689 protein-coding genes and 8 pseudogenes (1 of these 697 cut by a window edge) are annotated in these 722,921 nt (G+C 72.4%); 342 read left to right on the top strand and 355 right to left on the bottom strand.

The features are described 5' to 3' along the window. The coding region (locus ACERZO_RS05795; protein WP_372662967.1) for an FAD-binding protein at positions 1-108 on the bottom strand (108 nt) is incomplete at its 3' end. Positions 109-294: 186 nt separating this feature from the next. On the opposite strand from ACERZO_RS05795, the gene ACERZO_RS05790 reads away from it, so the two are divergent. The 8 genes from ACERZO_RS05790 (at position 295) to ACERZO_RS05755 (ending at position 6,062) form a co-directional block, all read left to right on the top strand. Continuing rightward, positions 295-1,242 carry a LysR family transcriptional regulator gene (locus tag ACERZO_RS05790; RefSeq protein WP_372662836.1) on the top strand — a complete coding sequence of 316 codons (948 nt, stop codon included), beginning with the start codon at positions 295-297 and terminating at the stop codon, positions 1,240-1,242. Positions 1,243-1,294: 52 nt separating this feature from the next. Then, positions 1,295-1,882 (top strand): nitronate monooxygenase, encoded by a 588-nt coding sequence (locus ACERZO_RS05785; RefSeq protein WP_372662833.1) that lies wholly within the window; start codon positions 1,295-1,297, stop codon positions 1,880-1,882. Then, entirely contained in the window at positions 1,794-2,177 is a 384-nt protein-coding gene (locus tag ACERZO_RS05780) for a hypothetical protein (RefSeq protein ID WP_372662830.1), read from the top strand. Before ACERZO_RS05785 ends, ACERZO_RS05780 begins: the two co-directional genes overlap by 89 nt. 38 nt (positions 2,178-2,215) lie before the next feature. Next, a complete protein-coding gene (locus tag ACERZO_RS05775; protein WP_372662827.1) occupies positions 2,216-2,860 on the top strand; it encodes an aldehyde dehydrogenase family protein in 645 nt (214 codons plus the stop codon). Continuing rightward, positions 2,857-3,219 (top strand): aldehyde dehydrogenase family protein, encoded by a 363-nt coding sequence (locus ACERZO_RS05770; protein ID WP_372662824.1) that lies wholly within the window; start codon positions 2,857-2,859, stop codon positions 3,217-3,219. The genes ACERZO_RS05775 and ACERZO_RS05770 overlap by 4 nt, the downstream gene beginning before the upstream one ends. Positions 3,220-3,297: 78 nt before the next feature. Then, positions 3,298-4,704, top strand: a complete 1,407-nt coding sequence (locus ACERZO_RS05765) for an MmgE/PrpD family protein (protein WP_372662821.1) — start codon at positions 3,298-3,300, stop codon at positions 4,702-4,704. 30 nt (positions 4,705-4,734) lie between these two features. After that, entirely contained in the window at positions 4,735-5,655 is a 921-nt protein-coding gene (locus ACERZO_RS05760; protein ID WP_372662817.1) for a LysR substrate-binding domain-containing protein, read from the top strand. 14 nt (positions 5,656-5,669) lie between these two features. After that, on the top strand, positions 5,670-6,062 hold the full coding sequence (locus ACERZO_RS05755) for a tautomerase family protein (RefSeq protein ID WP_372662814.1): 393 nt from the start codon (positions 5,670-5,672) through the stop codon (positions 6,060-6,062). 32 nt (positions 6,063-6,094) lie between these two features. Here the strand turns inward: ACERZO_RS05755 and ACERZO_RS05750 are convergent, their stop codons facing one another. Next, a complete protein-coding gene (locus ACERZO_RS05750; protein WP_372662810.1) occupies positions 6,095-6,688 on the bottom strand; it encodes a TetR/AcrR family transcriptional regulator in 594 nt (197 codons plus the stop codon). 74 nt (positions 6,689-6,762) lie between these two features. Here ACERZO_RS05750 and ACERZO_RS05745 point away from each other — a divergent pair, with 74 nt between their 5' ends. After that, entirely contained in the window at positions 6,763-7,722 is a 960-nt protein-coding gene (locus ACERZO_RS05745; protein ID WP_372662806.1) for a quinone oxidoreductase family protein, read from the top strand. A 3-nt stretch (positions 7,723-7,725) separates the two neighbouring features. On the opposite strand, the gene ACERZO_RS05740 is transcribed toward ACERZO_RS05745, so the two are convergent. Next, a complete protein-coding gene (locus ACERZO_RS05740) occupies positions 7,726-7,908 on the bottom strand; it encodes a hypothetical protein (RefSeq protein ID WP_372662803.1) in 183 nt (60 codons plus the stop codon). 218 nt (positions 7,909-8,126) lie between these two features. Next, positions 8,127-8,705: a hypothetical protein gene (locus ACERZO_RS05735; protein ID WP_372662964.1), complete on the bottom strand. Its 579-nt coding sequence runs from the start codon at positions 8,703-8,705 to the stop codon at positions 8,127-8,129. A gap of 216 nt (positions 8,706-8,921) precedes the next feature. Here ACERZO_RS05735 and ACERZO_RS05730 point away from each other — a divergent pair, with 216 nt between their 5' ends. The 3 genes from ACERZO_RS05730 (at position 8,922) to ACERZO_RS05720 (ending at position 11,203) form a co-directional block, all read left to right on the top strand. Continuing rightward, complete coding sequence (locus ACERZO_RS05730) at positions 8,922-9,497, top strand: dihydrofolate reductase family protein (protein WP_372662800.1); 576 nt, start codon at positions 8,922-8,924, stop codon at positions 9,495-9,497. A 34-nt stretch (positions 9,498-9,531) separates the two neighbouring features. Then, positions 9,532-10,158: an alpha-ketoglutarate-dependent dioxygenase AlkB gene (locus ACERZO_RS05725; RefSeq protein ID WP_372662797.1), complete on the top strand. Its 627-nt coding sequence runs from the start codon at positions 9,532-9,534 to the stop codon at positions 10,156-10,158. 88 nt (positions 10,159-10,246) lie between these two features. Beyond that, complete coding sequence (locus ACERZO_RS05720) at positions 10,247-11,203, top strand: DUF1152 domain-containing protein (RefSeq protein WP_372662794.1); 957 nt, start codon at positions 10,247-10,249, stop codon at positions 11,201-11,203. A 4-nt stretch (positions 11,204-11,207) separates the two neighbouring features. On the opposite strand, the gene ACERZO_RS05715 is transcribed toward ACERZO_RS05720, so the two are convergent. Continuing rightward, positions 11,208-12,485, bottom strand: coding sequence for a cytochrome P450 (locus ACERZO_RS05715; protein WP_372662791.1), 1,278 nt, complete (start codon positions 12,483-12,485; stop codon positions 11,208-11,210). A gap of 53 nt (positions 12,486-12,538) precedes the next feature. Beyond that, positions 12,539-14,200, bottom strand: a complete 1,662-nt coding sequence (locus tag ACERZO_RS05710) for a peptide-N4-asparagine amidase (RefSeq protein WP_372662789.1) — start codon at positions 14,198-14,200, stop codon at positions 12,539-12,541. Between the two features lie 133 nt (positions 14,201-14,333). Between ACERZO_RS05710 and ACERZO_RS05705 the strand changes: the two genes are divergently transcribed. Beyond that, the gene (locus ACERZO_RS05705; protein WP_372662786.1) at positions 14,334-15,329 is read left to right on the top strand and encodes a LacI family DNA-binding transcriptional regulator; all 996 of its coding nucleotides are present in this window, start codon (positions 14,334-14,336) and stop codon (positions 15,327-15,329) included. A 3-nt stretch (positions 15,330-15,332) separates the two neighbouring features. On the opposite strand, the gene ACERZO_RS05700 is transcribed toward ACERZO_RS05705, so the two are convergent. Next, positions 15,333-16,193: a 1-aminocyclopropane-1-carboxylate deaminase/D-cysteine desulfhydrase gene (locus ACERZO_RS05700; RefSeq protein WP_372662783.1), complete on the bottom strand. Its 861-nt coding sequence runs from the start codon at positions 16,191-16,193 to the stop codon at positions 15,333-15,335. A gap of 45 nt (positions 16,194-16,238) precedes the next feature. Between ACERZO_RS05700 and ACERZO_RS05695 the strand changes: the two genes are divergently transcribed. Further along, positions 16,239-17,477 (top strand): MFS transporter, encoded by a 1,239-nt coding sequence (locus ACERZO_RS05695; protein ID WP_372662961.1) that lies wholly within the window; start codon positions 16,239-16,241, stop codon positions 17,475-17,477. A gap of 47 nt (positions 17,478-17,524) precedes the next feature. Here the strand turns inward: ACERZO_RS05695 and ACERZO_RS05690 are convergent, their stop codons facing one another. From ACERZO_RS05690 to ACERZO_RS05680, 3 genes are read right to left on the bottom strand one after another with little or no spacing between them, the layout of a single operon-like run. Further along, entirely contained in the window at positions 17,525-18,415 is an 891-nt protein-coding gene (locus ACERZO_RS05690; RefSeq protein ID WP_372662780.1) for an ROK family protein, read from the bottom strand. Beyond that, positions 18,412-21,234, bottom strand: a complete 2,823-nt coding sequence (locus ACERZO_RS05685) for a glycoside hydrolase family 2 protein (RefSeq protein ID WP_372662777.1) — start codon at positions 21,232-21,234, stop codon at positions 18,412-18,414. The genes ACERZO_RS05690 and ACERZO_RS05685 overlap by 4 nt, the downstream gene beginning before the upstream one ends. Beyond that, positions 21,231-22,661: an APC family permease gene (locus ACERZO_RS05680; RefSeq protein ID WP_372662774.1), complete on the bottom strand. Its 1,431-nt coding sequence runs from the start codon at positions 22,659-22,661 to the stop codon at positions 21,231-21,233. The genes ACERZO_RS05685 and ACERZO_RS05680 overlap by 4 nt, the downstream gene beginning before the upstream one ends. A 138-nt stretch (positions 22,662-22,799) precedes the next feature. Between ACERZO_RS05680 and ACERZO_RS05675 the strand changes: the two genes are divergently transcribed. Further along, positions 22,800-23,969, top strand: a complete 1,170-nt coding sequence (locus ACERZO_RS05675) for an ROK family transcriptional regulator (RefSeq protein WP_372662958.1) — start codon at positions 22,800-22,802, stop codon at positions 23,967-23,969. A 77-nt stretch (positions 23,970-24,046) separates the two neighbouring features. Here ACERZO_RS05675 and ACERZO_RS05670 read toward each other — a convergent pair whose 3' ends face one another. Then, positions 24,047-24,277, bottom strand: a complete 231-nt coding sequence (locus ACERZO_RS05670; RefSeq protein ID WP_364453870.1) for a hypothetical protein — start codon at positions 24,275-24,277, stop codon at positions 24,047-24,049. A 229-nt stretch (positions 24,278-24,506) separates the two neighbouring features. Between ACERZO_RS05670 and ACERZO_RS05665 the strand changes: the two genes are divergently transcribed. From ACERZO_RS05665 to ACERZO_RS05650, 4 genes are all read left to right on the top strand, one after another. Then, positions 24,507-24,770 carry a hypothetical protein gene (locus ACERZO_RS05665; RefSeq protein WP_372662771.1) on the top strand — a complete coding sequence of 88 codons (264 nt, stop codon included), beginning with the start codon at positions 24,507-24,509 and terminating at the stop codon, positions 24,768-24,770. Between the two features lie 71 nt (positions 24,771-24,841). Next, the gene (locus ACERZO_RS05660; RefSeq protein WP_372662769.1) at positions 24,842-26,326 is read left to right on the top strand and encodes an MFS transporter; all 1,485 of its coding nucleotides are present in this window, start codon (positions 24,842-24,844) and stop codon (positions 26,324-26,326) included. Positions 26,327-26,328: 2 nt separating this feature from the next. Next, complete coding sequence (locus ACERZO_RS05655; RefSeq protein WP_372662766.1) at positions 26,329-26,901, top strand: TetR/AcrR family transcriptional regulator; 573 nt, start codon at positions 26,329-26,331, stop codon at positions 26,899-26,901. 123 nt (positions 26,902-27,024) lie between these two features. Continuing rightward, on the top strand, positions 27,025-27,573 hold the full coding sequence (locus tag ACERZO_RS05650; RefSeq protein ID WP_372662763.1) for a snapalysin family zinc-dependent metalloprotease: 549 nt from the start codon (positions 27,025-27,027) through the stop codon (positions 27,571-27,573). 540 nt (positions 27,574-28,113) lie between these two features. Here ACERZO_RS05650 and ACERZO_RS05645 read toward each other — a convergent pair. Further along, on the bottom strand, positions 28,114-29,793 hold the full coding sequence (locus ACERZO_RS05645) for an SIR2 family protein (protein ID WP_372662760.1): 1,680 nt from the start codon (positions 29,791-29,793) through the stop codon (positions 28,114-28,116). A 122-nt stretch (positions 29,794-29,915) separates the two neighbouring features. Continuing rightward, on the bottom strand, positions 29,916-31,292 hold the full coding sequence (locus ACERZO_RS05640; RefSeq protein WP_372662757.1) for an APC family permease: 1,377 nt from the start codon (positions 31,290-31,292) through the stop codon (positions 29,916-29,918). 120 nt (positions 31,293-31,412) lie between these two features. On the opposite strand from ACERZO_RS05640, the gene ACERZO_RS05635 reads away from it, so the two are divergent. The 3 genes from ACERZO_RS05635 (at position 31,413) to ACERZO_RS05625 (ending at position 34,232) form a co-directional block, all read left to right on the top strand. Further along, on the top strand, positions 31,413-32,015 hold the full coding sequence (locus ACERZO_RS05635; RefSeq protein ID WP_372662754.1) for a TetR/AcrR family transcriptional regulator: 603 nt from the start codon (positions 31,413-31,415) through the stop codon (positions 32,013-32,015). After that, a complete protein-coding gene (locus tag ACERZO_RS05630; RefSeq protein WP_372662751.1) occupies positions 32,012-33,076 on the top strand; it encodes a DmpA family aminopeptidase in 1,065 nt (354 codons plus the stop codon). The genes ACERZO_RS05635 and ACERZO_RS05630 overlap by 4 nt, the downstream gene beginning before the upstream one ends. Before the next feature lie 67 nt (positions 33,077-33,143). After that, positions 33,144-34,232, top strand: a complete 1,089-nt coding sequence (locus ACERZO_RS05625; protein ID WP_372662748.1) for an alpha/beta hydrolase family protein — start codon at positions 33,144-33,146, stop codon at positions 34,230-34,232. Between the two features lie 62 nt (positions 34,233-34,294). On the opposite strand, the gene ACERZO_RS05620 is transcribed toward ACERZO_RS05625, so the two are convergent. Genes ACERZO_RS05620 through ACERZO_RS05610 form a run of 3 tightly spaced genes read right to left on the bottom strand, consistent with a single transcriptional unit; the run spans position 34,295 to position 36,166 of the window. Next, positions 34,295-34,765 carry a dihydrofolate reductase gene (locus tag ACERZO_RS05620; protein ID WP_372662745.1) on the bottom strand — a complete coding sequence of 157 codons (471 nt, stop codon included), beginning with the start codon at positions 34,763-34,765 and terminating at the stop codon, positions 34,295-34,297. Further along, positions 34,762-35,559: a thymidylate synthase gene (locus ACERZO_RS05615; protein WP_372662742.1), complete on the bottom strand. Its 798-nt coding sequence runs from the start codon at positions 35,557-35,559 to the stop codon at positions 34,762-34,764. The genes ACERZO_RS05620 and ACERZO_RS05615 overlap by 4 nt, the downstream gene beginning before the upstream one ends. Before the next feature lie 10 nt (positions 35,560-35,569). Then, positions 35,570-36,166: a TetR/AcrR family transcriptional regulator gene (locus ACERZO_RS05610; protein ID WP_372662739.1), complete on the bottom strand. Its 597-nt coding sequence runs from the start codon at positions 36,164-36,166 to the stop codon at positions 35,570-35,572. 55 nt (positions 36,167-36,221) lie between these two features. Here ACERZO_RS05610 and ACERZO_RS05605 point away from each other — a divergent pair, with 55 nt between their 5' ends. The 9 genes from ACERZO_RS05605 (at position 36,222) to ACERZO_RS05565 (ending at position 44,696) form a co-directional block, all read left to right on the top strand. Further along, complete coding sequence (locus ACERZO_RS05605; RefSeq protein WP_372662736.1) at positions 36,222-36,893, top strand: class II aldolase/adducin family protein; 672 nt, start codon at positions 36,222-36,224, stop codon at positions 36,891-36,893. Next, complete coding sequence (locus ACERZO_RS05600; protein WP_372662733.1) at positions 36,890-37,831, top strand: carbohydrate kinase family protein; 942 nt, start codon at positions 36,890-36,892, stop codon at positions 37,829-37,831. The genes ACERZO_RS05605 and ACERZO_RS05600 overlap by 4 nt, the downstream gene beginning before the upstream one ends. Before the next feature lie 218 nt (positions 37,832-38,049). Beyond that, positions 38,050-39,057 (top strand): Lrp/AsnC family transcriptional regulator, encoded by a 1,008-nt coding sequence (locus ACERZO_RS05595; protein WP_372662730.1) that lies wholly within the window; start codon positions 38,050-38,052, stop codon positions 39,055-39,057. Then, positions 39,054-39,941, top strand: coding sequence for a polysaccharide deacetylase family protein (locus tag ACERZO_RS05590; RefSeq protein WP_372662727.1), 888 nt, complete (start codon positions 39,054-39,056; stop codon positions 39,939-39,941). The genes ACERZO_RS05595 and ACERZO_RS05590 overlap by 4 nt, the downstream gene beginning before the upstream one ends. Continuing rightward, positions 39,938-41,221 (top strand): MFS transporter, encoded by a 1,284-nt coding sequence (locus ACERZO_RS05585; RefSeq protein ID WP_372662723.1) that lies wholly within the window; start codon positions 39,938-39,940, stop codon positions 41,219-41,221. Before ACERZO_RS05590 ends, ACERZO_RS05585 begins: the two co-directional genes overlap by 4 nt. Beyond that, positions 41,221-42,000, top strand: a complete 780-nt coding sequence (locus ACERZO_RS05580; RefSeq protein ID WP_372662720.1) for an SDR family NAD(P)-dependent oxidoreductase — start codon at positions 41,221-41,223, stop codon at positions 41,998-42,000. Before ACERZO_RS05585 ends, ACERZO_RS05580 begins: the two co-directional genes overlap by 1 nt. Further along, positions 41,993-42,979 (top strand): ketopantoate reductase family protein, encoded by a 987-nt coding sequence (locus ACERZO_RS05575; RefSeq protein ID WP_372662717.1) that lies wholly within the window; start codon positions 41,993-41,995, stop codon positions 42,977-42,979. Before ACERZO_RS05580 ends, ACERZO_RS05575 begins: the two co-directional genes overlap by 8 nt. Continuing rightward, positions 42,976-44,115 (top strand): M20 family metallopeptidase, encoded by a 1,140-nt coding sequence (locus ACERZO_RS05570; protein WP_372662715.1) that lies wholly within the window; start codon positions 42,976-42,978, stop codon positions 44,113-44,115. The genes ACERZO_RS05575 and ACERZO_RS05570 overlap by 4 nt, the downstream gene beginning before the upstream one ends. 50 nt (positions 44,116-44,165) lie before the next feature. Further along, positions 44,166-44,696 carry a pyridoxamine 5'-phosphate oxidase family protein gene (locus tag ACERZO_RS05565; RefSeq protein ID WP_372662712.1) on the top strand — a complete coding sequence of 177 codons (531 nt, stop codon included), beginning with the start codon at positions 44,166-44,168 and terminating at the stop codon, positions 44,694-44,696. Position 44,697: 1 nt separating this feature from the next. On the opposite strand, the gene ACERZO_RS05560 is transcribed toward ACERZO_RS05565, so the two are convergent. Continuing rightward, on the bottom strand, positions 44,698-46,143 hold the full coding sequence (locus ACERZO_RS05560) for an FAD-dependent oxidoreductase (RefSeq protein ID WP_372662709.1): 1,446 nt from the start codon (positions 46,141-46,143) through the stop codon (positions 44,698-44,700). Position 46,144: 1 nt separating this feature from the next. Beyond that, a complete protein-coding gene (locus tag ACERZO_RS05555; protein WP_372662706.1) occupies positions 46,145-47,062 on the bottom strand; it encodes an AurF N-oxygenase family protein in 918 nt (305 codons plus the stop codon). Between the two features lie 250 nt (positions 47,063-47,312). Between ACERZO_RS05555 and ACERZO_RS05550 the strand changes: the two genes are divergently transcribed. Beyond that, entirely contained in the window at positions 47,313-48,857 is a 1,545-nt protein-coding gene (locus ACERZO_RS05550; protein ID WP_372662703.1) for an adenylate/guanylate cyclase domain-containing protein, read from the top strand. Here the strand turns inward: ACERZO_RS05550 and ACERZO_RS05545 are convergent. Further along, positions 48,854-49,837, bottom strand: a complete 984-nt coding sequence (locus ACERZO_RS05545; RefSeq protein WP_372662700.1) for a zinc-dependent alcohol dehydrogenase — start codon at positions 49,835-49,837, stop codon at positions 48,854-48,856. The two genes, ACERZO_RS05550 and ACERZO_RS05545, sit on opposite strands and share 4 nt — an antisense overlap. Before the next feature lie 78 nt (positions 49,838-49,915). Between ACERZO_RS05545 and ACERZO_RS05540 the strand changes: the two genes are divergently transcribed. From ACERZO_RS05540 to ACERZO_RS05525, 4 genes are all read left to right on the top strand, one after another. Beyond that, positions 49,916-50,842 carry an SDR family oxidoreductase gene (locus ACERZO_RS05540; RefSeq protein ID WP_372662697.1) on the top strand — a complete coding sequence of 309 codons (927 nt, stop codon included), beginning with the start codon at positions 49,916-49,918 and terminating at the stop codon, positions 50,840-50,842. Between the two features lie 21 nt (positions 50,843-50,863). Beyond that, positions 50,864-51,457, top strand: a complete 594-nt coding sequence (locus tag ACERZO_RS05535) for a TetR/AcrR family transcriptional regulator (protein WP_372662694.1) — start codon at positions 50,864-50,866, stop codon at positions 51,455-51,457. Next, positions 51,454-53,070, top strand: coding sequence for a CocE/NonD family hydrolase (locus ACERZO_RS05530; protein ID WP_372662691.1), 1,617 nt, complete (start codon positions 51,454-51,456; stop codon positions 53,068-53,070). Before ACERZO_RS05535 ends, ACERZO_RS05530 begins: the two co-directional genes overlap by 4 nt. Positions 53,071-53,167: 97 nt before the next feature. Further along, complete coding sequence (locus ACERZO_RS05525; protein ID WP_372662688.1) at positions 53,168-55,102, top strand: DNA/RNA non-specific endonuclease; 1,935 nt, start codon at positions 53,168-53,170, stop codon at positions 55,100-55,102. Here ACERZO_RS05525 and ACERZO_RS05520 read toward each other — a convergent pair. Next, positions 55,097-55,915, bottom strand: coding sequence for a DUF427 domain-containing protein (locus ACERZO_RS05520; RefSeq protein ID WP_372662685.1), 819 nt, complete (start codon positions 55,913-55,915; stop codon positions 55,097-55,099). The genes ACERZO_RS05525 and ACERZO_RS05520 overlap by 6 nt on opposite strands. Before the next feature lie 112 nt (positions 55,916-56,027). Next, complete coding sequence (locus ACERZO_RS05515; RefSeq protein WP_372662682.1) at positions 56,028-57,320, bottom strand: FAD-dependent monooxygenase; 1,293 nt, start codon at positions 57,318-57,320, stop codon at positions 56,028-56,030. A gap of 15 nt (positions 57,321-57,335) precedes the next feature. On the opposite strand from ACERZO_RS05515, the gene ACERZO_RS05510 reads away from it, so the two are divergent. Continuing rightward, complete coding sequence (locus tag ACERZO_RS05510; protein WP_372662679.1) at positions 57,336-57,482, top strand: hypothetical protein; 147 nt, start codon at positions 57,336-57,338, stop codon at positions 57,480-57,482. Here ACERZO_RS05510 and ACERZO_RS05505 read toward each other — a convergent pair whose 3' ends face one another. Then, complete coding sequence (locus ACERZO_RS05505) at positions 57,483-58,130, bottom strand: GntR family transcriptional regulator (RefSeq protein ID WP_372662676.1); 648 nt, start codon at positions 58,128-58,130, stop codon at positions 57,483-57,485. It abuts the gene before it with no gap. Between the two features lie 22 nt (positions 58,131-58,152). On the opposite strand from ACERZO_RS05505, the gene ACERZO_RS05500 reads away from it, so the two are divergent. After that, positions 58,153-58,569 (top strand): VOC family protein, encoded by a 417-nt coding sequence (locus ACERZO_RS05500; RefSeq protein WP_372662672.1) that lies wholly within the window; start codon positions 58,153-58,155, stop codon positions 58,567-58,569. Here ACERZO_RS05500 and ACERZO_RS05495 read toward each other — a convergent pair. After that, positions 58,549-59,541, bottom strand: coding sequence for a TerC family protein (locus ACERZO_RS05495; protein WP_372662668.1), 993 nt, complete (start codon positions 59,539-59,541; stop codon positions 58,549-58,551). The genes ACERZO_RS05500 and ACERZO_RS05495 overlap by 21 nt on opposite strands. A gap of 166 nt (positions 59,542-59,707) precedes the next feature. On the opposite strand from ACERZO_RS05495, the gene ACERZO_RS05490 reads away from it, so the two are divergent. From ACERZO_RS05490 to ACERZO_RS05480, 3 genes are all read left to right on the top strand, one after another. Continuing rightward, positions 59,708-60,451 carry a sigma-70 family RNA polymerase sigma factor gene (locus tag ACERZO_RS05490; protein ID WP_372662665.1) on the top strand — a complete coding sequence of 248 codons (744 nt, stop codon included), beginning with the start codon at positions 59,708-59,710 and terminating at the stop codon, positions 60,449-60,451. Positions 60,452-60,595: 144 nt separating this feature from the next. Then, positions 60,596-61,768, top strand: a complete 1,173-nt coding sequence (locus tag ACERZO_RS05485; protein ID WP_372662662.1) for a GAF domain-containing protein — start codon at positions 60,596-60,598, stop codon at positions 61,766-61,768. Positions 61,769-61,858: 90 nt separating this feature from the next. Continuing rightward, entirely contained in the window at positions 61,859-63,673 is a 1,815-nt protein-coding gene (locus ACERZO_RS05480) for a flavin-containing monooxygenase (RefSeq protein WP_372662659.1), read from the top strand. Between the two features lie 49 nt (positions 63,674-63,722). On the opposite strand, the gene ACERZO_RS05475 is transcribed toward ACERZO_RS05480, so the two are convergent. Genes ACERZO_RS05475 through ACERZO_RS05465 form a run of 3 tightly spaced genes read right to left on the bottom strand, consistent with a single transcriptional unit; the run spans position 63,723 to position 65,926 of the window. Then, positions 63,723-64,733 carry an alpha/beta hydrolase gene (locus ACERZO_RS05475; protein ID WP_372662656.1) on the bottom strand — a complete coding sequence of 337 codons (1,011 nt, stop codon included), beginning with the start codon at positions 64,731-64,733 and terminating at the stop codon, positions 63,723-63,725. A gap of 13 nt (positions 64,734-64,746) precedes the next feature. After that, on the bottom strand, positions 64,747-65,535 hold the full coding sequence (locus tag ACERZO_RS05470) for an SDR family oxidoreductase (protein WP_372662653.1): 789 nt from the start codon (positions 65,533-65,535) through the stop codon (positions 64,747-64,749). 28 nt (positions 65,536-65,563) lie between these two features. Beyond that, positions 65,564-65,926 carry a nuclear transport factor 2 family protein gene (locus ACERZO_RS05465; protein WP_372662650.1) on the bottom strand — a complete coding sequence of 121 codons (363 nt, stop codon included), beginning with the start codon at positions 65,924-65,926 and terminating at the stop codon, positions 65,564-65,566. Between the two features lie 78 nt (positions 65,927-66,004). On the opposite strand from ACERZO_RS05465, the gene ACERZO_RS05460 reads away from it, so the two are divergent. Next, positions 66,005-66,799: a MerR family transcriptional regulator gene (locus ACERZO_RS05460; RefSeq protein WP_372662647.1), complete on the top strand. Its 795-nt coding sequence runs from the start codon at positions 66,005-66,007 to the stop codon at positions 66,797-66,799. On the opposite strand, the gene ACERZO_RS05455 is transcribed toward ACERZO_RS05460, so the two are convergent. The 5 genes from ACERZO_RS05455 to ACERZO_RS05435 are packed head-to-tail and all read right to left on the bottom strand — an operon-like array spanning position 66,792 to position 72,229. Beyond that, a complete protein-coding gene (locus ACERZO_RS05455) occupies positions 66,792-67,817 on the bottom strand; it encodes an acyl-CoA dehydrogenase family protein (protein WP_372662644.1) in 1,026 nt (341 codons plus the stop codon). The genes ACERZO_RS05460 and ACERZO_RS05455 overlap by 8 nt on opposite strands. Beyond that, a complete protein-coding gene (locus ACERZO_RS05450; RefSeq protein ID WP_372662641.1) occupies positions 67,814-68,728 on the bottom strand; it encodes an acyl-CoA dehydrogenase family protein in 915 nt (304 codons plus the stop codon). The genes ACERZO_RS05455 and ACERZO_RS05450 overlap by 4 nt, the downstream gene beginning before the upstream one ends. Beyond that, the gene (locus ACERZO_RS05445; protein ID WP_372662638.1) at positions 68,725-69,855 is read right to left on the bottom strand and encodes an acyl-CoA dehydrogenase family protein; all 1,131 of its coding nucleotides are present in this window, start codon (positions 69,853-69,855) and stop codon (positions 68,725-68,727) included. The genes ACERZO_RS05450 and ACERZO_RS05445 overlap by 4 nt, the downstream gene beginning before the upstream one ends. Further along, positions 69,855-70,700: an enoyl-CoA hydratase gene (locus ACERZO_RS05440; protein WP_372662635.1), complete on the bottom strand. Its 846-nt coding sequence runs from the start codon at positions 70,698-70,700 to the stop codon at positions 69,855-69,857. Before ACERZO_RS05440 ends, ACERZO_RS05445 begins: the two co-directional genes overlap by 1 nt. Next, positions 70,697-72,229 carry a FadD3 family acyl-CoA ligase gene (locus ACERZO_RS05435; protein WP_372662632.1) on the bottom strand — a complete coding sequence of 511 codons (1,533 nt, stop codon included), beginning with the start codon at positions 72,227-72,229 and terminating at the stop codon, positions 70,697-70,699. The genes ACERZO_RS05440 and ACERZO_RS05435 overlap by 4 nt, the downstream gene beginning before the upstream one ends. A gap of 82 nt (positions 72,230-72,311) precedes the next feature. Here ACERZO_RS05435 and ACERZO_RS05430 point away from each other — a divergent pair, with 82 nt between their 5' ends. From ACERZO_RS05430 to ACERZO_RS05420, 3 genes are read left to right on the top strand one after another with little or no spacing between them, the layout of a single operon-like run. Beyond that, a complete protein-coding gene (locus ACERZO_RS05430; RefSeq protein ID WP_372662629.1) occupies positions 72,312-73,457 on the top strand; it encodes an acyl-CoA dehydrogenase family protein in 1,146 nt (381 codons plus the stop codon). Beyond that, positions 73,454-74,224: an SDR family oxidoreductase gene (locus tag ACERZO_RS05425; protein WP_372662627.1), complete on the top strand. Its 771-nt coding sequence runs from the start codon at positions 73,454-73,456 to the stop codon at positions 74,222-74,224. The genes ACERZO_RS05430 and ACERZO_RS05425 overlap by 4 nt, the downstream gene beginning before the upstream one ends. Positions 74,225-74,232: 8 nt before the next feature. Continuing rightward, complete coding sequence (locus tag ACERZO_RS05420) at positions 74,233-75,384, top strand: acetyl-CoA C-acetyltransferase (RefSeq protein ID WP_372662624.1); 1,152 nt, start codon at positions 74,233-74,235, stop codon at positions 75,382-75,384. Here ACERZO_RS05420 and fgd read toward each other — a convergent pair whose 3' ends face one another. The 8 genes from fgd to ACERZO_RS05380 all read right to left on the bottom strand — a co-directional run bounded on the left by fgd (position 75,385) and on the right by ACERZO_RS05380 (position 81,966). Beyond that, entirely contained in the window at positions 75,385-76,389 is a 1,005-nt protein-coding gene (gene fgd / locus ACERZO_RS05415; RefSeq protein WP_372662622.1) for a glucose-6-phosphate dehydrogenase (coenzyme-F420), read from the bottom strand. It lies immediately after the preceding gene. 2 nt (positions 76,390-76,391) lie between these two features. Continuing rightward, complete coding sequence (locus ACERZO_RS05410; RefSeq protein WP_372662619.1) at positions 76,392-77,447, bottom strand: NAD(P)H-dependent flavin oxidoreductase; 1,056 nt, start codon at positions 77,445-77,447, stop codon at positions 76,392-76,394. Further along, positions 77,444-78,175 carry a CoA-transferase subunit beta gene (locus tag ACERZO_RS05405; protein ID WP_372662616.1) on the bottom strand — a complete coding sequence of 244 codons (732 nt, stop codon included), beginning with the start codon at positions 78,173-78,175 and terminating at the stop codon, positions 77,444-77,446. The genes ACERZO_RS05410 and ACERZO_RS05405 overlap by 4 nt, the downstream gene beginning before the upstream one ends. Then, on the bottom strand, positions 78,172-79,035 hold the full coding sequence (locus tag ACERZO_RS05400) for a CoA transferase subunit A (RefSeq protein WP_372662613.1): 864 nt from the start codon (positions 79,033-79,035) through the stop codon (positions 78,172-78,174). The genes ACERZO_RS05405 and ACERZO_RS05400 overlap by 4 nt, the downstream gene beginning before the upstream one ends. Beyond that, on the bottom strand, positions 79,025-79,765 hold the full coding sequence (locus tag ACERZO_RS05395; RefSeq protein WP_372662608.1) for an enoyl-CoA hydratase family protein: 741 nt from the start codon (positions 79,763-79,765) through the stop codon (positions 79,025-79,027). Before ACERZO_RS05395 ends, ACERZO_RS05400 begins: the two co-directional genes overlap by 11 nt. After that, positions 79,765-80,643 carry an SDR family oxidoreductase gene (locus tag ACERZO_RS05390; protein ID WP_372662605.1) on the bottom strand — a complete coding sequence of 293 codons (879 nt, stop codon included), beginning with the start codon at positions 80,641-80,643 and terminating at the stop codon, positions 79,765-79,767. The genes ACERZO_RS05395 and ACERZO_RS05390 overlap by 1 nt, the downstream gene beginning before the upstream one ends. Then, entirely contained in the window at positions 80,640-81,407 is a 768-nt protein-coding gene (locus ACERZO_RS05385; protein ID WP_372662602.1) for an SDR family oxidoreductase, read from the bottom strand. The genes ACERZO_RS05390 and ACERZO_RS05385 overlap by 4 nt, the downstream gene beginning before the upstream one ends. 163 nt (positions 81,408-81,570) lie before the next feature. After that, positions 81,571-81,966 carry a winged helix-turn-helix transcriptional regulator gene (locus ACERZO_RS05380; RefSeq protein WP_372662599.1) on the bottom strand — a complete coding sequence of 132 codons (396 nt, stop codon included), beginning with the start codon at positions 81,964-81,966 and terminating at the stop codon, positions 81,571-81,573. A 118-nt stretch (positions 81,967-82,084) separates the two neighbouring features. Between ACERZO_RS05380 and ACERZO_RS05375 the strand changes: the two genes are divergently transcribed. Continuing rightward, entirely contained in the window at positions 82,085-82,939 is an 855-nt protein-coding gene (locus ACERZO_RS05375; RefSeq protein ID WP_372662596.1) for an SDR family oxidoreductase, read from the top strand. On the opposite strand, the gene ACERZO_RS05370 is transcribed toward ACERZO_RS05375, so the two are convergent. Further along, positions 82,917-84,104: a helix-turn-helix domain-containing protein gene (locus ACERZO_RS05370; RefSeq protein ID WP_372662594.1), complete on the bottom strand. Its 1,188-nt coding sequence runs from the start codon at positions 84,102-84,104 to the stop codon at positions 82,917-82,919. The two genes, ACERZO_RS05375 and ACERZO_RS05370, sit on opposite strands and share 23 nt — an antisense overlap. A 69-nt stretch (positions 84,105-84,173) precedes the next feature. Here ACERZO_RS05370 and ACERZO_RS05365 point away from each other — a divergent pair, with 69 nt between their 5' ends. Together ACERZO_RS05365 and ACERZO_RS05360 are read left to right on the top strand one after the other, a co-directional pair. After that, positions 84,174-84,830: a TetR/AcrR family transcriptional regulator gene (locus ACERZO_RS05365; RefSeq protein ID WP_372662591.1), complete on the top strand. Its 657-nt coding sequence runs from the start codon at positions 84,174-84,176 to the stop codon at positions 84,828-84,830. Between the two features lie 131 nt (positions 84,831-84,961). Then, positions 84,962-85,606, top strand: coding sequence for a cutinase family protein (locus ACERZO_RS05360; protein WP_372662587.1), 645 nt, complete (start codon positions 84,962-84,964; stop codon positions 85,604-85,606). A gap of 3 nt (positions 85,607-85,609) precedes the next feature. Here ACERZO_RS05360 and ACERZO_RS05355 read toward each other — a convergent pair. The 7 genes and pseudogenes from ACERZO_RS05355 to ACERZO_RS05325 form a co-directional block, all read right to left on the bottom strand. After that, positions 85,610-86,835, bottom strand: a pseudogene (locus ACERZO_RS05355) (lipase family protein). 32 nt (positions 86,836-86,867) lie between these two features. Further along, a complete protein-coding gene (locus ACERZO_RS05350; protein WP_372662584.1) occupies positions 86,868-87,836 on the bottom strand; it encodes an alpha/beta hydrolase in 969 nt (322 codons plus the stop codon). Positions 87,837-87,847: 11 nt separating this feature from the next. Continuing rightward, entirely contained in the window at positions 87,848-89,425 is a 1,578-nt protein-coding gene (locus ACERZO_RS05345) for an acyl-CoA carboxylase subunit beta (RefSeq protein ID WP_372662581.1), read from the bottom strand. Then, the gene (locus ACERZO_RS05340) at positions 89,425-95,628 is read right to left on the bottom strand and encodes a beta-ketoacyl synthase N-terminal-like domain-containing protein (RefSeq protein ID WP_372662577.1); all 6,204 of its coding nucleotides are present in this window, start codon (positions 95,626-95,628) and stop codon (positions 89,425-89,427) included. Before ACERZO_RS05340 ends, ACERZO_RS05345 begins: the two co-directional genes overlap by 1 nt. After that, entirely contained in the window at positions 95,625-97,349 is a 1,725-nt protein-coding gene (locus tag ACERZO_RS05335; protein ID WP_372662574.1) for a fatty acyl-AMP ligase, read from the bottom strand. The genes ACERZO_RS05340 and ACERZO_RS05335 overlap by 4 nt, the downstream gene beginning before the upstream one ends. A 92-nt stretch (positions 97,350-97,441) precedes the next feature. Further along, the gene (locus ACERZO_RS05330) at positions 97,442-98,839 is read right to left on the bottom strand and encodes an MFS transporter (RefSeq protein WP_372662571.1); all 1,398 of its coding nucleotides are present in this window, start codon (positions 98,837-98,839) and stop codon (positions 97,442-97,444) included. Next, on the bottom strand, positions 98,836-100,830 hold the full coding sequence (locus ACERZO_RS05325) for an MMPL family transporter (protein WP_372662568.1): 1,995 nt from the start codon (positions 100,828-100,830) through the stop codon (positions 98,836-98,838). Before ACERZO_RS05325 ends, ACERZO_RS05330 begins: the two co-directional genes overlap by 4 nt. Before the next feature lie 254 nt (positions 100,831-101,084). On the opposite strand from ACERZO_RS05325, the gene ACERZO_RS05320 reads away from it, so the two are divergent. The 3 genes from ACERZO_RS05320 to ACERZO_RS05310 all read left to right on the top strand — a co-directional run bounded on the left by ACERZO_RS05320 (position 101,085) and on the right by ACERZO_RS05310 (position 104,167). Then, positions 101,085-102,320, top strand: coding sequence for a helix-turn-helix domain-containing protein (locus ACERZO_RS05320; protein WP_372662565.1), 1,236 nt, complete (start codon positions 101,085-101,087; stop codon positions 102,318-102,320). Between the two features lie 61 nt (positions 102,321-102,381). Further along, positions 102,382-103,413: an aldose epimerase family protein gene (locus ACERZO_RS05315; RefSeq protein WP_372662562.1), complete on the top strand. Its 1,032-nt coding sequence runs from the start codon at positions 102,382-102,384 to the stop codon at positions 103,411-103,413. A gap of 49 nt (positions 103,414-103,462) precedes the next feature. Beyond that, a complete protein-coding gene (locus ACERZO_RS05310; RefSeq protein WP_372662559.1) occupies positions 103,463-104,167 on the top strand; it encodes a transporter substrate-binding domain-containing protein in 705 nt (234 codons plus the stop codon). Position 104,168: 1 nt separating this feature from the next. Here ACERZO_RS05310 and ACERZO_RS05305 read toward each other — a convergent pair whose 3' ends face one another. Then, the gene (locus tag ACERZO_RS05305) at positions 104,169-105,119 is read right to left on the bottom strand and encodes a TIGR03557 family F420-dependent LLM class oxidoreductase (RefSeq protein WP_372662557.1); all 951 of its coding nucleotides are present in this window, start codon (positions 105,117-105,119) and stop codon (positions 104,169-104,171) included. Positions 105,120-105,493: 374 nt separating this feature from the next. Between ACERZO_RS05305 and ACERZO_RS05300 the strand changes: the two genes are divergently transcribed. The 3 genes from ACERZO_RS05300 (at position 105,494) to ACERZO_RS05290 (ending at position 109,447) form a co-directional block, all read left to right on the top strand. Then, positions 105,494-107,077: an AMP-binding protein gene (locus ACERZO_RS05300; protein ID WP_372662554.1), complete on the top strand. Its 1,584-nt coding sequence runs from the start codon at positions 105,494-105,496 to the stop codon at positions 107,075-107,077. 429 nt (positions 107,078-107,506) lie between these two features. Next, on the top strand, positions 107,507-108,601 hold the full coding sequence (locus ACERZO_RS05295; protein ID WP_372662551.1) for a J domain-containing protein: 1,095 nt from the start codon (positions 107,507-107,509) through the stop codon (positions 108,599-108,601). Positions 108,602-108,652: 51 nt separating this feature from the next. Beyond that, positions 108,653-109,447 (top strand): LysE family translocator, encoded by a 795-nt coding sequence (locus ACERZO_RS05290; protein ID WP_372662547.1) that lies wholly within the window; start codon positions 108,653-108,655, stop codon positions 109,445-109,447. Positions 109,448-109,493: 46 nt separating this feature from the next. Here the strand turns inward: ACERZO_RS05290 and ACERZO_RS05285 are convergent, their stop codons facing one another. Then, entirely contained in the window at positions 109,494-111,953 is a 2,460-nt protein-coding gene (locus tag ACERZO_RS05285) for a M14 family zinc carboxypeptidase (RefSeq protein WP_372662544.1), read from the bottom strand. Between the two features lie 210 nt (positions 111,954-112,163). On the opposite strand from ACERZO_RS05285, the gene ACERZO_RS05280 reads away from it, so the two are divergent. Next, positions 112,164-112,814, top strand: coding sequence for a DUF998 domain-containing protein (locus ACERZO_RS05280; protein ID WP_372662541.1), 651 nt, complete (start codon positions 112,164-112,166; stop codon positions 112,812-112,814). On the opposite strand, the gene ACERZO_RS05275 is transcribed toward ACERZO_RS05280, so the two are convergent. Continuing rightward, positions 112,802-113,659: a LysR family transcriptional regulator gene (locus ACERZO_RS05275; protein WP_372662538.1), complete on the bottom strand. Its 858-nt coding sequence runs from the start codon at positions 113,657-113,659 to the stop codon at positions 112,802-112,804. The genes ACERZO_RS05280 and ACERZO_RS05275 overlap by 13 nt on opposite strands. 68 nt (positions 113,660-113,727) lie before the next feature. On the opposite strand from ACERZO_RS05275, the gene ACERZO_RS05270 reads away from it, so the two are divergent. Continuing rightward, a complete protein-coding gene (locus tag ACERZO_RS05270; protein ID WP_372662534.1) occupies positions 113,728-114,687 on the top strand; it encodes an EamA family transporter in 960 nt (319 codons plus the stop codon). Positions 114,688-114,736: 49 nt separating this feature from the next. On the opposite strand, the pseudogene ACERZO_RS05265 reads toward ACERZO_RS05270, so the two are convergent. Next, a pseudogene (locus tag ACERZO_RS05265) lies at positions 114,737-115,102 on the bottom strand (ester cyclase); the annotation flags it as partial. A gap of 59 nt (positions 115,103-115,161) precedes the next feature. Here ACERZO_RS05265 and ACERZO_RS05260 point away from each other — a divergent pair. Both ACERZO_RS05260 and ACERZO_RS05255 read left to right on the top strand, forming a co-directional pair. Then, positions 115,162-116,481: a cytochrome P450 gene (locus ACERZO_RS05260; RefSeq protein WP_372662531.1), complete on the top strand. Its 1,320-nt coding sequence runs from the start codon at positions 115,162-115,164 to the stop codon at positions 116,479-116,481. Then, positions 116,478-117,119 (top strand): TetR/AcrR family transcriptional regulator C-terminal domain-containing protein, encoded by a 642-nt coding sequence (locus ACERZO_RS05255; protein ID WP_372662529.1) that lies wholly within the window; start codon positions 116,478-116,480, stop codon positions 117,117-117,119. The genes ACERZO_RS05260 and ACERZO_RS05255 overlap by 4 nt, the downstream gene beginning before the upstream one ends. Position 117,120: 1 nt before the next feature. Here the strand turns inward: ACERZO_RS05255 and ACERZO_RS05250 are convergent, their stop codons facing one another. The 8 genes from ACERZO_RS05250 to ACERZO_RS05215 all read right to left on the bottom strand — a co-directional run bounded on the left by ACERZO_RS05250 (position 117,121) and on the right by ACERZO_RS05215 (position 125,416). After that, positions 117,121-117,768 carry a GTP pyrophosphokinase gene (locus tag ACERZO_RS05250; protein ID WP_372662526.1) on the bottom strand — a complete coding sequence of 216 codons (648 nt, stop codon included), beginning with the start codon at positions 117,766-117,768 and terminating at the stop codon, positions 117,121-117,123. 165 nt (positions 117,769-117,933) lie between these two features. Continuing rightward, on the bottom strand, positions 117,934-119,331 hold the full coding sequence (locus tag ACERZO_RS05245) for a hypothetical protein (protein WP_372662523.1): 1,398 nt from the start codon (positions 119,329-119,331) through the stop codon (positions 117,934-117,936). A 173-nt stretch (positions 119,332-119,504) separates the two neighbouring features. Beyond that, entirely contained in the window at positions 119,505-120,380 is an 876-nt protein-coding gene (locus tag ACERZO_RS05240) for an LLM class F420-dependent oxidoreductase (protein WP_372662521.1), read from the bottom strand. 62 nt (positions 120,381-120,442) lie between these two features. After that, the gene (locus ACERZO_RS05235) at positions 120,443-121,579 is read right to left on the bottom strand and encodes an adenosylhomocysteinase (protein ID WP_372662518.1); all 1,137 of its coding nucleotides are present in this window, start codon (positions 121,577-121,579) and stop codon (positions 120,443-120,445) included. 142 nt (positions 121,580-121,721) lie between these two features. Then, entirely contained in the window at positions 121,722-122,996 is a 1,275-nt protein-coding gene (locus ACERZO_RS05230) for an alpha/beta hydrolase fold domain-containing protein (protein ID WP_372662515.1), read from the bottom strand. Between the two features lie 40 nt (positions 122,997-123,036). Further along, positions 123,037-123,396, bottom strand: coding sequence for a YciI family protein (locus ACERZO_RS05225; protein WP_372662512.1), 360 nt, complete (start codon positions 123,394-123,396; stop codon positions 123,037-123,039). Between the two features lie 75 nt (positions 123,397-123,471). Next, entirely contained in the window at positions 123,472-124,251 is a 780-nt protein-coding gene (locus ACERZO_RS05220; protein WP_372662509.1) for a hypothetical protein, read from the bottom strand. A 154-nt stretch (positions 124,252-124,405) separates the two neighbouring features. Continuing rightward, complete coding sequence (locus ACERZO_RS05215; protein WP_372662506.1) at positions 124,406-125,416, bottom strand: hypothetical protein; 1,011 nt, start codon at positions 125,414-125,416, stop codon at positions 124,406-124,408. A gap of 78 nt (positions 125,417-125,494) precedes the next feature. On the opposite strand from ACERZO_RS05215, the gene ACERZO_RS05210 reads away from it, so the two are divergent. Then, positions 125,495-126,073 carry a TetR/AcrR family transcriptional regulator gene (locus ACERZO_RS05210; protein WP_372662503.1) on the top strand — a complete coding sequence of 193 codons (579 nt, stop codon included), beginning with the start codon at positions 125,495-125,497 and terminating at the stop codon, positions 126,071-126,073. Here ACERZO_RS05210 and ACERZO_RS05205 read toward each other — a convergent pair. Further along, positions 126,049-126,840, bottom strand: a complete 792-nt coding sequence (locus ACERZO_RS05205) for a helix-turn-helix transcriptional regulator (protein WP_372662500.1) — start codon at positions 126,838-126,840, stop codon at positions 126,049-126,051. The genes ACERZO_RS05210 and ACERZO_RS05205 overlap by 25 nt on opposite strands. 67 nt (positions 126,841-126,907) lie before the next feature. On the opposite strand from ACERZO_RS05205, the gene ACERZO_RS05200 reads away from it, so the two are divergent. Beyond that, a complete protein-coding gene (locus ACERZO_RS05200) occupies positions 126,908-127,981 on the top strand; it encodes an alcohol dehydrogenase catalytic domain-containing protein (protein ID WP_372662497.1) in 1,074 nt (357 codons plus the stop codon). Positions 127,982-127,994: 13 nt separating this feature from the next. Beyond that, complete coding sequence (locus tag ACERZO_RS05195) at positions 127,995-128,927, top strand: hypothetical protein (RefSeq protein ID WP_372662494.1); 933 nt, start codon at positions 127,995-127,997, stop codon at positions 128,925-128,927. On the opposite strand, the gene ACERZO_RS05190 is transcribed toward ACERZO_RS05195, so the two are convergent. Together ACERZO_RS05190 and ACERZO_RS05185 are read right to left on the bottom strand one after the other, a co-directional pair. Beyond that, positions 128,879-130,042 carry a lipase family protein gene (locus ACERZO_RS05190; protein ID WP_372662491.1) on the bottom strand — a complete coding sequence of 388 codons (1,164 nt, stop codon included), beginning with the start codon at positions 130,040-130,042 and terminating at the stop codon, positions 128,879-128,881. The two genes, ACERZO_RS05195 and ACERZO_RS05190, sit on opposite strands and share 49 nt — an antisense overlap. An 18-nt stretch (positions 130,043-130,060) precedes the next feature. Continuing rightward, positions 130,061-131,623, bottom strand: a complete 1,563-nt coding sequence (locus ACERZO_RS05185) for a GMC oxidoreductase (RefSeq protein ID WP_372662488.1) — start codon at positions 131,621-131,623, stop codon at positions 130,061-130,063. A 104-nt stretch (positions 131,624-131,727) separates the two neighbouring features. Between ACERZO_RS05185 and ACERZO_RS05180 the strand changes: the two genes are divergently transcribed. Further along, the gene (locus ACERZO_RS05180) at positions 131,728-132,288 is read left to right on the top strand and encodes a TetR family transcriptional regulator (protein WP_372662485.1); all 561 of its coding nucleotides are present in this window, start codon (positions 131,728-131,730) and stop codon (positions 132,286-132,288) included. Positions 132,289-132,531: 243 nt separating this feature from the next. Here ACERZO_RS05180 and ACERZO_RS05175 read toward each other — a convergent pair whose 3' ends face one another. Then, complete coding sequence (locus ACERZO_RS05175) at positions 132,532-132,882, bottom strand: hypothetical protein (protein WP_372662482.1); 351 nt, start codon at positions 132,880-132,882, stop codon at positions 132,532-132,534. Positions 132,883-133,089: 207 nt separating this feature from the next. Between ACERZO_RS05175 and ACERZO_RS05170 the strand changes: the two genes are divergently transcribed. Then, complete coding sequence (locus ACERZO_RS05170; RefSeq protein WP_372662479.1) at positions 133,090-136,221, top strand: family 43 glycosylhydrolase; 3,132 nt, start codon at positions 133,090-133,092, stop codon at positions 136,219-136,221. A 118-nt stretch (positions 136,222-136,339) separates the two neighbouring features. After that, complete coding sequence (locus tag ACERZO_RS05165; protein ID WP_372662476.1) at positions 136,340-136,678, top strand: hypothetical protein; 339 nt, start codon at positions 136,340-136,342, stop codon at positions 136,676-136,678. Positions 136,679-136,773: 95 nt separating this feature from the next. On the opposite strand, the gene ACERZO_RS05160 is transcribed toward ACERZO_RS05165, so the two are convergent. From ACERZO_RS05160 to ACERZO_RS05140, 5 genes are all read right to left on the bottom strand, one after another. Beyond that, a complete protein-coding gene (locus tag ACERZO_RS05160; protein ID WP_372662473.1) occupies positions 136,774-137,778 on the bottom strand; it encodes a hypothetical protein in 1,005 nt (334 codons plus the stop codon). Beyond that, complete coding sequence (locus ACERZO_RS05155) at positions 137,765-139,936, bottom strand: xanthine dehydrogenase family protein molybdopterin-binding subunit (protein WP_372662470.1); 2,172 nt, start codon at positions 139,934-139,936, stop codon at positions 137,765-137,767. Before ACERZO_RS05155 ends, ACERZO_RS05160 begins: the two co-directional genes overlap by 14 nt. Then, on the bottom strand, positions 139,933-140,931 hold the full coding sequence (locus tag ACERZO_RS05150; RefSeq protein WP_372662467.1) for an FAD binding domain-containing protein: 999 nt from the start codon (positions 140,929-140,931) through the stop codon (positions 139,933-139,935). The genes ACERZO_RS05155 and ACERZO_RS05150 overlap by 4 nt, the downstream gene beginning before the upstream one ends. Next, on the bottom strand, positions 140,931-141,404 hold the full coding sequence (locus ACERZO_RS05145) for a (2Fe-2S)-binding protein (protein ID WP_372662464.1): 474 nt from the start codon (positions 141,402-141,404) through the stop codon (positions 140,931-140,933). Before ACERZO_RS05145 ends, ACERZO_RS05150 begins: the two co-directional genes overlap by 1 nt. An 80-nt stretch (positions 141,405-141,484) precedes the next feature. Continuing rightward, a complete protein-coding gene (locus ACERZO_RS05140; RefSeq protein WP_372662461.1) occupies positions 141,485-142,366 on the bottom strand; it encodes an AraC family transcriptional regulator in 882 nt (293 codons plus the stop codon). A gap of 74 nt (positions 142,367-142,440) precedes the next feature. Here ACERZO_RS05140 and ACERZO_RS05135 point away from each other — a divergent pair, with 74 nt between their 5' ends. Next, positions 142,441-142,923 carry a MarR family winged helix-turn-helix transcriptional regulator gene (locus tag ACERZO_RS05135; protein WP_372662458.1) on the top strand — a complete coding sequence of 161 codons (483 nt, stop codon included), beginning with the start codon at positions 142,441-142,443 and terminating at the stop codon, positions 142,921-142,923. A 1,270-nt stretch (positions 142,924-144,193) separates the two neighbouring features. On the opposite strand, the gene ACERZO_RS05130 is transcribed toward ACERZO_RS05135, so the two are convergent. Together ACERZO_RS05130 and ACERZO_RS05125 are read right to left on the bottom strand one after the other, a co-directional pair. After that, positions 144,194-145,420: an HNH endonuclease signature motif containing protein gene (locus ACERZO_RS05130; RefSeq protein ID WP_372662455.1), complete on the bottom strand. Its 1,227-nt coding sequence runs from the start codon at positions 145,418-145,420 to the stop codon at positions 144,194-144,196. A gap of 189 nt (positions 145,421-145,609) precedes the next feature. Beyond that, positions 145,610-145,819, bottom strand: coding sequence for a hypothetical protein (locus ACERZO_RS05125; protein WP_372662955.1), 210 nt, complete (start codon positions 145,817-145,819; stop codon positions 145,610-145,612). Positions 145,820-146,456: 637 nt separating this feature from the next. Between ACERZO_RS05125 and ACERZO_RS05120 the strand changes: the two genes are divergently transcribed. Then, positions 146,457-147,317, top strand: coding sequence for a helix-turn-helix domain-containing protein (locus tag ACERZO_RS05120; RefSeq protein WP_372662452.1), 861 nt, complete (start codon positions 146,457-146,459; stop codon positions 147,315-147,317). Further along, complete coding sequence (locus tag ACERZO_RS05115) at positions 147,314-148,102, top strand: SDR family NAD(P)-dependent oxidoreductase (protein WP_372662449.1); 789 nt, start codon at positions 147,314-147,316, stop codon at positions 148,100-148,102. Before ACERZO_RS05120 ends, ACERZO_RS05115 begins: the two co-directional genes overlap by 4 nt. Here ACERZO_RS05115 and ACERZO_RS05110 read toward each other — a convergent pair. From ACERZO_RS05110 to ACERZO_RS05100, 3 genes are read right to left on the bottom strand one after another with little or no spacing between them, the layout of a single operon-like run. Further along, on the bottom strand, positions 148,090-148,488 hold the full coding sequence (locus ACERZO_RS05110; RefSeq protein ID WP_372662446.1) for a hypothetical protein: 399 nt from the start codon (positions 148,486-148,488) through the stop codon (positions 148,090-148,092). The two genes, ACERZO_RS05115 and ACERZO_RS05110, sit on opposite strands and share 13 nt — an antisense overlap. 47 nt (positions 148,489-148,535) lie before the next feature. Further along, a complete protein-coding gene (locus ACERZO_RS05105; RefSeq protein WP_372662443.1) occupies positions 148,536-149,015 on the bottom strand; it encodes a universal stress protein in 480 nt (159 codons plus the stop codon). A gap of 11 nt (positions 149,016-149,026) precedes the next feature. Next, the gene (locus ACERZO_RS05100) at positions 149,027-150,595 is read right to left on the bottom strand and encodes an MDR family MFS transporter (RefSeq protein ID WP_372662440.1); all 1,569 of its coding nucleotides are present in this window, start codon (positions 150,593-150,595) and stop codon (positions 149,027-149,029) included. An 87-nt stretch (positions 150,596-150,682) separates the two neighbouring features. Between ACERZO_RS05100 and ACERZO_RS05095 the strand changes: the two genes are divergently transcribed. Continuing rightward, positions 150,683-151,261 carry a TetR/AcrR family transcriptional regulator gene (locus tag ACERZO_RS05095; protein WP_372662437.1) on the top strand — a complete coding sequence of 193 codons (579 nt, stop codon included), beginning with the start codon at positions 150,683-150,685 and terminating at the stop codon, positions 151,259-151,261. Here ACERZO_RS05095 and ACERZO_RS05090 read toward each other — a convergent pair. Continuing rightward, a complete protein-coding gene (locus ACERZO_RS05090; RefSeq protein WP_372662434.1) occupies positions 151,254-151,853 on the bottom strand; it encodes a TetR/AcrR family transcriptional regulator in 600 nt (199 codons plus the stop codon). The genes ACERZO_RS05095 and ACERZO_RS05090 overlap by 8 nt on opposite strands. Before the next feature lie 112 nt (positions 151,854-151,965). Here ACERZO_RS05090 and ACERZO_RS05085 point away from each other — a divergent pair, with 112 nt between their 5' ends. Beyond that, positions 151,966-152,769, top strand: coding sequence for an SDR family NAD(P)-dependent oxidoreductase (locus ACERZO_RS05085; protein WP_372662431.1), 804 nt, complete (start codon positions 151,966-151,968; stop codon positions 152,767-152,769). 15 nt (positions 152,770-152,784) lie between these two features. Here the strand turns inward: ACERZO_RS05085 and ACERZO_RS05080 are convergent, their stop codons facing one another. The 3 genes from ACERZO_RS05080 to ACERZO_RS05070 form a co-directional block, all read right to left on the bottom strand. Next, on the bottom strand, positions 152,785-153,702 hold the full coding sequence (locus ACERZO_RS05080; RefSeq protein WP_372662427.1) for an ABC transporter substrate-binding protein: 918 nt from the start codon (positions 153,700-153,702) through the stop codon (positions 152,785-152,787). A 74-nt stretch (positions 153,703-153,776) separates the two neighbouring features. Further along, positions 153,777-155,066, bottom strand: coding sequence for an LLM class flavin-dependent oxidoreductase (locus ACERZO_RS05075; RefSeq protein WP_372662424.1), 1,290 nt, complete (start codon positions 155,064-155,066; stop codon positions 153,777-153,779). Then, complete coding sequence (locus ACERZO_RS05070; RefSeq protein WP_372662421.1) at positions 155,063-156,199, bottom strand: LLM class flavin-dependent oxidoreductase; 1,137 nt, start codon at positions 156,197-156,199, stop codon at positions 155,063-155,065. Before ACERZO_RS05070 ends, ACERZO_RS05075 begins: the two co-directional genes overlap by 4 nt. Positions 156,200-156,401: 202 nt before the next feature. On the opposite strand from ACERZO_RS05070, the gene ACERZO_RS05065 reads away from it, so the two are divergent. Both ACERZO_RS05065 and ACERZO_RS05060 read left to right on the top strand, forming a co-directional pair. Further along, positions 156,402-156,992: an RNA polymerase sigma factor gene (locus tag ACERZO_RS05065; RefSeq protein WP_372662418.1), complete on the top strand. Its 591-nt coding sequence runs from the start codon at positions 156,402-156,404 to the stop codon at positions 156,990-156,992. Beyond that, positions 156,985-157,860: a CU044_5270 family protein gene (locus ACERZO_RS05060; RefSeq protein WP_372662415.1), complete on the top strand. Its 876-nt coding sequence runs from the start codon at positions 156,985-156,987 to the stop codon at positions 157,858-157,860. The genes ACERZO_RS05065 and ACERZO_RS05060 overlap by 8 nt, the downstream gene beginning before the upstream one ends. On the opposite strand, the gene ACERZO_RS05055 is transcribed toward ACERZO_RS05060, so the two are convergent. Next, the gene (locus ACERZO_RS05055; protein WP_372662412.1) at positions 157,830-158,549 is read right to left on the bottom strand and encodes a nitroreductase; all 720 of its coding nucleotides are present in this window, start codon (positions 158,547-158,549) and stop codon (positions 157,830-157,832) included. The two genes, ACERZO_RS05060 and ACERZO_RS05055, sit on opposite strands and share 31 nt — an antisense overlap. Further along, complete coding sequence (locus tag ACERZO_RS05050) at positions 158,546-159,055, bottom strand: DUF4863 family protein (RefSeq protein WP_372662409.1); 510 nt, start codon at positions 159,053-159,055, stop codon at positions 158,546-158,548. The genes ACERZO_RS05055 and ACERZO_RS05050 overlap by 4 nt, the downstream gene beginning before the upstream one ends. Before the next feature lie 106 nt (positions 159,056-159,161). Between ACERZO_RS05050 and ACERZO_RS05045 the strand changes: the two genes are divergently transcribed. Continuing rightward, positions 159,162-159,767, top strand: coding sequence for a TetR/AcrR family transcriptional regulator (locus tag ACERZO_RS05045; protein ID WP_372662406.1), 606 nt, complete (start codon positions 159,162-159,164; stop codon positions 159,765-159,767). Positions 159,768-159,812: 45 nt separating this feature from the next. Continuing rightward, positions 159,813-160,676, top strand: coding sequence for a S1 family peptidase (locus tag ACERZO_RS05040; RefSeq protein WP_372662403.1), 864 nt, complete (start codon positions 159,813-159,815; stop codon positions 160,674-160,676). 219 nt (positions 160,677-160,895) lie between these two features. Here the strand turns inward: ACERZO_RS05040 and ACERZO_RS05035 are convergent, their stop codons facing one another. Both ACERZO_RS05035 and ACERZO_RS05030 read right to left on the bottom strand, forming a co-directional pair. After that, a complete protein-coding gene (locus ACERZO_RS05035) occupies positions 160,896-161,153 on the bottom strand; it encodes a hypothetical protein (protein WP_372662400.1) in 258 nt (85 codons plus the stop codon). A gap of 122 nt (positions 161,154-161,275) precedes the next feature. Continuing rightward, complete coding sequence (locus ACERZO_RS05030; RefSeq protein ID WP_372662397.1) at positions 161,276-162,484, bottom strand: PP2C family protein-serine/threonine phosphatase; 1,209 nt, start codon at positions 162,482-162,484, stop codon at positions 161,276-161,278. A gap of 133 nt (positions 162,485-162,617) precedes the next feature. Here ACERZO_RS05030 and ACERZO_RS05025 point away from each other — a divergent pair, with 133 nt between their 5' ends. The 6 genes from ACERZO_RS05025 (at position 162,618) to ACERZO_RS05000 (ending at position 167,014) form a co-directional block, all read left to right on the top strand. Next, positions 162,618-163,091 (top strand): MarR family transcriptional regulator, encoded by a 474-nt coding sequence (locus ACERZO_RS05025; RefSeq protein ID WP_372662393.1) that lies wholly within the window; start codon positions 162,618-162,620, stop codon positions 163,089-163,091. A 94-nt stretch (positions 163,092-163,185) separates the two neighbouring features. After that, positions 163,186-164,049 carry an STAS domain-containing protein gene (locus tag ACERZO_RS05020; protein ID WP_372662390.1) on the top strand — a complete coding sequence of 288 codons (864 nt, stop codon included), beginning with the start codon at positions 163,186-163,188 and terminating at the stop codon, positions 164,047-164,049. After that, positions 164,046-164,429 carry an STAS domain-containing protein gene (locus tag ACERZO_RS05015; RefSeq protein WP_372662387.1) on the top strand — a complete coding sequence of 128 codons (384 nt, stop codon included), beginning with the start codon at positions 164,046-164,048 and terminating at the stop codon, positions 164,427-164,429. Before ACERZO_RS05020 ends, ACERZO_RS05015 begins: the two co-directional genes overlap by 4 nt. After that, a complete protein-coding gene (locus tag ACERZO_RS05010; protein WP_372662384.1) occupies positions 164,419-164,844 on the top strand; it encodes an ATP-binding protein in 426 nt (141 codons plus the stop codon). The genes ACERZO_RS05015 and ACERZO_RS05010 overlap by 11 nt, the downstream gene beginning before the upstream one ends. Beyond that, positions 164,841-165,830, top strand: coding sequence for an ATP-binding protein (locus ACERZO_RS05005; protein WP_372662381.1), 990 nt, complete (start codon positions 164,841-164,843; stop codon positions 165,828-165,830). The genes ACERZO_RS05010 and ACERZO_RS05005 overlap by 4 nt, the downstream gene beginning before the upstream one ends. Beyond that, positions 165,830-167,014 carry a PP2C family protein-serine/threonine phosphatase gene (locus ACERZO_RS05000; protein ID WP_372662378.1) on the top strand — a complete coding sequence of 395 codons (1,185 nt, stop codon included), beginning with the start codon at positions 165,830-165,832 and terminating at the stop codon, positions 167,012-167,014. The genes ACERZO_RS05005 and ACERZO_RS05000 overlap by 1 nt, the downstream gene beginning before the upstream one ends. Before the next feature lie 3 nt (positions 167,015-167,017). On the opposite strand, the gene ACERZO_RS04995 is transcribed toward ACERZO_RS05000, so the two are convergent. Continuing rightward, on the bottom strand, positions 167,018-167,398 hold the full coding sequence (locus ACERZO_RS04995; protein ID WP_372662376.1) for an ATP-binding protein: 381 nt from the start codon (positions 167,396-167,398) through the stop codon (positions 167,018-167,020). 218 nt (positions 167,399-167,616) lie between these two features. Here ACERZO_RS04995 and ACERZO_RS04990 point away from each other — a divergent pair, with 218 nt between their 5' ends. Both ACERZO_RS04990 and ACERZO_RS04985 read left to right on the top strand, forming a co-directional pair. Beyond that, positions 167,617-167,856 (top strand): hypothetical protein, encoded by a 240-nt coding sequence (locus tag ACERZO_RS04990; RefSeq protein WP_372662373.1) that lies wholly within the window; start codon positions 167,617-167,619, stop codon positions 167,854-167,856. A 71-nt stretch (positions 167,857-167,927) separates the two neighbouring features. After that, entirely contained in the window at positions 167,928-169,073 is a 1,146-nt protein-coding gene (locus ACERZO_RS04985; RefSeq protein ID WP_372662370.1) for an NAD(P)/FAD-dependent oxidoreductase, read from the top strand. A gap of 41 nt (positions 169,074-169,114) precedes the next feature. Here ACERZO_RS04985 and ACERZO_RS04980 read toward each other — a convergent pair whose 3' ends face one another. From ACERZO_RS04980 to ACERZO_RS04970, 3 genes are all read right to left on the bottom strand, one after another. Then, a complete protein-coding gene (locus ACERZO_RS04980) occupies positions 169,115-172,789 on the bottom strand; it encodes a CARDB domain-containing protein (RefSeq protein ID WP_372662367.1) in 3,675 nt (1,224 codons plus the stop codon). A 119-nt stretch (positions 172,790-172,908) separates the two neighbouring features. Next, the gene (locus tag ACERZO_RS04975) at positions 172,909-173,766 is read right to left on the bottom strand and encodes a TIGR03619 family F420-dependent LLM class oxidoreductase (protein WP_372662363.1); all 858 of its coding nucleotides are present in this window, start codon (positions 173,764-173,766) and stop codon (positions 172,909-172,911) included. Between the two features lie 42 nt (positions 173,767-173,808). Continuing rightward, positions 173,809-174,690: an FkbM family methyltransferase gene (locus tag ACERZO_RS04970; protein WP_372662360.1), complete on the bottom strand. Its 882-nt coding sequence runs from the start codon at positions 174,688-174,690 to the stop codon at positions 173,809-173,811. On the opposite strand from ACERZO_RS04970, the gene ACERZO_RS04965 reads away from it, so the two are divergent. The 5 genes from ACERZO_RS04965 (at position 174,689) to ACERZO_RS04945 (ending at position 179,298) form a co-directional block, all read left to right on the top strand. After that, positions 174,689-175,135, top strand: a complete 447-nt coding sequence (locus tag ACERZO_RS04965) for a hypothetical protein (RefSeq protein WP_372662357.1) — start codon at positions 174,689-174,691, stop codon at positions 175,133-175,135. The genes ACERZO_RS04970 and ACERZO_RS04965 overlap by 2 nt on opposite strands. 251 nt (positions 175,136-175,386) lie before the next feature. Further along, positions 175,387-176,577: a sialidase family protein gene (locus ACERZO_RS04960; RefSeq protein WP_372662354.1), complete on the top strand. Its 1,191-nt coding sequence runs from the start codon at positions 175,387-175,389 to the stop codon at positions 176,575-176,577. Continuing rightward, entirely contained in the window at positions 176,574-176,819 is a 246-nt protein-coding gene (locus ACERZO_RS04955) for a hypothetical protein (protein WP_372662351.1), read from the top strand. The genes ACERZO_RS04960 and ACERZO_RS04955 overlap by 4 nt, the downstream gene beginning before the upstream one ends. A 36-nt stretch (positions 176,820-176,855) precedes the next feature. Next, entirely contained in the window at positions 176,856-178,847 is a 1,992-nt protein-coding gene (ligA, locus tag ACERZO_RS04950; protein WP_372662348.1) for an NAD-dependent DNA ligase LigA, read from the top strand. 58 nt (positions 178,848-178,905) lie between these two features. Beyond that, on the top strand, positions 178,906-179,298 hold the full coding sequence (locus ACERZO_RS04945) for a hypothetical protein (RefSeq protein ID WP_372662345.1): 393 nt from the start codon (positions 178,906-178,908) through the stop codon (positions 179,296-179,298). 3 nt (positions 179,299-179,301) lie between these two features. Here ACERZO_RS04945 and ACERZO_RS04940 read toward each other — a convergent pair whose 3' ends face one another. Both ACERZO_RS04940 and ACERZO_RS04935 read right to left on the bottom strand, forming a co-directional pair. Then, on the bottom strand, positions 179,302-179,442 hold the full coding sequence (locus ACERZO_RS04940) for a hypothetical protein (RefSeq protein ID WP_167379510.1): 141 nt from the start codon (positions 179,440-179,442) through the stop codon (positions 179,302-179,304). Positions 179,443-179,482: 40 nt separating this feature from the next. Continuing rightward, positions 179,483-180,325 carry a phytanoyl-CoA dioxygenase family protein gene (locus ACERZO_RS04935; RefSeq protein WP_372662342.1) on the bottom strand — a complete coding sequence of 281 codons (843 nt, stop codon included), beginning with the start codon at positions 180,323-180,325 and terminating at the stop codon, positions 179,483-179,485. Positions 180,326-180,407: 82 nt separating this feature from the next. Between ACERZO_RS04935 and ACERZO_RS04930 the strand changes: the two genes are divergently transcribed. Then, positions 180,408-181,409 (top strand): LacI family DNA-binding transcriptional regulator, encoded by a 1,002-nt coding sequence (locus ACERZO_RS04930; protein ID WP_372662339.1) that lies wholly within the window; start codon positions 180,408-180,410, stop codon positions 181,407-181,409. On the opposite strand, the gene ACERZO_RS04925 is transcribed toward ACERZO_RS04930, so the two are convergent. After that, positions 181,393-181,830, bottom strand: coding sequence for a hypothetical protein (locus tag ACERZO_RS04925; protein ID WP_372662336.1), 438 nt, complete (start codon positions 181,828-181,830; stop codon positions 181,393-181,395). The two genes, ACERZO_RS04930 and ACERZO_RS04925, sit on opposite strands and share 17 nt — an antisense overlap. A gap of 134 nt (positions 181,831-181,964) precedes the next feature. Between ACERZO_RS04925 and ACERZO_RS04920 the strand changes: the two genes are divergently transcribed. Together ACERZO_RS04920 and ACERZO_RS04915 are read left to right on the top strand one after the other, a co-directional pair. Then, the gene (locus ACERZO_RS04920) at positions 181,965-183,140 is read left to right on the top strand and encodes a sensor histidine kinase (RefSeq protein ID WP_372662333.1); all 1,176 of its coding nucleotides are present in this window, start codon (positions 181,965-181,967) and stop codon (positions 183,138-183,140) included. A 23-nt stretch (positions 183,141-183,163) separates the two neighbouring features. Further along, positions 183,164-183,808: a response regulator gene (locus ACERZO_RS04915; RefSeq protein WP_372662330.1), complete on the top strand. Its 645-nt coding sequence runs from the start codon at positions 183,164-183,166 to the stop codon at positions 183,806-183,808. On the opposite strand, the gene ACERZO_RS04910 is transcribed toward ACERZO_RS04915, so the two are convergent. Next, complete coding sequence (locus ACERZO_RS04910) at positions 183,689-184,249, bottom strand: RDD family protein (RefSeq protein ID WP_372662327.1); 561 nt, start codon at positions 184,247-184,249, stop codon at positions 183,689-183,691. The two genes, ACERZO_RS04915 and ACERZO_RS04910, sit on opposite strands and share 120 nt — an antisense overlap. 157 nt (positions 184,250-184,406) lie before the next feature. On the opposite strand from ACERZO_RS04910, the gene ACERZO_RS04905 reads away from it, so the two are divergent. The 3 genes from ACERZO_RS04905 (at position 184,407) to ACERZO_RS04895 (ending at position 190,275) form a co-directional block, all read left to right on the top strand. Further along, on the top strand, positions 184,407-186,071 hold the full coding sequence (locus ACERZO_RS04905) for an alpha/beta fold hydrolase (protein ID WP_372662324.1): 1,665 nt from the start codon (positions 184,407-184,409) through the stop codon (positions 186,069-186,071). A 99-nt stretch (positions 186,072-186,170) separates the two neighbouring features. After that, on the top strand, positions 186,171-187,367 hold the full coding sequence (locus tag ACERZO_RS04900; protein ID WP_372662321.1) for an amidohydrolase family protein: 1,197 nt from the start codon (positions 186,171-186,173) through the stop codon (positions 187,365-187,367). A 181-nt stretch (positions 187,368-187,548) separates the two neighbouring features. Continuing rightward, positions 187,549-190,275: an ATP-binding protein gene (locus ACERZO_RS04895; protein WP_372662318.1), complete on the top strand. Its 2,727-nt coding sequence runs from the start codon at positions 187,549-187,551 to the stop codon at positions 190,273-190,275. Here ACERZO_RS04895 and ACERZO_RS04890 read toward each other — a convergent pair. Beyond that, the gene (locus ACERZO_RS04890; RefSeq protein ID WP_372662315.1) at positions 190,272-191,087 is read right to left on the bottom strand and encodes an alpha/beta hydrolase; all 816 of its coding nucleotides are present in this window, start codon (positions 191,085-191,087) and stop codon (positions 190,272-190,274) included. The genes ACERZO_RS04895 and ACERZO_RS04890 overlap by 4 nt on opposite strands. 48 nt (positions 191,088-191,135) lie before the next feature. Here ACERZO_RS04890 and ACERZO_RS04885 point away from each other — a divergent pair, with 48 nt between their 5' ends. After that, complete coding sequence (locus tag ACERZO_RS04885; RefSeq protein ID WP_372662312.1) at positions 191,136-191,741, top strand: SGNH/GDSL hydrolase family protein; 606 nt, start codon at positions 191,136-191,138, stop codon at positions 191,739-191,741. Here the strand turns inward: ACERZO_RS04885 and ACERZO_RS04880 are convergent. After that, on the bottom strand, positions 191,738-192,868 hold the full coding sequence (locus ACERZO_RS04880) for an iron-containing alcohol dehydrogenase family protein (RefSeq protein ID WP_372662309.1): 1,131 nt from the start codon (positions 192,866-192,868) through the stop codon (positions 191,738-191,740). The genes ACERZO_RS04885 and ACERZO_RS04880 overlap by 4 nt on opposite strands. Next, positions 192,856-193,965 carry a mandelate racemase/muconate lactonizing enzyme family protein gene (locus ACERZO_RS04875; protein WP_372662306.1) on the bottom strand — a complete coding sequence of 370 codons (1,110 nt, stop codon included), beginning with the start codon at positions 193,963-193,965 and terminating at the stop codon, positions 192,856-192,858. Before ACERZO_RS04875 ends, ACERZO_RS04880 begins: the two co-directional genes overlap by 13 nt. Before the next feature lie 100 nt (positions 193,966-194,065). Between ACERZO_RS04875 and ACERZO_RS04870 the strand changes: the two genes are divergently transcribed. Then, on the top strand, positions 194,066-194,842 hold the full coding sequence (locus ACERZO_RS04870) for an IclR family transcriptional regulator (protein ID WP_372662303.1): 777 nt from the start codon (positions 194,066-194,068) through the stop codon (positions 194,840-194,842). Here the strand turns inward: ACERZO_RS04870 and ACERZO_RS04865 are convergent. Continuing rightward, positions 194,829-195,548: an SDR family NAD(P)-dependent oxidoreductase gene (locus ACERZO_RS04865; protein ID WP_372662299.1), complete on the bottom strand. Its 720-nt coding sequence runs from the start codon at positions 195,546-195,548 to the stop codon at positions 194,829-194,831. The two genes, ACERZO_RS04870 and ACERZO_RS04865, sit on opposite strands and share 14 nt — an antisense overlap. Before the next feature lie 54 nt (positions 195,549-195,602). On the opposite strand from ACERZO_RS04865, the gene ACERZO_RS04860 reads away from it, so the two are divergent. The 3 genes from ACERZO_RS04860 (at position 195,603) to ACERZO_RS04850 (ending at position 197,044) form a co-directional block, all read left to right on the top strand. Then, complete coding sequence (locus tag ACERZO_RS04860; RefSeq protein WP_372662296.1) at positions 195,603-196,151, top strand: MarR family winged helix-turn-helix transcriptional regulator; 549 nt, start codon at positions 195,603-195,605, stop codon at positions 196,149-196,151. Positions 196,152-196,301: 150 nt separating this feature from the next. Then, positions 196,302-196,463 carry a hypothetical protein gene (locus ACERZO_RS04855; RefSeq protein WP_372662293.1) on the top strand — a complete coding sequence of 54 codons (162 nt, stop codon included), beginning with the start codon at positions 196,302-196,304 and terminating at the stop codon, positions 196,461-196,463. Between the two features lie 77 nt (positions 196,464-196,540). Continuing rightward, entirely contained in the window at positions 196,541-197,044 is a 504-nt protein-coding gene (locus ACERZO_RS04850; protein WP_372662290.1) for a hypothetical protein, read from the top strand. 37 nt (positions 197,045-197,081) lie between these two features. Here the strand turns inward: ACERZO_RS04850 and ACERZO_RS04845 are convergent, their stop codons facing one another. From ACERZO_RS04845 to ACERZO_RS04830, 4 genes are all read right to left on the bottom strand, one after another. Then, entirely contained in the window at positions 197,082-197,834 is a 753-nt protein-coding gene (locus tag ACERZO_RS04845; RefSeq protein WP_372662287.1) for a ZIP family metal transporter, read from the bottom strand. Between the two features lie 108 nt (positions 197,835-197,942). Next, positions 197,943-198,236 (bottom strand): hypothetical protein, encoded by a 294-nt coding sequence (locus tag ACERZO_RS04840; protein ID WP_372662284.1) that lies wholly within the window; start codon positions 198,234-198,236, stop codon positions 197,943-197,945. 36 nt (positions 198,237-198,272) lie between these two features. Beyond that, a complete protein-coding gene (locus ACERZO_RS04835; RefSeq protein ID WP_372662281.1) occupies positions 198,273-198,749 on the bottom strand; it encodes a DinB family protein in 477 nt (158 codons plus the stop codon). 20 nt (positions 198,750-198,769) lie between these two features. Beyond that, entirely contained in the window at positions 198,770-199,375 is a 606-nt protein-coding gene (locus ACERZO_RS04830; protein ID WP_372662278.1) for an SAM-dependent methyltransferase, read from the bottom strand. A 65-nt stretch (positions 199,376-199,440) separates the two neighbouring features. Here ACERZO_RS04830 and ACERZO_RS04825 point away from each other — a divergent pair, with 65 nt between their 5' ends. The 6 genes from ACERZO_RS04825 (at position 199,441) to ACERZO_RS04800 (ending at position 205,253) form a co-directional block, all read left to right on the top strand. Continuing rightward, positions 199,441-200,025: a helix-turn-helix domain-containing protein gene (locus ACERZO_RS04825; RefSeq protein WP_372662275.1), complete on the top strand. Its 585-nt coding sequence runs from the start codon at positions 199,441-199,443 to the stop codon at positions 200,023-200,025. A 120-nt stretch (positions 200,026-200,145) separates the two neighbouring features. Further along, positions 200,146-201,051 carry an ABC transporter ATP-binding protein gene (locus ACERZO_RS04820; protein WP_372662272.1) on the top strand — a complete coding sequence of 302 codons (906 nt, stop codon included), beginning with the start codon at positions 200,146-200,148 and terminating at the stop codon, positions 201,049-201,051. Next, positions 201,048-201,809: an ABC transporter permease gene (locus tag ACERZO_RS04815; RefSeq protein WP_372662269.1), complete on the top strand. Its 762-nt coding sequence runs from the start codon at positions 201,048-201,050 to the stop codon at positions 201,807-201,809. Before ACERZO_RS04820 ends, ACERZO_RS04815 begins: the two co-directional genes overlap by 4 nt. Then, on the top strand, positions 201,809-203,143 hold the full coding sequence (locus ACERZO_RS04810) for a streptophobe family protein (protein ID WP_372662266.1): 1,335 nt from the start codon (positions 201,809-201,811) through the stop codon (positions 203,141-203,143). The genes ACERZO_RS04815 and ACERZO_RS04810 overlap by 1 nt, the downstream gene beginning before the upstream one ends. Next, entirely contained in the window at positions 203,131-203,817 is a 687-nt protein-coding gene (locus ACERZO_RS04805) for a response regulator transcription factor (RefSeq protein WP_372662263.1), read from the top strand. The genes ACERZO_RS04810 and ACERZO_RS04805 overlap by 13 nt, the downstream gene beginning before the upstream one ends. Next, entirely contained in the window at positions 203,814-205,253 is a 1,440-nt protein-coding gene (locus tag ACERZO_RS04800) for a sensor histidine kinase (protein ID WP_372662260.1), read from the top strand. Before ACERZO_RS04805 ends, ACERZO_RS04800 begins: the two co-directional genes overlap by 4 nt. 4 nt (positions 205,254-205,257) lie before the next feature. On the opposite strand, the gene ACERZO_RS04795 is transcribed toward ACERZO_RS04800, so the two are convergent. Then, positions 205,258-205,545: a helix-turn-helix transcriptional regulator gene (locus tag ACERZO_RS04795; RefSeq protein WP_372662257.1), complete on the bottom strand. Its 288-nt coding sequence runs from the start codon at positions 205,543-205,545 to the stop codon at positions 205,258-205,260. A gap of 184 nt (positions 205,546-205,729) precedes the next feature. Between ACERZO_RS04795 and ACERZO_RS04790 the strand changes: the two genes are divergently transcribed. The 4 genes from ACERZO_RS04790 (at position 205,730) to ACERZO_RS04775 (ending at position 209,217) form a co-directional block, all read left to right on the top strand. Further along, positions 205,730-206,653, top strand: coding sequence for a TerC family protein (locus ACERZO_RS04790; RefSeq protein ID WP_372662254.1), 924 nt, complete (start codon positions 205,730-205,732; stop codon positions 206,651-206,653). 17 nt (positions 206,654-206,670) lie between these two features. After that, positions 206,671-207,057 (top strand): bacteriophage spanin2 family protein, encoded by a 387-nt coding sequence (locus ACERZO_RS04785; protein ID WP_372662250.1) that lies wholly within the window; start codon positions 206,671-206,673, stop codon positions 207,055-207,057. Between the two features lie 294 nt (positions 207,058-207,351). Then, entirely contained in the window at positions 207,352-208,017 is a 666-nt protein-coding gene (locus tag ACERZO_RS04780; RefSeq protein ID WP_372662247.1) for a TetR/AcrR family transcriptional regulator, read from the top strand. A gap of 63 nt (positions 208,018-208,080) precedes the next feature. Next, on the top strand, positions 208,081-209,217 hold the full coding sequence (locus tag ACERZO_RS04775) for an acyl-CoA dehydrogenase family protein (protein ID WP_372662244.1): 1,137 nt from the start codon (positions 208,081-208,083) through the stop codon (positions 209,215-209,217). On the opposite strand, the gene ACERZO_RS04770 is transcribed toward ACERZO_RS04775, so the two are convergent. After that, complete coding sequence (locus ACERZO_RS04770) at positions 209,214-209,681, bottom strand: MarR family winged helix-turn-helix transcriptional regulator (RefSeq protein ID WP_372662241.1); 468 nt, start codon at positions 209,679-209,681, stop codon at positions 209,214-209,216. The genes ACERZO_RS04775 and ACERZO_RS04770 overlap by 4 nt on opposite strands. Before the next feature lie 67 nt (positions 209,682-209,748). Here ACERZO_RS04770 and ACERZO_RS04765 point away from each other — a divergent pair, with 67 nt between their 5' ends. Beyond that, on the top strand, positions 209,749-210,783 hold the full coding sequence (locus tag ACERZO_RS04765; protein ID WP_372662238.1) for an LLM class flavin-dependent oxidoreductase: 1,035 nt from the start codon (positions 209,749-209,751) through the stop codon (positions 210,781-210,783). Further along, entirely contained in the window at positions 210,780-211,412 is a 633-nt protein-coding gene (locus ACERZO_RS04760; RefSeq protein WP_372662235.1) for an NADPH-dependent F420 reductase, read from the top strand. The genes ACERZO_RS04765 and ACERZO_RS04760 overlap by 4 nt, the downstream gene beginning before the upstream one ends. On the opposite strand, the gene ACERZO_RS04755 is transcribed toward ACERZO_RS04760, so the two are convergent. After that, positions 211,393-212,757, bottom strand: coding sequence for an MFS transporter (locus ACERZO_RS04755; RefSeq protein WP_372662232.1), 1,365 nt, complete (start codon positions 212,755-212,757; stop codon positions 211,393-211,395). The genes ACERZO_RS04760 and ACERZO_RS04755 overlap by 20 nt on opposite strands. 96 nt (positions 212,758-212,853) lie before the next feature. Between ACERZO_RS04755 and ACERZO_RS04750 the strand changes: the two genes are divergently transcribed. From ACERZO_RS04750 to ACERZO_RS04735, 4 genes are all read left to right on the top strand, one after another. Beyond that, positions 212,854-213,369, top strand: coding sequence for a winged helix-turn-helix transcriptional regulator (locus ACERZO_RS04750; RefSeq protein ID WP_372662229.1), 516 nt, complete (start codon positions 212,854-212,856; stop codon positions 213,367-213,369). Positions 213,370-213,437: 68 nt separating this feature from the next. After that, complete coding sequence (locus tag ACERZO_RS04745; protein ID WP_372662226.1) at positions 213,438-213,995, top strand: TetR/AcrR family transcriptional regulator; 558 nt, start codon at positions 213,438-213,440, stop codon at positions 213,993-213,995. A 10-nt stretch (positions 213,996-214,005) separates the two neighbouring features. Beyond that, on the top strand, positions 214,006-214,749 hold the full coding sequence (locus ACERZO_RS04740) for a cupin domain-containing protein (protein ID WP_372662223.1): 744 nt from the start codon (positions 214,006-214,008) through the stop codon (positions 214,747-214,749). Further along, positions 214,746-215,504, top strand: a complete 759-nt coding sequence (locus ACERZO_RS04735; protein WP_372662220.1) for an SDR family NAD(P)-dependent oxidoreductase — start codon at positions 214,746-214,748, stop codon at positions 215,502-215,504. Before ACERZO_RS04740 ends, ACERZO_RS04735 begins: the two co-directional genes overlap by 4 nt. Positions 215,505-215,508: 4 nt before the next feature. Here the strand turns inward: ACERZO_RS04735 and ACERZO_RS04730 are convergent, their stop codons facing one another. Together ACERZO_RS04730 and ACERZO_RS04725 are read right to left on the bottom strand one after the other, a co-directional pair. After that, entirely contained in the window at positions 215,509-216,171 is a 663-nt protein-coding gene (locus ACERZO_RS04730) for a Rieske (2Fe-2S) protein (protein ID WP_372662217.1), read from the bottom strand. Then, on the bottom strand, positions 216,168-216,743 hold the full coding sequence (locus ACERZO_RS04725; RefSeq protein ID WP_372662214.1) for an RNA polymerase sigma factor: 576 nt from the start codon (positions 216,741-216,743) through the stop codon (positions 216,168-216,170). Before ACERZO_RS04725 ends, ACERZO_RS04730 begins: the two co-directional genes overlap by 4 nt. 216 nt (positions 216,744-216,959) lie before the next feature. On the opposite strand from ACERZO_RS04725, the gene ACERZO_RS04720 reads away from it, so the two are divergent. Then, complete coding sequence (locus ACERZO_RS04720) at positions 216,960-218,231, top strand: vanadium-dependent haloperoxidase (RefSeq protein WP_372662211.1); 1,272 nt, start codon at positions 216,960-216,962, stop codon at positions 218,229-218,231. A 2-nt stretch (positions 218,232-218,233) separates the two neighbouring features. Here the strand turns inward: ACERZO_RS04720 and ACERZO_RS04715 are convergent, their stop codons facing one another. The 3 genes from ACERZO_RS04715 to ACERZO_RS04705 form a co-directional block, all read right to left on the bottom strand. Further along, the gene (locus ACERZO_RS04715; protein WP_372662208.1) at positions 218,234-219,547 is read right to left on the bottom strand and encodes an alpha/beta hydrolase; all 1,314 of its coding nucleotides are present in this window, start codon (positions 219,545-219,547) and stop codon (positions 218,234-218,236) included. A 94-nt stretch (positions 219,548-219,641) separates the two neighbouring features. Beyond that, positions 219,642-220,100: a MarR family winged helix-turn-helix transcriptional regulator gene (locus tag ACERZO_RS04710; RefSeq protein ID WP_372662204.1), complete on the bottom strand. Its 459-nt coding sequence runs from the start codon at positions 220,098-220,100 to the stop codon at positions 219,642-219,644. 42 nt (positions 220,101-220,142) lie between these two features. Next, a complete protein-coding gene (locus ACERZO_RS04705; protein WP_372662201.1) occupies positions 220,143-220,655 on the bottom strand; it encodes a MarR family winged helix-turn-helix transcriptional regulator in 513 nt (170 codons plus the stop codon). Positions 220,656-220,702: 47 nt separating this feature from the next. Between ACERZO_RS04705 and ACERZO_RS04700 the strand changes: the two genes are divergently transcribed. Continuing rightward, complete coding sequence (locus tag ACERZO_RS04700; RefSeq protein WP_372662198.1) at positions 220,703-221,134, top strand: DUF6069 family protein; 432 nt, start codon at positions 220,703-220,705, stop codon at positions 221,132-221,134. A gap of 10 nt (positions 221,135-221,144) precedes the next feature. Here ACERZO_RS04700 and ACERZO_RS04695 read toward each other — a convergent pair whose 3' ends face one another. Further along, complete coding sequence (locus ACERZO_RS04695) at positions 221,145-222,257, bottom strand: FAD-dependent oxidoreductase (protein WP_372662195.1); 1,113 nt, start codon at positions 222,255-222,257, stop codon at positions 221,145-221,147. A 63-nt stretch (positions 222,258-222,320) separates the two neighbouring features. Between ACERZO_RS04695 and ACERZO_RS04690 the strand changes: the two genes are divergently transcribed. Both ACERZO_RS04690 and ACERZO_RS04685 read left to right on the top strand, forming a co-directional pair. After that, the gene (locus ACERZO_RS04690) at positions 222,321-223,007 is read left to right on the top strand and encodes a TetR/AcrR family transcriptional regulator (protein WP_372662192.1); all 687 of its coding nucleotides are present in this window, start codon (positions 222,321-222,323) and stop codon (positions 223,005-223,007) included. A gap of 88 nt (positions 223,008-223,095) precedes the next feature. Then, the gene (locus ACERZO_RS04685; protein WP_372662189.1) at positions 223,096-224,736 is read left to right on the top strand and encodes a CotH kinase family protein; all 1,641 of its coding nucleotides are present in this window, start codon (positions 223,096-223,098) and stop codon (positions 224,734-224,736) included. Here the strand turns inward: ACERZO_RS04685 and ACERZO_RS04680 are convergent. Next, positions 224,733-225,605: a DUF3616 domain-containing protein gene (locus ACERZO_RS04680; RefSeq protein ID WP_372662186.1), complete on the bottom strand. Its 873-nt coding sequence runs from the start codon at positions 225,603-225,605 to the stop codon at positions 224,733-224,735. The two genes, ACERZO_RS04685 and ACERZO_RS04680, sit on opposite strands and share 4 nt — an antisense overlap. A 46-nt stretch (positions 225,606-225,651) precedes the next feature. Then, positions 225,652-226,374 (bottom strand): TetR family transcriptional regulator, encoded by a 723-nt coding sequence (locus tag ACERZO_RS04675; RefSeq protein WP_372662183.1) that lies wholly within the window; start codon positions 226,372-226,374, stop codon positions 225,652-225,654. 89 nt (positions 226,375-226,463) lie between these two features. On the opposite strand from ACERZO_RS04675, the gene ACERZO_RS04670 reads away from it, so the two are divergent. From ACERZO_RS04670 to ACERZO_RS04655, 4 genes are all read left to right on the top strand, one after another. Next, positions 226,464-226,922, top strand: a complete 459-nt coding sequence (locus tag ACERZO_RS04670) for a glycogen operon protein GlgX (RefSeq protein ID WP_372662180.1) — start codon at positions 226,464-226,466, stop codon at positions 226,920-226,922. A gap of 150 nt (positions 226,923-227,072) precedes the next feature. After that, on the top strand, positions 227,073-228,020 hold the full coding sequence (locus tag ACERZO_RS04665) for a GNAT family N-acetyltransferase (protein ID WP_372662177.1): 948 nt from the start codon (positions 227,073-227,075) through the stop codon (positions 228,018-228,020). 130 nt (positions 228,021-228,150) lie between these two features. Further along, complete coding sequence (locus ACERZO_RS04660) at positions 228,151-228,828, top strand: signal peptidase II (RefSeq protein ID WP_372662175.1); 678 nt, start codon at positions 228,151-228,153, stop codon at positions 228,826-228,828. A 68-nt stretch (positions 228,829-228,896) separates the two neighbouring features. Next, positions 228,897-229,991 carry an ANTAR domain-containing protein gene (locus ACERZO_RS04655; protein ID WP_372662172.1) on the top strand — a complete coding sequence of 365 codons (1,095 nt, stop codon included), beginning with the start codon at positions 228,897-228,899 and terminating at the stop codon, positions 229,989-229,991. Between the two features lie 4 nt (positions 229,992-229,995). On the opposite strand, the gene ACERZO_RS04650 is transcribed toward ACERZO_RS04655, so the two are convergent. Continuing rightward, a complete protein-coding gene (locus ACERZO_RS04650; RefSeq protein ID WP_372662170.1) occupies positions 229,996-230,958 on the bottom strand; it encodes an anti-sigma factor RsbA family regulatory protein in 963 nt (320 codons plus the stop codon). 122 nt (positions 230,959-231,080) lie between these two features. Then, positions 231,081-232,262, bottom strand: a complete 1,182-nt coding sequence (locus ACERZO_RS04645; protein ID WP_372662167.1) for a cysteine desulfurase family protein — start codon at positions 232,260-232,262, stop codon at positions 231,081-231,083. Positions 232,263-232,383: 121 nt separating this feature from the next. On the opposite strand from ACERZO_RS04645, the gene ACERZO_RS04640 reads away from it, so the two are divergent. The 3 genes from ACERZO_RS04640 (at position 232,384) to ACERZO_RS04630 (ending at position 234,921) form a co-directional block, all read left to right on the top strand. Further along, positions 232,384-233,823: a hypothetical protein gene (locus tag ACERZO_RS04640; protein ID WP_372662164.1), complete on the top strand. Its 1,440-nt coding sequence runs from the start codon at positions 232,384-232,386 to the stop codon at positions 233,821-233,823. A 74-nt stretch (positions 233,824-233,897) separates the two neighbouring features. Further along, positions 233,898-234,305, top strand: a complete 408-nt coding sequence (locus ACERZO_RS04635) for an STAS domain-containing protein (RefSeq protein ID WP_372662160.1) — start codon at positions 233,898-233,900, stop codon at positions 234,303-234,305. A 28-nt stretch (positions 234,306-234,333) separates the two neighbouring features. Then, positions 234,334-234,921 carry a DUF2231 domain-containing protein gene (locus tag ACERZO_RS04630; RefSeq protein WP_372662157.1) on the top strand — a complete coding sequence of 196 codons (588 nt, stop codon included), beginning with the start codon at positions 234,334-234,336 and terminating at the stop codon, positions 234,919-234,921. Between the two features lie 44 nt (positions 234,922-234,965). On the opposite strand, the gene ACERZO_RS04625 is transcribed toward ACERZO_RS04630, so the two are convergent. The 4 genes from ACERZO_RS04625 to ACERZO_RS04610 are packed head-to-tail and all read right to left on the bottom strand — an operon-like array spanning position 234,966 to position 236,902. Next, positions 234,966-235,421: a DinB family protein gene (locus tag ACERZO_RS04625; protein ID WP_372662154.1), complete on the bottom strand. Its 456-nt coding sequence runs from the start codon at positions 235,419-235,421 to the stop codon at positions 234,966-234,968. Between the two features lie 22 nt (positions 235,422-235,443). Beyond that, the gene (locus ACERZO_RS04620; RefSeq protein ID WP_372662151.1) at positions 235,444-236,112 is read right to left on the bottom strand and encodes a hypothetical protein; all 669 of its coding nucleotides are present in this window, start codon (positions 236,110-236,112) and stop codon (positions 235,444-235,446) included. An 18-nt stretch (positions 236,113-236,130) separates the two neighbouring features. Further along, positions 236,131-236,496, bottom strand: coding sequence for a hypothetical protein (locus ACERZO_RS04615; protein ID WP_372662953.1), 366 nt, complete (start codon positions 236,494-236,496; stop codon positions 236,131-236,133). Positions 236,497-236,533: 37 nt separating this feature from the next. Beyond that, positions 236,534-236,902, bottom strand: a complete 369-nt coding sequence (locus tag ACERZO_RS04610; RefSeq protein ID WP_372662148.1) for a roadblock/LC7 domain-containing protein — start codon at positions 236,900-236,902, stop codon at positions 236,534-236,536. A 334-nt stretch (positions 236,903-237,236) separates the two neighbouring features. On the opposite strand from ACERZO_RS04610, the gene ACERZO_RS04605 reads away from it, so the two are divergent. Together ACERZO_RS04605 and ACERZO_RS04600 are read left to right on the top strand one after the other, a co-directional pair. Next, on the top strand, positions 237,237-237,962 hold the full coding sequence (locus ACERZO_RS04605) for a PP2C family protein-serine/threonine phosphatase (protein ID WP_372662145.1): 726 nt from the start codon (positions 237,237-237,239) through the stop codon (positions 237,960-237,962). A 41-nt stretch (positions 237,963-238,003) separates the two neighbouring features. Further along, entirely contained in the window at positions 238,004-239,041 is a 1,038-nt protein-coding gene (locus ACERZO_RS04600) for an RNA polymerase subunit sigma-70 (RefSeq protein ID WP_372662950.1), read from the top strand. A 5-nt stretch (positions 239,042-239,046) separates the two neighbouring features. On the opposite strand, the gene ACERZO_RS04595 is transcribed toward ACERZO_RS04600, so the two are convergent. Beyond that, on the bottom strand, positions 239,047-240,027 hold the full coding sequence (locus tag ACERZO_RS04595) for a sigma-70 family RNA polymerase sigma factor (protein ID WP_372662142.1): 981 nt from the start codon (positions 240,025-240,027) through the stop codon (positions 239,047-239,049). Positions 240,028-240,130: 103 nt separating this feature from the next. Here ACERZO_RS04595 and ACERZO_RS04590 point away from each other — a divergent pair, with 103 nt between their 5' ends. After that, positions 240,131-240,706 carry a dihydrofolate reductase family protein gene (locus tag ACERZO_RS04590; RefSeq protein WP_372662139.1) on the top strand — a complete coding sequence of 192 codons (576 nt, stop codon included), beginning with the start codon at positions 240,131-240,133 and terminating at the stop codon, positions 240,704-240,706. Positions 240,707-240,788: 82 nt separating this feature from the next. Beyond that, positions 240,789-241,232: a hypothetical protein gene (locus tag ACERZO_RS04585; RefSeq protein ID WP_372662136.1), complete on the top strand. Its 444-nt coding sequence runs from the start codon at positions 240,789-240,791 to the stop codon at positions 241,230-241,232. Here the strand turns inward: ACERZO_RS04585 and ACERZO_RS04580 are convergent. Both ACERZO_RS04580 and ACERZO_RS04575 read right to left on the bottom strand, forming a co-directional pair. After that, the gene (locus ACERZO_RS04580; RefSeq protein ID WP_372662133.1) at positions 241,216-241,845 is read right to left on the bottom strand and encodes an NAD(P)-dependent oxidoreductase; all 630 of its coding nucleotides are present in this window, start codon (positions 241,843-241,845) and stop codon (positions 241,216-241,218) included. The genes ACERZO_RS04585 and ACERZO_RS04580 overlap by 17 nt on opposite strands. A gap of 106 nt (positions 241,846-241,951) precedes the next feature. Next, positions 241,952-242,860, bottom strand: coding sequence for an EamA family transporter (locus ACERZO_RS04575; protein ID WP_372662130.1), 909 nt, complete (start codon positions 242,858-242,860; stop codon positions 241,952-241,954). 78 nt (positions 242,861-242,938) lie between these two features. On the opposite strand from ACERZO_RS04575, the gene ACERZO_RS04570 reads away from it, so the two are divergent. Further along, complete coding sequence (locus ACERZO_RS04570) at positions 242,939-243,814, top strand: LysR family transcriptional regulator (protein WP_372662127.1); 876 nt, start codon at positions 242,939-242,941, stop codon at positions 243,812-243,814. Between the two features lie 45 nt (positions 243,815-243,859). Here ACERZO_RS04570 and ACERZO_RS04565 read toward each other — a convergent pair whose 3' ends face one another. The 5 genes from ACERZO_RS04565 to ACERZO_RS04545 all read right to left on the bottom strand — a co-directional run bounded on the left by ACERZO_RS04565 (position 243,860) and on the right by ACERZO_RS04545 (position 252,225). Continuing rightward, entirely contained in the window at positions 243,860-244,336 is a 477-nt protein-coding gene (locus tag ACERZO_RS04565; protein WP_372662124.1) for a (2Fe-2S)-binding protein, read from the bottom strand. A gap of 9 nt (positions 244,337-244,345) precedes the next feature. After that, positions 244,346-246,676, bottom strand: a complete 2,331-nt coding sequence (locus ACERZO_RS04560; RefSeq protein WP_372662121.1) for a molybdopterin cofactor-binding domain-containing protein — start codon at positions 246,674-246,676, stop codon at positions 244,346-244,348. 152 nt (positions 246,677-246,828) lie between these two features. Beyond that, complete coding sequence (locus ACERZO_RS04555; RefSeq protein WP_372662117.1) at positions 246,829-248,040, bottom strand: PucR family transcriptional regulator; 1,212 nt, start codon at positions 248,038-248,040, stop codon at positions 246,829-246,831. Positions 248,041-248,102: 62 nt separating this feature from the next. After that, complete coding sequence (locus ACERZO_RS04550; protein ID WP_372662114.1) at positions 248,103-249,920, bottom strand: rhamnogalacturonan lyase; 1,818 nt, start codon at positions 249,918-249,920, stop codon at positions 248,103-248,105. Positions 249,921-249,948: 28 nt separating this feature from the next. Beyond that, complete coding sequence (locus ACERZO_RS04545) at positions 249,949-252,225, bottom strand: cellulase family glycosylhydrolase (RefSeq protein ID WP_372662111.1); 2,277 nt, start codon at positions 252,223-252,225, stop codon at positions 249,949-249,951. Between the two features lie 159 nt (positions 252,226-252,384). On the opposite strand from ACERZO_RS04545, the gene ACERZO_RS04540 reads away from it, so the two are divergent. From ACERZO_RS04540 to ACERZO_RS04530, 3 genes are all read left to right on the top strand, one after another. Further along, positions 252,385-253,170 carry an SDR family oxidoreductase gene (locus tag ACERZO_RS04540; RefSeq protein ID WP_372662108.1) on the top strand — a complete coding sequence of 262 codons (786 nt, stop codon included), beginning with the start codon at positions 252,385-252,387 and terminating at the stop codon, positions 253,168-253,170. Positions 253,171-253,339: 169 nt separating this feature from the next. Continuing rightward, complete coding sequence (locus ACERZO_RS04535) at positions 253,340-254,311, top strand: esterase-like activity of phytase family protein (RefSeq protein WP_372662104.1); 972 nt, start codon at positions 253,340-253,342, stop codon at positions 254,309-254,311. Positions 254,312-254,387: 76 nt separating this feature from the next. Then, on the top strand, positions 254,388-255,200 hold the full coding sequence (locus ACERZO_RS04530) for a SigB/SigF/SigG family RNA polymerase sigma factor (RefSeq protein WP_372662101.1): 813 nt from the start codon (positions 254,388-254,390) through the stop codon (positions 255,198-255,200). Positions 255,201-255,274: 74 nt separating this feature from the next. Here ACERZO_RS04530 and ACERZO_RS04525 read toward each other — a convergent pair whose 3' ends face one another. Further along, complete coding sequence (locus ACERZO_RS04525; RefSeq protein ID WP_372662099.1) at positions 255,275-255,463, bottom strand: hypothetical protein; 189 nt, start codon at positions 255,461-255,463, stop codon at positions 255,275-255,277. Between the two features lie 10 nt (positions 255,464-255,473). After that, positions 255,474-256,052, bottom strand: a complete 579-nt coding sequence (locus ACERZO_RS04520; RefSeq protein ID WP_372662096.1) for an ArsR/SmtB family transcription factor — start codon at positions 256,050-256,052, stop codon at positions 255,474-255,476. A 184-nt stretch (positions 256,053-256,236) separates the two neighbouring features. Here ACERZO_RS04520 and ACERZO_RS04515 point away from each other — a divergent pair, with 184 nt between their 5' ends. From ACERZO_RS04515 to ACERZO_RS04505, 3 genes are all read left to right on the top strand, one after another. Continuing rightward, positions 256,237-260,856 (top strand): DUF6531 domain-containing protein, encoded by a 4,620-nt coding sequence (locus ACERZO_RS04515; protein WP_372662093.1) that lies wholly within the window; start codon positions 256,237-256,239, stop codon positions 260,854-260,856. 67 nt (positions 260,857-260,923) lie between these two features. Further along, on the top strand, positions 260,924-261,079 hold the full coding sequence (locus ACERZO_RS04510; protein ID WP_372662091.1) for a hypothetical protein: 156 nt from the start codon (positions 260,924-260,926) through the stop codon (positions 261,077-261,079). A gap of 16 nt (positions 261,080-261,095) precedes the next feature. Next, positions 261,096-261,266: a hypothetical protein gene (locus ACERZO_RS04505; RefSeq protein WP_372662088.1), complete on the top strand. Its 171-nt coding sequence runs from the start codon at positions 261,096-261,098 to the stop codon at positions 261,264-261,266. A gap of 58 nt (positions 261,267-261,324) precedes the next feature. On the opposite strand, the gene ACERZO_RS04500 is transcribed toward ACERZO_RS04505, so the two are convergent. After that, the gene (locus ACERZO_RS04500; protein WP_372662085.1) at positions 261,325-262,272 is read right to left on the bottom strand and encodes a GlxA family transcriptional regulator; all 948 of its coding nucleotides are present in this window, start codon (positions 262,270-262,272) and stop codon (positions 261,325-261,327) included. A 71-nt stretch (positions 262,273-262,343) separates the two neighbouring features. Between ACERZO_RS04500 and ACERZO_RS04495 the strand changes: the two genes are divergently transcribed. Further along, positions 262,344-262,976 carry an HD domain-containing protein gene (locus ACERZO_RS04495; RefSeq protein ID WP_372662082.1) on the top strand — a complete coding sequence of 211 codons (633 nt, stop codon included), beginning with the start codon at positions 262,344-262,346 and terminating at the stop codon, positions 262,974-262,976. A 22-nt stretch (positions 262,977-262,998) separates the two neighbouring features. Here ACERZO_RS04495 and ACERZO_RS04490 read toward each other — a convergent pair whose 3' ends face one another. Continuing rightward, complete coding sequence (locus tag ACERZO_RS04490; RefSeq protein ID WP_372662080.1) at positions 262,999-263,586, bottom strand: TetR/AcrR family transcriptional regulator; 588 nt, start codon at positions 263,584-263,586, stop codon at positions 262,999-263,001. Positions 263,587-263,679: 93 nt separating this feature from the next. Between ACERZO_RS04490 and ACERZO_RS04485 the strand changes: the two genes are divergently transcribed. Beyond that, complete coding sequence (locus ACERZO_RS04485) at positions 263,680-264,699, top strand: NAD(P)-dependent alcohol dehydrogenase (RefSeq protein ID WP_372662078.1); 1,020 nt, start codon at positions 263,680-263,682, stop codon at positions 264,697-264,699. 132 nt (positions 264,700-264,831) lie between these two features. Here ACERZO_RS04485 and ACERZO_RS04480 read toward each other — a convergent pair whose 3' ends face one another. The 12 genes from ACERZO_RS04480 to ACERZO_RS04425 all read right to left on the bottom strand — a co-directional run bounded on the left by ACERZO_RS04480 (position 264,832) and on the right by ACERZO_RS04425 (position 280,979). After that, entirely contained in the window at positions 264,832-266,550 is a 1,719-nt protein-coding gene (locus tag ACERZO_RS04480) for an ABC transporter ATP-binding protein (protein ID WP_372662075.1), read from the bottom strand. Continuing rightward, positions 266,547-268,217, bottom strand: a complete 1,671-nt coding sequence (locus tag ACERZO_RS04475; RefSeq protein ID WP_372662072.1) for an ABC transporter substrate-binding protein — start codon at positions 268,215-268,217, stop codon at positions 266,547-266,549. The genes ACERZO_RS04480 and ACERZO_RS04475 overlap by 4 nt, the downstream gene beginning before the upstream one ends. A gap of 10 nt (positions 268,218-268,227) precedes the next feature. After that, complete coding sequence (locus ACERZO_RS04470) at positions 268,228-269,223, bottom strand: ABC transporter permease (protein ID WP_372662069.1); 996 nt, start codon at positions 269,221-269,223, stop codon at positions 268,228-268,230. Then, entirely contained in the window at positions 269,223-270,146 is a 924-nt protein-coding gene (locus ACERZO_RS04465; protein ID WP_372662066.1) for an ABC transporter permease, read from the bottom strand. Before ACERZO_RS04465 ends, ACERZO_RS04470 begins: the two co-directional genes overlap by 1 nt. Positions 270,147-270,404: 258 nt before the next feature. Continuing rightward, positions 270,405-271,616 carry an acyl-CoA dehydrogenase family protein gene (locus ACERZO_RS04460; RefSeq protein ID WP_372662063.1) on the bottom strand — a complete coding sequence of 404 codons (1,212 nt, stop codon included), beginning with the start codon at positions 271,614-271,616 and terminating at the stop codon, positions 270,405-270,407. A gap of 171 nt (positions 271,617-271,787) precedes the next feature. Further along, positions 271,788-273,005, bottom strand: coding sequence for an MFS transporter (locus tag ACERZO_RS04455; RefSeq protein WP_372662059.1), 1,218 nt, complete (start codon positions 273,003-273,005; stop codon positions 271,788-271,790). Positions 273,006-273,017: 12 nt separating this feature from the next. Then, positions 273,018-274,055: a 3-oxoacyl-ACP synthase III family protein gene (locus ACERZO_RS04450; protein WP_372662056.1), complete on the bottom strand. Its 1,038-nt coding sequence runs from the start codon at positions 274,053-274,055 to the stop codon at positions 273,018-273,020. 23 nt (positions 274,056-274,078) lie between these two features. Then, on the bottom strand, positions 274,079-275,332 hold the full coding sequence (locus tag ACERZO_RS04445; protein WP_372662053.1) for an ATP-grasp domain-containing protein: 1,254 nt from the start codon (positions 275,330-275,332) through the stop codon (positions 274,079-274,081). A 10-nt stretch (positions 275,333-275,342) separates the two neighbouring features. Then, positions 275,343-277,295: an acetyl/propionyl/methylcrotonyl-CoA carboxylase subunit alpha gene (locus ACERZO_RS04440; RefSeq protein WP_372662050.1), complete on the bottom strand. Its 1,953-nt coding sequence runs from the start codon at positions 277,293-277,295 to the stop codon at positions 275,343-275,345. A 6-nt stretch (positions 277,296-277,301) separates the two neighbouring features. Beyond that, positions 277,302-278,906, bottom strand: coding sequence for a carboxyl transferase domain-containing protein (locus tag ACERZO_RS04435; RefSeq protein ID WP_372662046.1), 1,605 nt, complete (start codon positions 278,904-278,906; stop codon positions 277,302-277,304). After that, positions 278,903-280,108 carry an 8-amino-7-oxononanoate synthase family protein gene (locus ACERZO_RS04430; RefSeq protein WP_372662043.1) on the bottom strand — a complete coding sequence of 402 codons (1,206 nt, stop codon included), beginning with the start codon at positions 280,106-280,108 and terminating at the stop codon, positions 278,903-278,905. Before ACERZO_RS04430 ends, ACERZO_RS04435 begins: the two co-directional genes overlap by 4 nt. Positions 280,109-280,118: 10 nt before the next feature. Continuing rightward, positions 280,119-280,979: a 3-hydroxybutyryl-CoA dehydrogenase gene (locus ACERZO_RS04425; RefSeq protein WP_372662040.1), complete on the bottom strand. Its 861-nt coding sequence runs from the start codon at positions 280,977-280,979 to the stop codon at positions 280,119-280,121. A gap of 625 nt (positions 280,980-281,604) precedes the next feature. Between ACERZO_RS04425 and ACERZO_RS04420 the strand changes: the two genes are divergently transcribed. Then, positions 281,605-284,571, top strand: coding sequence for a helix-turn-helix transcriptional regulator (locus ACERZO_RS04420; protein WP_372662037.1), 2,967 nt, complete (start codon positions 281,605-281,607; stop codon positions 284,569-284,571). 10 nt (positions 284,572-284,581) lie between these two features. On the opposite strand, the gene ACERZO_RS04415 is transcribed toward ACERZO_RS04420, so the two are convergent. Continuing rightward, the gene (locus ACERZO_RS04415; protein WP_372662034.1) at positions 284,582-284,770 is read right to left on the bottom strand and encodes a hypothetical protein; all 189 of its coding nucleotides are present in this window, start codon (positions 284,768-284,770) and stop codon (positions 284,582-284,584) included. A gap of 114 nt (positions 284,771-284,884) precedes the next feature. On the opposite strand from ACERZO_RS04415, the gene ACERZO_RS04410 reads away from it, so the two are divergent. Both ACERZO_RS04410 and ACERZO_RS04405 read left to right on the top strand, forming a co-directional pair. Further along, entirely contained in the window at positions 284,885-285,868 is a 984-nt protein-coding gene (locus ACERZO_RS04410; protein ID WP_372662031.1) for an LLM class flavin-dependent oxidoreductase, read from the top strand. Further along, positions 285,865-286,974 (top strand): annotated as a pseudogene (locus ACERZO_RS04405) (LLM class flavin-dependent oxidoreductase); the annotation flags it as partial. The gene ACERZO_RS04410 and the pseudogene ACERZO_RS04405, both read left to right, overlap by 4 nt. 31 nt (positions 286,975-287,005) lie before the next feature. Here the strand turns inward: ACERZO_RS04405 and ACERZO_RS04400 are convergent. Next, the gene (locus ACERZO_RS04400; protein ID WP_444843211.1) at positions 287,006-288,259 is read right to left on the bottom strand and encodes an MFS transporter; all 1,254 of its coding nucleotides are present in this window, start codon (positions 288,257-288,259) and stop codon (positions 287,006-287,008) included. Positions 288,260-288,328: 69 nt separating this feature from the next. Here ACERZO_RS04400 and ACERZO_RS04395 point away from each other — a divergent pair, with 69 nt between their 5' ends. Beyond that, positions 288,329-288,772 (top strand): winged helix-turn-helix transcriptional regulator, encoded by a 444-nt coding sequence (locus ACERZO_RS04395; RefSeq protein ID WP_372662025.1) that lies wholly within the window; start codon positions 288,329-288,331, stop codon positions 288,770-288,772. A 10-nt stretch (positions 288,773-288,782) separates the two neighbouring features. Here the strand turns inward: ACERZO_RS04395 and ACERZO_RS04390 are convergent, their stop codons facing one another. After that, a complete protein-coding gene (locus ACERZO_RS04390) occupies positions 288,783-289,463 on the bottom strand; it encodes a TetR/AcrR family transcriptional regulator (protein ID WP_372662022.1) in 681 nt (226 codons plus the stop codon). A 96-nt stretch (positions 289,464-289,559) separates the two neighbouring features. Here ACERZO_RS04390 and ACERZO_RS04385 point away from each other — a divergent pair, with 96 nt between their 5' ends. Then, the gene (locus ACERZO_RS04385; RefSeq protein WP_372662019.1) at positions 289,560-290,474 is read left to right on the top strand and encodes an SDR family oxidoreductase; all 915 of its coding nucleotides are present in this window, start codon (positions 289,560-289,562) and stop codon (positions 290,472-290,474) included. Between the two features lie 4 nt (positions 290,475-290,478). Here ACERZO_RS04385 and ACERZO_RS04380 read toward each other — a convergent pair whose 3' ends face one another. The 7 genes from ACERZO_RS04380 to ACERZO_RS04350 form a co-directional block, all read right to left on the bottom strand. Beyond that, positions 290,479-291,072: a TetR/AcrR family transcriptional regulator gene (locus ACERZO_RS04380; protein ID WP_372662016.1), complete on the bottom strand. Its 594-nt coding sequence runs from the start codon at positions 291,070-291,072 to the stop codon at positions 290,479-290,481. 28 nt (positions 291,073-291,100) lie between these two features. Further along, a complete protein-coding gene (locus ACERZO_RS04375; RefSeq protein WP_372662013.1) occupies positions 291,101-292,135 on the bottom strand; it encodes a hypothetical protein in 1,035 nt (344 codons plus the stop codon). Further along, on the bottom strand, positions 292,132-293,571 hold the full coding sequence (locus ACERZO_RS04370) for an FAD-dependent oxidoreductase (RefSeq protein ID WP_372662010.1): 1,440 nt from the start codon (positions 293,569-293,571) through the stop codon (positions 292,132-292,134). Before ACERZO_RS04370 ends, ACERZO_RS04375 begins: the two co-directional genes overlap by 4 nt. 221 nt (positions 293,572-293,792) lie before the next feature. Continuing rightward, the gene (locus ACERZO_RS04365) at positions 293,793-294,731 is read right to left on the bottom strand and encodes a GNAT family N-acetyltransferase (RefSeq protein WP_372662006.1); all 939 of its coding nucleotides are present in this window, start codon (positions 294,729-294,731) and stop codon (positions 293,793-293,795) included. A gap of 20 nt (positions 294,732-294,751) precedes the next feature. After that, complete coding sequence (locus ACERZO_RS04360; protein WP_372662003.1) at positions 294,752-295,267, bottom strand: hypothetical protein; 516 nt, start codon at positions 295,265-295,267, stop codon at positions 294,752-294,754. 336 nt (positions 295,268-295,603) lie between these two features. Further along, positions 295,604-295,804 (bottom strand): hypothetical protein, encoded by a 201-nt coding sequence (locus tag ACERZO_RS04355; protein WP_372662000.1) that lies wholly within the window; start codon positions 295,802-295,804, stop codon positions 295,604-295,606. Between the two features lie 243 nt (positions 295,805-296,047). Continuing rightward, complete coding sequence (locus ACERZO_RS04350) at positions 296,048-296,419, bottom strand: STAS domain-containing protein (RefSeq protein ID WP_372661997.1); 372 nt, start codon at positions 296,417-296,419, stop codon at positions 296,048-296,050. A 186-nt stretch (positions 296,420-296,605) separates the two neighbouring features. Between ACERZO_RS04350 and ACERZO_RS04345 the strand changes: the two genes are divergently transcribed. Beyond that, positions 296,606-300,625, top strand: a complete 4,020-nt coding sequence (locus tag ACERZO_RS04345; RefSeq protein WP_372661994.1) for a phage tail protein — start codon at positions 296,606-296,608, stop codon at positions 300,623-300,625. Beyond that, positions 300,622-301,287: a hypothetical protein gene (locus ACERZO_RS04340; RefSeq protein WP_372661991.1), complete on the top strand. Its 666-nt coding sequence runs from the start codon at positions 300,622-300,624 to the stop codon at positions 301,285-301,287. Before ACERZO_RS04345 ends, ACERZO_RS04340 begins: the two co-directional genes overlap by 4 nt. Positions 301,288-301,291: 4 nt before the next feature. On the opposite strand, the gene ACERZO_RS04335 is transcribed toward ACERZO_RS04340, so the two are convergent. Genes ACERZO_RS04335 through ACERZO_RS04235 form a run of 21 tightly spaced genes read right to left on the bottom strand, consistent with a single transcriptional unit; the run spans position 301,292 to position 325,199 of the window. Next, positions 301,292-301,588 (bottom strand): hypothetical protein, encoded by a 297-nt coding sequence (locus ACERZO_RS04335; RefSeq protein WP_372661988.1) that lies wholly within the window; start codon positions 301,586-301,588, stop codon positions 301,292-301,294. Then, entirely contained in the window at positions 301,588-303,660 is a 2,073-nt protein-coding gene (locus ACERZO_RS04330; RefSeq protein ID WP_372661985.1) for an ATP-binding protein, read from the bottom strand. The genes ACERZO_RS04335 and ACERZO_RS04330 overlap by 1 nt, the downstream gene beginning before the upstream one ends. Further along, positions 303,653-305,362: a hypothetical protein gene (locus ACERZO_RS04325; RefSeq protein ID WP_372661982.1), complete on the bottom strand. Its 1,710-nt coding sequence runs from the start codon at positions 305,360-305,362 to the stop codon at positions 303,653-303,655. The genes ACERZO_RS04330 and ACERZO_RS04325 overlap by 8 nt, the downstream gene beginning before the upstream one ends. Continuing rightward, positions 305,359-305,889, bottom strand: a complete 531-nt coding sequence (locus ACERZO_RS04320; RefSeq protein ID WP_372661979.1) for a hypothetical protein — start codon at positions 305,887-305,889, stop codon at positions 305,359-305,361. The genes ACERZO_RS04325 and ACERZO_RS04320 overlap by 4 nt, the downstream gene beginning before the upstream one ends. Before the next feature lie 2 nt (positions 305,890-305,891). Continuing rightward, complete coding sequence (locus tag ACERZO_RS04315; protein WP_372661976.1) at positions 305,892-307,028, bottom strand: hypothetical protein; 1,137 nt, start codon at positions 307,026-307,028, stop codon at positions 305,892-305,894. After that, a complete protein-coding gene (locus ACERZO_RS04310; protein WP_372661973.1) occupies positions 307,025-309,013 on the bottom strand; it encodes a hypothetical protein in 1,989 nt (662 codons plus the stop codon). Before ACERZO_RS04310 ends, ACERZO_RS04315 begins: the two co-directional genes overlap by 4 nt. After that, positions 309,010-310,215, bottom strand: a complete 1,206-nt coding sequence (locus ACERZO_RS04305) for a hypothetical protein (protein ID WP_372661970.1) — start codon at positions 310,213-310,215, stop codon at positions 309,010-309,012. The genes ACERZO_RS04310 and ACERZO_RS04305 overlap by 4 nt, the downstream gene beginning before the upstream one ends. 15 nt (positions 310,216-310,230) lie before the next feature. Continuing rightward, positions 310,231-312,147: a phage tail protein gene (locus tag ACERZO_RS04300; RefSeq protein WP_372661968.1), complete on the bottom strand. Its 1,917-nt coding sequence runs from the start codon at positions 312,145-312,147 to the stop codon at positions 310,231-310,233. Continuing rightward, positions 312,144-314,183: a putative baseplate assembly protein gene (locus ACERZO_RS04295; RefSeq protein WP_372661965.1), complete on the bottom strand. Its 2,040-nt coding sequence runs from the start codon at positions 314,181-314,183 to the stop codon at positions 312,144-312,146. The genes ACERZO_RS04300 and ACERZO_RS04295 overlap by 4 nt, the downstream gene beginning before the upstream one ends. Continuing rightward, a complete protein-coding gene (locus tag ACERZO_RS04290) occupies positions 314,180-316,072 on the bottom strand; it encodes a putative baseplate assembly protein (RefSeq protein ID WP_372661962.1) in 1,893 nt (630 codons plus the stop codon). Before ACERZO_RS04290 ends, ACERZO_RS04295 begins: the two co-directional genes overlap by 4 nt. After that, positions 316,069-316,473 (bottom strand): GPW/gp25 family protein, encoded by a 405-nt coding sequence (locus ACERZO_RS04285; RefSeq protein ID WP_372661959.1) that lies wholly within the window; start codon positions 316,471-316,473, stop codon positions 316,069-316,071. The genes ACERZO_RS04290 and ACERZO_RS04285 overlap by 4 nt, the downstream gene beginning before the upstream one ends. Beyond that, the gene (locus ACERZO_RS04280) at positions 316,470-317,102 is read right to left on the bottom strand and encodes a phage baseplate assembly protein V (RefSeq protein ID WP_372661956.1); all 633 of its coding nucleotides are present in this window, start codon (positions 317,100-317,102) and stop codon (positions 316,470-316,472) included. Before ACERZO_RS04280 ends, ACERZO_RS04285 begins: the two co-directional genes overlap by 4 nt. Beyond that, the gene (locus tag ACERZO_RS04275; protein ID WP_372661952.1) at positions 317,099-318,292 is read right to left on the bottom strand and encodes a phage late control D family protein; all 1,194 of its coding nucleotides are present in this window, start codon (positions 318,290-318,292) and stop codon (positions 317,099-317,101) included. The genes ACERZO_RS04280 and ACERZO_RS04275 overlap by 4 nt, the downstream gene beginning before the upstream one ends. A 13-nt stretch (positions 318,293-318,305) precedes the next feature. Next, positions 318,306-318,974, bottom strand: a complete 669-nt coding sequence (locus ACERZO_RS04270; protein WP_372661949.1) for a CIS tube protein — start codon at positions 318,972-318,974, stop codon at positions 318,306-318,308. Continuing rightward, on the bottom strand, positions 318,971-319,159 hold the full coding sequence (locus ACERZO_RS04265; protein WP_372661946.1) for a putative phage tail protein: 189 nt from the start codon (positions 319,157-319,159) through the stop codon (positions 318,971-318,973). Before ACERZO_RS04265 ends, ACERZO_RS04270 begins: the two co-directional genes overlap by 4 nt. A 13-nt stretch (positions 319,160-319,172) precedes the next feature. Next, positions 319,173-319,673, bottom strand: coding sequence for a phage tail protein (locus ACERZO_RS04260; RefSeq protein WP_372661943.1), 501 nt, complete (start codon positions 319,671-319,673; stop codon positions 319,173-319,175). Next, positions 319,670-321,142 (bottom strand): phage tail sheath family protein, encoded by a 1,473-nt coding sequence (locus tag ACERZO_RS04255; RefSeq protein ID WP_372661940.1) that lies wholly within the window; start codon positions 321,140-321,142, stop codon positions 319,670-319,672. The genes ACERZO_RS04260 and ACERZO_RS04255 overlap by 4 nt, the downstream gene beginning before the upstream one ends. Further along, positions 321,142-321,600: a phage tail protein gene (locus ACERZO_RS04250; protein WP_372661937.1), complete on the bottom strand. Its 459-nt coding sequence runs from the start codon at positions 321,598-321,600 to the stop codon at positions 321,142-321,144. The genes ACERZO_RS04255 and ACERZO_RS04250 overlap by 1 nt, the downstream gene beginning before the upstream one ends. Before the next feature lie 19 nt (positions 321,601-321,619). Continuing rightward, a complete protein-coding gene (locus tag ACERZO_RS04245; protein ID WP_372661934.1) occupies positions 321,620-323,887 on the bottom strand; it encodes a phage tail sheath C-terminal domain-containing protein in 2,268 nt (755 codons plus the stop codon). A gap of 14 nt (positions 323,888-323,901) precedes the next feature. After that, on the bottom strand, positions 323,902-324,630 hold the full coding sequence (locus ACERZO_RS04240) for a carboxypeptidase regulatory-like domain-containing protein (RefSeq protein ID WP_372661931.1): 729 nt from the start codon (positions 324,628-324,630) through the stop codon (positions 323,902-323,904). Further along, a complete protein-coding gene (locus ACERZO_RS04235) occupies positions 324,627-325,199 on the bottom strand; it encodes a DUF4255 domain-containing protein (RefSeq protein ID WP_372661928.1) in 573 nt (190 codons plus the stop codon). The genes ACERZO_RS04240 and ACERZO_RS04235 overlap by 4 nt, the downstream gene beginning before the upstream one ends. A 155-nt stretch (positions 325,200-325,354) precedes the next feature. Here ACERZO_RS04235 and ACERZO_RS04230 point away from each other — a divergent pair, with 155 nt between their 5' ends. From ACERZO_RS04230 to ACERZO_RS04215, 4 genes are all read left to right on the top strand, one after another. Then, entirely contained in the window at positions 325,355-325,561 is a 207-nt protein-coding gene (locus ACERZO_RS04230) for a hypothetical protein (protein WP_372661925.1), read from the top strand. A 111-nt stretch (positions 325,562-325,672) separates the two neighbouring features. Then, entirely contained in the window at positions 325,673-326,398 is a 726-nt protein-coding gene (locus tag ACERZO_RS04225) for an AfsR/SARP family transcriptional regulator (RefSeq protein WP_372661922.1), read from the top strand. A 200-nt stretch (positions 326,399-326,598) separates the two neighbouring features. Continuing rightward, the gene (locus ACERZO_RS04220; RefSeq protein WP_372661919.1) at positions 326,599-327,582 is read left to right on the top strand and encodes a response regulator transcription factor; all 984 of its coding nucleotides are present in this window, start codon (positions 326,599-326,601) and stop codon (positions 327,580-327,582) included. Positions 327,583-327,694: 112 nt separating this feature from the next. After that, on the top strand, positions 327,695-328,474 hold the full coding sequence (locus ACERZO_RS04215) for a glycoside hydrolase family protein (RefSeq protein ID WP_372662947.1): 780 nt from the start codon (positions 327,695-327,697) through the stop codon (positions 328,472-328,474). Here the strand turns inward: ACERZO_RS04215 and ACERZO_RS04210 are convergent. Genes ACERZO_RS04210 through ACERZO_RS04200 form a run of 3 tightly spaced genes read right to left on the bottom strand, consistent with a single transcriptional unit; the run spans position 328,459 to position 330,467 of the window. Beyond that, positions 328,459-328,890 carry a VOC family protein gene (locus tag ACERZO_RS04210; RefSeq protein ID WP_372661916.1) on the bottom strand — a complete coding sequence of 144 codons (432 nt, stop codon included), beginning with the start codon at positions 328,888-328,890 and terminating at the stop codon, positions 328,459-328,461. The two genes, ACERZO_RS04215 and ACERZO_RS04210, sit on opposite strands and share 16 nt — an antisense overlap. Next, entirely contained in the window at positions 328,883-329,596 is a 714-nt protein-coding gene (locus ACERZO_RS04205) for an SDR family oxidoreductase (RefSeq protein WP_372661913.1), read from the bottom strand. The genes ACERZO_RS04210 and ACERZO_RS04205 overlap by 8 nt, the downstream gene beginning before the upstream one ends. A 1-nt stretch (position 329,597) precedes the next feature. Next, complete coding sequence (locus tag ACERZO_RS04200; protein WP_372661910.1) at positions 329,598-330,467, bottom strand: DUF427 domain-containing protein; 870 nt, start codon at positions 330,465-330,467, stop codon at positions 329,598-329,600. A gap of 91 nt (positions 330,468-330,558) precedes the next feature. On the opposite strand from ACERZO_RS04200, the gene ACERZO_RS04195 reads away from it, so the two are divergent. Together ACERZO_RS04195 and ACERZO_RS04190 are read left to right on the top strand one after the other, a co-directional pair. Next, positions 330,559-331,059 carry a CGNR zinc finger domain-containing protein gene (locus ACERZO_RS04195; RefSeq protein WP_372661908.1) on the top strand — a complete coding sequence of 167 codons (501 nt, stop codon included), beginning with the start codon at positions 330,559-330,561 and terminating at the stop codon, positions 331,057-331,059. An 11-nt stretch (positions 331,060-331,070) separates the two neighbouring features. Then, the gene (locus ACERZO_RS04190; RefSeq protein ID WP_372661904.1) at positions 331,071-332,747 is read left to right on the top strand and encodes an MOSC domain-containing protein; all 1,677 of its coding nucleotides are present in this window, start codon (positions 331,071-331,073) and stop codon (positions 332,745-332,747) included. Between the two features lie 3 nt (positions 332,748-332,750). Here the strand turns inward: ACERZO_RS04190 and ACERZO_RS04185 are convergent, their stop codons facing one another. After that, positions 332,751-333,320, bottom strand: a complete 570-nt coding sequence (locus ACERZO_RS04185) for a GNAT family N-acetyltransferase (RefSeq protein ID WP_372661901.1) — start codon at positions 333,318-333,320, stop codon at positions 332,751-332,753. 165 nt (positions 333,321-333,485) lie between these two features. Between ACERZO_RS04185 and ACERZO_RS04180 the strand changes: the two genes are divergently transcribed. After that, positions 333,486-333,914, top strand: a complete 429-nt coding sequence (locus ACERZO_RS04180; RefSeq protein WP_372661898.1) for an anthrone oxygenase family protein — start codon at positions 333,486-333,488, stop codon at positions 333,912-333,914. An 18-nt stretch (positions 333,915-333,932) separates the two neighbouring features. Further along, a complete protein-coding gene (locus ACERZO_RS04175; RefSeq protein WP_372661895.1) occupies positions 333,933-334,898 on the top strand; it encodes a LysR family transcriptional regulator in 966 nt (321 codons plus the stop codon). On the opposite strand, the gene ACERZO_RS04170 is transcribed toward ACERZO_RS04175, so the two are convergent. Beyond that, positions 334,888-335,736: a carbohydrate-binding protein gene (locus ACERZO_RS04170; RefSeq protein WP_372661892.1), complete on the bottom strand. Its 849-nt coding sequence runs from the start codon at positions 335,734-335,736 to the stop codon at positions 334,888-334,890. The two genes, ACERZO_RS04175 and ACERZO_RS04170, sit on opposite strands and share 11 nt — an antisense overlap. Positions 335,737-336,323: 587 nt before the next feature. Here ACERZO_RS04170 and ACERZO_RS04165 point away from each other — a divergent pair. From ACERZO_RS04165 to ACERZO_RS04155, 3 genes are all read left to right on the top strand, one after another. Further along, a complete protein-coding gene (locus ACERZO_RS04165; RefSeq protein WP_372661889.1) occupies positions 336,324-336,761 on the top strand; it encodes a helix-turn-helix domain-containing protein in 438 nt (145 codons plus the stop codon). Beyond that, positions 336,758-337,258, top strand: a complete 501-nt coding sequence (locus ACERZO_RS04160) for a hypothetical protein (protein ID WP_372661886.1) — start codon at positions 336,758-336,760, stop codon at positions 337,256-337,258. The genes ACERZO_RS04165 and ACERZO_RS04160 overlap by 4 nt, the downstream gene beginning before the upstream one ends. Before the next feature lie 128 nt (positions 337,259-337,386). After that, positions 337,387-338,409: an MAB_1171c family putative transporter gene (locus tag ACERZO_RS04155; protein WP_372661883.1), complete on the top strand. Its 1,023-nt coding sequence runs from the start codon at positions 337,387-337,389 to the stop codon at positions 338,407-338,409. On the opposite strand, the gene ACERZO_RS04150 is transcribed toward ACERZO_RS04155, so the two are convergent. The 4 genes from ACERZO_RS04150 to ACERZO_RS04135 form a co-directional block, all read right to left on the bottom strand. After that, positions 338,410-339,366, bottom strand: coding sequence for a catechol 2,3-dioxygenase (locus ACERZO_RS04150; protein ID WP_372661880.1), 957 nt, complete (start codon positions 339,364-339,366; stop codon positions 338,410-338,412). It lies immediately after the preceding gene. 10 nt (positions 339,367-339,376) lie between these two features. After that, positions 339,377-340,396 (bottom strand): 4-oxalomesaconate tautomerase, encoded by a 1,020-nt coding sequence (locus ACERZO_RS04145; protein ID WP_372661877.1) that lies wholly within the window; start codon positions 340,394-340,396, stop codon positions 339,377-339,379. Continuing rightward, a complete protein-coding gene (locus tag ACERZO_RS04140) occupies positions 340,393-341,097 on the bottom strand; it encodes a 4-carboxy-4-hydroxy-2-oxoadipate aldolase/oxaloacetate decarboxylase (RefSeq protein WP_372661874.1) in 705 nt (234 codons plus the stop codon). The genes ACERZO_RS04145 and ACERZO_RS04140 overlap by 4 nt, the downstream gene beginning before the upstream one ends. Positions 341,098-341,403: 306 nt before the next feature. Then, complete coding sequence (locus tag ACERZO_RS04135) at positions 341,404-342,081, bottom strand: GntR family transcriptional regulator (protein ID WP_372661872.1); 678 nt, start codon at positions 342,079-342,081, stop codon at positions 341,404-341,406. A 93-nt stretch (positions 342,082-342,174) separates the two neighbouring features. Here ACERZO_RS04135 and ACERZO_RS04130 point away from each other — a divergent pair, with 93 nt between their 5' ends. Continuing rightward, positions 342,175-342,951, top strand: a complete 777-nt coding sequence (locus ACERZO_RS04130; RefSeq protein ID WP_372661869.1) for a DUF1932 domain-containing protein — start codon at positions 342,175-342,177, stop codon at positions 342,949-342,951. An 83-nt stretch (positions 342,952-343,034) separates the two neighbouring features. Then, a complete protein-coding gene (locus ACERZO_RS04125) occupies positions 343,035-344,360 on the top strand; it encodes an MFS transporter (RefSeq protein WP_372661866.1) in 1,326 nt (441 codons plus the stop codon). Here ACERZO_RS04125 and ACERZO_RS04120 read toward each other — a convergent pair. Next, the gene (locus ACERZO_RS04120; RefSeq protein ID WP_372661863.1) at positions 344,320-345,039 is read right to left on the bottom strand and encodes a hypothetical protein; all 720 of its coding nucleotides are present in this window, start codon (positions 345,037-345,039) and stop codon (positions 344,320-344,322) included. The genes ACERZO_RS04125 and ACERZO_RS04120 overlap by 41 nt on opposite strands. A gap of 209 nt (positions 345,040-345,248) precedes the next feature. Here ACERZO_RS04120 and ACERZO_RS04115 point away from each other — a divergent pair, with 209 nt between their 5' ends. The 5 genes from ACERZO_RS04115 (at position 345,249) to ACERZO_RS04095 (ending at position 349,733) form a co-directional block, all read left to right on the top strand. Further along, complete coding sequence (locus ACERZO_RS04115; protein WP_372661860.1) at positions 345,249-346,274, top strand: amidohydrolase family protein; 1,026 nt, start codon at positions 345,249-345,251, stop codon at positions 346,272-346,274. Then, positions 346,271-347,191, top strand: coding sequence for an amidohydrolase family protein (locus ACERZO_RS04110; RefSeq protein WP_372661857.1), 921 nt, complete (start codon positions 346,271-346,273; stop codon positions 347,189-347,191). The genes ACERZO_RS04115 and ACERZO_RS04110 overlap by 4 nt, the downstream gene beginning before the upstream one ends. 19 nt (positions 347,192-347,210) lie before the next feature. Next, a complete protein-coding gene (locus ACERZO_RS04105; protein WP_372661854.1) occupies positions 347,211-348,566 on the top strand; it encodes an MFS transporter in 1,356 nt (451 codons plus the stop codon). Positions 348,567-348,639: 73 nt separating this feature from the next. Next, positions 348,640-349,359, top strand: coding sequence for an arsenate reductase/protein-tyrosine-phosphatase family protein (locus tag ACERZO_RS04100; protein ID WP_372661850.1), 720 nt, complete (start codon positions 348,640-348,642; stop codon positions 349,357-349,359). Beyond that, entirely contained in the window at positions 349,356-349,733 is a 378-nt protein-coding gene (locus ACERZO_RS04095) for a VOC family protein (RefSeq protein WP_372661847.1), read from the top strand. Before ACERZO_RS04100 ends, ACERZO_RS04095 begins: the two co-directional genes overlap by 4 nt. Here the strand turns inward: ACERZO_RS04095 and ACERZO_RS04090 are convergent. From ACERZO_RS04090 to ACERZO_RS04080, 3 genes are read right to left on the bottom strand one after another with little or no spacing between them, the layout of a single operon-like run. Further along, complete coding sequence (locus ACERZO_RS04090) at positions 349,723-350,547, bottom strand: hypothetical protein (protein ID WP_372661844.1); 825 nt, start codon at positions 350,545-350,547, stop codon at positions 349,723-349,725. The two genes, ACERZO_RS04095 and ACERZO_RS04090, sit on opposite strands and share 11 nt — an antisense overlap. Then, complete coding sequence (locus ACERZO_RS04085; RefSeq protein WP_372661841.1) at positions 350,547-351,779, bottom strand: RNA polymerase sigma factor; 1,233 nt, start codon at positions 351,777-351,779, stop codon at positions 350,547-350,549. Before ACERZO_RS04085 ends, ACERZO_RS04090 begins: the two co-directional genes overlap by 1 nt. Continuing rightward, positions 351,772-352,134: a YciI family protein gene (locus ACERZO_RS04080; RefSeq protein ID WP_444843214.1), complete on the bottom strand. Its 363-nt coding sequence runs from the start codon at positions 352,132-352,134 to the stop codon at positions 351,772-351,774. The genes ACERZO_RS04085 and ACERZO_RS04080 overlap by 8 nt, the downstream gene beginning before the upstream one ends. A gap of 231 nt (positions 352,135-352,365) precedes the next feature. Here ACERZO_RS04080 and ACERZO_RS04075 point away from each other — a divergent pair, with 231 nt between their 5' ends. The 8 genes from ACERZO_RS04075 to ACERZO_RS04040 all read left to right on the top strand — a co-directional run bounded on the left by ACERZO_RS04075 (position 352,366) and on the right by ACERZO_RS04040 (position 362,585). After that, positions 352,366-353,550, top strand: coding sequence for a carbohydrate-binding protein (locus ACERZO_RS04075; RefSeq protein ID WP_372661835.1), 1,185 nt, complete (start codon positions 352,366-352,368; stop codon positions 353,548-353,550). 96 nt (positions 353,551-353,646) lie between these two features. After that, entirely contained in the window at positions 353,647-354,927 is a 1,281-nt protein-coding gene (locus ACERZO_RS04070) for an extracellular solute-binding protein (protein WP_372661832.1), read from the top strand. Positions 354,928-355,103: 176 nt separating this feature from the next. After that, a complete protein-coding gene (locus ACERZO_RS04065) occupies positions 355,104-356,042 on the top strand; it encodes a carbohydrate ABC transporter permease (RefSeq protein WP_372661829.1) in 939 nt (312 codons plus the stop codon). Further along, positions 356,039-356,857 carry a carbohydrate ABC transporter permease gene (locus ACERZO_RS04060; protein WP_372661826.1) on the top strand — a complete coding sequence of 273 codons (819 nt, stop codon included), beginning with the start codon at positions 356,039-356,041 and terminating at the stop codon, positions 356,855-356,857. Before ACERZO_RS04065 ends, ACERZO_RS04060 begins: the two co-directional genes overlap by 4 nt. Next, complete coding sequence (locus ACERZO_RS04055) at positions 356,857-358,380, top strand: beta-N-acetylhexosaminidase (protein WP_372661823.1); 1,524 nt, start codon at positions 356,857-356,859, stop codon at positions 358,378-358,380. Before ACERZO_RS04060 ends, ACERZO_RS04055 begins: the two co-directional genes overlap by 1 nt. A gap of 95 nt (positions 358,381-358,475) precedes the next feature. Further along, the gene (locus ACERZO_RS04050; RefSeq protein ID WP_372661820.1) at positions 358,476-359,174 is read left to right on the top strand and encodes a GntR family transcriptional regulator; all 699 of its coding nucleotides are present in this window, start codon (positions 358,476-358,478) and stop codon (positions 359,172-359,174) included. Between the two features lie 568 nt (positions 359,175-359,742). After that, a complete protein-coding gene (locus ACERZO_RS04045; RefSeq protein ID WP_372661817.1) occupies positions 359,743-362,133 on the top strand; it encodes a DUF7617 domain-containing protein in 2,391 nt (796 codons plus the stop codon). A gap of 65 nt (positions 362,134-362,198) precedes the next feature. Beyond that, positions 362,199-362,585, top strand: a complete 387-nt coding sequence (locus ACERZO_RS04040; RefSeq protein WP_372661814.1) for an ester cyclase — start codon at positions 362,199-362,201, stop codon at positions 362,583-362,585. Here the strand turns inward: ACERZO_RS04040 and ACERZO_RS04035 are convergent. The 4 genes from ACERZO_RS04035 to ACERZO_RS04020 are packed head-to-tail and all read right to left on the bottom strand — an operon-like array spanning position 362,575 to position 366,827. Further along, positions 362,575-363,339, bottom strand: a complete 765-nt coding sequence (locus tag ACERZO_RS04035) for an MHYT domain-containing protein (RefSeq protein ID WP_372661811.1) — start codon at positions 363,337-363,339, stop codon at positions 362,575-362,577. The genes ACERZO_RS04040 and ACERZO_RS04035 overlap by 11 nt on opposite strands. 13 nt (positions 363,340-363,352) lie before the next feature. Further along, positions 363,353-363,745: a DUF742 domain-containing protein gene (locus ACERZO_RS04030; RefSeq protein WP_372661808.1), complete on the bottom strand. Its 393-nt coding sequence runs from the start codon at positions 363,743-363,745 to the stop codon at positions 363,353-363,355. Then, entirely contained in the window at positions 363,742-364,251 is a 510-nt protein-coding gene (locus ACERZO_RS04025; protein ID WP_372661805.1) for a roadblock/LC7 domain-containing protein, read from the bottom strand. The genes ACERZO_RS04030 and ACERZO_RS04025 overlap by 4 nt, the downstream gene beginning before the upstream one ends. Next, complete coding sequence (locus tag ACERZO_RS04020; protein ID WP_372661802.1) at positions 364,248-366,827, bottom strand: ATP-binding protein; 2,580 nt, start codon at positions 366,825-366,827, stop codon at positions 364,248-364,250. The genes ACERZO_RS04025 and ACERZO_RS04020 overlap by 4 nt, the downstream gene beginning before the upstream one ends. 406 nt (positions 366,828-367,233) lie before the next feature. Between ACERZO_RS04020 and ACERZO_RS04015 the strand changes: the two genes are divergently transcribed. After that, on the top strand, positions 367,234-368,502 hold the full coding sequence (locus ACERZO_RS04015; RefSeq protein WP_372661799.1) for a low temperature requirement protein A: 1,269 nt from the start codon (positions 367,234-367,236) through the stop codon (positions 368,500-368,502). A gap of 31 nt (positions 368,503-368,533) precedes the next feature. Here the strand turns inward: ACERZO_RS04015 and ACERZO_RS04010 are convergent, their stop codons facing one another. Beyond that, the gene (locus ACERZO_RS04010; protein WP_372662943.1) at positions 368,534-369,001 is read right to left on the bottom strand and encodes a MarR family winged helix-turn-helix transcriptional regulator; all 468 of its coding nucleotides are present in this window, start codon (positions 368,999-369,001) and stop codon (positions 368,534-368,536) included. Positions 369,002-369,104: 103 nt separating this feature from the next. Here ACERZO_RS04010 and ACERZO_RS04005 point away from each other — a divergent pair, with 103 nt between their 5' ends. From ACERZO_RS04005 to ACERZO_RS03990, 4 genes are all read left to right on the top strand, one after another. Beyond that, on the top strand, positions 369,105-370,898 hold the full coding sequence (locus tag ACERZO_RS04005) for a thiamine pyrophosphate-requiring protein (protein ID WP_372661796.1): 1,794 nt from the start codon (positions 369,105-369,107) through the stop codon (positions 370,896-370,898). Continuing rightward, on the top strand, positions 370,895-371,089 hold the full coding sequence (locus ACERZO_RS04000) for a hypothetical protein (RefSeq protein WP_372661793.1): 195 nt from the start codon (positions 370,895-370,897) through the stop codon (positions 371,087-371,089). The genes ACERZO_RS04005 and ACERZO_RS04000 overlap by 4 nt, the downstream gene beginning before the upstream one ends. A gap of 2 nt (positions 371,090-371,091) precedes the next feature. Next, positions 371,092-372,096 carry an SDR family oxidoreductase gene (locus ACERZO_RS03995; RefSeq protein ID WP_372661790.1) on the top strand — a complete coding sequence of 335 codons (1,005 nt, stop codon included), beginning with the start codon at positions 371,092-371,094 and terminating at the stop codon, positions 372,094-372,096. Positions 372,097-372,358: 262 nt separating this feature from the next. Then, a complete protein-coding gene (locus ACERZO_RS03990; RefSeq protein ID WP_372661787.1) occupies positions 372,359-373,282 on the top strand; it encodes an anti-sigma factor RsbA family regulatory protein in 924 nt (307 codons plus the stop codon). A 6-nt stretch (positions 373,283-373,288) separates the two neighbouring features. On the opposite strand, the gene ACERZO_RS03985 is transcribed toward ACERZO_RS03990, so the two are convergent. Beyond that, positions 373,289-373,963, bottom strand: a complete 675-nt coding sequence (locus ACERZO_RS03985) for a TetR/AcrR family transcriptional regulator (protein ID WP_372661785.1) — start codon at positions 373,961-373,963, stop codon at positions 373,289-373,291. 103 nt (positions 373,964-374,066) lie between these two features. Between ACERZO_RS03985 and ACERZO_RS03980 the strand changes: the two genes are divergently transcribed. Beyond that, positions 374,067-375,014: an NAD-dependent epimerase/dehydratase family protein gene (locus ACERZO_RS03980; protein WP_372661782.1), complete on the top strand. Its 948-nt coding sequence runs from the start codon at positions 374,067-374,069 to the stop codon at positions 375,012-375,014. A 58-nt stretch (positions 375,015-375,072) separates the two neighbouring features. On the opposite strand, the gene ACERZO_RS03975 is transcribed toward ACERZO_RS03980, so the two are convergent. Beyond that, a complete protein-coding gene (locus ACERZO_RS03975) occupies positions 375,073-375,435 on the bottom strand; it encodes an STAS domain-containing protein (RefSeq protein ID WP_372661779.1) in 363 nt (120 codons plus the stop codon). Positions 375,436-375,787: 352 nt separating this feature from the next. Here ACERZO_RS03975 and ACERZO_RS03970 point away from each other — a divergent pair, with 352 nt between their 5' ends. The 6 genes from ACERZO_RS03970 to ACERZO_RS03945 all read left to right on the top strand — a co-directional run bounded on the left by ACERZO_RS03970 (position 375,788) and on the right by ACERZO_RS03945 (position 382,130). Continuing rightward, positions 375,788-377,353, top strand: coding sequence for an acyl-CoA synthetase (locus ACERZO_RS03970; protein WP_372661776.1), 1,566 nt, complete (start codon positions 375,788-375,790; stop codon positions 377,351-377,353). After that, a complete protein-coding gene (locus tag ACERZO_RS03965; protein WP_372661773.1) occupies positions 377,350-378,126 on the top strand; it encodes a crotonase/enoyl-CoA hydratase family protein in 777 nt (258 codons plus the stop codon). Before ACERZO_RS03970 ends, ACERZO_RS03965 begins: the two co-directional genes overlap by 4 nt. Then, on the top strand, positions 378,123-380,039 hold the full coding sequence (locus tag ACERZO_RS03960) for an acetoacetate--CoA ligase (RefSeq protein WP_372661770.1): 1,917 nt from the start codon (positions 378,123-378,125) through the stop codon (positions 380,037-380,039). The genes ACERZO_RS03965 and ACERZO_RS03960 overlap by 4 nt, the downstream gene beginning before the upstream one ends. Beyond that, positions 380,036-380,923, top strand: coding sequence for a 3-hydroxyacyl-CoA dehydrogenase NAD-binding domain-containing protein (locus ACERZO_RS03955; protein ID WP_372661768.1), 888 nt, complete (start codon positions 380,036-380,038; stop codon positions 380,921-380,923). Before ACERZO_RS03960 ends, ACERZO_RS03955 begins: the two co-directional genes overlap by 4 nt. Positions 380,924-380,938: 15 nt before the next feature. Beyond that, the gene (couO, locus tag ACERZO_RS03950; protein ID WP_372661765.1) at positions 380,939-381,805 is read left to right on the top strand and encodes a 4-hydroxyphenyl-beta-ketoacyl-CoA hydrolase; all 867 of its coding nucleotides are present in this window, start codon (positions 380,939-380,941) and stop codon (positions 381,803-381,805) included. A gap of 103 nt (positions 381,806-381,908) precedes the next feature. Next, positions 381,909-382,130 (top strand): DUF2188 domain-containing protein, encoded by a 222-nt coding sequence (locus ACERZO_RS03945; RefSeq protein WP_372661762.1) that lies wholly within the window; start codon positions 381,909-381,911, stop codon positions 382,128-382,130. A 138-nt stretch (positions 382,131-382,268) separates the two neighbouring features. On the opposite strand, the gene ACERZO_RS03940 is transcribed toward ACERZO_RS03945, so the two are convergent. Then, entirely contained in the window at positions 382,269-382,427 is a 159-nt protein-coding gene (locus ACERZO_RS03940) for a hypothetical protein (RefSeq protein ID WP_372661760.1), read from the bottom strand. A 141-nt stretch (positions 382,428-382,568) separates the two neighbouring features. On the opposite strand from ACERZO_RS03940, the gene ACERZO_RS03935 reads away from it, so the two are divergent. Further along, entirely contained in the window at positions 382,569-383,024 is a 456-nt protein-coding gene (locus ACERZO_RS03935) for a DUF4383 domain-containing protein (protein WP_372661757.1), read from the top strand. Between the two features lie 21 nt (positions 383,025-383,045). Here the strand turns inward: ACERZO_RS03935 and ACERZO_RS03930 are convergent, their stop codons facing one another. Next, on the bottom strand, positions 383,046-383,687 hold the full coding sequence (locus tag ACERZO_RS03930) for a hypothetical protein (protein WP_372661754.1): 642 nt from the start codon (positions 383,685-383,687) through the stop codon (positions 383,046-383,048). Then, positions 383,684-383,806 (bottom strand): hypothetical protein, encoded by a 123-nt coding sequence (locus ACERZO_RS03925; RefSeq protein WP_372662976.1) that lies wholly within the window; start codon positions 383,804-383,806, stop codon positions 383,684-383,686. The genes ACERZO_RS03930 and ACERZO_RS03925 overlap by 4 nt, the downstream gene beginning before the upstream one ends. Before the next feature lie 35 nt (positions 383,807-383,841). Here ACERZO_RS03925 and ACERZO_RS03920 point away from each other — a divergent pair, with 35 nt between their 5' ends. Next, positions 383,842-384,549 carry an HAD family hydrolase gene (locus ACERZO_RS03920; protein WP_372662941.1) on the top strand — a complete coding sequence of 236 codons (708 nt, stop codon included), beginning with the start codon at positions 383,842-383,844 and terminating at the stop codon, positions 384,547-384,549. On the opposite strand, the gene ACERZO_RS03915 is transcribed toward ACERZO_RS03920, so the two are convergent. Both ACERZO_RS03915 and ACERZO_RS03910 read right to left on the bottom strand, forming a co-directional pair. Beyond that, a complete protein-coding gene (locus tag ACERZO_RS03915) occupies positions 384,542-385,159 on the bottom strand; it encodes a class I SAM-dependent methyltransferase (protein WP_372661751.1) in 618 nt (205 codons plus the stop codon). The genes ACERZO_RS03920 and ACERZO_RS03915 overlap by 8 nt on opposite strands. Positions 385,160-385,216: 57 nt before the next feature. Continuing rightward, positions 385,217-385,690, bottom strand: a complete 474-nt coding sequence (locus tag ACERZO_RS03910) for a carboxymuconolactone decarboxylase family protein (RefSeq protein WP_372661748.1) — start codon at positions 385,688-385,690, stop codon at positions 385,217-385,219. A gap of 151 nt (positions 385,691-385,841) precedes the next feature. On the opposite strand from ACERZO_RS03910, the gene ACERZO_RS03905 reads away from it, so the two are divergent. After that, on the top strand, positions 385,842-386,720 hold the full coding sequence (locus ACERZO_RS03905; RefSeq protein ID WP_372661745.1) for an RNA polymerase sigma-70 factor: 879 nt from the start codon (positions 385,842-385,844) through the stop codon (positions 386,718-386,720). On the opposite strand, the gene ACERZO_RS03900 is transcribed toward ACERZO_RS03905, so the two are convergent. Continuing rightward, entirely contained in the window at positions 386,717-388,045 is a 1,329-nt protein-coding gene (locus ACERZO_RS03900) for an MFS transporter (RefSeq protein WP_372661741.1), read from the bottom strand. The genes ACERZO_RS03905 and ACERZO_RS03900 overlap by 4 nt on opposite strands. Positions 388,046-388,145: 100 nt before the next feature. On the opposite strand from ACERZO_RS03900, the gene ACERZO_RS03895 reads away from it, so the two are divergent. The 7 genes from ACERZO_RS03895 to ACERZO_RS03865 are packed head-to-tail and all read left to right on the top strand — an operon-like array spanning position 388,146 to position 394,789. After that, positions 388,146-388,637: a MarR family winged helix-turn-helix transcriptional regulator gene (locus ACERZO_RS03895; protein WP_372661738.1), complete on the top strand. Its 492-nt coding sequence runs from the start codon at positions 388,146-388,148 to the stop codon at positions 388,635-388,637. Positions 388,638-388,689: 52 nt separating this feature from the next. Further along, a complete protein-coding gene (locus ACERZO_RS03890; protein ID WP_372661735.1) occupies positions 388,690-389,622 on the top strand; it encodes a hydroxymethylglutaryl-CoA lyase in 933 nt (310 codons plus the stop codon). Beyond that, positions 389,619-390,338 (top strand): enoyl-CoA hydratase/isomerase family protein, encoded by a 720-nt coding sequence (locus ACERZO_RS03885; RefSeq protein ID WP_372661733.1) that lies wholly within the window; start codon positions 389,619-389,621, stop codon positions 390,336-390,338. Before ACERZO_RS03890 ends, ACERZO_RS03885 begins: the two co-directional genes overlap by 4 nt. Then, positions 390,335-391,519, top strand: coding sequence for a CaiB/BaiF CoA transferase family protein (locus ACERZO_RS03880; RefSeq protein ID WP_372661730.1), 1,185 nt, complete (start codon positions 390,335-390,337; stop codon positions 391,517-391,519). Before ACERZO_RS03885 ends, ACERZO_RS03880 begins: the two co-directional genes overlap by 4 nt. Then, positions 391,516-392,262, top strand: a complete 747-nt coding sequence (locus ACERZO_RS03875) for an enoyl-CoA hydratase/isomerase family protein (RefSeq protein ID WP_372661727.1) — start codon at positions 391,516-391,518, stop codon at positions 392,260-392,262. Before ACERZO_RS03880 ends, ACERZO_RS03875 begins: the two co-directional genes overlap by 4 nt. Next, positions 392,259-393,836 (top strand): AMP-binding protein, encoded by a 1,578-nt coding sequence (locus ACERZO_RS03870; RefSeq protein ID WP_372661725.1) that lies wholly within the window; start codon positions 392,259-392,261, stop codon positions 393,834-393,836. Before ACERZO_RS03875 ends, ACERZO_RS03870 begins: the two co-directional genes overlap by 4 nt. Next, positions 393,833-394,789 carry an NAD(P)H-dependent flavin oxidoreductase gene (locus tag ACERZO_RS03865; protein WP_372661722.1) on the top strand — a complete coding sequence of 319 codons (957 nt, stop codon included), beginning with the start codon at positions 393,833-393,835 and terminating at the stop codon, positions 394,787-394,789. Before ACERZO_RS03870 ends, ACERZO_RS03865 begins: the two co-directional genes overlap by 4 nt. Positions 394,790-394,792: 3 nt before the next feature. On the opposite strand, the gene ACERZO_RS03860 is transcribed toward ACERZO_RS03865, so the two are convergent. Continuing rightward, positions 394,793-395,491, bottom strand: coding sequence for an alpha/beta fold hydrolase (locus ACERZO_RS03860; protein ID WP_372661720.1), 699 nt, complete (start codon positions 395,489-395,491; stop codon positions 394,793-394,795). Between the two features lie 122 nt (positions 395,492-395,613). On the opposite strand from ACERZO_RS03860, the gene ACERZO_RS03855 reads away from it, so the two are divergent. The 3 genes from ACERZO_RS03855 (at position 395,614) to ligD (ending at position 399,888) form a co-directional block, all read left to right on the top strand. Continuing rightward, the gene (locus ACERZO_RS03855; protein WP_372661717.1) at positions 395,614-396,171 is read left to right on the top strand and encodes a TetR/AcrR family transcriptional regulator; all 558 of its coding nucleotides are present in this window, start codon (positions 395,614-395,616) and stop codon (positions 396,169-396,171) included. A gap of 126 nt (positions 396,172-396,297) precedes the next feature. Further along, positions 396,298-397,836, top strand: coding sequence for an FUSC family protein (locus tag ACERZO_RS03850; protein WP_372661715.1), 1,539 nt, complete (start codon positions 396,298-396,300; stop codon positions 397,834-397,836). Positions 397,837-397,908: 72 nt separating this feature from the next. After that, positions 397,909-399,888 carry a DNA ligase D gene (gene ligD / locus ACERZO_RS03845; protein WP_372661712.1) on the top strand — a complete coding sequence of 660 codons (1,980 nt, stop codon included), beginning with the start codon at positions 397,909-397,911 and terminating at the stop codon, positions 399,886-399,888. Here ligD and ACERZO_RS03840 read toward each other — a convergent pair. After that, complete coding sequence (locus ACERZO_RS03840) at positions 399,885-400,586, bottom strand: hypothetical protein (protein WP_372661709.1); 702 nt, start codon at positions 400,584-400,586, stop codon at positions 399,885-399,887. The genes ligD and ACERZO_RS03840 overlap by 4 nt on opposite strands. Before the next feature lie 83 nt (positions 400,587-400,669). Continuing rightward, on the bottom strand, positions 400,670-401,611 hold the full coding sequence (locus ACERZO_RS03835; protein WP_372661706.1) for a glycoside hydrolase family 43 protein: 942 nt from the start codon (positions 401,609-401,611) through the stop codon (positions 400,670-400,672). A gap of 128 nt (positions 401,612-401,739) precedes the next feature. Here ACERZO_RS03835 and ACERZO_RS03830 point away from each other — a divergent pair, with 128 nt between their 5' ends. Next, positions 401,740-402,837, top strand: coding sequence for an AI-2E family transporter (locus ACERZO_RS03830; protein ID WP_372661703.1), 1,098 nt, complete (start codon positions 401,740-401,742; stop codon positions 402,835-402,837). A 47-nt stretch (positions 402,838-402,884) separates the two neighbouring features. Here the strand turns inward: ACERZO_RS03830 and ACERZO_RS03825 are convergent, their stop codons facing one another. The 3 genes from ACERZO_RS03825 to ACERZO_RS03815 form a co-directional block, all read right to left on the bottom strand. Beyond that, positions 402,885-403,235: a hypothetical protein gene (locus tag ACERZO_RS03825; RefSeq protein ID WP_372661700.1), complete on the bottom strand. Its 351-nt coding sequence runs from the start codon at positions 403,233-403,235 to the stop codon at positions 402,885-402,887. A gap of 322 nt (positions 403,236-403,557) precedes the next feature. Further along, positions 403,558-403,926: a hypothetical protein gene (locus ACERZO_RS03820; RefSeq protein ID WP_372661697.1), complete on the bottom strand. Its 369-nt coding sequence runs from the start codon at positions 403,924-403,926 to the stop codon at positions 403,558-403,560. Positions 403,927-404,233: 307 nt separating this feature from the next. Continuing rightward, the gene (locus ACERZO_RS03815) at positions 404,234-404,575 is read right to left on the bottom strand and encodes a hypothetical protein (RefSeq protein ID WP_364454713.1); all 342 of its coding nucleotides are present in this window, start codon (positions 404,573-404,575) and stop codon (positions 404,234-404,236) included. A gap of 255 nt (positions 404,576-404,830) precedes the next feature. On the opposite strand from ACERZO_RS03815, the gene ACERZO_RS03810 reads away from it, so the two are divergent. Together ACERZO_RS03810 and ACERZO_RS03805 are read left to right on the top strand one after the other, a co-directional pair. Continuing rightward, a complete protein-coding gene (locus ACERZO_RS03810; RefSeq protein ID WP_372661694.1) occupies positions 404,831-405,205 on the top strand; it encodes a WGxxGxxG family protein in 375 nt (124 codons plus the stop codon). A gap of 975 nt (positions 405,206-406,180) precedes the next feature. Then, positions 406,181-406,651, top strand: a complete 471-nt coding sequence (locus tag ACERZO_RS03805; RefSeq protein ID WP_372661691.1) for a hypothetical protein — start codon at positions 406,181-406,183, stop codon at positions 406,649-406,651. Positions 406,652-406,790: 139 nt separating this feature from the next. Here the strand turns inward: ACERZO_RS03805 and ACERZO_RS03800 are convergent, their stop codons facing one another. Next, positions 406,791-407,726 (bottom strand): hypothetical protein, encoded by a 936-nt coding sequence (locus tag ACERZO_RS03800; RefSeq protein ID WP_372661688.1) that lies wholly within the window; start codon positions 407,724-407,726, stop codon positions 406,791-406,793. Positions 407,727-407,920: 194 nt separating this feature from the next. Between ACERZO_RS03800 and ACERZO_RS03795 the strand changes: the two genes are divergently transcribed. The 8 genes from ACERZO_RS03795 (at position 407,921) to ACERZO_RS03760 (ending at position 416,974) form a co-directional block, all read left to right on the top strand. Further along, a complete protein-coding gene (locus tag ACERZO_RS03795; protein ID WP_372661685.1) occupies positions 407,921-408,919 on the top strand; it encodes a polysaccharide deacetylase family protein in 999 nt (332 codons plus the stop codon). 817 nt (positions 408,920-409,736) lie between these two features. Beyond that, positions 409,737-410,492, top strand: a complete 756-nt coding sequence (locus tag ACERZO_RS03790) for a DUF3152 domain-containing protein (protein ID WP_372661682.1) — start codon at positions 409,737-409,739, stop codon at positions 410,490-410,492. A 316-nt stretch (positions 410,493-410,808) separates the two neighbouring features. After that, positions 410,809-411,660, top strand: a complete 852-nt coding sequence (locus ACERZO_RS03785; protein ID WP_372661679.1) for a geranyl diphosphate 2-C-methyltransferase — start codon at positions 410,809-410,811, stop codon at positions 411,658-411,660. A 27-nt stretch (positions 411,661-411,687) separates the two neighbouring features. Continuing rightward, on the top strand, positions 411,688-412,803 hold the full coding sequence (locus tag ACERZO_RS03780; RefSeq protein ID WP_372661676.1) for a family 2 encapsulin nanocompartment cargo protein terpene cyclase: 1,116 nt from the start codon (positions 411,688-411,690) through the stop codon (positions 412,801-412,803). Between the two features lie 27 nt (positions 412,804-412,830). Beyond that, positions 412,831-414,234: a family 2B encapsulin nanocompartment shell protein gene (locus ACERZO_RS03775; protein WP_372661673.1), complete on the top strand. Its 1,404-nt coding sequence runs from the start codon at positions 412,831-412,833 to the stop codon at positions 414,232-414,234. Positions 414,235-414,238: 4 nt separating this feature from the next. Continuing rightward, positions 414,239-415,627 (top strand): family 2B encapsulin nanocompartment shell protein, encoded by a 1,389-nt coding sequence (locus ACERZO_RS03770; protein ID WP_372661670.1) that lies wholly within the window; start codon positions 414,239-414,241, stop codon positions 415,625-415,627. A 109-nt stretch (positions 415,628-415,736) separates the two neighbouring features. Beyond that, on the top strand, positions 415,737-416,627 hold the full coding sequence (locus ACERZO_RS03765) for an NAD-dependent epimerase/dehydratase family protein (protein ID WP_372661667.1): 891 nt from the start codon (positions 415,737-415,739) through the stop codon (positions 416,625-416,627). Next, positions 416,624-416,974 (top strand): darcynin family protein, encoded by a 351-nt coding sequence (locus tag ACERZO_RS03760; protein ID WP_372661664.1) that lies wholly within the window; start codon positions 416,624-416,626, stop codon positions 416,972-416,974. The genes ACERZO_RS03765 and ACERZO_RS03760 overlap by 4 nt, the downstream gene beginning before the upstream one ends. Here ACERZO_RS03760 and ACERZO_RS03755 read toward each other — a convergent pair. From ACERZO_RS03755 to ACERZO_RS03730, 6 genes are read right to left on the bottom strand one after another with little or no spacing between them, the layout of a single operon-like run. After that, positions 416,971-417,972 carry a proline racemase family protein gene (locus ACERZO_RS03755; protein ID WP_372661661.1) on the bottom strand — a complete coding sequence of 334 codons (1,002 nt, stop codon included), beginning with the start codon at positions 417,970-417,972 and terminating at the stop codon, positions 416,971-416,973. The genes ACERZO_RS03760 and ACERZO_RS03755 overlap by 4 nt on opposite strands. Beyond that, positions 417,973-418,884 carry a dihydrodipicolinate synthase family protein gene (locus ACERZO_RS03750; protein WP_372661658.1) on the bottom strand — a complete coding sequence of 304 codons (912 nt, stop codon included), beginning with the start codon at positions 418,882-418,884 and terminating at the stop codon, positions 417,973-417,975. It lies immediately after the preceding gene. Beyond that, positions 418,881-420,230, bottom strand: coding sequence for an FAD/NAD(P)-dependent oxidoreductase (locus tag ACERZO_RS03745; RefSeq protein ID WP_372661655.1), 1,350 nt, complete (start codon positions 420,228-420,230; stop codon positions 418,881-418,883). Before ACERZO_RS03745 ends, ACERZO_RS03750 begins: the two co-directional genes overlap by 4 nt. Next, entirely contained in the window at positions 420,227-420,475 is a 249-nt protein-coding gene (locus ACERZO_RS03740; protein WP_372662938.1) for a (2Fe-2S)-binding protein, read from the bottom strand. Before ACERZO_RS03740 ends, ACERZO_RS03745 begins: the two co-directional genes overlap by 4 nt. Beyond that, positions 420,475-421,620 carry an NAD(P)/FAD-dependent oxidoreductase gene (locus ACERZO_RS03735; RefSeq protein ID WP_372661652.1) on the bottom strand — a complete coding sequence of 382 codons (1,146 nt, stop codon included), beginning with the start codon at positions 421,618-421,620 and terminating at the stop codon, positions 420,475-420,477. Before ACERZO_RS03735 ends, ACERZO_RS03740 begins: the two co-directional genes overlap by 1 nt. 37 nt (positions 421,621-421,657) lie before the next feature. Next, positions 421,658-422,248 carry a helix-turn-helix domain-containing protein gene (locus ACERZO_RS03730; protein WP_372661649.1) on the bottom strand — a complete coding sequence of 197 codons (591 nt, stop codon included), beginning with the start codon at positions 422,246-422,248 and terminating at the stop codon, positions 421,658-421,660. A gap of 127 nt (positions 422,249-422,375) precedes the next feature. Between ACERZO_RS03730 and ACERZO_RS03725 the strand changes: the two genes are divergently transcribed. After that, complete coding sequence (locus ACERZO_RS03725) at positions 422,376-422,792, top strand: hypothetical protein (protein WP_372661646.1); 417 nt, start codon at positions 422,376-422,378, stop codon at positions 422,790-422,792. Here ACERZO_RS03725 and ACERZO_RS03720 read toward each other — a convergent pair. Beyond that, positions 422,761-423,741 carry a threonine ammonia-lyase gene (locus ACERZO_RS03720; RefSeq protein ID WP_372661643.1) on the bottom strand — a complete coding sequence of 327 codons (981 nt, stop codon included), beginning with the start codon at positions 423,739-423,741 and terminating at the stop codon, positions 422,761-422,763. The two genes, ACERZO_RS03725 and ACERZO_RS03720, sit on opposite strands and share 32 nt — an antisense overlap. A 65-nt stretch (positions 423,742-423,806) precedes the next feature. Here ACERZO_RS03720 and ACERZO_RS03715 point away from each other — a divergent pair, with 65 nt between their 5' ends. After that, positions 423,807-424,682, top strand: a complete 876-nt coding sequence (locus ACERZO_RS03715; RefSeq protein ID WP_372661640.1) for an aminoglycoside phosphotransferase family protein — start codon at positions 423,807-423,809, stop codon at positions 424,680-424,682. Here the strand turns inward: ACERZO_RS03715 and ACERZO_RS03710 are convergent. Then, a complete protein-coding gene (locus tag ACERZO_RS03710) occupies positions 424,672-425,856 on the bottom strand; it encodes an MFS transporter (protein ID WP_372661637.1) in 1,185 nt (394 codons plus the stop codon). The two genes, ACERZO_RS03715 and ACERZO_RS03710, sit on opposite strands and share 11 nt — an antisense overlap. Before the next feature lie 80 nt (positions 425,857-425,936). Here ACERZO_RS03710 and ACERZO_RS03705 point away from each other — a divergent pair, with 80 nt between their 5' ends. Together ACERZO_RS03705 and ACERZO_RS03700 are read left to right on the top strand one after the other, a co-directional pair. Then, positions 425,937-426,635, top strand: a complete 699-nt coding sequence (locus tag ACERZO_RS03705; RefSeq protein WP_372662935.1) for an ArsR/SmtB family transcription factor — start codon at positions 425,937-425,939, stop codon at positions 426,633-426,635. A 112-nt stretch (positions 426,636-426,747) separates the two neighbouring features. Then, the gene (locus ACERZO_RS03700; protein ID WP_372661634.1) at positions 426,748-428,250 is read left to right on the top strand and encodes a DUF2235 domain-containing protein; all 1,503 of its coding nucleotides are present in this window, start codon (positions 426,748-426,750) and stop codon (positions 428,248-428,250) included. On the opposite strand, the gene ACERZO_RS03695 is transcribed toward ACERZO_RS03700, so the two are convergent. Next, a complete protein-coding gene (locus tag ACERZO_RS03695) occupies positions 428,243-429,025 on the bottom strand; it encodes an NAD(P)H-binding protein (protein WP_372661631.1) in 783 nt (260 codons plus the stop codon). The two genes, ACERZO_RS03700 and ACERZO_RS03695, sit on opposite strands and share 8 nt — an antisense overlap. An 81-nt stretch (positions 429,026-429,106) precedes the next feature. Here ACERZO_RS03695 and ACERZO_RS03690 point away from each other — a divergent pair, with 81 nt between their 5' ends. After that, positions 429,107-430,033 (top strand): AraC family transcriptional regulator, encoded by a 927-nt coding sequence (locus ACERZO_RS03690; RefSeq protein WP_372661628.1) that lies wholly within the window; start codon positions 429,107-429,109, stop codon positions 430,031-430,033. Here the strand turns inward: ACERZO_RS03690 and ACERZO_RS03685 are convergent. Beyond that, positions 430,023-432,035: a phosphocholine-specific phospholipase C gene (locus ACERZO_RS03685; RefSeq protein WP_372661625.1), complete on the bottom strand. Its 2,013-nt coding sequence runs from the start codon at positions 432,033-432,035 to the stop codon at positions 430,023-430,025. The two genes, ACERZO_RS03690 and ACERZO_RS03685, sit on opposite strands and share 11 nt — an antisense overlap. Positions 432,036-432,201: 166 nt before the next feature. On the opposite strand from ACERZO_RS03685, the gene ACERZO_RS03680 reads away from it, so the two are divergent. Then, positions 432,202-432,729 (top strand): MarR family winged helix-turn-helix transcriptional regulator, encoded by a 528-nt coding sequence (locus tag ACERZO_RS03680; RefSeq protein ID WP_372661623.1) that lies wholly within the window; start codon positions 432,202-432,204, stop codon positions 432,727-432,729. 212 nt (positions 432,730-432,941) lie between these two features. Here ACERZO_RS03680 and ACERZO_RS03675 read toward each other — a convergent pair whose 3' ends face one another. After that, positions 432,942-433,952, bottom strand: coding sequence for a DUF5914 domain-containing protein (locus tag ACERZO_RS03675; RefSeq protein WP_372661620.1), 1,011 nt, complete (start codon positions 433,950-433,952; stop codon positions 432,942-432,944). A 181-nt stretch (positions 433,953-434,133) separates the two neighbouring features. Between ACERZO_RS03675 and ACERZO_RS03670 the strand changes: the two genes are divergently transcribed. The 7 genes from ACERZO_RS03670 to ACERZO_RS03640 are packed head-to-tail and all read left to right on the top strand — an operon-like array spanning position 434,134 to position 440,486. Next, complete coding sequence (locus ACERZO_RS03670; RefSeq protein WP_372661617.1) at positions 434,134-435,216, top strand: polyprenyl synthetase family protein; 1,083 nt, start codon at positions 434,134-434,136, stop codon at positions 435,214-435,216. Continuing rightward, positions 435,213-436,685, top strand: a complete 1,473-nt coding sequence (gene crtI / locus ACERZO_RS03665; RefSeq protein ID WP_372661613.1) for a phytoene desaturase family protein — start codon at positions 435,213-435,215, stop codon at positions 436,683-436,685. Before ACERZO_RS03670 ends, crtI begins: the two co-directional genes overlap by 4 nt. Next, positions 436,682-437,626: a phytoene/squalene synthase family protein gene (locus ACERZO_RS03660; RefSeq protein WP_372661610.1), complete on the top strand. Its 945-nt coding sequence runs from the start codon at positions 436,682-436,684 to the stop codon at positions 437,624-437,626. Before crtI ends, ACERZO_RS03660 begins: the two co-directional genes overlap by 4 nt. 1 nt (position 437,627) lies before the next feature. Further along, entirely contained in the window at positions 437,628-437,984 is a 357-nt protein-coding gene (locus ACERZO_RS03655) for a lycopene cyclase domain-containing protein (RefSeq protein ID WP_372661608.1), read from the top strand. Next, positions 437,984-438,301 (top strand): lycopene cyclase domain-containing protein, encoded by a 318-nt coding sequence (locus ACERZO_RS03650; RefSeq protein WP_372661605.1) that lies wholly within the window; start codon positions 437,984-437,986, stop codon positions 438,299-438,301. The genes ACERZO_RS03655 and ACERZO_RS03650 overlap by 1 nt, the downstream gene beginning before the upstream one ends. Beyond that, positions 438,298-439,005 (top strand): class I SAM-dependent methyltransferase, encoded by a 708-nt coding sequence (locus ACERZO_RS03645; RefSeq protein WP_372661602.1) that lies wholly within the window; start codon positions 438,298-438,300, stop codon positions 439,003-439,005. Before ACERZO_RS03650 ends, ACERZO_RS03645 begins: the two co-directional genes overlap by 4 nt. Beyond that, on the top strand, positions 439,002-440,486 hold the full coding sequence (locus tag ACERZO_RS03640) for an FAD-dependent oxidoreductase (RefSeq protein WP_372661599.1): 1,485 nt from the start codon (positions 439,002-439,004) through the stop codon (positions 440,484-440,486). The genes ACERZO_RS03645 and ACERZO_RS03640 overlap by 4 nt, the downstream gene beginning before the upstream one ends. 1 nt (position 440,487) lies before the next feature. Here ACERZO_RS03640 and ACERZO_RS03635 read toward each other — a convergent pair whose 3' ends face one another. Then, a complete protein-coding gene (locus ACERZO_RS03635; protein ID WP_372661596.1) occupies positions 440,488-441,066 on the bottom strand; it encodes a hypothetical protein in 579 nt (192 codons plus the stop codon). A gap of 4 nt (positions 441,067-441,070) precedes the next feature. Then, positions 441,071-441,682 carry a TetR/AcrR family transcriptional regulator gene (locus tag ACERZO_RS03630; RefSeq protein WP_372661593.1) on the bottom strand — a complete coding sequence of 204 codons (612 nt, stop codon included), beginning with the start codon at positions 441,680-441,682 and terminating at the stop codon, positions 441,071-441,073. Positions 441,683-441,733: 51 nt separating this feature from the next. Here ACERZO_RS03630 and ACERZO_RS03625 point away from each other — a divergent pair, with 51 nt between their 5' ends. The 10 genes from ACERZO_RS03625 (at position 441,734) to ACERZO_RS03580 (ending at position 453,281) form a co-directional block, all read left to right on the top strand. After that, a complete protein-coding gene (locus ACERZO_RS03625) occupies positions 441,734-442,951 on the top strand; it encodes a metal-dependent hydrolase family protein (protein WP_372661589.1) in 1,218 nt (405 codons plus the stop codon). Next, a complete protein-coding gene (locus tag ACERZO_RS03620; protein ID WP_372661587.1) occupies positions 442,948-443,802 on the top strand; it encodes an alpha/beta hydrolase in 855 nt (284 codons plus the stop codon). Before ACERZO_RS03625 ends, ACERZO_RS03620 begins: the two co-directional genes overlap by 4 nt. Positions 443,803-444,110: 308 nt before the next feature. Then, complete coding sequence (locus tag ACERZO_RS03615; protein ID WP_372661584.1) at positions 444,111-445,115, top strand: hypothetical protein; 1,005 nt, start codon at positions 444,111-444,113, stop codon at positions 445,113-445,115. Continuing rightward, entirely contained in the window at positions 445,112-445,885 is a 774-nt protein-coding gene (locus tag ACERZO_RS03610) for a vWA domain-containing protein (RefSeq protein ID WP_372661581.1), read from the top strand. Before ACERZO_RS03615 ends, ACERZO_RS03610 begins: the two co-directional genes overlap by 4 nt. Before the next feature lies 1 nt (position 445,886). Further along, the gene (locus tag ACERZO_RS03605) at positions 445,887-446,708 is read left to right on the top strand and encodes a PP2C family serine/threonine-protein phosphatase (protein WP_372661577.1); all 822 of its coding nucleotides are present in this window, start codon (positions 445,887-445,889) and stop codon (positions 446,706-446,708) included. Next, positions 446,705-447,946: a protein kinase domain-containing protein gene (locus ACERZO_RS03600; RefSeq protein WP_372661574.1), complete on the top strand. Its 1,242-nt coding sequence runs from the start codon at positions 446,705-446,707 to the stop codon at positions 447,944-447,946. The genes ACERZO_RS03605 and ACERZO_RS03600 overlap by 4 nt, the downstream gene beginning before the upstream one ends. Beyond that, positions 447,943-448,569: a 4Fe-4S single cluster domain-containing protein gene (locus tag ACERZO_RS03595; protein ID WP_372661571.1), complete on the top strand. Its 627-nt coding sequence runs from the start codon at positions 447,943-447,945 to the stop codon at positions 448,567-448,569. Before ACERZO_RS03600 ends, ACERZO_RS03595 begins: the two co-directional genes overlap by 4 nt. A gap of 4 nt (positions 448,570-448,573) precedes the next feature. Continuing rightward, on the top strand, positions 448,574-449,809 hold the full coding sequence (locus ACERZO_RS03590; RefSeq protein WP_372661568.1) for a hypothetical protein: 1,236 nt from the start codon (positions 448,574-448,576) through the stop codon (positions 449,807-449,809). Beyond that, on the top strand, positions 449,806-451,725 hold the full coding sequence (locus tag ACERZO_RS03585) for an AAA family ATPase (RefSeq protein ID WP_372661565.1): 1,920 nt from the start codon (positions 449,806-449,808) through the stop codon (positions 451,723-451,725). The genes ACERZO_RS03590 and ACERZO_RS03585 overlap by 4 nt, the downstream gene beginning before the upstream one ends. Then, positions 451,722-453,281, top strand: coding sequence for a hypothetical protein (locus ACERZO_RS03580; protein WP_372661562.1), 1,560 nt, complete (start codon positions 451,722-451,724; stop codon positions 453,279-453,281). The genes ACERZO_RS03585 and ACERZO_RS03580 overlap by 4 nt, the downstream gene beginning before the upstream one ends. Positions 453,282-453,296: 15 nt before the next feature. Here ACERZO_RS03580 and ACERZO_RS03575 read toward each other — a convergent pair whose 3' ends face one another. Then, complete coding sequence (locus ACERZO_RS03575; RefSeq protein ID WP_372661559.1) at positions 453,297-454,373, bottom strand: DUF5937 family protein; 1,077 nt, start codon at positions 454,371-454,373, stop codon at positions 453,297-453,299. Positions 454,374-454,471: 98 nt separating this feature from the next. Here ACERZO_RS03575 and ACERZO_RS03570 point away from each other — a divergent pair, with 98 nt between their 5' ends. Then, entirely contained in the window at positions 454,472-455,719 is a 1,248-nt protein-coding gene (locus tag ACERZO_RS03570; protein ID WP_372661556.1) for an MFS transporter, read from the top strand. A gap of 9 nt (positions 455,720-455,728) precedes the next feature. Further along, positions 455,729-457,315 carry a benzoylformate decarboxylase gene (gene mdlC, locus ACERZO_RS03565; RefSeq protein ID WP_372661553.1) on the top strand — a complete coding sequence of 529 codons (1,587 nt, stop codon included), beginning with the start codon at positions 455,729-455,731 and terminating at the stop codon, positions 457,313-457,315. A 75-nt stretch (positions 457,316-457,390) separates the two neighbouring features. On the opposite strand, the gene ACERZO_RS03560 is transcribed toward mdlC, so the two are convergent. Both ACERZO_RS03560 and ACERZO_RS03555 read right to left on the bottom strand, forming a co-directional pair. Next, positions 457,391-458,398, bottom strand: a complete 1,008-nt coding sequence (locus ACERZO_RS03560) for an ABC transporter substrate-binding protein (protein WP_372662932.1) — start codon at positions 458,396-458,398, stop codon at positions 457,391-457,393. 336 nt (positions 458,399-458,734) lie between these two features. Then, positions 458,735-460,165 carry an amidase gene (locus tag ACERZO_RS03555; protein ID WP_372661550.1) on the bottom strand — a complete coding sequence of 477 codons (1,431 nt, stop codon included), beginning with the start codon at positions 460,163-460,165 and terminating at the stop codon, positions 458,735-458,737. 388 nt (positions 460,166-460,553) lie between these two features. Between ACERZO_RS03555 and ACERZO_RS03550 the strand changes: the two genes are divergently transcribed. From ACERZO_RS03550 to ACERZO_RS03535, 4 genes are all read left to right on the top strand, one after another. Then, a complete protein-coding gene (locus tag ACERZO_RS03550; protein ID WP_372661547.1) occupies positions 460,554-463,493 on the top strand; it encodes an AfsR/SARP family transcriptional regulator in 2,940 nt (979 codons plus the stop codon). Between the two features lies 1 nt (position 463,494). Further along, complete coding sequence (locus ACERZO_RS03545; protein WP_444843210.1) at positions 463,495-464,322, top strand: SCO6745 family protein; 828 nt, start codon at positions 463,495-463,497, stop codon at positions 464,320-464,322. 93 nt (positions 464,323-464,415) lie between these two features. Next, the gene (locus ACERZO_RS03540) at positions 464,416-465,096 is read left to right on the top strand and encodes an LppX_LprAFG lipoprotein (protein WP_372661544.1); all 681 of its coding nucleotides are present in this window, start codon (positions 464,416-464,418) and stop codon (positions 465,094-465,096) included. Further along, positions 465,093-466,634: an MFS transporter gene (locus ACERZO_RS03535; RefSeq protein WP_372661541.1), complete on the top strand. Its 1,542-nt coding sequence runs from the start codon at positions 465,093-465,095 to the stop codon at positions 466,632-466,634. Before ACERZO_RS03540 ends, ACERZO_RS03535 begins: the two co-directional genes overlap by 4 nt. An 8-nt stretch (positions 466,635-466,642) precedes the next feature. Here ACERZO_RS03535 and ACERZO_RS03530 read toward each other — a convergent pair whose 3' ends face one another. After that, positions 466,643-467,635: a GlxA family transcriptional regulator gene (locus tag ACERZO_RS03530; protein ID WP_372661539.1), complete on the bottom strand. Its 993-nt coding sequence runs from the start codon at positions 467,633-467,635 to the stop codon at positions 466,643-466,645. Between the two features lie 74 nt (positions 467,636-467,709). On the opposite strand from ACERZO_RS03530, the gene ACERZO_RS03525 reads away from it, so the two are divergent. Then, positions 467,710-468,537 carry a dienelactone hydrolase family protein gene (locus tag ACERZO_RS03525; protein ID WP_372661536.1) on the top strand — a complete coding sequence of 276 codons (828 nt, stop codon included), beginning with the start codon at positions 467,710-467,712 and terminating at the stop codon, positions 468,535-468,537. Between the two features lie 22 nt (positions 468,538-468,559). Then, complete coding sequence (locus ACERZO_RS03520) at positions 468,560-471,394, top strand: BTAD domain-containing putative transcriptional regulator (protein WP_372661533.1); 2,835 nt, start codon at positions 468,560-468,562, stop codon at positions 471,392-471,394. A gap of 20 nt (positions 471,395-471,414) precedes the next feature. Here the strand turns inward: ACERZO_RS03520 and ACERZO_RS03515 are convergent, their stop codons facing one another. The 3 genes from ACERZO_RS03515 to ACERZO_RS03505 form a co-directional block, all read right to left on the bottom strand. After that, complete coding sequence (locus tag ACERZO_RS03515; RefSeq protein ID WP_372661529.1) at positions 471,415-471,978, bottom strand: RNA polymerase sigma factor; 564 nt, start codon at positions 471,976-471,978, stop codon at positions 471,415-471,417. Positions 471,979-472,297: 319 nt separating this feature from the next. After that, entirely contained in the window at positions 472,298-473,650 is a 1,353-nt protein-coding gene (locus ACERZO_RS03510) for a hypothetical protein (protein WP_372661526.1), read from the bottom strand. An 88-nt stretch (positions 473,651-473,738) separates the two neighbouring features. Further along, on the bottom strand, positions 473,739-474,458 hold the full coding sequence (locus tag ACERZO_RS03505; RefSeq protein ID WP_444843213.1) for a TetR/AcrR family transcriptional regulator: 720 nt from the start codon (positions 474,456-474,458) through the stop codon (positions 473,739-473,741). 80 nt (positions 474,459-474,538) lie between these two features. Between ACERZO_RS03505 and ACERZO_RS03500 the strand changes: the two genes are divergently transcribed. From ACERZO_RS03500 to ACERZO_RS03475, 6 genes are all read left to right on the top strand, one after another. Further along, positions 474,539-475,651: an FAD-dependent oxidoreductase gene (locus ACERZO_RS03500; RefSeq protein ID WP_372661520.1), complete on the top strand. Its 1,113-nt coding sequence runs from the start codon at positions 474,539-474,541 to the stop codon at positions 475,649-475,651. Positions 475,652-475,706: 55 nt separating this feature from the next. Then, entirely contained in the window at positions 475,707-476,357 is a 651-nt protein-coding gene (locus ACERZO_RS03495; RefSeq protein ID WP_372661517.1) for a DUF6338 family protein, read from the top strand. Further along, complete coding sequence (locus ACERZO_RS03490; protein WP_372661514.1) at positions 476,357-476,503, top strand: hypothetical protein; 147 nt, start codon at positions 476,357-476,359, stop codon at positions 476,501-476,503. Before ACERZO_RS03495 ends, ACERZO_RS03490 begins: the two co-directional genes overlap by 1 nt. A gap of 3 nt (positions 476,504-476,506) precedes the next feature. Next, a complete protein-coding gene (locus ACERZO_RS03485) occupies positions 476,507-479,992 on the top strand; it encodes a CHAT domain-containing protein (RefSeq protein ID WP_372661511.1) in 3,486 nt (1,161 codons plus the stop codon). A gap of 124 nt (positions 479,993-480,116) precedes the next feature. Then, positions 480,117-480,803, top strand: coding sequence for an NAD(P)-dependent oxidoreductase (locus ACERZO_RS03480; protein ID WP_372662926.1), 687 nt, complete (start codon positions 480,117-480,119; stop codon positions 480,801-480,803). A 76-nt stretch (positions 480,804-480,879) separates the two neighbouring features. Beyond that, positions 480,880-481,242 (top strand): HPF/RaiA family ribosome-associated protein, encoded by a 363-nt coding sequence (locus ACERZO_RS03475; RefSeq protein ID WP_372661508.1) that lies wholly within the window; start codon positions 480,880-480,882, stop codon positions 481,240-481,242. A gap of 43 nt (positions 481,243-481,285) precedes the next feature. On the opposite strand, the gene ACERZO_RS03470 is transcribed toward ACERZO_RS03475, so the two are convergent. Continuing rightward, positions 481,286-481,360: a hypothetical protein gene (locus ACERZO_RS03470; RefSeq protein ID WP_372662923.1), complete on the bottom strand. Its 75-nt coding sequence runs from the start codon at positions 481,358-481,360 to the stop codon at positions 481,286-481,288. Between ACERZO_RS03470 and ACERZO_RS03465 the strand changes: the two genes are divergently transcribed. Continuing rightward, complete coding sequence (locus tag ACERZO_RS03465; RefSeq protein WP_372662973.1) at positions 481,349-481,999, top strand: hypothetical protein; 651 nt, start codon at positions 481,349-481,351, stop codon at positions 481,997-481,999. The genes ACERZO_RS03470 and ACERZO_RS03465 overlap by 12 nt on opposite strands. On the opposite strand, the gene ACERZO_RS03460 is transcribed toward ACERZO_RS03465, so the two are convergent. Beyond that, entirely contained in the window at positions 481,950-482,738 is a 789-nt protein-coding gene (locus ACERZO_RS03460; RefSeq protein WP_372661505.1) for an SDR family NAD(P)-dependent oxidoreductase, read from the bottom strand. The genes ACERZO_RS03465 and ACERZO_RS03460 overlap by 50 nt on opposite strands. 87 nt (positions 482,739-482,825) lie before the next feature. Here ACERZO_RS03460 and ACERZO_RS03455 point away from each other — a divergent pair, with 87 nt between their 5' ends. Together ACERZO_RS03455 and ACERZO_RS03450 are read left to right on the top strand one after the other, a co-directional pair. Next, positions 482,826-483,728: a LysR family transcriptional regulator gene (locus tag ACERZO_RS03455; RefSeq protein ID WP_372661502.1), complete on the top strand. Its 903-nt coding sequence runs from the start codon at positions 482,826-482,828 to the stop codon at positions 483,726-483,728. A gap of 244 nt (positions 483,729-483,972) precedes the next feature. Next, positions 483,973-484,833, top strand: a complete 861-nt coding sequence (locus ACERZO_RS03450) for a helix-turn-helix domain-containing protein (protein WP_372661499.1) — start codon at positions 483,973-483,975, stop codon at positions 484,831-484,833. Positions 484,834-484,861: 28 nt separating this feature from the next. Here ACERZO_RS03450 and ACERZO_RS03445 read toward each other — a convergent pair whose 3' ends face one another. After that, the gene (locus ACERZO_RS03445; protein ID WP_372661496.1) at positions 484,862-486,346 is read right to left on the bottom strand and encodes an MFS transporter; all 1,485 of its coding nucleotides are present in this window, start codon (positions 486,344-486,346) and stop codon (positions 484,862-484,864) included. A 48-nt stretch (positions 486,347-486,394) separates the two neighbouring features. Beyond that, on the bottom strand, positions 486,395-486,988 hold the full coding sequence (locus tag ACERZO_RS03440; RefSeq protein WP_372661493.1) for a TetR/AcrR family transcriptional regulator: 594 nt from the start codon (positions 486,986-486,988) through the stop codon (positions 486,395-486,397). Positions 486,989-487,088: 100 nt separating this feature from the next. On the opposite strand from ACERZO_RS03440, the gene ACERZO_RS03435 reads away from it, so the two are divergent. Next, entirely contained in the window at positions 487,089-487,748 is a 660-nt protein-coding gene (locus ACERZO_RS03435; RefSeq protein ID WP_372661490.1) for an SDR family NAD(P)-dependent oxidoreductase, read from the top strand. Between the two features lie 4 nt (positions 487,749-487,752). On the opposite strand, the gene ACERZO_RS03430 is transcribed toward ACERZO_RS03435, so the two are convergent. From ACERZO_RS03430 to ACERZO_RS03410, 5 genes are read right to left on the bottom strand one after another with little or no spacing between them, the layout of a single operon-like run. Further along, positions 487,753-489,525 carry a gamma-glutamyltransferase family protein gene (locus ACERZO_RS03430; protein WP_372661487.1) on the bottom strand — a complete coding sequence of 591 codons (1,773 nt, stop codon included), beginning with the start codon at positions 489,523-489,525 and terminating at the stop codon, positions 487,753-487,755. 1 nt (position 489,526) lies between these two features. Further along, complete coding sequence (locus ACERZO_RS03425) at positions 489,527-490,396, bottom strand: PhzF family phenazine biosynthesis protein (protein ID WP_372661484.1); 870 nt, start codon at positions 490,394-490,396, stop codon at positions 489,527-489,529. Between the two features lie 10 nt (positions 490,397-490,406). Continuing rightward, a complete protein-coding gene (locus ACERZO_RS03420) occupies positions 490,407-491,270 on the bottom strand; it encodes an LLM class flavin-dependent oxidoreductase (RefSeq protein WP_372661481.1) in 864 nt (287 codons plus the stop codon). A gap of 3 nt (positions 491,271-491,273) precedes the next feature. Then, on the bottom strand, positions 491,274-492,188 hold the full coding sequence (locus ACERZO_RS03415) for a hypothetical protein (RefSeq protein ID WP_372661478.1): 915 nt from the start codon (positions 492,186-492,188) through the stop codon (positions 491,274-491,276). Next, positions 492,188-492,691 carry a VOC family protein gene (locus tag ACERZO_RS03410; protein ID WP_372661475.1) on the bottom strand — a complete coding sequence of 168 codons (504 nt, stop codon included), beginning with the start codon at positions 492,689-492,691 and terminating at the stop codon, positions 492,188-492,190. Before ACERZO_RS03410 ends, ACERZO_RS03415 begins: the two co-directional genes overlap by 1 nt. 207 nt (positions 492,692-492,898) lie before the next feature. Here ACERZO_RS03410 and ACERZO_RS03405 point away from each other — a divergent pair, with 207 nt between their 5' ends. Next, a complete protein-coding gene (locus ACERZO_RS03405) occupies positions 492,899-493,561 on the top strand; it encodes an O-methyltransferase (RefSeq protein WP_372661472.1) in 663 nt (220 codons plus the stop codon). 64 nt (positions 493,562-493,625) lie between these two features. Here the strand turns inward: ACERZO_RS03405 and ACERZO_RS03400 are convergent, their stop codons facing one another. The 9 genes from ACERZO_RS03400 to ACERZO_RS03360 form a co-directional block, all read right to left on the bottom strand. Beyond that, positions 493,626-495,143, bottom strand: a complete 1,518-nt coding sequence (locus tag ACERZO_RS03400) for a 4-hydroxyphenylacetate 3-hydroxylase family protein (RefSeq protein WP_372661470.1) — start codon at positions 495,141-495,143, stop codon at positions 493,626-493,628. Next, positions 495,140-495,691 (bottom strand): flavin reductase family protein, encoded by a 552-nt coding sequence (locus tag ACERZO_RS03395; protein WP_372661467.1) that lies wholly within the window; start codon positions 495,689-495,691, stop codon positions 495,140-495,142. The genes ACERZO_RS03400 and ACERZO_RS03395 overlap by 4 nt, the downstream gene beginning before the upstream one ends. Continuing rightward, positions 495,688-497,550: an anthranilate synthase family protein gene (locus ACERZO_RS03390; RefSeq protein WP_372661464.1), complete on the bottom strand. Its 1,863-nt coding sequence runs from the start codon at positions 497,548-497,550 to the stop codon at positions 495,688-495,690. The genes ACERZO_RS03395 and ACERZO_RS03390 overlap by 4 nt, the downstream gene beginning before the upstream one ends. Next, the gene (locus ACERZO_RS03385; RefSeq protein WP_372661461.1) at positions 497,547-498,191 is read right to left on the bottom strand and encodes an isochorismatase family protein; all 645 of its coding nucleotides are present in this window, start codon (positions 498,189-498,191) and stop codon (positions 497,547-497,549) included. Before ACERZO_RS03385 ends, ACERZO_RS03390 begins: the two co-directional genes overlap by 4 nt. 19 nt (positions 498,192-498,210) lie before the next feature. Then, the gene (locus tag ACERZO_RS03380; protein ID WP_372661458.1) at positions 498,211-498,978 is read right to left on the bottom strand and encodes a 2,3-dihydro-2,3-dihydroxybenzoate dehydrogenase; all 768 of its coding nucleotides are present in this window, start codon (positions 498,976-498,978) and stop codon (positions 498,211-498,213) included. Beyond that, positions 498,975-500,225, bottom strand: coding sequence for a 3-deoxy-7-phosphoheptulonate synthase (locus ACERZO_RS03375; protein ID WP_372661455.1), 1,251 nt, complete (start codon positions 500,223-500,225; stop codon positions 498,975-498,977). Before ACERZO_RS03375 ends, ACERZO_RS03380 begins: the two co-directional genes overlap by 4 nt. Positions 500,226-500,280: 55 nt before the next feature. Further along, positions 500,281-504,696 (bottom strand): non-ribosomal peptide synthetase, encoded by a 4,416-nt coding sequence (locus tag ACERZO_RS03370; RefSeq protein ID WP_372661452.1) that lies wholly within the window; start codon positions 504,694-504,696, stop codon positions 500,281-500,283. Positions 504,697-504,753: 57 nt separating this feature from the next. Continuing rightward, a complete protein-coding gene (locus tag ACERZO_RS03365) occupies positions 504,754-506,526 on the bottom strand; it encodes a non-ribosomal peptide synthetase (RefSeq protein WP_372661449.1) in 1,773 nt (590 codons plus the stop codon). 431 nt (positions 506,527-506,957) lie between these two features. Then, a complete protein-coding gene (locus ACERZO_RS03360) occupies positions 506,958-507,440 on the bottom strand; it encodes a MarR family winged helix-turn-helix transcriptional regulator (protein WP_372661446.1) in 483 nt (160 codons plus the stop codon). 211 nt (positions 507,441-507,651) lie between these two features. Here ACERZO_RS03360 and ACERZO_RS03355 point away from each other — a divergent pair, with 211 nt between their 5' ends. The 4 genes from ACERZO_RS03355 to ACERZO_RS03340 all read left to right on the top strand — a co-directional run bounded on the left by ACERZO_RS03355 (position 507,652) and on the right by ACERZO_RS03340 (position 514,408). Beyond that, positions 507,652-509,937 (top strand): ATP-binding cassette domain-containing protein, encoded by a 2,286-nt coding sequence (locus ACERZO_RS03355; RefSeq protein ID WP_372661443.1) that lies wholly within the window; start codon positions 507,652-507,654, stop codon positions 509,935-509,937. 340 nt (positions 509,938-510,277) lie between these two features. Beyond that, positions 510,278-511,453 (top strand): LLM class flavin-dependent oxidoreductase, encoded by a 1,176-nt coding sequence (locus tag ACERZO_RS03350; protein WP_372661440.1) that lies wholly within the window; start codon positions 510,278-510,280, stop codon positions 511,451-511,453. Further along, complete coding sequence (locus ACERZO_RS03345) at positions 511,450-512,895, top strand: flavin monoamine oxidase family protein (RefSeq protein ID WP_372661437.1); 1,446 nt, start codon at positions 511,450-511,452, stop codon at positions 512,893-512,895. The genes ACERZO_RS03350 and ACERZO_RS03345 overlap by 4 nt, the downstream gene beginning before the upstream one ends. A gap of 586 nt (positions 512,896-513,481) precedes the next feature. Next, complete coding sequence (locus tag ACERZO_RS03340) at positions 513,482-514,408, top strand: hypothetical protein (protein ID WP_372661434.1); 927 nt, start codon at positions 513,482-513,484, stop codon at positions 514,406-514,408. A gap of 3 nt (positions 514,409-514,411) precedes the next feature. Here the strand turns inward: ACERZO_RS03340 and ACERZO_RS03335 are convergent, their stop codons facing one another. From ACERZO_RS03335 to ACERZO_RS03315, 5 genes are all read right to left on the bottom strand, one after another. Next, complete coding sequence (locus ACERZO_RS03335) at positions 514,412-515,188, bottom strand: maleylpyruvate isomerase family mycothiol-dependent enzyme (RefSeq protein ID WP_372661431.1); 777 nt, start codon at positions 515,186-515,188, stop codon at positions 514,412-514,414. Positions 515,189-515,229: 41 nt separating this feature from the next. Next, positions 515,230-516,063 (bottom strand): serine hydrolase, encoded by an 834-nt coding sequence (locus ACERZO_RS03330; protein ID WP_372661428.1) that lies wholly within the window; start codon positions 516,061-516,063, stop codon positions 515,230-515,232. 31 nt (positions 516,064-516,094) lie between these two features. After that, positions 516,095-516,988, bottom strand: a complete 894-nt coding sequence (locus ACERZO_RS03325) for a hypothetical protein (RefSeq protein WP_372661426.1) — start codon at positions 516,986-516,988, stop codon at positions 516,095-516,097. Next, positions 516,988-517,482, bottom strand: a complete 495-nt coding sequence (locus ACERZO_RS03320; protein ID WP_372661423.1) for a SigE family RNA polymerase sigma factor — start codon at positions 517,480-517,482, stop codon at positions 516,988-516,990. The genes ACERZO_RS03325 and ACERZO_RS03320 overlap by 1 nt, the downstream gene beginning before the upstream one ends. 75 nt (positions 517,483-517,557) lie before the next feature. Next, complete coding sequence (locus tag ACERZO_RS03315; protein WP_372661420.1) at positions 517,558-518,082, bottom strand: hypothetical protein; 525 nt, start codon at positions 518,080-518,082, stop codon at positions 517,558-517,560. A gap of 458 nt (positions 518,083-518,540) precedes the next feature. Between ACERZO_RS03315 and ACERZO_RS03310 the strand changes: the two genes are divergently transcribed. Beyond that, positions 518,541-519,497: an SDR family NAD(P)-dependent oxidoreductase gene (locus tag ACERZO_RS03310; RefSeq protein ID WP_372661417.1), complete on the top strand. Its 957-nt coding sequence runs from the start codon at positions 518,541-518,543 to the stop codon at positions 519,495-519,497. A gap of 94 nt (positions 519,498-519,591) precedes the next feature. On the opposite strand, the gene ACERZO_RS03305 is transcribed toward ACERZO_RS03310, so the two are convergent. After that, the gene (locus tag ACERZO_RS03305; protein WP_372662920.1) at positions 519,592-519,894 is read right to left on the bottom strand and encodes a winged helix-turn-helix transcriptional regulator; all 303 of its coding nucleotides are present in this window, start codon (positions 519,892-519,894) and stop codon (positions 519,592-519,594) included. Between ACERZO_RS03305 and ACERZO_RS03300 the strand changes: the two are divergent. The 4 genes and pseudogenes from ACERZO_RS03300 to ACERZO_RS03285 all read left to right on the top strand — a co-directional run. After that, positions 519,791-520,135, top strand: a pseudogene (locus ACERZO_RS03300) (SDR family oxidoreductase); the annotation flags it as partial. The gene ACERZO_RS03305 and the pseudogene ACERZO_RS03300 overlap by 104 nt on opposite strands. Positions 520,136-520,322: 187 nt before the next feature. After that, complete coding sequence (locus tag ACERZO_RS03295; protein ID WP_372661414.1) at positions 520,323-521,042, top strand: dihydrofolate reductase family protein; 720 nt, start codon at positions 520,323-520,325, stop codon at positions 521,040-521,042. 23 nt (positions 521,043-521,065) lie between these two features. Further along, a complete protein-coding gene (locus tag ACERZO_RS03290; RefSeq protein ID WP_372662917.1) occupies positions 521,066-521,419 on the top strand; it encodes a YciI family protein in 354 nt (117 codons plus the stop codon). Next, positions 521,416-522,621: an RNA polymerase sigma factor gene (locus ACERZO_RS03285; RefSeq protein ID WP_372661411.1), complete on the top strand. Its 1,206-nt coding sequence runs from the start codon at positions 521,416-521,418 to the stop codon at positions 522,619-522,621. The genes ACERZO_RS03290 and ACERZO_RS03285 overlap by 4 nt, the downstream gene beginning before the upstream one ends. Positions 522,622-522,631: 10 nt before the next feature. On the opposite strand, the gene ACERZO_RS03280 is transcribed toward ACERZO_RS03285, so the two are convergent. The 3 genes from ACERZO_RS03280 to ACERZO_RS03270 are packed head-to-tail and all read right to left on the bottom strand — an operon-like array spanning position 522,632 to position 524,717. Next, positions 522,632-523,249 carry a DUF5947 family protein gene (locus tag ACERZO_RS03280; protein ID WP_372661408.1) on the bottom strand — a complete coding sequence of 206 codons (618 nt, stop codon included), beginning with the start codon at positions 523,247-523,249 and terminating at the stop codon, positions 522,632-522,634. Then, the gene (locus ACERZO_RS03275) at positions 523,246-523,719 is read right to left on the bottom strand and encodes a NifU family protein (RefSeq protein ID WP_372661405.1); all 474 of its coding nucleotides are present in this window, start codon (positions 523,717-523,719) and stop codon (positions 523,246-523,248) included. Before ACERZO_RS03275 ends, ACERZO_RS03280 begins: the two co-directional genes overlap by 4 nt. Continuing rightward, positions 523,716-524,717, bottom strand: a complete 1,002-nt coding sequence (locus ACERZO_RS03270) for a hydrogenase expression protein HypE (RefSeq protein ID WP_372661404.1) — start codon at positions 524,715-524,717, stop codon at positions 523,716-523,718. The genes ACERZO_RS03275 and ACERZO_RS03270 overlap by 4 nt, the downstream gene beginning before the upstream one ends. Before the next feature lie 169 nt (positions 524,718-524,886). On the opposite strand from ACERZO_RS03270, the gene ACERZO_RS03265 reads away from it, so the two are divergent. Beyond that, the gene (locus tag ACERZO_RS03265; RefSeq protein ID WP_372661402.1) at positions 524,887-525,387 is read left to right on the top strand and encodes a helix-turn-helix domain-containing protein; all 501 of its coding nucleotides are present in this window, start codon (positions 524,887-524,889) and stop codon (positions 525,385-525,387) included. A 22-nt stretch (positions 525,388-525,409) separates the two neighbouring features. On the opposite strand, the gene ACERZO_RS03260 is transcribed toward ACERZO_RS03265, so the two are convergent. The 3 genes from ACERZO_RS03260 to ACERZO_RS03250 form a co-directional block, all read right to left on the bottom strand. After that, positions 525,410-526,372: an anti-sigma factor RsbA family regulatory protein gene (locus ACERZO_RS03260; RefSeq protein ID WP_372661399.1), complete on the bottom strand. Its 963-nt coding sequence runs from the start codon at positions 526,370-526,372 to the stop codon at positions 525,410-525,412. Between the two features lie 234 nt (positions 526,373-526,606). Beyond that, positions 526,607-527,293, bottom strand: a complete 687-nt coding sequence (locus ACERZO_RS03255; protein ID WP_372661396.1) for a hypothetical protein — start codon at positions 527,291-527,293, stop codon at positions 526,607-526,609. 5 nt (positions 527,294-527,298) lie between these two features. Next, positions 527,299-527,760 (bottom strand): DUF6292 family protein, encoded by a 462-nt coding sequence (locus ACERZO_RS03250; RefSeq protein ID WP_372661393.1) that lies wholly within the window; start codon positions 527,758-527,760, stop codon positions 527,299-527,301. A 371-nt stretch (positions 527,761-528,131) separates the two neighbouring features. Between ACERZO_RS03250 and ACERZO_RS03245 the strand changes: the two genes are divergently transcribed. Together ACERZO_RS03245 and ACERZO_RS03240 are read left to right on the top strand one after the other, a co-directional pair. Then, entirely contained in the window at positions 528,132-529,142 is a 1,011-nt protein-coding gene (locus ACERZO_RS03245; RefSeq protein ID WP_372662914.1) for an Acg family FMN-binding oxidoreductase, read from the top strand. A 14-nt stretch (positions 529,143-529,156) separates the two neighbouring features. After that, a complete protein-coding gene (locus ACERZO_RS03240; RefSeq protein WP_372661390.1) occupies positions 529,157-529,396 on the top strand; it encodes an SHOCT domain-containing protein in 240 nt (79 codons plus the stop codon). Positions 529,397-529,598: 202 nt separating this feature from the next. Here the strand turns inward: ACERZO_RS03240 and ACERZO_RS03235 are convergent, their stop codons facing one another. After that, entirely contained in the window at positions 529,599-529,784 is a 186-nt protein-coding gene (locus tag ACERZO_RS03235) for a hypothetical protein (protein ID WP_372661387.1), read from the bottom strand. Positions 529,785-530,019: 235 nt separating this feature from the next. Here ACERZO_RS03235 and ACERZO_RS03230 point away from each other — a divergent pair, with 235 nt between their 5' ends. Beyond that, entirely contained in the window at positions 530,020-530,616 is a 597-nt protein-coding gene (locus ACERZO_RS03230; protein WP_372661384.1) for a hypothetical protein, read from the top strand. A 265-nt stretch (positions 530,617-530,881) separates the two neighbouring features. Here ACERZO_RS03230 and ACERZO_RS03225 read toward each other — a convergent pair whose 3' ends face one another. The 3 genes from ACERZO_RS03225 to ACERZO_RS03215 are packed head-to-tail and all read right to left on the bottom strand — an operon-like array spanning position 530,882 to position 532,182. Continuing rightward, positions 530,882-531,043 carry a hypothetical protein gene (locus tag ACERZO_RS03225; RefSeq protein WP_372661382.1) on the bottom strand — a complete coding sequence of 54 codons (162 nt, stop codon included), beginning with the start codon at positions 531,041-531,043 and terminating at the stop codon, positions 530,882-530,884. A gap of 11 nt (positions 531,044-531,054) precedes the next feature. Next, positions 531,055-531,558 (bottom strand): universal stress protein, encoded by a 504-nt coding sequence (locus tag ACERZO_RS03220; protein WP_372661379.1) that lies wholly within the window; start codon positions 531,556-531,558, stop codon positions 531,055-531,057. 24 nt (positions 531,559-531,582) lie between these two features. Then, positions 531,583-532,182 carry an Rv1733c family protein gene (locus tag ACERZO_RS03215; RefSeq protein WP_372661376.1) on the bottom strand — a complete coding sequence of 200 codons (600 nt, stop codon included), beginning with the start codon at positions 532,180-532,182 and terminating at the stop codon, positions 531,583-531,585. A gap of 159 nt (positions 532,183-532,341) precedes the next feature. On the opposite strand from ACERZO_RS03215, the gene ACERZO_RS03210 reads away from it, so the two are divergent. Next, entirely contained in the window at positions 532,342-532,737 is a 396-nt protein-coding gene (locus tag ACERZO_RS03210) for a CBS domain-containing protein (RefSeq protein ID WP_372661373.1), read from the top strand. Between the two features lie 93 nt (positions 532,738-532,830). Here the strand turns inward: ACERZO_RS03210 and ACERZO_RS03205 are convergent, their stop codons facing one another. Then, positions 532,831-533,172: a hypothetical protein gene (locus tag ACERZO_RS03205; RefSeq protein ID WP_372661370.1), complete on the bottom strand. Its 342-nt coding sequence runs from the start codon at positions 533,170-533,172 to the stop codon at positions 532,831-532,833. Positions 533,173-533,493: 321 nt separating this feature from the next. On the opposite strand from ACERZO_RS03205, the gene ACERZO_RS03200 reads away from it, so the two are divergent. Next, the gene (locus ACERZO_RS03200; protein ID WP_372661367.1) at positions 533,494-533,943 is read left to right on the top strand and encodes a universal stress protein; all 450 of its coding nucleotides are present in this window, start codon (positions 533,494-533,496) and stop codon (positions 533,941-533,943) included. A gap of 49 nt (positions 533,944-533,992) precedes the next feature. Here the strand turns inward: ACERZO_RS03200 and ACERZO_RS03195 are convergent, their stop codons facing one another. The 5 genes and pseudogenes from ACERZO_RS03195 to ACERZO_RS03175 form a co-directional block, all read right to left on the bottom strand. Continuing rightward, positions 533,993-534,463: a hypothetical protein gene (locus ACERZO_RS03195; protein WP_372661364.1), complete on the bottom strand. Its 471-nt coding sequence runs from the start codon at positions 534,461-534,463 to the stop codon at positions 533,993-533,995. Positions 534,464-534,467: 4 nt separating this feature from the next. Then, complete coding sequence (locus ACERZO_RS03190) at positions 534,468-535,553, bottom strand: acetate/propionate family kinase (RefSeq protein ID WP_372662911.1); 1,086 nt, start codon at positions 535,551-535,553, stop codon at positions 534,468-534,470. Continuing rightward, positions 535,541-536,185, bottom strand: a complete 645-nt coding sequence (locus ACERZO_RS03185) for an acetate--CoA ligase family protein (RefSeq protein ID WP_372662909.1) — start codon at positions 536,183-536,185, stop codon at positions 535,541-535,543. The genes ACERZO_RS03190 and ACERZO_RS03185 overlap by 13 nt, the downstream gene beginning before the upstream one ends. A gap of 124 nt (positions 536,186-536,309) precedes the next feature. Further along, positions 536,310-536,489, bottom strand: a pseudogene (locus ACERZO_RS03180) (hypothetical protein); the annotation flags it as partial. Positions 536,490-537,039: 550 nt separating this feature from the next. Next, a complete protein-coding gene (locus ACERZO_RS03175; protein ID WP_372662906.1) occupies positions 537,040-538,734 on the bottom strand; it encodes a GAF domain-containing sensor histidine kinase in 1,695 nt (564 codons plus the stop codon). Between the two features lie 147 nt (positions 538,735-538,881). Here ACERZO_RS03175 and ACERZO_RS03170 point away from each other — a divergent pair, with 147 nt between their 5' ends. Continuing rightward, positions 538,882-539,859, top strand: coding sequence for an Acg family FMN-binding oxidoreductase (locus ACERZO_RS03170; RefSeq protein ID WP_372661361.1), 978 nt, complete (start codon positions 538,882-538,884; stop codon positions 539,857-539,859). Positions 539,860-539,887: 28 nt separating this feature from the next. Here the strand turns inward: ACERZO_RS03170 and ACERZO_RS03165 are convergent, their stop codons facing one another. Further along, entirely contained in the window at positions 539,888-540,526 is a 639-nt protein-coding gene (locus tag ACERZO_RS03165) for a response regulator transcription factor (RefSeq protein ID WP_372661358.1), read from the bottom strand. 162 nt (positions 540,527-540,688) lie between these two features. Here ACERZO_RS03165 and ACERZO_RS03160 point away from each other — a divergent pair, with 162 nt between their 5' ends. From ACERZO_RS03160 to cydD, 3 genes are read left to right on the top strand one after another with little or no spacing between them, the layout of a single operon-like run. After that, positions 540,689-542,083 carry a cytochrome ubiquinol oxidase subunit I gene (locus ACERZO_RS03160; protein ID WP_372661355.1) on the top strand — a complete coding sequence of 465 codons (1,395 nt, stop codon included), beginning with the start codon at positions 540,689-540,691 and terminating at the stop codon, positions 542,081-542,083. A gap of 15 nt (positions 542,084-542,098) precedes the next feature. Next, positions 542,099-543,118, top strand: a complete 1,020-nt coding sequence (cydB, locus tag ACERZO_RS03155) for a cytochrome d ubiquinol oxidase subunit II (protein WP_372661352.1) — start codon at positions 542,099-542,101, stop codon at positions 543,116-543,118. Then, the gene (gene cydD, locus ACERZO_RS03150) at positions 543,115-546,468 is read left to right on the top strand and encodes a thiol reductant ABC exporter subunit CydD (protein WP_372661349.1); all 3,354 of its coding nucleotides are present in this window, start codon (positions 543,115-543,117) and stop codon (positions 546,466-546,468) included. The genes cydB and cydD overlap by 4 nt, the downstream gene beginning before the upstream one ends. On the opposite strand, the gene ACERZO_RS03145 is transcribed toward cydD, so the two are convergent. After that, positions 546,437-546,796, bottom strand: a complete 360-nt coding sequence (locus ACERZO_RS03145; RefSeq protein ID WP_372661346.1) for a rhodanese-like domain-containing protein — start codon at positions 546,794-546,796, stop codon at positions 546,437-546,439. The genes cydD and ACERZO_RS03145 overlap by 32 nt on opposite strands. 81 nt (positions 546,797-546,877) lie before the next feature. On the opposite strand from ACERZO_RS03145, the gene ACERZO_RS03140 reads away from it, so the two are divergent. Continuing rightward, the gene (locus ACERZO_RS03140) at positions 546,878-547,450 is read left to right on the top strand and encodes a TetR/AcrR family transcriptional regulator (protein ID WP_372662902.1); all 573 of its coding nucleotides are present in this window, start codon (positions 546,878-546,880) and stop codon (positions 547,448-547,450) included. A 42-nt stretch (positions 547,451-547,492) separates the two neighbouring features. Here ACERZO_RS03140 and ACERZO_RS03135 read toward each other — a convergent pair whose 3' ends face one another. The 7 genes from ACERZO_RS03135 to ACERZO_RS03105 all read right to left on the bottom strand — a co-directional run bounded on the left by ACERZO_RS03135 (position 547,493) and on the right by ACERZO_RS03105 (position 554,358). Then, complete coding sequence (locus tag ACERZO_RS03135) at positions 547,493-549,838, bottom strand: phosphoketolase family protein (RefSeq protein ID WP_372661342.1); 2,346 nt, start codon at positions 549,836-549,838, stop codon at positions 547,493-547,495. Continuing rightward, on the bottom strand, positions 549,835-550,740 hold the full coding sequence (locus tag ACERZO_RS03130; RefSeq protein ID WP_372661339.1) for a universal stress protein: 906 nt from the start codon (positions 550,738-550,740) through the stop codon (positions 549,835-549,837). Before ACERZO_RS03130 ends, ACERZO_RS03135 begins: the two co-directional genes overlap by 4 nt. Further along, positions 550,737-551,345 (bottom strand): CBS domain-containing protein, encoded by a 609-nt coding sequence (locus tag ACERZO_RS03125; RefSeq protein ID WP_372661336.1) that lies wholly within the window; start codon positions 551,343-551,345, stop codon positions 550,737-550,739. Before ACERZO_RS03125 ends, ACERZO_RS03130 begins: the two co-directional genes overlap by 4 nt. Positions 551,346-551,564: 219 nt before the next feature. Next, positions 551,565-552,461, bottom strand: coding sequence for a universal stress protein (locus tag ACERZO_RS03120; RefSeq protein ID WP_372661333.1), 897 nt, complete (start codon positions 552,459-552,461; stop codon positions 551,565-551,567). Next, positions 552,445-552,723, bottom strand: a complete 279-nt coding sequence (locus tag ACERZO_RS03115; protein ID WP_372661330.1) for a DUF1918 domain-containing protein — start codon at positions 552,721-552,723, stop codon at positions 552,445-552,447. Before ACERZO_RS03115 ends, ACERZO_RS03120 begins: the two co-directional genes overlap by 17 nt. A 238-nt stretch (positions 552,724-552,961) precedes the next feature. Continuing rightward, positions 552,962-553,549, bottom strand: coding sequence for a CBS domain-containing protein (locus ACERZO_RS03110; RefSeq protein ID WP_372661327.1), 588 nt, complete (start codon positions 553,547-553,549; stop codon positions 552,962-552,964). Positions 553,550-553,560: 11 nt separating this feature from the next. Next, positions 553,561-554,358 carry a universal stress protein gene (locus ACERZO_RS03105; protein WP_372661324.1) on the bottom strand — a complete coding sequence of 266 codons (798 nt, stop codon included), beginning with the start codon at positions 554,356-554,358 and terminating at the stop codon, positions 553,561-553,563. 331 nt (positions 554,359-554,689) lie between these two features. On the opposite strand from ACERZO_RS03105, the gene ACERZO_RS03100 reads away from it, so the two are divergent. Continuing rightward, positions 554,690-554,884: a GNAT family N-acetyltransferase gene (locus ACERZO_RS03100; RefSeq protein ID WP_372661321.1), complete on the top strand. Its 195-nt coding sequence runs from the start codon at positions 554,690-554,692 to the stop codon at positions 554,882-554,884. Here the strand turns inward: ACERZO_RS03100 and ACERZO_RS03095 are convergent. The 3 genes from ACERZO_RS03095 to ACERZO_RS03085 form a co-directional block, all read right to left on the bottom strand. After that, complete coding sequence (locus ACERZO_RS03095) at positions 554,860-555,489, bottom strand: CBS domain-containing protein (RefSeq protein ID WP_372661318.1); 630 nt, start codon at positions 555,487-555,489, stop codon at positions 554,860-554,862. The two genes, ACERZO_RS03100 and ACERZO_RS03095, sit on opposite strands and share 25 nt — an antisense overlap. Positions 555,490-555,501: 12 nt before the next feature. Beyond that, a complete protein-coding gene (locus tag ACERZO_RS03090; protein ID WP_372661315.1) occupies positions 555,502-556,383 on the bottom strand; it encodes a universal stress protein in 882 nt (293 codons plus the stop codon). A gap of 135 nt (positions 556,384-556,518) precedes the next feature. Then, positions 556,519-557,088 carry a hypothetical protein gene (locus ACERZO_RS03085; protein WP_372661312.1) on the bottom strand — a complete coding sequence of 190 codons (570 nt, stop codon included), beginning with the start codon at positions 557,086-557,088 and terminating at the stop codon, positions 556,519-556,521. Between the two features lie 241 nt (positions 557,089-557,329). Here ACERZO_RS03085 and ACERZO_RS03080 point away from each other — a divergent pair, with 241 nt between their 5' ends. The 3 genes from ACERZO_RS03080 to ACERZO_RS03070 all read left to right on the top strand — a co-directional run bounded on the left by ACERZO_RS03080 (position 557,330) and on the right by ACERZO_RS03070 (position 559,928). Then, positions 557,330-557,740 carry an ArsR/SmtB family transcription factor gene (locus tag ACERZO_RS03080; protein WP_372661309.1) on the top strand — a complete coding sequence of 137 codons (411 nt, stop codon included), beginning with the start codon at positions 557,330-557,332 and terminating at the stop codon, positions 557,738-557,740. Then, positions 557,737-559,392: a SulP family inorganic anion transporter gene (locus tag ACERZO_RS03075; RefSeq protein ID WP_372661306.1), complete on the top strand. Its 1,656-nt coding sequence runs from the start codon at positions 557,737-557,739 to the stop codon at positions 559,390-559,392. The genes ACERZO_RS03080 and ACERZO_RS03075 overlap by 4 nt, the downstream gene beginning before the upstream one ends. A 74-nt stretch (positions 559,393-559,466) precedes the next feature. Further along, entirely contained in the window at positions 559,467-559,928 is a 462-nt protein-coding gene (locus tag ACERZO_RS03070) for a hypothetical protein (RefSeq protein ID WP_372661304.1), read from the top strand. On the opposite strand, the gene ACERZO_RS03065 is transcribed toward ACERZO_RS03070, so the two are convergent. The 5 genes from ACERZO_RS03065 to ACERZO_RS03045 all read right to left on the bottom strand — a co-directional run bounded on the left by ACERZO_RS03065 (position 559,810) and on the right by ACERZO_RS03045 (position 567,017). Next, positions 559,810-562,479, bottom strand: coding sequence for a cation-translocating P-type ATPase (locus tag ACERZO_RS03065; RefSeq protein WP_372661300.1), 2,670 nt, complete (start codon positions 562,477-562,479; stop codon positions 559,810-559,812). The two genes, ACERZO_RS03070 and ACERZO_RS03065, sit on opposite strands and share 119 nt — an antisense overlap. Continuing rightward, positions 562,476-562,724 (bottom strand): hypothetical protein, encoded by a 249-nt coding sequence (locus ACERZO_RS03060; RefSeq protein ID WP_372661298.1) that lies wholly within the window; start codon positions 562,722-562,724, stop codon positions 562,476-562,478. The genes ACERZO_RS03065 and ACERZO_RS03060 overlap by 4 nt, the downstream gene beginning before the upstream one ends. A 5-nt stretch (positions 562,725-562,729) precedes the next feature. Continuing rightward, on the bottom strand, positions 562,730-563,239 hold the full coding sequence (locus tag ACERZO_RS03055) for a flavodoxin family protein (RefSeq protein WP_372661296.1): 510 nt from the start codon (positions 563,237-563,239) through the stop codon (positions 562,730-562,732). 297 nt (positions 563,240-563,536) lie between these two features. Continuing rightward, the gene (locus ACERZO_RS03050) at positions 563,537-564,796 is read right to left on the bottom strand and encodes an acetyl-CoA hydrolase/transferase family protein (protein WP_372661293.1); all 1,260 of its coding nucleotides are present in this window, start codon (positions 564,794-564,796) and stop codon (positions 563,537-563,539) included. 604 nt (positions 564,797-565,400) lie between these two features. Continuing rightward, entirely contained in the window at positions 565,401-567,017 is a 1,617-nt protein-coding gene (locus ACERZO_RS03045) for a PAS domain-containing protein (protein ID WP_372661290.1), read from the bottom strand. A gap of 163 nt (positions 567,018-567,180) precedes the next feature. On the opposite strand from ACERZO_RS03045, the gene ACERZO_RS03040 reads away from it, so the two are divergent. From ACERZO_RS03040 to ACERZO_RS03030, 3 genes are all read left to right on the top strand, one after another. Further along, positions 567,181-567,582, top strand: a complete 402-nt coding sequence (locus ACERZO_RS03040) for a hypothetical protein (protein ID WP_372661287.1) — start codon at positions 567,181-567,183, stop codon at positions 567,580-567,582. Beyond that, positions 567,582-568,862 (top strand): hypothetical protein, encoded by a 1,281-nt coding sequence (locus ACERZO_RS03035; RefSeq protein WP_372661284.1) that lies wholly within the window; start codon positions 567,582-567,584, stop codon positions 568,860-568,862. Before ACERZO_RS03040 ends, ACERZO_RS03035 begins: the two co-directional genes overlap by 1 nt. Positions 568,863-569,020: 158 nt before the next feature. Next, positions 569,021-571,858, top strand: a complete 2,838-nt coding sequence (locus tag ACERZO_RS03030) for a tetratricopeptide repeat protein (protein WP_372661281.1) — start codon at positions 569,021-569,023, stop codon at positions 571,856-571,858. A gap of 70 nt (positions 571,859-571,928) precedes the next feature. On the opposite strand, the gene ACERZO_RS03025 is transcribed toward ACERZO_RS03030, so the two are convergent. Next, on the bottom strand, positions 571,929-572,930 hold the full coding sequence (locus tag ACERZO_RS03025; protein WP_372661278.1) for an RNA polymerase subunit sigma-70: 1,002 nt from the start codon (positions 572,928-572,930) through the stop codon (positions 571,929-571,931). A gap of 58 nt (positions 572,931-572,988) precedes the next feature. Then, entirely contained in the window at positions 572,989-573,981 is a 993-nt protein-coding gene (locus tag ACERZO_RS03020) for a zinc-binding dehydrogenase (protein WP_372661275.1), read from the bottom strand. Between the two features lie 250 nt (positions 573,982-574,231). Between ACERZO_RS03020 and ACERZO_RS03015 the strand changes: the two genes are divergently transcribed. After that, positions 574,232-575,455: an AI-2E family transporter gene (locus tag ACERZO_RS03015; RefSeq protein WP_372661272.1), complete on the top strand. Its 1,224-nt coding sequence runs from the start codon at positions 574,232-574,234 to the stop codon at positions 575,453-575,455. Between the two features lie 4 nt (positions 575,456-575,459). On the opposite strand, the gene ACERZO_RS03010 is transcribed toward ACERZO_RS03015, so the two are convergent. Both ACERZO_RS03010 and ACERZO_RS03005 read right to left on the bottom strand, forming a co-directional pair. Then, positions 575,460-578,015 carry a LuxR C-terminal-related transcriptional regulator gene (locus ACERZO_RS03010; RefSeq protein ID WP_372661269.1) on the bottom strand — a complete coding sequence of 852 codons (2,556 nt, stop codon included), beginning with the start codon at positions 578,013-578,015 and terminating at the stop codon, positions 575,460-575,462. A gap of 103 nt (positions 578,016-578,118) precedes the next feature. After that, positions 578,119-578,580: a DUF7144 family membrane protein gene (locus ACERZO_RS03005; RefSeq protein WP_372661266.1), complete on the bottom strand. Its 462-nt coding sequence runs from the start codon at positions 578,578-578,580 to the stop codon at positions 578,119-578,121. Positions 578,581-578,780: 200 nt separating this feature from the next. Here ACERZO_RS03005 and ACERZO_RS03000 point away from each other — a divergent pair, with 200 nt between their 5' ends. Together ACERZO_RS03000 and ACERZO_RS02995 are read left to right on the top strand one after the other, a co-directional pair. Continuing rightward, positions 578,781-579,287, top strand: coding sequence for a DUF1269 domain-containing protein (locus tag ACERZO_RS03000; RefSeq protein ID WP_372661263.1), 507 nt, complete (start codon positions 578,781-578,783; stop codon positions 579,285-579,287). Between the two features lie 309 nt (positions 579,288-579,596). Beyond that, the gene (locus ACERZO_RS02995; RefSeq protein ID WP_372661261.1) at positions 579,597-580,973 is read left to right on the top strand and encodes a DUF2252 domain-containing protein; all 1,377 of its coding nucleotides are present in this window, start codon (positions 579,597-579,599) and stop codon (positions 580,971-580,973) included. A 5-nt stretch (positions 580,974-580,978) separates the two neighbouring features. Here ACERZO_RS02995 and ACERZO_RS02990 read toward each other — a convergent pair whose 3' ends face one another. Together ACERZO_RS02990 and ACERZO_RS02985 are read right to left on the bottom strand one after the other, a co-directional pair. Continuing rightward, a complete protein-coding gene (locus tag ACERZO_RS02990; protein ID WP_372661258.1) occupies positions 580,979-581,209 on the bottom strand; it encodes a hypothetical protein in 231 nt (76 codons plus the stop codon). Beyond that, positions 581,206-581,556 carry a hypothetical protein gene (locus tag ACERZO_RS02985; RefSeq protein ID WP_372661254.1) on the bottom strand — a complete coding sequence of 117 codons (351 nt, stop codon included), beginning with the start codon at positions 581,554-581,556 and terminating at the stop codon, positions 581,206-581,208. Before ACERZO_RS02985 ends, ACERZO_RS02990 begins: the two co-directional genes overlap by 4 nt. Before the next feature lie 118 nt (positions 581,557-581,674). Between ACERZO_RS02985 and ACERZO_RS02980 the strand changes: the two genes are divergently transcribed. From ACERZO_RS02980 to ACERZO_RS02970, 3 genes and pseudogenes are all read left to right on the top strand, one after another. After that, positions 581,675-584,332, top strand: a complete 2,658-nt coding sequence (locus ACERZO_RS02980) for a LuxR C-terminal-related transcriptional regulator (protein ID WP_372661251.1) — start codon at positions 581,675-581,677, stop codon at positions 584,330-584,332. 110 nt (positions 584,333-584,442) lie between these two features. Next, the gene (locus tag ACERZO_RS02975; RefSeq protein WP_372661248.1) at positions 584,443-584,847 is read left to right on the top strand and encodes an SHOCT domain-containing protein; all 405 of its coding nucleotides are present in this window, start codon (positions 584,443-584,445) and stop codon (positions 584,845-584,847) included. Positions 584,848-585,026: 179 nt separating this feature from the next. Further along, a pseudogene (locus ACERZO_RS02970) lies at positions 585,027-585,266 on the top strand (ion channel); the annotation flags it as partial. A gap of 90 nt (positions 585,267-585,356) precedes the next feature. On the opposite strand, the gene ACERZO_RS02965 reads toward ACERZO_RS02970, so the two are convergent. Then, positions 585,357-586,757, bottom strand: coding sequence for an MFS transporter (locus ACERZO_RS02965; protein ID WP_372661245.1), 1,401 nt, complete (start codon positions 586,755-586,757; stop codon positions 585,357-585,359). Positions 586,758-586,900: 143 nt separating this feature from the next. Between ACERZO_RS02965 and ACERZO_RS02960 the strand changes: the two genes are divergently transcribed. From ACERZO_RS02960 to ACERZO_RS02940, 5 genes are all read left to right on the top strand, one after another. Further along, positions 586,901-588,715, top strand: coding sequence for a glycoside hydrolase family 15 protein (locus ACERZO_RS02960; RefSeq protein WP_372661242.1), 1,815 nt, complete (start codon positions 586,901-586,903; stop codon positions 588,713-588,715). Between the two features lie 99 nt (positions 588,716-588,814). Next, positions 588,815-590,287 (top strand): APC family permease, encoded by a 1,473-nt coding sequence (locus tag ACERZO_RS02955; protein ID WP_372661239.1) that lies wholly within the window; start codon positions 588,815-588,817, stop codon positions 590,285-590,287. After that, positions 590,284-590,601, top strand: a complete 318-nt coding sequence (locus tag ACERZO_RS02950; protein ID WP_372661236.1) for a hypothetical protein — start codon at positions 590,284-590,286, stop codon at positions 590,599-590,601. The genes ACERZO_RS02955 and ACERZO_RS02950 overlap by 4 nt, the downstream gene beginning before the upstream one ends. Beyond that, the gene (locus ACERZO_RS02945; RefSeq protein ID WP_372661233.1) at positions 590,598-591,950 is read left to right on the top strand and encodes a dipeptidase; all 1,353 of its coding nucleotides are present in this window, start codon (positions 590,598-590,600) and stop codon (positions 591,948-591,950) included. Before ACERZO_RS02950 ends, ACERZO_RS02945 begins: the two co-directional genes overlap by 4 nt. A gap of 172 nt (positions 591,951-592,122) precedes the next feature. Further along, positions 592,123-592,980, top strand: a complete 858-nt coding sequence (locus ACERZO_RS02940) for a hypothetical protein (protein ID WP_372661230.1) — start codon at positions 592,123-592,125, stop codon at positions 592,978-592,980. Between the two features lie 110 nt (positions 592,981-593,090). Here ACERZO_RS02940 and ACERZO_RS02935 read toward each other — a convergent pair whose 3' ends face one another. Continuing rightward, positions 593,091-593,840, bottom strand: coding sequence for a D-Ala-D-Ala carboxypeptidase family metallohydrolase (locus tag ACERZO_RS02935; RefSeq protein WP_372661228.1), 750 nt, complete (start codon positions 593,838-593,840; stop codon positions 593,091-593,093). A 162-nt stretch (positions 593,841-594,002) separates the two neighbouring features. Next, positions 594,003-594,392, bottom strand: a complete 390-nt coding sequence (locus tag ACERZO_RS02930) for a hypothetical protein (protein WP_372661225.1) — start codon at positions 594,390-594,392, stop codon at positions 594,003-594,005. On the opposite strand from ACERZO_RS02930, the pseudogene ACERZO_RS02925 reads away from it, so the two are divergent. Next, positions 594,310-596,037, top strand: a pseudogene (locus tag ACERZO_RS02925) (ARMT1-like domain-containing protein); the annotation flags it as partial. The gene ACERZO_RS02930 and the pseudogene ACERZO_RS02925 overlap by 83 nt on opposite strands. 79 nt (positions 596,038-596,116) lie before the next feature. Continuing rightward, on the top strand, positions 596,117-596,386 hold the full coding sequence (locus ACERZO_RS02920; RefSeq protein WP_372661222.1) for an ARMT1-like domain-containing protein: 270 nt from the start codon (positions 596,117-596,119) through the stop codon (positions 596,384-596,386). Between the two features lie 42 nt (positions 596,387-596,428). Here the strand turns inward: ACERZO_RS02920 and ACERZO_RS02915 are convergent, their stop codons facing one another. Genes ACERZO_RS02915 through ACERZO_RS02905 form a run of 3 tightly spaced genes read right to left on the bottom strand, consistent with a single transcriptional unit; the run spans position 596,429 to position 598,491 of the window. Beyond that, positions 596,429-597,424 (bottom strand): SDR family oxidoreductase, encoded by a 996-nt coding sequence (locus ACERZO_RS02915; RefSeq protein WP_372661219.1) that lies wholly within the window; start codon positions 597,422-597,424, stop codon positions 596,429-596,431. Positions 597,425-597,443: 19 nt separating this feature from the next. Further along, positions 597,444-597,893, bottom strand: coding sequence for a MerR family transcriptional regulator (locus ACERZO_RS02910; RefSeq protein WP_372661216.1), 450 nt, complete (start codon positions 597,891-597,893; stop codon positions 597,444-597,446). A gap of 19 nt (positions 597,894-597,912) precedes the next feature. Next, positions 597,913-598,491, bottom strand: a complete 579-nt coding sequence (locus ACERZO_RS02905) for a TetR/AcrR family transcriptional regulator (protein ID WP_372661213.1) — start codon at positions 598,489-598,491, stop codon at positions 597,913-597,915. An 84-nt stretch (positions 598,492-598,575) separates the two neighbouring features. On the opposite strand from ACERZO_RS02905, the gene ACERZO_RS02900 reads away from it, so the two are divergent. Both ACERZO_RS02900 and ACERZO_RS02895 read left to right on the top strand, forming a co-directional pair. Further along, complete coding sequence (locus ACERZO_RS02900) at positions 598,576-599,460, top strand: alpha/beta fold hydrolase (protein ID WP_372661210.1); 885 nt, start codon at positions 598,576-598,578, stop codon at positions 599,458-599,460. 75 nt (positions 599,461-599,535) lie between these two features. Then, positions 599,536-600,480: an aminoglycoside phosphotransferase family protein gene (locus tag ACERZO_RS02895; RefSeq protein ID WP_372661208.1), complete on the top strand. Its 945-nt coding sequence runs from the start codon at positions 599,536-599,538 to the stop codon at positions 600,478-600,480. Here the strand turns inward: ACERZO_RS02895 and ACERZO_RS02890 are convergent. Continuing rightward, complete coding sequence (locus ACERZO_RS02890; RefSeq protein WP_372661205.1) at positions 600,422-600,937, bottom strand: DinB family protein; 516 nt, start codon at positions 600,935-600,937, stop codon at positions 600,422-600,424. The genes ACERZO_RS02895 and ACERZO_RS02890 overlap by 59 nt on opposite strands. 59 nt (positions 600,938-600,996) lie before the next feature. On the opposite strand from ACERZO_RS02890, the gene ACERZO_RS02885 reads away from it, so the two are divergent. Then, complete coding sequence (locus tag ACERZO_RS02885; protein ID WP_372661202.1) at positions 600,997-601,350, top strand: hypothetical protein; 354 nt, start codon at positions 600,997-600,999, stop codon at positions 601,348-601,350. A gap of 4 nt (positions 601,351-601,354) precedes the next feature. Here ACERZO_RS02885 and ACERZO_RS02880 read toward each other — a convergent pair whose 3' ends face one another. Both ACERZO_RS02880 and ACERZO_RS02875 read right to left on the bottom strand, forming a co-directional pair. Then, on the bottom strand, positions 601,355-601,771 hold the full coding sequence (locus ACERZO_RS02880; protein ID WP_372661199.1) for a VOC family protein: 417 nt from the start codon (positions 601,769-601,771) through the stop codon (positions 601,355-601,357). Positions 601,772-601,819: 48 nt separating this feature from the next. After that, complete coding sequence (locus ACERZO_RS02875) at positions 601,820-602,179, bottom strand: helix-turn-helix domain-containing protein (protein WP_372662899.1); 360 nt, start codon at positions 602,177-602,179, stop codon at positions 601,820-601,822. A gap of 130 nt (positions 602,180-602,309) precedes the next feature. Between ACERZO_RS02875 and ACERZO_RS02870 the strand changes: the two genes are divergently transcribed. Further along, the gene (locus tag ACERZO_RS02870) at positions 602,310-602,717 is read left to right on the top strand and encodes an ATP-binding protein (protein WP_372661196.1); all 408 of its coding nucleotides are present in this window, start codon (positions 602,310-602,312) and stop codon (positions 602,715-602,717) included. A gap of 18 nt (positions 602,718-602,735) precedes the next feature. Here ACERZO_RS02870 and ACERZO_RS02865 read toward each other — a convergent pair whose 3' ends face one another. After that, positions 602,736-602,957, bottom strand: coding sequence for a DUF6204 family protein (locus ACERZO_RS02865; RefSeq protein ID WP_372661193.1), 222 nt, complete (start codon positions 602,955-602,957; stop codon positions 602,736-602,738). A gap of 216 nt (positions 602,958-603,173) precedes the next feature. On the opposite strand from ACERZO_RS02865, the gene ACERZO_RS02860 reads away from it, so the two are divergent. Further along, a complete protein-coding gene (locus tag ACERZO_RS02860; protein ID WP_372661190.1) occupies positions 603,174-603,938 on the top strand; it encodes a DUF1206 domain-containing protein in 765 nt (254 codons plus the stop codon). A gap of 15 nt (positions 603,939-603,953) precedes the next feature. On the opposite strand, the gene ACERZO_RS02855 is transcribed toward ACERZO_RS02860, so the two are convergent. Then, the gene (locus ACERZO_RS02855; RefSeq protein ID WP_372661187.1) at positions 603,954-604,640 is read right to left on the bottom strand and encodes a class I SAM-dependent methyltransferase; all 687 of its coding nucleotides are present in this window, start codon (positions 604,638-604,640) and stop codon (positions 603,954-603,956) included. A 46-nt stretch (positions 604,641-604,686) separates the two neighbouring features. Between ACERZO_RS02855 and ACERZO_RS02850 the strand changes: the two genes are divergently transcribed. Then, positions 604,687-605,133, top strand: coding sequence for a MarR family transcriptional regulator (locus ACERZO_RS02850; protein WP_372661184.1), 447 nt, complete (start codon positions 604,687-604,689; stop codon positions 605,131-605,133). 3 nt (positions 605,134-605,136) lie between these two features. On the opposite strand, the gene ACERZO_RS02845 is transcribed toward ACERZO_RS02850, so the two are convergent. Continuing rightward, positions 605,137-605,721, bottom strand: a complete 585-nt coding sequence (locus ACERZO_RS02845; RefSeq protein WP_372661181.1) for a DivIVA domain-containing protein — start codon at positions 605,719-605,721, stop codon at positions 605,137-605,139. A gap of 142 nt (positions 605,722-605,863) precedes the next feature. Then, entirely contained in the window at positions 605,864-606,418 is a 555-nt protein-coding gene (locus ACERZO_RS02840) for a YbhB/YbcL family Raf kinase inhibitor-like protein (RefSeq protein ID WP_372661178.1), read from the bottom strand. A 151-nt stretch (positions 606,419-606,569) separates the two neighbouring features. Between ACERZO_RS02840 and ACERZO_RS02835 the strand changes: the two genes are divergently transcribed. Next, positions 606,570-607,217: a GntR family transcriptional regulator gene (locus ACERZO_RS02835; RefSeq protein WP_372662896.1), complete on the top strand. Its 648-nt coding sequence runs from the start codon at positions 606,570-606,572 to the stop codon at positions 607,215-607,217. Positions 607,218-607,251: 34 nt separating this feature from the next. Here ACERZO_RS02835 and ACERZO_RS02830 read toward each other — a convergent pair whose 3' ends face one another. From ACERZO_RS02830 to ACERZO_RS02820, 3 genes are all read right to left on the bottom strand, one after another. Continuing rightward, positions 607,252-608,241: a quinone oxidoreductase family protein gene (locus ACERZO_RS02830; RefSeq protein ID WP_372661175.1), complete on the bottom strand. Its 990-nt coding sequence runs from the start codon at positions 608,239-608,241 to the stop codon at positions 607,252-607,254. 31 nt (positions 608,242-608,272) lie between these two features. After that, positions 608,273-608,851 carry a CGNR zinc finger domain-containing protein gene (locus tag ACERZO_RS02825; protein ID WP_372661172.1) on the bottom strand — a complete coding sequence of 193 codons (579 nt, stop codon included), beginning with the start codon at positions 608,849-608,851 and terminating at the stop codon, positions 608,273-608,275. 204 nt (positions 608,852-609,055) lie between these two features. Beyond that, positions 609,056-610,552: an arabinofuranosidase catalytic domain-containing protein gene (locus tag ACERZO_RS02820; protein ID WP_372661169.1), complete on the bottom strand. Its 1,497-nt coding sequence runs from the start codon at positions 610,550-610,552 to the stop codon at positions 609,056-609,058. A gap of 442 nt (positions 610,553-610,994) precedes the next feature. Here ACERZO_RS02820 and ACERZO_RS02815 point away from each other — a divergent pair, with 442 nt between their 5' ends. Then, the gene (locus ACERZO_RS02815) at positions 610,995-611,315 is read left to right on the top strand and encodes a YegP family protein (protein WP_372661166.1); all 321 of its coding nucleotides are present in this window, start codon (positions 610,995-610,997) and stop codon (positions 611,313-611,315) included. A 66-nt stretch (positions 611,316-611,381) separates the two neighbouring features. On the opposite strand, the gene ACERZO_RS02810 is transcribed toward ACERZO_RS02815, so the two are convergent. Then, the gene (locus ACERZO_RS02810; protein WP_372661163.1) at positions 611,382-612,299 is read right to left on the bottom strand and encodes an NADP-dependent oxidoreductase; all 918 of its coding nucleotides are present in this window, start codon (positions 612,297-612,299) and stop codon (positions 611,382-611,384) included. A 106-nt stretch (positions 612,300-612,405) separates the two neighbouring features. After that, on the bottom strand, positions 612,406-612,771 hold the full coding sequence (locus ACERZO_RS02805) for a MerR family transcriptional regulator (RefSeq protein ID WP_372661160.1): 366 nt from the start codon (positions 612,769-612,771) through the stop codon (positions 612,406-612,408). 169 nt (positions 612,772-612,940) lie between these two features. Between ACERZO_RS02805 and ACERZO_RS02800 the strand changes: the two genes are divergently transcribed. The 3 genes from ACERZO_RS02800 (at position 612,941) to ACERZO_RS02790 (ending at position 614,995) form a co-directional block, all read left to right on the top strand. Next, entirely contained in the window at positions 612,941-613,414 is a 474-nt protein-coding gene (locus ACERZO_RS02800; RefSeq protein WP_372661157.1) for an ATP-binding protein, read from the top strand. A gap of 257 nt (positions 613,415-613,671) precedes the next feature. Then, positions 613,672-613,968: a hypothetical protein gene (locus ACERZO_RS02795; protein WP_372661155.1), complete on the top strand. Its 297-nt coding sequence runs from the start codon at positions 613,672-613,674 to the stop codon at positions 613,966-613,968. Beyond that, positions 613,955-614,995: a ketoacyl-ACP synthase III family protein gene (locus tag ACERZO_RS02790; protein ID WP_372661152.1), complete on the top strand. Its 1,041-nt coding sequence runs from the start codon at positions 613,955-613,957 to the stop codon at positions 614,993-614,995. Before ACERZO_RS02795 ends, ACERZO_RS02790 begins: the two co-directional genes overlap by 14 nt. Positions 614,996-615,055: 60 nt before the next feature. Here the strand turns inward: ACERZO_RS02790 and ACERZO_RS02785 are convergent, their stop codons facing one another. Continuing rightward, entirely contained in the window at positions 615,056-618,040 is a 2,985-nt protein-coding gene (locus ACERZO_RS02785) for a family 16 glycoside hydrolase (protein ID WP_372661149.1), read from the bottom strand. A 310-nt stretch (positions 618,041-618,350) separates the two neighbouring features. On the opposite strand from ACERZO_RS02785, the gene ACERZO_RS02780 reads away from it, so the two are divergent. Next, a complete protein-coding gene (locus ACERZO_RS02780) occupies positions 618,351-618,722 on the top strand; it encodes a DUF742 domain-containing protein (RefSeq protein WP_372661146.1) in 372 nt (123 codons plus the stop codon). Here the strand turns inward: ACERZO_RS02780 and ACERZO_RS02775 are convergent. Next, the gene (locus ACERZO_RS02775; RefSeq protein WP_372661143.1) at positions 618,682-619,839 is read right to left on the bottom strand and encodes an FAD-dependent monooxygenase; all 1,158 of its coding nucleotides are present in this window, start codon (positions 619,837-619,839) and stop codon (positions 618,682-618,684) included. The two genes, ACERZO_RS02780 and ACERZO_RS02775, sit on opposite strands and share 41 nt — an antisense overlap. A 34-nt stretch (positions 619,840-619,873) precedes the next feature. After that, positions 619,874-620,662 carry an alpha/beta fold hydrolase gene (locus ACERZO_RS02770; RefSeq protein WP_372661140.1) on the bottom strand — a complete coding sequence of 263 codons (789 nt, stop codon included), beginning with the start codon at positions 620,660-620,662 and terminating at the stop codon, positions 619,874-619,876. A gap of 91 nt (positions 620,663-620,753) precedes the next feature. On the opposite strand from ACERZO_RS02770, the gene ACERZO_RS02765 reads away from it, so the two are divergent. Next, entirely contained in the window at positions 620,754-621,377 is a 624-nt protein-coding gene (locus tag ACERZO_RS02765; RefSeq protein ID WP_372661138.1) for a TetR/AcrR family transcriptional regulator, read from the top strand. A 97-nt stretch (positions 621,378-621,474) separates the two neighbouring features. Here the strand turns inward: ACERZO_RS02765 and ACERZO_RS02760 are convergent, their stop codons facing one another. After that, positions 621,475-622,320: a DeoR/GlpR family DNA-binding transcription regulator gene (locus ACERZO_RS02760; protein ID WP_372661136.1), complete on the bottom strand. Its 846-nt coding sequence runs from the start codon at positions 622,318-622,320 to the stop codon at positions 621,475-621,477. A gap of 184 nt (positions 622,321-622,504) precedes the next feature. Here ACERZO_RS02760 and ACERZO_RS02755 point away from each other — a divergent pair, with 184 nt between their 5' ends. The 5 genes from ACERZO_RS02755 to ACERZO_RS02735 are packed head-to-tail and all read left to right on the top strand — an operon-like array spanning position 622,505 to position 627,307. Then, complete coding sequence (locus ACERZO_RS02755; RefSeq protein WP_372661133.1) at positions 622,505-623,641, top strand: SIS domain-containing protein; 1,137 nt, start codon at positions 622,505-622,507, stop codon at positions 623,639-623,641. Positions 623,642-623,644: 3 nt separating this feature from the next. After that, positions 623,645-624,616: an N-acetylglucosamine kinase gene (locus tag ACERZO_RS02750; RefSeq protein WP_372661131.1), complete on the top strand. Its 972-nt coding sequence runs from the start codon at positions 623,645-623,647 to the stop codon at positions 624,614-624,616. Then, positions 624,613-625,548: a DMT family transporter gene (locus tag ACERZO_RS02745; protein ID WP_372661128.1), complete on the top strand. Its 936-nt coding sequence runs from the start codon at positions 624,613-624,615 to the stop codon at positions 625,546-625,548. The genes ACERZO_RS02750 and ACERZO_RS02745 overlap by 4 nt, the downstream gene beginning before the upstream one ends. Then, entirely contained in the window at positions 625,545-626,483 is a 939-nt protein-coding gene (locus ACERZO_RS02740; protein WP_372661125.1) for a 1-phosphofructokinase family hexose kinase, read from the top strand. The genes ACERZO_RS02745 and ACERZO_RS02740 overlap by 4 nt, the downstream gene beginning before the upstream one ends. After that, positions 626,480-627,307 (top strand): class II fructose-bisphosphate aldolase, encoded by an 828-nt coding sequence (locus ACERZO_RS02735; protein ID WP_372661122.1) that lies wholly within the window; start codon positions 626,480-626,482, stop codon positions 627,305-627,307. Before ACERZO_RS02740 ends, ACERZO_RS02735 begins: the two co-directional genes overlap by 4 nt. Positions 627,308-627,312: 5 nt before the next feature. Here ACERZO_RS02735 and ACERZO_RS02730 read toward each other — a convergent pair whose 3' ends face one another. Then, on the bottom strand, positions 627,313-628,287 hold the full coding sequence (locus ACERZO_RS02730) for a sucrase ferredoxin (protein ID WP_372661119.1): 975 nt from the start codon (positions 628,285-628,287) through the stop codon (positions 627,313-627,315). A 111-nt stretch (positions 628,288-628,398) separates the two neighbouring features. Continuing rightward, positions 628,399-629,586, bottom strand: a complete 1,188-nt coding sequence (locus ACERZO_RS02725) for a cupin domain-containing protein (RefSeq protein ID WP_372661116.1) — start codon at positions 629,584-629,586, stop codon at positions 628,399-628,401. A gap of 552 nt (positions 629,587-630,138) precedes the next feature. Between ACERZO_RS02725 and ACERZO_RS02720 the strand changes: the two genes are divergently transcribed. The 5 genes from ACERZO_RS02720 to ACERZO_RS02700 all read left to right on the top strand — a co-directional run bounded on the left by ACERZO_RS02720 (position 630,139) and on the right by ACERZO_RS02700 (position 634,175). Continuing rightward, the gene (locus tag ACERZO_RS02720; protein ID WP_372661113.1) at positions 630,139-631,020 is read left to right on the top strand and encodes a hypothetical protein; all 882 of its coding nucleotides are present in this window, start codon (positions 630,139-630,141) and stop codon (positions 631,018-631,020) included. A 1-nt stretch (position 631,021) separates the two neighbouring features. Next, complete coding sequence (locus ACERZO_RS02715; protein WP_372661109.1) at positions 631,022-631,387, top strand: hypothetical protein; 366 nt, start codon at positions 631,022-631,024, stop codon at positions 631,385-631,387. Positions 631,388-631,465: 78 nt separating this feature from the next. Next, positions 631,466-632,314: an SCO6745 family protein gene (locus ACERZO_RS02710; RefSeq protein ID WP_372661106.1), complete on the top strand. Its 849-nt coding sequence runs from the start codon at positions 631,466-631,468 to the stop codon at positions 632,312-632,314. Positions 632,315-632,397: 83 nt separating this feature from the next. Beyond that, positions 632,398-633,015, top strand: a complete 618-nt coding sequence (locus ACERZO_RS02705) for a hypothetical protein (RefSeq protein ID WP_372661103.1) — start codon at positions 632,398-632,400, stop codon at positions 633,013-633,015. Between the two features lie 176 nt (positions 633,016-633,191). Beyond that, positions 633,192-634,175: a hypothetical protein gene (locus tag ACERZO_RS02700; protein ID WP_372661100.1), complete on the top strand. Its 984-nt coding sequence runs from the start codon at positions 633,192-633,194 to the stop codon at positions 634,173-634,175. Positions 634,176-634,255: 80 nt separating this feature from the next. Here the strand turns inward: ACERZO_RS02700 and ACERZO_RS02695 are convergent, their stop codons facing one another. Beyond that, positions 634,256-636,193, bottom strand: coding sequence for a potassium transporter Kup (locus ACERZO_RS02695; protein ID WP_372661097.1), 1,938 nt, complete (start codon positions 636,191-636,193; stop codon positions 634,256-634,258). Between the two features lie 173 nt (positions 636,194-636,366). Then, the gene (locus ACERZO_RS02690; protein WP_372661095.1) at positions 636,367-637,545 is read right to left on the bottom strand and encodes a serine hydrolase domain-containing protein; all 1,179 of its coding nucleotides are present in this window, start codon (positions 637,543-637,545) and stop codon (positions 636,367-636,369) included. A 134-nt stretch (positions 637,546-637,679) separates the two neighbouring features. Here ACERZO_RS02690 and ACERZO_RS02685 point away from each other — a divergent pair, with 134 nt between their 5' ends. Continuing rightward, positions 637,680-638,348, top strand: a complete 669-nt coding sequence (locus ACERZO_RS02685) for an RraA family protein (RefSeq protein ID WP_372661092.1) — start codon at positions 637,680-637,682, stop codon at positions 638,346-638,348. Between the two features lie 238 nt (positions 638,349-638,586). On the opposite strand, the gene ACERZO_RS02680 is transcribed toward ACERZO_RS02685, so the two are convergent. From ACERZO_RS02680 to ACERZO_RS02635, 10 genes and pseudogenes are all read right to left on the bottom strand, one after another. After that, positions 638,587-639,993 (bottom strand): dihydrolipoyl dehydrogenase family protein, encoded by a 1,407-nt coding sequence (locus ACERZO_RS02680; protein WP_372661089.1) that lies wholly within the window; start codon positions 639,991-639,993, stop codon positions 638,587-638,589. Position 639,994: 1 nt separating this feature from the next. Then, on the bottom strand, positions 639,995-640,558 hold the full coding sequence (locus tag ACERZO_RS02675) for a hypothetical protein (protein ID WP_372661086.1): 564 nt from the start codon (positions 640,556-640,558) through the stop codon (positions 639,995-639,997). Positions 640,559-640,646: 88 nt separating this feature from the next. Further along, positions 640,647-642,935, bottom strand: a complete 2,289-nt coding sequence (locus ACERZO_RS02670) for a hydantoinase B/oxoprolinase family protein (RefSeq protein WP_372661083.1) — start codon at positions 642,933-642,935, stop codon at positions 640,647-640,649. Positions 642,936-642,942: 7 nt separating this feature from the next. Next, a complete protein-coding gene (locus ACERZO_RS02665) occupies positions 642,943-645,045 on the bottom strand; it encodes a hydantoinase/oxoprolinase family protein (RefSeq protein WP_372661080.1) in 2,103 nt (700 codons plus the stop codon). Positions 645,046-645,065: 20 nt separating this feature from the next. Continuing rightward, positions 645,066-646,643, bottom strand: coding sequence for an FAD-dependent monooxygenase (locus tag ACERZO_RS02660; protein ID WP_372661076.1), 1,578 nt, complete (start codon positions 646,641-646,643; stop codon positions 645,066-645,068). Further along, positions 646,640-647,383: an alpha/beta fold hydrolase gene (locus ACERZO_RS02655; protein ID WP_372661074.1), complete on the bottom strand. Its 744-nt coding sequence runs from the start codon at positions 647,381-647,383 to the stop codon at positions 646,640-646,642. Before ACERZO_RS02655 ends, ACERZO_RS02660 begins: the two co-directional genes overlap by 4 nt. A gap of 38 nt (positions 647,384-647,421) precedes the next feature. Beyond that, entirely contained in the window at positions 647,422-648,729 is a 1,308-nt protein-coding gene (locus ACERZO_RS02650; protein ID WP_372661071.1) for an MFS transporter, read from the bottom strand. A gap of 178 nt (positions 648,730-648,907) precedes the next feature. Continuing rightward, positions 648,908-649,111 carry a hypothetical protein gene (locus ACERZO_RS02645; RefSeq protein ID WP_372661068.1) on the bottom strand — a complete coding sequence of 68 codons (204 nt, stop codon included), beginning with the start codon at positions 649,109-649,111 and terminating at the stop codon, positions 648,908-648,910. Between the two features lie 105 nt (positions 649,112-649,216). After that, positions 649,217-649,859 (bottom strand): annotated as a pseudogene (locus ACERZO_RS02640) (type VII secretion protein EccC); the annotation flags it as partial. A gap of 222 nt (positions 649,860-650,081) precedes the next feature. Next, entirely contained in the window at positions 650,082-650,675 is a 594-nt protein-coding gene (locus ACERZO_RS02635; RefSeq protein WP_372661065.1) for a TetR/AcrR family transcriptional regulator, read from the bottom strand. Positions 650,676-650,811: 136 nt separating this feature from the next. On the opposite strand from ACERZO_RS02635, the gene ACERZO_RS02630 reads away from it, so the two are divergent. Then, the gene (locus ACERZO_RS02630; RefSeq protein ID WP_372661062.1) at positions 650,812-652,173 is read left to right on the top strand and encodes an FAD-binding oxidoreductase; all 1,362 of its coding nucleotides are present in this window, start codon (positions 650,812-650,814) and stop codon (positions 652,171-652,173) included. A 16-nt stretch (positions 652,174-652,189) separates the two neighbouring features. Here the strand turns inward: ACERZO_RS02630 and ACERZO_RS02625 are convergent, their stop codons facing one another. The 4 genes from ACERZO_RS02625 to ACERZO_RS02610 form a co-directional block, all read right to left on the bottom strand. After that, complete coding sequence (locus tag ACERZO_RS02625; protein WP_372661059.1) at positions 652,190-653,056, bottom strand: VOC family protein; 867 nt, start codon at positions 653,054-653,056, stop codon at positions 652,190-652,192. Positions 653,057-653,060: 4 nt separating this feature from the next. Continuing rightward, a complete protein-coding gene (locus ACERZO_RS02620; RefSeq protein WP_372661056.1) occupies positions 653,061-653,876 on the bottom strand; it encodes an alpha/beta fold hydrolase in 816 nt (271 codons plus the stop codon). Between the two features lie 76 nt (positions 653,877-653,952). Then, positions 653,953-654,585: a TetR/AcrR family transcriptional regulator gene (locus ACERZO_RS02615; protein ID WP_372661052.1), complete on the bottom strand. Its 633-nt coding sequence runs from the start codon at positions 654,583-654,585 to the stop codon at positions 653,953-653,955. Positions 654,586-654,641: 56 nt separating this feature from the next. Further along, positions 654,642-655,070, bottom strand: coding sequence for an organic hydroperoxide resistance protein (locus ACERZO_RS02610; RefSeq protein WP_372661049.1), 429 nt, complete (start codon positions 655,068-655,070; stop codon positions 654,642-654,644). Between the two features lie 150 nt (positions 655,071-655,220). Between ACERZO_RS02610 and ACERZO_RS02605 the strand changes: the two genes are divergently transcribed. Beyond that, positions 655,221-655,565, top strand: coding sequence for a hypothetical protein (locus tag ACERZO_RS02605; protein ID WP_372661046.1), 345 nt, complete (start codon positions 655,221-655,223; stop codon positions 655,563-655,565). Next, the gene (locus tag ACERZO_RS02600) at positions 655,562-656,185 is read left to right on the top strand and encodes a chorismate mutase (protein ID WP_372661043.1); all 624 of its coding nucleotides are present in this window, start codon (positions 655,562-655,564) and stop codon (positions 656,183-656,185) included. Before ACERZO_RS02605 ends, ACERZO_RS02600 begins: the two co-directional genes overlap by 4 nt. Before the next feature lie 43 nt (positions 656,186-656,228). Here the strand turns inward: ACERZO_RS02600 and ACERZO_RS02595 are convergent, their stop codons facing one another. After that, complete coding sequence (locus tag ACERZO_RS02595; protein ID WP_372661040.1) at positions 656,229-656,438, bottom strand: hypothetical protein; 210 nt, start codon at positions 656,436-656,438, stop codon at positions 656,229-656,231. Positions 656,439-656,579: 141 nt separating this feature from the next. Beyond that, positions 656,580-656,993 (bottom strand): MarR family winged helix-turn-helix transcriptional regulator, encoded by a 414-nt coding sequence (locus tag ACERZO_RS02590; protein WP_372661037.1) that lies wholly within the window; start codon positions 656,991-656,993, stop codon positions 656,580-656,582. Positions 656,994-657,092: 99 nt separating this feature from the next. Between ACERZO_RS02590 and ACERZO_RS02585 the strand changes: the two genes are divergently transcribed. Beyond that, on the top strand, positions 657,093-657,878 hold the full coding sequence (locus ACERZO_RS02585) for an alpha/beta fold hydrolase (RefSeq protein WP_372661034.1): 786 nt from the start codon (positions 657,093-657,095) through the stop codon (positions 657,876-657,878). Between the two features lie 26 nt (positions 657,879-657,904). Beyond that, on the top strand, positions 657,905-658,660 hold the full coding sequence (locus ACERZO_RS02580) for an MBL fold metallo-hydrolase (RefSeq protein WP_372661030.1): 756 nt from the start codon (positions 657,905-657,907) through the stop codon (positions 658,658-658,660). A 14-nt stretch (positions 658,661-658,674) separates the two neighbouring features. On the opposite strand, the gene ACERZO_RS02575 is transcribed toward ACERZO_RS02580, so the two are convergent. Continuing rightward, positions 658,675-659,403: an SDR family NAD(P)-dependent oxidoreductase gene (locus ACERZO_RS02575; RefSeq protein WP_372661027.1), complete on the bottom strand. Its 729-nt coding sequence runs from the start codon at positions 659,401-659,403 to the stop codon at positions 658,675-658,677. 88 nt (positions 659,404-659,491) lie between these two features. Between ACERZO_RS02575 and ACERZO_RS02570 the strand changes: the two genes are divergently transcribed. Next, entirely contained in the window at positions 659,492-660,094 is a 603-nt protein-coding gene (locus ACERZO_RS02570) for a TetR/AcrR family transcriptional regulator (protein WP_372661024.1), read from the top strand. Here the strand turns inward: ACERZO_RS02570 and ACERZO_RS02565 are convergent. The 3 genes from ACERZO_RS02565 to ACERZO_RS02555 form a co-directional block, all read right to left on the bottom strand. Further along, the gene (locus ACERZO_RS02565; RefSeq protein WP_372661021.1) at positions 660,027-661,484 is read right to left on the bottom strand and encodes an MFS transporter; all 1,458 of its coding nucleotides are present in this window, start codon (positions 661,482-661,484) and stop codon (positions 660,027-660,029) included. The two genes, ACERZO_RS02570 and ACERZO_RS02565, sit on opposite strands and share 68 nt — an antisense overlap. 201 nt (positions 661,485-661,685) lie before the next feature. After that, positions 661,686-662,561 carry a helix-turn-helix domain-containing protein gene (locus ACERZO_RS02560; RefSeq protein WP_372661018.1) on the bottom strand — a complete coding sequence of 292 codons (876 nt, stop codon included), beginning with the start codon at positions 662,559-662,561 and terminating at the stop codon, positions 661,686-661,688. 103 nt (positions 662,562-662,664) lie between these two features. Beyond that, positions 662,665-663,546: a LysR family transcriptional regulator gene (locus ACERZO_RS02555; protein WP_372661015.1), complete on the bottom strand. Its 882-nt coding sequence runs from the start codon at positions 663,544-663,546 to the stop codon at positions 662,665-662,667. Between the two features lie 98 nt (positions 663,547-663,644). Between ACERZO_RS02555 and ACERZO_RS02550 the strand changes: the two genes are divergently transcribed. After that, the gene (locus ACERZO_RS02550; protein WP_372661012.1) at positions 663,645-664,487 is read left to right on the top strand and encodes a TIGR03620 family F420-dependent LLM class oxidoreductase; all 843 of its coding nucleotides are present in this window, start codon (positions 663,645-663,647) and stop codon (positions 664,485-664,487) included. Positions 664,488-665,294: 807 nt separating this feature from the next. Here the strand turns inward: ACERZO_RS02550 and ACERZO_RS02545 are convergent. Beyond that, on the bottom strand, positions 665,295-666,728 hold the full coding sequence (locus ACERZO_RS02545; protein ID WP_372661010.1) for an FAD-dependent monooxygenase: 1,434 nt from the start codon (positions 666,726-666,728) through the stop codon (positions 665,295-665,297). A 48-nt stretch (positions 666,729-666,776) separates the two neighbouring features. On the opposite strand from ACERZO_RS02545, the gene ACERZO_RS02540 reads away from it, so the two are divergent. Both ACERZO_RS02540 and ACERZO_RS02535 read left to right on the top strand, forming a co-directional pair. After that, entirely contained in the window at positions 666,777-667,397 is a 621-nt protein-coding gene (locus ACERZO_RS02540; protein WP_372661007.1) for a TetR/AcrR family transcriptional regulator, read from the top strand. Between the two features lie 110 nt (positions 667,398-667,507). Next, on the top strand, positions 667,508-668,728 hold the full coding sequence (locus ACERZO_RS02535; protein WP_372661003.1) for a PucR family transcriptional regulator: 1,221 nt from the start codon (positions 667,508-667,510) through the stop codon (positions 668,726-668,728). A 42-nt stretch (positions 668,729-668,770) separates the two neighbouring features. On the opposite strand, the gene ACERZO_RS02530 is transcribed toward ACERZO_RS02535, so the two are convergent. The 3 genes from ACERZO_RS02530 to ACERZO_RS02520 all read right to left on the bottom strand — a co-directional run bounded on the left by ACERZO_RS02530 (position 668,771) and on the right by ACERZO_RS02520 (position 676,434). After that, a complete protein-coding gene (locus ACERZO_RS02530) occupies positions 668,771-670,051 on the bottom strand; it encodes an NAD(P)/FAD-dependent oxidoreductase (RefSeq protein WP_372661000.1) in 1,281 nt (426 codons plus the stop codon). 149 nt (positions 670,052-670,200) lie between these two features. Beyond that, on the bottom strand, positions 670,201-670,992 hold the full coding sequence (locus ACERZO_RS02525) for a hypothetical protein (RefSeq protein WP_372660997.1): 792 nt from the start codon (positions 670,990-670,992) through the stop codon (positions 670,201-670,203). Between the two features lie 30 nt (positions 670,993-671,022). Continuing rightward, positions 671,023-676,434, bottom strand: coding sequence for a DUF6531 domain-containing protein (locus tag ACERZO_RS02520; RefSeq protein WP_372660993.1), 5,412 nt, complete (start codon positions 676,432-676,434; stop codon positions 671,023-671,025). Positions 676,435-676,608: 174 nt separating this feature from the next. Between ACERZO_RS02520 and ACERZO_RS02515 the strand changes: the two genes are divergently transcribed. Beyond that, positions 676,609-677,352: a hypothetical protein gene (locus ACERZO_RS02515; protein WP_372660990.1), complete on the top strand. Its 744-nt coding sequence runs from the start codon at positions 676,609-676,611 to the stop codon at positions 677,350-677,352. 125 nt (positions 677,353-677,477) lie between these two features. On the opposite strand, the gene ACERZO_RS02510 is transcribed toward ACERZO_RS02515, so the two are convergent. Further along, positions 677,478-678,155, bottom strand: coding sequence for a TetR/AcrR family transcriptional regulator (locus tag ACERZO_RS02510; protein ID WP_372660987.1), 678 nt, complete (start codon positions 678,153-678,155; stop codon positions 677,478-677,480). A 136-nt stretch (positions 678,156-678,291) separates the two neighbouring features. Here ACERZO_RS02510 and ACERZO_RS02505 point away from each other — a divergent pair, with 136 nt between their 5' ends. From ACERZO_RS02505 to ACERZO_RS02485, 5 genes are all read left to right on the top strand, one after another. Next, positions 678,292-679,443 (top strand): FAD-dependent oxidoreductase, encoded by a 1,152-nt coding sequence (locus ACERZO_RS02505; RefSeq protein WP_372660984.1) that lies wholly within the window; start codon positions 678,292-678,294, stop codon positions 679,441-679,443. Then, the gene (locus ACERZO_RS02500; protein WP_372660981.1) at positions 679,440-680,309 is read left to right on the top strand and encodes a VOC family protein; all 870 of its coding nucleotides are present in this window, start codon (positions 679,440-679,442) and stop codon (positions 680,307-680,309) included. Before ACERZO_RS02505 ends, ACERZO_RS02500 begins: the two co-directional genes overlap by 4 nt. 542 nt (positions 680,310-680,851) lie before the next feature. Continuing rightward, positions 680,852-681,988: an amidohydrolase family protein gene (locus tag ACERZO_RS02495; protein WP_372660978.1), complete on the top strand. Its 1,137-nt coding sequence runs from the start codon at positions 680,852-680,854 to the stop codon at positions 681,986-681,988. An 82-nt stretch (positions 681,989-682,070) separates the two neighbouring features. Beyond that, positions 682,071-683,336: an FAD-dependent monooxygenase gene (locus ACERZO_RS02490; protein WP_372660976.1), complete on the top strand. Its 1,266-nt coding sequence runs from the start codon at positions 682,071-682,073 to the stop codon at positions 683,334-683,336. A 270-nt stretch (positions 683,337-683,606) separates the two neighbouring features. Next, positions 683,607-684,440: a PhzF family phenazine biosynthesis protein gene (locus ACERZO_RS02485; RefSeq protein ID WP_372660973.1), complete on the top strand. Its 834-nt coding sequence runs from the start codon at positions 683,607-683,609 to the stop codon at positions 684,438-684,440. A gap of 147 nt (positions 684,441-684,587) precedes the next feature. On the opposite strand, the gene ACERZO_RS02480 is transcribed toward ACERZO_RS02485, so the two are convergent. Beyond that, positions 684,588-685,655 (bottom strand): SDR family oxidoreductase, encoded by a 1,068-nt coding sequence (locus ACERZO_RS02480; RefSeq protein ID WP_372660970.1) that lies wholly within the window; start codon positions 685,653-685,655, stop codon positions 684,588-684,590. 95 nt (positions 685,656-685,750) lie between these two features. On the opposite strand from ACERZO_RS02480, the gene ACERZO_RS02475 reads away from it, so the two are divergent. Next, positions 685,751-686,209: a MarR family winged helix-turn-helix transcriptional regulator gene (locus ACERZO_RS02475; protein ID WP_372660967.1), complete on the top strand. Its 459-nt coding sequence runs from the start codon at positions 685,751-685,753 to the stop codon at positions 686,207-686,209. 259 nt (positions 686,210-686,468) lie between these two features. Here the strand turns inward: ACERZO_RS02475 and ACERZO_RS02470 are convergent, their stop codons facing one another. Further along, entirely contained in the window at positions 686,469-687,074 is a 606-nt protein-coding gene (locus ACERZO_RS02470) for a TetR/AcrR family transcriptional regulator (RefSeq protein WP_372660964.1), read from the bottom strand. A gap of 96 nt (positions 687,075-687,170) precedes the next feature. Between ACERZO_RS02470 and ACERZO_RS02465 the strand changes: the two genes are divergently transcribed. Further along, the gene (locus ACERZO_RS02465; RefSeq protein WP_372660961.1) at positions 687,171-688,325 is read left to right on the top strand and encodes an epoxide hydrolase family protein; all 1,155 of its coding nucleotides are present in this window, start codon (positions 687,171-687,173) and stop codon (positions 688,323-688,325) included. Positions 688,326-688,525: 200 nt separating this feature from the next. On the opposite strand, the gene ACERZO_RS02460 is transcribed toward ACERZO_RS02465, so the two are convergent. Then, positions 688,526-688,975, bottom strand: a complete 450-nt coding sequence (locus ACERZO_RS02460) for an SRPBCC family protein (RefSeq protein WP_372662892.1) — start codon at positions 688,973-688,975, stop codon at positions 688,526-688,528. A 113-nt stretch (positions 688,976-689,088) separates the two neighbouring features. Here ACERZO_RS02460 and ACERZO_RS02455 point away from each other — a divergent pair, with 113 nt between their 5' ends. After that, the gene (locus ACERZO_RS02455; RefSeq protein WP_372660959.1) at positions 689,089-689,253 is read left to right on the top strand and encodes a hypothetical protein; all 165 of its coding nucleotides are present in this window, start codon (positions 689,089-689,091) and stop codon (positions 689,251-689,253) included. A gap of 36 nt (positions 689,254-689,289) precedes the next feature. Here the strand turns inward: ACERZO_RS02455 and ACERZO_RS02450 are convergent, their stop codons facing one another. Then, positions 689,290-690,351: a hypothetical protein gene (locus ACERZO_RS02450; protein WP_372660955.1), complete on the bottom strand. Its 1,062-nt coding sequence runs from the start codon at positions 690,349-690,351 to the stop codon at positions 689,290-689,292. 431 nt (positions 690,352-690,782) lie between these two features. Here ACERZO_RS02450 and ACERZO_RS02445 point away from each other — a divergent pair, with 431 nt between their 5' ends. After that, entirely contained in the window at positions 690,783-692,456 is a 1,674-nt protein-coding gene (locus ACERZO_RS02445; RefSeq protein WP_372660952.1) for an APC family permease, read from the top strand. A 47-nt stretch (positions 692,457-692,503) separates the two neighbouring features. On the opposite strand, the gene ACERZO_RS02440 is transcribed toward ACERZO_RS02445, so the two are convergent. Then, positions 692,504-693,028, bottom strand: a complete 525-nt coding sequence (locus ACERZO_RS02440; protein ID WP_372660949.1) for a hypothetical protein — start codon at positions 693,026-693,028, stop codon at positions 692,504-692,506. A 589-nt stretch (positions 693,029-693,617) separates the two neighbouring features. Here ACERZO_RS02440 and ACERZO_RS02435 point away from each other — a divergent pair. Beyond that, on the top strand, positions 693,618-694,619 hold the full coding sequence (locus tag ACERZO_RS02435) for a ferritin-like domain-containing protein (protein ID WP_372660946.1): 1,002 nt from the start codon (positions 693,618-693,620) through the stop codon (positions 694,617-694,619). 102 nt (positions 694,620-694,721) lie between these two features. Here the strand turns inward: ACERZO_RS02435 and ACERZO_RS02430 are convergent, their stop codons facing one another. From ACERZO_RS02430 to ACERZO_RS02405, 6 genes are all read right to left on the bottom strand, one after another. After that, a complete protein-coding gene (locus ACERZO_RS02430; RefSeq protein WP_372660943.1) occupies positions 694,722-695,132 on the bottom strand; it encodes a VOC family protein in 411 nt (136 codons plus the stop codon). A 91-nt stretch (positions 695,133-695,223) separates the two neighbouring features. After that, a complete protein-coding gene (locus tag ACERZO_RS02425; RefSeq protein ID WP_372660940.1) occupies positions 695,224-695,775 on the bottom strand; it encodes a hypothetical protein in 552 nt (183 codons plus the stop codon). An 86-nt stretch (positions 695,776-695,861) separates the two neighbouring features. Beyond that, positions 695,862-696,578: a hypothetical protein gene (locus ACERZO_RS02420; protein WP_372660937.1), complete on the bottom strand. Its 717-nt coding sequence runs from the start codon at positions 696,576-696,578 to the stop codon at positions 695,862-695,864. Further along, the gene (locus ACERZO_RS02415) at positions 696,535-697,149 is read right to left on the bottom strand and encodes an RNA polymerase sigma factor (RefSeq protein ID WP_372660933.1); all 615 of its coding nucleotides are present in this window, start codon (positions 697,147-697,149) and stop codon (positions 696,535-696,537) included. Before ACERZO_RS02415 ends, ACERZO_RS02420 begins: the two co-directional genes overlap by 44 nt. Positions 697,150-697,190: 41 nt before the next feature. After that, positions 697,191-698,069 (bottom strand): oxygenase MpaB family protein, encoded by an 879-nt coding sequence (locus tag ACERZO_RS02410; protein ID WP_372660930.1) that lies wholly within the window; start codon positions 698,067-698,069, stop codon positions 697,191-697,193. A gap of 190 nt (positions 698,070-698,259) precedes the next feature. Next, on the bottom strand, positions 698,260-699,630 hold the full coding sequence (locus ACERZO_RS02405) for a glycosyltransferase (RefSeq protein ID WP_372660927.1): 1,371 nt from the start codon (positions 699,628-699,630) through the stop codon (positions 698,260-698,262). Between the two features lie 56 nt (positions 699,631-699,686). Between ACERZO_RS02405 and ACERZO_RS02400 the strand changes: the two genes are divergently transcribed. Further along, the gene (locus tag ACERZO_RS02400; protein ID WP_372660924.1) at positions 699,687-701,774 is read left to right on the top strand and encodes a glycosyltransferase family 4 protein; all 2,088 of its coding nucleotides are present in this window, start codon (positions 699,687-699,689) and stop codon (positions 701,772-701,774) included. Beyond that, positions 701,759-703,138 (top strand): DUF2867 domain-containing protein, encoded by a 1,380-nt coding sequence (locus ACERZO_RS02395; RefSeq protein WP_372660921.1) that lies wholly within the window; start codon positions 701,759-701,761, stop codon positions 703,136-703,138. The genes ACERZO_RS02400 and ACERZO_RS02395 overlap by 16 nt, the downstream gene beginning before the upstream one ends. 329 nt (positions 703,139-703,467) lie before the next feature. Here ACERZO_RS02395 and ACERZO_RS02390 read toward each other — a convergent pair whose 3' ends face one another. Continuing rightward, entirely contained in the window at positions 703,468-703,992 is a 525-nt protein-coding gene (locus ACERZO_RS02390; RefSeq protein WP_372660918.1) for a hypothetical protein, read from the bottom strand. A gap of 228 nt (positions 703,993-704,220) precedes the next feature. Here ACERZO_RS02390 and fabG point away from each other — a divergent pair, with 228 nt between their 5' ends. The 6 genes from fabG (at position 704,221) to ACERZO_RS02360 (ending at position 710,069) form a co-directional block, all read left to right on the top strand. Beyond that, positions 704,221-704,982 carry a 3-oxoacyl-ACP reductase FabG gene (fabG, locus tag ACERZO_RS02385; protein WP_372660915.1) on the top strand — a complete coding sequence of 254 codons (762 nt, stop codon included), beginning with the start codon at positions 704,221-704,223 and terminating at the stop codon, positions 704,980-704,982. A gap of 5 nt (positions 704,983-704,987) precedes the next feature. Next, entirely contained in the window at positions 704,988-705,440 is a 453-nt protein-coding gene (locus ACERZO_RS02380) for a MaoC family dehydratase (protein WP_372660912.1), read from the top strand. A gap of 110 nt (positions 705,441-705,550) precedes the next feature. Next, positions 705,551-706,576, top strand: coding sequence for a phosphotransferase family protein (locus ACERZO_RS02375; protein WP_372660909.1), 1,026 nt, complete (start codon positions 705,551-705,553; stop codon positions 706,574-706,576). Then, positions 706,577-707,800 carry an acyl-CoA dehydrogenase family protein gene (locus ACERZO_RS02370; protein ID WP_086864005.1) on the top strand — a complete coding sequence of 408 codons (1,224 nt, stop codon included), beginning with the start codon at positions 706,577-706,579 and terminating at the stop codon, positions 707,798-707,800. After that, entirely contained in the window at positions 707,797-708,981 is a 1,185-nt protein-coding gene (locus tag ACERZO_RS02365; protein ID WP_372660906.1) for an acyl-CoA dehydrogenase family protein, read from the top strand. Before ACERZO_RS02370 ends, ACERZO_RS02365 begins: the two co-directional genes overlap by 4 nt. Beyond that, positions 708,978-710,069, top strand: a complete 1,092-nt coding sequence (locus tag ACERZO_RS02360) for an acyl-CoA dehydrogenase family protein (RefSeq protein ID WP_372660903.1) — start codon at positions 708,978-708,980, stop codon at positions 710,067-710,069. Before ACERZO_RS02365 ends, ACERZO_RS02360 begins: the two co-directional genes overlap by 4 nt. A gap of 151 nt (positions 710,070-710,220) precedes the next feature. Here the strand turns inward: ACERZO_RS02360 and ACERZO_RS02355 are convergent, their stop codons facing one another. The 3 genes from ACERZO_RS02355 to ACERZO_RS02345 all read right to left on the bottom strand — a co-directional run bounded on the left by ACERZO_RS02355 (position 710,221) and on the right by ACERZO_RS02345 (position 715,116). Further along, entirely contained in the window at positions 710,221-713,385 is a 3,165-nt protein-coding gene (locus tag ACERZO_RS02355; RefSeq protein ID WP_372660901.1) for an AfsR/SARP family transcriptional regulator, read from the bottom strand. A gap of 65 nt (positions 713,386-713,450) precedes the next feature. Continuing rightward, positions 713,451-714,569 (bottom strand): cytochrome P450, encoded by a 1,119-nt coding sequence (locus tag ACERZO_RS02350; protein WP_372660898.1) that lies wholly within the window; start codon positions 714,567-714,569, stop codon positions 713,451-713,453. A 187-nt stretch (positions 714,570-714,756) separates the two neighbouring features. After that, positions 714,757-715,116, bottom strand: coding sequence for a hypothetical protein (locus ACERZO_RS02345; protein WP_372660895.1), 360 nt, complete (start codon positions 715,114-715,116; stop codon positions 714,757-714,759). A gap of 587 nt (positions 715,117-715,703) precedes the next feature. Here ACERZO_RS02345 and ACERZO_RS02340 point away from each other — a divergent pair. Further along, positions 715,704-716,576: an alpha/beta fold hydrolase gene (locus tag ACERZO_RS02340; RefSeq protein WP_372660892.1), complete on the top strand. Its 873-nt coding sequence runs from the start codon at positions 715,704-715,706 to the stop codon at positions 716,574-716,576. Here ACERZO_RS02340 and ACERZO_RS02335 read toward each other — a convergent pair. The 4 genes from ACERZO_RS02335 to ACERZO_RS02320 all read right to left on the bottom strand — a co-directional run bounded on the left by ACERZO_RS02335 (position 716,573) and on the right by ACERZO_RS02320 (position 722,116). Beyond that, positions 716,573-718,780, bottom strand: a complete 2,208-nt coding sequence (locus ACERZO_RS02335; RefSeq protein WP_372660889.1) for a hypothetical protein — start codon at positions 718,778-718,780, stop codon at positions 716,573-716,575. The genes ACERZO_RS02340 and ACERZO_RS02335 overlap by 4 nt on opposite strands. Continuing rightward, the gene (locus ACERZO_RS02330; protein WP_372660886.1) at positions 718,777-719,400 is read right to left on the bottom strand and encodes a TetR/AcrR family transcriptional regulator; all 624 of its coding nucleotides are present in this window, start codon (positions 719,398-719,400) and stop codon (positions 718,777-718,779) included. Before ACERZO_RS02330 ends, ACERZO_RS02335 begins: the two co-directional genes overlap by 4 nt. A 95-nt stretch (positions 719,401-719,495) precedes the next feature. Beyond that, a complete protein-coding gene (locus ACERZO_RS02325) occupies positions 719,496-720,464 on the bottom strand; it encodes a phosphotriesterase family protein (RefSeq protein ID WP_372660883.1) in 969 nt (322 codons plus the stop codon). Then, positions 720,464-722,116 carry an AMP-binding protein gene (locus ACERZO_RS02320; protein WP_372660880.1) on the bottom strand — a complete coding sequence of 551 codons (1,653 nt, stop codon included), beginning with the start codon at positions 722,114-722,116 and terminating at the stop codon, positions 720,464-720,466. Before ACERZO_RS02320 ends, ACERZO_RS02325 begins: the two co-directional genes overlap by 1 nt. Positions 722,117-722,402: 286 nt before the next feature. Between ACERZO_RS02320 and ACERZO_RS02315 the strand changes: the two genes are divergently transcribed. After that, positions 722,403-722,921, top strand: partial view of a hypothetical protein gene (locus ACERZO_RS02315; RefSeq protein WP_372660877.1) — the 5' portion only. 294 nt of this gene lie beyond the right edge of the window; only the first 519 of its 813 coding nucleotides appear in the window; its start codon is at positions 722,403-722,405; the stop codon falls past the right edge of the window.

Genomic DNA, 722,921 nt, shown 5'->3' with positions numbered 1-722,921 from the left:
CAGCTTGGTGAGGACCGCGGTGCGGGCGCGCTGGCCGGACTCGATGGCCGCGCGCATGCCGGCGCCGCCGGCACCGACGATCACCACGTCGTACTTGTGGAACTGCATTCCCGCTCCTTCGGCACCGACGTCACTGGATCCAGCGAAACCGCCGTTGGACCGGAAGTCCACGACGGTCTGGCGAAGAGTGGTAGGCCAGGCTTCGCACCGCTGGTCGCCGCCTTGACGTGTCACGCGGGTTACACCGCAGTTCACGGGGCGCGGTGCCGGGCAAACTCGGCTTAAGCTCTCGACATGGAACTCCGGCAGCTGAAGTACTTCGTCGCGGTCGCGCAGGAACTGCACTTCGGGCGTGCCGCGGCGCAGCTGCACATCTCGGGACCGGCGCTGTCCCAGCAGATCATCGCGCTGGAGAAGGAACTCGACGTCCAGCTGTTCGTCAGGAACCGGCGGACCGTCCGCTTGACGGAGGCCGGCCGGTCCCTGCTCGGCGACGCCCGCCAGATCCTCGCACTGGCGGAGGACGCCGGTCGGCGCGCTCGGAACCAGGCGGTCGAGGCGAGCCCGCTGCGGCTGGGTTACGTGAGCTGGTTACCGGACAATGTGGACGCACTCGTCGGCCCGGTGGTCGCGCTGCGCATCGACGACTGGGTGCTGCCGTCGCACGCGCAAGCCGACCGGGTCGCCGAAGGCAGCCTCGACCTCGCATTCGCGTGGATCACGGCCACGGAGGTCGCCGAGCGAGGCCTGACGGCGCACCTGGTCCGCGCGGAACCGCTCCCCGCCACCTTGCCGGGGATCAGCGGCACCGAGCCGGTGGCCGCCGCCGATGTCACAGTGCTGGTGGACGCGGACACTTCGGCTTGGTCGTCGTGGAACCGGTTCGCCGCGGAGTTCGCCGCACGGACGGGGGCGCGGGTCGAGAGGATTTCCGACGGCGGAATCACCGGTGAAGCGTTCTACACTCACGTCCGCCGCCTCCGCACTCCTGTGCTCACTTCACCGAAGCGCCACACTGCGGCTGTTCCGCCCAGCCTGGGCCAACGACCGATCGCCCACCCGGTTCCCCTGTGGACATGGTCGCTGCTGCACCGCGCCGACGACAGCCGCCCCGGGGTGGCGCACGTTGTCGAATCCTTGACCGCGTTCGCCCAGAGCCGCCACTGGACGTCCGCCCCATCGGCCGCGTGGTGGCTGCCCGGCGACGACCCCCACCGCACTGCCATCCGGGGCGGTGGCTAGCGCGACCACGTCGACTGGGTGGCGATCACGAATCTCCCGAAGGGACGACGCGGTGCCTTTGCCCGCTCGTTTCACCCATGCCTACGGTGTCGAGCACCCCGTGGTGCCGGCACCGATGGATGTCGTCTCCGGCGGCCGGCTGGCCGCGGAGGTGACTCGCGCCGGCGGGTTCGGCCTGATCGGCGGCGGTTACGGCGAAGAAGCCTGGCTACGCCGGGAATTCGCCGCAGCGGACGGTGCGCGGGTCGGCTGTGGCTTCATCACGTGGAGCCTGGTGCACAATCCACGTTTGCTCGACGTCGCGCTGGAGTACGAACCGGCGGCCGTCATGCTGTCCTTCGGTGATCCCGCACCGTTCGCGAAGAAGATCCACGCGGCCGGCGCCCGGATGTTCTGTCAGGTGCACACGGTTCGGCAGGCCCACGAGGCACTCGAGGCCGGAGCCGATGTCATCGTGGCACAGGGGGGCGAGGCAGGCGGGCACGGCACCGGGGCTCGATCGACGTTCACGCCGCGGGGTGGCTGCCGCGCTGACGCTGGGCGCGGACGGTGTGCTCGTCGGCACTCGCTTCTGGGCGGCCACCGAAGCCCACGTCCCGGTGGCAGCCCAGCGGCGCATCTTGACCGCCGAGGGCGATGAGACAACGAGGACTTCCGTGTACGACATCATCCGCGACCGTGCTTGGCCCGAGGGCTTCCGGGGCCGGGTCATGCGCAACGCGCTCGTCGACCGTTGGCACGGCAGGGAGTACTCATTGCACGAGCGACGCGACGAAGTCTTCCTCGCCTACACCGACGCACTATCCGAAGAGGACTTCGACCTGGCCAACGTGACGGTGGGCGAAGCGATCGGGCAGATCACCGAGATCCGCCCGGCCGCCGAGCTGGTCACCCGAGCCGAGGAAGTCCTGAACGCCCGTGCGGTGCGGGCGTGAGTCCGGTAGTACAGCGACGATCGACAGGAGCGGCAACGATGACGACGACCGCGGCCGCGACGGCGGTTCCGGAGCACGCCGGAGACCTCCCGGTGATCGGCCACTACATCGGTGGCCGGCGGGTCACCACGAGCGGCCCGGCCACCATTCCCGTCCACGACCCCGCCACCGGCGAACCCTCCGCCGCCGTTCCCGTCGCCGGCCGCACCGAGGTCGAAGAAGCCATCGCCGTCGCGGCCGAAGCCCAGCGGCGGTGGGCCGAGGTACCGCCGCACGTGCGGGCCCGGACACTGTTCCGCTTCCGCGATGCGATCGAACGCAACCAGGACCGGCTGGCCCGGATCATCACCGCCGAACACGGCAAGACCGTCGACGACGCCGCCGGCGAGGTCCAGCGCGGCCTGGAGGTGGTGGAGTTCGCCTGCGGCATCCCGCACCTGCTCAAAGGCGAGAACAGTCCGCAGGTGGCGCGGGGGGTCGACAGCTTTTCCCTGCGTCAGCCACTCGGGGTCACTGCGGGGATCACGCCGTTCAACTTCCCGGTGATGGTTCCATTGTGGATGATGCCGGTGTCCGTGGCGTGCGGGAACTCCTTCGTGCTCGAGCCGAGTGAAAAAGACCCGCCCGCGAGCCTCCTGCTGGCCGAGCTCTTCTCCGGGTCGGGCGGCCCGAGGGCGCGGTGACCGTCGTCGACGGGCGTGACGTTCCGGAGCAGGGCAACGGGTACTTCCTCGGCGGTACTCTGTTCGACCGTGTTTCGGCGCACATGCGGATCTACCGCGAAGAGATCTTCGGGCCCGTCCTCGCGCTCGTCCGGGTGGAGTCGCTGACCGAGGCCCTCGACCTCGTCAACGGCCACGAGTTCGGCAACGGTGCCGTCGTGTTCACTTCGGACGGTCGCGCGGCCCAGGAGTTCGTCTCCCGGGTGAGCGCCGGCATGGTCGGGGTGAACGTGCCCGTTCCGGTGGCCCGCGGGCGGCACGGCCGCCGCGGATTTCTCGATGCCGGTCGGCCGCTGAGTAGCCCGGCCTACCAGAGGTAGCGGATTCGTCCTGGACTTGCCGCCGGGACGGTCTTTGAATCAGAACCTGCCGGATCATGTGCAGGAGACGGAGTTCCGATGACCCAGAAGTACGTGGCGGACGACCTCGCCGAGTTCGTGGTGTCCGCCGAGCAGTCCGACCTCCCCGAGCCCACCCTGTCCACCCTCAAGCGCAACGTGCTCGACAGCATCGCGTGCGCGCTGGGCGCACTCGACGGTGAACTCGTTCCCGGCCTGCGCGCCCACGCCGAGCAGTTCAGCAGCCGCCCGACCGCGACGTTCGTCGGCGGCGGCCGGGCGTCGGTGGACCAGGCGGCGTTCTTCAACGCCGTGCTCGTGCGCTACCCGGATCTGCTGGACACCTACCTGACCCCGGGCGGACTTTGCCACCCGGCCGACAACTTCGGCGCCGTGTTCGCCATGGCCGAACACGTCGAGGCGAGCGGCGCGGACTTCCTGCTCGCGCTCGCGGTCGCCTATGAGGTCCAGTGCCGGTTCAGCGCGCAGGTACCGGTCATGGCCCGCGGCCTCAACCATGCGCTGCAGCTGGCGATGTCGGCCGCGGCCGGCTGTGCGAAGCTGCTCGGCCACGACGCCGCCCGCACCGCCGACGCCATCACGGCCTCGGCCGTCGACAACGTGTCGCTGGCCGCGGTGCACGCCGAACCGGTTTCGGTCTGGAAGGGCATCTCCCCGGCCGCCACCGGCATGCGCGCGGTGTACGCCACGATGCTCGCCGACCGCGGGGTGACCGGGCCGAAAGCCCTCTTCGACGGACCCAACGGCTTGGTCCAGCTTCTCGACCAGCCGATCGACTTCCGCACCGGCGACCGCGCATTGGACTCGGTGAACGAGACCTACCTGAAGCAGTACTGCTCGCTCATCCACGGCCAGGCGATCATCGACGCCACGCTCGCGATCCGGGAGGACAACGCGATCTCGGGGGCCGATGTCGCCGAGGTCCGGCTCGAGGTCTTCCAAGGAGCTTACGACTTCGCCGGTGGCGGGCAGTACGGCCCCAAAGACGCCCCGCGGACGAAGGAACAGGCCGACTACAACCTCAAGTACCTGGCCGCGACCGCCCTCCTCGACGGGCAGGTGGGGCCCGAGCAGCTGTTCGTCGAGCGAGTCCGCCGCGCCGACGTCCAGGACCTGCTCTCGCGCGTCGAGGTCGTCGCCGACGACGAGCTGACCGCCGCCTACCCGGAACGGACGTCCGCGCGGGTCCACGTGCGCTTGCGCGATGGCCGCCGGTTCTCGCGCGAGCAGTCGGATTTCGAAGGCTCACCCACCCGGCCGATGTCGTGGGACAGGGTGACCGAGAAGCTCCACTGGCTGGGCGAATCGTTCGCGGACCAGGCCTTGCGCGAACGCATCATCGAAACCGTCGCGCACCTGGACGAGGTCCCCGTAGCCGAGCTCGCGGGCCTCCTGGGCTCGGTGAGCTCCACAGTGGACCGGCCCCGCACGCGCAAGCGGCTCTGAAGGACCCGGGGCGACCGCGAGGAGGACGCCATGGAGATCATCGACCTGCGAACTTTCCTCGCGGTCGCCCGCGCCCAAGGCATCACCAAGGCGGCACGGGAGCTGCACACGGTCCAGTCGAACGTCAGCGTCCGCGTGCACACCTTGGAGAAAGAACTCGGTGCCGCTCTCTTCCGCCGCCACGCCAGAGGGGTGGTCCTCACGGCCGCGGGCGAGCGGTTGCGCTCCTCCTACGCCGAGCGGATCATCGGCTTGGCCGAGGAAGCCGCGCACGTCATGGGCGATCAGGACAACCCGGCCGGCTTGCTCAGCTTGGGCTCGATCGAGACGACCGCGGGACTTCGGCTGCCACCCATCCTCGGCGAGTTCACCGACCACCACCCCGGGATCGACTTGTCGCTCGTGACCGGGACCACCGACGAGCTGACGAAAGCGGTGCTGGCCGGCCGGGTGGAAGGGGCGTTCGTCGCCGGGCCGGTGCCCGGGCCGGGACTCCATGCCGAGCCGGTCTTCGTCGAGCACCTGGTGCTCGTCAGCGCATCCCGGGTGACCGAAGTGGACACCGCGCTGCGGGAACGCCCGACCCCGCGCGCGTTGGTGTTCCGCGCCGGGTGCGCCTACCGGCGGAGCCTGGAGCGCATCCTGCGCGAGCGCGGCGCCACGAGCGTCCGCGTCACGGAGTTCGGCACCCTCGAAGGGATTGTCGGTTGCGTCGCCGCGGACATGGGGTTCACCCTCCTGCCCAGGGACCTTCTCCCCCGTCACCCCACCGGCGGTCGGCTACGCGCCCACGAGCTGCCCCACGGCGATTCCCGGGCCGAAACGGTCTTCATCCGCCGGGCCGGCTCCCCGATGACACCGGCGATGAGACTTTTCCTGGCGCACGTCCCGAGCCACGAGCGCCGGGTCGCCCGGCTGCGGCCGCAGCCGGAAGAGAGCCGCGTCGGCTGACCGAAGGACTGCTCATGCCACTGCTGTACATCGACCTCTTCGAAGGCCGCACACCGCAGGAAACCCGAAACCTCCTCGACACGATCCACGAGGCCGTCGTCGGCGCGTTCGAGGTGCCGGCACGCGACCGTTATCAGGTGGTCCGCATGCACCCGCCGGACGAGATCGTCGCCCTCGACACCGGCTTGGGACTGTCCCGCTCCGCCGGCCTGGTGATCGTGCACGTCGTCAGCCGGAAGCGGCGTAAGGCGGACAAGGTCCGCTTCTACTCGATGCTGGCGGACGACCTCAGCCGGAACTGCGGTCTGCGCCCCGACGACCTGATCGTTTCGATCGTCGAAAACCAGGACGAAGACTGGTCGTTCGGCCGGGGCCGGGCCCAGTTCCTGACCGGCGAGCTGCACTGAGCCACGATGCTCTCGCCGGGGGATGACGAGGATCAGGCGGGGCGCAGCAAGGAGCCGAGAACGCCGACGGTGTCGAAGATCGGCTGGGCGGACTGCTCGGCCCGCGCCATCAGCAGCGCGCCTTCCAAGCCCGCCACCACGGCCGTGGCCAGTCTCCCCGCTTCCGTGGCCGGCCGGGTCCGCGCGAACCGTTCGGCGAGCAGGCCGGCCCAGTCCCGGTACGCCGCGGCACAGATCTCGCGAACGCCCGGCTCCTGGGCGGCCAGTTCGAGGGTGGCCGTGCTGACCGGGCAGCCCAGCCGCCAGCCGGAGGACTCCAGCGTCACCGCCAGCTCCTGGCCGTACCGCCGGAGCGCTTCGACGTCGTCGGTCGCGTCGGCGAGCAGGGCGCGGAGCCGTTCGGTGGTCTCGGCCGCCGCCAGGGTCAGCGCCTCGGCCACGAGCTGCCCCTTACCCGCCGGGAAGTGGTGGTAGAGGGAACCTCGCGGCGCCTCGGCCTCGGCGAGGACCTGCAGAACGCCGGTGGCGGCCGGCCCTTGTTCCGCGAACAGCCGGCGCGCGCTCTCGAGCATCCGGAGCCGGGCCGGTGCCGCCCGTCGGCCCGTGGCGGGATCTTGCTGGTGCACTCCGCCATCATGCATGATGACGACCGACTATGCAGACCGGTCTAGTTGCCGACTGCCATCGCAGAGGAGCGTCGATGAAAGCCGCGGTCTACTACACCAACGGCGGGCCCGAGGTGCTGCGTTACGAGACGGTGCCCGACCCGGAGTGCCCGCCCGGCTGCGTGCTCGTGCGGGCACGGGCGATCTCGCTGGAAGGCGGAGATCTGCTGCACCGTGCCGAGACCCCGCCGCCCAGCACGCCGTACGTCGTGGGGTACGCGGCGGCCGGTGAGGTCGTGGCGCTCGGCGAGGGCGTGACCGACCTGGCCCTCGGGCAGGTGGTGACGACGACGTTCTTCGCCGGTTCGCACGCCGAGCTGCGGGCCGTTCCGGTGCAGCTGGCGTGGCCGGTGCCCGACGGCGTCGACATCGGGGCCGCCGCCGCCATCCCGGTCGGCTTCGCCACCGCCGACGAAGCCCTCACCGCCCGCGCTCGCGTGCAACCCGGCGAGGTCGTGCTGATCCACGCCGCCGCGAGCGGGGTCGGGGTCGCCGCGGTGCAGCTGGCCAAAGCGGCCGGCGCGACCGTCATCGCCGTCGCCACGAGCCGCCCGCGGCTCGACCGCCTCGCCGGCATCGGCGCGGACCACCTCATCGACCGGCAGACCGAGGACATCGTGTCCCGCGTCCACGAGATCACCGAAGGCCGCGGCGCGGACGTCGTCCTGGACCCGGTCGGCAGCACGGTCCAGTCCTCGATCGACGCCTCGGCCGAACGCGGCCGCATCGTCCTGGTCGGCAACGCCGGCCGGGGACCGATGGTCGCCGACTTCGCGGGCGTGCTGTTCGGCAACCGCACCGTGCACGGCGTCCAGCTGGGCCAGGAAGTCCTCACCGATCGCGTCCAGGGTTCGATCAGGCGCCTGCTCGACCGGCTCGCGGACGGCTCGCTCCAAGTGCTCGTCGACCGCCGGTTCCCGCTGTCGGAAGCCGCGCAGGCCCACGCCTACGTCGAGAGCCGCGCCGCCGTCGGCCGGGTGCTGCTGATCCCGTAGCCGTCACGGCAGTTTCCCCGCCCTGGCGAGCACGGCCCTGGCCCTCAGCTCCACCGGGCGGTCGATCATCCGGCCGACCTGGCCGGGGTGGATGCACAGCTTGCCGGTGAACCCCAGTTCGCCGGCGTGCTCGAGATCCGCGCGCAGCAGCGCCTCGATCGCCCTGGCATCCGGAGTGTCGGTCAAGGAGCTGGCCGAGTACCTCGGTCATCACGACCCGGGCTACACGCTCCGGATCTATACCCACCTGGTCCCGTCGAGTCATCGCCGGGCGCGAGAGAGGCAGCCGACGGGATTTTCAAACCGCGCCACACCAGGGCGGCACGGCTTGAAAATCCCGAGACGGCCTAGCGACGGCCTGACAACCTCAAACCTACAAATCCACAGGTCAGGCCCCATCTGCCCTACTTGTGCCAGAACTTGATGCCGCTCCACTGCACCGTGATCGGCCCGGCGCCGCTGCTCGTGCGGTAGCTGCCGAACTTGTCGTAGTAACTGCCGCCCGGGCTCGAGATCGTCTGCTTCAGCGATCCGTTGAGGTACACCTTGTGCGAGCTGCCGACCTGGTTGATCGTGTTGACCCGCACCGACGTCCCGACGGTCGCGCCGCTGCCCAGCGTCGCGCCGCCTTCCACCGCGTACATCCGGCCGCCCTTCTCGACCGCCAGCAGGAAGTACGGGCCGGCGCTGGAGCCGTCGCGGAACGTCTGCTTGAGGCTGATCCGCGAGCCCGACATGCTGGTGATCTTGAACGAACCCTCGAACTGGTGGGTGCCGCCGGAGTAGGTGGTGTAGCGGCGTTCCGCGCGCTGGTCACCGCTGGCCGTGGAGCAGGTGAGCTTGAAGGTGAGCCCGGAGACGTCGCCGCACCCCCGCTCCTGCTCCGAGTAACCCGGCGAGTCCGGGATCCACGGGCCGGTCCCGACCTGGGCGTCGGCGACCGGGGTGAGTACCGCGAGCCCCGTCGCGACCGCCGCGAGCACGCCCGCGCAGCGTAGTTTGCGCACCGTCCAACCTCCTGTAGCACTCGAGGCGGCGGTGACCGGAAAGGTTCAGACCTTTACCCGGCGTGAGCACGACTGTACGAGCCCCGGCCGCCTCGGACAAGACCCCGGAACTTTTCCGCGGAGCGGTGTCGAATCCGGCGCGGGCCGTTCGACAGACTCACGAGAGCACGGAACGACCACCTAGGAGCACCCATGCGCACCCTGATCGCCACCGCCTTCGTCTCGCTCGACGGCGTCGTCGAGGCCCCCGGCGGCGAGCCCGGCTACCGCAACGCCGGCTGGACCTTCAAGGACATCGAGTTCGAGCCGGCGGCCTACGAGCTCAAGGGCCGTGAGCAGGGCGAATCCGCCGCGATGATGATGGGCCGGGTGAGCTACGAGGCGTTCGCGCCGGTGTGGCCGGGCATGACCGAGGAGTTCGCGGGCTACAACGCGATGCCCAAGTACGTCGTCTCGACGACCCTGGCCGAGCAGGACCTGGTGACGAACTGGGGCGAGATCACCCTGCTGCGGTCGCTCGACGACGTCGCCGCGCTGAAGGAGACGGACGGTGGGCCGATCACCGTCCACGGCAGCGCCACCCTGAACCGCGCGCTGGCCGACGCCGGCCTGATCGACCGCTACCACCTGCTGGTGTTCCCGGTCCTGCTCGGCGCGGGCAAGCGGCTGTTCAGCGCGGCCGACAAGGACAAGCAGAGCCTCAAGGTCGTCGAGAGCGAGGCCTACGGCAACGGCATCCAGAAGCTCGTCTACGACGTGATTCACTAGAACAGGTGTTCGATCTTGGTGTAGGGTGGAGACCATGAACCCGGGTCTCCAGTCTTCACTGTTCGACACCCAGGGGTCGATCGCGCTGCGCCCCCTCGCGCCCGAGCGGACCGACCTCGGCTCGGGCGCGTGGGTGGACATCCAGCCCGGCTGGCTCGAGGGCGCCGACGAGCTGTTCGCGGCGCTGGTCGAGGGTGTGCCGTGGCAGGCGGAGAAACGGAAGATGTACGACCGGGTCGTCGCCGTGCCGAGGTTGCTGAGCTACTACCGCGAGAACGTGCCGCTCCCCCACCCGGTGCTGGCCGCGGCGCGGGACGCGTTGAGCCGGCACTACCTGCGGGAACTGCGCGAGCCGTTCCGGACGGCGGGGTTGTGCTACTACCGCGACGGCCGCGACAGCGTGGCGTGGCACGGTGACCGGATCGGGCGAGGCGCTCGGGAGGACACCATGGTCGCGATCCTGTCCGTCGGGGCGGCGCGGACTTTGGCGCTGCGGCCTCGGGGTGGTGGGGGTAAGACGTTGGCTCGGCCGCTCGGGCATGGGGATCTGCTCGTGATGGGTGGGAGTTGCCAACGGACCTGGGAGCATTCGGTTCCCAAGACCGCCAAGGCTGTCGGGCCGCGGATCTCGGTTCAGTTTCGGCCTCGCGGGGTGAATTGAGGGTTCCCGGAGCCGGAGCCGGAGCCGGAGCCGGAGCCGGAGGAGGTTAGTCCACAAAGGACTTTCTCGCGCCCCGTACCATGGCCCTGTGCACAGTCTCTTCGAACCGCCCCTCTTCGGTCGGCTTCGGTCCGCCCGTCGGGTTCTTGTTGCCGGGGCCGGGGGTGGCTTCGATGTCTACGCCGGGCTTCCGCTTGCCGTTGCCCTCCGGGCCCAAGGCAAAGATGTCCACCTCGCCAACTTCGCCTTCAGCGATCTGAACCGGCTCGACCTCGACGACTGGCTCGCCCCCGGCGTCGCGGCCGTGCGTCCCGGCAGCTCGGGCGATGATGCCTACTTCCCCGAACGGACCCTCGCCCGGTGGCTCGAGTCCCGAGGCCGGCCGTCCGTCGTGCACGCCTTCCCCCGCGTCGGAGCCCGGCCGCTGCGCGACGCCTATCGGCACCTCGTGGCCCATCTCGGTGTCGATGCCGTCGTGCTCGTCGATGGCGGGACCGACATTCTGCTGCGCGGGGATGAAGCCGGGCTCGGTACGCCCGAAGAGGACATGACCAGCCTTGCCGCCGTTGCCGCCCTCGAGGGGGTCGATCGGCTCGTGGTCAGTCTCGGCTTCGGCATCGATGCCTTCCACGGCGTCTGCCACGCCCACGTCCTCGAGAACCTCGCCGCCCTCGATCGGGCCGGTGGGTACCTCGGCGCCCTCTCCATTCCCTCGCGGTCGCCGGAAGCCGAGGCCTACCTCGACGCCGTTGGCCATGCTCAGCGCACCACCCCGGAGCGGCCCAGCATCGTGCACGGGCAGATCGCCGCCGCTCTGCGCGGTCAGTTCGGCGATGCCCAGTTCACCGCGCGGACCGCCGGCAGCGAACTCTTCGTCAACCCGCTGATGGGGGTCTACTTCACCGTCGACCTGGCGATCCTCGCCAAGAGCGTCGGCTACCTCGGGGAGCTCGCCGGCACCGAAACCGCCGTCGACGTCGCCATGGTCATCGAAGCCCACCGGGACCGCGTCGCACGCCGGCCGCGGCGGGCCATTCCGCACTGATCCTTCAGTCCACCAGCACCGGCAGCTCGTCCAGGCCGTACACGATGGACACCTTGCGGAACGACAGCTCCTCCGCCGGCACCGCCAGCCGCAGGTTAGGGAACCGGCGGACCAGCGCCGGGTACGCCGTGCGCAGCTCCATCCGGGCCAGCTCCGCGCCGATGCAGCGGTGGATGCCGTAGCTGAACGCCAGGTGCGACGTCGGCTCGCGGGTGGCGTCGAACTTCTCCATGTCCGGGCCCAGCTTCGGGTCGCGGTCGGCCGCCGACAGCGACACCAGCACGATGTCGCCCTCGCTGATCCGGACGCCCGCGATCTCCATGTCCTCCTTGGCGAACCGCGGGAACGCCATCTGGACGACCGTCAGGTACCGCAGCAGCTCCTCGACGAACCGGTGCACCGACTGCTCGTCGCCGCGGACCGCGTCGAACGCCTTCTCGTCGCGCAGCAGGACCAGTGCGCCGAGCGCGAGCATGCTGGCCGTCGTCTCCAGGCCGCCGGTGAGCACGCCGTCGGCGAGCCCGGCCAGCTCGCGGTCGTCGATCTCGTCGCCGTGCTCCTTGATCAGCATGCCCAGCAGGCCGTCGCCGGGTTCCTCGCGCTGCTTCTTCACGATGTCGAGCAGGTAGGTCAGCGACTCCGACATCGCGCCGAGCGAGGCACCCGCGCCGCCGAAGAGGTCGAACCGGGCGGTGCTCAGCCGCTGGAAGTCCTCGCGGTCCTCGTAGGACACGCCGAGCAGCTCGCAGATCGTCAGCGACGGGATCGGCAGCGCGAACGCCTGCCACAGGTCGACCGGGCCGTCGGTCTTGGCCATCGCGTCGAGCTGCTCGGTGACGATCTCGTCGATGCGCGGCGTCAGCCGGCCGAGCCGCCGCATCGTGAACTCCGGAGTGAGCAGCTTCCGCAGCCGCGTGTGCACCGGCGGGTCCGCAAAGCCCAGCCCGCCCGGGTTCTGGTCCGCGGTGACGCCCGCGTTGCCGACGAGGTTGCCGAAGTCGCTGGAGAACCCGGTCGCCTTGCCGAGCACCGCCTTCGCCTCGTCGTAGCCCGTGACCAGCCACGCGTTCATCCCGAACGGCAGGTCGAGCTTGCTGATCGGGGCTTCGGCGCGGCGCTCGGCCATCGCGGGCACCGGGTCGAGACCCTCGCGCCGCAGCGGCTCCAGTGCCGAGTCCGGCAGGATGGCCGACATCTTCTCGAGGTCGAAGCCTTTTTTCGACTGGCGCGCGAGGTACCGGCGCCCGACCCAGCCCAGGACCCGTGAGCGGAGACTCCCCATGGATCCGACAGTACCGCACTAGCCCGATCGGGTGAGCTGCGGCGAGACCGGACTCACCTCCGCGGCGGGACCTCCCGGTTCTCGGTGATCCGCCCGTGCTCGCTCGCGACGTAGTGGAAGTACGGCCGGCCGAGGTCGTCGGTGCCGGCGTACGACGTGCGCGAACGGCCGTCCGCCTCCGTGTTGACGCCGTTCGTGCGGGCCAGCACGCCGGACGAGCTGAGCCACTCCGTCGACGCGCGGACCGGCCGCCAGCTCCGGCCGTCGCCGATGAGGTCGCCGAGGGTCTGCGTCATCTGCGCCGAGCCGGAGATCCGCAGGTTCTGGTCGTCGGTGATGTTCGCGGTGGCGTCGGTGGTCAGCGGGTAGGACCAGGTGTGCCGCTGCGCCGAGCGGACCCGACCGTCCACAGTGGACGTCGAGGTCTGCTGCCCCGAGTCGCCCTGCACGACGTGCTGGGTGAAGCCGCCGCCGGTGACGTCGTCGCTGTTGCGGTAGTCGCGGGTGCGCTCGACGCGGGTGTAGACGCGGCCGGCGGAGGTGTCGACGTAGCCGGCGGTCACGTCGTGGCGCTTCGCCGTGACTGTCACGTTCACGCCGTCCTTGATGTCCTTCACCGTTTCCTGCCGCACCGGCGCCGCCGCGACGTCGTGCTGGACCAGGGCGCCGGACGTCTGCGCGGCGTTCTTGTCGGTGTAGAGCAGTAGCGTCGGGACGACGGTGAACTCACCGCCGATGTCCGGGAAGGAGAAGGAGAGGTCATGGGCGGCGCCGTCCACGAGCCGGCCCGCGAACGGCGTGATGTCGTAGGTTTCGGCGTGCAGGCTGAAGGTGTCGATCGCGACGATCGGCCGCCACAGCTGCGGCACGATCCCGCCGGAGTAGATGTGCGGGAAGGTGAACGCGCTGCCGGCGGGCGTCCCGTCGAGCGCGAAGTTCGCTTCGCGGTACGGGCCCTTGCCGCAGAGCCCGGCGGCCGGGTACTTCGCCGACACGGCGTCCGGGACGTCGTCGAACCACTGCTCGTCGCAGGCGTGGCCTTCGAGGGTGACCTCGAGGTAGGCGCGGGTGATGTTGCGCGGCAGGTCCTTCGCGCTGAAGTGGACGGTGGGCGCCGCGGGGGTCGCGTCGGCGTGCGCGAACCCGGCCACGTGGTCGGGCGTCTCGGGCGCGGGGTGCTTCCGGTCCGCCTGGTAGTAGGTGAGCGTGACGGTCTGGGCGTAGACCCCGGTGTAGACCGGCGAGTTGTAGTTCTCGATGCCGCCGTGGAACGGCTGCGGCGTGCGCAGCAGCGCGCTGTACGGCGTGAGGTCCTTGTCGAAGTGGTAGGTGATCGGCCGGGTGCCTTCGCCGCTGGGCTCCTCCGTGGTCCCCCACCAGACTTCGGTGCCGCCGATCCGCAGGTCGCCGATCCGGTCGTACTGCCGGCCGCTGACGGTCACGGTCTGATCCATGACGACCTTCGCCCACGGGCCTGGGCAGGCCTTCGGCGGCGCCAGCGTGCCTTCGTAGTACTGGGGCGTGCCGTCGGCGGTGTTGGAGCGGAAGGCGTCGGCGAGGGTGACCGCGCAGTGCGCGGTGTCCGGCCGGGTCACCGCGGGCGCCGCCAAAACCGGGTCGTCGGTGTCGTGTTCGAGCACGGGGTCAGCCGAGGCGACCGCCCCGGAGAGCACCCACGTCAGCACCAGTGACAGGACGATCGTGAAGATCCGCACCCGGACTCCTCCCAGCGGCAGCTCACCGCGGCGAAGCCTAGTACCGCGATCATGCTACTTACGGTGGGAAACCGACGTCCTGAAACGTTTCAGTACCGTGGTAGGCTCACGCCCTTCTCAGCGAGGGGGTGCGGTGGTCGGCATCAAGGACGTCGCGAAGCGGGCCGGCGTCTCGATCGGCACGGTGTCCAATGTGGTCAACCGGCCGCACGTGGTCGCCGCGGCCACCCGGAACCGGGTGCTGTCGGTGATCGAAGAGCTCGGCTACGTCCGCGACGAGTCGGCCCGGCAGCTGCGCGCCGGCCGCAGCCGGATCATGGGCCTGCTGGTGCTCGACCTCGGCAACCCGTTCTTCGTCGACGTCGCCCGCGGCGCCGAGCAGGCCGCGCACGCCGAGGGCCTCAACATCATCACCTGCAACAGCGGCCAGCGGTCCGACCTCGAAGCGTCCTACCTGGCGATGTTCGCCGAGCAACGGGTCCGCGGCGTGCTGCTGAGCCCGGTGGGGACGTCCGGCGAGGCGTTGCGCGCGTTCCGCCGCAGCGGCACGCCGTACGTGTTCGTCGACCGCAAGGCGCCGACGTCGGAGGCGAGCTCGGTCGCGGTGGACGACATCGCGGGCGGCGCGCTCGCGGGCCGCCACCTCCTGGAGACCGGCCACCACCGCATCGCGTTCGTCAACGGGCCGGCCATCCTCGCCCAGTGCCGCGACCGCGAGCAGGGCCTGCGCACGGCGCTGACGGGCGCGGCGGTGGAGCTGACGGTGCTGGAGGCGATCGGCCTCGACGTGGCATCGGGCCGCGACGCGGGCGCCCGCCTGCTGGGCACGATCCCCCGTCCGACGGCGGTGTTCTGCGCGAACGACCTGCTGGCGTTGGGCGTGCTGCAGGCGATGGTCGGCGCGGGGGTGCGCGTCCCGGACGAGATGGCGATCGTCGGCTACGACGACATCGAGTTCGCGGGGGCGGCGGCGGTCCCGCTGACGTCGGTCCGCCAGCCGGCCCAGCGCCTGGGCCGCACGGCCGCGGAGCTGCTGCTGGCGGAGACCGCCGACACGACGGTCGAGCACCAGGCGGTGGTGTTCACCCCGGAGCTGGTCGTCCGCGAATCCACCCGCGTGCGCCGCTGACCGTTACCCGGCGATGACGGCGACGATCGTCGTGCCCTCGGGGAACTCCCCGCCGCGGATGCGGTCCCACAGCCCGAAGACCATCTTCGCTTCGTAGACCCAGTCGAGCCGGACACCGTGGCGCCGCTCGAACTCGTCGACGAAGGCGTCGAGTTCGCGGGTCCGCCGCGCGAAGCCCCCGAAGTGGTAGCCGGTGTCGACCGACCACTCCCCCAGCTCGCGCCCGAACGCCTCGCGCTGGAGCCGGGCGACATCGGAGGGCGGGAACTCGCCTTTGAGCGCCGAGAACCCGATGGCGCGCTGCCCGGGGCCGAGCCCGGCGGCGATCCCGGAAAGGGTCGCCCCCGTGCCCACGGCGCAGGTGATGACGTCGAACGGCGAGTCGATCTCGGCGACCAGCTCGGCGCAGCCCCGGACGCCCGCCGCGTTCGCGCCGCCTTCCGGGATCAGGAAGAACTCGCCCCACTCGCGACGCAGCGCGCCGAGAACTTCGGGATCGGCTTTGGCGCGGTAGGCCGTGCGATCGAGATAGGCGAGCTTCATGCCGTGGCCGGCCGCCGCCCGCAGCACGTCGTTGAGGGGCAGGTGTTCCTCGCCCCGGACGACGCCGATGGTCTCGAGGCCGAAGTGGTGCCCGGCCGCCGCGGTGGCGAGCAGGTGGTTGGAGTAGGCCCCGCCGAAGGTCAGCAGGCGGGTGGCGCCGGCCTGGGCCGCGTCCCGGAGGTTGTGCTTGAGCTTGCGCCACTTGTTGCCGGGCAGCTCGGGGTGGATCAGGTCGTCGCGCTTGAGCAGAACGCGTACCCCGCGTTCGACGTCCCGCAGCTCCACGAGCGGCGAAGGCACGGTGAGCTGCAGCTTCGTCACGCTGTGAGCATAAATCGTTTGAACTGCGTACGACCCTTGGGCATGATGGGCGATCATGGGGCTTCGGGCGTGACGAACAGGTGGGTGCGGCTGCAGGCGGTCGCGGTGTCCGGTTCCTCCGCCGAAGGGCTGATGCTCGCCGCGCTGCCGTTGCTCGCGGTCTCCGTCACCACCGACCCGCGCGAGGTGTCGCTGGTCAACGTCGCCGGGCAGGCGCCGTGGCTGCTGCTTTCCCTCTTCGCGGGCGTGCTCATCGACCGGGTGCGGCGGACCGCCGTGCTCGCGTGGGCGTACGCCGTGCAGGTCGTGGCCGCCGTCGTGCTCGCCGCCGTCGCTTCCGCCGGGCTGCTCAGCTTGCCGGTGCTGCTGGTGGTCGCCTTCGTCGTCACGTCCGCGCAGGTGCTCGGCGACGGCGCGAGCGGTGCGCTGGTGCCCGAGCTCGTCCCCCCGGACCGGCTCGCGCACGCCAACGCCCGGCTCACGGTGATCGACCGCGGGGTCGTGCAGTTCGTCGTCCCGCCGCTGACCGGGTTCCTGATCGTCGTCAGCACCGGGGCACCGGCGTGGCTGGCGGCCGGCTTCGCGCTGCTCGCGCTGGTGCTGGTCCGGCGCATCCGGTCGGAGTCCGTCGTCGCCGCGCGGACCCACCCGCTGCGGGACCTGTCGGCCGGGCTGCGGCACTTGGTGCGGACGCCGTTGCTGCGGTCGATCACGCTGAACGTCGCACTCGGCTCGTTCGCCGCGAGCGCGGGCAACTCGATGTTCGTGCTGTACGCGACGCAGGTCCTGCACGTCGGCTCGGTCGGCTACGGCTTGCTGCTCGCGTGCCTGGCGTTCGGCTGGATCGCGTCGTCGTTCGTCGTGCAGAAGGTGGTCGACCGGATCGGCTACTCGTGGTCGATGCGGTTCGGCCAGAGCTCCGGCGTGGTGACGAACCTGCTGATCGCCCTGGTCCCGCCGTGGCCCCCGCTGGTCGGGGCGGTGTTGATCCTGCTGACGGCGACGGTGCTGATCTGGAACGTGTGCTCGCAGTCCAGCCGCCAGCGCTTCACCCCGGCGCCCCTGCTCGGCCGGGTGTTGACGAGCCACCGGGCGTTGGCTTGGGGGTTGACTCCGATGGGTGCGCTGACCGGCGGTTTCGTGGCGGCGCACTGGGGTTTGCGCGCGGTGTGGGTGATGGCCGCGGTGATCCAGGCGGTCAGCGCGGTGCTGGTGTGGTTCACCCTGTCACCGGCGGCGTTCGAGCGCACCGAACGCGAGATGGCCGAAGCCACCCGGGCTTGATACCGGGTGGCGTGCCGGGTCGGGGCACCGGCACACCACCCGGACGCCTAACCGCCCAACGCCAGCGCCACCGCGCCCAGCAGCGCCGCGTCCTGGTCGAACCGCGCCGACACCAGCTCCGGCGGGAACGGCACCGCGTGCGCCAGCCGATCAGCCAGCGCCGGCAGCAACACATCCGCCGAGCGCACCAATCCCCCGCCCACGGCGATGCGCTGCGGGTCCAGCGCGATCGCCAGGTTGGCCACGTGCATCGACAACTCGTCGAGCGCCGCCGTCACCAGCTCCTTCGCCTCGACGTTCTCCTTGGCCAGTGCGAACAACTCGCCCGCCGTGACCGGGCGGCCGAGCAACTCGCTCGCCCGGCCGCCCAGCCCACGCCCACCGACGGCTTCCTCAAGCGGCGCCGCTCCGCTTGCGAAACCCTCGGTGTCCTGCGGCGAGAGCAGGTTGTACCCGATCTCGCCCGCAGCTCCGTTGGCGCCGGTCAGCAACCGGCCGCCGACCAGCACCGCCGCCGCGATGCCGGTGCCCAGCGACAGGAACACCGCCGGGTCCGCCCCCTCCAGGGCGCCCCAGCGCCACTCCGCCAGCGCCGCCGCCTTCGCGTCCGTGCCCACCGAAATCGGCACGTCCGGGAACTCCGCCGCGACCAGCTCGGCCAGGTGCAGCTCCTCCCAGCCCGGGACGTTCGGCGCGAGCAGGATGCGGTCCGGCAGCACGATCCCCGGGCTGACGACGCCGACGGCGGTGGGCGCCACGCCCGACTCGGCCAGGAGCGCTCGCGCCCCGGCCAGCGCCCGCACCACCACCTGCTCGGCCCCCGCCTGCGCGTCGGTGTCCAGCCGGCGGGTGGCCAGCAGAGTCCCGTCGTGGCCGGCGAGCCCCAGCGCCACCTTCGTGCCGCCGAAGTCGATCCCGAGAATTTGTTCGCTGCTCACTCCGCAGCCCCTCCTGTCCCCCGGACCACGATGCGGCCGGTGTTGAACCCGTCGACGCTGATCACCGGCGCCGCACCCCGCAGGTCGGACGCCTTGTACGTGACGGTCAGCGTCTGCGACTGGCCCGGCCACAGCGTGATGTCGTTGTCGTCCCAGGTCGCGTTCGCGAGCTGGTTGTCCCCCGGTGCCTCACGTCCGTCCGGCGTGCCGCGGCGGACGTCGGCCCGCAGGAAGAACGCCGCCCCCGGCGTCTTCGACGTGTTGGTCACGGTCACCGTGGAGACGAGGTCGCCGCCGTTCGCGCGCGTCGACGCGACCGCACTGACCTGCGACTCGGGCAGGTTCTGCAGGGCCTGCAGGTTGCTGTACTGCGAAAGCGTCGCCTGCGGGTTGCCCAGCGTCTTGCCCCAGTCGACGACGTCCTTCTGCGTCGAAAGCCAGTAGACGTTGCGGTCGACGACCTTCCCGCCCTGCTTCACCTGCAGCTCGACGAAGTAGACCTGCGCCTTCGCCGGCGCCTTCGTCTCGGCGGGCACCTTCGGCTTGAGGACGCCGGTCTTCACGCCCTGCGAGCCCAGCGAGAGCCCGGACGCCGTCCGGTCGTCCAAGACCTTGCCCGCGGTGTCGATCACCCGTGCCTGCACCGAAAGCCCGGACTGCGTGCCCGCGCCGAGGTTGTCCAGGGTCACGGAACCGTTGTCGTAGCCGTAGATCGCGTGCAGCGGCTTGTTCGCCTTCTTGGCGCCGAAGAACGCGCCGGCCTGGTCGCCGTCGTCGTTGTAGAGCGACCACAGCAGCGTCGGCCAGCCCTTGTTCAGCTGCCAATAGACGACGCCGGTCGACGGGTTGTCCTTGTCCGTGGAGTGGTGCAGGAACGCCTCGAACTGCGAGCGGGTGTTCTCGTAGTTCGCGATGTTCGCCAGGTCCACATAGGACTTCAGCGAGCTCCACCTCCCGTACCGTTGCGTGATCGACTGGTCCAGCGTGTACAGCGTGCCGAACGCGTAGCCGCCGTGGTCCGGCTCGAAGTTGGCGTGGTACTGGTTGTATTCCGGGTCCTGCCACAGCTTCGCCTGCTCGGCCGGCGACAGGAACCGCTTGATCGAGTCCAGCGTCGGGACGGTGTGCCCGGCGCTCTGCTCGCTCGCGAAGCCCCACGAACCACCCGCGTTGGTGCGCGAGGAGTCGTCGGCGTCGAAGTGCGAGGTGTCGTACCAGTACGCCGGCGGGACCCAGTCGTACGGGCCTTCCTTCTCGCCGGACTGCCCGAGCGTCGGCGTGCTCTTGTACTCCGCCGAGGCGATCACCGGAACCTGGAAATCGGCTTCCTTGAACGCCTTCAGCGTCTCGGACTCCTGGCGCGGCACCGGCTCGTTGTCGCTCCAGCCGTAGTTGAAGACGCTCGGGTGGTTCCGCTCCAGCTGCGCGATGGTGTACGCCGAGTCGTGCATGATCCGGTAGTCGCGCTCGGTCAGTGTCGAGGCGTCCTCGGGCTGCCAGGCGTCGCAGCAAAGGAACCCGCCGATGACCAGCAGGCCGGCGCGGTCGGCCTGGTCGTAGAAGTCCTGCGGCATGTCGTGGCCTTCCAGGCGGACGCCGGAGAGGCCCAGGTTCTTGATCAGCGCGATCTGGTGCGCGGTGTCGGCCTTGTCGTAGCGCAGGAACAGGTCCGGCGCGAAGCCGCCGCCGCGGAACACGAAGTCCTTGCCGTTGATCGTGAACTGGCGTGCGCCCTCGGGCAGCGGCGCGGACTTCCCGACCAGGCGCGAAGTCACCGTGCGGATGCCGAAGGTGCTCTTCGACGACGTCGAGAGCGCGCCGTCCTGCGAGACCGCGGTGCTCAGGGTGTACAGCGGCTGGTCACCCATCGAGTACGGCCACCAGATCTGCGGCTTGCCGATCTTCACCGGCGCGAACGTGACGGTCCGCTTGGTGTTCGCCGGGATCGTCACGCGCTGCTTGACCACGATCGGCGCGCCCGACGGCGGGGCGATCGTGGCGGCGACGTCGCCGGTCTGCGGGGTGGCGGCGTCGTTGGTGACGTCGACCTTCACCGTCAGCTTCGAGCTGGACAGGTCGGCGGCGTTGTCCTGGACGACGTGCGCGTTGTCGCCGGTGAGCGCGTTCCCCACCTGCAGCGTCGGCGCGAACTGGATGCCGGTGTTGTTGTCCGGCGGGATCTGGCCCCAGTCGACCTGGTCGAGCGTGTACATCTTCAGCGGGTCGTTGGGGTAGACCTTGATCGCCAGGGTGTTCTTGCCCGGCTTGACCAGCTTCGAGACGTCGAAGGTGTGCCCGGCGAACGCGCCGCTCACGACGTCCTTCGTGGCGACGAGCTTGCCGTTCACCCAGACGTCGCCCTCGCCGACGATGCCCGGGATGGTCAGCTTCGCGTGCTGGCCGGTCTTGAAGTCCGGGGTGAAGTCGGTGCGGTACCACCACGGGTCGGAAAACGGCTTCGTGACGACCGGGCCGAGCTTGTCGACGTACCCGAAGCACTTGCGCATGTTGTCGGAGTAGAAGACGTCGGGGCACTTGCCGTTCTGCACCAGGGCGTTGATCTCGGTGCCGGGCGCGCCCGCGTCGTCCGGCTTGACCGGCAGCCAGCCGCGGGTGGCGTACCCGGGCGTGGAGACCTTGTCGCCGCCGTCCTTGACGTTCGCGGTGGTCAGGACCTGCCACCCCTGCGCGCCGATCGTGGTGAGGCCGTGCGGCTTCGCCGTGTCGGCTTGGACGTCCTGCGCGGCGGCGGGTCCGGCGACGCTGAGCACGCCGGGAACGAGCAGCAGCGCGGCGAGCGCCGCGAGCTTCTTCGTCATGCCTGAGCCCCTTCGGTGTCGGCGGAGGCGAAGGCCTCCTTGATCTCCTTGGGTCCGAACGGCCAGGTGTTCTCGGCCTTGGCGTAGACCAGGTACGCGATCGCGCCGATGGCGATCCAGCCCAGCGACAGCCCGATCGAGAGCGGCGTCGCGGAGACGTAGATGTAGACCCAGCCGACGAGCGCGAGCAGCGTCGGCACCGGGTAGAGCCACTGCCGGTACGGCCGCTTGAGGTTCGGCTGACGGCGGCGCAACGTCCAGATGGCCACGACCTGGGCCAGCGACTGGATGATGACGAGGGTCGCGACGGCCGCGTTGATGACGTCGGTCAGGGTGAACAGCGAGCCGATGATCGTGATGGCGCCCATGGTGAGCACGCCCGCGGTCGGCAGGTTCAGCTTCGGGTGCAGCTTGCCGAACATGGGCAGGAACACCTTGTCGCGCGCGGCTTCGAACGGGACGCGCGAGCCGCCGAGCAGGCCGGCGAACACCGAGCCGATGGCCGCGACGACGATGAAGACCGTGACGACCTTCGCCGTCGCGGTGCCCCACGCCTGTTCGAGCACGGTCGAGGCGACCGAGGTGGCCGTCTTCAGTTCCTCCAGCGGAACCGAGCCGAGCACGCCGACCTGGAGCAGGAAGTAGAGGCTCATGATGCCGACGATGGAGAAGAGGATCGACCGCGGCAGCGTCCGGCCCGGGTTGCGGACCTCGCCGCCGAGGTAGGCCGTCGTGTTGTAGCCGAGGTAGTCGTAGATCGCGATGATCAGGCCGGCGCCGAGGCCGCCCCAGAACGTGCCCTCGCCGGCCGAGCTGAACGCGCCCGGGGTGAAGGCGAACGCCTGCGCGCCGCTGAAGTGCGTGAACGCGGCGACGACGGTGGTGAGCACCGCGACCAGCATGACCACGAACAGGACCGTCGTGAGCTTGCCGATCTGGCCGATCTTGCGGAACAGCGCGGCCACGATGACGAGCGTGATGCCGACGCCGATGATCTTGCCGAGCGGGGTCGTGCCCGCGTCGTCGGTGACGCCGGGGATCAGGTAGCCGAGGTACTGGACGAGCCCGATGATGCCGGTGGACATGATCAGCGGGATGAACAGGACCGCGCTCCACACGAAGAGGAACGGCATCAGGCGGCCGGTGCGGTACTGGAAGGCCTCGCGCAGGTAGAGGTAGGTGCCGCCGGCGCCCGGCATCGCGGCGCCGAGCTCGGCCCAGATGAGCCCGTCGGCCAGCGCGACGATCGCTCCGATGATCCAGCCGAACATCGCCTGCGGGCCACCCATGGTGGCGACCATGGCCGGGATCGTGACGAACGGGCCGATACCGCACATCTGCGTCATGTTGATCGCGGTGGCCTGCACGGGGCCGATCTTGCGTTCAAGGGCGGGCTGCGGCTCCCCTGAACGAGTGGGTGAACTCACGACGTGCCTCCGGCTAGTAGTTAGTAAAGTTTCTTAACATATAACGGGCGGGGTCGAAAGAGTTCCGTCGATAAACTTGCGGCAACACAGGAGGATCCAGTGGGGCAAAACGGGCCGCAGGTCGGAACTCCGGCGAGCATGCGGGCGCTGAACCAGCGTCTCGTGCTCGACCGGCTGCGCACGCAGGGCGAGGCGACCCGGCCGCAGATCGCGGCCGAGACGGGGTTGTCGAAACCCACGGTGGGACAGGCACTCCTCGATCTGGAGCAGCACGGACTGGTCCGGACCACTGGCCGCAGCCTGGCGGGCCCGGGCCGCGCGGCGGTCGTCTACCAGGCGGCGCCGGACGCGGGCCACGTCGTCGGCGTCGACATCGGACGCCGCGCGATCCGGATCGCGGTGGCGGACCTGGAGGGCAGCATCGTCGCGCGGCTCGACGCGCCCAACCGGTGCCGCTCCGCGAGCGCTTTGGTGCGCACCGTAAGCGAATCGGTCGAACGGGCGGTGGCTTCGGCCGGCCTGGCCGCGCACGACGTCGTCGCGACGGTGGTCGGCACACCGGGCGTCCCCGACCCGGCCACCGGGACGGTCCACCGCGCGCCGAACCTCCCGGGCTGGGAGCGGCGCGGAGTGCTGCACGAGCTGGTGGCGGCGCTGGCCGGCGCGGGATCGGACGTCGTGGTGGAGAACGACGCGAACCTGTGCGCGGTGGGCGAGCACGCGCTCGGGGCGGCGCTGGGCGTGGACGTGCTGGTGTGCTTGACGGTGGGGACCGGCATCGGGATGGGGTTGCTCGTGGAGGGCCGCCTGTTCCGCGGCGCCCACGGGGCGGCGGGGGAGATCGCGGATCTGCCTTTCGGTCCGTCGCCGTCGGGTGCGGGCGCTCGGCGGCCGGGGCCGATGGAGACCGCGGCGGCCGGGCAGGCGGTCGTGGATGCGGCGCGGGCTTCGGGGTTGGCGGTGCGGTCGGCCAAGGATGTTTTCCGGTTGGCCCGCGGCGGGGATGCGCGGGCTTCGCGGGTGGTTGCGGAGGAAGCGGAGAAGCTGGCTTACGTGGTCGCGGCGGTGACCGCGGTGCTGGACCCGCGGTTGATCGTGCTGGGCGGCGGGATCGGCGGCAACGCGGACCTGCTGGCCGCCCCGATGCGGCGGGCGCTCGCGGCGACGGTGCCGGTGGTGCCGGAGATCGTGGCGGGCCAGCTGGGTGAGGACGCGGTGCTGGCGGGCGCGATCGCGACGGCGCTGGGGACGGCTCGGGAGCTGGTGTTCGACCGGCGCGGCCTGCGCCGGGCAGCCGGCGAAGGTTAGCGGGAGAACGACCGGTCACGCTGCGGGGAGAATGATCGGTCGCCCTCGGCCGGTTGCGGGATGAACTACCTGGCGAGTCAGTCCGAAGGCCCCCGCAGGGTGAGCACCACCCGCAGCACGTGCTCGACCGCCGTCGGGAACGGGGCTCCCCTCAACTCGCCGCGCTCCGCCAAGTTCTCCGCCGCGAACTCCAGCACCCGCTCCGGCCCACCCCGCCGCACGACCAGCGCCGCCAAGTCCTCGAGGTCCAGGTCCGGGTGGTCCAACCGCGTCAAGGCGAACTCGACCATCAGCTCCTCCGCCGTCATGCCCACCTCCACCTTCCATCGTAGGCGCCGCCGGCTAACAAATGATCGAACAGACTGCGAGCCCCGATGCGGTGACGTCCGCACGCGAGCTCACCACCCTCAGCAGGCACGATTACGCCGTTCGGCGGAGTATTTCGGGCGATCGTGTACAGACCGCGAATACCCGGTAACCCGGACGAGCCGGTCAGTCATGATGCATAACCCACCCGGCGGCGGACGGAGGCGACCCATGGCGATGCACCGGCACCGCACCCGAGCCGTCGTCCGGCGGCCGCGGCACGCCCTGCCCGCGCGGTGGTGGCCGCCCATGCTGCTCGCCGCCTCCATCGCCGCCGTCATTCCCGGGGACACCCTCGGCGGGCTGCTCGTCGGGACCAGCGTGCTCGTCGCCCTGACCGCGCTCGCCGCCGCGCGGCGGGTTCTCGGCCACGCGGCCGTGCACGTCAACCTCATCCTCGCCGAAGAACTCAGCGAAGAGCCGGGAGGCAACTGACTCCCGCCCGACCAGCGCGGTGACCGGCTTCACCCACATTACTGTACCGTCCAGACGGTATAGTAACCGGCATGACCATCACCGCGTCCCACCCCGTCCTGAGCCACCGACGCCGGTGGGCGGCGCTCGGCGTGCTGGTCGGCGCGGTCCTCCTCCTCGCCGTCGACGGCACCGTCCTCTACCTCGCCGTCCCGTCGCTCACCCGCGAACTCGCGCCGAGCGCCGTCGAGATCCTCTGGATCGGCGACGTCTACTCGCTCGCGCTGGCCGGGCTGCTCGTCACCGCCGGCAACCTGGCCGACCGCTTCGGCCGCAAGAAGGTGCTGCTCCTCGGCACCGCGGCGTTCGGGCTGGCCTCCGCGCTGGCGGCCTTCTCCCCCACCGCCGGCGTCCTCGTCGCCGCCCGGCTGCTGCTGGGCATCGCGGGCGCGACGATCATGCCGTCGACGCTCTCCCTCATCCGCACCCTCTTCACCGACCCCCGTGAGCGCACCCGCGCCATCGCGATCTGGTCGGCCGGGTCCGGCGGCGGCATCGCGCTCGGCCCGCTCGTCGGCGGGATGCTGCTCGAACACTTCTGGTGGGGCTCGGTGTTCCTGATCAACGTGCCGATCGTCATCGTGTTCCTGATCGCCGGCGCGATCCTGCTGCCGGAGTCGCGCGACCCGAACCCCGGCCGCTTCGACGTGCTCTCGGCCGCCCTGTCGATGGCCGCGATCGTCCCGCTCGTCTACGCGGTCAAGCACGCCGTCAGCAGCGGGCTCGACGCGCAGGTCGCCGTGGCCGCCGCCGTCGGCATCGCCGCCGGCGTCCTGTTCGTGCGCCGGCAGAAGCGCGCGGCCGACCCGCTGATCGACGTCACCCTGTTCCGCAACGGCGCCTTCAGCGGCGCCGTCCTCGCCAGCTTCATCGCGGTCTTCGCGCTGATGGGCCTGCTGTTCTTCTTCTCCCAGTACCTGCAGCTCGTCCGCGGCTTCTCGCCCCTGCAAGCCGGCTTCGCGGAAATGCCGGCGACGCTCGCGTCGATCGTCGTCGTGGCCGCCGTCGGGGTGGTCGCCGGCCGGCTCGGCCGCGGACGGGCCGTCGCCGCGGCCCTGGCCCTCGCCGCGCTGGGCCTGGCGCTGGTCGCCGTCGCCGAACGGATGCCGCAGTACTGGTGGCTCGGCCTGACGCTCGTCCCGGTCGGGCTCGGGGTCGGCCTCGCGCTGACGCTCACCGTCGACTCGGTGCTGTCCGCCGTGCCGCGCGACAAGGCCGGGTCGGCGTCCGCGATCTCCGAGACCGCGTACGAACTCGGTGCGGCACTGGGCATCGCGATCCTCGGGTCGCTCGTCACCGTGGTCTACCGCGCTTTCCTGCCCGCCGGCCCGCTCCCGGCGGAGGTCCGCGATTCCCTCGCGGCGGCGGCGAACGCGCTCGACCCCCAGTCCGGGCTCGCGCACGCGGCGCGCGAAGCGTTCACCGGCGCCATGCAGGTGACGTCGCTCGCGGCCGCCGCGGTCACCGCCGTCGCCGCGGTGCTCGCCTGGCGTACGATTCCGTCCGGAAAGGACTGAGCATGCCTCGCAAAGCCGGGCGCGGCCCGGAAGAAACGCGCCGGGCGCTGCTCGACGCGGCCGGGACCGTCATCCGCACGCGGGGGATCGCCGCGTCGCTCGACGAGATCGCGAAGGCGGCCGGGGTGTCGAAAGGCGGGCTGCTGTACCACTTCCCCGCCAAGGACGCGCTCGTCCGCACCCTGGCGCAGGACCTCCTCGACACCTTCCGCGCCGAGGTCCACGCGGCGCTGGACCCGGCCGACACCGCACCGGGCCGGCTGACGCGCGCGTACGTCCGGGCGTCGCTGGACACGTCGTACGACGAGGTCGCGATCCGCGAGAACATCGCCCTGATCGCGCAGCTGATCTCGATCCCGGAGATCGCCGAGCTGGCCCGCGCGGACGCCGAGCGCTGGGACCGCGACCTGCGCGCCGACGGCCTCCCCGGCTCGGTGATCACCCTGGTGATCGCGGCGGCGGACGGCGCAAGCACGGCGCCGCTGTGGGGCGCGGGCATCGACGTCGCCGCGGCGCGCGAACTCGAACAGCAGCTCCTCGACCTGACGACCGGGACTTTGTCAACCCGCGCTTAGTGTTGGTAAATCACCACTTGCACCGCCCTACGGAAGTCGGCTCCGGTGCAGGCTAACAACCGGTAAATTTTCGACAGCGCGCGCAAATCCGGCAAATCCCCGTCCCCCACGAGGAGTCTTCCGATGTCGAGGAAGTTCGCCCTGGCCGGCGCTGTCGCGCTCGCCCTGACCATGACCCCGCTGGCCGCGGGAACCGCGTCGGCCGCCACCGAGCAGGAAGCGGCGGTCACCACGGTTTACTACAGCACCGCCAGCGCGCCGTCGTTCCGCTCGGTGATCAACGCCGGCGCTGCCAACTGGAACAACAGCGTCACCAACGTCCGGCTGGTCGAGCGCAACTCCGGCGCCAGCCTGCGCTACACCGAGGGCAACGACCCCCGCGGCTCCTACGCCTCGACCAACGGGCACGGCAGCGGCACCATCTTCATCGACTACACCCAGGCCCGCCAGTACAACCCGACCCGCATCGCGGCGCACGAGACCGGTCACGCCCTCGGGCTGCCGGACCACTACTCGGGCCCGTGCTCGGAACTGATGTCGGGTGGCGGCCCCGGCCCGTCCTGCACCAACGCGGTGCCGAACGCGACCGAGCGCGCCCGGGTGAACTCGCTGTGGGCCAACGGCCTCGTGGCGGCGAACCAGCAGGCCTACGAAACGATCTACGGCTTCTGATCGCCCACTCGGCGGCCCCGGGGCGAGTGCCCCGGGGCCGCCGCGTTTTCCGGTGAAAAGGATCGACGTAACAACGCCCGCGGAAAACGCGACTTCCGGGTGCCGGCCGCTATCACGATCGTGCTACCTGCAGTAACACGGGTGACGCGGACTGCTACCGTTTGAATGCCCGTGCGGAGGCATTCCCGGACGACCGATCGACAGATCCGATGCGGAGGGTTGTCGCATGAGGACCTCGACCGGGACAATCGCGGGAGCAAGCCCCGAACGGCGTACGCTGAACAGCGCAGAGTGTCGTTCGACCGCTCTTCCAGGCCGCTGTGAGACCGTCCCTGCAGAGGTACCCGGCACGCGACGCGAAAGGTGCTGAAGCCATGACCACCGATGCGGCCGCTCCCGAGCGGGAAGCCCCTTCCCCGGATCCTCCCGGGGAATCGATCATCGACCAGTCGCCGCGGCGGAAAGTCGGGAATTCCGTCTACGTGTCGGTGCCCGGTCCGGTCCCGAAGATCAAGGCCAGGTCGTCCAAGAAATAGCGCGCTAACCGAGGTTGATCGCGTACTCCGCGGCCAGCTGGAGGCTGACCAGGAGCTGGTTGGTGCGTTCGGAGTCCAGTTTGCTGATCAGCGACAGGTCACGGGGCGCGACGTCGTCCCCGTTCGGGTTGACGACGAACGTCGAATTCAACGTGATCGCCCCGACCGTGAGCACGTCGGCCGGCTCGCCGCCGATGACGTGATCGCTCCCGGTTCCCGACATCAGGATCGGCGCGGCGAGGATGCCCCGCCAGATCTGGGCGATGGGTGACGGCGTCAGGTTCGCCGCCTGCGGAGCGCCCGTGAAGACCGCCTGCGCGGCGGCGAAGTCCGAACCGCGGTCGACGGTCACGTGGTGCCGCAGCGACCACTCCTCGCGGTGGGTGTAGACGGAAGTGCCGACCAGGTTGATGGTGTAGCGCCGCCGCCCGTTCTCCTGGCCGCGGGTGCGGAGCCACAGGAACAGGCCGAAGTTCTCGCCGGTGTTGGTCCCGAGGACGTGCTCGTCGTAGTCCTGGGCGAGATCGCGCAGGACGTCGAGCGGCCCGCCCGGGATTTCGAGCGCGTCGTGCAGCCTGGTGGTGAGGTCTTCGGCGGCGTTCCCCGCCGGGATTTCGGCGTGCTGCTCGCAGCCGATCGCGGTGTAGCAGGTGTCCAGCGCCTTGGTGAGCCGGCGGCTGTAGACGAGCGAGTCGGCGCTCTCCACGCCGGGCCGGTAGCGGTCCGGCTCCACCACCGCCAGCGCGAGGTCGGAGATCGCCTGGTTCAGCTGCGAGTGGGACTTGAGGAAGATCGGCTTGAGCCCCAGCATCTTTTCGAGGTAGCGCGCGGAGCTGATGGCGTACCGGGCGGCCTGGGTCGGCGACACGTCGTCCACCGCCGGCGGCACCACGAGCGAGAACCGGGGCGAGGTCGCCGGCGCGCTTTCGTAGAGCGGCCCCACGAGGTTCGGGTCGGACATGCTCAGCCCGATGAAGAGCGTGCAGGCGTTCTCCAGGGAGGCCGAGATGATCTCCCGGACCTGGGCGCCGTACTTGAGGAACTGGGACTCGGTGAGGATGATCGGCTCTTCCGGGTTGCGGGCCTGCCGGACCAGGCCGTGCAGGTGAAGGACGCCCACGTGGTCGGGGTGCGTGTTCCACTCCGTCCAGGCCGTGCTCCCGCCGGGCCTCATCGAGAACGACTTGACGTCCTTCTCGGCGAAGTAGGCCAGCAGGGACTCCTCGAGGATGATGTCGAAGTTCGTCGTCAGCAGCCGGGTGTCCGCCCGGGTCGCGTAGGCCAGCCGGGCGATCGACTTCGCCAGCTCGCCCGGGATCACCTGCAGATCGCGCTGGTACAAGGCGTCGCGGATGATCTCGTGGTCCTGGATGTTGCGGTTCTCGTCCTTGATCAGCTGGAGGATGATCTCGGCTTTCCGCATGAGGTCGGCGCCGTCCCGGCTCGCGAGGTTGCGGACCTCGGGGTCGGCTATCGTCGCGGTCATCTTGTCGATCAACGCGCGCCAGGACGGCAGGCTCGAGTTCATCGAAACCCCCGCGCCGACGACGATGGTCAGCGGCAGCGCCCGGTCGCGGACGGTTTCGAACAGCTCCCGCAGGTACGGCTGGGAGCGGAAGGAAAACGTGTCGCCCTTCTCGAACACCCCGGGATCGACGATTTTCGAGTGGAAACTCCCGTGCATGCTCGCCCTCGCCGCGCTTCGCGCTGTCTTTCCGCTTCCTCACACGATCGGCGGCGGAAGAACGGCGACACAAGGCGCCCGTGCGGATTGTCCGGCTTTTGTCCAGCTGCGGAACGGATCTCTCAGGTGCGCGCCGAGTCCTCGGGGACGACGTCCTCGGCGAGCTGCCACCCGCCGCGGCGGCGCAGCACCACCCCGTAGTACCCCGCGGCGAGCACCACGATCGCCGCGGTGACGATCAGGCTCGGCCGGCCCACCGCCGGGTCCAGCAGGTTCTGGTAGACCACGAACACCAGGACCACCAACGCCAGCACCGGCGCGACCGGGAACCACGGCATCCGGTACCGCGCGTGGGCTGTCGCGCCGGTGCGGCGGCCGTTGATCGCGCCCAGGCAGAGGGCCGCGTACACCGCCACGATCGACGTGCTCGTCACCACCAGCAGCAGCTTCGGGTCGACGTAGCACAACGCCGCCGCCACGATTCCCGTGCCGATCGTCGCCACCCACGGGGTGCCGAAGCGCGGGTGGACCGCCGCCAGCGCGCGGTTGATCGCGCCCGGCCACGCGCGGTCCCGGCCGCTGCTGAACACCAGGCGGGAGCTGATCAGGACGATCGCGAGCACCGCGTTCACGATCGCGAGCGCCACCGCGAGGCTGATCGCCGTGTCGAGGGTGCCGCCGCCGCGGGCGGAGATGAACGCCGACAGCATGTTCTCCGCCCCGAACAGCTCCCCGAGGTCGGGCGCGCCCACCAGCACTGCCGTCACCGGGACGAGCTCGGCGACCACCGTGATCGCCAGCGCCAGCAGGATCGCGCGGGCGATGCCGCGCGGCGCGTCCTGGGTCTCCTCGCCGAAGTAGACCGCCGAGCCGTAGCCGTTGTAGGCGAACATCGCCACGGCCACCGCGATCGCGATGGCGCCGACGGTCGCCGGGCCGCCGTCCGCCGCCACCGGGTGCGCCAGCAGGTCGGTGACCGGCCGCGCCGGGTGCAGGAACCCGAGCGCGCTCACCACGACCAGCGCGAGGACCTCGATGGCCAGGAAGACGCCGGTCACCCACGCGTTCAGCTTGATGTCGAACACGCCGACCACCGCGGCCAGCACGCACGTCACCGCGGCGACCGCCGGCCCGGGCAGGCCGGGCCACAGCACGGCCAGGTAGGTGCCGACGCCGAGCGCGATCACCGCGACGATCAGCACCTGCGTGATGATCATCAGGCCCAGCACGGCGAAGCCCGGCAGCCGGCCGAGGGTGCGCGCGACGATCGCGTATTCGCCGCCGGCCAGCGGGAACGCCGACGCCAGCTCGGCGTAGACGAACGCCATGAACACGCCGACGACCGCCGCGGCCGCGAAGCTCAGGAACGCGCCGGTGCCGGCGCCGGTCAGCACCCCCGGCGCGATGATGAACACCGACGACGCGGGGCTGATCGCCGAGAGCGTGATGAGCAGGGTGCCGAGGGTCCGCAGTCCGCGGCGCAGCGCAGGGGTGGTCACGACCGGGCCTCCAGTTCTTTGAAGCTCCTTCGAACAACCAGGTGACCACGCATCAAAGGCGCTCACCGCGGACAAGTCAAGCTCTTGCTTTTTTCGAAGATCCTTCGAAGAATGATCCGCATGGCACGACCGAGCAGGGCGCCCGAGCGGCGGGCCGAGCTGATCGCGGTGGCACGCCGCGCCGTCGTCGAACGCGGGGTCCTCAACCTGAAGCTGCGGGACATCGCCGACGGCGCCGGGCTCTCCTCCGGCTCGGTGCTCTACTACTTCCCCACCCTCACCGATCTCCTTCAGCAGGTGCAGCACGAAGCCGTCGAACGCTTCTGCACCCGGCGGGAGGAGACCGCCCGGCGCGGGACGCCGCGGGACCGGCTGCTCGCCACGATCCGCGGCGGCCTGCCCACCGGGCCGGACGACGAACTGTGCGTCCTGCTCTACGAACTCGGCACGATCGCCCGCCGCGACCCCGCCTACGCCGCCCGGCACATCGCGCTGTACGAGCGGCAGGTGCGGATCTACACCGGGATCCTCGAGGCCGGCGCCGCGACCGGCGAGTTCACCCTGACCGCCGACGCGGTCGCGATCGCGCGGAACCTCGTCGCCCTCGAAGACGGCTACGGCCTGCACCTCACCCAGGCCGTGCCGTCGCTGGAGCGGGCCACCGCCGAAGCGATGCTGCTGTCCTACGCCCGCACTGCTTGCGCCCTGGAGGACCTCCGATGACCCGTGCCCGCGACCTGGGCGTCACGCTGCCCGGCCGGCCCGGCACGCACAACGCGCTCACCGACGTCCCCGGCGTCGAAGTCGGCTACACGACGCTGATCGAGGGCGAGTCGGTGCGCACCGGCGTCACCGCGGTCCTCCCCCGCGGCCGCGGCGGCTTCGCGGTGCCGTGCGCGGCCGGGACGTCCTCGCTCAACGGCAACGGCGAGATGACCGGCACCGCGTGGCTCGCCGAGACCGGGTCGCTCACCCTGCCGGTGCTGATCACCAACACCCACGCCGTCGGGCCGTGCCACCGCGGCGTCGTCGACTGGGTGGTGCGCGAACGGCCCGACGTCGCGGCGGAGTGGCTGCTCCCGGTGGTCGCCGAGACGTGGGACGGCTACCTCAACGACATCAACGCCCCGACGATCCACAGTGGACACGCGGTGGCGGCGATCGACGGGGCCCGCCCGGGCGCCGTCGCGGAGGGCTCGGTCGGCGGCGGCACCGGGATGACCTGCTACGGCTTCAAAGGCGGCACCGGCACGGCGTCCCGCATCGTGGCTCACGGCGCGGACGAGTACACGGTGGGCGCGCTGGTGCAGGCCAACTTCGGCAGCCGGCGCGAACTCACCGTCGCCGGCTCGCCGGTCGGGCTCGCGCTGACGGCCGACAACCCGATGGACGAGTGGGCGCCCGCCCCGGCAGGCGCGGGCTCGGTGATCGTCGTCGTCGGGACGGACGCGCCCCTGCTGCCGGGCCAGTGCAGCGCGCTCGCCCGCCGCGTCCCGCTCGGCCTGGCCCGCACGGGCACGACGGGCTCGCACTTCTCCGGCGACCTCTTCCTCGCGTTCAGCACGGCGAACCCGGGCGCGCTGACCAGCACGTTCCCCCGCACGGCGGCCGCCGAGTACGAGACGCTGCGGTTCGTGCCGTGGGGCCGGATCGACCCGTTCTTCGAGGCGGTCGTGCAGGCCGTCGAGGAGGCCGTGCTCAACGCGCTGGCCGCCGGCCGCGAGACGACCGGCCACCGGGGCCGCCGGGTGCCCGGGCTGCCGGTCTCGCACTGGCTCGGGTGACCCTGACCGGGGCGAAATCGGTGATCGTCCCGATGGCACGCGGGCACCGCGACAATACGGTCGAACCATGCGAAAAGCCCTCCTCGCCGGGCTCACCGGCGTCCTCCTGACCACCACGGTTTCCGCGGCCGCCGCCGCGCCGGCCGCGCTCGGCCTGCCCGCGCCGACCGGGCCGTACGCCGTCGGCCGCACCGACCTGCACCTCGTCGACCACGCCCGGCCGGACCCGTGGGTCGCGGGCACGACGCGGGAGCTGATGGTGACGGTCCGGTACCCGGCGCGGCCCGGCGGCGGCCCGAGGACGCCGTACATTGCGCCGGGAGCCGCGCGGCTCATCGCCGAAGAGGACGCGCGTCAGCTCGGCATCGCCGCCGACCGGCTCGGCTACACCTTCCCGGCGCACGCCCGCGCCGACGCTCCCGCCGCGGCGGGGCGACGACCCGTCGTGCTCTACTCGCCGGGCGCCAAGTACCCGCGCTCGGTCGGGACGGCGTTGCTGGAGCAGCTTTCCAGCGAGGGCTACGTGACGGTGGCGCTCGACCACACCCACGAACCGGCGGCGGTCGAGTTCCCCGACGGCCGCGTCGAACGGCGGGCGCTCCCGCCCGGAACCGACGGCAAGCTGCTGATCGCCACGCGGGTGGCCGACACGCGGTTCGTCCTCGACACCCTGGAAACCCTGGCCCGCGCCGCCGCGCTGCCCGCCGGGCTGTCCCTCGACCTCTCCCGGGTCGGCATGGCCGGCCATTCGGCGGGCGGGTTCACCACCGGCGAGACGATGGTGCACGACCGCCGCATCGCCGCGGGCGCCGACCTCGACGGCAGCATGGCCTACTCCCAGTCCACCCGCGACTTCGGCCGCGTGGCCGACGAAGGCCTGGACCGGCCGTTCCTGCTGCTGAGCGCCGGCGACCACAGCGCGGCGTCCGACGCTTCGTGGCAGGAGTTCCTGAGCCACCGGCGCGCACCGGTCCACCAAGGCCACCTGGCGGACGGCGAGCACTTCAGCTACACGGACTACCAGGCGCTCCTCCCCCGGCTCGGCCTCGACCCGGCGGCGCTCGCACCGTTCATCGGCACCGTGGACGCGGGGCGGAGCATCGCCGGGCAACGCGCGGCGCTGAGCGCGTTCTTCGACCGGTATCTGCGGCACTGATTTCCGGGCGATCTCCGACCTCCGGTGATTACCGCGTCAACCGGCGGATGGTGGAAAGCCGCTCAGCGCGCGGAGTTACCCCACTCGACGAACCGGTAGTGCAGCCCGGTCGACGACTCCTGCCACTCCCCGGTGACGTCCGGCGCCCGCCCGACGTCCGGCGCCCGCGTGTCGCCCTCGAACGTCTCCCGGATCTCCGTCACGACGATCCGGTCCGCGAACGGCAGCGCCGCCCGGTACACGGCCGCGCCGCCGATCACCCAGCCGTCGCCGGACACCGCGTCCACCGCCGGGGCCAGCTCCGGGAACGTTTCGACGCCCTCCTGCGGGGTGGCCGACAGCACCAGGTTGCGCCGGCCCGGCAACGGCCGGAACCGCGGCGGCAGCGACTCCCACGTGCGGCGTCCCATGAGGACGGTCGCGCCCGCCGTGAGCGTGCGGAAGTGCTTCAGGTCCTCCGGCAGGTGCCACGGCAGCGTGCCGTCGCGGCCGATCACCCCGTTCGCCGACTGGGCCCAGACCAGCCCGATCACACCGCCACCGGCGCTTTGATGCCCGGGTGGGGGTCGTAGCCGTCGAGCGCGAAGTCGTCGTAGGTGTACTCGAACAGGCTGTCCGCGTCCTTCAGGCTCAGCGTCGGGAACGGCCGCGCGTCCCGGGCGAGCTGCCTGCGGACCTGCTCCTCGTGGTTGTCGTAGATGTGGCAGTCGCCGCCGGTCCAGATGAAGTCGCCGGGGCGCAGGCCGACCTGCTCGGCGATCATGTGCGTCAGCAGCGCGTAGCTGGCGATGTTGAACGGCACGCCGAGGAACAGGTCGGCGCTGCGCTGGTACAGCTGGCACGACAGCTCGCCGTCGGCGACGTAGAACTGGAAGAACGCGTGGCACGGCGGCAGCGCCATCTGCGGGATCTCCCCGACGTTCCACGCCGACACGATGATCCGCCGCGAGTCCGGGTTCTCGCGCAGCGTGCGCAGGACCTCGGCGATCTGGTCGACGTGCCCGCCGTCCGGGGTCGGCCACGACCGCCACTGGACGCCGTAGACCGGGCCGAGGTCGCCGTCCGGCGCGGCCCACTCGTCCCAGATCGTGACGCCGTTGTCCTGCAGCCAGCGGACGTTGCGGTCGCCGCGCAGGAACCACAGCAGCTCGTAGGCGACCGAGCGGAAGTGGACCTTCTTCGTCGTGATCAACGGGAAGCCGTCGGCCAGGCGGTAGCGCAGCTGGTGCCCGAAGATCGACCGCGTGCCGGTGCCGGTGCGGTCCGCCTTGCGGGCGCCGGTGTCGAGAACGTGGCGGAGCAGGTCTTCGTACTGCGTGTCGGGCATGCCCGCGAGCCTAGACGAGCCGCTCCAGATAGGCCCGCAGCATCGCCTTCAGCTGGTCGAGCAGCGCGGCGGCGCCGTCGGGGTCGGCGCGGAACGCCTCCTGGATCACGGCGTCGGCGGCGAGGAACGCGGTCCGGCACGCCGTCGCGGCCGCTTCGTCGTCGCGGAGCCGGCCTTGGGCGACGAGCACGCGGTGCACGCCGGCGGCCATCACGCGCTTGTGGGCGATGTCGGCTTCGCGCGTCGCCGCGGTGAGGCCGCGGCCCAGCCAGAGGGCGCGGAAGCCGGGTTCGGCGCGGTAGAGCGCGGCGAAGGCATCGACCAGCAGGCCGACGGGATCACCCCAGGTCTCCCGCGCGGCCTGGTCGGTGAAGGCCGTCATGAGGTCTTCGAGGCGGGCGAGGTAGCCGTCGGCCAGCGCTTCGGTGATGGCGTCGCGGTCGGGGAGGTACTGGTACAGCGTCCCGACCGACACGCCGGCCGCGGCGGCGACCCGGGTCGTCGTCAAGGCCTCGACGCCCTCCTCGGCGAGCAGCCGGTCCGCGGCCTCGAGCACCCGGGCCAGCTTCTCGCGGGCCCGGGCTTGGCGTGGTACCCGCCCCGGCATGGGCCTCCTCAAACCTGAACGTGACTTTGTTTCGGGTTTATCCTAGCCTCGGGGCATGGCAGCGGGAAGTTCAGCGCTCGACGACGCCCGGCGGGCGGTGGCCCGGGCGAGCAACGGCCTCGCCGCGGAAGGCCTGCTGATCGGCACGGCGGGCAACGTGAGCGTCCGGACCGGTGAGCACGTGGCGGTGACCGCGACGGGGGTCGTGCTGGGCACGGCCGGACCGTCGGACGTCACGGTCGTCGACCTGGACGGCAGGATCGTCGACGGCGAGCTGGCGCCGACGTCGGAACTCGAGCTGCACCTGGGGATCTACCGGCGCTTCGGCGCGGGCGCGGTGGTGCACACGCACTCCCCGCAGGCCACCGCGGTGTCGCTGGTGCTCGACGAGCTGCCCTGCGTGCACTACCAGCAGCTCGCGCTGGGCGGCGCGGTCCGGGTCGCGCCGTTCGCGGTGTTCGGGTCGGCGGAGCTGGCCGCGGGCACCCTCGCGGCCCTGGAAGGCAAGGCGGCGGCGCTGCTGGCCAACCACGGCGCGATCGTCCACGGCCCGACCCTGGAAGCGGCGATGGACCACACGCTGCTGTTGGAGTGGGCGTGCGGCCTGTACGTCCGGGCGGCGACGCTCGGCGTCCCGCGGGCGCTGGACGACGGGCAGCAGGAAGCCGTCGTGACCGCAGCGGTCCGGAGCGGCTACGGCCGCCCGCGGCGCTGGGAGGACGGGTGACGCAGACCGTCGTGACGCTGGGGGCGCACGTGTTCGACGTCCAGGTCCGGCCGGTGTCGGCGATCCCGGAGGGCCAGGGCGCGGCGCTGGTGGAGCAGATCCGCTTCGCCCCGGCGGGGACGGCGGCGGGCACGGCGGTGACGCTGGCGAAGCTCGGCGCCGGCGTCCGGACGGCGGGCGCGGTGGGCGACGACCCGATCGGCGACCTGCTGCTGACGATGCTCGCCCGGTACGGCGTCGACACGTCGCTGGTGCTGCGGCGGACGGGGGTGCAGACGTCGGCGTCGGTGCTCCCGATCCGTCCCGACGGCAGCCGGCCGGCGTTCCACGTGCCGGGGGCGAACCTGGGTATCGAACCGGCGGAATTCCCGGCGGCGTCGCTGGCCGGCGTGACCCACCTGCACCTGGGCGGGCCGGAGCTGATGGGCGGGGCGGCTGCTGCTTCCCTGCTGGGACCGGCTCGGTCCGCGGGCGTGGTCACTTCGGCCGACCTGCTGGCGCCCGGCGATCCGGGGGTGCTCGCCTGGATCGAGCCCGCGTTGTCCTTTGTGGACTACCTGCTGCCGAACGAAGAGCAGGTCCTGGGCTTGACGAGCGCGGACTCGCTGGAGGACGGCGCGCACGCGCTGCTGGAGCGCGGGGTCGGGTGCGTGGCGGTCACGCGCGGGTCGCGGGGAGCACTGGTGGTGACCCCGCGGGAGACGATCTCGGTACCGGCGTTCGCGGTGCCGGTGGTCGACACGACCGGCTGCGGCGACGCGTTCTCGGCCGGGTTCCTCCGGGGCGTGGGTCTGGGCCGGTCACTGCGGGAGGCGGCGGTGCTGGGCTGCGCGGCAGCGGGGCTGGTGGCCCAGGGACTGGGCAGCGACCACGGCGAGTTCGACCTGGCGGCGGCAGACGCCTTCGCGGCGGCGACCCCGGTGCTCCCGCTCGACTGACCCCAGCGCCCCAAGGCGGCCTTGGGTGCGTCTCACGCACCCAAGGCCGCCTTCGGTGCGTTGAATGACACTGCGGCGCGAAGCGCCTCCGTTGAGGGTGGCGGTGGGGGCATGGGAGGAGCACCGAAGGCCACCTTGGGGTGCTCGCCCCTACACTTGCAGCTTTCCTGCATTGCCACCCCTTGACTTGACGAATTCCTGCATTCAGGATGCCTCCTGTGCAGAACGAAGCCAAGACCTCCGAGCTGGACCGCCGCATCGTCGCGGCCCTGCAGCTCAACGGCCGGGCGTCCTGGGGTGCCGTTGCCCGGCACGTCGGGGCCAGCGAGTCCACCGTGCTCCGGCGGGCCGAAAAGCTCACCGAAAGCGGCCGCCTCCGGGTCATCGGGGTCGTCGATGTCCTGCGCTGCGGCCTCGGCGTGCCCGTCATCGCCCGGCTGAAATGCCGGCCCGGCGCCGCCGCCACCGTGGCCGAGGCCCTCGCCGCCCGGCCCGATGTGCGGTACGCCAGCGTGCTCGCCGGGAGCGCCGACTGCTCCGCCGAGTTCGTTCTCCCCTCCTACGCCGACATCGCCGGCCTGCAGGAGCACGGCTTCCCCGCCGCCGAGGCCATCCGGGGCGCCGAGACCTTCGCCGTCATGCGGACCTTCACCTCCAACCACGACTGGGACTCCGGCGAGCTGAGCCCCGCCGCCGCGAAAGACCTGCGCGGCGGCGACGTCCGGCCGTTCGAAGAGCAGCACTGGGAGCGCCCGCCCGAGCAGCTCGACGAACTCGACCTCGCCCTCTGCGCCGCCCTCGGCGAGGACGGCCGGCTGCCCTTCAAGGAAGTGTCCAAACTGGTCGGCACCAGCGAGTCCACTGTGGCCCGTCGCGTCGATTCGCTCGTCAAACGCGGCTGCCTGCGCTTCCGGACGCTCGCCGAGCCCGCCATGTTCGGCTACGCCCTCGAATTCATGCTCTGGCTCTCCGTCGTCCCCGGCGAGCTCGACCGCGCCGGGCAGCAGCTCGCCGCCCACCCCGGCACGAAGTACCTCTCCGCCACCACCGGGCGGTTCAACCTCGTCGGCCAGATCGTCCTGCGCCACTACGGCGAGCTCTACCGCCACACCACCGACGTCGTCGGCGCGCTGCCCGGGCTCCGGGAGGCCGACGTGACCCTGCAGGTTTCGACGCTCAAGCGCGCGTGGGCCCCGACGTCCGCCGCCAGCTTGGAGGACGCATGACCGACCAGCCCTGGCAGTGGGACGAAAAGACGTGGCGCGGGCACGTCGAGCACGTGCGCGCGGGGCGGCCGCTGCGCCCGGCCGCGTGGCCCGGCGGCGCGAAGGTCGCCGTCGCGCTGTCCTTCGACTCCGACCACGAGACGCCTTCCCTGCGCGACGGCGACGTCCTGCCCGGCAAGCTGGCGCAGGGCGAGTACGGCGCCCGCGTCGGCGTGCCGCGCATCCTCAAGCTGCTGCGCAAGTACAACGCCCCCGCGTCCTTCTTCATGCCCGCCGTCTCGGCATTGCTCCACGACGGCGAAGTGAAGTCCTATGTGGACGCCGGGCACGAAGTGGCGCTGCACGGCTGGATCCACGAGCGCAACACCGCACTCACCGAGACCGAGGAACGCGACCTCGCCTTCCGCGCCGCCGACGTCCTGGAACGCCTCGCCGGCACCCGGCCGGTCGGGATCCGGACGCCGTCCTGGGACTTCTCGGCCCACACCCTCGCCATCACCCGGGAACTGGGGCTGACCTACGACTCCTCGCTGATGGCCGACGACGACTGCTACGAGCTCCTCGAGCACGGCGAGCCGACCGGGGTCGTCGAGCTGCCGGTCGAGTGGATCCGCGACGACGCGCCGTACTTCATGATGGACCGGTTCGCGTCACTGCGGCCCTACACCCCGCCGCGCGGCGTGCTCTCGATCTGGCGCGACGAGTTCGACGCCGCCTACGCCGACGGCGGCATCTTCCAGCTCACCATGCACCCGCACATCATCGGTCACCGCTCGCGCCTGACCGTCCTCGACGAACTCCTCGACCACATCGCCGGCCACGACGGCGTCTGGTTCGCCACGCACGCGCAGATCGTCGGCCACGTCCGCCAGGAGCAGCCATGACCACAGTGGACACCGTCGTCAGCCACCGCTTGACGCCGCAGCAGCGCAAGGCAATCGTCGCCGGCGCCGTCGGCAACACCGTCGAATGGGTCGACTGGGCCGTCTACGCGACGTTCGCCCCGGTCTTCGCCGGCCAGTTCTTCGCCGGTGGCAACGAAACCACCGCCCTGCTGTCCACTTTGGCCGTGTTCGCCGTCGGGTTCGTCATGCGGCCCATCGGTGGCGCGGTGCTCGGCGCGTACGCCGACCGCCGGGGCCGCAAGAAGGGCTTGACGCTCACCATCTCGCTGATGGCCGGGGCGTCGATCGTCATCGCGCTCACCCCCACCTACGCGCAGATCGGCGTGCTCGCCCCGATCGTGCTGCTGCTGGCCCGGCTCGTGCAGGGCTTCTCCGCGGGCGGCGAGTTCGGTTCGTCATCGGCGTTCCTCATCGAGTCGGCCGCGCCCGGCCGCCGCGCGTTCGCCGGTTCGTGGCAGCAGGTGTCGGTCGGCCTCGGCTCGCTGCTGGCCGCGTTGATGGGCACGATCCTCAACTCGACGCTGTCCGACGCCGACCTGCGCGGCTGGGGCTGGCGGCTCGCGTTCGGCGTCGCCGGGCTGCTCGGCCTGGTCGGCCTGTGGCTGCGGGTGTCGGTCCACGAAACCGAGGCGTTCAGCAAGATCAGCGCGAAACCGCGGCGCAACCCGCTGGTGGCGATGCTGCGCGACCACCCGAAGGCCGCCCTGCGCGTCGCCGGCGTGACGATCGCCGGGACGCTGATCTACTACGTGTGGGTCTCCTACATGCCGGCCTACGCCCACCTGGCCACCGGCATCCCGCTGAAGACGGCGCTGCTGGCCAACACCCTGGCCATGGTCGTGTTCATCGCGCTGCTGCCCTTCGGCGGCCTGCTGTCGGACCGGATCGGCCGCAAGGCGACCATGACGGCGTTCGCCGGCGGGTTCGTGGTGTTCGCCTGGCCCGCGTTCCACTTCCTCGGCAACAGCTTCTGGAGCGTCTTCGTCATCGAGCTGATCGGCGTGGTCCTGATCGTCGGGTACTCGGCGAACTGCGCGGTGATCATGGCCGAGCAGTTCCCGCCGGAGGTCCGCACCACCGGCATCGGCCTGCCGTACGCGCTCGCCGTGGCGATCTTCGGCGGCACTGCGCCGTACGTCACGACGTGGCTCAACGCCCACCACCTCGGGAACCTCGTGTGGGTCTACGTCGCCGTCGCCGCGCTCATCGGCGTCGCGGTCTACCTCACCATGCCGGAGACCAAGGGGAAGGAGCTGTAGTGCGGACCGTGCTCGTCACCGGGGCCGGCGGCGGCATCGGCGCCGCGATCGCGGCCCGGTTCGCCGAAGCGGGCGACCGGCTCGTCCTGTCCGACCTGCGTGCGGCGGAACTGTCCACAGTGGCTGGTCGGCTGCCTGCCGACGTCGTCGAGCTGCCCGGCGATCTCGCCGACACCGGCTACGTCGAAGGGCTCGTCGACCGGGCCGGCGCGGTCGACGTCCTCGTCAACGCCGCCGGGATCTACCCCGCCACTCCCCTGCTGGAGATGACGGCGGCGGTGTGGGACCGCGTGCAGGACGTCAACGTGCGGGCCGCGCTGCTGACGACTGTCGCTTTCGGACGCGCGCACGTCGGAGCCGGCACGACCGGCGCCGTCGTCAACATCTCCTCCGGCGCGGCGACCCGCGCGCGTCCCGGCGCCGCGCACTACGCGACGTCGAAAGCCGCCCTGGAGATGGTCACCAAGGCCTGCGCGGTCGAGCTGGGTCCGCACGGCATCCGCGTGAACGCGGTGAGCCCGGGCTTCGTCACCGTCGACAGCGACGCCAACCCGGTCACCGAGGCGTACGCGGCCGCGGTGTCGGTCAACCCGCTCGGGCGACGCGGCGAGCCGCGCGAGATCGCCGACGCCGTGTACTGGCTCGCCGGTCCGCAAGCCGCCTGGATCACCGGCGCCGTCCTGCGCGTCGACGGCGGTTCGATGGCGGGCGCGGCCGGCCTGCCACTGCACTGGGACGGCGAGACGGCCGTCCAGCGAGGAAAGGAAGCGCATGTCTGACCGGCGCTCGTACACCGTCGTCGGCGGCGGCGCGATCGGCGGGACGCTCGCGTTCCACCTCGCCCGCGCCGGCCACCCGGTGTCCATTGTGGACGCCGACCCGGCCCACGTCGCCGCGATCGCGGCCCGCGGCCTCACCCTCCGCCGCCCCGGCGGCGACGAAACCGTGGCGCTGCCGGCTTTCCTGCCGGAGAACGCCCCGCCGGCGTTCGGCCGGGTGCTGCTGGCCGTCAAGGCCCAGGCCACCGAGGCCGTGCTGCCGTGGTTGACGCCGCGGCTGGCCGGCGACGGGTTCGTCGTGTCCCTGCAGAACGGGCTCAACGAGGGGGTGATCGCGGCGTACGTCGGTCCGGAAAGGACGGTCGGAGCGTTCGTCAACCTCTTCGCCGACGTCGTCGAGCCGGGGGTCGTGCGGGACGGCGGCCTCGGCGCGCTGGTCGTCGGCGAGCCGGACGGCCGGATCAGCGACCGCGTCGAAGAGGTCGTCGCCGACCTGCAGGCCTGGGGTCCGGCGAAGGCGACCGCCAACGTCGAGGGCTACCTGTGGGCGAAGCTCGGTTTCGGCGCGATGCTCACCACGACCGCGCTGGCCGACGCGCCGATGGCGGACCTCATCGACCGGCACCGCCCGCTCATGCACGCCCTCACCGCCGAGGTCCTCGCGGCGGCGGGCGACCGGGTCCTGGAACCGTTCGACCAGTTCGACCCGGCCGCGTACCTGCCCGGCGCGTCCGGCCGCGAGGCGGCGACCGACCGGCTGGTCGCGTGGCTGCGGACCCAGCCGAAGGACCGCAGCGGCATCTGGCGCGACATCGCCGTCCGGCACCGCTCGATCGAAGTGCACCACCACTACGCGCCGGTGCTCGCCGCGGCGGACGTCCCGCTGCTGCGGGCGATGCTGACCCGGCTGCGCGACGTCGAGACCGGCGCCGCCGCGATGTCCGAAGACCACCTCGTCGAACTGGAGCGAGCGCTGTGATCCGCGAACTGCACGAATGGGTGCGCGCGCACCGCGACGACCTGCTCGCCGACGTCGCCGCCTACGTCTCCATCGAGACGCCGAGCGACGACAAGGCGGCGCTGTCCGCGGGACTGTCCTGGGTGGACAGCTGGCTGCGCGAACGCCTCGGCGCACCCGATCACGTCCGGGACGTCGACGGCGGGCGGTACGGCGACATCAAGGTCTACGACTTCCCGGGCGCCGGCGAACCGGTGCTCCTGCTCTGCCACTACGACACCGTGTGGCCGCTCGGGACCCTGGACGATTGGCCGTTCACCGTGGACGGCGACCGCGCGACCGGCCCCGGGATCTTCGACATGAAGTCCGGTCTGGTGCACGCGGTGTGGGCGCTACGCGCGCTCGACGCGGCGGGGCAGCCGCGCCCGGCCGTGCGGCTGGTCCTCAACGGCGACGAGGAGATCGGCAGCCCGGCGTCCCGGCCGGTGATCGAGGAGGCGGCGGAGGGTACCCGTGCGACGCTGGTGTTCGAGGCCAGTGCCGACGGCGCGGTGAAGACCGCACGCAAGGGCGTCGGCCTGTTCCAGGTGCACACGACCGGTGTCGAAGCGCATGCCGGGCTGGACCCGGCGAAGGGCGCGAGCGCGGTCGACGAGCTGGCCCGGGCGGTGCTCGCGCTGCACGGACTGTCCGATGTGGACGCGGGGACGACGGTGAACGTCGGTGTGGTCACCGGCGGCACCCGGCAGAACGTGATCGCGGGCGCGGCGGCGGGCGAGATCGACGTCCGCGTGTCCAGCGCGGCCGAGGCGGCCCGCATCGACGCGGGCCTCGCGGCGCTGAAGGCGCACGACCCGCGCGCGGCGGTCGAGGTGACCGGCGGCTGGAACCGCCCGGTGATGGAACGGTCCGGCGCCATCGCGCGGCTGTACGAGCTGGCCCGCGAGGAGGCCGCGGAACTGGGCGTCACGCTGCGGGAGTGTTCGGTCGGGGGCGCGAGCGACGGAAACTTCGTGGCGGCGCTGGGCCACCCGGTCCTGGACGGGTTCGGCGCGGTCGGCGACGGCGCCCACGCGCGCCACGAGCACATCAGCGTCGAGGGAATGCTGGAACGCACGGCGCTGGCGGCCGCCGTTCTGCACCGCCTGGCCGGGTGACCCCGGCATACTGCTTTCGTCAGGCACCGCGGCCGACGATCGGAGTGACGATGGAAACCCGGCTCGACGAACGGTTCAGCGACCCCGGCACCCAAGCCACCGGCTGGGCCGAAACCGTGCACGCACTGGAAAACGCCCAGATCAGCTGGCTCACGACGGTGCGCGCCGACGGCCGGCCGCACGTGACCCCGCTGGTCGCCGTCTGGCTCGACGGCGCCCTGCACTTCTCGACCGGCGAGACCGAGCAGAAGTACCTCAACCTGACCGCGAACCCGAACGTCGTGCTGACTACGGGCCGCGACTCCTGGGACGACGCCCTCGATGTCATGGTCGAAGGCGAAGCCCGGCGGGTCACGGACCGGGCGACGCTGGAACGGCTCGCCGAGGCATGGCTGGCCAAGTGGGACGGCAGCTGGGTCTACGAGGCGACGGACGACGGGTTCCGGCAAGGCACCCACGACGATGTGGCGGTGTTCGCGGTCGATCCGGCGAAGGTCCTGGCCTTCGGCCGGAAGCGCTCGAGGACGTCCGGTTCGATGCTGTCCACTGTGGAGTTCACCCACACCAGCCACCGGCCCTGAGTCAGGCGCGGCGGAGCAGTCCACGCCGCCGGGTGCGCAGCCGGCCGGCGACCGCGTCCTCCAGCAGGGCGCCGACCGTCTCGCGGGCACACGCCTTGTTCGCGCCGATGCCGCCCGACGGGCCGCGCTTGATCCACCCGGCCACGTAGGTCCCGGGCTCGACGCGGCCGGCCGTGTTCGGGACCGTCCCGGTGGCCTCGTCGAACGGCAGGCCGGCCACGGGCGCGCCGCGGAACCCGGCCGCCCGCACGACCCGCCCGGCCGTGATCTCGACGTCGCCGGTCACGCGGACGCCGCGGACCTCCGTGTCGCCGGTGAACTCCAGCGGGGCCGAGTGGAAGCGCAGGACGACCCGGCGGCCGCCGTCCGGGGGCGGCGACGACCAGTCCACCGCCTCGCGCGGCAGGCCCCGCAGCAAGGCGGCTTTGCCGTCCCCGGCGTCGATCGCCGCGGCGACGCGCGGGTCGTGCGCGTCCACGACGAGGGCGCCTCGGGCCGCCAACGCCAGCAGCTCCGACCGCGTGTACGCGGCGTCTTCGGGGCCGCGCCGGGCCAGCAGCACGACCTCGCGCACCTTGCTCGCCCGCAGCCGGGCCAGCGCCGCGGGAGCGAGGGACGTGCCGGCCAGGGACTCCGGGTCGGCCGTCAGGATGCGGGCGATGTCGAGCGCGACGTTGCCGGTGCCCACCACGACCACCCGCTCGGCCGAAAGGTCGACGGCGTCCGGCGCGATGTCGGGGTGGCCGTTGTACCAGTTCACGACCGTCGCCGCCGGAAGGCTGCCGGGCAGGTCTTCGCCGGGGACGCCGAGGCGGCGGGCCCCGGTGGCGCCGACCGCGTAGATCACCGCGTCGTGCCGTTCGGCCAGCTCGGGACCGGCCTCCACGCCCAGCCGCAGCTTCAGCCGCGGGTGGTCGTGGAAGCGGGCGAACGTCTCGCCGATCTTCTTCGTCGACGGGTGGTCGGGCGCGACGCCGTAGCGGATCAGGCCGCCGGCCGTGGCCAGCCGGTCGATCAGCGTGACGCGGGAGTTGGTGTGCAGCAACAGGTCTTCGACGGCGTACATGCCCGCCGGGCCGGTGCCGACGACCGCGACGTCCAGGGGCGCGAAGTCGCTCGGCAGGACCCGGGCGAACGCCGGCGGGGACCAGCGGTGGAAGTTCGGGGCGACGGTCGCCTCGGCGAGGACGTCCCGGCCCGCGTAGAACTCCGCGTTGATCTCCTCGTACACCTTCAGCGGACCGGTGAGGTCGCCGGCCGGGAAGATCGCGTCGACCGGGCAGGCATCGGCGCAGGCACCGCAGTCGATGCAGGTCGCCGGGTCGACGTAGAGCATGTCGGTCGTCCCGAAGTCCGGCTCGTCCGGCGTCGGGTGGATGCAGTTGACCGGGCAGACCGACACGCACGACGCGTCTGCGCAGCAGGTCTGGGTGATCGCGAACGCCATGTCAGATCAGGTTGGCGCGCTTGTAGAACCACAGCGACGGCTTGGTGAGCAGCCCGGCGGAGTGCAGGAACTCCATCAGCCCGGAGCAGCTCGAGCGCAGCATCGACTTGTGGTGCTCGTTGGCCTTGGCCTCGCGCCGCGCGCGCTTGCCGTCGAGCCCGGCGTTCTCGTAGACCTTGGCGTTCCACATGCTGCCGACGATGACGTAGGACGCGATCGCGACGACCAGCGCGTTGACCTGCCGCCGCACCCAGCCGGCGCCCTCGAGCCGCTGGCGGGTCTCCTCGCGCGCGAACTTCATGTGGCGCGACTCTTCGACGACGTGGATGTTGTTGATGGTGCGCACGAACGGGACGACGCGCTCGTCCCGCATCCAGTCGCGCTGCATGACGTCGAGGACCTCTTCGGCCACGAGGATCGCCGCGTAGGCCGCCTCGCCGCTCGCGGTCGCCTTGAAGATCCGGCCGGCCTCGACGACGAACCGCCGCGGCCGGTAGGCGGGCGCGCGCAGCTTGGCGGCGCCGCGGGCGAACATGATCGAGTGCCGGCACTCGTCGGCGATCTCGGTCAGCGCCCACTGGAACGCGGGGTCGGTCGGGTCCTTCGCGTAGAAGTCCCGCAAGATCATCTGCTGCAGGATCATCTCGAACCAGATCCCGGTGCTGGCCACCGACGCCGCCTCCTGGCGGGTCAGCTCGCGCTGCTGTTCCGGGGTCATTTCGGCCCAGTAGGACGTGCCGTAGAGCGTGCTCCACTCGGGGCTCGCACCGTGGAAGCCCGTGTCCAGCGGCGTCTCCCAGTCGACTTCCGTGACGGGGTCGTAGGACAGCTGTTCCGACGAGTCCAGCAGCCGGCGCGCGGTCGTCTCGCGGTCCGAAGACGCTGCAGTCCCCGCTTCGCGTTCGCTGATGCTGGTCATCGCCGACCTCCTTGTCAGGTGTTACCCGAGTTCACTGTTACCAACCGTAACACATATCCGTTCCGGTGCACATCCGTCGGCTCAACCGCCGCCATCCAGGAGTACGCCCACGCCGTCGCCTATCTGGCCCTGCTCGCGGCAGCGCCGGCGACAGCCCGGGGTGAACCACTCGCAGGCGTGAACCCGGTCGCCGACGTCCACCGCTTCGGTGTACATTCGTTCACTCAATCGCGCGAACGGCAGGGAATCGGTGCACCCACGAAGCGACATCCCCACCGGGCCGTTCGGCTCCGGGCTGCTCGGCCCGCTCGACCAGGACGTCACCGTATTGCGCCGGCGCGTCCAGCGCCTGCTGACCGCCACCCTGATCGCCACGAACGTCATCGGCGCGCTGGTCGTCGTCGGGCTCGCCGCGCTGCTCATGCCGTCCCCCGGCATGTCCGGCGACCTCGTGCGGGTCACCGCCTTCGCGGTGCCGGCGTACGTCGTCGCCGCTGTCGTCGTCGGGACGCTCTGGGGCACCCGGGGCGCGCTGCGGACGCTGCACTGGGCGGCCGAGGGCCGGCCGCCGACCGAGGCCGAACGCGTCGCCAGCCTGCGCGTCCCCCTGCGCCTGACGCTGATGCAGGCCGTCCTGTGGGGTGTCGCGACCGTGCTGTTCGCGGCGCAGGCCGTGCTCACGCAGCCCGCGGTCGCGCTGACCGTGTTCCTCGTGGTCGCGTTCGCGAGCGTCGTGGTGTGCGCGATCGCCTACCTCTTCGGCGAGTTCGCCCTGCGGCCCTACGCCGCGCGGGCGCTGGCCGGGACCGCGCCGCCGCGGCCGCTCAGCGGCGGCGTCAACCTGCGGATGCTGCTGTTCTGGTGCCTCGGCACCGGGGTGCCGGTGGCCGGGCTGGTCGTGACGGCGGCGCTGGCCTGGGTGCGCGGCGACGTCTCGACGACGAAGCTCGCGGTGTCGGTGATCGCGCTCGGGCTGGTCGTGCTCTGCTTCGGCCTGCTGGTCACCGTGTTCACCGCCCGCGCGGTCGTCAACCCCATCACGTCGGTGCGCGACGCGCTCGGCCGCGTCCGGGCCGGCGAGTTCGACGTCGCCATCCCGGTCTACGACGGCACCGAGCTGGGCCTGCTGCAGGCCGGGTTCAACGACATGGCGGCCGGGCTGGCCGAGCGGGAACGGATGCGCGACCTGTTCGGCCGGCACGTCGGCCACGAGGTCGCCGTCGAAGCCATGCGCACGTCGGCGGAGCTCGGCGGCTCGGTGCGCACGGTGTCGGTGCTCTTCGTCGACCTGGTCGGCTCGACGGCGCTGGCCGCGAGCCGCCCGCCCGAGGAGGTCGTCGGCCTGCTCAACCGGTTCTTCGCGGTGGTCGTCGACGAGGTCGACCGGCACCACGGCCTGGTCAACAAGTTCGTCGGCGACGCGGCGCTGGCCGTCTTCGGAGCACCCGCGGCGCTGGCCGACCACGCGACGTGCGCGCTGGCCGCCGGGCGTGCGATCGCCCGCCGGCTCGCCGAAGAAGTCCCCGACGGCCCGGCCGGCATCGGCGTGGCGACCGGCGACGCGGTGGCGGGCAACGTCGGCGACCCGCGCCGGTTCGAGTACACGGTGATCGGCGACCCGGTCAACGAGGCCGCCCGGCTGACCGAGCTGGCGAAGAACGCGCCGGGCCGCCTCCTTGCGTCGTGGACGGCCGTCGAGGCGGCGGCCGTGGAAGAAGCCGAGCGGTGGACGGCGACCGAGGACGTCACCCTGCGCGGGCGCAGCCGTCCGACGACGCTGGCGTCGCCGCGCTAGCGCCGCGGGTCGACGTGGACCTTCGGCGCCGCGAACCGCTCGCCGGCCAGCACCGCGCCGACCCGGTCCAGCCCGACGGTCGCCCCGACCAGCGGGCGCGGGTCGACGGTCCCGGCGGCGTAGGCGGCGATCGTGTCGGCCAGCCCCGGTGACGCGGACAGGACACCGACCGCGGTGACGTCCTTCAGCACCAGCGCGCGGCTGTCGAGCGTGCTGGGCCGGCCGGACAGTCCGATGTAGACGACCCGGCCGGCCGGCTCCACGAGGTCCAGGGCCAGCGCGGGCGAACCGGGCGCGTCGGTGGCGTCGACGACGGCGTCGAAGGGCAGGTCCGGAAGCGTTTCGCGGGTCCGGACGTGCTCGCTTTCGACCAGCCCCAGGACGTGGACCTCGGCTCCCGCGGCACGCAGGAACATCGTGGTGAGCAGGCCGATCGTCCCCGGGCCCAGCACCAAAGCCCGGTCACCGGGCCCGACGCCGGCCGCCCGCGCCGCCCGCAAGGCGTTGCCGCCGGGTTCGACCAAGGCGCCGAGCACGGCGTCGACCTCGTCGGGCAGGGCGTGCAGGGACCACGCGGGGACGGCGAGCTTTTCGGCCAGCGCTCCCGCCCGCCCGCCGCGGATCCCGACCTCCTGCCGGTTCTCGCAGGTGTGCTGGTGGCCCTTCCGGCAGCGGCGGCACGTCCGGTCGCCGAGCATGGTGTCGCCGGTGACCCGCCGCCCGAGCCACGCGGGGTCGACGCCCGCCCCGACCGCGGAGACCGTGCCGGACCACTCGTGCCCGAGCCGCATCGGGTAGGCGGCGTGGCCCTGGTGCAGGTAGGTCATCTCGCCGGTGAAGAACTCGACGTCGGTGCCGCAGACCCCGGCCCGTTCGACGTCGACGACGACTTCACCGGGGACGGCCTCCGGGACTGGCACCTCCTGGACGGCCCCTTCGCGCGGGCCGGTGAGCACGAAGGCCCGCATGGTCGACGACATGGCTGCATGCTCGCATCCGCCCGGGCGATCGCTTTCGGGCGGCTCGGTTGTCCGAATGAGCGAGAGAGAGGACAACCCATGATCTTGCTGACAGGGGCGACCGGGCTGACCGGATCCGCGGTGCTTCGAGCGTGCGTGGCCGACGGGCTGCCGGTCCGCGCACTCGTCCGGGACCCCGCGAACGCCGCCGGCTTCCCGGACGGCGTCGACGTCGTCCTCGGCGACCTGCGCGACCCGCCCGCGAGCGCGTTCGACGGCGTCGACCGGGCGCTGCTGATCTCCTCCGCCGACGAACGGCTCGTCGAGACGCAGCAGGCGTTCATCGACGCCGCGAAGCGCGCCGGTGCAGGGCACGTCGTCAAACTGTCCGGGCGGGGGTGCCGGAGCGGGTCGGGGTTCCGGTTCGCGCGGATGCACGCCGAGGTCGAGCGGTACCTCGCCCGCTCCGGGCTCGCCTGGTCGGTCCTGCGCCCGAGCCAGTTCATGCCGGTGTACTTTCGCGAGGTGCCGTCGATCCGCCGCGACGGCGTGCTGGCCCTGCCGATGGGGGACGCGAGACTCGCGCCGGTGGACGTCGGCGACATCGCACGCGTCGCCGTCGCCCTGCTGCGCGGCGAAGGCGAGGACGGCGGGCGGTACGAGCTGACCGGGCCCGAGGCGCTGACGATGACCGAGGTCGCCGAGCGGATCGCCGCGGTCGCCGGCCGGCCGGTCCGGTACGTCGACACCGACCCGGCGGCCAAGCGGGCGGAGCTGCTCGCGGCCGGGATCCCCGCCTTCTTCGCCGACGCGATGGACGAGCTGTTCGCCGAGCGGCGGACGGGCGCCGAAGAGTCCCGGGTGGACCTGAGCACGCACGAGCGCTTCGGCCTCCGGCCGACGACCTTCGCCGAGTTCGCCGCGCGGCACGCGGCGGTGTTCCGCGGGGAGGCGCCGCCGACGCACTTGTGGGCCTCCGGCTGGCGTGCCGCTCGGACAGATACCGAACACTTGCCATTTTCTTGACAGCTGTCCATTATTGGCGGCGTGCGAGCCGACTGGACGACCGAAGCACCCGTCAAGGACCGGCGGGTGCGCCGGTCGCGCGCCGCGCTGATGGGGGCCGCCGTCGAGCTCGTGTCCGAACGGGACTCCACCGCCGTCTCCGTCTCCGAGATCGCCGAGGCGGCCGACGTCAGCCGCCAGGTGCTCTACCAGCAGTTCGGCGACCGCGACGCGCTCCTCCTGGAGGCCGCCCTCGACCTCGTCCGCCGGGAACTCCTGGCCGACCTGCCCGCCGACGAACGCGCGTCGCTCCTGGCGCTGGCCCGGCACTTCGCCGCCCACCGGCGCTTCTACCGCGCGCTGCTGACCGGGACGTCCGCGTTCGCGTTCACCGAGGCGCTGACCGGCCTGTTCCTCCCGCTCAACCGCCGGCACCTCGGCCAGGCGCTCGGCGACCGGCTCGGCGACCGGGAGCTCGAGGACCTGGCCACGTTCCTGACCGGCGGCGCGGGCGCGGTCGTCAACGCCTGGGTCGTCGGCGGGCCGGACCCGCTCGACGCGAACGAGTTCACCGACCGGCTGCTGCGGATCCGGTCGGTCGTCACCGCGACGATCACGAAGGAGGCCGACCGGTGATCAGCCGTGTCCTCGAACGCCTGCTGGAGCTGCCCGCCCCGGCGACCCGGCGCCTGGTCGTCCAGCGCGACCTGCGCGTCCCGATGCCCGACGGCGCCGAGCTGCTCGCCGACCGGTGGGCGCCCCGCGCGGGCGGGGACGGCCTGCCGACCGCGCTCGTGCGCAGTCCCTACGGGCGGAAAGGGCCGTTCGGCGCGCTGTTCGCCCGGCCGCTGGCCGAACGCGGCTTCCAGGTGCTGATCCAGAGCACGCGCGGCGGCTTCGGCTCCGGCGGCGTCTTCGACCCGCTGCGGCAGGAGCGCGAAGACGGCCTCGCGACGCTGGACTGGGTCGTGCGGCAGCCGTGGTTCGGCGACTCGATGGTGCTCCTCGGCGCGAGCTACCTCGGGTACGTCCAGTGGGCGGTCGCCGACCGCCTGCCGCCGCAGGTGAAGGCGATGGTCCCGCACGTCACCGAATCCGGGCTGACGCTGGAGTTCCTGCGGGAGGACGGCCTTTCGCTGGAGACGCCGTTCGGCTGGGGTGTGCAGGTCGCCGTCCAGGAGCGCCGGTTCGCGCTGCTGCGCCAACGCGGCCAGGCGAAGAAGCTGGAGCGGGCACTGAACACCCTCCCGCTCGCGCAGGCGGACGTCGTCGCCATCGGCCACCGCTCCGACTACATCCAGGACGTCCTCGCCCACCCCGAAACCCACCCGCGGTGGGCGGCGGTCGACCACCGGGCGCGCGTCGCGGACGTCACCGTGCCGGTGAGCGCGGTCGGCGGCTGGTACGACATCTTCCTGCCCGGTCAGCTGCGCGACTTCCGGACACTGCAGGACGCGGGACGGCAACCCCGGCTGACGGTCGCGCCGTGGACCCACGCCGGGCGCTCCGACCTGCTCGCCGGCGCGGGCGTCACGCTCCGGGAGACGCTCGGTTTCGGGCTCGCGCACGCCCGCGGCGAAGAGCCACCCGAGCGTGCGCCGGTCCGGTTGTTTGTCATGGGCGAGGAAACCTGGCGCGACTTCGCGTCCTGGCCACCGGAAGGCTATGCCCCGCAACGGTTTCACCTCCACGGCGGCGGCTCGCTGGCGGTGGACGGGCCGGCGGAGTCGGAGCCGGGCCGGTACCGCTACGACCCGGCGGACCCGACGCCCGCGGCCGGCGGCGTGCGCATGGCCTTGGATGCCGGCCGCGTCGACAACGCGGCCTTGGAGGCCCGCGCCGACGTCCTCACCTACACCACGGCTGTGCTCGACGAAGACGTCGAAGTCGTCGGGGACGTCAGCGCGGAGATCTGGTTCCGCAGCAGCCTGCCCTTCGCCGACGTCTTCGTCCGGCTCTGCGACGTCGACCCCGGCGGCCGGTCGGTCAACGTCTGCGACGGTCTGACGAGCTTGCGGAACGCCGACGACCTTTCCGCGGTCAGCGTGCGGATGTGGCCGACGGCGCACCGCTTCCGGCGCGGGCACCGCATCCGGGTCCAGGTGTCCAGCGGCGCGTTCCCGCGCTTCGCCCGCAATCCCGGCACCGGCGAGCCGCACGCCACCGCGACCACTTTGCGGGCCGCGGACCAGGAGGTCCACCACGATCCGGCGCACCCGTCGGCGATCGTGCTCCCGGTCCGGACGTGAGTGCTGGAAAAGAACTTTCCGGCGGTGAACCCGGTTTCTGTAACGAATTCCGCAGCGGCACGACTAACGCGGTGCTCCGATTCGCCGGGGAGGCACCGTGGACGTCACGACGGACCAGCAGTCCGAACAGGAACGCGCCGCCGCCACGCGCGCCGCGGAACGGGCCGGGCAGCGGCGGGCGAAGATCGCCTTGCTGCGCAAGCCCGGCGGGATCGCCGAAGCCGACGAGCCCAACCGCGTCGCGACCCGGATCGACCGGCTCGGCCGCTACTACCCCGATGTGCGGCCGGTGAACCCGGCGGCGATCGCGGCGGGTGATCCGGCCGCGATGACCGCCGCCGGCGCGATTCTCGAACGGATCGTGCTCACCGACGACCTCCTCGGCGTGGGCTACCTCGAAGGCGGCGTCACGGCTTCGGCCGCCGTCGGCCGGGTGAACATCCGCGACGAGCGCGGCCGGCTCACCGGCTACGGCACCGGATCGCTGGTGTCGCCGGAACTCCTGCTCACCAACCACCACGTGCTGCCCGACACGGCAACAGCCGGGTCGAGCGTCGTCGAGTTCGACTACCAGGACGGCGTCGACGGCCTGCCCCGGCCGGTGCGCGCGTTCGGGCTCGACCCGGACCGCTTCTTCGTCGCCGACGAAGACCTCGACTTCGCGCTCGTCGCGGTCAAGGCGGCCGCGGCCGACCTGCGCGCGTTCGGGTTCAACCGGCTGATCGGCAGCGAGGGCAAGGCGATCGTCGGCGACTTCGTCACCATCATCCAGCACCCGCGCGGCGGCAAGAAGCAGGTCGCGCTGCGGGAAAACCGGATCGTCGACGTCCTCGACAAGTTCCTGCACTACGAAACCGACACCGAGCCCGGCTCGTCGGGCTCGCCGGTGTTCAACGACCAGTGGGAGGTCGTGGCCCTGCACCACGCCAGCGTCCCGGCCGAAGGGCACGCGGAGTACGGCGGCTTCCTGAACGAGGGGATCCGCGTCAGCCGGCTGCTGGAGTTCCTTCGGGGGCAACGGTTTTCGCCGGATCGGCAGGCGCTGCTGGACCGGCTCGCCACCCGGCCCGAACGCGCCCGGCCGGTCGCCGACGGCGGTCCGCAGGTGCTCACCCTGACAACGCCGGTCGACATCCGGCTGCGCGCCGAACCGGCCGCGACGGCCGGGGCCGGGCGGATCGACCCCGACTACTCGAACCGCGCAGGCTACGACCCGGGCTTCCTGCCCGGGCACACCGTGCCGCTGCCCGCTTTGCCCGACGAGTTCGTCCCGCTGGCCGCGGAAAACCGCCAGGCGACGAGCGAGCCGCGGTACGTCCTGCCGTACCACCACTTCAGCGTCGTCATGAACAAGGTGCGGCGCTTGGCCTTCTTCACGGCCGTCAACATCGACGGCCGCACCAGCCAGGCCCTGCGCCGCGAGGCCGACCACTGGTCGCTGGATCCCCGGGTCGACGTCGGAGAGCAGGTCGGCGAGGAGATCTACGCGGCCAACCCGCTCGACCGCGGGCACCTGGTCCGCCGCCTCGACCCGGCGTGGGGCGCGACGGCCGCGATCGCGCAGCTCGGCAACGACGACACCTTCCACTTCACCAACTGCTCGCCGCAGCACAAGGACTTCAACCAGAACAAGACGACGTGGGCCGGGCTCGAGGACTACGTGCTGAACAACGCCGAGAACTCCGCGCTGAAGGTCAGCGTGGTGACCGGCCCGGTGCTCGCCGAGGACGACGACCGCTACCGCGGGGTGCGGCTGCCGCGCCAGTTCTGGAAGGTCGTCGCGATGGTGAAGGCCGACGGGACACTGTCGGCGACGGCGTACCTGCTGAGCCAGGAGGAGCTGATCCGCGGCCTGGAGGTCGCGGGCGAGTTCAGCTACGGCGCCTACCGCACGTACCAGGTGCCGGTGCGGCGCATCGAGTCGCTCACCGGGCTGTCGTTCGGCAGCCTTCCGGACGCCGACCCGTTGGAGCGCCTGGAATCGACCGGCCCGGCGCGGGAGGTCGGTGGTCCGGGCGACCTGGTGCTATGACCACGGCGTGACCGGCCGCGGCAGCCGTTCGCCGTCGAGGACGACGTCGACGCGCTCGGTCAGGAAGGCGATGAGCCCGGCGATGTCCCGGGCGTCGGACAGCGGCTCGTCGTAGGTCCAGGCCAGATCGCGGTGCTCCCCCACCGACCAGTAGGCGGCGTGTCCTTTGTAGGCGCAGGTGGTGCGCGTGTCCGACGGGGTGAGCAGCTCCATCCGGACGTCTTCGCGCGGCAGGTAGTACCGGGTCGTGATGCCGGTTTCGAACAGCATGCGGGGCGCGGTCGAGTCGGCCACGACGACGCCGTCCACCTCGATCCGCACGCGGCTGTCGCCGCGCCGGATGTCGATGCGCGAGAACGGGTCCCGCGGGTGACCGACGATCGGTTCGGCCTCCTCGAGCCACTCGTCGAAGGCGGCGAAGTCGAGGATGACGTGCTCGCCGAGGTCGGGGTCGTCGGGCCGGAAGCCCGCGCCCGGCAGGGTCACGCCGGCGGCGGCCAGGGTGAGCGGCTCGCCGGGGCAGGTGTGCACGGCGAACGCGGTGCGCGGGTCGAGGACCGGCGGGCCGCCTTCGGCCAGCCGGACCGGGTGTTCCGCGGCCGCCGCGCGGCCGGCCAGGGTGAGGGTCGCCCGGAGGTCGGCCAGCGGAAAGGCGTAGGACGGCACCACCCGCTTCGGTTCCCAGACGAGCACGGCCCGCCGCGAGCCGGCGAAGGTCTGTCCACTCGCGACGGCCCGCACGCGCTTGGCCACCGGTTCGTACCGCAGCGCGGTCAGGTCCCCGATGAACCGCGCGCCCATGCGTGTCGCCATGGGTCCACGATCCGCGCCGCAGCGCGCCGCCGTCAACACCCGGCCGGGCCGAGCGACCTCGCCGACCGAGGCCGACGCCAGGCACCCGTCCGAGCGCGCCGGCGCCGCGCCGTCAAGAACCGCCGGCCGGACCCAGCCACCTCGCCAACGCCGAACGCAACTCCGTCACCGCCGGCTCACCCACCGAAGCCCACGCCAGGTAACCGTCCGGACGCACCAGCGCGGCCAGCCGCTCGTCCGGGAACGCCAGCGGCCGCGCCGTCACCACCCGGAGCCTGCTACCCCACTCCGCCGCCACCGGCGCCGCTCCCGTTCCGGTGTCCAAAAGCACCGCGCCGCCCTCACGGAACCGGGTCACCAGCGTCGTCCCGTCGGCCAGGGCCAGGTCGGGCACCCGGTGGCCGATCAGCGGGTGGCCGCCCGGGAGGTCGTAGTGCTGCCAGCCACCGCCGATGCGGGAAATCACGTGGGTCGCGCCGTCCGCGGTGTCCAGGAGGTCGGCCACCACCTCGCGCAATGCCTCCGCGCGCGGTCCGCGCGGTGTGCTCAGTGCCGTCTGCGCCATGCTCCAGCGCTGGACCCACGCGCCGATCGGGTGCCGTTCGGGCGTGTAGGTGTCCAGCAGGGATTCCGGGGCGAGCCCGCGCGCGACCAGGGCGAGCTTCCACCCGAGGTTGACCGCGTCGCCGAGGCCCACGTTGAGGCCCTGCCCGCCCGCCGGCGAGTGCACGTGCGCGGCGTCGCCGCAGAGCAGGACGCGGCCGCTCCGGTAGGTCGTGACCTGCCGGGTCGTGTCCGCGTACCGGGTGCCGACGTGCACGCGCGTGACCGCCACGTCGGTGCCGCTGACCCGGCGCAGGCTCGCCTGCATCTCCGCCGCGGTCACCGGCTCGTCACGGTCGGCGGTCACCTCGTACTCGACGGTGTGCACGCGCGGTGGTTCGCCGCTGCCCCAGCCTCCGACGACGTACGAGCCGTTTTCGCCGTGCTGCCAGCTGCCCGCGACGAGCTTCTCCGGCGCGTCGAGGTCCACCACCGCCTGCCGGCCGGTGAAGACGGGGTCTTCGCCCGGGAATTCGAACCCGGCCAGCCGGCGCACGGTGCTGCGGCCGCCGTCCGCCCCGACCAGCCAGCCGGCCCGGACGGTGTCCTGTCCGGTGTGGACGGTCACGCCGTCGCCGCCGGTGTCGAACCCGGTCAGCGCGACGCCGCGCCGCACCTCCACGGCCGCCCACGAGCGAAGGATCTCCTCCAGGCCGGCCTGGCTGATCACCCCGGCGCCGAGGAACTCCTCGCCCGGCCCGGGCGGACGCAGCCGGTCGGCCCGGATGCCGATCGCCGCGAAGTGCCCGGCGAAGAAGTCCCCCGGCGCAGCTCCGGGCGCCGGCAGCGCCCGCGCCCCCATCGAGCCGACGGCCCGATGAGCAGGGACAGCGGCGAGTACCCGCGGTTCACGCGGGTGATGATCGAGGCCGAGCTGCCGCACGCCGCCGACCGCCAGGAGCGGGGTTTCGAAGCGGGACTGGACCGGGTGCTGGCCGGGATCGCCGCGCACCTGCCGGCGTAGTCAGGACCGTCCGGTGAGGACGTCGAACGCGTGGCGGCGGTGGACGGCGAACAGGGCGAGGGCCGCGTCGCGGTCGCCCGCCCGCAGCGCCTCGGCGAGCTGCCGGTGCTCGGCGGGGATGCCCGCGAGGTAACCCTCGGACTCGACGCCGATCCGGGTCAGCAGGAACAGGTGGACCTGCGAGCGGATCGCTTCCCACGCTTCGCGCAGGCGGCGATGGCCGGCGGCGGCGTAGACCGCGTCGTGGAAGTCGAGGTCGCAGCGGACCATCTCGTGCTCGCCGGTCGCCCGGTCCATGCGCGCGACGACGGCGTCGACCGCCCCCAGGTCGGCTCCGCGGTCGACCACCAGCGAGACGGCGAGCTGCTCCAGGGCCGCCCGCAGGCTGTCCAGCTCGGCGACGTCCCCATCGGACAGTGCCGTCACCGTCGTCCCCCGGTGCCACTCGCCGCGGACCAGTCCCTCGCGCTCGAGCTTGAGCAGCGCCTCCCGCACCGGGCCGCGGCTGACGCCCAGCGTCTCCGCCAGCTCCACCTCGCGCAGCGAGCCGCCCGGCGGGTAGGTGCCGTCGAAGATCGCGTCGCGGATGCGGTCGGCGACCTCGTCGGCGAGCCCGCGCCGGCGCGCGGGAGCCACTCGAGCATTCATGTCGTAATGTTAACATCCAGACATGACGATCCCGCGCTTCCACCTCGCCATGCCCGTCGACGACCTGACCGCCGCCCGCCGCTTCTACGGCGAAGTCCTCGGCCTCGACCAGGGCCGCAGCGCCGACACGTGGGTCGACTGGAACCTGCACGGCCACCAGTTCGTGACGCACCTGGCGCCGAAGGGGCCGGAGGGGATCCACAACCCGGTCGACGGCCACGACGTGCCGGTCCCGCACTTCGGGCTGATCCTCACGATCCCCGGGTTCCAGGCGCTCGCCGAGCGGCTGCGCGCCGCCGGGACGGAGTTCGTGATCGAGCCCTACGTCCGCTTCGAGGGCCAGCCCGGCGAGCAGTGGACGATGTTCCTGCTCGACCCCGCCGGGAACGCCCTGGAGTTCAAGGCCTTCGCCGACGACTCACAGGTCTTCGCGGTCTGAGCCCGACGCGCGCAGCGAACCCGGGTGCGCCTTCGCCCCGGGGTCGCGCCGGGTCTTGACCAGGCTGGCGACCGTCACGACGGCCAGCACGCCGATGATCACCGCGAGGCTCACCGGCGTGGCGATCTCCGGGACGCGCGCGTCGATGTCGACGTGCGCCCAGTGCAGGATCAGCTTCACCCCGATGAACGCGAGGATCACGGCGAGCCCGGCCGAGAGGTACACGAGCCGGTCGAGTAGGCCCTTCACCAGGAAGTACAGGGCACGCAGGCCGAGCAGCGCGAAGGCGTTCGCGGCGAAGACGATGTAGGGCTCCTCGGTGACGCCGAAGACCGCCGGGATCGAGTCGAGGGCGAACAGCAGGTCGACGCCACCGATCGCGACGAGCACGACGACCAGCGGCGTCACCACCCGGCGGCCGCCCTCGCGGGTGAGCAGCCGGCCGCCGTCGTAGGCGTCGGAGACCGGCAGGACCCGGCGGGCCGTCCGGACGACGACGTTGGACTCGATGTCGGGGTCGGCGTCGCGGTGCCGGAACAGCTGGACGCCGGTGTAGATCAGCAGCAGCCCGAAGAGCAGGAACATCACCGAGAACAGCGACAGCAGCGTCGCGCCGAGCACGATGAAGATCGCCCGCATGACCAGCGCGAGGACGATCCCGAAGGTCAGCACCTTGTGCTGGTGCTCTTCCGGGACGGCGAACGTCGTCATGATGATCACGAAGACGAACAGGTTGTCGACCGACAGGCTCTTTTCGACGATGTAGCCGGCGAAGTACTCGGTGCCGGATTCGCCGCCGTGGGCGAGCGTCAGCCAGACGCCGAACACGACCGCGACCAGGATGTAGCCCACCGACCAGGCGACGGCCTCGCCGAACCCGACCCGGTGCGGCCGGACCGCGGCGAGCACGAGGTCGACCGCGAGCAGCGCCACGATGACGCCGATGGTGACCAGCCAGGTGCCGACGCCCATCCGTTCCCCCGCTCCCGTGTGTGCCGCGAGCGTAAGGGCGGGACGGCGAGCGCGCACCAGGAGTCCACTGTGGACGATGTGGCCGGTTCGCGCGCGGAGTGAGTCCGCAGTGCCGTACACTGCCGTACCTCTTACTTTGAGTGTCACCTGGTCACGGAGAGTGCCGATGTGGACAGCCGCCGCCGAGCCGCCGGACGCCGTGCTGCTCGCCGCCTTCCGCGCCGGTGACCTCGACGCCGGCGCGGACCTCTTCCGCCGGCACGCCGAGCCGCTGCGCCGGACCGCGGCGGCGTGGGCGAAGCAGCCCGCGGAACGCGACGACCTGGTGGCCGAGACGTTCGCCCGCGTGCTGGCCGTGGTGCGCGCGGGCGGCGGCCCGGACGGCGACCTGCGGCCCTACCTCGTGGTGACGCTGCGGAACCTGGTGTGCCGCTGGAGCAGGCAGGGCAGCCGGGTCGAGCTGTGCGAGACCGTCCCCGAGACGAGTTCGAGCGGCGCCGACGAGCTGGCCCTGCACCGGTCGAACGAGAAGCTCGTGTGGTCGGCGTACTGCACGCTGCCCGGCCGGTGGCGGACGGTGCTCTGGCGGACCGAGGCCGAGGGCGACACGCCGACTGAGGTGGCCCCGCTGCTGGGCCTGTCGCCGAACAGCGTGGCGGCGCTGGCGATGCGGGCGCGCGAGGGGCTGCGCCAGGCGTACCTGCAGGTCCAGGTGCCCGACGCGGAGGAGCCGGTGTGCCGCGAGCCGCGCCGCCGGATGGGCGCGTGGGTGCGGGGCGCGCTCTCCCCGCGGCGGGCGAGCGTGGTCGCGGACCACATCGCGGGCTGCGGCGCGTGCCGGACGGTGGCGCGCGGGCTGGACGAGGCGAACCGGGAGCTGCCGGGCTCGGCGGCCCGGCTCACCGGCTGACCACCTCCGGACGTAGTGAATGACTCATTCCTGTCGCCTGGTGACAGGAATGAGTCATTCACGTCATCCGGGCCAGGCGTTGCGCGAAGGTTGCCCCGACCCCGCTCCCCCGGGTTACCGTGAAGCCCGGCCCAGGAGGTGGCGGTGGACGACGAAGTCTGCGCGGTCCGGCCCGGCACCGACGTCGCCGGGCACGCCCGGTTGCTCGCCGGCATCCACGACGCCGTCCTCGCCGGGCGCTCACCCGCGAAAGCGCCGCGCCGGCTCGTCGAACGGTCGTGGCGCCGCGTCGTCGCCCAGGGTGTCGATCCCGACCGGCCGCCCGCGCCCGAGCCCGTCGGGGCCGCCGAGGTCGAACGGCGGCGGACCGGCTGCCGGCTGAACGAGGTCCTGCCCGAGCTGCGCGGCGCGCTGACGTCGGTCGCCGAGGACGCGCACCACCTGATGGTCGTCACCGACGCCGACGGCGTCGTCCTCTGGCGCGAGGGGGCCCGCCGGGTGCGCCACCGCGCCGACTCGCTCGGCTTCACCGAGGGCGCCATCTGGTCGGAGCCCGCCATCGGCAGCAACGCGATCGGCACCGCGCTGGCCGAAGCCGCGCCGGTGCAGATGTTCGCCGCCGAGCACTTCGTGCGCTCGCACCACACCTGGACCTGCACCGCCTCCCCCGTGCACGACCCGCGGACCGGCGAGCTGCTCGGGATCGTCGACGTCAGCGGCCCGGCCGAGACCGTCCACCCGATGACCGTCGCCCTGGTCGGGACGTCGGTGCGGCTGGCCGAGGCCGTCCTGCACCAGCGGCACGAGGCCCGGCTCGAGGCGCTGCGCCGGCTGTCCGGCCACCTGCTGGGCACGACCGGGCTCGTCGTCGACGACCACGGCTGGGTCGCGGCGCAGAGCGGCGTCCACGGGATCGACCGCGTCGCCGCGCCCCGCCACGGCGTCCCGGTCGCGGTCCGCGGCCTCGGCGCGTGCGAGCCCGAACCGGTGCCCGGGGGCTGGCTCCTGCGGCCGAGCGGGCGCGAAACCTTGAGGTTCACGCTCGAACTCGACCCGCCGCGCGCGATCGTCGAAGGCTCCGCGCGGTGGACGCACCCGCTCGGCAGGCGGCAGGCGGACCTGCTGCGGCTGATCGCGACCGCGGGCCCGGCCGGGGTGTCGGCGGCGCAGCTGTCGGAGACGCTCTACGGGGACCGGACGCACCTGGTGACCGTGCGCGCGGAGCTGTCGCGGCTGCGCAAGCTGATCGGCGGCCTGCTGCTCGCGCGCCCGTACCGGTTCGCTCCCGGTGTCGACGTCGTGCTGATGCAACCTTAGGGCAACCCTTACGCGAACCCGGGCCGGCGGGGTTGGCTGCGCTGAACGTGCCGCCGACGACGACGGTGCCCGAGACGCGGAGGTCCGCTCATGACCCAGACCCTCGAACCGGCCGCGGCCCTCGATGCCCGGCAGCGCGTCGACGGCTGGCTCGCCGACTTCGAGGCCGCGCTCGCGGCCCGGGACGCCGACCGGGCGGCCGCCCTCTTCGCCACGACGTCGTTCTGGCGTGACCTGATCGCGTTCACCTGGAACCTCAAGACGGTCGAAAACCCCGACGGTGTCAAGGATCTGCTGCTGGCCACGATGGACAACGCCGACGCGACCGGCTTCCACACGACCGAGGAGCCGACCGAGGCGGGCGGGATCGTCGAGGCGTGGATCGGGTTCGAGACGGCCGCCGGCCGCGCCCGCGGTCACCTGCGGCTGAACGACGAAGGCGCGTTCACGTTCCTGACGACGTTGTACGAGCTGAAGGGCCACGAGGAGCCGCTGGGCACCGCCCGGCCGAAGGGCGCGGAGCACGGCATCAACCGCGAGCGCGTCACCTGGGCCGAGGCACGGCAGGCGGAAGCGGAGGAGCTGGGCACGACCCGCCAGCCGTACGTCGTCGTCATCGGCGGCGGGCAGGGCGGGATCGCGCTGGGGGCGCGGCTGCGGCAGCTCGGTGTGCCGCACGTGGTCGTCGACCGGTACGCGCGCCCCGGCGACCAGTGGCGCGGCCGGTACAAGTCGCTGTGCCTGCACGACCCCGTCTGGTACGACCACCTGCCGTACCTGGACTTCCCGCGCAACTGGCCGGTCTTCGCGCCGAAGGACAAGATCGCCGACTGGCTCGAGATGTACACGAAGGTCATGGAGGTGAACTACTGGTCGTCGACGACCTGCAAGAGCGCCTCCTACGACGAAGAGGCGAAGGAGTGGACGGTCGTCCTCGACCGCGATGGCGAAGAAGTCGTGTTGCGGCCGAAGCAGCTGGTGCTCGCGACCGGCATGTCGGGCAAGCCGAACATCCCGGTGCTGCCGGGCCAGGACCGCTTCCGCGGCGAGCAGCACCACAGCTCGCAGCACCCCGGGCCGGACGCCTACCGCGGCAAGAAGGCCGTGGTCGTCGGGTCGAACAACTCGGCGTTCGACATCTGCGGCGCGCTGTGGGAGGCCGGCGCCGACGTCACGATGGTCCAGCGCAGCTCGACGCACATCGTGAGGTCGGACTCGCTGATGGACCTCGGCCTCGGCGACCTCTATTCGGAGCGCGCCCTGGAAGCCGGGATGACGACGCAGAAGGCGGACCTGACGTTCGCCTCGCTCCCGTACCGGATCATGCACACGTTCCAGCAGCCGGTGTACGCGGCGATCAAGGAGCGCGACCAGGAGTTCTACGACCGCCTGGAAGCCGCGGGCTTCCGCCACGACTGGGGCGACGACGACTCCGGGTTGTTCATGAAGTACCTGCGCCGCGGCTCGGGCTACTACATCGACGTGGGCGCGGCCGACCTGGTGGCCAACGGCGACGTCAAGCTCGCGCACGGCCAGGTCGCTTCCCTCACCGAGACGTCGGTGGTGCTCGAGGACGGCACGGAGCTGGAAGCCGACCTGGTGGTCTACGCGACGGGCTACGGCTCGATGAACGGCTGGGCGGCGGACCTGATCAGCCAGGAGGTCGCGGACAGGGTCGGCAAGGTGTGGGGCCTGGGCTCGGACACGACCAAGGACCCGGGGCCGTGGGAAGGCGAGCAGCGGAACATGTGGAAGCCCACGCGGCAGGAGGGGCTGTGGTTCCACGGCGGGAACCTGCACCAGTCCCGGCACTACTCGCTTTACCTGGCCCTGCAGCTGAAAGCCCGCGCCGAGGGCATCCCGACGCCGGTCTACGGGCTGCAGGAGGTGCACCACCTGGCCTAGTGCGTGATCGCCGGGCTCGTCAGCACGACGAGCCCGGCGATCAGGCGCTTCAGCGGGAAACACGCCCCAGCTGACGGCGCAGCCAAGCCGCTCGAGCGGCGATGGCGTCCTGGGAGAGCACGGCATGGGGAACCACGACGTCGAACCCGTGGAACCCGCCGGGCCAGACGTGCAGCTCGACGTCGCAGCCCGCCTGCCACAGGCGGCTCGCGTGGGCGACGTCCTCGTCCCGGAACGTTTCGGCCGATCCGACGTCGACGAACGTGGGCGGCAGGCCGGAGAGGTCCGCCGCACGGGCAGGCGCAGCGTACGGAGACACGTCCGGTCCTCCGCGAACGCCGTCGCCGAGGAGCGCGTTCCACCCGGTCTCGTTCGAGGAGCTGTCCCAGATACCGAGGCCGCGCATCTGCCGGGCAGAAGGCGAGTCGTTGCGGTCGTCGAGCATCGGCGACAGGAGCAGCCGGGCCAGGACGGCCGGGCCGTTGCGGTCGCGTGCCAGCAAGGTGACACCCGCCGCGAGGCCGCCGCCGGCGCTCGCACCGCCGACGACGACGCGCCCGGGGTCGATGCCGAGTTCGCAGGCGTTCTCCGACACCCACACCAGGCCCGCGTAGCAATCCTCGACGGGACCCGGGTGGGGTGTCTCGGGGGCGAGCCGGTACTCGACCGAGACCACGGCCAGGCCCAGCGGTTCGGCCAGGTCCACCATTTCGGCCAGGCCGAACCGGTTGTCCCCGACGATCATGCCGCCGCCATGGATGTGGTAGATCGCCGGGGCCGGGGTCGCCGCGTCCTTGGGGAGACAGAGCAGCAACGAGATATCCGGTTCCCCGGCCGGCCCTGGCACCGCCCGCTCCTCGACGCGGTAGGCGCCACCGTGCGAGAGGATCTCGTCGGTCGGGGTCTGCACCCCGGGGACGGGTTTGCGCATCTCGACGATGTTGTCCGGCCGGTACGCGTCGGGTGGGCGCACGCTGGTCAGCACCTCGACGACGGGAGCGAGCTCCGGATCGAAGGGCGGTGGCGGTCCGACCGGCTGGGCGGTGACTTGCGTAGTCATGTGTTCTCCCCGCTCAGACGGTCGGAACGGTGCCGCCGTCGATCACGTACTCGGCGCCCACGATCGCCGAGGCGCGATCCGAAACCAGGAACCCGACGAGGTCCGCGATTTCCGCGGTGTTCGCGAACCGTCCCAGGGGTACGCCTCCGAGGGAGTCGTAGATGGTCTGCTTGGCTGCCTCTCGGGTGATTCCGTTGCCCTCGGCGATCCGGTCCACGAACCTCTCGTAGGCTTCGGTCTCGATCCCGCCGGGGCTGATCGCGTTGACCCGTACCCCGCGCGGCGCGAGCTCGTTGGCCAGTCCCTTGCTGTACGTGCGCAGGGCGGCCTTCGCCGCTGCGTAAGCCAGGGACGCGTCGTACAGGGGTAGTTCACGCTGGATCGAGGTGAAGTGCAGCACCACGCCCGCCCCGGACTCGATCATCGCCGGGAGAAGCGCCCGGTCGAGCCGCACCGCGCCCAGGAAGTTGAGGTTCAGCTCGGTGAGCCACTGGTCGTCGGTGATGACCGCGAACCCGCCGGCCGGCGTCGACGCCCCTCCGACGACGTGCACCAGGATGTCGAGTGCGCCGCCGGTCTCGGCGATGCGAGCGGCCACCGCGTCGGTGCCTTCGACCGTCGTCACGTCCGCTTCGATGAACCGGTCGGGGTGCTCGTACCCGTCGGGCATCGTCCGCGCCGTCACGTACACGTCGGCACCCAGCTCCCGCAGCCTCTCCACGACTGCCTTGCCCGAGCCCTTCGAACCGCCCGTGACCAGCGCCCGGCGACCGTCGAGACGATCACGATCTGATTCAGACATTTCTTTCTCCACTGGAAATCGACGTAGGTCAGGCTGCGTGGTTGGCGATGACGAGTTCGGCGATGAGGTCGTCCCGCACCGTGAACCGGTAGTCGAGTTCGGCGACGCCACCGGGGAAGGTGCCCTCGAGCCGCACGGTCACCACCCAGTGGGCGTCGTCGACGCGGTGCGCGCCGATCTGCTCGGTCGTGTACTCGAACTCGGCCCCGGCGTCCCGCAGGAACGCGTGGATCTCCTCTCGGCCGCGGAAGGTCTCGTCCTGGTCGACGACGACCGCGTCCCTGGTGAGGAACGACGAGGCGGTGTCGGCGTCGTGGACGACGTGGGCGGCGAAGAACTCGCGGACGGTGGCCGGGAGCTGTTCGGACGGAAGGTCGGTGTGCTGTGTCATGAGCCCATCGTGTGAGCTCACGGCGTGGGAGGGTCAAGCCGTGGACTCTCCCCCCGGGAGAGAGTCCAGAATGGAGAGATGCTGAGCATCGGGGAGTTTTCGCGGCTGACCCACTTGAGCGTGCGGACCCTGCGCCGGTACCACGAGGCCGCCCTGCTGGAGCCCGCCGTGGTGGACGAGACCACCGGTTACCGCTACTACGGCCTCGACCAGATCCCGGCCGCGCAGGTCATCCACCGGCTCCGCGAACTCGACGTCCCGTTGAGCGATGTGCAGCGAATCCTGCGGACCCCCGACCCCGGGGTCCGGGCGGCCCTGGTCGCGGACCACCTGCAACGCCTCGAGGACGTGCTCGACCGCACCCGGGCCGCGGTCGTGTCGCTGCGGCGCCTGCTCCGGCCCGACCCCGCGCCGATCGACGTCGAACTGCGGGCGGAACCCGCCCGGACGGTCGCGGCGGTGGAGGCCGTGCTCGGGCATCGCGATGTCGAGGCCTGGTTCGCCGGCGCGATGGCCGAACTGGAGGCGGCCGTCGGCGCCGCCGCGACCGGACCGCCGGGCGGCTGCTACGACAACGCCCTCTTCGAACAGGAACGCGGGCACGCGCTCGTCTACCTGCCGACCGCTGCGCCACCTCGCACCGGACGCGTGCACCCCGCGGTGCTCCCGGCCGCGGAACTGGCCGTCACCACCCACGTCGGCGAGCACGACGGCGTCGAGGTCACCTACGGCGAACTCGGGACCTGGGTGGTGGAGAACGCGATGTCGGTGGCCGGGCCGGTCCGGGAGGTCTACGTCGTCGGCCCTCGCGACGCGATCGATCCCGCCGCGTGGCGCACCGAGATCGGCTGGCCGGTCTTTCGCGTCAGCTGAGGGAGTCGCCGAACAGCAGGGCGGTTCCGTGCGCGCGCTTGAAGTACAGGTGGGCGTCGTGCTCCCACGTGATCGCGATGCCGCCGTGGAGCTGGATCATCTCCGCCGCCGCGTGGGAAAACGCTTCACCGCACACGACTTTCGCCGTCGTGACCGCTTCGGCGTCACCGTCCACAATGGCCGCGTACAGCGCCGAACGGGCCGCTTCGACGTGGACGTGGACGTCGGCCATCCGGTGCTTCAGCGCCTGGAACGAGCCGATCGGGCGGCCGAACTGGCGACGTTGCTTCGTGTACTCCACCGTCAGTTCGAGGGCCCGGGCCGCCGCGCCGACCTGCTCGGCCGCCACCGCGATCACCACCGTGTCGAGCAGCTTCCCGAGGGGGAAACCGTCGGCGTCGAGGCGCCGGGCCGGGGTCGACGCGAAGTCCACCACGGCCAGCCGGCGGGTCGGGTCGAGGGTGGTGACGCGCTCGCGGCGGACGCTCTCGACGGGCACCTCGAACAGGCCGAGGCCGTCCGCCGTCCGGGCCACGGCCAGGAGGACGTCCGCGAGGTCGCCGTCGAGGACGTAGTGCGCGCGTCCGTCGAGCCCGGCGTCCGACGCGGTCAGTCCCGGCGACCAGTTCTCGTCGGACCAGGCCAGCGCGGCCAGCGTGGTGCCCGCCGCGATGCCCGGCAGCAGTCGCTCGCAAGCTTCGTCGTTCCCCGTGCGCAGCAACGCTTCCCCGCACAGCACGGCGGAGCCGAGCAGCGGAGCGGGCGTGAGCGTCCGGCCGAGTTCGGCCATCACCACGCAGACTTCGGCCAGGCCGGCACTCGCGCCGCCGTAGTGTTCGGGGATCGCGAGGGCGGCGACGCCGATCTGTTCGCACAGCGTCGACCAGAGCTTGTCGTCGTAACCGAGCGGGGACGCCATCGCCACGCGCACCGCCTCGGGACCCGACCGGCGGGTCAGCAGCGCCCGGACGGCGTCCCGCAGGGCCCGGGCTTCCTCGGTGTCCAGGGGGTCGGTCATCGCAGCACCCGCGTCCGGTGGAACGCCCCGGTCCCCCACGCGCCGGCGAGCGCGCGCACCTTCGTCAGCCGCAGGCCGAGGTCGTGTTCGGCGGTGTAGCCGATGGCGCCGTGGACCTGCAGGGCGGTCCGCGCGGCGAGGTACGCGGCGTCGCCCGCCAGCACCTTCGCCGCCGAGACGTCGCGGGCGAACGTGTCGCCGGCGACAGCCGCGCCGTGGAGCAGCGGGCGGGCCAGTTCCAGCTTGGTCGCGACGTCGGCGAGCAGGTGCTTGACGGCCTGGTACTCGCCGATGGCGCGGCCGTACTGGCTGCGCTGCTTCGCGTACGCCACCGACGTGTCGAGAAGCCATTGGCCCGCGCCGAGCAGCTGGGCGGACACGGCCAGGACACCCAGGTCGAACGCGGCCGTCTCGCCTGCCGCGGTGGCGGGGACCCGGAACAGCCGCCGGGCCGGGTCGATCGAGCGGACGAGTCCGGGTTCCGCTGCCAGTTCGGCGCCGGTGAGGTCCAGCACCACTCCCGCGACGTCGGCGTCCAGCGCCAAGGGGACTTCCGGCGGCGCGGCGACGGTGGCCAGGAGGTCGCCGTCGGCGAGGGCGCCGAGCCGGTCGCCGGTCAGCAGCGCCGGGGCGACCGCCGCCGACTCGGCGAGCGGGCCCGGGACGGCGTGGTAGCCGAGCGCTTCGCACGCGACGACCAGGTCGACCGGGCCGGCGCCGAGCCCGCCGTCGTCCTCGGGCACGAGCAGCCCGAAGACCCCGACGTCGGCGAGCGCGCGCCAGAGCTTGAGGCCGCGGTCGTGCTCCCCCGCCGCCCAGGCCCGGGCGGTCGCCGCGGTGTCCGCCCCGCCCAGCAGTTCGTGCAGCGTCGCGGCGAACTGCCGGTGCTCCGGCGACAGCTGGAACCTCATCGGCGGGCCTCCCTCGGCAGCTTCAGCAGCCGTTCGGCGATCGTGTTCCGCTGGATCTGGTCGGTGCCGCCGTAGATCGGCCCGGCGAGGGAGAACAGGTAGCCGTTCACCCACGCCTCCTCCGTCTCCGCCGCCGGGCCGAGCACATCGAGCGCCGTCTCGTGCAGCTCGACGTCCAACCGCGACCAGAACAGCTTGTTCACGCTCGACTCCGGGCCCAGCTCGCCGCCCTCGGCCAGCCTGCTGACCGTGCCGAACGTGTAGAGCTGGTAAGCACGGGCCCCGATCCACGCGTCCGCCACCCGGTCCTTTGTGGACTCCGCCGAGCCGTGGGCACGCCAGAGGCCGACGAGACGATCGGCCGCGGCGAGGAACCGGCCCGGGCTGCGCAGCGACAGGCCACGCTCGTTGTTCGCCGTCGTCATCGCGACCCGCCAGCCCTGCCCGACCTCCCCGATCACGTCCTCGTCCGGCACGAACACCTCGTCGAAGAAGATCTCCGCGAACCCCGGCTCGCCGTCCAGCTGCGGGATCGGCCGGACGGTCACCCCGTCGGCTTGCAAATCGGCCATGAAGTACGTCAGCCCGTGGTGGCGTTGCGCTGAGGGGTCGGTGCGGAACAACCCGAACGCGCGGTCCGCGAAGGTGGCCCGCGAACTCCACGTCTTCTGCCCCGACAGCAGCCAGCCGCCGTCGGTGCGCACCGCTGCGCTGCGCAACGCGGCGATGTCGCTGCCCGCCTCGGGCTCGGACCACGCCTGCGCCCACACCTGCTCCCCCGTCGCCATCGCGGGCAGGATGCGGTCACGTTGCTCTTGCGTGCCGTGGGCGAACAACGTCGGCCCGAGCATGAAGATCCCGTTCTGGCTCACCCGACCCGGCGCCCCCGAGGCGTAGTACTCCTCCTCGAACAGCAGCCACTGCAGCATCGACGCGTCCCGGCCGTGGTACTCGCGCGGCCACGACACGACCGACCACCGCGCCTCGGCCAGCTCGGCCTCCCACTCGCGATGCGCCGCGAAGCCCTCGGCCGTGTCCATCGACGGCAGCTTCCGCACATGCGCGGCCAGCCAGTCCCGCGCCTCGTCACGGAAAGCCGCGGACGCCTCGTCGATGTCGAGGTCCATCACGCCCCCTTGTTCGCGTCGCGCATCGACCGCGCCGACTGCCCGCCGAGCGAGTCTTCCGACGTCTCCGCGTTGTGCGCGTGCGCCAGGTGGTGCAGCCCGAACACGGAGTCCATTCCGGACCGCAGCCCCATCAGGTCCTCGGCCTGGTTCACGGCCTTCTTCGCCAGCGCCAGCCCGAACTGCGGCATCCCGCTGATCTTCTCCGCGAGTTCGAGGGTGCGCTGCTCCAGCTCGGCCCGCGGCACGATCCGGGTCACCATCCCCCATTCCTTGGCTTGCTGGACGGTGAACCGCTCGCCGGTGAACAGCACTTCCTTGGCCGCGCGCGGGCCGAGCACCCACGGGTGCGCGAAGTACTCGACGCCCGGAATCCCCATGCGCACCACGGGATCGGCGAAGAACGCGTCGTCCGCGGCGACGATCAGGTCGCACACCCACGCCAGCATCAACCCGCCCGCGATGCAGGCGCCCTGGATGCTCGCGATCATCGGCTTCGGGATCTCCCGCCACCGGCGGCACATCCCGAGGTAGACCTCGGACTCACGGGCGAACCGCTGGTCGCCGCCGGCCCGGTCGGTGTGGTCCCACCACATGACGGCCCGGCGGTCGAACGTCTGATCCGCGTCCCGGCCCGGGCTGCCGATGTCGTGCCCGGCCGAGAAGTGCTTGCCCTCCCCCGCCAGCACGATCACCTTCACCTCGGGATCGTCGACGGCCTCGGTGAACGCGTCGTCGAGCGCGTAGGTCATGGCCGAGTTCTGGGCGTTGCGGTAGTCCGGGCGGTTCATCGTGACCACCGCGACCGGCCCGCGCCGCTCGGAGCGGACCACCGGTTCACTCATGCGTTCTCCTCGGTCAGCAGCCGCTTCAGCACCTTGCCGGAAGCGTTGCGGGGCAGCTCGTCCAGGAACGCGACGAACCGCGGGGTCTTGTAGTTGGCGAGCCGCTCGCGGCAGAACGCCAGGACGTCCCGCTCGGTCAGGCCGGTGCCGACGACGAAGGCCTTGCCGACCTCGCCGAGCCGTTCGTCCGGGACGCCGACGACGGCGACGTCCCGGACGCCCTCCAGCTCGGTCAGCGCGTGCTCGACCTCGGCCGGGTAGACGTTGAAGCCGCCGCAGATGTACATGTCCTTGAGCCGGCCGGTGAGCGTGAGGTTGCCCTCGGCGTCCAGTTCCCCGACGTCGCCGGTGTGCAGCCACCCCTGCGCGTCGACGGCCTTCGCGGTGGCTTCCGGGTCGTCGAGGTAGCCGAGCATCACGTTCGGCCCGCGGAGCACGACCTCGCCGGGCGAGCCCTGGATCGCGACCTCGAAGTCCGCCGTCGCGCGGCCGGACGTGCGCGCGACCAGTTCGGCGTCGTCGCCCGGGCGGCACATCGTCACCACGACGGCTTCGGTCAGGCCGTACGCGGTCAGGACGATGTCGAAGCCTAGGTCGGACCGCATGCGCCGGACGAGCGACGCCGGCACGTCGGCCGCGCCCGTCACGGCCAGCCGCAACGACGAAACGTCGCCGCGCTCGGGCTCGTTCAGCAGCGACTGGAAGATCGTCGGCGCGCCCGGCAGCACCGAGATGCGCTCGCGCTCGATCAGGTTCAGGGCGGCCCGCACGTCGAACACCGCCTGCGGCACGATCGTCGCGCCGGTCAGCAGCCCGACCACGATGCCGGCCTTGTAGCCGAAGCTGTGGAAGAACGGGTTGATCACCAGGTACCGGTCGTCGGCGGTGACCTGGCCGCAGTCCGCCCAGGCGGCGGCGACGCCGACCACCTGCCGGTGCGCCGACAGCACGCCCTTCGAGCGGCCGGTCGTGCCCGAGGTGAACAGGATGTCGCTCACGTCGTCCGGCTGGACGGCGTCCGCGCGGCTTTCGGCCTCGGCGAGCGGCACCTGCCCCGCGAGGTCCAGGAACTCGTCCCAGCCGAGGGTGCCCGGCACCGGCCGGTGCGGCTGTTCGAGGGGCACCCGGACGACCGTGCCGAGGTCCGGCAGGTCGGCGCCGGTCGCCACGATGGCGGCGTGGCGGTCCGCGCCGAGGAAGTCCGCGGCCACGACCAGCGCTTTCGCCCGGCTGCGGACGAGCAGGTCCACGGTCTCGGCGGCGGTGAACCGGGTGTTGACCGGCACCAGGGAGGCGCCCGCGTAGAGCGCGCCCAGCGCCGTGAGCACCCAGTGGTGGGTGTTGGGGAGGGTGACGGCGACGCGGTCACCGGGTTGGACGCCACGGGCCGCGAAGGCGCGGGCGACCGATTGAACACGTTCCAGAAGCACGTCGAAGCCGAGCCGGACGCCGCCGTCGACCAGTGCCTCCGCCGCGCCGAACTTCGCGGCCGCATCGCGGACGACGGCCGGGATCGTGGTCTGTCCCACCACACCCTCCTCTGGACCGGCAAACTAGAACGTGTTCTCATTACCCTAGGTGCCGGACCGGCCCGGCAGCAAGGAGGCGTGCGTGGAACCGACGCGATTCCGCCGCGAGGTCGCGGGCTGGCTCGCGGACAACCTGACCGGGGACTTCGCGCGGCTGCGGGGCCTCGGCGGTCCGGGCCGCGAGCACGAGGCCTTCGACCTGCGCCTGGCCTGGGAACGCCACCTCGCCGCCGCGGGCTGGACGTGCGTCGGCTGGCCGGCCGAGCACGGCGGCCGCGGCCTCTCGCTCGACGAGCAGGTCGCGTTCCACGAGGAGTACGCGGCCTCGGGCGCGCCCGCGCGCGTCAACCACATCGGTGAGCAGCTGCTCGGCCCGACGCTCATCGCCTTCGGCACGCCTGAGCAGCAACAACGGTTCCTGCCCAAGATCGTCAGCGTCGAAGAACTCTGGTGCCAGGGCTACTCCGAGCCCGGCGCCGGCTCCGACCTGGCCGCGGTTTCGACGTCCGCGGTCCGGCGCGACGGCGACTGGGTCGTCAACGGCCAGAAGATCTGGACGTCCCTGGCCCACGTGGCCGACTGGTGCTTCGTCGTCGCCCGGACCGAACCGGGGTCGCAGCGCCACCACGGGCTGTCCTACCTGCTGGTACCGCTGCGCCAGGACGGCGTGACCGTGCGGCCGATCCAGCAGCTGACCGGGACGTCGGAGTTCAACGAAGTCTTCTTCGACGACGCCCGCACCCCGGCCGACCTGGTCGTCGGCGAACCGGGCGAGGGCTGGAAGATCGCCATGGCCACCCTGGGCTTCGAGCGTGGGGTTTCCACGCTCGGCCAGCAGATCGGGTTCCGCCGCGAACTCGACGACATCACCGCCGAAGCCAAGCGGCTCGGCACCTACGACGACCCGCTCCTGCGCGCCGACCTCACCCGCGCCCGCCTCGGCCTGCGCGTCCTGCGCGCCCACGCCCTGCGGACGCTGGGCCGCCCGGCCGGGCCGGAGGTCGCCGTCGGGAAGCTCCTCTGGGCGCAGTGGCACCGCGGGCTCGGCGAACTCGCCATGCGGGCCCGCGGAGCGCGTTCGCTGGTCGCCTCCGGAGACGAATTGGACGACGCCCAGCGGCTCTACCTGTTCACCCGCGCCGACACCATCTACGGCGGGTCGGACGAAATCGAGCGGAACATCATCGCCGAGCGCGTGCTCGGCCTGCCCAGGGAGGCACGCCCGTGATCCCGCAGTACCCACCCGGCCACGACCTGTTGTCCGGCAAGGTCGTCGTGGTCACCGCCGCGGCCGGCACCGGCATCGGCTCGGCCGTGGCACGCCGGTGCCTCGAAGAGGGCGCTCAGGTGGTGATCAGCGACTGGCACGAACGGCGGCTCGGCGAGAAGGCGGCCGAGCTGGCCGAACTCGGCAAGGTGCACGCGATTCCTTGCGACGTCACGGCCGAGGCCCAGGTCCAGGCACTCATCGACGGCGCGGTGGACCACTTCGGACGGATCGACGTGATGGTCAACAACGCGGGTCTGGGCGGCACGAAATCGGTCCTGGACATGACCGACGACGAGTGGTCCCGCGTCCTCGACATCACCCTCACCGGGACGTTCCGCTGCACGCGGGCGGCGCTGAAGCAGTTCGTCGCGCAGGGCGGCGGCGGGGCGATCGTCAACAACGCGTCGGTGATCGGCTGGCGCGCCCAAGCCGGGCAGGCCCACTACGCCGCCGCGAAAGCCGGCGTCATGGCGCTGACCCGGTGTTCGGCCCTCGACGCCGCCGAGCACGGCGTCCGGATCAACGCCGTCGCGCCGAGCCTGGCCATGCACCCGTTCCTGGCCAAGGTCACCAGCGACGAACTCCTCGACGACCTCACGAAACGCGAGGCGTTCGGCCGCGCGGCCGAACCGTGGGAAGTCGCCAACGTCATGGTCTTCCTCGCCAGCGACTACGCGAGCTACCTCACCGGCGAAGTCGTCTCCGTCTCCAGCCAGCACCCCTAGGAGCACTCGTGCCCGAAGCCTTCCTCCTCGACGCCGTCCGCACGCCGGTCGGCCGGCGCGGCGGCGCGCTGTCCGGGTGGCACTCCGCCGACCTCGGCGCGCACGTCATCCGGGCGGTCGTCGAACGCGCCGGCGTCGACCCGGACCTCGTCGACGACGTCATCCTCGGCTGCACCGACACCCTGGGCCCGCAGTCGGGCAACATCGCGCGCACCGCGTGGCTCGCGGCCGGCTACCCCGACCACGTGCCCGGGGTGACGGTCGACCGGCAGTGCGGGTCGAGCCAGCAGGCGGTGCACTTCGCGGCGCAGGCCGTCATGTCCGGCACGCAGGACCTCGTCCTGGCCGGGGGTGTGCAGAACATGAGCCGCATCCCGATCAGCGCGGCGATGCTGGCCGGGCGGGAGTACGGATTCGACGACCCGTTCTCCGGTTCGAAGGGCTGGCAGGAGCGCTACGGCAGCGTCGAGGTGTCGCAGTTCCGCAGCGCCGACATGATCGCCGAGCACTGGGACATCGGCCGGGAGGCCATGGAGGAGTACGCGTTCCGCAGCCACCAGCGGGCCCTGGCCGCGATCGATGCCGGCCGGTTCGACGCGGAAGTCGCGGAGGTGGACGGCTTCCGGCACGACGAGGGGCCGCGCCGGGACACGTCACTGGAGCGGATGCGCGGGTTGAAGCCGCTGAGCGAGGGGTCGCGCCTGACGGCGGCGGTGGCCAGCCAGATCTCCGACGGCGCGAGCGCCGCACTGCTGGCGTCGGAAGCGTTCGTGAAGGAGCACGGCCTGACACCGCGAGCGCGGATCCACCACCTGTCGGTGCGCGCGGCCGACCCGGTGTGGATGCTGACCGGCCCGATCCCGGCGACGTCCCACGCCCTGCGTCGCGCGGGGCTCACCATCGAGGACATCGACCTGTTCGAGGTCAACGAGGCGTTCGCCAGCGTGGTGCTGGCGTGGCTGGACGAAACCGGCGCGGACCCGGCGCGGGTCAACGTCAACGGCGGCGGGATCGCCCTCGGCCACCCGATCGGGGCGACCGGGACGAAGCTCCTCGCGACGCTCCTGCACGAGCTGGAGCGCCGCGAGGGGCGGTACGGCCTGCAGACGATGTGCGAAGGCGGCGGCACCGCCAACGTCACCATCATCGAACGGCTGTGATCAGCCCAGGGCGCGCAGCTTCGGGAGCACGTCCTCGGAGAACTGACTCAGGAAGCGCTCCTGGTCGTGCCCCGGGCCGTGGAAGACCAGGTGGTTCAAGCCCGCGTCCAGGTACGGCTTGATCTGCGCCACGGCCTCGTCCGGGTCCGACGCCACGATCCACCGCTTGGCGACCTGCTCGATCGGCAGCTCGTCGGCGAGCCGCTCCATCTCCTCGGCCGAAGACACGCTGTGCTTCTGCTCCGCCGACAGCGACAGCGGCGCCCAGAACCGGGTGTTCTCCAGGGCCTTCTCGTGGTCGCGGTCGTAGGACAGCTTGATCTCGATCGTCCGGTCGACGTCCTCGACGGACTTCCCGGCCGCCTCGGCACCTTCCTTCACCGCGGGCATCAGCTTCTCGGTGTAGAGGTCCATGCCCTTGCCCGACGTGCAGATGAAGCCGTCGCCCGCGCGGCCCGCGTACTTGGCCACCACCGGGCCGCCCGCGGCGATGTACACCGGCACCGGCTGCTCCGGCCGGTCGTAGATCTTGGCGTCCACCAGCTCGTAGTAGTCGCCCTTGAAGTTCACGTTGTCGCTGGTCCACAGCTCGCGGATCAGCTTGATCGACTCGCGCAGGCGGGCGAAGCGCTCCTTGAACTCCGGCCATTCGCGCCCGGAGACGGCGATTTCGTTCAGCGCCTCGCCGGAGCCGACGCCGAGGATCACGCGGCCGTTCGACAGCAGCGACATCGTCGCGAACGCCTGGGCGATCACGGCCGGGTTGTACCGGAACGTCGGGGTCAGCACGCTCGTGCCGATCTGCACCCGCTTCGTGCGCTCGGCGACCGCCGGCATCCACGCCAGCGCCCACGGCGCGTGGCCGCCCTCGTGCCGCCACGGCAGGAAGTGGTCCGACACCCAGACCGAGTCGAGGCCGACCTCTTCGGCACGCACCGCGTACTCGACCAGGTCCCGCGGCCCGAACTGCTCCGCCGACGCCTTGTAACCGACCTTGAGCGCCACGCTCATCCTCCCGTTTCCCGGCCGAGTCGCCGCAGGATCTCACCTGCCTCGGCCACTGTGCCCTCGACGATCCCGGCCACCGTGGGCAGGTCGTGGATCATGCCCACCACCTGTCCCGACGCTAGCACTCCCGCGTCCGTCCGGCCCTCGACCAGCCCCGCCCGCAACAGCATCGGGGTGTTGGCCGCCATGACCAGCTGACTCCAGGTCAGATCGTTGCCGTGCTTCATCGCAAGGCCTTCTTTGACCATGGCAACCGGGGACAGTCCGGTGATATTCCGGAACCGCAGCGCGTTGCGCGCGGCCTGCGCGAGCCCGCGCAGGCGCCCGGTGCGTTCGAGCTTCTCGACGAGGTCGGTGCGCAGCACCCGGTGCGGCAGGCCGTCGACGCGCCGGGTGACGACCGTCCCGGTGAGACCCTGCTCGAGGTAGACGCGCTTGACGTCGTCGGGGACCGTGCTCTCCTTGCTCAGCAGGAACCGGGTGCCCATCGCGACCCCCGCGGCGCCGTAGGCCAGGGCGGCGGCGAGGCCGCGGCCGTCGAAGAAGCCGCCGGCGGCGACGACCGGGATGTCGACGGCGTCCAGCACCGACGGCAGCAGCAGCGTCGTCGCCACTCCCCCGGTGTGCCCGCCGCCTTCGCCGCCCTGGACGATGACGGCGTCGGCGCCCCAGGCGGCGACCTTCTCGGCGTGCCGCGCGGCACCGATCGACGGGATCACCACGATCCCGTGGTCCCGCAGTTTCGCGATCATCTCCCGGCGCGGGGCGAGCGCGAACGACGCCACCTTGACACCCTCGCGGATCAGCAGGTCGACCCGGTCGCCGGCGTCGGCCGCGTCGGCCCGCAGGTTGACGCCGAACGGCTTTTCCGTGCGTTTCTTGACTTCGGTGATCGCGGCTTCCAGCTCGGCGAAGGTCATCGTGGCCGACGCGAGGATGCCGAGCGCGCCCGCCTCGGCCGTCGCCGAGACGAGCCGCGGGCCGGCGACCCAGCCCATCCCGGTCTGCACGACCGGGTGCTCGACCCCGACCAGCTCGGTCAGCGCGGTCTTCACGCCGGGACTTCCTTGTCGCGCAAGCTCTTCGGATCCACGACCTCGCGGAGCAGCCGCAGTTCTTCGCCGGTCGGCTCGCGGCTGGTCTCGACGCCGGAGAAGTCGATCTCGAACGTCGTGGCCGCCGTGACCTCGTCGCGGGTGACGCCGGGGTGCAGCGACACCGCGCGCATCGCGTGGTCGGCACCCCCGAAGCCGAACACCCCGAGGTTCGTGACGACCCGGTGGACGTCGTGGTACTTCTGCGCCGACGGCCCGGCTTTGGCGGCGCTGTCGTAGCCGACGCCCGACACGACGTCCACTGTGTCCACGAAGACCCGCGTGGAGTGCCGGGGAACCCAGTAGCTGGTGCGGTGGTTGACCGTGTTGCCCGGCGCGCCGCGGACGCCGAGGAGCTGCTTCTTCGGCCGCGCGTGGTCGCCGATGGCGGAGATGTTCTGGTTGCCGTACCGGTCGATCTGGTTGGCGCCCATCACGACGTGCCGCCGCCCGTGCGGGACGATCGTGTCGAGCATCTTGCGGAACGGTTGCCAGCCCTCGACCACGCCGTCGGTCGTCATGAGGTAGGCCTCGCCGTCGGACATCAGGAGGTCGGGTTCGAACGTCAGCCGCGCGAGCTTGGCGCCCAGCTGCGGGACCAGGCCCATCGGGCTGACGACGATCTCGCCGTCGCCGCGGAACACCTCGGCCATCGCCACGACGACGATTTCGGCCCGGGTCGCGCTCATGCCACCTCCGCCTCGAACTTGTCCACTTCGGACAGATACGTGGGTTCGTCGCCGGAGAGGAACCGGTCCGCGAAGCCCGGCCACGCGTCGAGGTCCTTGGCACAGGCCGCGTAGTGGCGCTGGAACCGTTCGTCGCGGCCGTAATCCGGCACGGCCGTGGTGAAGTGCGCGCCGCGCGGGGACTCGACGACGCCGTCCACGCTGCCGCGGTTGAGCAGCAGCGACTGCACCGGCCCGCCCGCCGTCAGCTCGGTCGTGTCGACGACCTTTTCCACCGACACGAAACGCTTGTCCGCAGCCAGGCAGAACAAGTCGTCGAAGTACGGGTCCGGGCCGAGGTACTGGGCGTTGCCGCGGACGTCGGCGCGGTTGAGGTGCACGAGCGCGACGTCCAGACGCTGCGCCGGCACCGCCACAAGCTCTTCGCCGTCGGCGTAGGGCGAGCGCACGGTGCGCAGGTCCGGGTTGGCGCGCATCACCTCCGAGCCGAGGCCGGCGCGCATCGGCAAGAACGGAAGCCGTTGCGCGGCAGCCGAAAGCGCGGCGCCGAACATGCCCTCGTCGTACTCGGTGACGGCGATGGCGCCGGTCTCGCGGGCGCGGCCGAACCACGGGTCGAACGGGATCGAGTCCAGGGTCACGAACCCGAAGACCACGCGCTTGACTTTGCCCGCCGCGCACAGCAACCCGACGTCCGGGCCGCCGTACGAGACGACCGTGAGGTCCTTGACCGGGGTGCGGAGGATCGCGCGGACCAGAGCCATCGGCTTGCGCCGCGAGCCCCAGCCGCCGATCCCGATCGTCATGCCGTCCTTCAGCTCGGCCGCCACCTCGTCGGCGGTCGTGCGCTTATCGGCCATTCAAGAACTCCTCGCGGGCTTCGTCGGACGCGCCGAGCAGGTTGAGCTCGAAGGTGAAGCCCTGCTCGAACCGGTAGCTGCGGTGCACCTGCTGGGTGTCGATGCCGTTCAGCGCCTCCTTGGCCGCCCGGATGACCCGTGGGTCCTTCTTCGCGATGTCCCGGGCGACGGCCAGGGCGGCGTCGTCCAGCTCCGCGCGCGGGACGACCTGGTAGACCGAGCCGTGCGCGTGCAGTTCGGCGGCGGTGATGGTGCGGGCGGTGAAGTAGAGGGTGCGCATGAGGTGCTGCGGCACGAGCCGCGCCAGGTGGGTCGCAGCGCCGAGCGCGCCGCGTTCGACCTCGGGGACGCCGAAGGTGGCGTCGTCGGAAGCGAGGATGACGTCGGCGTTGCCGACCAGCCCGATGCCGCCGCCGAGGCAGAAGCCGTGCACGGCGGCGACAACCGGGACCGCGCAGTCGTAGACCGCGCCGAAAGCCGCGTAGCAGCCCCGGTTCGCGCCGACGAGCGCGTCGTACCCTTCGCTGCGCTGGATCTCCTTGATGTCCACACCCGCGTTGAACCCGCGGCCTTCGGCGCGGAGGATCACGACGTGGACGTCGGGGTCCTTCCCGGCCTTGAGGATGGTCTCGGCCAGGTCGAACCAGCCCTGCACGGGCAGCGCGTTGACCGGCGGGAAGTCGACGGTGACGACCTCGACGTGCCCGTCGCGCTTGGTGAGGATCGCCATCAGCTCGCTCCGTAGACGGGTTCGGGCTCGGGCGCGCGCTCGAGCAGGTCCTTCACGACCGGGCCGAGCTCGGCGGGGTCCCAGCGCTCGCCCTTGTCCACGACCGGCCCGTGGCGCCACGCCTGGGCGAGGGACACCTTGCCGCCCTCGACCTCGAAGACGCGGCCGGTGACGTGCGCGGACTCCTCGCTGCCGAGCCAGACCACCAGCGGCGAGACGTTCTCCGGTGCCATCGCGTCGAAGCCTTCGTCCGGACGCGCCATCGTGGCGAACACCGCCTCGGTCATCCGGGTCCGCGCGGCCGGCGCGATCGCGTTGACGGTCACCCCGTAGCGCGCCAGCTCGGCCGCCGCCACGACGGTCAGCCCGGCGATACCGGCTTTCGCCGCCGAATAGTTGCCCTGGCCGACGCTGCCCAGCAGCCCGGCGCCGGAACTGGTGTTGATGACGCGCGCGCTCGGCGTGCGCCCGGCTTTCGCCTCGGCCCGCCAGTGTTCGGCGGCGTGCCTCAGTGGGGCGAAGTGGCCTTTGAGGTGCACGCGGACGACGGCGTCCCACTCGTCCTCGCCGAGGTTGACCAGCATCCGGTCCCGGACGAACCCCGCGTTGTTGACCAGCACGTCGAGGCGGCCGAAGTGCGCCAGCGCGCTGTCGATGAGGGTCTTCGCCCCGGCCCAGTCGGCGACGTCGGAGGTGTCGGCCACGGCTTTCCCGCCCAGGGCTTCGATCTCGGCGACGACTTCCGCGGTCGCGTCCCCGTCCACGTCGTTGACGACGACCGGCGCGCCCTCGGCGGCGAAGGCGAGGGCGTGGGCCCGCCCGATGCCGCGGCCGGCGCCGGTCACCACGACCACCCGGTCCTGGCACAACCCGCTCACGAATCCTCCCGTTGGTTGACGTCGGCCGCGGCGAGGAACGCCGGGACCTCTCCCCCGCCGTGCACGAGCAGGGTCGCGCCGGAGACGTAGGAAGCGAGGCCGGAGGCGAGGAAAGCGGCGCAGGCGCCCACTTCCGCGGGCTCGGCCAGCCGGCCGAGCGGCACGGTCTTCCCGACCGCTTCGACGGCGGCCTCACTGCCGTAGTGCAGGTGGGCCCGTTCGGTGCGCACCATGCCGACGTCGAGGGCGTTGACCCGCACCTTGGGCGCCCACTCGACGGCGAGGCTGGCGGTGAGGTTGTCGAGCCCGGCTTTGGCGGCCCCGTAGGCGGCGGTCCCGGGCGACGCGCGCGTGCCGCTGACGCTGGAGATCATCACGATGGAGCCGCCTCCGTCCTGGCGTTGCATGACGGCGTTGGCGTGCTGCGAGACCAGGAGCGGGGCGAGCAGGTTGAGCTGGACGACCTTGTCGTGCAGCCGCGGCGAGGCGGTGGCGGCGGGGGCGAAGGGGGCACCACCGGCGTTGTTGACGACGACGTCGAGGCGGCCGTGGTGCTCGACGATGCCGTCGATGAGGGTCTTGACCTGGGTTTCGTCCCGGACGTCGCACCGGACGAACTCGGCGTCGGTGGCGGTCTCGCGCCGGGCGCAGGTGACGACGTGGGCGCCGTGGGCGAGGAAGACGTCGGTGACACCCCGGCCCACCCCGCGGACGCCCCCGGTCACCAGGACTACGGCGCCGGACAGGCCCAGATCGGTCTTCACTCCCCAAAACTAGAACACGTTCCAACTTTGGGCAAGGCTCCCGGCCTCGACCCACCCGACGCCGACGGCCGAAGCCGTCTTGAATGAGTCATTCAGGGCGCCCGGGGTCCTGAATGACTCATTCAAGACCGCGGCGGCCGGCGTCGCGATGGACTAGAACGCGTTACGACTCGCGCTTGGCGGCGTCGTACTCCGCATTGGCCGCCATCACCTCGGGCATCTGGCCCTCGACGTCCTCGATCAGCGCCAGCAGCAGCGCTGCCGTGCGGCGGCCGCGGGGGGTCAAGCTGTACTCCACCTTCGGCGGGATCGTCGGCTGGGCCTCGCGGTGGACGAACCCGTCGCGCTCCAGGGCCTGCAGGGTCTGGGCCAGCATCTTCTCGCTCACCCCGGACACCCGCCGCCTCAGGGCGTTGAACCGGAGCGTGCCGTCGTGGAGGGCGGCCATCGCCAGGATCCCCCACCGGCCCGTGATGTGCTCGAGCGTCGCCCGGGACGTGCACGCCTGGGCGAACACGTCGAACACCACCTGCCCGTGCTCGTCCAGCCACTCGCTCATGGGGTCAACGGTACCGCGCCCGCCGCACAAGCCCAGGTGAGGATACTCACCAACAGTTTGCACTTTCGAAAAGTTAGTACACTCTGACGGTAAGCAATCCGAGAGCGAGGAGCAGCAGATGATCGTGGTCACCGGTGCCACCGGCCAGCTCGGCCGCCTGGTCGTGGAAGGCCTGCTGAAGAAGGTCGCGCCCGCCGAGGTCGCCGCCGCCGTGCGCGATCCCGGGAAGGCCGCCGAGTTCGCCGCGCGCGGGGTGCAGGTGCGGCGGGCCGACTACGACGACCCGGCGAGCCTCGCCGCGGCCCTCGCCGGCGCGGACAAGGTGCTGCTCATCTCCAGCAGCACGCCCGGGCAGCGGCTCGCCCAGCACGAAGCCGTCATCACGGCCGCACGCGAGGCCGGGGTCGGCCACCTCGCCTACACGAGCGTCCTGGCCGCCGACACGACGAAGCTGTTCGTCGCGCCCGACCACAAGGCCACCGAGGAGGCCATCCGCGCGTCGGGCGTGCCGTTCACCTTCCTGCGCAACGGCTGGTACACCGAGAACTACGCGCAGACGATCGCCCAGGCGCTCGCCGTCGGGTCCTTCGTGGGCAGCGCCGGCGAGGGCAAGCTCGGCGGCGTCCCGCGGATCGACTTCGCGGAGGCGGCCGTCGAGGTCCTGACCGGCGAAGGCCACGAGGGCAAGGTGTACGAGCTGGCCGGCGACGAGCCGTGGAGCTACGCCGACCTCGCCGCCGCCGTGACGGCCGCCGCCGGCAAGCCGGTCACCTACCAGGACCTGCCCGGCGAGCAGTACCGCAAGGTGCTCGTCGGCGCCGGGCTGCCCGAGCCGGTCGCGGCCATGCTGGCCGATGCTGACCGCGGCATCGCCGAAGGCGAGCTGACGTCGGACTCCGGCGACCTGCGCCGCCTGATCGGCCGGCCGACGACGCCGCTCGCCGAAGCCGTCACCGCCCTGGTGAAGAACTGAGGTCACCCGGAGACCGGAGGGCCGAGGCACGCAAGGCCGCTTGCATCGCGAACCGCGCCTCGGCATCCTCCAGCCGCTCGCCGAACGCCTCTCTCAGCTGGCGCACGCGGTACCGGACCGTCTGCGGGTGGACCGACAAGTCCACCGCGATCTTCTCCGAGTTCCCGCCGTTTTCCAGCCACGACAGCAGGGTTTCGCTCAACCGGCGGCGCGTGCGGTCCGGGAACCGCGCCAGCGGGGCCAGTTCCTGGCGGGCCACCTGGTCCGCCAGGGCCGGGTCGCAGAGCAGCCACAGCGCCGTCAGGTGCTTCGCGCACCACGTCACCGGGGCTTCCGGAAGCGCGCCCTCGCCCACCAGCCGCAGCGTCGTCCGCGCCCAGCGCAGGGACTGCGCCGATGCCGACGGCGGGACCGGCGGTCCCACCGCGGCCCGGACGCCGAGGGCGGCGAGCAACCGCTCGTCCACCGGCGCCGGCACCACCAGACAGGGGTGCGGCGGTTCGAGGTCGGCCAGGACCTCGGGTCCCCAGCACGGTTCCACCGGTGCTTCGAGGACCACGGCGGCCACCTCGGCGGGCACCGGCCAGCCGGCCGCCGTCGCGAGCTCGGCCACGACCGCGTCGGTCGGCGCGACCGGACCGGTGACCAGGCGCAGCAGGCGACGGCGCAGGCTCGCCCGCGTGCCACCGAGCTCCGCCTCCGCCTCGCGGTGCCCGCGGACCGACATCCGCGCCAGTTCGTCCGCGTAGCCGAACAACATCTCCGCCAAGCGCGCCATCACCGCCGACGACAGCCGTTGCCGGCGGCCCAGGCGCATGATCCAGCGCCAGCCGGCGCGGGTGCCGATGCGGTACGCCGTCTGCAGGTCGTCCAGGGTCCGGCCCTCGTACGCCTCGCCCGCGCCGAGCCGGCGGCACGTCTCGTACAGCCGGTCCCGCGGCGCCAGCGGGTCCTCGACCAGGTCGACGAACAGGACCACCGCGCACTCGACGCCGTGGCGGGTCACGCGGCCGTGCCCGGCGTACACCGGGACGGCCTGCCACACCTCCCGGACGATCCACTCCACCAGCGACGGGATCGCCGGGCGCATGAGCGCGGCGAGCTCCGCGCGTCCGGAAACCTCGTGCACCACCGGGACTTGCTGCCGAGCTTGGTCGCCGGACACCGGGCTCCCTTCGCGGGGCGGGTCAGCTTTACCGAGCGGTAAAGCAGCGAGACCGTAGAGTACACCTCCATGAGCAGGCCGCGGTCCCCTGATCGATCCAGCACGCGCCGGAGCCCGGCCTCCCGACCCACCGACGGCGAGCTGCTCGACGCCGCCCGCGCGGTGTTCGCCGAACGCGGGTACGCGCAGGCCACGATGGACCTGATCGCCGCCCGCGCCGACTCCACCAAACCGACGCTGTACGCGCATTTCGGGGACAAAGCGGCGCTTTTCCGCGCCACCGTGAGCCGGGAGGTCGCCGTACTGCGGAACTGGGTCCTCACCGCCTACGAAACCGCGAGCGCGAGCCCTCTCGAAGACCGCGTCCGGCTCGCCGTGATGGCCATGTTCCGCTACGCCGGTGCCCACCCGGACAGCTTCCGGATGCTGTTCGACTCCGCCGTCGACGAGATGTCGAACGAGCGCCGGGCGCTGGCCGACACGGTCACCACGCACGTCGTCGACCGCGTGCGGGAGCACCTGCTCGCGCACGGCCGCACGCCCGGGCCGGGCGCGGACCTGCTGGCCGCGATGATGGTCGGCCTGGTCGGCCGGGCCGCGATGCACGTCTCCCACTCCCCCGGCGTCGACCCGATCGCGGCCGGCGAGCTGGCCACCGGGTTCGTGATGGCCGCCCTGCGCGGCCTCGACCCCGCTTTGCTGGACCGCGTCGACGCCGTCAGCTGAGTGTCCACATCGGACTGATTGTCACCGGCCGGACAATTCCGGCCGGCTGATCGAAGATTCCCTTGCTTTCGGGCGCATTTCGAGAAAGCGTTTGCGGACATTCCGGTTCCCCAGCAGAAGTGGGATCAGCCATGATTCGCTTGCTTTCCTCCGTCGTCGCGGCCGGCCTCGCCACCGCCGGGCTCGCCGTCGCCACCGCCCCCACGGCGTCGGCCGCGCCGTGCACCGACGTCGACGTGCCGGTCGCCCGCGGCACGTTCGAACCCGGCACGCTCGGCTTCATCGTCGGCGACCCCGTTTACCAGGCCGTGCAGAACCAGGTGCGGCCGCGTTCGGTGAGCGGCTACCGGGTCGACTACCCGGCCGACCTCGGCGAGCCCGCGTCGGTGCAGAAGGGCAACACCGACCTGGTGAACCACGTCAAGGCGCAGGCCGCGGCCTGTCCGCAGCAGCGGTTCGTCCTGGTCGGCTACTCCCAGGGCGCCAACGTCGTCGACAACTCCCTCGGCATCAGCAGCGACGGCGCGGTCGTCGGCGGCCCGATCGTCGCCACCATCCCGGCGGAGCTGGCCCCGCGGGTCGCGGCCGTCCTGCTGTTCGGCAACCCGATCCGCGCCATCGGCCGCGAGGTGACCGGGCCGTACCAGAGCCGCACCAAGGACTACTGCGCCGACGGCGACCCGATCTGCCAGCCCGGCGGCGCGAACTTCCTGGCCCACTTGAGCTATGGCGGCGACGCCTCCGACGCCGCCGCCTTCGCCGCGGGCAAGCTCTGACGCTCAGCAGTTGGACGGGGCCTGCTCACCGGCGAACCGCTTGACGATCCACTGGTGGGCATCCCCGTTCCCGGCCAGGATCCCGGTGGCGTGGTCGGAGATGTAGGTCTGCCACTGCTCCCGCACCCCGGCCGCGCAGTACGCCCGGTGCAGGGCGTCGGCCTGCGGCGTGTTGACGATCTCGTCGGTGCTCGCGTGGTACTGGAACACCGGCACCCGCGGCGGGTTCGCGCCCAGCTTGTTCTGCGCCAGCCGCGCCTGCCACTGCGGCGTGCCCAGCGGGTTCGACGTCGTGTAGTCGCTGATCTTCTTGAACGAGTAGTTCAGCAGCAGTTCCGCGACGCACGCGTTCTTCTTGGCGTCGTTCAACTGTTGCCGCCCGGTGTCGTTGAGGAAGGAATCGAGCTTCGGTCCGGGTACGCGGCGTCGAGCCCGACCGCGGCGAACGCCAGGAAACCGAAGCCGATGTACCCGTCGAGTCCTTTCGCGACTTCCGTCAGGTCGGCCGGCACGCCGCCCGCGACGACGCCGACGACGTTCAGCTCCGGCGCGTACGAGGGTGCCTTCTCCCCCGCCCACATCGATCCGCCGCCGCCCTGCGAGTACCCCTGGAAGATCACCTTCGCGGTCTTGGCGAGCTTCGCGGCCGGGAGGTTCTGCGCCGCGCGCACCGAGTCGATCACGGCCGGTCCCTCGGACTGACCCGTGATGTAGGTCGGCGTGGTCGTCGGCGAATAGCCTTCGTAGTCGGTCACCGCGACGGCGAACCCGCTGGACAAGGAGTCGTTGATGGCCGGCTGGTCGTAGAGCGTGCCGCGTTCCATCGCCTTGGACGCCGTGCACTTGAACGCCGGACCCTGCGTGCCGACGGCGTACCCGACGATCGGCGCGGCCGCCGGGTCCTTGCCCTTCGGCACCAGGATCGTGCCGGTCACCGCGTCCGGCAGGCCGCGGGCGTCGGTCGAGAGGTACATGACCTGCCAGGCGTCGGCGTTGGCCGCGTTCAGCAGTGGCACCGACGGGCGCCAGCGCAGGACGTCACCGGGTTTCCCGGCCGGCAGCGGCGACGGCGGGGTGTAGAACGAGTCGTCGAACGGGCCGGGCAGGATCGGCGCCGCGACGGCGCCGGCGGGCGGGCTCGCGGCCACGACGCCCAGCGCCGCCAGGGAGACGCCCAGGAGCGCGGACAGCGCGCGTCGCAAGAGGACAGACTTCACCACAACCTCCATCGGGGAAAGGGCTCTATCGTGCAAAGGAAGGCTCAGGCGGGGAGTCCGAGCGCGCCGGCCAGGACCGGCCACGAGTTGTGCAGGGCCCGCTGCCAGTACGGCCAGCTGTGCGTGCCCGGCCCGTAGTAGTCGACCGTCGCCGGGATGCCGTTCTGCCGCAGCTTGTCGGTGAAGCTCTGCGAAGACAGCAACGCCGACGGTTCGAGCACATCGGACTGCCCGGGCGGGTCGAGCGGCCCGGTCTGCCCGTTGCCGCAGGAGAGGTAGAGCGCCGTGCCGCGCAGGTCCTGGACGTGGTCGTACGGGTTGTGCGACGACCAGATCGGCTGCATCCCGAAGGAGTCGCCCCACAGGTTCAGGTAGTTGAAGATCCCGGCGCGGGCGAGGATGCCGATGATCCAGACCGGGATGCCCGGGTAGAGCGTGTTCGGCACGCCGGAGTACGACGCCGCCGCGGCGAACATCCCCTTGTGCTGGAAGGCGTAGGCCAGCGCGCCGTACCCGCCGATCGACAGGCCGGCGATCGCCCGGCGGGTGCCGCCGTGGTAGCCGCGTTCGACGATCTGGCGGACTTCCGCGGTGTGGAACGTGTCCCAGTCGGGTTTGCTCGACAGCCCGAAGTTCCACCACTTCGTGTACATCCCGGCCGGGCCGTCGGTCGGCATCACGACGAGCGCGTCCTTGGTGGCCGTGAACGTCTTCACGTCGGTGAACTGGTCCCACGACTGGTAGTCGACCGGCTCGCAGCAGCCGTGCAGCAGGAACAGCACCGGCCAGGTGCGCGTGGGCTGCGCGGCCCAGCCGGAGGGCACGATCAACCGGACCATCCCGGTGGTGCCCAGCGCCGGGGAATCGATCTTCAGGTCCACCGTCCGGGCGTCGAGCCAGGTCTCCTGGACGACTTTCGCGCCGTCGTCGGCCACGACGGGGCTCGCCTGGGCGGCCGTGACGCCGCCGGCGACCAGGACCACGACGGCCAGCATCAGCAAGGCGGCTCTCATCGAAGTCTCCTTCACAGGGGGATGTTTCCGTGCTTCTTGGCCGGCAGGGTCTGCCGTTTGGTCCGCAGGGTCTTCAGGGCGCGCGCGACCTGCAGCCGGGTCTGCGACGGCGTCACGACCTGGTCGACGTAGCCGCGTTCGGCGGCCAGGTACGGGCCGGTGTGGCGCTTGCGGTACTCCTCGGTGAGCCGTCTTCGCGCCGCGGCCCGCCGCTCCGGCGGCAGCTCGGCCAGCTCACGGCGGTAGAGCACCTGCACCGCGCCCTCCGCGCCCATCACCGCGATCTCCGCGGTGGGCCACGCGAGGGTGACGTCGGCGCCGAGGTGCTTGGAGCCCATCACCGCGTAGCCGCCGCCGTAGGCCTTGCGGACCACCACCGTCACCTTCGGCACGGTGGCCTCGGAGTAGGCGTAGATCAGCTTGGCGCCCCGGCGGATGATGCCGCCGCGTTCCTGGTCGCTGCCCGGCAGGTAGCCGGGGACGTCGGCGAGGGTGAGCAACGGGATCGAGAAAGCGTCGCAGAAGCGCACGAACCGCGCGGCCTTCTCGGAGGCGTCGATGTCGAGCACGCCGGCCTGGTGCCGCGGCTGGTTCGCGACGACACCGACGGTGCGGCCCTGGACGCGGGCGAACGCGCAGATCATGTTGGGCGCGAAGGCGCTGTGGACTTCGGAAAACTCGCCGTCGTCGACGAGCCGGACGATCAGCTCGGCCATGTCGTAGGTCTGGTTCGGCGAGTCGGGCACCAGCCGGTCCAGCTCCAGGTCGGCGGGGGTGACGACCGTGCTGGTGTCGTCGGCGTACTCCGGCGCCGGGTCGAGGTTGTTCGCGGGCAGGTAGCCGAGCAGGGTCTGCACCCACTCGATCGCGTCCCGCTCGTCGGCGGCCCGGTGGTGGGCGTTGCCCGCGACCTCGCTCTGCACCGCCGCGCCGCCCAGCTCCTGCGCGGTGACGCGCTCACCCGTCACCGCGTGCACGACGTCCGGGCCGGTGACGAACATGTGCGAGGTTTCGTCGACCATCACGGTGAAGTCGGTGATGGCCGGCGCGTAGACGGCCCCGCCCGCGCACGGGCCCATGATCATCGAGATCTGCGGGATGACCCCGGACGCGTGGGCGTTGCGCCGCCCCAGCTCCGCGTAGTAGGCCAGCGAAACGACGCCCTCCTGGATGCGCGCGCCGCCGGAGTCGTTGATCCCGACGACCGGGCAGCCGAGCGACATGGCCAGGTCCATCACCTTGAGGACCTTCTCGCCGGAGACTTCGCCCATGCTGCCGCCGAAGACGGTGAAGTCCTGGGAGAAGACGCAGACCTGCCGCCCGTCGACCGTCCCGTGCCCGGTGACGACGCCGTCGCCGTAGGGCCGGTTGGCGTCCATGCCGAACTCCGCGCACCGGTGCCGCGCGAACTGGTCCAGCTCGACGAACGAGCCGGGGTCGAGCAGCAGCCCGATCCGTTCGCGCGCGGTGAGCTTGCCCTTGGCGTGCTGGCGGTCGACGGCCCGCTTCTCGGCGATCCGGACGGCTTCGTCCTGGCGCGCCTCGAGATCGGCGATCCGGAACGCCGTGGTCGGCATCAGTTCGTCCATCACCGCACCCCTGCTCCGAGCCGGGCCGCGAGCGCCGCGGCCACCGCCGCCACGTGCGGCGGGTCGATCATCGAGACGTGGTCGCCCGGCACCCGGACGACTTCGAGGTCCGCGCAGTACGCGTCCCAGCCCAGGGTGTCGTCCGTGCGCAGGTACCGCGGGTCCAAAGTGGTCGTCAGCGGGTGCGGGTCCTGGGCCCGCAGCAGCAACACCCGGCCGTCGTACCGCTCCGGCGCGTACCGTTCCGCGACTCGGGCGTCCACATAGGACTCGTACTGGTGGCGCAGGACGCCGGCGCCCAGGTCCGGGACCTGTTCGGCGAGGCGTTGCATCACCCGGCGGATCTGCGTGTCTTCGTCCAAAGTGGCCAGTTCGGCGCGCGGGATCGCGAACGGGACGCCGTAGGTCCGCCAGATGTGCTCGGCGAACCGGTCGAAGCGGTCCAGCAGCAGGTCCGCCGGCTTCCCGGCCGCCGGCAGCGGCAGGATCGAATCGATCAGGACCACGACGTCGACCGGCCCGTCGAGCCGCCGGGCCGTCTCGTAGGCGAGGCAGCCGCCGAACGACCAGCCGCCCAGCCGGTACGGGCCCCGCGGCTGGATCTCGCGGATCAGCTCGGCGTAGCACGCGGCCTTGGCCTCGACGGTGTCCTCGTCGTCGATCCGTTCCAGCCCGTACACCGGGTGCCCCTCCGGCAGCAGCCGGACGAGCTCGCGGTACACGCTCGTCGGGCCGCCGGCCGGGTGGAACAGGAACAGCGGCTCGGCGACGCCGTCGCGCAGCAGCCGCACCGGGCCGCCGCCGTGGCCTTCGAGCTCCGCGCGCAGCAGGTCCGCCTGCGCGGCGACGGTCGGCGTGGCGAACAGCCGCTCCACCGGTGGCACCGCGCCGAGCTGCTCCGCGAAGACCGCTCGCAACCGGCGCGCGCGTTCGGGATCGCCGCCGACGGCGAAGAAGTCGTCGTGCACCCCGGGTTCCGCCCCGCCCAGCTCGGCCCGCCAGTGCCGGGCCACCCACCGCTCGGCGGGGTCGCGCGGCCCGGCGGTGACCGGCTCGGCTCGGGCCGGTCCGAAGCCGGCCTGTTCGGCGAGGTGCGCGGCGAGCTCGGCCAGGCTGGCGCCGCGCAGGAGCAGCGGGATCGGCAGCGGCAGCCCGAAGTCGCGTTCGACCGCGCCCCGGGCGCGCATCGCCGACAGCGAGTCGAGGCCGAGCCGGGTGAGCGGCACGTCCCGTTCGACGTCGGGGTAGCCCAGGACGCCCGCGACGAGCCCGGCCAGGTGGTCGGCGATCGCCTTCCGGGCGGTTTCCGGCGAAGCCTTCCGCAGCGTGTCCAATCCGTCCCAGGTGGACGGTCCGGGGCGCGGCGCGAACAGGCCGAAGAACGGCCGTTCGGCGAGGCGCGGGAACAGGTCCAGCACCGTTTCGGCGTCGAGGCGGGCGATGCCGGTCGCCTGGCGGTCGCGCGCGAGGACGGCGTCCAGCGCGGACAGCGCTTCCTCGGTGCCGAGCGGCTCGAGCACCGGGTTGCGCGACCCGGCCGCGGCGCCGGCCTCACCCCAGGCACCCCACCCGATCGTCGCCGCCGGGAGGCCCTGGGCCCGCCGCCACGCGACCAGGGCGTCGGCCCAGGCGTTGGCGGTGGCGTACGCGGCCTGACCGGGCGAGCCGAACAACGCGGCGGCCGACGAGTACACGAGCCACCAGTCGAGGTCGTGCCCGGCGGTCGCCTCGTGCAGCCGCCACGCGCCGAGTGCCTTCGGCCGCCAGACGGCGTCGAGCGCGCCCGCGTCCAGGCTGATCGCGGCCCCGTCGGCGAGGACCCCGGCGGCGTGCAGCACCCCGCGCAGCGGCACGCCACCGTCGACGGCCGCCGCGACCAGCGCTTCGGCCGTGCCGGGCCCGGCGACGTCGCCGGCCACGACGCGGACGTCGATCCCCAGGTCCGGCGCGGGGGTGGCGCGCCGGCTGTTGAGCACCACCCGCGTCGCACCGCGCTCGGCCAGCCACTTCGCCGCGACGAGGCCGAGCCCGCCGAGCCCGCCGGTGATGACGTAGGCGCCGTCGCGGACCGGCTCGCGCACCGGGGCGCCCGGCTCGGGGCGGACCAGCCGCCGCACGTACCGGACGCCTTCGCGCCAGGCGACTTCGTCGTCGGGGCCGTCCGCGCGGACCTCGTCGCGCAGCTGCCCGACCCACAGCCGGGCCGGGTCCGGTCCGGCGTCGAAGTCGACCACGCTGACGCGGAGTTCGGGGTGTTCGAAGGCGAGCACGCGGACGAACCCGCGCAACGCGGCCAGGTCGGGATCGCCGCGCTCGCCGGGTTCGACGCTGTGCGCCCCGGCCGTGACCAGCCACAACCTGGGCGGCTCGGGCAGTTCGGCCAGCTCGGCGACGACCTCGGACAGCGTCCCGACGAGGTTCCCGGCCCGGTCCGGATCGGGGTTGTCGTGGCTGCCGAGGTGGACGAGCACCGCGGTCGGGTTTTCCGGCAGCTGGTCCTTGAGGGTGTCTTCGGTGAGCTCGATCCAGCGCTCCGGCCGTTCCGGCGCGGCGGGGAGGTCCGCCTCCTGCCACGCGGCCTCGTACAGCAGCCGGTCCAGCGCCGCGTCCCGGTAGCGGCGGCAGTAGACGTCGCGGAATTCCACCAGGACGACGTCGTCGGCGTCGACGAGCTGAACGCTGCCGAGCAGCCCGTCCCCGGACGGGTCCCGCGAGGTGAGGACGGCGTCCACGCGCACCCCGCGGCGGGGCTCCCCGGCCAGGACCACCTCGCCGATGGTGAGCGGCAGGTAGAGGGCGTCGGCGTCCCCGACGGCGGCGGCGAGCGCGTGCAGACAGGCGTCGGCGAGCGCGGGGTGCAGCCGGTAGGCGGGGTGATCGTCGGGCTGGACGATCGAGGCGGACGCTTTCCCGTCGCCGGCCACGACGTTGCGGAGGCCGCGGAAGGCCGGGCCGTAGTCCTGGCCCAGCTCGGCCAGGACGCGGTAGAGGTCCAGGGGCTCGCCGGTGACCTCGCCGAACGGCGCCGACGGACTGCCGCCGGGCTCGATCCGCGCGGTGGCGTGGCGGACCCAGTCACCTCGGGTCTTGGCGTGGACGCCGAACTCGGTGCCGGTCAGGCCGGTCGTCACCTCGGTGTGTTCGCCGAGTTCGAGGACTTCGCGGAGTTCGAGGTCCCGGACGCGGCGGCCCGGCGCGGCGGCGAGTGCCAGTTCGAGGAAGCCGGTCGCGGGGAACACCGGCTTCCCGCGCACGGTGTGGTCGGCCAGCCACGGCAGCGCTTCGGTGCCGACGTCACCCCGCCACAGGTCGCCGTCCGGGTGTTCGATGTGGACGCCCAGGAGCGGGTGGCCGCCGTCGGTCCGGGTCCGGCGGTTCGGCCAGAACCGCCGGTGGCGCCAGACGGGGCCGGGCAGGTCGACGTGTGCCGTCCGGGGACGGGCGGCCAGCGCGCCGGGGCGGCCGGTCACGTGGAGCCGGGCGAGGCTGGTCAGGAACGCCGTCCGTTCGTCGGCCTTCCGGCTCGCGGAGGGCAGCGCTGGTTCGCCCGTGGTCTGTTCGACGGCGGCGAGGGCGACGGGGTGCGGGGAGACTTCGACGAAGACGGTGTGCCCGTCTTCGGCCGCGGCGGCGAGGGCCTGGCTGAACCGCACCGGACGGCGCAGGTTCGCGGCCCAGTACCCGACGTCGAAAGCCGGTGTCTCACGTGGATCGTCCAGAACCGTGGTGTAGCAGGGAATCCGGGGGTCACGCGGCTGGATCTCGACGCGGAACCGGCCGAGCACGGCATCGACGGCGGCGGAGTGCCCGGCACCGCCGACGGGGAGCCGCCGGGCGAGCCGGCCCAGGCGTTCGGCGTGCTCGACGAGGGCGTCGACCTGGTCGGCGGCGCCGCTGACGGTGCACTGGGTGGGAGAGGCGTAGACGGCGACGGTGACCTCGGGGAACCGGGTGAGTTCCCGAGGAGACAGTTCGACGACGGCCATGGCGCCTTCGCCACCCTGGTCGAGCTCGGCGAGCAGCCGCGCGCGGGTGGCCATGACGCGCAGGCCATCGGCGGGGTCGAGCGCCCCGGCGACCACGGCCGCGGCAACCTCCCCCATGGAGTGCCCGACCACGGCGGCCGGCGTGACCCCGTGGGCGCGCCACAGCCCGGCGAGGGCGAGTTGCATGCCGAAGAGGGCGAGCTGGGTGGTGGCCAGGTCGCCGGGTTCGCCTTCGAGGAGGTCGCGAAGGGAGGAGCCGAGTTCGGCGCGGAACACGGGATCGAGCGCTTCGACTTCGGCCTGGAAGGCGGGTTCGGTGCGGAGGAAGGCGCGGCCCATGCCGTCCCATTGGGAGCCGTAGCCGGAGAAGACGAACACCACACCCGGGGGTCGTGAGTGAGGAACAGGGTTAGAACACTGTTTCTCACTCACGACAAGCTGCGGCAGACCGCCCACCGAGCCCCGGCCCGCGGCCAGCTCCCGCAGCCCCGCCACCACCTCGGCGCGGCTCTCCCCCACCACCGCACCCCGGACCGGCAAGTGCTCCCGCCGATGCGCCAGCGTCGAGGCCACCGCAGCCAGCGGTACCGCCGCAGCACCCTCGAGCCACTCCGCCAGCTCCCCCGCCCGCGCCCGCAGCACCTCGTCCGACCGGGCCGACAGCGCGAACACCGCCGGCCCCGCGATCTCCGGAGGTACCCGCACCGGGAACGCCGCCGCCGGCCATTCCTCGACCACGACGTGCGCGTTCGTCCCGCCGAAGCCGAACGCCGACACCCCCGCCCGGGCCGTGCCCGAATAGCGTGGCCACTCCGTCGGCGACGTCACCACCCGCAGCCCCGAGAAATCGATGTGCGGGTTCGGCTCGCGGAACCCCAGACTCGGCGGCACCCGCCGATGCGTCATCGCGAGCACCACCTTCAGCAATCCCGCGATGCCCGCGGCCCCTTCGAGGTGGCCCAGGTTGCTCTTCACCGATCCCAGCAGCAACGGCCGGTCGGCCGGGCGCCCGAGCACCGCCGACAGCGCGCCCGCCTCCAACGGGTCCCCCAGCGGCGTGCCCGTTCCGTGCGCCTCCACGTAGTCCACAGAGGACGGATCCACCCCCGCGGAAGCGTAAGCCGAACGCAGCAGGTCCGCCTGGGCCAAAGGATTGGGGGCGGTCAAGCCGTTGGACCGGCCGTCGGAGTTCACCGCACTGCCCCGCAGGACCGCCAGGATCCGGTCGCCGCGGGCCGCCCGCAGCGGCTTCAGCACGACCACTCCGCAGCCCTCGCCGCGGGCGATGCCGTCGGCGGCCGCGGCGAACGGCTTGCAGTGGCCGTCCGCGGCCAGTACCCCGGCGCGCTGGAAGCCCGCGGTGATGCCCGGCGACAGCAGCACGTTCACCCCGGCCACCAGCGCGAGCTCGCTCTCGCCGCGCCGGAGGCTCTGCATCGCCTGGTGCACCGCGACCAGCGACGACGAGCACGCCGTGTCCAGCGTCAGGCTCGGTCCGCGCAGGTCCAGCAGGTACGACAGCCGGTTCGCCGCGATGCTCGCCGCCGCCCCGGTTCCCGACCAGACGTCGACGCCGGCGACGTCGGTCATCGTCAGCGAGCCGTACTCGGTGGCCGACAGCCCGACGAACACCCCGGTCCGGCTGCCGCGCAGCCCCGACGGCGGGATCCCGGCGTGCTCCAGCGCCGCCCAGGCGACCTCCAGGAGGATCCGCTGCTGCGGGTCCATTGCCTCGGCCTCCCGCGGCGTGATGCCGAAGAACTCCGCGTCGAACCCGGCGACGTCGTCGAGGAACCCGCCTCGCAGCGGCAGCCCCGCCAGCTCGCCGGCCGGCGCGAACGTCTCCCACCGTCCTTCCGGGACGTCGCCGACGCCGTCGCTCCCCGTGTCGAGGAACTTCCAGAACGCTTCCGGCGAGTCGATCCCGCCCGGCAGCCGGCAGCCGAGGCCGACGATCGCGATCGGCTCCTCTTCCACCGGCGTCGTCCGGGAAACCGCCGTTGTGTCCTCTGTGGACAAGTACTCGGCCAGCGCGTTCACCGTCGGGTACTGCCAAACGAGGGTGACGTCCAGCGGCCGCCCGGCGAACTCGCCGAGATCGGCCGCGAGGGCCGTCGCGTCCCGTGAGGACAGTCCCGTTTCGTGCAAGGGCCGGTCGGGGTCCACCGGACCGAGCCGGGCGAGCAGCCACGCGCGCACCGCGCCGGACGTCGTCATCCGAGCCGCCGCCCGGTCAGCGAACCGTCCAGGTAGGACTTCCGGCAGCGCGCCCGGCTGATCTTGCCGCTGGACGTCCGCGGCACCTCGCCGGGCGGGAGGACCACGACGTCGTGCAGGCCCAGGCCGTGTCCGGCCGACACCGCCGCCCGCAGCGCGGCTGTCAGCCCGGCGACGTCGACTTCGGAGTTCTTCGCGAGTTCCACCACGATCACGGCGGCTTCCCCCTCGTCGGTACCGATCGCGAAGGCCCCGGCCGAGTGCGGCCGGACGCCGGCGTGCTCCTCGGCCGTCTGCTCGATGTCCTGCGGGTAGTGGTTGCGCCCATCGACGACGACCAGGTCCTTCAGCCGCCCGGTGACGTACAGCTCGCCCTCGAAGACGACGCCGAGATCGCCGGTCGCCAGCCACCCTTCGCCGGTGTCCGGGTCCAGCGGCGGCAGCCCGAACGTCGCCGACGAGTCGCGACCCCAATAGCCCCGGCCGACGTTCGGGCCGCTGACCCGGATCTCACCGACCTCGCCCGGCGCAGCCGGTTCGCCGGTGCCGGGATCGACGATCCGCACCCGTTGCCCGGCGGGCCGGCCGCACGAAACGAGCGTCGACCCAGACGCGGCGGGCACCGCGAACCCGGCGGCGAGGCGGTCGCGGTCGAACGTCACCTGCCGGGCCGGTTTCCCGGCTTCGGACACGGAAACCAGCACGGTGGCCTCGGCCAGGCCGTAGGAGGACCGGTGCACCTCCGGCCGCAGCCCGCACCCGGCGAAGGCGTCCTGGAACTTCGCGATCGTGGCCGGCAGCACCGGTTCGCTGCCGTTGATGAGCGAGACGACCCGGCTCAGCTCCAGGTAGCTCTTGTCCGCTTCGGACACCCGGGAAGCGCAGTAGGCGTAGGCGAAGTTGGGCGCCGCGCTGATCGCGCCGGGACTCGCCGAGAGGGCGCGCAGCCAGCGTGACGGCCGTTCGAGGAACGCCAGCGGGTCCATCAGCACCGACGCGAGGCCGCCGGCCATCGGCGCGCCGATGCCGAGGATCAGGCCCATGTCGTGGAAGAGCGGCAGCCAGCTGACCGTCGAGGTGGTCCGGCTTTCGGCGCCGTAGGCGGTGCACGCCTGACGCGCGTTGGCGAGCACGTTGCGGTGCGTCAGCACCACACCGGCGGGCGTGCGGGTGGATCCGGACGTGTACTGCAGGTACGCCGTCGCGTCGGGATCCGGTGCCGGCCAGTCCCGGGGTTCGGCCGGGGCCAGGGCATCGACGGCGACGACGTCCGGCCCGATGGCCGAATCGGCGAGGAAGGCGTGGACCGCGTCGATGTCCCCGGTCGTGGTGAGCACGACACCTGGCGCGCAGTCGGCGAGCGCCGCGGCCAGCCGGCCCGCGTGCCCGGGCAGGCCGGGGGCGAACAGCGGCACGGCGATCAGCCCCGCCCGGATCGCGCCGAGGAACGCGACGACGTAGTCGACGGACTGCCCGGCCAGCACCGCCGCGCGCTCGCCCGGCGCCGCGATTCCGCTCAACCGCGCGGCGACCGTGCCGACCCGGTCGTCGAGTTCGCGCCAGGTCAGCGTGACCGCCCGCCCGTCGGCGTGAGCGCGGTGGTCGACGTGGGTCAGCGCGACCTCGTCGCCGAGCACCCGCGCCCACTGGCCGAGCAGGCTCGCCAGTGAGGCCGTCGATTCGGCCCCGGTCACGGGAACCGGCGGGGAAATGGTTTCCATGGCACCTCGCAGAGAGCGTTTACCGGCGCAGTGAATAGCTGCGCGCGGGCGGTTGTCAATCAAGCGAATTGCGACACTCACCGGCACACGGATTACGGCACCGCCCGTTTGTCACGCGGCGACGAGGTCCCGGCGGACCGCCGCCTCGACACGCGCACGGCCAGCAGCGCGCCGGCGAGCGTCAACCCGGCCGCGACGAGCAGCCCCGCGGTGTAGCCCGCGGCCAGCGCCGGTCCCGGCGTGGCACCGGCGTCGAGCCGCACCGTCCGCACTGCCGTCAGGACGGCCCCGATCACCGCGACCCCCAGCGCGCTCGAAAGCTCGCGGGACGCCGTGAGCAGCCCGGACGCCGTGCCCGCCTGCCGTTCGGCCACGACGTCCAGTGCGTGCGAGGTCAGCGGCGTCGTGAACGCGGAACCGGCGCCGATCAGCACCAGCCCGGGGATCCGCGGGAACACCGCCGGGACGTGGTCGACCACGGCGAGCGCGAGCAGCCCGGCCGCGACCACGCCGAGCCCGGCGGCGACCGTCCGATGTGGACCGTGCCGGGCGACCGCCGCCGGGACCAGCGGCGTCGCGGCCACCACCGCGACCGCGACCAGCGCCAGCGGCAGCCCGGCCCGCACCGGGTCGAGGCCGAGGAAGTCCTGGTGCAGCAACGGCGTGAAGAAGACGATGCCCGAGATCCCGAGGCCCCACAGCACCTGCACGACGAGCGAGCCGGCGAACACCCGGTTGCCGGTCAGCTCGGCGGGCACCAGCCGGACCGGTGCCCGCCGCTCGCGCAGCACGTACACCGCGCCGAGCGCGACCCCGGCGGCCAGCAGCGCCACGGCGGTCCGCGGGTGCTCGCCGAGCTCCACCAGCGCCGCGGTGAGCAGGACCAGGCTCGCTGTCACGACGGTCAGCGGTCCGGCGGCCGGTCGCGGACCGTCCGGATCCCGGCCCCGCGGGACCGTCCCCGGCACCAGGACGAGCATCGCCGCCACGAAGGGCAGGTTGACGAAGAAGATCCAGCCCCAGCCCAGGTATTCGCTCAGCAGGCCGCCGAGCGCCGGGCCCAGCGCGAGCGCGGCGGCCAGGCACGCCGTCCAGACGGCGGCGCCGAGCGTCCGGCCCCGCGCGTCGAGGTTGGTCCGCAGCAGGCTCAGCAGTCCGGGGACCAGGAACGCGGCGGCCGCGCCCTGCAGCACCCGGGCGGCGACCAGCACGCCGGCCGACGTCGCCACCCCGCCGGCGCCCGCGCCGAGCCCGAACGCGAGCAGCCCGGCGAGCAGCGCCGGACGACGGCCCCAGCGGTCGATCAGCGTGCCCGCCACCAGCAGCAGCCCGGCGAACGGCAGCATGTAGCCGAGGGCGACCCACTGCAGCGCGCCGAGGTCCAGGGCGAGGTCGCGGCCGATCGACGGCGCGCCGGCCGCGACGATGGTGTTGTCCAGCGTCGTCACGAACGCGCCAAGCGCGATCAGCACCAGAGTCCGCCGCGTCATCGCCCGCTCCCCACCAGCTCACGCGCGGCCGGAGCCGGCCGGCGGCGCGGGAACCACCAGTTGGCCTCGCCGAACCACGCCATCACCGCCGGGACCAGCACGCACCGGACGACGACCGCGTCGAGGAGCACGGCGACCGTCAGCCCGACGCCGGCTTCCCGCACGACCCGGGCGTCCACGAAGGCGAACGCCACGAACACCAGCGCCATGATCAGCGCGGCCGCGGTGATGGTCCGGCCGGTCGCCGCGACGCCGTCGACGACCGCGGCCCGGGTGTCGCCGCGGCGGCGCCACGCCTCCTGGACGCGCGCGATGAGGAAGACCTCGTAGTCCATCGACAGCCCGAACAGCCCGGCGAACAGGAACACCGGCAGGTACGGCTCGATCGGCGCGCCGAAGGCGAAGACGACCGCGCCGGTCGTCGCGGCCGCGGTCAGCAGGTTCATCACCGCCGCGGTCAGCGGGATCACGACGCTGCGGAACACCCAGGCCAGCAGCAGGACCGAAATGCCGACGACGCTGAAGAGGAACAGCGGCAGCCGCGCGGTGACGGCCGCGGAGAAGTCGGCCCGGGCGGCGACGGGGCCGCCGACGTGCGTGTCCGGGCCGGCGACCGTGGTGGCCATCGCCCGCGTCCAGCGCAGCAGCTCGGTGGTGGCCGGGTCGTCGGGCGCGGTGCGCGGGGTCGCTGTGAGCAGCCAGCCGCCGCCCGGCAGCGGGGCGGGCGGCCCGACCTCGGCGCGGGCGAGCAGCGCCTCGCGCAGCGTGCCGAGCGACGCGTCTCCCGTGCCCACCACCAGCAGCGGAGCGCCCGCGCCCGGGCCGAAGCCGTCGCGCAGCAGCTCCGCGGCGGTGCGCGTGACGCTGCCGGGCGGGTCGAGGGAGGCGTCCGGGACGCCGAGCCGCAGGCCGGTCATCGGCAGCGCGAGGACGGCTACCACCAGCAGCGCGGCGAGCGTGTACGGACCCGGTCGCCGGGTCACCGACCGCGCGAGCCGGGTCCAGCCGCGGCCGCCGCCGTCGGCCGGGATCCGCATCCGCCGGGCCGCCGGCCGCAGCAACGCCGGCAGCAGCGTCAGCGCGGCCGACGCGGTGAGCAGCACCGAAACCGCGGCGGCGACGGCGATCCCGTCGAGGAACGGCAGGCCGACCGTCAGCATCCCGGCCAGCGAGACGCACACGGTGACACCGGCGAACACCACGCTCCGGCCCGATGTCGCCGCCGCGACGGCCAGGGCGGCCGCCGGATCCGCGCCGTCGCGGCGGCCCTGCTGGTAGCGCGTGAGCACGAACAGCGCGTAGTCCACGCCGACGCCGAGGCCCAGCAGCGCGGCGATTTCCGTGCTGATCGTCGGCACGGTCAGGACGTGCGACAGGAGCGTGACGGCGGCGAGCGCGCAGCCGACGGACACCGAGGCCGCCAGGACCGGGAGCAGGACGCAGGTCAGCGACCGGAACGTCACGAACAGCACGAGGGCCGCGGCGAGCAGGCCGATCCCGGCGTTGCCCAGGTCCGGCGCGCCCGCGGTCATCGCGGCGAGCTCACCCGACGCGCCGGCGGTGAGGCCGCGGGCGTCGCGGACGACGTCGGCGAAGGCGTCCGCCACGTCCGGCCCGAGGGTCGTGGCCGGCGCGTCGAAGCGGACGGTCAGCACCGCGGTCCGCCCGTCGGGCGACACCCGGCCGGGCGGCGGGCCGACCGCCACGACGTGCGGGAGCGCCGCCAGGCGGCCGGCGAACGCTTCGAGGTCCACGCGGCCCGCGCCGCGGTCGACCGGGCCGTCCAGGGCCTGGACGACGACGCTTTCTTCGCTCCCGGTGCGGTGCAGCAGCTTCGCCGCCGCGGTGCTGTCCGCGGCGGGCAGGTCGACCGTGTCGCGGAAGTCCGCACCCTGGTGCAGCGCGGCGAAACCGAGCCCGGCCAGCGCCGTCAGCCACAGCGCGACGACCACGACGGCGTGGCGGAAACACCAGGAAACGACCCTCGTCATCCCGTTCTCCCGCCGCGCATGGTTGATCACGCTAACAACCGAATGGCTCGTGAAGATACGGATCGGGCTCACAAATCGAATCGGGAAAACCCTTGCCGCGGTGAGTGTTCCGCCGTTTGTCGGACGCGTGACAAATCACCGCACCGCCATTGGTCCCCGCGTGACAGAACCGGGTGCGCAGGCGGGGAAGGCGTTGCCAATCGGCGTTTCCGTGTGAGTACATGGCGTCCGCGACGAAGCGGAAAGGGGTGCCCATGACCCGGACGATCACCGTCCCGCACCCCCGCGGCACCGGCCGCGCCCGGCAGCTGTGGTGTTCGCTGCCCACCGAAGTCGCGCGGCGGTTCCGCCCGCACGCCGATCCCCTGTCCCGGCGGATCCTCGAAGAGGTCCAGCGGGCCGTGCCCGAATACGCCAAGCCCCTCGAAGGCGAGTTCGGGAAGATGATCGTGCTGGCGATCGAACAGGCCGTGCTCAGCTGCATCGACAGCATCGACGACCTGCCGTCCACAGAGGACAACTGGCCGAAGCTCTTCCGGGAGGTCGGGAAGCGCGTCCACCACGACGGCGGCAGCCTGAACTCGCTGCAGGCCGCCTACCGCGCGGGCGGGCGCGCGGCGTGGCGGTACATCGCGGAACTGGGTCAGGCCCACCGCTTCCCGGCGGCCGTGCTCTGCGTCGGCGCGGAGGCGATCTTCGCCTACGTGGACGAGATTTCGTCGTACTCGGTCGAGGGGTACACGCTGGCGCAGGCGATGGCGACCGGCACGCTCGAACGCCGCCGGCGGCGGTTGCTCGAGCTCCTCCTGGCCAGCCCGCCGTCGTCGCCGGCGACGCTCGTGACGATGGCGAAGGCCGCGAACTGGGTCATGCCGGAGTGGGTCACCGTCGTCGCGCTCGACCCGCGGGACGAGCAGCACCTGGCCCCGGCACCGCAGGTCGCCGGCGACGTCCTGCTCGACCTCGAAGGCACCGAACCGTGCCTGCTGACCCCCGACCCGGACCGCGACCTGCGGGATCTCGAAGGCCGCCTGCCGGGCTGGCGCGCGGCGGTCGGGCCCCGCGTGCGGCCGGCCGACGCGGCGACGTCGGCGCTCTGGGCCCGGCGCACGCTCGATCTGCTGCGCCGCGGCCTGATCGGCGACCGCTCGGTGACGCGCACGGCCGACCACCTGGCGACGCACTGGCTGCTGGCGGACCGGTTCCTGCTCGACGAGCTGTCGGCCAAGACCCTGGCGCCGTTCTCGGGCCTGACGGTGAAACAGCAGGTCCGGCTCGCCGAGACGTTGCTGAGCTGGCTGGAGCACAACGGGAACACGCCGGACATCGCGCAGGCGCTGGGCGTGCACCCGCAGACCGTCCGCTACCGCGTGAGCCAGCTGAGCGACCTCTTCGGCGACCGGCTGGCGGATCCGGCGCAGCGGCTGGAGATCCAGATGACGCTGCGGGCGCACCAGCTCCTCGGCACGCAGCCGCCGGGCGAGCACTGACCCCTTGACCGTGCGGCCCGCCTCCCGCATGCTGTTAGCGCTAACAATGGGGAGGCCGCCGATGCCGCGTACCGAACTCACCCGGGAGTTCTTCGGCCGCGCCGGCGGCACCGACGTCCACCGCTACACCCTTTCCCGGGCCGGGATCACCGTCCGCGTGCTGGACTACGGCGGCGTCATCCAGTCGCTCGAAGCGCCGGACCGGTCCGGGCGACCGGCCGGCGTCGTCCTCGGCTACCCCGGCCTCGAGGGTTACGTCGCGAACAACCGGCCGGGCGCCCCGCGGGTCTTCCTGGGCGCGGTGATCGGCCGGTACGCCAACCGGATCGCCGGCGGCGCGTTCACCCTCGACGGCGTCCTGCACCGCGTCCCGGTGAACGACGGGAAGAACAGCCTGCACGGCGGCCCCGGCGGGTTCGACACGCGGGTGTGGTCGGCTGCTCCGGTCCCCGACGGCGTGCGGCTCACCCTGGTGAGCCCGGATGGTGACCAGGGCTACCCCGGCCGGTTGTCCACCGAGGTGACCTACCGCCTCGACGACCGGCTGCGCATCACCTACCGCGCGACCACCGACGCGCCGACGGTCGTCAACCTGACCAACCACACGTACTGGAACCTGGCCGGCGCGGGAACCGTGCACGACCACTCCCTCGCGCTCGCCGCGAGCCGCTACTGCGCGGTCGACGAGGACCTGATCCCGGTGGGCGACCCGGCACCGGTCGACGGCACGCCGTTCGACTTCCGCCGCACGACGGCGATCGGCGCCCGGCTCGGCGACCCCGACCCCCAGCTGGCGATCGGCGACGGCTACGACCACAACTGGGTCCTCGACGACGGTGCGCCGTTCGCCGCCCGCGTCTGGGAGCCGTCGTCCGGGCGGCTGCTCACGATGTGGACGACCGAGCCCGGCCTGCAGTTCTACTCGGGCAACCACCTGGGGGATCCCCACGCGGGGTTCGCGCTGGAGGCGCAGCACTTCCCGGACTCGCCGAACCGGCCGGACTTCCCGAGCACCGTGCTCCGGCCCGGCGAGGTCTACCACCAGGAGACGGCGTTCGAGCTGACGACGGCGGACGGGCCGCCGGTGGCGTGAGCAACATTCGCCCCTCTCCCGGCGGCCCCCGCCGTTACCCTCGCCGGTCATGGGAGACCTCGCCGCCGACCTCGCACCCACCGGCGTGCTGCGTGCCGCCGTCAACCTCGGCAACCCGGTGCTCGCGCACGGCACGCCGGACGCCCCCGGCGGCGTCACCGTCGACATCGCGCGCGAAGTGGCCGCGCGGCTGGACGTGCCGGTGGAGTTCGTCTGCTTCGACGCGGCCCGCAAGTCGTTCGAGGCGCTGACCTCGGGCGCGGCCGACCTGTGCTTCCTGGCGATCGAGCCGGCACGGGCGGCTTCGGTGGCGTTCACCGCGCCGTACGTCGTCATCGAGGGCGTGTACGTGGTTCCGGAAGGTTCTGCGTTCGCCTCGCCCGCGGACGTCGACCAGCCGGGCGTCCGCGTCGGTGTGAAGCAGGGATCGGCGTACGACCTGTACCTGACCCGGACCCTCGAGCACGCGACGGTCGTGCGCGGCTCGGACGGCGTGGCCGTGTTCGAGGAGCAGGGTTTGGAGGTGGCCGCCGGGATCCGGCAGCCGATGACCGCCTACGCCGCCGCGCACCCGGGCACGCGGGTGCTCCCGGAGCGGTTCATGCAGATCCGGCAGGCCGTCGGCACCACCCCGGACCGCGCCCCGGCGACGGTGGCGTTCCTGCACGAGCTGGTCGAGGAGCTGAAGGCGAACGGGTTCGTGGCGGAGGCATTGCGCCGCGCGAACCAGCCGGACGCCACCGTCGCGCCTTGAGTCACAGGCGGGGCAGCACCTGCGTTCGCCACGCCTCGAAGAACTTCTCCTGGTCCGGGCCGATCTGCTGGACGTACACCTCGTCGAACCCGGCCTCGGCGAACTCGCGCACCGCTGCGACGTGCCGATCGGCGTCCGGGCCGCACGGGAACTGCTCGCGGACCATCTCCTCGGTCACCAGGCTCGCCGCCGCCGCGTAGTCGGCCGGGGTCGGGAGCGTCGAGGGGAGCTTGCCGGGCAGGAGCTCGTTGCGCCAGCGGTGGTGCGCCGTGCGGACACCGTCCTCTTCGGACTCCGCCCAGCACACCTTCAGCCCGCCCTGCACCGGCTTGCCGCCGCCGCCCGTTTCCCGGTACCTGCGCACGAGATCCGCGTCGGGCATCACCGTGCAGAAGCCGTCACCCGCGCGGGCGGCGAGGTCGGTGGCCGCCGGGCCGAACGCCGACACGTAGATCGGCACCGGCTCGTCGGGCAGCGTGTAGAGCCGGGCGTGGTCGACCGTGTAGTACCGGCCGCGGTGGTTGACCTCGCGGCCGGTGTGCAGCTTCCGGATGACGTCGATCGCCTCTTCGAGCATCTCCAGCCGCACCGCGGGCGGCGGCCACTGCTCGCCGGTGACGTGCTCGTTCAACGCCTCGCCGGTGCCGACGCCGAGCACGAACCGCCCCTCGCACTGCACGGCGGCGGTCGCGGCCGCCTGCGCCACGACAGCGGGGTGCATGCGGATGATCGGGCACGTGACGGCCGTGGAGATGGGCAGCGAGGTGACCTCGCTCAGCGCGCCGATCACCGACCACACGAACGGGCTGTTGCCCTGCTCGTCGAGCCAGGGGTGGAAGTGGTCGGAGATCCACAGCCGCTCGAACCCGGCGGACTCGGCGAGCCGGGCCTGCCGGACCAGCTCACGCGGCGAAAACTCTTCGGACGACAGGAAGTAGCCGACACTCACCATGCCCGGGGGCTACCACGCGGCGGTGGCCCGAAACGTGGGCACCGTGGCGGGACCCGGGCGCCGGGGCGCGCTGGGCCGGAGCAGGGCGGCGGGGTGGGCCAAGCCCCTGAGGCGAGCCGGGCAGGGGCGGACCGGGGCCGGCGGCAGGCTCGGGACAGGACGGCGGCGCGGAGCGGGGCGCCCGGGGGTGCGGCGGGCATGGGCGGACCGGCGCAGCTTCCTCGGTCCGGCGCGGCTGTCACTGTGCGCCGCACCCGGTAGACAGAGCGATATCGCTTTCTCGTCGCTGCCGTCATCGATCCGGCATCGCGTCTTCTCGACGGTCGCAACGAGTGCTACGTTCCTCGTGGTGCAGGTCGACCCGAGGGGTTGCGATGAGGCTTTCTCCCAGCGCTCACACCGACTCGTTCTGCCGTGACCGGCTGCCGCCCGGGCGGCAGTGGCCGCGGCTCCTGTTCGACCTGCCCGAGCTGCACTACCCGGACCGGCTCAACGCCGCCACCGCCCTGCTCGACGGCGCGATCGACCGCTTCGGACCCGACCGGCCCTGCCTGCGGTCGCTCCACGAGACGTGGACCTACGGCGAGGTCCTCGCCCGCGCCAACCGGATCGCGCACATCCTCACCGCCGAGCTCGGGGTCGTGCCCGGGAACCGCGTGCTGCTGCGGGGCACCAACACGCCGTGGCTGGCGGCGTGCTGGCTGGGCGTGCTCAAGGCCGGAGCGGTCGCCGTCGCCACCATGCCGATGCTGCGGCGCCACGAGCTCGACAAGATCGTCGACCGGGCCCGGCCGGCGGTCGCCCTGTGCGACGAGCGCCTGCTCGACGAACTGCCGCCCGGGCTGCCCGTCGTCGCCTACGGCAGCGAGCTCGCCGAACGCTGCGCGCGGCACCCCGCCACCTTCGCCGACGTGCCCACCGCCGCCGACGACGTCGCACTGCTCGCCTTCACCTCCGGGACCACCGGCACCCCCAAGGCGACGATGCACTTCCACCGCGACCTGCTTGCCATCGCCGACACGTTCTCGCGCCACGTCGTGCGCCCCACCGCGGACGACCTCTTCTGCGGCACCCCTCCCCTCGCGTTCACCTTCGGCCTCGGCGGACTGCTCGTCTTCCCGTTGCACGCCGGCGCGTCCGTGCTCCTGGTGGAACGCGCCACGCCCAAGGAACTCGCCTCGATCGTCGCCGAGCACGCGGTGACCGTGCTCTTCACCGCACCGACCGCCTACCGCGCGATCCTCGGCTCCGGCGACGGCGCCCTCCTCACCGGCGTGCGCCGTGCCGTCTCCGCGGGCGAAGCGCTGCCCGCCGCCGTGGCCGAGCGGTACCGCGACGTCGTCGGCCGCCCGCTCATCGACGGCATCGGCAGCACGGAGATGCTGCACGTCTTCATCTCCGCCGCCGACGAGGCCGCCCGCCCGGGCACGACCGGCACCGTCGTACCCGGCTTCCGCGCCGCCGTCCTGGACCTCGACGGCACGCCGGTACCCGACGGCACGCCCGGGCTGCTCGCCGTGCAGGGCCCCACCGGCTGCCGCTACCTCGAGGACCCGCGACAGGCCGACTACGTCCGCGACGGCTGGAACATCACCGGCGACACCTACGTCCGCGACGCGGACGGCTACTTCCGGTTCGTGGCGCGCAGCGACGACATGATCATCTCCTCCGGTTACAACATCGCCGCTCCGGAGGTCGAAGAAGTGCTGCTCGGCCACCCGGACGTCGAGGAGTGCGCGGTCGTCGGCACGCCCGACCCGGACCGGGGCGCGGTCGTGACCGCCTTCGTCGTGCTGCGCGCGGGCGTCACCCCCGGCCCGGAGGTCGTGCACGCCCTGCAGGAGCACGCCAAAGCCGTTGCGGCGCCGTACAAGTACCCGCGCCGGGTGCGGTTCATCGACGCGCTGCCGCGCAACGCGAGCGGGAAGCTCCAGCGCTTCCTGCTCCGCGAGCGCTGACGGGGGTGACGGGCCCGCTGCCGAGGTGGGGTGGCGGTGGGCCCGTCACGTCTGGGGGAGGACATGCCTCCACGATACCCGCCGACTCGAACACGTGTTCGCGTCTCTTCGAGTGAATTCCCGCTACGAAAAGTCACCGGCATCCCGGAAAACCGCGCCGCGACAACACTTCCGGGTGACACGAAGTCCGATGTGGACACTCACGGACCACGGCAAACGTCCCGGAACGCCCGCCCGGCACCCCATCACACGCCCGGCCGGAGCGGGGAGACCGGCCGCGCGCCGCGAGCACCGCGGGCGGTAGAACTTCGGACACCGCACTGACCTGCGCCGGAGGACCATCACCCCGACGCGCCGAAGAGGCGGTGGCAGACCGGGAAACCGGGTCCCATAAAGTCTTCGCGCAGCCATCCGGAGGTGAACGCCCGCGTGCCCGAGGTCGACTACTACGAGGTGCTCGGCGTCCGCCGGGACGCCACGGCGGCCGACGTCAAGACGGCCTACCGCCGGCTGGCGAAGACCATGCACCCCGACGGCGGCGGCACCGTCGGCACGTTCCGCCTGCTCCGCGAGGCCTACGACGTCCTGGGCGACCCCGTCGCCCGCGCGCGCTACGACTCCGGCGGCGCGACCGTGGTGCCGGTCCCGGTCCGGCCGCGGCCCCGGCGGCGCTTCGGCGACGAGCCCGGCTACGTCCCCGACCTGCCCGAACTCGACGCCGAAGACCTGAGCTGGTGGCACTTCGCCGGGCAGGACCCCCGGATGCGCCACGGCCGCCGCCGCGGGCCCGGGCACACGCCGGTGGTCGCCGCGGTGGGCGGGATGGTGCTCGTGCTGCTGCCGCTGGTCACCGGCGTCGGGTTCAGCACGCCGGTGCTCATCGTCTGGCTGCTGCTCACCGCCGGCACCGCGCTGCTCGTCCAGCGCCTGGCCCGCGGCTACCTGCGGGCGAGCCGGGCCCGGGAGGCCTACGCCGAGGAGTTCGGCGGCCGCACCGTCTTCGGCGCCCCCGGCAGCGAACGCGACGAGCTGGCCGAGCGGCTCACCGCCGACCTGCTCGAGACGTACCTGACCCGGCTGCCCGGCGCGCGGATCTTCCACGGGCTCGCCTGGCCCGGCTCGGTGTTCGCCGACGTCGACCACGCCGTGCTGTGCGGGAAGCGCCTGGTCCTGATCGAGTCGAAGCTGTGGCTGCCCGGGCACTACGAGACGGCCGAGGACGGCAGGCTGCTGCGCAACGGCCGCCCGTTCCGCGGCGGCGGCAGCCGGCTCGCCGAGAGCCTCGCCGCCTACCGCGACCTGCTGCCCGGGGTCGCGCTGCGCGGCGCGATGATCGTGTACCCGAGCCGCAGCGGTGAGCTGACCACGGCGGATCCCGGCGACCTGCCCGTGGCGCCGATGACGCCCGAGGAGTTCCTGCACGAGATCGGCGAGTGGCTGGCCGCCGATCCGTCCACAGTGGATCACCAGACGCTGCGGACCATGCGCGACCAGGTGGTCGGCGGGGGCGGCCGGGCGGCGTGAGACCGGCGGGACGCTGCCCGGGCTGACGGCCGCCGTGCGAGGCTGTCCGCTGTGAACACCGCCGCGGCCACGCTGGGCACGGTGCTGCTGGCCTACCTCCCGGCGGCCGTCTCGCCGGGGCCGAACTTCGTGCTCATCGCGCACACCGCCGCGGCCGGGACGCGCCGGGCGGCGGTGGCGGTCGCGCTCGGGGTGGTCGCGGCGGGCGGGGTGCTGGCCGCGATCGCCGTGTTCGGGCTCGGCAGTGTGCTGGCCGGGACTCCGTGGCTGGCGACGGCGCTGCGGGTGGTGTGCGGCGGGTACCTCGCCTGGCTGGGCGTGCGGCTGTGGTGGCAGGCGCCGGGACGGGGGACGCGTTCTGGCGGGCAGGAGGCTCCCGAGGGCGATCCAGTCGCCGGCCGCCGGCGGGACCGGCCCGGTAGCCCGGGAGCCGAGGCGCCGCCGCCGACAGAACCCCCAAGCACCCCGCCAGACCAGCCCGGCAACCCGGAAGCCGAGGCGCCGCCGCCGACAGAACCCGCAACCACCCCGCCGGACCAACCCGGCAGCCGCGGGCACGCGGCGAACTTCCGGCGCGGCGTGGTCAGCAACGTGACCAACCCCAAGGCGGCGGCGTTCTTCGGCAGCGTGCTGACCGCGACGCTGCCGCCCACCGAGCCCACCGCGGTCAAGCTCGCCGCGGTCGCGCTGATCGTCGTCGCGTCCGCCGCGTGGCACCTGAGCGTGGCGCTGCTGTTCTCCTCCCCCGCCACCCAGCGCTGGTACGCCCGCGCGAAACCGGCCCTCAACCGCGTCGTGGGCACGATCCTCGTCGTCTTGGGCGTCACCCTCGCCGTAACGCCGTGAAGGCCTCCTCGCCGAAGCGAGGAGGCCTTCACGAGCAACAAACCGGCTACCGAGCCCCGCCCGAAGCGCGCTGCTTCTGCGCGTGCGCGGAGCGGGTGCAGACCTCACCGACGTCGACCGTCTGGCCGCGGTCGACGAACACGTCCGCGACGCCCACGAGCTGGCCCTTCGGCGACGAACAGGTCAGCTGGTAGGCCTCCTTGGTCCCGTACGTAGGCGGGATCGGCGACGCGAACGAGACGTCCCCGGTCCAGTCGTCGACCGTGGCCGGGTCGGCCTGGTCGTAGTTGACCACCACGGCCTTGTAGTCGCCGGCCGGCGGGTCGAACAGCACGGCGTGCTCGGACGTCGTGCCGCCGTTGGCCGACGAGCTGACCAGGTTGCCCGCCGCGTCGTAGACGAACAGGTCCCAGTCGGTCGCGGTGTTGGCCCAGTTGATGTTGACGCTGAACTTCCCGTTGTCCACCTTCGGCAGGCCGTCGACGTGGAAGGTGAAGCTCTCCGCCGTCGCGTCCGCCGGGTAGTTCTGGTTGATCGGCGGGACACCGGCCGGGTTGGCGACCGCGAAGCCCTGCTGCGCCGGGCCCTGGGGGTCGCGCCCGTAGCGGCCGGCCACGTACGGCCGGGTCGACGGGTTGACCGACCAGGCGAACCGCCCGCCGGTGGTGGTGAGCTTCGAGTTCAGGTCGTCGGTGATGTAGATCGGCGGCTTGGTGGAGCCGTCGGGCTGGATCACCGGTGACGTCGGCGTCTGGAACGTCTTGTGCAGCTTGAGCTGGTAGCCCTTCGGCGCCGAGCCGATCAGCGTCGAGTGCTGCTGCGGGTCGGCCGCGTTGCCCAGCATGTCCAGGAACGCCTGCCGGTTGCCGCCCTTGCCCGCCCCGGCCGCGGGGGCCAGGCCCTCGTACTCGGCCACGACGCTGTCGGCGTACGGCCCGTGGAAGCCGTTGCCGCCGACCTCGATGGTGAAGCCCCAGCCACCGGTGGCCCAGTACGACCAGTCCTCGGTGGTGCCCGTGGTGTCGTACAGCGCCCAGCTCGGCTCGCTGACGTAGCCGTTGCGCGAGGCCAGCTTGTCGCCGAGGGCCTTGTAGGCCGGCTCCTCCAGCGGCGGGCGGACGTCGGCCACGCCCGGCGGGCGCAGCACGAGCGCCGCGACAGTGTGCATCGTGATCAGGTTCGTCACCTGACGCGAGGACACGATCGACCGCACGTTGCGCACCTCGGGCTCGCTGAACGGCGCGGACCCGCGGAAGGTGTCGCCGCTCCAGGCGATCTCGGCGCCGTTGCCGCCCCAGAACCCGCCGTAGTTGCGGTTCGGGTCGGTGCCGCGCAGGCGGCCGGCCGGGTTGGCCTTGCACACGCCGGTGGAGTACTGCGGCGGCGAGTCGTTGACGTTGCAGTTCTTCCGCTTCATCTCGTAGTCGAACCGGGTGAAGTCACCCTTGGGCTCGGCTTCGCGGGAGATCTCGAACCCGTCCGGGTTGATGATCGGCACGACGATGTTGCGGGTCTTGCCGACCAGGCTCCGGATCGCCGCGTCGCGGGAGTAGCCGTTGATCAGCTCGTACGCCCACTCCATGACGTGCTCGCCGGCCGGCCACTCGCGCGCGTGGTGCACGCCCATGGTGAAGTTGACCGGCTTGCCGTCGGTGACGTTCTTGACGTCGGTCGCGATCTCGATCCCGACGACGTCGCGGCCTTCCCACGTCGACTCCGGCATGGTGAACGCCGAGACCAGGCCCGGGTTCTTGCGGGCCAGCTCCTTCAGTTCGTAGTTGTAGTCGTAGAGGTGCCGGTAGCTCGTGCGCCCGGACGGCAGCGCCGAAGCGGCCGTGGTCGCGGCGTACTGGCGGTCGGTCTTCGCGTCCTGCACGGACTTGGCCGACAGGTCGGCTTCGATGACCTTCGACTTGAAGCCCGTGTTCTTGAGCGTCTGGCGGTCCGCGTCGTCGGCGAGGACGACCTCGACCCCGGTCGCGTCACCCTTCTCCGTGACGTCGAGGCCGGAGGCGGTCAGCTTGTTCTTGTCGGCGCGCGTCGGCGTCTCCACGCGGACCAGCTGCGCCTTCTGCGCGGTCGTCGGCGTGCCCTGCGGCGTGAGCGCGAGGAAGTCGACGCCGAGCTGGGCCTGGCCGGCCGGGCCGGCGTAGCGGCAGCCCTGGACGACGAGCTGCTGCCCCTTCTTCACGAAGCTCTCGGCGAGTTCGTGGGTGCGCAACGCCGTCGAGGCGGCGACCACCGCGCCCGTCGCCTTGTCGAACACGGCGACGTCCCAGTCGCCTTCGGTGCCCGGGACCGGCCGCAGCCGGGCCTGCACCAATCCGTCCACAGTGGACGTCAGCTCGCGGCGATCGACGCCCGCGGTGCCCTTGGGCTGCACTTTCGCGAAGCACGAGCGTGGTACCGACTTGTCGGCACGCAGGATGTTCTGGGCCGCGCCGGCGGTACCGGCCGGTAACGCGACGAACGCCGCCGCCAGCGCCACGACCGAAGCCGCCAGCACCAGTCTTCTTGGTGAATTCCCCACAGGCAAAGACCTCCTTGACCGAGGCCGGCACAGCACGGACGTACCGGTAGCGAGTGACCGTAATGGACGAAAACCGGCTACGGTAACCGCCGTAAGTCGTACAGCCTTCACCCCGCTTTCACACCTTCGGCCGCCCGAAAGGACATTTCACCGGGACCTCAACCGGGGGTCGGCTACTGTCGGTTCATGGTCACGGTCCCTGCGCGACGGACGTCGCTCGCGGTTTCGCTGAGCGGCATCGCCGCCCTCGTGGTCGGGGCCGCGCTGGTGTTGCTGCTGCAGGTCATCCCGCCGACCGACGAGATCAGCGCGACCCGCCGCACGATCAGCGAATACGGCCTGTCCGACCACAAGTGGGTGTTCGACCTCGCGGTGATCCTGGTGGCGCTGGGCTCGGCGGCGGGACTCGCCGTCCTGCGCAGCCAGCGGCGGCTGCCCGTGCCCGCGGCCCTGCTGGGAACACTGTGGACGGTCGGGCTGCTGGTCATCGTGGCCTTCCCGAAGCCGGACTGGGCCACGGTCTCGCGCGCGGACTTCGGCGGCACGCTGCACCGGATCGCCAGCGTGGTCGCGTTCGTCGCGCTCCCGCTCGCGGTGCTGGTCGCCGCGCGCACGGCGTTCCCGGACTCCCCCGGACGGCGCTGGCTGGCCCGGGTGCTGGCGATCGCGTCGCTGGGCTGGTTCGCGGTGATCCTGGGCGCGGTCGTGGTGGCCGCGGCCGAGGGCGGCCGCTGGTGGACGCTCATCCCGCTGGGCCTGGTCGAACGGGGGATGGCGCTGACCGAGCTGATCGCGCTGGGCGTCCTGCTAGCTCCGGCGCGCGGTCAGGTGCGGTAGAGCTCCGTCAGCAGGGCGGCGGCCAGGTGCGTCGCCGGGTGGGCGTCGTGGTGGCGCCAGATCAGCCGGACCGGCACCGGGCCGGCGTCGCGCAGCGGCCGGTAGCGGATGCCGTCGCGCCGGTACTGCGCCGCGGTCGCCTCCGGGGTGACGCCGACGCAGCGCCCGGTCGCGATCGCCGCCAGCCAGTCGTCGATGTCGTGCGTGTACTCCACCGCCGGCCGCGCCTCTTCCGGCCACAGATCCGGCGTCGTGGTGCCGGTGCGCCGGTCGACGACGAGCGTGCGCTCCCCCAGTTCGGCGAACCGGATCGCGCGGCGCCGCGCCCACGGGTCGTCCGAGGCGAGCGCGACGCACCGGCGTTCGCGGCCGACCAGCGCGTGGCTGTACCGGCGCGTGTCGACGGCGGTGCGCACGACGGCCAGGTCGCAGCGCCCCTCGGCCAGTCCGCCGGTCGCCGTGTTGGTCCGGACGAGCTGCAGCTCGACGTCCGGGTACCGGTCGTGCCAGCGCCGCTGGAACTCCGCGGTGTGCTTGCCCAGCGCCGACCACGCGTGCCCCAGCCGCAGCCGCGTGTGCCCGGTCGTGACCTCGTGCACCAGCGTTTCGGCGTCGGCCAGCAAGGTCCTCGCCCGGGCGAGGACCGTGACGCCGGCCGTGGTCGGCTCGACGGTCCGGCTGGTGCGGTGCAGCAGCCGGACGCCGAGGATCCGCTCCAAGGCGAGCAGCGTCCGCGACACCGTCGCCTGGGAGACGCCGAGTTCGATCGCGGCGTCGGTGAAGCTCCCGCTGTCCACGACCGCCACGAAGTGCCGCAAGTGGCGAAGCTCCAGGGAAGCATCCATGCGTTCAGCGTATAGCCGACGTGTCGGATGCATTTTGCGTATGCGGCACGCGCACTGATAGTCGGGACATGGCAACCGAAGGACGCTGGCGAGGCGCGGCACTGATGACGGGCAGCGGGCTGTCCAACCAGGTCGGGGCGTCGGTCGCCGCGCTGGCCTTCCCCCAGCTCGGGCCGGCCGGCGTCGTCGCCGTCCGGCAGTGGGTCGCGGCCGTGGTGCTGCTCGCGACCGCGCGGCCGCGCCTGCGGGCGTTCACCGCCGGCCAGTGGCGGCTGGTGCTGGCCCTGGCGCTCGTGTTCGGGACGATGAACCTCGCGCTCTACAGCGCGGTCGACCGCGTCGGCCTCGGCCTGGCCGTCACCCTGGAGTTCCTCGGCCCGCTCGGCGTCGCCCTGGCCGGGTCGCGGCGGCGGAGCGACCTGCTGGGCGCGCTGGTCGCCGCGGCCGCGGTGGTGGTGCTGGTGCGGCCCCGGCCGAGCACGGATTACCTCGGCATCGGCCTCGCGCTGCTCGCGGCCGCGTGCTGGGCGGCCTACATCCTGCTCAACCGCGCGGTCGGCGCGCGAATCCCCGGCGTGGCGGGCTCGGCAGCCGCCGCAGGCGCGTCCGGGCTCGCGTACGTGCCGATCGGCGTCTTCGCCATGATCACGCACCGGCCGGACCTCGGCGCGGTGCTCGCGGCGGTCACCGCCGGCGTCCTGTCGTCGGCCGTGCCGATGCTGGCCGACCTGCTGACGCTGCGGCGGGTCCCGGCGTCGGTGTTCGGCACGGTGATGAGCGTGAACCCGGTGCTGGCGGCGCTCGTCGGGTGGGTCGTGCTCGGTCAGCGCCTCGACGCGCTGTCGTGGGCGGCGATCGCGGTGATCGTCGCGGTCAACGTGCTGGCGGTGACAGCACCGGTTCCGTCGTCTCCGTCAGCCGCGGGTCCGGTTTCGCCCCCGACATCGCCAGGAAGCCCCGGGCCACCCGCAGCAGCAGCGGCCAGTTCTTCGGGTTCTTCCTGTCCACCCCGCCGATCAGCTGCTTGAGCATCGAGAGCGTGTCGAAGTAGATGCGCTCGCAGACGAGGCGTTCTTCGGCGTCGAACACGAAGTACGCGGTCATGCGGACGCGGAACCGGGACCCGGTCGCCGGGATCGCGCCGAACGGGCCGAGGTGCGTGCCCAGCAGCCAGAACTCGACGACGACCGCGTCGGCGCTGTGGCGCAGCGCGATCAGCTCGTGGTGCTGGTCCGGGAACGCGGCGCGGGTGTCGTGGTAGTAGCCGCGGACGGCGTCGTCGCCGTCGTGGACGGTCATCGTCGCGACGACCTCGTAGTGCGGGTGCGGGAACGTCGACAGCGTCGCGTCCCAGTCCTGGGCGACCTCGTCGCGGAAGTGGTCGAGCACCAGCTGCTGCCGCGCCGCCAGGACTTCCGGACCGGGGATGTCGAACTCACTCATCGCGCTCCTTAAATCTACGACGTAGGTAATCGACGATAACCTACACTGTAGGCACACCGATGGAAGGGGACGCCGTGCTCGAAGGAACCCTCGCCCGCGCCAAGCCGGTGATCCGGTGGGGACTGGGCCACGCGCTCCCCCGGACCGTGCTGCGCCGCGAAGCCCGGCGCGGGGACCTTCAGGGGCGGATGGTGGTCGCCGCGGCCGACGGGCGCGACCTGACCGGCCTGTTCGAGGAGATCCGCGCGGCCGGCCCGCTCGCCCGCACCCGCTTCGGCTGGATGACGACCACGCACGCCGCCGTCCGGGAGGTGCTGTCCGGCGACGACTTCCGCGTCGGCGTCATCGGCTCCGACGGCTCCCCGCTCGGCCGGCTGGTCGAGTGGTCGGCCGGCGAGCACCTGCACCCGGTGCGGCCGCCGTCGCTGCTCGCCGTCAACCCGCCCGAGCACACCCGCTACCGCAAGCTCGTCACCGGCGTGTTCACCGTGCGCGCGGTCGAGCAGCTGCGCGGCCGCGTCCAGGAGATCGCGGACGGCCTGCTCGACGCGCTCGACCCGAGCCGCCCGCTCGACCTCGTCGAGTCCTACTGCGGGCTGCTCCCGGTGACGGTGATCAGCGAAATCCTCGGCGTACCGCCGTCGGACCTCGGCAAGGTGCTGTCGCTGGGCGCGGCCGCGGCCCCCAGCCTCGACCTCGGCCTGGGCTGGCGGACGTTCCGCGACGTCGAGACCGCGCTGGCCGAGTTCGACGCCTGGCTCGGCGAGCACCTCGACCACCTGCGCCGGCACCCCGGCCCGGACCTGTTCAGCAAGCTCGTCGCGGCCCGCGACGGCGGTGTCGGGCTCACCGAGACCGAGTTGAAGTCCACCGCGGGCCTGGTGCTGGCGGCCGGCTTCGAGACGACGGTCAACCTGCTCGGCAGCGGGATCGCCCTGCTGGCGGGCGATCCCGGGCAGCTCGCCGTGCTGCGCGAGCGGCCGGAGCTGTGGGGCAACGCCGTCGAAGAGGTCCTGCGGTACGACCCGCCGGTCCTGCTGACCGGGCGCCTGGCGACGCGCGCCACCGAGGTCGCGGGCGTCCCGCTGCCGCGCGGGGCGCTGGTGACCACCGTGCTGGCCGGCGCGAACCGCGACCCGGAGGTGTTCGCCGACCCGGGCACGTTCGACGTCACCCGGGACGGCGCGCGCGACCACGTGTCGTTCGGCTCCGGCCGCCACCACTGCCTGGGCGCGTCGCTGGCGCGGATGGAGGGCGAGATCGGGTTGCGCACGATCTTCGACCGGTTCCCCGACCTGCGCGTGCTGCCCGGAGGGCGGCGCCGCGACACGCGGATCCTGCGCGGGTACGAGGTGCTGCCCGCGGTGCTCACCCCGTGACGGCCCGGCGCGGGCGGCCGCCCAAGGAGGCCGGCGGCCTGTCGCGGGAAGGGATCCTGCGGGAGGCCCTCGCCCTCGTCGACGAAGAGGGGCTCGAGGCCGTGAGCATGCGGAAGCTCGCGCGGCGGCTCGGCGTCGACCCGATGAGCCTGTACAACCACGTCGACGGCAAGGACGCCCTGCTGGACGGGGTCGCCGAGGTGCTGCTGGCGGCGATCCCGGCGCCGGTGCCCGGCGGGGGCCTGCGGGAGACGATGTCGGGGCTGGCGCACGGGTTCCGGGACGCGATGCTCGACCACCCGCGCGCGGCGCCGCTCGTGCTGACGCGGCAGCTGGCGTCGATGACGGCGCTCGCGCCGGTGGAGGCCGTGCTCGGGCCGCTGCTGGCGGCGGGCTACCCGCCGGAGCGCGCGGTGCACGGGTTGCGCGCGGTGCTGGCGTTCCTGATCGGCACGCTGATGCGGGAGGTCGACGCGGCGCCGACGTTCAGCGCGACCGGCTCTTCGGGCCGGCTCGCCACCTTGACGGAATCCGGGCTACCCGCCGTGTCGGTGGCGGCGCCATACCTGGCGGTGTGCGACCACGAAGCGGAGTTCGAGTTCGGGCTGGGGATCCTGCTCGACGCGCTGGCGCCGTGAGTCAGCGGATGCGTTCGTGCAGGGCGGCCATCCGGGCGTCGAGGTCGGCGGCCGTGCGGGCCGCGGCGGCGAGCTCGCCCGCGAAGTCGTCCGGGACACGGTCGGCGTACTTGTAGGACAGCTTGTGCTCGACGGCCGCCCAGAAGTCCATCGCGATGGTGCGCAGCTGCACCTCGACCTTGACCTTCTCGACGCGGTCGGACAGGAACACCGGGATCCGGACGATCAGGTGCAGGCTGCGGTAGCCGTTGGCCTTCGGCTGGGCGATGTAGTCCTTGGTGCGCAACAGCTCGACGTCGTCCTGCGCGGTGAGCATCCGGGCGACCTGGTGGACGTCGGAGACGAACGGGCAGACGACGCGGATGCCGGCGATGTCGTCGAGGACGTGCGCGGCGGCGACCCAGTCGTCACCCAGGCCGCGGCGGCGGACCTTCTCCTTGATGGCTTCCGGCCGCTTGACCCGGCTGGTGATGTGCTCGATCGGGTCGTGCTGGTGGACGAAGTCGAACTCCTCGCTGAGGATCCGCAGTTTCGTCATCAGCTCTTCGATGGCGAACTTGTACATCAGCAGGAACCGCGGGAGCTGCCCGGCGACGGCGAGCTCGTCGGCCGCCTCCCGCAGGTCGTCGGCCGCCGGATCGGTGGTCACTGAAGCCTCGTGCTGTCGATGGTCGTCTGGGCGCGTCCAGGTTACTGCGCTTCGCTCGATCAACGAACGGCGGTGGGGCGGAGTTCCCGCCGGTCACCGGATCGGGTGACTTCGGGTTGACGGTGGGTGTGCACCGGCCCGCCGCCGGCGCACACCCACCTGGTCTCACTTGCCGGCGGTCGCGCTTTCGGTCGCGGTGCCGTTCTGGCCGCCGGCCGCAACGCACTTTTCGGCGACGGCGGCGGCCTGCTCGGCCGCGTTGTTCTTGTTCTTGCCCTTGGCCTTGTGCTGGCCGTTGTTCTGGGCGGTGGCCATGCCTTGCTGGTCCGCGGCGGCGGCCGGGTCGGCCGCGGCCTGGGCGACGCAGTCGAGGACGGCGGTGCAGTCCACGTCGGCGGCCGCGTTCTCGTCGGCCGCGCCGTTCTCGGCGGCCATGCCGTTCTCGGCGGCCATGCCCTGCCGATCGGCCATGCCATTCTGCTTGGCCGCGCCGTTCTCGGCGGCCATGCCGTTCTCGGCGGCCATGCCCTGCCGATCGGCCATGCCATTCTGCTTGGCCGCGCCGTTCTTGTCGGCCATGCCCTGCTGGTCGGCCATACCGTTCTCGGCGGCCGCACCGTTCTGGTCGGCCGTGCCGTTCTCGTTGGCCATGCCGTTCTCGTTGGCCATGCCGTTCTCGTTGGCCGCGCCGTTCTCGTTGGCCATGCCCTGCTGATCGGCCATACCGTTCTGCTCGGCCGCGCCGTTCTTGTCGGCCATGCCGTTCTGCTTGGCCGCCTTGTTCTCGTCGGCCATGCCGTTCTCGGCGGCCATGCCGTTGGCGTCGGCGGCTCCCGCGGCTTGGGCCACGCACTGCTCGACCACTTCACAGGCCTGGGCGGCTGCCTCATCCTGGGCGGCGGCATCTTGCTCGGCCTTGGCGTTCTTGCCCGCCGCCTTGTTCTTCTGCTTGGCCTTGCCGTTGCCGGCGGCGGCTTCGCCCTGGTCGGCGGCTTCCTGCTGGTCGGCCATGCCGTTGGCGTCGGCCATGCCGTTCTGGTCGGCCGCGCCGTTCTCGGCGGCCATCCCGTTCTCATTCGCCGCGCCGTTCCCGGCGGCCATCCCGTTCTCGTCCGCGGCGCCGTTCTCGGCGGCCATGCCATTCTCGTCCGCGGCGCCCATGCCCTGCTGCTTTGCAGCCTTGCCCGCGCCCTTCGCGTCTTCTTCGGCCGCCGCGTTCTCGCCGGCCTGGGCGACCGCCGCGCACTGGGCCGCCACCGCGTTCGCCGCCACCTCGCCGCCGCAGCCCGCGGCCGCCCGGCGTTGCCGGATCTGGTCCACCACCGCCTGGCGGTTGGCGATCCGCGCCGCCGACTGGGCGTCCGGGGCGGCCTGCTGGCCCGCGATGAACGTCAGGTTGTTCTGCAGCGCCGTGTCCAGGCCGCCGCAGCTTTCCGTGGCCGCGTTGCTCGCCGGGCTGCTGAGCGCGATCGCCGTCGCGGTCGCCCCCGCGACTCCCAGCAGCGCGACCAGCCCGATCGTCGCCGGTTTGCGGTGTCGTCCGGTACTGCGTGCGTGGGGCATCGAGCCCCTCCTCTCTGGTCGCCACCTCACCACGGCACACGGCGCCACACCGGGAACGGTTCACCGCAAGAGGAAAACGACCAGGAAGAGTCCACAGTGGACACAGAAGAACGGCCGGCGGTCCGCCGGCCGTTCCCTGCCTACCAGAGCGCGGGTTATCGGGAAGTAAAGCTTCAGCCCAGTCCGGCCAGCTGCGGCACGGCCGGCGCCATGCCCTCGATCCACGCGGCGGGCGAGCCGGTCGTCGGCGTGATGATCGCCTGCTGGATGCCGAGCTTCGCGTAGTCCGCCATGGCGCGGACGAAGTCGTCGCGGGTCTCCGGCGTCGGACGCGGGTTGTTGGCCAGGACCGTCTTGCGGATGTCGTCGTAGTCGCGGCCGACGTCGTCGCAGTGGCGGCGCAGCACGTCCAGCTTGTGCTCCACATCCGAAGGCGACGACGCGAAGAGGTTGCACGCGTCGCCGTACTGGGCGACGAGCCGCAGCGTCTTGCGCTCCCCACTGCCGCCGATGAGCACCTTCGGCCGGCTGATCGGCTGCGGCGAACACAGCGTCTCGGCGAGCTGGTAGTACTTGCCGTCGAACGGGCCGTTGTCCGCCGGGTTCCACATCTGCCCGCAGATGCGCAGCGTTTCCTCCAGCCGCTCGAACCGCTCGGCGACCGGCGGGAACGGCACGCCCATCCCCCGGTGCTCGCGCTCGAACCAGGCCGCGCCGATGCCCAGCGCGGCCCGGCCGCCCGAGAGGACGTCGAGGGTGGTGACGATCTTCGCGAGCAGGCCGGGGTGCCGGTAGGTGACGCCGGTGACGAGCAGGCCGAGCTCGATCCGGGACGTGTGCGCGGCGAGGAAGCCCAGGGTCGTGTAGCCCTCCAGCATGTTCGACTCGGCGGGGAGGCCGGTGGGCTCGATCTGGAAGTAGTGGTCCATGAAGGACAGCCAGGTCGCCCCGGCCTCCTCCGCCGCGGCGCCCACCCGGGCGAGCTCACCGGCGATGGCGGTGGTCCCGCCGTCGATGTCGAAGATGGGGAGGTGGAAACCGAGCTCCATGAAGCTTTCTCCTGACGATTGGTCGGCGTGACCTCACGCTAGAGGCTGGAGCGCGCTCCAGGTCAAGCCAGCTCGGCCACCAGGTCGGTGGCGATCCGGTGCTCGACCGGCGCCGGCACCGATTGGACGCCGGCGGCGAGGCCGCCCGCGGCCACCGCCGCCAGGCTGCGGACCTGCAGGGTGAGCCCGAGGTCCATGGCCTGGACGGAGTTCCCGTTCGCCGCGGTCAGGTTGAGCATCCGGCCACGGTCGAGGACGACGACCTCCCGGCCGTCGGCCAGCACGTGCCCGACCCGCCGGCCCGGCGAGCCGTACTCGACCGTGCGGACCGTCGCCGCCCGCAGCGCCGCCGCGTCGATCTCCCACGCGAAGTGGCCGACGCCGGCGATCAGGGCGCCGTCGGGCAGGGCCGCCAGCTCGGCCTCGCCGACGACGCCGGGGGCACCGGTGGCCGTGAAGACCGTCTGCGCGCCGGACAGCACGTCGACGGACGACCCGACCCGGTGACCGTCCAAAATGGCCTGCAGCGCCCGCATCGGGTCCGTGTCGCACACCGCGACCCGCGCGCCCAGCCGCGCGAGGGTGTCCGCGACGCCCTTGCCGCACGGCCCGTAGCCGAGCACCGCCGCGCGCATCCCCGGCACCATCAGGTTGGTGGCGTTGAGGAAACCCTGCACGACGCTCTGGCCGACGCCGAATTCGTTCTCCACCAGCAGCTTCAGCCGCGAGTCGTTGATCACGACGACCGGGCGGCCGACGCGCTCCTCCCGCAGCCGGATGCCACCGGTCGTGGTTTCCTCGGTGCCACCGAGCCAGCCCGCCGGTACGCCGGACCGCAGCAGCGAGAGGGTCAGGTCGGCGCCGTTGTCGAGCGTGAGGTCGGGTTCGCACGCGAGCACCGCGGCGACGTTCCGGGCGTGGTCGGCCTCGTCGTCGGCCCGGCGGGTGTGCACGGCCACGCCGAGGTCGCGGAGCGCGGAAGCGACGTCGTCGTGGGTGGTGCCGGGCGAGCCGGTCAACGTGACTTCGACGCCGGCGCGGGCCAGCAGCGTGACCAGGGCGGCCGTCTTGGGTTCGACGTGCAGGCACATCGCCAGGCGCCGCCCGGCGAGCACCGGCGCGGCCTCTTCGACGGCGGTGGCGGTCAGCGGCATGTGCTTGAGCGCCCAGTGGGTACCGGCGTGCGGGGATGAAGACATGACTTTTCCTTACGGTTGAAGAAGAAAGGGGATCCGGCCGCGCGGATCCGTCAACCGTAGAAGTCGCACCGGTACGAGTGATCGCCGAAGATCGCCCGTCCGTCCACGCCTCCAAGCTACCTGGCGCGCCCAGGGTCGGGCGTCACGGGATCGCCGTCGTCAGGAACTGCGCGACCTCGGCCGGATCGCCGCCGCCCGTCGTCACCGGAACGCCCGCCTCGCGCAAGTGGTCGGCGAACTCGGCCGACTTCCGGCCACCCGCGAGCAGGAACGGCGGCGCGCCGGTCCCCGCGTACGTCAGCGGGCTCGCTTCGCGCAGTGTCGCCGGGGCGCGGCCCAGTGCCAGCAGCACCGAGGCGCGCGTGACCGGGTCGAGGCCTGCCAGGGCGAAGCCGGCCGGGGCGTCGACGGCGGCCACCGCGCGGACCTCCGGTTTGCCGGCCACGCCCAGCAGCGATGCCAGCGTGCCGCCCGTTCCCGTGCCGACCGCCGCGATTCGCGCCGGGTCGAGGCTCAGCGCTTCCGCGTTGGCCTTGAGGAACCGGACCGCGCACCGGGCGTCCGCCAGCGGTGCCGGCCACCGCGCGGCGGGCGCGAGGCGGTAGTCGATCGAGGCGACGGCGAATCCGCGGGCCGTCAGCGCGTCGCGCAGGGGCACCAGCCGCGAGCCGGCGAGCAGCGCGCCCGGGCCCGACGGGCGGCGGTTTCCGGAGACGAACCCGCCGCCGTGGAGGAAGAGCGCCACCGGGGCGGCGGCGCGGCCGGCCGGGCGGGTGAGGTCCATGGCGAGCGGGATGCCGTCCGGACGGCAGTACTCGACGGTGCTGCCGTCCAGGAGTGCCGACGCGGCCGTTCCGCTGATGCGGTCGCCGGCCGCGACCGTGCCCGCCGCGCCGGCCGCGAGCACCACCAGCAGCACGGGGAACAGCAGGATCCACGCCGTCACGCGCCGGGGCATCGAGGGCCGCGGGTGCGCGCGCCGCCGTGCCACGACGAGGAAGCCGAAGATGGCGATGACCTGCAACGCGGCCGCGACGTAGTCGGTGAAGCCGACGACGGTGTCCGCGGGCTGCCAGGGGTCGAAGCGCGTCAGCAGGCCGAGCGGCCGGCTCGCCACCCACAGCGCGAGGCCGCCGGCGGCGGTGAACGCGCCGGCGTGCGCCGTCTTGCGGGTCGGCCACCCGAGGACCGCGACGAAGGAGAGGAACTGGATGGCGGCGACCAGGGCGAACAACATGGCGTAGAACTGCCAGACCCGCCAGAGCGCGGGCACCGAGGCGGCCGGGATGAGGGCACCGCCGAGGGCGGCGAAAGCGGCCGTGACCAGCACCGGACCCCGCCGGAGCGGCGGCGGGGCGGCGTAGCGCGCGGTCGTCGACGGGCGGCGTGTGCCGGGATACCCGTCGACGACCCTCATGGCGCCAGTGTCACCCCGGTCCGGGGTCCGCCGCCACGGCTCAGGCGGCGAACCCGGCGAGCGCGCGCACCTCGATCGGCGCGTGGATCGCGGCGGTGACCCGGGCGGCCCACCCCAGCGCGGCGTCGAGACCGTCGGCTTCGATCAGGTAGAAGCCGCCGATGTGCTCCTTCGACTCGGCGAAGGGCCCGTCGGTGGTCAGCAGGCCGTCGCCGGCTTCCCGGACCACCCGCGCGGCCGCGGGCTCGGCCAGCCGGGCGCTGAACACCCAGGCCCCGGTCGTCTTGAGGTCGTTCTCGACGTCGCCGAGCCGCTGCTGCATCGCCCGCAGGTCCGCCTCGGTGGACGACTCCCGGACTTCACCTTCGACGCTGTGCACGGAGAGCAGGTAGTGCGCCATGACGTTCCTCCTCGCGGGCGGGCCCGTCCCGCCGCTCACCGCTCGTACGAACGGGCCCGCCGCGGATCGACAAGGCTACTTGCGCGCGGCCGTGTAGTTCCGGAACAGCAGGTAGGTGTCCAGGATGTCGGACGACGCGCTCTCGACCGAGCGGTAGATCCCCCACTTGGGCCGCACGTAGTCACCCTGGTCCGGGATGTTGACGTTCGCCATGCTGCCCTGCGCCGCGACCGGGGCGCTCGTCCCGGTCCCGTTGCGGATGACGCACGACGCCTTGCCCTTGGACCCCGGGGTGAAGGTCCACTCGATGGTGATCCACTTGTTCCGCAGCGGCGACAGGTCGGTGGCCGCGATGCTCGGCGAACCCGAATTGGCGTACGCGCGGGCGTTGAGCATTTCCTTGCCGCCGCTGCGGGTCAGGTCCAGCGTCACCCACGGGCCGCCGTTGGTGGACGGCGTCTTCGTCTGGAAGATGTGGGTGAACTTGCTGGTGCCGTGCAGGGTGCCCGGGATGTACATCTCGTAGGAGAGCGCCCAGGTCTCCCCGTTGTGCATCTTGAGCGTCGTGCCGCTCTGCACCATGCCCTTGGACTCGGTGCGCTGGCGGTCGCCGCCGCCGGTGGTGTCGCGGTCGTCCTTCCAGATGTTGAAGCGGTAGTGGTCGCCTTCGACGACGACGTACTTGCGGTCCGGGTGGTGGTTGCCGCGGTCGGCTTCGATGCCCTCGAAGGCCTTGAGCCCGTCGGTGGCGGGGTCGGGGTGCCACAGCGGGGCGGCTTGCGCGAGGGGGCTGAACAGGATCGGGACGGTGAGGGCGGCGACGAAGAGGGCCGTCCTGCGGGGGAATGCGGGCATCGTCGGTGTGTCCTTCCTGACGAGTGTTCGGCAGGGGTGCACATCGGTCGGCGGACGGACCCGGCGAACCGGGCTGGACATCCGATGTCTGGCGCCACGAAGTTAGCGCTTTCTGGCAGCGGTTGGCAAGGTGTGCGGCTATTTGGTCGGCTATTCATCTGATGGCTGGGCCGGCGTAGCACTCGGCCAAGGCGCCGAACGCCGCCTTCGGTTCCCACGGCACGTCCTCGTACGTCTCCCCCGTGCCCTCCTCCAGCACCTTCACCACGCCCCAGCTCGCCATGTCCAGGTCGGCCCGGGGATCGGCCCGGTGCACCAGCCCGTAGCACACGAAAGTGCAGGCGAACGCCGCGTCGACGCCCTCCGTCTCGAACACCTCCAGCAGTTCGCGGAAGTACCGTGCCTGCTCCTCTTCGTCGCGCACGTAGGAGCCGTTCAGCCGGACCGGCTCGTCGCCCTCGTACTCGACGATTTCGCCGCAGCGGGCGCCGAGGTCGGCCGCGCCGCGGTAGGGCGTCACGCCGAACTCCGTGATCGCCACCGGTTTGCCCGCGGCGACCAGCGCGCGGACGCCTTCGCGGTACCCGTGCTCGACCTCCTTCGAGCGGTGCGCGTCCACCGAAACGATGTCGAACGGCGTCCAGTCCACCCGCTCCAGCGGCACCGACGCGTACGTGACGCGGCCGCCGAACCGCGCCCGGACCGCCTCGACCGCGCGGGCCAGGAAGGCGTTGACCTGCGCCGGAAGTCCCGCGATGAGATCGCGGGACGCCATCAGCCCGGCCACGCGGGCGGGGAGGTCGCCGCCCGGCAGGAAGCCGTGGTTGAACAGGCTCAGCTCGGCCCCGGTGACGAACACGACCTCGGCGCCGGCCGCGCGGAGGCGTTCGGCCCGGGCGGCGCCGTCGGCCAGCAGGTCCAGGACCTCCTCCGGGTGGAGGTCCCAGGGGAACGGCGAGAACCACACCTCCAGCCCGAGCGCGGCCGCCTCCCGCGCGGCGTGCTCGATCCGGTCCAGGTCCGTGCCGATCAGCCGCACCGCCGTGCAGTGCAGGTCGTCGCGGATGATCGTCAGCTCGCGGCGGACCAGGCCCGGGTCGAACGGGCGGTTGAACCGCCCGCCGCGCGCCAAGCCCGTGTCGTAGCCGATGCCCTTGGCTCTCACAGCTCCTCCGAAATCGCGGTTCCTCCGGGAATTTAGGGTACGGTCCGTACCGTACCCTAAAGCGGTACACTGCCGCACATGGCCGAAAAGACCCGTCGCCGCGGCGCCGAACTGGAAGCCGCGATCCTGCGCGCGGCCGCGGACGAGCTCGCCGAGGCGGGCTACCCCGGCCTGACGATGGAACGCGTCGCGCACCGGGCCGGCACCAACAAGAACGCGATCTACCGGCGCTGGCCGAACCGCGCCGCGCTCGGCGTCGCCGCCTACCGCCACGTCGCCGAGGACCGGCTCACCCTGCCCGACACCGGCAGCCTCCGCGAAGACGCGCTGGCCCTGCTGCGCGCGATCAACTGCGGCCAGTCCTCCCCCGCCGCCCGGATCCTGCGCGGCCTGCTGACCGGCGTCGGCGACGAACCCGAGCTCCGGCAGCAGCTGCACGACCAGGCCGCCGAGGGCGGGACGAAGCCGTGGCTCACGCTCGTCGACCGGGCCTTCGCCCGCGGCGAAGCGCGTCCCGAAGCCCGGCACCCGCGCGTCGCCACCGTGGCGCTCGTGCTGCTGCGCAACGAATTCCTCACGCGCGGACTGACCACAGTGGACGACTCGGTGCTCGTCGAGATCGTCGACGAAGTCTACTTGCCGCTCGTGGGCGCGTAGATCGTCAGGCGCAGCGCCGGGTCCTCGGCGACCTGGAAGGTGGCGTAGTCGAACTCGGCCGGCTCCGGGACGTACAGCGTCTTCCGGCCGGGACCGCTCCGGCCGACGTCGTGGCGGTCCCACCACTTCGCGAACTCCCGGCAGCCCGAGCGCAGCCGCGCCGCCAGCCCGGTGAACGCCGGGTCGCCGGCCCACAGGTCGTGCGCGGACCGGAACTGCGCCACCGCGTGCTCGGCCTGCGCGGCCCAGCCCCGGCCGAACAGCAGCCGGCCGCGCTCGTCGAGCAGCAGGAAGACCAGGACGTTCCGGTCCGCCTCCGGCATCGCGGCGAAGTCGGCGAACAGCTCGGCCGCCGCGTGGTTCCAGGCCAGCACGTCCCAGCGGCGGCCCGTCACGTAGGCGGGCTCGCTCAGGCCTTCGACGAGCCGGCGGGTGGCTGCCGGCACCTCTTCACGCGCGAACGGGGTCCGCGCCGGGTTCCGGGCGAGGGCACGCAGGTGGGCGCGCTCGGCGTCGTCCAGCCGCAGGGCACCCGCGAGGGCCTCGACCGTCGCGGCCGACGGGCTGACCGTGCGGCCCTGCTCGAGCCGGATGTACCAGTCGACGCCGATGCCGGCCAGTTCGGCGACCTCTTCGCGACGCAGCCCCGGCGTCCGGCGCCGGCGGCGGTCCGGCAACCCGAGCGCCGCCGGGCTCAGCCGCTCGCGCCGGGACCGCAGGAACTGCCCCAGCCCGGCTCGCGCCGCGTCCGGCATGACGACCTCCATGACACTGGACAGTCCCAGGACAATACCAGGTCTGGCTACCACTCCCGATCTTTCCGACGATGGCGGTATGAAAGCTGCAGTCCTCGAAGAATTCGGTAAACCGCTGTCGGTGTGCGATGTCCCCGAACCGGTGCTCGGCACGGGCGAAGTGCTGGTCGACGTCGTCGCGGCGGGGGTGCTGCCCTACGCCGCGGAGGTGTTCCGCGGCGAGCGGAACTACCTGCTGACGCTGCCGGTCGTGCCCGGCGCCGGCGCGGTCGGCCGGGTCCGCGCGACCGGTCCGGACGCGACCCGGTTGCGACCCGGCGACTGGGTGCTGTGCGACCCCACCGTCCGCTCCCGCGACGACGCGCTCACCCCGGACATCACGCTCCAGGGGCTGAGCGCACGCGGCGACGGCGGCCTGTTCCTGCAGCGGCACTTCGGCCACGGCTCGTACGCCGAGCAGGTGCTCGTGCCGACCGAGAACGCGATCCCGCTCGGCCCGATCGAGGCCGCCGACGCCGGCCGGTGGACCGCGCTCACGCTCTGCCTCGTGCCCTACGGCGGCCTGCTCGCGGCGGATCTGCGCCCGGGCGAGACCGTGCTGGTCAGCGGCGCCACCGGGAACTTCGGGAGCGCGGCCGTCGCCGTCGCGCTCGCGATGGGCGCGGCGTGCGTGGTCGCGCCGGGCCGGAACGAGGCGGCTCTCGCCGACCTGGAGCGGCGCTTCGGCGCGCGCGTCCGGACCGTGCGGCTGACCGGCGACGACGACCCGGCCCGCTTGCGCCACGCGGCGCCGGGGCCGATCGACGTCGTCCTCGACCTGCTGCCGCCGTCGGCGGGCACGGCGGCCGTGCGCGTGGCGGCGATGACGGTCCGCGAGTCCGGCCGGGTGGTGCTGATGGGCGGGGTCGGCATGCTCGGCGGCGACGACCTCGCCCTGCCCTACCCGTGGCTCATGCGCAACAACATCACCGTGCGCGGCCGGTGGCTGGCCCCGCGGACGGCGAACGCGAGCCTGATCGCGCTCGCTCGCGCCGGGCTGCTCGACCTGGACCTGTTCGCCGTCACCGAGTTCGGGCTGGACGACATCGCGGCGGCGCTCGACCACGCCGCCGGGACCACGACGCGCTTCGCCGTCACGGTGGTGCGTCCCTGAGTAGCTTCGAAGGATGACCAGACTCGACCGCCACGCCAAGATCGCCGCGGCCCTCGCCGAGGCACCCGACGACCTGCCGGCCGCCGCCCGTCCGCTCGGCACCGGGATCGGCGGGTCGACGTGGCTGCTGGAGGTGGCGGGCGAGCCGGTGTTCGTGAAGCGGGTCGCGCTGACCGACGTCGAACTGGCGAACCCGCGGTCCACGGCCGACCTCTACGGGCTGCCGCCGTGGTCGCACTACGGGGTCGGTTCGGCGGGCGGCGGGGCGTGGCGCGAACTGGAAGTGCACCTGGCGGCGACCGGCTGGGTCCGCACCGGCGCCTGCGAGAACTTCCCGCTCCTGCACCACTGGCGGGTCCTGCCCGGCCTGCCGCGCCCCAGCACGGACATCGAGCGGGACGTCGCGTACTGGCACGGCGACGCGGGTGTCCGGCGCCGGCTCGAAGCGCTCGCCGGCTCCACCACCGATCTCGTGCTGTTCCTCGAACACCTGCCGCAGGACCTCGCGCACTGGCTCACCGCCGACCCCGGCGGCCTGGCCCTGGCCCACCGGGACCTCCGCCGCGTCACGGACTTCCTGGCGGGCCAGGGGGTCCAGCACTTCGACGCCCACTTCGCGAACATCCTCACCGACGGGGACCGGCTCTACCTCACCGACTTCGGGCTCGCCGTGATGCCGGGCTTCGCGCTTTCGGCGGCCGAAGCGGAGTTCCTCGCCGACCACTCCGCGCACGACCGGGCCTACGTGCTGACCCGCTTGCTGAACTGGGCCGTCCGGCACGGCCTCGACGACACCGGCCTCCGGCGTTATGCCGCCCTGGCCGAGGTCGTGAACGGCTTCTACTTCGCGCTGCACACCGAAAGCCGCAAGACGCCGTACCCGCGGGACGAGATCGCTCAGCAATTGGAGCGTGCCGGCTTGCCCGCGAACCGGTCGCCGAGGTAGTTCACGACGTCGCCGGCCGAGAACGCCAGCGTCGTCACGTGTTCGCCGACGTACGTGCCCCACGTGACGTCCACCCCGGCCGCGCAGTACTCGCGCCGCAGGGTCTGCGCCTGCGACAGCGGGATGATCTCGTCGAGGCCGCCGTGGAACAGGAAGACCGGCGCGTGCGGCGGCCGGGCGCCCAGCTCGTTCCCCGCCAGCCTCGCCTGCCACTTCGCCGTCGTCAGGGGGTTCGACGTCGTGTAGTCGGCGATGTGCCCGAAGGCGTAGCCGAACACCGCGTCGACGCACGCGTCCTGCTGCGTCTCGTACAGCGTGCGGCCGCGGGCGTTGAGGTAAGCCGGCAGGTCCAGTTCCGGGTACGCCGCGTCCAGGCCCAGCGCGGACAGCAGCAGGAACCCGAACCCGACCCCGCCGTCGAGGTTCTTCGCCACGACGTTCAGGTCCGCGGGCGTCCCGCCGGCCGTGATGCCGGCGACGTGCAGTTCCGGCGCGTACGACGGCGCCAGCTCGCCCGCCCACGCCGCTCCCCCGCCGCCTTGGGAGTAGCCGGAGAACGCGACCGGCCCGCCCGCCGCCAGCCCCGCGGCCGGCAGCCGGGTGGCCGCGCGGACCGCGTCGATCACCGTGTGCCCCTCCGAGCGGCCGACGACGTAGGTGTGCCGCCCCGGCGTGCCGAGGCCCTCGTAGTCGGTGATCGCGACCGCCCAGCCGCGGCTCAGCATCGCGTCGACGAACAGCGGTTTCTCGTAGTCCGGCTGGAACTTCGAGGGCGCGCAGCGGTCACCGATGCCGCGGGTGCCACTCGCCACCGAAACGATCGGCCGCGGGCCGGCACCGGTCCACGGTGCCGCCGGCACCAGGACGCGGCCCGACACCGCGATCGGCGTGTCCGTTGCGGACCTCGACCGGTACAGCACCAGGAATCCCTTGGCCGCACCGGAATCCGGCAGCGGCCGCCACCAGACGATGTCGCCGTCGGCGCCGGCCGGCAGCGGGCTCGGCGGCGTGTAGAACGCGTCGCCGTCCGGGCCCCGCGGTGGATCGGCGGCCGCCGGGCCGGCCGTGGCGAGCACCAGGACGACGGCCAGCACGAACGTCCACAAGCGACGCATGGGAACTCCTCGTCGAGTTCAGAAGACGCGGTCGACGTCTTCGGCGATCAGGTTGTCCAGCGCGCGCTCGGCGAGCGCGGCAATGGTCATCGAGGGGTTGCAGGCGGCGGTCGTGCCGGGCATCAGGGCGCCGTCGAGGACGTAGAGGCCGCGGTGGCCGAGCACGCGGCCGTCGAGGTCGCAGACCGAGCCCAGCGCGGCGCCGCCGAGCGGGTGCCACGTGCTGGGAACGACGGCGGTCGTGTCGAGCAGCACGCCGAGCGGGCCGGCGATGCGGGAGATGCGCTCATGGATGCGCGCGCTGAGCTTCGCGTCGGCGTTCGACGGCCAATGCAGGACAGCGTCGTCCTTCGCCGCGTCGTAGACGAACCTGCCGCGGCCCACGCTGATCCCGTACCCGACGAGCATCGTGGTCCGCAGGTCCGGCAGCGGTGGCAGCGACGCCTGGATGACGGTGTTGGCCGTCGCGGGGTCGTCCCACTCCTTGCTGCCGTAGACGACCGGGCCGCCCTGCGGGGCGCCGAAGTCGTCCGCGAGGTCGGTCCAGGTGTAGATGCGGTCGCCGTTGCTGCCCCAGCCGGCGCCGAGCGCGTCGGGCAGGTCGGGGATGTCGCCCTTCGCGCCCGCGCGCATCAGCAGCCGGGTCGTGTTCGCCGTGCCGGCGGCCATGACGAGCGCCTTTGCCGTGAGGACCTTCTGCTCCAGCACGGTTCCGGCGGTGTCGATGCGGTCGACGCGGATCTCCCAGCGGCCGTCGGGGGCCAGGGCGACGTCGGTGACGTTGTGGAGGGTCGCCACCGTGCAGCGGCCGGTGGCTTCGGCGGCGGCGAGGTAGGTGACGTCGACCGAGTGCTTGCCGCCGTTGTTGACGCCGAGCGCGCAGTCGCCGTTGGTGTAGGACGGTTTCATCTCGCCGTTCAGCTCGCGCAGGGCGAAGTCCCAGTCGATAGGCATCGGGATCTTCTCGACCGCGTAGCCGGCGTTGCGCGCGTTGCGGGCGAAGACCCGTGACGCCTTGTACGACTTGCTTTCGATGAGAGCGTCCGGCGCGGTCGCGATGCCCAGCATGCGGGCGACGCGCGGGTAGTACTCGGCGTCCAGGCGGGCGTAGTCGAGCTGCTCGGGGAAGCAGGCGTGGAACAGCTCGGCCGTCGGCTGCAGCGTCATGCCCTGGTAGACCAGCGACCCGCCGCCGACGCCGGCCGCGCACATCATGCTCATGCCCTGACCGCTCACTTGCTCCAGCAGCCCGGTGTAGCGCTCGAACGGCGGCAGCGACGGCAGGCCGGGCAGCGCGGGAGCGGAGCCGAGCCAGAAGATCCGCTTGTCGGGCGCCGACGTCGGGTGCGGGAACGTCTCGGCGCCGGGCCCGGTCGGCCAGCGGCGGCCGCGTTCGAGCACCAGCACCGGCACGCCGGCCTGCGCGAGCCGCAGCGCCGTGACCCCGCCGCCGAACCCGGACCCGATGACGACGACCCGGTGCTCTTCCCGGGTGACCGGCACCCGGCCCGCCCCGAGCGCGGCGACGCCCGCGACGGCGGCCGCGCCCCGCAGGACGGTACGGCGGTTCAGGCTGCGCATGGGGCGGCTCCTTCGGCGACGGTGACTGTCGGTGACCCTACGAACCCGAACCGAGAGATGGAACGGATTGCCGGTCTCACTACTCGCGAGTAATGTCCGGGGTCATGCGCGCTGTGCGACCGTCCGCGGCCGTGCCCCGGCGCGTCGACGCCCGCCGCAACCGCGAGGCGATCCTCCGCGCCGCCGACGAGGCGTTCAGCGAGGACGCTGACGTCGTCCTGGACGAGGTCGCCCGCCGCGCCGGGCTCGGCCGGGCGACGGTCTACCGGCACTTCCCCGACCGCACGGCGCTGGCCCTCGCGGTCGCGGCCCACCACTTGGCGGCGCTGAAGAACCGGGCGCGCGGGCCGGAGCCGTTCCGCGAGCTGCTGCGGACGGTGCTGGCCATGCAGGCCCGGCGGCGCCCGCTCGTCCGGCTGTTCCGCGAACTGCCCGAGCGCAGCCAACGCCAGTACACGCAGGCACTGGTTGCGTTGCTGCGCCCGGCTTTCGAGGAAGCACAACGCGAAGGCAGCGTGCGCGCGGACCTGGAACCGGCGGATCTGGCGCTGCTGTTCGAGATGCACGAGGCGGCGCTGGTGGCGGCGGAACCGGCCGAGCGCCTGGTGCGGGTGTTCCTCGACGGCCTGGCCGCTGCGCGTGAGCCGGGTGCGGAGCACGCTTAGCCCGCCTGGAGCACTCCTTGCGCCGAACGTGTGAATGCCGGTCGCGCAGCGAAGATCCGCAGGTCGGACCACAAAAACGTGGTTGATCGGCGAGAGGCCTGGGTACTTCTGGGACACGGCACCGGCACCTCGGATCCCAGGTCCTCCTTCGCCGGTCCGCCCCTCAGCCCGTGACCGGGTCCGCCCGCGGCACGGCACAGCCATGCAATTTTTCGCCCACCGGAGTGCACCATGACCAACGACTCAGGAGCCTGGCACGCCAAACTGCAGCGCGAACAGGAAGCCATCCAGCGAAAGCGAGCGCGGCAGGCCTCGCGAACGCCGGCCGGGACGTCCGCCACGCCCCGCTGACCCGACCGTCCACAATGGATGCCGCGGCGCCCGGTCGAGGTGCCGCGGCATCGTTCGTTCCGGCGGCGTCAGCAACGCTTCCGCGTACTTCCGGAACCCCGCCCCGAGCCGGTTGCGCTCCCCCGCGCGCGTGGCCACCGCCACCTCGCCCGGCTCGACGCCCTCGAGCGACACCGTCGTCAGGTCCGCCCGGTAGCCGGTCACGGCGGTCGGCTGCGCCGGGATGATCGCCACGCTCGCCACGAGTTCGATCTTGTCCTCGACCGCGTCGATGAACGGCCCGCCGCGGAACGGCTCGCGCCCGCTTTCGCGGACCTCGGCTGACCGGCGCGGCTCCCCGGGCGACCTCTTGACCAGCGGACACGACGGACTCTAAGGTCAGCGTGCCCCATTCGATGTTAACGTTAACATCCCGCTGGCCCCCGACGCGCCCCGAAGGAACCGACAACGATGAAGTTGTTCTCCCCGCGCCGTTTCGGCGTCGTGCTGGCCGTCGCGGCCGCACTCGTCCCGCTGGGCACCGCCGGTGCCGGCGCCGCGCCCCCGTCCGACGGCGTCCGGGAAGCCGCGAGCACCCTGTCCGTGCCCGGCATCGACGACGTCCGCGGCAACCTCACCCTGCCGACGAGCGGCGCGGGCGGCACGAGCGTCGCCTGGACGTCGTCCGCGCCCGCCGTCATCACCCCGACCGGCGAGGTCACCCGGCCGCCGACGGGCGCCCAGCCCGCGAAGGTCGTCCTCACCGCGAAAGTGAGCCTCGGCCGCCAGACCACGACGCGGCGGTTCACCGCCACCGTCGTCCCGAAGCCGAAGCAGGAACCCTTGGCGGGCTACAGCTTCTTCTACTTCACCGGCGAAGGCACCTCCGACGGCGAGCAGATCTACTCGGCGCTCAGCAAGGGCAACGACCCGCTGAACTGGACCGAGCTGAACCACGGCCGCCCGGTGCTCAAGTCGAGCCTGGGCGAGCTGGGCGTACGCGACCCGTTCATCCTCCGCTCCCCCGACGGCGACAAGTTCTACCTGCTCGCCACCGACCTGCGGATCTACGCCGGCCGCGGCTGGGACGCCGCCCAGCGCACCGGCAGCCGGTCGATCATGGTCTGGGAGTCCACCGACCTGGCGCACTGGTCGCGCCAGCGCAGCGTCCAGGTCTCCCCGCCGACCGCAGGCAACACCTGGGCCCCCGAAGCGTTCTGGGACGCCGAACGCGGAACCTACGTCGTCTACTGGGCTTCGAAGCTCTACGCCGAGAGCGACCCGAACCACACCGGGGACAGCTACAACCGCATGATGTACGCGACCACACGCGACTTCGTCACCTTCACCGCGCCGCAGGTGTGGAACGACCCGGGCTACTCGGTGATCGACTCGACGGTCATCAAGAACCAGGACACCTACTACCGCTTCACCAAGGACGAGCGCAACAACACCTCGTCGACGCCGTGCAGCAAGTTCATCACCGAAGAGAAGTCCACGGACCTGCTCGACCCGCACTACGGCTTCGTCGCCGACTGCATCGGCAAGGCGACCGCGACCGGCCCCGGACTCTCCGCGGGCGAAGGCCCGACGGGGTTCAAGTCCAACACCGAGGACAAGTGGTACCTGTTCATCGACGAATTCGGCGGCCGGGGCTATGTCCCGTTCGAATCCACCGACCTGAACTCGGGCAAGTGGACGATGTCCGCCGGGGCGCACCTGCCCGCGTCGCCGCGACACGGCACCGTCCTGCCGGTCACGCAGGCGGAGATGGACCGGCTGAGCGCTCTCCCCGTGCCGGCGCAGGCGGACGCGAACGGTCTCGTCGCGCACTGGCCGTTGGACGCGAAGTCGGGCCAGGTCGCGGCCGACACGACGGGCCACGGCTATGACGGCGCTCTCGCCGGCGACGTCTCCTGGGCCGACGGCTCGCTGACCTTCGGCGGCACCAACGGACATGTCCAGCTGCCCAACAACCTGCTGACCGGCGCCGCCGCGGCGACGGTGTCCGCCGACGTCCTCGTCGACCCGGCCCAGCAGACGCCGTACTTCCTGTGGGGTCTGGGCAACACCGCGAAGGACGGGACCGGCGACGGCTACCTGTTCACCACGGGCGGCACCGCGAGCGGCGGGCTGCGCGGCGCGATCGCGACCGGGAACTGGACGACCGAGCAGCAGGTGGCGGCGAGCGGCGGGTTGCCGCGGGGGGTCTGGAAGAACCTCACGCTGACCGTCGGCGACGGCGTCGCGGTGCTCTACCTCGACGGCGTCGAAGTGGGACGCAACGCGAACGCGACGATCAAGCCGGCCGACCTCGGCGGCGGCGTCACGGCGGCCAACTACCTGGGCCGGTCGGTGTACGCGGGCGACAAGTACTTCCGCGGCAAGATGAAGGACGTGCGGCTGTACAGCCGCGCCCTCTCGGGCCTCGAGGTCTCGGCGCTGCCCTCCACCAGCACGACGATCCGCTCGGTGGACCTGGCTTCGCTGAAGACACCGGCCGTCATCGACTCCGGCGCGTCGACGGTCGTGCTGCCGGTCCGGCCCGGAACGGACCTGCACCGGCTGTCGCCGGAGTTCGGGCTGGCCCCGGGCGCCACGATCAAGCCGGACGCGCGGACCGTGGACCTGAGCCGGCCTCGGCAGTTCACGGTGACGGGCGCGGGAGGCGACCGTCGCGTGTGGACGGTCGAGGCGCACGAGACGCGCAGCCCGGTCCTGCCGGGGTACAACGCCGACCCGAACATCGTCGCGTTCGGCGACACGTACTACCTGTACCCGACGACCGACGGCTTCGACGGCTGGAGCGGCACGAAGTTCTCCGCGTGGTCGTCGAAGGACCTGGTGAACTGGACGGACGACGGTGTCATCCTCGACCTCGGGCCGGACGTCTCCTGGGCCGACAGGAACGCCTGGGCGCCGACGATCGCGCAGCGCAACGGCAAGTACTACTTCTACTTCTGCGCGGAAGCCAAGATCGGCGTGGCGGTGAGCGACTCGCCGACCGGCCCGTTCGCCGATTCGGGGAAGCCGCTGATCGCGACCAACCCCGACGGCGGCCAGGCGATCGACCCGGCGGTGTTCGTCGACGCCGGCGGGCAGCCGTACCTGTACTGGGGCAACGGGAACGCCTACGTGGTCCCGCTGAACGACGACATGGTGTCGTTCGACCCGGCGAAGATCACCCGGCTCACCGGCCTGGACGGCTTCCGCGAAGGCCTGTTCATGGCGCAGCGGCACGGGACGTACTACCTGAGCTGGTCGATCGACGACACCCGCAGCGAGGACTACCGCGTCGGCTACGCGACGGCGCCGTCGCCGGCGGGGCCGTTCACCAACCACGGGCTGATCCTGAGCAAGGACGCGCACCTGGGCGTCCTCGGCACCGGGCACAGCTCGATGCTGCAGGTCCCGGGCACCGACGACTGGTACCTCGCCTACCACCGGTTCGGCATCCCGGGCGGCGACGGCACCCACCGCGAGACGACGATCGACAAGCTGACCTTCCGGCGCGACGGGACGATCGCGCCGGTGACGCCGACGCTGGAGAGCGTGCGGCCGGAGCGGATCCCGCAGTGCCGCGGAAAGGTGCGCTACAGCTGAGACCGGGCCACTCGAACCGGTGAGACGGAGATCACCAGCGGCGGCGTTTACCCCGGCTTCAGCCGGGTAAACGTCCGCCGTTCAGGTCTTTTCGCCGCTTCCGCCCAGGAGTCGTTTGATGACCAGCGTCCTGACCGACGGCCTCGAAAGCTCGCGCCCGGTTCCGGCGCCGCGTCGCCGTCCGGTTGCCTCCGACGCGCTCACCGAACTCGGCCGCCTCGCCGCGCTGGCCGAGCTCGCCCGGCGGTCTTCGCCGTCCCTCATGCACCACGCGATCCTCGCCGGCACCGCGCCTGCCACGGTCGCGGCGGCCGCACAGCTCGACGTGGCCGAGGCGCACATCCGCTGGCACGAGTGGGCCGACGCGGCGGTCGGCCGCGACGAGTACCTCCGCGTGCACACCGCGTTCGCCGAAGCCGTCATCGCGCGTCACGAAGCTTTCGAGGAAGACCTGTGAAGACCGAAGAGACGACGCTGGCCGACCTGGCCGCGCTGGACCAGGCCGCGACCGAGCTGCTCGCCCAGATCACCGAGCAGCTGGCGACCGCCGCGTCACGGCGCTGAAACCGGCCAGCGGCGCCAGACCGCCACGTGCAGGATCACCGCGAGGCTGAGCGCGTTCAACGTCGTGTGCGTCGTCCACGCGGCGACCAGCCGGTCCGGCACCCCGGCCCCGCGCCCCACCAGCGGGACGAGCCACACCAGCGCCGCCGTCAGCAGCGCCACCACCAGCAGGACCGTGCCGCGGCCCGGCACCGGCTTCAGGCGGATCCCCGGCCACGCCTCGAACAGCATCGCCACGACGAGCACGGACGCGATGACCGCGCCCGCGACCGGCGCCGTCCGGTCCCGGGGCAGCGCGAGGAAGCCCGCCCAGGCGCAGGCGACGACCGCGGCGTGCGCCGTCGCCAGCCGGGCCGCGCGCCGCCGGATCCGGGCGAACGGCCAGCCGCGCAACGCCACGTACCAGACCATCTGCGCGGCACCCAGCACCGCGAACCACGCGGCGTAGTCCTCGCCCGGCACCACGCCGGTCCCGACCAGGCCCCGGTAGAGCGCCCACCCGGCGACCCAGCACACCGCCAAGGCCGCGACGCCCGGCCAGCGCACGCCCCGGCCGCGCACCGGCCAGCCCTCGCCGACCAGCGTGACCTGCAGCATCAGCGTGAAGATGCCGGCCGCCAGCGGGACGGCCGCCGTCCCGGTGACGGCGCGGCCGAGCAGCGTCAGCGCCGCTCCCCCGGCCGCCACGAGCGCCGTGTCGGAGAGGCCGGGCCAGCCGCCGCGCAGGAGGGTGCCCGGCCAGTCCTCCCACCAGAACGCGATCATCGCGACGATCGGCAGCGCGAAGGTGACCGGAGGTCCGAGCACCTCCAGCGAGCGCGCCGGGCCGCCGGCGCCCGCCGCCAGCAGCGCGGCCACCGGCAGGACGAACGCCAGGCCGAGCAGCCCCCGCCGGGGTTGCGCCCGGCGCGCGCCGGCCAGGGCTTCCGGGCTCAGCGCGTCCGGCCGGCAGACCGCCGGGCGATCGTCCGCCAGCTGGTCAGAGGACGTCATCGAGGCGGATCGGCAGCCGGTGGTGCCGCCGTCCGGTGGCGTGGTGCACGGCGTTGGCCACCGCGGCCGCGACGCCGACCATCGCGACCTCGCCGAGCCCCTTGACGCCGACCGGGTTGAGCCGCAGGTCGGGTTCGTCCACGAAGTCGACGTCGATCCGGTGGACGTCGGCGTTGACCATGATCGGGTACTCCTCGAGCGTCGAGTTGAGGAAGCCGCCGAACCGGTCGTCGGCCAGGCTCTCCTCGCGCAGAGCCCCGCCGATGCCCCACACCACGCCGCCGCGGACCTGGCTCGCCGCGGTGACCGGGCTGGCCACCCGGCCGCAGTCGACGACGCTGACCACTCGCGGCACGCGGATCCGGCACGTCGTCGGCTCCACGCGGACCTCGACGAAGTGGGCGATCCAGCTGAACGTGCTGAACTCGGGGTAGACCGGGCCGGCGATGGCGAGGTGCCCGGCCTTCGACTGGTCGACCATCTCCGGGCCCTGTCCCGGCCCGACGGTGGCCGCTTCGACCTCGATCGGGTGGCCTGCCCGCTCGACGGCCGCGGCGACGTCGACCGCACCGGTGTCCGCGGCGTCCAGGTGCTTGCGCAGCTCCCGGAGTCCGGAGTGGACGGCCGGCAGCGCGGTCGCCGTCCCCCACGAGCCCGCCGTGAGGTGCTGCGGCGCGAAGCGGGTGTCGCCGACGCGGACCTCGACGTCGCCCACCGGGATGCCGAGGTCGGCTGCCACGAGCAGCGCGATCGCCGAACGGATGCCCTGGCCCATCTCGTGGCCGTCGACGCCGACCGTCACACGGCCGTTCGCGTGGGCGGTGAGGTGCGCGACGGCGGGCGCGACGTTGCCCGGGTAGTTGCCCGCGGCGACGCCCCAGCCGACGAGCGAGCCGTCGTCCGCTCGCATCGCCCGGGGCTCCGGGTTCCGGTCCGCCCAGCCGAACCGCTCGGCGCCGCGGCGGAGGCACTCGGCGAGGAAGCGGGTGGAGAACGGCCGTCCGGTGACCGGGTCGGTCATCGTGTCGTTGGCCAGCCGCAGCGCGACCGGGTCTTGGCCGGTCGCGTAGGCCAGCTCGTCGACCGCCGACTCGAACGCGAACATCGCCGAGCTTTCGAACGGCGCCCGCATGTAGCCGGGGGTCTGCACGTCGGTCTGCACGAGCCGGTGCCGGCCCCGGAAGGCGCCGAAGCCGTAGAGCCGCGAGGTGACCTCGGTGTGCATCGCGGGGAACAGGTCGTGCCGCGACGTCTGCTGGTCGACCTCGTGGACGGCGGCGAGGATCTTGCCGGTCTCGTCCGCGCCGAGGCGCACGCGGTGCCGGGTCGCGGGCCGGAAGCTGCCGTTGTGGAAGGTCTGGGTGCGGGCCAGCACGAGCTTGACCGGCCGCCCGAGCCGCCGCGCCACCAGGGCGAGCGGGCCGAGGTGCGGCTGGAGCGAGTTCTTCTGGCCGAAGCCGCCGCCGACGTACGGCGAGCGCACTTCGATGTGCGCGGGGTCGAGGCCGAGCTGCTGGGCGAGCCCGGCCCGGACCGCGGCGGCGTTCTGGGTGCCCTCGTGCACGACGAGCGTGTCGCCTCGCCATTCGACGACGGCGCCGTTCAGCTCCATCGGCACCGCGTGCTGCGCGGCGTGCTCGTAGGTGCGCTCGATCCGGACCGGGCTCGCGTCGACCGCCGCGTCCGCGTCGCCGACCTTGATGTCGGCGAGGAACGGCAGCGGGATCGCCTCTTCCTGGACCAGGGTGGTCGCGCCGTCGGCGTCGAGGTGGACGGCGAAGGGCTCGGGCTCGTACTCGGCCGTGACGAGCTCGGCGGCCTCGGTCGCGGCGACCAGGGTCTCCGCGACGACGAGCGCGATCGGCTGACCGCGGTAGGCGATGTGGTCGTCCAGCAGCGGCTGCAGGCTCTGGAAGGAGAACCCACCGCCCATGATGAACCCGGGACCGCCCAGCTCTTCGGCGTCGAAGCGGGTCACGACGAGCAGGACGCCCGGCACGGCTTCGGCCGCCGTGGTGTCCACGTGCGACACCCGGCCGCGCCCGGTTTTGGCGAGGGCGAGCGTGGCGTGCGCGACGCCGTCCAGGACGCGGTCGGTGCCGTAGGCGGCCTGGCCGGTGACCTTTTCGTAGGCGTCCACGCGGCGCGGGTCGGTCATCGGGTGGCTCTCTCCCCGGCCATCCGCACGGCGTCGGCGACCGTGCGGATGCCCAATTCGACTCGGAATCCGTTGTAGGTGCCGGGCCGCGCGCCGGCGAAGGCGATCTCCCCGGCGTGCCGGGCGGCTTCGGCGGTCAGCGGCGCGCCGCGCAGGGCGCGTTCGGCGTCCCCGGCACGCCACGGCCGCGTGGCGACGCCGCCGAGCGCGATCCGGCAGTCCCCGATCACGCCGTCTTCGAGGGTCAGCGCGACCGCGGCGGAGGCGAGCGCGAAGGCGTAGGACTCACGGTCGCGGATCTTCAGGTAGGTGGAGCCGCGGCCGGCGGGCGTCGCCGGGACGCGGATCCGCAGGATCAGCTCGTCGGCGTCGAGGGTGTGCTCGCGTGCCGGGTCGTCGCCGGGTTCGACGTGCAGGTCCTTACACGCGACCGTGCGTTCGCCGCGGGGGCCGACGACGTCGACGACCGCGTCGAAGGCGAGCAGTGCGATGGCCCAGTCGCCGGGGTAGGTGGCGATGCAGGCGTCGCTGGTGCCGAGCAGTGCGTGGGTGCGGTCGTGGCCTTCGCGCGCCGCGCAGCCGCTGCCGGGTTCGCGTTTGTTGCAGGGGAACTCCGGGCCGCCGCGGAAGTAGCCGCAGCGGGTGCGCTGCAGCAGGTTCCCGCCGACGGTGGCCATGTTGCGCAGCTGCTGGGACGCGGCCCGCCAGAGCGACTCGGACAGGGCCGGGTAGCCGGCGCGGACGGCCGCGTGGTCGGCGACGTCGGCCATCCGGGCCCCGGCGCCGAAGGACAGCTCGTCGGCGCCGACGTCGATGGTGGTCAGCTCGGGCAGCCGGTGCACGTCGACGACGGCGGGCGGGGTCTCGATGCCGAGCTTCATGAGGTCGTAGAGCGTCGTGCCGCCGGCGAGGACCTTCGTGCCGGGGACGGCATCGCGGAGAGCGTCGACGGCGTCGGCGAGGCTGCTGGGCGCGACGTAGGCGAAGGGACGCATCAGCCCTCCTTTTGTGCGTCGGCTGTCTGCCGGACGGCGGCGACGATGCCGACGTAGGCCCCGCAGCGGCAGAGGTTGCCGCTGAGGTATTCGCGGATCTGGTCGTCGTCGGCCGTGTGGCCCTCGGCGATGCAGGCGAGGCCGGACATGATCTGGCCGGGGGTGCAGTAGCCGCACTGCAGGGCGTCGTTGTCGACGAAGGCCTGCTGCAGCGGGTGCAGCGCCCCGCCGGGGCCGGCGACGCCTTCGATGGTGGTGACGTTCTGCCCGGTGGCCTGCACGGCCGGGGTCAGGCAGGAGACCACGCGGCGGCCGCCGAGGTGCACGGTGCAGGCACCGCAGTGGCCCTGGTCGCAGCCCTTCTTGGTGCCGGTCAGGCCGAGCCGTTCGCGCAGCACGTCGAGGAGCGACTCGCGCGGATCGAGCTCGAGCCGGACGGCCTCGCCGTTGACGATGATTTCCGGAGTGGACACCCGGGCGACGCTAGCCCGCTTGCGGCGCCCGGCGCTTTCCCGTGATTGCTGCGGGAGCCGCCGTTTATTGCTGGTACCGCTTATTGCCGGTACCGCGCGGCGGTCCGGTAGGCGGAGGGCGACTGTCCGATTTGGGCCCGGAAGGCGGAAGCGAACCGCGAGGGGGTCGCGAATCCGCACGCCTGCGCGATCTCGGTGACGGAGAGCTCGCCGCGTTCGAGGTGCCGGCAGGCCCGTTCGACCCGGATGCGGGTGAGGTACCGGTAGGGCGTCTGCCCGGTGGCGGTCTTGAAGACGCGCAGGAAGTGGAACGGGCTCAGCTCCGCGGCGGCGGCCATGTCCGCCAGCGACAGCGGCAGGTGGTGGTTGTCCCGGATGAACCGGACGGCCCGCCGCGTCCGCAGCTCGTCCCGCCCGAGCTCCCGCGGCGCGGGTGCGGCGGCGTGCCGGGTGAGCAGGTGAACGGCGAGGAAGGTGGCGGCGGATTCGGCGTACAGCTCGTCGGCCCCGGCGAGGGCGGCGGCCCGCAGGGCCCCGATCACGGAGGCGAGCACGGGATCCTCGACGGAGAGCGCATCGGGCCGGCCGAGCCCGGCGGCGTCCCGGCCCCAGAGGTCGAGAGCGGTGCGGTCGACGAGTGCGCCGGGGAGGTGCACATGCGTGGTTTGCGTCCGATCCGCGCCGCGCCAGCGGATCCGCGTCGGATGCCCGGGAGCGGTGAGCCCGATCGACCCGGGCCCGTAGTCCGCCCGCCGCCAGGTGGCGCCGTGCCGCGATTCGATGGCGGTGGAGCCTTGGCCGACGAGCACGACGATCTGGTCATCAACGGCGGGAAGGTCGAGTTCGGCGGCTTCGGCGTTGTCGAGAAGCCGAACGAGCACCCCGGACCAGCCGTTGTCCCGGCGGCTGCACAACCGCACGCGAGCAGCGGCTCCCGGATCGAACGTCAAGGCTTCGGACACACGACTCCTTCGGACCGACGTCCCGACCCTAACAGGCGATCGGTTCGAATTTGAACTTTCGGTAGGTTGAAGCCATGGGTCCCGGTCTGAGCGCGGAGGAGCACAGGGCATGGACGGCCCTCCGCACGACGTACGCGCTGCTGCACCAGCGCTTGGACCACCAGCTCAAGCGCGACGCGGGGTTGTCCCATTTGCAGTACGAGATCTTGGCCCGGCTGGCCGCGGTTCCGGAGCGGGAGCTGAGGATGGCTTCGTTGGCTTGTGCGGTGGGGAATTCCAAGAGTGGGTTGACTTATCAGGTGGGGCAGCTGGAGCAGGCGGGGTTGGTGACGCGGCGGACTTGCGAGAGTGACGTCCGGGCGGTTTGGGCGGTGTTGACGGAGGCGGGGGCCGCTCGGCTGGCGGGGGCCGAGCCGGGGCATGTGGGGTTGGTTCGGTCGTTGTTGGTGGATGTGTTGACTCCGGAGCAGTTGGCGGTGCTGGCTGATGGGCTGGGTGAGGTGAACCGTCGAATGCAGGTGGATGATCAGGGCGGCGGGGCTGTGGGTTGTGGGTGATGCGGTGCCTGGTGGGCTGCTTGGTCTTGAGGTTTGGGCCGGCTCGGACTTGCTGACTGGACTGCCGTTTGTGGGTTTCGCGCTCTGGAGCTGCTGTGGGCGTGCCTGGTTGGCTGCTCGCGGGCGGTTTGGCTGCTTTTCGTTGGCGTTCAGCCGGCTCCGCGGAGCCTGGGGACTTGGCTCGTAACCGAAGCGACGGAGTTGCGATGCTCGGCTGGCGTGCTTGGCTGTGGCGCGAAGCCAGGATTGACCTGGCTGGCTGATGGCTTTAGCAGCAGTCGGAGTTGCCGCACTCGGCTGCCGAGATTGGCTCTGGTGCGCAGAATCCAAGTGGGTTTTGCGTTCAGCTGGAGCAGCGGCCAGAGTCGCTGTGCTCGGTAATCGGCTTCAGCGCGCGGAGCCCCGGCGCGCTCGGCGGGCGTTCACCGGGAGCCACGGCCTGTGCCGCTGCGCCCGGCGGGCGTAGTTGGTCGTGGTGCGCAGAACCCAGCAGGCACAACTGGCCTTCAGCGCGAACAGCGGACTGAGCTGCCGCGCCCGGCTGGCGTAGCTGGTCCTGGCGCACGGAGGCCTAGCGGGCTTGACTGACGCTCGGCGCGAGCAGCGGCCTGGGCTGCCGTGCCGGACTGGCGTAGCTGATCTTGGCGCACGGAGGCCTAGCGGGCTTGACTGACGCTCGGCGCGAGCAGCGGCCTGGGTTGCCCTGCCGAACTGGCGTAGCTGGTCCTAGTGCGCGGAGCCTGGTGGCTCGGCTGACGCTTGCCGCGAGTGGCGGTCTGAGCTGCTGCGCCAGGGCTGGTGTAACTGGTCCTGCTGCGCGGAACCCAGCAGGCACGACCGGTGTTCAGCGCCAACAGCGGATTAAACTGTTGCCCAGCTGGCGTGTCTGGCTCTGGTGTACGGGGCCTGCGGCCTTATCTGCGTTCAGTCGGAGCAGCGGCGCTGTGCTGGACGGGCGTATTTGGTCCGGGCGCGCGGAGTCTAGCGGGCTCGCCTGGCGTTCAGCGCGAACGGCGGTCTGAGGTGCTGTGCGCTAGTGGGTGCGATTGGTTTTGGTGCAGGAAGTCCGCGTGGTCTGGCTAGCGTCGGCCGTAGCAGTGGTTTGAGTTGCCTTGTTCGGCGGGAGTGCTGATCGGGGTTGGCTTTGCCTTGCGGGATGGGCGGTTGATGTCGGCTGCGGTGCGTTTGCGCTTGGGTGGGTTTGTGGTCTGGGCGTGGGTGTGGGCCCGTAGCCGTCTGGCTGCGGGCCTGTCCCATGTGTTCGGTTGTCTCACGCTGCGAAGGGCAGCGGTTGGTGCAGGTTGTTGCGCCTGGGTTTTCGTTCCTTGTCCAAGAACGCCGGTGGCAGGAACTCCGGTAAGCCGTCGGCGGCGATGCGGACTTCCCAACCCGAGCGGTGTAAGAGCCTGTGGTGGTGGGCGCACATCAGGACCAGGTTGTTCAGGTCTGTTGGGCCGCCTTCGGACCAGTGGTGGATGTGGTGGCCCTGGCAATGCCTCGGTGGGCGGTGGCAACCGGGGAACGCGCAACCCCGGTCACGCAGGTAGAGGGCGCGGCGCAGGCCCGCGGAGATCAGGCGGCGAAGGCGGCCCAGGTTCAACGGCTCGCTTTTCTCGCCGAGGACCGCGGGGATGATCATGGCGTCGCAGGCGTGCAGCCGGGCTTCCGCCGCCGACATGGTGCCGGTGTCGCCGAGGGTGGCCTCGCCGAGACCGGTCTTGAGGTCGTTGAGGTGCACCGCGACCATGACGTGGGCTCGTTCGCCGGCCTGCATGGGCAAGGTCGGGGCGGTGAGGGCCAGGTCGATCGCGTCGGAGAAGGCGTCGCCGTAGCGTTCCTGCGGGGAGCGCAGGTCGGCGCCTTCGCCGGTGGTGGTGCGGCGTTCGGCTAAGGCGTCGAGGAGGGCGTTGGCGCGGGTGCCGGTTTCGTCGTCGAAGCGGCCGTGCAGTTCCCATACCCCGGTTCTTTTGCGGCGGAGGGACAGTTCACGGTGAGGGACTGCGGGTTCGGTGGTGTCCGGTTCGGGGCCGTCGGGGTCGAGGTGGGCGAGAATGCGGGCACCCAGAGCCGCGACTTGCTTGTGGCCCGCGTCGGCGGCCAGAGCCAGCAGGTGCTGCTCGGCGTCCTCGCGGTGCTCGGGCGGGATCTGGGTCAGGGCCCCGACGATCGTGTCGATCATCGGGTTGCTCAGGCGACCCTCCGCCGCAGTAGCAGCAGTCAAAGGGGCGACGGCAGGGGCGCTGTCGAGGTGGTGGCCGGGGTGGAGGGCACGGGCGCGTTTGACCATCGTCTCGGCCGCGGACTTCGGGAGATCGGCCAGGTGCTCGAGCAAGCGCGCGGTGGAGCGGTAGCCGAAGAGTTCCATCACCCCGCGGGACTCGATTTCGGCCAGCAGCGCACCGATCTCGGCCTCGGCGGAGCGGACGACGGTGAGCAGCGTGGAGAGGCGATCGGCGAGCACCGTCGCATCCGTTTTCCACACCGCTTCTGTTGCCATACAACAAGGTTAGCCGAACTCGAACGCATGATCACCACACGATCAGGTGATACCGAGAACTCCGGCAGGGGGCACCGCAGCGTGGGGAATCGGCGCTGCCGACCACCACCAGAAGGCAACCACAAGGAGCGCCGATTTCCCACGCCCCGGCGAAGCCGTCATCTTTAGAAAGCAAGCCCCCGGAGGGCGTCACAACCGTAGATCCACCCGTTGTCCCGCAACGGACTCCCGCCGCGAACGCCCGCCCGTGGCTCGCTTCCTGCAACCGAGTCGTCCGGGGCATCCGCACAGCCTCGTGACGCTGCAAAGCCTCGGAAGCAGAAGCGATGCCAAGCACCGAGCCAACACCGCCGCATCCTCGACCGACTGAGCCGCCCCCAGACCGAAGAACGGGAACATCGGATGCGCAGCGTCGCCGAGCAAAGTCACCCTGCCGTAACTCCAGCGAGCAAGCGGCGGACGGTCCAAAAGTGCCCAACGCCCAGGGGTCCCAGCCCTCGAACTCAGCTCCCGCCGGAGCGAAAGCCACCAAGTTGACCAGCTTGCAGCCCGGCACCGGATAATGCACCAAATGGTGCCCCGGCCCGATCCACAACGTCTGCGCGGGACGGCGGGCCAGGGGTGGCGCCGCCGAAGCCGGGACCAGCGTCCGGAACGCGCAGACACCCGAGTACGCCGGAGGAGCCGCCTCCACGAGATCCGCGCGCACCGTCGAATGCACTCCGTCCGCGCCCACCTCGATCGACACGCAGCCGTGTCGGCCGAGACCACCGCAGCCAACAGGTCCGCCCGGTGGACCGAGTACGTACTCCCAGCCGATGTCGAGGCACACCGCGTCGGCGGGCAACGCGTCCAGCTCACGCTGAAGGCGCGCCAGGTTCGGCGCGACGACCAGACCGGCGGCCGACCTCCTTCAGTGAGCGTGCCTGTTCGTACACAGTGGACCGCAGTCCGGCTCGGTTCAGGAAGGCGGCCCCCGCGTTCCTGGGAGTGACAGGGCCAGGCGTGGGCCCGCCGCGCGACCTACAGTCGGAGCATGACCGACGAGCCGAACCTCCTCGGCGACCACCTCCGCGCCCGGCGCGAGCTGCTCACCCCCGCGCAGGCGGGCCTCCCGGTCGCCGGTGTGCGGCGGGTTCCCGGCCTGCGCCGGGAAGAGGTCGCGATGCTGGCCGGCATCAGCGCCGACTACTACCTGCGCCTGGAACAGGGCCGCGACCGCAACCCGTCCCGGTCGGTCCTGGAGTCCCTGGCCCGGGTGCTGCAGCTCGACGACGACACCACGGCGTACCTCATCAGCCTCACCGAAGCGAAACCGCGCAAGCCGCGCCGGCGGCGCAAGGAACGCGTCCCGCTGAGCACCGTCAAGTTCCTGGCCGCCCTGTCGCTGCCGGCGTTCGTCGAGGGGCGCTACCTCGACGTGCTGGCGGCGAACCCGCTCGCCGCGGCGATCTCGCCCCGCCTCGTCGCGGGCGCCAACCGGCTGCGGGACGTCTTCCTCGACCCCGCCGAGCAGGCGCTCTTCCCCGACTGGGAGCTCGCCACGCGGGGCCTGGTCGCCGGCTTCCGGCAGTCGGTCGGGACCGAGACGCAGGACCCGCGGTTCATCGAGCTCGTCGGCGAGCTTTCGCTGGCCAGCCCGCGGTTCCGGGAGCTGTGGGCCCGCCACGACGTCGCGAACCGGCGGGGCGCGACCGTGCGCTTCGACCACCCGCAGGTCGGCGAGCTCGTGCTGAACCGGGAGAAGCTGCTCGTCAGCGAAGCCCCGGGGCTCGTGCTCGCCGTCTACCACCCCGACCCCGGCACGGACGCCGCGGACAAGCTGGCCCTGCTGGCCTCCGCGGCGCTTCCGGCCACCACCCGCAGCACCACGACCGAACGGGAAAACCACGCATGAGCAAGCTCGCCCTCGTCACCGGCGCCACCTCCGGGATCGGGCAGGCGTTCGCCGACCGCCTCGCCGCCGACGGCCACGACCTGGTGATCGTCGGGCGGCGGCAGGACCGGCTGGACGCGTTCGCCGCCGCCCACAGCAACGTCAAGATCCGCACGGTGGCCGCCGACCTGGCCACCGACGAAGGCATCGACGCCGTCGCGGAGATCGCCGCCGCCGAACCGCTCGACCTGCTGGTGAACAACGCCGGCGTCGCGCACTACATGCCGCTCGCCGACCTGCCCGCCGCCAAGGCCCGTGAGCTGGTCAAGGTCAAGGTCCTCGCGCCGACCCTGCTGGCCCGCGCGGCCGTCGGCGGCATGCAGGAACGCGGCCGGGGCGCGATCGTCAACGTGGCGGGCATGATCGCCTTCAGCGGCCCGGCGCCGCACTCGCAGATGCCGCGCCGCGCGGTCTACGCGGGCTCGCTCGCCCACTTGGTCACGCTGTCGCAGACCCTCGGCGCCGAGCTCGAAGGCACCGGCGTCCGGGTGCAGGTGGTGTGCCCGGGGGTGGTCGCGACCGAGTTCCACGAGCGCCAGGGCCTGGACCTCAGCGCGATCCCGCGGATGAGCGCGGCGGACGTCGTCACGGCGTCGCTGCGCGGCCTGGAGCTGGGCGAGGTCGTCTGCGCGCCGGGCGTCGAGGACACGAGCCTGCTGGAGACGGTTTTCCGCGCCGAACTGGCGGCTTTCGGCGGCCAGAGCACGGAACTCGCCGCCCGCTACCGGGACGGTCAGATCTCGTAGGTGACCTCGGCGAGCCCGACGTTGACGCTCTTGACCCGGATCTCCAGCAGCGACAACGTGTTCGCGGGCCAGCTCACCCGCGCGGTGGCGCCCTTGCCGCAGCCGAGGGACTCCCACGGCCGCGGCGAGCGCACGCTCGCCATCCGGCCGTCCACACAGGCGCGCTGCTGGGTTCCCGCCTCCACGAACCAGGTGACTTCGAGGTAGCCGCGCCACTGTGGCGGACTGGTGAAGCTGCACGACTTCGACACGGCCCCCCACTTCGCGGGGAACCCGACCGCCGCACCGCGGCAAAAGACGCCCGAGCGGCTCGCGGCGGCGGCCGGGACCGCCGGCGAAGCCAGCGCGAGCAGGATGACGACCAGCACTCCCCAAGATCGTTTCATCGTTCGAGGCTAACGCCGCGGCGCTCGTTTCCCCTTCACTCGAACGGTTAGGGAACCACCAGTACCGGCCAGTGGCCCGCCCGGATGAGCTTCGTCGCGACCGACCCCGCGAAGCGGTGGCCGGCCTTCTGGGACGCGCCGACCACCACCGTGTCGGCCTGGCAGCGGTCGGCCGTGTCGCGCAACGCCGTGTACGGGTCGCCGTACGTCTTCACCAGCGTCACCGCGATCCGCAGTTCCTCGGCCGCCGAACGCATCTGGTCGCGCAGCTCCTCGTACAGGTGCGTCGCGGTGTCGTGCTCCAGGACCGTCGCGACCGCCGGCCGCAGCGGGGCCAGCGGTGCTGGGCACGCCACGAAGACCACGATGAGCCTGCTGCCCTGGCGGCGGGCCATGCCGAAGGCGAAGGCCGCCGCGCGCATGGCCGTGTCCGTGCCGTCGACGCCGGCCAGGATGGCCCGCGCCGGGGTGTCCCGGCGCGGGCCGAAGCGCTCCACAGTGGACTCGAACGCCCCCGGGCCGCCCATCGCCGTCTCCCCTAGCCCACCACTGCGTCGGACGCCGGTTCGCCGGCCTTCTCCGCAACGTCGATGGTCGTGCGCAGCGTGATCGGCTTGAGCAGCAGCGCCGCGATGACCCCGACGACGGCCACGGCCGCGGAGATCAGGAAGATGTGCGCGGTCGCGTCGCCGTACACGGTGTGCACCACCGCCTGCACCTGCGGCGGCAGCGCCTTGAGGTTCAGCGCGCTGACCCCGCCGGTCGACGCCTGCCCCTCCGGCACGTGCAGCGCGGTGGCGAGGTCGGCGGAGACGCGGTTCGCCAGCACCGCGCCGAGCACCGAGACGCCGATGGTGCCGCCGAGCGACCGGAAGAACGTCACCGACGCGCTCGCCGCGCCGAGGTCGCGCAGCGGGACGTCGTTCTGCACGGCCAGCACGAGGTTCTGCATCGTCATGCCGACGCCGATGCCGACGACGGCCATCGCGATCCCGACGATCCACAGCGGCGTGGCGTGGTCGACCAGGCCGAGCCCGAGGAAGCCGAGCACCAGGATGATCGCGCCGGACACGATGTACGGCTTGATCCGGCCGGTGCGGCTGATCAGCCGCCCGGACACCGTCGAGGACACGAGGACGCCGGCCATCAGCGGCATGGTCAGCAGCCCGGCCTCGGTCGGCGTGTACCCGCGGCCGATCTGGAAGTACTGGCCCAGGAACACCGCGCCGCCGAACATCGCCATGCCGACCGCGAGGCTCGCGATGATCGCCAGCGCGGGCGTCCGCTGGACGACGAGGTGCAGCGGCACGACCGGTTCGCGGACCTTCTTCTCCACCACCACGGCGACCGCGAGCAGCACGAGCCCGGCCGCGACCAGCACACCGGTCTGCCAGGAGATCCAGTCGAACGAGTTGCCGACGAACGACACCCAGATCAGCAGGACGCTGACGCCGGCGGCGATGAGGCCGGCGCCGAAGTAGTCGACCTGGACGTTCTCGCGGCGCACGGTTTCCAGCTTCAGGGTGCGTTGCAGCACGATGAACGCGAGCACCGCGATCGGCACGCCGACGAAGAAGCACCAGCGCCAGCCCAGCCACGGCACGTCCACGATCAGGCCGCCGAGCAGCGGGCCGCCGACGGTCGCGACGGCCATCACGGCGCCGAGGTAGCCGTTGTACCGGCCGCGTTCGCGCGGCGGGATGATCGCGGCGATCACGACCTGGACGAGTGCCTGCAGGCCGCCGACGCCGATGCCCTGGAAGGCCCGCGCGGCGATCAGCTGCCCGGTGTCCTGGCTGAACCCGCTGATCATCGAGCCGGCCACGAAGATCACGATCGCGACCTGCACGAGGGTCTTCTTGTTGAACAGGTCGGCGAGCTTGCCCCAGATCGGGGTGGTGGCGGTGGCGGCCAGCAGCGTGGCCGTGACGACCCAGGTGTACTGCGTCTGCGTGCCGTTCAGCGAGCCGATGATCAGCGGCAGCGACGTCGACACGACGGTCGAGCTGATCATGGCCACGAACAGCGCGAGCAGCAGCCCGGACAGCGATTCCAGCACCTCGCGGTGCCGCATCGACCCGGACGAGTCGGTTCTATCGGACTTCATGGCATCCCTTCGCACGTTCCGGACCATCATTGCCCATTGGGCAAACTTGCACAATGGGCAAGTTACTCCGGGGGTTACTCTGTGCGCATGGACACCCTCGACCTCCGCACCCGCAAGAAGGCGGCGACGCGGCAGTCGTTGCACGAGGCCGCGCTGCGCCTGGCGATGGAGCGCGGGCTGGACGGCGTGACGGTCGAGGACATCGCCGACGCGGTGGGCGTCTCGCGCCGGACGTTCTCGAACTACTTCACGAACAAGGAAGACGCGATCCTGCACGCCGACCGGGAACGGACCGGCGTGCTGGTGTCCCTGGTCGGAAACCGGCCGGCCGGCGAAAAGGCGTGGCAGGCGCTGCGCGCGGCCAGCCGCGAGCTGTACCGCGGGCGCGCGGTCCCGGATCGCGAGTGGGTGGCGCAGCTGCGCCTGCTGCGGCGCCACCCGTCGCTGCTCGCGCAGCAGGCCGGCGACCAGATCACCCTGGAGCGCGACCTGGCCGCGGTGCTCGTCGCCCGCGGCCACGGCCTCGACGAAGCCTCGGCGCGGCTGATGACGGCGACGTTCCTCGCGGCCGTGCGGACCGCGAGCGTGCTGTGGCTCGAAGGCTCGGCGGACCAGCCGCTGCCCGACGTCCTCGACGGCCTGCTCGGCCGGGTCGAGTTCAGCTAGCGCCGAACGCTTTCAACGCCGCGGCGACCAAGGCGTCGGCGTAACTCCCGGTCAGCGGCCCGGTGCGCAACAGCCAGCGCTGGTACAGCGGCGCGTAGAGCACTTCGAGCACCAAGTCGAGGTCGGCGTCGACGGCGAGCTGACCGGCCCGCTGGGCGCTGCGCAACCGGTCCTTTTTGGCTTCGTCGACAGGAGCGGCCAGCCGCTCCCGGTAGAGCGCGGCGAGGTCCGGGTCGTTCGCGATTTCCGTGTTGAGCGCGCGGATCGGCGCCTCGAACGCCGGGTCGGCGAACTCGGCGACGGTCGCGCGCATGACCAGGCGCAGGTCGGCTTCCAGGTCGCCGGTGTCGGGCAGCGCGGCGACCGCGCCGGACGGGTCCGCGCTCAGCTCCAGGACCGAGTCGAAGACGACCGCGCCCTTGTTCGGCCACCACCGGTAGATCGTCTGCTTGCCGACCCCGGCGCGGGCCGCGATGGCGTCGATCGACACCTTGGCGTAGCCCAGCTCCACGATCAGCTCGCGGGTCGCCGCGAGGATCGCCTGCCGGGACCGCTCACTACGCCTGGTGGCGTCGGGCTTCTTGGTGACCACGACGACAGCTTAACGACGAGACGAACCGTTCCGTCTTGACACACCGGCGCGTGCGAGGCAAGCTGAGCGAGACGAGACGATTCGTCTCGCGAGACATCGAGGGGTGGAAGCCATGACGGCTACCGACGGTCAGGTCTGGTTCGTCACCGGGGCTTCGCGCGGCCTGGGCCGGGCGATCGCCGAAGCAGCGCTGAAAGCCGGGCACCGCGTGATCACCGCGTCCCGCACCGAAGGCACGCTCACCGACGACCGGCTCGTCCACGTCCGGCTGGACGTCACCGACCGCGCGGCCGTGTTCGACGCGGTCGAGCGCGCGGCCGCCGTGTTCGGCGGGCTCGACGTGGTCGTCAACAACGCCGGGGTGATGCTCTACGGGATGGTCGAAGAGGCCACCGAGGAGCAGGTCCGGGCGCACTTCGACGTCAACTTCTTCGGCGCGCTGTGGGTCGCCCAGGCCGTGCTCCCCCACCTCAAGGGCGGCGGCCGGCTGCTGCAGGTGACGTCGATGGGCAGCGGCGGCGGCATGGCGTCGGTCGGGTTCTACGGCGCCGGCAAGGCGGCGCTCGACGCGCTGACCGAGGCGCTGGCCATGGAAGTCGAGCGCTTCGGCGTCCACGTGACGAACCTGCAGATGGGCGGCTACGCCACGGACCTCTTCACCAGCGGGACGACGACCACCACCCCGGACCCCGCCTACCGGGAGCTGCGGAAGGAACTCGAGGAGATGTGGGGCGACGACGCCGGTCCGGCACCCGAGACGGCCGCACCGGTCGTGCTGCGGGTCGCCACCCTGGCCGACCCGCCGCGCCGGCTCGTCGTCGGAAGCGCGTCGTTCGACATGGTCCGGGAGCTGGCCCGCCTGCGCGCCGAGCAGTACGCGAAGTGGGAGGACCTCAGCCGACAGGCACCCGGCTGAGGTCCTCCCCCGGGCTCAGACCAGGCCCTGCTGCGACAGCCAGTCCTTCGCCACGTCCGCGGCCTTCTCACCGTCGGAGTCGACGCGCTTGTTCAGGTCGCGCATCCCCTCCGTCGTGAGCTTGGCGCTCACGGCGTTGACCGCGGCCGCGAAGTCCGCGCCGCGCTCGTCGAGGACCTTCTTGGTGACCGCGGGGACCACGTTCTCGGTCGGGACCATCGACAGGTCGTCCTTGAGCGCGACGTACTTCTTGTCGCCGGCCAGCGGGCTCACCGAGTCGACCGGGATGACCGTGACGGCACCGGAGTCGAGCTGCTGCACGCGCGGCCCGAGCTCCTGGACGGTCTGGAACGTCGCGTTCGTCAGCTTGTAGACGTCGGTGAAGCCTTTGAAGCACGTCAGCCGCTTCTCACACTCCGGCCCGCCGGCCAGCACGACCTTGTCGAGCTTCTTCAGGTCACTGATGCTCGTGAGGCCCTTCGACTGCGCGAGGTCGGCCTTCACGATGTAGGTGTTCTTGTCCTCGGCCGCCGCGTAGTCCAGCAGCGAAACCCCGCTGGGCTCGAGCAGCTTCGCCAGCTGCTCGTGCTCGCCCTTGGCGTCCTTCACCGGGTCCTTGCCGAACCCGGCCGCGATGGCCGAGCCCTGGTACTCCGGGATGAACTGCAGCTCACCGGACTTCAGCGACGGGTAGATCAGCTCCCGCGAGCCCAGGTTCAGCTTCCGCGTCACCGGGTAGCCCTTGGCCTCCAGGGCCTGGGCGTAGATCTCCGCCAGGATCTGGCTGTCGGTGAAGTTGAAGGACGCGACGACGATCGGCGCCCCGCCCTTGCCCGCCGCGGCGGGCTTGTCGTCCCCACCGCCGCACGCCGTCAGGCCCAGAGCGGCCACCGCCACCAGCGCGGCCACTCGGATGTTCCGGGTCCAGCCCACGTCCCACACTCCTCAATCACAATTGACGGTCAGGACCCTAACGAGCCCCACCGACAGAAACCACATACTGGGATTCACCCGGCGAGGTGCTCACGCAGCGTCGAGCCGGCGTACTCGGTCCGGTACCGGCCCTTGGCCTGCAGGATCGGCACGACGTGGTCGACGAACGCGGCCAGTTCGTAGGGCAGCGTCGATCCCATGATGGTGAACCCGTCGACGGCGCCGGCGTCCTGCCAGGTGAGCACGTGGTCGGCCAGCTGCTCGGGTGTGCCCACGAAGTGGACCTGCCCGGCTCCCCCGGTCACCTTCTGCGCGATCTCGCGCAGCGAAGCCTCGGGCCGCTCCCGCGCCGCCGCGGCGAGTTGCTGCAGCCGCGAGGAGCCGCCCTCGGCTCGCAGCTCGGCGGGCAGCGGGGCGTCCGGGTCGAACGCGTCCGGGTCGAGGCCCGCGGTGTACAGCGCGTTCTGCCAGCGGAACTCCGGGCTGGCCAGCTCTTCGAGGCGCTCGGCGCGGGCCTTCGCCTCGGCCTCGGTGCCGCCCAGGGTCACCATCAGGGCGGGCAGGACGCGCACGGCCGAGGGGTCCCGGCCGGCCGCGCCGACCTGGGCGTCCAGCTCGGCGCGGAACTTCACCGCCGCCTCCAGCGACGGCGGTCCGGAGAACACCAGCTCGGCGTACCGGGCGGCGAGCCCGATCCCGGCGGCCGACTGCCCCGCCTGGACGAGCACCGGGCGCCCCTGAGGCGACCGCGGGAACGGCAGCACGCCTTCGACGTCGTAGAACTTGCCGTGGAACCGCGGCGCGTGCAGCTTCGAGCGGTCGGCCCACACGCCGTTTTCGCGGTCGCCGACGATCGCGTCGTCGTCCCAGCTGTCCCACGCGCGGGTGACGACGTCGACGAACTCGTGCGCGCGCTCGTACCGGTCGGCGTGGTCGGGGTGGGCCTTCTCGCCGAAGTTCGCCGCGGCCAGCGAGGTGATGGTGGTGACGATGTTCCAGCCGGCGCGGCCGCCGCTGAGGTGGTCGAGCGTGGCGAACCGGCGGGCCAGCTCCCACGGCTTGTTGTAGGTCGTCGAGCCCGTCCCGATCAGCCCGATCTTCTCGGTGACGGCGGCCAGCGCCGACAGCACCGAGATCGGGTCGAACTGCGTCTGCGGCAGGTGCGTGACGCGGTACTCGGCGATGGCGATGTTGTCGGCGAGGAAGATCGAGTCCATCAGGCCGCGCTCGGCGGTCCGCGCGATGTCCGCGTAGTACGGCAGCCCGAGCACGCCGCGGACGTCGTCGCCGACGACCCGCCACGCGGACTCGTGGTAGCCGTTCGGCCAGATGAACGCGTTGAAGTGCAGGGATTTCCCGGTCACTGTGCTGCTCCTTCGATGCTTCCCGCCGCGTCGGCGGTGGTGCGCCCGTGGACGGCGGGGCGGCCGCCGTACGGGTCCTGGTCGGTCCACAGTGCCGTCGGCGCGGCCGCGCGCACCACCGGCACGACTTCGGCGGCGAAGCGCTCGAGCATGCCCAGCTGCTGCTCGTGCGGGATCATGGTGGGCAGGCTGAAGGACTGCAGGTCGTGCCCGAACGCCTCGTGCCACCAGAGGATCTTCTCGGCGATCTGCTGCGGGCTGCCGACCAGCACCGGGCCGCGCGCGATGGCGTCGTCGATGGTCGGGAACTCCATCGCGTTGCCCGGCGTGTGGTTGCCCGGCCGGTTGAAGAACTCGACGATCTTCTCGTAGGTCGGGCCGAACGCCTCCCGCGCCTCCTGGGTGGTGTCGGCGAGGTAGAGGAAGCCCGCCCCGGCGCCGACGAAGGCGAACCGCGGGTCGTGGCCGTGTTCGGCGGACAGCTTGCGGTAGTGCTCGATCAGCACCGTGTAGTTGTCACGCGGCTGGATCGCGTTGGCCGAAAAGAGCGGGTCACCCCACTTCGCCGCCAGCTCGGCCGAGGTCAGCGTGGTCGCCGAGCCGTGCCAGACGCGCGGCGCGCCGGCGAACGGGCGCGGCAGGCTGGTCACCCCGGCCAGGGGGCCGCGGAAGCGTCCTTCCCAGGTGACGTCCTCTTCGCGCCAGAGCCGGCGCAGCAGCTCGTACTTCTCGGCGAGCGCGTCCCACTGGTCACCGTTCTCGATGCCGAACATGGGCAGCTGGCGCAGCTCGTTGCCCTTGCCGATGACCAGTTCCAGCCGGCCGCGGGAGAGCTGGTCGACGGTGGCGTAGTCCTCGGCGATCCGCAGCGGGTCGTGCACCGACAGGACCGAGACGCCGGTCTGGATCCGGACCCGGCTCGTCGTCGCGGCGATCGCCCCCAGCAGGACGGTCACGCCGCTGCTCAGGAAGTGCCCGGCGTGGCGTTCCCCGAGCGCGACGGCGTCGAAGCCGAACTCCTCCGCGTACCGCGCGGACGTCAGGGCCTGGGCGAAGCGCTCGTCGGTGCGGATCAGCCGGCCGGTCACCGGGTTGGTCAGGTGGGGCAGGATGTCCAGAACCTGGAATCTCATGGGTGGCTCTCCGTGCTCTCCGGGCTCGCGTCGTCCCTGGTCAAACCGGATCATCGCGAAGCTATTCCCGGGCGGGGCCGCGTTCCATCTGGTGAAACCACCCCTTGCTCGTGACCTGTGTCACTTCGGCCGACACTTCCCGGAACCCGTTCCCCGGCCCGGGAGAACAGCAGATGACACTGGGCGCGAGGAAAGGCGGGCGATGACCCCGGAAGACACCGAAGCCGACGACGACGCGAGCGTGATCGGCCGGTCGCGGGCGGAACCGAGCCTGTTCGCGGTCATCTTCGACCGCCACTCGCGGCACATCCACCGCTACCTCGTCCGGCGGCTCGGGCCCACCGCGGCGGACGACGTCCTCGCCGACACGTTCCTCATCGCCTTCAGCAAGCGGGGCAAGTTCGACCTGTCCCGGCCGGACGCGCGGCCGTGGCTCTACGGCATCGCGACGAACCTCGTCTCGCGGCAGTGGCGGTCCGAGGTGCGCGAACTGAAGCTCCGCCAAGCCGTCGGGCCGCCCGACGTCGTCGCCGGGCACGCCGACCGGGTCGCCGAACAGGTCAGCGCCCAGGCCATCGGCGCCGACCTCGACCGGGCGCTGGCCAAGCTGCGGCCGCGCGAGCGGGACGTCCTGTTGCTCGTCGCCGCGGAAGGGCTGGGCTACCAGGAGGTCGCCGAAGCGCTCGCCATTCCCGTCGGCACCGTCAAATCGCGGCTCAACCGGGCCCGCGGCCGCGTCCGCGCCGAACTCGGCGCCCTCGACCTCGTGAAGGAGACCGCCAGCCATGGATGACCTCGACCTGATCCGCGAACGCGCGCAGGCCGTCGGCTTCGCGCCGGCGGAACAGCTCACCCCCGCGCGGGAGCGGCTGTTGGCCGCGGCGCGCGGCGAACGACCGCACCGGTCCCGGCGCTGGTTCTGGGCCGCCGGCGCCACGATCGGCCTGGCCGCGGCGATCACCGCGGTCGTGGCGCTCGCCCCGGCCGACCGGGTGGGCATCGGCGCCGGCGTCGCGCACGCCGACCCGGTCAAGGTGCTGACCGAGGCGGCGAGCACCGCCCTGAAGGAGCCGGCCAAGCCGCCGCGCCCGGACCAGTTCCTGTACGTGAAGACCGAATACGCCATTCCCCCCAACCGCGAGGTCTGGCTCTCGGTCGACGGCACCCGCGACAGCCTGATCGGCAACGTCAAGGAAGGTGGCTGCCGCAACGGCAAGGCGCCGATGTACGGCACGAACGACCCACGCGCGGAAGGGACGCTCCAGGACTGCGTACCCAGGTCGATCTACCGGACGGACCTGCCGACGACGGCCGACGGGATGCTGGCCTACCTCTACGCGAAGGAAGAGGATCGCGACGGCCGGGCCGGCTACATCGGCAAGGCCGTCTACACCCTCGCCTACGAGCAGGTCCTCCAGCCGGCGTCCTACGCGGCGCTGTTCGAGGCGGCGGCGAAGGTGCCGGGCCTGACGGCCCTGGACCACGTCACCGACGGCGCCGGCCGTCCGGGCGTCGGGATCAGGTTTCCGGTGCCCGCGGGCTCGCCGAAGGCGCAGCCGATCGTGCTGGTTTTCGACGCCACGACCTACCAGTTCCTGGGTACCGAGGACAGCGCCGTGACCGTGAAGACCTACGTCGACGAGGTGGGGCAGCGGCCCTGACCGGGGACGCGGTCGTGGAAGGTCGCGAAGGCCGACACCGGCTCGCGGGTCGTGCGGTGGCCCCCGAGCCGGTGCTCCTCGTCGGCGTACCCGAGCGCGATCCCGCAGACGACCACGTGGTCGGCCGGCACGTCCAGGTGCCGGCGCAGGACCGGGTGGTAGTCGATCAGCGACGCCTGCGCGCACGTGTGCAGCCCGGCTCCGCGCGCGGCGAGCATGAGTCCCTGCAGGAACAGGCCGGCGTCGACGAGCGCGCCGCGCAGGGGCAGCCTGCTGACGGTGAGGACCATGCCGACCGGCGCGCCGAAGAAGCCGTAGTTGCGCCGGTGGTGGGCGACGCGGCCGGCGGCGTCGCCGGGCTCGATGCCGAGGGCGTCCCGGTAGAGCCCTTCGCCGAAGCGGCGACGGCGGGAGCGGAACGGCTCGGGCCACTCGTCGGCGGCGGGCTGGTAGCCGAACTCGCTCCCGGCCCGGCGGCCTTCGTCGTGCGCGCGCAGCAGGTCCGCGCTCAACGCGCGCTTGGCCGCGCCGGTCAGCACGTGCACCCGCCACGGCTGGCTGTTGGAGTTGCTGGCCGAGCGGGCCGCCAGGGCCAGCAGCCGCTCGATCTCGGCGCGGGGCACGGGATCCGGCCGGAACGCGCGGCAGCTGCGGCGGGTCAGCAGCGCGTCCTCGACGGTGGTGCTCACTCGGCCGGCGGGGTGATGTCGTAGGAGATGCGGCCCGCGGGCAGGTAGAACAGGGCGATCAGCGCGCCGCCCTTGACCTCCGGGTAGTGGTGGCTGCCCGGTCCCGGCGCGGTCCAGCCCGGGCCGCTCCAGCCGCGCGGGCCCATCAGCTTCGCGCCCGGGTCGAGCGGCACGACGAGGTTGAGCTCGCCGTAGGGGTGCTGGTGGTACTGGCCGCGGTAGGGCTCGACGCTGTCCAGGTAGACGGCGGTGACGCTGAAGTAGTTCAGCACGTCCTGGGGGTCGGCGATCCGGCTGCGCCGGTACTTCGGGCCGTCGACCTCGATGTTCGCCGCCCAGCCGGCCCGGACGCCGTCGGTGATCATCCGGGCGAGGTCGTCGTAGAGCGGGCTGCCGGGGCCGTGGTGGGTGTTGAGCCAGGTCTCCAGCTCCCCGCCCGCCGTCCGGTTCTTGACGGCGTCGAGGAACGGGACGCTGCGGTCGATCAGCTGCTGGGCAGTGGTCATCGGGGGCTCCTTCCGGTGGTGCTCCGAAAGTAGGCCGATGTTTCGTTACAGTCAAGTATCGTAACTTAACAGCCAGAGGTCGTAACGTATCCGCTACGCTTCCGGCATGGCAGCAGCAGACGCCTCGCGGCCGGGCGGCCGTCCCCGCGACGCCGCGCTCGACGAGGCGATCATCCTCGCCACCCGGGAGCGGCTGGTCCGGGACGGCTACTCGCTCATGACCATCGGCGACATCGCCGCGGACGCCAAGGTCAGCCGCCCGACGCTGTACCGGCGGTGGAGCACGAAGTTCGAGCTCGTCGTCGACGCCCTGGACTACGGCTTCCGCAAGCAGCGGGACAGCTACGCCGTGGACCTGGCCGGGATGGCGCCGCGCGAGGCGTTCGCCGAAGCCGTCCGGCGGCTGGACCCCGCGTACTTCAACCCGGACGCCATGGTCCTCATGGGCAACTTCGCCGGCGAGGCCATCCGCACGCCGGAGCTGCTCGGGATCCTCCGCGAGCACGCCGTCGAACCGCGGGTCACGCTCCTCGAGAACGTGCTGACGCAGCTTCAGGACAGCGGTGCCGTACGGGACGGCATCGACAAGCACACGATCGCCACGATGTGCTTCGGCAGCTACTTCGCGGCCTTTTACCGGGGCGACGGCCGGGACGAAATCCCCGAAGCGGTCGTTTCGGTGCTGTGGCCCGTGATCACCGCGCGGAAGTGAGCTCCGCGCGCAACCATTCCGGGCTCCCATCCGTGCATTAGAGGTGTGAGGACGACTTCGGATCGACGGCGCCGCTTCCGCGCGCGGGCCGTGACCCTCGCGGTGCTGGTGGGGGCCGGCATCGCGGGCGCGGGTGCCGTCATCGGCACGCCGGCCGCGGGACCTGCGCTGGCCTCGGCCCTCGGCGGCCACAGCCTGCCCGACACGACCCCGCTGGGCCGCAGCCCGGCGCCCGCTCCCGCTCCTTCGCCGATCTTGCCGTTCAACGCGAAGCTGACGTCGGCGGACATCCCGGTCCCCGGCGGCGGCGTGCGCGACGGCGCCTGCAGCGGCTCGCTGGTCGCGCCGCAGTGGGTCGTCACGGCCGGGCACTGCTTCCACGACCTGAAGGACGCCCGGATCGGCGGCCGGCCGCCGTACACGATGACGGTGACGATCGGGCAGCTCAAGGACACCGACCCCGGCGGGCACACGGCCGTGGTCGTCGACGTCCGCCAGTCACCGGTCAACGACCTGGCGGTGGCGAAGCTCAGCACGCCGGTGGCCGGCATCGCGCCGGTGACGCTGGCCTCGAGCCGCCCGAAGGTCGGCGAGGAGCTGCAGTTCGCGGGCTGGGGCTCGCACTCGGCGACCGTGCTCGGCCCGTCGGACCACCTCAAACGCGGCCGGTTCCGGGTGTCCGGCATCGCGCAGTCCACTTTGGAGGCACTGCCGATCGGCACGCGCACGGTGGACAACGGCCCGTGCCCGGAAGATTCGGGCGGCCCGTTCTTCGTTTCGGACGACGACGACCGCAGCGGAACCCTGGTGGCGATCGTGAACACCGGGCCGCCGTGCCCGGGCCCGGGCGCGGAGACGATCGCGCGGGTCGACGTCGTGGCGGACTGGATCCGCGAACAGACCGGCTGACCGCCATCGGTCCTCCGCGCGGGGTGTCCGCGCGGAGGACTGCGTGTCGAACCGGTTGTCGTGGCCGGCACTTCGACGGCACCGGGCGCGAGACGTCGCCGCCGCGAGGTGCGCCTGGAGGCGCGGGGCCGGGCTGGTCTCGCTCACCGGCCGCGATCAGGGCAGGCGGCGCACGCCGGATGCCCCGGTGCCGTCACCACATCACCCCTTTCCCGTTCGTTACCGGCAATCGACGACGGTGCGGGGCGGCGAACGCTCCCGCCGCGGGCACTGCCCGGCCGGGGCCCGGACACGCGGGGGTCGCAGCGGCCGGGTGCGGCCGGCGGCCGGGCGAGAGGGGCCCGAAGCGCGCGGAGGCGGGGACGGCTTCGGCGGCGGGCCGAAGTTCGCGGCCACGATGGCGTCGAACTCCGCCTCGAGCCACGCGGGGTCCGCCAGCACCAGGTCGGCGAACCCGCCTGCCGAACGAACGGTCATCGTCTTCCACTCCCCGGATCGTCTCGCGATATCACCAGGTCATGTCCTGCGCTTCACTATTTTCTATAGCAGCCACCGCAGTTTTTTTCAAGCCCCCGCCCGACATAGTCTGCGCCCGCCGGCTACGGCCCTTCCGCGCGGCGGACCGTCACCGCCGGGGCCGCGCCGAGCGACGGGACCGGGCCGAACCAGTCGAGGCACACCACCATCGCGTCGTCCTCGGCCTGGCCGCCGCGCCGGCGGCGGGACAGCTCGCGCAGCACCGCGCCCGGGACGTGCGCCGCCGGGAGGTCGGCCGTCGTCGTGACCGCTTCGGCCAGTTCACGGTCGCCGTAGTGCTCGCCGTGCGGGCCGATCGCGTTGTACACGCCGTCGCTCACGAAGACGTATCGGTCGCCTTCGGCCGCCTGGAAGCTCTCGGACTCGTAGATCGTGCCTTCGAACGTGCCCAGCGGGAGCTGCTCGTCGAAGAACACGCGCTCGGCCTTGCCGTCGCGCAGCCGCCACAGCCGCGGGGAACCGGCGTCGACCACCGCCACCGCGCCGGTCGCGAGGTCGAACTCCAGCAGCAGCGCCGCCACGTGCTCGGCGCCGCGGTAGTGCGCGTAGACCGCCTGGTCGGCCAGCTCCGCCTGCGCGTCGATCGGGATCCCGGCGCGCCGCGCGTTGCGCAGCGCGTTGATCGCCAGGTTGGTCAGCAGCGCGGCTTCGCTGCCCTCCCCCATGCCGTTGATCAGCGTGACGGCGAGCTTGCGCGCGGACGCCGACCAGTCGAAGCAGTCGCCGTAGATCGCGTACGCCGGTTCGAGCTGGCCGCCGAGCGCGAACTCGGCGCGGGTGCACGCGCGGCCCGGCAGCAGCTGCCACTGCATCTCCGCCGCCAGCGTCAGCCGGGACGACCGGCGCGCCTGGACGTAGAGGTCGGTGTCGCGGTCGGCGACGAACAGCTCGTGCGCCACCGCTTCGGCGAACCGCTCGAACTCCGCCCACACCGGCGGCTCGGGCTCCTCCGGCAGGGTCACCGCGAGGACGCCGAGCCGGTCGCCGCGGACGCTGACCGGCAGGTACCCCGTGACGCGGTCGCCTTGCGCGTCGAACGTCGCCGCCTGCGCGACGAACGCCGCGCCCGGGGTCGTGCCCTCCACCGGGATCGGCTCGGTGGTGTAGGGCTCCCGGCCGACGCGGCACAGCTCGGTCAGGGCGTAGTCGGCCACCAGCAGTTCGACCGCCAGCGCGCCGAAGTGCTCGCTCAGCGCCGAGCGCAGCGCGCCCGGCAGGTCGTGCGGCGGGACGTCACGCAGAAGCCGTTCCACCGCCAGGGATCTGTCCAACGCCCGCCTCCTGCTCACCGGTCACCGTGCGCACGCCAGCACCGGCCGGTCGCACGAGTCTGCACCGTCCCGGCGGGCCGGTCCACGGCGAATCGCGTGAGCCGTGCTGCCGGTTCAGCATAGAGATGCCACGATGGGGGTCGTGGATCCATCCCGCGAGCAGGGCCCCGTCCCGGACGGGGAGGCTCCGCTCGCGAGCCTCGCGGAGCTGTTCGAGGCGGTGTTCGAGCGCGGGCGGGACGTCTCGCCGCGGCCGCTTTCGGTGTCGCAGCTGCGTGCGGTCGTCGCGCTGGACCGCCACGACGGTGTGAACCTGCGGGAGCTGGCCGAACAGCTGGATTCGACCCCGCCGCTGGTGAGCCGGCTCTGCGACCGGCTCGAGGCGGTGGGCTTCCTGGAACGGCTGCCCAGCGCACGCAGCAGACGGGAGCTGACGCTGCGGCTGTCCGACCGCGGCCGCGCCTACCTGTGGGAGCTGCGGGCCCGGCGTCGCGAGAACGTCGAGACGCTGCTGGCGAAGATGACGCCGGCGGGCCGGGCCGCGCTGGCCGCCGGGCTGCGGGAGTACCGCGCGCTCGCCGACGGCGAGTCCGCCGGGATGCCCTGAACCCCGCGTTGTATAGTCGGCGTAATTGTTGTCGTATGACAACAGTCAGCCGGCGTACAGCAGCGCGCGCCTCAGGACGTCGAGGAGGGGTGCGGTGCTGGGCACGGACGAGGGCCAGGTCCGGGAAGTGCTGGCGCGGATGCTGGCCGAGGACCAGGCCACCTTGGTGCGCGACTGGGCCGGGCAGCAGGCGGGCGCCGGTCCGGAGAGCGGCCGCGAGCTGCAGCGCGAAGCGACCGGCCTGCTGGAAGCCCTGCGCGGCGCCGTCGATGGCACGCTGCCGGTGGCGCGGATCGTCGAGCAGGACCCGGCGGTGCGCGATGCGCTGACGTCGTGGTCGGAACGCCGGGCGCGCGTGGGCGCCGAGCCGTCGGCCACGGCGATGGCGATGCTCGCGCTGAAGCGGACGATGCTCAGCGCGATCGAGCGCCACACCGAGGACTCCGCGCTGCGCTACCGGGCCGCACTGCTGGTCAACGAGCTGCTCGACAGCGCGGGCGTGTTGACGTTCGCCGTGTACGCGAGCGGGCGCGAACGGATCATCCGCGAGCAGCACAGCCAGGTGCTCGAGCTGTCGACGCCGGTCCTGCGGCTGTGGCGCCACGTCCTCGCGGTGCCCCTGATCGGCACGCTCGACAGCGCCCGCACCCAGGTCGTGATGAACAGCCTGCTGGAGTCGATCCAGGCCACCGAGGCGCGGGTGGCGATCATCGACATCACCGGCGTCCCGACCGTCGACACCGCGGTGGCGCAGCACCTGCTGCAGACCGTCAGCGCGGTCCGGCTGATGGGTGCGGAGTGCCTCGTCAGCGGCATCCGCCCGTCGATCGCGCAGACCATCACGCAGCTGGGCATCGACCTCTCGCACATCGTCACCCGCGGCTCGCTCGCCGACGCGCTGGCGGCCGCGATCCGGCTCATCGACGAGGGCACCCGCCCGGCCGCGGTGACCGGGTGAGCGCCGGCCTGCCGATCCTCCGGCTCGGCGACGTCCTGCTCGGCGGGCTGCTGAGCGACCTCGACGACAAGACCGCGCTGGCGTTCACCGACGAGCTGACCGAGCGGATCGCGAACGAGGGCATCCGCGGCGTCATCGTCGACATCTCCCGGCTGGAGATCGTCGACTCGTTCGTCGCCCGCGTGCTCATGCAGCTGGCGAGCACCGGGCGGCTGCTCGGCGCGCGGATGGTCGTGGCGGGCATGCGCCCGGCCGTCGCGCTCACCCTGACCGAGCTGGGACTGCAGCTGACCGGCGTCACGACCGCGCTCAACGCCGAGCAGGCCATGGAGCTGCTGGGCTGGCGCCGTCCCGCCGAAGAGGCACCCCATGCGCCCTGACGAGCGGATCGGCGAGGACCACGACGTCCACCCGGTGCGGGTGGAGGAAGACCTGCTCGCCGCCCGCCACGCCGTGCGGGCCGGCGCGGTCGCCGCGGGCTTCTCGATCGTCGACCAGACGAAGATCGTCACCGCGGCCAGCGAGCTCGTCCGCAACGCCTACATCCACGGGGGCGGGGGCACCATGACGGTCGGCGTCGTCCGTGACGCGCGCGGGCGCGTCGGGCTGCGGCTGGAGGTGCGCGACGAAGGTCCGGGCATCGCCGACGTCGAGCAGGCGCTCACCGACGGGTTCAGCACCGGCGCCGGGCTCGGCCACGGCCTCGGCGGCACCCGCCGTCTGGTCGACGACTTCCGCCTCGACACCGCGCCGGGCCGCGGGACCACGGTCACCGTCGTGCGCTGGAAACCGTGACCGCGACCGTCGCCGCGCCGACCCGGCGGATCCGCGTCGACCACCCGAGCGCCGCGTACGCCGCCGCCCGGGTCGCGCGGGAAACGGCGAACGACGCCGGGCTGCCCGACGTCCTCGCCGAACGCGCCGCGGTCGTGGCCGCCGAGCTGGCCGGCAACATCGACAAGCACACCCGCGGCGGGTCGGTGCTCGTGCAGCGGTCGCTGACCGGGCGCGGCGTCGACGTGCTGGCCGCCGACGACGGCCCGGGCATGGCCGACCTCGAGCACTGGCTGGTCGACGGCAACACGACCACCGCCACGCTGGGCACCGGCCTGGGCGCGGTGAAGCGGATGGCGACCGGGTTCCGGATCACGTCCTCGCCGACGGCCGGGACGCTCGCCGCCGCGCGCGTCCTCGACCCGGCCGGACCGGTGTTTTCGGGCTCGGCCGGGCACTTCCGGCTGCCGCGCGAGGGCGAGGAGTTCTGCGGTGACGCCATCGCGCTGGCCGAGGTGACCGGCAGCCGCACCGCGTGCGTCGCCGACGGGCTCGGCCACGGCCCGGACGCCGCCGAGGCCGCGGACGCCGCGATGCGCGTGTTCACCGAGAACCCGGACCGGCCGCTGCCGCACCAGCTGACGAACATGCACCGCGCGCTCCGCACGACCCGCGGCGCCGCGGTCGCGCTGGTGCGGGTCGCGCCGCGCCGGCTCGAGTTCTGCGGCGTCGGCAACGTCAGCGGCGCGACCGTCGGCGGCGCGTCGCGGCTGCTGCTCAGCACGCCCGGCATCGTCGGGTTTTCGCTGCCGGCGGCCCCGGTCCGGCAGCTCACGCTTGCCGGCGACGAGGCCGTCGTGCTGCACACCGACGGCGTCGGCAGCGGCTGGCGCGGTCCGGGCCGGCCGGCGGACGTGCTGCTGTTCGCCGCGGACGTCGCCCACCGGTACCGGAACCCGCGCGACGACGCCGCCCTGCTCGTCCTGCACCCGGACCGTCCCGCCTGATGCCCGGCGACCTCCTCCGGCTCCGGCGGCGGCTGCGCACCGCCTGCGGCGAAGCCGGCGTGCCCGCCGACGACCGGGCGCGTCTCGTGCTCGCGGTGACGCTGCTCGCCGAGCCCGCTTTCGCCGCCGGGGAAACCGTCGACGTGACGACGACGGCCGACGGCCACCGGCTCGCCGTCACCGTCCGGCTCGCCCACGCCGTGGGCCAGCGCCGGCGCAACGAACTGCCGCTGCTGCCCGAAGCCGGCGCCGACGGCACGCTGACCTGGCACCTCACCGGCGGCCGGCCCGCGGCCGCGCCGGCCGACCTCGACGAGGAGCGGGCGACCCGTGCGGAGATGCTCGCGTTGATCGCCCGCGCCGACACGCTGGCCCAGGAGCAGCGGGACCTCAAGCACGAGCTCGCCGAGACCAACAGCGGCGTGCTCGCGATGTACGTCGACCTCGAACAGCGCGACGAGGAGCTGCGGCACGCGCACGCGCGCATCTTCCGCGAGCTGGAGGACGCCCTCCGCCCGCCGCCCCCGGTGGTGCCGGGCCTGGAGCTGGCCGTCCACTACTCCCCGACCGACCAGGACTCCCCCACCGGCGGCGACCTCTACGACTGGTTCGTCCTGCCCGGCGGCGACCTGCACGTGACGCTCGTCGACGCGGTCGGCCACGGCGTCACCTCGACCCGGCACGCCCTGACCGTCACCCACGCGATCCGGACGCTCGCCCTGGAAGGGCACCCGTTCCCGGACCTGATCGCGCACGCCGCCCGCACGCTCGCCGCGATCGAACCCGAGCTGATGGCCACGGTCCTGCTCGCCCGCGTCGACCCGGTGACCGGCCGCGCGCACCTGGCGAACGGCAGCCACCCGGAGCCGCTGCTGGTCACGGCGGCGGGCGACGCGCGGCTGCTGCCCCCGCCCGTCGTCGGCCGCGGGATCGGCTTCCCCGACCCGGGCAGTCCGCGGCTGGTCGAGGCGGACCTCGCACCGGGCGACACGCTGCTGCTGTACACCGACGGTCTGGTGGAGAGCCGCAAGGACATCGACGAAGGTCAGGCCCGGCTGCTGCCGCTGGCCCGCGACCTGCGCGCCCGGCCGGCCGCGGTCCTGCCCAGCGAGCTGGTGACCCGGATGCACGACGTCGTCACCTACGCCGACGACACCGTGGCCATCGCCCTGCGCCGCAGCTGACCGTCAGGACGCGAGCGGGATCTCCGCCCACACCGTCTTCCCGCCGTCCTCGCGGTGGAAGAGCCCGCGCCGGCCGGAGCACGCGGCGACCAGGGTGAGCCCGGTCCCCGCCGGCGCGGCGTCCGGGGCCACCGGGTCGAACCACGCCGACCCGCCGGCGTCCTCCACCCCGATCCAGACCGCGGCGTCGGCGCAGATCAGCAACGCCCGCAGGGGCCCGGTGGCGTGGCGGACCGCGTTGGTCGCCAGCTCGCCGGTGATCAGCACGACGTCCGCGACGACGTCGGCCGGGATGTTCCCCGCGGCCAGCCGCTCGCGCACCCAGGACCGCACCAGCCTGATCTGCGCCGGCTCGGCCTCGAACTCGAAGCTTTCCCGCGTCATGTCTAAGGCACCTCCCCCAGAAGGATTCCCCCGGGACCGGATGACCGGTCCGCGCCGTCCTCACACGTGAATTAGCACGAACGGACGCATCCACTCGTCGCCCGACGGCCACTGGGCGGGCGATTCCGGCCGTTCACCGCAGCCGGGGGCGCGGGGCTGTTACAGATCCCGGCCGGTGCGCGACACCACCGTGGACAATGCCGGGGAAAGCGGGGTCGATGACGGGCGAACGGCAGGTGCGGCTGCGGCTGGGCACCCGCGCGGTCTCGGTCCCCGCCGGGCACGGCCGCGAAGTGGTGGAGTACGCCGGGGTGACCGTGCTGCGGGTCGAGGACGGCGAACCCGTGGAGCAGGCGTGGGTCCCGGTCGGGACCTGCCCGAGCTACGCCGACGACGAAGCGTTGATCGCCGCCTGGCACGCGGCTTTGGTCTGGAGCCGCTCCCCCACCGACGCGTGAACCGGGCCACACCTGTCACACGGGCGCGCCGGCCGGTGTCTCGATGCCGAACCCGCATCGAAGGAGACACCATGACCGAGCCCACCGAGGTCGTCGTGATCGGCGGCGGATACGCCGGCGTCATGGCCGCCAACCGCCTGACCCGCCGCGCCGGCGTCGCCGTCACGCTGGTCAACCCGCGCCCGCACTTCGTCGAGCGCATCCGCCTGCACCAGCTCGCCGCCGGTTCCGGCGACGCGGCGGTGGCCTACCGGGACGTCCTCGCCCCGCGCGTCCGGCTGGTCGTGGACAGCGTGACCCGCGTCGACGCGGCCGCGCGCCGCCTGGACCTCGCGGACGGCGGCGCCCTCGGCTACGACTACCTGGTCTACGCGGTGGGCAGCGCCGGCGCGGCGGTGCCCGAGTTCGCTTACCCCGTCACGACTTTCGAGGAGGCGCGGCGGCTGCGGCCGGTCGTCGAGGGGGCGGCTTCGGTGACGGTCGTCGGCGGCGGCCCGGCCGGCATCGAGACCGCGGCCGAGCTGGCGGAAGCGGGCCGTGCGGTGACGCTGGTCTGCGGCGGCGAGCTCGGGCCGTACCTGCACCCCCGCGGCCGGCGGACGGTGGCCGCGCGGCTGGCGAAGCTGGGCGTGACCGTGCTGGCCGACGCGGCGGTGACCACCGTGACCCGCGACGCCGTCCGGCTCGCCGACGGCCGTGAGCTGCCGAGCGCGGTGACGGTCTGGACCGCCGGGTTCGGCGTGCCGGACCTGGCCGCGCGCAGCGGGTTGAGCACCGACGCGCTCGGCCGCCTGCGCACGGACGAAACGCTGACGAGCGTGGACGACGACCGGATCGTCGCGGCGGGCGACGCGGCGGCGCCGTCGGACCTGCCCTACCGGATGGGCTGCCAGTCGGCGGTCCAGCTGGGCCCGCAGGCCGCCGAGACGGTGCTCAGCCGGCTCGCGGGCACGGCTCCCGCGGCCGCCGACGTCGGCTTCGCCGGGCAGTGCCTGAGCCTCGGGCGCCGCGCCGGGGTCTTCCAGTTCTCCCGGCGCGACGACACCGCGACCCGGCTGCACCTGCGCGGCCGGCTGGGCGCGAAGGTCAAGGAGCTCGTCTGCGCGAGCACCGTCAAGCAGCTGGCTTACGAGGCCCGCAAGCCCGGGGCCCGCAAGTGGTGGGTCAAGGACGCGCGACGGCCCGAGCGGCTCGCCACGCGGCCGGTTTCCGTGTGACCGGCCGGGTGCCGGGGCGGTCCGCCCCGGCACCCGGTCCCCTACCTGGTCCCGCGCCGGACCTCGGCTACCACCGCCGGCACCGGGGCCCCGTTGATCACGAACTGCGAACCCGGCTCGATGACGACGTCACCCTTCGCCGAACCGGTGATCCGCACGTTCGTCAGCGTCGCGCTGCCGCGGGCGCCGCTCATCGCGAGGATCCCGGCCCCGTTGCCCGACTTGTCGACGGTCACGTTCGTGACTGCCGCCGTCACCACGCCGCCGCCGGTCTTGAACTGGATGCCGTCGTAGGTCGAGTCGTGGATCTCGGTGTCCCGCAGTGTCACCCCCGGGATGTCCTTGCCCTGCGCGAAGAACGTGATCGCGCCGAACTTCTGCTGCTCGCCCCAGAAGACACCGCCGCAGCGGTACAGGGCGTTGTTGGCGATCGTCGTCTGCCCGGAGAACGGCAGCGGGTCGTGGTCGGTCGCCAGCATGATGCCCGGGTAGTTCATCGTGTCGGACACCAGGTTGTTCTCGATCCGGTTCCCGTACCCGCCGTAGACCGCGAGCCCGTTGGCGCGCCAGGGAAGCTGGATCGTGTTGTTGGTGAACGCGTTGTCGTGCGCGATGTCCACCGACGGGTCCTTCACGTACTGGTTGGCCCACACCGCGAGCGAGTCGTCCCCGGTGGTGCGGAAGGACGAGTTGAACACCTTGGAGTTGCGCGTGCCGTTGGTGAAGTTGATGCCGTCGGCGTAGGTGTCGCGGATCCGCATGCCGCTGAACTCCAGGCCGTCGGCCGGGCCCCACAGCTCGGGCTTGTTGCTGTAGTCGCGGCCGACCCAGACCCCGACGTTGGCGTGCTCGATCCACACGTTCGAAATCTTCGTGCCGGTGCCGAACCGGCCGTTGAGCCCGACGCCGCCTTCGGCGTTGCCGTCCCCGCCGCGGATGCGGCCGGACCCGAAGATCGCGATGTCCGAGATCTGCACGTTCTTGTCGATGTCGAAGCCGAAGTTGCCTTCGTGCGGGTGGTTGATCGTGCCCGCGTCCTGCGGCTGGATCAGCGAGTACAGCTGCGACCGCCACATGCCGGCGCCGCGGATCGTCACGTTGGAGATGCCGACCTGGTTGTACTGGCCGCCGCCGTTGGGCACGGTCGGGTCGTCGGTCAGGATCTTCGCTTCCTGCCGCCACTGTCCTTCCGGGATCCAGACGCAGGCGATCCGGCCGTTCTGGTCGTCGGTGACCGCGCGCTGGATGGCCGGGGCGTCGTCGACGCCGTCGCCGGAAACGGCGCCGTACTCGGTGATCGACGTGCATTCGGCCGGCTTCGGCAGCGCCGGGGCCACCTGTTCGAGGTCGACCAGGTCGATCACGTAGTACGCCGCGTTGTCGCCGCTGTCCCGCTGCAGCCGGAACCTGGTGCCCGGCGGGTAGGACTGGGACAGCAGCGCGTGCGACTCGTCGAACAGCCGCCGCGCGTCGCCCTGCGGCGTGTTCGTCAGGCCTTCGGGGTCGTCGGTGGTGCCGTAGAGCCAGCTGTGCGTCGACGACAGCGTCAGCTTCTGCGCGAAGGTGCCGTTGACGTACAGGCTGAGCGTGTAGTCCTGCCCGCCGCCGCCCGCGGCGTCGGGGACCGAGTTGCGCACGACGATCGAGTTCGCCTGGTTCGCCGACGTGACCTCGACGTACTGGCCCTGGCTCGCCAGCCGGACGGACTGGCGGCCCGAGGACTCGGTCGCGAAGTTCGTGTGCCCGAACGTGCGCAGCGCGTCGGCCTGCAGCAGCTGTCCCTGGTACTGCGCGGATTCCGCTTCGTACTCGGTGTACGGCACGGCCGCGCCGCGCCCCACCACGATGGCCCGGGACAGCTCGTTGTTGGACTCGTTGGTCTCCGCGACCGTGTTCGTCGCGTCGGCGGTCGCGGTGAGGGTGGCACCGCCGTTGGTGGCGGTCCACGTGCCGGAGAGGGCGACGGTCGCCGTGGCCCCGGCCGCGATCGCGCCCGTGGCACCGGTGAGGGTGGTGGCGCCGGCGGTCAGCCGCGTCACCGAGGTGCCGGCGCCGCTGGTCCCGCGGTTGTGCACCGCGACCGTGAACGAGACCGCCGCGCCGGCCGCCGGGTTCGCCGGGGTGGACGTGATGCCGGTGACCTCGAGGTCCGGGCCCGGCGCCTGGGCGATCACCAGCGGCGTCGGTGAGGTGAACGTGTTGTTGGTGTCGTCCTGTTCGACGACCGTGTTGGCGGGGTCGACCGTGGCCGAGACGCTGTAGGTGCCCTGCGGGCGGGTGCCCGCGTTCACCGTCACCGTCGTGGACGCACCGGCCGCGAGAGCACCGACGGCCGCGCTCCCGACGACCGTCCCGCCGAGGCTGACGGTGGCGGTCGTGGCGGCCGCGGGCGCGGTGCCCGCGTTCTTCACGGTCGCCGAGACCGCGACCTGGCTGGTCTCCGTCGGGTTCGCCGGGGTCCACGTCGTGCCGGTGACGACCAGGTCCGGGTTCGGCGCCGGCGTGCCGAACACCTGGAACTCCGCGACCTGCCCGCCGGGCGCGCCGGAGTTGGCCGTGAACCGGAGCCGGACGTCGGCCGCCCGCCCGCTGACGGGGATGGTCACCGTGTTCTGGTTGGCGGCGGGGTCGAAGCGGTAGTCGGCGCCCGCCTTGAGGGTGGTGAACGCGGTGGCGCCCTGGTCTCGGCCGAGGACTTCGAAGGCCTGCGTCCGCGCGCCCCAGACCGCGTCCGGGTCGAGCTTCACGACGACCTGGTCGAGGTCGGCGTTCGCCCCGAGCTTGACGGTCAGCGTGCTCGGGTGGCCCGAGGCTTCCCAGTAGGTGCCGGTGTTCCCGTCGTTCGCGTTGGCGGCGACGAAGGAGAAGACGCTCGAGGAGGCTTCGATCGGCTTGCCCGCGGCGAGGTCCCGGCCGGCCTGCGTGCCTTGGCGCACCACGTGGTTGCTGTCGGCGGACTCGTGCCCGGCCGCGTCCTTGGCGCGCACGAAGTACTCGACGCGCGTGCCGGCGGGCCGCGTCTCGGTGAACTCGGTGCCGGCGACCGTGCTGACGGGCGCGCCGTCGCGGTAGACGGTATAGCCGGTGACGCCGACGTCGTCGGTCGAAGCCGACCAGGCGAGCTTGATCTGGCCCGAGCCGGGTTCGGTGAGCGCGAGGTTCGCCGGCGCGGTCGGGGCCTGCGTGTCGCCGGAATCGGGGCCGTACAGCTCGAACTCCGAAAGCTGGGCGGCGGGCCACTGGGTGTTCGCGGTGACGTTCAGCCGGACGTACCGGGTCGAGGCGGTCACCGGGATCGTCACGGTGTTGGTGCCGGCCGCGAAGGCGTACCCGGTGGCGGCGGCGAGATCGGTGAACGCCGTGCCGTCCGCGCTGCCGCGCACGGCGAGGGTTTCGGTGCGGGATTCCCAGGTGGCGGGCAGTTTCAGCACGATCCGCGAGAGCGGCTTGGCGGAGCCGAGGTCGGCCTGGATCCACTGCGGGAACGCGTTGTTCGCGGACTCCCAGTAGGTGGCCTGGCTCCCGTCGACGGCGTTGGCGACGGGGTAGCCGGGCAGCGCGCTGCTCGCCGACACCGTCCTGGTCAGGGGTATGTCGGCGAGCGGCGCTGCTGTTCCTGGTGGCGCGCTCGCGGCGGCGGCGAGGGAGAGCCCGGCGGCGGACAGCCCCACGGCGAGGAATCCGGCGACGAGCCGGGACAGGCGCGTTCGAGTCATGGCGTCTTCTCTTCTTCGAGACGGCGGGGAGGGGACTCAGAGCCACCCGAGCATGCAACAAGTGAGCGCCGTCACGCAAGAACTTGACACCGACCAGAAAATTTACGACTCCCCTCCTGTCACTCGACTGGCCCAAGCGCGAACCGTTCGGCAAAGGCCGCCATTTCGTCCCGCCGCGCCGCCTGGTCGGTCGCCGCCGGACTCACGACCACGCGGGTCACGCCCTCGTCCGCGAGCACGTCGGCATCCTCTGTGGACATTCCGATCGATCCCCATCGGGTGTGCTGCAGGGCATCGGGGTCGTGCCCGTGCTCGGCGGCGGTGGTCCGGGCGAGGTCGAACCGGCGGCGGCGTTCGGCCGGCGTGAGCAGCCCGCCGGGGAAGTAGCCGCCTCCGGCCCGCCCGGCCCGGCGTGCCGCGGCCGGGCTCGAGCCCCCGACGTGGATCGGCAGCCGGCCGGTGGGCTTCGGGAAGCTGCAGACGTTCTCGAAGCGGAAGAACTTCCCCGCGTGGCTCACGCCGTTCCGGTCGCCGTCCCACAGCAGCCGCAGGACGTCGATCGCCTCGTCGGCGCGGCGGCCGCGAGTGGCGAAGTCGACCCCGGCTGCTTCGGCTTCCCCGGGCAGCGCGCCGACGCCGACGGTGAGCAGCCGCAGGCGCCCGCCGGACAGCAGGTCGACCGTGGCCAGCCGCTTCGCGAGCAGCACGGGGTGGTGGTAGGGCAGGAGCAGGACGCCGGTGCCGAGCAGCAGGCGCCGCGTACGGGCGGCGACGAAACTCAGGCAATCGAGCGGGTCACCGTAGGGCAGCGACGGGTCGAGCTCCATCGGCCCGATCTTCGCGCCGGGGTGGAGCGCGACGTGCTCGGGAACGTAGAGAGACTCGAAGCCGAGGTCTTCGGCATCTTGCGCGAACCGCGCGAGAACGCCGGGGTCCACGCCGAAATGGGGCGTGCTGTAGCTGATTCCGAACTTCACGGGGCGTGACGCTAGAGCTTGACGCGCCCGTCAAGGCAATGGTCAGCGCAGCGCGAACACCATTCCGATGTCGGCCGCCCGCTGGACCGGGTCCTGCACCGCCTCGACCGCGAAGCCGCGCGTGGCGAACACGTCTCGGACGCGGTCCCGGTTGGCCGACCACCGCTCCACCTCGACGACCGCTTGGCGGACCAGTGGCCAATGGCGGTCTTCGATGCCGCGCAGGACTTCCAGCTCGGCGCCCTCGACGTCGACCTTCAGCAGGTCGATGCGGTCGATGCCCTCCTCGTCGAGCACCGGCGAGAGCGGCCGGACGCGGACGCGGTGGGTCTCCAGTTCCCGCATCACCCGCAGCTTGCGGCCGACGAGCCCGCGCAGGACGGGCGCCGGCACGCGGCGGGCCGCCGGGCCGAGGCCGCCCCGGCGGATCATTTCGACGATGCTGGCCGTGACCCGGCGGCGCTCGGCCTCGACGTTGCCCTCGTCGCGCCACGACGACGAGAAGATCGTCGCGCCCGGGAAGTAGCTGAAGTCGAGCTCGTCCTCGCCGGCCGAAAGCCCGAAGGGCAGCGCTTTCAGGCGGCCCGCGAAGTAGTCCTCGGCATTGCGCGCGAGCTTCTCGAACAGCGGCGGCAGCGGCTCGAAGGCGTAGATGCGCACGTCGCCGGCCAGCCGTTCGTAGACGGCGGCGGAGAAGACGCCGACGTTGGCCCCGACGTCCAGGACGGTCGCGCCGGGCGCGAGCTCGACGCCGTTGGCGAAGTAACCGCCGACCTCTTCGCGCAGGAACGACACTTCCCACGGGTTGATGCTGTGCAGGTCCATCGTCACGTGCAGAGGCTTATCAGTCCCGGGCGCCGCGAGCCAGCCCCATCGGTAGGTCACCCGATCGTGGACGGCGGCGTGGGCCACACTGGAGGGCATGACCGCGACGCTGCTCATCGCCCGCCAGCTCGAGGTGCACGACCACCTGTTGGCCCGGGGCTGGCGGCTCGACGGCGACACCGGCCCGGCCGACGTCAAGTTCCTGGACGACGCGACGGCGGGCTGGTCGTACCCGGCCAGCTTCGGCGGCCGGCGGACCAACGAGGTCGGCGACACGACGCCGATGGTCCTGCAGTGCTACTTCACGTTCGGCGACGAGGGCGAAGTGGTGTTCGGGGTGCTCCCGGCGGGCAACCTGCGCGGCAGCGGGTGCGCGAAGCACGACACGAAGGAACGGCTGTTCCCGCTGACCGGGACGGGGCATGTGGATCTGGTGACGTTGACGGCGATGGTGGACGAGCTGGAGCCCCTCGCCCGGGCGCACGACGTGCGCGCGCTGGTCGAGTGCCGGTACTTCGGCCCGTGCGGGACTCGCCGGCGGTAGTCGGGATGGGTCGGGGCGGCCGCGCCAGCCCGCGTGCCGCGAATGTCGCATTCGGGGCGTCGGACGTCCCGAATGCGACTTTCGCGACCTGCGCACCCGCGGCCGACCGAGCCGGGTTCACGACCGCGCTCCCCCGCCGGCGCGCAACGTAGTCCTTGACGATCGAGCGCGGCCTCCTTAGGTTGTCGGGACATAGGACGTCAGACATCCCATGTCCTACCTCGACGAGGAGGTCGAACCCGGTGTCCCCGATGCGCAGACTCGGCACGATCCTGCTGGCCGCCGCCACCCTGGGCCTGCCCTGCACCCCCGCCGCCACCGCCGCCACACCCTGCACTTCCTCGGTGCCCTTCACCTCCGGCACCGAGGGCTACGACACCTTCCGCATCCCCGCGATCGTCCGGGCCGCCAACGGCTCCCTGGTCGCCTTCGCCGAAGGGCGGCGCGACTCCGCCGGGGACTCCGGGGCCATCCAGACCGTCTCGCGCACCTCGCGCGACGGCGGCTGCACCTGGGGACCGCTCTCCGTCGTCGACAGCAACGGCGACGCCACCGCCGGCAACCCGACCCCCGTGCGAGCGCGGAACGGCGACCTGGTCCTGCTGACCGTCCACAATGGACTCGTGTCGGAGAAGCAGATCATGTCCGGGCAAGCGTCCGCACAGGACACCCGGCGCGTGTTCGCGCTGCGGAGCCACGACAACGGCCGCACGTGGAGCAAAGCCCAAGACATCACCGCCGACGCGAAGCTGCCCGGCTGGCGGTGGTACGCCACCGGCCCCGGGCACGCCACCCTGCTGCGCCACGGCCCGCACGCCGGCCGGATCGTCGTGCCCGCCAACCACTCCAGCTCCCCGCCGGCCGGCTCGGCCGACGTCGGCACCGAAGCGAAGTACTACGGCGGCCACGACCTCTACAGCGACGACGACGGCCGCACCTGGCACCTCGGCTTCACCGACGACCGCACCGACGGCGTCGTCGCCGCGAACGAAACGACCGCGACCGAACTGCCCGACGGCACCCTCTACTTCTCCAGCCGCAACCAGGGCTCCGCCGCCGAGCACCGCGTCGACGGCTACAGCGTCGACGGCGGGAAGACGCTCGTCCGGCCGTACCAGGTGCAGCCGGCGCTCTCCGGGCCGAAGGTCGAGGGCAGCGTCCTGCAGACGACCGTCCCGTGGCTGCTCGTGTACTCGGGTCCGGCCGACCCGGCCACGCGCGCGGTCATGCAGTTGCGGCTGAGCACCGACCGCGGGCGCACCTGGCGCGCGGGCCCCACGCTCACCAGCGGGCCCGCCGCCTACTCCGACCTGGTCCAGGCCGACCCCGCCACGCTCGGCGTCCTGTACGAGACCGGCACGGCGGGCCCGTACGAGAAGATCGTGTTCGAGCGGGTGCGGTCGAACCCCGGGCAACTCGGGAACACCCCCGCCGGGAGGTGACCGCCGCGGCCGGACTGCCGGATCCGCGGGTGCCGGGGCCGGCGCGGTTGCGGGAGCTGGGGTTCCGGCTGGTCCTCTGTCCGATCTCGACACTGCTCGGGGCCACCGAAGCGATGCGCGCGGTCCTCGGCCGGATCGCCGCCGACGGCACCCCGGCCGGCGCGGTCCGCGACCTGCCCGGGCTGACCGGCTTCGCGAACCTGGTGGGCCTGCCCGAGATCGAGGAGATCGGCGGCCGCTGACCTTTTTCGTCGGTGCTGCCCGGTAATGTCCTGTCCGTGGAAGCACGGGAACGCATTCAGGAACTCGCCGATCGCATCGTGGTCCTCCGCGACGCGTACTACCGGGGTTCGCCCGTCGTGGCGGACGCCGAGTACGACGCGGTCGAGGACGAGCTGCGCGCGCTCGTCGAAGCGAACCCGGAGCTGGCCCCGGACCCGAACCCGCTCGACCAGGTGGGCGCGCCCGCCGTGCTGCACGCGCCGATCCGGCACTCGCGGCCGATGCTGTCGCTGGAGAAAGCCACCAAGCCCGAGCAGGTCGAGGCCTTCTTCGACCGCTTCCCCGGCCAGCCGGTCGTCGTCATGCCGAAGCTGGACGGTCTGTCGCTGGCCGTCGTCTACGAGGAGGGCCGGCTGCAGCGGGCCGTCACGCGCGGGGACGGCACGACCGGCGACGACGTCACGGTGCTGGTCCGGGCGCTGACCGACGGCATCCCGGAGCGGCTCGACGCCCCCGGCCGGGTCGAGGTGCGCGGCGAGGCCGTCATGCTGCGCTCCACCTTCGCCGCCTACAACGAGGCACACCCCGACAAGCCGCTGATCAACCCGCGCAACGCCGCCGCCGGCACGCTGCGGGCCAAGGACCCGGCCACCGTCGCCGAGCGGCGGCTGCAGTTCTTCGCCTTCGACCTCTACACCGACCCCGACAGCGCGGACACCGACCTCGGCGGCGCGCTGCAGACGCTCGGCTTCACCGCGGCCGACATGCGCCGGTGCGCCGACGCGGCGGCCGCGCAGGAGGTGATCGGCGAGATCGAGCGGCGGCGCAACGAGCTGGACTACGACCTCGACGGCGCCGTCCTGCGGCTGGCCGACCGGGACGCCTACGCGGCGGCCGGCACCCGGTCGAGCTCGCCGCGCGGGGCGCTCGCCTTCAAGTTCGCCGCCGAGGAGAAGACCACCGTGCTCGTCGATGTCCGCTGGGACGTCGGCAAGACCGGCAAGATCGCCCCGGTCGCCTGGCTGGAGCCGGTGTTCGTCGGCGGCACCACCGTCACCCGCGCGACCCTGGCCAACCAGGAGGTCATCAAAGCCCGCGGGATCAAGATCGGCGACACCGTGCTCGTGCGCCGCGCCGGGGACGTCATCCCGTTCGTGGCCGGCGTGCTCGACGCGTCGAAGCGCACCGGCGAGGAGCGGGAAATCGTGCCGCCGTCCGCGTGCCCGTCGTGCGGGCAGCCGCTGACCGAGCAGGGCAACAGCCGGGAACTGTTCTGCACCAACGTCGCCTGTCCCGCGCAGACCGTGCGGCGGCTGATCCACTGGGCGTCGCGGGCCGCGGCGGACATCGACGCGATCGGCGGCGTGTGGATCGAGCGGCTGGCCGAGTCCGGCGACCTCGAACACCCGTCCGACTTCTACCGGCTGACGAAGGAGCGGCTGCTGGAGTTCGACCGCATCGGTGAGGTTTCGGCCACGCGCATGATCGAGTCGATCGACGGCAGCCGGTCGGTCGGGCTGCGCCGGGCGCTGATCGGGCTCGCCATCCCGATGGCGTCCGAAGGGACCGCCGCCCGCCTGTGCCGGGCCGGGTTCGGGTCGCTGGAGGACGTCGTCGAAGCCGGGGTCGACGGGCTGGTGGCCGTCGAGGACATCGGGCCGAAGGTCGCCACGTCGCTGATCGAGCACCTCACGCGCCTGCGGCCCGAACTCGAGCGGCTGCGGGAGCGCGGCGTTTCGCTGGACGTCCGCGAGGAGGACCTGCCGCCGGTCGTCGCGGCCGGTGCTCCCCTGGCGGGCAAGACGGTGGTCGTCACCGGCTCGATCAGCGACCCGCGGTCCGGCGAGAAGGTCCCCCGGCCGACGTTCCAGCGGCTGTGCGAAAAGGCGGGCGCGACCATCGCCTCATCGGTGTCGGCGAGCACCGATCTGCTCATCACCGGCGCCGACGTCGGCGCCGCGAAACTGACGAAAGCCGAGAAGCACGGCGTCACCGTGGCCGACCAGAGCGAAATCTGGCCGCAGCTCATCGAAGCCGGGATCATCTGAGGCAGGGGCTCGTGAGATGCTGCGACCGCGCAGCAGGCTCGAGGGAGAGGCGGAGCGGGTGACCAGCTGGACCGATGTGATCAACTACGTTCGGACGCGGTACGAGGTCCTGGAGGACACCGACGGCTGGCTCCGGTTCCGGTTGGAAGGTCCGGACGGCCGCACGCAGCAGGTGACCGCGCACCACGTGGAAGAACTGCACGGCGGCTCGTGGGTCGAAATCTCCTCACCGGTCGGCTGGGCCGACAAGATCGACCTGCGCCGGCTGCTCGAACTGGCCGGCAACTCGGCCGTCGGCGGCGCGGCGGTCGTGGACGGCGTGGCGCTGCTCAAGCACACCGTGCCGCTGGAAGATCTCAGCATCGAGCACGAATTCGAACGGCCGCTCAAGTCGGTCGTCGCCCGGGCCGACTCGCTGGAACACGAGCTGACCGCGTCGGACGAGTTCTAGTCCCTACACGTGCATCGCGAGCCACAGCGCCATCCAGGCGAGGCACGCGAGCGCGCCCCCGACTCCGAACGCCAGCAGCACGCGGCGCAGCCCCGCGACGACCCCGGCCCGGCCCGACACTTCGGTGATCCCTGCTTCAGTCATGCTTTCTGGTGCCCCGGGCCGGGGACGGCAAACATCCGATTCAGGAATCTTCGCCCATCACCAGTCCCTCGATCGTGTGCTTCTGGGTGATCGGCGTGAGGGTGTCGACGATCGGGCAGTCCAGATGGGCGCGCACGGAGTCCGGCAGGGACGCCCAGAATTCGCGCGTCACGGCGGTGTCGTGGCGCTCGTCGTTGCCCGCGCCCGGCGCGTCGAGGCCGAGCACCAGGACCGGGCGTGACTTCGCCGAGTGGTTCGCGGTGCCGCGGTGCACGGTCAGCGCCGAGCGGATCGAGATGTCCCCCATCCGCGGGAACTTGCGGACGGCCAGTTCGCGGTAGCGCGGGTACGCCTCGCGCGGCGGGAACATGCCGTGCTCGAAATCCGTCCCGTCGTCCCAGTGCGTGCCGGGCGCGATCTCGAACGGACCCATGTCCGGCTCGGTGTCCACCGCGGTCACGTTGACGGCGAGCGAGTTCAGCCTGCGGTGCCGGGCCGTTTCCTCGGGCATGGGGAAGTCGCGGTGCCACGGCTGGTCGACGGCGCCGGCGAGCGGGACGTCGAACCCGACCTCGACGATCCGGTAGTCCGGCCCCAGCACGGACTCGGCGACCGCGGTGATCCACGGGTGCGCGGCGAGGTCGGCGAAACCGCGTAGCTGTTCGGGGTGGATCTCGACGTAGAAGCGGTTCGGGCCGCGGCCGACGGCGCCGCCGGGCCGGGCGCGGGCCTCGGCGAACGCGGTGTCGATGTCTTCGCCGAGCCGGGCCACCCAGTCGCGGGTGAAGGCCTGGGGCAGGCCGATGATGCCGTCTTCGTGCAGCCGGCCGGTCAGGGACTCGACGTCGGCGGCGGTCAACGGCGAGGTCAGGTTCGTGGTCATGGGGACCTCCAAGGCGTCACGACGGCGTGGCGACTTCAGTTTGCAACGTGGCATGCCACGTTGCAAGAGGTACGCTGCGGACGTGAACCCGAAACTGCGGGACGTGGCCGAACACGCCGGGGTGTCGGTGCGGACGGTGTCCAACGTGGTCAACGGCTTCCGCTACGTGGCCCCGGCGACCCGGGAGCGCGTGCAGGCGAGCATCGACGCGCTGGGCTACCGGCCGAACATGGCCGCCCGGACGCTGCGGCGCGGCCGGACCGGGCTGGTGGCCCTGGTCGTCCCGGAAATCGACTCGCCGTACTTCGCCGAGCTGGCCGCGCGGACCGTCCGGATCGCCGAACGCCGTGGCCTGACCGTCCTCATCGACCAGACCGACGGCGACGCCGAGCGGGAAAAGCAGCTGCTGCACGGCCGGCGCAGCCAGCTCGTCGACGGCGTCCTGTTCAGCCCGTGGGCGGTGGCGCCCGCGGAGCTCGCCGCCCGCACCGACACCGTCCCGCTGGTGCTGCTCGGCGAGCACGACGGCGCGGCCGGCGTCGACCACGTCGCGATCGACAACGTCGCCGCCGCGCGCGAGGCCACCGGGCACCTGCTGGCCACCGGCCGGCGGCGCATCGCCGCGCTGGGCATCCAGCCGCGGTCGCTCAACGCGACGGCCCGCCAGCGGCTCGCCGGGTACCAGCAGGCGCTCGCCGAAGCCGGCGTGCCCGCCGACCCCGATCTGGCGATCCCCGTCCGGCGCCTGCACCGCGCGGACGGCCACACGGCGATGCTGGCGCTGCTCGACCGGGCCGAGCCGCCCGACGCCGTCTTCTGCTTCACCGACGAACTCGCTCTGGGCGCGCTGCGCGCGGCCGCCGACCGCGGGGTGACCGTGCCGGAAGACCTGGCGCTTGTGGGGTTCGACGACATCGAGGACGGCCGGTTCAGCGTCCCGGCCCTGACGACGGTGTCGCCGGACAAGGACCGGATCGCCGAGCTGGCCCTCGACCGCCTGGCCGCCGAACCCGGGCCGCCGCGTTCGATCGTCGCGCCGCACCGGCTCGTGGTGCGCGGAACCAGCGTCACGCCTCCCGGTTGACCACCCGCAGGATCAGCCACTGGTCGAACCAGGCCCCGGCCGTGGTGACGACGAGCATCACGAGGCCGAGGATCAGGTGCGTGTAGCTGTGCAGCGGCGCGGCGCTGTCGGTCAGCTTGGTCAGCCCGAACTGGAGTCCCAGCCGCAGCGCGAAGAGCACGGCGACGAGGACCAGGGCCTGCTTGCTGCGCCAGATCGCGCGCAGGTACTTGCGGCGCCGGGACAGGAGCGTGAACCACAGCGTCAGGTGCACCGCGACGAGCGCGAGGGGCAGGAAGACGACCCAGTGGTACCGGTCGCTGAACTGCAGGCTGAGGTCGTTGGACGCCACCAGCAGCCCGACGAGCACGAAGTACCAGCCCGGCAGCCCCTCGATCTTCCCGGTCCGGGTTTCGGCCTCCGGCAGCTGGAATCGGTTCATGCTCCCCAGCCTCCCGGGATGACCGGCGAGAGCGATCAACCGGCGGTACGAGATTCCCGCCGCCGTCTCGTACCCAGGTACGAACTCCGGGCGTGAGCGGAGCGCCGGGCCGCCGGGTGCGGCACCATCGGCGGATGACCTCCGCGAGCCGGATCCCGTGGACCGGCCGCCGCGGCCCGCTGGTGGCCGAGGCGGTCGTGCTCGGCGCCCTGGTGGTGCTGGACATGGTTTTCGCCGCTCGCGCGGTGCCGGGACAGGGCCAGTGGACGAGCATCGCGATCGAGTTCGCGCCGGGCGCGGGCCCGGTCGTCGCGGTGCTGGCCGTGCTGCGCCGCCGGTTCCCCGGCCACATCGCCGGGCTGGCCACGGCCGTCTCCGGGCTTTCGCTGCTGGGCTCGGTGATCGCGGCGGCGCTGGCCGTCACGGGCACCCGGCTCCCGCCGCAGCCGGGCGCCGCCGAGACCCTCGCGATCGCGCTGGTGGTCGGCGCCGCGTGCCACCGGCTCTCGCCGCGGGCGGCCGCCGTCCAGGCCGTGCTCGGCGGGTGCGCGGCGACGCTCGCCCCGATCCTGCGCTACGGCACCGGTTCCCCCGCCGCGCTCTACGCCGCCGGCGCCGCGGTGGTGTGGGGCGGCGCGCTGGCCGGCGGCCTGGTGCTGCGCGACGCCGACGTCCGCCACCGCGTCGACGTCCTCGAACTCCGTTCCGCCGAACGGCTCCGGCTGGCCCGCGAGCTGCACGACCTGGTGGCGCACCAGATCACCGGGATCGTCGTGCGCGTCCAGGCCGCGCACCGGGTCGCCGAGCGCACCGGCGGCGACACCGCGACGTTCGCCGAGCTCGAAACCGCGGGCGCCACGGCGCTTTCCGCGATGCGCCGGCTGGTCGGCGCGCTGCGGACCGGCGACGAAGACCTCTTCGTGCCGCCCGCCGACCTCGCCACCGCCGTCGACCGCGCGGTGCCCGACGACGACCGGATCCACCTCGACGTCAGCCCGGACCTCGGCGAGCTCGCCGTCGCGCCGGAGGTCGTGACCACCGCCCACCGGCTGCTCACCGAATCGCTCACCAACGTCCGGCGGCACGCGCCCGACGCCGCCGAGGTCCGGGTGCTCGTCCACCACGAACCACCCGGCGAACTGCGCGTCGAGGTGGTCAACGACGGTGCCGCCCGGCCCGCGCGCCGCGGCGGCTACGGCTTGCTCGGGATGGCGGAACGGGTCGCGGCGGTGGGCGGTACGGTGCACGCGGGACCGGCGGAGGGCCGGCGCTGGCGCGTGGTCGCGCGGCTGCCGCTGCGGCCGGACTGACCGCCGCGGGAGGGGAGAGCGGGTTGCCGACGCGAGTGCTGATCGCCGACGACCAGGCGATGGTCCGCGCGGGGTTCCGGCTGATCCTCGAAGGCGAACCGGACATCGAGGTCGTCGGCGAGGCCGCCGACGGCGACCAGGCCGTGCGGCTGGCCCGCGAGCTGCGTCCCGACGTCACGCTGATGGACATCCGGATGCCCGGCGTGGACGGGCTGCGCGCGACGGAACTGCTGGCCGGCCCGGACGTCCCGGACCCGCTGCACGTCGTGATGGTGACGACGTTCGGCCTCGACGAGAACGTGCACGCGGCGCTGCGCGCCGGCGCCTGCGGGTTCCTGCTCAAGGACGCCGGGCCGAACCTGCTCGTCGAGGCCGTGCACGCGGCCGCCCACGGCGAGGCGCTCGTCTCCCCCGCGATCACGACCCGGCTGCTCGCGCACTTCACGCGCGGAACGTCCCGCCCCGCGCCGGAAACCCCGCTCACGCCCCGGGAACTGGACGTCGTGAAGGCCGTGGCGCGCGGGGCGACGAACGACGAGATCTGCCGCTCACTGGTGGTTTCGCTGCCCACGGTCAAGACCCACATCGGCGCCGTCAAACGCAAGCTGGGCGCCCGCAACCGCACCGAAATCGCCATCTGGGCGTGGGAAAGCGGCCTGGTTCGCTAGCTTCGGGACGCGTTCGACGACCGTGCGCGCCACGATGTCGCCGAACCGCTGCCGCCGGCGCGACACCAGCATCACCACGATGCCGGCGAGCCCCCACGCGAAGCCGTCGACCACCATCAGCAGATCGCGGACGAAGAACGCGCCGAGCGTCGGGTGGCCGCCGTCGAGGGTCCGGATCCGCAGGCGCAGCCAGCGCATCGCCGGGGTCTGGCCGCCGTGCCGGTAGGGCCACCACACGTTGACGAAGACCAGACCGAGGAAGTCCAGCACCAGCATCGTGTAGAGGACGACCTCCAGGAAGGTCAGCAGGCCCGGGCCGTGCGGGTGGAACAGCCAGACCACGGCGATCGCGAGCAGCAGCATCGGCAGGAAGACGAGCAGTTCGTCGAGCAGGAACTGCACCAGGCGGCGCCCGACGACGCCGATTCCCGGACGGGTCATCAGCCCATGATCCCGATCCCGACGGCCGGGCGCGCGCTGAGCCGCCTCATACCCCGGGCTTAGCCCGCGGCGGCGAGTTCGTCCTCCGGGCTGATCACCGGCGCCCGGCGGCGGGCCAGGCTCGGGCGCACCCCACCCGGCGACGGAAGGACTCCCGGTGCGCATCTCCCGGACAGGACTGGCGGCCGCGACGGCCGTCCTCTTCGCGGCGGCGGTGCCCGCCGCGGCCGCGGACCCGCTCACGCCGTACACGACCCAGCAGCTCCAGTGGGGCGACTGCCCGTTCGAGCCGGGCGCAGGCGACGCGCCGACGCAGTGCGCGCTGGTCACCGTGCCGCGCGACTGGGCGAACCCGGCCGCGGGCACCGACCTGACGGTGCAGCTCAGCCGCGCCGCGGCGACCGGTGACCGGCAGGGCGCGCTCCTGCTGAACCCCGGCGGGCCGGGCGGCCAGGGCAGCACGCTGGCCGGCCCGCTCGCCGCGCTGGAGCCGTCGGTGCACCAGCTGTACGACTTCGTCGGCATGGACCCGCGCGGCACCGGACACGCGGGCACCGACGACAAGGGCTTCCGGTGCCAGGTCCCGATCGGCCGGTTGCCGCAGGGCCCGCTGGACGCCCGCGACCGGTCGGCGGCGAGCATCGCCGAGCACCGGAAGACTCCCCGTGCCATCGCCGAGTCGTGCCAGAGCGACGCGGTCGCGCCGTACGTCACGACGTGGCAGACCGCGCACGACATGGACCTGATCCGCGCGCTGCTCGGTGACGAGAAGCTGAACTACCTCGGCTACTCCTACGGCACCTGGCTGGGCGCGAAGTACGCGTCGCTGTTCCCGGAGCACACCGGCAAGACCGTGCTCGACTCCAGCGTGAACTTCGAAGGCCGGCTGCAGGCGGACTTCGAGGCCTTCCCGGTGATCGACCAGCGGCAGTTCGACGACGTCTACGTGCCGTGGCTCGCGCGGAACTTCGCCGCGCAGCTGGGCGGGACACCCGCCGAGGTGAAGGCGAAGTGGGAACGCGTCCGGGCTTACTACGGCAGCCACGGCGTCGCCCCCGACGGGTTCGACGGCATCTTCGTCGGCAACGGCAGCGAGCTCCAGTGGCTGCTCGGCGCGCTGGTCTTCCTCCAGGGCGCGGCGGCGCTCGACGGCACCGCGGCCACTCCCCCGCCGGCGTTCGCCGATGCGATGGATGCCGCGTCCCGCAAGGAGTTCGGCGTGCCGGCGGCCGCCGTTACCCCGGCGGTGGTCGCCGCGGCGGCCCCGGACTACACGCAGGCACCGGGCACCCGTTACGCGGTGGCGTGCGGCGACCAGCCCACCCGCTCGGCGGCCTGGTACCAGCGGCTCAGCGACCAGCAGGGCCCGCGCTACCCGCTCTTCGGCTGGGCGTACGGCCTCGGCGAGACGTGCGGCTTCTGGTCGGACGCGCCGCAGCACGAACTCCCGAACGTCCCCGCCTCGGTGGCGTCGAACATCCTGGTGGTGCAGGGCGAGTTCGACCCCCAGACGGGCTACGAGCAGGCATCCGCGGCGGCGCGCGCGGCGCGGGTCCCGCTGGTGTCGGTCGACGACTCACCGTTCCACGGGCAGTACGCGCTGGCGGGCAACCCGTGCGTCGACGGGCTGGTGAACGTGTTCCTCACCAAGAACTCCCGGCCCGGCAGCACGACGTGCCCGGGGGTCCCGCTGCTGGGCGAGGACCAGGTGTACCCGGTCGCGGGCCCGGTGCGAGGTGCGGCGTCCGTCCGAACGCGACTGTCGGCGGAGGGCGCGTTGCGGACGCGGGTCCAGGACGAAGTCAGCGCGGTGAACCGCTGACGTCGAGGCCGCTTCGATCCGCCGACCGGCCGGATCTCCGTACTGCGTCTCCGTAGTTGCCCCGACGTGCGTACCGCGGATCCGGCCGATCGTGGCCGCATGACGAAACAGCTTCTCGTGACCGAACGGCGGCGGCTCACCGCCGTGCGCGCGGCTCGGTTGTTCGACGGTGTGGGGTCCGCTCTCGTGGCGAATCCGCTGGTGGTGCTGGACGGCACCACGATCCTGGGGGTCGAGTCCGGCGGGGTCGCGCCCGATGGGGCCGACGTCGTGGACCTCGGCGGGGCGACGCTGCTGCCCGGGCTGATCGACACGCACGTCCACCTGGCCTTCGACGCCAGCACCGAGCCGGTCGCGCGGCTCGCCGCCCGGGACGACGAGCAGGCGCTCGCCGCGATGGCCGAGTCCGGGCGGGCGTCGCTGCGGGCCGGGGTGACCACCGTGCGGGACCTCGGGGACCGCGGCTACCTGTCGCTGGCGCTGCGGGACCGCGCGGACCAGCCGTCGCTGGTCGCCGCCGGGCCGCCGATCACCAGTCCCGGCGGGCACTGCCACTTCCTCGGCGGCGTCGCGGAGGCGAGCGAGGCGGGGGTGCGGGCGGCGGTGCGCGAGCACGTCGAACGCGGCACGGACGTCATCAAGATCATGGCGAGCGGCGGGACGATGACGCCGGGCACGCGCCAGGAGGACGCCCAGTTCGACCGGGACGTCCTGCGCGCCGCGGTCGACGAGGCCCACCGCCACGGGCTGCCGGTGACCGCGCACGCGCACGGGACGTCGGCGATCGCCGACGCCCTCGCGGCCGGTGTGGACGGCATGGAGCACGTGACGTTCTGGACGGCGACGGGGGTCGAGCACTCCGAGGAGCTGCTGCGCGCCGTCGTGGACCAGGGGGTGGCCGTGGGGGCGACGGTCGGCATGGTGCCGGTCGAGGGCCTGGCCCCGCCGGAGGAGATCGCGCGCCGGATGCCGGGCGTGGTCGCGAACTACCGGCGGCTGCGGGAACTGGGGGCTCGGGTGGTCGCGGGCACGGACGCGGGGATCGCGCCGGTGAAACCGCACGGGGTGCTGCCGTGGGCGCCGTTGATGCTGCGCCAGATCGGGCTGTCCCCCGCGGACGCGCTGCGGGCGATCACGTCGGTCGCGGCGGGCGTGTGCGGGCTGGCGCACCGCAAGGGCCGCGTGGCGCCGGGCTTCGACGCGGACCTGCTGGCGGTGGACGGCGATCCCGTGGCCGATCCGCGGGCGTTGCTGCGGGTCCGGGCGGTCTGCGCGCGAGGGAGGTGGGTAGCGTGAAGGCGTTTTGGCGGGCGCTGGTGAAGGGATTGGCGCGGGCGTCGTGGTTCCCGGCGCCGCTCTGGCCGGCCGGGCCGAAGTTCCGCTGGCCCGGCGAGCCCCGCTGACGGCGTCGGCCCGCATCCCCCACCGGCCTGGCAAAGCACGCCGAAGCCGCTGAACCGCCGTATCGTACTGGCGCATGGAGCTCGGCCGGGGCTTCGTCGGCCGGGCCGGCGAGCTGACCCTCTTGCGCGCCGGCCTCGCGGAAGCGCGGGCCGGGCGGGGCCGCGTGGTGCTCGTCGTCGGCGAGCCCGGCATCGGCAAGACCAGCCTCGCCCGGGAACTCGCCCGGCACGCCGAAGACGCCGGCGTCCCCGTCGGCTGGGGACGCGCCAGCGACGACGAAGGCAGCCCGCCCTACTGGGTCTTCCGGCAGCTGGCGCGCTCGCTGGACCGGCCGTTCCCCACCGGCGACGCGAACGGGTCCGCCGAGGCCCGATTCCAAGCCTTCGAAGCCTTCGCCGACGGCCTGCGCGACGCCGCCACCCCCCACGGCCTGCTCGCCGTGCTCGACGACCTCCAGTGGGCCGATGCCGCGTCGCTCGCCCTGCTCGTCCACCTCACGCGGGACCTCGACCGCGCGCCCGTGCTGATCGTCGCCACCTACCGGGACACCGAGACGACCGGCCGCGAAGCCCTCACCACCGCTCTCGCCGCGCTGGCCCGCGAGCCGGTGCTGACCCGGATCCGGCTGGCCGGCCTGACCGAAGCCGAGGTCGTCGAGCAGCTCGGCCGCGGGGGTGTCCCCGCCGACGTCGCGACGCTGGTCAGCCGCCGCTCGGGCGGCAACCCCTTCTTCGTGGCCGAACTCGCCCGGCTGGCCGGCGCCGGCGGCGACGCGCTGCCGGACGGCGTCGTGGACACCGTCCGGGCGCGGCTCGCGCGGCTGAGCGAACCGTGCCGGCTGCTGGTCGCGACCGCCGCGGTGCTCGGCCGCGACGTCGACCCGGCCGCGCTCGCGGAGGTCACCGGCCGCCCCGCCGCCGACGTCCTGACCGACCTCGACGAGGCCGCCGAAGCCGGCATCGTGACCGCGCACAGCTTCAAGCACGACCTGATCCGGGAATCCGCGGCAGCGGCCCTGCCGACCGCGGCCCGGCTGACCGCGCACGCCCGGATGGCGGCGTGGCTCGAGCGCCGCGCCCCGGCCCGGACGTCGGAAATCGCCCACCACTGGCTGGAATCGCTGCCCGTCGGTGACGCGGCGAAAGCCGCGGAGTGGGCCGAGCGCGCCGGCGACCAGGCGCTGGCCCAGCTCGCCTGGGAACGCGCCGCCGAGCTCTACCGGCGGGCGCTCGGCGCGGCCCCCGCGGCCGCCGCCGACCGGGCCCGGCTGGGGCGCCGCGAAGGCGTGGCGCACCTGCGTGGCGGCGAGATCGAACGCGGTTCCCGGGCGTTGGAAACCGCCGCCGGCGCGGCCCGGGAGGCCGGTGACCCGGCGCTGCTGGGCGAAATCGCGTTGGCCATGGAAGGCCTGTCCGACCCGTGGGGCAGTTTCAACGGCGCCAAGATCGCCCGCGAAGCGCTCGCCGAGCTGCCGCCGGGCGACGACCCGCTGCGCGCCCGGCTGCTCGCCCTGCACGCGGGCGAAGCCGGGTTCTTCGGCGGCGGCCACGCCGAAGCCGCGTCGGCCGAGGCACTGGCGATCGCCGAGGGGCTCGGCGACCCGCACGTGCTCTGCTCGGCGCTGCGGGCCCGGCAGATGGTGCGCTCCTCCCCCGACGGAGTGCACGAACGGCTGGCCCTCGCCCACCGCATGCTCGCCCTCGGCGAGGACCGCGACGACGCCGACGTGCTGTTGTGGGGGCACCTGTGGCGGTTCGACGCGCTGCTCATGCTCGGCCGGTTCGGGGAGGCCGAACAGGAACTCGACGCGCTGCGGGTGCCGGCCGAACGCCTCCGCCGCCCGCTCGCGCGCTGGCACCACCTGCGCAGTTCCGCCACGCTCGCGATCGCGCGCGGCCGGTTCGACGACGCCGTCGAGGCGCTGCGGCAGAGCTTCGCGCTCGTCGCCGACCGGGCGCACATGTCGTTGCGGGGGGTGCCGATCACCGTGCTGGCGTCCGTCGCCGGGCTCACCGGGCGGACCGGCCTGGTGACGCCCGCGATGGAGCGCATCTTCACCGAGCACGCCCCGCCGTTCGTCTCGCTGCTGCACGCGGCGTGGCTGATGCAGGCCGGCGACCGGGCCCGGGCGGCCGAGTTCTACCACCGCGGTTCGGTTTCCCAGCCCGCGCCGGTGCCCGCGACGCTGCCGGTCGCCGCCGCGGCCGTCGAGCTGGGCGCGGAGTTCGGACCGCCGGAGGCCGTCGAGCGGGCCGCGGCGATCCTGCGGCCGCACGCCGGGTTGTTCGTCACGGGCGGCGCGGGCTCGATCCTCGTCACCGGTTCGGTCCACCGGTACCTCGCGCTCGCGGCCGCGTCCGCCGGCCGGCTCGACGAGGCGGTGCGGGAGTCCCGGCTCGCGATCGCGGCCAACGACGAGGCCGGCACCCCGCCGTACGCGACGCTGGCGCGCTTCGAGCTGGCCAAGACCCTGGCGCGGCGCGCTCGCCCGGGCGACGTCGACGAAGCGCTCGGCCTGGCGGCGTCGGTGTCGGCGACGGCCGAGCGGCTCGGCATGGCCCCGCTCCGGCAGGCCGCCGACGCGCTGGCGGCGGCCTCGCGCGGGGACACCCCGGGCCCGCTGACCCGCCGCGAACGCGAGGTCGCCGCGCACGTGGCCGACGGGCTGACGAACAAGCAGATCGCCGCGCTGCTGCACATTTCCGAGCGGACGGCGGAAAGCCACGTCCAGCACATCCTCACCAAGCTCGGCCGCACCAACCGCGCCCAGATCGCCACCTGGGTGAGCACCAACGCCTAGCGCGGCACCAGCGACAGCACCGCCGCGACGAGCTCGGGCCCGTCGAGCAGCACCGGGTCGTTGTGGTCGGCGTCCGGGATTTCGACCAGCCGCGCCGAGGCCGCCGCGGCCACCTCGCGGCTCTGGGCCGGCGGGACGATCGAGTCGCGGCCGCCGAGGACCACCACCGTCGGGACGCGCAGGCGGGCGACCTCCTCCCGCACCGGGAACCGGTCGCGCAGCAGGAGCCGCACCGGCAGGTACGGGTACACCTCGGCCCCGACGGCGGCCAGCTCGGTGAACGGCGACCGCAGCAGCAGCCCGGCGGGCGGGTGCTCCAGCGCCAGCTCCGCCACCACCGCGCAGCCGAGGCTCTCGCCGTAGAAGAGGATCCGGCCGGGCGGCACCCGCCGGTCCTCGGTGAGGTGGCGCCACGCCGCGCGGACGTCGAGCGCCAGTCCCTCCTCGCTGGGATCACCGGAATTGCCGCCGTAGCCGCGGTAGTCGAACACCAGCACCGCCAGCCCCGCCTGCGCGAGCTTCGCCGCCAGCGGCGCCCGGCCGGCCCGGTTGCCGCCGTTGCCGCCTCCCACCAGCACCGTCGCGATCGGTTCCCCGTGAGCGGGCCGGACGAACCAGGCACCCAGTTCGAGCCCGTCGGCGGTGCGCAACCGGACGTCCTCGGCGCCGGGCAGCACCGTGGCGGCCGCCGGCACCGGAGAGGTGTCCGGCGCATAGATCAGCCGGCGCTGGAACACCCACACGAGTGCCAGCACCAGCGCGACGACCAGCACCAGCCCGAGCAGCACCCGCACGACCACCGTCCCGGTCACGCGGACCGCCCGGGAAACAACGACGGCTCGCGGACGTTGTAAGAACCGATGACCATTCTTCGATTCTGCGTCCTCGGGGACTCGCTCGCCGCAGGCGTCGGCAGCGCGCGCCCGGAGGACACCCTCGGGCAGCGCCTCGCACGGCGGCTGCGCGGCGAGGGCCACGACGTCCGGTTGCGCGGTTACGGCGTGCCCGGCGCCCGTTCTTCCGACCTGGCCCGCCAGGCCGGTGCCGCCCTGCGCGACGGCGTCGACCTGGCGCTGATCGTCATCGGCGCGAACGACCTGGCCGGGTTCGTCGCACCGGCGGTCGGGGCGCGGCAGCTGCACGACGCCGTGGCCCGGCTCGTCCGCGGCGGCGCCCGCGTCGTCGTCATCCCCGCCCCCGACCTGGGCATCGTGTCGCGGGTGCCCGGGCCCTACCGGCAGCTGGTCTCCGCGGCGAGCGGTCACTACGCGAGCGCCCAGGCGGACGCCGCGATCCGGGCCGGCGGCGCCGTGGCCGCCGCGGGCCCCCAGCTCACCGAGCGGTTCGCCGCGGACGGCTCGCTCTTTTCGGCGGACCGGTTCCACCCCTCGTCGGCGGGCTACGCCGTGATCGCGGACGCGCTGGCGCCCCATTTGGTCGCGGTGGCGGCCGACCTGGCCGCTTAGTACACCCCGTGGAGGAGTTCGGCGACCTCCCCTTCCGACGGCAGCCGGGGCGTGTTCTTCGTGACCGCGTCGGCGACCGCGGCCGCCGCGATCGCCGGGACGTCCGCACGGGTGACGCCCAGTTCGCGCAGCGGGCGCTTGATCCCGAGGACGCCGGAAATCTCCCGCACCGCCTCGATTGCCGCACCCGGCCGGCGCAACGCCCAGGCGGTCGCTTCATACGCCTCCGCGGCCGCCGGCTCGCTGAACGCCATCACCTCCTCCAGCACCGCCGCCAGCGCGACGCCGTGCGGGGTGCCCGTGTGCGCGGTCAGCGCGTGCCCGATCCCGTGGACCAGCCCGAGCCCGGACAGCGTGAGCGCGTGCCCGGCCAGGTGCGCGCCGAGCATCAGCCCGGACCGCGCCGCCAGGTCGCCGCCGTCGCGGCAGGCCACCGGCAGCCAGCGCCCGACCAGCTCGACCGCCTGCGTCGCGTACGCCGCCGAGAACGGCGTCGCCCCGCGCGACGCCAATGACTCGATGCCGTGGACCAAGGCGTCCAACCCGGTCGCGGCGGTCACCGCGGCGGGCAGGCCGAGCGTCAGTTCCGGGTCCAGGACGGCGATCCGCGGCCGCACCGACGAGTGTCCGATGTAGACCTTCCGGCGGGTGCACCGGTCTTCGGTGACGCCGAAGCCGTTGGTCTCGGCGCCGGTGCCCGCGGTGGTGGGCACGGCGATCAGCGGCAGGCCGTCGCTCGCGTCCCACAGCCGGTCCGCGTCCGCGGCGGCCGCGCCCGGGTTGCCGGCCAGCAGCGAGATGCCCTTGGCCGCGTCCAGCGCCGACCCGCCGCCGAGCGCCAGCACCGTCGCAGCGCCGAACTCGCGCAGCCGCGCGGCCCCGCAGTCCAGCTCCGCCGTCGACGGGTTCGGGCCGACGTCCTCGTGCACGACGTGCTCGATCCCGGCCGCCGTCAGGATCTTCTCGACGCGCCCGACGATCCCGGTGGCCCGCAGGCCGCGGTCGGTGACCACGAACACCCGCGCGTGCCCCAGGGAATCGACGAAGGCGGGCAGCTCGGCCAGGACGCCGGGACCGTATTCGGTCCGGCCGGCCGGTTCCACGGTCCAGCGCGTCAGATCCGCCACCGGTCCACCGCCTCCTCGTCGAGTTCGACGCCCAGACCCGGTCGCGAAGGCACCTCCAGGTCGCCGGAGGGTGTGATCATCAGCGGTTGCACCAGCATGAAGTCGCGGCGCTCGGGCGTCCAGCCGGGCGGATCCCACGGGAACTCGAAGTACGGCCCGCCGCCGACCCCGGCCGAGACGTGCAGGTTCGCCAGCACCCCGATGCCGTTGGTCCAGCTGTGCGGGGTGAACGCGCGGTGCTTGAGCCGCGCGAGCTCGGCCAGCGTCCGGGCGCGGTGCAGGCCGACCGCCAGCACGACGTCCGTCTGGTAGACGTCGAGGACGTCTTCTTCGAGGTACCGCAGCAGCTCCGGCACCGAGTGGTGCATCTCCCCCGCCGCGATCCGGACCCCCGGGTTCTCCGCCCGCAGTGTCCGGAAGCCGGCGAGATCGTGGTAGGGCAACGGTTCCTCGACCCAGAAGACGTCCAGTTCGGACAGCCGGCGCACCAGCTTCCGGGTGTCCGCCAGGTCGGTCGCGGCGCTCGTGTCGCCGGCCATCCGCCAGGACTGGTTGAGGTCCACCATGATCCGGAAGCCCGGGCCGAGCGCGTCGCGGACGGCCGCCACCGCGGCGACGCCGTCCTCCACGCGGTCGCGGGCGATGCGGATCTTCATCGCCCGGAACCCGGCTTCCCGCGCCCGCAGCGCCGTTTCGACGCGCTCCTCCGGCGGCTTCAGCTCCGCTGAGGAGGCGTACACGGGCAGCGAGCGCGAGGCGTTTCCGAACAGCGTCGCCACCGGCAGGCCGGCGACCTGGCCGATGACGTCCCAGAGCGCGGCCTCCAGGGGCCAGAAGCGGCCGCCGTGGAAGTTCGCCGTCTCGATGGCCTCGACGTGCCGGACGATGTCGAGGGGGTCCTCGCCGAGGAACAGGTGCTCGACGGCCGCGAAGCCGGCCATGGTGTCGCCGGAGCCGATGCCGGTGACGCCGTCGTCGGTGTGGACACGCACGATCGTGGCGTCGAAGTGCCGGCGCGGGTCCGGGTCCCAGGCCGCGCGCAGCGGCGGGTCCAGCTCCAGCCGCAGCCGGTCGAGGGTGATGGCCGTGATCCGCACAGGCCGACGGTAGGAGCCGCCGGAAACGCCGGGCAAGCCGCGGCGGGAGATCGCAACGCGCGTTGCGCTCACGCCAACCGCGGCTTGCTACGTTCGCGGCATGCCCGACGACCCGCGCCACCCGGGGCACGGCCTCCGCCGCGACCTGGACCTCCTCGAAGCGCTCGCCTCCCCGGAGGCCCAGCGCGCCGGTGGGCTGGGCGTCGTCCGGCTCGCCCGGCTCACCGGGCGGGAGAAGAGCCAGGTCTCGCGGGCGCTGAAGGCACTCGCCGAGGAAGGCGTCGTCGAACGGGACCCCGACACGCTCGGCTACCGGCTCGGCCGGCGGCTGTTCTCGCTCGTCGCCCGGACCGTCGACGACCGGCTCGTCCGCGTCGCCGAGCCGGTCATGCGGCAGCTGTCGGCCGACCTCGAGGAAACCACCCACCTCTGCGTCCTGCGCGGCCAGGAGGTGCTCACCGTGCTTTCGGTGTCCGGGCACTCCTTCCGCGCGCCCGGCTGGGAAGGCCGCGGTGTCCCGGCCCGCCGCACGTCCGCCGGGCGCGTGCTGCTGCTCGACGCCTCCCCCGACGACCTATACGTGCGTTTTCCCGATCCGTCCGAAGTGGACACGTTGCCCCAGCTGTGGGCGAAGGTCGAGGAAGCCCGCCGGGACGGGTACGCCCGCGTCCGCGAAGAATTCGAACCGGGCCTGGTCGGCGTTTCGGCGCCGGTGCGCGACTTCCGCGGCCGGGTCGTCGCCGCGCTCAACGTCTCCGCGCCCGCCGGCCGGCTCGGGGAGCGCCTCGACGACGCCGGCCGGATCACCGCACGGGCCGCCGCGACGATTTCCGCAGACCTGGGCTGGGACTCCACAGTGGACGTCAGCGGGTCGTGAACGCGCCGCCGTTCACGTGCAGCGTCTGGCCGGTGATGTGGCGGGCTCCTTCGGAGGCCAGGAAGTACGTGGTCTCCGCGACGTCCCGGGGGTGGCCGGCCCGGCCGTTGTGGGTCGCCGCGATCAGCGCCTCACGCCGCTGATCGGTCAGCTTCCCTTGGAAGAACTCGGTTTCCGCGATGTACCCCGGCGAGATCAGGTTGGCGGTGAGCCCCCTCGGGCCGGCTTCCGACGACAGCCCGGCGGTCCACGCCGCCAGCGCCGCTTTCGCCGCCCCGTAGGAACTCGACGCGTACTCGGCGCCGATCGACCCGACGTTGACGATCGTCCCGCCCGGCCGCAGCTTGCCGAGCACCGCGGTCGTCGTCAGCACGGCGCTGAACAGGTTGGCGTCCAGGTTCGCCCGCCACGCCGACAGCACGCCGGCCAGACCCGGGCCCTGCTCGCCGCCGAAGTCGGTGTTGCCGCCCGCCGTGTTCACGACCACGTCGAGGTCCGGGCCCAGTTCGTCCGCCAGCCGGGCCACCTGCCCGGGATCGGTGGCGTCGCACGGGATCGGCCGGACGTCGAGCTCTTTCGCGACGCGCTCCAGGCGCTCGGCGTCCCGGCCGGTGACGACCACGGTGTCCCCGGCCTCGCGGAAACGGGCGGCGACCGCCTTGCCGAGCCCGCTCCCGCCGCCGGTGACCAGCACGATACGGCTCACGAGAACTCCTCCTCTGCTATGTTTAGCCCTAAACGTAGCAACGCGGAGGCGACGGTGTCCAACGACGGCTACCCGATGGAAGCGATCCTGCGCTGGCCCGCGGCGGACATCGCGGCGGCGTGGCAGCGCGAGCTGCCCGGCGTGCGGACGGAGTCCATCGAGGTCATCACGCCCGCCTGGCGCATCGCCAAGCTCCTCGCCGACGACCGGCGCCGGACGCTGGCCGAGCTCGGGATCGATCCGTCGACATTGGACCTGCTGAGCGTGATCCGCCGCGCCGGGCCGCCGTACGAGCTGACGACGCGCGAGATCACGCGCCGCACGTTGGTCACCGCGGGCGCGATCTCCCAGCGGATCGCCCGCGCCGAGCAGGCCGGCCTGGTCGAGCGGTCACCGTCGCCGGCGTCGCGCCGCGCGGTGGCGGTCAAGCTCACCGAGGACGGCCACGCCCTGATCGAGGCGACCGTGCGCCGGCTGCTCGAGCACGAGGCGGACCTGATCGGCGGGCTGAACGGGGACGAGCGCGCGACGCTCACCGGCCTGCTCGCCAAGCTGGAGGCGAGCCTGCACACGCGCGTCTCCCCCGAGCGAGGGGACGGCTGACCCCTCGGCGGGAGGTTCTCACGCCCTGGAGCCACTGGGCTCGGGACCTGCCACGGGCGCCGTCACCCGGGCGTACCGGTGACGGCGCCGCCGCGTGTAGCGAGCCGGGTGCGCGGGTATCCCGCCGGCATCCTTCGACAGGGAGCTGACATGGGTCTTCTCATCGGGCTGCTGGTGGTCTGGGCCGTCCTGGCCGTCCTCGGCATCGTCATCAAGGGCCTCTTCTGGCTGGTCGTCGTCGGCGCGGTGCTGTTCGTCGCGACCGCGGTGATCGGTTTCGTCAAACGGGAGGCCCTCGGCCGCCGGCGCTGACTGTCCGACATCACGGTTTCGCGCCGGAAATGGCCGTTCATTCGGCAGCCGGGTCATGAGCGTGCTATTCGATCTCTATGACCGAATCACCGAACTACCCGAACTACCCCGAATCCGCGGCGACGGGGCAGCCCGCCGCCGCGCCGGCCCGGCCCAGCACGGTCGAAGGCGCTTTCTGGGCGTTCATCGCTTCGACTGTCATCAGCCTTATCGGCGGCCTCCTGATCTTCGCAAGCCGTGACGCGATCGCCGACACGCTGCGGAATTCGAACAGACAAAGCGGCGGCTCGCTGACCGACGCGCAGATCGACCAGGCCGTGACGATCACGATGGTCGTCGCGCTCGTGATCGCCGTGATCATCGCCGCGCTCTACCTGCTCTTCGCGTTCAAACTGCGCGCCGGCCGGAACTGGGCGCGGATCGTGCTCACGGTGATCACCGCCCTGCAGCTGATTTCGGTGCTGGCCGGGCAGAGCACGTGGCTCAGCTACGTCAGCGTGGTCGTCGCCGTGGTCGGCGTGGTGCTGTCGTTCCTGGCGCCGTCGAACGCCTACTTCGCCGCGAACAAGACCGTCCGCTAGGACCGGTACCCGGGCCCGCCGCACCGGCGGGCCCGGCTCAGCCGGCGTGTTCGACCACGAACGCCGTCAGGAAGCCGAGCGTGGCGAGCAGGCCCGTGTAGAGCTCGGTGCGTTCGAAAGCCTCCGGGATCATGGTGTCGGCGATCATGGCCAGGATCGCGCCGGCGGCCACCGCGGTGATCGCCGCGATCGTCGCCGGTGGGGCGGTGCGCAGGAGGACGTTCCCCAGCAGGGCGGCGGCGCCACTGGCGAGCGCGATCCCGCTCCACACCCCGAAGACGTAGCCGGCGCCGCGGCCGGCCGTCTTCATCCCCGCCGCGCTGGACAGTCCCTCCGGGACGTTCGAGATGAACACCGCCGCCAGCACCGTCAGGCCCACTCCCCCGCCGCCGAGCAGGGAAACGCCGAGCACGACCGACTCCGGGACGCCGTCCAGCAGGGCGCCCACGGCGATCGCCGCACCACTGCCGGCACTGTCCTGTTCGGACGGTTGCTGGTCACCGGAGCGCTTGCGGTGCCGGGCTCCTCGCCGCGCGAGGACGACGTTGATCGCGACGTACACGACGGCGCCACCGAGGAAGCCGCCCGCGGTCGGCCCCAGCCCGCCGGCCCGCTGAGCCTCGTCGACGAGGTCGAAGGCCAGCGCGGAGATGAGCACCCCGGCTCCGAAGGCCATGATCCCGGCGACGACGCGCCGCGGCACCCGCACCCACCACGCGACGGCGGCGCCCAGCACCAGCGCGACGCCGCCGACGAGACCCCACAGTCCCGCCTCCACCCATTCCGGCACGTGAGCCACCTTCCGTCCGAGAGCACCTCCGGAGGGACTACCCCTTCGCGGCGGCAGGGACACCCGAACGGCGCCGGGCACGCGGCGAGTTCGGCAACCGCGTCCGGCTCAGCGCGCATCCCACGGGCGGCCGGCCAGCAGGTTGGCCACCCACCGCAGCGCGGTCTCGCACAGCGCCGCCTCCGGACCGCGCCGGTGGGCGACCACGTCGTCGTCGCACCACAGCATCAGGGCCGTCGCGCCACCCGCCGTCGGGGTCAGCCCGACCACCCAGCGGTTGCCGCCGAGGGCGAGGACGCGCTCGGCGGTGCTCCAGCGTCCACGGGCCCCGGTCACCGTCCACGCGGGACTCCGCGCGAGCTCCGCGACCGAGGCCGGCCGGTGGTGGTTCGGGCCGTTCATCCCGCCACTGTCGCACATCGGGCGGCGCGAACCCGGTCACCGGCCCGTCGACCCGTCGATCAGTTCGCGCAGGATGTCGGCGTGGCCGGCGTGGCGGCCGGTCTCCTCGATCATGTGCACCAGGGCCCAGCGCATCGACGGCGGTGTCCTGCCGGGCCGGGCCACCGGCTCGGTCAGGTCGGCGCACGCGTCGATCACCGCGTCGGCCTCGGCGACCGCGGCGCGATAAGCCGCCAGGAGCGCGGCGGCCGTCTCGTCCGGCCGCGGCCGGAAGGTGGCCGGCCAGTCGGCGGTCGGCTCGCCGAGGAACGTGAAGCGCTCGACGTGGGTCAGGTGCCGGACCAAGCCCAGCAAGGACGTGCCCGAGGGCACGCCGGGCGTTCGGACCTGCGGTTCGGGGACGCCCTCGGCCTTCGCCGCCACGGCGGCGCGCAGCTGGTCGAGGAAGCCGCGCAGCACGTCCTTCTCGGCGGGTCCGGTTCGCGGGGGCGGGGTGTCGCGTCGGCGGGGCATGGGGTGTCCTCCTCGGACGGTCAGCGGGTGCGGCGGATCAGCAGCAGGTGGTCGACGACCTCGGCGACCTGCCCGCCCGGTCCGGTGGCCCGGCGGGACCGGGCTTCGGCGCGCTCGACGGTCCACCCGGCGGCGTCGAGGTCGAGCGACCGGGCCACTTCCCGAGGCGAGGCGAACCGGGCCTCCTGGTCCCACGACCACGGCGCGACGGACCCGTGGTCGACGACCAGCAGCCGGCCGCCGGGCTCCAGCGCGTGCGCGGCCCGGCGCAGCACACGGGCGCGCGGGAACGCGAAGGACGTGTGCAGGTAGTGCGCCGAGACGAGGTCGAAGCGACCCACGGGGAACGTCCCGGCCAGGTCGTGCCGCTCGGCGGTCACGCGGTCGCCGAGCCCGAGTGCGCGGGCGCGCTCGGCCAGGCGGGCGGTCGCGACGCCGGAGATGTCGGCCGCGGTCACGCGCCAGCCGCGGCGGGCGAGCCACAGCGTGTCGCCGCCGGCCCCGCTGCCCAGGTCGAGCGCCGTGCCGGGCGTCAGGTCGGCGACGGCTTCGGTGAGCCGGACGTTCGGGCGGGGCGCGGCGCGCGGGGTCGCGTAGTGGGCGTCCCAGAATTCCGTGGCGGTCATGGCTCCACCGTGGCGCGGCCGTGCCGGAGTGGCACGCTTTCTTGCGGTTTCGGCAAGATGGCCGGGTGAGCGACGACATCGAGGACGTCCTGCACGCGGTCGGCCCCCGGCTGCGGGCGCTGCGCCGCACCCGCGGGCTGACGCTGGCCGAGGTCGCCGGCACCACCGGGGTGTCGGAGAGCACGCTGTCGCGGCTGGAAAGCGGGCAGCGCCGGGCCAGCCTGGAACTGCTGCTGCCGCTGGCCCGCGCCTACCGCGTCCCGCTCGACGACCTCGTCGGCGCGCCCCGCACCGGCGACCCGCGCGTCCACCTCGCCCCGATCCACCGCTACGGCATGACGTTCGTGCCGCTGTCCCGGCGGCCGGGCGGCATGCAGGCGTACAAGATGCTCATCCCGGGCAGCGACCGCCCGCCGGAGCCGGCGCACCAGACCCACGACGGCCACGAGTGGCTCTACGTGCTCCACGGGAAGCTGCGGCTGGTCCTCGGTGAGCACGACCTGGTGCTGCCGGCGGGCGAGGCCGCGGAGTTCGACACGACGCTCCCCCACTGGCTCGGCAGTGCCGACGGGAACGCTGTCGAGCTGCTCATCCTGTTCGGGCAGCACGGCGAACGGGCGCACCTGCGCGCCCGCGCCACCCGGGACTGACCCCGGCCGGGATCGATTTCCGGGGAAGCTGCGGGCGAACCCGCTCCCGGCCGCGCGAACTCCCAGGGTTCTCCCAGAACCTCCCAGGAACCGGCCAGGCGGCCGGGCCACGCTCGCCGCATGACCACCATCGAAGTGCGCGGCCTGACCAAGCGGTACGGCCCCGACACCGTCGTGGACGACCTGTCGTTCACCGTCGAACCCGGGCAGGTCACCGGGTTCCTCGGGCCGAACGGCGCCGGCAAGTCCACGACCATGAAACTGATCCTGGGCCTCGCGGCGCCGACACGCGGGTCCGCCACCATCGGCGGCCGCCGCTACCAGGACCTGCCCGTGCCGCTGACCGAAGTCGGCGCGCTGCTCGACGCGGGCGCCGTCCACGGCGGCCGGAAGGCCCACGACCACCTGCTCGCCCTCGCGGTGAGCAACGGCCTCCCGCGGCGCCGGGTCGGCGAGGTGCTCGCCGCGACCGGGCTGGAGAGCGTGGCGGGCAAGCGCACCGCCGGGTTCTCGCTCGGCATGCGGCAGCGTCTCGGCATCGCGGCGGCGCTGCTCGGCGACCCGCGCGTGCTGATCTTCGACGAGCCGGTGAACGGGCTCGACCCCGAAGGCATCCGGTGGATCCGCGACTTCATGCGCTCCCTGGCCCGCGAAGGCCGCGCGGTGCTGGTGTCCAGCCACCTGATGAGCGAGATGGCGCAGACCGCCGACCACCTGGTCGTGATCGGCCGCGGCCGGCTCGTCGCCGACACCGCCGTCAGCGAGCTCGTGCGCGGCGAAGGGACCGTGCTCGTCCGGACGCCCGACGCCGGTTTCGCGCGGCTGCTCGCCACCGCCGGCGCCACCGTTCGGGAAGGCGCCGAAGCCTCGCTCGTCGTCTCCGGCCTGACGAGCGGGGAGATCGGCAAGCTCGCGGCGTACCACGGCGTCGCGCTCGCCGAACTCACCCCGCAGCGCGTCTCGCTCGAAGACGCCTTCATGGATCTGACCCGCGACAGCGTCGAGTACGAGGGAGCGAGCGCGTGAGCTTCGCCCAGTCCGTCCACGCCGAGTGGATCAAGCTCCGCAGCCTGCGGTCCACCTGGTACACGCTGGCGTGCCTGTTCGCGGCCGGGCTCGGCATCACGGCGCTGGCCATGAACGCCGCCGGCCAGGCGTACGCCGAGGACCCGCAGGCCTGGGACCCGACCAACCGCAGCCTGACGTCGTACATCGTGGCGCAGCTGATCATCGGGGTGCTGGGCATCCTGGTCGTCACCGGCGAGCACGCGACCGGGCTGATCGGGACGTCCCTGATCGCCACGCCCCGCCGCCACCGGCTGCTGGCGGCCAAGGTCGTGGTGGCCGTCGCCGTCGCCGTGCTGGCGGGGCAGGTGCTGATGTTCGCCGCGTTCTTCCTGGGCCAGGCCGTGTTGGGGGCGCAGGACCTGCCGCGGGCGTCCCTCGGCGACCCCGGCGCGCTGTCCGCGGTGACGGGCGGCGGGCTCTACCTCGCGGCGATCGCCCTGCTGGCGATCGGGCTCGGCACGGTGCTGCGGGCGACGGCGGGCGCGCTGGCGACGCTCGTCGGGATCGTCTTCCTGGTCCCGGCGCTCGCGGGCCTGTTCCCGGCGTGGGTGCGCGGGCTGTTCTTCTACTGGCCGACGCTCGGGGCGTCCGCGGTCTTGAAGACGGTGCCCGACCCGGACTTCCCGCACCCGTGGCTGAACCTGGGCGGGATGTGCGTCGGGGTGGCCGCGGTGCTGGCGCTGGCGTTCGTCGTCTTCCGGCGCCGGGACGTGTGATGCGGGAGGTGGTCCGCGGGTTGGCGGCGGCGGCCGCGGCGTTGCTCGCGATGGCCGGTGTCGCGGCGGCGGGGTTGCTGCTCCTCGGCGCCGGCGGGTTGACAGCGCCGGTGATCGCGTTGGCGGTGGGTGGGTCGGTCGACCTCCAGGCGGCTCCGGTCGGTGGGCTGCCGGTCGGGGTGCGGGGCGGGCTGCGCGGGATTCCGCTCGGGGTTTCCCTTGCGGGGGCGGTGGTTTTGGGGTGGCTGTTGCTGCGGCGCCGTGAGGGGTTGCTCGTGCGGGGTGCGGTGGCGGGGGTGGCTTTCGCGGGGGTGTTGGGCGGGGTTGCGTTGTGGGCGGGCGGGAAGGTGGGTTTGCCGGGCGGGGTTGGCGCACCGCGAGGCTGCGCTTCGACGCGGCTGCCGTTTCCGGGTTCTTCCGCGGGGGTGCGCGAGTCGCTGCCGGGCGGGCTCGGCAACGGGTCTTCCGGCGGGATGAGCCAGTCCCTGCCGGCCGGGCTCGGCAACGGGTCTTCCGGAGCGGTGAGCCCGACCCTGCCAGCCGGGCTCAGCACCGGCCCTTCCTCCGGCGTGAGCCAGATCTTGCCGGGCGGGCTCGGCACCGGGCCTTCCGTCGGGGCAAGCCAGCCGCTCCCCGGCGGCCTGGGCGCCGGATTACCCGCCCAAGGTGGCCTGCCCTCCCCCGCCCACCTGGAAGCCGCGTTCTCCGTCGCCGTCGGGCCCACCGTCGCCGGCGCCGCAGTCTGGGCCCTCGTGGTCGTCGCCGTCTGCTGGCTGATCGCGCGTTTCCCTTCCGCAGCAACAACCCTGCGAGCCCTGCGCCGGCCGCTGGCCGGCCTCGTCGCCGTCTGCCTGATCGCGGCCGGCGCGCTCGGCGGTCCGGCCGCGGCCGGTGCCGTCCTGCTCCTCCTCCCCCAGCTGATCGCCGCCGCCGTTCTCACCGGCCTCGGCGTTCCCTGGCACCTCAGCACCACCGGCCTGCTCTCCTGCACCCCGGACACCAGCTTCCCGGCCACCCACTGGATCGCCGGCGCGGTCCTGCTCGGCTGCGGCATCGCGATCGCCGTCCGCCGACGCCGCCCACCCCTGCGTCAAGCCGCGGAGCTCGCCGCGGTCGTCGGCGGCGTTCTCGGCGTCACCGCCCTCCTCTCGCGGTTCTCCGTCGACCTCTCGGTGACCGCGTTCGGCTTCTCGATCCCCGTCCTCGGCGCACAACTCGCCGCGAACCCGCTGCTCGCCCTCGCCGCCGGGGCCGTGGGCGGGGCCGTCGCCGGGTTCGCGGGCAGCCTGCTCGTCCGGACGATCTCCGTATCCTCGCGGGCATGGACGAGATGACCCGGCTGCTGGTGGTGGACGACGAGCCCACCGTCCGCGAGCTGCTCTCCGCCGCACTCCGGTTCGCCGGTTTCCGGGTGACCTCCGCGGCGACGGCGGGCGCGGCCGTCGCCGCGGCCACCGAAGAACCACCCGACCTGGTGCTGCTCGACGTCATGCTGCCGGACCTGGACGGCTTCGAGGTCGTCCGGCGGCTGCGCGAGCAGCACCGCCCGGTGCCCGTCCTGTTCCTCACCGCGCGCGACGGCCAAGCCGACAAAGTCACCGGCCTGTCCCTCGGCGCCGACGACTACGTCACCAAGCCCTTCGACCTGGCGGAGCTGATCGCGCGGATCCGGGCGATCCTCCGCCGGACCGCCGGGCACCCCGCCGCCGTGCTGGCCGTGGGCACCCTCGCCCTCGACGCCGACGGCCGGCAGGTGACGCGCGCGGGCCGGCCCGTCCGCGTGTCCGACACCGAGTTCCGGCTGCTGCGCTACCTGATGGAGAACGCCGGCCGGGTCGTCTCCAAGGCGCAGATCCTCGACCGCGTGTGGCGCGAGGACTTCGGCGGCGACGCCAGCATCGTCGACACCTACATCTCCTACCTGCGGCGCAAGGTCGACACCGAGGAGCCCAAGCTGATCCACACCGTGCACGGCGTGGGCTACGTGCTGCGCGAGCCCCGGCGGTGAGGCGGCTGTCGCTGCGGGCGCGGCTGCTGCTGCTCACCGCGGGCCTGCTGCTGGCCGGCCTGACCCTCGTCAGCGCACTCGTCGCGGACCGGCTGGAGCGCTTCCAGCTCGACCGCCTCGACGGCCAGCTGCGCTCGATGACCGAGCTCATCTCCCTCGGCGCGAGCCCGCCCCCAGCCGGGAACCCCACCGTGCGGCCGGATCTGCTCGACCCCGCGCTCGACCTGTTCGGTTCGCCGTACGTCGTCTACCTGGACGCCGGCGGCGCGGTGGTGGGCGGCCTCCACTCCTCGCGGGTACCGGGGTCGACGTTGCCGCCGCTCGACGCGCTGCGCACGGTCCCCACCGACGGGAGCGGTGCCGACCTGCGGGCCGCCGACGGCTCGGAACGCTGGCGGGCCGTCGCGCACCCGGCCGTCCGCTGGGGCGGGACGGTCGTTTCGGCCGCGCCGCTCGCGGAAGCCGACGCCACGATCGCCCAGTTGCGGGTGAGCAGCCTCGTCACCGGCGCCGCGCTGCTCGTCGTGCTGACCGCGGCCGGCTGGTTCGCCCTCGGCCGGGGCCTGCGCCCGCTGCGCCGGATCGAGCACACGGCGGCCGCGATCGCCGGCGGCGACCTCACCCGGCGCGTCCCGGTCCTCGCGCCGCCCGGCACGGAGATCGGGCACCTCGCGGCGTCGCTCAACACCATGCTCGGCCAGCTGGAGGACGCGTTCGCCGCCCGAGCGGGGTCGGAGGCGCGGATGCGCGCGTTCGTCGCGGACGTCAGCCACGAACTGCGCACGCCGCTGTTCGGCATCAAGGGATCCACCGAGCTGTACCGGATGGGCGCGCTGCCCGGACCGTCCGATGTGGACGATGCGATGCGGCGCATCGACCGCGAAGCCACGCGTCTCACGGCGTTGACCGAGGATCTGCTGCTGCTCGCGCAGCTCGACGAGGCACCCGAGGAACAGCTCGACCGGGCGCCGATGGACCTGCGCACCCTCGCCGGCGACGCCCGCCACGACCTGCGTGCGCTCGACCCGTCCCGCACGGTCACCCTCACCGGTCCGGGCGGCGACGGACCGCCGGGACCGGCCCCGGTCGACGCGGACGAGGCCCGGCTCCGGCAGGTGGTCACGAACCTGGTGGGCAACGCGGCCGCGCACACGCCACCGGGCACGAGCGTCCGCATCGGCGTCGGCACGGCGGCGGGCCGCGCGGTCCTGGAGGTGGCCGACGACGGCCCGGGGATGACGGCCGCGCAGGCGGAGAAGGCGTTCAACCGCTTCTACCGCGCCGACCGGTCCCGCACCCGCTCCGGCGGAGCGGACGCGGGCCTGGGGTTGTCGATCGCCCGCTCGCTGGCCCGTGCCCACGGCGGCGACGTCGAACTGGCGACGGCCGTCGGCGAAGGCGCGTGCTTCCGGCTGTCGTTGCCCTTGGTGGACTGAGGGTTCAGCGCCGCGGGGCCGGGTGCCCCAGCGCCGCCACCAGCTCGGCCACGCGGTGGTGGGCTTCCAGCGGGTGCCGCAGGCGGCCTTCCGGGTGGATCGTGTAGTGGTTGCGGCGGCCGACGCGCTCGCGTTCGACGTAGCCGCCGGCGATCAGGTCCGCGAGGATCAGCTGCACCCCGCGTTCGGTGATGCCGACGCGCTCGGCGATGTCGTGCAGCCGGTGGTCCGGGTCCTCGGCCAGGCACAGCAGGACGTGCGCGTGGTTGCTCAGGAACGTCCACGAAGCCATGCGGGCAGCTTAGCCGTCCGAACTTGACAGACGAAGCAGAGTTCGTCATTCTGGAGTGGACGGAGGGGAGTACCCGCCCCGGTCCGGCATCGTCAATACGGCTGCCCCGCGCAGACCCGGTGCCGGCGCCACCTCGCGGTGGCCGGGAAGACCTCCGGTTCGCACCGAACCGGAGGAGTGTGCCGTGACCGTCCCCTTCTGGGCCTGGGCCGCCGTGCTGGGCGTCATCCTGCTGATGCTCGCGGTCGACCTGTTCGCCCACCGCAAGGCGCACGTCGTCGGCGTCCGCGAGGCGCTGACGTGGTCGGGCGTGTGGGTGGCGCTGGGCGTCGCGTTCGGCGCCGTCGTCTGGTGGGTCTGGGGCGCGGAGTTCGCGGGCCAGTACTTCGCCGGGTATGTGATCGAAAAGTCCCTGGCGGTCGACAACGTCTTCGTGTTCGCGATCATCTTCGGCTACTTCGCGGTGCCGCGCGAGCACCAGCACCGGATTCTGTTCTACGGCGTCCTCGGCGCTCTGGTGTTCCGCGCGGTCTTCATCGCGGCCGGCTCGGCGCTGCTCGCGAGTTTCGCCTGGATCCTTTACGTGTTCGGCGCTTTCCTGGTTCTGACCGGCATCCGGATGGCACTGCACCGCTCGGAACCGGTGGACTACGAGCGGAACGTCGTCCTGCGCGTGTTCCGCCGGCTCGTCCCGTCGACGGACGTCCACCACGGCAAGAAGTTCCTGGTCCGCCAGGCCGGCCGCTGGGTGGCGACGCCGCTGCTGGCGGTGCTGGTGCTGATCGAGGTGACCGACGTGGTCTTCGCGGTCGACTCGATCCCGGCGATCTTCGCGGTGACACAGGAGCCGTTCCTGGTGTTCACGTCCAACGCGTTCGCGATCCTGGGCCTGCGCGCGTTGTACTTCCTGCTGGCGGACCTGATGCACCGGTTCGTCTACCTGAAGCTCGGCTTGGCGCTGGTGCTGGTCTGGGTGGGCGCGAAGATGCTGCTGCTGGAGATCTGGAAGATCCCGACGGCCCTGTCGCTGGCGGTGGTGGGCGCGATCCTCGCGACGGCCGTCATCGCCAGTCTGATCCGGACCCGCACCGCGGTCCGGTCGTCCTGACGAAAGGAATCCCCGGAATGCGTTCGACGAAACGACTGACGGCGGCCGCCATCGGCACCGGCCTGGTGCTGAGCCTCACCGCGTGCGGCGCGGCCGCCGAAACGGCGGGCCGCGTCGGCGACGCCGCCTCGACGGTGAGCGTGTGCACGGAAGCCGTGCGGATCGCCACGGTCACCCCGGACCTCACCAACCCGCAGGCGGCAGCCGACCGCGCCCACGCGGCAGGCGACGAACTGGCCGGCTTGGCCGAGCGCGCGGCGAACACCACGGTGGGCGACGCGATCGGCTCCCTGGCGGAGACCCTCCGCCGCACCACGGCCGACGACCTCGTGACCGGTCCGGCCGACTGGGTGCGGCAGAAGACCGACCAGGTCACCGCGCTCACGAAAGCCTGCGGCCTCTGAGCGGACCCGGTCAGGACGGCCGGTTAGGCCGCGCTTCTCGGTGAACGCGAACGACGTCGCGAGCTTGCCGGGATCCGCCCACGACGGCAGCTGCCGCGCGCGCTCGACGAAGCGCCGCGTTCACCGCTGGCACGTCGCCGCGCTTCAACGCGTTCGGGCGGGTCAATTCGGCCATCGCTGCTCCTCCGGAGTCGAGACGACCGATGATACTTAGATACGTGCACTGGCACTCTGTATCAGAGCATGTCGCGCCGCGGCGGGCAAGACCTAGGCTGGCAGGATCAGGAGGTGGCCGTGGAACCCGTGGTGTCGCCGTTCACCTCCGCGCCGGGCGCGGAGTCGCTCCTGGAACGCGCTTACACCGACGCACTCGAGCAGGTCGGCGACGCCGACGAGATCCGCGTCCGCGTGCTCGACGCGGCCTACGAGCAGTTCTGCCGGCTGGGCATCCAGCGGTCCACCATGGAGGACGTCGCCAAGCGGGCCGGGCTGTCGCGCATCACCGTCTACCGGCGCTTCGCCACGAAGGACACGCTGGTCGAGCACGTCGTGCGCCGGGAGTACCGCCGGTACTTCGACCGGTTCCTCGTCGAGATCAAGCAGGCCGAGACCGTCGCCGACCGGGTCGTGCTCGGCTTCGTCAGCTCGCTGCGCGCCATCCGCGGCAACCCGCTGATCGGCGGCCTGATCGCCGCCGAACCGGGGTTGCTCGCCTCGTCCATGATCACCGACGGCGGCCGGACGCTGGCCACCGTGCAGCGGTTCGTGGCCGGTCAGCTGCGGCGGGAGCAGCACGCCGGGACCGTGTCCGCCGAGCTCGACGTCGAGGTCGTGGCCGAGCTGATGGTCCGGGTGTCCGCGTCCTTCCTCGCGATCCCCAGTCACGTCGTCGACCTCGACGACGAGGCGCAGTTGGCCGACCTCGCCCGCCGCTACCTCGTCCCGATGCTGGACAGCTGAGCCGCTCGCGGATATGAAGATACAAAGCAGGTTGCCTTGTATCTCCGACCGCCGGGAGCGTCCGTGAGCCTGACGACCGAACAGCACGACTTCGTCGCCGCCGTCGACGACTTCTGCCGCCGGGAGGTGGGCACCCGCGAGAAGTGGCTGGCACTCACCGACGACGGCCGGAACCCGCACAACGACGCGCTGTACCGCAAGATGGCCGGCCTGGGCTGGCTCGGTGTCGCCGTGCCGACGGAGTACGGCGGCGCCGGCCAGGGCATGCTCGACCTGGTGCTGTTCCTGGAGACGACGGCCTACCACCAGGCGCCGATCGGCGGGTTCGCCACGTCGGTGATCACCGCGGCGTCGTACGAGAAGTTCGCCGCCGAGGAACGCAAGCACGAGGTGCTCGGCGCCTTCCTCCGCGGGGACGTCCTCGCCGTTTCGATGTCCGAGCCCGGCGCCGGCTCCGACGTCGGCGCGCTCGCGTGCAAGGCGGTCCGGCAGGACGACGGCTGGGTCGTCGACGGCCAGAAGACGTGGTGCTCCAACGCCCACATCGCCCAGCACATCCTGCTGGTCGCGCGCACGTCCGCCGACGGCGGCAAGCACGACGGCCTGACGATGTTCTCGGTGCCCGCGGGCGTCGACGGCCTGGCCGTGCACGGCATCGACACGATGGGCGGGCGCGAGGTGAACGACCTCTACTTCACCGGCTGCACACTGCCCGGGGACGCGGTGGTGGGCGAGGTCGGGCAGGGCTGGCGGCAGCTGATGGCGGGGCTGAACCTGGAGCGGATGATCCTGGCGGCCCTGATGCTCGGCACCGCGCGCCGCGCGTTCGACGACACGGTGTCCTACGTCAAGGAGCGGCGGCAGTTCGGGCGGCCGGTCGGGTCGTTCCAGGCGCTGCGGCACCGGCTCGCCGACCACGCCACCGAACTGGAGTGCACCCGCCTGCTGGTGCACGACGTCGCCCGCAAGATCGACGCGGCGGCCGGGAAACCCTTGCCGCGCGAGGCGTCCATGGCGAAGCTCAAGGCGACGGAGTTCGCGAAGGCGATGGCCCTCGACGGCATGCAGATGCTGGGCGGCTACGGGTACGCGACCGAGTACGGCATGGAACGCCTGCTGCGATCGACCGTGGTGTCCACTGTGTACGGCGGGACGAGCGAGATCCAGCGCGACATCATCGGCAAGACCTACGGGCTCTAGCCGAGGTTGGCCCGGAGCGCCGCCGCGACCTCGCCGGCCGCGGTGAGCTGCTCCGGGGTCAGCGCGTCGACGAACAGCTCGCGCACCGCGGTCAGGTGCGGGACCGTCGCCGCGCGGAACGCCGCGTCGCCTTCCGGCGTCAGCACGACCTCCGCGCCCCGGTTGTCCGTCCGGCACTCCTCCCGACGGATCAGGCCGCGCTTCTCCATCCGCCCGAGGTGGTGTGACAGGCGGCTGCGCTCCCAGCCGACGTCGTCGGCGAGCTGCGACGACCGCAGCCGCTGTTCCTTCGCCTCGCTGAGGGCGAGCAGGACCGTGTAGTCGCCGGGCGACAGCCCGCTCTCGGCCTGCAGGCGCGCGCCGAGCTCGGCGCGCAGGGCCTCGGCCGTCTCGATGAACCCGCGCCAGACGCGCAGCTCTTCCGTGGTCGGCAGCACGCGCCGCCGTCGTGTCGGCTGGGTCACCGCACCTCCTGGTTGACACGTCAATCATATCGAGCGGATGATTGACGTGTCAACCAAAGGAGCCATCGTGACTGACGTGGAATTCGGGCTCGACACCTTCGGCGACGTCCCGGAGGACGAGGCCGAGCGCCCGCTCTCCCCCGCCGCGGCCATCCGGCAGGTGGTCGAGGAGGCCGTGCTCGCCGACGAACTCGGCGTCGACGTGCTCGCGCTCGGCGAGCACCACCGGCCCGAGTACGCGATCTCGACCCCCGAGACCGTGCTGGCCGGCATCGCCACGCGCACGTCGCGGATCCGGCTGTCATCGGGCGTCACGGTGCTGAGCTCGGACGACCCGGTCCGCGTGTTCCAGCGCTTCGCGACGGTCGACGCCCTGTCGAACGGGCGCGCCGAGGTCATCCTCGGCCGGGGTTCGTTCACCGAGTCGTTCCCGCTGTTCGGCTACGACCTGAGCGACTACGACGCGCTGTTCGAGGAGAAACTCGACCTGTTCGTGCGGCTGCTCGACGAGAAACCGGTGACCTGGCGAGGAACCCTGCGGCCCCCCTTGGAAGACGCCGACGTCCACCCGAAGACCGAGAGCGGGCGGCTGAGCACATGGGTCGGCGTCGGCGGCTCGCCCCAGTCGGTCATCCGCACCGCCCGCCACGGCCTGCCGCTGATGCTGGCGATCATCGGCGGGCCGCCCGGGCGGTTCGCGCCGTACGTCGACCTCTACCGCAAGGCGGCCGCGCAGTTCGGGACGACCGCCCACCCGGTCGGCATGCACTCCCCCGGCTTCCTCGCCGACACCGACGAGCAGGCACGCGAAGTGTTCTGGCCGCACTACCGCGTGATCCGCGACCGGATCGGCGCGCTGCGGGGCTGGGCCCCGATCCGGCGCGAAGAGTACGACCAGGAGATCGAGCACGGTTCGCTGTACATCGGGTCGCCCGAGACGGTCGCCCGCAAGATCGCCCGCGCGGTCGCGGAGCTGGGCGTCGGCCGGTTCGACCTGATCTACACCGCGGGAGCCCAGCCGGTGAGCGCCCGCCTGCGCGCGGTGGAGCTGTACGGCGCCGAGGTGATCCCGATGGTGCGCGAGCTCTTGGCGGCGGAATGATCCTCGGGATCCTCGGCGCGGGCAAGGTCGGCACGGTCTTGGCGCGCCTCGCCCTCGCAGCCGGGTACGACGTGCTCGTGGCCGGCTCCGGGGCACCGGCGAAGATCGCGCTCACCGTCGAAGTGCTCACCCCCGGCGCGGTCGCGGTGACCGCCGGGGAGGCGGCGGCCAAGGCGGACGTCGTGCTGCTCGCGCTCCCGCTGGGCAAGTACCGCACGCTCCCGGCGGCCGCGCTCGCCGGCAAGCTGGTCGTCGACGCGATGAACTACTGGTGGGAGGTCGACGGCGTCCGCGCCGACTTGCGCGAGTCGACCAGCGAGACGGTCCAGGCCTTCCTGGCGGGTGCGCGCGTCGTGAAGGCGTTCAACCACATGGGTTACCACGACCTCGAAGACGAGGCCCGGCCCGCGGGCACCGCGGGCCGCAAGGCGATCGCGCTCGCGGGCGACGACCCGGCCGACGTGGCCCGGGTGGCCGAACTGGTCGACGCCTTGGGCTTCGACCCGGTCGTCGCCGGTCCGCTGGCCGAAGGCGTGCGCCTCGAGCCCGGCGCCGAAGCCTTCGGGGCGAACGTCGGCGCGGCCGAGCTGCGCGCCATGCTCGATCGGTTCACACCGCCGCCGGCGTGACGCGCTTCGCCCGGGCCGTCAGCGCCGCGATCGCCGCCGCGCCCACCAGCGATACCGCGATGCCCACCACCACCGCGACGTTCCACCCCGCGGTCAGGCCGGCCGGGGACGGGTGGACGGCCAGCACGCTGACCACCGTGACGCCGAGCGCCGCACCGACGTAGCGGCTCGTGTTGTTGATGCCGCTGCCCATCCCGGTCCGGTGCGGCGGCACGCTCGCCACCGCTTCACGCCCCAGGGACGCGTTCACCACGCCCGTCCCGAACCCGGCCACCACCAGGCCCGGCAGCAGGAACGCCGGACCCGAGGCCGGGGTGACGAACGCGAGCGGCACCAGCCCCGCCGCCACCACGAGCAAGCCGGCGCTCAGCCGCGCGCCGCCGGAGATCGACGCCGGGAGCCGGCGCGTCAGCACCGCCGAGACCACGCTCGTCGCCGACCAGGCGAGCACCACCAGCGCCGCTCCCAGGGGGCTCAGTGCCAGCCCGTTTTCGAGCATCGTGCAGAGGAACGCCATCAGCGCCGTGACCCCGGCGCCCGCCACGAACGCGCCGGCCGCCGCCGACACCAGGGCCGGGCGGCGGAAGAGGGTCAGGTCGAGCATGCCGCCGCCGGAGCGGTTCTGGTGGGCGAAGAACGCCGTGAGCAGCACGACCGCCGCCGCGATCAAGGCGAGTTCCAGGGGTTCCGTCCACCCCTGCCGGCCTTCGGTCAGCGCGGCCAGCAGTGCCGCGAGGCCGCCGCCGAGCAGCAGCGCGCCCGGCAGGTCGACCGTCCGCGCGCGGTCCGACTCGGACTCCGTGAGCAGGACCCGCCCGAGCGCGGCGACGCCGAGCGACAATCCCGCGATCACGACGTAGAGCACGCGCCAGCCGTGGTCGAGGGCCGCGCCGGCCAGCGGGCCGATCGCGATGCCCGCACCCAGGCAGGCGCCCCACAGTCCGGTCGCGCGGGCGCGGCCGGCGGCGTCCGGGAACGCCGGGCCGAGCACCGCGAGCCCGCACGCGATCAGCGCGGCGGAGCCGAGGCCTTCGACCACCCGGCCGCCGATGAACGTCAGCGGCCCGGGCGCGACCGCGCACAGCACCGACCCGGCGGCCGTCACGAGGGCACCACCGACGAAGACCCGCCGCCGGCCGAAGTCGTCGCCGATCGCGCCGGCCGGCAGCAGCGCGACGGCCAGCCCGAGGCTCATCGAGCTGAGGATCCACGACGTCGCGACCGCGCCCGCCCCGAGCCCGCCGGCCACCGCCGGGACGATCGACAGCGGCGCGGTGAAGACGAAGAGCGCGAGCAGCGTGCCGCCGCCGGAGGCGACGAGGACGGCTCCGGGGCGGCTGGCCATGCGGACTCCACATTTGATTCAGTGACCGAACTCTTTCGTCGCGCAGACTAGCACGGTTGGTTCGATGAACGAACTCTTCTGTGGCAGACTGGACCCATGGCGCTGCCCCGCGAGTACACGAACCAGACCTGTTCGATGGTCCGCGCACTGGAGATCGTCGGCGAGCGCTGGACGCTGTTGATCGTCCGCGACGCGGTGTTCGGCGTCCGCCGCTTCAGTGACTTCGTCGAGCACCTCGGCATCCCGCGCGCGGTGCTGACCGAACGGCTGGAGTTCCTCATCGGCGAAGGCGTGCTGGAGCGCGTGCCCGGGCCCGGCAAGCGCAGCGAGTACGAGCTGACGGCGAAGGGCCGGGGGCTCTGGCCGGTCGTCCGCGCCCTGTCGGCGTGGGGCGACGAGCATTACGCACCGTCCGGCCGGCGCCGCGTGTTCGTCCACGCGGGCTGCGACGGCGAAGTCGCGCAGTCGGGGACCTGCCTGCGCTGCGGCGAGGACGTGGCCCTCGCCGAGACCGTGATGACCCCGGGCCCGGGCCTGACGCCCTCCCCGGCAGACGGCCAGGTCAGCGCCATTCTTTCGCAGCCGCGCCCCTTGCTGCAGCCCATCCACTGAGCACCCGCGCTCACTACGGCGAAGACGACGGCTGGCTTCTGTACCTACTAGTATGTACAGTGCTGACCGTGGACACCAGGGACCAGCTCATCGACAGCACCCGCGAGCTGCTGTGGGAACGCGGGTACGTCGGCACCAGCCCGAAGGCCATCCAGCAGCGCGCCGGCGCCGGGCAGGGCAGCATGTACCACCACTTCTCCGGCAAGCGCGAGCTCGCGCTGGAAGCCGTGCGGCGCAGCGCGGACGAGCTGCTGACCGCCGCCGACGGGCAGCTGCGCGGGCCCGGGACCGCCGTCGAGCGGATCACCGCGTACCTGCGTCGCGAGCGCGAAGTGCTCCGCGGCTGCCCCATCGGCCGGCTCACCCAGGACCCCGAGATCGTCGCCGATCCGGAGCTGCGCGCCCCGGTCGACGCCACGCTCACCCGCCTGCGCGCGCGGCTGGCCGAGGTCCTCGACGAAGGCCGGGCCGCGGGCGAGCTGCCCGCCGGGCTGGACCCGGCCGCGGTGGCCGCCACCGTCGTCGCCGTCCTGCAGGGCGGTTACGTGCTCGCCCGCGCGGCGAACGCGCCCGAACCCTTCGACCAGGCCGTTTCCGGTGTCCTCGCCCTGCTCACCGTCCACTGAGGAGTCTTTCGTGCACGTCCGGCCCGTCCCGCAGACCAGCACGCCCGCGCCCGCCGACGCGATCAGCGGCAGCGCGTGGATCACGTCGCTCGCCGTCCCGGAAGGCCCGTCGCGCACGCGGGTCGACCGCGTGCAGTTCGCGCCCGGGGCACGTACCCGGTGGCACCGGCACCCGCTCGGCCAGGTCCTCGTCGTCACCGACGGCACCGGGTACGTGCAGCGCCGCGGCGGGCCGGCCCAGCTGGTCCGGCCCGGCGACACGGTCCGCGTCGACGCCGGCGAGTGGCACTGGCACGGCGCCACCGACACGACCGCGATGACCCACTTGGCCATCGAAGAAATCCCCGGGGACGGCACCGCGACCGAGATCGGCGACCCGGTGGCCGGTGGCGAACCGGCGCCCGTCGCGGCCGAGCCCGTCACCCGGACGCTCGTGCTGGAACAGCGGCTCCCGGCCCCGCGGCCGGTCGACCTCGTCGAGGTCCGCCGGATCACCATCGCGCCCGGCTACGGCGCCGGCCTGCACGTCCACAATGGACCGGTGTTCGGCAGCATCGAGGCCGGGTCGGCCGTCTACCAGATCGAAGGCGAGGCCGAGACGCTGCTGCGGCCCGGAGACGTCTTCTACGAACCGGAAGCGACCCGGATCGCCCGCTTCGACGCGCAGGAGGACGGCGTCACGTTCCTCGCCCAGTTCCCGGTCGGCCCGGGCGAAACCCCGCGCCTCGACCTGATCGAGGAGGAGGGCCGGTGAAGGGCGTGCTCGTGACCGGGGGCTCCCGCGGAATCGGCCGCGCCACCGCGAAAGCGTTCGCCGCCCGCGGATACCGCGTGGCGGTCCACTACGGCACGCGCCGCGACGACGCCGAGACGACGCTGCGCGAACTCGAAGGTTCCGGGCACGTGTGCCTGGCCGGCGACCTGGGCGACCCGGCGGCGGCACGGCGGGTCGCCGACGACGCGGCCGCGGCGCTCGGCCGGGTCGACGTCCTGGTCAACAACGCCGCGCAGGCCCCGACCGAACGGACTCGCCACGCCGTCGCCGAAGCCGGCTACGACCAGTGGGTCGAGGTGTGGCGGCGCACGGTGGAGGTCAACCTGCTCGGCGCCGCGAACGTGACGTGGGCGGTGGCCCGGCACCTGATCGAGCAAGGACGCCCCGGCAGCGTCGTCAACGTCGGTTCGCGCGGGGCGTTCCGCGGCGAACCGGAGCACCCGGCCTACGGCGCGAGCAAGGCGGCGCTGCAGGCGTTCGGCCAGTCGATGGCGATCGCCCTGGCGCCGCACGGGATTTCGGTGACGTCGGTGGCGCCGGGGTTCGTCGCCACCGAGCGCCAGGAGACCAAGCTCGCCGGTCCGGGTGGCGACGAGCTGCGGGAGCAGAGCCCGTTCGCCCGGGTGGGCACGCCCGAGGACGTCGCCGCCGCGATCGTCCACCTGGCCTCGCCGGAAGCGGCGTGGAGCTCGGGAGCGATCCTCGACGTCAACGGCGCTTCGTACCTGCGCTGAGGGGTTACGCCCCGGCGGGCGGGACCAGCACCTCGACCACTCCCCCGGCCTCGCGCACCACCAGGTGCGGCAACGGCGGCGGGGTCACCGGCAGCTGGTGCACCAGGACCGCGCCGTCCACCGCGAACGACGTCCGGTGGCACGGGCAGTTCAGCCGCCGGGCCGGGGCGTCCAGGTCGAGGCGGCAGCCGAGGTGCGTGCACGTCGCCGAGACTGCGCGTACCTCGCCGCCCGTGCGCTGCACGAATCCCGCCACCGCGCCGAAGTCGAAGGGCAGCACCCGGCCCTCGGGCAGGTCGTGGGCCGCCACCACCGTCCGCCACTCGCCGTTTTCCGGGCGGAGCACGTCATCGGCGGCCGGTTCTGCCCCGGACGTCACCAGGTACTCCACGCCGGCGCCCGCCGCGGCCGCCACCGCGGCGGCCGACGAGACCTGGAGGAACCGGCGCCGGTTGCCGGCCGGCGCGGGGTCGCCGAGCTCCCGGGCGAGCCTGCGGTGCAGCCCGGCGACGAACTCCTCGCCCGCCGCGCCGGCACCCGGCCGCGCGGCGCGCAGCAGCACCGCGGTCCGCAGCTCGGCCTCGTCGCCGGGGCCGGCCGCGAACGCCCGCGGCCGGCGCCGGCGCAGGAGGTCCTTGACGAACCGGCGGACACCTCGAGTCGTCACGGCTCCATCCCTTCCGCCACCTGGGCCGCCTGCCGCAACGCGCGGTGCTGCAGCACTTTCGCGTTGCCGACGGTGGTGCCCAGCTCCGCCGCCGCCTCCTTGAGCGAGCACGCCTGGAGGAACCGCAGCCGCAGGATCCGGCCGTACCGCTCGGGCAGCTGCGCGAGGATCGCCTCGGCGCGCGCCGGCGTCCGCGGGTCGATGGCACCGGCTTCGAACGCCGCGATGTCGCGTTCCTCGTCGAGCGTGGTGATCTCCCGGCCGAGCGTCCGCCGCCAGTGCCCGGCCAGCACCGTCCGCGCGGTGGCCAGCAGGTACGCCCGGACCTCGCCGACACTCGCCGAGACGCGCAGCGGCCGCAACGCCGTCAGGAACACTTCGGTGGTGAGGTCTTCCGCGTCGGGCCGGTTGCCCACCTTCGAAAACATGAGCCGGTACAAGCGATCGACGTTGTCGCGGTAGACCGCCTCCCAGTCCGGGTAGCCGTCCGCGCCGACCGCGTGCAGCCGCGGTCTCGGCGCCGCTTCGTCCTGTTCGGCGCTTTTGCGCCGGAACCGCTGTGCCACCGGCACCGCCCGCCTTCTCCCCTGCCGAATTCTCCCGCCACCTGAGGGATACGGACCAGGGTTACGGATCCGGCCGAAAGCAGGCCCGTCCCCCGGGCGATGCGCGACTGCCGCTCGGAAGTCATCGGGCCGTGGCTGTGGCCGGATCGGTAACCAGCGGCGCAGTCGTCGTAACCGGTGAACGTATCCGGAAGCGGACCATCCGCCGAACCGGGGAGAGAAATGACCACATCGATGTCGCGCCGGCAGCTGCTCGTCACGGGCGGGGCGGCCGCCGCCGTGCTCGCCACCACCGGCCTGCCGGTGCCCGCCGCCGCGGCGGCGCCGGTCCGGTGGGGCGGTGCGGACGTCGTCCTCGCCTGGAACCGGGAGCTGCTGGCCACCGTGCGCACCGCGGGCCTGCAGCCCGCGACCGTGCACCCGACCCGCAGCTTCGCGTTGCTGCACGCGGCGGTGCACGACGCCGTCGTCGCGACGACCGGGACCGGGCGGCCCTACCTGTTCACCGTCGACGTCCCGGGCGCGGCGGACCCCGAAGCGGCCGCGGCGCAAGCCGCCCACGACGTGCTGGCCGCGCTCTACCCCGCTCGCGCGGGCGAGTTCGCGGACGTGCTGGCCGGCCAGCTGGCCCGCGTGCACCCGGTGGGCCGGGCCGCCGGCGTGCGGGCCGGCGGGCTCGTCGCCCGGCTGCTGCTGGGCCTGCGCGCGAACGACGGCTCGGCCGCGGTCCCGCCGACGATCCCCCCGGGCACCGCGCCGGGGCGGTACCGGCCGGCACCGCCCGCGTTCGCGCCCGCCGCGTTCACCCACTGGGCCGCCGTGACGCCGTTCGTGCTCGACCGCGCCGACCGGTTCCGGCCCGGCGCCTACCCCACGCTGACCGGCGCCCGGTACGCGAAGGCACTGGGCGAAGTGGCCGCGGCCGGGCAGGACACCAGTACCACCCGCAGCGCGGACGAGACCGTGCAGGCGCGGTTCTGGGCGGCCCCGATCTGGAACTACTGGAACGAGATCGCGCAGTCCGTCGTCGGCGGTTCCCGGGGCGGCCTGGTCGTTGCGGCGCGGGTGTTCGCGCGGCTGAACCTGGCCTTCGCCGACGCCGTGATCGCGTTCTACGAAGCGAAGTACCACTACCGGATCTGGCGGCCGATCACCGCGATCCGCCTCGCCGGCGCCGACGGGAACCCGGCGACGGACGGCGTGCCGGACTGGTCGAGCCTCGCCACCACCCCGGCCGACCCGGCCTACCCCGGCGCGCACAGCGTCGTCTCGCAGGCGGGCGCGGTGGTGCTGCGCCAGGAGTTCGGGCCGCGGTGGCCGCTGGCCGTCACGTCCGAAGCGCTGCCCGGGGTCCTCCGGCGGTTCGCCACGTTCCAGGACGCCGCCGACGAAGCCGGGCTCAGCCGGATCGTCGCCGGCGTCCACACCCGGCTCGACCACGAAGCCGGGCGGCAGCTCGGCCTCGACGTCGCCGCGGTCGTCCTCCGGTCGTAGCCCTACCGGCGGGCACCGGTCAGCGACGGCGGGTCGAACCGCACGTACCGGCCGGTGCCGCCGGCGGCTTCGTTAAGGCGGCGAGGCTCCGCGACGTCGCCCCACCGCCCGGTCTCGATCCGCGACTCCAGCGCGTGCAGGGCCGCGATCGTCTCCGACGTCCGGAACGCGCAGTGCCCGGTCGCGCCGACGTAGGCCTGGCGCAGCAAGGCGCCGGCGCCCGCCCGGTGCACCTGCTTGCCGTACCAGTCTTCCTGCTCCACCGGCACGAGCTGGTCGGCGACCGTGTGGATGTCCAGCGTCGGGACGCGCAGCCGGCCGGTCACCGCGGACGTGCGCGCGAGGGTGCGCACGGCCTGGGGATCCGGCCGGATGTCGGCGTCACGGGTCAGCGTCGCGAGGTCGGCGTCGAGGTCGAGGCCGGCCGCGCGGTAGAGGGCGCGGACCTGGCGGGCGTGGCTGCTGCCGGCCAGCAGCGCGCGGTAGTCGACGCCGGCGGTGAACGCGCTGTTGCCGCCGGCGGCCAGCTCGATCTGGTACCGGCCGGAGACGACGAACCCGAGCACGAACTGCGAAAGTTCCTGCTGTTGCTGGACTTCCTGGCCGGCGTAGTCGGTGGGGGCCGGCGGTGTCGCGCCGGTGAACCAGCCGGGCTCGTTCATCAGCGCGGCGGCGAGCGCGATGCGCGCCTGCCCGGCGGGCGTGGCCTGCGCGTCGGTGGCGATCTTCGTCAGCGCGGCGGCCGACGCGCTCGCCTCGGCCGGGCTCGCGAACCGCACGAGCTTGACGTCCTGCGCGGGCGCGAGGAGGTGGGCCAGCGCGTATTCGCCGTCCAGCTGGTAGTTGTTCAGGTTCAGGCCCCCGGCCACGAGCCCGCAGGTGCTCAGCACGCCGTCGAGCCCGCCGCGTTCGCCTTCGAGGGCGCTGACGAGGCCGCCCATCGAAGTGCCCCACGCGATCGTCCGGCGCGGCGGGCCGGTCAGCCGCTCGACCGCCGCCAGCGCGCCGAACTGGTCGTCGACGGCGGAGGCGAGCGCCCACCACGACGGGCCGCTGTAGGACGAGCCGACCAGCGCGTACCCGCCGCCGAGCAGCGCTTCCCGGGTTTCGTCGTCCGGCGCGTCCTGCGCGGTGAGCGGGCCGAACCCGTGGCTGTAGAGGATGGTCGTGCCGTTCCAGGCGGCCGGCACGTCCGCCACCCAGGTGGCCCCGTCCGGCAGCTGCCCCGTGTGGTGTTCGCTCGTGGCCGCGGCCGCGGCCGCCGGGGCCAGGCCGGCCGCCAGCAGGATCGCGCCGAGCAGCGCCAGAACGCGCATGGTGGTGCCCCTCACCCCGGGCCGCGGTGCCCGGCTCGATGTCGCACCGAGAGTCCCACGCCGGCCCGGAGATGTACAGGTTTCCTGTATTTTTTCAGTGCGAGGGACGGTCGGCGAGCGCGGCGTGGCACGCGACGACGTACGCGCGGAACCGGGCCGCGTCCCGCGGAGCAAGCTGCGCGAGCATCCGTTGCTCCAGCGCGGCGACGTCGTCGCGGACCCGGTCGAGGACCTCCTGGCCGGGGCCGGTCAGCCCGATCACCCGCCGCCGCCGGTCCCGCGGATCGCCTTCCCGCGCGATCAGGCCCCGCCGTTCGAGCGCGACGACCATGTCGGCCATCGCCTGGTCGGTGACGAAGGAGTTGCGCGCCAGTTCGGCGGTGGTCAGCCCGGACCGCCGTTCCAGCACCGTGAGCGCGGTGTACTGCAAGGGGGTGAGCGTGACCGGGCGGAGCACCTCGTCCAGCCGGGCGCGCACGGCGAGCTCGAGCTGCTTCACGAGGTACAGCAGGCCGGGGCCGGCGGCCTCCGGAGCGGGAACAGGCTGGGACACGGACCCATGGTGACCGACGGCGGGCCCCGGCGCCCGGGCCGGTCAGGCTTTCGGCCGCCGGTGCACCTCGGTGGGCAGCCCCAGGTTCTCGACGACCCGCTCGGCGGCGTCCCCGAGCCGCACGAAGTCGGCGCCGAGGGGTTCGATCACCAGGCGCCGGATGTTCGCCACGTGGTCGGCGGACGCGGCCGCCAGCTGCGCGCGCCCGGCGTCGGTCAGGGTGGCGATCGTGAAGCGGCGGCCCTGGCCGGTGCACACCTTCCGCGTCACCCACCCGCGGTCCTCCAGCCGGGCCACCGCGTGGGAGATCCGCGGCAGCGACCCGTTGGCCATCTCCGCGATCTCGCTCATCCGCAGGCTGTTCCCCGGCACCACCGACAGCCGCGCCAGGATCATGTAGCCGAGCAACGTCAGATCGGCGTCCCGCAGCAGCTGGCTTTCCAGCGCTCCCGGCAACGTGAGCAGTACCTTCGCCAGGTTGACCCACGCCCGCCGCTCGTCATCGCCCAGCCGGTCGAACGGCTCCACCGCTTCGTGCACGCTTGACTTTAACACGCAACTCAAACTACCTTTGGGTTTAACACGCAACCCAAGGAGGAGCGATGCCGACCACCGCCACCCCGAGCTCCGCCACGGTCGTCCGCCTGGGGATCGCCCTCGTGGCGGCCGCCGCCGTGAACACCCTCCTCGCGCTCGGCGCGTCCTCCCTCGACGAGGGCGGGATCGGCATGGGCCTCAACGCCGGGTCCTACCTGCCGGCGACGGTCATCGGGCTGCTCATCGGCACCGCCGGCTGGTTCCTGATCGCCCGCCGCGCCCCGAAGGCGCTGCGGGTCGTCGTCCCGGTGGCCCTGGTCGCCACGTGGATCCCGGACCTGCTGCTGTTCACCGCGGGCGCGACGGCGGCCAACGTGATCGGCCTGATGCTCATGCACCTGACGGTCGCGACGGTCGTCGTCCTCGCCCTCCGGCCGACCCTGCCGGACTCGGCTCCGGCGCCGGCCGCGGGAGACGTCCAGCAGGCCCGCGGCTGACGCGAACGGGTCACTGATTCCCCTGCGTGAACATGGCGACCAGCCCGTGGGGTGAGTCGTCGCCGAAGAGCAGCTCGTGGAGCTCGTTACCATCGGCGGCCGCCTCCGCGCCGCGGGGGAACATGGCCCGCTCGAACTCCCCGAGTGCCGTCTCGACGTCGTCGTGCCCGGCCAAAGCCAAGGCCAGCTCGGCGCCGTCGAGCATCGCCAGGTTCGCGCCTTCGCCGTTCGGGGCCGCGAGGTGGGCGGCGTCGCCGATCAGCGTCACCCCCGGTACCCGCTCCCACCGGTGCTCGACCGGCAGGCTGTGCAACGGGCGCAGGACCGGCGCGGTGTCGGCGTCGGTGATCAGCGCGGTGAGTTCGGGGGCCCAGCCCTCGAACTCCCGCGCCGTCCGTTCGACGGCCGCGGCCGCGTCGCTGAAGTCGCCGAACCACTCGATCGGGTGGGTCAGCGCGACGTAGGTGTGCAGCGTGCCGCTCTTCTCCCGGTGGGCCTGGATGCCCTTGCCCGGGGCGAGCGCGAGCAGGGCCCCGGCGCCGACCGCCTTCGCCGCGGCCGGGTGCCGGGTGTCGCTGTCGTACAGGAAGGTTTCGACGTACGACCGGCCGATGTACTCGGGTGTCGCGGGCGAGAGCAGCGGCCGGACCTTCGACCAGGCGCCGTCCGCGCCGACCAGCAGGTCCGTGGTGACGGTGGTGCCGTCGGCGAACGCGACCTCGTGCCGGCCGCCGCCCAGCGCGCGGGCGCCGGTGACCTTGTGTCCCCAGTGGACGGTGCCGTCCGGGAGCGAGCCGAGCAGCAGCCGCCGCAGCTCGCCGCGGGGTACTTCGGGGCGGCCTCCGGTGCCGTCGTCGGTTTCGTCGTGCAGGACGACGCCGTCGCGGTCGAGGACGCGGGTGGCCTCGTGGCCCGCCAAGACCAGCCCGCGGAATTCGTCCGTCAGGCCGGCCGCTTCGAGGGCGACCTGGCCGGTGCCGACGTGGATGTCGAGCAGGCCGCCCTGCGTGCGGGCGGCCGCCGACGGCTCGGCCTCGTGGACCGTGGCCGCGATGCCGTGGACGTGCAGGACGCGGGCGAGGACGAGACCGCCGAGCCCGGCTCCGATGATCGTGACGTTCATGATGCCTCCTTCTGGAATGTCATTCCATGTTGGAACAACGTTCCAGATATGTCAAGATGGGGCATGGCACCACGGACCCGCCGGCGCACCGAGGCACTCAGCCGGGAACGGATCGTCGAAGCGGCGGTCGATCTGCTCGACACGACCGGCGAGGCCGGGCTGACCTTCCGGACGCTGACCGAGCGCCTCGCCACCGGTGCCGGAGCGATCTACTGGCACGTGGCGAACAAGGGCGAGCTGCTCGACGCGGCGACCGACGGGGTGATCGCCACCGCGCTGGCCGTCGGCTCCCCCGGCTCGCCGCGCGAGGAGATCCGCGCCGTCGCGCTCGGCTTGTTCGACGCCATCGAGCGGCACCCGTGGCTCGCCACGCAGCTGGCGCTGCAGCTCTCGCGCAGCCCGTGGGGCTCGGTGACGCCCCGGATCTTCGAAGGCATCGGCCGTCAGGTCCGCGCGCTGGGCGTGCCGGAGGGCCACCTGTTCACGACGACCTCGGCGCTGGTGAGCTACATCTTCGGCGCCGCCGGCCAGAACGCGGCGAACAACGCGGGCGCCGCGCCCGGCGGGGACCGCGCGGAATTCCTCGACGCCGTCTCGACGGCCTGGGAGGAACTGGACCCGGACGAGTACCCGTTCACCCGGGCGGTGGCGGCCGAGGTGCGCGGGCACGACGACCGCGAGCAGTTCCTCGCGGGGCTGGACCTCGTCCTCGCCGGCATCGCCGCCGTCCACCTGTCCCCGGCCGGGTGACACAGCAACGGGAAAAGGGCGGAACGCGAAATTCGTCGCTGAATTTTCCGCCGGTCCGACGAGGGGAAACCGGTCGTACCATGACGGGATGGGCGCCCAGGAGCAGCAAGCACTCGATTCCCTCTACGAGATCGACAATGTGCTGACGGTCGAGATCACGCTGCCGGCGGCCGACTGGGACGCCGTGCGCACCGAGCAGCCGGCCGGCGGGGTGTGCAACTTCGACTGGACCGGCGGAAGCCGTTACACCTGGCGGAAGGCGACGGTCACGATCTCCGGGACCCAGTTCCCCGCGAAGACGACGTTCGCCGACGTGGGGATCAAGAAGAAGTCCTTCTGCGGGTCGATCAGCAGCGGCAAACCCTGTCTGCACGTCGATTTCGGAAAGTTCACCGACGCCAACAAAGCACCGATCCGGGACCTGATCGGGTCGCGCTACCTGACGCTCAACAACTCGGTCCAGGACCTTTCCTACCTCCGGCAGCTGCTGGGCTACCGGCTGTTCGAACTCGCCGGTCTCCCCCATTCCCGGGGAAACTTCGCGAAGGTGCTCGTGAACGGCACGCCGATCGGCCAGGGGATCGCCGGGGTCGACAGCCCGGGCGTCTTCGTGAACGTCGAACCGATCATGCCGCGCTACATCGAGCGCAATTTCCGGCACACCGACGGAAACCTGTACGAGCTGGAGCACAAGGACGACTTCGTCGGCGCCCGGTTCGGCTTCATCGGCGTGGAACCGCTGTCGGAGTTCGAGGACAAGGCGGACCTGAAGTTCGCCATCGACCACATCGCCGCGCACGGGCTGGCCGGCGCGAGCGAGGTCTTCGACCTCGACCAGTTCGTCGAGCTGTACGCGATGGAGTTCTTCCTCAAGCACTGGGACGGCTATTCCCGCAACACCAACAACACCTACGTCTACAACGACAAGGCCGCCGTCGCCGCGCCCGGCGTCGGTGACATCCGGTTCAAGCTGATCCCGTGGGGCCTCGACCAGACGCTGCAGCCGGCCCGGCACTTCCGGATCGACACGGCCGGGCTGCTCGCCAAGCTCGTGCGCGACGACCCGGGCCGCCGCGCGCAGCTGATCGGCCAGATCCGCACCTACCGCGAGAGCGTGTTCGGCCACCAGACCCAGGAAACGGTGCTCAAGCCGCTGCTCGACCGGATGGCCGCCGTGCTGACCGGGCTCGGGGTGCCCGACATGCCCGCGCAGCTCACCGCCGTCCGCAAGCAGCTCCGGCTCGCGGCGTCCGCCGGCTACCTCTGCGGGGGCCTGCCCGGTGCCGAGGGAGCTTACGTCCGCGAAGACGTCACCAACGAGTGCATGCACGCCAGCGGCACCGAAACCTTCGAACCCGGCAGCTTCGAGGTCGTCCACCGGCTGCGGCCGGCGAAGGTCGACGAAGCGGATCTGTGGTGCTTCGACGCGCTCGGCACCGGGAAGTCGCTCGCCGTCAAGGCGTCCGGCCGGTTCCTGCACGCGAGCACGACGTCGTCGGCCCAGGGCCACCGGCTGCTCGCCACGCGCGCGGCCGACAACACCGACCACGCCGAAGAGTTCTCGGTCACCCCGGTGGACCCGCCGGACGACCCTTTCGCCTACAGCGGCTACTTCACGCTGACGAGCGTCCGGACCGGGGCGGGCGCGGCGTTCGCCGCCGATCCGGCGCCGTCCGGGCGGCCCCGCGTCGTCCAGGACCCGGCGGCGTCGAAGCTGTACTTCTCCTAGAGGACCGCGTAACCGCCGTTGTCGTCGACGACGAGGATCTTCCGCTCGCCGCCGGCGGAGAACGTCGTGACGCCTTCGGGTTTCGCGCTCCGGTGGAAGGTGACGTCGAGCAGCCGGACGGCGTCGCCGCCGCGGGGCCACGTGCCGAGGCGGAACGGCGCGTCGTCGTGGCTGGCCGACCGGCCGAGCAGGACCAGGAGGTCGCCGTCCGGCCCGGTGCGGGAAAGGTCGCGGATACCTTGCGCCGCGGTGGACCGCGGGAGCGCGGCCGAGCGCACGGTGGGGTCGCCGAGCGACTCCGTCGTCCACTTCCCGCCGAGGTCGACGGGCAGGTGGACCAAGGTGACGTGGCCGGGGACGGCCGGTCCGCGCAGGCCGAGCAGGAGGGCGCTCGTCTCCGCGTCCCAGGCGAGGCCCTCGACGTTCAGGCCGTCGTCGTCCGGTTTGCGCCTGCCGGGCGCGGCGAGCGAGGGCAGGTGGTCGAGCAGCCAGGCCCGGAACCCGGTCATCGGTTCGGCGGGCAGGTCGCCGTCCGGGCGGTACCGGACGCGCACCAGGCCGTCGTTGACCCGGTTCCGCTCGACCGACAGCGAGGAGGAGACGACGAGGAAGGTCTCGCCGTCGTGGTCGATCCGGGTGAGGCCCTCGGGATCGCTCAGTCCGCCCGCGCCGGCGAGGCGGCGCCGGCGGATGTGGCCGACCGTCTCCCAGTCACCGTCGAACGTCATTTCGAACAACGCGGTGGGGTCTTTGTTGTCGGCGAAGGCGAAGCGCCGCGAACCCGTCCGGACCACGCCCGAGGCGTTGAACGGGTTTTCGCCGTTTCTTTCGCGGAACGGCGTCGGCTTCACGTCTTTCCGCTTCGCCACGGTTCGAGTGTAAACCGGGTTTCGCCCACCTTGGCACTCAGTGCCACTACGGTCGGCGGAGGACCTCCCCGACCTGGGCGACGACCTCGTGCAGCGGCGTCGCCGTGGTCATCACCGCGACGACCGTGGCCGGTTCCGTACGCGGCGCCCGGAAAGCGGCGACGACCAGCGCGAACGCCTCGGCCGCGCGGACCTTGATGTCGTCCTCGCCGCCGGTGCGCAGCCAGCGCCGCAGGACGTGGTTGTTGGCGGCCGCGATGGCCGCGGCGGCGACGGCCGCGCGCAGGCTGGCCGCCGGGTCGCCCTGCCGCTCGTAGCGGGACTGCAGGTAGCGCGCGAGCACGCGCTGGTAGCGGTCGACGGTCGCGACTTCCTTGTCCCGCAGCGAAGGCACCGTGCGCGTCAGGGCGAAGCGCTTGAGCGACACGTCGAGCTCGGTGGCGTAGGAGTCGAGCACGAGGCCGACCGCGTCGCAGGCCACCTCGACCGGGTCGCGCTCGGGGTCGGCGGCGGCGAAGGCGTCTTCCATCTCCGCGACGATCTCGTCGTGGTTGGCGAAGAGGACGTCGTCCTTGGCGTCGAAGTACCGGAAGAACGTGCGGCGGCCGACGCCGGCCGCGGCCGCGATGTCGTCGACCGTGGTGGCCTCGTAGCCGTTGGCGGCGAACAGGTCCACGGCCGCCGAGGCGAGGGCGCGGCGCAGCTGCCGCCGGCCCGCGGGGGTCGCCCCGACCCGGGTGGCCGGCGCGCGGCGCGGCGAATCGGTCATGGCCGGGACGTTAGCAGCCGGGCTTGCTAACGGCACTGAGTGCCGTTAGGCTGGCACTACCCCGCCCCGCGAGTGGAAAGGCGTCGACGATGTCGCTCGACCAGCAGGTGCCTGTCGCGCCCCGTGACCCGGCGGGCGACCGGGTCGACGCCTTCTACGGCCGGCTTTTCGGCTGGCCGGTGAAATGGCGGGGAGTCCACCCGTTCCTGGCCCTGGAAAACGGGATCTGCGCGGTGACGTTGCCCAAGCTGAGCGCCGGCCCGGTCCTGGCCCGGCTGGTGGCGACGGGCTGCCAGGGCCCGGCGATGCACCTGCCCACCCAGCAGGGACCGCGAGTGGCCCTCCTCGCGGAAACCGACGGGCTGATCCCCCCGCGCGACGCGCTGCCGAAGAACGTCGACGTGCTGGCGTGGGGGACGCTGCTGCCCCTGCCGGTCGGCCCGCGCCGGGTCGACGTGGCGACGGAGTGGCTGTCGGCGCCGGATCCGCGGCAGCGGTGGCTCCCGAGCCTGAGCGCGGTGCTGGCGGGGATCCCCGACCGGTTCTAGGGTCGCGCCCAGCCCGAGCAGGTCCGGCCGCGACGCAGTGAATGACCCATTCACTGCGTCCGACGACATGAATGACTCATTCATGTCGTGGGACCAGCCGTCCGAAAACGGGTCGACGACCGCCCCGGGGCGCTGCCACAGTGACCGACCATGGGGAACGCCGAGCTGCTGACCGCCGCGGACGTCGAGCTGATGCAGGAACTGGCGCAGCGGGTGACCGCGGTGCGCCCGGAGCTGGTGAACAGCGACGCCTCCTACGGTGAGCTGGCCTGGAACTGGGGCCGCGGCCACGCCGTCGACGGCGCGACCTGGCCGCGCCGGCTGTGGTTCGCCGACGGCGAGCTCGTCGCGTGGGGCTGGGCCCAGCTGCCCCGCCGGGTGCGGCGCGACGACGGCTCGGTCAAGGACGTCGAAGGCGCGTACCTGGCCTACCAGGTCCACCCCGCGCACGCCGAGCTGGTCGACGAGGTCATCACCTGGTTCGACGCCACCGCGGGCGACGTCGAACGCACGGTGCTGCCGGGGGCGGCCGACGCATTCGGCTTGGCGCGCTGGGCCGCGCACGGCTACCGGACCGACCCGGCCGCGCTCGGCGACACCGGGTCCTGGAGCCAGCTCAACGAGCGGGACCTCGTCGAGATCGAGGAACCGGTGCTGCCGAAGGGTTTCCGGTTCCGCACCGCGGCCGAGGCCGGCCCGGCCGCCGCCGTGCGGGCGCACGTCGCCGCCTGGACCCCGACGTCGTACGACGAACAGGCCTACGACGGCGTCCGGCGGGCCCCCGCGTACCGCGGTGACCTGCACGTCCTCGTCGAGGCCCCGGACGGGACGATGGCGGCGTCGGCGATCCTGTGGCTCGACGAGCCGAACAAGACCGCCGAATTCGAACCCGTCGGGACGCACCCGGGTCACCGGCGGCTCGGCCTGGGCCGCGCGATGCTGCTGCACGGGCTGCGGCGCGCGCGGGACGCCGGGGCCACGCACGCGACGGTCGCCTGCCTGGGCGCGCCCGGGCATCCCGCCGCACGCGGGCTGTACTACAGCGTCGGCTTCCGGGAGCTGAGCCGGGACGTGCCGCTCCTCAAGACCACGGGCTGATTCGTCCACAAAGGACAGATGTTTGACCGGGCGAACGGTGGGGTATTAACCATCCCCGCGAATCCACGCCGCCCCGTCCCCACCCGTCCGGGCGACGGTCGTGGTCGCCCGGCCGCGCTGTGAGGCACCGATGAACCCTGACGGCACCGCCGGGACGCCCCGGCTCGACGCACCGGTCCTCCGCCCGCCGTGGACGGCGTACGCCCTGCTCCTGGTCGTCGCCGCGGACCAGGTCACCAAGGCGTGGGCCTGGCGCGAAGTGCCGCGGACGCGCATCAACTTCGGCGGCAACCCGCTGGTCGGACCAGTCGTCGGCGCGTGGTACGCCGGTCCGGTGACGGGCGCGGTGCTCGACCTCGCCGGCGCCGCCCTGCTGACGGCCGCGGTGCTGCTCCTCCTGCGCCGGCGGCACCCGGTGCTCCTGCGGGCCCCGGCCGCGTTGGCGATCGGCGGCTGGACCAGCAACCTGCTGGACCGCCTCGGGCTGCACCACGTCACCGCGCCGGGCAGCGTCCGCGGCGCGATCGACTTCGTCCCGGTCGGCAAGTACTCGTTCAACGTCGCGGACTTCTTCATCATCGGGGCCACGCTGGCGTTTTCCCTCGCCCACGGCTACCGGTGGGCGACGGCGAGGCTGTCCGAAGCCACCGCCGAGATCCCCTGCCCGCGCCCGCGGCTGCGCACGCCGGCGCGCATCGTGACGGTCACCGGCGCCGTCGCGCTCGTCGCCGCCGTGACGCTCGGGGCGACCCACTACGGCGGAGCGACGCATCCCCCGCGCGGCCACGGGGCGGCCACGACCCGGTGACCGGATGGGTTGGGAACCACCCGCGTGGGTAACCCGTTCCTTCGGACACCGGACGAGGAGGTGGAGCCATGACCGGGCACGTCGAGGTCCTGCCGATGGACGCGGAACAGGCCCTCGTCCTCCGGCTCAGCGGGACGCTCGAGACCGGAACCGCGCCGGCCGCGCTCGCCAGGCTGCTCGACGCGACCGTCACCCTGCCGCCGCCGCACCTGGTGATCCTCGACCTGCGGGACGTCGACACGCTTTCCGCGGCCGGGGTGCGGACGCTCGGCGAGTTCGCCGTGCGCCGCGCGCGAGAGGGGGTCCGCTCGGCGGTCCTGCTCGACCCGGGAGCGCTGAACGCCCGGATCCTGCGCAGCACGTTGCCCGGCGACACCCTGCCCGTGCACGCCAGCGTGGACGAGGCGATCGACAGCCACGACGCCGAGGGGACGTCCGAAGAGCGGCTCGGGGGGCAGCTGGCGGCGCTCACCCGGGTCCTGCTCGACGCCACCACCGTCACCCAGGCGCTGAACCACGTGGTCGCGGCGACCACGGTCGTCGTGCCGCACGCGCGGCTGGTCAGCATCACGCTGCGGGACGCCGCCGGCCGCTTCTTCACCCCCGTCGAGATCCCGGACATCGCCGCCGACCTCGACGACGTCCAGTACCGCACCGGCTCCGGGCCCTGTCTCGACGCCGCCGCCCCCGGCGGCCCCGCCTACTCGCTCGACCAGGACCTCGCGCGGTCCCCGGCGTGGCCGCAGTTCGCCGCCGCCGCGACGGCGCACGGGCTCGGCGCGGTGCTGTCGACGGCCCTGCTGCCGTCGTCCCGCCCGGCGGGGCTCACCGGCGCGCTCAACATCTACGCCCACCGCGACGGCATCACGCCGACCGACCGCCACCGGGCCCTGCTGCTGGCCACGCACGCCTCGCTCGCCCTCGAGCACGCCCGCGTGGCCGAGCTCGCGGAGCTGGAGCGAACGCACTTGCGGCGCGCGGTCGAGTCCCGCGACGTGATCGGCCAGGCCAAGGGCATCCTGATGGCTCGCCAGGGCCTCAGCGCCGACGCCGCTTTCGCCCTGCTCCGGCGCACTTCGCAGGAGCTCAACGTCAAGCTGGGCGAGATCGCCGAGGCCCTCGTGGACAACCGCGGCGCGCTGAGCCCGCCCCGGAAGGACTGAGGGCTCAGTCCGCCGGGCCGAGCCGGGGATGGCCCGCCGTGAGCCGCGCGGTGAAGCCCGTCTCGTCGCGGTACAGGGCGACCTGGCTGCAGATCTGGTGCGCGATCCACAGGCCGCGGCCGCCGATCCGGCGGGCGGCCGGGAGCAGGCCGGCGAACGGGTCGCCCGGGCCGTCGCCGGTGTCGTGCACCGTCACGACCAGGTGGTCGGCGTCCGCCCAGAGCCGCAGCTCGACCGGCGGGCGGCCGTGGCGCAACGCGTTGTCGACGATCTCGCTGACCGCCAGGACCAGGTCGTCGACCTCGGCGGCGGGCAGGTCGGTCTTGCCGAGGTCGAGCACGGCCCGGCGGGCCGTCCCCGGCTGCGGGTCGATGAGCACGACGAGCGGGGTGGTGTGCTGGATCGGGAGCGGCGCCACCGGCCGGGGCCCGGCCAGGAACGCCGGCGGGTCGACGTAGCCGGTGTTGTCCCGGCGGCCGCCGGGTGTCGCGACGAAGGGGTGCGTGCGGGCGACGTCGTCGAGGACGTGGCGCGGGGTGGTCCGGGTGTCGTAGGCGCACATGCTGCGCAGCGGGAACTCGTCGTAGGCGTGGTTGACCGCGGCTTCGTAGCGCGCCCACCAGTCCCACGACGTGTCGATCACCCGGCGCGGGATCTCGCCGAAGATGCGGATGCCGGTGGCACCGGCGGCGACCAGTTCCGCCAGCAGTGTCCGGTAGGACCGGATCGCGCCGGCCGGGCGGACGTAGAGCTCGTCCGTGGTCAGGTACCGCACGTCCGCCGACGCCGGGAGGGCGCGGCGCACCAGCTCGGCCCGTTCCGGTTCCAGGGACACCATGGTCGGTTCGCCCGCGCGCAGCCCGCCTTCGAGGAACGGGACGGCGACGGCGAGCAGATCGGTGTCGGAGCGGTAGTGGACGGCCGCGTGGTCGTAGCCCCGCGGCGCGACTTCCGGTTCGGCGGTCATGTGCCGGCCTCCACGCGGTCGCGGTATCCCCAGCACACGTAGCCGCGGGCCGGGCCGCTTCCCCGCTGTGTCGGCATCTGCACGATCCGACAATACGCCGTGGCGCCCGGACGCCGGCACGCTCACCGACCCTCGACGGCCGATCCGATCGCGCGCACGGCGGTGTCGACGTCGGCCGCCGTGCTCCACCTCCCCAGCGACAGCCGGATCGCGGCCAAGGCCCGGTCCGCGTCGAACCCCATGGCCGTCAGCACCGGCGACGGCGTGTGGACCCCGCTGTGGCAAGCCGACCCCGTCGAGGCCGCGATCTCCGGCGCGGCGGCCAGGACGTCGTGGCCGCGGGCGCCGTCGATGCTGACGTTGAGCGTGTTCGGCAACCGCTGCACGCCCGCCTCGGGGCCGTTGAGCCGGACCCGGCCCGGCAGCGCGGCGGCGAGCCGCCGATGCAGGTCGTCACGCAACGCGGCGAGCCGGCCCGCTGCCAAGTCGGCCGCGGCGAGCCGGGCGGCGGTGCCGAGTGCCACCGCCAGCGCGACGTTCTCGGTGCCCGCCCGCAGGCCGCGTTCCTGCCCGCCGCCGTAGACGACCGGCTCCAGCGCCACTCCTTCACGCACGAAGAGCGCGGCCGCGCCGCGCGGGGCGTACATCTTGTGGCCGACCACCGTCAGCAGGTCGACGCCGAGCGCGCCGACGTTCACCGGGATCTTGCCGCAGGCCTGGGCGGCGTCGCAGTGCACCAGCGCGCCGCGGGCGTGCGCGAGCTCGGCCAGTTCGGCGACCGGCTGGATCGCGCCGGTCTCGTTGTTCGCCGCCATGATCGACACGACCGCGCGGCCCGCTCCGGTCCGCAGCGCCGCGTCCAGCGCCTCGACAGAGACCAGCCCGTCGTGGTCGACGGGCAGCACGGTGACCCGGGTGCCGTGCAGCCGGCCGAGCGCGCGGGCGGTCTCCAGCACGGCCGGGTGCTCGGTCGCCTGGACGACGAGGTGCGCGTCCGCGGCGAGCACCGCGCCGCGCAGGGCCAGCAGGTTCGCCTCCGACCCGGACCCGGTGAACACGATCTCCGGCGGCCGCGCGCCGATCAGGTCCGCCACCTGCGCCCGCGCGGTGGCCAGCGCCCGGCGCGGTTCGCCGCCGAAGGCGTGGTCGCTCGACGGGTTGCCGAAGAACTCCGTCCAGTGCGGCAACGCGGCTTCGGTGACGCGCGGATCGACCGGCGTGGTGGCGTTGTAGTCGAGGTAGACCGGCCCGGTCGCCAGGCTCGGCGGCCGGGGGCACGCCACCTCGGTCGTCCGTCCGCTCACCCGGTACCTCCCTTTGCCGCCAGCGTCCAGCATGCCCCGCGCCGGGCTCCGGTGCCGGTTGCAACGTGGCATGCCACGTCGCAAACTGGGGTACCCGATCCGTCCCCACCGGAGGTCAAAGGTGACCGACTTCGATCGACGCGACGTGCTGCGTGCCCTCACCGCGCTGGGGGTGACGGGGGTGACCGCGAGCCTGCTCGGCGGGACCGCCGAAGCCGCCGGCCCCGACCCGCTCTCCTTGGAGTTCGCCGTCACGGAACAGTTCCGGCCCTTCGCCCTGATCGCCCCGAAGTTCGTCCAGGTCGACACGGCCGCCCGGCCGGGCGCCCTCGTCAAGACCGGCGTCCGGCCGAAAGCGCCCTACGGGACGGTGACCGTCGATGTGCTCGACGCCGGCGCTCCCGTCGTCGCCGGGCTGGCCGGGAACGGCGTCTCGGTGCTCGGCACCTACGACCCCGCAGCGGGGCAGGCCGGCATCGAAATCACCACCGCGAGCGGCACGGCCGTCGTCAAGACCGCGGCGGCGGCCCTGCCGAGAGCGTTCGGCTTCGCCGTGGTGGTCAACGAAAACGCCGTGACGGTGCTGGCCGACACGGGCACCGGCTGGCGGCCGCTGCTGACCGAACGCGACCAGGTCCGCGCGCGGATCGACCTGCGCGACCCGGCGGTGCTGGGCGAGCTCGGCTACGCGTACGGCAGCCGCGGCCCGGCGCGGCTGGGCCGGGTGCGGGCCGGCTACTTCGGCCAGGCGGGCGTGCGCGACCCGCACGTCGTGCAGTACGCCGACGGCCGGCCCTACCTCCGCGACGGCAGGCTGTACCTGACGATGACCAACGCGGGGCTCGGCTTCTTCCAGCAGGCGCACTGGGCGGTGTGGACGCTCGACCTGGCGGATCCCACGAAGCTGGAACAGGTCGCGACGCTGTTCTTCGCGCGCGACGGCGTCGTGCTCGGCGACCACGCCGGCCAGATCGTCGTCGACGACGACCGGTTCATCCTGCTGATGAGCTCGTGGGGCGACTTCTCCTTCACCGGCGTCCACGTGCGGCACACCGTCACCCGGGAGAACGTGCTGTCCGGCGTGCACGTCCTGCCGACGCGCCGGCTCCCGCTGCCGACCACCGTCAGCTCGTGGGACCCGGCGCTGACCCGGATCGAAGGGCGGTGGCACATCGCGTTCGTGGAAAGCCCCGCGCAGCAACCATCGTTCGTGTTCCACCCCGCGCTCGCGGCGGCACCGCGCGGTGCCGACTACGACCACGGCCTGACGCTGCTTGGCGCCGACACGTCGGTCGGCCAGACGGAAGGCACGATCCTGCAGCGGGTGGGCGGACAGTGGTACCTGTTCGCCAGCGACGGCGACGCCCGCGAGTACCCGGTGTACGACCTCCGGCTGCGCAAGCTGGGCACGCTGAACGCGCCGTACGGCACGAACATCCCGCACCCGATGCTGGTGCGGATCGGCAACCGCTGGTGGCTCCCCACGTTCGACGGCACGCAGTACGCGGAGGACGTCCTCGGCTACGGCGGCCACGGCGACTTCATCCTGATGCGGGCCTGAGCCAGTTTGCCGTTCCGGCACCGGGGGTAGCCGATGAGGTACTTCGTCTCGTCGTCCGAGGACGGTGCATGCCCATGACCGGTTCCTTTCAGCCGGAGCGGCTCCAGGTGCTCCGGACGCGGGCTGAGCCTGGCGTCGTCGTCCTCGTCCTCTCCGGCGAACTGGACGCGGGCACGGCGCCGAAGCTCGGGCAGGCCGCCGCCCGGGTTCTGGCGAGCGAACCCGAAGTGCTGGTGCTGGACCTGTCCGAGTTGTCGTTCCTGTCGGTCGCGGGCGTCCGCGAAGTGCGGGCTGCTCATGACCGCGCGGCGAGCACGCGCCTGCGGGTGGTGACGGGTGACCGGCCCACGGTGCGCGACTTCCTGCACGCGACCGGGTTCGAGGCGGTGCTGGACTGCTACCGCACACGGATCGGGGCGATCACGGCGGGCAGCCGGGCCGAGTTCGTGAGCCACGCGAGAGCGGCGTGGGAAGCGGGTTGAGCCGCGGCGGACGGGGTAGCCGCGGGGCATGAACTCCCCCGCACCACACCGGGCCCTGCACGCGGTCGAGCACGCCGGGGCCCTCGACAAGCCGGCGGCCGCACTGACCCGGCGCCTGCGCGGGCCGGCGGCGAGCACCGTCGGCAAGCTGTTGCGCGGGCGTGCGCTCGGGCACCCGCTGCATCCGATCGCCGTGACGGTCCCGATCGGCGCGTGGCTCTGCGCGGCGGCGTTCGACCTGGTGCCCGGCCGTCAGGAGGAAGCGCGCCGGCTGGTGGCGGCCGGCCTGCTGGCGGCCCCACCGGCGATCGTGCTCGGCTTGGCCGACTACGCGGACCTCGACGTGCGGCAACGCCGGGTGGGCCTGGTCCACGCGGCGAGCAACGCCGTGGCGATCGCGCTGTTCGGGGCGTCCTACGCGGCCCGCCGCCGCGGCCGCCCGGTGCGGGGGAGGCTCCTGGGCGCTCTCGGCTTGACGGCGGCGGGCGCGGGCGGCGCCCTCGGCGGGCACCTGGCGTACGCCCAGGGGGCCGGGGTGTTCCGGTGGCAGCCGCTGGACTTCGACCCGGCGGAGCTGGCGGGCAGCGACCCGGCCGCGCCGCGGAACCCGGCGTGATCGGCTCCCCGGGCGCGCCGCGGCCGGACTGACGCCGGGCGGCTCTAGCGCAGAATATCGCGGGTCAGCTCGAGCTGGCCGTGGTGCTGGGCCAGCTCTTCGAACACGTGCTGGAGCGCCCCGCCCTGCGTCCGGCCCGCCGGGGTGTCCGCGTACTTCGCCGGCGCCGGGGCCCGCAGGGGCGCGGCCGGGTCGGCCACGGCGAGATCGGCGCGCAGCCGCTCCTTCGCCGCCGCGACCCGCCCGGCCAACCCGGCCACCGGTCCCGACGCGGTGAACTCGGCGTCCCGGTCGCGCTCCACCGCGCGGCCGGCGACCAGCGCGCCGATCCAGAACTCGAGCACGCCCAGGCAATGCGTGACGATCGCGTAGGGCGTGTTCGTCCCCGGCAGCGGGGGACGGCGGTTGGCCCGCTCGTCACCGAGCTCCGTGAGGATCGCCGTCATCCCGTCGAGGGCGCGGCCGGCGAACCACAGGTAGTCGTCTTCGCTGATCCGCATGCCCGTCACTCTGCCACGGCGGTCAGGGGGAAACCTCCATCTCCAGGCCCATCAGCCGGACGGTGCGCCGACGGCGGAGCCAGCCGCGGGCGGGCGCGCCGTCCGGCAGCTCGTCGAGGAAAGCCTTGCGCTGCGCCGAGGTCGTCGAGCGCCAGCGCATCGCCAGCACCGGGCGGACCGGGGCGATGAAGGGCCGCACCCGTTCGTGCGCGCCCGCCAGGCGGATCTCGTACTCGCGGTCCGGCCGGTAGCCGAGGTCGAGGTCGATCAGCGGCTCGGCGCCGCCGGCGCGGTGGTGGCAGCGCGACAGCACCCGCGCGAGCTCGTCCATCGCGACCTGCAGCGTGCAGGGCATCTGGTCCTGCCAGCGGCCGAGCCGCGGGGCGTTCACCGACGCCGCGGTGACCTCGTCCGCGAGCACGACCAGGGCCCGGACCGGCGATCCGGCCAGTTCGACGCGGATCCGCCGGCGGTCCGCGTCGACGTGGAAGCGCAGCACGCGGTCGGCCACGACGGCACCCGACCGCAACCGGACCCACTCCTCGACCGCGTCGGGCGAGGGGCAGGACGACACGAAGGTGAACGCCAGTTCCTCGCCGGCGAGGGTCATCGCCACCGGGAACAGGGAACCGAGGTCGTGCATCAACGCCGAGCCGATGACGAGTGCGGCGCGGGAGCCGCCTCCGGTCATCGTCTCCTCCTCCCCGAGCTACACCTGCAGGTCGGCTTCGATGCGCTTCAGGTAGTGGCGGGCCAGGGCGAGGTTCGCGCGTTCCCGGTCCAGCACCAGGTACAGGAACAGCGAGTTCCGCGACGAGTTCATCAGCCGGATCAGGTGGTACTGGCGGTGCAACGTGATCAGGATGTCCTCGATGCTGTCGTTGAGCGCGAGCGAGGACATCACCCGCAGCTTCGACCGCACGACCTCGGTGTTGCCCGCGGCGGCGACCTCCAGGTCGAGCCACTCGCCGCCACCGCTGGTGCCGAGCGACATCCCGCTTTCGTAGTCGACCAGCGCGACGCCGACGGCGCCGGTGATCGACATGGCTTCCTTCAGCGCGGTATCGATGTTCATCATCATGCTGCTTCCTTCCCTTGGACAGGCTTGTCCGCTACGCAGCCAGGATCGTGCCGATCCGGTCGATGACCGGCCGGGACTCGAAGAGCAGGCGCCCGACGTTCAGGCCCTTGTCCCCCAGGACGACCATCAGTGCCAGCCGCCCGACGGCGTAGACGGCCATGTAGCCCTCGCTGCCGAACACCACGGTCTGGCTCAACGTGCCCTTCCCGGTCATTTCGGCGGCTTGGCGCGCGATTCCGAGATCGGCGGCGGCGAGCGCGGAAATCTTCGCCGGATCGATGTAGTCGTCCGCGTCGGCGATGATGGGTATCCCGTCGACCGCGGCGAGCACCGTGCCGGTCACCCCGGCGACGCTGTCCCGGAGATTGCGCAGTTCAGCGGCCAGTGCGTCGAAATCCAATTCCTCTTTGCTTTCTTTCGGCAGCGATCAGCCGTTCGAGTTGCCTTGTCGCCGGGGACCCTACCGCCATCACCACTGCCCGCCTATCCGCGCGGGATGACCGCCCGCGCATATACACGATCGGGTGAAGCAGGATGGTTGGTGTAACCGAAATAAATTCACCGGCACAATGACCGTTCATTGATCACGGTCGACGGACGGTCGGGTGTCCGGAATTTTCGGCGGGACGCTTGAAATGCGCTTATGGCATTTCCACGGGGTCGGCCGCGGCGGTTTCACCGAGTGATCGGCGGGTACCATTCACCCGTTCACCGGAATCGGGCATCATGCGGACATGGCAGAACACGTTCTTCGCGCGGCGGCCGGCAGCGTCACCGGCGAGCGGTACCCGGCCAACTTCGACGTCGTGCACCTCGACGAGGAGCCGCTGCTCGCGGTGCTGGCCGACGGGATGGGCGACGGCGAAGGCAGCCGCGCGGCGGGCCGGACGGCCGTCGAGGTGTTCGTGGACCGGATCCGCCCGGTCCGGGACGCCGCCGATCCCCCGCTGCTGCGCGCGGCGATCGCCGAAGCCCAGGCGCGGGTCGGCGCGGCCGGCGAGCGGATCGGCAGCTTGACCGGCTGCACCCTGACGGCGCTGGTGGCGTCCGGCGCCGGCCTGTGGCTCACGCAGATCGGCGACTCCCGCGGCTACCGCCTGCGCGACGGGCTGCTGGAACAGCTGACGACCGACCACACCATGGCGTGGCTCGGGGCGGTCAACGGCTGGTACCCGTTCGACTCCCCCGAAGCGCACGCGGCCCGTTACCAGCTGACCCGCTACGTCGGCCACCCCGCGCACCCGGAGCCGGACGTGCTCAACGTCGCGCCGCGCCCGGGCGACGTCCTGCTGCTGTGCACCGACGGCGTCACCGACCAGGTGCCCTACCGGCGGGTGCGGGAGGTCCTCGCCGAGCCGGCGTCGCCCGCCGGCAAGGTCGCCCGGCTGCTGGCCGACACCGAAGAAGCGGGCGGCCGGGACAACGCGACGGCGGTGGTCGTGCACGTCGTCCCGGCCTGAGCGGCTAAGACGCGTACCGGTCGTGCAGGCTGAACTTCGTGATGTCCGCGTTCATACGTCGAGTACGTGTGGTGGACGTCGTCGCCGGTGCATCCGGGGCCGCCGGGTTGTCCGCACAGGCATGGACAGGAGAGGACCCGATGTCTGACGAGGACTTCTGGCGGCTGGCGGACCCGTACCGCCGTGAGCTGCTCGCCCACTGCTACCGGCTGCTGGGCTCGTTCCAGGACGCCGAAGACCTGGTGCAGGACACGATGTTGCGCGCGTGGCAGGCCTTCGACTCCTTCGAAGGACGCTCGTCGGTGCGCACCTGGCTGTACCGGATCGCCACGAACGCGTGCCTCAACGTGCTGAAGAGCGCGCGGCGGCGGGTGCTGCCCTCCGGGCTCGGCGCGGGAACGGAGACCGCCGGGGCACTGCCGAGGATCGACACCGTGTCGTGGCTGGAGCCGCTGCCGACGGCCGGCGACGACCCCGCCGACCTGGCCGCGCTGCGCGACCGCACACGCCTCGCCGTGGTGGCGGCGTTCCAGCGGCTGCCGGCGCGGCAGCGGGCGGTGCTGATGCTCGTGGAGGTGGCCGGCTTCCCGGTGTCGGAGGCGGCCGCGACGCTGGGCATGACGACGACGGCGGCCCGCAGCGCCTTGCAGCGCGCCCGGGCGACGCTGGCGGCCGACCAGCCGGTCGAGGACCGGGTGCGGCCCGACCCGGCGCTGGACGACGAGGTCCTGCGGCGCTACCTGAAGGCGTTCGAGGACGCGGACACGGCGGGCCTCGCGGCGCTGCTGCGCTCGGACGTCGAGTACCAGATGCCGCCGATCGCGGTGTGGTTCCACGGCCGGGACGCGGTCCTGGACCACCACACGCGCCGGATCTTCACCTCTCCCCGCCGCGCGTTGCCGACGAGCGCCAACGGATTCCCGGCGATCGGCAGCTACACGAGACGGGCGGACGGCTCGTTCGCCGGCCACGGCATCCACGTCCTGGAGCCCGCCGGCGGGACCATCGGCCGGATCGTGGTGTTCCTGGACGAGCGGCTCTTCCCGGCGTTCGGGCTGCCCGGGACGCTGCCGGGCTGACGGGCTCATCCCGGTAGCGACCGCGGCAGGCCGAACGCCGGGAGCACGCTGTTCTCGAAGCGGGTCATGGCGCAGATCCGGTCGCCGGCCAGGGTGAGGACGTACAACCCGGTGCCGTGCCGGGCCCCGGACGGCGTGCGCAGGTAGGCCCCGAACGCCGGCTGGCCGTTGGCGCGCGCGGGGACGAGCGAAAACCGGCGGCCCGCGTCGAACAGCCCGGCGCAGAAGCGGGCCGCGACGTCCCGGCCCTCGTACTCCAGCGGCAACGGCGGCATCGCCAGGAACACGTCGTCGGTCAGCAGGGCCACCAGCGCCTCGACGTCGGCGGTTTCCCACGCCCGCACGAAGTTCGCCACCACCGCGTGCTCGGTGGGTGAGCCGGGCGCGGGCGCCGGTTCGCCGGGCGGCCGGCGCCGCACCCCGGCCCGGGCCCGTTTGAGGGCGCTCTTCACCGAGTCGACCGTCGTGTCCAGCATGGCGGCGACCTCGCCCGCCGGGAACCCGAGGACATCGCGCAGCACCAGCACCGCCAGCTGGCGCGGCGGCAGGAGCTGCAGCGCCGTCACGAACGCCAGCGAGACGGACTCGCGCTGTTCGTAGCGCGCCTCCGGACCCGGCGGTGCGGGCAGGAGCGCGTCGGGAAAGGGTTCGAGCCAGACGACTTCGCCGAGCCGCGTCGGTTCGGGCGGTTCGACGCCGGGGATGTCCCACGCCTTGGCCGGGCGCCTCCCGGCCGCGCGCAGCGCGCTGAGGCAGCGGTTGGTGGCGATCCGGTACAGCCAGGTGCGGATCGACGCGCGGCCGTCGAACCCGCCGAGGCCCCGCCACGCGGACAGCAACGTGTCCTGCAGGGCGTCTTCGGCGTCCTGGAACGAGCCGAGCATGCGGTAGCAGTGCACCTGCAGCTCCCGGCGGTGCGGCTCGGTCAGCACCCGGAACGCCTCGCCGTCCCCGGCCCGCGCCCGCCCGATCAGTTCGGTTCCCATCCGGCCTCGTCTCCCTGCTCGCGCTTCCATCCTGTACGGACGCCGCCGGAGACGCGAAGGGGGCGGCCGACCCCTTTCCGGCCGTCGCGGCGTCTGCCCCGGCATGGGAAAAATCATCATCAGCGAGAACATCACGCTCGACGGGATCGTCGAGGACCCGACCGGCGACAAGGAGTCCGCGCGCTGGTTCACCCGGATCGGCGACGACGACCGCGCGGCCTGGGCCGAGGTCGAATACGCGGAGGCGGTGGGCGCCGCGGCCCTCTTGATGGGCAGGCGGACCCACTCGTACTTCCTGGACCGGGGCTGGGCGTCCCGCACCGGCGAGTGGGCGGACCGGTTGCGGGCCCTGCCGAAGTACGTCGTCTCCTCCTCCGCCGTCGAAGACGCCGGCTGGGGCGAGGCCACGGTCCTGGCGGGCGACGTCGTCAAGGAGGTCGCGAAGCTGAAGGAGGAAGTGGACGGGGAGATCGTGGTGTACGGCAGCGGAACGCTGGTCCGCACGCTGCTCGAGCACGACCTGGCCGACGAGCTGCGGCTGATGACCTACCCGTTCGTCGTCGGCACGGGCGCACGGCTGTTCCCGGAAGCCGGTGGCGTCAAGCCGGCGCGGCTGAGCGGCGCCCGCCCGGTCGGGACCGCGCTGGTCCTGCTGACCTACGAGCTGATCCACCCCTGACCTCGACCTCGGCCGAAAGGACGAGGTCGGGTGTCCCTTCGGCCGAGGTGCCGGCCGGCACCGGCGGCCTAGCTTGATCGTCATGGACGGGAAAGCCAGGAGGGTCGGGGTCATCGCGGTCGCCGCGGGTGCCGCGGTGGTGGCGATCGGGGCCACGGTCATCGCCACCGCCGCCGACCCCGTCGCGGCCGAGGTCGTCAGCGCGACCCCGGCCGAAGCCGGGCACGAGGGCCAGGGCAAGTACACCGCCGGGGACTACGTGCTGACCGTGCACGAGCTGGACGACGACGGCGAAGGCATGGGCACCACGATCGGCCCGCACACCGCGTACTACTCGAAAGTGCTGCAGGGCACCGGATCGTGGCGGCCGACGGTCGTCGAGTTCTCCGCCGGCCGCGACCGCGACGCGCCGACCGTCTTCGCCTACCCCGTGCCGGGGCCGGGCCGGGGCGTCGACTGCGTCGCGTCCGGGACCGAGGCCGCCCCGCGGGTGCGGTGCGAGACCAAGGTCAGTAGCCGACCGTGAAGTGCCGGTCCGCGCCGACGTGCTCGAGCTCGTCGACGACGGCCGCCGCGAGGTCTTCGGCCGAGATGCGGGACTCGCCGCCGGGGCCGGTCAGCAGCGTCGTCGTGCCGCGGCGGTAGCCGCCGGTCCGGGCGCCCGGCTCCAGAACCGCCGGCGGGCTGAGGTAGACCCAGTCGGCGGCCGGGTGCGCCCGGCAGACGGCCAGCTGCGCGGCGCTCGCGGCGGCGATGGCGCGGTACTCCGGCGGGACGTACCGCGGGTCGTCGAGGACCAGCCCGCCGCCCGGGACGCGCAAAGGCGCCGCACCGCCGACGACGAGGACGCGGGTGCCCGCCTCGGCGGCCGCGTCGAGCAGCGCGGTCGTCGTCGCGCCGACCGTGTGCTCTTGCCCCGGCGCCGGCCGGGCCGCGGCCACGACCGCGTCGGTGCCCGCGAACAGCGTGGCCATCCGCTCCGCATCGCCCGCGTCGGCTTCGGCCGTGCCGACACCGGGTGGGAGAACGACCGGGCGTCGCGTCCGCAGGATCGCAAGGAGGTCGTGGCCGCGCCGGGCGGCTTCGGTGAGGACGCGGGAGCCGACCATGCCGGCCGCGCCGACGACGGCGATCTTCACCGGGACTGTCCTTTCCGGACGGACGGGGCCGGGAGCAGGCCGGCGACGAGCGCGAACCCGGCGAACGGCACCAAGCCGAGAAATCGAGCGAGGACGACCGCAACCTTCACCGCAACTGTCCTTTCCGGACGGACGGAGTGGCGAGCTGGCCGGCGACGAGCGCGGCCAGCGCGAGCGCGAACCCGGCGAGCTGGACCAGGCCGAGCGTCTGGTCCAGGACGACCGCGCCGAGGACGGCCGCGACCAGCGGGGACAGCAGCCCCAGCACGGCCACCGACGCGACCGGCAGCGTCGTGACGCCGCGGAACCACAGCGCGTAGGTGAGCAGCCCGCCGATCAGGCCCAGCCAGAGGTAGCCGAGCGCGGCCCGGCCGTCGATCGACGGTGGCGCACCTTCGAACAGGGCCGTGAGCGGCAGCAGGAAGAGGCCGCCGGCGGTGAGCTGCCAGCCGGCGAACGCGGCCGGGCCGACGCCTGCCGGCCGTCCCCAGCGCTTGGTCAGCGTCACGCCGAGTGCCATGGTGGCCGCGCCGCCGAGACCGGCCGCGACGCCGACGCCGTCGAACGCCGCCGCCGGGCCGAGCACGACCAAGCCGACACCCGCCATGCCCGCCACACCCCAGCCGAGCCGCCACCCCGACAGGCGTTGGCGCAGCAGGGGCACGGACAGGACGGCGACGACGAGCGGCTGCGCGGCCCCCAGCGTCGCGGCGACGCCGCCGGGCAGGCGCTGCGCGGCGACGAACAGCAGCGGCAGGAAGAGGCCGATGTTGAGCACGCCGAGCGCGGCGGCCTTGCCCCACCAGGCGCCGCGCGGCAGCGTCCGGGTCAGGGCGAGCGCGACGAGCCCGGCGGGCAGGGCGCGCAGGAGGCCGGCGAAGAGCGGGTGGCCGGCGGGGAGGAACTCGGTGGTGACGAGGTAGGTGGTGCCCCACACCATCGGCGCGACCGCGGTGAGGGCGATGCGCGGGACGTCCACCGGGTGGGGGTCCGTCCGCAGGAGCTGGCTGGTCATACCGAAATTCCACCGGACGGCGATCGATGAGTCCAACACATGTTCGTCACCGCAGCGATCGTGGTTCAAGATGGATGGGTGGAACTCCAGCAGCTGCGGTACGTCGTCGCGATCGCCGAAACGAACAGCTTCACCCGGGCCGCCGAGCGCTGCCTGGTCGTCCAGTCGGCGCTCAGCCACCAGGTCGCGCGGCTCGAGCGCGAGCTCGGCGCGCGGCTGTTCGAGCGGACGAGCCGCCGGGTCCGGCTGACCCCGGCGGGCGAGGCGTTCCTGCCGTCGGCGCGCCAGTGCCTGGCCGCGGCGGAGCGGGCGGCGGCCGAGGTCGCGGCGGCGGTGGGCGAGGTCCGCGGGCGGCTGGCGGTCGGCCTGATCCCGACGGTCACCGCGGCCGACGTCCCGGCCGCGATCCGCGAGTTCCACGACCGGTACGCGCAGGTGCGCATCAGCCTGCGGGTGGGGGCGAGCGACGACCTGATCGAGCAGGTCCGCGACGGCAGCCTCGACGTGGCGTTCCTCGGCCTGCCCACGACGGCGACCCCGCGCGGAGTCGCGGTCCGCGAGCTGGCCCGCGGCCACCTGATCGCGGTGGTGGCGCCGGACCACCCCCTCGCCGGCGAACCGACGGTCAGCTTGAAGCGCCTCGCGGCGGAGGTGTTCGTCGACCTGCCTCCGGGCACGGCGGGGCGAGCGCAGTCCGACCAGGCGTTCGCGGCGGCGGGCCTCGACCGCGAGGTGGCGTACGAGGTGACGAGCGCGGACTACGTGCCGCGCCTGGTCGGCCCGGGGCTGGGGGTGGCGATGCTGCCGTCGGGGTTCGCGCCGCAGTTGACGGGGGTGGCGACGATCGAGATCACGGACGCCCCGGCCCGCGTGGAGTACGTGATCTGGGCGGAGTCGAGCCCCACCCCGGCGGCGACGGCGTTCCTCGACCTGCTGGGCATCGGTCGTGAGTGAGAAACAGTGTTCCAACCCTGTTTCTCACTCACGACGGGCCGCGCGTCACATCTTTTCCGCTCCTGCCTTCACCGCCTCGCGGATCCGCGCGTAGGTCCCGCAGCGGCAGATGTTCCGGATCTCGTCCAGGTCCGCGTCCGTGATCTCGCGGCCGGCCGCGGTCGCCTGGCGGACCTTCGCCACCGCCGCCATGATCTGGCCCGGCTGGCAGTAGCCGCACTGGGCCACGTCGAACTCCAGCCACGCCTCCTGCATCGGGTGCAGGTCCTTGCCGACCGTCGCCGGCAGGCCCTCGATCGTCGTGATCTCGTCGGACTCCTCGATGTCGGCCACGCGGACCGAGCACGGGTTGAACGCCTTGCCGTTGATGTGGCTGGTGCACGCCTTGCAGACGTCGAGCCCGCAGCCGTACTTCGGGCCGGTGATGCCCAGCAGGTCGCGCAGGACCCACAGCAGCCGGAGGTCGTCGTCGGCGTCGACCGTGACCACCTTGCCGTTGATCTTCAGGGTGTGTTGCGGCACTGCGGTCTCCTAGTAGGCGTGGTCGAGGCCGTCGGTCGGCGACGGCGGCGTGGACGGCTGCACCGGCAGCGGCTCGAAGGAGAGCGTGCCGTGGTTGATCGGGAACGAGGTCGGCATCTTGCCGACCGCGCGCGCGTACGCGCAGGCCACCGCGGCGAACGACGGCGCCACCGCCAGCTCGCCCGCGCCGCTCGGGCTGTCCGACGTGTTCGGCATGACGACGACCTGCGTCTCGGGCGGGGTGTTCCACTCGCGCGTGTAGAAGTAGTTGTCCCAGCTGCCTTCCAGCGGCAGCCCGTTCTTGATGTGGATGCTGGACGTGAGGCACATCGCGATGCCGTCGTTGAGGCCGCCGATCATCTGCGCCTCCAGGCCGCGCGGGTTGATCGCGAAGCCGGGGTCGACGACGACCAGCGCCTTCGTCACGCGCGGACCGGTGACACCATCGCGGATGGGCCGGTTGACCGTCTCCGGCCGGCAGTCGATCTCGACCAGCACCGCGACCGCGCCGCGGTATTCCGAGTGCAGCGCGATCCCCTGCGCCACCCCGGCGGGCAGCGAACGGCCCCAGTTCCCGACCTGGACGGCCTTGTCCAGCACCGCGCGCAGCCGGTCGTCCTTGAGGAACTCGCGGCGGAACGCGACCGGGTCCTTGCCGAACTTCTTCGCCAGCTGGTCGACCACGAGCTCCTCGGCCGTGACCACGTTGGGCGAGTAGATGTTGCGCATGCTGCCGGTGTTGAACTTCAGCGGGATCTCGTTCAACAGCTGGGTCGTGACGCCGAAGTTGTACGGCGAGGACTGGCTCAGCAGGAAGATCGACTCGGCGAAGCTGAGGTTGCCGCCGATCGGGAGCTTCGCCGCGGTCGAGGTGATCATCTCGCCCAGCCCGTGGCTGAACTCCGTCTGCACACTCGTGTGGCGCTGCTCGAAGCTGACCACGTTGCCGAGCAGGTAGGTCGCCCGCACGCGCGACACGCACATCGGGTGGATGCGACCCTGCCGGAAGTCGTCGGTGCGCGACCACATCAGCTTGACCGGCTTGCCCATCTTCTGCGACGCCTCCGCCGCTTCGGCGGCCGCGTCGTGGAAGAGGTGCCGGCCGAACGACCCGCCGCCCTGGGTGACGTGCACGGTGACCGCGTCCTGCGGCAGGCCCAGCAGCTTCGCGATCTCTTCCTGAGCGACGATCGGCACCTTCAGGCAGGACCAGATCTCCGCGCGGTCGGCGCGGACGTCGGCGATCGCGGCGCCCGTCTCGAGCGGGCTGTTGCTGGCGGCGGCGAAGGTGAACTCCGCGTCGATGTACTGGTCGAGCAGGCCGGGCACGGTCATCGGCAGCTGCGCGGCCTTGAGCTTCTTGAGCACGGTCGCGTCGGACTCGCCGTCGACCGTGCCCGGGCCCCACGTCACCTTGAGCGCGCGGATCGCGTCGATGCACTGGCCGAACGTGCGGCCGCGCACCGCGACGCCGTGCGAGATCGCGGCGACGTCGGTGATCCCCGGCATGGCCTTGACCTCGGCGGCGTTGAGGATCGAACGCGGGGTGCCGTTGATCGTCGGCGGCCGGGCGACCATCGTCGGCAGCGCGCCCGGGACGTCCAGGTCGAGGGTGAACTCCTTGGTGCCGGTGACCGCCGCGTGCGCGTCGAGCCGGTTCTGCGGGGTGCCCAGGACCTTGAAGTCCGACCGCGGCTTGAGCGTCGCGGTCACGCTGATCGTCGTCGCGGACGCGGCGGCCTTCGCGAGCGAGCCGTAGCTCGCCGTGCGGCCGCCGGAAGCGCGCACGACGCCGCCGGACGTCGTCAGCTGCGACACCGGCACGCCCCACTTCGCGGCGGCCGCGGCCAGCAGCCGCTGCCGCGCGATCGCCGACGCCGTCCGGACCGGTGTGTAGATGCTGCGCATCGAGTTGGAGCCGCCGGTCAGCTGGTTCATCAGCAGCTCGGGCCGGGCGTCGGCCAGCGTGACGTCGATCTTGTCCAGCGGGAGGTCGAGCTCCTCGGCGATCATCATCGCCACCGCGGTGGTCATCCCCTGGCCGACCTCGGTGCGCGGCACGGCGAACGCGGCCCGGCCGTCGGCGCCGACCTGGACGCTGATCAGGCCCGACGTCGGCAGGGCGGCGAGGTTCTGCAGGTCGCCGAGGTCGAAGATGTCCTCGGGCTGGGGCAGGGACGGGATCGCCGCGTCGGCTTCGCGCGGGGCCAGTTCGGAGCCGCCGATCTGCGCGGCGACGGCCAGCGTGGGCGCGGCCAGCACGAAACCGAGGAACCGGCGGCGGGCCATCGAGCGCGGCTCGGGCCCGGGTGGTGGGAGGGCAGGGTCTTGTTCGGGCATGAGCGGCTGGGACCTCTCGAACGACGGTGTGGGAGAAGCGCGGGCCGGAGCACCGCCGGCCGGAGTGTTACACACATCACGCCGCCGAATGAAGGATCTGAGTGCCTACATTTGGCCTAGTGTCGTTGTGCACTGTGCACAGCGGGTACCGGTCAGGGCACACGCGGTGGCGGGAGGAACGGCAGCGCGCGGACGACCAACGCGAGCTCCAGGGCCAGTTCGCCGCCGGTCAGCGACCGGCCGGTCAGCTCTTCGATCCGGTGGATCCGGTTGAGCACGGTGTTGCGGTGGCAGTGCAGCGCCTGCGCCGAGCGGGTGGCCGAGCCGCCGGTGCGCACCCAGGTCGCCAGGGTGTCCAGCAGCGGGCCGCGCTCGGCCGTCCGCAGGTCCAGCAGGTCGCCGAGCCAGTCGCGCTGCAGCGACTCGGTCAGCTCGGGCGAGGAGAGCAGCAGGGCTTCGGGCAGCCGCTCGGCCAGGCAGACGACGTCGACGCGGCCCGGCGGGACCGTCCGCATCGCCAGCACCGCCTGCCGGTAGGCCGTGTGCACCGCCGCCAGCCCGTCGACGACGAGGGACACCCCGGCCGGCACGGTGAGCACGGACCCGATCACCTCGACGACGGCCGTCACCTCCCGGCCCGGCAGCGAGACGAGCCCGACGAGGACGTCCGCGCGCGACTGCCAGGCGGACGCCGAGCGGAGGTCCTCCAGCGCGGCTCCGAGCGGCTCGGCGAAGGCGGCGTCGCCGGGCCCCGCGGCCGCAACGACGACGTACGGCCCCGAGATCGGCAGGCGCAGGGCGCGGCCGGCTTCGTAGGCGAAGCCCGCGTCGGTGGCCCGGCCCTGCAGCAGCCCCTCCCACAGCGACGCGCGCCGCTGCTCGTCGGCGCGGACGAAACTGCGCTCCGCCGCGTGGTAGGCCAGCGCCACCTGGGCCGAGGTGGCGTCGACGACCTCCCACACGCGGGTGGCGAGGTCGAGCATGGCCTCGTTGTTCACGGACCCGGTCGCGCGGGCCTGCTCGGTGAGGGCCTGCCAGACCAGCCGGCCGCCGATCCGGAACGAGCGCAGCACGTCGTCGAGCGGGAGCTGCTGCTCCGCGCGGCGCCGTCCGGTCGCTTTCGCCGCGTCGTAGAGGTCTTCGCCGGTCCCGGCCGGGCGGCCGATCAGCTGCAGGACCCGGCGGAGGTTGTCGTGGCAGGAGCGCCAGAGGTCGTCGTCGGGCACGACGTCGTCCACGCGGTAGCCCGGGTTCTGCTCGACGATCACGGCGACCAGGGCGCCGGTGAGCTCGTCCAGCTCGTCCAGCACCCTGGCCGCCAGTGACCACGCGGTGTCCCGGGCCGCCGCCCGCGTCTCGCCCATCCGCACCACCACTGTCGCGCTCCCGCCGGCGCGTCAGCCTACGTCGCGGATTCCGTTCCCGCTCACCTCGCGAGCGCGAAGCTCGGGTGCGGCGGCTGGTTGTAGGCGGTGTTCTGCCAGGCGACGGCTTCCCGGTACTGCCGGTCCTGCATCAGCGAGACGTGGGAGATGCTCGTCGCGTCCGTGGTCGAGTGGATCCGCAGGGCCCGGTTGTCCGACGTCGGCCAGACGACCTCCTCGCGCCAGTCGCCGAACAGGTCCGCCTGCAGCGACGGCGTGTTCTTGGTGCCGTTGTTGGCGTGCACGCCGGACGCGGTCAGCAGGCGCGTGTCGGCGCCGGTGCCGTACTTGTCGATGTGGGTGCCGTCGAGCAGCTCGCGCTGGGCGTCGCCGTCCCACCAGATGACGAAGTTCGTCGAGGACGGCTTGCGCCCGATGTTCTGCCCGCTGGTGTTCAGCAACCCGGACACCGCGGACGACCAGGACTCCGCACCGGGGCTGCCGGCGTAGATGTCGTCGGAGACACCGCGGCCGTTGTCGCACGAGCAGGACGCGTTCTGCCAGATGATCTGCCCCGTCTTGGCGTCGGCCATCCACGCGGCCGGCTTGGACGTGTCTTCGTCCACTTTGAACTCTTCGAGGCCGGCCCGGCTCGGGATCAGGTCGCCGACGTGCATTGCGTCGCCGTGGCCGAGCCGGGTGTTCCACAGTGGAGCGCCGTTGTCGTCGATAGCCATGGCGCCGAAGACGATCTCGTCGCGGCCGTCGCCATCGGCGTCCGCGATGGCCAGCTGGTGGTCGCCCTGGCCGGTGTACTGCGAACCGGCCGAGTTCGAGTCGAACTTCCACCGCTCGGTCAGCCCGCCGCCCCGGAAGTCCCACGCGGCGATGACCGTGCGGGTGTAGTAGCCGCGGGACATGATCAGGCTCGGGTGCGAGCCGTCCAGGTACGCCGTCCCGGCGAGGAACCGGTCCACCCGGTTGCCGTAGCTGTCCCCCCACGACGACACCGTGCCGCGCGGCGGGTCGTAGTTCACCGTCGACAGCGCCGCGCCGGTGCGGCCGTCGAACATCGTCAGGTACTCGGGGCCGGACAGGACATAACCGCTCGAATTCCGGTAGTCGGCGCCGGAGCTGCCGATGACCTGACCGGTGCCGGACCGCGTGCCGTCGGCGGTCTTCATCGCGACCTCGGCCCGGCCGTCGCCGTCGTAGTCGAAGACCTGGAACTGCGTGTAGTGCGCGCCGGCGCGGATGTTGCGGCCCAGGTCGATCCGCCACAGCCGGGTGCCGTCCAGCCGGTAGGCGTCGACGTAGACGTTCCCCGTGTAGCCGGACTGCGAATTGTCCTTGGCATTGCTCGGGTCCCACTTGAGCACGATCTCGTACTGGCCGTCGCCGTCGAGGTCCCCGACGCTCGCGTCGTTCGCGGCGTAGGTGTAGCTCTCCCCCGACGGCGTGGTGCCGCCGGCCGGCAGCTGGATCGGCACGTCCCGGGTGCTCGCCCCGGCCGTGCTGTCCAGCGTCAGCGACTCCTCGGCCGCGAAGGCCGACATCCGCTCGACGCCGCCGACGACGGCCCGGACGGTGTACTCGGCTCCTGCCGGCGCGCCGGCGTCCAGGAAGCCGGTCGGCCCGCCGGCCGGGGTCTGCGTCACGCGGGTGCCGTCGCGGTAGACGGCGAACGCGACGCCGGTGGGGTCGTCGGCGAGCAGCCGCCAGCCGACCCGGTTTCCTTGTGGGGTGTGGACACTGACCACCCCGCGGTTCAGCTTGTCGAACTGCGGCGGCGCGGTTTCCGCCGCCGCGACGGCCGGGGTCAGCCCCAGCACGAGGACACCCACGGCGGCCACGACCAGCCGGCGACTCAGCGCGTGCATGCTCTTCTCCTTGTCTGGTGTGGACGGATCAGCCGGCCGTGCAGGTGCTGCCGTTGAGGGTGAACGACGCCGGCGCCGGGTTGGACCCGGTGAACGTGCCGTTGAAGCCGATGCTGGTCGACGCGTTCGGGGCCAGGGTGCCGTTCCAGCTCAGGTTGGTGGCCGTGACGTCGCCGCCGGCCTGCGTGAACGTGGCGCCCCAGCCGGGCAGGGTCACCCGCTGGCCCGCGGTGTAGGTGAAGGCGAGCGTCCAGCCGGTGAGCGTGCTCGTACCGGTGTTGGTGATGGTCACGCCGGCGGTGAACCCGTTGCCACCACCCCAAGGCGGCGCGGAATAGCCGATCTTGCACGTCCCGGTGCCGCCGCCGGCGCCGGTCGTCACACTGACGGCCGCGGAGTTCGCCGACGTGTTCCCCGCCGCGTCGCGGGCGCGCACCTGGTACCGGTAGGTCGTCGACGCCGTCAGGCCGGAGTCGGTGAACGTGGTCGTGCCGGTCGTGCCGACCTGGGTGAACGTGCCGTTGCCGGTCGCGCGGAGGACGTCGTAGCCGGTCACGCCGACGTTGTCGGTCGAGGCGGTCCAGGACAGCGTGGCGCCGGTGGCCGTCACCGCCGACGCGGACGGCGTGCCCGGTGTGGTCGGGGCCTGGGTGTCGGTGGTGCCCCCGCCGTAGATCGCGGCTTCCTTCGACGTCTGACGGACGCCGTTCGCGCCGTTCAGAAAGCGCTCTCCCCACGCCGTCAAACTGGCCGGGTCGAACGAGTCGACCAGGTCCAGGTAGGCGACGTCGCTGCTGTTGCCGCTCCACGACCAGCCGAGGTAGCCGAGGCCGCGGGCCTGCGCCTGGGCCATGATCGTGTCCTCGTCGGGGTTGCCGTCGGTGTGCATGTTCCCGAACTCCCCCACCACCAGCGGCAGGCCGGCGGTGCGGAAGGCGTCGAAGTACCCGGTGATCTCGGCGGCGGTGTCGTAGACGCCGTACATGTGGATGGAGAACACCGTGTTGTGCTGGGGGTCGGCGGCGAGCACCGAAGCGGCGTTGTCGCGCATGATGTTCTGCCAGTCCTGGCCCCACATCGGCGCGTCGGCCATCAGCAGGTGCTGCAGGCCCGCGCCGCGCAGCCGGGTGATCGCGGCGCTCGTCGCGCTCGCCCAGGTCGCGCTCACCTGCTGGTTGTTGCCGAACGGCTCGTTGCCCAGGTTGATCACGACGTGGTTCTCCTGGCCCTTGAGCGCGCTCGCGACGCTGATCCAGTAGCTCGCCGCTTGGTCCAGGCCGGCGGCCGCGCTTTCCTCACCGTAGCCGGTGGTGTCGTGGGCTTCCAGCACGCAGATGAGCCGGTTCTGCTTGCACAGCGCGATGACGCCGGTGACCTCGGCCGCCGACGTCGGTCCCCACCGCTGGCCGCTGCCGAGCACGACGCGGACGGTGTTGGCCCCGAAGGACTTGATGTCGGCGAAGGCACGGGTCTGGCTCGGGTACCAGGCGTAGGGGTGGTTGACGCCGCGCATCACGAAGGCCGCGCCGTTCGCCTCGACGACCTGCGTGCCGCTGACGTGCAGCCCGGCCGCCGCCGTCGCGCCGGGCAGCGCCGCGACCACGGCCGGGTACCAGCGGTTTTCCATCTTCTGGATGCCGGTGGTGCTGGTGGGGTGCACGCCGTCGGTCGTGTCGGCCGCGGTGTCGAACCCGGTCCACTGGTCGACGACGGTGATCGGCGACGCCGCCGTGGAGTGCGCCTGCGCCCACCCGGGGATGGCGCTGTTCAGGTCGACCACCCGCTGCCCGCAGGCGGCGCAGTTGGCCGGGTTCATCGGGATGATCTTGGCGACGACGAGCTTGGTCGCCGGGTTGCTCGCCCGCATCTGGCCGAGCAGCGTGGTGAAGGCGTCGAGGATCGTGCTCGGCGCGACGGCGTTCCAGACGTCGTTGGTGCCCAGGTGCATGAGGACGACGTCCGGCCGGGTGGCCGCCAGCCAGCCCGGCAGCTGGTTGTCGCGCACGATGCCGGTGGCGAGGAAGCCGCCGTGGCCTTCGTTTTCGCCGTCGTAGGTGAACCCGCACCCCTGCGGGGGCAGCGTGCCGACGAAGTCGACGTCGGTGTGACCGGTGTCCTGCAAGTGCTTCCACAGCAAAGCTCGCCAGCACCCGGGCGAGCCGGTGATGGAGTCGCCCAGCGCCATGATCCGCGTGGGCGCCGCCGCGGCTGCTGCGGTGACTGTGGCTGTGGCTCGCATCGGGGCGAGCGCGCAGGCGGCGAAGAGCACGCCGACCACGACCGCCCGGAGAAACCGCCGGGGCATACCGACCTCCTGGAGTAACCGACAGGGACAGTCGACGTGGGAGCGCTCCCAGCGGGGCAGTGTAATGGCTTCGCCACCCGGAGCGAAAGCATCGGCCGATTCGACCACGTCGTCGAAAACCGGTCGATGTGCGGCGGCTCCCGGATTACCGTCGGCGGCGTGACAGCACTGGAAGGCCGGGTGGCGATCGTGACCGGGGTCAGCCGCCGGGCCGGGATCGGGTTCGCGGTGGCCGCCGAGCTGCTCGCGGCCGGCGCCTCGGTGCTCGTGCACTCGTGGTCCCCGCACGACGCGGAACAACCGTGGGGCACCGATCCTGTCGGCGACGCCGGCATCGTGGACCGGCTGGGCGGCGAGGGTGACCGGCTGCGGCACGTCGCCGCCGACTTCGCCGACCCGCGGGCACCCGCGAAGGTCGTGGCCGCCGCCGTGGCAGCGTTCGGCGCGGTCGACGTGGTGGTCGCCAACCACGCCCGGAGCTCGAACCAGGCCCTCGCCGAAGTGACCGCCGCCGAGCTGGACCTGACCTGGGCGGTGAACGCCCGCGCGAGCGTGCTGCTGGCCCAGGCGTTCGCCGCCGCCCACGACGACGACCGCCCCGGCGGGCGGATCATCCTGTTCACCTCCGGGCAGCACCTGGCACCGATGAGCCAGGAGCTGCCGTACGCGATCAGCAAGGGCGCGATCCACCAGATGACGCTCACGTTGTCGGACGCGCTGGCCGATCGCGGGATCACGGTCAACGCGCTCAACCCCGGCCCGGTCGACACCGGCTGGGCGGATCCGGACCTCGCCGAACGCGTCGGCCGCGCCCTGCCCGCCGGGCGGTGGTGCCGTCCGGAGGAGGTGGCCCGGCTGGTCCGCTGGCTGGCCTCCGACGAGAGCCGGTGGATCACCGGCCAGGTCGTCAACGCCGAAGGCGGCTTCCGCCGCTGGGTGCTTTGAGTCCGATGTGGACGGTCAGCTTCGGCCGATCTTGATCGATCGTGCCCGGAACGGCGCACGGCCGGCCCATTGCCCGCCGGCGGCGGGCTCGGTACAGTCCGGTGCGTCAAGATCGTTCTTGACGACGCCGCGTTGCCCACCTCCCGCCCACCGGCCCCAGGAGCACGACGTGCGCATCCCCTCCCGGCTTTCCGCGGTCCTCTTCACCGCGTTGCTGGCCCTCCCCGTGGGCACCGCCCACGCCGCGACGACGACGTGGCCCGGCGATCCCGCCGTCACGGTCGCCGACGCTTCCGGTGTCTTCGGCGAGAACCTGAGCGGACTCGCCTTCGACGGCCCCGACGTCTTGTGGGCGATCAAGAACGGCCCCGGCACCCTGTACCGGCTCGCCCGCGACGGCGGCAAGTGGCGCCCGGCGGCCGGCTGGCCGTCCGGGAAGAAGCTGCACTACCGCGACGGCGGCGGCGATCCGGACGCCGAAGGGGTGGTGGCGACGCCCGACGGTGTCTTCGCGGCGACCGAGCGCGACAACGACGGCGACGGCAGCCTGCTGAAGGTGCTGCGGTTCGACACCGCGTCGCCGGCCGGGTCCCTCAGCGCGGCCGCGGAGTGGGATCTCACCGGCGACCTGCCCGCCGTCGACGACAACGGCGGGTTCGAGGGCATCACCTGGGTGCCGGACGCGTTCCTGACCGCGAACGGCTTCCGCGACGAGCACACGAAGGCGGTTTACGACCCGGCCGCCTATCCCGGCCACGGCAGCGGCCTGTACTTCGTCGGCCTCGAGGACGAAGGCATGGTCTACGCCTACGCCCTCACCCAGGCGGGTGGTGGCTTCACGCGCGTCGCGGCCTTTTCGGCGGGTTTCCCGGCCGTGATGGAGCTGGAGTTCGAGCCGGCGGCCGGCCGCCTCTGGTCGGTTTGCGACGACACCTGCGGCGGCAAGACGGCGACCTTGAAAATCGTCAACGGCAAGTTCACGGTGTCGGCGACTTACGCGCGGCCGGCGAAGATGCCGAACTACAACAACGAAGGCTTCGCGATCGCGCCGACGTGCGCATCGGGCCGCAAGGCCGTGGTGTGGGCCGACGACGCGAACGACGGCGGCCACGCCCTGCGCGCGGGAACGCTGCCCTGCTGATCCGGCGCGCTGCTCCGGATGTACCAACGCTTCACGGGTTCGTGTGGATCGTGACGGCTTTGGGTAAGTGGTCACCATGGTTGTCAGAGCCCCTGAGCGGCCCGCCGCGACGCTCACCCCCGCGCCGCGGCGGGCCAACCAGTTCGCCCATTGCGCTCCGCTGTTCGACGAGCGCAGCGAGCTCACGCCCGGCGACCCCCGCCAGGCCGAGCTGCGCGCCCGGCTGATCACCGAGCACCTCGCCCTGGCCGAGAACATCGCCAAGCGCTTCGCCGGCCGCGGCGAGTCGTTCGACGACCTCGTGCAGGTCGCGCGGACCGGCCTGATCCACGCGGTCGACCGCTACGACCCGGGCCGCGGCCGGGACTTCCTGTCCTTCGCGGTCCCGACGATCATGGGCGAGGTCCGCCGCCACTTCCGCGACAGCGCGTGGTCGATGCGCGTGCCGCGGGCGTTGAAGGAGCTGCAGCAGAACCTGGTCAAGGCCACCGGCGAGCTGGCCCACGACCTGGGGCGCTCCCCCACGCCGAGCGAACTGGCGGCCCACCTGGACATCGACGTCGAGACGGTCCGGGAAGGACTGTTGGCGGCCGAGGCGTACAAGCCGGCGTCCCTGGACGCACCGGTCCGCGGCGGCGGCGACACGGGCACGATCGGCGACCAGCTCGCGGACCGCGAATCCCCGTACACCAAGGCAGACGACCACCTGACCCTCGAGGCGGCGATGGCGGACCTCCCGCCCCGCGAGCGCGCGATCATCGAGATGCGGTTCGTGGAGGAGCTGACGCAGAGCCAGATCGCGGAGCGGGTGGGCGTGTCCCAGATGCAGGTGTCCCGGCTACTGGCGAAAACGCTCGAACAGCTGCGCCACCGGGTGGTCGCGGGCTGAAGGTCCGGAGGCGCACGTTTCGCTCTTCGGGTCGAGACGGGCGGCCGCTTCGCGGCCTGGGAACAGCCCGAGGCCTACGCCGCCGACGTCCGGCGGGCGGTCAAGCTCGGCGCTTGAGCGGTCACCAGTCTCAGGCCGGTTTCCACGAGGAGCCACCCGAGACGTTCCCGTCGCGTTCCTTCGCGGCGGACGCGGACCGCCGCCCGCCTCAGGTCCGCTTCGCGCTCGCGGACCAGGTCCTCGGCCAGTAAGAAGTGCACCATCGTTTCCCCCTCAGTCGGATTCTTCGGGCCGCGCCTGCCGCGGGAACGCCGACCAGTGCGCGAGCACGTTGTCGTCGCCCGGTCGCGCGTCCCGGCGGTAGCGTTCGATCACGGCGTCGACCTCGGCGCTCATCGCCGCCGCTTCCTCGGGTGTCAGCGAAAGCCGCACGTCGCTGAAGACCGCTTTGTCGTACCACCGGCCGATCCACCGCGGCAGTTCGCTGACGAACCGCGCCTCGGCCTCGTACCGGTGCTCGATCACCGAGCGCAGGTACGTGTCCAGCGGTGCCGCGAGATCCGGGTCGCCGAGGAAGTCGACGACCCGCATCCGCGTCGACTTTTGGGCGGGCTTCCACCACCGTTCGCGCTTGTTGCCGCGTTCGCTGTCCTCTTCGACCAGGCCGGCCTCGGCCAGCAGCCGCAGGTGCCAGCTCGTGGTGCCGGAGCTCTCCCCCACCCGCTTGCCCAGCCCGGTCGCGGTCGCCGGGCCGTCCGCCTGCAGCAGTTCGAGCATGCGCATCCGCAGCGGGTGGGCCAGCGCCCGCAGCATCCGCGCGTCGAGCGGCCGCGACGGTTCTTCCTCGGTCATGCCATCACCGTAGACCACAGAGGATCCTTTGCAAAGGGTCCTCTGCGCTTGCCTTGCCCGCCCGAGCCAGGGATCGCCGGATTTTCGGGCAAGCACGGCTTCCGCCGTCACGGCGCTGCTACGTTCGCCGGAAGCTCTTTGAAAGTTTGACGACTGTTCGCCGTGACGTCAGGAAGGTCGCGTAGTGGGCAACCCGCTGGTCGCGGAGACCAAGGACTCCACCAAGGCGTATTCGGGCATTTCGCTGCTGGAGTCGGCGAACGACCTGAAATCCGCGATCGAAAGCGGCGACTGGGCGTCGGTCGCGCTCGGCGCCGTCGGGACCGCGCTGGACGCGTTGTCGATGGCGATGGACCCCTTCGGCGCGATCCTCGCCGCCGGTGTCGGCTGGCTCATCGAACACGTCGGCCCGCTCAAGGAAGCCCTCAACGGGCTCACCGGCAACGCCGACGAAATCGCCGCGCAGTCGGAAACCTGGAAGAACGTCGCCACCGAACTCGGCAGCATCGGCCAGGACCTCACCGGCATGGTCAAGACGGACATCGCGTCGTGGACCGGCACCGCCGCCGACACCTACCGCCAGCGCGCCCAGGACACCGTGACGTTGCTGGAAACCGCGCAGAAGGGCTGCGAAGGCGCCTCCAGCGGTGTGAAGACCGCCGGCGAAGTCGTCGCCGCGGTGCGCGCGCTGGTGCGGGACATCATCGCCGAGCTCGTCGGGCACCTGATCAGCTGGGCGCTGCAGGTGGTGTTCACCCTCGGCATCGGGATGACCTGGGTCGTGCCGCAGGTGATCACCGCGGTCGCGAAGACGGCGTCGAAGATCGCGGACCTGACCAAGCGGCTCGTGAAAGCGTTGCAGGCACTCATCCCGCTGCTCAAGCGCGCCGGCGACCTGTTCGGCGACGCGGCGAAGGCGCTGAAGAACATCAAGCCCGGCAAGGCCGCGCCACCGCCGAAGCACGCCGACATCAACGGCAACCCCAAGGACCTCGGCGGCCCCAAGGGCAAGGGCGACCCCGACGCGCCGCCACCCAAGACCGACCCACCCCCCAAGGGCGACGACAGCACCAGCACGTCGGGCGCCAAGGGCGACCCGCCACCGAAGGCCGATCCACCGCCCAAGACCGACCCGCCGCCGAAGAGCGACCCGCCCGCCGACGGTCCGCCGCCGAAGGCCGATCCGCCCGGAGGCACGCCGAAGGGCGGCCCGGACGGCGGCGGCACGCCGAAAGGCGACCCCAAGGGCGACGGCCCGCGCGACCGGGCGGTGCCGGACGACAAGAAGGTCTGCGTCTCCGACCCGGTGGACGTCGCCACCGGCGAGGTGGTGCTGACGCAGATCGACCTCACCCTGCCGGGCGAGGCGGGCGAGCTGGTGCTGTCGCGCACGCACCTGTCGTCCTACCGCGCGGGCCGGTGGTTCGGCCGCTCGTGGGCGTCCACTTTGGACCAGCGGCTGGAGGTCGGGCGCGACCGGGTCCGGTTCTACGCCGAGGACGGCATGGTCCTCGTGTACCCGCTGCCCGAAGGCGACCGGCCCGTGCTGCCGATCGAAGGACCGCGCCACCCGCTGCGGCGCACCGCCGAGGGCTACCGGTTGTCGACCGGCCTCCGCGACCTCGGGTTCGCCGCCGGCCCCGGGCCGGTGCGGCCCCTGACGCTGATCGAGCAGGACGGCTCCCGCACCACGATCGACCACGACGGCAGCGGCGCCCCGCGGCTGCTGCGCCGGGACGACGGCACCGAAATCGCCGTCGAGTCCGGCGCCGGCCGGATCACCGCGCTCGGCGTGCCCGGCGGCGCGCCGGTCGTGCGGTACGGCTACAACCGGCTCGGCCAGCTGACGCAGATCGCCGGGTTCGCGGGGCGGCCAGTGAACCTCGACTACGACGTCGACGACCGGATCGTCGGCTGGCAGGACCGCACCGGCACCTGGTACCGGTACGTCTACGACGCGGCGGGCCGCTGCGTCCGCAGTGTCGGCGCCGAGCGCTACCTCAACGGTACGTTCGCCTACGACACCGAGGCCCGGACCACCCGGCACACCGACGCGCTGGGCCACACGTGGACGTACCGGATGAACGAGGCCGGGCAGCTCGTCGAGCGGACCGACCCGCTCGGGCACACGCGCCGGTACTCGTGGACCCGCTACGACGATCTGCTGTCGCAAGTGGACGAACTCGGCCGGATCACGTTCTACGGCTACGAAAACGGCGTGCTGACGACCGTGACGCGGCCCGACGGTTCCGTCGTGCGGCTGACGCCGACCGGGACGGGCGAGGTCGAGCTGCAGGCCGGCGACGCGCGTGTGGTCGCCGCGGCAGCCGACCCGTACGCCGCGCTGCCGGGCGTCTCCACCCGGTTGCGCGTCGACGGCCCGGCGGACGTCCTCGGCGACGAACCGGTGCTCACCGCGGCGGTGCGGCCGGGCGACCGCGACCCGTTCGGCCGGCCGCGGCTGGTGCACACCGCGTCCGGCGGCGCGGCCCGGCTGGGCTGGACGGCCGAAGGGCAGCGGTCCTGGCGGATCGGCCCCCACGGCGAACGGGAAAGCTGGCGCCATGACGGCGAAGGACGCGTCGTCGAACACCGGGACGCCGCCGGGCGGACGACGCGGCGCACGTACGGCCCGTTCGGCCTGCCGATCGAGGAGTTCGACGCCGCCGGCGCGCGCACGGCGTACGGCTACGACGCCGAGCTGCGCCTGATCGCCGTGACGAACCCGCGCGGCCGGACCTGGCGCTACACCTACGATCCCGCCGGTCGGCTCGTCGAGGAGACCGACTTCGACGGCCGCCGGCTGACCTACGCCTACGACGAGGCCGGGCAGCTGCGGCGGATGACCAACGGCCTCGGCGAGGTCACCGAGTACGCCTACGACCAGCTCGGCAACGTCGTCGAGCGCCGCACGGCCACCGGCGTCACCGGATACGCCTACGACGCGCTCGGGCAGCTCGAGTACGCGGCCGACAACGACTCGGTCCTGCAGATCGTGCGGGACGAGCGCGGGCGGGTGCGCGAGGAGACCGTCAACGGGGTCGGCGTGCGCTGGACCTACGACGCCACCGGGGTCCACCGCACCACTCTGTCCGGTGTGGACAGTGAGTGGCGCTACGACGGCGAGCTGCCGGTGTCGCTGCGCGTCGCGGGCCACGAAATCGCGTTCGAGTACGACGACGCCGGCCGGGAGACCGACCGATCGGTCGACGGCGAAGTGGTGCTGCGCCAGGTCTTCGACGCCGCGGACCGGCTCGGCGAGCAGGAGATCACCGGCCTGGGCCGGCGCGCCTACACCTACACACCCGACGGCCGGCTCGCCGCGATCGACGACGCGCGGCCGGTCCGGTTCGGGTTCGACCCGGCCGGGCGGGTCGCGGAGGTGCTCACGCCCGACGGCGTCGAACGGTTCGCCTACGACGTGGCGGGGCGGCTCACGCCCGTCGGAACGCAGTACGGCCACGACCCGCAGGGCCGGGTGACCAGCCGGGTGCACGCGACCGCCGAGTGGCGCTTCGTCTGGGACGAGCTGGACCGGCTGGTCGCGGCGATCGGCCCGGACGAGTCGTTCTGGACCTACCTCTACGACCCGCTCGGCCGGCGGTTCGCCAAGCGGCGCTGGGAAATCGGCGACGACGGCGCGCCGCGGCAGACGGCCGAGACGTGGTTCGTCTGGAGCGGCGCCGAGCTCGTCGAGGAGGTCGAGCTGACCGACGACGGGCACTCGCGGGTGCTGACCTGGGAGCGGCACCCCGGCGACGGCCGTCCCGTGGTCCAGGTCGAGCAGCAGGGTGCCGAGGTGCGGTTCCACACGGTGGTCACGTCCCCGGCCGGGACGCCGACCGAGCTCGTCGGCCCGGACGGAAGCGTCGGCTGGCAGGCGCGCACGAGCTTCTGGGGCGAGCTGCTGCCGTCGACGTCCGGCACCGCGCCGATGCCGCTGGCCTTCCCGGGCCAGTACCGCGACGCCGAAACCGGGCTGCACTACAACGTCTACCGCTACTACGACCCGCGCACGGGCCGGTACCTGAGCCAGGACCCGCTCGGCCTGGCCGCGGCGCCCGACCCGGTGGGTTACGTCGAGCAGCCGTACCTGCAGGCCGACCCGCTGGGCCTGGTGCAAAGCCCGTGCGGCAAGACGGGTGGCCCGAAGGCCCCGGACAACCCGGCGGGCGGCGGCGACGCGGCGAAGCTGCCGCCAGGGTCGAAGAAGCCGGACGGCCTCGACGAGTTCCGCGACCCGGACGGCAAGATCCGGCCGCACAACCTGACCGACGAGCAGTACGCCAAGTTCTCGAAGAAGTGGGACGAGATGATGGCGCCGGGCAAGGACAAGTCGTGGTTCTGGTCGGGCGGCCACATCAAGGACTCGGTCGTCGACCCCGCGACCGGCAAGCAGATCTCCGGGTCGACGTACCACGGCTCGATCGAGAACCCGGCGATCGACCTGGCGAAGAAGAACGGCGGCAACACGCTCGAAGGCCTGCTGAAGGACAACAACGTCGAGATGCCGAAGTTCTCCGACAACCACCCGAACGGCGAGAAGGTGTGGAAGGACGCGTCGAAGGCGCTGGCGCACAACGCGGAGGGCGACGTCCACATCGCGCTGCCGAACACGCCGGGCAAGTCGAGCGGCTGGCCCGGTCAGGGCGACGAGCTGGGTTCCCGCCGGCCGAACAACGTGTTCGACATGGACGAGTTCCCGATCCTGCGGCACAACCCGAAGGTGGACAAGGTCTGGGCCCACGACACGGACTACCCGGACGCGCCGCCGGTGGTCATCTGGGACAAGACCAAGCGCTGACCCTCAACCGGCGGCGGTGTTCGGGCGTGGGAGGGAGGTCCGCACCGCCTACCGGAAGAGGATTCGCATGGACACCCTGCCGGAAGACCCGATCGGCCCGCCGGTGCTCGGCCAAGCGGCACCGCTCGTCACCGCCCGCAACCAGGCCCTCGCCGGCCGCGACCCGCGCCGGGACATCTTCATCCAGACCACCACCGTCAGCCTGCACCCCGAAGACAGCTGAGCTCGGGAGGAGCCGCATGAACGAGAACGCTTCACCGGACGACCCGCTCGGCCCGCCGTTGCTCGGCCGGGTCGTGCCGCCGGTCACCGGCCGCAACGAGGCGCTGACCGGCCGGCACGCCCGCAAGGACGGCCTCGGCACGCTCACCACCTGGCCGACCATCGGCCTGCACCCCGAGGACAGCTGAGCCGCCGCCCGCCACCGGCCGCGCCGGTGGCGGGCCCTCGGCGCGGGGTTGCCCTGGCTCAGTCCGAAACCCGCCGGTGGCGGAACAGCGCCCGGTACTCCCGCGGTGACGTGCCGAGGTGCCGGTGGAACGCCGCCCGCACGGTCGCCGTGCTGCCCAGCCCCGTGTGCCGGCCCAGGTGCTCGACCGGGAGGTCCGTCGTCTCCAGCAGCTCCCTCGCGAGGTCCAGGCGCGCGCCGGTCAGCCACGCCATCGGGGACGTCCCCGTCTCCTCGCGGAACCGCCGCAGGAACGTGCGCCGCGACAGGTGGACACGGGCGGCGAGCGCGTCGACGTCCACTTCGCGCGTGAGATCCGCCAGCAGCCAGTCGCGCAGCGGGCCGAGGCGGTCGCCCGTCGGCTCCGGGCGCAGGCGCTCGATGTACTGCGCCTGGCCGCCCGCGCGCTGCGGTGGGGCGACCAGCTGGCGCGCCTTGGCGTTGGCCGCCGCGGCGCCTTCGTCGGTGCGGATCAGGTGCAGGCACAGGTCGATCCCCGCGGTCACGCCGGCCGAGGTCAGGACGTCGCCGTCGTCGACGTAGAGCCGGTTGGGCAGCACCCGCACGCGCGGGTAGCGGGTGCGCAGGTCGGCGGTGAACTGCCAGTGCGTGGTCGCGGGCCGCCCGTCGAGCAAGCCGGCCTCGGCGAGCGCGAAGGCCCCCGTGCAGATCGAGACGATCCTCGCGCCCCCGGCGTGGGCGGCCCGCAGCGCGTCCAGGACGGCGCTGCCCGGCGGGGTGCCGACGTCGGCGTAGCCCGGGACGATCACCGTGCCGGCGCCGGTCAGGGCTTCGAGCCCGGCGTCCGCGGCGATCGTCAGGCCGCCGCCGGCCACCGGGACCGGACGCCGGTCCGCGCACACCGTCAGCTCGTAGTGCGGGTCAGAGCCGAAGACCTGCACCGGGATCCCGACGTCCAGGGCCAGCACGCCCGGGAGCGCCAGCACCGTGACGCCGTGCCGCTTCATGGCACGATCCTAGCGGTGACCGGCCTGCGGGCCACTGTCGCCGGCCGCCGCCGGCTTCTAGCGTCGACGCGGTGACCGACTTCCTCGCCCTGCCCGCCGGGCCGCTCGCCGACACGATCCTCGCCACCGTCCGGAAGACGGAAAGCCCCGCGGTGGCCAACCACAGCGTCCGGAGCTTCCTGTTCGCCCGCCTGCTCGCCGAGCACGAAGGCTGCCAGGACGACGCTGCGTACGACGCCGAGCTGCTGTTCGCGGCCACCGTCCTGCACGACCTCGGCGTGGGCACGCTGGCGCCCGGCCGGACGCGCTTCGAGGTCGAGGGCGCCGACCTCGCCGCCGAGCTGCTGACCGAGAACGGCGTCGGCGCGGCGCAGGTCGACCTCGTGTGGGAGGCGATCGCGCTGCACACCTCGCCCGGCATCGCCGAACGCCGCGGCCTGCTGGCGTACCTGACTCGCGAAGGGGTGGGCATCGACTTCGGCCGCAACGCCCACGTCGTCACCGGCCGGCACGAGCGCATCCACGAAGAGCACCCACGGCTGTCCATGGTCCCGTCGCTGGTCGACGCCATCGTCGAGCACGCGGCCCGCGCGGAAGAAACCGCCGCACCGCGCTATTCGATCGCCGGCGAGCTCCTGCGCGAGCGCCGCGAGGCCGGTGTCACCGGACTGGAACGCGCGACCGCCGGCACGCCCTGGGAGTGACTCGCGCGGTCGAGGACCTGGATCAGGGGCGCGGAGGTCGAGCCCCGGCCGTGAGCACCGGCAGCGCCAGGCGATCGACGACGTGGTCGAGGAAACCGACGTCCAGCGGCAGCCGCCACAGCCACCGCATGAACAGCACCGACGCGACGACCTCCTCGAACAGCCCGGCGTCGACCGGGCCCGGCAGCTCACCGCGTGCGACGGCCCGCTCGACCACCTCCTCGGGGAGCCGCGCGCCGCTGGAGAACCGGGTCTCCAGCTCGTCGATCAGCTCCGGGTCCGACGCCCGGGCCTGCACCAGGCCCACCGCCAGGCTGCCGTCGTACCCGGCGAGCACTTCGGCGAAGCGCCGCGTGTGCGCGAGCAGGTCGCCGCGGAACGTCCCGGTGTCGGCCGACCACGACGTCCGGCTCCCGTGGTAGCGGGCCATGGCCGCGACCGCGATCTCGCGCTTGTTGCGCCACCGCCGGTAGATGGTGGCCTTCGACGTGCCCGACCGGGCGGCGACGGCGTCGATCGTCATCGAGACGTACCCGGACTCGGCGAGCAGCTCCAGCACCGCGTCGAGGATCCGGGCGTCACGGGTGGGATCCAGCGGGCGAACACTCATGCGGCGATCATATCAGTGCACGTCACAGCGTCAAACGGTACGAAACCGTTTCGTACTGTAGGGTCGACGGTGACTCCGACAGGAAGGGACACCATGACCGTCACCTCCTACGCGGCGCACTCCGCGGGCAGCCGCCTCGAGCCGTACGACCGCGAGCCCGGCCCCCTCGGCGCCCTGGAAGCCGACGTCCGCGTGACGCACTGCGGCGTCTGCCACAGCGACATCGGCCAGATCGACGACGAGTACGGCATCACCCGCTACCCCTGCGTCGCCGGGCACGAAGCCGTCGGCGTGGTCGAAGCCGTCGGCAGCGCCGTCGACACCGAGCTCCTGCCGGTCGGCACCCGGGTGGGCGTCGGCGCGATCGCCGGGGCGTGTTTCCGCTGCGCCTTCTGCCTGAGCGGCCGGCACAACCTCTGCCCGCGGCGGGACGACACCGTCATGCGCGGCGACCGCGGCGCCTTCACCGAGCTGCTGCGCGTCTCCGACTGGCGCACCGCCTACCCCATCCCCGACGCGATCCCGTCCGAGCAGGCGGCGCCGATGATGTGCGCCGGTGTCACGGTCTTCGCCCCGCTGCTGCGCCACGGCGTCCGCCCGGTCGACCGGGTGGCCGTGGTCGGGATCGGCGGGCTCGGCCACCTCGCCCTGCAGTTCCTCGCCCACTGGGGTTGCGACGTCACCGCCATCTCGACGTCCCGGTCCAAAGAGGACGACGCCCGCCGCTTCGGCGCCACCTCCTTCATCGCCACCGGCGAAGAAGGCGCTCTCGAAGCCGCGGCCGGGTCGTTCGACTTCATCCTCTCCACGGTGTCCGCGAGCCTGCCGTGGGGCGACTACCTCGACCTGCTGGTGCCGCAGGGGCGCCTGAGCGTGGTCGGCGTACCGCCCGAGGCGATCGCCGTGCACCCGATGCAGCTGCTGCCGGCCGAGAAGACGATCTCCGGCGGCGTGCCCGCATCCCCGAGCGAAACCCGGCTCATGCTCGATTTCGCGGCCCGGCACGGCATCGGGCCGCAGGTGGAGACCTTCCCGGTCGCGGAGATCAACACCGCCGTCGACCTCGTCCGCGGTGGACGGGCGCGCTACCGGGCGGTCGTCTCGCTCACGTGATTCCGGACGTTCGCCCGGGCTCCTCTGCGTACTCGGGCGCCCGCCCGGTTTCGAGGCAGCTCAGGTGCCGCAACGGTCGGCGGCCCCTTCTCCAGGGCACGGGAGCAATTCCCTCCGAGGTGAGCAGCCGGCTCAGCGCAGCTGCCGCCAAGCCTCGCGCCGCCGGCGCTGGGCCTCCGGGTCCGCCACCGGAGCCGCCGACAACAGGCGCTGCGTGTACGGGTGCGCCGGGGCCGTCAGCACCTCCTTCGTCGGGCCCTGCTCGACGACGTGGCCGCGGTGCATCACCGCCACCCGGTCGGCCAGCTGCTCGATCACCGCCAGGTCGTGGCTGATGAACAGGCACGCGAACCCGAACTCGCGGCGCAGGTCGCGCAGCAGGTCGAGGACCTTCGCCTGGATCGTGACGTCGAGCGCGCTCGTCGGCTCGTCGGCCACCAGGAGGTCCGGGTTCAGCGCCAGGGCCCGGGCGATGCACGCCCGCTGGCGCTGGCCGCCCGACAGCTCGTGCGGGTAGCGACCGGCCAGCGACGGCGAGAGCTGGACCGAGTCCAGCAGCTCCGCCACCCGGCCGTCCACTTCGGACGAGGAGACCGCGCGGTGCAGCCGCAGCGGCGTCGCGACGCTCTCCCCCACCGTCGTACGGGGGTTCAACGACGACAACGGGTCCTGGAACACCACGCCGATCCGGCGTCGCAGCGCCTTCGCCGCCCGGCCGCGCACCCGGGTGATGTCCGTGTCTCCGATGTGGACGGACCCGCCGGTCGGGGCGAGCAGCCCCGTGACGGCGCGAGCGACCGTGCTCTTGCCCGAACCGGACTCGCCGACCAGGCCGAGCACCTCCCCCGGCTCGACGTGCAGGTTCACCCCCGCGGCGGCGCGGACGGCGATCGCGCGGAACCGGCCGCGGTAGGTCACCGACAGGTCCGCCACCCGCAGCAGCGGCGCCTCGGCCGGCACGTCCGGGACCGACGCGACCGCCGGGTGCTCCACCGCGGCGACGTGGCCGGGGCCGACCGAAAGGTCGGCCGCCAGCGCGCGTTCGAGCCCCGTCGTGGCCGTCGCCGAAAGCGAGACGACCGAGCCGAGCAGCTGCCGCGTGTACTGCTCGGCCGGGGAGGTGAAGACCGCGGCGGCGGTCCCCTGCTCGACGACCCGGCCGTCGTGCATCACCACCACGCGGTCGGCCAGGTCGGCGACCACGCCCATGTCGTGGGTGATCAGCAGGATCGCCGTCCCCAGCCGCGAGCGCAGATCCCGCAGCAGTTCCAGGATCTCGGCCTGGACGGTGACGTCGAGCGCCGTCGTCGGCTCGTCGGCGATCAGCAGCTTCGGCTCGTTCGCCACCGCCATGGCGATCACGACGCGCTGCAGCTGCCCGCCGGACAGCTCGTGCGGATAGGACCGGAACCGCTCGCGCGGCTCCGGCAGCCCGACCAGGCCGAGCAGCTCGACCGCCCGGTCCCGGGCGGCGGGTGCGGCGAGCGGCCGGTGCGTCCGGATCGCCTCGACGAGCTGGTCGCCGATGGTGAACACCGGGTTCAGCGCGCTCATCGGCTCCTGGAACACCATGCCGACCTCGCCGCCGCGGACCTCGCGCAGTTCGGCGGGCGGCATCGCGTAGAGGTCCCGCCCGGCCAGCTCCGCGCGGCCCGTCACGCGGGCCGTGGGCGGGAGCAGGCCGAGCAGGGACATCGCGGTGACCGTCTTGCCCGAGCCGGACTCCCCGACCACCGCGACGACTTCGCCCGCGCGGACCTCGTAGCCGACTCCGTTGACGACTCGGACGGCTTCGACGTCCCCGAACGAGACCGCGACGTCGTGCAGCCGCAGGAGTCCGGCCGCGGTCACTGCAGGATCCCGAACTTGCGGTAGTCGACGTAGGCCGGGAACCGCCCGATCTGGACGTCGCCGACCTGCGACCCGTGCAGGAACGAGTTGCGGGTGTAGATCAGCGGCACGACCGGCGAGTCGGCGAGGATCTTCTTGTCCAGCGCCGCCCACTTCTTGCCGGCCTCCGCCGGGTCCACAGTGGCCTGTGCCTCGCCGATCAGCTTGTCGACCTCGGGGTTGTTGTACCGGGACTCGTTGTACCCGCCGTTGCCGATCTCGGTGGACTGGAACAGCGGCTGGATGTTCGCGTTGGCCGACGGGATGTCCGGCTGCCACGAAGTGAGCGTCAGGTCGTAGTCCGACAGGCCCTTGGTGTCCACTTCGGACGTGTAGGTGTCCTCGTCGAGCGGCTTGATGGTGACCTTGATGTTCGCCCGGGCGAGCGCGGCCTGGATCGCCGCGGCCTTCTCCGGGTAGCCGTTTTCGTTGTGGGTGGCGAGAACCAGCCCGTCGATCCCGTTCGGGAAGCCCGCCTCGGTCAGCAGCTGCTTGGCCTTCGCCGGGTCACCCGACGGCGGCGCCGGGTACAGGTCGTACTGCTCGCGGCCCTGCAGGCCCGGGGTGATCAGCGTGGTGGCGACGTCCCCGGCCAGCTGCGCGCTGCCCGCGCTCGCGACCTGGTAGGCGGCCTTGTCGACGGCGTACTGGAACGCCTGGCGCACCTTGGGGTTGGCGAGGTTGCCGCGCTGGGTGTTGAGCGAAAGGTAGGCCAGCGCCCCGGATTCCGACGTCACCAGCCGGGACTTCGCCGACGCGTTGCCCTGGATCTGGGCCAGCTGGGCGGGTGAGGCGAACGACATGCCGAAGGCGTTGCGGTCCTTGCCGGTGTCGTCGATCAGCCGCTTGGAGATGACGCTGGTGTCCTGGCCGAGCTCGAAGTCGATGGTGTCCGCGTACGCCTTGCGCGTGGTGTCCTCGTCGCGGCTCCAGTTCGGGTTGCGCACCAGCTTCGCCGACTTGCCGCGCTCGTAGCTCTGCAGCTGGTACGGGCCGGACGCGACCGGGTGGTCACCGTAGTTCGCCTCGGCGCCCTTGCCCTTCGGCACCGGTGAGAACGCCGGCGTGCTGGCGACCCAGTTGAAGTCGCCGTAGGGGCGGGCGAGGTGGAAGACGATCGTCTTCTCGTCCGGCGTCTGGATGGTGTCGAGCTCCTTGCCGTCGAACGGGCCCTTGTACGCCAGGCCCGGCGAGAGCAGGTCCTTGTGGTAGGCCAGGCCGCCGGAGAACGCGGGCGCGAACGAGCGCTCCAGGCCCCACTTGACGTCCGCCGAGGTGATGGCGGTGCCGTCGGCGTACTTCAGGCCGTCCTTGAGGGTGAACGTCCACGTCTTGCCGCCGTCGGTGGCCTTCCCGGTGTCGGTGGCCAGGTCCGGGACGATCGTGGTGTCCTTGCCCGGCGCGACGTCCCACGACGTGAGCCGCCGGTGGATCAGCCCGAGCGTCGTGACGACGAGGTTCGAGCTCTTCGCCGGGTCCCAGGTGATCGACGGCGCGTCGTTGAGCAGGACGAGGTTCCCGCCCGGCTTGACGGTGCCGCCCTGGCCGGCCGGTGTGTCGTTGGCCCCGCACGCCGTCAGCAGTGTGACGGCGGCCAGCACCCCCGCGGCGAACCGCAGCTGTTTCATCGTTACCCCTTCAGACGAGGTGAGCCCGCGGATCGAGCGCGCCGTAGCAGAGATCGACCAGGAAGTTCAGGACCGTGACCAGCAGGGCCGAGAACAGCGTCACGCCCAGCAGGACCGGCAGGTTGAGCGACGCGATCGCGTCGACGAGCAGCCGCCCGACGCCGGCCATGCCGAAGATCCGTTCGGTGATCACCGTCCCGGCCAGCAGCCCGCCGAGGTCGACGCCGAAGACGGTGATGACCGGCAGCAGGACGTTGCGCAGCGCGTGCCGGCCCACGACCTTCCGCTCGGTGAGGCCCTTCGCCCGCGCGGTGCGGATGTAGTCCTCGCCGAGGGTTTCGAGCATCTGGCCGCGGGTGAGCCGCGCGTAGATCGCGGCGTGCAGGAACGCCAGCACGAACCACGGCAGCACGAGGTGCCACGCCCACTGCGCCGGGTCTTCGGTCAGCGGCACGTACCCGTTCTTCGGGACGACGTCGAGCGCGAACGCGAAGATCGTGATGCCGATCATCCCGGCGAGGTAGGCGGGCATGGACACCCCGGCCATCGCGGCGGCCATCGTGATCCGGTCGGCGGCGGTTCCGCGCCGCAGCGCGGAAAGCACGCCGAGGCCGACACCGAGGACGATCCAGATCGCGGCCGCGCCCAGCGCGACCGAGAAGCTGACCCCGATCCGGTCGCCGATCTCGCTGAGCACGTCGACGTTGTTCTGGAAGTCCCAGCCGAAGCACGGCGCGGTGCAGTGGACCGCCGCGGCGCCGGTACCGAACGTGCGGCCGCCGAAGATGCCGCCGAGGAAGTCGAAGAACTGCTGGTACCACGGGACGTCGTAGCCCATGAACTCCCGCGCCAGCTGCAGGCCCTCGGGTGAGCACGGGCGGCCGCAGGCCATCCGCGCCGGGTCGGCGGGCAGGACGTAGAACACCACGAACGTCACGAAGGCGACGACGAACAGGACCAGCAGCATCCCGGCGAAGCGGGTGGCCACGAACCGGGCGGTGCGCATCAGGCGGCACCCCCGGACCGCGGGTCGAGCGCGTCGCGGATCGCGTCGCCGACGACGTTGAACGCCAGCGTGATGAGGAACAGCATCGCGCCGGGGAAGACCAGGTACATGGGGTCCGTCTCGAAGAAGTCGATGGCGGCGCTGATGGTGCGGCCCCAGCTGGGAGTCGGCGGAAGCACACCGACGCCGAGGAACGACAGCGCGGCTTCGTTGCCGATCATCGACGGGATGGACAGGCTGGCGACGACGATGATCGGCGCCCAGAGGTTCGGCAGGAGCTCCTTGGTGAAGACGTGCCACGGCCCGCCGCCGACGACCCGGGCCGCGGCGACGAAGTCCCGCTTCGCGAGCGTCAGGGTCTGGGCCCGCACGATGCGCGCGATGCGCGGCCAGCCGAAGAGCCCGAGCACGACGACGAGCGTGATCTGCCGGGGGAAGTCCACCGGCAGGACGGCGCCGAGCGCGATCATGAAGATCAGGTAAGGGAAGCCGAGGATGACGTCGGCGGTCCAGGTGACCAGCCGGTCCCACCAGCCGCCGAGGTAGCCGGCGCTGACCCCGATCACGACGCCGAGCACGGTCCCCAGCACGGTGGCACCCAGCCCGACGAGCAGCGACGTCCGGGCGCCGTGGGCGACGAGCGCGAAGAGGTCGACGCCGGTGAGGGGCTCGACGCCGAACCAGTGGGCCGCGCTCACCCCGCCGAGCGCGCCCGCGGGCAGCCCGGTCGGGCCGAGGGTGCCGATGTCCGGGGTGAGGCTCTGCCCCTCGGCCAGGACGAACAGGTCGGCACCGGCGGCGAGCAGCAGGATGACGACGATCAGCACCGCGCAGACCGGCGTCCACCGCCCGGTCCGGACGGCACGCCACACCGCGGCGGGCAAGGAGCGCGCCGCGAGCGGCGGAAGGGAGGGGGCGGACACAGCACCTTCAGGAGTCGAAGTTCAGCCGATCGAGTGACGATCGGGAACTCTATGGAGGTGCCTCGGTGATCATTCAACCGTCTCATCATGTGGACGGGAAGTAACGCGCTCGCGGGTGATTGGTCTGGCTTGTCCCGGTTTGTTCGCACCATGCGGACGGTTCGGGAGCCGCGGGCGCGGAGGTCAGCGCGGGTAGGCGCCTGCGGGCACGGGCGCTCGAGACCGCCGGCGGCACGGCCTCGAGCGCCCGGGGTGGGCTCAGGTGTACCAGGTCGGCTCCGGCAGTTCGCCGCGCAGCGCGTAGACACCGACCTCGCGGCGCTTGTACGCCACCGGGTCGTGCAGCGAATGCGTGCGCAGGTTGCGCCAGAACCGGTCCAGGCCGTGCTTCGACGCGCTCGCGCGGGCGCCGGTCAGCTCGAAGATCTTCGTCCCGATTTCCAGGCCCGTCTCGATCACGCGCTGCTTGGCCGCCGCGATCAGGACGGCCAGTTCGCCGCGTGCCTCCGGCGTCAGGTCCTCGCGCGGCGCGTGCAGCACCCGGGAAATCGCCGCGCCCGCCTTGTCGGTCAGTGCCTCCGCCGCCCACAGCTTCGCCTGCAGATCGCCGTAGCCGTCGAGGATGTACCACTCGTCCGTGGCGGCTTCCTTGTCGTCACCGCCGTACGGCCACGGGCGGGTGCGCTCGCGCGTGTAGGCCAGGCCCGCGTCGAGGGCGCCTTGCGCGATGCCGAGGTAGAAGTTGGTGAACACCAGCTGGATCGCGGGAACGTTCAGCGTGTTGTAGGTGAGCGGGCGGAACTCGCGGTCGACGTAGCCGGCGGCGCTCGCCCACGGCACGCGCACGTCGGTGATCGTCACGCTGCCGGATTCGGTGAGCCGCTGGCCGATGTTGTCCCAGTCGTCGTGGAAGACGATGCCCTCCTGAGCCGACGGCACGATCGCGAAGATGTGCTGCTCGGTACCCGCGAGGACGCCTTCGAGGACGGTCAGGTCGGAGACCTTGCTCCCGGTCGAGAACGACTTGTGTCCGTTGTAGACGAGATCGTCGCCGTCCTCGGTGATGGTCAGGTCGGAGTCGCGCGGGTTGACCGCGCCGCCGAAGAAGAAGTTGCCGGTGGTGTAGAGCTCTTCGACGGCGGCGATCTGCTCGTCGGTCGCGACGAGCCGCGCGGCCCACGCCCAGAGGTAGTGGTAGCCGAGCAGCTGCCCGATCGAGCCGTCGGCGCGGGCGATCTCGCGGGTGACGCGGTAGGCGGTCTCCCAGGTCTGCCCGCCCCCGCCGTGCTCGGGCGGACCGAGCAGGGTCACCAGGCCGGCTTCCTTGAGCAGCCGGATCTCCTCGAACGGCGTGATATTGGCGCGGTCACGCTCGACGGCGTCGACGGCGAGCTTCGCGGCGACGTCCCGCGCGGTCGCGATCCAGTCCTCGGTGGTCGTCACGGGCTTTTCCTTTCGCTGCAAGGGCATGCCGAAGCAGCCCCGGTGCGGGGCTGATCGGGCGGGGATCGTCCGGCGGAGGACCGCCGTTCATGATCGGTGAGTACACCGGCGCCCCGGCGACGCCGTCAAGCCGTTCCACCGGGCGGGCGGATTCGCTTTTTCCGGCAGCCGAAAGACAATCAACCTCGGCGGCCTCGGCTACCGGGTCGAAAGCTCCGCACCCACTCGAATCCGCTCCCGCTCCGCCCACCGCACCACCGCCGGCACCGCCAAGCCCGTCACCGCGAACAGACCGCCGACCACCCACCAACCCGGCGTCCCCCACGTGATGCACAGCGCGATCAGCACCGCCGGCCCGAGCGTGACGCCCAACCCGAGCCCCATCCCGAAGAGCCCCTGGTACTGCCCGACCGCGTGCGGCGGCGCCAGCGTGAACGACAGCTCGAACCCGCCCGCCGCCTGCCAGATCTCGCCCACCGTGTGGACCACCACCGCCGCCAGCAGCAGCACCAGCGCCAGCCACGTCGGCGCGCCCGCCATCGCCGCGATCGCCACGCACGCCGCGAAGAACGCGAACCCGGCGCGGCGGAACGCCAGCGCTCCCGCCTTCGTCGTGTCGATGCGGCGGCTCGCGCGGACCTGGCAGAACACCACGATCACCGTGTTGACCACCATCACGCCGGAGACCGTCCAGTTCGGTGCCGTCGTGCGGGCGACCAGCCACAGCGGGACCGCCGCCGTCAGCACCCGGTACTGGATCGCCATCACGCCGTCCAGCAGCGTCAGCACCAGGTACGGCCGGTCGCGCAGGGCCACCCAGCGCGGGCCCGTGCCGGCCGGTTTCGGCGGGACCGCCGGGAGGAACAGCACGATCGCCGTGCTCGCCGCGTAGGACACCGCGCTGCCCGCGATCAGCAGCAGGTACGCGTACCTCGTGTCGGCCGCGACGCCCCAGCCGGCCAGCAGCGCGCCGAGCGCGATGCCCAGGTTCGTCACCGAGCGGAGGTAGCCGCGGAACTCCGCCGGCCGGTCGCCGCCGTACTCCTGGACCAGCGGGCTGCGCGCCGCCGGCCCGGCCGTCTGGGCCGCCGCGCCGAGGCTCGCGAACACCACGAACGACCAGAACCCTTGCGCCAGGCACAGTCCCGCCATCGAGACGGCGCCGAGCACGAGGGTCAGCGCGTACACCGTGCGGGCGCCGTGGCGGTCGGCGAGGTGCCCGAACGGGATCCCCGCCGACAGCGACACCGCGCCGGCGACCGTCAGCCCGAGCCCGACCTGACCGGCGGGCAGCTGGACGACGCGGGTGAAGTACAGGACGCCGGCGGTCAGGTAGACGCCGTAGCCGGTCATCGTGACCAGGGTCACCACCGCGAGGAGCCGGGGCGGGCCGCCGCGGGGAAGGAGCGCGGGCATGGGAGACCTTTCTCAGCGGTGGGACAGGGCGCCGGCCTGCTGCCGGACGTCGAGGTCGCCGCGCGGCGGGGTCGCGGTCCAGCGGCAGAGGGTGACGCCGAGGTTCATGCCGCCGCCGAACGCGGCCAGCAGCACGACGTCGCCGACGTCGAGGGCGCCGGCGCGGTGGGCGGCGTCGAGCGTGATCGGGACGGACGCCGCGCCCGTGTTCGCGTACCGGTCGACGGTCAGGTGCAGCGCCGCGTTGGGCAGGTCCAGGGTCTCCCCCAGTTCGCGCAGCATGACGCCGTTGGCCTGGTGCGGCACTAGGTGGTCGACCGCGGCGGCGGAAAGCCCGCTCTCGCGAACGGTTTGGGCGATCGCCGAAGGCACGTGCCCGGTGACGAAGTCGCGCACACCGCGGCCGTCCATCCGGAAGAAGTGCTCGCCGTCCAGCACCGAGCGCACCGACGCGGGAACCCGGCTGCCGCCCGCGCGCACGCCGATGAGGCGGTGCTCGTCACCGTGTCCGCGCAGCCGCGTGCCGATGACGCCCCCTCCCGCCGGTACGGGGCCGAGCACGACCGCCCCCGCCCCGTCACCGAACAGGATCGCGGTCCGGCGGTCACGCACGTCCAGGATGCGGGAGTAGATGTCGGCGCCGATCACCAAGGCGTGGCCGCCGTCCCGCACGAGACCGCGGGCCATCGCGAGGGCGTAGACGAACCCGCTGCACACGGCGTTGACGTCGACCGCCGAAGCCGACCGGGCGCCGATCAGGTGCTGGACGAGGCTGGCCGTGGCCGGCTGCGGGTGGTCCGGGGTGGAGGTGGCGACGACGACGTGGTCGACGTCGTCCGGGCTCAGGCCGGCCGCGAGCAGGGCGCGGTCGGCCGCGATCGCCGCGAGGTTGGACGTGGCCTGGCCGGGTTCGGCGTGCCGCCGTTCGCGGATGCCGGTCTTGCGTTCGATCCACGCCGCGTCGACGCCGGCCGCCGGGGCGATCTCGGCGTTAATGACGACGCGGTCGGGCAGGTAGGAGCCGGTGCTGAGAATTCCGATGTCGGTCATGTCGGCGGTGTCTTCCTCGAGGTTCAACGCAGGGCCCACAGGCCCGGCAGGCGATCGGGTTCGGAGGCGGGGACGAACTTCACCGAGCCCACGAGATCGGCGGCCAGCGCGCTCGCCGCTTCGGGCGTGTCGGCGCCGACGACGACCAGTCCGACGCGGTCGCCGGAGCGGTGCAGGGGCTTGATTTCGTCGCCGGGTTGCACGCCCAGTTCCGCGTACAGGACGGCGGGGTGCGCGAGCACGTCGTCCCAGCCTTCGATGGCGGCGAGCCGGCCCGGCGGCGGCGTGAAGTACCGGACGGCCGCGCCGCGGGTCGGTTCCAGGGGCACGTCGGGGAGCGGGCGGCCGAGCATGTCGTCGAAGACCAGGCCGTACAGCTCGAGGCCGGGGATGGCGTGGGCGAGCATGCGGTGGATCCAGTCGCCGCCGAAGCGGCCGTGCACCTCGCCGAGCACGACGCCGGCCGGGGTGAGCCACAGCTCGACGTGGAAGCCGCCGACGCGCAGGCCCAGCGTCCGCAGCGCGCTCGACACCTGCTCCTCGATCTCCCGCCGCCGGGTGTCCGGCAGCGGCGCGGGCAGCACGTGCCCGGTCTCGACGAAGAACGGCGGTGGCACCTTCTCCTTGGCCGTGATCGCGAGGATCTTCGGCTCGCCCCCGAGGAAGACGCCTTCGACGCTGAACTCCGGCCCGTCGACGAACTGCTCGACCAGGAACGGGTTCGCGTCCGGCAGCAGCGCGATCGCCGCGGGCAGCTGCCCGGCCTCGGTCACCAGGCTGACGCCGGTGCTGCCCATGGCGTCGCGTGGCTTGACGATCCACGGCCCGGCGTGCTCGCGCAGGAAGGCCTCGGCTTCGGCTTCCTCCGCGCACAGCCGGACGACCGGCTGCGGGAACCCGGCCGCGGCCAGGGCTTCGCGGCAGGCGTCCTTGGTCCGGACGCGGTGCACGGCCTCGGGCGGGTTTCCCGGGGCGCCGACCGCCTCGGCCGTCTCGGCGACGGCCACCTGGGCCAGCTCCTGGAGCGCATACACGGCGTCGAAACTCCGGTCGCGGGCCCAGGCCGCGGACTCGCCGGGCCGCAGCACGTCCACTGTGGACACTTCGGCGGCCTTGGCGACGACGTCCTCGGTCGCGGCCAGGATCTCGGCGGTGTTGGTGACGTGCACCCGGATGCCGCGGGCCGCGGCCTGAGTCAGGGCCTCCGTGGCCATGTCGAGGCTGAAGCTCAGCGGCCGGGCGCCGCCGACGAACAGCAGGGTGGGTTCATCGGACATGGTTTCTCCTTCAGGGGGTGAGGGTGACGAGGACCTGGTCGGCGGCGACGAGGTCGCCCGGGGCGCAGGAAAGCCGGTCGACGGTCCCGGCGAAGGGCGCGACGATGCGGTTCTCCATCTTCATCGCCTCGACGACCACCAGCAGCTCCCCCGCTTCGACCCGGCCGCCCGGTTCGCAGGCCACGCCGACGACCGCGCCGGGCATCGGCGTGCGCACCGCGCCGTCCGAGGCCTCCCCGCCGCCTTCGTCGAACGTCGGTCGCGACAGCGCGGCGCGGTGGCCGCCGATGACGATCTCGTAGCCGTCCGAGGTGGGCAAACCCGTCCAGCGGGTGGATCCCACGGTGCCGTGGACCAGGCCGTCCGCCGCGGGCTCGGCCAGCACCGTGACGCGGCGGCCGTCGGCTTCGACGTGCAGCCCGGCCCGGTCGCGGGCCAGCAGCCGGACTTCGCGGTCGCGGCCGTCGAGGCGCAGGACGAGCCGGCCGAGCGGGGCGTCCGGGTCGAGCGCGGCGCGGTCGAAGGCCCCGATCGTCCCGGTCCACGGCGAAGCCGCGGCGGTCCGTTCCGGCACCGCCATGGCCGCCGCGCACGCCAGGGCCTGCCCGTCGCGGTCGTGGGTCGCGGGGCGGGCGGTGACGCCGTCGACGAGGTGGGTGTCGACCCGGCCCTCGACGACCCGCGGCTCGGCCAGCAGCTCGCCGAGGAAGCCGAGGTTCGTGGTCAGGCCGACGAGCGTGGTGTCCTCGATCGCCGTGCGCAGGCGGGCGAGCGCCGCCGGCCGGTCGGGTCCGGCCGCGACGAGCTTCGCGACCATCGGGTCGTAGAACCCCGGCACCGTGCCGGAGTCGTCGAACGCGGCCTCGACGCGGACGTCCCGCGGCCACCGGACGACCTCGGCGCGCCCCGGTGCCGGCCGGAAGCCGTGCGCGGGGTCCTCGGCGTAGACGCGGCATTCGATCGCGTGCCCGGTGGCGCGGATCTGCCACTGCGGCAGCGGGATCGGCTCGCCGTCGGCGATCCGCAGCTGCCACTCGACGAGGTCGAGCCCGGTGATCTCCTCGGTGACCGGGTGCTCGACCTGCAGCCGGGTGTTGACCTCCAGGAAGAAGAACCGGCCGTCGCCGTCCAGGATGAACTCGAACGTGCCCGCGCCGACGTAGCCGAGCGCGGTGGCGCCGCGCACCGCCGCGTCCAGGAGGGCTCGGCGGGTCGTGGGCGGCAGGTGCGGTGCCGGCGCCTCCTCGACGATCTTCTGGTGCCGCCGCTGCAGCGAGCACTCGCGCTCGAAGAGGTGGACGACGGTGCCCTGGCGGTCGCCGAAGACCTGCACCTCGAGGTGCCGCGGCGCCGCGACGTACCGTTCGGCCAGCAGCCGTCCGTCGCCGAACCCGGCCCGGCCCAGGCGGACGGCTTCGGCCACCGCCTCGGGCAGCTCGGCCTCGGCGTGGACCACCCGCATCCCCTTGCCGCCGCCCCCGGCGACCGGTTTGAGGATCACCGGGTACCCGATCCGGCGCGCGTCGGCGAGCAGGACGCCTGCCGACTCGGTCGCGTGCGCGGAGCCCGGCAGCACCGGGACCCCGGCCGCGGCCATCAGCTCCCGGGCGCGGGCCTTGTCCCCCATCTCCTCGATGGTGGCCGCGTCCGGTCCGATGTAGACCAGTCCGGCCTCGGTGACGCGGGCGGCGAACTCCGGGTTCTCCGACAGGAAACCGTAACCGGGGTGGACGGCGTCGCAGTCGGTGCGCAAGGCCGCGTCGACGACGGCGTCGATGTCGAGGTAGCTCTCCCGGGCCGCAGCCGGTCCGATGTGGACGGTGTCGACGGCGCCGGCCAGGTGGGCCGCCCCGGCGTCCGCGGCGGAGTGCACGGCCACGTAGTCGACGTCCAGCCGGCGGCAGGTGCGCGCGATCCGGCGGGCGATCTCCCCGCGGTTGGCGATGAGCACGCGTTTCGGCATCGTCCCTCACATCCTGAAGACCCCGAAGCGGGTCTCCCGCTTCGGCGCGTCGGCGGCCATGGCCAGGCACAGCGCGAGCCAGTCCCGCGTCTCGACCGGGTCGACGACGGCGTCGACCCACAGCCGGGCCGCGTAGTACAACGGCTGCGCCTGCCGTTCGTAGGCGGCGAGGATCGGCTCGCGGATCTCCGCCTCTTCCTCCGGCGTCAGCTCGCGGCCCTCCTTGGCGAGCTGGTCACCGCGGATCAGCGTCATCACCTTGGCCGTCTGCTCCGCACCGACCACAGTGGACCGGGCGCTCGGCCACATCGCCATCAGCTGCGACCCCATCGACCGGCCGCACATGGCGAAGTTGCCCGCGCCGTAGCTGCCGCCGATCACCAGGCTGAACTTCGGCACCTTCGCGCACGACACGGCGTTGACGAGCTTGGCGCCGTGCTTGGTGATCCCGCCTGCCTCGTACTCGGCGCCGACCATGAACCCGTTGATGTTGTGCAGGAACAGCAGCGGGATGTCCCGCTGCGCACAGACCTCGATGAAGTTCGCGGCCTTCTGCGCGCTCTCGGAGAACAGCACGCCGTCGTTGATCAGCACACCGACCGGGTAGCCGCCGACGTGCCCGGTACCGCAGACGACCGTCGGGCCGAACCGGGCGCGGTACTCGGTGAACTCGCTGTCGTCCAGCAGCCGCGCGAGGACCTCCCGCGCCGGGATGTGCTCCTTGAGCCCGGCGCTGACCACGCCCGGCAGCTCGGCGGGGTCGTACTTCGGCGGCCTGGGTGCCCGCGGCGGCGGGGACAGTGGTGGCCGGGTGCTGCGCGCGGCGAGGTCGCGCAGGATGGCCAGGGCGTGGTCGTCGGTCTCGGCGAGGTGGTCGGCGACCCCGGTGACGCGGGTGTGCAGGTCGGCGCCGCCGAGCGTTTCGGCGTCGACGACCTCGCCGGTCGCCGCGCGCACCAGCTGCGGGCCGCCGAGGAACACCGTGCCGGTGCCGCGGACCATCACCGTCTCGTCGCACATCGCCGGGATGTACGCCCCACCGGCGGTGCACGAGCCCATCACGGCGGCCAGCTGCGGCAGCCCTTCGGCCGACATCTCCGCGATGTTGCGGAAGATCCGGCCGAGGTGGTCCTCGTCGGGGAAGAGGTCCTCCTGCAACGGCAGGAACACCCCGCCCGAGTCGACGAGGTAAATGCAGCCCAGGCCGTTCTCCCGGGCGATCTTCTGCCCGCGCAGGTGTTTCCGGACGCCGAGCGGGAAGTAGGTCCCGCCTTTCACGGTGGCGTCGTTGGCGAACACCATGAACGGCCGGCCGGCGACGATCCCGACGCCCACGACGAGCGCGGCCGAGGGAACCGGCTCGTCGTAGACGTCGTGCGCGGCGAGCTGCCCGATCTCCAGCAGCGGCGTCCCGGGGTCCAGGAGCCGCGCGATGCGCTGCCGGGCGGTCAGCTTGCCGCGTCCGGCGTGCTTGCGGTGCGCTTTCTCGCTGCCGCCGGCCAGCGCCGCGGCTCGCGCCCGGGCGATCACCTCACGGTTGACCTCGAAGTCCTCGGCGTTGCGGCGGAACCCCGCCGAGGCGACGTCGACGTGGGAACGCAGCGCCGTCACGCGTCCCCCAGCGTGCCCAGCAGCGCGGCGAACCGCTCGATCTCGGCCGTGGTCATGCTGGCGCGAAGCATGATCCGGAGGCCCGCCTTGCCGCGGCCGATGATCGGGAAGAAGATCGGCGAGACGTAGAACCCGTTGCGGAAGAGGTCCTGCGCGAGCCGGACGGTCGCGTCCTCCGACCCCACCCGCACGAACCGGATCGGCAGTCCGTCGCCGCGTTCGCCGGTCTCCACGAGGCGGTCGAAGAGCGCGATGTTGTCCTGCAGCCGCTGCTGCAGCGCGGTCAGCTCGTCGGTGCGGTGCAGCTCCGCGGACGCGAGCAGGCCGCCGAGGCCCGCGGTGTTGATCCGCTGCGACCACATCAGCGGGCCGCCGTTGCGCTGCGCGGTGTCCAGCCGCCACTGCGAGCCCCGCTTGCCGAGGAAGATCGCGCCGCCGGACGCGCCGAACCCCTTGTTGAGCGAGGTGATGATGATCGTCCGGTCGTTGATCTGCCCGAGCTCCTCCAGCACGACACCGCGGCCGCGGTGGCCGACCGTGGAGATGCCGTGGGCTTCGTCGAAGACGAGGAACAAGCCGTACTTCTCCTGCAGGGCGAGGAGTTCCTTCACCGGCGCCTGCCCGCCGGTGCTGTAGACGCCGTCGGCGACGTAGGCGACCCGCTTGTGCTGCTTGCACAACGCTTCGAGCGCTTCGACGTCGTTGTGCGGCACCACCGCGACCTCGGTCTCGTCGGCGACGCTCGGCTTCATCGCGTTGAGGCAGAAGTGCGCGTTCTTGTCGAACACCATCAGCGGCGGCTCGCCTTCGGTGAAGATCCCGGACGCGACCAGCGGCAGGGCCGCCCACGCGGCGGCGGCGCACGAATTGAGCGTCACGGCTTCGACGTCGAACAGCTCGGACAGCGCCGCTTCGGCGTCCCGCAGGGCACCGAAGCGCACCCGCATCCGGGACGTCGAGGTGTTCAACGCGCCTTCGGCGAGGACGGCGTCGGCCGCCGCTCGCACCAGCTTCGGGTGCGTGTCGAGGCCGAGGTAGGAGTAGGACGACATGTTGACGAACTCGTGGCCGTCGTCGAGGGCGCGGTGGCGGCCGTCGCCGAGGCCGGCCACGACGACGTCGAACAGCCCGGCCTTGTCGGTGACGTCCCAGAAGTCGTCGCTGATCCGGGCGGACTTCTTGATGTTCAGGAACGAGTGCACGGTTTCTCCTTCAGTACGTGTGGAAGCCGCGGCCGGTCTTGCGGCCGAGGTGGCCGGCTTCCACGAGCCGGGACAGCGACGGTGGGGCGGCGTAGAGGGGCTGCTTGAACTCGTCGTGCAGCGCGGCGGCGATGGCGGCGACGACGTCGAGGCCGATCAGGTCGGCCAGCCGCAGCGGGCCCATCGGGTGCGCGCAGCCCAGTTCCATGGCGCGGTCGACGTCTTCGGCCGGGCAGTAGCCGGTGTCGACCATGCGGATCGCGGCGAGCAGGTACGGGATCAGCAGGGCGTTGACGACGAAGCCGCTCTGGTCGGCGACGGTGATCGGCTGCCGGTCGAGGGTGTGCTCGGCGAACGCGGTGACGCGCTCGGTCACCTCCGGGGCCGTCGGCAGCGCGGGGACGACCTCGACGAGCCGCATCGCCGTGACGGGGTTGAAGAAGTGCAGGCCCAGCACGCGTCCGGGCCGGCTCGTCGCCGCGGCGAGCCGGGTGATGGCGATCGCCGAGGTGGTGCTGGCCAGGATGGTGTCGTCGCCGGCGATCTTGTCCAGGGTGGCGAAGAGGCCGAGCTTGAGCTGCTCGTCTTCGGGGATCGCCTCGATGACGAGCTGCCGGTCGCCGAGCTCGGCGAGGTCGGTGCCGACGCTGATCCGGGCCAGCGCGGCATCGCGCTCGGCGGGCGTCAGCTTGCCCTTGTCGACGCGGCGGCCGAGCGACGCCGCGATCTTCCGCGGCGCCGAGGTGAGCGACGACTCCCGCGACACCGCCAGCCGGACGTCGAGCCCCCGGGTCGCGCAGAGCTCGGCGATCCCCGCGCCCATCGTGCCCGAGCCGACCACGCCGACCCGGGTGATTCCGTTCGCACCCACTTGTTTCCCCGCATTCTGCCGGGCCACCGCATTCGCGGCGGCACCCCTGAGTTCAAGACCGGAATGCCCGAAGGTTCGGGCTTTGGGACGCACCGCCGGAACGTGTTCACGCCGAAGCCCGGCGCGGATCGCTCCGCACCCGGATTTCGCGGTGGTACCCCAGTGCCCCGGTTCACTTCACCCCAGCCGTGGCGTTCGCCAGTCTGCCCATGCCGGGTGCCGCCGCGCCATGGGGGCCGCTCCCCCACCTTTTCCGCGGACCTCGCGTTTTCCCCGCGAGCAGGGCGAATCCCGACGTCGGGACGGTGGCCTGGACCACTTGTGCGGCCGGGGTCACGGTGCCCCGGTGGGACGCGCGGGCGCCCGGGGCGTGTCAACCACCGAACGGACGATTCGAGCGTTCCGCCCCGCCTGCCGCCCGTCGGGGAAACCTGGGGGAACCCGCCCCAGGCCGTCCGGTAAAGGCGTTCCGGTATCGCCGCGGTGAATTCCAGCATTCGGTCCCGGTTGGCGTTGCGGCACTCGTCGTGTATCCAAGAACTGGTCGTCCGGAGGGGCGCCGGAGCTGGGGGCTCAATTCGATGTCTGAATACGATTATTCCTTTTTCGCGGTCTTCGACCGCGCATGCTGATCCGGTCGCCGGAGCTGGTCGGCCGGGACGCGGAGCTGCGTGAGCTGGCCACGGCCTTCGACGACGCGCTGGCCGGCCGGGGCGGCGCGGTCTTCCTCGCCGGCGAGAGCGGGATCGGCAAGTCCCGCCTCGCGCGCGAGGCGGCGGCCCGGGCGGCCGGCCGCGGTGCCCGCGTGTTGCGCGGGCAGGGCAGCTCGATCGGCCCGGTGGTGCCGTTCCGGCCGCTGGCCGAGGCGCTGTTCTCGCTGACGCGGGACGCCGAGCCGGTCGACGTCGGCGAGCTCGGGCCGTACCTGCCGGCGTTGGGCGTGCTCGTCCCCGACTGGCGGAGTGGCCCGGAGGCGGACCCGCCCCTGCTGGTCGTCGCCGAGGCGGTGCTGCGGCTGCTGGCCGTGGTCGGCCGGGCCGGTGGCTGCGTGCTCGTCCTCGACGACCTGCACGACGCCGACGCGGAGACGCTGTTCGTGCTGGAGTACCTGGTCGGCAACCTGGAGTCCGCGCGGGTGCTGCTGATCGGGACGATCCGCGAGGACCCCTCGGCCGCCCGCGACATCGCCCGGTCCGCCGCCCGGCGCGGCGCCTGCGTCCTGCGCACGTTGCCGCGGCTCGGCCCCGGCGCCGTGCACGACGTCGTCGCGGCGTGCCTCGGGGCGGACCGCGCGCGGGTGCCGGCCGAGACCGCCGCCCACCTGTGGCGGCTCAGCACCGGGATCCCGTTCCTGGTCGAAGAACTGCTGCACGAGCTGGTCGGCGACGGGTTGCTGACCGAACGTGCCGGTGGCTGGTACCTCGCGGACACCGGCACCGTGCCGGCGGCGCTGGCGGGGAGCGTCGCCACGCGGATGGCGCGGCTCGGGCCGGAAGGCGCCGGCCTGCTGGCCGTGGCGGCGGTCCTCGGCCCGCGCTTCGCCGCGCCGGTGGTGCAGCGGGCCGCGGGTGCCGACGACCGGACGGTGGCGGCGTTCCTCGACGCGGCCGTCGACGCGCGGCTCGTCGAGCCGGACCCGGCGGCGCTCGGCTGGTACACGTTCGGGCACCCGTTGACGGCCGAAGCGGTGCTGGCGCAGCTGGGCCCGGCGCGGCGGGCGGAGCTGGCCCGGCTGGCCGCGGACGCCGTCGAGCTGCTGCACCCCGGCCTGCCCGGCGATTGGTGCGCGCGGGTGGCCGAGCTGCGTCGGCTGGCGGGCGACCGAGCGGCGGCCGGCCGGCTGTTCGCCGACGCGGGCCGCCGGGCCTTGGAAACGGCGGAGGCCGGCGCGGCGGTGGACTTGCTCGTGCGCGCGGACGCGCTGCTGACCGACAGCCCCGACCTGCGCGGCGCGGTCTTGGAGTCGCTGATCTTCGCGCTCGGCGAGACCGGGCGGATCGACCGGGCGTTCGCGTTGGCGGACCGGTTTTCCGAGGTGGGGTTGTTCGACCGGGCGGCGGTCCTGCACGCTCGGCTGGCGTGGGCGGCGCACTCGGCCGGCCGGCCCGCGGACGCGCTCGCCCAGGTGACGGCGGCCCGCACGCGCACCCGGTCGGACCGCCAGCGCGCGGCGGTCGACGCGGTCCAGGCGTTGCTGTCGTCGGAGGAGCCGGACCGGGCCGGCGAAGCCGAGCGCCTCGCCAGGGCGGCGCTCGAACAGGGCGACGACCCGGTCGTGACGTGCCAGGCACTGCTCGCGCTGGGCGTTCTGGTGCGGTGGCGGGACCCGGAGGAGGCGCGGCGGTTGCTGGAGCGGGCCCACTCGCTGACCGAGTCCCACCGGATGCCGTTGTGGCGCACGCAGGTGTTGCTGCGGCTGGGTGAGCACTTCGCGTTGACGGACGGGGACACGGGCGGGCTGGTGCTGGCCCGGCAGCACGCTGCACGAGCCGGCTCGGTCGCCGCGGCCCGAGCGGCCGAGCTGGCGATCGTGCTGCACGGGCTGGTGCTCGGTGGGGAGTACCGCGCCGGTGAGCAGCGGTTGGCGGGGTTGGCGCAGGAGGCGGCGCCGCGGCTCGGGTGCGCGGCGGAGGAGATCACCGGCCAAGGCGCCGCCACCCGGGCCGACCGCGAGGCCTCGCCCGGCGCAACCGATCCCGACCGCCGAACCACGGCCCAAGCCGATCGCGCAGTCGCGGCCGGCGCGACCGGCCACGCGACCACAGCCGATGCCGGCCGCGTCACCGTCATCCGCGCCATCTCCGCCGCCCATCAAGCCGACCGCGTCGCCATGACCGAGGCCATCGCCGATCTCCGGGCCACCTCCGGCGAGCAGCACCTCGGCCTCGCCCAGCCCTTCTGCGCCCTCCTCGAAGAAGACCGGGACCGCGCGCGCCGGGACCTCGAACGCGCCACCGCCGGCTCTCCCCTCAACGGCCACCACGGCCTCGCCCTCCTCCTCGCCGTCCTGGCCGGCGACCTGACCCCCGAAGAACTCGAAGCCGCCGCAAGCACTCCCGCGAGCCGGCTCCGCTGGAACCGCCAATTCGCCGCCCTCGCGCAAGCCGTCTCCCACGGCCGGCACGGGGACACCGCCGCCGCCGAAGCCGCCGCCAAACAGGCACGCGAAGCCGCCCACCCCTACCGGATGGCCGCGCACCTCGGGGCCCGGCTCGTCGCCGAAGCCGCCCTCGCCGACGGCTGGGGTGAACCCGTCCCCTGGCTGCGGGCCGCCGAGGAGTACTTCCACGACGCCGCCGTCCCCGCCGTCGCCGGGGCCTGCCGCACCCTGCTGCGCCGGGCCGGGGAACCCGTGCGGCAACGGCGGCCCGGCCTGCACCGCCTCCCGCGCGAACTGCGCGACGCCGGGGTGACCGTCCGCGAGTACGACGTCTTCCGGTTGCTGGCCCACCGCCTCGGCAACACCGACATCGCCCGGCGCCTGCTGATTTCCCCGAAGACCGTGGAAAAGCACGTGTCCAGCCTGATGACGAAGACGAAACTGCCCGACCGCGTCACGCTGTTCGACTACGCCGCGGGGCTCGGGCCGTGAGTCCTGAGTCCTAATCGGACCCGGCGACGATCCGCCGGAACGCCTCGCGTTCCCGCCGCGACAGCGGCACCCGCGGCACGTCCGCCACCGGACGCGGGACGGGCACGGCCACCCCGGGTTCGAACGGCGGGACCGGCGGCACCAGCACCCAGCCGAAGCCGGTGAACGCCCGCCCGAGAGCGCGAACCATCCGCTTCATCGTGCACCCCTTCCGCCGTCCGGCCATTCTCGGCGCCGCGCGGCCGGCGGCCCAGCCCGTCCACATCCTGAAAGCAGGTGCGCGCCCACCCGTGCTCCGGATAGCTGTGGAGCCATGACTTCTCGCAGCCTGCACGTCGCGGTGGAGATCGGCGACGGCGGCGACCCGCCCCGCGCGCTCGCCGATGTCGTCACCGCGGCCGAACGCGGCGGCTTCACGTTCGTCACCTTCGACGACGCCCCCGCCGGCGGCCCCCGGCTCGACGCGACCACGCGCGCCGCCTACGTTTCGACGCTCACCGACCGCGTCGGGCTCGCCGCGACGGCGCACGTCACCACCGTCGAGCCGTTCCACCTGGCCGCGCAGCTGGCGAGCCTCGACCACGCCTCCCACGGGCGCGCCGCCTGGATCGTCGGCGCCGACAGCTCGCCCGAGGCACTGGCCACCGTCGGCGCGTCCCGGCTCGACCCGGACGCGCTGCACCACGAAGTCGCCGACGTCGTCGAGGTCGTCCGGCGGCTGTGGGACTCCTGGGACGACGACGCCGTCATCAAGGACGTCGCGACCGGGCGGTACCTCGACCCGGACAAGGTGCACCACGTCGACTTCACCGGCGCGCGGTTCTCGATCAAGGGACCGCTCATCACCCCGCGGCCGCCACAGGGCAGGCCGGTGATCCTGGCGCCGGACGCACTCGCCGAAGCGGCCCGCCCGGACGTCGTGCTCGTCGGCGGGGCCGGCCTCGACGACGTCCGCGGCCGCGCCCGGCACGCCCGCGACACGGGCGCTCCGCTGGTCTTCGCCGAAGTCGAAGTCCAGCTGGGGGAAGGCGGGCGGCGGCCGCCGGGCGATCGGTTGCGCTACACCGGATCCGCGCCCGGGCTCACCGAACTGCTGGGCTGGCTGGCGACGAGCGTCGACGGCGTGCGGCTGCACCCCGCCGACCTCGCCACCGACTTGCCGGCGTTGCTCCGGGACGTCCTGCCCGCGCTGCGCACCGAAGGCTTGCTCGCCTCACCGGAACCGGGCGCCACCCTGCGCACCACACTCGGCCTCGCACGCCCGGAAAGCCTCTTCGCCGCCGGAGGTGCCGCATGACCGCGCGGCTGCACCTGGGCGTGTTCTACACTGGCGTCGGCCCGCAGTTCCTGTGGGACGACGCCTCGAACGCGCCGCACACGGAGATCGAGACCTACGTTTCGGTCGCGCGGACCCTGGAACGCGGCCTGTTCGACGCCTTCTTCCTCGGCGAAGGCCTGCGGGTGCGGGAAAACCGCGGCCGGATCCACGCCCTCGACGTCGCCGGCCGCCCCGACGCGATCACCCAGCTGAGCGCGCTCGCCGCGGCCACGACCCGGATCGGGCTGGTGGCCACGCAGAACACGACGTACAACTTCCCGGCCGACCTCGCCCGCCGGCTGTCCTCTTTGGACTACCTGTCCGGCGGCCGGGCGGGCTGGAACGTCGTCACCACCGACAACGCCTGGACCGGCGCCAACTTCCGGCGCGGCGGCTGGCTGGCCCACGAACGGCGCTACGAGCGGGCCGAGCAGTTCGTCGAGGCCGCGCTGGCGCTGTGGTCCGGCACCGGGCTGGTGGCCCGGCACACCGACCTGGTGAGCCTGCGCGCGACACCGTCGGTGCCGCCGAGCCCGCAGGGCCGTCCGGTGCTGTTCCAGGCCGGCGACTCCCCCGGCGGCCGTGAACTGGCGGCGAAGTACGCGGACGTCGTCTTCTCCGCGAACACCGCCTACGACAAGGCGCTCGCGTACGCCGAGGACCTGCGCGCGCGGCTGGCGCGCCACGGCCGTCCCGCCGACGCGGTGCGGATCCTGCCCGGGGCGACCGTCGTCCTCGGCGACACCCCGGCCGGCGCCGCCGAGCGCGCCGAGGACATCCGGCGCCGGCAGATCACGCCGCAGCGCGCGGTGGCGTTCCTCGAGCAGTACTGGGGCCGGGACCTGTCGGCCTACGACCCGCACGGCCCGTTGCCGGACGTCGAGCCCGCCGAGGGCGAACTGGACCCGTCGCGCGGGACGATCGCGATCGAGGAGCGGACCGGCAAGCTCGACCGGATCCGCCGGTGGCGCGAGCTGGCCGAGGCGAAGAACCTGTCGATCCACCAGCTCGTGCTCGAGGTCCAGCCCCGCCAGCACGGTTTCGTCGGCACGCCGGGCCAGGTCGCCGACGAGTGGGCGCGGTACGTGCGGACCCGGGCGGTCGACGGGTTCAACATCAGCCCGCACCTCGTCCCGGCCGCGCTGGACGACGTCGTCGACCGGCTCGTCCCGGAACTGCAGGACCGCGGCGTCTACCGGACGGAGTACACGGGCACGACCCTGCGCGAGCACCTCGAGCTGCCACCCAGGTGAGCAGGGCGCCGCCGGCGGAGGCCGCGCCGAGGACGGCCGAGCCCGGCCAGCCCGCCGCGTCGTACACCGCCGTCGTCGCGGCGGCCCCGGCCGCCGAGCCGAGGGAGTAGAAGACCATGTACCCGCCGATCACCGTGCTGGTGCGGCCGGGGAACGCCGTCGTCAGCCGGTGCTGGTTCGCCACGTGCACGACCTGGACGGCGAAGTCGAGCACCAGCACGCCGAAACCCGGCAACAGCAACGACGAACCCAGCCGGCCGATGGCGAGCCACGACCCGAGCAGCAGCACGAGCGCGATCCCCGTGACGCGGCCGGCGTGTCCCGCGTCGCCCCAGCGACCGGCCCGGGCCGCGCCGAGCGCGCCTGCGAGCCCGGCGACGCCGAACAGCCCGATCTGCGTTTCGCCGAGGTGCCACGGTTCGGCGGCCAGGGGCAGCGCCATCCCGCTCCACAAGGTGCCGAAGGACGCGAAGAGGAAGAAGGCGATCAGGCCCCGGCTGAGGAACAGCGGCCGGGTGAGAAGCCCGGCCAGCGACCGCAGGATGCGCCCGTAGGACTCGCTGCCGGTCCGGGCGTCCGCGGGCAGCGCCACGAGGCACAGCGCGGAAAGCACGGCGGCGAGGACGGCGAGCGCCAGGTAGCTGCCGCGCCAGCCGCCCAGATCCGCCAGGGCGCCGGTCAGCACCCGGGCGCCGAGGATGCCGGCCACCACGCCGGACGTGACGACACCGAGGGTGCGCCCGCGCTCGGCGGGCGGTGAGATCGACGCGGCGTAGGCGACCGTCGTCTGCACCACCACCGCGAACAGCCCCGCGACGGTGAGGCCGCCGAACGCCACCCAGGCGACCGGCGCGGCCGCGGTGACCGCCAGCCCGGCCGCCACCAGACCGAGGTGGGCGGCGATCAGGCGACGGCGGTCGAACCGGTCGCCGAGCGGGACCAGCAGCACCAGCCCGGCGAGGTAGCCGAGCTGTCCTGCGGCCACGAACCAGCCGGCCGAGTCCCGGGGCACGCCCAGGTCGTCGCCCATCGGGCCCAGCACCGGCTGCCCGGCGTACACGCCGGCGACCGCCGCCCCGCACACAACGGCCAGTAGCAGCCTCGTCCCGCTTCCCACCGCACCTCCATTTAGTTGCGATTTGCAACTCTTCGGAGAGTAAGTGAGAATGGTTTCATTACGCAACTCATGGGAGACGCGATGTGGACGGACCCGACCTGCCCGGTCGCGCGGGCGGCGGACGTGATCGGCGACCGGTGGAGCCTGCTGATCGTCCGCGACGCGATGGACGGCGCCCGCTCGTTCACCGATTTCCAGCAGCGCACGGGCATCGCCCGCAACATCCTGACCGACCGGCTGCGCAAGCTCACCGGGCACGGCCTGCTCGTCCAGGTCGAGGCGCCGTCGGGCAAGCGGCGGCAGTACGCGCTCACCGAGGCGGGCCGGGACCTGTTCGCCGTGCTCGTGACGCTGCGCCAGTGGGGTGAGCGGCACGCCTTCGAAGCGGGCGAGCCGCATTCGGTGCTGGTGGACGAGCACGGCGCGGTCGTCCCGCCCCTCGTCCCCACCGCACCCGACGGCGTACCGCTGACCTGCGACACGACGTCGGTGCGCAAGGTGGCTCAGCCGTAGTGCGCCGATCTCATCCGGTGACAGCCGGCCGCGATCCTTCGCGAGCCAGCAAGCCCGAGATCGTCACTTCCAGCGTCCTGGCCACCAACTCCGTGAAGTCCACCCGCGTGGCCGCCACCGCCGGGTCCAGCGCGTAAGCCGCCTTCAGCGCCTCCGACGGCCGGCTGTGCGGCCACGCCGCCGCGGTGACCAGGCTCGTCGTCGACACCAGCTCGTACGCGGCCCGGTCGTCGAACTCGGGCAGGTGGCGGCGGACCACCGCGGTCAGCGACTCCACGGCCCGCAGGAGCGCGCGCTTGTGCTCGAGCGCCACCTCGGTGGAGACGTTGCGCTCCAGGACCGCCGCCTGCGAGCTGATCAGGTCGCACAGCACCGGCCGCCGCGCCAGCGATTCCGCCAGCACCGCTGCCAGCCGGTCGCCGCGCTCTCGCGGCGAGCCCTCCGCCACCGGAGAACCCGCCAGCTCGGCGACCCAGTCGCGCCCGTGCCGGTCGAGCAGTTCGAGCAGGACCGCCTCGCGCGACTCGACGTACCGGACGATGTTCGCCTTGGCCAGGCAGACCCGGCGGCTCAGCTCGTTGAAGCTCAGCTCGGCTACCGGCATCTCGGTCAGCATCTCGTCGGCGGTCGCCAGGATCGCGCGCCGCCGCTCGGCCCGCTGCTCGTCGGTCCGGGCGCGCTTGAAGTTCACCTCACCATCTTACGTACCCCTGGTACGTTGTCAACGAACCGCCGGTACGTTATCGTGGGTGTCGTAACGTACCAGCGGTACTTAGAGAGGTGTGCCATGTACCAGGTCCCTGACCAGCACGGGAAGCTCGCCGTCGTGACCGGCGCCAACAGCGGAACCGGCAAGGAGGCGGCCAAGCGGCTGGCCGCGGCGGGCGCGGACGTGATCCTCGCCGTGCGCACGCCCGGGAAGGGCGAGCAGGCCCGCCGCGACATCCTCGCCGAGCACCCCGGAGGCCGGCTCGAAGTCCGGCGGATCGACCTCGCCGACCTCGCCTCGGTCCGCGAGTTCGCCGACGGGCTGATCGCCGGCGGCCGGCCCCTCGACCTGCTCGTCAACAACGCCGGCGTGATGACCCCACCCCAGCGCGTCGAGACCACCGACGGCTTCGAGCTGCAGATGGGCAGCAACTACCTCGGCCCGTTCGCGCTGACCGTGCGCCTGCTGCCGCTGCTGCTCGCCGCGCCGGCCCCGCGGGTGGTGACGATGAGCAGCGGCATGGCCAACGCCGGCCGGATCGGCTTCGACGACCTGCAGTGGGAACGCGGGTACCGCCCGAACCGCGCCTACGCCCAGTCGAAGCTGGCCGACCTGATGCTGACCCTGCGGCTGGCGGACCTCGCGGCCGAGCGCGGCTGGCCGCTCCTCTCGACCGCCGCGCACCCCGGCTACACGCGCACCAACCTGCAGACCTCGGGCCCGGGCCTGGACGGCAGCGGCCCCGGCCCGCTCACGTCGCTGGCCTTCAAGCTCGTGCCGTCGCAAGGGGTAGAGCAGGGCGCGGAACCCCTGCTGTACGCGGCGACGAGCCCGGACGCGGTGCCGGGCGGCTACTACGGCCCACGCTGGGGACTGGTCGGCCCGGCGAAGACCGCCAAGCCGCCGCGCCGCGCGCAGGACAAGGCGGTGGCCGAGCGGCTGTGGACCGAGTCCGAGCGCCTCACCGGCGTCTCGCTGCCCGCCCACGCCTGAGGCGTCACCCGCGCAACGCCGGTCCGATCCACCGCCGGACGAGCGCCCGGATCCCGTCGTCGGTGAGCGCCGAGGGGTAGCGCAGGTACGACAGGAAGAGCCGCATCAGGATTTCGGCCAGTCCCTCGAAGTCCGCGTCGGTGGTGACGCCGGCGGACGCCCAGTCGACCGGAACGTTCCGGAGAATCGTTGCGCCGTAGGAGAAAGCCATCGGCGACAGCACGCCTTCGGTGAAGAAGTCGGCTTCGCCCGCCTGCAGGAGCAGCCCCAGGTGGGGCTCGCCGGGCAGCGTCCGGACCGCGAACAGCACCGATTCCACGGCGACCTCGACCGCGCTGCCGAACGCCGTCAGGTGGCGTTCCATCCGCCCGGCGAACTCCTCGACGCCGGCCAGGGCGACCGCACGCAGGATGTCGTTGAGGCTCGGGAAGTAGCGGTAGACGGTCTGCCGCGTCACCCCGGCCTCGGCGGCGACGTCGGACAGGGAGGTCTTGGCGAGGCCGACGCGGTCGAGGCACGCCGTCGCCGCGTCGACGATCCGGCGGCGTGCCTCGTCTTCGGTGCCGGGTGGGTTGCCCCGCCAGCCGTGGTGCCCCATGCGCCCCATCTTCCCCGCCCGGACGGCGTCAGCCGGGAGCAGGGGCCCGCTCGTTCCGGTACAGCGCGACCAGCACGAGCCCGGCCGCGGCGAAGCACGAGAGCACGTACGGAACGCTCCCGGCCGGGCCGTCGCCGTCCGCGGCGAGCCAGAACACCGCCAGCACACCGAGGTAAACGGCGGGATAGACCCGCGCGAAGACGGACCGCGGTGGGCGGTCCGCCCGGCTCGTCGCGATGATCCAGGCACCCGCGACCCAGACCAGGGCCAGCTCGGCGCCGAGGATCCAGGCCTGCGCGGCTGCGTGGCCGTCGAAGAGGCTCGACGGGATGCCGGCGACCGCCATCGCCGGCGGCGTGAGCACCCCCGCCACGAGGGTGCGCCAGGTCAGCGACCACCCGCGGCGCGGACCGCCGGCCAGCCGCACCACCAGGCAGGTCAGCGCACCGAACGAAACGGACGCGAACAGCAGCATGCTGGTCATCGGCACCGACGCCAGCGCCGGCTGGTTGACGATCCGGTTGCCCGGGTTCCACGCCCACCACTTCAGGTGGGGGCCGAGCTGGTCGAAGACCTCGTAGAACACCTGGCAGACGAAGGCGACCGCCACCGACCCGGCGAGCGGCCCGCGGCCCCGGAAAATCCCGAGCGCCCGCACCAGCTCGTAGGCGAGCTGGCTGAACGCCGGGTAGAACGCCACGATGTAGAGCGGCAGCCGATCCGCCATGAACTGCACGGTGAACTCGTTGTGGGCGAAGATGAAGCCGTACAGCCGGTCGAGCCCGAACCACTCCGGGAAGTACAGCGGCGGCTCGGTGACGAACAGGTAGACCAGCGAAGCCCACCACAGCGCCAGGTTGACCGGATCGCCCGCGCGGTACCGGCGGACGGCGTGCACCAGCGCGAAGACGGCACCGCCGACGACGAGCAGTTCGAGCAGCGGCATCGTCCAGTGGGCGAGGTCCCCCGGGGAGCGGACCGAGACCACCGGCGAGACGTCGTGGCAGTCGAAGCCGAGGCCGCGGGTGAGGGCTTCGGCGTCGGGCCCGCACGCCGGGCTCATCGCGCGGTCGCCGTCGAATAGTCCGTGGCGGGCGGCTCGGCCTGGGCGTCGAAGCCGAACGGCACCCGGTGCCGGCCCAGTGCGGCGCGGACGCGGTAGCGCACGAGCCCGGCGAGCACGCGCGGGTTGCGCAGCATGTCCCCCAGCGACTCGTCGAGGTTGAACACCCTGGCGAAGTGCTCGTCGACGACTTCGTCCTCCCGGGCGGCCCCGACGATGAGGCTGAACGCCGGAGCCGAGACGGCGGCGAGGATCCGGCGCTTCCACTCGGGTGGCTTCTCGGTGCCCTCCGCGCACTCGTACCCCTGGTCGCGGGCCATCGCCAGGCGCCACGGGACGTTCAGCAGCTTGCGTTGCGCGGCAAGGAAGTTCGCGGAGAACTTCGCGTCGGTTTTGGCTGTCCGAGCCAGGTGCTCGCGCAGCAGGAGCGCCGAACCGGCGGCGGCGCTGATGCCCTGGGCGTAGAACGGGTTGAACGCGCAGATCGAGTCGCCGACGAACGCCAGCCCCTTCGGCGGGGTGCGCAGGCGGTCGTAGCGCCGCCACTTGTTGCCGGTCGAGCGGGTCAGGTGGACTTCCGAGGTGGGCTCGCACCGGTCCATCGCGGCCGCGAACAACGGCGTCCGCACGCGGCGGGCCGTCTCGACGAACGCGTCGGTGGTGCGCGGCATCGGCAGGCCCCACGACCCCATGCAGGCGATGACCCGGTTGCCCTCGACGGGGAAGAAGTTGACCAGGTAGTCGTGCTCGTCGGGGTGCTCGCCCTTCTCCGGCGTCGGCATGATCACCAGGTGCCGCCACCACCAGGACGCGGGCCGCGGGGCGGGGAGGTCGTACCAGCGCGAGGTGTAGGTGACCTTCGCGTCGAGCGTCTTCGTCTCCGGCTCGGGCCAGCCGGCGGCCGCCAGCCAGCCGCCGACCGAGGAGCCGCGACCCAGGGCGTCGACGACGAAGTCGGCGTCGAGGTGGCCGCCGTCGGTGCCGACGCCGGTGATCCCGCCGTCGCGGGTGGTCAGGCCGGTGACCACGACACCTTCGCGGACGGTGACGTTGGGCAGTTCGCGCACTTTGTCCCGCAGGACGCGTTCGATGAGGATACGTGAGCTGTAGACCATGGTCATCGCGCTGCGCTTGCGGGCGGACCAGCCGGTCCCGTCAAGGTAGGCGGCGTCCATGGACGGCATGAGGTGCAGCCCGCCGGCGGCGATGAGGTCGGCCTCGAAGCCGGGGAAGAGCGCGCCGATGGCGCGGCGGCCGGAGTTCAGCAGGAAGTGCGGGTGCTTGCTCTGCGGCACCCCGCGGCGGTGCTCGGCCCCGGCGGGGAGCTCATCGCGTTCGAGCACGAGCACTTGGTCGAAGTACGGCGCGAGCGCGCCGGCGGAGCAGAGCCCGGCGGCACTGCCCCCGAGGACGACGGCGGTCTTGCCGAGCCGCATGCGGACCAACTCCCATCATACAAAGTGACGACGAATGTATGAATGGGTGGGCGTGGGTGTCAAGGGGCGGCCCGATAGCCCTGCCTGACCTGGGTGAGCAGCGACCGCATCGGCAGCCCACGTCCGCCGACAGCGGCGTCCTGAATGAGTCATTCAGGTCGTGGGAGGTCCTGAATGACTCATTCAAGACACTCGGGCCAGGGGCCAGGGGGCCCGGGTCGTCAGGACGCGGGCGGCGAGCTGACCCGCAGGACGTTCCCGTCGGGATCGTGCAGGCGCATTTCGTACATCCCCCAAGGCCGCACGAACGGCGGCTCCGCGATGTCGACGCCGCGCTCGCGCCACTCCCGGAACAGCCGGTCGACCTGGGCGGCCGTGTGGACGTCGAGGTGCAGGCGGGTCGTGTGCGCGCCCGGGACCTGGGTCAGCATGAGCTGGACGTGGTCGCGGCCGACCAGTGCGGTGCCCGGTTCGTGCGGTTCGCCGTCGTGCAGGAACCGGGCCCGGCGGTCGGACCAGCGCCAGCCGACGTCGAAGCCCAGCGCGTCCGCGTAGAACCCGAGGCTGGCGACGACGTCGGCCACCAGCAGGTTGGGCCGGCAGGCGAAGATCGCCGGCCCGGGGGCGGCGCCGGTCCAGTCCTCGGCGAGCAGGCCGAACAGGAGGTCGTCGGTCCACTCGCCCTTGAGCCACGTGTGCCGGCGGCGGAAGCCCTCCCGGCTGAAGCCGAGCCGCTCCAGCAGGCCCGCCGACGCGGTGTTGCGCGCGTCGCACTCCGCGGACACCCGGCGCACGCCCGCGGCGAACACCCGGTCCAACACGCACCGCACGGCTTCGGTCGCGTAGCCGCGCCGCTGGTGCGCGCGGGCGATGGTGAACCCGAGGTCGGCCTGCATCCGGTTGTCCGCCAGGCAGAGGCCGACGTCCCCGACGAGTACACCGCCGACCTCGACGGCGTACTGGAACCAGCCGGGCACGCCCTCTTCGGCGGCCGCGAACTCGGCCACGAGCTGCCGGGCTTCCGCGTCCGGCACCGGCGCGTCCCACCCCTGGTACCGGGCGACTTCGGGGTCGGAGCGGTAGGCGGTGAAAGCTGCCGCGTCGGCGGCGGTGAACCGCCGCACGACCACGCGCCCGGACGACACCGGCAGTTCGCTCATCCGCCCAGGTTAGAGCGCTTTCAGCGCGCCGAGCCGTGGGAACCGCGGATGCGCAGCCCGTCGGTCTCGATGATGAGTTCCGGCGGGTAGCCGTTCACCCCGACGCCCGCGAACCGGATCGGCTCGCGGCCGGCGCCCACCAGCGTCGTGGTGCCGTTCTTCTCCTCGAGCCGGACCGTCCGCGGCCCCGATCGGGTGTCGAAGACGTGCATGCTGCCGAAGGCCGCGTCGAGGTCCGGCCAGGCCTCCCGGGCCACGCCGTCGACGACGACGGACGGCAGCGGCTGCGGCTCCCCGTCGAGGAAGACCTCGGTCGTGGCGGACTCGCCGGTTTCGATGCGCAGGCCGGTCTGTTCCTCGTTGTCGAGGGTGAGTTCGACGTACCCGCCGCGAGGAGCCGTCTCGCGGATTTCGAGCTCACCGCCGGGCCGGACCAGGAACTCCGCCGGGTACCGCGCGATGACGGCGAGGAGCGGATGGCGCAGGCCGTTGACGATGCGGATCGTTTTCACCCGCTGCGCTAGTGATTCGGTCAACGGACAGGCCTTTCGGAGTAGCTGCGAATCGGCAGATCGTACCTCCGCCTGCCGGGTCGCCGGAGCTACCCCAGGGGTATCTAAGGGGTGGTCCAGTCCTGCGTCACCCACCGGCCGGGTTCCGGCGGTGATACAGCTTCCCCGATCTCCGCACAGCGGTGGATTCCCGCGTCGAACTGGGCCGGGCCGGCCTCGGCGCACCTCGTGGCCGGCGTGCCTGCCGCCGATGACGGACGAGGTGTCCGCGGCGCAAGGGGTGCTTCGGGTGATCGCGGAGGGGCCGTTCGTGGTCCGCACGCTCGAAGACGGCGGAGCAGCCGCGGTTCGCGGCGGGTGTCAGCGGCGCGCGCGGCGGCCGGACGGGTCGTGGGCCGGCGTGCCGGAACGGCGCTGCGGGCCGGGCGCGCCGTCGGACGGCTGCTCCGGGGTGTACACAGGTTGGCGGAACAGGCTGCCGTACCGGACGTCCTGGGGCGTGGTGAGCGTGCCGGGCAGGGGCTCCTCGGCGATGGGGTGGCTGAACAGCGAACTGTCCACTGTGGAAGAAGTGATCGGGGATCCTTTCGTGGCCGCCACCGGAGGTGGCGGGTGATCCGGCCGGGTGGTCACCGCCGCGAGCAGCGTGTCCCGTGGTGGGAGCCGCCGGCTCGAGCCGCAAGCGTGGCCCGGCGGACAACGGCCGGATGGAGGCCGAGGGCGGCGCGGGTTCGACCACTCGCGCTCGAAATGCTCTCGGACAGCACCGAGCGTACACGATGCCCTCGCGGAGGGAGGGTGGTGTCAGCCGGCCAGCGCGTCCGTCCGCGTGCCGGCGACGGCCAAGGCCTCGGTCAAGCCGGTCAGGTCCAGGGCCCGGCCCACGGTGCTGCGTTCGGGCGCCACGACCCGCAACCGTGTGGCGTCGCCGGTGGCGCGATGCGCCTTGAGCAGGACCGTCATCCCGACGGAGGCGAGGAAGGACACCCCGGTCAGGTCGATCACGAGCAGCGCCGGCCGGCGGAGGAGCGCGTCGGCGAGGGCGTTGTCCAGGACCTCGACGCTGAGCAGGTCGACTTCGCCGGTCACCTCGAGCACCTCGGCCGCGCCGCCGGGTCGGTGCACCGTCACGTTCAGCAGGTCCTGGGGCCGGACCCGGCCTCCGTCAGCGGTCACCTTCACCTCCGGTCGCTCGTCCTCTCCTGCGCCTACCCGCTTCCCGGGCGGCTCAAACGCGCGGGCACTGACGTTTCCGCGACGTCCTGGTGACGGCCGGCTGCGACGCTGTCCGAGGGTTCCCGTCGCGGGAGGAGAGCCGTCCCCATGCCACCGCCACCGAGGGATAGAGCGAAGCTCCCCGCGGTGACGACGACTCCGGCGCCGGTGGCGCTGAAGGACCCGCCCCCGCGGCGGAAGCCGCCCCGGCTGCCGCCGTCGAACGCCGCGGCGCTGGCGGCGCTGCGGGCGGGTGACAAGAAGCCGCCGGCCGACCCGTCGCGCAAGGAGTCGCAGGACAAGGTCGGCAACGGCGCGGTGGCGGCCGGACTGGCGCGCGGCCCGGCCGCGGACCCGAAGTTCGCGGTGCTCAAAAAGGACGTCGCACACAAGAAGCACACCATTGCCCGGTCGCACCCCCCGGCGAGCCAGGAGGCGACGTCGGCGCAGGACGCGTCCGTGCCGCCCAAGGATGACGAAGTCGCGCAGGGCAAGACGGCCAACGCCGAGAAGATGAACGAGGCCAAGCCGAAGGAGTTCGACAAGGAAGCGTTCGTCAAGGCGGTCGAGAAGGCCATCGCCGAGAAGGCGCCGAAGAACCTGGAGCAGGCCGACGAGTTCGCCGACTCGGGCAAGCCCGCCGAGGTCAAGGCGGAGGTGCAGGGCAAGGTCGGCGAGGGCAAGACGGACTCGGCCGAGCAGATCGCGGACACGACGGCCGCGCCGCCGGACACGTCCGCCGCGGAGACGAAGCAGGTCGTGCCCCTGGCGGCCGACCGCCCGCCCGGCACCCCGGCCACCCCGGACCCGGCGAAGGCGACGCCGGACAAGCTGCCGCCGGCGGCGACGGACCTGTCCGCGGGCCCGGCCGACGTCAACCGGGAGATGGCCGAGAACCAGGTCACCGAGCAGCAGCTGCAGAAGTCGAACGAACCGGCGTTCGGCTCGGCGCTGAAGGAAAAGAAGACCGCGGAGAAGCATTCGGAGGTCACGCCGCCCGAGCTGCGCAAGAACGAAGCGCAGCAGTTGCGCCAGGCGACGGCGCAGGCCAAGGGGCTAGGCGCGGCCGCGATGGGCGGGATCGCCGAGCGCCGCCGGCGCACCGGCCGGCTGGTCGACGGCGGGAAGAACGCCACCAAGACCACCGACCAGGACAAGCGGGCCGAGGTCACGGCCATCCTGCAGAAGGTCTTCGACACGATGAAGGCCGAGGTCGAGGGCATCCTGACCGGCCTCGACAAGCTCGTCGACGACCAGTTCACGCGCGGCGAGAAGGAGGCCCGCGACGCGTTCACCGCCGAGCACCGGCAGAAGATGGACGAGTACAAGGCCAAGCGGTACGGCGGCCGCTGGGGCCTGATCAAGTGGGGGCACGACAAGCTGTTCGGCCTGCCCGCGGAAGCCGACCTCATCTTCGTCGTGGCCCGCGACCACTACGTCAAGCGGATGCGCGGGGTCATCTCGGCGGTCGCGGACACGATCGGCCGCGAGCTGACCAGGGCGAAGCAGCGCATCGCGAAGGGCCGCGACGAGCTGCAGGCGGAGGTCAAGAAGCTCCCGAAGGACCTGCAGGCACTGGGCAAGCAGGCGGCGGCCGGGTTCGCGGACAAGTTCGACGAGCTGACCCAGTCGGTGGACGACAAGAGCACCGAACTGGTCGACACGCTGGCGACGAAGTACACCGACGCGGTCAAGGCGGTGGACGACGAGATCGCCGCGGAGAAGGAGAAGAACAAGGGCCTGGTCGACAAGGCCCTGGACGGCATCAAGGGCGTCATCAAGACGATCATGGAGCTGAAGGACCTGCTGCTGGGGGTGTTGGCGAAGGCGGCCCAGGCGGTGATGGGGATCCTCCGCGACCCGATCGGGTTCCTGGGCAACCTGGTCTCGGCGGTCGGCGGCGGGCTGAAGCTGTTCATGCAGAACGCGGGCCGCCACCTGCAGCAGGGAGTGCTGTCGTGGCTGCTGGGCACGGCGGCGACGGCGGGGATCACGCTGCCGACGAGCTTCGACGTGATGGGCATCCTGCTGCTGATCGCGAGCTTGATCGGGTTGTCGTGGGCGAATTTGCGGACCCGCTTGGCGCGCAAGCTGCCCAAGGAGGCCATGACGGCCATCGAGGTCGGCGAGCACGCGTTGCCGCTGGTGCTGGAGGTCCGCAAGCGCGGGATCCGCGCGTTGTGGGACGACCTCAAGGCTCGTGTCGGGGACTTGAAGAAGAACTTGATCGACAATCTGGTGTCCTATTTGCTGCCGACGATCATCATCGCTGGGGTTACCTGGATCATTTCGCTGTTCAATCCGGCTTCCGCGTTCATCCGGGCTTGCAAGATGATCATCGACATCATCCGGTTCATCGTGACGAACGGCAAGCAGATCATCGAGTTCGTCAACACGGTTTTGGATGCCGTGATCGCTATTGCCAAGGGTGGGTCGGGTGGGGTGCCTGCGCTGGTCGAGAAGGCGTTGGCTCGGTCGATTCCGGTGTTGATCGGGGCTTTGGCGGCTTTGCTGGGGATCGGTGGGATTGCTTCGAAGGTCAAGGAGATCTTCCAGAAGCTGGCCAAGCCGGTGAACAAGGCCATCGACTGGGTTGTCGACAAGATCGTCGGGTTGGCCAAGAAGGTTTGGGCCAAGGTCAAGGCTTTGGCCAAGAAGGCCGCGGACAAGTTCGGCAAGAAGCCCAAGGATGGTAAGCCGCGCAAGCCGCTGAAGGACCGGATCAAGGAGAAGGTGTTCGGCGGCGACGACAGTCCCGAGGGCCAGAAGAAGCGTCTTCAGAAGGGGCTGAACGCCGCACGGTCGGCGGCCAAGCGGGTGAAACGCACGGGCCGCGTCATGGAGAAGATCCTGCGCGGCGTGTTCACGGTCATCCGCGTGCGCTACCGCATGACATTGCTGGAACCAGTGCTGGAGAACGGCCGGTGGAAGGCTCACGGCGCGGTCAACCCCGAGGGCTACATCGACCTCGGCGTCGATGCGCCGCCGGCCGGCCCGCTGACCCAGAAAGACGAGGAATACATCAAGGAGATCGAGGCGCACCTGCCGTCCCACGGTGGCCGGTTCGCTCGGGAAGCCCGTGAGCAGTGGAACCAGGATCTGGAAGGCAAGGCGGTCGGCGGGACGCCGATCTGGGACGCCACACCGCTGCCACTCGAGCCGATGCCGGCCGACGGAATCGCCTTGCTCAAAGACCATGGCGTCCATCGCCTGCTTCTGCCCTACTTCCGGGAAAGGTCCCGGACGGGAGGCGCCACCTCCGAGAGGTTCTACGAGCACGCGTTCGGTCTCCCGGCGATCCGCGGGCGTCTGCTCGCCATTCTGGGCGCTGCTGCCCTGACCGAACTCCGCCTGCCACGTTCCACCCGCTCAGCCGAAGTGAACAAACAACTGACGGACATGAAGTATCACGCGAGCATCGGGAAGTGGGGCGAGTTCGCGCCGATCCCCGGCGCCGGCGCCGGCGTGGACGCCGAACTCAAGGCCGCGGTGCAGGCCGCAGGGGGCATCATCCCGTTCCTCAAGGACGTGGCGCACCACCAGGGGCAGTGGGAGACCAAGATCTTCGACCTGTGGAACCACGACCCGCCTTCAAAGGAATTCCTGATGGACCGGTTCCGCGGCGCGGACTCCGGGATGCACGAATGGATCCCGACCGACTACATCCCCAAGGTGCTGAAGCGGGCGATGGAGCGACGATCCACCGAGGGCGCGCTCGAAGGGGTGCGCTGGGTCGTTCTTCAGCACGCACTACGGTCACCGACCCGCTACGTGATCTGGAAACTCGACGGGGCGACGCCGCAGGGGCACTCCGGCGTCTTCTGGCAGTCCTACCAGGACGGAGGCAAGACCAAGCACAAGTTCACGCTGACCGACGGCCAGGACAAGTTCCACGACGACCTGCGGCGCCTCTTCGACGGGTATGGCGGAAAGGCTCTGGGCTACCCTCCGCATCTGCGCGGTAAGCTACCCACCATCATGTGGACCGGCGAGCTCGACCACACCCACGAACCGTTCCTGGCCACGCAGGTGTCCGCGCTCGTCAAGACGGCCACCGGCTTGGCATCCATGAGGCTGGAAGAACTGAGCGACCTGCAGAAGGCCAACTTCAAGGCCATCAAGGCCGACTTCTACGACGCCGAAGATGCTGTTGGCAAGGAGACGTGATCATCGTGAACCCGGCCATCGAGCGGGCAGTCCAGCTCCAGCTGCAGCAAGATCCGCCCTTCACCGAAGACGACTTGGCCGCCGTCGAGGTTCTGGCGGTACTGCGTCCGACCGACATCAGCGAGCTACGGCAGTTCACCAGTCTGCGAGTGCTTCGACTCAACGGTTACGGTGACGAGGACCTGCAACCGCTGGCCGGCCTCCCGATCAAGTCGCTGGACATCGAAGTAAGCGCGGTTTCCGGCCTGGCGGTGGTAGCTGAGTTGCCCGCGCTAAGCATGTTGGCTGTCCCGAACAACTTCATCACGGAGATCGATGTACTGGCCGCAGGCGATCACCGATTACGCGAGCTGGACCTCACCGGTAATCCGTTGTCCGATCGCGCCTACTACGAGGTGATACCCGAGTTGCGTGATCGCGTACCGGAGCTGCAGTTCTCAGGTGAGCGCGAGTGGAAGCTCACCAGGAAACTCCATGCGTCGGGCCTGCCTTTCGATTACTACCGCAACGCCAGGGGTTACTGGCTGTGCCGACCCGGACTGAACCACACTGCCAAGCCGAACGCCGACCACCTGGAGATCGAACCGGACGAGCTCGAAGCGATCCTCGACCGCGACCCTGCTGAAATCCCGGGTTTGTTCCCGGTCCGCGACGATTCCTGAGCCATCAACAGCCGGGGCAGGCTTCCTTGTGCGGGACCGCCATCGGCACCACCCGCACAGCCGCCCCCGCGATCGCGGCATTCCCCACCCGGTCCTGCCCCGCCGCCAACGTCGAAGCCAAATGCGACGGCACCGTCTTCGACGACCCATCCATCGCCGTCTTGGCCGCCTGCGCGTTTCCCACCACCGCCGGCACCAGAACCAGCTTCGACTTGCCCCGATCCGAAGCCGCCGCAGTGCGCAGCTCCTGAGCGGTCACCGGCACCGCGGGCTTGGTCTGCGGGGACATCAACTCAGGCATCACGCACTCCCGTTCTCGGCCAGTAACCCAGCATACCGGCCCAGCTCCGCCGGGCGGAACAACCGCGCCTCCCGCTGGAACTGCCGCGACACCCCGCGCACCACGTGCCGCATCGAGATCGCTGAACAAGACGAGTCCGCAGCAGCAAGAGCCGCCGTTCGGGCCGCCGATGCGATCCCCGCTCCCGTCATGTCCAAGCGACACAACACATCCACGTCCACGTCCGATGACAACGGTGCCTCCGGCGGGAACGCCAGCTGCCACAACCGCCTACGCTCCGCCAAAGACGGCCGCGGGAAGTGGACCACGAAGTGGAACCGCCGGGTGAACGCCGGGTCGATGTTCTCCTTCAGGTTGCTCGTCAAGATGATCAACCCGTCGCTGGCTTCAAGCCGCTGCAACAGGTAGCCGACCTCCAGGTTCGCGTAGCGGTCCGTGCCCTGCTTCACCTCTCCGCGCTTGCCGAACAGCGCGTCCGCCTCGTCGAACAGCACCACCGCGTGGCTGTCCTCCGCCTGGCGGAACACCGCCTCCATGTTCTTCTCCGTCTCCCCCACCCACTTCGACACCACCTGCGCCAGGTCCACCTTCAGCAGCTCCAGCCCCAGGATCCCGGTGACGACCTCCGCCGACATCGTCTTGCCCGTGCCCGGCTCGCCGGTGAACAGCGCCTTCACCCCGCCCGTCGCCGACTTGCGGGCGAAACCCCAGGACTCCGCGATGCGGGGCCACGCGCGGAACGCCGACGCGATCTCGGTGATCTGGTTCATCTGCGCGTCCGGCAGCACCAGGTCGGCCAGGCCGCGGCGGGGGATGATCGACTGGACCGCGCCGCTCGTGCGGCCGCGGGTCACCGTCGCGATCGCCGGCTCCACGTGCTCCGAAATGCGACGGCCGTTGCCGGACAGGCGCGCGTCCGCGTCGGCCACCGCCGCCACCGCGCGGAGCTCGCCGCCGCTCATGCGGTAGCGGGCGGCCAGGTCCGTCAGCACCTCCTCCTCCAGCACCGGGAACGCCGACGACCACATCGCGCGACGCTCCGGGAAGCCCGGCGCCGGGATCGTCAGCTCCGCGTACGTGCGGTCGGCCAGCAGCCGGGGCGGGCGCCACGGCGTCGTGCCGGTCAGGCACAGCGGCACACCCGAGCGCACCAACGCCTCGTCGGGGTGGGACGCACGGCCGTCCGTCGGGATCCACAGGATCGCGCCGAGCGCCGCCGCGGTGCGGAGGTCCGCCACCACGTCGGCGCGCACGCGACGCAGGGGCCGGCCGGCCGCGGCCGCCAGCGCCTGGGCCGCGTCCAGCTGGCTGTCGGCGGGCAGCCCCCACAGGCCGACCACGTCCACGTCGCCGGCGCGCAGAGCCTGACCGAGCCTGGTCAGCCGGGCCGACTCGAGGTGGGCCGGCGCCGAAGCCGGCGCGACTTCGCCGGGGTCGTCGCCCAGGGTGCCGATGTCGCCGCCCCAGCCCATCAGGTACTCGAACACGCCGTCGCCGAGCGCCAGCTCCCGGGCCGGCTCGGCCGGTGCCTCGCCGTACGCCCGCAGCAGGCCGTAGCGGCGCAACCGGCCCGCCGCGCCCAGCTCGCGGCGCAGCGCCAGCCGGTCCGACGGCGTCTCGCCGAGTACCGTCACCAGCAGTTCCACGCAAGGCGCCCGCCGGTTGAGGTTGTCCACGACGTACGCGTAGACGCGCTCGTAGCCCGGGTCCAGCTCCGGCGCGGCCACCAGCAGCAGCGCGTCCTGCTCGACCCGGGACAGGCCGTACCGGGTCGCCAGCGCGTCCAGCGGCAACGTGACCCCGCGCGACGCGGCGAGCCGCCGCAGCTCCTGTTCCGACTCCGGGTCCGGCCGGACCGGCGACGGCGGCTCGGTCATCGCTTCGGTGAACGCGTCGACGCGGTCCAGCAGCGCGTCCACCTGTTCGTCGGTCACGCAGAACGGCGTCAGGTCCGGCCGCGTCAGCGCCGCCGCCGCTTCGGCTTGCGCGGCGACGGCGATCCGCAGCGCCTGGTGCAGTTCCGCGAGGCGCGCCCGCAGGTGTTCGACCGCCAATGCGCTCACGTCAGCCACCGGAGAAGGTCAGGGTCCGGCCACCGAGCCAGACCACGTCGGGCACGTCGGTGAGCGCGCCGCCCTGCCACAGGTCCGTGTGGCGGCGGCCCAGCGGGATCTTCACCCGCACCGCGTCACGGGTGAACCGGACGGTGGCCTCCAGATCGGCGAACCTGGCCAGGGCCAGGATCGGCGTGCCGCCGTCCCACAGCTGCCCGGCGATCATGCCCAGGGCCAGCGACGCCGCCAGCGCGACGCTGTGCTCCAGCGCCCGGTCCGCCGCCAAGGGCACGGCCCGGTGGTCGACGAACACCGCGCGGACCAGTTCGTCCAGGCGCTCGGCGGGGAAGTCCGCGGCCAGCCGGGGCTCCACGCCGCCGGTCGTCCACAGTGGAGTGCGCCACCGCAGGCGGGTCAGCGGGTCGTCGCGCAGCGGGCGCGCGTCGGTGATGAACCGGACGCCCGCCGCGGCCAGCTCGCGCAGGCACGCCGGCGGCAGCGGGCCGGCCCGGACCAGCACCGGCGGCCGGCCGCACGCTTCCCAGTGCGGCAGCAGGCCGTCCACTGTGGACGACCACGCCACCGGGAACATTCCGTGGGCATCGACGAGCAGCAGGCCGTCGTCCACGCCCGCGATCAGCAGCGGGTCGGCGGGATCGTGGCCGCGGCACAGCGACAGCGCGAGCACGCCGTCCAGCACCGGCAGCGCGGGAGCCACCCGGCGGGCGAACGCGGTCAGGTCCGGCACCGACTCCAGCCCGGCGAACGCCGCCGCCGCGACGTCGTCTTCGGGCGCCCGCCGCCATCCCCGCTGCGGCGCGCCCAGCACTTTGTACGCCAAGGCCGCGGCGAACAGCGGAGCGTCCGGCAACAGGTCCACTCCGGACAGTGCGGGACCGATCGCGTCCAGGTAGCCGGTCCGCGCCAGCGGGCCCGCCAGCAGGAAGGGCAGCACCGAGCCGACCCTCGTCTCCCCCGCCGGCCGCGGCGAGGCGGTCACGGCCTCGGCCGGTCCCCCATCGGCGGGCGAAGCCGCGTCCGCACCGCCCAGGAGGTCCAGCACACCGGCGAGGTCCGCGCTGGTCGCCGGCGGCCACGGCAGCGACCGCCGCCGGGCGAGTTCCGCCGCCAGCACGGCGACCGGCCCGTCCGCGAATCCGGCGAGGAACGAACCGGTGCGTTCGCCGGACTCGGCAAGGACCGGAACGGGGAGTTCCCCAGGGTCGCCCAGCACCGCGAACAGGTACCGCCGCACCGTTTCCTCGGGCAGCAACGCGAGCAACGCGGCCAGTTCACGTCGGACGGCGAGTTCTTCGAACAGCTCGACCACGGTCGGTTCGGGCCGCTCCACACCGAAGCCGGGCAGCTCACCGACGGCGTCCACTGTGGACGATTTAGCCGGCCGGACGGGCACCGGCGCCGCGACCGGTTCGCGCACCGAACCTCCCGCGCCGGGTTCGAGGACGAGACCGGAAGGCACCAGCGCCCCTCGCCCGAACGCGGACAACCGCACCGACAGCCGCACCGGCTCGGTGATCTCCAGATCCGGTCCGGCCCCGGCGAGGTCCTCGTCGAACTCCGCGGCCAGCAGCTCCGGCAGCGCGTCGAGCACCCGCTGGACGAGCCCGCGGGGATCGGGCCCCCAGCTCCACCCACCCCGCCGGACCACGTGCACCACGCACTGGCGCACGGTGATCTCGCCGGTGGTGGGCGCGCTCACGGCTGCTTCTCGACCTTCTCCAGCCGGCCCGCCCAGCCGGGGACCAGGACCAGCACGCCGTGCGGGTCGTCGTCGACCGCCGTCGGGAGCGTCGTGAAGGTATCGCCCTGGTTGATCTGCCCGGGCAGCACGGTCGTCGCCCGCCCGGCGGAGATGAACACCCGCACCACGGTGTCCGCCCCGACCGGGTTGTCCACCTCCACTCGCAAGCCGTTGTCCTTGAACACCAACGGCTTGCTCGACACCACCAGCGGCACGAGCGCGGGCTTCGACGGTTGCCCGTCCGGCACCGGCTCGACCCCGAACGCGAGCGGGTCGAGGAACACGCCCGGCTCGTCGTCGGCCTCCTGGACGGCCAGCTCACCGGCGTCCAGGTTGAGCGTCGCGACCTCTTCCGGGAGGAGGGAGACGCGCACCGGGAACTCGTCGCCGGCCACCTCGGCCACGGTCGGCAAAGTGGCACCGATCGCCTGGACCGCACCGACGACGTGGCCGGTCTTCTTCACGTACACCACGAAGAGGCTCATGGTCAGCCACCCCCACCCGTCGCCGCGACCGTGGCCAGGACCAGGAAGTCGACCACGCCCGGCTGTTCGAAGACCTGCGCCGGGGCCGCCGTGGGGTCGTAGACGCGGATCCGGCACCGCACCCGCCGGTCACCGTCCACAGTGGCCTCGGCCGGGCTGGTCAGCGCCGAACCCGTCGCCGTCGGCGGGATCCGCGGGGTCACGTGGACGTGCAGCGACACGCGGCCGTCGGCGACCTCCTCGGGCGTCACCCCGGACGGCAGCGGCAGCACCACGCCGTCCGTCGCGCTGCCGGACGTCGCCAGCACGCTGCCCGCGGAAATCCGGCCGGAGAAGCTGCCCGCGATGGTCAGGTTGCCGTTGGACTCCACGGTCAGCAGCGGGTCGACGGCGCCGGTTCCCTTGTACAGCCCGTAGACCAGCGTCGGAGCGTCCGATCCGGACAGCACCAGCGCCGGTTTCCCCTCCTGTACTTCGGGTTGCGTCCGCAGGGCGAGCGAGCCGGACCGGGCCGAGACGGTGTCCGCGCGCACGCCGAGGTACCGCGGGCCGACGCCGCGGGCCGTCGGGAACACCGCGGTGAAGTGCCCGGCGGTCCACTGGACGAAGCCCAGCAGCACCAGCCACTGGGCAGGCGGGGCGACCGGCGCGGCGTTCACCGCGGGTGGCTGCTGGTCGGCCACCAGCCGTTCGTCACCGAGCCGCCGGAAGAGGATCTGATAGGACTCTTCCACGCGCGTCGGCCCGGAGGAACCGGCGCACGACGCGGGCCCAGTGGCGGGCTGGGCCCGGTCGGCGGCGGTGAGGAACACCGGGTACGGCTTGGTCGTGGGCTGGTCGGCGCCGTTGACCGCCGCGAAGTCCGCCTCCGACAGCACGACCGGCGCCGGCACCACGATCTCGCGGCCGGTCCCGTCGACCGCCAGCCCGGCCTGCACGCTCACCTCGACGTACCGGGCACCCGTCGCCGGGTCGGTCCGGTTCTCGGTCGTCAGGCCGAGCCCGTCGGCGATGCCCCAGTCGTGCGCCAGGCGGGCATGCCGGACCGCCGTCGCGCGGGCGTAGGCGACAGTCGCCGCCAGGTCCGCGGCCGCGAGCACCTGGCCCTCGCGGAACTCCGGGCGCAGTGGACCGGTCACGACGACTCACCCGACCGCGGCTTGCGGGCCGTGCCGCCGCTGCGGCTCGACGTCGACCGGGTGCGCCGCGGCGGCGGCTTCGGTTTCACCGTCTCCTCCTCGTCTTCCTCCGAAGCGGGTTCCGGGGCGTTCTCGAGCTCCGAAAGCCGGTCGGACAGCCGGTCCGGCAGTTCCTCCCGCACCCGCGAAACCTGCTCCCGCGCGGAGTCCAGCTGCCCGCGCAACGCCTCCACGGTCGCGACGAGGTCGCTCACCTGACCGCGCAACGCGTTCATCTCCTGCAGGCTGTCGGTCACCTCGTCCGGCACGGTGTACACCTGCTCGTGGATCGGCTTCGGCGGCGTCTCCCCCGGCGCGGGCCGGACCAGCAGGCTCCACATCCGGTCCAGGTCGGTGTGCCGGGGCCAGCGGACCAGCAGCCCCGCCACGTAGGCCGCCGGCACCAGGCCGTCCGGCGGCGGCGTCGGTGCGCGGTACACCGGCGGCGGCTGGCAGCACACCCGCTCGGCCAGCTCGCGCAGCCGGTAGAGCTTCGGCAGCCACTCGCCGTATGCCGAGCCGCCCGGCAGCACCTGCTCCCGCGTCGCCGAGCAGACGCGCACCACGTCGCAGCCGTCCAGCTCCAGGTGCGCGAGCAGCACGTCGTTGTCGGTGCAGTCGACGCAGGGCGGGTTCAGCGTGGAGCACGCGGCGTCGGTGACGAACCGCTGCAGGTGCCGGGTGAGCTTGCCGGCGGCGTCGGCGAGCTGGTCCAGGTCGGTCATCGTCAGCCGCTGCGCCGGGTCCGGTTCCGGAGTGGGCAGCGGCTGTGGCACGGCCACCTGCCGCACCTGGTCGCGCAGCGTGCAGTCCGCGACGCCCGGCACCCGGTCGAGGCGGCCCAGCAGCCATTCCCGGAGCTGGACCAGGTCGGACCGGAATTCGGCGTGCAGCACGTTGCCGATCGGAGTGCCCTGCGCCAGCAGGCGGACCTCGAGCGGCGCGTCGTGGGCCGGCTCGACGACCCGGGCCCGCGCTTCGGCCACGACGGCCACCGCGATCGAGCGGTGCACCGGCTCGGGCCACATCTTCTCCGCGTCGGTCCCGTCCAGCCGGTCGCACGCCGCGCCGAGGACCTGCCGGGCGGTGCCGACGTCGCCGAGCTCCAGCCCCGGCTGCGCGTCGGCGTCGTAGGTGTCGTACCGGGCGAGCGTGCCAGCCACGGCGCGAACGCGCTCGGTCATCTCGGCGACGACCGGCGGCGTCAGCACCACTTCGGCGTTTTCCTGCAGCCACTTCAGCGATTCCTCGTACCGGGTCCGGTCGGCCGGCGCGAGCTCGATGGTCCGGGTCGAGGCGGCCTTGGCGAGCGACATCGCGTCGAGGTAGAGCCCGAGCCGCTGGGCGCGCAGGCGCACCGCCTCGTACTTGTCCAGCGGGCCGATCCGCTCCAGCAGCCGCGTGCCGGGGTTGTAGCGGTGGTCGTCGGTGGTGTCGCACTTGACGACGAACCGGAAACCCTCCTGCACGCGCGAGGGCACACAGCCCGGGGACGGGCACGGCTCCTCGGTGGCGAACGGCGCCACCGGGTCGGCCATGCTCTCCTCGTACCGCACGTACAGCCCGTAGTGGCGGGCGCCGTCGTCGCACGGGTCACCGCACTCGACCCCGGGCGAGGACACGCGCAGCTCGCGCACGAGCGCCTGCACGTCGACCTTTTCCTTGCAGGACAGCACGATGTCGTTGCCGCAGCAGTCGAGCGCGTGCCCGGGGTGCACGAGGACCGTCCCGCCCGCGCACGAGTCGCAGGACACCTCCAGGCCGCAGACGACGCCGGGGCCGGACAGCATCCGGTTGTGCAGCCGGTCCTTCCCCGCCACGTAGTCGGTCAGCAGGGACAGGTCGTCCTCGGTGAGCAGCTGGCCCGCGAAGAACCGCGGCCGGACGAACGCGGCCGGGAAGGCCGACGTCCCGCCGCACCCGCACCCGCAATCAGGCTTGCTCATGAACGCTCCTCGGTGATGAAGAACCAGCTCTCGAAGACGTCGCCGCCCGCGCCGGTGCCCGACGTCCACGGCCCGATGCCCGACGGCGGCACCAGGCAGCCGGTCGGGTCGGGCTCGGGCTTCGGGTCGTGGCCGTGGCCGGTTTCGGTCTCGGCTTCGGCGTCGGCGTGCACCCGGCCGATGAAGGGGACCCGGCCGCCGACGTTGGTGCCGTCCACCGGGCGGCAGCAGCGGTCGAGCAGGAACGCCGCGCGGACCGTGACGAGCACGCGGTCGCCGTCCTGCAGCGTCTCGCGGGTCGTCTGCCGGTAGCGGAAGCGGCGGGTGAACTCGCCGTCCTTCGGCGTGGGCTCCTCGAACTGCCCGCCCATGTACCAGGTGTCGGCGTTGCGGCCGGCGCCGCCCTCGATCACCTGGATCTCCACCACGCCGCGGCGCAGGCTGTCGACGCGGACGTCGTCGGAGAACTCGACGACGAGCCCGCCCGAGTTCTTCTGCGTGCCCAGCAGCTCCTTAGCCTGGTCGACGGTGTAGGTGTGGCCATGGCGCCAGTTGATCCCGGTGATCACGGTCGGCACGTGCCAGCCGAAGAACCGGCGGACGTTCAGGTGGATCTGCTCCGCGCGGACGGGCTTGCCGAAGTCGACGTCGTCGATCCGGGCCAGCCACAGGACCTTGTGCTCGCAGGGGGTGCAGCAGGTCTCGCAGCGGTCGTCCTTCGGCGGCGTCTTGGTGGTGACGCGGACGCAGTAGCTCTCTTCGGTGTAGCCGAAGTCGCAGTCGGAGGTGTCCGCGCAGGCGGAGTTGAAGACGGTCCTCGTCGGCTCGACCGCGCGCTCGGTGTACTCGACGCCGACCCACACCGTCGTACCGCCGGTGCGCTCGTCCTCGTGCACCGCGTCCCACAGGTCGATGGCGCAGCCACCGGGGACGAGCACCTCGTTGCCGTCGCAGTCGACCCCCAGCCCGGCGGTGATCCGCACCCGGGCCTGGTGTTCGTGCTTCTCCTTGTCGTCGGCCGGCGGGGCGGGTTCGACGAGCAGCCCGCACACCACGCCGTAGCCGAGCAGGCAGCGCATCCGCAGCTTCAGCTTCTCGCGGAAGTACTCCTGCTCGCGCTGGAAGTCGCGGGCGGTGAGCAGCTGCCCGTGGAAGTACCGCAGCCGGCGGAAGGGCTGTTCGTGTGTCGTTGCCTCGGTCATCTCTCTTCTGTCCTCTCAAGACACTCGCGTGTGGACCCCGACCGCGGACACCACGCCGACGCCCACGCCGTGGCGGGCACCCCGTGGCCCGGGTCTCAGTACTCCGTCGTGGTTCAAGCGCGCCCCGCCCACCACCGGCGGCGGCAGCGGGACGAACGCGGTGTCCACCCCGACCGTCGACCGCGTGCCGACCACGAACCCCGTCCCGCCGACGCGCACGAACCCCCTCGTGTGCGCGGGCACCTGCCGGACGACCAGGCGCCGCACCGCGTCTTCGTCGGCCGCGCCGGCGGGCAGCAGGACGCGGAACCGGTGGGCGTGTTCGGTGAGGGGGTCGGTGTCCGGGTCGCCGAACGCCCGCAGCGGTGCCCCGCCCAGCGTCGAGGTGCCGAGCCGCAGCCGCGCCGCCGAGCGGCCGAACAGCCGCACCGAGCCGAGGCCGCGGGCGGACGGCGGGGCCGCGGCCGCGCGCACCTGCGCCCAGTGGCGGTCGCCGGCCAGCTCGTCGACGACGGGCTCCACGCCGAAGACGATCCCGATCGCCGCCTTCAGGGCGCCGGGCGTGCCGCGCCGCCGGTACAGCTCGGGCGCGGCCGTGATCAGCTTCCGGCGCGTGTCCGCGTCCCAGCCCGCCTCGAACGACAGGCCGAGCAGCCCGGCCAGCCACGGCAGCGCCCCGTCCGGCACGCCCGCCGGGTCGAGCAGCGCCGGGTAGCGCTCGACGACCCGGTCGATCTCGGCCGTGGTGGCGTCGAACAGCGACAGGAACCGTTCGGTGAAGTCGTCGGCTGCCGGGTCCTGCCGGAACGCGGCGGGCAGCAGGTCGGCGCTGGTGGAACGCGGGAAGTCGAGCCGGATCCGGTGCAGCACCGGTGTCGCCGACGAATCGCCGGACAGCCCCACCCGGGCCGTGAGGTAGCGGCCGGGTGGCTGGTCGACGAGGAAGTCGGTGACGCCGGCGGGGGCGGTCTGCCAGTCGCTCGCGGCGAACTTGCCGTCCTCCGACACGACGACCGCCACGGACACCGACGTGCCCGCGGGCACGTCGGCCTCGACCCGCACCCGGTGCCAGCGGCAGCGCGAGATCCCGCTGTCGATCCGGCCGGTGGTGAACTTGCCCTCGGTCGCGAACTGCCCCGCTGCCGGAGCCGGTTCGTCGCGCGGCTCGCCCTCCCAGTCGTAGCAGGAGGTCACGTCGCCGTCGGGTCCCTCCTCCCGCAGGCAGAAGCCGTCGTCGTCCGCGCCGACGAGACTGCTGGGCGGCAGCGCGGCGGTCAGTTCGTCCATTGTGGACTCACGCCCGTCGCGGTAGATCCACAACCGGCCTGCTTCCTCGGTGAGCAGCCAGATCGTGCGGCCCGGTCCGGTGCGGATCCCGATGATCTCGCCGCGGACGGACGTCCGGATCACCTCGCACAGCCGCCCGTCGGCGCCGTACCGCCGCAGCCGGTGACTGCCGGCACGCGCGACGAGCAGCTGCTCGTCCTGCGCGAGCGCGACGACCGTGGCGTGCCGCAGCGGGATCACCGCGGTCAGGTGGTCGCCTTCGTTGCGCCACACGAAGACCCGGTCCGAGTCGACGACGGCGACGCGGTGCCCGCGCGCGGCCACCGCGGCCGGTGCGTGCAGCAGCCGGGGGTCGCAGTACGGGGCCCAGACGGGCCGCCAGCCGCCGGCGCAGGTGTCGCGGCGCAGCAACCGCTTGCCGGACAGCAGGAACCAGCCGCACGGCCCGCAGCCGGGCGCGAGCCGCGGGTCGGGGAACCACGGCAGCAGCTGCGTCCGCGTCGGCCCGTCCGCGTCCGCGCCGGCGTAGGCGAGCCGGACCCCGGCCGCGTCCTCGAAGCCGACGACGTCGGACACCGCGTCCTGGTCCCACCCGACGACGTCGTCGAGGAGCCGGAACGTGACGGTGGCAGGGGCACAGGTCATGGGGTCTCCTCCACCGGGATCAGCAGCGGGCGTTCCGGCCACACCAGGTCGTCCGACGGGATCGCGTGGTCGGCGCACGGCGGCAGCCGCAGCCCGTCGGCCGTGAGCGACAGCCCGGACACCGCCAGGACGCCGTCCACGGCGAGCAGCCGGCGCACGAGCGGCGTGTGCCGCACGGCGCCGCCGAACGGCCAGCCGCCGCCGTCCTCCCCGCCGCGCACCGGATCGAGGTACCTGGACACCGCGTCGGCCGCCCGCGCGAGCACCGCGGCCCGGTCCTGGTCCGCGTCGAGCACGACCCGGGCCTCGACGGCGACCCGCCGGAACGCGACCGGGCCGGTGACCACCGTGATGCCGGCCGGCGCCACCTCGCGGGTGAGGTACCCGGCCACCGCGCGCAGGGTCTCGGCGGTCGGCACGGGCGGCTCGGTCGCGCCCGCCTCGATCGGCGGTACCACGAGGACGCCGACGACGCCGGGGATGGGCGCGCCGGCGAAGTCCGGGTGCAGGCCGGGCACGCCGTGCGCGCGGGCGATCGAGGCGCCGGGCGCGCGCAGCGCCAGCAGGCCGTAGTCGGCGGGGGCGACGGCGCGGCCGCGGGACCGCAGCTCCCCCACCCCGCGCCGCACGACGTCCGCGTCCGGCTCGGCGTCGGCGCCGCCGGTGGCCGGGAACGGGTTGGTCACACCGGTCACGAACGGCCGCGCGGTGACGACGCCGTTGACGGCGCCGGCCGCCACCGCACCGGCCGCGCCGCCGCCGACGCGGTACCGCACGGCCCGGACGTTGCGGAAGCCCGGCGGGACGGGCGCGCCGTTGACGCCGTCGCCGAAGGTGACGATCCCGGTGTCGTAGTCGACGACGAACACGCGGTCGTCCGGCCCGTACGCGGCGAGGCTCGGCACCTCCTGCCACCGCGAGGCGTTCTCCTCGGTGGTCCCGAACAGATCGGTGCCCGGGTCGTCGTCGACCTCGATCACGACGCTGCCGGCGAGGACCGGGACCTGGCTCAGCCGCAACTGCCGCCGCTGCGACGGCGCGGCCGGGTCCTGGATCGGTTCCAGGGCCTCGTCGCGGATCGTGCGGGCGGCGGTGGCGGCGACCGTGTTCAGCCGCAGCCCCGACACGAGCGGCGGCGCGACCGTGACGAGGCCGTTCGTGACCTGCAGCCGCAGCCAGCGCAGGGCCGGGCCGGGCCGGGTGGTCGGCGGCTGCCCGGGTGCCCAGGTGCGCGGCAGCCGCAGCTCGATCGTGCCGCTGGCGCGCAGCCCCTGGGTTTCGTCCCGGACGATCTCGGCGGGGACGAACCGGCCGCCGTCCAGCACGTCCCAGCGCAGCAGCGGCTGGGGCGCGACGGGCGGCGGCACGAGCCCGCCGGCGGCCGCGGGCGTCGGCGGCGCGGCCGCGATCACGAACCCCAGCGACAGCGAGGGGAACGGGCTCGCGGTGCCGTCGAGGCCGAGCCAGAGGGCGTTGCCGGGCTGCGGTTCGGTGCCGAACGGCGCGAACGGGCGGCCGGGTCCGCTGGGCCCGAGCGGGACCGGTTCGAGCGCGCCGCCCCGCTGCACCGCGAGCACGGCGAGGGTGGCAGGGGTGGCGTAGAGGTCCTGGCCGGTTTCGAAGACGATGTCGCCGTCGGTGCCGGACGCGGCGGCCTGGAAGCCGGCGGGCACGAGCACCGAGGCGCCGTCCGGCGGGGTCACCGTGAACTCCAGCAGCGCGGTGGCCGCGGTGGCCGGGCGGCGGCGCACGCCGGCGGTGTTCAGGTGCTCGGCCAGGATCTTCTCCGGCAGCCGGTTGACCCGGGCGAGCACGGGTTCGGCCTGGGTGCCGAAGAGCCGGACGAGCGCGACACCGGCGTCCTGCCGGTCGGGGTTGGTCCAGTCCGGGGTGTAGCCGGGGATACGATCGCGCACGGCGGCCCGCACCGCTTCCCGCGTCGCGTCGACGAGTTCCGGCTGCACCCCGGACGGTCCGGGGCCGGGGACCATTCGCGCGTCTTCGCCCGAGTCACGGGCCCACCAGACGTCGGTCACAGCAAGCCCTCCCCCGGCTCGGCAGCGGGCACCACGTGCGTGCGCACTTCCCGCACCACGGGCAGATCACCGGCGCGCAGCTCGACGTCGTCGCACGTCTCGGCCGGAGCCGCCCCGTCGATGCCGATCGCGACGGCGGTCACGTCGGCCAGGTCGCCGAGGGCCTGCTGGGCGGCCCGGAGCAGCGCCGACGGCCGCAGGGCCTCGCCGAACGGCCAGCCTGTTCCGTCGTCGCCGCCGACCAGCGGATCGAGGAACCGGCGCAGCGCGTCACCGACCACTGTGGACACCTTGACGCGGTCGGCCGGCGTGCCGGACAGATCGACCCGCAGCCGGACGTCGCGGTACGCCGGGGCGCGCACGAACACCTCGGCCGTCAGCAGCCGTGCGTCCGCCAGCCGTTCGGCGACCGCGCACAGCATGCCCGGGTCCGGTTGCGGGGCGGCCACGGCGTCGGCCGGCACCGACGGGACGATGTGGACGGTCACGGCGCCGGGCACCCGCGCGCACGGGAAGCCCGGGTGCTCGCCGAGCGCGGCGTAGGCCCGGCCGACCGCCACACCGGGGGTTGTCACGGCCAGGGTGACGAAGTCCTCGGCGGTGACTGCCCGGGTCACCTCGCCGAGCGCGCCCGCGGCGCGGTCTCGGGCCTGGGCCGGGGTTTCCGGGTCCGCGCCGCCGTCGGCCTGGACGACGTTCGCCGCACGCACCGGGGCATCCGCCGGCACGGGCAGCCAGTTGCCGGTGACACCGCCGTTGCCGTCGCGGCCGCCGCCGATCGTGTACTCGACGACCGTGTCGCCGTCCGGACGCGGGATGCGGCCGGTGAGCCCGTCGCCGAACACGAGCGCGCCGTCGGCCCGGTCCAGCAGGAAGATCCGGTCACGCGAGGTGCCGAAGGTGAAGTCCGCCACCGGCTTCCAGTCATCGCCGGCGAGCTTCAGCGCCGCGGTGAGCAGCCGGCCGGCCGCGTCGGGCAGCACCAGCCGCCGGCCGGGCAGCTTCAGCCAGTCATCGGTCTGGTCCGTGAACCCGGACTCCGTGCGGTGTTCGAGGTGGCGGGCCGCCGAGACGTTGACCGCCAGCCGCAGCAGCCGCGGTGCCGACGCGTAGGTCGCCGCCGGGGTGGACACCTGCAGCCCCCTGGCCACGGTGGACCATTCGGCCGGCGGGCGCAGCCGCACCACCCCGGACCGGCGCAGCCCGCCGGTGCCGTCCTCGACCTCCTCGAACGGCCCGGAGGCGTCGCCGGACGGCCGGAACCACGACCACGTCAGCTCGGCGGGCGGGCCGGCGGCGGCCGCGAGCGGCGACCACGACGGCGGCACCGGCGAGTCGAGCTCGAAGAGCACGGACAACCAGCCGGTTGTCGGGTGCGAGCCGGTCAACGGCAGTGTGAAGCGGGCCGACGCGGCGGAGCCGTCGCTCGCCAGCAGCGGCACCCCGCGCCGCGCCGACAGGTCCGTGGTGTGGTCGCGGTCGGTGAAGACCGCCGCCTCGCCGTCGACCGGGAACGCGGTGACGTCGTCGTCGAGGCTGAACCGGATGGCCGCGGCGGGGTCGCGGGCGAAGACCGTGCCCGCGGGCACCTCGACGGGGATGTCGGATTCGGGTGTCAGCGCCAGCACCGTCGACGCCGGCTGCGCGGGCCGCGGCGGGTCCAGCCCCAGGAGCTTCAGGATCGCGACGACCAGCTCGTCCGGCGCCTGGTCGAGCCAGTAGAGCCGCTGTTCCAGCAGGTAGGCGAACAGTTCGAGGAGCGTGACGCCGGGGTCGACGGGCGCGTGCAACGTCCACGTGCCGTCCGACTCCGCCGGGATGCGGCGGGTGACGGCCGCCATCAGGTCGGCCCAGGTGAGGTCGTCGAGCTTCGGCACGGGCAGCGTCATGGCGTGGTTCCCGTCATCCCGAGGTAGAACGGGAACACCAGGTTGGCCTTGGTGTTGGTGCGCCGGATCCGGTACTCGACCGAGATGGTGACGCGGGACTCGTCGGCCGGGTCGGCTTCGGCCAGCACGCTCGAAAGCTCGACCCGGGGCTCGAAGTCGCGCACGGCGTCGGCGATCGACCGCTCCAGCTCGCGCAGGTTCTGCACGCTGCCGGGCGCGAACACCGACTCGCTCACCGTGGTGCCGAGGTCGGGCCGCATCACGCGTTCGCCGGTGGCGGTGAGCAGCAGGGCGCGCAGGCAGTGTTCGATGCTCGTCTCGCCGACGGCGTAGGCGAGCCGGCCGGCTTCGTCGGGCAGGATCGGGAACCGCCAGCCGGTACCGAGGAACGGTTCGGTCACGTCGCCTTCACCTTCTTCGCGAGCACGGACGGCGGCAGCGGCGTCGGGGGCCCGGTGACGCCGCCCGGCGCCGGGTGGGTGTGCTGGGCGAAGGCCGACAGGAGCGCGTTGCCGAGCACGACCGGTTCGGTCGAGCCGCCGCCGAGGTCGACGTCGGACGCCTTGACCGTGACGGTCTTGGCTTCGACGGTGATCTCGCCGCTGTCCTTGAGCACCACCGTCGCCCCCGACGCGGTGCTGATGGTGATCTCCTTCTCCTTGTCGTCGAAGAGGATCCGGTGCCCGGCCTTGGTGCGGATGATCTTCTGGTCCACGCCGCCGGAGTGCGCGACCGGCGGTTTCTTCTTGCCGTTGTAGAGCCCGCCGAGCACGTAGGGCTGCCGCATGTCGCCTTGGAAGAACGCGACCAGCACCTCGTCGCCCACCTCGGGCACGAACACCGAGCCGTAGCCGGCGCCCGCGTACAGCTGGCTGACGCGGATCCAGGGGCTGATCGACGCGCCGCCGTCCAGCCAGTAGTACTTGACCTTCACGCGGCCCTCGTCGTCGCCGTCGTTCTCCACGACCTCCGCCGGCGCGACGCCGTAGAAGCGCCGGTCGGTCGCCATGGCCCGGGGCATCGCCGTCATTTCTTGTCCCCCTGGAAGATCTTCCGGCCGGTGAACGTGGTGAAGAAGCCGCTGGAGTTGAGGGCGTGCTCGACGCGCTTGACGAAGTAGGTGCCGGAGAACCGCTTGCCGAGACCGAAGATCTCCAGGTTGTCCCCCGGCCGCAGCTCCGGCAGCCCGGCCACCCGGCCGGTCGCGGTGATGAACTCGTACGCCCGTTCCCGCAGCAGCGCGATGGCCAGCTCCTTGGCCTCTTCCTGGCTGAGCACCGGCGCGTCGACGACCACTTCCTGCCGCCCACCCGCCGCGCTGTCCGCCGCCTCCGGCCCGCTCTGCCCGTCGCTCTGGTTCTGCCCGCCGGGCAGGTCCTTCGCGGTCGCGACGTACTCGATCGGTTCGGCCTTCACCGGGTCCCAGCCGTGCACGGTGAGCTTGCTGACCTGGTTGGACACGGTCATCGTCGGGGTGAAGTCGAGCAGGTTCGGGACCAGCCCGGCCGGCTGCCCGCTCGGCCCGGTCGCCAGGCCGGGGCTGTAGGCGAGGCGGAACACCCGGATCGCCGCGCTGTCGCGGCCGTCGGTGGGCTTGATGAAGTACAGCGTCTGCTCGCCCGTCTTCGGGTCCGGCAGGATGTAGCAGTCGAAGTCGATCCGCTTGGCCCGTTCCATCAGGAACTGCGCGTCGGACTGGTTCTTCTGCACCACGAGGTCGTGGCGCGGGCCCTCGTGGGTCGTCTTGAACGCCAGCTTGTTGCGCCGGGCGATCTGCTCGGCGATCTCCCAGTCGGTCTTGCCGACGAAGTTCTTGTCCTCTTCCTTGGTGGGCTTGCGGTCCTTGAGCGCGAGCATCCCGTCCACGCAGGTGATCGAGACGGTCGGCGACGCGGCGTCCGGGAACTTGGGCGCGAGCGAGCTGATCGTCCCGGTGCCGACGGTCAGCAGCTGGTCGGCGTAGCCGAGCCGGACGGACACGCGGGTGCCGATGCGCAGCTGGTCGGAGTCGCTGTGCTTGAACTTCAAGGTGACGTCGTCCCAGTTGTTCAGCTCCAGGTCGAAGCCGGACATCTCGTCGAGGTCGCGGTGCACCTTGATGTCGAGGATGTCGTTGCGGGTGGTCGGGTCGGCCTGGAGGCCGTCGATCACCACCTCGAACCCGGGCGCGTAGCGGTCCGGGTCGGCGATTTCGGGCTTCGTGCCCGCGGGCGCGGTCATCGCATACCCCCGCTCACGGCAGCCGGGGCACGGTCAGCACCAGCCCCGGCCGCAGGTCACGGGGATCGGTGATCCCGTTGGCGCGCGCCAGTTCCCGCCACGCGCCGGGGCGCCGGTAGACGGCGGCGGCGATGCGGTCCCAGGTGTCGCCGCGGCGCACCACGTAGCTCTTCTCCACCGTCGGCGACGACCGCGGCGGGTCGTTGGCCTGCTCCTTCGCCGGCCGGTACTCCTTCAGCGTGAGGTCGAGCTGGGCCCGCAGGGGCACGCCGTTCTTGGCGAACAGCACGTAGTTGACGTCCAGCTTCTCCACCACGCCCCGGAACACCGTCCTGTCCCAGACGAACTTGACGATCGGCGGCGCGTGCAGCGTGTTCTGCGGCCGCATCAGCTTCCTGATGTTGTCCACATAGGACTTGCGGACGTCGTCGAGCGTGTCGGAGGTGTCCACCAGCGCCTGCACGGACAGCGACTCGCTGCCGCCCCGGATGTACTGGATGGGCGGCGTTTCGAGACCGGGGATGGTGATCTCGGCGAACGTGTTGCTCTTGCTCAGCTTGTACTCGGTCGGGTTGAACTTCAGCGGGATCCGCTTCGGGACGTCCTGCGGGTTCGCCGGCTGCTCGATCTCCAGGTGCGCGTCGGCGCCCTGGCTCACCAGCGAGAACGGGGTGATGCTCACCGGCGGCCTCCGCTGTCCCCGAGGCTGCGGTCGTTGTCGCTGCGCTCGGCCCGCGCGCACTCTTCTTCGTAGAGCCGTGACCACGCCTGGATGTGCTTGTTGAACAGCCGCGCGAACAGGGCCCCGTCGTCGCCTTCCACCTGGAACCGCACTTCGAGGTTGTGGATGATCAGGTTCTTGGGCACGCTCTTCCCTCCCCTAGAGAACGGCCGTCAGGCCCTCGTGGGCGATTTCCAGTTGCTCGATCGCGACCGCGTTCTGCTCGGCGTGCAGGTCCGGCCCGGTCCACTTGGCGGCCAGCCCGCCGTGGAAGATCCACGACTTCGCCGGCCGCCCCGCCTCGTCGAGCATGATCACCGCGCCGTCGCGGCGGGCGCCCAGCGAGTCGTGCAGGCCGGTCTCGTACCAGGACCACAGGAGCCGGTCGCGGACCACGCCGCGCTTGAGGGTGATCGGGTTCCACGAGTGGCGCAGCGGCAGCCGGTGCACCGAGTCGTTGCGGCCGCCCTCGGCGTAGGTCACCACCTCCAGCTGCGCCCCCATCCCGGTGACCTCCTGGAAGGCACCCGCCGCCACGACCTGCAGCAGCAACGCCTGCGCCGGGGGCAGGTAGACGTCCGCCGGGGCGAGCGTCACGAGGAAGCGGAACTTGCCCAGCGGCTCGTTCAGCGCGAGCAGCTGGTCGACCGGGGTGGTCACCGCTCGATCACCTCCAACCCGCGGTCCTGGCCGAGCACCAGCCGCAGCGCGATGAACTCCATCGGCACGGCCGGGGCGACGTCGATCTCGCAGACGACCTGGCCGGGGTCCTGCTCCGGCGGGTTGTTGGTTTCGTCGCACACCACGCGGAACGCGTCCTCCGGCCGGCTCCCGGCGAGCGCCCCGGTGCGGAACGCCTCCAGCAGCACCGAGGTGATCGCGCGGACCAGCGACAGCCGCAGTTCCGGCGAGTTCACCTCGAACACCAGCGGCGCGGCGGCCCGCCGGATCGCCCGCACCAGCAGGTGCAGCAGCCGTCGGTGGGCGACGTACAGCCGGCGCGGGTCGGCCGACAGCGTCCGCCCGCCCCACACGACCAGCCCGCGGCCGCGCACGCACCGCACCAGGTCGACACCGGCCTCGAACAGCCGGACCTGCTGCGCTTCCGGGTATTCGACGTCGAGGTCGACCGCGTCGAGCAACGTGGCGTTCGCCGGGGTTTCGGCGGCCCCCCGCTCGGCGTCGAGCCGCGCGACCAGCCCGGCGACGTGCCCGGAGGCCGGGACCGTCCGCAGCCCGGTGCCTTCGAGCGACGGCGCCCGCAGCGGCGGGTGGTACACCGCCGCCGCGGCGAGCAGCGCCTCGTCGCCGAAGTCCGCCAGCGCGCCGGCCCACGCCACCACCTGGTCCACTGTGGACTTGCCCGGCGGGACGTCCAGCAGCACCAGCCGGTCCAGCAGCGGCGCCACGGTCCCGAGCAGGTCGAGCACCAGGTCCGTGTGGTCGTCGCCGGCCAGGTCGGTGCCGAGGTCCGGCAGGGCCACCAGTGCCGGTTCCGGCAGCTCGGCCTGCGTGCCCACGGCGGCCGCGTAGTCGGCGCGGCCCGGCGGGCTGTCCGTGCCCCCGGTGAGCGTCAGGTCCCACGACAGCGAGAGCGGCGCGTCCGGCGGGATCGGGTCCGTCCCGCCGACCGGGACCACCCGGATCAGCCGGGACGCGGCGACCCGGTCGACGACCTCCCCGGGGGCCATTCCGGCGAAGATCTCCGCCGGCTCGCCGGGCACGAGCACCCGCACGGTGACCGTCGGCGGCCCCGCGACGCTGCTGGCCCGGTACCGCACGGTGACCCGGCCACCGTTCGCCCACGCCCCGGGACTGGCGGCCACCACGAGGAAGCCGTCCGTCCACGGTGCACTGGCCGGCTCGGCGGGCCCGGACACCCGCAGCACCCACGCCGTGGTGCCCTCGTTCTCGAAGAACCCGCGCAGCGCGTACGGCGTCGCCGACGTGCCGTCCGGTGGCCCGAACCCGCCGACGAAGTCGTTCCAGCTTTCGACGCGCACGGGCCGGCCGACCGGGCCGCGCCGGGTGCGGCCGAGGAACACGGCCACGTCCGTGCGCAGCGGTTCGTCGTCCGAGCCCGCGCGCTCGAAGGTCAGGGAGACGCCGGGAAGCGCCGAGCCGGCCATCACGCGTCGATGCCGAAGCTCTCGACGGCCAGCACGAGCGTCTCCATGGCGATCTCGTTCTTGGTCGCGTTGAACGACGGTCCGGTGTACTTCGTCGGCCAGGCCCGGTCGAAGTTCCAGCGCATGACCTCCTGGCGGTTCTCGTCGAGCATGACGATCGAGCCGGACGTGCGCCGCACCCGGCCGTCGAGGGCCTCCTTCACCCAGTTCCAGAACCCGATGTGGCCGGTGACCCCGCGCTTGAACGTCAGGGCGCTCGGGAACTTCTTGAGCCCCACGAGCTTGCGGACCGTGATGTCCTCGCTGCCGGTCCGGTACTCGATCACCGGCAGTTCGATGTCGAACCCGCTGGCTTCGGTGAACGACCCGCTCACCGCGACGCCGTCGTCGCTGACGTTGGTCACGATGACCAGGAAGTTATACGCGGCGTACGGGTCGTCCCGCGTCACAGGTGGCATGTCCCTTGCCTTTCAGTGGTCAGACGAGCTGGGGCTCGCGGGTCTTCTGCTGGATCCGGAAGATCACGAACTCCGCCGGGAATACGGGCGCCACCCCGATCACGCAGATGAGCCTGCCGTTCGCGATGTCGTCGTCGGTCATCGTGGAGCGGTCGCACTGGACGAAGAACGCCTCGTCCGCGGTGGTGCCGGCGAGCGCCCCGCTGCGCCAGACGGTGGTGAGGAAGTTCGCGACCGTCTGTCGCACCAGCGCCCACAGCGACTCGTCGTTCGGCTCGAACACGACCCACTGCGTGCCCTCGTCGATCGACTCCTCGAGGAACAGGAAGAGCCGGCGCACGTTGACGTACTTCCACGAGGTGTCCGAAGAGAGCGTGCGCGCGCCCCAGACCCGCTGGCCGAGGCCGGGGAAGAACCGCAGCGCGTTGATCCCCCGCGGGTTCAGTACGTCCTGGTGCCGCTTGGTGACGTCCTGGGCGATGCCGTCGGTCAGCCGGATGCCGCGGATGACCGCGTTGGCCGGTGCCTTGTGCACGCCCCGCTCGACGTCGGTGCGGGCGTAGATCCCGATGATGTGGCCGGACGGCGGTGCTTCGACGAACTGGTTCGTCGAAGGGTCGTTGACGACCAGCCACGGGTAGTACAGCGCCGCGTACTTGGTGTCGAACGGCTCCCGGAACGCCTGGATCCCCTCGATGTCGAGGCCGTCCTGCGGGTCGAGCACGGCGAAGCGGTCCTTGAGCTGCTCGCAGTGGGTCACCAGCGCCGACTCGACGGTGCCGGCCCACACGCCGGGCACCGCGCAGATCGCGATCTCGTCGATGTCCTCCAGCGCCACGATGCCGGTGCGCTTGCCGCTCCCGCCGTCGGTGCCGACGAAGTCCCCGACGTTGAGGCCGTCGAACGCGTCGTCACCGTCGTCGGCGAGGGAGATCCAGGAACCGGTGCCGGGCGTCGGGAACTCGGCGGGGTCGGTGCTGATACCGTCGAGCGCGGTGGCCCGCACCAGCCGCGACTGGCCGGCGAGGGTGCCCACCACCGTGCCGGGCGCGTCGCCGGTCAGGCGCAGGTTGCGGAACGTCTCGGTCACCCCGCCGCCGCCCGGGTCGGCGAACCGGGTGTCCACGGTGGACTCGATCAGCCGCAGGCGAGCGGTCTCGAACACCTGCTCCGGGGTGTCGGCGTCGAAGGTGACGACGTCGTCCGGCCCCACCGACACGACGTTCAGGGTGGTCAGCCGGTCACCGGTGTCGAGCTGGGTGACCGCGCCCTCGTACAGCCGCCCGGAACCGCTGATCCGCAGCTGCGGACCGGCGCCGGCGTTGGCCAGGCGCACCCGGCGCACGGTGAGACCGGCTTTCCACGGCGCGTGCGTGGTGCCGTCCGGGAAGGTGAGCGTCACCTTCCCGTCGGCCGGCTCCGCCACGGTGACCGGGAACCGCCGGTTGTTGATCAGGATCCAGATGTCGTCGGGCAGCGGGCCGGGGTCGAGCCCGGGCACCGCGTTCACCTGGATCGACGCGGCGTCCCGGTCGGCGTCGGCGGCGAGGGCGGTGATGAACAGCGCGCCCTCGTTCGGGTCGGGCAACGCCGGCAGCGACGCGCTCACCGACGGCTGGATCCGCACCTGGACCGCCTTGCCCCACGAGCCGGGACTCGACGCGGCGAACCGCAGGCTCGGCGTGTCGACGCGGTCGCCCTTCTGCACGTAGTCCCCGCGGGAGGCCTTCACCTCGGCGTTCAGCCCGGTGCCGAGCGTGACCCGGCCGGTGCCGGCGTCGTACCCGGTGATCGTCGTGCGGGAGATTTCGACGTTGTCGCTGCCGCGGAAGACGGTGATCTCGTCCGTTCCGGTGAACCCGGCCAGGTGGCCGAGCTGCAACGCGGTCGACCCGGCCGCGGCGTCCTGGGTGATCGCGCTGACCAGGCCCGAGCCGACGGTGCCGGACGCGGCCTGCGCGGCGCCGCTGGCGACCCGCTTGACGTAGAGGCGCTGGCCGCCGTTGTCGAAGAACCCCTTGACCGCCAACGGGAACAGCCACCAGCGGCCACCTTCGGCAGGGTTGTTCGCCCAGGCGTCCCGGATCGCCGGGGCGGGTTCGGGCAGGAACCCGCCGAAGGTCGTCTGGAACTCCAGGAAGTTGGTCACCAGCTTGGGTTTGCCGTCGGTCGGGCCGCGCTGGGTGACCCCGACCATGCCCGCCGTGCTGGTGCTCACCCCCGCGATCGGCCGCGGCCCCGCGTCGACCTCCTCGACGTAGACGCCGGGGCTCAGGTATTCGGGCATGGTTTCAGCTCCTTCTACTGCTGGACGATTTCGATGACGTGCCGGACGTCCCGGTCGGTGGGCAACCGGACGTCGAGTGCGCCGGTCCGCCCCGGCCGCTCGGTGGCGGTGAGGTGGAAGACCTGCACGGGCGGCGGCCCGGTGACCGGCTCACCCTCCCAGCGCAGCGCGAGCCGGAACGCCCCCGCCGCGTCGGTCAGCGTCCGCTCCAGCCACGCGACGCCGTCGCGGATCGTGACGCCCCGGGCCTCGACCAGCGCGTTCCGCACCGGCGCCTGCGTGGCCGCGTCGACGACGACGCCGTGGATCGTGCGGACGCCCGGTCCGTACGGGAACGCGACGCTCGGCAGCAGCCGGACGACGCGCGGTTCGCTGTCCACGGCCGGCGGCGTGGTGTCGTCGTACGGGGTGGCGACGAACTCGACCCCGGCCACGGCCGCGTCGAAGTCCTCGCCGTCGGCCGGGTACAGCGGTGCGAGCCCGATGGCGCTGAACCGGACGCGGAACCGTTCGGGCCGCGCGCCCGCGCCCCGGCGCCGGCCCAGCTCCGGGTAGGCGATCGCGGCGCTCGGCGTGCGGATCGCCTGGGTGTCCTGCGGCACCCAGACGTTCCCGTCCGGGTCGAAGCGGTCCAGCTCGGTGCCGACGCCGGCGGCCCGCGCGCGCTGGGCGAACTCGTCGAACGGCACGAACCACGCCGGGCTGTGCAGGACCGAGGTCTCCACGGGGTAGAAGCGGGTCATGGCAGCGGCGCCCCGGTGATCGTCCGGCTGCGCACGAGCCGCAGCTCGGAGACGTCGAGGGAGTCGAGGTTGACGACCCGGACCTCGTAGTTCAGCGACAGCCGGTACGGCTTCTGGATCGCGTACCAGATCCAGGACTTCTGATCGAGCGTCAGCGGGGTCAGTGTGAACTGCAGCGCCTCGGTGGTGCCGGCCATGCTGCCGGTCAGCTCCTCGCCGGCCCAGATCGCGTCGTCGTAGAACACCTGCAGCGCCCGGCCGATCATCTGGTGCTGGGTCTCCTGGCTGCCGCCCCACGGCGTGATCAGGTACCGCAGCAGCAGCGCCATCGGCGGCTTGCGGCTCGTGGGCGCGTTCGGCGGCAGCGACCGGACCGGCGGCCGGTTGCGCGAAGTCGGGTCTTCGGCGACCTCGTACAGGAACACCGTGAGCGTCGCGCTGCTCGGCCGATCCTCGAGGTCGCTCAGCTGCGCGGTCGGCGGCTCGACCGGATCCAGGGGGCGCAGCGCCTCGTTGAGCCGGTTCACGATGATCGTCGAAACGTCGGCGACGACGCCGAAATCGCCCATGCCAGTCCTCCCCTGCCTGCCGCGGCGCAGCATCGCAGGGGTGGCGTGGCGGGGCCGCGATCAACGCGTCGCGCGAGCGTCACCGCGGCGTTCCCGGTGCGGGCGTTGACGCGGTGGCGACGCGGCGGTGACAGGCGCGCGCGCATGCTGCGTCGGTGGAGGCTCCCGAGGAACGGTCCGGCAGCATGGTCCTGCGTGCCTGGCTGGAAGGCGGCCAAGCCGGCGAGCTGCGCGTGCGCATCCTCTCCACCGTCGGCACAGCCGAGCCGAAACCGCTCGCGGTGACGTCGGCCGAAGCGGTGCTCGCGGCCGTGCAAAACTGGCTGGACGAGCTCGGATCAGGCCCGATGACGTTTTCGTGACGCCCTGTTGACACACTCGATCGATAATTCGCGTAACGTTTCCCACACGGGTCGCGAATTGCTGTGCGGTGGGGTCGATCCGATCGGTGGCGGGCGTAGGTTGGGGAGCCGATGCGCACTGACGTGACAGAGATCGTGACATTGCGGCTGTTGAAGGGATTCACGCTGCTCGTCGAGGACGACCCGGTGACGCTGTCGTTCAGCGCGCAGCGGCTGCTCGCGTTCCTCGCGCTGCAGGACCGGCCGCGCACCCGCACGTTCGTGGCGAGGACGCTGTGGCCGGAGGCGACCACGAGCCGCGCCAACGCGAACCTGCGTTCGTCGCTGTGGCGGGCCTCGCGCAGCGGGTACCAGGTCATCGACGCGTCGGTGCACGAAATGGCGCTGGCGGCCAACATCAGCGTCGACATCCACGACGCCGTCGCCCGCGCGCACCGCCTGCTCGACAAGTCCTGCCTGTGCGACGACATCCTCGACCGCCGGACCCGCGACGACCTCTCGGCCGACCTGCTGCCCGAGTGGTCGGACAACGAGTGGGTGCTCATCGAGCAGGAGCAGTACCACCAGCTGCGGCTGTACGCGTTGGAGGCCATGGCGAAGCGGCTCACCACGGCGGGCCGCCACGGCGAAGCGGTGGCGGCCGGCCTGGCCGCGGTGCGTGCGGAACCGTTGCGGGAGAGCGCGCACCGGGTGCTGATCGACGCCCACCTCGCGGCCGGGAACCGCGCGGCGGCCCAGCACCAGTACGAGCAGTGCCGGGGGACGTTGCGCGAAGAACTGGGCCTGGAACCGTCCGAGTCCCTCCGCCACCTCCTGCCGCACCCGGCCGCGCACTGACCGTGATTCCCGGGAATTACGGCCAAATCGCAGAGAATGGATTCGAAACTGACGGGATTCGCATTGAATGGGTCTCCACGGCACTCCTCCCTCGTTCGCCGGAACCCGTCCACGGTCGCAGCGCGACGCCCGCGGTTCCATCGCTCGCGGAGTGAGGTAATCGGCGCGGAACCTCATCGTGCGGGCGTACCGGGAGGATGATGGACCCGGACGCGCCGGCCCGGCTGCGGGTCGACGCCGAGACGACGCTGATCCTGCGGGAGGCGTTCCACAAGATCGACGCCAACTACCGCGGCGACCACTACGGCCTCTACGACTACGCCCGGGCCGTGATGAGCAAGATCGTGCCCCTGGACCACTTCTACATCGGCTTCTTCCACGGCGCGAACCGCGTCCGCTACCCGTACGGCTACGACGGCGGGATGTACACCGACCCGGCGTCGCACATCTACGGGCCGCACGGCCAGGCCGCCTGGCTGCTCAAGCACCGCCAGACCTACCGGATGCAGTACGACAACGGAGCCGCGCTCAACGCCGGGGTCGCGTCCGGCGACACCAGCCGGATGTCCGCCGACGCCGTGACCACGCCGCTGTTCCGCCGCGGCCGCGCGGGCGAGCCGGTGGTGTTCGGGATGATGTCGATGCAGAGCTACCGGCCGGACACCTTCGACGACAACTCGGTGCGCGCGTTCGAGTGGCTGGCCGACCTGGTCGCCCGCGTGCTGACGACGGAAGCCGAAAACCTCGACGCGCTCCGCCGGCTGCCCGCCGACGTCGACGGCGCGCCGCCGCTGGTCACCGCCGACCACATCGTCGAGTTCCTGTCGTCGCGGGTGGCCGACGTCCGGCAGCGGGCCCAGGACGCGCTGGACATGCCGGACGCGGCCGCGGTGCGCGAGGCCTTGGCGCGCATCGTCACCGACTGCCAGCAGCTCCAGTCGGACCTCGTCGAGCTGACGCTCAACATCGACAACGGGCCCGAGGAACGGTTCCGCTCGCTCACCGCCGCCGAACAGGGCGTCGCGGTCCTGCTCGGCAGCGACCTGCCGAACGAGCGGATCGCCCGCGAGCTGGGCGTCAGCCTCCACACCGTCAAGACGCACGTCCGCAACATCCTGGCCAAGTACCGGATGAGCGGCCGCGCGGCCGTGGCCGAGGACGTCCGCAAGCACCTGGCCCGCTGATCGGGCAGGGCCGGTTCCCCTTCGCGCCCCCGGTGGCGCCGCGATCTTGCCGCGCGCGCACGGCGGGGGTTATCCAGGACGTCCCGTCGACCGAGGAGCGCTCGTGAAGAAGATGCTCGCGATCGTGGCCGTCGTCCTGCTCGCCTTCGCCGTGCCCGCGGCCGCGGCGACCGGCAAGAAGGGCGTCAGCGCCAACCCGTACCCCGGAGCGGCCACCGCGCTGGCGGACGTCGGCGCGCGTTGGTTCTACACGTGGGCAGCCGATCCACAGGGCATCGCGGTGCCGAGCGGGACCGAGTTCGTGCCGATGATCTGGGGCCGGGACTCGGTCACGCAGGACCAGCTCGACCGCGCGAAGGCGTCGGGCAGCACGTTGCTGGCCTTCAACGAGCCGGACCTGACGGGCCAGGCGAGCATGTCGGTCGAGACGGCGCTCGACCTGTGGCCGCGGCTGCAGTCCACCGGCATGCGGCTGGGCGCGCCCGCGGTGGCGTACGGCGGCGACGTCCCGGGCGGCTGGCTGGACCGCTTCCTGAGCGGCGCGGCCGCGCGCGGCTACCGCGTCGACTTCATCCCGCTGCACTGGTACGGCGGCGACTTCTCGACCGCGGCCACCGGGCAGCTGCAGTCGTACCTGCAAAAGGTGCACGATCGCTACCACCTCCCGGTCTGGCTGACCGAGTACGCCCTCATCGACTTCTCCGGCTCGGCCCCGCGCTACCCGTCGCCGGCGCAGCAGGCGGACTTCGTCACGCGCTCGACGGCGATGTTGGAGGGGCAGTCGTTCGTCGAGCGGTACGCGTGGTTCCCCTTGTCGACGTCGACGTCCCCGACCGGCCTCTACTCGGGCACGACCCCGAACGCGAGCGGGCTCGCCTACCGCGCGGTGTGACCGCGTTCCTGGACGATCCACGTGTTGCCGTCCGGGTCGGCGAAGCCGAAGAAGCTCGCGTAGTCACGGTGGTCCGGATCGGCTCCGGGCGCGAAATCCCCTTGCCAGTCCACGGACTTCTTGTGCCGTAGCCCGCTCACCGGCACACCGCGGCCGGCCAGTTCCCCGTGGGTCGCCTCGATGTCGGCGACCACCAGGTAGTGGTCCCGCGCCGAGCCCGGGGCCGCCTCGGTGAGGCCGGTCCCGAGCTGGATCGACGCCGCCGACCCGGGCGGGGTCAGCTGGACGACCCGGAAACCGTCGTTCGGCGCGTAGTCGACGTCGAGGCCGAAGCCCACCTGTTCGGTGTAGAACCGCACCGCCCGGTCGACGTCGGCGACCGGCAGCGTGAGGACTTCCAAGCTGAACTCAGACAAGGGGTTCGCCCCCGTCGACCCCGAGCGACACACCGGTCAGGAACGTGCTGCCGAGCGCGAAGACGACGGCTTCGGCGATCTCTTCGGGCTGCCCGACGCGACGCGCCGGGCTGGTGGCGGCGCGGGCGGCGAACAGTTCGGCCTTCTTCCGGTCGCCGAGGGCGTCGTAGGCCCCGGTGTCGATCGTCCCCGGCGACACCGCGTTCACCCGGATCGGCGCCAGCTCCACCGCGAGCCCGCGGGTCAGCGCGTCGACCGCGGCGTTCGTGGCGCCGACGGCCAGCATGCCGGCAGCGGGCTTCCGTGCCGACGAGCCCGAGAAGAACACGAACGAGCCGTCTTCGGGCAGCCGGGGCGCGAAGTGCTTGGCCAGCAGCAGCGGGCCGAGCACCTTGACGTCGAACGACCGCAGCACGACGTCGTGGGCGAGGTCGCCCACCGCGCCGCGGGCCCGCGCCGACGCCGTCGAGACGACGTGGTCGACCCGGCCGAGCCGCTCGGCGAGCGCGGCGACGGAGGCTTCGTCGGTCAGGTCGACGGCGGCCGCCGTGACACCCGGGTCGTCGTAGGCCGCGGCCAGGGCGGTTTCGTCGCGTCCGGCGACCACGACGGTGGCTCCGGCTTCGCGGACGGCGAGCGTCACCGCGCGGGCGATGCCGCTGCCGCGGCCGACGACCAGCACCGTGCGATCCGTCAAGGAACTCATCTCAATTCCCCTTCCGGAGGAGCAGCTCGTCGGGGTCGAGGCCGCGGTCGATGCCGTGCGGGGTGACGGTCTGGCCCGGTTCGAGCGCGAGCTTGCGGCCGTCGAGCGTCACGTCGACGACGTCCGGCTCGAAGGACACGAACCCGGACACCCGCTCGACCTCGGGCCACGCCTCGGGGTACGACCAGGCCGCGCGCTTGCCGGCGCCGATGTCGAAGTAGCCGGCCAGGCCCTTGTAGGGGCAGAACGTCTCGCCGTCGACCGGCGTCAGCGCCGTCAGGTCGATGTCCTCGCGCGGCACGTACCAGCGGGGCGCGAAGCCGGACTCGTAGAGCACGACCGGGCGCCGGGTCTCGGCGACGACGCGGTCGCCGTCGCGCACGACCAGGTGGCGCGAGGTCTGCCGGATGTCGATGCGGTGGTACGGGTCGGCCGCGTGCCCGACGATCCGCTCGTCCTCCTCGTAGAAGGCGTCCATCGCCCGCCAGGCGAAGGCGACGCGGTCGCGCAGGACGTCCGCGTGCCCGGGGAGGCCGGTGTACCGCCACGCCGCGCGCGGCGCCTCCCGGTCCCCCGCCCGGACGGTGAACCACTCGGTGGGGCCGAGCTCGCGGTGCGTCGTCGTCCGGTTCTCGGCGGCGAGCACGTCGTCGCGGACGTCGGCGACCGGGAAGTACGCGACCGGGTAGCGGCCGGGCTCGTGCAGCAGGACGACGTCCTCGCTGTCGGCCACCCACTCGTCACCGAACCGCACGCGCATCCGCCGCCGCAGCGGCTCGGCGAACAGCAGCCGCTCGGGCAGCGGCTGTTCGACCAGGAAGTGCCCCACCGCCCGCGCGGCCAGTGGTCCCTGCTGCCAGGCCAGTCCCATCTGCCTAACCTTTCTAATTGACTTTGATGGTTAGACATGCAAGCACCGGTACTGTAACCTGTCAAGGGTGAGTTTGGAGGTTAGGCAGAAGATGACCGACGAAACGCTGCTCCTCGACCTGCTCAACACGACCCCGGTGCGCGACGGCGTCCCCGGCGACGACCTGGCCGCCCCGGAGGCGGCCCGGGAGTGGCTCGCCGCCCACGGGCAGCCGGCCACCGGTGACGAACACCGCGCGCTGCTCGAAGCGCGGGCCGTGCTGCAGGGGATCGTGCGGGGCGAGGACGCGCCGGCCGCCGCGGCCCGGTTCGTCGAGGACGTGAGCTACCGGGCGGCCTTCGGCGACGAGGGCGTCGAATGGGTCCTCGACGTCCCGGCCGGACGGTCCGCCGCCGCGCGGGCCGTCCTCGCCTGGGACGCGCTCGCCAAGTCGAGCCCCGGCCGGCTGCGCCCGTGCGCCAACCCGGAGTGCCGGCTGTTCCTGATCGACCACAGCAAGCCCAACAGCGCCCGCTGGTGTTCGATGGCCGTGTGCGGCAACCGCATGAAGGCCCGGCGCCACTACCAGCGCTCCCGCACCGCGGCGGACTGAAGGAGACGACGATGGCCCGGTTGGTGTCACTGAACGTCGGGATGCCGCGGGACGTGCCCTGGGAGGGGCGGACCGTCCACACGGGAATCTTCAAGTACCCGGTCGAGGGGCGCCGGATGGTGCGCCGGCTCAACGTCGACGGCGACGGCCAGGGCGACCTGGGCGGCCACGGCGGTGAGAACCGCGCGGTGCTCGTCTACCAGCGCCAGTCCTACGAGCACTGGCGGGACTTCCTCGGCCGCGACGACCTCGAGGACGGCCAGTTCGGCGAGAACTTCACCGTCGACGGCCTGCCCGACGACGAGGTGCACATCGGCGACCGGTACCGGATCGGTGAGGCCGAGTTCGAGGTCACCCAGCCGCGGGTCACCTGCTTCCGCGTCGGCATGCGCCTGGGCGAGCCGCGGATGCCGTCGCTGCTCGTCGCGCACCACCGGCCCGGCTTCTACCTGCGCGTCATCACCGAAGGTCACGTCCAGGCCGGCGACGAGATCGTCCGCACCCGCACCGGCCGGCACGAGCTGAGCGTCGCGGACGTCGACGCGCTGCTCTACCTGCCGGGCCGCGACGACGCCACGCTCCGCAAGGCCGTCGACATCCCCGCGCTCAGCCCCGGCTGGCAGGCGTCGTTCCGCGACCTCCTCGCGGCGCCGCCCGCTGCCGCACCGAGCGGGTGGCGCGGGTTCCGGCCGCTGCGCGTGGCCCGGGTGGTGCCCGAGAGCACGACGGTCGCGTCGATCCACCTGGCCGCCGACGACGGCGCGCCGCTCCCCCGGCCCCAGCCGGGCCAGTACCTCACGCTGCGCGTCCCCGGTGCCGGCGACCCCGCGCCGGTCCGCAGCTACTCGCTGTCGGCGGCGCCGTCGGACCGCGAGTACCGCATCAGCGTGAAGCGGGACGGCGTGGTCAGCAGCTACCTCCACTCGCGACTGGAGCCGGGCGCGGTCGTCGATGTCGCGGCCCCGCGCGGCGACTTCGTCCTGGCCGACGACGACCGGCCGGTGGTGCTGCTGTCCGCGGGCATCGGCGTGACCCCGGTCTTGGCGATGCTGCACGCGCTCGCGGCTCGTCGAAGCCCGCGGCAGGTCTGCTGGGTGCACACGGCCCGATCGGCGGCCGAGCAAGCGTTTGCGGCCGAAGCGCACCGGCTGGTGGCGAGCCTGCCCCACGGCCGCGAGCACGTCTTCCACACGGCGGAGACCGGGCGGCTGACACTCGAGGTCCTGTCCACTTTGGATCTACCCGCCGAGGGCGCCGCCTACCTCTGCGGCCCGGACGCGTTCATGACGGCGATGCGGGAAGCCCTGGTGGCACTGGGCTTCGGCGCGGCTCGCGTCCACAGTGAACTGTTCGGCGGGGTGTCGGCGATCAACCCGGGGCTGACCGGTGTGGTCCGGAAGACCCCGCACGCGCCGGCGGGCGCGGCGGGGACCGGGCCGGCGGTGACGTTCGCGCGCAGCGGGATCACGGTGCCGTGGAGCGAGCGGTACCCGAGCCTGCTGGAGTTCGCGGAGGCGTGCGACGTGCCGACGCGCTGGTCGTGCCGCACCGGCGTGTGTCACACGTGCGTGACACCGCTGCTGTCGGGCGGCGTGGAGTACGACCCCGAGCCCCTCGAGTCCCCGGCGGCGGGCGAGGCGCTCATCTGCTGCTCACGGCCGCGCGAGGACGTCGTCCTGGACCTGTAGCGGTCACCGGAGGTCGAGCCGCATGAGCCAGCGGACGCGGCGGTCGGCGCGGGCGGCGGTCGGCCGGACGCGGTCGAAGCCCGCCTCCTCGAACAGCGTCGTCGTGCCGACGTGGGCCGCGCTCGACGAGATCCGTTCACCCCCGGTGTCGACCGGGTAGCCCTCCACCGCCGGCGCGCCGCACTCACGCGCGTAGTCCACCGCGCCCGCGAGCAGTGCCGCGGACACCCCGCTTCGCCGGTAGGGCGCGCGGACCACGAAGCACACCACACTCCACACCGGCAGGTCGTCGAGCGGCGGCATCGTCCGCGACCGTTTCAGCCGTTCCATGCTCGAGCGCGGCGAGACGCCGCACCACCCGGCCGGGGTCTCGCCGTCGTAGGCGAGCACGCCCGGCGCCGGCTCGCCCGTGCAGAGCCCGCGGACCCGGTCGGCCCGCTGTTCGCCGCGCAACGCGCTGTACTCGGCCGAGGTGATCCGGTAGGCGAGGCACCAGCAGGCGCGGTCGTTCCCACCGGGGTTGAGGATCGCCGCGACGTCTTCGAAGCGCGTAGCAGGACGGATCGAGAGCATGGCCTCACCGTAGGATCGGATTCCCGACAGAGCCCGTCCAACGCGCCGCGAGCGGTCGTTCGGCCGGCGATTTGCCGATTCCCGTCACAAGGGTTTGCCGGAACCCGTCAAAGCCGCATGAGAACTCTCGCGACAGCCACCACCGCGGCATTCGCGGGTGGCGCCTTGCTGAGCCAGACCGTCGTCGTCCCGTCCTGGCGGGCCGCGCCGCCGGAGGTGTTCCTAACCCGCTTCGCGACCGAAGGGCCGGTCACCGGCCTGACGGTGTTCCCGTTCGAGCTGGCTTCCCTGATCTTCCTGGGCATCACGACGTACACCGCCGCGAAGCACCACCGGCCGGTCCGGCTGTGGGCGGCGGCGACCGCGTGCCTCGCCGGCACCTTCGCGCTCCTGCTGCTCTACTTCGTCCCCGCTGACTCGGCGCTGCTGGATCCCGCGTTCCCGCCCGGCGAAGTCGCCTCCGCGCTGACGACGTGGAACGCGGTGAACTGGGTCCGCACCGGCCTCGCCCTGGCCGGCGCGGCGCTGGCCGGCATCGCCCGACTCAGGTCGGATGTCCCCGGTGATCACCAGGCCTACCCTGGATCCAGTTGAACGGCACCGGGAGGCGTCGTGGACCTGGAACTGCGCCACCTGCGCGCGCTCGTGACCGTCGCCGACACCCGCAGCCTCACCCGCGCCGCCCGCGTTTTGCACGTCTCACAGCCCGCACTTTCCGGGCTCCTGCGCCGCGTCGAACGGTCCGTCGGCGGGCCGCTGTTCGTCCGCTCCCCCACCGGCTGCGTGCCCACCCGGCTCGGCGCGGACGTCGTCGCCGACGCGCGGACCGTGCTCGCCGGCGTGTCCGCGCTGACCGAGCGGCTCGGCGAACGGCGCGCGCCGACCGGGCCGCTGCGCGTCGGCGGCTACTGCGGCTTCCTGCACCTCGCGGTGTCACGCTGGCTTCGCGACCGGCCGTGGAGCCACGGCGTGAGCGTCCACGAAGACCAGGACGAGACGGCCACCCTGCACCGGCTCGCCACCGGCACCCTCGACCTGGCGCTCGTCTACCTGCCGCCGCTGCCCGATCCGGTGGTGCCGGAAGGCGTCGAGAGTCTCGTCGTGCACCCGCGCGAACCGGTGTTCGTGATCCTCGCGCCCGACCACCCGCTGGCCGGCGCGCGGGAAGTCCCGTTCGCCGGCCTCGGCGAGCACCCGTGGGCGGACGACGCGCCGGGGACGACCCGGTGGTCGGCGTACCTCCAGCGCGTCTGCCGCCGCCACGGCGTCGCGCTCGACCAGCCGCACCGGCCGCAGTGCCTGGCGACGCTGCTGGACCTCGTCCGCGCGGGCATGGCGGTCGCGCCGGCGCTGGCGACGCGCGAAGACCGGCCCGCGAGCATCGCCGTGCGCGCGATCGAAGGCGCGCCGCTGTGGCAGGAACTGCGCCTCTGCTACCGGCCGGGCACCCCGGTCGCGGCGCACGCCGAAGAGATCCACGCCGCCGTCGTCGCGAGTTACGCCGGCCGGCGGGGCTGCAGCGCCGCGTTCGACACCTGGTGGCACGAACGCGGCCGCGAGCTGCTGCTCACACGGTGACCCGCCAGGTGCTGTTCGGCGCCGGGACTTCGAAGCGCAGCGTCGAGCAGTCGTAGTCGGCCGGCCGCGGGTTCGCGGTCGGGCGCAGCGGCGAGTTCGTCGGCGAGGCGTTCACCCACCGCCCGGCGACGCGCAGCTGCAGCGAGCTGGACTCGAAGACGGCGCCGCGGGCGTCCGAGCAGTAGTACGCGTTGCCCGTCGCCGGGTTGCGCGTCGAGTAGAGCTCGAAGATGTCCCAGCCTTCGTCCAGCGCGCTCTGGTCGCTGCCGCTCTGGGTGAACAGCGTGTCCCACGCACCGGTCTTGACGTTGCGCAGCGAAGCCGTCCACGTGTTGGCCGTCGCGTTGGTCCGGACCTCCTGCACGGTGTAGGCGGGGTGCCCGTCCACGGTGCTGGTGTAGGTGGCCAGGAAAGCGCTGTCGATCGGCACGACCTTGGCGGGCGACACCGAGCGGCACCAGTCCCACGCCCAGACCTGCGCGGCGTCGCCGAGACCGTAGGCGGTGACGACCTCGACGCACGAGTGCCCGGTGGGCTTCATCGTGGGCGCGTAGACGACGTCGTTGCGGTTCGAGATGCGCAGGGAAGGCGTGACGCTCTGGGTGACGACCAGCCCGTCCGCGCTGGTGGCGAGCTGGGGTTCGGGACCCCAGAAGGTGTGCCGCTGCGCGACGGCTTTCCCTTGCCGCAGCTGGAGGAACCGATCGGCCATCGGCCCGGCGGCGGCCTTCGCGGCGGCCCCGGTGAGGCCGGGCACGCTCCCCGCGGCGGACGCCGGTGAGGCCACCACGGTGGTGGCGACGACGGCACAGCACAGGACGGCAAGCAGTTTCCGCATCGGCGCGTCTCCTCGTCCTCGGCGGACGAGGGCCGCCCGCGGGACTCGGAGGCTAAGCCGGGCTTTTCCTTGCGGGGCACCGACTTTCGTCGGGTCGACGGGATCGCGGCAGGTCGGCGCGGGTATGCGATCCGGGCGGCGGCGGTGTTATGCCGCCGTCCGGCTCAGGTACCCGGCGGCTATTGGCTGGTCCCGTCGCACGTGCCCGGTCCCATGCGCTTGACCGGGACGACGCGCGTCAGCACGACCGGCACCGGCGGGCCGGATCCACTGAGCACCGTCGTATAGACCGTTATACGCGTCAAGCGCACGAGGGGTGGCGTACCGCAGGCCGGGGTCGAGACGGCGGCGAGCGCCACGGGTTCGTCGGAGGTTCAGGTTCGCTGCCCCGCAGGGCAGCCGGCGCCTCCGATGCAGTGGGCGTAGAGCAGCACGGCGGCGCCCACCACGGCCAGCCGTCCGGTCGTCGTCATCCTCACGCGCTTCCTCGGAATGTGAACCGCCCCCTCGCCCATTCACATCAGTTGGCGAACTCGGCCGTGATCGTAAACTGACGTGGGCGACGCGGTCAACGGTAGACTCGCGCCATGCCGGAGGAGATCGCCGCGGGAACCCTCTCCGCGAAGCTGAACCACCTGTTCAGCGTCGTGCGCCCCGCCGACGGCGACGAGTACACCTTCGACGAGGTCGCCGAGTCCATCCGCGCGCAGGGCGGACCCACGATTTCGGCCACCTACCTGTGGCAGCTGCGCAAGGGCCTGCGCGACAACCCGACGAAGCGGCACCTCGAAGCGCTCGCGGGGTTCTTCGGCGTGCCCCCGGCGTACTTCTTCGACGACGCGGAGGCCGAGCGCATCGACGCGGAGCTGACGCTGCTCAGCGCGCTGCGGGAGGCACCGGTCCGGCAGATCGCCCTTCGCGCGCGCGGGTTGTCGGCGAAGAGCCTCGAAGCGATCAGCGACATGGTCGACCGGGTCCGCGAGCTCGAGGGCCTCCCCGAACCGGCGAGCGACGCCGAGCGATGACCTCGCGGCGCCGGCTCCGGCACCGGTTCACCGCGGTGCTGCGGGACCTGAGCCTGCCGGCCAGGTTCGACGTGCGGACGCTGTGCGCGGCACTGGGCGAGCGCCGCGGCCGCCCGATCCGGCTGCTGCCGCTGCCCGGGCTGTCGGAGGTGTGCGGCCTGTGGATCGCGACGGCGACGACGGACCTGATCGCGTACGAGAAGCACACGAGCGCACCGCACCAGGACCACATCGTGCTGCACGAGATCGGCCACATGCTGTGCGACCACTACCCGGCCACGCTCACCCCGGCCGAGCAGGCCCACGTGCTCCTGCCCAACCTGGACCCGGCGATGGTCCGGAGGGTCCTGGGGCGCGCGGGGTATTCGAGCGAGGAGGAGCGGGAGGCGGAGCTGTTCGCATCGATGCTGGGCCAGCACACGGGTTTCGCCCACCACGGCGACTCGGCGGCAGACCGCCTGCGCTCAGCGTTGGAGGACGGCGGCGACCGTGGGTGAAGTGAGTCCGGCCGCACCGATCCGCCCCGCCAATCCGCCCACGTGCACCTCCCGCACAAGTCCAGCCGAACCGATCCGCCCCGCCGCGCCCGCTACCGCCACCACCCCTCCGCCGAAGCGCGGCGCCCATGGGTGAGCTCGTCCGCCGCTACGGCCCCGCCGTTCTCGCCTGGGCCCTCCTGCTCTGGCTGCGACCCAGCCCCACCCCCGGCCGCCGGCTCGTGCGGTTCTGTGTGCTCGGCCTCGCCGTCTCCCAGACCGCGCTCACCCCCGCCGTCCGCACCTTCACCCGCGCACTCGGCGCCCCCAACGTCGAACTGCTCGTCGCCCACCTCGCCATGGTCGGCGCGGTCTGGGCCGGCGCCCAGCTCCTCCTCACCGTGCACGGACTCCGCGCCGGCGCCCGGCGCCACAGTGCCTGGGCCGCCACCGGCGGCGCCGTGATGATCATGTTCTTCGCGCTGGCGCCGAACATGATGCCGCAGTCGCCGTTCGTCATGGAGTACTGCATTGCCTACGCGGTCGCGCTCCTGCCCGAACTCGGGGTCATCGCGTGGCTGTGCCTGCAGGACGCGCGCCGCACCGCCGACCGGATCGTGCGCGCCGGCCTCGGCCTGGTCGTCGCCGGGGTCGTCGCCGCGGCCGCCTACATGGTGATCCGGACCGTCATCGCCGTCACCGCCCGCGCTCCCTTCACCTTCGAGTACGGCCGGGGTTTCCTGCTGAGCAAAGCCCTGCCCACCGCGGCCCACGTGCTCGTGCTCGTCGGCGTCGGCGTGCCCGCGGCGGCCGGCTGGCTGCGCCGCCACCGCCAGTACCGCCGGCTCGGCCCGCTCTGGCTGGCCCTCTACCGCGCCGAACCGGAGATCGCGCTCGAACCGCCGCGCACCACGCTGTTCCCGACGCGGCTGCACCTCTACCGCCGCGTCATCGAGATCCGCGACGGCCTGCTCGCCATCCGCCCGTACCGCACCGGCTCCGGCACCGGCGAACACCAGGAGGCCGCCGAAATCGCCGCCGCCCTGCACGCCCGCGAACACGGCGAGCCGCCGCTCGCGACCGACCCGACCGTCCAAGGTGGACAGGACCTCGGCAGCGACACCGAGTACCTCTGCCGCGTCGCCGACGCCTACCGCGAGCTCACGAGCTGATCACGCCACCGGCGGCGTCCCGTGCGTGTGGAACGACTCGATCGTCTTCAACCCCCACGCCTGCCCCTTCGCCCGCTCGGCCTCGGTCCAGGTGACCGGCTCCCAGTCCGGCGCGAAGATCAGCCGCCCGGTCGGGTTGCACAGCTCGATCCGGTTGCCGCCGGGCTCGTAGACGTAGAGGAAGAACGTCTGCTGGATCGCGTGCTTGTGCGGCCCGGTCTCGATGTGGACGTCGTTGTCGAGCGCGATGTCCGCCGCGCGCAGGATGTCCTCGCGCGTGTCGGTCGCGAACGCGATGTGGTGCAGCCGGCCGCTCGACTTCGTCCAGTCGTTCGTGTAGACGAGGTCGTACGACTTCTGCGCGAAGTGCGTCCACTGCCCCGAAATCACGCCGCTGTCGAGCTGGATCTGCTCGGTGACGCGCCCGCCCAGCGCGTCGCAGACGAACCGGCCGTTGACCTCGGCCTCCCGCGCCAGGTAGTTGACGTGGTCGAGGCGCCGGACGCCCACCCCGCGCCCCGGGTACGCCTGCGCCTGGTTCTTCAGCGCGGGCCGCAGGTGCTCCGGCGGCCGGTAGCGCTCGGTTTCCCAGTAGATCTCCAGCTCGTGGCCGTCCGGGTCGCGGAACAGGTACGTCGCGCCGATCCCGGTGTCGCCGTCGACCCAGCCGACGCCGAGGCCCCGCTCTTCGAGGGCGACGACCCGCCGCTTGAGGGCCTCCTCGCTGGACGTGCGCAACGCGGTCCGCCCGACGCCGGACGTCTTCGCCGCGGTGAGCTTCAGGCTGTGGTGCTCGTAGTCGTCCCAGGTGCGCAGGTAGACGGAGTCGCCGTCGGTGCCGTTCTCGGTCAGGCCGAGCACGCGGACGAAGAAGTCGAGGCTCTTCTCCGGCTCCGGGGTCAGCAGCTCGACGTGGCCGAGGTGGGCGATTTCGTGGCGCGGCGAGGGATCGGGCATGGGCTTCTCCTCAGGGACGCGGGAAAACGGTGCCGTCGAACAGCTTCCGCGCGGTGCGGATCACCGTCGACCGGCGGACGCGGGAGCCTTCGAACTCGATCGCCACGGCGAGCTTGCCGCTCGGGTGCTCGATCTCGATGGGCTCGCCCGCCGCGGGTTTCCGGAGGAGCTCGGCCCCGACGGCGCCCTCGAGCAGCAACGCCGTCACGACGCTGACCCCGCCGAGCACGCCGATCGACGGGTGCTGCTTGACCGGGATGAAGGTGCGGGTGGCGATGGCGCCGCCGTCGCGGGGTGCGGAAACGAGCGTCGTCTTGGGGACCGACGAGCCGCGGACGTCGCCGAGGCCCATGAGCTTCCCGGCTTCGATGCGCAGGGCGTCGATCCGGTCGGCGAGCCCCGGTTCCTCGCCGAGGTCTTCGGCGCGCGCGACGACGACCGGCATCCCGTTGTCCACACAGGACACGGCGATGCCGCCGATGTCGTCGCGGACGTTGCCGGTGGGCAGCAGGCTGCCGCAGACGGAGCCTTCGGTCTCGGTGAAGTCCAGCTCGACCGGGGCCGCGGTGCCTGGGACGCCGGAGATGGCCGTGTTGCCGGCGTAATCGACTTCGCCGCCGGGGGTCGCGAAGGTCGAGACGGCGACGGTGCCGGTGTTGACCAGCCGCACGCGCACGGCGGTGCGCTCTTCCCCAGCGGACACGAGTCCCCGTTCGACGGCGAACTGCCCGACGCCGGCCAGGAGGTTGCCGCAGGTCTGCCGGTCGGAGACGGTCGGCTCTTCGACGCCGAGCTGCAGGAACAGGTAGTCGACGTCGTGGTCCGGTCCGTCCGCTTTGGACACGATGGCGACCTTGCTGGTGACCGGCTGAGCCCCGCCGAGGCCGTCGATCTGGCGCGGGTCGGGGGTGCCCATGATCCGCATCAGGAGGTCGTCGCGGGTCTGCGGGTCGGCAGGGAGGTCCCCGGCGAGGAAGTAGGCGCCTTTCGAGGTGCCGCCCCGCATGAGCATGCACCGCACGCCGGTCATGCCTGCTCCTTTTCGTACTCCTCGGCGGTCAGGTACCGGACGCCGAGGGCTTCGAGCTTTTCGCGCAGCCCGTAGCGATCCAGGCCGAGCTGCCCTTGAGCGAACGCTTCCCGGGCGGCGGCTTCCTTTTCCAGCCGGGCTTGAGAGGCTTCGAGTCCGATTTGGACATCCTCACGGCGCACGCGCATGACACCGTCGTCGTCGGCCAGGATGGCGTCACCCGGCCGGATGACCTGGCCGCCGATGACGACGGGCACGTTGACGGCGCCGGCGGTCGCCTTGACGGTCCCCTGCGCGCTGACGGCGGCCGACCACACGGGAAAGCCGAGGGCGCGCAGGTCGGCGACGTCGCGGACGCCGGTGTTGATGACGAGCCCTTTCACGCCCCGGTACCGCAGGGCGGTGGCGAAGAGCTCGCCGAAGAGCCCGTCGCGGCAGGGGGAGGTGGTGGTGACGACGAGGACATCGCCTTCGCGGCACTGCTCGACGGCGGCGTGGATCATGAGGTTGTCCCCGGGCCAGCAGAGCGCGGTGACGGCGGTGCCGCCGATCCGCGCGCCGTCCTGGATGGGGCGGAGATCGGGGCCGAGCAGCCCGGAGCGTCCGAGAGCCTCATGGACGGTGGCAACGCCGTAGTCGGCCAGCTGCGCGACCTGCTCAAGGTCGGCGCGCGGCGGATCGGTGACGATGACGGGCTTCATACGGGCTACGGTACGGTTCGGTCGACGAAATTGTCAACAATCTTGGCGCCAGGACTGATTCCGGAGGATGAACCATCCGCGAGACCCATCACGGCCGCAGGCGCGAACCCTCAGCGACGCGACCGCCATTGCCGCTCCCACGGGCGCAGGCGCGAACCCTCCGCGGCGCAACCACCATCACCACCCCGCCACCCACACGGCGCAGGTGCGAACCCTCCGCAGCGCAACCACTATCGCCACCCCGCCACGCTCACGGGTGCAAGCGCGAAACGCCCCCGGCGCAACCACCATCACCCCTCGCCACCCTCACGGCCGCAGGTGCGAAACCTCCGCGGCATCGGCGGCCTTCAGGGCCTCGATCACGCTTCCCAAGTGCACCCGCGCCGCCTCGGCCGCTCGTTCCGCGTCGTGCGCGCAGATCGCGTCGATGATCGCCAGGTGCTCCGGCAACGACACCTGCGGCCGTCCCGGGCGCATCGCCAGCCGGAACTGGTGGCGCACGCTCTGCCCCCGCAGGCGCTCCAGCACCTGGGCCGCCGTGTGCTGGCCGCTGATCTCGCGGACCCGGCGGTGCAACCGCTGGTTGAGCCCCGAGTACCCGACCACGTCGCCGGCCGCCACCGCCTGATGCATCAGCTCGCCGAGCTCCTTCAGCTCGCCGACCTCCGCGTCGGAAACCCGCTCCGCCGCCTTCGCCGCGCACAGCGACTCCAGCATCATCCGGACCTCGGAGATCTCGACGGCCTCCTCCAGCGACACCGCGCGCACCCGCGCCCCGCGGTTCTGCACCCGCTCGACGAGCCCCTCGTTCGTCAGCTCGATCAGCGCCGCGCGCACCGTCGCGCGGCTCGCGGCGAACTGGCCGGACAGGTCCGCCTCCACCAGCCGCTGGTTGGGCACGAACTCGCCGCGGACGATCGCGTCGCGGATGGCCGCCACCACGGAACGCTCCCCCGGCTGCCGATCCGCAGCACTCTCGGTCATACCCCGACTCCGTTTGTTGAAGAGACGCCGTTTGTTGACAATTTTGTCGTGCACATCGTGTACTCGATCGTAGCTTGTCGAGAGGATTCTGCTATGTCCGGAACCATCGCGATACTGGGCCTCGGCGAAGCGGGCAGCGCACTCGCCCGCGACTTGGTCGCCGCCGGCGCCGTCGTGCGCGGCTACGACCCGGCCGTGCCCACCACCGAAGGGGTCGTCGCCACCGGCTCCGAAGCCGACGCCGCCGAGGGCGCCGACCTGGTGCTCAGCGTGAACAGCGCGCACGCGGCCGTCGACGCGCTCGAAGCCGGCCTGGCCGGCGTGAAGACCGGCGCCGCCTGGGCCGACCTGAACACCGCCTCGCCCGGCACGAAGCGCAAACTCGCCGCCATCGCCGCCGAGCACGGCGTGCCGTTCGCCGACATCGCGATCATGGCGCCCGTGCCCGGCCGCGGCCTGCGCGTTCCGATGCTCGCCACCGGGGTCGCCGCCAAGATTGTCGCCAATTCGCTCAACACGTTCGGCGCCGCGATCGAGGTCATGACCGGCGACGCCGGGCTCGCCGCCGAACGCAAATTGCTGCGCAGCGTGTTCTTCAAGGGCATGTCGGCCGCCGTGGTCGAAGCGCTCGAAGCCGCGCGCGCCGCGGGCTGCGAAGACTGGCTGCGCAAGATCATCGTCGACGAGCTCACCGCGGCGAACGCGGCCACCGTCGACCGGCTCGTCGACGGCTCCCACAAGCACGCCGTCCGCCGCACCGCCGAGATGGCGGCGGCCGCGGAGATGCTCGGCGAACTGGGCGTGCGAGCCGACGTCGCCGGCGCATCTCGTGACCAGCTTGCACACATAGCTGATTCACAGGATTGTTAACAATCTTGCCGCGAGTCTTGTGTTCAATATCTCAGCAGATGTAGCTTCGGACACCTTCGCCACCCGGAACGAAAGGGACGAGGATGTCCACACGAGAACTCGGCGGCACGGCCGCCGCCACGGTCCGGCTGTCCGTCCGGGTGACCGCGTTGTGCTGGGTCCTCGTGCTGCTCGACGGCCTGGACCTCTTCGTCTACGGGGCGACGCTGCCGGGTGTGCTGGCCGACAAGGGCTTCGGCCTGACCGCGGTCACCGGCGGCACCATCGGCAGCCTGACGACGTTCGGCATGATGCTCGGTGCGCTCGCGTCCGGCATCCTCACCGACCGCACCGGGCGCCGGAAGATCATCATCACCGGCGTCGTGGTGTTCTCGCTGGCCGCCGCCGCGTGCGCCGCCGCGCCGACGGTCGCGTTCTTCGGCGCGGCGCGGTTCGTCGCCGGGATCGGGCTCGGCGGCCTGCTGCCGTCGGCGATCGCGATGGTCATGGAGTACGCGCCGGCGTGGCGGAAGAACCTCGCCGTCACCACGGTGATGACGGCCCACCAGGCGGGCGGCGCGCTGGCCGGCGCACTGGGGATGACGCTGGTGCAGTCGCTCGGCTGGCGGTCGGTGTACTGGATCGGCGCGCTGCTGCTCGTCGTGGTGCTGCCGGCGGTCGTCTTCCTGCTGCCGGAGTCGCTGACGTTCCTGCTGGCCAAGGGCAAGACCGACCGCGCGCGGGCCATCGCGGACAAGTACGCCGTCCCCCTCGACACTTTCGCCCCCGAACCGGCGGAAGATCGGCGCGGCGGCCTGCGCGGCCTGTTCACGCCGTCGGTGCGGATGACGACGCTGCTGTTCTGGATCGCCTCCTTCGCCGGCCTGCTGCTGGTGTACGGCGTCAACACCTGGCTGCCGACGATGATGCGCGGCAGCGGCTACAACCTCGGTTCCGCGATCAGCTTCCTGCTGGTGATCAACCTGGGCGGGATCGCGGGCATGCTCGTCGCCGGCCGGCTCGCCGACCGGTTCGGCGCCCGGCCGGTCGCGATCATCTGGTTCGCGCTGACGGCGTGCGGCGTCGGCCTGCTGGCGGTGCACCTGCCGCTGGCCGTGACGTACGTGGTCGTGTTCCTCACCGGCGCGTGGCTGTTCAGCGCGCAGACGCTCATCTACGCGGCGGTCGGCGCGTACTACCCGGCCGACAGCCGGGCCACGGCGCTCGGCTGGGTGTCGGGGGTCGGCCGGCTGGGCGCGGTGTTCGGGCCGTGGCTGGGCGGGATCCTGGTCGCGAGTGGACTGTCCTCTTTGGGCTTCGTGGTGTTCGCGATCGCGGGCGTCCTCGGCGCGGCGATGGTGAGCCTGGTACGCCGCGCCGGGAACCCGGTCAGCGTGGGCGAGGAGCGCACCACAGCGCGGTCGGCTTGACGATCGCGAGGACGAGCGTCGCGATGGCCGGCGCCAGGGTCAGCAGCAACCCGAGGAAACCCGGCAGCAGTCCGGCGCTGTAGTGCCCGATGCCGACCACGTCGAGCACGATGGTCGCGATCTGCACGAAGATGGCGAACCCGCTGCCGATGATGGTGAGCAGGCGGCCCACCGGCTTGCGCAGGAACAGAAGGATGCCGCCGGGCAGCAGCGTGCCCACGAGGATCAGGTTCTCGACCAGGGCGACGACGAAGAGCCAGTGCAGGAAGCCGAGGCTGGCGATCCCGATGACGCCGGCGATCAGGCCGAGCAGCGAGGCGAGCCCGCCGAGCACGGCGAGGATCCCGGCGATGATGGCGGTGGCCCCGTTGGGCTGCGGCGGCTGCATGCCGTAACCGGTCGCGGGATAGGGCGCGGCCGGGTACGGCTGGCCGGCGAACCCGCCAGGGTAAGAGGGCTGGCCGGGGTACGGCTGCTGCCCCGGGAAACCACCCGACGGCGAGGGATAAGCCGGCTGGCCCGGAGCCGGCGGCGCGGGAAAACCACCCGATGGCGCGCCATATGGCTGGCCCGGATCAGACTGGGCCGGAAAACCGCCCGAAGGCGCGCCATACGGCTGCTGGCCCGGCCCGGCGTGCGGCTGCTGCCCCGGCGTGCCGGGGTACTGCGGATTCGTCATGACTTCCTCGGTCTCGGCTGACCGCCCCCACGGTGCGCCGACTCCGGCTCCGGCGGTTCGGCCGCAGTCTCTCACGCCGACCTGCGACGACCCCACCCACCGGCGCGGCACAGCGTCTCAATCAGGTCAATCTCGTCGTAGATATTGTCAACAATTTCATCGACGATTAGTGTGCGAGTATCGAAGCCCGGAAGCGACGAGGAACCACCTTGATCATCGATTGCCACGGCCACTACACCACCGCCCCGCCCGCCCTCGCGGCGTGGCGCGACCGGCAGGTCGCGTCCCTGACCGGCGACGCCGCCCCACCACAACGAGCGGACCTGCGGATCAGCGACGACGAGCTGCGCGAGACGATCGAGCCGAACCAGCTGCGACTGATGGACGAACGCGGCATCGACCTCACGATCTTCTCCCCGCGCGCGTCGTTCATGGCCCACCACGTGGGCGGCTTCGAGACGTCGGCGGAGTGGGCGGCCCTCTGCAACGAGCTCTGCCACCGCGTCAGCGCGCTCTACCCCGAGCGGTTCGCCCCCGCCGCGATGCTCCCGCAGTCGCCCGGCGTCGACCCCGCCACCTGCGTTCCCGAGCTGACCCGCTGCGTCGAGGAGTACGGCGCCGTCGCGCTGAACCTCAACCCCGACCCCAGCGGGGGCCACTGGACCGCGCCGCCGCTCACCGACCGGTCGTGGTACCCGATCTACGAGAAGATGGTCGAATACGACATCCCGGCCATGGTGCACGTCAGCACCAGCGTCAACCCCGCGTTCCACACCACCGGCGCGCACTACCTCAACGCCGACACGACCGCGTTCATGCAGCTCGTCCAGGGCGACCTCTTCACCGACTTCCCGACGCTGCGGCTGGTCATCCCGCACGGCGGCGGCGCGGTCCCCTACCACTGGGGCCGGTTCCGCGGCCTCGCGATGGCGCTGGGCAAGCCCGAGCTGGAAGAGCACGTCCTGAACAACGTCTTCTTCGACACCTGCGTCTACCACCAGCCGGGGTCGGACCTGCTCTTCGACGTCATCCCGGCGCGCAACATCCTGTTCGCGTCCGAGATGATCGGCGCCGTCCGCAGCGTCGACCCGCGCACCGGCCACCACTTCGACGACACGCGCCGGTACGCCGAAGCCGCGAAACTGTCCGAAGAGGACTGGGCCGCGATCCGGGAGCACAACGCCCGCGCCGTCTACCCGCGGCTGGACACCGTCCTCAAAGGACAGGGCCGATGATCGCGCGCGCACCGAAGACCTCCGGCTGGCTGGATTGGCACCAAGGTCCGTCCACACCGGACTTCCGGCTGCCCGAGGGCACTGTGGACGCACACTGCCACGTTTTCGGCCCGCAGAAAGAATTCCCCTTCGCCCCCGAACGCAAGTACACGCCCTGCGACGCGAGCAAGGACCAGCTCTTCGCGCTGCGGGATCACCTCGGCATCACGCGGAACGTCATCGTGCAGGCCACCTGCCACGGCGCGGACAACTCGGCCATGGTCGACGCCGTCCGGGCGGCGGACGGCCGGGCGCGCGGGATCGCGACCGTCCGTCCGGATGTCGGCGACGAAGAACTCCGCCGACTCGACGAAGCGGGCATCAAAGGCGTCCGGTTCAACTTCGTGAAACGGCTCGTCGACGCCTCGCCCAAAGAGGACCTGAGCACCATCGCGAAGAAGATCGCGCCGCTCGGCTGGCACGTGGTGCTGTACTTCGAAGCCGCCGACCTGCCCGAGCTCGAGGACTTCTTCGGCGGCCTCCCCGCGCCGCTGGTGATCGACCACATGGGACGCCCGGACGTCACGAAACCCGTCGACGGCCCGGAGTTCACGCGGTTCCTGGAGTTCGTCGACCGCAACGACGTCCACGTGAAGGTGAGCTGCCCCGAGCGCCTCACCGTCACCGGGCCACCGGCCCTCGACGGCGAACGGCACGCGTACACCGACGTCGTGCCCTTCGCCCGGCGCGTCGTGACGGAGTTCCCGGACCGGGTGCTGTGGGGCACCGACTGGCCCCACCCGAACCTGAAGAACCACATGCCCGACGACGGCCTGCTCGTCGACTACGTCCCGCACATCGCGGAAACGCAGGAGCTGCGGCGAAAGCTGCTCGTCGACAACCCGATGCGCCTCTACTGGCCCGGCGAAACCGCCTGAAACCCCTGAAGGGCATGCAATGCAGCACGCCAACGCGCTCAACCGGCTGAACAGACTGCCGATTTCGCGGTTCCACAAGATCACCCTGCTCGCCGTCTCGTTCGCCTACTTCTTCGAGTTCGCGGACATCAACAGTTTCGCCACCACCGCGCCCAAGCTGATCAAGCTGTGGGGCGTGACGGTCGACCAGGTCGCGTACGTGACCTCGCTGTCGTTCGTCGGCATGTTCTTCGGGTCGATCATCGCGAGCAAGCTCGCCGACCGCTGGGGCCGGAAGAACGCTCTCATGTGGACGACCGTGTGGTTCGGCGTCTTCTCGTTCGCGGCGGTGTTCTCCTGGGACATCGTGTCGCTCGGGGTGTTCCGCATCCTGACGTCGGCCGGGCTCTCGGCGATGACCGTCGTCGCGGTCATCTACGTCAGCGAGCTGTACCCGGCGGCGAGCCGCGGCAAGTACCAGGCGTACGCGATCGTCATCGGCATCTGCGGCACGCCGGTGACGAACCTGATCGCGAGCGCGGTGGTGCCGATCAACTCCTGGTCGTGGCGGCTGGTGTACCTGTGGGGCGCGCTCGGCGTGCTGCTGGTGTTGTTCACGCGGCAGCTGAAGGAATCGCCGCGCTGGTACGAAAGCCGCGGCGAGCACGCCAAGGCGGACGCGGTGCTGCGCGAGATCGAAGAGCGCGTCGAGGCGGAGAAGGGCCCGCTGCCGGAGCCGGCGCCGCCGGTCGACGAGGCGCCGGTGGCCAAGGCGCCGCTGCGGTTGCTGCTGCAGAAGAAGTACCTGATGCCGACGTTGCTGCTGACGGTCCTGTGGGTGACGCAGACGATCGGTTTCTTCGGCTACTCGAGCTGGGCGCCGACGCTGCTGGCCAAGGAGGGCTTCAGCGTCGAGAAGTCCGTGTTCTACGTGGCGCTGACGACGGTCGGCGCGCCACTGGGCTCGTACCTGGCGGCGCTGGTGACGGACCGCTTCGAGCGCAAGTGGTGCCTGGTCGCGTTCGGCACGGTGATCGCGCTGTGCGGCCTGTTCTACGGGCTGACGTTCAACCCGGTCCTCATCGTGGTGTTCGGGTTCCTGGTGAACCTGTTCGAGCGCGGCTACACGGCGCTCGGGTACGCGTATTCGCCGGAGCTGTTCGACACGCGGGGCCGCTCGCTGGGCACCGGCGTGTCGTACGGGCTCGGCCGGTTGTCCAACGCGGTGGGTCCGTTGATCGTGGCCGGGTTGTACAACGGGAGCGGGTACCAGAGCGTGTTCCTGTTCATCGCCGGAACGTGGCTGGTGGGCGCGGTGGTGCTGGCGCTGTTCGGCCCGAAGACCCGCGCGGCGCGGCTGCAGGGGACGCCCGAGGCCAAGCCGGCCGGGGTCTGAGCCGCCGGACCAGGGCCGCGGCGGAAAGCGGCGGCCCTGGTCCATCAAGCCCATTTGATGTATCTTTCGGGCCATGGAGGCGCCCGCGTTCGTCCGGCTGGCCGCCCACCCGCTGCGGTGGGCGCTGCTGTCGGCGCTGGCCGGGAGCGACTTGCGGGTGCGCGAGCTGACCGAGCGCCTCGGCCAGCCGCAGAACCTCGTCTCCTACCACCTGCGGCTGCTCCGGGACGGCGGCCTGGTCGCCGCCACGCGCAGCAGCTTCGATGGCCGGGACAGCTACTACCACCTCGACCTCGACCGGTGCGCCGCCGCGCTGGCCGAGACCGGGTCGGCGCTGCACCCCGCCCTGCGCCGCGAGCCGCCGCCGGTGACCTACGGGCGGATCGCCGTGCTGTTCGTCTGCACCGGCAACAGCGCCCGCTCCCCCATCGCCGAAGCCGTGCTCCGCCGGCGGACCGGCGGCAAAATCGACGTCACCAGCGCCGGGACGCGACCCAAAACCGCGCTGCACCCGGACACCCTCCGAGTGCTGCGCGACGACTTCGACATCGACCTCGGCGGGCAACGACCGCGGGCCCTCGACGCCGTCGCCGGACGGCGGTTCGACCACGTCGTCACCCTGTGCGACAAGGCCCGCGAGGTCTGCCCCGAGTTCCCCAGCCGTCGCCACTGGAGCGTCGCCGAGCCCTCGGGTTACGACGCGTTCCGGCGGACGGCGGCCGAAATCGACACCCGCGTCCGGCACCTGCTGCCGGATCTCGTGGTGGCACAAGGCAAGGAGACCCGGCCATGACCGAACAGCACGCCAGTGTCCGGTACGTCGTCGACGACGTCCCGGCGGCCCTCGACTTCTACACCACCCACCTGGGGTTCACCGTGCGCATGAGCGCCGCGCCCGCGTTCGCCGACGTCGTCCGCGGACCGCTGCGGCTGCTGCTCTCCGGGCCCGCCAGCTCCGGCGCCCGCGCCACCCCCGCCGACGCCGCGGCCCCCGGGCGCAACCGGATCCACCTCGTCGTCCCCGACCTCGACGCCGAGATCGCCCGGCTGACCGAGGCGGGCCTCACCTTCCGCGGTGACGTCGTCGCCGGGCCCGGCGGGCGGCAGATCCTGCTGGCCGACCCCGCGGGCAACCTCGTGGAGCTGTTCGAGTCCGCTAAGCCGTGAGCGCGGCGTGGCCGGCGTCGAAGCTGCGCAGCGCCGCGCCCACCGCCGCGGCCACCGTGACCTCGAAGATCTCGTCCTCGCCGCACCCGGCGGCGAGCAAGGCTCGGACGTCGTCGTCGCGCACCCGGTGGGACGCCTCGCGAACCAGCGTCACGTAGCCGCCCCACGGGGAAGGCAGCTCCGCACCCGCGCCGGCCGCCCGCCGCAGTTCGGGGCTCGTGCGCGCAGGCTGGTCGAAGACGCTCGCCCGGAGGTCGTCCGGACCCGCGGCGAGCAGGAAGCCCGGGAACCGGTAGCCCGCGCGGTGCAGCGCCCGCGTGCCCGTCTTCAGCTGCCCGTCGAGCAGCTCGAAGCCGAACGCGTTCGCGAGCCGGTTGACGATGTTCCACACCAGGTTGACGTTCAACGCCTCCGACACGGCGTGCGGAGGCAAGGCGCGCAGCGGCGCGGTGTCGAGGTCGGCGTCGCGCGAGACGTCCTCGAGGAACCGTTGCACGGCAAGCAGTTCCGGCCGGGGATCGAGGTCGCCGCCGCCGGCGACGCGCACCAGCTCGGCGTGCGTGACCAGGCAGAACGGGCACTCGTGCACCCGCGCCGTGCTCATCGCGAGGTATTCGCGCTCGGCGGCGGTCCAGTACGACTCGCCGCGCATCGCGGGCGCGGTCAGCTCCAGCAGCGGCCGGGTCAGGAACCCGGGCCGGTACAGCAGCAGCTTGACGATGTCCGGGCTCGTGACGCCGGAGAGCTTGCCCGTGACGGCCATGAAGACGCGGGCCCGGCGCCGGTGGCCGGTGTCCAGGATGGACAGTCTCATCAGGACTCCAGTTCGTGCAGGCGGTGGTCGAGGAAACGGTGGTCGGCCGGGGATTCGGCCAGCTCGCGGGCCCGCCGGTACGCGGCGGCGGCGTCCTCGGGACGGCCGAGGCGGCGCAGCAGGTCCGCGCGGGCGGCGTGCCAGAGGTGGTAGCGGTCGAGCCCTTCGACGGCCTCGACCAGAGCCAGGCCGGACTCGGGACCGGACGCCATCGCGACGGCGACGGCGTGGTTGAGCCCGACCACGGGTGACGGCGCGAGCGTCCGAAGCTGCGCGTAGAGCGCGGCGATGCGCGCCCAGTCGGTGTCGGCTGCCGTGCGCGCCTGCGCGTGCTGGGCCGCGATCGCCGCCTGCAGCTGGTACTGCCCGACCCTCCCGTGCCGCAGCGCCCGCCCGAGCACACCGAGCGCCTCCGCGATCTCGGCGCGGTCCCACCGCCCGCGGTCCTGGTCTTCGAGCAGGACGACGTCGCCGTCGCCGGTGTAGCGGGCGGCCGAGCGCGAGTCCTGCAGCAGGAGCAGCGCGACCAGGCCGAGCGCTTCCGGCTCGTCCGGCATCAGCGCAGCCAGCAGCTTCGCCAGCCGGATCGCTTCGCGCCGCAGCTCCGCCGGCTCGTCCCGGCCGGCCGGTGAGACGTAGCCGCGGGTGAAGACGAGGTAGATGACCGCGAGGACGCCGGCGAGGCGGTCCGGCAGCAGGTGGTCCGGCGGGACGCTCAGCGAGATGCCCGCGTCGCGGATCTTGCGTTTCGCGCGCACGAGCCGCTGCGCCAGCGCCGGTTCGGCGACGAGGAACAGCCGCGCGATCTGGGCGGCGGTCAGGCCCGCGACCGCCTGCAGCGTCAGCGCGACCCGGGCGTCTTCGGCCAACGCCGGGTGGCAGCAGGTGAAGAGCAGGCTGAGCCGGTCGTCGCCGACCTCGGCGAGCCGGTCGTCCGGCAGGTGCACCGTGCTCACCCCGCTTTCCCCGGCCGCGACCTCGGCCAGCTTGGCGCGGCCGACGCGGGCGCGGCGGATCCGGTCGACCGCGCTGTTGCGCGCCGCGGTCAGCAGCCAGGCCGCGGGGTCGTCCGGGATGGTCGTGTCCCACGTCCGCAGCGCCCGCGCGACCGCGTCCTGCAGGGCGTCTTCGGCGAGCTCGAAGTCGCCGAGCACGCGGACCAGCGCGGCGAGCAGCCGGGCGCGGTCCGCGCGGTAGACGCGTTCGACGGCACCGGCCGCCCGCTCAGCCACGGGCGGCGCGGTGGTCCAGCCCGGGCACGCCGGCGACCGGGCGGACCTCGATCGACCCCTGGGCGGCCATCGGGCACAGCGCGGCCAGCTCGAGGGCTTCGTCGAGGTCGCGGCAGTCGAAGACGTACACGCCGCCGAGGTGCTCGTGGGTTTCGGCGAAGGGCCCGTCCGTGATGAGCGTCCGGCCCTCCTGCACGATTACCGTCGTGGCGGTGTGCTCGCCCTGCAGGGGGTGGCCGGAGACGAAGACGCCGCGGCGGCGGCACTCGTCGGCGAACGCGTTGACGGCGGCCAGCGCCTCCTCGAACCCGGCGTCGCCCGGCTCGGGCCGTTCGCAGTTGTAGATCAGCAGCATGTAGAGCACGTGCGCTCCTTCGTCCGGCGTCGGTCGAAGAGGATGACGAACGGGTCGACGGTAACTCGACAAGCCGCACGGGACCCGCCGGAAACCGGCCCCGGAAATTACCAAAGGTAAGTTCTCGCGCCGTCTTGACTTTACCAATGGTCAGGAGGAGAGTCCTCGCCACCTGATTCGTCTAGACCAATCAGGGAGCTCCGGCGGACGGCCATCCTCAGGAGGAGACCCATGTCCCGCAGAACCCGGACCACCACAGCAGCCCTGACGAGCGCCGCGACCGTGGCCGCGACAGCCCTGATCCTCACCGGCGGGGCCAGCGCGAGCCCGCCGGCCGCGGCGGCCGCCGACTGCGGGGTGCTGTTCGACGACTTCCACTACAACGCCCCGACCGATTCCGCCTTCAGCGGGGCCGGCTGGACCACGCGCAACGACGTCGGCAGCCCCGGCGTGGCGGGCGCGCGGTGGCTCACCAGCAACGTCACCTTCCCGACGGTGAACGGCGAGCGCGTCGCCCAGCTCGCCGCCGGCACCGACGGCAGCTCGGCCGGCACCACGCATTCGGAGATGTACCAGAACCAGCTGCGGTTCTTCGAAGGCACGTACGCGAGCCGGGTCCGCTTCACCGACGCGCCGGACAGCGGCACGGACGGCGACCATGTCAACGAAACGTACTTCACGATCTCGCCGCTGCGGTACGACCGCGACCCGCTCTACAGCGAGCTGGACTTCTCGGAGTACCTGCCCAACGGCGGCTGGGGCGGGCCGACGGCCGACTACCAGACCAGCTGGTACACCTACTGGAACAGCCCGACGTGGGACGGCCTGCGCACGTCCACCGCGCAGAACCGCAGCTTCGCGGGCTGGCACGACATCGTCACGCAGGTGTCGGGCGGGCACGTGAAGTACTACATCGACGGCGTGCTCACCGCCGACCACACCACCGACGCGCAGGGCAACCCGGTGTACCCGCGGACGCCGATGTCGATCAACTACAACATGTGGTTCATCGACACGGCCGGGCACACGAGCGGCAACAGCGTCTACACCGAACAGGTCGACTGGACGTACTACGCGGGCAACCAGGTGGTTTCGCCGTCGGACGCCGTGGCCCGCGCGGGTTCCTACCGGACCGCCGGAACGTCCCATGTGGACACGGTGAACGGGTGCACCACGCCCACCACCCCGCCGGCGACCACCACTCCGACGACGCCGACCACCCCGACCACACCCACGACCCCGACGACGCCGTCGCAGCCGGCCGACTGCTCGACGGCGCCGGAGTGGGACTGGGGCACGGTGTACCTCGGCGGCCAGCGGGTGAAGCACAACGCGCACCTCTGGCAGGCGAACTGGTGGACCCAGGGGTCCGAACCCGGGCTCACCGCCCAGTGGGCCGACCTCGGCCACTGCTGAAGTCCGGCCGCGGCCCGGGTCACAGGGACCACCCCGGGCCGCGGCCCCCGGCCACTCGCACCGCTCCCCCCACTACCTCACTCCCCGGGAATTCCCATGCGCAGACGCACTTTCGCCGCCGCCCTGGCCGTCGCCGCCGTGACCGCCACCGCCGCCTGCGGTACCGACACCCCCGCCCCGTCCGCCCAGGGCGGCGGGCAGCTGACCGTCTGGCTGATGAACGGCGACCTGTCCGACAAGGCCACCGCGGCGATCAACGCCGCGTTCGAGAAGGCCACCGGCGCGAAGGTCACCGTGCAGATCCAGGAGTGGGACAACATCAACACCAAGATCAGCACCGCGCTGGCCCAGGACAACACCCCCGACGTCATCGAGATCGGCAACACGAACGTCCCGCTGTTCGCCGCCAACGGCGCGCTCACCGACCTGAACCCGCACCGCGACGAGCTCGCCGGCGGCCAGACCTGGCTGGACGGTTTGGCCGGGCCGGCCACTGTGGACGGACACCTCTACGGCGCCCCGCTCTTCGCCGGCAACCGCGCGGTCATCTACGACAAGCAGGTCTGGGCCGACGCCGGGATCACCGCGCCGCCGAAGACGTTCACCGAACTCACGCAGGACCTCGACAAGATCAAGGCCAAGCACCCCGCCGCGGACTACTCGGCCTTCCACTTCCCTGGCAAGTACTGGTACGGCGCGCTGCAGTTCGTCTGGGACGCCGGCGGTCAGCTCGCCACGCAGAAGGACGGCAAGTGGGCGGGCGCGCTCGAAAGCCCGGAGGCGCAGAAGGGCCTGCAAGCCTGGAAGGACTTCCAGAACGCCTACTCCTCCCCCGCGTCCCGCAACGTCGACACGAAAGCTCCCGACCAGGCCGCGATCTTCTCCTCCGGCGGCGCCGGGGCGATCCTCGACACGAGCGTCAACACCGTCGTCAAGAACAAGCCGGAGCTGAAGGACCGCTTGGGCACCTTCCCGTTCCCGAGCGCCACCCCCGGCAAGACGCAGCCGGTGTTCCTCGGCGGGTCCGACCTCGCCGTCGCCGCCAAGAGCCGCAACTCCGACCTCGCGCTCGCCTACCTCAAGGCCGCGACGGACCCGGCCGTCCAGCGCGACGCGATCGTCGGCATCGACGGCTGGACCCCCATCTCAACCCAGCTGATCGACCGGATCACGCCGACGCTCCCGCCGCTCAACGCCGCCTTCGCCACCGCGGCCAAGACGAGCGTCGCCACCCCGGCCGCGCCCGGCTGGGCGACCATCGAGAGCGACAAGTCGATCAACACCTTCTTCGCGGACATCGCCACCGGGCGCCGGCCGATCGCCGACGCCGCCAAGGACTTCGACGTTCACCTGACCGAGGCGCTGAACGCCCGCTGACCGGCGGGGTGGCCCGGCCGACTGCCGTCCCCAACCGGGCCACCCCGCCCCTTTTCCGCGAAGGAGTCCTCGTGTTGCCAATCCGACCAAAAGTAGGCCGGCCCTCCAGCGGTACGTGCCATGGCCACGAAAGCCATCCGGCCGTGACTGTGGTCGGATTGGCAACGAACGGCACAGTGCTGGAGAAAGCGCCGCCCGAAGCCCCGCCGAGACCGGCCACGCCGCGCCGGCGTCCCTCGCTGCTGCCCTACGGCCTGCTGCTGCCCGCGACCGTCCTCCTGGGACTCGTCCTGGGCTACCCGCTGGTCCGCCTGATCGTCATTTCCCTGCAGCAGTACAGCCTGCGGACCCTGTTCACCGGCACGACGTCCTTCGCCGGTCTGGACAACTACGCCGCGGTCCTCGGCGACGACCAGCTCCTCCCGGTCCTCGCCCGCAGCATCGGGTTCTGCGCGGCGCTGGTCATCGGCACCCTGGTCGTCGGGTTCGGCGTCGCGCTGCTGCTGCAACGTCTGGGCCGCGGTATGCGCACGGCCGTCACGCTCTGCCTGATCGCCGCGTGGGCGCTGCCGAACGTGGCGTCCACTCTGGTCTGGCAGTGGCTCTTCCAGCCCGGCTACGGCGTGGTCAACTGGCTGCTCACCCAGGTCGGCTTCGGCGACCTCACCCAGCACGACTGGACGACGTCCCCGGCGTCGGCGTTCACGCTCGTCTGGCTGCTCGTCGTCTGGCAGTCCGTGCCGTTCGTCGCACTCACGCTCCACGCGGGCCTGTCGCAGATCCCGCGGTCGTACTACGAAGCCGCCGAACTGGACGGCGCCCGGCCGTGGCGGGTGCACCGCACCATCACCTTCCCGTTCCTGCAGCCGATCCTCGGCCTGGTCACCATCCTGTCGGTGATCTGGGACTTCACCGTGTTCAACCAGATCTGGATCCTGACCCAGGGCGGGCCGAACGGCGGCACGACGACCCTGGGCATCTGGACGTTCACCCGGGCGTTCAGCCGCAACGACTTCGGGCAGGGCGCGGCGATCGCCGTCGTCTCGGTCGCGCTGCTCGTCGCGATGACGGCCGTGTACGTGCGCCGGCTCGTCCGCTCCGGGGAGGACCTGTGATCCGGCGCATCGGCCGAAATGCCACCGCCGCCGTCTTCTGTCTGGTGTGGATCTTCCCGGTCTACTGGATGGTGCTCACGGCGTTCAAGCCCGCGGGCAAGATCCTCCAGCCGACTCCGGAGTTCCTGCCGTTCGACATCACCTTCGACAACTTCGCCGACGCGCTCGCCAAGCCCGGGTTCGTCCAGGACCTCGTCAACAGCGTCGTGGTCGTCGTCGCGGTCGTCGCACTGTCCATTGTGGTCGCTTTCCTGGCCGCGACGGCGTTGACGCGCTTCCGGTTCTTCGGCCGCCGCAGCTTCCTCGTCGGTGTGCTGGTGCTGCAGATGGTGCCGGTGCCCGCGCTGGTCATCCCGCTGTTCCTCGGGCTCAAGAGCGCGCACCTGCTCGACACGCTGTTCGGGCTGGTCCTGACGTACGTGGCGCTCGTCCTGCCGTTCACGATCTGGACGTTGCGGGGGTTCCTGCACGGCATCCCGGTCGAACTGGAGGAGGCGGCGATGGTCGACGGCGCGACGCGGGGGCGCGTCATGCGCTCGATCCTGCTGCCGCTGGTGCTGCCCGGGCTGATCGCGACCAGCGTGTTCGCGTTCATCACGGCGTGGAACGACTTCCTGTTCGCGTACGTGATCATGAAGGACAGTTCCGGCTACACGCTGCCGGTGTGGCTGGTGTCGTTCAGCACGAGCACCGGCACCGACTACGGCGGCCTGATCGCCGCATCGACGCTGTTCGCGCTGCCCGTCGTCGTCTTCTTCGCGCTCGTGCAGCGCCACCTGGTCGAAGGCATGACCGCGGGCGCGGTGAAAGGCTGATGATCATCCCCCACCCCGCGCGGCTGACCCGCCGCGCCGGCTCCTTCGCGCCGGCCGGCGGGCTGCGCGTCCTGGCCGGGCGCGGCGCCGAGCGCGCGGCGCGCCTGCTCGCCGGCTACCTTCCCCGGCCGTCGATCCACAGTGGACCGGCGATCCGCCTCGACCTCGTGTCCGACGGGAACCACGGCCTGGAGGGCTACGAACTCGACGTCACGCCGACGGGTGCGCTCCTCACCGCGTCGACCGAAGCGGGACTGCGCAACGGCGTGCAGACCCTCCGGCAGCTGGTGCCGCTGCACGGGCCGCCGCGGCTGCCGTGCCTGCACATCCGTGACGCACCCCGGCTGCCGTGGCGCGGGGTGCTGCTCGACGTCGCCCGGCACTTCCTGCCGCTGGAGTTCCTCCGCGAGTTCGTCGACCTGCTGGCGCTGCACAAGTACAACGTCCTGCACCTGCACCTGACCGACGACCAGGGCTGGCGGATCGAGATCGACGGACGGCCGCGGCTCACCGAAGTCGGCGCGTGGCGCGCGGAGTCGATGGTCGGGGCGGCCGGCAGCGACGTCTACGACGGCGTTCCCCACGGCGGTTTCTACACCCAGCGCGAGCTGCGCGAACTCGTCGCCTTCGCGGCCGACCGCGGGGTGCGGGTCGTGCCGGAGATCGAGCTCCCCGGGCACGTCCGCTCGGCGCTGGCCGCCTACCCCGAGCTGGGCAACCGCCCGGACGTGCGGCTCCCGGTGTGGACCGCGTGGGGCATCAGCCCGGACATCCTCGGCGTCCACGACGGCGCGTTCGCGTTCTGCCGCGAGGTCCTCACGCAGGTCGCGGACGTCTTCCCCGGCCCGTATCTGCACATCGGCGGCGACGAGTGCCCGACGACGCAGTGGGCGTCGAACCCGGTCGCGCGGGCGAAGGCCGCCCGGCTCGGGTTGAGCGACACCGCCGAGCTGCACCCCTGGTTCCTGAGCGAGCTGCACGGCTTCCTGGCGGGCCTCGGCCGGCGAGCGGTCTGCTGGGACGAGACCGGCCACGCCGCCGGCCGGCTGCCGCCGGACATGGTCGTCACGGCGTGGCGCGACGCCGCGCACGGCGCCCTCGCCGTGGCCCGCGGGCACCAGGTGATCATGGCGCCGCACACGTCGACCTACTTCGACTACCGGCAGAGCGAGGAACCGGACGAACCGCCGCGCGCGGACGTCACGACACTCCGGGACGTCCACCGCTTCGACCCCTTGGCGGGCGGGCTCCCGGTCAGCGACGGGACCCGGCCCGGGGTGCTCGGCACGCAGGCCCAGCTGTGGACCGAGCACGCGCCGACCCCCGACCACGTGCGGCACCTGGCGTTCCCGCGGCTGTGCGCGCTGGCCGAGCGCGCGTGGTCGCCCGCGGCGCGCAGTTATGCTGAATTCCAGGAGCGCCTGGCCGGTCACCTCGAGCGGCTGCGCGCCCTGGACGCCCTGCCCACGGAGCGCGTCCGGTTCGCCGGCGCGGTCCCCCTATCCGGGAAGACGGTGCCTTGACCGCTGAGCCATCCGGGGCTTCGCCCCCGGCCGGGGGCTCCGCCACCCGGGGCCCCCGAGAAGAAGGTGGCGAGCCGGCGGACCGCCCGCCCACCGTGAAGCGCGACCGCGTGCGGCGGCACCTGCTCAAGGTGATCGAGAACGCCGGTCCCGGCACCGGGCTGGCCTCGGAACGCGACCTGGCCGCGGAGCTGGGCGTGTCGCGCCCGACCGTCCGGGCGGCGATCGACGAGCTGACCCGCACCGGGCTGCTGGTGCGCCAGCGCGGGCGCGGGACGTTCACGAGCCCGCACAAGGTGACGCAGGAACTGGCGACGGGGCTCGCCGTCCCGCCCGCGGAGGGGCACTGGACGAGCCGGGTGGTCGCGTTCGCGGTCTCCCCGGCCCCGCGCTCGGCGGCGGCCGACCTGGAGCTCGCCCCGGGAACCCCGGTGCTGCGTGTGACGCGGGTCCGCCACGTCGACGACGAGCCGATCGCGATCGAACAGCTGGCGCTGCCGGCGGCCCTCGTCCCCGGGCTCGCCGTCGCGGACCTGGAATCGGGCAACTTCTACCGGCTGCTGCGGGAGCGGTTCGGGATCGTGGTGTCCGACGCGGTGCAGACGATCGAGCCGGCGGTGACCAACCCGGAGCAGGCCGAGCTACTGGAGATCGCGGTGTACGCGCCGATCCTGCACATCGAGCGGCTCACCCGCGACACGACGGGCCGGGCGGTCGAGCTGACGCGCTCGGTGTACCGCGGCGACCGGTACCGGATCACGTCCAAACTCCGCTTCGACGCCGAATCGGGCTGAGCACGACGGGCTGGCGCCGAGCCGGGCCGGTCGCGGCACCGCGGTTCCGGCTCGCGGTTGCCGGACTGGGTCCTGCACGACCTGTCGGCCAACGGGCCCGCAGCCGTCCCGTGAGAGCGCTGTCCGGGTGCGCAACGTCGGCCCGCGGTCGTCGGAGCGGTCTCGCGCGAATTCGCGGCGAGCGGTGTCGCGGTGGCGTGCGTCAAGATGCCCGACGCGAAGGCGGGCATCACCCTTGCCCAGCCCAGCCACCGGAGAAGCGGGCCGCCACCCATCCGCACATCCGGAAAATAGATCATCACCGCGGTGGAATCGCGCCGGTTTTCGCGACCGGCCATTACCCGATCGAGTGACGACACGACGGCATCCGAGTGAGTGCCCGTCAGAAAACCCCTTGTCACAGCGCATGTCCGTTGTTTCGCATCGGTAACGAACTGCGCTGTTGGCATCGCCTTTCTGGCGCCCGGGTGAGAGCGCTTCAACGCACTCCCGGCACGGCATAGGATTTTCCTTCGGCCGGGAAAACGATTCCCGGAATCCACTCTCGGGAAAGAATCGAGGACCATTCATGCGAAGACGCATGCTGGGAGCGGTGCTGCCCCTCGTGCTCGTCGCGGCCGGCGCCGCCGCCCTGCCCGCGACCGCCGAGGCCGCCGCCGTCTCGGGGCTCACGAAGTCCGTGCAGGGCACCGGCTCCCCCGCCGACCACGGCACCACCGCGAACTGGGTCATCGGCTACGACGACCAGGCCACCGGGTCCGGCGCCGCCACCATCACCGACGGGATCGGCGCGGGCCAGGCGTTCCAGTCCGGTTCGCTGCACGCGCCGCCCGGCTGGACGCCGTCGTGGTCCACCGACGGCACCACCTTCACCGGCACCGAACCCGCCTCGGGCGTCACCGCGGTGCGGGCGGCCGACCCCGACGCCGGGCCCGACGCGACGTCGCTGTCCGGTGCTCTCACCCCGCCCGTGCAGGCGGTCACGACGGCGACCGGCGGCGACGGCTTCAGCCCGATCCTGTACCGCACCACCGGTGGTGCGCTGCAGGCCTGGAACATCTACCACCATCTGGGGGCCACTTCGCCGAAGGTGGTCTGCACCGACCTCGCCACAGGGCAGCGCTGCCCGGGCGGCCCGTGGCCGAAGGTGCTCAACACCGCGCCGGGCCCGCTCGGCACCCTGGGGGCCGGGGACATCGCCAGCACCATGGTCGAGCAGTACGTACGCGACCCCGCCGCGCCGGCGAAGGTCTACTACCCCGCCGTCACCGCGTCCTCGGTCGGCGTCGGCTGCCTCGACCTGGCGGCCACGGCCAACTGCGGGTACTGGGCGCTGTCCCCGACCGGCGGCTCGCCGGCGGTGAGCAGCATCGGCGGCTTCGTGGCGACCGGCGGCAACCTGTACGGCATCGTCAGCTCCGGTGCCGTGGTGTGCTGGACGATCGCCACGCAGAGCGCCTGCGGCGGCCAGCCGTACGCGCCGATCGTACCGGCCGCCAACCAGCCGTACGTCTACGGCGGGGTGACGGTCGTGGCGGGCAAGGTGTTCGCGTCGACGTCGAACCCGGGCACCGGGCAGCAGCCGTCGCTGGGCTGCTTCGACCCGGCGACCGCGACGGCGTGCGCGAACTGGGCCGCGTCCCGGCCCACCGGACCGGCGGGGAACTTCACCTACAACGACTACACGGCATTCGACGCGAGCGGTGCCCCGGTGGGCGCGTGTGCGACGACGACCGGCGGGACGAACGTGACGACGTGCTACGCCCTGGACGGTTCCGCGCTCGCGGCCCCGCCGGGACCGGCCGCGCTGCCTGGCGGCGTGTACGCCTTCCCGCCGGAGGTCGTCACCGATCCCAACGGCCACGTGCGCACCTACCTGCCGATCTGGAACGGCGGCTACGCAGGTGCGGCGCTCTGCCACGACTGGACGACGGGCGCGGCGTGCGCGGGCCTGCCGGGGCCGATCTCGCACCCCACGGTGAACGGCGGGGCCACGCGGGACTACGGGTATTCGTACGACCCGCCGTCCGGCTGCCTGATCGGGCTGGGCGACGCGGGCGTGCTGTTCTCGATGGATCCCACGACCGGGGCCACGCCCTGCGTCCGTTCGGGCGGGCAGGTGACGCTGAAGCCGGGTGACTTCTACTGCGACGGCGGCTCGCACGTCCAGGGCTACACGGCGGCGCGGCTGACGGGCGTCGATCCGGCGAACGTCGACTTCGCGGCGTCACGGGTCACGGTGGTGGACCAGGACGGCGCGACGGTGCCGACCCCGGGCTTCGCCCCGGACGGCTCGGTCGACCTGACCGGGGTCTCCGTGGCGGCGCACCCGTCGATCACGGTGACGACCACGCTGGTCCTGCACTCCGCGGCCGGGTTCGCCGGCCGGCTGGTGGTGGACTACGCGGGCGACGCGCCGCAGCTGTGCTTCCGCACGACGATCTCGGCGGACTGCGCGGTGTCGTCGGTGGCGAACACGGCGTCGGGTACGGATTCGACGGGTTCGTTCACCTCGAACACGGTGACGCTCCCGGTCGCGCCGGGGGCGTCTTGCACACCGAAGGTCAAGGTGGAGAAGGAGATCTGCACGTCGTCGTCGGCTTCGAAGTGCGGCCCGGGAGGCGCGGGACCGTGGGCGAAGCAGGCGGGGGTCGGGCTCCTGGGCCTGCTGAACGCGACGGCGTACTGGCGGATCACGGTGACGAACCTCGGCCCGGTCGGGATCACGTCCGCGCACGTGGTGGACAGCGTGGAGCCGTCCTGCCAGACGGCGGACTTCACGTTGGCGGCGAGTCAGTCCAAGCAGGTGTACTGCTCGACGTACGCGTTGCTGAGCCTGTTCCCGATCACGAACCAGGCGAAGGTGAGTTACGTGCCGGTGAACGTCCCGCCGGGGACACCGCCGTCGCACACGGCGTGGTCGTCGGCGAAGGCGTGTTCGCTGTTGTGCATCCTGTAGGGGGTTGAGGTGACGGCCCGCGGGGGAAGTCCGCTCGCGGGCCGTCCACGACCACGAGGAGCACCATGGCGGACATCGAAGAGCGTTACCGCGCCTACCTGACCTGCCTGGACGAGCGGCGCTTCGCCGACCTGGGGACGTTCGCGCACGACCCGGTCGTCCACAACGACCGCACCCTGCGCTTGACCGAGTTCCAGGACCTCCTGAAGCGCGACGCCACCGAGATCCCCGACCTCCGCTACGCCATCGAACGCCTCGTCGTCCAAGGCGACCAGGTCGCGTGCCGCATCAGGTTCGACTGCACCCCGGTCGCGACCTTCCGCGGCATTCCGCCCACCGGCGAGCGCGTCTCCTTCGTCGAACACGTCTTCTACCGCTACGAGAACGGCAAGATCGCCGAAATCTGGTCCCTCATTGACACCGACGCCATCCGCGAGCAGCTCACACCGTGACCTGTTCACCGGCGACGGGCTCCGCGGCCTTCGGGGACACCGCCGGCGCCATCAGCACCGCGCACAGCGGCACCGCCATCGCGATCGCCGCCAGGACGAACACCGGGAACAGGAAGGAGAACACCTCGATCCCGGCCGGGTCCGGGGCGTTCATGTCCATGTGCATCTCGACCGCCGCCATGCCCGTGTAGTGCATGCCCGTCACCGCCGCGCCCATCACGAACCCCGCCAGCAGCCGCAGCGACAGCCGGTCCAGGAACACCGCGAACCACAGCGCCGCCGTCGCCGCCACCACCGCGATCACCACCGACAGCGCCACCAGGCCGCCGTCGTAGCCGAAGTCGCCCTTCACCCGCAGGGCCGACATCCCGGTGTAGTGCATGACGTTCACCGCCAGGCCCGTGATCACGCCGCCGAGCGCCAGGCGCCACCAGCCGAACTTCGCGCGGCCGCCCACCACCAGCAGGCCCGCGAACACCGCCGCCACCGCGAGGATCGCCGACAGCACCGTGCGGAAGACGTCGTAGCGGACCGGCATGCCCGGCGTGCTGAAGCCGAGCATCGCCACGAAGTGCATCAGCCAGATGCCGACGCCGCCGATCGAAACCGCCGCCAGCACCAGCCACCGCACGCGGTGCCGGGGGTCCGCCGCGTGGCGGGCCTGCACCGCGCACGCCAGCCCGAGCGCGCAGCCCACCACCGACGTCAGGTACGCGAGCACGAGCAGCCAGTGCCCGAGCGCGAAATGCTCCATCGCGAAGTCCTTCCTACAGGTCGCGCAGCCCGTACAGCACGCGTTCCATCAGGTCGTGGCGCTCGTCCCAGGTGGAGGTGTCCGACAGCGTGTCGCGGACGATCACCAGGTTGTCCTGCATCAGGTCCGACACGAGCACGCGGACCACGCCGAGCGGCAGCGACAGCAGCGCGGCGATCTCCATCAGCGACCGCGGCCGCAGGCACAGCTCGGTGACCTCCGCCAGCGCGCTCGACCCGAGGTAGCCCGCTTCGGCCCGGCCCGCCGCCGTGGTCTCGACCAGCGCTTCGACGGCGATCTCGACCGCCGGCGCCGTCCGGCCTTCCGTCCAGGCGTACGGGCGGGCCAGCGACGCGCTGCGCCGCGGCTCCTCCCCGTACGGCCCGGGCGGCGGGTCGTCGATCACCGGTGGTCCTGGGCCACCGGCATCTCGCGCGCGGGCACGTCGACCTTCTGCCCCACCCGCTCGACCAGCATCGTCATCTCGTAGCCGACCAGGCCGATGTCGCAGCCGGTCGAGGCGAGCACGACGAGGTTCGAGCCGTCGCCGACGCTCATCAGCAGCAGGAACCCCTGCTCCATCTCGATGACCGACTGCACCACCCGCCCGGCGGTGAACAGCTCGGCGGTGCCCAGCGACAGGCTGGACAGGCCGGCCGCGATGGCCGCCAGCTGGTCGGCGCGCTCGCGGGGCAACGCTTCGTCGGCGGCCACGAGCAGGCCGTCGGCGGAGACCAGCACGGCGTGCGCCACCCCCGAAACGTCCTGCACGAACCCGTTCACCAACCAGTTCAGCGTCGCCGTGCGTTCGGGCGGCGCGGCGGAACCGGGGAAGGCCAGTGTCCCGCTGAGGGACCGGGCCGAGGGTTCGGTGCCGGAGCGGCGCGGCGGCACGTCGGGAAGTTCCGTCATCGCGGATCCACTTCGTCCTTTCCGGATTCTTCGGCGCGGGCCGCGGTCTCCCGCCGGGCCGCGCGCATCCCCTGGTAGTGGCGGGAGAGGCTGGTGCGGACGGCGGCGGCGTCGCGGAACGACCCGCCGCTCTGCTCGCGCACGCGCGGGACGGCCGCACCGGGGGCGAGCTGGGCCCCGGGCCGCCGCGTGGGCAGGCCGGCCTCGGTGAGCCGTTGCGCGGCGACGGGCTTGAGAGCGCTTTCGGCGGCTTGCCGCGCGCGGTCGGCCGGGGTGTCCCACTCGCCGACGACGGGTTTTTCGGGCCGGGTGACGGGCTTTTCGACCGAGGTGGGCCAGTCCGCGGCCGGGACGGGCGGCTCCGCGGCGTGCGCAGGGGACGTGGTTTCGGCGGCGGGACTCTGTCGTGCCACCGGAGTTTCGGCCTCGGCCTTCGCTTCGGTGGGCGGCGGCCAGTCCACTGTGGACTCCGCTGGCGCCGGCTCCGGCGCCTTCTTCCCCACCGCCGGCCACTCCCCCGGCCCCGCCGACCCGTTCCGCCGCGCCACCGGCTTGGCCGACGGCTCGGTGAACCAGCTCGTCACGACCTGCTCGAAGATCGGCGTCGACGCCTGCGCCGGCACCTCCGGGGGCCGGGTGTGGCCGTTGCGATTCGCCGCGGCGGACACCAGTCTCCCCGCGCCGATCGGGCGGGCCAGGTCCGCGATCACCAGCGCGCCCGGGACGTGGACGCTCGCCGTCACCCCCGCGTGCCGGGCTCCCGTGCCCGTCGCGCGCAGCCGGACCGTCACCCCGTGCAGGGACGCCAGCCGGCCGACCACGAACAGCCCCATCCGGCGGGTCGTGTCCGGGCCGACCGTCCCGGCCGCCGCCAGCCGCTCGTTCACCGCCGCGAGCTCCGCCGGCGTCATGCCCAGCCCCTGGTCGACGACCTCGATGAGCAGCCCGCCGTCGGCGCCGCGGTCGGCCGTCAGCGCCACCTTGTGCTCCGGCGGGGAAAACCGCGTCGCGTTCTCCAGCAGCTCCGCGAGGATGTGCACCACGTCGGCCGCCGCCTCGGGCTGGACCGAGCTGCGCGGCGCGTTGCCCATCGCCACCCGCCGGTAGTCCTTGACCTCCGACGTCGCCGCGCGCAGCAGGTCGCGCGTCGGGACCGGTTCGCGGCCGTGGCGGACCGGCCGCCCGCCCGCCAGGACGTGCAGGTTCTCGCCGTTGCGGCGCAGCCGGGTCGCGATGTGGTCGATGCGGAACAGCTCGTCGAGCCGCTTCGGGTTCTGCTCCCCCGACTCGAGGTCTTCGATGATCGACAGCTGCTGCTCGACCAGCGACTGGCTCCGCCGCGACAGCGTCATGAACATCTCGCTGACCTGCTTGCGCAGCTCGGCCTGCTCGACGGCGAGCCGGACCGCCTGCCGGTGCATGTCGTCGAACGCCCGGGCCAGCTGCCCGATCTCCTCCTCGGTCTTGACGCCGGAATCGGGCACCGCGCGCCAGTCGACGTCGTGGCCCTCGCGGACCTGCCGGACGGTCTCCGGGAGCTGTTCGTTCGCCGCGCGCAGGGCGGCCGCGCGCAGCCGGCGCACCGGCGTCACCAGCGACCGCACCACCAGCAGCGCGATCGCGAGCGCGCCGAGCAGCGAGCCGAGGACCAGCGCCGTGTCGCGCAGGGAGTCCGACCGGGCCCGGTCGGCCGCGGCCGAGACGTCGCTCGCCAGCTTCGCCGAGACGTCGTTCAGCACGGCCGTCACGCCGGTGGTCTCGGCGGCGATCGAAGGGGCGAAGGACGCGAGCGTCGCGGTGCCGCCGTTCCCGGAGTCCTGGAGCGTGTCCAGGCGCTCTTCGGCGGAGCTCGTCGCCGCCTTGAACCGGTTCAGCCGGTCGCCGGTGAGCTCGTGTTCGACCTGCTCGCCGAGCACTTCCTGCTCGGCGGCGGTCTGCACGACGGCGGGGCGCAGCGACGCGTCGCCGGGGCTGTTCTGCGCCGCCCGCGCGTAGGTCTCCTCGGTGGCCAGCTCGGCGCGCAGGTGCACGAGCAGCCGGGTGGTCTCCGCGCCGGCCGCGGTTTCGGTGCCGGCGTCGGCCGGGACGAACGCGGGCACGAGGTCGCCGAGGGTGGCGATGATGTCGTTGTAGCCGGCCGCCTTGGTGCGGACGTCGCCGCCGCCGGCGCCGGCCGCGCGGATCCCGGCGAGCTTGCCCAGCGCGGTGTTCAGCGCGCGGCCGGTGTCGGCGGGCAGCGGCGCGAAGCCGGTGTCGCGCTGGACGGCGGCCACCTTCGCGTCGACGGCCGCGGTCAGCGTGTTCGGCGCGCCGGCCGGGACCGCGACCGCGGCGACCATCTCCTCTCCCAGCGACGCGGTGAGGTCGATCGTGTCGCGCAGCACCGGCAGCCGGTCGCGGGCCGCGCTGAGCGCGGTCGCCCGGTCGAGCTCGCCCTGGATCCGGATTTCCGCGAGCGCCACCGCGACCAGGACCGGCAGCAGGAGGACGACGCTGATCTTGGTGCGGACGCTCCAGTGCGCCGGCCACCACGCGGCGTCCACCGGCAGGCGGGGCGTGGATCTGCTTTCGTGCATGGCGGAATCGCTCGATTCCCAGCCGCGCGCACGGCTGACGTCGAACTCGGACAGGACGAGGGCCCCAGGGCCGATCACGGACGTGGCGTTGATCGAGCCGACCAGCAGAGAACCCCACGCCCGCCATCCTTGTCAACCCTAAGGAGCGGCGTTTCGGAACGCGGAGAACAAATTGATCGCACGGTTAACCGAACGTGTGCCGGTGATCGCTGCTTGTACATCGTACAAGCATGTTCGCGCAGTTCCAGGGCCTACCGAGCGGCAAACGAACCCCGCGTGGCATTGGCGGCAGAATTACCCACAGGGGTGGCCGGGGCGAATTCCGCCCATTGTTCGAATGGTGTGTTATTAATTCCCGCGGCGCCCGCCCGCGGGGCCCCGGCGCGGACCCGGCAGAATCGCCGTCGTGACCGATGTGGACGAAACCGGCGGCGGCAAGCGGGTCGGCTGGGTCGAGCTGTACTTCGACCTGGTCTTCGTGTTCGCGGTGGGCCAGGTGGCGCACGGCGTCGTCGCGGACCCGCACTGGGCACGCGTGGCCGCCGCGCTCGGCCTGTTCGCGACGCTGTGGTGGACGTGGATCGGCTTCGCCGTGCTGTACAACCGCCGCGGCGACGACAACCGCGTCGCCGACCGGCTGTTCGTCCTCGCCGGCACCATCCCCTGCGGAATCGCCGCCACGCAGGCGCACCACGTCTTCGAAGGGCACCCGGCGATCTTCGCGGCGGCCATGGCCGGGGTCCGCCTGATCCTCGCGGCCGCGCACCGCTGGCCCGCGCGCGAGGGGCTCGACCAGCGGCGGATCAGCTGGGGCTACACGATCTCGGCGGTCCTGTTCGGCGTGTCGGCGGTCGTCCCGTTCACGTGGGCGCTGTGGGTGTTCGCGCTGCTGCAGGAGGCGGGCTTCCTGCTGCTCGGCGACCGGCCGAAACGGCGTCGCGGCGAGCGCCGGGAACGGCCGACGCGGGAGTCCCGGTGGCGGAGCATGTGGACGCCGCCGCGCGACCCGAACCTGGCGGTCGACTCGGCGCACCTGGCGGAGCGGTTCGGGCTCTTCATGATCCTGCTGCTGGGCGAGCTGGTGATCACGGTCGGCACGGCGGCGCTCGAGCGCCCGGCCGACGACCTCGCGTACTGGGCGTCCCTGGTCGCCGGGCTGGTGATGGCGGGCGCGCTGTGGTGGCTGTACTTCACGTCGGCCGCCCTGATCTACGAGCGCATGCTCGACCTGTCGGGCGGCAACCCGGCGCTCGCGTACTCGCTCTACGCGGGCGGCCACCTGTTCCCGGCGTTCGCGCTGGTGCTCATCGCGGCGGGGGTGAACCTGTCGCTGCACGAGTCCCCACCCCAGGCGGCGGGCTGGTTCACGACGGCCGGCCTGGCGTTGTACCTGTCGGGCACCCGGGTGTTCTCGGCCGGCCCGGCGGAGCGCTGGTACGGAAGCGTCGCCCGCGTCGCGGCACTGGCCGCGACGGTGTGCCTGGCGTTCCTGGGCCGGGTGCTCCCGGCGCCGGCGGTGATCTCGGTGGTCGCGGCGTGGGCGGTGGGATCGACGGTGGTGGCGGCGGGGATCCGCCACCGCGCGCTCGAGGAGTTCGGCTCGGACCCGGTGGCGTTCCTGCGCAGCATCGAGACGGCCCGGCGGAACGCTGCCGACCGCCGGCCGCCCTCCTGAGCGGTTCGGGCGGTTGCCCCGGAACCGTGAGCTAAGTTGCGTCACGCAATAGTGGCCGGAAATCCGCTTCGTACGCTTTGACGGCTTCGGCGAACCGCTCGAACGCGACGACCGCCGCGGCCCGGTCCTCGGCGTCGAGCTGCCCGAGCACGGCCGCGAGCACCTGCCGGCGGTCGCGGTCGACGCGGTCCACCAGCCGGCGGCCCGGGGCCGTCGGCGCGAGCAGGGTCTCCCGGCGGTTCAGCGGGTTCGGGGCCTTTTCCAGCAGGTTCACCGTCACCAGCCGGTCGCACGCCCGGGTGACCGACGACGGGTTCAGCGCCAGCTCGCGCGCGACCTTGCCCACCGTGACCGGCGTCCGGTCGGCCACCACGCGCAGCGCGCGGAACTGGGTGAGCGTCAGCTGCTCGGTGTTCCGCCCGACCGTCGCGTCGGCGATGGTCACCATGGCCCGGAGCACTGCCAGCGCGGCACCGGCCTCAGCGGACTCCAGGGACATTTGCGTCACGCAAGAATAGTACGGCCCGAAAGCGGGTATCGCGATTCCACGAGCGCCGGACGGGTAACCGACCACGGGAAGCCCAGACGCACAGGGAGTACTCATGGCTCAGACAGTCGGCGACCACCTGCTCCGGCGCTTGCGCGAGTGGGGTGTCGAGCAGGTCTTCGCCTACCCCGGTGACGGGATCAACGGCCTCGTCGCCTCGTTCGGCAAAGCGGACAACCAGCCGCGCTTCGTGCAGGCGCGGCACGAGGAAATGGCCGCCTTCGCGGCGGTCGGCTACGCGAAGTTCAGCGGCAAGGTCGGCGTCTGCATGGCGACGTCCGGCCCGGGCGCGATCCACCTGCTCAACGGGCTCTACGACGCGAAGCTCGACCACGTCCCGGTCGTCGCGATCGTCGGGCAGACCGCGCGCAGCGCGATGGGCGGCAGCTACCAGCAGGAGATCGACCTGCAGGCGCTCTACAAGGACGTCGCGAGCGAATACCTCGTCGAGGTCAACGTCGCCGAGCAGCTGCCGAACGCGCTCGACCGGGCGATCCGCACGGCCGAGTCGTCCCGCTGCCCGACCGCGCTGATCATCCCGGCCGACCTGCAGGAAGAACCGTACGAAGCGCCGAAGCACGCGTTCAAGCAGGTGCCGTCCAGCCCGCCGGGCACCTCGTGGCCGGCCCCGGTCCCCCCTGAAGCGGACCTCGACGCGGCGGCCGAGGTGCTCAACGCCGGCGAGAAGGTCGCCGTCCTGGTCGGGCAAGGCGCGCGTGGCGCCGCCGAAGAAGTCCGGCAGCTCGCGGAGGTCACCGGTGCCGGTATCGCGAAAGCGTTGCTGGGCAAGGACGTCCTGTCCGACGAGCTGCCGTACGTGACCGGCTCGATCGGGCTGCTCGGCACCCGGCCGAGCTACGAGCTCATGCGCGACTGCGACACGCTGCTCATCGTCGGCTCGAACTTCCCGTACAGCCAGTTCCTGCCGGACTTCGGTCAGGCGCGGGCGGTGCAGATCGACCTGGACGGCCGGCTCATCGGGATGCGCTACCCGACCGAGGTCAATCTCGTCGGCGACAGCGCGGCCACGCTGCGTGCGCTGCTCCCCCGGCTCACGAGCAAACCGGACCGGTCCTGGCGCGAGACGATCGAGAAGAACGTCGCTTCCTGGTGGGAAACCATCGAAAAAGAAGCCGCGGTCGACGCCGAGCCGGTCAACCCGATGGCCATCGTGTCCGAGCTGTCCAAGCGGATCCCGGAGAACGCCATCGTCACCGCGGACTCCGGTTCGTCCACCAACTGGTACGCCCGCAACCTCCGCATCCGCGGCGACATCCGCGGGTCGCTGTCGGGGACGCTGGCCACCATGGGGCCGGGCGTGCCGTACGCGATCGGCGCGAAGTTCGCCCACCCGGACCGGCCGGTGATCGCCCTCGTCGGCGACGGCGCCATGCAGATGAACGGCCTCGCCGAGCTGATCACCATCGCCCGCTACCAGCACCTGTGGAGCGACCCGCGCTGCGTGGTCTGCGTCTTCCACAACAACGACCTGAACCAGGTCACCTGGGAGCTGCGTGCGATGGGCGGCGCGCCGAAGTTCGAGGAGTCCCAGAGCCTGCCGGACGTCGACTACGCCGGCTTCGCGCTTTCGCTGGGCCTCGCGGCGGTCACCGTCGACAAGCCGGACCAGCTCGCGTCGGCGTGGGACACCGCGTTGTCCGCGGGGAAGCCGGCGGTGCTGGATGTCCGCTGCGACCCCGAGGTGCCGCCGATCCCGCCGCACGCGACGTTCGAGCAGGTGAAGTCGGCCGCTCAGGCGGTGCTGAAGGGCGACCCCGACGCGTTCCACCTCGTGGCCCAGGGGGTCAAGACGAAGCTGCAGGAGTTCCTGCCCGGGAAGAACCGGTGACGACGACGAGCAGAATCGCGGCGGCGCGCATGGCCTGGGCCGGCGGGGTGCTGATCGCCTCGCGTTACGTGCCGGTCCCGCGGAAAGCCGCGGTGGTGCTCGCCGTTCGCCACCTCGCGCAGGGCGCGGCCACGCTGCGGCGTCCGGACGGCGTACGTGCGGCCCGCAACCGCACCGGAAAACGGAGGTAGTCGTGTCCGGCACCCAAGTCGTCGTCGTGACCGGGGCCAGCGGGGGCATCGGCCGGGCCGTCGCGCGGGCCTTCGGGGCCCGGCAAGCCCGGGTCGCCCTCCTGGCCCGCGGCGAAAAAGGCCTGCACGAGGCCGCCGAGGACGTCATCGAAAACGGCGGTACCGCCCTCGAAATCCCTGCCGACGTCGCCGACTTCCGCCAAGTCGAAGCCGCCGCCGAACGGGCCGAAAAGGAGCTCGGCCCCATCGACGTCTGGGTCAACGTCGCCTTCACCTCGGTCTTCGCGCCCTTCGACCGGATCGAGCCCGACGAGTTCCGGCGCGTCACCGAAGTCAGCTACCTCGGCTACGTCCACGGCACCATGGCCGCCCTCAAGCACATGAAACCGCGCGACCGCGGCACCGTCGTCCAGGTCGGCTCGGCCCTCGCCTACCGCGGAATCCCCTTGCAGAGCGCCTATTGCGGCGCGAAGCACGCCATCCAGGGCTTCAACGAATCGCTCCGCTGCGAGCTCCTGCACGAAGGCAGCCACGTCCGGACGACCATGGTGCAGATGCCGGCCGTCAACACACCGCAGTTCTCGTGGGTCCTCTCGAAACTCCCCGATCACGCGCAGCCCGTGCCGCCGATCTACCAGCCGGAAGTCGCCGCGCGGGCCGTCGTGCACGCCGCCGACCACCCGCGCCGCCGCGAATACTGGGTCGGCGGCAGCACCGTCGGGACACTCGTCGCCAACGCCGTCGCCCCCGGGATCCTCGACCGCTACCTCGCCAAGACCGGCTTCACATCCCAGCAGACCGGCGAAGCCAAGCCCGCGAACCAGCCCGCCAACCTGTGGGCCCCCGCCGACCGGACACGGGACTTCGGCGCGCACGGCGAGTTCGACGCCCAGGCCACCCCGCGCAGCTTCCAGCTGTGGGCAAGCCGGCACCACGGCCTGCTCGCCGCCGGCGGGAGCGCGCTCGCGGCGACGGCGCTGGCGGTCTGGCGGCGAGCGCGGGCGTGACCGGCGTGCTGTCCTCGCTGACGCCGGCGGCTTCGGCCGCCGGCCGTGGCGCGAGCTGCGGCGTCGCGACGACGGCACGTGGACCGGCCGCACCGGCGACCTGCGGGTGCGGACGTTCCGCTGGTTCGAACGCACCCGGGCGGCCTGCGGACCGCCGGGGCTGCTCGAGGCGGCCCAGCGGCTCTCCTGACGGGGTTCCCCCGAACCGGTTACGCCGGTCGCGCATACTGGGAGACGTCCTCGGTACCCGGAGGAGGCCAGTTTGAGCGCGGATCCCTTTGTGCACCCCGCGTTGTTCTACCGCGACGACGCCGAATACGTGGCCGGGACGGTTCCGTTCGTGTGGGGCGGGCTCGCCGCGGGCGAACCGGTCGCCGTGGCCGTGCCGGGCCCCAACCTCGCGCTGCTGCGCCGCGAACTCGGCGCGGACGCCGACCGGGTCCGGCTGCTGGACATGACCGAAGCCGGGCGCAACCCCGGGCGGATCATCCCGCGGGTCCTGCGCGCCTTCGCCGACAAGCACCCGGCCGGGCCGGTGCGGATCATCGGCGAGCCGATCTGGGCCGGGCGATCGGACGTCGAGTACCCGGCGTGCGTGCAGCACGAAGCGCTGATCAACCACGCGTTCGCCGGCCGGGACGTGACGATCCTGTGCCCGTACGACGTCTCGCGGCTCGACCCGGCCGCGCTGGCCGACGCCGAGGCCACCCACCCGGTCCTGATCGACGGCGCCGGCCACCGCACCAGCACGGCGTACGCGCCCGACGACGTCCTCGCCCGCTACAACCGGCCGCTGCCGCCGGGGCCCGCGGCCCAGCGTGTGGTGGAGCTGGCGGACACGACCGACCTCGCGGCGGCCCGGGCACTGGCCCACGTGCACGCGGCGGCCGGCGGGCTGAGCGCCGACCAGGTCGCCGACGTCGAGGTGGTCGTGACGGAGCTGCTGTCCAACTGCGTCGAACACGGCGGCGGCACGGGCACGGTCCGGCTGTGGAGCGAAGCCGGCGAGTTCGTCTGCGAGGTCGAGGACAGCGGCACCTTGGCGGACCCGCTGGCCGGCCGCCACCCGGCGACGCCCGAGCAGCCCCGGGGCCGCGGGCTGCTGCTGGTCAACTACCTGGCCGACCTGGTCCGCCTGCACACCGGCGACCACGGCACGACGTTCCGCGCGTACTTCCGCGCCTGAGCGCGGTCAGGGCAGGCCGGCGAGGTCGGCCAGCAGCGTCATGTGGTGCTCGAAGTACTCGGCGCGCGCCCGGACCATGTCGTCGAGGCGGTGGAAGACCTCGAAGTTGACCTGGCCGAACAGGTGCGTCCAGGCGAGCAGCGCCCGGTCCAGGCGCTCCTCCGAGAGCTCGCCCGCCTGCTGGTCGACGAGGCGGCGCAGGTCGGCGCGGACCGGAGTGGGCAGCGGCGGCCCGGCCGGGACCGCCGGCGCCTCGGCGACGATGGCCGCCAGCAGCAGGATCACCTTGGACGCCGGGGCCACGGTGTCCGGCGGCGCCGCGTACCCGGGGACGGGGTTGCCGTAGAGCAGGCCGTACTCGGCCGGGTGCGCGAGCGCCCAGGACCGGACCGCGTGGCACGTCGCCAGCCACCGGCCACGCAGGTCCTCGCGCGGGAGCGCCGCTTCGGCGTCGACCGCCGCGTCGCCCAGGCCGTCGTAGGCGTCGATGATCAACGCCGTCAGCAGCGCGTCGCGGCTCGGGAAGTACCGGTACAGCGCCGAAGCGACGATGCCCATGTCCCGCGCCACGGCGCGCAGCGACAGGTTCGCGCCCTCTTCGGCGAGGCGCCGGCGGGCGACTTCCTTGATCTCCTGGTGCATCTCCGAGCGGACCCGGGCACGCAGCGACGAGGCGGACACGGCCCCAGTGTCGCACAGGCGAGAACACTGTTCTTGACGCGACGGCGCCGGACCTCGTACGGTGTTCTCGTCCGAGAACAGTGTTCTCTTCATGGGGGTTTCCATGGCTCTGCACGTCATCGTCGGCGCCGGTCCGGTCGGCGCGGCCACCGCACGCCTGCTCGCCGCCCGGGGCGACGAAGTCCGCCTGCTCAGCCGGCGCGGCGGCGGCCCGGTCGTCGACGGCGTCCGGCTCGTGGCCGCGGACGCGACCGACGCCGCCACGCTCGCGCGGCACACGGCCGGCGCGGCGGCGCTGTACAGCTGCGCCGGACCGGCGTACCACCGCTGGCCCACCGACTGGCCGCCGCTGGGCGCGGCGTTGCTGCACGCAGCCGGGACGAGCGGCGCGGTGCTCGTCACGACCGGGAACCTGTACGCGTACGGCGCGGTCGACGGCCCGATGACCGAGCAGCTGCCCGCGCGTCCGAACTCGGTCAAGGGCGAGGTGCGGGCGAAGCTCTGGGCCGACGCGCTGGCGGCGCACGAAGCGGGCCGGATTCGCACGGCCGAGGTCCGCGGGTCGGACTACCTCGGCGCGGGCGCACTGTCGTCGTTCACGGCGCTGGTGCTGCCGAAGGTCCTGGCGGGCAAGCGCGCGGCGGCCCCGGCCGACCTCGACGCGCCGCACAGCTGGACGTACGTCGGCGACGTCGCCCGCACGCTGGTGGCGGTCGCGGCGGACAAGGGGGCATGGGGCCGTCCGTGGCACGCGCCGACGCCACCACCGATGTCCGTGCGCGGCTTGGCAACGCGCGCGGCGGAGCTGGCGGGAGCCCCTGCGGCCCGCGTGACGACGATGCCGCGGATCGCGTTGCGGTTGGCGGGCGTTTTCAACCCGACGGCGCGGGAGATGCTCGAGGTCGAGTACCAGCTGCGCGGGCCGTTCGTACTGGACTCGTCGGCGGCGACGGCGGCGTTCGGCATCGAGCCCACACCGACCGACGACGCGCTGCGCGAGACGATCGAGGGGCTCACCGGTCCGAAGCCTGCGGAGAGCGCACGGTCGTGAGCGTGAAACAGGGTTCTAAGCCTGTTTCCCACTCACGACCCCTGGGGTCGTGCGCCCGCTAGTTCGGGATCTCCGTCGCCCGCTCCCAGCCCGACGGCAGCGGGCTCAGGTTCAGCGCGTGGTCGAGGCCGCTGCCGGCCAAGGCCCGGCGCACGACGCGGTTGTCGCCGGTGACGATCCGGAGAGTGGTGTTCTCGCGGACCGTCCGGACGTGGATGTCCGCGAGCACGGAAAGCCCGGCCGAGTCCAGGAAGTCGACCTCGGAGAGGTCGAGCACCAGCGTCGGGAACCGCCGGTGCGCCCAGGTGGCGAGGACCGAGCCGAGCTCGGCGGCGCTGTCCTCGTCGAGGGCGCCGCTGATCCGGACCATCACCGCGCCGAAGTACGGCCGGATGACCTTGATGGCGGAACTTCGTTCCACGCGGGGAGACGGCACGGGGATTGCCGTCGCGGGGTGCTGCACGACCAACATTGTGTACGCCTTCAGTCGCGGATGGCGTTTCGAGCGGTGTCCACTGCCCGCCCGAACGCCGGCAAGTCTGGGGGAGGGCGGCTGCTCCTGAACCGCACCCTTGCAGCGTAGTCCTTGATCCAAACGGCGCAACCCCGCCAACGGCCGAACCGGCCGTGAATCACTGTCGGCCGAAAGCACGTCTTCCCGGCGCAGGCACCAAAACCCGCCGCCGGACGGCCCGCCCTTGACAGCCCGCGCGGGTGACAGTCATGCTCGACAGCGTCTCAGGGTTCCTGATATAGCACACGGAGGTGCCGGCGTGACCCGATCGCCGCACGGCCCGGCCGACTTCGGCCTCGGCAGCTGGCCCGCGCGGCGGGCCCGGATCTCCCCCGGGCGCACCGCGCTCGTCCAGCCCGGCCGCACGCGCACCTACGCCGGGCTCGCCGAGCGCGTCGAACGGCTGGCCGGCGCGCTCGCCCGGCTCGGCGTCCGGCCGGGCGACCGCGTGGCGTACCTCGGGGTCAACGATGTCACCGTCTTCGAGACGCTCTTCGCCACCGCCCGCCTGGGCGCGCTCTTCGTACCGCTCAACTACCGGCTCTCCCCCGCCGAGATCCGCTACATGCTCGAAGACAGCGGCGCTTCGGTGCTCGTGCACAGCCCCGATACCGACGCCCTGGTGGCCGGCCCGCTGCCGGAGACGCTCCGGCACGTCGTCGCGACGAACCCGGCGTCCTGCCCGGCCGGCGGGCTGGACTACGAGGCCGAACTCGCCGCCGCCGGAGAGCCACCGGCCACCGGCGTGCGGCTCGAAGACCCGTGCCTGCTGCTCTACACCTCCGGCACCACCGGCCGGCCGAAGGCCGCGGTCCTCACCCACGGGAACCTCACCTGGAACACCGTCAACCAGCTCGCCCACCTCGACGTCCTGGGCACCGACAAGGCGCTGTGCATCGCGCCGCTGTTCCACTGCGTCGGGCTGGGCCAGATCACGCTGCCGACGCTGTTCAAGGGCGGCAGCGTGGAACCGGTGGCGAAGTTCGACCCAGGCACGATCCTCGGCCGGATCGGCGAGGCCGGCATCACGAGCTTCTCCGCCGTCCCGACGATGCTGGAACTGCTGTGCCGCCACGAAGACTGGGAGCGCACGGACCTGAGCTCGCTGACGTGCGTGCTCTACGGCGGCTCGCCGGTCGCCGAACGCGTCGCCCGCGCGTGGCTCGACCGCGGGGTGAAACTCCTTCAGGGCTACGGCATGACCGAGGCCTCCCCCGGCGTTTCGATGGCCACCCACGAAGGAACCCTCGACCACCCCGTCGCCGCGGGCGTGCCGCACTTCTTCACCGACGTGGCCGGTCTCGGCCCCGACCTCACTCCCGAGCCGCTCTCCGGGACGCCCGCGGAGCTGCTCGTACGCGGCCCGCACGTCTTCGGCGGTTACTGGAACCGGCCCGAGGAGTCGAAGGCGAGCTTCGTCGACGGCGACTGGTTCCGCACCGGCGACGTCGTCAAGGTCGACGACGACGGCTGGGCCCACGTCGTCGACCGCGTCAAGGACATGATCATCTCCGGTGGCGAAAACGTCTACCCGGCAGAGATCGAGGCCGTCGCGGTCCGGCTCGACGCGGTCGGCGACTGCGCCGTCGTGGGCGTGGCCGACGAGCGCTGGGGCGAGGTCGGCGCCGCCTTCGTCGTCCGCCGGGCCGGCGCTGAGCTCGACGAAGCCGCCTTCCGCGCCCACCTCGAACAGCACCTCGCCCGCTACAAGATCCCGAAGCACATCGAGTTCACCGATGCCCTGCCCCGCAACGCCACCGGCAAGATCCGCCGCGTCGAACTCCGCGCGCGGGCCGCCGAAGCCTTCCCGAACGGACCCGCATGACCACCGCTTTCCTGCCCCCGTCCCTGCGTCTCGAGCTGCACGACGACGTCGCCGTGCTGCAGCTGGCGCGGCCCGAAAAGCGCAATGCCCTCGACGACGCCACCGTGCTCGGCCTCGAAGCGTTCTTCGGCGCCCCGCCCCGCGGGGTCAAGGCCGTCGTGCTCGACTGCGTGGGCGAGCACTTCTCCGCTGGGCTGGACCTCTCGGAGCTGACCGAGCGCGACACGTTCGAAGGCCTGGAGCACTCGATGATGTGGCACCGCGCGTTCGAGCGGCTCGAACGCGGGCGCGTCCCGGTCGTCGCCGTGCTGCGCGGCGCGGTCGTCGGCGGCGGCCTGGAGCTGGCGGCGGCCGCGCACATCCGCGTCGCCGAACCCTCGGCGTTCTACGCGCTGCCCGAAGGCCAGCGCGGCCTGTTCGTCGGCGGCGGCGCGTCGGTGCGGGTGCCGCGGCTGATCGGCGCGCACCGGATGGCCGACATGATGCTCACCGGCCGCGTCCTCGACGCCGACGAAGGCCACGCCGCCGGGCTGTCGCACTACCGCGTCGACGACGGCTCCGCGCACGCGCTCGACCTGGCCCGCAAGATCGCCACCAACTCCCCGATCACGAACTTCGCCGTCCTGCAGGCGCTGCCCCGCATCGCCGAGGCCAACCCGGCCGAGGGCTACCTGCTGGAGGCGCTGATGGCCGCCGTCGCCGGCGGCAGCGCCGAGGCCAAGGAACGGATGCAGGCGTTCCTGGACAAGCGCGCCGGGAAGGTCGGCCGATGATCCTGCGCCCGGTCGCGCCCGACGTCCGCGAAACCACCGAGATCGGCCGGTACCTGACCTGGCTGGCCGAGCGCGGCCACCGTTTCGACGACTACACCGCACTGCACCGCTGGTCGGTGACCGACCTCGACGGCTTCTGGACGTCGATCAAGGACTTCTTCGGCGTCCGCTTCCACTCGCCCGAAACAGCGGTCGTGCCGGACCGGCGGATGCCGGGCACCGAGTGGTTCCCCGGCGCGACCCTCAACTACGCCGAACACGCCCTCGGCGGCCCCGACGGCGAAATCGCCGTCGTCGCCTACTCGCAGACGCGGGAGCGCACCGAGCTGACCTGGGCCGAGCTGCGCGACCAGGTCGCCCGCGCCCGTGCGGGCCTGCGCCGGCTCGGCGTCGGACGCGGCGACCGCGTCGCGGCGTACCTGCCGAACATCCCCGAAACCGTCGTCGCCTACCTGGCGGCCGCGAGCCTCGGCGCGGTCTGGGCGTCCTGCGCGCCCGAGTTCGGCGCCCGTTCGGTCGTCGACCGGTTCGGCCAGATCGAACCGCGGGTGCTGCTGACGGTGGCCGGCTACCACTACGGGGCCAAGGAGGTCGACCGCCGCGCCGAAGTGGCCGAGATCCGCGCCGGCCTGCCGACCGTCGAGCACGTCGTCCACGTCCCCTACGGCGAGCACGACCTCCCGGGCACCCTGGAGTGGAGCGCGCTCCTCACCGAGAGCGCGCCCGGGTTCGAGCCGGTCGCCTTCGCGCACCCGCTGTGCGTGCTGTTCTCCTCCGGCACCACCGGCAAGCCGAAGGCGATCGTGCACGGCCACGGCGGGATCCTGCTGGAGCACCTCAAGAACCACGGCCTCAGCTGGGACCTGCGCCCCGGCGACCGGATCCTGTGGTTCTCCACCACCGCGTGGATGATGTGGAACGCGCTGGTCTCGGGGCTGCTCACGGGTGCGTCGATCGTGCTGGTCGACGGCAACCCGCTGCACCCGGACCTGGCGTGGCAGTGGCGCTTGGCCGCCGAGACCCGCGCGACGCTGATGGGCGCGAGCCCGGGTTTCCTGATGGCGTGCCGGAAGGCGGGGCTCGACCCGGCCGCGCAGTTCGACCTGTCGGCGCTGCGGCAGCTCGGCGCGGCCGGCAGCCCGCTGCCCGCCGAGGGCTACCACTGGGTGCGGGACGTCTTCGGGCCGGCCGTCCTGCTCAACGTCGGCAGCGGCGGCACCGACGTCTGCAGCGGAATCGTCCAGGGCGGCCCGCTGCAGCCCGTGCTGGCCGGCGAGATCTCCGGGCCCTGCCTGGGCGTCGACGCGAAGGCGTTCGACGAGCACGGCACCGAAGTCGTCGGCGAGCTGGGCGAACTCGTGATCACCGCGCCGATGCCGTCCATGCCGGTCGGGTTCTGGGGTGACGACACCGGTGCGCGCTACCGCGACACGTACTTCGACACCTACCCGGGCGTCTGGCGGCACGGCGACTGGATCCGGTTCTCCCGGGGAGGACACTGCGTCATCGCCGGCCGCTCGGACGCCACCCTCAACCGCGGCGGCGTCCGGCTCGGCACCGCCGAGTTCTACGCCGTCGTCGAGGAACTGCCGGAGGTCGGCGACTCGCTCGTCGTGCACCTGGAAGACCCGGCGGGCGGTAACGGCGACCTCCGCCTCTACGTCGTGCTCCGAGACGCCGTCCTGGACGCACCACTGCGCGAGAAGATCGCGACGGCGTTGAGGAGCGCGCTGTCGCCGCGGCACGTGCCCGACACGATCACCGCCGTCCCGGTGATCCCCCGCAACCGCACCGGGAAGAAACTGGAGCTGCCCGTGAAGAAACTGCTGCTCGGTGCCCGGCCGGACGACGTCGTCGGCCGGGACGTCCTCGCCGATCCCACCGCGCTGGACCACTTCGGGATCCCCTCGTGAGCACCGTCGCGATCGTCGGCACCGGCGTGATCGGCGTGAGCTGGGCGAGGCTCTTCCTCGCCCACGGCCTCGACGTCGTCGCCACCGATCCGGCGCCCGGCGCCGAGGAGCGGTTGCGCGGTGCTCTCGACGACACGGATCGGCTGCGGTTCGTCGCCGGCCCCGGCGAAGCGGCCGCCGCCGCGGACTTCGTCCAGGAGAACGGTCCGGAGCGCGAGGACGTCAAGCACGCCCTCTTCGCCGTCCTCGACGAGGCCGCACGGCCGGACGTGGTCCTGGCGAGCAGCTCGTCCGGTCTGCTGCCCAGCGTCATCGCGCGCGGCTGCCCGCACCACCCCGAGCGGGTCGTCGTCGGGCACCCGTTCAACCCGCCGCACCTGATCCCGCTCGTCGAGGTCGTGCCCGGCCGCGAGACCACGCCCGAAATCGTCGACCGGGCCGTGGCGTTCTACACCTCGGTCGGGAAGCGGCCGATCCGGTTGTCGCGCGAAGTGCCCGGCCACGTCGCGAACCGGCTGCAGGCGGCGCTGTGGCAAGAGGCGTATTCACTGGTGGAGCGCGGCATCGCCACTGTCGCCGACGTCGACACGGCGATCGCGTACGGGCCCGGCCTGCGCTGGGGCGTGCTCGGCCCGTTCCTCAACCAGCACCTCTCCGGCGGCGCGGGCGGGCTCGCGCACGTCCTCGCGCACCTCGGCCCGCCGACCGAAGAGTGGTGGCGCGACCTCGGCCAGGTCCACCTGACCCCGGAGCTGGCCGAAACGCTCGTCGCCGGGGTCGACGCCGAACTGGCCGGCACCGCCGAGGAGTCCCTCGTCGCCGCGCGCGACGCCGTCCTGAACCAGCTGCTGGCCGCCAAGGCCGCGCAGCCCGACCTGCCCTGAGCACCGGAGATTTTCGTGGACCTTTCCGCACTGACCGCCATCGACGTCCACACCCACGTCGAGCAGGACGGGCACGGCTGCTTCGCCCTCGACCAGGAACTGCTGGACGCCTCGGCGAAGTACTTCCGCGCCGACCAGGACCGGACGCCGACGGTCACCTCGATCGCCGAGCACTACCGCGCGCGGAACATGGCCGCCGTCGTCTTCACGGTCGAGGCGCCGGCCGCGACCGGGCACCCCGCCCTCTCGAGCGAGGAGATCGCCGACGCGGCCGCCGAGCACGCCGACGTGCTCATCCCGTTCGGCTCGGTCGACCCGCACGCCGGCAAGGCCGCCGTGCACCGCGCGCGGCGCCTGGTCACCGAGCACGGCGTCCGCGGCTTCAAGTTCCACCCGAGCCTGCAGGCGTTCGAGCCGAACGACGTCCGGTACTACCCGCTGTACGAGGCGATCCAGGAGCTGGGCGTGCCGGCGCTGTTCCACACCGGGCAGACCGGGATCGGCGCCGGCCTGCCCGGCGGGCACGGCATCAAGCTGCGCTACTCGAACCCGATGCTGCTCGACGACGTCGCCGCGGACTTCCCGGGCCTGACGATCATCCTGGCCCACCCGTCGGTGCCGTGGCAGGACGAGGCCATCTCGGTCGCGACGCACAAGGCGAACGTGTACATCGACCTGTCCGGCTGGTCGCCGAAGTACTTCCCGCCGCAACTGGTCCGCGCGGCGAACTCGCTGCTGAAGCGCAAGGTGCTGTTCGGCTCGGACTTCCCGGTCATCACGCCGGACCGCTGGCTCGCCGACTTCGCCGCCCTCGACCTCAAGGACGAGGTGCGCCCGCTGATCCTCAAGGAGAACGCCGTCCGGGTACTCGGCCTGGCCTGAACGTTTGTCCGGTCCGTCCCCGGGCACCCGCGGGGTCTGGCGCAGTTGCCGAGCAGTGGCCGGCTCGGCAACCACAGGCACAGTGCGGACGGAGGCGGACGTCGTGGCCGAGGGTGACGTGCACACCTACTTCGAAGACGGGCTGTGGAAGAACCGCGTCGAAGGCGGCACCCGGGCGTCCAACACCTCACTCCGCCGGACCGACGCCGTGCTGTCCGGCCGGCTGATCGCGAAGAAGCGGCGCGTCGGGCACGTGGTCCACACACCCGAGGGCGACGTCGAGACCGAGCGCGACTACCGGCCGCGGGTGAAGCGTCCACAGTAGACGAAGGCCGGCCCCGCCCGGCGAAGGCTGGGAGTTACCTGCGAGCGGGAGCCGGTATCCGTTACAACGCAGGGGAAACGGCGGTGTTCCCCGACGTGACGCGGACCTCAGCGGCGGGACCGGTCGAACCGCCGACCGTCAGCCGGTGGGCATGCCGCCGTGGTCGGCGTCCTCCTCGTCGGTCGGCGCCGGGCCCGGCTCCTGGTCGCGGAACGTCGGTTCGGTGTGCTCGCCGCCGATGTCCGCGTCCTCTTCCATGCTTTCGGCAGTCACCGGGTCGATTTCGGGAGTGCTCATCGCTTCCTCCGATCGGGCGAAACCGGGGCATACCCGGCGGCCGGTGCGGCGAAACGCGTTTGCCGGGCCCCGCGCCGGGCATGCCGCCCCGGCGCGGGCCCCCGGCCGAGGGCCCGTCCCATCCGAATCGGAGGAACCACCATGGCATCGACGGAGACCGCCGTCCGGCGGACCCCGCGCCAGCTGCTCGCGGCGATCGTGGGAGTGGTTTTCCTGCTGGTCGGCGTGCTGGGGTTCATCCCCGGCGTGACGACGAACTACGACCTGCTCACCGGCGCCGGGCACCACTCCGGGGCGCTTCTGCTGGGGATCTTCACCGTCTCGATCCTGCACAACATCGTCCACCTGGCGTTCGGTGTCGCCGGGCTCGCGCTGGCGCGAACCCCGGGCGGCGCCAAGGCGTTCCTCGTCGGCGGCGGCGTGATCTACCTGGTGCTGTGGCTCTACGGACTGCTGATCGACCAGGACAGCGCGGCCAACTTCGTCCCGGTCAACACGGCCGACAACTGGCTGCACTTCGGCCTGGGCGTCGGCATGATCGCGCTCGGCCTGATCCCGTTGGGCGCGACGCGCGCCCCCATCGCCGACTCGCGGTGAACCGGACGGGCCGGGCGACCTTCACGGCCGCCCGGCCCGGCTGCCCGCGTAAGCCCGTTCCCGCACCCGCGCCAGCCATTCCGGCGCCGGTTCGAGACCGTCCGGACGGTGCCGCATCGGATCGAGCGCCGGCGCGTCACCCCCGACCTCCGGCAGGGTCAGCTCCGCGCTGTCGCACCAGCGCCCGTCCTCACGGCCGGTCCGCAGCACGAACCCCAGGCCGCCCGCCGCCACCACCGCCTCGAGCGACGCGTCCAGGCGCGGCGAATCCGCCGTTGCCCACGCCGCCGGCCAGATCAGCCGATCCGCGCGGCGGTAGGGCACCAGGCTGCTGTACGCGCCGCCGGTCCACGTCGCCGCCGGGCGGGGCAGCATCCGGCCGAGGTGGCCGCTGCCGGACGTCGTCAAGGTGAGGTCCCACGGCCCGCCGTCGCGGCCCGCGCCGGGGATCCGCACCGCCGGCCCGAGCGCGTCCGGCATCCGGCCCGGCGTGCCCGCGCCCTTGGACAGCCGCGCGACGACCGCCGTCGGCCCGGCCGGCCACGGCAGGTCGTCGTCGACCGCCCGCAGCTCGCCGCGCAGCACCAGCCCGGCCGGGTGGAACGCCCGGGCGCGGCGCAGGGCGACCGGCCCGCGGAAGCCGGCCGTCACCAGTCCGGTCAACGGTCTTCGGTCGCTTCGCGCTCAGCCGCCTCGCGCTGCTCCCCCGGCTCCAGCTCGTCGGTGCCGCCGAGCTCACGGTCCAGCTCGGTCGCGGCGTCGCGGTCGTCCGGCGTCGTCATGTGTAGGTCCTTCCACGTCGGGTACTCGCACGGCGATACCCGCCCGGAGCCCGCCGAAACCCGAGGAGACCACCATCGCCACCGCGGTCCTGTTCGACGTCGACGGCACGCTCGTCGACTCCAACTACCTCCACGTCCACGCCTGGCGGCGGGCTTTCCACGAGCTAGGCCGCGAAGTCGACTCGTGGCGCGTGCACCGCGCGATCGGCAAGGGCTCCGGCAAGCTGCTGAGCACCCTGCTGGGCGACGAGGACGCCGAGCGCGTCGGCGACGAGGCGAAGGACCTGCACAGCGGCTTCTACCTCGAGGACTCGGAGCTGCTTCGGCCGTTCGCCCAGGCCCCGGAGCTGGTGCGGGCGCTGGCCGCGAAGGGCGTGCGGGTGGTCCTGGCGACGTCGGCGGGTCCCGACGAGCTGGACGTCCTGCGCAAGACCCTCGGCGTCGACGACGTCGTCAAGGACATCGTCGCCGGCTCGGACGTCGAAGCGACGAAACCGGATCCGGAACCGGTGCGGGTGGCCCTCGAGAAGGCGGGTACGGCGCCGGAGGACACGATCTTCGTCGGCGACGCGGTCTGGGACGTCCGGGCCGCCACGAAGGCCGGCGTGCGCACGATCGGCGTGCTGTCGGGCGGGGTCGGCGCGGCGGAGCTGAAGGAGGCGGGCGCGATCGCGACGTACGACGACGTCGCCGCGCTGCTGGCCGACCTCGAGAAGAGCCCCCTGGCGGAGCTGTTCAGCTGACCTTGCGGGCCACCAGCCGTTCGACCAGCCCCAGTTTGAACCGTTCCCGCCGCTCGATCGAAATTCCGAGCACCTCCACCAGCTTCAGCGGGCGACGCCGGAAGTGCTCGCCCGCCAGCGGGACGCTCGCCAGCTCCACCAGCCACTGCGCCGCCCGGACGACGACGGACGAGCCCGCGACGTGGTCGACCAGGATCAGCCGCCCGCCCGGGCGCAGGACGCGGTGCAGCTGCGCCACCGCCGCCGCGGGGTCCGGGATCGCGCACAGCCCGAACGTGCACACCGCCGTGTCGAACGACGCGTCCGCGAACGGCAGCTCGTGCGCGCTGCCCTGCCGCAGCGTCACCTCGCGGCCCAGGTCGCGAGCGCGCGTGCGGGCGATCTCCAGCATCCCGGTGCTGAGGTCCAGGCCGGTGAGCGTCACCCCGGCCGGGTACCAGGGCAGGTTGAGCCCGGTGCCGACGGCGACCTCCAGCACCTCGCCGGTCGCCTGCCCGCAGGCCCACTCCCGGGAGTCGCCGAAGAGGCGGCGGTCCCAGACGCCCATCTCCGCGTCGTAGGTCGCCGACTTGCGGTCCCAGTACCGGTTCCACCGCTGCGCCTTCGTCATGTCCCCCAGCGAAGCACGAACCGGCCCGGGATCGGGTGCTCCCGGGCCGGAGCGGCGTCAGCCGAACATGCCGGGCTCGTAGGCGCCACCCCGCTGGTGCAGGATCACCGCGAGCCGGTTGGCCGAGTTCATCTGGGCCACCAGCGCGACCAGCGCCGCCGTCTGATCGTCGTCGAAGTGCTTGCGCACGCTCTCCCACGTGTCGTCGGAGACGCCCGGGGCGGCGTCGGCGAGCCGGGTGCCCTCCTCGGCCAGCGCCAGCGCGGCCCGCTCGGTCTCGGTGTAGACGGTGGCCTCGCGCCAGGCCGCGACGAGGTTGATCCGGACCGCGGGCTCCCCGGCGGCGGCCAGCTCCTTGGTGTGGATGTCGACGCACCAGCCGCAGCCGTTGATCTGGCTGACGCGCAGCGACACCAGCTCCTGCGTGACCTTCGGCAGCGGCGACTGGATGATCGCCAGGCTCGCGGTGCCGAAGCGCTTGGCGAACTTCGCGCCGATTTCGTTGTCGGTCAAGGTGAACCGGGGTTCCATGGTTCCTCACTTCGGGGTCGCGGAACGGTCGGCCAGGAGATGCCGGGCCACCCCGCGGCCGTGACACCGCCGGCGCGTGACGACGGTCACTGTCACACGGCGGCGCCGAGCGGCATCTGGTGGGAAACTCGACGCCGACTGAGGAGCCCCCATGGCCGACCCCGCGACCGAGGCGTTCCTCGCGCACCGGAACCTGCTGTTCACCGTCGCCTACCAGATGCTCGGCTCGGCCGCCGACGCCGAAGACGTCCTGCAGGAGACGTGGCTGCGCTGGGCGGGCGTGGACCGCGCCGCGGTGCGCGACGACCGGGCGTACCTGGTCCGGATCACGACGCGCCTGGCGCTGATGCGGCTGCGCACACTGGGCCGGCGCAAGGAGTCCTACGTCGGCCCGTGGCTGCCCGAGCCGCTGCTGACCGCACCGGACGTCGCCGAGGACGTCGAGCTGGCGGACAGCGTGTCGATGGCGATGCTGCTGGTGCTGGAGACGCTGACCCCGGCCGAGCGCGCGGTGTTCGTGCTGCGCGACGTGTTCGCCCTGGACTACGCCGAGATCGCCGAAGCCGTCGGCAAGCCCCCGGCGACGGTCCGTCAGATCGCCCACCGCGCCCGGTCCCACGTCGCCGCGCGCCGGCCCCGCGGCGACGTGTCCCCCGCAACGTCCCGGGACGCGCTGGTGGCGTTCCGGCGCGCGGTCGATACGGGCGACCTGCGGGAGCTGCTGGAAATCCTCGCGCCGGACGTGGTGTTCCTCGGCGACGGCGGCGGGGTGGTCCAGGCTGTTCTCGAACCGGTGGTCGGCGCTTCGGCGGTGGCCCGCCTGCTGACGGCCGGGGTCGGCAACTTCGCGACGGGATCCTTGACGGCGGCCCAGGTCAACGGCCACCCGGCGCTGGTCCTCCGCCGCGACGGCGAGGTCGACACGGTCCTGGCGCTGCGCGTCGACGACGGGCTCGTCACGGGCCTGTATGCGGTGCGCAACCCGGAGAAACTGTCGCGTTTGGACGAAGAGACACCGTTGCGGCGCTAGTCGTGCTTCTCCTTGAGGTCCTTGGCTTTCACCCCGACCAGCAGCACGACGACGGCGAGCAGCACGATCCCCGAGCTGATCACCAACCCCAGGGACAAACTCCCGGTGGCCGACTGGATGAACCCCAGCAACGACGGCGAAGCCGCCGCCGCGAACGAGCCCATCGACGTCACCACCGCGATGCCCGTCGCCGCCGCGCTTTCGCTCAGGTAGATCGACGGGATCGAATAGAACACCGTCAACCCCGAGTAGTGCGCCGCCGCCATCACCGCGAGGAGGACGACCACCACCAGGACGCTGCCGCCGGAGAACGCCAGTGCCAGCATCGCCACCGCCGCCACCAGCCAGCTGATCGCCGCGTGCCATCGGCGCTCCAGTGTCCGGTCGGAGTGGCGGCCGACCACCAGCATCACCGCGATGCCGAGCAGCGGCGGGATCGCCGAGAAGAACCCGAGGTTCAGCACGTCGCCGACACCGGCTTCGGCGATGATCCGCGGCGTCCAGTACGACACGGCGTTGGCCAGCGTGTAGGCCCCGCACGCGCACAGGCCCAGGATCCAGACCTTCGGGTCGCGCAACGCCGACAGCATGCCGCCGTGCCGGGCGGCGGGCTTCGCCGACCGCTCGGCCTCGAGGTCGGCCCGGACCAGCGCCTTCTGCGCCGGCGTCAGCCACTTCGCCTGCTCCGGCTCGTCCACGAGGAAGAACGCCACCAGCACCGCCAGCAGGATCGGCGGGATGCCCTCGATGAGGAACAGCCACTGCCAGTCGGCCAGGCCGGCGACGCCGCCGAGCGCGTGCATGATCCAGCCCGACACCAGCGAGCCGAGCACGCCGGACACCGGGACGCCGATGAAGAACACCGCGGTCATCCGCGTCCGGCGCGCGGACGGGAACCACCTCGACAGCAGGTAGAGCGCGCCCGGGAAGAAGCCCGCTTCGGCCACGCCGAGCAGGAAGCGGGCGACGTAAAACGTGAACTCGTCCTGCACGAACAGCGTCGCGATCGTGACGACGCCCCAGGTCGCCATGATCCGGACGAGCGTCTTGCGGGCCCCGATCCGGGCCAGCAGCGCGTTGCTGGGGACCTCGAAGAGGATGAACCCGACGAAGAACAGCGTGACGCCGAGCCCGTAGACCGCCGAGCCGAAGCCGAGGTCGCGCTTGAGGCCCTGCTGCGCGATGCCGATGTTCGTCCGGTCGATGAAGCTGACGACGTAGCAGACCACCAGCAGCGGCATGACCCGCAGCGCGATGGTCCGGTAGGTGGACGCGCGGCCGGCGACCGCGGGGGGCCGTCCGGTGACGGCGGGGTGTTCGGCCACGGCTACTCGACTCCTTCGTCAGGCGGGGCGTGCGGCGTCAGTCTCGACATCCGGTGTTGAGTTTGTCAACACCGGATCGGCAACGGCTACGATGACCGCCATGGCGGAACGCGCGGACGGCCGAGACCTGGTGCCCATCTCCGGACTCCTCTCCTACCGGCTCTCCCGCACGTCGTCGGCGATGTCGCGCAGCGCCGCGCTGCGCTACCGGCGGGAGTTCGACGTCAGCCTCGGCGAATGGCGCGCGATCTCGCTCATCGCCGCCGACCCCACCCTGACCCTCAACCGGCTCGCCCGCCGCGCGGGGCTGGACAAAGCGCAGATGAGCCGGGTGGTCACCCGGCTGACCGAGCGCGGGCTGGTCGACCGGACGGCCGGCTCGGGCCGCACCTCGCAGCTGGCCCTGACCACCGAAGGCACCCGCGTCTACCGGGGCCTGATCGCCGCGGCGAACGAGCGCGACGCCGAGTTCCTGGCCGCGCTGACCCCCGACGAGGCGGCCACCCTGAGCAGCGCCCTGGACAAGCTCGCCGACCTGGCGCTGGCCGTCGAGGAACGTGAGCGCGCCCACCCGGCCACCGACGACTGTTGACTTTATCAACAGGGCCGCGTAGTTCTGGAGCCACCGAACAGGAGGTGGCCCGATGCCCGACGCCGTCACGATCTGCGAGTGCTTCGCCCGCGACGGGCTGCAGCACGAGCCGGAGTTCGTGCCGACCGCGACGAAGGTCGCCCTGCTGGACGCCTTCGCGGACGCGGGGTTCCGGCGGATCGAGGCGACCAGCTACAGCCACCCGGAGCGGGTCCCCGGTTTCTCGGACGCGTCGGACGTCCTGACGCGGGTCCGCCGCCGCCCTGACGTCGCGTTCAAGGCGACCTGCCCGAACCCGCGCGCGGTACAGCGTGCGTTGGCCGATCTCGACGCCGGCCACGGCGCCGACGAGCTGAGCCTGCTGGTCTCGGCCACCGAGTCCCACACCGAACGCAACCTGCGGACGTCCAGAGCCGGGCAGTGGGAGCGCGTCGAGGAGATGGTCGCGCTGGCCGGCGGCCGGTTCACGCTGGTCGGGGTCGTCTCGGTGGCGTTCGGCTGCCCCTTCGAGGGCGCGGTCGACCCCGGCCGCGTCGCCGAGGACGTCGCCCGCTTCGCCGACCTCGGCGCCGACCTCGTCACCCTGGGCGACACGACCGGCGTCGCCACCCCGCCGTCCGTGCGCGCGCTGTTCAAGCGGCTCGAGCCACTGACCGTGCCGGTCGTCGCGCACTTCCACAACACCCGCGGCACCGGCGTCGCCAACGCCGTCGCGGCCCTCGACGCCGGGTGCCGCAGCTTCGACACCGCGATGGGCGGCGTCGGCGGCCATCCGTCGGCGATCCGGTACGGCGCCGGGCTCACCGGCAACGTCTGCACCGAGGACCTGGTGTCGCTCTTCGCCGCGATGGGCGTCGAGACCGGCCTCGACCTCGACCTGCTCGCCAAGGCCTCGGCCGCCTGCGAGGACGCGCTCGGCCGGCCGCTGCACAGCATGGTGGCCCGCGCCGGCTTCACCCCGACCCCGAACCAGGAGACCCCGTGACCGTCATCGCCGAGGACCACGGCCCCGTCCGCGTCCTGACGCTGAACCGGCCCGAAAAGCTCAACGCCCTCGACACGGCGCTGACCCGCGCGCTCAGCGAAGCGTTCGCCGCGGCCGACGCCGACCACGACGTCCGCGCGCTGGTGCTCACCGGCGCGGGACGCGGCTTCTGCGCCGGCGCCGACCTCGGCGAGTTCTCCTCGCTGACGCCGGACCACGCCGACGCCGTCCTCGAGCGGGCCGCGCTGACCGCGAAACTGCAGGTCCAGGCGCGGCAGCTGGGAATCCCCGTCGTCAGCGCCGTGCGCGGCGCGGCGGTGGGCGGCGGCGCGGGCTTGGCGATCGGCGCGGACATGGTCGTCGCCGGCACGGACCTGAAGTTCGGCTACCCCGAGCTGAAGCACTCGATCGTCCCGGCGCTGGTGATGACCGGGCTCGTCCAGCACCTCGGCCGCAAGCTCGCGTTCGAGCTGGTCAGCACCGGCCGGCTGCTCACCGCTGCCGAAGCCTTCGAGCACGGCCTGGTCAACCGGGTCGTCGCGCCTTCCGAAATCCTTCCCGCGGCCCTCGAGATCGCCGAACAGTGGGCGAAGGTCGAGCCGCGGGCGATCGCCGCCGCCAAGGACCTCCTCTACCGCGTCGCGGACCTGCCGACCGACGCCGCGATGCGCGCCGGCCAGGACGTCAACGCGCTGATGCGGGGGTTCCGCGCATGACCGGCCCGCTCACCGGAATCACCGTTCTGGACTTCTCCCGCGTCCTCGCCGCGCCCCTGGCCACCCAGGTCCTCGCCGAACTGGGCGCCACCGTCGTCAAGGTCGAGCGGCCGGGCTCCGGCGACGAAACCCGCGGCTTCGAACCCCGCCTGCCCCACGGCGAAAGCGCGTACTTCTTCGCGTTCAACCGGGGCAAGAAGTCCGTGACCCTGGATCTCAAGGATCCGCGCGGCCAAGAGGTGGCGCGACGGCTGGCGTCCCGGGCGGACGTCGTCGTCGAGAACTTCCTGCCCGGCGCAATGGATCGGCTGGGCCTCGGCTACGCGGACCTGGCGCGGCCGGACCTGGTCTACGTGTCCGCGACCGGGTTCGGGCAGACCGGGCCGGACCGCGACCGCAAGGGCTACGACACGGTCTTCCAGGCGCTGTCCGGCGTGATGGCGATGACCGGCGAGCCGGACGGGCCGCCGTCGAAGACCGGGATTCCCGTCGCGGACATGACGTCCGGGCTCTGGGTGGTCATCGCGGTGCTGTCCGGGCTGGCCGGGCGCGCGGCTTCGGGGCGGGGCCGCCACCTCGACGTGTCCATGATGGACGTCCAATTGAGCCTGCACGCGCTCAACGCGGCGCGGCTGTTCGCGCTCGGCGAGGACCCGGTGCGGACCGGCACCGAACACCCCGGGCGGGTGCCGTCGGCGGCGTTCCAGGCCGGCGACGGCGAATGGCTGCACATCAGCGGCAGCGACCAGCACTGGGGTCCTTTGTGCACGGTCCTGGGGCTCGACGACTTGGCCGCGGATCCGGTGCTGCAGGGCAATTCCGGTCGCGTCGAACACCGCGCCCGCGTCATGAAGGCGCTGCGCGGTGCCATCGCCCAGCACGACCGGGATCCGCTCGTGAAGGAGCTGCGCGCGGCCGACGTCCCGGCCGGCGCGGTCCGGTCCGTGCGGGAGGCGCTGGCCGATCCGCACGCCGTCGCGCGCGGGGTCGTCGGCGAGTTCACCCACCCCGTCGAGGGGCCGTTCCCGGCGCTGCGGACGCCGTTGCGCGAGACTGCCGGGGACGCCCCGGTGCCCGGCGTGCCGCCGCTGCTCGGCGCCGACACCGACGACGTCCTGGCGGAGCTGGGGCTCGCCCCGGCCGAAATCGAGGAGCTGCGCGCCGAAGGGGTGATCCGATGACCGAGCGCGTGTGCGTCTCCGTGGCGGACGGCGTCGCCCGGGTCGAGCTGGCCCGGCCCGAGGCCCGCAACGCCCTCGACCTGCCGATGTGCCACCAGCTGCGGGAAGCGTTCGAGTCGCTGCCCGACGACGTCCGCGTCGTGCTGCTGAGCGGGCGCGGGCCGGTGTTCTGCGCGGGCGCCGACCTCAAGGAGCGCACCGGCAAGGACGCCGCGTGGGTGCGGCGCCGGCGTCTCGCCTCCTTCGCCGCGTACGCCGCGATCGAGGCCTGCCCGGTGCCGGTCGTCGCCCTGGTGCAGGGCGCCGTCGTCGGTTCGGGCGGCGAGATCACCCTGGCCGCCGACTTCGCGCTGGCCGCCTCGGGAACGGTGTTCCGGTTCCCCGAGCCGCACTGGGGTACCGTCGGCGCGACCCAGCGCCTGCAGCGCGCCATCGGCAAGCGCCGGGCCAAGGAGCTGCTGTTCACCAACCGCGCGCTCGACGCCGCCGAGGCCGCCGACCTGGGCGTCGTCACCCGCGTCGTGCCGGCTCAGGAGTTGCTCGCCGCCGGCGACGAGACGGCCGCGAGCATCGCGAAGGCGCCGCCGCTGGCCATCGCGCTCACCAAGCGCGCGGTCGACCTCGGCTCGGAAACCGACCTGGACCGCGGGATCCGGATCGAGCTGGCGGCGATCGAACAGTGCCTCGCCGACGGCGGCTGGCGCGACGGCGTCGCCCGCTTCACCAACGGAGACCCACGATGACCGACCTCCGCACGGCCTGCCCCCTCACCACTCACGAGGCCCTCGCCCGCGCGGCCCTGCTCGCGCCGGATGTCGAAGCCGTCGTCACGGCTTCGGAGCGGATCACCTACGGCGAGCTGGCCGACCACGTTTCGCGGATCCGCGCCGGGCTCGCCGCCGCCGGCATCGGCCGCGGCGACCGCGTCGGCATCTGCCTCGGCAACGGGCCGGACTGGGTGGCGCTGTTCCTGGCGATCGGGGCGGCGGGCGCGGTCGCCGTGCCGGTCAACACCCGGTTCACCGCCGACGAAGTGCGCTACACCCTCGACCACGCCCGCGTGCGGACCCTGTTCGTCGCGTCCCGCGTGCTCAACGTGGACTTCGCGGCCATGTTGCGGGAACTCGACGTCTCATCGATTCCTTCGCTCGAGAAGGTCGTGGTGCTCGGCGACGACGTCCCTTCGTTCGCTGTTTCGTGGGACGACTTCCTGTCCGATTCGGACGTTCCGCCCGCGGTCGGTTCGCCGGACGACATCCTGCTGGTGCAGTACACGTCCGGGACGACGTCGCGGCCGAAGGGCGTCCTGCTCACCCACCGCAGCATGTGCGCGGACGCGTTCTTCTCCGGTGCGAGGATGGGGCTGCGGCCGGGCGACCGGTTCCACTCGGCGCGGCCGTTCTTCCACGTCGCCGGGAGCACGCTGTCGGTGCTGGCCTCGATCCAGCACGCGACGACGCTCGTGACGATGCCGAAGTTCGAGCCCGAAGAAGCGTTGCGGCTGCTGGAAACCGAGCGGTGCACGCACTTCTCCGGCAACGACACGATCGCGTTGCTCCTGCTCAACCATCCTTCACGGCCCCAGCGCCGGTTGGTGCTGCGCGGCGCGTGGGTGGCGGCGTCGCCGACCGTGATCCGGCGGGTGATCGACGAACTGGGCGCTGCGGAATGCGTTGCGGGATACGGGCTTTCCGAGGCGTCGCCGAACGTCGCGCAGTCGGCGTGGTGGGAGCCTCCGGAAGTCCGCGCGTCCGGCGCGATGGCCGTCCAGCCGGGGGTCGAGGTGCGGATCCGCGCGTTCGACGGCGACCGCGACTGCGGCCCCGGCGAGCCGGGCGCGGTGCTGGTGCGCGGCTGGAACGTCATGGTGGGCTACCTCGACGACCCGGTGAAGACAGCCGAGACGATCGACGCCGACGGCTGGCTGTCCACCGGCGACGTCGGCCTGCTCGATTCGTCCGGCCGGTTGCACTTCACCGGCCGCACCAAGGACATCATCCGCGTCGGCGGCGAGAACGTGGCGCCGGCGGACATCGAGGACACCCTGCACCGGCACCCGCTGGTCCGGCAAGCGGCCGTCGTCGGCGTCCCGGACGCGCGGCTGGTGGAGGTGCCGTTCGCCTTCGTCGTCTTGACTTCGCCCGAGATCACCGAGGCCGAACTGCTGGCCTGGGCGCGCGAGCGGATGGCGGGGTTCAAGGTGCCGCGGCACCTGCGGATCGTCGACGGCTTCGAGGACATCGGGATGACGGCCAGCTCGAAGGTGCAGAAGAACCGGCTGGCGACCCACGCGCGTTCCCTGCTGGAGCAGGCATGACGCGCATTTCGACGTCGGTGACCGAGTTGCTGGGGATCGACCTGCCGATCGTGCAGGCGGGCATGTCGTGGGCTTCGTCGAGTTCGGCGCTGCCCCTCGCCGTGTCGAACGCGGGCGGCCTCGGCGTGGTGGCGGCGGGCCCGATGCGGCTGTCCGATTTGGACTCCGTGTTGACGGAGGTGGCGGCGGGCACTTCGCGGCCGTGGGCGGTCAACTTGCCGTTGTACCGCGCCGGCGTCGACGAGGTGATGGACCTGGTGCTGCGGCACCGGCCGCCGGTGTTGATCGCGTCCCAGGGCGGGCCGCGGCGGTACCTGGCGCGGTTCCACGGCGTCGGGACGCGCTGCCTGCACGTGGTGGCCGGGGTTCCGCACGCGCTCAAGGCCGCCGCGGCCGGCGTCGACGGCGTGGTCGTCGTCGGCGCCGAGGCCGGCGGGCACCCGCCGCCCGCGATGGTGACGACTTCCGTGCTGGTCCGGGCGGTCGCGCGCGCGGTTTCGCTGCCGGTGATCGCTTCCGGTGGGATCGCGGACGGCGCCGGCCTGGCGGCGGTGCTGGCACTCGGCGCGGGCGCGGCCCAGTTCGGCACCCGATTCCTGGCCAGCACCGAGGCTTCCGTGCATCCGGCGTACAAGGAGGCGGTGGTTTCGTCCGATGTGGACGGCACCCGCACGGTGGGCCACGGCCTGGGCGTGATCCGTTCCCTGGCGAACGACTTCACCGAGCGGATGGCGTCCCTGGAGTCGTCGGGCGCGGAGGAAGCGTTGCGGCGCAAGACGTTCCAGGCATCGTCGCTGAAGGACGCGGCGCTGCACGGCGACGTCGTGGACGGCAAGGTCGAAGCGGGCCAGTCGGCCGGACTGGTCGACTCCGTGCTGCCCGCGGCCGAGATCGTGGCCCGGATCGTGCGGGAGTACCGGACGGCGCGCGCCGGCCTCCCGCCGATCACCTGAGCGTCACGCGCCGGCGGCCGCCACGATCACCTCGGCGACGACGCCGGGCTGGGACACCGCGACGGCGTGCGAAGCGTCGATCCGCCGGACGGTCGAGGACGCACGCTCGGCCATGAACTCCTGGGCCGCGGCCGGGATGGCGTTGTCCTGGTTGGCGATGAGCGTCCACGACGGGAGCTTCGACCAGGCCGGGGTGCCCTCGAACGGCGCGGCCAGGGCCTGCTGCGCCACCGGGCGCTGGGTGACCGCCAGGATCGCGGCCGTCTCGGCGGGGACGTCGGCCGCGAAGACCTCGGCGAAGTCCTCCGGCTTGATCGACAGCTCGGGCGTTCCCTCGTGGACCAGGACGTTCGTGGTCTCCGGGCCGAGCTTGGCGCCCGGGTAGCGGCCGGACAGCTCGAAGACGCTCTCCCCCGCGTCGGGCTGGAACGCGGCGATGTAGACCAGGGCACGCACGTTCGGCGTCTCGGTCGCCGCACGGGAGATCAGGGCGCCGCCGTAGGAGTGACCGGCGAGGACGACGGGCCCTTCGATGCCCTTGACCACGTCCGCGACGTAGGCCGCGTCGGACTCGACGCCGCGCAGCGGGTTCGCCACCGCCACGACCGGGAAGCCCTGCTCCTGCAGCTTCGCGACGACGCCCGTCCAGCTCGACGAGTCGGCGAAAGCGCCGTGGACCAGGACGATGGTGGGCTTGCTCATGGCTGGCTCCTCAGAGAGAATGATCGGTCTTTCTGTCTCCCTACTCTGGCGGTTGGCGGGCGGCGTGGCAATGTGACGAAGCCGATCTGGCAGAACGATCGGTCTTTCTCTATGCTCGACGGATGACGACTGCCGAGATGCACCCGAAGGACCGGCTGCTGGCGACGGCGTCGCGGCTGTTCTACGCGGAGGGCATCCACGCGGTGGGGGTGGAGCGCCTGGTCTCCGAGGCGGCGGTGACGCGGGCGACGTTCTACCGGCACTACCCCACGAAGGACGACCTGGTGGCGGCGTACCTGGCGGAGACGAGCCGCTGGATCCGCGAGGCGGTCGACGCGGCGAGGTCGGGCAAGCCCCCGCGCGAGGCACTGGCGGCGGCGTTGTCGGTGGTGGGAGAGGCAACGTGCGGCGAGGATTTCCGAGGCTGCCAGTTCCTCAACGCGGCGGCCGAGTACCCCGACCCGGAGCACCTGGTTCGTAAGGTGATCGAGGATCACCGCAAGTGGTTCTTCGAGGTGTTGAGGTCCGAGGCGGCAGCGGCAGGCCACCCGGAGCCCAGCCACGCGGCGAGGGTGCTGGTCCTCCTGCGAGACGGCGCTTTGCACGGCGGCGAGTTGGACGACGCGGAGACGGTCCGGGCGACATTGCGGCGGGCGGTCGAGGACTTCTTGCCGGCCTGAGCGAGTTTCGGCCGCGGCTGCGCCCACCGCACCAGGCCGGCCGTCACCTTCCGAATCACCCCGCGCAGCGACCCACCTCACCCCAGCACTCGGTCCACCCGAACCCACCTCACCCGGCGTGCTGGAATGAAAGCCGTGCCGCCCGAAGATCCTCTTCCCCGCATCGCCCGCCCTCGGGCCCTGCTCTTCGCGCTGCCCGCCGCCGGACGGCGGTGGAGTGCCGGGTTGCGGGCCGCGGCCGCCGTTCTCCTCTCCGGCGCCATCGTCGTCTTCACCGGCCACCCCGCCGAAGCGCTCTTCGTCACCTTCGGCGCCTTCGCCGTCCTCTACGGCGAAGGCCGCCCCTACCGCGTCCGCGCTCGCGTGGTCCTCACCGCCGCCGCCATGCTTCTCCTCGCCGCCGGGCTCGGGACCGTCGTCGGCGCGACCGGCACCAAAGCCGGCGTCGTCATCGTCGTCACGGCCGTCGGCGTCCTCGCCGTCTACACCGTCGACGCCCTGCGGCTCGGGCCGCCCGGCGGCCTCTTCTTCGCGCTCGTCTGCGGCGGTGCCCTCATCGCCACCGAAGCCGGCGCCGATCCGCTGCCCCTGCTTCTCTGCACCGCGCTCGGCGGCGCGTCCTCCGCCGTCGTGTCCATGGCCGGCGCCCTCGCCGACCGCCACAAGCCCGAACGCGCCGCCGTCGACAAGGCCGTCAAATCCGTCGACGCCTTCCTGGACACCGGAACGACCACCCGCCACGCCGCCGGCGCGGCCCTCTCGGCCGCCTGGAACGCCGTCCACGACGCCGGGCACGGCCCCGGCTCCGAACCGGCCACGACCCTCATCGCCGCCCACCGCCGCTTCACCGCCGCGACCGACGACGACGGGCCCCTGCCGCTCCCCCACCCCAGCGTCGGTTACCGGCTGCGACGGTCCGCGTCCCTGCGCTCCCACGCCACGGTGACAGCCCTGCGCGTCGGCGGCACCTGCGTGCTCGCCGGGACACTCAGCGCGTCACTCGGCCTGGCGCGCCCGCACTGGGCGATCCTCAGCGCGCTCGTCGTCTTGCAGCAGGGCACCGACCGTCTCCATGCCAACGTCCGCGGCCTGCAACGCTTCGCCGGGACCGCCGTCGGCCTGGCCCTCTTCGCCGCGCTCTCCCTGCTCGCGCCCACCGGGATCGCGCTGGTCGCCGCCGTCGCGGTGCTGCAGTTCTGCATCGAGCTGTTCGTCCCGCGCAACTACGCGGTGGCCGTCGTCTTCATCACGCCGGTGGCGCTGCTGGCCGGCGGCGCCGCGGCGTCCGGCGCGATCGGCCCCGTCGTCCGCGACCGCCTGGTCGAGACGCTCATCGGCGTCGCGCTCGCGGTCCTCGCCCAGTACCTGCTCGCCCCGCACGCCCACCGCACGACGTTCCGCTGGACCGAATCCCGCGTCCGCGCCGCCGCGCTGACGCTGCTCGCGAACGGCCCCTCGGCCATGAATCTCCGCCGCGACCTGCAGTTCGAGCTCGAAGGCACGACACGCGCGGCGGTCGACTCCGCCCACAACGACCTCGCCTGGACGCGCCGGCACTGGCCCGCGCACGCGGAGCTCGTCCACCAGGGCTACGACCTGCTCGCCGCGTGCTGGACGGCGCCGGGCAAACCGCTCGCCGAAGAGTGGGAACAAGCGTTCCGGTAGCTTTCACCTGCACAAACCCAGCGAGGCTAGGCCGAACGGGTTACCTTCGGAAGGCACACACGGAGGTTCGGCATGGCTGGTCACGACGCACCCGGCGTCCCCGCGTGGGTCGAGCCGATGCTGGCCAAGGCCGACGGGGGCCGGCTGCGCAGCGGCACCGAGTGGGCGTACGAGTACAAATTGGACGGCTACCGCGCCGCCATGCGGATCGCCCCGGACGGCACCACCGTCCTCACCAGCCGCAACAACATCGACTTCACCGCCGAATTCGCCGAGCTCGCCGGCGTGCTCGCCCCCGCGCTCGACGGCCGAGCCGCCTACCTCGACGGCGAGGTCGTCGTCTACGGCGAAGACGGCCGGATCGACTTCGAGCTCATGCAGGAACGCCGCGGCCGCTGGGTCCGGCACCAGAGCGGCCCCAAGGGCCGGGAGTTCGACGACGTCGCGGTCCGGTTCCTCGCCTTCGACCTGCTGCGGCTCGGCGACCGCGACCTGCTGAAGGAGCCGTACGACGAGCGCCGCCGCCTGCTGGCCGGCCTGCCGATGCCCGATCCGTACCGCGTGTCGGTGGTCCGCGCCGTCACCTTCGACGAGCTCGCCGCCGACCGCCGCACGCCGGCGGACTTCCTGGCCCACGCCGCGTCCGCCGGCTACGAGGGCGTCGTCGCGAAGCTGCGCGGCTCCGCCTACGTGCCCGGGCAGCGGCCGGACTCGTGGCTCAAGCACCCGCTGATCCGCACGCAGGAAGTGATCATCTGCGGCTGGCGTCCGGGTCAGCGCAGCTTCACCGGCACCCTCGGCGGTCTCCTGCTCGGCGCGCACGACCCCGGCACCGGCGACCTCGTCTACATCGGCGACGTCGGCACCGGCTTCAGCCAGGCCACCCGCGCCGACCTGATGGCGCAGCTGCAGCCGCTCGAACGCCGCACCCACCCGTTCGCGATGACACCGCCGCGTGAGGACACCGTCCGCGCGCGCTGGGTCGAGCCGCGGCTCGTCGGGGAGATCGTCTACCGGCAGTTCACGCGCGGCGGCCGCGTCCGCCACACCGCCTGGCGCGGCCTGCGGGCCGACAAGAAACCGGCGGACGTCCTCGCCCCGCGCGCGGCGGAACCCGTCGCCGCCCCTCCCCCACCCGAACCGGTGGGTCAGCGAATCACGGTGCAGGCCGGGAACCGCCGGCTCACGCTGTCCAATTTGGACAAGGTGCTCTACCCGGCGGACGGGTTCACCAAGGGCGAGGTGATCAACTACTACTCGCGGATCGCGCCGGTCCTGCTGCCGCACCTCGCCGGCCGGCCGGTGACGTTCATCCGCTACCCCAACGGCGTCGGCGGCGAGAAGTGGTTCGAGAAGAACGTCCCGAACGGCGCACCGCCGTGGTTGCGCACGGTCCGGCTGCCCAGTACGGGTTCCCGCGGCAGCGGCGACACGATCGACTACCCGCTCCTGGACGACCTCCCGGCGCTGGTCTGGTCGGCGAACATGGCGGCGCTCGAACTGCACGTTCCACAGTGGACGGTGACGCCGGACGCGAGCCGCCGGCCACCCGACCGCCTGGTGTTCGACCTCGACCCCGGCCCGGGCACGACGGTCGTCGACTGCGCCCGCGTCGCCGAACGCCTGCACGACGTCCTGGTCGCCGACGGCCTGACCCCGTTCGCGAAGACATCGGGCTCGAAGGGAATGCAGCTGTACTGCGGAATCCGGACCGACGACCCGGCGGCGCCGTCGGTCTACGCCAAGCGGCTCGCGCAACAGCTCGCGCGGGAGACGCCCGGCGCGGTGACGGCGGTGATGGCCAAGGCGCAGCGCGGCGGCCGGGTGTTCATCGACTGGAGCCAGAACAACCCGGCGAAGACGACGGTGGCGCCGTATTCGTTGCGCGGCCGCGACCACCCGACGGTCTCGACACCGGTGACGTGGGACGAGGTCCGCGCGTGCCGGCACGTGAACCACTTGACGTTCACGGCGGAGGAAGTCCTCGACCGCGTGGACGAGCACGGTGATCTGCTCGCCGGCTTGGCCGAGAACCGGGCGCCGCTGCCTTAGTGCCGCTTGAGGACGCGCTTGGCCTGGTTCAGGAGGCCCTGCACGGCTTTGCGGCCGACGGGGGTCTTCGGCGCAGGCCTTTCGTCGACGGATTGCGTTCGCGGCGCGGGGATTTCGCCGGCGATGGTTCCCGACTCGAGCGCCGAGGGCTCCGGCCGCGGTTCGACAGGTTGCGGGTCGGCGGCGGGAGTCGGGGCAGCCGCCGATCGCGCTGGGCTGGCGGCGTGCGCCGGAGTGCGACGGGGCTGGCGCGGGAGTTCGGGCTCGGGCTGGGCCTGCGGCTGCGGCTCGGCTCGAACCTGGCCCTGCGGCGGAAATTCACGATCGCGCTCGGGCTGCGCCCGAGGCGGCGGTTCCGCGTGGAATTGAGGCTGCGCCCGGACCTGGCTCTGCAGCGAAGGTTCGGGCTGGGGCACGGCTTGAACCTGCGGCCGCGGCTCAATGCCCGGCTGAGCCTCGACGGGCCGCCGAGCCTGCGCCCGGGTCTGGTTCAGCGGCTGCTCCGACCCGAGCATCTCCGGCGTCACCACCGGGGTCATGAGCGGCGTGTGCGCGGCATCGGCGTTCGGCCGCGCCGGCTCCTGCGCCTCCGGGTAGCGGGCCAGCGGATCACCCTCCGTCGGCACCGCGCGGCTCCGCAGCAGCCCCACGCACCCCAGCAGCCCGATCAGGCCGACGAGTCCCCAAAACACCGTCATGACCGTCCTCCCTTTCCATGCTCCCGATCCGGATAACCGGCCACGCGCACCCCAACCGGACCGCTACCCGTGTGAGTGAAAGCTCAGCCCAGCTGCGGTACATCACCGGGGAACGAAATCGGCAGCTCGTACATCCCCCGCGCCGTCCGGCCGCCGCCCAGCCAGCCGTGGAAGTAGATGTGGCCGTCCACGACGTCGGCCCCGCCCGGGGCGTCCACCTTGGCGCCGAGCAGCTCCGTCGACAGGAACTGCGCGTCCGCCTTCACGAACGGCCCGTTCACCGTCGGCGCCGACGCGTAGCACGTGTGGTAGCCCGAACTCTGGAACGTGTCCGCCGAATAGAACAGCAGGAAGCGGCTCGCCGTCTTCACCACCGACGGCGCCTCGACGACCGCCTTCTCCGCGTTCAGGTCGGCGCGCAGCAGCTCGGTGCGAGGGCCGGTGAGCGTGCGCCCGTCGGCTTCGACCTTCTGCGACCAGATCGCGGCCGGCGCCCCGGTCGCGGCGCCGTCGCTCTTGTAGAGCAGGTAACGGGTTCCGTCCGCGTCGAGGAACGTCTGCGGGTCGATGTCGCCGTGGTCCTCACGCACGCAGACCAGCGGCTGGTCGCCGGCCGGGGTGTACGGCCCGGCCGCCTTGGCCGCGGTCGCCGCGCCGAGGCACATCTCGCCGCCCGCCGTCTTCGCCGCCGAGAAATACATCACGAAGGTGCCGTTCGGCAGCTGCGTGACGTCCGGCGCCCAGAACCCGCCGTCCGGCTTCGCCCACGCGGGCACGGCCCCGAGCGCGTCGCCGGTGATGCGCCAAGGTCCTTCCGGCGCCGACGCCGTCGCCACCGGGACCCGGCCCGAGCCGGTGCTCGTCGAGAACGCGAAATAGCCGCCCGGGGTCTTCACGACGTCCGGGTCGGGGAAGTCCTGGTTGATCAGCAGCCGCGGTTCGCTGACGGCCGACGCCGCCGGGCAGACCGCGAACGCGGCCACCAGCGCGATCACGGGAGCCAGCAGGAAGTGCTTGGTGCTCATAGGTGATTCTCTTGACGGGAGAAGGGATACGGCAGTGTCAAGGGGACGCGGTCACCGGGAAGCGTGGACTTGCCCGCGCGCCCGGATCGGGTGGATTCGACCGGCCACCAGGGGGTAGCCGCCGACCCATGCACGCAACGAAGGGCCACGGCGCCTACCGCGCCGGCCACGCCGTCGGGGAGGCCGAAGGGGCGGCCACGCGCCAGGAGAAACCCCTGGGCACGCCGGGAAAGCCGCTCGATCGCCGGTCGCCGTTCTTCGCCGGGCTGACCGCCGCGGCCGGGGTGGTCGTCACGGTCGCGGTCGTCGAAGTCGTGCTCGCGGCGTCCGACGCGCTGCTGCTGATCGGCATCGCGTTCTTCATCGCGGTCGGGCTGGAACCGGTCACCGCCCGGCTCACCCGCCGGATGCCCCGCGCGCTCGCCGCCGGCCTGGTCGTCGTGACCGGGGTGGCCGTCTTCGCCGCCGCCGTCGCGAGCGCCGCCGTTCCCCTGTCCGACCAGATCGGGCAGCTGCGGGACGGCGCGCCGCACTACCTGGCGCTGCTGCGCGACCCCGGCACGCTCATCGGCCGCGCCAACGAAACCTTCGGGCTCGAAGCCGCCCTCCGGGGCATCCACCTGACGGACGTGGCGAAGTCGCTCGCCGCCGTGCTGGGCGACGCCGCGATCGTCGTCGTGCTCAGCACGTACTTCGTCGCCGACTTCCCGCGGGTCCGCACCGCGCTCTACCGGCTGGCTCCCCGGTCGCGGCGGCCGCGCGTGATCCTGATCGGCGACGCCGTCTTCCGGAAGGTCGGCGCGTACCTGGTCGGCAACGTCGTGGTGTCGCTGATCGCCGGCGCCTTGACGTTCGCCTGGCTCCGGAGCTTCGGCGTGCCGTACCCGCTGGTGCTCGCCCTGCTCGTCGCCGTCCTCGACCTGGTACCCGTCGCGGGTTCGGTGGCAGCCGGAGCCGGCACCACGCTCGTCGCGCTGACAGTCTCGGTGCCCGTCGGCCTCGCGACCGCCGGCTTCTTCGTCGGCTACCGCGTGCTCGAGGACTACGTGCTGCTGCCGAAGATCGTCGGCCGGGCCGTGCGGATCCCGGCGCTCGTCACCGTCGTCGCGGTGCTGATCGGCTTCGAACTGCTCGGCGTGGTCGGCGCGTTCGTGGCGGTGCCGGTCGCGGCGGCCGTCCTCCTCGTGGTGCGGGAGGTGGCCGTGCACCGGCTCGACCGGACGTGAAACCGCCGCGCGGGGGGCAACCGCGCGGCGGCTTCGACCAGGACCGGTCAGTTGTCCTGCGCGGTCCCGCCGTCGGAGATCGCACCGCTGGCGCAGTTGAACGGGGCCTCACCCTCGGCGTCGTGCTCGCCCGGGGAGAGCACCGGCACGCCGATGCCGTCGGCGACGTGCTGGACCGGCACCTGGACGCCGAGCACGTTGACGTTGTCGTCGCAGACGCCGCCGACCGCGTTCAGGTTGTGCACCGCGTCGAGGTTCTGCACGTTGCCCAGGCCGACCTGGTCGCTGTGGTCGATCGGGTGCCCGCCGACGGTGATGCCGGTCGCGGACGCGGATCCGCCGAGCACCGCCATCCCGGCGGCGAGAGCGGTGGCGACGAAGCCGAGCTGCTTGATCACTTGAAGAACTCCTTACAGCGACCCACCGGACCGTCCGGTGGGAGATCGGGGAAGGCATCCGCGCCCGGCTTCGGTTCGCCGGGCCGCGGCAAGTCGGTTAGGGTGCGGTTCACGCCGGGTGGGACCGGCGCACTTCTCCAGGTCGTGACCGGTCCCACCCGTGCCGGCGACGTCCGGCGTCGCGGCGGGCCCGGGACGCGGAACCGGAGTGTGCAGCTCGCTCCGCGTTCCGGGCCCGCGTCGCGACGTCGACGCGAATCGCCGGATCTCCGTGCCGGCCGCCGGCGTCCGCACACACAGCGGGCGGCGGCGGCACGGAAACTCAGTTGCCCTGGCTGGTGCCGCCGTCGGACAACGCGCTCGCGGCGCAGTTGTACGGGGCGTCGCCGCTGGCCTCGTGCTCGCCCGGCGACAGGACCGGGACGCCGATGCCGTTGAGCGACTCACGGATCGGGACCTGGACGCCGAGGACGTTGACGTCGTTGCCGCAGAGGCCCGGCGTGACGTCGACGTTGTGCAGCACGTCGGTGTTGTTCAGGTTCACGAGACCGACCTGGCCCGAGTAGTCGTAGCCGCCGTGGTGGTGGCCGTGGTGGCCGTGCTCGTCCGGGGTGCCGGCGGCGGCGACGCCCCCGGCGAGGAAAGCGCCCGCCGCGGCGGCGGCCGTGACGAAGCCGAGCTTCTTCAGCATGGATTTACTCCTCGATCGACAATTGCGTCGGATGGGCGGCAGTGAAGGTGTGTTCTCCGCCTGGTGTGAGGGAAACGTACTGATGGCGCAGCACCGGTTCCACTCCATGCCACCATCGTGTGGGTGCCGCAAGCCCCTGACCGGCCTGCTAGTGGTCCGATCGGGTTACGCGGATCCGTTTCCCCGCAACTCTTTGCCCACCAAGGTGCGCCCGCATCGCTTGTCCGGCAAGGAAGATCCCGGGCACGCCGAAGAGCCCTGCGCCGCCCGGGTGAGGGCGACGCAGGGCTGATCCGCGGTGAACTTCTTAGCCGGGCCAGGCCTCCGCTTCGGCGGTGAGCGCCGTCGTCACGTCGATCTCGCCCGACCGCACCCGCCACGCGAGCGAGCCGGGTCTGGGCTCGAGGAGGTGCCAGCCGGTGACGTCTTCGTCGGTGTAGCAGGGGTTTTCGTCGTCCCCGATGCCGAGCGCGGCGAAGTACTGCCGGGCGGGCCAGGTTTCGGGCACCCAGGCCCGGGCCCAGCGCACGACGATGCGGGCGAGGTCGTTGCGGCCGTCCGCCGGGTGGATCAGGCGGTCGCCGGTGGTGCAGATCAAACGTGCGGAGAAGGTCGCGCCCAGCGGGGCGACCACGAGCTGACTGTTCATTACTCCCCCGGGTCCACGGCAGTGGACGGTGTTTTCCCGAATACGGATGCGCACCAGCGCGAAAAGGGGAAGGACGCCGGTGGCGGACGCACACGTCCTTCCACGGCTCCTGCTTGAACCGAAGCCCAGTCTACAAACCACTCCCGGGCACCGGAAACCGGGTCACGTCGCCCATTCCCGTGACAGCGGGTGTGAACGCGGGTGACCGGGGTACGCGGCCGGTGACCGTCCGCCCGAACGGAAGGAAGAACCGAGATGAATCGAACGGCACGAAACGTCCTGGCCGGCACCGCCGCGGCGGCCGCCATCGCGATGACCGGCGCGTTCCCGGCCTCGGCGGCGCCGGCGGCCCCGCCGTTCGCGACGCAGGCCGACAACAACGACAACGTCCAGGACGACAACGACGACAACGGTTTGTGGGGCTTGCTCGGGCTGGTCGGGTTGGTGGGCTTGGCCGGGTTGGCACGGCGCGGACCGAAGGCCGAGGCCATGGCGGGGTATCCCGCGGCGGGACGGACTTCGCGACCCGAGGTGGCTCCGCACGTGGAGCCGACTGCGCGGGCCGGGCAGGCGCCGCCGGTGAACACGTACCCGCCCGCCGAACCGCGACGCAACCCGCCGGGCGCCTGAGGTTCGGGCCGAGGCCCGGGACGTCCGGCGGGGAGGATCGCCCCGCCGGTTTCCCGAGGCCTCGGCCAAGGCGCGACGCTGTGAACAGGCTCGATCGCAGTTGTGCGCGCAGCCACCGCGCCGCAGCCGAGCCCGCCGGTTTCCCGAGGTGCCGACCGCGCCCGGCCACATGCGCCGCCGCGGAAATCGTCGATTTCCCGAGGCCGCGGGAGGGCCGAGCCGTTCATGCCGCAGCCGAGCCCGCCGGTTTCCCGAGGTCTCGGCCACGCCAGGCCAGGTGTGGCCACTGGATCGGCCGGGCCGGCGCCGCCAAGCGCGTCGGCACGGCCGAGCGCGGCGGGATTCTTCTCGCGCACCGCTTCCGGTGGCCGAGTTCCCCTCGCGCGCCGCACCTGATCCCCTCTTCTCCCGCACAGAACGTCCCGGCACCACCAGGCGCCGGGACGTTCTGCGTTTTCGTGTTCTCCGAATGGCGCCCAGTTGTCAGGTCTCGGCACCGAGGAGGCCGCCGGAAGACCGGAAACCGATCCCGGCGGCCGCCACCCAGATTAGCGAAGCGCTCAGCGCGCAAGAAGTGCTTTTGCGTCGTAACCTTCTTAAGAGTGTCTTTCCGGCCCTGGGCAAATGCGCCTGGTTACCCATTAAAACCTCCGACAAACCTCACAATCGGGTGAAACTCGCGTGCCACGCGAGAACCACCCCAGTCATACCTTCCGTGAAGAAACCCGGCCCTTTTCAGCCATTCATCGTAACCGACACTCACCAAGGAGTGACGCCATCACGCTTCGTCACGGACGTCCGGAATTGTCGATCACCGGCTTCACGCGAACTTGATGTTTGTTCCGCGGTTCCCCGAGCCGCCGTGCACCGAGCGGAATCGCCGGGTCCGCCGAGGTCAGGGGATCCGCTCGCGGTAATCGCCGCACGCGATCACGATGATCTCCAGTCGGTATCGGAATTCCGGAGGAGTACGACATGAAAAGTGCACTGGCCCGGGCGGTCACGGTTTTCCTCACCGCCGCGGCGGTGACCCTGACCGGGGTGGGCGTGGCGTCGGCGGGCGGACCCGGCGGCAGCGGCTCGTCGAGCACGACGAGCGCGGCGGCCCAGGTCCAATCGCTGCGCGACCAGCTGGTCTCGCGAGCGGACAACGGCGACGTCGCCGGCACGCGGGTCACCCTGACCGACCTCGATCCGGTTCTCACGGATCTGGCCCAGGGCAAGCGGTACACCATCCAGGCCGAAACCCGCGACAAGGCGGCCACGGCCCAGCAACAGACCACCGAAGCACGCGAAGGCGTCGACCGGCTGGCCGCGGACCTGAAGGCCCGCCAGAGCCTCCCGCCGGTCTCCGCGCTCCTCAACGCGTTGCTGCAGCGCGTGCTGATCTCGCTGTCCGCTCTCGTGAACGACCTTCTCGGCGGGCTGCCCGTCCCGATCGGCTAGGGAACGATCGGACCCCCGGACGGACAGCCGGCGATGGCCCGGTGCGGCTCACCTCCCCGCACCGGGCTTTCGTCGTCTTCGCCGGACCCCGCGAAAAAGCCCGGTGCGGGTTCCGCACCGGGCTTTCGCACTCTCCCCGCTATTCGTACACGACGTACGCGGGCACCGGGGTCAGCGCCAGCACCTCCGCCGGGGTCATCAACGCCGCGCCGCGGCGGGTGTCCTCGTCGAAGAACAGCTTGAACCCGGGCCGCACGTGGTCCGGCCGGGTCGTCATGAGCGTCTTCCACGTCGCCTTCTTGGCCGCCGCCGACCCGATGCCGTCGACGACCTTCACCGGTGCGACGCCGGGGTGCGCGAGCAGCAGCTCTTCGTCGCGCACCACGGACGACGCCACCTGGTGGTACACCATGACCTTGGCGGGCAGGCGGTGCGCTTCGGCCAGGCCGCCGAGGTAGCGCGCGACCCCGTCGAGCTCGTCCCCGGTCGTCCGGCCGAACTTCTTCCCCGGGATCACGCCCGGCTCCACGGCCCACTCGGGATCGAGCGCGACGCCGACGTCCGGCTCGGTCAGCCAGCGTTCGTACGCCTGCACCTCGGGCAGGAAGTCGGCGCGGCCGGGCTGGATGTTCAGCAGCAGCAAGCCGTTCAGGGCCCGGGCGGCATCGAGGTAGTCGCGCACCGTCTCCTCCGAACAGCGGCTGCGGTACATGCCGTCCTCTCCGGCCGAGCGGTGCACGGTGGTCGCGATCAGCTCGACGACCGGCGTGACCGGCCGGCCCGCCGGAAAGGCTCGGATCCGCTGGCGCAGCTCGCGGCTCGCCGCCGTCAGGTCGCCGGTCATCCGGCCGAGCGCCGGCGACCCCGGCGCGCCGCAGAAGCCGACGAGCAGGTTCTTCTCCAGGGGGTTCGGCGGCGGTGTCGGCGGGGCCGGCGTCGCGGTGACCGGTACCGCGAGGGCTCTGCCGGCCCGGCGCGCGCCGCACGCGCTCGTCGCCAGCCCCGCGAGAGCGGCGAGGAGGACCAGACGTCGATCGAGGGTACGTTCGGCGAAGGACGCCGTTTTCGGGACCATCGCAGGGAAATACCCGCGGTGATCTTCACGCAAACGCCGTGCGCGACGATCACCGCATCGTGCCGGAGGCCGTATCGTGACCATGCCCTCGGCCTGCGGAAACGTCGCATTTCGCGCGGTGGCGGGAAAATCCGCGCTCACCCGACCCGGTGGGCCGGGCCGCGCCGCGGCGGGAACGCCCCCACACTCCCCCCATGCGTAGCCTTTTCCGGTTCGGCGCGGGGTTCGCGGCGGTGGCCGTCGTGACGGCGTGCGGTGCTCCGGCGCCCGTCGAAACCCCGGCGCCCCGGCCGGCGCCCGTCGCCGCCACGCCCAGCCGCGTCACGCCCGCGTCCGCGCGCCAGGCCGGCGCCGACGAGCTCGGGCGGGTGCCGATCCTGATGTACCACCGGATCGTCGAGCGGCCGCGGTCGGTGTACGACCGCACGTCCGCCGACTTCACCGCGGAGCTCGAGCGGCTGGCGGCGGAGGACTACGTCCCGGTGACGACAGCCGAACTGGTGTCCCGCCGGCTCGACCTTCCGGCCGGCGCGCACCCGGTGGTCCTGACCTTCGACGACGGCGACCCGAGCGTGTTCGCCCTGACGCCGCAGGGACAACCGGCCGGGGGCACGGCGATCCGGATCCTGCTGGACGTCGCGGCGGCGCACCCGCGGTTCCGCCCGGTGGCGAGCCTGTACGTCAACGAGCACCCGTTCGGCGCGCCGGACGACGGGCCGGCGCTGCGCTGGCTGGCCGCCCACGGCTTCGAGATCGGCAACCACACGCGCCACCACACCAACCTGCGCACGGCGTCGGAGAGCGAGGTGACGACGGCGATCACGGAGGAGGACGCGGCGATCCGCGCGGCGGGTTACCAGCCGCGGACGCTGGCGCTGCCGTACGGGACGCACCCGCGGCGCGCGGAGTCGGCGTTGCGGGGGCCGGGGTATTCGTACGAGGGCGCGCTGCTGGTGGGGGCCGGGCCGGCGCCTTCGCCGTGTTCGGACGATTTCGATCCGGGGGCGATCCCGCGGATCCGGTCGCAGTCGAGTGGCAAGGAGGCGGAGTACGGCTCGTCCCACTGGCTCGACGTACTGGCGGCACCGAACGGCCACCGCTACACGTCCGACGGCGACCCGTCGACGGTGGCGTACCCCCGATCGGCGGCGGCCCCGAGCCCGGCGTGCGCGAGCGTGGGCCTTGCCTACTGAACCGGCGCGTGTCGATTGGCTGCCGCAGCCCCGCCCCCGGCCGCGGGCGGTCCGCCCGGTGGAGGAGGAAATGCCGGCGGCGGGGGTGCCACGGGCCCGCCGCCGGTTGCGGTTCCGCCGGGCGGCGGCGGTTCCCCGGCCGCGGTCGCCGGAGCCGAGTCCGACGGCGACGCTGCCACCGCGCGTAGAGCCGGCGACCGAACCGCTGCGGCGGCAGGTGGCCGAGCGGCCCGGGCTGCCCGCCCCGGCAACACCGGCGACCCCCGCGACGAAGCCATCCGCGGCGCGCCCGGCCGCGCCGGCCGGACCGCCGACCTCGGAAGTACGAGCCGGCCTCACCACCGAACCACCAGCTACGCCCCCAACCACACCGACCGAACCCCCAACCGCGAAAACACAAACCAGCCTCACCACCGAACCACCAGCCGCACGCCCAACCGCGCCGGCCGAACCGCCGACCTCGGAAACAGGAGCCAGCCTCACCACCGAACCACCAGGCGCGCCCCCAACCACACCGACCGAACCCCCAACCGCGGAAACACAAGCCAGCCTCACCACCGAACCACCAGCCACACCCCCGACCAAGACAACAGAGCCCGTCCCAGCCGCGAAACAGCCCCCGGCACCCATCGCCACCCCACCGAACGATCCCTCGACAGCCATCATCTGGCCGTCCGGACCGGAACCCGCGCCACCCACCACCGCCGTCCTCCCCCTGGCGACCGAACCTCGCCGCACCAACGAAGAAATCACCGCGGCCGACCTCCTCGACACGCCGGCCGAACCCCCGGCCCCAGCGGCATGGTGGCCCCCGGCGGTGCTGGTTTTCGCCATCGCCCTGGCCGTCGCCCTGCTCCTGATCCCCCGCGCCGCCGAACCGCGGCGTCTCAGCGGCAGCCCGACTCCCCTCTCCCCCACCGCCGCGCCGGTCACCACCCGGCCGCCGGAGCCCGCCGCTCTTCCCGACGGCCCTCCCGTCACCCCCACCGGCGACGGCACCTGGCACGTCCTCCCCGGCCCCGAAACCCTCGCCGGGGCGGGCAAAGGCGCCGAAGAACTCACTTACACCGTCGAAGTCGAAGACGGCGTCGACGCACCCGGGTTCGCCGAACAGGTGGACACCATCCTCACCGACCCGCGCGGCTGGATCGGGCAGGGCAAAGTCGCCTTCCGGCGGGAAACCGCCCCCGATGCCCACCCGGAAGTGCGGATCAGCCTCACCACCCCCGACACCAGCCGCCGGCTCTGCGGGTTCGCCATCCCCTACGACTCCTCGTGCCACCTGACCCACCGGATCGTCCTCAACCTCGCGCGGTGGATCCGGGGCGCGCACTCGTTCGGCGGCGACCTCGCCGGCTACCGCACCTACGCCGTCAACCACGAGATGGGGCACGCGCTCGGCTTCGGGCACGTCGGCTGCCCCGCTCCCGGCGCGCCCGCGCCGGTGATGATGCAGCAGACCTTCGGTCTCTCGAACACCTACCTCGCCGAGCTCAACCGCGCCGAACCCGGGGCCGCCACGCGGGTCCGGGCCGACGGTGCCGTCTGCCGCCCGAACCCCTGGGTCGACTGACAGTGGTCTCCTACCGCCGAACGAGGCTGATCGTCTTCTCCTTCACCCAGTGCACTTCCGCGAGAGTGACGACCCACGGTCGCGTCTCGTCAGCCGGACGAGTCACGGCCGGTCTCGATAGGGTTCCTCCGCGGCCGCCGCCCGCCACCCCGCGCAGGGCCGCCGCTGGGCCAGACGGGCCACGCCCGGGCACCACGAGTGAAGCTCCTTGTCCCCGCCGATCTTTCCTCGCTAGCGTCGACGAGGAGGGGACGACACCGGGCTGTCCGGAGAGTTCCTTGCACACCAAGGAAAACCGCGAACGAGGAGTTTCCCGATGACGGCTCTCGACCAGCCCGTGACCCGCACCGCGTACCAGCAGTCGGTCGCCGACTACTGGAACGCGGAGAAGGACCCGGTGAACCTCCGGCTGGGCGATGTCGACGGTCTCTACCACCACCACTACGGCATCGGCGACTACGACCCGGCCGTGCTCGAAGCCCCGGCATCGCAGCGTGACGACGCCATCATCGCCGAGATGCACCGGCTCGAGACGGCGCAGGCCGACGTCCTCCTCGACCACCTCGGCCCCGTCGGGCCCGCCGACCGGCTGCTCGACGCCGGCTGCGGCCGCGGCGGCACGAGCGTCATGGCCCACCAGCGCTTCGGCTGCCAGGTCGACGGCATCTCCATCTCCGAGCAGCAGGTCGCGTTCGCCAACGACCACGTGCGGCAGCGCGGGATCGACGGCTCGGTGCGCTACCACCTGCGCAACATGCTCGACACCGGCTTCGAATCCGGCGTGTTCCAGGGCATCTGGAACAACGAGAGCACGATGTACGTCGACCTGCACGAGCTGTTCGCCGAACACGCCCGCCAGCTCAAGCCCGGCGGCCGGTACGTGACGATCACCGGGTGCTACAACGACGTCACCGGCGGCCGGTCGCGCGCGGTCAGCCAGATCGACCAGCACTACATCTGCAACATCCACGCCCGCGGCGACTATTTCAAGGCGTTGTCGGACAACGGGTTCGTGCCGATCAACGTCGTCGACCTGACGGCCGCGACGATCCCGTACTGGGAGCTGCGGGAGCGGTCCTCGGTCGCCACCGGGGTCGAGAAGCCGTTCCTGACCGCCTACCGCGAAGGCAGCTTCCACTACCTGCTCATCGCCGCCGACCGCGTCTGAGGCGGCCGGGCGACGAGGGAGAGCACCATGACGACCGGCACCGAGTGTCCACAGTGGACGAACGGGGGCGCCGAGAGCCTGCTCGCGGGCCCGTTCGGCCTCGGCACCGCGGCGGCCCGGATCGCGACGCAGTTCGCGCCGGCGCCCGGGCAGGACCCGGCCTACGCCCACCTGCCGTGGGGAGACGGCAGCGGGCCGCCGCTGTACTGCCCGGTCGCCGGCCGCGTCGACGACGCCCTCGCCGGGGAGGTCGACCGGCGGCTCGTCGCGTGGGCCGAAGACTGCGGGTTCACCGGCGCGGGCCTCGACCAGATCGCCCACGCCGGGTTCGGCAGGCTGGCGATGCTCGCCCACCCCGACTCCGACGACCCGGACCGGCTGCTCGTCGCGGCGCAGCTGAACGCGGTCTGGTGGGCGGCCGACGACTACTACGCCGACGACAGCACGCTGGGCGCGGCGCCGACCGAACTGCCGCCACGCCTGGCGCTCGTCATGGCGGCCATGGACCCGGTCGCGCCGGCCGGGGAGTTCTCGGCGCCCCTCGAAGAAGCGCTGCGGGCCGACCCGATCCTCGTCGGGCTGCACTCGGCGATCGATCACCTGGGCCGGCACGGCTCGCCCGTGCTGGTCCAGCGGGTCTGCTACGCGACGTTCTCGATGTTCGTCAGCTGGGACGCCTACGCGGCGTGGCGCCACACGGGCCGCTACCCACCGGCGTGGGAGTACCTGGCGGCCCGCCAGCACGACAGCTTCTACACGTCGATGACGCTCGTCGACGCCGTCGGCGGCTACGAGCTGGCCGCGCCGTTCTACTACGACCCGCGGGTGCGGGAGGCGATGATGCGGGCCGGGACCGCGTCCGTGCTGGTCAACGACCTGCACTCGGTCGCCAAGGACGCGGCCGACGAGAAGCCGGTCTGCAACATGGTCCTGCAGATCGCGGCCGACCGGGGGTGCTCGGTCGAGGAGGCGGTCGAGGCGACCGTCGAGCTGCACAACCAGATCGTCCACGAGTTCGAGGACGGCCACCGGGAGCTGATGGCGGTCCCGTCGCCCGAGCTGCAGCGGTTCCTCGTGGGTGTCCGTTCCTGGATGGGCGGCGGCTTCACCTGGCACGCCACCAACCCTCGCTACCAATCCTGACCTACGAATGAACGGGTGGTTTTCGCTGTGACTGTCACCGACCCGGTGGACACCGACCAGGCACCGCAGAGCCTCGGCCGGGCCGCGGCCCGGACCCTGGCCACCACGACCAAGTCGGTCCCCCAGATGCAGGGCATCTCCTCCCGCTGGCTGCTCAAAGTCCTGCCCTGGGTCGAAGTATCCGGCGGCGCCTACCGCGTCAACCGCCGCCTCTCCTACTCCGTCGGCGACGGCCGCGTCACCTTCACCACCACCGGCGCCGAGGTCCGCGTCATCCCACCCGAACTCGGCGAACTCGCCCCCCTGCGCGGCTACGACGACGAAGAGGTCCTCACCGAACTGGCGTCCCGGTTCTCCCAACACGAATACGAACCCGGGGACGCCCTCGTCGAATTCGGCTCCCGGGCCGACCAGGTGTTCCTCATCGCCCACGGCAAGATCACCAAGGTCGGCACCGGCGCCTACGGCGACCAGACCGTCCTGGGCACCCTCGCCGACGGCGACTACTTCGGCGAGACAGCGCTGGTCCGGGACGACGGGATCTGGGAATTCACCGCCAAAGCCGTCACCACCTGCACCGTCCTCACCCTCCCGAGGGACGTGTTCGAGGACGTCCTCTCCCGGTCCGAGACCTTGCAAGCCCACCTGGACGCCTACGTCGCCGGCGGCTCGTCGGCGCGCAACGACCACGGCGAAGCCGAAATCTCCCTCGCCTCCGGCCACGACGGCGAACCGACCCTCCCCGGCACGTTCGTCGACTACGACGCCCAACCCCGCGAATACGAACTCTCCGTCGCCCAGACCGTCCTGCGCGTCCACTCCCGCGTCGCCGATCTCTACAACCAGCCGATGAACCAGATCGAACAACAACTCCGGCTCACCGTCGAGGCACTGCGGGAACGCCAGGAACACGAACTGATCAACAACACCGGCTTCGGGCTGCTGCACAACGCCGACTTCGCCCAGCGCATCCCCACCCGCACCGGCCCACCCACCCCCGACGACCTCGACGAACTCCTCGCCCTGGTCTGGAAAGACCCCGGAGTCTTCCTCGCCCACCCCAAGACCATCGCCGCGTTCGGCCGGGAATGCACCAAAGCCGGGTTGTATCCCGACGCCGTCGACCTCGGCGGGCACCACGTCCCCGCCTGGCGCGGCGTGCCGATCCTGCCGTGCAACAAGATCCCCGTCTCCGACACCCGCACCAGCTCCATCCTGCTGATGCGCACCGGCGAACAGGCCCAGGGCGTGGTCGGGCTGCACCAGACCGGGCTGCCGGACGAATACCAGCCGGGGCTGAACGTGCGGTTCATGGGCATCAACGAACAGGCGATCATCTCCTACCTCGTCTCCGCCTACTACTCCGCGGCGGTGCTGGTGCCGGACGCGTTGGCGGTGCTGGAAAGCGTCGAACTCGGCCGGGAAGGCTGAGACCGTGACGGTGACGGAGGAAACGGCGTCCCTGCAGCTGTCGCTGAGCGTCACGGCCGCGCGGACGCTGACCACGACGACCAAGACCCCGCCGCAGATGCGCGGCATCACCACCCGCTGGCTGCTCTCCCAGCTGCCCTGGGTCGACGTCCCCGCGGGCAGCTACCGCGTCAACCGCCGCCTCACCTACACCGTCGGCGACGGCAAAGTCTCCTTCTACACCACCGGCGCCCGCGTCCAGGTCGTCCCCGCCGAACTCACCGAACTCGAACTCCTGCGCGGTTTCGGCGACGAGCAAGCCCTGTCCGCCCTCGCCGAAGCCTTCGAACAACGCGAATACGAACCCGGCGCCACGATCGTCGACGCGGGCACCCCGCTCGACACCCTGTTCCTCCTCGCCCACGGCAAGGTCACCCAGCACGGCCGCGGCGAATACGGCGACGAAACCCACCTCGGCACCGTCACCGACGGCGACCACTTCGGCGCCGAACTCCTCGCCCGCGACGACGCCACCTGGCCGTTCACCGCCCGCGCCGCCACCCACGTCATCGCACTCGTCCTGCCCGCGGACGCCTACGCCCGCCTCAACGGCCGGTCCGAGCCACTCCGCGCCCACGTCGCCGAAGCCATCGGACGGCCCCGCAAACCCCAGAACGCCAAAGGCGAAGCCAGCATCGACCTGTCCGCCGGGCACGACGGCGAACCGATCCTGTCCGGCACGTACGTCGACTACGACCCATCGCCGCGCGAGTACGAACTCGCTGTCGCCCAAACCGTCCTGCGCGTCCATAACCGCGTCACCGATCTCTACAACCACCCGATGAACCAGCTCGAGCAGCAGCTGCGGTTGACCGTGGAAGCGTTGCGGGAACGGCAAGAACACGAACTCGTCAACAACACCGACTTCGGGCTCCTGCACAACGCCGACCTCAAACACCGGCTGACGACCCGCACCGGACCGCCCACACCGCTGGACCTCGACGACCTGCTGTGCCGCCGCCGCAAGACGAAGTTCTTCCTCGCCCACCCCCGCGCCATCGCCGCGTTCGGCCGCGAATGCACCCGCGCCCGCGTCTACCCCGACACCACCCTCCTCGACGGCAAACGCGTCATGGCCTGGCGCGGCGTCCCGATCCTGCCCTGCGACAAGATCCCGATCACCGACACCGGCACGACGTCGATCCTGGCGATGCGGACGGGCGAGGACGACGCCGGCGTCATCGGCCTGCGCCCGAAGGAACTTCCCGACCAGTACCAGCCCGGGCTCAACGTGCGGTTCATGGGCGTCAGCGACCGCGCGGTGACGTCGTACCTCGTCAGTGCCTACCATTCGGCCGCGGTGCTGGTGCCGGACGCGCTCGGCGTGCTGGACCACGTCGAGACGGGATCCTGACGGCTTGCGTTTGACGCAATCCTCGATTGTCAAAGTTGCGTGGCACGACCACTGCCGCGGCTCCTAACTTCGGACTTGTCAACGAGTTCCCCGAAGAAGGAGCAGCACCATGCACGTGTTCGTCACCGGGGCGACGGGGTGGATCGGCACCGCCGTCGTCGACGAGCTGCTCGGCGCCGGGCACGAGGTCACCGGCCTCGCCCGCTCGGACGCCGCGGCCCTCGCGCTCGCCAAGAAGGGTGCCCGGGTCCGCCGCGGCGACCTCGACGATCTCGACGGTCTCCGCGACGGCGCGATCGACGCCCACGCCGTCGTCCACCTGGGCAACAAGCACGACTGGGCGAACCCCGCGGAGAACAACCGGACCGAGCGGGCCGCGATCGAGACCATGGCCGGCGCGCTCGCGGGCACCGACCGGCCGTTCCTGCTCGCCGGCGCGCTCGCCGGGCTGGTCCAGGGCCGGCCCGCGCTCGAATCCGACGTCTCCCCCGCGGTCGGCCCCGACTCGATGCGCGGCGGCGGCGAAAACCTCGCGTTCGAGTACGCCGGGAAGGGCGTCCGGGTGGTCAGCGTCCGCTTCGCGCCGTCGGTGCACGGCGTCGGCGACCACGGTTTCCTCGCGTCCATCACGGCGGCGGCTCGCCGGCACGGCGTCTCCGCCTACGTCGGCGACGGCACGGCGGCCTGGTCGGCGGTCCACCGCCCGGCCGCGGCCCGGCTCGTCCGGCTCGGTCTCGAGGCCGCCCCGGCGGGGGCACGCCTGCACGCCGTCGCCGAGGAAGCCGTGACGACCCGCGAGATCGCCGAAGCGATCGGGCGGGCCCTCGACCTGCCGGTGGTTTCGGTTGCGCCGGAGAAGGCGGCGGAGCACTTCGGGTTCGTCGGCCGGTTCTTCGCGACGGACATGTCCGCCTCGAGCACGGCCACGCGGGAGTTGCTCGGCTGGACGCCGTCCGGGCCGACACTGGTCGAGGACATCGAAGCGGGGGCGTACGCGTGAACGCGACGGTAACCGCCTTCATGCTGGTCAAGACCACTCCCGAGTGGCTGGCCATGACGGTCGAGCAGCGGATCGAGGCGTTCCGCACCGAGATCGTCCCGGCGGTCGAGGAGAAGACCAAGGGTGTCCGGTCGCGCTTCTACGACACCGAGTTCTACTCGGCGCGCGTGACCGACGTCTGGGTGTGGGAGGCCGTCGACCACGAGGCCTACCAGCTCCTGGTCGACGCCCTGCGGGAAACCCCGTTCTGGGACCGCTGGTTCGAGGTCGCCGAGATCCTGGTCGGGGTCGAGAACGGGTACGCCAGGAACTACGGCGTCGACGCCGTCGCCAGCATCACCTCCTAGAGCACGAACCCCGTCGGGAAGGGATCATCGGGATCGAGCAGGTAGGTGGCGGTCCCGGTGATCCACGCCCGGCCGGAGAACTCGGGGATCACCGCCGGCACGCCGCCCACCTCCGTCTCCCCCACCAGCTCGCCGGTGAACGTCGTGCCGATGAACGAGCTGTTCTCGAACGGCGTGTGCAGCGGCAGCTCGCCCCGCGCGTGCAGCTGGGCCATCCGGGCGGACGTGCCCGTGCCGCACGGCGACCGGTCGAACCAGCCGGGGTGGATGGCCATCGCGTTCCGCGAGGTGCGCGCGTCCGAGCCGGGCGCGAGGAACTGGACGTGCTTGCAGCCGCCGATCAGCGGGTCGGCGGGATGCTTCGGCGGACGCTGCTCGTTGATCGCGGCCATGATGTCGAGGCCGGCGCTCAGGATGCGGTCCTTTTCGGACCGGTCGAACGGAATGTCCACTTGGGACAGTTCGAGGATGGCGTAGAAGTTCCCGCCGTACGCCAGGTCGTAGCGGACCTCGCCGAAGCCGGGCACGTCCACGACGGCGTCCCGCTCGGCGAGGAACGACGCCACGTTGCGCAGCTTGACCCGTTCCGCGCGCCCGTCGCGGACCGTGACCTCCGCGTGCACCAGCCCGGCCGGGGTGTCCAGGCGCACCACGGTCGTCGGCTCGGTCACCTCGACCATGCCGGTCTCGACCAGCACCGTCGCGACGCCGATCGTGCCGTGGCCGCACATCGGCAGGCACCCGGAGACCTCGATGTAGACGACACCCCAGTCGGCGTCGTCGCGGCAGGGCGGTTGCAGGATCGCGCCGCTCATCGCCGAGTGCCCGCGCGGCTCGTGCATGAGGAACTGGCGGATGTGGTCGAGGTGCGCCATGAAGTACCGGCGGCGCTCGGCCATCGTGTCCCCGGGGATCGGGGCGACGCCACCGGTCACCACCCGGGTGGGCATGCCCTCGGTGTGCGAGTCGACCGCCGTGATCGCGCGTGCGGACCGCACCTACGCCACCCCCAGCGCGGCCAGCGCCCGGCCCATGTCGGCGCGGACCTGCTCGCGGTGGACGTCGGAAAGCGGCCCGCGCGGCGGCCGGCACGGACCGCCGTAGCGGCCCACCAGGTCCATCCCGAGCTTGATGGCCTGGACGAATTCGGTCCGCGAGTCCCACCGGAACGCGGCCACCAGCGGCTCGTAGAGCGCCCGGGCTTCGTCGAGCTTGCCCGCGGTGGCCAGCTCGAACAGGCGCGTCGATTCGGCCGGGAACACGTTGGGGAACCCGGCGAACCAGCCGGTCGCGCCCATCAGCAGGCTTTCCACGACTACGTCGTCGGCGCCGCTGATCACGGCGAGCTCCGGCGCCCGTTCGCGGATCTCCAGCACGCGCCGGACGTCGCCGGAGAACTCCTTGACGGCGACGACATTGTCGATCTGCGCGATTTCGGCGAGGAGGTCGGGCGTGAGGTCGACCTTCGTGTCGAAGGGGTTGTTGTAGACCATCACCGGCAGGCCGACCGACGCGACGGCTTCGAAGTGGGCGAGGACTTCGCCGCGGTTGGCGCGGTAGAGCGTCGGCGGGAGGCAGAGCACGCCGTGCGCGCCGTCTTCGGCCGCCGCCTCGGTCCAGTACCTCGCCTGGTGCGCGCCGGGTCCGTGGACGCCGACGACGACGATCCCGTCGCTGCCGACGGCTTCGATCGCGGTGCGGGCGACGCGGCGGCGTTCGTCGTCGGTGAGCGAGGAGTACTCGCCGAGGGAGCCGTTCGGGCCGACGCCGCGGCAGCCGTTCTCGATCAGCCAGCGGCAGTGTTCGGCGTAGGCGTCGTAGTCGACGGCCAGCCCGGCGGGGGCGGCGGCGTCGGCCCGGTAGGGCAGCGCGGCGGCGACGACCACGCCGCCGAGATCGCGGGTGCTCATGAGTCTCCTTCGGGTGCGGCGAGCTCGCCCAAGCGGATCGGCTGGGCGATCGGTCGGTGGTGGCGTTCGGCGCCGCCGCAGAGCTCGGCGACGGTGGGCCCGCACATCCGGCCTTGGCACGGCCCGAGGCCGGCGCGGGTGCCGAGTTTGAGCGCGTGCGGGCCGGGCATGCCGAGGTCGGCGGCGGCTTCCTTCAGCCGGCCGTAGGTGGTTTCTTCGCAGCGGCAGACGATCGTGTCGTCGCGGAGCCAGCCGGGCCAGGCGGCGCCGATCGGGTGGGCGGCCTGCAACCGGTGCGCGAACACCCGGGTGCGATCCCGGTTCCGGAGCAGTTCCCGGCTCGGCGTGCCCCCGGCGGCCACGCATCCGGCGATCGCGCCTTCCGCTCGTGCGGCGTCGGCTCCGCCGATCCCGGTGATCTCACCGGCGGCGAAAACGTTGGCGACGGTGGTGCGCTGGTCCTGGTCGATGCGGACGAAACCGTCATCGAGCCGGCAGCCGGCGGCGACGGCGAGTTCGGGTTGCGGGGTGAAGCCGTGGCCGACGCAGACGACGTCGACGGCGTGGGTGCGTTCGGTGCCGGGGATGACGGACCAGTCGGCGCGGACGCGGGCGGTGACGACTTCGCGGACCTGGTCGTCCCCTACGGCTTCGACCACCACGCGGCCGAAGCGGTACGGGACGCGGTGTCGGGCGAGGGTGGCGGCGTAGCGGGCGAGTTCGGCGGTTTTGCCGAGGTGCACGGGTCCGGACCATCCTTTGAGGACGGTGGCCGCGGTGTTGGCTTCGAGGACGGCGACGATCTCGGAGCCGACGGCGAGCAGCGATTCGGCGACGGGCAGCAGGAACGGCCCGGCTCCGGCGACGAGGACGCGCTTGCCGACGGCGACCCGCTCCCCCTTGGCGAGGGCTTGGGCGGCGCCGGCGGTGTAGACGCCGGGCAGCTGCCACCCGGGAAACGGGAGGACGCGGTCGTGCGCGCCGGTGGCGAGGACGAGGGCGTCGGGTTCGAGGGTGAGCCGTTCGCGGGCGGAACCGTCGGCCGGGCCGCGCAGGAGATGGACGCGAAGTGCCGGCGACTGTGCGGCCGCGCGAGGATCGCCGACCCGAGCAGCGGCGACTCCGGCATTGCCGCCTTCGACCGCCCACACCGTCGTCTCCGGCCACCACTCGCAGCGGCTCAACACCTCGCCGAAGCCGTGCGGGTCCGCATGGAACTTCCGGTGGTACTGCCCTCCCGGCGCGTCCGACTGGTCCAAGACCGTCACCTGGGCCCCCGCCCGCAGCGCGTGCTCGGCGGCGGCCAGTCCCGCGGGTCCCGCGCCGATGATCACCACCCGCTTCATGTGTCCTCCCGGGACTGGGTGCGGATCTCGTCGCCGTCGGCGGCGCGGCGGCGGCACGCGCGGACGTCGGGCACCCCGTTCACCGTCACCAGGCAGTCGAAGCACGCTCCGATCCCGCAGAACACCCCGCGCGGTGCACCGGATCGGGTGGTTCGCCACGATGCCCGACCGGCCGCCAGCAAGATCCCGGCCACCGTCTGTCCTTCGAGGCCGGCGAGACGTTCGCCGTCGACGTCGATCTCGATCACGCCACCACCGCCGGACGGTCCACGGTGAACTCCGCCACCGGCATCGACAGCGCAGACCCCGTCAGCAGTTCACGCAGCAGCCGAGCCGTGCCGACGCTCAGGCCGATGCCCGCGCCTTCGTGTCCCGTCGCGTGCCACAGGCCGCCGAGGCGCGGGTCCTCGCCCAGGACCGGCAGGTGATCGTCCACATAGGGCCGGAAGCCGCCGTACGCGCGCATCACCGCCGCGTCCGCCAATGCCGGGAACAGCCGCAGTGCCTTGGCCGCGATCGCGCTCAGCACCGAGGGCACGATCGTGTCGTCGAAACCCACGCGGCGGCGCGACGAGCCGATCAGGACCGTGCCGCCCCGCGTCGACTCGACGACCGCCGACGTCTGCAGCTCGCCGTCGCCCGATCCGACCGCGCCGACGTAGTCCGCGTCGTACACCTTGTGCCGGACCACCCCGGGCATCGGCGTCGTCACCAGCACCTCGCCCCGCCGGGGCCGGACCGCGATCGGGGCACCCAGGCGGGCCGAGACCTCGCCCGCCCACGGGCCGGCCGCGTTGACGACCACGTCCGCCCCGAGGACCTCGCCGGGCACGCGGACCCCGGTGATCCGGCCGCCGGCCACGACCGCGCCGGTGACCTCCGTGTCGGTGCGCAGGCAGGCACCGCGCGCCAGGGCCGAGCCGAGCAACGCGAGCGTCGCGCCGGCCGGCTGGACCTGCGCGTCCTCCGGGTAGCGGACCGCCGCCGTCACGGAACGGGTCAACGCGGGTTCGGCGGCGAAGAGGTCCTCCGTGGACAGAGTCTCGACGAGCACCCCCGCGGAGGCCTGCGATGCCGCGAACGCCGTGAGGGCCTTCGCGCCCTCTTCGGTGGTGGCCACGACGATGCCGCCCTTGGGGTCGAACTCGCAGGCGTCGCCGAGTTCGGCCGCGATCTCCGGCCACAGCCGGGCCGACAGCTGGGCGAGCCGCAGCTCCGCACCCGGGCCCTTGTCCGAGACGAGGAGGTTGCCTTCGCCGTGCGAGGTGGTGCCGCCCGCGGGCCGGCCGCGGTCGACGACCAGGACGTCGAACCCGGCGAGGCTCAGCTCCCGGGCGCACGCCGCCCCGACGACGCCGGCTCCGATCACCACCACCCGCGTTCGGTTCATCGACCCTCCGGTGTTCGGTAAAGCGAACGATCGGAGGTTAGGTCTCCGGGACCGGGGGTGTCAACGGCGTCAGCGGGTGGGGCCGGCCGTCGAGGCGCTCGCCGTCGCGGTACTGGAGCAGCAGCACCGAGTGCACGGGCGCGGTCAGCGCCGTGTAGCTGTGCGGCGAGCGGGCGTCGAAGGCGACGTAGTCACCGGGTCCGAGATCGACGGTCCGGCCGCCCACCTCGACGCGCAGCCCGCCGGTCTGCACGACGGTGTGCTCCACCCCGACGTGCCCCTGCGACCGCTGCGGCGCGTCCCCGCGGACGACCTGGTCGTAGACCTCGAAAACGCTGCTCTCCGCCTCGATCCGGCGCAACGGCCGCAGGTCGATCCCCTCGCCGCGGAGCACCTCGACGTCGGCGCCGCGCACCACGGTCAGGCCGCCGCGGGGCCGGTGGTCGAGCAGGTCGGAGATGGCGACCTCGAGCGCGCGGGACAGGCTGAACACGGTCTCGATCGTCGGGTTGCCGCTGCCCGCCTCGAGCTGCGAGAGGGTCGCCTTGCCGATGCCGGACCGCCGCGACAGCTCGGACAGCGACAGGCCGCGTGCCGCCCGGGCGGCACGCAGGTTGACGGCGAGCATGTCCCGGATCGAAGGCTCGGTTGCAGCGTTCGATATAGCGTCCATCGAGTCCGGTCTCCGTTCGGTTCGCCGATCGCGGCCCATGATGCCACGCCGGACCGCCGTGCCAGAATGACCGCGCACCCCGGTGGCCCGGTGGCTGCCGGCCGGGAGCTACGTGGTGCTCGGGATCCTGGCCCTGGCCGAAGCCTTGCAGGGCGCGCACATCGACCCGGTCGGGCTGGCCGTCGGCGGCGTGGTCCTCCTGCTCGGCCTGGGCTGGCCGGCTTTCTACGCGCGGCGCGTCGCCCGGGCGCTGCGGCCGTTCGCCGAGCCCACGGCCACCCGCCTCGCGCTGACCGACGCCGGGTACGCGGCGGAGGCCGCCGGGCGCTCGGTCAGCCGGCTGTGGCCGACGTTCAAGAGCGCCGCGCTGGTGCGGGGGTTCTGGGTGCTGAAGACCGAGTCCGAAGGCACGCTCGCGTTCCCGGCGGACGTCCTCGACGCCACGCAGACCGAGACGTTCCGGTCGGTCATGGAAAAAGAGGGCCTGCTGAAGCGTTGAGCCACCCGCGGTAGGCGGCCAGGTCGACGTTGCCGCCGCAGACGATGGTGGCCACGTGCCGCCCGGCGAAGCGGTCGCGGTCTTCGAGGACCGCCGCCAAGCCGAGCGCCGCCGACGGCTCGACGACCAGACCCGCCTGCTCCAGGAACAGCCGCATCCCGGCGATGATCGACGTCTCCCGCACCAGGACGGCGTCGTCGGCGACCAGGAGCAGGTCGTCGAGGACCTCCGGGATGGGGAAGCGGCCCGCGACGCCGTCGGCGATGGTGTCGGCCGACTCCGTGGTGACGACCCGGCGCTCGCGCCACGACAGCGTCATCGCCGGCGCGCGCTCCGGCTGGACGGTGATCACTTCGGTGCCGGGAGCGAGGGACTTCAGGACGTGGCCGACGCCGGTGGCGAGCGCGCCGCCGCCGAGGGCGATGAGGACGACGTCGAAGGGTCCGGCCTCGGCCAGTTCGAGGCCGATGGTCGCCGCGCCTTCGCACGTCTCGACGTCCAGGCTGTCCTCGACGAGCCGGACGCCCCGCTCCCGCGCCAGCTCCGCCGCACGGGACCGGGCCAGCTCGAAGTCGCTTTCCACCAGTTCCAAGTGCGCGCCGAAAGCCCGGATGCGCTCGAGCTTCGCGGTCGGCGCGGACCGCGAAGCCACGACGGTGACGTCGATCCCGCGAGCCCGGCCGGACACGGCGAGGGCCTGCCCGAGGTTGCCGGCACTGGCGCACACGGCGGCGCGCTCCCCGCGTTCGGCGAGACCGTGCGCGACGAGCTCGGTGCCGCGGCCCTTGAAGCTGCGGACGGGGTTGGCGGTTTCGAGCTTGACGCTGACCCGGCAGCCGAGCTCGCGTTCGAGGGGTTCGCAGCGGTAGAGCGGGCTGTCGAGGAAGACCGGGTCGATCACCCGGCGGGCGACCCGGATCCGGTCGAGGTCGAGACGCGTGTCGGGCACAGTTTCCGAGCCTAGGCGCGGAAACTCGGTCGTGTGCGGCGGGCCCGGCAACTATCGTCCCCGGCGTGTCCGAGCAGCCGATCATCGACACCGCCCTCGTCCGGCGGCTGGTCGACGCCCGCTTCCCCGAGTGGGCGGGACTCCCCCTGCGCCGGCTGACCCCGGCCGGTTCGGACCACGTCATCCACCGGCTCGGGGATGAGCTGGCCGTCCGGCTGCCCCGGCACCCCGGAGCCATCGGGCAGGCGGCGAAGGAAGCGGAGTGGCTGCCGCGGCTCGCCCCGCACCTGCCGCTCACCGTCCCCGCGCCGGTCGCGGTGGGCGAACCCGCGTTCGGCTACCCGTGGCCGTGGGCGGTGACGCGCTGGCTGGACGGGACCGTCGCCACCGTCGACACCCTGGCGGATTCGCACGAGACCGCCGCGAAGCTGGCCGAGTTCCTCCTCGCCCTGCAGGACGCCACGCCCGATGGCGCGCAGCCGGACGGCGCAGAGCTGGCAGGTGAAAAGCTCGCCGCCCGCGACCGGGCCACCCGCGCCGCCATCGCCGAGACGAGCGCGGTCTTCGAGGCCGGCGCCATGACCGCTTGCTGGGAAGCCGCCCTGGCGGCACCCGGCTGGGCCCGGCCGCCGGTGTGGTTCCACGGCGACTTCCACACGGGGAACCTGCTCACCCGGGACGGCGGGCTCAGCGCCGTCATCGACTTCGGGAACCTCGGCGTCGGCGACCCCGCCTGCGACCTGATGATCGCCTTCACCCTGATGACGCCGGAAACCCGCGCCACCTTCCGCGCGGCGCTCGGGTGCGACGACGCGACCTGGGCTCGTGGCCGCGGCTGGGCCCTCGCCACGGGCCTGACCGCCTACATCTTCTACGCCGCCACCGATCCCCGGGTCGCGGCGCAGACCACGCGGCAGATCACCGCGGCCCTCACCGGCTGACGAGCGCGGGTTCCCGGGTCCGCAGCGCCCAGCGGGTCAGCCGCGGGATCGGCGCGACGGCCACCAGGAACACCGCGGCGACCAGCACCCACCCCAGCGCGCCGAGGCCGCCGACCGCGAGGGTGAACACCCCGGGCCCGACCATCTGGACCGTCGCCGTGGCCGCCTCGCTCGCCCCTTGGTACGCCCCTTTCGCTTCCTCGCGCATGAGCCGCACCGAGAGTCCCCAGTTCGCGGCCACGTAACTCAGCTCGCCGACGACGTGCAGCAGCGCGGCCAGCACGACCACCGTCACCGCGCCCGCTCCCGCGCCGCCGGCGGTGGTCGCCAGGAGCAGGCAGCTCGCCGCCAGGACCACGCCGGACACCACCGCCGTCCGGGCCGCCTGGGGCGCCGTGCGACCGAAGCGGGCGAACGGCACCTGGAACACCGCGATGCCCACCGAGCTGAGCACGACCACGACGCCGCCGAGCCCCAGCGGCAGCCGCGTCGAGCCGGACAGCCACAGCGGCAGCCCCGCCGACAACATCGCCCAGCACAGGGAAAGCACCGCCGTCACGCCGGCGACGCACAGGTACGGCCGGTCGCGCAGGACCGCCCGGGCGCCCGGGCGCCGGTCCGGCGCCGCGGCCGGCGCGGGCACCAGCAGCGTCGAGCCGGCCAGGACGAGGAAGCTCAGCACGTTGCCGATGATCGCCAGGGTGTACGCCCACGGCGCGTCGGCCGTCAGGACGAGCGCCCCGAGGCCGGCGCCGGCGGCGTACCCGACGTGCTGGGCGACGCGTTGCTGCGCCAGCACGCGCAGCCGGCGCGCCGGGTCGGCGACCAGGCCGGTGACCAGCGCCGTCCGGATCGCGGTCCCGCCGGTGGCGAGCGCGGTGAACGGCACCGTCACGGCCAGGAACGACACCGGGCCGTCCACCGCCAGGTAGCCGGCCATCGCGGCGGCGCGCACCAGCGTCACCGCCACCAGCACCGCCCGGGGGTCGGCGCGGTCGGCGAACGCGCCCAGCGGCACCGCTGCGGCCATGCCGACGGCGCTCGCCACGGCCATGCCCACGCCGACCATCACCACGGGCAGGCCGAGGATCCGGGTGAAGTAGAGCGCCCAGATGGTGAACCACAGGCCGTCGCCGAGCGCGGAGACGCCACGGCCCCACAGCAGACTTCTCATGCAATCACCCTTCACGAGAGCCTGAATGTTAGCATCATTCAGGCTCTCGTGAAGGGTGTTAGGATGCCGGCGTGAGCGGAATGGTGGAACCGGACAACGCGGTCCAGGCCGCCATCGTCGGGTTGACGCGGGAGCTGTCGGACCCCGTGCGGCTGACGGCGCTGCAGCTGCTGGCGGCCGAGGGCCCGCACACGATGGTGCAGCTCGCCGACGCGCTGGGCGTCACCGCGCCGCGGCTGGGCAACCACCTGGCGCGGCTGCGGGCGGCCGGGCTGGTGACGGTCGAGCACACGGGGCGCCACGCGCTGTACCGCGCCGGCCGCGACGACCTCCTGCCGGTGCTCACCGCGCTCGCCCGCTACGGCGGCAACGACTCGGTGGCGCCCCCGCGCCCGGCGGAATCCACTGTGGACCTCGCGCACACGTGCTACGACCACGCCGCCGGCCGGCTCGGCGTGGCGGTGTTCGCCATGCTGGTCGACCGCGGCGCGCTGCGGGCCCCGGACGGCTCGGCGGCCGACCTCACCCTGGGCGGCGACGTCTCGGCGTTCCACGACCTCGGCGTCGACCCGGCCACGGTGGACCCGGGCCGCCGCCGCTGGGCGACGGCGTGCCTCGACCGGACCAACCGCGTCCCGCACCTCGGCGGCGTCCTCGGCGGGCGGGTGCTGGACGCGCTGCTCGACCGGGAGTTCGTCCGGCGCGGGGCCGCGGACCGTGAGCTCACCGTCACCCCGCTCGGCCGCCGGGAACTCGGCGCCCTGCTGCCCGGCTTCTGAGCCCGGCCGTATCCGGCGGGCCCCTTCCCGCCTCCTGCAGACCTCGGGACTGTAACCGCGGCCGGGATCGAAACGACTCCCAAGCATCCCGAGTGGAGCGAAGGTGGATCGGATGAGCGAGGCGAACGGCGGACGACGGCACCTGGTCGTCTGCTGCGACGGCACGTGGAACACGCCGGACCAGCAGCAACAGGGCCGGCCGGCCCCGACGAACGTCGCCCGGATCCACCACACCGTGGCCGAGCGCGACAACCAGCTGCGGTACTACCACCCCGGCGTCGGGGCCGGGCCCGGCCTGCTCGACCACCTCGAAGGCGGGCTGGTCGGCAAAGGACTGTCCGAAAACATCAAGAGCGCCTACGGCTGGCTCGCCCGCACCTACGAGCCCGGCGACGCCATTCACCTGTTCGGGTTCAGCCGCGGGGCGTTCACCGTCCGCAGCCTGTCCGGCATGCTCAGCTGCTGCGGCCTGCCCGCGGCGCTCAAGACGGCCGGTTCCACCGAGTTCTGGGCCGAGGTCGACCGGCTCTTCACCGACGTCTACCGGGCGGGGGCCGTAGCGGCCGAGCCGGTCCCGATCGAGTTCCTCGGGGTCTGGGACACCGTCGGGTCGCTCGGCATCCCGGACTGGCTCGGCCCGCTGAAGCTCGTCGAGGACCACGTCGGGCACCTCCCCCGGTTCCACAACACGAAGCTCGGCGGCCACGTCCGCCACGCCCGCCAGGCGCTCGCCATCGACGAGATGCGCGGCCCCTTCATGCCGACCTTGTGGTCCAATGTGGACAAAGGTCGCGACGTCGAACAGGTCTGGTTCCCCGGCGACCACTGCGACGTCGGCGGCGGCCACGACCGCACCGGCCTCTCCGATGCCGCACTGCAGTGGATGATCGACGAGTGCCGCGCCGCCGTCCCGGACCTCGTCTTCGACGACTCGATGTACAAGCAGATCGCGCCGGACGCCCAGGACGTGCTGCACAACTCGCTCCACAGCGTCTACACGGTCCTGTGTCCGGCACCGCGGGCCTTCCCGTTCATCGAGGCCGGCTCCGGTGTCTCGCAGTCCACTGTGGACCGGCAGGCGACACCGCCGATCACGACCGGCCCGTACCGCCCCGGGCGACGGCTCGCCGTGGGCGACTCCGCGACCGTCGACGTCTACGCCGGGAAGCCGTGGAACTGGACCGGCCTCTACCTCGAGCCCGGCGACTACGCGTTCAGCGCCGAGGGCACCTGGCTGAACGGGAAGGTCGCCCACCACCCCGACGGCACCGAAGCCGACGCCCGGCTGGACTTCCAGGACGTGCTGCACGCCCTCGCCACGACGTCCGCCTGGCTGCAGACGCAGCTGGCGCGCCTCAACGACGCCGACGCCCGCTCGTTCGGCGGCCGCCGCTGCGAAGACGCGAAGTGGATGGCCCTGATCGGCGCGGTGGCGGCCCCGGACCTCGACGCCCACGACGTCCAGCAGCCGTACGACGCCGTCCCGATCGGCGGCCGGGTCGACCGGTGGACGAACAAGAAGCCGGGCTATTTCCACGCCTACGCCAACGACAGCTGGCTGGGTTATTCCAGCAACCGGGGTTCGCTGAGGCTGACCGTCTCGCGGCTCAGCTGAGCGACCACGAAGTCGCGCGGACGAACTCCTCGAACGTCCGGGGCGGCCGGCCGAGGGCGCGCTCGACGCCGTCCCCGACGTCGGCGCCCCGGCCTTCGCGCAGATCCGTGAGCAGGCCGGTGAGCAGCCGCGCCACGTTTTCGGGGACGCCGTGAGCGATTTGCCGCTCGACGAACGCCTCGGGTTCGACGTCGACGTACTCGATCTCCCGTCCGGCGGCCCGGGCGATGAGCCCGACCGCCTCGCCGAACCCGACCGTCCGCGGGCCGGTCAGGTCGTAGACCCGGCCCGCGTGCCGGTCGTCGGTCAGCGCCGCCGCGGCGACGTCGGCGATGTCCTCCGCGTCGATGAAGGGCGCTCCCCCGCCTCCGGCCGGCAAGGCCAGGACCCCATCGCGGATTCCCGGCACCCACGGGCCTTCGCTGAAGTTCTGCGCGAACCACTGCGGACGCAGGATCGTCCACTCCGCACCGGAACTCCGCACGGCTTGCTCGGCGGCGTGCAGCGGATGGCCCTCCTCCCCCGCGCGTGGGGCGGACAGCAGCACCAGCCGGGAAACGCCCGCCGCGACCGCGTGGTCGATGAACCGCGGCAGCCGTGAAGCCGCCTGCAGATCCGGTTCGACGAGGTAGCCGGCCGTGACGCCGGCCAACGTCCAGCCGGCCGGGTCGTCGAGGTCGAACCCGTGGGCACGGGAGGCGACGCGCGCGTTGTCGATTCGCCGGGCGACGCGGCGGCCGGTCTTGCCGGTGCCGCCGAGGATCAAGGTGGTCATGCCCTCAGGCAACCGTGAAAGCCCGAGACGATCCATGGGCGGAAGTCGGTGATCCCTTTGCGATCGTCTACGGTCTGGGGCATGGACGTGCTGAGCGACCTGCTGCACCGGGCACACGCCGCGGACGCGCTCGTCCGGCAGCTGATCCAGCGGCCGCCGTGGTCGATGACCTTCGCCGGCGCCCCGCCGCTCACGCTGGTCGCGACGCTGGGCGGGCACGCGTTCGTCAGCCTCCGCGGCGCCGCGCCGGTCCGCCTCGCCGCCGGCGACATCGCCCTGGTGACCGCGGCCGGCCACACGATCGCGGACGACCCGGCGACCGCGCCCCAGGTCGTGATCCGGGGCGCGAAGAAGTACCCGATCACCGCGGACGCGCGCCCGCGTGCGCCCCGCACGTACGGCGACGGCGCACCCGGCGCGACGACGATGCTGCGCGGTGCCTACCAACTCCACGGCGCCGCCGCCGAGCGGCTCCTCGACGCGCTCCCACCGCTGGCGGTCGTGCGCGCCGGACCCCGGACGCGAGCGGCTCTCGAACTCCTCGCCGGCGAGGTCGCCCGCGACGAACCGGGCCAGGACGCGGTGCTCCGCCGCTTGCTGGACCTGGTCCTCGTGCTGGCCCTGCGGGCGTGGTGCGCGGAGACGGACACGCCGCCGGCCTGGTACCGGGCCCTCGACGACGAGAGCGTCGGGGAGGCGCTTCGCCTGCTGCACACCGAACCCGCACACCGGTGGACGGTCGCCTCGCTGGCCGCGCGGGTGGGGTTGTCGCGGGCCGCGTTCGCCGCGCGCTTCGCGATCCTCGTCGGCGAGCCGCCGCTGACGTACCTCACCGGCTGGCGGATGACGCTCGCCGCGGATCTCTTGCGCGACACCGAAGACACCGTCGGGGCGATCGCGAAAGCCGTCGGCTACGAAGATCCGTTCGCGTTCAGCGTGGCCTTCAAACGCCACCGCGGCGCCAGCCCGTCGGACTGGCGCCGCGGCCGGGTGGAGGTCAGTCCGTGAGCGTGGCCGGGTCACTGGTGCTCGGCCGGCCGTTCTCGACGTGCCCCGCCAGGCGGCGCAGGAACTTCGGGTCGCGCTCGGACGTCACCGACACGTCGTACCAGTTGCCGCTGCGGTGGGTGTCGACGTGCTCGACGACCCGCGCGCCCGGGCGGAGCCGGCGCGTCGTCGAGCAGTGGCCGTAGGCGTCGGCCACCGTCAGCTGCACCGTCGTCGTGCCGCTGTTGGTCAGGACCAGCGCGAGGTCGCCGCCTTCCTGGCGGAGGCTCACCTCGGGACCGGCGGTGCCGCCCCGGAACTGCCGCACGAACCCGTTGGGCCCGTACGCCGTGTAGTCGTACGCCCCGGAAGCCGGCAACGCGGCCGCCAGCGACTTGCCCGCACCCGCCGTGTACGTGCGCGGCTCGCCCGACGGCGTCACCACGTAGAACGCCGCTCCCGCGTGGCCGTGGTTGGCGAACGTCACCGTCAGCTTGCCGTCCGCCAGCCGGGCGTCGGCCGACAGGTCGTACGGCAGCGCCCGCGCCGGCCGCAGCCCGCGTTCCTGCTTCGGCAGCACGTTGTGCGCCGGGACGGCGGGCACGTAGTCCGGGTGCCGCACGCGGTCCGGCGGCTCGTAGCCCGCGGTGTCCGGCAGCGCGGGCACCCGCGCGTCGGTGCGCGCGAAGTCGAACGCCGAGGTCAGGTCGCCGCAGACCGATCGGCGCCACGGCGTGATGTTCGGTTCCCGGACACCGAAACGGCGTTCGATGAACCGGATGATCGAGGTGTGGTCGAACGTCTCCGAGCAGACGTAGCCGCCCTTGCTCCACGGCGAGACCACGAGCATCGGGACGCGCTGGCCGAGCCCGTACGGCCCCGCCGGGTTCGACGCCGAGCCCGCGAAGATCTCGCCCGTCGTGTCCACAGTGGACTGCCCGGCCGCCGCGTACGGCGGGACGACGTGGTCGAAGAAGCCGTCGTTCTCGTCGTAGGTGATGAGCAGCGCGGTCTTGCTCCACACGTCCGGGTTCGCGGTCAGCGCGTCCAGCACCTGCGCGATGTACCAGGCGCCGTAGTTGACCGGCCAGTTCGGGTGCTCGCAGAACGCCTCCGGCGCGGTGATCCACGAGACCTGCGGCAGCTTCCCGGCCTTGACGTCGGCGCGCAGCCGGTCGAAGTAGCCTTCGCCGGCCTTCGCGTTCGTGCCGGTGCGGGCCTTCTCGTAGAGCGCGTCGCCGGGCTTGGCGTTGCGGTAGGAGTCGAAGTACAGCAGCGAGTTGTCGCCGTAGTTGCCGCGGTAGGCGTCGTCGATCCAGCCCCAGCCGCCGGCGGCGTCGAGGCCGTCGCCGATGTCCTGGTAGATCTTCCACGAGACGCCGGCCTTCTCCAGCCGCTCGGGGTAGGTCGTCCAGGAGTAGCCCTTTTCGTCGTTGCCGAGGACCGGGCCGCCGCCCTTGCCGTCGTTGCCCGTGTACCCGGTCCACATGTAGTAGCGGTTCGGGTCGGTCGAGCCCATGAACGAGCAGTGGTAGGCGTCGCAGATGGTGAACGCGTCGGCCAGCGCGTAGTGGAACGGGATGTCCTCGCGCGTCAGGTACGCCATGGTGGTCGAGCCCTTGGCGGGCACCCACTTGTCGTACTTGCCGCCGTTCCACGCCGCGTGCGTGTCGTTCCAGCCGTGCGGCAGGTCCTGGATGAACTGCAGGCCCAGGTTGTCCGCATCGGGGCGGAACGGGTAGATGTCCCGCTTGCCGTCGGACTGCGCCCAGACCGGCTTGCCGTTCGAGAGGGTCGCCGGCCGCGGGTCGCCGAAGCCGCGTACGCCGCGCAGCGTGCCGAAGTAGTGGTCGAACGACCGGTTCTCCTGCATGAGGACCACGATGTGCTCGATGTCCCGCAGCGTCCCGGTACGCCGGGCGGCGGGGATCTCGGCCGCTCGGGCGATGCTCGTCGAGAGCGCGGAAAGGGCGGCGGTGCCGCCGGCCAGCTGCAGGAAACGCCGTCGGTTGACGTCCGTCATGAGGACTCCGGGGGTGTCGGGGTGGAGAGCCGGGCCATTGTGCGTGGGCCTACGAGAACCTGCGCCGGGCCCGAGGCTAACTCCGGGCGAAACTCCGGTAAACGGGCTTCGGCCGGACGAGCTCTTGACACAAATACGGAAGCACGTACTAATGTAGTGCTTCACAATGAACGACTTCCCGAAGGACTCCGACGACTCCCTCTACTCCCCCGACGTCCGAACGGCGCTCGCCGGCTTCACCCACGGCGAGGACACCGGCGCGCTCGAAGCGGCGGCCGCCGTCCGCGCGGCCGCGCGCAGCCTGGACCAGCTGCGCTCGCACGGCACCGACAGCCGCGGCCTGAGCCCCGGCGCCCTCGACATCCTGATCCGGCTCAGCGCGGCCGAAGCGAACATCAAGGACCTCGCCGCGTCGGCCGGGGTCAGCTCGCGCAACGTCACCGGCCTGGTCGACACGCTGGAACGGGCCGGGCACGCGGTGCGGGTCCCCGATCCCCGCGACCGCCGGTCGGTCCTGGTCCGCATCACCGACGACGGCCGGACGTGGCTCGAGGAGTTCCGGCGGCCGTCGCAGCTGGCCATGGCGGCGCTCTTCCGCGGGTTCACCGCCGACGAAACCACCCGGCTGCGCCACCTCTGCCTGCGGCTGGTGGAGAACCAGCAGCAGCTCGCCCGCCACTTGGAGAACCGATGACCACGCCGACTCCGGCCACCGCGCGTCTTGAATGACTCATTCAGGTCCTCCGAGGTCCTGAATGAGTCATTCAAGACGTCGGGACGAGCCGGTTGCCGGGGGGTGGGGACGGTGCCCGCCCGACTGCCCGGGTTTGCGGAGACCACGAGCTGAGCTCGAACACGGGCGGGACACCGTTGCGGGCCGGTTACCCGGCTCGCCGGGACCCAAACTCACCGGGCGCGCAACGCGTAGCGGCGTTCGGCGTAGGCGAGATCGTCGCGCCACAACCGGGCCGCGGTGTGGCGCATCAGCGGGCGGATCGCCGGTGCCAGCTTCGCCGCGACGGCGAACCCCGGCCGCTCCGAAGCGGCGATCGTCGCCTCGATGACCGCTGTCCGCGGGCGGCCGTCGGGGCCCGGGCCGAGCGGCGTCGCGTGCGTCTCCACCACGCTGCCCACCCCCTCGCCTTCGACGATCCGCATGACGACTGTGCGCGGCTCGGGGCAGGTGAACTCCGCCAGCACCGGCACGCCCCAGCGGCCCGCCAGCCGGAACGTCACCTCGACGAGGAACCGGTCGCCGGAGTCGGGCACGTCGATCCCCTGCGGCGCTTCGAGCACCCGCAGGCGGCTGAACGAGTACGGGTGGAACCACGCGCCGTGCCACGGGTCGAGGCGGTTGGCCACCACGTCCTCGGGCTCGCACGTCCCGGTCAGCGTCGCGACGGCGTCGATGCGGGCCGGGTTCGCCGGGCGGGCCGGCACCACCGGCGCCTCCGACGGCTGCTCGCCGCCCAGGCTGTCGAGGCGCGCCCAGACGAGGACGCCGTCGTCGTGCGCCGGCACCGGCGACCACGTCCCGCACCGGGAGCCGTCGATCCGCAGGCCGTGCCACCGGCAGACGAGCCCGCCGGCGTCCACCCGTGCGTCGGCCAGCGGGGCGCCCAGGTGCGGGCACGCGCCGGGGCCGATCCGGACGTCGCCGTCCGGTCCGCGCCAAGCGACCAGCTCGCGCCCGCCGACGGTCACGCCGAACGGGCGGTCCGCGCGCACCTCCCGGCTCGCCGCGACCACGTACCAGTTGCCCGACGGCCGGGCCGAGGCGCGCTTGCCCGCCGCTTCGATCACGGCGGGCGAACAGTCACGGTAGGTCGGCTCCTGCTTCGCCCAGCGGGGTTCGGCGAACGGCTGGACGGGCCATCGCCGCGGCCACCGCGCGGCGATCCGGCGGCTGACGTTCATCGGTCCATCGTGGCCGATCCGCATCGGGCCCGCAACGTCACCGAATTCGGCTGCCCAGCGAGCGCATTCGCGTTTGTCACGGTAGAACCGGGGTAACAGCCAGGCGATCCGGCGTGCCCCTCACCGCTCGCCGACTGGGTGCATCGATTATGCATCGCAAGACGGCGAGAGAGGAGCCCGGATGACCGCGACCTCCACGGCCGCCGGACCGGTGGCGTGGCTCGACGCGCTGCGCCGGCGCTGCGGAAGCGACGTCCACGCCTTCGTCACCGAACGGGTGCGCGAGCACTTCACCGGACGCGCGGCCGGCACCCCGGCCGCCGACGCCCTGCCGGAGTTCGTCACCGGCGGCAAGTTCCTCCGCCCGATGTTCGCCTACACCGGCTGGCGCTGCGGCGCCCCCGAAGACGCCGCCGCCTTGCGCGCCGCCGCGAGCCTGGAACTCCTGCACTGCTTCGCGCTGGCCCAGGACGACGTCATGGACGGCTCGGCGCGGCGACGCGGGCGCCCGTCGATGCACGTCCGCTTCGCCCGCTGGCACGAAGAGCAGGGCCTGAGCGGTTCGGCGACCCGGTTCGGCGAGTCGGCCGCGGTGCTCATGGGCGATCTGTTCCTCGTCTGGTCCGAGCAGCTGCTGCACGAGAGCGGGCTCGACGCCGGTGCCCTCGCCCGCGGCCGGCCCGTCTACGACCTGCTGCGGTCCGAGCTGGCCGTCGGTCAGCTCGGCGACCTGGTGAACGACGCCCGCACGCTGCCGTCGTGGGCCGACGTCCTCGACGTCATCCGCCGCAAGTCCGGCAACTACACCGTCCGCCGCCCCCTGGAGTTCGGCGCGGCCCTGGCCGGCTGCCCCGGAGACGTCGTCACGGCGCTGAGCACCTACGGCGGCCTGCTGGGTGAGGCGTTCCAGTTCCGCGACGACCTGCTGGGGGTCTTCGGCGACCCGGCGGTCACCGGCAAGCCCGCCGGCGACGACCTGCGCGAGCGCAAGGCGTCCAGCGTGGTCGTGCTCGCCCGGGACCTGGCCGACCGCCGGCAGCGCGCCGAGCTGAGTGACCTGCTCGCCCGGGAAGAGGTCGACGACGACGCCGTCGTCCGCTGGCGGGAGCTGATCACCGCGACCGGCGCGCGCGACCAGCTGGAGAAGTTCGTCGACGAACGCGTCCGCCGCGCGCTCGAAGCGATCGATCCGGTTCCCCTGCCGCGGCAGGCGGCCGCCGCGCTCACCGTCCTGGCGAACCGCTGCACCGAGCGCGTCCGATGAGGACGGTCACCGGGCGCACCGGCCACGTCGTGGTCGTCGGGGCCGGGCTCGCCGGGCTGTCCGCCGCCCTGCACCTGGCGGGCCGCGGCCGGCGGGTCACCGTCGTCGAACGCGATCCCGGACCGGGCGGCCGGGCCGGGCGCGTCGAGACCGGCGGCTACCACCTCGACACCGGGCCGACGGTGCTGACCATGCCGTCGATCCTCGCCGGCACGTTCGCCGCGGCCGGCGCGGACCTGGCCTCGGAGCTGCGGCTGACCCGGCTCGACCCGGCCTACACCGCGCGCTTCGCCGACGGGTCCGTCCTGCCGGTGCACTCCGACGCCGACCGGATGACCGACGCCGTCCGCGAGTTCGCCGGACCGGACGAGGCGGCCGGGTACCGCCGGCTGCGCACCTGGCTGACCCGGCTGTACGCGGCGGAGTTCGACCGGTTCGTCGCGAGCAACATCGATTCGCCGCTCGGGCTGGTGTCGGCGGACCTCGCCCGGCTGGTCGCGCTCGGCGGCTTCCGGCGGCTGGACCGCAAGATCGGCACGTTCCTGCGCGACGACCGCCTCAAGCGCGTCTTCACCTTCCAGGCGCTGTACGCCGGTGAGTCGCCGATGCGGGCGCTCGCGCTGTACGCGGTCATCTCCTACATGGACACGGTCGGCGGCGTGTACTTCCCCGAGGGCGGGATGGCCGCGGTGCCCCGCGCCATGGCCCGCGTCGCGGAAGCGGCCGGCGTGGAGTTCCGGTTCGGCGAACCGGTCACGGCGCTCGAACGCCGGGGCTCGCGGGTCGCGGCCGTCCGCACGGCCGAGGGCCGGATCCCGTGCGACGCCGTCGTCCTGACGACGGAACCGCACGAGTCCTACCGGCTGCTGGGCCGCGCGCCGCGCCGCCCGGTCCCGTTGCGGCCGGCGCCGTCCGCGCTGGTGCTGCACACCGGCGGTCCCGGGGACTGGCCGGTCGGGCACCACACGATCTCGTTCGGCCGCGGCTGGGCGTCGACCTTCCGCGAGCTCATCACCGACGGCAGCCGGATGAGCGACCCGTCCCTGCTGATCACCCGGCCGACGGCGACCGACCCCGCGCTGGCGCCGCCCGGGCGGCAGCTGTTCTCGATCCTCGCGCCGGTGCCGAACCTCGAGCGGGGACCGCGGGACTGGGACAGCGAGGCCGAACCGTACGCCAAGGAGATCCTCGACCACGTCCGCGCCGGGCTGCTGCCCGGGTTCGAACCGGAGTCCTGGCACGTCGTCGGCCCGGCCGACTGGGCGCGGCGCGGGATGGTCGCGGGCACGCCGTTCAGCTACGCGCACTCATTCGTCCAAACGGGACCGTTCCGGCCGCGGAACCTCCCGCCGGGCACGGAAAACGTCGTGCTGGCGGGTGGCGGAACCGTGCCGGGGGTCGGCGTTCCGACCGTCCTGCTCTCCGGGCGGCTCGCCGCCGACCGGATCACCGGGGAGGGAGCCCGATGACCCGCCGTGAACTGGACGCCGCCGGCATCACCGGGGCCGGGCTGCGCGAGGCGTATCGGCACTGCCGGGAGCTCAACGCCCGGCACGGCCGCACCTACTTCCTCGCCACCCGCATGCTCGCGCCCGCGCAGCGGCCCGCCGTCCACGCGCTCTACGGGTTCGCCCGGCGTCTCGACGACCTCGTCGACGAGCCCGAACCGAGTGCAACCCCGGACTCGATCGCTTCGGCGCTGCTCGACGTCGAGGAGGGGTTCCTCAAGGAGCTCGCGGCCGGGACGAGCGAGGACCCGCTGCGGACCGCCGTCATCGACACCGCGACCCGGTACTCGATCCCGGAGCCGTACTTCCGCGCGTTCTTCGCCTCGATGCGGATGGACCTGACCGTGACCGGCTACCCGACCCGCGCCGCGCTCGACGAGTACGTGCACGGCTCAGCCGAGGTCATCGGGCTGCAGGTGCTGCCGATCCTCGGCACCGTGGTCCCCCGTTCCGAGGCCGCCCCGCGGGCCGCGGCGCTGGGCAAGGCATTCCAGCTGACCAACTTCCTGCGCGACGTCGCCGAAGACCTCGAGCGCGGGCGGGTGTACCTGCCGGCCGACGAGCTGGCCGCGGCCGGCGTCGACCGCGACCGGCTCGGCTGGTGCGTCCGGACGCGCCGGCTCGACCCGGCGGTGCGGCGGGCGCTGGCCGAGCAGGTCGCGGCCACCCGCCGCGTCTACGCCGAGGCCCGGCCGGGCATCGCCATGCTGCACCCCGCGTCCCGGCCGTGCGTGCGGACCGCGTATGTCCTCTACGGAGGGATCCTGGACCGCATCGAAGCCTTGGACTACAACGTGTTCGCCGGGCGGGCCCGCGTGCCCCGGCACCGGCGGCTGGCGGCGGCCGGCGACGCGCTCGTGCGGGCGCAGTGGGCGCGGCGGCGCCACCCGGCGGTGACGTGAAGTGGGCCGGTGGGAGTACCTGCTCGTCCTCGGCGCGTGCGTGGTGGTGACGCTGCCGCTGGAGCTGGCCGGCGCCCGCGTGTACCGCCGGCCGCGGCGGCTGGCGCGCGCGGTGCTGCCGGTGGCGGTGGCGTTCCTGGTATGGGACGCGCTGGCCATCGCGGCCGGCGTCTGGGACTTCGACCCGGCGTTCGTCACCGGGCTGAGCGCGCCCTTCGGGATCCCGCTGGAAGAGGTGCTGTTCTTCGTCGTCGTGCCGGTCTGCGGGGTCCTGACGTACGAGGCCGTCGAACTGACCGGGAACCTGCTGCGCCGGCTCGTCCGGCCGCTGCTCGACCGGCGGCGGGTGCGGCGCTGATGCCCTGGGGTTACACCGTTCCCGCGGTCGCCGCCGTGCTCGCGGTGGTCGCGGCGGAGGTCTTCCTCTTGCGCACCGGGCTGTTCCGGCGGGCCGCGTACTGGGTCACCATGGTGATCGTCATCGCCTTCCAGATCCCGGTGGACGGCTGGCTGACGAAGCTGTCGGCGCCGATCGTCCGCTACTCCCCCGCGGGCATCACCGGCTGGCGGTTCCCGTGGGACATCCCGGTGGAGGACTTCCTCTTCGGCTACGCCCTGGTCACCGCGGTCCTGCTCCTGTGGGAGCGCGGGAAGTCGCGAAAGGACAGTGCATGAAAGGCAACGGCCTGCCCCGCGCCGAAGTGCCGGCGGCGTTCGACGCGGGCGCGGCGGCCTACGACCGGCTCGTCGGGCTGAACCCGGGCTACCACCGCGATCTGCGGCTTTCGGCGCGGCGGCTGATCCGGCCGGGGCACCAGGGGCGGCGGATCCTCGACGCGGGCTGCGGCACGGGCGCGTCGACGGCCGCGCTGCTGGCGATCGCCCCGGACGCGCGCGTCACGGCGATCGACGCGTCGGGCGCGATGCTGGCGCGCGCCCGCGCGAAACCGTGGCCGTCCACAGTGGAGTTCCGGCACACCCCGGTGGAGGAGCTGACCGGGGTGGCGGGTCCGTTCGACGCGATCCTCGCCGCGTACCTGCTGCGCAACGTCGACGACCCCGACGCCACCCTGCGGGCGCTGCGCGGGTTGCTGCGCCCGGGCGGCCAGCTGGCGTTGCACGAGTACTCGGTGCGCGACTCCCGCCGCGCGCGCTGGGTGTGGAACGCGGTGTGCGGCGCGATCGTCATCCCGCTCGGCCGGGTCACCACCGGCGACGCCACGCTCTACCGGCACCTGCGCCGCAGCGTCGTGGCGTTCGACGGCGTCACGGAGTTGTGCTCGCGCTTGTCTCGTGCGGGTTTCACCGACGTCCGCACCGGTACGATGCCGGGCTGGTCCCGCGGGATCGTCCACACGGTACTGGGCACCGCGCCGTGATCGCGGGCCGCGACCGCCGGGCGGAGACCCACCCCGCACCCGGCGGGCTCCCCGACGCCGGACGGCTCGGCCGTCGTCCGCGCGCGGCCGTGATCGGGGGTGGCATCGCCGGGCTCACCGCGGCGACCGGCCTCACCGAGCGCGGTGTCGAGGTGACGGTGTTCGAGCGCGAAGGCCACCTGGGCGGCCGCGCCGGTGGCTGGCCCGAGCGGCTGCCGGACGGCACCGAAGTCACCATGAGCCGCGGGTTCCACGCGTTCTTCCGCCAGTACTACAACCTGCGGGCGCTGCTCGCGCGCACCGACCCGGGGCTGGCGCGGCTGGTGCCGGTGCCCGACTACCCGCTGGTCGACCCGCACGGCCGCACCGACACGTTCGCCGGCCTGCCGCTGACGCCGCCGTTCAACGCCCTGGCGTTCGCCCTGCGCAGCCCGACGTTCCGCGCGCGCGATCTGGTGCGATTGGACGGCCGGCAGGCCTTGCCGCTGGCGACGGTCAGCGTTCCCCGCGTCTACGAGCAGCTCGACCACCTCGACGCGGCGACGTTCCTCAGCCGCATCAACTTCCCCGCCGCGGCGCGGCACCTGGCGTTCGAGGTGTTCTCGCGCAGCTTCTTCGCCGACCCGGGCGAGCTGTCCGCGGCAGAGCTCGCGACGATGTTCCACCTGTACTTCCTGGGCTCGTCGGAGGGGCTGCTCTTCGACGTGCCGGCCGAGCCGTTCCCGCAGGCGCTGTGGAACCCGCTCGGCGACTACCTTTCCGGTCGTGGAACGGACATCCGCCTCGGCACGGCGGTACGCGGTATCTCGCGGGACGACGACGGGTTCGTCGTCGACGGAGCCCGGTTCGACGCCGTCGTGCTCGCGTGCGACGTCGCGGGGCTGCGCCGGATCGTGGCGGCGTCACCCGGACTGGGAACGCCGTCGTGGCGGGCGGCGATCGCGGGACTGCGCACGGCACCACCGTTCGTGGTCCGCCGCCTGTGGCTCGACCGGCCGGTGCGCGACGACCGGCCGGCATTCCTGGGGACGGGTGGCTTGCCGCCGCTGGACAACATCAGCGTCCTGAACCGGTACGAGGGCGAGGCCCGCCGCTGGGCGGCGCGCACGGGCGGCTCGGTGGTGGAGGTGCACGCGTACGCGTCCTCGGACGGCGCGGGCCTGGACGCGCGCCTGCACGAGCTGTACCCGGAAACGGCGGCGGCGCGGGTGCTGGGCGAGATCACGGTGACGCGCCAGGATTGCCCGCTGTTCCCGGTCGGCGGGTTCGCTTCACGGCCGAGGGTGGTGACGCCGGAGCCGTCGCTGGTCTTGGCGGGCGACGCGATCCGGGTGGACCTGCCGGTGGCATTGATGGAGAGAGCGGCGACGACGGGCTGGGTGGCGGCGAACGAGCTGCTGACCGGGTGGGGGGTGGCCGGGCATCCGCTGCGCTCGGTCCCCAACCGCGGCCGGCTTCGGCTGCTGGACCGCTTGGCGTGAGTCAGCGTGCCGTCCGCTGCCAGACCGCGCGCCACCGGTACGAGGTGCGCACGCGGATCCCGGGGCGGTCCGCGGTCGGACCGGCGGGATCCACCCCGCAGGCCGGACAAGGAGCGTCCGCGGCCGGCGCCGACCCGCAGGCACGGCAGGTGACGAGCGGATCGACCCCGGACTCGTAAGCGGCGATCACCCGCCGGACGACGACGACCAGCCGTTCGGTGGGATGCTTCTCGACATCGGGACAGTAGGCGATCAGCCCGGCCCAGCTGCGCCAAGTGTCGGCTCGGGAGGCGTCCCGGCGCCCGCCGGCCTTCTCCCGGCGCCGGCGAGCGGCGTAGTCCTCGCTCTGCGCTCGCCAGACCAGGCGAGCCTCGTCCAGTTCGTCCACCGCGCGCGACAGGGACGAGGGATCGTCGTCGAGGTTCCTCGGCACGCCCGCGCTGACGATCAGGTGGTGCCAGGTGGCGCGGAAACCGTAGGGGGCGAAGTGGAGAACGCATTCCCGCAAGGCCAGCAACCGATCACGCGACGCGAGGCCGGCGTCACGAACCCGGTTGGCCGAGGCGGGGAAGCTGCTCATCGTGTCAGCGTAGCCGCGGTGATCCACCGGGTCGGGGTCTCGAGGGCTTGCGCGCCTCGCTCATCCTCAGGATCAAGGCGACCGCGTCCTCCGAATATCCTGTCGGCGTCAGAACCTCCTGCAAGAGCAGACCACGTATCGCGGCCACGGTGACGGTGGCCAAAGCCAGCGCTTCCTCCGCGCCATGCCCTTCGCGTTCCGCGAGTGACGCCAGCATCTTGGTCAGGTCGGCGAGCGAGTCGATGAACTCGCGGAAGTCTTCCGGGCGGTACGCGGCCAGTCCCACGACGTGGAAGAAACCGCGGACCCGCGACAGCTGCTCCGGGCGGGTGTAGGTCCGCCAGATCGCCCGGACGAAGTCGTCGAAGGTGCCGTGGTGAGCGGCTTCGACGAGGACCTCGTTGTCACGTGAGCGCTGCGCCTTGAGCATCGCCGCCAAGACGCCCGGGAGTGACCCGAAGTGGTACCGCAAGAGGGCGTGACTGGTCTCGGCCCTGGCGGCGATCTCACGAAGTGACACCTCCGGTGCGGGAAGGGCCTCGCCGAAGGCGTCGAGAAGCCGGGCCAGGAGACGCTCGCGTGCGTCGCCGGTGCGTTCCGTGCTTGACAGGATCACTCCCACAGTTTATCCATTGGAAAAGAGACGCGCCAGTGGAGGGAACGACTCGTGGAACGGTGTCAAGTGGTCGGCGCGACGGTCGTCGACGGATCGGGGCGCGACCCGGTCGACGTCGACGTCAGCATCGAAGACGGGCGCATCACCGAGGTCGGTGGCTCCGGTGAGCGCATCGACGCCGGCGGCCTGACGATGACGCCCGGCCTGATCGACGCCCACGTCCACTTGGGACTGGCGAGCCCGATCCAGCCGCAGTTCTCGTTCCGGATCAGCGCCGCCGAGCTCGCGGCGGACATCTTCGCCGCGGCCGGCGCGACGCTCGACGCCGGCTTCACCACCGTCCGGGACACCGGCGGGGTCGACGGCGGCCTCGTCACCACGATCGCGAAGGGCAAGGTCAGGGGGCCGCGCGTGCTGTCGTGCGGACCGGTTCAGTGCCAGATCGGCGGGCACGGCTACTACGGAGCCGAGTGGGAACCCACCGAGCTGTGGAGCAGCCACCACCTCCCCGGCCTGTGCGCGCTGTCCACGATGTCCGGCAACGCGGACGAGCTGCGGCACAACGTGCGGGAGGCCTTCCGCCGCGGAGCCTCCTTCCTGAAGCTCTGCGTGACCGGCGGCGTGGTCGGCGCGCACGACCGGCTGACCGACACCCAGTTCACCGTCGAGGAGATCGCCGTCGCGGTCCAGGAAGCCGCGGCGCGGGGCACCTACGTGACGGTGCACGCCCACAACAACGACGGCATCCGCAACGCCGTCGAGGCCGGGGCGCGTTGTGTCGAGCACGGCACCGACCTCGACGAAGCCACGGCCACCCTGATGGCCGCGCACGACGTCGCCCTCGTGCCCACGTTCGCCGTCGTCGAGCAGCTGCTGCACGACACCGCCGGAGCGGGCCTCGACGCGTCGACCCGCGATCGGGTGCTGGGTGTCCGTGAGCGGATGACCGAGGCGCTCGCCGTCGCCAAGGAGGCCGGGGTGCGGATCGGGCTGGGTTCCGATCTCATCGGCCCCGCTCAGGACCGCCGGGGCGAAGAGCTCAGGCTGCGGGCGAAGCTCGAAACCCCGATGGACGCTCTCGTGGCGGCCACCAAGACCAACGCCGAGATCCTCGGCCTGTCCGGCCAGGTCGGCGTCATCGCTCCCGGCGCGCAGGCCGACCTCGTGCTGTGGAACGGCAACCCGGTCGAAGACCCGGAGCTGTTCGCCGATCCCGCCAACGCCGTCCTCGTTCTCAAGGCCGGCCGAATCGTGAAGGACCTTCGATGAGCACCATGTGGCAGGGCTGCCTCGCCGACACCGGCTACTTCGAGCTGCGTTCCGACGGAGGGCACGACTACGGCGTCTGGGTCACCACGCCACCGGGCTACGACCCCGCGACGACGCGAGCGCCGGTCGTGTACGTGCTTGACGGCAACTGGGCCGTGGGCATGACGGCTCCGCTCATCGTCACCCAGAAGGACCCCATGCAGCAGATCCAGCCCTACATCCAGGTCAGCGTCGGGTACGCGGGCGAGGACGCGCAGCACTGGGCACGGCTGCGCAACAGAGACCTCGTACCCCCCGGCGAGCCCATCGCCCAGGAGTTCGTCGACGCCGTGGAGACCGGAATCCGGACCGGCGCGATGACCCGCGAGGAAGCCGACGCCTACCTCGCCGAATTGAACGAAACCCACGCCGACGCGTTCCTGGGCTTCCTCACCGAGGAACTGCACCCGCGGATCGAACGCGGCTACGGCACGGCCGCGACCGGTCACGGCCTCTTCGGCTACTCCTACGGCGGGCTTTTCAGCCTCTACGCCTGGCTCACCGGCAACACGCTCTTCGAGAGCGTCGGAGCGGGCAGCCCCGGTGTCGTCGGCGAAGACAGCCAGATCTTCGCGATGCTCGAAAAACGGGGCGACAGCCTGCCTTCCGCGAAGCTCCACCTGACCGTCAACGACCAGGAGCTTCTCGGAGACCTGCCCGTCTACCAGAACCTCGCGAAGAACGCGGCCACCGTCCTGCACCGCCTGGCCGCCCGCGGCGGAGCCGTCACCAGCGCGGTCCTGCGCGAAACGCACGTGACCGGCCTGCAGGCCTCGTTCCTCAGCTACCTCAGGACTTGCCGTACCCGGTGAGCGTCCGAGCGCCGACGTGGTCGGCATCGCGGCTCGCAGCCACAAAAGGGTCCGGCGCTCTGGATGAACCGCGTTCAAGGGTTCGACCTGCGCATTTCTTCTGATTCTTCGACCGCGATCCTGAATGCGTCTCGCAATTTCCGATCTTCGAACCGGCACCCTGCCCGAAAGGGCAAGTCACGGTTTGGGCACAACCCGCACTTACTGCGCTCAATAGCGCAACAGACTGCTCCTAGTCCTACGACTCCCCCACCGACGAGCGCCGGTACCGACGGGGGAGCGAAGACCCGGGAAGGCAGTTGATCGCCATGTCCACGCTGTGGCGCCGCTGGTGGCGGGCCCTCGCGGCGCTGCTGATCGTGCTGCTGTCCTGGCTGGCCGGCGAGGCTTTCCGGACCGGGGAACAGGTGACGACACTCGTCATCGATCTCCGCGTGCCGCAGGATGAAGACGAACTCGCCCGGGAAGCCACGCGCTCGACCCAATTCTCGGGATACGTGATCTTCGTGGTCGACGAAGGAAGCGAAGCGGTCGAACAGCTTTGCACGGAAACCGGCCGGAAGGACCGGGGAGCGCGCCCCGGCGAACTGACCACGCTCCCCGTCTACTGCTCGTTCGTTCACCTGGACCACAAGACCGAGTTCGTCACTGGGCCGCTGACCGCGGAATCTCTGGCGGCTATGGCCGGCCCCGCCACCGTCCTCCGGCCCGTCGGCCGGGTTTACGAAGCCGGCCTGGCCGAAGGCTCCTTCGCATGGTGGGCGGCCTTGGTGACCGGTGGAGCGCTCGCCGTCGTGCTCGCCCTGCCGAGCCTGCTCTCGCCCCGGACGCGTCCGCGCACGATGACGCCCGCCGGTGTCCCTCGGCCCGTCCCCGTCACCCCGCTGGGTGGTCCCGTGACCCAACACCACGACGGGTACGAGACCCGCGTCGCCCCGCGCCCGGCCCCGCCACCCGTGATTCCCCAGCAGCCACCGGCAAGTCCGCCCGCCGCCGTCGAAGCGCCACCCCCTCCCCCGTGGGAGCCGCCCAGCCCGGCACAGGTCGTGCTCACCCCCGCCGGTTCCTCCGCCCTGCCCGAGCTGGCGCGGATCGTCCGCGAAGCAGGTGGGCGGGCGACGGCGCGCACGCACGTCGACCCGCCCGGCGGCTACGTGGCCATCGGCGACGTCGTCGTGTGGGGCGCGAGCACGACGGGCGGCGTGCTGCCCGGCGAGCCCGTCGGCGTCGAGTACACCGGCGACCCGGCGGCGCCCTTGACCGTTTCTCCCGCTCCTTCCCGTTCCGTTCCCGAACAGGGGTATCACCGGTGACCCAGCCTCCCGCGTCGGTGCGCGACGCACTGCCCGTCCAGCCGGCCAAGAGCCGGATCCTGATCACGCTCGTGGTCGACACGTCGTCCTCGATGGCCGAGGGCGACCGCATCGGTGAGCTCAACCGCGCGCTTCGGTCGTGGCGCGACGAGCTCATGAAGGACGACCACCTGAGCAGCCGCGGCGAGATCGCGCTCGTGACCTTCGGCAAGGACCACGTCGTCGCCGTCGACCCGAGCGGGGCGGTCGCCGGCCAGGCCCCGCAGCCGTTCGTGCCGGTCTCGCAGTTCAAGCCGGCCGAGCTGGCCGCCGGCGGGGTGACGCCGATGGTGGAGGCGCTGCAGTACGCGTTCGACCTGCTCGCCGAGCGCCGCCGCCAGCTGCGCACGGAGGGCATCTCGCTGGCCAACCGGCCGCTGGTCTACCTGATCACCGACGGCGTGCCGACCGACGAGCGCGGCTACCGCAGCGACCGCTGGCGCGACTTCGCGCCGGTGATCCGCCAGCAGGAGAACGGGAAGCACCTGCTGTTCTTCGCCTTCGGCGTCGACGGCGCCGAGCGGGAGGTGCTCAGCGGGCTCGCCCCCTCGTCGTGGAAGTTCCTCGCCCGGCTGAACTTCGCCGAGGTGCTCAAGCTCGTCTCCGCGAGCATCGAGTCCGCCTCGGCCGCGTCGGCGCGGTCCGAGCCGGCCGAGGCGGTCTACGCGCGCGTCGAGGAGCGCCTCGACCTCGACGCCCGGATGACGCAGTTCCTCCAGGGCAACGGCTGAGATGACGACTCCGGAAAGCGGCGACGCCTGGCGGATCACCGTCGCTTCGGTCGTCGGCCCCGCACACGTGCGGGCGGGCCTGCCGAACCAGGACCGCTGGCTGGTCCGGCCGGTCGGCGGGCACGCCTGCCTGTACGCGGTCGCCGACGGCGCCGGTTCGCGCAGCCGGTCCGGCGAGGGCGCGGAGTTCGCCGTCCTCGCCGCGGGCCGGGCCGCCGAATCGGTCTTCGGCGCCTGCCCCGGCGGGCTCGACGGCTGGCGCCGGGCCATGCGGACGTTCCGGATGCTCTGCGTCCAGCGGTTCGACCGGTCCGTCGACGAGGCCGCGGCGCGGTCGCGAGCCGCCGGTGGGCCGTCGGTCCGGGAGCTGCGCCGCGAGTTCGCGACGACGCTGCTCGCCGTCGTCGCCGCGCCACCGTACTTCGGCTACCTGAGCGTCGGCGACTGCTTCCTGGTGGTCGACCACCAGGACGGCGTGCCGGGGCTGGTGGTGACCGCACCCGAACGCGAACACGCCGGCGCGACCACGTTCCTGACCTCGGCCCACCGCGACGAGCAGCTCACCGCGGGCGTGCTGCTGGACGACCGGATCCGCGCGCTGGCGCTGTGTTCCGACGGCGTCGCCGAAGGCATGCTGAGCGCGCGCATGGAGGCAGACGGCAAGCTCCACTACTTCGCCCCGCCGGCGTTCCAGGTCTATTTCGACGCCTTCGCGGACGGTCAGCTCGACAGCGGCGAGCTGACCGCGAAGCTGGAATCCGCCGAGTTCGCGGCGACCTCCGGCGACGACAAGACGATGGTGCTGGCGGTGCGCCGGCCATGACCGTCTACCTGCCGGGAGGCCGGGTGATCACCCTGGACGAGCCGCTCGGCGGCGGCGCCGAGGGCAAGATCTTCCGGCTCGCCGAAACCCCGGACCTGTGCGCGAAGATCTACCTCGACCCGGAGCGGTACACGAACGACCGGCTGGTGGCGATGATGACCGCCTCGCCGTCGCGGTGGCGCGGCGACCACGGCGAGCACATGCACGTCGCCTGGCCGCGCGAAGTCCTGAAGGACCGGGACGGGCAGACCCGCGGCTTCCTCATGCCGCGGGTCGAGGGCGCGCCGCTGACCCACCTGTTCGACCCGCACAAGCGGCTGACCGCGGTCGACACGCCGACCTGGCGCATCGTCGTCACCGTGGCCGCGAGGGTGGCCCGGCTGCTGGCCATGCTGCACGACGCGGGCGTCGTCATGGGCGACCTGAGCCCCACCAACCTGGTGCTCTCGCGGACCGGGCACGTCACCCTCGTCGACTGCGACACCGTCCAGTTCACCGACGCCGAGACCGGCGAGGTGCACCGCTGCACCAAGCTGACGCCCGAATACGCGGCCCCGGAGCTGACCAGCGGCCAGGTGACGGAGCTGCGACCGAGCCAGGACGACTTCGGCCTGGCCATCCTGGTCTGCCAGCTGCTGATGGAAGGTGAGCACCCCTTCGAGGGCGTCCCTTCCGACCCGACGGCGCCCGAAGGCACCGCGGCGGACAACATCCGGCTGCAGAACAACCGGATCCTGTTCCCCGAGCGGTTCCTGGCGCTCGCGGACGGCATGCCGCTGAACGTACTGCCGCCCCGCGTGCTCGAACTCGCCCGGGCGTGCTTCGGCGACGGCCACCGCGACCCCGCCGCACGGCCGTCGGCGAGCGACTGGGCCGAAGCGCTCGACTTGGTCGGCTTCCAGCTGATGGGCTGCCGCCACAACGAAAACCACACCTACCACCGGACGCTCGGCTCGTGCCCGTGGTGCGCCAAGCGCAACGCCGGGCACGGCGACCACTTCCCCGCCTCCGGTTTCCCCGGCGTCGTGCTGCCCTTCCCGGTTCCGGCCCAGGCCGGCGCGTGGCCTCGGCCACCGGTGCCGCCCGTACCGCAGGCTCGGCCGCGGCCGCCCGCGCAGCCCGTGCCGCCGGCCGGGAAGCCCGCCGAGCTGCCCACGTGGGTCTCCACGGTCGCCGCGATCGTCGCCGTCCTGGTCGTCATCCTCGTCATCTCCGCGATCCTGGGAGCGCTGCTGTGAACTCCACCGACTTCCTCACCGTCGCCGAGACCCACCCGGCCTGCCGGGTGCTGGGGCCGGGCACCCGCTACGTCGTGTGGGTCCAGGGCTGCCCGTTGTCCTGCGCCGGCTGCGTCAGTCCACAGTGGATCCCGTTCGACGGTGGGCACCGGGTCGCCGTCGCCGAGCTGGCCGAAGAGATCGCGGGCTCCGGGGCCGACGGCCTGACCCTCTCGGGCGGCGAGCCGTTCGCGCAGGCGGGCGCACTCGCCCGGCTCGTCACCACCGTCCGGAGCCGCCGCGACCTTTCCGTGCTCTGCTACACCGGGCACACCCTCGAACACCTGCGGCGCCACGGTGATCCGGGTGCCCGGGCGCTGTTGTCCGAAGTGGACATCCTGATCGACGGCCCGTACGTCGCCGCGCGCCACGCCGACCTGCGCTGGCGCGCGTCGGCCAACCAGCGCGTCCACGACCTGACCGGCCGGAACGCCGCTGACCTGGCCGCCCCCGACACCGGCAGCGGCCTGCAGATCGAGATCCTGCCCGAAGGCAGCGTGCACTGGCTGGGCGTCCCGCCCATCCCGGGCTTCCGGCAGAAGTTCGAACGCGCGCTGGGCCTGGTGCCCGCCGAGGGACGGTGACGAAGTGAGCAGATCACCGAAGTACAGCACCGTCCGCGCCAGCGAAGTCATCCGCGAGCGTCTCGAAGCGGAACGGCAAGCGCGGGAACGCAACCGCAAGGAGGAGCAGGAGCGGCGAGCGAAGGCCGCGCTGGAGCGGACGCGGGCCGCCATCACCCGGCAGGTGGAAGCCGCGACCGCCCGGTGCGACGCGCTCGCCGAGCAGCCCGCGGCCGTCCCCGCCGACCTGACCGGGCCGAGGGCGGCGCTCCACCGGGCCGGCCGCGCGGTCCGCGCCGCGGCGAACGACGACGAGATCGCGGCCGCCCTCCGGGCCCTCGACGAGGCCGAACGCTTGCGTGTCACGGCTTCCGCGGACATCCTCCGCCGCAGCGCGCGGCACGCGGCCGGGCAGCTCTCCGCCGTGCGTGGCCTGCTTTCCGAGCTCGACCCCGTCCGGCGGACGCGCTTCGCCCCCACCGCCGCGCGCGCCGTCGACGAGTCGGTCGCGCTGCTCGCGAACGCGCTCGACAACGGGAACATCGCCCTGTTCGAGCAGAACATCCCAACGCTGCTCACGCAGGTTCGCGCGCACCACTTGGACGTGACCACGCGCGCGGCCGAGCACGACGAGCAGGTCCGGACGGCGAAGACCGCCCTCGACGAGCTGAGCGCCCGGGTCTCCGGGTTGACCGCCGACGCGCTGGCCGCGCACACCCCGCTCGGCTCGCTCCCGGTGGCGGGAGAGGTGCTCGCCACCATCCGGGCGACGCTCGACGCCGACCGGCCCGCCGAGGCGATGGACCTCGCCGTCCGGCTCGCGCACCGGCTCGACGAGCTGGAGGAGGAACTGGACACGGCGATCGAGCGGCTCTCCGCGCGCCGCGAGATGCTCGGGTCGATCATCGAGGCGCTGCCGTCCCTCGGGTTCGCCGTCAACCAGGGGTCGTTCGTGCACGGCGACGACGGCAGCATCGGCATGGAGGCGCGCCGGCACAGCGGCGAGGCGCTGATGGTCGTCGTCCAGGACGACGAAGCCGAGGAACACCGGGTCAACTACCTGCGCGAGACGGGTGGGCCGCTCGAAGCCCGGGCCTGCGCGTCGCTGAGGTCGCTGGCCGAAGAGCTCAATTCGTCGTTGCGCCGCAACGGGTTCACCACCGGCTCGGTCACCTGGGACGAGGACGGCCCCCGCCCGGCCACCGGGACCCACAAGACGGCGGCGGCCACGCGGGAGCGCCGCCTCGGGGAGCGGTCGTGACCGCGCCCGCCGCGACCTGGTTCGCCCGCGCGTACCACGAGATCCACCGCGGGCGGCACCTCGTGCTGCACGGCAACATCGACGACCTCGTGCTGTGGGAGGACGTCTTCCAGAGCCTGCCGAAGGCCCTGCCGTCGTTCCTCACCGTCGCCGGGTTCCAGGTGGTCACCCGCTACGACCTCGTCGACGGGCTGAGCTACGCCGACGAAGACAGCCGCAAGTTCGTCCGGTCCAGAGTGGACACCGGCGCCCCCGAACCGCCCGTCACCCCGCCCGCCGCCGGGCTGACCGACCGCGGCCGGCAGGTCAGCGCGGCCGAACGAGCCCTGCAGGCCCGGGCGGCGACGGCGGCCCGGCCTGACGTCCGCACCCCGGCGGACCTGCTGGCGGCCACGAGGGACCTGCTGGTCCAGAACGAACGCGCGGCCGCGGTGGTGATCGACCAGGCCGACCTGATCTTCGGCGAAGACGGCGCGAACGAGGAACGCCACCAGGCCAACCTGGCCTGCCTGCGCAAGATGATCACCGAAGCCGTCCCGGCGCCCGGCGGAACCGGTGAACTGGTGCGCAACATCGTCGTCCTCGTCACGCAGCAGCTCGGCGCGCTGCCGAACTGGGTGCACCGGCACAACCCGCACGTCGCGGTGATCGAGGTCGTGGCGCCGGGCGTGGCCGAGCGGACGGCGTTCCTGCGCACCGCCATCCCGCAGTTCCACGCGGCGACCGGGCTCGACCCGGAGCAGGTGGCCCGGGCCTCGGCGACCCTGGCGAACCTCTGCGAGGGCATGACCATCCTGGACATCCGGGCCCTGGCCGCGACCTCGCGCCTGGCGGCGATCCCGGTCACCACGCCGCGCCGGCTGGTGATGCGGCACCGGTTCGGCCTGCAGGACGACCCGTGGGAGCAGCTGGACCGGTCGAAAGTGCAACGCGCGGAAGAGATCCTCGCCCGGCGGGTGATCGGCCAGGACACGGCGGTGCGCACGGTGTCGGACATGCTCGTCAACGCGCGGATCGGGCTGGACTTCGTCGCCGACGCCGAAGCGGCGGTCACCCGGCCCAAGGGCGTGTTCTTCTTCGTCGGCCCGACCGGCGTCGGCAAGACCGAGCTGGCGAAGGCCATCGCGGAGCTCGTGTTCGACGACGAGAACGCGATGCGGCGCTTCGACATGAGCGAGTTCAGCCAGGAGCACGCCAGCGAGCGGCTGACCGGTGCGCCGCCGGGGTTCGTCGGGCACGAGAACGGCGGCCTGCTCACCAACTGGATGCTGCAGCGGCCGTTCAGCGTGGTCCTGTTCGACGAGATCGAGAAGGCCGACCCGAAGATCTTCGACAAGTTCCTGCAGATCATCGACGACGGCAGGCTGACCGACGGGCTCGGGCGCACCGCGCACTTCTCCCAGTCGGTCGTCATCTTCACGTCCAACCTCGGCGCGAGCGACCTGCCGCGGCTGATGTCGGGGTACACGCCCGACCTGCCGCCGCCCTACACCGAGGTGCACGAGCACTTCCGGGGCGCGGTGGCCACCTACCTCTCCGAGGAGCTGGGCCGGCCGGAGCTGCTCGGCAGGCTGGGCAGCGGCATCGTCGTGTTCGACATCCTCCGCCGGGAGGTCGTCGCCAAGATCGTGGCGAAGTTCCTGGCCCAGCTGAAGGCGTCCGCCGCGGCCCGCGGCTACGAGCTGGTGTTCGACGAGCGGGCGATCGAGCGGGCCGTCGCGACCCGGCTGGCCGGCACCGGCTCGACGCTCGGCGCCCGGCAGATCCGCAGCCCGCTGCTCGAGGAGTGGGTCCGGCGCCCGCTCAACAAGTGGGTGATCGAGAACTCCCCCGTGCCCGGGACGCGCATCTGGGTGCACCGCGGCGCGAACAGCCCGCCGTTCGTGGTCGAGGCGCTGCCCGGAGGTGAGCCGTGACCGAGCCGGTGCCCGTTTCCGCGCTGGGGAGCGAGCTCGAACGCTACGAGCTCGCCGCCGAGCTGTCCCCGGAGGAGTTCGAGCGGTACTACGACACCGAGGTGGAGCTGGAGTCCCGGCTCACCGCGATGGCGGGCGAGCGCGCCGCGCACCACGAGTTCGCCGAGTCCCGCGACCTCTTCGACGAGGTCATCAAGCTGAACCAGGTGATGCGGGAGGTCGTGCAGAAGCAGCTCGAACGTCCTGGCACGAGCGAGCCGTTCACGGAGCGCCTCGCCGCGGCGGCCGACGCGGCGACCGGGCTGATCCTGTTGATCCAGGGGCAGATCTGCCAGAACAAGGCCGAGGAGCTGATCCTCGGCGGCAACCTCGTCGAGGGGAAGGTCCACCTCGAGCAGGCGTCGGAGTGCTACGGCGAGCTGTTCGACAGCTCCTTGCCGCAGAGCGAGCTCGGCCGCGTCACCGGGGCGCTGACCATCACCAAGATCGAGTTCTTCGACGGCGTCGCCGCCATGCAGCGCGGCAAGTACGAGACGGCGAAAGAATGGTTCGAGGAAGCCCGCTCGAAGTACGGGGTGCTCAAGGACGACCTGGAAAGCGCGGCCGACGCCGACCCGCGGGCCCAGAACACGATCGGCGACCTGCTGCGCGAGCTCACCGACCAGTTCGCCTACACCGACATCATGATCCGGTTCGTCTCGTTCTTCGGCCAGATGCAGGCCGACAACATCGGCGAAGCGCTGGTCTACGTCGACGACGCGGTAGTTCTCTACGAAGCGTGGGGCAAGCGCGCGGCGGCGACGGCGCTGCCTGCCCAGGTCCAAGGGGCACGGGCGATGGAGCTCGCGCACTTCAAGGGCTGGCAGGCCTGGGCACACGCCGAGCACGCGCTCGAGCGGCAGAACTGGGACGAGTGCCAGCTGCAGATCCGGACGGCCCGGACGCACTGGGCCGACAGCAGCGACCTGGCCCGGCGCTACGCGCTGCTCGGCATGCTGACCCCGCAGTACCAGACCTCGAACGGCGAAATGCTGCTGCAGGCGACCACCCGCCGGTGGAAGAGCGCGAAACGGCTGTACGAGGAGATTGACCGGCTGAAGGAGTACTACCGGAACGTCGGTGCCTTGAACGTCACGCAGAACGCCTACGGAGGACACGTCATGAAGCACGACGAAACCAGCAACATCAGCGTGGGCGGAAACGTGGAGGGCCCGGTCTCGGCAGGTCACGCCCACGTCCACGTCGGCGACCGGACCACCACGACTTCGGGCGACACCACGATCACGTCCACGGAGACGACCAGGACGGTCACCGAGCTGCGTTCGCTGGCCGAGTCCCTGGCCGAGCTCCGCGAGGCCCTCGAATCCTGGGCGACCACCGACGCCCAACGGGAGTCGGTGGCCGAGCTCGCCACCGCTGAGCAGCAGGCCCGCATCGGCGACGAGAAGGGTGTGGCGGCCCACCTGAAGAAGGCCGGCCAGTGGGCCATGACCATGGCCGGCAAGCTCGCGATGACGGCCGCCGAGACGGCGATCAAGACGAGCCTGGGGACCTAGCCGAACACCAGCTGCTCAACGCAACACCGCCGCCACCAGATCCGACCCCAGCGCCGTCAGATCGGGCAGGTTGACGGTGTACCGGACGTACCGGCCCTGCCGCCGGGCCGTGAGCAGACCCGCGCGGCGCAGCACCGCCAGATGGCGGGAAACCTCCGGTGGCGTAAGCGCCCACGCGTGGGCCAGCTCGCCCGTCGTGTGCGGACCTCGGGCCAAGGTGCGCAGCAGCCGCAGCCGGACCGGGTGTGCCAGCGCCTCCAGCCGGGACGTCACCGTCTCCAGCGACACCGGCTCGGACCCGGCGATCGGGTACTGCACCACCGGCTGCCACCCGGGCGCGTGCACCGCCACCAGGTGCGGGCGCCCGAACACGCTCGGGAGGAACGTGACGCCGGTGCCGCGGGCGGTCGTCGCGTTGTCCTGCAGCTTGTCCACGATGATGCACTCGCCGTCCGGTGACAGCGTGATGGCGCCGGAGATCGACGCGAGCGCCGCCTCGACGCCCTGGCGGTTCAGCAGGTCGGTCTTCCGGCGCAGGTCGGCGGCGAGTTGCCCGGCGACGCCCGGCCAAGCGGCGTCGAAGAACGCTTCGGCGCACTGTTCGAGCGTGTCGCGCACTCGCGCCCGCACGGCCGCCGGGTCCGAGAGCAGCCGTTCCGCGAACGCCTCTTGGAGCGCGCCGCGGGCCTGGGCGAGGTCCAGGGCGCGGTCGCGGGCCGTCGCGTCGGCCAGCGGGGACGGGGCTCCGAAGTGGACGCGGTTGCTGCCGCACGTCGTGATGAGCGCGGCGGTCACGTAGGTTTCGTCGTCGATCCGGTCGACGTCGTCCAGCTCCTCGGCGAGCGTCGCCCGCGGCCGGGCGGGAACCAGGAAGTCGGCTCGCGAGGACCGCCAGAGGAAATCCGCCTCCCGGAGCCGCTCCGCCAGTTCCGGCCGCAGCCCGGCCCAGACGTCCGCCGCCCGGCCGGCGAGCTGCGGGTGGTGCCCGGGCTCGGCCAGGACGTGCAGCATCGCCGTCAGCTCGGCCAGCGGGGATGCCGCGAACCGCAGCCGCCCGGACGGCAGGCCGCCGATGTCGATCCGCACCGTCATTCCCGCATTCTCGCCGGTCGGGCCGACGGCGACCACGTCGGTTGACGGTGTTCGTCAATCGACGCGGCGACCCGACCGGCCGAACGCACCGTGGACGCATGACGATCAAGATCCGGCCGCAGGCCCTCGTCCGGGCTTCCGGCGGCCCCCGCTACGCCGTCGCGCTGGTCGTGGACGCGCTCGGCACCGGCCTGCTGCGGCCGTTCCTGCTGCTCTACGGGGTGACGGTGCTGGGGCTGTCCGCGTCGGCCACCGGCATCGCCATGACGGCCGGGGTCGTCGCCGGCCTGGGGTGCGTGCCGGCGGTCGGCCGCTGGCTGGACCGGGGCGCGCGCAGCACGGCCGTGGCGGCGTCGATGCTGGTGCGCGTCCTGGGTGTCGCGCTGCTGCTCGCGACGCCCGCGGGCCACGCCGGGCTGTTCGCGACGGCGGCGCTCTTCCTCGGCATCGGCAACCAGGCGTGGCCGGCCGCCCACGCGGCGCTCGTGGCCACGGTCGCCCACGGACGGGACCGCGACGCCGCGCTCGCGGGAGGCCGCGCCCTGCGCAACGCCGGCCTGGGTGCGGGCGGGCTCCTCGCCACCGCGTGCCTGGCGGGCGGCGCCACGGCGTTGCACGCGTTGGCCGTCGTCACCGGGCTCGCTTACCTCGTCGCGGCGGCCTTGGCGTGGTCGGTCCGGCTTCGTGCGCGGCCGGCCGCCACCCCGGCCGAGGACGACGGGCCGGCACCCCGGCTGCGTACGCTGCTGGCCGCCAACGTGGTCTACGTCTTCTGCCTCAACGTCCCCGAAATCGCGCTCCCGCTGGTCCTGGTGACCCAGCTGCACGCGTCCCCGGTGTGGCCGGCGGCGATCTTCGTGGCGAACACGGTGCTGGTGGTCACCCTGCAGGTGCCGGTCACCGTCCTGATGGCCCGCTTCGCCCGGCGGACGGCGCTGGCGCTCGGCGGCGTGGTGCTCGCCGCGTCCTACGCCGGGTTCCTCGCGGCCACGTCGTGGGGTGCGCCGGCCGTCGCCGTGGTGTCGGTGGTCTGCACCTTCGGCGAGATCATCTACGCCGGCAGCGCCACGGCGCTGGTCACGGCCGTCGCACCGGCCCACGTCCTCGGGCGCGCCCTCGCTCGGTTCCAGCTCTCCACGGGCTTCGGGCTCGCCGTCTCCCCCGCGGTCATCACCGCGCTCGCGTCTCGCGGGCCGGCCGTCCTCTGGGGAAGCCTTGCCGCCGCGACGCTGGCTTCCGCGTCCGCGGTCGCCAAGGAAAAGGAGCCGCCCGCTTCCTCTCTGTCCACTGTGGCCGGGTACCCGGGCGGCCTTTTGGGGGATTTCCTTCGCAAGACTAAGCATTAGTCTGGCGCCATGAACAAGCGCACGGTCTTGGACGCCACCCGCGAACTCCTCCGCGAACTCGGCCTCACCACAGTCTTCGGCAACCCCGGCACCACCGAAGTCCCGTTCCTCACCGACTGGCCGGACGACTTCGACTACGTCCTCGGCCTGCAGGAGTCCGCCGTCGTGGCGATGGCCGACGCCTACTCGCAAGCCACGCGGCAAGCCGTCCTCGTCAACCTGCACTCCGCCGGCGGCGTCGGACACGGGCTCGGCAGCCTCTACACCGCCTACCGCAACCGGACGCCCTTGATCATCGTCGCCGGGCAGCAGACGCGGAACCTGCTGCCGCACGACCCCTTCCTCGGCGCCATCGACGCGCCCGAATTCCCGAAGCCCTACGTCAAGTGGTCCATCGAACCCGCCACCGCCGAAGACGTCCCCGCCGCCCTCGCCCGCGCCTACCACGTCGCGACGCAGGCGCCCTCCGGTCCCGTCTTCGTCTCCGTCCCCGCCGACGACTGGACCGCCACCACCGAACGACCCATCATCAGCCGCCCGCGCATCCGGGGCTACGCGCCCGATCCCGAAGCGATCGACGAACTCGTCGCCGCGCTCGAAGCCAGTGAACGACCGTCGATCGTCGTCGGAAGCGCCGTCGACCAGGATGCTGCCGTCGAGGAAACCGTTGCCCTCGCCGAACGTCTCAAGTCCGGCGTGTACGTCGCGCCGATGTCGTCGCGCTGCTCCTTCCCCGAGAATCACCCGCTGTTCCAAGGCTTTCTCGAACCCGAACGCGGCGCCGTCTCCGACCGGCTCACGGCCCACGACCTCGTCGTCGTGCTCGGCGCGCCCGCCTTCACCTACCACGTCGACCGCGGACGCGGGGAAGCCGAGCTGCCGCCGCTGTTCATCGTCAACGACGACGAGCAGATCCTCGCCCGGGTTTTCGAAGGCACCGGCATCCGCGCGACGCCGAAGCTGGGCATCCGCGCTCTGCTGAACGCGGTCGGCCGAAGCGAGCGACCCGCGCCGGCGCCGCGCAACCGGCCCGAAAAGCCGAGCGGGGAAACGCTCACCGGCGGATTCGTCTACTCGACGCTCGCGGACCTGTTGCCGGACAACGCGATCGTCGTCGAGGAGGCACCCAGCCACCGCGGCGTCCTGCACGACCACCTGCCGATCACCGCGACCGACACGGGTTTCCTGACGGTCGCCAGCGGCACGCTCGGCTACGGCGTCCCGGGCGCGGTCGGCGCGGCGCTCGCCCGCCCGGACCGCAAAGTCATCGGCGTCGTCGGCGACGGGTCCAGCATGTACGGCATCCAGGCACTGTGGACGGCCGCGCGCCAGGAACTGCCGGTGACCATCCTGATCCTCGACAACACGGAGTACGCGGCGGTCCGCATCTTCGGCGATTCGATCGGCGGCGGCAAGCTGCCGGGCACCGAACTGGGCGGCATCGACTTCGCGGCGCTGGCGGCGAGCATGGGCTGCCAGAGCATGACGATCACCGAGCCGTCGGGTCTGGTCCCGGGCCTGACCGCCGCCTTGGCCGATCAGCGCCCGACGCTGGTGCACATCCGCGTCACCTCGTCGGAAAAGTCGCTGTACTAGCCGCGAAACGCGGCCGGGCCGGCGACCGCGAGGTCGCCGGCCCGGCCGGCTCGATCGAGGAGCGTTTCCGCTGCGTCAGCTGGTCGCCTGCGGGGCGATCATCGACGCGGCGTCCACAGAGGACGTGATCGCGCCCATCTGGAGCATCAGGTCGGGCACCCGCTGGAGGCGCCGGGGATCCAGCTTGACACCGAAGCTGGGCAGGGTGAGCAGCTTGGCGGTGTCCTCGTCGATCTTGGCGTACTTGACCAGCAGCGGCTCGATCTTGGACCGGTCCTTGTTCGTCTCGCTGGTGGCTCGCTGCAGCGCGCGCTGGAACGCGGCCAGGGTCTTCGGGTTCGCCTGCACCCACTTCCGGTTCGCGCCGTAGCCCGACAGCGGGAAGTCCTGCGTGGCACCGGTGTTCACGTCGATCAGCGGGATCGCGCCGGCGGCCTTGGCGGCCTGCGAGATGAAGGGCTCGGGCAGCAGAGCCGCGTCGACCTGGCCCTGCTGCAGCGCCGCCGCGACGTTCGGGAACGGGATCTGGACCCAGTTCACCTTGGTCGGGTCGAGGCCGTGGTCCTTCATGATGGACTTGACCAGCAGGTCGCTGGCCGTGTTCCGGGCGGTCATCGCGATCCGCCGGTTGGCGAGGTCGTTGACCGTCTTGACCGGCGAGTTCGGCACCGTGACGATCGCGATCGACTTCGGGCTGATCGAAGTCGCGTCCGCGACGAGCTCGAGGTCGGCCGAGCCCGTGTTCTTCGCGACGAAGAAAGGCATGTAGCTCGAGATCGCGATGTCGGTTTCGCCGGAAATCGCCTTCGTCATCGCCGCCTGGCCGCTCGCGGCCACGACGGCCTCGACCTCGAGGCCTTCGTCCTTGAAGTAGCCGCTGTCCTGGGCGAGCCACAGCGGGACGGTGTCGACGGTGGGCAGGATCGCGACCTTGATCTTCGTCTTTTCCAGGCCGCCTCCGCTGGACGGGGTGCTGGGGTTGTCCGAGCCGAGTGCACTGCAGCCGGTCAGGGCCGTGGCGGCTGCGACGGTGAGGGCGAGCCCGAGCACGGCGCGACGAGTACGACCCCGGCCACTGCTCATGGCGTTTGCAAGCAAGGACTGCTCCTTGAAAAAAGTAACGGTTCGTGAACCGAACCGGTGGGAGTGGAGTGAGTGACTCATTCCCGAGAGTCACGCGGGACACTGTAGAGAAAATGACTGCCAGCTCACAATGGGGGCGATCAACACCCATACGAGTGATCCGCGTCACTCTTTTAGCCTCTGGCCTACGCGCGCTGCTCCACTCGCCGTAAGGGCTCACTCAGTGTTAAGTCGAGTTTGTGAATGCAAGACGATCAGTGCTCCACGCAGCCGAATTCACCGAATCGGACCAGTCGTCGAAATCGTCGAATTCTCCGCTTCTCGACAACGCCTGTCCTACTTCGGCGCCCGGAAGCCGCCGATCCGCCGCTCGAGCAGTTCGGCGAGCCGCAGCGGGGTGCGGTCCTCGAACATCGGACCGATGAGCTGCACCCCGACCGGCAGGTCCTCCGGGGACCGGCCCGCGGGGACGGCGGTGGCGGGCAAACCGGGCATGGTCGCCAAGCCGGCCCAGACGAGCTGGTCGAAGTACGGGTACCCGACGCCGTCGATGTCGATGCGCCGCCGCATCGGATTCGGGGTGTGGTCGTGCGGGAACGCGGGCGTCGGCGTGCTGGGGCAGACCACCGCGTCGAACTCGGCGAACAGCTGCCGCCAGCCGTGGCGGTGGACCTCGCGGCGGTTGTTCGCCTCCAGCCAGTCGCGGTGGCTGAACGCCAAGGCGCGCAACCGCACGGCGTCGAGGCTCTCGTCGTCCGCGCTCGGTCGGTCGGGAGAGCCGAGGGGAAACCGCGCCACGGAGCCGGAAATCAGCAGTTGCATGTAGACCGTCGCGGCTTCGGTGAGATCGGGCAGCAGCGAACTGTGCCGTGCGACGCGGGCGCCGCCCTCGGCGAGCGCGTCGGCCACCCGGTTCACCCCCGCCCGCACGGCGGCCGCGGTCGCGATGAGCGGGTGCTCCTCGATGACCAGCACCCGGAAGTCGCCCAGCCGTTCGTGGCGGGCGGGCGGCAGGGCCAACCGGTGGGCCACGCCGTGCGTCAACGGATCCGGCCCGGCCATGACGTCGAGCAGGAGGCCGAGGTCGCGGGCGGTGCGCGCCATCGGACCGACGACGGCGAGGTCGAGGTCGACCGGAAAGGCCGGCTCGGACGGCGCGACCATGCCGCGGGCGGCCGCGAGCCCGAGGGTCGGCTTGTGCGCGTAGACGCCGCAGAAGTGCGCGGGGGTGCGCAACGAGCCGGCGATGTCGGAGCCGATGGACAGCGCGCCGAACCCGGACGCCAGCGCCGCCGCCGACCCGCCGGAGGATCCGCCCGACGTGCGCGCGTGGTCCCACGGGTTGACGGTGGTGCCGTAGATGTCGTTGAAGCTCTGGATGTCCTGCAGTCCCAACGGGACGTTGGTCTTGCCGAGCACCACCGCGCCCGCGGCCTTGAGCCGCGACACCTGGACCGCGTCCTCGGCCGGCACGTGGTCGCGGTGCGGCGGCATGCCCCAGGTCGTGGGCAGCCCGGCGATGTCGTAGGACTCCTTGACCGTCACCGGAACGCCGAGCAGCGGCCGGTCTTCGCCCCGCGCACGGGCTTGGTCGGCCCGGCGGGCGGCGGCGCGTGCGCGGTCGAAGTCGGGCACGCAGATCGCGTTGACCGTCTTGTCTTCACGCTCGATGCGGGCGATCGCCTCGTCGGTCAGTTCCGCTGAGGTGACCGCGCCGGCCCGCATTGCGGCAATGAGTTCTTCTGCGGTGCGAAAGCTCCATTCCATGAATGGGAAGCTATCCACGTGCCGTGGAAGACACGAAATCCCGGATCGCGCAACAGAAAAGCCGAACGGGCGGCTTTCCCCGCCACGGAAGGCGGCTTACCGCAGGTCACAGCGCCGACGGCGAGCCACTCCGCACGCGCAAGCCACGAAACGCCGGATGGAGCAACGGGACGGACGTCTCAATCGCCGGCGGGGTGCTCGTCTTCGGTTCGGCGTTCCGCGCTTTCCCGCTCGCGTTCGGCGGCGAGCCGGGCGGCGGCTTCGAGCTCCAGCTGTCCGATCATCGGATCCCCTCTCGTCGTGGGTCCGATGGTCACGTCCGGCTCTGTGTGGGAGTCTGGTGAGAAACCTTGAAGTCGCAGGTACAGGCCATCTGACGAGGGGCGCCATGCCGGTGGAGTTCCGTCTGCTGCGCGGTCTCGAGCTCCGCGTCGGCGGGCAGCCGGTGAGCGCCGGGTTCGCCCGGCAGCGGGCGGTGCTGGTGGCGTTGCTCGCCGATCTCGACCGGCCGGTCTCCGTCGACGAGCTCGCCGACCGCGTCTGGGGCGGACGTCTGCCGCGGCACCCGCGGGAAGCGTTGTACGGCTACGTGTCCCGTCTGCGTGGCATCCTGGCGCCCGCCGGGGACGTGACCATCGGCCGGCGGCCCGGCGGGTACGTGCTGACCGCCGATCCGCTGACCGTGGACCTGCACCGGTTCGAACACGACCTCGCCGCGGCGCGTGGCTGTGGCGAGACCGACCGTGCCTTGGAACTGTTCACCGCCGCGCTCGACGCTTGGCGCGGCGAGCCGGTGGCGGTCGTGGACACGCCGTGGATGTGTGCGCTGCGGGACCGGTTGCGGCAGCTGCGAAGGGCCGCGGAGCTGGATCGCCACGACCTCGCGCTGCGCCTCGGGCAGCACGACGGCCTCGTCCCGGCGCTGGCCGCGCAGGCGGAACGGGACCCGCTCGACGAACGAGCGGCCGGACAGCTGATGCTCGCGCTCTACCGCGGTGGCCGCCCGGCCGAGGCTTTGGCGCACTACCAGGGTGTCCGGCTGCGGCTGGCCGACGAGCTGGGCACCGACCCCGGCGGTCCCCTGCGGCAGCTGCACCGGCAGATCCTGTCCGCGGCTCCCGAACTCGACGTCCCCGCGCGAGCACGGCCGGCGTCGCCGCGGGTCACGCCCCGCCAGCTGCCCGCCGCTCCGGCCGCCTTCGTCGGCCGCGCACGCGAACTCGCCGCGCTCGGCCGGCCCGGCTCGACGGCCGTCACGTGGGTGCTGTCCGGTGGCGGTGGGGTCGGGAAGACCGGGCTGGCGCTGCGGTGGGCCTACGAGCGCCTCGCCGAGTTCCCCGACGGCCAGCTGTTCGTGAACCTGCGCGGCTTCGACCCGGCGGCGGACGTCGTCCCGGCCGAGGCGGCACTGCACGGATTCCTGACCGCGCTCGGCGTGCCGTCCGCCGCGATCCCGGCGGACGTCGACGCCCGGGCCGCGTTGTACCGGAGCCTGGTGGCCGACCGGCGGATGCTCGTCGTGCTCGACAACGCCCGGGACACCGCACAGGTCACTCCCCTGCTGCCCGGCGGGTCGGCCGGCACGGTGCTGATCACCAGCCGGCACCGGATGGGCGGCCTGCTGGCCACGCACGGCGCGCGAGCGCTGCCTTTGGACGTCCTCACCGCCGGAGAAGCACGCGAGATCCTCGTCCGTCACCTCGGCGCGGACCGGGTGGCCGCCGACCCGCGCGCCGCGGACGAACTGCTCGAACACTGCGCGGGCCTGCCCCTGGCCCTGCGCATCGTCGCCGCCCGGGCCGCGTCCCGCCCGGACTTCCCGCTCGCCGCGTTCTCCGCCGAACTGCGCGTGCCCGCCGACCGGCTGGACGCGCTCGACACCGGCGAGCTGCCGTGGAACCTCCGCACGGTGTTCTCCGCCTCGACCCGCGTGCTCGACCCCGGGGCCGCGACCGCGTTCCGGTTGCTCAGCCTCGCGCCCGGACCCGACATCGCGCTGCCGGCGGTCTCCGCGCTCACCGGGTTGCCCCGCGCGGCCGCCCGTCGCGCTCTCACCGTCCTCGAGACGGCCAGCCTGGTCGAGCAACACCGTCCGGGCCGCTACCGCATGCACGACCTCACCCGCCTCTACGCCACCGAACTGGCGCACACCCACACGACGGAAGCCGAGCGGCAGGACGCGCCGGAGCGCCTGTTCGGCCACTACTGCTACGTGGCTTCCGTTGCCGCGGACCGGTTTTCGCCGGGCGAGCGGCACCGCCGGCCACCGATCCCCTCCCCCACCGGGCCCGCGGTCGCGCTGCCGGATGTCCACGCGGCCCTCGCCTGGCTCGACGCCGAGCGCGAGAACCTGGTCGCCGCGGCCCGGCAGGCGGCCGCCCTCGGCCGGACGAGGGCGGTCACGCACCTGTCCACGACGCTGTACCGGTACCTCGACAGCGGCAGCCACTACCAGGAAGGCCTGGCGCTGCACACCGCGGCCCGCGACGCGGCGGAACCCGGCTCCGTCGACGAAGCCCACGCGCTCTGCAGCCGCGGGTTCGCGCTGATCCGCCTCGGCCAGCCCGGCGAAGCGCTCGGTGAACTACGCCGCGCCCTCGAGCACGCCCACGACGACCCGCTCGTGGCCTACGCGGCCAACACCAACCTCGGGCTGATCCACGACGACCGCGGTGACCACGAGACGGCACTGGCGCACTTCACCCGCGCTCTCGACGTCAGCCGGCTCTTGGCGGGCCGGTCGACGTACGGCATCGCCCTCAACAACCTGGGTGACTGCTACCGCAAGCTCGGCCGCCACGACGACGCGATCGAGCACCTGCGCCGCGGCATCGAAATCGCGAAGGAGCTGAAGTCCGCGGGACTCGGCGGGGTCACGTTGACCAGCCTCGCCGACCTGTACCAGGCACAAGGCGACCACGACGACGCGCACGACTGCTACACCCGCGCGCTGGAGCTGGCCCGCGTCGCCGGGGACCGCGGCCTCGAAGCGGAGATCCTGAACCGGATGGCGGCGGCCGACCCCGACCCGCACCGCGCGCTCGAGCGGTTCCGGCAGGTGCTCGGGCTCGCTCGCGAGGTCGGCTTGCCCCTCGAACAGGCGCACGCGCACCACGGGATCGCCCGGCTCCAGCACGTTCTCGGCGACCGCGTCGCGAGCCGGAACCACGCGAACCGGGCGTTGGACATCTACGCCGAGCTCAGGAGCCACCACGCGGGTGCCGTGGAAGAACTGCTCGAGCAGCTGCTGTCGGATCGGGGGTGTGCCGTTCGTGGAGGAGGTGAGCGGCCGCCACGAGGGAGCGCCGCCGGAACCCCCAGGGGATGAGATGCCCGAACCCGTCGCCCGCCGCATGTACGACCTGGTCGAGCCCATCGGCCTGACGCCCTACTTCGCCGACGAGTCGGACGACGCGTTGATGGCACTGGGCCTGCGCAACCCGTGGGACGCGTACTTCGCCGGCCGCGCCGCGCCGTTCGGGCCGACGGTGCCCGCCGAGGTGGTCCACGCGGTGTTCTACAACTTCGCCCCGGGCGAGGTGGCCCGCCACCTCCCGCGGGTCTGGGAGCTGACCACCCCCGAGGCGGCAGTGGCCGCCCGCGAGAGGGGCTGTGTCGCAGGCATCCGCCGGATCCTCGGCGAAGGCGCCGACGACCCGCGCGTCGCCCGTGCCGCCGACCTTCTGCTGAAGGCGGCGACGAGCGCGTCGGTCGAGGGGCGCCCCCTGTTCGCAGCTTTGCGCGCGCTCCCGGTGCCGCAGGAGCCGGTGGCCCGGCTGTGGCACGCGGCCACGTTGCTGCGCGAGCACCGCGGCGACGGGCACACCGCCGCGTTGCTGGTCGAGGGTGTCGGTGGGACGGAAGCTCATGTGCTCCACGCGTTGTCGGCCGGGATGGCGGCGAAGGACTTCGGCCGGGTTTGGCACCTGCCTGCCGCGCAGCTGACCGGGGTCATCGACGGGATGAGGGATCGTGGTCTCGTCGGGACCGATGGTTGGTTGACTGCGGCGGGGCGGGCCACGAAGGAGCGGGTCGAAGCGCTGACCGATCGGCTTGCCGAGGCGCCTTACAACGCGTTGAGCCCCGAGGAGCTTGACTGCCTCGTCGCGGACCTCGAACCGATTTCGGGTGCCTTTCGGGCGGTCTTCCCGATGTAGCAGTCGACACGCGCGCTCACCGGGCCGGCCGGATCTCGCCGAGCCGAAGTGGCGGTTCGTGCTGAGGTGTGGCTCCTGATCTAGGGTGGGCGCATGATTCTGCGGCGCACCCTGCTCGCGTTGGTGGCCCTGAGCGCGGCGGTCGTGACTGGCTGCTCCTCGAGCGGCGACGCGTCGCTGCCCGAAGCCGGTGCCCTGCTCAAGGACAGCGCGGCTGCCGCGGGCGGCGTCACCAGCACGCACTTCGCGCTGAAGGTCAACGGCACCGTGCCGGGCCTCAGCGTGCACAGCCTCGACGGTGACCTGACCAAGGCCGACGGCGGTGGCGCGAAGGGCACCGGCACGGTGGAACTGATGGGCCAGGTCGTCGACGCCCAGTTCGTCCTCGTGAACGGCTCGCTGTACATCAAGGGGCCCACCGGCGGGTTCCAGCGGATCCCCGCGGCGCTGAGCTCTTCGATCTACGACCCGTCCGCGATCCTCGACCCGCAGCGAGGCATCCCCAAGGTGCTGTCCTCGGTCCAGGGCCCGAAGACGGACGGGACGGAAGACATCTCCGGCACGCCGACGTACCGCGTCACCGGAACGGTGCCGAAGGACGCGCTGGCCGCCCTGGTGCCAGGGGTGTCCTCGGACGCCAACGCCACCCTCTGGCTCCGCCAGGACGGCGGCCACCTGCCGGTCAAGGCTTCGCTGGGGTACCCGGGCGGCGCCGGCGTGGACGTCACGCTGTCCGATGTGGACAAGCCGGTCACCGTCACCGCGCCGGCGTGACCGGGCTGGACGGCTCGCGCGGCGGCCGCGCGCTCGCGGTCGGTGCCGGCGGTCTCGCCGTGCTGCTCGGCGCGCTGGACACCTACGTCGTGGTCGGCCTGCTGCGGCAGATCATCGACGACCTGAGCGTTCCGGTGAACCGGCTGGAGATCGTCACCCCGGTCATCACCGGCTACCTGCTCGGCTACGTGGCCGCGATGCCGCTGCTCGGCCAGTTGTCCGACCGGTTCGGCCGCAAGCTGCTGCTGCAGGCCTGCCTCGGCGGTTTCCTCGCCGGGTCGGTCGTCACCGCGCTGGCCGGCACGGTGCCGGTACTGGTCGTGGGCCGGGTGGTCCAGGGGACCGCCGGGGGCGCGCTGCTCCCGGTGACCCTCGCGCTGGCCGCGGATCTGTGGCCGGGGAACCGCCGCTCCGCCGTGCTGGGGGCGGTCGGTGCCGCGCAGGAGCTCGGCAGTGTGCTCGGGCCGCTCTACGGCATCGGGCTGGCCGCCGTGACCGGCTGGCGCGGCGTGTTCTGGGTGAACGTCCCGCTGACCGTGCTGGCCGCCGTCGCGGTGCAGGTTTCCGTGCGTGGCGGGAAACCCGCCGAGCGGCCGCGCGTGGACCTCGGTGGCGTCCTGCTGCTGGCGCTCACGCTGGCGTTGCTCGTCATCGGCCTGGACAACCCGAACCCGCGCGAGCAGGTGCTGCCGACGTGGGGAGTGCCGTTCCTGATCGGCGCCGGCGTCAGCCTGGTCGCGTTCCTCTGGTGGGAGTCGCGCGCCGGGGTCCGCCTCATCGACACCGCGAACGTGTCCCTGCGGCCGTTCCTCACCTCGCTCGGGACGAGCGTCGCCGCGGGGGCGGCGTTGATGATCACGCTGGTCGACGTCGACTTGTTCGCGCAGACCCTGCTCGGCCGCGACGACGGCGGCAGCGTCGAGCTCCTCCTGAGGTTCCTGGTCGCGCTGCCGGTCGGCGCGCTGCTCGGCGGCCTGCTCGCCACGCGGATCGGCGAACGCTGGATCGCCGGTGCCGGAATGCTGATCGCCGCCGGCGGCTACCTGCTGATGTCCCACTGGCCCGCCGACGTTCTCGCGGCCGAGTCCGTGCTGGGGCTGCCGCGCCTCGACGTCGACCTGGCACTGGCCGGACTGGGGCTCGGCCTGGTCATCGCCCCGCTGTCGACCGTGGCGCTGCGTGCCGTGCCGCGCGCCCAGCACGGCGTCGCATCGGCCGCGGTCGTGGTCGCCCGGATGACCGGAATGCTGGTCGGCGTCGCCGCCGTGTCCGCCTTCGGCCTGCACTACTTCCACACGTTGACCGCGTCGCTGAACCCCCCGATCCGGATCCTGTTCCCGTCCGCGCCGGCCTACGACCGGGCACTCGCCGACTACCTCGGCGCGGTCCGCGAGGCGCTGCTGAGGGAATACCACGCGATCTTCCTGATCACGTCCATGATCTGCCTGGCCGGCGCGGCCGTCGCCGTGTCCATCGGAAGGCGAACGCCCCGGGCGGTCGTGAGTGGTGCGCCGGGCCGGTCATCCACGGCACCTTGATCGCTTCGTCAGGAGACGGGTCCGGCGGGCGTGCCGAACGTCGCGCGGTAGTCGCGGGGCCGGTGTCCCGCCAGGCGGGTGAAGAGGGCGCTGAACGTCCCGGGGTCGCGATAGCCGACGTCGGCGGCGATGCCGGCTACCGTCCGGTCGGTGGTCTCGAGCAGGTGTTTCGCCCTGCGCACCCGTTCCGCCTGCAGGTATTCGAGCGGGGTCTGGCCCGTCTCGGCGCGGAACCGCCGCAGGAGCGTTCGCGTGCTGACGTTGAACGTTGCCGCGAGCAGGCCGAGGTCGTACCGCTCGCGCAGGTTCTGAGCCAGCCGGCGTTTGACGCCTTGGGAGAACCGGCTGCCGTTGGCGGGCAACAGGTCCCGGTCGACGTACGGAGCCTGGCTGGGTCGCGCGTCGTCGACGAGCGCGACACGCGCGGTGGCGCGGGCGACGCGGCTGCCGTGGTGCTCGCGGATGAGGCCGAGGGCGAAGTCGTACATCGCGCTGAACGCGCCGGTCGTGGTCACCCCCCGGTCGGTGACCACCAGCCTCTCCGGTCTGACGTCGGTGCCGGCGCACCGGTCCGCCAGCCGGTCGGCGAAGAGCCACGAGGTCGTCGACTGCCGCCCGTCGAGCAGGCCGGCCTCCGCGAGCAGGAACGCGCCGACACAGACCGAAACCAGCGCGACTCCCGATCGCGCGCCGGAGCGGATGGTTTCGACTTCCGGCCCGAGCGACGCGAGTGTCGCGTCCAGGTCGAGCCGGGGGTACAGCTCGAACCCGGGTACGACGAGGACGTCGACCTGTCGTACCGGCACGACCGTGATCACCGCGCCGCCGGAGGCGACCACGCGCCGCCGCGGCGACAAGATCGACACGTCGTACGGCGGATCCCCGGTCGCGCGGGGGGCCGCGATGTGCGAGGCCATGGTGAGAAGGTCCGGAACTCCGAAGATTTCCGATGCGAAGCAGCCCGGATAGGCGAGCACCCCGACGCGGAGCGGAGCCACCATGGTGGCGAGATTACCCGGACACCTGGCGATCCCGCCACTGGTCGGACCGGCCACTCCGGTCCGACGATGGCGCCATGGCGAGCACCGAACCGCAAGCGGACGACGCTCTCGCGGACTTCTCGAAACGGCTGATCGACATCGGAGGTGTCAGCAAGACCGTCCACGTCGGCGGGTCCGGGCCGGCCGTCGTGCTGATGCCGGAGATGCCCGGCATCAGCCCGGACGTCGTCCGGCTGGCTCGCTGGATCCGGGACGCGGGCTTCACGGTCTACTTGCCGTCGCTGTTCGGTGTCGACGGCGCCTTCCCCACCGCCGCCGACGGGGAGAAGATCGTCCGCCGCGCCTGCGTCAGCGCCGAGTTCCGCGCGTTCGCCGGTGGCGGCACCAGCCCGATCACGGTCTGGCTCCGAGGGCTGGCCAGGACGGCGATGGCCGAGTGCGGCGGGCCCGGCGTGGGCGCGATCGGGCTGTGCTTCACCGGCAACTTCGCGCTCACCATGGCACTCGAGCCGGCCGTCATCGCGCCGGTCGTCAACCATCCCTCGCTGCCCCTGGACGACCCCGCCGGGCTGGAGATCGGCGACGAGGACGCCGCACTGGTGCGCGAGCGCATCGAACGTGACGGGCTGAAGGTCCTCGCTTACCGGTTCGACAACGACCGGTGGTGCACGGGCCAACGGTTCGCCGCGTACCGCGCGCTCCTCGGCGACGCGTTCGACGGACGCGTTCTCCCGGGCGAGACGGCCAACCCCGAGCCGCCTTCGTTCTTCCGTGAGGTCGTCGGCTGTCCCCACAGCGTCGTCACGGCCCACCTGGTCGACCAGCACGGACACCCCACGCTGCGCGCCAGAGACGAGATCCTGGACTTCCTCGCCGAACGGCTCGTCCCGCAGGTGAGTTGACCGGGAGTTGTACGCTGGCCACGTGCTGGTCTGTCGGGTGTTGGGGCCGACGGAGGTGGAAGCCGGCGGCGCCGGGGTGGATCTCGGCGGGCCGCTGCCCCGGCGGCTGTTCACCGCGCTGGTGCTGGCCGCGGGGGAACCGGTTTCCGACGGGCGGCTGGTCGAAGCCGTGTGGGGCGCCGACCCGCCGTCTCGGGCGGCGGCCGCGCTGCAGGTCTACGTTTCCCGGCTTCGCGGGGCCTTCGGCAGCGGCGGCCGGGATCTGCTGGAGCGCGCCGGATCGGGATACCGGTTGCGAGTGCCGCCGGGGGCCGTCGACGCGGATCGTTTCGTGCAGCAGGTCGAGCGGGGGCGGCGGTTGCTCGCCGAGGACAACGCCGCACCGGCGCTGCACGCGTTCACCGAGGCGTTGACCTGGTGGCATGGTGAGCCGTACGCGGATCTGCCGGCTGGTCCCGATGTGCTGGCCGCCCGCGGCCGGCTGGTCGAGCTGCGCGAGGTGGCGATCGAGGAGCGGCTGGCCGCGCGACTGTCGACGGGGGACGCACCGGGTGCGGTGGCCGAGCTGGACGCGGCGGTGCGGGCCGCGCCGTACCGCGAGCGACGGTGGGCGCTGCTCATCCTCGGGCTGTACCGCTGTGGCCGGCAGGGCGACGCGCTCGCCGCGCTGCGTCGCGTGCGTGCGCTGCTCGCCGACGAGCTCGGCGTCGACCCCGGCCCGGAGCTGCAGCGGCTGGAGCGGCTCGTGCTGGCCCAGGACCTTCGGCTGCTGCTGCCCGAAACGCCCTCGACACCCCCGCCAGCACCGGCCGGCGGCCTGGCCGCGGCGCGTCGCTTCGGGCGGCCGCTGTCCTCCTTCCTCGGCCGCGACCGTGAGCTGGCCACCGTGGCCCGGCTGCTGGCCGAGCAGCGGCTGGTCACCCTCGTGGGTCCGGCCGGGGTGGGTAAGACGCGGCTGGTCGTCGAGTACGCCGGCACGCTGCCCGACGCCGACGGTCCGTGGCTGGTCCGGTTGGCCGACGTCGGCCGGCCCGAGGTGATCGTCCACGCGATCGCCGACGCCGTCGGCCTGGCGCAGGTGGCCGATGAGCCTCGGCACGCCCTGCGCGACGCGCTCGCCGGCCGGGCCGGGCTGCTCGTGCTGGACAACTGCGAGCACCTCGTCGACGCCACCGCCGAGCTCGCCATCGAACTGCTCACCGCCTGCCCCATGCTGCGGGTCTTGGCCACGAGCCGGGAACCGCTGGGGATCGACGGCGAGGCCACCGTCACGGTGCACCCGCTCCCGCTGCGATCCGGCGACGACGCGGACGGCTCGGCGGTGACGCTGCTGCTGGACCGGATCCGGGCGGTGCGTCCCGGCTGGACACCCTCGGACGAGGAACGGGCCCAGGCTCGGCAGGTCTGCGCGGCGTTGGACGGCCTGCCCTTGGCCATCGAACTGGCCGCCGCCCGCGCGCGGCTGCTCGGGCTCGGGGAGATCGCCGGGTACCTGCACGACCGGTTCGCCCTGCTCGGACCGGTCGCCCGCGGCTCACTGGTCCCGCACGCCACGCTGCAGGCGGCGATCGCCTGGAGCGTCGAGCTGCTCTCCGACGACGACCGCGAACTGCTGCTCCGGCTCTGGCCGTTCGAGGGCGGATTCCCGCTGGAGGCGGCCGAAGCGGTTCGCCCGGCCGGCTCGGCGCTGGAGTCGTTGTCGTCGTTGGTCACCCGGTCGGTGGTCAGCGCGGACACCACCGTGGCCCCCACCCGCTACCGGCTGCTGGAGACCATCCGGGCCTACTGCCGGGCCATCGACCCCGATCCGGACGGTACCCGGGAGGCGCACGCGATCTGGGTGCGCGACCTGGCCGCCCGGTGCACGGCGGACGTCCGCGGACAACGCCACGGCGGCCGGGCCGTGCGGATCCTCGACCGGGAGCTGCCGAACCTGCGCGCGGGCATCGCGCACGACTTGGCCCACCAGCCGGACCACGCCCTGCGCACCGTCGGCCTGCTCGACTGGTTCTGGCTGCGGGGCGGCCACTCGGACGAGGGCCGCCGGCTCATCGACACCGCCCTGCGCGCCGCACCCCACGCGGCACACGCCCACCGCGCCCGCGCCCACCTGGCCCGCGTGATCAGCGCGGCCCTCTTCGCCGACGAGGCCGAGGCGCGGCGGATGTTCGAGGAAGCCCGGGTCGCGATCGGCGAGCCGGCCGACGACGAACACCGTGTGCTGTACGCGAGCCTGCAGTACTACCGCGCCATGTTCTGGCAGACCACCGGCGAAGTCCAGGCCGCACACGACGCCGCCGACGAGGCGGTCACCATCGGCACCCGGCTGGGGCTGGACTGGATCCGGGTCGCCGGGCTCAGGACGCGCAACGCCGCGCTCATCCGTCTCGGACACGTCGCCGCCGGCGAAGCCGGGCTCATCGACACCATCGAGGAGGCCGAGCGAACCGGACAGCTCTGGTCGGCCGGCTGGTCGGAGCTCGCCCTCGCCCTGTCCTACCTCGAGCGCGCGCACGCCGACCCGAGTGGCCTGGCGGCCCGCGGCATCGACGCGCTGCGCCGCGCCCTGGCCCGGTTCCGCCACCAGGAGGACAGCGTCTTCACGCTCGCCGTGCTCTACACCGGCGTCCACGCCCTGGTCCTCGCGGGCCGCCCGCACGACGCGGGACGGCTGCGCGCCGCCGTGCACCACCACGCCATCAGGCTGGGCTTTCGGCCCGACCTGTTGCGGCGCTTCGGCTCTCCCGACAGCGACCACATGGTCGACACCGCACTCAGCCCTGAGGACCGCGACACCGCTGCCGCCGAAGGGGCCGGCCTGAGCTGGCTCGGCATGATCACCCTGCTCACCGGCTGAGCACGTCCCCGATGCCGGACCTATGCAGCGGTTGTGGTGAGCAGCGCGGTGATGGCGGGGTGGCGGCGCAGGCGGCCCAGGCAGCGTTGCCGAGTCGGTCCGATGGCGCCGACGGGTATCCGCAGCGTCGTGCTGATCCGGGTGTAGGGGGTGGGCGGGTCGCAGAAGAGCATCGACAGCAGGTGCTGATCCCGCTCCGGCAGCGTCGCGATGGCTTGCTGCAGTACGGTTCGCCGTTCCAGCTGCAGAAGCCGTGCGTCGGGCTGCGGCCGGGTGTCGGCGACGTCCCCTTCGTGGCTGGTCTGACGAGCGTGGTGGCGCAGCAGGGCGAGGCATTCCCGCTGGGTGGTGACGGACAACCAGCCGGGCAGCGCGGCGGGCGTGCGCAGGTCGGCGAGGTGGGTCACCAGCCGCAGCCAGACCACGCCGGCGACGTCGTCGGCATCCGCGGCGGCCAAGCCGTGGCGGCGGCACACCGACTGCACCAGCGGGGTGTAGCGCCGCACGATTTCCTGCCAGCTGGATGGGTTGCCGCGCACCGCGTCGTGCACCAGACGCGCCGCGAGGTCGTCGTTGTTCGGCAAGGCGTCTCCGTCGATGAGGATCCGGCCGCTTTTCCGACCGGAATCGGTGTCTGCCGTTCTAAGCGGTCCGGCCTGCAGGCCGCCTGCAATCCACCTGCAGGAGCGGCGCTGTCGGGCAGGCTCATCTACATCTTGTTTCGCGCCGAGCAGCGCCTTGTCGACACGCCTGCCGTATGAGCGGTGACGATTTCCGTCGATCGCGCGGGGCTCGGCGACCGCTACGGCCGGTTCCGTCCGGTCGAGGCGGAACTCGCGGAGGTCGTCCCTCGCGCGGCCGTACCGGCACAACGCGGGTTCGCGGCAGCGGTTTTCCGCCGTGTCAAGGCTTCTTGCCCCAGAGCGGCAGCTTGGCCGGGTCGTACGGGTGCACCGTGATCGTCACCCCGCCACGCAAAATGCCTTCCTCGACGAGCTCTTTCCGGTCACCGGCCAGGATGTGGATGCATCCGTGGGACATGACCAGGTCGCCCGCTTCCAGCGCCCTGGCGGCGTCGTCGGTCTCCGGTGTCGTGTGGATGATGTCGCCCTTCGTGCCGGTGAGCCGGAAGCCCTCCTTGCCGAAGTCGTTGAGGATCCACGTGTCCGGCAGCGGCCGGACCGGGCCGCCCGCCTTGGCCTGCTCGATCTCCGTGGTCACCTGCGCGGCCTTGCTCCGGTCGTCGGCCAGTTCCCGGAGCGCGAGCACCCTCGTCGTCGCGAACAGGACCTGGGCTCGGGTGAGCTTGGTCTTCAGCTTCGTCACCGAGATCCACTTGCCGTCGCGCTGGAACAGGACGTCGGTTCCGGTGTCCTTGACCGGAGTGCCGTTCGCGAGCTGCGAGAACTTCCACGAGTCACCCACGACCGGGCTGCCCTCGCCCAGGGTGAACGTCCCGGCCGTCGTCGGGTTGAAGGTGTGGCCGGGGTTCTCCTCGTCCTTCTTCGACTCCGGCGGACCGCCACGGGCGGGCACGGTCTTCGTCAGCTTCTCCTTCACGAAGACCCTCAGCTCACCCATCGGCTGCAGGAGGCCGTGCTCGGTCACCGTCGACGCGTCGGGAACGAACTCCAGCTTCAGATCAGCGGCCGACGGCCCGATGAGCGGCGAAAGCTCGGCCTCCAGCGCGGGCTGTTTCGGGAACGGAGCCTCGTTGACGCGTTTGAGCAGGCTCGCGAGCTCGCCCTGGCTCATGCGCTTGTAGAGCCCGGTGCGCGCGCTTTTCGACAGCGCGAGCAGCGCCGTCCAGCATTCGGTGTAGGTGATCCGGCCCGCCGTAGCGTTGCGGAGGGCGTCCATGCCGGTCACCTCGCTCGCCGAGGCGTCCTTCCTCGCCGCCACGGCCATCGCCAGGTCGAGCCGCGGCTTGTCGTACCGGGTTCCGTCGACGGGGTGCGCGGCCAGCTTGGCCCGGGCCGCGCCGAGCTGCCGCAGGATGGCGACGATCCCCTCCGGGTTGTGGCCGTTGAGCAGCCACCAGGGACCGCCGTCCCGGTTCCAGTCGTCACCGTTCATCTGCGCGGCGACGCCGTCCGCATTGTCCTTCGCCCACCCGCGCTGCACGACGATGCCGGCCGCCCGGTTGCCCGCCGTCCGCTGGAGGTTCAGCAAGAGCTCGGCTCGCGGAGCAGCGGGGCGCGTCACCGGGACAGGCGGCCCGGCGGTCGTGTGGTGGTCACGGCGGCGATCGCGCATCGGCTCCTCCCCGGACGTCGGTCTGCCGTGATTGTCTCCGGGATGGGTGGATCGGCACAGGGCCGAGCGGACCGCCCTTTCGTGCCGGCTATCCGGACCGCCGGGCAAGGTTGTCGATCATCAAGCCGAGCGTGAACTCGAACCGGTCGTGGCCGCTCCCCGATGTCAGCTCCGCCGCGTGACGCCGGGTCTGCGGGAACTCCTCCGCCGGCAGCGCGGCGAACCGGCTCTGCAACTCCTCGCGGCTGACGACCCATTCGTCGTCCGGGTGGTTGCGCCGCTGCTGGACCAGCGACTGCTCCAACGCGTACGCACTGACGTACAGGGACAACGCGTCCAGAGCCCACGCCGCGGTCTGCGGTTCGATCCCGCCGGCGAGCAGGATCGCGAAGAGCCCTTCGCGGACCCGCAACGCGTCGAGGTTGGTCGGGACCGTCCCCAGCGCCGCGCGCGAAACCCCCGGGTACTTCGAGTACTGGTCACGGATCTGCCTGTACGCCTCGAGGATCTGCGTCCGCCACCTGGCCGGGTCCGGTTCGGGCAGCACGAGCTCGGCACAGAGCCGGCCGACGAGCAGGTCGTCGATGTCGTCCTTGGTGACGATGTGCGCGTACAGCGATGACGGCCCGGTGCCCAGCACCGCGGCGACCCGGCGGATCGTCAGCGCGTCGTAGCCCTCGGTCGCCACCACCTGCAGGGCCGCGTCCGTGATCCGGTCGACCGTGATCGGCTTCTTGGTGGACGCCGGGGCCGCACCGGCGTGGCGGGCTGCTCGGCGTTGCCGGGGGCCGGAGGGCATGCCGGTCACCATACCTGGGAACGAACTTAGTTCGCGTGGTAGAACTTAGTTCGTAGGAGACGAACTAAGTTCGTATGAGGAGGTGCGTGATGCGAGTGTCCATCGCCGGCGCCGGGCTGGGCGGGCTGTGCCTGGCGCAGGGCCTGCGCCAGGCCGGGATCGACGCCGACGTCCACGAGCGCGACCCGGCGATCACCGCCCGGTTCCAGGGCTACCGGCTCGTCCTGGACGAGCACGGGCTGACGGCGCTGCGAGGCTGCCTGCCGCCCCGGTGGCACCCGCTGCTGGACGCGGTCGTCGGCGACGCCTACGCCGAGCGGCTCGTCCTGGACCCGCGGCTGAACAAGATCGGCGAACTCGGCCCCGGCCGAGCCGGGACCGTGGTCGACCGGCACGTGCTCCGGCACCTGCTGCTGACCGGGCTCACCGTGCGTACCGGCGCCGCGCTGACCGGCTACGACGTGCTCGGCGACGGCCGCGTCGAAGCCCGGTTCACCGACCACGACCCGGTGGTCGCCGACCTGCTCGTCGGGGCCGACGGCGTCGGCTCCGCCGTCCGCGCGGTGCTGGCGCCGCGGACCACCCCGACCGACACCGGCGTCCGGTTCGTCATCGGCCGCACGCCGCTGACCGGGCAGTTCGCCGGACTGGAACGGGCGTTCGGCTCGAAGATCGCCGGAGCCGGCGTCAGCCTGCTGCTCGGCGCCATGCGGTTCCGCACCCCGCCGAAGGAAGCGGCCGAAGCGCTGGCGCCCGAGGTGACCCTGCCCGATGTCCGCGACTACGTGCGCTGGGCCATGATCCTGCCGCCGGACGGCTCGGTCGGCGCCGCCACCCCGCAGGAGGCCGTGCTGGCCCGGACCGAGGGCTGGCACCCGGACCTGCGGGCGCTCATCGAGCAATCCGACCCGGACAACAGCACCCTGCTGTCCATCCGGGTGGTCGAACCCGGCGAACGCTGGGCGCCCGGCCCGGTCACACTGCTCGGCGACGCCATCCACGCCACCTCCCCGACCGGCGGCAACGGCGCGAACACCGCCCTGCGCGACGCCGACCTGCTGCGCCGCTGCCTGACCGAGGACGGCGGGAACCTCCTCGACGCGGTCGGCGGCTACGAGCGGCAGATGTTCGAATACGGCGCCGAGGCCGTGCGCCACAGCCTCGGCGCGCTTCCCGGCTTCGTCCCGCAACCGGCCGGCTGACGGCCGGTTCGCGGTAGCGTGCTCGCAACGACAGCGGTGAAGGGGGACCCGGGGAGTGCAAGCGCCGTCGACGGTCGTGCAGTTCGCCCTGCTCGTGCTGCTGGTGCTGCCCGGGGTCACCTACCAGTTCCTCCGCGAACGCCGCCGCGGGCCGGTGCCCGGTGAGCGCGACCTCGGCGAGCGCGTGCTGCGGGCGATCGTCGCGTCGATCTGCCTCGACGCGCTGTACGCCGTCGTCGCGGGACCCGCGCTGGTCCGGCTCGCCCGCGGCACGAACGGCGACTGGACGGGGTTCACGGAGCGGCCCCGGCTGGTCGGTGCGGTCGCGGTGCTGCTGTTCCTCGCCGTGCCGGCCGTGGCCGCGGTCGCCGTGTCCGCGGTCGAAAGCCGCCGGCGCCGCAGCCGGTTCGTGCGCACGCCCACCGCCTGGGACCACGCCTTCGCCGACCGCGAGCCATGTTTCGTCCGCGTGCGGCTCAAGGACGGCAACTGGGCCGGTGGCTGGTACGGCGACCGCTCGTACGCCTCCTCCTACCCGCATCCGGCCGACCTCTACCTCGAATCGGCGCGGGTGATGGGCTCCGACGGGACGTTCGGCGAACGCGTGCGCGGCACCGCGGGCCTGCGGCTACGGGCGGAGGACTTCGACGTGCTCGAATTCGTCGAGGCCACGGATCCGGCGGCCGAGCCGGGGAAGGAGCGGTGATGGCGCACGATCCCGAGCTCTCGCCGGAAGAGGCGGAGCTGCTGCGGGCCCGCGGGGAACGCGGCTACACCCCCAAGCGCCGGGTCGCCGAGCCGGAGGAGGCACCCGGCGGACCGGCGGGCCCCTCGCACGACACCGAGGACTGACGCGTGGGCGCCGATCCCGAGCGGTTCCGGGACGCGTTCCAGGTGGCCCGGCTCAGCCCCGACCCCGCGTCCGTCGAGGAGGCGGTCGAGCAGGGGCGGGCCCTCCTGGCCGCCGACGACGTCGCCGAACGCGACTCGATCCTGTCCGAACTCGGTGGCCTGCTCCAGACCCGCTACCACCAGACCGGCGACTTCGGGTACCTGCAGGAAGCCATCGAGAAGGTGACCGAGGCGTACCTGCTGGCGTACGGGCGGCCCGAGGAGTCGGCGCGCTACGCCAGCAACCTCGGCATGCTGTACCACACCGCGTTCCGGGTGAACCGCGATCGCCGGACCCTGTCCGACGCACTGGACTGGAGCCGCGGGGCCGTCGAAGAAACGCCGCCCGCGACCAGGGCGTACTACCTGGCGAACCTCGTCGTCGCGCTGCGGACGGCGTTCACCGAAACGCGGGATCCCGGTTTCCTGGCCGAAGCCGTCGAGCAGGCGCGCGCCGCCGTCCGAAGCTCCCTCGACGACGTGGACGCCGCGCGCGGCCTCCACTTCCTCGCCACCGTCCTGCGCGACTGGATCCGCGAAACCGGGGACGACGACTTGCTGGCGGAAGCCGTCGACGCGGCCCGCCGGGCGGTCGACCGCACCCCGCCGGGGTCGTCCGACCTGCTCGACCGCCTGGTGAACCTGGCCTACCTGCTCGAGGACCGCCACGCCGCCACCGGATCGCGCGAGGACCTGGCGGAGCTGCTCCGGATCCGCCAGGCGGTGGTGGCCCACACCCCCGTCACGGACCGGCGGCACTCGCCCCACCTCGTCGACCTGACGAGGACCGAACGAGCCTGGGCCGCGCTGACCGGCGAGCCCCCGGCCGGCCGCCCGGGGGCCTGGGAACGGGCCGACAGCGAAGCCGAGGCGTGCGGCCGGTACGCCGCCGAGTTCAAGCAGACGCTGGACCCGGCGCGGCTCGAGGAGGCGATCGCCCTCGGCCGCTCGGCGATGGCCGCGACGCCGGTGGGTCATCCGCGGCGCGGCGTGCGGCTCGACCACTTCGCGACGGCGCTGACCGCTCGCGGCGAACTCCTCGGCGACCACGCGGCGTTCGCCGAGTCCGTCGCGGTCCAGCGGGACGCGGTCGCCGCCACGCCCGCGGGCGACCGGCTGCGGAGCATGGTCCTGGGCAACCTCGCCATCACCCTGAACGCCTGGTTCCTGGCGACCGGCGACCTGGCCCACGTCACCGACGCGATCGACGCGGCCCGGCAGGCCGTCGAGGCCGGGACCGGCGACCGCGCGCGCTGGCTCGGGATCCTCGCGGCCGTGCTGGACAACCGCTTCCGGGCGACCAGCGAGCTGCCGGTGCTGTCGGAAGCGGTCGACACCGCGCGGGAGTCGGTCCGCCTCGGCGCGGGGCTGGTCGCGGGGCAGGCCGAGCGGATCTCCAACTTCGGCACCCTGCTGTCCGACCTGTACTCCCGGACGGGCAAGGCCGCTCTGCTGGACGAGGCGATCGAGGCCCACCGCGCGGCCGTGAACGCGACCGCGGACGACGATCCGGCCCGCGCGTTCCGGCTGGCCAACCTCGGTGGCGTGCTGGAAACCGCGTACGGCCGGACCGGCGACCGGCGAGCGCTGCGCGACGCCGTCGCCGCGCGCCGGGCATCGGTGGCGGCGACGCAGGTGGAGAGCCCGGACTGGGCGCAGCACACCGCGAGCCTGGCGGGCGCACTCGGCGACTGGTTCGCGAACCCCGCCGGACGCGGTGGTGACGCGGGACCGGCACCGGATCCCGCGGTCCTCGACGAAGCCGTCACGCTGGCCCGGCGGGCGGCCCGCGCCGAGCACGACTCCTACTCGCGGACCAGCGTCGCCAATGTGCTGGCGCTGCGCTTCCGGCACTTCGGTGACCGCGACGCGCTGGCCGAGGCGCTCGGCCACTACCGGCAGGCGGCGGCGTCCGCCGGCTCGCCCGCGAAGGACCGGGCCGAGGCGGCCGACCGGTGGGGTGCTCTGGCCGCCGAGGCCGGGCAGTTCGCGGAGGCGGCCGAGGGGTACGCCGCCGCGGCCGCGCTGCTGCCCCAGCTCGCCGGCCGCCTGCTGAACCGCGAGGACGCGCAGTACTGGCTCGGCCGCTTCGCCGGGATCGCGGCCGACGCCGCCGCGTGCGCGCTCGCCGCCGGCGACGCGGAGAACGCGGTGACCCTGCTCGAATCCGGGCGCTGCGTGCTCGCGGCCCAGGTGCTCGACGGCCGCGGCGACCTGTCCGAGCTGCGCGAGCGGGCGCCCGGCCTGGCCGACCGGTTCCAGGCGCTGACCGCGGAGCTGGAAACGGACACCCCGCGGGACCGGCTGGCGCTCGCCCGCGAACTCGACGCCTTGACCGGCCGGATCCGCGCGCTGCCGGGAATGGCGCGGTTCCTGCGGCCGCCGCTGCTCGCCGACCTCACCGCGCAGGCCCGCGAAGGGCCGATCGTGTACGTCAACGTGAGCCGGCACCGGTGTGACGCGCTCATCCTGACCCGCGAGGGCGTCCGGACCCGGGAACTGACCGGGTTGAGCGAAGCCGAGGTGGGCCGGCGCGTCCGCGCGTTCCACACCGCGCTCACCGAGGAGCCCGAGGGACGGCTGGCGGCCGAACGCACGATCCACGACACGCTGGAATGGCTGTGGGACACCGTCGCGAGTCCCGTCCTCGACGCGCTGGCGCTCGCCGGGCCACCGGCGGACGGCGGCCCGTGGCCGCGGATCTGGTGGGCGCCGGTCGGGGCGCTCAGCCTGCTGCCGCTGCACGCGGCGGGCCACCACCGGGCCGGCGGGCCCGTCCTCCACGACCGGGTCGTCTCCTCGACGACGCCGACGATCCGGGCGCTCGGCTACGCCCGCGCGGGTGGTCGCCCCGAGCGGGCGGAGCCGCGGCTGCTGGTGGTCGCGATGCCCCACACGCCGGACGCACCGGACCTGCCCGGCGCGCGGACCGAAGCCGGCCGGCTGGCCACCCGGGTGCCCGGCGCGACCGTCCTGACGGGGCCCGACGCCACCCGCGACGCCGTGCTCCGCGCGTTGCCGGAGAACACCTGGGCGCACTTCGCGTGCCACGGGTACAGCGACCCGGACAACCCGTCGGACAGCCACCTCGCGCTGCACGACCACGAGCGTTCGCCGTTGCGCGTGCCGGACCTGTCGGGGCTGCGGCTGCGGCACGCGGAGTTCGCGTTCCTCTCGGCCTGCGACACCGCGCGCACCACCGAGCGTCTGTCCGACGAGGCGATCCACCCGCTGGCGGCCTTGCAGATCGCCGGGTTCTCCCAGGTGGTCGGCACGCTCTGGCGCATCGACGACGCCGTGGCGCCGAGCGTCACCGAGCAGATCTACGACGAGTTGTTCACGACCGGACCGGACGCGGCCTCGGCGGTCCACCGGACGGTGCGGCGCCTCAAGGAGCGGTACCCGAACCTCCCGTCGCTGTGGGCCGCGTACGTCCACACGGGAGCTTGAGAACGCGGAGGCCTGTCGTTCCGCCATGCTCGATCGCCCGCTGTGATCACCCTGCGGCGCTGTCACGGAGACGGGGTGGGCGGCATCTTGTGGTCGTCCACTTCTCCGGAAAGGAGCGACCGCCATCCGTATCGCGATCTTCGGCGCCGCCGGGCCCACCGGGCGCCTGCTCGTCGACCGGGCCCTCGCCGCCGGCCACCGGGTCACCGCCGTCACCCGGCGTCCGGACTCGATTCCACCGCACCGCGACCGGCTTCGGGTCGTCAGCGCCGACGTGTTCGACCCGGACGCCGTCGACACCGCCGTGACCGGGCAGGACGCGGTGTTGTCGACCTTGGGGGTGCCCGCCGGGAAAGCGCCGATCACGACCTACTCCCGGGGCACCGCCACCATCGTCACCGCGATGCGCCGGCACGACGTGCGCCGGCTCGTCGTGGTCAGCTCGAGCGGCGTCGACCCGCGGCCGTACTCCGACGGCGGCTTCCTGTTCAACCGGGTGCTCCTGCCGTACGTGACCCGGGTGCTCGGCAAGACGGTCTACGACGACATGCGGCGCATGGAAGCGCTCGTCCGCGCCAGTGGTCTGGAGTGGACGGTCGTGCGCCCGAGCGGCCTGTACGACCTGACCGAGGCGACGAGCTACACGCTCACCGAAGGCCACGCCGACGGGAGGTTCACCGCCCGCGTCGACCTGGCGGCGAGCATGCTGGACCTGGTGGAGGGCGACCGGTGCGTCGGGAGCACGGTCGGCGTCATCACCACCACCGGCAATCCCACCCTGTTGCAGTGGTTCCGGCATTCCTCGCGGTAGGAGTGGAATGGTTTGAGCCGGCCGCGACCGTGGTACTGACCGGGTTCACCGCTGTCCCCGGCTTTGGAGGGTGCTCGTGCAGATCCAGGTCAACACCGACCACAAGATCCCCGGTGGCGAAGGGCTGGCCACCTACGTGACCACCGAACTGGAGCACAGCCTCTCCCGGTTCGGCGGGTGGTTGACCCGGGTGGAGGTGCACCTCAGCGAAGACGGCGGCAGCAAGCCGGAAGACAAGAAGTGCGTGATCGAAGCCCGGCCGGGCGGCAAGCAACCCGTCGCGGTCACCCACCACGCGACCACTGTGGACGACGCCTGCACCGGCGCGGCCCACAAACTGGGGCGGCTGCTGGATTCCCGGTACGACCGCGCCCACGACCACAAGGGCAGCGACAGCATCCGGCACATGCCCGCTCCGGACGACCAGCCGCAGGTTTGAGCGAAGCGCCGCCCACCGGCTGTGCCCGGTGGGCGGCGCCTGCTCAGTGCCCGCCCGGATCGCTCGGATGGGGCTTCAGCGGCGTCACCGTCACCGCCATCCACGCGTGCAGCGGCATCGACTCGAGCACCGCCTGCAGCTCTCCCACGTCGACCCGTGGGTGCTGCCTTCGCACGCCCAGCTGCAGCGGGTCGCCGACCGGAGCATCGACCTGGCGATCTGCTGGGCGCGGACCGCCGACCTGGCCGCACACGGCCTCGAGGCCCGCCTGCTCGGCGCGGACCGGCTCCACGCGTTCGGCACCGGCACGCGGACCGCCGAGGTGCGGGCGAAGGACGTCGTCGTGCTGGTCGACGCCGATACCGCCAGCTGGGCGTCGTGGAACGCCTACGCCGAGGAGTTCGCCTCGGCCACCGGCGCCGAGGCAGTGCCCGTCGAGGAGGGCGGGTCGACGGGCCCGGCGTTCTTCGACCACGTCCGCCGGCTGCGACGTCCGGTGCTCAACAACCCGAAGGGCCAGACGACGCCGGCCCCGCCGGATCTCGCGCGCCGGCCGGTGGGCGGGCCGGCGCCGTTCTGGACGTGGTCGCTGGTGTCCCGCCGCGACGAGACGCGCGCGCCGGTCCTCGCGACCATCGAGGCGCTCACCCGGGACGTCGGCTCGCCGGACCTCGGGTGGCTGCCGGCCGACGACCCGCACGCGGCGCTCAGCCGAACGCCCGCACCGCCACGTCCTGCCAGTCGTTCCACGTCTTGAGCCGGGCCTGGTACTCCTCGGTGATCGCGGCGAGGGACTTGCCGAGGAACATCCGCAGCGGCGGGTCGGCGGCGTCGACGAGCTCGAGGATCGCCGCGCGGGTGGCGTGCGGGTCGCCGACGTCCCAGTGGCCGTCGCCGGCGGCCGGGTAATCCGGGTTCGGCGTACTGCGGCGCGAGCCGACGTCGAGCCACTCGGTGGCGTACGGCCCGGGTTCCAGGTTGGTGACGTGGATGCCGAACTCGGTGACTTCCTGCGCCAGGGACTGGGAAAGCCCTTCCAGCGCCCACTTCGACGCGTGGTAGGCGCCGATACCGGGGAACGCCGTCACGCCGCCCTCACTGGTGACCTGCACGATGTGGCCGTGACGCTGGGCGCGCAGGATCGGCAGGGCCGCCTGGGTGACCCAGAGCGCACCGAAGAAGTTCGTCTCCAGCTGGGCGCGGACGTCGTCTTCGGTGAGTTCCTCGACGCGGCCGAAGTGCCCGTAGCCGGCGTTGTTGACGACGACGTCGAGCCCGCCGAAGTGGTCGGCGGCTTCTTGGACGGCGGCGAACGCGGCGGCGCGGTCGGTGACGTCGAGGCGGAGCGGGAGGACGGCGTCGCCGTACTTTTCCACGAGATCGCCGAGCTGCTCGGGGTTCCGCGCGGTCGCGGCGACCCGGTCGCCCCGGTCGAGGGCGGCTTCGGCCCAGTGGCGGCCGAAGCCCTTCGAAGATCCTGTGATGAACCAAATCATGCTTCCATGCTGCGCCCGGCCTCCCATGAGCACCAGCGATGTCTTTTCATGAGAGCCATGCGGTCTGGTCATGGCTAGGCTGACGGCATGAGCGAAGTGACGCTGGCCGGGCTGCGGGTGGTCCGCGAGGTCGCGGCGACCGGCTCGTTCACGGCGGCGGCCGCGTCGCTGGGCTACACGCAGTCGGCGATCTCGCGGCAGGTGGCGATGATGGAGGCGGCCGCGGGCACGGCGTTGTTCGAACGCCACGCGCGCGGGGTGCGCCCGACGCCGGCGGGCGCGGCGCTGGCCCGGCACGCCGCCACCGCGCTCGCGGTCGTCGACACCGCGGAGCAGGAGCTGGCCGGGTTGCGCGACCGGCTGGCGGGCCGGCTGGCGGTCGGCGCGTTCCCGGCCGCGGCGGCGGTCCTGGTGCCCCGCGCGCTGGCCGTGTTGCGCACCCGGCACCCGGGGCTGGTCGTCACGCTGGACGAAGGGGCGACCCCGGCGTTGCTCGCCCGGCTGCGCGGCGGCCGGACGGAGGTGGTGGTGATCGGCGTCGGCGAGGGGTTGCCGGGCTACGACCTCGCGGGGCTGCGGCAGGACGTGCTGACCGAGGACGACCTGCGCGTCGCGGTCCCGGCCGGGCACCGGCTCGCCCGGCACCGGCGGGTCGAGGTGGCGGATCTGCGCGAGGAGACGTGGATCGTGGGCCGCGGAGGCCGGGGCGAGCCGCAGTTCGGCGCGTGGCCGACGCTGTCCGAGCCGCGGGTCGGCTGGGCGGTCCGGAGCTGGACGACCCGGCTGGGCATGGTGGGGGCCGGGCTGGGGATCGCGCTGCTGCCGGGCGTCGCGGCGACGTCAGTGCCGGCCGGGGTCGCGGTGGTCGCGGTGGAGGACCCGGCGTGGCGCGGCCGGAGCGCGGTGGTGGTCACCCGCCCGGGGCGTTCGGCGGGTGCCACCGCCGTGGTCGAGGCACTCCGGGAGCAGGCCGCCGAGCTGCGCGGCTGACAGCGGGAAACGAAACCTGCCCACCCACGACCCCGGGCGTCGCGGTCGATGCCGGCGGGGTCGCGGTGGTCCCGGTAGAGGACCCGGCGTGGCGCGGCCTGAGCGCCGTGGTGGTCACCCGCCCGGGGCGTTCGGCGGGTGCCACCGCCGTGGTCGAGGCACTCCGGGAGCAGGCCGCGCGGCTGACACGGGGGGACGGATCCTGACCACCCACGAGCGCGCGTCCCGGGGGACAATCGGACGCATGGAGCCCACCGGACAGCCGAAGGAGCTCGGCGACTTCCTCAAGGCGCGCCGCGCGCAGCTGAACCCGCGTGACGTCGGCCTGCCGGAGCCGTCCTCGCCGCGGCGGGTGGCGGGGCTTCGCCGGGAAGAGGTCGCGCAGCTCGCCGCGATCAGCGTCGACTACCTGACGCGGCTCGAACAGGGGCGTGTGCAGGCGTCGTCGTCGGTGCTCGCCACCCTCGCCCGCGCGCTGCGGCTGGACGACGACCAGCAGTCCTATGTGTACGAACTGGCGGGCAAGCCCTTCCGCCGGCCGCGGCGCCGGGCGGGCGAAAAGCTGCGTCCGGCCATGAAGCGGCTCCTCGATCAGCTGGCGGAGACGCCCGCGATGGTGCTCGGCCGCCGGCTGGACGTCGTGGCGTGGAACGAGTCGGCCGCCGCGCTGTTCACCGACTTCGCGCGCTACCCGGCGAACCGCCGCAACTACGTTTACCTGCTCTTCGCCGACCCGCAGGTGCGCGCGCTGCACGTGGACTGGGACGAAGCGGCCCGCACGGCGGTGGCGGCCCTGCACCTGGAGGCCGCGCGCGACCCGGACGCGCCGGAGCTGGCGGAGCTCGTCGGCGAGCTGGCGGTGCACCACCCGGAGTTCCGCACGTGGTGGGCGGCCCACCACGTGACGAGCCAGGGCTACGGCGTCAAGCACTACCACCACCCGGTGGTCGGTGACCTCACGCTGGACTGCGACATGTGGGAAAGCCCGGACGGCAGCGGCCAACGGCTGATGGTCCTGACGGCGGAACCCGGCTCGGCGGCGCATGAAGGGTTGCGGATCTTGGCTTCGTGGACCGCCGAGCCCGCCGGCGCGCCCGACCGGTGAGCTTCGGCGTACGGCCCGGATACGACCGCTAGCGGCGCACCAGCAGCGCGGTCGCGAGGATGCCCGCCACCACCACCGCCGCCAGCGCCAGCATGCTGATCCCCATCCCGTGCGCGAAAGCCGCTCGTGCCGCTGGCGCCAGGTGCGCGTCCACCGCGAGCGCGCCCGCCAGCGAACCCTCCGCGACCTCGCGCGCCGCCGGCGGCAGCGAAGCCGTCGCTGAACGGACCGAATCCGTGTACGCGGCGGAAAGCACGCTGCCCACGAGCGCGATCCCCAGTGCCGCACCGACTTCGCGCGTCGCGTCGTTCACCGCCGACGCCACGCCGTACTGCGACGGCGGTACGCTGTCGAGGATCGCGCTCGTCGCCGCCGGGGCCGTCACGCCGATGCCCGCGCCCAGCACGCACACCGCGATCGCCAAGGCGACATAACCACTTCCGGCGTCCAGCTGTCCGATGAGGACCATGCCCACGACGATCACCGCGAGCCCCGCGCACGTCACCGCCCGCAGCCCGAACCGGCGCACCAGCGGTGCCGAAGCCAGCGACAGCGGGAAGAGCGACACCGCCACCGGCCACAGCGCCAGCCCCGACTTCAACGCCGAATACCCCTGCACCAGCTGCAGGTACTGCGCCAGCGCGTAGAACATCCCGAACGCCGCGGTGAACTGGACGGTCACCGAAACCGAGCCGGCCGCGAAGGCCGCGTTGCCGAACAGCCGGACGTTCAGCAGCGGCGACGCGTGCCGCAGCTCGTAGGCGACGAAGAGCGCGCCCAGCGCCAGCCCGCCCGCGATCGACCCGAGCACGACGCCGTGGCCCCAGCCCAGATCGGCGACGCGCAGGATGCCGAACACCACCGCCCCGATCGCCAGGGCGCTGAGCACCGCGCCGACGACGTCGAAGGCCGCCGGCCCGCGCGACGTCGGCACGGTCAGGCTCGCGGCCACCAGGACCACCGACAGCACCGCCGGCCCGAGGAACACCGAGTGCCACGAGAAGTGCTGCAGCAGCACGCCGGCGAGCACCAGGCCGCCGAGCCCGCCGACGCCGGCCACCGCCGCCCAGATCCCGATCGCCCGCCCGCGCCTCTCCGCCGGGAAGCTCGCGGTGATGATCGACAGCGTGGCCGGCATGATCATCGCCGCACCGAACCCGGTGACGGCCCGGGCCACGATCAGCCACGTCGACGTGTCGAGGAACACCGGCGCGGCGCAGCCCACGGCGAACACGAGCAGGCCGGCGACGAGCACGCCGCGGCGCCCGTACCGGTCCCCCAGCGCGCCGGCCGGCAGCACGAGCGCGGCCAGCACCAGTGTGTAGACGTCGACGATCCACGTCTGTTCCGCCTGGCTCGCGCCGGTGTCGGCGGCCAGCGCCGGCAGCGCCGCGTTGACGATCGTCACCATGGCGATCACCAGGCCGACGGCCGTGCACATCACGCCGACCGTCCACGCGCGACGGCCGGTCGACAGCATGGTTTCGCCGGTCGTTCCCAGTTCCGCCCGCATGCACCCGACGCTACGTGCGGGAACCGAGACGCAGGGCGGCCCGCGGTCTCAGTTCTCGGCGGACTTCGGCTTCAGCACGTCCTCGACGAGCGTGCCGACCATGCCCCGCGGAACGGCCGCGCCGGTCAGGGCGGCGTACACCAGCGGGCCGACCAGGGCGTCGAGTGCGGCGTCGGGTGCAAGCCGGGGAGCGATCTCCCCCGCCTCGATCGCGCGGGTGAGCAGCGCGCGTTCCTGCTCGCGGCGCGGGCCCAGGTAGCGCTCCTGGAAGCTCTGCGCGGTCGCGGGGTCGTGCTGTGCCTGGGCCAGGAGCGCGAGCAGGACCTTGCCCGCCGGGTCGCGGGTGAGAAACCGGGTGAACGCGCGGAGGTAGCCGCGGATGGCTTCGGCCGTGGCCTTCCCCGCCGGCACCGGAAACTGCTTGGCGCTGTCGTCGATGAGCGTGTCCAAGAGGATCTCGACCTTCGACGGCCACCAGCGGTAGATCGTCTGCTTGGCGACGCCGGCGCGGCGCGCGATCGCCTCGACGGTCAGCGCGGCGAAGCCGTGTTCGGCGAGCAGGTCGTCCGCGGCGTGCAGCACGGCCAGGCGCGCGGTCTCGTCGCGCCGGTTGCCGGAACGCGGGCGGGGGCTGTCGGGCATGCGCGACACCCTACCCGGGCGCCGCTGACTGGACGCCGCGTCTTGTCTAGACGCAACGTCTCGTCTAATCTACGAGGTGAACCCACCCGAAGGAGTTCCCTTGTCCCCCAAGCAAGCCCTCGTCGTCGGCGCCTCCCGCGGCCTCGGGCTCGTCCTCGCCCGCGAGCTGACGAGCCGCGGCTGGCACGTCATCGCGACGACCCGGGGCGACCGCCCCGACGAGCGGTTCGAAATCGAATCCCTGGAGATGACCAGCACCGAGCAGCTGGCCGCGTTGCGCGAACGCCTGGCCGGGCGCCGGCTCGACCTGCTCTTCGTCAACGCCGCGATCGACCGCGGGAACGCCCCCATCAGCGAGGTCCCCACCGACGTCTTCACCGAGGTCATGGTCACCAACGCGCTGAGCCCGCTGCGGACCGTCGAGGCCCTCGGCGACCTCGTCGCACCCCAGGGGACCATCGCGGTGATGTCGTCCGAGCAGGGCAGCATCTCGCTGAACACCGAAGACGGCTACGAGCTGTACAAGGCCAGCAAGGCCGCGCTCAACCAGCTGATGCGCAGCTACGCGACCCGGACGGCCGAGGACGGGCGCACCAAGCTGCTCATCGACCCCGGCCACAACCGCACGCGGCTCGGCGGCCCCGACGCGCCCCTGGACCCGGAAAAGTCCATCCCGGAGGTCGTCGACGTCCTCGAGGCCGAAGCGCACAAGCCCGGTCTGCGGTTCCTGGACCGCCACGGCGAGCCCGTGCCGTGGTAGCCGCTCACCGGGCCACGGCGTACGCCTGCTGCCCCCGGGGACTCGCGGCGGCCAGCACGAAACCGTCGCCGAAACCCGTCGCGCACACCTTGCCCAACGACTTCTCCGGCGCCGAGACGACGTCGTGGCCCCGCTCGCGCAGCTGATCGACGACGTCGGCCGGGCACCCGGCCTCCACCACCAAGCGGTTCGGCCGGGCCGAGCGCGGTGCGAACGACGAGGGCACCTGGTCGGTGTGGAACGCCCGCTGCTCGATCGCCGCCTGCGGGCTCAGGCCGCCGTCCACGTGGCTGACGAAGAAGTTCAGCGTCCACTGGTCCTGCTGGTCGCCGCCCGGGGTGCCGAACGCCAGGTGCGGGCGCCCCTCGCGCGTCACCAGCGTCGGGCTGAGCGTGGTCCGCGGGCGCTTGCCCGGGGCGACCGTGTTCGGGTGGCCTTCGGCCAGCAACGCCATCTGCCCGCGGGTGCCGAGCGGGAAGCCGAGGCCGGGGATGACCGGCGAGCTCTTCAGCCAGCCGCCACTCGGGGTGGCGACGACCATGTTGCCTTCGTGGTCCGACGCGCTGATGCAGCACGTGTCGCCCTTGGCCGCGGTCAGCTTCACCACCGCCGGGATGCCGTCGGCCAGCTGGGCGCGCCAGTCCGGGTCGGCCGGGGCGGGCAGCGGCGGCTCCGGGAACCAGCCGTCCAGGCCCGGGCGCAGTGCACCGCACGCCCGCTCCCCCACCAGCTCGCGACGGGCCGCCGCGTACTCCGGGTCGAGCAGCCGGCCGAGCGGGACGTCGGAAAACGCCGGGTCGCCGTAGAAGGCCTCCCGGTCGGCGAACGCGAGCTTCGCGCACTCGACGACCGTGTGCAGGTGCTCGGCGCCGCCGTGGTCCATCGCCGCCAGGTCGAAGCCCTCCAGCAAACGCAGCTGCTGCAGGAACACCGGGCCCTGCGACCACGGGCCGGCCTTGTGCACGGTGTGGCCGCGATAGCCGGCGGTGACCGCCGGCTCGATCGTCGGCCGCCAGGACGCCAGGTCGTGGCCGGTCAGCAGGCCGCCGTTGCGGCGGCCGGTGGAGTCCAGTGGCTCGGCCGTGGCCAGGTACTTGTCGATCGCTTCGGCGACGAACCCCTGGTAGAACACGGCGACGGCCGCGTCGATCCGGTTCTCGCGCCCGCCCGGGGCGGCCTCGGACTCGGCGAGGATGCGCCGGTAGGTCGCGGCCAGGGGCCGGTTGCGCAGCCGGCTGCCCGCCCGAGGCGGCCGTCCGTCGGGCAGGTAGACCTCGCCGGACGCGGTCCATTCCTCGCGGAACAGCGGCGCGAGCACTTCGATCATGTCCGCCGCCTTCGGCAGCAACGGAAAACCGTCGTCGGCGTAGGTGATGGCCGGGGCGAGCACCGTGCCGAGGTCGAGGCGGCCGCGGTCGCGCAGCAACCGCAGCCACGCGCCGAACGCGCCGGGCACGACGGCCGGCAGCAGCCCCGAGCCGGGGATCGCGTCGACGCCGCGGTCGCGGAACGCCTGGGGCGTCGCTGCTTCCGGCATCGGGCCCTGGCCGCAGATGACCTCGACCTCGCCGGTTTCGCCGTCGTGGACCAGGATCGGGACGTCGCCGCCCGGGCCGTTGAGGTGCGGTTCGACGACCTGGATGACCAGCGCGGTCGCGACGGCCGCGTCGAAGGCGTTGCCGCCGAGGTCGAACATCGCCGTGCCGGCGGCCGAAGCCAGCCAGTGCGTGGAGGACACGGCGCCGCGGGTGCCGAGCAGTTCGGGTCGGTCGAGCACGTCAGCTTCCCTTCTCGCGGTCCGGGTCGGCCAGCTCGCCGGACCCGGCCGGCAGCACGGCACCGGACACCGACGCCGACACCGGCCGGCCGTCGGCGACCCGGACCGAGCAGTACAAAGTGGACGGACGCCCCTGTTCACGTCCTTGGCGCAGCGTGAAGTCGTGCACGCCGTCGCCCGTGAGCCGGCCCGCCTCGACGAGCCAGACGCCGAGGCCGAGCGCGGCCGACGAGCACGCCGGGTCCTCCGGCATCCCGTAGCCGGGCGCGAACAGGCGGCCGTGCGCGGTGTTCGTCGTCGCGTCCCAGCTGAACACGAGCACGTCGGCTAGGCCGGCGGCGGCCATCCGGGCGAAGTCGGGTTCCGCGGCCGCGACGGCGTCCGCGCGGACCGGCAGGAAGTGGAACGCCGGGCCGAACCCGCACGCGGCGGGGCGGGCGCCGTCGGCTGCGGGGGCGGGCAGGCCGACGGCGCCGAGCAAGGTCCCCGGGTCGAGCGGTTCGCTCTCCAGGGGGTCGTTCGCGGTGATCTTGCCCGCTTCGGCGGACACGTCCAGGGGCAGCCGCTTCGGCCCGCACTCCTGCACGACGCGCCCGGCGGGCACCAGGCCGAGCCGCGCGAGCGTCACCGCCGTGCCGATGCTGGAATGGCCGCCGTACGGCGATTCCGCTTCCGGTGTGAAGACCCGGACGCGGTAGTGGGCGCCGGTGCCGGTGGGCGGCAGCACGAACGCCGTCTCGGTGTGGTTGATCTCGCGGGCCAGCGCCTGCATGCCCTCGGTGTCGAGGTCGCCGGCCTTCGGGACGACGCCGAGCGCGCTGCCGGCGTAGACGTGGTCGGCGAACATGTTGACGATCTCGTACGCGGGCATGCTGCTCCTTTCAGGACAGATCCAGCGAGCCGAGGACGCGCTCATCCCCTTGGTAGGGCTCGGATTCGCGGGGCCAGTGCACGACCAGGTCGGTGAATCCGAGGTCGGCGAACGTGCCGGAGGCGTCCTGAAAGGACTGCGCGGAGTCCAGCACGCCCCCGACGGTCGCGCCGGTCACCAGCAGCTTCCCGGCCGACGCCGGATCCCGGCCGGCCGCGACGCAGGCGTCCTCGAACGCGCGGAGCTGGTCCTTCAGCTCCGGCACGACCAGGTCCCAGCGGCGGGCGTCGAACCGGCCCGGCGCGCCCGCGGTGAGCCACGTTTCGCCGTACCGCGCCGCCAGGCCCATCGCCTTCGGGCCGGTCGCGGCGACCGCGAACGGCACGTGCGGCCGCTGCACGCACCCCGGCTCCATCCGCGCGTCCTCGCAGCGGTAGTACTGGCCTTCGTACGACGTGAGCGGTTGCCGCAGCAGCAGTCCCGTCAGCTCGAGGAACTCCGCGAACCGCCCGAGGCGGCTGCCCCGCGGCGCGGTGCCGAAGACGCTCTCGTCGTATCCCCCGGCCCCCGAGCCGACGCCGCAGATCAGCCGGCCGCCGGAAATGTCGTCGAGCGTCATCAGCTCCTTGGCGAACGGCACCGGGTGGCGGAACGTCGGTGTCGCGACGAGCGAGCCGAGCCGCATCTTCGACGTCACCCCGGCCGCGGCGGTGAGTGTCGGCAGGCAGCCGAACCAGGTATCGTCGCGCAGCCAGCGCCACATCAGGTGGTCGTAGGTCCAGGCGTGGTCGAACCCGAGCTCTTCGGCGTGGCGCCAGCGGTCCCGCGCGGCGGACCAGCGCTGCTCGGGCAGCAGGACGATGCCGTGGCGCACGGCTCAGTCCGCCGGCGAGCCGGCGGCGCACGCGGCGACGTCGGCGAGCAGGCCGACGAACCCGGCCTCGCAGGAGCGGACCTCGGGACTGGTCAGCTCCTTCGGCGGGTCCTCGGCGTCGGACACGGAGTCGACGCCGTTCTCGGACACGTCCAGCGCGACGGCGTTGAGGCGGCGCAGCAGCTGCGCGACGACGTCCGGCAGCGACGTCGGGGCCCGCAGCGTCATGAAGTAGTTGTCGTAGACGACACCGAGGACGTCCGGGTGGTGCGTCTCGGTGGCGCCGGTCGAGTCCTGCAACAAGGACCGTCCGCTCGGCACCAGCTTCGCCGCGATGCCACCGTGGACTCGTTGGTAGAAGCCGACTTCGTCGCGCAGCGCCTTGACACCGGGCGAGTCGTCGTCCGGTAGGCCCTTGCCGCAGTAGAGGTCGCGGACCGGCGCGAAGTCCGGCGCCCAGGTGCCGCTGAACCCGCGGTGCTGCAGGAACATGCTGGGCCGGATGACCTCGTGGTAGACGTCGATCGGCGTCGAGCTGGTGTAGAGCAGCATCGCGCTGAAGCCGCGGGTGAACAGGGCGGCCGACGCCAGCGCGGCCTCGCGGTCGCGCTCGCCGCGTTCGGCCAGCGCCAGTTCGCGGGCGACCAGCTGCCACAGCACGAACGTGATCTGGTGGCCGGTGATCCAGCGGAACCAGTAGAGCCGGTCGGACGATTCGACCGGCTCGACCGTGCCCGGCGCGCCCCCGCGGGCGAGGTGCTCCAGGTGCGTGCACAAGCCGGCGAACCGGGAACACGGCCCGTCGCCGTCGGGTTCGGTGCCCGCGTCCGGGATGGTCAGCGGTTCGAGACCGTAGGGGAAGTCGCCGAAGTCCCACCCCTCGCGCACGGGGACCTCGGTGAGCACGGGGACGGTCATCACGCGGCCTCCGGAATCCAGGTGAATTCGTATTCCAGGCCGTTCACGTCGAACGCGTAGAAACTCTGCACGCCGTCGGCGTCGGTGACGATCTCCGTCGCCGGCTCGTCGCGGGTGAAATGATATCGACCGGATTCGTACAGCTTTACCCAGTGACGCTGCCACGCGCGCATTTCCGCGGGCGAGCCGACCTCCATGCAGACGTGCTGGAACTGCGCGTCGCCGGAATCGGGTGCTTCGGCCCCCTCGCCGGCGCGTTCGAAGAGGTGGAACCGGGTGCCGCCGGCCCGCAGCTCGACGAGCTTCACGATGCCGGGCAGCCGGCTGGTGGTAAGCTCGGAGAACTCGTCCAGAGACCAGTTTTCCTTGCAGCCGAAGAAGTCCTGGTACCACGAGACGCAGTTGTCCAGGTCGGCGGTCTGGATCCCCAGGTGGTGGAACGTGGCCGCGCGCAGCGGGGCGAGACGGGGCGACTCGAGGGTCGCCACGGCGTGCTCGGTCATGGTCGCCATCCTTTCTTCCGGCGCCGGGTGCACATTCCCAGACGGCGCCTCGAGAGTGGCCTTGATCGATCAGCGGGGGTGGCTGTGAAATCAACCGCCCGATCTCCGTCGAGCCTACATTGGTTGCCGTCGGGAAATCAAGTTGGCGGCAAAAGAATCTCGATTATCCCTACAGCCGAGCGCGATCCTCAAGTACGATCGGAAGGCATGAGCGAAGACCAGTGGACGAAAATCGACACCTACACCTCGACCTTGATGGTGGAGCACGACGCCGCCCTGGACCTCGCGGCCAAGGCGAGCGCCGAGGCCGGGCTGCCGGAGATCGCGGTGGCACCCAACCAGGGCAAGTTCCTCCACCTGCTCGCCCGCACGCACGGCGCGCGCCGGATCCTCGAGGTCGGCGCGTTCGGCGGCTACAGCGCGATCTGGCTGGCCCGGGCGCTGCCCGAAGGCGGCACGCTGACCACGCTGGAGGCTGAGCCGTCCTTCGCGGAAGTGGCGCAGCGGAACATCGACAACGCGGGTCTGTCCGATGTGGTCGACCTGCGCGTCGGCAAGGCCCTCGACACGCTGCCTGCGCTGGCCGGCGGTGAGCCGTTCGACTTCGTGTTCATCGACGCCGACAAGGCGAACATCCCGGAGTACTTCGGCTGGGCCTTGGAGCTGACCCGCCCGGGCAGCGTGATCGTCGTGGACAACGTGGTGCTCGACGGGCTCGTCGTCGAGGCCGACAGCCCCAACCCCGCGGTGCAGGGCGTGCGGCGGTTCAACCAGCTGGTGGCCGACGAACCGCGCGTCACCGCGACGACCGTGCAGACCGTCGGCAGCCGCGGCCACGACGGGTTCTGCCTGATGCTCGTCGAGAGCTAGCAAGCGCACGACCGGAGGGCCTTCCCGCACCGCGGGGAGGCCCTCCGTCCATTCCGGACCCACGTCAGAGCCGATCGGGGTTGATCAGGTCCGGGGCGGTCCAGCCGTCGAGGTCGTACTCGGCCAGGCACTGCTCGGCAAACCCCTTGTAGCCGTCCACCTGGCCGGACATCTGCTGCGCGGTGAGCATCTCGATCCGGACGTTCTCGTGGTTGCCCGAGAAGTTCCGCTCGTAGAGCTCGTTGCGGCCGGCGAACTCGGTGCCGACGGAGTCCCAGATCAGCTTCATCAGCTTGACCCGCTCGACGGCGTCGTAGCCCGACGAACCCCGGACGTACTTGTCCAGGTACGGCCGCAGCTCCGGGTTCTGGAAGTCGCTGGCGTGCGAGTTGAGGTAGATCAGCGCGCTGCCCAGGTCCTGGTGGATGATCTCGCGCACCCGCGGGTAGCCGATCGTCATGAACCAGCGGTAGGCCATGCCGTAGTCGAGCTTCGGCAGCAGCGCGCCGTCCTTCCACGGGTCCGGGTTCAGCGCCATCGCGTCGCTCAGGCCCCAGAACATGTTGCGCCACGCCAGGACTTCGCCGATGCGGGTCTGGATGCCGCGGAAGTCCTTGGTGCCGGTGACGTCGACGCCCTTGAGCAGCAGCCCGGCCAGGAAGTCCAGCTTGACCGCCAGCCGCGTCACGCCGTGGAACGTCGAACGGTTCAGGAACCCCGACGCCGACAGGAAGGTCGCCGCCTTGGCCTGGTCGCCGTAGACGAAGACGTTCTCCCACGGGATCTTCACCTTGTCGAGGACGAAGATCGTGTCGTTCTCGTCGAGGCGGCTGGAGAGCGGGTAGTCGAACGGACTGCCCATCGTGTCGGCCTGCAGCGCGTAGGACGGCCGGCAGATCAGCTTGAGCCCCGGCGAGTCCATCGGCAGCGTCGCCACGAGCGCGAACTCGCGCTTCTTGACCGGCAGCCCGTAGTGGGCGATGAAGTTGCCGTGCGTCAGCGCCGAGCCGGTCGCGACGACCTTGGCGCCGCTGACGACCAGGCCGTCGTCGCGTTCCTCCTCGACGTGCACGAACACGTCCCCGACGTCGTCGGCCGCCTTGTGCCGGTCGACCGGCGGGTTGATGATCGCGTGGTTCCAGAACAGGACCTTCTCCTGCGCCTCGGCGTACCAGCGGCGCGCGTTGCCCTCGAACTCGCCGTAGTAGCCCGGGTCGACGCCCAGGGTGGCCAGGAAGCTCGCCTTGTAGTCCGGGCTGCGGCCGAGCCAGCCGTAGCTCATCCGGGCCCACTCGGCGATCGCGTCCCGGTCGCCGAGCAGGTCCGATGTGGACTTGGGGGCGCGGAAGAACTTGTGCGTGAACCCGCCGCTGCCGGTGTCGGTCGGCGTGGTCAGCACGTCCTGCTTTTCCGGGTCGTGCAGGGCGTCGTACAGGCGGGCGGTCATCCGCGCGGTGTTGCGGAACGCCGGGTGCTTGGTCACGTCGTCGACGCGCTCGCCGTAGGCCCAGATCTCGCGGTCGTCGCGGATGCTTTCCAGGTACTCGTCCCCGGTCAGCGGCCGGGTCGTCGTCTCGCTCACCTGATTGCCTCCCATCGTTGCGGGGCCGGGCCGTCCAGGGACCACGACCAGTGCGGTGCTTCGGGTTCTTCGGCCAGGCGCGGGAAGTCGCCGCCGAAGAACAGCAGCGGCCGCCCACCGGCCAGGTCCAGGCCGGTGACCTCGCCGACGTGCAGCACGTGGTCGCCGCCGTCGTAGGCGCGCCACGGCGTGCACTCGACGTGCCCGACCGTGCCGGCCAGCCGCGGCACGGGCGAGTCGAGGTCGGCCCAGGGCACGGCGTCTTCTTCCAGGGGCTTGCCCGCGAAGTGGAGGGCGACGTCCCGCTGGGCCTCGGCCAGGATGTTGACGACGAACGGGCCGTCGCCGAGGTGGTTCACCGAGCGGCTGTGCCGGTCCAGCGAAACGAGCACGAGCGGCGGGTCCAGCGACACGGACGTGAACGCGTTGACCGTCGCGCCGCGCACCAGTTCGCCGCGGCGGTAGGTCACGACGGTGACGCCGGTGGTGAAGTGGCCGAGGAAAGCCCTCAGCCGGGCCCGGTCGACCGCCGGGGCGGTGGTGGTCATGGGTTTCCTCCTCCGGTTACGGCGTGGTCGACGACATCACGCAGGATTGCCGGGCCGTCCTCGGTGAGGAACGACTCGGCGTGGAACTGGATGGTCGCCAGCCGCGGGCCGCGCAGGCCGATGACCTGGTCGTCGAGGCCGCGGACGACGTCGGCGGGTGCCCGGCCGGGCACGGCGACGCGGTCGTCGGGAGTACGCGCGGCGAAGCTGTTGTAGAACCCGACGGCCCGGCGCGCGCCGTCGATCGTCACGTGCGCCTGACGCCCCTGGTTGGGCCGCGCGAGCCGCCGGACGGGCAGGCCCAGTTCGGCGCAGAGCACCTGGTGGCCCAGGCAGACTCCGGCGAGCGGCCGGCCCGAGCGCAGCAGGTCCGCGGCCAGCGCGCGCAGCCGGCCGACCTTCGCGCCCTCGACGTCGTTGGGATCGCCGGGCCCGGGGCCGAGCAGCACCAGGTCGTGCTCCGGCAGCTCGCGTGCGTCCCACGGCACGGTCGTCACCGCGCAGTTCACCGACTTCAGCTGGTAGGCCAGCATCGAGGTGAACGCGTCTTCGGCGTCGACCACCGTGATGCGCACCCGCGAGCCACGGCCGGGCCGGGTGCCGTCGAGCCAGAACCGGGATTTCCCGTTGTTGCGGGCCTTCAGCGCCGAGCGCACCTCGTCCGACGACGTCGGCGGCGGGGGTGTCGCGGCCTGGCGGGCTTCGCCGGACAGCGACTTCAGGACGGCCGACACCTTCGCGGTCGTCTCGGCGGCTTCCGACAGCGGCGCGGATTCGCGCACGATCGTCGACCCGGCCGCCAGCCGGACGTCGCCGCCCGGCGAGATGTCCGCGGTGCGGATGAGGATCGCCGAGTCCAGCGAGCGGCGGCCGTCGTCGTCGCTGCCGACGAGCCCGATGACGCCGCTGTAGTAGCCGCGCCCCTGCGGCTCGTAGCGGCGGATCACCCGGCAGGCGTTGACCAGCGGGCTGCCGGTGACGGTCGGCGCGAGCAGCGTGTGCCGCAGCACTTCGGTCAGTGGCTTGCCGGTCTCGCCTTCGAGGGAGTACTCGGTGTGCGCCAGCCGGGACATGCGCCGCAGCCGCGGCCCGGACACCCGGATGCCGCGGTCGCACAGCTCGGCCATCATCTTCAGCTCCTCGTCGACGACCATGCACAGCTCGTCGGCCTCCTTCTCGTCGTGGAGGAACTCGAGCAGGCCGCCGGCGTCGGCGCCGCCTTCCGGGTAGCGGTAGGTGCCGCTGATCGGGTTCATCGTGACCGTGCGGTCGAAGAGCCGGACGTGCTGCTCCGGCGTGCTGCCCAGCAGGTAGCGCTCGCCGGTGAAGACGAGGAACGTCCAGTACGCGCCGGCTTCCGCGCCGAGCAGGCGCTTGAACACCGCCCGCGCGACGTCGTCGTCGAAGCCCGGGAACCGGCCGCGCAGGCTGCGGGAGAGCACGAAGTTCGCGCCCTCGCCGGCGCCGATCTCGTCGTCGAGGATCCGCTCGACCGTGCGGGCGTACTCGTCGTCGCCGAGGTCGAACGCGCGGTCCTCCAGCGGCGGCGCGTGGTCGGGCAGCGCGGCCAGGGTCTCGGCGACCGTCAGCGTCGCCTGCGATTCGATGTCCATCACCTGCAGCGGGACCCGGTCGTCCGGGCAGTCGTAGCCGCGCTCGGCGAGCTGCCGGTACGGGAGCAGGACCAGCTTGGTGTGCCGGCCCCGGCCCTCCCACGACCCCTCGTCGAGTGTCAGGTCGGCCAGCCGTCCGGCCGTGCGGACCGGCCCGGAGACGACCTCGACCTGGTCGCCGCGGCCGCTGCCGGGCCGGTGCAGGATCGCGTACGGCGACCCCGCGCGGATCGGCAGCGGGCTCACGCGACCACCGCGCCTTCCAGCTGCCCGGCCAGCGCCGAGGTGGTGGTGGCGACCGCGCAGTTGCGGGCCGCGTACTCGACGGCCAGCCGGTGCTCGTCCGGGCCGAAGTCGGCGACCGCGTCCGCGACGAAGAACGTCTCGATGTCGTGGGTGAACGCCTCGACGGCGGTGACCAGGCAGCCGACGTGGGCGTAGATCCCGCAGACGATCAGCTGGTCGCGCCCGGCCGCGCGCAGCCGGTCGAGCAGGTCGGTGCGGTGGAACGCGCTGTAGCGCCACTTGGTCAGCACGAGGTCCGCCGGCGTCGGCGTGAGCTCGTCGATCACCTGCCGGTCGGCCGGGGTGGCCTTCATGCCCGGACCCCAGATGTCCTGCAGCAGCCCGCGGTCCTCGGGCGTCATCGAGCCGGGCTGGGCGGTGTAGTACACCGGGATCCCCAGCCGGTCCGCGGTTTCCCGCAGCCGGACGATGTTGCCGACCAGCGTGCGCCGCAGCTCGCCGTCTCGGGCGTAGAAGCCGACGAAGTAGCGCTGCATGTCGTGGATCAGCAGGGCCGCGCGGCCCGGGTGGGGCCGCCAGCCCGCGGTGCTGACCGGGACGGTCGTGGGCAGGTCGTACGGTTCGATCGTGATGCCGCTCATCAGGCCTCCTTCAGCTCGTTCAGACAGCGCCGAGGGCCGCGCCGCCGTCGACGAGCAGGGTCGCGAGGGTCACGTGCCGGGCTTCGTCGGACAGCAGGAACGCCACACTGCGGGCGACGTCTTCGGGCGAGCCGATGCGCCCGAGCGGGATGCCCAGCCGGAACTGGCCGGGATCCCCGTCCAAAGTGGACTTCGAACCGGTCTCATCCGTCCACATGGACCGCAGCATCGGGGTGTCGGTCGAACCCGGCGCGACGACGTTGCAGCGGACGCCGAGCGGCGCGAGGTCCAGGCCGAGGCTGTGGGTCAGGCTGGTCGCGGCGGCCTTCGACGCGGCGTAGGCCGCCATGTGGCTGCGCGGCACGCCGGCGGCGTTCGACGCCACGGTGACGATCGAGCCGGCCTTCCGCGCGGCCATCCGGCGGGACACCGCGCGGCAGACGTGGAAGACGCCGGTCGCGTTGACCGCGAAGGTCTCGTTCCAGTCCTCGTCGGACAGGTCCGCCACGCGGCCCATCCGCAGCACGCCGGCGACGTTCGCCAGGCCGGAAATGGGGCCGAAGCCGTTCTCGACGCGTTCGACGGCGGCGTCGACCTCCGCGCTGGAGGTGACGTCCACGGTGTAGGTGTATACGCTGCGGCCCTCGTCCAGCAGCGGCTTCGCCACGTCGGTGAGAGCGGCTTCGTCGCGGTCGAACAACGCCAGGGTGTGGCCGCGTTCGGCGAGCAGGGTCGCCGTCGCGGCGCCGATTCCGCTCGCCGCGCCGGTCACCAGGGTCACACTCATGAGGCCAGCTCCGTCCTCAGTTCGCTGGTGGCTTCGGGCTGCCAGTGCGCGGTCAGCGCGACGGCCTGGGTCAGGTTCAGCCGCGGGTCGCACAGCGTCGTGTAGCCGGGCCCGCGCGCCGCTGTGATGCCGGCGCCGTGGCACTCCGAGATCTCGCTCGGGGAGGCCTCCATGTGCAACCCGGCGCACGCGCCGCCTTCGACGGTGACGATCCGGACGAACTGGCGCAGCTCGTTCATGATGTCCTCGAGCCGGCGCACCTTCAGCCCGTCGTCGGCGACGACCGTGTTGCCGTGCATGGGATCGCACAGCCACAGCACCGGGTGCCCGGCCGCGCGCACCGCCCGCACCAGCGGCGCGAGCTGCCCGACCCGGGCCGCGCCGAACCGCGGGATCAGCGTGAGGCGCCCGGGGGTGCGGAACGGGTCGAGCCGCTCGCACAGCTCGAGGACGTCTTCGATCGACGCCTTCGCGCTCACCTTCGCCGCCACCGGGTTGACCACAGTGGACAGCAGGTGCACGTGGGCGCCGTCCGGACGCCGGGTCCGCTCGCCGATCCACGGCCAGTGCGTCGACGCCAGGTAGCGGCGGCCGCCCGGCATGCCGCGCACCAGCGGGACCTCGTAGTCCAGCAGCAGCGCCTCGTGGCTGGTCCAGATCCGCTCGGCCGGGTCGGCGCCCGCACCGCGGCCCAGGCGCCCGATCGACGCGCGGACGTCGAGCGCGGCTTGGTGCGCGGCCAGGATCCGGGTGGGATCGGGGATGCGGGCTTCGGCCGTCGGCTCGGGGCTGTTGACGATCGGGCCGCGGTAGACCGGCAGCTCCCGGCCGTCGACCTCCTCGACGTTCGCCGAGCGCGGCTTGGCGTACTGGCCCGCGATCCGGCCGACCTCCAGGACCGGGCGGCCGGAGCCGACGCGCATCACCTCGGCGAGCGTGTCGAGCATGCCGACCTTGCGGGCGACCGCGGGGACGCCGGTGTCGGCCGGGTCCTCGGCGCAGTCGCCGGCCTGCAGGACGCAGAACTCCCCTTCGGCCGCGCGGGCCAGCAGGGACCGCAGCTGCAGCACCTCGGCGGGACCGACGACGTCTTCACGCCCGGCCAGGGTGTCGCGGACCTCGGCGAGCTCGGCGGGATCGGGCCACTCGGGTTGCTGGGCGGCCGGGTAGCCGGTCAGGGTCCCGGCGCCCGGCTCGGGCGTGCGGTGCAGCACCGGCCGGGCTCGTTCGGGCAGCGTCTTCCTCATCGCGCATTCCTTGCTGGAGAGGGAAAATCACGGAAAGAACGGGGACGAAGCGGCCTCAGCCGGTGAATTCGCCCGTTTCACGGAAATAGGAGATCATTCTCGTGAACACGGCCGGGGTGATCTCCGGCCAGCGCAGGCCCAGCCGGGCCAGCTCGCGTCCGGTGCGCTCGTTGGCGTAGGTGTTGTCGCCGATGTCGAGCGCGCCTTCCTGGTAGAGCGGGGCCATCGCGGACAGCGGGTTGGCGCGGTCGGCGAGCGCCGCCCGCCACTCCCCCACCGGGATCTCCTCGAGCGGGTACCCCAGTTCGCGGATGGCCCGGTAGACGACGTCGAACGTCTTGATGTCCGGGTTGAACAGGTGCCACGTCCGGTTTTCCACGGGCCGCGCCCGCGCCAGCCGGACCAGGGCGCGGCCGACGAAGTCGACCGGCAGCAGGTCGGTGTCGTGCTCCTCGGGCGGCGGGACCACCCCCAGTTCGAGGAAGCTCTTGACCTGGCGCCACAGGAAGTCCTCGGTCTGCAGCGCGCCGGTCTCGCTGTCGCCGGCGATCCGGCCGATGCGGTAGATCGTCACCGGCACCCCGCGGTCCCGGGCCAGCCGCGCGACCTCTTCGGCGACCCACTTGCTCTGCGTGTAGCCGATCGTGAGGTCTTGCGCGTCGTCCGGGAGGTCGTCCTCGGTGATCGGCTCGGCGCGCGGCTTCGGCGAGAACACCGCCACGGTGGAGGTGTAGTGCACCGGCTTGACCGGCCCGGCCGCCGCGAACTCGACGACCCGGACCAGACCGTCCACATTGGCTTGCTTGACCGACGCGTAGGGCGCGACGAAGTTGATGTGCGCCGCCGTGTGGTGGATCGTGCCGACGCGACGGGCGAGGTCGTCGTAGTCCTCTTCGGACAGTCCCAGCCGCTCGGCGGCGAGGTCGCCCGGCACGGCGGTGACGCGGTCGCGGTCGAGGAACTCCCCGATGCCGTACCGGCCGGCCGTCTCGGCGATCCGCTGCCACGCGCTCTCGGCGTCCGGAGCGCGGACCAGGCAGTGCACCCGGCCGGCGGTCTCGGCCAGCAGCTCGCGCAGCAGGTGGATGCCGAGGAACCCGGTCGCGCCGGTGAGCAGGACGCCCTCGGCGGTCGAAAGACCCTCGGCGGCACGGATGTGCTCGGGCAGCTTCACGTCGGCGCGCAGGTCGACCCGGCCGCCGTCGTCGGTGCCGGCCACCAGGGCGTCGATGCGCGCGGCCATCCCGCCGACGGTCGGGTCGTCGAACAGCGTCCGCAGCGGGACGTCGACCTCGAACCGCTTGCGCAGCCGGTACATCAGCTCGGTCGCCAGGATCGAGTGCCCGCCGGCGGCGAAGAAGTCCTCGTCGAGGCCGACCTCGCCGGTGCCCAGCAGGTCCGTCCACGCTTCGGCGACGGCCAGCTCGGTCGGCGTCTCCGGCGGCCGCGACGAGCCCGCCGGGCCGGGGTCGAACAGGTCCGGCAGCGCCTTGCGGTCGATCTTGCCGCTGGGCGCGACCGGCAGCGCGGCGAGCCGCACGAAGTGCGACGGCACCAGGTAGTCCGGCAGCGTCCCGGACAGCGCGGCACGCACCGCGACCGGGTCGATGTCGTCGTCGGCGACGAGGTAGCCGGCCAGCCGCCGGTCCCCCGCGCCGAACGCCACCGCGGCGACGGCGGACGCGCGGACGCCGGGCAGCTCGTTCAGCGCCGCCTCGACCTCGGCGGGTTCGACGCGGTAGCCGCGGATCTTGATCTGGGTGTCGGCGCGCCCGAGGTAGTCGAACTCGCCGTGGCGGTCGTAGCGGACCAGGTCGCCGGTCCGGTAGAGCCGCCCGAACGGCGTCTCCACGAACCGTTCGCGGGTCTGCTCGGGCAGGCCGTGGTAGCCGGGCGAGAGCAGGTCGCCGCCGAGGTACAGCTCCCCCGGCACGCCGGGTGGGACGAGCCGGCCGCCGTCGTCGAGGGCCAGCATCGACAGACCGCCGATGGGGCCGCCGATCGACGGCGACTCCGGCCACCCGGCCGGGTCCCCGGTCAGCTCGTGCGCGGACGCGAGGTGCGTCTCGGACGGGCCGTACATGTTGAGGAACCGGATTTCCGGGCGCCGGGCGAAGAACTCGCGGATCTGCGGGGTGATCACCAGCTGCTCGCCGACGGAGGCGACCTCCACCAGGTCCGGGAACGGCTTGTCCTCGGCGACGGCGGCCAGCTGCTGCACCGCGACATAAGGGAGGTAGGTGCGGGAGATCCGGCGCTCCCGCAGGAAGTCCGTCAGCCGGTGCAAGTCCTTTTGCAGGTCTTCGTCGATCAGCACGAGCGTGCCGCCCGCGCAGAGCGTCCCCAAAATCTCCATCACCGAGACGTCGAACGACAGCGTCATGTACTGCAGCGTCCGGCCGGTCGCGCCGATCGGCGAGGTCCGCCGCATGTACTCGACGAGGTTGGTGACCGTCGCTTCGGTGAGCACGACACCCTTGGGCCGGCCGGTGGACCCGGACGTGTAGATCACGTAGATCTCGTCGTCGCCGCTCTTCAGCCGCCCCAGGTCCGACTCGTCCGCGGACTCCGGCTCTCCGGACTCCAGCACCAGCGCGACGCCGGAGTCGGCCAGCATGTACTCGATCCGCTCGGCCGGGTAGGACGGGTCGACCGGCACGTACGCGGCCCCCGCCTTCAGGACTCCCAGCAACGCGACCACCATCTCCGGCGACCGCGGGATGTGGATGCCGACGCGGTCACCGCGGCCGACGCCCTTCGCCCGCAGGTCCCGGGCCAGGCGGTTGGCCCGGCCGTTGAGCTCGCCGTAGGACAGCACGCGGTCGCCGTGCTCCAGCGCGGGCGCGTCCGGGGTGACCGCGGCCTGGGTCTCGAACAGCTCGGCGACCGGGCGGCGGGTGGTGTCCTCCGGCGGCGGCGCGCACCAGTCCAGGACCTCCCGCTCCTGCTCTTCCGAGAGCAGGCCCAGTTCGCCGACGGTACCGCCGGGGTTCTCGACGAGCGCTTCGAGCAGCCGGACGTACCGGTCGCCGAAGGCCTCGACGGTCTCGCGGTCGAACAACGCCGTGTCGTACTCGAACACCCCGCGCAGCGCGGTCCCGTCCTGTTCCACGATCAGCGAGAGGTCGTACTTGGAGCTGCGGCTGACGTAGAGGTCGAGGTCGGCGTCCAGGCCGAGCCGGTCCAGGGCCGCCCAGTCGGAGTCCGGCAGCACGAACATGGTCTGGAAGACCGGTGCGTGGCTCGGGCTGCGCGGCGGGTTGACCCGCTCGATCACCTTCTCGAACGGCGCGTCCTTGTGGCGCAGCGCCTCGGTGACCTCGGTGCTCGCCTGCGCGTACAGCTCCCGCAGCGGCAGGTCGGCGCGCACGGTGTGGCGGAAGACGACCATGTTGACGAAGTAGCCGAGCATGTCCGCCGTCTCCGGCAGATCCCGCAGCGAGACCGGGCTGCCGACGAGGAGGTCGTCCTGGCGCGTGTGCAGGTGGAGGAACGCGGCGTAGGCGGCCTCCAGCAGCATGAACAGGGTGACACGCTCGTCCGCGGCCAGCCGGCGCAGCCGGTCGGTCAGCTCCGGCGGGAGGTCGAACCGGACGATGTCGCCGCGGTGCGACTGCTCCTGCGGCCGCGGGCGGTCGGTGGGCAGGTCGAGCAGGGGCAGCGGCCCGGCGAGCCGGGTCTCCCAGTGCGCGAGCAGCTCTTCCAGGCGGTCCCCGCGGACGGTTTCCCGTTGCCGGCGGGCGAAGTCGCGGTACTGCGGGCGGGGTTCGCCTTCGTCGTAGGCGTCCCCGGCGAGCGCGGCGTGGTAGCGGGTGAACCACTCGGTGAGGAACACCCCGGCCGAGGCCGCGTCGAAGACGATGTGGTGGATGGCGCACACGACGTGCACCGGCCCGTCTGGCTCGACCGCGCAGACCACCTTGACCAGCGGCCCGGCGGCCAGGTCGAACTCGGTGTCGACCACCTCGGCGACGACGTCGGCCAGCGGCCGGCCGGCACCCAGCTCGACGGTCGAGAAGTCGCAGGCCGGCTCCGCGCCGACGTGCTGGCGGACGTCGCCGTCCTCGGCGGTGAAGGTGGTCCGCAGGATTTCGTGGCGCGTCAGCACGGCCCGGAGGCTCTCGTGCAGCACGCCGGTGTCGAGCGGGGTCTTGACGGTGAACACGAACGGCGCGTTGTACGCCGCCGGGCGCGGCGAGTACTGGTCGATGAACCAGATGCCGCGCTGGCCGTAGGAGGCCGGGGCGGGACCGTCCGCCGCGGTCGCGGTCAGCCCGGGCGGGCCGCCCCGCAATTGGTCGATGTGCCGGGCCAGGTCGGCGGGATCTTCGTGGCGCCGGACGTCCTCGGCCCCCAGGGTGACCCCCAGCAGCGCACTGAGCAGCCCGGCGAACTGCTCGTGGCCGGCCGCACCGTCGACGGTGACGCCGGAGCGGGTCCGGCGGATCACCGACTCGAGTGGGTTTTCCATGGTGTCAGTACCTCTCCGATCATCGCGGCCCCCCGTGCGTCGGTTCGGTCTGCCGGCTCAGCGGGCGGGGGCGCCCGCTCGCAGCGACTCGATGTGCTCGGCCAGCCCGCGGACGGTGCCGTGCCGGAACACGTCTTCGGGGCGCACTTCGACCGCGAAGACCGACTGCAGCCCGGAAGCGAACTTCACGAAGTGCAGGGAATTGCCGCCGTGGCCGACGAACGGGTCGGTGGCGGAGTAGTCGTCCGTGCCGATGATGTCGCGCCACATCTGCAGGATGACCGTTTCGAGGGGACTCGTCATGGGCTGCTCCTTTTCTTCCCGGGACCGGGCGCGCGGGTCGTGCAGTGCGGCCCGGTCGATCTTTCCGTTGAGGTTCGCCGGCATCGCGTCGAGCCGGTGGAAGTCCGACGGGATCATGTACTCCGGCAGCGTGTCGGCGAGCTGGGCGATCAGTTCACCGGCGCCGATCTCCTGCCCGCTCCAGGTGGTGTAGAACGCGACGAGGCTCTTTTCGTTGGCCTCGTTGCCGAACGCCTTGACGACGGCGTGCTCGACGTCGTCGAACGACTTCAGGGCGAGCTCGACCGCGCTGGTCTCGACGCGGAACCCGCGGATCTTGACGAGGCTGTCGGACCGGCCGACGAGCACGACGTCGCCGTCGGGGGTCAGCCGGGCCAGGTCGCCGGTGCGGTAGCGCGTGCCGTCGTCGACGAACTTCTCCGCCTGGGCGTCCGGCAGGGCGAGGTAGCCGTTGGCGACGCCGAGGCCACCGATGACCAGCTCGCCGACGTCGCCCGGCGGGCACGGCTTGAGGTCCTGGTCGAGCACGTCCATGGTGACCCCGGCCAGGGGCTTGCCGACCGGCACCCGATCGAGGTCGCGGACCTCGGGAGTGACCGGGTACAGCGACGAGATGGCCGAGTTCTCGGTGCAGCCGTAGCCGTTGAAGATCGCGGCGGTGGTGTGCTCCGCGGCCGTCGCCAGGTGCGCCGGGGACGGGAAGTCGCCGCTGACCATGATCACGCGCAGCTCGCGCAGGACGTCGAGTTCGTTGTCGACCAGGAGGTTGAACAGTCCACAAGGCAGGCTCAGCACGCTGACCCCGCGTTTCTTGATGACGTCCCGCAAGTCCGACAGCGACGGCAGGCCGGGCGGCAGCAGGACGAGCTCGGCGCCGTTGAGCAGGCTCAGCCAGAACTCGTTGCCGGAGGCGGCGAAGGAGAACGCGGCCAGCTGCACCAGGCAGTCGTCCGGGGTGATCGTCAGCTTCGGGTCGGCGACCGCCAGCCGGGCGAGGCCGCGGTGGGCCAGCCGGACGCCCTTGGGCCGTCCGGTGGACCCGGAGGTGAACAGCACGAACGCGTCGTCCCCGGCGGCCGGGGCCGTGGGCAGGTTGCCGTCCGCCTGGGAAGCGCTTTCCCCGGCCAGCTCGGCGACGTGCGCCTGCCGCACCGGGAGGTCCGCTTCGGCCAGCGACGGCTGTCCCTGGTGGACGATCGTCCGCAGGCCGGTCGCCTCGACGATGTGGCGGATCATCCGAGCCGGGTAGGCCGGGTTGAGCGGGACGACGCACCCGCCGGCCTTGAGGACCGCGAGCAGCGTGACCACGAGGTCCGTCGAGCGGTCCAGGTAGAGGCCGGCCGGCGCGCCGTCGCGGACCTGCATCACGCGGAGGGTCCGGGCGAGCCGGTTGGCCCGGGCGTTCAAGTCCGAATAGGACACTTCGGGGCCGTCGCCGCTCAAGGCCGTCCGCTGTGGATGGCCGGCGGCGGCGCGCTCGAACAGCCGCGGCAGCACGAGTCCGGCCGGATTTCCGTCCACGGGCATGGGATCCCCCTGTCCGGTTGGGCCGCACGCACGGCGGCAGCAATGATCAATTCAGCCGAGATGATTTCTTTTCAGCAACCAGTATGCAAAGGGTGCCGAGGGCTGTCAACCCGCCGGAAATCGTCGAATGCTCAAATAACCGAGGGTCGCGTTTTATCGGCTGAAAACGATTACCTGAGAAAATGGTGAATAGCGGTGAATTCGCGCGCGAACGGTACCGGCCGGGACGCGCGGTGCAACTCGGGCGCGGGGATCCGAGGTGGATTGACGACGGTCGGCGGCGTGCGCTGCTCCGATCGGCGGAAGGCCGCACGTGGGAACGCGGCGGGCACGCCAGGTGACATCGCCGCGGTCGCGTTTGGGCAGCGCGGAACCGGGGCATCCGCCACACGGTGTGCACGTCTGGGGGCCGGGCGTGACCGGAGCGCGGCTCAGACGTCGCGGAGCGGGAAAGGCTGGGGTGTGGAGTGCAGCGAGTCGGCGACCTTCTGGCAGAGCTCGGCGAACAGGCTCGCCTCGCCCGCGGTCAGCGCCGCGCCGGCGACCTTGGCGGTCTCCCGGCGGCCCTGAGCTGCGCGCATGAGGAATTCTTCGCCCTCTTCGGTCAGCGACGTCGTCTGCTCGCGCCGGTCGGTGCCGCGCGAGGTCTGCTCGATGAGGTACTGGTCCTTGAGCACGCGCAGCAGCTTGGACGTGCTCTGCCGCGAGATGCCCAGGGACTCCCCGATCGCCGAGGGCGTCATCGGGCCGTGGATCCGCAGCGTCTCCAGCACGTCGTACTGGGGCCAGGTGACCTTCTCCGGGGTCGCGCGCGTGCGCCGCGCCACCAGCACGCACTGGAGGTAGGAGAGCGCGTTCTCCAGCTCGCCGGGACGGCCCGGCGGGGCGGTCGGGGAACCGTGGAACTTCGTCATTGCCCACCTCAGCTTTCGAGGGAAAGCGCGCCGCGATCGGAAGATCAGAGGATATCACTTCCCGTTCGCCGCCACGTCACTCTCACGGCCCAGCGCTCCTCGCGCGGCCGCGAAGGACTCGAGCTGGTAAAGTGATTGCCGAACGGAAACCAATCGTCCGATCGACCCCGGTGCCGCGCACCCGCCGCCCCGGGACGAGGAGGCGCAGGTCATGGCGAACGGGCAGACCCGGCGCACCGGCGGCCACATCGTGCTCGAGGGTGCGTGCGAGAACAACCTGAAGAACGTCTCGCTCTGCATCCCCAAGGGCGAGATCACCGTGTTCACCGGCGTGTCGGGCTCGGGCAAGTCGTCGATCGTGTTCGACACGATCGCGGTCGAGTCGCAACGGCAGCTCAGCGAGACGTTCAGCTGGTTCATCCGCAACCGGCTGCCCAAGCACGAGCGGCCGCGCGCGGAGCGGATGAGCAACCTGTCCACGGCGATCGTGGTGGACCAGAAGCCGATCGGCGGCAACGCCCGCTCGACCGTCGGCACGATGAGCGAGATCCACGCGATGCTGCGCGTGCTGTTCTCCCGGTACGGCAAGCCGAGCGCGGGGTCGTCGAACCTGTACTCGTTCAACGACCCGCAGGGCATGTGCGAGGAGTGCCAGGGGCTGGGCAAGACCACGAAGCTCGACCTCGACCTGCTGATCGACTACGACAAGACGCTCAACGAGGGCGCGCTGGACTCGCCGCTGTTCGCCATCGGCAGCTACATGTGGCAGCTCTACGCCCAGTCCGGGCTGTTCGACCCGGACAAGCCGCTCAAGAAGTTCACGAAGAAGGAATGGGACCTGCTGCTGCACGGCGGCGGGTTCCGGGTGGACCGCTCGGGCAAGCGGCAGAACTACTCGAACGAATACGAAGGCGTCGTTGTCAAGCTCACCCGCCGCTACCTCAAGAACGGCCTGGACACGCTCAAGGAGCGCGACCGCCGGGAGGTGGAGAAGATCGTCGTCGAAGGGCCGTGCGCGGTCTGCAAGGGCGGCCGGCTGAACAAAGCCGCACTGGCGTCGAAGATCCACGGCAAGACCATCGCCGACCACTGCGCGATGGAGGTCAGCGAGCTGATCGCCGAACTGAAGTCGCTCGACATCCCGGCGGCGAAGTCGGTGCTGGCCGGCGCGCTGGCGGCGCTGGAGCGCGTCGAAGCGATCGGGCTGGGGTATCTGAGCCTCGACCGCGAGACCTCGACGCTGTCCGGCGGAGAAGGCCAGCGCCTCAAGACGGTCAAGCACCTCGGCAGCAGCCTCACCGACCTGACGTACGTCTTCGACGAGCCGAGCGTCGGGCTGCACCCGCGGGACGTGCACCGGCTCAACGAGCTGCTGTGCGAGCTGCGGGACAAGGGCAACACGGTCCTGGTCGTCGAGCACGACCGCGACGTCATCGCCATCGCCGACCACGTCGTCGACATGGGCCCCGGCGCCGGCACGCACGGCGGCGAGGTCGTCTTCGAAGGCACGGTCAAGCAGCTGCGGCGCGCGTCGACGCTCACCGGCAAGTGCCTGACGCACATCCCCGGGCTCAAGGAGGAGTTCCGCGAGCCGACCGGGCAGCTGCCGATCAAGAAGGCCGATCTGCACAACCTGCACGACGTGACGGTCGACGTCCCCACCGGCGTGCTGACCGTCGTGACCGGGGTGGCGGGCTCGGGCAAGAGCACCCTCGTCTCGGGGGCGCTGCGGAAGCAGCACCCGGACGCGGTCATGATCGACCAGTCCGCCATCGGGGTGTCGACGCGCTCGACGCCGGCGACCTACCTGGACGTCATGGACGTCATCCGGAAGCTGTTCGCCGAGGCCAACAACGCCCAGCCGGGACTGTTCAGCTTCAACTCCGAAGGCGGCTGCCCGGAGTGCAAGGGCCGCGGCGTCATCGAGACGGACCTGGCGTACATGGACCCGGTGACGACGATCTGCGAGGCGTGCGACGGGAAGCGCTACCGTCCCGAGGTGCTGGACAAGACGTTGCGGGGCAAGAACATCGTCGACGTCCTCGCGCTGACCGTCGAAGAGGCGCTCGGCTTCTTCGCCGAAGAGGCGATCACGCGCAAGCTGGAGCTGCTGGCCGAGGTCGGGCTGTCGTACTTGACGCTCGGGCAGCCGCTGTCGACGTTGTCCGGCGGCGAGCGGCAGCGGGTCAAGCTCGCGCACCGGCTGCGGGAGACCGGCAACGTCTACCTGTTCGACGAACCGACCACCGGCCTGCACATGGCCGACATCGGGCACCTGCTGAACCTGCTGGACCGCTTGGTGGACGGCGGCAACACGGTGGTGGTGATCGAGCACGACCTCGACGTCGTGAAGCACGCGGACTGGGTGATCGACCTGGGCCCGGAAGCCGGGCGCCACGGTGGACGCGTGCTGTTCGAGGGGACGCCGGAAAAGCTGCTGAAGGACCGGAAGTCCTACACAGCCGAATACCTGCGGGCGGATCTGAAGAACGCTTAGCGGGCGCTCACGAGCCGCGGCGGCGACAGCGAACGTCTTGAATGAGTCATTCAGGTCTTCAGAGGTCCTGAATGACTCATTCAAGACCTCTGAACCGGGTCTCGCGCCTGGCCCGGGCGAGCCGGGGAGCGCCGCGGCAGCGGAATCCCGCCGCCGCGGCTTTTCGTGCGCTCGCCCGCGCGCGGTCCGCGAAGTGATTTCCCAGCGTATTCGTTAACTGTCCACTAAGGACTCGATAACTCGCGGATTTTAGTTGATCCACAAGGGAAACGGTTGACATCTCACCCGATAGCGTGATTACCATGGTTGCCGGAAAGCAACCATCGGATAGGAGATGCGCATGTCCCGTGGCACGACCAAGGACCGCCTCCCCGACGGGCAGCTGCGATTCGGCTTCATGTGGCTCAGCTCGCCGACGCCCACCGCGACGTCCAAGGCGGTCGCCGACCGCAACCCGGACCCGCTCGACCCGGCCACGCAGATGGACCTGGCCCGCCGCGTCGAAGACATCGGCATGGACTACGTCTTCTTCGCCGACGGCTACATCACCCACGGCGAGAACAGCGCCCGCATCGGGCACGCCCAGCCGCACATCTCGGCGCCGGTCTACGCGCCGGTCGTGATGGCCGCGACGCAGCACATCGGCGTCGTCACCACCATGCACACCCGGTACCTCTCCCCCGGCGTCATCGCGCGCCTCGGCGCCAACCTGGACGCGCTGAGCGGCGGCCGCTGGGGCTGGAACATCGTGCCGGGCTGGAAAACGCCGGAAGCCGAGCTGCTCGGCGCTCCCACCGACACCGACCACGACCTGCGCTACAAGATCACCACCGAAGCCGTCGAAGCCGTCAAGACGCTGTGGGCTTCGCGCGGCGAGCACGTCGAATTCCACGGCGAGTACCACGACCTGCGCGGCAGCCTGATCGGCCCGCACATCGAGCAGCAGCCGTGGCCCTGCCTGTTCAACGCCGGCGTCTCGGCCGCGGGCCAGCAGCTGATCGCCGAAACCTGCGACTTCGCGTTCACGCCGTTGCCGGACGACTACTCGAAGGTCCGCAAGACGGTCGACTCGCTGGCCGGGCGTACCGAAGCGGCCGGCCGGGACCCCCTCGACGTCAACATGGCCGGCGCCGTCGGTGTGCTGCTCGGCAAGACCGACACCGAGGCCCAGGAGAAGTTCTCGTGGGTGCGCGACTCGCTCGACATGGGCGCCGCCCGGGACATCGCGACCGAGCTGATGGGCGGCAGCGAGACCTACCAGGAGAACTACGAAGGCGAGTTCGACGACATCGCCCGCACCCTCGGCCTGGCGTGCGGCAGCAAGGTGCTGGTCGGGTCGCCGGAGACGGTCGCCGGGCAGCTGCTGGACCTGCACCGCGAGACCGGCGTGCGCGGGTTCATGTTCCTGCCGGTGATGTACGACGCCGAGCAGATCGAGCTGATGGGCGAGGTCTTCCCGTACCTGGAGAAGGCGAACGTCTGGACCCCGCCCGCGGAGCGCGGCTGGAGCTGGTGACGGTGCCCGCCCTCACCCCGGCCGACCTGCGCCGGCACCTCGGCGCCGACCTGCGCGGCCTGCGCCCGCCCCGGACGGCGATCGTCGTCGGGGCGGGGCTGGCCGGCCTCGCCGCCGCGTACGAGCTGCACCGCGCCGGCTGCGAAGTCACCGTGCTCGAAGCCACCGAACGCGCCGGCGGCCGCGCCCGCACGCTGCGGCAGCCGTTCGCGGACGGCCTGCAGGTCGAGGCCGGCGCGATGACCGTGACCCCGGAATGCCACTACGTCACCCACTACCGGCAGCGCCTCGGCGTCGGGCTGGACCGGTCGGACCTGCTCGACCAGGACTTCTCCTACTTCGTCGGCGGCAGGTTCGTCCGCCCGGACGCGGATTCCCTTGCCGCGGCGGAGCTTCCGCTCGCCGAGCACGAGCGCGGCCTCGGCGTGCCCGAGCTGATCGCCCGGTACGTCACGGCGGCCGCCGACGAGCTCGGCGCCGCCCTGACCGCGCCGCACTGGGCACCTTCGGCCGACCTCGAGGAGCTCGATCGATCCTCTGTGGACGAAGTGCTGCGCGCCCGCGGGGCTTCGCAGACGGCGATCGACCTGATGGAGCCGATGTTCCTGGAGATGCGCGGGGGCGACCTGCTGTCGGCGTCGGCGTTGTCGTGGCTGCGCCATGAAAGCGGTTACCGCTCGCTGCTCACCTCGACCGAAGGGTGGGGGAAGATCGAGGGCGGCACCGACGAGCTGCCCCGCGTCTTCGCCCACGAGCTGCGCGACCGCATCCGCTACCGCGCGCCGGTCGTCCGGCTCGACCAGGACGGCGATTCGGCCACCGTCACCTACCTCGACCACGGCCGGCTGGCCCGGGCGAGCGCCGACCGGGTCGTCGTGACGGTGCCGTTCAGCGCGATCCGCCACGTCGACGTCAGCCACGCGCGGCTGACGGAGGCCAAGATCGAGGCGATGCGCAAGCTGCGGTACGCGTCCATCGTCCGGGTCTACCTCCAGGTGCGCGAGCAGTTCTGGAAGGGGCACAACGTTTCGGTGTCGACGGACCTGCCGATCCGCTGGGTCCGCGACGCGACGGCGAACCAGCCCGGCCCGAGGCGGATCCTCGAGGTCCTGATGACGGGCTGGCGCGCCCGCGCGATCGCGGCGATGAGCGGCGAAGAGCGCGTGCGGTTCGTGCTGGACCACGTGGACACGCTGTTCCCGGGCGCGCACGAGCAGTTCGAACTGGGAGTTTCGGTGGCGTGGGACCACGAGCCGTGGATCGAGGGGTCGTACGTCCTGCCCGAGCGCGGCCACAGCAAGCTGATGCCGGCCATCCGCGCGCCGGAGAACCGCATCCACTTCGCGGGTGAGCACACCAGTTTCGAACCCAACGGCGGATCGATGAACTACGCGCTCGAATCGGGCGTCCGGGCTTTTGTCGAACTGAGCACGGCGGGCTGAATTGCCGGGGTCACCGGATCGGTGGTTGTATTTTTCCGCGGATCCGCGCCTCCTCTACCCAAGAAGTCCAGGTGAGGGGGCGACTCCGATGAAGGTGTTCTGGAGCGCGGCGGCCGCGGCCGCGATTCTCGTGACGGGGTGCGGTGCAACGTCCGCGCCCGGAAACCCGGCGGCCACATCCGGTGAATCGGCTCCGGTGCCGGCCGGGACTTCGGCGGAACCCTCCGGGCAACCGGAATCGGATCCGCCGAAGAGCTCGGACCCGCCCGGCGCATTGGGCAGCCCGATCAAGTACGACAGCACGCAGGTCGGGTCGCGCGACCGTCGGGCCAGGGACGTCAAGGCCGGGATCGAAGGGAAACTGGACGAAGACACCCAGGACCTGGGGTGCCCGCGACCACGGTGCGGGATCACCGTCCGGATCGACGGCAGTGAAACCGCGTGCGCCGTGTTGCTCACCCCGCCCACGGAGGTCCGGCGGGGCGGGGTCATCACCGTCCACACCGATTCGTGCCCGGATACCGCGAACCCGGATCCGCCGGAGGAAAGCACGTCGGACACGCCTTCGGAAACGCCGTAGGTTCCCGTGCCCGGCCGTCCGCTCCGCCGCACCGGCCTCCGCAGGCCCGAACCCGACGACGGCGCCGCCCGCGCGAAGGCCGGGGCTTCGCAGGCGTTCAAGGTCATCGCTGCGGTGGCGGCGAACCTCGCGCTGTTCAGCGCGTTGCTGTACTTCTTCGGACTCGTCTACACACAGCAGTTCTTCGGCTACTTCCGGGTGCACTACACCGTGCTCGACCAGACCGCGGAAGAGATCCTCGCGCGCGGCGCCTTCGGGCTGCACCTGCCGATCGGCGCCGCGGCGGGGATCGGGCTCGTCCTGTTCGCCGTCGTCCGGCTGGCGCGGTTCCTGCTGCCGGACCGGATCCGGGCCAGGCTGGCCCGCTTCGGTCCCCCGGTCTCGACGATCGCGGGCCTGGCCCTCGTCGGGGTCACCGTGCCCGACGTGCTCGGCGGGGACCTGTTCGACCTCTACGCCGGGGTGCCGGGGCTCGCGTTCGCGGCCGGCGTGGTCCTCGCGGTGGTCGGCTGGCGCCGCTGGGTGCCCGGCACGCACGCCCCGGCGTTCCTCGTCGCCGAATGGATCACGACGTACCTGCTCGTGGCGTTCGGGCTGTTCTGGGCGGTCTCCGACTACTCGGCCCAGGTCGGCGTCCGGGAGGCGTTCACCACCGCGGCCCGGATCTCCGCGTTGCCGGCCGTGACCGTCTACAGCGAACGCAGCCTCAGCCTCGAAGCGGACGGTGTCCGGCAAGTCGTGTGCGGACAGCCGGAAGCCGCGTACCAGTACCGGTACACGGGGCTGAAGCTGCTGCTGCAGTCCGGTGGGCAGTACGTGTTCGTGACCGCGCGCTGGCGGGCGTCGAACGGCGTGTCGTTCGTCGTCCCCCGCTCGGACGCGCTGCGCCTGGAATTCGCCCCGCCCGGCGCGAAGCCGAGCGGGACGTGCTGATCCTCAGAAGCCGGGGAACACCCGGCGCAGGTCGTCGAGCGTGACGCTCCCCTCGACCGTGACCCCCTGGTCGTACGGCGCCTTGAGCCGGCCGGTGAGCAGCCGGACGAACGCCTCGGCCGGTCCGGTGAACGTCGCGGACGGGGATTCGAGGTGGTCCACCACGGTCACGGCCTCGTCGATCACCAGGCCGGGACCATCGTGAACCGCGACCGACGCCGGCTGCGCGAGCTCGGCCGGCTTCGCGAGCCAGCCCACCAGGAACCCGACCGGCCCGGTCAGGAGGTCGACGAGCACCTCGGCCGAGCCGGCGGCCACGCCGGCTTCGGAATCGAACGCGACCCGCACGTCCCACGAGTGGTTGGCGACCTCGCTGAGCCGCATGCCGACGGCAGTCACCAGCGGGACCGGCTCGGGCAGGAAGCCGAGGTCGACGGTCAGCGACGTCCGCTGCTCCGGTGTGAACGCCTCGACCAGGTCCAGCCAGCGGGCGTTGTGCTCCAGGAAGCCCTCGGCCTGCGCGCGCGGCGTCGAGGAGTCCCAGCGGGCCCAGATCGTCTGGTTGTCTTCGGCCTCGACGGTCTCCCCCGCGGCCCGGGCGATGGGTGCGCGGCCGATCTCCGCGCCGCTGCCGAGGTGGGACAGGACCTGCGCGACGGTCCACTCCGAGGCGCCGCTGGGGGCGGCCAGCTGCTCGTCGGTGAGGGTGCGGACGAGGGCGCCGAGCACGTCGTGCTCGGCGCGCAGGGCGGTGATCGTGCGGTCGACGAGTGAGCTCATGCCAGGCGTCAACTCGCGGGTGGCCGCGGATGTTCCGTGGATCACCGCCCGATCCGGCGCGTACCGGGGTCCGCGCGGCCGAACAGCTGCTGGGCGACGCTCTCGCACACGTCGGCCCCGTACCGGTGCCCGTCGCCCTGCTCCGGGTAGTGCACCATGACGGCGAGCGCCCACCGGTCCCAGAGCGCCAGGCAGTTCACCGCCCACCAGGTGCCGTGCCGGGTCCAGCCGTTCTTGACCGCCGGGCGCAGGCCCGCGAAGGCCGGGGCTTCCGCGATGCCGAACGCGTCGCCGGGGTCGACCGACCGCATGAGGCCGAGCAGCTTGTCCCGCCACTGCGGGCTCACGCCCGGGCCGCGGGCCACGCACCGGCCGAGCGCGGTCGCGTCGGCCGCGGACATCGTGGTCTTGGACCACCAGCCCGGGCGGATCGCCGTCTCCCGCAGGTCGCAGGTCCGGATCATCCGCGTGATCGAGGCGTCCCCGCCGAGGCGCAGGTACAGCGTCTGCGCGGCGCGGTCGTCGCTGCTGCGGATCATCCGGGTCACGCGGGCCTCGTCCTCGGCCGGGACCCGCGAGGCGAGGAAGTCCACGGCGAGCCAGATCTTGATCAGGGACTCGGTCGTGTTGCGCAGGGTTCCGGCGCCGACCACGGCGCCGGAATCGAGGTCCCGCAACGACCACGACCACTCGCCGCGGACGTCGACGGTCACCTCGGCTTCCGCCGGCACCGGAACGTCCGGGACCGGCGACGGCGGTACGTACGACACCGGCCGTTCCGCCGCGGCGGGCGCCTTCGCCGGACGAAGGCAGACCGCTGCGGTGAGCGCACCGAAGACGAGGCCGACCAGGACGACGAGCACGGAAACACGCATCGGAACCCCCTCGGCCGGGCGACGCCCGCGCCTATCGGTTGAGCCGCACGGAATCCAGCAGGGCCAGCGCGGCCGCTTTGTTGGGGTACGAGCTGTTCAATTCGAGGGTGTACCCCCCGAGTTTCCGGCTCTGGTGCGCGGGCAGCGGGTCCTTCGGATCGACCGCGCCGGTCGATTCACCGGTGCCGGTCAGGAACACGAACAGGGAGAAGCACCCGGGGGCGAGCGGTGCCATGTCCGCTTCGAGGTCGGGGCAGAGCACCAGGGTGTTGGTCTCGGGTTCGCTGGTGAACGCCGCGACCTTCTGCCCGGCGGGGACCTGCAGCGACTTCAGCGGTGACGCGAGCACCGGCGGCGTCGTGCCGATCTTCGCCAGCAGGCCGAGCATTTCCGCGGCCGTCACCGGTTTCGTGGTCCGCACCCGGATCCACCGCTGCGGCCCGTCCTGCCACGTGACCGTCTTCGGGTTCACGAGCTGACCGGCGGCCGTGGGTTTGGCGGGCAGCGCGCTTCGGGGGGCGGTGCCGTCCTGGACGTCGATCTCGAGCCCGTACTGGTGGCCCTGCCGGTAGTGGAGGCCGGCGGAGTGCGGGTGGACGGCCCAGAACAGCAGCTCCCAGGATTTGTCCTCGAGACTGATCGCCGGCGCGGCCGGGGGCACTTTCGCGGCGTCCGGCGCCTCGCTCGCCGCGGCGGACGACGCCGGGCTCGCGAGCGTGGCGGGCGGCGTCGCGGCCGGGGCACCCCGGTCCAGCAACGCGACGGCGCCGGCGCCGAGGGCGGCCACGGTGAGCGTCACGGCGGCGACGCTGGTCGCCCGGCGCCGCCGGATCCGGCGGGTGGCACCGGCGAGCACGGCACCCGGATCGGGGGCCAGGGACTCCCGGTCGCGCAGCACGCGGCGCAGCTCGTCGAGGTCGGTCATCACACGCTCTCCTTGCCTTCTTCGATCCCGACGCGCAGCGAGCTCAGGCCGCGCGAGATGTGACTGCGCACGGTCCCGGGCGCGCAGCCGAGCACGGCGGCGATCTCGTCGTCGTCACGGTCTTCGTAGAACCGCAGCACGATGGACGCCCGCTGGGCCCGGCTGAGCCGCGCGAGCAGCCCGCTGAGCTGGTCGGCATCGGCGATCCGCCGCGCCGGATCGGGCGCGACCGGCTCCCGGAACCGGCCCACGTCCGGGGTGGGGTGCACGGACCGCTGGTACCACCGCCGGCGCCAGCCGAGGTAGCCGTTGACGACCATCTTCCGCAGGTAGAGCTCCGGCCGATCGGCCGCGACCACCCGCCGCCACCCCTGGTGCGCCCGCACGAGCGCGTCCTGCACGACGTCCTGCGCCAGTTCCCGATCCCCCGTCAGCACGGCGGCGAACCGCACCAGTCCGGGCAGCTGGTCACGCGAGAACTCTTCGAACTGCACACCCTTAAGATGCCGTTGCCGCGGCGGTCTGTTGCGGTTGTGGCCGAGAAGTTCTCCGGCTCTGGCAGGCGGCCGTCAGCGGCCGGCCAGTTGCACCGCCCTGGGGGCGGGTGGCCGCGCCCAAGGAGTCTTTCCCCACGGTTTCGCCACCGACAGCCACGTCATGAACAGGAAGGCGGCGATGTTCAGCGCGGCGCCGTAGGCCAGCGGGCCGGCGACCGGGCTCTCCACGCCACGCCCGGCCGCCACGACGCTCTCCTCCACCCACACGCCCAGCCCGAACGTGCTGTACAGAATGACCCCCACGGTGAGGGACAGCTTGGCCGCCACCCACCAGTAGCGGACGAGACCCCACTTGGTGGCCAGGCAGAGCACCACCCCACCGACCAGGGTGGCGAAGGCCGCCGGGATGACGACGAACTCGTCGACGCGGTCGATCATCAGGTACGCGATCCGCCGGACGTCCCGGTCGCCGGTGTACCCGGCGGTCATCGCGAGCACCACGTTCGCGGCCCCGGCGCCCATCCAACCCACGGAAACGGCGACGTGCACGAACACCAGCACCTGCCGCACCCGCTTGCCCGCCGTCCACCTGCGCACCGACCGATTATGGCGGGGCGAAGCCGGTCCCGCCGATCGGTTTCGCCCGCCGGCGATGCAATCGCGATGCAGCACACTGTCCACATCGGACGATTCAGGTCAGCTCCGGATGAACGCCGGCAGGTCCGCGTCGACCGTGTCGGCGTGGGTGGTCGGCATGCCCGTCGTCGGCGCCGGGAGGTTCGTCCGGCTGCATCGGTTTGTCATCGTTTCAGCCGGGTAGCCGAAGAACCCCAGCACCGACCCGCCGCGCGCTTGAGCCACTTCACGCGCGCCGGCCGCAAGGTCGTGCGGGCGCGGAACCCACGATTCCGCGCCCGCACGGCGACCCCGGCACCGGCCCAGGAGGTACTTCCCTTGCACACCACCGATCGGCTCGTACCGGCCCGGATCCCGCCGTCGCCGGTCCGCGTCGCCGACCCCCGTCGCCCGCTGGGCCGGATCCTGGACGGAGCGTCATGCGCGGCCGCCTGAACCCGGCCTCACCGCGGGTCGTGCTGATCGTCGGCGCCGGCAGCGGGATCGGGCTGGCCGCCGCGGTCGCGTTCGCCGCCCGTGCCGACAAGCTCGTCCTCGTCTCGCGCAGCCCCGAAGCGCTCGACGCCGCCGAAGCAGCATGCCGGCGCGCGGGCGCCGACGTCGTCGACACCCAGGCCGAGGACATCGGTGACCCCGCCGCGGCCGGCCGGATCGTCGCCCGGACCCTGGATCGCCACGGCCGGCTGGACGTCGTCGTGCACACCGCGGCGGTGATGGGGTACGGCGGCGTCGAGGAGCTGCCCCCGGACGTGTTCACGGCGGTCGTCGACACCGCCGTGCACGGGACGCTGTACCTGGCCCGCGCGGTGCTGCCGGTCCTGCGGGCCCAGCACGCGGGCACGTTCATCGGCGTCAACTCGTTGCTGGGCTCGGTCACCGTTCCCCGGATGGGCGCGTACGCCGTGTCGAAGTGGGGACAACGCGCGCTGCTGCGCACCCTGCAGCAGGAGACCCGGGACGCGCCGGGCGTGTCGGTCTGCATCGTGAGCCCCGGCAGCATCAACACGCCCATCTACTACCAGGCGGCGAACTACACCGGCCGCGCCGCCCGGCCGCCGTGGCCGGTCCTCGCCCCGGAACGGGTGGCCGCGGTGATCACGCGGCTGGCGGACCGGCCCCGCCGGCACGTGTCCGTACCGGTCGGGCCGGGAAATCCCCTGATCATCGCGGGGTTCCGGCTGCTGCCTCTGCTGTACGACCGGCTGGTCGGTCCGCTGCTCCGGCTGGCCGTGCTGACCCGCGTGCGGCTGCCGCCGACGCCGGGAACGGTGCACCGGCCGGCTCCGGAACACGAACGCATGCACGGCCACTGGCCGGAGCCGACCGGAGAGCAGGCGAAGACGACCGCGGTCGACGCCCCGGTGGCGAGCTCATGACCGGCGCCGGGCCCGGTGGTTCGGCAACCCCGGGCGACACGCCGCCCGATACTCGCGCGCCGATCAGCGGGCCTCCGCCGCATACTCGCGCCGATCAGCGGGCCTCCGCCGCCGGAGCCGGCCGGTACCGCTGCCGGGCCGCGGCGAGGTCGCCGGCGTGCTGCTCGGCCCACTCCCGCACCGGGGTGAGCACCTCGAACAGCGAGCGCCCCAGCGGGGTGAGCGAGTACTCCGCCTTCGGCGGCGTCACCGAAGGCGTCTCCACCCGGTCGACGATCCCGTCGTGCTCCAGGGTGCGCAGGGTCTCGGTCAGCGCCTTGGCCGTCACCCCTTCGACGACCTTCTTGAGCTCGGTGAACCTCATCGGGCCGCCTCCGAGCAGCGCACTGGAGCTCACGGCCGAGCACGTCGTCGAGGCCGCCGAGGCGGTGCTGCTCCCGCTCGTCCGGCTCGTCCAGGCCGGCGTCGAGCACCTGCGCCGCAGTTCCGCCGGGCGGATCCTGGCCATCACGACGACCGGGGTCCGGGAGCCCACGCCGGGCATGGCGGCGTCGAACGCGGCCCGTCCGGGGATCCACGGGTACCTCAAGACCCTGGCCGGCGAGCTGGGTCCGGACGGCATCACCGTCAACACCCTCGCCCCGGGCCTCGAAGTCGCCCTCGCGCTGGTGCAAGCGGCCCGCGCGGAAGCGGCGGCCGGGTCATGCGGCCGCCGTCGCCGCGGTCTCGGATTTTCTTTCCCGCGGGTGTCGAGAAGGGACAGTCGGCTCCGACTGAGGGTCATCGGCGGCCGACGGGGCCGCCAGCACGAGTGGAGCACGAACGATGACCAAGGTGACCGCCCAGATGTCGGTGTCCCTCGACGGCTTCTACACCGGACCGCGGGACACCCGGCACCCCGACGACATGAGCAGCTGGCTGCGCGGGCCCGAAGCGCCCGGGTTCTTCCGGGTCACCCGCTGGGCCGTCGACGCCATGGCCTGGCGCGAGCGGCAGGGCTTCGCCGGCGGCGAGCGGTCCGTCGACTCCGAGATCGTCGCGGAGACGTTCGCGGCGGCCGGTGCCTATGTCATGGGCCGGCGCATGTTCGACGCCGGCGAGGTCCCCTGGGGCGACGAACCGCCGTTCCGGGCCCCGGTGTTCGTCGTCACCCACCGCCCCCGGGAGGTCCTCGAGCGCCAAGGCGGCACCTCCTTCACCTTCGTCACCGATGGACCCGAACGGGCGGTCGAGCTGGCCAGGGCCGCCGCCGGGGACCAGGATGTGGCGGTGGCCGGCGGCGGGGAGCTGCTGCGCCAGGTGCTGGCCGCCGGGCTGCTCGACCAGCTCGAGCTGCACATCAGCCCGGTGCTGCTGGGCGACGGCCAGCGCCTGTTCGACGCGGGCCTCGGGCTCGGCGCGGACGACGGCATCGAGCTGGTCCCGGCCCGGGTCGTCGAGACGCCCGGGGTCACCCACATCCGCTATACCGTCGGCGGGCGGTCGAAGCTGGTGCTGGACGACCGCGGCGCCAGTGGTGACCTGGTCACCGCGGCCCGGCAGTGAGAGAGGACCGAACCGTGAAGTACATGCTGCTGATCTACGGCAACGAGGAAGCCTTCACCTCGATCGGGGCGGAGACCCTCGCCGAAGTCATCCGCGAGACCGACGCCCTCAACCAGGAGCTGTCCGAGTCCGGCGAGCTTATCGGCGCGTATGGCGTCGCCGACGAGGTGAACACCAAGATGGTCCGGGTCACCGACGGGACACCGGTGATCACCGACGGCCCCTACGCCGAAGCCAAGGAGTTCCTGGGCAGCTTCTCGATCGTCGACTGCGACAGCCTGGAGCGGGCGTTGGAGATCGCGGCCCGCGCGCCGTCGGCACGCTACTGGGGTGTCGAGGTCCGGCCGCTGATGGACGAGGCCGACGTCGCGCCGTGACGGGCTGGCAGGCCGTCCGGCGGCTGGTCCCGGAGGTCCTCGGAGCGCTGGTGCGCCGGTACGGCCAGTTCGACGCCTGTGAGGACGCCGTCCAGGAAGCGCTGGCGGAGGCCGCGGCCCAGTGGCCGGCGCGGGGGTGGCCGGAGAACCCCCGGGCGTGGCTGGTGACGGTGGCGTCGCGGCGCCTGGCCGACCAGGTGCGCAGTGACGCCGCCCGCCGCCGGCGGGAGGAAGCGGACGCCCTCCGCACGCCCCCCGCCGGCGGTGAAGTCCAGGCCGGCGACGACACCCTCACGCTGCTGTTCCTGTGCTGCCACCCGGCGCTGACGGCCCCGTCGCAGATCGCGCTGACCCTGCGGGCCGTCGGCGGCCTGTCGACCGCCGAAATCGCCCGGGCGTTCCTCGTGCCCGAGGCGACGATGGCCCAGCGCATCAGCCGGGCGAAGCACCGCATCAAGGCGGCCGGGGCCGGCTTCGAACTGCCGCCGCCGGCCGAGCAGGCGGCGCGGCTCGGCGTCGTGCTGCAGGTGATCTACCTGGTGTTCAACGAGGGCTACACGGCCACGTCGGGGACGCGGCTGGTGCGGGCCGAGCTGACGGCCGAGGCCATCCGGCTGGCCCGCGAGCTGCACCGGCTGGTCCCGGGCGACGGCGAGGTGGCCGGGCTGCTGGCCCTGCTGGTGCTGACCGACGCCCGCCGCGGCGCCCGCACGGCCCCGGACGGATCGCTGGTCCCGCTGAACGAGCAGGACCGGGCTCTGTGGGACGCCGAAGCGATCGCCGAGGGCGTGGCGCTGGTGACCGAAACGCTGCCGAAGGGCCCGGTCGGCCCGTACCAGTTGCAGGCGGCCATCGCCGCCGTCCACGACGAGGCACCCACCGCCGAAGCCACCGACTGGCGGCAGATCCTGGCGCTCTACACGGTTCTCGAGCGCGTGGCACCCAATCCGACGGTGACGCTCAACCGCGCGGTGGCGGTGGCCGAGGTCCACGGACCGGCGGCCGGCTTGGCTCTGCTGGACGCCCTTTCGGCCGACGAACGCATCTCGGCGTCCCACCACTGGGTGTCCGTGCGGGCCCACCTGCTGGAGATGTCCGGCGACCGCGACGCGGCGCGCGCCGGCTACCGCGAGGCGGCCCGGCGCACCACGAGCGAACCCGAGAGGCGCCACCTCCTGACCCGGGCCGCACGGCTGGGGTGACCGGCTGAAGTCACCACCCGGCCCGCGAAGCGCCGGACCGCCCTTCCGCGCTCAGCGGGCGCGCCCGCCGGCCGATGTCCGCGAACAGCTCGCCGACGCGGTCTCGCATCTCCGGACCGCCGTCGCGGCCGGTCCAGAAGCGGCGGACCGCGCCGGCCAGGCGGTAGCACGCGTCGACCGGGACGAGGAAGCAGTCCGTGGTGCGCTCCGTCCCGCGGAACACGATCGCCTCGACCTCCGGCTCCGCCGCCGCCAGCAGGGGGTGCCCCGCCGTCAGGTCCGCCCAGAGCTCGCCGGGCAGGGTGGTCCCGGCGGCCCCGGCCGGGCCGGGCTGGAACGCCGTGACGCGCGTGCCGCGGCGCAGCACGAACGCGAACCCGGCCGGTACGCCGAGCGTGCGCCAGTCGAGGCAGGCGACCGGGTGCCCGGGATCCCAGAGGTAGCGCTCCGGCACCGCCCGGTAGCGCCCGTCGCCGCTCGCGCACCGGGTGAACAGCAGGAAGCACGCCCGGCACGAGCACAGCAAGCCCCGGTGCCCGGTGTCGGCCACGTGACCGTGGCGAGCGGCCACCGGCGTCCCGCACAGCTCGCACCGCTCCGCCGGCGGGACTCCATTGTGGACACTCACGGGACCCGCCCCGCGCGGTCCGGCGGGGGTCCCATGCCGATCCGGTGGAACGCCGTGACGAACTCGACGCGGGTGATCTCCGGAGCGGCGTCCCGGACGACCGCTTCCACCGCCGACCGGGACACGGACGCGCAGCCGCCGTCGAGCCACAGCCGCACCACCCCGCCGTCGCCGCCCAGGTAGCCGGCATCACCGCCCAGCCCGGCCAGCGCCCGCCGGACCCGGGTGGCGACGTCGTGGGGGTGGAGGTCGTGCAGCGCCAGCAGGCCCGTCACCAGGTCGTCGGCGGCGACGGCGGCGAGCAGGTCCGGACGGTGCTCGCGCAGGACGGCGACGATCCGGGCCAGGCCTTCGCCGTAGAGGTCGGTCAGCTGCCGGACCAGTTCCTCGGCGGGCCGCCGGCCCGTGCTGGTGAGCAGGACGCCCAGCAGGGCCGCGAGCCGGGCCTCGACGGCGGCGCCGTGGCTCACCGGTCCCCCGCCGTGCGGATCTCGCGCAGGATGCGGATCGCCGAGCCGGCCACGACCTCCGTCGTCGTCGGCACCCCGGCGTCGGCCGGGTTCTCCATGAACGGCATGAACTTGTCCGGGAAGCCGGGCATGGTGCAGCCGATGCAGATGCCGCCGACGTTCGGGCAGCCGCCCACCCCGTTGATCCAGCCCCGCTTGGGCACGTTGCACCGGACCACCTGGCCCCAGCACCCCAGCTTGACCAGGCACCGCGGGGAGTCGTGCCGGTCGGCGAACTCTTCCTGCTCGTAGTACCCGGCCCGGTCGCACCCTTCGTGGACGGTGTTGCCGAACAGCCACTTCGGCCGCAGCGCCTCGTCGACGTCGATCACCGGCGCGCTCCCGGACGCCTGGAAGAGCAGGTGCAGGATGGTCTCGGAGATGTTGTCCGGCTGGGCCGGGCACCCCGGCACGCACACGATCGGCAGCCCGGCGCGCGACCGCCAGTCCCGGCCCAGGTACTCCGGCACGCCCATCGCGCCGGTCGGGTTGCCCGCCATCGCGTGCACCCCGCCGTAGCTCGCGCAGGTGCCGACGGCGAGCACCGCCAGTGCCCGGGGCGCCAGCCGGTCGAGCCACTCCGCGGCCGTCACGGGCTGCCCGGTTCCGGGATCGGTGCCGAAGCCGGACCAGTAGCCCTCGGCCTTGTTCGTCTCGTCGGCGATCGACCCCTCCACCACCAGGATGAACGGTTCGAGCTCGCCGCGGGCCGCGCGGTGCCACCATTCGATGAAGCTGTCCGGGCCGCCGTCGGGCCCGCTCCGGAAATCGAGGAACGGCCAGTGCATCTCGATCTCGGGGAGACCGGGAAGACCACCGAGAACGATCTCTTCGATACCGGGCTGGGTGGCGGCGGTGAGCGCCACCGATTCGCCGTCGCAGCTCAGGCCGCCATTCATCCACAGAATGTGGACGGTCGGCGGCGAATTCCCGGAGCCGGCCTCGGCGGCCTTCACCATCGCAGATCCCTTCCCCGCGCGCGAGAAGACGCCACCGTAGTCCCGTCCGGCCGACGCGGCAAGACCGCCCGGACACACCTGATCGACCGGCGGGGACAAAACCGGGCGGTCATGCTTCGCCTTTCCGCCGACTACACTGAACACCCCATCGGAAGGGACTTTGATCGAAATGGAAACGGCCGGCCGATCGCAGGGGAAGTCGATCGAGGTGGTGCCGGTCGAAATCGTCACGAAGATCTTCCCGGCCCGCCCGTCCGCGGTTCCGCGAATCCGGGAATTCGTCCAGGGGTGCCTCGGGGACGCGCCGCTCGCCGACGCGGAGGACCGCGAGATCGGCAACACGATCCTCCGGGCCCTGCTGAGCGCCGCCGGTCCCTCCGGCGTGCTGGAGGTCTCCTGCCGGAAGTACCCCGGGCACGTCGAGTTCGACGTGCTCCCGTCCCGCGTCGAGCGGCCCGGCCCGGTGCCGCCGCGGCCGGAGCCCGCCGCCAGCTTCGCCGAGTGGCTGGCCGAGGCCCTGCGGAGCCGGGGGATCAGCAAGGAGACCGCCGCCGCGCAGCTGGAGGTGTCCCCCAAGACGCTGACCCGGTGGCTCGGCGGGGTCACCGAGCCCCGGCTGCGCGACCTGCGCCGGATCGAGGACCGCTTCGGCGACGTGCGGCTGCGGTGAGGGACAGACGTGTCCGCGCGGCCTACCCGCCGGCGGTCCGCTCCCCCATGGCCAGCTCGATCGTGCAGCCGGCGGCGTCGGAGCTGACGTCGAGCCACTCGCAGATCCGGTCGGTCATCCACAGGCCGGCGCCCGGGTCGCGCCGGAGCCCGTAGAACGCGGGGCCGTCGACCGGGCGCTCGCTGTGCAGCGTGCACACCACCCGCCCGGCCGCCGGCCGCACCCAGACGGCCGCCCGGTCGATGCCGTGCCCGAGCAGGTAGGCGATCGCCTCGCCGACCGCGACGCCGAACAGCGCAGCGGTGTCTTCGGACCGGAGCAGCGCGCCCGCGCGGTCGAGCACGTGCCGCCGGACGGCCACCAGGTCGCCCTCGAAGCGGAAGAGCTCGGCGGCGCCCGGCGGCGCGGCCACCCCGGCCGCGCCGGCCTCCTCGGGCGGCGTGAACTGCGCGGAGAGCCGGACCTGGCCGGCGACGATGCACTCGGGGTGGGTGCGCCGGGCTTCCTCGACGACACCGGCGTCGAGGGTCCTGGTGTCGTACGGGCAGATCATCCAGATGCGCGTGCCGGCCAGCGCCGCGTTGAACCCGGACTCGGTGCGGCGCCACACGGCCTCTTCGCGGGCGCCGCCGGTCCGGCTGGGCTCGGTGAGGACGCGGACCGCGCCGGTCCGCGCGGTGGACCGGTGCCGGTCCCAGTAGCGGTGCAGCGCGTTGGCCAGCTTCGCCGGCCGGCGGCCGATGTAGCCCGACTCCGCGAAGGCGATCCGGTCGGCGTCCGCGCCCATGACGGCGTGCAGCAGCTCCAGGTTGGCCGCGGTCGTGGTGACCAGCACCGGCTCGCCCCGGCGCATCCCGTCCTGCGCGAACGGGACGGCCATCGCGAGGAACTCGGCGTCGCTGCCGTAGAGGCACCCTTGGTGGCGGAAGCCGGCCTCCGGCGCACCTCCCGGCGTGGAGCCGGCGGCCGTGGTCGTCTTGTGCACGAATCCTCCTGAAGCCGTGTTCGATCGTTCGACGCGGTGATCGTGTTTTCCCCCGGAATTCCCGCAGACCGCAGGGAGCGTACTCAACAACGTCCGGTTCGGCTAATGCCCCCCGAATTGATTACACCCGTTCGGAGCATCTTCGCCCAAACCCGAAACGTCTTGCGCTGCAACAGGTTGACGGTCAGTTGTGTCTCGACGTCCAGTGTCGCGGACAGTACTGTCCGAGAATGGTCAGAAACCATTGCGCCGGTCAGGAAGAATTGTTTCACCGCTCGCGCGGCGGACCAGGCCCGCCCACGGCACCGATCCGGCCGGGACACGACTGGCGGGAACTCCGATGCCGTGGTGGTGGGCACGCTCGTCCCGGATCGTCCAGAGGGACAGCTCGCGCTCGTAGGCGCCGGCCTGGCGGAACTGCTCGGCGGCGAAGCGCAGCAGCCGGGTGACGACGGCGATTTCCCGGCCGGCCCGGACCGGGCGCGCTTCGACGTCCGGCGCACCGCCGGCCGCGACGATCTCGCGCATCACCGGCGCCGGTACGGCGACCCCTTCGAACGGCGCGGTGGCTGACCCGGCGGGCGATGGCGCCGTAGCGGCGCAGCTCCGCGACGCCCGGCGGTTCGGCGTCCCCGACGGCGATCCGCGCCACCAGGTCCGGCTGCCGGTCGTCGGCCGGCCGAGCGTGCGGACCGCCGGCTCGAGGTCGGCCACCGCGGCGCCGCACGAAGCGGCGCGGTCGCGACCGTCCGGGTCGTGGTGCGGCAGGACCGGTTCGGCGCGTTCGCGCACCACGAGTTCACCCGGTGCGACGGCCGGCGTCCAGGGCTGGGTGTTGTGCGCCGACGGCGCGAGCACCATCGACCGGGCCGGCACCTCGGCCTCGGCGGGCGTCCGGCCGGAAAGCTCCACAGTGGACATACGACTCATCCCGTTCCGGGTCGGAAGGGAACCGTGGCCGCCCACAGGCTGCGGCGGTGGCGCAGCAGGCGGGCCCGCAGCTCGCCGCGCTCGCTGCGCAGGTCCGGCGGCACGGGCTCGCCGGACGCGCCACCCGCCACCCGGATCGCCGCGACGAACGCGCGGACGCGGGCCGGGGCGGGCACGAGCTCGCCGCCGAGGTACGCGAGCACCAGGAGGTCTTCGCCGGAATTGGTTTCCATGGCGAAGGCCCAGCCGTGGCGCTCGTCCCAGAGCAGCGCCATGTCCCGGCCGGGGTGGCGGGACAGCCGCACGTCGAGGGCGACGTACGCCGAGGCGGGGTCGTCGAGGTCCACCGTGCAGGACTCCTCCCCCACCCCGACGGCGGCGCTCACCGCAGCCAGGTAGCCGGCCAGCCCGCCGCGCAGGCCGTGGTCACGGTCGATACCGGTCAGCAGGGAAATCACCTTCCGTCACTCCAGGACGTGCACCGGCCGCATCGGACCGCATCGCACCGGATCTCGACGGTACGTGCGCGGAACGCCCGCCGGATGGCGTCGTTCGGCCCCGGGATCGAGGACTTTCGTCACTTGGGTTCGGCGGGCCCGGAGCAGGTCCGGCAGTGCCGAGGCACCGCGCGCTCGCCGCCGACGTGGCCGCGGACGCCGACCCGTGGCGCGGAGCACCCCCCGGCCGAGTCGCTCGCGCGGGCGATCGCGGCGCTGCTGCCGGGTCACCCAAAGTCCCTCGGGCGAAGGCACTCCGGCCCTCCCTGGTCCGGGAACCGCGGTGCGAGGGTCGAAGCCGACGACATCTCCGATCCCGAGGAAGGCCGATGATGGAGCGAGGACTTCCGGACGACTTCACCGTCCGGACCGCGGTCGCCATGGCGGTCCGCGCGCCGTCGGTGCACAACACCCAGCCGTGGTACTGGCGCGTCGGGCACAGCTCGCTGCACCTCTACGCCGACCCGGACCGCCGGCTGCGGGAAACCGACCGCGACGGGCGCGACCTGGTGCTCAGCTGCGGCGCTGCCCTGCACCACCTGCGGGTCGGGTTCGCCGCGCTGGGCTGGGGCGCCGAAGTGCACCGGCTGCCGAACCCGGACGAGCCGGACCACCTGGCGGCCGTCACGCTGCACCGGCACGACCCGTCGCACGACGAGATCGCGATGGCGGCGGCGATCCCGCGCCGGCGCACCGACCGGCGCCGGCACAGCTCGTGGACCGTGCCGCGCGGGCACGTCGAGGCGATGGCCGAGGCCGCGGCGCTGGAAGGCACCGTGCTGCAGGTCGCCGGAAGCTCGGCGCGCTATTACCTGGCGACGGCGATCGAAGAGGCGTCCCGACGGCACGCCGCCGATCCCGCCTACCGCACCGAACTGGCCGCCTGGAGCGGCCGCCACATCTCGCCGGACGGCGTGCCCGCGCGCAACACCCCCGCGCCGGACGACACACCGGGCGCGCTGCGGACCCGCTCGTTCGCCGACCCGCTGCTGGCCCAGCCGCCCGACGCCAGGGCCGAGGACGACGAAACCGTGCTGCTGGTGCTGAGCACCGCCTCCGACGACCGGCTGTCGCGCCTGCGCGCCGGGGAGGCCACGAGCGCCGTGCTGCTGACGGCCAACGCGTTCGGCCTGTCGTCGTGCCCGCTCACCGAGCCGCTCGAGCTGCCCGACGTCCGCGAGACGGTGATCGAGCGCGTCACCGGCGGGTCGTTCCCGCAGATGGTGCTGCGCATCGGCTGGGCGCCCGCCAACGCCGACCCGCTGCCCGCGACGCCGCGCCGCGACCTCGCCGACGTCCTGCAGCCGCTCGAAGCTCCCCCGAAGCACTTCCAGGCCCGCTAGGAAAGGAGCCGGTCATGCCGTACTGGCACTACCCCGGAACCATGGGCTGGGCCGGCGGCCTCGGCATGCTCGTGCTGATGGTGCTGATCCTGGCCGCGGTCGTCAGCCTCGCCGTCGTCCTGGCCCGCCGGGGGCCGCAGCCCCCGAACCCGGCCGGCACCGCGCGGCGGATCCTCGGCGAACGGTTCGCCCGCGGCGACATCGACCAGGAGGAGTACCACCGGCGCCGCGACGCTCTCGACCGGACGAGCTGACCGTGCGACGGGGCGACCTGCCGCTGGGCCATCGCGCCGGTGTCCTCGAGTGCGCGCAGCACCGCGGTGCCGAGCCGGACCACCGCCACGGCCTTGCGGTGCGATCCCGCGCCACCGACCTTCGCGTGCGGCGTGGACTCGCCGTCGACCGGCTCCAGGAGGCTGAACAGGGCCTGGGGCGCTCCGGTACCCCTACCGCAGATTAATGGTCCACAGTGGACTTCTCGGGGTCGAGCGGCCCGCTCCGCCGCGCGGCGACGAACTCCGGCGTCCGCGTCCAGAGGACCGAGGCGACCATGAGGTTTTCCGGCCGGTCCAGGTGCAGCCACAGGCTGTCCTGCGCGGGCATCCGGCGGTGCGGTCCGACGAGTTTTCGCGTGTTCGGCACGCAACCACTGTCCGGCCGGACGCCCGCAAAGGGCCGGAAGTCCTCCGCGCGCACCTGGTCCCGGGGAGCTTGTGCCCCGCGGGTCAGCTGGTTCTCACCACGCGGCCCGAAGGATCTCCACGTGGTCCTCCGCAACCGGCGCCCAAGGGCCTCCGCGCCGGTGACCTTCGGCCCCAGAAACCGCCGGGGCAAGGGAAGAAACTGACCGCAGCACCGAAAGAACGGAGGTTTCCCCATGTCCATCCGACCGGATGAGAAGAAGACCACCCCGGTTCACCGGGCCACCGAACCGGCGCCGGCCCCCGATTTCGCCGCCGGCCCCACCACCGCCGGGAAGTCCCTGGCCGTCCTGCGGGTCGCCACGGGGTTCATCTTCCTGTGGGCCTTCTCGGACAAGCTGTTCGGCTTCGGCTACGCGACCCCGCCGAAGGGCGCCTGGCTGAGCGGCGGCTCGCCGACCAAGGGCTTCTTGAGCGGCGTCCACGTCGGCCCGTTCGAGTCGATGTTCCACTCCTGGGCCGGCACCTGGTGGGCCGACACGCTGTTCATGCTCGGTCTGGGCGCCATCGGCATCGCCGTCATCGCCGGTGTCGGGCTGCGCCTGAGCGCGATCGCGGGCTCGCTGATGATGCTCATGATGTGGACCGCCGAATGGCCGTTCGCCCTGAGCACCAGCACCGGCGAGGCGACGCACTCGACCAACCCGGTCGTCGACTACCACATCGTCTACGCGCTGATCCTCATCGCGCTGGCCGCCGGGTCGGCCGGGAACACGTGGGGCCTCGGCCACCGCTGGGCCGCCCTGGTGGGCGACCGCAAGTGGCTGCGCTGAAAGCGATCCGTTCCCTGGGCGCCCGCCGACCGGCGGGCGCCCGTTTTCCGTTCGAAGGAAGAAGGAAGGAGGAAGGCACTCGGGTACGACGGCCCCGGCCCCGACCTGCACATCCGGCCCCCTGCACCTCGAGGAGCTGTGGATCAAGAACGTCACGATCACGACGGGGCACTGTTCCGCAGCTGAGCTGACAAGGGAGCCACCGTCCGCTGTGGACGGTGGCTCTTGTGCCGTGCCGGTTCAGTTGTGGTGCGGCTGTGCGGGCTCAGCACTCCGACCGGATCATGCTCGTCCGCTCGGCCGTGCCGTCGAGCTCGTCATCAGGTCGCCTGCGAGACGACGCCGAGCACGAGCCCGTCCTCGTGTCCGGGCCGACGGTGGCGACGTCGGCCGTCATGACCGAGCCCAGCTCGCGGCGGCCGCGCATCCCGATCTCCTTCACAGCAGGGGGCCCGGGTAGTAGCCCGCCTCCACCGGCGCCGCTTCCGTCTCGGGCTCCGGAACGGTCCGCGCCGGGATGACGACGACCGGGCAGCTCGCCTCGCGCAGGCAGTGCCCGGCGACCGAACCGACCAGCAGCTTCAGCAACCGGCCGCGGCCGTGGCTGCCGAGCACGAGCATCGCCGCGGTCTTCGACGCCTCTTCCAGCGCCACCGTGGCCGAGTGCTCGACCAGCTCGGCCCGGATGGCGACTCCCGAGTGCTCGGCGCGCACCTCGCCGACGATGTCGTCGAGCTGCTGCCGCTCCCGGTCCGCGACCGCCTGCGGCGTCCCGGCGACCGCCGCGCCGAGGTCGTAGACCGGTTCGAACGTCCACGCCCGCAGCGCGACGACCTGACGGCCGCTTCCCGCGGCTTCGGCCGCCGCCCAATGCAGGGCGGCCACGCTGACCGCCGAATGGTCGACACCGACGACGATGTCGCCCTGGTTTGCCGTGGTCATTTCGGTTTCACCTTCTCCTCGTTCTCAAGAATGGGTCCTGCGGTCCTGGTCGGCGAACCACTCCTGCTGCCACCGGGCGTACCGGACGCGGTCGAGCGCGAACACGGTCAGCCGGTAGCCGGCCGCCAGCAGCACCAGCGCGGCGACCCACAGGCCGAGCCCGACGCCGACGGCGTCGATGACCACGCCGGCGCCGCTGAGCGGCGGGTCCACCACGGTGCCGTTCCGGTCCACCCAGACGGTCTGCGTGTCGCCCGTGAGCGTGCCCTGGTCGGCGACGACCTTTCCGACGCGGCGGGTTCCGTCCGGGAGCGTCCAGGTCGCGTCGGTGGGTTCGCCGCTGCCGGCGACCCCGGCCCGCGTGTTCGCGGTGAGGGCCGGCCCGTCGGCGAGCAGGGTCGCGGTCACCCGCGTGCGCTCCCCCAGCTGCTGCGCGGACTGGCCTTGTCGCCGCACGTAGGTTTCCGAGCCGAAGCCGGCGGCGACCGGCAGCGCGGCGAGGGCGAGCAACACCACGAACACCCCGGCACCGGCCTGGACGCGGTCGGAGACGCGCGCCACCGAGCCGCGGCGCGGGAAGATCGTGCGCCACATCCGCGCGAGCGGGTTCGACGACGTGCTCATGGTTCCTGTCCTTCCGGCGCCAGAGTCCTTTCGCGTCCAGCATCGCCGGTTTCCCGTCGCGTCCGAAGAGGCCTTGGACCCCGGCCCGGAGACCGTCGGCAGGAGCGCCGGGGACTTAGGACCCTGTGCCGGCCGGAGCGCGCCGGGGATGGTCGGACCATGCGCGCACGCGACATCATGACGACCCCGACGTTCGCCCTGTCCCCGACCGCGACGCTCGACGAGGCCGCGGCGACGATGACCGGCCACGGCTTCACGACGATGCCGGTGGTCGACGCCGACGGGCGGCTCCTCGGTCTGTTGTCCGAAGTGGACATCCTCCGGGCCCCCGAACCGGCCGGCGACCCGGAAACCGGCGTGATGCTCGACGGCCGCGCCCGCACGGCGGCGTCGGTCATGCGCACGACCGGGCTGGCCGTCCCGGCGGACACCGACGTGCGCGAGCTGGCGCGGCGGATGACCGAGGCCGGGGTGCGCTCGGCGCCGGTCGTCGAGGGCAGGCGGGTGATCGGCATGATCACCTTCCAGGACGTGCTGCGCGCGCGGCACGCGTGAGCCTGGCCCGCCGGCAGCAGGATCCGGTCGCACCCCGGTGGGCGGGCGGACTCGCGTCGACGAGCCGGATCTCGGAAAGGTCGCGTACGTAGGTCATCGGGGTCCTTCCGGGAACAGCTCGCCGAGCGGAAGCCGCGGTGAGCCAGGTGCGCTGCAAGGGCCGCGCCGGCCGCGAGGTGGTCGGCCCTCGTGTCGCGTCGGTGCAGACGAGCAGCAGGTTCTCCGCGGCGACCGGTCGGCGAGCACGGCGACCGGCGGGGCTTCGGGGCTGAGCGCGTCCTCCGCGACGCCGTCGCCGAGCGCGTTCCAGCCGTGGGTGTGGGCGGTCCACACCTCGAGTTCTCGTTGGTAGCCGCGGTCTTCGCGGAGCACGCGCGCGGCGAAGCCGAGGAGCTCGGCCAGCTTGTCCTGGTGCCCCGAGACGACGACCTGCACGCCGGTCGTCCCACCCGCGGAAACGCGGCTGTGGAAGAACCGGTGACTGCGCCGGCAGCCGATCGCCTGGTACAGCGCGTAAGCGCGGGCGGAGGTCGCGCGCGGGCGGCCAGTTCGAGGAGGTCCACCTCGGTACCGCGCACGAGCAGCTGCCAGTCCTCCTCGCGCGGAGGCCGGACGCTCCGCCACCGGTCATGGTCACCGCGGGCGTCCCGCGCGCACCGGAGCACAAAGTCCCTCGGTCCGGCGGAATTCGGCCCCTACCGGCTCGGTGGCCCGGGTCGCACGATCGGGGCAACACCTGAGAGAAAGAAGGACGCCATGGCCATCGGACGCGTGCTCGTCGTCGGAACGGACGGTTCCCCTCGCGGCGACGCGGCACTGCGCTGGGCTCTCGAGATCGGCGCGCACGCCGGCGACACGGTCCGCGCGATCCTGGTCCGCCCTCGCGACTCCCTGCTGCCGGGCACCTCGTTCACCATCCAGCCGCACGGCCGGGTGCCGGAGGTGGGTTTTTCGCTGGACTCCCACGTCCGCGACCTGGGCATCGAAACGGCGGCGACGGTCGAGACGCGTACGGTCCACGGAGACCCGGCAACGGAACTGGTGACGGCCTCGGCCGACGCGGACCTGCTGGTGCTCGGCACCCACCGCGGCGGCGCGATGACGGATCTGGTGCTGGGCAGCGTGGGGCGGGAGTGCGTGCGGTTTTCGCGGTGCCCGGTCGTGGTCATCACACCGGAAGCGGCGCACCGGTTGACACCTGCGTGAAATGTCGGGAGCGATCGCCGGGATTCCTCAAGCCGCGGGAGTCCGGCGTTCACTCGCGAGATCCGGCGGCCGCTCCGGCCGCCATTTTGCAACAGAACCCGCGCTCAGTGGCGCCGGGTGACCCACCGGAACAGCTCGTCCGCGCCTCAGACCACAACCGGCATCGGCAGGTGGCCAGCAGGCCGTCGACGTCGATCACCGTGACCCGGTTCTCCAGGCCCGGTGGCACTTCCGCGCGGACGTCCGGGTCCGGGGAGACCAGCGCGACGGGCACGTGGTCGCGGACCGCGCAGACGACGCCGAACTCCCGGGCGGTCCACTCGGGCTCCCGGCCGCGGACGTCGACGACCAGGTCGGGCTGGGCGAACGGCTCGTCGAGCGGGCAGTGCCCGCCCACCGCGAGCGCGCGGCACAGCCCGGCGCGGCTGTGGCAGCGGCTGACCAGGCAGCCGGCGTCCCGCAGGGGCTGGAGGAGGAAGTCGGCGGCACCGAAGGATGCTTCGGTCAGCAGGACGTGCATGAGGTCACCTCACGGACTCTCGGGCGAGCGCCTCTTCGGCGCCGCGGGCCAGTTCCAGGTCTTCGCGGGCCAGCACGATCAGGCCGGGCACCGCCGAGCCGGCCCGGGTGATGACCCGGTCGACGTCGGTGTGCGGCACCTTCCCGGCCCGCAGGCCGAGCACCCCCAGCCCGTCGGCGACGGACGTGATCAGCTCCGGCTGGTGCTCGGCGACGCCGCCGGTGAACACCACGGCGTCCAGCCGGGACAGGCTCGTCGCCGCCGCGCCGATCTCCCGCCGGAGCCGGTGCCGGTAGACGTCGAGGGCGACCGCCGCGTCCGCCTCGCCGCGCGCGGCCGCGGCGAGCACGCGCCGCAGGTCGCCGTTGGTACCGGTCATCCCGGCCAGCCCCGAGCGGTGGAACAGCGCGTCGGCCATCTCGGCCGCGGTCATCGGCGCGGTCTGCATGACGTGCAGCAGCAGGCCCGGGTCGACCGAGCCCGACCGCGTCGCCATCATCGCGCCCTCGAGCGGGGTGAAACCCATGCTGGTGTCCACGCCACGACCGTCGCGGATCGCGGTCACCGACACCCCGGCGCCGACGTGGGCGCACACGATCTGCAGGTTCCCCGGTGCCCGGCCCAGCAGCTCGCCGGTGCGGCGCAGCGCGTACTGGCACGACAGGCCGTGGAAACCGTAGCGGCGCAAGCGGTTCTGCGCGGTCCACGACCGCGGCAGCGGGTACCGGGCCGCGGCTTCGGGCATCCTCGCGTGGAAAGCCGTGTCGAAGCAGGCGACCAGCGGGACGTCCGGCAGCAGGCGGCGGACCTCGCGCGCGACCTGCAGCGACAGCGGCTGGTGGTTCGGCGCCAGCGACGTCAGCCGGTCCAGGTTCGCGAGCAGGGCGTCGTCGATCCGGGCCGGGGCCTTCTGCGAGCCGCCGTGGACGAACCGGACGGCGACGGCGTCCACATCGGACCACCGGCCGATCGCCTGGGCGACCGCGCCGGGCGCGCTCAGGTCCCACGCGGCCCAGCCGACGCCCGTGCCGGCGTCGACCAGCGACGCCTTCATGCTCGACGAGCCCGGGTTCAAGGTCAGCACACGCACGGTCGCTCCTTCAGTCTCGCAGGCGGCGCAGGAACGGGTCGGCGGCCGCGGGCCGCTCCAGCCGGGCGCGGACGTCGAGCGCCAGGCAACCGTCGGAACGCGCGCACCGGGTTGAGGTCCAGTTCGGCCAGCTCCGGCACCAGCTCGGCCAGCCGGCTGACCTCCAGCAGCAGCTCCCGCACCGCCGCGCGGTCCAGTCCGGACGCCCAGAGCGCCTTCGACGACCGCAACCCGTCCAGGAGCAGGTCGGCGTCGGCGGTGGTCAGCGGCGCCGGCCGGGCGGGGCGGTCGGCGATCAGGTCGGTGTCGACGCCGCCGAGGCCGAACACGACCAGCGGCCCGAACACCGGGTCCGACCGCACGCCGACCAGCAGCTCGCGGCCGGGTTCGGCCATCGGCTGCACCGTCACGCCCCGGAGGGCCGAGCCGAAGCGGGACCGCAGGGTGCGGAACGCTTCGAGGATCCGGTCGGGGCCGTGCACGTTCAGCAGGACTCCCCCGCCGGCGGTTTTGTGCAGCAGGCCGTCGGCGTCGGCCTTCAGCACGACCGGCGAGCCTAGGTCGGCGGCCGCGGCGGCCATCGAGTCGCCCGCTTCGACGTAGCGGGTCTCCACCATCGGGAGCTCGGCCAGGCGCAGCAGTTCGACGGCGTCCGCGGGCGGGAGCCAGCCTTCGCGCTCGGCGGCGAACGCCCGCAGGGACGCTGCGCACGCCGAGGATCGCGTGGGCGTGCGGGTTCACCACCTCGACCGCGCCCCGGTAGCCGGAGGTGACCAGGTTGGCCAGCACCGCGTGGCCCACCGAACCCGGGCGCCGCCCGGCGCCGATCACGGCGCTCGAGGACGGCCGGAACAGGTGCGCCAGGCTGGCCGCGTCGGCGACCGAGTCGCGCTTCAGCACGGCGTCGAGGTACGCGGGGTCTTCGTCGAGGTTCATGACGACGTCGCGTTCGGGACCGCCGATGCCGGCCTCGAAGCTGAGCCCGAGGTCCTTGAAGACGCGGATCACCTTGGCGTTCTCGGCGAGCACCTCGGCCTGGAAGCGGCGCAGGAGCGTCGCGACGCCGAGCAGTTCACCGCGCCGGTAGCAGCCCACGGCGTAGTGGCCGGGGCCCGGCTCGGCGGCGATCTCCGCCGCCGGTTCGGCCATCCCCGACGGCGTGCCGAAGAAGCGGAAGTAGGTGTCCTGCTGGGTCAGCCGGGTGTGCAGGGCGAGCACCTCGGCGGTGTCGGCCGGGTGCAGCGGGCGCACGAGCACCACGTCGCCGCCGGCGAGCAGGGCGCGGGTCATCGCTTCTCCTTGCGCACGAAGGTGGGCGCGGCCGGCCAAGGGGCCGCGCCCACCGCGGAAGGCCACTTCGTGACCGGGATCGCCGGACAAGGAGACCGCGGAAGGAGGGTTCGGCGACGCGGCCGGATTACCCGAACCGCGAGGACTTTCGTCACCAGGCGAGGGCTGTCCCCGGCTCGGCGATCGTGGGAACCGCTCAGCCGACCGGCGCCGACCACTCCAGCCGCACGCCGCCCGCCGGTCCGCTGCCGACGGTGAACGAGCCACCTGCGGCTTCGGCCCGCTCGCGCAGGTTGCCCAGCCCGCTCGGCGAGATGCCGTCCGCCAGCCCCTTGCCGTCGTCGGCCACGACGACCCGGATCGCTCCGTCCTTCACCGCGACGGACACCGAGATCGTCGACGCGTCCGCGTGCCGCACCGCGTTGCTCACCGCCTCGCGGACCACCGCCTCGACCTGCTCGGCCAGCTGTGTCGGCACGGTGTCGATCGGGCCGGCCATGCTGACCGTCGGCTGGAGTGGGGCGTCGTCGGTCAGCTCGGCGATCGCGTCGTGCAGCCGGTGCCGCAGCCGGACCCCGGTCTCGCCGGCCGCGCCGCCGTGCAGGTCGAAGATCGCCGTGCGGATCTCCTGGACGATCTCGTGCATCTGCTCGATGCTGTCGCCGAGACGCTTCTGCAGCTCCGGCGACTTCGTGCGCCGCTGCGTGCTCTGCATCGACAACCCGACCGCGAACAGCCGCTGGATCACGTGGTCGTGCAGGTCGCGGGCGATCCGGTCGCGGTCACCCAGCACGTCCAGCTCCCGCGCCGCGCGCTGCTGCGCCGCCAGCTGCAACGCCAGCGCCGCCTGGTCGGCGAACGAGGCCACCACCGACAGCTGGGCCGCTTCGAACGAGCCCGCCCCGGCTTCCCGGGCCGCGATGAGCACCCCCGTCGTCCGGTCGCCCGCCCGCAGCGGGACCACCATCGCCGGCCCGAACCGGTGTTCCCGCAGGCTCAGCTCCGGAACGCTGCGGGGCGTCCGGTCGCGGTACACCGCGCCCGGGACGCTGCCCTCGAGGTCGATGTGCGTGCCCGACAGCTCCGCCGCCCGCGCGCCCGCGCAGACCGTGACGGTCAGGTCGTCGACGTCGTCGCCCCAGTCCTCGTCGACGTCCAGGCGCCCGGAGTTGGGCAGCGCGAGCATCGTGACGTCCGAGCCGGTCAGCTCCAGCGCGCGGCCGGCGATGAGGTTCAGCGCCTCGGCCGGGTCGGTGCCGCCCAGCAGCTCCGTCGTCACCTCACTGGTCGCGGCGAGCCACTGCTGCCGGATGCGCGCCTGTTCGTAGAGGTGGGCGTTCTCGATCGCGATCCCGGCCGCCGCGGCCAGGGCCTGGACGACGACCTCGTCGTCGTCGGTGAACGGCTCCCCGTTCTTCTTCTCGGTCAGGTAAAGCCGCCCGAACACCTCGTCGCGGACGCGCACCGGCACGCCGAGGAACGTGTGCATCGGCGGGTGGTGCGCCGGGAAGCCGACCGAGGCCGGGTGCGCGGAGATCTCCGCCAGGCGCAGGGGTTTCGCCTCTTCGATGACGACGCCGAGCACGCCGTGGCCCTCGGGCAGGTCGCCGATCCGCCGCCGGGCCTCGTCGTCGATGCCGAGGTAGACGAACTCCGAGAGGCTGCCGTCTTCGGCGAGGACGCCGAGCGCGCCGTACTCGGCCTCGCCGAGTTCGATCGCCGCCTGCACGATCCGCCGCAGCGTCGTGTCCAGCTCGAGCCCGGACGCGACGGCCAGGACGGCGTCGAGCAGTCCGTCCATCTTGTCCCGGGTGCCGATCAAGAGCTCGATCCGGTCCTGCAGGTCCCGCAGCAGCTCGCGCAACCGCAGCCCGGACAGCGTTCCGGCCATCCGCCGCGGTTCCTGCCCCGCTCCGCTCACCACGACCTCCGCACCATCGGTGACTTTGTCCCCTTCCGCGGCACAGCGGCACGCGAGACCGTCACGGGAAGCTTTCCGGAACGACAGTGTGCCGCTCGACGGTACCAAGGGGAATCCATGACACCACCGATCACGCCGATCGGACTGCTGGACTCCGATCAGGTGAAGTCCGTGATCAGTGCGGCGGTGCTCGCGCCGTCGACGCACAACACGCAGCCCTGGCGGTTCCGCTGCACGCCCGCGGGGCTGGAGCTGCACGCCGATCCGGACCGCGCCCTGCCGGTCGCCGACGCCGACCAGCGCGAACTGCTCGTGTCCTGTGGGGCCGCGCTGTTCAACCTGCGCACCGCGATCCAGGCACTCGGTGCGCACCCGGCCACGACGCTGCTGCCCCGCCGCGACGATCCGACGTTGCTGGCCGTGGTCCGCCCGTTCGCGGCCCGCCGCCCGGATCCGCGAGTGGTCGAGCTGGCCGACGCGATCCCCCGGCGCCACACCAACCGCACGCCGTTCGAAACGGCCGTGGTTCCCACCACCGTGCTCGCCGATCTGCGCCACGCCGCCGAGGTCGAGCAGGCGTGGCTGCCCCGGCTGGACGCGAACCAGCTGGAAGGACTGCGGGAACTGGTGTACAAAGCCCACCACGCGCAGATCGGCAACCCGGCCTTCGTCGCGGAGTGGCAGCACTGGACGGCGCGAACCCCGGACAGCCGCGACGGCGTCCCCGAATACGCGGCCGGCGCGATGCCGTCGGACGACGGCGGCTGGGTGCTGCGCGACTTCGGTTCGCGGCCGCGCGGCCGGACCGACCACTCCGAGCCGCTGGTCGTGGTGATCGGCTCGTTCGACGACAGCCGCCTCGACCGGCTCCGCTCGGGCCAGGCGATGCAACGGGTGCTGCTGACGGCGACCGCCGCCGGGTTCGACGCCTCGTTCATCTCGCAGCCGGTGGAGGTCCCGGAGTTCCGGACGGGGCTGCGTCAGCTGCTGGGTGGTGGGTTGTGGCCGCAGATCGTGCTGCGGCTGGGCAAGGGGGCGCCGGTCCCGTGGACTCCGCGGCGCTCACTGGACGACGTCCTGCTGGCACCCGCCTAGCGGGCACCGCCGTCGGGCGCGAGACGGATCACTGGCCCTGGTTGCGCAACTCGGTGGCCAGCACGGCGGCCTGCGTCCGGCGTTCCATCCCCAGCTTCGTCAGCAACCGCGAGACGTAGTTCTTCACCGTCTTCTCGGCCAGGAACATCCGTTCCGAAATCTGCCGGTTGGTCAGCCCTTCACCGATCAGCTCCAGCAGCTTCCGCTCCTGATCCGAAAGATCGGCCAACGGCCCCTTCTTCGCCTGGCTGTCGCGCAGCTTCGCCATCAACGCCGCCGCCGCGTGGGCGTCCAGCAACGACTTGCCCGCCCCGACCTCGTGCACCGCCGACACCAGGTCCATCCCCTTGATGTCCTTGATCACGAACCCGCTCGCCCCGGCCATCACCGCGTCCAGCATCGCCTGCTCGTCCGTGAACGAGGTCAGCATCAGGCACTTCAGCTCCGGCAGCTTCGACCGCAGCTCCCGCGCCAGCTCGATGCCGTTGCCGTCGGGCAGCCGTACGTCCAGCACCGCCACGTCCGGGTTCAACGCCGGGATCCGCGCCAGCGCCTGCGACACGCTGCCGGCCTGGCCGACCACCGTCAGGTTCTCGTCCTCGTCCAGCAGGTCGGCGACGCCACGGCGGACGACCTCGTGGTCGTCGACCAGGAACACACGGAGCACGGGAACCTCCCACGGACGGGTTGGACAGGCTCAGCGTACGACCGCAAGACCTCCGGCGGCAGGGACCCGGGACCGTCCGGGAAGTGACCAAGGACCCTAAGCCCGGACGGCCCTCGCACCGGATGCTCGCCGGGTGGACACCGACCGAGCAGGAGAACTCCGATGACCGCCCTGGACCTCGCCCGATGGCAGTTCGGGATCACCACCGTCTACCACTTCCTCTTCGTCCCGCTGACCATCGGGCTGTCCTTCCTGGTCGCCGGGATGCAGACCGCGTGGGTGCGGACCGGGAACGACAAGTACCGCCGGATGACGAAGTTCTGGGGAAAGCTGTTCCTCATCAACTTCGCCCTCGGCGTGGCGACCGGCATCGTGCAGGAGTTCCAGTTCGGGATGAACTGGTCGGACTACAGCACGTTCGTCGGCGACATCTTCGGCGCGCCGCTGGCCATCGAAGGCCTGCTCGCGTTCTTCCTCGAGTCCACGTTCCTCGGCCTGTGGATCTTCGGCTGGGACAAGCTGCCGAAGAACCTGCACCTGGCCACCATCTGGCTCGCCTCGATCGGCACCCTGCTCTCGGCGTACTTCATCCTCGCCGCCAACTCCTGGATGCAGCACCCCGTCGGCTACGCGGTCAACCCCGCCACCGGCCGCGCGGAGCTGAAGGACTTCGGCGCCGTGCTCACCAACTCGACCGCCGTGGGCGCCTTCGCGCACACCATCACCGCGTGCTTCCTCACCGCGGGCATGTTCGTCGTCGGGATCAGCGCCTGGCAGCTCCGGCGGGGCAACGCGGCGGACGTCTACCGGCCGTCCATGAAGCTCGCCCTGGTCACCGTGCTGATCGCGAGCCTCGGCGTCATCGTCACCGGTGACCTGCAGGCGCGCCTGATGACCCAGCAGCAGCCGATGAAGATGGCCGCCGCCGAAGCGCTCTACGACACCGTCGCGCCCGCGTCCTTCTCGCTGTTCACCATCGGCTCGCTCGACGGCTCGCAGGAGAAGTTCAGCATCCGCGTCCCCGGCGTCCTGTCCTTCATGGCCACCGGGAAGTTCGACGGCCAGGTCGAGGGCATCAACGACCTGCAGGCCGCCGAGCAACAGCAGTACGGGCCCGGCGAGTACCGCCCGGGCATCCCGGTCGCCTACTGGACGTTCCGCCTGATGATCGGCTTCGGCTTCCTCTGCCTGCTGATCTCCCTGGTCGGCCTCTGGCTGTTCCGCCGCGGCCGCACCCCGCGCGCCCGCTGGTTCTTCCCCGCCGCCACCCTCGCGATCGCGCTGCCGTTCCTGGCCAACAGCGTCGGCTGGATCTTCACCGAAATGGGCCGCCAGCCGTGGTCGGTGTTCGGGGTGCTGAAGACCGCCGACTCGGTCTCGCCCACCGTCGGCACGGGCAGCGTGCTGACCTCGCTGATCGTGTTCACCGTCCTCTACGGCGTCCTCGCGGTCGTCGACGGCGTCCTGATGGTCCGCTACGCCAAGGCTGGTCCGCCACCGCCCGAGACGGCCGAACCCCAATCCGACGAGCCGCGCCCCGCGGCCTTCGCCTACTGACGCCGGAGCACCGCCATGGCCCTCACCGACATCTGGTTCCTGCTCATCGCGGTCCTCTGGACCGGCTACTTCGTCCTCGAAGGCTTCGACTTCGGCGTCGGCACGCTGCTGCGCGTCCTCGGCCACGACGACACCGACCGCCGGGTGCTGATCAACACGATCGGCCCGGTCTGGGACGGCAACGAGGTCTGGCTGCTCGTCGCCGGCGGCGCCACCTTCGCCGCGTTCCCGCTCTGGTACTCGAGCCTGTTCTCCGGCTTCTATCTGGCGCTGCTGCTCGTGCTCGTCGCCCTGATCCTGCGCGGGGTCGCGTTCGAGTTCCGAGGCAAGATCGACAGCCCGCATTGGCGGAACACCTGGGACTGGATCATCGTCTTCGGCTCCGCCGCCCCGGCCCTGCTGTGGGGCGTCGCGTTCGGCAACATCGTCCACGGCGTCCCGCTCGACGCCCAGCACCACTTCACCGGCACATTCTTCACCTTGCTCAACCCCTACGCCCTGCTCGGCGGCCTGGCCACCCTCAGCCTCTTCACCTTCCACGGCGCGGTCTTCCTCACCCTCAAGACCACCGGGGAAATCCGCGGCCGGGCCCGGACACTGGCCCGCGCGCTCGGCGGCGCCGCGATCGTGTTCGGCGGGGTGTTCCTGGCCTACACGGCGATCGAGCACGGCGGCTGGTCCTGGCTGACGTCGCTGGTCGCGGCGCTGCTGCTGGCCGCGGGCGTGCTGTTCGCCGCGGGTGACCGCGACGGACTCGCGTTCGCGAGCACCGCCGGCGCGATCATCGCCGTCACCTTCACGCTGTTCTGGTCGCTCTACCCGAACGTGCTGCCGTCGACGACCGACGCCGCGTTCAGCCTGACCACGACGAACGCGTCCTCGACGCCGTACACGCTGCAGATCATGACCTGGGTGGCGGTCGCGTTCACCCCGATCGTGCTGGCCTACCAGGCCTGGACGTACTGGGTGTTCCGCAAGCGGATCGGCCGCGCCTCGATCCCCGCCGGCGGCGGCCTGCCCGCGGGCCGCCGGTGAAGCCCCTCGACCCGCGGCTGCTGCGCCACGCGAGCGCGGTCCGGCCGTTCGTCCTGGCCTGCGCCGCCCTGGGCGTGCTCACCGCGATGCTGGTGCTCGCCCAAGCGGAGCTGCTGGCCAAGACGATCACCTGGGCGTTCCTCGACGGCTTCGCGGTCCGGGACCTGCTGGTGCCGCTGGCGATGCTCCTGCTGGTCGTGCTCGCCCGGGCCGGCCTCACGTGGCTGGCGGAGACGACCGCCCACCGCGCCGCCGCCCAGGCCCTCTCGCAGCTGCGGGAGACGATCGTCGCGGCGGCGCTGCGGATCGGGCCGCGCCGGGCGGAGCGCTCCCCGGCGGAGGTCGCGGCCTTGGCCACGCATGGGGTCGACCGCCTGGAGGGATATTTCTCGCGGTACCTGCCGCAGCTGCTGATCGCGGCGGTGGTGCCGCTGGTCGTGGGCGCGCGGATCCTGCTCGCCGACTGGGTCGCCGCGGTCGTGGTCGGCCTGACCGTGCCGCTCATCCCCGTCTTCATGATCCTCATCGGCCTCTGCACCCAGCGCGATGTCCGACGTCAGTGGAAGACGCTTTCCCTGCTGGGCGACCACTTCCTCGACCTCGTCGGCGGACTGGCCGAGCTGACGGCGTTCGGCCGCGCGCGGGCGCAGATCCGGTCGCTGCGCGAGATCACCGGCCGGTACCGCACGCACACCATGCGGACCCTGCGCGTCGCGTTCCTGTCCGCGCTCGCACTGGAACTGCTGGCGACGCTGTCGGTCGCCCTCGTCGCGGTGTCGATCGGCCTGCGGCTGCTGGCCGGCGAACTCGACCTGCAGACGGCGCTCGTCGTGCTGATCCTCGCGCCGGAGGTCTACCTGCCACTGCGCGCGGTCGGCGCCCGGTTCCACGACAGCGCCGAAGGCCTCGCCGCCGCCGAGGAGATCATCGCGCTCGCCGAAACGCCGTCCGGCGACGACGGCACCGGCGTGGTGCCCGACCTGACGCGCACCGCACTGCGCTGCGAAGACGTCACGGTCGAGGGCCGGTCCGGACCGGTCCTCGACGGCTTCAGCCTGCGCTTGCCACCGGGTGAGGTCGTCGGGGTGACCGGGCCGAGCGGGGCGGGCAAGTCGACGCTGCTCGACCTCCTGCTCGGCTGGCGCCGGCCCGGCTCCGGCCGGATCGTGGTCGGCGACGTCGACCTGGCCGGCGTCGGGCGGGCCACCTGGCACCGGCACCTGGCCTGGGTACCGCAGCAGCCGCACCTGGTCGCCGGGACGGTGGCCGAGAACATCCGGCTGGGCTCCCCCGACGCCACCGACGACGCCGTCCTCGCCGCCGCGGACACCGCCGCCCTCGACGTCCCGCTGTCCGCTGTGGTCGGCGAGCTGGGCGCCGGGCTGTCGACCGGGCAGCGCCGCCGCGTCGCCTTGGCCCGCGCGGTGCTGCTCGACCGGCCGCTGATCCTGCTCGACGAACCGACCGAGGGCGTCGACGCGGAGACCGAGGCCGCGATCCTGGAGCGGTTGCCGAAGGTGCTCGCCGGCCGGACCGCCGTCATCGTCAGCCACCACCCGGCGGTGCTGGCGCAGTGCGACCGCGTCGTCTCCCTCGGCGGCGAGGTGCCGGTTTCGATCGCTCCGCCGGCACCAGCCTCCAGTCCTTCCGCAGGGGCCGCGGCGCCGGCTGTCGCGGGATCGTCCACTGTGGACTTGACCGGTTCGGAGTGGCGGCCGCTGCTCGACGCGATCCGGCCCCACCGGCTGCGGCTGGCGCTGGCGTGCCTCGCCGCGACCGCCGCGCTGGGCTGCGGGGTGGCGCTGACGGCGACGTCGTCGTGGCTGATCGCGAGCGCGGCGCTGCACCCGCCGGTGCTGAGCCTGATGGTGGCGATCGTCGCGGTGCGGACGTTCGGCCTGGCGAAGGGCGTCTTCCGCTACCTCGAACGGCTGTTGTCGCACGACGTCGCGCTGCGGGCGCTGGCGGACCTCCGGGTGCGGGTGTGGACGCAGCTGGTCCGGATCGGCCCGGCCGGCACCGCGCGTCTGCGCCGAGGCGACCTGCTGCACCGGCTGGTGTCCGATGTGGACAGCCAGCAGGACGTCCTGGTCCGCGGCCTGGTCCCGGGTGTGTCGACGTTCCTGGTGTTGTCGGCGACCGCGGTCGCCCTCGGCGTGATCCTGCCGGGCGCCGGCCTCGTGGCGGCTGCGGGCTTGGCGGTCGCGGGGATACTGGCCCCGGTCGTCGCGGCGGTGGCGGCCCGCCGCGCCCAGCGGGAGACGGCGCGGCTGCGCGCGGACCTCACGGCGGGCACGGTGGAACTGCTGCAGGCATCGGCCGACCTGATCGTCCACGACGCGGCACCCCGCCGGCACGCCCGGCTGCGGGAACTCGACTTCGCGGTGACGTCGCTGCAGCGCCGATCCGCGGCGTGGCGCGGCCTGGGCGGCGGACTCGCGACTCTCGGCGTCGGGCTGACGTCCGTCGCGTGCCTGGCCCTCGGCATCCTGGCGTTGCGCGCGGGGACGATCCCCGGCCCCGCGCTGGCCGTGCTGGCTCTGCTCCCGCCGGCGACGGCCGAACTGGTGGCCGGCCTGCCGGAAGCGGCACAGCGGCTGCTCGGGGCCGCCGGCTCGGCACGTCGTCTCGCCGAGCTGGACGCGCTTCCCGCGCCGCACACCGTCTCCCCCGCTTCCGCCCCCGCCGCTGCCGAACTGGCGGCCGAAGGGCTGTCGGTCCGCTGGCCGCAGGCCCCGGCCGACGCGGTCGAGGACGTGGACCTGACGATCGGCCACGGACGCCGCCTCGCGCTGACGGGCCGCTCGGGGGCGGGCAAGAGCACAGTGCTCGCGGCGCTGATGCGCTACCTGGACCCGTCGGCGGGCCGGGTCCTGCTCGACGACACGGACACCCTGGTTTACGACGGCGATTCGGTGCGGGAGCAGATCGCCTGGTGCGGGCCGGAGACGCACCTGTTCGACAGTTCGCTGAGGGAAAACCTCCGCCTGGCGCGGCCATCGGCGTGCGACTCCGACCTGCGGGAGGCGTTGGGGCTGGCTCAGCTGGGGCCGTGGCTTTCCGGACTGCCCGAGGGCCTCGGCACGGCGTTGGGCGCGCACGGGACCCCGGTTTCGGGTGGCGAACGCCAGCGGATCGGCGTGGCCAGGGCGTTGCTGTCGGACCGCCCGATCCTGCTGCTGGACGAGCCGACGGCCCACTTGGACGCACCCACGGCGGCAGCCTTGGCGGCTGACGTCCTGAGCGCGACCGAAGGCCGGTCGGCGCTGGTGGTCACGCACCGACCGGCGGACTTCGCGACGCTGCCCACGGTCGACGTCACACGGACGGCGTGCCTGCCTCCTGCCTGACCTCGGCCGTCTCGGTGGGCAGGCCGGCCGCGACCCAGTCCTCGATGCCCTCGCGGTACTTGCGGACGTCGGCGTAGCCGAGCGCGGTGAGCCGGTCGGCGACCTGCCCGCTGTTCGGGCACGCGGGGTTGGAGCAGTAGGTGACGATCGCGGCTCCGCGGTCCGGGAGCAGCGCGGCCGCCCGCGCATCGACGTCGCCCGGGGTCAGGGCGACGGCACCGGGCAGGTGCTGCTGGGCGTAGTACTCGCCGCCCAGCGCGTCGACGACCGTGACGGCGCCGGTCGCCACCGCCTTCTCGAGTTCGTCGCGGGTGATGAGTGCGGTCATGGCGCTACCTCCAGGTAATCGGACTATAGTCCGGATGTGCCTCTCGAAAGTAGCGGACCGCAGTCCGGTTACGCAACCCCGTTGGAGCTGCTTCGCACGCCGCCGCCCAAGGAAAGGGCGGACGCCGCCCGCAACCGCGCCGCGATCCTGGACGCGGCGGGGCGGCTGTTCGCCGACCACGGCGTCGACGCGGTGTCGATGGACCAGGTGGCGACCGCCGCGGGCGTCGGGAAGGGCACCCTGTTCCGCCGCTTCGGCGACAAAGCGGGGCTGGCGGCCGCGTTGCTGGACGCCCGCGAACGGGTCCTCCAGGAGGCCGTCCTGCACGGGCCGCCCCCGGTGGGTCCCGGTGCCCCGCCCGCCGAACGCCTCGCCGCCTTCGCCGAGGCCTACCTCGGCTACCTGCTCGGCCACCTGCCGCTGGTCCGCATGTCGGAGAACGCGGCACCCGGTGCCCGGTACCGGATCGGCGCCTACCGGTTCTGGCACCGGCACGTGGCGCTCCTGCTCGACGGCACACCGGATCCCGAGCACACCGCCCACGCCCTGCTCGCCCCGCTCGCCGCCGAGCACGTGGCTGCGCTCCTGCCGGAACTCGGCGAAGACCGCATCAAGGCGGGCATCGCGCGCCTGTGGCAGCAGGCCGCCCCCTGAGCCGGAAAGAGGGCCCCACCCGCCGGCAAGGCCCTCTTTCGGTCACCCCTCCCAGGTCCAGTGGCGCACTTCGGGCAGATCCTCGCCGTGGGCGCGGATCCACCGCCGGTGTCTCCCCTGCGCCTCGGTCATCCGCTGCCGCAGCACGCCCGCCGTCGCGACCAGCCCCGGCACCCGGTCGATCACGTCGATCACCAGCTGGAACCGGTCCAGGTGGTTGAGCACCAGCATGTCGAACGGCGTGGTCGTCGTGCCGTGCTCGGTGTAGCCGCGCACGTGCATGCCCGCGTGGTTGGCGCGGCGGTAGGCCAGCCGGTGGATCAGCCACGGGTAGCCGTGGTACGCGAAGATCACCGGGCGGTCCGGGGTGAACAGCGCGTCGAACTCGCGGTCGGTGAGCCCGTGCGGGTGCTCGTCGGCCGGCTGCAGGCGCATCAGGTCGACGACGTTCACCACCCGGACCGCCAGGTCCGGCAGCTCCCGCCGCAACATCGAAGCCGCGGCCAGGACCTCCAGCGTCGGCGCGTCGCCCGCGCAGGCGAGGACGACGTCCGGCTCCCGCTCGACCCCGGTGCTCGCCCACTCCCAGATGCTGACGCCGCGCGCGCAGTGCAGCGCCGCCTGCTCGGCGTCGAGCCAATTCGGCGTGTCGTTCTTCCCCGCCACCACCACGTTCACGTAGTCCCGGCTGCGCAGGCAGTGCGCCGCGACCTCCAGCAGCGTGTTCGTGTCCGGCGGGAAGTAGACGCGCACGACCTCGGCGCTCTTGTTGGCGACGTGGTCGACGAACCCGGGGTCCTGGTGGGAGAACCCGTTGTGGTCCTGCCGCCACACGTGCGAGGTCAGCAGGTAGTTCAGCGACGCGATCGGGCGCCGCCACGGGATCTGCCGGTGCACCCGCAGCCACTTGATGTGCTGGTTCACCATCGAGTCGACGATGTGCGCGAACGCCTCGTAGCACGAGAAGAGCCCGTGCCGCCCCGACAGCAGGTAGCCCTCGAGCCAGCCCTGGCACAGGTGCTCCGAGAGCACCTCGATCACGCGGCCGTCCGGGGCCAGGTGCTCGTCGACCGGTTCGACCGCCGCTTGCCACTCCTTCGCGGTCACGTCGTACACCGCGTCGAGCCGGTTGGACGCCGTCTCGTCGGGGCCGAAGAGGCGGAAGTTCGCCCGGTCGGCGTTGAGCGCGAAGACGTCCCGCAGGAACCGGCCCAGCACCCGGGTCGGCTCGGCCTGGGTGGCTCCCGGCGAGGCGACCGGCACGGCGTGGGACGCGGTGTCCGGCAGCGTCAGCGGGCGCAGGAGCACGCCGCCGTTGGCGTTCGGGTTGGCGCCCATCCGCCGGTCCCCCGCCGGGATCATCGCGGTGACGTCGGCGACCGGACGGCCGGCTTCGTCGAACAACTCCGACGGGCGGTAGGACTGCAGCCAACCTTCCAGCTGCTTCAAGTGTTCCGGGTTGTGCCGGACCTCGGCCAGCGGCACCTGGTGCGACCGCCACGTGCCCTCGACCGGCAGACCGTCCACAACGGACGGACCGGTCCAGCCCTTCGGGCTGCGCAACACGATCATCGGCCACACCCCGCGCCGCTCGGCCAGGGTGGCGACCGCCGAGTCGAGTGCGGCGGCCATCGCGTGGTGCATCCGCTCCGGGTCGCTGCCTTCGACGTGGATGGGCTCGTAGCCGTACCCGCGCAGCAGCGCGTCCAGCTCGGCCGGCGGGATCCGCGACAGCACGGCCGGGTTGGCGATCTTGTAGCCGTTGAGGTGCAGGATCGGCAGCACGGCGCCGTCGCGGACCGGGTCGAGGAACTTGTTGGCGTGCCAGGACGTCGCGAGCGGGCCGGTTTCGGCCTCGCCGTCCCCGACGACGCACGCGACCACGAGACCGGGGTTGTCGAACGCGGCGCCGTACGCGTGGGCGAGCGAGTAGCCCAGCTCGCCGCCCTCGTGGATCGACCCGGGCACCTGCGGCGCCACGTGGCTGGGCACGCCGCCGGGGAAGGAGAACTGCCTGAACAGCTCCGCCATCCCGGCGGCGTCCCGGGTGACCTCGGGCCAGGCTTCGGTGTAGCTGCCTTCGAGCCACGTGTTCGCCAGCAGGGCCGGGCCGCCGTGCCCGGGCCCGGTGACGAGCATGGCGTCCAGGTCGTGGGTCAGGATCGCGCGGTCGAGGTGGGCGTAGACGAAGTTGAGGCCGGGTGAAGTCCCCCAGTGCCCGAGCAGTCTCGGCTTGACGTGCTCGGGGCGCAGCGGCTCGCGCAGCAGCGGGTTCGCCATCAGGTGGATCTGGCCGGCCGCGAGGTAGTTCGCGGCCCGCCAAAGGGCGTCCACCTGGGCGAGCTCGGTGCTGCCGAGGACCGCGGGCCGGGTGCCGAGGGCGGTCACGCCGTCCTCTCCGGGCGGACCACGAGCACCGGGCACCCGGCGTGCTGGACCAGGGCCTGGCTCGTGGAGCCGAGCAGCATGCCCGAGAAGCCGCCGCGGCCGCGGCTGCCGACCACGACGAGCTGGGCTTCCGCGCCGATGTCGAGCAGCGCGTGCCGCGGCCGGTCGCGGACGAGCACGCGGCGGATCTCGACGTCGGGGAACTTCTCCTGCCAGCCCGCGAGCCGCTGGGTCAGCAGCCGGTCTTCGTCCTGCTCAAGGGATTCCGGCTGGCTCGGGATCCGGGCGGTGCCCCGGGTGTCTTCGTGGGTGGTGTCGTTCCACGCGTGCACCGCGACGAGCGGCGCGCCGCGCAGCGACGCCTCCTCGAACGCGACGGCGATGGCCGGTTCGCTGTTCGGGCCGCCGTCGATGCCGACCGCGACCGGTCCGGTGGCCGGGATGGTCGTCGTGCCGTCGCGGCCGCGGACGACCGCGACCGGGCAGTGCGCGTGACTGGCGACCGAGGCCGCCGTGCCGCCGATCAGCATCCCGGCGAACCCGCCGGTACCGGTGTGGCCGACGACGAGCATCCGGGCGTGCCGGGATTCGTCGATCAGCAGCGGCACCGGCGGCTCGTTGGGCACCTCGGTCGTGATGACCAGCTCCGGGTCGACCGACGCCGCGAGGCTGCGGGCGTCGGTGACCGCGCGCTGCCCGTCGGCCACGATCGCGTCGAACAGCCGTTCCGCGCCGGCCCCGGTGAGGCCGCCGCCGTAGTAGAGGCCGGCCACCTGCAACCCGTGCACGATCCTGAGCTCGAGGTGCCGCAGGGAGGCGATCTCGGCGGCCCAGGTGACGGCGGCGGTCGACCCCGTCGAGCCGTCCACCCCCACGGTGATCCTCGGGTCGATGGCGGTCATCGTGTCTGCTCCTCACTCGCGTACGCGGTTTCGGCGGCGACGACACCCGGCACGGCGAGCGCCAGCAACTGGGCGACGTGCCGGTCCGAGTCGTCGTCGAACTGGTCGGTGATGTGCACGAACCCGTCGCCGACCTCGACCTGCCAGCGGCCGCTGCCGCCGTAGACCTCCAGACGGTGCTTGACGTCCCGGGCGATGTCGGCGTCCTCCCGCGCGAGCACGCGGACGACGTCGCCGCGGGTGACGATGCCGACGACGGCCGAGCCGTCGACGATCGGCATCGCGCGGATCCGGGCGTCCACCAGCGCTTGGCAGAGGTCGGCGACGTCGGTGCCGGTGCCCATGGCGGTGACGGGCGTCGTCATCAGGTCGCCGACGGTCTTTCCGGCGGTGGACTCGCGGGATTCGTGGGCATAGCGGGGGTCGGCCGGGATGCGGCCGCGGATCAGGTCGGCCTCGGTGACGATGCCGACGAGCCGGTCGTCGTCGTCCACCACGGGCAGTGCGGTGAAACCGTGCATGGACAGCAGCTCGGCTGCTTCCTTGGCGGACGTCCACGGGTGCACGGTGATCACCGGCGCGCTCATCAGGTCGCGTGCTCGCATCGGGTGTTCCTGCCTTTCGGGTCACTTTCCAACCTAGGAAGGCGGTGCCCTGGCGACCGCTGGCGTCGGTCACCGGTCGTGAGGACTTACGTCCTCTCGCGGGCGGGCGGCGTCCACAAAGGACCACGGTCGTGCCAGGCGACGGCCGGCTCCGCCGACCAGCGCGATCCCGGGCAGCGCCCGGCAGACCCGACGTCGTGGCGCGAGTCCGCACCATGGTCACGGCCGCGGCCGGACGACGGCCACCGGGCACGGCGAGTGCGCGATCAGGGCCTGGCTGGTCGAGCCGAGCAGCATGCCGGTGAACCCGCCGCGGCCGCGGCAGCCGACCACGATCAGCTGCGCGCGCTCGCCGCGGTCCAGCAGCGTGCGCACCGGGCGCCCGCGCGTGACGTCGAACTCGATCGGGAGGTCCGGGTACTTCTCCTGCCAGACCGCGACCTGCTGGGCGAGCTTGTCCCGTTCCGCCTGCTGGATGGCCCCCGGGTCTTCCTGCAGCGGGTGCGGGCGGAGCATGCCGTCGGCGAGGACGTCGCTCCACGTGTGCACCGCGATGAGCCCGGTGCCGCGCAGACGGGCTTCCTCGCAGGCGAACGCCAGCGCGACTTCGCTGTCCGGCGAGCCGTCGGCACCGACCACGACCGGCCCGGTGTCCGGTGGCGGGTCGTGCGGGGTGCGGCCGCGGACCACGACGATCGGGCAGTGCGCGTGCGCCACGATCGAAACCGCCGTCGAACCGACGAGCAGCCCGGTGAACCCGCCCAGTCCGCGCGAACCCAGCACGATCAGGTCCGCGTGCTGCGACTCCTGGATCAGCGCCGTGACCGGGCTCCACTCCCGCGCCGCGGTGACGATGTCGGCGCCGGGATGCGCTTCGAGCACCGCGGCCTCCGCTGCGGCGAGCCACTCCTCGGCACGCTGCGCGAGACCGGCGCGGACCTGCTCGTGGGTGCCGAACGCGACCGGCGCGCTCACCTGGGGCAGCGTGTAGACCTGCACCAGCCGCAGCGGGCGGCCGCGCCGGGCGGCTTCCCCGCCGGCCCAGACGGCGGCCCGCACCGCGGACGACGAGCCGTCGATTCCGGCGACCACCGCGCCGTCAACGAACGCGGACATGACCGTCCTCCTCGTGGATGTAGCGCTGAACCCGGTCGACGCGGGCACGCGCGCGGTCCTCGGCCGCCTGCTCCCCGCCAGCGGTCGGCACGACGGCGTCGGGACCGGGGAAGACCGTCGACACGTGATCGTCGGCCGTCCAGCGGACGACGTACGGCGGGGACCCGTCGGCCGAGTGGACCTCGAGGATCCGGCCGCGCTGTTCGGGCGCGTCGACCCGCGGGCCCTTGACGACGAGCCAGTCGCCCGGTTGTGCGTGCATGGACGTTCCTTTCAACTGTCCACAATGGATGATTCGGGCGCGGCGGGTGCCGGCGGGCGCCGCGAGTCCACTCGCCGGTCGGCCGCTGGAGAAGAGCCGGACGGGGACCCGCCGAAGTTCGTCCGAAAAGGACTCCGCGAGCTTCCGGGCCGGGTCGAGCCAGTGTCCCGTGTAGACGGCCACGCTTTCGGCGATTTCCCTGGTGGCTCCTGCCGGGTGGCCACCGCTACGAGGACCTTCATGTCCGCACCGAAGCTTCTTCCCACAGCTCGACGCCGACGACGCCGCAGATCGTCCTCGCCAGCGCGGTCACGACGCGGCGCTCGGCCTCGTCGACGTAGCCTCCGCGGATCGTCACCATCCCGCCGGCGACGGAGACCGTCCACCGGTCGCGGTGGCTGGAGTAGTCGGTCAGCAGCGCGTTGAGGTGCGAGGCGATCGTGTCGTCCTGGCGCACCAGCGGGCTGAGCATGTCGCGGCGGCTGACGATGCCGGCGAGCGCACCGTCGTCGTCGACCACAGGGATGCTGCGCAGCCGGTCGCCGAGCATGCGCCGGGCGATTTCGGTGACGTCGGTGCCGAGCTCCACGGTCTGGGCGGGGGTGGTCATCATCGCGCCCACCAGGACCTCGGCCGGCGGTCCTTCCCCGGCCACGCCGCTGCGCAGCGCGTCGGCTTCGGTGAACATCCCCAGGACGACGTCCTCCGCCCCGACCACCGGCAGGGCCGCGACGCAGTGCTCGGTGAGCAGCACGATCGCTTCCCGGACCGGAGTTCCCGGGCCCACCCGTACGACGGGCCTCGTCATGATGTCGCGTGCCTTCACTTCGGCTCCTTTCAGTGCACGATCGCGACCGGGCAGGGCGCGTGCGCGAGCAGGGCGTTCCCGGTCGAGCCCAGCACCCCGCCGGCGACCGGGCCCCGGCCTCGCGTGCCGACGACGACCAGCCGCGCGTCGGGAGCCGCGTGCCGCAGGGCCCGCTCCGGGACGCGGTCCTCGACGACCTGGGTGAAGACCTCGAGGTCCGGGTACCTGCCGGTCCAGCTCGCGACTCGTGCTTCGAGCTCCTGCCGCTCGGCGGGGTCGTCGCCGGCGTGCACGACCAGCAGCGGCGCCCGCGCCGCGTCGGCCGCGTCGAAGGCGAACCGCAGCGCGTGTTCGCTCGACTCGGACCGGTCCACCCCGGCGACGACGGGCCCGGTCCGGATCGGCTGGTGACCGGGGACCACGACGACGGGGCACGGCGCCTCCGCCGCCACGCGCAGGGCCACCGAGCCGACCAGCGCACCGCGCAGGCCGCCGAGCCCGTGGGACCCGAGGACGACGAGCGCGGCGTCGGCCGCCTCCTCGAGCAGCAGGTCGACGGCCAGACCGAGCCGGACCGCCGTCTCGACCCGGACCCCGGGGGCCCGGTCACGGGCGATTTCGGCGGCACGGCCGAGCCGGCGGTCGATGTGTTCGAGCAGCAGCTCGTCGTGCTGCCGCGGGGGCTCGTCGTCGAAGACGCACGCGTGCAGCAGCCGCAGCGTCGTGTCGCGGCGCGATGCCTCCCTCGCGGCCCAGCGAACAGCTTCGAGCGACGGCGCCGAGGCGTCGACGCCGACGAGCACCGGGCGGTTCCTGGTCGCGGTCATCGGGTCCTCCTGCGGTCCGGGGAGTCAGCATGAGCGGGGCGGGTACTCGCCGGTCAGAGCACGAAGTCCCTTTCGCCGGGGACCAAATCCGCCTGTCCTCGAAGCCCACGCCGAGCAGGTCCTGGCGATCCTCCAAGCCGGCCTCGACACCGGGAACGCGAGCTTCGAGTCCACCGCGCCCGGGTGGTCCTCCTGGGACGCCGGCCCACCTGCCGGCGCATCGGTTCACCGCCCTCGGCGGCGCCGACGACGTCCTCGGCCGGACCGCCGTCGCCGCGGTCTCCTCCCGGCGCTGCTCACCGCGCTGATCGCCTCGACCGAAGCCGCGGGTGTGTGGACCGTCCGGAGCGGGGTGTTCCCCGAGAACTCGGCGAGCCGGAAGCTGCACGAGCGGGCCGGGTTGCGGGAGGTCGGCGTCCGCCGGCGCATCGGGTGCCACCACGGCCGGTGGCGCGACGTCGTCCTGGTGGAACGGCGCAGCGCCGTGGCCGGCCGCACCGCTCAGGCCACGTCGTTCCAGACGTAGTCCAGGCGGTTGCGCACCTCCACCACGCCCGGCAGTTCCTGGATCAGCCGCGTCACCGGGTCTATGTCGCTCCGTCGCTCCACGCGGCCCACCACCGTCACGATGCCCGCGCGCACCTCGACGCGCACGCGGTCCGGGCCGAGGTTCAGCTGGTCGCGCAGCACCCGCTCGCGGACCTCGCGCTCGAGGTCCGCGTCACCGCGGGTGAACACGCGCACGAGGTCACGGCGGGACAGCACGCCCACCAGTTTCCCGTTGCGCAGCACGAACAACCGGCGCACGCCGGTGCGCGCGAACTTCGCCGCCGCGGTCGCCGGCGAGTCCTCGGATCCGATCGTCACGACCGGGCTGGTCATCAGGTCCTTCGCGGTGCACGCCGTCGCCTTGCGGGCCAGCCGGCGGTCGCGCCACCGGGGCTTCGGGTCCTCCCACAGGTGCGGGAGCAGGTCGGCTTCGGAGACGACGCCGACGAGCTCGCCCGTCTTGCCGAGGACGCCGACCGCGCTGATCCCGTTGCCGGTGAGCAGCTCGGCGATGTCCTTGAACGGCGTCTGCGGGGAGACGGTGATCGGGTCGGCGGTCATCACCGCGGAAACCGTGGTCATGGTGGTACTCCTTCAGGCGTTCTCGGTGCGGACGACCATCACCGGGCAGGCGGCGTGGTGGAGCAGGGCCTGGCTCGTCGAGCCGAGGACGAGGCCGGTGAAGCCACCGCGGCCGCGGCTGCCGACGACGACCAGCTGCGCGCCGTGGCTCGCCGCAAGCAGGCGGGCGCGCGGCTTGTCGTGCTCGACCCGGCGCTCGACGGGGACGTCCGGGTACTTCTCCTGCCACCCGGCGAGCCGCTGCGCGAGCAGCCGCTGACCGGAGTCCCGCAGGGATTCGCCCTGGAACGCGACGTTGCCGTCGCTGAACAAGCCGGCGGTGTCGCCGTCGTGCCAGGTGTAGAGGGCGACGAGCGGGGCGTTGCGCAGCGACGCTTCCTCGAAGGCCCACGCGATCGCCGCTTCGCTGAGCGGGCTGCCGTCGGCGCCCACGACCACCGGGCCGTCGACGCTTTCGGTCCCGCGCACGACGACGACCGGGCAGTGCGCCTTGGCGGCGAGGTCGACGTCGGGTGAACCGCTGAACAGGCCGGCGATCGGGCCGACGGGTTCCCCGGTGACGAGCAGCCGGCCCCGGCCGGACACCTCCAGCAGCGCGGGCGCCGGGCCGCGGGCACTGGCCTCGGTGGCGATCTCCAAGCCGGGGACGGCGGCTTCGAGGTTCGCGCGCGTCTGCCGCAGCAGCTGGTCGGCTTCCGCTTCCTTGACCGCGAGCCAGTCCGACGGCGGGTAGGCCTTGCCGCCGAACGAGGTGTCCTCGTAGCCGTAGGCGGTGAAGACGAGCAGCGAAGCGTGCCGGCGGGCCGCTTCCCCGGCCGCCCACAGCGCGGCCGCCCCGGCGCTCTCCGAGCCGTCCACGGCCACCACGATCGGCGGGTTTCCGGTTGCGCCCATGACGTTTCCCTCCGGGTTCCAGTTCGTGAACCCGACGGTAGGTCGCCCGCGAAGGCGGCCGCTGCGGTCGTTCGTCCCCGCGCCGAGTGACCTTCGGCCGCTCCTGGCCGCGGTTCCGCGATGCCGCCGGGCGAGTCATGCCCGGAGCACACCGCCGGCGGACGCCACGAGCGTGATCGGCCAGCGGACTTCCTCGATCTCGTCCGACGTTCGCCGGCGCGAAACGATGTCCCGCTGCTCGTCCGTCAACCGCCCGCCGGTGGCGATGCAGCACCGCACGATGGACCGCACCTCCGGGGTCGCCGAGTCCGGCCGCGGGTCCCGCTCCCACAGTTTGAGCGCGTGCAGCGCAGCGCGGCGCGACACGTCCGGGGCCGAGGCGTACCAGTGCCCGCCCATCCTGCCCGGTGGCGGATCGCCGGACGAGGGCACGCGCCGGCCGAGCCGCTTCTGCCGCACGCGTGCATCGAGGTACGAAGCGACCTCCTCGCGCCACACCGCGCGACTGGCCTCCAACGCGTCGAGCGCCCGCAGCAGAGCCGACTCGTGGTGCTGGTACGGCCCAGCCACCTCACCGAGGAAGCCCAACGTCGCCCGGTGGCCGATCGGGTGGTACCACCCCACGCACGAACACAACGCCGCGACCCGCCGGCCATGCGCCAGCCGCCCGTCACGCACCCTGCGCGCCCGCTCGGTGAACCCCATCGGCAGACCGTAACGATCACAGCGTCCCTCGGCCATCGGGTAAGTGACGCCGACGGCAGCGAACTGCGCCACGCAACCGGTTCGCCGGTTCACCTCCTCTTGCCCGAGGGTTTCGACGCTCGCCCTCCTGATCATTTCGGCAGCGCTGTACGCGCTGTTCGAACGCCGCGACCGGCTCTGAGCCCCACGCCCACCCTGGATTGATGGATTGATATAGTCATCAAACCAGGAGGTGCAGCCGATGCCCGCGAGGTCCCGCACGACCGAGCCGCTCTACCGGATCAAGGCCGACCTGTTCAAGTGCCTCGCGCACCCGACCCGCATCCAGGTGCTGGAGGTGCTGGCCGCCGCGGGCGACGAGGGCGCCCCCGTGACCAAGCTGCTCGACGTGACCGGGTGCGAGGCTTCCCAGCTCTCCCAGCACCTGGCCGTCCTGCGCCGGTGCGGGGTGGTCACCTCGACGCGCACCGGCAACGCCGTGGAGTACTGGCTCGCGCAGCCCGTCGTCGCCGAACTGCTCGTCGTCGCCCGCGCTTTCCTGCTGGCGAGCCTTCAACCGGGGTCGGATCAGCTTCGCCTGGCCCGCCGTCTGCCACCGCTTCCCGGGGCGAGCCCGCAGGCCGTTCTCGACGCTGTCGCGGAACGCGTGTGAGAGGACTCGAAGCGGTCAAAGCCCTGCTTCCCACCCGTGACGACTACGACTTCCGGCCTTCGGTCGTGCGGGTCGATGTGCTCGCCGGGGTGACCGTCGGGGTCGTGGCGCTCCCGCTGGCGCTCGCGTTCGGCGTCAGTTCTGGCGCCGGCGCCGCGGCCGGGCTCGTCACCGCCGTCGTCGCCGGGATCGTCGCCGCGGTCTTCGGCGGCTCGCCCGTCCAGGTGTCCGGGCCGACCGGGGCGATGGCCGTGGTGCTGGCGCCGGTCGTCGCGGCCCACGGGGCTTCCTCGGTGGCGCTCGTGTCGATCATGGGCGGCGTCCTCGTCCTCCTGGCCGGCGCGGCCCGGCTGGGCCGGCTGGTCGGTTTCCTGCCCTGGCCGGTCGTGGAGGGCTTCACGCTCGGGATCGCGTGCATCATCTTCCTGCAGCAGGTCCCGGCCGCCGTCGGCACGACCGCGGCCGCGGGGCAGAACCCGTTCCTGGCCGCGGTGGCGGCCGTGGCCGGCGCGGGGTCCGAGGTGGGCTGGACGGTGGCCACCGTCGCCGTGGTCGCGGTGATCATGCTCGTCCTGCCGCGGCTGCACCGCGGGCTTCCCGCGTCCCTGGTGGCGGTCGCCGTGGCGACCGTCGCCGTCGAGCTCCTGCACGTGCCCGTTCCGCGGATCGGGGCGCTGCCGAGCTCCATCGACGCCACCCTGCCGTCGTTCACGCCCGGCACGATCGGCGACCTGGCCGGCGGCGCCGTCGCGGTGGCCGCCCTGGCGGCGATCGAATCCCTGCTTTCGGCCCGGGTCGCGGTGGCGATCACCCGGGGCGGCCCGCCGGTCGGGCCGACGCGGCCGGACCGCGAGCTCGTCGGGCAGGGGCTGGCCTCGATCGTGAGCGGCCTGTTCGGCGGGATGCCGGCCACCGGCGCGATCGCGCGCACGGCGGTCAACGTCCGGTCCGGCGCGCGGACCCGGCTCGCCGCCGTGGTGCACGCCGTCGTCGTGCTCGCCGTGATCTACACCGCCACGGGGCTGGTGTCCCGGATCCCGCTGGCCGCGCTGGCCGGCGTCCTGATGGTCACCAGCCTGCGGATGGCGCCCGTCGGCACGATCCGCGACGTGGTCCGCGCGAGCCGGTCCAGCGCGGTGACCTTCGCCGTCACCGCGATCGTCACCGTGGCCGCCGACCTCATCCTCGCCGTCGAGATCGGCCTCGTCGTCGCGGCGTTCTTCGCCCTGCGGACCGTCGCCCGGGCCGCGGGGGCCCGCCGGGAGCCGCTGCCCGGTGCCGCCGCGGCCGGTGACGAGCACATCGCGCTGTTCCGGTTCGAGGGCGCCATGTTCTGGGGCGCGTCCGAACGCGTCCTGGCCGGGATCGCCGACGCCGCCGGCGACGTCCGCGTCGTGATCCTCCGGCTGTCCCGCCTGCACCTGCTCGACGCGACCGGCGCGCGGGCCCTCGGCGACACCATCGAGGAGCTCGAGGCGAGCGGGGTCACGGTGCTGGTCAAGGGCGTCCAGGAGCGCCACCGCCACGTGCTCGCCGCCACCGGCGCACTGGGCCGGCTCGGGCACGAAGACCACCTCTTCGCGAACCTCGACGACGCCGTCGCGCACGCCCGGTTCCACGCCCGGGCCGTCCCCGCTCCGTCGCCCGGCTGACCGTCGACGCGGCCGCGGTGCAACCCGGCGCACTGGTCGTCCCGTCCGGGAAGCGACGAGATCGAGGAGGTCCCATGCGAAAGCTGCCGGCCATCCCGGGCGTGCTCCTGCTCCTGCTGGGCGCCACCGCGTGCGGCCGCGACGAGCCGGGCGCCGGGGATGCGCTCTGCTCCCCGTCGTACGCACCCGGGGAGCTCGTCGTCGACGGCCCGCAGTACCCGGCGCTCCCCTCCGGCCTGCCGAGTGCCCCGGGCCGCACCCCGGCCGAAACCCGCACCACGGACGCCGCCGCGATCGGGAAGGTCGCCGCGGCCGCGTGCGGCCTGCCCACCCCACCGTCCGACGTCGCCTGCACCCTCGAACTCGGCCCGAGCTACGAACTCCGTTTCCGCGACGCCCAGGGCCGGACCACGACTCTCACCGCCGAGGGCTACGGCTGCCAGTTCGTCGAAGGACTCGGTTCCCGCCGGTTCGACGCGAAACCCCTTTGGGAAGCCCTGCTCGCGGCCGGTCTGCCCGCCCCACCGCCCCGCTGAACCGCCGCCAGAGCAGCTTGTCCGCCTCCACCACCGCGAACGCCACCACGGCGGCCACCAGCACCCACAGCCACGACGCCGCACTCACCGGCGCGGTGTGGAACGCCGTGTTCATGACCGGAAGGTACGTCAGCACCAGCTGCAGCCCGGCCGTCAACCCGAGCCCCAGTGCGAACATCCGGCTGTGCCCCGGCCACGCGCGCAGCACCGGGCGGTCGAGCGAGCGGCAGCTGAGCAGGTAAGCGGCCTGGACGCCGACGAACACGTTGATCGCGGTGGTCCGCGCCTGCTCGATCGCCGCGCCCGAGCCGAGCTGCAGGCGGTACGCGGCGAACGCGGCCACCACCTGCAGGAGCGAGACGAGGACGACCCGGCGCAGCAGCGCCGCGGTGAACAACGGCCGTGAAGGCGGTCTCGGCGGGCGCCGCATCACGCCGGCCTCCGTCGGCTCGAACGCCATCGTCAGCCCCAGGAACACCGCCGTCGTCATGTTGATCCACAGGATCTGCACCGGCACGATCGGCAACGTCGCGCCGAGCACGATCGCCACCAGCACGACCATGCCCTCGCCGATGTTCGCCGGCAGCGTCCACGCGATGAACTTCCGCAGGTTGTCGAACACCCCGCGGCCCACCCGCACGGCCGCTTCGATCGACGCGAAGTCGTCGCCGGTCAGGACCATGTCCGCGGCCTGGCGGGCGGCGTCCGTCCCGCCGGCGCCCATCGCGACCCCGATGTCCGCGCGGCGCAGCGCCGGGGCGTCGTTCACCCCGTCCCCGGTCATCGCGACGACGTGCCCGTCCCGCTGCAGCGCCTGCACCAGTTCGAGCTTCTGCCCCGGCGACACGCGCGCGAACACGCTCGTGTCCGCCACGGCGTCGTCGAACTCCGCCGGCGGCAGCCGCGTCAGGTCGGTTCCGGTGAGCACCCGCGGCGAATCGGCGAGACCCACCGCGCCGGCGACCGCGAGGGCCGTCCCGGCGTGGTCGCCGGTGATCATCTTGACGTCGACGCCCGCGCTGCGGCAGGCCTCGACCGCGGTGATCGCCTCCGGTCGCGGTGGATCCTGCATCGCTTGCAGGCCGAGCAAAACCGGCGCCGGCGTGAGCCGGGCGAACGCGAGCACCCGCAGCCCCTGCCCGGTCAGCGTCCGGTGCAGCCGGTCGAGCGCGTCCCGGTCGAGCGGACGTTCGCCGCCTCCGGGCCGCAGCTCGGTCTCACAGCGGGCGGCGACCTCTTCGACGGCACCCTTGAGGTAGGCGGTTCCCTTGTGGACAGTGGTCATCGTCCGGGTTTCGGACTCGAACGGGACGGTCTCCGTGCGCGGCGCGGCGGCCCGGAGCGCGGCCGGATCCAGCCCCGCTTCGACCGCCGAGGCGAGCAGCGCGATCTCCGTCGGATCACCCTCGTCGAGCTGGGCGTCGTTGCACAGGACGCCGGCGACGAGACACTCCCGCAGCGCGCTTCCCGCCCGTGCCAACGGAACCAGCTCGCCCGCCGCCGCCAAGGTCGTCACGGTCATCCGGTTGCGGGTCAGGGTGCCGGTCTTGTCCGTGCAGATCACCGTCGTGCCGCCGAGGGTCTCGACCGCGGGCAGGTGCCGGACGATCGCGCCGCGCCGGGACATCCGCACGACGCCGATGGCCAGCACGATCGCCACCGCGGCCGGCAGGCCCTCGGGGATCGCGCCGACGGCGAGGGCGACGACGGCGGTGAACATCTCCGGCGCCGGCGTGCCCCGCACGACGCCGAGCGCGAACGCCCCGGCCGAGACCGCGACGATCACCACGCTCAGCCGGCGCGAGAACCGGGCCAGCTTGCGCGTCAACGGCGTCGTGACGACTTCGGCGGTGGCCACCAGGTGCTGGATGTCGCCCAGCTGCGTCGCGCCGCCGGTCGCGGTGACCAGGCCGCGCGCCTGGCCGCGGGTCACCAGCGTCCCCGAGTACGCCGAGCCGGTGCGGTCGGCGACCGGGGCCGGCGCGGGTACCGGGTCAGCGGACTTGACCACCGGCACCGACTCCCCGGTCAGCGCGGACTCGTCGACCTCGGCCAGGTGCACCTCCGCCAGCCGGACATCGGCGGGCACACGGTCACCGGCGGCGAGCTCCACGACGTCACCCGGCACCAGCCGCGCGGCGGGGATCCGCCGCGGAACGCCGTCGCGGACGACGGTCGCCTCGACCGGGACCATGGTGGACAGCGCTTCCAGGGCCCGCTGCGCCCGCGACTCCTGCACGAACCCGACGACGGCGTTCAGCAGCACGACCCCGGCGATCACCCCGGCGTCGACGTGCCCGCCGAACACCCACGTCACCACGCCCGCCAGCATCAGGACGTAGATGAGCGGGTTGTGGAACTGCACGAGGAACCGCCGGAGCGGCCGCGGTCCGGCGGGAACGCTGACGGTGTTGGCTCCGAACCGGCGCAACCGCGCTTCGGCTTCTTCGGCGCTCAGCCCGCGTCGCGGATCGACGCCCAGCCGCTCGGCGACCGCGGCCACCGGGAGCGCGTGGAACTCGTTCGTGTCCATCACCGTTCCGGAGCTCACCGCGCCGCCTCCCGTCTTTCGTCGTCCGTTCCGCGGGTCGCCGCGGCCAGCCGGGCGGCGAACACCACCGGGGTCTCGCTCACCCGGTGCCGCAGCCGGGTCAGGTCCGCGCGGACCTCGGCCGGCGAGCCGCACACCCGCGTCACCGTCTCGATCTGGAAGCGCAGGAACTCCGGAACGACTTTTCCGGTCCGCGCGTCCAGCAGCACGAACTCTTCCTCCACGCCGATCGTCAAGCCCCTCACGGCGATCAGGAGACGACGCGGCCCAGGGCCGCACCCCACGCTTCGGCCCGCTCGAGCTCACCGGGCTTCGGGCCGGCGTCCGCCGGCTCGGTTTCGACGAAGAAGCTCTCGGCGGGCAGGACGAGCAGGCAGCCCCGCCGGCGCAGCCGCTTGGCCTCACCGAGCGACGCGGCCCCGGTGAGCAGGCGCGGCTTTTCCAGCCGGGTGTCGAAGGTCGCGGCCGGCAGCTTCGCCGGCACGGACTCGAGGGAGTCCAGCCAGTCGCGCACGCCGGTGTGCGACCGGGTGGGCTGCGCGGTCTGGTCGGCGGCCGCCTTCCGCGTCGCGGCGCGGCTCATGGCGTGCGCGTGGGTCGGGCCGCCGACGACGAGCAGACCGACCCCGGTCAGGTCCCGCGGCGCTTTGTCGACGTTGACCACCTCGACCGGGCCGGCCCCGGCCAGTCCCTTGCCGATGGCCCCGGCGATCTCTTCGGTGGCGCCGAACATCGATTCGAAGACGACGAGGATCCGCATCTCCGCTCCTTCCGGTGGTCCAGCCCAGCAAATCGCGCCACGACGGGTGGCGACCGCCGGCGAACGCCACCGGCACCGGGGACCTCGGTCACCGGCCGGAGGGACCATCTGCTCTCACCGCCCGGGGAGCCCGCGCGGTGAGACTGCGGACCCGAGCGCCCGCCCCGGCGATCGCCTCCGCGGCGCTCTTCGCGGGCACGCGGCCGGCGAAGCTCGCGTACCAGGCCGATGAGCGTCCCTGAGCCGGCACCGCTGCCGCGCGCTGCTCGCCTCAGCCGGCGGGCAATCCGGCCGAGGTCAAGCTGACGGCCTGCCCTCGCTCGTCCCCAGCGCGAAGCCCAGCTCCCGGCCTCGTTCCCGCAGGTCCTCCCGGGCGTCCGGGTGGGCGACGTGGTCGACGATCTGCCGGGCCTGCTCGCTCGCGTCGTGCCCCCAGATGGTCGCGACGCCTTGCTCGCTGACCAGGAAACTGTGCTGGAACGACGTCACCGGACCGGCCAGCCGGGGCACGACCGTCGACACGTCCGCCTTCGGGTGCCAGGACGGGAGCGCGATGATCGCCCGGCCGCCCGGAGAATGCAGCGCGCCGACCACGAAGTCCGTCTGCCCGCCGAACCCCGAGTAGATCGCCCCGCGCACCCGGCTGGCGTTGGCCTGGGCGAACAGGTCGACCTCCAGGGCGCTGTTGACCGAGACCAGGCCGCGCTGCCGGGCGATCACCGCCGGGTCGTTGGTCTTCTCGGTCCGCAGCAGCCGGACCCGGGGGTTGCGGTCGACCCACTTGTACAGCTCGGTGCTGCCGAACACGAACGACGCCGTCACCGGCTCGGCCGGGTCGAGCGCCCCGGCCCGGTCGAGCGCGAGCACGCCGTCGCTGAACATCTCCGACCACACCGCGAGCCCCTTGCGGCCGGTCAGCGCCGCCAGCGTCGCGTCGGGGATCCCGCCGATGCCCAGCTGCAGGGTCGCTCCGTCGGCGACCAGGGTGGCCACCCGGTCGCCGATGGTCCGGGCGGTGCCGCCCAGCTCGCGCGGAGCCGGCGACGTCAGCGGTTCTTCGGCTTCCAGGGCGTAGTCGACCTCGTCGACCGGCAGGACGCCGTCGCCGTGGGTGAACGGCATGTTCGGGTTGAGCTGCGCGATCACCAGGCCGCCGCGGGCCCGGACGGCTTCGATCGCCGCGGGCAGGATGTTGACCTCGGTGCCCAGCGACACGACACCGTCCACCGGCACGGAGGTGTGCACCAGCACGACGTCCGGCGGCAGCGCCTGCTTGAGCAACTGCGGCACGAGCGACAGGCGCGACGGGAAGTACCGCAGCCCGGCCCGGCCCCGCATGCCCGGGCCCACGAATGGCGTCTCCAGCAGCACGCCCGGCCGGTCCGGGACACCGGCCCGGGCGTTCAGCGCGAACAGCCGGTACTCCGCCAGGGCGGCGTCCAGCACTGCCACCGCCCGCGACGGCATCGCGAAGTTGCCGCTGACGACCACTCTCGGCTGCGGCGCGGCGACGCCGGCCAGCACCGCGCTCAGCTGGTTCTCCGACAAGACGCGCATCAGCGATCCTCCGTGCGGATTCCGTTGTTGTCCGGAGTGGCCGAAACGATCTTCGCATCGACCGTCCACGGCGTAGATCGCGACCCCGGGCCCGCCCGGGCGGGCGGCTTCCCCAGTGGCTTGCGGGTGCGGCCGGTTCACGGGACGGACCGGCGTCGTGGTCGGCCGCACCCCCGACCTGCGCTCGGTCTGGGGCGAGTTCGGCCCCGGCGACGCCCGGCTCGTCCCCGGCTACCGGCTCGACGTCGCCCCGAAAGCTGGGGGTGCCACCGTGCTCGGCGAGCCGGCGCCCGAGAAACGCGGCCGCGCCATCCGGCTGGTGAAGCGGCACCGAGCCGAGCCGTCCCCGCCCGGGCGCAAGCCGCGGCGCGCTGTCGGCCACCGAGCTGCACGACCTGCCGGCCCGAGCGCCGGCCGGACACGTGACCTCGGACCTTCGATCCGCTGCCTCCATGCAGCGCGACGGTGAACAGGACGGCGCTGTCGGCGAACGCGGTCAGCCCGGTGCCGGTCCGCCGACCACGGCGAGCCCGGCGACCGAACGCGGCACACCGCACAACGGTTCTCAAGACGAGGCCGTCGGTCCTCGGCCGCCTCTCGCGGGCTACGGCTTCACCGGGGCGGAGACGTCGTCGGCCAGCGGGAACTCCCACGTGACGATCGTTCCCCCGGCCGGGCGGCCGACGACCGTGAGGGAGCCACCGGGTCCGGCCCGGCCGGCCAGGTCCTCGTCCGGCGACGCCGGGGCGCCGTCGTCTTCGATCTGGGCGAAGAGGCAACCCGGGACGGGTTCCGGCCGCAGTTCGACGGTGACGGTCACGTGGCGGGCCCCCGATCGGCGGGCGACCCCGGCCAACACGGCGTCCAGGACCGACATCAGCCGGTCCCGGACCGGCCCGCGCAGCGCGGTGTCGAGCCGGCTGTCGAGCCGCGAGGTCATCGCGAGGTCCGAGGCTTCGGCCGCCGCGTCGACGAGGTCCTGGATGCGCCGGTGCAGCGCCCGCTCGCGCGCGGGTCCGGTGTGGATGGCGAACACCGCCGAGTTCAGCTGCTGGATGACCTCGTCGATCGCCAACGCGGCCTCGCGCACCCGGCGCGCGGCGGCTTCGCGCCGGCTGATCTTGAGCGCGGCGGTCAGCCCCGTGGCGATCGTCGAGAGCCGGCCGACGACCGCGGTGTTGAGCTCGCGCGCGATGCGCTCCCGGTCGTCCAGCACCGACAGGAGCACCGCGTCCCGGCGCCGCTCCGCCAGTTCCAGGACGATCGCGGCCTGGGCGGCGAACAGCTCCAGCGACCGGACGACGCTGGTCGGGGTGATCGGGTGCCCCGGGGCGTTGACCACGGCCAGGACCCCGCGCACGGCGTCCGGCGGCCCCAGCGGCACCCCCAGCGCGGCCCCGACGGCCACCTCGGGCCCGAGTCCCGCGGTCCGCGCGGCCGGCGACGCGTCCTCGCTGATCACCGAGCGGCCGGTCCGGAAGACCCGAACGCTCAGCGGCTCCGGTCCGGCGGCGCCGGTCAACGGCAGCCGCAGTGACCGGTAGGCATCGGCCTGCGCACCCGCCGCGGCGGCGACGACGAGGTGCGCGCGGTCGTCGTCGGGCACCAGGACGAGCGTCTGGTCGACCCCGGCGATGGACCGCGCCCGGGCCGCGATCAGCTCCAGCACATCCTCGGCCGGCGCGTCGGCCAGCACCGCGGCGGTGATGCCGGCGGCCGCGGCCAGCTGCTCGTTGGCCTGGTGCAGTTCCTGGCTGCGGGCGAAGACCTCCGCCTGCATCGCCTGCCGCTCACCCGCCCCGGCGCCGTTCGACGGCAGCCGCTCCAAGAAGTGGGTCACCTCTTCCACGCGGTGCAGGATCCCCCGCACCGAGCCGTCCTCGCCGAACACGGGTCCGTTCACCGTGCTCCAGAAGCGCTGCTCGACCACCCCGGGCTGCCCGGCCACGGCGACGTCGTAGCGCTGCAGCGGCATGACGTGCCGCTGCCCGGTCGCCAGGACGCGATCCAGCGATGCACGCAGGGTCCGGGCCCCGCGGGGGTCGTCGGGGTTGTCGGGGAAGGCGGTGAACACATCCTGCCCGACGAGCTCCTCGCGACCGCGGCCGGAAACCTCCAGATAGGCGTCGTTCACGGCGAGGAAAACCAGCTCCCGGGACAACACCGCCATCGGTGACGGGCCCGCCAGGAACACGGCGGTGAAGTCCACGAACTGCTCCATCACGCCTCGTTCCCGCACCGGGCAGCCGGCATGTCCGGCCTCGACGCACCCGGTTCGACCGTCTGCATGTTTAGCACCACCGGAGCACCGCGCGCACTTCCGTACCGCCGTCCGGGGATATCGCCTCGTGGTGCGAAAATCGCCACCAACGGGGCCGTTTCCGATGGCCGATCGCCTTGCAGCTTTCCGGTGTTCCGCGATTGAATCCGGTATGACGATCGGACGAATCGCGATACTCGTCACCTGCGTGCTGGTGGCGGGTCTGGGCGGGTGGCTGGCGATCCTGCGGTGGGATGACGCCAACAAAGTCGCCACATCGGTGTCAGCCCTCGGCGCGGTCGCCGCGGTCGGTGTGGCGGTGTGGGCAGTGGTGCGCGCCCCCGGAACCGGAAGATCGATCGTGGTTTCGGAAACCGGTCGAGCGAATGCGACTTCCCACGGCAAAGCGGTGACGGGTGTCTCCGCCAAAGCGGGCAAGGACGTCGGCTCGATACGAATGGAACGTACGGGCGACGCACAGGCGTCCGGAGGTGGGGACGCCGTGAGCGGCGTAGAGCTGGACTGATGACGGCGCACGGGAAACGGGTGACGGTGACCGGCAGCGGCTCCGCGACCGCTACCGGCGGCTACGCCAATTCCGGCGTCCACACGGGTGATGTCAACCTGCTGACGGGTACCCCGGTGCGAACCCGGTACCGCCGGCAGGTCAAGCGGATCGCCCCGGTGCGGCTGATCGGGCGAAGTGCGGAGCTGGCCCGCTTGGCCGAATTCTGCACCGCGAAGACGACGGCAGGCACCTACCTTTGGTTGCGCGCGAAGGCGTGGTCGGGCAAATCGGCGTTGACCTCCTGGTTCGTCTTGCACCCCCCGGCGGGGGTGCGGGTGGTGTCGTTCTTCGTCACCGCGCGGCTGGCGGCTCAGAACGACCGCGGCGCCTTCATCGACAACGTGCTGGAACAGCTGCTGGCGCTGCTGGACGAGAGCCCGCCCAGCCTCCTGACCGAGTCGAACCGCGAAGCGCACCTGCTCGGCCTGCTCGCCGAGGCGGCCGAAGCCTGCGAACGTCGCGGTGAACGGCTCGTTCTGCTGGTGGACGGATTGGACGAGGATCGAGGAGTCCACGACGGTCCGGACGCGCACAGCATCGCCGCCCTGCTTCCCGCCGAACCGCCCGCCGGAATGCGGGTCGTCGTCACGGGGCGGCCGAATCCCCCGATCCCGTCGGACGTGCCCGCGCACCACCCCCTGCGGAACGAGGCCACGATCCGGCCGCTGACTCCCTCGCCGGAAGCGCGGGCCATCCAGGAAGAGACCCAGCGCGAACTGAAGAGGCTGCTGCGCGGGACGGTCGCGGAACAAGATCTGCTCGGCCTGGTCGCCGCGGCCGGCGGCGGGTTGTCCACGGCGGATCTCGCGGAGCTGACGGGCTGGTCGGAATGGGAGGTCGACGATCGGCTGCGCACCGTGACCGGGCGCAGCTTCACCACCCGCGACAGCCACTTCCGGGCCGACGGGCCCGATGTCTTCCTGCTGGGTCACGAGGAGCTGCAGGTCACGGCGTTGACGATGCTGGGGCCTCGCCGGGTGGCGGGCTACCGCGACCGCTTGCACACCTGGGCCGGGCAGTACCGGGTACGGCGCTGGCCCGCGGACACGCCGGAATACCTGCTGCGCGGCTACTTCCGCATGCTCCAGGCGGCCGGCGACGGGCAGCGGATGACAGCCGTCGCCATCGATCCCGCTCGGCAGGATCGGCTGCGCGCCCTTTCCGGAGGTGACGCCGGAGTCCTGTCCGAGATCACCACGACCCAGGACACCATCGCGGCGGAAGATAACCGGATCTGATCGCCTTGGTCCGCCTGGCCATCCATCGCGACCACCTCGTGGCAAGAAGCAGCAACATCCCTCCCGATCTGCCGGCCGCGTGGGCGGCACTCGGCCGCCTCGGCAGAGCTGAATCGCTGGCGGATTCCTTGCCTGACCTCGGTGATCGCGCATACGCGGTGGCGTCGATCGCCCGGTCGTTGTCGACGGCCGGAAATCTCCGGCAAGCGGCCGAGCTTTTCGACCGGGCCGAGGCGATCGCCCGGAGCGTCGAACCCGGTCACCAGGAAGCCGCGCTGCGTTCGCTGGCCGAGGTGGTGGCGGAGGCCGGTGACCACCCTCGAGCCGAGGCGATCGCCCGCTCCATCGCCGAACCCGACGAACAGGCGGCGGCGCTGAGTTCGCTGGCCGGGACACTGGCCACGACCGGCGATCACGAACGCGCCGAAACGCTCGCCCGCTCCATTCCCCGGCCCGACCACCGGGCCCGGGCGCTGGCCGCGGTGGCCAGGGCGGTGTTCAAGGCCGACGGCCGAGAACGCGCCCGCGACCTCCTCGACCAAGCCGAGGCCACCGCCGGTTCCATCACCTGGCCCGCCCGCCGGGCACGCGCACTGATGTCGGTGGCCAGGGCGGTGTTCGAGACCGGCGACCACGAACGCGCCCGTCGGCTCCTCGATCAAGTCGCGACAGTCACCCACCACATCGGCCAGGCCGGCCTGCAAAGGCAGATATCGGCCTCCTTCGTCCGGGAAGTCGCCAAGACGGGCGACCACGAGCGAGCCGCGGCGATCGCCCGCTCCATCCCCCGGACCGACCACCGCGCACGAGCGCTGATGTCCGTGGTCGAGGCGGTCGCCGAGGCCGGCGACCACGAGCACGCCCAGCGCCTCCTCGACGAGGCAAGGGCGATCATGCACGCGAGCAACCGGCCCAGCCTCCAGACGAGGGCGCTGGTGTCGCTCGTCAGAGCGGTGGCCAGGGCCGGCGACCACGCGCGCGCCGAGACGATCGCCCGCTCCGCTCCCCGGGCCGGCCTCCGGGACCAGGCGTTGGTGTGGCTCGTCAGGGAACTGGTCAAGGCAGGCGAGCACGAGCACGAGCACGCCGAGACGATCGCCCACTCGATTCCCCGGATCGGTCACCGGGCACGAGCGCTGATGTCGGTGGCGGAGTCCGTCTCCCGGGCCGGCGACCACGAGCGCGCCCACCGGCTTCTCGACCAGGCCGAGACGATCGCTCACTCGAACACCCGGCCCCACCACCAGGCGCGGGCGCTGATGTCGGTGGCCGAGGCGCTCTCGGAGGCCGGCCACGAAGAGCCGGGGCGTCGGTTTCTCGACCACGCCGAGAAGATCGTCAGCACCATCGTCGAGCCCGACGAGCGGGCGGAGGCCATGATGTCCTTGGCCAGAACAGCGGCGAAGGCAGGTGACCACGACCGCGCCGCGGCGATCGCGTGCTCCGACACCCGGCCCGATGACCGTGCTTGGTCGCTGATGTCGTTGGCCGGAACAATGGCCAGAGCGGGCAAGTACGAAGACGCGGAAGCCATCTGCCGCTCCATCACCGAACCCGGCAGGCGGGCGGCGGCGTTGAAGTCGCTGGCCGAAACCATCGCCGACGGCGGGAACCACGAACGCGCCGAAGCGATCGCGCGCTCGATCACCGAGCCCGGGCAGCAGGCTCAGGCGCTGATGTCCCTGGTGGAGACGGCGGCCGCGGCCGGCAACCACGAGCACGCGACAGCACTCGCGCACTCCATCACCCAACCGGGCCAGCGGACCCGGGCACTGATGTCGGTGACCGAGGCGGCGATCGAGGCCGGCGACCACGAGCGCGTTCGCCGGCTTGTCGAAGAGGCAACGGAGAGCACCTCCTGCATCGCCAACCCCGACGACCGGGCACAGGCCCTGACGTCCTTGGTGGAGACCATGGCCGAGGCCTGCCACCACGAACCCACCGGCGATCTCGCCGACCGGGCCGAGGCGATCGCCCGGTCCATCACGCGGCCCGCTCACCGAACACACGCGCTGAGCTCGCTGTCCGAGGCCGTCTCCGATACCGGGAACCACGAGCGCGCCGAAGCGATCGCACGCGCCATCACCGAACGCGGCCGGCAGGCCCGGCTGCTGGTCTCGCTGGCCGGGAAGCTGGCAGGAGCCGGCAGGCGCGAAGACGCCCGTGAACTCGTCGACCGGGCCGAAGCGGACACCCGCTCCATCGCCGACCCCGACGAGCAGGCCGAAGCGCTGGTCCGGCTGGCCGGCTCGGTGGCCAGGACAGGCGACATCGAACGCGCCGAGGCAATCGCCCGTTCCATCACCCACCCCGGCCGTCAGGCACGAGTGCGGGCCGCCCTGGCCGGAGCAGCGGCCGACGCCGGCCGGCCCGATGCCGCCGAAGCGATCGCCCGCTCCGTCACCCAACCCGGCCAGCAGGCCCGAGCGCTGGTGTCCCTGGTGAAAACCCTGTCCAGGGTCGGGGAGCACCGGCGCGCCGAAGCGGTCGCACGCTCGATCACCGACCCCGGTCAGCAGGCGCGCGCACTGGTCTTGGTGAGTGGCGCGGTGGTTGCCACCGGTGACCACGAGCACGCCGAGACGATCGCCCGCTCCATCACCGAACCCGGCCACCAGGCACAGGCCTTGATGTCCCTGGCCGAAGCGCTGACTCAGGCCGGCAACCTCGAACACGCCGAGACGATCGCGCGCTCCATCACCGAAGCCGGCCGGCAGGCGCAGGCCCTGGTATCCGTGGTCGAGGCGATGACCGAAGCGGGCAAGCTCGAACGCGCCGAAGAAATCGCCCGCTCCATCAGCCAGTCGGAGCACGAGGCGGAAGCGCTGCTGTCAGTGGCTCGCAGGAGTGATCGTCAGCGCGGCACCCACGCACTCGCGGACATCTTGAGACTCACCAGCTGGCATTATCCGGTGAAGGAACTGGTTCGAATCGAGCCGGGAGTGATCGCGGACATCATGACCGAGCTCGCGACCGCCTGGCGATCGTCCTGGTGACGGGCCTGGCCGCCGTCGCTGCCGGGCCGGTTTCCTCCCGCCGTCGCGATCTTCAGCCCGGCCCACCTGATCACGCCGGCAGCCGATCCGGGAAGCCGAACGTCGAAACCAGCGCCGGGTCGTGGAACTCGACCACGCGGGAAACGCCGGTCGGCGTCGCGGTCAGCACGACAATGCCGTGCGCCCGCAGCGCTCCGCCGGCCGCCCGGTGGTACACGGCGGCCGCCGGCTGGTCGTTGGCGCTCGTCGCGGTCATCCGCCAGTCGCCCGGCTTTCCCAGCACGAAGGTGTCGAGCGCGCGGAGGCAGTCCGCCCGGCCGGAGTACCACTGGCGGAACGGGGTCGCCTCCAACGTGGCGTCCGTGCGCAGCACCCGCTCCAGCAGGCCGGCGTCGGAGCGTTCGAACGCCGCGATGTAGCCCTCGAGCAATGCCCGCGCCCGCTCGTCGGCCGGTTCGAGCGAGTCCTCGGGCGGTGTCCCGAGGTCGTCGAGCCGGGCGCGGGCACGCTGCAGGCCGCTCTTCACCGCCGCCGTGGTGGTTCCGAGGATCCGCGCCGTTTCGGGTGCGGTGAACGCCAGCACCTCACGCAGGATCAGGATCGCGCGCTGCCGGGCCGGCAGGTGCTGCAGGCTGACGATCAGTGCCAGCCGGAGCGACTCCCGCGCGACCACCACTGCCGCCGGGTCGGCGACCCAGTGGTCCGGCACCGGCTCGAGCCACGGCACCTCCCCCGGCGCGGCCTGGCTCGGTGGCACACCGGGACTGCCCTCGGGACCGCTCAGTCCCGAAGGCAGCACCCGGCGCGCCGACAACGCGGTCAGGCAGACGTTGGTGGCGATCGCGTAGAGCCACGACCGGATCGACGAACGCCCCTCGAAACCGGCGTAGCCACGCCACGCCCTCAGGTAGGTCTCCTGCACCAGGTCCTCGGCGTCGTGCACCGAGCCGGCCATGCGGTAGCAGTGCGCCAGGAGCTCCCGGCGGAGCCCCTCCGTCTCGGCGGCGAACCGGTCCCGGTCCGCGGATCGCCCGTCTGCCATGTGTCGCTCCTCGTCCCGGCCGGTCGACATTGTCGCCCGGTACGACCGGAACACCCCGGGAAAGGGATCGAACCGCAGGTCAGCGGGCTCAGGGCAGGAGGGCCAGCTTGCCGACGGTCCCCCGGCCCGCCAGGTCCGCCAGAACCTTCGGGCCGTCGGCCAGGTCGTGGGTGACGGGTTCGGCGGGCGCGACGACCCCGGCGGCGACGAGCGCGGCCAGTTCGCCCAAGACCTCGCCGAAGACGCCGGGCGCGGCCCGGATCAGCGTGCCGATGTTGAGGCCGATGACGTGCACCGGGTACCGGTACACCAGCTCCCAGTTGGTCAGCGAGGCTTCGCCGCCCGCCAGGCCGTAGACGACGACCCGGCCGGTGACCGGCTTGACCGCGGCCAGGCTCGCCGCGAAGGTGCCGCCACCCGCCGACTCCAGCACCAGGTCGACGCCGGCGCGATCGGTCAGCCGCCGGACTTCCGCGGCGAGGTCGCCGGCGTGGGAGTCCAGGACGTGGTCGGCTCCGAGCGCGCGCACGGTTTCGTGCTTGGCCGGCGCCGCGGTCCCGATGACGGCCGCCCCGTAGTGCTTCGCCAGGGTCACCGCGGCCTGGCCGGTCGCACCCGCCGCGGCGTGGACGAGCACGGTCTCCCCGGCCGCGACCCGGCCGAGCGGCTTGAGCGCGGCGAGCGCGGTGGGCAGGTTCACGACGAGGCCCAGTGCCTGCACCGCGGTCCAGCCGGGCGGCACCGGCATCGCCGCCGCGGCCGGCAGGACCGCGTACTCGGCGAAAGCCCCGTCACCGACACCGACCACGCACGTCCCCGGCCGCGGGCCGGTGGTCGCCTCGCCCACCGCCACCACCTCGCCGGCCGCCTCGAAGCCGGCCACGTAGGGAGGCCGCGGGCCGTCCCGGAACGTACCGCGCGCTTTCGAGACGTCGGCGAAGTTGACCCCGGCGGCGAGGACCCGGACCAGAACCTCGCCCCGGCCGGGAGCCGGCACCGGCGCGTCGGTGATCAGGCGCATGTCTTGCGGCCCGGCCAGGGAGTCCTGGCGCAGGGCTCGCATGGTGGCGGGATAGGTCATGGTTGTCTGCTCTCTTCTCGGACGCCCGCCTCGGCGGGCCGTGCGGTCGAGGGGGAGACCCCGGTGAACCCGGAAAGGAATCGACCCCCGATCCGCGCCTTCCGGACACCGGTCGAGGCACGTCGCTTCGCCGACTGCGCACGAACGCTCCGGGACCCGTTCCGCACCACGGGTTTCGCCCGCGCCGGGTGACGCGTGGCCCCGCGGGACGCGCGAGGCTGGCACGGCCGCCTGACTCCGGAGGATCCGCATGGTGCGAGCTTCAGTCACCGACTTCCCGGCCCACCGGTTCCGCTCGCCCCGGCGGAAGCGGGCCGCGGCCGGCGAGCGGCAGGAGCGCCGCCCCACCCGGCACCGCTTCCGGGGACTCGCCGATCGCTTCGGCGCAGGCGGGCACCTGCCGCCGGTCCCCTGGCCACCCGGAGACGGGACCGGCGGCAGCTCCCTCCCCCGCGCGCTCGTCGTGCTGCTCGGCGCCGCCGCCGCGGTGGTCGTGCTGGCCGGGGTGCAGGCGGTCGCCTGGTTCGCCGGGCCCGTCTTCCTCGCCCTCGTCGTCGTCATCACCCTCGACCCGATCCGGACCTGGCTGCGGCGCAAGGGCTTGCCGCGCTGGCTGACCGTCGCCGTGCTGGCCGCCAGCGTCTACGCCGTCCTGCTCGTCTTCTTCCTGGTCGTCGTGATCTCGGTCGCGCAGCTGTCGGCGCTGGTCCCCCACTACACCGGCCGGCTCGACGAGCTGCTGCGCGACGGGCTGGGCCTGCTCGGCCGGTTCGGCGTCGACGAGCCGGAGCTGCGCGCGATGCTGTCGTCGGTCGACGCCGGGAAACTGGCCGGCCTGGCCGGTTCCCTGCTCGCCGGCGTCGGTGGCCTGGTGACGAACCTGGCTTTCCTGCTCGCTCTCCTGCTGTTCCTGAGCGCCGAAACGGCCTGGGCGGGCCAACGGCTCGGCCGGATCGCGCGCGACCGGCCGTGGATTTCCGCTTCGCTGCGGGGTTTCGCGGTGGGCACGCGCCGCTACCTGCTCGTGACGACGGTGTTCGGCGGCTTGGTGGCGGCGCTCGACACCACCGCGCTGGCGCTGCTCGGGATCCCGGGCGCGGTGCTGTGGGGCCTGCTCGCGTTCGTCACCAACTACATCCCGAACGTGGGGTTCGTGATCGGCGTGGCGCCGCCCGCGTTCCTCGCCCTGCTCGACGGCGGCTGGCGCGACCTGCTCGTGGTGCTCGTCGTCTACGCACTGCTGAATTTCGTGGTGCAGTCGCTGATCCAGCCGAAGTTCGTCGCCGGCTCGGTCGGTCTGTCCACTTTGGTCACCGTGCTCGCGCTGGTGTTCTGGACCTGGCTGCTGGGCCCGCTCGGCGCGGTCCTCGCCGTGCCGGCGACCCTGCTGGCCAAGGCGCTGCTGGTGGACGTCGACCCGCGGGCCCGCTGGGCGGAGGCGCTGCTGTCGGCCCCGCGCCGCGACGACGGATGAGCCCTCAGGTCAGGCCGTGCTGGCGGGCGACCACGACGGCGGAGCGCCGGTTGTTCACCCCGAGCTTGCCGTAGATGGCCCGCACGTGGGTCTTGACGGTGTTGACCGACACGGTGAGGTCGGAGGCGATCTCGTCCAGCGAACGCGGGGACGGCAGCCGGCGCAGCACCACCTGCTCGCGGTCGGTCAGGCCGCTCGGCCGGGCGTGCGGGACGAGCCGGCCGCGGACCGCCTGCGCGAACCGGTCCAGCGAGCCGAACCCGCCCGAGTGGTCGATCAGCAGGTGCCCGACCCGCGGCTCGGCGAGCGCGAACGGCCGCACCAGCCCGTTCGGCCGGGCGAGGGCGAGCGCCCGGTCGAGCGCGTGCAGGGCCTTCGTCCGCCGGTGGGACCGCAGCGCGAGCGCGGTTTCGGCCAGGCACCGGTCGACCGCGGTAGCGGGCAGCACCGACGGTGCGGCCGCGGTTTCCCGCAGAACCCCTTCGGCCGCTTCGGTTTCGTCGGCCGCGAGGTGGGCTCGCACCCGCAGCACGGCCAGCTCGCCGCTGCCGGGCAGCCGTTCGTGCACCCAGGCGAGCACCTCCGCGGCGTGCAGCCCTTCGCCGAGGTCCAGCGCCGCGTGGTATTCCGCGACCGCGCACACGGCGACGACCTCGCGCGGCAGTTCGACCTCGGCGAGCCGGTGCCGGGCCGCCCGCATCACCTGCGAGCCGGCGCCCTTGTCGCCGTCGTCGAAGCGCACCATGCCGTCGAAGAACTCGCGCAGCGGTGCCAGCAGGGGCGGCCCTCCGCGCACCTCCGCCGACGCCGCCTGGGCCAGTTCCCGGGCCGCGGCGACCGGTTCGGCGCGCATCAGGTCGTCGTAGGCCAGCAGCAGGTGGCATTCGGCGACGCCCGGGGACCGGCGCCAGCCGTGCCGGCGCGCGACGGCCAAGGCGCCCGTACCGGCTCGTCGCATCGCCACGTGCTCGCCGTGCAGCGCCGTCGCGACGGCCAGCGCCAGCCGGCTGTGCAGCACGAGGTGGTCGAGCCGTTCGTCGTGGGCCAGGCGCAGCGCTTCCTGCGCGCGCGTCGCGGCGTACCGGCGGGCACCGCGGTGCAGCGACCGCCACGCGAGGTCGAGGTTCGCCCAGGCATCGGCGTCCGGGGGCCGCGCCGTCGCCCCGGTTTCCGGCGGCCGGGCACCACTGACCAGAGCGAGGTGGCGGACCGCGAGGAACCACCGGTCTTCGCCCGGGTCCGCTCCCCCGAGGTCGGCCGCGGCGCGCGGGAGCTCCCCGCGCTGGATGTGCTCCAGCGCGGACGCCAGCCGCAGCGGCGGGTGCGCGGCGACCGTAGCGGGGCCCAGGTGGGTGAGCGCGACCCGCACCGGATCGCCGTCGCCGGCCAGCGCCTGGCGCACGGCGTGTTCCCGGGCCAGGGAAAGGACGCGCTGCCGGTCGCGGCCCGCGACGGCGTGCCGGAGCGAGTCCCCGAACCGCCCTTCGCCGGCGAACCACCGCGCGGCGATCCCGTGCAGCCGCAGCACCCGGCCCGGGTCCCGCCGGGCCAGTTCGGCACGCAGGAATCCCCGCAGCAGCGGCGGAAGCCGGTAGGTGTCGGCCGGCGTGCGCGTGACGAGCCCCATCGCGCGCTCGAGTTCGTCCAGGACCGCCCCGGCGTCGTGGCGGCCCGACAGGCGGACCGCGAGCGTCGGGCCGACGGCGTCGCAGACACTCAGGCACAGCAGGAGATCCGACGTCGGGGCGGGCAGCCGCGAGAGCACTTCGTCGGCGAAGAACCGCGCCACCGCGCGCTCGTCTCCGGTGACGGCGGCGACGAGCGCGTCCGCGTTTTCGGCCTCGCGCACCGAAACCGCGGCCCAGCCCAGGGCCACGGGCCAGCCGGCTGTGCGTTCGGTGAGTTCCCGGACGCGCTCGTCGCTCACCGCGGCGCCGGTCGCCCGCAGCAGGTTCGTCGTTTCCTTGGCGGTGAACCGGAGTTCGGCCGCGTCCACCCGGGACAGCACCCCCTCGACGTGCAGCCGGGCCAGCCGCAGCCGCGGCTCGACCCGGGTGGCCAGCACCAGCCGCACGCCCGGCGGCGCCCGGTGCACGAGGTCCGCGAGCGCCGCCAGGGGCTCCGGGCGAGTGATCTCCTGCAGGTCGTCCAGCACCAGCCGCACCGGCCGGGCCGGCCCGGCGAGCGCGTCGTCGAGGTCGGCCAGGAAGGCCCGCCGCCGCCCGGGCGACGGCGGGCCGAGCCGGTCCAGACCACGGTCGCCGGGGACCGCGGGACATCGGCGCAGCGCGTGCAGGATCGCCGCCCACAGCCGGGATTCGTCGTTGTCGTCTTCGTCCAGCGCCACCCAGGCGACGTCGTGGCCGTCGCCGGCCCAGCACGCCAGGGCGGTGGTCTTGCCGGCGCCGGCCGGCGCGCGGACCACGGTGACGGGCCGGGCGGTGGCGCGGTCCAGCAGCGTCCCCAGCCGGGGACGGGGGACGAAGGTGCCCGGCAGGCGCGGTACCGCGACCTTGCCACCGGGGACGGGCCGGAACGGGGTCGTCGTTCGATCGGGCACGTGAACCTCTCGGTGGTCGGGAGAGTTCGCCCCGGTTCCGCGGTCGACGCCGGGCGGAGCCCACGACTGTACTGATCACCGGCGTGCGGGCGCGGCGCCGGGGTCACCAGATTTCGTACGTGGATTCGTCGCCGTGCACGATGACGGCCCAGATCACGAGGACGTCGAGCGCGATCACGAGCACGCCCCAGATCGGGTACGCGGACAGGAAGACCAGTTGCGCCAGCGCGTTGAACCCGGCGAACGCGACCGTGACGACCCGCGCCCACTGCGCACCGGTGAACAACGCGATGCCGGTGAGCACGACCAGCGCGCCGACGATCAGGTGGAGCCAGCCCCAGCCGGCCAGGGTGAGCACGAGCAGACCGGACGGGCCGATGACGTAGTAGTCCCGGTCGAACAGCGCGACCGCGCCTTCGACCACGTTGAACAGTCCGGCCAGGACGGTGATCGCCCCGGCGAACCAGATCCAGCCGACCCGCCGCGACCGGGCGACGGCCCGCTCCGGCGGGAGGGCTGCCCGGGCACCGGTCGTTCCGGCCCGGGGCTGCATGGGTTCGGTCATGATCCCTCTTCCTCGTTGGTCGACGGGCTGCGGACCCGGGCGATCATGGTCGGTCGCCGGTCCGCCGGTCCTCGCCCGCCCCAGGTGAGATCGGGTGTCCGGCCGCGAGACCCGGCCGGCTCACGTGGCGTGGGCGATGCCGCACGTCGAAGCCCGGGAAACAGTTCGGCAGACCACCGATCCCGACCGAGGAGGACGTCGTGGCCACGTTGACCGTGTGGCGGTTCCCCACCGTCGAAGGCGCCGAAAACGCCCTGGATCTGCTTCGGCAGCTGCAGAAACAGCAGCTGATCTCCATCGCCGACGCGGCTTGCGTGAGCTGGCCGGAAGGACGGAAGAAGCCGCGGACCCGGGATCTCGGCTCGCTGACCGGCGCCGGCGCGCTGGGCGGAGCGTTCTGGGGCCTGCTGTTCGGCCTGATCTTCCTCGTCCCGTTGCTCGGCGCGGCCGTCGGCGCGGCGATCGGGGCGCTGTCGGGATCCCTGGCCCACGTGGGCGTCGACCGCGAGTTCGTCGGCACCGTGCGGAGCCGGGTGACCCCCGGGACGTCCGCGCTGTTCGTGATGTCGGACCGCACAGTGCTGGACCGGGCGGTCGAACCGTTCAAGGAAACCGGGGCGACGTTGCTGAGCACCGACCTGTCCGACGAGGAGGAAACCCGGCTGTGGGACGCGTTCGGCGAAGCACCGCGGCGGGATCGCCGGTAGCGCAGTACCTCCGGTCGGCGGCGGCCGTTGTTCCGATCAGCCCACCGGAAAGAGTGCTCGCCGGAGCGGGTGGCCCGCGGCGGCGCCCCCGAGCGTCGCCGCGGGCCACCCGCGGGAGGTCGCGGTGGCCTCGGAGATCCCCGGGACGTTCCCCGCAGCGCCGACGGCCCCGCCCGGTCCGCCGCACCGCGCCTCCACCGCCCACCCTGCGGCCCCGGCGCGGCCGGGTCGTCACCCGTGGTGGATGACTCCCGCTTCACCCGCGGCGGGCGACGCCCCGGCCGGGTTCCGCGGCCCACGATCCGTCGCATGACCCTCACCGAAAAGGACACCGCCGCTCCCGACGTGCGGACCGCCCGGGCCCGCGCCGCGCGCATCGCCGTGCCGGCCGCCGACCACGCCGCCTTCCCCGGCCCCGGCGAACGCGGCGACCCGATCGCCTTGCTGGCCCGCCAGGACACCGGCCGGGTGCCGGAACTGCTGCCGCTGCGCTACGGCCGGCTGGCCGCCTCGCCGCCGGCCTACTTCCGCGGCGCCGCCCTGCCCGCGGCCGCCGATCTCGCGAAGACCCCGCGGACCGGGTTCGCGGTCCAGGCGTGCGGAGACGCCCAGCTGGCCAACTTCGGCCTGTTCGCGGCGCAGGGCCGCCGGATCGTGTTCGACTTCGCCGACTTCGACGAAACCCTGCGCGCGCCCTGGGAATGGGACGTCAAACGGCTCGCGGCGAGCTTCGAGGTGACCGGCCGCGAGATCGGGCACCCGGCGGCCCAGCGCCGGCGCACGGTGGTCACCGCCGTGGAGTCCTACCGCCTCGCGATGCACGACTTCGCGCGCCGGACGTCGCTCGAGATCTTCTTCGCCCCGGCCGACGCCCGGACGCTGCGCGTGGTCGCGGCCCACCACCTGGGTCCGGCGGGGTCCCGCGCCTCGGCCCGCGGCACCGGCGGGCGCCGGTTCACCGAAGTCCGGGACGGCCGGCTGCGGCTGGCGACCCGGCCACCGGTGGTCGTCCCGGCCGGTCACCTCGCCGGCGACGGCGACCCGGCGACGCTCGCGGACCGGCTCGACGCGGTGCTTTCGCGCTACCGGCAGACGCTCGGCCCCGCGCGGCGGGCGCTGCTGGACCGCTACCGGCTGGCCGACGTCGGCCGCACCGTGCCCGGACCGGGCGGCGCCGGCACCCGCTGCTGGGTGGCGCTGCTCGCGCGGACGGGCACCGGGGATCCGCTCTTCCTGCAACTGAAGGAAGCCGGGCCGTCGGTGCTGCAGGAGTACACCGGCGCCGTCGTGCGGGGCGGCCCCGGGCGGCGGGTGGTCGCCGGGCAGCGGCTGATCCAGGCCACCGGGGACGTCTTCCTCGGCTGGGCGCGCGACACCGGCTTCGACGGGTGCGCCCGCGACTTCCACGTGCGGCGGCTGCGTGGCGGGCGGCTCGCCTGCGACGTCACCCCGATGACCCCGGACGTCCTGCGCTCCCACGCCCGCCTGTGCGGCTGGACCTTGGCGCGGGCGCACGCGCGCACCGGCGACCCGCTCGCGATCGCCGCCTACCTCGGCTCAGGTCCGGCGTTCGCGGAAGCCGTGCGGGAGTTCGCGGTGGCCTGCGCGGACCAGAACGAGCGCGACCACGCGGCCCTGCGCGACGCGATACGCCTCGGGCACGTCACCGCGGCGTCCGGGTCGTGACGGGGTCACCGGACCTGGTGCACGGAAGCCACGTGCCACCCGAGCGCCTCGAGCCGCCCCAGGATCCGGGGCAGGTCGCGCGAGTCGGCCACCGTGCCGAATACGATCGTTTCCGGCGGAACGGGCACGACGAGCACGCCCCGCAAATCTTCGACGCCGACGATGAACCGTTCGGTAATCGCGCCGCACCCGCGGAAGACGTAATTGACGCCGGCGAGGAGGGCGGGCCCGCTCACCGGACGTCTCCGTCCCGCCGGGGGCGGCCCGCCGAATACCACGCGCGGGCGAGCACCACCACGTCGAGCAGCACGACCGCCACCGACCAGCCGCGCGCCGGCAGGAACAGCAGCCGGGCGACGAGGTCGGCGCCGGCGCGGACGCCGAGCCGCAGCTCGGGCACCGGAACCAGCGCGCCGGCCGTCACGACCAGCCAGAGCAGGACCGAGCCGACGCCGACCCGGCCCGTCCGCAGCACGTCCAGCACCACGACCTCACCCGGCCCGAGCCAGAGGAACTGGGTGGCGGCGAATCGGCGCGAGCCGCCGCCGCGACGGCTTTTCGGGGAATCTCCTCGGCTTTTCACGCGGCACACGATTCTGCGCGCCGCCATCGATTTCCTCGCCCGCAGCGGGTGAGCCGAGCTAATTGCGTGGCAGGATCCGCCGAGAATGTCCGGAACCGAGTGCGAAGGAGAATCGCGCATGAACCAGCGCCGCGACGACCCGCCCCGAAGACGGGTCCCGAAAGCGAAGACCACCGTTCCGGCGCCGCCGGCGGACCTCGTGGCGCGGCCGCGGCTGCTCGATCTGCTCGACGGGGTGAACGAAGCGGCCATGGTGTTCGCCGGCGCCCCGGCCGGGTTCGGCAAGACCGTGCTCCTCGCCGACTGGGCCCGGCGCCGGGGCAGCGACACGGTCGCCTGGCTGTCCGCCGACGCCGACGACAACGACGACCGGCTCTTCTGGTCCGCGGTCCTCGACTCGCTGGCGCAGTGCGGCCGCATCCCGGACCGCAACCCGTTGCGGCGGCTGGAAGTACCCGAGGCACCCGGCACCGACCTCGCGTTCCTGGCCCGGGTCGCCGACGCGCTGGACACGCTGCCCGAGCCCGTCGTGCTCGTCCTCGACAGCGCCCAGGAGATCACCGCGCCCGGTCCGTGGCACGGCGTGCGGGCGCTGGTCCGCCACCAGCCGGCGGGACTGCGCCTGGTCGTCTCGAGCCGACGGGAACCACCCCTGCCGCTCGGCCGGACCCGGCTCGCGGACCGGCTCGTCGAGATCGGCGCCGAGCGGCTGCGGTTCTCCGCCGCCGAAGCGGCGGCGCTGCTCGCCGCGGCGGTACCGGCGGACGAGATCGGCCCGCTCGTCGCGCGGACCGGGGGCTGGCCCGCCGCGCTGCGCCTCGCCGCCGCGTCCGCCGCCCGGCACGGCAGCCTGCGGGACTTCGACACCGGCCGCGACGCGGCGGTGCGCGACTACCTGACGGACGAGGTCCTCGCGCCGCTCACCCCGGTCCAGCGGGAGGTGCTGCGCACGATCAGCATCTGCGACGAGGTGCCGGCGGGTCTCGCGCCGGTGCTCTGCGGCCGCGCGGACGCGGAGGCGATGCTGCGCGAGCTGAGCGAACCTGCCCTCCGGGTCGTCGACTCCGGCGGCACGCCGCCGGAGCACCGCGTGACGCCGCTGCTGCGCACCTACCTGCGCGCCGAGCTGCGGCGACGCGCCCCGGACCGGAACCGGACCCTGCACGCGACCGCGGCCCGCTGGTTCGCCGAGCACGGCCGGCCGGCACCGGCGCTGCTGCACAGCGTCCGGTCGGGCAATCCCGCCCGGGTCGCCACCCTGCTGCGGGAGAACGCCGTGCCGCTGTTCCTCGCGGGCGCGCACCACGTCCTGCGCCCGGCCCTCACGGTGCTCGAGAACCGGCGGGTCGAGGCCGACCCGCTGGCGGCGCTGATCTCGGCCGCGCTGTGCCTGGAGGCGGCGGAGACGTCGGCGGCCGGCCTGCAGCTGGCCCGGGCCGAAGCGGCGTGGCCGGACCGGCCGACGGCGGAGCTGACCGTGCTGCGGCAGCTGGCGTACGCCCGGCTCACGCAGCTCGACCGCACCCCGGCCCAGGCCGCCCGCGCGGCCGAGCAGATCGACGAGCACCTGGCCGCCGACGCCGGTCTCGGCGATCTCGCCACCCTGCACCGGACCACCGTCCTGTCCGCCGGCCACGACCGCACCGCGGCCCGGGCGGTGCTCGTCCGCGTCCTCGACACCGCGGAGCGGCGCGCCGAGGACTTCACGGTCGCCCGGTGCCTCACCACCCTGGGCGAACTGGCCGGCTACGACGGCGACTACCGGGTGATGGAGACGCTGGCCCGCCGGGCCGAAGCGCGGCGGCCGCAGCAGGAGCACCCGCGGTCGGTGCAGGGAGCGCACGCGTGCGCGCTGCTGGCCTACGGCGCCCTGCTGCGCGGCGAACCCGCCGAGTGCCTCACCCACGCCAAGCGGATCGGCCGCCTCCTCGGGGACGCCCCCGCACGGGCCGCCCACGACCTCCGGCTGATCGCCGAAACCCTGCGCGGGGCCGCCGAATTCGAACTCGGCAGCTGGCACGCGGGACTGCGGCGGATGCGCCGGGCCCGCACCCGCCTCGGGACCGGGCGGACCTGCCCACCGGGTCACGCGGCCCTGTGCGCGGTGCTGGAACAGCGGGCGGCGCTGCGGCTGGGGGCGGCGAGCCAGGCCCGGGAGGCCGTGCGCTGGGCCCATCCGATCCTCGCCGGTTCCGGTGAGCTGCTGCTGATGCGCGCCCGGACGCAGCTGCGGCTCGGCCGCCACCACGGGGCGAGCTCGGTGCTGCGGTCGCTGGTGGACGACGGCGTCCCGGTGGCGCTGCCGTGGGTGGCGATCGAGGCGTCGCTGGTCGGGGTGCAGGCCGCGCTGGCCGGCGGGGCGCGGGAGCGGGCGATCCGCTTGCTGGACGAGGCGTTGCGCGTCGCCGAACCCACCGGCGTCCGGTTCCCGTTCGTCTTCGCCCCGCCCGAGCTGGTCGCGTTCCTGACCAGCCGGCTGGGCGCGCTCGGCACCGGCGAACGGTTCGCGGGCGAGATCCTCGCCCTGCGGCGCCGGTTGCGGACGCCGCCGATGCCCGCTCCGCTGACCGAACGCGAACGCAGCGTCCTGCGCCTGCTGCCGACGCAGCGGTCGATCGACGAGATCGCCGAGGACCTGACCGTTTCGCCGAACACCGTCAAGACCCACGTCCGCGGCATCTACGCGAAGCTCGACGTCCGCAGCAGGCGCGAGGCCGTGGCGATCGCGCAGGAGCGCGGCCTGCTCGACACCGAGGTCGCCGACTTCACGGTCTGACACGCGCTCGTCCCACCCGGCGCGGGTGAGGCGGGCGGTCCCGGGATCGGTGTCGAGTGGGCCGGGCACGCCGCAGCGTGCCTGGCCCCGATCCCGGTTGAGGAGATGTCATGGCCCTGGCGAACGCGGAGTACCCGTTCTTGAACCTGATGTGGACGATGCTGGTGTTCTTCTGCTGGATCGCCTGGTTCTGGCTGCTGTTCGTGGCCTTCGGCGACCTCTACCGCCGCGCCGACGTGTCCGGCTGGGCCAAGGCCGGCTGGACGGTCCTGGTGATCGTGCTGCCGATCGTCGGCGTCCTGCTCTACCTGTGCACCCAGGGCCGGCACCTCGTCGAGCGGCAGCGGGCCCGGGAAACGGCCGCACGGCACCGGTTCGACGACTACGTGCGCTCGGTGTCCACTTCGGACACCACGGGCGCGGCGCAGATCGCCGAAGCCCGCCGGCTGCTGGAGCAGGGCGTCATCGACGACGCCGAGTACGAGACGCTCAAGCGGAAAGCCCTCGCGCGGTGAGCGCGGCACGGCGGTGGCGGTTCGTCCACCTCGCGGTGCTCCGCCCGCTGGGCACGGTCACCGCGCTGCTCTGCCTCTACTACGCCCTCCCGGTCGACCAGGGCCTGCGGCCGTGGACGGTGGCCGTGTTCGCCGGCGGCCTCGCCGTCGTCGTCCTGCTGGTCGTCGGCGAAGTGCGGATGATCCTGCGCTCGCCGTTCCCGGCCTGGCAGGGGGTGCAGGCCCTCGCCCTCGTCGTCCCGCTGTTCCTGCTGCTGTTCGCCGACGGCTACTACGTTCTCGCGCACGGCCGTCCGGGGTCCTTCAGCACCGGCCTCACGCGCACCGACGCGCTCTATTTCACGGTCACGGTGTTCGCGACGGTCGGCTTCGGGGACGTCACGCCGGTCTCCTCCGCGGCGCGCGTACTGGTGACCTTGCAGATGGCGGCGGATCTGGTGGTGCTGAGCGTGGCGCTGCGGGTGATCGTGACCGCGGTGCGACACCGGCGTTCGTCCACAAGGGACGGATCAGTCCGGCGCCGGCAGCAGCAGGGCCGCGGCGAGTCCCGCCAGCGCCGCGACACCCAGGGTCGTCAGCGCGAGTGCGAAGGACCGGTCGCCGAGGTGCGGCGTGCCGACCAGGACGGCGCCGGCGAGCGCGGTCCCCACCGCCGAGCCGAGGTTCGACACGCTGCGCGACACCCCCGAGATTTCGCCCTGGGCGGCGTCCGGGAAGCGGGACTGCACCAGGGTCACCGACGCCGTCAGCATGATCCCGACGCCGGTCCCGAGCAGGAACAGCCCGGGAACCACGCTCGCCACCCCGGAATCGGCCCGCACCAGCAGCAGCACCAGGGCCAGCCCCACGACGGTGAGGACGAAGCCGGCGCGGACCAGCCGCCGCTGGGAGTGCCGCCGCGCCAGCCGCCCCGCGGCCGCCGAGGCCCCGAGGATGCCGATCGTCGCGGGCGTCAGCGTCAGCCCGGTTTCGATCGCGTCGTAGCCGCGGGCCTGCTGCAGGAAGACCGCCACGACGAAGAACGTGCCCTGCAGGACGAGCCACTGCACGTGCTGGGTGAGCAACCCGAACCCGGTGCCGCGGTCGCGGAAGAGCCCGGAGGGCACGAGCGGTTCCCGGCCCGCCCGCTCGCGCGCGCGGACGTGCCGGAAGAACACCACCAGGAACCCGGCGCCGATACCGGCGAACAACCAGACCGGGGAAACCCCGCCGGCCCGCAGCAGCACGACCCCGCCGACGGTGAAGTCCGCCCGTGAGACCAGCCAGCCGTAGGAGCCCGCCTGCAGGACGCCGAAGACGACGAAGAACAGCCCGGCCGCGGACAGGATCGCGCCGCCGACGTCGAACCGCTTTTCGCGCGGCGGTGCGGCCGGCTCGCGGATGCGCAGTGCCAAGAGGACGATCAGCACGACCAGGAGCACCTGCAGCAGAAAGGAAGCCCGCCAGCCGAGCCATGTCGTGACCAGGCCGCCGACGAGCGGACCGGCAGCGGCCCCGAGCGCGCCGGCGCCGCTCACCACGCCGAAGGCGCGAGCCCGGGTCTCGACGCCGCGGCTGGTCACCGTGACCAGGATGTAGATCGGCGGGATCAGCAGCGCCGAGCCGATGCCTTCCAGCAGCGAGTAACCGGTGACCAGCAGCCCGGGTCCGGGCGCCGCCGAAGCCAGCAGCGCACCGGCGCCGTAGACGGCCAGCCCGGCCAGGAAGCACCGCTTGCGGCCCAGCAGGTCGCTCAGCTTGCTGCCCGGCACCATGAACGACGCCATGGTGAGCGTGAAGACCGTGATCGCCGTCTGCACGCCGAGCACGGTCGTGCCGAGATCGGCGGCGATGTCGGTGACGGCCACGGTCATGGTGGTCGCCGCGTAGCTGGCGACGAACTGGGCGAGCGCCAGGGGCAGCACGATCATCGGCGGGCCTTCCTCGTCGGAGTACCGCACACGGTGGCGGGACCACGCCCGGGCCACCTCACCCCGGGCGGATGAGGCAGGGCCCACCCGCTCCCCGGGACGGTGCAGGCGACCGGATCGCACCTGCCCCCGTGGAGGAACCCATGACCGAGACCACGATCGCCGGCCACGGCCTGATCGGTGACCTGCAGACCGCCGCGCTGGTGACGACCGGCGGGTCGATCGACTGGTTCTGCTGCCCGCGCTTCGACTCGCCGTCGGTCTTCGGCGCGCTGCTCGACGACGAGCGCGGCGGGCGGTTCCGCGTCCGCCCGGCCGGCGAGCACACGAGCACGCAGGTGTACCACCCGGACACCGCGGTGCTGATCACCCGCTTCTGCGGGCCGGACGGCATCGGCGAGGTGGTCGACTTCATGCCGCCGTGCGGCACCCTCGCCACCACCGAACACCGCATCGCCCGGCTCGTGCGCTGCGTGCGCGGCCGGATGACCTTCGACGTGCTGGTCGCGCCGCGGTTCGACTACGGCCGCCGGCCGCACCAGGCGACCCTCGTCCGGAACGGGGCCGTGTTCAACGCGCGCGAGACGTCGTTGGTGCTGCACGCCGTCCGCGAGCCCGGCGACGAGCACCTCGCCGACGCGCGCGTCGAAGGCGGCGACGTCCACCTGCGGCTCGCACTCGCCGCCGGGCAGGTCCGCGGGCTCGTGCTCGAGACCGACGCCGCCGCGCCACCACGCGAAATCCGCGTCACCGAGTTCACGGACCTGTTCCACTCCACTGTGGACTGGTGGCGCGCGTGGCTGGCCCGCTCGACCTACCGCGGCCGCTGGCGGGAGATCGTCACCCGCTCGGCGATCACCCTCAAGCTGCTCACCTACGCCCCGACCGGCGGACTGGTCGCCGCGCCCACCCTCGGCCTGCCCGAGCGGATCGGCGGCGAGCGCAACTGGGACTACCGCTACACCTGGGTCCGGGACGCGTCGTTCTCGGTTTCGGCGTTGCTGGCACTGGGTTTCGCCGAGGAGGCCGCCCGGTTCGGGAGCTGGCTGGGCGACCGCATCCGCGAAGGCGCGGCCGGACCCGGCGGCCCGCTCGCCGTGCTCTACCGCGTGGACGGCACGTCCGACCTCCAGGAGGAGAGCCTCGCGCACTGGTCCGGCTACCGCGGCTCGACACCGGTCCGGATCGGCAACGACGCGGCCGGGCAACTGCAGCTCGACATCTACGGCGAAGCGCTCGACAGCGTCTTCGCCGCCGACCGCGCCGGCTTCGAGCTGCCCCACCAGGGCTGGACGGCCCTGCGCGCGGCCCTGGACTGGCTCGGCGAACACTGGGACCAGACCGAAGAAGGCATCTGGGAGACCCGGGCCGGCCGCAAGTCCTTCACCTACGGCCGGCTGATGAGCTGGGTCGCCTTCGACCGCGGCATCCGGCTGGCGGGCACCCACGGCCGGCCCGCGCCGGTCGAGGACTGGGCGTGGCAGCGCGACACGATCTACGGCCAGATCCTCAGCCGCGGCTTCCACCGCACGCGCAACGCCTTCGTCCAGCACTACACCGGCGACGAACTGGACGCGGCGCTGCTGCGCATGCCCCGCACCGGTTTCCTCCCCGCCCGCGACCCGCTGTGGCTGTCCACGCTGGACGCGATCCGGGACGGGCTGGTGACCGACAGCCTCGTCTACCGCTACGACCCGGCCGCCTCGCCGGACGGGCTCGCCGGCGACGAAGGCACTTTTTCCTTGTGCAGCTTCGCCTACGTCGACGCGCTGGCCCGCGCCGACCGGCTGGAGGAAGCCCGCACGGCGTTCGAGAAGATGCTGACCTACGCCAACCACGTCGGCCTGTACGCCGAGGAGATCGCGCCGACCGGCGAGCAGCTCGGCAACTTCCCGCAGGCTTTCACCCACCTCGCGCTCATCGACGCCGCCGTCACGCTCGACGCCGCGCTCGGCTGACCGGCGGGCCGCCGGTCTCGCCCGCGACGGGTGACCCGGGCCGGCCCGCCGCGGATCACGATGGGCACCCACCGAGGCGAACCCGGGAGGCCGACCACCATGACCGCCACGAACCGACCGCAGCCGGAGCCAGCCGGGGCGGCAGCACCACCCGCCGGGGGAGGCGGCCGGACGAGACCGCCGGCCGCGGCGTGGATCTCCTGGGTCGCGCTCGCGCTCATGACGACCGGTTCGGTCGCGAGCCTGCGGCCGTCGCCGACGATGGCCGTGTACGGCCTGGCGGCCGTCTTCCTCTACGTCGTCCCGGCGATCGTGTTCCTGCTGCCGACCTCGCTGGTCTCGGCCGAGCTGGCCTCGGGCTGGCCGGGCGGGGTCTACAACTGGGTGGCGCTCGGGCTCTCCAAGCCGCTGGGCTTCCTGGCGGTCTGGTGCCAGTTCGCGATGACGATCTTCTACTACCCGAGCCTGCTCGGGTACGTCGCGAGCACGCTCGCCTACGTCGTCGACCCCGACCTGGCGGGCAACGGGTGGTGGACGGCCGCCGTGATCGTCGTCGCGTACTGGTCGGGGGTCTGGATCTCCGCCCGGGGCACGAAGGGGGTGGCCGGGCTCGCCGGCGGCGGGCTCGTCATCGGGACGCTGGTCCCCGGCACGCTGCTGGTGGTTCTCGGCCTCGTGTTCCTCGGCCGCGGGCACCCGTCCGCGGCCCCGATGTCGGCCGGCGACCTGCTGCCGGCGTGGGCCGGGCTCGCGAGCCTCGTGCTGATCGTGAACAACTTCCTGTCCTACTCGGGCATGGAGATGAACGCGGTGCACGTGTCCGCGCTGCGCAAGCCCGGCAAGGAGTTCCCGCGCGCCATGTTCCTCGCGATGGGACTGGTGCTGCTCATCTTCGTGCTGCCGGCGCTGGCGATCAGCTGGGTCGTCCCGGCCGGCCGGCTCTCCCTGACCGCCGGGGTGATGCAGGCCTTCGATGCCGTCTTCGCGAGCTTCGGCATCCAGTGGCTGACCCCGCTGATCGGCGTCCTGCTCGTGCTGGCCTCGCTCGGCGGGATGCTGACGTGGCTGGCCGGGCCGTCGAAGGGGCTGCTGCTGATCTCGCGGCAGGAAGGGTACCTGCCGCCGTTCCTGCAGCGGCTCAACAAGCGGGGCGTGCAGCAGAACATCCTCGTCACGCAAGGGGTGCTCACCACGCTGATCGCGCTGCTCTACGCGTTCATCCCCGACGTGTCGAGCGCGTACTGGATCTTCTCGGTGATCACCACGCAGGTGTACCTGATCATGTACCTGCTGATGTTCGTCGCGGCGGTGCGGCTGCGGCGGAAGTTCCCCGAGCAGCCGCGCGGGTTCCGCGCGCCGATGCTGGCCGGCCTGTGCGGGGTCGGGTTCTGCGCGTCGCTCGCCGCGCTGCTGGTGGGCTTCGTCCCGCCGTCGCAGTTCGGCTCCGGTGATCCGTGGGTCTACCTCGGGATCGTCGCGGGCGGCGCGCTCGGCCTGGGCCTGCTGGTGCCGTTCCTGTTCTACCGCCTGCGAAAGCCGTCGTGGCGCCGGCCGGCGGTGAGCACGTCGTGACCACTGTGGACGAATGGTCGACGCGCGGCCAGCGGACGGCGGTCTACGTCGTCGTGGGCGTCGTGCTCGGCGCGCTGCTCGTGGCCGGGTACCTGCTCCACCGGTCCGCTCGGGAGGCCGCCGCGGCGATCTGCGCCGACCCGGCCGCCGCCCTCGTCCGCGCGACGGGCGACCCGGGCACGCGGCCGGCCCTGCCCGCGGGCACCGTGGTGCGCGGGCAGTCGCGCGTCATCGCGGCCCACTGCCCCGAGAAGCTGGCGGCGTACTGGGACCACGTCGGCGAGCTGGGCTTCGTCGCGGCGACGGGCGGGTGAGCGCGGTGGACCTCCGGACCCGGATCGACGAGCTGATGCCGCGGGCCCGCGACGAACTGGCCGACCTCGTCGCGATCCGCTCGGTGGCGGACCCGCGGCAGTTCCCGCCCGAGGAGTGCCGGCGGGCGGCGGCCTGGGTGGCCGACGCGTTCGCCGGGACCGGGTTCGACACCCGCGTCGCGGACACCCCGGACGGCAGCCAGGCCGTGCTCGGTTGGCGCCCGTGCGGCCGGGAGAACGCGCCGACCGTGCTGCTCTACGCGCACTACGACGTCCAGCCGCCGCTGCAGCTCGAAGCATGGCGGACTCCGCCGTTCGGGCTGACCGAGGTCGACGGCCGCTGGTACGGCCGCGGCGCGGCCGACTGCAAGGGCAACATCGTCATGCACCTCACCGCGTTGCGCGCCCTCGGTGACGACGTGCCGGTGAACCTCAAGCTGGTCGTCGAGGGCTCCGAGGAGCAGGGCACGGGCGGGCTCGAGGCGTTCGTCCCGGAGCACGCCGACCTCCTGCGAGCCGACGCGATCCTGGTGTGCGACACGGGGAACGCGGCGGTCGGGCACCCCGCGGTGACGGTCAGCCTGCGCGGGATGGTCGACGTCGTCGTCGCGATCGACGCGCTGCCGGCGGAACTGCACTCCGGCATGTTCGGCGGCCCGGCCCCGGACGCGCTGGCGGCGCTGGTGTCGGTCCTGGCGTCCCTGCGCGACGCGGAAGGCAACACGACCATCGACGGCCTGCCCGGGGACGGCCGCTGGTCCGGAGCCCCGTACCCGGCCGAGCGGTTCCGCGCGGACGCGGGCCTCTCCGCCGACGCGGTCCTCCTCGGCGACGCCGAAGTGGCGGACATGCTGTGGGCGCGCCCGGCGCTGACGGTGCTGGGCATCGACTGCCCACCGGTGCTCGGCTCGGCGGCGGCCATCACCCCGCGCGCCCGGGCCCGGCTGAACCTCCGCATCCCGCCGGACATCGAGCCCCATGAGGCGGCGCGGGCGCTGACGGAGCACCTGATCGCGGCCACCCCGCGGGGCGTCCGCTTGCGGGTGGAGCTCGAGGCGAGCGGCCGCCCGTTCCGCCCGGCCACCCACGGCCTGGCCCACCACGTACTGGCCGACGCGATGCGGACCGCGTACGGAACCCCGGTGAGCCACCTCGGCCAGGGCGGCTCGATCCCGCTGTGCACGGTCTTCGCCGAGACCTACCCGGAGGCGGAGATCCTGCTCATCGGCGTCGAGGAACCGCAGTCGTCGATCCACGCGCCGAACGAAAGCGTGGCACCGCGGGAGATCGCGGCGATGGCGTTGACCGAAGCGTTGTTCCTGCGGGGTTACGGAGACCCGCCCGGCTGAGGCTCACTCGACCATCGGAACCCGGCCGATACGGCCGGGGCGGCGATCCGGTTGCCTCGAAATGATAACGAAACGCTTTCCGTTGCCGGGTTTACAATCCGGGACGGGATTCCTAGGATTCCGCACCACGAGCCGGCGGGCTCGACGGTGTGAGGATCCAGGAGGTTCCGCAATGGCGCGTGCCGGCCGGCGGAGAGCGCAGCGGCTGACGGTCGAGGACCTTCTGCGAAAGGCCCGTGCGCACGCCCGTCCGATCACGGCAGCCGAGCGTCCGGGGGCACGCGCGGAGCCCGGGAAAGCGGACTTCGACTCGGATGAGCACCGCGCGCGCCTCGAACGCCGGGCCCGGGAAGCCGCTCGCGCGCAGCTGCGGGCGAGTGCGCGGATCCGCTGGGCGGCGATCGTGGTCGCGGGACTGGCCATAGTGGTCGGCATCGCCCTGCCGGCGACGATGTCGCGCCCGGCGCCGCGCAACGCGGCGTTGTCGGCGGTGCCGCTCCAGCCCGCGGCCACGCTCGCTTCGAGCGCGAGCGCCGTCCCCGACCGGTCCACCGCGCCCTCGACGGCGACCAGAACATCGACCACGCCGACACCCTCGACGACCAGGCCGAGCGCCGCGCCACCGCCGGTCATCACGACCGCCCGGCACTGCCCGACGAACCAGACAGTGACGCTCAACGACGACTCGGACGGCATCGGCTACCGGGGATCGTGGAACGTCAGCCGCGACCGCGAGTTCGGCGACTTCCACGCCGACGTGCACTACACGAAGACGAACGGCAGCTGGGTCGACTACTCCTTCAGCGGAACCGGCATCGCGCTCTTCAGCGAAACCTTCTCCGACGAGGGCCGGATGGACGTCTACCTGGACGAGGTCTTCCAGCGCACCGTCGACACCACGAGCGACGTCCGCCGCGCCCAGCAAGCCGTGTTCAGCGCCTGCGCCCTGCCGCCGGGACGCCACACCATCCGGGCCGTCAAGCGCAGCGGCACCTACATGCTGGTCGACCGCTTCGACGTCACGCCGTGAACCAGCGATGAACCGATCGGTTTTCGATCCGCCCGAACCGGGTTGACTTCGCAGGATGACCACCGAAGCGAAGCCGAGTTCCCGCGGGCGGGCGTTCCCTGGCGCCGGAATCAGATTCCGCAGGAGGACGCCGACCAGAAGCGGGTTGACCGGTGTGCCACGTGGGTGTGGTCGCTGTGGCCCGGGTAGCCCGGTCCGAGGATCTCGCTGAACCCGTGGTTGCGGGCCTGCAACGCCAATCCGCAGAAGCCCTGCGCGCCCGCCCCCAGGTCGACCGCGTCGCCGTAGAGGTGGCGGCTGGCCGCCGCTCCGCCGACCGCGTTGTTGCACGCCACGCTGCGGAAACCGCCGTTCACCACGATCGGGCGGTCGCCCATCGCGTGGCGCATCGCCTGCAGTTTCCACATCGACACCAGCGCGTTCGCCTTCGCCGTCGCCGGTGGGACGTTGCCGCCCGACCAGTCCGAGTTGCAGCGGTTCAGCTCGGCGTAGGTGAAGTTGACCGGGGTGCAGTCGTCGTCCTGCAGCTGGTAGAGCTTGCCGAACGTCGCCGGCCCGGCGATGCCGTCCGCGCCGAGGCCGTAAGCCTGCTGGAACCGGGTGACCGCCGCCTTCGTCCCCGGCCCGAACTGGCCGTCGATGACCAGGACGCCACCGTATCCCGGGTAACCCGCGACCCGGATCTGCAGCTGCCGGACGTCGTCGCCGGACGCGCCTTGCGCCAGCGTGCGTCCCCAGGTGTAGCAAGCGTCCGTGACGGCCATGGCCGCGACGGGATCGGCGGAAGCGGAAGCGGCAGCCGGAGCGGCCACCGCGGAAGCGATCAAGGCGAGCAGGGGCAGCAGAAGACGAACGCGCATGACAGGAACACCTCTCGAACGGGGAAGGTGAGACCCGCAGCCGGTCTGCGATTCACTGTCCAGCACGGTAGAGCGGTGGCGAGCACCGCACTGTGGGGCGTTCGCACCACAAGCCCGGACTCGGCCGCCGGCCCGGATCGGGAGACGCCCCGCACCGGCAGGTCAGCCGCGAAGATCCGGCGCCAACGTGTCCGGGCCGGTGAGCAGCTGCTCGCCGGCCCGGGCCGGCGCCGGCCACAACCGGATCAGGTAGCTCTCCAGCGCCGGCCGTCCACGGCCGCGGCAGTGCACCCGGAGGCGGTAGGCGGTTTCCGGCGTGGCGATCGTGTGCTGTGGCCCACCGTACGGGTCGGAAATCGCGAGGTGCGGGCTCGTGTCGACGGTGACCGCTCGTTCGACCGCCATCTCCCACCCGTCGCCGGGCGCATCCGCGGGCGGTGCACCGAGGGACTCGAGCTCGACGTCGACCGTGGCCCAGTCCTGTCCGGTGAGGACCGCGATCCAGCCGGCGTCGCCGGTGAGCAGGCCGTGCTCGGAAGGCGGCCAGGACAACCGCCGGACGTGCGGCGGAGCTGGCCGGATTGATGCAGCCGCGACCGCCGAGCCGTTGCTCGCTGTCGCAGCGGCTGTTGACCTCATTGCGCTCCCCGTCGTCGAACACGAGCTGGTTCGGCGCACCGATCGGGGTGACCCGCAGGACCGTGCCGCGGTAGCCGACCAGGAACTCGGTGGCGTCGAGGAACTGAGCCGGCGTGCCGGTGTCCTGGTAGGTGTACGTACGGGTGACGCTCAACCCGTTCTCGAGACGGATGATCTCACTCGCGGGACCGTCGAGCCGTTCGCAGACGAACGGGTCCTTGTCGCACCCGAACGACAGCTGTGCCTGCCGCCCGGCGAGTTCGGTGCCCCAGGCGCTGATCTGCGAGATCGTCGCCTTGTGGGTCCAGTTGAGACTGAACGAGTCCCACGCGATCGCGTCATCGACCGTGAAGTCGACCCGCCCGACCACCCGGCTTACCCCGTTGACCGTCTCGATGACCTCGTAGTTGTTGATCGTCCCGCCGCAGGACAGGAACCGGTCGTAACCCTGGCTGCAGTCCGGATCCGCGGCGACCGTCCTGGTGTCATACGGTTTCCGGGCGACGATCCCGTTCCGGACGGCGCGATCCGCGGGTTGCGCCACCTTCTTCGCCTTCGGCGTCACCGTCGTTTTCATGCACCGCGCCGGCCGCCCCGCCGGATCGGCCGGCCATTCGGCGAGCGCGGCCGACCGCTTCGCCGCCACCAATTCGTGAGCCAGCTTGTTCTTGTCGTTCGTGAAAGCGCCATCTGCAATCGTTCCTGCGCACGATCAGACCTCTCGAACAGACGGATTCAACCCGCCGGCGAGACACCGGAGCAGCCCGTGGAACGGCTGCACTACAGAAGAATTTCGATCCCCCATGACACTCGCGACGACGCCGGCCGGACAATCGGGCCCCGGCACTTCCTTCCGTTTTGGACGCACGCGACGAAGACACTTACCCGTGGCACCAACTGCACGAGTTCTGGCCCCGCGTACTCACCCGGGTTCGCGACGAACTGCCATATCCGCCGCACACCCGCCGGGCCATTGATCGAATCGAAGCAGAACTGTCGGACGGCATTCTCCGACCGTGGCAGACGCCTTTCGAAGGACCGCCCGCCGAGCCGGAACCCTGGCGCGACGACGAGCACCTCGGCCGCGCCTGGTCGGAACTGCCCTTCCTGTACGCGGAGAACTACTTCGCCGGCAAGCTCGTCGCGACTGCCGGCCACCACTCCCTGGCGGGGCATCGACCCGTACGGCCCCGGCAAGGCGGCACTCCTCGCCGGCGAAGCCACCCTCGCGCCGCTGGACGCATTCGACGAACTCACCGGGCTCGACACCCGCGAACGCGGCCACGCGCTGTTGCGCACGTCCCTGGCCGGCTCGGCCGCGGTGCCGCTCGTGATCGACCAGAGCCGCCGGCTGTGGGCGCACTTCGCCGGCATCGCGCCAGGCCGGGTGTGCCTGGTCGCCGACTCGACAGCCGCCGAACTGGTGGGCGACCTCATGCTGATCGACTTCCTCCTCGCCGAGGGCTTCGCCACTCAGGTCGACCTCCACCTGGCACCCCACCCGTGGCGCCCGGCGCAGGCCACCACCGCGGACCTGCTCGCCTGCCTCGGCCGGCTCCCCGACCACCACCACGGCGCAGCTCGTCGACGGCCGGCTCGAGGCCGTCACCCACGCGTACTACCGCTGCCCGGCCGCCTTGCACATCGAGCAGATTCCCGGCGAACTCCGCGAGGCCTTCGCCACCGCCCGCTTGACCATCCTCAAAGGCGACCACAACTACCGGCGTCTCGTGCAAGACCGCCGGTGGCCGCACGAAACCAGCTTCACCGCCTTCACCCGCACCTTCCCGGGTCCGCTGCTCGCGCTTCGCCCCATCCAGACCCCCTTGCTCGTCGGCACCACCGACGACGTGAACCTCGACCTCATGACCACGACGCCGCAAGGCGTGCTCCAGATCGGCCTCTGAGGTGGGCGGAGTTTCCCGTTGTCAGCCCGAGGGAACTGCTGGTCACCCAGCCGGGCGCGCCTGACCGGCGACGAGGCTGCGGGCGGTGTCGGCCACGGTCTCCTCCACCGGGCGAGTGCGCCAACCGAGCACGCTCCGCGCCTTCTCCGTGCGGATGACGGGCACGCGCCCGAGGCGGGCGGCCGCCTCCCGCATGGCCGGGTCGGTCTCCGCGGCGGCCCGCACCTGCTCCGCCGTCAGCTCGGTCACCGTCACGGCGTGACCGCTCGAAGCGAGGATCCGGGCCAGGTCCAGGAAACTGAGCGCCTCGCCGGCCGCGGCCAGGAACCGCTCCCCCGCCGCGGCCGGGTGGGTCATCGCCCGCACGTGCAGGTCGGCGACGTCTCGGACGTCGACCACGCCGAAGTACAGCGGCGGCACCACCGGCATCGCCCCGTCGAGCATCCCCCGCACCAGCGCGACCGACGACGACAAGCGCCCGCCGAGGACCGGGCCGAAGATGCCGGCCGGGTTGATCACCGTCAGCTCCGGGCCGGCGGCGGCCTGGTCCCAGGCCGCGCGCTCGGCGATCACCTTCGACCGGATGTAGGCGCTGTTGGGGTCGGCCGGGTCGGTCCAGTCGGCCTCGGTGTACTCCTCCCGCGGGACCGCGCCGTACCCCACCGCGGCGAACGACGACGTCAGCACGACCCGCCGGACCCCGGCTTCCCGGGCGGCGGCCAGGACGCGGACGGCGCCGTCGCGCGCCGGGCGCATCACCTCGTCGTCGTCCTCGGGGGCGGCGGGCGGGAACGGGGAAGCGACGTGCAGCACGTAGTCCACGCCCTTCGTCGCCGCGGCCCAGCCGTCGTCGGCGCCGAGGTCCGCGGCCACCACTTCCAGGTCGCCGGGTCCGACGGCGGCACGGACGTCCGACGCCCGGTCGAGGTCACGCACGGTGGCGCGGACCCGGTGCCCGTCGGCCAGCAGCCGCACGATGGTGTGACCGCCCAGGTAGCCGGTACCACCGGTGACCAGGACGAGCGCTCGGTCGGTCATATCAGTCCTTTGTGGAGGTTCAGAATCGGTCGATGAGGGCGAGCAGGCGCGGGACGAGCCGCTGCGCCGCGTCGGTGTCGCCGCGGTCGCGGGCGTCCCAGAGCCGTGCCTTCAGGCGCAGGTAGTCCAGCCGCAGCCGCAACCGGTCGATCTCGGCCTCGAGCCGGTCGGCGTGGTGGTCGAACAGCTCGCGCTGCTCGGCGGCGGCCGCGTCCCCGCGGGCGAGGAGGCCGAGGTAGCGGCGCAGGTCCGCCACCCGCAGCCCGGCCGAGCGCAGGCACCCCAGCGAGTCGAGGACGGCCATCGTCTCGGCGTCGTACCGCCGGTGCCCGCTGCCGGGATCCCGCGGCACCGGACCGACCAGGCCGATCTGCTCGTAGTAGCGCAGCGTCGGCTCGCTCAGCCCGCTGCGCCGGGACGCCTCGAGGATGGTCAGCCAGACCTGCTCGCGCGCGGTTCCTGTCGCCATGGGACCAGCATGCGGAACTTCAAGTGCTTGAAGTCAAGCCGCCGGTGAGCCGGCGCAGCTGGCGGTCGATCAGCTCGACGGCCTCCGCCCCGGTCCGGTGCCCGAGCAGGACGGCGTCGGCCAGGCCGGCCGTCAGCGCCAGGAGCAGATCCGCTTCGCCGGCGGCGTCGACGCCGGTCAGGCCGTGCTCGGCCGTCACCAGGGCGGCGAGTGCCTCGCGCAGCTGCTCGTACCCGGCGCGGAACCAGGCCGCGATCTCGTCGTCCTTGAACGCGCGCCAGACGAACGCGTTGGCCACCAGCGCTTCCGTCCGGCGCTCGTCGTCGAGGGGCAGCAGCGCCACCAGGACCGTGCGCAGGTCCAGTGGCGCGTCCGCGGCCGCGACCTGGCGCTCGACCTGGTCGCGCAGCGTCCGGACCGCGTAGCGGAGCATCGCGTCCTTGTTCGGGAAGTAGTGCTGCACCTGCCCTTTCGAGATGCCCGCGGCCGCCGCGACCTGGCCCAGGCTGACGGCCTCGAGGCCCTCGTCCGCGGCGATGCGGCACAGCGTCCGGGCGATCCGCCGCCGGCGCTCCTCGTGATCGACGACTTTCGGCACGCGTCCCCTTTCCGATACGGCCGGCTTGCGAACCGTCCCGCACCCTCTTTACCATCCGATCGTATCGCAAAACCAGGGGGCGCGATGAAGCTGAGCCGGTTCACCTCCGAGCAGGCCGGACGCGAGTACGACGGGGTGTACGAACGCGGGCTCGCCGCGCTGCCCGCACCGGCCGCCCAGCACGACGTCGAGACGTCTTTCGGGACCGCGCGGGTCTACCGGTTCGGCTCGGGGCCCGCGATCCCCACGGTGCTGCTGCCGGGCCGGGCCGGCACCGCCGTCATGTGGGCGCCGAACCTCCCGGCGTGGGCGCGCCGCGGCCCGGTGTACGCGCTCGACCTGATCGGCGAGCCGGGCCGGAGCACGCAAACCGCGCCGATCGGCGACAGCGCCGAACAGGCCGCCTGGCTCACCGAGGTCCTCGACGCGCTCGGCGCCGAGACCGTGCACCTCGTCGGATACTCCTTCGGCGGCTGGCTCGCCGCGAACTACGCCGCTCGTTCGGGCAAGCGGCTCGCGTCGCTGACCCTGATCGACCCGGTCCGCACGTTCGGCGAGCTCCCGGTCTCCCTGCTCTTCCGCACGACCCTCGCGCTCGTGCCCGGACTCAGCCACTGGGGCCGCCCGGCCTTCATCCGGTGGATCTCCGGTGGCGCCGAGGTCGCTCCGGACGACCCGGTCGCCGCGGTCGTCGAGGCGGGCATCCGCGCCTACCGGATCGCTTTGCCCACCCCGGAACTGCTGACCGACGAGCAGCTCCGGTCGATCGGGCTCCCCGTCCTCGCGTTGATCGCCGGCCGCAGCGTGATCCACGACGCCGCCAAGGCGGCCGCTCGCGCACGCGCGCTGTTGCCGGACGCGCGCGTCGAGGTCTGGCCCGAAGCGACCCACGCCATCGCCGGTGAAGCCGCCGACGCCGTCAACGCACGGGTGCTGGCGTTCCTCGCCGAAGCCGAGGCGCGGATGTGAGCCGCAGGTGCGCTCACCGGCCGTAGTCATGGCATCGTGACTCCTCGGTTTCCCGGCGCGACAGGGGTGAATGCGATGCCAGAGCCGTCCGAGCAGGTCCTGCGCTGGGTGACCGACGCGGTGGGCGGTGACGTCCGCGTGGCCGCGATGACCGGCTTGCGCGAGAACGCCGACCCGTGGTTGCTGCGGTTCGAGCCGGCCGGTCGATTCGAAGCGGCCGTCCTGCGGCTCGGCGACCCCACCGATCCCGAACACGGCCGGCGGTTCGCCACCGAGGTGGCGGCCCTGCGAGTCGCCGGGGACCACGAGCTGCCCGCGGCCCGGCTGATCGCCACCGATCTCGACGGCGCCGCGGCGGGCGAGCTGGCGGTGCTGACCACGGTCCTGCCCGGGCACAGCCGGATCCCGGCGGTCGCGTCCACCGAGCGCCTGCGGGGCCTGGGAGCCGTGGCGGCCGCGCTGCAGTCGATCCCGCTGACGCCCGGGCCCGCGCTGCCGCCGCGGACCCGCTCGATAGCGGACGTGGACTTCGCGGCCCAACGCCGGGAAAAGGGCACCACCGCGCTGCTGGCGGCCGCGGAGGAACTCCTGGACCGGCTTCCCGTGCCCGGCGGCCCGGCCGTCTTCGTGCACGGTGACCTGTGGTTCGGGAACACCCTGTGGTCCGGCGACCGCTGCACCGGCCTGGTCGACTGGGACTGCGCCGGCGCCGGATCGCCGGGGATCGATCTCGGCGCGGCGCGCTTCGACGCCGCCCTGATGTTCGGGCCGGCCGCCGCCGAGCACGTGCTGGAAGGCTGGCAGCGGGCTACCGGCCGGCCGGCGGACCACGTCGCCTACTGGGACGTCGTCGCGGCGTCGGGCACCCTGGCCGACATGGCGTTCTGCGTTCCGGCGCTCCACGACCAGGGCCGGCCGGACCTCGACGCCGGCCTGCTCGGGCAACGACGGGACGCCTTCCTCAGCGCCGCGTTGAGCCACCTCGAGAGCCAAGCTGGGCCGCGGCCAGGCACTGCCTGATGTCTTCGAGGTGGTGCGTGACCTCGTGGGCCGCCTGGCGGACCAGCCACCGGGCCGTGCGGTGTTCGCCCGGCAGGCGGATCACGACGCGTGCGCAGTCCGCCGGTTCCAGCCGGTCGATCTCGTCACCGAGCCCGGCGGCGCAGGCCGCGAGCTCGTCGCGCACTGCTTCGAAGGAACGGTCGTTGTAGCGGAACCGCCGGGCGCGCAGGTCGTTGAGCATCGGCTCGAGCAAGGGCCGGTGGACGAGGTACTCCAGCGCCGACCGGCGGCCGGGCGCGGGACGGTGCCGGAGCTCCTGCGGGGACGCGGCCATGGCCGCCACCGCGTCGGGCAGTGACCCGATGATCGCCCGGGCGGCGTCGAGCGTGAGCGCGGGATAGGACAGTCCGCACCCGGCGCAGGTGTGGTCTTCCGCGGCCGGCGGGGGGATGCCGGCGCCCGGCTGCTCGGACATGGCCCCCATGGTTGCCGGACCGCGCGTGGTCCGGCAATCGCCCGCGTATCGTCTCGGCGATGACACGAGTGCTGGTCATCGGGCTCGACCCCGCCAAGCTGACCGGCTGGGACCCCGAACCGGTCCAGGCCGCGATCGCCCGCGGCCGGGCCCGGTTCGACGATCACGGCATCGCGGCCGACTACTGCCTGGTCTCCCCCGACGAGCGTCCCGAAGAGGCCGTCGTGGAGGCGTTGACCGGCGACACCTACGCCTGCGTGGTGATCGGTGGCGGCATCCGCACCCACGAGCCCCTGCTGGAGCTGTTCGAGCGGGTCGTCAACCTGGTCCGCCGGCACGCCCCCGACGCGGCCATCGCGTTCGGCGGCAGCCCCGAGGACTGCGCCGACGCGGCGGTGCGCTGGCTGCGGTGACGGGTCAGGAGCCGGCCAGGGGTTGGCTGAACCGGATGCTGTTGCCGAACGGGTCGCGCAGGCCGCAGTCGATCCCGTACGGGCGCTCGGTCGGCTCGTCGGTGAACTCGACGCCCTTGGCCAGCAGCGTCTCGTAGGTCTTGCGGCAGTCGTCGCTGGCGAAGAACAGCGAGCCGCCCATCGCGCCCTTCGTCAGCAGGTCGCGGACCTGGTCCGCGGTGGCCTCGTCCATCCGGGGCGGGCCGGGCTTCTCCAGCAGGATCTCGCGGTCCGGCTGACCAGGCACGTTGATGGTCAGCCACCGCATGAAGCCCAGGTCGGCGTCGGTGTGGACCTCCAGGCCGAGCTTGCCGACGTAGAAGTCGAGCGCCTCGTCCTGGTCGAGCACGAAGATCTGGGAGATCGTGATTGCGTTGAGCATGGCGGCGACGGTAGTGCAGGAGAGCGCCGGGACGCTTATCCGAAACGATCAGCTCCGCGGCCGCATCCACGCCATGGCGAAGCAGGTCGGCACGTCCGCCAGCGGTCCGCGCCGCCGGTAGGCCGTGGGCGACTCGCCGACGATGTCCCGGAAGGTCCGGCTGAACGTCCCGAGGCTGGTGAAGCCGACCTCCACGCAGATGTCGGTGACGCTCCGGTCGCCCGAGCGCAGCAGGAACATGGCCCGCTCCACCCGGCGGCGTTGCAGGTAGCGGTGCGGGGTCTCGCCGAAGGTGGCCCGGAAGGTCCGGCTGAAGTGCGGCACCGAGACGTGCGCGACCCGCGCCAGCGCGGCCACGTCCAGCGGCTTGGCGTAGTCGCGGTCCATGGTGTCGCGGGCACGCAGCATGCGACGGTTGGTCTCCTCCCCGGCACGGCTCACCTCCGCATCACACCACGAGCGTCGGTGACAACGTCGGTGGTGTCACGGCGCCGATCACGGGTACCCGGCCGAGGACCGACGAGGAGAGTGGGGTCCGATGCCGACCGAATACGCGCCGGTGACCGGCGAGCAGGTCGAAACCCGGGTGCTGGACGTCGAAGACGATCTGGCCGAACTGTCCTGGGTCCGCCGGTGGGCCCGCTCCGCGCTGAGCGATCTGTCCGAAGCGGACCTGACCGACACGATCATGGTGCTGGACGAACTGGTGTCGAACGCGCTCCGGCACGGGACCCCGCCCCGGCAGGTCCGGCTGCTGCGCCGGGCGGGTTGGCTGCGCATCGAAGTCGACGACTCGTGCCGCGACCCGGCGTGCCCGCGCCCGCCTTCGGAAACCGGCGGGCGGGGCCTCGCGCTGGTCGAGCACTGCACCATCGCCTGGGGGCAGGACCAGCGGCCGGCCGGGAAAACGGTCTGGGCCGAGATCGTCCCGGCCGTCCGGAGCTGAGCACCGGCGCGAAACCGCTCAGCGGCGCGTGGTCCGGACGTCGTCCATGCAGGTCGAGCTGACCGTGAGGTCGCGGTACGGATATCCTTCGCGCTCCAGCAGTTCCATCGCCCGCAGTTCGGCTTCCTCGTGCGCCCGCTGCTCGGCGCCTTCGCCCGCGGTGACGTCGATCCGGACGCGGAAGCCGAACCCGCCCAGGTGCCGGCTGTACGTCAGCTTTCCCGTTTCACCGAACGACAAGCCGGCCAGGTCGACGCCGCCGCCTGGAACATCGGCAACTCGCCGCGCCGCGACGAAATCATGACCGCCCTGTTCGACCCGGCCGGCGGCGTGGGCCCGGCATGCCGAGGTCCTCGGGGCAGAACGTGCCCGGCCGGCCGTGCTGACCGGCGGCCTCACCGACGAAGTCGCGCCGGAGCCTGGCCAACCGGGCCGGAATGAACCAGGATCCCTCGGGTGCCCGACTTCAGAGGTTTCACCCTGATCGCCCGAATCGGCCTGACCTGCTACGCCTTCGTGCACCTGGTCGTCGCGTGGCTGGCGGCGCAGGTGGCCCTCGGCGACAACGAGAAGGCCGACAAGGCCGGCGCGTTGCAGATCGTCGCCGCCGGCGGCGGAGCGTGGCTGCTCTGGCTGATCGCCGCCGGCACCGGGCTGCTCGCGCTGTGGCAGCTCACCGAGGCGATCACCGGCCACCGGCACGCCGCGCCCCGCCGCCGGTGGGTGCGGCGGGCGACCAGCGGGGTCGAAGTCGTCCTGTACGGCCTCGTCGCCTACAGCGCCGCAAAGATCGCGACCGGCGGCTCCGGCAAAGCGGGATCGGTGGTGGCCACGGTCCTGGCCCAGCCCTGGGGAGCCGCCGCGGTGATCGCGGCCGGCGGCGGCGTGATCGTGGTCGCGGCCTTCCTCGCCCACCGCGGGATCAAGAAGAAGTTCGTCCACGACCTCGACCTCGACGGGGCGTCCCGGACGGTCCGGCGGTCGACGGAACGGCTGGGCCAGGTGGGCTGGTGCGCCATGGCGGTCACCTACGGCACGGTCGGCGCGATGTTCATCGTCGCCGCCGTCGACTACGACCCCGCCAAGGCCGGCGGCCTCGACCCCGCGCTCAAGACGCTCGCCCTCCAGCCCTACGGACAAGCACTGCTGCTGGCGCTGGCCGCCGGCATCGCCGTCTTCGGTGTGTTCGCGTTGCTCGAAAGCCGGTACCGCAAGATCTGAGGGTCGGCCGTACTTTCAGGACAAGTGCGCCGACAGCAGCCAGGCGGGTGCCGACTTGCGGCCGTTGCCCTCGTCCCGGACATCGCTGCCGGCGAAGCCCGCGAAGTCCGGGAAGTTTTCGGGGACGTTGGCGTGGATGCGGGCCGGCCGGATGTCGTCGATCGTCCAGTACGCGCCCACCACCTCCCGCAGTTCCGCCGCCGAGACCGGGTTGACCTTGCCCGAGGGCACGGTGGCGCTGTCGAACACCAGCACGAAGTAGGACGCGCCGGGCGACGCGGCGCGCACGATCGATTCCTGGTACCCCCGGCGCAGCTCGACCGGGATCGAATGGAACAAGGTGCTGTCGACGACGGTGCCGAAACGGCCGTCGTAGCCGGTGAACGTGCTGATGTCGGCGACCGCGAAGCCGGCGTTGCCCAAGCCGCGGCGGGCGGCGTCCGCACGCGCGAGCGCGATCGCGGTCGGGGACTGGTCCAGACCGACGGTCGTGAAACCCCGCTCGGCGAGGTGGAGCGCCGTCGCGCCTTCACCACAGCCGGCGTCGAGGACGTCGCCGTGGAACGCGCCCGCGTCGATGAGCGCGGCGATCTCGGGTTGCGGTTCGCCGATGCTCCACGGCGGCCGGAAGCCCGGCCCCAGCTCGGGAGCCTGGCCACGGTAGGCGGATTCGAACAACGCGTCGCTCGGTGAGCTCGTCATGCACCCCAGGGTGTCAACCAGGTTGATATATGTCAACATGGTTGACATGGAAGGCCTCCGGGACGAGCCGCTCGGCTACCTGCTGCACCGGGTCACCGCGGCCTTGCGCGCCGAGGTGGCCGCGACCGTGCTGGGACCGGCGGAGCTGGCGGCGCCCGAATACCTCTGCCTGCGGATGCTGTCGCAGTCGCCGAAGTCCAACGCCCAGCTGGCCCGCGAAGCCCAGGTGTCACCCCAGGCGATGAACAAGGTGGTGCGCGAACTGCAGGATCGCGGTCTGGTGACGCGACCCGCCACGGTGTCGTCCGGGAGGTCGTTGCCGGCGACCTTGACGCGCGAGGGCGCGACCCTGCTCGCGCGCCTCGACCCCGCGGTGGCCGAGGCCGAGGACCGGGTCCTGGCCAAGCTCGGCGAACGGGATCGGCGCGAGCTCCGGAGGCTCCTCGTCGTCGCCGGTCAGGTGGTGCCCCGGCGGCCGGAACACCACCCCTGACGGTCAAACGGGGGAAGGCACGGCGTCCACGGTCTCCGGCTCGGCCGGGTTCTCCGCACCGGCGTCGGCGTCGGCCTCGCCGCCGAACCGGTCACGCAGTTCCTCGACGGCGTCGACGATCCGGCCCAGCTGGTCCAGCACCGCCCGGTGGGTGGCCCGGATGGCGGCGGCTTCCTCCTCCGCACGGGAAATGACGAGCTGGGCGTCCCGCTGCGCGATGCGGTCGGTCTCCGCGGCCGCGCTTTCCGCCTCGGCGACGGTTTTTTCCGCAGCCGCCAGCAGCGCCTCACTCTCCTTTCGAGCCTGCTCCTTGATTTCCGCGGCCTCGGATTTCGCGACCTGGAGGATCTTTTCGATCCGCTTGCCCAGCCCCGCGGCACCGTCCGGTTCCGGCGCCCGCGGGGCGGGCACCTGCGCCTTGGCCAGCCGGCGCTCCGCGACCCGCCGTGCCTTCTCGTGCCGATCCACCCGTTTCTCCGCGACCCGCACGTATTCGTCCACCTGCCGGCGGTCGTAACCCCGCAGGACGATCGGGAACCGGACGTCGGACTCCGGCGCTGCTTCGGGTTCGGAAACCGTGTTCTCCATCCCCCGAGTGTCGGCAAGTTCCGGATGACCGGCAATTCGGCGAAAAAGGCTGCACCGGGCCGCATTCACCCGATGGTCACGTTTTGTTTCCCGCTCTCCTGGCGGGGCTCGGCGTGGGACGCCGGCTCACCACCCGATCCGGCTACCCACGCGCCCCGGCCGGCGGGGTTTCCGCCGTGGCGACCAGGACGGCGCGGCCGAGGATGTGCGAAGACATCGTGAAGCCGAGGAAGGCCGGGGTCGCGTCCGCGGGGACGTCGAGGGTCTCGACGTCGAGGGCGTGCACCACGACGAAGTAGCGGTGCGGGCCGTGCCCGGCCGGCGGGGCGGCGCCGATGAAGCGGGCCGCCCGGGCGTCGTTGGGGAGCTGGACCGCGCCCTCGGGCAAGCCGGAGCCGGTGTCGTCGCCGGCACCCTCGGGGAGTTCGGTGACGCCGGCGGGAATGCCGGCGACCGCCCAGTGCCAGAACCCGGAGCCGGTGGGGGCATCGGGGTCGTAGACGGTGACGGCGTAGCTCTTGGTGCCGTCCGGGGCGCCGTGCCAGGCCAGGTGCGGGGAGGTGTCCTTTCCGCCGGGGACGCCGAAGAGCCCCGAGAACTGCTCGGGCGGCAGGGTGCCGCCGTCGGTGAGGGTGGTGCTGGTGACGGTGAAGCGCGCCGCCTCGGGGAGGCGGGCGAAGGGGTCGTTGACGCTCAAGGCGTTCCTTTCGAGCCGTGCTGCGGGGAGTGAGCGGCGGATCGCGCCGTCATAAGATCGACGATACCAGAGATAATCGATTATCACCCGGATCGTCTATGCTTACTGCGTGCCTCGGACCACTTCCCCCGCCGACGCGGCGAGCCCGCGAATGCTCTCCGAGCGGGTCTACGCCCACGTGCGCGGCGCGATCATGCGCGGTGACTACGCCCCCGGCGACGCGCTGAAACCCCAGGACCTCGCCCAGGAACAGGGCGTGAGCCTGGCCGTCGTGCGCGAGGCGCTCGTGCGCGTGGTCGGGGACGGCCTCGCCGACCGCCTGCCCAACCGCGGCTTCGCCGTCCCGGCCTTTTCCGACCGGCGCTGGCAGGAGCTCGCGGAAGCCCGCCGGACCGTCGAACCGGTCGTGCTGCGCATGTCCGTCGAGCGCGGCGACGTCGGCTGGGAGGCCGCGGTGCGGGCCGCCCACCACCGGCTGGCCCGCACCCCCGCGTTCGTCCCCGAGGACGGCGAGTACTACAGCGAAGCCTGGTCGGAAGCCCACCGGGTCTTCCACCGCACACTGCTGGAAGGCTGCGGGAACCCCGTGCTGCTGGAGACGTTCGACCGGCTGTGGGCCGCGAGCGAGCTGGCTCGCCGCTGGTCGGCCCACCGCGGGCCCCGCCGCGACCACGCCGCCGAGCACCGCGGGCTCGAGGAGGCGGCCCTGACCCGGGACGCCGACGCCGCGGCCGAGCGACTGGTCCGGCACCTCACCCTGACCGCGACCGGGCTGACCGAACCCGCGCCCGGGAGCTGAGCCGCCGGCCGCGGTGACCCGCCCGGCACCCGGATCAGACGGCCAGGAGGACGCGGCCGAACGGGCCGTCCTCGGCGAGGTGGCGTTGCGCCTGCGCGGCCTGCTCCAGCGGGAACACGCGGTCGACCAGGGGCGTGATCTCCTTGCGGGCCACCAGGTCGAGCAGCCGCGTGTTCGCCGCGTTGATCCGGTCCGGGGTGAACAGGGCGAACCGGAAGCCGTGGATGTGGGCGTTCTTCCAGATGAGGTCGGTGACGTCGATCTCGGTGCGGGTGCTCGCCGCGTACCCGATGCTGACCAGGGTGCCGTCCACCGCCAGCGCGCCCAGTGCCGCACCGGTCACGGAGCCGCCGACGCCGTCGAGGACCACGTCGACGCCTTTGCCACCGGTCAGCCGGTGCACGCCGGCGCGCAGGGACTCGGTCGACAGGTCGATCACCTCGAACCCGAGCGCGCGGCCGCGTTCGGCCTTCGCGGTACTGGTGGCCGTGGTGATCGCCACGCCGGCGCCGAGCACCCGGGCGACGTCCACGCCGCCCTGCCCGACCCCGCCCCCGACGCCGGGGGCGAGGACGGACTGCCCGGGCCGGAACCCGGCAAGCTCGGTGAGCGCCAGGTACGCGGTGAGGTGGCCGGTCGCCGCGGTGAGGGCGGCCGCGGCGGTGTCGTCGACGCCGTCCGGCACGGCCACGACGTGCTGCGGGTCGACGGCGACGTATTCGGCCCACGCGCCGTCGGCGCCCACGCCGTACCGGCCGCCGCTGAGGATGACGCGGGTGCCGGCGGGCAGCCCGCTCGCGCCGGGCTCGGCGAGGACGCCGACGCCGAACCCGCCGGGCCGGATCGGCAGCGGCTTGACGGCCGCGGCGGGGAGCTTGCCGCAGCGGACGGTCTCCTCCAGCGGGTTCACCCCCGCGAAGGTGAGCTTCACGAGCGCCTGGCCGCCGGCGGGGACCGGGACGGGGACATCGACGGTCCGGAGGACGTCGTAGCCGCCGAACTCGTCGTACTGGATCGCGCGCATGGTGTTCCCTCTTCGTCGCAATAGACGTTACTCAGTTGGTTCTTTCGGCACGCTGCCGCTCGCGGTAGGCGCGCAGGTTGGCGGGGTTGCCGCAGACGCGCACGTCGTGCCAGGTGCCGCTGTTGTTGCGCGAGCGGTCGAAGAAGGCGGCTTCGCACCGGTGGTTGCGGCAGGCCTTGAGCCGGCGCCACGTGTCGGCGGCCTGCGCCTCCGAGATCGCGATCAGGGCGAGCGAAGCCAGGGCCCGCCAGCCGGTGCCGCGCGGTTCCGGCCGGACCCGGCCGTCCGGACCGAGGCGCAGCACCACCCCGGCTTGGTGTTCCGGCGCGAGCCCGTCCGCGCGGGCGACGTGGGCGTGCAGATCGACGCGGAGGTCGCGGAGCGGGTCGAGGTCGTCTTCGCCGAGGGTCACGGCGGGCACGACCTGTCCGGTCTCCTCGGCCCAGGCCGTCAGGGCTCCGTCGGCCCAGTCCTGCGCCGACGCGACGTCGGCGAGCAGGTCGGGCTGCCGGGGGCGGCCGGCGGACCGCGTGTTGAGGAGGTCGTGGACGAACCCCAGGCCACCCGGGGCCGGAGGGAGGTCGTAGCGCGCGGTCGCGAGCCAGGTCATGAAATAAGCATGACCTGTTTGGCTATTTCGCGCGTTGCTTTGTGGGTCAGGTCACCTCGGGCCGGTCCGCGGTGATGTGTGCACCCCAGGCAGGCCGGCTACGCGGACCACTGCGCGAGCTTCGTTTCGCTTGCCGGCCGGACGATCCGGGGCAAGTGGACCAGGTGGCGGCGCGGGTGGGGCACCCGCGCCGCCACGGGGGACCTACGACGAGAACGACCAGAGCTGGCAGGTGTTGTTCAGCCACATCCACAGCTGCGCCTTCGTGCCGTTGGCGGTGCCGCAGTTCTGGTCGTCGAGGACCATGCCGCTGTTCTCCACCACCAGCTCGTAGCGGCCGTTGCCGGCGGGGATCACCGCCCACTGCTGGCACTTGTTGCCGAGCGGCTGCCACAGGTTCGTGGCCGTGCCGAGCGCCAGGCCGCAGTTGACCGCGTCGAGCACCGTGCCCGAGTTGACGTTCGTGATGGTCCACTTGTTGGCACCGACGTTGGTGAAGCGCCACTGCTGGCAGGCGTTGTTCAGGTTCTGCCACAGCTGGACCGCGGTTCCGTTGGCGGTGCCGCAGTCGGCCGCGTCGAGCACCTTGCCGGCCGCCAGGTTCGTCAAGCGGTAGCTCGCGCCGTCGACCGGGAACGTGACGCTCTTGGCGTAGCCCACCGAGACGATGTTCGCCTGCACCGAGTTCTCCGTGGCGTCGGACGGGTAGCCCGACGTCATCACGCCTTCGAAGAACGAGCCGACCGAACCGTTGCTGTTGTCGCCGCCGATGCCGAGGATGATGGCGCCCTGCTTGGTCATCGGCTGGTAGCCGCCCTGCGTCGGCAGGGATCCGTTCCACCGGGTCGCGAGGCCGCCGGACTGGGCGTTGCCGTCCTTGATCGCGTACGTCGAGGTGCCGTTGTTCTTGGTCACCGCGGTGACGAACGCGCTGCCGCGGCCGGTGTTCGCGGTGTTCGAGCCGTTCCCGCCGGCGAACAGGCCGTTCTCCAGGTCGGCCATCACCTTCGGGGCCGAGCCGCTGCACGGCGAGAACCAGCACAGGGTGCCGAAGTAGATGGCGTCCATGTCACCGTTGCCGGTGTCGTTGTTGCTGGTTTCGGCGTTGCCGTAGTCGAAGCAGCAGCGGTCGTTGAAGTGCGTGCCCTCGGTGACCATGTACATGCCCTCGGGGGCGCTGCCGGTGGCGATGCCGTTCGTGTTGTTGTTGCGGTAGCCGTTGCCGGCCGAAATGTAGACGCCGTACACCTTGTGGCCGCCCGCGGTCACCGGCAGGGCCGCGGCGTTCGCGCCCTGGTCGGCGGTCGGGTTGGCGCCGCCGCCGGGCGCGATGGTCAGGTCGTTGTGGCGCGAGGTCTGGTCGTAGATCCGCACGATCGTGCAGTACGTGCCGGAGCAGAACGAGTCCTGCGTCGCGGCGTTCGCATAGCCCCCGGCGCTGAGGACGCCGATGTTGGCGGTGGCGCCGTCGGACCACCGGCGCACCTGGTAGAGGGACCCGCCGTAGGAGCCGAACAGCGCGCGAGTGGTGCTGTGCGCGGCGACGCAGGGAGTGCCGCCGGAAGCGTAGATGTCGCACGGCCCGGTGCCGGCGGCGGTGGCCGTGCCCGTCGTGACGGTCAGCGCCGCGCCGGTGAGCAGAACGGCGGCTCCGACCGCGAACACCTTTCGCCAGCGGTTGCGGAGAACCCGGAAACCCATTGCTGTCTCCTTTCGTGTGCCTGAGAAAACCACCACGACGGCCATTGCCGCCGGCACCCCGAAAACCGCCGGAAACCGCGGAATGCCGACCGGAAAGAGCGGAGGGCGACTAGCCGGGAGCCACGTTCGCGTGAGCGTTCATGCGCCGCCTCCTTGCGAGCAGAACTCGACGTGCCGCCGGTCGTGCCCCGGGTCGAGACCACCGGAAGCACTCACAGCACGATAACGGCCACAGCCAGCACCGACAAGGACTTCTTGTTATCGCTAACAGCCCATGTTCAGGCGATGAGTCCGGCGATCTTGGCTGAACATCCCCGTAGAACTGGGTGAACGCGTGACCAACCCCGGCTATGTCGACAGCCGGATCACAGCTGAATGTTCACGTTAACACAACGCCGCCGCCGACGGTGCCGGGCGAGCACCGGACCCCTCCGGAAGACCGATGGACGAACCGGCCTACCGCGCAATGGCCGCACCCCCTCCGTCCTCCGGCGGGACGCATCGCGCCGCGGTCGGCACGCTCGGCCTCTCGGCGTTAGCGTCGGCTGACACTGAACGATCGCGGGACAAGGAGGTCACCGTGGCCGGAAAGTTCGAGGTCTACCAAGACAAGGCCGGCAAGTACCGCTTCCGCCTCAAAGCCGGCAATGGCGAAGTCGTCGCCACCGGTGAAGCCTACGAAAGCAAATCAAGCGCCCGGGCCGGCTGTGAAGCCGTGCAAAGAGCCGCCGCGGGAGCGTCGATCGTCGAAACGGATTCCTGATTCCGCGGTCGCCGAAACTCCGGGGATCGGCGTGGTCGCCGATCCCCGGAGCTCGGCCGGCACCTCTCAGGTCACCTTGATGACGACCTTGCCCGCGGCATGACCGCTCTCGACGGCGGCGAGCGCGGCCGGCGCGTCGGACAGGGGATGGACCGCCGTGATCACCGGGGCGAGGACTCCGTCCACCGCCAGTTGCGCGGCGCGCTCCAGGTTCGCCCGGTCGAGACGCCGCTCGACGAACCGGCCGCCGAGGTCGGTCACGGACTGGTCGCCGACCGCGATGACGTTGCGAGGCTCGCGCGCCAACGGGGCGACCGTCCGCAGCGAGGAGCCGCCGACCAGGTCGACGATCCCGTCGAAACCGCCGGGCACGCGGGCCGCGGCGACGACGTCCTCGGCGGTGTAGTCGATGAACCGCACCCCGGCCGCTTCGGCCTGCTCCCGCTTGGCGGCGCTGCCGGTGCCGAGCACCCGCAGCCCACGCGCGGCGGCCAGCCGGGCGACCGCCAGGCCGACCCCGCCACCGACGCCGTTCACGAGGATCGTGGCGCCGGCCGGGAGGCCGAGCTGGTCGAGCGCGTCCACCGCGGTCGTTCCCGCGATCGGCAGCGTCGCCGCCACGGTGGCGGACAGGCCCGCCGGGATGCGCGCGGTGTTCGGCGCCGAGAGCACCGTCGTCTCGGCGTAGGTGCCGCCGCCGGTCAGCGCGAAGCCGAAGACCGCGTCGCCCACCTCGAGCCCGTCGACGTCCTCCCCCGGCGCGAGCACGGTGCCCGCGGCCTCCATGCCGAGCACGAGGGGGAACGGACGCCCGCCGTCGAGCCCGGGGACCAGCCCTGCGCGCAGCAGGTGGTCGAGGGGGTTCACGCCGGCGACGTCGACCCGGATCAGCACCTCACCGGGGCCGGGGACGGGATCGGGACGTTCGAAGAACTCCTGCACCTCGGGCCCGCCGTGCCTGCCGAAACCCCATGCCTGTCCCATTTTCCGCTGCCTTCCGGGTGACCGGCCCGGTGGTTCCGGGCGCTACGGCCATCCTCACCGTTCACATCGGTGTCAGAGGCAACCGGCTGAGGCGCGGGTCACAGCGTCACACCAGCTCCGCCTGGTGCCGCCGGTTGGCCGCCATCACGACGTCGAGCGCGTCCCGGGCTTCGATCAGGCGCGCGATGTCGGCGTCGATGCGATCCCGCTCGCGCGCCATGGTCGCGAAAGCCGCCTCGACGACGTCGGGGTCGCTCGGGATCTCGACGCACGGCAGCACGGCCGCGATCACCCGGCTGGACATCCCCGCGTCGAACAGCTGCCGGATGAGCGCCACGCGCTCGACTTCGGCGTCGGAATAGTGGCGCTGGCCGGCTTCGGAGCGTGAACTGGTCAGCAGGCCCTGCGCCTCGTAGTACCGCAGGGAGCGCGGACTCACGCCCGTCCGCTGGGACAGCTCGCCGATCCTCATACCGACGAGGTTACGCCGCCCGGACTTACGCGATGCTCACGTCGCCGAAATCCGGGCCGGGCGCGTCATCGCGCCGGTGCGCGATCACGATTGAGACACGCTCGCCGTGGGCACTTCCACCACGCGACGCTCATTTCTTCGGAATCGCGCGTCGCGGAGGGAGGAGATCGTGACTCGGCAGGCAGCGCGCGGCGGGGAAAGCGGAACCGCCGTCGACGGGGGAAACAGAACCACCGGTGTGGCTCTTTTCGAAGAAGTCGCGCCGGCCCGGCCGGACGAGGTGTCCGGTTTGCGTCACCGGCTGGCCACCTGGCTGGGCGCACTGCCCGTGACCTCGGACGTCGGCTACGACGTGACGCTCGCCACCTACGAGGCGCTCACCAACGTCGTCGATCACGCCTACCCCGGCCGGGCGGGAAAAGTGCGGCTCCGGGCGGCGTGGAACGGAGCCGGAATCACCGTTGAAGTAACCGACACGGGACGCGGTCTTCCCGCTCGGCCCCGGTGTGCTTCCACCGCACCGACGGAAAGGGGTCGCGGCTTGATCCTGATTCGGAAAACCGCCGACGAAGTGCGCATCGAAACCGGTGAAAACGGCACGACGGTCGTGTTGACCTGGCGCGCGCGGCCCGGCGCCCACTGAGTCGTCCGCTACGAAGAGTTACCGATACACGAGAGATCCTCACGACCGCTCCCCACGGAAACCGAGCTATTTTCAGCAAATCCGCGTCGGTAGCAGCTTCTACGATCACTCTCAGTATCGGGGTGTCGATCACTCCGCATGATCACCGCGATAGGTTTCCCGGCGTTCCCCCGGGGCCCGACGACGCGTCCCCGGACCACCCTCCCCCCAGCGCGCGCCTTCGGTGCGCGCTGTTCGCCGTGCCGAAAGGAAGTTGCTTGACCGCCACGACGTTGACACAGGTGCTGCGCGAGACCCACACCGTCGCCGGGCTCACCCGGCTGATCGTGCGGTGGGACCGCGAGACCGGCTGGGCGCACCTGGCCATCGCCGTTTCGAGCACCGGCCCTGTCTGCTTCGCGGGCTTCCACCGGTTCGCCGGTGGCAGCGCCGAAGCCGTCGCCGCCGAGCTCGCCGCCGCCGGGTGCCTGTCCGCTCCCCCGCTCCACCTCGACGACATGCTGTCGGAAATCGAAGCCGTGCTCCCGGAGGTGACCGCGGATGCGCGTTCATGACCTGCACCTCACCGGGCTCGGCAGCGACGTCGGCGCGCTGACCCCGGTCGCGGTCCCGGTCGCGGCCGGCGAGTTCACCGCCGCCGAGGCCGACCGGACCGGTCAGCTCTCCACCGCCGTGGCCGGCTTGGCCGGGCCCGAGCTGGCGGTGCGCGCCGGCCGCGAAGCCCTGCGCCAGGCCGAAACCGCGGCCGGGGAACCGGTCTGGCCGACGCTGTGCCTGCACGCCGGGATCTACCACCCCGGGATCGACTTCTGGCACGCCGCTTCCTACGTCCGCGACCGGCTCGGCGTCGGCGCCGGCCCCGGGCTCACCCTGGAGCTCGGCGCGATGAGCAACAGCGTGGTGGCGGGCCTGGACGTCGCGGCGAGCGTGCTGGCCGGCCGCCCGGACCACGAGGCCGCGCTCATCACCGCCGGCGACCGCTTCGGCGCGCCCGGGTTTCCGCACTGGAGCGCCGACACCGGCATCGTCTACGGCGACGCGGGCAGCGCGGTCGTCCTTTCGCGGCGCCCGGGCCTGGCCCGCGTCCGCGCGATCGCCAGCTACACCGACCCTTCCCTGGAGGGACTGCAGCGCGGCGACGAACCGTTCCGGACGGCGAGCGTCACGTCCCACCGGTCACTGGACATCCGCCGCCGCAAACGCCAGTGGCTGGGCCGCAACGGCGGCCCGGCGCACGTCGACGCCCGCAACGCGGACGGGGTGACGGCGGTGGTGAAGACGGCACTGTCCGACGCCGGCGTCGACCTGCCGGACATCGTGAAGGTCTGCGCCCCGCACTACGGACGGCGGCTCGTGCAGACGCAGATCCTGCGCCCGCTGGGCATCCCGGAGTCCCGCACGATGACCGAGCTGGGGCTGCGGGTGGGGCACCTCGGTGCCAGCGACCAGATCGTGGCACTGCACCACCTGCTCCGCACGGGCGAAGCGAGCCCGGGCGAGCACGTGCTGCTGCTGGGCATCGGCGTCGGGATGACGTGGACGGCGGTCGTCCTGCAGCTCGGCCCCGCGGCCGTGATCTGACCGGCCACGGGCCGTCCCCGGACCGGCGGGACTCGATGACCGAGCCCCGCCGGCCGGTGGTCAGCCGATCGGTTCCACCCAGACGTTGCGGAACCTCGGGTTCTCGCCCGCGTCGCCGTGGTCCTGCAGCCGGATCGCGCCGAGGGCGGGGCCTTCCGCGTCGCCGCCCCCGGTGGAACCGGTGATGGCCACGTCGTTGTGGACCGTCACCCCGTTCCAGACGACGGTCACCCGGGCGTTGTCCGTCTTGGTCCCCGCATTGTCGAACCGCGCCGCCCGGAACGTGATGTCGTAGGTCTGCCACGTCAGCGGCGCGGTGGCGGCGTTGACGTCCGGCGCCTTCTGCGAGTAGATCGCGCCGGCCTCGTCATTGGCGAGGCTGGTGTCGCCGTAGGAGTCGAGCACCTGCAGCTCGTACCGGTCCTGCAGGTACACGCCGCTGTTCCCACGGGCCTGCCCGGTCACCTCCGGCGGGTAGTCCGGCTCGTACCACTCGACGTGCAGCTTGAAGTCGCCGAACCGCTGCCGGGTCCGGATGTCGCCGCCGAGGGCTTCCATCGAGCCGCCCGCGACCGGCCACGGGGCCGCGCCGCCGGAACGCAGCTCCCAGGCGTCCAAAGTGGACCCGGTGAACAACGGGATGCGGGCCACCGCGGTGACGGTGATGTTGTCGAGGTTGACGTTGCCGGCGTCGCCGCTGTCGAAGCGGTAGGAGATCGAATTCGCGCCCGCGGCGAGCGGCAGCACCTCCGGTTGCAGCGCCCAGTTGTCCCAGGTGGTCGTGCTGGCCAGCCGCGTCTGCCGGACCTTGGTGCCGTTGACGTAGACGCTCACCGACTTCGTGCCGGCGCTGGGATTCGGGCCGTTCGAATACCGCAGGCCGACGTTGTACGTCCCGGCCGTGGGCGCGTTCACCGCGAACGTCGTTGCGGCGCCTTGGTTCCAGTACCCGTCGACGAACCCGGTGGCCTGATAACCCGGGTGGTCGGTGTTGACACCCGCGCCGCCGGTCAGGGTCGCCCGCTCCGCTTCGTAGGTCACGCCGGCCGGCGGTCCACCCGGGATCGAGTTCAGGGTGTACCACGCTTCCGTGCTCCACAACGCCGCGCCGGAGTCCGACGCGAACGGCCGCGGGGACCGCACGTGCACGACCCGGCCGGCTTGGAGGCCGGAGAGCTGCACCGTGACCTTCCTGCGGTCGGCGGAAACCGTCGCGCCGGTGACGGCGAGTGCCTGTTCGTCCACTTTCGGGCCGCCGTAAGCGGCGGTCGGCACGTAGCGCCATTGGGAGGCCTGGTACTTCCTGCTCAGGTCCTGCACGGTCGCGGCGGACAACGGCTGCGTGTACTCGATTTCGAAACCGCCGGCGACCGCCCGCATGGCGAGGATGTCGAAGGCGTTCGTGCCGTTGGGGGTCAGCTTCTGCAGGCCGTAGGCGAGCTTGCCCGGCTGTCCCCAGTTGCCGCCGCCGTCGATGCCGCCGGTGTAGATGGCGCCGTCCGGGCCGAGGCTGATCCGGCTCACGCCGGACTCGAGGCCCTGGGTCATCCGGAACACCGCGCCTTGGTACTCGCCGTTGACCTTCTCCAGGTAGACCCGCTGCAGGCCGCCGTAGGTCACGTCGCCGTAGACGAGCTGGCCGGCGAAGGTGCCCTGCGTCAGCTGGACCGGGTTGCTGGGCGAGTTGGCGATTTCGTTGTGCGGCAACCACACCACCGGCGCGGTCACCGGCTGCGCGTCGAACGGGCCCGCCGGGTTCGTGTAGTGGTTGAAGAACCGGTTCTGCTTGACGCGCACCAGTTTGTTCGCGGGCAGCCAGCCGCCTTGGTTGTCGGTGACGAAGATGTCGCCTTCCGGCCCCCAGCCGATGCCGTGCGGGGTGCGCAGGCCACCGGCGATGGTCGAGACGGCGCCGGTGTTCTTGTCCACCTTGATGGTGACGCCGCGGCCCGGCGCGGGCTGCGGGTCGGTCGTCGCCCCGCCGAGGTCGATCGCCACCGACAGGTTGACGTAGAAGAACCCGTCCTTGTACAGCAGGCCGAACGCGAACTCGTGGAAGTTGCCGCCGAACGGCCAGGTCGCGACCGTCCGGTAGACGTCGGTCACGCCGTCGCCGTCGGTGTCGTCCAGTTCGACGAGCCGCGTCTTCTCCGACACGTACAGCTTGCCGTCGACGTACTTGATGCCCATCGGTTCCTTCAAGCCACTGGCGATCCGCTGGGTCCGGACCCGAGACGGATCGGTGGCGCCGGTGGCGTTGCTGATCAGCTGGACTTCCCCGGCGGTGTTGTTCGACCCGCCCCAGGTCGCGATGGCGAGCCGGCCGTCGGGCAGCCAGTCCATCCCGGTCACCTGCGGCTGGAAGCCGTCGGGGCGCAGGTCGGTCACCGTGAAGCCGGGGTGGACGCCGGTCAGCGGCAGGCCGTCGCCCGGGGAATCGGCGGTGCCTTCGCATTCCTTCTTCCCCGGCGAGGTCACCCGGACGACCCCGGCGTCGGTGCTGAGCACGGAATCGGGCACGACCGCGAAGGCCGACGAGCCGGGCGGCTGCCATTCGAGCAGGAGCCGCTGTTCGCCGGCGTTGTCGAAGTGCTCGATCCGCAGCGCGTGGTAGCCGGTGGTCAGCTGGGCCGAGCCGGTCACCGCGGCCGAGCCGTGCAGTCCGTCGTTGGTGATCACCGGCTGCCCGTCGATGCTCAGCCGGGAACCGTCGTCGCTGGTCAGCCGGAACTGGTGGGTGCCGGCGGTCGCGATGGTGATGTTCGCGGTCACCTCGGACACGAAGAAGTCGCCGACACCGAAGTCGGCGGTGCTGCTCCAGTTGATCGTCGGCATCAGCTTGTCGACGTTGGGGGTCAACCCGGGCTTGATGGTGCACAGCTTGGTCAGCTCGGTCTGCATGTCGAACACCCGAAGGGTCACACCCGGCTCTTGAGGCGGCACGGCGGCGTGAGCGGGCACGACGACGACTGTGGACAAGGCTGTGAGCAGGGCTGTTGTGATCAGTAGCGCTCGGCGGCAGCGTTCGCGGACGGCAAGAAGCATCTTTGCTCCCCGGGGAAGAGCCAGGGTCTCTACCTGACGCTCGGCGAGCGTAGGGAGGACTTTTGCACGAAGTCAACGAAAGTATGTCCAGCTTGAGCGAAATTACGCCGTCTAGACGCATAAGTCGAGTGACCGCGTCGAGGCGGCGTTTCCGGGACCGACGCGCACCGCGGCGAGCTGCCCGCCGGTCCGGCGGTACCGCCAAACCGGCCGCTGACGGTAACCACCTCCTACCCGTTCGGTCGATTGCCGACGATTGGCTGACCGGCGAATGATTTCCGGCAGTCGATAATTTCAGTGAGGAGCCGAAGTGGAGCCGGCGTTGGGGCTCGACCCGGGCACGGCAGACCTTGTCCGACCGTACTTCCGCACCCATGGACGTACGCGGCCCACGCGCACGCTCCCCGTCGAAACACTCATCTCGGCAACCGAGCGAGGCCGTTCTCCGGAACACGGCTGCTCCCGGGAAGAAGCCGCGATCTGCCTTCTGTGCCGATCGTCGCAATCGGTCGCGGAAATCGCCGCGTACCGGCGGATTCCCCTTGGTGTCGCCAGGGTTCTGGTGTCCGACCTCGCCGACCGCGGCCTGGTGGTGGTTCAGGACACGCAGCAGACCTCCGGCGACCGTCCCAGCATCAGCTTCATGGAACGGGTTCTCCGCGGTCTTCACGCGATGACGTAGCCGCTCCGCCGTCCGCGACCGGCTGGAGCAACCGGTTCCGCGCGACGATCGCTTCCTCCGTGGGGGGAACGAGAAGCGCGCCGCCGCCTTCGACCGTGCCCTGCGCGAATTCGGCATAGGGCCGTTGGCGGGCCTCGTACCGCGGGAACGCCGTGACGTGATCACCATCCGAACGCTCGAGTTCCTCGGCGAGGAACTGGGCCCCGGTCATCGCCAGGGACGTGCCCCGGCCCGCGAGCGGGGACGCGCAGTGGGCGGCGTCGCCCACGAGCGCGACCCGGCCCCGGTGCCAGGTGGGCAGGTGGATCTGGCTGACCGCATCGAAGTAGCTGCCGGGATCGTCGTGCACCGCGTCGAGGATCGCCTGGACCTTCCACGCGCGACAGTCGGCGAACCGGCCGAACAGGATCTTCTTCTGCGCTTCGACGTCGCGGTGGTCGTAGTCGAGGGGATCCGACCGGAACATCAAGAGCCCGATCGCCTTGTCCTTGAACCGGGCGATGCCGGCCAAGTGTCCGGGAAAGCTGTACATGGGATTGATCCGCTCGGCGTCGGCATCGGCCTCGCCCGGCATGTCGACGATGGCGACGTAGAGACCGAGGTGCCGGATCCAGTCCCGCTCCGGACCGAACACGAGCCGCCGCACCGCCGAGTGCACACCGTCGGCACCGAGGACGAGGTCGAAGCTCTCCGAGGTGCCGGAGGCGAACCCGACCTCCACGCGGTCGTCGCGCTCGGCGATCGACCGCACCGACTCGCTCAGCCGCAGGTCCACGCTCGCGGGCAGCGCGTCGGCCAGGATCCGGGACAGGTCCTCGCGGGCGATCTCGATGTCGTCGGGTGAATCGCCGATGTCGGCGGGCAACCGGCCGACGGCCGCGCCGTTCTCGTCGACGAAGTGCACCTGCTCGGTCATCCGGATCCGCGCGTCGCGGACCGCGGGCAGGATGCCCATCTTCTCGGCGACCCCGATCGCGTCGCCGCGGACGTCGATGGGCGAACCGTTGCCCCGCAACCGATCGGCCCGCTCGACGATGGTGACGTGCTGACCTCGCATCCCGAGGTCCCGGCCGAGGGAGAGCCCGGCGACACCCGCGCCGGAAACGAGAATCTTCATGCGTACTCCGAAACTGTGACGATGAGCCGGGCTCCTACCGAGCCGGCCGGGACGGGTGGGCGAGCACGAAATCGCGGAGCAACCGGGCGGTTTCCCGGGCGAACTCCACCGTGATTCCGTGGCGTGCTCCCGGAATCACCGCCAGTCTCGCCCCGGGGATCGCGTCGGCGATCTTCCGTCCGGCATCGGGACCGGCCGCGGGATCGTCCTCGCCGTAGACGAGCAGGGTGGGCGCGGCGATCCGGGACAGGTGCCCGGTGACGTCGAAGCCCGGGATCGCGGCCAGCCGCCGCGCGTCCGCTTCCGGCGAGCGGTGGACCAGCATCGCCCCGAGTTCGGCCACCAGCTCTTCGTCGGCTTGCCCGCGTTCGGACAGGGCGAAGGCGAGCATCCGCGCATCGCGTTGCGACGGCGGCAGTTCGACGATCTCGGAGGCGACGGGCGCCCGCAGGGCCGAGGCGTCGGAGAAGGTGGCGCCGACGGTCAGCGACTGCACGACCTCGGGCACCGATACCGCGACCTGCAAGGCGATGAAGCCGCCGAACGACGTCCCGAAGAGGTGCGCTCGTTCGTACCCGAGTCCCCTGATCAGCGCGGCGCAGTCCGCGGCGAGGTCGGGGATGCCGTACGGGCCGGGCGGATTGACCGACGCTCCGGAATCGCGCTGGTCGTAGGCGATCGCCCGGATACCGGCACCCAGCAGGGGCCGGAAGGTGTCGTACTGGATGTGGGTGCTTTCGCCGCCGTGCAGCAGGACCACCGGCTCGCCGGCACCGGACTCCGCGTAGGCGATCTCGATCTCGCCGGCCGTCACCGTGTTCACCGCTCACGCCCTTAAAGAGACAACTTGTCTCTTTAAGCTACACTCGATCCGACCCGGCGTCCACCGAGGGGTAGCTGTCAAAATCAGAGCCGTGCCGGAGAACGCGGAGACCGCCGAGACGACCGATCCCGACGCGCGACCAGCGGCGCGACCGGGTGGGCGCAACGCCCGCGTGCGGTCGCGGATCCTCGCGGCGACAACGGAACTCGTCGCCCGGGACGGCGTGACCGGCCTGCGCTACGAGGAAATCGCCGAACTCGCCGGCGTCAACAAGAACAGCGTCTACCGCAACTGGCCGGACCGGGCCGAACTCGTCCGCGACGCGCTGCTGCAGTACGCGGAGGACTCGGCACCGCTGCACGACTCCGGCGACCTCCGCCGCGATCTGACCGACTTCCTGATGGTGTTGTCCGAGCGCCTGTCGAGCTCGATCGGCCGGGCCCTGCTGCAGGCCACCATCGCGGGCCCCGGGAACGCGGATCTCGACGAGGCGGCCCGGACCGTCTACGACCAGCGGCTCGCGGCCGCCCGCCGACGGTTCGACAGCGCCGCCGAAAAGGGCGAGATCCCCCCGGTCGACAGCTACTTCGTCACCGAACTGCTGTCCGGGCCGGTGTACCTCTACGTCATCCGGCGACGCCACCCGTTCACCCGCGAGGTGGCCGGGAAGCTCGTCGACATCGTGCTGGCCGGCCTCCGCGCCGGCCCGCCGTAGGGCTGCTCGAAGACCTCAGCGTGTCGGCAATTCCCGCGTGTCCCGCGGACGACCTCACTTTCCCCCGGCTCGTCGACAATCCGGCGGCAACGCTTCGTCAGTGCGGAGGGGCGGTGGCCGAGCGGCCGCTCTCGGCTGGTGCGGCCACTTCGACGACCGTCACCCGCACTCCTGCCGTCCGGATCGCCGCCACGCTGCCCGCGTCGGCCGAGGGATCCGTGATCAGCTCGTCGACTTCGGTGATGTCGCCGATCCGCGCCAGCGTGCGCTTGCCGAGCTTGCTGCCGTCCGCGATGACGACCACCCGTTGCGCGCGGGCGAGCATCGCGCGGTTCGTCCTCGCCTCGTTCTCGTCGTGGGTGGTGATGCCGCCCGCCGCGTCGATGCCGTCGACGCCGATGAAGGCCGTGCCGATGTTGATCGACGCCAGCACCTGCTCCGCCCACGGGCCGACGAGCTCGTAGGACCGCGGCCGGGAGACACCGCCGACGACGACGAGCTTCACCCGGGGCCGCAGCACGATCTCCATGGCCGTGTTCAGGGCGTTCGTCACCACCGTGAGATCCGCGCGGTCGGGCAGCTCCTTCGCCAGCTCGCCCGTGGTCGTGCCGCCGGTCAGCGCGATCACGTGCGGACCGGCGGGCAGCCGGCGCACCGCCTGCCGGGCGATCGCCCGCTTCGCGTGCTTCGACTGGCCTTCGCGGTACCGGACCGGCAGCTCGTAGGCCACCCCTTGGGCGAGCGCGCCGCCGTGGGTCCGGGTCAGCAGCCGCTGTTCCTCCAACGCCGTCAGGTCCCGGCGGAGCGTGGCCTCGGAGACGCCGAACCGGCGCGCGAGCTCACCGACGCGCAGGCGGCCCGTTTCGCCCAGTTCGCGCACCATCTCCGCCATCCGTTCGGACCGGGACGCGCGTCCTCGAAGCCGGACATCAGCAAGGCTCATACTTGCACACTATACGGCCGTTTCGAACACTTTCGCGCATCGATCCGACAACTCACCAGCGGCAACGCCGCAAACGAACATCCGCGATGCTCGTTTGCGCGCCAGCTCTTGCTCAGCGGACACGCCACGACGTACCAAGAGCGGACCGCTTGGCCGAACCGGCCACGACCGAAAGGTGATGTGGGTGTCAGCGCAGCAAGAACGACCGGGGCACCGCCGGCAGCCGGGCGAAAGCCGCACCGCCGGCGAGATCCGGCAGCAGCCCGGCACGTGGCCCGAAGTGGCGCGGACCGTCGCCGCCGCGCGGGCCGACATCGACCGCCTGCTCGGCGACGCGCTCGTCGATCCGCGGACCCGGATCGTCCTGACCGGCGCGGGGACCTCGGCCTACATCGGGGAGGTCGTGGCCCCCGACCTCGCCCGGCACCTCGGCCGGCCGATCGAGCCGATCGCGACGACCGACGTCGTCGCCGACCCGTCCTCCTTCGCCGACGACCGGCCGGTGCTGCTGGTGTCGTTCGCCCGCAGCGGCGACAGCCCCGAGTCGAGCGCCGCGGCCGAGCTGCTGCAGCGGCTCACTCCCGCGCTGCACCACATCGTCATCACCTGCAACCCCGACGGCGCGCTGGCCCGCCGCTGGACCGACGCCAAGAACGCCGTCGTCCTGACGCTTCCCGAGCGGCTGAACGACCACGGCTTCGCCATGACGTCGTCGTTCACCGGGATGACCCTGGCCGCCCTGCTGGCCCTGGGCGTCGGCGTCGACGTCGACGCCGCGGCCCGGGCCGCGGAAGACGTCCTGCGCACCGCGGCGAGTCGGGCGGACGCGGTCGCCGCGGCCGATCCGGCCCGGCTGGTCTACCTCGGCTCCGGCGCGTTCAAGGGGCTGGCCCGCGAGGCCGCGCTGAAGTGCCTCGAACTCACCGCCGGCGCGGTCGTCGCGGTCGCCGACACCCCGCTCGGCTTCCGCCACGGCCCCAAGTCGATCCTCGACGACCGGACCGTCGCGATCGTCTTCCCGTCCGGTGATCCCCACACCCGCCGCTACGACGACGACATCACGCGCGAGCTCGTCGAGTCCCTGGGATCCGAGCGGGTGCTGGTCATCGGCGCCGAGGCCGGTGGGTGGCCGATCCCGGGCATCGCGCACCTGCCCGACTCCGTGCGGGCCATCGTGGCGGCCATCCCGGCGCAGTCGATCGCCCTGGCGTGTTCGCTCGCCCACGGCCTGACCCCCGACAACCCGTTCCCCGGCGGCGAAGTCAACCGCGTGGTCCGCGGGGTCGTCATCCACGAATTCCCGGACCCGGCGGAGGGCTGAGCCATGTTCCTCGGTGTGGACGGCGGCGGCACGAAGACCGCCTTCAGCCTGATCGACGCGGGCGGCCGCGTCGTCGCGGAAGCCCGCACGGCGGGCCTCTACTACCTGCAGCAGGGCATCGACATCGTCGAGCCGTTGCTGCGTCAGGGCATCGGCGACGTGTGCGCCACCGCGGGCATCGAGGTCGCCGACCTCACCTACGCCTTCTTCGGCATTCCTTGCTACGGCGAGATTTCCGCCGACGTCCCGGTGCTCGACGCGCTCCCCCGGCGCATCCTGGGCGACGTCGGTTACGCGTGCGGCAACGACATGATCTGCGGCTGGGCGGCCTCCCTCGGCGGCGCGGACGGCATCAACGTCGTCGCGGGAACCGGGTCCATCGCCTACGGGGAGCACCGGGGACGGCGGTGGCGGGCCGGCGGCTGGAGCGAGCTGTTCGGCGACGAAGGGTCCGGCTACTGGGTGGCGGTCCGAGGTCTCGGCGCGTTCTCCCGGATGAGCGACGGGCGCCAGCCGGCGAGCGCGCTGGCCGAGGAGATGCGCAAGACGCTCGGCGTGACCACCGACCTCGACGCCATCGACATCGTCATGAACCGGTGGCACGGGGACCGCGGGAAGATCGCGGACCTCAGCAAGGTCGTCACCCGCGCCGCGGAGGCGGGCGACCCCACCGCGGCCGTCATCCTCGGCCGCGCCGGGCGGGAGCTGGCGCTGCACGTCGAAGCCGGGGCCGCCGCGCTGGGTTTCGAGCCGGAGGAGATCGTGCCGGTCTCCTACTCCGGCGGCATGTTCGGCTCGGCCCACCTCCTGGACTCCTTCCGCGAAGCGCTCCAGCACGGCAGCCACGGCTACGAGCTGCGCGAGCCCCTGCTGCCCCCGCACGTCGGCGCGGCCGTCTACGCCGCCCGGCTGGCGGGCCGCCCCATCCCGCTCGACCGGATTTCCGCCGTCCCCACCCTGGAGGGGTTGTCATGAGCGCATCGAAGCGAGCCGCCTGGATTCCCTACGCCGGCCTGCTGGTCCTGTTCTGGGGGGTCTGGGGCGCCTTCTCCAGCCTGCCCACCTCCAAGTACGGCTACCCCGACCCGATGGTCTACGTCATCTGGTCGGTCACCATGCTCATCCCCGCGTACTTCTCCCTGCGCGGGCAGAAGATCAACCGCCGCCCGATCGCCGCGGTCTACGGCCTGCTGATCGGCCTGACCGGCGCCGGCGGGCAGCTGGTGCTGTTCAAGGCGCTGACCATCGGCCCGGCCTACATCATCTTCCCGATCGTGGCGCTCTCCCCCGCGATCACCGTCCTGATGGCGTTCGCGGCCCTGCGGGAACGGCTCACGGCGCTCAGCTGGATCGGCGTCGTCCTCGCCCTGGTCGCCATCGTCCTGTTCTCGGTGTCTTCGGGCGACTCGCAGGAGACCAGCGGCACGTACCTGTGGCTCGCCATTCTGGTCTGCGTCGCCTGGGGCGTGCAGGCGTACTTCATGCGCAAGGCGGCCGTCGTCGGGGTCAACGACGCGACGACGTTCGGCTGGATGACGATCAGCGGGCTCCTGCTGATCCCGGTCGCCCTGATCATGATGGGCGGGCTCCCGCTGGCGTTCCCGTGGCAGGCGCCCGCGTTGACCGCGATCACGCAGCTGCTCAACGCCGTGGGCGCGCTGTTCCTCGTGATGGCCATGAGCCGGGGCAAGGCCACGATCGTCGCGCCGATCACCAACGCGCTGGCGCCGGTGCTGACCATCGTGCTCTCGCTGATCGTCTTCCAGACCCTGCCGAGCGGGTTCCAGGTCGCCGGCATCGTGCTCGCGCTCGTGGGCTCGTCGCTCATGGTCTACAGCACGGAGAAGAGCGGCGAAGAGCCGTCTGTGGCCCCCGCGCCGGCCGATCGGCGGGAAGCCGCGTCGTGACGACGATCCTCACCGTCACCCTCAACCCCGCGATCGACGTCACCTACCGGGTGGCCGGGCTGGCGGTCGGCGAGACCGTCCGCGTGGCCGGCGTGCGCAGCCGCGCCGGCGGCAAGGGTGTGAACGTCGCCGCGGTGACCCGGCAGCTGGGCGGCGACAGCCGCGTCCTCGCGCTGACCGGACGCGCGGAGCCGGACGAGTTCCGGGCCGGTCTCGACCGGCTCGGGCTCCCCCACCGCCTGGTCCCGGCGCCGGCGACGGTTCGCCGGACCGTGGCGGTGGTGGCGGACGACGGCGTCACGACGAGCCTGCAGGAGCGTGGTTCGGCGGTCGCGGCCGGCACCCGGGACGAGGTCGTGGCGGCCTTCCGCGCCGAGCTGGCGGCCGGGGTGGGAGCGGTGGTCGTCTCCGGGAGCGTGCCGCCCGGGCTCGGCGACGACGTACCCGCGCGGCTGGCGGTGCTCGGCGCCGAAGCCGGCGTCCCGGTGATCGCCGACGTCTCCGGCGCCGCCCTGCGCGCCGCGGCGACGACGGGGAGCGTGCTCCTGCCGAACCGGGACGAACTGGCCGAGCTGTTCGGGAAGCGCCTCGATGTCGTCGCGGCCGGCCGGCAGCTGGTCCGGGACGGTGCCGCCGCCGTCGTCGCCACGCTCGGCGAAGAGGGTGTGGTCGCGGTGACCGCCGGCCGGGAATTCCGGGTCCGGCCGGTCGAACGGGTCGTCGGCAACCCCACCGGCGCCGGCGACGCGGCCGCCGCCGCGCTGGCCCGTCACCTCGCGGCCGCCGGTGGAGTGTCCGAAGTGGATTGGCCCGCCGCGCTGGCCGACGTCGTCGCGACGTCGGCCGCCGCTGTCCTGTGCCCCGTCGCGGGCGAAGTCGACCTCGAGGCCCGAGCCGGCTGGCTCGCGGCGCTCGCCGTGAAGGAGATCGTGTGAACACCGATGCCCGGACCATCTTCACCGGCCTGCACGGGGCGGTCGGGGCGTTCAACGCGATCCTCCTGGAGCACGCGGAGGCCATCGTGGCGGGCGCCGAGCAGGCCGGCCTCCCCGTCATCCTGCAGATCTCCCAGAACGCCGTCCGCTACCACGGCTCGCTCGACCCGTTCGGCACCGCGTGCCTGAGCATGGCCGCCGCCGCGACGGTGCCGGTCCTGGTGCACCTCGACCACATCGAGGACGAGTCCCTGGTCGACCAGGGACTCGCGCTGGGCATCCGGTCGCTCATGTTCGACGCAGCGAGTTCGGCCTACGCGGAGAACGTGACGCGCACCCGGGCGGTCACCGAACGGTGCCACGCCGCGGGGTGCTGGGTGGAGGCCGAACTCGGCGAGATCGGCGGCAAGGACGGCGCGCACGCCCCCGGCGTCCGGACCGACCCGGCCGAAGCGGCCGCGTTCGTCGCCGCGACCGGCGTCGACTCCCTCGCGGTGGCCGTCGGGTCGTCGCACGCGATGGCCGGCCGCGACGCCGTCCTGGACGACGAACTCATCGGCCGGCTCGCCGCCGCGGTGCCCGTGCCGCTGGTCCTGCACGGCTCGTCCGGAGTCCCCGACGACGGCGTCCGGCGGGCGGTCGCGCGCGGCATCCGCAAGGTCAACGTCGGCACCCGGCTCAACCAGGTCCTGACCGGCGCGGTCCGCGCGACGCTCGCCGAGCGGGAGAGCCTGACCGACCCGCGCCGCTACCTCTCCCCCGGCCGCGACCGGATGCGCGACGAGGTCGCGCGCCTGGTGGAGCTCCTGGCCGACGCGCGCTGAAGCTCCTACTCGACGTCGCCGCGGCCGTGCGCACGCCGCACTTCGCGCACCGACTCCGCCTCGAACCGCGAAAGCACCACGCGCTCGGAGCACCGGCTGTGGCCCGACGCGGTCCCCGGTGTCCGCCGCACGACGACCTCGTACCGGCGGCCGCCGGCGTCGACCAGCACCCGCCGGTCGTCGCCGTCGGGCTCCTCGTCGACCGACTGCACCGCGTCGATGCCGCGCAGGCCCGTGCGGCCGCGGATCTCGATTTCGGCGAACTGCGACCACGGGCTCGGCGCGGACGTGCGCCCGCGCAGGTGCTCCAGGCGGACGTTGCCGCCGAGCGCCTCCTTCGCCACGAGCTCGGCCTCGGTCACCGCGAGGCTGCCGTGGAGGAAGCCGTCCGGCACCGTCAGGAGATTGCCCGCCCAGCGGTCGCCGCCGACGTGGCTGACCTCCCACACCTGGCCGGGGTGGTTCTGCGCCAGAGCGCTCACCAGCGGGCGGCCGAAGACCGCGCAGCACATGTCCTTGCTGCCGTGGGTGCAGACGAGGAAGAGCGGGCCGGACACCGGCTCGCCGTGCCCGCGGCGCCCGGCGGCCACGGCTTCGAGGTCCAGCCGGGCGAGTTCGCCGAGGTCGGTGACGTCGAGGCGTTCGAGCCAGCGGTGCCCGGGCCGGCCGCTGGCGACGTAGACCGCGCGCGGGGCACCCGGGACGCGGGCGTGGCGGCCCGGCTTGCGGATCAGCAGCGGACGCAGGCCGGCGTTGCGCGCGGCATCCAGCGCCGCCGCGGGGAAGGCTTCGGCCATGACGTCCTCGAGGGCGTCGGGCGACCAGGCCCCGGGCTGCTCGACGAGCAGCCAGGACGTCATGCGGGCGGCGGTCCCGGCCGGGTCGCCGCCGAGGTCACGGGTCAGCGCGGCACAGCCGGGCGCCGCGCCCGGTCCCGAAGAGCAGAGGGGCGCCTCAGCCAGGAAGCTCGACTTAGGCATGCCTAAGCGTACCCGAATCTCCGCGCGACAATCCCCCTATGTGACCGGGTCGCCGGGCACCGCCACCCGATCAGGCGGCAAACGGCGATGAACCGGGCATTCCGGGCGGTGTCACGCCCGCGCGACGAGCCCCTGGGTCACCAGCTCGCCCAGCAGCGCACGGACCGTCGCCCGATCGACGCCCGGCGCGGCGTCGGCGAGCACCTTGAACGGCTGCGGGAGACCACCGAGCAGCGCGGCCAGGACCGGCCGCGCGGGCGCCGCGAAGACCAGGCGTTTCCCGGCGGCGACCAGGGCGACCGTGCCGTCCCCGTCGGTCAGCGCGGCCCGCGGGGCGAGCAGCCGGACCTCGAAGTCGTCGTCCGGGGGCAGCAGCGCCGCCGTCGCCGCCCACGGCAGCCCGATCCGGGTCTGCGCGGGCGCTTGGGCGTCGCGGTCGGCGAGGAACCGGTCGACGACGTCCCCGGCGACGAGCTCGGCGAGCCGGTGCCGCAGCGCCTCGGCCCGCTCCGCCCGGGCCGCCGGGCCGGCGAACCGGGGCAGGTCCTGGCGGAACACCTCGTCGGCCCGCAGCTGGTCGGCCAGCCACGCGACGAGGTCGACGCCGGTGGCGGCGTTGAACCCGATAGTCAGGTGCAGCGACTCCTCGCCGACGGCCGACACGTCGTGCCAGTGCCCGCGCGGCAGGTAGAGGACGTCGCCGTCCTCGAGCAGGAAGTCCTCGTGCGGCTCCCCCTCGGGGCGTTCCGGCAGCTCGACGTCCCGCTGCAGCGGCGAGCGCCGGGTGACGCCGTGCAGGCGCCAGCGCTTGCGGCCGGAAAGCTGGATGATGAACGCGTCGTGGTCGTCCCAGTGCACGTCGAAGCCGTGCGTGGTGCCCCAGCCCGCGTACAGGTTGACCTGGATCCGCTCGCGCAGGTCGTGCTCGAGCCGGCCCGCCAGCTCGCCGACGCCGTCGACCAGCTCGTTGACCGAGTCGACCACGAGCGTCGCGCCGGCGCGCAGGTGCTCGGCGAAGGGCGCCGACAGCACGCGCGGCACGAGGCCGTTGCGCCGGGTCGACACCATCTCGGTGTAGGTGTGGGCGGGCACGACGTCGCCGTCGAGCGCCAGCCGCAGCCGGGGGAACTCCAGGCGGTGCTGCCGCAGCACCCGGTCCAGCTCCGGCCACGGGAGCAGGCCGCCGAACCGGCCCCGCTCCCCCGGGAAGCGCCGCGGCGCTTTCCCCAGGACGTCTTCGAAGAACTGGCCGACCTCGAGCGGAGCCACGAGGTCGGCCAGTCCGGGAATCTCCGTCACGGCAACAGCTAGTCGTTGCCGTCGTTGTCGGCCACGGCACCGTTGGCTTTGCCCCGGTCCACGGCGGTGGTCAGCGGCTCGACGCTGAGCAGCAGGCCGCTGGTGGTCACTTCGCTGTCGGTTGTCTGTCCCTGACCCATCCGGAACCTCGCAAACGTCGACGACTGGGCTTCCCACGCTACGTGAGAGCGCCGGGCCGGGCATCGGTCATTTGAGTTGTTCTTGGTCGGCCCGATCTTCGAACCGCGACACTAAACCGGTCCGGCCGCCCGGGCGTGCACCCCGCACCCGAACAGACCCGGAGGAACGACCATCAGCACCGACTTCCACGCCGACCCGGACGCGATCCGGAAGCTCGGCGCGCTCGCCGGGCGGGCGGGCTCCGCGGCCGGCCTCTACGCGGCAGCGGCCACCGACGGCCCGAACGAGCTGGGCGAAGGGCTGCTGGTCAACCTCCTCGCCCAGCCGCTCGACCAGTGGCAGGCACTCTGCCTCGCCAACGACCGCAAGGCCGAGTCGCTGGCCGACGCCTTCGACACCGCGCTCGTCGCCGTGGCCGAGCTGTACCGCGAGACCGACCACGAGGCCGCGGCGAAGGCCGACCGGTCCTACCCGGACGCGCACTCCGAGCGGATCGCCGCCGACGACGTCGTCTCCCCGGAAACCGCCGCGGCCTTCACCGACTTCGACAACGCGTCTCTCAACCCCCGGACCCTCGAGCCGTACCCGGGGTCGCTCAACCCGGCCGAGGACGCGTTCGGCGGCTGGAACATCGAGCTCCAGCGCATCGCGGACAAGATCGCGGGCGGGGCCTCGATCTCCGGGCCGGTGCGCGGGCTGCTGACGAAGATCATCGGGACCGACCTGCTGACGGTGGTCGAGAAGCTGGTGACCGGCGACTGGGACCTGCTGCTGCGCCAAGGCATGGTGTTCGAGGACACCGGGCTCGCGTTCGGCAAGATCAAGCAGAACATCGACCGCGGCCGGCTCGGCATCCAGGACCGCTGGACCGGGCACGCGGGGGAAGCCGCGCGCGCCTGGCTCACCGACTACTCGTACGCCTGCGCCGCGCACGCCAAGTTCTGCACGGACGCCGGCTGGAAGATCAAGAACTTCGCCCGCGCCGCCTACGACGCCATGCAGGCCCTCGACTTCGCGCTCGAGTCCTTGCTGGACTCGGTGGTCGGCAAGGTGCTGAAGATCGGGAAGGCCCTGGAACTGGCCCTGCTCGGCATCGTCGGCCTCGGCGACGGCGAGTCCGTGCGCCAGGCCATCGCCGGCGTCCTGGCCGAGGCCAGCCCGCTGCGCGCCGCCATCGACACGCTCACCACGCTGGCGCACACGGTCGCGTCGGTGTCCGAACTGGTGGCGGGCAACGGCGAAATCGCCGCCCAGTCCTGGCCCGGCGAGCCCTACAAGCACCCGGGGACCTGACGTGGAGATCTCACCGTGGCGCACCGAGCTGGGCCGGCGCGCGAGGCACAACCAGCTGATCCTGCTGGCCCGCGGCGACGGCGACCTGGCCGACTTCGCCCGCGACGTCCTGGCCGGCCGGGCGAAGCCGGAGGACCTGCTCTACCGGTCGTACCTGAGCGAAAAGACCCTCCGAACGGCACACGCGGAGATCGACGCGTGGAACGCCCTCCCCGAAGCCGAACGCCAGGCGGCCGTCGACGAGGCCGACGCCCGGACGCGGGCCGAGATCGCCGCCCTCGCGGCGCTCGACCTGTCGCAACCGGCCCCGGACGACGACGATGACGACCACGACTTCGGCGCGGAGTTCCTGAACTCGTTGCGGTGACGTGCGCGCTCCCCGGTGCACGGAGGCAGACCGCGGCGGCGGACCCCGGCCATACCGACCGGATGGTATGTTGACCCGGTGATCGAAACGTCGCGGCGGACCTGGCGAGTGCTCGAGCCCTACCACGGAATGATCTACTTCGCCCCGGAAGCCGTTGCCGCGTACGGAGAACTCGGTCTCCGCGGCCGTGCCGGCTACTTCGCGTCGAGGTCGGCGGCGCTCGGCGCGGTCCCGGCGCCGGTCGTCGTCGCCACCTTCTACAACTTCAACCCGGTCCTCGTCGAAGAGTCGATCGCCGGCGCCTGGTCCGTGACCGACCCGGCCGCGGTCGTCGCCGCCCGCTACGCCGCGGCCGACCAGGCCCTGCGCGCCACCCTGGGTGACGCGATCACCGCACCCGGGATGCGCCGAGCCGCCGATCTCCTGCGTGCGGCCGCCGAGACGGTCGCCGGCGACGTCACCGGCCGTCCCCTGTTCGCCGCGCACGCGGCCCTGCCGTGGCCCGCCGAACCCCACCTGGTTCTGTGGCACGCGCAGACCCTGCTCCGCGAGTACCGCGGCGACGCCCACGTGGCCGCCCTGCTGACGGCCGGCCTCAGCGGCATCGAAGCCCTCGTCACCCACGCCGCCTCCGGTGCCGTCCCCGCCGAAACCCTGCGCACCTCCCGGGCGTGGTCCACGGCGGACTGGAGCGAAGCCGTCACCGGCCTCCGTGAGCGGAACTGGCTCACCGGCGACGCCGACCTGACGTTCACCCCCGACGGCGCGGCCCGCCGAGCGGAGATCGAGAAAGCGACCGACGAGAACAGCGTGGCTCCGTACGCGCACATCGGCGAGTCCGCGTGTACCGAACTGCAAGACCTGGTGCGTCCGTTCAGCCGGGCGCTCGCCGAGAAACTCATGCCCTGGGCACTCGCGAGGCAGTAGCAGGTACGACCGCACTCGCGGACGAGCGCGCGGGGCGCGAATGTCGTTGCGTGCTGACGGATCGCCCGTGAAGACTGACAGCCATGCTCGTCCTGGAACCGGTGATCGACGCGGCCGGCGCGGCCGGTTTCACCCTCTGGCCGATCACCGCCCGTGCGGGGCGCCCCCTGATCCGCGTGTCAGCGGACATGTCCCCGCTCGACGTCGGCACCGTGATGGCGGCCCTGCGCCCTCAAGGATCCGATGCCACCGCCGCACATTCTCGTGACGCTGTCGCCGTGCTCCGGGCAATCGTCGAGGCCGACCGCTTGATCGCCGCCGGCGGTCTGCTGGCCCGTGACACGCGGACAGGAGTCGCTATCCCGCCGAGCTGCTGCTGCGGCCTCGAGAGCTGGCGCGAATGGACCGACGTGCCGCGCGGGGGCCGGCCGTGGCTCGGCCACAGCCCGGCACCCTGGGTGGAGCACCTCGACAACGCCGTGCGCATCTGGCCCGACGGCGGCCTCGGCGAGGACCCGCCCCCGATCGAGCACGCGATCACGGCGCCGCTGGACGTCGTCACCGCGCAACTGCACAGCACGAACCAAGACCTCCTCGGCTTCTTGGACGCGGCAGACCGATGGGCACACGACCTCGCCCCCGGCTTGGCCGGGGACCTGGTGGCCAAGCTCGACGGCAGCTTCGCCATCACCGAACGGTGAACCCTCACCCCCACCCCTCCGGCGGTCGGAGCGCACGCGGGCGAAATCGGATGCCGTCGCCGTCGGCGTGGCCACGGTACGGAGCCCGCACCCGAGTATTCAACCGAAGGACCGGCTCGCGCGTGAGGGGTTCGGCCGGGCCCGCGCGGGCCCGGCGGTTCACCAGGGGAGGAAACGTGGGAGCAGGACTGAAATTGCTGGCCGCCGTGAGCGTGCTCGCGGTCGCCGCACCGGCGGCGGCGTCCGCGGCGGAGCTCGCTCCGGCCGCGGTGTGCCGGGTGACCGAGCTGCCCGGGTCGGTCGCCGGCGAGGAGGTCTACCCGGCCGGCACGGACGACCGCGGCACCTTCGTCGGTCTCGGCCGGTCGCACTTCGGCGACAACGAACACGGGCTGCTGTGGCGCGACGGTGTCACCACGGACCTCGGGGCGTTCGTCCCGTCCGCGATCAACTCCGGCGGCGTGATGGTCGGTTCGCAGTTCGCCGACGGGACCCGGCGCGCCGCGATCCGCTCGGGTGGCGTGACGACGTTCCTGCCGGAGCCGGGCGAGCCGGGCTCCGGGGCGACCGACATCAACGCCCGCGGCGACGTCTCGGGATACGCCTGGGTCGGTGGCCTGTCCCGCGCCGTCGTCTGGCCGGCGGGCACGAGGACGCCGCGGGTGCTCGACGACGGTCCAGTGTACACGATGGCCCTGAAGGTGGACGACCTCGGATTCGTCCTCGGCTCGGCGGGGTTCGCGGGCGACGAGGTGCAGACGGTCTACCGGCTGGACGGCACGGTCGTGCGGTCGTTCCCGGTGATCGGCCCGGGCGGGCACCGTGCGTCGGACCTGGCGAACGGCGTGCTGATCGCCGACCGCGGCGGCGCCGAAGGCGACGAGCTCACCTTCATCGACGTGGTGACCGGCGCCGAGCGCCCCTTGCCCGACAGCACGTACGCCCAGGGCGGGGTGCTCGCGGCGAACGGCGTCGTCGCGGCGAAGAACCGCTCCGGGACCCCGGCCCGCTGGAAAAACGGCCGCCAGCTGCAGCTGCCCCAGCTCGGGAACACCTACCCGCTCTACCCGACCGCGATCAGCGCCGACGGGCGGTGGATCGCGGGGGTCAGCACCGACAACACGCGGCAGATCGGCACGCTCTGGACGTGCCGGAACTGACCTCGCGGCGGCCCACCACACCCGCGGCCGGCCTCCCTTGACCCGGGGGCCGGACCTGCGGGTGTGCGTCCGGCCCCGGCTCACACGTCGATCTGCGAGCCCATGATCACCGTGCGGTCGCGCGGCAGGCCGAAGTACTCCGCGGCGTCCGCGGTGAGGTGCGACGTCGCGATGAACAGCCGTTTGCGCCAGCCCGCCATCGTCGGCTCGGGGCCGCGCCGGAGCTCGATCTTGGACAGGAAGTACGACGCCTCGGCCAGGTCCAGCCGCCCCTCGGTCTCCGCCGGATCGAGCCGCGCCAGCGCGCCCGGCACATCGGGGGTTTCCATGTAGCCGTAGCGGGCGGTGACGAAGATGATCCCGTCGCCGGCGTGGCCCAGGTCCTCGACGGTCACCCGCTGCCCGGCCGGCACCCGGGGCACCGGCTCGGTCTCCAGCGACATGATGACGACCTGTTCGTGGCGGACGTGGTTGTGCTCGGCGTTGGCCCGCAGCGCCAGCGGCGCGGTCTGCCCGCCCCGGTTGAGGAACACCGCCGTGCCGGGGACCCGCCGCGTCGGCGTCTCGCGGTCGCTCAGCTCGTCGATGAACTCCCGCAGCGGGCCTTCGCGACGCTCGCGTTCGGCGGTGACGATCCGCCGCCCGCGCTGCCAGGTGATCATCACCGTGAACGCCGTCAGGCCGATCAGCAGCGGCAGCCACGCGCCGTGCACCAGCTTGGTCAGGTTGGCGCCGGCGAACAGCAGGTCGACGACCAGCAGCACGGCCGCGCCGGCCCCGATGAGCCAGCGCGGCGTGCCCCACTTGGCGCGGGCGACGTAGAAGAACAGCAGCGTGGTGATGGTGATCGTGCCGGTCACCGCCATCCCGAAGGCGAACGCGAGCGCGGCCGAGCTGCGGAACGCGAAGATCAGCGTCAGCACCGAGACCAGCAGCAGCCAGTTGACCCACGGCACGTAGATCTGGCCCCGCTCGGTCTCCGACGTGTGCGCGATCCGCAGCCGCGGCAGGTAACCCAGCTGGGCGGCTTGCGAGGCGACCGAGAACGCCCCGGTGATCACCGCCTGCGACGCGATCACCGTCGCGGCCGTCGCCAGCAGCACCATGAGCAGGCGTCCCCAGCCGGGGACGAGCAGGAAGAACGGGCTGCTGATGTTCGCCGGGTCCTCGAGGATCAGCGCGCCCTGGCCGAAGTAGCTGAGGACGCAGGCGGGCAGCACCAGGAAGAGCCAGCCCCGGGTGATCGCCCTGCGGCCGAAGTGACCCATGTCGGCGTAGAGGGCCTCGGCGCCGGTGACCGCGAGCACGACCGCCGCCAGCGCGAAGAACGCGATGTCGAAGTGGCCGATCACGAAGCCCAGCGCGTACGTGGGCGAAAGTGCCTTGAGGATTTCCGGATGACCGGCGATGCCGGTGACCCCGAGCAGGCCGATCACCGCGAACCAGGCGATCATCACCGGCCCGAACACCCGCCCGACCGCCGCCGTGCCCCGCTTTTGGACGAGGAACAGCACCACCGCGATCACCGCGGTGATCGGCACGATCCAGTCGTCGAACGACTCGTCGACGACCTTGAGGCCCTCGACGGCGGACAGCACCGACATCGCCGGCGTGATCATGCTGTCGCCGAAGAACAGGGCGGCCCCGAAGATGCCCAGCCCGGCCAGCACGACGGCGGCGCGCCGGCCGCGCGGCCCGCTCCAGCGGCGTAGCAGGGTGATCAGCGCCATGATGCCGCCCTCGCCGTCGTTGTCGGCGCGCATGGCCAGCAGCACGTACGTGACGGTCACGATGATCATCACCGACCAGAAGATCAGCGACACCACGCCGAAGACGTTGTCGGCGCTCACCGGCACCGGGTGCGGGTCCGCGGGGTTGAACACCGTTTGCAGCGTGTAGATCGGGCTGGTGCCGATGTCCCCGAACACGACGCCGAGCGCGCCGACCACGAGACCCAGCCGTGCCCCGTCGCGGCCCGGCGACGGCGTGCGCGCCGCCGTGGTCGTCTGCTGGTTCACGCGTCCTCCTCCGGCCAGTACGCCTGGCACATCGAGGCGGGACCCTACCGGTCCACTGTGGCCGGACGACGCCGATCGCGGCCTTGTCGGCGGCACCTTTACCCGTATTTACGGATTTTTAGCGCCGCGGCGCCGCTCAGTCCTCCGGACCCGCGTGCCCCGGCCGGCTGCTCTCAGCCGGTGCAGAACACTCCGGCGATGAGCCTCCGCACCGCCGTCTGGTACGCCTCCGCGGGGGCGGCTCCGGTGTCCACGTAGGTGATGGAGGCGGTCATGGTCGTGCTGCCGTCCGGTGTGCTGTACACCAGCGTGCCGTAGCCCTGGACACTGCCGTTGTGGGTGTACAGCACGTTTCCGCTGCAGTTCGCGTCCGCGTGCAGTTCGAACACTCCCAGCCCGTAGTCGCTCGTCGGGTCGGGGGTCGGGTGCGGCTTCCGCATCTCGGCCAGCAGCGGCGCCGGCAGCAGTTTCCCGCCCAGCAGCGCGGAAAAGAAGGTGCCGAGGTCCCGGGTCGTCGAGATCATCTCCCCGGCGCTGGAGATCCAGGACGGGTTCTGACGGGTGATGTCGACCGTCTTCTCCTGCCCACCGTCGGAGTACCGGTAGTAGGCGTGGGCGTGCGGGCCGGGGAGCTCCGGCGACGTACCCGGCGCCACCGTGTCGCGCAGGCCGAGCGGGCGCAGGATCTGCCGCCGCAGCTCGTCGGCGAACGGACGACCGGTGACCTTTTCGACGAGGAGCCGGGCGACGACGTAGTTGGTGTTGGCGTAGCTCCAGCCGGTGCCCGGGGCGAACCGCGGCGGCCGGGACAGGGAGTACCGCACGAGCTCCTGCGGCAGGTAGGTGTGGAACCGGTTCTCCACCCAGTCCTTGCCGGACCACGGAATCCCGGGCGCGACCGTCCCGTCGTCGTAGTACTCGCCGGTGTGGTTGAAGAGCCCGCTGGTGTGCTGCAGGAGCATCCGCACCGTGATCCGCGGGTCGAACCCGGATTCGGGCAGGTAGCCGGCCACCGGGGTGTCGAGCCCGAGCCGGCCTTCGGCCACCAGCCGCAGCACGAGTGCCGCGGTGAAGGTCTTGGTCGTGCTGCCGATCCGGAACCGCCCACCGGTCGGCGGCTTGGCGGCCGCGCCCAGTTCCCGCAGCCCGGCACTGCCGGTCCAGTCACCACGACGGTCACGCACCCGCAGCTGCACCCCGGTGAACCCGGAGCCGACGATCGCCTGCAGCGTCGCGCGCAGGTCCGGCCGGTCCTGCGCCGCGGCCGCCGCCGGTACGGCCGTGCCGGCGAGCAGCGTCACCGCCAGCGCCGTCACCCCCACGCGCACCCTGTTCAGGATCCCCCTGGTCATCTTCGGAACCTCCGGTCCGTCGGCTTCGGTCATGACAGCCACGTTCGCGGAGCGCGCTGACACGAGGGGAACACCGCCCTGACACGGGCAGCTTCCGGTCCTGCCGATGGGTGGCCCGCGGTTACGATCCCGGCATGCCGGTGCACGACGAACTCGCCCGACAGTTCTCCGCGGTCGACACGACCGCGCTCTGCGATGCCGACAAAACCACTCGCGTGCTGCACAGCGCGATCCGCGCCCGCTCCGCTCGCACGCGGATGTTCGGGCCCGCCTTCACGGTCCGGTGCCGCGACGACTTCCTCGGCGTGCTCCGAGCGGTCGAAGCCGCCGAGCCGGGCGACGTGATCGTCGTCGACGGCGGCGAGCGCGAGATCGCCCTCGGCGGCGAGCTGTTCGCCCGCGGCGCCCTCGCGCGCTCCCTCGGCGGCCTCGTCGTCGACGCCGGCTACCGCGACATGGCCTACGTCTCCGGCTGCGAGCTGCCCGTCTACAGCCGATTCGTCACGCCGCTCTCCGGCACGTCGGCGAAACTCGGCGAGCTGCAGATCCCGGTCACCTGCGGCGGCGTCACGGTGAACCCCGGCGACCTCGTCCTGGCCGACGGCGAAGGACTCGTCGTGGTGGCCCCGGACCGGATCCGCGACCTGCTCACCGCCGCCCACGCCATCAAGAAGACCGAAACCGCGATCATCGACCGGCTCGACACGGGCGCCACCCTCAGCGACGCCTTCGCCCTCGCCGAGCACGTCGAAGCCCTGAAGCGGGGCGAGCCGTCGGCGCTCCGACCTCGCACCGTGCCCTGAACTTCCGGTCCACCGCGATCGGATGTGGCGGCCGGCGAGCGCCCCGATCGAAGGTCAACCGGCTCTCCGCCGCACCGTCGTCCGGTGCCTCGACCCGCTCGATCACCCCGAACTCCGCCAGGTTGCGCCGAGTGCGGACACCTCGATGGTGCCTCTTCACCGAGCCCTTGACGAAGAACGGCGTGCCGGTGCCCGGCCCCGCCGGATCGCGGCGGGGCCGGGGCGCCGGCCGGGTGGGTCAGCGGCCGTGGGCTTCGAGCAGCCGCAGCCACACCTCGCTGACGGTGGGGAAAGCCGGGACCGCGTGCCAGAGCCGGTCGATCGGCACCTCGCCGGCGACCGCGATGGTCGCCGCGTGGATCATCTCCGCGACGTCAGGTCCGACGAGGGTGAAGCCGACGATCACCTTGCGGCCCTCGTCGACGACCATCCGGGCGTGCCCGCGGTAGCCCTCGGCGTGCAGGGCGGATCCGGCGGTGGCGGCCAGGTCGTAGTCCACGACCCGGATGCGCAGCCCGGCCGCCTCGGCGTTGGCGGCGGTGAGCCCCACCGAAGCGACCTCGGGGTCGGTGAAGACGACCTGCGGGACCGCGCGCTCGTCGGCGGTCGCCGCGTGGCGGCCCCAGGGGGCGTCGTCCACGGGCTCGTCCTTCGCGCGGGCGACGATGACGTCGCCGACCGCGCGGGCCTGGTACTTGCCTTGGTGCGTCAGGAGAACACGCCGGTTGACGTCGCCGGCCGCGTAGAGCCAGTCGTTGACCCGCATCGTGTCGTCGACCGTCAGCCAAGCCCCCGGTGTCAAGCCGATGTTCTCCAGGCCGAGGTCCTGGGTGTTCGGCGTGCGGCCGATCGCGACGAGCAGTTCGTCGGCTTCGACCTGCTCGCCGTCGGTGAGCGTGATGGACACCGTGCCGTCGGCGTTGCGCTTGACGGACCCCGCTTCGGCGCCGATGCGGACCGCAACTCCCTTGTCCTGCAATGAGGCTGCCACCTGCTCACCGACGAACGGCTCTTGCATGTGCAGCACACCGTCGCGGGCCAGCATCGTCACCGACGACCCCAGTTCGCTGAACGCGGTCGCCATCTCCGAGGCCACCACTCCGCCGCCGATGACGGCGAGCCGAGCCGGAACCTCCTTCGCCGCAACGGTTTCGCGGCTCGTCCACGGCTTCGCGTCGCGGAGGCCTTCGATGTCCGGGACCAGCGCACTGCTGCCCGTCGCGACGATCACCGCGTGCCGCGCGGTCAGCGTCGTGGTGGTGCCGTCGGCACCGGTCACCTCGACGACCCGGGCCCCGGCGAGCCGGCCGTGCCCGCGGTACAGCGGAATACCCGCCGATTCGAGCCAGGACACCTGCCCCTCGTCGTTCCAGTCCGAGGCGAAGGAGTCGCGGCGCCGCAGCACGGCCGCCACGTCCAGCTCGCCGGTCACGGCTTCCCGCGCGCCGGGCACCTGCCGGGCCGCGCGCAGCGCCGCCCCGCTGCGCAGCAACGCCTTGGTCGGCATGCACGCCCAGTAGGAGCACTCGCCGCCGACCAGTTCCCGCTCTACGATGGCGGCGGTCAGCCCGCCCTGGACGATCCGGTCGGCCGCGTTCTCGCCGACCGGGCCCGCGCCGATGACGACGACGTCGTAGCCGGTCACGTCAGTTCCCCTTGGCGGCGCGGCCGAGCCGGATCGCCGAGACGAGGAAGAAGATGCCGCCGAGGACGGCGTAGCCGGCCACATTGGCCAGCGACGGGTCGGCCGCGGAGGCGCCGATGACGAAGTTGGCGCCGGCCAGCACGGAGATGCCGCCGCTGAGCATCATCGGCCACTGGCCGCCCATCTTGCGGCGGCGGACGCCGACGATCAGCTGGACCACGCCGGCCACGATCGCCCAGACACCCCACACCCGCAACACGCCCGCCACACCGGACGCGGACGCGACGCCGATCCCGATGGCCGCGAGCAGGCTGATCGCCATGTTCACGTACAGCGCGGTCACCGATCCGCCGCTCTTCGCCGAGCGAGCGTCCACAATGGCCGAACCGACGTCGAACAGCGGGTAGAGCACGGCCAGGACGATGCCGACCGCCCCCAGCCCCGACTTGGTCGTCAGGAACACCAGGACCGCCCACACGATGGCGAACGCGAACCGCACGAAGTACAACCGGCGCAGCGCCGGAGCGAACCCACCTACGGCGGGCGAGTCGACAGTAGTCACCATTTCCCCTTTACAAGACCGAACGTTCTATCTCATCTCAGCTTGCCAACCCCGTCGCGCGATGTCAAGACAGATCGTTCTATCCAGAGTCTTACGTCCAGGTCCGGTACTCATCGGCGGGCAACGGATGGTCCACCGGCACGACGCGGGAGTGGACCGCGGTCAGGCAGCCGGGACAGCAGAGCTGACGGAAGACGATCTCCGCGTCGACGTACTCGAGCGGGTCGTGCCAGATGTGCGGGCCCGCTTCGGTCGGCGCCGCGTCCCGGCGGGTGAGCCCGGCGACGAACGCGCCCCCGTCCAGCGGCCCGATCTCGGTTCCACAGTGGACGCAAGCCACCATGCCACTCCCGAGTACCGCGAGGTTGTCGTCGAGCCGGCGCACCTCGCCCAAGTCCGGTGTGCCGATCGGCTTGAGCGCGGCGCCCGGCGAACGACGGCGTCGCAGCTTCTCACGGGCCCCGTCCGTCGCGGTCACATCCACTTCGCCGTCGCGGAGCACGACGCCGTAGACGTCCCGTGCGGCATCGGACGACACTCGCACCTGCTGCACGTCTTCGCGCACGCTTTCCGGCGACCGCAGCAGCGGGTCGCCGTAGCCGCCTCCGGCCTGCCAGTGCAGGTAAAGCGCGTCACCGGGACCGAGGTCCGACTCCCCCTCGCACGGCAGCACCTCGATCTCCCCGCCCAGCTCGCCCAGGTGGCCGGGGATGGTGACCGCCTGGGCGAGCTGGGGTCGGTGCACCCCCCGCACGACCAGGTCGAGCTGGGAGTTGCCCGGATAACCGCCGGCCAGGCCGACGTTCTGGTTCGCGACCTTGCCGGTGCCGGACACGACCAACGACAACGTCCCGTGCTGGTCGGGGTGCTGGACGTAGCAGACCGAGCCGCTCATCCCGCCCCGCTGCCGCCCCGGTCCGCCGGAGTCCGTCTGCTCCCGGCGCCACAGGGCGACCAGCGGGTAGAGGTACTCGGTCATTTCGACGTCCGGTGCCCGCGCGGAAGGGATGATGAGCCGGCCGCCGGTGTCGACGCCGTCGTGGTGCACCTGCGCCCCGTAGCCGCCGGCCATGACGTCGAAGACCGGGGACACGAAACCCTTGCTGCCGCCGCCGCGGGTGTCCACACCGGACACCACGCAGAGGTCCGTGGTGCCGTTGCAGATGGACTGCACGTCGGCACGGTGGTCCGGTTCGGCGTCGAGCATCTTCGCGAGCACTTCGGCGACCAGGTTGCCGGAGCCCCACGCCGGCCCGAACGGGCCCTTGCCGACCGCGGCGGGGAAGGACGCGTTGGTGATGGTGTCCTCGTCGGTGATGATCTCGAAGCAGCGCATCAGCCCACCCGCGGCCCACGGGATGTCCCCCGCCAGCAACGGAAGCATCGTGAACACGATCCCGGCGCGCAGCCCCGGGTAGGGACAGTTGATGATGCCGGTCTGCCCGGCGGTGCCGCGGAAGTCGAAGACGAGCTTGCCGGCTTCCTTGGTCATCGCGACCTTGATGGCGTGCAGGCCGCGGTCGCCGGTCCGGGACTGCTCCTGGTAGCCGACCGCGGACCAGGTTCCGTCGGGCAGCTTTTCGAGCTTGGCGCGCAGCCGGCGTTCGGCGTCGTCCATCATCCGGCGCATCACCGTCTTGACCGTGCCGGCGCCGTACTTGGTGATGAGCCGCAGGATCTGCTCGGCCGCGTTCTTGTTGGCCGCGATCTTGGCGCGCAGGTCCAGCCCCACCAGGTGCGGCAACCGCGACCGGCGGACCCACGCGTCGGCGACGTCGCGCTGCAGCACGCCGCCGCGCACCACCTTCATCGGCGGCGTCGGCACGGCTTCGCCGAAGACGTCGTGGGCGGACGGGCTGAACGAGCCCGGCCGCGGGCCGCCGAGGTCGACCTGGTGGGCGATGGCCGTCGTCCAGCCGAACAGCTTGCCGTCGTGGAAGATCGGCGCGAGGACCGCGGCGTCGTTCTGGTGCAGCCCGCCGCCGATCCACGGGTCGTTGCACAGGAACATGTCGCCCTCGGCGATGCCGGGGTTGTCGCCGCGGTGGCGCAACGTCCAGGTGATGGCCAGGTCCATCGACCCGATCAGGCCGATGTTGTAGGTGCCGACCTGGACCTGCTCGCCGAGCTCGTCGCAGATGGAGAAGTTGAAGTCGTTGGACTCGGTGACGACGTGCGAGCCCGACATGCGCCGCAGCGTCTCCCCCATCTCCTGGGTGATCGCCCAGAGCCGGTGCCGGACGACTTCGTAGGTCAGGGCGTCGACCTCACCGTCGTCCACCTGGTGCAGCGGCAGGGACGGCGAGATCTGCCGCAGCAGTTCCTCGCGGGGCATCGGGCGGCTGGTGAACTCGTCCGCTCCGGGGATTCGGGAAGTCATGGTGTCCTCACTGGTAGCGCAGCACGAGGTTGCCGAGGTGGTCGACGCGGCCGGTGACCCCGGCCGGGACCACGACCACGGTGGTCGGGACGTCGACGATCGCCGGGCCGGCGAGCTCGTGGCCCGCCCGCAGCCGCGCGTAGTCGTAGACAGGGGTCATCACGTAACCGAGCTGCGAATCGAGGCAGACCGAGCGTTCCCCGAGCAGCGCCGCACGCGGGTCGGGTCCCTCGGCCGCCGGGATTTCCGGCAGCGCGACCGGGAAGCCGAGACCGGCCTTCGCGCGGACGCGGTAGGTGATCGCCTGCACCCCCGCCTCGCGGTACCCGGCGCCACTGCCGTTGATGCGCTCGTACTGCTCTTCGAAGCGCTCGAGGATCTCCTCGCCGGTGCGCTCGGTGAACTTCGCGTCCGGCACGGCCGTCGCGAGCTCGGTGACCTGCATCGAGTAGCGGAGGTCGATCTCGCGGTGCAGCGTCACGTCGTGGAACTTCACCTTCTGCCGGTCGAGCGCGCGCTGCAGATCGGCCTCCAGCCGCGCGAAGTGCGACTCGAGCACCGTGTGGCCGACCGGGAACGCCGACGGGTCCGACAGTTCCGCGCTCAACGCGACGTCCGACGCCGCCAGCCCGTACGCCGAGAACGCCGACGCCACCGGCCCGAGCGGCACGACGACCTCCCGCACACCCAGGTCCTGGCAGTACCCGGCGCAGTGCGCGGGACCGGCGCCGCCGAAGGCGTAGGCGACGAAGTCCCGCGGGTCGTACCCGGCCTGGACGACCGCGCGGCGCAGGAGGTCACCCGCCTGCGCGTTCTGCACCTCGTGGATCGCGATGGCGGCCTCCTCGACCGTCAGCCCCAGCGGCTCGGCCACGTGGACCCGGATCGCCTCCCGCGCCAGGTCCAGGCGCAGCGGCTTGCGGCCGCCGAGCAGGCCGCGCTCGCTCAGGATGCCGAGCACGAGGTTGGCGTCGGTGTTCGTGGGCCGCGTGCCGCCGTTGCCGTAGCAAGCCGGGCCGGGGACGGCTTCGGCGCTCTGCGGACCGAGCCGCAGGTTCCCGCCTTCGTCCACGGACGCGAGCGCGCCACCGCCGGATCCGATGGTGTGCACGCGGATCGTCGCCGCGTTGATCGGGAACTGGTTCACGATGGACCCCGGCGCCATCACCGGCTCGCCGTCGACGATCAGCCCCGCGAGGAACGTCGTGCCGCCGACGTCGGTGGTGATGACGTTGCGGTGGCCCAGCTGCCCGGCCAGCCGCATCCCGCCGACGACGCCTCCGGACAGCACCGACCCCACGGTCGTGATGGCGTGCTCCGGCGCGCGGTCGGCGGTGATCGTGCCGCCCTCGCTCTGCATCACCAGCAACGGTCCTTTGAGGCCGTTCTCCTCCAGGTGCTTCTGCAGCGGCAGCAGGTAGGTCCGCAAGCGGGGACCCACCTGGGCGTTCATGATCGTCGTCGACGTGCGCGCGAACTCGCGGATGCGGGGACTGACCTCCGAGGACAGCGTGACGTACATGTCCGGGGCGATCTCGTGGATCAGTTCCCGCACGCGCTGCTCGTGGACGCCGTTCTTGAACGACCACAGCAGGCAGACCGCGATCGCCTCGACACCTTCGTCCACAAGGGACTGTGCGACGCGACGGACCTCGGCTTCGTCCAGCGGCACCAGGACCCTCCCGGCGTGGTCGATCCGCTCGGTGACCTCCAGTGCCCGGTACTTCGGCAGCAGCGGCGCGGGTTTGCGCTGCCGGAGCGTGTCCTGGATTTCGTGGGCCGAGCGGCCGAGGGTGCGGCCCTCGGCGTTCATGATGTAGATCGCGTCCCGGTGGCCCTTGGTGGCGATCAGCCCGACGTCGGCGACCTGCCTCTGGACCAGCGCGTTGATCGAGGCGGTCGTGCCGTGGGCGATGTAGTCGGTCTGCGAAAGCAGTTCGCCGACGCCGATGCCGAGTTCGGCGGCGAGGTCCTCGATCGCGCGCATGACCCCGGCTTCGCGGTTCGGCGGGGTCGTCGGCGTCTTGGCCGACACGATCCGGCCGGCGCCGTCGGAGGCGACCGCGTCGGTGAACGTGCCGCCGACGTCGATGCCCAGTGCGTATGGCATTTGTCTTCTCCTGGTGTCCGTTATCGACGGCGGGCGGTGACTGTGCCGAGGAGTTCGGCCGGCCGCGCGTCGGCGCCGCCCATCCAGGCGACGTGCTGGTCGGGACGCACGAGCAGCAGCTCCGCGGACCACCGGGCCGGCAGGTCGACGACGGTGAGCGGGATCCCGAGCTCGCGGGCGGCGAGGGTCCACGGCGTGATGGCGATGCCCGGGTCCGTGCGCAGCAGGGTGAAGCCGGAGCCGAGCACGTCGAACACCGGCCGACCATCGTCGAGCCACACGTGCGGCAGCCGGAACCCGGGCCGCGCGCGATCCTGGTAGCCGCCCATGGTGATGTCGGCGTGGTCTTCGCCGCCGACCACCAGCGGCGAGCCCGCGTAGTGGTAGCCGAAGCTGAAGCCGTCGGGGGAATACCGCCGTGGCTCGGTTTCGGCCAGCCGCTCGGCGAACTCCGCCCGGGCCCGCTCGCCTCCGGGCCCGGCCAGGTGGATGTCCGGCGAGACGTCCGCGAACGACGTCCGGGCCTGCGCGCCCACCGCGGCGGCGAACTGCTCACCGACCGGCTTGCGCTCGAGTTCGTAGGCGTCCAGCAGCTCCGGCGGGGCCCAGCCGTGGTGGACGGCCGCGAGCATCCACGCCAGGGTCGCCGCGTCCTGGATGCCCGCGTTCATGCCGAATCCCCCGACGGGGATCCAGATGTGGGCGGCGTCGCCGGCCAGGAACACGCGACCGGCGCGGTACCGCCGGGCGACCAGCCGCCGTCCGGTCCAGCGGACCACGCCGAGCACCTCGTGCTCGACCGGCCGGCCCACCGACTCCCGCAGCAGCTGTTCCGGGTCTTCGCCCTCGGTGTCGTGGTCCGGGGCGAACGCGACGTGGTTGAGCCACAACGACTCCCCGTCGATGGCGATCAGCGACGCGATCCGGCGGCCGTACGTCCAGTACGTCCAGGCCCGGTCTTTCGCGGCGAGCCGGCCCAGCTCGGGCGAGCGGACGAAGGTCGACACGAACCGCTGGATCGCGTCGACGCCCTCGTACTTGATGCCCAGCTCCCGGCGGACGGTGCTGTGGGCGCCGTCGCAGCCGGCCACGTACGCGTAGCGCTGCGTGCGCCGGGCTCCGGCGGTCTCCAGGACCGCTTCGACGTGGTCGTCGTGCTGCCGGAGTTCGACCAGGCGGGTGCCGCGCTCGAAGGTCAGGCCGGGGAGCTTGCGCGCGTGCTGCTCGAGGATGGGTTCGAGGTACAGCTGGGAGATCCGGTGCTGCGGCTCCGGGGTGGGCCAGCCGTCCTTGCCGACGCCGGCCAGGACGTCGTGCGCGGACGGCAGGTCGATCCGGAAGATCTCCTCACCGTCCACTGTCGTCCGGTACCGGATCGACGTCGGGTAGTCCCCGGGCAGCCCGGCCCGGCGGATCTCGTCCGCCAGCCCGAGCCGCCGGAAGATCTCCATCGACCGCGCGGACGTCGTGTTGCACCGGGGGTTGACGGGCCGCTCGTCAGTGGCCTCGACGACGTGGCAGGGCACGCCGCGCTGCGCGAGGTCGATGGCGAGGGTCAGGCCGGCGGGGCCGGCGCCGACGATCAGGATTCCGGTCATGCGCTCAGGAACTCCCCTGCCAGCTTGGTGAACTCGTCCGGCCGGTCGACGTGGATCCAGTGCCCGGCGCCCGCCACGACGTGCAGGCGACCGTGCGGCAGGGCGTCGGCGAGGCGCTCGGAGACCTCGATCGGCTGGACCCGGTCGCGCTCGCCGTGCAGGGCGAGGACCGGGGTGGTGATCTTGGTGAGGTCGACCGGCGGCGGGCCGCCCACGACGTCGGCGAACATCGACCGGAACGCCGCCTCCGCGCCGGGGCGGAGTGCTTGCTCCAGCCGAAGCCCGGTCAGTTCGTCCAGGAGTCCTTCGTGGACGCTCTCGTCGGCGACCAGCCGGCCGAGGGTGGCCCGCATGGACCTCCGGGTCGGGTTGTCGTAGAAGGGAACCGTCGTGGGCGACGGTCCCGTGCCCGCCCCGCCCATGACGACCACGCGGCCGACCCGATCGGGTGCCACGGACAGCAGGGCCAGCGCCGCGGCACCGCCCGCGGCCGAGTTGCCGACCAGGTGCACGCGGTCCAGCCCGTGGCGGTCGAGGAGGTCGAGGACCTGCCGGGCACGGACGAGCGCCCACGCCCGCGGTCCCTCGATCCCGCCCGACCCGGCGAGCTGCGTGCCGAAGCCGAGCAGGTCGGGGGCCAGGCAGCGGAACTCACCGTCGAACCCGGCCCGCACGCTCGCCCAGTTGCTCGCGGCGTCCACGCCGGGCCCGCCGCCGTGCAGCAACACCAGGGCAGGCACGTTCGTCCTCCGTTGTGGATCGTACGTCGGGAGCCCCGTCACGGCAGCCGCGCGACGGCTCGAGCGGGTTCGTTCTCGCGCACCCGGCCGAACCGGGCGAGCAGGAGCGTCGCGACGGCACCGAGGACACCGGGGATCGCGAAGAAGCGGAACATCGAGGCCGGCGCCCAGCCCGCCTGCAGCAGGAACCCGGCGAGCAGCGGGGCCAGGACGGCACCGAGCCGGCTCACCGCGACCGCCATGCCGAGGGCGGTCGCGCGGGCTTCGGCCGGGTACAGGCTCGGCACGATGACGTTGATCCCGGTGACCGTCCCGTTGAGGAACAACCCGACGAGCACCGCCACGACCAGGGCGACCGCCAGCGTGCCGAGCGAGAAGGAGAACAGGATGAGGGCGAGGGCGCCGATGCCGAAGTAGGCGGCGGTCAGCCGGCGCGGGCCGAACCGGGACACCAGCAGTCCCAGCAGGACCGCGCCCGTCACGCCGCCGAGGCTCAGGAGGACACCGCCGCTGATGCCCTGGCCGCTGGACATCCCGGCGTTCAGCAGCAGGCTGGGCGTCCACGAACTGGCGAAGTAGAACATCAGCTGCGCGGAGACGAAAGCCACCCAGACCAGCACGGTCCGCACCGCGTTGCGCCCGCGGAACAGCGAGTCGAGGACCACCTTGCGCGTCGCGGCCGCCGACGGCGCCGCGGGCAGCTCGTCGACCGGAGTGCGGCCCATCGAGACGAGGATCCGGTTGAGCTTGTCCAGTGCCTGGCGGGGACGCCGGGCGACGAGGAAGTCCATCGACTCCGGCAGGAATCGCAGTGCCACAGCGAAGAGGAGCGCCGTGACGAGGGCGCCGAACACGAAGACCGAGCGCCAGCCGAACGCGCCCAGCAGCACGCTCGACGCGATTCCGGCGATCACCGAACCCAGGCCGTAGCCGGTGGTGATCAGCGCGACCACCAGCCCCCGGCGCCGGTGGTTCGCGTACTCGGAGGTGAGCACCGGCAGGCTGGCCGCCATCGCACCCACGGCCGCTCCCGTCACCACCCGGCAGGCGAGCAGCTGGCCGAAGTCCTGCGCCGCCGCGGCGGCGAGCATGCCCAGCGAAGCCAGGGCGAGACAGCCGAGGGTGAGCCGGCGGCGGCCGACGCGGTCGGCCAGCGGGGCGAGGAAGAGCCCGCCGACGGCCATGCCGGCCAGCCCGCCGCTGAGCAGCACGCCCACCGCCGACGGGGACAAGCTCCACTGCCGGGTGATCGCCGGGCCGACGTAGGAGGTGACCAGGAGGTCGAACCCGTCGATCAGGTTGATCACGAGGCACAGCACGACCGCTCTCACCTGAGCGCGGCTCATCGGTGAGTTCTTCACCTGTTCAAGGACGTTCAAGGGAAACCTCGCTTCGTTGCGGCGGCCGGTTACGTCCCCCCGGGGAAGCTCTGTATGTAGCGCTCACTCTACAACTCGGCCGATCCGTTGGCTACCGCTGACTCGCCGTTGCCGCACCGTCTCGCTCGGCGAGGCCCGGAGGAGATCAGTCCGGCAGGCGGCGCGGCGAGCCGAGACTCCTGGCCAGCACCACATCCATGGCCCGATCCGCCAGCACCCGGCCCAGCGCCACGCTGCGGCAGGAATTGCGGCCGTGGAACGTGCCCGTGGTGGTCGTCGAGCCCGGCAGATTCCAGTCGCGGAACCGGGCGAGCACCGAGACCGCGGTGGCGGCCGACCGCGTGACCATGGGCGAGACCGCGGGGCGTCAGTACGGTTCCGCGATGGACACGTGTCTGGCGCTCACAACTTGTGCGGACGCATGCCCTCGGCGGCGGCTTCGATGTCCAGCTCCACCCTGCAGGCACACCGCGGCGAAGCCCCGCAACGCGATCTGCGCCGGCAGGTCCGGCACGATCGAATGCGCCCGCACGAACCGGCGCAACGCCAAGGTCGACATCGGCTCCAGCTCGTCCACCGGCCCCGTCTGCGGCGGCACGAGCCGCGTGGCCAGCCGGTGCGAACTCCGTCCCACGCGCAGGTGCAGGAAGTCCGAGTGGTTCTGCCGCCGCTCCCACATCCGGCGGCTCGCCCCCAGCGACCACAGCGACTGCGGTTCCGGGTGCACCCACTCCAGGGCAGCGCGCTGGTCGACCATCGCCTCCCGCGCGCGGTCACGCATCTGCCCGAGGTAGCGGAGGTAGTCCTCGCGGTCCTCGTCCATCTCGGCGCGCTTGGCGCCACCGCCCTTGCCCCCGCCGCCGGCCATCATCCCGAGCGTCCCGACGACCGTCGTGGCGCCCAGGGCGATCGTCAGCGGGTTGCGCCGGCCGGCAGTGAAAAGGAAGACCAGCAAACCCAGCGACGCCACGATCATCACGGCCGGAAGCGCTTTCAGCACGATGTTGCCGGGGCACCTCGGGCGGCGGCTCGAGGTGGACTTCACCACCAGGCGGCCGCGGTGCGCCAGGCCCGAGACGATGGCCCAGCTCCCCCACACGCGGAGGACGCCGCGGCCCAGACGAGGGCGAAGGCGAAGCGGGTGAAGTACAACCGCCGCAGCGACGGTGCGAGGGCACTGGAGGCAGTACTCACGGGGGTCTCCTTCGGTGGACACGCGGCGCCCGGATCACTCCTTGTATGGAGCGATCAATACACAACCCACCGTAGTGACGATCCCAACCCTCGTCAAGACCGAACGTTCTACCCCGGAAGCGGGGTCACTTCCCCACGGAGGCGAGGCGGTGTTCCAGGATCCCGTCGACCCCCTGGCGGAACGTGTCGCAGACTTCGGCGGGATCCGCCAGGCAGCCCGCCGCCATCGCGCCGTCGCGCAGCATCACGAAGTGCCGCCCCGCCGGCTCCGGCGGAGCCTCGCCCACCTGCGCGAGCCGATCGGTGACCGTGCGGAAGAACCACTCGCGATGCGCGAGGACGGCCCGGTGCACGGGGTGAGCGGGGTCTGGGTACTCCGCCACCGCGTTGAGGAACGCGCAGCCCCGGAAGTGGGCCGACCCGATGCCCTCGGCGATCGACTTGGCGATCGCCCGCAGGCCGTCGGCCGCCGGCAGGCCACCGGCGACAGCCTTGTCGATCCCTTCGCGCTCCATCTCGTGGACACCCTCCAGGTAGGCGACGACGAGGTCGTCCTTGCTGGGGAAGTGCCGGTACAACGTGGCGCGGGTGACCTGTGCTTCCGCGACGATCCGGTCGATCCCCACCGAGTGCAGGCCCTCGGCGTAGAAGATCCGCGTGGCCGTCGCGAGCAGCCTCGACCGCGCTTCGGAAACCTGACCACGAGCGTTGCGCACCATCTTTCAAGCTTAGCAGATAGAACGGTCGGTATCACTACGCCAAGTCACATTGTCGCGGAATAGCGCGCGGTTGGAGTGAACGCTACATTCAAAGAGGAGAACGTTCGGTACTCCCCTGCCTCGACGAAGGACGCCCATGCCCCACACCCGCGACCACGCCCGTTCGCTCGCCGACGCCCACCGCGCGCTGCGCACCTGGGTGCCGGACCGCCAAGTGCACTCGTCCGGCCCGGGCTACGCCGACAGCGTCGCCTTGTGGAACGGCGCCGTGACACACCGGCCCGCCCTCGTGCTGACCTGCACCTCCACCGTCGACGTGGTGCTCGGTGTGCGTACCGCCCGCGAGTTCGGCCTGCCGCTCTCCGTCCGCTCCCGCGGCCACGACTGGGCCGGTCGCGCACTGACCGACGGGGGCCTGACCCTGGATGTGCGGCCGTTGAGCGGGGTCCGCGTCGATCCCGCCACCCGGTCCGCCGAGGTCGGGGGCGGCGCGTCCGCCAACCACCTGCTGGCCGCGGCCGGCGAGCACGGTTTGGTCGCCGCGACCGGCACCATCGGCACGGTCGGGGTCGCCGGGCTCACCCTGGGCGGCGGCTACGGGCCGCTGGCCGGGCGGATCGGCCTCGCCGCGGACAACCTGCTGGCCGCCGAAGTCGTCACGGCCGACGGATCGGTCGTGCGCACGGACTCCCGGCACGACCCGGACCTGCTGTGGGCCCTGCGCGGCGGAGGGGGCAACTTCGGCGTCGTCACGTCGATGACCGTCCGGCTGCACGCCGTGCCGGCGGTGGTGACCGGCCTGGTGCGCTACCCCTGGCACCAGGCCGGGCAGGTGCTGGCGCGGGTGCGCGAGGCGCAGCACGGGGCAGCCGACGACCTGACGATCCAAACCGGCGCGATCGCCGCACCGGACGGTTCGCCCGCGCTGCTCGTGCTGCCGACCTGGGCCGGCGACGTCGCCACCGGCGAGGACCCCGCGGGGCCGGTGGCGGCGCTGACCCGCCTCGGCGACCCCCTGCTCGCCCAGCTGGCCACCGTTCCCCACGCGAGCGCGATCGCCGGGCGGGACGCGATGTTCCCCGACGGCAGGCACGTCACCATCCGGACCCGCTCGGTGCCCGGGCTCGACGAGGACGTCATCGACGTCGTCGAGCGGTTCGGCGGCCGGCTGCCGACGCCGCTGTCGGGGATCAGCCTGCACCACTTCCACGGCACCGCGGCGAGGGTCGACGCCGCCGACACCGCGTTCGGCCTTCGCCGGCCGCACCTGATGGCCGAGATCCTCGCCATCGGGGAGGACACCGGAGGCTGGGCGGACGCGGCGTCGGCTGAGCTAGCCGGGCACGCTTTCCCCGGCGGGTACGCCAACCTGCTCGGCCCGGACGCGACCGACCAGATCCCCCACGCCTACGGCGACAACCTGCCGCGGCTGCGGCGCGTCAAGGCCGCCGTCGACCCCGACGGCGTCTTCTCCGCGACGCCGTTGCCGATGAGCTGAAGGCCGCCCGCGAGGCTCAGGACTTCGGCGCGGCGAACGGGTTGGCGTCCGCGTGGTGGTGCCCCCACTCGTCCGAGCGCCCGAAGTCGTGCGGCACCCAGTCGTCGCCGACTTCGATGCCGCCGCAGCCGATCTCCAGGTGGAAGCCGCTGGGGTTGCGGACGTAGAAGGAGATCGCCTTGTCGTTCATGTGCCGCCCCAGGCTGATCGAGATCGGCACGGCGTTGGCCTGGGCCCGGTCGTAGGCCCGCCCGACGTCGTCGATCGAGCCGTGTTCGAGCTCGAGGTGGTGGATCGACGCGGTTTCGGCGTTGGCGAGCGCGATGCTGTGATGGGTCCGGTTGCAGCGGAAGAAGAACAGGCCGGGCGCGCGGTAGTCGGTCAGCTTGAATTCGAGCACCGACTCGTACAGTTCGCGCAGTTCCTCGAGCTTCGGGCTGGCGAGCACGAAGTGCCCCAAGCCGGTGACGCCGGGGCCACCGACGGGACGGTCGACGCCGAGGCGCACCTTGGCTTCCCCGACCGCCAGCTCCACGCGGTAGCCGACCGGGTCAGTGAACCAGCGCAGCTGCGTGGCGCCGCGTAGTTCGGCCTCCTCCGCGGTCGCGTCGGAGACGGTGAACCCGGCGTCGGTGAGCCGCCGGGTCAGCCGGTCGAGCTCGCGGGGCGAGTCGACGATCCAGCCCAGCTCACGCGGACGGTCCACAGTGGACGGATGAAGGGCGAGACGGTACTTGAACTCGTCGAGCTCGGCGAGGACGACCTCGTCCGTACCGGACTTGGCGTGGGTGACGCCGACGCCCAGCGTGCGCACGAGCAGGTCCGTCCACGCGTCGACGTCGGTGACCTCGAGGCCGACGTAGCCCAGCTTCCTGATTCCCACGGTGTCATCCCTCCGCCGCGGCGGCCGCGCCGCCCTGCAGGAACTCGCGGACGATGTGGTTGAACTCGGGCGCGCGCTCGTACTGGACCCAGTGCCGGCAGTGCGACAGCACGCGCAGCTCCGCGTTCGGGATGCCGTCGAGGATCGTGGGCGCCCAGGTCAGCGGCACGGTCTGGTCCTCCCGGCCCCACACGAGCAACGTGGGGGCGGCGATCCGGCCCAGGTCGGGGGTCAGGTCGCCGAAGTTCGGCGGGATCGGCAGCTCGGGGTGCGCGCGCAGGCTCGATTCGTACCGCTCGTCGACGAGCGCTTCGGTCGCCAGCGACTCGTCGTACACCATCAGGCGCACGAACTCGGCCATCGCGTCGCGCGAAGGCTTTTCCGCGGCCATGTAACCGAAAAGGCGTTCGAGGCCGACGGGCCAGGGCGGCGCGTCGGCCGGCAGGACCCCGCCCGGCGCCATGAGCACGAGCCGGTCCACGCGCTCCGGGTGCCGCATCGCGATCCGCATGGCCACGGCGCCGCCGTAGGAGTTGCCGACCAGGTGGGCCCGCTCGATCCCGAGCGCCGTCATCGCGCGGCACACGCGATCGGCGGCGTGGAAGATCAGCGGCTCGTCCGTCTCGGGCCGCGGGGACTCGCCCCAGCCCGGCAGGTCGACCACGATGTTCCGGTGGTCGGCGAAGGCGGCCAGGTTGCCGCCGAAGTTGCTCATCCCGGTGGCGCCCGGCCCCGAGCCGTGCAGCCACACGACCGGGCTGCCCGAACCGGCCTCGGTGTAGGCCAGCCGGGCGTCACCGACATCCAGAGTGCTCGTCACTGTGCCGCCCCATTCGTTGTATGTAGCGCTCACTATACAACGGGCGGCGGCGTTATCAAGGACGATCGGGAAGAGGTCAGCGCTTGCGCTTGGCCGCCCGCTGGTCCGCCAGGCCGCGGATCAGGGTGACGAAGGGGGCGACCTGCGAGCTGTAGCTCGCGCCGTCGAAGCTGTTGGTCACCGAAAGCCCGTCCGTCAAGGCACGCCCGAGGATCGCCAGCTCCTGGACGAGGGCTTCGTTGTTCTTACCGCCGTTGGGGGCGAAGATCGGGGTGAGCGCGGCGACCCAGGAAGCGTGAGCGTAGTCGCGGATGCGGCGCACGGTCGCCCGCACCGCCTCGGCGTCCTTCTGCGGGCCGACACTGATGGCGACGAGCAGCTGCAGGTAGTCCGGCCGGCGGTCGAGGGAATCGCAGGCCGCGGAGAACCACGCCTCGAGGCGGTCGAGCGGCGCCAGCTCGTCGAAGGACGACGGGTTCGGGAACAACGCGTGCAGCTCGTCGAAAGTCCGCTCCAGCAGCGCCGCCAGGACGCCGAGCTTGTTGCCGAAGTGGTAGTAGATCGAGCTCGGCGGCAGTCCGGACTGGGCACTCAAGTCCGAAATGGCCATGCCGTCATAGCCTTTTTCCCCGACGAGGGCGCGCGCCGCGTTCAAGATGACCTCTTGGCTGCTCAAGCCGGCAGCCGTCGCTGCGGAGTCCCTCACCATCCGGCCATGATAGGTCCGCGCCGGGCCGGTGTTCCCCACCGACCCGGCCGCGAGCCTCAGGCGACGGTCGCGTCGACGGTCACCGGGATGTTGCCGCGCGTCGCGTTGGAGTACGGGCAGATCGCGTGGGCGCCCTCGACGAGCTGGTCGGCGGTCGCCTGGTCCACACCGGACAGTTCGGCGTGCAGCGCCGCGCCGAGGGTGAACCCGCCTTCGGGCGTCGAGTGCACCTGCACCTCCGCGACGACGGCGGAGTCGGTGACCTTGACCTTCCGCTGCGCCGCGACGGCCTTCAGCGCCGAGTGGAAGCACGAGGCCCAGCCCGCCGCGAACAGCTGCTCCGGGTTGGTCGCACCGCCGGGGCCACCCATTTCCTTGGGAATCGCCAGGGAAATGTCGAGCAGGCCGTCGTCGGACCGCGCCTGCCCTCCCGCGCGCCCGTCGCCGGTCGAGGTGGCGATGCCGAGGTACAGAGGCTTGGTCATGACGGGAATCCCTTCACGATCGCGGACCAGTCCGCGATACCGAACGTTCTATCCCGCTCACTGTGGACCGCCGGGTCGCGCCAAGTCAAGACCGAACGTTCTATCTTACAGTGCTATAGTGATCGTTACATACAGTCGGAAGGGGCACCCGTGACACGGCAACGCTGGTCGTTCGAGGACATCCCCGCCCAGCACGGCCGCGCCTGCCGGTTCACGGCGGCCTGCAACCGGGCCGAGCCGGCGAACCTGCTGTTCGCCCACGAACTCGACCGCCGCCTGCGAGCTGCCGGGAGCCCGACGATCGCGGTGGCCGGGCACCCGGGCCTCGCCCGGACCGGGGGCGGGCGCGAAAGCGGGCGCACGGGCTACCCCGAGCTGGTCACCTCCAGCGCGCTGCCCCACGACGACCGCCTGCGGCGGCGGCTGCGGGCGGCGTCCGAGCACCTCACCGGCGTCACCTACCTTCCCATCCACGAAAGCGAGGCAAGCAGTTGAGGACGAGCACGAAGGTGGCCCGCGGCATCGCCGCCACGGCACTCACGGTCGCCGGCACGATGACGCTGACCGTCCCCACGGCCACGGCCGCCGAAGTTCCCGCCGGGCTCTCGGCGAACAGCGCGATCGGCAGCCTCGGCCCGCTGACCGATCTCGTCGTCGAACGCCTGCGCGTCGGCGACGACGTGGCCGCGGCCAAGTTCGGCACCGGCTCACCGATCGACGATCCCGCCCGCGAAGAGCAGGTGCTGAACCAGGTGCGCGCCCAGGCCGCGGCCATCGGCCTGGACCCGGACGCGGCGGCGGCGTTCTTCCGCGACCAGATCACCGCCAGCAAGGTGGTGCAGCGCGGGCTCTTCGCCCGCTGGACGGCACACCCGGACGAGGCCCCCACCACCCGCCCGGACCTGGGTGAGATCCGCACGCGGCTCGACCGGCTCACCACGGACCTGCTCGCGCGACTGGCGTCCACTGTGGACATCCGAGCCGAGCGGACCCCGTGCACCGTGCAGCTGGTCTTGGCGACCGGTTCGGCGGTGGTCCTGGATCGGCTCGACGCGCTGCACCGCGAGGCGCTCGGGACCGCCGTGCATTCAGTGTGCGCGATCGGCCCGGCGTAGCCGAATTCTCAGCCGAAGGCCGCCGGCCTGAGCAGCACCTCGCTCAAGCCGGCGGCCAGTTCCGCAGCGCGAGCTCCGCCACCCGCTGCAGCTCCTCCCGGGTCGCGCCGCCCGCCGCCTGCACGGCCAGGCCGTTCGCGATCGTCATGACGAAGCGGGCGATCAGCTCCGGCTCGGCGACGGTGGGCAGATCACCCTCGTCGACGGCCCGCCGAAAGCGCTCGCGCAGGTGCTCCTGCCCAGTGCGCGCCACGCGGCCAGAGTGTCGTGCGCGCCCGACAGCAGCTTCATGCTGGGCGCGAACGTGTACGTCGACGGCGGCGAGAACCAGATCTGAGCCCCGACCGGGCGGCGCGCCGACCCATACCGGCGCGGCGACCGCGGCCCGGCACCGTCAGCGCGGCCAGGCGGCCCTGATCAGGAGTTCGTGCAGGACAGCCTGCTCGGCCTCGGTCAGCGTGCCGATGGTCTCGGCCATGACGGATTCCACGACGGACGATCCGGCCTCGAAGGCACGCTCGCCATCGCCGGTCAGGTGGTGGCGGGTGGCCCGGCCGGGCCCGTCCACCCGCTTCAGCAAGCCCCGCTCGATCATGCGCTTGGCGAGGGCCCCCATCGACTGGTCGGTCTGGAAGGTCAGCTCCGCCAAGGTGTGCAGCGTGGCGTCCGGCTGCTGGTGCAGGTGCCGGAGAACGTCCCACTGCACCAGGGAAAGCCCGTGTTCGGCCAGCCTGCGGTTGGCCTCGCGGTGGTGACGCCACTGCAGCCGCTTCACAGCGAGCCCGATCTCCTGGAGCGACGGTGACACCGACGCAGCGTAACCCACCATTCGCGCCCCTCCCACTTGGCAAACTAAGCATGTTTATATAAGGTTGTTTACACAGCTTAGCCGAGAAGGAGAGATCGCATGAGCAACTCCGTCCCCGCCGGCAGCCTCCGGCCCACCCGCACCGTCAGCACGCCCGTCGGCGGCGGTGTGATCACCGTCGAGGACCGCGACCACACCCGCCCCTTTCTGCTCCTGCACGGCGGGGGCGGCCCGGCGACCGTGACCGGCTTCGCCGAGCTGCTCGCCCAGCGCACCCACGCTCGCGTGCTGACCCCGACCCACCCCGGTTTCGCGGGCACCCCCCGGGTGGCGGGCCTGGACTCCACCCGGGCGCTCGCGGCGGCCTACGTCGACCTGCTCGACGAGCTCGGCCTCGGCGACGTCACGGTGATCGGCAACTCGTTCGGCGGCTGGCTGGCCGCCGAGATGGCGCTCCTCGGCAGTCCCCGGGTCAGCGGCGCGGTGATCGTCGACGGAATCGGCGCCGAGGTCGAGGGGCACCCCGTGACCAGCGTCGCCGGTCTCACACCCGCCGAGCTGGGCAAACTGTCCTTCCACGACCCGAGCAAGGCCCCGGCGCCGCCCGCCGCCGGCGGGACCGCACCGGGCCCGGACGTCCAGGCGCTGATCTCGTACACGGGGCCGGCCATGTCCGATCCGACCCTGCTGGACCGGCTCCGCACGCTCGGCGACCTGCCCGTCCACGTCATCTGGGGCGAGAGCGACGGGATCGTCAGCACCGAGTACGGCAAGGCCTACGCGGCGGCGATCCCGATGGCGAAGTTCACCGTGCTGCCCCGGTCCGGGCACCTGCCGCAGGTCGAGACGCCCGAAGAGCTCCTCGGCGCCATCACCGACCTCTGACCGTTCCCGGAAAGGAGCACCACGACATGAGCACCTCCCTCGCGGTCACCCGGATCGCCCACGCGTGCCAGCTGATCGAGCTCGGCGACCTGCGGATCCTCACCGACCCGTGGTTCACCGAAACGGCCACGTACCACCAAGGCGAGCGGCTCGCGGCGCCCGTGTCCGCATTCGGCCGGCTCGACGCGGTCGTGATCAGCCACGAGCACTACGACCACTGCGACCTCGACGCCCTCCTCGCCGGCGGCCTCGACCCGGACACCCCGGTCATCGGACCGGGCACCGTCACCGCCCTCGCGAAGGACAAGGGATTCACCACCCTGCACACCATCGAGGCGTGGGAGTCCGCCCGGGTCGGCGACCTCACGGTCACCGCCACCCCCGGCGAGCACGGCGTCCACGAGGTGACGTTCGTGCTCCAGGCCGGCGGCCGAACCGTGTTCTTCGGCGGCGACTCGCTGCGGGTGCCCGAACTCGACGAGATCCCCGATCGCCTCGGACCGGTCGACCTCACGATCCTGCCCACCAACGGCCTCTGCATCCGACCGGCGAACCTGGCCCAAGTGGTGATGGACGCCGAGCAGGCGGCCGAGCTGACCGCCGTGCTGCGGCCGGCACTCGCCGTCCCCCACCACTACGCCTTCCACAGCGGCTACCTCGGCGACCGCATGATCACCAAGGGCGATCAGGATCCGCGCCACTACGCCGACGCCGTCGCCCGCCTCGCGCCGGACGTCGAGGTGCGGATCGCACTGCCCGGGGTCCGGGTGGTCGTCCCGTAGCGGCCCGATCCGCGTCACCCGGCGAGTGCGGCGAGATCGAACGCCTGCGGTGCACCGGTGAGGGTCGCTTTCGCCTCGGCGCCGATGCGGTCCAGGATCTCGATGTCGCCGGCTTCGAGCCCGTCGAGCGCCGTCCGGGCGAGGGCGGCCGGGTCGAGCATGACCTCTTCGGGAAGCTCGAGCCCGGCCGCCCGCACGTAGTCGCGCAGCGTCTCGGTCGCGATCAAGCCGGGAACCAGCGCGGCCACCAGGGTGCCCTGCGGCTCGAGCTCCACGCGGACACCGTTGGTCAACCCCCACTGGGCGGACTTCGCGGCGGCATAGGACGTGTTGCCGTCGACCGTCGTCCACGCCACCGCGGAGAGGACGTTGAGGATGGCGCCACCGCCGTTGCGGGCGAGGATCGGGGCGAACGCCCGGATCATCGACAGGGTGCCGTAGAAGTTCGAGTCCATCACCTGCCTGATCGCACCGAGATCGCCGGTCGTGAGGTTGCCTCCGGCCGTGAAGGCCGCGTTGTTGATCAGGACGTCCACATCCGGGGCCGCCGACGCCGCCGCGTCCACGGCCGCCTGATCGGTGATGTCGAGGCGCAGCACCTCGGCGCCCGGGAGGTCGACCAGCTCGGGCCGGCGTGCGGTGGCATAGACCTTCGCCCCCCGCCGCAGCAGTTCCTTCGCGAGGTGGTGGCCGAGTCCGCGGTTCGCGCCGGTGACGAGCGCGGTCGCGCCGTGCAGCTTCATGCTGTCCTCCATAAAATGACCGATCGGTCAAGTTAGGATCGACGCTACACATAAAATGACCAGCGGGTCAAGTTGCTAGGATGACGCGATGTCGTCTTCCGCCCGTCGCCCGCGCTCCGACGCGATGCGCAACCGTGAACGCGTTCTGGCCGCGGCCGAGGACGAGTTCGCCGAAAAGGGCATCGAGGCGTCGGTCTCGGACATCGCCCGGCGCGCCGGGGTCGCCAAGGGGACCGTGTTCAGTCATTTCGCGACGAAGGAGGAGCTGATCGTCGCGGTCGTGGCGAACCACCTGGCGGAACTGAGGGAGGTCGCGGAGCGGCTGGCCGAAGCCCCGGACCCGGGCGCGGCGCTGCTGGAATTCTTGACGGTGGCAGGAGATCGCCGCCGGCAACGCGACCTGACGTTCCTCATCTCGGCCGGCGCCGGCGACGCCACGGTCACGGAAATCCGGAACAGCCTGCACGCGGACGTGACCGTGCTGGTCGACCGGGCACGTGGGTGCGGTGCTCTCCGCCACGACGTCACGGGCACCGACGTGTTCTTGCTGATCTGCGCCCCGGTGCACGTCGTCGAGAACCTGCCCGGCGCCCCCGCGGATCTGTGGCTGCGCTACCTCACGATCATCTTCGACGGCCTCCGGCCGGAGGGCGCCAGCCCACTCCCCCGTCCGGCACCGGATTGGGCCTAGCGAGCGGAACCCGTTCGGTTCGCAGCGACAGCAGGGCGGAGCCGAACAGCAGCGTGGCGATGAGGAGCGAGACCGCGGTGATGGCGGCGGTCGACCCGTACGCGCCGGCCACGGTGAAGAAGAGACCCCCGATGATCGCGACCGACAGGGCCGCGCTGAGCTGCAGGGTCGCGTTGACCAGGCCGCTGGCCAGCCCGGCGAACGCGCGCGGCAGGTGGGTGACCGTGATGCGGATCAGCGACGGCAGCGCGAGCCCCTGGCCGAAGCCGATGAGCGCCAGCGGCGCCGCCATCCACGGCGGGTGGCCGAAGGCGACGATGAGCCCGGCGAAGGCGAGGAGACCGGTGGTCTCCAGGCACAGGCCGAGCGCGGCGATCCGGCGCCCCATGACCCGCACGAGGTACGGCACGGTCAGCGGGCCGATCAGGAACCCGATGCCCAGCGGCAGGATGTCCAGGCTCGCCTGCAGCGGCGTGCGGCCGACCGTCTGCTCGTGTTCGGAGAAGACGAGAAAGAACGCGGCGATCGAGTAGAACAGGGCGACCGAAACGAGGGCGATCCGCACCCCGGGCGCGGTGATCGCTCCGGGCGGCACCAGGGCCGTGACGCGTCCGCGCCGGCCGCTGCCGAGCGATGACTCGTAGCGCCAGAACCCGCGCAGCAGGATGACGGCGGCGACGACCAGGACGAAGCACCACCACGGCCAGTCCAGGGCGCGCCCCTCGACCAACGGGATGACGATCCCGGCCAGACCCGCGAAGAGCAGGGTGGCGCCGATCCAGTCGAGCCTTTCCGCGCCGCGGGTGTGCGGGTCGCGCAGGAACAGGCTGCCGAGGAGACCCAGGGCCGCGACGGGCAGGTTGATGAGGAAGATCGCCCGCCAGCCCAGGCCCCAGACGTCGGCGGTGACGAGGAGGCCGCCCAGGGATTGGCCGATGACCGCGGCGAGGCCGAGGGTCGCACCGTGGAAGCCGAGGGCGACCGTCTGGTCACGGCCGTCGAGGCTCGCGCGGATGAGGGCCAGGGACTGCGGCGCCATGAGCGCGGCCGTCAGACCTTGCAGGACGCGCCCGGCGAGGAGCAGCCAGGGGTCGCCGGCCGAGCCGCACAGCAGCGAGGCGAAAGCGAATCCGAGGAGGCCGATGAGGAAGGCTCGCCGCCGCCCGTACAGGTCGCCGAGCCGGCCGCCGAGGGTGAGCGTCACGGCATAGGTGGCGGCGTAGCCGGCCACGATCTGCTGGCCCAGGAGGTCGCCGCCACCGAGGTCGTCTTGGATCGACGGGATGGCGAGGTTGACGATGAAGAAGTCCAGGGGCGGCAGCAGCGTGCCGGCCAGCAGGGTGACCACGCCCACCCACGTCCGGGCGGCCGTTTTCGATGTCGAAGTCATTACCTGGTCACGCTTTCGGTTACGACCGGCGCGCCGGTGGAGCACGCGTCAGCAGGTGAAGGAGGTCCGCGAACACGGATCGGGGTGGGCATGTCGAGGTCACCGACGTCGGCGAACGCCGGCGTGGCGGGTCGCGTCGGCACGAGCTCCGGACGAGCGTCGGTTATGCGGCGGTCAGCCGCAGGGCGCCGAGCGAGGTGGTCATGCTCGGGTGTCACCTTTCTCCAGGGCTTCGTCCTCGTCGGCGTCGTCGGAGCGGGCCGCCTGCTCGGCCAGCCGGCGCAGGAGGACCAGGCCGTCGTGGCCGGCGCTACCGGGCTCGGCGCTGTAGACGGACAGGTGCTGTCCGGGGGCGCTGGCGACGGCCAGCGTCTCGAAGTGCAGCCGCAGCTCCCCCACCTGCGGGTGCACGAAGTGCTTCACCTCGGTGGTTCGCGGACGCACTTCGTAGCGGGCCCACAGGTTCGCGAACGCCGGGCTGCGCAAGGTCAGTTCGCCGACGACCCGCTCGATGTGCTCGTCCGCGGGGAACTGTGAGGACGACGCGCGCAGGTTGCTCACCGCAAGCCGCGACGCGGCGTCCCAGTCACCGTAGAAAGACCTGGCGTACGGGTCCAGGAAGATCATGCGCAGCAAGTTGTCGTACCGGGCGAAGCCGCGGTAGAGCTCCCGGGCCATCGCGTTCGCGGCGAGGATGTCCTGCGCCGCACCGACCAGGAAGGCGGGCACGTCCGACAGGCCGTCCATCAGCCGGATCAACTGCGGGGCGACAGTCAGCGACGTGGCCGCGGTCGCCCCGAACACCGGCAGGGCGAGCCGGAACAGGTGCGCCGCGGCGGCGTCGTCCAGCTGCAACGCGCGAGCGATCGACTGGAGCACCTGGTCGGACGGGTGCCGCTCACGGCCCTGCTCCAGCCGGACGTAGTAGTCGGTGCTCACCCCGGCGAGCAGCGCCACCTCGTCGCGCCGGAGCCCCGGCACCCGCCGCGGGCCGTCGTCGGGCAGACCGACGTCCCGCGCCTGGAGCAGGGCCCGTCGCGCTCGCAGGTAGGCACCGAGCTTGTTCTCACTGTCCACGACGACGACAGTAATCCGGGCCGGGTCCCCGAGCGTGGGTGCAACGCACCCACGTCCGCCGGACCAGGACCTCGTTCACGGCGACGTGGCGGAACCCAGTCCACTATGGACGGTGCGGGACGTCCTCGTCGCGGAAGGCCGCCACCGCGCACCCGGCCGCACTGCTCGCCGTGTCCGGGGCGACGACGACGCTGCCGGCGATCGTGATCGCCGGCTCGATCGGAATCGCGCGGACGCGGGTCGAGCGCACCTCGGCGACCTGGTCGGCCGGCAACACCGTCCAGCTCCGCGGCTCCGAGCCGACTTCGACGACCGTGTCCTGGAGCGTGCCCGTCGGCCGGCCCGCCCTCGGGTGCAGCCCGCTACCTTGCAAAGCCGAGACCACAGCATCGTGCAGCAGCGGGTCGTACTCGCGAGCCGGGACGCGCAGCGTGTCGTCGACCAGCTCGGCCAAGCCGACGGCCTCCTGGCCCGCAGCCGGATGGTGCCGGGACACCACCGCGAACAGGCGCTCGCGCCAGGTCGGCAGCACCTCCAGCCCGGGCACGGAACGCACGCCTCGAATCAGCGCCAGGTCGAGCTCACCCTGCCGGAGCGCGTTGAGCCGCGCTTCGACCGGCAGGTCGACCAGCACGACGTCGAACTCCGGCGCCCGCTCGCGGAACGCGTCGATTCCGCGTTCCAGCCGGGCGGTCATGCCGGCGGCCGTGCCGATGCGCACGGTCGCCGTGACCTGCTGCGCCGCGAGCCGCACCTGGCCGGCCGCGGCGAGCGTGCCGCGCGCCGCGTCGAGCACGCGGTGCCCGGCCGCGGTGAGCCGGACCCGCCGGGGCGACCGGTCGAGCAGCCGGACCCCGAGCTCCCGCTCCAGCCGGGCGATCTGCTGGCTGACGGCCGGTTGCGCGACGTGCAGCCGTTCGGCCGCCCGGCCGAAGTGCAGCTCGTCGGCGACGGCGACGAAATAGCGCAGTGCCCGCAGCTCCACGGTTCCACCCCGGTTGACCTCGACGATAAGGCGAGCTTATCGCAGCACGTGCCGACTGGTGCTGGTGCGCGCCGCCCGCTGGTGCTGAAGTCGTGATCATGACCATCGAACTGGGACCGCTCGGCGCCTACCTGACCGCCGCCGAGGCCACCGCGGCGGACGCCGTCGCCCTGGAGGCAGCCGGCTACGACGCGATCTGGCTGGCCGCCTCACCGGCCGCGGATCTCCTCGCGGCCGAGCGGCTGCTCGACGCCACCAGCCGGATCGTGGTGGGCACCAGCGTGCTCAACGTGTGGCAGGAAGACGCGGAGGAGGTCGCCGGCTCCTACCACCGGATCGCCGGGAAGCACGCCGACCGGCTCTTCATCGGCATCGGTGCCGGCCACCGCGAGATCAACGCCGGGTACGCGTCCCCGCTGGCGAAGGTCGCGAGCTACCTGGACACCCTCACCGCGGCCGGCGTCCCCGCCGACCGCGTGCTGCTGGCCGCGCTCGGGCCCAAGATGCTCCGGCTGGCGGCCGACCGCGCGGCGGGCACCCTCACGCTGCAGGTGACACCCGAACACACCCGCCTCGCCCGGCAGGCTCTCGGACCGGACAAGCTGGTGGTGCCCGGCCACGGCGTCCTGCTGGACACCGACGCCGGACGGGCCCGGGAGGCCGCCCGGGCCGGCGTGCGCCCCATGCTCGGTATCGCCAACTACGCCAACAACCTCCGGCGCATCGGCTACACCGACGAGGACCTCACCGACCCCTTCGACGACCGCTTGATCGACGCGCTCGTGCTGCACGGCGACGCGACGGCCGTCGCGGCCGGCATCGACGCGGAACTGGCGGCGGGAGCGAACAACGTCGGCCTGCACGCGATGGGCGCGGACGCGATCGGCGTTCTGCGCGCCATCGCCGAGGCAGCTCGCTTCGAGACGGCGCTGCGGAAGTAGGCCGCGGTCGCCGGCCCGCCCTCGACCCCGGGTCCCGGCAAAGTCGGATCGGTGCGGCCGGTCCGGTGGCCGGTGACGTCATGAACGAGTCGTTCATCTCGCCGGATGCGATGAACGAGTCGTTGATGACCATCGACGCTCGGCATTCTGTCGAAGTGCCTCTTCGGTCCGGCGTTCCGTGGGCGGTGGGGTCGGGCGGAGCATCGCCCCGGCCGACTTTGCTGGTCGCGTGAGGTGGGGTGGGGCGGGGGCAGCTGTTCTGCCAAAGCCCTTCCGGCACCCCGAAGCTGTCATTGTGACTACGGCCGGCAACACCGCGTCAAGGCGGGAAAGATGCCTTGACCCGGCGCTGCCGGCCGTGTTGTGGCTTCGGATCGGGGTGCGGGGGAGTCTGGGTCCTCGTCGGTGCCCGTTCTCGGGGGCCTCTCGCCTTCGGCGTCGGCCCTTGTGGCGTGGCGAGGCGGTGGGCAGTCGTTCAGGCGGCGGTTGGCGGATGGCATGAACGAGTCGTTCACCTCGCCGGATGCGATGAACGAGTCGTTGATGACCGCCGAAGCGCCTTTTCGGCCTGGCGTTCCGCGGGCGGTGGTGCCGGGCGGCGCATCGCCCCACCCGACTTTGCCGGAGCCCTGCCCTCGACCCCGAGGGCACCGGCGGCGACCACGGACCGCAGACTCAGCCGATCTCGTGCCCGTCGGCCAGATGGCCCATGCGGTGTCGTTCGGTGGTCGGGTACCGGAGGTTCGCCGGCCCGGCGCCGACCGTGAGCGGTCCTGCGTGGCCGGAGCCGCCTTCGGCGGTGGCCGTTCACCCCCCTTCGGGGAACCGGACGCCGACGTCGTCCACCGCCGCGGCGATGCGCTCGTCGTCCACCTCGTCCGCGGCCCACCAGACGTGTCCGTCCGGGCGGACGAGCACCACTGCCGCCGATGTCCACGGCAGTGGTGACGTGACGACGTCGATTCCTCGCTTCGCCGCGGCCTCGGTGGCCGCCGGGATCGGTGCGGCCGTGGCGACGAGGAGGACCGGGCGCGGCTGCGGGACCGGCACCCGCGTGCCCGTCAGCGGGTGGTCGCCGCCCGGGTAGGCGACGTCCAAAGCGGACAGTTTGCGGGCCAGCGCCAGCGAAAGCTCCGGCACTTCGGCGATGAGCCCGCTCAGCACCGCCCGCAGGGCCATCCCGTCCGGGGTCGTGGCGGTGATGAGCGCCGACTGGCCCTGGGTGTGCTCGACCAGCTGCTCCCCGACCGGGTGCCGCTCGTCGTGGTAGGCGTCCAGCAGCGCCGGGTCCGCGTCGCCCCGGGCGACCGCCGCCAGGCGCCAGCCGAGGTTCATCGCGTCCTGGACGCCGACGTTGAGGCCGACTCCCCCGGCCGGCAGATGCCGGTGCGCCGCGTCGCCGGCGAGCAGCACCCGGCCGTGGCGGTAGCGTTCCGCGAGCTTCGCGGCATCGCCGAACCGGGTGAGCCAGCTGGGGTCGTGCATCCCGAAATCGCTGCCGGCGACGCGGATCGTGGCCTCGCGCAAGGCTTCCAGGGTCAACGGGCCGGGTCGGCGACTGGTCGGCTTGTCGACACCGGAGATCCGGTACCGGCCGTCGCGCAGGGGCACCGCCAGCATCGCGCCGTGCTCGTTGTGGGCGCTGCGCACCGGTTCCGACGTCACCCGCACCTCGCCGAGGTAGCTGTAGAACGTCGTTTCGGTGCCCGGGAAGGCGATCCCGGCCGACGTGCGCACCACGCTGCCGACACCGTCGGCTCCGACGACGTATCGCGCCGAGCGGGTGTAGGAGCCGTCCGGTCCGGACACCTCCAGCCGGACGCCGTCCGCGTCCTGCGTCAGGTTCGTGACGCGGTGGCCGCGCAGGATCCGCGCCCCGGTCGCGAGCGCGTGCTCTTCGAGCAGCTCCTCGGTGCGGCGCTGGGGAACGGCGAGCATGAACGGGTAGGGCGTGTCGAGCACGCCGAGGTCGATCGGCGTCTCGAGCATGCCGAAGTGCCACCGCGGGATGGGCACCCCCTCGGCCAGGAACCGCTCGGCCAGCCCGCGCATCGCGAGCACCTCCAAGGTGCGCGGGTGCACGCCCAGCGCCTTGGAGTGCGGGCTGCGCTCGACGGCCCGCTCCAGGACCACGGCGGGCACGCCGCCCAGGCCCAGCTCCGCCGCCGTCCACAGGCCCACCGGCCCCGCGCCGACGACCACGACGTCATCGGCCGGTTCGGTTGACTGGAGTATCCCCATATTCATAGTAACGACCATACTCTCAATGTGGAGAGGTAGCATCGACGGATGGCTGTACGTGACTACCGGTCGTCGGTGCGGGAACGGCACGCCCAGGACACCCGCCGGACGATCCTCGACGCGGCGGCCACGCTGTTCGCCGAGCGGGGGTACGCCCGCACGAGCGTCGCCGCCGTCGCGGAGGCCGCCGGGGTGGCGGTGAACACCGTCTACACCAGCGTGGGCGGCAAGCCGGCGCTGGTGACGGCCTTGACCGAGGACGGTGCCCGCGACGAAGAAGCCGTCGAAGCGGCACGCGCGGTCACCGAGTGCGCGGACGTCCGCGCCGTGGTGCGGCTGGTGGCCGAGGGCACGGGTTCGGTGCAGCGGCGCCGGAAGCAGATCCTCGCGATCCTCCTGGACAACCGCACGGCCGACCGGGACGTCGGAGCGGCGGCCGACCTGGCGGTGCGCGCCACCCGGGCGCGTCTCGACGTCGCCGCCGGCCGTCTCGTCGAGATCGGCGGGCTGCGCGCCGGGCTGGACCGGGCCCGGGTCGGGCAGATCCTGTGGTTCTACTTCGGGTTCGAGTCGTGGCGCACGATGTGGAGCTTCGGCTGGAGCCTGGAACAGGCGGCCGGCTGGCTGGCCGACCAGGCGGAGTCGGCACTGCTCGACGCGCGGGCCTGACGCCATGACAGTCGCCGGCAGGTCGAACCTCGCGCCCGGGAACGCCTGCGCGACCCCGTCCCGCCTGGGTTACCGTGGACGGCCGGCCACCGAGAGGGGAAGGGGGTACCGTGTCCGACCGCGACCTCCAGTCCATCGTGGACGAACTCGCCGAGCGCCTGCGGCGCTCGGTCGCGATCGACGACCCGGCCATCCGCCTGCTCGCCGCCAGCCGCCACTTCGGGGACGAAGACGCCATGCGCGTCGGCTCGGTGCTGAACCGGGCGGTCGAACCGCGGATCGTCGATCGCATCCTCGCCCAGGGCATCGGCCGCTGGATCGCACCCGGCGTCGTCGACGTCGAGGGCGGCGCGCCGCGGCTGTGCGCGCCGGTCCGCTGCGACGGCATGCTGCTGGGCTACCTGTGGCTGATCGACAGGGACGGCACGTTCACCGAGCGGGAGACGGCGGCCGCGGGTGAAGCCGCCGACGCCGCGGGGGCGGTGCTGCTGCGCCGGCTGCTGCTGCACGAGCGGTCGAAGGCGCGGCAGGAAGGCATCCTCCGCGAGCTCGTCTCCGGTGACCCGGCCGTGCGCGCCCAGGCGATCGAGGACCTGCGCGCCGAACAGCTCTTCGGCGTCGAGAGCGGCCACTTCACCGTGCTCGCCGTGCAGTGCCCGGCTTCGCGGACGGCCGCCGCGCCGCAAGAGGTCGCGTTCGAAGCGGCGGTCGAGGAAGGCGTCCGCGCGGTTCCCGACGACGTCGCGCTGATGGTGGCGAACCGGTCACGCGCGTGGATCCTGCTCGTGCAGCGGGTTCCGCCGTCCCGGGCCCTGGTGGCCGCGATCGCCGAGCGGATCACGACCCGCTTCCGGCGGTTCGGCGACGAGAACGCCCAGCCGGTCTTCGGGCTCGGCGGAACCGTGACGGCCCTCGGCGACGTCCTCACGTCCTACCGCGAAGCGCTCCTGGCCGCCCGCGCGGCCCTGCTGCTGCCCGGCATCGGGTCACCGGCCCGCTGGGGCGAGCTGGGGCCGTACGAGCTCCTGCTGAAGCTGCCGCCGGAAGACCTGATCGACGCCGCCGCGGTGCCGGCGCTCGCGGCGGTGGAGCGGGCGGACCCCCACGACGTCCTGCTCGCCACGCTGACCGAGTTCTTCGACCACGGCGGCAACATCCAGCGCACCGCCGATTCCCTGCGCGTCCACCGCGCCACGCTGTACCAGCGGCTCAAGCGGGTCGAGCAGATCACCGGGTGCCGCCTGGACTCCGGCGACGACCGGCTGATGCTGCACCTCGGGCTCAAGCTGCGGGTCCTGGCCACGGCCTATCGCGACCACCTCGGCCACTGACGCGAAAGGCAGCGCCCCCCACTCGGCAACCGGGCTGGGGATTCAGCCCAGCACGGTGCCCGAGTTCGCGGAGTTCCGGCTGCGCCGACGGGAAAACGCGCCCAGGTCGATCTCCAAGCCGGTGCGCGGTGCCCGGAACCGCACCGGGGAGGTGTCGTGGTCGGCGCCGTTTTCGACCCGGTCGATCAGCTCCGCCAGCACCTGCCCGACCACCGGGGCGTTCTTGAACTGGTTGCCGCTCGTCCCGATCGCGACGTAGAAGCCGTCGAGGTCCGTCCGGTCGTAGATCGGCGTCCAGTCGTCGGCCACGTCGTACACGCCCACGACGCCGCGCGGCCGGTTCGGCACCGCCAGCTCCGGCAGCCGCCGCGCCGCCCGCGTCACCTGGGCCTCGAACACCGCCGCCGTCGGGTGAACGTCGACCGTGTCGGGGTCCTCGATCCACCGCAGCGGGTCGCACTCCGGTTCCGTGCCACCTACCAGCAGGTCGCCGCCGACCTCGCCGCGGAAGTACGTGCCGAGGTCCATGTCCGCCACCGCGGGCCCGCGGTACCCCACCGGAACCGGGACGTGTGCGACCTCCTGCCGCAGCGGGCGCACGCCGACGGTGAAGTCGGCCCCCACCCCGGCCAGCCGGTTCACCGCTCCGGACCACGGCCCGGCCGCGTTGACGACCACCCCGCACGGCATCCGCGTGCCGTCCGCCAGGCGGGCCGCCGTCACCCGGCCGCCGGACTCCTCCACGTCGGCCAGGGTGGCGCGGAAGCGGAACTGCGCGCCTTCGGCGGCCGCCGCGGCGGCCAGGTTGACCGCCGCCAGCGACGGATCCGAGACGTACCCCGCGTCCGGGGTGTACACCGCGCCGAGCGAGCCCGGCGCGTCCGCCCAGAACTCGTCGTCCTCGAGGCGCTTGGGCGGCCAGTAGCGCCCGGTGTCGATGCCGGGGATCCGTTCGGCCAGTGTCGCGCTGTCCCATTCTTCGTACGGCACACCGATTTCGTCGAACAGCGGCAGCCACGACGCGCGCGGGGCGGCGTCGACGTCCAGCATCGCCAGGCCGGACCGGCTGAACCGCGCGAGATCGCCGACGTCGTGCCCGAGGTGCCCGGCCCAGTCCCGCCAGCCGAAGTACGCCTCCCACGCCATCGCGACCCCGGCCGCGGTCGAGAAGTTGAAGCGCACGACCGCGCTCGACGCCGCCGTCGACCCCTGCCCCGCACCCGGCGCACGGTCGAGCACGACCACCTTCCGCCCCGCCCGGGCCAGCTCGAGCGCGATCGACGTCCCGATCACCCCGGCCCCGACCACCACCACGTCCACCACGCGCGTCCCCTTTCGCCGAACGGATTCCGTGGCGCCAGTCTCGGGCACGGTCGGTCCGGCGCGCAGTCGACCACCGTCGTGTGTTCGCCGCTTCCGACGCGACACCTGACGTTGCCCTCGGCGAGCCGGCCCGTCCCGGTCGTGCGGAACTACGCCGGGTTCTCCGCGACGGCGAGGTAGTCCGTGTAGATCTGCGGCGAGCCCGAGAACGAGGCCAGCTGCTTCCACTCCTCGTACATCTGCTTGGTGTCGCGGTGCGCGGCCGCGAACTCCGCGGCCTCGCCGGTGGCGATGTCGGGCTCGGGGTAGAAGACGTCCAGCGCCTCCAGGCTCGCGATCTCCATCATCATCACGTACTGGTCGAGGCGGTTGCCCCGCTCGCCCTTGAGCACGTGGAACCGCCAGTCCGGGTAGTCGTCGATCCGGTGGTGGTTCTCGGCGATGAAGCGGTCGAACACCTCCTCGGTCACCCCGGCGCGCAACGCCAGGTTGTGGATCCCGACGACCCGGGCGACGGGCTCCTCCCCCGGGCGGTCGCGGTAGCGGGGGCCGGGCGTGACCGTGCTCCGCGGGTTGTCGGCCAGCAGCCGGTAGTCGGTGAACAACGTCGGCAGCTCAGCGAACGTGCCCAACTGCCTCCACCGCGCCAGCACCGCCTCCGCCTCGGGGTGCCGCGCCCAGAACTGCCGGGCCGGCTCGGTCTGCTCACCCCTGGCCGTGACGTAGCGGTCGCGCTGCTCGGCGCTCTCGATCTCGTACAACATCAGGTACTGCCCGGTCCGCTCTCCGCGCAACCCGCGCAGCAGAGTCCACCGCCACCCCGGGTACAAGGGCAGGTGAACGCCTTCAGCACGCACGAAGGTCTCGAACTCCTCCGGCGTGACACCAGCCTCCGTGTCGATGGCGATGTACTGGAAAGTGAACACCGACGAGCGTCCCATTGCGCATCCAATCCTCGGGCCGGGAAAGGGTTATCCGTCCACCTCCATGGCGTCCGGGTCGGCGGCCCAGCCCGGTCCGCGGCCGGCGCGCTGCTGGCCGACCATCTGCTGCATGCGGTCCTGCTGCGCCTGGATCCGGTCCCGCACCGCCTGGTCCGACATGTCGACGTCCTTGACGTCGTCGTCCCAGTACTTCTGCTTGTCCGCGTCGGTCGGCTGCCCGAGGCGGTGGCCCATCTCCTTGTCGTGGAGGAACATCGGCATGTCCTCTTTGGACACATTGGCGCCGTCGCGCACGACGTCGCGCGCGGTGTGCATCTCGATGACGTCGTCGTGCGAGACCGGCGGGGTGTGGGTGGTGCCGCCCGGCTTGCCGACCCCGCCGGTGCCGTCGCTGTACTCGATCGACTTGCCCTCCATCTTGTCCACCATGTGGTGGTAGGAGTCGTCGGCGACCTTGCCCTGCACCGTCCCGTCGGTGGGACGGAAGCTGTCCCGTCCGGGAGCGGGTTGCTCCGCGTGGGTCATCTTCGGCTCGTTGGGCGTCTCGATGTCGTTCTTGTAGTGCGGGTTCGGCTCCCAGTTCTGGATGCGCGGGGGCACCCCGGGGGTCTTCTTGTCGCTGATGTAGGCGGGGTTGTCGATCATGCCCCCGTCCTTGTGCTGGTGGGCGTAGGTGAGCTGGTTGAGCTGGACGCCGTCGCTCGGCCGGCCTTCCCGCAACGTGTTGCCGAGGGATTCGCGGTAGGTGTCGGCGTTGAAGCCCGAGCCGTCCTTCTCGCCGCGCACGCCGGTGCCGATGTTGTCGCGGTGCGCCTGCGCCGACTCCTGGTAGGCGGGCGCGTCGTCTTCCATGCGCCGGGCGTCCTTGATGTTGGCGGCCTCGTCCGCGGTCTTCGGCCCGCGATCGCCGGCCTTGACGCCGTCACGGATCTGGCTGTCGTGGGCGTTCGCCCGCTGGAACTCGTCGCCGCCGATGGCCTTGTAGCCGATCGGGTGCTCGGACTCGTGCGTCTTGCCGCTGACGAGCTTGTTCGGGTCCTTCCAGGTCGAGTCGTTCTTGATCTCGTTCTGGTACTTCTCCCAGGTGCGCGCCTGCTCGTGTTTCGTCGTGCCGTACGAGCCGTCGGACTTCGCGGGGTTGCCGTCCGGCTTGGTCTTCACCTTCGGGGCCTTCTTGCTCGGCCCCGCGCCGCCGGTACCGACCAACTGCTGCTTCGCCTTGCTCACCTTGGACTTCGAGGAACCGGAGGCGGCCGCCTGCTGCTTCTTCTTCGCCGCGCACGGGGTGACGGTCGGAGCGAGGCCGAGCGGGTCGGCCAGCGCGGTCGGGTTGTGGACGTAGGCCTGCGAGTCCGGGCCGGGGTCGAGGCCCAGCGGGTCGTGGGACAGGTAACGGCCGGCCTCGGGGTCGTAGAAGCGGTTGAGGTTGTAGTGCAGCCCGGTTTCGGCGTCGTGGTACTGGCCGGGGAACCGCAACGGCGTGGTGGTGCGGCCCGGTCCGTCGAGGACCTTGCCCCAGAGCGTGGCCTGGCGGTGCCACGCGACCTCACCGGATTCCTCCAGCAGCTCGCTCGGCGTGCCGGCGAGGTCGGTGACGATCGTGTGGAACCGCTCGCCCGGCGCGCCGAGGACGCGTTCGGTCTGGGTGAGGGCGCGGCCGGTGCCCGGTTCCCACTCCCACACGGTGGCGACCGGGGGCTGACCGGGGCCGGTGCGCACCTGTTCGGCGAGCGCGTCCCCGTCCCAGGCGAACTGGACCTGCTCGGCGACCCGGCCGTCCGGCGTGAGGCGCTGCTTGGCGACCCGCCGGCCCAGCGCGTCGTAGCGGTAGCGCCAGTGCTCGCCCCGGGGCGTGAGCACCGAGGTCAGGCGGCTCTCGGCGTTCCACCGGAACTGCCACTGCGGACCCGCCGGCCCGGCACCGCGCAGGGTGGTGCGGCCTTCGGGGTCGTGGGCGTAGCGGACCGCGCCCGCGGCGGTGAGCAGGGTGCCGCGGTACTCGCGTGGCCCGGCCGTCGGCGCTCCCGGCGTCTGCGCCCGGGCGACGACACCGGTCTGGTGGTAGACGTAGTTCTCCTGCCAGCCGTGGCCCACGACGGCCTGGACGCGGCCCGAGTGGTCCACCTCGAAGGTGCGGGGGCCGGTGATCGCGTCGGCCACCGAAGCCAGGTAACCGTCGGCGAGGTAACCGTACTCGCGGTGCTGGGTCGTGCGGTTGCCCGCGACGACCGTCTGGGCCACCAGCCGGTCGCCCGGCGCCCAGCTCTGGCGCAGTTCCGCGGCACCGAAGCGGCGGACCCGCTCGTGGCCGGCGAGGTCGTGCTCGAAGCGCAGCGAGCGGTTCCCGACGTGCAGCGCGGCGAGGGTGCCGGCCGGTCCGTACTCGAAGCGCGACATCGCGCCCGACGGCGTGTGGCGCGCGCGGCGCCGGCCGAGCTCGTCGTACTCCGAGCGCACCACGCGCCCGTCCACCGTCTCGGCGACCACGCGGCCCAGCGCGTCGTAGGCGAAGGTGACCTCGGCGTCGGCGTTGCGCGCGGAGACCAGGCGGCCGGCCTCGTCGTAGGCGAAGGTCGCGACGTCTTCGCCGGTGACGCGGCGGACCACCTGGCCCATCACGTCGCGCTCCAGCGTGGTGGTCTCCCCCGCACCGTTCGTCCGGCCGATCAGCTGCCCGGCGGCGTCGTAGCGGTAGTGCAGGGTGCGGCCGTTGAAATCGGTCTCGCCGACGAGGTTCCCGGCGGGGTCGTAGCGGTAGTGCCAGACCAGGCCCTGCTCGTTGGTCACCGACACCAGGTGCAGCTCGGTGTCGTACGCGTAGGCGAGCCGGGCGCCGTCCGGGCCGGTTTCGGCCACCGGCAGGTCGAACTGCGCGTACTCGGTGCGGGTGGTGTTGCCGCGCGCGTCGGTGCTCTCGTCGGTGTTCCCGACGGCGGAGTCCTGCCACCGCCACGTCGCGCCGTCCGGCTCGATCCGCTCGGCGAGCCGGTCGCCCGCCGCCCACGCGAACCGGGTGACGGCACCCAGCTCGTCGGTCACCGACGTGGTGCGGCCGAGCAGGTCGTAGGTGTAGCGGGTGACGGCGCCGTCCTCGTCCTCGACGGTCAGCGCCCGGCCCGCCGCGTCGGAGGAGATCCGGGTGGTGCCCCCGAGCGCGTCGGTGACCACGGCGACGTTGCCGCGCTCGTCGTAGGCGTAGGAGGTCCGGGCACCGAGCGGGTCGACGACCCCGGTGACCTTGCCGCGCGCGTCGTACTCGTAGCGCCACGTGGCGCCGTCGGGGCCGATCGCGGTGACCGGGCGCCCCTGCTCGTTGTACTCGGTCAGCGACCGCGTGCCGTCCGGCGCGGTGATCGCGACGACCCGGCCGGCCGGGTCCCGCTCGTAGCGGACCTGGCGGCCCAGCGGATCGGTCCGGGTGAGCAGCCTGCCGTGCTCGTCGTAGGCGAGGCTGGTGGTGTGGCCCAGCGCGTCAGTCTCGGCGATCACGTTGAGCCGGTCGTCGAGGTGGAAGCGGCGCACCGCGCCGAGCGAGTCGGTGACGCTCGTGACGAGGTTCTCGCGGTCGTAGTCGATCGTGCAGCCGAGGTAGCCGTCGGTGCCGCCGGCCCGCACGACCCGGCCCGCGGCGTCGAAGCCGTAGCCGTACCAGCGGCCGTTGACGTCTTCCCAGCGCACGATCCGGCCGTCGGCGTCGTAGGTGAACCGGGTGGGGGTGCCGGCGGCGTCGACGACCTCGGCCAGCCGGCCGCGCGCGTCGTAGGAGTAGCTCGCCACGACCGTGCCGTCGGCCGCCCGCAGCGCAGTGATCCGGCCGCCCGCGCTGTCGAACAGCACCCGGTCGCCGGAGGAGCAGACCAGCTCGGCCGGTACTCCGTCCGCACCGGGCACCACGTCGATGCGGTTGCCGTCGCCGTCGAAGATCGTCCGCAGCGGGCACACCCCGTCGGCGGACTCCTCGAAGAACAGCGTGTGCTGCTGCTGCGGATCCTCGACCAGGTAGCCGCCCTCGACCCGCCGCAGCGGCCGTGCCGGGCCCGCCACCGGCAGCACCGGGGAGGTCACCGGCACGGGGTAGCTCTGGAGGCTTCCGTCGGCGAGCGCGACGTGCACGCCGTCGTCCTCGACCTCGAGCCGCTGGTCCACGGTGGAGCTCCACGACGGGCCGAACCAGCGGCCCGCGCGGTAGGACGAGATGTGCGTGCGCGACACCTCCAGCGGCAACGCCCCGGGGATCTCCAGGTCCGTCTGCGTCAGCAGCATCCACCCGGTCGCCACGTCGATCGGGTCGCCGCACACCGACCGGTCCGGCGGTGGGGTGCCGTTCTCGTGCGGGTTCGCGTTGCTGTCCTTGATGCTCTTGCCGCCGCCGGAGCCTCCGGAACCACTCGAGCCCGAGGTGGTCGTCTTGTCGTTCCCCGGCCCCTTCGGGGTCTGCGCCGGAGGCGGTTCGGGGTCGGTCTTGGGCGGCGCCTCGTCGGTCTTCGGCGGTGGGTTGCCGCCACCGCCCTTGCCGCCGCTGTCGCCGGCGCCGGAGGTGTGGGTGGTGTCGTCGCCGCCCTTGGCCGCCGGTGGCGGTGTGTGGTCCTTGGGGGTGCCTCCGCCGTCGCCGCCCGGGGTCTTCACCGGTGGCGCCTTCGGGGTGCCGTTGATGTCGCCGACCTTGGGCGGCGGCGCGGTCTTGCCGACCTTGAGGTTCTTGAGCGCCTTGCCGGCGTCCTCGAAGAGCGTTCCCGCCCGCTTCAGCAGCGGCACCAGGGCCTTCAGCGCCTTGACGAGCTTGGTGACCAGGTCCGTGATCTTCGAGGCGGTTTTCGCGACGGCGGTGACGACCTGGGGAACGACCCAGGTGAGGCCGATGCCGAGGGTGAAGATGACCTGCAGCGCCCAGCTGATCAGGTGGCCGACGAGTTCGGAGATGATGTCGCGCACCAGCGTGCGGACCGCGGCCACGACCTCGCCGGCGGTCTTGACGCCGCTGGAGGCACCTTCGCAGCCCTTCTGCGCCGCTTCCAGGGTGGTGGACACGTCCTGTCCGCGCTGCCGGTAGGCGTCCGAGGCCGGTCCGGACCACGACTGCAGATCCGCCTTGATGGCGTCGGTCAGGTCCGAGGAGACGCTGCCGAGCTCTTTGGCGACGTTGGCCCAGGTCTCGGACTGGGCCTGGATCTCGTCGGCGTTGCCGGTGAGCGCGTTGAGCGCCTCCTTGAGCGGGCCGACGTGCTCCAGCAACCAGCTGACCCCGGCGGCGAGGATCGCGCCGAACGGGTCCATGGCCATGGACAGGGCGTCGAGCGCCGTGCCGACCGCGCCCATCGCCACCGACGCCCAATCGCCGCTCTTGATGGCGGTCGAAAGGTCGTTGGCGGATTCCAGGAGCGAGATGCCGGAGTACGCCTTCGTCGAGTCCTGGGTCTGCGCGATCAACGGGTTGCTCACCCCAGCACGCTAGCAGCGGCGGGAGCAAACCGATCTTGACCGTCGCGTTCCCGCCGCGCCCGGCACCCCGGCTCCGGACAAGTCGGGCGCCTGATCGCGTACACGCGGATCTGAACGGAGGAGCACGCGTGGCCGGCTCATCTCCGGTTCGGCGGCGCCGCGGTCCGTGCGAAGATGCCGATCGTGGGCTCGGACTGGTCGTGGACGTTGGCACTGCCCGGCGGGACGATGCACCCCGCGACGATCGAAGTGCTGCTGGGCCTGGCCGACGGGTTCGGGCTGTCGCCGCACCGGCCGGGTGGCGGGATCAACGGATTCGGCAACTCGCCGGGCCGCGAAGGCGAACACCGGGTGCTCGACCGCGGACAGCTGGTGCGGGCCCTCGCCGAGGGTTCGTGGTCGACCAACCTGTGGACCGGGGCCGACGAAGACGTCCGGCTGTCCACCAAGCCGGACCGGGGAAACGGCTGGGACGCCGTGAACCTGTCGTTGGACGCGTGCTACTGCTCGCGGGCTCCCGGTGGCGCTCGGGCTGAACCGTTCCGGCAGCTGCACCGGCTGCTGACCGAACTGTGGCTCGCGATCGCGGACGAGACCGGTGCGCTGTTCGGCCGCGTCGAGGACGAGTGGTCGTTGGAACAGATCCGGTCCGCGCTACCTGATCCGCTCGCCTGGGACGCTCCGCCGGCTCGGGGTTCCTGGCCGGACTGGCTGAGCTGGTGGACCTACTTCGACGCGGGCCACCACCGGCTGCCGGCGCCCGTCACCACGAGGCTGGGCGCCGACATCCGCCGATCTCCCGGTGGCGCGGCGGTGATCGCGTTGCTGACGGACCCGGCCGCGGTCGACGAGTTGAGATTCGCTCGGCTGAACCAGGAGTACCGGCGGGCCGTCGCAGCCGGTCTTCGCCGCGGTTAGGCGGCGTTGCGGACGGCGTGAGCGGTCGAAGCCGCCTGTTCGGCGACATCAGCCGAGTGCGGAGCGAATGGCGGCCTTGCGAAGCCGAGGACGAGCGTCCGCAAAGAGCGGAGCGCGCGGCACGCTCAGGGCTGTGCGCGCGAGAGAATGCCTTGGATGAGGACGTCGAGCGCCCACGCGAACCTCTCCTCCGCCGTGCCGGACATGATCTCCTTGCGTGCGGCGTGGATGCGGGGGTACTCGGTCGCCGGGGCGCGGTCGATCGCCTGGGCGACCGGGCCGTCCGGTGCTCCCGGGTCCGAGCCGTGTGCGTGTTCTGCCGCGACCGCGGTGGCGAACATGGTGAACATGTCGATGGCCCAGGCCGCGTTCGCCCGGTCGACACCGGCTTCGGCGAGGAGCCCGAGGAGGGCTTCGGCGATGCGCAGCGCGTTGGGTCCCACCGCGGTGGTCCGGACGGCCATCAGCGCGACCGCCGGGCTGCTCATCAGGACTTCGGTGTAGGAGCGGACAAGCTTTTCGAGCCGGTGGCGCCACGGGCCTTCCGCCTCGCCGACCTCGACCGCTTCCAGTGCGCGGTCGAGGACGAGCGCCTGCAGTTCGCTCATGTCGTTGACGTGGGCGTACAGCGAAGCCGGGCCCGTGTCGAGCGCCTTCGCGATCTTCCGGAGGCTCATGACCCCGTCGTCCGACGTCAGCTGGCGCAACGCCTCTTCGATGATCGCGTCGCGGCTCAGCAGTGGTTTCGCCGCTCTGCGACGGCTTTCGACATCGGCAGCACCGAAGGGATCACGCCGGGACACCCCCGGACCCTAACCTTCGCGAACACCATTCGTCAACTTGACGAACGGTGTTCGCTAAGCCTACGGTCGTGAGGTGACCGGCAGCGAACGTCTGGGCCGGCCACGGAAACGCTGCCGACAGAAAGGTGGATCCGGCATGCCCGGACGCAGTATCGCCATCGTGGGCGCGGGCCTCAGCGGCCTCGTCTGCGCGCGGATTCTCCAGCGGAACGGAACACCCGTCACCGTCTACGAAACGGACGCCACCCCGGACACCCGTCAGCAGGGCGGCTCGCTCGACATCCACGACGACACCGGGCAGGTCGCCCTCGAGGAAGCCGGCCTCTACGAGGAGTTCCGCGCTCGTACGCACGTCGGCGGCGAGGACGTGCGCCTGCTCGACAAGACCGGGCGGGTGCACGTCGACCGGCGCGAACCCGCGGGCGGCAGTGGCCGGCCGGAAATCGATCGGACGGATCTGCGGCGGCTGCTGGTCGAATCGCTGCGACCGGGCACGATCGCCTGGGGGCGCAAGGTCGTCGGCGTGCGACCTGCGACGGTGGGGCACGAACTGCAGTTCGCGGACGGCTCCGTGGTCCACGCCGATCTCGTCGTCGGCGCGGACGGCGCGTGGTCGAAGATCCGGCCGCTGCTGACCCCGGTGCAGCCCGCCTACACCGGGATCACCATCGTCGAGCTGCGCCTGACCGACGCGGCGGCCAAGCACCCGGAGGCGCTCGAGGTCACCGGGCGAGGGAGCTTTTTCGCGCTGTCGGACAACAAGTACATCGGCGGGCACGGCGGCGACACCATCGCGTACGGCTGCGGCTTGCGCGTCCCCGAAAACTGGGTCGCCGACAGCGGGATCGATTGGCACGAACCGGAATCCGCTCGCGCCGGACTGCTGCGCGAGTACCCCGGCTGGGCCCCGTCCCTGACCGACCTGATCCGCCGGTGCGACGACGGCGCCATCTGGCCCCGGCCGATCTACGCGCTGCCGATCGGCCTGCGCTGGGAGCGGGTTCCCGGTGTGACGCTGGCGGGCGACGCCGCGCACGTCATGTCGCCGTTCGCGGGCGAAGGCGCGAACATCGCGCTGATCGACGGCGCCGATCTGGCGCGGGAGCTCCTCGGCGGTTCCGACGCCGAAACCGCGATCGCGCGTTATGAGAACACGATGTTCCGGCGCGCCGCCGAAGCCGCGGCAGGGTCCCAGCACGGCCTCGACATGATGTTCGTCGACGGCCCGCCGACGGAGATGATCACGTTCTTCGAGGGCATGCCCGGAACAAGGAGAACCGAGAAATGACGACCAGTCGGCTGGACGCCGGCCTGACGCTGGGCGCCGTCGAAGTGACGGTCGCCGACCTGGACCGCAGCCTGGACTACTACACGCGGTCCATCGGCCTGAAGATCCTCGACCATGACGAGGGCAACGCGTCGGTGGGAGTGCCCGGACGCGAACTCGCCGTGCTGCGGGAACGGCCCGGTGCGGGCCCTCCGCCGGCCTCGAGCCCGGGGCTCAGCCACTTCGCGCCGCAGGTGCCGACGCCGGCCGATCTGGCTCGGTTCGTGAAGCACTACACGGCCGGGCACTCGGAGTTCCAGCTGGTGGATCACAGCGTCGCGCACTCGTGTTATGTCACGGACCCGGACGGGCACTGCGCGGAGGTCACCTGCGCCCGCCCGCGCGAGGAGTGGCGCTGGCAGGGCAGCCGGCCGGCGGTCGTCGCCGATCCGCTGCCCCCGGGGGACTTCACCGCCGAGCCCGGCGCGGACGAGCCGTTCACGGGACTGCCCGCGGGGACCGAGATGGGGCACGTCCAGCTCAAGGTGACCGACGCCGGGCTCAAGGCCACCGAACCCTTCTACACCGACCTGCTCGGCTTCGAGGTCCAGGGCAGGCTGGGAGACGTGTTCCTCGCGGTCGGGGTGACCGACCACCGGGCGTTGCTCGTTCTCACCAACCGGTTCAGCCCGGACGGAGGAGAACCGGTCCCGGGGAACTCCGCACACCTCGTCGGCGTCGACATGCTGCTGCCCACGGCGAAGGATGTGCGTGCCCTGGCCGGGCGGCTCGCCGCGGCCGGCTGTCCCCACGCGCTCTCGGCGGGAGTGCTGCAGGTGCGTGATCCGTCGGGAAACTTGCTGCGCTTCCGCGTGAACGCCATCTGATCGCCCACCGCACGCGGCGGTCACCGCCGATGTCGATCGCGAACAGGCGCGGGCCGGAAAGCCTGACCGGGCTGGTGGCGGAGCCGGGAGTGGTCGCGACCACTGCCGATTCGTTGCATTGCTTCAACTAGTGCTCGCCGATCGGGAGCGCAGGATCCTGACGCTGCGTCGAGTGCCCTCGATCCCGTCTGCCAGGGCTCAACACAGCCGCTGGGCCGGATGAGCGAAGCCTCGCATCATCGCAGCTCGCCGGCCCCACAGAGCGAGATTGCAACCGCGCGCCGGGCACCTGGCTCGGACAACCGGCCTGAGCACCACTTTAACGTTCGTCTCAGATTCGCTGGGTACGAATTCGGTGTCGGACAAGCGAGGTAACCCGTCGGCAGGAGGCCGGTCATGGCAGTGGATGCAGCGCCGCCGGGGAAAGCGCCGCCCGGACGATCAAGGCTCGGGGCGCTCACACGCGGCCGATAGTGCTTCGGCGACGAAGGTCCATCTCGCAGACGGAACCACACCACACGAACACCCGAAAAGAGACTGACATGAAGCCCTTGGGACGCCGCAGTTTCCTGACCGCCGCCACGGCAATCGGCATCGGCGCCGGTATCTCCGCGCATGCCGTTGCCTCGGCAGCGAGCGACGACAAAACTCCGGACCAGAACGCGGACATCTACCAGCGAGACCGGGACCTGCCCTTCATCGGCGCGGAGGAGACATTCTCGACTCCCGCGTTGTTGAAGCTGAACTCCATCAACGAGGATCACATGGCGTTCCTCGAGGAGATCGGTCTTTCGGATCTAGGCCAACGCCGCATCGGCGACATGGACGCGGGGGGACTCGACGTTCAAATCCTCTCCGCTCACACGCCGTCCGTGCAAAACGTCCCCGGACGAAAAGGCATCGACTTCGCCTATCGGCTCAACCGGCAACTCGTAGAAGGGCCGATCGCCAGATATCCGGGCCGCTTCAAGGCGTTCGCCACCTTGCCCCTGCAGAGCCCCAAGGCGGCGGCGGACGAACTGGAACGCTCGGTCCGGGAAGACGGCTTCGTGGGCGCACTGACCAACGGACACATTACGAAGAAGTATCTCGATCATCCCGAATTCGAGCCCGTGCTGGAACGTGCCGTTGCGCTCGACGTGCCGATCTACCTGCATCCCGGCTATCCTGCTGACGACGTCTTCAAGATTTACTACAGCACCACACGGTCCCAATACACGGAAGAGTTCCAAGACTACATCTTCAGCGGGTCTGGATACGGATGGCACCAAGAGGTGCTGATCCAATGCATTCGCATGATCACGTATGGGGTCTTCGACAGATTCCCCAAACTGAAAATCATCATCGGCCACATGGGTGAAGGTCTTCCCTTCTACTACAAGCGGATCATCGAAGACATGGGCGAGCCGACCAAAAACTCGCTCAAGAAGCCTATCGAGCAATACTTCAAGGACAACTTCTGGATCACCACCAGCGCATTCCCCCAGACTGAACTGCTCGACCTCCTTCTGAAGTTCGTAAGCGTGGATCGAGTGATGTTCGCAACCGACTACCCGTTCGCGGACATAAAGGCGCAGACCGACTGGTTCCGCGGGGTCGATTTGCCACGCAAAGACAAGGGAAAGATCGCGTTCCGAAATGCGGAGAAATTGTTCAAAATGAAAGTGCCGGTGAAGTGACGCGCGGCGTCGGCGCCGCCGGCGAGCACAGCATTGACCGATATCACGTCAGGCAACCGAAAGAGGGAGCACCATGCGAGTCATGATCATCGGGGCGGGGATCGGTGGGCTGACGCTCGCCCAGGCCCTGCACCACGGCGGTGTCGAAGTGTCCGTCCACGACCGTGACCCCGAGGTGGGGGCTACCGGCGGTTACCGGCTGCATCTCGACGATCGGGCCTGTGAAGTCCTGCGCCGCCACCTCAGCCCGCAGCACTACCATGCCCTGTTGGCCAGCTCGGTCTCCCGTGCGTCGCTTCGCCGTTACACCTGGGCTGACCACCACCTGCGCCCGTTGGTCACCCGCCCCTCCGACCAGGGCACCGACACTCTCATGATCGGACGAGTGCCGCTGCGAACCCTGCTGACCCACGGCCTGGACGACCAGGTGCGGTTCGGGGCCGAATACGTGTCTCACGAGGTTCTGTCCGACGGCCGGATCACCGCCCGCTTCGCTGACGGCAGTACCGACACCGCGGATGTCCTCGTCGGCGCCGACGGTACCCGCTCCCGGGTAGCGGCCTCGCTCGCCGGCCGGGATCTGGCCGATCCCATCGGGTTCGGGGGCATCGCCGCCCGCACTCCGCTCACCGCACGCACCCGCGCCCTGCTGCCCGATGTCGTCAACGACGGGCCGGTGCTCGCCTTGGGCCTCAAAGGAGCGTCGGTGTTCATGCAGGTCCATGACCCGAGTGGCGGCCCGGCAATCGATCCGGCCTCCTGCACCACCGTCCCGGCCATCACGGAGGCCCCGTCCCTGGTGTGGGGCTTGAGTGCCACCGAGACCGTGCTGCCCCCGGCCACCGTGCAGGGGATGACCGGGCCGGAGCTGGTCGAGTTCACCCTGTCGGCTGTTCGTGGCTGGCCTCCGGCCGTGCTCGAGCTCATCGCCGCCACCGACCCCGGCTCCGCAGCCGGGTTCCGGTTCTACGCCGCCGACCCCGATGCGGACCTGACGCCGTGGCCGGCCGGACCGGTCACCGCACTCGGCGACGCCGTGCACGCCATGCCTCCCACCGGCGGACGCGCCGCAGCCACCGCGATCATCGACGCGGATCACCTCGCCCGCGAGCTGTTTGCCGCTCGCGACGGACACAGCACCATCGCCCTGGCAACCCACCGTTTCCACCGCGAGATGGCCGGCTACGCGCCCGCCGCGATCCGCTTTTCCATGCTGCCGTTGCGTTGGCTGTCCCGTGTCGACCGTCTCGACCGGCCCGGTCTTCGCGGTCTCGCCGAACTCGGCCTCAGCGCCGCCTCCGCGGTTCACCACTTCAACTCCAGCCTGAGCGGGCGCGCCGCTGCATGAGCGCCCCGATGTCGGTCGCAGTCCGGCTGGCCAACCGCGGTCGACGACGAGCTGATCATCTGGGACGAGGACACGTACCTCGTTCCCGGCAGTACAGCGGAAGGGCGCCGCTGCCATGGGAACTCCTTCGGGCCGGGCACCCAGGCGGCAAGCCGGCCCCTCATTCGAACACTCCGCCCTGTCGGGACACCTCACCCGGTTGGTCCCGACTCAGTGAGGCGCCACCCCGGCGTGGGCAGTCCGGGCAGCGGCCCTCCGTAGGCTGGCGTCATGCGGATGTTCCACCAGGTAGACGTCTTCGCCGACGAGTTCCCCTACGGCAATCCCGTCGCCGTCGTGCACAACGCCGACGACCTGAGCACCACCGACATGGCGGCCATCGCGCGGTGGACCAACCTGGCCGAAACCACGTTCCTCCTCACACCGTCGCATCCTTCGGCCGACTACCGCCTCCGGATCTTCACCATCAGCCGCGAACTGCCCTTCGCCGGCCACGCCACCCTCGGAGCGGCACGCGCCTGGCTGGCAGCCGGCAACACCCCGAGCCGAGCCGGCCGGATCGAGCAGCAGTGCGGCGCCGGACCGGTCCACATACGCTCCGACGCCGACCTCTTGTGGTTCGCTGCACCGCCGCTGCTACGCGACGCCCCCGTGACCGAGCACGAGCTCCGCGCCCTTGCCGCCGGGCTGCGCATCGAACCGGACCAGATCTCGGAGGCCCGGTGGGCCGACAACGGCCCCGGGTGGGTTGTCGTCCTGCTCGCTTCCGCAGAAGCTGTCCTGGCCATCACCCCCGACTACGGACGCTTGAGCGGGTTCTCCGCCGTCGGCGTCGTCGGGCCGCACCCAGCGGGAAGCGAGGCGCAGTTCGAGGTCCGGGCGTTCACCGACGAGGGCACGCGATGGGAGGAAGACCCGGTCACCGGCAGCCTCAACGCGGCTATCGCGCAGTGGCTGATCCCAGCGGGCGGCGCCCCCGCGCGTTACACCGCCACGCAGGGCGCAGCACTTCAGCGTCGGGGCCGAATACACCTTTCCCACCACGACCGCGAGATCTGGGTCGGAGGCCGCACGTCACTCGGCATCACCGGGCAGTGGCAATAGGTCCGGGCTTCTCGAGCCTGCGCTCCGCAGGGAACCGTCATGCCGCCCCCTCATGACCGTGGCCGGTGCGACGATTCCGGCGTCCGGCGACCCGGCAGCCGACGGCACCTCGCGGGATCGGCAGCGTCCTCACCCGGGAACAGGCGATCACGCCCCTGAAACAGCGGCCACGTCCGATCCGAACAACGCGGGCGGCGCGGGCGGAGTCTCGAGAAGCGCACCGATTCTCGGGACCTGCCCGGCGATGCGGGCACTGTGCGCCTCGAACGCCTCCCTCGACTCGAATTCCATCAGGATCAGCACCGTCGGGCGATCGGCATCACGCGTCAGGTGCGCCGAGTAGCGCAGGCACCCCGGCTCGGCGCGGATCTGCGCGCCCAGTTCGCGCAGCAGGTCCAGCAGCTCGCTCTCCCGGCCCGGCTTCGGGCGCATGGTCGACATCGTGACCACGGCCTCGACGCGCGAGGTACCGTCCCGAAGCAGCGCGATCGCCCGGCCGGCGTCTCCCCGGTGGCGCAGCCGGATCTCACGCCCCGGCCGGCTTCCCGCGGACGCTGCGACAGCGACGTCACCGACCTCGTCCGCGCCGACCCAGCCCGGGTCGGCGGCGGCCGCGAAGCGGGTGCGGACCGGACCGAGCACCAAGGCGAACACGCGGCTTTCACCGCCGAGCTCGGCCGTCAGCACTCGCTGCATCATCAGCAGCGCCGACTGTTCCATGCTGACCAAACCGGCCGTGGGCACCGGCGTCACCGCGGACTCCCCCACGACCAGGCAGTAAGCGCCCGCGGGACTGAGGTGCGGCAGGCACGCCCGCATGACGGCCGCGTGCGCGGTCGCCAGCTCGACGAACGCCGTCTGCCAATCGGACGCACCGATCTCCCACAGACGGCGACCCGACCAGAAGCCGCCGATCGGGGCGACGACGTCGTCGATGCCGCCCAGGGTGCGCTTCATCTCCGCGGCCAAGCGCTCGGCACCGGCGAAGGACGTGTAGTCGTGCACGACCAGGTGCAGGCGGGCCGTCGCGGCGTCCCCGAGCACCTCGCGGAACTCCTCGGCCCGCTGTTCGGTCCGGGTCGGCACGACCACGTCGGCACCGGCGGCCAGGTAACTCCGGACCACGCCTTCTCCCACTCCGCCCGTTCCGCCCGGGACCAGCACCCGCCGGCCGGACAGGTCGTGCGCGCCGGGCTTGCGGTGATTCGTGGACATCACGCGTTCTCCTCACACCAATTCGTTGGGCTTCCCAACGAGTACGAGCCGACCATACACGAACCGTTGGGGAGCCCAACGGATATGCTGACGAGGTGGACGAGACGAACGACGGCACGCGAATCCCGGCGAGGCTGCAAGCGCTGGTCAGCTGGCAGGTGAGCAAGGTCTCGACGCTGGCTGCACGGCTGTTCGCACGGGGGCTGCCGCTGACCGCCCGGGCCGACTACTCGGTCCTGGCCGCTCTCGACGAACGCGGGCCGCTGAGCCAGGCCGACATCGGCCGGCACCTGAGCATGGACCGCAACGACGTCAACGGCATCGTCAACCGGCTCGACCAGACCGGCCGGATCCGGCGAGAGACCGATCCCGCCGACCGGCGCCGCAACATCGTGGTCCTCACGGACACCGGCCGGGCGTACCTGGCCGAGATCCAGCAGCACGCCGACGCCGTTCAGGACGAGCTCCTGAGCGCCTTGACCGCAGCCGAACGCCGGCAGCTGCAGGCGCTGCTCACCAAGCTCCTGGACGGTCACGCACAGCAACCAGCGTGACTTGGCCGGTCCTGCAGACCCGCGTGCGGCACGAACTTCGTCAGGAGCCCGTAAACGGCACGGTCACCGCCGCGACGACCCTCCATCGAATGCCTGGCGCGCAACGAAACCCATCAGGCACTATCGAGAGTCCCGCCTAGACGCCGTCGAGGCGCCGGCATCGCGGCCCTGCCGAGCTACAGCTTCGAGGCCACCGTGCGCCCGGCAGCCCCGCGTTGGGCGCCCTCATCGTCACTTCGGCAGGGCGTGAGTCCGCGCCTCAGGCCCGGGCGGCGGCGCCCGCGAGAGCGATCGCGCGCGTCTCGGGAACACCGAGCAGCAGCAGGCTCGTGATCGTCGCCGCTCGGGCGCCGAGGGGCCCGTTCGACTGGTCGCTGTCCGCGATCGCGAACACGACGCCGTAGGCGACCTGGCTCAGGATGCCCGCCGGCAGGTGCCGGCCGAACACATCGCTGTCCTGGCCCCGCTCCACCAGGTCGGCGAGGAGTTCATCGACCGGTCCGAGCAGGCTGTGGATCGCCTCGCCGTACTCGCCACGGCGCAGCGCCAGCAGCACTCGGTACCGGTGCGCCACCGGCCAGACGCGGGCGACGAACCCGCCCCAGGCCGCGTCCGCTTCCCCACCGGCGGCGTCGGCTTCGGTGAGCACGGCGGTCATCTCGGCGACAGCCCGTTCCGTGAGCGTCCGGACCAGGTCGAGGCGGGAGGGGAAATAGCCGTAGACCGTGCGGCGGACGACGCCGGCCGCGGCCGCGATGTCGCCCATGCCGCCGTCGGGGTCCTTGCCCAACACGTCGAGGGCGACGTCGAGGATGCGATCGCGCGTCTCGTTCATCGAACGCGCACGGGAGGACTCGGCGGGCACGGCACCAGTGTTGCACACCGGTGTGCAATGACGTAGTTTGCACACCAGTGTGCAACGAGAAGTTGTGCCGCGCTTCGAGCTCAGGAGACGTAGGCGATGACCGCACCGACGACGCCGCCCATCCGCCCGTTCACCGTCTCGATCCCGGATTCGGCGATCGACGACGTGAAACGGCGACTGGCCAACACTCGATGGCCGGACCCGGAAACGGTCGGCGACTGGTCGCAAGGGGTTCGCCTGGCGAACGCCCGATCCCTGGTCGGCTACTGGGAGCGCGCCTACGACTGGCGGCGCTTCGAGGCCGGCCTCAATCGCTTCCCCCAGTTCCTGACCGAGATCGACGGGCTGGACATCCACTTCATCCACGTCAGGTCCCGGAATCCGCACGCGATGCCGCTGCTCCTCACGCACGGGTGGCCGGGCTCGATCGTCGAGTTCCTGAAGCTGATCGGCCCGCTGACCGATCCGGTTTCGTTCGGCGGGGACGCCGCCGATGCGTTCGACGTCGTCGTGCCGTCGCTCCCCGGGTTCGGGTTTTCGCAAAAGCCCGCGGAGACCGGGTGGACCGTGTCGCGCATCGCCGGCGCGTGGGTGGAGCTGATGAAGCGTCTCGGCTACCCGAGCTGGGCCGCGCAAGGCGGCGACTGGGGCGCCGTCGTCACCACCGCCCTCGGAGCCATGCGACCCGAGGGGCTGCTGGGAATCCACCTGAACACCCAGTACGCCTTTCCGGAACAGCTACCCGACGCCTTGACGTCCGAGCAGCGCTACGCCGTGGAGACCCTCGCCCGCTACACCGGCGAGCTCGGTGGGTCGAACCACCTTCAGGGCACGAAACCGGAGACCGTCGGAATCGCACTGGCGGACTCTCCCGCCGGGCAAGCGGCTTGGATCTACGAGAAGTTCCAGTCCAAGACCGACAACCACGGACTCGCCGAGGACACCCTGAGCATCGACGACATGCTCGACGCGATTTCCCTCTACTGGTTCACCAACAGCGCGGCGTCGTCCGGCCGCATCTACTGGGAGAACAAATCGCTCACCTTCGCCGGCCCGAAGCTGACGCTTCCGGTCGCGGTCACCACCTTCCCGGCGGACATCCCACGCCTGCCGCGAAGCTGGATCGAAGACACCTACAGCACTCTGATCCACTACGGCGAGGCCGACAAGGGCGGGCACTTCGCGGCCTTGGAACAGCCGGAGATCCTGGTCAGCGAAATCCGCGCCGGCCTGCGCCCCCTTCGTTCCTGACGAGTCTCGACCGCCTGACTTGCTCCCTGGAACGGAGTTTCGCCGGCGATTTCAGCGGGATTGACCTCTGCTTCGGTTCCACGTGACGGCTGATCGTGTCCACCGATCCGGTCGCGGTCGAGTACCGCATCACCGACCTGGGCAGAACCCTGCGGCGGCCCGCCGTCCCGGAACGTCGCCTCGCACACAACAAGCCCAGATCAGGATGGCAAGCCGGGAACCGCCGCTGGAGCGCCGAAAATGCGGGTCAGGGCGTCTTCGGTCTCGGCACCGATTTTCTCGAACACGACCTTGGCGATCGGAGTGCCGAGCTTCGCGGCGCCGTGGAAGTCGATGGTGGCGTGGTAGGTCAGGGTGCTGCCGCCCGCGCCGGTCGGAGTGATGGTGATGTCGTCTCGCGTGGCGGCGGTGTCGTTGCGGCCGGCGAAAACGACGCGGCCGGGTTCGAGTCGGATCAACTCGTAGGTCAGCTCGGTTTCCACGCCGGCGATCTTGGAGACGTTGCGCCAGCGCGCACCCACCTCGATCGCCCCGCTGCCCAGACGCTCGCACGACCGTGTGCCGGGGTCCCACTCGATGGCGTGACCGAAGTCCTTGAGGTAGTCCAGCACGTCCTGCGGCGCAGCTGCGACGGTGAAGGTACGCGTCACGTCAACCAAGGCCAGTCCTCTCCACGGCGTCAGCGGCCACCGCATTCGATGACCCGGCCACTGAATACCCCAAATCGGAAGAATCACCCATCAGGGTCGGCGATACTGGTCGGATGAGCCTGGCCGGATGGGTGGTGCGCGACGGTGTCCTCGTGCGGGCCGCGAGCCGCGTCCTGGTGACCGACGGGACGACGTGGTTCGAACCGCCTTTCCCGCGACGCGGCGTTGCTCAGTCTCAACAGCCGCAGAGCATGCGTCCCGGCGGCCCGCCCGGTTGAGGCCCGGTCGAAACTCGACGGTGGAACCCAGCGCGCTCAGGTCAGACGGAACCCGCCCACGCAGGGATAACCCGGGAGGCCCGCTTTCGCCGGTTTGCCCGGCCGCGGGTAGCCCTGCAGCCACAGCTGCCCGGTCGTCGCGACGTTCGTGGCCAGCGAAACGTCGGCCACGAGCCGGAACCGGGTCTGCCGGCCATCGGGGTGCAGCGCCCAGCCGGTCAGCCGGGTCGCCCCGCGGGTGCCCGGCACGAACTGCGTGTCGAGCGCGACCCGCAGCTCGACCCAGGTGTCATCGGTGATCGGGCAGCGGATCCGCAGCACGCCCACGAGCATCAGCAGCCCCACCAACACGAACACCGCGCTGCCACCGGCGACGCCGCCCACCGCGGGCGCGCCGGCGAGGCTGCCGGGATCGAACGACACGGTTGACAGGAAGACGACACCGGCCGCACCCAGCGCCAGGAACGTCACCGCGGACCAAAGTGTCCGCCGGATCTGGAACGCCCTGTGCGCGGCGAGCACCGGGTCATGACGCGGCGGCGTCGGGTGGCGCGAGACCGGCTCCGCGGGCGTCGCGCCGGCCACCGGCGTGTCCCCGATCCGCGCGGCCCGCAACCACATCGCGCCCGGCAGCCGGACGAACACCCGCCGGCCGGTGCCGAGCACCCACAACCGGCGCTGGCCGGCCAGCTGGACCCGCTGCCCGTCGTAGAGCCGGGTCCGCAGCCACCGCCCGTCCGGCAGCCGCACGGATACCCGTGCCCCTTTCACGAGCAAGCCGTCCGGGGCGACGTCCAGCCGGTGGTACGGCTCCCCGAAAAGCCTGCGGACCCGCCGGTACAGGCTCAGGACGTAGCACCACATCGCCAGGATGCCGCCGAAGACCGTCAAGTAGAAGTACGGCAGCCCGCTCCCCCGCTTTTCGGTCACCGCGAGCAGCAGCCCGAAACCGACGAGCGCGCCGCTGAGTCCCGTGCGAAGGACGGTCGACCTGGTCAGCTGCCGGATGTACCCGGCGAACAGCGGCTCGGCCCCCGACGGCACGTGCGGCGCGGGTTCGTGAACGCGGACTCTGTCCGCGCCGGAAGCGATGTCCATGATTCTTCGTCCCCAGTCGGTGCTTCTGCTCAGCCGCGGAATCGTACCGGGCCCCGGCGCGGCGGAACGTACTGAGGATGGCTTGCCGGAGATCGGATGACGCGATGGCCGCAACCGGTCCGTTGTTTTGGGGGAATGATGTCCGAAACAGCGAATCGTCCTCCGGCAGGTCAGCCCGACCCTCCCGATTTCACAATGTCCGCTTCCTGTCGCTTGAACATCTTTTCCGCTCAGTGCCCGGAATGCGTGTTCACCTCCCATCGACGGCTCCGTTACGCGATAAATGTCCGAGTCTCATGTTAAGTCGTCCTTAAGTATCGAATCGTTGCCACCACAGCGGTTCGGCTCGGAGTGCACATGCGCCATAGTGCTCCGAAACGCCACCGGAGAACTCCCCCGGGAGACTCCGGATTTCGCAGACAGGAGCGCGCATGGCTTCCTCGCGAACCGCCGTTGCCCCGAACGAAGGCACCGGACAGCTGAAACGAGCGGTCGGCTTCTACGGGTTGACGTTCATCTCCCTCGGCTCGATCATCGGCTCGGGCTGGCTGCTGGGTGCGCTCAAGGCGGCCCAGGTCGCCGGCCCGGCATCGATCATCTCCTGGCTGCTCGCCGCGGCGATGCTCGCCGTGCTGGCGCTGATCCACGCCGAGCTTGGTGCGGCCTATCCGGTCGCCGGCGGCACGGCGCGGTTCCCGCTGTTCGCCTACGGCACGGTCACCGGGTTCGTCGCCGGCTGGTCCGCGTGGCTGCAGGCCGTGGCCATCGCGCCGATCGAGGTCGAAGCGAGCCTGGAATACCTGAACAACATCGCGTGGGTCAAGGACAACCTGAACCTCCTGCACCCCGACGACGGCACGCTCACCGCGAGCGGCTTCGGCTGGGCCAGCCTCCTGATGGTGGTCTTCACCCTGATCAACATCGTCGGCGTGAAGCTGATGTCGGAGAGCAACTCCTACGCGGTGCTGTGGAAGACCGCGGTCCCCCTGGTCACCGTGTTCGTGCTGATCCCGACGAGCTTCCACGCCGCCAACTTCACCGCAGGCGGCGGTTTCGCGCCGTACGGGGCGCACGGAATCTTCGCGGCGTTGCCAGTCGGTGTCGTCTTCGCCCTGCAGGGCTTCGAACAAGCCATCCAGCTCGGCGGCGAGGCACGGAACCCGAAACGTGACCTCTCCCGTGCCGTGCTGACCGCCATGGCGGTCGGCGCGCTGGTCTACATCTTGCTGGAGATCGCTTTCATCGGCAGCATCGACCCGCACAACCTGATCCAGGGCTGGGCCAACCCGATCGAAAAAGGCGACTTCGGTCCGTACGCGACGCTCGCCTTCGCCGCCGGCGCCGGCTGGCTAGCCTACGTCCTGTACGCCGACGCGTTCGTCTCCCCCGCCGGCACCGGCCTCGTCTACGTGGCGACGTCGGCCCGCCTGACCTACGCGCTCGGGCGCGACCGGCTGCTGCCCGGCATCCTCGGCAAGGTCAACGTCCGCGGCATCCCGCTCTGGTCGATCATCCTCGCCTTCGTCGTCGGCGAGTTTTCTTTCCTGCCCTTCCCGAGCTGGCAGGAACTGGTCAACGTGGTGACCTCGGCGACAGCGGTGATGTACGCGTTCGCCCCGATCTCCCTGGCCGCGCTCCGCAAGCGCGACCTCGGCCGCCCGCGCCCCTACCGCACGCCCTACGCGAAGGTCCTTGCCCCGATCGGGTTCGTCAGCGCCAACCTGATCATCTACTGGGGCGGCTACGACACGACGTGGAAGATCCTTGCCGCCGTCGTCGTCGGCCTCCTGATCTTCGCGATCAGCTACGCCACCACCCCCGCCGGGAAACGGCGCCCGTTGGAGCTCAAGGCCGCGGTCTGGATCATCCCCTGGCTCGTCGGTTCCGCGATCATCGGTTTCCTGGGGCGGTACGCGCAGAACGTGGCCCCGCGCAACATCCTCCCGGAATGGTGGGACCTCGTCACGGTCGTCGTCTTCTCACTGATCATCTTCTACTGGGCCGTCAATTCGGCCCTCGCCCCGGAGAAGGTGCAGGCCACGGTCGCCGCCGAGGAAGCGGAGCTCCTGACGGCGGAAATCGACGGCACCGCACCGGCAGTCTGACGACGGACAAGGGAGTCCGGGACCTTCCCACCGGGGAGTAGCCGCACTCAGTCGGTGATGTACCACTTTCCGCCGCGCAGTTCGAGGACGGCGTCGCCCAGGTCGCTGCCGGTGAACTTGGCCGCGGACCGCACCGCCTTCGCCGGAATCTCGACCTTCGTCGACGTCTCGGTGATGCCGCCGCGGTCCACAGTGGCGCTCAGCAACGCCTTCCGCTGCGAAGCGGAGAACATGCTGAACGTGATCGGGAACGTCTGCTCGCACGGCCCGAACCCTTCGTCCTCCGCCTTCTTGGCGGCGGGCGCGGCGATCTCGCAGGCCGTGGCCAGGTCCTGCTTGCCTACGGCGTGCAGGAAGGTCTCGTACCGCTCGACGGCCCCGGCCGCCTTCGTCACCGACGTCGTCGTCGGCTGCGGTTGCGTGGTCGCGCGAGCCGAGGACGGCGCGGCGGACGTCGATGCCGCGCCCGCACTCGACGACACCGGCGCCGCCGAAGGGCTTACCCCGCCCGAACATCCGGCGATCAGCAGGACGGCACCCGTGGCCAGGAACGGTAGAGCACGCGCGGACATGGAACACCTTTCGCCGTGGAATCCGGCCGGAGCATAAGCGACTGCGACCGGCCCCGCAGAGGAACCGGGCACCCGACACCGAACTGGCCGGAACCGGCCACTGTCCTGTCCACAATGGCGGGTCAGGACCGGACCGGGCCGGCTGTTGCACCGGCAGAAGTACATCCCCGCCCGCCGTTGTGCGTCTGGGAGAAGGCCAGCAGGCGCCCGCAGGACGCGCACGTCGCGACGCCGGAGAGCCGGCGCTTGGAGCGTCATCACCCGGTTGTCGAGCCGCTAAGTCTGCGTTTTGCGCGATACATCACCGCCGAAACCATCAGTTCTGTTTCGACACGGCAGTCATCACCGGATTGGGTGCAAATCGAAGGTTTTCCCTTCACCCTAACGTGTTACTACCTCTGAGTAGCGGGTATGCCTCGCGCACTTTCTTGAGTGCTCACCCGAATCACGCAATCTGATCCGGAGATCGACCCATCCGCCGCGCGCACAGCCCCGAACGGGAAGAGTCCACGAAGGATCCATCCCGGCGCTGGGACCCGGTAGCGGGTTACGCCCGCCGCCTGCGCGCGGGCGGGGAGGAGATTCGTCCGTGTTTGGCAAGCGCTTTGCAGCTTCGATGATCAACCGGAGTGCCGAAAACGATCAGGACCGCCGCCGCTTCCTCAAGGCCGCCGGGATGACCGGCCTCGGCGTCGTCGGCGCCGGAGCCCTCGGCGGCCTCGCCGCCGGGACCGCGTCCGCGGCCACCACCCGGCCCGCCACCGCGACCGCCGCCGCTTCCGGTGGGGTCAGTGACGGCGCCGTCCTCAACTTCGCCCTCAACCTCGAGTACCTCGAAGCCGAGTTCTACCTGCACGCCGTCACCGGCAAGGGCCTCGCCGACTCGATGACCACCGGCACCGGGACCCGCGGCGGCGTCACCGGCGGCCGCGCGGTGCGTTTCAAGACGAAGGCCGCGAAGCAGTACGCCCAGGAGATCGCGGGCGACGAGAAGGCCCACGTGCAGTTCCTGCGCTCCGCGCTCGGCTCGGCCGCGGTCAGCCGCCCCGCGATCGACCTGCAGTCCAGCTTCACCGCCGCCGCCCAGGCCGCCGGCCTGGTCAAACCCGGCCGCAGCTTCGACGCCTTCGCCTGCGAGGAGAACTTCCTGCTCGCCGCGTTCCTCTTCGAAGACGTCGGCGTCACCGCCTACAAGGGCGCCGCGCCGCTGATCACCAACAAGACCTACCTCGAAGCCGCCGCCGGGATCCTGGCCGTGGAGGCCTACCACGCCGGCAACATCCGCAGCGCCCTCTACCAGCACACCGACGGCCTGCTCGGCCTCGGCCTGCTCGGCCGCGACCTGCGGGAAGCCAGCGTCAAGCTGTCCAACGCCCGCGACAGCCTCGACGGCCCCGCCGACGACGACCAGGGCGTCATCGACAGCCGCGGGCAGGCCAACATCGTCCCGACCGACAGCAACGGCATCGCCTACAGCCGCTCGCCGGGCCAGGTCCTCAACATCGTCTACCTGACCAACAAGGCAGCCACGTCGGGCGGGTTCTTCCCGAGGGGCGTCAACGGCGAGGTCAACACCAGCGCCGCCAACTGATCCGGCGGGGTGCGGGACTGCCGTCGGGGCGGTCCCGCGCCCCGTCACTCCCGCCTCCGGTGGGCACGATGCGCTGCGTCAAGATCCCTTTCGCTGCGTGCGTCAGCCAGAGCGAGTCGTGCCAGGGCGGTACGTGCCGGTGCTCCACTCCTTGCCCTCCGGGTCGAGCACTCGCGCGCGGCGCGTGCCCCATTCGGTGTCTTCGGGCTCGATCACCGCTCGGGCACCGGCCGCCACCGCACGCTCGAACCAGTCGTCGACCGCCTCGCCGCGGTCGAACCACAGGTAGAGGCCGTCTCCGGTGCTGCGGCCCAGCAACCGCGGCCGGTCGTAGTCCACGTCCGCGGTGGCGACCATCAGCACGACCGAGCCGAGCCGGACCTCGGCGTGGACGACGGCGCCGTCGGCATCGTCCTGGCGGGCCACGACCTCGAAGCCCGTTGCCGTGAGCCAGCCGAGCGCCGCGGCCGCGTCGCGGTAGCTGAGGTAGGCGTGCAGACCAGGTCCCTCCAAAGTGAATCCCCTCCCGTAGCCGTGCTTTCGCGAGCCGGGGCGGCAGGCGTCTCGCCCACCGGCGGACGCCCACCGCCCGGCCCGGGTGGAACTACTTCCGGATCATCGGGTTCCCGTAGCCGATCACCAGCCCCTCGGCGAAAGCAGTGACACCGAACGTCTTGTTCAGCACCGCCGCGGCCGGAGCGGTCAACGCGAGAGTCACACCGGCGGCGGTCGCGGCACCGATGGTGAACAGGTCGGCGCGGGCGCCGAAGTTGATCCGCCCGCTCAGCACACCGCGGTTGAGGTCGATGGTGTAGCTGGTCAGGTAGAGGCACTTGCCACCGGCGCGCAGCAGCAGGCCGCCGATGTGCTCGATGGTCCCGTCCTTCGGGTTGCCGACGATGGTGAAGCCGAAGACCGTCTTGCCGCCCGGATGGCTCACCCGGGCCAGGACCGGCGAGACTTTGACGCCCAGCGAGGTGAGCGCCGCCGCGGCCGCCGGATCGAGAGTCAGGTCGGTGCGGCCTTTCCCGAAGTGGTACGCGTGGTGGTGCGAGACGCCGTGGGACGCCGGCTGAGCCGCCTGGGCGGGTGCGGCGGCGACGCCGGCGACGGCTGCCGCCACGGCGATGGCCGCCCCGAGCATGCGAAAGCGCATGATCACTCCGTTCTCGTGCTTCCTGGACACGAGGGGATACGCCGGGAAGCAGCCGAACGGATGCAGCCGGCGTCGCCGGATTCGCCTCAGGCGCGGAAGGTTCCCTGCAGCATGCTGATGCCGTGCTCCTGCTGGCCGAGCTCTTGAGCCGAGATGTCCACGACCGGGAACTTGCTCCACACGACGTTCACGGGCACGGCGACGTCGGCTTCGGTGCCGGCGGTCACGCCGAGCGGGATCATCGTCGTGCTGCCGTCGTAGAGCCAGATCTCGTACAAACCCGCCGGAGCGGGCATTCCGGCCAGCTCGACCTTGAGCCTCAAGGCGCCCGTGCCCGGGTCGATGATCCTGACCCGGCCGGTCGCGGCGGCCGGTGCGGACGCCTGCCGGTTCAGCTGTGCTTCCGCGACGACACGTTCACCGTCGCCGGCGTCGAAGGCGATCACCGTGCCGGCGACCCCGATCGCGGCCGCGGCGGCGGCGACTGCTGCGTAACGGACACCGCGCGGTAAGCGGCGCCGGGAGCCGTGAGGCTCCAGCGGCAGCACTGGCGCACTGTCGTCCGTGGTCGTTGCCCGGCTCGCCTGGCCGGTTTCGGCGGCGATGCGGTCCCAGACGGCCTCGGACACCGGCGGCAGGGTGGTCTCCGTGCGGCTCTCCCGGCCCAGCACCGCGACCGCGCGCAGCGACTCGACCTCGTCGCGGCAGTCGGCACACCGGTCGAGGTGGGCGGCTTCCGCCGGGTCGGGGCTCTGCTCGTCAAGGGCGAGCAGCACGAGTCGATCGGGGTCCGGGTGCGTCATCGGTCACCTCCTCCGGTGCACGGTCCAGCTGGGAGCGCAGGCTCTGCATCCCGCGGCGGAGATGGCTCTTGACGGTGCCCAGCGGCAGGCCGGTGTGCTCGGCGATCTGGGTGTGGGTGAGGTCAGCGTAGAAGGCCAGCCGCAGGACTTCCCGTTGCGGGTCGGGCAGCCGGGTCAGCTCGTCGGCGATGACCAGCCGGTCCAGCACGCGTTCGGGCGATTCGGCCACCGCGTCCCCGGCCGGGGCGACGGCGGCGGCAGCGGCGCTGTCGCGTTGCTGACGGCCGCGCGCACGCAGCAGATCGACGATGCGACGCCGGGCGATGCCCAGCAGCCAAGCCAGCAAGCCGGCCTTTTCCGGGTCGTAGGTGTCCCGGCCGCTCCACGCGGAGACGAAGGTCGCTTGCACGACGTCGTCGACGTCGGCGAGGTCACGCAGGCTGGCACGAGCCAGCCGCCCGACAGCGGGGCCGTGGCGGTCGAACACCGCACGCAGCGCTTCCGGTTCGCCCGCGGCGAAGCGCCACGCGAGGTCGTCGGCTGCGCCGCTCGTGACGGCATCGTCGGACACGAGCGACACGATAGCCGCAGGCCGTCGTGCCGCGACACCGCTCAGGCCGCGGCCGAGGGTGCCGGTGCCGCCATCACCCAGCGCACCGCCTTCACGAGACTCGTGCCGGCGACGCGCACGAGGGTGGCCTCGGCGACCGGCAGGTGGGGCAGCCGCAGCTCCGGCCGTGCCCAGCCGGGCAGCATCGCCACCGCCGAGGCGGCCAGCGCCGCGTAGGGAAGCCGCGCCGGCCACGGGATCGGCGGGGTGACCAGGAGGAAGCGGGCGGCCAGCCGCGCGTCGCGGGTGCCGTGCAGCTCCGGGCGGTACGTCGCCAGTTCGGCTTCGAGCGCGGCCACGGTCACGGGCGGGTCGGGCACGCCCAGTGCGCGGGCGATGACGGCGGTCTCGGCGACGTAGCGATCCCGGCCCGCGTCGTCGAGCGGGTGCGCTCCGTACCGCTGGTGGGCACGCAGGAAGCTGTCGACCTCGGCGATGTGCACCCACGCCAGCAGGTGCGGGTCGTCCGCGCGGTAGGACCGACCGTCCGGAGCGACCCCGCGCACCCGCTGGTGCACGGCTCGTACGGCCGAAACCGCGCGGCCGGCGTCGTCGGCCGTGCCGAAGGTCGTCGTGGCGAGGAAGGTGCTGGTGCGCTGCAGCCTGCCCCAGGGGTCGCCGCGGTAGCCGGAGTGCGCGGCCACCGCCGCCATCGCCAGCGGGTGCAACGACTGCAGGAGCAGTGCGCGCAGGCCACCGACGAACATCGCGGTGTCGCCGTGCACCTGCTGGATCGCACTTCCCGGAGCGAACCACCGCGGGCCGGGCGCGCCGTGGATGCGAGCGCGGTTGCGGGGACCGTCGGGGCCCGCGATGCGCGCGAACAGGGCGTCGCGGGCCCGTTCCCGGAGCGCGGTCACGACGGGCGGCGTTGGGGCCACGAGAAGCTCCTTCCACGAGTACTCCGATTCAACTTCGATGCAGAAATCCCGTTTTCGAGAGCAGCAAGCCACCCTGGCGACGACTCCCCATCCGCACTCTACCTGCGATTTTCTTGTCACCACACCGTCTCGGCCGAGCAGGTCCGGCAGCGTCATCGTCGACTTGCGCGGCAGTGAGTGCGCCGCGCGCTTAGATTCGCATCGTCTGTGCATCGGTGATCGGAGGGCGTCGCATGGCTGACAGCACCTCGCGCGCGGCGCGGCCCGGTCCTCGGCCGGCCACGAGCCGCCGCCCCGCTTCCCCGAGGTCATGAGCGTTCGCCAGCACGGCCGCGACCTCCCGGGTCACGGCGTCCGGTGTCGCCCGGTGCGGGTCGAGCACCCGGCCGGCCGGGATGCGTTCGAGGTCGTGGGCGACGGCGAACTGGTCGCTGGAGAACGGCAGGGCCACGGCAGGCACCCCACCGGCCAGGCACTCGGTGAAGGAGTTGTTGCCGCCGTGGTGCACGACGGCCGCTACCCGCGGCAGCAAGGCCCGTTGCGGTACCTGCTCGACGATCCCGGCCCGCGGCTCCCCCGCGAACGCCGCGCCGACGGCGGCCGCCCGGTCGCCCGCGGCCACCAGCACGGCCACGTCGGGCAGGTCGAGCAAACCCCGCACGACGGTGCGCAGCACGTCGTCGCGGGCCGACAGGAACGTCCCGAACGACACGAGCACGAGCTTGCGCCGGCCGCGGTCGGTCAAGCGGTCGACGCGCGCGGCCCACTCGCCGGGCAGCGGCGCTTTCCCGACGTCGCTGCAGTGCCCGGCGAAGACGTGGGCCGGACCGGGCGGCAGAGCGGGCAGCCAGGGCAGCTCCGGGTAGTTGAACAGCACGGCCTCCGGAGAGGTCAGCCCGAACGCCCTCGCCGGAGCCGGGCGACCCGGGGCGTGCTCGGCGACGAACCGGGTGAACAGCGCGGTGAACGTGCGGTCGTTGACCTCGGCTTCGGCGCGCAGCGAGTCCAGTTCGCCGCCGGTGGGCCGGATCGCGTCCGGCCAGTACGGCGGCAGCCCGAAGAACCGGTCCGCGCCGTCGAGGACGTAGCTGGGATGGCCGGGGCAGAAGGCGGCCCAGCGGCGGCCGAGGGTGTGCACCGCGAGCGTGACGGCGTAGGCGAGCTGGTCGATCAGGTACCAGTCCGGCCGCAGCCGCTCGTCGAGGGCCCGGACGGAGGCGAAGACGGCATCCGGGTCGGGGAGCATGTCGGCCCGCCGGTGCCGGGCCTGGGCCAGCAGGGCGGGCACCGCGCCGGCGCGGGTGGCGTCGAGGAACTCGGCCAGCCGCCGGGCGCCATCGGCTTCCTGGCGGGTGCGTTCGGCGATGCCCGTGTTCGCGTTGTCACCGAAGGCCAGCGCCGTGAACGGCAGCCCGTGTTCGGCGGCCAAGCCCGCGAACGCGGGCGCGCAGGCGAACGTCACCTCCGCGCCTTCGGCCGCCAGCGCCGCCCCCACCGTCGCGAGTGGACGCGCGTGCGAAGCGAACGGCGGGCTCACCACCACGATCCGCGGTGCCGTCATCCCGGACTCCTCCCTCTCGACCGCCGACCCTACGGCCCGACCACTGGAGCAGCGCTGTGACCGTTCCGGACACCTCGATGACCGCTGTCGCCGACCCGTTGGCGATCCTCCGGAGACTGCGGCCAGGCGCCGACGCGACCGACGTCGACGCGGTCAGCCGGGCCTTCAGCACGGAATTCGCCGGCCCCGCACTGGTCGAATACGCCGGACGGCGGCCGGGCGACGCCGACCCCGGCGACGCGGTGGCCACCCTGCGGGCCCTGAGCCGCAGGGCCGACGTGCCCGAAGCGGGCGACGTCCTCGCGTCGATCCCGGAGACCGGCGAAGCCGTGCTCGACGAGATGGCCCGCTCAGTGGCCCTGGACCTCTTCGCCGACGCCGTGGCCACCCACGGCAAAGCGGCCGCGGCCGCCGCGGTCGGCACCGCTTTCGCCGCGGCGTCATCGTCTCGCGGCGCCCTGCTCCTGGATCTGGCGGAACGACACGGTCTTCGTTGCCTTCCCTTGGGCGAAGTGGTCGCCGATAACGGCGACCGCGCCCGCCGGCACGCCGCGTGGCGCTACCTGTCCCAGTGCGAGGCGGCACCGGAGGTGACGGAAGTCCTGGCGGCCGCCCACCTCCGCGCCGAGGACCCCTACGAACACGCGCTGTCCGCCGTCTGCCTGGCCCGCCAGTCCGGGCACGGCCTGAAGAGTCCGTTGTGGACGGTGCCGGCACCGGACCCCGGTGGGCTCACCGTGGCGCAGTCCATGCTGCTCGGCTCGTTCGACCAGCCCGGCGCCGGCGCCAGCGGCGGCCTGACCGTCCTGCTGCGCCACCTCGGGAAGGCGTTGCCCCGCACCGGAGGCATCGCCCGGGTGGTCACGCTGACCCTGGCCGGCCACGACGTCGTGCGCGACCGGACCAGCCTCGTGGACGACGGCGACCCCGGGCACGTCGTGCTGCGGCTGCCCGTCGACTCCCCCGGCGGACCGCCCCAGACCGGCCTCCCGCGGCACCGGGCAGCCATTGGGTTCCTGGCCCGGCACCTGCTGTGGCTCGCCGGGTGCACCCCGGATGTCGTGCACGTGCGCTACTCCGACGACGGCTCGGCGGCGATCGCGGACGCCGCCCGGGCGATCGGGGCGCGGACCGTGTTCACCCTCACCGCCGACCCGCACCGATCGCTGGCCGAGCGCCACCGGCCCGGCGGCGCGCCGGACCCCGCGGCGGCCCGGTTCGACCTGCACCGCATGTACGCCGCCGACCGGCTGGTGGCCGCCGCGGACACCCTGCTCGGGCTGCCCGGCCGCCCCGCCGGGGAGCTCGCCGGGTACTTCCCCCAGCTGCACGGACGTCCGGACCCGGAGTCGGTCGCCGAAGGGATCCCGGTGCTCTCGCCGGCGGCCGCGTCCGACGCCCGCGAGGAGCAGCTGATCGCGTCCTTGTTCCGGCCCCATCCCGAGCTGCCCCGGCTCATGCCGGCGACGAGCGGCCTGCCGATCGTGCTGTCGGTGGGCCGGCTCCACCCGGTCAAGCAGCAGGACCTGCTCGTCGAAGCCTGGCTGACGCGCGGGTTGTACCGGCGAAGCGCGCTCGTGCTCGTCGGCGGCGACCCGGTCCACCCGACCGGCGACGAGGCCCGGATCCTGGACCGCATCCGGCAGCTGGCGGCCGGGCACCCGGCCGCCGCCGGCCGCCTGGCGGTGCTGGCCGCCATGAGCAACGAAGACGTCCGCGTGCTCGAGCACGGCCTCGCCCGCCGGCTGCCCGCGCCGACGCCGCACCTCTACGTCTGCCCCAGCCGGAAAGAGGAATTCGGCATCGCCGTGCTCGAAGCCATGGACGCGGGCCTGCTCGTCCTCGGCCCCCGCCGCGGCGGCCTCGGCCACTACATCGACCACGGCCGCAACGGCCTGCTCGCCGACACGTCGAACTTGGAGTCTTTCGGTGACGCGCTCGCCGCGTTCGTCCGAGCCGCGGCCGACGACCCGGCCCGGGCCCGGGCGGCCGCGGCCGCCGGACACCGGACCGTCACGCGGCGCTTCGGCATCAACGAGGTCGCCCGTCGCTTCGCCGACGTCTACCAGCGCACCGCCGGCGCGGCCGGACCGCCGGCGAACCGGCTCGGCCTGCGCGGTGCTGCGTCGTGTCCGGCTTCGTGATGACCTCGCCGCCGCGGTGCACGGTGCTGGGAGCGACCGGTTTCGTCGGCCGGGCGCTCGTCGCCGACCTCATCGCCGCCGGACATCCCGTCCACGCTCTGTCCCGGTCCGCGGCGCACGGCTTTCCCACCGGCGTCGAGGTGACGTTCGGCGACGCGGCGGATCCGCGTGCGCTCGAGGCCGCGGTCGCCGGCGCGGACGTGGTGTTCCACCTCGTGCATTCGCTGACGCGAGCCGACTTCGCCGAGCGGGACCGCGTCATCGCCGAACGTCTCGCCGTCGCCTCCGCCGCGGCGCGGGTCCGGCAGATCGTGTACCTCGGCGGGCCCCGCCCGGTGACCGAGGTGTCGCCGCACCTGGCCTCCCGATCGGAAGTGGCCGGCATCCTGCTCGACGGCGACGTCCCGGCGGTCGCGTTGCAGGCGTCCATGATCCTCGGCCTCGGATCGGCCGGCGTCGAACTGCTGTCCCGGACCGCCCGGCTGCCGATCCGGCCGCGGCCGCGGTGGACCGCCCGGCGCAGCCGTCCGGTCGCCCTCGCCGACGTCCGGCACTACCTGCGAGCGGCCATCGAGCACGCGCCGCTGCGAGGCCGCTTCGACGTCAGCGGGCCGGAGACGATCAGCTACCACGACCTGGTGCGCCGGTGCGCCCGCGTCCTGCGCCGCCCCGCCGCGCTCGCGCTGCCGGCACCGGTGTGGTCGCACGAGCTCGCCGCCCGGGTCGCCGGGGTGACGTCGCCCGTTCCGGCCCTGGTCGCGGCCGGGTTGTTCGCGTCGCTCGACCACGACCTGCTTCCGGCCGACGTCCCGGTGGAGACCGTCCTGCCAGCTCCGCCCACCGGAGCGACGAGTCTCGACAACGCCTTGCGGGCAGCACTCGGCGTCCGGCTGCCGGAGGCGCCGACGGGCCGGGCCTACCGCCAGGAGTACATCGAAAGCTCGGCCGCAGCCCCCGAGCGGCTCTGGCGGGCGATCACCGGGCTGGGCGGCGACCGCGGCCGGTTCCCTCCCGGTCCCGCTTGGGCACTGCGCGGTCTGCTCGATCAGGCCGTCGGCGGTGCGGGGCTGTATCGAGGTCGTCCGGAACGACCGGGCGCGGGGGACGTCATCGACTTCTGGACCGTCCGGCACCGGGACGACATCCGTCGCGAACTCGTGCTGACCGCCGACATGCGTCTGCCCGGCGACGCCGAGCTGACTTTGCGCGCGGAACCCGCCGGGTCCGGCAGCCGCCTGCGCCAGCAGGTGCGGTTCACCCCGGCCGGCAAGCTGGGGGACGCCTACTGGCTCCTCCAGAAACCGGCCCACGACCTGGTGTTCGCCCGGCTCGCCCGGTCGATCGCCCGAACTGCCGACGGGTAACGATCCTCGGTGCCTCGGCGGCAGTGCTGTACGCGGAGAGCGAGCGATATGTCCGGTCCGGCTCGCCGCCGGGTGCACCGGAACCGGGACGAGTTCACCCGCACCGCCACCCCGCCTGGACCGAGCCGGGGCAGCCGGGAAGCCGGGCCTTCGTGACTTCGGCACGGTTGCCGACACCCGGACACGCGCCGGTTCACCGGCGCGATGCGGCGTGGCCGACGAACACGGGAGCCCTCGGTTACGCGACTTCGTCGCGTCCCGGGCTACCCCGGCCCCGGGTAGCCCGGGATGACCGCGATCCGCGCCTCGGTGGCCACGGCGCGATCCCTCTACGCCTGCAGCCGGCTGAGGACTGCGTGCGCTCGTCGAGGTTCGCCTGAGCCGGCATCTCGTCGGTCCTTCACACTCCCCGCCGCCAACCCGGTGCGCCAGAACCGTTGCAAAGCCAGGGATGCCAGGATCAACGGGATGATCGACAGCAGCGAGGCGTTGGTCATGTCCACACCCGCGAGCATGAGAAACAGCGGTACCTCGAGCGCGGTCGGCGGGACGAGCACGCCCGCCAGAATCGCCGAGAAGGTCACGGATCGCCTGCGAAAGGTGAACTTCGCCAACGCGTAGCCGGCCATCGCCGAGAGCAGCGTGGCTGCGGCCGCCCCGACCACGGAGTACAAGGCGCTGTTGGCCAGCCACCGCAGGTACAGTCCGTCGCCGAAAGTGACCGTGTCGCGCAGGTTCCGGCCGAGCTGGATGTCGGAGAACCACAGACCGAAGCCGGCCGAGAGGTCCGAGGCGGACTTGGTTGCCGAGACCGCCGGCCAGAACCGGCAACGACCTCGGCGGCTCCGGATCAAAGCTCCCAATCGCAGGACTGGCGTTTGCCGGCTTGTCAAGGCCACAGTGGACCTGACTACCCGAAGTGATTCCCCCAGGTGGAGCAGCCAACTTACGACCTTCGGCCATGGCTATGATCCTGCGCATGCTGTCACCACTTTGGGGATCAGTCACGCGTATCCTCCACAAAGCAACCGCTTAGTAGGCTCGCGGGCACGAGCCCGTTTCTCAACGACGAGGAGGTCCCCGTGACCGATTCCCCTTCCCGTGTCGCCGTGGTCACCGGTGCCGGCCGTGGCATCGGTGCCGCCGTGGCCGCGCGGCTGGCCGATGACGGCTTTGCCGTCGGGCTGCTCGACCTCGACGAGGCCGGTGTCAAGCAGGGCGCCGAGGCCATCGTCGCCAAGGGGGGCAAGGCCGTCGGCGTTGCCCTCGATGTCAGCGATGCCGAGCAGGTCGACGCCGCCGTCACCCGTGTTGCCGATGAGCTCGGCCCGCCGGTCGTGCTCGTCAACAACGCCGGCATCACCCGCGACAACCTGATCTTCAAGATGACCGAGCAGGACTGGGACTCCGTCCTCGGCGTGCACCTCAAGGGCTCGTTCCTGATGACCCGCGCGGTGCAGAAGTACATGACGCAGGAGAAGTACGGCCGGATCGTCAACCTCTCCAGCACCTCGGCGCTGGGCAACCGCGGCCAGGTCAACTACTCCGCCGCGAAGGCCGGCATGCAGGGCTTCACCAAGACCCTCGCCATCGAGCTGGGCAAGTTCAACGTCACCGCGAACGCGATCGCGCCGGGCTTCATCGCCACCGACATGACCGCCGCGACGGCCGAGCGGATCGGCATGGGCTTCGAGGAGTTCAAGGCCGCCGCCGCGTCGCAGATCCCGGTGCAGCGCGTCGGCACGCCCGACGACATCGCCCACCTGGCCTCCTTCCTCGTCAGCGAGGGCGCCGGGTTCATCTCCGGCCAGGTCATCTACGCCGCCGGCGGACCGAAGGACTGAGGGCGATGCGCGAGTTCGAGAACCTGGACGCCTTCGCCGCGGCAGTCGGCGAGCACCTCGGGTACAGCGAATGGGTCAAGGTCACCCAGGACCGGGTGAACCTGTTCGCCGACGCCACCGACGACCACCAGTGGATCCACGTCGACGAGCCGATGGCGACCGCGGGCCCGTTCGGCGGCACCATCGCCCACGGCTTCCTGACGCTGTCGCTGCTCTCGGCGTTCGGCCCGAAGATCTACAAGGTCAACGGCATCAAGATGGGCATCAACTACGGTCTCAACAAGGTCCGCTTCCCGCAGCCGGTGAAGGTCGGCTCGAAGGTGCGCGCCGGGGCCGAGCTGGTCGAGGTCACCGACATCCCGGGCGGCAAGCAGGCGGTGTCCAAGTGGACGGTCGAGATCGACGGCGAAGCGAAGCCCGCTTGCGTCGCCGAATGGGTGACGCGTTTCCTGGCGTGATGCCACCCGGGAAGCGTCACTTTCGCGGGGAAAGTGACGTTTCCCGGCGAAGTATGTACGTCATACCGACTAGTCGGTATGCTCGCCCGGACGAAGCTTGAGGAGGCTGGATGAACCCGACCGACCCGCCGGGCCTGGACCTGGACCGCCTGCGCGCCCACCTGGACGCGCACCGGCCCGGCCTGGTCGCCGGGGAGCTGACCGCGGACGTCGTGGAGGGCGGCCGGTCGAACCTCACCTACGTGGTCGGCGACGGCCGCTCGCGCTGGGTGGTGCGCCGCCCGCCGCTCGGGCACGTGCTGCCCACCGCGCACGACATGACCCGCGAGTTCCGGGTGATCTCCGGCTTGCGCGACACCGCCGTGCCGGTGCCCGAAGCGATCCTGCTGTGCGAGGACGCCGACGTCGTCGGGGCGCAGTTCTACGTCATGAGCTTCGTCGAAGGCACGCCCTACCGGACCGCCGACGAGCTCGCGCAGCTCGGCGAAGGGCGCACCCGCGCGATCGCCGACGCCCTGGTCGACACGCTCGTCGACCTGCACGCCGTCGACCCGGCCGCGGTCGGGCTCGGCGGCTTCGGCCGGCCGGAGGGCTTCCTGGAACGGCAGCTGCGACGGTGGAAGAAGCAGCTCGACGCCTCGCGCAGCCGCGACCTCGACGGCATCGAAGAGCTGCACGACCGGCTCGCCGCGGCGGTGCCGGTGTCCGGCAAGCCGTCGATCATCCACGGCGACTACCGCCTGGACAACGTCCTGGTCGACTCGGGCGACGAGATCTCCGCGGTGCTCGACTGGGAGATGTCGACGCTCGGCGACCCGCTGACCGACCTCGCGCTGCTGGTGGCCTACGCCGAGCGCGACAAGGTGTCGCTGCAGTTCGTCTCCAACGCCAGCTCCGCCCCGGGCTACCCGACGACCGACGAAGTCGTGCGGCGCTACGCCGAACGTTCGGGCCGGGACGTCTCGCAGCTGAACTGGTACGTCAGCTTCGCGTTCTTCAAGCTGGCCGTGATCCTGGAAGGCATCCACTACCGCTACACGCAGGGCAAGACGGTCGGCGCGGGCTTCGAAGGCGTCGGGGCCGGTGTCCCGCTGCTCATCTCGCACGGCAACGAGATTCTCAAAGAGGAGAAGTAAATGGACTTCGCGTTCGACGAGAAGACCGAGGAACTGCGCGGGAAGCTCCTCGAGTTCATGGACTCGCACATCTACCCCGCCGAGCCCGTGTTCGAGCGGCAGCTCGCCGAACGCGACGACCCGTGGGCCATCCCGCCGGTCATGGACGAGCTGAAGGCCGAGGCCCGCAAGCGCGGCCTGTGGAACTTCTTCCTCCCCGGCGACCACGGCGCGGGCCTGACCAACCTGCAGTACGCGCCGCTCGCGGAGATCACCGGCCGTAGCATCCGGCTGGCGCCGACCGCACTCAACTGCGCCGCGCCGGACACCGGGAACATGGAAGTGCTGGCCATGTTCGGCAACGAGCAGCAGCAGAAGCAGTGGCTGGAACCGTTGCTGGCCGGGGAGATCCGTTCCGCGTTCGCGATGACCGAGCCGGACGTCGCCTCCTCCGACGCCCGCAACATCGAGACCGCGATCCGGCGTGACGGCGACGAGTACGTCATCAACGGCCGCAAGTGGTACATCTCCGGCGCGATGAATCCGGCGTGCCAGATCTTCATCGTCATGGGCAAGACCGACCCGGACGCCGCGCCGCACAAGCAGCAGAGCATGATCCTGGTCCCCCGCGACACCCCGGGCCTGACGGTCAAGCGGGGCATGCACGTCTTCGGCTACGACGACAGCGACCACGGCGGCCACGCCGAGGTGCTCTTCGAGGACGTCCGCGTGCCGGTCGAGAACCTGATCGCCGGCGAAGGTGACGGCTTCGCGATCGCCCAGGCCCGCCTCGGGCCGGGCCGGATCCACCACTGCATGCGCGCCATCGGGATGGCCGAGCGCGCGCTGGAACTCATGTGTCGCCGCGCGATTTCGCGCGAGGCGTTCGGCAAGCCGATCGCGCAGCAGGGCGTCGTGCAGGACTGGATCGCCGAGTCCCGCGTGAAGATCGAGCAGCAGCGGCTGCTCGTGCTCAAGACCGCGTGGCTGATGGACACCGTCGGCAACCAGGGCGCGCACACCGAGATCCAGGCCATCAAGATCTCGACGCCGATCACCGTCGAGTGGATCCTCGACAAGGCCGTCCAGGTGCACGGCGCCGGCGGCGTCAGCCAGGACTTCCCGCTGGCGGCGATGTGGGCAGGCAACCGCACCCTGCGCCTGGCCGACGGGCCGGACGAAGTCCACAAGCGCTCACTCGCCCGGCGTGAGCTGAAGAAGTACCTCTCGGAGGGCGCGAAGTGACTGTCACCGCCGAAGACCTGACCCGCCAGGCGACCGAGTTCCTGGCCGCGCACGACCCGGCGGCCACCGACCGGCTGGAGTTCCTCCGGGCCCGGTTCGACGCCGGGCTCGCCTGGATCCACTTCCCCGCCGGCCTCGGCGGGCAGAACGCGCCGCGCGCGCTGCAGTCCGCTGTGGACAGTGTGTTCACCGAAGCGGGCGCACCGGACAACAATCCGCGCCGGATCGGTATCGGCCTCGGCATGGCCGCGCCGACCATCCTCGCCTTCGGCACGCCGGAACAGCGCGAGCGCTACCTTCGTCCACTGTGGACCGGCGAGGAGGTGTGGTGCCAGCTGTTCAGCGAGCCGGGCGCGGGCTCCGACCTGGCCGCGCTGGGCACGCGGGCGGTGCGCGACGGCGACGACTGGATCGTCACCGGCCAGAAGGTCTGGACGTCGGGGGCGCACGAGTCGCAGTGGGCGATCCTCGTGACGCGCACCGACCCCGATGTGCCGAAGCACCAGGGCATGACGTACTTCCTGTGCGACATGACCGCGCCCGGCGTCGAGGTCCGGCCGCTGCGCCAGATCACCGGCGAGGCCGAGTTCAACGAGGTCTTCCTGACCGACGTCCGGATCCCCGACGCCCAGCGCCTCGGCGCGGTCGGCGAGGGCTGGAAGGTCGCGCAGACGACGTTGATGAACGAGCGCGTCGCGATCGGCGGGCACGTCCAGCCACGCGAGGGCGGGCTGATCGGGATCGTCGCGAAGACCTGGCGCGAACGGCCCGAGCTGCGTACGCCGGAGCTGCGTGACCGGCTGGTGCAGCGTTGGGTCGAGGCGGAAACGCTGCGGCTGGCCGGCACCCGGCTGCGGCAGCAGCTGACGGCGGGCGCGCCCGGCCCGGAGGGTTCGGCCATGAAGGTCGCGTTCTCCGAGCTGAACCAGGCGCTGACCGGCCTGGAGGTCGAGCTGCTCGGCGAAGAGGGCCTGGCGTACGACGACTGGACGTTCCGGCGTCCGGCCATTGTGGACTTCACCGGCCGCGAAGCCGGCTACCGCTACCTGCGCGCGAAGGGGAACTCCATCGAGGGCGGCACCTCGGAGGTCCTGCGCAACATCATCGCCGAGCGCGTGCTGGGGATGCCCTCGGAGCCGCGCGTCGACAAGGACGTCGCCTGGAAGGACCTCCCCCGATGACCGATCTGCTCTATTCCGACGTCGAGGAAGACCTGCGGGCTTCGGTCCGGGACCTGTTGAAGGACAAGGCATCGGCGGAGGCGCTGCTGGCGCGCGTCGAAACGGCCGAGGGGTACGACCTGAAGCTGTGGCGCACCCTGGCCGAGGAGGTCGGCGTGGCCGGGCTGGCGGTGCCCGAGGAGCTGGGCGGGCACGGCGCGTCGGCCCGCGAGGTGGCCGTGGTGGCCGAGGAGCTGGGCCGCAGCGTGGCGCCGGTGCCGTTCCTGGGCAGCGTGGTGCTGGCGACGACGGCGCTGGTCCGCGCTTCGGCGGGCGACTTCGTCCGGCAGCTGGCTTCGGGTTCGGCGATCGGCGCGCTGGCCGTGCCGCTGTCGACGGCGCCGGGCGCGGGGTTCCCGTCGTCGGTGACCGTTTCCGGCGGCCGGCTCAGCGGCCGGGTCGGCACGGTGGCCGACGCGTCGGTGGCGGACCTGCTGGTCGTCCCGGCGGCGGGCCCGGACGGACCGGAGCTGTACGTCGTCTCGGCGGCCGACGTTTCCGTGTCCGAACTGGTCTCGTTCGACCTGACGCGCCGGGTGGCGGACGTGTCCCTTTCGGACGCGCCGGCGACCCTGGTGGCGTCGGGTCCTTCGGCGGCCGCCGCGCTCGAGGAGGCGCTGCTGTTCGGGGCCGGGATCCTGGCGTCGGAGCAGACGGGCGTCGCCGAGTGGGCGCTGACGGAGACGGTGTCGTACCTGAAGGGGCGCTACCAGTTCGGGCGTCCGGTGGGCGGGTTCCAGTCGCTGAAGCACCGGCTGGCGAACCTGTACACGGACTTGGTGCTGGCCCGCGCGGCGGCCCGGTACGCGGCGGACTCGCTGGCGACGGGGACGGACGTGCCGATCGCGGTGGCGGTGGCCCAGGCGCGGGTCGCGCCGATCGCGGTGAAGGCGGCCGAGGAGGCGATCCAGCTCCACGGCGGCATCGGGATGACGTGGGAGCACCCGGCGCACCTGTACTTGAAGCGGGCGAAGGCGGACGAGATCGCGTTGGGGACGCCGGGCAAGCACCGGGCCCACCTCGCGGAGCTGGTCAACCTCCCCGCCTGACCCGGCCGTTGCCCGTGAATGCGGTGGGGCGACCGGCGATCCCTGTTGGCCGGCCGCCAGCGCCCCAATGTGGCCTTCGGTGCGTGTGACGCACCGAAGGCCACATTGGGTGCGTCAGACGCAACCAAGGCCACATTGGGGCGCTTGGATGTCAGGTGGCCAGCAGGTGGCGGACGGCGGCCAAAGCGGGTGCCGCTCCGGCCGCCGCCAGGAGGTTCTCCGCCGCACGCCAGCATTCCCGGGCCGCCTCCGGTCCCCCATTCGCCCGCCGGGCCTTGCCGAGGACGAGCAACGCCCAGGCCTCGCCCAGCCGGTGGCCCGCCTCCCGGAAACCCTCGACCGCTTGGGCCGCCGAGGTTTCCGCGTGCTCCGGCCGTCCCCCGGTCAGTGCCGCCTCGGCCGAGCTCAGCCGCGCCTGTTCGGCCAGCAGGCGGAATCCGCCGGCTTCGGCCGCGCGCAACGCCGGTTCCGCGTCCGTACCGTCCACAGCGGACAGTCCGATCGCCGCCGTCAGCTCGCCTCGGCGGTAGCCGATCTTCTCCGCCAGCGCGTGGGCCTCGCCGTAGTCCGCGGCTGCCGCCGCCGCGTCGCGGGACTGGCGGTGGAGGTCGCCGTGCGCGCACAGCGCGTCCACCTCGAACCGCTGGTTGCCCGCCTCGCGCGCCACGGTCAGCGCGAGCCGCACCGCCGGCCACGCCTGCGCGAGGTCGCCGGTGACCCGGTGGACCGCCGCCAGCCGCACCAGCGCGTCGGCCTCGTCGTCGCGGGAACCCAGCTCCCGCAACGATTCCAGCGCTTCGGTCAGCACGGCGAGCGCGCGAGAAACGTCGCCGGTGACGCGGTAGCCGTACCCGAGGTTGCACCGCGCGATCGCCGCCGCGTGGGGTGAGCCGAGCCGGCCGCACAGCTCCAGCGCCCGCTCGTTGTGCCGGATGCCCTCGGCGAGCCTGCCGTGCTCCATCAGCACGGCACCCAGGTTGATCAGCCCGTTCGCGGCCCGGATCGACGTCCCGTGCCGCCGGGTGCCGGCCAGCGCCGCCGTGAAGTGCTCGATCGCCCGGTCGAGCCGGCCCAGGTCCAGGTGGACGACGCCGAGGGCGTGCAGCACCGAGTCCGCGCCGGCGCGGGCACCGGCGACCCGGTAGGACTCCTGGGCGGCCTCCAGCTCGGCGAGCGCCACCGGGTAGTCGCCGCGGCTCCACGCCAGCGCGCCCAGGCTGTGCCGCATCGCGCCCACCGCCTCCTCGTCGCCGGCCCGGCGCGCCGCGGCCAGCCCGGCGGTCGCGGCCGCCTGCCACTCCGCGTCGAGCCGGTGCGAGTGGAAGAACCCGCGCAGCAGGTCCGCCGCGCGCCAGGCGAAGGCGCCGGTCGCCGAGCGGATCGCCGCCAGCAGGTTCGCGTGCTCGGCCAGCAGCCAGCGACGGGCCTCGGCGGGTTCGACGGCTTCGGCGTCCGGGCCGGGCAGGCGCCGCAGGTCCGGGTAGAGCGCGGCCGCCGCGCGGGCGCCGGTGCGCAGGTAGTGCGCGAAGAGCCGGTCGACGGCGGCCGCGCGGTCGGCCGCCGCCAGGTCGTCGTGGGCGCGGGCGACGGCGTACCCGCGGAGCAGGTCGTGCAGCCCGAACCGGTCGTCGCCCCGGGCCTGCACCAGGTGGCTCACGGCCAGCTCCCGCAGCAGCGAGCCGGCCCGCGCCTCGTCGACCCCGGCCAGCGCCGCCGCGCCCGGCACGTCGACGTCGGCGCCCGGCACCAGCCCGAGCAGGCGGAAGCACCGCGCCGCGGCGGCGGAAACGGCGTCGAACGAAAGGTCGAAGGCCCGGCGCACGCCCTGCTGCTCGGCGCCGGGCACCGCCAGCCGCGTCACGAGGTCGGGCCCGGCCAGCTCGGCGAGGTAGCCGCGCACCGACCGGTCCGGCCACAGCGCCAGGTTCGCCGCGACGATCCGCAGCGCCAGCGGCAGCCCGGCGCACAGCCGCACCAGTTCGCGCGCCGCCTCTTCTTCCGCGCGCACGCGGGTCGCGCCGACGACCGCGGCCAGCAGCGCGAGCGAGTCGTCCGGCGGCAGCTCGGCCAGTTCGACGCGCCGGGCGTCCACCGCGGCGGTGAGGCCGCCGAGCCGGTCGCGGCTGGTGATCAGCACCGCGCAGCCCGGGCCGGCGGGCAGCAGGGCGCGGACCTGGTCCGGCCCGGCCGCGTTGTCCAGCACGATCAGCACCCGCCGGTCGGCCAGCACCGACCGGTACAGCGCGGCGGCGTCCGCGAGCTCGGTCGGGACGTGCCCCGGCCGGACGCCCAGCGCGTGCGAAAACCGGGTCAGCACCTCGATCGGGGCGAGCGCCGGGACGGTCGAACTGCCCTGGAGGTCGGCGAAGAGCTGGCCGTCCGGGAAGTGCCGGGCCGCGCGGTGCGCCCAGTGCACGGCGGCGGTCGTCTTGCCCACGCCGGCCGGTCCGACCAGCAGCGCGATCGGCGGATGCGTGGCGGGCGGCCGGTCCGGCCCCAGCACCGTGTCCAAAGTGGACATCAGGTCGGCCCGGCCGGCCAGCGTCCCGACGTCCGGGGGCAGCTGACGCGGCCGGAACCGCGGCCGCGCGGCGGGCGGCTCGCCGGCCAGCACCGCCTGGTGGGCCTGCCGCAACCGTTCTCCTGGGTCGATCCCGAGCTCGTCGGCGAACCGCCGGTGCACCCGGCGGTACACCTCGAGCGCGTCGGCGCGGCGGCCCGAGCCGTGCAGCGCTTCGAGGTACAACGCCCAGAACGCCTCCTGCCAGGGGTGATCCTCCGCCACCCGGCCCAGCTCGGCGGTGACCTCGGCGTACCGGCCGAGCTCGAGGCTCACCTCGAAGAAGCGCTCCTGGGCCCGCAGCCGCTCTTCGCCGGGCCCGGCGCCGAGGCGGCTCCTGAGCTCCACCGGCAGGTCGGCGAGCAGCGGGCCGCGCCAGCAGGCGAGGGCCTCGGCGAGCAACGCGCGTTCGGCCTCGGGCGTGAGTTCCGCGCGGGCGTCGGCGAGCAACCGGCGGAAGCGCAGCAGGTCGTGCCGCTCGGGCCACGCGCGCAGCAGGTAGCCGGTCGGCCGGGTTTCGACGACGCCGTCGCCGAGCACCCGCCGGAGCCGGACGGTGTGCACCTGAATGCTCTTGCGGGCGGTCTCCGGCGGGGCGTCGCCCCACAGCAGCTCGGTGAGACTGTCGAACGACACGGTCGTGTTCGCCCGCAGCGCCAGCACGGCGAGCAGCGCCCGCACCTTCGGCCCGTTGACCGGCACGGGCACGCCGTCCCGCCGGACCCGCAACGGTCCGAGCACGCCGAACTCGAGCACTTCTCCGCACCCCCCGCTGACCGGGCAAACCGGTCATTCCCGGTCGTGAGGGTAGCGGGAAACGATCAACCCGGCGGGACGGGCCGCACCACGGGCGGGGCGAGCAGGGAGCCGAACACGGGTTCGGGGTCGACGACCAGCAGGCCTCGGTCGTCGAGGGCGTCGGAGCAGGCGACCACCCGGGCCGTCACGTGGTTGACGAACCGCGAGCCGACGCACGCGGCGCTGCCGAAGCCGTAGGGCAGGTAGCGGGACTTGTACCCCTCGGGTGGGCGGTCCCACCGCTGCGGGCGGTACTCATCGGGTTCGGCCCAGACGTCCGGGTCGCGGTGCAGCAGGTAGGTGCACAGGTAGAGCCGGTCCCCCGGGACCAGGTCGACGCCGCCCAGCTCAGTCGCCTCGGTGACGGTGCGGGCGAGCTGCCAGGCGACCGGCCACAGGCGCAGTGCTTCGCGGACGCGGTGTTCGGCGGGCGCCGTGGCTTCCCGCGGCCGCAGGACCGTGCCGGCCGGGGTTCCGGGCCGCCAGCCGCGGTCGAGCAGGATCGTCCAGGCGGCCACCATGGACGCGGCCCGGCAGACGGCGCCGACCAGGCCGTGCAGGGCCAGCGCGACGTCGTCGGAGGCGCCGAGCGTCTCCCGGAGCGCTTCGGGGATTGCGCCGTCGTTGGCCGCCGCCCAGCGGTGGAGCGCGGCGTCGGCGCGGCTGTGCGCGAGCCGGCCCCGGAACCGGCGCAGGGCCGAGCCGGTCCGGTCGAGCCCGTCGGACGCGGCCAGCGCGTCCCGCAACGCCCGGTGGGCGGAGCCGGGGAGGCCGGGGAAGAGCTGTTCGCCGAACAGCCGCAGGTAGCCGCCGGCCAGCGCGCCGGGCCAGGGCTCCTGCGCGGCCGCCAGCTCGGTCCGGATCGCGTCGTCCGTCACCGCCTGCCAGGCCCGGTCCAGCTCCCGCCCCAGCGCCGCGTTGACCGGGCGGCTGCGGTCGGCACCGGGCACCCAGTCGGCGACGGCGCCGAACGTCGCCGCCCTGGCTTCGAACGGGCGGGTGGTCGAGGCCAGCGCGGCGCGGATCAGCTCGTCACCGGAGACCAGGTACCGGCCCGGCCCGAACGGCCGGATCGGCACCCGGTCGGCCGCCCAGCCGGCGAGCGTCGGCAGCGGATCGGCGAGGGTGGCTGAGGTGCGCACGGAGGGCTCCCGGGGAAACGGCCGTGCCCGCGGCGGGAAGCCGCGGGCACGGGGGTTCGATCAGTAGATTTCGTAGTAGATGACCCAGGTGGCGCCGAGCCGGCGGTTGCGCACGCCGCGCACCACGGAGCGGGCGAAGAAGCGGATCGTCGTCATGGCTGTTCTCCCTTGTCCCAATGGGTGTTCACTACCAGCGGAGGCCGATGTTCGACGGACCCGCGGGCCCGAGGACGGTGGCCTCCAGTTCGCCGGACGGCACGCCGTGGCAGACCCACGACTGCGGGCCGCTTTCGGCGGCGAAACCGGTCCGGCAGACCACGCCGCCCGGGCCGCGGACGACCCACTCGGCGGGTCCGCTTCCGTGCACGTCCGCGTCGACCGACAGGGTCCCGCCGGGGAACCGGACCGGCGGGGTGACGCAGGCGCTGCCGGGGCAGGTGCTCGAGATGCCCCCTTGTTCGGTCGCTTGCGCGGCGGGCGTGACGATGGCACTTGTCGCGGCCGCGATCGCGCCCGCGACCAGGGCGCGCTTCACTGTGGTGTGCATGGGATTCCCCTCTTCCCGATGTGTCCGAGGGGCGGCACTGCGCGGTCCCGGCCCGGCAGTGCGCGAGTTGTGGCTGAAGCCCCCCGATGCCAGACGGCCGCCGTCCACCGGCTTGTCCCCCACGCCGTGGCCCCCACTGTTCACGGCCGACCGTCTGACGGAGCCGATCTTGCCGGGTGGTGGCTAAAGCCGGGTAAAACCCGGTGAGTGACGGTGGGGGCCGCGCAATCGACGGAGGTCCGGGGGCTGGCGCCGAAGTTCGGGCCCGGGCGGCCACGAGCGCGGAAATGTCACTCGCCCGCGTCGGTCCTCGGCGGTCCGCTCCGCACCGGCCGGCCACGAGCGCCCCAAGGCGGCCTTCGGTGCGTCTCATGCACCCAAGGTGGCCTTCGGTGCGTCTCGCGCACCCAAGGCCGCCTTGGGGCGCTCCGGCGAGCCCACTATCGTGAATCCGTCTCGGTTTCTTCGGAATTTTCGCTCATCTGAGCGAAAATTCTGTGAGCCACACCACTCGGGAGGCAAAAGGGTGGCAAAAGTGCCCCCGTTCCCATGGTTCTCCCCACCCGGCGGGATCTAGCCTGGGCGCCATGGAATTCGCCGTCGCACCGACGGAAGCGCTGGAGGAATTGACCGTCGCCGTCGGCGGGCATCGGCACAGCGCGCTCGCCGCCGGGCCCGAATCCGGGGAACTCGTGCTCTTGCTGCACGGGTGGCCCGAATTCGCGGAGTCCTGGACCGAGCAGCTGCACGCCCTCGGCGAGGCCGGCTACCGCGCCCTCGCCGTCGACCAGCGCGGGTACGCCCGCGAAGCGCGACCCGAGGGCGTCGAGCACTACTCGATCGAGCACCTCGTCGGCGACGCGCTCGCCTTCGCCGACAGCCAGGGCGCCGACCGCTTCCACCTGGTCGCGCGCGACTGGGGCGGCATGGTCGCCTGGGCGCTGGCCACCGCGCACCCCGGCCGGCTGCGGTCGCTGACCGTGCTCTCCACCCCGCACCCGTCGGCCCTGCAGGCGGCCGCCGCCACCGACGACGGGCAGTTCCACGACCTCGGTTACATCCGGTTCTTCCGCCGCGGCGTCGGCAAAGCCGAGAAATTCCTCTTACGCGACGAAGCGGCGCAATTACGCGCTGTCTACAATCGGCGGATTCCGGTCGAAATCGTCGAACGCACGGTCGCCCGCCTTTCCGAACCGGGCGCCCTGACCGCGACGCTGAATTGGTACCGCGGCGCCACGAACGACGTTTTCGACGTCCCCGCGGGCCGCATCACCGTGCCGACGCTCTACCTGTGGGGCAGCGAGGACCCGTACCTCGGCCAGAGCGCCGCGGAGCTGACCGTCCACCACATCGACGCCGAGTACCGCTTCCAGATCATCGAGGGCGCGAGCCAGTGGATGGCGATGGAAGCCCCCGACGAGGTCATCGCCGTGCTGCTGGACCACCTCCGGCACCACTAGCCGGTCTTGCGGACCAGCCCCGTGTAGCCGACGAGCGCCAGCGTGGCCAGCGCCCAGATCGCCGCCTGGACCAGCCAGATCGCCACCGTGAACCACTGACCGGCGGCGATCCCGGTGTTGAGGTCGCACCGCCCGCGCACCCCGGGCGACAACGGCAGCCCCCGGTCGAGACCGACGCCGATCAACTCGACCGTCGTGCAGGGCGTACCGACGGCAGCGGTGAGGTCCGCGGTCCGCTCGGCCGCGCGGTGACCGCCGTCGCGGACGTGCCCGGCCCACAGCCCCAGCCCGCCGGCCGCGACCAGGGCGAGCAGCAGCACGGCGGCCGCCCGACGCGCGCGGTAGCCGTACCCGGCCAAGGCACCCCACAGCCAGTGGAACCGCCGGGCGAGCCGGCCGCCGATCGCCTCGGGCGCCCGGCGCCGGCGGTCACGCTGCTGGGCGATGAGGATGTGCCGCGCGTTCCCGTCGTGCCCGGCGGCGCGCTCGGACGCGGCCAGCTGCTGGTACGGCCCGGGCCGGTACGCGGCGGTGTGCGAGCGGATCAGAGTCAGCCACTCGCGCCAGGTGACGTCGCCGAGCGAGCCGAACCGGAAGCCGTCCAGGTCCACGAGACCGACTCCCGCCGGGGGGAAGACCGGCCCGTCGACCACGGCGCCTTCGACGCTCACGAGGGTTCCGGTGGCGACGATCTCCGCCCTGGTGAAGTCGAGCCGGCCACCCACGTGGGCACCCAGCAGGCGGATCGTCGCGATTTCACCGGCACCGGTCGCCCTGAGCCCGGTCAGCTGCACGTTTTCCCGGACCCGGCACCGGTCGGCGAACAGCGCGGATCCGGTGTCGTTCGCGAGCACGGCATTGTCGAGAGCGAGCTGGCCCGCGATCTGGGCGCGGGCCAACCGGAGCGCGCCCCGCGGACCGGTACCGGTCATCCGCACGTCGCTGAGGTCCAGGGTGCCGTCGACGTGGAGGTCGTCGGCTTCCAGCGCGGGGCCGCCGGTCGAGGTGACCTCGACTCCGTCGAGATCCGCGTAGCCGCCGACGCGGGCGCCCGCCAGGTGGATCGTGCCGGTCGCCGCCAGCCCGGTCAGGCGCAAGCCGCCGTCCACCCGGAGCCGGTCGCCGATCAGGGCCGGCCCGGTGTCGCCGGCGAGTTCGGCGCCCATCAGGTACATCCGGCCGGCCACCTGCGTGCCCATCAGGCTGACCGCCCCGCTCGCCCGCAGCCCTTGGGCGTGGACGCTGCCCTCGATCCGGGCGCTGTCGGCGCTCACCGCGCGGCCGCCGGGGTTGGCGAACACCGCGCCGCCCAGGTTGAGCTGGCCGTCGATGCGGGCGCCGAGCAACGAAACCGCGCCGGTCACGGTGACGCCGGTGCCGTACAGGCCACCGGCCCGCAGCCGGTCGGCGCCGATGGCCGGGCCGCGGTCGTTGGTCAGGGTGGCGTCGCCGAGGTCGAGCTGGCCGCCGACCCGGGCGCCGAGCAGGCGGAGCGCGCCGTCCTCGCCGCCGCCGGTCACCGTGGCGCCGGGCAAGCCGAAGTCGCCGTCGACCGCCGCGCTGTCGGCGTGCACCACCGGTCCGGACTCGTTGGCGAGCACCGCCTCGCCCAGGAAGACCTCACCGGAAACGCGCGCGCCGAGCAGGCGGATCGCGCCGCTGCCGCCGGCGCCGGTCGCCTGCAGGCCGACCCCTTTGACAGCCCGGCACTCGAGGTCGTCGAGGAACAGCGCGGGGCCGTCGCTGCTGCGGATCTCCGCGCGGGCGAAGACGGCCAGGCCGTCCACGCGGGCGTCGCGCAGGCAAAGCACGCCGAAGTCGCCGGAGCCGGTCGCGCGGACGCCGGTGAAGTCGAGGTCGTGGCCGATCCGGACGCCGGTGCCGTCGAAGCCGGCGATCCGGCTGCCGGACAGGTCGAGCCACGGCAGCGTCGCGGCCCGCGCGGAGATCCGGTTCACGAGCACGCAGTCGACCAGCGCCAGCCCCACCGGCGCGTCGACGTGGTCCAGGTTCAGCGTCCCGGCGATCCGGGCGCTCCCGACGCGCACCCCGCGCGGGTCCACCGGACCGCGCAGGCCCAGCAGCAGCTCGCGCAGGACCGCGGCCCGCACCGGGGCGCCGGTCACGTACGCGAGGCCGCGCCGGGCCGCGTCGACCAGCTCTTTTTCCGCTCCGGTCAGCTTGTCGAGAACGGGCAACGTCACGCAGGCGGCCGCAGCGCGTCCAGGAGCAGGTCCGCGTAGTGGTCGCCGACCTGGCGCGCGGAGAGCGTCCCGCCGCGGCGGTACCACGAACCCAGGTGGTGGACCGAGCCGAAGAAGAAGTCGACCACCACGTCAGCCGGCTTGTCCGTGCGGAACTCCCCCGACGCCTGGCCTTCCTCGATCAGGCCGCGGAAGCGTTCGTGGTACTTGCGGCGCTCGGCGCGGACCGCCTTCTGCTTGTCCGGCGAGAGCTGGTGCATCGACTGCAGGAAGATCGTGTTGTCGTCGAGGTTGTCGATGCTGGAGACCACGACGTCGGACGCGGCGGCGCCGAGCCGTTCGCGCAGCGGGGCGGCCGACGAGGCGACGCTCTCCAGCTGCCGCGTCTGCTCGCGCAGGACGCGCGCGTAGATCTCGTAGAGCAGGTCGTCCTTCGAGCCGAAGTAGTGGTACATCGCGCCCTTGGTGACGCCCGCGGCCTCGACGATCTCCTGGACCGACGTCCGGTCGAAGCCCTTCTTGGCGAACAGCTTCGTGGCGTGCTCCAGCAGCCGCCGGGGCACGGCGGCCTGGTCGTCGCCGGAGGCCTCGCCCGGCTTGCGGGTGCTTGCTCGGGTCACGGCAAGTACCCCCTCTCTCCATCCATGCCCCCACCGCCGCCCTCAACGGAGGCGCTGCGCGCCGCTGGATCGAATCCGACGCACAGGATAACGGCTCACGCCTGCCAGGACAGGAACCGCCGCGGGTTGTCCACGAGCATCGTCGTGATGTCCGTTTCGGACACCCCGCGCTCCCGCAGCGCCGGCAGCACGTCCCGGGTGATGTGCAGGTAGTGCCAGTTCGGCGTCAGCACGGGCAGCTGCTCCGAGGGCAGCCAGTCGATGTAGCAGGACGCGTCGTGCGAGAGCACCATGCTGCCCGCGTACCCGCGTTCGCACAGCGCCGCGACCGTGTTCACCCGCTCCTCGAACGGCAGCAGCAGGTCCAGGCCGAACCGGTCCATGCCGAGCAGCGATCCGCGGTCGGCCAGCTCGGTCAGGTACCCGAGGTCCGTCGAATCGCCGGAGTGCCCGACCAGCACCTTGGCCAGGTCGACGCCCTCGTCGGCGAAGATCGCCTGCTGCTCCAGCCCTCGCCGGGTGCCCGCGTGCGTGTGGGTCATGATCGGCGCGCCGGTCTCGACGTGCGCCTTCGCGACCGCCCGCAGCACGCGCTCGACGCCGGGTGTCACGCCGGGCTCGTCGGTCGCGCACTTGAGCAGCCCCGCCTTGACGCCGGTGCCGGCGATGCCCTCGCGGATGTCCCCGACGAACATCCCGACGAGCGGGTCCTCGCCCTGCAGCATCGTGCCGGGCCCGCGGAAGTGCAGGTAGTGCGGCACGTCGTTGTAGGTGTAGAGCCCGGTCGCGACGACGATGTTGACCTCGACCTCGGCGGCGACCCGCTGCACGCGCGGGATGTACCGGCCCAGGCCGATGACGGTCGGGTCGACGATCGTGTCGATCCCCGCGTCCTTCAGCTCCTTGAGCCGCCGGATCGCCTCGGGGACGTGCTCGTCCTCGCGGAACCCTTCGTGCTCCGGGTAGTTGGCGACGAACTCGGGGCTCAGCACGAAGAGGTGCTCGTGCATGAGGACCCGGCCCAGCGCTTCCGGCGCGATGGCGCCGCGGACCGTCTCGACCATCAGCCCCTCGCCCGCAGCTCGCGGCGCAGGATCTTGCCGCTGGTCGTCTTCGGGAGTTCGTCGAGCACCTCGATGGTGCGCGGGTACTTGTAGGCGGCGAGCCGTTCCTTGCACCACGCGACCAGTTCCGCGGGATCGGCGGTCGCGCCCGGCGCCGGGCTGACGTACGCCTTGACCGTCTCGCCGCGGTATTCGTCCGCGATCCCGACCACGGCGGCCTCGCGGACCGCCGGGTGCGTGTACAGGACGTCTTCGACTTCGCGCGGCCAGACCTTGAAGCCGGATGCGTTGATCATGTCCTTCTTGCGGTCGACGACGTAGACCCAGCCGCGCTCGTCCATGAACCCGATGTCGCCGGTGAGCAGCCGGCCGCCGGGCAGCGCCTCGGCGGTGGCGTCCGGCCGGTTCCAGTAGCCGGAGACGACCATCGGGCCCTCGACGGCGATCTCGCCCGCCTGCCCGAACGGCAGTTCCTCGCCGTTCTCGCCGAGGATCCGGACGATCGTGTCCGGCACCGGCAGGCCGATCGAAATCGTGCCGGACTCCGGGTCGATCGGCGCCTCGAGCGTGCCGGGGACGACGACGCAGCCGGCCGTGGTCTCGGTGAGGCCGTAGCCGTTGTGGATGTAGTGCCCGGTCTTCGCGCGGAACGCCTCGACGACCGCGGGCGGCAGCGCGGCGCCGCCGGAGTAGAGCAGCGCGAACGACTCGAAGTGCTCGCGGCTGAAGGACGGGTGTGCCATCAGCGCCATGTAGGCCGTCGACGGCCCGACCGTGTACGACGGCCGGTGCTCGAGGAAGGCGTCGAGCACGACGCCCGGCTCGAAGCGGTAGGCGAGCGCGAGCGTGCCGCCGATGTCGATCGCGGAGCCGACTTCGCAGACCATGCCGGTGATGTGGAACAGCGGCGCGAGCCCGAACAGCGTCGAGCCCGCCGGGAGGCCGCTGAACGAGCCGAGGCCGGCGGCGTTGGTGCCGATGTTGCCGTGGGTGTTGGTGGCGCCCTTCGGCGTGCCGCTCGTGCCGGAGGTGTAGCTGATCAGCGCGGTGTCGTCGAGCGCGAACGCGGGTTCCGGCGGCTTCGGCCCCGGCGTGGCGGCGGCTTCGAGGAGCTCGGTCGCGCCCGGCGTCTCCTCCTTTTCGACCTTGGCGAGGACGCGCTCGTCGTCGCGGGTCTGGAACTCCAGTTCGCTGGTGGTGAGGGCGATGCCGACGCCGTTGGCCGCGGCCGTCTCGCCGATGTAGGCGTTCCAGCCGCGCTGCGAGCAGACGACCGCCTTGACGCCGGCGTCGGTGAAGACGTGGGTGAGCTCGCGCTCGCGGTACATCGGGTTGACCGGCACGACGATGCCGCCGGCCTTCCACGCGCCGAGCAGCGCGATCACGAACTGCGGGATGTTCTGCAGGACCAGGGCGAGCCGGTCGCCGCGGGCGAAGCCGTTCCGCGTCAGGTAGCGCGCGAAGCCGTCGGAGAGTTCGTCGACCTGGCGGTAGCTCAGCCGGGCGTCGAAGTACGCGATCGCCGCCCGCTCGGGCCACTCGTCAACGGCGCGGCGGAACGACTCCGGCAGCGTCGTCGGCTGCGCCGGTCCCGCGTCCCGCACTCGTTCGTCGTAGCTCGCGAGCCAGGGCTTCGCGTCGTACCAGCTCATCCAGTGACCTCCCTTGGACACCGACCGGTCGGTATGCCGACGCTAGGAGGCCGGGGCGGTCCGCGTCAAGACCCGGCTTCGCGGGAATCGCAGAAGCCGCCTTTCACACCTCAATACGTGTCCCGGTTCGGAATGGTTCACCATCTCTCCGATTACCGTTTTTTCCTGGACAAATCCCTGGTGGAGCCGCCACGATAGCCTCCGCGGCCCACTCGGCCGCGCCATTCGGAACAACCGCGCGCTGCCCGTGTGGACCCTCTCTGTTCACGCTAACTTGGAGTGATTCATGCCTGCTACCGGTGGACGGCACCGCCTCTCGCGGCGGACGAAGATCGCGACGGCGGCCCTCGGCCTCGCGATCGCGGCCGGAGCTCTGGTGATCGCGACGACCGTCGGCGACCCCGGCGCGGCCAACGCGGCCGGCGCGGGCCCGTCCGGACAGATCACCTGCCCCGACGTCGCCTCGCGGCTCCCGGCCATCCCCGCGTCGGCCCAGGCGGAGGTCCAGCGCAACCTCGACCTGCTCAACACGCAGATCTCGGAAGCCAACAACCGGCTCGTCAGCACCGTCGGCCAAGGTGGGCCGAACTTCGTCCAGAACGCGATCCTGGGGCCGTTGAAGGACAAACGCGTGTCGACGATCGACCGGATCGCGATCGCCATCGGCCGTCAGGGCCAGAAACCCCAGGGCCTCGACAGCTTGGCCACGTGCTCGCTGGGCGGGCAGGCGAACACCGGCACGGTGCCGGCCGCTCCGGCGCCGGCCCAAAGCAGCGGCAACACCGGGAACACGGGGAACACCGGG

Origin of the sequence: Amycolatopsis kentuckyensis, from assembly GCF_041679295.1 — a bacterium.
GTDB classification, from domain to species: domain Bacteria; phylum Actinomycetota; class Actinomycetes; order Mycobacteriales; family Pseudonocardiaceae; genus Amycolatopsis; species Amycolatopsis kentuckyensis_A.
Note: the sequence above shows the minus strand (reverse complement) of the source record. Positions and strands in the feature narration are given on the sequence as shown.

Bases quoted from the DNA above. Each gene is read 5' to 3' on its own strand.
- ACERZO_RS05790 (WP_372662836.1), top strand. From the start codon at position 295: ATGGAACTCCGGCAGCTGAAGTACTTCGTCGCGGTCGCGCAGGAACTG.
- ACERZO_RS05775 (WP_372662827.1), top strand. From the start codon at position 2,216: ATGACGACGACCGCGGCCGCGACGGCGGTTCCGGAGCACGCCGGAGAC.
- ACERZO_RS05765 (WP_372662821.1), top strand. From the start codon at position 3,298: ATGACCCAGAAGTACGTGGCGGACGACCTCGCCGAGTTCGTGGTGTCC.
- ACERZO_RS05760 (WP_372662817.1), top strand. From the start codon at position 4,735: ATGGAGATCATCGACCTGCGAACTTTCCTCGCGGTCGCCCGCGCCCAA.
- ACERZO_RS05755 (WP_372662814.1), top strand. From the start codon at position 5,670: ATGCCACTGCTGTACATCGACCTCTTCGAAGGCCGCACACCGCAGGAA.
- ACERZO_RS05745 (WP_372662806.1), top strand. From the start codon at position 6,763: ATGAAAGCCGCGGTCTACTACACCAACGGCGGGCCCGAGGTGCTGCGT.
- ACERZO_RS05730 (WP_372662800.1), top strand. From the start codon at position 8,922: ATGCGCACCCTGATCGCCACCGCCTTCGTCTCGCTCGACGGCGTCGTC.
- ACERZO_RS05725 (WP_372662797.1), top strand. From the start codon at position 9,532: ATGAACCCGGGTCTCCAGTCTTCACTGTTCGACACCCAGGGGTCGATC.
- ACERZO_RS05715 (WP_372662791.1), bottom strand. From the start codon at position 12,485: ATGGGGAGTCTCCGCTCACGGGTCCTGGGCTGGGTCGGGCGCCGGTAC.
- ACERZO_RS05695 (WP_372662961.1), top strand. From the start codon at position 16,239: ATGGGCGATCATGGGGCTTCGGGCGTGACGAACAGGTGGGTGCGGCTG.
- ACERZO_RS05685 (WP_372662777.1), bottom strand. From the start codon at position 21,234: ATGACGAAGAAGCTCGCGGCGCTCGCCGCGCTGCTGCTCGTTCCCGGC.
- ACERZO_RS05675 (WP_372662958.1), top strand. From the start codon at position 22,800: ATGCGGGCGCTGAACCAGCGTCTCGTGCTCGACCGGCTGCGCACGCAG.
- ACERZO_RS05670 (WP_364453870.1), bottom strand. From the start codon at position 24,277: ATGACGGCGGAGGAGCTGATGGTCGAGTTCGCCTTGACGCGGTTGGAC.
- ACERZO_RS05665 (WP_372662771.1), top strand. From the start codon at position 24,507: ATGGCGATGCACCGGCACCGCACCCGAGCCGTCGTCCGGCGGCCGCGG.
- ACERZO_RS05660 (WP_372662769.1), top strand. From the start codon at position 24,842: ATGACCATCACCGCGTCCCACCCCGTCCTGAGCCACCGACGCCGGTGG.
- ACERZO_RS05655 (WP_372662766.1), top strand. From the start codon at position 26,329: ATGCCTCGCAAAGCCGGGCGCGGCCCGGAAGAAACGCGCCGGGCGCTG.
- ACERZO_RS05650 (WP_372662763.1), top strand. From the start codon at position 27,025: ATGTCGAGGAAGTTCGCCCTGGCCGGCGCTGTCGCGCTCGCCCTGACC.
- ACERZO_RS05645 (WP_372662760.1), bottom strand. From the start codon at position 29,793: ATGCACGGGAGTTTCCACTCGAAAATCGTCGATCCCGGGGTGTTCGAG.
- ACERZO_RS05635 (WP_372662754.1), top strand. From the start codon at position 31,413: ATGGCACGACCGAGCAGGGCGCCCGAGCGGCGGGCCGAGCTGATCGCG.
- ACERZO_RS05630 (WP_372662751.1), top strand. From the start codon at position 32,012: ATGACCCGTGCCCGCGACCTGGGCGTCACGCTGCCCGGCCGGCCCGGC.
- ACERZO_RS05625 (WP_372662748.1), top strand. From the start codon at position 33,144: ATGCGAAAAGCCCTCCTCGCCGGGCTCACCGGCGTCCTCCTGACCACC.
- ACERZO_RS05615 (WP_372662742.1), bottom strand. From the start codon at position 35,559: ATGCCCGACACGCAGTACGAAGACCTGCTCCGCCACGTTCTCGACACC.
- ACERZO_RS05610 (WP_372662739.1), bottom strand. From the start codon at position 36,166: ATGCCGGGGCGGGTACCACGCCAAGCCCGGGCCCGCGAGAAGCTGGCC.
- ACERZO_RS05605 (WP_372662736.1), top strand. From the start codon at position 36,222: ATGGCAGCGGGAAGTTCAGCGCTCGACGACGCCCGGCGGGCGGTGGCC.
- ACERZO_RS05590 (WP_372662727.1), top strand. From the start codon at position 39,054: ATGACCGACCAGCCCTGGCAGTGGGACGAAAAGACGTGGCGCGGGCAC.
- ACERZO_RS05585 (WP_372662723.1), top strand. From the start codon at position 39,938: ATGACCACAGTGGACACCGTCGTCAGCCACCGCTTGACGCCGCAGCAG.
- ACERZO_RS05575 (WP_372662717.1), top strand. From the start codon at position 41,993: ATGTCTGACCGGCGCTCGTACACCGTCGTCGGCGGCGGCGCGATCGGC.
- ACERZO_RS05565 (WP_372662712.1), top strand. From the start codon at position 44,166: ATGGAAACCCGGCTCGACGAACGGTTCAGCGACCCCGGCACCCAAGCC.
- ACERZO_RS05560 (WP_372662709.1), bottom strand. From the start codon at position 46,143: ATGGCGTTCGCGATCACCCAGACCTGCTGCGCAGACGCGTCGTGCGTG.
- ACERZO_RS05555 (WP_372662706.1), bottom strand. From the start codon at position 47,062: ATGACCAGCATCAGCGAACGCGAAGCGGGGACTGCAGCGTCTTCGGAC.
- ACERZO_RS05545 (WP_372662700.1), bottom strand. From the start codon at position 49,837: ATGTCGTCGACCATGCGGGCCTTCGTGCTCACCGGCCCGCGCGAAGGG.
- ACERZO_RS05540 (WP_372662697.1), top strand. From the start codon at position 49,916: ATGATCTTGCTGACAGGGGCGACCGGGCTGACCGGATCCGCGGTGCTT.
- ACERZO_RS05520 (WP_372662685.1), bottom strand. From the start codon at position 55,915: ATGGCGACACGCATGGGCGCGCGGTTCATCGGGGACCTGACCGCGCTG.
- ACERZO_RS05515 (WP_372662682.1), bottom strand. From the start codon at position 57,320: ATGGGGGCGCGGGCGCTGCCGGCGCCCGGAGCTGCGCCGGGGGACTTC.
- ACERZO_RS05510 (WP_372662679.1), top strand. From the start codon at position 57,336: ATGAGCAGGGACAGCGGCGAGTACCCGCGGTTCACGCGGGTGATGATC.
- ACERZO_RS05505 (WP_372662676.1), bottom strand. From the start codon at position 58,130: ATGAATGCTCGAGTGGCTCCCGCGCGCCGGCGCGGGCTCGCCGACGAG.
- ACERZO_RS05500 (WP_372662672.1), top strand. From the start codon at position 58,153: ATGACGATCCCGCGCTTCCACCTCGCCATGCCCGTCGACGACCTGACC.
- ACERZO_RS05495 (WP_372662668.1), bottom strand. From the start codon at position 59,541: ATGGGCGTCGGCACCTGGCTGGTCACCATCGGCGTCATCGTGGCGCTG.
- ACERZO_RS05490 (WP_372662665.1), top strand. From the start codon at position 59,708: ATGTGGACAGCCGCCGCCGAGCCGCCGGACGCCGTGCTGCTCGCCGCC.
- ACERZO_RS05480 (WP_372662659.1), top strand. From the start codon at position 61,859: ATGACCCAGACCCTCGAACCGGCCGCGGCCCTCGATGCCCGGCAGCGC.
- ACERZO_RS05475 (WP_372662656.1), bottom strand. From the start codon at position 64,733: ATGACTACGCAAGTCACCGCCCAGCCGGTCGGACCGCCACCGCCCTTC.
- ACERZO_RS05470 (WP_372662653.1), bottom strand. From the start codon at position 65,535: ATGTCTGAATCAGATCGTGATCGTCTCGACGGTCGCCGGGCGCTGGTC.
- ACERZO_RS05465 (WP_372662650.1), bottom strand. From the start codon at position 65,926: ATGACACAGCACACCGACCTTCCGTCCGAACAGCTCCCGGCCACCGTC.
- ACERZO_RS05460 (WP_372662647.1), top strand. From the start codon at position 66,005: ATGCTGAGCATCGGGGAGTTTTCGCGGCTGACCCACTTGAGCGTGCGG.
- ACERZO_RS05455 (WP_372662644.1), bottom strand. From the start codon at position 67,817: ATGACCGACCCCCTGGACACCGAGGAAGCCCGGGCCCTGCGGGACGCC.
- ACERZO_RS05450 (WP_372662641.1), bottom strand. From the start codon at position 68,728: ATGAGGTTCCAGCTGTCGCCGGAGCACCGGCAGTTCGCCGCGACGCTG.
- ACERZO_RS05445 (WP_372662638.1), bottom strand. From the start codon at position 69,855: ATGGACCTCGACATCGACGAGGCGTCCGCGGCTTTCCGTGACGAGGCG.
- ACERZO_RS05440 (WP_372662635.1), bottom strand. From the start codon at position 70,700: ATGAGTGAACCGGTGGTCCGCTCCGAGCGGCGCGGGCCGGTCGCGGTG.
- ACERZO_RS05405 (WP_372662616.1), bottom strand. From the start codon at position 78,175: ATGAGCGCGACCCGGGCCGAAATCGTCGTCGTGGCGATGGCCGAGGTG.
- ACERZO_RS05400 (WP_372662613.1), bottom strand. From the start codon at position 79,035: ATGGCCGATAAGCGCACGACCGCCGACGAGGTGGCGGCCGAGCTGAAG.
- ACERZO_RS05395 (WP_372662608.1), bottom strand. From the start codon at position 79,765: ATGGCGATCCTCACCAAGCGCGACGGGCACGTCGAGGTCGTCACCGTC.
- ACERZO_RS05380 (WP_372662599.1), bottom strand. From the start codon at position 81,966: ATGAGCGAGTGGCTGGACGAGCACGGGCAGGTGGTGTTCGACGTGTTC.
- ACERZO_RS05375 (WP_372662596.1), top strand. From the start codon at position 82,085: ATGATCGTGGTCACCGGTGCCACCGGCCAGCTCGGCCGCCTGGTCGTG.
- ACERZO_RS05365 (WP_372662591.1), top strand. From the start codon at position 84,174: ATGAGCAGGCCGCGGTCCCCTGATCGATCCAGCACGCGCCGGAGCCCG.
- ACERZO_RS05360 (WP_372662587.1), top strand. From the start codon at position 84,962: ATGATTCGCTTGCTTTCCTCCGTCGTCGCGGCCGGCCTCGCCACCGCC.
- ACERZO_RS05350 (WP_372662584.1), bottom strand. From the start codon at position 87,836: ATGAGAGCCGCCTTGCTGATGCTGGCCGTCGTGGTCCTGGTCGCCGGC.
- ACERZO_RS05345 (WP_372662581.1), bottom strand. From the start codon at position 89,425: ATGGACGAACTGATGCCGACCACGGCGTTCCGGATCGCCGATCTCGAG.
- ACERZO_RS05340 (WP_372662577.1), bottom strand. From the start codon at position 95,628: ATGACGACGTCCGGCGCGGTGCGCGCGTGGCTGCTCGCCCGGCTCGGT.
- ACERZO_RS05335 (WP_372662574.1), bottom strand. From the start codon at position 97,349: ATGGAAACCATTTCCCCGCCGGTTCCCGTGACCGGGGCCGAATCGACG.
- ACERZO_RS05330 (WP_372662571.1), bottom strand. From the start codon at position 98,839: ATGACGCGGCGGACTCTGGTGCTGATCGCGCTTGGCGCGTTCGTGACG.
- ACERZO_RS05325 (WP_372662568.1), bottom strand. From the start codon at position 100,830: ATGACGAGGGTCGTTTCCTGGTGTTTCCGCCACGCCGTCGTGGTCGTC.
- ACERZO_RS05320 (WP_372662565.1), top strand. From the start codon at position 101,085: ATGACCCGGACGATCACCGTCCCGCACCCCCGCGGCACCGGCCGCGCC.
- ACERZO_RS05315 (WP_372662562.1), top strand. From the start codon at position 102,382: ATGCCGCGTACCGAACTCACCCGGGAGTTCTTCGGCCGCGCCGGCGGC.
- ACERZO_RS05310 (WP_372662559.1), top strand. From the start codon at position 103,463: ATGGGAGACCTCGCCGCCGACCTCGCACCCACCGGCGTGCTGCGTGCC.
- ACERZO_RS05305 (WP_372662557.1), bottom strand. From the start codon at position 105,119: ATGGTGAGTGTCGGCTACTTCCTGTCGTCCGAAGAGTTTTCGCCGCGT.
- ACERZO_RS05300 (WP_372662554.1), top strand. From the start codon at position 105,494: ATGAGGCTTTCTCCCAGCGCTCACACCGACTCGTTCTGCCGTGACCGG.
- ACERZO_RS05280 (WP_372662541.1), top strand. From the start codon at position 112,164: ATGGTCACGGTCCCTGCGCGACGGACGTCGCTCGCGGTTTCGCTGAGC.
- ACERZO_RS05275 (WP_372662538.1), bottom strand. From the start codon at position 113,659: ATGGATGCTTCCCTGGAGCTTCGCCACTTGCGGCACTTCGTGGCGGTC.
- ACERZO_RS05270 (WP_372662534.1), top strand. From the start codon at position 113,728: ATGGCAACCGAAGGACGCTGGCGAGGCGCGGCACTGATGACGGGCAGC.
- ACERZO_RS05260 (WP_372662531.1), top strand. From the start codon at position 115,162: ATGGAAGGGGACGCCGTGCTCGAAGGAACCCTCGCCCGCGCCAAGCCG.
- ACERZO_RS05245 (WP_372662523.1), bottom strand. From the start codon at position 119,331: ATGCCCCACGCACGCAGTACCGGACGACACCGCAAACCGGCGACGATC.
- ACERZO_RS05240 (WP_372662521.1), bottom strand. From the start codon at position 120,380: ATGGAGCTCGGTTTCCACCTCCCCATCTTCGACATCGACGGCGGGACC.
- ACERZO_RS05235 (WP_372662518.1), bottom strand. From the start codon at position 121,579: ATGTCTTCATCCCCGCACGCCGGTACCCACTGGGCGCTCAAGCACATG.
- ACERZO_RS05230 (WP_372662515.1), bottom strand. From the start codon at position 122,996: ATGAGGGTCGTCGACGGGTATCCCGGCACACGCCGCCCGTCGACGACC.
- ACERZO_RS05225 (WP_372662512.1), bottom strand. From the start codon at position 123,396: ATGGCGCACTACCTGCTCTCCGTGCACAGCGTCGAAGGTGAAGTCCGG.
- ACERZO_RS05220 (WP_372662509.1), bottom strand. From the start codon at position 124,251: ATGCCCGCATTCCCCCGCAGGACGGCCCTCTTCGTCGCCGCCCTCACC.
- ACERZO_RS05210 (WP_372662503.1), top strand. From the start codon at position 125,495: ATGGCCGAAAAGACCCGTCGCCGCGGCGCCGAACTGGAAGCCGCGATC.
- ACERZO_RS05205 (WP_372662500.1), bottom strand. From the start codon at position 126,840: ATGGAGGTCGTCATGCCGGACGCGGCGCGAGCCGGGCTGGGGCAGTTC.
- ACERZO_RS05200 (WP_372662497.1), top strand. From the start codon at position 126,908: ATGAAAGCTGCAGTCCTCGAAGAATTCGGTAAACCGCTGTCGGTGTGC.
- ACERZO_RS05195 (WP_372662494.1), top strand. From the start codon at position 127,995: ATGACCAGACTCGACCGCCACGCCAAGATCGCCGCGGCCCTCGCCGAG.
- ACERZO_RS05190 (WP_372662491.1), bottom strand. From the start codon at position 130,042: ATGCGTCGCTTGTGGACGTTCGTGCTGGCCGTCGTCCTGGTGCTCGCC.
- ACERZO_RS05185 (WP_372662488.1), bottom strand. From the start codon at position 131,623: ATGCGCAGCCTGAACCGCCGTACCGTCCTGCGGGGCGCGGCCGCCGTC.
- ACERZO_RS05180 (WP_372662485.1), top strand. From the start codon at position 131,728: ATGCGCGCTGTGCGACCGTCCGCGGCCGTGCCCCGGCGCGTCGACGCC.
- ACERZO_RS05170 (WP_372662479.1), top strand. From the start codon at position 133,090: ATGAAGTTGTTCTCCCCGCGCCGTTTCGGCGTCGTGCTGGCCGTCGCG.
- ACERZO_RS05165 (WP_372662476.1), top strand. From the start codon at position 136,340: ATGACCAGCGTCCTGACCGACGGCCTCGAAAGCTCGCGCCCGGTTCCG.
- ACERZO_RS05160 (WP_372662473.1), bottom strand. From the start codon at position 137,778: ATGACGTCCTCTGACCAGCTGGCGGACGATCGCCCGGCGGTCTGCCGG.
- ACERZO_RS05155 (WP_372662470.1), bottom strand. From the start codon at position 139,936: ATGACCGACCCGCGCCGCGTGGACGCCTACGAAAAGGTCACCGGCCAG.
- ACERZO_RS05150 (WP_372662467.1), bottom strand. From the start codon at position 140,931: ATGCGTCCCTTCGCCTACGTCGCGCCCAGCAGCCTCGCCGACGCCGTC.
- ACERZO_RS05135 (WP_372662458.1), top strand. From the start codon at position 142,441: ATGGGTCCCGGTCTGAGCGCGGAGGAGCACAGGGCATGGACGGCCCTC.
- ACERZO_RS05130 (WP_372662455.1), bottom strand. From the start codon at position 145,420: ATGGCAACAGAAGCGGTGTGGAAAACGGATGCGACGGTGCTCGCCGAT.
- ACERZO_RS05125 (WP_372662955.1), bottom strand. From the start codon at position 145,819: ATGTTCCCGTTCTTCGGTCTGGGGGCGGCTCAGTCGGTCGAGGATGCG.
- ACERZO_RS05120 (WP_372662452.1), top strand. From the start codon at position 146,457: ATGACCGACGAGCCGAACCTCCTCGGCGACCACCTCCGCGCCCGGCGC.
- ACERZO_RS05115 (WP_372662449.1), top strand. From the start codon at position 147,314: ATGAGCAAGCTCGCCCTCGTCACCGGCGCCACCTCCGGGATCGGGCAG.
- ACERZO_RS05110 (WP_372662446.1), bottom strand. From the start codon at position 148,488: ATGAAACGATCTTGGGGAGTGCTGGTCGTCATCCTGCTCGCGCTGGCT.
- ACERZO_RS05105 (WP_372662443.1), bottom strand. From the start codon at position 149,015: ATGGGCGGCCCGGGGGCGTTCGAGTCCACTGTGGAGCGCTTCGGCCCG.
- ACERZO_RS05100 (WP_372662440.1), bottom strand. From the start codon at position 150,595: ATGAAGTCCGATAGAACCGACTCGTCCGGGTCGATGCGGCACCGCGAG.
- ACERZO_RS05095 (WP_372662437.1), top strand. From the start codon at position 150,683: ATGGACACCCTCGACCTCCGCACCCGCAAGAAGGCGGCGACGCGGCAG.
- ACERZO_RS05085 (WP_372662431.1), top strand. From the start codon at position 151,966: ATGACGGCTACCGACGGTCAGGTCTGGTTCGTCACCGGGGCTTCGCGC.
- ACERZO_RS05070 (WP_372662421.1), bottom strand. From the start codon at position 156,199: ATGAGATTCCAGGTTCTGGACATCCTGCCCCACCTGACCAACCCGGTG.
- ACERZO_RS05065 (WP_372662418.1), top strand. From the start codon at position 156,402: ATGACCCCGGAAGACACCGAAGCCGACGACGACGCGAGCGTGATCGGC.
- ACERZO_RS05060 (WP_372662415.1), top strand. From the start codon at position 156,985: ATGGATGACCTCGACCTGATCCGCGAACGCGCGCAGGCCGTCGGCTTC.
- ACERZO_RS05050 (WP_372662409.1), bottom strand. From the start codon at position 159,055: ATGACCACTGCCCAGCAGCTGATCGACCGCAGCGTCCCGTTCCTCGAC.
- ACERZO_RS05045 (WP_372662406.1), top strand. From the start codon at position 159,162: ATGGCAGCAGCAGACGCCTCGCGGCCGGGCGGCCGTCCCCGCGACGCC.
- ACERZO_RS05035 (WP_372662400.1), bottom strand. From the start codon at position 161,153: ATGACCGTTCGTTCGGCAGGCGGGTTCGCCGACCTGGTGCTGGCGGAC.
- ACERZO_RS05025 (WP_372662393.1), top strand. From the start codon at position 162,618: ATGGGGGTCGTGGATCCATCCCGCGAGCAGGGCCCCGTCCCGGACGGG.
- ACERZO_RS05010 (WP_372662384.1), top strand. From the start codon at position 164,419: ATGCGCCCTGACGAGCGGATCGGCGAGGACCACGACGTCCACCCGGTG.
- ACERZO_RS05000 (WP_372662378.1), top strand. From the start codon at position 165,830: ATGCCCGGCGACCTCCTCCGGCTCCGGCGGCGGCTGCGCACCGCCTGC.
- ACERZO_RS04995 (WP_372662376.1), bottom strand. From the start codon at position 167,398: ATGACGCGGGAAAGCTTCGAGTTCGAGGCCGAGCCGGCGCAGATCAGG.
- ACERZO_RS04990 (WP_372662373.1), top strand. From the start codon at position 167,617: ATGACGGGCGAACGGCAGGTGCGGCTGCGGCTGGGCACCCGCGCGGTC.
- ACERZO_RS04985 (WP_372662370.1), top strand. From the start codon at position 167,928: ATGACCGAGCCCACCGAGGTCGTCGTGATCGGCGGCGGATACGCCGGC.
- ACERZO_RS04980 (WP_372662367.1), bottom strand. From the start codon at position 172,789: ATGACTCGAACGCGCCTGTCCCGGCTCGTCGCCGGATTCCTCGCCGTG.
- ACERZO_RS04965 (WP_372662357.1), top strand. From the start codon at position 174,689: ATGACCGCGACGCTGCTCATCGCCCGCCAGCTCGAGGTGCACGACCAC.
- ACERZO_RS04970 (WP_372662360.1), bottom strand. From the start codon at position 174,690: ATGCCCTCCAGTGTGGCCCACGCCGCCGTCCACGATCGGGTGACCTAC.
- ACERZO_RS04960 (WP_372662354.1), top strand. From the start codon at position 175,387: ATGCGCAGACTCGGCACGATCCTGCTGGCCGCCGCCACCCTGGGCCTG.
- ACERZO_RS04940 (WP_167379510.1), bottom strand. From the start codon at position 179,442: ATGACTGAAGCAGGGATCACCGAAGTGTCGGGCCGGGCCGGGGTCGTC.
- ACERZO_RS04935 (WP_372662342.1), bottom strand. From the start codon at position 180,325: ATGACCACGAACCTGACCTCGCCGTTGACCGCCGCCGACGTCGAGTCC.
- ACERZO_RS04925 (WP_372662336.1), bottom strand. From the start codon at position 181,830: ATGAACCGATTCCAGCTGCCGGAGGCCGAAACCCGGACCGGGAAGATC.
- ACERZO_RS04920 (WP_372662333.1), top strand. From the start codon at position 181,965: ATGACCTCCGCGAGCCGGATCCCGTGGACCGGCCGCCGCGGCCCGCTG.
- ACERZO_RS04910 (WP_372662327.1), bottom strand. From the start codon at position 184,249: ATGACCCGTCCGGGAATCGGCGTCGTCGGGCGCCGCCTGGTGCAGTTC.
- ACERZO_RS04900 (WP_372662321.1), top strand. From the start codon at position 186,171: ATGACGAAACAGCTTCTCGTGACCGAACGGCGGCGGCTCACCGCCGTG.
- ACERZO_RS04895 (WP_372662318.1), top strand. From the start codon at position 187,549: ATGGAGCTCGGCCGGGGCTTCGTCGGCCGGGCCGGCGAGCTGACCCTC.
- ACERZO_RS04885 (WP_372662312.1), top strand. From the start codon at position 191,136: ATGACCATTCTTCGATTCTGCGTCCTCGGGGACTCGCTCGCCGCAGGC.
- ACERZO_RS04870 (WP_372662303.1), top strand. From the start codon at position 194,066: ATGCCCGACGACCCGCGCCACCCGGGGCACGGCCTCCGCCGCGACCTG.
- ACERZO_RS04855 (WP_372662293.1), top strand. From the start codon at position 196,302: ATGGGTCTTCTCATCGGGCTGCTGGTGGTCTGGGCCGTCCTGGCCGTC.
- ACERZO_RS04850 (WP_372662290.1), top strand. From the start codon at position 196,541: ATGACCGAATCACCGAACTACCCGAACTACCCCGAATCCGCGGCGACG.
- ACERZO_RS04840 (WP_372662284.1), bottom strand. From the start codon at position 198,236: ATGAACGGCCCGAACCACCACCGGCCGGCCTCGGTCGCGGAGCTCGCG.
- ACERZO_RS04835 (WP_372662281.1), bottom strand. From the start codon at position 198,749: ATGCCCCGCCGACGCGACACCCCGCCCCCGCGAACCGGACCCGCCGAG.
- ACERZO_RS04830 (WP_372662278.1), bottom strand. From the start codon at position 199,375: ATGACCGCCACGGAATTCTGGGACGCCCACTACGCGACCCCGCGCGCC.
- ACERZO_RS04820 (WP_372662272.1), top strand. From the start codon at position 200,146: ATGACCACCATCGAAGTGCGCGGCCTGACCAAGCGGTACGGCCCCGAC.
- ACERZO_RS04810 (WP_372662266.1), top strand. From the start codon at position 201,809: ATGCGGGAGGTGGTCCGCGGGTTGGCGGCGGCGGCCGCGGCGTTGCTC.
- ACERZO_RS04805 (WP_372662263.1), top strand. From the start codon at position 203,131: ATGGACGAGATGACCCGGCTGCTGGTGGTGGACGACGAGCCCACCGTC.
- ACERZO_RS04795 (WP_372662257.1), bottom strand. From the start codon at position 205,545: ATGGCTTCGTGGACGTTCCTGAGCAACCACGCGCACGTCCTGCTGTGC.
- ACERZO_RS04785 (WP_372662250.1), top strand. From the start codon at position 206,671: ATGCGTTCGACGAAACGACTGACGGCGGCCGCCATCGGCACCGGCCTG.
- ACERZO_RS04760 (WP_372662235.1), top strand. From the start codon at position 210,780: ATGATCCTCGGGATCCTCGGCGCGGGCAAGGTCGGCACGGTCTTGGCG.
- ACERZO_RS04755 (WP_372662232.1), bottom strand. From the start codon at position 212,757: ATGGCCAGCCGCCCCGGAGCCGTCCTCGTCGCCTCCGGCGGCGGCACG.
- ACERZO_RS04750 (WP_372662229.1), top strand. From the start codon at position 212,854: ATGGCGCTGCCCCGCGAGTACACGAACCAGACCTGTTCGATGGTCCGC.
- ACERZO_RS04720 (WP_372662211.1), top strand. From the start codon at position 216,960: ATGACCACATCGATGTCGCGCCGGCAGCTGCTCGTCACGGGCGGGGCG.
- ACERZO_RS04715 (WP_372662208.1), bottom strand. From the start codon at position 219,547: ATGCGCGTTCTGGCGCTGCTCGGCGCGATCCTGCTGGCGGCCGGCCTG.
- ACERZO_RS04700 (WP_372662198.1), top strand. From the start codon at position 220,703: ATGCCGACCACCGCCACCCCGAGCTCCGCCACGGTCGTCCGCCTGGGG.
- ACERZO_RS04695 (WP_372662195.1), bottom strand. From the start codon at position 222,257: ATGAACGTCACGATCATCGGAGCCGGGCTCGGCGGTCTCGTCCTCGCC.
- ACERZO_RS04690 (WP_372662192.1), top strand. From the start codon at position 222,321: ATGGCACCACGGACCCGCCGGCGCACCGAGGCACTCAGCCGGGAACGG.
- ACERZO_RS04685 (WP_372662189.1), top strand. From the start codon at position 223,096: ATGGGCGCCCAGGAGCAGCAAGCACTCGATTCCCTCTACGAGATCGAC.
- ACERZO_RS04675 (WP_372662183.1), bottom strand. From the start codon at position 226,374: ATGACCGATTCGCCGCGCCGCGCGCCGGCCACCCGGGTCGGGGCGACC.
- ACERZO_RS04670 (WP_372662180.1), top strand. From the start codon at position 226,464: ATGTCGCTCGACCAGCAGGTGCCTGTCGCGCCCCGTGACCCGGCGGGC.
- ACERZO_RS04665 (WP_372662177.1), top strand. From the start codon at position 227,073: ATGGGGAACGCCGAGCTGCTGACCGCCGCGGACGTCGAGCTGATGCAG.
- ACERZO_RS04660 (WP_372662175.1), top strand. From the start codon at position 228,151: ATGAACCCTGACGGCACCGCCGGGACGCCCCGGCTCGACGCACCGGTC.
- ACERZO_RS04655 (WP_372662172.1), top strand. From the start codon at position 228,897: ATGACCGGGCACGTCGAGGTCCTGCCGATGGACGCGGAACAGGCCCTC.
- ACERZO_RS04650 (WP_372662170.1), bottom strand. From the start codon at position 230,958: ATGACCGCCGAACCGGAAGTCGCGCCGCGGGGCTACGACCACGCGGCC.
- ACERZO_RS04635 (WP_372662160.1), top strand. From the start codon at position 233,898: ATGACCGGTTCCTTTCAGCCGGAGCGGCTCCAGGTGCTCCGGACGCGG.
- ACERZO_RS04630 (WP_372662157.1), top strand. From the start codon at position 234,334: ATGAACTCCCCCGCACCACACCGGGCCCTGCACGCGGTCGAGCACGCC.
- ACERZO_RS04625 (WP_372662154.1), bottom strand. From the start codon at position 235,421: ATGCGGATCAGCGAAGACGACTACCTGTGGTTCGCCGGCCGCGCCCTC.
- ACERZO_RS04620 (WP_372662151.1), bottom strand. From the start codon at position 236,112: ATGACCGGAGGCGGCTCCCGCGCCGCACTCGTCATCGGCTCGGCGTTG.
- ACERZO_RS04615 (WP_372662953.1), bottom strand. From the start codon at position 236,496: ATGAACATCGATACCGCGCTGAAGGAAGCCATGTCGATCACCGGCGCC.
- ACERZO_RS04605 (WP_372662145.1), top strand. From the start codon at position 237,237: ATGGCAGAACACGTTCTTCGCGCGGCGGCCGGCAGCGTCACCGGCGAG.
- ACERZO_RS04600 (WP_372662950.1), top strand. From the start codon at position 238,004: ATGTCCGCGTTCATACGTCGAGTACGTGTGGTGGACGTCGTCGCCGGT.
- ACERZO_RS04595 (WP_372662142.1), bottom strand. From the start codon at position 240,027: ATGGGAACCGAACTGATCGGGCGGGCGCGGGCCGGGGACGGCGAGGCG.
- ACERZO_RS04590 (WP_372662139.1), top strand. From the start codon at position 240,131: ATGGGAAAAATCATCATCAGCGAGAACATCACGCTCGACGGGATCGTC.
- ACERZO_RS04585 (WP_372662136.1), top strand. From the start codon at position 240,789: ATGGACGGGAAAGCCAGGAGGGTCGGGGTCATCGCGGTCGCCGCGGGT.
- ACERZO_RS04575 (WP_372662130.1), bottom strand. From the start codon at position 242,860: ATGACCAGCCAGCTCCTGCGGACGGACCCCCACCCGGTGGACGTCCCG.
- ACERZO_RS04560 (WP_372662121.1), bottom strand. From the start codon at position 246,676: ATGCCCGAACAAGACCCTGCCCTCCCACCACCCGGGCCCGAGCCGCGC.
- ACERZO_RS04555 (WP_372662117.1), bottom strand. From the start codon at position 248,040: ATGGGCGAGACGCGGGCGGCGGCCCGGGACACCGCGTGGTCACTGGCG.
- ACERZO_RS04550 (WP_372662114.1), bottom strand. From the start codon at position 249,920: ATGCACGCGCTGAGTCGCCGGCTGGTCGTGGCCGCCGTGGGTGTCCTC.
- ACERZO_RS04545 (WP_372662111.1), bottom strand. From the start codon at position 252,225: ATGCCCCGGCGGTTTCTCCGGGCGGTCGTGGTCGGCGTGCTCTTCGCC.
- ACERZO_RS04530 (WP_372662101.1), top strand. From the start codon at position 254,388: ATGGTTGTCAGAGCCCCTGAGCGGCCCGCCGCGACGCTCACCCCCGCG.
- ACERZO_RS04525 (WP_372662099.1), bottom strand. From the start codon at position 255,463: ATGGTGCACTTCTTACTGGCCGAGGACCTGGTCCGCGAGCGCGAAGCG.
- ACERZO_RS04520 (WP_372662096.1), bottom strand. From the start codon at position 256,052: ATGACCGAGGAAGAACCGTCGCGGCCGCTCGACGCGCGGATGCTGCGG.
- ACERZO_RS04510 (WP_372662091.1), top strand. From the start codon at position 260,924: ATGGACACCCTGCCGGAAGACCCGATCGGCCCGCCGGTGCTCGGCCAA.
- ACERZO_RS04505 (WP_372662088.1), top strand. From the start codon at position 261,096: ATGAACGAGAACGCTTCACCGGACGACCCGCTCGGCCCGCCGTTGCTC.
- ACERZO_RS04500 (WP_372662085.1), bottom strand. From the start codon at position 262,272: ATGAAGCGGCACGGCGTCACGGTGCTGGCGCTCCCGGGCGTGCTGGCC.
- ACERZO_RS04490 (WP_372662080.1), bottom strand. From the start codon at position 263,586: ATGAGTGTTCGCCCGCTGGATCCCACCCGTGACGCCCGGATCCTCGAC.
- ACERZO_RS04485 (WP_372662078.1), top strand. From the start codon at position 263,680: ATGACCGTCACCTCCTACGCGGCGCACTCCGCGGGCAGCCGCCTCGAG.
- ACERZO_RS04475 (WP_372662072.1), bottom strand. From the start codon at position 268,217: ATGAAACAGCTGCGGTTCGCCGCGGGGGTGCTGGCCGCCGTCACACTG.
- ACERZO_RS04470 (WP_372662069.1), bottom strand. From the start codon at position 269,223: ATGCGCACCGCCCGGTTCGTGGCCACCCGCTTCGCCGGGATGCTGCTG.
- ACERZO_RS04460 (WP_372662063.1), bottom strand. From the start codon at position 271,616: ATGCCCTTGCAGCGAAAGGAAAAGCCCGTGACGACCACCGAGGACTGG.
- ACERZO_RS04455 (WP_372662059.1), bottom strand. From the start codon at position 273,005: ATGCCCGCGCTCCTTCCCCGCGGCGGCCCGCCCCGGCTCCTCGCGGTG.
- ACERZO_RS04450 (WP_372662056.1), bottom strand. From the start codon at position 274,055: ATGACCGACATCGGAATTCTCAGCACCGGCTCCTACCTGCCCGACCGC.
- ACERZO_RS04445 (WP_372662053.1), bottom strand. From the start codon at position 275,332: ATGTCCGATGAACCCACCCTGCTGTTCGTCGGCGGCGCCCGGCCGCTG.
- ACERZO_RS04440 (WP_372662050.1), bottom strand. From the start codon at position 277,295: ATGCCGAAACGCGTGCTCATCGCCAACCGCGGGGAGATCGCCCGCCGG.
- ACERZO_RS04420 (WP_372662037.1), top strand. From the start codon at position 281,605: ATGCTGATCCGGTCGCCGGAGCTGGTCGGCCGGGACGCGGAGCTGCGT.
- ACERZO_RS04415 (WP_372662034.1), bottom strand. From the start codon at position 284,770: ATGAAGCGGATGGTTCGCGCTCTCGGGCGGGCGTTCACCGGCTTCGGC.
- ACERZO_RS04410 (WP_372662031.1), top strand. From the start codon at position 284,885: ATGACTTCTCGCAGCCTGCACGTCGCGGTGGAGATCGGCGACGGCGGC.
- ACERZO_RS04395 (WP_372662025.1), top strand. From the start codon at position 288,329: ATGGGAGACGCGATGTGGACGGACCCGACCTGCCCGGTCGCGCGGGCG.
- ACERZO_RS04385 (WP_372662019.1), top strand. From the start codon at position 289,560: ATGTACCAGGTCCCTGACCAGCACGGGAAGCTCGCCGTCGTGACCGGC.
- ACERZO_RS04380 (WP_372662016.1), bottom strand. From the start codon at position 291,072: ATGGGGCACCACGGCTGGCGGGGCAACCCACCCGGCACCGAAGACGAG.
- ACERZO_RS04375 (WP_372662013.1), bottom strand. From the start codon at position 292,135: ATGAGCCCGGCGTGCGGGCCCGACGCCGAAGCCCTCACCCGCGGCCTC.
- ACERZO_RS04370 (WP_372662010.1), bottom strand. From the start codon at position 293,571: ATGCGGCTCGGCAAGACCGCCGTCGTCCTCGGGGGCAGTGCCGCCGGG.
- ACERZO_RS04365 (WP_372662006.1), bottom strand. From the start codon at position 294,731: ATGAGCGAACTGCCGGTGTCGTCCGGGCGCGTGGTCGTGCGGCGGTTC.
- ACERZO_RS04335 (WP_372661988.1), bottom strand. From the start codon at position 301,588: ATGCCTGAGTTGATGTCCCCGCAGACCAAGCCCGCGGTGCCGGTGACC.
- ACERZO_RS04320 (WP_372661979.1), bottom strand. From the start codon at position 305,889: ATGAGCCTCTTCGTGGTGTACGTGAAGAAGACCGGCCACGTCGTCGGT.
- ACERZO_RS04310 (WP_372661973.1), bottom strand. From the start codon at position 309,013: ATGAGCAAGCCTGATTGCGGGTGCGGGTGCGGCGGGACGTCGGCCTTC.
- ACERZO_RS04305 (WP_372661970.1), bottom strand. From the start codon at position 310,215: ATGACCGAGGCAACGACACACGAACAGCCCTTCCGCCGGCTGCGGTAC.
- ACERZO_RS04300 (WP_372661968.1), bottom strand. From the start codon at position 312,147: ATGACCTGTGCCCCTGCCACCGTCACGTTCCGGCTCCTCGACGACGTC.
- ACERZO_RS04290 (WP_372661962.1), bottom strand. From the start codon at position 316,072: ATGACGCTGCCCGTGCCGAAGCTCGACGACCTCACCTGGGCCGACCTG.
- ACERZO_RS04280 (WP_372661956.1), bottom strand. From the start codon at position 317,102: ATGACGGCGATGCCCCGGGCCATGGCGACCGACCGGCGCTTCTACGGC.
- ACERZO_RS04275 (WP_372661952.1), bottom strand. From the start codon at position 318,292: ATGACCGCGCCCGCGGGCACGAAGCCCGAAATCGCCGACCCGGACCGC.
- ACERZO_RS04255 (WP_372661940.1), bottom strand. From the start codon at position 321,142: ATGGCCGGCTCGGCGCTTCCCGGCGTCTCCCTGACCTTCGAGCGCGCG.
- ACERZO_RS04250 (WP_372661937.1), bottom strand. From the start codon at position 321,600: ATGCCACCTGTGACGCGGGACGACCCGTACGCCGCGTATAACTTCCTG.
- ACERZO_RS04245 (WP_372661934.1), bottom strand. From the start codon at position 323,887: ATGCCCGAATACCTGAGCCCCGGCGTCTACGTCGAGGAGGTCGACGCG.
- ACERZO_RS04240 (WP_372661931.1), bottom strand. From the start codon at position 324,630: ATGACCCGCTTCTACCCCGTGGAGACCTCGGTCCTGCACAGCCCGGCG.
- ACERZO_RS04235 (WP_372661928.1), bottom strand. From the start codon at position 325,199: ATGGGCGATTTCGGCGTCGTCGCCGACGTTTCGACGATCATCGTGAAC.
- ACERZO_RS04225 (WP_372661922.1), top strand. From the start codon at position 325,673: ATGCGCACTGACGTGACAGAGATCGTGACATTGCGGCTGTTGAAGGGA.
- ACERZO_RS04220 (WP_372661919.1), top strand. From the start codon at position 326,599: ATGGACCCGGACGCGCCGGCCCGGCTGCGGGTCGACGCCGAGACGACG.
- ACERZO_RS04215 (WP_372662947.1), top strand. From the start codon at position 327,695: ATGCTCGCGATCGTGGCCGTCGTCCTGCTCGCCTTCGCCGTGCCCGCG.
- ACERZO_RS04205 (WP_372661913.1), bottom strand. From the start codon at position 329,596: ATGAGTTCCTTGACGGATCGCACGGTGCTGGTCGTCGGCCGCGGCAGC.
- ACERZO_RS04200 (WP_372661910.1), bottom strand. From the start codon at position 330,467: ATGGGACTGGCCTGGCAGCAGGGACCACTGGCCGCGCGGGCGGTGGGG.
- ACERZO_RS04195 (WP_372661908.1), top strand. From the start codon at position 330,559: ATGACCGACGAAACGCTGCTCCTCGACCTGCTCAACACGACCCCGGTG.
- ACERZO_RS04190 (WP_372661904.1), top strand. From the start codon at position 331,071: ATGGCCCGGTTGGTGTCACTGAACGTCGGGATGCCGCGGGACGTGCCC.
- ACERZO_RS04185 (WP_372661901.1), bottom strand. From the start codon at position 333,320: ATGCTCTCGATCCGTCCTGCTACGCGCTTCGAAGACGTCGCGGCGATC.
- ACERZO_RS04170 (WP_372661892.1), bottom strand. From the start codon at position 335,736: ATGCGGAAACTGCTTGCCGTCCTGTGCTGTGCCGTCGTCGCCACCACC.
- ACERZO_RS04165 (WP_372661889.1), top strand. From the start codon at position 336,324: ATGCCGGAGGAGATCGCCGCGGGAACCCTCTCCGCGAAGCTGAACCAC.
- ACERZO_RS04160 (WP_372661886.1), top strand. From the start codon at position 336,758: ATGACCTCGCGGCGCCGGCTCCGGCACCGGTTCACCGCGGTGCTGCGG.
- ACERZO_RS04155 (WP_372661883.1), top strand. From the start codon at position 337,387: ATGGGTGAGCTCGTCCGCCGCTACGGCCCCGCCGTTCTCGCCTGGGCC.
- ACERZO_RS04150 (WP_372661880.1), bottom strand. From the start codon at position 339,366: ATGCCCGATCCCTCGCCGCGCCACGAAATCGCCCACCTCGGCCACGTC.
- ACERZO_RS04145 (WP_372661877.1), bottom strand. From the start codon at position 340,396: ATGACCGGCGTGCGGTGCATGCTCATGCGGGGCGGCACCTCGAAAGGC.
- ACERZO_RS04140 (WP_372661874.1), bottom strand. From the start codon at position 341,097: ATGAAGCCCGTCATCGTCACCGATCCGCCGCGCGCCGACCTTGAGCAG.
- ACERZO_RS04135 (WP_372661872.1), bottom strand. From the start codon at position 342,081: ATGACCGAGAGTGCTGCGGATCGGCAGCCGGGGGAGCGTTCCGTGGTG.
- ACERZO_RS04130 (WP_372661869.1), top strand. From the start codon at position 342,175: ATGTCCGGAACCATCGCGATACTGGGCCTCGGCGAAGCGGGCAGCGCA.
- ACERZO_RS04125 (WP_372661866.1), top strand. From the start codon at position 343,035: ATGTCCACACGAGAACTCGGCGGCACGGCCGCCGCCACGGTCCGGCTG.
- ACERZO_RS04120 (WP_372661863.1), bottom strand. From the start codon at position 345,039: ATGACGAATCCGCAGTACCCCGGCACGCCGGGGCAGCAGCCGCACGCC.
- ACERZO_RS04110 (WP_372661857.1), top strand. From the start codon at position 346,271: ATGATCGCGCGCGCACCGAAGACCTCCGGCTGGCTGGATTGGCACCAA.
- ACERZO_RS04105 (WP_372661854.1), top strand. From the start codon at position 347,211: ATGCAGCACGCCAACGCGCTCAACCGGCTGAACAGACTGCCGATTTCG.
- ACERZO_RS04100 (WP_372661850.1), top strand. From the start codon at position 348,640: ATGGAGGCGCCCGCGTTCGTCCGGCTGGCCGCCCACCCGCTGCGGTGG.
- ACERZO_RS04095 (WP_372661847.1), top strand. From the start codon at position 349,356: ATGACCGAACAGCACGCCAGTGTCCGGTACGTCGTCGACGACGTCCCG.
- ACERZO_RS04090 (WP_372661844.1), bottom strand. From the start codon at position 350,547: ATGAGACTGTCCATCCTGGACACCGGCCACCGGCGCCGGGCCCGCGTC.
- ACERZO_RS04080 (WP_444843214.1), bottom strand. From the start codon at position 352,134: ATGCTGCTGATCTACAACTGCGAACGGCCCGAGCCGGGCGACGCCGGG.
- ACERZO_RS04075 (WP_372661835.1), top strand. From the start codon at position 352,366: ATGTCCCGCAGAACCCGGACCACCACAGCAGCCCTGACGAGCGCCGCG.
- ACERZO_RS04070 (WP_372661832.1), top strand. From the start codon at position 353,647: ATGCGCAGACGCACTTTCGCCGCCGCCCTGGCCGTCGCCGCCGTGACC.
- ACERZO_RS04055 (WP_372661823.1), top strand. From the start codon at position 356,857: ATGATCATCCCCCACCCCGCGCGGCTGACCCGCCGCGCCGGCTCCTTC.
- ACERZO_RS04045 (WP_372661817.1), top strand. From the start codon at position 359,743: ATGCGAAGACGCATGCTGGGAGCGGTGCTGCCCCTCGTGCTCGTCGCG.
- ACERZO_RS04040 (WP_372661814.1), top strand. From the start codon at position 362,199: ATGGCGGACATCGAAGAGCGTTACCGCGCCTACCTGACCTGCCTGGAC.
- ACERZO_RS04035 (WP_372661811.1), bottom strand. From the start codon at position 363,339: ATGGAGCATTTCGCGCTCGGGCACTGGCTGCTCGTGCTCGCGTACCTG.
- ACERZO_RS04025 (WP_372661805.1), bottom strand. From the start codon at position 364,251: ATGACGGAACTTCCCGACGTGCCGCCGCGCCGCTCCGGCACCGAACCC.
- ACERZO_RS04020 (WP_372661802.1), bottom strand. From the start codon at position 366,827: ATGCACGAAAGCAGATCCACGCCCCGCCTGCCGGTGGACGCCGCGTGG.
- ACERZO_RS04010 (WP_372662943.1), bottom strand. From the start codon at position 369,001: ATGTCCCTGGAGTCCGCTGAGGCCGGTGCCGCGCTGGCAGTGCTCCGG.
- ACERZO_RS04005 (WP_372661796.1), top strand. From the start codon at position 369,105: ATGGCTCAGACAGTCGGCGACCACCTGCTCCGGCGCTTGCGCGAGTGG.
- ACERZO_RS03980 (WP_372661782.1), top strand. From the start codon at position 374,067: ATGGCTCTGCACGTCATCGTCGGCGCCGGTCCGGTCGGCGCGGCCACC.
- ACERZO_RS03965 (WP_372661773.1), top strand. From the start codon at position 377,350: ATGACCACCGCTTTCCTGCCCCCGTCCCTGCGTCTCGAGCTGCACGAC.
- ACERZO_RS03960 (WP_372661770.1), top strand. From the start codon at position 378,123: ATGATCCTGCGCCCGGTCGCGCCCGACGTCCGCGAAACCACCGAGATC.
- ACERZO_RS03940 (WP_372661760.1), bottom strand. From the start codon at position 382,427: ATGAGCACTCCCGAAATCGACCCGGTGACTGCCGAAAGCATGGAAGAG.
- ACERZO_RS03935 (WP_372661757.1), top strand. From the start codon at position 382,569: ATGGCATCGACGGAGACCGCCGTCCGGCGGACCCCGCGCCAGCTGCTC.
- ACERZO_RS03925 (WP_372662976.1), bottom strand. From the start codon at position 383,806: ATGACGACGCCGGACGACCGCGACGCCGCGACCGAGCTGGACCGTGAG.
- ACERZO_RS03915 (WP_372661751.1), bottom strand. From the start codon at position 385,159: ATGACGAAGGCGCAGCGGTGGAACCGGTACTGGGACCGCAAGTCGGCG.
- ACERZO_RS03910 (WP_372661748.1), bottom strand. From the start codon at position 385,690: ATGGAACCCCGGTTCACCTTGACCGACAACGAAATCGGCGCGAAGTTC.
- ACERZO_RS03905 (WP_372661745.1), top strand. From the start codon at position 385,842: ATGGCCGACCCCGCGACCGAGGCGTTCCTCGCGCACCGGAACCTGCTG.
- ACERZO_RS03895 (WP_372661738.1), top strand. From the start codon at position 388,146: ATGGCGGAACGCGCGGACGGCCGAGACCTGGTGCCCATCTCCGGACTC.
- ACERZO_RS03890 (WP_372661735.1), top strand. From the start codon at position 388,690: ATGCCCGACGCCGTCACGATCTGCGAGTGCTTCGCCCGCGACGGGCTG.
- ACERZO_RS03880 (WP_372661730.1), top strand. From the start codon at position 390,335: ATGACCGGCCCGCTCACCGGAATCACCGTTCTGGACTTCTCCCGCGTC.
- ACERZO_RS03875 (WP_372661727.1), top strand. From the start codon at position 391,516: ATGACCGAGCGCGTGTGCGTCTCCGTGGCGGACGGCGTCGCCCGGGTC.
- ACERZO_RS03870 (WP_372661725.1), top strand. From the start codon at position 392,259: ATGACCGACCTCCGCACGGCCTGCCCCCTCACCACTCACGAGGCCCTC.
- ACERZO_RS03865 (WP_372661722.1), top strand. From the start codon at position 393,833: ATGACGCGCATTTCGACGTCGGTGACCGAGTTGCTGGGGATCGACCTG.
- ACERZO_RS03860 (WP_372661720.1), bottom strand. From the start codon at position 395,491: ATGAGCAAGCCCACCATCGTCCTGGTCCACGGCGCTTTCGCCGACTCG.
- ACERZO_RS03855 (WP_372661717.1), top strand. From the start codon at position 395,614: ATGACGACTGCCGAGATGCACCCGAAGGACCGGCTGCTGGCGACGGCG.
- ACERZO_RS03850 (WP_372661715.1), top strand. From the start codon at position 396,298: ATGAAAGCCGTGCCGCCCGAAGATCCTCTTCCCCGCATCGCCCGCCCT.
- ligD (WP_372661712.1), top strand. From the start codon at position 397,909: ATGGCTGGTCACGACGCACCCGGCGTCCCCGCGTGGGTCGAGCCGATG.
- ACERZO_RS03840 (WP_372661709.1), bottom strand. From the start codon at position 400,586: ATGACGGTGTTTTGGGGACTCGTCGGCCTGATCGGGCTGCTGGGGTGC.
- ACERZO_RS03835 (WP_372661706.1), bottom strand. From the start codon at position 401,611: ATGAGCACCAAGCACTTCCTGCTGGCTCCCGTGATCGCGCTGGTGGCC.
- ACERZO_RS03830 (WP_372661703.1), top strand. From the start codon at position 401,740: ATGCACGCAACGAAGGGCCACGGCGCCTACCGCGCCGGCCACGCCGTC.
- ACERZO_RS03820 (WP_372661697.1), bottom strand. From the start codon at position 403,926: ATGCTGAAGAAGCTCGGCTTCGTCACGGCCGCCGCCGCGGCGGGCGCT.
- ACERZO_RS03815 (WP_364454713.1), bottom strand. From the start codon at position 404,575: ATGAACAGTCAGCTCGTGGTCGCCCCGCTGGGCGCGACCTTCTCCGCA.
- ACERZO_RS03810 (WP_372661694.1), top strand. From the start codon at position 404,831: ATGAATCGAACGGCACGAAACGTCCTGGCCGGCACCGCCGCGGCGGCC.
- ACERZO_RS03805 (WP_372661691.1), top strand. From the start codon at position 406,181: ATGAAAAGTGCACTGGCCCGGGCGGTCACGGTTTTCCTCACCGCCGCG.
- ACERZO_RS03800 (WP_372661688.1), bottom strand. From the start codon at position 407,726: ATGGTCCCGAAAACGGCGTCCTTCGCCGAACGTACCCTCGATCGACGT.
- ACERZO_RS03795 (WP_372661685.1), top strand. From the start codon at position 407,921: ATGCGTAGCCTTTTCCGGTTCGGCGCGGGGTTCGCGGCGGTGGCCGTC.
- ACERZO_RS03785 (WP_372661679.1), top strand. From the start codon at position 410,809: ATGACGGCTCTCGACCAGCCCGTGACCCGCACCGCGTACCAGCAGTCG.
- ACERZO_RS03780 (WP_372661676.1), top strand. From the start codon at position 411,688: ATGACGACCGGCACCGAGTGTCCACAGTGGACGAACGGGGGCGCCGAG.
- ACERZO_RS03765 (WP_372661667.1), top strand. From the start codon at position 415,737: ATGCACGTGTTCGTCACCGGGGCGACGGGGTGGATCGGCACCGCCGTC.
- ACERZO_RS03750 (WP_372661658.1), bottom strand. From the start codon at position 418,884: ATGAGCACCCGCGATCTCGGCGGCGTGGTCGTCGCCGCCGCGCTGCCC.
- ACERZO_RS03745 (WP_372661655.1), bottom strand. From the start codon at position 420,230: ATGAAGCGGGTGGTGATCATCGGCGCGGGACCCGCGGGACTGGCCGCC.
- ACERZO_RS03735 (WP_372661652.1), bottom strand. From the start codon at position 421,620: ATGAACCGAACGCGGGTGGTGGTGATCGGAGCCGGCGTCGTCGGGGCG.
- ACERZO_RS03730 (WP_372661649.1), bottom strand. From the start codon at position 422,248: ATGCTCGCCGTCAACCTGCGTGCCGCCCGGGCGGCACGCGGCCTGTCG.
- ACERZO_RS03710 (WP_372661637.1), bottom strand. From the start codon at position 425,856: ATGAGAAGTCTGCTGTGGGGCCGTGGCGTCTCCGCGCTCGGCGACGGC.
- ACERZO_RS03705 (WP_372662935.1), top strand. From the start codon at position 425,937: ATGGTGGAACCGGACAACGCGGTCCAGGCCGCCATCGTCGGGTTGACG.
- ACERZO_RS03700 (WP_372661634.1), top strand. From the start codon at position 426,748: ATGAGCGAGGCGAACGGCGGACGACGGCACCTGGTCGTCTGCTGCGAC.
- ACERZO_RS03695 (WP_372661631.1), bottom strand. From the start codon at position 429,025: ATGACCACCTTGATCCTCGGCGGCACCGGCAAGACCGGCCGCCGCGTC.
- ACERZO_RS03690 (WP_372661628.1), top strand. From the start codon at position 429,107: ATGGACGTGCTGAGCGACCTGCTGCACCGGGCACACGCCGCGGACGCG.
- ACERZO_RS03685 (WP_372661625.1), bottom strand. From the start codon at position 432,035: ATGACGGACGTCAACCGACGGCGTTTCCTGCAGCTGGCCGGCGGCACC.
- ACERZO_RS03680 (WP_372661623.1), top strand. From the start codon at position 432,202: ATGAACGACTTCCCGAAGGACTCCGACGACTCCCTCTACTCCCCCGAC.
- ACERZO_RS03675 (WP_372661620.1), bottom strand. From the start codon at position 433,952: ATGAACGTCAGCCGCCGGATCGCCGCGCGGTGGCCGCGGCGATGGCCC.
- ACERZO_RS03670 (WP_372661617.1), top strand. From the start codon at position 434,134: ATGACCGCGACCTCCACGGCCGCCGGACCGGTGGCGTGGCTCGACGCG.
- crtI (WP_372661613.1), top strand. From the start codon at position 435,213: ATGAGGACGGTCACCGGGCGCACCGGCCACGTCGTGGTCGTCGGGGCC.
- ACERZO_RS03660 (WP_372661610.1), top strand. From the start codon at position 436,682: ATGACCCGCCGTGAACTGGACGCCGCCGGCATCACCGGGGCCGGGCTG.
- ACERZO_RS03650 (WP_372661605.1), top strand. From the start codon at position 437,984: ATGCCCTGGGGTTACACCGTTCCCGCGGTCGCCGCCGTGCTCGCGGTG.
- ACERZO_RS03645 (WP_372661602.1), top strand. From the start codon at position 438,298: ATGAAAGGCAACGGCCTGCCCCGCGCCGAAGTGCCGGCGGCGTTCGAC.
- ACERZO_RS03635 (WP_372661596.1), bottom strand. From the start codon at position 441,066: ATGAGCAGCTTCCCCGCCTCGGCCAACCGGGTTCGTGACGCCGGCCTC.
- ACERZO_RS03620 (WP_372661587.1), top strand. From the start codon at position 442,948: ATGAGCACCATGTGGCAGGGCTGCCTCGCCGACACCGGCTACTTCGAG.
- ACERZO_RS03615 (WP_372661584.1), top strand. From the start codon at position 444,111: ATGTCCACGCTGTGGCGCCGCTGGTGGCGGGCCCTCGCGGCGCTGCTG.
- ACERZO_RS03605 (WP_372661577.1), top strand. From the start codon at position 445,887: ATGACGACTCCGGAAAGCGGCGACGCCTGGCGGATCACCGTCGCTTCG.
- ACERZO_RS03600 (WP_372661574.1), top strand. From the start codon at position 446,705: ATGACCGTCTACCTGCCGGGAGGCCGGGTGATCACCCTGGACGAGCCG.
- ACERZO_RS03575 (WP_372661559.1), bottom strand. From the start codon at position 454,373: ATGACGGTGCGGATCGACATCGGCGGCCTGCCGTCCGGGCGGCTGCGG.
- ACERZO_RS03570 (WP_372661556.1), top strand. From the start codon at position 454,472: ATGACGATCAAGATCCGGCCGCAGGCCCTCGTCCGGGCTTCCGGCGGC.
- mdlC (WP_372661553.1), top strand. From the start codon at position 455,729: ATGAACAAGCGCACGGTCTTGGACGCCACCCGCGAACTCCTCCGCGAA.
- ACERZO_RS03560 (WP_372662932.1), bottom strand. From the start codon at position 458,398: ATGAGCAGTGGCCGGGGTCGTACTCGTCGCGCCGTGCTCGGGCTCGCC.
- ACERZO_RS03555 (WP_372661550.1), bottom strand. From the start codon at position 460,165: ATGGAATGGAGCTTTCGCACCGCAGAAGAACTCATTGCCGCAATGCGG.
- ACERZO_RS03550 (WP_372661547.1), top strand. From the start codon at position 460,554: ATGCCGGTGGAGTTCCGTCTGCTGCGCGGTCTCGAGCTCCGCGTCGGC.
- ACERZO_RS03545 (WP_444843210.1), top strand. From the start codon at position 463,495: ATGCCCGAACCCGTCGCCCGCCGCATGTACGACCTGGTCGAGCCCATC.
- ACERZO_RS03540 (WP_372661544.1), top strand. From the start codon at position 464,416: ATGATTCTGCGGCGCACCCTGCTCGCGTTGGTGGCCCTGAGCGCGGCG.
- ACERZO_RS03530 (WP_372661539.1), bottom strand. From the start codon at position 467,635: ATGGTGGCTCCGCTCCGCGTCGGGGTGCTCGCCTATCCGGGCTGCTTC.
- ACERZO_RS03525 (WP_372661536.1), top strand. From the start codon at position 467,710: ATGGCGAGCACCGAACCGCAAGCGGACGACGCTCTCGCGGACTTCTCG.
- ACERZO_RS03510 (WP_372661526.1), bottom strand. From the start codon at position 473,650: ATGCGCGATCGCCGCCGTGACCACCACACGACCGCCGGGCCGCCTGTC.
- ACERZO_RS03500 (WP_372661520.1), top strand. From the start codon at position 474,539: ATGCGAGTGTCCATCGCCGGCGCCGGGCTGGGCGGGCTGTGCCTGGCG.
- ACERZO_RS03490 (WP_372661514.1), top strand. From the start codon at position 476,357: ATGGCGCACGATCCCGAGCTCTCGCCGGAAGAGGCGGAGCTGCTGCGG.
- ACERZO_RS03460 (WP_372661505.1), bottom strand. From the start codon at position 482,738: ATGATTTGGTTCATCACAGGATCTTCGAAGGGCTTCGGCCGCCACTGG.
- ACERZO_RS03455 (WP_372661502.1), top strand. From the start codon at position 482,826: ATGAGCGAAGTGACGCTGGCCGGGCTGCGGGTGGTCCGCGAGGTCGCG.
- ACERZO_RS03450 (WP_372661499.1), top strand. From the start codon at position 483,973: ATGGAGCCCACCGGACAGCCGAAGGAGCTCGGCGACTTCCTCAAGGCG.
- ACERZO_RS03445 (WP_372661496.1), bottom strand. From the start codon at position 486,346: ATGCGGGCGGAACTGGGAACGACCGGCGAAACCATGCTGTCGACCGGC.
- ACERZO_RS03440 (WP_372661493.1), bottom strand. From the start codon at position 486,988: ATGCCCGACAGCCCCCGCCCGCGTTCCGGCAACCGGCGCGACGAGACC.
- ACERZO_RS03425 (WP_372661484.1), bottom strand. From the start codon at position 490,396: ATGCCCGCGTACGAGATCGTCAACATGTTCGCCGACCACGTCTACGCC.
- ACERZO_RS03415 (WP_372661478.1), bottom strand. From the start codon at position 492,188: ATGACCGTCCCCGTGCTCACCGAGGTCCCCGTGCGCGAGGGGTGGGAC.
- ACERZO_RS03410 (WP_372661475.1), bottom strand. From the start codon at position 492,691: ATGACCGAGCACGCCGTGGCGACCCTCGAGTCGCCCCGTCTCGCCCCG.
- ACERZO_RS03405 (WP_372661472.1), top strand. From the start codon at position 492,899: ATGAGCGAAGACCAGTGGACGAAAATCGACACCTACACCTCGACCTTG.
- ACERZO_RS03395 (WP_372661467.1), bottom strand. From the start codon at position 495,691: ATGACCACCACCGCCCCGGCGGTCGACCGGGCCCGGCTGAGGGCTTTC.
- ACERZO_RS03385 (WP_372661461.1), bottom strand. From the start codon at position 498,191: ATGAGCGGCATCACGATCGAACCGTACGACCTGCCCACGACCGTCCCG.
- ACERZO_RS03380 (WP_372661458.1), bottom strand. From the start codon at position 498,978: ATGAGTGTGACCCTGGTGACCGGCGCGGCGAGCGGAATCGGCGCCGCG.
- ACERZO_RS03375 (WP_372661455.1), bottom strand. From the start codon at position 500,225: ATGAGGAAGACGCTGCCCGAACGAGCCCGGCCGGTGCTGCACCGCACG.
- ACERZO_RS03370 (WP_372661452.1), bottom strand. From the start codon at position 504,696: ATGGAAAACCCACTCGAGTCGGTGATCCGCCGGACCCGCTCCGGCGTC.
- ACERZO_RS03365 (WP_372661449.1), bottom strand. From the start codon at position 506,526: ATGCCCGTGGACGGAAATCCGGCCGGACTCGTGCTGCCGCGGCTGTTC.
- ACERZO_RS03360 (WP_372661446.1), bottom strand. From the start codon at position 507,440: ATGACGAAGTTCCACGGTTCCCCGACCGCCCCGCCGGGCCGTCCCGGC.
- ACERZO_RS03355 (WP_372661443.1), top strand. From the start codon at position 507,652: ATGGCGAACGGGCAGACCCGGCGCACCGGCGGCCACATCGTGCTCGAG.
- ACERZO_RS03350 (WP_372661440.1), top strand. From the start codon at position 510,278: ATGTCCCGTGGCACGACCAAGGACCGCCTCCCCGACGGGCAGCTGCGA.
- ACERZO_RS03335 (WP_372661431.1), bottom strand. From the start codon at position 515,188: ATGAGCTCACTCGTCGACCGCACGATCACCGCCCTGCGCGCCGAGCAC.
- ACERZO_RS03330 (WP_372661428.1), bottom strand. From the start codon at position 516,063: ATGCGTGTTTCCGTGCTCGTCGTCCTGGTCGGCCTCGTCTTCGGTGCG.
- ACERZO_RS03325 (WP_372661426.1), bottom strand. From the start codon at position 516,988: ATGACCGACCTCGACGAGCTGCGCCGCGTGCTGCGCGACCGGGAGTCC.
- ACERZO_RS03310 (WP_372661417.1), top strand. From the start codon at position 518,541: ATGCGCGGCCGCCTGAACCCGGCCTCACCGCGGGTCGTGCTGATCGTC.
- ACERZO_RS03295 (WP_372661414.1), top strand. From the start codon at position 520,323: ATGACCAAGGTGACCGCCCAGATGTCGGTGTCCCTCGACGGCTTCTAC.
- ACERZO_RS03290 (WP_372662917.1), top strand. From the start codon at position 521,066: ATGCTGCTGATCTACGGCAACGAGGAAGCCTTCACCTCGATCGGGGCG.
- ACERZO_RS03270 (WP_372661404.1), bottom strand. From the start codon at position 524,717: ATGGTGAAGGCCGCCGAGGCCGGCTCCGGGAATTCGCCGCCGACCGTC.
- ACERZO_RS03265 (WP_372661402.1), top strand. From the start codon at position 524,887: ATGGAAACGGCCGGCCGATCGCAGGGGAAGTCGATCGAGGTGGTGCCG.
- ACERZO_RS03255 (WP_372661396.1), bottom strand. From the start codon at position 527,293: ATGTCCACTGTGGAGCTTTCCGGCCGGACGCCCGCCGAGGCCGAGGTG.
- ACERZO_RS03245 (WP_372662914.1), top strand. From the start codon at position 528,132: ATGGAGCGAGGACTTCCGGACGACTTCACCGTCCGGACCGCGGTCGCC.
- ACERZO_RS03240 (WP_372661390.1), top strand. From the start codon at position 529,157: ATGCCGTACTGGCACTACCCCGGAACCATGGGCTGGGCCGGCGGCCTC.
- ACERZO_RS03230 (WP_372661384.1), top strand. From the start codon at position 530,020: ATGTCCATCCGACCGGATGAGAAGAAGACCACCCCGGTTCACCGGGCC.
- ACERZO_RS03225 (WP_372661382.1), bottom strand. From the start codon at position 531,043: ATGCGCGGCCGCCGCGAGCTGGGCTCGGTCATGACGGCCGACGTCGCC.
- ACERZO_RS03220 (WP_372661379.1), bottom strand. From the start codon at position 531,558: ATGACCACGGCAAACCAGGGCGACATCGTCGTCGGTGTCGACCATTCG.
- ACERZO_RS03215 (WP_372661376.1), bottom strand. From the start codon at position 532,182: ATGAGCACGTCGTCGAACCCGCTCGCGCGGATGTGGCGCACGATCTTC.
- ACERZO_RS03210 (WP_372661373.1), top strand. From the start codon at position 532,342: ATGCGCGCACGCGACATCATGACGACCCCGACGTTCGCCCTGTCCCCG.
- ACERZO_RS03200 (WP_372661367.1), top strand. From the start codon at position 533,494: ATGGCCATCGGACGCGTGCTCGTCGTCGGAACGGACGGTTCCCCTCGC.
- ACERZO_RS03195 (WP_372661364.1), bottom strand. From the start codon at position 534,463: ATGCACGTCCTGCTGACCGAAGCATCCTTCGGTGCCGCCGACTTCCTC.
- ACERZO_RS03175 (WP_372662906.1), bottom strand. From the start codon at position 538,734: ATGGCCGGAACGCTGTCCGGGCTGCGGTTGCGCGAGCTGCTGCGGGAC.
- ACERZO_RS03170 (WP_372661361.1), top strand. From the start codon at position 538,882: ATGACACCACCGATCACGCCGATCGGACTGCTGGACTCCGATCAGGTG.
- ACERZO_RS03160 (WP_372661355.1), top strand. From the start codon at position 540,689: ATGACCGCCCTGGACCTCGCCCGATGGCAGTTCGGGATCACCACCGTC.
- cydB (WP_372661352.1), top strand. From the start codon at position 542,099: ATGGCCCTCACCGACATCTGGTTCCTGCTCATCGCGGTCCTCTGGACC.
- ACERZO_RS03145 (WP_372661346.1), bottom strand. From the start codon at position 546,796: ATGACCGCACTCATCACCCGCGACGAACTCGAGAAGGCGGTGGCGACC.
- ACERZO_RS03130 (WP_372661339.1), bottom strand. From the start codon at position 550,740: ATGACCGCCATCGACCCGAGGATCACCGTGGGGGTGGACGGCTCGACG.
- ACERZO_RS03125 (WP_372661336.1), bottom strand. From the start codon at position 551,345: ATGCGAGCACGCGACCTGATGAGCGCGCCGGTGATCACCGTGCACCCG.
- ACERZO_RS03120 (WP_372661333.1), bottom strand. From the start codon at position 552,461: ATGTCCGCGTTCGTTGACGGCGCGGTGGTCGCCGGAATCGACGGCTCG.
- ACERZO_RS03115 (WP_372661330.1), bottom strand. From the start codon at position 552,723: ATGCACGCACAACCGGGCGACTGGCTCGTCGTCAAGGGCCCGCGGGTC.
- ACERZO_RS03105 (WP_372661324.1), bottom strand. From the start codon at position 554,358: ATGACCGCGACCAGGAACCGCCCGGTGCTCGTCGGCGTCGACGCCTCG.
- ACERZO_RS03095 (WP_372661318.1), bottom strand. From the start codon at position 555,489: ATGACCACGGTTTCCGCGGTGATGACCGCCGACCCGATCACCGTCTCC.
- ACERZO_RS03090 (WP_372661315.1), bottom strand. From the start codon at position 556,383: ATGGGCGCAACCGGAAACCCGCCGATCGTGGTGGCCGTGGACGGCTCG.
- ACERZO_RS03085 (WP_372661312.1), bottom strand. From the start codon at position 557,088: ATGGGGTTCACCGAGCGGGCGCGCAGGGTGCGTGACGGGCGGCTGGCG.
- ACERZO_RS03080 (WP_372661309.1), top strand. From the start codon at position 557,330: ATGCCCGCGAGGTCCCGCACGACCGAGCCGCTCTACCGGATCAAGGCC.
- ACERZO_RS03070 (WP_372661304.1), top strand. From the start codon at position 559,467: ATGCGAAAGCTGCCGGCCATCCCGGGCGTGCTCCTGCTCCTGCTGGGC.
- ACERZO_RS03055 (WP_372661296.1), bottom strand. From the start codon at position 563,239: ATGCGGATCCTCGTCGTCTTCGAATCGATGTTCGGCGCCACCGAAGAG.
- ACERZO_RS03050 (WP_372661293.1), bottom strand. From the start codon at position 564,796: ATGCGCGTCTTGTCGGAGAACCAGCTGAGCGCGGTGCTGGCCGGCGTC.
- ACERZO_RS03045 (WP_372661290.1), bottom strand. From the start codon at position 567,017: ATGGAGCAGTTCGTGGACTTCACCGCCGTGTTCCTGGCGGGCCCGTCA.
- ACERZO_RS03040 (WP_372661287.1), top strand. From the start codon at position 567,181: ATGGCCGATCGCCTTGCAGCTTTCCGGTGTTCCGCGATTGAATCCGGT.
- ACERZO_RS03035 (WP_372661284.1), top strand. From the start codon at position 567,582: ATGACGGCGCACGGGAAACGGGTGACGGTGACCGGCAGCGGCTCCGCG.
- ACERZO_RS03025 (WP_372661278.1), bottom strand. From the start codon at position 572,930: ATGTCGACCGGCCGGGACGAGGAGCGACACATGGCAGACGGGCGATCC.
- ACERZO_RS03020 (WP_372661275.1), bottom strand. From the start codon at position 573,981: ATGACCTATCCCGCCACCATGCGAGCCCTGCGCCAGGACTCCCTGGCC.
- ACERZO_RS03015 (WP_372661272.1), top strand. From the start codon at position 574,232: ATGGTGCGAGCTTCAGTCACCGACTTCCCGGCCCACCGGTTCCGCTCG.
- ACERZO_RS03005 (WP_372661266.1), bottom strand. From the start codon at position 578,580: ATGACCGAACCCATGCAGCCCCGGGCCGGAACGACCGGTGCCCGGGCA.
- ACERZO_RS02995 (WP_372661261.1), top strand. From the start codon at position 579,597: ATGACCCTCACCGAAAAGGACACCGCCGCTCCCGACGTGCGGACCGCC.
- ACERZO_RS02980 (WP_372661251.1), top strand. From the start codon at position 581,675: ATGAACCAGCGCCGCGACGACCCGCCCCGAAGACGGGTCCCGAAAGCG.
- ACERZO_RS02975 (WP_372661248.1), top strand. From the start codon at position 584,443: ATGGCCCTGGCGAACGCGGAGTACCCGTTCTTGAACCTGATGTGGACG.
- ACERZO_RS02965 (WP_372661245.1), bottom strand. From the start codon at position 586,757: ATGATCGTGCTGCCCCTGGCGCTCGCCCAGTTCGTCGCCAGCTACGCG.
- ACERZO_RS02960 (WP_372661242.1), top strand. From the start codon at position 586,901: ATGACCGAGACCACGATCGCCGGCCACGGCCTGATCGGTGACCTGCAG.
- ACERZO_RS02955 (WP_372661239.1), top strand. From the start codon at position 588,815: ATGACCGCCACGAACCGACCGCAGCCGGAGCCAGCCGGGGCGGCAGCA.
- ACERZO_RS02940 (WP_372661230.1), top strand. From the start codon at position 592,123: ATGGCGCGTGCCGGCCGGCGGAGAGCGCAGCGGCTGACGGTCGAGGAC.
- ACERZO_RS02935 (WP_372661228.1), bottom strand. From the start codon at position 593,840: ATGCGCGTTCGTCTTCTGCTGCCCCTGCTCGCCTTGATCGCTTCCGCG.
- ACERZO_RS02915 (WP_372661219.1), bottom strand. From the start codon at position 597,424: ATGACCGACCGAGCGCTCGTCCTGGTCACCGGTGGTACCGGCTACCTG.
- ACERZO_RS02910 (WP_372661216.1), bottom strand. From the start codon at position 597,893: ATGGCGACAGGAACCGCGCGCGAGCAGGTCTGGCTGACCATCCTCGAG.
- ACERZO_RS02900 (WP_372661210.1), top strand. From the start codon at position 598,576: ATGAAGCTGAGCCGGTTCACCTCCGAGCAGGCCGGACGCGAGTACGAC.
- ACERZO_RS02895 (WP_372661208.1), top strand. From the start codon at position 599,536: ATGCCAGAGCCGTCCGAGCAGGTCCTGCGCTGGGTGACCGACGCGGTG.
- ACERZO_RS02890 (WP_372661205.1), bottom strand. From the start codon at position 600,937: ATGTCCGAGCAGCCGGGCGCCGGCATCCCCCCGCCGGCCGCGGAAGAC.
- ACERZO_RS02885 (WP_372661202.1), top strand. From the start codon at position 600,997: ATGACACGAGTGCTGGTCATCGGGCTCGACCCCGCCAAGCTGACCGGC.
- ACERZO_RS02880 (WP_372661199.1), bottom strand. From the start codon at position 601,771: ATGCTCAACGCAATCACGATCTCCCAGATCTTCGTGCTCGACCAGGAC.
- ACERZO_RS02875 (WP_372662899.1), bottom strand. From the start codon at position 602,179: ATGCTGCGTGCCCGCGACACCATGGACCGCGACTACGCCAAGCCGCTG.
- ACERZO_RS02870 (WP_372661196.1), top strand. From the start codon at position 602,310: ATGCCGACCGAATACGCGCCGGTGACCGGCGAGCAGGTCGAAACCCGG.
- ACERZO_RS02855 (WP_372661187.1), bottom strand. From the start codon at position 604,640: ATGACGAGCTCACCGAGCGACGCGTTGTTCGAATCCGCCTACCGTGGC.
- ACERZO_RS02850 (WP_372661184.1), top strand. From the start codon at position 604,687: ATGGAAGGCCTCCGGGACGAGCCGCTCGGCTACCTGCTGCACCGGGTC.
- ACERZO_RS02845 (WP_372661181.1), bottom strand. From the start codon at position 605,721: ATGGAGAACACGGTTTCCGAACCCGAAGCAGCGCCGGAGTCCGACGTC.
- ACERZO_RS02835 (WP_372662896.1), top strand. From the start codon at position 606,570: ATGCTCTCCGAGCGGGTCTACGCCCACGTGCGCGGCGCGATCATGCGC.
- ACERZO_RS02830 (WP_372661175.1), bottom strand. From the start codon at position 608,241: ATGCGCGCGATCCAGTACGACGAGTTCGGCGGCTACGACGTCCTCCGG.
- ACERZO_RS02825 (WP_372661172.1), bottom strand. From the start codon at position 608,851: ATGACCTGGCTCGCGACCGCGCGCTACGACCTCCCTCCGGCCCCGGGT.
- ACERZO_RS02820 (WP_372661169.1), bottom strand. From the start codon at position 610,552: ATGGGTTTCCGGGTTCTCCGCAACCGCTGGCGAAAGGTGTTCGCGGTC.
- ACERZO_RS02815 (WP_372661166.1), top strand. From the start codon at position 610,995: ATGGACGAACCGGCCTACCGCGCAATGGCCGCACCCCCTCCGTCCTCC.
- ACERZO_RS02810 (WP_372661163.1), bottom strand. From the start codon at position 612,299: ATGGGACAGGCATGGGGTTTCGGCAGGCACGGCGGGCCCGAGGTGCAG.
- ACERZO_RS02805 (WP_372661160.1), bottom strand. From the start codon at position 612,771: ATGAGGATCGGCGAGCTGTCCCAGCGGACGGGCGTGAGTCCGCGCTCC.
- ACERZO_RS02790 (WP_372661152.1), top strand. From the start codon at position 613,955: ATGCGCGTTCATGACCTGCACCTCACCGGGCTCGGCAGCGACGTCGGC.
- ACERZO_RS02785 (WP_372661149.1), bottom strand. From the start codon at position 618,040: ATGCTTCTTGCCGTCCGCGAACGCTGCCGCCGAGCGCTACTGATCACA.
- ACERZO_RS02775 (WP_372661143.1), bottom strand. From the start codon at position 619,839: ATGAAGATTCTCGTTTCCGGCGCGGGTGTCGCCGGGCTCTCCCTCGGC.
- ACERZO_RS02760 (WP_372661136.1), bottom strand. From the start codon at position 622,320: ATGAGCCTTGCTGATGTCCGGCTTCGAGGACGCGCGTCCCGGTCCGAA.
- ACERZO_RS02750 (WP_372661131.1), top strand. From the start codon at position 623,645: ATGTTCCTCGGTGTGGACGGCGGCGGCACGAAGACCGCCTTCAGCCTG.
- ACERZO_RS02745 (WP_372661128.1), top strand. From the start codon at position 624,613: ATGAGCGCATCGAAGCGAGCCGCCTGGATTCCCTACGCCGGCCTGCTG.
- ACERZO_RS02730 (WP_372661119.1), bottom strand. From the start codon at position 628,287: ATGCCTAAGTCGAGCTTCCTGGCTGAGGCGCCCCTCTGCTCTTCGGGA.
- ACERZO_RS02705 (WP_372661103.1), top strand. From the start codon at position 632,398: ATGCTCGTCCTGGAACCGGTGATCGACGCGGCCGGCGCGGCCGGTTTC.
- ACERZO_RS02690 (WP_372661095.1), bottom strand. From the start codon at position 637,545: ATGACCAGGGGGATCCTGAACAGGGTGCGCGTGGGGGTGACGGCGCTG.
- ACERZO_RS02685 (WP_372661092.1), top strand. From the start codon at position 637,680: ATGCCGGTGCACGACGAACTCGCCCGACAGTTCTCCGCGGTCGACACG.
- ACERZO_RS02675 (WP_372661086.1), bottom strand. From the start codon at position 640,558: ATGGTGACTACTGTCGACTCGCCCGCCGTAGGTGGGTTCGCTCCGGCG.
- ACERZO_RS02670 (WP_372661083.1), bottom strand. From the start codon at position 642,935: ATGACTTCCCGAATCCCCGGAGCGGACGAGTTCACCAGCCGCCCGATG.
- ACERZO_RS02665 (WP_372661080.1), bottom strand. From the start codon at position 645,045: ATGCCATACGCACTGGGCATCGACGTCGGCGGCACGTTCACCGACGCG.
- ACERZO_RS02660 (WP_372661076.1), bottom strand. From the start codon at position 646,643: ATGACCGGAATCCTGATCGTCGGCGCCGGCCCCGCCGGCCTGACCCTC.
- ACERZO_RS02650 (WP_372661071.1), bottom strand. From the start codon at position 648,729: ATGAGCCGCGCTCAGGTGAGAGCGGTCGTGCTGTGCCTCGTGATCAAC.
- ACERZO_RS02645 (WP_372661068.1), bottom strand. From the start codon at position 649,111: ATGGTCACGCGGTCGGCCGCCACCGCGGTCTCGGTGCTCGCCCGGTTC.
- ACERZO_RS02635 (WP_372661065.1), bottom strand. From the start codon at position 650,675: ATGGTGCGCAACGCTCGTGGTCAGGTTTCCGAAGCGCGGTCGAGGCTG.
- ACERZO_RS02630 (WP_372661062.1), top strand. From the start codon at position 650,812: ATGCCCCACACCCGCGACCACGCCCGTTCGCTCGCCGACGCCCACCGC.
- ACERZO_RS02615 (WP_372661052.1), bottom strand. From the start codon at position 654,585: ATGGTGAGGGACTCCGCAGCGACGGCTGCCGGCTTGAGCAGCCAAGAG.
- ACERZO_RS02610 (WP_372661049.1), bottom strand. From the start codon at position 655,070: ATGACCAAGCCTCTGTACCTCGGCATCGCCACCTCGACCGGCGACGGG.
- ACERZO_RS02585 (WP_372661034.1), top strand. From the start codon at position 657,093: ATGAGCAACTCCGTCCCCGCCGGCAGCCTCCGGCCCACCCGCACCGTC.
- ACERZO_RS02580 (WP_372661030.1), top strand. From the start codon at position 657,905: ATGAGCACCTCCCTCGCGGTCACCCGGATCGCCCACGCGTGCCAGCTG.
- ACERZO_RS02575 (WP_372661027.1), bottom strand. From the start codon at position 659,403: ATGAAGCTGCACGGCGCGACCGCGCTCGTCACCGGCGCGAACCGCGGA.
- ACERZO_RS02570 (WP_372661024.1), top strand. From the start codon at position 659,492: ATGTCGTCTTCCGCCCGTCGCCCGCGCTCCGACGCGATGCGCAACCGT.
- ACERZO_RS02565 (WP_372661021.1), bottom strand. From the start codon at position 661,484: ATGACTTCGACATCGAAAACGGCCGCCCGGACGTGGGTGGGCGTGGTC.
- ACERZO_RS02550 (WP_372661012.1), top strand. From the start codon at position 663,645: ATGACCATCGAACTGGGACCGCTCGGCGCCTACCTGACCGCCGCCGAG.
- ACERZO_RS02545 (WP_372661010.1), bottom strand. From the start codon at position 666,728: ATGGGGATACTCCAGTCAACCGAACCGGCCGATGACGTCGTGGTCGTC.
- ACERZO_RS02540 (WP_372661007.1), top strand. From the start codon at position 666,777: ATGGCTGTACGTGACTACCGGTCGTCGGTGCGGGAACGGCACGCCCAG.
- ACERZO_RS02525 (WP_372660997.1), bottom strand. From the start codon at position 670,992: ATGGGACGCTCGTCGGTGTTCACTTTCCAGTACATCGCCATCGACACG.
- ACERZO_RS02515 (WP_372660990.1), top strand. From the start codon at position 676,609: ATGCCGATCGTGGGCTCGGACTGGTCGTGGACGTTGGCACTGCCCGGC.
- ACERZO_RS02505 (WP_372660984.1), top strand. From the start codon at position 678,292: ATGCCCGGACGCAGTATCGCCATCGTGGGCGCGGGCCTCAGCGGCCTC.
- ACERZO_RS02500 (WP_372660981.1), top strand. From the start codon at position 679,440: ATGACGACCAGTCGGCTGGACGCCGGCCTGACGCTGGGCGCCGTCGAA.
- ACERZO_RS02495 (WP_372660978.1), top strand. From the start codon at position 680,852: ATGAAGCCCTTGGGACGCCGCAGTTTCCTGACCGCCGCCACGGCAATC.
- ACERZO_RS02490 (WP_372660976.1), top strand. From the start codon at position 682,071: ATGATCATCGGGGCGGGGATCGGTGGGCTGACGCTCGCCCAGGCCCTG.
- ACERZO_RS02485 (WP_372660973.1), top strand. From the start codon at position 683,607: ATGCGGATGTTCCACCAGGTAGACGTCTTCGCCGACGAGTTCCCCTAC.
- ACERZO_RS02480 (WP_372660970.1), bottom strand. From the start codon at position 685,655: ATGTCCACGAATCACCGCAAGCCCGGCGCGCACGACCTGTCCGGCCGG.
- ACERZO_RS02465 (WP_372660961.1), top strand. From the start codon at position 687,171: ATGACCGCACCGACGACGCCGCCCATCCGCCCGTTCACCGTCTCGATC.
- ACERZO_RS02455 (WP_372660959.1), top strand. From the start codon at position 689,089: ATGAGCCTGGCCGGATGGGTGGTGCGCGACGGTGTCCTCGTGCGGGCC.
- ACERZO_RS02450 (WP_372660955.1), bottom strand. From the start codon at position 690,351: ATGGACATCGCTTCCGGCGCGGACAGAGTCCGCGTTCACGAACCCGCG.
- ACERZO_RS02445 (WP_372660952.1), top strand. From the start codon at position 690,783: ATGGCTTCCTCGCGAACCGCCGTTGCCCCGAACGAAGGCACCGGACAG.
- ACERZO_RS02440 (WP_372660949.1), bottom strand. From the start codon at position 693,028: ATGTCCGCGCGTGCTCTACCGTTCCTGGCCACGGGTGCCGTCCTGCTG.
- ACERZO_RS02425 (WP_372660940.1), bottom strand. From the start codon at position 695,775: ATGCGCTTTCGCATGCTCGGGGCGGCCATCGCCGTGGCGGCAGCCGTC.
- ACERZO_RS02420 (WP_372660937.1), bottom strand. From the start codon at position 696,578: ATGACGCACCCGGACCCCGATCGACTCGTGCTGCTCGCCCTTGACGAG.
- ACERZO_RS02405 (WP_372660927.1), bottom strand. From the start codon at position 699,630: ATGACGGCACCGCGGATCGTGGTGGTGAGCCCGCCGTTCGCTTCGCAC.
- ACERZO_RS02380 (WP_372660912.1), top strand. From the start codon at position 704,988: ATGCGCGAGTTCGAGAACCTGGACGCCTTCGCCGCGGCAGTCGGCGAG.
- ACERZO_RS02375 (WP_372660909.1), top strand. From the start codon at position 705,551: ATGAACCCGACCGACCCGCCGGGCCTGGACCTGGACCGCCTGCGCGCC.
- ACERZO_RS02370 (WP_086864005.1), top strand. From the start codon at position 706,577: ATGGACTTCGCGTTCGACGAGAAGACCGAGGAACTGCGCGGGAAGCTC.
- ACERZO_RS02360 (WP_372660903.1), top strand. From the start codon at position 708,978: ATGACCGATCTGCTCTATTCCGACGTCGAGGAAGACCTGCGGGCTTCG.
- ACERZO_RS02345 (WP_372660895.1), bottom strand. From the start codon at position 715,116: ATGCACACCACAGTGAAGCGCGCCCTGGTCGCGGGCGCGATCGCGGCC.
- ACERZO_RS02340 (WP_372660892.1), top strand. From the start codon at position 715,704: ATGGAATTCGCCGTCGCACCGACGGAAGCGCTGGAGGAATTGACCGTC.
- ACERZO_RS02325 (WP_372660883.1), bottom strand. From the start codon at position 720,464: ATGGTCGAGACGGTCCGCGGCGCCATCGCGCCGGAAGCGCTGGGCCGG.
- ACERZO_RS02320 (WP_372660880.1), bottom strand. From the start codon at position 722,116: ATGAGCTGGTACGACGCGAAGCCCTGGCTCGCGAGCTACGACGAACGA.